This window comes from Micromonospora sp. NBC_01699 (assembly GCF_036250065.1).
Classification (GTDB): Bacteria; Actinomycetota; Actinomycetes; order Mycobacteriales; family Micromonosporaceae; genus Micromonospora_G.
This window is the reverse complement of sequence record NZ_CP109199.1, coordinates 5462985-6385730: the sequence shown is the minus strand read 5'-3', so window position 1 is coordinate 6385730 and position 922746 is coordinate 5462985. Positions and strand designations below refer to the sequence as shown.

Sequence of the window (922746 nt, the reverse complement as noted above, 5' to 3'; positions counted from 1 at the left end):
CACCCGCCCCGACCCCCGGGGCGCACGAACGAACGAACCGGACGACATTCCCGATGGCTACGCCGTAGCCGCGGGTACGGCCCGGGGCCCCCGTCCCGGACCGCATCCGATGACAACTCAATCAGGGAAGGACTCCGGCTGGCGCGGCGCTGCGAAATCGCCGCCGCACCAGCCGGCACGACGCGGGGGAGGCAAGGTCGCGACGCCGACCGACCTTGCCTGCCAGCCCCGTCCGCCCGTACCTGCCGGGTTCCACGAACAACGCCGTTGCCGCCGACTCCGGCGCTGTGCGAGGAACGTAATCCGACCAGGTCGGGCGGGCGGGGTGCTCTTCCACCACGCCGTTGACTTTCCAGCACGCCAGTATCTACACCGGTGGATCCGTACAACCCCCACGGATGCCGCCGAGCAGTTCCCCGCGCGAGGAAGGAGCACAACATGCGTACGGGAATCTGGCTGGTGGGCGCACGCGGCTCGGTCGCCGTCACCAGCGTGGTCGGGGCTTTGGCCCTGCGAGCCGGGCTCGTCGAGCCGACCGGCTGCGTCACCGAACTGCCCCAACTGCGCAGCCCGGCCCTACCGGGCTACGCCGATCTCGTCTTCGGCGGCCACGACCTCGTCCCCACCCCGGTGGTGAAAAAAGCGGAGGCGCTCGCCGCCGCCGGCGTACTGCCGGCCCGGCTGGTGACCGCACTCCCCGACGAGCTGGCCGCGGTCGAACGCGAAATCCGCCCCGTCCCCACCGCCGACCGGCAGGCCGACGTCATCGCCGCCCTGGTCGCCGACCTCACCAACTTCAAACAACGCAACAACCTCGACCGGGTGGTGCTGGTGAACGTCTCCGCCACCGAACCCGCCCCGCCACCGAACCCCGCACACGCCACCCTGGCCGCGCTCGAACACGCGCTGGCCACCGAGGCGACCGTGCTGCCGAACAGCTCCGCGTACGCGTACGCGGCGTTCACCGCCGGCTGCTCCTTCGTGGACTTCACCCCGTCGACCGGTGCCCGGCTGCCGGCCCTGGCCGAACTCGCCGAGCGCGAGAACCTGCCGTACGCCGGACACGACGGCAAGACCGGCGAGACGCTGGTCAAGTCGGTGCTGGCACCGATGTTCGCGCTGCGCAACCTGAAGGTGCGTACCTGGTCCGGTGTCAACCTGCTCGGCGGCGGCGACGGCGCGAACCTGGCCGAACCAGCCGCGAACGCCGCCAAGGCCGCCAGCAAGCAGCGGGTGCTCGGCGAAACCCTCGGCTACGTGCCGCAGGGCAACACCCGAATCGAGTACGTCGACGACATCGGCGACTTCAAGACCGCCTGGGACCTGATCACCTTCTCCGGCTTCCTCGGCACCGCGATGCGGATGGAGTTCACCTGGCACGGGTGCGACTCGGCACTCGCCGCGCCGCTGGTGCTGGACCTGGCCCGGCTGACCGCCACCGCACACCGGACCGGGCGCGGCGGACCCCTCGGTGAGCTGGCGTTCTTCTTCAAGGACCCACTCGGCGAGGGCTCGCACTCGCTGCCCGAGCAGTGGGCCACCCTGTGCGCCTTCGTCCGCCAGCTCGACGCCGACGCGGCCGGACCGTCCGTGCCCGCCGAGGCCGAGCCGTCCGACGCGGCGCAGGGCTGAGGTGCGCGAACATGCCCTCCCTGGGTGACTTCGCCGAGCTGGTCCGGGCACCGGCCGCGCTCTCCGTACCCGGCGACGTGGTGGCCGGTGCCGCCGCGGCCGGTGCGCTGGGCCGGCGGGTGCCGGGGCTGGCCGGCGCCTCGGTGCTGCTCTACTGGGCCGGGATGGCCGCCAACGACTGGGCTGACCGCGAACTCGACGCGATCGAACGACCCGAGCGGCCGATCCCCAGCGGCCGGATCTCACCCGGCACCGCGCTCGGCGTCTCCGCCGGCCTGACCGCCGCCGGCCTCGCCGTCGCCGGTCTCACCGGTGGGCGCCGGGCGCTCGCCGTGGCGGTGCCGCTGGCCGGCGCGATCTGGGCGTACGACGTGAAGGCCAAGAACACCGCCGCCGGTCCGGCCGTGATGGCCGCCTGCCGGGGGCTGGACGTGCTGCTCGGCGCGACCGGCGGCAAAAGGCCACTGCGGGCCCTGCCGGCGGCGGTGACGGTGGCCGCGCACACGTACACGGTGACCGAGCTGTCCCGCCGCGAGGTCAGCGGCGCCGACCGTACCCTGCCGAAGTTGACCTTGGCCGGGACCGCCGCGGTGGCCGCCGCCGCCGTCGCCGGCCCCCGCCGCACCGGCTGGCGCGGCTGGATCCCGGCCGCGCTGACCGCCTGGTACGTCGGCCAGTACGGCACCGCGCAGGCCCGGGTCGCCGCCGACCCGGCCGCCGACCGGGTACGCGCCGCCGTCGGCGCCGGCATCATGGGCCTGCCGGCGCTCCAGGGCGCCCTGGTCGCCCGGACCGGCGCCGGGATGCTCGGGATGGCGGTCGCCGCGGCGGCACCGCTCGGCCGCCGGCTGGCCCGGAAGCTGTCCCCGACATGAGCACCGCCGCAAGGTGGCGGTCGGCCGCTCCGGTACGACGGGGGAGCCGACGATGACCGGCCTGCGGTTCGGCTACGGCACCAACGGCTTCGCCAACCACCGGCTCGACGACGCCCTGCGGGTCATCGCCGACCTGGGCTACCAGGGGGTGGCGCTGACCCTCGACCACGACCACCTGGACCCGTTCGCGCCCGCGCTGGCGGCCCGGGTGGCGGCACTCGGCAACCGGCTCGCCGAACTGGACCTGGGGCTGGTGATCGAGACCGGGGCCCGCTACCTGCTCGACCCGTGGCGCAAGCACGCCCCGACCCTGCTGGACGACGACCCGGCGCTGCGGATCGAGTTCCTGCGCCGGGCGGTCGCGGTCGGCGCCGACCTCGGCGCCGAGGCGGTCTCGTTCTGGGCCGGGGTACGCCCGAGCGCCGTGGACGAGACCAGCGCCTGGGACCGGCTCGTCGCCGGCTGCGCCGAGGTGGTCGATGTGGCCGACGCGGCCGGCGTCACCCTCGGCTTCGAACCGGAGCCGGGCATGCTGGTGCCGGACATCGCCGCCTGGTGGCGGCTGCGGCAGGCGCTCGGCGCACCGCCCGGCTTCGGCATCACCCTCGACATCGGACACTGCCGGTGCCTGGAGCCGCTGCCGGTGCCCGACTGCGTCGCCGAGGTGGCCGCGCATCTGGTCAACGTGCAGATCGACGACATGCGCCGGGACGTGCACGAACATCTGGAGTTCGGCACCGGCGAGATCGACTTCCCGCCGGTGCTGCGGGCCCTGGCCGACGCCGGCTACACCGGCCTGGTCGCGGTCGAACTGCCCCGCGACTCGCACGCGGCACCGGCCGTCGCGTCCCGCTCGGTCGACTTCCTGCACACCGCCGCCTGGCAGGCCGGGGTCGCCGTGGAGCAGGTCGGCCGGATCACCGGACGGGACTCCGCGGAGCCGGCAGGCGGCGGCGCGCACGCCGGGGCAACCATCGAGCCGGTCGGCGCGGCCACCACCGTGGCGCGACCGGCCGGTCTGGAAGGGGAGGCGTAATGGAACCCGACGAACTACGGGCGGCGCTGTCGGCCGTACCCGAACCGGACTGGCTGGACCAGGCGGTCCGGCGGGTCGCAGACGAACCGGACGCGGTCGGGCGGCTCTTCGCCGCCGCCGGCCGGCGCTGCGGCCGGGCACCACTGCCGGCCGCGCCCGACTGGACCGCCGACGACGCGGCCCGGGTGCTGCTGCTGACCATGCTGCCGGCCGACCGGGTGGTCGGCCAGGTCGAAACCCTCTACCGGTACGGCGACGCGGCCGAGAAACGGGCGGTGCTGCGGGCCCTGCCGTGGCTGCCGATCGGTGCCGCCGCCGTACCGCTGCTGCACGACGCGATCCGGACCAACGACACCCGACTGGTCGCCGCCGCCCTCGGCCCGTACGCCGGCCACCTCGACGCCGCCACCTGGCGTCAGGCGGTGCTCAAGTGCGTCTTCATGGAGGTGCCGCTGGCCGTGGTCGACCGGCTCGACGAGCGGGCCGACGGCGAGCTGGAAATCATGCTCGCCGGGCTGGACGAGGAACGCCGCGCCGCCGGCCGTTCCATCCCGGCCGACGCCACCGCCCTGCTCGACCGGCTCCGACTCACCACGAAAGAGGCGTGACATGCGCATCTTCGACCCGCACATCCACATGACCTCGCGGACCACCGACGACTACGAGCGGATGGCCGCCGCCGGGGTCCGGGCCCTGGTCGAGCCGGCGTTCTGGCTCGGTCAGCCGCGTACCGGCGCCGGGTCGTTCGCCGACTACTTCGACTCGCTCGTCGGCTGGGAGCCGTTCCGGGCCAGCCAGTTCGGCATCAAGCACTACGCCACCATCGCGCTGAACCCGAAGGAAGCCAACGACCCGCGCTGCCGTGAGGTGCTGGACCTGGTGCCGCGCTACCTCGACAAGGACAACGTGGTGGCGGTCGGCGAAATCGGGTACGACTCCACCACCCCGGCCGAGGACGAGGTCTTCGCCGCCCAACTCGCCCTGGCGGTCGCGTACGACCTGCCGGCGCTGGTGCACACCCCGCACCGGGACAAGGCGCGTGGCACCGCCCGGAGCATCGCCGTGGTGGTCGAGTCCGGCATCGACCCCGGTCGGGTGGTGATCGACCACCTGAACGAGGTCACCGTCGAGCAGGTACGCGACTCCGGCTGCTGGGCCGGCTTCTCCATCTACCCGGACACCAAGATGTCCCCGCCCCGGATGGTGGAGATCCTGCGCAAGTACGGCACCGAACGGATGCTGGTCAACTCGGCCGCCGACTGGGGCCGGTCCGACCCGCTGCTGACCCGGACCACCGGCGAGGCGATGCTCGAAGCCGGCTTCAGCGACGACGACGTCGACCGGGTGCTGTGGCGCAACCCGATCGAGTTCTACGGCCAGTCCGGCCGACTCGACCCGGCCGAACTGGAGGGTTCGGCGACCGGGGCCGAGCCGACCTTCGAGGGCAACTCCATCCTGCGGGGCGGTAGCTGATGCGGCTGCGACATCCGGACGGGCAGACCGTCCACCTGAGCTACTGCACCAACGTCCACCCGGCCGAGGACCTGACCGGGGTGATCAGCCAGCTCGACACGTTCGCCGAACCGATTCGCCGCCGGCTCGACACCGACGTACTCGGGTTGGGGCTGTGGCTGGCCGCACCGGTCGCCGCCGGCTTGGCCGCCGACGCGACACTGCGCCGCAAACTGCGTACGGAACTCGACGCGCGGGGGCTGGAGGTGGTGACGCTCAACGGGTTCCCGTACCGGTCCTTCCAGGCACCGGTGGTGAAACTCGGCGTCTACCATCCGGACTGGACCGCCCCGGAACGGCTGGAGTACACCCTCGACCTGGCCCGGGTGCTGGTCGACCTGCTGCCCGACGACGCCGCCCGAGGTTCCATCTCCACCCTGCCGCTGGCCTGGCGTACGCCGTGGACACCCGCGCAGGCCGGCGCCGCCGCCCGTACGCTCGAACAGCTCGCCGCCGGCCTGACCTCGATCGCCTGGCAGACCGGGCGGGCGGTCCGGGTCGGCTTCGAACCGGAACCCGGCTGCGTGGTGGAGAGCACCGCGCAGGCCGCCGCCCAACTCGCCCGGATCGACACCGACCGGCTCGGCATCTGCCTCGACCTGGCCCACCTCGCCTGCGCCTGGGAGGAGCCGGCCGACGCCCTGGAGCGGCTGCGCCGGGCCGGGCTGCCGGTGGTGAAGGTGCAGGTGTCGGCCGCGTTGCAGGCCGACGACCCGGTCGCCGCCGGGCAGCAGCTCGACGGCTACGTCGAGCCGCGTTTCCTGCACCAGACCAGGGGCGCCGGCTGTGCCGGTGCGGCCGACCCGGCCGATCCGGCGTACGCCACCGACGACCTCGACCAGGCGCTGGCCGACGGGCTGCCGGGGCCGTGGCGGGTGCACTACCACGTGCCGCTGCACGCCGAGCCGGAGCCGCCGCTGCGGGCGACCACCCCGGTGCTGCGCGGCGCGCTGCGGGAACTGCTCGGCGGGGACAGCGCCGGGTGTGACCACTTCGACGTGGAGACGTACACCTGGGGGGTGTTGCCGGCGGCCCGGCGGCCGAACTCGGACGCCGAACTCGTCGGCGGCATCGCGGCCGAGCTGGCGTACGCCCGGGACGAACTGGTCGACCTCGGCCTGACCCCGGTGCCCGCCCCGGTGACGGCATGACCTTAGGAGAGAAGATGGCACCGCTGGTCGTGATCGACGTGGTGGGGTTGACCCCGCGACTGCTCGCCCACATGCCCCGGTTGCGGGCGGTGGCGCAGGCCGGGTTCGAGGCGGAACTGGGTACGGTGCTGCCGGCGGTCACCTGTTCGGCGCAGGCCACGTTCCTGACCGGTGCGCCGCCGACGGAGCACGGCATCGTCGGCAACGGCTGGTATTTCCGCGACCTGGGCGAGGTTTTCCTGTGGCGCCAGCACCACGCCCTGATGGGCGGGGAGAAGGTGTGGCAGGCGGCCCGAGCGCAGCGACCGGACTACACGGTGGCGAACATCTGCTGGTGGTACGCGATGGGCGCGGACGTCAACTGGACCGTGACGCCCCGGCCGATCTACTACGCCGACGGGCGCAAGGAGCCGGACTGCTACACCGACCCGCCGGAGCTGCACGACGAGCTGACCGCGAAGCTGGGCGGGTTCCCGCTGTTCACGTACTGGGGGCCGGGGGCGGGGCTGCCGTCGTCGCGCTGGATCTGCCAGGCGGCGCAGCAGGTGATGGCCACCCACAACCCGGACCTGACCCTGGTCTACGTGCCGCACCTGGACTACGACCTGCAACGGTTCGGACCGGGCTCGGCGGAGGCGGCGGCTGCCGCCGCGAAGCTGGACGGGGTGCTCGGCCCGCTGCTGGACGCCGCCAGGGCCCGTAACGCCACCATTGTGGCGCTCTCCGAATACGGCATCACCGACGTGTCCCGGCCGGTCGACATCAACCGGCTGCTGCGCTCCGAGGGCCTGCTGCGGGTCTACACCCAGGACGGGATGGAATACCTGGACCCGTGGACGTCGAAGGCGTTCGCGGTCGCCGACCACCAGATCGCCCACGTGTACGTGAAGGACCCGGCCGACATCCCGGCGGTGGCGAAGCTCTGCGCCGCCCTGCCCGGGGTGGCCGAGGTGCTCGACGCCGAGGGCAAGGCCCGGTACGGCCTGGACCACGAGCGCAGCGGTGAGCTGGTGCTGGTGGCCGAGCCGGACGCCTGGTTCACGTACTACTACTGGTTGGACGACGAGAGCGCACCGGACTTCGCCCGGCTGGTCGAGATCCACCGCAAACCCGGCTACGACCCGGCCGAGCTGTTCTTCGACCCGGAGGCGCCCGGTGCGGCGAAGCGGCGGGCCGGGGTGGCGCTGGCCCGCAAGAAGCTCGGCATGCGGTACATGATGAGCGTGGTCGGGCTGGATGCCGGGGCGCGTGCGGTGAAGGGTTCGCACGGCCGGTTGCCCGAGGATCCGGCAGACGCCCCGGTGCTGCTCTGCTCGGCCCCCGGCGCGGCCCGCGAGAAGATCGCGGCGACCGAGGTCAAGGGCCTGCTGCTGGAGTTGGCCGGGCTCGGCACGCGGGAGGAGTCGTGACCGCGACGGCGCCGCTGACCGACGCGGCGGAGTTGCGGAAGCGGTTCGACGCCCAGTTGTCGGCGTTCCTGGAACGACAGGACCCGGACTGGCCGGACGGGGCGCCGCGCGGCGTCTTCACCACCCTGCACCGGTTCGTGCTGGCCGGCGGCAAGCGGCTGCGGCCGATGTTCTGCTACTGGGGCTGGCGCGGGGCGGGCGGGGTGGACGACACCCCGATCGTGGTCGCGGCGGCGGCGCTGGAACTGTTCCACGCGTTCGCGCTGATCCACGACGACATCATGGACGGCAGCGACCGGCGCCGGGGCGAGCCCTCGGTGCACCGGCTCTTCGCCGACCTGCACACCCGCTCGTCGTGGCGGGGCGACCCTGCCTCGTACGGGCGCAGCACCGCGCTGCTCTGCGGGGACCTCTGTGCCGCCTGGGCGGACCAGATGTTCCACGAGTGCGGCCTCTCCGCCGACCAGGTGCACCAGGGGTACGGCGTGTTCGCGAACATGCGTACGGAGGTGATCGCCGGGCAGTACCTGGACCTGGTTTCCGGGGTCGGGGACGGTTCGGTGGCGAGCGCCTTGACGGTGATAAGGATGAAGGGGGCCAGGTACACGGTGACCCGGCCGTTGCAGATCGGGGCGGCGCTGGCCGGTGCCGGGCCGGAGCTGCTGTCGGCGTTCGCCGCCTTCGGTGACCCGCTCGGGGACGCGTTCCAGCTGCGTGACGACGTGCTCGGGGTGTTCGGGGATCCGGCGGTGACCGGCAAGTCGGTGCTCGACGATTTGCGGGAGGGCAAGCCCACGGTGATGATGGCGTTGGCCCGGGGTAGTGCCGACCGGGAGCAGGCGCTGCGGTTGAAGGAGCTGTTCGGCAATCCGGACCTGGATCCGGAGGGGGCCGCGGAGCTGCGCGGGATAATCCTCGACACGGGGACCTTGGACCGGATCGAGCAGATGATCCGGGTCCGTACGGACGCCGCACTGACGGCCCTGGTGGACGCCCCGGTGTCGGCGCAGGCGAAGGCGCAGCTGGCGGCGCTGGCCGCCGAGGCGACCGACCGACGCCACTGACAGTAACTTTTTTCTAACCGAGCAAAAGTTTAGTTCCGGAACCCAGAAGCTATGGACACATCTATCTATAGAAATTAGTGTCATCCTGAACACGAAGTTGTTACGTCGATGTAACCGGCGGCGCGGTTAACCCATCGACCGGTGACCCCCGGTGCCCTGCACCGAACGGGGCCGCTACCCGGCGGGGAGTGACATCCCCTCGGGTCGGGTTCAACCGGCTACGGCATCCGGCGCGACGGCGCGCGCCCTGCCTGGCAGTCAACTGCGCAGGAGGGAAAGCATCAATATGTCCATATTGGACGCACCAAGAATCCGACCCGGACGCTGGCAGACAGCGGGATCGGTCCTGCTCCTCGTCGCCGCGACCCTCACCGTGGTCACCACCACCGCGGCGCCGGCCCAGGCCCACACCATCAACGCCGCCGACTTCCAGCAGGTCACCCTGGCCCGCGGCGAAGCCGAGGTCGGCGAACCGATGACCATCGCGGTCCTGCCCGACCGCTCGGTCCTGCACACCGCCCGCAACGGCACGCTGCGGCGTACGGACGCGAACGGGACCACGGCCGTCGTCGGCACCCTGCCCGTCTACACCCACGACGAGGAAGGGTTGCAGGGCGTCGGGGTCGACCCCGGTTTTGCCACCAACCGCTTCATCTACCTCTACTACGCCCCGCCGCTGTCCACTCCGGCCGGTGACGCCCCCGCCACCGGCACGAGCTGGACCGCCTGGCAGGGCGTGAACCGGCTGTCCCGGTTCACCGTCAACGCCAACTGGACGCTGAACATGGCCAGCCAGATCAACGTCCTCGACGTGGCCGCCGACCGGGGCATGTGCTGCCACGTCGGTGGCGACATCGACTTCGACGCGGCCGGCAACCTCTACCTGTCCACCGGTGACGACTCCAACCCGTTCGACTCGGCCGGCTACTCGCCGATCGACGAGCGGACCAACCGCAACCCGGTGTACGACGCCCAGCGCTCCGCCGGCAACACCAACGACCTGCGCGGCAAGATCCTGCGGATCAAGGTGAACGCCAACGGGACGTACTCGATCCCGGCCGGCAACCTGTTCGCCCCCGGTACGGCGAACACCCGCCCGGAGATCTACGCGATGGGCTTCCGCAACCCGTTCCGGATGAGCGTCGACAAGGCCACCGGCTACGTCTACGTCGGCGACTACGGGCCGGACGCCGGCTCCACCAACGCCAACCGGGGACCGAGCGGACAGGTCGAGTTCAACCGGGTCACCTCCGCCGGCAACTACGGCTGGCCGTACTGCACCGGGACGAACACCAGCAGCGAGACGTACAACGAGTGGACCTTCCCGGACGGACCCGGCGCGGCCAAGTACAACTGCACCGGCGGCCCGACGAACAACTCGTTCCGCAACACCGGCCAGGGCACCCTGCCCGCCGCCCGCCCGGCCTGGATCCGGTACGCCGGTGACGCCGGCACCCCGCCCGCCTTCGGCGGCGGCTCCGAGTCCCCGATGGGCGGCCCGGTCTACCGCTACGACGCCTCGAACCCCTCCACCACCAAGTTCCCGCAGTCCTTCGAGGGACAGTTCTTCGCCGGTGAGCTGGGCCGGGGTTGGATCAAGCCGATCCACGTCAACACCGACGGCTCGGTCGGCACCATCGACGCCTTCCCCTGGGTCGGCAAGCAGGTCATGGACCAGGCGTTCGGCCCGGACGGCTCGCTCTACGTGCTCGACTACGGCACCGGCTACTTCAACGGCGACGCGAACTCGGCCCTGTACCGGTTCGACTACATCGCCGGTGGCAACCGGGCCCCGACCGCCGTCGCCTCGGCCAACCGCACCTCCGGCGCGGCACCGCTCGCGGTGACCTTCTCCTCGGCCGGCTCGTCCGACCCCGAGGGCAGCGCGCTGACGTACTCCTGGGCGTTCGGTGACGGGACCACGTCGACGGCGGCGAACCCGACCAAGACGTACACCGCGAACGGCACCTACAACGCGACCCTGACCGTACGGGACACGGCCGGCGCGACCGGCAGTGCCAGTGTGATCATCAGCGTCGGCAACACCGCCCCCGTGGTGACGATCAACAGTCCGGCCAACGGGCAGCTGGTCGCCTTCGGTGACGCGGTGCCGTTCCAGATCACGGTCACCGACCCGGAGGACGGGACGATCGCCTGCTCCCGGGTCAAGATGACCTACGTGCTCGGCCACGACACCCACGGCCACCAGATCACCTCGGCCAACGGCTGCACCGGCACCATCACCATCCCGACCGACGGTGAGCACGACGACGCGGCGAACATCTTCCCGATCTTCGACGCCGAGTACACCGACAACGGCGGGCTGACCACGCACACCCAGCACACGTTGCAGCCCAAGCACCGGCAGGCCGAGCACTACAAGACCTCGTCCGGGATCGCGACGTACACCAAGACCCCGGCCGAGGGTGGTCGGACCGTCGGCGACATCAACAACGGCGACTGGATCGCGTTCGAGCCGTACCGGCTCGCCAACGCCACCTCGTTCAGCGCCCGGGTCTCCTCCGGCGGCGCCGGCGGCACCCTCCAGGTGCGGGCCGGCTCCGCGACCGGCACCGTGCTCGGCTCGGCGACCGTCCCGGTGACCGGCGGCTGGGAGACGTTCGTCAACGTCACCGGCGCCATCACCAGCCCGCCGGCCGGCACCACCACGCTCTACCTGACCTTCGCCGGCACCGGCACCGGGGCGCTCTACGACCTGGACGCCTTCACCTTCACCACCGGCACCGGTGGTGGCGGCGGCGGTGGCACCGGCCCGATCAAGGGCCTGGCCGGCAAGTGCCTGGAGGTCGACGGCGGCGCCACCGCCGACGGCACCCAGGTCCAGATCAACACCTGCGCCGGTACGCCACGGCAGACCTGGACCGTGCAGGGCCAGACCCTGCGGACGCTGGGCAAGTGCCTGGACATCTCCGGCGGCGGGACCGCCAACGGCACCAAGATCCAGCTCTGGACCTGCAACGCCACCGGCGCGCAGAACTGGGTCCCGCAGGCCGACGGCACGCTGCGCAACCCGACCACGGCCAAGTGCCTGGACGTGTTGAACGGCAGTTCGGCAGACGGTCAGGACGCCCACCTCTGGGACTGCATCACCACCGTCGCCAGCCAGAAGTGGACCCTCCCGTAACCGCACCCCACCCCCACCCCTGATGGAGGGAAGGGCCCTTCCGATCGTTGTCCGACGGAAGGGCCCTTCCCGACTCGCCCTAGGGAGAGCACCGATGCGCAGACTCCTGCGTCCCGTCCTCGGTACGGCCATGGCGGCGCTCGCCGTCATCGCCTGTACCACCCCCGCCACCCCGGCCAGTGCCGCCGACGCCCCGTACGACGTGCTGGTCTTCTCCAAGACCGCCGGCTTCCGGCACGACTCGATAGCGGTCGGCACCCAGGCCATCCGCGACCTCGGCGCGGCGAACAACTTCACCGTCGCCGCCACCGAGGACGCAAACGCGTTCACCACCGCCAACCTCGCCCAGTACGAGGCGGTGATCTTCCTCAACACCACCGGTGACGCGCTCAACGCCGCCCAGCAGACCGCTTTCGAGTCCTACATCCGCAGCGGCAAGGGCTACGTCGGGGTGCACGCCGCCTCCGACACCGAGTACGACTGGCCGTTCTACGGCAACCTGGTCGGCGCCTGGTTCGCCTCGCACCCGGCGATCCAGCAGGCCAACGTCAAGGTGGAGAACCGGGCCACCGCGGCCACCGCCACCCTGCCGCAGACCTGGACCCGCACCGACGAGTGGTACAACTACCGGACCAACGTCCGGTCCACCGCGCGGGTGCTGGCCACGCTCGACGAGTCGTCGTACTCCGGCGGCGGGATGGGCGCGGACCACCCGCACTCCTGGTGCAAGACCTACGAGGGCGGCCGGTCGTTCTACACCGGTGCCGGCCACACCCAGTCGACGTACGCGGAGCCGGCGTTCCGGGCGCACCTGCTCGGCGGCATCCGGTACGCGGCCGGCACCTCCAAGGCCGACTGCCGGCCCGAGAGCGGCTACACCGCCCTGTTCAACGGCTCCACCACCGGCTGGTCGCAGGCCGGACCGGGCAACTTCACCAACACCGACGCCACCCTCACCTCGGTCGGCGGGATGGGGCTGTACTGGTACAGCGCCAAGCAGTTCTCGTCGTACTCGCTGAAGCTGGACTGGCGCCTGGCCGGTGACGACAACTCCGGTGTCTTCATCGGCTTCCCGGCCTCGACCGACCCGTGGTCGGCGGTCGACAACGGCTACGAGATCCAGATCGACGCCACCGACGCGGCCGACCGCACCACCGGTGCCGTCTACACCTTCAAGTCGGCCGACATCGCCGCCCGCGACGCGGCGCTGAACCCGGCGGGGGAGTGGAACAACTACGAGCTGCTGGTCGAGGGCGAGCGGCTGCGGATCTACCTCAACGGTGTGCTGATCAACGACTTCACCAACACCAACCCGGTCCGCTCGCTGGCCGGCTACATCGGCCTGCAAAACCACGGTACGGGCGACGACGCGTCGTTCCGCAACGTACGGATCAAGGAACTCGGCACCCCGCCGACGGACCCGCCGCCGGGCGGCAACACCACGGTCCAGGCCGAGGCGTTCAACTCGACCGGTGGCGTGCAGGTGGTCGGCAAGGCCGGCGCCAACGGCGGCTCGACCATCGGCTACATCGACAGCGGTGACTGGGCCGCGTACAACGGGCAGAACCTGACCGGGGTCACCTCGTTCCGGTCCCGGGTCGTCTCCGGCGGTGCCGGCGGCGCCATCCAGGTCCGTACCGGTTCGACCACCGGCCCGATCCTCGGCACGGTGGCGGTGCCCAACACCGGCGGCTGGGAGACGTACGCCGATGTCACCACCACCCTGTCGAACGTCCCCGCCAGCACGCAGAACCTGTACCTGACCTTCACCGGCGGCGGTACCGGCCTGTTCGACGTGGACGACTTCACCCTGGTCCGCGGCGGTGGCGGCCCCGGCCCGACGCCGGGCACCGGCGCGATCGTCGGCCTGGCGAACAAGTGCCTGGAGATCGACGGCGGCGGCACCGCCGACGGCAGCCAGGCCCAGATCAACACCTGCACCGGTACGCCCCGCCAGACCTGGACCGTGCAGGGCCAGACGCTGCGGACGCTGGGCAAGTGCCTGGACATCTCCGGCAGCGGCACCGCGAACGGCACCAAGATCCAGCTCTGGACCTGCAACGGCACCGGGGCGCAGAACTGGGTCCGCAACGCCGCCGACAGTTCGCTGCGCAACCCGGCGTCGGGCAAGTGCCTGGACGTGTTGAACAGCAGCTCCGCCGACGGCCAGAACGTGCACCTCTGGGACTGCCTCGGCGTCGCCAGCCAGCGCTGGACCCTGCCGGCCTGAGTGACGCCGGATCCTTCCGGCCGCAGCGAGTCGGGGAAGGGCTCCTCGTTGTCGAGGGGCCCTTCCTTGTGTCCGGGGGCGGGGCCTAGAGTGGCTCCTGGCGACCTTTGGAGACCACCGGTGAGCAGCGGGAGGCGCAACCCGCTCGCCCAGGGTGCGTACGCACGCACCGGTCCCGCCTCCACCGGTCCGCCGTACGCCCGGACCGGTCTCCCTCGCGCCCGTCCACGGACACCGCCGCCGCGGTGCCCGTCGGGAATCCCAGGTATCCAACAGGGGAGAAGGACAATGGCGCGACCCATCACGCTCTTCACCGGCCAGTGGGCCGACCTTCCGTTCGAGGAGGTCTGCCGGCTCGCCTCCGAGTGGGGCTACGACGGCCTGGAGATCGCCTGCTGGGGCGATCACTTCGAGGTCGACAAGGCGCTCGCCGACGAGTCGTACATCGAGCGCAAGAAGGAGACCCTGGCCAAGTACAACCTCCAGGTCTTCACGATCTCCAACCACCTGCTCAGCCAGGCGGTCTGCGACCACCCGATCGACGAGCGGCACCAGGGCATCCTGCCGGGCCGGATCTGGGGCGACGGGGAACCCGAGGGGGTCCGCCAGCGGGCCGCCGAGGAACTCAAGGACACCGCGCGGGCCGCGGCGAAGCTCGGGGTGAAGACGGTCGTCGGCTTCACCGGCTCGTCGATCTGGCACACCCTGGCCATGTTCCCGCCGGTCCCGCCGTCGATGATCGAGAAGGGGTACGAGGACTTCGCCAACCGGTTCAACCCGATCCTCGACGTCTTCGACGAGGTCGGCGTACGGTTCGCGCACGAGGTCCACCCCAGCGAGATCGCGTACGACTACTACACCACCAAGCGGACCCTGGAGGCGATCGGCCACCGGGAGGCGTTCGGGCTCAACTGGGACCCGTCGCACTTCGTCTGGCAGGAACTCGACCCGGTGAACTTCATCTACGACTTCGCCGACCGGATCTACCACGTCGACTGCAAGGACGCCAAGGTACGCACCGGCGACGGTCGTCGCGGCCGGCTCGCGTCCCACCTGCCCTGGGCCGACGGCCGCCGGGGCTGGGACTTCGTCTCCACCGGCCACGGCGACGTGCCGTGGGAGGACAGCTTCCGGGCACTGAACGCGATCGGCTACGACGGCCCGATCTCGATCGAGTGGGAGGACGCCGGCATGGACCGCCTCGTCGGCGCCCCCGAGGCGTTGCAGTTCGTCCGCCGGCTCGCCTTCGACGCACCGGCCGCGGCCTTCGACGCCGCCTTCGCCAGCAAGGACTGACCGTACGGGCCCATCCGGCCACGGCGTCGGGCCGGTCGCCTCACGGCGGCCGGCCCGTGCCGTACCGGGGTGTTATCCGTCCGGGTGTTATCCGTCCGGGGTCAGAACGAGGCGCTGCCCGTTCCGTTGCTGGGCGGGGTACTCCGGGTCGGCGAGGTCGTCGTGGACCCGACGCCCGTGGAGGTCAACTCGGTGGTGCTGCCGTTGGTACCCGGGCTCAGCTTCTCGCCCAGCCGGGTGTGGCTCAGCCGGTCCCTGCCCTCGGCGTAGAGCCGATTGGCCTGGGCCTGGGCAACCCCGGCCGCCTCCTGCACCGTCGGGTGGTCGAGGACCTTGCGGCCCTTGACGACCAGCTCGTCGTACTTCTCCCGGCCGGCGCGGGCGCCTAGGACGAAACCCGCAGCCAGCCCGCCGATGAACCACAGCTTTCCGCGCATGGCGGCTCCTTTCGTGCCTGACGCGCCGTTGCGCCCGCCGAGGAACCGGATGGGCAACCGCGTCGCGCCTGCGTCGTCTGTGCTCAGGTACCTACCCATCCTCCCGGAAGTCCATGCCTGTCCGCCGCAGGCACGACATTTTGCCTGGATATCGGGGTGCACGGTTTGGCCGAGAACCCCGTAGCGCAGACCCTGCGGAAGTCCTGTACTCTTATGCCGTCGCGAGGCGCCGGGGAGATCCAGTAACCGGCAACTAACGATCCCCCGTAGCTCAATTGGCAGAGCAGCCGGCTGTTAACCGGCAGGTTTTTGGTTCGAGTCCAAACGGGGGAGCTTTCCCCACAAACCCGCCCGTCGGCCCCGCCGGCGGGCATCGTCGTATCCAACGGAGATGCGGCGGGGGTGAAAATGAGGGGAATCCGCAACCGGACCGTCGGCACGCTGGTCGCCGTCGCGATGGTGATCGGCTGGCTGGTGGTCGCCGGCATCGCCGCCCCGTACGCCGGGCGGCTCGACGCGGTGGCGAACAACGACAACGCCGCGTTCCTGCCGGCCGACGCCGAGGCGACCCGGGCCGACCGGCTGGCCACCGGCTTCATCGACCGGCCGACCACCCCGGCCCTGGTCGTCTACGAGCGGACCAGCGGCATCACCGACGCCGACCGGCAGCGGGTGGCCGCCGACGCCGACCGGTTCACCCGCGTCCCCGGCGTCATCACCCCGCTGCCACCACCGGTACCCAGCCAGGACGGCCAGGCCATCCAGCTCATCGTGCCGCTGGACTCCAGCGGCGACGGCGGCGACCGGATCCACCGGGTCGTCGACGCCATGCGGGACATCACCGGACCGGGCGCCGACGGCCTGCTCGTGGAGGTCGCCGGCCCGGCCGGGCTGCTCGCCGACCTGGTCGCCGTCTTCTCCTCGATCGATGGGCCACTGCTGCTGGTCACCCTCGTCGTGGTGCTGGTCATCCTGCTCATCGTCTACCGCAGCCCGGTGCTCTGGATCATCCCGCTGCTGGCCGCCGGCGTCTCGTACGTCGTCGCCACCCTGCTCGTCTACGTCCTCGCCCAGAACGAGGTGATCAAACTCAACGGGCAGGCGCAGGGCATCCTCACCGTGCTCGTCTTCGGCGCCGGCACCGACTACGCGCTCCTGCTCATCGCCCGCTACCGGGAGGAACTGCACCACCACCCCCGTACGCTGGACGCGATCATCGCCGCCTGGCGCGGCGCCGGACCGGCCATCATCGCCTCCGGGAGTACGGTCATCGCCGGGCTGCTCTGCCTGCTCCTGTCCGACCTCAACTCCAACCGGGCCCTCGGCCCGGTCACCGCCGTCGGCGTCGGCGTCACCCTGGTCGTCATGCTCACCTTCCTGCCGGCGCTGCTCCTGCTCGGCGGCCGGTGGGCATTCTGGCCCCGGGTTCCGCACGCCGGCACCACCGACCGCTCCGGCGCCGTCTGGCGGGCCACCGGCCGCTTCATCGGCCGCCGCGCCCGACTGGTCTGGCCGCTCACCGCCGCCGCGCTGATCGCGCTGGCCGCCGGCCTGACCCAACTCGGCGGCACCACCCTCGGCCAGGCCGACCTGTTCACCGAGCAGACCGACGCCGTCGACGGCCAGCGCATCATCGACCGACACTTCCCCGGCGGCCTCGGCAGCCCCGCCACGATCTTCGTCGCCGAGGGCAGCGCCGACCGGGTGGCCGACGTCGCCCGAGCCGTCCCCGGAGTGGTACAGGTACAGCCCCTGACGGTCGCGCCCGGCGCGGGCGGCCAGGCCGACCCGGCAGCCGGTCCACAGGCCGCGCCCAAGGTCGTCGACGGGCGGATCCAGCTGGAGGCGACCCTCGCCGAGGAGGCCGACAGCCTGGCCGCCCGGGACACCGTACGGCGGCTGCGCGAAGCCGTACACGCGGTTCCCGACGCCGGGGCGGTGGTCGGCGGCTTCACCGCGATCAACATCGACACCAGCGACGCCGCCGACCGCGACCAGAACGTCATCATCCCCACCGTGCTCGGCGTGATCGCCGTCATCCTGGCCCTGCTGCTGCGCTCGCTGCTCGCCCCGCTGCTGCTCATCGTCACCGTGGTGCTCTCGTTCGCCGCCACCCTGGGACTCTGCGCGGTCCTGTTCACCCACGGCTTCGACTTCCCCGGGGTGGACGCCTCGTTCCCGCTGTTCGCCTTCGTCTTCCTGGTCGCCCTCGGCGTCGACTACAACATCTTCCTGATGACCCGGGTACGCGAGGAATCCGCCAAGTACGGCACCCGCCAGGGCGTACTGCGCGGACTCTGCGTCACCGGCGGCGTCATCACCTCCGCCGGGTTCGTACTGGCCGCCACGTTCTCGGCGCTCGCCGTACTCCCGTTGGTGATCCTGGTGGAACTCGGCCTCGCGGTCGCCCTCGGCGTCCTCATCGACACCATCATCGTGCGTTCCCTGCTCGTCCCGGCGCTGGCTTACCACATCGGACCGGCGATCTGGTGGCCGAGCCGACTCGGCCGGGTCGCGGAGGGGGAGCCTCCCGACGACCCCGACTACCGCGCCCGCCATGCCCGCTGACGTCGCGGTCGTCGGTGGCGAGCCGCCCGTCATGTTCGCTGACGTGGTGGTTGTCGGCGGCGAGCCCCTCGTCATGTTCGCTGACCTCGACGTGGTGGTTGTCGTCGGCGAGCCACCCGGATACTCGGACTGCCATGTTCGCTGACACCGATGTGGTGGTCGTCGGTGGTGGTCTTGCCGGGCTCGCCGCCGCCCGGCGGCTGCACCGGGCCGGCGTGCCGTGGCTGCTTGTCGAGGCGGCCGACCGGCTCGGCGGACGGGTGGCCACCGACCGGGTCGACGGGTACCTGCTCGACCGGGGATTCCAGGTGCTCAACACCGCCTATCCCCGGCTCGGCACCCTGCTCGACGTGGACACCCTGAAGCTGGGCTACTTCAGCGCGGGGGTGCTGGTGCGCCGCAACGGCCAGCTGCACCGGCTCGCCAACCCGCTGCGCGACCCGATCGCCGCGCCCCTGTCGGCGTCGGCCGACGTCGGCACCCTCCGCGACCGGCTCCGGCTGGCCGCCCTCGCCGCGAACTGCGCCACCATTCCGGTACACCGGCTGCTCGACGCCCCGGAGGTCAGCACGGAACAGGCCCTGCACCGGGCCGGTCTCTCCGACCGGATCATCGAGGAACTGCTCCGGCCGTTCCTGTCCGGCGTACTTGCCGACCGGGCCCTGGACACCTCCAGCCACGTCAGTGCCATGATCGCCCGATCCTTCGTACGCGGCAAAATCGGGGTGCCGGCGGGCGGGATGGGCGCACTACCGGCGGCGATCGCCGCGCCGCTGCCCCGTACCCTGCTGCGACTCGGCACCCCGGTCACCGGGATCGGCCCCGGCCTGGTCCGCACCCCGGCCGGCGACCTCCGCTGCCGGGCCGTCCTCGTCGCCACCGATCCGGGTACGGCAACCCGCCTCCTACCCGCCCTCGGAGCCGTACGCACCCGCACCCTGACCACCTACTACCACTCGGTCGACCAGCCGCCACTGGGTGAGCCGATCCTGCTGCTCGACGGCGACCGCCGTGAACTCGTGGCGAACACCGTCGTGATCAGCCGAGCGGCACCCACGTACGCCCCGCCGGGGCGGCACCTGGTGGCCAGCTCGGTGGCCGGACCGACCCCGCCGCCGGAGCCGGTGGTCCGGGGCGAACTCGGCCGGCTGTACGGCTGCCGGACCGACGACTGGGAGCACCTGACCACGGTGAGCCTGCCGGCCGCACTGCCGGCGGCCCCGCCGCTTCGGGGCCGACTGCGGCAGCCGGTCGACCTCGGTGAGGGGGTGTTCGTGGCCGGTGACCACCGGGACAGCCCGTCGATCCAGGGCGCCCTGGCCAGTGGCTGGCGAGCCGGCGCCGCCGTCGTACGCCACCTGACCCCGCAGATGTGACGCCTCCGTACGGTGTCGGTGAGCGCTGTTATTCTCGGCGGTGCCGGCCTGTTTCAGGGGTCGCGGCGGGGGCCGTTCGGTGCCCGTCGGCGGTCGCTGGGCGGGGTGGCGCGCGGGTTACCATTCCCGCGCTACTTGGGGCGGTAGCTCAGCAGGTTAGAGCAGGGGACTCATAATCCCTCGGTCGCGGGTTCGAGTCCCGCCCGCCCCACCGGCTGGAGAACCTGCCGACGGCACTGTTCGCCAGGACGGCGTTCTATGTCGATCTGTTGGCGGACCAGGGTCCGCTGTTGGGTGAGCCGTACACGAAGCAGCTTGACGGCAAGCTGCGTGAGTTGCGGTTCTACCTGGAGCGGCAGGCGGTGAGAGTCACCTACCGGATCGCGTCCGACAAACGGATCGTCTTGCTGACGGTGTTCCACAAGACGCGCATGCGCGACGAGCGAGAGGTCGACCGGGCGCGTCGGCGTTGGCTCGGTGTGTTGACGAGGCGCACCGACTCGAAGAGGGGGCCTAGGCCATGGGTGAACGGGCAGACTGGGCCGCGATGCGCGACCGGCGCATGGCTGAGCCCGGCGCTGCGGAGGCGTACGACGCGGCGCGGCTGGCGTTTGAGCTCGGCCGTGCGGTCCGGGAGCTTGGTGAGCGTCGGGGTTGGACTCAGTCGCAGCTCGCGCAGGCTTCGGAATGACCCTGTCGGCGGTTGCCCGGTTCGAAGCGGGCGGGACCGTCCGACCTTGCCGGTGCTGGAGCGGTTGGCAGCGGCGCTGGATGTGAGCCTGTACGTCAGTTTCGAGCCACGGGACGCCGCAGCCTGAACCTCGGATGGCGCGGTCGAATCCGAAAGAGCTGCCTGCTGGGCTTCGTTGGCTACGAACCTGGGAACCTCGCCTCGTCGATGTGTTCGAGAGAGCCCGAGCAGCCCTGGTGACATCAGAGACGAGACCGCCTCGACGGAGTCGCGGCTGTCGACGCACGGCCGATGTTCGTCGCCGATGGCATCGCCGACCATGGAAACGGCGGTACTACGATCTGTGCAGCCGGAAGCTGGAGGCGGGGCGTGCAGGAACTGCGTGACGCGATCAAGCAGAGCGTCGAACGACTGGACCGATTTCGCCGGCATCCACGGCGGCTCGGCGAGCAGAACACCAAGGCCAGTCTGATCGAGCCAATGATCAACGCGCTCGGGTGGGATGTCTACGACCCGGACGAGGTGCACCGCGAGTACCGGCGCCGTACCTCCGACAACCCGGTTGACTACGCTCTGCTCTTGCTCCGCACCCCGCGCCTGTTCATCGAAGCGAAGGGACTCGGCGAGAACCTGGACGACCCCCGATGGGCGAATCAGACAATCAGCTACGCCACGGTTGCCGGCGTTGAATGGGTGGTACTCACCGATGGCGCGGAGTGGCGGGTGTACAACGCGCACGCTCCGGTTCCTGTCGAGCAGAAGCTCTTCCGGGCAGTCCGGATCGACTCCGACCCTGGCGGCGCGATGGATCTTCTGTGCCTGCTCAGCAAGGACAATATGCGGGAGAACCGCATCGAGGAGATGTGGAAGGGCTACTTCGTCGACCGGCAGGTGCACGCCGAGTTGACGAGCCTCTTCGCCGGTGACGAGCCTGCCGTCGAACTCGTGGCGCTGCTGGATGGACGCTTGACGAAGCTGAGCCGCGACGCAATCCGTTCTAGCCTGGTACGCGCGAGGGCGACCTTCGACTTCCCGACTGCGGTCACGTCGTTCTCCCCTGATCAGCCGGTCGCTCGGGCCGAGCCGCTCACAACGCCGCCGCCGAGCCGGTCTGGTAAGCCGACGCCGACGTTGCCCAGGCAACGGTCGGTCCAAAGGCGGCGGGTCAGCGCCGGTGAACGCAGACTGAGGGTGCCCGACCTGATCGCGGCAGGGCGGCTGCGGCCGGGCACCATGCTTTACGGCGACTATCTGGGCAGCACGTATCGGGCCGAGTTGCTCCGTGATGGTCAGGTTCGCTATGGCGGCCAGACGCATTCCTCGCTTTCGGCGGCCGGCACTGCCGTCAAGCTTGCGGTACGCGGGTCGGACGCCCCCGCGTCAGTTACCGCCACCGACGGCATGGACTTCTGGCGGACCGAAGACGCGCATGCCGGTGACACGGTGACTATCAAGGAGATCCGGCGCCGCGTTGCGGATGAGGCTGCTGATCCGGCGTCCGAGACCTGACAACGGGCGGCCGGTCATCCAGCTGGATTCGCTTGGTAGTAAACGTACCTGCCCGGCATCGAGATGTGGCGTCGGCTCCAGTCGAGGCCACATCTTTGTGAATTTTGAAGAAGAGTTCGACTCTTCGGTCGGTGAGTCGGGCCTCGGCGATGAGGCTTTCGACTGCGGCTCCGGGCTTGGGGTGGGTGTGCTGCTGGCCCCATGACCGGGTGCCGGCAGTCCTGGGTCTCGTGGTAGACGGTGACGCTTTCCTGGGTGTGGCGGAACATTTCCAGGCCGAGCAGGGCTCGCGGGCGTTGGGGAGGTAGACCTCAGTAGGCGGGATTGCCGACGACCCGGTGCCCGTGTCGGGTTTTACGTCGGTCCAGCGGCATCTGGCGGCTGTCTTGAGCGGCAAGCCACATAGGGCGATCAGCCAAAACGCTGAGTGGGGTTGATAGCCGCTGATGAGGCCAAGCAACGTGACCACGATTCGCTCAGGATGTACCACCCCATCAGATCTCCCCATGATCGGAACGAGAAATCGCGGGGGGGGGGGGGGGGCAAGTCGGTGCGGGTCGTGTCGTAGTCCAAAGCCTGGAATCGGAATGAGCGGGGAGCCGTAGTTCTCGCCGTCGATGAGCGGAGTGTCGAGACTTGCGCCGGCCACGAGCATACGGTCGTACTCGGCGAGCACGAGATCCTTCGTGCGATAGGTTCCGTACTTTGCGATCTCCTTGTTTTTAAGGCCACCACCCGAGTCGGACTGGAAGGTCTCCAAAATGTAGTCCGTGTCTGCGCGCGAGATCCCGTACAGGTGGAAGAAGTAGGCGTCGAGTTCAGCTCGGAGTCGGGCGCGTCGATCCTCGTCCCATCGGAACGGTGGACCGCCGTCATCGAGGTCACGGGCGAGCGGGGTCATGTCGTACGCGGTGTAGACGAGTTCGAGTACTCGTGGCCTGATGAAGGTTACGTGGCGCTCCAGCATCGTGGGCGTGGGAACTGGAAGCTGCCTCCATGTCATTAGAGACACGTGAGTGCCGCCTATCTTCTGGCGGCTCACAAAGTCGAATACAAGGGAGCTCTGTGCGGCGACAAGTGCGGCAATGAGGGTCGGCTTCGCTCGGGGAAACATGAGTGGAAACGTATGTCCTACGGCGGCGACTGGCAAGAATGCGGGAATTGCGGTCCGTTCGTCGGTCGCACGAGCTATGTCGCGCCACCCGCAGAGCCACTCATAGTTCCAGTCGAGGGCCTCCAGGCGTGCGATTGCGTCCCGGTTCTTGTCTTCCCCGGTTGCATCAAGTGCCCTCTCGGGCACCCAGTACCGCGGCTGAGCGGTTATAGAAGGATCCTGCTTCTCGATTGTGGTCAAAAGTCTGTGATCCTTGATGTTGTAGCTGGGGTAGGAGCTCCATCGGTGGTCGAATAGGTGGGCCATCTTGCCTTCGTAGAGCGGAACCATGTACTCCTGGTCCCGACCGAACCCGTTTCCGTCTGCCTCCCAGCCTGTTAGTTCGAGCTCCTCTCGGGTGTGGAAGATGTCGGAGTCATCTGTCATGCGGAAGTGATACTTGAATGTTATTTCCCATGAGTTATCAATAATGGGCGTGCGTCGATATATGGCGATCGTCAAGTCAACGTCGCGGCGGGAACGAAAGATGGGGAGAGCGCCCGAAGTTGGATTCAATAGCTGTATCTCCTCCGGGGCCAGTTGAAATATTTTTCCGTTGTCATCGAGGTTGTGTGGGTCAAGGAGGTAAAATGCGAGGTCGGTGCTTGGTTCGGTTAAGCCTCGGCCAACCAGTGATAGGAGGCAGAATTTAAGGCTGGAATGTATGCCGAGAAATATGGAATTTCGGTTCTCGAAGTCGTACAGTGAGGCGAGGGCTCCACGTCTGGTTATGTCACCGAAGAGGTGCTGTGATCCGGCCGCCCACGCAATGTTTGTCGGAATGACGAATCCCAGATGACCGTTTGGTGCGGCGAGGGAGATGAGGTGTTCGGTGAAGAGTTGATCGAATTGGAGTGAATTCACGCCCTTGACTGTTAGGCCCTTGATGCAAAGTGGGTAGAGGCCGGATCCTCGGGCGAATTGGAATGTCGATTTGATTCTTCTGCGTTCTGCTCGATAATCCGCACCCGCCTGCGGATTTTCCTTGATCCACCGGGCTATGCGGTCCCGTCGGGCCAGTCCCGCGATCTCGGTGATCGATTGGTCTACTGCGCTGAAGTACTTCTTGTCCTCGAAGTCAACCTTGTCCCAGGGTGGGTTGGCGACAACGTAGGAGAAACCTCCCGCCCATCCGGTCGCCGCATCGACTTCCGGGGCGGACGCATCCTCGGGTACGGAAAAGATATACGGGAACTCCAGGTGCCAGTGGAAGAATCGGTGCAGCTCCCGCAGCCGTACGATCTCGGTGTGGGTTGCCTGCGACGCGGCCTCGGAGGTTGGAACCTGGAGGGTGCGGAAGACCGCGTGGGTCACCGGCGACGGGAAGTCCTTGCGCTTATGCCACACGAACGCCGCACACCAAGCATCGGCTACGTGCTTCGCCAGGGCGTACGTGAAGGATTTCTGCCAATCCTGGTACGCGGCGGCTTGCCTGCGGACGTCGGTGAGAGTGTCGACGGGAGCGTCGGCGATGCGGCGCAGGCTTGCCGCGAAGGCGGTGTTGACGACCTTCGGATCGGTGTACAGGTCGAATAGGGTGTCCTGGCCCTTCCGCTCTGCCTCGTTCTGCTTCTCCAGGAGTCTGGCGTACACGGGGTCGTCATCTTCGATCGGTTTGAAGGCCATGCTGGGGATGCCGTCCCGCATCCGGGCCGGCGTGGCCCCGATCAGGGTGTTGCCATGCTTGAGGTGCGCGTCCAGGAAGCCGAGTGGTTTTCCTGGCTCCATGGCTTCGAGCCAGAGTGAAACCTTTGCTAGTTCGACCGCCATCGGGTTGAGGTCTACGCCGTAGATACAGCGGGCAATCACCTCGTGCAGGGCCTGCCGGACGGCACCGAGCGTCGGCTCCGGGTTGCGTTCCCGTACGGCGGCGACCCGCTTCGCGATCCGGCGGGCGGCGGCGACCAAGAAGTTGCCGGAACCGCAGGCCGGGTCGCACACGGTGATCGACAGCAGTTCCTCGGCGACGATCTCTCTGGATTCCGGTTGTCCTGACGCTGACGCGCGTATCTCGCCGCGCTTCTCGAAGTCGTCGATCACGCGGTCGAGGGTGGAGTCGAGTAGCCGCTCGATCAACGAACTCGGTGTGTAGTACGACCCGGTCTTCTTGCGATTGTTGCCGAGGCGTTCGACCAGCTCGAAGCTGTTGTCGCTGGGGGAGTGCTTGGGTATGAGTTCGAGCAGCGACTCGTAGATCGAACCCATCTCCTCCGATCCCATGTTGCGGTAGTCCACCAACCGCCAGCGAGTCGAGCCCCTGTCGCGGACGCGGGAGAGCTGGCGCACCGCCGCCAGGAGATCGATGTTGGCCAGGGACAGACCACGCAGCGGGGCATCCGCCTCGCTGTCGTCGAAGAGGCCACCGAGTCCTGGTAGGCCCAATTCCGGGTGTCCGTTCTCGTTGCCGAGTGCGTCGAGGACAATCCGTAGAGCCTGATACATATCCGTGTGCGCGGTGCCGCGGCGGTCTGCCCTGCGACGGAGCCGGGAAGTGGAGAAATATTCCGCGTAGCGCCGCCGGACCGTCTCGGTGGTTCCCGGCGGGTGCAGTACGTCCCGCTCCTCGATGACGAAGAGGAAGATCAGGCGGTACACGAGGCGGAGCAGTGCCGTGTGAAACGCATCGACGTCGAGATTCTCGCGAAGAACCGTGTTCGCCGGGTGCCTGAGAAAGCCGGAACCTAGCATGGTGATAGCCTGCTTCACCGTTTGCCGGTGGTGGTCGAGCGCACGCACACCCGAGGAGATCGCCTCGGTGCGCCATTTCTCTAACCAGCAGGTGGACGGTGCCGCGCCATCGGCCACCTCGAAACGGGAGACGTGCAGCAGCCGGTAGAGCAGGACGAACTCGCTGAAAAGTTCGCCGTCGAAGATCGCTTCCAGGTCGAATTCGATGTACGACGCGGTGGCGAGCGCACTGGAGTCGCGCAGAAGGCGTAGTTGGCGGCCGTTGGTGAGGACCGCCCACAGGTGTCCCCGGCAGCGGTTTAGGCATTCCTGCAAGAGGGACTGCGGTGGTACGCCCTTGGCGTTTGCGGGCCGCCGGTCAAGCGCGGCATTCCAGGGGATCAAATGGATCGGCACGTGGTTCCAGCGGTGGCTGATGGCGAACATTTTCCGGTTGTCGTCGGCGGCGATGCCCGACGCGCTGATGGTCGTGAGCTGGCCGAAGCCGAGCTCCCCGAACAAGGGCTTGAGCCATTGCGCGATCGCGAGGCCGGTCGGATCGGTTGGTGTCTCGGCCTCTCTCAGACGGGGAAGGCGGTTTCGGAGCTCCGCCCAGGTGGACCGCAGATAGTCCCAGTGCCGTTCGGCGTCGTCGCGTACCGAGTGTGCGCCGATGACGTGGTAGTCGACGGGCGTACAGCCGTCGACGTCCCGCCCGTCGCTGATGCGGACCAGCATGTCGGTCGGTAGGAGGCCGCCGATCGTGTGGACGGTGGTGAAGACCTGGCTGCGCGCGATGGCGGACATCAGGCGGCACCTCCGGCGGGTGCGCCGAAGGCTGCGTCGGACACCGGTAGGTAGACGTAGACGCCGAGGATGTCGGCGGGTTTCTGTGCGGTGACGGCGAGGCCGCGCACGATCTCGCCGGAGGCATAGCGCACCCGCCGATGCGAGGCGAGGAGTTCGGCGGCGAGCTCGTCGCCGTACCCGTCGAGATGCGCCGCGACCGAGGGCAGGCCGTCGAGGATCCGGCCCACGGTCCGCTCGCCGAACATGGGATCGGTGTTCTCGTCGGCGGTTGTCGTGTCCAGCAGCCCGACGGCTTCCCCGGTGGTTAGCCACCGCGCGTTGGCGGCTGCTCCCTCGAACGCCAGCAGCCTCGCGTCCTCGGCGACGAGGTCCTGCACACCGTTACGCGATGGCAGGGTGAGGTGCAGACGGTAGCGAACCAGCAGCAGTGTGACCCGGTCGCGGACGGCCCGGGTACGGATGACCCCGCACCGCCGGGCGGGACGTGATTGGGCGGTCCGGCCGTCCAGGGCGGCATCGAGTACGTAGCTCGCGAGCGCCACGACCGCCGGATCGGTACGCACCAGCGCGGCCTCGCCTCGTGCGACCGCCGCCGTGGTGCGGAAGACGACGGGCCGGCCCGACTCGGCGGCGTGGCTACCGAGGACCGAGGTGAGGGCGTCGCGGAGTCCGGCCGGGGTCCCGCTCACGTCCGCGCTGAAATCCCCAGGACCCCCCACATCACGGAGGACTCCGTCGAGGGCATGGAGGGCCTGGCGGACGAAGCCGTGCACCTCGGATGCCCGGCCCAGCGTGTCGCGGATCGCGGCCACCTCTCGGGCGACCTGCTCCGGGCGGATCGAGCGTTGGGCGAAACGGGACCGGGACTTCCGTTCTCGCTCCGTGGCCGAGTTCCAGTCCATTCCCGGATGTGGAGCGTGCTGGTCCACGGCGCCGACCTGTTTCAGGTCAAGCAGACTGCCCTGTCTGTCCTTCCGACCGTGGATCAGAAGCCATTCCACGATCGCGTCGGTGACGCCGATGGAGGTCGCGTCGGGTACGGAGACGGAGACGCCGAGGTCCTTCCGGATCTGGCGGTGCTTTCGGATGAGGACGTCGAGGATCTTGCCGTCGATGCCGTTGTCGCTGCCGTAGAGGGTGATGACCCGGACGACGTCGCGCCGCTGCCCGTACCGGTCGACCCGTCCTTCGCGCTGGTCGTGCCGGGTCGGGTTCCAAGCGAGGTCGTAGTGGACGACGGCGTCGAAGTGGTGTTGCAGGTTGACGCCCTCGGACAGGCAGTCGGTGGCGATCAGGACGCGTCGGGCGCGTGGATCGTCACCGGCGATCTCGGCGAGTTCCTCGATCCGCTCCAGGCGTTGGTGCGGCGAGAGAGTCCCGGTGACGGCCCGCACCACCGTGCGCTTGCCGAGGTTGCCGTCCAGGTGTTGGGCGACGTACTCGGCGGTCGGGATGTAGCGGCAGAAGACAATTGGGTGATAACCGTCCCGGAGCAGGGCCTTGACGTGCGTGACCAGAGCCGCGAGCTTCCAGTCCTCCGTGGTTCCCTCTAGCCGGGCCGCACGATCCGCCAACTCGCCGAGTCGATTCTCCGCCCTGTCCGGCGCCCTCGCCGCCCCGCCGTTCGTCGTCGGCTCGTCGGTCCGGGCACCCGGGGCGACATCGAGCCCCTCCAGCGCGTCGCCGTCTGCTGCATCCCTCACGAGAGAGGCACCGAGCCGGTCTGCCTCGTCGGCACTGCCGGCCGCCGCAGCCGCGGAGCGGGTGCGCAGTGTCTGGGCGGCGGCGCGGGGCGAGGAAACCAGCGAACGAAGCAGCGCGATCGCCGACCACCAGGCGATCCGGCCTTCGCGTCCACTGCGTTGACCGGCCGTGGTGACGCGTTCGCGGGTGTATTCGATGGCGTCGTCGAGAAGCGCCCGGTAAACGGGGGAGAGCTGGTACGTCTCGTCCTTGAACTGCCGGTCCGAGGGGAAGACCGTCTCCTCCGCGAGGTTGTCGTCGTGGAGGCCGTCGCTGGTTGTCAGGTACCTGCGGACATCGGCCCGTCTACGGTGCACGAAATGGCGGGCGAGCAGCCGGCGACCCGCATCGTTCTCCAGCTCGACCGTGGCGAGTTCGGGCTTGACGAGTCCGAGCAGGTTACGAAAGGCGCTCTCGTTGCCGCTGTGCGGGGTCGCCGTCACCAGGAGCAGGTGCCGGGTCGGGTCGGCCGCGACACGTTGCAGCAACTCGTACCTGAGCTGACTCTGGAGCGAGCCGCCGTCGTCGGGCGCGACGCAGGTGTGTGCCTCGTCGACGATGACCAGGTCGGGGCAGTGCCGGACGAAGTCGTCGCGGTGCCGGGCGGACTTGATGAAATCGGTGGAGACGATCACGTGGGGGTGTCGGTCGAAGAGTGACTGGCCCAGGTCCAGGCTCCGCTCCAGCTTGGCGACCGTGCTGGACAGAACCAGTTCGGCATCGATGCCGAACTTGGTACGCAGCTCAGCCTGCCACTGTTCGGTCAGGGCGGGCGAGCAGAGCACGGCGAGTGCTCGGGCACTGCCCTGGGCGAGCAGTTCGGCCGCGATGAGGCCGGCCTCGACGGTCTTGCCGATCCCGACATCGTCGGAGATCAGGATGCGGACCGTGGCCTGTCGCAACGCCATCATGAGCGGTACCAGCTGGTACGCCCGGGGCTCGACGGCGATCCCGGCAAGTGACCGAAACGGTCCGGCGCCGGAGCGGAAGCCGATGCGCAGGGCCGAGCGGAGCAGCCCGGCGGCCCGCGCATCGCCGAGATCGGTGGCGGACGGCGGTGCGAACTGGGCGCCGCGTACCTGCTCGGTGGCTGGGAAGACGGCAGCGATCTCGTCGTCGGCTCCGCCGAGCGGACGTAGGACGAGCATGTCGGCGGAACTCTGCGGCAGCACGACCCAGTCGCGGTCGCGGGCGGACACCAGGGAACCCGGGGCGTAAGGGGTGATCATCAAGGACGTCTCTCCGGTCGGCGGCGATGAGGGTTGTCTGGTCGCCGCCGCCGTCAGCCGTCGGGCTCCGAGCCGAAGTAGCGCTCGTACTGCTGGGCGAGGGCGCTCCAGCCCGCCTCCGGACCGAACCGGACGACATCCCAACCCTTGTTGTACAGCCGCTCCGTCGCTTCGTCGTCGCGCTCAGTGTCGCTGTCGCGGTCACCGTCCTCGCCGTCGACGAAGACCGCGACGTTGGCGCCGGGCAGCCGGTAGACGAAGTCGGGCCGGGCCGATGCCTCGTGGACGAAAACCCGCCCTTCGTCCGGCAGACGCCGGCCACCCTCCCGGAGCCAGGCGAGCAACGTGGCCTCCAGGATGCTTCCGGACCGCGCAGTCAGCCGCTCCGACTGCTCTGCTCGCGACTCGCGTTCGCCGATCGTGCGTGCCTGTCCGGCGGCGAGGCGGAGCAGCAGATCGCGGGCGAGGTGACGATCGATGAGGGCATGGTGGGGCTGGTTGCCGTACGTCAGCAGGCACTCGTAGCAGCCCAGGGCACAGGGACGGTCGGGGTGTTGACCGCCGAGGTCGTCGCCCTCCGGGCTGAAGTGACAAATGGCGAGTGCCACGACCGCGGCGCGGGCCAGAGCGCCCGGCTCGGCCTGCGTGAGTCGCAGCACACCGGCCCCGCCCTCGGCGGCCTCGGTGAACAACATCCAGTCGTGTGGGCCCTCCTTGCGGAGCAGTTCGCTGCTCAGCTCGGAGTCCTCCAACTCGAAGGCGGCCTCGATACCGCGTTCGAGCGCGTACATGAGCGAGACGGCGCCCGATTCCGGCAACGGCTCGTCGAGCCGGAGCACCAGGATGTTGCGGCGGTCCTCGACGTAGGGCAGGACGCGCTTCTTGCTGCGTTTCTCGTTGCCGTCGGCGTCAACGAGGGGCATCTCGCTGGAGTCGCCCGACGCCTCGCTGGCGTCCCGTTCGTTCAGCCAGCGGCCGTCGACGGGATCGAGCCAGAACCCGTCTTGCTCGCCCGGTTTCGCCCCGACCCGGCTGAGGTTGGTGATCCGGACCGTGGCCGAGTCGCCGTACGACAGAGTGGCGATCTGGCCCGTGGTGTCCGCGACCACGGCGTCCTGACGACCGGGGCGAATGCCACGGTCGTGGAAACGGTAGGACGTGGCCAAATTGAAGCCTGCCCGTCGGCGCTCCTCTTCGTCCGAGGAGATCTGCGCCCGGCGCACAGTGTAGACCGTATGCAGTTTCAGCAGACCATGGGTTGCCTCGGGCAGCTGGCCGCCGCACATCTCACACTTTTCCCACCGGTCGCGCACGTCGTGGTGGTATCCACAACTCGTACACCTGCGGGCCTCACTGGTGACGATGTGACCGGATGGATCCGGCGGCAGTTGAATGCGGGTGACCTGGTAGCGGGCTCCCTCGTGGTAGATCAACGCACCCGGCCCGAACTCGCGGATAGCCAGGAACCGGGGTCGTTGCAGATAGTCACCGTCGCCGGCACGCCGCCCGCTGGTCGGGACATAGGCGGCGAGCGGTAGACGCGGGAACGAGTACCCGGGTAGGAATCCCTCGCTGGCCAGGTACCGGTACGGATTGAAGTCGGAGAGCACGGAACTGCTCTCCACGCTTTCGTTCTTGAGCAGGGTGAGCTGTGTCTCGGCCTCACGGCGGCGCTTCGCGGCGCTCTCGCGGTCCTTCTCGGTGAGCGTGTGGTCCAGAACCCGTCGGTTCTGCTCGGCCTGATCGACCAGAGCCGCCCGGAAGAGGAGCCGCCAGCGCTCGAAGGCCAGATCGAACCGCTCGGGGGCGGTCGCGACGGTCTCCTCGATCCACCGGTCGTCCCACCACGGCGTACGGCTGTAGGCGGCGATCAGTCCGCCGAAGACCCGCCGGGCGGCCGACACCGCTCGGTCCCGGGCGGTGGTGTCGCGAAGGGCCGCCTCGATGTGGTCGAGCAGGTCGAGCCCTGGGTTGGGATATCTGGCGTCCTCGGCGTAGCTGATGTCGATGATGCTCGGGATGGCACGGTTGAGCTTGAGCCCGGCCTCGGCGAGCCAGATGGCCTGCACGTGGGATCGGACGAGATCCTCGTTGGCGAGGTCGAGCCGGGGCGGTACGACCGCTCCCGCCACCATCCGTTCCGAGCGGCGGAAGTAGTACTGGTCGTGGCTGCTGCCGGTGGCACAGTAGGTGACCACGAGTGCGGGCTGCCCGGACCGCCCCGCCCGTCCGCTGCGCTGCGCGTAGTTGGCCGGCGTGGGCGGCACGTTGCGCATGAGGACCGCGTTGAGCTCGGAGATGTCAACTCCCAGTTCCATGGTCGGTGAGCAGTAGAGCAGCCGCAGCTCCGCGTCGCGGAAGGCCTGCTCCCGCAGCTCCCGCTCGTGCGGGGCCACCTGGGCGGTGTGCTCCAGAGCCGTGAGCCCGCCGAACGTACCCGCCCGTTTCCGATAGAGGTCGCGGAAGAACGCGTTCACCCGCGGGCCGTCGCCGCTGGCGTAGGTGCGGGTCAGCGGGTCGTGGCTACCGGTCCGGCCGGTACCGACCCGCCAGATCAGGGCGCCGGCCAGGACGCGGTAGCCGGTCATGGTCGGTCGGGCGACCCGACGGGCGCGACCGGCACGCTGGGGTGCCGTCATGCCGACCTTGTTCACCAGACCGATCGCGACCAGCAACTCAAGGAGCTGTTCGATGATCTCCTGGGTATCGGCGATCGACAGGTTCAGGTGGGCGAGGTGCACCCGGCGCAGGTACTTGCCGAACTTGCCTCGTCCGGAGAGGAATAGGCCGGAGCGGTCCAGCCCCGGCTTCGACGACTGGGCATAGGCGGTACCGACCTGGGGGCGGTCGTCCCTGGTGAGGACCCAGGGACTGATCAGGCGCTCCTCGCTGGCGCGCTGGAGCGAGTCGAAGTCGTCGTGGAAGTGCTTCACGTCGATGGCGAGCGCACGCCGCATCTCGTCGAGCAGCGTGCGCATGATCTCGACCCGCTCGCCGGGCCCGACGTCGAGCAGCGGGGTCAGCTTGCCGGACCACCTGGTCCGTTGCTCGGCCAGCCACCGCAGGTCGGCGTAGTCGATGGTGACCAGCCCGGTCTGTTCCAGGTTGGGCATGGTCACCCGCCAACCGCGCTCCAGGTCGAGGTAGAGACGGAAGGCGATGACGTCGCGCAGGGTCTGGGCGGCGTTGCGGGTCATCGAGGGCGGCAGGTCCGCGCCGCTGGCGTAGTCGGCGAGTTCCAGGTTCAGGGCCTCCGTGATCCGGTTCGCCAACTGTTCGTGCTTGATGCCGTCGTCGCCCGCTTTCGCGACCGCCTGATACAGGGCACCGCGTAGCTGGATGATCTGAACGAAGTCGTTGAAATGGCCGGCTTGCAGGGAGGCATCCTGTCGATTGTCGACGAACGTAAGCAGCTTGCGAGCCCTCTCGGGCAGTGCGTCCGCGGGTGCGGCCAGGAGCGAACGGACGATGGAAGCGGAGATCAGCGAGGTCGCGGACGAACGCCCCTCCTGACCGAGAGTGGCCAGTTTGGCGAAGTCCCTGCGTCTGGTCTGTTCGTAGCTGACGTTGCAGTGCGGGCAGAACAGGAAGGGAGACGGGATGAAAGCCGCCCGGAGGTCGCCACGGCCCTCCACACCGGTCGCGTCGACGGTGATGGCCCGGGGCAGCCGCCGCCGGTATGCCTCGCGTACCGTGCCGTGGCCATCGCTGTCCAGCCACGAGTCCGGCAGGCGGCGCTCGGCGACAGCCTCGTCGAGGCTGTGCGGCCAGGGCCGGTCGGGGTCGACGTAGAGGTAGCCGTCCCAGGTCCGTCCACCGGTGGCCACGGTGTCCCGACGCGGCTCGTAGACGATCCGACCGTCCTCCTTCTCGGTGCGCCAGACGGTGAGAAAGTCCTGTCCGCACTCCCGGCAGAACGCCAGCGGCAGCAGGATCTTCCGGTCGGGTCCGGGCCGGACGAGCTGGTAGTCGCGGGTCAGGTAGCGATCCGCTCTGCTCTCCACCGTGCTGTAGACGGTGTCGCCCTTGGAGAGAAACTGGTGCAGGCGGAAGGCGAACAGGGGCCGTCCGGTGACCGGGTGCCGCGCCTGTGAACCGGCTTCCAGCGTACGGCGGATCGCGTCGGCGCACTCGACCACGGGGAGACCGCTCGTCCGGGCGAGTTCGGCTGCTGCGTCCTCGATCTTCGCGGGCCGCTGTCGGATTGGGTGTCCCGACGGGCCCTCGAACAGACCAAAACGCGCCTCGATCCAGCGGGCGAGCGGATCGTCCACCAGATCGTCGAACCCGGATGGCGCCTTCGGCGTCCGCAGCCGCTGTGCCGAGATTGTCGCCGGCGGCTCCCCGGTGGCGCGAATCAGCGTCTCACCGATCACGTTCTCCGTGCCGACCTCGGTACCGAAGAGCGTGCTCGCGATCTGCGCGACAACCTCGCGCTGGTCGGGGCCATCGGGGCCGTCCGTGCCGGCGATGGTGGCCGAGGTGCCGACACACTGGACGCGGTCCGCCCGACACGCCTCGCGTACCCGGCGGATGAGCAGGGCCACGTCGGCGCCCTGCCGACCACGGTATGTGTGCAGTTCGTCGAAGACGAGGAAGTCCAGCCCTCTTGCCATCCGGATGAGGGAACGCCGGTCGTCCGGACGGGTGAGCATCAGCTCCAGCATCACGTAGTTGGTCAGCAGGATGTCCGGCGGGTTCTCGTGGATCTGTCTACGCTGCGGCTGAGTTTCCTGACCCGTGTACCGGGCGAAGGTGACCGGCTCATGCCCCTCGCCGTAGCCGTCGCGCAGGTACTTTTCGAGTTCTTTCACCTGGCTGTTGGCCAGGGCATTCATGGGGTAAACGATGATTGCTCGGACCCGTTTGCGGCTGCTGGCGCCCTCCCGTTCACGGTCGCGCAGCACCCGATCCACGATCGGCACCACGTACGCCATCGACTTGCCTGAGCCGGTGCCGGTGGTGAGCACGTACGAGGCGCCGGTCTTGGCGATGTCGATCGCCTGCCGCTGGTGCCGGTGCAGGGTGAGCGGGCGACCGTCGCATTTCGTGCCGCCCTCGGTCTTGCCGGCCTGGAAGATCCGTGCGCACTCCGGGTGGAGCACTCCGGAGGCGGCAAGTTCACTCACACTGCCGCCGGAGGCGAAGTACGGATTCAACGACAGCCACGGGTCGGGCCACTGTGACTTGGTGTCGAGATCGTCCTCCACGAAGGTGGCGATGCGTTCGTCCCGGATGATCGTGCCGTTCCAGGCAAACGAGCGGTACTCGTCGATGAGCCTGCGGTGTACGCCGAAAACGTCCATCCCCGCCCCGGCGGGCCGGGCCGACACGTCGGACTCCGTGTCGGTCGCCCCGCCCCGGCCGAGGCCCGTGACCCGCATGGCCGCGACCTGCCGTACGGGGTCGAACTCCTCCCAGCCGGCGAGCCGGTTCCCGCCGACGGCGAACCTCAGCAACTCGTCGCGAATGGTGACCGCATCCGGAGGGCGGTCGACCGGCTTGCGTTCGAGCATCCGCTCGATGAGTCGGTTCAGATCGCTCGGCGAGTCAGCCCGTTGCGGTCCGATGGGCGGCGCGGTTTGCTGGTCGTGGCTCTCCTTGAGCTCGGTACGATCTCCGGCGAATGGAACCGCGCCGACGAGCAGCATGTACAGCGTGCAGCCGAGGGAGAAGAGGTCGGCCGCCGGGGTCAGGCTTTCGGAGCGTAGCTGTTCGGGCGCCATGTACGGGTCGCTGCCGGGCGGTATGCCCGGCCTGGTCACCCGGGTGGCGTCGTCGCCGATGATCTGGCCGATGCCGAAGTCGAGAACCTTGACCAAGCCGCCGCGTAACAACATGACGTTGTCGGGTTTGAGGTCGCGATGGATGATGTCCGTCGCGTGCGCCTCGGACAGGCCCTCGGCAATCTGCGCGCCGATGGCGGCGATCCAACTGATCGGGATCTGCTTGCCGTTTTTCTGTAGCTCCGTGAGGGTGGTTCCGTCGAGCAACTCCATGGCGAGGTACGGCTGCTCGATGTCGGCGTCACCGGCGATGATCTGGGTCAGGTTCGGGTGCCGGAGCCTTTTCATGATCCGTACTTCGCGCGTGAATCGCTTCACCCGCCTCGCCCGCTCGCTGGCGTCGACGCTTGTTCGCAGGAGGTCGGGCAGGATCAGCTTCACGGCGACCAGGCGATGTTTGCTGTCCTCGGTTTCCCGGTCGTCGGTGGCGCGGTACACAACGCCCATACCGCCGTGGCCGATCTCGTCCAGGAGGCGGAACCGGCCCGCCACCCACTTATTCTCCACGAACGCTCCTTGGTTCCGTTCAATGGCAGCGCTTCGCGCGCAAAATAATCGATGTCGATAAATGTCCGAAGTGGAACTTTGTTCGTCCAAGCAGGGTACATGCCGTTGGGTGACAGTCGGGTTCCGCTGCGTTCGTTTCCGCTTCGTGCACCAACGGGCTCACTTATATTTATGAGGGCAAATGCCGCAGGTTCGGGGTCGGTGATTTTGTCGATTCGACTGGCGTGGCCGGTGGCGTTGTTTGCGTGTCTGGCCCCCGGCCTGTTGAAACACCCAAGGTGGATCTTGTATCGAATTGGTGATCATAGATATTGGGCAATCTGTCTCGTGATGACGGTGCCCTCGACGCCTTGACTGCCGTGACGATGGTGGACCCGGCCGTACGTCCTCGAAACCGCTGGTGGCGGCTCGTCGAGAACGTCGGGCGCTTCGGATGGAATGTCAGAAAAGAAGGCCAAATCGCTCGATCTCCGCCTTGAGCTTGATGCGCAGTGACCGGTCCCTCGGGCGGTCGGGCGCGTCCTCGAAGACCTGCTCTGCTCGCAGAAACGACCGGCATGCCTCGTCGAGCAGGCCGGCCGCCTGCTGCGCCTTGCCGAGGAAATAGTGCGTGCGGGCCTCGTTCTGTAGGTAGCGCATGGCCCGGTACCGGTCGATCGCCGCCTGGTAGTCGTCGAAGGCGCGTTGGTGCTGGCCGAGAGTGGAGTAGATCTCCGCCCGTTTGCGTAGTGCGGCGGCCGTACCGTTGCGGTCTTCCGTGCCGCTGAGAAGTTCGTACGCCTCGCTGACGAACCGCAGTGCCGCGTCGTTGTCACCCTGTTCGAGCCGCGCGTTGGCCAGTCCGTTCAACGCGTGCCCGGCACCACGCGGGTTCTCGTACCGCCGGTGCAGTTCGAGTGCGCGGTTGAAGGCTTGCACCGCCAGGGCGGTGTCGTCCCGAGCCTCGTGCAGGATGCCGAGTAGCTGCTGAACCGCCGCCTCGCTGCGGCTGTCGCGCTCGCCCAGCCGAATGGCCTCCTGGGCGGTCTGGATGGCCGGCTGGAGCTTGCCGAGGTGGCGCTGGGTTCCGGCGAGAGCGAGCGCCACGGTGGCGCGATCGGTGGGACGTCCCGTCTCGGTGGCGGTCGCCAGGGCGTCAGTCAGGATGCGCTCCGCATCCGCTAGATGGCCGATCCGCCACTGGTAGGTCACCAGTGTCACCGGCAGCATCCACGTGTGTGGATGCATGTGTCTCTGGCGGGCCGTTTCTATCGCGGCGAGAGCCGTCAAGTACTCGGCATCGAACCACTTCAACGCCTGGTCGTTGTCCGTCACGTGGGGCATCTCGATGCCGGCGGGCGGGGTGCCGATCGGCATCGTGCGGCTGGAGCCGAGCGCCCGGTCGCAGGTATAGGCGCCGTAGAGCAGGTAGTCCAGCAGGCGTCGCTCGGCGGCCGCGCGCTCGCCCGCAGGCATCTCGATCGCGCATTCCCGCGCGAAGTCGCCCAACAGGTCGTGGAAGGCGAAGGTGCCGGTCGTCCGTTCTTCGAGCAGGTGCGCGTCGATCAGCTTGCCGGCGCGCCTACGCAACTCGGCCGCTCCGTGGTCGGCGAGGTGCAGTGCGGATGCCGCACTGATCGTCGGCCCGGGGTGGAGACCGAGCCTGCGGAACAGTTCGGCGGTTTCCAGTGTGAGTGGACGGTAGGACAGGGAGAACACGGCGGACAGATCCCAACCCAGGGCGCTTTGTCGCAACGCGACGAGCCGGGACGGCGCACGCCGGAGTTCCTCGACGAGTTGCTCCAGGCGTGGCGTCCGCTGTGCGAGGATGTGGGCGGCCAGCATGTGCAACGCCAGTGGGAACCCGCCGCACAACTCCACCAGATTCTGGGCCGCATCCCACTCGTTGAGGACTGGCCAGGAGCCGATCACGCTGTTGAGCAGGTTGAGGCTGTCGCGCGGATCGAGCGGTTCGAGCGATAGCGCCTTCGCCCCGGTGTCGGCGGTCAGGCTCTTCATCCGGTCGCGGCTGGTGATGAGGGTGGCGCAGCCCGGGCCCGTCGCCAGCAACCGTTCAACCTGTGCCGCGTCGCGAGCGTTGTCCAACACGACCAACACCGATCGCTTCGCCAGTATCGCGCGGTACGTGGCTGTCAGGCCATCAAGTGAGCCACCGTTTTCGGCCACCTCGGTCGGGGATCCGGCGCTCGGTTCCCGAAACGCGTTGATGAAGAGGTTCAGTATCCGACGGGGGTCCTCCTCCACGCCGTCCGAGTACCCGTGCAGATCCGCGTGGAGAGTGCCGCCGCTGAACCGCGCCCGTGCTCGGTTCGCCCAGTGCAGCGCCAGTTGGGTCTTGCCCACGGCCGGAGGCCCGTGAACGACAGCGATACGTGCCTGCGTGGCGACATCGAGCAGCGCGCCGTCGAGGTCACGCAACTCTCGATCCCTGCCGAAAATGCGGTCCCTGCTCATCGGAAGGAAATGCGGAGTGGAGTACGACTGGGCAGTTTGCGGGCGCGCGACGAGCTGAGCTGCTTTCCCGCCTCCAATCTCCCTGTACAACCGCCACGCGGACGGGTCAGGTGACTCCTGATTGTAGTCCTCGTACTTCTGGTAGGCCGCCTTGGCTTTGTCGACCATACCGACCTCCACCAGGGTCTGCATGTGCAGCAGCAGGAGCTTCGGGTGCGACGGTCGATCTTCACGCAGGCGTTCGAGTTCAGTCAGCGCTGCGGAGTGGCGGCCCTGTTCCAGTTGCGTACCGAGGAGAAGTAGTCGGACATCGTCGTAGAGGCCCTTGATCCTGTCGATCTCCGTCTTGAAGTTCACCTCGCCCAGGCCGCGCAGCGGCTCCCCGTCGTAGCCCCGCAGTGCCGACTGTAGCGAGAGTGCACGTTGATCGGGACCTTGCTGCTTCGCCTGCTCGAACAGGTCACGGAGACGCCAGTAGTCGATCCGTTCCCGCGGCACGTGGAGTTGGTAACCGCCGCTTCTGGTCACCGAGATCGCGTTCCGACCGATCAGTCCTCGCAGCGCGTAGGCGTACGTGCGGAGCGTTGCGGCCGTAGCCGGTGTCCGGATCCAGAGGTGGTCTTGGATGGTCTGCTGTCCGGCGCGCAGGTGGGGGGAGAGCGCGAGCACGGTGAGCAGGGCGAGCGCCTTGAGTGAACGCGGCCGCAGTGACTCACCGTTCCGTAGCACTTCCACCGTGCCGAGCAGGCGAATATCCAATTCGTTTCCGCGTCCGTTGTCCACGGATGAATGATGGCCTACCTGCGCTTTGAGGGCGAGCACGGAACTGCGAGTCTGATCTTGTCCCACTCTTGTCCCACTCTGCTCCCACGGTCGTCCCACATCTGTCTGGGAACGTTTGTTCTGCCGAGTTACGGCAGTTCAACGGAGGTGGAGATGGAATCGGAAGATCGGTTCGATGAACCGGGTGGAGAATCTCGATCACGAATGCGGGCGGCGTTGGTTGTCGTGGATGCGACAGCAGCGGCGCGTCGGCTGCTCGACGTGATCGAACTGGTGGAGTCGGACCCGAATGTCCGCGTGTTCTTCAACGCGAAACCCGGACCGATGACCGGCGAGGTCGAGGCGTTCCTGACGGATGTGGGAGCCCGGACGGTTCCGTGGTCGACGGCGCGACGGTCGCGTTTCGACCTGCTGTTGTCGACGGAGGCGGAGGCCGTGGCGGACCTCCGTGGGCCCGCGATCGTCGTGCCGTACGGCCTGATGCAGCGGGAGCCGCTGGGGGAGGGGCGGGGTATCGATGCTCCGGTGGGGAAGGTGGTCTCGGCGACGGTCCACAATCGGCCGTCGGCAACCCCGCTCCTCGCCCTCGCGCACGAGTGGCCGCGGATACTCGGCGATCGCTCCGGAGTGGCGCCCAACAGCCTGGTCGCGGGCGACCCGACCTACGACCGGCTGACGGCGAGTCTGCCGGCGCGGTCCGCGTACCGGGCAAAGCTCGGTGTGCGGGAGGACCAGACACTGGTGCTGCTGTGTTCGGGCAGCCACCCGCTGTGGTTGTTCGACGGGCGGGGTTCGATGGTCCGGGCCCTGGTCGACGACCTGCCCACAGCGGAGTACCGGGTGATGTGTCTGCTGCCGTACCGGACCTGGCGCGAGTACGGCTCGCGGCAGGTGCGTGCGTGGGTCACCGGTGTGACCGGGGGACGCGTCACCCTGATCGAGCCGAGGATCGACTGGCGGGCGGCGTTGGTTGCCGCAGACCAGGTGGTCGGGGACAGCGGCCCGGTCACCGGGTACGCGGCGTCGATCGGCAAGCCCGTGCTGCTGGTGCGCCTCCCCGGATCGGAGATCCCATCCGGTTCGATGGCGGAGGCCGTTGCCGCGGCGACCGGCGTCCTTGACCCGGGCAGGTCGCTCCGTCGACAGGTCGCCGACGCCGGCACGCCACTGCCTACGGACGTCGCCGAGGTGGTGAGCCGGCTGACCTCGCTGCCAGGACGTTCGGCGTACGTCCTGCGTACGAGCATGTACCAACTGCTCCGCCTACCCGAACCACAGACGGTGTCCTGGTACCGGCCGGTGCCCGTGCCGCCGTCCGAGTAGGTCATGCCCTCCGGTGTCGAAGGCTGCGATCGGAACCGCCGGCCCGAGACGGTAGGCCGGGTGTGCGGCATTGACCGTGTCTCCGATTGTGCCTTTGCCCAGGTCCGCCGAGCCGTGTTGCCCGGACGGAAGTGCCAGCGCACCGAAATTTGTTTCCAATGCAAATAGTCGTAATTAGTCGAATCAGGGTGTGCCTAGCCGACCCGCTGCGCACGAATCAAAGGGGTGGAAATAATGATCCGGTATTCGCGGGTGTTCACTATGTCATTCTTCGGTGGCGGCGAGAATGGTGGAACGGTCGACTGTAACTGAGCCGACCATGTCCAGGGGGACCGCAGGCAAGTCGCCTGCGGTCCCCCTCCCCGTCCGGCGGGTTGGTGTAGCGGGGCACCCGGAGCTGGTCCCAGGAGGACTTGCCGGGCCAGCCGTCGGCGTTGGCGCCGGTGTAGCTCAGCTTCCGCTGCCAGTTGGTGTAGGACTGGCGGTCGGCGTCGCTCCACCTCGGTCCGAGGCCCGACAGGTACGCACCGCAGCCCTCGGCGACGAGTCGGGCACCCATCGCCGTCACGATCGAGCTGTACGGGTTGGACTGGGAGAGGGCCGCTCCCGGGTAGGGCTCGTAGCTGGTCGGACCGGCCGAGACACCGCCCTCACTGGGCACCATCAGCCGGTCCCAGGTGGTGGCGCCGGGCCAGCCGTCGGCGTCGGCGCCGGTGAAGCCGAGCTTGCGCTGCCACATCGCGTACGCGTCCTGGTCGACGTCGGACCACTGGCTGCCGGGACCGAACCGGTACGGGTTGCAGCCCTCCTGCACCAGCCGGACGCCCATCGCCATGATGATGCGGCTGTTCGACCTGCCCTTGAACCACTCGGTCCCGGGGAACGGGGACGTAACCGTCGAGCGGGGTCCTGCCGCCCTACGGATCGAGGCTCGATCCTGGCCGGGGATCGTCAGGCGGGTGCCGTGGTCGCGGTGCTCTGTCGGCCGTACGTGATGGGCGGCACGCCGTTTCCCGAGCCGCCCTCGCTGCGGGCGATCGCCGCGGCGCTGCACATCACCGAGAGCGCGGTGAAGAAGCACCTCTCCCGGCTGTACGACAGGTTCGGCCTGACGGCAACGACGACCGGCGCCGGTCCCGACTGGCGGGGGAGGCCGTCCGCCGGGGCGCCACCCGCTCCGCCTGACCCGGAGTGACATCCAGCCCATATTCTTGACTGGTTCCAGAAAACTGACCAGACTGCGGGGCGTGGCGACGACCCTGGACTTCCCGCAGATGCTGCGGGAGGCCGCGTTGCGCGTGACCCGTCCCCGGGTGGCAGTGCTGAACGCGGTGTACGCGCACCCGCACGCCGACACCGACTCACTCATCGGTGCCGTACGCGGGGAATTGCCCGACGTGTCCCACCAGGCCGTGTACGACGTGCTGCGGGTGCTGACGGCCGCCGGTCTGGTACGGCGCATCCAGCCATCCGGTTCCGTGGCCCGCTACGAGTCGCGGGTGGGGGACAACCACCATCACGTCGTGTGCCGGTCGTGTGGTCTGATCGCCGACGTCGACTGCGCCGTCGGTGAGGCGCCCTGCCTGACCGCTTCCGACGACAGCGGCTTCTCGATCGACGAGGCCGAGGTCGTGTTCCGGGGCCTGTGCCCCGACTGCTCCACCACAGGCAATTCCCGATCCCTCTGATCCGCGAAGTCACGGAAGGAACCCGATGTCCGAAAACCACGATGCCGTCGTCCATGACGCGGAGGCGGGTAGCGAGTCCCGCTGCCCGGTCGCACACGGACGCGCCCCCCACCCGACCCAGGGCGGCGCAAACCGCGGCTGGTGGCCGAACCAGCTCAACCTGAAGATCCTCGCCAAGAACCCGGCCGTGGCCAACCCGCTCGGTGACGAGTTCAACTACGCCGAGGCGTTCAAGACCCTCGACCTGGCGGCCGTGAAGCAGGACATCGCGGAGGTCCTGACGACCTCGCAGGACTGGTGGCCGGCCGACTACGGCCACTACGGCCCGTTCATCATCCGGATGGCGTGGCACAGCGCGGGCACGTACCGCATCAGCGACGGTCGCGGTGGCGCCGGCGCCGGGCAGCAGCGCTTCGCACCGCTGAACAGCTGGCCGGACAACGGCAACCTGGACAAGGCCCGCCGCCTGCTCTGGCCGGTCAAGAAGAAGTACGGCCAGAACCTCTCCTGGGCCGACCTCATGATCCTCGCCGGCAACGTCGCCCTGGAGACGATGGGCTTCGAGACCTTCGGCTTCGCCGGCGGCCGGCCGGACGTCTGGGAGCCCGACGAGGACGTCTACTGGGGTCCCGAGACCACCTGGCTCGGCGACCAGCGCTACACCGGCGACCGGGAGCTCGAAAACCCGCTCGCCGCAGTCCAGATGGGCCTCATCTACGTCAACCCGGAGGGCCCGAACGGCAACCCGGACCCGATCGCCGCGGCCCGGGACATCCGCGAGACGTTCCGCCGGATGGCGATGAACGACGAGGAGACCGTCGCCCTGATCGCCGGCGGCCACACCTTCGGCAAGACCCACGGTGCGGGCACCACCGACCACGTCGGCCCCGAGCCCGAGGGCGCTTCGATCGAGGAGCAGGGCCTGGGCTGGAAGAACACCTTCGGCACCGGCAAGGGCGGCGACACGATCACCAGCGGGCTTGAGGGTGCGTGGACCAACACCCCGACCGCCTGGGACAACAGCTTCTTCGAGATCCTGTTCGGCTACGAGTGGGAGCTGTCGAAGAGCCCGGCGGGCGCGCACCAGTGGAAGCCGAAGGACGGCGGCGGCGCCGGCACCGTCCCCGACGCGCACGACGCCTCGAAGAGCCACGCGCCGACGATGCTGACGACCGACCTCGCCGTCCGGTTCGACCCGGCGTACGAGCAGATCTCGCGGCGCTTCTTCGAGAACCCGGCCGAGTTCGCGGACGCCTTCGCGCGGGCCTGGTTCAAGCTGACCCACCGCGACATGGGCCCGATCGCCCGCTACCTCGGCCCGGAGGTCCCGGCCGAGACGCTGCTGTGGCAGGACCCGGTCCCGGCGGTGACGCACGAGCTCGTCAACGCCGAGGACATCGCCACCCTCAAGGGGCAGATCCTCGCCTCGGGGCTGTCGGTGTCCCAGCTGGTCTCCACCGCGTGGGCGTCGGCATCGACGTTCCGGGGCAGCGACAAGCGCGGTGGCGCCAACGGGGCCCGGATCCGCCTCGAACCGCAGAGCGGCTGGGAGGTCAACAACCCGGACGAGCTGGCGCTGGTGCTGCGTACCCTGGAGGGCATCCGGGAGGCGTTCAACGCCGGCGGTAAGACGGTCTCGCTCGCCGACCTGATCGTGCTCGGTGGGTCCGCGGCCGTGGAACTCGCCGCCAGCAACGCCGGCCACGCCGTCGAGGTCCCCTTCACCCCGGGGCGTACGGACGCGTCGCAGGAGCAGACCGACGTGGAGTCCTTCGCCGCGCTGGAGCCGACCGCTGACGGGTTCCGCAACTACCTGGGCAAGGGTCACCGCCTGCCGGCCGAGTTCCTCCTGGTCGACCGGGCGAACCTGCTCACCCTGAGCGCACCCGAGATGACGGTGCTCGTCGGCGGTCTGCGCGTCCTGGGCGCGAACCACCAGCAGTCGCCGCTCGGCGTCCTCACCACCACCCCCGGCGCGCTGACCAACGACTTCTTCGTCAACCTGCTCGACCTGGGTACGGCGTGGTCGGCGACGTCCGAGGACGCGAACACGTTCGAGGGGCGCGACGACGCCACCGGCGAGGTCAAGTGGACCGGCAGCCGTGTCGACCTGCTCTTCGGGTCCAACTCGGAACTGCGTGCGCTCGCCGAGGTCTACGCCAGCGACGACGCGCGGGAGAAGTTCGTCCGCCACTTCGTGGCGGCCTGGGTCAAGGTGATGAACCTCGACCGGTTCGACCTCGTCTGATCCTGACGTCCGGGCCGGCCCACACGGGCCGGCCCGGACGCCGGGCGAGCGGGTCAGTCGATCAGTTTGCGGACGGTGTCGGTCAGGTCGTCGAGCCGCCTGTCGGCCCGTCGGTGCTGGTGCCTGATCCACTCCTTGCCCTCGGCGGCAACGCCTTCGAGGACATTCAGGGTGTGGGTGAGACCGGACGCGTCCAGCGAGACCTGGGACAGGGTCAGCGGATCCTCGCCCGGCTGGATGTCGTCGGTGGTCGACTCGGTCACCCGGATCCGGATCGGGTCGCCGTTGACGAGCGTCAGCTCGAACGTCAGCTGCTGGCTCGCGACGCCGTCGATGCGTACGGCGGCGACGGCCTCGAAGCGGTAGTTCAGCCGTTGCGTCCGATTGGACGTACCCTGCTCGAAGTCGAGGTCGATGTCCACCTGGCGTACCCCGTCGGTGGTCAGCAGGAAGAGCAGCAGGCGGTACCTTGAGTAACGCCACGGCCCGTGCGGGACCCGCGCCCGCTTGTACGACTTCGCGGGCGCCTCGATGAAGGCGTGCGAGATCACCTGGCTCGGTTTGAGCCGATAGTGTCGCATCACCTCGTTGACGAGGATCTTGCGATCACACTCCAGCCAGGCGGCCATCTCCGCATCGGACGGCTTGCGTGACAGCCGCTGCTTCCAGCGGTCGAATGCCGCCTGCCGCGCGGCCACCTGGTGAGCCCACTCCGCCTCGTCGGCCTTCACCCGGCGTCCCTCGCCGACGATCCGGAACGAGGCCCTGCCGCCGACCACGCCGCAGATCACGGCGAGCAGGACCGACGCCGCGCCGATCAACGGTGCGGTCGACACCGCCGCCGGTACCACCCAGGCGCCGGCCACGGCAGCGCCTACCAGCCCTCCCCAATAGAGACCCAACGTCGCGATCGGGGTACGGAGTTCGGCGCGATACGCCACCAACGTGCCCTTCTCCCAGCGCTGCCGTACGTCGCCGACGAGATGGCGGACCAGCCAGGCGATCCTGTCCGCGCCGATCCTCGACTCCCGGTAGTTCTCCACGAGTTCGTCCCGCAGGTGTCTGCGGATCCCGGCCGTCTCGGCCAGCCAGGTCGAGCGGTCCGTGTCCCGGGGCACGTAGCGCGCGAAGTATTTGTCGAACAACCGGTCCACGTTGCGGGCGAAGCCGCCGCTCGGCGCCTCCGCCGGCTGCTGGCGGGCCGGGCTGAATTCCGCGTCCTTCGTACGCAGACGCTCGCGCCGGTAGTGCCGATCGGCGCCACTCACCACGACGCAGGCGACTCCCGCCATCGCGACGAGGTACGCGAACAACGCCAACCAACCAGCCCGTTGCAGCGACAGCCACCCGATGTTGCCCATCGCGATCACGAAGACGGCCGTGCCGAGGACCACTCGCAGCCAGTCGGCCAGCGGAATCGACGCCGGCCGGACGGCACGGACCCGCGGCGGGGCAGGGGCCGGCTGGAAGAAGATCCAGACTCGCTCGCGCCGCTGGACGGCGTACTGTCCGGCCCTGGCCCGCTCGACGGAGCGGTGCCAGATTTGGTCCTCCACCGTCCCTTCGAGCAGCACCCCGAGATGATCGAGAATCTTGTCGCGCTGTCGCGGCCTGAGTTCGTCGAGCTCCTTGACCGCCAGTTCGTGCTCGCTTGGGTCCACGGAGCCGACCAGTCGCAGGACGGCCCGCAGACCTGCCCTCCACTCACCGCCGCCGTCCAACCGGGTGATCCGGCCGCAGATGGCCGCGAGGTGGTCGAAGCCCTCGTTGCCCAACTGCCGCAGCGTACGTCCGCTCAACAGGGCCAGTAGCTGGTGGAACCGCGCCTCGTCGGTCTCGTACCCCTGGGCCACCGCCTTCTCGATGTGTTCCCGTGCCTCGCCCGGCATACGGGCGTCGAGATAGCTGACTCCGACCCGGAACCTCTCTTCGGCGGTAGCGCCGGGCGGGAGGTGGTAGACGACGTCGCCGTGGATCGTCTGTGCCTGCACACCGACATGGGCATCGTCCTGGGCGATGTTGTTCCAGGTCGGCGTCGTCATGACAGACTCCCGGCGACGTCGATTGTCACGGCCAGTCTCGCCGCCAGCTCCGTCACGTCAGCCACCAGCCCGCGCAGGCGTTTGAGCGGCAACATCACGGCGGCCCGGCTCTGCGCCGTGTCCTGTCTGAGACAGGCAGCCGCGGCGTCCAACTCGTGCTCCGCCGCCGTGTAGGTCGCCTCGTCCAACCGGCCGTCCCGATGCGCCTGCTTGAGGAGATCTCGTAGTTCCGCGAGTCCCGCCGAGAGGTCGATCGGCCGCTCCGGTGCGGCTCCGTGAATGAGGTTGCCGTAGACCTGGCCGGCCTGAACCCCCACCCGAGCGTTGCCGGTGGCGATGTTGCTGTTTGTCGTGCCCATCTGCGCCCGTCCGTCCTTCTTCGCGGCATCCGGTTGGCGGGCCGTGCCGTCGGCGACCAGCTCCTGTGCGAGTGCGGTCGCGAATGCGGCGGCGTTCGCTACCGCCCGTGGCTGCCAGCTCTCCCTGTCGGTGAGCGTCTTGCTGCCGTCGGCCCGGTCGCTGATGCCGCGTACGACGACCACCGGTAGCGCACGGTTGAGGTGGCCCGCCTGGGCGACGCCGGCCGCCTCCATCTCGATCGCCAGCGCGTCGTTGTAGTGCTGCCGCACCCATCCGGCCTGCTCGGACACCACCGAGTCCTGTACGACCTCACCCGCGGCGATCGGCCCGAAGTGCACGCGGGGTGCGGTGCTCACACCGAGGCCGTACGCCCATTCGTCGCCGCGGGCCAGGTGTTGCGCGATCTGGCTGGCGCCGTGCGGGATCTCCCACACTCTCGGCCGGGCCTTGAGACCGTCGTCCTGACTCGTGCCGCCGTGATAGGCGTAGATCTGCGAGGCGACCACGACGTCCCCGAGCTGGATTTTGGCTCGCAGGGCGCCCGCGACTCCGACGAAGAGCAGCGCGGCCGGGGAGAACTCGGCCATGGCGCGTTCGGCAAGCACCGCCGAGGGATGGTTGCCCTTGCCCACCAGGCCCAGCGCCACCTGGCAGCCGTGCCGGCCGAGCCGACCGACCTCGAAGCGGGTACCGGCGGGATGAGCGTGTGGCCGCAGCTCGGTCAGCCTGCTGCGGACCGCCTCGTACTCCAGGTTCAGGGCCGTGAGAATCACGACCAGGCTGCTGTTCATGCTCGGAAGCTCTCCTTGTCTGTCTGCGCGCTCGGTCGCAACATCGGGGGTGCGGCGTCCTGTGTGAGCCAGGGCCGAACAGCCGGGCGGGACGGCCAATGCCGGCCGTCCTGGCCGGGCCGGCGGGGACGAGCCCTCAGGGAGCCGCCGGGAAGCGCGAGCGCCCCCGGGGATCGTCGGGCATGTATGCACCATAGACTTAGTGTCACTCTGACAGGAAGCCCCGGCGGGTGTCGAATTTTCGCGGTGGTCCCGAAGGACGCGCGTGGTGTTCGAAGTGGATCTCCTGGGCGATACTCTCGAAATTGATCATTTGCGGCCCGGTAGGATGTATTCCGTGATCAGTTCCGGTATTCGGGTTCGCTCCGCGTCCGCCCCGACGCGACGCGAGCGAACCGTGGCTCGCCTGCGAGCCGTACGAACCGTCTGAGCTGGCCCTTTGCCACCGGCGGATCGATCCGCCGGTACTCCTGCTGCCGATCGATCTGTTCCCTGGGCAGGTTCCCGGAAGATCCGTATCCCTGGCGGGACCGGATCGGAGCGAGATTGGCGTACCCGTAATGGATCTTGAGATTTTGTTGGCCGACCGGCTTGCGTGGGCGTTCTCGGCCGTGGCCGGCGGGCCGGTCGATCCGGTCGTGCGGCGGTCGCAGCACGCGGACTTCCAGTCCGACGCCGCGCTGTCGCTGGCGCGTCGGCTCGGCCGCCCGCCCCGGGACATCGCCACCGAGGTCGTCGGCCGGGCCGCGTTGGCGGACCTGTGCTCGTCGGTGGAGGTGTCCGGCCCCGGCTTCATCAACCTGACGGTCGCCGACCCGCCCCTCGGCTCGCTGCTGTCGAACATGGCCGCCGACGCCCGCCTCGGCGTCCCACCGAGCGCGAACCCGGAAACCGTGGTCATCGACTATTCGGCGCCGAACGTGGCCAAGGAGATGCACGTCGGACACCTTCGGTCGACGGTGATCGGTGACGCCGCCGTACGGCTGCTGGAGTGGCTCGGGCACCGGGTGATCAAGGCCAACCACCTGGGCGACTGGGGCACACCCTTCGGCATGCTCATCGAGCACCTGCTCGACCTCGGCGAGTCCGAGGCCGCCCACGAACTGTCCGTCGGCGACCTGGACTCGTTCTACCGGGCGGCCAGGGTCAAGTTCGACGCCGACGACACGTTCAAGGAACGGGCCAGACGGCGGGTCGTCGCCCTGCAAGGCGGCGACGAACTGACCCTGCGACTGTGGCGGCTGCTCGTCGGCGAGTCGGAGAAATACTTCCTGACCGTCTACGACCAGCTTGGCGTACTGCTCACCGAGAACGACTTCTACGGCGAGAGCTACTACAACGCCATGCTGACCCCGGTCACCGACGAACTCGACCGGCTCGGGCTGCTGTCCGACAGCGGCGACGCCGCCTGCGTCTTCCCCGAGGGTTTCACCGGGCGTGACGGCCAACCGCTGCCGATCATCGTCCGTAAACGCGACGGCGGCTACGGCTACGGCGCCACCGACCTCGCCGCGATCCGCCACCGCACCCGGGACCTCGGCGCGACCCGGTTGCTCTACGTCGTCGGCCTGCCGCAACGCCAACACTTCGAGATGGTGTACGCCGTCGCCCGCGAAGCCGGCTGGCTGAGCCCACCCACCCGCGCCGAACACGTCGGCTTCGGCTCGATCCTCGGCTCGGACGGCAAGATGCTGCGCAGCCGGGCCGGCGGCTCGATCAAACTCGTCGGACTACTCGACGAGGCCGTCACCAGGGCCACCGAACTCGCCCGGCAGAAGAACCCCGACGTCAGCGACGCGGCCGTCGCCGAGGTGGCACGGGCGGTCGGCATCGGCGCGATCAAGTACGCCGACCTGTCCACCGACCGGATCAAGGACTACGTCTTCGACTGGCAACGGATGCTCGCCCTCGACGGCAACACCGCCCCGTACCTCCAGTACGCCCACGCCCGGATCCGGTCCATCTTCCGCCGCGCCGGCATCGAACAGTTCACCGCGACCCCGATCACGGTCGGGCACCCGGCCGAACACGCCCTCGCCCTCGAACTGCTCAACTTCGGCACCATCGTCACCGGCGTCGAGCAATCCCTCGAATTCCACCGACTCGCCGGCTACCTGCACACGCTCGCCGCCACCTTCAGTGGTTTCTTCGAACACTGCCCGGTCCTGCGGGCCGAAGACGACGTACGCGAGAGCCGACTGGCCCTGTGCGACCTCACCGCCCGCGTCCTGCGGCACGGCCTCTACCTGCTCGGCATCGACACTCCGGACCGCATGTAGGGGTGCCGGGTGCGACGGTGGTGGGGAAGAGCGGACGACGGGACTCGAACCCGCGACCCTCACCTTGGCAAGGTGATGCGCTACCAACTGCGCTACGTCCGCATGCAGCCGTCGGCACGACTCAACGGCGAGATTGAACCTACCAGGACGGCTTCGGCGGCATCACACAGGTGCTCCGGGCGCCGACGAACGCACGTCACGCGGTGTGGGGCGGCAGCACTGTGGCTGCCGCCCCGTACTCCGGCTCGGTTCAGTGGATCGGGTTCCAGTTGTCCGAGCCGGCCAGGTACCTCTGCGCGGTGTAGTTCGGCGCCTGCGCGTCGGTGAGCTGCGGGCGGTCCGCGGTGACCGTCGCGCCCGGCCCGCTGTTGCGGTACTCGAAAAAGCGGGCGTCCCGCCACGAGAAGCCGGACATGTCGGTCCACGGGGAGTTCTTGACGTGGGCGCCCAGGACGCTGTCGCGGAACACCACCTGACCGATCGCGTTGACGTCACCGCTCGGGTGCCACGGCCGGCCGAGGTGCACGCTCTGGGGGCCGGCCGAGTCGGTGGTCAGCGTGCACTGCACAAAAAGGAAACCGTACGGGTTGTCGATCATGGTTGACGGGGCGGTGACGTACCCGTTGTTGCTTGATGATCCTCGGCTGAGCGCCTTGATCTCGCAGCGGTCGAACACGCCCGTTCCCCGACCGAAGATGAAGTCGACGTCGCCCTCGACGTAGCAGTCGCGGAAGTACGCCCGGCCGATAGTGCTGCTGTTCGCGCTGTTGTGGTAAAGCGTGTCCTGGTTGCCGAGGAATCGGACGTTGTCGAAGACCAGCCGGTCGGCCCGGGTGAGGATCGCCACCGCCTGCTCGGCGCTGTAGTCGAACGCCGCCTCGTCGAAGGTGTTGGAGAAGGTGAGGTGGCTGGCGGTGAAGTCGTTGCCGTCAACGGTCACCGAGGCGCTGCCCGAGGTGCCCCAGGTGCCGCCGCCGGGCTTGGGCGTACCGGAGGCGTTGTCGTAGGTGATCACCACGTCCCGGGCGTTACCGGTGGAACCGACAAACGAGATGTACGGCTTGTCGGCCGGGATGGTGACCAGTTCCCGGTAGGTTCCCGGCTTGACGGTGATGGTGTACCGGCTGGAGTTGCCGGTCGGGACCGCGTTCACCGCCGCCTGCACGCTGCTGAAGTTTCCGCTGCCGTCCTTCGCGACCACCGAGGACTGCCCGGTCGGCGGCGGACCGGTGGTGGGGGGCACGGTCGGCGTCGCGGTGGGGGTGCCGGGCGGGGTCGTGGCGGGCGGCGGTGTGGTGGGGGTGGTACCACCGCTGGTCACCGTCACGTCGTCGTACCGGGCGGTGGCGTAGCGGGTCTGCACGCCGATCCGGCCGGTGCCGCCGATCGTGCCGGTGCCGCTGGCGACGAGGGCGCCGTCGAGGTAACCGCGTACGGCCGAGCCACCGACCTCGATTTTCAGGGTGTACCACGTGCCGACCGTCACCGGCCGGGACGCCGAGCCCAGTACGGTCGCCGCGCCGCTGCGTACGGATTCCAGCCGGACCTGGTTGCCGGGGAGCAGGGCGAGCCGGAGGTAGGTCGTCGAGCCGGCGGCGCGGGCGAGCAGGGCCACCGCGCCGTCGGCCGGCAGGCTAACCGGTTTGACCCGGGCCTGCACGGTGTAGTCGGTCCAGGAGGTGCTGCCGGCGAAGAGCCGGGCGTTGTCGGTGTCGCCCTTGGCCTGTTGCAGCGCCTGGCCGTCGTCGCCGACCACCGACCAGGTGCCGCCGGACTTCGACCAGCCGGCGGTGTCGCCATCGGAGAAGTCGTCGGTGAACAGGGTGGCGGCGAGTGCGGACTGCGCGCCGCCGAGTTGGGTCAGGGCGAGCAACGCCGCGGTGATCGCGGCGGTGGCGATGGTGAGCAGGGTTCGTCGGTGTGGTTCGGGCATGGTGATTGAACCTCCGGGGGACGGGGTGAGGAGGCCGGCAGCGCAGGTGAAAGCGCTTTCCTGGCGGACCGTAACCCCATCGATGGAAGCCTGTCAATGTGGCCGGTCGTGCGTCGGCATCGCGCGTAGGCATCGGGCAGATCCGTCCTTGCCGCCGCCCCGGCGGCCGACGGGGTGACGGCATCCCGGGTCGCCACATTCGTTTGCCGGGGGACACCGGCTGGGTATGAGCCGATCAACCGCGAGACACGACACACGTGGTCGAATCGGAGGATCAACGCAAATGTTGAATAGCAGCCCGGCCCGTACTCCCGGATCCGCCCGCCCCGCGACCGGGGTACGGCGATGAGCGCCCAGGCAAGCCCGGCAACGGTCGACGACTGCCTGCGCGTCGGCACCGGCTTCTCCCAGGGCGACCGGAACTGGATAGTCGAGCAGTTCGCCACCCTGGACGCGCGGCTGGCCACCTTCGCCGCCGACCGAACCGAACTTGAGGTGTCGGTCAAGGACCGGGCTGCCCGTGGACAGAAGGTCACCCTGGAATGCTGGGTCGCCGGTCGACAGAAGATCGTCACGACCTCCGCCGAGGAGGACCTGCACACCGCCCTCAACGACGTACGGGACGACCTGCGCCGGCGGCTCAACGACGCGAAGACCCGGCAGGAGCCCCGCCACAACCGTCACCTACGGGAAACCCCCGCGCCGGAGACCACCGGCCTCGCCGATGACCTGCTCGTCCGGGACGCCGATGACCTGCTCGTCCGGGACGCCGAGGGCCTGCTCGTCCGGGACGAGTCGACCGTCGACCCGGGCCCGGTGCCCCTCGACGCCCGGACCTGACCCGTCCGTCGGTCAGCCCCGTCATAGCGCGTCGGTCATCGCGCGCGCCCGTCCCGCCCGCCGGATCGTCGGCGGGCGGGACGTCGCGACAGGGGCGTCGCACCACAGCGGATGGCATCGAGGCCGAACCGGGATTCGAACCCGGGTAGACCGCTTTGCAGGCGGCTCCCTCACCACTCGGGCATTCGGCCGAGCCTGCCCGTCGTACGGGCATGCTGAACAAACCGCGCCGAATGTGGGTGGCGGCGCGGTTTGTTGCGTTGCGGTTGATTCTGACCGGTGCCCGGACGACCCCCGCGGGAACGTCCGGGCAGGTCGATGATCGGGATTGTTTCCGTTATTGACGGATTGCCGACATGCGTGGGGCGGTCACGCCAACTAAACCCACTCAAAGGTGTTGTGTCGGGGTCCTGAAAACGCGAAGGAAGTCATTCATCCCCCATTCATTCATAGCGGGTTCGGGTGACGGCTGCTGTAATTGCGTTCGGCCGGCTCTCGTCGGTTGCGATCCGCGCCACGGCGGCCCAGGTCATCCGGATGTCGAAGCAGACGGGCCGCAGGGCGACCGTCCATTTTTCTCGAAGGGATTCGGAAGATGCGCGAAGCGTTCCCGGTTACCACCGACCAGGCTTTCTTGGAAAGCATGCTGGCCAGCGTCAACCTGTACCGCACCAAACACGGTGTGCCGCCCGTGACGCTCGACGACACGCTCGTCGAGTACGCCAAGTCCCGGGCCAGCCTGGTTTCGACGGAGGAGGGACTGAGTCGTGGTCACGCCGACCTCGACGACAGGTACGGCGAAAACCTCTCCTGGCACGCCTCCACCACCGAGGAGGCCGCCGGGGCCGAGGCCGCGACGTCGAGCTGGTACGGAGAAATCACCGACTACAACTTCACCGACCCGTCCTCCAGTGGGCCCGGAGCCACCGGTCACTTCACCCAACTGGTGTGGAAGGAAACCGCCAAGGTCGGCTTCGGTCGGGCGTTCGGCAGGGGTGCCGACTGGTGGGAGACCTACATCGTGGCCACCTTCCACCCGGCCGGGAACATGCAGGGCGAATACGAGGCCAACGTGCCCCCGCCCACGGCCTGAACGCCGGTACGGTGGCCCCGGTTGGGAATTGGTGGCGGGCGTCCGACTCGAACGGCGTCTCCGGATTATGAGCCCGGTGTGGTTCCCACTCCACTACGCCCGCAAGTACGACTGTTCGGCGGGGCCCGGCGATACCATTCGCCGGGCCCCGGTGCTTCCGAAACGTACCCCTGGGACGACTTGAACGTCCGGCCTCCCGGTTCGTAGCCGGGCGCTCTCTCCACTGAGCTACAGGGGCATGGTGGACCCGACAGGTCTCGAACCTGCCACTTCCTGTGTGCAAAACAGGCGCTCTACCGGATGAGCTACGGGCCCGAAAAGACTGCGTACCCGGCGAGGGATTCGAACCCCCACTGACTGGTTCCTAAGACCAGTGGATCGCTGGCCGGGCACGTTTTTTGCCATCCGCTGTGGAGTTCTCAACTATCGTTTCCGCCGGCCGGAGCCGGGGCGAGCAGGGGCGACAGGAATCGAACCTGCGACATTCGGTTTTGGAAACCGACGCTCTGGCCAACTGAGCTACGCCCCTGGGAAAGGGGCCGTACAACGAGAACGCCGCCCGTTCCCGATGGTGGGAGGGGCGGCGTAGGCGCATCGTTGTTATGCGCTACGTCCGTCGCCTGCCCGGGTGCTGCCCACAATCGCTCGCGGGCCAGTAGAGGGCTCGCCCGACCGGGAGCAGCGCGACACCACCGCGCGGCATGAACCGCGAGGTCTCGGTGTAGGTGTGCTGCAACACGGCGGCTCCTGGTTGGATATTCGGCTTGTGTCGGGTGTTTGTCTTGCTGGTCCAAGATAAACGCGGCCGATGCAGGTGGCAATCGCATTTTCGCGCGAAAGATACGTAGTCGTTTGTGGACCGGGTGGTCCCGACCAATCCCGGGCGGGGCCATGACACTGGCCCTGCCCCGGGCGTACCGGCGGACACGACCGCTTGAGCCGTCCGGGGGAGCACCCGGCTCCCGGTCTGTTCAGCCGACTCGGGGCCTGGTCAGGAGGCCGAGCCGGGGTGGCGGGAGCGCCGCAGGCCGGCACTGCCGGCGGTGCCGGCCTGCGGCGTCCGACGCGCGGAGAAGGAGCCCCGCGCCGACCGGCGGTGATAGTCGTCGCGATGGGTGAACTCAACGACCAATCCACCGGGAAGGGTGATGCCCCGCCGGGGGTCGGCGAGTTCCTCGGCGAACGGCCCGGCCCCGGCCCGTACGGTGAGGGTCTGGCGCTCCGCCGCGGACAGCTCCGGCGTGCCGGGGTGGCCGAGCCGGAACCGGGCGATCGACCGGCGGACGAGATGCAGCAGCTCGCGGGCCGCACCCGGCGCACCGAGGTCACCGGCGCCGAGCGCCAGACCGGGCTGCCGAATCGTCCGCAGGCTGTCGCAGACCAGCAGCAGCCGCTCCGGCTGGCTGCCCTGCTGGGCCTGCTGGTTGCTCTGCTGCTGGGCCTGCTGGTGTCCGCCCGAGCTGCGGTGCGACGCGGGTCCGTTGCCGGTGTCGGTCCCGGCCGGCAGCAGGTGCAGCCGGCCCGGCCACTGCCAGCGGATCTGCCCGGTAACGGTCCGGCTGCCGACGTGTTCCGGGCGGCGGCGGTGCCGGGGACGGCCGGTGTGGGCCTCGCCGGGCGGGGTGACCTGCTCGAAGTCCCAGTTCTCGCAGACGAACGCCAGCCGCCGGTCGGTGACCGTGACGTCCGCCGGCCGGAGCAGGGACCAGTGCAGGGTACCGTTGCCCAGCGACGGGCCGAGCAGGTATCCGGCCACCTCGACCCGGCCGCGCCACAGGGTCTGCTCACCCGCGTCGAGCAGCACCCGGTGGTGCCGGTCGAGCTGCGGATAGCCGCGGTCGTCCTGGTCGTCCGGGTCGAACCGGTGCGGTCGCACGAAGTACGGGGATGCGTCGTCGCTCATCGGCGAAGGGCCTCCTGTGGACGAACTTCCTTATGTCCAGGTTCGCCGACGCTGTGACCGGCGTCATGACAGCTGTTAGGGGGTCGGCTGATCGGGCGAGGCGTACGACCGGTAGTCGCCGATCTCCTCCGCGCGTACGAGTCCGTCCTCGATCGCTCGGGCGAGCAGCGCGGCCTTGGTGGCCGCCGGCCGACCGGCGCGGGCGTACTTGATCCGGGCCCGGTCGACGTACTGCTTCACGGTGTGTTCGCTGATGTTCATCCGCCGGGCCACCGACGCCTTCGACATCGACTGGAACCAGAGCAGCAGCGCCTCCCGTTCCTTCTCGGACAGTACGGGTCGGCCGGACCGCCGGTCGCCGACGATCGCACCGGCGAGCGCGGGCGGAACGTACCCTCGGTCGCTGGCGGCGGCGAGCACCGTCGCGACGCAGTGTTCGCGCCCCTCGTGCTTGGCCAGGAAGGCCACCGCCCCGGCGTCGAGCACGGCCAGGATGATGTCCGCCTCGGTGTGTTCGGAGTAGACCACCACCCGGCGCCCGGCGGCACCGAGTTCGGCGACCTTGTCCAGCGCCAGGTGGCCGTGCAGCCGCAGGTCCAGCATGATCACGTCGGCGGTCGGCTGGTCGTCGCCGAGCACCACGTCCGGATCCTCGCCGGTCGCGACCACGGTCAGCCGTGGCTCCTGGGCGAGCCAGGAACGCACGCCCTCCACCACCACCGGATGGTCGTCGACGATGGCGACGGTGAAGCGCTGCTCCCCGTCGCTCACGAGGCCCGCCACCGGGTCTGCGCCCATACCTGATCCCCATCCCGTTCGTAGACGTACTCGACTTCGTCGTCGGTGTCGGGGGCGGCCGGTCCGGTCGGGTCGGCCGCGACGTCGGGGGTGACCACGCTGACCACCACCTCCTCCGGCTGCGCGACCACGGTCAGCCGGGCCCACTGTCGGGCGGAGGCGAGGGTCGCGGTGAGCGGGTCGGCCAGCCCGCGGCGAACGTGTACGGGCAGCGGCGGCAGCGTACCAACGGCGATCAACTCGACCGGGAGCCCGTTTCGTTCCGCGATGTCCACCGCGGCCCGCAGTTCGTGCAGGAGCGGATCGGGCACGTCGTCGGACTCCGCGATCAGCCGGCGCAGCCGGGCCGCCTCCAGCGCGCAGCGCCGCTGCACCGCCGGGTCGGTCGGGTCGGCCGAGCCGTCGGCCAGTTCCGCCAGCAACGCCCCGGCGGTCCGGCTGACCAGCGCGAGTCGCTCCTGCCGGTCGGCCCGCGCCCGCTGGGCCGCTATCCGTTCGGCTTCGAGGGCGGCGCGCGCCGCGGCCGTCCCCGCCGTACGGGCGGCCAGGGTACGCAGCACGCTGGCCGCGAGGCTGAACGCGATCGGCAGGGTCGCCGTACCGTAGGTGTACATGGCGTACCGGCTCAGCCCGGCGGCGTCGGCGACGCCGTAGCCGACGACCGCGACCAGGGCGATGGCCGCCTCGACGGCGAAGATCGCCACCAGCGCGGTGACCGGCCGTCCCCACAGCACGAGTACGACGAACCAGCCGAGCGTGCCCCAACCCCAGTTCGCCGGCAGGAAGAGCAGATCGGCCGGGGTGTTGACGAACACCACCGTCTCGACCAGCAGCAGCACGCCGATCAGTCGCCAGGTCGGGCTGGGCCGTTCCCGCAGCAGATGGGCGGCGGAGATCGCACCGACCGCGACGAAGACCAGCCAGCCGGCGGCGACGAGCCACGGGTGCCGGTACTCCGACCAGTTGCCGAGCACGGCCGGCACGTTGACCGCCAGGTGCCAGCCGAAGGCGATCAGGACGGCGGCGATCCGGCTGCCCCGGTCGGCGGTGGCGGCGACCCCGGCGACAACATCCTTCGACGTGACGACGCCCGGCTCCCGGTCGCTGGCGGTATCCCGCTCGGCGCCGATATGCCGGTCGGCGGGGGTGTGCACGGACGGGTCGGTGGTGCGGGGACCGACGACAACACCGCCGCGTCCGGGCGGTCCGGGTCGCCGGGGCGCCGGTCCGATCGTGCCGGCGGGCGGGAGCTGCGGTTCAGCGCGCATCCGGCCACTCCAACCGCACCCGGGTCCCGCGACCGGGAGCCGAGTCGACCTCGGCCCGCCCGCCGATCGCCGCCATCCGGCCGTGCACCGACTCGCGCAGGCCGAACCGGTGCAGCGGAACCGCCAGCGGATCGAAGCCCGGCCCGTCGTCGGTCACCTCGACCGCGACGGCCGGGCTGCCGAGAGCTGCGCCGATCCGGTCGCCGCGCCCGGTCCCGGCGGTCAGCCGTACCGAGACGGCGGCGCCGGGGGCATGCCGGGCCACGTTCGACAGTGCCTCGGTGGCGCTGTCGGCGAGGGCGTCGGCGATGGCCGATGGCACCGCGCAGGGTTGCAGGTCCACGGTCGGGGCCAGTTCGGGGGTACGGTCCAGGACCGCCCGGAGCCGGTCGTTGAGGGCCACCGGCACGTCGGGGTCCGGCGGCGCCGACAGCGCCCGGCTACGGGACGAGGCCAGCTCGGCGAGCGTACGCAGGTCGGCGGTTGCCCGTGCGCGCAGCAGCGGGGAACCGGCGGCGACTCCACCGAGCCCGACGACGGTGAGCGTGGACAGTACGGTGTCGTGCAGGTCGCGGTTGTGTCGGCGTTCCGCCGCCCGTGCGGCGCGGGCGATCAGCACCTCGCGGGAGGCCCGCTGGTAGTCGGCGAACGCCTCGTCGGCGGCGCGGCTGCTGCGTCGGGTCAGCGCCGCCAGCCCCGCACCGAGGACGGTTTGCAGCAGCAGGGTCACCCCGTGCGACACCGCCTCGGTGTCGTTGTCGGCGAGATGAGCCCCGTAGGCGTACGCGGCGGTGACGACCAGTCCGGCGGGGACCGAGCGGGACGCCGGCAGCCCGAAGTGGGCGACGACGATCGACGTGCTGGCGAGAATGGCCAGCCAGCTTCCCTCGCCGGGCAGCACCTCGGCGGCGACCAGGCGGTTGATCAGCAGACAGCAGACGATGGTCAGGGTCAGGTCGACGTAGATGAAGCCGGCGGTCAGACCCCGCCCCAGGGTCGACGCGGTGAACAGCAGGGACCAGCCGGTCAGCACCACTACCGTGCCGACCAGCAGCGCGGTGGAGACCGGCGGGGTCCGTACGGCCAGCGCCACGGCGGCGCCGGCGAGGCCGCAGGTCAGCCGGAGCAGCGCGGGGAAGATCGCGAAGACCTGGTTCAGCGCGGCACTGGCCGGGCGGTCCTCACCGGCCCCGTGATCGGGGGCGGTGCCGAGGCTGGTGACCGACGTCAATTCCTGCCCTCCCGGCGGCTGGTCGTTTCACTGGCCGGACGTCCGGCATATCGACGGGGGAGAATAGCACGAATAGCCCGATCAGCTCTGTAGCAGCGCGGTCGTACCGAAGCGGGCGGGTCAGCCGGGCGGCCGGCGGACCGCACGGCGGTCGACGCCCATGATTGACGACCATAGCGCCCGCCGAGCGCGCCGATCGGTTTCAGTCCACGCGGGATGGAGAAACCGGTAGGGCATGAGCGACATTCGGGTGGGCACATCGTCATGGGCGGACCGGCTGCTGCTGGCCTCGGGCTGGTACCCCCGGGAGGCCAACACCCCGGCCGGCCGGTTGGCGTACTACGCGGACCGGTTCAACCTGGTCGAGGTGGACACCACCTACTACGCACTGCCGTCGGTGGAGACCGCCGCCGCCTGGGTCGACCGCACACCGCCGGGGTTCAGATTCAACGTCAAGGCGTTCAGCCTGTTCACCGGCCATCCCACCGCCATCTCGGCGCTACCCCGGGACCTGCGTCCCGGCGGAGACCCGGACGGCCGGGTACGCCGCCGGGATCTGCCCGAGCCGACCTACGAACAGCTGTGGGAGAGGTTCCGGGCCGTCCTCGAACCCATCGCCGCCGCCGGCAAACTGGGCGTGGTGCTGCTCCAGTTCCCGCCGTGGCTGGGTTACGGGGAAGCGGCCAAGCGGCGGATCATCGAGGTCGCGCGGCGTTGCCGGCCACTGCGGGTAGCGGTCGAGTTCCGCCACGGATCCTGGTTCGACGGTGACAACGCCCGCTACACCGTCGGCTTCCTGGCCCGCAACGACCTGTCGATGGTCTGTGTGGACATGCCGCAGGGGCACGCGTCCTCCGTACCCCCGGTTTTGCTTGCCACCGCGGACCCGGCGGTGGTCCGCTTCCACGGCCACAGTCCGGCCTGGGGTGGCCGCGACAAGCAGGAAAAGTTCCGATACGCGTACGCCGACGGCGAGCTGGCCCGGTGGGCCGACCGGCTGCGCGAGTTCGCCCGGGAAACCGACGAACTGCATGTGCTGATGAACAACTGCTGCGGTGACCAGGCACAGCGCGACGCGAGCCGGCTGGCGGCACTGCTGCGCCGCGACCGCCACCGGCCCGGCACGGACCGGCTGACCCTGACCCCGGCCGGCTCCTGACCACTGACCACGCACGCCCACCGGCCGCCCCGGCGGACCCGGTCGTGGCGGTCGCGGTTGCGGTGGGTCAGCTCCGGGGACTCGGTCGTGGCGCCTGGATGGACAGGAAGGCGTCGATGTTGCGCAGGTGCTTCGGGGTGAGCCCGAGATGCGTCTGCGGGGACACGATCAGGGTCGGCGCGAGCCGGGACAGCTCGTTACCGTTGTCGTGCGCCCGCAGCTCCCAGGTCGCGTCGTCGTCGGTCCAGACCAGCGGCCGGCCCTCGTCACGGACCACCCGCTCGGCGGCCGGATATTTCCACCAACCCCGGTGTACGGCAACCGGGGCGGCACCGGCGAGCAACTGCTCCCGCTCGCCGAACTCGGGGGAGTCCTGCGTGGCGAAGCGCGGCAACCGCAGCAGCCGGGCCAGGTTCCGGGCGTCGTGCTGCCAGGTCGTGTGCCAGCGGACCTCGGCCCGACCCGACTCGTGCACGGTCCGGATGAAATCGAGCACCGGCTGGGCGGCGAGAATCGGCCAGTCGGCACCGGCGGAGCTGGCGGTACCGGTCACCCACTGGTCCCGGGGCCAGGCGCTCCGGTCGGGTTTGCGGCTGATCGCGTTGACCACGCCGTCGATGTCGAGCAGCCACACCGGCGTGGGATCGACCGTCTCCATGACAGCAGTTGTACGCCCCGACCACCCGTACCACCAGGTTTTTCGGCTGCCACCGGAGTTGGGGCCGGGGCGTTCCGTCGCCGTAGCGTGGGGTTGACCCTGACACCGCGTCAGGGCCCATGGTGGGACGGGTCATGTTCAGTATCGGAGATTTCGCGAAGGTCGGCCGGGTGTCGGTCCGCATGCTGCGTCACTACGACGCGATCGGACTGCTGCACCCGGCCGCGGTGAACCCCAGCAGCGGATACCGCTCGTACCACGCCGACCAACTGCGCCGGCTCAACCGGGTGATCGCCCTGAAGGATCTCGGCTTCACCCTCGAACAGGTGCGGACGGTGCTCGACGACGAGTTGGACGTCGAGCAGCTGCGCGGCATGTTGCGCCTGCAACGGGCGGAACTGGCCGCCCGGCTGGCCGCGGACACGGCCCGGCTCGCCGGGATCGAGGCGAGGCTCCGGATGATCGAGAGCGAGGGGCGGATGCCCACCGAGGACGTCGTACTCAAGAAGATCGCGCCGGTCCGGGTCGCGGAGCTGAGCGCGGTCGCGGCCAGCTACGAGACCGTCGACATAGCACCGGTGATCGGGCCGCTCTACCCGGAGCTGATGCGCCGGATCGAGGCGGCCGGGGTCGAGATGACCGGATCGTCGGTCGCGTACTACGAGCCGGCGCCGGGCGACTCCGGCGAGGCGATCGTGGTGCACGCGTCCGTACCCGTCGCGGTGGCGCCACGGGACGACTACACCTTCGCCGTGGTCGACCTGCCCGGCATCGACTCGGCCGCCACGATCATCCATCGCGGCCCGATGGAGGACGCCGACCGGAGCATGCACATCCTCGCCCGCTGGGTAGAGGAGCACGGCTACCACATGACCGGCTACGCCCGCGAAGTCTGCCTGGAATTCGTCCCCAACGACCCAGAAAAATGGATCCACGAATTCCAAGTCCCCCTCCTAACCCCCTAACCCCTTTCCCCCTCCCTCCCCAGCCCCTCTCCTCGGCGATCTAGGGCAAATACGTGTGGTTAGAGATTAACTAGCACGTATTTGCCCTAGATCGCGGAGAGGGGTGGGGTGTGGCACTCTCGGGGTAGGGGCGCGATGGACTTGACGATCTGGGGAGAGAAATGACCGACCAGTACGGCCAGGGCTCGCAGCCGCAACCGTCCACTCAGCCGGACCCGCAACCGCCCTCCGCCCAGGCCGATGGTCAACCGTCGTACGGGGATCCGGGTGGGGGGCCTTATTCGTACGGGGATCCGGGGCAGGCGGTCACGTCGGGTAGTCGGGTGAAGCCGTTTGTCATCGCCGGAGCGGGTCTGCTCGCGCTGTTCGTGCTCGTGCTCGGTGGGCTCGCCGTCTGGGACGGCCTGCGGGAGGACAGCGGGATCGCGGCGTGCCGGTCGTTGGCGGACCGGACGGCCGGGGAGGACCAGACCGAGCTGTCCGAGAGCGAGTACCGCGAGCTGCGGGATCAGTTCGCCGACTCCGATATCCGGACCATCCGGGAGAACGGCACCGCGATGATGGACCTGGTGTGGGAGGTGTCGCAACAGTCGAGCAGCGAGTTGGACGCGCTGCGTTACCTGCCGCAGTTGTCCGCGCGCCTGGAGGGGTTGCAGCGAGCCTGTGCCGGTCAGGGTGTGACCATTTCGCCCAACCTGCCGGACTGACCCGTCCCACCTACCTCATCCCGTCTCGTCCGGCGTTCCGCCGGTTCGCCGGTTCGTCCGTAAGCTGCATCTGACCGGCTGTGTGGTGCTCGGCGACGGCTGTCGCGCGCGGGTCGGGTCCCCCGGGACGGAGGAGAGGCAAGATCATGACGCGCGAGCGAATCGGCCTGGTGGTGCACAGCGGCCGGGCGGCGGCGGTCGAGGCGGCCGGCGCGGTGCGTCGCTGGGCGTCGGCGAACGACATCACGGTCAGTGACATCGATGTGTGGGAGCCGGACTGGGGTCAGTGCCATCGGCGCAACGCGGTGGACGAGGCCGAGGCCGCCGGCCACCCGGCGTTGGTCGTCACGGTCGGTGGCGACGGTACGTTCCTGCGCGGCGCCCGGATCGCGGCCGAGGACGGCGTACCCGTGCTCGGCATCAACGTCGGTCGGGTGGGCTTCCTGACCGAGGTCGACCCGACCGAGATCGACGCCGCCCTCGACGCGTTCTTCTCCGGTCAGGTGCACATGGACGAGCGGCTGATGCTGACCCTCTGTGCCTCCCGGCCGCTGGAGATCCCGGAGGGCATGCAGGACCTGCTCCGGTACGGGCGCGGCCCGTTGCTGCCGCCGCCACCGCTGCGGCAGGCGGGGGAGCCGATCAACCGGGCCGGGGTGGCGCTGGACGTGACCGCGCTCAACGACATCGTGTTCGAGAAGCTGGCCCGGGACCGGCAGGCAAGTCTCGGGGTGTACCTGGACGAGAGCCTGTTCACGTCGTACTCGGCGGACGCGCTGGTGGTGGCGAGTCCGACCGGTTCGACCGCGTACAGCTTCGCGGCCGGTGGCCCGATCCTGTCGCCGAGACTGCGGGCGCTGGTGCTGACCCCGGTCGCCGCGCACATGGTCTTCAACCGCAGCATGGTGGTGGCCGCCGACGAGGCGGTGTCCGTACGGGTGCTCGACCATTCGGGGGCGGTGGCGGTCAGCGTCGACGGGCAACTGCGGGGGGTGCTGAATCCGGGCGACTGGGTGACCGTGCAGCCGGCGGCCCAGCCGGCCAAGCTGGTTCGGCTGCACTCGTCGCACTTCTACTCCCGGTTGCGGGAGAAGTTCTCCCTCGCCGGTGCCCCGGCCGCGATCGCCGACACCGAGCCGGTGCCGGTCGAGTGGCGCTGACGGGTCGGCGGTTCATCGGCTGATCCGTCGATGTCCCGACACCCCGTCATCCCGGTACGGTGAGCCGGTCCAACCGGTCGGGGACCGGCTGACCGGGCGGGAGCCGGCGTGCACTCCAGATCGACAGAGATCGCGATCGAGCAGGCGTACTTCGATGCCGCCGCGAAGCACCGGGCCCGCCGGATCGGCGAGTTGGGCGACCTCGCCGGTGCCGCCGCCCATCCCGGTGCCGCCGCCCACCTGCACCGGCACGCCGACGCCGCCCGGCGGGCGATCGGCCCGGCCGACGCGGCGGTCGCGTTCGGGCGGATGGACGACGAGTCCGGCGAGGTGCTGTATCTCGGGCGGAGCCTGATCCGGGACGACAACGCCGAGATCCTGGTGGTCAACTGGCAGGCGGCGGCCGCCGCCCGCTATTTCGAGGCGAGTCACCGGGAACCGTGCGGCCTGCGCCGCCGCCGTACCTTCGACTGCGTCGAAAACACCGTCCGCGACTTCACCGACCTGGTCTTCGCCGAGATCGCCGCCGCCGTCGACCAACACCTGCTGGACGAACTGGCCCGTGGCCGCACCGGCGAGATGCGGGACATCGTGGCGACCATCCAGGCCGCCCAGTACGAGCTGATCCGCGCGCCCCGCGACCAACTGCTGGTGATCGAGGGCGGGCCCGGCACCGGCAAGACCGCGGTGGCGCTGCACCGGGTCTCCTGGCTGCTGCACGCCCACGCCGAGACGCTCGCCGCCGCCGACATCCTGGTCGTCGGGCCACACCCGACCTTCGTCCGGTACATCGGCACCGTGCTGCCCTCGCTCGGCGAGACCGAGGTGGAACTGCGCGACATCGGTCGGCTGGCGCCGGTCGTACCGAGGGGGCGGGTCGAGCCGGCGAAGCTGGGCCGGATGAAGGGCGAGGCCCGGATGGCCGTACTGCTCGGGCGGGCGGTGGAGGGGCGGATCGGCGTACCGGAGCCGGCCGAGCGGCTCCTGCTCGACGGGCGGTTCGTCACCCTGCCGGGCGCCGAGGTGGCCGAGGCGCTGACCGCCTGCCGGGCGGCGGACCTGCCGTACGTCGAGCGCCGCCAACTGTTCCGGGACCGGCTCGGGCAGCTCGTCGTCGACCGTAGCGGCGGGTCACCGGGTGCCGCCCCGGCCATCGCGAACCTGGTCGAACGGCTCTGGCCGCAGCAGTCCGCGCCGGCTTTCCTCCGTGACCTGTTCGGCTCCCGCAACCGGTTGCGGGTCGCCGCCGGTGCCGACTTCACCGCCGACGAGGTGGCCATGCTGTTCCGTCGGGGCGCGGACCGGCTGTCCCAGGAGGTCTGGTCCGACGCCGACCTCGCCCTGCTCGACGAGGTCGACCACCTGCTCGACGGCCCCGGACGCCGGTACGCGCACGTGGTGGTGGACGAGGCGCAGGACCTGTCGCCGATGCAGTTGCGCGCGGTCGGCCGGCGCGCCGCCGAGGGCTCGTACACGCTGGTCGGTGACATCGCCCAGTCGACCGGCGAGTGGGCCCGGGACGGTTGGGACGAGGTTACCCGGCACCTGCCGACCCGACACCCGGTCAACGTCAGCGCCCTGCGCTACGGCTACCGGGTGCCGCGCCCGGCGTACGAGATGGCGGCCCGGTTGTTGCCGGTGGCCGCGCCCGGCGTGACCGGCCCGGAGGTGGTCCGGGACGGGCCCGCGCAGCCGGTGGTGCACCGGGTGGGTCTGACCGAGCGGGCCGGTCGGGTGGTCGCGGTGGCCACCGAGCACGCCGACGCCGGTCGGTTCGTCGGCATCGTCTGCCCGGCCCACTGTCGCCGGGAGGTGGAGGCGGCCCTGGCCGCCAACGGGGTGCAGTGGCGCAGCGCCGAGCGGGGTGAACTCGGCGGCTCGATCAACCTGGTCAGTCCCCGAGAGGCGAAGGGGTTGGAGTTCGACGCGGTGGTGGTGGTCGAGCCGGAGGAGATCGTCGCCAGCGACGACCGGGGCCACCGACTGCTCTACGTCGCGCTCACCCGGACCACCGGTCATCTCGACCTGGTCTGCGTGGGGGAGCCGCTGCCGCTGACCGCCCCGGTCCGTCGCGGTCCGGCTGGTGACGGGGCCGACCGGGCCGCCGGCTTCACCACCCGCGAGGTACGGCGACTCGCCGAGCACCTGGCCGGACAGGTACGCGGCGCGGCCCCGGAACCGTACTGGGACGAGGTGCTCGCCGAGGTGGCCCGGCAGTTGCGGGACGGGAGCTGACCGTCAGTCGCGGGCCGGGGCGGGTCGGCTGATCGCGGCCGAGTCGAGTCGCCGCCCGACGGTCCACTGCACGATCGCGGCCACCACGTCCGGCTTGTTCACCCGGCTCGGGATTGCGATGTTCAACTCGCGGGCCAGCGTTCGCAGCTCAGGAACCTTGAGTCCCAGGTCGTCGAGGTAACGGGTGGCGGCAGCCCGGTCGCCGATCGAGATCAGATCGGCCCGTACCTTCTCGGCCGAGACCGGTGCGACGCTGCCAGTGGCCGTGATCGGCTTCGCCGCTGCCGCCGCCCGCCCGCGCGGGGCTCGTACGGGCGCGGTTCGTACGGTTGCGGTGGCCGTCGGCTGCCCGGTGAGCTGGAGCTGGGCCCGTCCGGCGGCCAGGTCGGCGAGCTGGTCGGCCGGCAGCGTACGGATGAACTCCGCCACCCGGAGCAGGACGTCGTGGGTCAGATCGGCCGGGCTGGTCACGTCTACTCCTCGTACGAAACGGGTCAGGTACGGATCCGGGCGAGCAGTTCGCTGGCGAGCTGCTGGAGTTCGTACTGGATGGTGGCATTTCCGTTGGGTACGAGCACCGCCGGGATGCCGTTCTCGCCGGCCGGGCCGAACAGCGTCTTGTTCTCCCTGATCATCTGGTTGAACACGGGCAGCTCCAGGCCGCCGGTCAACCCGATGAAGTTGCGCGAGGCCACGATGGGACCGTTGTTGCCGTACTGGACCATGTTGAAGACCACGCCGATGAATTCCGGGTTGATCTGCGCGGCGCTGTCCGTTGTCACCCGGTTGAAGTCACGGACCAGCTCGGACACCTTCCGGCGGAGATAATCGATGCCGAGTGTGGAGAGGTAGTCCGCCTTCGCCGGAATGAGGATGTGGTCGCTGGCCACGATGCCGGTTCGGGTGACCATGGTGAAGTTGGGCGCGCAGTCGAGCAGGACCAGGTCGTACTCCTGGAATTTCGGGTCGTTGAGTGCGTCGGTCAGGGCGCGGTGCAGGTCCAGGAACCGTGGACTGCCGTGCTGGAACCGGGAGCCGCCGAGCAGGGCGGCGAAGTCGAGATCGACGTCGACCAGGTCGAGGTGTGAGGCGACCAGGTCGAGCCGTCCGCCGCCGACCTGGGTGATCGCGTCGTTGACCAGCGGCGGGGTGAGCACGTAGCGCCACAGTGGTGCGGTCGGCTCGGTCGCCAGCACCGACCCGAACCACTGCAAAATGGTGTGTTCGTCGGCGAGGTCGCGTTCCCAGTCGCCCGGTTTGTAGAACGAGAAGGTCAGGCTGGCCTGCGGATCCAGGTCGATGAGCAGCACCCTGAGCCCACGGGCGGCCAGCTCGGCGCCGAGGTTCGCGGTGAGGGTGGTCTTGCCGACGCCGCCCTTGTAGTTGATGACCGACACCACGGTCACTGTGGACACCGCCGCGCCAACTTCGCGGGTGTACGCATGGTAGGCAGCATGCCACGTGCGGGGCCCACCCCAGCGGGTCTGCCGGGTGTTCGGCGTGCCGGTCGCCGCGTCGGCCAACCCGCTGCTGGCCAGAGTCAATCCCTTTGCTGCCACAGTGGATCGTGCTGCCACAGTGGATCGTGCTGCCACAGTGGACGATCGGTGGGACACGTCACACCCGCTCAACTTGGACGGCCGGGTGGAAGGCCCTCGATCTAGCCTGCCGTGTGCGGTGGATCACCGAATCTGTCGGTGGCGCACCGTGACGGATATGGGGGAAGAGATGAAGAAGAAGCTGTTGAGCTTCGCCGCCGTGGCGATCACGCTGGTGGCGGCCTCGCTGACCATGGCGGCGCCGGCACAGGCCGCCGAGAGCCCGGTGGCGCTCTGCGGATCCGACTACTACGTGCTCAACAGCCACGGGGTCTCCGGCGCGACGGTCTACGTGCTCGCCTCGCAGGGCGGTGCGGCGTACAACTGTGTCGTGACCATCAAGACCGCGAACCGTGGCAACGCGAGCTTCGTGGGCGCCTCGGTCGAGACCGCGGACGGCCGTTCCGGCACCGATCAGGGCAACTTCCTCTACTACGCCGGGCCGGTCCGGATCAGTGCCCCGGGGCAGTGCATCCGCTGGTCAGGTGCGGGCAGCAACAGTAGCTGGTGGTCGAGCACCTGGTCGTACTGCAACTGATCTTCCGGTAGTCGCTGCCGGTACTGCTGGCCGCAGTCGGCCGGCTCGGCGAGCCGGGCCCGGGTGGGTGGTCGACCGACCTCCCACCCGGGCGACCCCGGTACGGGTGGTCGGGACGGCACCGGTTCAATGGGCGCATGGTTGTGCGAATCGACGTGGACGCGGTGCGTGGCGCGGTGGAGCCGGCGGTCTACCGCGAGGCCGAGGAACTGCTGGCCGGTGGTGGGCTGGGTCGGATCGTCGAGGTGGGCGGCGGCGTGATCGGCGCCGTACGCGGCGGTGACGCGACGGTCCACGAGGTGTGGGTCGGCGTGGTCGGCGGCACCTTCACCGGCGAGTGCGAGTGTGCCGCCTCGGCGGCCGACCCGGAGGAGTTGTGCGCGCACGCGGTCACGCTGACGCTGGCCGCCATCGGCGACGGGTTCCCCTGGTCGTCGTCGGCCACCGCCCCGTCGACCGTGGCGCTCGATCCGGAGATCCGTCGGTTGGCCGAGGTCGCCGCGACCCTCCCGGTCCGTCGGCTGGCCATGCTGGTGGCCGAGCACGCGGTCACCGACCGTCGGCTGGAGACCCGACTGCTGGCGTACGCCGGGCAGCTCGGCGCACCGACGGACGCCGAACTGGCCGACGTGCGCGAAACCGTCGACGGCCTCACCGGCACCGACCAGTCGGATCCGTACGACGTGGCCAAGGCCGCTCAACTGCTGGTCGAGGAGTTGGAGGTGCTCGCCCAGCGGCCCGCCACCGAGGCGACGCTGCTGCTGGTCGAGTACGCCGCCCGGCGCTTCGACGGGTGCGCCGCCCGGCTCGTCAACGGGGACGGGGAGAACGACATCGAGGAGATCGGGGCGGGGCTGCGCGCGGTACACGTCCGGCTCTGCCTGGAACTGCGGCCCGACCCGGACGCGTTGATCGACCGGCTGGTCGAGATCGTCGACGCGGCGGATGCCGTCTCGTGTCTCGACCAGCCGACCGACTACCTGCCGGTGCTCGGCCCGGACGGCGTCGCCGCGCTGACCGACTGACCCGCGGATCGGTCAGTTCACGACGAACAGCAGCGGGCTCGCCGGTACGCCGGTGGTGGCGTTCGCGACCAGGTAGTTGCGGACCTGGGCCGGGGTCCAGAGTGGGTTGACCGACAGCACCAGCGCCGCCGCACCGGCCACGTGCGGGGTGGCCATCGAGGTTCCGCTGATGGTGTTGGTGGCGGTGTTACTGGTGTGCCAGGTCGACGTGATGTTGGTGCCCGGTGCGTACAGGTCCAGGCAGGGGCCGGGGTTGGAGTAGGTCGCCTTGGCGTCGGTGATGGTGCTGGCGCCGACGGTGATCGCCGCCGGGACCCGAGCCGGGGAGTTGTTGCAGACGTTGCCGGTGTTGTTGCCGGCCGCGACCGAGTAGCTCACGCCGGAGTTGATCGAGTTGGACACCGCGCTGTCCACCGCCGTGCTGACCGGGCCGCCGAGACTCATGTTGGCCACGGCCGGCTTCACCGCGTTCGCGGTCACCCAGTTGACCCCGGCGACCACCCCGGCGTACGTGCCGGAGCCGTTGCAGTCGAGCACCCGTACGGCCACCAGGTGGACGTCCTTGGCCACCCCGTGCAGTTGGCCGCCGAGGGTGCCGGCGACGTGTGTGCCGTGTCCGTTGCAGTCGTCGGCCGTACCGCCGTCGACCGCGTCGTAGCCGCTGGTCGCCTGGCCGTTGAAGTCGGTGTGGGTGAACCGGATGCCGGTGTCGATCACGTACGCCCGGACGTTGGGGGCGGTGTTCGGGTAGGTGTACGACTGGTTCAGCGGAAGCGGGTGCTGGTCGATCCGGTCCAGCCCCCACGACGGCGGGTTGAGCTGGGTCGCGGTGGTCGTCACCCGCTGGTCCTGCTCCACCCAGGCGACGTCCGGGTGGGCCGCCAGCCGCCGGGCCGACTCGGCACTCATCCGGGTCGCGAAGCCGTTCAGGGCGGCGTCGTACAGGTGGGTCACGACGCCCCCGTACCGGGTGGTCAGCTCGGTGGCCTTGACCGGCACCCCGGCGGCGGCACGGGCCGAGCCGGCGACGCCCCCGGCCGCACCGTCGCGGAGCCCCACGAGGTAACTGCCGGCGACGGCGGTCGGGCTGTCCGCGTACCGGATCTGGCCGGTCGGTGGTGCGGCGTCCGCCACCGGTACGGCGCCGGCCGGTCCGGCGGTGGCGACCGCGCCGGTCACCAGCGCGGTCAGTGTGGCGAGCGCCAGTCGCCGGGCGTACCGCAGGTCGGGCAGAGTCATCTCCCACTCCCGTCTGAACCGTCAATGCGCACAATAATAGAGGTCAGTCTATGTATTGGCGTGTTGCTCGCCAACCCTTCGGATGACGGAACCAATTTGTGGCCGATGGCGCTCCACCTTTTCGGTGTTTCGTTCCGCTGGTAGTTGAAAACACCGTGTTCGGGCGGCTTGCGGGGACTGCGACACGGGTCGGTGTCCTTAAAGGAGGGTTAACTCTTCGGCCGCACAGAGTGACCGAATGATGCCCTGTCGCGGTGACTGCGCTGTGGCAACGTCTGTGCTCGCGCTCCCGCTGCGGGGTGCCCCCCGACATCGACGCGGAGAAGAACATGAGCACCCCGAACCACCCCGGCCAGGAGCCGCCGTACCAGCCCGTCTACCAGCCGGGCGTGGCGAGCTATCAGCCCGCCCCGCCGTCATCCGGCTACCAGCCCGAGCCGCCGCCGCCCGGCTACCAGCCCGAGCCGCCGTCCGGCTACCAGCCCGAGCCGCCGTCCGGCTACCAGGCCGAACCGCCGTCCGGCTACCAGTCCGCCCCGCCGAACTTTCCGAGCGTCGCCCCGCGCCGGCGCCGGAGGTGGTTGGCGCCGAGCCTGATCGGGGGCGGGATCGCGCTCGTACTCTGCTGCGGCGGCACGATCATCGCGGCCAGTTTCGGCGACCCGGACCGGACGAACACCTCCGCCGGCCTGCCGGTGGCGCTGCCCACGGCCGCCGGTTCGGACGCCCCGGCGGCGCCGAAGGCCGCCGAGCCGGCCAAGACCGAGGCACCGAAGGCCCCGCCGGAAGGGCCGAAGAAGTACAGGGTCGGCGAGACCGTACGGGGCGGCGACTTCGAATTTGTCGTACACGGCGTCAAGTGCGGCATCGCCCAGGTCGGCAGTTCCTACCTGAACCGGAAGGCGCAGGGTACGTTCTGTCGGGCCGACGTTTCCGTGAAGAACGTGACGAAGAAGGCGCATCTGTTCCACGCCGACGGAACCGTCAGCGCGCAGGACGCGAGCGACCGCGAATACGAGGCGGACGGCGAGGCCAACATCTACGGCAACAAGGACGGCGCCGGATTCCTGGACGAGATCAATCCGGGCAACTCGATCCGTTCCTTCGTCTACTTCGACGTGCCGAAGAACACCAAGCTGACCACGATCGTCTTCGATGCCGGACTGTTCACCCTCGCCGAGGACGCCACGGTCTCGCTCTGACACCGGCCGCCACGTCTCGCTCTGACACCGGCCGCCACGGTCTAGCTCCGAGGCCGGTCGCCGCCGATGGCCGCCCGAGCGGGGGCGGGCCGTTGACCGAGACGAATAATCCCTAACTCTGGCTGGTTGTCGTCCCCGTCGCCCTCAAGAGCCACAGAACCCGCAGATCGAACCACTCCCATCCGCCGCCCACCAGACGGCGCGACGATCTTGCACTTGTGGTGGTGAACAAATCTGGATGAGGGGCCTAATCCGGGCACCACAAGTGCAAGATCGTCGACGAAATCGGTGGAGTGGGCATCGGGGGGAGTTAGGAGTTACTCGTCTAGCCGGTGGGTGCCCCGAGGAAGTGCAGCAGCCGGTCGGTGAGTTCGGCCGGCTGCTCCTCGAAGATCCAGTGCCCGGAGTCCTCGATGACGTCGCCGCTCACCATGGTCGCGTACTGCCGAACCTGGTCCGGTACGGACTCGCCGAGACTGGCTCGGGCACCGAGGGCGAGCACGGGCATGGTCAACTTCGTCCTGGTGTACTCGCTGTTGTCGGCGATGTCCTGCGGCAGGGCGCGGAAATACTCGAAGCTGGCCCGCAGGTGGGCGCTGTCCTTCAGGTGGCGGGCGTACTCGCGGACGTCGTCGGCGGAGATGCCGTCCTGCACCTCCATCGAGTCGGTGAACCGGTCCACCCAGAGTTCCTCCCGGCCGTCCACGATCTCCTCCGGCAGCCCGTTGGGCAGGCTGAAGAAGCCGAGGTTCCAGAAACCGGGGCCGTCCGGGGTGAGGGACGGGATCCGGAACAGGCTCCCGTCCGGGATGGGCGCCTCGGTGAGCACGAGTTTGCGTACGTCGTCGCCGTGCTCGGCGGCGTACGCGTACGCGACCATCGTGCCGATGTCGTGGCCGACGACGCGGAGGTCGCCGTCCAGGTCCAGTTGGGCGAGCAGCCCGTGTACGTCGTCGGCGAGCGTCTTCTTGTCGTACCCGTCGGGTGGGGCGTCGCTGCCCCCGGCGCCGCGCAGGTCGGGCGCGACGACGGTGTAGTGGCGGGCGAGTTCGGGCAGCACCTTGCGCCACATGTACCAGGTCTGCGGGTAGCCGTGCAGCAGGACCAGCGGATCGCCCCGGCCGCCGCGTACGTAGTTGATGCCGACGTCGCCGACCTGAACCCGCTGTTCGGTGTACCCCTGCGGCACCCGTCCGCCGTTCATGGTCGCCCTCCCCGCTGGCCCCACCCGGTCGAGCCGGTCCACCCGTCGTCCGAGCCGGTCTACCCGTCGTCCGGGCCGGTACACCCGCGTCGGACGACGGCGCGGTCGGCGCTGGTCGGCTGGTTGTAGGAATAGATGGGGGTATATAGCATGGGCGGGTGTTGCCGCCGGCACGGGCACGGTCGAACCGGGTGCCGGCGGGCAACGAGCACCGGAGCCGGGTGGCGGCCGTCCGCGCGATGCGGCGCGGGGGCCGTGTCGTCGTCGCAGCCACGCTGCCGGCAGCCCGGTCCGACCGGCGGGGCACCGGCAGCCGGTCGGAAGGATCCCACCCGTCATGAAACTCGTCCCCGTACGCCGTCGCGTGCCGCTGCTCACCGCCCTGGTGACCGCGCTCGCCGCGAGCGTCGTCACCCTCGCCGGCCCGACCCTGACCGCACCCGCCTCGGCGGCGGCCGGTTGTCTGGTCGACTACCGGGTCAACCAGTGGCCCGGCGGCTTCACCGCCACCGTCAAGCTGACCAACGGCGCCAGCCCGATCACCGGGTGGACCGTCCGCTGGACCTATCCCGCCGCCGACCAGCGGATCACCAACGGCTGGAGCGCACAGGTCGCCCAGGTCGGCGCGGTGGTCACCGCGACCAACGCCGGCTGGAACGGCAGCCTGCCGGCCGGCGGGTCCACCGAGTTCGGGGTGCAGGGCACCTTCGGCGCGAGCAACCCGGCGCCGACCGGGTTCACGCTCAACGGCGTACCCTGCAACGACGTCGGGCCCACCACGGCCCCGCCGCCGACCACTCCGCCGCCGAGCACGACCCCGCCGGCCACCACCGCGCCGCCGACGACTCCGCCGGCCACGACGCCCCCGGCCACGACGCCCCCGGCGACCACCCCGCCCGCGACCACTCCGCCGCCGAGCGGGTGTGGCACGGCCGCGTTCTGTGACGGTTTCGAGAGCCAGACCGGCGGTACGCCGACCGGCGCCTGGAGCGTCAACTACCCCGACTGCCAGGGCAGCGGTTCGGCCACCATCGACAGCACGGTGGCGCACCAGGGCACCAGGTCGGTACGGATAAACGGCACCGCCGGCTACTGCAACCACGTCTTCGTCCGGGCCACCCGCGACCTCGCCGGCCTCGGTCAGGTGCGCTACGGCCGGCTCTGGGTACGGCACACCACGCCGCTGCCGACCCAGCACGTGACCTTCCTGGCCATGCGTGACGCCAACGACGGCAACCGTGACCTGCGGGTCGGCGGCCAGAACGGGGCGTTGCAGTGGAACCGGGCGTCCGACGACGCGACCCTGCCGGAGCAGAGCCCGGCCGGGGTGGCGCTGAGCGTGCCGCTGCCGACCAACCGGTGGACCTGCGTGGAGTTCGTGGTCGACGGGGTGCAGGGCCGGTTGCAGACCTGGGTCGACGGCACCGCGGTCACCGGCCTGACCGTCGACGGCACCCCCACCCACGACATCGACGGGCAGTGGCTCAACCGGGCGAACTGGCGGCCGAACCTGACCGACCTGCGGCTGGGCTGGGAGAGCTACGGCGAGGGGGCGGACACGCTCTGGTTCGACGACGTGGCGCTCGGTTCGAGCCGGATCGGCTGCTGACGCCCGAATTCGACCAGCCGTACGGGCCGGGTCGGGGTAACGCCCGGCTCGGCCCGTACGGCCGGGGGTTTGATTTTCGCTGACCGGGGATGCGGCAGCAGTCGCCCATCGGGGGCGGCGGCCGAACCCGAGGAGCGGAGATGACCGGAGCGACGCTCGACTACTTCGAGCCCGAGGGTGGGGCGGTGCTCACCACCCTGTTGATCGTCCGGGACGTCGACCGGTCACGGGAGTTCTACGAGCGGGTGCTGGGCGCCACCTGCGTACGGGAGCGGCAGCCGTGCATTCTGCGGTTCCGCAACAGCTACATCGTGATCAACACCGAGGGCGGTCCGACCGACGACAAGCCGACCGTGCAGGCCCGCGCCCCGCAGGACTCCGGCACGCTGAGCTGCGCGATGAACATCAGGGTCACCGACGTACGCGCGACCTATGACGAGTGGCGCTCACGCGGCGGCGAGTTCCTCACCGAGCCCAAGGACCACGGCATGGAGATCCGCTGCTACCTACAGGACCCCGACGGCTACCTGATCGAGGTCGGCCAGGGCACCGGCATCCTGGAGATGGTCGGCCGCGCCCCCCGCTGACCCCCCGGCGTGCGATCCGCGCCGGCCACTATTTCACGGAAAGAGTGGTTATCCGAGCCGCGACAACCACTCCTTCCGTGAAGCAGGCGCGTCTGGTCAGGGGGCGGTGCAGGGGTGGGTGTTGATGGTGCAGGCGGTGGGGGCGGCGCCGAGGCCGACGGCGTCGACCCGGAAGTGGAAGGTGACCGAGCCGCCGGCCGGTGCGGGTGGGGTTTCGGGGGTGGGTACGAAGGTCCAGGTGGTGCCGTTCCGGGTGACCTGCGCGCCGGTGACCTCCCGGACCGTCATCGGTGACCGGGGCAGGGTGATCGCCACCGTCCAGCTCGACACGGGTTCCGGATTCGGGTTGTCGATGGTCACCGTCACCCGGTAGCCGACCAGGGTCGCGTCCCCGATCGCGTACGTCGCGGTCAGCGGCACGGCCGGGGGCGCGGGCGGTGCCGCCGAGGCCGGTCCGGTCCCCGGTCCGGCCTCCGCGCCGGTGGGGTTCTCCGGCTGGGCCGGCAGCCCGACGGGCGGAACGGCCTCCGGACCGGGCGGCCCGGTCTGGACCGCGTTCGGGCTCGCCTCGTTGCCGGGGGTGCCGGGATCGGCGCTGCTGCCGACCCCCACCTCGGCCGGCGGTGTCACCGCCAACGGTCCGTCCCGGTCCGGCGTACGCAGGACCAGCACGATGAGCAGGACGATCGCGGACAGCACCGCGGCCGCCCCGGCGACCACACCGACCCCGACCGACCAGCCACCGACGGTCACCCCACCGGCGGCACCGCCGGCAGCACCGCGACGGGCGGACCCGAAGGTGAAGGCGGCGCGGACGGCCGCCGCCGCCCCGAGTACGGCGTCGAGCACCGCGACCGCACGGGTCCGGGGCGGCGGCCCGGTCCGGGGTGGCGGTGGCGGTGGCGAAAATGGTGGTGGTGGGACGGTCCCCGATGGACGGTCCGGCGATTCGAGCCGTAGATCGCCGGTGGGCTCGTCCGGATTCACGGCCGGTACTCCTTCTCGGTGCTCGATCCGCGGGTCCCCGATGTCGGCCCGCCGGTCACTCCGTGGTCGAGGGGGCCGGCGCGGGTTCGAGGTAGACCGGCAGGTGGCGGTGTGCCTGCCCGGCGAAGAGTGCCACCTCGTACGCGACGTCGCCGACCTCCACGTCACCGTCGAACCGTACGGTGAGGACGGCTCCGCCGCGAGTCGTGGCGACAAACAGGTACGCCTCGCGCATCTGCACGATGATCTGACGTACGGTACCCGCCCCGGTCTGCCGCCCGGTCGCCACGGCCAGCGCGTGCAGGCCGGCGGTCACGCTGGCGACCTGATCGGCCAACTCGCCGTCGACCTGCCCGGAGGCGGCGAGTGGCAGTCCGTCGGGGGATAGCACCATCGCCAGGTCCGCTCCGGTGACCCGGTTGACGAGGTCGTCCAGGAGCCGGGTCAGGTTGTCGGTCGCGACCATCGGGGAAGCCACTCGTCGTTGTCCTCTCGCTGCCGTGGGCCGGCATCAGTGTTGACTGTCATCCGTACGTGAACCGTGGGCGGCCGGTCACGACGCCGGCCGTTTCGGCCAGGTGGGGGTCGCCGACCCGTTGCCGACCCGGGCGGCGGCCAGTTCCCGGAGCCGGTTGAGCAGCTCCCCCCGGTTGGCACAGTTCAGCCGCTGGCGCATCCGGGCGACATGGTGTTCGACCGTCTTGGCCGAGATGAAGAGCCGGTCGCCGATCTGCTTGTAGGTCAGGCCGGTCAGGACCAGGTCGGCCACCTCCTGTTCCCGGTCGCTGAGACGGCTCTCGGTCGGTGCGGTGACGGCGTCGGTGACCGGGGTGTTGGCGGTGCCGCCCGGATGGGTGCCGCCCTTCTGACCGGCGGGTCGGCCCTGCAACATCCGGGCACAGTCGAGCAGCGCGGTCATCGCGCGCCGGTCCGCAGTCCGGATCGCGGCCTGTCCGGCGAGTCGTGCACCGTCCCAGCCCAGCCCGGCATCGTGCAGCCCACGCGCGGCGGACTCGACCCGACCGGGATCGACGGTTCCACGCAGCACCTCCACCCAGCTCTCGGCAGCGGCGGCCATCACGGCAGAGTACCGGCTGTGGGCGACGTTCGCGCCGAGCGCCGCGACGTGTTCGTCGGCCGCCGCCGGAAGTTCGGCGATGATCGCCGCGTGTAGTCCGCTCCACCGCAGCGGGGTGGCCCAGAGCGCGGGCGCGCCGAGCCGGTCGAGCAACCCGTACGCCTCACGCAGATACGGTTCGAGCCGGTTGAGTTCGCCGAGCCGGGCCGCCGCGATGGTGATCTCGCCCAGCGGCAGGAAGCTGAACAGGTCGACCGGGTGCCGGACCAGCGCCTCCCGGGCCTGCCCCCAGGCGCGCTGCACCGCCGGCAGGTCGCTGTTGCGGCGGGCGATGCCCATCTCCAGCGCGCTGGCGAAGAGCTGGTCCCGCGATTCGAGCGGGCCGGCATTGTCCCGCCCCGGTCGGGGAGGGCCGGGCAGCGGTCCGGGACCGGCCGGCGGCGGTTCGGCCGGGCCGGTGACCTCGTGCAGCGCGTCGGCGGCCAGCGCCGTACGGCCGCGCACCATCAGGATCCACGCCTGGAGGAGCCGGTGCCGGCGGGACATCAGCGCCCCGCCGAGGCCGGCGGCGATGGCCCGGTCGAGCACCCGTTCGCCGATCTCCAGTTCACCGCAGTGCAGTGCCACCAGGGCGGCGAGCGCCGCCGGGCTGTCCGGCAGCAGGACCGTACGACCGGCGGGTTCGAGCAGCGCGGCGGCCTGGACGAGGGTGGACAGCGCGGCGGTCGGCGGGGCGGTGAGTGTTTCCCGTACGCCCCGGACGGTCAGCAGCGCGGCGCTGGTGAGCAGCGTCGGCGGCGCGTCGGTCGACGGCTGCGGTGCGGGCGCGTCCGGTTCGGCGACGTGGCCGGTGCCGATGGTGGCGATCGCCGCGAACGCGGCCGACGAGGGCGCGTTCGACCAGCGGTACAGCTCGGCGCCCCGGCCGAGTTGGCCCCGGTGGGCCAGCGCGGTCGCGGCGACCGTGGCGCCGTCCCGCCGGTCGTCGGCGTCGGCCGCGCAGACCAGCCGGTCGGCCAGCCGTAGCGCGGTGTCGAGGTCCCCGGCGAGCGCCGCCGCGTACGCCTGTCGGGCGGTGGTCGGCCGACCGGCGGCGGCTGCCGCCGCGAAGAGGTCGGCGGCCAGTGACGGCTGGTCGGCCAGTGCCTCCTCGGCGGCGGCCTCGATGGTCGGGCCGGCGTACTCGCCGCCGACGCCGGGGGTGAGCATCGACCGGACCAGCGGCAGCACCGGGGCGCCGCGTCCGCGTTGCAACTCGGCGAGCCGTTGCCAGACCGCCGTCCGCTGGCTGGCGGGGCTGAGCGAGGTGACCGCCCGTTCGACGATCGGGGGCAGCCGGTCGTCCGGGCCGAGCAGGCCGCTGGCGCGGGCCTCGGCCAGGGTTTCGTCCACCCCGTCGGGGTCCTGTTCGAGCAGGGCGCCGAGCAGGTCGACCGGGAGCGGCACCCCGGCGGCGACGGCGAGCAGCAGGCGTCGGACCGGCCAGGTGAGGTCGGCGACCTCGGTCCCGAACGGCAGCAGCGCCGCCGGCGGCACCCGGTGTCCGGTCCCGCCCGCTTCCGCCCCGGCTTCCGCCGGCCGGGCCGGCGGCTGGGTCGGCGGCTGGGTCGGGCCGCCGGACTCCGGCCGCAGGGCCGCCGCCAGCCGTTCGACGAACCGGGGTACGCCGCCCGTCTGCCCCTGTACGAAGCTGACCAGCGCCGGTTCGGGCCGGTGGCCGTACGTGTTGGCGAGCCGGGCGGCGGTCCGCTGCGCGGTGAACGGGGCGAGCAGCAGCGGTGGCCGGTCCCGGCTGAGCTGTTCGGCGAGTTCGACCAGGGCCGCCGGTCGGGGCCAGGGCCGGTACGCGACCACCAGCCGGACCGGACCGGTGTCCAGCCGGTGGCGCAGTTCGCGCAGCCGGGCTCCGTCGAGCAGGTGCGCGTCGTCGACCAGCAGTACGGCACCCGGTTCGGGGGCGGTCGCGCCGACCGGCCAGCCGTCGAGCACCGGGTGCCCGGCCCGCCGGTAGATCCCGGCGAGTTCGTGCAGCAGGGCGCTCTTGCCGTATCCGCCGGGGGCGGTGACGGCGACGGTCAGCGGGGCGTGCGGATCGGCGTCGACCGCGTCGAGCAGCGCCCTGGTCGGTCCGTCCAGCACGAGCTCGGAACGGATGGCGGTGTGCGGACTCAACGGTGTCCTCTCGTGGCACTGCGACCCGGGCGCTGGTCGATCGGGTCGCGGTTGGCGGCGGACGGCTCGCGTCCGGCGCCGCGCAGACCCGTACCACGGGATTTCGGCAGGTTCAGCGGGGTGATCCGGATCGGTGGGCGGGGTGGGGGCGCGGGTTCGGGTTCCGCCCGGACCGGGTCGCGGAGGGGTTGTCGGCCCCGGAGCGGTTCGGGATATGTCCACTGTGGTTCGTGGTGGCTCGGGGCGGGTGTGGTCCGGGCCGGTGCCGGTTCGGCCGGGTTCGGCTCGGCTCGGCGGGGTCCGGCCGGGCGTGCTTCGGGCCGGGGGGTGGGCAGCACTATCTGGCCGGCGGCGACGGCTGCACCGGCCGCCGCGTCGGTGTCCGGGTCGGGGCCGACGGTGACCAGGTCGGGGAAGCGGGCCGACGCCAGCTCGGCGACCAGCGGCGTCCGGGCAAAACCGCCGACCAGCAGTACGCCGTCGAGCCGGTCGGACGGCAGCCCGCTTCCCCGTACGGCGGCGGCCAGGGTGTCGACGGCGACCCGGACGGCGGGGCGGACCAGTTCGGTGAACTCGGCCCGGCTGACCGGCACCCGGATCGCCCCGTCGGGCAGGTGCAGGCGTACGTCGGTCTCGGTGGTGATGGCGAGTCGTTCGCGGGCGCGGGCGCATTCGTCGGGCAGTCCGAGCAGGGCGAGCCGTACCCGTGGATCGTCGAGCCGGCGGGGGCCGAGTTGCCGGCCGAGTTCGGTCCGGACGTGTTCGCGCAGCGCCTCGTCGAGGTCGAGTTCGCCGCCGCCGTACGCCTCGCCCTCGCCGGTCGTGTCGAGCACGCCGAAGCCCCCGGTCCGGGCCCGGCCGACGACGCTGGCGGTGCACCCGTCGGCGTGCAGCGCGAGTACGGCGAGCGTGCGCCCGGTGAAGCCGGCGGCGACGTGGCTCTCGGCGGCGGTGACCGCCTCGGCGAGCAGGGTGACGTTGGTCAGCCCGATCTCCCAGAGCGCGGCGTGCACCAGACCCCGCCGGTACCCGCCCCAGCCGGCCGGGTGGGCGAGCACGACCTGCTCGGGGTGCCCGCCCTCGCGGGCCGCCACCTGCTCGATCACCCGCCCGGTCAGTACGGCGGTGAGCGCCGGTGCGGCCCAGGGCTCGCCGCCGACCAGCAGCGGGACCGGGTCGCCGACGCGGGCGACGAAGTCCCGGGCGACCCGGCCGGTGTCCCGGGGGGTGCCGGTGCGGGTCGGGTCACCGGGGGTGAGGGCGCCGTTGGGGGCCAGGTGCAGCACCGGGGCGATGGTGGGGGAGTGGGTGTCGAGCCAGCTCGGCTCGGGTTGGGTCCAGGAGTTGTCCCAGAGCCGGGAGATGGCGGCGGTGACGTGGGACCCGCCGATGTCGATCCCGAGGACGTACGCCATTGCACCCGATTCCTTGAGCGATTCTGACTCATCCTTTCGTACCAGAGATCCCTCCACCAACGGGACCCTAAATCTGACGGGACGGACCCCCTAAGCCCCTAATCGCGACGGTGGTTCCGGCCCTAGTCGGGCTCCCCGCAGGACGGGGATCCGTCCCCGATGTCCGGTACGTCACCCACGGCCTACCGTCGGTGTCAGTTCTGGCGCCCCCATCGCCGGTACGCCCCGACCTCGTCCAACCGACCGGCCCCCGTTCACCCGAGGAGATTTGTCCACCATGGACTCCACCCAGAACCTGCACGACTTCGTACTGAACCTGCTCACCGACGTCGACGCCCGGTCGGCCTTCGAACTCGACCCCGAGGCCACCCTGGCCGACGCGGGGCTGGGCGACCTCACCCCGGCCGACGTGCAGGACGTCATCCCGTTCGTGGTGGACACCGTGCCGTTGCAGGGCATCACCGCGCTCGCCCCGGTCGGCGACCTCGGCGGCCTGGCCGGTCTCGACGGCGGCGCGCTCGGCGTGGTCGGGCAGCTGAACGCGGTCGCGGACCAGATCACCTCGGCCGGTTTCGGCAACAGCGTGGACGTCAACGCCGGCATGCTCGGCGCGATCACGGTCGACCCGACCGGCCTCGGTGCCGCCGCCGCGGTGATCCCCGGCATCGGCGCGGCGGTCAGCCCGGCGGGCCTGGCCACCGACCTGTCCGGGGTGAACGACGTGGCGAACACCCTCGACCTGGGCGTGGTCGGCACCTCCGGGGTGACCGGCGTGGTCGACACCACGCAGAGCGTGGTCAACGACCCGACCGGTGCGGTGCTCGACGGCACCGCCACCGACGGTCTGCTCGGCACCGCCGACTTCGCGGTGAACACGGTGACCGGCCTGACCCACATCACCGGCCTGACCGACTCGCTCGACGTCGGCGGCCTGACCGGTGGTCTCACCGACGGTCTGACCGACGGCCTGAACGGCGTCCCGGTGGTCGGCGACGTGGTCGACACCCACGGGGTGCTCGGCGGCGTGACCTCGACCGTCGGCGGCACCCTCGGCAGCACCGGCCTCACCGGCGACCTGGGCCTGGGCGCGGACGCGCACGCCACCGCCGACACCCACGCCGCCACCGGCGGACTGCTCGGTATCACCGACGGTCTGCTCTGATCGGCTGCGCCGCGGCCGGGGGTGGGCGCGGTGCGGCGACCGGGCCGGAGTCCGGGCCCCGCTGCGGTGGGCCCGGCCTCCGGCCCTTTTTCGACACAACCCCACTTGATAATCGCGTCGAAATCGGCACACTTGGTGCGTGATGACGCCGATTTGGCTTGACGTACTCGACGAGACGAGCCGGCTGTGCGCGGCGCACGGTCGTCACGACCTGGTCGACTCGGTACGCCGCAAGCGGGTGCAGCTACTGGATCCGGGGCTGCGGGTCCTGGTCGTCGGCGAACCCAAACAGGGCAAGAGCCAGCTCGTCAACGCCCTGATCAACGCGCCGGTCTGTCCGGTGGGTGACGGCCGGACCACTGTGGTCCCGACAGTGGTCCGGCACGCACCGGAACCGACCGCCGCCCTGGTCCGGGCCGCCGCCCCGGCGCCCGGCCGCCCGGCCGTCGAGGCGCCCGCCGCCGCTGTTCGGCTGCCGCTGCCGATCGAGCAGGTCACCGCCCGGATCAGCACCACCGTCGCCGCCGGCTCCGGCGGCACCCACGTCGAGATCGGCCTGCCCCGTGGGCTGCTCGCCGGTGGACTCACCCTGGTTGACACCCCCGGTGCCGAGGGTCCGGACCAGGCCCGGACGACGAATGCGTACGCGGCGTTGGCCCGGCCGGACGCGGTGCTGCTGGTGACCGACTCGACCAGGGAACTCTCCGTCGCCGAACTGAACCTGCTGCTGCACCTGGCCCAGTCGCACCCGAACGTGATCGTGGTGCAGACGAAGATCGACATGGTGCCGGACTGGCGCGGGGTGGTCGACCGCAACCGGCAGCACCTGGCCAGCGCCGGAGTGCCGGCGGCGCTGATCCCGGTCTCCGCCGCGTTGCGCCTGGCGGCGGCGAAGACCGACGACCGGGTGGTCAACGCCGAGTCCCGGTTCCCGGACCTGATCGGCCGGCTGCTGCGCGACCAGAACAGCAAGGCCGAGGTGCTGGCCCGGTCGGCGGTGGCACTGCTGAGCCGGACCACCATCGAACAGCTCGCGGCGCCGCTGCGGGCCGAGCTGACCTCGGCCACCTCCGGTGACAACTCGGCCGCGATGAACCGGCTCCGGGCCGCCCAGCGCGAGGTGGACGAGCTGCGCCGGTGCTCCACCCGGTGGCAGAACACGCTCAACGACGAGATGGCCGACCTGCTCTCCGACATCGAGTACGACCTGCGCGACCGGACCCGCAAGATCCTGCGCCAGGTGGACGAGGCGTTCGAGACGGCCGACCCGCAGACCGGTTGGGAACCGTTCCAGGAGTGGCTGGAGGAGAACCTGGTCGAGGCGGCCGAGGCGAACTTCGTCTGGCTGGCCCAGCGCTGCGACTGGATCGCCGGCCGGGTCGCCGCCCAGTTCACCCGGTACGGCCAGGACGCGCTGCCGGACTGGTCGGTGCAGGTCCCGGCCGACATCGCCGAACGGCTGCCGGTGCTGGAACAGCCGCCGATCGAGCGGTTCACCCCGACCCAGAAGGTGGTGACCGCGCTGCGCGGCTCGTACGGCGGGGTGTTGATGTTCGGGCTGGCGACCAGCCTGGCCGGCATGCCGCTGATCAACTTCGTGTCGCTCGGTGCCGGCGCGCTGTTCGGCGGCAAGAGCATCGTGGACGAGAGCAAGTCGCTGCTCAAGCGGCGGCAGGCGGCCGTCCGGGTGGCCTCCGCGCGGCACGTGGACGACTTCTTCCTGCGGCTGAACAAGGACTGCCGGGACACCGCCCGACGGGTGCAGCGGATGCTGCGCGACCACTTCGCCGCGCTGACCGAGGACCTCCAGGAGGCGATCGTCGCGTCCCTGCGTACGGCGAAGCAGTCCGCCGACGCCGACGCGGCCGTACGCGACCAGCGGCACCGCCAGATCGAGCAGGAGATGCGCCGGCTGGCCGCCCTGTACGAGCAGGTGCAGCAGTTGGCGTCGGGGCGGAGCGCGGCAGGGTCGGCCCCGCTGGGCAGCCCCCGGTGACCGGCGTCGCCCGGCTGGACGAGTCGGTGCCGGCGCTGCTGGCCGAGGCGCTGGCGCTCTACCGGGACGACCCGCGCGCCACCGAACGGCTGCGGCACTACCTCGACCGGTTCCACGAGCCGCTGCGGATCGCCGTCGCCGGGCCGTGGCGGGCCGGCAAGTCGACGCTGCTCAACGCGATCCTCGGGGAGGAGGTCGCCCCGGTCGAGCCGGCCGACGGCGGCCCGCTGCACACCTGGTACGAGGACGGTCCGGAACCGGGGGCGACGGCGTACTCGGCGGAGGGGTCGGCGTGGGAGCTGCCGGTGATCCGGTCCACCGGGGCGCTGCGGGTGGAGCTGGGCGGCTGGCGGTCGACGCAGGTCAGCGAGGTGGTGGTGCGCTGGCCGACCCGGGTGCTGCGGCACACCACACTGATGGAGATGCCGGCCGTGGCGCCGACCGCGCCGGACGAGGACCAGCCGACCGCGATGAAGATCATTCGGGACGCGGACGCGGTGCTCTACCTGACCCGCGACGGGCGCGAGACCGACCTGCGCTTCCTGCGGGCGCTGCGCGAGGGCGCCGTCGGCCGGTCCGCGCCGGTGAACGTGCTGCTGGTGCTCGCCCGCGCGGACGAGTTGGGCGGCGGCCGGGTGGACGCGCTGGTCACCGCGAAACAGCTCGCCCGGCGGCAGTACCAGGAGCCGGGGGTGCGCCCGCTGTGCATGGGCGTGGTGCCGGTCGCCGGGCTGGTCGCGCTCGCCGGGCGGGTGCTCGGCGAGGCCGAGTACGCCGCCCTGGCCGCCCTGGCCGAACTGCCCCGCGACGAACTGACCGCCGCCCTGCTCTCCGCCGACCGGTTCGTCAACACCGCGTTCACCGCCCGTGGCGGCTCACACGCCGCCGCCGACTATTCCGATTCCACGCTGCCCGACGCCGCCGTACGGCGGGCGCTGCTGGACCGGTTCGGGGTCTTCGGACTGCGCCTGGCCACCACGTTGATCCGTACCGGTGCCGGCAACCGGGCCGGGCTCGCCGCCGAACTGGTCCGGCGCAGCGGGCTGACCGAGCTGCGCGAGTCGATGGCCCGCTACTTCACCGACCGCCGGGAGGTGCTCAAGGCCCGGTCCGCGCTCGCCGCCCTGGAACGGGTGGTCCACTCCGATCCCCGGCCCGGCTCGGCCGACCTGCTCAGCCGGGTGGAACAGGTGCTCGCCTCGGCGCACGACTTCCGCGAACTGCGCCTGCTGGCCACCCTCCGCGACCCCAAGACCAGGATCGACCGGGAGCTGTCCGCCGAGGCGCACCGGCTCGTCGGCGGCAACGGCACAAGCCTGGCCGTACGGCTGGAGCTGGACCAGGACACCGACGGCGGTCAACTGTGGGAGGCTGGCGTCGACGCGCTGTACCGCTGGCAGGCACAGGCCGACGACCCGCTGCTCCGGCCCGACCAGCGGCGGATCGCCCGGGTGGTGCTGCGCAGCGTCGAGGGGATGCTCGCCGAACTGCGCGGGGGCTGGTCACTACACTGAGCGAACCCTGGCGCCGCCGCTGCCGCCTGCCTGCCAGGGGTCGCCTCGGACGGAGTTCTCCATGCTGACCATGCAAGATGCCCTGGCTCGCCTCACGGCGTACTGGTCGGAGCAGGGCTGCCTCGCGCTGCAACCGATGAACACCGAGGTCGGCGCCGGAACCCTCAACCCGGCGACCTTCCTGCGGGTGCTCGGCCCGGAGCCGTGGCGCACCGTCTACGTCGAGCCGTCGGTCCGTCCGGACGACTCCCGGTACGGCGAGAACCCGAACCGGCTCCAGACGCACACCCAGCTCCAGGTCATCCTGAAGCCGGAACCGGGCAACCCGCAGGAGCTCTACCTGGGCAGCCTGACCGCGCTCGGCATCGACGTGACCGCGCACGACGTCCGGTTCGTCGAGGACAACTGGACCTCACCGGCGCTCGGCGCCTGGGGGCTGGGCTGGGAGGTCTGGCTCGACGGGCTGGAGATCACCCAGTTCACGTACTTCCAGCAGGCCGGCGGGGTGAACCTCGACCCACCGTCGGTGGAGATCACGTACGGCATCGAGCGGATCATCATGGCGTTGCAGAACGTACGCCACTTCAAGGACATCGCGTACGCGCCCGGCGTCAGCTACGGCGAGGTCTTCGGCCAGTCCGAGTACGAGATGTCCCGCTACTACCTGGACGACGCCGACGTGGCGGCCAACCGCCAACTCCTGGAGCTGTACGCCACCGAGGCCCAGCGGATGATCGACGCCGGCCTGCCGGTGCCCGCGCACACGTACGTGCTGAAGTGCTCGCACGCGTTCAACGTGCTCGACTCGCGGGGCGCGGTCTCCACCTCGGAGCGGGCCGCCGAGTTCGCCCGGATGCGCCGGATGGCCGGCGAGGTGGCCCGCCTCTGGGCCGCGAAAAGAAGTTCGCTTGGTCACCCTCTGGGGGTGGTTGAGCCGGCCCAGCCGGCAGCGGTTACCACGGCCCGACCGGTCAGCGAGGCCGGTGGCACCGGCAGCCGGCAACTGGTCTTCGAGATCGGTACCGAGGAGATGCCGCCGGCCGAGGCGCGTACCGCCCGTGAGCAGGTGCGTCGGGAGCTGACCGAGCGGCTGGCCGGCACCCGGCTGGCGCACGGCACCATCCGGGTCCTGGCAAACCCGCGCCGGCTGGTCGCCGTCGTGGACGACGTCGCCGCCCGCGAAGAGGACCACATCCGTACGGTGAAGGGCCCCAAGGCCGGCGCCGCGTTCGGTGCCGACGGGCAGCCCACGCCCGCCCTGCTCGGCTTCGCCCGGTCGCAGAAGGTCGAGGTCGGGGCGCTGGAGCGGGTCGAGTTCAACGGCGTCGAACACCTCGCCGTGCTCCGCCCCGAGGCCGGTCGGGACGCCACCGAGGTGCTCGGCGAGGTGCTGGCCAAGGTGGTCACCGCGCTGCGGTCGGCGAAGAACATGCGCTGGAACGACCCGAACCTGGCCTTCACCCGCCCGGTCCGCTGGCTGCTCGCCCTCTGGGGCGACCAGGTGGTGCCGGTGGCGGTGTCGTCGCTGGCGTCAGACCGGCAGACCCGGGTGCACCGCAACGCGCCCGCGCCGACCATCCCGGTCGCCTCGGCAGAGGCCCACCTGGGCATCCTGGCCGACGCCGGCATAGTGGTCGACCCGGACGAGCGTCGCCGGCTGATCGTCGCCGGGGCCGAGCGGCTCGCCACCGAGGCCGGCGGCCGGCTCGACACCGACGCCGAACGCTCCCTGATCGACCAGATCCTCTACCTGGTGGAGCAGCCGACCCCGCTGCTCGGCCGGTTCGACCCGGACTATCTGCGGCTGCCGGAGGCGATCCTGGTCAACGTGATGCGCAAGCACCAGCGCTACCTGCCGGTCCGGGACGCCGAGGGCCGGCTGATGCCGTACTTCGTGGCGGTCGCGAACGGGGCGGTCGACGCCGACCTGGTCCGCGCCGGCAACGAGGCGGTGCTGCGCGCCCGGTACGAGGACGCCGCCTTCTTCTACCGCGCCGACCTGCGGGTTCCGCTGCCCGAGATGCGGGAGAGGATCGGTCGGCTGACCTTCACCGACAAGCTCGGTTCGATGGCCGACCGTGCCGACCGGATCGCCGAACTGTCCCGCGTACTGGCCGCCGCCCTGGAGATCGACCCGGCCGAGATGGCGACCCTGCACCGGGCCGCCGCGCTGGTGAAGTTCGACCTCGGCTCCCAGTTGGTCACCGAGATGACCAGCCTCGCCGGGGTGATGGCCCGCGACTACGCCCTGCACGCGGGGGAGTCGGAGGCGGTCGCCCGGGCGGTCTACGAGTCCGAACTGCCGCGCAGCGCCGGTGACGCGCTGCCGGCGTCGCTGTCCGGTGCCCTGTTGTCGCTGGCCGATCGGCTGGACCTGGTCGCCGGGCTCGCCGCCACGGTCGGGCTGCCGACCGGCAGCAGCGACCCGTTCGCCGTACGCCGGGCGTTCCTGGGTCTGCTGGCCGTGCACCGCGCCCACCCGGAACTGGCCGGTCTGAGCCTGACCGAGGCGCTCGCCGCGGCGGCCCGGCGGCAGCCGGTGCCGGTCGACGAGTCGGTGCTCGCCGCCGCCGCCGAGTTCCTGACCCGCCGGCTGGAGCAGCTGCTCACCGAGGAGGGCCAGCCGGTCGACCGGGTGCGGGCGACCCTACCGCACGCCGACCGGCCGGGACTGGTCGACCGCCTGCTCGGGCAGATCGACGCCCTGGTCAAGGACGAGCAGTTCCGGGCCCTGGCCGAGGCGATCCAGCGGGCCCGCCGGATCGTTCCCGCCGGCACCGCCGCCGGGTACCGCCCGGAGGCGTTGGTCGAGCCGGCCGAACTGCGCCTGCACGAGGTGCTGACCGAGGTGCTCGACGCCCTCCCACCCGCGCCGGACCTGGAGCGCTTCAACGAGGTGGCGGGCCGGATCACCGCGCCGGTGAACACGTTCTTCGACGACGTGTTCGTGATGACCGACGACCTCGACCTGCGGGCCGCCCGCCTCGGCCTGCTGGCGACCGTACGCGACCTCGGCGCCGACCTGCTCGACTGGGACCACCTACGGATGTAACCGCCCCCCGCCCGGCCCCGTCCCCCCGCCCGTCCCGCCCGTCCGCCCCGCCCGTCCGCCCCGTCGATCATGGAGTTGTGGTGGGTGACAAACCCGCCGTTGTGGCACTAAAGGGGCACCACAACTCCATGATCGATAGGGTTGGGGGCCCTGGCTCGCCCTCTTTTGTGGGGGTGTGCGACAGGCCGCTTGGGGGTAGCTTCGGCGCCCTGACTGGGCGGCGTTGTGTGGCTACAGCGAATTCGACTTGCGGTGATTCTGAGGGCCGGTGGAATATCCGAGTGGGAACTTCCACGGGGGTACGTGAGGATTGCGGGTCACGTGAGTGAATGTGGCGCTGCGGTTCCGTTGCGCCATATGGTCGGTCCTGCCACTCCTCCCTCCTCGAATCACGAAAAGGCGGCTGGCTGAGTGACCGTCCAAATTACCGCCGGGAGCGTATTTGATTTCGCGCCCGGCGAAAAAGCGCAACTGAAGGCTCAAACGGAAGCACTCGAACAGCTCGGTTCCGGCGACTTCGGGGAGCTTCCGGAAGATCTTGTCGAGGAGTACCAGGCTCTCCGAAAGCTGGGAACCTTTGTCAGGGTGAGCATTCCGGGAGCCGACGAGGATGTCGTGTTGGACGCCGGGGTGTTCGTACCGACGGAGACCTCGGGCCCGGTGCCGGTGGTGATTATGCCGGCGCCGCTCGCGCCAACGGGCTGGGAATCGTATCCGGGCATGATCAGGAAGTTCGCGCAGCGGGGTTACCTCGCGGTGGCCTACAGCCAGCGGGGGCTGGCCTACTCCTCGGGAAAGATCGACGTGGCCGGTCCCGGGGACTGGGCGGACGGGTCGGCCGTGATCGACTGGATCCTGGCGAACCATCCGCAGGCGAATCCGGACCGGATCGGCTTCGTCGGCTCCTCCTACGGTGCCGGCACGAGCCTGCTGATCGCCGCCCACGACGAGCGGGTCAGGGCGGTGTGCGCCCAGAGCGCCTGGGCCGACCTGGGACGCTCGCTGTACGAGAACGAGACCCGGCACCTCAAGGCGTTCGAGGCACTCGTCGCGCTGTTCGGCGAAGACCGGGTGTCCGCGGAGGTCGCCGAGATCTTCGACGACTTCCGCGCCAACCGGAACATCGAGCGGCTGCTGGAGTTCAGCGCGATCCGCTCCCCGATCAGCTACCTGGAGCGGTTCAACGACCGGAACCTGCCGATCTTCCTGGGCACGTACTGGCACGAGACGATCTTCTCGGTGCCGGCGGTGGTCGAGTTCTACCAGGCGTTGACCGGTCCCAAGAGCCTGCTCGTGCAGATCGGCGACCACGGCGGGGACGAGGCGATCGGCTTTCTCGGCGGCATCAGCCGCCCGACGGCGACCAGCTACCGGTGGCTGGACCACCATGTCGTCAACGCCGCCGAGGGCGGACACCCCGATCAGGGGGTACGCGCCGAGTACATGCACAACCTGCTCTCGCTGATCCAGAAGCCGGACTGGGAGTCGTACGTCGTACCGGCCCGACGGTTCTACCTCGGCGACCCCGGTCCCGGCGCCCCGGTGGGGGAGCTGGTGCCCGACGGGCCCCGGGCCGGTTGGAGCCGGAGTTTCACCGCGGGCACGGACACGGTGGCCACCGTGGCCCCGACCCTGGTGACAACCGGCATCCAGGAGCGGCTGGGCCGCCCGATCGTCTACGACACGACGGCCATACCGACCGACCACGCGGTGGTCTGGGCATCCCCGCCGCTGGTCAAGCGGCAGCGGATCGTCGGTACGACCCGCCTGCGGTTCACGGTGACGCCGTCGGCCGAATCCGCGACGCTCGTGGTGCACCTGTTCGACCTGAACCCGGGCAACGGGCGCGCGCTCATCATCACCAGTGCGCCGTTCACGTTCCTGAACGACGGCGCGGGTCGGACCAGAACGGTCGACGTGCAACTCCAACCCGCACACTATGTGATCGGAGCCGGCCACCAGCTGCAACTCGTCATCGATTCCAAGGATCTTCTGTTCGGTGACGCCACGGTTGACGGGAGCACTGTGGAGATCTCGTCGCCGGACGGCGACGAGTCCTGTCTCGACATTCCGATAGGCGATACCGAACTGGGTTGAGTCGATCGGACGGAGGGTGGGGTGCGGCTACCGGCAGCCGCACCCCACCTTCGCGTACGGCTTGGCGTCAGTCCCGGAAGGGGTTCGTCGGCGGTCCGCTGCGGATTTCGTTGCTGATCGAAAACAGCCAATGTGATCGACTGTGGTGATCGAATTCGGTGGATGATCCGGGATCAATTCTCGCGCGCCCGTGTGTGGCTGCGCGAATAGCAGCGATTCGGTCGTGATCGCAACCGAAAAGTCGCATACCCAACATTCGCGATTACGTACCGAGATCATCTGATCACATTGTGGATGCATCGCGGGCATCCAAGTCTGTGAATGCTTGATCAGGAGGTCGTCTTGATCCAATCAAACGGAACCACCGCCCGACGGACAACCGCCCGGCGGGCGTTCGTCACCGCCGCCGCCGTCATGCTGCTGCTCGCGGGCTCCACCGCGGCATCGGCCAAGCCCACCAACCCGTCCGGGGCGCCGGCCGGGTCGCCGCCCGGTGGCTACCAGAGCTGGACCGCGTTGTTCGCCGCCCAGGAGGAGCTGAACGCCGCCGCGACGAAGATCTCGGCCAGCGCCGGTGCCGGTCTGGCCGGCATCGTCGCCGCACCCGAGAACCGTGAGGTCCGGGTCTACTGGAAGGGCGCCGTCCCCGCGTCCGTGTCCGGGATCGCCGCCGCCACCGGCGTGCCGGTCAGGTTCTTCCCCGCCGCGTTCAGCATGACCGAGATGGGTGCCGAGGCCGCCCGACTCGCCGCGCTGCCCGGCGTCGCCTCCGCCGGGCCCAAGGCCGACGGCAGCGGTGTCACGGTGACCGTCGTCCGGTCCGCCGAGGCCAAGAACCGCTCCACCGTCGCCCGTACGGCGAAGCTGCCGGTGACCTACGCCGCCGGCGAGCAGCCCGAGATGATGATCGGCCGACAGGCGGACACCAGCCCGTTCTGGGGCGGCGCCCGCTACAACACCCCGGTCGGTGGATGCAGCACCGGCTTCGCCGTCTCCTGGGGCGGCGCGAACCGGATCATCAGCGCCGGTCACTGCGGGCAGAACGGCCAGAACGCCTCGGTGCCGAGTTGGGGCGTGGCCGGCCCGATCATCAACGACAACGACTCCCGTGACACGTTGATGATCAACGCCGCCACCTCCGGTCGGATCTACACCGGCGCGTACAACGCGTCGACCAGCGTCGGCGTCGGCGGCGCCGTCACCGACTTCGTCGGCAACATCATCTGTACCGGTGGTGCCTCCAGCGGCGAGCACTGCAACATCCAGGTGCAGGCCGTCAACCAGTACGTCAACGTCGGTTACGTGATCGGCCCGATGACGTACGGCGTGCAGCTCAACAACACCTGCGCGGTCGCTCCGGGCGACAGCGGTGGCCCGGTCTACTCCTACCGGGCCGACGGCCGGGTCGACGCCCGTGGCACCGTCTCCGCGGGTACGTCCAACGTCTCCTGCCCCGGCGTCTCGCCGGTCGGCTCCACCATCGTCTACTACGCACCGCTGCTCGCCGGAGCCGGCTACATCGGCTCGTTGAACTTCTACGGCGCGGGCATCGTCCTGGGCTGACCGGGACGCTCCATCGCACGACATGGTGGGTCGGCTGGCTGCCGGCCCACCATCGCGTCGGTTCCGCCGGCGGGCGCAGCGGTCGGGGCGCGTTCCTAGAGCCCGTAGAAGATCGCCACGCTGGCCGCCGGGACGATCGCCGCCCAGCACAGCAGCAACCCGACCAGGGGTGGACGCGGCACCTCGGCGTCCGGTGGGGACACCGGCTCGCCGCGTACGGCCTGGTCGCGGGCGTGGCGCAGGGCGTGCCGCAACTGCTCGGCGGTCCGCTCGCCGGACGCGGCCGGTGGAAACCGGATCCGCTGTCGCGCCGCGACCGTGAAAACCTGCTCCGTCTCGTCGTCGAGCATGGACACCTCCGAACCGTCCCCGCCCACCCGGAGTCCCGCCGACCAGCTGAGCCGGTGCACCCGCCACGTCGTCACCAGCACCAGCCCGCCGGCGTTCCAGCACAGGTACGACCGCAGGTGGCGACGCCAGCCGTAAAACAGGGCCACCGCGGTCAGGGGCGCCGCGACGGCGACCACCCCCGGCAGCGGCAGCGCGTCGAGTGGGCCGCTGAACACCAGCCCGACCGGCGACAACAGTGCCGGCACACTGGCCAGCGCCGAGGTCCAACGGATCAGCGGGTGTTGGCGGTGGAACCGTACGTCGGCGGGGGAGGACCAGCGGTCGGCGTCGATGACCAGGGCCGGATCGACGAGTGGCTCGTCGGACGCGGACCGGTGATCGGCCACTGTGGAGGTGGCCGGGATCTCCGTCAGCGGCCGTACCGGGTTGCGGGGCAGGCGTACCCGCCCGTCGACCTGCACCGCGCACCAGTGTCCGGGGCGCGGGTCGCCGTACAGCACGGCCGGTTCGGGTATGGCTGTCCAACCCGTGTCCGGCCCGGCATCCGGCTCGTCGTCGTCCGAGTCGCCGTACCGGTCCGGCACGTCCGACTCGTCGTCGGTCGGACCGCCGGAGATCACCGGAACCGTGGCCAGCGTGGTCCGTCCCGGTCGGGGGCCCGGCAGGAACAGCTGTACGGCACGCCACTGCTCGACCGCACCGACCTGCCGTACCGGCTGCGCGTCGCTGAACAGCCGGCGCAGTGCACTGTTCCGGTCGACCGTACGCAGGGCCAGGGCGATGGCGGCGGCCGCGCCGATCGTCGCGAGGACGAGCCAGCCGCTCGCGTCGTACGGCTCGCTGACCGGCTGCATCAGTCCACGACCGTCGACATAGAAGTCCATCGGACCGCCGACTGGGTAGTCGCCGACCTCCAGCACGTCGGCGTTCACCTGGCGCCCGTCGGGGAACTCGACCCGGGCAGTGTAGTCGTCCCGATGTTCCCGCACGACCCCCGTCATCACCCGGGCCGCCTGCTGCTGGGCGTCCTTGCGGTCCTGTTCGACCACGCTCCACCAGCTCATCCCGATTGTGCCGGTGGCGAGCACCGCGGCCAGGGCGAGCCAGGGTCGCCCGAGCACCGGCACCACGGCCGGTCGCGGCACCGGCCGGTGGTCCGTCACCGGCACGCTCGACGCGACGGCCGAGGCGGCACTGCCGCGCCCCGACTCCGGGAAGTACCAGTACCCCGCGACGTATCCCAACAGGAGAAGGTACGTCCACCACGGCACCGCCGGCTCGCCGAAGTCGACCACCAGGATGGCCACCGCCGCACCGACCGCGAACCAGGCCGCGGTGCGCCAGTGCACGTACCCGACGGCCATCGAGCCGAACAGCAGGCCGAGTGCTATCGAGTCCGGCCTGCTCGGCAGGCACGGGGTCGCCGCCGAGCAGGGTTCCTCCGGCCCCGTGGCGACTATCGAGGCGACGATGAAGACGAAGCCGAGCAACGGCACGAGGAGTCGCGGATCCCGCAACCACGACCATGAGGAGAACATCGACCGATCATGCCGCCCCGGCAACCGGCCCGCCGCCCCGGCAACCGGCCAGCCGGTCCGGTCGCCCGTGGTGGTCCGTTGTCGCTACTGGTCGGTGGCGCGGTTCGCCAGGCCGCGCGGCGGGGCCTTCATGCCCACCACGATGTCCACGATCTCGATGTACCGGGCCTTGGCGCCCATCCGGAAGTCGGTGGCCGCCGCGTGGATCTCCTCCTGGGTGTCCGCCTCGACCATCGTCACCTGGTCGTAGCGGGCGTCGACGCCGCTGCACACGACGTGGGTGAGCAGCTTGGCGAACTTACCCATCTCGCGCGCGTGTCCGGCGGAGACCTCAGGTTCTATGACGGATCGTCAGGAACAACTGTCCGCTGACCGACTCAACCCCGCCCCTCGATCCGTGCAACAACCGCGGCCCCCCGACGCGTGAATGACTGCGAGGGCCGAACGCGAGGGGGACGAGGGTGGTCGAGTTCGACGACTACGTACGGCTGCGGGGAGCGCGACTGGTCCAGCTCGCGCGGCTGCTGGTGAGCGACCGGCACCTGGCCGAGGATCTCGTGCAGGAGGTGCTGGGAAAGGCGTACGTCCGCTGGCACCGGATCGCCCAGCACGGCGACCCCGACGTGTACCTGCGCCGGATGCTGGTCAACGCCAACTCGTCCTGGTGGCGGCGGCGGTCCTCCGGCGAGCTGGCGACCGGCACCATCGTGGACCGGTCCGACCGGGTCGACATCGCCCACCAGGCCGTCGAACGCGACGCCACCTGGCGACTGGTCGCCGAGTTGCCGACCAAACAGCGGGCGGCGGTGGTGCTCCGGTTCTACGAGGACCTCGACGACGCCACCATCGCCGAGATCCTCCAGTGCTCGGCAGTCACCGTCCGTACCCAGACGATGCGGGCCCTCGCGACACTCCGGCAGCGGCTGGGTACGCCGCCGGCCCTGAGCTCGGAGGGGAAGCAGCGATGAGCAGCGAGATCGACGAGTCGATCATCATGGCGCTCCGGGACCGCGCCGACGGCGACGTACACGTCGAGGACCTGCTCACCGGTGCCCGGCGGTGGGGAACACGGCAGCGTCGGATCCGGCACACCCTGCTCGCCGCCGGGGTGAGCGTGGCGGTACTGGCGACCCTGGGCCTGGTCGCTCTCGTCCCCCCATCCGGCCCCGGCCCCGGCCTGCCGGCGGCCACCCCGACCACCTCCGCCTCACCGACCGCGCGCCCATCCCCGACCGCCCCGCCCGAGGAACAGCGGCTGCCGGCGCTGGGGGACCGGCGCCCCCCGGCGGCGACCACGGCGAAGCCGCTGAGTGCCGGGGGTCGGGTCGGTGCCGACCCGCGCCTGCTGCACCTCGACGTCGCCGACCCGGACCTGTACCAGCTCCGATGGTGGTCCGGGCCGGGGATGGAATCGCTGGAGGTGAACCGGGCGGTGAGCTGGAACCGGTCGTTCAGCGAGTACCACGTGTCGGTGGCCTCCTCGCAGAGCGCGATCAACGCGCCGGTAGCGTCCGGTCGGGCGGTGTCGCCCGAGCCGTCGAGCACCGAGCAGGTCAGCGTCGCCGGCTTGCCGGCGACGCTGACCCTGGGCCGGGGGATACCCGAGGCCGACCGGTACGGGGTGCTGCGCTGGCAGCAGGCGCCACAGGTGTGGGTCCGGGTCTACCTGTACTTCGACAGCACCCTCGGCGGCCGGCAGGAGGACGACCGGGCCGCGATCCTCCAGGTGGCGCAGTGGATCCGCTTCGACCGGGTGCACCGGTGCGTGGTGAACTTCCGGCTGGCCTGGACCCCGCCCGGTGCCACCGTCGACTCCTGCTCCTTCGCCCTGACCGCGCCGGACGGGGTCAGCGTCAGTTCGATGGGGCTCAGGGGCGGCGGCACGGTGTTCAACGTACTGACCTCGACCGGCGAGTTCGCCGCGCCGCTGAACCCCAACACCGTGGTGGCCGGCCGGCAGGTGGAGGTGACCGAGGGGTCGACCCGATACGACTACGGCGGCGGCATCGTCGAGGTCGAGCCGACCTCGATCAGCCCGAGTGACGCCCTCCAGGTGATCGGCGGCTTCGAACCGGTCCCCGGCCGCGATCCCACCACCTGGCTCGAACCGGCCCTCTGACGACTGAGAGCCACCCTCCGTCGTGGTCGTCTGCCGCCGTTCGGGGGGCGGCAGACGACCACGACGGAGGGGTCAGGCGGGCAGGGTGCGGGCGGCGATGGCGGCGGCGGAGATGGCGGCGGGAAAGCCGGCGTAGAAGGCGACGTGGGTGAGCAGGGCGGCGATCTCGTCGCGGGTCACGCCGTTGTCGATCGCCCGGCGCAGGTGCTCGGGCAACTCGTCCGGCCGGTACAGGGCCGCCAGTACGGCCACCGTGGCCAGGCTCCTGTCCCGTGGGCTCAACGCCGGATCGGTCCACACGTCGCTGTAGAGCGGGTTGTCGACCAGGGCGGCGAGCCGGGGCGTGAAGGCGTGGGACAGGTCGAAGGTCGACGGTTCCGGCGTACCCATGGTTGTCCTTTCCCGATCGGTCAGGCGGCGGTGAGCGCCCGGCGTTCGATGCTCTTCGCGAACAGCGGGGTCTCCCGGCTGTTGTGGTCCGCCGAGGCGACCTGGCGGGCCGCGGCCGCCTGTTGCAGGGTGAGGCCCTGCCGGTCGATGAAGTCCAGGAACTCGGGCGTGGCCAGGGCGAGCACGCTGTTGGTGTACTCGCAGCGGCCCTCGTCGATCGGCTTGACGCTGAGCTCCCAGACAACCTTGATCTTCGTACGCCCGCTCGCCGTGTAGACGTCGGAGAGCGACACCATCCGGCAGTGGTGCGGACCGGCGGGATCGGCCACGTAGTGCTGGACGACCAGCCCGTCGCCGATCTGCTCCACGTTGATCGACATCGGTCGGCCGTCGTCCGTGGTGGTGTAGCCGGCCGTGATGTGATCCGGCGGGGCGCACCGCTGGTACTCCGCCTCGGGCAGGTTGAACAGCCAGTCGGCGATGTTCACCCGCTGGATCGGCGCGTTGATCACCGCGTGGAACGCGGATTCGGACAGGATCTGGTCGTCGGGCATCGCGCCCCTCCTCCACCCGGATGAGCTGGGAGAACGTCTCCAACCGTGCTCTGGCGATGATCCCAGCCCGACCCCGACCCGGGTGCGGGTTCGCCGGATGCCGGATGCCGGATGCCTGCGATCGTCAGCCGAGCAGCCGGCGCTCCCACGCCCAGGCGGCGATCTCCACCCGGTTACGCGCCCCGAGCTTCATCTGCACGCTGCCGAGATGCGTCTTGACCGTACCGACGGCGATGAACAGCCGGGCGGCGATCTCGGCGTTGGTCAGCCCCCGCGCGGCCAGCTTCACCACGTCGAGTTCGCGCGGGGACAGGCCGGCGTCGTCGCGGGCCGGTGCCGGGGGACTCAGGTGCTCCAGCAGCCGTACGGTGATCGACGGGCTGATCAGCGCGTCCCCGGAGACCGCCGCCCGGACCGCCTCGACCAGCAACGCCGGACCGGAGTCCTTGAGCAGGAAACCGCAGGCGCCGTTGCGCAGGGCGGTGTGCACGTACTCGTCCAGGTCGAACGTGGTCACCACGACCACCCTGACCGGGTCGGCGACGCCGGGGCCGGCGAGCAGCCGGAGCGCCTCCAGCCCGTCCATCCGGGGCATCCGGATGTCGAGCAGGGCCACGTCCGGGCGCACCTGCCGGGCCAGCGCCACCGCCGCCACCCCGTCGGCGGCCTCGCCGACCAGCGCCATGTCCGGCTGGGCCCCGATGATCATGCCGAAGCCGGTCCGGACCATCGCCTGGTCGTCCGCGATCATCACCCGGATCACCCGGTCACCCCCTGCCGCAGCGGTAGCGCCGCGTCCACCAGCCAGCCGCCGTCGGGGCCGGGACCGGCGGAGAAGCGGCCGCCGACCGCGCGTACCCGCTCGGTCAGGCCGAGCAGACCGTACCCGTGATGTCCGCGCGGGCCGGGGACGCGGTGCGCCGCACCGTCGTCGGTCACCCGGACCAACAACCAGTCCCGCGTACGGCGAACCGAGACGTCCACCGACCGGGCCCCGGACGCGTGCTGGCGTACGTTCGTCAGCGCCTCCATCACCACCCGGTAGCCGGAGGTGGACACCTCCACCGGAATCTCGTCCATGCTCCCGTCGATGTGCAGCCGGGCCACCGCCGTCGCCGCGCCGTTGAACCCGGCCAGCAGCGGCGCCAGGTCCGCCACCCCGGCCAGCGGCGCCAGCGGGGCGTCCGGCGCCGCCTGCGGGTCGCGCAGGATCCCCACCATCCGCCGCATCGAGGTCATCGTCTCCGCGCCGGCCCGCTCGATCTCCGCCAGCGCCAGGATCACCCGCTGCGGGTCCTGCTCGGCGACGTACCGGGCACCCTGCGCCTGGACCACGATCCCGGTCACGTGGTGGGCGATGAAGTCGTGCAGGTCACGGGCGAACTCGGCGCGCTGCTCGGCCCGGACCGTGGCCATCGCCCGCTCCCGCCCGTTGTCCAGCAGCCGCAGGTACGCCCCGCCGACCGTCGCCCCGCACCCGCACAGCGCCAGGAACAGCGCCGCGATCACGTACATCTCGCCGTCGGCCGTCCGCGCCGGCAGCAGCACCAGCGCCGCCCCGACGGCGAGCACCGTGCCCGCTGCCCACCGGGCCGGCGCCCGACGGGCCACCACCCAGAGCACCCCGAGCAGGCCCACCGACTCAGTCCAGCCCCAACCCGCCGGGTTGCGCTGATCGGGGTCGAGTACGGCCATCAGCAGGGTGACCGTCAGTGAGGCGGCGGCGAGCACCAGCGCCTGCCTCGGCAGCCGCCGGGAGATCCGCCGACGCGCCGGCAGCCAGATCACGGCGGTGGCCACCGCCAGCCCGATCCGTACCGCGGCCAGTGTGCCGGAGCCGGACTCCAGCAACAGACCGCCGCGCAGGTCGAGCAGCCCGAGCAGCGCCATCCCCGCCAGGGCCGCGAACTGGCCCAGGCGGAGCCACAGTCGTTGAAGCCGGGACATCATCATCGTGACCCAGGGTAGTGACTGCGCGGCGATCCCAGATCGGCCGAAAGTCAGAGCCGCCGTCGCCCGAACCCGGCTGCGGACCGATGTGGGACCCGGTCAACGGCCACGAGACTTCCAGCGGAGTCAGTCGGACAGCCACTGGAGGATCGATGAGTGCGCAGCACCACGCCGTCACACCCGGGCAGGCGGACCGGAGCCGGGCCGCCGTCGCCGCGGTCGACCTGGTCAAGGTGTACGGCAGCGGCGACACCGCCGTACGGGCCCTGGACGGGGTCACGGTCGGCTTCGGCCGGGCCGAGTTCACCGCCATCATGGGCCCGTCCGGCTCGGGCAAGTCGACCCTGATGCACTGCCTCGCCGGTCTGGACTCGGCCACCTCCGGTCAGGCGCTGCTCGGCGGCACCGACCTGACCACGCAGTCCGACCGGGCGCTGACCACCGTCCGGCGGGAGCGGATCGGGTTCGTCTTCCAGTCGTTCAACCTGCTGCCGCAGCTCACCGCCGCGCAGAACATCACCCTGCCGCTCGACCTCGCCGGCCAGCGCCCCGACCCGGACCTGTACGCCCACCTGGTCGAGGTGCTCGGCATCGGCGACCGGCTCGGCCACCGGCCCAGCGAACTGTCCGGCGGCCAGCAGCAACGGGTGGCGCTGGCCAGGGCACTGGTGTCCCGCCCCGAGGTGGTCTTCGCCGACGAGCCGACCGGAAACCTCGACTCCCGCTCCGGTGCCGAGGTGCTCACCTTCCTGCGCGACTCCGTACGCGACCTCGGTCAGACCATCGTCATGGTCACCCACGACCCGACCGCCGCCGCGTACGCCGACCGGGCGGTGCTGCTCGCCGACGGGCGGATCGCCGGCGACCTCGCCCGCCCCGACCACGCCTCGGTGACCGAGGCGCTGCACCGGCTGGTGGCGACCCGATGAGCGCCACCGTGCTGCGTACGCAGCTGCGCGGGGTGACCCGCCGCCCGAGCCGGCTGCTGCTGACCGGGCTGGCCGTACTGGTCGCGTCGTTTGTCGTGTTCGCCGCCGTACTGGCGCAGCAGATCACCGCGCGGACGGTGGAGTCGACCGCCAGCGGCACCCCGGCCGCGACCGACCTCGTCGTCGGCGACCCGGAGGGGAAACCGGTCGGCACCGACCTGCTCGGCCGGATCCGCGAACTGCCCGGCGTCGCCGAGGCGACCGGCCGGATCGACATCGGGCTCGGCCTCGGCGGGTCGTCCGGCGGTTACCTCGAACTGCACGCCGATCCGGGTTTCGGTCCGCTCGCCCGAGCCCGGATCGTCCGGGGCGGCTACCCGGACGCCGACGGCGAGATCGCCGTCACCGTCCGCACCGCCGAGCGGATGGGGCTGGACGTCGGCACGGTCACCTCCGCCGCGACCGGGGCGCAGACCGCGCCGGTCAGGCTCACCGTCACCGGTGTGGTCGACTCCGACGCCGACGGCGGTCAGGACGCGTACGCCACGGACCCGGTCGTGACCGCGCTCGGCGGCACGGCCCAGCTCGGCCAGGTCGACCTGCGCCTCACCCCCGGCGCCTCGCCCACGGCGGTACGCGCACAGCTGGCGGGCGTCCTCGCGGCGGTGGCCGAGCCGGAGCGCCCGGTGCTGCGTACGGGTGCGGAGGTCCGGACCGCGGAGGCGCAGCGGGCGGTGGCCCGGCTCGGTCCGGTGTTCGCCCTGATCGGCATGTTCATCTCGATCGCGGTGGCCGCCGCCGCCCTGGTGGCGACCTCGACCTTCCGGATCGTCTTCGCCCAGCGGATGCGGCAACTCGCCCTGCTGCGCGCGATCGGCGCCGGCCGGGGCCGGCTCGCCGGGGCACTCGCCGTCGAGGGCGCGCTCACCGGCCTCGTCGCCGGTACGGTCGGCGTCGCCCTCGCCCTCGTCCTCGGCCACGCCCTGCCGGTGGTGCTGCGGGCCTTCGGGCTGACCGTGTCGTCGCCAGGGTTCCCGCTGGTCCCGGCGCTCGCCGTGGTGGCCGGCGCGGCCCTGGTCACCCTGGTCGCGGTGCTGGCACCGGCGTTCGGTGCGGCGCGGGTCGCCCCGCTGGAGGCGTTGCGGGCGGCGAGCACCACCGCCGGCCGGCGCGATATCGGTCCGGCCCGGCTGGTCGGTGGACTGCTGCTGGCCGCCGGGGCGGCCCTGCCGGCCGGGTTGGTGGTGACCCGGCTGCCCGGCCCGCAACCGGAGAACTACGACCCGCAGACACCCCTGCTCATGATCGTCATCTCCGGTGCGCTGGCCTTCTTCGCCCTGGTGGCCCTGGGCCCGGTGCTGGTCCGGCCGGTGTTGTGGCTGGTCGGCTGGCCGCTGCGCCGGCTCGGCCCGATCGGGCGGCTGGCGGTCGGTGGCATCGGCGGAGCACCCCGGCGGGCCGCCGCGGTCTCCGTGGTCGTCGCGCTCGGGGTGACCCTGATCGCCGGGGTCCTGGTCGGCGGCTCCTCCATGCGGGTGCTGGGCGAACGGGAACTCGCCGTCACCGCACCCGCCGACTTCGAGGTGACGGCCGGCCACGGCTCGACCCTGCCGGCGAATGTGGTCGAGGCGGTACGCGGGCGCGGCGAGATCGGGAACGTGACGCCGTACCGGCGGCTGGACGGGCTGAGCCTGAGCCGTGCCGGCAGCGGCGATCCGGCTCCGACCGGTGGTGACGAGTCGACGTTCGACGCCACCGACCTCGATCTGGCCGCGCTGCCGGCGGTCCGCAAGCTCGACGTACGGTCGGGTCGGGTCGCCGACCTCGGGCCCGGCGCGGTGATCCTCGGCGGGCCCGTCACCTGGGACACCGGCCTGCGCGCCGGTGACCGGATCACCCTGACCCGCGAGCAGCACAGGATCGACGTACGGGTCGCCGCGGTCCTGCCGGGCGCCACCCCGCTGATGTCGGGTGTGGTGCTCGACCCGGCCGATCTGGACCGGCTCGGCGCCCCGGCCGGTCACTCCGGGCTGCTCGCCGACGCCACCGGCTCCGGCGAGGACGGCCGTACGGCCGGGCAGAAGGCACTGCGGCAGGCGACGCAGGGGACCGCCGGGCTCGCCCTGACCGTGCTCGCCGACAAGCGCGACGAGGTCAACGGGCTGATCGACACTCTGCTCGGGATTGCGATCGGGCTGGTCGGGCTGACCGTGCTGATCGCCGTCGTCGGTGTCGGCGCCACCACCGCCCTCTCGGTGGTCGAGCGGGTACGCGAGTCCGGCCTGCTCCGGGCGGTCGGGCTGTCCCGGGGCGGGCTGCGTTTCATGCTCACCACCGAGGCGGGACTCTACGGGCTGATCGGCGCCACGCTCGGTCTCCTGCTCGGCGTCCCGTACGCCTGGCTCTCGATCGAGGCCCTGGGCGCCAACGCCCCGCTGCGGTTTCCGGCCCTGCCCCTCGCCGGCCTGTTCCTGGCCCTGGTCGCGTTGACCGCACTGGCCGGTCTGCTGCCGGCCCGGCGGGCGTCGCGGGTCAGCCCGGTGACCGCCCTGGGCACCGACACCTGACCGGACGGGGCCCGACGGTCGCGCCGGCCGAACCAGAATTCGGGGTTCGGCCGGCGCGCGTGCCCGGGTTATCCGGAGGTCACTTCTTCTCCGGCATCTTCGACGAGTGGTGGTTGACGATCAGCCACTTCCCGTCCCGCAGCTCGTAGACGAAGGTGTAGCGCGCCGGCACCTTCTCGGTCACGCCGTCGGTGGTCACCGTGAACTCGTAGACGCCGGTGTCGATGGCCACCTTGTCACCGATGATCTTGATCGTGGAGTCCTTGATGGTGCCGCGCGGCTTCTTCGCCAGGAAGTGCTCGAAGTAGTCGATGATCCCCGCGCGGGTCTTGCGCACCTCGTCGGAGACCGTCGGGAGCAGGACCGCGTCGGGCGCGTACCGGTCGGCGACCTTCGTCGCGTCACCGGTCGCCAGGGCCTCGTCCCAGCCCTTGAAGAGATCCTTGATCTGCTGCTCGGTCGGCGGTTTCGGTGTGCCGGTCGTGGGGGGTGCGGACGGGGTCGTCGTCGGCGGCGGTGTCGAGGGGGTCGTCGGCGGTGCGGACGGGGTGACCGGCGGTGCCGAGGGGGTGTACGGCGCGGACGGTATGGCGCTCGCCGTCACCGACGACGGCAGGGCTATCGCCGCCGCGCTGATGCCGCCCCCGGCGACCAGGGCGGCACCGAACGCGCCGACGATGAGGATGCGGATGGTCCGTCGCACTTGCGCTCCTTGGCTAGAGCGGGAATGAGGACCACGAATATAGATCGACGCCGGTCGGGTCCAGAACTACCGGAAGGGACTGTCCGGCGGTCGACATGTCGAATTGTGTCGATGCGTTTCTGCGATGGACACCATGGTCTCCAGCGGCTAGTGCCCGAGGAGTTGGAGGGTCACCTTCCAGAGGCGGTCGGCGGTGGTGGGGTCGATGGCGTACGCGGCGACGCCGACGAAGCCGCTGACCGGCTCGGGTACGGGGACGGCCTCGTTGGCGTCCTCGAAGTACCGGCCACTGACCCCGTCGACGTGCGGGGAGGCGGCCAGCAGGACCGAGGTGGCAGCGCCCTGCTGCGGGGTCTTCCAGCCGGCCGGAACCGCCGGGCGGTTGCCGTGCTCGTCCAGGGCGCCGACGAAGCGCAACTGGGCCTCGTCCAGGTGCCGCTGGAGGTTGGTGACGATGCCACCGGGGTGCAGGGCGTTGACGCTGATGCCGTCGGCCGCCCACTGGTTGGCCAGCGCGACGGTGAACAGGACCATCGCCGTCTTCGACTGGCCGTACGCGGACCAGCCGTCGTAGGGCCGGGCGGTGTAGTGGATGTCGTCGAAGACCACCGGGGAGATCAGGTGCGCCGCCGAGCTGACCACGACGACCCGGGCCGCCGGTGCGGCGGCGAGCGCGTCGTGCAGGCCCAGGGTCAGTGCGGCGTGACCGAGGTGGTTGGTGGCGAACTGCGTCTCCCAGCCCTGCGCGGTGGTGGTCAGCTCGGGCAGGGCCATCACCCCGGCGTTGTTCACCAGGATGTCCAGTGGCCCGGTCCACTCGCCGACGAAGGCGTCGATGGTGGTGCGGTCGGCCAGGTCGAGCCGGGCGACCCGGATGTCGTCGCGTCCGGTGTCGGCGCGCAGTTCGGCGGCGACCCGCTCGCCCGTGGCGGTGTCGCGTACGGCCAGGGTGACCTGGGCGCCGGCGCTGGCCAGCGCGCGAGCGGTCTCCAGGCCGATCCCGGACGCGCCGCCGGTGACCACGGCACGCCGGCCGGTGAGGTCGACACCGGCGATCACCTCGGCGGCGGTCGACCGGGCGTCGAAGGGGGTGGTGATACGGGACATGAGGGTGACTCCCTGCCTGGACGGCGAGAGATGGATGAGGACCGGCGGTCCGACCGTTCAATCCATCCGGATGGTTTAAACCATGCCACGGGCCGAGCCAAGGAGTCAACTATTCAGTTGGATTGGTAGCATGGGCCCGTGGCGTACAACTCGGCGGCGACCCGCAGACGACTGCTCGACGCGGCTTTCGAGGAGTTCTCCGAACGTGGGCTGGCCGGGGCGCGGGTGGACCGGATCGCCGCCGTCGCCGCCGCGAACAAGCAGGCGATCTACGCCTACTTCGGCTCCAAGGACGGTCTGTTCGACGCCATGCTCGAAGACCGGCTCGGCTCGCTGGCCGACGCCGTCCCGTTCCTCCCCGACGACCTGCCCCGGTACGCCGGAGCGCTCTTCGACCACCTGGTCGACAACCCGGAACTGGTCCGGCTGAACCAGTGGAAGTTCCTGGAGCGGGCCGACGTGTCGACCGCCGAGGTGGACTCGTACCGGGCCAAGGCGCAGGCGCTGCTCACCGCCGGACAGGCGCGCGGCGCCGACCTGACGACCGCGATCGACCTGCTGATGCTCGTACTGAACCTCACCTTCGCCTGGACCACCATGTCGCCCGGCCTGCGCGCGCTCGGCGGGACCGAGGGGGCGCAACGCCAGCGCCGCCACCGGGCCGCCGTGGTCGCCAGCGCGTCGGCCATCACCACGGCCCTCACCAGCTGACGGCGTACGCCGGCCGGCTCACCGTCCGGGCACCGCCGGCAGGGCCAGGGACAGGGCGAGGGAGCCGTCCCGGAACATCAGTCCCCGGCTGCGGAACTCCTCGAAGACCTCCTCGATCGCCGGCACCGGCAGATCGAGGCGCAGCCGGTCGCGTACGGCCGACGCGGTGGTGGGGCGGTCACCGCAGGCGAGGTAGATCTCGGCCAGCGTGCCGTGGAAGGTGTACGTCCCCTCCCGGCCGGCGTGCCGGCCGTCGTCGATCTGGAGGAACCCCGGAGCGGACCGGTACGTCAGCACCGGCCGCCGCTGCTCCCGCCACGCCGCCGACCAGAGCCCGACCGCCTCCCGCAACCCGTCGTAGGTGCTGTCGGGCAGGGCGTCGGCCGGCTCGTACTCGAAGAAGTAGGCGACCCGGTCGAGGTCGACGGTGTCCGGGTAGACGTACCGGTAGCTGCGCTCGGGGTGCCGGTGGCGCAGCCGGAACCGCTCCGGTTGGGCGTACAGCGGGCTGAACCGTTCGAGCCAGACCCGGTCGGCGCTGACCGGGGGTTGCAGGTGCACCAGGTCCGGGATGACGGCCGCCTGGTCGGCGTAGTCGGCCGGGGTCTCGCCGGGGAAGCCCCACAGGATGTTCCAGTCCACCCCGATGCCGTAGTAAAGCGCCCAGCGCAGCAGGTTGACGTTCTGCGCCGCCCGGACCCCCTTGTCCATCAGCCGCAGGACGTTCGAACTCAGCGACTCCAGGCCCGGCTGGAGCTGGGCGACGCCGCCCTGGGCCAGCAGTCGCAGTTGGGCCCGGTTCAGGTTGGCCTTGACCTCGTAGAAGATCTCGTAGTCGGATCGCGCGGCGGTGATCGCGGGGAACACGTCCCGCAGGTAGCGCGGGTCGAGGATGTTGTCGACGGCCTCGAACCGGAAGCTGCGGTAGCGGGCGGCCTGGTGGGCGAGTTCGTCCAGCACCCGCTGCGGGGACTTGGCGCGGAAGGCCATCGTCGTACCGTTGAGGCCGCAGAAGGTGCAGTGGTGCTTCGCCCCCCACCAGCAGCCGCGCGCGGACTCGAACGGGATCCAGGTGTCGCGCCGCCCGACCCGGGGGATCAGGCCGAGCCGTTCGCCGCGTTCGAAGTACTCGTCGTAGTCGGGCATCGGCAGGTCGTCGAGGCGGGTCAGCGGTGCCGCCGGTGCCGTGCTGAGCACCCGGCCGCCGTCGCGTCGGGCCACCCCGGGTACGGCAGCCGGATCGGTCCCGGCCGCCAGTGCCGCGAGCAGGCCGGGGAAGGCGCCATCCCCCTCGCCGATCACGGCGAGGTCGACGCAGTCCACCGAGCGGACCAGTTCGAGACCCATCTCGCCGTCGAAGTTGGCCCCGCCGAAGACCGTCACCAGGTGCGGGTGGTGTCGCTTGAGCCGGCGGGCGAGCGCGAACGAGGCGGTGTTCTGCTGGAACGTGCTGCTGAAGCCGACCACCCGGACCCGCTCCCACGGGTACGCCGCGAGCAGCGCGTCGAGGTACGCGGGCACGTCCCGGTCCCGTACCCGCAGCAGCAGGTCCCGCGCCCCCGCCGACGATCCGGCCAGGTACGCGAGGTCGTCGGCGAAGTCGGCGAGCAGCCGGGCGTCGGGATCCGGGGCGGCGGTGCCGAACGCCTCGATCGCGAACAGCCAGTCGCCGACCAGTCGACCGCGCTGTGCGGCCAGCGCCCGGTAGTGCTCCACCCCGATCCGGGTGGCGAAGTCGAGGTTGGCGTGCAGTGTGCGTACCGGAAAGCCTTGTGTCTCGGCGATCGCCTTGAGCAGGCCGAGCTGGATCGAGGGTCGGTCGACGTCCATGAACGGCATCGAGACGAGCACGGTGGGCCAGGCGGCGTGCCGCTCGGCCGCGCTTTCGGGCGGCGGTGCGGCCGGATCGGTGCGACTGGGCGGGGTGCCGGCCATGCTGAGCCTCCGCGCGGTGTGGCCCGGCCCGACGCGTCCGGCCACGATCCACTGTGGCGGGTCGGGGTGCTCGGTGGGCCGAGGCTATCAGCAACACGGTGACCCGCCGATCGACCGGTCAGCCCCCGGTGAGCGGGCCCGGGGTGGCGGCGGGGAGCTTGTCGACGACCACCAGCATCGTGCCGGGGCCGATCTCGTCGAGCAGTTTGCGCTGGCCGCTGCGGGTGATCCGGATGCAGCCGTCGGTGACGTTGGTGCCGAGGTCGTCGTCGTTGTACCAGGTGTGCAGTCCGATGTGGGCGCCGCGCAGGGCGGTCGGCACCGCGTCCGGGTCGTCGGGGATCGCGCCGAGGGCGAAGACGTCGGTGTCCGCGTACACCCTGCCGGTCAGGGTGGAGCGGCCGAGGACGAAGGTGCGGCCCAGCGGGGTCGGGGTCGCGCGGGTGCCGAGGGTGGTCCGCCAGGACTGGGCCGGTTGGTCGTCGCGCAGCCAGGTCAGTCGGTAGGTCTTCCGTTCCACCACGAGCTGGTCGCGCAGCGGCACGGTGGTCCAGTCGCCGGGCGGCACCCAGGCCAGGGTCCGGTTCGCCGAGGGCAGCAGCACGGCGGCCCAGCCGGACCGGCGCTGCACGATGGGCATGACCAGGGTCACCCCGGCCAGGTTCGGTTCCAGGAAGGCCCGGGGTCGGCCGCCGGGTGCGTCGTACGCGCCGACCCTGGCGGTGGGCCGCAGGCCCTCACGCAGTCGTACGGTCGACAGCGGATCCGGGTCGGCGGGAAAACCGCCGGGTGCGGCATCGTAGTCGACCACTGGTAGGTTGTCCGGCGGCGGTATCGCGGTTATCGATGGCTCGACGGTTTCCGGCGCCGTGTTCGCCGGGCCGGTCGCGATCGGTGTCGGCATCCGGTTCGGTGCGACCGGAGGCGGGCCGACCCGGTCGGGGCCGGCTCCCGAGGTGATCACCAGGGTCAGTGCGACCAGGCCGCCGAGCAGCGCGAGGAGGCCACCGGAGATCAGCAGACGGGCGCGCGTCCGACTCGGAGCCGGCGGTTCCGAAGGGACAAAAGGCACACAACCACTGTACGTGGTGAACTCGCCCCAATAAGTAAGTCTTGTCGTTTGCTGACCGGCGGTACGGAGTCGACCGCCGACCCCCAAACCGATCATGAGAAGAAATCGCGTCAGCCACTCATCCGCTCGCCCCGTTCCTACGTATGACGTGACGGAAGAGCTTGGGTGGGAGATCGAGGGAGCGTATGGCTCGGACACAGCAGATCCAGCGACCCGCCAACCCCAGGACCGTCACCAGCCGGGGTACGCCGCAGCGGTCCAGGGGTGCGATGGCGGTGCTCGGCGCGTCCGTACTCGCTGCTGGCTGGGCCCTGGCCATGCTCACCGCGGCCGGTCAGGTGCTCTACGTCTACAGCTACGTCTACCTTGAGTTCTACGCCGGGGTGGTCGCCCTGGTCTCGCTCAGCCTGACCGTGATGGCCGGGCTGCTGGCCACCGACCGGATAGTGCTGCTGGTCCGGCACCGGGTGCTGCTCCAGTCCGCGCACCGGACCACCGGGGTCATCGCGGTCACCACCCTCGCCCTGCACATCCTGACCAAGGTCTCCGGTGGCCGGGCCGCGGCGACCGACGCCTTCCTGCCGTTCGTCTCGCAGCGGGGGCTCTACGTCGGGCTCGGCACCATCGCCGCGTACCTGATGGTCGCCACGCTCTGGACCGGTCTGATCCGGGCCCGGTTCGTCGACCGGGGCAAGCCGTGGATGTGGCGGGCACTGCACAGCACCGCGTACGCCTCCTGGCCGGTCGCGCTCACCCACGGCCTGAACGCCGGCCGCCAGCCCGCGGCCTGGGTCACCCTGAGCTACCTGCTCTGCGTCTTCCTGGTGATCGTCGCGCTGCTGGTCCGGCTCTCGGTCAGCGTCGGCCGCAAACGCCGGGACCAGGGCCAGACCACCGGCTCGATCAAGCCGGTCGGCAAGGCCGTACGCGACGGTGCCGAGTCGCGTACCAAACTTGCCGGGTCCGGCGGTGACGTCCGGGTCAGCTGGGCCGAACCGGAGAGCGTCGGCAACCTGCGGGTCGGCCGGGCCGAGGAGCGGGTCGGGCGCCGGGCGCGTCCCGACCGCACCGCCGCCGAGGCGACGCCGGGACGCCGGTCGAGCCGGTTCGTCGTACCGGAGGTGCCGCGCCCCGGCACCGTCGCGGCCGAGCAGACCGCCGACGGCCCCCGGTACGGTCGGCGTTGGTCGGCCCGGACCGACACCGACTCCGCCCCGACCAGCCGCCGCCGCTCCGACCCGGAGGTCGAGCGCGACTACCTCGACAGCGGCCGACCCGAGTCGGACACCGGCCGCCGGTCCCGCGACGAGGTCGAGCGCGACGAGGCCGAGCGGGACTACGCCGAGCGTTACGTCGACCGGGACTACCGGCCGCGCCGGGGAGCGCAACCGGAGGCCGAACAGCCCGACTACCGGCCCCGCCGGGGTGCCGAGGACGAGGCCGACCCGGACTACCGGCCGCGCCGACGCGCCGACGACGACGAGATCGAGCTGGACTACCGCCCCCGCCGGCAGGCCGACGACGAGGCCGACGTCGACTACCGGCCCCGGCGGCGGGCGGACGACGACGAGACCGACGAGGAATACCGGCCGCGCCGGGGTGGCGCCGAGCCGGCGCCGGTGGTGGACGACACCCCGACGCTGGTCAACCTGGACCTGCGGCGGGCGATGCGGGCGGCCGGCACGGACGGCTCGTCGGGCCGCTCCGGGCGGCGCAAGCGCGGCGCCGGGGACAGCGTGGACGAGGCGTACTGGCGTGAACTGCGGGGTGAGGCCAAGTGAGTCGGACGACCGTACCGCCGGTCGCCACCTTCGGGCCGCCGCGGCTGACCGCCGGCTTCAGCGAGTACGGCCGGCTGGACCTGCTCGCGCACGAGGAGGTGCACGGCGAACTCGACTGGCTGTCGATCGACGGGCTGATCAAGCTCGCCGAGGGGATGCAGCTCAAGGGCAAGGGCGGCGCCGGCTTCCCGTTCGCCCGCAAGGTACGGGCCGTGCTCGACTCGGCCCGCAAGCAGGTCCTGGCCCCGGTGGTGGTGGTCAACGCCACCGAGGGCGAGCCGGCGAGCTGGAAGGACAAGGTGCTGCTCACCCGGGCCCCGCACCTGATCCTGGACGGCGCGGCGATGGTCGCGTACGCGCTGGACGCGGACGAGATCGTGATCGGGGTCGCCGACGACGGCATCGGCGAGGCGTCGCTGGCCGCCGCGCTGGCCGAACGCAAGATGCCGGTGCCGACCGGGATCGTCACCGTCCCGCACCGGTTCATCTCCGGCGAGGGCGGCGCGCTGGTCAAGGGGATCAACGGCGAGGCGCACATCCCGCCCGGGGTCAAGAAGCGGGCCAGTGACTCCGGCGTCGCCGGCATGCCCACCCTGCTGTCGAACGCCGAGACGTACGCCCAGCTCGCCATCGCCGCCCGGCTCGGCCCGTACGAGTATGCCGCCGTCGGCACCGACGACGAACCCGGCACGGTGCTGCTCACCGTGACCGGCGCGGCGGCCCGGCCCGCGGTGGTCGAGTGCCCCGCCGGTACGCCGCTCGCCGACATCCTGGCCCTGTGCGAGGTGCCCGACGGTCCCGGTGTGCTGACCGGCGGTTATCACGGCCGGTGGATCACCGCCGAGGCGGCGGCGAAGGCGGTCATCTCGCGCAAGGGCTTCGCCGCGGTCGACGGCACCCTCGGCGCCGGCATCATGATCCCGCTCGGCCAGGACACCTGCCCGCTCGGTGAGGTGGCCCAGGTGGTGCAGTACCTCGCCGGGGAGTCCGCCGGCCAGTGCGGACCGTGCCGACTCGGCCTGCCGGACCTGGCCCGCGCGGTCGACGTGATCGTCGCCGGCACCGCCGCCGCCGACATCGTCCGGGCCGCCGCCGGGGCGGTACGCGGACGCGGCGCGTGCAGCCACCCGGACGGCACGGCCAGGTTCGCCACCTCCGCGATGGAGGTCTTCGCCGAGGACCTCGCCGCCCACGCCACCCGCGACGGCTGCGGCCGGCGGGTGAAGGGCGTGCTGGGGCTGCCGGCGAGTCCGGAGAGCGTCTCCACCCGGCTCTCGGTCGACTGGTCCCGGTGCGACGGGCACGGGCTCTGCGCCCACGTGGTGCCCGAGTTCATCCGGTTGGACGGCAACGGCTTCCCGTCGTTCCCGCCCACGCCGGTGCCGACCTGGCTCGAAGCCGGCGCCCGCAAGGCCGTACGGATGTGTCCCGCGCTCGCGCTGCGCCTGACCGACGCGAAGTAGCCGGCACCGGGCCGTGTTGATCCGGCGGTGCCGGTACGGGCCTCCGAGCCCGTACCGGCACCGCCGGGCGGCTCAGCAGTACCGGTTCACGTGGTCGGCGATGTTGCGGTTCGGTGCGACGTCGGGATCCGTGGGCGCGCTGGCGGTGGCCGCGAACAGGTACGCGTCACCGCCGTGGCCGGCCGTGGTGTGGTTGAGGAACGAGACCGACCCGTACGAGATGTTGAAGTGCACCGACTCGGTCCGGTCGGTCCAGCCCCAGTCGACCAGGTCCTGCCAGCCGCAGCTGGAGAGCTGTCCGCGCGGGTAGCCGTAGTTGATCCGGTCGTAGAAGCAGAACCAGCCGGCGGCGCAGTCGGGGCTGGCGGTGGTGCCGACCGGTCGTTCGAAGGTCAGCACGAAGGCGCCGTCGGCGTAGCTGATCTCGGTGGGGTTGATCTGCCGGCCGCCCGGATAGGCGGCCAGATGCTTGTCGATCTCGACCTGTACCGCGCTGTACGGGTCGTCCGGTGGTCCGGCGGTGGCCGGAGAAACACCGGCGACGACGGCGACGATCGTGACGATCGCGGCCAGGACGGTGGCGGTTCTGCGCCATCGGCGGGGGGTGGGTGCCACGGCAGCCTCCTCGGGGGGTACGGGATTCCGTGCGGTGAGGGAGTTCGGTCGGAGCCCGAATCCGACCATGGTCATATTCTGGCAAAGATGATGGTGAATGAGTTGTCACGATTCACCTTCATGCATGCGCAGCTCGTCACTTCCGCGTTGCCGCGAAAGCGGTGATTTGTCCCATGATCGGCGCACGGTCCATCGAACTTCGTGCCGATCCACCCGCCCCGGATGGTCACGTCCGCGCGCCAACGGACATATTCAAGGTGGGAGGAACGACATAGATCGTCGCCGGTGCGGTGCGCGCCGGAGGACGAGAGGCATCGATCCCCGAGGAGAAATCGGTGGGCGGCATCGGCGGCCGGGACGAGGCGTGGCACGACGCACTGCACCGACGATTCTGGCCGGACGTGGTCAGGATGCTGGGGCGTGCCCTCGGCGGTAGCGAGGGCGAGGCGGAAGACCTGGCACAGCAGACCTTCATGACCGCCTGGGACCGGCGGGCGTACGTACCGGACGAGCCGAGGGCGTGGCTGTTCGCCACCGCCAACAACCATCTGCGCAACCACCGGCGGTGGAGCCGACGGCATCCGCTGGCCCTGGTCGAGATGGAGGTGATGGAGGTGGTGGCCGGTGCGGCCGAGGGCGAGGAGAGCGCGGGCGTCTGCGACCGACTGGACCTCGGACGGGTCTGGGGGCAGCTCAAGCCGGCCGAGCGGGAGGTGCTCCAACTCGCCTACCTGGACGGACTGGACACCGCCGAGATCGCCGAGGCGCTCGGCCTGTGGCAGGCGACCGTACGCAAGCGGCGCTCCCGGGCGTTGAGCCGGTTGCGTGGCTGGATGGTGGGGACCGCCGAGCCGGTGCTCAGCGGAGCGGGTCACCGAGGCACGGGGGAGAGCAACCATGGCTGAACACTCTGACGAGCAGACCGAACACCTGGTCCGCCGCCTGGTCGAGGCGAACGACCCGATGCGGGGCAAGCAGATCGCACCGCCCCGGCGCAGCGCCGCCGAGCTGCGCCGGCTGGCCGAACAACGCCGGGGCGACGGGCGGTGGCGGGCGTCGACCCGGCCCGGCGTACGGCTGCGGTCGCTCGTGCCGGTCGCCGCGGTGGCGCTCGGAGTCGGCGCGCTGGTGCTGGTCAACGTGCTGCCGACCGGGGTGGCCGACCGGGCGGAACCGATCCCGGTGGCGATGGCGGTCGCACCCGCCGCGCTCGGGCTCCAGTTTCCCGGCCCGGCGGACCCGGCCGGGCCGTGGTTGCGGGAGTTGGCCGAACGGACCGCCCGGCTACCGGAATCCGCCGGCCCCGGCCGCTACACCTACCAGCACAGCCAGACCTGGTCGCTGGACAGCACCGGGGCCGATCCGGCGGCGGCGAACGCGGTGCTGGCCCGGGACGAACAACTCTGGTGGGCGGCCGACCGGTCCGGGCGGGAGGACATCACCGTCCTGCCGGGCCAACCGGGCGACGAGGAACAGACGCGCTGGCTCGACGGGCCGCCATCCGGCACCGATCCCGCGCGCACCGACTACCGCCCCGGTGAACTGGCCGTCGTGGTGGACGAACCGGCCACCGACCCGGCGGTGCTGACCCGACAACTGTCCGCGCACGAACCCTTCAGCAACGGCCCACAGGCCGTGATCCGGGCGGTGGCCGACCTGTACCGATTCCACGAGATGAATCCCGCCCTGCGTGCCGCCGTACTGCACGTGCTCACCGAGACCAGCGGGCTGGTGCTGCGGGGCCGGGTGGTCGACCGGGCGGGCAGGGTGGGCGTCGCGGTCAGCGTGGACAGCGCCGCCGGTGCGACCCGCGATCTGGCCGTGCTGGACCCGGACACCGGCCACCTGCTCAGCTACGAGCAGGTGGCCCTGATCAGCCCGCCCCGGTCGGCCGTACGCGCACCCGCGGTGATCTCGTACGTGCTGTACCTGGCCCACCGACGCACCGACCAGCTCGGCTGAACCCGCCGGGGCCGGGGCGCGCACGGCGGCCCGGCCCCGGCCCGGTCAGCGGCGGATCGGCATCAGCAGCGAGTACGTCAGGTCGTCGTCGGGAAGACGGAGCAGCAACGGCCTGATCGGTCCGTCGAGGTCGAGTACGAGCTGCCCCCGGCCACCGGCGTCGAGCGCCTGGAGCAGGAACTCCCGGTCCACCCCGATCGGCCCGGTCAGCCCGTCCGGGCCGGGGTCGTCGCCCGCCGGTGCCGCCCCGTCCAGCACCGCCACGGTCCCGTCGGCGCCGATCCCCAGCACCGCCACCTCGCGGGCGCTGCCGTCCTGCTCCCGTACGACGGTGGTGGTTTTCGCGGCGGTGAGCGCCGCGCGCAGGGCCGGCACGTCCACCGCGACCCGGACGCCGGTGCCGAGCCGTTCGCCGATCAGTCGCCCGTAGTCCGGGAAGTCGATGTCGAGCGGCTGCCCCTGCACGGTCAGCCCACCGGCCCGCAGACCGACCTCGGCACCGCCGAGCACCACCGTCACCGCCTCGTCCGAGCCGCTGCCGGAGCCGCTGCCGGAGCCGCTGCGGGAGCCGCTGTCGGAGCCGCTGCGGCTGGCGGGGCGGGTGCTGGCGAGCAGGGTGCGGGCCTGGTCGACGAAGGCGACCGGGGCGAGCACCCGACACGGTGGCCCGTCGACCGCGCTCACCGCCGCCGAGGCGACCGCGAGCCGGTAGCGGTCGGTGGCGACCAGGCGCAGCACCGACTCCTCCACCTCGAACAGCACCGAGCCGAGTACGGGCAACTCCGGGTCGTCGCCGACGGCGAACCGTACGGCGTCGAGGCCGGCGGCCAGGCCGGCGCGGGTCAGGGTCAGGTGGGTGGAACCGGTCATCAGGTTCTCCTCGTGGTCGAGCAGGGCGTGGACCCGGGAGAGTTCGCGGCGCGCGTCGGTGAGACCCGCCTCCAGCCGGCGCAGGTGCCCGTCCAGCAGTCGGCGTACGACCACCGGCTCGGACCAGTGCCGCAGCACCAGGCCGATCTCGGCCAGCGGCAGGTTGACCCGGCGCAGGCGGGCCACCAGCCGGGCGGGTTCGAGCTGCTGTTGGGCGTACCAGCGGTAGCCGGTCTCGGGGTCCACCACGGCGGGCACCAGGATGCCGGCGCCGTCGTAGAACCGCAGGGCGCTGACGGTCAGGCCACTGGCCCGCGCCATCTCCCCGATGCTGCGCATGTCGCTCTCCACGTCCGCTGATCCTGGGGGCTCGACCAGGTCGAGGGTCAACCCGCCGAGGTCGGGGGGCGACCCGTCGAACCTATCCGTCCGGTTCCCCGGTCGGGCCGGTGGCGCGGGGTGCCGTGGTCAGCGTCTCGGCGGCCAGTAGACGCCGAGCACGTCGTAGTCGTCCGGTCGGCTGGCGGAACGCCCGAGGTAGAACGCCGGGTCCCGGTCCGGGCCGCAGATCCGGTGCAGGAAGGCGGTGGTGAGCGCGTTGCGCAGCCGGTCGTCGGGCAGCCCGGCCAGCCGGTGTTGCAGTGCCGCGAACTCCCAGTCGAGGATGGTCCGCCGGTGGCCGGGGCAGCCGTACTCGGCGCACCGGTAGCGGTACGCGCCGACGAACCGGGGGGCGCCGAGCGGGGCCCGGTCCTGGCGTCCGGCCGGGTCGAGCCGGTCGGCGTACGCGTCGAGCCGTCGTCGCTGCTCGGCGGTCCAGCCGGGATGCGCGGTCAGCACCAGCCCGTCGACCCGCCACGGGCGGACCAGGGCGAGCGTCGGGCCGTCCGGCCGCGCCCGGCACACCGTCTCCCCGAGGTACGGCTCCAGCCACGGCTGGCGCCACTGCCACCGCTTGAGGTGGTGCTCGCGGACGAGGGTGTGCGGGACCGGTTGCCAGCTCTCCCGACCGAAGTCCGGGTCGGCCGGCCGGGCGTCGACACTGATGATGTCGTACGTGCCGAAGGCGGCGGCGGGGCCGAGTTCGCCGAGCGGGATGGGGGCGAGCCGGATCCAGCCGGGGCGGTCCGGGTCGGCGCTGATGCCGACCGCGTAGACGGTCCGCTCGGACCGGTCGGTGGGGCGCGGGGCGGTGATGGCGGTGACCAGGAGGCGTAACCGGGTCAGCTGTCCGGTGGTCGGCTGCGGCGCGGGGTGGGCCGGCGCGGGACCGGGGAGGTCGAGCTGGGTCACGCGTTTCCTCCGCCGGATCAACCTGATAGTCGTACGGATACAACGTTCCGAGCATCGCATGGGTGACGGCCTTCGGCCAGCTGGGCGAATATGTCGGCGCCTTCGCCAAATACCACATTCGGGACCGGTCAGGATATCCGGATTTCCAGTGACAGATTTCCGTCGCGGCAGGTCATCAATCGGCGATAGGTGGTAAGCGGTATCACCAACATTCATTGACATGGATCTAATGAACGATAGGATCCTGTCTGGGTTCCCATCTCTACCCCCTAGGGACAGGGACCCCGATCAACACCCGGGTCGGCGGCCCGCCCGCCCGCCCGACCGTCCGGTCCCGGCCGGTCGTCGGCACCCGACCGGTCGTCAGGACAGGACCCGGAAGGTGATCCCGGCGCGGACGAGACGTGCGGTCAGCGCGTCACCCATCGCCGCCGCCGGGGTCACCTGACCGGCGGTGGCCGGCAGATCGTCGTCCAGGGTGAGACAGAGCGCCGCCTCGGCGAGCATCTTGGCGGTCTCGTCGTAGCCGGGATCACCACCGGCGACCTCGGTGACCACCCGCCGGCCGCCGCCGACACCGACGAAACGGAACACGAACCAGCCCCGCGCCCGCTGCTGCTCCGACGGGCCCCGGCCGGTCCCGGCCCGGCGCAGCAGCCACTCCCGGACCGGGCCGACCCGGACCAGCACGGCCAGCCCGGCGGTCCCGACCACCGCGCCGACCAGCAGCGGCAGCCGCAGCGCGAGATGATGCCGGAACCGGAAGTCCGGGCCGTACCGGTCCAGGGCGGTGGCGGATTCGCGCACCACCGCCGGGTCGAGCGAGGGCAGCGGCAACACCCACCGACCCAGTTCGGTCGACCGGCCCGGCCGCCCGGCGCCCGCCCGTACCCGGCGCGACGCCGGTGCCGGTTGCGCCCGCCGCCGGGCGCGGGCCGCTGCCGCCGCCTGCCGCCGCCGCGCCAACACCAGCAACATCGTCCGGTACGTGCCGGCCGACGGCCGCCCCCGGCCCCGCAGGTAACCGTCCACTGTGATCGGTACGTCCTCCGGCAGCCGCCCGACGGTGAACCGCACCCCGAGATCGGCGGGCAGGCAGTCGAACCCGCACGCGTGCACCAGCCGCGCCCCGGTCCGGCTGGCCCGCTCGTGGTGGCGCACGTAGGTCAGGTCCACGAACTCGGGTTCGCCGGTGATGTCGAGGTAGTCGGTTCCGGCCCCGGCGCAGGCGGCCACCACCGGCTCCCCGTGCCGCACGTACGGGCCGACGGTGCTGATCAGCGTGCGGGTGCTGGCGGCGAGCCGGCGCAGCGACTCGGGATCGGCGGTGTCGGCGGGCAGCAGGGGCAGCTCGCGCCAGGCCGGGTCGATGGCGGCGAGCGCGTCGCGTACCTCGGCGAGCCGGTGCGGATCGCGCCCGGCCAGCGCCCAACGGAGCGTGGCGGGGGCGTGCCGGGCCAGGTACCGCGCGGTCAACCCGCCGGTGAACCCGGTCGCGCCGAACAGGACGATGTCGTACGGACGCGGCGTGGACATGCCGGAAGTGTCGCACCGGACAGCGGGCGCGAACGCCTCGTCGGCTCCCGAGGGGTGAACCCGTCTCCTCCGCGAGGGGTGAACTCCGGTCGGCCGGGTATCCGGGTCGGGCCCCGGACGGCAGTCCGTCGGGTGAGATCGACCCGCTGCCCGTCCGGGTCGAGCCGTGATGTCGAAGCGATGGACAGGTCGTGTCCGCGGGGGTGAAACAGGATGCCCGAGGACCGGATCGGAGCCGGCGCCGCCGCGCCGCGCGGTCGTACCGGTGAGGTGGTGCGGGAGCGGCCCGCCGTGGCGCCGCTGCTGGCCTCGAAGCTGGCGGTCGCGTCGCTACCCGGCGCGGTGGTCGACCGCCACCGCCTGTTCACGCTGCTGGAGACCGGTGCCGCCGGCCCGGTCACGCTGGTCTGCGCACCGGCCGGCTGGGGCAAGACGACGCTGCTCGGCTCCTGGTACCGGTCCCACGACGACAACGGACACCGGGCCTGGCTCTCCCTCGAACCGGGCGACGGTGGCAGCCGGCTGTGGTCGTACCTGCGGGCCGCCGTGCGCCGCGCCGACGACGGCCCACCGTTGCCCGTCGCCGTCGGGTCGGTGCCCGCCGTCGAGGGCGGGGACGGGCCGGTGGACCGGGACTTCCTCGACCATCTCGCCGCCGAGCTGGGCCGTCGGCCGGAGCCGGTCACGCTGGTCCTCGACGACTTCCACCGGATCGACGACCCGGAGCTGGCCAACGGCCTGGAGTTCCTGCTCCGGCACGCGGGGGACCGGCTGCGGCTGGTGATCTCCGGGCGTACCGACCCGGCGCTGGCGCTGCACCGGTGGCGGCTCAACGGGGAGCTGACCGAGATCCGCGCGGACGAGCTGGCCTTCACCGCCGCCGAGGCCGCCGAGCTGCTGACCGCGCACGGCATCAGCGTCCCCGCCGACCAGGCCGAGGAGCTACGCGTACGGACCGAGGGGTGGCCGGCCGGGCTCCGGCTCGCCGCGCTGGCCCTGCCCGGCCATCCCGACCCGGCCCGGTTCGTCGACACCTTCGGCGGTGACGACGCCGGGGTGGCCGACTACCTGTCGGTGGAGGTGCTGGCCGGGTTGCCCGACCGGACGCGGGACGTGCTGCGAAGCGGCGCGATCGCCGACCGGGTCAGCGGTGACCTGGTCAACGCCCTCACCGGCCGGACCGACGGGGATCGGGTGCTGGCCGAACTGGAACACGACACCGGGTTCGTGATCGCCCTCGGCAGTCGTCCACCGGCCTACCGCTACCACCGGATGCTCGCCGACCTGCTCCGGGCGCAGCAGCGGCTGCGGCCCGCCGACGAACTGCTCGACCTGCACCGGCGGGCGGCCAACTGGGCGGTGGCGCGGGACCTGCCGGCCCGGGCGCTCCGGCACGCCCTCGCGGCCGGCGAGTCGAGCCGGGCGGTGGACGTACTCGTCGGGCACTGGGCCGAACTGGTCCCGTACGCGCCGGCCCGGCCCGGCCCGTCGGCACCCGCACCGCCGACCCCGGAGGCGGTACGCGCCGAGCCGGAACTGGCCCTGGCCTACGCCGCCGACGCGCTCGACCGGGGCGACCCGACCGGGGCGGACGGCTACCTCCGGCTCGCCGAGCGGCACGAGCAGCAGCTCGGCGGCGCCCGGCGGGATCGGTTCACGCTGATCGGCGCCGCGCTGCGGCTGGCCGGCGCACAGCTCGCCGGTCCGTGCGCCGACGTGCTCGTCGCCGCGACCCGGCTCCGTACGCTGGCGTCCCCGCCCGGTGCCGGTGCCGGTCGGCCGCCGGTGGACCTGTCGGCCCGTGCGATCGCCCGGACCGCCGCCGGTGCGGCGCAGCTCGGTGCCGGGGACCTGGTCGCCGCCGAGACCGAGCTGACCGGGGCGCTGGCCGACGCGCAGCGCGCCGGTCTGGCCCGCACGGCGCTCGCCTGCACCGGCAGGTTGGCCCTGGTCCGGGCGGTCCGGGGCGCGCTCGCCACGGCCGAACGGGACGCCCGTACGGTGGTCGGCAGCGCGCTCGACGCCGACGGCGGCGCACCGGCCGACCACGCTCACGCCTACCTCGCGCTGGCGATCGTCGCCGTGCACCGGGACCGGCCGACCGACGCCGAGGCGAACCTGGTGCTCGCCGGCAACCGGATCGAGCAGGGACCCGAACCGGCCGTCGCCGCACTCGCCGGCTGGGTCCGGGCCCAGCTCGGGCGGGACCGGGACGACCTGGCCGGCGCCTATCCGCTGCTGCTCGCCGCCCACGCCCGGCTGGCCGACCAGCCCCGATCCGGGCGGCTGGCGCAGTGGCTGCTGGCCGCCGAAGCCGACCTGTGCACCGCCCACGGCGACCTGGGACGCGGCCGGGAGCTGCTGCTCGCACCCCTGGACGCGGCGACCGGGCCGGCGGAAGCGCTCGCCGTGGCGCTGGCTCGCGCGTACCTGCACGGCGGGGACCCGGCGGCCGCGGCCCGTACGCTGCCCGACTGGGCCGGGCCGGACGGCGACGCCTGGCTGCTGCCGGTACGACTGGAGGCGGGCCTGCTCGACGCGCTGGCCGCCCGTGCCGCCGGCGACCACCGGCGTGCCGCCCGAACCCTGGAGGAGGTGCTGGTGCTGGCCGAACCGGACGGGTTCCGCCGGGTCTTCACCCGTTCCGTTCCGTCGGCTCGGGACCTGCTCGCCGCGCACCTCGACTCCGGTACGGCGTACTGGCCGATGGTCCGCGAACTGATCGCCGCCGGTGCGGAGCACACCGGCCCGGACCCGGCACCGTCCACCGACCGGCGGGACCGGGGCGGACGGCTGGCCGCCGCCGTGCCCGGCCTCGGTGAGCCGTTGACCGACCGGGAACTCACCGTCCTGCGTTACCTCCAGAGCATCCTGTCCAACGTGGAGATCGCCAGCGAGCTCTCGGTCTCGGTGAACACGGTCAAGACGCACGTGCGCAACATCTACCGCAAACTGGACGCGACCCGCCGCCGGGAGGCCGTCCGCCGGGCCCGCGACCTGCGCCTGATCTGAGCCGCGGCTGGTTACTCAGCCGGACGCCGCCGCCTGGTCCACGGTGGCGAGCAGCTCCGGCAGCTCGTACGACCCGTCGTGGCGGACCCCGTTGACGAAGAACGTCGGGGTGCCGTTGACCCCGCTGCGGATCCCGCCGACGAAGTCGCGCCGGATCCGGTCGGCGTGCACGTGCCGGTTCACCTCGTCGTTCACCTCGTCCTCGGGCAGCCCGAGCTGCTGGCAACCCATCGACAGGTGCACCGGGTCGAGCTGGTCCTGGTGCTCGAACACCCAGTCGTGCATCGCCCAGAACTGGTCCCGTACGCCGGCCGCCTCGACCGTCTCGGCGGCCAGCTCCGCGTACGGGTGCACGTTGCTGAGCGGGAAGTGCCGGAACACCAGCCGTACGGTCTCGGGTCGCTGGCGCAGCAGTTCGTGCAGCCGGTGGTACGCCTGCCCGCAGTACGGGCACTGGAGGTCGGCGTACTCGACCAGGGTCACCGGTGCCTGCGCCGGCCCGCGTACGTGGTCCGTGTCGGTGACCGGCACCCGCAGCTTGCTCGACGTGACCTGCATCGGCGTTGTCATCGGGCCTCCGTCGTCTGGGACTGCTGGCGGCTGCTGAGATCGTCGAGCGCGTCGAGGATGCCGTCGGCACCCGGATTCACGTCCGTCGGCGAGACGTAGCTCCAGCTCACCCGCGCCTGCTGGTCGAGCACGAACAGCGCCCGCTTCGCGTAGCCGTCCGCGCCGTAGACGCCGTACCGCCGGGCGACCCCGCCCTTCGGCTCGAAGTCGGCCAGCAGCGGGAACTCGATCCCCTCGCTCATGGCGAACGCCTGGTGGCACCAGACACTGTCCACCGAGATGCCCACCAGCGCCGCCCCGTAGCGGTCGAGTTCGGGGCGCATGGCCTGGTAGAGCGCCATCTGATCGCCGCAGATCGGACTCCAGTCCGCCGGATAGAACGCCAGTACGGTCGGCCGGCCCCGGAAGTCGGCCAGGCTGACCTGCTCGTCCGGTCCGGTCGGCAGGGTGAACTCCGGCGCCGGTTGTCCCGGTCGGATTGCGCCGCTGGGATCGGTCATGTCTCCCATCCTCGCGCCGGACCGGGTGACGCCGACTCACCCGTTCCAGGTGGTACCCCGCCCCCGCGCCGCCCGGCGTCGCTGCTCACAGCCGTACGGTGAGGTGGTTGTCGACGGCCGACACGCCCGGCGCGGACCAGGCCACCCGCTCCGCCTCCTGCCGTTGCGACCACGAGCCGACGGCACCGGTGAGCACTATCAGGTCGCCCTGCACGTCGATGTCGATCCGCTCCTGGTCGGTCTCGGCGCTGCGGATCAGCGCGTTCACGACGAGCCGTTCCAACTCGTCGGCCGTCGGCTGCCCGACCGGACGTACGCTGATCCCGTTGGTCACCCCACGGACGCTGGTCAGCCGGCGGATCGAGCGCTCGGCGGCCCGTTTCTGGTACTCCCACTCGACGGCGCCGCGCAGCACCACCCACCCGTTGGAGACGGTCACGTCCAGGTTCCCGACCGGCACGAACGCGTCCCACTCCAGTGCCCGGGTGGCGGCCAGGGCGATGTCGGCGTCGCTGCGCTCGGCCGACGACGGCAACCGGACCTCGATGTCGTTGGCCACCGCCCGGACCCGGTTGATCCGGTGCGCGGACCGTTCCGCCGCCCACTTCTTGGCGTAGTTGTCCACCCAGCCGGTGAGGGTCACCACCCCCTCCTGCACCGTCACGCCGATCTCGTGGGGCTGGACCCTGGGCTCCCAGTCGAGTTCGTCGAGGACGTCACGCTGGATCTCCTCGTCGGTGCCGGTGGTTGTCGTCGACGGGGTCATGGTCGTTCCTCCCGCGGGATAGATTGCGCACCGGCACCCGCCGGACGCTCCCGGCGGTGGCCGCGCTGTCACGGCCGATGCAACGGGATGCCCGGGTGACTTCCCATCACCCGGGAAGGATGAGGCCCGCCGGATCGGCCGCGTGACAGGGCGCCGGCCGGTAGGGAATCATCGACTGTCGATCGAACAGGCGCGTTGACGTGGGTGGAGGAGAGCGGATGACGACCGACGAGGTGACTGCGGGGGACCGGACGGCCGCCTCGGCCACGGTGCCCGAGCGGCCGGTCGGGCCGCCGCGCGGCCGTGCCGGCTTACTTCCGGTCGTACGCCTGCTGCGGCACGAGTGGACCCTCGCCTCACTCGGCGGGCTGCTGCTGGCCGTACTGCTCACCTGGCCCACGATGCGCGACATCACCCAGACGATCCCGCAGGACACCGGCGACCCGGTGCTCCAGGCGTGGCAGATCGCCTGGGGCGGGCACGCCCTGCTCACCGACCCGACCCAGCTCTGGCACTCGAACACGTTCTTCCCCGAGCGCTACACCTACGCGTACTCCGACACCCTGCTCGGCTACGCCCCGTTCGGCATGATCGGTGAGGGCCCGGTCGCCGCCATCGTCCGCTACAACATCCTGTACGTGCTGGTCCACGCGCTCGCCTTCGTCGGCGCGTACGCCCTGGTCCGCCAGCTCGGCGCGAACCGGATCGGGGCCGCGCTGGCCGGGGTCGCCTTCGGGTACGCGCCGTGGAAGCTGGCCCAGGCCGGGCACCTGCACGTGCTCTCGATCGGCGGTATCGCGCTCGCCCTGGCCATGCTCGCCCGTGGCCACGGTTGGTCGTTGGCGCACGGCTACCGGCCGGAGCGCCGCCGTCCGGGCTGGGCGCTGGCCGGCTGGCTGGTCGCCGCCTGGCAGATGACGCTCGGCTTCGGCATCGGCCTGCCGTTCGGGTACGCCCTGGCGCTGATCTGCGTGGTGGTCGGGGTCGGCTACGGCTGGTCCTGGTGGCGGCACTCGACCCGGCCGGTCTTCGGTGGCCGGCTGCTCGCCGCCGACCTGGGCGGTGGGCTGGTCTTCGCCGTGGTCACGCTCGCCATGGCGCTGCCGTACCTGAGGGTGGTCGAGCAGAACCCGGACGGCCGCCGCACCCTGGCCCACCTGGAGCAGTTCTCGCCGCCGCTGCGGGGCTTCTTCACCGCGCCGCCGGAGTCGTGGCTGTGGGGGGAGCGGCACGCGGCCGCCCGTGAGCTGCTGCCGTTCGCCGGTGAGATGACCCTGCTGCCCGGTGTGGTGCTGATCGGGCTCGCCTTCGCCGGCCTCTTCTTCTCCGCCTGGCGGGTACGCCACCGGGTGCTGCTCGCCGCCGGGGTGCTGGTCAGCGTCGCGCTCGCCGCCGGTACCAGTTTCGGCGGGGACGGCGATCCGGGTTACGCCACCCTGTTCCTGCACCTGCCCGGCTGGGACGCGATCCGTACGCCGGGCCGGCTGATCCTCTGGACCACGCTGCTGCTCGGCATCCTCGCCGCCGGTGTGGTCAGCATGATCGGCCGGGCCGAGCCGGCCGGCACCGAGGGCCCGTCCGGGTCCCCGGCCGACGGCACCGATCCGTCCGCCACCGCCGCTCCGGCTGCTCCGACCGCTCCGGCTGCTCCGACCGCTCCGGCGGCCTCGGACGGGGCCGAGGTCGACGGAGTCCGCGCCGACGCGCCCGCGACCAGCGGGGCCGAGCTGGTCGGTGCCGGTGCGGTCGGCGCGTTGATCCGGCCCGCGGTGCCGGTCGCCCGGTCGGCGCCGGACCGGCCGGCCCCGGTGGTCCGGCCCGCGCGTCCGGCGGCCGGCTGGGTGATCCGGTTGCTGATGCTGGTGCCGCTGCTCCTGGTGGTGCTCGAAGGGTTCAACACCACCCCGCACGCACCGGTGCAGCCGCAACCGGCGGTGCTGCGCGGGATGACCGGACCACTGCTGGTGCTGCCGAGCGACGGCACGTTCGAGTTCACCGTCATGCTCTGGTCCACCGACGGGTTCCCGCAGATCGCCAACGGCCTCGCGTCGTTCGTTCCGCCGGCACAGCAACAGATCCGGGCGCTGACGCCGAGTTTTCCCGACCAGGCGAGTGTGGCGTACCTGAGGCAGATCGGCATCCGGACAGTTGTCGTGCTCCCCGAGTATCTGAACGGCACGCCATGGCAGGATGTGCTCAACCGCGACACACAGGGGCTCGGGATCAGCCGTGAGGATGTCGCCGGAGCGGTGGTGTTCCGGCTCGGCTGAGCCGGCCGGGGAGGGTTGTGCGGATGGACCGGCGAGTGGCTGCGCTGTTCGGCGGGATCGTGGCGGTCGGGCTGGGGCCGGCGGTGTGGCTGGGCGGCACCCTGCTGCGTCCCGAGCCGGTGCCGGCGCCACCGTTGCCCAGTGGTTCCGCCGGGGCGAGCGCCTTCCCGACCGATTCGGTGTCGCCGGGGCTGCCGACCCCCGACCCGTCGGCGACCGTACCCGTTCTCGCGCCGCCGGCACCGGGCCGGTTCCCCGGGCGTACGCCGGTCGGCACCGGCACACCGACCGGCCCGGCACCGACCGGCTCGCAACCGCCCGCGTCCGGGCCCGGCCAGCCGCCGTCGGTTCCGCCGGGCGAGCCGAGCACTCCGCCCGAGTCGCCGGAACCGCCGCTGCCGCCCGATCCGGATCCGCCGACCGGGGAGCCCATCCGGCAACCCCGCCCGGCGCGGTAGGCCGAACCGGGCGACTCGGCCGTACGGCCGCACATTCTTTAGTTTGAATATACAACTATTGACAGCGCTGACCGGCGTGTGTGAGGGTCTGCACCAGACCGGTGCGGGAGCCAATCGTGCCCGGTGCGGAAGCCGAGGGCAGCTCCGCACCACCGTCATCCCTCGCTCATGCACGCGCTCGGCGCGGCAGTCGACGCCCCATGCCCGCTCACCGGTATCGGCAAGCCCACGCGCACCGTGCATGGCGGTTCTCCGTCCCCCCTAAACAGCGTCAGCGCTCAGAGGGAGCCGTACATGCGTAGAAGTCTCGCCAGCGCGCTCGCGGCCGTGGTCGTCGCCGGCGCGGTGGCCGTGGTGGCCCAGGTCGCCGTCAGCCCGTCCGCGTCACCGGCCGCGGCGGCCGCGTCCGAACCGTACTCGTGGAAGAACGTCCGGATCGACGGCGGCGGCTTCGTGCCGGGCATCGTCTTCAATCCCACCGAACGAAACCTGATCTACGCCCGGACCGACATCGGCGGCGCCTACCGCTGGGAGCAGGGCAGCCAGTCCTGGACCCCGCTGCTGGACTGGGTCGGCTACGACCGGTGGGGCTGGAACGGGGTGCTCAGCATCGCCACCGACCCGGTCCAGACCAACCGGGTCTACGCCGCGGTCGGCATGTACACCAACGATTGGGACCCGAACCCGGGCGCCATCCTGCGCTCCACCGACAGGGGCGCGACCTGGCAGGCGACGGTGCTGCCGTTCAAGGTCGGCGGCAACATGCCCGGCCGTGGGCAGGGCGAGCGGCTGGCCGTCGACCCGAACCGGAACGGCACCATCTACTACGGCGCCGAGGGCGGCAACGGCCTGTGGCGCAGCACCGACTACGGGGTTACCTGGGCCAAGGTGACCAACTTCCCCAACGCCGGCAACTACGCCCAGGACCCCAACGACCCGAACGGCTACCTCAACGGCAACCAGGGCGTCACCTGGGTCAGCTTCGACCGCAGCACCGGTACGGCCGGCAACGCCACCCAGACCATCTATGTCGGTGTGGCCGACAAGCAGAACCCGGTCTACCGCAGCACCAACGGCGGCACCTCGTGGGAGCGGATCGCCGGGCAGCCCACCGGCTACCTGGCCCACAAGGGCGTGGTGGACCACATCGGCGGCTTCCTCTACATCGCCACCAGCGACACCGGCGGCCCGTACGACGGCAACAAGGGTGACGTGTGGAAGTTCAACCGGGCGACCGGGGCCTGGACCCAGATCAGCCCGCTGCCGTCGAGCAGCGCGGACGCGTACTTCGGTTACAGCGGGCTGACCATCGACCGGACGAACCCGAACATCCTCATGGTCGCCACTCAGATCTCCTGGTGGCCGGACGCGATCTTCTGGCGGAGCACCGACGGGGGCGCTACCTGGACCCGGATCTGGGACTTCGGCAGCTACCCCAACCGGACCAAGCGCTACACGATGGACATCAGCTCGGCGCCCTGGCTGAGTTTCGGCGCCAACCCCGCCCCGCCGGAGGAGTCACCGAAGCTGGGCTGGATGAACGAGTCGCTGGAGATCGACCCGTTCGACGGCAACCGGATGATGTACGGCACCGGCGCCACCATCTACGGCACCACCAACCTCAAGAACTGGGACACCGGCGGCACGCTCACCATCCGGCCGATGGTGCGGGGGCTGGAGGAGACCGCCGTACTCGACCTGGTCAGCCCGCCGAGCGGGGCACCGCTGGTCAGCGCGCTCGGCGACATCGGCGGCTTCCGGCACGCCAACCTGGACGCGGTCCCGGCGATGATGTTCACCCAGCCGAACATGACCAGCACCACCAGCCTGGACTTCGCCGAGTCGAACCCGTCGATCATGGTCCGGTCCGGCAACTTCACCGACTCGGAACGGCCGAACGACAGCCACGTCGCCTTCTCCACCGACGGCGGCGCGAACTGGTTCCAGGCCCAGGAGCCGAGCGGGATCAACAGCGGCGGTACGGTCGCCGCCGCGGCCGACGGCAGCCGGTTCGTCTGGGCTCCCGGCGACTCCGGCCAGCAGGTCGTCTACTCGGTCGGTTACGGCAACTCGTGGACCGCGTCGACCGGCGTACCGGCGAACGCGAAGATCGAGTCCGACCGGGTGAACCCGAACAAGTTCTACGCCTTCGGTGGCGGCCGGTTCTACGTCAGCACCAACGGCGGCGCGAGCTTCACCGCCAGCGCCGCCACCGGCCTGCCGAGCAGCGGAAACGTGCACTTCAAGGCGCTGCCCGGCACCGAGGGCGACATCTGGCTGGCCGGCGGGGACAGCATCGGCGGCACCGGCATCTGGCACTCGACCAACTCCGGCGCGAGCTTCACGAGGCTGGGCAACGTGACCGGCGCGGTGAACATCGGCTTCGGTAAGGCGGCGCCGGGGCAGACGTACCCGGCGCTGTTCGCGTACGCGACGATCGACGGCAAGGCCGGCGTGTACCGCTCGGACAACGCCGGTGGGGTCTGGGTGCGGATCAACGACGACCAGCACCAGTACGGCAACGCGGCCGAGGCGATCACCGGTGACCCGCGGATCTACGGTCGCGTCTACCTGGGCACCAACGGCCGGGGCATCCTGTACGCCGACCGGCTCGGCGGCCCGACCAACCCGCCGACCACCCCGCCCACCTCGACGCCGACCACCCGCCCGCCGACGACCCCGCCCACCACGCCACCGACCACCCGCCCGCCGACCACGCCGCCCACCACACCACCGACGACGGCACCACCGACGACGGCACCGGCCGGCGGCTGTTCGGCCACCTACCGGGTGACCGGCTCCTGGCAGGGCGGATTCCAGGCCGAGGTGACGGTACGCAACACCGGTACCACGCCGACCACCGGCTGGACGGTGAACTGGACCTTCCCGAACGGCCAGACCATCAGCCAGACCTGGGGCGGTACGCACACCCAGAGCGGATCCGCCGTGACGGTCCGCAACGTCGGTTACAACGGTGCGCTGGCCCCGAACGCGACCACCACCTTCGGCTTCCTGGCCTCCTACACCGGCACCAACGGGGCCCCAACCCCGCCCACCTGCACCCGAACCTGACCCCCACCCACCCCACCCCACCCCACCCCATACCCCGCTGTTGACCATGAAGTTGGCGACCGTTTCCGGCCTGATTTCTGTCGCTAACTTCATGATCAACGGCACTGCCCACGGGTGTCGTCCGCCGATGGTGTTGGCGGGCGACAGCCGTGGGCAGTGGGTGTGGGCGGGGTGGATCGGTCAGTTGTTCAGGTGCACGCTGGGGTTCGGCGGGCTGAGCTCGACGAACTCCACGCTTTCGGTCGTACTCGGATCTTCGCCCTCGCGGGCGATCATCGCGCGGGCGGCCGAGCCGGCGGCCCAGCCGATCGCGGCGCCGATTCCGGCGGCGCCGATGATCAGGAGCCAGGGCAGTCCCGGTCGGCGGCCGGCCAGTGCGGCGGAGGCCGCCGTGGCCCGCCGCCAGGCCTCGTCGGCGACCGAGCTGACCCGGTCGCCGGCCCCGTCGGCGAGGTGCGTCGTGCCCCGCCGGGCCGAATGTGCGGTGTCGCGTGCGACGTGACGCACGCTGTCGCCGGCCGAACCGAACGTGGCCTGTAGGTGCTGCCACGCCTGGTCGGCGATGTGTTCGGGCTTGCTGCGACGCGCCACCAGGTTCGTTCCGAACATCGTGGTACCTCCTCGGAAGCCGAAAGCAGCGGGCACTTCGGACAGAGCCTTCTGTTCGGCGCGGTTTCGTGTTGCTTCGGAGGTGCCCGGACATGTCCGGCGGCAAACCCGCGAGCCGCCACGGAAGTGACGGCGGAGATCGTCGGGGTTCTCCCATGACACGAAGAGTTTGGCTCGCTGTGACCGGCCAAACTCTTCGAGATCGTGAAAAGCAGTCGGTGAGCTAGCGGATCAGGACAATCGACGTCCCATGGGCGAAATCATCGTCGTCATCGTCGTCGTCATCGCCGCCGGGCCCGAATCCACAGGCCAGTACGAGAGCGAGCAGGACACCTACGCCGGCCAGGCCGAGTAACCGCTTCAGCATGATCAGTCCTCCCTCGGGGCGCGCACCCGGGGGGAGGCGCGCCGGTCGAGGCCCCGAGTCTAGGTGCGCGCGTCCACCCCCGTGGATGGACCGGCGGGCGGCCCCGGATGGGGGCCGACGGGCGCCGTGGGCGGAAGGAGGTGACATGCGCCGCGCGGTGGAAGTGTCACATCGCACATTCTCCCCGTACCCGCCGGGAAGCGGGAGGTCGCGACCGCTTTGGGCCAGGTGAACGGGGGGATCGGGGCGGCGTGGTGACCGCGCTTGAGCGGGGGCTGGCGGATCGGGGGATACCCTGATGGCCGGACGGGGCTGCGAGTGGCATCCTGAATCCTGAGAACATATGCTGACGAATGACTAGATAAGGGCTGTTTTGTCGGACCGGCCGCATAGATTGCCGTGCCGGAGGGGTGGCGACCGGGGCCATCCGAGGAATACTCTCGGTCGCGGCCCGCGTACTGATGAAGCGCCCGGATCTGGGCGAGTGGAGGTGCTCGCGTGAGCCTGTCGATCGCCAAGTCGATCCTGCCTGGTGGAGTCGTCGAAATCGCCCCGCGTGGCGAGATCGACGTCGACACCGCGTACGAGGTGCGCGAAGCTGTTGTCGGCCTGCTCGCGAAGGGGCGCCCGCCCCGGATCGAGCTCAACATGCGGCTGGTCAGTTTCATCGACTCGGTCGGGATCAGCGCCATGGTCGCCGGTTTCCAAACCGCCGAGGTCAGCGGTGTGAAACTGGTCGTCACCGAACCGAGCCGGTTCGTTCACCGGCAACTCTGGGTCACCGGACTTCTCGGTCTCTTCGGTGCCCCCGAACCGTACTTCTCCGGGGCGGTGGCGACGCCGGAAGCGCAACTCCCCGGCGCCTGACCAGGACCGGCCCGACCCGGACCAGTCCGACCGAACCACCCTCCGTCACCGGCCGGCGTCGACCTCGCGGCCGGTGACGGAACCGGCTCAGCCATCCCCGTCAGGTGACGGAACGACTCAGCCATCCCCGTCCGGGTCGCCCAGCTCCGACAGATCCACGTCGGTCGCCTCGGTGACCGCCCGGATCGCGGTGACCGAGGCATAACCGGCCGCCAACCAGGCCACGTCCGTACCCGGCTGCACCGGCTCGCCGGACTCCTCAAGCGCGGTCCGGACGAAACCCCGCCCCGACTCGGCCACGGTCATCTGCACCTGCCCGAACCCGGCCAGCGTGCCGGCCCGTACGCCGCGCAGCTGCTCGTACGGCAGGTCCGGGGTGTTCACGTTCAGCACGCTCGACCGGGGTCCCGAGGTCAACCGGGGCAGCAACTCCACCGCCACCCGCGCCGCCGTCGCCCAGTTGCGTGCCTCGTCGCCGAACCGCCCGGAGGCGGCCACCGCGGCCCCACCGCTGCCGGCGGTGGCATCGCCGACGGAGAGCACGTCGAGCGAGACCGCCATCGCGTGACAGCCGTTCGCGGCGGCGGTGAAGGCCGCCCCGACCGTGCCCGAGTGCAGCACCGCCCGCCCCACGTTGGCGCCCCGGTTGATCCCGGACACGACCACCGTCGGCGGCGGCCCGAACGCGCCGTGGATCGCGATCAACGTGATGAAGCCCGGCGACCCGGCCACCCCGTACGCCGGGATCCCGGTCAGCTCCTCGACCGTGTGCTCCTCGACGACCACCCGGCCCTCCCGCTCCACCGCGATCATCGCCGCGCTGGTGCCGCTCGCCTCCTCGGCCGGCGCCGCCACCACCACGTCGTACCCCCGGTCGGCCACCGCTGCGGCCAGCCACCGGATGCCCGGCGCGGCGATCCCGTCGTCGTTGGTGACCAGGACCCGTACGGTCACCGGCCGGCCGCCCGTCCGGCGAAGTCGTCCGGCGTCATCCGGTCCTGCCGACCGGCGCCGACCGGGGTCAGCCGGACCCGCTCCACCAGGCCGGCGATCGAGTCCGGTCGGCCGGTGCCCAGCCCGTGCCGGGTCACGTTCAGCGCCCCGGCCGCCGCACCGGTACGCACGGCCAGCTCCAGCCCGCCACCGCCCGCCAGTACGGCCGCCACCCCGGCGGTCATCGAGTCGCCGGCGCCACGTGGATCGGCAGCCTCCAGGCGTGGCCCGTGCACCTCGTAGACCTCGCCGTCGACCAGGGCCAGCGCCGGCTCGTCGGCCCGGCTGACCACCACCGACTCGGCCCCGGTCGCGTGCAGCTCGTACAGCACCCGGGTCAGTTCGGCCTCGCTGTCGTCGTCGGCCAGGCCGTCCCGGAGCAGTTCCTCGTGACTGACCTTGAGGAACGACACCCCGCCGTCGAGCACCGCGCGCAGGTGCTCGCCGGACAGGTCGGCCACCACCCGGCTGCCGTTGCCGCCCAGGTCGGCGGCGAGTCGCCGGTAGATGTCCGGCGGCACCAGGGATCGGTGACCCGGCCCGCTGAGCACGCTGACCGGTGCTCGCAACCCCTCGGCCAGGGTCAGGTTGTAGAGGTCGTCCAGCTCGTGCCGGTTGAGCGCGTGCCCCGGCACGTCGACGATCTCGTCCCGCCGGCCGTCGCGGCGGTCGTGCACGTACCCGCCGCTGGACGAGTCCCGGCGGACCACCTTCAGCTCGACCCCCTCGCTGGCCAGCAGCGGTTCGAGCACCTGGCCGATCTCGCCGCCGAGGCTGGCGCAGAGCACCACCCGGGTGCCGAGGCAGGTGATCATGCGGGCCTGCCAGACCCCCTGGCCACCGGGATGCAGGTGGAGTTCCGACTCGTCGGCCGGCTGATCGATGGTCACTGTCAGTTGTGGAGCGGGCGCGAAGACCATGACGTGGGCATTCATGACCCCCACGTTTCCCTACCCGGCGAACGCCGGGCGGCAGATTGGCGAACATCGCTCAACCGATCGTCGACACGGACCGTCGACACCGACCGTCGATTCCGCCGTCGACCCCGCCCGCCGTACGGGCTGTCGCGAACGGCGTTCACGTGGTGCACTGTCCGGCATCCATCGACCGAGGAGAGCCGGTGCCGAAGCAGGACGTCTTCCACTACACGGTGCAGGCACGGTGCGGCCGGGCCGACGCCGTACGGCTGCTCGCCGACCTGAACGCGCAGGCCGACCTGCACCCGTTGATCATCTCGGTCCGACCCCGGCCCGCCCGCCCCGGCGCGCTGCACAGCTACACCATCTCCGACCGGCTGGCCTGGGGACCGTTCACGTTCCGCACCACCTATCAGGCGGACATCCTGAAGGCGACCGAGGACGAGGTGGAGACGGTCGCCCGGCAGTGGCCGAACACCACCGTCCGCAACCACGCCCGGCTCAGTTCCGAACCGGACGGGGTCACCCGGATCGACGTACAGATCACGCTGTCCGCGCCGGGACCGCTGTTCGCGTACGCGTTCCGGCAGGCACGCACCGCGCACCTGGCCCTCGGGTCGCGGATCCGGGCCACCCTCGACGCCGGCCCCACCGCCTGAGTGGTGCCCGCCCGACCGGGGGCGGGCACCACGATCGGCTCACCGCCAGGTGTCGGACCAGGTGGCGGTGCAGGGCGCGTAGGTCGGAGGGTTGCGGGTCCGGTTGGGATCGCTCTCCCAGATCACCTGCGACCCGTCCTTCTTGATGTACTTGTACTGCACCGGCGCGCTCGGCGGCAGCGTGACCGAGGCCCGCCAGACCGGGTACGCGGCCGACGACAGCGGCACCGCGCTCGCCGGATCCCAGTTGCCGAGCGCCGCCGTGTTGCCGGTGACGAAGACGTTCTGCCCCCAGACGGTGGTCGCGTTCACCTCGAAGGTGACCGTGGTGGCACCGGCGCAGAGCCCCGGCGGCGGGCTGCTCGTCGGGGTGGCGGCGGTACGGGCGTTGACGTGCAGCGCCAGCGCGCCGTTGGCGGGCACCGTGGCGGTGAACTGACCGGCGGCGTTGACCGTGTACCGGGCCCCGGTGCAGGTGCCGGCCGAGTAGTCGCCGGCCATCACGTCGCAGTACGTGCCCGCCGGCAGGCTGCTCTGGAACGTCCGGGCCAGCGCGGTCCCGCCCCGGTTGAACGCCGCGTACGCCACGCTGCCCCGGCCGAAGCCGATCTGGTTCGAGCCGTTGCTCCACCAGTTGGTGACCGCCGCGCCGGCCGCGGTGTTGCGCAGCCCGACCATGTTCGCCGTGGTCCGCCAGCGGTGCTCGCAGGCCCAGCCGCTGGCACAGTCGACCGAGGTGGTGGTGCCGCCGCTGGTCGGTGGGCCGACCTCCGGATCGGTGAAGGTGAAGCTCGACATCACCTGCGGCACCCCGTACGGCCAGGCGATCATGAACGCCTCGGCCAGCGCGTACGACGAGCCGTTGTGGTAGGTCAACTTCGCCCGGCCGTTGCGCTGGGTGTCGTGGTTGTCGACGAACGCGACCGCGTCGGCCGAGCCGAGCCGCATCGACGAGGCGAGGTTGTTCAAATTCGACAGGGTCCCGTCGCGGAAGGCGGTGCCGACCACGTCGCCGTACCGGAACTCGGTGACGTCGCCGACGCCGGCGTACTCCTCGGGGGTGGGTTCGCCGGCACCGCCCTCGATCACCTCGGAGAAGACGTAGGGATCGCCGGTCACCGGGTCGACGATCGCCGCCAGGTCCGCCGCCGGCAGGTGCTTGGCCGCGTCGACCCGGAAGCCGTCCACGCCGAGCGAGACCAGGTCATTGAGGTACGCGACCAGCTTGCCGCGCACGTACGACGACTCGGTCCTCAGGTCGGACAGGTCCACCAGTTCGCAGTTCTGGATCTCCCAGCGGTCGCCCCAGTTGGCGATGTCGTCGTTGCCGTTGCGCCCACAGTGGTGGAAGTCGCCCGTCCCGTACGGCACCGCCGGATAGGCGTAGTGACCGTACGTCGACCCGCCGCTGCCGGCCCCGGTGGACGCCCCGCCGGCCATGTGGTTGACCACCGCGTCGACGTAGATCTTCACCCCGGCGTTGTGGCAGGTCTGCACCATGGCGGCGAAGGCGGCCCGGTTGCCCCGGCGGCTGGTCAGCTGGTAGCTGACCGGCTGGTAGTCCTGCCACCAGGGGTAACCCCGGTCGGGCAGGACGACGTGCTCCTGCGGCGGGGAGACCTGCACCCCGCCGAAGCCCTTCGGGCCGAGCACGCCTGTGCACTCGTTGGCGACCGATGCCCACGGCCACTGGAACAGGTGGACGATGACGTCCTTGCTGCCCGGACTGGCCGGACTCGCGGTGGCCTGCTCGGCCGGTCGAGCGACTGTGCCGGCGAGCAGCGCGGCGACCAGCAGGCCGGTGGTGAACAGGGCGGTGGTGACGGCGGCGCGCTTTCTTCGGACACCCATGGAGATCCTTCGGGGGTAGAGCGACGCGGGACGGGGAGGCGACCTTGCTGGTAGCGCCCGTGTTGCGATTCGATTAACAATTTACTCCCGACAATGTCCTAATAGGAATGCCTCTGCCGGTGGCCCTTCGTGATCCGGAAGAGTTCGGCCGGTCGGGGCGAGCCGAACCCTTGGTGATCATCCGGACGATGGGCCTCGTGTTGCCGGTGGGGGATGGGCGTGAGATTCTGCTGGGCGGTCCGGTGTGGGTGGTTTCGCCGCTGAACCCCCTGACGTCTGCGGAAGAGTGGGTAATCCATGCGTTCGACCCGTTTCCTGGTCGTGGCCTGCCTCGCCTCGACGATCGCCGCGCTCGGCGCCTGCGCCGAGGACCGCCCCGGGTCACCGGGGGCCGCCGTACCCGGCGCCAGCGCCAGCGCGTCGGCGACGGCCGGTGTCGAGCCCGGTGCGTCGGGCGGCGCCACCTCCGCCCCCGGCAACGCCAGCACCGCCCCCGGCAATGCCACCCCGGCGGCCGGTGGTGCGGTGGCCGCCTGCCCGGCCAAGGGTCTGAAGGCCGAGCTGACGATCCAGCGGGCCGGGATGGCGATGCTGCTGCTGACCAACGCCGGATCCGCGCAGTGCCGGGTCGAGGGCTGGGTCAACCTGCGGCTGGAGGCAGCCGACGGCGGTCTGTTGAAGGTCAGCCAGCAGCGGGTCAGCGAGCCGGGCGAAACCGTCGCGGCGTACCTCGATCCCGGCGAGTCCGCGTTCGCCGGGATCAAGTGGACGACCTGCGACAAGTCAGCGGAGAACTGCTCGGTGGCCAGCACCGTACGGGTCGGTCCGGCCGGCGACACCGACCTCGTCGTCGCCCACGTGACCGGCGTCGACGGCGGCAACCAGACGGTCACCGAACTGCCGCTGAGCAGCGTACAGATCGGCACGATCCAGCCCAGCCGCCAGGGCGTCGTCGCCTGGTGACGGGCGGGTGAGAGCGAGCGGGGCGGTTCGGCCGGTCAGCCGCGCGGGCCGTACATGATGATCGCAACACCGACCAGGCAGATCGCCGCACCGGTCAGGTCGTAGCGGTCCGGGCGGAACTTGTCGACCACAACACCCCAGGCCAGCGACCCGGCGACGAACACCCCGCCGTACGCGGCCAGCACCCGGCCGAAGTTCGGGTCCGGTTGGAAGGCGGCGACGAAGCCGTACCCGGCCAGCGCCAGGATCCCGGCGGCGACGAACAGCAGCCCCCGGTGCTCGCGTACGCCCTGCCAGACCAGCCAGGCGCCACCGATCTCGGCGACGGCGGCGAGCAGGAACAACAGCAGCGATCGGGCGACGGTCACGGCAACATTGTCGGTTGTCACCGGCCCGGAGACGGCAGTGGGGCTCCCCGCGACGCGACCTGCGCGCCGTGGGGAGCCCCACCTGTCCCGGCGATCAACAGCCAGGGACCGGGGAAGCGATGGTCAGCCGGTGACCGTGAACGGGACGGTGACCGTCGACTGGCGGCCCTCGGCGGCGGTCGCGTTGACCCGTACCGTCGTTGCCGCGTTGCCGATGGCGTTCCAGACCTCCAGCTTGACGCAACCGTTGGCCAGCGCGGCGAAGCCGCCGGTCGCGGTCTTCACCCCGGCCGCCTGGGTGTACGTCTCGGTGCCGACGACCGGGTCGGTGGCGAAGTAGTTGTACGTCTCCACCCGGCTGTAGCTGCCCGAGCCGGTGAAGTCGTACGACACCCGCGCCTGGACCGCGGCGCCGACCGCGCCACCCGCGTCCACGTGCAGGTTGAACGCGGTCGCACCCGAGTTGTACGTGCCGGTCAGCCCGCAGACCGTGTGCACGACCGCGTTGTGCGGGGCGCCGTCCCAGTTGCCGTTGGCCGCCGGGATGGTGGTGGTGCCCGCACCGGTGCCGGCACTGCCGGACAGCGCCCCGCCGGAGCGGACGTGGAGCAGGTTGGAGCGGACCACCGGCGGCGGCGTCGTCGCCGGCGGTGTTGTTGCCGGCGGTGTGGTCGCTGGTGGTGTGGTCGCTGGCGGTGTGGTCGCTGGCGGTGTGGTCGGCGGGACGGTCGGGGTACCGGTGGGGTTGCCGATGCCGCCGTTGGCGTTGCCGCCGCTCCAGGTGAACGCTCCGGTGGTGGCGGTCTTGCCGGCCGCCACGGCCAACGTGCGGCCGTCGGAGAAGGTCACCGTGATCGGGTTGCGGGTGATGTTCGAGGCTACGTAGGTCTTCACGCCGTTCTTGGTGTAGACCGCGTACAGCGGGGTGTTGGCGGTGACCGTGGTGTCCACCTGCCCCAGTGCCGCGAGGTTGCGCAGCCAGTGGAAGGTGTGCGCCCGGCTCTCACCCTCCTCGATCGCGTACGTCGGGTTCGCCCGGAAGCTGGCCAGCGCGGCGTCGGGTTCGGCCATCGCCCGGAACGACCAGAGCACGTCCTGCCACACCGTTGGTGGACCACCGTTGTTGGTGACCAGTTCGTTCCAGTTGGTGGTGACGTACGCCGGCTTGTAGCCGAGGTAGTTCGAGGCACCGGTGATCGGCAGCATGTTGATGCCCTGGATCATCTCCGGCTCACCCGAGAACCAGGTGGCGTACGCGCCGCCGTCGCCCCAGACCATGCCGACCGTCTTGTGCGCGAACGCGGCCGGGAAGTTGCTGTCGGCCGAGTCGAACCAGTACTCCTGGATCGCCTGCGCCTGCGTGGTGTAGATGAACAGCCCGGCGTCGCGTACGGCGGTGTTGCCGGTGGCCAGGCCCCACTGGATCAGGGCGGAGGCGAAGTTCATCCCCTCCGAGGAGGACTCCTGGTTGTTGCCGGCCAGGAACGAGCCGTGGCCGGAGGCCCAGTCGTGCCCGGCGAAGATGTCGAAGTCCCGCAGGAACGGGAACATCGGGTCGTTGCGGTCCGGGCTGTTCGCGTCCCGGATCAGCAGGTTGACCATGCCGCCGTACTGGCTGGTGGTGGCCCAGGTCGGGTCGAACTTGGCCAGCGTCGCGGCGGCGGCGATGTAGTAGCCGTAGTGGAAGTGGTGGTCGTTGAGTTCCAGGTCGGAACCGTACGACGCGGGGTAGCCGACCAGCGTGCCCCAGGCCTGGTCGTAGTGGAACACCCGTGCGGTCTTGCCCGTCGAGGCGGTGAACCAGTCGTTGAGCCGGGTCCGGATCGCGTTCAGCAGCAGGTCCCGCTGCGCGGTCCGACCGAGCTGGTCGGCGATCTCGGCGAGCCGGGCGGCCCGGCCGAGGCCCTTGCCGGTCCAGTAGGTGTCGTTCCCGAAGCCGGCCAGCGGGTCACCGGTGGCGACCTGGTCCAGGTAGCCGCCGAGGGTGGCGAGGTCGGCGCCGCTGGAGGTGGCGACGGCCGGGATCTCGGGCAGCACACCCTGATAGCGGATGTTGGTGCTGAACGAGCCCGTGCCGACCAGGGTCTTCATCGGACCGCGTGGCGAGATGTACGTCTGTCCGATCGGCGTGCCACCGGCGAGGTTCTTCCAGTGGTGCGGGTAGAGCGAGACGACGGTGCCGCTGGCGGTGCCCTCGCGGGCGGTGGTGGTGAAGGCGTACGTGGCGGTCACCATGCTGGTCGCGGCGTTGAAGCCCCACGAGACGCGGGTACCGGTGACGTGGGCGTGCGCGTACTGGCCGTAGCTGTCGAGCAGGGCGGTGCGCTCGGCGGCCGAACTGCTCGGGGTGGTCGGCAGGACCGCGACCGAGAAGTAGCCCCGCCCGGCCAGGGTCGAGGTGAACGTGTTGCCGCTGACCGTCCAGGTCGCCCCGGTCGGCGCGTACGCGACGTAGTCGTGACCACGGACCGTGTAACCGATCCGACCGCCGCTGTTGGACCAGACGGTCGGCGTGCTGGTCAGGCTGAGCTGGGCGTTGCCGCCGGTGACCTGGGCGTACACGAACGGAAGCCCGTGCCCTACGGTCGCCTTCAGGGTCCGGGTCCCGTCCGACCAGTACGGCGTGACGGTCCAGTCGGTCCAGCCGTCCACCTTGACGTCGGGGGAGTTCAGCCCGGTCACGCCGAGGGTGAAGTCGGCACTGTAGGTGTAGTGGAACTCGCCGGGGCCGGTCGGTGAGCCGGAGATCCCCGCGGTGGTGGTGTAGGAGACGCCGAGCCCGCCGGCCACCGGGTCGTACGACGCTGGGTGGGCGTGCAGCGGCTCGGAGTACGCGCAGTCGAGACGCTTGTACAGCAGCGAGGACCACCAGTCGTTGGTGGGGATCGCGCCGGCCGGAGCGTTGGCGGTGACGTACCGGCGGGGGTTGGTGGAGATGTCCGCGCAGCCGGCGGGCGGTGCGGCCCCGGCCGGGCGGACGGTGGCGTAGCTGCCGGCCCCGAGCGGGTCGGCGCCCGCGCCACCGGGTACGGCGAAGGTGAGTCCGCCGACCACGAGCGCGACGGTCGCGCCGGCGGCCAGCACACGGCGATACAGGGTCGAACGGGCCGGTCGCGGCCGGGTGTCCGGTTGGCCGCCGTCGTCGGGTACGACGTGGCGGAGGGACAGGTCCATGGTGCCTCCGGTCGGGGACGGTCGGTGCGCTGAAGGTTTCGCGCACATTAAGGGGGCGTTGCGTCAGAGCACCAGAGATGGTGGCTGCTGTCAATGTCTCGACTCGTTCTTTGCGTAACAGCCGGGTCGGTGGGGGATCTCTGTTGACACTGCGCGGTGCGGCGGGCTAACTTTGAGAGAGCGCTCTCACGACCCCGCCGAGCGAGGTGGGAGCCTCGCTCGGCGGGTTACAGAGAGCTAGGAAAAGAGCGCTCTCTGCCATGGGCTTCGATGTCCGCCCCCGTTGTGGTGGCGACCGCGGGTGCCATTCACCATGTTCTTGGAATGGATTCGGCGACATTCTCGCCGGTCATTCCCGTCTGCCGAGTAGCGCCCCGAAAAACCTGTCAAAAAACTGTTATCGGATCACACGTTGCCGGTCGTGAGCACTGTGGACGGAGGCGGTCGGGCTCGCCGCCCGCCCGCTCGCCTTCCGCCCGCCCCCTCTCGCTCGCCTCATGCTCGCCCCTTGTCCGTCGCCGCCGGTGCGGCGATGCCGTACGGCCGGGTCAGGCGGTCTCGGCCGGGGCCGGTGCGTGTTCGGCCGGCGGGGCGTGCTTCGCCGGTGCGTGTTGCGCCGTCCCGGCCGGCAGTCCCGGCGGCCGGCGCAGGGTGGCGAGCGTGACGGCGAGGGCGGCGACGAGCAGTCCCGCGCCGACCGTGAAGGCCAGGCGGTAGCCGCCGGTCAGCGCCGCCGCCCCGCTCGCGCCCTCGGCGAGCAACCCGTCCGTACGCCCCGCCGCGAGGGTCGACAGCACCGCGACTCCCACCGCCATGCCGATCTGCTGGGTGGTGTTGAACAGGCCGGAGGCGAGCCCGGCGTCGTCGTCGCCGGCACCGGACATGCCCAGCGCGGTGAGTGCCGGGAGGGCGAGTCCGAAGCCCGCGGCGAGCAGCATCACCGGCAGCAGGTCGGTGACGTAGTCGGCGTGCACCGGTAGGCGGCTGAGCAGCCCGAGCATCCCGATCAGCGACACGATTCCGGCCACCAGCACGCTCCGCTCACCGAAGCGGCGGTTGAGCCGGGCGGAGGCGCCGAGCGAGACCGCGCCGATCGCGGTCGCCGCCGGCAGCATCGCGAGGCCGGTCGCGGCGGCGCCGTAACCGAGCACGTTCTGTAGGTAGAGGGCGACCAGGATCTGGAACGAGAAGAGCGCGGCCACCATCAGGATCTGCACCAGGTTCGCCCCGGACACCGCGCGCGACCGGAAGATCCGCAGCGGCATCAGTGGGTTGCGGGCCATCGCCTGCCGTACCACGAATCCGGCGAGCAGGACGGCGGCAAGCGCACCGGAGCCGAGCGTACGGACCGAGTTCCAGCCCTGTCCGTCGATCTGCACGACGGTGAGGATGCCGAGCATGAGCCCGGCGGTGACCAGCGCGGCGCCGGTGACGTCGGCGCCGGCCGCCAACCCGAGTCCCCGGTCGACCGGCAGCACGGGCAGGGCGACCGCGAGCACGGCGAGCCCGATCGGCAGGTTGATGAAGAAGATCCAGTGCCAGCTCAGCGCGTCGGTGAGCAGCCCGCCGAGGACCGAGCCGATCGAGGCGCCGGCGGCACCGGTGAAGCTGAAGACCGCGATCGCCCGGCCCCGCTCGGTGGGCTCCACGAAGAGCGTGACCAGGATGCCCAGGCTGACCGAGGCGCTCATCGCGCTGCCGACACCCTGTCCCAGCCGGGCCGCGATCAGCATGCCGGGGGAGGTGGCTGTGCCGGCCAGCAGCGAGGCCGCGGTGAACACCACGACGCCGGTGAGGAACAGCCGCCGGCGGCCGATCAGGTCGCCCAGCCGCCCGGCCAGCAGCAGCAGGCTGCCGAACGGGACCAGGTAGGCGTTGACGACCCAGCTCAGACCGGTCGGGCTGAAACCGAGGTCGGCCTGGATGGCCGGCATCGCCACGGTGACGATGCTGCCGTCGAGAACGATCATCAGCATGCCGGTGGCGATGACCCCGAGGGCCAGCCAGCGGGACCGGGGTGGGTTGGTGGTGGGAAGAGCGGACACGGCGGTCCTCCTGCTCGTACGGACGATCTCGTACCGGAACAGGAGGACCGTAGCAGATGGTTTTGTTATAGACGATCTGTTTGTGATCTAGTTCCCGCGCTGGCGGGCTCGCCGTACCGGTTGGGGATTCTCGACCGGGCTGGCCAGATGCCCGTCGACCAGGCGATTCAGGGCGCGAAGGAAGGGCTCGCGCTCGTCGGCGGCAAGGGCGCCCAGCGCCTCCTCGTGCACCCGGTCGACGATCCGCTGACTCCGTTCGGCGACCCGGGCGCCCTCCGGGGTGACCGCGATGATCCGGGCCCGCCGGTCGGTGGTGGAGGCGCGGCGTACGGCCAGGCCGGCCTTCTCCAGCGCGTCGACCGTCACCACCATCGTGGTCTTGTCCATGTCGCCCAGTTCGGCGAGCTGGATCTGCGTCCGCTCCTCGGCCAGGGCGTGCACCAGCACGCAGTGCATGCGCGCGGTGAGCCCGATCTCGGCGAGGGCCGCCGCCATCCGGGTCCGCAGCACGTGGCTCGTATGGTCCAGCAGGAACGACAGATCCGGTTCGGTACGCGTCGGCGCCATGGCGGTCATGCCGACCAGCATAGCCACCTAGATCCGTAACAGATCGTCTAATAGCAGACTTATCCCGCTGCGTGCCCGCTTCCCTGCTGCCAGCATCCCTGTCGCCTGTTGCCCCGCTGGTTGCCGGCTGCCGCTGGGTGGGGTCAGGTGGGTGGACCGAAGGTCAGGGCGACGCGTACCGCGGCGTCCCGGAGCGGGGTGAACCGACGGGCCTGGGCGATCCGGCCGACCCGGTGCGAGAGCCGGACCAACCGCTGGGTCGGCCGACGTCGCCGGTTGTCGTACTCGGCCAGTCCGGCGGCGATCGAGGTCGCGTCGGCCAGGCAGTGCCCGAGCGTCACCGCGTCGACCAGCGCCTCACCGGCACCCCGCCCCAGATCCGGGGTCATCGCGTGCGCCGCGTCGCCGATCAGGACCACGTTGCCGTCGAGGTAACCCGGCAGCGGCCGCGCGAGCTGGTAGAGGTCGTGCCGCAGGACCTCCGCCGGCCGCAGCCGGCTCAATACCTGCCGTACGCCCGCGTGCCAGTCACCGAACCTGGCCCGCAGTGCCGCTACCTCGCCCTCCGGCGAACGTCCGCCGGGCGGGGCGAGCGCGGTGGCGTACCAGTTGGTCCGACCGTCCTCGCGCGGGGTGACGCCGAACCGCTGTCCACGCCCCCAGGTCTCGCTCACCGTGTCGGTCGCCCCGTCCACGGTGCCCCGCCAGGCGGTGGCGCCGACATAACGTGCCCCGCTGTCGGTGCCGAAGATCGCCGTACGGGTCCGGCTGAACACCCCGTCGGCCGCCACCACCACGTCGAACCCCGTCCGGTACGCGGCGAGATCGGTCACCGGGCTGTCGAAGCTAACGGTGCCGGGGGCGACCGCACCGGCGAGCAGCCCGAGCAGTGCCGGTCGGGAGATCAGGTGCACCGAGTCGCCGGTGCGGCGGGCGATCGCGCTCACGTCCAGCCGGGCGATCCGGCTGCCGTCCGGGCGGAGGAAGGTGCCGTGGCGCTGCCGGGCGCCGAGCGCGCGTACGTCCCCGCCGAGGCCGAGGGCGTCGAGGGCGCGCAGCGACGCCGGCCACATGCCGAGCGCGGTGCCGGAGCCGCCGAGGGCGGGCGCCCTCTCGAAGACCCGTACCGTCCAGCCGGCCTGCTGCAACATGATCGCTGTTGCCAGTCCGCCGATGCCACCGCCGATGATGCCCGCTCGTCTGGTCACGTGATAGCCCGCCCGTCCGGTCATGTGATGCTCGCTCGCCTGGTCTGAGCGGACCGTACTACGGCTGTAGTTAGCTGTCACTACGGATGTAGTTGAATTGACTATGGCTGTAGTCGAATTAACTACGGGTGTAGTTCGTTAGGGTGGGCGGATGTCGTCCCGGTTGGACCAGCTCACCGATGCCGCGATCCGGGTGCTCGGGGGACAGGGGCTGCGTCAACTCACCCACCGTGCGGTGGACGCCGAGGCCGGGTTGCCGGCCGGCTCCGCGTCCAACCACTTCCGTACCCGGGACGCGCTGCTCGGCGGAGTGGTCGCGCGGTTGGCCGTGCTGGACCGGGCGGACTGGCAGCGGATGACCGGCCCGGAGCACCCGGTCGACCTCGACGAGCTGGCCCGGTTGCTGGCCGAATTCGTCCGGACCGCGGTCGGCCCGGCCCGGCCGCGTACGGTCGCCCGCCTCGCCCTCTGTCTCGACGCTGCGGTCCGGCCGCAGTTGCAGGCCGACCTCGGGCAGGGCAACGCCGAACTGGTCCGCTGGGGAGCACCCTGGCTGGGTGCGGTCGGCTCACCCGATCCGGAACGGCACTGCCGGCTGCTGCTGGACCACATGGACGGTGTGATCATGCACCAGCTCGCCTTCCCCGACCCGGACTTCGACCCCACCCCCGGCCTGCGACTCCTGCTCGGCGCGATAACGAGCCCCACCACCACCCGCACCCCCGCCTGACCGCCCCGTCGACCACCGCGTCCGCTCCGGGCAGCGGTACGGATCTCCCCGGCCGGGTTTTCTGTTGCGCCGCCGCTCCCGGCGAGTCTCCTGATCAGGAGGGCCGTCGGTTCTCCTCCCGGCCCGGCCGATCTTCGGCCGACCCCGGCCCGAGGCGAGCGGAGGGACCACCATGCCGGTTTCGGGACCCGCCGGTCCGGACGGCCCGGCCCGATATGTCTGACCTCCGGACGACCGGCCGACACACCGCACCCGCACCGGTCGACCCCGCCGGCATCCGCCGCCCACCGCTCTCCGCCGCCGACCGCCCCTCCCCGGCCCCTGCCCCCGGTCGCCGCTCCCCGGCCTCTGCTCCCGACCGCCGCTCCCCGGCCTCCGCTGCCGATCACCGTGCACCGGTCCCTGCTTCCGATGACCATCGACCGGTCCCCGCTGCCGGTCACCACTCGCACGTGTCCCCTGCGAATCGCCACTCGCCGTCGGCCGCTGCCAGTCGCCGCTCCCTGGCGTCCGCTGCGAGTCATCACTCACCGGCTCTCGTCGATCACCTCGACCCGCCGACGGATCACGTGCGGCGGCTCGACCCGTCGACCGGGCAGCCGGCTGCGGGTTGGCGGGGCGGCCACCGCCGGCCGGCCGGTCGCGCCGCACGGATCGGTCCCGTCGTCGCGGTCGGTGTCGGCTGGCTGGTAGTGGTGCTCGTCGCGCCGCACCTCACCGTCGGTCCGGGATGGCGGTCGATCGCGCTGTTCTGTCACCTGGCCAGTCTCGTGATCGGCTTCGGAGCCGTACTCACCGTGGATTGGTTCAGCCTGCGCTGGATTCTGCGCCGGGAACGGCTCGGCACCGTACTGGGCATGGCGCAGGGGGCACACCTGCTGATCTGGCTCGGTCTGGTGGGCCTGGTCGTCAGCGGTGCGGCACTGCGCCCCGACACCTCGTCCGGGCTGGTGCAGCTCAAGCTGGTCGCCGTACTCGCGGTGGGGATCAACGGGCTGTTCCTGGGCCGCGTACGCGACCGCCTCGCCAACCTCGGCGACACCCCCACGCACTGGTCCCGCCTACTCCCCGGCGCCCTAGCCGCCACGATCTCCCAACTCGGCTGGTGGACCGCCACCATCATCGGCTTCTGGAACTCCACCCCCTAACCCCCCACCCCCCGCCCCCCACCCCCCTCACGGCGCCGATCTAGGGCGAATGGGGGTTACTTGATCTCTAATCACACGTATTTGCCCTAGATCGACGCGCCCGGGGGCGGGCGCGGGGGCACGCGAGGGGAGGGGGAGAGGGGGAGAGGGGAGGGGGAGGGGCGGGGTTAGTTCATGGAGAGGTGGACGTGGTTGGTGTGGTCGCTGGAGGGGTCGCCGCCGCCGTTGTACGCCTTCCAGCCGCTGCCGGGTAGCCAGATCTGCTTGAACCAGATCACGTAGAGCACGCCGAGGCGGCTGGCGTTCTTGACGAAGTACGCCGCCAGGTTGTTGCCGTACGTCCGGTCGCCGCCGGTGGCGATTCCGCCGAAGCCGCCCTTCTCCGCCGCGAAGTCGCAGGCCCGGCCCTTCGGGTGTTCGCCCGAGCCGCCGCTGCGGAAGCAGGAGACGAAACGGGTGAAGCCGGCCGCCTTGGCCTGGTTCATCGCGTTGAGGGTGCGCGGGGTGATGCAGCCGGTGGTGGTCGGGTCGTTGACGCTGCACGACTCCTTCGGCCACGACCCGTCCGAGTTGCGGGGGGCCGGCTTGGCCGTGGGGGAGGTGGTGCTGGCGGTGACGCCGGGGCTGGAGCCGCCGCTGCCGGCGAGCGCGAGCGCCCGTTCGGCCTGCTGCTTGCGCTTGGCCATGATGTCGAGCTGCTTGCGCTGCTCACGGATCTCGTTGTCGATCGCCGCCTTGGCCCGGGTCTCCTGGTCCCGTACCTCGATCAGGTCCCGGAGCTGGCGGTCCTCGTTGGCGGCGACCGTGCCGAGGGAGGACGCACGGTCCAGGAAGCCGTCCGGCGAGTCGCTGTTGAGCAGGGCGGTGAGGGGCCCCAGGCGCCCGGTGCGGTACGCCAAGCCGGCCAGTTCGCCGACGGTCCGGGTCCTGGTGACCACTTCGGCCTCCAGGGTGACCAGGTGCGCGGCGAGCTGCTGCTGCCGCTTGGTGGAGTTGTCCAGTGCCGCCTGGGCGTCGAGGTAGCCCTTGGCCGCGACGTCGAGCTGCTCTCGCAGGCTGTCGCTGCCGCCCTCGTCGTCGGTGCCGCCGGGGGCGGCGGCGAGCACGTTCGCGGCGGTCAGCGGGGCGGTGCCGAGGGGGGCGGTGCCGAGGGGGGCGGGTGCGGCCAGCGCGGCGGTGGGGGTGACCGAGGCGGCCAACAGGGTGAGGGTGATCGCGATCGCGGTACGGACCGCGCGCGGATGGCGGGGTCGTACGGGCGCCAACAATGGCATTCGGTGCACGTCCTTCCGTCAGCCGCCGACCGGGTTAGCTGACGGGTTCGGGACGGAAGATCCCTACCGCTGACGCGGATGCACCCCAATGACGCGATGGTTCCCCGGCTCGCATGTGCGATTAGGCGACGGTCACCACAGGCGCCGGAGGGCGCCGCCCGGCGATGACCGGAGCCGAGCCTACCGGCCGGCTCCAGTACGGACAGTGGTCGCTTGTCAGAGGATCAAAGTGAATCGAAATGATATGCCGGATATAACCATAAAATTTCACCCGGTCGGGCGACAAAAATTAAGGCCAAGGTAAGCGAAGAGTGGTCACCTTCCGGTGCCCGGTAAGGAGCGCTACCGGCAGCGCCACCTACCCGTGCCGTCCGCGACCGTACCGAAGCGGGTGACGGGCGTGCCCGGCCGTACCCGGCCGGGCGGCGGGCGTACCCGATGGGGTTTACCAGTCGGTGGGGCCGCAGCCCTCGGTCGCGCTGCCCGGCTCGACCTGGAGGGTGGCGTGTGCGATGTCGAAGTCGTCGTGCAACGCCCCGCGGGCGGCGGCCAGCACCGCGCCGACCTCGGCGCCGGCGGACAGGGTGAGGTGCGCCGAGGCGACCTCCATGCCCGAGGTGAGCGTCCAGACGTGCAGGTCGTGCACGTTGGCGACACCGGGTACGGCACAGAGCCGGGCGGCGACCGTGGGCACGTCGAGGTGCTCCGGTGCGGCCTGCACCAGGATCCGGATCGCGGCTCGGGCCAGCCGCCAGGTCCGGGGCAGGATGAACAGGCCGATCGCGACCGCGACCAGCGGGTCGGCCCACCACCAGCCGGTGTTCGCGATCACCAGCGCGGCGACGATCACCCCGGCCGAGCCGAGCGTGTCGCCAAGCGCCTCCAGGTAGGCGCCGCGCAGGTTGATGCTCTCCCGTGCCCCGGCGCGCAGCAGCCCGAAGGCGACCAGGTTGGCCAGCAGACCGACGATGGCGACCCCCAGCATCGGCCCGGCCAGCACGGTCGGCGGGTGCTCCTGGCTGAACCGGCGGGCGGCCTCGACCAGCACGTAGATCGCGACGCCGAACAGCAGCACGGCGTTGGCCAGTGCCGCGAGCACCTCCAGCCGGTAGAGGCCGAAGGTCCGCTGCGGGTCGTCGGTGGCGTGCCGGGTCGCGGTGATCGCGGCCAGTGCCATGCCGATTCCGAGTACGTCGGTGAACATGTGCCCGGCGTCGGAGAGCAGCGCCAGCGAGCCGGTGGTGAGGGCGGCGACCGCCTCGACGATCATGACAACGACGAGCAGCCCGAAGGCGGACCAGAGCCGTCCCCGGTGCCGCTCGGCGGCGCGCATCGCCTGCGCGCCGTGGTCATGACCCGTGCCCACGCACACACCCTCCGTCAGCCGGTACCGCTATAGCCCAACATATGCTGATATCGCAATGTGTGCCACCGAGTCGAACCGGCCGGGTGCCGGAAGGGTGCGAGGGCTCAGCCCTCGTTCGCCATCGCCGCCACGATCGGGGCCCGGCTCGCCCGGCGGGCCGGCAGCAGCCCGGCCAGGACCGCCGCGCCGCAGGCCAGGCCCGCGCAGAGGGCCAACTGCCCCACCGGTACGACCGGCAGCCCGTGCCCGTAGCTGCTGATCAGCCCGAGTGCCGCGGTCCAGCCGACCCCCACCCCCAGGGCGATCCCGGCCAACGCGCCGACCAGCGCGATCAGCGCCGCCTCGACCAGCAGCATGCGCCCGAGCTGCCGTCGGGACAGGCCCAGCGCCCGGAGCGTGGCCGACTCCCGGGTGCGCTCGAAGACCGACAGCGAGAGCGTGTTGCTGATCCCGAAGAGCGCGATCAGCACCGACATGCCGAGCAGCGCGGCGAAGATGCCGAGCAGCTCGTCCAGCGTGGCCGACAACGCGTTCGCCTGGTCTGCCGCACTGCTCAACCGCACCACCGGGTACGCCCGCAGCAGCCCGTCGAGCGCCTGCCGCCCGGCTGCCGTACCGACACCGGGGGCGAGGTCGATGAGCAACTGGTTCGGCGCGCCCGGACCGTACGCGGCGGTGAACCGGCTCCACTCGACCAGCGCCGTACCGCTGGTCGGAGCGTCGTCGTAGAGCGCGACCACGACCAACGAGCCCCCCACACCGTCGCCCCCGGACGAACCGGTCGGCTCGGTCGGGCCGGTTGGGCCGGTCGGCTCGGTTGGGCCGGTTGGCTCGGTTGGGCCGGTTGGCTCGGTTGGGCCGGTTGGCTCGGTTGGGCCGGTTGGGCCAACCGGATCGGTCGGCCCAACCGGATCGGTCGGGCCGGTCAGGGTGTCGGGCAGGCCGAGCGGGAGCCGGTCGCCCACGCCGATGTTGCGGGCCTCGGCCAGCCGGCGGCTCACCGCCACCGTGCCCGGCCGCAGGGCGGCCAGGTCACCGTCGGTCACCTCCGGCCGGATCGGGCCGCGCAACTGCTCGGGCGGCACCGACCAGACCCGGACCTGCGGGTCCGCCGGTGCCGGTGCGAGCCGCACCTCGGCCACCGTCGCGAACGCCGGGTCGGCCCGGAGTACGCCGGCCAGCTCCGCCGGCAGCGTGCCAGGGGTCACCCCGGGAGTGCCGTCCACCCGGGCCCGGTCGAGCACGAAGTCCACCGGGAAGTTCTCGGTCAGCTCCCGTCCGGTCTGGTCCCGGGCGGTCCCCAGCAGCACCGCGAACATCGACATCAGCGCCACCCCGACGGTCAGCGCCATGGTGGTCGCGGCGGCCCGGCGCGGGTTGCGCCGCGCGTTCGCCACCGCCAGCCGGGCCACCGGTCCGAACAGCCGGGCCGGCAGCCAACCCAGTACGCCGACCGCGCGCGGAACCAGCAGCGGCGCCGCCACCACCGTCCCGAGGAAGAGGATCATGCCGCCGCCGAGCACCACCGGCAGCCCCGGAAAGGCCAGCGGCACCCCGATCACGATCGCCAGCAGGCCCAGCCCGGCCAGCCCGGCGGCGATCAGCAGCCGGACCCGTCCGCGTCGACCGGTCGAACCGCGCAGCTCGGCGGTGGCACTGCCGTGCAGCGCGGCCAGCGGCGGCACCCGCCCCGCCGCCAGCGCCGGTACGAGCGCCGCCAGCACCGACACCAGGGTGCCGAAGCCGATCGCCACCGCCACCGTCGGCCAGCGAACCACCGGCGCGTGCAGCGGGATGTCGGTGGCGACCAGTTCCCGCCCCCAGATCAGCCCGTAGCCGACCAGCAGGCTCATCGCCAGCCCGCCCAGCGACGCCAGTACGCCCAGCGCCAGCGCCTCCAGCAGCACCGCGATCCCGACCTGCCGGCGGGAGGCGCCGATACAGCGCAGCAGGCTCAGCTCGCGTACGCGCTGGGCGGCCAGGATCGCGAACGTGTTGTAGATGACGAACGCCGACACGGTCAGCGAGACCAGCCCGAATCCGATCAGCACCGCCAGGAAGCCGTTGACGTACTTGCCGGCCTGCTCGGCCAGCTGCTGCCGAAGCCGGTCACCGGTGGACACCACCAGCCGTGGATCGCCGGTCACCTGCGCCACCCGGTCGGCCAATGTCTCCGGGTCGACCCCGGGCGCGGCCCGGATCACCACCTGCGCGTACCGCTGTGTGCCGGTCAACCGGGTCAGGTCGGGTTCGGTCAGGGCGGCCACCGGGGAGCCACCGAAGAGCCGGTTCACGCCGAGGTCGAGCACCCCGACCAGGGTCAGCCGGTGCGACGCGCCGGCCTGGTCGAGCAGGGTCACCGGGGCGCCGAGCGCGTACCCGGTGCCGGCCACCGTGGTCTTGTCCACCGCGACCTCGCCGGCCGTGCGGGGCAGCCGCCCGGCCGCCACATCGTACGGCGCGAGTGACGCCACTCCGGGCACCGAGAGTCCATACCCGACGTGGCCCTGCTGGGTCAGCAGCCGGCCGTCCCGGTCGAGCAGGCCCAGCCAGGCGATCACCCGCCCGTCCACCTCGGCCACCCCATCGACCGCCCGGATCCGGGCCACCGTGTCGGCCGACACCAGGGTCTCGGCCGGTTCCACCACCACGTCCACGTTCCGGGCCGAGCGGGCCAGGTCGTCGTAGAAGGCGGCCCGAGCGGTGTCGCCGTAGACCAGCGTGCCGGCGAGGAAACTGACCCCGACCACCACCGCGAAAGCGGTCAACAGCAGCCGTACGGCATGGGCCCGCAGCCCGGCCGCGGCCAGGCGCAGCAGCGGCCAGCTCACGTCGGTCCGTGTCCCGTCATCGCCCCGTGTTCCGTCACCGGCCCATGCTCCGTCATCGTCGACCTGTCCGCCACGACCGGACGTGCCGTCCCGGACCGGCGTTCCGCCACTCTCCCCGCCGGGACGGGCGTTCCGCCACTCTCCCCTCCCCGGACCGGCGTTCCGCCGGCGGCGCCTGCTCGCTCAGGCACCCGCTCAGGCACCCGCTCGGACGCCGCTCAGGCACCGCTCGGGCATCGCTCGGGCACTGCTCGGGTGCCGCTCGGTGGCTGTCCGGTAGCGGACGGGCGGATCGCCGGGCAACATCGAACCGGCACACACCGACATCAACCGATGCCCGCCACGACGGCGGGGGAGGAGATCGAGGATGCGAGTTCGACCCCGTACCACCACCGTCCTGTTTGCCGTGCTGACCCTGACCGGCGTACTGGCCGCAGCCGCCCCGGTCGCAGCTGCCCCGGCCGGTGCCGCCGTCGCGCCTCCGGCAGCCTCGGCCCGAGCCGGCACGATCTTCCCCGCCACGTTCGCGCTGCCGGACGGGTTCCAGCCGGAGGGGATCGCGATCGGGGCCCTGCCGTACGCCTTCTTCGGCTCGCGCGTCTCCGGCGCCATCTACCGGGTCAGCCTGCTCACCGGGCGGGGTGAAGTGATCAACCCCGGTTCGGGCACCCCGTCCCAGGGACTCAAGGTCGACCTGCGTGGGCGGCTCTTCGTCGGTGGCGGTAACAGCACCAGCGGTGCCGCCGCCAAGGTGTTCAATGCGTTCACCGGGGAACTGCTGACCACGTACCGGTTCAACAGCGTGCCGAGTTTCGTCAACGACGTGGTGCTCACCCCGGAGGCGGCCTGGTTCACCGACTCGACCAACCCGGTGCTGTACAAGCTGCCGCTGGACCGGCGGGGTGGCCTGCCGGACGCGGACGAGGCGGTCGCCCTGCCGCTGACCGGTGACATCGCCTACGGCGCCGGGATCAACGCCAACGGCATCGAGACCGCCCCGGACGGGCGGGGCCTGTTGGTCGTCCAGTCCACCACCGGCCTGCTCTTCCGGGTCGACCCGACCACGGGCGTGGCCCGGACCGTCGACCTCGGCGGCGAGGTGTTGACCAACGGCGACGGCCTGCTGCGCGACGGCCACACCCTCTACGTCGTACAGAACCGCCTGAACACGGTCGCCGTCTACCACCTCGACCGCGCCGGTACCACCGCCCGCCTGGTAAAGAAGGTCACCTCACCAGCCTTCGACGTCCCCACCACCGTGGCCGCCTACGCCAACCGCCTCTACCTCCCCAACGGCCGCTTCACCACCCCACCCACCCCCACCACCCCCTACACCACCACCTCCATCCCCCGCCCCTGACCCCCTTAACCCCCTGACCCCGTGCCCCGCGCCCCAAACCCCTCGCCGATCTAGGGCAAATACGTGTGGTTAGAGATCAACTAGCACGTATTTGCCCTAGATCAACGCGAGTTAGGGGCGGGGGGAGGGGGAGGGGGAGGGGAGGGGAGGGGAGGGGGAGGGGTCGAGGGTGGTTAGGCGTTGGGTGGCTCGGGAGAGGGCTACGTAGAGGGTGCGGATGCCGGATTCGGAGTCGGTACGGATCTCGGTGGGGGCGATCAGCGCGACGCCGTCGTACTCCATGCCCTTGGCCTGGAGGCTGGTGACGACCTGGAGGCGCGGCCCGGCCAGGTGTTCCAGCCAGGCCGCGACCTCGTCCCGGCGCGGCACCGGCGTGATCACCCCGACCGTGCCCTGGACCTCCGCGAGCAGGTCGGTCACCGCCTGCACCGTGGTCGCGGCCAAGTCTTCCGGCGGTACGGTCAGCGCGATCGGCTCGACCCCGGTGGTACGCACCGCGACCGGCAACGGAAGATCGGGTGCCACCTCCCGGATCACCTCGGCGGCCACCGCGAAGATCTCCGCCGGGTTGCGATAGTTCGTGGAGAGGGTGAACTCGTGCCGGGGACGGCGACCGAGCGCCTTGTCCCGGGACTGGGACAGCTCGTGGGCTTCGCCGGTCCAGGCGGTCTGGGCCGGATCGCCGACCACGGTCCAGGAGGCGAGCCGACCGCGCCGGCCGATCATCCGCCACTGCATCGGCGACACGTCCTGGGACTCGTCCACCACCACGTGGGCGTACTCCCGGTAGTCCTCGTCCCGCTCGACCGGGGTCCGTGCCGCGCGCTGCCGGTCGGCGTACGTGCTGACCTCGCGTACGCCGCCGGAGAGCAGGTACGGGTCGCGCCGGCGCTTCGCCGCGCGCATCGGCTTGCCGAGCAACTCGTCCAGCTCGTCCAGGATGGCGACGTCGGCGATCGTCGGCCCGTCGGCGTCCAGGCTCCGCAACGAATCGCCCAGTGCCCGGATCTCCCGGTTGGACAGGATCCCCGACGCGTACGCGCGCAGCCGCTCCGGCCGGGTCATCCAGCCCAGTACGTGCCACGGGTGCAGTTGGGGCCACCAGGCCCGGATGAAGTCCCGGAAGTCGCCGCGTTCGGCCAGTTCGCCCTCGAAGTCGCGCCGCTGCGGCAGCCGGCCGGCGCGCATCCGCTGCGCCTGGGTCCAGAGCGCGTTGAACAGCCCGTCGATGCCGGCCCGGCGGACCTCGTTGCGCCGGGCGCCTCGGGGCAGGGCCCGGACCCGGATCGCGTCGAGTTCGCCGGCCCCGAGCCGGAGCAGCTCGCCCCGGTAGAGCAGGCGCAGTTCGGTGGGGCCGTTCGGGACCGTGTCGTGGGTGGCCCGCTCCAGCACCCGACGCATCCGCAGCGAGCCCTTGATCGCCGCGATGGCGGTCGGGTCCGTACGCGTGGCGACCACGCCGGGGAAGAGTGAGCCGAGCGAGTGCAGGGTGGCGGTCTCCTCGCCGAGCGAGGGCAGTACGGAGGCGATGTACTCGACGAAGACCCCGGACGGCCCGACCACCAGTACGCCGCCCCCGGCGAACCGGTTGCGGTCGGAGTAGAGCAGGTACGCGGCCCGGTGCAGGGCGACGGCGGTCTTGCCGGTCCCCGGCCCACCGGAGACGATCGTGACACCACCGGCGGGGGAGCGGATCGCCTCGTCCTGCTCGCGCTGGATGGTGGAGACGATGTCGCGCATGCCCCGGCCGGTCGCCTTGGCCAGCGAGGCGAGCAGCGCCCCGTCCCCGACCACCCGCATGTCGGCCGGTGCGGCACCGGGGTCGAGCAGGTCGTCCTCGATCCGGGTGACCTTCTCGTTGGCGGACTGGATCATGCGGCGCCGGACCACGCCACGCGGGTCGGCGGCGGTCGCCTGGTAGAACGCGGCGGCGGCGGGTGCCCGCCAGTCGATCACCAGCGGCTCGGCCCGCTCGCCCCGTACGCCCAGCCGGCCGACGTGCAGCACCTGCCGGTCGCGCAGGTCCAGCCGGCCGAAGACGAGCCCCTCGTGTTCGGCGTCGAGGGACTGCCGGCGCCGGGCGGCGTGGAAGACCATCGCGTCCCGTTCGACGAGCGCGCTGAAGTTGCCCACCCGGGCGAGATGGTAACCCTCCTGCTCAGCCTGGACGGCGGTCCGGCGCAGCTGGGCCAGCCGGGCGTAGACCAGGTCGAGATGCCGCTGCTCGGCGGCGATCTCCTGTTGCAGGGTGGTGAGGTCGGTCAACGTGCAGACTCCCGGTTGGTCGGTCGCGGCCCGCGACGCCGAGCCCGGCCGATCGGGCCGGGCAGGCGCGCGGACGCGCAGGATTGCCAGGAAGCGAGGGTACGGGGTATCCGTCCGGCCGTTCCGCGCCGATCACCTGATCGGACCCGGACGGGTCAGCCGGACGACCCTCCCGTACCGGCGCGACGCTGGCTGGGGATCGGCGTGAGGGCCCGGCGGACCACGTCGAGCAGGGCGGCGTTCACCTCGTCGGGGCGTTCCAGCATGAGCATGTGCCCGGCGCCCGGACAGACGGTCAGTTCGGTGGCCGGGAGCGTCCTGACGATCGATTCGGCGCACGGTGGTGGGGTGAGCCGGTCCCGGTCGCCGACCAGCGCCGCCACCGGTAGGTGAGCGAGGCCGGCGAGGGTGTCCAGCCGCTGCTGCCGGCCGATCGAGGACCGCAGCCCGCCGATCGAGACCAGTGCCGCGCGGGCGACCGCCGACGTGGTGAGCCGGATGTCGTCCGGCTCACACTCGTTTCCGAAGAGCAGCCAGCGCAGGGTCGGCCGCAGCACCCGCAACAGCGGTCCGGGCGTACGCAGACCGCCACAGCGGGCCAGTACGTCGGCCCCGGTGGTCTCGGCGAGCCGGATCAGCCAGGTGACCCGTGACGGCAGGCCGTAACAGGTGTGGGTGTCGCCCTCGGCGGTGGTGGCGATGAGGACCAGGCCGGCGATCCGGGCGGCGAAGTCGTCGGGGTGCCGGTGGGCGTACTCCATGATCGTCATGCCGCCGAGCGAGTGGCCGGCGAGCACCACCGGACCGGTAGGCGCCATCCGGTCGAGTAGTTCGGCGAGGTCGTCGCCGAGTCGATCGAGGGTGGCCGTACCGAGGTGGCTGACGCCCGATCGGCCGTGACCACGGGCGTCGTAGCTGATGATCCGGACCGTGTCGCCCAGGTGCTCGACCAGTGCGGACACCTGCCGGTGCCAGATTCGGTGATCCAGGGTCCAGCCGTGCAGCAGCACCACGGTCAGCGGCGCACCGCCCGATCCGACCTGCTCGACCCGGAGCCGGACCCCGTCGGACAGCTCGATCCCATCGGAGTAGTCGATGCCGGGCGGGTCAGGCGGGTTCGGCGGCGGTTGCTCGCGGGCGGGCAGGGTGGCCGTAGGGAGGGCGGCGGTGAACGGGGCGGCGGTGGACACGGTGGCCGTGGCTGGCGCGGTGGCGCGCAGGATGGCCGTGGATGGGCCGAAGCCGACCGGGGCGATCCGGGTCGGGCGTTGCTCGGACATGGCCACCTCCGGGTCGCCCGAGGGTCACCGTACCCGCGGGTAACAAGCGTACCCGTGACCGTGGCCGGCCGCTGGGGTTGCGGCCCGGCGGTTTGCCGCGGGTTCCGCCGGTCGTTCCGGTTGGTGCCGGATACCCGGTCGGCGTCCGGTACCGATCCGTCGGGTGGTGTCGTGATCCCTCAAATAGTGCGAAAAGCGGCGAACGCCCCGGTCCGGCGTGTTGGCCGGACCGAGGCGTTCGCTCGGTTCAGTGCGATCAGGCGGTGAAGACGCCGGCCTCGACGAGCCGCTTGTCGGCGGTGTCCCAGCCTTCGCCCGGGAACGCCGCAGCCAGACCGGCGATCTCGGCCCGGATCTTGACGGCGTGGCCGGCACCGGCGAGCTGACGAAGCTCCTCGATGAAGGCGTCGGAGTCGGTGCGTACGTGCACGGTCTTGCCGTTGGTCAGGTTCCGCACGTAGGCGTGCTTGCCGCCGTTGAGCGGGATCAGGTACTTGAACTCGCCGAGCACGCTCAGGGCGCCACCCTGACCGGCCTGGCCGGCGCGGACTGACGCGCGCGCGGTCTTTGAGGTGTTGCTCGCCACGGAAGTACTCCTTGCCAGACATAACGGGAGGACGGAATGCGCGACGGCAACACGCCGGACGCGCCTGGTGGCCGGGGGGCCGCCGAACTGCTGTTTGGTGGCCGGAGCCACCAGAGCCTGCTGTTTTGGCGGCCGGGGCCACCGAAGAACCTGCTGTTGGCGGCCGGAGCCACCGGATATACGAACGCACGGCGACACAGGACGCCGAGTGAACTTTACACGACCACGAGAGCCGTACGGCGACCGCGGTCTGTCGTGAGGAATGAACACCCACTAGCGGGACGGCTATTCCGGCATGCCAAAATTCCGATTCTCTGGCGCACCATCCGTCACACGAGTCATCATGTGTTCCAGCATCGCCTGGTGATCGAGGTCGTAGGGGAAGACGCACCTCGCTCTCCGGGAGGTCACCGTGCCAACGCGTGGCGTCGTATACGTCCACTCGACCCCGCTCGCCGTGTGTGCACACGTCGAGTGGGCGATCGCGCGCGTCCTTACCGTGCCGGTCAATCTGCACTGGACGGTTCAACCCGTCGATCCCGGCGCACGCCGGGCGGAGTGCAGTTGGTCCGGCCGGCCGGGGACGGGCGCGGAACTGGCTGCTGCCCTCCGGCAGTGGCCGATGATCCGTTTCGAGATCACCGAGGAGCCGAGCGCCGGGGTCGACGGCGAGCGGTTCATGTACGTCCCGGGACGCGGGCTGTTCCGGGCCACCACCGGCGCCGCCGGCGACATCCAGCTCGGTGAGGACCGGCTGCGCGCCATCATGGCGGCGGCACGGGCTCCCGAGGCGCTGGCGCACGCCCTGGACAAGGCACTCGGAACGGCGTGGGACGCCGAGCTGGAGCCCTACCGGTACGCCGGTGACGGGGCGCCGGTGACGCTGCTCACCAGGGTCGGCTGACCGGTGCGGGGACGCCCTGGTCAAGTTGCCCTGATAAGGGGGGAACTGATGGGATAGCGGGATGCCGACCCCCCTCCGGCGTACCATCGCCGCGCTCGCCGTACTGGCCGCGCTGACCGCGACCGGCTGTGCCGGTCGACCCGACCAGGGCACCACGAGCGCGAACCCCACCACCCCGGCCGACCCCACGACCGGCGCGATCCCGTCCGGTGCCGGGGACCCGGCGGCGCGGGCGGCCGACCTGGTCGGCCGGCTGACCGACGAGGACCTGGTCGGCCAGGTGCTGATGCCGTACGCGTACGGCAGCTCGGCCACCAAGGTCACGCTCGGCTCGGCGACCGGCAACAAGGCGCTGGCCGGAGTCGAGACCCCGGCCGAGATGATCGCGAAGTACCGGCTCGGCGGGCTGATCCTGGTCGGCTTCTCCGCCGACGATCCGACGAACCAGAACCAGGTCACCACGAACGTCGACAACGTCGAGCAGGTGCACGGGCTGACCGGCGGGCTGCGGGAGGCCGCCGGCAAGCTGCCGGCCGGCGCCGCGCCGCTGCTGATCGGCACCGACCAGGAGTTCGGTGTGGTGACCCGGATCGGCACCGGCGTCACGGTGCTGCCCAGCGCGATGGCCTTCGGGGCGGCCCGGAACCCGGCCCTGACCGAGGCCGCCTGGCAGGCCGCCGGCACCGAGCTCGCCGCCCTCGGCATCAACGTCGACTTCGCCCCGGACGCCGACGTGCTCGGCGCGCACAGCACCGTGATCGGCTCCCGATCCTTCGGCGACGACCCCAAGACCACCGGCGACCAGGTCGCCGCCGCCGTACGCGGACTCCAGGGTGCGGGGGTCGCGGCGACCATCAAGCACTTCCCCGGCCACGGTCACACCGCCGCCGACTCGCACGACGACCTGCCGCAGCTCGCCCAGGACCGGGCCGCGCTCGACACCGGCGACCTGCCGCCGTTCACCGCCGGCATCGCCGCCGGCGCCGGCCTGGTCATGTCCGGGCACCTGGACGTACGGGCGATCGACCCGGGGGTGCCGGCCACCTTCTCGCACAGGGTGCTCACCGACCTGCTCCGTGGCCAACTCGGCTTCAAGGGCGTGCTGGTCACCGACGGGATGAACATGGCACCGGCGATGCGCTACCCGCCGGGCGAGGCGGCCGTCCGGGCGATCAACGCCGGCAACGACCTGCTGCTGATGCCGCCGAACGTGACCCAGGCGTACGACGGGCTGCTGGCCGGCGTACGCGACGGAACGCTGCCCCGGACCCGGCTGGTCGAGGCGGTGACCCGGGTGCTCACGCTGAAGTTCAGCCTCGCCGGGCGGCCGGCGCCGTCGATGGAGACGCTGGACACGGCGGCGCACCGGGAGGCCGCCCGGAAGGTGGCGAACGCGTCCGTCACCGCGCTGCGCGGCACCTGCGCCCAGGTGGCCGTACCCGGCCCGATCACGGTCACCGCCGCCAACGGGCGGGAGAAGACCGCCGCCACGCTCACCGAGGCGCTGCGCGCCGCCGGTGCCACCGTCGTCGCCCAGGGCGGCACGATCGTGCACCTGGTCGGGTACGGCGACGCCGCCGCCGACCTCAACGGCGCCGCCGGGGTGACCGTCGCGATGGACACCCCGTACCTGCTGGAGACGGCGAAGTCACCGGTGCTGCTGGCGACGTACTCGTCGACGGCCGTGTCGATGGCGGCACTGGCCGACGTACTCGCCGGCAAGGCCCGGCCGACCGGCCACTCGCCGGTGCCGGTGACCGGCCTGGCACGCAGTTCCTGCACCGGCTGAGCGTCCGGTCCGCCGGTTGGTCATCGGCCTGCCGGAATCCCGCTGCTGGTAGCGTTCGGAAGTCCGCCGGGTCGACCGGAACGGGGGTGCGCGGGCCGTGACGCAACCGGGACCGGCGCTGTCCGTGGTCGTGCCGATGTTCAACGAGGAAAGCGTGCTGCCGCTGCTGGTCGAGCGGCTGCGCGGCGCCCTCGACGGGCTCGGCGAGCCCTACGAGGTGGTCGCGGTCGACGACGGCAGCACCGACGGCACCGCCGTCGCGCTGACCGGAATCCGGGCCCACTGGCCCCAACTGCGGGTGCTCCGGCTGCGGCGCAACAGCGGACACCAGGCCGCGCTCGTCGCCGGGGTGCTGCGGGCCCGGGGCGAGCACGTGGTCAGCATCGACGCCGACCTCCAGGATCCGCCGGAGACCATCGCCGAGATGCTGCGGGTCGCCCGCACCCGACAGCTCGACATCGTGTACGGCGTGCGCGCCGACCGGAGCAGCGACACGGTCTTCAAGCGGTGGACCGCCGGGCTCTACTACCGGCTGATGCGACGGCTGGTCGGCAAGCAGGTGCCCGCCCAGGCCGGTGACTTCCGCCTGCTCAGCCGGGCCGCGGTGGAGGCGCTGCGGGAGTTGCCGGAACGGACCCCGGTGCTCCGGCTGGTCGTACCCTGGCTCGGTTTTCCCAGCGGCGAGGTGACCTACCTGCGCGACGAGCGGGCGGCCGGGCGGACCAAGTACCCGGTGTCCCGGATGGTCGGCCTCGCCGCCGACAGCGTGACCAGCTTCTCCGCCGCCCCGCTGCGCTTCGCCACCTGGCTCGGCCTGGCCGGGGTGGCGGTCTGCGCGCTGCTGGTGGTGGTGGCCGTGGTCGCGTACTTCTTCGGCGCGACGGTCAGCGGCTGGCCCTCACTCTACGTGGCGGTGCTGTTCCTCGGCGCCGTACAACTGCTCTGTCTCGGCCTGCTGGGGGAGTACGTGGCCCGGATCTACACGGCGGTGCAGGCGCGGCCGGCGTACTTCGTCGCTACCGACAGCGCCGACGACCCGCCGCCCACCGACACCGCGCCCACCGACGCGACCGGCATCGCCGGCGCCGACGACGTGGCCGCCCTCGCCGACACGCTCCGTTGACCGCCGTCACCTCGGGCGCACCCGCCCTGCGCACCCCGAGCGACCGGCCCGCGTCCGCCGTCGACACCCTGCGCCGGTACGCACCCGCCGGGGCGGTCCTCGTCGTCCTCACCGCCATCCTGCTCGACGCCGGCACCCCGGCCCTCGACATCGCCCGCTACACCGGCTACGCCCTGCTGGCCGTCGTGCTGCCCGGCACCCTGGTCTACCGGGCGCTGCGCGCCCGACCGCACACCCTGGTCGAGGACCTGGCCGTCGGCGCCGCCGTCGGACTGGTGCTGGAACTGGCCGCCTGGGCCGTCCTGACCGGACTCGGGCTCGAATCCTGGCTCCGCTACTGGCCGGTCGCGGTGCTGCTGCCGTTCCTCGCCGTACCGCGACTGCGCCGGCACTGGCGGGTCCGCGGCTACACCCCGGTCCCAACCGGCTGGGCCTGGTCGGTCGCGGCCGTGATCGTCGGCTTCACCGCGTACCTCGCCGAGTCGTTCCTCTACCGCAACCCGATCCTGCCCACCGGGGAAGGGCAGGCGCAGTACATCGACCTGCCGTTCCAGCTTTCCATCGCCGGTGCCGCCACCCACCAGATGCCGCCGGACGTGCCGCAGGTGGCCGGCGAACCACTGCACTACCACTGGTTCGGCTTCGCCCACATGGCGGCGGCGAGCCTGGTCAGCGGGGTCGACCTGCCCACGGTCTTCTTCCGGCTGGCCGTACCGGCGCTCTGCCTGCTCGCGGTGCTGCTGGTGGCGGTCGTCGGCTGGCGGATCACCGGCCGGGCGTACGCGGGCGCGGGCGCGGCGGCACTGATGTTCACCATCGGCGAGTTCGGCTACGAGAACGGGATCCGCCAACTCTTCGGCACCCAGGCCACGTTCATCGTCTGGGGCAGCCCGTCGATGACGTACAGCTGGGTGTTGCTGTTGCCACTGATCGCGGTCCTGGCCGACCGGATCGGCCCGGCCCGCGACGTGCGGGTGCCACCCCTGGGTCGGGGCGCCTGGGTGCTCGCCGCGCTCCTGCTGGCCGCCTCCACCGGCGCCAAGGCCAGTACGGTCCCGGTCGTCGCCGTCGCCCTCGCGCTGACCGCCCTGGTGACCCTGGTGGTACGCCGCCGGCTGGCCTGGCCGGTGATCCTCGCCGGAATGCTGGCCCTGGCCGCCCAGGGCTTCGCCACCGCTATCCTGTTCGCGTTCGAGAGCCACGGCGTCACCATCGACCCGTTCTCCGGCCTGCGGCCCTTCGTCGGCACGGTCGACCGCCCGGCCGGCACCACCGCCCTGCTCTGGGTCGCCGTCGGGCTCGCCTTCCTGGTCAACCTGCACCTGCGGCTGGCCGGCATCGTCGCGCTGGTCCGGTACCGCCGGTTCCGGCTCGAACCGGTGCAGGTGTTCCTACTCGGCGGCGCCCTCGCCGGCCCGGCGATCTACCTGCTCGTCGGCCACCCCGGCAGCAGCAACCAGTACTTCATCCGGGCCGGCTTCGCGTTCGGCGTGATCGCCTCCGCCTGGGGTTACGCCGAACTGCTCGAACGGGCCCGGCTGACCATCCGCAGCCGGATCCTGCTCGGGGTCGGCGCGGCCGGGTTCGCGTTCGTCCTGAGCCTGATCCAGCTCGGTTACCCGGCCGGGGTCTACCGCGCGCCGAGCTGGGACCCGCTCCGGCCGCTGCTCTGGTGGGCGGCGGCGCTCGCCGGGCTCGCCGTACTCGGGCTGCTGCTCTGGCCGGCACTGGCCGGACGCTGGCCCCGGTTGCGCGGGCGCGGGGCGGCGATCCTGCTCACCGGCGTACTGGTCGCCGGGGCACCGGGACTGGTGATGGACGCGTGGGCGGGACACCGCTACCCCAACGGCGGCGCGTACGCGGTGGTGCCGATGCCGGCGTCCCGGGTGACCGCCGCCCGCTGGCTGTACGAGCACAGCGAACCGGACGACGTGGTCGCCACCAACGTGCACTGCCGGGCGATGGTCGACGGCTCGTGCGACGCCCGCTCGTTCTGGCTGAGCGCCTACACCGAGCGCTCGGTGCTGGTCGAGGGCTGGTCGTTCGCGCCCCGGATGGTCGGGCTGCCCGGCGGCCCGTACGCCCCGTTCTGGGACCCGGAGCGCCTGCGCGCCAACGACGACGCCTTCACCGCACCAACCCCCGAGGGTCTGTCCACCCTCCGCACCCGCTACAACGTCCGCTGGCTGGTCGCCGACCGCACCACCGCCACCGAGTCCCCCGCCCTCGCCACCCTGGCTACCCCCCGCTTCGACAACGGCCCCCTAGCCATCTACGAACTCCACCCCTGACCCCGCCCTCCCCGCCCGCCCCGTTCGCAGGGCGGCACTCTTCCCTGTACTAGTGGCGATCATGGGGAGGGGCGGTGGGCGCGGAGCATGAGGGAGACGCCGGGGAGGGACTTGACGGGGAGGTGGCGTTCGGCGGTGATGATCGTTCGGAGGGCTAGGTTGACCAGGGCCGGCGGGTTGTCGAGGTCGCTGCCGGTGGACTTGCGGCGGCGCCAGGCGGCCACCGGGCGGAGCACCACGTTCCAGCTCCAGAGTTCGTCGACCACCAGGCCGGACCGCTCCAGCACCGACACCAGCGAGGTCCGGTCGTACCGCCGGACGTGACCGACCGCCACGTCGTGGGCAGACCACAACCGCATGTCACACGGTACGGCGATCAGCGCGGTCCCGCCCGGCCGCAGCGTACGCCGGATCTCCGCCGCGGCGAGATCGTCCTCGTCGATGTGTTCGAGGATGTCGAAGGCGACCACCAGACCGAGGCTCGCCGACGGCAGCGGCAGGTGCCGGGCGTCGGCGCGGAGCACGTGCAGACCGCGTTCGGCGGCCACCTGCGCGCCCTCGGCGCTGTACTCCAGCGCCACCGGCCGCCAGCCGTGCGCCCGCAGCACCCGGGTGTTGCCACCCCCGGCGGCACCGATGTCCAACGCCCGGTCGCCGGCCGCTTCCGGTCCCGCTCCGGCGGGAGCCGCCGACCCGCCCGGCCCGGCCCGGTGCGGGCCCTGGCCGGCGGCGGCGAGCCGGCGCAGCGAGCGGGCCAACAGGGCCCGCCGCTCCCGGTACCACCAGTGGGAGTCCTCCAGGGCGGCCAGCTTGCGGATCTCGGTCGCTTCCACGGGGGTTCACCCTAGGCCACCGCGCCGGGCGGCAGGCCGCAGGAGTACGGCGAAGGGGCCCCGGAGATACCGGAGCCCCTTGACGTACCGGGGAACTACAGCGGGATGTTGCCGTGGGCGCCGCGTGCGGCCGGAGCACCGGCCAGCGCCTCGGCGATCCGTCGCCGGGTCGAGGCGGGCTCGATCACGTCGTCGACCACGCCGATCTCCAGCGCCCGGTTCACCCCGCCCGCGGTCTTGGTCTGCTCCTCGATCAGCTGCGCCCGCATCGCCTCACGCTCGGCGGCCGGGGTGGCGGCGATCTTCTTGCGGTGCAGGATGTTGACCGCCGCCGACGCGCCCATCACGGCGACCTCGGCGTTCGGCCAGGCGAAGACCGCGGTGGCACCCAGCGAACGGGAGTTCATCGCGATGTACGCGCCGCCGTACGCCTTGCGGGTCACCAGGGTCACCCGGGGCACTACCGCCTCGGCGAAGGCGTGCAGCAGCTTGGCGCCGCGGCGTACCACGCCGTCCCACTCCTGGCCCAGACCGGGCAGGTAACCCGGCACGTCGACCAGCACGATCAGCGGTACGCCGAGCGCGTCGCACATCCGCACGAACCGGGCCGCCTTCTCGGCGCTGGACGCGTCCAGGCAGCCGCCGAGCCGCAGCGGGTTGTTTGCGATCACGCCGACGGTACGACCGGCGAAGCGACCGAGCACGGTCACCACGTTCGGCGCCCACTTGGCGTGCAGTTCCACCCCGGCGGCGTCGAGCAGCGCCTTCACCACCGGCTTGACGTCGTACGCCCGGTTCGGCTCCGGCGGCATCAGCGCGGCGAGGTCGTGGCCGTCCTGGGCGGTCGGCGGGATGTCGGCCGGGCTCAGCCGCCCCTGGTGACCCAGCAGCGCGGCCAGCTTCCGTGCCTCGACCAGGGCCGACGCGTCGTCCTTCGTGGTCACGTGCACCACGCCGGAGCGCCGGCCGTGCGGCTCGGGGCCGCCGAGGCGCTCCATGTCGACCTGCTCGCCGGTGACGCTGCGGACCACCTCCGGCCCGGTCACGAAGATCCGGCCGGCGCCGCTCATCACCACGATGTCGGTCAGTGCCGGTCCGTACGCGGCACCGCCGGCCGCCGGGCCGAGCACCACCGAGATCTGCGGCACCTGCCCGGAGGCGCGCACCATGGCGGCGAAGACCTGGCCGACCGCGTCGAGTGCGACCACGCCCTCGGCCAGCCGGGCGCCGCCGGAGTGCCAGAGGCCGAGCACCGGTACCCGGTCGCGTACGGCGGTGTCGATCGCGTCGACGATGTGCTGGCACCCGACGGTGCCCATCGCGCCGCCCATCCGGGTCGCGTCGGTGGCGTACGCGACGGCCGGGGTGCCGTCGACCTCGCCCCGGGCCCAGAGCACGCCCGAGTCGTCGCGCGGCACCAGCAGGCGCAGCGAACCGGCGTCGAACAGGGACCGGAGCCGCAACTCGGGGTCGCGGTAGTCGACGGTCGAGGAATCAGCGCTGACAGAAGTGGTGGTCACGTACGCCTCCAATCACACCCCGGTCGGGTACGCGGGCGTACCCGACCGGAGCAGGCAGATGGTCTCAGGCCCGCGTGAAGATGAGAGCCACGTTATGCCCGCCGAAGCCGAACGAATTGTTCAGAGCTGCGGGAATGTCAAGGTGACGCGCCTTGTGGGCGACCACGTCGAGCAGGCCGTCCTCCGGGTCGTCGAGGTTGATCGTCGGCGGGACGATCGAGTCCCGGATGGACAGGATGGTCGCGATCGACTCGACCGCGCCCGCCGCGCCGAGCAGGTGCCCGATCAGCGACTTCGTGGCGGTCAACACGGGGTGGTCGCCGAGGGCGGCACGCAGACCGGCGACCTCCAGCATGTCGCCGACCGGGGTGGAGGTGGCGTGCGCGTTGACGTGCACGATGTCCGACCGGTCGAGGTCCGCGTCGGCCAGTGCGAACCGGATCGCCCGCTTGAAACCGGCGCCCTCCGGGTGCGGCTGGACGATGTCGTACCCGTCGGAGGTGATCCCGGCCCCGGCGAGCCTGGCGTAGACCCGCGCGCCGCGAGCGGCGGCGTGGTCGGCCCGTTCGAGGACGAGCACCCCGGCGCCCTCACCGAGGACGAACCCGTCCCGGCCCTTGTCCCAGGGGCGGGACGCGGTCAGCGGGTCGTCGTTGCGGATCGACATGGCCCGCGCCGAGGCGAAACCGGCGATCGGCAGCGGGTGGATGACCGCCTCGGTGCCACCGGCGACGACCACGTCGGCGCGACCCGACCTGATCATGTCCAGTCCGAGCGCGATCGCTTCCGCGCCGGTCGCGCAGGCGCTGGCGACCGAGTGCACGCCGGCCTGGGCGCCGAGTTCGAGCCCGACCCAGGCTGCCGGTCCGTTCGGCATCAGCATCGGGACGGTGTGCGGGGAGACCCGCCGCGGCCCCTTCGCCTCCAGGATGTCGTCCTGGGCGAGCAGGGTCTGCGCGCCACCGATGCCGGTGCCGACGCTGACCCCGAGCCGCTCCGGGTCCAGGCCGGAGTCGGCCAGCCCGGAGTCGGCCCACGCCTCGTGGGCGGCGATCAGGGCGATCGCCTCGGACCGGTCGAGCCGGCGCAGCTTGACCCGGTCGAGTACCTCGGACGGGTCGACCGCCAGCTCGGCGGCGATCCGGACCGGTAGTTGCGCGGCCCACTCCTGGGTGAGCGGTCCCACCCCGGAGTGGCCGGCGAGCATGGCGTCCCAGGTCGACGCGACGTCCCCGCCGAGCGGGGTCGTCGCGCCGAGCCCGGTGACGACGACGTCGGGGCGAGTCATGATCAGGACTGTGCCTCGATGTAGGCGACCGCGTCGCCCACGGTCTTCAGGTTCTGTACCTCGTTGTCGGGGATCTTCACGCCGAACTTCTCCTCGGCCGCGACGACGACCTCGACCATGGAGAGCGAGTCGACGTCAAGGTCGTCGGTGAACGACTTCTCCTCGGCGACGTCGTCCGGGTTCACCCCGGCAACCTCTTCGAGGATCTCGGCGAGGCCGGCGGTGATCTCGTCACGGGTCGTCATGGTGCTGGTTTCCTCTCGGTAAGTGGATCTGCGCTGGCGGACGATACCGCCTGCACCGGACCGCGCGTGCCGGCCGGTGGGGTTTCTGGTGGTCCGCCGGGTGGCGTACCGGGGGGCGGGGCTCAGGGGCAGCGGACGACCTGGCCGGCGTAGGTGAGACCGCCGCCGAAGCCGAACAGCAGGACCGGGGCGCCCTTGGCGATGGCCCGCTGGTCGACCAGCTTGGACAGGGCCAGCGGTACGCTCGCCGCCGAGGTGTTGCCGGACTCGACGATGTCCCGGGCGATCACCGCGTTGGGCATGCCGAGGCGCTTGGCGATGCCCTCGATGATCCGCAGGTTGGCCTGGTGCGGCACGAACGCGGCGATGTCCTCCGGGGCCACCCCGGCCCGCTCGCACGCCTGGAGGGCGAGCGGGGCGAGCGCGGTGGTCGCCCAGCGGAAGACCGTCTGGCCCTCCTGCTGGATGTACGGGCGCCAGCCCTCGATCCGTACGGCGTCGCTCTTCTCCGGCACCGAGCCCCAGACGACCGGGCCGATGCCCGGGGTGTCGCCGTCGTCCTGGGCGCTGACCACCGCGGCACCGGCGCCGTCACCGAAGATGATGCAGGTCGAGCGGTCGGTCCAGTCGGTGAAGTCGGAGAGCTTCTCGGCGCCGATGACCAGGGCGTTGCGGGCAGCTCCGGCGCGCAGCGCGTGGTCGGCCGTGCCGAGGGCGTAGGAGAAGCCGGAGCAGGCGGTGTTGAGGTCGAACGCGGCGGGGGCGTCGATGCCGAGCTTGGCGGCGACCCGGCAGGCGACGTTCGGGCTGCGGTCGATCGACGAGCAGGTGGCGACGACGACCATGTCGATGTCGGCGGCGGTGAGCCCGGACTTGGCCAGCGCGGTGTCGGCCGCGGCGGTGGCCATGTCACTGACGGTCTCGCTGTCGGCGATCCGGCGGGTGACGATGCCGACCCGGTCCCGGATCCACTCGTCGTTGGTGTCGACGATCTTGGCCAGGTCGTCGTTGGTGAGGACCCGGGATGGCTGGTAGTGCCCCATGGCGACGATGCGACTCATGAAAGGTGTCCTCCGATGCGGGCGAGGGGTTGGCCCGGGGCGACCGGGTCGTCGGGTGAGGCCAGCCATTCGGTGAGCACTCCGGAGCAGTGCGCGGCCACCTCGGTCGGCCCCTGCCGGCTGGTGACGTGGCCGATGGACTGCCCGGACTTGATCGTGTCGCCCTCGTTGAGGTCGACGGCGGGTACGAACGTACCCGCGCTCGGCGCGACCACCACCCGGAACTGCATGGTGGGTTCGTGACTGGGAGCCATCCCATGCCGCGCGATCAGGTCGCGGGCGGCGGGCAGGTCGTCGGGGGTGTTGAGGGTGACGATCTCCGGCACCCCGGTGGCCTTGAGCTCGCGCTTGACCAGCCCGGCGAGGGTGCCGGCCGGCGGAAGTTCGATCACGCCGGTGACGCCGAGGTCGGCCAGGGTGGCCATGCACAGGTCCCAGCGCACCGGGGCGGTCACCTGCCGGACCAGCCGCTGGAGCATGTCCCGACCGTGGTTGACGGCGGCGCCGTCGAGGTTGGACAGCAGCAGCCGGACCGGGTCGGTCGGCACGATGCCGGCGGCGATGCCGGCGAGCGCCTGCTCGGCCGGGGCCATGTACGGGCTGTGGAAGGCGCCGGCGACCTGGAGCAGGCGTACCCGGGATCCGGCCGGCGGCTCGGCGGCGAGCTTCTCCAGCCGGTCGACGGCACCGGCGGCGACGATCTGGCCGGCGCCGTTGAGATTGGCCGGGTAGAGGCCGTGGGCCTCGATCGCGGCGATGACCTGTTCCGGGTCGCCGCCGAGCAGGGCGGCCATACCGGTCGGTTCGAGCGCGCAGGCGGCGGCCATCTCCCGGCCGCGTACGCCGGCCAGGGTGATGGCGGCCTCGGCGGGCAGTACGCCGGCCAGGGCGGCGGCACCCAGTTCGCCGACGCTGTGGCCGGCGGTGAGGCTGACGTCGTACATCGGGAGGTGTTCGGCGGCGAGCAGCGCGGCGGCGACCAGCAGCGGCTGGGTGCGCGCGGTGTCCTTGATCTCGTCCGCGTCGGCGGTGGTGCCGAGGTGGACGAGGTCCACTCCGGCGAGTGCGGACCACCAGCGCAGTCGCGCCTCCGTGCCGGTCAGGTCGAGCCAGGGAGTGAGGAAGCCGGGCTTCTGTGAGCCCTGGCCAGGCGAGAGTACGGCGAGCACGGTTATGACTCTGCTGGATACTGGTCGGTCACGTGCTTGCCGCAAGCCACCAAACCACACTACGACCTTTGTGGGGTTCCTACAAAGATCGGTGGTGGTGATGCAGGTTATGAACCCTTTGTGGTAAACGGTCGTTCATGTCCGGGTCCGCCGAAGCCGGGTGCGGCCGGGTCCAACCGGCCGATCGTCAGCGCCATCCGCAACGCGAACGCGTCCCGCGGGGTCAGTGGCGAGAACCCGGTCACGTCGGCGATCCGGCGCAGCCGGTAACGCACCGTGTTCGGATGGACGAACAGCGCGCGGGCCGCGCTCTCCAGCACCCCACCGGCGGCGAAGAAGGCGTCCATCGTCTCCAACAACTCACCGCCGGCCCGGACCAGCGGCGCGTACACGCCCTGCCGCAGCCCGCGCCGGGCCTCCGAGTCGCCCGCGAGGGCCCGCTCCGGCAGCAGGTCGACCGCGGCCACCGGGCGCGGCGCGCCGGGCCACGCCGGAGCCGCCCGGAACCCGGACAGCGCGGCGCGGGCCGAGTCGGTCGCCTCGTCCAGGCTCGGCACGGCCGGGCCGACCACCACCGGGCCGTCACCGAAGCCGCCGAGCAGCCGCCCGGTCGCCGCCAGCGGGTCCACCGCCCCGCCGAGGACCAGCACCAGCCGGTCCCCGTGCACGCCGCCGATCGTCTCCACCCCGATCCGCCGGGCCGCCCGGTAGAGGGTGTGCAACACCGCCGCCACCTCGCCGCCGGGGGAGCGGCCGACCGCGACCGACACCGGCGGGGCGTCCGCCCAGCCGAGCGCCGCCGCCCGGCTGGCCAACACGTCGGACGAGTCGCCGCGCAGCAGGGCATCCACCAGCAGGGCCTGCAACCTGGCATCCCAGGCGCCGCGCGTCTCGGCGGCCCGCGCGTACACCCGGGCGGCGGCGAACGCGATCTCGCGGGAGAACTTCAGCACCACCTCGCGGAGCAGTTGCTCCTCGCCGGGCGCGGCCAGCTCCGGCACCTGCTCCTCGACCACGTCGATGGTCACCTTGATCAGGGCGACGGTCTGTTGCAGGCTGATCGACCGGGCCAGCGCCCGGGGCGCCGAGGCGAACACCTCGTCGGAGACCTCCTGCGGGTTCTCCCGGGCGCCACCGCCATGGCGCAGCCACTCGACCAGGGAGCTGACGCCGGACTGCGCGACCAGCATGACCCAGGCCCGCTGTTCGGCCGGCAGTCCCCGGAACCAGGGCAGGGTCTCGTCCATCCGGGCCATGCTCGCGGTGGCCAGGGTGCCCGCCGCGCGTTCGATCCGACGCAGGGTGGCGGCCAGCTCCCCACCATCCGCCTCGGTCACCCCGTCACCCTGTCACGCCGGCCCGTACGTCGGCCGTTCGGGGCGGGGCGGGCGTGCCATCATGCTGGGATGATCGCCCGCCCGCCGGTCGCGCTGCCGCTGCTCGCGCTGGTCGCCTTCCTGGCCCTGTTCGGACTGGTGGTCGGTGGCTGGGCGCCGCTGGACGGCTTCGACGCCGCGGTCAGCGACGCCTTCCGGGGGTACGGCGACCAGCGCCCCACCCTGGTCACGGCGCTGCGGCTGGCCACCGACGTGGCCGCCACGATCCCGTTCCTGATCGCCGGCGCGGTGATCACCACCGGTCTGCTGGCCTCCGGTGAGCGCCGGTTCGCGGCCTGCTGTGCCGCGGTCACCGTGCTGGTGCCGGTGCTGTGGAGCCTGATGCACCTGTGGGTGCACCACCCCCGCCCGGTGGACGGCTTCGTCGTGGTGCACAGCAACGGCTTCCCCAGTGGGCACACCAGCAACGCGAGCGCGGCGGCGCTGCTGGCCGTACTGCTGCTCTGGCCCCGGCTGGCGCGGACCGGGCGGATCGTCGCGGTCGCGCTCGCGGCGGCCTTCGCGATCTTCATCGGACTGACCCGGCTGGCGCTGCTGGCCCACTGGCCGGCCGACGTGCTCGGTGGCTGGCTGCTCGCGCTGGCCGTGGTCCCCCCGGTGACGTACGCCGTGGACCGCCTCGTGCCCCGCCGGCCGGTCCCCGTGCCGGCCGCGAATCGGACGCCCCGCTGACCGGGGCGGAATCCGGCTCCGGCCCGGCCGGACTCTTCGTGATCATGGGATGTCCCTCCGTCGATTGACGGAGCCGTGGCCCGTACGCGTCATCGATTCGTCGGATGGCAACGGCCCGGCGGTGTGGTGGGATCGACGGATGGCCGTACAGCGCCGTACGACCGGTCAGCGGGAGATTCTGCCGAACCGGGACACGACGCGCAGCCGGGCCCGCTCCGCAGCGCCATTCGATCTCCAACCACGGCGGCGTCGGACCCGTCAGCCCAGGCCAGTACGGTGAGAGTGCCTGGTACGGCATGCCACAGTCCCGCGATGGTCACCACCACCGACGAGCTGGGCCGTCCGGGGGACCGCCCACACGGCGACGGCGACAAAGAGCAAGAGGAGGCCGGATGGCGCACGGGGAGGCCGAGCATGGCCGCGCCCGCGGCGATCAGCCGCTGTTCCGGGGCGACCAGGACGAGCAGTCGACTTCCTTCACGGGCAAGTCGATGCGTTGGGTATGCGGGGCGGTGCCGGCCGGGGCCGAGATGGGACCCGGTGTGGCCGGCTCCGGCTCGACCGGGGCGGGCCCGGCGTTGACCGCGGCGGCCAGCGTGGGACCGATCGGCGCGCCGATCCCGGAGCCGCTGGCCGACGACGGTGTGGTCGAGGTGGTGGTCGGCGCCCTGGTGCCCCGACAGCGGACCGCCGAGCCGGTGCAGCGGACCGCCGAGCCGGCCGGGACCTCCGGCACCACCGGTGCGACCACCGACGAGACCGACCCGGCGGATGTGACCGACCAGGTCGGTGGCGACCTGCACCGGGCGCCGTCCTGCCAGCCGGACCGACCCGGTTGGGCCGGCGGACACCGGCACGGCGCGGTCCGGCCACGGGTACGCGGCGACCGGCGGCAGCGACCCCCGGACCGGTGGTGCTGAGGTTGCGCGACTGGCCCTAACGGGTGCGGCGGCGGACCAGCAGCGCGATGCCGGCCAGGCAGATCGTGATCGCGACCACCACGGCACCGTTGAGCAGCAGCAGGCCGCGCAGGTCGGTGAGCATCTGGCCGAGGTCCTTGCCCGGGGTCAGCGAGTCCTCCCGGATCACCCGCTCGCCGCCGCCGATGCCGCCGTTGACCACATTGGTCTGGGCCGGCAGTGGCACCCCGGCGGCCTGCAACGTCTCCGACATCGAGAGCCGGCCGAAGAACCAGGCCGGGGCGACCCTGCCGCCGTCCGGCTGCTTCGCCGGGCGGAACGCCCGGGGCCCGCCCTTGGCCAGCGGATAGAGGTCGTACGCCTGCTTCGGCGCGTCGTCGATCAGCACCGTCACGACGAACTTCGGGCCGAGGTCGCCGGCGGCCGGGGAACTGGTCTGACCGGTGCCCCGCAGCCAGCCGACCTGGTCGAGCACGGCGGCGAAGATCTCCTGGTCGCCCTCGGCGCGGATGATCAGCGGTGCGGCGACCCCGTCACCGGTGATGGTGACCGAGTTCGGGGCGGCGGGCGGCGGTGCGGCGGACGCGGGGGTGGCGGCCAGACCGAGCCAGGAGACCATCGCGATCAGCAGCGCGACGACGAGCGTTGGTCGGTGCTTCTTCCCTCTGATCATCGCTGACCTCCTCGCCCCGTTCGATGGATGGCCTTGATGCAGGTCACGCACTGGGTTGATCGGAGTGCGGTCTGCTGCCGGGGCAGGTTCGTCGCGCTCACTACACAGACTCCGCAGAACGCCGCTCGGTTGCACCTGTTCGAGCAGTATTTGGAACTATCTGCGATCTAGGGTCGACTTAGTGACGAGCCGTTGATCGGTGGCCGAATCGTATCTTCGCGGAGGACTCCATGGGGGGCAAATTCATCCGGGCGACGGGCCTGCTACTGGGCGCCATCGCCGGTGTTGCCTGCGTACTGCTGACGGCCACGCCGGCCGCCGCACACAACTCGCTGACCAGCAGCGATCCGAAGGACGGGGTCAGTCTGGACCGGGCGCCGGCCCGGGTGACCCTGAGCTTCCTGGCCCGACTCGACCCACGGGCCACGAAAATCACCCTGGTCGGGCCGGATAACGTTTCGGCTGCAAGTGCCGAACCGACCTTTTCCGGCTCCAAGGTCACGGTCGGCTTCCGGCCCGGACCGGCCGGTCTCTACACCGTCGGGTACGAGCTTCCGTCCAGCGACGGACACCCGATCAAGGGCCGCATCCGCTTCACCCTCACCGTAGGCACCACCCCGAGCGCCGCACCAACCCCGTCCACACCCCCGACCACGGCGGCACCAACGCCGTCCCCGTCAACAGCCGGACCCGACCTCACCTCGGTCGCCGGCACCGACACGGACGACCAGGGCGGCTCCGCCCGCTGGCCCTGGGCCGTCGGCGCCGCCGTCCTACTGCTGGCCGCCCTGACCGCAGCCCTACTGCTCCGCCGCCGCTCCCAGTCCACCTGACCACCGAACCCAACCCCTGAAGCGGCCCAACGCTGCCGAGCACGGGGGCGGGGCCCGCCGTGACCGGCGAGGGGATCAAGCCTGACGGCCCTCGCCGGCACGGCGGGCCCCACCCCAAAAGCCTCAGGGCAGCCGCACCCGAGCAGCCCGCAGCCGAGCGAGCGTACGCTCACGCCCCAGCACAACCAGCGACTCGAACAGCGGCAGCCCGACCGTACGACCGGTCACCGCGACCCGTACCGGGGCCTGGGTCTTGCCGAGCTTGAGCCCACGCTCCGCGCCGACCTGCTCCAGGGTCGTCTTGAGCGGGTCGGTGTCCCACGTCTCCAGCGCCTCGAAGGCGACGATCGCGGCGTCGAGCAGCTCGGCCGCGCCCTCCTTCATCGTCTTGGCCCAGGCCGCCTCGTCCACCAGCGGGCTGGCCAGGAAGAGGAAGTCGACGTTCGGCACGATCTCGCTCATGACCGCGATCCGGGTCTGGGCCAGCGCGGCGACGGCCGCGAACGCGTCCGGGTCGAACTCGTCCGGCTGCCACGGCGGCGGGGCGATGGTGTCGGTGCCGGTCAGCCACGGGGTGCAGGCGGCGATGAACTCCTCGACCGGCAGGGCGCGGATGTAGTCGCCGTTGAAGGCGCGCAGCTTCTTCTCGTCGAAGAACGCGGGGGAGGGGTTGACCTCCTCCAGCCGGAACTCCGACTCGATCACCGACCATGCCACGATCTCCCGGTCGCCGGACGGCGCCCAGCCGAGCAGCATCAGGTAGTTGCGCATCGCCGAGGCCAGGTAGCCCTCGTCCTTGTACGCCTCCAGCGCCACCTTGTCGCGCCGCTTGGACAGTTTCTGCCGCTTCTCGTTGACCACCACCGGCACGTGTGCCCAGATCGGCGGCTTCACCCCGAGCGCCTCCCAGAGCAGTTGCTGCTTGGGGGTGTTCGGCAGGTGCTCCTCGGCCCGGATGACGTGACTGATCTCCATGATCATGTCGTCCACGACGTTGGCCAGCAGGAAGACCGGCGAGCCGTCGCCACGGGCGATCACGAAGTCCTCGATCAGCTTGTTCTCGAACGTCGGCTCGCCCCGGATCAGGTCGACCACCACGGTCTCGCCCTCGTCCGGCGTACGGAAGCGCAGTGCCCGACCCTCGCCCGGCCCGAGGTTGCGGTCGCGGTGGTAGCCGTCGTAGCCCTGGTACTGCGAACCCGTACGGGCCTGGACCTGCTCACGGGTGCAGTCGCAGTAGTAGGCGCGGCCGAGGCCGTAGAGCTTCTGGGCGGCGGCCCGGTGCTGCTCGGCGTTGGCGGACTGGAAGTACGGGCCCTCGTAGCTGCCGCGTTCGATGCCGATCCAGTCCAGCGCGGAGAGGATGCCCTCGGTCCACTCGGGCCTGTTCCGGGCGGCGTCGGTGTCCTCGACCCGGAGCACGAAGACACCGCCCTGCTGCCGGGCGTAGATCCAGTTCTGGAGGGCCGAGCGGGCACCGCCGACGTGGAACATGCCGGTCGGTGAGGGGGCGAAGCGTACGCGAACAGTCACGGCCCAAGCCTACGGGCGCACCCGTACGCCCCCGCCACCAGGTTTCGCCAACCGCCCGATTATCGTCATCGCGCCGCTGATCAGCGGTAACGGGCGGTGGGGTGGTCGTGAGCGGACGGGGGAGGCACGGTGGCCGCGCTGGATGCCGTACGCCGGTCGGGTCCGCTGCGGCGGCTGGACTGGTCGGCGTGGCTCGCGCTGGGTGTGTTCGGCCTCGGGCTGGTGCTGCTCGCCACCGGGCTGGTGCCGGCGGCCGACGCCGATGCCACCCTGCGCCGGATCGCCCCGATCCTGGTCTTCCTGTTCGCGGTGCTGATCCTGGCCGAGTTGGCCGCGCGGGCCGAGTTCTTCGACGTGCTGGCCGCCCGGATGGCGATCGTGGCCCGGGGCAGCTATCCGGCGCTGTTCGGGCTCGCCGTGGCGTTGGCCGCGTCGACCACCATGATCCTCAACCTGGACACCACCGCTGTGCTGCTCACCCCGGTGATGCTGGCGGTCGCGGCCCGCGCCGGCATCGCGCCGCTGCCGCTGGCGATGACCACCATCTGGCTGGCGAACACGGCGAGCCTGCTGCTGCCGGTCTCGAACCTGACCAACCTGCTCGCCGCCGACCGGGTGGGGCTGCCGGTGCTCGGCTTCGCCGAACGGATGGCGCTGCCCCAGCTGGCCGCGCTGGCGGCCACCGCGGCGTGCCTGTGGTTCTGCTACTGGCGTCGGGGGCTGCGCCCGGACCGGCGGTACTCGCCGCCGCCGCGCTACCGCCCACGCGACCGGGTGCTGTTCCGGGTCGCGGCGGTCACCTGCGGGCTGTTCGTGGTGGGCATCCTGGTCGGGGTGCCGATCGCGGGGGTGTCGGTGGCCGGCGCGGTGGTGCTGCTGGTGGCGTTCGCGGTCCGGGACCGGGCGCAGGTGCGTTGGGCCCTGGTGCCGTGGCGGTTGCTGGCGCTGGTCAGCGGCATGTTCCTGATCGTCGACGCGGTCGGCCGGCTCGGCCTGTCCCGGCTGCTGGCCGTGCTGGTCGGGGTCGATCCCGGCGTGGTGGGGGTGTGGCGGTCCGCGGCCACCGGCGGCGTGCTGGCCAACCTGATCAACAACCTGCCGGCGTACGTGGCCGCCGAGGCGGTCGTCCCACTCGGCCACACCGACCAGTTGCTGGGTCTGCTGATCGGCACCAACGCCGGACCGCTGGTGCTGCCCTGGGCGTCGCTGGCGACCCTGCTCTGGCTGGAGCGGTGTCGGGCCGCCGGGCTGAGCCCGCGCTGGCCGCGTTTCCTCGGCACCGGTGCGCTGACCGCGGTCGTCACGGTCGCCGCCGCCGTGACCGTCCTGCTGCTGGAACGCTGAACCCGCCCGTCCCTACTGCACGGACCGGATGTTGACCACCAGGATGCTGCCGAGCAGGGTGACGGCGGCGGTCACCGCGTACAGGGTGGGGTAGCCGCCGAGGTGCACCACTATCGGGGCGGACAGCGCCGGGCCGAGCACCTGCGGTGCGGCGTTCGCGATGTTGATCACGCCGAGGTCCTTGCCCCGGTCGGTGGCGACCGGCAACACCTGGGTGATCAGGGCCGCGTCGACCGCCAGGTAGACCCCGTAACCGGCGCCGAGCAGCACCGCGGCGACCAGAGCCGCCGGCCAGACCGGCCAGGCGGCCAGCAGCAGCGCGGCCACCGCCATGATCACGCCGGCCCAGCTGACGAAGATCTTGCGCCGACCGGTACGGTCCGACAGCCGGCCGGAGACGACGGCGGTGGCCATCATGCCGACGGTGTAGAGCAGGATCATGACCAGCAGGCCGGCTTCCGGGTCGGCGTGGTGGACCTTGTCCTGAAGGAAGTAGAGCAGGTAGAGGGTGCCGAGCGCGTTGCCCATCTGGACCAGGAACCGGGTCCCCCAGGCCCAGGCGAAGTCCGGGTGCCGGCGCGGGCTGACCCACATCCCGGCGAGCAGTTCCCGCCAGCGCAGCGGCGGGGTGTGCGTACGCGGTAACGGGTCGTCCGGGGTCAGCAGCGCGAACGGCAGCGCCAGCAGCAACAGGGCGCCCGCGACCACCAGGTAACCGGCGCGGGTGCCGGTGACCACGGTGGTGACCAGCACCGCCCCGACCACCAGCCCGAGCGCCTGCGGGATGCCCACCCAGCCGGAGACCCCGCCGCGCTGCGCCACCGGCACCCGGTCCGGGATGGCGGCGGTCAACGCCGCGAGCATGGCGTTGAGGGTCAGTTGCGCGGCCACCCAGGCCAGCGCCACGCCGAGGATCGTGCGCTGCTGGGCGAGCAGCAGGAACGACCCGGCGGCGAGCAGCGCGCCGACCACGGTCCAGACGTGCCGGCGGCCGAGCGCCCGACCGCCCAGCCGCAGCGACGTCCGGTCCGACAGCGCCCCGGCCAGCGGATTCGCCAGTACGGCGGCGAGCGCGCCGAACCCGGTCACCACCGCCAGCATGCCCTCCTTGCCGACCGGTGAGATCGACTCGACCTGCTGCGGCAGCAGGATCTGGATCGGGGTGAAGAACGCCATCCAGACGCCGAGGTTGGCGCCGAAGATCAGCGCGATCCAGCCGCGCCGGACCGGCACGGTCGGCTCGGCGAGCGCGGCGGGCAGCGAGGCCGGGATCGGCTGCACGGCGGTCATGCCGGGCCGGTGACGGTGTCGCGGAACCAGGCGTACGAGGTTTTCGGGGTGCGGGTCAGGGTGTCGAAGTCGACGTGCACCAGACCGAAGCGTTTGGTGTAGCCCTCGGCCCACTCGAAGTTGTCCAGCAGCGACCAGACGTAGTAGCCGCGTACGTCGACGCCGTCGGTCATCGCCCGGTGCAGGGCGCGCAGGTGCCCGTCGAGGTACGCCACCCGCTGCGGATCGTGGCAGCGGCCGTGCGCGTCGAGGGTGTCGTCGTACGAGCAGCCGCCCTCGGTGATGTGGATCGGCGGGAGGCGGTCACCGTACTCGCGGCGCAGGCCGGTGAGCAGCTCGTGCAGCCCGTCCGGGTCGACCGGCCAGCCGAAACTGGTGGTCGGGTACGCGTCCAGTGGCACCAGGTCGAACGGGAGCGGACTGTCCGGGTCGGACGGTGCGCGTACGCCGGTGGGGTTGTAGTAGTTGACGCCGAGCGCGTCGATCGGCGCGGCGATGGTGTCGAGGTCGCCCGGGTGCACGATGGACGGGTCGGTGCCGGGGATCTCCGGGTAGCCGTGGCCGAGGATCGGGTCGGTGAACAGCCGGTTGTGCAGCGCGTGGTAGGTCGCCCCGGCGGCCCGGTCGGCGTCGGTGACGCCCTGGACCCGGACCGGGGTGTAGTTGTTGGTGATGCCGATCGGGCTGCCGGTCAGCGCCCGCAGTGCGGTCACCGCGAGCCCGTGCCCGAGCAGTTGGTGGTGGGCGACCGGGAACGCGTCGAAGAGGTACTGCCGGCCGGGCGCGTGCAGGCCGAGCCCGTAGCCGTAACTCATGTGGACGAACGGTTCGTTGAGCGTGATCCAGAGTTTGACCCGGTCGCCGAGCCGGCCGGCGACCAGGGCGGCGTAGTCAGCGAACCGGCCGGCGGTGTCGCGGGTCAGCCAGCCGCCCTTGTCCTCCAGGGCCTGCGGCAGGTCCCAGTGGAACAGGGTGGCGACCGGGTCGATGCCGCGGTCGAGCAGGCCGTCGACCAGCCGGTCGTAGAAGCCGAGTCCGCCGGGGTTGGCCGGGCCGGTCCCGTCGGGCTGGATCCGGGGCCAGGCGATCGAGAACCGGTACGCCCCGACGCCGAGCCCGGCGAGCAGGGCGACGTCCTCGGCGTAGCGGTGGTAGTGGTCGCAGGCGACGTCGCCGGTGCTGCCGTCGACCACCGTGCCGGGCCGGTGGGTGAAGCTGTCCCAAATCGACGGTCCACGGCCGTCTTCGCTGGTCGCGCCCTCTATCTGGTACGCCGAGGTGGAGACGCCCCAGGTGAATCCGGCGGGAAACTCGGGCAGTGGCGAGCTCATCCACCCCTCCTCGAAACGCGAAAGTTGTTCGGAGAGTAGTCCTTCGGCGTGTCGTTGGATAGGCGTCCGGTTTGGTGCCAATATGCGCATAAGCAATGAATGTTCGTACGATGTCGTCAATGGAGGCAGCTAGAGATGATGCTCATTGAACGCAGCGTGCGGGTAGCGGCAGACATCGACTCGGTGTGGGACGTGGTCCAGCGCGCCGAGCGGCTGCCGGCCTGGCTCGCTGGGGTAAGACAGGCCGAGGTCCTCTCCGGTGAGGGGTTCGGCCGACGGCAACGGGTCCGGGTGATCCGGGGTCCGGCCGTGGACGCCGAGGTGATCGCCTACCAGGCGCCGACGCTGATCGCCTGGCGCGAGCGGACCGAGGGGTCCGGCGCCCGCGCCGAGGCGCGCACCGAGGTGTACGTCGAACTCGCCCCCGACGGCGACGACGCCACCGCGGTACGACTGATCATGGTGCGCTGGCCGGCCGGCCCGATCAGCGGCGCCCTGCTGCGCTGGGGCATGCGCCGGGTCGGCGCCAACCTGGAGGGTTCGCTGGAGCGGCTCACCGGCCTGGCCACCGTCAGCTGACCCCGTGCGCTGCGCCAGTCCCGTGCGTTCGCCAGTCCTGTCGCGGCCGGCCGGGAGACGACACGGGGCCCGTCCGACCGGGCTGGAGAACCAGCCGGTGGACGGGCCCGCGCTCGATGCGTACCCGGGACTATCCGATCAGGAGTCGCCGCCGGTCTCGCCGACCGGAGCCGCCGAGATGTCGCCGATCGCGTACTTCGCGGCTGCCTCGGCCGGTACCTCGGCCGGTACTACCTTGCGCAGCGCGAGCTGCCGCAGCGCCGCCACGGTGATCGACTCGGCGTCGACGTGGAAGTGCCGGCGCAGGGCGTGCCGGGTGTCGGACAGACCGAACCCGTCGGTGCCGAGCGAGGTGTAGTCGCCCGGAATCCACCGCGAGATCAGGTCCGGCACGGCCCGCATCCAGTCGCTGACCGCGACCACCGGACCGGGCGCGTCGGCGAGCTTCTGCGCGATGTACGGCACCCGCTGCTCGCCGCCCGGGTTGAGCAGGTTGTGCTCCTCGGCCTGCACCGCGTCCCGGCGCAGCTCGGTCCAGGAGGTGACCGACCAGACGTCGGCGGCCACACCCCAGTCCTGGGCCAGCAACTGCTGTGCCTTCAGGGCCCACTGCACGCCCGTACCCGAGGCCAGGATGTTGGCCCGCGGCGTCTCGCCGCCGCCGGAGTTCGAGACCGACGGTGCCGGCGCGTAGCGGTAGATGCCCTTGAGCAGCCCCTCCACGTCGACGTCGGCGGGCTCGGCCGGCTGGAGGATCGGCTCGTTGTAGACGGTGAGGTAGTAGAAGACGTTCTCCGGGTCCTCGCCGTACATCCGGTGCAGGCCGTTCTCCAGGATGTGCGCCATCTCGAACGCGAACGCCGGGTCGTACGCGACGACGGCCGGGTTGGTCGCGGCGATCAGGTGCGAGTGGCCGTCCTCGTGCTGGAGACCCTCACCGTTGAGCGTGGTCCGTCCGGCCGTGGCGCCGAGCACGAAACCGCGCGCCATCTGGTCGGCGGCGGCCCAGAACGCGTCACCGGTGCGCTGGAAGCCGAACATCGAATAGAAGATGTACAGCGGGATCATCGGCTCGTCGTGGGTCGCGTACGCCGACCCGGCGGCGGTGAACGAGGCCACCGAACCGGCCTCGTTGATCCCCTCGTGCAGGATCTGCCCGCTGGTCGACTCCTTGTAGGACAGGAACAGCTCCCGGTCGACCGAGGTGTACTTCTGCCCGTGCGGCGAGTAGATCTTCTGGGTCGGGAAGAGCGAGTCCATACCGAAGGTACGGGCCTCGTCCGGGATGATCGGCACCCACCGCTTGCCGAACTCGCGGTCCTTCATCACGTCCTTGAGCAGCCGGACGAAGGCCATCGTGGTGGCGATCTTCTGCTTGCCCGAGCCCCGCTTGACGTCGGCGAACCGCTCCGGGCCGGGAATCGCCAGCGCCTTGTGCGCGGTCCGGCGCGACGGCAGGTAACCACCGAGCTGTTGCCGGCGCTCGCGCAGGTACGCCAGCTCCTCGGAGGACTCACCCGGGTGGTAGTACGGCGGCAGGTACGGGTTGCTCTCCAGCGCGCTGTCCGGGATGTCCAGGTAGAGGCGGTCGCGGAATGACTTCAGGTCGTCCAGCGTCAGCTTCTTCATCTGGTGCGTGGCGTTACGGCCCTCGAAGTGCGAGCCGAGCGTCCAGCCCTTGATCGTCTTGGCCAGGATCACCGTCGGCTGACCGGTGTGCTCGGTCGCCGCCTTGTACGCCGCGTACAGCTTGCGGTAGTCGTGCCCGCCCCGCTTGAGGTTCCAGATCTCGTCGTCGCTCATGCCCTCGACGAGCTTGCGGGTGCGCTGGTCGCGACCGAAGAAGTGCTCCCGGACGTACGCGCCGGACTCGGCCTTGTACGTCTGGTAGTCGCCGTCCGGCGTGGTGTTCATCAGGTTGACCAGCGCGCCGTCGGTGTCGGCGGCGAGCAGCGGGTCCCACTCCCGGCCCCAGACAACCTTGATCACGTTCCAGCCGGCGCCCCGGAAGAACGACTCCAGCTCCTGCATGACCTTGCCGTTACCGCGGACCGGGCCGTCCAGCCGCTGGAGGTTGCAGTTGATCACGAAGGTGAGGTTGTCCAGCTCCTCGCGGGCGGCCACGCCGATCGCGCCGAGCGACTCCGGCTCGTCCATCTCGCCGTCGCCGAGGAACGCCCACACGTGCTGGTCGGACGTGTCCTTGATGCCACGGTTGTGCAGGTACCGGTTGAACCGGGCCTGGTAGATGGCGTTCATCCCGCCGAGCCCCATGGAGACGGTCGGGAACTCCCAGAAGTCCGGCATCAGCCGCGGGTGCGGGTACGACGGCAGGCCGCCACCCGGATGCGACAACTCCTGCCGGAACCCGTCGAGCTGGTGCTCCGAGAGCCGCCCCTCCAGGTACGCGCGCGCGTACATACCGGGGGAGCCGTGGCCCTGGTAGAAGATGTGGTCGCCGCCACCGGGGTGGTTCTTGCCGCGGAAGAAGTGGTTGAAGCCCACCTCGTAGAGCGAAGCCGAGCTGGCGTAGGTCGAGATGTGTCCGCCGACGCCGATCTCCGGCCGCTGCGCGCGGTGCACGAGCATCGCCGCGTTCCACCGGATGTACGCCCGGATCCGGCGCTCGACGTGCTCGTCGCCGGGGAACCAGGGCTCCCGCTCGGGGGGGATGGTGTTGATGTAGTCGGTGGTGGTCAGCGGCGGTACCCCGACCTGGCGCTCTCTCGCGCGCTCCAGCAGACGGAGCATGACATAACGGGCGCGTTTGGCGCCCCGCTCGTCGATGACTCCGTCAAGCGACTCGACCCATTCGCTGGTCTCTTCAGGGTCGATGTCCGGAAGCTGGCTCGGCAGGCCGTCGCTGATTACCGGGCGCTTGCGTTCCGTGGCCACAGGCGTTCCCTTGGTTGTGTGTGGGATTAGTCTCTGGCGCCATCCTGCCCCCTCATGCCCGGTTCCGTCACGCCTAGTGGCCGCAGACGCGACACTCGACACACGTACCGCCCGGTAACTTGGCGGCAACATGTTTGTCGGCTAACCGACGGTGGAGCGGGAAACCACCCGGTTCACGGGAGGAACGGACCGTAACCGACCGCTCGGGCAGACTGTCCCCCATGCGCACCGAAGTCATCACTGTCCGGACCGGCTCCCGTCCCGTGGTCCGGGACATCACCCGGGAGGCCCAGCGGTTCGTCGACGGCCAGGGCGACGGCCTGCTGCACGTCTTCGTACCGCACGCCACCGCCGGGCTGGCGATCATCGAGACCGGCTCCGGCTCCGATGACGACCTGCTCAGCGCCCTGGACGACCTGCTGCCGACCGACGACCGGTGGCGCCACCGGCACGGCTCACCCGGCCACGGCCGAGATCACGTCATGCCCGCCTTCGTGCCCCCGTACGCGACCATCCCGGTCCTCGCCGGCCAACTGGCCCTGGGCACCTGGCAGTCCATCTGCCTGGTCGACCCCAACGGCGACAACCCCACCCGCCAGGTCCGCTTCAGCTTCCTCCCCGCCTGACCGCCCCCCCGCCCCTCCCTGCTCCCCGCGCCCCCACAACTCCGCACACCACAAGAACCCCGAGACCGCACTCTTGTAGAGAAAGAGTGGTTATCCGGGGCGGGATAACCACTCTTTCTCTGGATCAGTGGGATCGGGGCGGGAGGGGTTACGGGGTGAGGGGGCGGGTGTAGGTCTGGTGGAGGCCGGGGACGCGGTCCTCTATGACGAAGGAGGCGCGGGTGTAGGCGGGAGCGTCGGGGGTGGTGACGTACGGGAGCACCTCGAAGTCGGCCTTGAGCTGGTCGTTGGTGATCTTCGTACGGACGAAGCCGCGCTGGTTGTTGTAGAACCGAAGGTGCGGGTTGATCCCGAGCATCGGGTGGTCCGACGGGACCGAGTCGGCGCCGTTCCCGCCCGACGTGATGGACGAGCAGACCAACTCGGTGCCGACCGTACGTGAGGTCGGGTCGGCGTAGTCCAGCTTCAGGTCGCTGGCCCAGTGGGCGTGCACGTCGCCGGTGAGCACCACCGGGTTGCGTACGCCGGCGGCGAGCCAGCCGCGGGTGATCCGATCACGCGAGGCGACGTACCCGTCCCAGGAGTCCATGCTGGTCACCGTCGCCGGGCCGGCGTCGTTGTCCCGCTGGGCGAAGAAGACCTGCTGGCCGAGAATGTCCCAGCGGGCCGACGAGCGGCGGAACCCGTCGAGCAGCCACCGCTCCTGGGCGGCGCCGGTGATCGAACGGGCCGGGTCGACCGCCGCCGGGCAGTCCTTGTAGCCGTCGCCGCAGCCCTGGTCGTCCCGGTACTGCCGGGTGTCGAGCATGTGGAACGTGGCCAGCCGCCCCCACTGCACCCGCCGGTAGAGCTGCATGTCGATGCCGCGCGGGATCGACGTACGCCGCAGCGGCATGTTCTCGTAGTACGCCTTGAACGCCGCCGCCCGCCGGGACGGGAACTCCGGGTCGGCCGCCTCGGGCACGTCGTCGGCCCAGTTGTTCTCCACCTCGTGGTCGTCGAAGACCACCAGCCACGGCGCCACCAGGTGAGCGGCCTGAAGATCGGGGTCGGTCTTGTACTGGGCGTGCCGCTGCCGGTAGTTGGCCAGCGTGCGGGTCTCCGGCCCCTCGTGGTCGCGCGGGTTCCCGCCGGGGATGTTGTACGTGTCCGGCGCGTACTCGTACTGGTAGTCGCCGAGGTGCAGAATCAGGTCCGGATCCGTCTCGGCGAGACGCTTGTACGCGGTGAAGTAGCCGTGCTCGTACTGCGAGCAGGAGACGAAGGCCATCGACAGGGCGCCACCGATGCTCCACGGCGACGGGGCGGTCCGGGTCCGGCCGACCGGCGAGCTGTACCGCTCGACGTGGAAGCGGTAGAAGTATTCGCGTCCGGCCGCCAGTCCGTCGAGTTCGACGTGGACACTGTGCGCCGATTCGGGGCGGGCGAGCACGGTGCCCGCGCGTACGACCCGGCGGAACCGCTCGTCGGCGGCGAGTTCCCAGCGGACCGGCACGGTCCGGGCCGGCATCCCGCCGAGCCCGTCCTCGGCGAGCGGCTGCGGGGCGAGCCGGGTCCAGAGCACGAAGCCCTCGTGGTCGGGGTCCCCGGAGGCCACCCCGAGCGTGAACGGGTCCTCCCGCAGCGGCCGGGCGGGTGTCGCCCCGGCAGCCGCAGGCAACCCGCCCACGGCCCCGACGGCACCAACCGCCGCCCCACCGATCAGCAGCGTACGTCGAGAAACAGACATGCAAAGCTCCCCAGGATCCGGAAAACACGGACCCCCGCACCCTCCCGACCCCCGGTTCACACCCCGAACCAGATCAATGTCCCCCACCCAAACACAAGGTGACATCCCCCTCCCCTCCCCCTTACCCCTCCCCCCGCGTGCCCCGCCCCTCTCCCCGTCGATCTAGGGCAAATACGTGCTTGTTGATCTCCAATCACCACCATTTGCCCTAGATCCACGGGGAGAGGGGGGGGAGGGGAGGGGGAGGGAGGGGGAGAGGGGAGGGGGAGAGGGGTGCGGAGGGGCAGGTGGGGAGGGGAGGGGTGGGGGCGCGGGTAGCGTCCTGCGGTATGGGGCAGATCAGGGACCCGAGCGGTGTTGCCGTGCCGGTCAGGGGTGGGTTGGGCGGCGAGGGTGGGTTGGGCGGCGAGGGTGGGGTGGCGGGCGAGGGTGGGGTGGCGGGGGAGGTGGTGCGTCGGATCATGCATGTGGCGGGGGCGATGCGGCACTTCATGGATGTGGATCTGGCCGAGCTGGGGCTGACGCCGGCGGTGGCGAACGCGCTGCACGAGCTCGATCCGGATCGGCCGTTGCCCGCCCGTGACCTGGCCGAACGGCTCGACTGCGACCCGTCGAACATCACCATGCTGGTGGACAAGCTGGAACGTCTCGGCCTGGTACGCCGCCAGGTCGACCCGGCCGACCGCCGGCTGCGCACCCTTGTGGTCACCGACGAGGGTCGACGGGTACGGGAGCGGGTCGGTCAGGTCATGTCGGACTCCCGACTGCTGGCCGGACTCAGCGTCGACGAGTTGGCCACCCTGCGCACCCTGATGTGGAAGGTTTCCGACGGCGGCTGCCCGGCCGAGCCGCCGCTGGGCTGATCGACGGGCCACATCGGCAGCGCCAGGATCGTGTCTGAGTGGTCAGGTGTGGCAGAAGTCGGTAATGCTGTCCGACGTGACCACCCCTCAAGATCTCGACGATCGGTTCCGGGAGGCGGTCGGCGGTCTGGTCGTACCGACCCCGGTGCGCTCGGCCGACGGGCCGGTCCGCGATGGCGCCACGCTCACCGGCGCCCGTGCCCTGGAGCTGTTCGACGCCCAGCTCACCAGTCGGCACCTCGACCTCGCCGCGCGCTGGCTGCGCAGCTTCGGTGAGGGTTTCTACACGATCGGTTCCGCCGGGCACGAGGGCAACGCCGCCGTGGCGGCTGCCGTACGCGCCACCGACCCGGCCCTGCTGCACTATCGCTCCGGCGCCTTCTACGCGGCGAGGACGGCTCAGGCGGTCGCCGTACCCTCGGGTAGCGACGCTGGGAACGAGCGCCCCGAGGACGCTCTCAGCAGGCCGGAGGGGGTTGCCGGCGGTGGTGACCCGATCGCGAACGCGGCTCGGGACGTGTTGCGCGGGATCGTCGCCTCGGTGCAGGAGCCGATCGCCGGCGGCCGGCACAAGGTCTTCGGCAACGCCGCGCTCGACATCATCCCGACCACCTCCACTATCGCCTCGCACCTGCCCCGGGCGGTCGGTGTCGGCTTCGCCATCGAACGTCAGCGCCGGACCGCCGCCGGCCCCGCCGCCCGGCACCGGGCCGGCAACTCGTCCCGGCTCACCGACGCCCGTTCCGTTGCCGCGGAGTCGCGGGCGAACTGGCCGGCGGACGCGATAGTGGTCTGCTCGTTCGGCGACGCCTCGGTGAACCATGCCAGCGCCACCGCCGCGTTCAACACAGCCGGCTGGTGCGACCACACCGGCCTGCGCATTCCGGTCCTTTTTGTGTGCGAGGACAACGGGCTCGGGATCAGCGTCCGGTCACCGGACGGCTGGGTGGCCGCCGCGCTGTCCGCGAAGCCCGGCATCCGCTACTTCTCCGCCGATGGCTGCGACCTCACCCAGACGTACGACGTGGCGAGCGAGGCAGCAACATGGGTACGTCGGCACCGGCGCCCCGCCATCCTGCACCTGTCCACGGTGCGGCTGATGGGACACGCCGGGGCGGACGCCGAGGTGGCGTACCGGCCGGTGGGTGAGGTGCAGCGGGACCTGGGGCGGGACCCGCTGATCGGCACCGCGAGGCTGATCGTGGAGGCCGGGCTGGCCACGCCGGAGCAGGTGATCGCGCGGTACGACGCGGTCGGCTGGCAGGTGCGCAAGGTCGCCGAGGAGGTGCTCGGCGAGGCCAAGCTGTCCTCCGCCGCCGACATCGTCGCCCCGCTCGCCCCACGGCGTCCGGTAAGGGTGTCCCGTACGGTCGCGGAGGCGGGGGCCTGGGCGGCGGGGCCGGGGGCCGGGGCACGATCGGCCGCCTTCGGTGACAAGCTGCCGGAGCAGGCGGGACCGCTCACCCTGGCCCAGACCATCAACGCCGCGTTGGCGGACGGGATGCTCGACTACCCGGCGATGACCGTCTTCGGCGAGGACGTCGCGGCCAAGGGCGGGGTGTACGGGGTGACGAAGGGCCTGCGGGACCGCTTCGGCGCCTCCAGGGTCTTCGACACGTTGCTCGACGAGACGAGTGTGCTCGGGTTGGGGCTGGGTGCCGGGCTGGGCGGGATGCTGCCGGTGCCGGAGATCCAGTACCTGGCGTACCTGCACAACGCCGAGGACCAGTTGCGCGGCGAGGCCGCCACCATGCAGTTCTTCTCGAAGGGGGCCTACCGCAACCCGATGGTGGTACGCGTGGCGGGGCTGGCGTACCAGGAGGGGTTCGGCGGGCACTTCCACAACGACAACTCGGTTGCCGTACTCCGGGATGTTCCCGGTCTTGTGCTCGCGGTGCCGTCGCGGCCCGACGACGCCGCGCCGATGCTGCGCTCGTGCCTGGCCAGTGCGGCGGTGGACGGGACAGTGTGCGTGTTCCTGGAGCCGATCGCCCTCTACCACACCAGGGACCTGTACGCCGAGGGCGACGACGAGTGGCTGGCGCCCTACCTGGGACCGGGTGGTTGGGCCGGCGGGCACGTGCCGATCGGTCGGGCCAGGGTCTACGGCGTGGGCTCGGCCGAGGACATCACGATCATCACATTCGGTAACGGTGTGCGTATGTCTCTGCGTGCCGCCTCCCGGCTGGCACAGGAGGGCATCGGGACGCGGGTGGTGGACCTGCGCTGGTTGGCCCCGTTGCCGGTCGCGGACATCTTCCGGGAGGCTTCCGCCACTGGTCGGGTGCTGGTCGTGGACGAGACACGCCGGTCCGGCGGGGTCGGCGAGGGGGTGGTCGCCGGCCTGGTGGATGCTGGATATGTGGGTGTTGTGCGGCGCGTTGCGTCGATTGACTCGTTTGTACCATTAGGTCCGGCTGCGCGCGAGGTGCTGGTGTCCGAAGATGCCATTACCCAGGGTGCCCGTACGCTGCTGGCACGGTAAATTCGCATCCACTCGGTGCGCCACTTGCGCCGGGCGGCACAACTGTGTGGACTTTGCCCTATCGGCACCGACTGGTGCCGGGGTGTAGCTGAGATGAGGAGGCACGCGACAGTGAGCGCGACCGCTGGTCAGGCCGCCGACGGAGTACGGAGCCTGGCGGACCGGTTCGGCATCGAGCCGGGCATGGTCGTCATGGAGATGGGTTACGACGAGGATGTCGACCAGGAACTCCGTGACGCCCTGACCGACCGCTGCGGGGAGCTGGTCGACGAGGACACCGACGAGGTGGTGGACGCCGTACTGGTCTGGTACCGGGACGGCGACGGCGACCTTTTCGAGCTTCTCGTGGATGCCCTCGGCCCACTGGCCGACAACGGCGTGGTGTGGCTGTTGACGCCCAAGGCCGGACGTGACGGCCACGTCGAGCCCAGTGAGGTCAGTGAGTCGGCACCTACCGCCGGCCTCCAGCAGACCTCCACGATCAACGCCGGCAAGGACTGGAGCGGGGCCCGGCTGGTCCTGCGCCGGGGAGCCAAAGTGAAGAAGTAGAACCCGCCCGCGGAGTTACGGAGTGCCGGTCGGCGGGCCGGCGCTCGGTTACACCATGTGCCACCGTGACAGGAGCCGACACATGCCGATCGAGGAAGGCGTCGAGGCGCCCGACTTCGTGCTGAAGGACCAGAACAACCAGGAGGTACGCCTCTCGGACTTCCGGGGACGGCGTACCGTGCTGCTGGTCTTCTACCCGCTGGCCTTCACCGGCACCTGCCAGGGCGAGCTGTCCGAGGCACGCGACAACCTCGACGAGTACGTCAACGACAACGTCCAGTTGTTGACCGTCAGCGTCGACTCGGTCTACAGCCACAAGGTCTGGTCCATCGAGCAGGGCTACGAGTTCCCGCTCCTGGCCGACTTCTGGCCACACGGCGAGGTGGCCCGAGCGTACGACGTCTTCAACGACGTCAAGGGGTACGCCAACCGGGGCACCTTCGTGATCGACAGGGCGGGCGTGGTCCGCTTCGCCGAGATGAACGAACCCGGCGAAGCCCGTGACCAGGCAGGCTGGCGCAAGGCGCTAACCTCGGCCACCGCCTGACCAGGCTCTCAGCGTGATCTTGGAAGTTCCCCTCCGTGGGGGTGTGGGGAGCTTCCAAGATCTCTGCCCCGGGATCTCACCGACTCAGGATGACCCGGAACGAGGCGGCAGGGTAAGCTTGCCGCCGCCGGACGCCGCAGGTAGGTGCGTTCCGGGCGCGTAGCTCAGTGGGAGAGCACTCGCCTTACAAGCGAGGGGTCGCAGGTTCGAAACCTGCCGCGCCCACCAACACCGGCCGTCCCGGACGGTCAGATGCCAGCCGTTGTCTGCTCGGCGACATACGCGGACACCGCACGCAGGCTCGCAGCACTGGCGTACTCGCGTCGCTGCCTGCTGGCACCGGCACCGTGCTTCCGCACCAGCGCCACCAGCCGATGGACCTCGGCCAGATCACCGAGCCTGTCGAGCGTGGGCGTCAACGCGTCGACGAGCGCGAGCAGCGCCTCGCCGGGCGAAACCTCGGTCTCGTGCCGGATGTCGAACATCGGCTCGTCGAACCCGCCGCGCGCCGCGCGCCAGATCGCCCCCCGCAGTACGTGGTCGTGTGTCAACGGAGCCCGCATACCGCTCAGCACCGATGCCCGTACGAGCAGCGCCAGCAGCATCGTGTCGTCGACCGTCAGGCACACGTCACTGATTCGGGTCTCCACCGTCGGATGACTCGGCGACGGGCGGACGTACCAGTAGAGCATTCCCGGGTCGAGCATCGCCCCGGTGGCGGTGATCGCACTCGTCAGGGCGTCGAATTCGGCAGCCGAGCCCAGCCACGGTGGGGCACCTCCGGTCGGCCAGCGGTCGACCAGGACCGATCGCCAGCTCGCGTAGCCGGTGTCCCGGCCATCGGCGAATGGTGAGTTACCGCTGATCGCCAGCAACAGCGGCAGTTGCGTGCGCAGGAGGTTGCCGACCGCCACCGCCCGGTCGGGATTTTCGACCCCCACGTGCACGTGACAGGCGCAGACGCCCTGGATCTGGGTCAGCGCCCCGAATCGGTCGGCGATGTGCGCGTAGCGACCGTCGCCCGCCAGCGGTGGTAGCTGCGCACAGGGAAGCGGGGCGGTCCCCGCGGCCAACACCCGGCAACCGACGGAGGCTGCCGCGGCCGTCAGCGCCGTACGCAGTTCGGACAATGCGTCTCTCAGCTCCACCGCGCGGGAGCATGCCGACGTGGCAATCTCGATTTGCGAAGATAACAGTTCAAAGTGGATGTACTGCCGCAGTCTGGGCGGCACTGCCGCGCGGACCTCCGCCGCCCGCGGCACGACCTCGAAAGTGTGGGGATCAACGAGGAAAAACTCCTCCTCGACCCCGAACGTGACCGGCACTGCCATCAATTGCTCACCCCTTGTTGCGATTCATCGCACACCACGCAATAATATTCACAGATTACGATCTCTGCGATGACGGAAGGCGATCATGACATCGCCGAGCAACTATGCTTTCGATCATCTGTTCGGGCTTCTGTCGGTGTTCCCCTTCCTGTGGAAGCGCCGACGGTACTATCGTCGTCTGCGTCGAGAGACACCAACCGGGCGGGCCGCCGAGGCGGTACGGACGCTCCAGCGGGACGGCATCGTCGTACTTGAGGGCCTACTCTCCGAAGAGAATCTGGAACAGATCCGTCAGGCAATGCCGCCAATTGAGGCGATGACGCTCTCCCCGGAGGGCGACCGGTCGTTGATGTACCTTGACGCGGACCGGATACCGGCATTCGCGCCGTTCTTCGAGAATCAGCTGGTCAAGGACGTCGTCAGGGGACAACTCTCGAAACAGGCGTACCCGCTCCGTCGCACCATCGGCCTGAAGAAAGAGAGAGGAGACTTCCCGACTTTCGAGACGAATTACCATATGGACACCTGGAAGCACCGTACCAAGGTGTTCCTGTTCGTCGACGACGTCACCGAGGAAAACGCGCCGATGATCTATCTCCGGGGAAGTCATCGTGGCTTCTGGCGCCGCTGGGCGGAGTACCGGATATTTCGCTGGTACCGGACCGCGGAAAATGGATACGCCGGGCGTGACACCGACCTGTACTTCCTCGGTTCGTTCTGGCCGCACGAGGTTCGACAGTTGAAGGCGGACTACGGATTCGAGGATCTCCTCTGCGTCGGGAAGGCCGGTACGGCGATCGTCTTCGACGGGCGCGGGCTGCACCGGGCGACGCCGCTTCGCGACCGGCACAGGCTGATCTTGACGAGCTACTGGATCCATCCTGACGACCACACCTGAACCCGTCAGGACGGCAGTCTGGCCGACCGTTGCGCGTCGAACGCCCGCAGGGCCGTCGCCAACTCGTGGGATCGGTCTGCGACGTGATTGCTGGAGCGGTGCCAGACGACGCCGGCCAGCAGGTAACGATCGCCGGAAACGAACGCGCGCCCCTGTTCGGCAAGTAGTCGGATGCCCTGCTGGACGGTGGGCGCGGCCGAGTAGCGGCCCATCGTCAGGCGCTGCACCCTCCAGTCGACCATGATGTAGCCGTGCCGCCGTGCCAGCGCCAGAGTGTGTAATGGATTCGCGTACGACGACACCATCATGAGTATCCCCGTGAAGTGTGCCGACAGGACACGGTCGCTGACCGCGGTGCCGGTGGGACCGGCGGCGAGATGGGGGAAGGCCGGATCGCCGACCGGACACGTCAGATAAGGCGGATTGGTCATCATGAAGGGCACCGCGAGCTGCTCCTCCGTGAACGCGAAGAAGTCGCCGTGGCGGACACGGTACCGATGTTCGAGCCCCCGGACGGCGATATTGCTACGACCGACCGTCACGGAATCCTCGCTGATCTCGTAGCCATGGACCAGACCGTCGAACCGACTACGCTCCAGCGCGGTGCAGATAGCCTCGGCATTGCCCGCCCCCAGCTCCACGACATGACCGGATCTGACGTCCCGATCGAGAAATCGCTCCGCGCACCTGCCGTAGAACTCGGACTCGTCCGGGTCGTAAAACACTGCCACTAGCATTTCCCGTCGTGCCGACGGGCGTCGGTGGACAGCTCCGTGAGCAGTCGAACTCCGGTCTGTCCGTCCGGCGTGGTCCACCCGTTGTCGATGGCGTTCATCAGCGCCACATAGACCTGATCCGCGAGGTAGGCGTCGGACTCCTCGGAGTTCCAGGCGACGTGCGGGGTGACAACAAGGTTCGACAGGCCACGGAACGGGTGGTCGGGGACGAGCGGCTCGACCTCGCACACATCGAGCAGCGCGCTCGCCCGAGGGTTCCCGGTGAGGAAGTCGACCAGGGCGAACTCGTCGAGCAGCGAGCCCTCTGCCGTGTTCACGATGACCACGTCGTCGCGCAACATGTCCATCTCTCGCCGGCCGAGCAACCTGCGACTCGTGCTGTTGATGTCGGCGTGCAATGTGATCACGTCTGCGGCGGACAGTGTCTCGGCGCGCTCCTGCTCGCCGGTCTCCGCCGTGATCGCGCGGGTGACAAACCCGAGCACCGCACACAGGTCATGCACGATACGACCGGTCGCACCGAAGCCGATCACCGCGACCATTCGACCGGAGAACTCACGGGCGGGGAAGCCGAAACTGTCCCAGGAACCTCGGCGGACGTTGTCCACCGCCGGGAGGACCTGGGTCAGCCCCATCAGAATGCAGGTGAGGGTGTGTTCGGCCACTGCCTTGGCGCAGTAGCCGGGGAACCATCTGACGTTGACGTCCGCCTCGGCGCAGGCGGCGATGTCGATATGCTCGACGGTCGACGATCCGGCGATGACCATGCGCAGGTCGGGCAGGTCACGCAGGAGACTCGTCGTCACCGGGATGGCCTGTCCGAGCACCAGGATCTCGGCATTGCGCATGGCTTCGAGCGCGGAGTCGGGTGTGAGGGTCAGCCGGCACCGCCGCGCGACCTGTTGCAACTGATCTGGACGGAGATTGGACCAGCCTGCGATCACGACGTCTTTCATAGGCTCCTCCAGCGCTCGACGTACGTTTCCAGGATCACCTGCTGCTCGGAGATCGGGCGGCCGCTGAACTTCTGGAACAGGTCGCGCGCCGTCCCGGCTCGGCGCCGCCATTCCTGTCGATCGGAGTTCACCACGTATCTATCGAAGGCCGTCATGAACTGCTCGACCGACTGGTAGACCCCCCGAGTCTGGACAAGGTCGGCTTGGGCTTCACTGATCCGTAGCGCCACTTCAGCTTTGTCGCTATAGTATGAGACGCCATCGATCATAAGCAACGAGTAGTCACCTGAGCGCGAAAAAATCTCCACCGGCGCGGCCAGGTTCGCATCCGAGAATTTGGCCAGGTCCTCCTCGTAGACAAAGACGAGATGTACTCCGATGGCCTCGAAGGTGAAGATTAGCTTCAGAAAGAGCGCGGTGCCGAGATCGAGCCTCGAATACACCACGATGCGGCGGGACCGGGCATTGAACCCACGGATGAGGGCCGCCTGGTGCGCCAGGTAGATGAAGCCGGCCGCCGAGTACCAGAAGTTCAACTCGGAGCGGCTCGTCATCCCGTGGAAGCGTTGGTGTGGGTCAACGTAGGTGACGTTTCGCGACGAATACCAGAGAGTCGAGTTCTCCATCCGCCCGAATTTCGTCTCCAACATACCGGAGCCGATCATGACGCCGGTGACCAGTGGATGATAGTCCATGATCGGAAATAGTCGAAAGCTGCCCACCGACCGGGCGTATGTCTGCGCGCACATGAGAATCTCGCCGGGTGCGCCCTGGGAACCGATGGCGAACCTGGTGTAGAGATCGTAGAACGCCGGTCGTTCACCCTCGTTGAAGTCGCCCAGCGTGAATATGTAGCGATGTGTGGGATGGCGCCTTATCACGTCGCAGATCGCATCGAAGCCCAGTTCGTAGCGCGGAATGCTGAAGAACAGCAGGCTACCGTCGAAGACGGGCAGCGTAGACGCGCTGGTGATTGCCCGTATCTCGTCGACCACGGGCGTATTCAGTGGGCTACCGAGAACTCCGACACAAGCAAGCACCGTCGGTTTCCTATCGATCCAACGACCTGTCGAGGCCAGCGAAGACGTCTTTCTGGAGACTTGCCTCGCGGGCGACCATCTCCCTGCGGATCTCCTTCTCCGCGATCTGCCTGGAGAGACCGTCGCAGGTGAGGAGATATATAGAGCGTTCCTGGAGGTAAGCGATACTCTCGTTGCAGGAATTGATCGTGTCAACGAGGCGCAGGCTCGACGCGAGGATGAACGCCACCGCACCGATGCCGCCGGCGACCGTGGTGGAGATACCGTACGCCTGCGCATAGTTCGGAATCTGGAACAGCGCACTGTCCGGAAGAATTGCAAAGAACGAACAGGCCGCGATGATGGTCCGCAGGGCCAGAGCGACCGCGTACGTGCGCTTCGCTCGGCGGCGCAGCGCTGCGATCATCGTGTCGATCTGTTCCTCGATCGCCGGCGGAGGACTGCTCACTTTTTCTCGTCGCGTCAAGCTCATAACGCTCCAATGGTTGCCGTCGGGCGTATATCAAACGTGAGTTGGATATAGAGCCTGCCGTGCCCCCACCGCCGATCGATCTCGGCCCTGCTCAGTCGTCCAGCACCGCAAGCGCGTCGATTTCGATCAACATTCCCGGACCGAGTCCGACGAACACGGTGGTGCGACTGGGTGGCGACTCGGGTACGAATTCCGCGTAGATCTCGTTGAATGGACCGAAGAGCTCTGCCGAGGTCAGATAGACGCGCACCATGATAATGTCATCGAATGACGCGTTCGCACTGGTCAGCACCGCCTGGAGATTGCGTAGTGTCTGCCGTGCCTGGGTAGCGATGTCCGGACCGGCGAGTGCGCCGGTAGCCGGGACGGTGCCCACTTGACCCGCGATTGCCAACATGTTGCCCTTGCGGACTGCCTGGGAGTAGGAGGCCGCCGGCGGCGGCGCCTCTGTCGTGAAAAAAGTCTGCTTCCTCATCGGGACCTCACGCGAGCTCACCGGACCTGTACGACCATCTCGATCTCGACCGCCCAGTTGAACGGCACCACCATCCCCACCGCACTCCTGCTGTGTTGTCCGGCGTCGCCGAACGCCTCCCGGAGCAGGTCGGTGCAGCCATTGATGACGGCCGGGGTATTGTCGAAGCCGGGCGCCGTGTTGACCATGCCGAGCACCTTGACGATCCGGTGGACCTGGTTTAGCGAACCTGTCAACGCCTTGATCGCGCGGAGGTTGTTCAACGCGCAGTATCGGGCCGCCTCGTACGCTTCCTCGACGGATACGTCCGCTCCCACCTTACCTTTGATCTCGCTGCCACCCCAGGCGGAAATCTGTCCGGAGGTAAAGATCAGGTCGCCGGCTCGGACCGCTTGCAGGAACTTTCCATTATCAAGATCGGCTGGTTCGATCTCGTAACCGAGTTTTTCGAGGGTTGCCTCGTAAGACACGATGATCCTTTCCATGAATCTCGAACTTATGTGAAGTAAACCACGATGGTGCTCTCTCGAAGGAGTGCCCGGCGGGTCGATTCGTCGTCGTCCGAGTAATCCGGTCTTGCGGCACCGCCGCATGTGGCGGTAAGCGTTCCTCTGCCTTGGGTATTGATGGTTCAAGGTGGGCTGACGCGGCGAGCACAAGGTCAGGACGAGTCGGCCAACACGTGGCCGTTCGGGCGGCGGGCGTCACGGTACGAGCTGGAGGCGTACGTCGGTGTCGTGTGGGAGCACTATCGTGCGGCCCTGTTCGGTCCACTCGCCCGGCACCAGGTAGAGCCGGCCGTCCGCTTCGAGCAGCAGCCGGAGGCCGCCGTAGCGGTACTGGAAGGCGGGTCGGTCCGGAATGTCGACGGCCGCCGGGGATGCGGGGGCACCGGGCAACAGGGTCTCGGTCACCCCCGGCGGCGGGTCGATCAGGCGCTCCCGGGTGTCGACCCACACCTGCGGGCGGTCGGGCAGATTGAGGGCATCGTCGTACGCCCGGCCGGCGCCGTACGCCCAGGCGAAGTTGTTCGCCGCCCAGAACAGCCCGGCGACCAGCAACCCGCCGACACCGGTCAACGCGACCCGGCGGATCTGCCTCGCGGGTACGCCGCCGAACCAGTCGAGCAGGCGCAGGATCCGGCTCGGCCGTCCGGCCGGCTGCCGGCGCGACACCCGCCAACCGATCCACGCCCCGTACGCGACCAGGGCCGGGCCGAACGCCATGGTGAGCGGGGTGGTGCCGGGAAACTCGGCGCGGGACACGTTCGCCGAGAGCAGCCCGACCAGCGCCCGGCCGACGCCCAGCACGCCGACCGTTGCCATCAGGGCGGCGATCGACAGGCTGAGGGTGTCCCGCTCCGGGGCACTCAGCAGCCAGGTGATCACGCCGTGCGCGGCGGCCCCGAGGAAGAGGGCCATGAAGATCATCGCGGCGGGGAAGAAGAGCACCTCCAGCCCGTAGAGCGCCAGGTCCAGGTTGGAGAGGTTGGCCAGGTCGAGGTAGACGCCGAAATACTGCATCCTGGCGCGGGTGCCGGCGTACCCGAAGTAGAGCAGCAGTGACGTGAGCACGGTGACCGGCGCGACGAAGTTGGCGACCAGCACGACGCGTTCGGTGATCCCGCCGACCCGCTCCAGGCCGGCGTGCGCCTGCGGGGCGACGTGGGCCTGTGGGGCGGCGTGCGCCTGCGGGGCGGTATGGGCCTGCGGGGCGGCATACGCCTGCGGGGTGGCGTCGTCGGGCGGCACCGGGTCGGCGGCCCGGTCGGGGGAGGTCACGGGCCCTCGGACGACGGGGGCGATCCGGTGTCCGGCGTCGCGGGTGCGTCCTCGACCACCGTGATCGTTATCAACCTGTCTCCGTGGTTGTTCACGTCCCGGTCCTCCCAGGTCACCTCGACCGGGTTGGCCGGGGTCGGCGTGTGTCGCGTGATCAGGCTGCACGGCGTTCCCGCCTTCGACGTGCAGGTCGCCCGCAACGTCAGTTCCACCTTGCCGGTGTGTGACGCGCCGAAGCCGTCTGTGAGCGTCGGGCCGCCGGGCTTCACACCCGCCGCGATGACGCACCTCGTCCCGCCCGGTGGAAGTGTGGCGTTGAGGCACGGGGCGTATTCCAGTCCGCGGCACCGGTTGTGGTCGACGGTCATGAACGGTGGTCCGTTGACGATCCTGATATCGGTGACCCGGACGGGGATGGAGAACTGGCTGTTGTGGGTGAAGGTTTTGCAGTGCTGGTCCCGATTCCCGCCGTCGAGTTGGACCCCGCCGACGTTGATCGATTCGATCGGCGGCCGGGGCGGGGGAGGGCGCTTCGTCGTCCTGCTCGGTACCACCTGTCGGGTGGTGGTCTTGGCCGTGGACGGGGTGGCGTCCGTCGGCGCTGTGGGCTGCCCGTCCGGGGTGGACTGTTCGCTCGGCGTCGCCGAGGACGCGGCGGGCGGCGGATCGGTGGTGGTGGACAGACCCGCGGTCAGCCCGACCAGGTAGGCGGTGCCGAGGACGAAGACCAGCAGCGGCGCGGTCATGATCGTCACGGTGCGGGCCGAGGGCCTGCCGATGCGTACGCGTGCCATGTCGGGCCTCCTCCGGGCCACCCGCCTCCAGTCCAACAATGAGGCCGGCGGCGGACCCCGACAACGGCAGTGCCGACGGCTGACAGTCGCGTGGCGGTGACGGACGGTGAGAAGCGGGGAAGTGTCCGGGATCGTGGCGCGAAATCGGTTGTGGCGGATTCCGTACACCGGACGGGTCGGTCGGCGGGGGAGCGGGGTCGCCGGCGGTGACGCGGACTTGACTCCCGAGTTGCGTGCAGAATATCCCGACCGGGATCTCATTGCGCGCGGAATATTCCGTGATCTCGGTGATTTCGTACGGGTATTTTCCGCTCCGGCGAATTCATCGCCGAACGCGTGATCCCGAACGTCGGCGGATACGAGCACGGGTCGCCCGGTGCAATTTGCAGTGATCCTGCCCGTGTGGCGCTGAGCAGGTAGACCTGGTCGATCCGTCCCGCTCACGTGTCGTCGCCAAGGTTACCGTAGCGAGCGGAACGAATGTGAACGGCGAAATACTTACGATGGTAACCAAATCGAAGTACGACGAGGTGTTGGTTCATGCGGGATCACGGCTGCCCTGGTGACTAACTTAATAAGATGTGCTTCGATGTTATGGGCTACCGTCGAGCAGTGGTGGAGTTGAATGTGGGTCGGGTCGGGTCGGGTCGGACCGGGTCGGGGCGGATCGGGTCGACGGCTGTGGCTGGGTCGGGTGGTGTGGCGTCGGGGGCGGCCGGGGCTGGTCCCGGTGTGCCGGCGGTGGTGGCCCCGCCGTGGCGTACCCGCCTATCGGACCGACGGAATCGATCTCGCGATGCCGCTGGGCGCGATGGTGGTCGATCTGATACCCGAAGGACACTCACGTTGGTCCACCCGGACGGTTCCCAGGACCGTCCGCACCAGATTTGATCGACGGTAGCGCGATCGTCACTAAAAGGAGTGGAGTGTCAGGGCCATGAGCCGCAACCTGGAGCCGATCAACGCTGGCGTTATCCGTACCTCCGCCGACCTGACCTGGCAGCAACACCAGCCCGGCAGCAACCCCTGGCAACCCGGCACCTGCCGGCAGTGCACACCCGACGGCTGCCCCCAACTCACCTGGGCGACCCGGGTGCGTGCCAGCGGCCTGATGGCCGAGCGCACCGCCGGCTGACCGACCGGGAGGCGACCCTCCGGGCCGGTCCGCGACCTGCTGCACGCCGCTGGCCGCGTACGTGCAGCAGGGGATCCGAGGGTCCGTCGCGGCGGTCGCCTCAGGGGACCAGGTTCACCGTGTAGTTCTCCGCGCTGATGTCCACGCCGCGCAGGCCCAGGTGACGGTCGCCGATGCGCTGGCTCCAGATGCACGAGTCGAAGGCGAAACCGGGCGCGAACATGGTCGGGTCCGAGCCGGCCCAGAAGGCGCCGTCCGCCGCCTCGGCGAAGAAGTACGCCGTACGGACATCGGTGATGAGGACCAGGGCGGACTGCCCGGCGTCGAGGATCCACCAACCTCGGGTTCCCCACTGTCCCCAGGCGGAACAGGTGACCGGGCTGTAGTAGGCGATGACGAACTGGATCCGGGGACCGTAGTTGTTGCGGAACGACAGTCGCCGGGTCACGTTGACGCCCTGCTCCGGACGCGCCTTCGGGTCGAAGGCCGTGCTCGCCGGGGTGAGGCCGGGGGACTGGTCCACGTACAGCCCGGAGGCGGTGGCGGGTTGACCCGACCGGAGGGCGACCTCGCGGGACGGCGCGTCGCCGTACGCCCCGGTCGGGTCGGTGCGCGGGATGCCGCCGGTCGACGGGGTTCCCGCCTCGGCGGCACCCGTGCCGAGCAGGGCGCCGGCACCCAGGCCGAGCAGGGCGCCCGTACGGAGAACTGTTCGTCGGTTGATCGGTGCGTCGTCGGATCGGCTCACGATTGTCCTTCCGGTTGGCCGACGAGCCCCGGTCGGTGGTCGAACCCGCCACGGAACCCATCGGAAGGTCCGAACCTGACAATCGTCAATGTGTGTCGGGCTGTCCGAGCAGATCCCGGACGCCGGTGCCGTGCGGCGAAGTCGTCAGCCGCCTCGCACGTGATCGTCGGCTGCCCGTGCACACTGTCAACGGTGTGAGTCGTACGCCCCGGACAGCCGACGACCAACGACGCGCGCCCACTCTATCCCCTCGCCCCCGAAGCCGCCGCGACTGATGCCGCCGCGACCGGGCACGGCCGGAGCGGCACCCATGATCGTTAGGCACTGAGGCACGCTGCCGTCAGCGTGCCACGTGCCTGAGAGCCCAATGATCAAGGGAGTGGGAGGGGGTGGCGGCGCGGGGACGACGTTGGCCCCGCGCCGCTGTTCCGGCCTCAGCTCTGAGGCTCGATCCAGATGTTGCGGTAACGGACGTTGGCGCCTGCGTCGCCGTGGTCCTGGAGTTTGATCGGGCCGATCGCCGGGCTCTCGGCGGCACCGCCACCGGTCGACCCGTTGATCTCGACGTTGTTGTGCACGGTGACGCCGTTCCAGACCACGGTCACCCGGGCGTTCTCGGTCTTGGTGGCACCGTTCCAGCGGGCCGCCCGGAACGTGATCTCGTACGTCTGCCAGGTCTCCGGCGCGGTCGCCCGGTTACTGTCCGGGGCCCGCTTCTGGTAGAAACCGCCGCACTCGTTGTCGGCCGGGGTGGTGTCGCCGAACGAGTCCAGCACCTGCAACTCGTACCGGTCCTGGAGGTAGATGCCGCTGTTGCCGCGCGCCTGACCGGTCACCTCCGGCGGCAGGTTCGGGATCCAGAACTCGGCGTGCAGCTTGAAGTCGCCGAAGCTCTGCTTGGTCCGCAGGTCCCCGCCGAGCACCTCGGCCGAACCGTTCGCCACCGGCCATGTCGCCGCCGCGCCGTTGGTGTGTTCCCAGTTCGACAGGTTCGTGCCGTCGAACAGGTTGATCCGGGTCGGCGGCGGTGCGGCGGTGCCGTACGCCTCGAATTCGTAGATCCGGGCCGCGTTGTCGGTGGTGCTGGTCGGCGCGGTGATGTTCAGCCGGACGTATCGGGCCTGGACCGGGGTGATGTTGTGGGTGGTGGTCGAGGCGGTGTTGCCGGTGACCGTGGCGGCGGTTGTCCAGGTGGTGCCGTTCGTGCTGGTCGCGAGCGTGAAGTCGCGGGTGTTCCAGGCGGTGTTTTCAGCCCCGGCGCCGGCGTGCGCGACCACGAGGCGGCTCACCGTCTGGCTCTGGCCCAGGTCGACCTGGAGCCACTTCGACGCGCCCAGCGAGCACCACTTGTCGGTGCCGCCGCCGGTGACGCTGCCGTTGACCGCCTTCGTCGGGCCCTCGTCGGCGTTGCACGAGGAGTCGGCGGTCACCGGCCTGCCCAGGGCCAGGTTCGTGGCCGGCGGCGGTGCGGCGGCGCCGTACGCCTCGAATTCGTAGATCCGGGCGGTGTTGCCGGCCTGCTCGCCCGCGGTGATGTTGACCCGGACGTATCGGGCCTGGACCGGGGTGATGTTGTGGGTGGTGGTCGAGGCGGTGTTGCCGGTGACCGTGGCGACGGTCGACCACGTGGTGCCGTTCGTGCTGGTCGCGAGCGTGAAGTCGCGGGTGTTCCAGGTGGTCTGTTCGCCACCGGCCCCGGCGTGCTGCACCACCAGGCGGTTCACCGACTGGGTCTGGCCCAGGTCGACCTGGAGCCACTTGCCGGTGCCGGTCGAGCACCACTTGTCCAGCACACCGCCGGTGACGCTGCCGTTGACCGCCTTCGCCGGACCCTCGTCGGCCTTGCACGAGGAGTCGGCGGTGGCCGGCCTACCCAGCGCCAGGTTCGTCTGGGCGGTGGTGCCGGGGATGTTATTCAGGGTGTACCACGCCTCGGTGCTCCACAGCGACTGGCCGGTGTTCGAGGTGAACGGCTGGGGCGATCGGAGGTAGACCACCCGACCGGGCTGGAGACCATTGATGACCAGGGTCACCTTCTTGCCGTCCGCCGACAGGTTCGCCGACGCGACCGACAGCGTCTGGAGGTCGACCTTCGGGCCGCCGTACGCGGCGGTCGGGACGTAGCGCCACTGCTGCACCTTGTACGAGGTGGCCAGCGCCGCCGCGGTCGCCGCCGACAGGGGCTGGGTGTACTCCACCTCGAAGCCGGTGGCCGTCGCCCGCATCGCCAGCATGTCGAACGTGCTCGTCGCGTTCGGCGTCAGCTTCTGCAAGCCGTAGCTGAGCTTGCCCTCCTGGCCCCAGTTGCCGCCCGCACCCAGGCCGCCGGCGTAGATCGCGCCGTCCGGCCCCTGGGTCAGCTCGGTCACACCGGCCTCCAGACCCTGGGTCAGCCGGAACAGGGCGCCCTGGTACTCACCGTTGACCTTCTCCAGGTACGCCCGCTGAATCCCGCCGTACGTGACGTCGGAGATCAGCATCTGGCCGGCGAAGGTGCCGTTGTTCAGGTAGACCGGGGTGCTCGGCGAGTTGGCGATCTCGTTCTGCGGCATCCACAGCACCGGTGCGGTCGCCGGCCGGTTGTCGAACGGGCCGGCCGGGTTCATGTAGTGGTTGAAGAACCGGTCCTGCTTGACGTGCAACAGCTTCGACGACGGGAGCCAGCCGCCCTGGTTGTCGGTGACGAAGATGCCGCCCTCCGGACCCCAGCCGATGCCGTGCGGCGTACGCAGACCGCCCGCGACGTACGACACCGCGCCGGTGGTCCGGTTCACCTTGATGGTGGTGCCCCGGTTCGGGGCCGGCTGCGGGTCGGTGGTGTTGCCGCCCAGGTTGATCGAGACGGAGAGGTTGAGGTAGAAGAACCCGTCCTGGTAGAGCAGACCGAAGCCGAACTCGTGGAAGTTGCCGCCGAACGGCCAGGTGGCGACCGTACGGTAGTTGTCGGTCACCCCGTCGCCGTTGGTGTCGTTCAGCTCGGTCAGCCGGTGCTTCTCCGACACGTAGATCTTGCCGTCCACGATCTTGATGCCCTGCGGCTCGCGCAGCCCGCTCGCCACCCGCTGGGTGGTCACCTGGCCGGGGCCGGTGTTGCCGGTCGTGTTGCCCAGGATCCAGACCTCGCCGAGCAGGTTGTCGGTGCCGCCCCAGGTGGTGATCGCCAGCCGGCCGTCGGGGAAGAAGTCCATCCCGGTCACCTGCGGCTGGAAGCCGTTCGGGCGCAGGTTGGTCAGGTTGTAGCTCGGGTGCACACCGGTCAGCGGCAGCCCGTCGCCCGGGGTGTCGGTGCTCGCCTCACACTGCTTCTGGCCGGGGGCGGTCACCCGTACGACGCCCGAGTCGGTGCTGAGCGCCGAGTTGGGCACCAACACGTACGACGAGGCGCCCGGCGGCTGCCAGTGCAGGGTGATCTGCTGGTCGGCGCCGCGTTCGAAGTGGTCGATGCGCAGCGAGTGGTAGCCCGCGGTGAGGGTGACCGTGCCGTCCACCGGCGGGTTGGCGCCGTGCAGGCCGTCGTGGTCGATGACCACCGTGTTGTCGATGGTCAGCCGTGACCCGTCGTCGCTGTAGAGGCGGAAGTTGTACGCCCCCGGCTGGGTGATGTTGATATTGCCGATCACCTGGGTGACGAAGTTGTCGGCGATCCCGCCGAAGTCCGCGGTGGTGGTCCAGTTGATCGTCGGCATCAGCCTGTCGACGTTCGGGGTCTGCCCCGGCTTGAGTACGCAGATCTCCTCCAGCGGCACCTGTACGTCGAAGACGCGCAGTGTGACGCCGGGTTCCTGCGGCGGTACGGCGAGCGCGGAGACCGGGCCGGCGGCGCGGCTCGGGCTCGCCGTCGCGGGGGACGGCAGGGTGGCGGGCAGGAGCAGGGTGAGGGAGGCGACTGCGAGGGCATGGCGAAGCCATCGTCTGTCCATGGTGTCTCCTGGGCGTGGTGGGACGGGACGGTCCTCACGCGACGCTGTCGACGGATGGCCCGGAGACACCGACTCGGAGGCCACCCACGCCGACGATGTACTTCGCCGATACGTCACGCTGATGTTGGCGTCACAGTAATCGACCACTGTCGAAATCTCTACGTCTTTCGAGCCGATCGCCGTAACTTTTGCTCGCGGCTGCAAAAGTTTGATCGGCGTCGTCGCCGGGGGCACCGGCCGAACCGGCATACGTCACCCGAACGGACGAGCCCGACTGGTGTTGAATGTAGACGCGTACGAACCGTGGGAGGTTTCGATGTCCGAGGTCGCCGTCGCGATCGAACCGCACACACCCATCGCGGCCGAACGCCTCGACGCCCTCGCGCACGGGCTCGCCGAGGACCTCCGTACCGTCCGCGGGTTGCGGGTCGAGCCCGCCCGCTCGACCGCCGTGGGCTCCGGCAAGTCACCCCAGGTGTGGGAACTCGGCATGCTCGTGGTCAGCGGCGTCTTCTCGGCCGCCACCATCGGGGCCCTCGCCCAGGTCGCCGTCGCGTACATCGGCCGGGTCAACGCGCGGTCGGTCCGGCTGCGCAGCGGCGAGATCGAAATCGAGATCACCGGCTCGACCCGGCTCGACGACCCCGCCGTGGCCGCCCTGCTGGAACAGATCCTCCGTGCGGGTGCAGGTGCAGGTGCGGGTGCCGGGGCGGCACCGCGCGCGGTCGAGGGCGACGGCCGCTGATCCGCCATGGGACAGCGCCTCGCCCTGCTGATCGCCAACGACCGGTACACCGACGAGTCGCTGGCGGACCTCTACTCGCCCCGCGAAGAGGCCCGTGACCTGCGCAGTCTGCTGGCGGACGCCGACGTCGGCGCGTTCGACCACACCGTACTGCTGGAGAACGAGTCCAAGAGCGCGGTCGAGCGGGCGATCGAGACCATGCTGCGTACGGTCGGGCCGGAAGACCTGTTCCTGCTCTACTTCTCCGGTCACGGCATCCGCAGCGGCCGACAGGGCCGGCTCTACCTGGCGGTCGCCAACACCGAGCTCGACGCCCTGTCGTCGACGGCCATCTCCTCCGTCTTCATCCACGACCTGCTCGCCGACTCCCACACGGCCGGCTCGGTCATCCTGCTCGACTGCTGCTACAGCGGCGCCTTCGACGCCGAGGGCCTCAAGTCGACCGACGAGCAGCCCGTCGACGGGGGACTGAGCAACGGCAACGGGCGCTATGTCATCACCGCCACCAACTCCGTCGAACGGGCCGACGACGGTCGGCCGGCGACCGAGATCAGCCCCCGGCTGCGGTCCGCGTTCACCGAGACGATCATCCAGGGCCTGAGCACCGGGGCCGCCGACATCACCGGCAACGGCCGGATCACCCCGGAAGACCTCTGGCGGTACGTCCGGCTGGAACTGCCGAAGCGGGCGCCGAACCAGTCACCCTGCCAGTTCGGCCGGGCCAGCGACGAAATCCACATCGCCCTGTCCCGGGACGGCCACCACCGGCAGCGCCGCCACCGCGACCAGCGGGAGGTCCGCCTCGGCGACCTGCTCGGCCCGCTCGAACCCAGCGACGACCTACCCCTGTGCGCCACCGAGTGGCGCCGACGCGGGCTGCTCAAGGTGCCGATCGGACAGGCTCAGCGGATCGACCAACCCGCCGGTGAACCGGTCTGGCTCGACCTCGCCTCCACCGAGGGGCACCTGCTGCTCGTCGGTCGCGCCGGCACCGGCAAGACCACCCTGCTGCGCAGCATCATCGGCGGGCTCGCGCTCACCCACACCGACCGCGAGGTGGCGTTCTACTGCCTCGAATCCGGCGGCAACTGGCTCGGCCCGATGCGCCGGCTGCCACACGTACGGGCGGTGGTCGGCGACGACGAGGTCGACGAGGTCGACAAACTGCTCGGCCGGCTCGAACTCGACGTACTGCGACGCAAGCAGCTGTTCCGCGAACACGAGCTGGAATCGCCCACCAGCCTGCGCGCCAAGCGGGCCACGCTCGACTCCGGCCCGTACCCGGATGTCTTCCTGGTGGTCGATCGCTGGCAGGACTTCGCCACCCTGATCGACGACTTCACGCCGAGGGTCACCGAACTGGCCAACAAGGGCCTGGGGTACGGGATCCACGTCGCCGTGCTCGACCGGAGCTGGCGGACCATTCCCGAGGAACTGCTCGAACTGCCCCAGTCGCGGATCGAGACCCGGCTGACCCAACCGCACGAGTCACTGGTCAATCCCGACCACGCCGGCCGGCTGCCGGCCAACGTCCCCGGCTGGGCCGTCCACGGTCGGCAGACCTTCCGCATCGCCCTGCCCGACCTGAGCCTGCGCGAGGTCGACGGCGAGGCCGAGCCCGTCGACGGAGCACCGGACGGCGCGGCGGCGCTGGTGTCGACGATCGCCGAGGCATGGGCGGGCCTCGTGGTGGTCGACGGCCCGACCATGCCGAGCGGGATAGGCGCCCGCCCGCGGGAGCTCGTGCCGCCGAACAACGGTCCGGTCGACCCGGTCCCGCCACCCGACGAGGTGCTGACCGTGCTCGGGATACCGGACTACTCGGTGCTGGCCGACTTCACCGGCGACAGCACCCCGGTCGGGCCGGACTACCTGCGGGTGCCGATCGGGCTCGACGACGAGGGCGAGCCGGTGCTGCTCGACATCAAGGAGGCCGCCCAGGAAGGCGACGGGCCGCACGGCCTGGTCGTCGGGGCCACCGGCTCCGGCAAGAGCGAACTGCTCCGTACGTTGGTCGCGGCGCTGGCGATGCGGCACACGACGGAGGAGCTGAACTTCGTCCTGATCGACTACAAGGGCGGGGCCACCTTCGGCCCGCTGGGCGAGCTGCCGCACACCATCGCGCAGATCACCCACCTCGCCGAGGACCTGTCCCTGGTCGACCGGATGACCGACGTGCTGGAAAGTGAGCTACAGCGCCGGCAGCAGATGCTCCGTGCGGCCGGCCACCTGGGCAGCCGGTGGGAGTACGACCGGACCCGGCAGACCAATCCCACCCTCGCCCCGATGCCGTCCGTGCTGGTTGTCTGCGACGAGTTCTCCGAACTGCTCAGCGCCCGGCCGGAGTTCGTCGAGGTGTTCATCCGGATCGGACGGATGGGCCGCGCGCTCGGGGTGCACCTGCTGCTGGCCAGCCAACGGATCGAGGAGGGACGGCTGCGCGGGCTGGAGAACCACCTGTCGTACCGGATCGGAATGCGTACCTTCTCCTCGGCGGAGAGCCGGGCGGTGCTCGGCGTGGCCGACGCGTACGAGCTGCCGAACGCGCCCGGTCACGGCTACCTCAAGGCCAACACCGTGCTCACCCGCTTCCGGGCGGGGTACGTCTCCGGCCCGTACCAGGTCAGGACGGCGCCGACCGGGGACGACGAACCGCTCGGCCCCACCGTCCTCGACGTGGTGATCCGGCGGCTGCGCGACGCCCGGCCGCCCGCCCACCGGATCTGGCTGCCGCCGCTCGGTGACCCGCCCGGCCTCGACTCGCTCATGGAACTCGTCACCGACGCGCGACTCGGCCTGGGCGCGCTCGAACGCGAACCGCTGACCGTGCCGGTGGGCATGGTCGACCTGCCCCGCGAGCACCGGCAGGACCGGCTGCTGCTCGACCTCACCCGCCCGGCCGGCAACGTCGCCGTGGTGGGCGCGCCGCGCAGCGGCAAGAGCACCCTGGTCGCCTCGATCATTGCCGGGCTCGCCCTCACCCACACCCCCCGTGAGGTGCAGTTCTTCTGCCTCGACTTCGGTGGCGGCTCGCTGGCCAACCTGGCCGAGCTGCCCCACCTGTCCGGGCTCGCCACCCGCCGCGAACCCGAGTCCGTACGCCGTACCGTCGCCGAGGTGGAGGCGGTGATCGACGAGCGTGAGGCCCGTTTCGCCCGGTTGGGCATTGACTCGATCGGCGCGTACCGGCGGCGGCGGGTGGCCGGCGAGTTCCCGGACGACCCGTTCGGTGACCTGTTCCTCGTCGCGGACGGCTGGAGCGCCCTGCGCCAGGACTACGAGGAACTGGAACAGGCGATCGCCCTGCTCGCCGCCCGGGGGCCGGGCGTCGGGGTGCACGTCGTGCTCACCGCGGTCCGGTGGACCGAGCTCCGGCCGGCGCTGCGCGACCTGCTCGGCATCCGGCTGGAACTGCGGCTGACCGACCCGTCCGATTCGGAGATCGACCGCCGGGCCGCGCGGAGCGTGTCGGCCGGCGGCCCCGGACGCGGGCTGAGCGCCGAAAAGCTGCACTTCGTCGCCGCCGCACCCCGGATCGACGGCCGCTCCGGGGACGGTGGACTGGCCGAGGCGACCGTCGCCCTCGCCCGCCGGATCCGGGACGGTTGGCCGGGGCAACCCGCGCCGAAGGTACGGCTGCTTCCGCGTACGCTCACCGTCGCGGACCTGGCCCGGGTGGTCGACCCGGTCCGGCCGGGGCTGCCGATCGGGGTGAACGAATCCGCCCTCGCCCCGGTGTACCTCGAACCCTCGGTCGACCCGCACCTGCTCGTCTTCGGCGACGCCGAGTGCGGCAAGAGCAACCTGCTGCGGCACATCGCCCGCACCATCGCGGCGCGGTACACCCCGGCCGAGGCGCGGATCGTCATCGCCGACTACCGGCGCAGCCTGCTCCGGGCGGTCGAGGGCGAGCACCTGATCAACTACGCCTCGTCCAACCAGGCGTTCAGCGAGGTGCTGGACCAGGTCCGGAAGGTGATGCAGGAGCGGCTGCCGGCAACCGACATCACCCCGGCCCAACTCCGGGACCGGAGCTGGTGGCAGGGACCGGACCTGTACCTGCTGGTCGACGACTACGACCTGGTGGCGACCGGCGGTGGCAACCCGCTGGCGGCCCTGCTCGACCTGTTGCCGCAGGCCCGCGACATCGGCCTGCACCTGATCCTGGCCCGCCGGGTCAGCGGGGTCGCCCGAGCCCAGTACGAACCCGTCCTGCAACGGCTGCGCGAGTTGGAGAGCCCGGGGCTGCTGATGTCGGGCAATCGGGAGGAGGGGGCGGTGTTCGGCTCGGTCCGGCCGACCGTGCTGCCACCGGGCCGGGGCACACTCGTCCGCCACCGCGACGGCGTACAGGTGATCCAGACCGTGCTCGCCGAGCCCTGATCCGGCGTGATCAGCCGGCGGTGCCGTCCTCGAACCCGTCGTCGAGGCGGCCGGCCGGGGGCGGGGCCGGTTTCGGGTCGGGCTTCGTCCACAGCAGATCGACCAGCAGCGGGGTGACGGCGTAGGTCGCGACGATCAGGACGCTCGGGAGCAGCCATCCCGGCCGGACCGCCAACCGGCCGACCAGGCAGGTGAGGAGCCCGGTGCCGACCATACCCACGAACGACACCACTATCGGGTGCTCCAGCCGGGCCGCCCAGCCCACCAGCCAGCCGACGACCAGGGCGGACGGGACCCACACCAGGACGGTCGTCACGACCACCCCGGCGAGCACCGCCAACCCCTCGATCTCCGGATCGGCCGCCGCCGTCGCCATGCGCCGCTGTGCGTACGCCAGGGACAGGTGGAGCAGGACGGCGACGGTCAGGCCGACCAGGGCAGCCCGCACCGCCCGCGGCCCGATGTCTGTGTTCATCGCCGCGACCCTACGACCCGGTTCACCCGCCATCCTTCCCGTTCACCGAACCTCCACGGATCGAACCCGGAACCGCCACTGGTTTCGGGACCTCGGCTCGGTGGGCATCTGTTCGGTGACAGTCGACGACGACGGCCGGGAGGTCCTGGTGACCACGTACGGGTTCCACGCATCGCACGAGCAGTTGCCGCCGAGCGAGCTGCTGCGCCAGGTCCAGGCCGCCGAGCAGGCCGGATTCAGCCGGGCGATGTGCTCGGACCACTTCGCCCCGTTCGGTCCCGAGCAGGGCGAGTCCGGGTTCGCGTGGTCCTGGCTCGGTGCCGCGCTGGCCACCACCGACCTGCCGTTCGGCGTGGTCAACGCGCCGGGACAGCGCTACCACCCGGCGATCGTCGCCCAGGCCGCCGCCACCCTGGCCGAGATGTTCCCGGACCGCTTCTGGATGGCGGTCGGCAGCGGCGAACTGGTCAACGAGCACATCACCGGGGAACGCTGGCCGGCCAAGGACGAGCGCAACGCCCGGCTGCTCGAATCGGTGCAGGTGATGCGGGCGCTGTTCGCCGGGGAGATGGTCAGCCACCGGGGTCTGGTCACCGTCGACCGGGCGAAACTCTGGACCCGCCCGGCGTCACCGCCGCCGATCTTCGGTGCGGCGGTCAGCCCGGAGACCGCCCGCTGGGTCGGCTCCTGGGCCGACGGCCTGATCACCGTCAACCGGCCGGTGGACCAGCTCCGGCCGGTCATCGAGGCGTACCGCGAGGGTGGCGGCGCGGGCAAGCCGATCAAGTTGCAGGTGCACCTGTGCTGGGACCGGGACGAGGAGAAGGCACTGCGGATAGCGCACGAGCAGTGGCGTACCGGGATCCTCGGCAGTGACGTGGCCTGGGATCTGGCCATGCCGGCCGAGTTCGCCCGAGCCACCGCGTACGTCCGCCCCGACGACATGCGCGAGCACGTGCTGATCTCAAACGACCCCGCCCGCCACACCCAGTGGCTACACGAGTACGCCGACCTGGGTTTCGACGAAATCTACCTACACCACGTAGGCCAGCACCAACAAGACTTCCTAGACACCTTCGCCACCCAAATCCTCCCCACCCTCACCTAACCTCCACCCCAAGATCCCCACTAATACAGAGAATGAGTGGTAATCGCGCGTCGGATTGGCACTCATTCTCGGTATTAGTGCGCGCCCCTGAGCGCGCGGGGGTTTAGGGGGTGGGGGATTTGCGGTCGGCGGTGCGGCCTAGGGCGACCATTCGCAGGGTCTGTTCGCGTCGGCGGAGTAGGAGGAGTGCTATCGCGAACGTCAGCAGCGGGACGGTGGCGAGTGCCGCCCACTGGGCCGGCACCAGGTAGATCGGGTGGCCCATGTTCATGTTGGACACCGCCCACCCGTCCAGGGTCTGGTTGACCAGCATCACCAGTGTGACGACCGGCGCGGACAGGACAGCGATGCGGCGCCGTACGGGTCCGTCGACGGTGGCCACCGCGATCAGTACGGTTAGCCCGGCGGCCAGGAGTAACGCGAGGTAGAACAGGACCTGACCGGTGGAGCCGCCGACCAGTTCGAGTTCGCGCCGGGCGATCTTGTTGTCGTGCAGCGGGAACACGTGGTAGGGCGAACCGTCAGTGGCTAGCTGGCTGCTGGCGAGCCGGTTCACCAGGAAGACCGCCACGATGGCGGCCAGGGCGAAGATGATCGTCAGCAGCCGGCGGGTGCCGAGCACCGCGAGTGCTCGGCGTCGCGGCGCCGGTACGGTGAGCGCGATGGCGGCGACCAGCCCCAGTACGAGCTGCCACAGGCCGCTGACCACGGGAACCGGGTCGGTGCTGTACTGCGCCGGGAACAGGGCGATTTCGACGACCAGCGCCGCCCAGCCAAGCGCGACCGCCGGCCGGGGGAGTCCGGCCAGCACGGCCACGCAGACCGCCGCCCAGACGCCGATCGGCAGCCAGTCGAGCGCTTCGACCCCGTCGCCGGAGCCGAACGGGTACGCCATCGGTCCCCGGTCCAGTTCCATCTTCGACACCAGGGCGTGGCCGTTCAGGGCGAGCAGGGTGAGCGCGGCCAGCAGACCGGTGACCGCCGCCGCGTCGTGCCAGGCTCGGTCGGCGAGCCCGCGCGCGGTCCAGCCGAGCCGGGTCCGGAGTCCGGCGAGGACCAGGTTGGTCATGTCACCGATGTCCGGGTGCCGCTGGTCGGGCCGGGCGTCCTCCAGCAGTACGCCAAGCATCTCCTCCTCGTAGCGGCGGCGGTGTTCCCAGGGGTAGACGGTGAGCAGTCGGCGGTAGCGGCTCTCCAGGTCCCGGCCGGTCATCCGATGCCTCCCTCGGCGAGCAGGTCACGACGGCGCAGCCGGCTGCCGGCCGTGTTCGCGTTGTGCCGCAGGCGGGCGGCTTCCTCGGCGAGCCGTTGCGCGCCGAGGGCGGTGAGGCGGTAGTAGCGGCGCAGTCGGGATTGCACCACCTCCTCTCGGTCGACCTCGATCAGGCCCTCGGTACGGAGCCGGTCGAGTACGGCGTAGAGGGTCCCGGCGCGCAGTTTCACCCGGCCGTCGGAGATGTGTAGGACCTCCCCGATGACGCCGTAGCCGTGCTGGGGTGTCTCGGCCAGGGCGGTGAGGATCAGGAACGTCGGTTCCGTGAGTGGTGGGCTACTCATGCCAGCAGCATATACCCGGCGACGGTATATGCACGCCGACGACCGCATCGAGTCGTCATGGTTCCGATGTCAGGGGAGCGCGAAGAGTGAAGTAACTTCAAATTTGCCTTAACTGCGGCTTTTTGGTGTTGATGCACCCAGCAGCCGTTATTAGGTTTCCCCTGCGATGGCTTATCGCGTTTGTCGCGGTCGATCCGCATCCGCTGGCGGGTCACAGCGGATGATCCGAGGGAGTTCCATGGGTATCTCACGACGGTCGGTCCTTGCCTCCGCGCTGGCCGGAACCGGCCTCGGGGCATCGGCGTACCTGGCCGGACCGGCGTCGGCGGCCAGTGGTCCCGGTGATGTTGTCGGCAAGATCACTGTTGGTTACCAGGGCTGGTTCGCGTGCGCCGGGGACGGGGCACCGATCAACGGCTGGTGGCACTGGAGCGAGAACTGGTCGCAGGCGCCGTCGCCGAGCAACAACGTGATCAAGGGCTGGCCGGACATGCGCGAGTACACCAACGTGTACCGGACCGCGTACCCGAACTTCGGCAACGGACAGCCGGCGACCCTGTTCTCCTCGTACGACCAGCAGACCGTCGACACCCACTTCAAGTGGATGCAACAGTACGGCTGCGACACCGCCGCCCTGCAACGCTTCAACCCGAACAGCTCCGAGGGGCCGACCCGCGACGCCATGGCGGCCAGGGTCCGCAGCGCGGCGGAGCGCACCGGGCGCAAGTTCTACATCATGTACGACGTCACGAACTGGACGAACATGCAGTCGGAGATCAAGGCCGACTGGACCGGCAAGATGTCCGTCCACACCGGATCGTCGGCGTACGCCCGGCAGAACGGCAAGCCCGTCGTCTGCGTCTGGGGCTTCGGCTTCAACGACTCGGGCCGCCCGTTCGGCCCGGCGGCCTGCCTCGACGTGGTCAACTGGTTCAAGGCCCAGGGCTGCTACGTCATCGGCGGGGTGCCGACCCACTGGCGTTCCGGCAACGAGGACTCCCGCCCCGGCTTCGGCGACGTCTACCGCGCCTTCCACATGCTCTCGCCGTGGATGGTCGGCCGGATCGGCAACACCGCCGACTCGGACCGGTTCTACGAGAACGTGAACCGGGCCGACCAGGCCGACTGCGACGCGAACGGGATCGACTACCAGCCGTGCGTACTCCCCGGCGACCTGGTCGAGGGCCAGCGGGCGCACGGCGACTTCATGTGGCGGCAGTTCTACAACATGGTCCGGGTCGGCGCCCAGGGCATCTACATCTCCATGTTCGACGAGTACGGCGAGGGCAACCACATCGCCAAGAACGCCGAGAACGCCTCGATGGTGCCGGCCGGGATCACCATGCCCTCGCTGGACGAGGACGGGACCGTGTGCTCCTCCGACTACTACCTGCGGCTCACCGCCGACGGTGGCCGGATGCTCAAGAAGCAGTTGGCGCTGACCGCCACCCGCCCCACCCAGCCGGTGCTCGGCGGCCCGGTCGTCGGCACCGGGATCGCCCTGCGGTCGCGCGCCAACAACCTCTTCGTCTCGGCCGGCGTCGGCGGCACCTCGGTCCTGACCGCGAACGCGTCCAGCACCGGCGCGACCGAACAGTTCGAGCGGGTGGACCTCGGTGGCGGTGCCATCGCCCTGCGCTGTCGGGCCAACGGCATGCTGGTCAGCGCCGAGGACGCGGGAAACGGTCCGCTGGTGGCGAACCGGACGGCGGCGGGGCCGTGGGAGGCGTTCACCCTGGTGCAGAACCCGAACGGCACGGTCAGCCTGCTCGCCCGGGTCAACAACAGCTACGTCTGCGCCGAGAACGCCGGAGCCGGGGCACTGGTCGCCAACCGGGTCGCCATCGGCGGCTGGGAGCAGTTCGACCTGGTCACCGTCTGACCCGATCCGGACGGGGCGGGACCGCACCCGAAAGGCATGGGTTCGGCCGGAACGGGTAGGCCGAAGTCCGGCACGAGGGGTGGGTGGAGATGCCGCAAGGTGACGGACCGACCATCGGCGTGATCGGATCGTACGGCGGCCGCAACCTCGGCGACGAGGCGATTCTGACCGGCATCCTGGCCGACCTGCGCGGGGCCCGTCCGGAGGCGAGGATCATCGTCTTCTCCCGCAACCCCGAGCACACCCGGCGCGCCCATCCCGGCGTCGAGGCGGCGGCCTGGGACGGGATCCGCCGGGCCGACTCGGCGAGCACGGTCGCCCGCCTCGACCTGCTGATCCTCGGCGGTGGCGGGATCCTGTACGACAGCGAGGCCCGCCGTTACCTACGGTTGGTCCTGGCCGCCCAGGAGCGGGGACTGCCGGTTTTCACGTACGCGGTGGGTGCCGGCCCGTTGACCGACGCGGTCGACTGCTCGATGGTGCAGCAGAGCCTCGACGCGGCGGCCGAGGTGACCGTACGCGACGACGAGTCGCAGTTGGTGCTGGAGGACATCGGGGTGACCAAGCCGATCACGGTCACCGCCGACCCGGCCTTCCTGCTCGAACCGGAGGAGTTCCCGGTCGACTGGCTGCGCCGGGAGGGCGTACGCCCCGGGCGGCGGCTGGTCGGCATGAGCGTACGCGAGCCGGGGCGGGCCGCGTCCCGGCTGGACGTGGACGGCTACCACCGGCTGCTGGCCCAGATCGGCGACTTCCTGGTCCGGCGGCTGGAGGCGAACGTGCTGTTCGTGCCGATGGAGCGGGACGACATCAAGCACTCGCACGGGGTGCTGTCGCACATGACCGCCCCGGACCGGGGCCGGATCCTCAACGGCGACTACACGCCCCGGCAACTGCTCGGCCTGATGGCGCATTTCGACATGGCCGTCGGGATGCGGCTGCACTTCCTGATTTTCGCCGCCATGTCCGGGGTGCCGTTCCTGCCGTTGCCGTACGCGGGCAAGGTGTTCGACTTCGCCCAGCGGATCGGCGTACCGGCGCTGAGCGGGTTGGCCCGCGAGGTGGAGGGGCCGCTGCTGGCCGAGGTCGACCAGCTCTGGGACGAGCGGGAGGCGCGGGCCGAGGACACCGCCCGCCGGGTCGACGAGGTACGCGAACAGGCCCGGATCACCAGCCGGCTCGTCACCCCGCTGCTCAACCGTCTCTGAACCGTCCTCCGCTCGACCGGCGAGGCGAGACCGACTGACGGGGCGGGGCCAACTGACGGGGCGAGGCCGACTGACGGGGCGAGGCCGACTGACGGGGCGAGACCGACGGGCGGGAGCGGGTTCAGGTTGCGGGGCCGCGCCAGCGGTAAACCCAGGGTGGGCCGTCGTCGCGCACCGACTCCAGCTCGTACATCTGCGCGTGGGCCAGACCGCCCTCGCCGAGATGCGGGTGAACCAGCGGTGGGCGGCCGTGCGCGTCCAGTTCGACGGTGACCACCCCACCGTCGGCCACCCCGCCGACCAGAGGCACCTGCGCCGTCGCTCCCATGCCACCATCTAACCGCCGGTCGGGAGCGACCGCAGCGGATCGGCCCGTCCGGCACCCGCACCCCGCCCGACCCGGGGGAAAGACGCCGGACTCAGCCGGTCAGGTCACGGATCCAGCGCACCTCGGTCGCGCACTGCCGGTAGCCGAACCACCTGTTGATCGCGAGCATCGGTTCGTTGCCGCTGTCGTTGTTGGTGAACGCCTCGGTGTAGCCGGCCGCCGCCGCCCGGTGCAGCGAGGCGGACTTCGCCAGCTTCGCCAACCCCCGCCCCCGGTACGCCCGCCGGGTGCCGGCCATCCCGGACATGTAGCGGGTCTGCCCGTCGGTCACCGCGAGGCTGAACGAGGCCACGACGCCGTCCACGGTCACCACCGAGGTGAGCTCCGGGTCGTGTTCCGGGTGGCTCCAGAACTGGCTATGCCACAGCTCGTAGCTGATCGGCGCGGCGTCCATGTCGTCCGGCTCGTCGGCCGTCGCCTCGTTGTCGGCCGCCCAGAGGTTCCGCAGCAGGTCGTCGCCGAGGCTGGCGCCGGTGCGTACCTCGGCGCCGGGCGGGCGGGACGGCATCGCCGGCAGCCAGCCGTTCCCGAGCTCTAGCCGCTGGAAGTGGCCCGACCGGCCGCGCCGGTAGCCGTTACGTTCGGCGAATCCGATCGACCGCTCGTCATCCAGCGACCAGCAGAGGATGGCGCGGGCGTCGAGGCCGGTCACGTACGCCTCACCGGCCGCCAGCAGGGCGCGGCCGGCGCCCCGACCGCGCCGGTCCGGGTGTACGTAGATGTTCAGGTACGCCTGGCCTGGCTCGCTGCTGTCGTAGTAGATCCCGGTCCGGGCGCAGCCGAGCAGGTGCCCATCCGCCTCGGCCAGCAGCAGCCGGTGGTGCTGGGCGGCGGGGGCGTGCTCCACCTGCCAGCGCAGCACCCGTGGCGTCACCACGAGGTACGGCAGCACGGCGCGCAGCACCGCCCCGGCGGCCTCGGCATCGGCGGCGGCGGTCGGGGCGTCCGGCCGGAACTCGCGAATGGTGACGGTCATGTCCTCGCACGGTACGGACCGACCGGGCGAGCCGCCCGTCAATTTCCGACGACGCCCGGCGTGCGGGGCGGAGAGGCGAATTACACCGGACCGGCCGTCCGTCGGGGTGGGTCCACCGGCTGACTAGCCTGGGGTGTTAGGAAGGGACCCTTCCACTATCGGCGACGACGAGAAGGGGTCCTTGCGTGCGGGTGATCCACGGGCTGTGGCTGCGCGGTGGGCGGCTGGCGCTCTGGGGAGAGGACTCGACCCTGGTCGCGCCGGTGGCGCGGCGGCCGGGGCGGGCCCCACGGGAACGCCCGCATCCGTTCGCCGCCGGTCACGCCGCGCTGGCCGAGGTGCTGGACGAGGTGGCGGCGAAGGCCGCGACCAGCACCGCGCTGCTCACCCTGCCGACCCGTGCCGGCGTCCCGCTCGACTCGCCGGAACTGGTCCGGGCGGACGGCGCCGAGCCGGTTCGCGGGAACCTCACCCTGGCCGGTTGGCGGGTGCCGACCCTGGAGTACGACGCCGACCACGCCCTGCCGGTGCTGCTCGCCCTCGCCGACGACCCGACGGTGGTCCGGGGCGGCACCCTGCGGCTGGTCGAGGAACTGGCCGGCTTCGCCGCCGACCTGGTCGACCGGGGGCGCACCCTGCCCGGCGTGGTCACCGGACGACGGGAAAGCGGGGGTACGGCCACCGCCGTCTGGCGCCCGCTGCTCACCGGTGCCGACGCGGGCCGGGTACGGGCCCTGGCGATGGCGCTGCCGCCGGCGGCTCGGGCGGCCGAACCGGCCCTCTCCGTCGCCGCGCTGGTCGCCGACGCCCTGGACGCGCTCACCGACGCCGCCGTCCGGACCGCGCTGGAGGGGGTGCGCCTGATCGACTCCCGGGCCACCGGCGTCTCGGTGGGCGTACGGGCCTGGTTGCGGGCGCTGACCGGGCGGCAGCGCGGGTTCACGATCGCCCCGGACGCGCTCGGCGACCTCGTCGACGGGCTCGCCGACTGGCAGCGCGACGCCGCCGGCAGCCCGGTACGCGCCTGCTTCCGGCTGGTCGAGCCCCCGCCGCCGCCGGAGGAGTTCGATGCCGAGCCGGCCGACGGGGTCGGGATCGAGGTGGACGCAGGCGGCGGCTGGCGGGTCGAGTTCGCGCTCCAGTCGGCCGAGGAGCCGAGCCTGGTCGTCGGCGCGGACCGGATCTGGCAGGCCCGGGGCGGCCTGCGGGCGCTCGCCCGGCATCTCGACGCGCCGCAGGAGACGCTGCTGGCGGAGTTGGGCCGGGCCAGCCGGCTCTGGCCGGAGCTGACCGACGCGCTGCGTACGGCCGCGCCGGACGGGTTGGAGTTGGACACCGAGGGGGCGCACCGGTTCCTGCGCGACGGGGCGCCGGTGCTGCACGCCGCCGGCTTCGGGGTGCTGCTGCCGTCCTGGTGGTCGCGGCCGAGTGCCCGGCTCGGGGCCAGGTTGCAGGCGAAGAGTCGGACCGCACCGGGCACCGTGGCGTCGCGCAGCTCGCTCGGCCTGGACGCGCTGGTCGACTACAAATGGGAGCTGGCCCTCGGCGACCAGGCGCTGTCCGCACGGGAACTGCGGGACCTGGCCAAGCTCAAGACCCCGCTGGTCCGGCTGCGCGGGCAGTGGGTCGAGCTGGACGCCCGCCGGCTGGCCGCCGGACTGAAGCTGCTCCGGGACGGCGGCGAGCTGACCGTCGTCGACCTGCTGCGGCTGGGCCTGGAGAGCGCCGACGAGCCGAACGCGCTGCCGGTGCTGGCGGTCGGCGCCGACGGGCCGCTCGGTGACCTGCTCGCCGGGCAGGCCGAGCGGCAGCTGACCCCGCGCGACGAGCCGGCCGGGTTCCGGGGCACGCTGCGGCCGTACCAGAAGCGGGGGTTGGCCTGGTTGGCGTTCCTCCAGTCGCTCGGCCTGGGCGGGGTGCTCGCCGACGACATGGGGCTGGGCAAGACGGTGCAGTTGCTGGCGTTGCTCGCCGGGGACGAGCCCGACGACGGGCCGACGCTGCTGGTCTGTCCGATGTCGCTGGTCGGCAACTGGCAGCGGGAGGCGGCGAAGTTCGCGCCGGAGCTGCGCGTACACGTGCATCACGGCGCCGAGCGGGCGCGCGGCGGGACGTTCGCGACGGCCGTGCGGGACGCGGACCTGGTTCTCACCACCTATTCGGTGGCGGCGCGGGACGCGGTGGAGCTGGCCGAGGTCGACTGGCACCGGCTGGTGGTGGACGAGGCGCAGGCGATCAAGAACGCGGCGACCCGGCAGGCCGCCGCGGTCCGCGCGCTGCCCGCCCGGCACCGGATAGCGGTCACCGGTACGCCGGTGGAGAACCGCCTCGCCGACCTGTGGTCGATCATGGAGTTCGCCAATCCGGGCCTGCTCGGCACCGCCTCGGCGTTCCGCAAGCGGTACGCGGTGCCGATCGAGCGGCACGGCGACGACGACGCGGCGCAGCGGTTGCGCCGGATCACCGGCCCGTTCGTGCTCCGCCGCACCAAGACCGACAGGTCGATCATCTCCGACCTGCCGGAGAAGCTGGAGATGGAGGTGCTCTGCAACCTCACCGCCGAACAGGGCTCGCTCTACCAGGCCGTGGTCGACGACATGATGGCCAAGATCGAGTCCAGTACGGGCATCGAGCGGCACGGCCTGGTGCTGGCCACCATGACCAAGCTCAAACAGGTCTGCAACCATCCGGCGCAACTGCTGCGCGACGGCTCGGCGCTGACCGGCCGGTCGGGCAAGCTCGCCCGGCTGGAGGAGATCGTGGACGAGGTGCTGGCGGCGGGGGAGAAGGCACTGCTGTTCACCCAGTACGCCGAGTTCGGCAACATGCTCCGGGCGCAGCTCTCGGCCCGGCTCGGCCGTGAGGTGCTCTACCTGCACGGCGGCGTCGCCAAGGCCGAGCGGGACGCGCTGGTGACCCGGTTCCAGTCCGACGGCGGCCCATCGCTGTTCATCCTGTCGATCAAGGCCGGTGGCACCGGGCTGACCCTGACCGCCGCCAACCACGTGGTGCACGTGGACCGCTGGTGGAACCCGGCGGTCGAGGACCAGGCCACCGACCGGGCGTTCCGGATCGGCCAGCGCCGCGCGGTGCAGGTACGCAAGTTCGTCTGCGCCGGCACCGTCGAGGAGAAGATCGCCGCGATGATCAACGAGAAGCGCGGGCTGGCCGCGAAGATCGTCGGCACCGGCGAGCAGTGGGTGACCGAGCTGTCCACCTCGGAACTGCGCGGACTGTTCGCGCTGGAGGCCGGGGCGGTGGCCGAGTGAGCGAGCAGGGCGGCGGATCCGGACGGTTCGCCGACTACGGGCGCCCCCGCAAGGTCGACGGCGGGCTGCGCGCGCGTACGGCCCGGGGGTCGATCGGCGCGTCCTGGTGGTCCCGCCAGTTCGTCGACGTACTGGAGTCGTTCGCGCTCGGGACCCGGCTCACCCGTGGCCGGGCGTACGCCCGCGCGGGTCAGGTGCTGTCGCTGGAGGTGACGCCGGGGCTGGTGACGGCGGCGGTGCAGGGCTCCCGGCCGAAGCCGTACCGGGTGACGGTCGGTCTGCACCCGTACGCCGGGGCGGTCTGGGGCCGGATCGAGACGGTGCTCGCCGGTCAGGCGCTGTTCAGCGCCCAACTGCTGGCCGGGGATCTGCCGCCGGAGCTGGAACGGGTGTTCGCCGAGGCGGACGCCCCGCTCTTCCCGGCCGCCATCGGCGACCTGGCGATGCGCTGCAACTGTCCGGATTTCGCCGTGCCGTGCAAGCACCTCGCGGCCACGTTCTACCTGCTCGCCGAGGCGTTCGACGCGGACCCGTTCCAACTGCTGCACTGGCGCGGCAGGACCCGTGAGGAACTGCTCGACCGGCTGCGGGAACTGCGCGCCGGACTGCCGGGCACCGCCGACCGGACGGCCGACGAGGCGCCGGAGGCGTACCCGGTCGCTGCGCCGGCCGAGCCGCTGCCCGGTCTCGGGTCACCGGCCGGTGCGGTGCCGGTGGCCGGTGCCGGGCTGGCCCTGGCCGACCTGCCCGACGTGCCGCTGGCCGCCGTGGTCGACCGCTACTGGCAGCAACCGGTGCCGCTGCCGGACCCGGTGCCGATCCTGGCCACCGAACCCGACCTGCTGCTGCGCCAGCTCGGCGCACCCGGTGCCCCGATCGGCGGCCCCGGCCTGGTCGAACGGCTCCGGCGGGCGTACGACCGGTTCGGCCGACCGCAACGCTGATCACCGGTGCGGTCAGCCGCAGTGGTGACGACCGGTGCGGTCGACCGGGTCAATGGTGCAACCGGCGAACCCGCCAGGCCAGCACACTGGCGGCGGCGAGCACGACCGGCGCTATCACCGCCGCCAGCCAGCCGCCGATGACCACCACGGCCGGTACGGCGCTCCAGAGTACGACGGTCAACAGGAGCAGAAGCCTGCCCCGGCGGTGCTGAACACGATCACTGAGCCGGGCGACGAAGTCCGGGTCGCTGATTCTCAGCTGGCGGGTGATCTCGTCGAACCGACGCTGATCCTCTTTGCTGAGCATGGCGGCAGCCTTCCCCTCACGCGTCAACTGTCCGGCGCGGGGATACCCGATCCCGGGCCGCTTGCACTCCCGCTGCCGATCGCCGCGGATCGCTGCCGGTACAACTCTCGGATCGGCACAGGTTTTACTTATTCCCACCTTAAGTTTGTCTTTACCTTTGATCCCCTCCCGGTGCTACCCGGAGGTTACGGAGCCGGGCTCAACCGCCGGTGGGCGGGCATTGGCGCTGCTGGTGACCGTCGGGACCCGGACCGGGCGAAACCCCGCACCGGTGATTCCCCTGAGTGACGCCTTAAGTGGCTGCTGGCGGGCGGTTTCGCCGACCTTGAAGCGGATCGGCGGCTTGGCTACCTTGCCGTAGCAACCCCCCTTCAGTAAGCGCCGCCGGACCATCGCCCCCGCCGTTTCATGTGGCCGGGTCCGACGCGCCTCAGCAGACGGATTGGTACATGGCTGACCAGAATGTGCCACCACGCCGATCGCGTGACGACAGCCCTTGGGACGGTCGACCCCAGCCCGGTGCCGACGGATACCGGCCCGCGCCCGGCCAGTCCCCGTACGGCCGCCCGGCTCCCGGTTCCGACGCGTACCCGGACGCGCGCCACCCGCAGTCGGCGGGTCACCAGCAGTACCCCGGCCAGCCGCAGCCGGGCCACCCGCGGCGCGGGCAGCAGCCCGACCAGTACGTCGACCAGTGGACCGAGCAGCACCGCGCGGGCGGCCCCCGTGGCCCGCAGTGGGTCGGCCCGGAGGGACTCCAGCCGCAGGGCGACCCGTACGCCGGATCGCAGCTGCCCGAGCTGGACGACGACGGTGAGCCAGGCAGGCGCAACGTCGGCCGGCGGCGGGCCCTGGTCACGCTGAGCGGAGCGGCCGCGGCGGTGGCCGGCGCCGGTGCCATCGCGTTCGCCGCGCGCGGCACCGACCTCGGGGACAAGATCCTCGGCAACACCCCGTTCGGCAACGGCAACGGCAACGCCACCGCGGCCGCGATCACCGACGGCACCGCCGACCGCCCCAGTGGACAGCAGCCGAGCACGGTGCGTACCTACACCGAGCAGAACGAGAGCTACATGGGCTCCCGGGCCGGCGCCGAGCTGAAGAAGAACGCGCCCGCCAGCGGCCGTACGCTCGCCGGCCCGGCCGCCGCGGCGGCCGCGACCGAGGTGACCGTCAAGACGGTGCTGGCCAAGGACCCGATCCGGCACCTCGCCACCCGGGCCACCTTCGGCGCCACCCCCAAGGTGCTCGCCGAGATCAAGACCATGGGCATCGACGAGTGGCTGCGCTGGCAGCTCGCTCCGGAGAAGATCGCGCCGACCAAGGCCGAGCTGAAGCTCTCCGAGCTGCCCACCCTGAACCTGTCCATCAAGCAGCTCCGGGAACGCCGCGAGACGGTCAAGGACGTCGACAACTCCGACAACGAGTTCGTCTGGGCGTCGGTCGCCCGACAGATCTGGTCCGACCGGCAGCTGTTCGAGGTCATGGTCGACTTCTGGAACGACTTCCTGCACGTCGCCGCGTTCTTCGACGGCGGCGACATCACCCGGTCGACGTTCGACCGGGACGTGATCCGCAAGCACGCGCTGGGCAACTACGCCGACATGCTGGTGGCCGCGAACACCCACCCCGCGCTGATCGTCTACCTGAACCAGCACGAGTCGCACAAGGACGCGATCAACGAGAACCTGGCCCGGGAGAACCTGGAGCTGTACTCGGTCGGCGTCGACGGCGGCTACACCGAGATGGACGTCCGGCAGGCCGCGATGCTCCAGACCGGCCTCGGCGTCGACAAGGACGAGTACGTCTACCGGGCCAACCGGCACTACGTCGGCAAGGTCAGCATCCTCGGCTTCAAGAGCGACAACAGCTCGGCCGAGGGTGGCGAGGCGGTGATCAAGGCGTACCTGCGGCACCTCGCCCTGCACAAGTCGACCGCCAACTACATCGCGCAGAGCCTGGCCACCCGGTTCGTCTCGGACACCCCGCCGAAGTCGCTGGTCGAGCGGCTGGCCAAGACGTACACGGCGAACAAGGGCGCGATCAAGCCGACCCTGATGACGCTGTTCAGCTCCACCGAGTTCTGGGGCGCGGTCGGCCAGAAGGTACGCCGCCCGATGGAGTACCTGGTCTCCACGTACCGGGTGCTCGGCATGTCCCCGGACCCGTCGCCGGAGTACCAGAAGCGGGCCGACCTGCGGCGTTCCCCGTTCGCGGACGGGCTGAGCCAGCTCAAGAACAAGATGGAGGAACTGGGCCAGTTCCCGGCCGGCCTCTCCACCCCGAACGGCTACCCGGACGTCTACGTCGCCTGGACCTCCGCCGGGACCATGGTCAACGGCTGGAACGAAGCCCACGACGTGATCAACGGCAACCGCAAGGTCTTCTCCTACGTCAAGCCGGAAAAGCTGGTGGCGGCCCCGCCGGCCACCGCGGGCGCGTACCTCGACGCTCTGTCGCTGCGGCTGGTGCACCAGAAGCTGACGGCCAAGGAGAAGGCCCTCATTCTCGGCATCGCCGGGGTGACCGCCGAGACGAAGGTCGACGCCACGTTCAACGGCGCGATCGCCGCCATCGCGCGGGCGCTTCTCGCCTCCCCCCAGCACCACCTCCGGTGAGCTAACAGTGGAGAAGACTGTGCACTCGTACCCCCTGCACCCCGACTGCCCCGACCTGCGGAGTCTCGCCCCGAACCGGACCGAGGCCGTGCTGCGCGCCGAGCACGCCGCGGTGACGGCCGAGAACGCCGCCGTACGCGAGCAGTTCCTCAACCTGTCCGAACTGGAGGAGGCCCAGCAGGACGGGCGGGGAGTGACCCGCCGTACGTTCGTCGCCGGTGCCGCCGCCACGGTGACCGCGCTGGCCACCACCCAGTTCGTCTCGACCCAGGCGTCGTTCGCCGCCACCCCCGGCGGCACGCTGATCCACGTCTTCCTCTACGGCGGGCTGGACGGGCTGAGCCTGATCGCACCGGACAACGACCCGGTGCTCAGCAAGGCCCGCCCCGACCTGCTGCTCGGCAACGACTCGCTGGCGCTCGCCCGCGGCTTCAAGCTGACCAGCGCGTTCGCCCCGTTGCAGAAGTTCCTCACCGCCGGCCAGCTCGGCTTCGTACCGGCCGCCTCCGATCCTCGGGTGTCGCGCAGCCACTTCCAGGCCGCGGACGCCTGCAACCTGGGCGGCCTGCCGAACGAGACCGGTGGCCGGGGCTGGCTGGACAGCCTGGTCGACGCGCTCGGGCCGGGCACCGCGTTCCGCAGCGTCGGCGTCGGCAGCACGCTGCCCCGCTCGCTGGTCGGCAACAACGGCGCGCTGTCGCTGAACAACGTCGGCTCGCTCGGCTTCAACGGCGACAACCGGTTCAAGGACGCCACCGCCAAGGCCATCCAGGGCCTGTTCACCGGGATCAACCACCCGGTGGAGGAGTCGGTGATCGCCGGGCTGGGCGCGCTGAAGACCGCGCAGCAGTTGGCGGCGAAGCCGTACGCCCCGGCCGAGGGGGCCGAGTACACCGGCATCGGCAACTCGTTCCGTACGCTGGCCCAGCTGATCAAGGGCGGCGCCAACGTACGCGTGGCGACCATCGGGATGGGCGGCTACGACACCCACGAGAACCAGGGCACGGCCGCCGGCGGTCAGCTGCACAACCGGCTGAACGAGCTGGCCAAGGGGATGGCGGCGTTCTTCACCGACCTCGGCCCGCTGGCCGCCGACGTCACCATCATTGTCAGCAGCGAGTTCGGTCGCCGGGTCGCCTCGAACAGCGGCGGCACCGACCACGGCCACGGTGGCGTGGTCACCATCCTGTCCGGCAAGAAGCTGGCCGGTTCGCTGCTCGGCACCTGGAACGGGCTGGACAAGCTCGACAGCGGTGACGTGCCCGAGTTCAACAACATGTTCAACGTGTACGGGTCGGTGGCCCAGGGCCGCTTCAACCTGACCGACGCCGAGGTGAAGAAGATGTTCCCCCGTCAGACGTTCACCCCGGTGAAGCTGTACGCGTGACAACCTGGTCGACCTCGACTGGCCACCGTTCCGGGGACTACTCCCCGGACGGTGGCCAGCAGCCGTACACCTACGCCGACCAGTCCCGCTACGACGACCCGCCTCGCTACGACGAGCAGTCCCGCTACGACGACCTGCCGCACCTCGACGAGCCGCCCCGGCCCGACAACCGGCGGTCCCGGCCGGCGCGGGCCGAGCGGGCCGCGGGCGTACCGGCGGAGGTGCCGGGGCGGCGCGGGCCGGCCGGTCGGTGGCTGGTGGTGGTCCTGCTCTGGGTGGGCCTGCTGGCCGCCGTGGTGCCGTGGTGGCTGGACACCGCGCCCGGCTCGGTGAACAGCGAGTTCGCCACCCTGACCGCCGCCGGCCGGATCAGCGGCCTGATCGCCGGTTACCTGCTGCTGGTCCAGGTGCTGCTGATGAGCCGGCTGCGCCCGCTGGAGCGGTGGATCGGCGCCGAGCAGCTCAGCCGGTGGCACCGGGACGTCGGCGGCACCCTGTTCGTCGCGGTGCTGGCGCACGTCGGGCTGATCCTCGCCGGCTACGCCGCGATCGAGGGCAAGACGGTGCTGGCCGAGGCGACCACGCTGCTGCGCGACTACGAGGACATGGTCGGCGCGTTCGCCGCCGCCGCGATCATCGTGCTGCTCGGCTTCACCGGCGTCCGGTTCGTCCGCAACGCGCTGCCGTACGAGTTCTGGTACTACCTGCACCTGAGCAGCTACGCGGTGCTGCTGCTCGGCTTCGGCCACCAGTTCACGTACGGCCAGCAGTTGTTCCGGCCCGGTCCGGTGCGGACCGGGTGGATCGCCATGTACGCCCTGGTGGTCGCGGCCGTGCTCTGGGGTCGGGTGGTCAGCCCGCTGTGGCTGAACCTGCGCTACCGGCTCCGGGTCGCCGACGTGGTGGCGGAGAGCCGGGACACCATCTCGATCTACCTGACCGGGCGGAACCTGGACAAACTCCAGGTGCTCGCCGGCCAGTTCTTCCGCTGGCGGTTCCTGTCCGCCGGCCGCTGGTGGCAGTCGCACCCGTTCTCGCTCTCCGCCGCCCGCAACGGCCGCTGGCTGCGGTTGACCGTGAAGGTCGTCGGCGGGCACACCGCCGAACTGCGCCGGCTGTCTCCCGGCACCCGGGTCTGGGCGTCCGGCCCGTCCGGTACGTTCACCGCCGCGCACCGGGTCGCCGAACGCGCGTTGCTGATCGCCGGCGGGAGCGGGATCTCGCCGATCCGGGCCCTGCTGGAGGAGTTGCCGCCCGGTGCGGCGCTGATCTACCGGGCCAGCACCCCGGACGACCTGCTGCTCCGGCGCGAGCTGGACTGGCTGGCCGAGGCCCGCGAGACCGAGATGTGGTATGTGCTCGGCTCCCGCGCCGATCCCGGCCCGCAGCAGATCCTCACCGCCCGTGGCCTGCGGCGACTGGTGCCGGACCTGACCGACCGGGACGTCTACCTGTGCGGTCCGCCGGGTCTGGTCCGCGAATCGGTGAAGGCACTGCGCCGCGCCGGGGTGCCGCGCCGGCAGATCCACCTGGCCACGTTCGAACTCTGACGGAAGGTTCTCCCGTTGCGTCGCGCCATCCTCGGCATCACCGGCCTCGCCGCGAGCACCACCCTGCTGGTGGTGCTCAAGGGCGGGCCGGCGACGACCGCGACCGCCCAGGACGTACCGGTTGGGCCGGCGGGTGCGTCGACCGACCCGAGTGCCGGCGCCCCGCCGGAGCCGACCCCGGATCCGGCCGGTGGCGGGCCGGTGCCGACGGTGTCCGGTGCCGCGCCGGGTGCGCCGAGCGGGTCGCCCGGCCGGTCGAAGACGCCGAGCGGCAGGCCGACGTCGAAGGCGCCGACCGGTGGGGGAGCGACCACCACCAAGGCACCCCCGCCGCCGAGCGGGCCGCGCAAGATCGACGGTTCGGTGGCGACCGCGGCCGACTTCGGCCTGGTCCAGGTGCAGATCACCGTCTCCGGCGACCGGATCACCAACGTCACCGCGCTGGAGTTGCCGGGCGAGACAGCCACCTCCTCCGGCAAGAGCGACCAGGTGGACCGGGCGTACAGCGGGACCGGTGGGCAGGCGGTCACGGCGGCGAACCAGGGCCGGCTGCCGGACACGATCAGCGGCGCCACCGCGACGAGTTCGGCGTACCGGCGGTCGTTGCAGGCCGCGCTGGACAGGATGTGAGGTCGGCGTGACCAGCGTGCGGACCAGGCCGGGACACCGCCGGGTCGAGTTCGTCATGGGTACGGCGATCAGCCTCGACCTCGCCGACGACCTGCCCGGGGCCCGCCTCGACCAGCTCGCCGAGATGGTCTTCGACTGGATGCGCGAGGTCGACCGGCGGTTCAGCACGTTCAGGGCCGACAGCGAGGTGAGCCGGTTCGACCGGGGCGAGGTGCTGCTCTCCGGGGCGTCGGCCGACCTGCGGGCCACCCTGGAACGCTGCGCCGACCTGTGGGGCGACACCGACGGTTTCTTCGACGCGTACGCCACCGGCCGGTTCGACCCGTCCGGGTACGTGAAGGGCTGGGCGGCGCAGGTCGCCTCGGACCGGTTGCTGGCCGCCGGGGCGCCCAACCACTGCGTGAACGCCGGTGGCGATGTCCGGGTCCGGGGCCGATCCGGCACCGGTGAACCGTGGCGGGTCGGGGTGCAGGACCCGTGGGACCCGGACCGGGTGGCGCTGGTGTTGCACGGCACCGACCTGGCGGTGGCCACCTCCGGCGTCTACGAGCGGGGACACCACGTGCTCGACCCGCGCCGGGGCACACCGGCCCGGGGCCTGCGTTCGGTGACGGTGGTCGGCACCGACCTCGGTGTCGCCGACGCGTACGCCACCGCGGCGCTGGCGATGGGGCAGGCCGGAATCGGCTGGCTCGGCCGGCTGTCCGGTCACGAGTGGGCGGTGGTCACCGACGACCGGCGTACGCCCCGGTCCGACCGCCTGCCGATCACGGACTGACGTACGTGCCGGGTCGGTTCAGCGTACGGGTCGATGGGTGCCGGCCGGTCGAGAGCCCGTCGGTCGGGAGCCGCCGGGGCGGGACCCCTTCGGTCGGGTTCCCGCCCACCGGCACGGCGGTGAGCCGCTGTCCGGTTCCGTTCCGTCCGGGCCGCCGGGAGCCGGCGGCAGGTTGTCAGGTCGCATCTCATCCCCCGTGTGCGCGCCGGTCCGATTCGCCTCTTGCGGTACCGGCCTCGGCTGTGCTACCTGCGTTAACGACCGCGGCCACGGCCGGTCGTCGTCTGTCGCGCGCCGACTCGCCGGGACCGCTGCGGGAGGCCGGGGCGACGCGTCGCGCTGGTTCAGTAGCCCCGCCGGGGAGCCGGCAGCCGGCCGGGCAGCAGGGCGACCGGGATCGCCGGGGTGTGCGCCTGAAGGGCGTCGACCAGCAGTTCCTGTACGGCGTACGACTCGGGCAGCTGCCAGCGGGCCTCCTCCGGTGGCACCACCCAGCGCACGGTTCCCTCGGGCAGCCGGGTCGGTGGGGCGGGGATCCACGAGCCGGGGCCGTGCCGGACGACGTAGAGGCACTGGTCGAGTTCCGGCCGGAGCGGGTCGCCGGGGCGGACCAGGAACATCCACCGCCCGCCGGGGGTGAGCGCGACCGGCCCGCGGACCCGGTCGAGGCCGGGAACGGTGACGCCGTGGTGCGGCCGGGAGGCGTCGAGCACGTGTCGGCCCAGGTACGCCGGCACCTCCAGCACGTCGAAGGTGTACCCGGTGGCGAGCAGTACGGCGTGCGGCCGGACCCGCCACCAGGCGCCGACCCGGGCCGGGTCGGAGCTGGCGGCTCCCTCCCACTCCTCCAGGGCGGGGTGGCAGCCGGTGGTGGGGCAGCCGGCCCGGCCGCAGACGAAGCGCTGCCGGTTGAGGAAGGCACCGGGGGTGACCTCCCAGCCGTGCATGGCGTACCGGACGGCCACGCGCCGCAGGCGTACCCGTTCCAACGTCGTCAGGCGGGTGATGGGTGGTCGGGTAGTCCCCCACATGGCAGGTAGCTCCTCTCGGGACCGATCCCGGTGAGATCGGTGGGGTGGCACCGTCACCGGTGCCGGGCGTGTTCGTTGCTTCTGGCATAAAGCCAGCTGCAACTTGCATCGAAAAGTACGAGCATCGACGGTCGGGCTGCCGCACAGACTGTGCGGCAGTCGCAAATCGGCCCGAAATACCCACAACACCCTCTTGCTCACCAGAACGCACATCTGAACAGCGAGCACCCGCAACACCCGACAGGCTCGCCGGCCCGGACCGCCGGCATGGCAGATATGGGGAGGAACGGACGTGGACGAGCTGCCCATCGGGCGCCGCGTCGCCTATTGGCGTGGTCGACGAAAGCTGTCCCAGCAGGTCTTCGCCGATCGACTCGGCAAGTCCAAGAGCTGGGTCGACAAGGTCGAACGCGGGGTGAGACGGCTGGACAAGTTCTCCGTCCTCTACGAGATCGCCGACGTGCTCACCATCGACGTGCAGCTACTGCTCGGCAAGGACCCGCAACGGCGTACCGATGCGATGAACTGCATCGACGAGGTCGAGATCGAGGAGATCCGGGCCGCCCTGGAGCGGTACGTCTCGATGAGCAAGTACTTCGACGCACAGGTGGTGCCGCCCGTCCTGAGCGAGTTCCGCAAGGCGGTCAGCCACGCCTGGCTGACCTACCAGTACGCGCGCTACGGCGTACTGACCCGGGCGCTGCCGAAGCTGCTGCGCGACGCCCAGGCGGCGGACGCGTACTACACCGGCGACGACGGGCAGCTCGCCGCGAGCCTGCTCGGGCAGGTCTACCAGATCGCCTCCTCGGTCCTGCGCAAGGTGGGCGAGCACGAGCTGGCCTGGCTCGCCGCCGACCGCTCGATGGCCGTCTCCGTACGCGCCGACGACCCGTTGCTGGCCGGGGTCGCCACCTACCGGGTCGGCAACGCGCTGCTCGCCCTCGGTCGGGCCCGCTCGGCGCTGGAGGTCAACATCAACATCGCCAACCGGCTCGCGCCCGGCGGCACCAACGGAGACGCACCGGACCGGCTCTCGGTCTACGGGATGCTGCTGCTCCAGGCGGCGATGGCCGCCGCCCGGCTGGGCGACAGCGCCACCGTGCGGGACCTGATCCGGGGCGCCCAGGAGGCGTCCACCGCCCTCGGCTCCGACCAGAACCACTACTGGACCAGCTTCGGCCCGACCAACCTGGAGTTGCACCGGGCGGCGGCGGCGGTGGAGCTGGGCGAGGGCCGGGAGGCGGTGGAGACCCACGAGCGGCGGATCGACAAGCGGCGCTTCGCCGCCCTGCTGCCCGAACGGCGGGCCCACCACCTGCTCGACATCGCCCGGGGCTTCGCCCAGATCGGCGACGTGCACAGCGCCGGCGAGATGCTGGTCGACGGCGACCGGCTGGCCCCCTCGGAGATCCGCTGCCGGCCGATCGCCCACGAGGTGATGTCCGACATCCTGCGTCGCACACGTGGTGCGCCGCCCGCGCCGATTGCGGAGTTGGCTGGGCACATGGGTGTCGGCATATGAACGGGCCGGTGGCCGGATGACCGGCCTGCCGCGAGAACGAGTCCTCTACGTGATCACCTGTGGGTCCCCGCTGGCCGGGCACGTCGGCCGGCTGGTGACGCTCGCCCAGCGGGACGACTGGGTGGTCTGCGTGGTCAGCACGCCGGACGGGCGCAAGTTCCTCGACGTACCGGCGATTGAGGCACAGACCGGCTATCCGGTCCGGTCGGCGTACAAACAGCCGGCCGATCCGGATTTGCTGCCGCCGGCCGACGCCATGATCGTCGCCCCGGCGACGGTCAACACGATCAACAAGTGGGCGGTCGGCATCACCGACAGCCTCGCCCTCGGGCTGCTGGTCGAGGGGCAGGGGCTGGGGTTGCCGATAGTGGCGATGCCGTTCACGAACGCGGCCATGGCCACCCACCCGGCCTTCCGGGCCAGCCTGGACCGGCTGCGCGGCTGGGACGTGACGGTCCTGTTCGGCGACGACGTGCTGCCGCCGTTCCCGCCCGGTGGCGGTACGCGTTACCTCGACCAGTACCCCTGGGAGCTGGGCCTGGACGCCCTGCGGACCGGATGCGCCGTCAACGGCCGCCCCGGCTGAGCCCGCTGCCCGGCCCGGCCGCCACCCGCGGCCGGGCCGGTGCGGCATCGGTCGGGCCCGGTCCGCCGGCCCGACCGGGTGGACCCGCCGGGCCGGTCGAGCCGGCGACACGGTCGGCGGGCCGACGCCGGTAAGCTGGGCCGCCGTGGGGACAACTGGATCCGAGACGCCGAGCGTGGCCGAAGTGGTGGCCGCGCTGGACCGTCGTTACCCGCCGGCCTGGGCCGAGCAGTGGGATCGGGTCGGGTTGGTGCTCGGCGACCCCGAGGCGCCCGTACGCCGGGTCGCCTGCGTGGTCGACTGCGTGCCGGAGACCGTCGCCGAGGCGCTGGCCCGGGGGGCGGACCTGATCGTCGCCCACCACCCGCTGCTGCTGCGCGGGGTGTCGTCGGTGGCGGCGACCACGTACAAGGGTCGGATCGTGCACCAGTTGATCAAAAACGACGTCGCCCTCTACGTGGCGCACACCAACGCCGACGTCGCCGACCCCGGCGTCTCCGACGCGCTCGCCGCCCGGCTCGGCCTGACCGACCTGCGCCCGCTGCGCCCGGCCACCGGACCGGCGGCGGGAGCGGGACGCGGCATCGGCCGGATCGGCCGGCTGCCCCGACCGATGACCCTGACCGACCTGACCCGGTGGGCGGCCGCCGCGCTGCCGCCCACCACCTGGGGCGTACGCGCCGCCGGTGACCCGGGCCGCGTGATCCACACCGTCGCGGTCAGTGGCGGCGCGGGCGACGGGTACCTCGACGACGCCCGTACCGCCGGGGTGGACGCCTTCCTCACCGCGGACCTGCGTCACCACCCCGCCAGCGAATACCTCGCCGAGGGCGGCCCGGTCCTGCTGGACGCCGCCCACTGGGCGACCGAGCGTCCCTGGTTGGACGACCTCGCAACCCACCTGCGGGAACACCTGCCCGTCACCGCGTACGTGTCCGACCTGGACACCGACCCGTGGACGGTCCGGGCCGGATCGCCGTCCCCCGGCGCGCCCGCGTCGACCGTCACCCCCGTACCTCCGGCTGTGGCCGCCGTACCTCCCGCGCACGCCGCATCCCCCGTGGACAAGGAGCACCTTCTGTGAAGGCCAACCCGCAAGAGCAGCGCCGCCTGCTGGATTTGCAGGCGATCGACACCGCGCTCGCCCAGCTCGCCCACCGGCGCCGCATCCTGCCGGAGATCGCGGAGCTGGAGGCGCTGGCCCGGCAGCTCTCCGCGCTGGAGGACGAGCGGGTACGCGCCCAGGTGGCGGTCGACGACTTCGACCGGGACATCAACCGGATGGAGAAGGACATCGACCAGGTTCGGGCCCGTAAGGACCGGGACCAGGCCAGGTTGACCGTCGGCTCCGGCCCGGCCCGCGAGCTGGAGGCGCTGCAACACGAGCTCAACTCGCTCAACCGGCGGCAGAGCGAGCTGGAGGACGGCGAGCTGGAGCTGATGGAGCAGCGGGAGACCGCCCAGGGCGTACTCGACGGGATCGAGCAGCGGTTGGCCAGCACCCGGGAGACCCGCGAGGCGACCGAGCAGCGGCGTACCCAGGCGCTGGCCGACATCGCCAAGGAGGAGCAGTTCAAGCTCGGCGCGCGGCAGCCGCTCTCGGCGGACCTGCCGGCCGACCTGGTGGCCCTCTACGACAAGATCCGCGAGACGTCCGGCGGGCTCGGCGCGGCGCTGTTCACCCAGGGCCGGTGCGGCGGCTGCCGGCTGGAGCTCTACGGCGCGGACCTGGCCCGGATCCGGGCGTCGGCAGCGGACGAGGTGGTGCGCTGCGAGGAGTGCCGGCGGATCATGGTCCGCACCACCGAGTCGGGGTTGTGACCGTGTCCGACCGGCGCGCGGTCGCCGGCCCGCCGGAACCCGTGGGTCGGGTGCTCCGGTGAGCCGCCGGCTGCGGGTGGTGATGGAGGCCGACGGCGGGGCGCGGGGCAACCCGGGCCCGGCCGGCTTCGGTGCCGTGGTCCGGGACGCCGAGTCCGGCGAGGTGCTGGCCGAGCGGTCCGAGTCGATCGGGGTGGCCACCAACAACGTCGCCGAGTACCGGGGCCTGATCGCCGGTCTGGAGGCCGGCGTCGAACTCGGGGCCGCCGAGATCGACGTACGGATGGACTCCAAGCTGGTGATCGAGCAGATGTCCGGCCGCTGGCAGATCAAGAACCACGGGCTGCGCCCGCTGGCGGCGCAGGCGGCGGTGCTGGTCCGCAAGTTCGAGTCGGTGCGGTACCAGTGGATTCCCCGGGAGCAGAACCGGCACGCGGACGCCCTGGCGAACGCGGCGATGGACCTGGCCGCGGGCAAGCCGGCGGTGGTCGAGGCCGGTGCCTCGGCCGGACCGGACGCCTCCGACCGCGCCCGCGCGCGGGAGGTCGCCGCGCAGGGTTCGACCGCCCGGAGTTCGTGGGAGCCGAGGCCGGCGTCGACCGCCACCCGGCTGCTGCTGGTCCGGCACGGCGAGACCGAGCGGACCGCGCAACGCCGCTACTCGGGCCGGGGCGACGTGCCGCTCTCCGAACGCGGCCTGGCCCAGGCGCGGGCGGCGGCGTTCCGGGTGGCCGGGCTGGCACCCGCCGTCGCGGCAGTGGTCAGCTCACCGCTTTCCCGCTGTACGGCCACCGCCGCGACCATCGCGGGTCAGCTCGGCGGCAAGCCGGTGGCGATCGAGCCGGACCTGATCGAGTGCGACTTCGGCGCCTGGGAGGGGCACACCTTCGCCGAGGTGCAGGCGCGCTGGCCGGGTGAGATGAACGCCTGGCTGGCCTCGCCGAGCGTCGCCCCGCCGGGCGGGGAGTCGTTCCGCGCGGTGACCACCCGGGTACGCCGGATGGTGGCCGCGTTGCTGGCCGCGTACCCGGGGGAGACGGTGGTGGTGGTCTCGCACGTGTCGCCGTTGAAGATCCTGCTCCGGGACGCGCTCGCGGCCGGGGACGCGTTCCTGCACCGCCTCTACCTGGAGCCGGCCGGACTGTCCGTCGTCGACTTCTGGCCCGACGGCGGCGTGGCCGTACGCACCGTCAACGACACCGCGCACCTGGCCACCACCTGACCCGACAGGTCAACGGCGGACGGTGGTCCGGGTGAGGAAGGTGAGCACGAGCTGGGCGAAGGTGTGCGCGTCGTCCACCCAGGGGTAGTGGCCGACTCGGTCCTGCACCACGAGTTCGCTGTGTGGGAACAGGTCGGCGAGCGCCCGCGCGGCGGCCGGCGCCGGCATCGGGTCCAGTGCGCCGGCGAGCACCAGCACCGGTACGTCGAGGGCGGCGAGCGCCGCCCTGACCAGTCCGGTGTCCGGCTCGAAGTCGGCGTAGAAGCCGTCGGTTGCCGGGTCGGCGCGTTCCCAGGCGTCGGCCTCGCGGTGGGAGCGGGCCCGTTCGTCCCAGCGGCCGTAGCTGAATGGGGCGGCGGCGAGCCGGAGCGCGGCGGTGTCGGCCAGGCTCGCCCCGCCGGCCGCCGCCTCCTGCCAGGTGGCTCGGGCCGCGCGGGCGCCCTGGTACCACCATTCGCCGGCGCGGGCGGCGAGCGCGTCGTCCAGCCCGAGCGGTTCGGTGCCGGTGGCCCGCAGCGCCGGGGTGATCAGCAGTAGCCGGTCCAGCCGGTCCGGGAACCGGGCGGCGTAGAGCTGCGCCAGGTCGCCACCGGTGGAGTGGCCGAGCAGGCTCATCCGGTCCAGCCGGAGGTGCTGTCGCAGTGCCTCGACGTCGTCGACCAACCGGTCGCACCGGTAGCTGGTCGGGTCGGCCGGCACCTCGGACTCGCCGGTGCCCCGGTGGTCCAACATGATCAGAGTCCGGTGGGCGGAGAGTCCGCCGAGATCGTCCAGATAGGACGACGCGCGTCCGGGGCCGCCCGGTAGACAGACCAGCGGTGGCCCGGCCCCGTGCACGTGAAAGGTCAACTCGGTCGCGTCGTACGAGGGGAACCTCGGCACGCGACCAGCATGCCAGAGTCAGGGCTTGACCGCAGCAGGTGATCAGCAGATCATCGATCTGCAAGGTTTCCTTACAGATCACGGCTCCTCAGGAGTGTGGATGAATAACCGCATCGCCCGCCGACTCGGTGTCCTTGTTGTCACCGCGTCCCTACTGCTTACCGCCGCTCCGCCGACCGCCGCGAACGCCACCGGCAACGACCGGCGCTCGGACGGCTACTACAAGGTCGGCTACTTCACCCAGTGGGGCATCTACGGCCGGGCCTTCCCGGTCAAGAGGCTCGACACCTCCGGTGCCGCCGCCCGCCTCACCCACGTCAACTACGCGTTCGGCAACGTCTCCGAGGACGGCCGGTGCTATGTGGACGGCGGGCCGGGCGAGGGCGACGCCTGGGCCGACTACCAGCGGCCGGTGCCGGCGCAGGAAAGCGTGGACGGGGTCGCCGACGCGCCCGGCCAGGCGCTGAACGGCAACTTCAACCAGCTCGCCAAGCTCAAGGCGAAGCACCGCGACCTGCGGGTGCTGATCTCACTCGGCGGCTGGAGCTGGTCGACGTACTTCTCGAACGCCGCCGCGACCGACGCGGCGCGCAAGAAGTTCGTCTCCTCCTGCATCGACCTCTACCTCAGGGGCAACCTGCCGGGCACCGCCCCCGGCGCGGCGGCCGGCGTCTTCGACGGCATCGACCTGGACTGGGAGTGGCCGGGTTCGGCCGGTGAGCCGGGCAACGTGATCCGCCCGGACGACAAGCAGAACTTCACCAAACTGCTCGCCGAGTTCCGCAAGCAGCTCGACGCGTACGGCAAGCAGAAGCGCGAGCACTACGAGCTGACCGCGTTCCTGCCGGCCGCCCCGGCCACCATCGACGCCGGCTTCGAAGGCAACAAGATCTTCAAGTACCTCGACTTCGCGACCGTGCAGGGCTACGACTTCCACGGTGGCTGGGACGCCCGCGCCAACCAGCAGTCCGCGCTGCGGGTGCCGGCGGGCGCGCCGGACAACCCGGACTTCTCCGTCGAGGTCGCGATCGACACCTGGCTCGACCGGGGTGCGCCGGCCCGCAAGCTGGTGCTGGGTGTGCCGTACTACGGTCGTGGTTGGACCGGGATCACCGGCGGTGGCAACGGGCTCTTCGGGCCCGCGACCGGCGCGGCACCGGCCACCTTCGAGGCCGGGTACGAGGACTACAAGGTGCTGAAGAACCTGGCCGGCAACGGCTACACCGTGCACCGCGACCTGCGCGCCGGGCACGCCTGGCTGTTCGACGGCACCACCCTCTGGACGTACGACGACCCGGCGGTGCTGCTCCAGAAGGCGCTCTACATTCGCAAGGAGGGGCTTGGCGGGGCGATGATCTGGTCGCTCGACGGTGACGACGACAACGCGTCGCTGACCCGTGCCCTCTCCCTCGGACTCTGGACCTTCTGAGCCCCTGGGAAAGCGTCGCCACCTGCACCTGTTCCACCGACTGCCCCGTCGACCACCCGGTCGGCGGGGCAGTCGCCGTATCGGCCGTTCGGCGCAGCATGCTCACCGTTCGGCGCACCACCGCCGCTATCGGTACGTGACGGCAGTCACAGCCTCGATAACCTCCGCCCGCGTACGGATGACGACGCTGGTGGAGGTGTGCGATGAGCGAACCAGAATCGGCCAACCCCGGTACGGCGGACCCACCGGATCCGGTCGGCGCCCCCGACCCGGTGCCGGTGGTGGAGTCGAAGGCCGGCGACCGCAGCCCGTGGAACTGGCTGCTCTTCCTGCCGATCGTGGTGCCGCTGGCCACGCCACTGTTCAACCAGGACTCACCCAGGCTGTTCGGCTTCCCCGTCTTCTACTGGCTGCAACTGGCCTTCATCCTGCTCGGCGTCACCACCACGACGGTGGTCTACCAGCTCACGAAGCGGCGGGGGTGAGCGCACGTGTGGCGTGACCATCTGACTGAGATCATCATCTTCAGCGCGCTGTTCCTACTGGTCAGCGGCATGGGCTTCGTCGCCGCCCGGTGGCGGGCACCGAAGGACATGGCCCACCTGGACGAGTGGGGGCTGGGCGGGCGCAGCTTCGGCGGCTGGATCACCTGGTTCCTGGTCGGCGGGGACCTCTACACCGCGTACACCTTCGTCGCCGTACCGGCACTGCTGTTCGGAGCGGGTGCGGCCGGTTTCTTCGCGGTGCCGTACACGATCATCGTCTATCCGTTGATCTTCCTGGTGGTGGTCCGGCTCTGGTCGGTGTCGCACCGGCACGGCTTCGTCACCCCGGCCGACTTCGTCCGCACCCGGTTCGGGTCACCACTGCTCGCCCTGCTGATCGCGATCACCGGCATCGTCGCCACCATGCCCTACATCGCGCTGCAACTCGTCGGCATCGAGGCGGTGCTCAAGACGATGGGCGTGACCGGGGAGAGCACCGTCGCCCGGCACCTGCCGATCATCGTCGCCTTCGCCATCCTCGCCGCCTACACCTACCAGTCCGGACTGCGCGCACCGGCACTGATCGCCTTCGTCAAGGACATCCTGATCTACATAGTGATCCTGGTGGCGATCGTCTATTTGCCGTACAGGTTGGGGGGTTGGGGGGAGATCTTCGACGCCGCGGACGCCAAGTTCGACGCGAGCGCCGCGCCGGGTGACGGCGTGCTGCTCAACCCCAACAACCAGATCCAGTACGTCACCCTCGCGCTCGGCTCCGCGCTCGCGCTGTTCCTCTACCCGCACAGCATCACCGGCATCCTGGCCAGCAGAAACCGGGACGTGATCAAGCGGAACATGTCCGCGCTGCCCGCCTACAGCCTGCTGCTCGGGCTGATCGCGCTGCTCGGCTACATGGCCATCGCGGCCGGGGTGAAGCCGCTGCCCGGCGCCACCGAGGGCAGCGTCGACAACAACACCGTCGTCCCGCTGCTGTTCGAGTCTCAGTTCCCGAGCTGGTTCGCCGGCATCGCGTTCGCCGCGATCGGCATCGGCGCCCTGGTCCCGGCCGCCATCATGTCGATCGCCGCGGCGAACCTGTTCACCCGCAACATCTACAAGGAGTACCTGAAGCGGGACGCCTCCCCGGCCCAGGAGGCGAACGTCTCGAAGATCGCCTCCCTGGTGGTGAAGGTCGGCGCGGTCGCCTGCATCGTCTTCCTCGATCCGCAGTTCTCGATCGACCTGCAACTCATCGGCGGCGTGATCATCCTCCAGACGCTGCCGGCGGTGGCGCTCGGCCTCTACACCCGCTGGTTCCACCGGGGTGCCCTGATCGCCGGCTGGGCCGCCGGCATGGGGCTGGGCATGTGGATGCTCTACCAGATCCCGAACGCCGCCGGCACCCGTGCCCACTTCGGCGGCTCCAACTTCGCGCTGGAGAAGTTCGGCCTCGACACCCCGAAGACCATCTACGTCGGACTGGTCGCCGTAGCGGCCAACCTCCTGGTCGCCGCCCTGCTCACCGTAGCCCTGCGCGCTCTGCACATCACCGAGGGCCCCGACGGCACCACCCGAGACGACTACTTCGCCGACGAACACACCCCCCGCAAACCCTTCCCCACCCAACGCCCCACCCCCACCCCACCCTCCGTTGATCATGAAGTTAGCGACACGGATCGGGCCGGAAAACGTCGCTAACTTCATGATCGACGACGGGATGGTGGGGTTGGCAGGGGTGGGGGAGGGGTGGGAGGGTTTGGCGTCGATGGTCGGTCGAGCGAGCGAGGAAGTGGCCACAGCATGCCCACCGGTGCGCCCGAGCCGGAACCGTCGGCGTCGTTCCTGGTCGACGCGGCCGCCGCGCAGGGGTTGCAGGTCAACCAGGGTGGCTTCGGCAACCAGCAGAACACCTTCTACCTGAGGCCCCGCCCGCCGGTGTCCTGGCCGCAACGGGTGGGAGCCGTGCCCACACTGGCGTCGGCGTACCAGGAACGGGCGGGGTTACGGGCCAGGATCGAGGCCGGGCTCGCCGGTACGTCCGCGACCGTGCTGACCCAGGTCCTGGCCGGTGGCGGTGGGGTCGGCAAGTCACAGCTCGCCGCCTCCTACGCCGCCGAGGCGCTGCGTACCGGTGTCGAACTGGTGGTCTGGGTCAATGCCACCGGGACCGACTCGGTGGTGGCCGCGTACGCCCAGACCGCCGCGCGGATCCAGGCGCCGGGTGCCGACGGCTCCGATCCGCAGGCGGACGCGCGGGCGCTGCTGGACTGGCTGGCCACCACCGAGCGAACCTGGCTGGTCGTGCTCGACGACATCACCGAGCCCGAGCGGATCGGCCGGTGGTGGCCGGTGAGCCACACCGGTGCCGGCCGGGTGCTGGCCACCACCCGCCGCCGCGAGGCGGTGCTCTCCGACGGCGGCCGTACGGTGATCGAGGTGGACGTCTACGACGAGACCGAGTCGAACGCGTACCTCACCGAGCGGTTCCGGACCGCCGGGGCGCCGCAACTGCTCGACGCCGGAGCCGCCCCGCTCGCCGAGGCGCTGGGGCACCTGCCGCTGGCGCTGTCCCACGCGGCCGCGTACATGATCAACGAGTCGGTGGGCTGTGCGGCGTACCTCGGGCTGTTCGGCGACCGACGGTCGCACCTCGACGCGGTGATGCCCGCGAACACCGACCCCAGCGGCTGGAACCGCTCGATCGCCGCCACCCTGCTCGTCGCGCTCGACGCCGCCCAGGACTGCGCACCGGTCGGCCTGGCGCTGCCCGCCCTCCGCCTGGCCGCCGTGCTCGACCCGGCCGGGCACCCCGACACCCTGTGGACCGACCCGGACGTCAGCGCCTACCTGAACCGCTATGACCTGCTCGGTTCGGGCGGGGTGACCGTCGCCCAGGCACGCGCGGCCATGCGACTGCTGCACCGCTACGGGCTGACCAGCCACGACCCGCAAGCCGGCCCCCGGGCGGTACGCATCCACGCGCTCACCGCGCGGGCCGCCCGCGAAACCACCCCACCGGCCGAGTTGGACGCCGCCATGCAGGCCGCCGCGGACGCGCTGCTGACCGCCTGGCCCGACTCGGACACCCACCCACAGCAGGCCGACCTGGTGGCGGCGCTCCGGTCCAACACGGACATCCTCATCCACCACCGGGTCGGCGTCCTGTGGCAGCCCAACACGCACCTGCTGCTGCTCCGGGCCGGCGGAAGCCTGCTGGACGCCGGCCTGCACCACGCCGCCGCCGGCTACTGGCAACACCTGGCCGACGTGCTCGGACAGCTCCTCGGCGACCGGCACCCGAATACGCTCACCGCCCGGATCCACCTCGCCGACGCACACCGACAGGCCGGACGTACGGACGAGGCGATCGTGCTCCAGGAGCGGGTGGTCGCCGAGCGGGAACGGATCTTCGGTGATCGGCACCCGCACACGCTGACCGCGCGGGCCGACCTCGCCCTGTCCTACTGGCAGGCCGGACGTCTCGCCGAGGCGATCGTCATCGAGGAACGGATGGTCGAGGACACCGCGCGGGTACTCGGCCCCGGACACCCGAACGCCCTCACCGCGCGGACCAACCTCGCCGTGTCCTACCGCCACACCGGACGTGTCGCCGAGGCGATCACCATGATCGAGTCGGTGATCGGGGACCTCCGGCGGGTCCACGGTGACCAGCACCCGAGTACGCTCGGCGCGCTGGCCAACCTCGCCACCTGCTACCGCGAGGTCGGGCGGGTCGCCGAGGCGATCGTGATCCACGAGCGGGTGCTGGCCGACAGCGAGCAGGTGCTCGGTGACGGGCACCCGGACACGGTCACCGCGCGGATGAACCTCGCCGCCTCGTACCGGCAGGCCGGGCGTACGGCCGAGGCGACCACCATCGTGGAACGGGTCGCCGTCGAGTGTCACCGGGTCTTCGGCGACCGGCACCCGAACACCCTGTCCGCGCGGGCGAACCTCGCCATCGCCTACCACGAGACCGGGCGGGTCGCCGAGGGGCTGACCATGCTGGAGCGGGTCGTCGCCGACAGCACAAAGATCTTCGGTGACCGGGACCGGCGTACGGTCGACGCGGCGAGCCTGCTGCGCTCGTGGACCTCGGGCGGCTGACGGGCCTGTCCGGTCGGGGTCCGGCGGCTTATGCCGGGCCGGCGACGCCGATCAGGTGTCCCTCCGGGTCGGTGAAGTGGCCGACCACGAGGCTCCCACCGGGCACCCGGTCGGGACCCATCGTGCGGGTGCCGCCGAGACTTTCGGCGCGCTGGAGCGCGGCTTCCACATCGGGTACGCCGACGTAGAAGACGACGTGGCCGGCGTAGCCGCTGCCGCCACCGACCCCGCCCGGAATCCCCGTCGGGCTGGCCTCGACGAACCCGTAGTTACCCGGCTCGGAGACGGCCGGCGAGACCGGCCCGCCGGTGTCGAACTCCCACCCGAACAGGCCTCCGTAGTAGGCGCGAAGCCGCTCCGGGTCGGTGCCGATGATCTCGAAATGCACGACTGGCTGTCCCATGGCGGTCACCGTAACGATGGTGGTTGCGAAAAACAACCATCGCGTTGTAGTTTCGCAGCACGAACCGAGGGGGTGGCCGTGCCGACGAACCGCAGCTACGCGGACGCCTGCACGATTGCCCGCGCCCTCGACGTGGTCGGGGAACGATGGGCCCTGCTCGTCGTACGCGAACTGCTGCTCGGGCCGCAGCGCTTCTCCGACCTGCGCCGGAGCCTGTCCGGAGCAAGCTCGAACCTGGTGACCGACCGGCTCCGCGAACTCGCCGCCCGCGGTGTCATTCGCCGCCGGCAACTGCCACCACCGGCCGGCTCCCAGGTGTACGAGCTGACCGAGTGGGGGCGGGGGCTGGAACCGATCGTGCTCGCGCTGGGCAACTGGGGCGGTCGGATCCCGCTCCCGCCCGAGCCGACCACACTCAGCGCCACCTCGGTCCTGATCTTTCTGCGCTGCGTCGCCACCCTCGACCCCGAGGCGCCCACCACCACCTACCGTCTCGAACTCGACGGCCCCGTGTGGACCCTCCGCACGATCGCCGGCCAGGTACGGATCGAGCCCGGCGAACCCGCCCGGCCGGACGCCTCGCTCCGCACCGACCCCCGTACGCTCAACGCCCTGCTTGCGGACCCGAACGGGCTGGATGCTTCCGTCGTGGACGGGACCGCCGTGGTCGACGGGGACCTGTCGGCCCTGCGCCGGCTGCTACGGTCGGCCACCGGGTCAGGTCAAGCGGCTGCCGGGTCAGATCAAGCGACTGCCGAGTCAGATCAGGAGCAGGCCGATGGCCGTACCGAAGGCCACGATCACGCCCTTGAGCACGGCGGGCGGTAACCGGCGGGCGAGCCGGGCGCCGAAGTAACCGCCGACCAGGGTGGCCGGCGCGATGATCGCGACCGCGGCCCAGTCGACCGGCCCGAACGCGGAGAAGATGGCGACCGTGGCCAGCCCGACAACCGCCGAGATCACGTTCTTGAGGGCGCTGACCCGGGCCAGGGTCTCGTCCAACACCAGGGCGAGGCCGGCCACCAGCATCACGCCGAGGGCGGCACCGAAGTAGCCCCCGTACACCGAACCGAGCGCGACCATGCCCTGGAGCGTGAGCGTACGGCGGCGCGGGCCGAGGTCCGCCGGATGCCCGACCAGCCGGCGCAGCCGATCCTGGAACGCCAGTACGGCCGTCGCGCCGAGCACCAGAATCGGAACGATCACCTCGAACGCGCCCTCGGGCGTGTTCAGCAGCAGCGCACCCCCGGCGACGGCGCCCAGCGCGGCGGTCGGAACCAACGGCACCAACCGCCGGTACGCGGGCAGATCGTCCCTGCTGCCGGCGACCGCCGCCAGGTAACCCGGACAAACCGACACGGAGTTGGTCACGTTAGCCTGGATCGGCGGCATACCGATCGCGATCAGCGCCGGGAACGTGATCAGCGACCCGCCACCGGCAACCGCGTTGATGGTGCCCGCGGCGAGCCCAGCGGCGAGCAGCAGGCCCGCGTCGAGGAAATCCATCGCTGCCGAGCGTAACGATCGTGCGGGTACGGACCGCCTCACTCCCGGCGGCTCTGTGACACGGTCGACAAGTAGACTTGCCGGGCGACGGACGAGTTGACCGGGCGGTCGCGTCGACGGGGTCGAACCCGTCACCGAGGAACGTCCGGACTCCACAGGGCAGGGCGGTTGTTAACGGCAACCCGGGGCGACCCGCGGGACAGTGCCACAGAAAACAAACCGCCGGGCAGGTCTACCGAGCTGGCTAAGCTCGTCGGATCACGCCCGGTAAGGGTGAAACGGTGGGGTAAGAGCCCACCAGCACCCCGGGTGACCGGGGTGGCTAGGTAAACCCCGCCCGGAGCAAGGCCAAGACAGGGCCATCACCGCGAGGTGACGGCCCGCGCAGACGCTTGAGGGCTGCCCGCCCGATGTCTGCGGGTAGGCCGCTGGAGCCTGCCGGCAACGGCAGGCCGAGATGGATGGCCGCCGCCGGTGGTACCGGCAACGGTGCCGCCGGGCACAGAATCCGGCGTACAGGTCGACTCGTCCGTCGCCCACCTGGTCGGGCTATTCGCCAGGGCGGTGGCCTGGCGTTTCGTCCGTCGTTGCTGGTCGTCGGTAGCTAACATTGGTCAGCGCCTGACGGCCCGCCGACGGTCCAGACACGACCCGGGTTCCGACCCTACGGGGTACGGCTCACCAACGGGTGCGGCCGAGTGCTAGCGCGCGTCGACGAGTGCAGCTCATTGGCCGTTCGTTGCCCTCTGGGCGTGGTCGCGGTGTCCGGCCTGAGACACGCGTAACCTCGACTCCTGGCCGGACCGTTCCTTGTCAGTACGAATTGGCAGACTGAGCGCATGACAACCACGCCCGACGACCTCATCGCGCGCGCAGAGCAACGTCGGCTCACCTGCGGCGCGCAGCTCACTGACGCGACGCGCACAAAGCTCGGGCAGTTCTTCACGCCGGCGCCGGCCGCTAATCTGATCGTCAGCCTCGCCGATATCCCTGCAAGGGAGAGCATCCGCACCCTCGACGCGGGCGCTGGCACCGGGTCGCTCACCGCAGCGCTGGTCGCCCGCGCTGCCCGCGAAGCACCCGACGTGAAGCTGCACTTGACGACGTTCGAAGTCGACGCCAACGTCAACGCCGACCTGACTGCCACGCTCGCCGACTGCGCCGACGCGCACCCGGTCACCACCGACCAGCGCACCGACGACTTCCTTGCCTGGGCAGCCGAACAGCTGCGGACGGACGCCGACCCGCAGTTCGATCTGGCGATCTTGAATCCGCCATACCGCAGGATCCGCGCCGACAGCCCCGAGCGCGCCATCCTGGACCCCGTAGGCGTCCAGACGACGAACCTCTACGCGGCGTTTGTCCTGCTCGCGCTGCGGCTGCTCGCACCCGGCGGTCAGCTCATCGCCATCACGCCGCGCAGCTTCGCGAACGGGGTGTACTTCCGCAAGTTCCGACAGGAACTACTGGGCAAGGCCGCGTTGTGTAATCTGCACGTCTTCGACAAGCGCAACATCGTGTTCGCCGACAGCGAGGTACTCCAGGAGAACGTGATCTTCCGTGCGGTCGTTGGCGACAAGCCGAGCACTGTGCGGATCTCGACGAGCCACGGGTACACCGACGAGCCGGTCTCGCACGACGTGCCATACCGGCAGGTGGTTAGGCCGAGCGACCCCCAATCATTCATCCACATCACACCGGATGGCGCAGGGCTGAAGCTGGCCGAACGGATGGTTGAGCTACCCGCGTCGCTCGCCGATCTCGGGCTGAAGGTCAGCACCGGGCGCGTCGTGGACTTCCGCACCCGAGAGAACCTGCGGGCCGAGCATGGCACCGACACGGTGCCGCTGTTGTATCCGGGGCACCTGAGCGCTGGGCGCATCAGCTGGCCGATGCCGACGGGCCGCAAGCCGAACGCACTGGCCGACAACGCCGGTACGACATCACTACTGCTCCCATCCGGGGTATATGTGCTGGTGAAGCGGTTTAGCGCAAAGGAGGAGCCGAGGCGCGTCAGCGCGGCGCTACTCCTGCCGAGTGACGTCCCGGGTGCGCGTGTGGCGATCGAGAACCACCTGAACGTCTTCCACGCCGACAACGCTGGAATGGATCCCGAGGTCGCAGCCGGTCTGACGGCGTTCCTGAACAGTACGCCGGTCGACCAGTTCGTCCGTCTGTTCAGCGGTCACACCCAGATCAATGCGGGCGACCTGCGCAGTCTCGGGTATCCGTCATTGGATCAGCTGCGCCAGATCGGATCGGAGGTTGGGAAGTCGGTCAACGTTGGCTGTGTGGATGCAGTAGTGCAGGATGTGGTGCCAGACCTATACCCATGACCTTGGAGCACCCCCTTTGTCTGTGGAAGATGAGCAGAATGCCCGTGTTCGAGAGGCGCAAAGCGCGTTGAAGCAGCTGGGGCTACCTACGCCCCAGCAGAACGTCCGCACAGCTCTTGTACTTCTGAGCATGCTTGGCTTGGACGCCGAAGGGCCGTGGATAGCAGCACGGCAGCAGACGCTCGGTATCACCGAGAGCATGAACTGGATGGCAACGCACTACCCCTGGGTGAAGAAGGGGCGGAAGGATCCAGTTCGATATGCCCCAAACAGCCGGGAGAGCGTCCGCAAGAACAGTGTGCACCAGCTCACGGCTGCGGGAATCCTTGAGGCTAACAGCGACGCGCCGGACCGAGCGGTGAACAGCGGCGTCTATTCGTACCGGCCGACAGAGATCGCGCTTGCTGCGCTTCGGACTTTCGGCACGCCGGATTGGCCTGCCGCTCGGGCCCGGTTCGAGCAGGAGCTTGGGTCGCTTCGGACCAGGTGGGCCGCCGAGCGGGAGAGGCATCGGGTGCCGGTGCGGCTGCCGGACGAGTCTAAGGTGATGCTCAGCGCTGGCAAGCACAGCGCCTTGATCGCGGCCGTAGTAGAGGATTTCGCGGCCTACTACACGCCCGGTGCGAAGGTCGTGTACCTCGGCGACACGGGTGCGAAGTGGGTCGTGAACGAAGAGGCGTACCTCGCGGACCTCGGCATCAAGGTCGACCCGCACGGCAAGATGCCCGACGTCCTCCTACATGACGTCAACCGAGACTGGTTGGTGTGCGTGGAGGCCTACCAGTCGGTTGGGCCGATGGACGCGAAGCGGGTTGATGAGCTGCGGAACCTGTTCGCTGGGTGCCGTCCCGGGTTGGTGTTCGTGACTGCCTTCCCGGATAAGCCGACCTTCCGGACTGCTGCCGTCGACATCGCCTGGGAGACCGATGTGTGGATCCGGGATGCGCCAACGCACTTGGTGCACTTCAACGGCGAACGGTTTCTCGGTCCGTACGACGAAATACCGTTGGAGGAAGAGGAGTTCGACTAAAGTCGTGAACGACACTCGCGTCTCTGGAAGGCATGAGGCGCGGGCTGGGCCGATGGCCTGACGGCGTACGGTCGGGGGCAGTTCTCGTCAGACGGAGAAGACGACAACCTTCAGCGGCGTGATCCGGACGACCACCCGGAGTACGTCGTCCGGCTCCGGCGGCGGGTCTTCGCCGAGGTACTTCTGCGAGACCGTACGCGGCAACGCCTTGTCCGGGTCCTCGGTCAGCTCGACCGTGCCGCGGATCTCGACCGTCCGGTACGGGTTGGCCGTGTCGAAGACCGTCAGGCTGATTCGTGGGTCACGGGTGAGATTGCGCGCCTTCTGCCGCCCGGCCGTGGTGGAGAACAACACCGTGTCCCCCTCGCGGGCGACCCAGACCACCGAGGTCTGCGGTCCACCGTCCGGGTTCAGCGTGGCCACGGTGGCGAAGTTCCGCCCGTCGAGCAGCTCTCGTACATCCTCGTTGAACTCCACCGGCACGGCTTCACCCTCCAGTTTGGTCGGCTACCACGTCTTCGGTAGCAACCCGACCATCGACCGACCCCTTCCCGGACTCCGTACCTTCCTGCTATTCGGGACACCGGGCGGACCATGGCCAGGTCGCCTTCGGGCCCGAACACCCCGACTTCTACGCCCTGCTCTACGGCGACGTCGTACCCCGACGCGGCGAGCTGGCGACAACGGCCACGTGACGGGGCCGCCGACAGCGGCGAGACGACTGGGCTGTGAACGACGTCAACGGACCTGGCATAACCACGGCACAGGTGGGTAGCCGTCATCGACTCGGCGGATCCGTCGAGCCGGTGACGGCACACTGTTGGGGGTCGGTCATGGCGCAGAACGCGGGCGACGGTCGGGGGTCGAAGGCGCAGGCGGCCAAGCAGGGTGCCGCGCAGACCGGCCAGCAGGTTTCACAGGCGAGCGGACAATTGGCGCACAGCGCCATGGACCAGAGCCGGGACGTGGCCAACGAGGCCAGCCGGCAGGCGCGCGAGCTGATGGGGCAGGCGTCGAACCAGCTCAGGCAGCAGGCCGGTGAGCAGCAGCACCGGGCCGCCGCGAGCCTGCGGGCGCTCGCCGACGAACTCCAGACGATGTCCGAGCGGACCGACCAGCCGGGCGTCGCCACCGATCTCGTACGGCATGCGGCCGACCGGGCCCACCAGGCCGCGCAGTGGCTCGACCAGCGGGAACCGGGCACGGTGGTGAACGAGGTACGCGACTACGCCCGGCGCAATCCCGGCATGTTCCTGGCCGGTGCGGCGGTTGCCGGAGTGCTCGCCGGTCGGCTGGGGCGCAGCATGAAGGCGATGCAGGGCGGCGGCGGCATGCCCGAGCACGGTGACGGACATCGCGGTGATGGACATCGCGGTGACGGACATGGTCAGGGCCAGCCCGGTGCCATGCCCCCGTTCCGGCCGACCGAGTCGACCGCGCCCGGCGCGTCGTACATCGACAGCGGCAGCGGGAACGTCGACGAGGAGGCGGACCCCGGCGTACCGGCCGCAGACTCGCGACCCGGTGGAGCACGGCTGTGAGCAGCGCGGCCGGCGGCCCGAGAGCCGCTCAGGAGCGGGAACGTGATCCGGGGAAGGCGTCGATCGGCGACCTGCTCGGGGCGATCACCCGGGACACCTCGACGCTGGTCCGCCAGGAGATCGAGCTGGCGAAGGCGGAGGCGCGCACGGAGGTACGCAACGCCGCCAAGGTAGCGGGCATGTTCGGCGGCGCCGCTCTCGGCGGGTTCATGGTGCTGCTGTTCCTGTCGTACGCGATGTGGTGGGGTCTGTCGAACCTCATCGACCAGGGCTGGTCCGCGCTGATCGTGGCGGCGGTCTGGGCGGTGATCGCGGCCGTCCTGGTCGGCACCGCCCGGCAGCGGATGCGCGGCCTCAAGGCCCTGCCGCAGACCCAGGGGACGGTCCGGCGGATACCGGAAGCGGTCAAGAGCCAGGGAGACCATCGAACGGGGGGACACCAGTGAGCAGCATGGATCCGGATCAGATCCGAGCCAACATCGAGGACACCCAGGACGACCTGGGACGCAACGTGAACGCCCTCGGCGACAAGGTGAACCCGCGCTATCAGGCCCGGCAGCAGGTCGACCGGGCCCGGGGCACCTGGCAGAAGGTGAAGGAGAACGTTATGGGTACGGCCTCGCACGCGCGCGACGCGTCCATGCACGCCATCGACACCTCGGAGTCCCGACTCTCGGCGGCATCCTCCAACGCGAGTGGCCGGGCGCAGGACATGAGCCACGCGACCAGTGCCAGGATGCAGGATATGGGCCACACGGCCAGCGACCGGATGCACGGAATGGGACAGAACGCCCAGCAGCAGACGCAGGGGCACCCGCTCGCCGCCGGCCTGGTCGCCTTCGGGCTCGGCGTCCTCGCCTCGGCGCTGATCCCGCCGAGCGAGCCGGAGCGCCGGATGGCCGGCCAACTGCGCGACAAGGCGTCCGAGCACTCCGGCGACCTCAGGCAGCAGGCTACCGGCATGGCCCGGCAGGCCCAGGACAACCTGCGCGGGCCGGCGCAGCAGGCCGCCGAGTCGGTGAAGTCGAAGGCCGGCCAGAACGCCGGGAATCTGCGTGACCAGGCCCAGTCGACCGGGCAGAACCTGCGCGGGCAGGCCCAGCAGACGGCGCAGGACGTACGGCAGCGCTGAGTGACCCCGGCGGCCGGCTAGTTGCCGGTTGTCGCGTGCGGGGCGGTCACCGGTTTCGACTCCGGTGACCCGTGCTGCCGCAGGAAGATGCTGAGTACGACCAGCACCCCGACGGCGAGGAACTCGCTCTGCCAGTTCTGCATCGACTGGAACCAGAAGTCACTGGTCTGCGCGAACTGCCACGCCCCGACCGGCGCCGCGCCGCTGCTCAACGCCTGCTGCTCGTTGTACTCGGCGGTGCCGCCGAGCAGGTGCCCGACGAACGAGCCGGCGAAGAGCAGCAGCAGGGCGATGGAGAGGCTGTTGCGGTAGACCACCAGCGCCGCCCCGCGTACGTGCACCGGCCACGGGGAGTCGGGCTTGGCGTGGTCGGCGTAGTCGTCCGGTCGGTCGGAGTTCTGCTCGGGCTTCGACTCCGACGAGCCGCGCTGCACCAGGTACGCGGTGAGCAGCACATAACCGCCCATCTGGAGGAACTCCGACTCCCAGTTCTCGAACACCGCCTCGGCGAAGTGACCCGTACCGAGATAGGCGAGGTAGCCCTCGGGGGCGAGACCGTACTGGATGAGCTCCTCGTTGCGGGTCTGCCACCCGAAGACGCTTTGCAGGACGAGAAAGAGCAGGAAGGCCCCGAACATCGTCACCGAGAGCGCGTTGCTCCGTAGCCAGCGTTTCATCTCCGGCTCCCTTCACCGAACGACGACCCTCCTTCCCAGCCGGGTCGAGGAGGAAACGCGCAGCTCAGCGTGTTGCCGGTGAGTCGTATGGAGAAATAGGGTCAGTCGGCGTTCGGCCAGGGGGAGGAACCGACCACCACGCCGTAGAGGGTGTGGTCGACCAGGAGCGCCGCCATCTCGCCGAGCCGCTGCGGCTTCCGGTCGATGCCGAGCTTCGGCGCGGCGAGCGTCTCGAAGGCGGCCCAGAAGACAAAACCGTACGCCGGCCCGACCCATCCCCGTCGACGTACCGGCCGGGGGAGCAGGCCGAAGAACGCACCGCCGACCGCACCGACGCCCCAGTGGATGAACTCGACCACGGCCGGTCGCCGGTTCACCGGTATCCGGGAGAACAGCGCGGGCGCGGCGTGCTTGAGCAACTCCTCCGGCGGGGTCTGCTCGACCAGTCCGAGCGAGGTGGTGGCCTGCCGTACGCCGGACATCGCCATCGCGGCGATCGCACCGCGGGCCGCCGCCCGCGCCATGGTGTCCGCCACCTGCCGAGCTTGCCGCCTGGCGTCCACCGGGCCCCCTCTCGTGGGCACCGTCCGGTCCCGGCCGGAGCTACCCGTCCACCGCCCGCCGAAACCCGCCCGTGCGTCGGCGGTTTCGTGCGGCGGGCACCGGGCAGGCAGGCGGCATGCCGGACGATGCGACGATCACCGGGCGGGCAGGCGCCACGCCGGACGAACGGACCGACCACGCCGCCAGTGTCACCGTCTACGAGGACGGTCCGCTGCTGGTCCGGGGCGAGTTCATCCTGCGTACGGCGTTGGGCGGGACGGTCGACCTCGGCCGGGACACGATCGCGCTCTGCCGGTGCGGCAAGTCCTCGATCAAGCCGTTCTGCGACGGCACACACAAGGCGATCGGCTTCCGGGCCGGCGCCGACCCCGATCCGAGGCCGGGTGCCGAAGCAGAGCCCGGTGCGAGAGAAGGACTCACCGGAGCGGACGACGACTCAGCGGGCGGCCCGTAACCACCGCTGGCTGTGCGCGGCGGTCCGGATCCGGCGGCCCGCGTACGGGATGCCGCCCCGACCGAAGCGCAGGCCCAGCGCCGCCCAACTGCACACCGCCCGCTCCAGCACCCAGAGCGGGGCAAGCAGCGACGCGCGGACTGGGAAGACCGCCCGACCGCCGGACCTGCGCCGACCGAGTTCGGCCAACACCACCACGCCCGCCAGCATGCCCGCCATCGCCACCGGCAACATCCGCCGGTCGAGCCGGGCCAGCGCGACCGCCGTCGGCAGCACGGCCAGGAACAGTGCCATCCGGGGCGGCATCGCGAGGTCGTCGTACGCCTGGCGTACCCGTTGGGACCAGAATTGGCGCGCGGTCGGCGGCAGGCGGCGGACGTAAAGCCCCGGCGGGCACGCCTCGACACCACCGAAGGCGCGTACGGTCCGGAGCAGTTCGAGGTTCTCGAACAGCACATCCCCGTCGTAGCCGCCCATCGCCAGCATCGTCGACCGGCGCAGCCCGAAGGTGCCCGGATAGTCGTCGCCGACCGCGCGGTTGAGCAGCATACGGCCGGTGTCCCAGCAGGCGTGCCAGGGCAGCGGGTCGAAGTAGTTCTGCGGGCGTACCAGGTCGGCGGCGGCGAGCAGTCGGAACACCTCGCGCAGAGCGGCGTCGTCGTAGCGGACGTCGTCGTCGGCGACCACCATTCGCTCGTGCCGGGCCAGCCGGATCCCGGTCAGCACACCGTTGACCTTGCCGTTGCGGTAGCGCAGCGCCGGGTCCGGGGCGAGGTGCCGGACCAGGGCGGACCAGCGGTCGGTGTGCCGGTCGAACAGCTCCGGCGGCGAGCCGTCGACCACGGTCACCGCCACCCGCCCGGACAACCAGCGCAGGTAGTCGGTCAGCTCCGCGCAGCCGTCGTCGTCGGACCAGCGCAGCGGCAGCACGTACTCCACCGACAGCCGGACGGCGACGGCGGAACCGGCTGCGGGACCGACGACGGCACCTGCGATCGGCCAGGCGGCGGGACCGACGATCGGGCGGGCGCTGGGCCGGGCGGTGGTCAATGGCCGGCCGCCAGCGGCAGCCGCAGCGACGATCGGCCGGCCGCCCAAGAGCCCAGCGTGTGCTCGGCGACGAGCCGGTCGAGGGCGAGGCAACAGGCGGCACCGAACAGTACGTCACCCGCCCGCGCCGGTTCGTCGAGCGCGAACGACCCGCACAGGTCGTACGCGGCGATCTGCTCGTGCACCGCGTCGGCCTCGACGTGCTCGTCGTAGAAGCGGGTGGCCTCGGGTGTGCCGCCGAGCCGGCGCAGCGTGTCGCCGTAGCGGCGGTTCGGCAGCGAGGAGGTCATCTCGAACGCGGCGAGATGACCGAGCAGCGCGCCCCGCCAGCGCCGGTGCAGACCGAACAGGGAGATGAGGTTGTTCGTGGCCAGCGTCACCGCCGGCACCGAGTCGACGTACGCGCCGTAGCCGGTGTCCAGCCCGAGCCAGTCCATCGTGTCGCGGAACAGTTCGGCGTGCATCCTGGGCAGCTGGCCGCGGCCGTACTCGTCCATCTGGATCTCGACCAGGGCGGCCTTGGCCGGCCCACCGAGCCGGGGGATACCCCAGGTGTGCGGATCCGCCTCCCTCAGGTGATAGACCGAGCGCTGGGTGACGAACTCGCGGAACCGGGCCAGGTCCGCCTCCCGGTGCAGTGCGGCGGCGAGCGACGGGCCGTCGTCGGCCGCCACCAGCGAGGTCAGTGCCTCGGGTACGGCAACCGGCTCGACCACCGGCAGCGGTCCCACCGTACGGTGCAACGCCGCCTCGAACCGGCGTTCCGCCGCCGCCCGTACGGCGAGCAGCGACGGGTCCCACTCCCACCGCTCGTCCACGCCGTCGAAGCCCCGGTAGTGCAGCTCGTAACAGACGTGGAGGAACAGGTGCAGGTCCTCGTCCCGGATCGGATCGGTGCCGTCTGCCGTACCGTCGGCCTCGGGCCACCAGTGGTCGGCGTCGTCCGGCAGTCCGTCCGGGATGCCGGACAGCGCCTCGACCAGCAGTGCCGAGGCCGGGCCCCGGGCCGTCGGCAGTCTCACCGGCTTCCGCCCCGACCGGACACCCGACCCCCTACGGCAACGGCCCGCCACGGCGGGAAAACCCGATGGTTCCCGTCGTCGATCCGGTCAAACCCGGATCGGCCGGGTCCGGTGCTCAGTCGACCGGGCGGCGCACGGTGTAGACGCGGAGGTTGCCGTAGGTGGTGGCGGTGACCAGGTCCCAACCCTCGGTCGACCAGGCGGTGAGCAGGGCGACCGGATGGATCCCACCGAGCTGGTGCGTCTGCCCGTTCGAGTCGACCCACTCCCGTACGACCGCCGGGCCGTGAAGCGCGCACTGGGCGACAATTTCGGCGTACTCGTAGCGAGACATCCTCCGATGATCTGACCGGGTGACGACCTCGGCCATCAGCCGACCAGCCGACCCGCACCGCCGCCGCCGATCGGTCCGTCCGGGTCCACGTCGGCTTCGAGCCAGTCCTCCGACTCGCGGTGCCGCCCCAGGCCGACCGCCGTGAACTCGTCCTCGTCCTCGTGCTCGCCGCGACGGGCCAGGGCGGTAACCACCACAGCCCGGTCCGGACGGGACGTCGGGCGGCGCGGGCCGGTGGGAGCGGCTGCGGGCGTACCGGTGGTGGATATTTTTTTCCGGGCCCGGATCGGTCGCGGACGCGCGCCTCGGGAAGCGGACATCGCGCGATTGCCTTTAATGGCAAGCATTTCCCGGATAGCGGCCGAGTCCGCGGATTCCCCACCTGCGGAAACGGAAGTTATCTACTGTGGAGAAGACTCCGACTTTTTGTGCGAAAAGGTAGCGCTCCAGTTACTTTGCGGTGCACAGTTATCACATGAGCGACAGCGGAAGTGGTGAGCGGTACTTCTGGTGCCTTCGACACCACCGGATCGAGACGGATGCCGACGTGTGTGCGGCGCGCTACGTCCTCGGTCCGTACGCCTCGGCCCACGACGCGGAGCACGCGCTGGAGAAGGTCCGGCAACGCAACGAGGAGTGGGACGCCGAGGATGCCCGTTGGGCCGGGGAGGAGAGGTAGCGGCGCGGCGCAGAGCCCGCGTCGTCGAAGTACTCCGCGGTCTCCACCAGGAGACCCCCGAGAGCATGTCCCGCAAGGAGGACCCAGATGGCCGAAGCAGTAAAGGCCACCAGCCGCCCGGCTGCCAAACGTACCGGCGCGAAGACCACGTCGGCCCGTAGCACCACCGGCGCGAGCAAGACCACGGCCGCACGCAAGACGACCGGCGCGACCACGAAGACGTCGCCGGCCCGAGCGACCGGGACCCGCACCGCGGCCACCCGGGCGACCGCGACCCGGCCCGCGACGGCCAAGAAGGCACCGGCCAAGAAGGCGCCGGCGAAGAAGGCCACGGCAACGGCGACGACGGCGAAGAAGACCGTGGCGTCGAAGGCCGCGACCGTCCGGAAGAAGGCGACCACGGCAGCGACCCGGGCCGCCGGTGCGGTGAAGAAGACCGCGGCCAAGAAAGCACCCGCGAAGCGGGCCACGCCGGCCAAGTCCACGCCGGCCAAGTCGACCACTACCCGGTCGACGGCGGCGAAGTCCGCGGTGAAGAAGACCGTGGGAGCGAATTCCACGGCGAAGAAGGCACCGGCGAAGAAGGCCACCGCCACCCGGTCGACCGCACCGGGCACCCGCGCCACCGCCAAGAAGGCACCGGCCAAGAAGGCCACCACCGCGAAGTCGACCACCTCGCGCGCGGCCACCGGCGCCCGCAAGACCACCGTGGGCGCGGCCAAGAAGGCCCCGGCCAAGGCGACGGGCACGCGTACGGCGACCGCCACGCGTACGCCCGCGAAGAAGATCACCGCGCGCAAGGCGCCGGCCAAGAAGGTCGCCGCGCGGCAGGCGCCGGCGAAGAAGTCGACCCGGGCGACCGTACGCAAGGCGGCCGGCTGACAAACCGGTGCCGGGCGCTCCGGCATGTCCTCGCGTCGCGCTGATAAGAATGACCCGTGGTGATCAGACGCGTAGTGGCGCCCCGCATCGACTTCAGCGCGTTGCGCCGCGAACTGGAACTGCCCACGCGGTTCCCGGTCGCGGCGCAACGCGAGGCCGACGAGGCGGCGGCCGCCCCACCGGGGCCCGCCGCCGACCGGACCGACATCCCGTTCGTCACCATCGACCCGGCCAGCTCACGCGACCTGGACCAGGCGATGTGCCTGACCCGACGCACCGGCGGCGGCTACCGGGTGCACTATGCGATCGCCGACGTGGCCGCCCACGTCCGCCCCGGCGGTGACCTGGAGGCCGAGACCTGGCGCCGCGGGCAGACCATCTACCTGCCCGACGGCAACATCCCGCTGCACCCGTCGACGCTCAGCGAGGGCGCGGCGAGCCTGCTGCCCGACGTCGAACGGGCGGCGGTCGTCTGGACCATCGACCTGGCCGCCGACGGTGAGACCGTCGCGGTCGGGTTGGAACGCGCGCGGGTCCGCAGCCGCGCCAAGCTCGACTACCTCGGTGTGCAGGCCGACGCGGACGCCGGTCGGCTGGCCGAACCCATCGCCCTGCTGCCCGAACTCGGCAAGCTGCTGATCGCCCGTGGGCTGGACCGGGGTGCGATCAACCTGCCGCTGCCGGAGCAGGACGTCGAGCCCGACGACGACGGCTGGCGGCTGGTGCTCCGGGCACCCGCGCCGATGGAGGACTACAACGCCCAGATCTCCCTGCTGACCGGGATGGCCGCCGCCGACCTGATGCTCGCCGGCGGGATCGGGCTGCTGCGTACGATGCCGACCCCGAAACCGGAGGCGGTGGCGCGACTGCGTACGGCCGCGGGCGGGCTCGACATCGACTGGCCGGACGGCGCGAGCGTCGGACAGGTGCTCACCACCATCGACCCGGCGCAGCCGAGAGCCGCCGCGTTCCTCGACCACGCCGCCGAGCTGATGCGCGGCGCCGGTTACACCGCGTTCGACGGGGAACCGCCGGCCGATCCCCGCCACGGTGCCGTCGGCGCGGCGTACGCGCACGTGACCGCGCCACTGCGCCGGCTCGCCGACCGCTACGCCACCGAGGTGTGCCTGGCCCTGCACGCCGGTACGCCGGTGCCCGAGTGGGCCCGTACGGCGCTGCCGAAGCTGCCCTCGGTGATGGCCGGCACGGACAGGGTCGCCTCGGCCGCGACCCGTGCCGCGGTCGACCTGACCGAGGCGGTGCTGCTCGCACACCGGGTCGGCGAGAGCTTCGAGGCGGCGGTGCTCGACGTCGACCGCCCCCCGACGGCTCCGGTGGCCGCCGACGCTCCCGTGCCGGCACCCGCGAGCCGGCAGTCGGGCCGGTCGGCGCGGCGGGCGGGCGGGACCGTCGCGGTCGACGAGCCGCCGGTACGGGCCCGCTGCGAGGGCGACCTGCCGCTCGGCGAGCGGGTACGGGTCCGCCTGGTCACCGCCGACCCGGTGGCCCGCAAGGTCCTCTTCGCCCTCGACTGACCGGGCCGCCGGTACACACCGCCGACCATGTCGGGCGGTCGATGCGGGCCGTTTGGCAGGATGCGGGTATGGCATACGAGGCGAGCGAACTGCCCGACGTTTCCGGGCTCACCGTCGGCATCATCGGCGGCACCGGTGACCAGGGACGGGGGCTGGCCTACCGGTTCGCCCGCGCCGGGCAGCGGGTCCTGATCGGCTCCCGGTCGGCGGAGCGGGCCGAACAGTCGGCGAAGGAGATCGCCGCCCTGTCCGGCGTACCCGCCGGTGCCGAGGTGAGCGGCGCGGACAACGCCACCGTGTGCGCCGGATCCGACGTGGTGGTCATCGCCGTGCCGTGGGACGGGCACCACGACACGGTCGCCGCGCTCCGCGAGCCACTGGTCGGCAAGATCGTCATCGACTGCGTCAACCCGCTCGGCTTCGACAAGCAGGGCCCGTACGCGCTGCGGGTAGAAGAGGGCAGCGCCGTGCAGCAGGCCGCCGCGCTGCTGCCCGAGTCGCGGGTCTGCGCCGCGTTCAACCACGTCAGCGCGCCGCTGCTGGCCGACCCGGCGATCGAGCGGATCGACCTGGACGTGCTGATCTGCACCGAGGAGCGGGAACTGGTCGGCATCGTCGCCGCCCTCGCCGCCCGGATCCCCGGCATGCGCGGGATCTACGCCGGCCGGCTGCGCAACGCCCACCAGGTCGAGGCGTTCACCGCGAACCTGATCGCGATCAACAAGCGGTACCGGGCGCACGCCGGCATCCGGGTCACCGACGTCTGAGCCGTGACCGGGCGCGGGTTCTGCGCGCCCGGTCACCGCTCACGCTAGAACGTGTGCTCGGCGCTCGGGAAGCCGCCGTCGCGTACCTCGGTGGCGAACCGCCGGGTCGCGTCGGTGAGCACCCCGGACAGGTCGGCGTACCGCTTGACGAAACGGGGCGCCTTTCCCGTACGCAGGCCGGCCATGTCCTGCCAGACCAGCACCTGGGCGTCGGTGTCGGGGCCGGCGCCGATGCCGATGGTCGGGATCCCCACCTCGGCGGTGACCTGCTTCGCCACCTCGCCCGGCACCATCTCCAGCACCACCGAGAACGCGCCCGCGTCGGCGACCGCGCGGGCGTCGGCCAGCACCTCGTCGGCCGCGTCGCCACGGCCCTGCACCCGGTAGCCGCCGATGGTGTGCTCGCTCTGCGGGGTGAAGCCGACGTGTCCCATCACCGGGATGCCGGCGGTGGTCAGCGCGGCGATCTGGGCGGCGACCCGCCGGCCACCCTCCAGCTTCACCGCGTGGCAGCCGCCCTCCTTCATGAACCGCACCGCCGTACGCAGCGCCTGGGTCGGCCCCTCCTCGTAGGAGCCGAACGGCAGGTCGGCGACGACGAGCGCGTACCGGGTCGCCCGGACCACCGCCCGGACCAGCGGGAGCAACTCGTCCACGGTCACCGGGACGGTGGTCTCGTAGCCGAAGACGTTGTTCGCCGCCGAGTCGCCGACCAGCAGCACCGGGATGCCGGCCTGGTCGAAGATCGACGCGGTGTACTGGTCGTACGAGGTGAGCATCGCCCACCGGTCGCCGCGTTCGCGGGCGAGGGCCAGGTCACGGGTACGGATCCGCCGGCTCGCCGGCCCGCCGTACAGCGCCGTCACCTCGGGCTCCGCCGGGTCGGTCCCCGCCGTCGCGGGGTTGTTACCGTGTTCGGACATCACGACTCCTTCCACCTCAAGGCCGCGTTCGCGGTCCCCGGGTTCGAATCGATCGTCGCACCGCCGCGCCGGACCGGGTCAGAGTTCAGTGGAGGATTTCACACCCCTCGGGCGATTGCGCCGCGCTCGCGCCACCGGTTGGTGATCGGCAGCCGGCGGTCCCGGCCGAACGCCTTGATCGTGATTTTGGTGCCGGGCGCCGACTGCCGGCGCTTGTACTCGGCGGTATCCACCATTCGCAGCACCCGGTCGAGCATCGCCGGGTCGTGTCCGGCCGCGACCAGGTCCTCACGGCCCCGGTCCCCGTCGACGTAACCGACCAGGATCGGGTCGAGCACCGAATAGTCGGGCAGCGAGTCGCTGTCGAGCTGTCCCGGGCTCAGTTCCGCGCTCGGCGGTTTCCGGATCGAGTTCTCCGGGATCGGCGGCTGTTCGCCGCGGGCGACCGCGTCCGCGTTGCGCCAGTTGGCCAGCTTCCAGACCAGCGACTTCCACACGTCCTTGAGCGGGTTGTAGCCGCCGACCGAGTCGCCGTAGAGGGTGGAGTAGCCGACCGCCAGCTCGCTCTTGTTGCCGGTGGTGAGGACGAGGTGCCCCTCCTGGTTCGACAGCGCCATCAGCACCACCCCGCGTACGCGTGCCTGGAGGTTCTCCACCGCCAGGCCGGACAGCGACATGTTGGCCAGGAAGCCGTCGACCATCGGCTGGATCGGCTCCACCCGGAAGTCCAGCCCGGTCCGCTTGGCCAGGTCGGCGGCGTCCTCGCGGGAGTGTTCGGAGGAGTGCTGGCTGGGCAGCGACACCCCGACCACCCGGTCCGGACCGAGCGCGTCGACCGCGATCGCCGCGACCACGGCCGAGTCGATGCCGCCGGAGAGCCCGAGCACGATCGACGGGAAGCCGTTCTTGTCGACGTAGTCGCGCAGCCCCAGCACCAGCGCGGACCAGACCTCCGCCTCGTCGTCCAGCGGCCGGGCGATGCCACCGTCGGCGGGCGGCCCCGCCGGTGCGGGCAGGGTGCCGGCGACCGTCACCCGGGCGATCCGCATGGTGGTCCGGTCGCCGCTGGCGGCGTACCTGGTCCCGGCGGCCACCTCGTCGGTGGTCCCGGTGGCCGTGACCGTCGCCTCGGCGGCCCGGTCGGCGGTCGCCGCCGGCAGGTCCACGTCGTGCACGAGCAGGTGCTCGACGAACTGCGGGGCGCGGGTCAGCAGGGTGCCATCGGCGCCGACGACCATCGAGTCGCCGTCGAAGACCAGCTCGTCCTGGCCGCCGACCATGTTGACGTACGCCACCGCGGCGCCCGCCTCGGCGGCCCGGCGGCGGACCAGCGGCAGCCGTACGTCGTCCTTGTTCCGCTCGTACGGCGAGCCGTTGATGTTCACGACCAGGCCGACCCCGGCCCGGCGGGCAACCGCGAACGGCCCCCCGGCCTGCCACAGGTCCTCGCAGATGGTGAGCCCGACGTCGACCCCGCCGACCCGGACCACGGTGAGGGTGTCGCCGGGTACGAAGTAGCGGTCCTCGTCGAAGACGCCGTAGTTGGGCAGGTGGTGTTTGAAGTAGGTGGCGGCCACCGTCCCGCCGTGCAGGACGGCGAGGGCGTTGCGCGGCCCCCGGCTCCGGTGCGGTCCGGTGCCCGTGCCGGCCGGCTCGTCCTCGACCCCGTTCTCCCCGGTAGGTCCGTCGGCCGTGTGGCCGAACTCGTCCGAGTCGAGGTAGCCGAGCAGCACCGGTACGGCACCGAGGCCGTCGGCGTCGAGGTCGGCGGCGAGCTGCCGCAGGGCGGCCCGCGAGGCGGTCACGAACGACCTGCGGAACACCAGGTCCTCGACCGGGTAGCCGGTCAGCATCATCTCCGGGAAGACGACGAGCTGCGCGCCGGCGGCCACGGCGGTACGGCTGTTCCGGCGTACCGTCTCGGCGTTGCCGGCGAGGTCTCCGACGGTGGGATTCACCTGGGCGAGAGCGAGGCGCAGGGTGGGCATGCCCTCATCTTGCCGCGCCGCCGTCCCGTACGCGCGGGCCGGGGGTGGAACTGTCCTCTCATTCGGCGCGGGAAGGGGTTCCTGCGGACATTAGGGGTGGTTCGGGCGGGCGGGTTTGCGTACCGGGGCTACTGGAAAACGCTTGTCCTCGTATCTTTGGGATGGAAGACCATGAACGGGACAGTCGGCCGTCCCGCCGTACCGCCCGCGACAGAGATCACGTAACGTCGGCGTAACGACGTCGGGTAAGACTGGTCCGCTAGGTCGGGGGTCGGCTGGCCAGGTCAAGCAGGAGTGTCACGAGGGGTTGAAGTGGACCGTCAGCAGGAGTTTGTGCTCCGCACCCTGGAAGAGCGCGACATCCGTTTCGTCCGGTTGTGGTTCACCGACGTACTCGGCACGCTGAAGAGCGTCTCGGTCGCGCCGGCCGAGCTCGAAGCCGCCTTCGAGGAGGGCATCGGCTTCGACGGCTCCGCCATCGAGGGCTTCGCCCGGGTCTTCGAATCCGACATGGTCGCCATGCCCGATCCGACCACCTTCCAGGTCTTCCCGTTCGAGGGCGGGGTCAGCGGCGAGAGCGCCCGGATGTTCTGCGACATCCTGCTGCCCGACGGCACCCCGTCCTGGGCCGACCCTCGGCACGTGCTGCGCCGCGCGCTGTCCCGCGCCGCCGAGAAGGGCTTCACCTTCTACACCCACCCCGAGATCGAGTTCTTCCTGCTCGAAAACGGCCCCAACGACGGCTCGGTCCCGATCCCGGTCGACGCCGGCGGCTACTTCGAGCACACCACCCACGCCATCGCCCGCGACTTCCGCCGCCAGGCGGTGCTGTCGCTGGAGCGGATCGGCATCTCGGTCGAGTTCAGCCACCACGAGGTCGCCCCCGGGCAGCAGGAGATCGACCTGCGCTACGCCGACGCCCTCACCACCGCCGACAACATCATGACCTTCCGGCACGTGATCAAAGAGGTGGCGCTCTCCACCGGGGTCCAGGCCAGCTTCATGCCCAAGCCCTTCACCGACCAGCCGGGCAGCGGCATGCACACTCACCTGTCGCTGTTCGAGGGCGAGCGCAACGCCTTCCACGACGGCGGTGACCCGTCGAAACTGTCCAAGGTGGCCCGCGCGTTCATCGCCGGCCTGCTGGTGCACGCCCGCGAGTACACCGCGGTCACCAACCAGTGGGTCAACTCGTACAAGCGACTCTTCCCGCAGGCCCTGCCGGACCGGATCACCGAGTCCCCGGCGTACGTCTGCTGGGGGCACCTGAACCGGTCCGCGCTGGTCCGGGTGCCGGCGTACGGCAAGCCGAACTCGGCCCGGGTGGAGGTGCGCTCGCTGGACTCGGCGACCAATCCGTACCTCGCCTTCGCGGTGCTGCTCGGTGCCGGCCTCAAGGGCATCGAGGAGGGCTACGAGCTGCCGCCGGGGGCCGAGGACGACGTCTGGGCGCTGTCCAACGCCGAGCGCAAGGCGATGGGGTACGAGGCCCTGCCGGAGAACCTGTCCGAGGCGATCGACGTGATGGCCGGCTCGGAACTGGTCGCCGAGGTGCTCGGCGAGCACGTCTTCGACTTCTTCCTGCGCAACAAGCGGGCCGAGTGGGAGCAGTACCGCCGCGAGGTCACCCCGTACGAGCGCCAGCGTTATCTCGGGGCGCTGTGACCCGGTCGGCGCCCGGAGGTGGCGCGTCGGGGTGCGGCGGCGTGAGAATGGTGCCGTGACGAGCGTCCCCGCGCAGCCGACCCCACCCACCGTGAGTGGTGAGACATCGACGGTGGTCACCACGACCACCGGTACGGTGGTCACCACCGCCGAGGCTCCCGTGGTGGCGGTCAGCGTCGACGCCGACGCCACCCCCACGGTGGCGATATCCACCGATTCGCCAACGGTGGCCGTCACCGCCCGCCCCGGTCCGACGAAGGTACGGATCGAGACGCCCGGCGCCTCCATCGACATCGAGGCCCATGAGCCGCTCGCCGAGGTGGTGGACACCGCGCTGCGGCTGTTCCACGAGGCCGGTGGTTGGCCTCGGGAGCAGACCCGGTCCGCCGGTTTCGCGCAGACCGAACGGCGTGATTTTCCGCCGCCGCAGTCCAGTTCGATGCCGTATGCCCCGGGTGCGTACCCGGTCCAGCTGCCCTGACCATCTGTCCTGGTTTACGCCCCGGCCGGGCTGCCTGCCGTACGTCGTGACGGGTCTCCATCTGTCCCTTGACGTGCGCTTTTGTGATCGTCAGTTGTGAATGGATCTTGACGATCCAAGATCTTGATCTCTACCGTTCGTGGTCGCCTGTACCGGTACCGCCAACGGGAGTGTGTCGTGGTCAAGATGCTGGGATCGTCGCGCGTGTTCCCGTGGGTGTTCCGGGTGACACGGCGTGGGGTGTTCCCGATGGTCGTGGCGTTGGTGGTGTCGCTGTTGGCGTTCGTGCCGGCGCAGGCGGCGCCGAAGCCGTCGGCGGGGCCGGCGGTGCCGGACCGGTCGGTCGCGGTGGGCCGGGTGCCGGTGGCGAAGCCGGCGGTGGCGCAGTCGGCGCAGTCGGTGTCGCCCGCGCCGGCCGAGGAGCCGGTGTGGCCGGAGGCCGGTTCGGTGGTGGCGGACCTGTCCGACGGGCCGGTGTCGGTCGAGGTCGGTGGTCTGCCGGTCCGGCTGTCGCCACCGGTGGTGCGGGGTGACGTGTTGTCGGGGCGGTTGTTGGCCGATCTGGCCGAGACGTCGGACGTGCCGGATCAGGTGCGGCTTGAGGTCGCGGGTCGGGAGGAGGCGTCGGCGGCCGGGGCGGCGTTGTTGTTGCGGGTCGCGGCGGTGGACGAGGTGGCGCCGAGTAGTGGTGTGCGGGTGGAGGTGGACTACTCGGGTTTCCAGGAGGCGTACGGGGCGGGGTGGGCGTCGCGGTTGCGGATGGCCGAGATGCCGGAGTGCGCGCTGCTGGCGGTGGAGGACCCGGAGTGCGGGGGGCCGGCGGGTCTGGATGCGTCGAATGACCCGGTGGCGGGGCGGATCGCGGTGGACGTGGAGTTGTCCGACGGGTCGGCGTCGCGGGCGCGGGGGGCCTCGGTCGCGGCGGTTGGTGGTGGGACGGTGGTGGCTCTGCTGGCCGGTGCGGCGGGCGAGACGGGGTCGTTCAGCCGTACGACGTTGGCGGCGTCGGCCACGTGGCAGGCGGGTCAGTCCGGTGGCGGGTTCTCGTGGGCGTACCCGTTGTCGGTGCCGCCGGCGCCGGGCGGCCTGGAGCCGGACGTGTCGTTCGGTTACTCGTCGGCGGCGGTCGACGGGCGGACGAACGGGGAGAACACCCAGCCGTCGTGGCTCGGTGAGGGCTGGGACTACCACCCGGGTTACATCGAGCGGGCCTACCGGACGTGTTCGGACGATGGGGATGGTTTCCCGCCGGCGCACGGGGCGGCGACGCCGGATCCGTGTTACCGGGAGTCGAACGCGAAGCTGGTGTGGCAGGGGAAGTCGACCGAGATCGTGGTCAGTGACACGGACGGCAAGTGGCGTCTGGCCGATGATGACGGTTCGCGGATCGAGTTGCTGACCGGTCAGCACGGATGGTCCCAGAACGGTGAGGCGTGGCGGTTGACCACGACCGACGGGACCCAGTTCTACTTCGGGCGGCAGCGGTTGCCGGGCTGGAACACCGGGGACCGGGAGACGAACTCGGTGATGGCACAGGCGGTGTTCGCCAACCACACCAACGAGCCGTGTTACTCGGCGACGAGCTTCTACGTGTCGCGGTGCTTCATGGCGTACCGGTGGAACCTCGACTACGTCGTGGACGCGCACGGGAACTCGCTGTCGTACTGGTACGCGCGGGAGATGAACCGGGCTGGTATCACCGGTGTCGGTCAGTACCAGGTGCAGTACGACCGGGGCAGCATCCTGGAGCGGATCGAGTACGGCACCCGTGCCGGTACGGAGGCGGACACCGTGACCCCGCCGATGCAGGTGCTGTTCGGTACCTCGGACCGGTGCCTGACGTCGTGCTGGTCGGGTACGACGCCGGTGGCGGCGAACTGGCCGGACACCCCGTGGGACATCCAGTGTGACGCGGTGCCGTGCAACAACAACATCGGTCCGTCGTACTTCACGACGAAGCGGTTGACGTCGGTGACCACGCAGGTGCGGGTCGGCGGCGCGTACCAGGACGTCGACCGGTGGAATCTGGGGCACAGCTTCCCGACCACCACCGAGAGCACCGCACTGAATCCGCCGTCGTTGTGGCTGACCGGGATCACGCACACCGGTTACGACGGTGCGGGTGGGTCGCAGGCCCTGCCGGAGGTGACGTTCGGCGGCACCCGGTACGCCAACCGGACCGACTACAACGTGGCGGCGGCGGTCCCGGTGACGAACAAGTACCGGGTCACCCAGGTCAACACCGAGACCGGTGGCCAGATCGAGGTGACCTACGAGGGTTCGGACTGCACGACGACCTCGCAGGCGGACCCGGACAACAACTCGAAGCGGTGCTTCCCCCAGTACTACAAACCGGCGGGCTCACCGGCCGGGTGGTCGTGGTGGAACAAGTACCGGGTGACGCAGGTGGTGGAGCGGGACCTGGTCGGCGGTTCCCCGGCGGTCACCCACGCGTACGCGTACTCCACCGCCGGTGCCTCCTCGACGGTGCTGTGGCACCACAACGACGCCGACGTGTGGGCGAGGTCGTTGCCGCTGCGTACCTGGTCGGACTTCCGTGGCTGGCCCACCGTCACGGTGACCACCGGTACGACCAGCGGGGCGCAGACCCAGACGAAGTACCTCTTCTTCCGGGGCATGGACTACGACCGCACCGACGCCGGGCACGAGACCCGGCGGGTGACCATCACCGGCTCCGACGGCGCGGTCCACGGTGACTACAACTGGCGGGCCGGGATCGTGCACGAGGAGACGACCTACGCCTCCCCGGGCGGGCAGGCGCTGACCCGCACGATCCAGAACGTGTGGGGCGCGCAGACCTCGGCTCGCAACGAGAACCCGATCCACGCCCAGCCGCCGAACTCGCAGTCGGTCCTCGCCCAGGTCGACACCACCGACGGCTACACCTGGCTCACCGGCAGCAGCACCTGGCGACAGACCAGGAGCGTCGACGCCTGGGACGCCACCTACGGCACCCTCGTCTCCACCGACGACCAGGGCGACATCGCCAACGCCACGGACAACACCTGCACCCGCTACACGTACGCCCGCAACACCGGCGCGCCGTGGCTGATCGACACCGTGTCCCGGTCCGAGATCGTCGCCAAGCCGTGTGCGTCGGCGGTGTCGTACCCGGGCGACCTGCTCGCCGACGAGCGCTACTACCACGACGGCTCGGCCACCTGGGGCGCGACGCCGACCCGGGGTCTGGTCACCAGGACCGAGGAAGTGTCCGCGCACAGCGGCACCGCGCCGACGTACGCCACCACCGGGACCCTCACCTACGACGCGCACGGCCGGGTCCTGACCTCGAAGGACGCCCTCAACCGGACCAGCACGACCGAGTACACCCCGACGACCGGCGGCCCGACCACCAGCGTCAAGGTGACCAACCCGCTCGGGCAGGACGCCACCACGAACCTCGACCCCCGCCGGGGTGTGCCGACCACCACCAGCGACCTCAACGACAAGGTCAGCACCGGTCAGTACGACGCACTCGGGCGCCTGACGAAGCTGTGGCACGCCGGACGCAGTACCGCCGGCACCCCCGACGAGGAGTACGCGTACACGGTCAGCAAGACCGCCCCGAGCAACGTACGGAGCCGGGTCCTGGGCCCGAACGGCAACCAGATCGACGCGTACGAGATCTTTGACGGGCTGCTCCGCCCCCGGCAGGCGCAGTCCACCGCCCCCGACGGCAAACGCGCCATCACCGACACCCAGTACGACAACCGGGGCCTGTCGGCGAAGGTCTCCAGCCTCTACAACAACGCCTCCGGCCCGACCGGCACCCTCGTCTCGTTCGCCGACACCGACGTCCACACCCAGAACCGGTCCACCTATGACGGCCCCGGCCGCATAGTGGTCGACGCGCTCTGGTCCGACAACGTCTTCAAGTGGCAGACCAGCACCAGCTACGGCGGCGACCGTACGAATATCGACCCACCCGACGGCGGCGTCGCGACTACGACGATCGACGACGCCCGTGGCCGGACCACCGCATTGCGCCAGTACCAGGGCGGGGCGATCTCCGGCACGTACGACGAAACCACCTACCAGTACGACCTGTCCGACCAGCTCACCACGGTCACCGACCCGGCCGGCAACGACTGGATCTACGAGTACGACCTGCGCGGCCGGCAGGTCGCCAAGACCGACCCCGACGCGGGCGAGTCGACGTCGACCTACGACGTGGCCGGTCAACTGCTGACCACGACCGACAGCCGGGGCGAAACCCTCGCCCGGGTCTACGACGGAATCGGCCGGGTCAAGGAGATTCGGGACGACACCACCACCGGTGCCCTGCGCACCTCGTTCGTCTACGACACCCTGGCCGCGGGTCAGCTCACCTCGTCCACCCGGCACGTGGGCGCCGCCGCGTACGTCAGCGCCGTCACCGGGTACAACGACCGCTACCAGCCCACCGGCAGCACCGTCACCATCCCGGCAGCGGAGGGCAACCTCGCCGGCACGTACACCAGCGGTTCCACCTACCTGGCCAACGGCGCACCCGCCACCAGCACGCTTCCCGCCACCGGCGGCCTGCCGGCGGAAACCCTCACCTACGGCTACAGCCAGTCCGGCCTGGCCACCACCATGGCCTCGGCGAGCACCACCTATGTCGCCTCCACCAGCCACTACTGGCAGGGGCAACTCCAGGAGCAGCTTCTCGGCGCGGCCGGGAAGCGGGTGTCGCTCGGTTACGGCCTGGACGAGGCGACCCGGCGGCTTACCGGGATCCGGGTGAAGACCGAGAACCAGACCACGCCGGGGACCTGGGTCGACCGCGCCGGTGCCGGTTACTCCTACGACCAGACCGGCAACGTGACCAGCATCGCCGGGGACACCGACGGCGTCGGGGACCAGGTCGAGTGCTTCCGGTACGACTACCAGCGTCGCCTGACCGACGCCTGGTCCCAGGCGAGCACGGGTTGCACCACGCCGCAGCGTGCGGGCGCGGATCCGTACCGGTTGGCCTGGACCTATGACGTCACCGGTAACCGGAAGACCCAGACGAGCTGGAGTGCGACCGGCAGCACCATCGCCACGTCCAGCTACCCCGTGGCGGGTGGTAACCAGCCGCACGCCGTCAGCCAGGTCGCCTACACCGGGCAGACCACCCGCACCGACTCGTACGTCTACGACAACGCCGGTAACACCACCACCCGTCCGGTCAGCGGTGTCAACCAGACCCTCACCTGGGATCCCGAGGGGCATTTGGCGACCACCAGCCAGACCGGCCAGAACACGAGCTACGTGTACGACGCCGCCGGCAACCGGCTGCTGCGCCGGGACAGCGGCGGTGCCACCCTTTACCTGGGTGGCACAGAGTTGCGGCTCAACGGCAGTGGGCAGGTTGACGGCACCCGTTACTACAGTCACAACGGCAGCACCGTCGCCGTACGCGGTGTCACGGGTCTGACCTGGCTCGCCGCCGATCACCATGGCACCAGCCAGCTCACGGTCGACCCGAGCAGCCTGAACGTCACCCGTCGGCGCAGCCTGCCCTTCGGTGAGCCTCGGGGCACCCAACCGGGCGGCTGGCCCAGCGACAAGGGCTTTGTCGGCGGCACCCAGGACCCCACCGGCCTCACCCACCTCGGCGCCCGCGAGTACGACCCCGTCACCGGCCGCTTCATCAGCGTCGACCCGGTCATGGATCTCGCCGATCCCCAGCAGTGGAGCGCGTACGCGTACGCCAACAACACGCCGGTAACGGCAAGCGATCCGAGTGGATTGAAGCCCGAGTGTGGTGGTGGCACCGGAAGCTATTCGTGCAGCAACAGCGTGCCCAAGGCCAATGGACAGGGCAAGTGGAACGTTGCCGGCAGCAAGAGCACGCAATCGAATTCGAGCACTGGCGCAAAGCCCAAGCCGCCGAAGGCGCCGGGTCCCGTCAAGCCGAGTGGCGGCTCCAGTGCTGAGGACAGCGCCAAGGCCAAGAAGATCATGGAAACCAGCCTCGTGAAGGTCGTGATCGAGGCTGCCGGAGATGTGTTGCTGGAATTTCTGGGAATTCCGGACATTATGGGGTGCCTCGGCGGCAATCTTCTATCCTGCGCCATGGCGCTGATCAACATACTGCCCCCGGGTAAGGTGCTCCGTGCCGCGTTCAAGTCGAAGGCGCTTATCAATCAACTGAAGGCCGTAGGGACCGCCGCCAAGAAATGGGGCGAGTCGACCGCCTGGGCCAAGAAGGTACTCGGCAGTTGCCACAGTTTTGCTCCGGGTACGAAGGTCGTGCTCGCGGGCGGCGACACCAAATCGATCGAAGATCTTGGCGAAGGCGATCAAGTCCTGGCTACGGACCCCGAGACCGGGGAGACCAGAGCGCGCGAAGTCACCGACACTCACATCAACCTCGACACGGATCTTGCCGACCTCACGGTCACCTTCGGTGACGGACGTACCGAGGTCATCAAGACCACCCAGCACCACCCCTTCTGGAGCCAGACCCGCAGCTCGTGGATCGACGCAGTCGATCTTCAGCCTGATGAACAGCTCCTTACCCTGGACCAAACGCCCGCAACCATCACCCGCAACCACTCCTACATCGGCTCTGAGGTCATGTACGACCTCACCGTCAGCACTGTCCACACGTACTATGTAGTCGTCGGTGACACGCCAGTGCTGGTGCACAATACGAATACTCCAATTGGCTGTGGTCCCGGCGGTGTGCCAATTTACGACATTCCGGCCGGTTCCAGTGGTGGCCCTGGGGCCGGGCGGCGTATTCCACCCGGGATGTTGGAAAACTACAATATTGGCGTTAATGCTGATCCGAGTCTGCCGACGCCCCTTTGTTCCTACTGTCGGGCCAACCCAGCTACGAGTGTTGATCACGTTGAACCACGATCCCGTGGTGGGGATCTAACCGACGCAAATACTACGCCAGCGTGTACCTTCTGTAATAGTTCGAAGGGTGCTCGGGGGGAGCCGGTCAATCCGCCTCCGAATTACACCGGTCCGTTCCCGCCGCCTTGGTGGTAGCTGGTGCGGTAGCCTGGAGGCTCCTTAGCGGCTGTGTTCCCGACGTTCAAGTGCTCGGCGTCGGGAGCCAGCTTTTGGTGAGAGTGGGTCACGGCGTGTCCGTCGCGAAGTACATTGTTCATGAGTCTCCCGTAGGACGTACCGGCTCAAACTATCTAGCGATGGTGGATCTTGAGCCCTACGGCTTCGCTAATTCGCTGGAGCAGATTTGGTTAAGGCCCCTTGATGGCAAGGCTTACGAGGTTTCGTGTATTCCATTCCGGGTTTACGGGTTAGCGCTCAATGATGTGGTGGAGCTCGACTCTGATGGCAAGCGGATAACGGGATTGCTCAGGTCCTCAGGTCATCGCGTTTTCCGCATTTTTCTGGCGCCTGCGCTGTCTGTTCCTGAGTCGAGCGAAGTGCAGAATTCTATTACCCGTGCGATCATCGATGATGTTCTGGAAGCTGAGTGGAGCGGCGATCGACATGTTGCCATCGACGTGCCGATCGGTTGCGAGGTTGCTCGTGTTTGGGCTGCCATTGAACTCCTTGCTGCGGAAGAGAAAATTTACTGGGAATGGGGCGATGTGGAGCCGTTTCGTCGATGACAAGAGGTGTTGATGGGGATCGGGTCATCCGACTTGGCGCCTGCGTTTCGCATCAGAGGCACTGCGAAGTGTGCGTGCTCGTGGATGGTGACGATCGCCATCTACGACAACTTCGATCAGGCGGACCGCGCTTGGGTTTCGAGGCGGCTGTGAGTCCAGTACTTCGATGAAGGCTTGTCGGTTGTAGTGGCAACGGGGGAACTCGGCCCAGCGCCGGGTCGTCAGCATGCCGGTGAAGCGGCTGCGCGAGTTCCGAGGCAGATTCTTCGAAGAACAGCTATGGATGGCCGACTAAATTAGAGACCGAGGTTAGTGGCCGACACCGTTGCTGTCGTCTGCGCTTTTTTTGGCTTGTTCGGTCCGGCTTTGGCAATCGGGTTCCTTGTGTGCTGAACTGTGGCGTAGGTCGTCGAAGGAATCACGATGAGTGGACTCAGTGCAAATGAGATCGTGCTTGCCCTGAGTGGCGAGTGCAGCGATCGGCGATCCCTGATGAGGGAGCTGGTGACGAAAGCTGAAGCTCCGGAGTTGGTACAGGCACTTCGCCAGGCGGAAACGCCTTTTCTGCGGCAACTGATCTGTGATCTCTTGGCGCGGTTGCGTAACCCAGTTGCCCTAGACACACTCCTTGAATGCCTGGTGGATCCGTCAAGTTCGGTGCGGGTGGCTGCCGCTGACGCTATTGGTAAGATATTCGGGTATGTCGACTCGCCGCCGACTGGGCAACGCCCGAAGGTGTTCGCTGAGATGGTGGCGAGGCTCGCGGAAGAGAGTGCACCTTCCGTGCGGAGTACGCTCCTGCAATCATTGGCGCTGCTTGGTGACCGGAGTGTTAGGCCAGTACTTGAAGCTGCGCTAAATGAGAGTGATCCCCGAGTGCAAAAACAGGCCACCTGGGGGACTGGATATCTTGAGAGTAGGGAGTGAGTCGGCAGCGTTTCCCATCTATCACCGTGAGGGTGATGCTCATGAGGTGGGCGGGAGTTCGAGCCGATGTGAGCGGAGGCGCGCGATAAGAGCAATCGGCCAGAAATTTGATGTCCTAACCGGTCACCGTGCGAGGCATGAAGTGAACTATCGCCGGGTGCTGGTAGCGATTGCTGGTGCTTTGGTGATCGTCGTGTCCCTGGGAGTCGGCGTTCTGTTCTGGCCGGGGGCGCGAGATGATCTAGATGTCGAGCAACTACTTGTTCCTGATGCTGTTTGGCTGGAAGTGGCTCCCGAGGTCGAGATTCAGAAAAATGAGCGGTTCGATCTACCCAAAGATGGTGGGCCGATCAAGATTCGTAGATGGACTGACTCCAAGACGGAAACAGCGGTTCGGCAAGAGGTTTTCAGGTCTCGGAATGGTAATTCGGCCAGGCTGCGGTACTACGTAGAGGATCCGGAGCCCACGTATCGGGGCAAATTCCCGTCGGTGACGGCCACCGATTTGTCGCTGTCGACGGCTGATTCGGCTAAGTCCGTCTGTGTCCACACCGAAGCGGCGGATTGCTGGATGATCGAGTACTGGCTCAGATACGATAGGTTCCTAGTCAAGCTCATCCTGCTGCGCGATGACGGGCTCTCCGAGCGAGGTCTGCCGGCATCGCTTCTCTCGGGCGTGGAGAAATACATGTCGCCGCAGCTGGACTGATTTCGACAAGTGCTTCGGCGTGCCAAGCCGGCGGGAAGCCCGGAGGTTGACCCGAAATGGTTCATCGACCGGACGAACTGCGGCGCCCGACCCAGAGGACGTAGGAACCTGGGCCGAGCGCCGGAGCCGCGTTACTTCGGTTGGGCGTCGGGGCCGCCGCGCATGTGGCCGCCGAACCCGCCGGGCAGTACGCCAGCGTCGAGCGCCGTCGTGATCGCGTCCGCCTGTTCCTGGGTCAGTTTGCCGTCCTTGACCGCCTGGGCCAGCCGTTCCTTGGCCTTGGCCTGCCAGTCGACCGTCGGGTCGCCCTGGCGGTGCTCGCCCCTCGGCTTCCCCTCCGGCTTCTGCTGCTCGCGTACCTTCTCCAGGGCTGCGGTGACCTTGTCGGTGGGGATGCCCAACTCCTTTGCCAGCGCGTCGGCGAACGCGGCCGAGCGCTCGGGTCGCCCCTGCTGGTCGCCCTTCCCGCCGGGAGCCTTGTCCGGTGCGGAGGTCGACGAACTCGACGGCGCCGGGGTCGGGTCCTCGGCGAACGCGACGGTCGGTACGGCGATCCCCACCGCGAGTACGCCGGCAGCGGCGAGCCCGCCGAGCGCGGTCTTCCTGGAAATGGTCCTGAACATCAACGAACCCCCATGGTCGGTCTTTCGGTGCATGACCCGACCACGGTGGCGGACGGACCTGGACAGAGGCCGTGCCGAACCTATGCGCCACCTGTGAACAGGGCGAAAGAACCCGAATCGCCGGTACAAAACGGAGTAAAAGTCAGTTAACTGACCGCAGGAGAGACGGTCAGGGTGCCGGCGGTGGTGTCGAGCGTGGCGGGCGTACCGACGGGGACGGTGAGTTGGCCGTGGCCGTGCCCGATCGGCAGCCCGCCGAGCACGGGAACGCCCAGGTCGCCGAGGCGTTCGGCGATCACGTCGGCGACACTGACCGCCCAGTCGTCGGCGCAGTTGGTGAACTGGCCCACCGCCACCCCGGCCACCCCGGCCAGCACCCCGGACCGACGCAGCTGGGTGAGCATCCGATCCACCTTGTACGGCGGCTCCTCCACCTCCTCGATCAGCAGGATCGCCCCGGTCAGGTCGGGCATGTCGGGGGTGCCGAGCGACGACACGACCAGGCACAGGTTGCCGCCGATCAGCGGGCCGCTGGCCGTACCTGGCACCAGCACCGGGGCGGTCTCCTCGGTTTCCAGCCGGGTGACCGTGGCCGGCTCGGTGGTCATCAGCGCCCGGCGCAGCGACTCGGCCGACTCCGGCGGGGTGCGCTGGTCCAGCCAGGATGCACCGGGACCGTGCACGGTGGCGAGCCGAGCGCCGCGCCAGAGCGCGAACTGCAAAGCGGTGATGTCGGAGAAGCCGGCCACCACCTTCGGGTCGGCGCGTACCGCCGCCATGTCGACCGCGTCGACCATCCGCTGGGCGCCGTAGCCACCACGGGTGCAGAGGATGCCGCGTACGTCAGGGTCGGCGAACGCGGCGTTGACGTCGGCCGCGCGCAGTTCGTCGGAGCCGGCCAGGTAGCCGTGCCGGGCGTACGCGTGGGATGCCAGCACGGGGCGCAGACCCCAGGCGGTGAGCAGTTCCAGCCCTCGGGCGACCCGCTCCGGCCTGGTCGGCCCGGACGGTGAGACCAGCATCACCCGGTCGCCGGGACGCAGCGCGGCCGGGCGTACGGGCTGCGCGCCGGCCAGCGGGACGGCGGTGACGGGTCGGACTTCGGTCATGGGGTGCCAGCCTATCCGGATCGGGTTGGGCCACCGGATAGCCTCGACGTCGTGGCAACCGCTCTGGTGATCGAGAATGACCCGTCGGACGAGCTCCGTCGGCTGGGGGAGTGGCTGACCGAGGCCGACCTCGACCTGCACGTGCTCCGCCCGTACGCCGGCGACGCCCTGCCCGAGGACCTGGCCGGCTTCGAGGCGCTGGTGGTGCTCGGCGGGCACCAGCAGGCGTACCCGCTACCCGACGGCAGCCCGGACGCACCCTGGTTCCCGCAGTTGGAGGGCCTGCTGCGCAAGGCGGTCCGGTTCAAGGTGCCCACGCTGGCGATCTGCCTCGGCGCGCAACTGCTGGCGACCGCGCACGCCGGCACCGTCGCGCGCAGCGAGGCCGGGCCGGAGGTCGGTCCGGGCGTGGTCGGCAAGCGCGACGCCGCCGACGGCGACCCGCTGTTCAAGTGGGTGCCGCTGATCCCCGACGTGCTCCAGTGGCACCGGGACGAGGTTACCGAACTGCCGCGCGGCGCGGTGCTGCTCGCCGCCTCGACCCGCTACCCACACCAGGCGTTCCGCCTCGGCGACCGGGCCTGGGGACTCCAGTTCCACATCGAGGCCGACACCGACACGATCGCGAACTGGGCCGCCGACTCGGCGATCCTGGCCGAGCTGGGCTACGACCGGGACGCCGTCATCGCCGCCTCGGACGCGGTGATGGCCGACGTGGAGGAGGTCTGGCAGCCGTTCGCCGTACGCTTCGCCGCCCTTGCCCGGGGCGAGCTGGACCTGCCGGCGTCCCGGCTCGACCTGCCGCTGCTCCGGCCGCAGGAGCCGCGGTGACCAGACCGACCAGCGCACACGGGCGGCTCGCCCGGTACGGCTTCGGCACCGCCGACGGCGACCACGGCTCCCGCGCCGCCGACCTGCTCGGTCCGACCGGGCTCGGGCTCTGGGACGACACCGCGCAGGAGCCGGTGGACAGCTCCGCCGCCGATTTGATCACCGCCCTGTCCCGGTCCGCCGACGCCGACCTGGCCCTGCGTCAGCTGCACCGCCTGGTGGAGGCGGAGCGGCGCGCGAACGACGCGGAATCGGCCCTGCTGGGCGCGATGGCCGTCGATCCGGGGCTGCGCCGCCGGCTGGTCGCCGTACTCGGGGCGTCGTCGGCGTTCGGCGACCACCTGGTGGCCAACCCGGACCAGTGGCGGGTGCTGGTCACCGGTGCCGACGGGCTCGCCCCGCGCGCCGACGGCATGCTGTACGACGGCACCCTGCCCGGCGTCGACCTGCCGCCGCTGCCGGTGGTGGCCGCGCTGCGGCGGGCGTACCGGTTGAGTTTGCTGCGGATCGCGGCGGCCGACCTGACCGGCGGACAGGGCCTGGAGCAGACCATGTCGGCGCTGTCCGGGCTGGCCGACGCCACCCTGACCGCCGCGTACGACATCGCCGTCGCCGAACTGCCGCCCGGTACGGCACTGCCCCGGCTGGCCGTGGTGGCGATGGGCAAGTGCGGCGGCGAGGAACTTAACTACGTCTCCGACGTCGATGTCATCTTCGTCGCCGCGACCGACGACGACCTGACCGCCGCGACCACGATCGCCACCCGGCTGATCCACATCTGTGGGCTGGTGGCCTGGCCGGTCGACGCCGCGCTGCGTCCCGAGGGCAACCGGGGTCCGCTGGTCCGGACCCTGGCCAGCCACCTCGCCTACTACCGCCGCTGGGCCCGCACCTGGGAGTTCCAGGCGCTGCTCAAGGCCCGCCCGGCCGCCGGTGACCTGGACCTGGCGAGCGAGTGGATCGACGCGCTCGCACCGCTGGTCTGGACCGCGGCGGAGCGGCCGGAGGCGGTCGAGGACGTACGGGCGATGCGTCGGCGGATCATCGACAACATCCCGCCCCGCGAGCTGGAACGCGAGATCAAGCGCGGGCCGGGCGGGCTGCGCGACATCGAGTTCGCCATCCAGCTGCTGCAACTCGTGCACGGGCGCGGCGACGAGTCGCTGCGCGCCTGCGGCACCATCCCGGCCCTGCGGGCACTGGTCGCCGGTGGGTACGTCGGCCGGGCCGACGGTGAGTCGCTGCTGCGCGGCTACCGCTTCCTGCGTACGGTCGAGCACCGGCTGCAACTACAGGGCCTGCGGCGTACGCACACCGTGCCGACCGAGCCGCAGGCGTTGCGTTGGTTGGCGCACGCGCTCGGCTACACCGCCACCCCGGAGCGGGACGCGGTCGAGGCGTTCCGCGCCGAGTGGGTCACCCACGCCACCGAGGTACGCCGGCTGCACGTCAAGATCTTCTACCGGCCGTTGCTGGAGGCGGTCGCCCGGGTGTCCACCGACGGGCTGCGGCTGACCCCGGAGGCGGCCAAGCACCGGCTGGAGATCCTCGGCTTCGGCGACCCGACCAGGGCGTTGCAGCACCTCCAGGCGCTCACCGGCGGGGTGACCCGGACCGCCGCGATCCAGCGCACCCTGCTGCCGGTGCTGCTCCAGGAGTTCGCCGACGCGCCCGAGCCGGACCGGGGGTTGCTCAACTACCGCCAGGTCTCGGACAAGCTCGGCAGCACCCCGTGGTATCTGCGCCTGCTCCGCGACGAGGGGCCGGTCGCCCGGCGGCTCGCCCGTACCCTGGCCCTGTCCCGGTATGTCGCCGACCTGCTCGCCCGTGACCCGGAGTCGCTGCGGCTGCTCGCCGACGACACCGAGCTGGTGCCGCGCGATCCGGCCGTGTTGCGCGACGGGTTCACCGCCGCCGCCAGCCGGCACCTGCCCGGACGGGGCCCCAACCCGGCCGATCCGACCGCCGCGATCAGCGCCGTACGGGCGCTGCGCCGCCGTGAACTGATCCGGCTCGCCTGCGCCGACGTGCTGCACTCGGCCGGTTCGCTGGCCCCGCCGGTGCCGGACACCGAGGCGGCGCTCGGGCCGGCGGTGGCCGCCGAGTCCGACATCACCGGCACCGGGGCGGCGCTCAGCGCGGTCACCGACGTGACCCTGGCCGCCGCTCTCCAGGTCGCCCGCGCGGCCGTACCGGAGCTGCCCGGACTGCGGTTCGCCGTGATCGGCATGGGCCGGCTCGGCGGCTACGAGCAGAACTACTTCTCCGACGCCGACGTGCTGTTCGTCTACGACCCGCCGCCGGGGGTGGCCGAGAGCACGGCCAGCGCCGCCGCGCACGCCATCGCCGAGGAACTGCGCCGGCTACTCGGCACGCCGACGGCCGACCCGCCGCTCGGCGTCGACGCCGACCTGCGCCCCGAGGGCCGGCAGGGACCACTGGTACGCAGCATCGCCGCCTACGCCCAGTACTACGCCCGCTGGTCGAAGGTGTGGGAGGCGCAGGCGCTGCTGCGCGCCCGGTTCGTCTGCGGCGACGCCGACCTGGGCCGGGAGTTCGAGCTGATGGTCGACCCGGTGCGTTACCCGGAGCTCGGGCTGAACCGTACCGAGGTGACCGAGATCCGGCGGATCAAGGCGCGGGTGGAGACCGAGCGGCTGCCCCGGGGCGCCGACCCGGCCACCCACACCAAACTTGGCCGGGGCGGACTCGCCGACGTCGAGTGGGCGGTGCAGCTCGTCCAGCTCCGGCACGCCGGCACGGTGCCCGAACTGCGCGGCACGCGTACCCTCGACGCGCTCGGGGCGGCCCGCGACGCCAAGCTGATCGACCCGACCGATGCCGTCGTGATGGCCGCCGGCTGGACCCTGGCCGCCCGCGTACGCAACGCGCTGATGCTGGTCCGGGGCCGGGCCGGCGACCAGTTGCCCCGGCACGGGGTGGAGTTGGCGGGCGTCGTGCGGCTGCTCGGCGGCCACGATCCGGGCGAGTTTCTCGACCACTACCTGCGTACCGCGCGACGGTCGCGGGCCGCCGTGGAGCGCGTACTCGATGCCTGACCGGCGCCGCCCGGCGGTGGCCCTCGGTAGCCGGCGGTGGCCGTCGGGCGGACCGGTCGTCGTGGCCGGGGTGGTGGCGCTGCTGCTGGCGGTCGCCTTCCTGCTGGCCCCGAACATGGGCACCGACCTGGCCGCGCAGGTGGCCCGCGCGCACTTCGTCGACCGGTTCGGCGCCGCCCCGATCGACCTCGGCTGGTACGGGGGCATCAACCAGTTCGGCTACAGCCTCTTCACCGCCGCCCTCGGCGCCACCTTCGGCGTACGGGTGGTCGGCGCGGTGGCCGCGGTCGGCTCGGCGCTGGCCTTCGCCTGGCTGCTGGTGGCCGCCGGTGCCCGGCGCCCGCTGCTCGGCGCGCTGCTCGGTGCCGTGGTGCTGGTCGGCAACCTGGTCAGCGGTCGGATCACCTTCGCCGTCGGCCTGCTGCTCGGCCTGCTCGCCCTCTGCGCCGTCGCAGCGGCCGGTGGTGGTTCACGGCGATTGTCGGCGGCCAACGGTGGGCGGGGCTTCGGACCGGCGGCGGGCGGCGGTGGGCGGGGCTTCGGACCGGCGGTTGCCGGCGGCGGCAACGGTTCCGCGCGGTCGGCGCGGGTCGGTTGGCTGGTGGGGGCCGGGGTGCTGGCCGCGTTGGGCACCTGGGCCAGCCCGGTGGCGGGGCTGTTCGTCGGGCTGGCCGGCGGGGCGCTGCTGCTGGTCAATCTGCGTCGCCCGGTGCGTCCGGGTCCGCCGCCACGACCGGGAGCCCGGCGTACGGGACGGTGGCGGCCGGTTCGGTGGCGGTTCGGCGACCAGTTGGCCGGGGCACTGGTGCTCTGCGTTGCTCCGGCGGTCGCGTTGGCGCCGATGGCGCTGCTGTTCGGCAACGGCGGGGTGCAGCCGTACAGCTTTGCGTCGATGCGTACGAACGTGGTGTTGGCGCTGGTGGTGCTGGTGGTCGTACCGCGCCGGTGGCGGGCGGTCAAGGTCGGCGCCGCGCTGACCGTGGTGCTGCTGGTCGGCGCCTACTACCTGGACAGCCCGGTCGGCTCGAACGCGCTGCGGCTGCCGATGCTGTTCGCACTGCCGGTGTTGGCCGCCCTCGCCGACCTGCGGTGGCGCTGGCTGGTGCCGCTGCTGGCGCTCGCCGTCTGGTGGCAGAACCCGGTGATGGTCAGCGACCTGGGCCGAGCCGGCTCGACCGAGAGCCGGGCCGAGTTCTACCGGCCGCTGGTCGACGAACTGGCCCGACGTGGGCCGATCGGCCGGGTCGAGGTGGTGCCGCTGCGCGACCACTGGGAGTCGACGTACGTCGCACCGACCGTCCCGCTCGCCCGTGGTTGGGAGCGCCAGGTCGACGTCGACCGCAACCCGCTGTTCTACGCCGACCGCCTCGACCCGCAGACGTACCTCAACTGGCTCCACCTCAACGCGGTCAGTTACGTGGCCCTCGCCCCCGACAGCGTGCCCGACCGGTACGCCCGCAACGAAGCCGCCCTGATCACCGCCGGCCTGCCGGAGCTGCGCGAGGTGTGGCGGGACACCACCTGGCGGCTGTACGCCGTGCAGGACCCCGAGCCCCTGGTCGGCGCGGCGGGGCGGCTGACCGGATCGAGCCCGGCCGAGGTGACGTTCGTCGCCGAGGCCCCCGGCGAGGTGCTGGTCCGGGTGCACTGGTCGCGCTTCCTCAGCGTGACCGGGCCAGGCGCCTGCCTGCGGGCCACCAGCGACGGCTGGACGATCGTCCGGGTCACCACCGGCACCTACCGCCTCGGCAGCGACCTGCTCAACCCCGGCCCCCACTGCTGACCCCGCCCCGGTCACGCCTGCTCAAACCGCTCGGCCGCCTCATGATCCCCGAGGGTTCGGCTCGCCACAGCCGGCCGAAGTCTTCGGGACCATGTTTCGAACTCCTCGGACACCGGCGTGTCCCGGAGGTGGCGTCGAGGGGGTGACCAGGGCATCGGTCGGTCATGACACGATGGTCGCCGTGCCCCGGTTCCGTGTCGTCCGCTACGCCGGCCTGGCCGGGGCGATCCTGCTGGCGGTCGGAGCCCGGTTCGGCGGGGTGCTGCCGCAGTGGCGGGCCGGCGTCACCCCGGTCGGTATCTGGCAGAGCGAACACGGGCCGCTGATCCTGGGCTGCTGGCTGGTCGGCACCGCACTGCTCGCCGGTGCCTGGTGGGCCGCCCGCGACGGCGTCCCGTCGACCCGCTGGGTCTACGTCACCACCGGGCTCTGGCTGCTGCCGCTGCTCGCCGCGCCCCCGCTGGGCAGCCGCGACGTCTACTCGTACGCCTGCCAGGGGGCGGTGCTGCACGACGGCGGCAACCCGTACGCCGGTGGCGTACGTGGGCTCGGCTGCCCGTGGTTGGACTCGGTCTCGCCGACGTGGCAGGACAGCCCGGCACCGTACGGGCCGGTGTTCGTGCTGCTCGCCGGGCTGGCGGTGGCGATCGGCGGGACGCTGGCCGGCACCCTCGCCGTGCTGCGCCTGTACGCCGTGCTCGGGGTCGCGCTCACCGCCGCCTGCCTGCCCGCGCTGGCCCGCCGCTGCGGGGTGCCGCCGCAACGGGCGCTCTGGCTGCTGCTCGGCTGCCCGATCGTGGCCGTGCACCTGGTCTCCGGGGCGCACAACGACGCACTGATGCTCGGACTGCTGACCGCCGGGCTGCTGGTCACCGTGGTCGGGCGGGGTCGGCCGCTGCCGCTGTTCGCCGGGGGAGTGCTGCTCGGGCTGGCGGTCGGGATCAAGGTCACCGCCGGGGTGGTGGTGCCGTTCGCGATGCTCGCCGCGCTGTCCGGTCCGTACCGGTTCCGGGCGCTGCTGCGCGACGGGGTGCCGGTGGCGGCGGGGGCGGCGTTCGCCGTACTCGCGGTGACCGGGCTGTCGGGGCTGGGCTGGGGTTGGGTCGACGGGCTGGCCCGCAGTGGTGACTCGGTGCAGTGGACCTCGCCGCCGACCGCCTTCGGGTTGACCGTCGACTATGCCGGGCGGCTGTTCGGGGTTGATCTCGACGCCGTACCGGTGACCCGGCTGGTGGGGTTGGGGCTGCTCGGCGTACTCCTGGTGTTGCTTTGGTGGCGGGCGCGGCGGGCGGATCCGGTGCTCGGGGCGGGACTGGCGCTGACCGCCACGGTTGCCCTCGCCCCGGTCTTCCACCCCTGGTACGCGACCTGGCCGCTGGCGGTTCTGGCGGCGACCGCGATCGCGGGCCGGTGGCTGGTCGTACCCGGGTTGTTGATCTCGTTCCTGACCCTGCCGGACGGGACCAACCTGGCCCGGTTCAGCAAGCTGCCCGGCGCCCTGGCGATGACCGCGTTCGTCCTGATCGTGGCGCTGCTCGGGGTCCGTGCGACACGGCGTCGCCGGGTGGAGCCGGACCTACCGGAGCTGGCGGAGACGGCCCCGAGCGGGCGCTAGGACGCGCGCCCGACAGAAAACTCGTACGCCAGCGCCCAGGCAATGTCGCTCGGCTCCAGCGCGTACATTTCCGCGATGGCATCCGTGTCCTCGCCCGCGTCGTGCTGTTCGCCGATGACCTCGGTGCTCACGCCCTTGATCGAGGGCTTGCCGAAACGTACGTCGGGCTGCACCCGCACGGGCGACTCCGGGTTGACATCGGGGCGGTAGCTGACCGCGACGTTGTCGGACCACTCGACCCGCCGGATGAACGAGTCCGCCGCGGTGGTGAGTAGTAGTTGGTTATCGGCGACGGTGACCATCCAATAGTCCACGCCGAGGCCCGCTGCGGTCTGGGCGTCGAAGACGAGGTTCTTGCCCGACACGAAGGGACGTCGGTCCGCCAGCGGGTAGGGCACCCCGAACTGCTCGCGAAGTAGCTCGATGAATTTGCGTAGCTCAGCCATGGGCACCTTGTGGGTGCGCCGGTACTCACGGAGTAAGCCTGCCTCGACAAACTCTGCCCAGGTAACCGTGCGGTCTCGGTGTGATTTGTGGTTCTTCCTGGGGCAGTGGGCCCCTTCCCGCCAGTAGCGCAGGGTCGACTGGCGAACGCGTAGCAGCCGGGCAGCTTCGGCCTCGGTGTAGAGGTCGCGGTCGAGCAGGTTCAGCCACCGTCGCTGGCGGTCTGCTGACCCGACGCGGGGACCAGGACCGTACTGCCGGACCAGTCGATGTCTTCGTGTGCTGTGGCAAGGTGCGGCTCGCCATTCTCGTCCAGGGTGCCCAACGCGGCGTAGTAGCGGCCGAACCCGTATCCGCCCGCCGCGAGGGTGGCCAGCGCCCAGGGGCGCAATCGCTCGCCCAGCTTTCCCGGTTCGCGACGGTCGGGCCTCACCTCGATCACGCCGAGCAGGTGGTACTGCTCGTCGGCTGTCCCGGCCTCGACCACCCGGCACAGCGAGAACGCGTGCCGCACGTCAGGCTCCTGGTAGGTCCACTTCCCGCCACCAAGCATTGCTGCTCCCCAATTGATCATGTGAATAGCTCAACGCCTACAGAATGGCTCCTAGGAAGCTTGATATCAACCCCGTCGGCAATAGATACTCGTCGTGTCGCTCAGGAGCCATGAACTGGAAGGTCGCTGTCGTGCCGGTCGCTTCACCAGGGTCATCAAGGTCGCGTAGATCGCCGTCGAAAGCCGAGTCGTCGCCCATCGTCGACGCCTGGGAGCTGGGCATGCGCCTGCGCCAGCGCCGCGAGGAGATCGGCTTGACCGCGGTTGCGGCTGGTCGTGCGGTCGGCATCATCCAGGCGTACGTGTCGGGAGTGGAGGCAGGTAGGGTCAAACTGCCGGCACATCGCCTGGCGCAGCTCGTGGAGGTCTACGAGATGGAGGCCGACGACGCCGCCGAGCTGGAGAAGCTACGGGTGGGTGCCACCCGACGAGGCTGGTGGCACGACTACTCACAGCTCTTCCCCGCCGAGTTTCTCCGCTTCCTCGGCTACGAATCCGGCGCCGACCACATCCGGTGCTACGACAGCGAATTGCTGCATGGGCTACTGCAAACCGAGGAGTATGCCCGAGCGGTGATCCGGGGCGGTACCACGGTCATCCGTCTTACCGAGGTGGAGCGGCGGGTCGCCGCGAGGATGGCACGTCAGGCCCGGCTCGCTGGCGACAATCGCATCCGGCTGACGGTGCTGTTGGGTGAGGGCGCGCTGCGTCAGCAGATCGGTGGGCCGACGGTGATGCGGGCCCAACTTGACCACCTTGTGCAGCTCATCACCAGGCGTCCGGACCAGATCGACATCCGGGTCATGCCGTTCACGGCCGGCGCACATCCCGCGCTCGGTGGCCCGTTCCAGATCCTCTCCTTCCCATCGCCCAGGCTCACCGATCTGGTCTGGCAGGAGATCCTGACCTCGATCGACATCATCGATCAATCCACCCGAGTGACCGACTACGTGGTGACCTTCGCCGAGGCGCAGGAACGCGCGTTAAGCTCGGACGACTCGCTTGCCCTGATCCGCCGGATCGCCAAGGAGATGACGTGATCCCGAGCAACACGGCCCCAGATCGGGGCTGGTTCAAATCCTCCCGCAGCTCGAACAACGCGAGCTGCGTCGAGGTGCGGTTCGTGGGTGATGCCGTGGACGTACGCGACACCAAGGATCGCAGTGGGCCGGTGCTCGCCTTCGGTGGGTCGGCCTGGTCCGGCTTCGTGACCGCGCTGCGCGACGGGTCGGACCTGCGCCCCTGATCGACGTAGCCACTGGCGCTTCCCGCTCGGGAGGCGCCAGTTCTGTCTGTGCTGACCGCCGAGCGCGGCGGTGAGCATTACCGCGAGGCCGGCGACCAGTTCCGCCCCGGTTGTCAAAGGTGTCGGTTGAGAAGATATCGCGAACAAGCACCGGACACGGAGGAGCCTGTGGTGACGCACCCGGCGACGTTCCTGCTGGAGTGCCTGCTCCGGGCCGGGATGCGCGATGTTGTGACAGTGGAGCCGGCGACGGGTGGGCTCGCGGCGCTCGCGGGTATAGCCACCCGGCAGGACGCACCGTCGGTGTTCGTCAAGGCAATCGCCGACGCGGCCGAGGATCTGTTCGTCGCGGAGGCCGAAGGGCTGGCCGCACTGCGCGAGCTCGGCGGCGTGGCGACACCGGAGGTGATCCTGGCGGACCGGGAACTGCTCGTGTTGTCGGTGCTGCGGCCGAGGCCACGCAGTGAGATGTTCTGGGAGCGGTTCGCGTACCTGCTCGCCCGCATGCACCTGAATACGACCCATCCTCGCTTCGGGTGGCACGGCGACAACTGGCTGGGCCGCCGCCGGCAGATCAACACCTGGGATGACGACGGTTTTGCATTCTTCGCACAGCATCGGCTGCTCCGGTGGCTCGGGCAGCCCCGCGTTGACGCGGCACTCGATCGCGGCGACCGGGTGGCGCTGGAGCGGCTGTGTCACCGGCTGCCCGATCTGCTGCCGGACCGGCCGGCCTGCCTGACGCACGGCGACCTGTGGGCACAGAACGTCCTGGCTACCCCGGACGGGCAGCCCGCGCTGATCGACCCGGCCGTGTCCTACATGTGGGCCGAGGTCGACCTCGCCCACGTGTGGTCCACCTCGCCCCCGCCCGAGGCGAACCGGTTCTTCGAGGTCTACGCGGAGCTGACCTCCCTCGACGGCGACTGGCGGTCCCGCATGCCAATTGTTCAGCTACGGCAACACCTCGCCGTGCTGGCCCAGTTCGACGACGACTGGGGCGCGGCCGACCGGATCCGTGCCACCCTCGCCCCGTTCCGGACGCGGACCTGACCGGCGGCCCGACGGCGGAACGCCGACCATCGGGCGCGGCCGCTCGTCGTCTGCCTGCAACCGGCTGCTACAGGCGGCCGGTCTCGACCCGGCCCAGGACATCCAGGCGTTCCCGATCGACAACACCGGCCACTCGACCAACGGCTACCGTTGTCGCGGCAGCCGCTCCGCGAGGGTCTCGCGCAGGTCGACGGGCAGCCCGTCGATCTCGACCAGCGCCGGCAGCAGCTCCGGCTCGGTCATGTACGCCCGAAACGCCTGCCCGATCGTCACCCCGTGTATCGGACGGTCCTCCACGGTCACCGGATCGCCGGCCCACACCTCGCCCGGCTCCAGCACGCGCAGGTACGCACCCGGTCGGTTCGCCCGGGTGAAGGTCTTCACCCAGCGGGGCTCGCCCATCCTGTGCTGGAACGTGACGCACGGGATACGGCCGAAGGTTGGCTGGAGGACCAACCGTGGACCGATGCGCCACCGTTCGCCGATGACCGCGCCGTTGACGTCGATCCCCTCGGTCGTCAGGTTCTCGCCGAACAGCCCGTTGGCCAGCCGGCGACTCAGCCGCGCCTGCCACCAGTCGTAGTCCTCCCGCGCGTACGCGTAGACGGCCTGATCGTCGCCACCGTGGTTCTCGATGTCGAAGATCTGGTCACCGACCAGGCCGCTGTGCAGCCCGGTCGTCTTGGGCCCCGGCGCACGCACGGTGACGAGATGATCGACCGGCTGCTTGTTGATGCCCGTGACACCGACGCCCTTGGCCGGGTTGGGTTCCGGCACCGCCAGATTGACCGAGACAATTGTGCCCACGCAGGGCAACGTAACCACCCTGGCCTTCGCATGCCACGCAATTCTTCGCCATCCGCTTCCCCGGCCCGCTTTCCGAACATTTGCCCGACGGTTCCGGAGCGTGGGTGGACGCGCTCACCGCCCGAGCGAATCTGCAAGAAATCCTCAAGTTCCTTCCGGGGCGAGCTTGATCCATCGACCTCCGTGCGACGGTCTACCCGCCGTCGAACCACTCCTTCGCCCACGGGGACGTCGATGTTCGCCTTACGCCGCAACGGAAACAGGCACGTCAAGCCTCTACTGAGGACGGTCACGCCGCTGGTCGCGTTCGTACTCGCCTCGGCCCTGCTCGCCGGCACCGGGGACGCGGTCGCCGCGCTGCCGGCGCCGCAGCCGGGACCCGGACGCACCGACACCGCCCGGCCCGAGTCCGCCCCGCAGCAGCGGTGGCGGTCGGCCGGCGGACAGAGCCACCTGACCGGTGAGCGGGTCAACCGGAACCTGCCGCCGTCGCAGCGTTCCCGCTATCCGCTGCGCGAACTCGACCAGACCCCGGCGGCCGGCACCAACACCGCCTCCGTGGTCGAGCCGCCGGCCTCGACCGCGCGCGGCTTCGACCGGGCCACCAGCCGGGAGTTGCCCGCCGAACGCGGCGAGTTCGAGCGGACGTACGTCAACGCCGACGGAACCACCACCAGCGAGTTCTCCGGCACCCCGATCAACAGGCGGCTCGCCGACGGAAGCTGGGCGCCGATTGGGGCGCAGGGCGTGGACCTGCCGGTCGATCCGGGCACCACCGACAGCAGCATGTACGTCCAGGGCGGCGGCTCGGCCTCCGGCGGTTCGGAACTGCGGGTTGGCGCGGCACCCGGCGGCAACGCCGCCTCGTACCTCAAGTTCAACGGGCTGAGCAGCCGGTTGCAACACCACACGATCTACGGCGTGCAGCTCCAGGTGGTCAACTACGACTCCGGGTCCTGCCGGCCGCGTTCGGTGAGCGTGCACCCGGTCACCGCCGCCTGGACGGCCGGCTCCGGTTACTCGTACCCGGGACCGGCGGTCGGCGGGGCGCTGGCCAGCCGGTCGTTCGCCCACGGGTTCATCGCGACCGGGCAGTCATCCTCGGCCTGCCCGGCCGCCGCCGAGCTGATCGACCTCGGGGTCGCCGGTCGGGACCTGGTGCAGCGCTGGGTGAAGGGCACCCAGGCGAACAACGGGCTGTCGCTGCGCGCCTCCACCTCGGACTCGTCGGCCTGGAAGCGGTTCGCCGGCTCCACCACCGCGAACCCGCCGAGGCTGTACGTCACGCACAGCCCCTACAACGCGAAGTATGCGATCCCGAAGCCGGTGCCGGAGCCGCCGGTGCTCCAGAACCAGGCCGGCAAGGTCAAGGTCACCGTCACCAACCTCAGCGCCGACGCGTGGGCACCGGGTTCCTACTACCTGGCCTACCGGGCGTACAACTCGGCCACCGGGGCGGCGGTCGGGCAGCAGCGGGCCGCCGACCTGACCGCGACGGTGGCGCGGGGCGGGAAGGTGACGCTGGACGCCACCATCAAGGCGATGTCGCCGGGCAGCTACTTCCTCGATTTCACGATGGTGCGTACCGGTGGGGTGGTCTTCACCGACCACCAGGTGCCGCCGGGTCGGATCGTGTTGAAGGTGATCGACATTCCGCCGGTGGTGCAGGCGCTGTACCCGCCCAACGGCTATCAGGCGCCGACGCTGACGCCGCAGCTCTGGGCCCAGGCGCTGGACATCGACGCGCCGCCCGGACTCGCCCTGCGCTTCAAGTACGAGGTCTGCCGCCGCGACACCGCCGGCAACCCGGTCGAGTGTTTCAACTCCGGCTACCTGACCAGCACCGCGTGGACCGTGCCGGCGGGCAAACTGCGGTGGAGCGAGAGCTACCAGTGGCGGGCGTACGTCAAGGATGCCACCACCGAGGTCATCTCGCCGTACTCGACGGTGCTGGCGGACGTGCCGCAGCCGGAGATCGTCTCCCGGATCGCCGGTGCCCCCTACGGCACCCAGGACCGGGAGTTCGACGCCCAGGTCGGCAACTTCAGCACCGCCGCGATGGACACCACGGTCACCACCGTCGGACCGGAACTGAACCTGGTCCGCACCTACAACAGCCTCGACCCGCGCCGCGACACCGCGTTCGGCGCCGGCTGGACCACACGGTACGACATGCGCCTGGTCCCCGACGACGACGGCACCGGCAACGTGGTGATCACGTACCCGGACGGGCAGGCGGTCCGGTTCGGCCGCAACCCCGACGGCACGTACGCGGCACCGTCCGGCCGGACCGCGACCCTGACCGCCGACAGCAGCGGCTGGAAGCTGGCCGACAAGGCCGGCAGCACCTACCAGTTCGCCACCAGCGGTCGGCTCAGCCGGATCACCGACACCAGCCTGCGCGCGGTGGTGCTCACCTACAACAGCACCGACGGCCGGCTCGCCAAGGCGCAGGCGGCGACGAGCACCACGAACACCGCCGGCCGGGCGCTGTACTTCACCTGGTCCGGCGCTCACGTGGCGAGCGTGCGTACGGACCCGGTTGACGGCACGGCGCTGACCTGGAACTACACCTACACGGGGGACCTGCTGACGCGGGTCTGCGCGCCCGGCAACGTCTGCACCGGGTACGCGTACGCGGCCGGCTCGCACTACCGCAGCGCGGTGCTGGACTCGCGGCCGGAGTCGTACTGGCGGCTGGGGGAGGACGAGGGGGTTGGCGCCGGCAGTGAGGTGGCGCTGAACCTGGGTAAGGACGCGGGCACGTACCGGAGTGTCACGCTCGGCACGGCGGGTGCGCTGGCCGGTGGCGCCGGCACCGCCGCCACCTTCAACGGGACCTCGTCCTCGGTCGAGCTGCCCAAGGGCACACTGAAGAAGAGCCGGGACGGTGCGGTCGAGCTGTGGTTCAAGTCGACCACCACCGGCACCGGCGGCCCGCTGCTCGGCTACCAGGACAAGGCCCTGGGCAGCGCGTCGACGGCCGGCGTACCGCTGCTCTATGTCGGCACCGACGGCCGGTTGCGCGGCCAGTTCCGTACCGCCGCCGGGGTGAACCCGATCGCCTCGGCGGGCCCGGTCAACGACGGGCGGTGGCACCACGTGGTGCTCTCCACCATGTCCGACGTGCAGACCCTCTACCTCGACGGAGTCAAGGCCGGCGAGCTGACCGGGAAGGTGCTCGACCACTCGACCCTGACGTTCAACCAGATAGGTGCCGCGTACGCCAGCACCCCGGCATCCTGGCCCGGCTGGGGAACGACCGCTCAGCGGCACTTCGCCGGGGCGATCGACGAGGTGGCGCTCTACTCCCGCCCGCTCGGCCCGGCCGCCGTCACCGCCCACCACCGGTACGGCCTCAACCAGGCCGACCAGCTCACCACGGTCACCCTGCCCAGCGGCAAGACCGCCGCCACCGTCGCCTACGACGTGAACCTGGACCGGATCGCCGAGTACACCGACAACCACGGCGGACTGTGGAAGATCGGCGCCCCGGCGGTCTACGGCGGTGACGACGACCTGCGCCGCAGCGTGCAGGTGCTCGACCCGGCCAACCGCCCCCACCTGTACGAGTACGACGCGCTCGCCGGCCGGCTGCTGCGTACCGGCACCCCGCTCGGGTTGGAGACCCGGCCGGAGGATCGGCCCACCCCGCCGACCCCGACCCCGTCGCCGCCGCAGGAGGTCTGCTCCCGGCCGGACCCGGCGGACCCGGCGTTCTGCACCATCATTCCCGGCGGCTCGGGTGGCCCGGTGTTCGTGTCGCACCCGCTCGACGGGATGGCGATCCGCACCTTCTCGTACGACGACAACGGGTTCCAGAACGTCGTCACCAACGAGAACGGCGACTCGGTGACGATGACCTTCGACAAGCGGGGCAACGTCACCTCGCGGAAGACCTGCCGGACCAGCACCCAGTGCTACACCAGCTACGACAGGTATCCGGCGACGGTGACGAACCCGTTCGACCCGCGCAACGACCTGCCGCTGGAGAGCCGGGACGGGCGGTCGGCGAGCGCCACCGACAACACGTACCGGACCAGTTTCACGTACCACCCGTCGGGGCAGCTCGCGACGCAGACGAACCCGGACGGCAGTTCGGTCAGCCACACGTACACCAACGGGTCGGAGCCGGCGGCCGGCGGCGGCACCATGCCGGCCGGGCTGGTGCTGACCTCGACCGACGCCCGAGGCAAGCTGACCAGGTACGGCTACACCGCCCACGGTGACCTGGCCCGGACCACCCAGCCCTCCGGGCTGGTCCTGAACAGCGGTTACGACCCGCTCGGCCGGAAGATCACCGACACCGAGATCTCGGACAGTTTCCCGGCCGGGGTCACCACCGGCTACACCTACGACCCGTTCTCCCGGCCGGTGGCCACCACCGAGCCGGCGACCACCGACCCGGTGACCGGGGCCCGGCACCAGCAGCGTTCGCTCCAGACCTACGACGTCGACGGCAACGTGACCCGGGTCGACGTGCAGGACCTGCTCGGCACCGACACCGCCCGCTCCACCACCTGGGACTACGACGAGCACAACCGGCCCGAGCGGGTCACCGACGCCGAGGGTAACGAGACCGCCTACACCTACGACCGGTTCGGCAACCGTACGTCCATGGTCGACCCGGCCGGGAACCGCTACGACTACGCGTACACCGCCCGCAACGACATCGCCGAGGTACGACTGCGCGCGTTCACCGGCGACCCGGCCGGTGCGCCGCCGACGGGCGAGTACCTGGTGCTGCACTCGTACTCGTACGACTTCGCCGGGCGGACCGCCAGCGACACCGACGCGATGGGGCGGCGGCTGGAGTACCGGTACTACGGCGACGACTCGCTGCACCGGGTGGTGCTGAAGAACTTCCGCGACCCGGACGGCGGCACCCGCGACTACGTGGTCGAGGAAAACACGTACGACGGCGCCGGCAACCTGGTGCGGCAGGTCGCCGGGAACGGGCGGGTGGTCACCGCGCAGACCGTCGACCGGGTCGGCAAGGTGCTGACCAGCGTCTCCGATCCCGGCGGGCTGGACCGGACCACCACCTACAGCTACGACCAGAACGGCAACGTGCTCCGGGCCAGCACCTCCGGCAAACCGTCGAACGTGCCCTGGATCATGCCGACCACCCCCGAGGTCGTTGACTACACCTACGACGACAGCGGCAACGCCATCCGGGAGAGCGCCACCTCCGGCGCCACCACACAGGTCACCACGTACGCCTACGACCAGCGCGGACTGCTGCTCGCCGAGACCGACCCGCGCGGCAACGTCACCGGCGCCGACCCGGCCGCTTACACCAGCAGATACGGCTACGACGAACTCGGCCGGCAGGTCGCCGCCCGGGGGCCGGCGGTGGTCGCGGAGAGCGGCGGGCAGGTGGCGGCCACGGTCAGCCCGACCCAGCAGTTCGGCTACAACACCTTCGACGAGCGGGTCGCGACCTCCGACGAACTGGGCCGGGTCAGCCGGGCGACGTATGACCGGGTCGGGCGGCAGACCAGCCTGACCGCGCCCCGGTACTTCGGTCCCGGCACGCTTGCCGAGATCACCCCGACCGTCACCTCCCGCTACGACCCGCTGGGCAACGTGGTCGAGGAGGTGGACCCGCGCGGCAGCATCACCCGTTACGGCTACGACCAGCTCGGCCGGCTGACCGTACGGGACGAGCCGGTCAAGACCAACGGTGAGCGCGCGGTGTGGCGGTACGAGTACACCCGTACCGGTGAGGTCCTGTCGGTGACCGACCCGACCGGTGCCCGGACCGAGTCCACCTACGACGACCTGGACCGCCAGCTCACCGCGACCCGGGTGGAACGCCGTCCGACGCTGGACCGGCTGACCACCCGGTACGCCTACGACGATTCCGGCAACCTGACCGAGGCGACCAGCCCGACCGGGGCGAAGAGCCTGTTCGGGTACGACGCGGTCGGCGAGCTGACCCGTAGCACCGACCCGACCGGCACGGCCGTGCTGTACGGCTACGACCACGCCGGCCGGCAGGTGCGCACCAGCGACAGCCTCGGCCGTACATCACAGCGGATCTTCGACGCGCTGGGCCAGGTGAGCAGCGAGTCCGACCTGAAGCCGGACGGGACCGTGCTGCGGACCGAGCGCTACCGCTACGACCCGGCCGGCAACCTGATCGCCTCCGTCGACCCGCTCAATGTCACCACCACCTACGCCTACGACGCCGCGAACCAGCTCGTGCAGCAGATCGAGCCGGTCGACGCGACCACCTCGATCACCACCAGCTTCGGTTACGACGCGGCCGGCAACCGGAGCCGCTACACCGACGGGCGCGGTAACAGCACCATCTTCACCGTCAACTCGCTCGGCCTGCCCGAGTCGGTGATCGAGCCGTCCACCCCGGCCCATCCCGCCCCGACCGACCGCACCTGGACGGTCGCGTACGACGGCACCGGCAACCCGATCCGAATGGTCTCGCCTGGCGGCGTGGTCCGGCTCCAGTCCTACGACGCGGGCGGGCGGCTGGAACGGGAGACCGGTGACGGCACGAACTCCGGCACCGCGACCCGGCAACTCGGCTACGACCCGATCGGCAGGCTGACCTCGGTCAACGCCCCCGGCGGCACCGACACCTTCGGCTACAACGACCGGGGTGCGCTGCTCACCGCCGCCGGCCCGTCGGGCAACGCCAGCTTCGGCTACGACCGGGACGGCAACCTGGCCAGCCGTACCGACGCGGCCGGGTCGGCGGTCTTCGGCTACCGCAACGCCCGCCTCGACACGGTCCGCGACGGGCTCACCGGCACCACCCAGACGCTCGGTTACGACGCCGCCGGTGCGCTGAATTCGATCGACTACGGCTCCGGTCGGGTGCGTACCTACACCTTCGACGACCTGGGCCGGGTCGCCTCGGACACGCTGCGCAACGCCACCGCCCAGACCGTCGGCGCGACCGGCTACCGCTACGACCTCAACGACCAGCCGACCGGCAAGACCACCACCGGTACGGCCGGCGCCGGGGACAACACCTACCGGTACGACCAGGCGGGGCGGCTGCGTGAGTGGACCAGCGCGACCGGCAGTGTCGGTTACGACTGGGACGCCGCCGGCAACCGGATCCGGGCCGGGGCGAAGACCAGCAGTTTTGACGCCCGCAACCGGCTGCTCAACGACGGCGACTACAGCTACGCGTACACCGCGCGCGGCACCCTGGCGTCGAAGACCAGTTCCGGGCTGACCGAGACGTTCGACTTCGACGCCTTCGACCGGCTCATCTCGGCCGCCGGGCAGAGTTACGCGTACGACGGGCTGGACCGGGTGGCGTCGCGCAACGGCACCGGATTCACCTACGCCGGGCTCGATGACTCGGTTGTCGCCGACGGCACCGAACGGTACGCCCGAGGTGCCTCGGACGAGCTGCTGGCCGTCGCGATCGGCAGCGAGAAACAGCTAGCACTCAGCGACCAGCACGGTGACGTGACGATCGGGTTCGACCCGGCGAACACGGCACTGACCGGGGTGAGCGACTCGACCGCGTACGACCCGTTCGGGGTGCTGACCGCCCGTACCGGTGACACCGGCAACCTGGGCTTCCAGGGTGACTGGACCGACCCGGTGACCAGCCAGGTCAACATGGGCGCCCGCTGGTACGACCCCGGCACCGGCGGGTTCACCTCCCGCGACAGCGTCGACTACGTCGAGGGCGACTCGATCCTCGCCAACCGGTACGTCTACGCGGCCGGTGACCCGCTCGGCTTCACCGACCCGGACGGCCACTGGCCCTCCTGCGGCTGGTGCAAGAAGGCGGCGAAGAAGGTCGGCGGCGCTATCAAGTCCGGCGCCAAGGCGGTCGGTCGCGCGATCAGCACGGCCGCCAGTTACACCTGGTCGGCGATGCGGACCGCGGCCAGCTACACCTGGTCGGCGATCAGGTCGGCGGCGTCGGCGATCTCCTCGGCGGCGAAATGGGTCTACAAGAAGGCGAAGGCGGCGGTGAAGTACGTCGCCAGGAAGGTCTCCTCCGGGGTGCGCTGGGTGGCGAGCAAGGTCGCCTCGGCCGGGGCGGCGGCCGCCCGCTGGGCCAAACAACGAGCCGAGGAGGTACGCCGGGCGGCGGTGGAACGGGCCCGGCAGATCACCAGGGTGGCCAAGGCGGCGGTCGCGTACGCGGCCAAGCACAACCCGCTGCCGGCGATCAAGGCAGCGCTCAAGCCGCTCGCCTCGGGACTCAAGACGCTGGTGTCGGCGGCCGCACACCTGCCGGCGAAGGTGCTCGCCGTCACCCGGGACGTGGTCGCCGACGTGGCCAAGTCGGTTGAGGTGATCTACCAGGCGGCGGTGAAGGTCGCCGGGAACGTGATCGAGGACGTGTCCCGGGCGGCGGATGCGGTGGTCGACCTGGCCCAGGCGGCGGCCCCGTACCTCAGGGCGGGGTTGAAGGTCGCCGCCGACGCGGTCGGGGTGACCGACCTGGTCGCCTGCGTCACCAAGGGCGATCTGGAGGCGTGCGCCTGGACGGTCGCGACGGTGGCCGGCACCCTGGCCGGCGGGGTGGGCGGCGGCGCGGTACGGGCCGCGCGGGCCGGGTCGCTTGCGGCCAAGCACGCCGACGAGGCGGTCGACCTGGTGAAGGCGGCCAAGGGCGCGAAGGGGGTCGGCAGGTCCGACGGCGCGGTGAAGGAGCTCGCCTCCTGCCCGGTCAACAGCTTCACCGCCGACACCCGGGTCCGGATGGCCGACGGCAGCACCAGGCCGATCAGCGAGGTCCGGGTGGGCGAGCAGGTGCTCGCGACCGATCCGACCACCGGGGTCAGCGGCGCCCGTACGGTCACCGACCTGATCATCGGCGACGGTGACAAGTTCCTGGTCGAGGTCACCGTGGACGACGCCGGCAGCCGCGCGTCGGTCACCGCCACCGACGGGCACCCGTTCTGGGTGGCCGGCGAGCAGCAGTGGGTCAGGGCCGGCGACCTGGTCCCGGGGCAGCGGATCGAGACCGCGGACGGGGTCTCCGCGACCGTACTGGCCAGCCGGACGTGGACCGAACGGGAGCGGGTCTACAACCTCACCGTCGACGAGCTGCACACGTACTACGTGGTCGCCGGCGGTCGGGACCTGCTGGTGCACAACGACGAGTGCCCGAGGCGGGCCGCCCTGGACCGGATAACCAACCTGGACGACATCGACAACCAGTTGGGCCGGGTCAGGGCCGAGGAGACACGCGAGGTTGTCGGCATGCCGAATGCGCAGAAACCGTTCAGCCGGGGCGGCAACCGTGACGACCTGCGGCACAACCAGCCAGAAATCATCCGCTACACCTCGGACGCGCCGAGTAGCGGCAGCAGGGGGAAGTTCGCGCTCTACAGGACCTTCCAGATCCTGCGCGGCGTGATCAGGCACGGCAATGACTAGGGAGGTTGACTTGTCCAGAACAGACTTTGTCCGGGTACGACCGATGCGACTGCTGGCCGTACTGGCGGTGTTGCTGGCGGCGGTGGTCGTGGTGCTGACACCACGACCAACCCCGGCGCTGGCCGACGCCGCCGGGGTGGGTGGGGACTACGTGGCCTTCCCCACGCCCCGCGCGGTGCTCGACACCCGTACCGGCATCGGCGGGGTGACCGGTGTACGGGGACCGGCCAGCACCACCACGTTCCCGGTGCTGGGGGTGAACTCGATCCCCGCCTCCGGGGTGAGCGCGGTGCTGGTCCGGGTGGCACCGCACGCCCCGACCGCCACGTCCTACCTGACCCTCTACCCGGACGGCACCACCCGGCCCGGCACCTCGAACATCAACATCACCGCTGGGCAGAACATCTCCAACACCGCCATCACGAAGGTGGGGGCCAACGGCAGGGTCGCCGTCTACAACAGCGCCGGCAACACCGGCATCCTGGTCGAGGTGCAGGGCTACTTCACCAGCACCCCCGGCACCAGCGGCGGTGGGCTGGTGCCGATCCCGCAGACCCGGATCTTCGACACCCGTAACGCCATCGGCACCACGACCGGGAAGATGGCGGCCGGGTCGAGCCGTACCTTCACCGTCACCGGCGCGGTGATCCCGGCCGGCGCCCAGGCCGTCTACGGCACCATCACCGTCGCCGGCGCCACCACCGCGGGTTGGCTCGCCGCCGCCCCGGCCGGCACCACCACCGGGGTCGGCCTGCTGAACTACGAGGACGGCGCGGCCACCAACAGCGGCGTCGCGTTCAAGCTCGCCGCCGACGGGCGGGTCACCCTGAGCAACAAGGGGACCAGTGCGGTCGACGTGTTCATCGACCTGAAGGCGTACTTCGGGGCGAGCCCGACCGCCGGCGCCGGGTTCCGGCCGGTCAACACCCGGCTGTACGACAGCCGCAACTTCACCCAGGTCGGCGCGAACGCCACCGTCGACGTGCAGGTGGCCGGCACCAACGGGCTGCCGCTGCGCGGGGTCGCCGCGGTGGCGGTGGACGTCGAGTCGAACAGCACCGGCGAGGGCGGCTTCCTCAAGATGTGGGGTGTCGGCGACGTCGAGGCGCCGAACTCGTTCGCCAACCGCGCCGCCGGCATCACCCGGTCCGCGCTGTCGTTCGTGAAACCCGGCACCGACGGCAAGATCCGGATCCGGAACTCCAGCGAGAAGCCGGCCAACCTGATCGTCGACCTACAGGGCTGGTTCGCCGACCCGATCCCCTCGGTGCCGGTGGCTCAGTACGCCCCGACCACCGTCCTCCAGGGCGCACCGCCGGCCGGCGCCACCGCCAGCATGGTCGAGTACGCCTACGTGGACAACATCGGCCGGGTCGTCTCGGGTCACCAGACCGACCCGGACAACTTCGGCTCGGTGCAGTGGACGGTGCTCTCCGGCAACGAGGCGCTCACCGGCAGCCCCGCCCTGACCCAGCTCACCGACGGCCGGGTGCAGCTCGCCGCGCAGCACAGCGGCAGCAACGTCTGGGTGAGCAGCCAGACCGCGGCCAACGCCGCCACCTGGAAGTCCTTCTCCGACCTGGGCGGCTCGATGGCCTCCGCACCGGCGATGGCACGCCTGTCCACCGGCACGACGGTGCTCTTCGCCGTCGACGTGGACGGCAAACTCTGGACGTACGCGCAGACCGGGACGGTGCCGTACTGGCGCAACCTCGGTGACCAGAACCTGGTCGGTACGCCCGTACTGGCGGCCGTCAACGGCGGCGTACAGGTCTTCGGCGTCGACACCACCGGCGCGGTCAAGACGATCAGGTACGCCACCGACGGCGCCGTTTCGGCCTGGACCAGCCTCGGCGGTTCCGGTGTCACCGGTACACCTTCGGTGGTCCTCTACCCCGGCTACCGGCTCCGGGTCTTCGTCCGAGCGGGGGACGGCACCATCGCCACCAAGCTCCAGGACGCCACCGGTGGCACCTGGCCGGCCGCCTGGACCCAGGTCGGCACCCTGGCGGCGGCCGGTGCACCCGCCGCGATCCTCGACCCGGTGCTCGGCCGTACCGCGGTCGTGGTCCGGGGCACCGACAACACGATCTACCGCAGTTTCGAGACCGCGCAGGGAACCGGCGTGTTCGGCGAGTGGGCGCCGGTGTTCGACTTCCCCGACCCGGCCGCCACCGATCCGACCGTCGCCCCGTTGACCAACGTCAACGGCCAGACCTGGATCATCGTGTTCCGCAACATCAACAACGCCAGCCGCGTCTACGTCGCCAGCGACCTCCCCGCCGCCACCTCCACCACTCCGTCCAGGGTCGCCGCGTCCGGTGCCGCCCGACAGCGGGCCACCGACGCGGACCCGCGACAGGCGACCGACGTACCCGCCCGCACCTTCCACGCCGTAACCCTGCCCACCCCACCCCCGCCGAACTGACCCCCGCCCCTGCGCCACTCCCCGCCCGTGCCACATCGGGGGCGGGCGGGGAGCCCACACCACACGTGAGCGGGGATCTCTTGGGGGGAAATGCGGCGAGCCGCCGACGCCCGGAGGGCGTCGGCGGCTCGCCGAGGTGTTGCGGGTTCAGCAGTCGTAGTACATGGCGAACTCGTGCGGGGTCGGGCGCAGACGCACCGGGTCGATCTCGTTCGAGCGCTTGTAGTCGACCCAGGTGGAGACCAGGTCGGGGGTGAAGACGCCGCCTTCGAGCAGGTAGTCGTGGTCGGCTTCGAGGGAGTCGAGCACCTCGGGCAGCGAACCCGGAACCTGCTTGACCGAACCCCACTCCTCCGGCGGGAGGTCGTAGAGGTCCTTGTCGATCGGCGTCGGCGGCTCGATCTTGCTCTTGATGCCGTCCAGGCCGGCCATCATCATGGCCGAGAAGGCCAGGTAGACGTTGGCGGACGGGTCCGGCACCCGGAACTCGACCCGCTTGGCCTTCGGGTTGCTGCCGGTCACCGGGATGCGGGTGCAGGCAGAACGGTTGCGCTGCGAGTAGACCAGGTTCACCGGCGCCTCGTAGCCCGGCACCAGTCGGCGGTACGAGTTGACCGTCGGGTTGGTGAAGGCGAGCAGCGACGGGGCGTGGTGCAGCAGACCGCCGATGTACCAGCGCGCGGTGTCGGACAGGCCGGCGTAGCCGGTCTCGTCGTAGAACAGCGGCTCGCCACCGAGCCAGAGGCTCTGGTGGGTGTGCATGCCGGAACCGTTGTCGCCGAACAGCGGCTTGGGCATGAAGGTCGCGGTCTTGCCGGCGGCCCAGGCCTGGTTCTTCACGATGTACTTGAAGAGCTGGAGCTGGTCACCGGCGTGCAGCAGGGTCGAGAACTTGTAGTTGATCTCGGCCTGGCCGGCGGTGCCGACCTCGTGGTGCGAGCGCTCGACGGTGAAGCCGGTGTCGATCAGCTTGCGTACGATCTGGTCGCGCAGGTCGGCGTAGTGGTCGACCGGCGGCACCGGGAAGTACCCACCCTTGTACGGGGTCTTGTAACCGCGGTTGCCGCCCTCTTCCTCGCGGCCGGTGTTCCAGGCGCCCTCGATCGAGTCGATGTAGTAGAACGCCTGGTTCGCCGAGGTCTCGTGCCGGATCGAGTCGAAGATGTAGAACTCGGCCTCGGCACCGAAGTACGCGGTGTCGGCGATCCCGCTCGCGGCGAGGTACGCCTCGGCCTTCTTCGCCACGTTGCGCGGGTCGCGGGAGTACGCCTCGCGGGTGAACGGGTCGTGGATGAAGAAGTTGAGCGCCAGGGTCTTCTCCACCCGGAACGGGTCGATGAAGGCGGTGGCGACGTCGGGGAGCAGCAGCATGTCCGACTCGTGGATCGCCTGGAAACCACGGATCGACGATCCGTCGAAGGCGAGACCGTCGGTGAAGACACTGTCGTCGAACGACTCGACCGGCAGGTTGAAGTGCTGCATCACGCCCGGCAGGTCACAGAAACGTACATCGACGAACTTTACGTCCTCGTTCTTGAGGTATCGCAGGAGTTCCTCGGGATTGGCGAACACACATCCTCCTGGCACGTCCACGGGGTGGCTAGGCTGGTGGGGACGCTATGACCATGCGGTTGCCCGAGCATGTCTCTTATGTTTCTGCCGTGTTACGTCATTTGCGGAGCGTGATCCCCACTGGATGGCCGTGGTCGGGTCCCCCGCTCGGACGATACCCCTCGACGGGCGTGGGCGGCAGTGCCCGGACTCCGTGTCGCGGGCCGAAACCGGTCGACACCGTTGCGGGAGCCGGCCGGTGCCGGGCCGCCGGACGGTTCCCGATACCCTGACTCTCCGTGGCGATTCAGGATGGAAGCATGGCGACCAGCCCGGCGACGGACCCGGCCTTCGTGCCGCCGAGCCTGGCCCGGCGGTTCGGTGCGTTGGTCATCGACTGGGTGCTCTGCCTGCTGGTGGCCAACTTCTTCGGCGACCCGGTACGCGACGGCTGGCCACCGGTCCTGGTGCTGATCGGCGTGTACGGCTTCTTCGTCGGCCTGTTCGCGCAGACGCCGGGCATGTTCGTCACCCGCCTGCGCTGCGTCGCGTACGCCGACGGCGGCCGGATCGGGGTGATCCGGGGGCTGCTGCGCGGCGTCCTGGTGGCGCTGGTGATCCCGGTGCTGATCATGAACGAGAAGCGGCGCGGCTGGCACGACCGGGCGGTCGGCTCGGTCATCGTGTCGGCCGATTCCGCCCGCCCCACCGCAGGCGGTTGAGCCGACAGCGCCCGCCCCGCCGCAGGCGGTTGACCGGATCCGTCCGCAACGGGACAAGATTGTGTCTTCTGGCGATGACCGTCGAAGGTCAGGATCGAGACATGAGCAGAGCACTACTTGTCATCGACGTCCAGGAGTCGTTCCGGCAGTTGCCGATCTGGCGGGTCGGTTCCAACCCCGACCTCGTCGACCGGGTGTCCCGGCTGGTCGACGCCGCCCGTACCGACGGTGAGCGGGTTGTCTGGGTGCTGCACAGCGACCCCGGCACCGGCAACGTCTTCGACCCGGCCAGCGGTCACGTACGGCTGATCGAACCGCTGGTCGCGCTGCCCGACGAGCCGGTGCTGACGAAGACCTCCCGCAACGCCTTCACCACCACCAACCTGCACCAACTCCTCACCGCCGAGGGCATCCGGGAACTCGTCGTCTGCGGCATCCAGACCGAACAGTGCTGCGAGACCACCGCCCGGCTCGCCGCCGACCTCGGCTTCGACGTCACCTTCGTGACCGACGCCACCGCCACCTTCCCGATTCCGCACCGCGACGCCGCCGCCGGGTTGTCGGTGGACGAGATCCTGGCCGATCCGCGTACGCTCGGCACCGCCGACATCCTGGCCCGCACCGAGTACGCGCTCGCCGGGCGGTTCGCCACCATCCGTACCGTGGCCGAACTGACCGGCCCGGTTCCCGTCGGCCCGATCGGCTGACCGGATCGTGTCCCGGGTCGTCTTCCTGCTCGTACCCCAGGTCCAACTGCTGGACCTGGCCGGGCCCGCCCAGGTCTTCGCCACCGCGGCGAACCTCGGGCACGACTACCGGCTCGACTACCTCGGCGAGCAGGAGGACATCCCGACCGCGCAGGGTCTGCCGGTACGGGTCGGCGTCGAGCGGCCGTCACTCGGACCGGAGGACCTGATCGTCGTACCCGGATGGCAGGCCCCGACGCTCGACCGCAACGGGCGGCTCACCGCCGGCACGCTGCGCTGGTTGGCCGATCACCACGCGGCCGGTGGCACGGTGGCCAGCGTCTGCGCGGGTGCGGACGCCCTCGGCCGGGCCGGGCTGCTCGACGGGCGACGCTGCACCACCCACCACGAGGTGCAGGACGAACTCGCCCGGCGCTACCCGAGGGCGACCGTGGTCCGCGACGTGCTGTACGTGGTCGACGGCCGGGTGGTCACCTCGGCCGGCATCGCCAGCGGCATCGACCTGGCGTTGCACCTGGTCGCCACCAGCCACGGCCCCGGCGCCGCCGGGCGGGTCGCCCGGTCGATGGTGGTCTACGCCCGCCGCAACGGCCACGAGCAGCAGGCCAGCGCGATGCTGCGGCACCGGGCCCACCTCCGTGACGCGGTCCACCGGGCCCAGGACCGGATCGACGCCCGGTACGGCGACACGCTGCCGCTGGCGGAGCTGGCGGCAGCCGCCGGGGTCAGCGAACGGACCCTGACCCGGATCTTCGTCCGGGCGACCGGGTTGACCCCGCTGCGCTACCAGCAACTGCTCCGGCTGGAGCGGGCCGAGCACCTGATCGGGCACGGCGCGACGGTCGAGTCGGCCGCCCGTACGGTCGGGTTCGCCGACGCCCGGATGCTGCGCCGCCTGCGCGCCCGCCCCTGACCGCGCCCGTCCCGGCCCTGAACGCCCCCGTCCCGGCCCTGAACGCGCCCCGTCCGGGGTCAGCGGCCCCGGGTCTGGCGGAACGCGCCCTTCGCCGGGCGCATGTTCTTCGGGATCGCGCCCTTGGGCATCTGCGGCCGGGCGGTGAGCGCCTTGAGACGCCGGTCGAGCGCGTTCACGTCCTTGCCGCTCAGATTGCGCGGCAGCCGCATCAGCGTCATCCGCAGCTTGCGGATCGGCAGCTCACCCTCACCCTGACCGAGGGTGTAGTCGTAGAGCGGGGCGTTGCCGATCACCTTCGCCAGCCGCCGCTTCTCCTGCCCGAGCAGGCCGCGCACCCGCTGCGGGTTGCCCTCGGCGAGCAGGACCACACCGGCCCGGCAGAGCACCAGGTGCACCATGTCCATCTGGGTGGTCGAGCTGACCGCCGGGGTCACCCGCCAGTCACCCCGCATGCTCTCCAGGATCTGCGGCGCGGCGCCCGGCTGCCCCTCGGCGGCGTTCATCATCGCCCGGTTGGAGCGCAGGTTCAGCACGATCAGCACGGCGAGCACCGTCAGCAGGATGCCGATCGGCAGCCAGAGCCAACCCCAGGCCAACACCGCGACCACGGTCAACGCGAGCGGGATCAGTACGGCGCCGGCCGCCAACGGGACGAACCACTTGTCCTGTTTGGCGGTGAACGAGAACACCATGCCGATCTGCTTCAGCCGCTGGCCGAACGACACCTTCTCCTGGGGTTTTGCCATGCGTGAAAGTGTAGTGGGCGGCGCGGATCCCGTTCACCCGCGGCCACCGGTGCCCGCCCTCGCCCGGCTGCCGGCCGCTACCGGGTCGACTGGGAGGCGCCTACCGGGCCGACTCGGCGACGGCTACCGGGTCGGTTCGGTGGTACGCGAACCCTTCGGCTGCTTCGGCAGCACCGGCGCGGAGCGGCCGGTCCCGTGGTTGCCGGAGCCCGAGTCCTTCTCCTCGTGGTATTCCTCCTCGACGTTGACCTGCCACACGTCGTGGGTGGTGCCGTCGAGGATGTTCTCCGCGGTCAGCATCGCGGTGAGCATCGAGTGGTCCTGGTTGTTGTACCGGTGCATGCCGTTGCGCCCGACCGGGTACACGTTCGGCACCGCCTCGGCCAACCAGCCCCGGATGGTCCCGATCGCGTCCTCGTAGCCCTCGTCGTAGACCGGGTACGCCTTCGGCATCCGGACCACGTACCCGATGCTGACCGCGCCCGGCGTGACCAGCCGCAGCCGCTCCAACTCCTCGGTGCCGAGCTTGATCAGGTCGTCGTCGGCCATCTCCCACAGGTCGTCGCCCTCGTTGACGAAATACTCCAGACCCAGACAGGTGAACCCGTCCCGGACCAGGTACGGCGACCACGAGCCGAAGTTCTGGATCCGGCCGACCCGTACGCCGGGGGTGTGCACGTAGATCCAGTTGTCCGGGAACCCGGCCTCGGCCGGCACCACCAGGGCGATGGTGAGGAAGTCGCGGTAACGCAGCGCGTCGGCCGCGGCCAGCACCTCCGGCGGGGCCGGCGGGTCCATGATCTGCACCAGTTGGGACAGCGGCATGGTCGAGACGACGTGGTCCGCGTCGTGCCGGTGCGCCCCGTCGGCGTCGGTCACGGTCACCGCGACCGCGCCACCGTCCTCGGCCCGGTGTACGGCGGTCGCCCACGACCGCATGGTGACCGTGCCACCGGCCTTGGTGACGTGCTCCGTCGCCCGCTCCCACATCATGCCGGGGCCGAACTTCGGGTACTGGAACTCCTCGATCAGGCTGGTGATGTCCTTCTGGTTCCGCTTCGGCATCAGGGCGTTGACCACCGCACTGGACAGCGAGAGGTTCTTGATCCGCTGCGCCGCCCAGGCCGCCTGGAGTTCGGTGGCGGGCATGCCCCACAGCTTCTCGGTGTACGTCTTGAAGAACTTGGTGTAGAGCCGCTTGCCGAACCGGGCCGAGGTCCAGCCCTCGAAGTGGCTCTGGTCCTTCGGCGGGCTGATCCGCGCCCACGCGTACGAGCCGACGCACAGGACCGCCTCGAACACGCCCAGGTTGCGCAGCGCGTTGCCGGCCTTGAGCGGGTAGTCGAACAGTTTCCCGTCGTAGTAGATCCGGCTCATCCGGGGCCGGAGCAGGAAGTCGGAGTCCGGCAGGATCTCGTGCCACAGTGCCTCGACCGACGAGACCTTGGTGAAGAACCGGTGCCCGCCGATGTCGAAACGCCAGCCGTCGCGCTCCACCGTACGGCTGATCCCCCCGACCACGTCGTCTGCCTCGAAGACCTGCACCGAGGCGTTCCGCTTGGTCAGCGCGTACGCCGCGGTCAGCCCGGCCGGGCCGGCTCCGATGATCACGGTGTGGGGCGTGGTCGCCATGATGCTATTCATCACCTTCGATGCGTTGGCGGCAACCCCGATGCCGAAACCGACCAATGCCCGTCAATGGGCGCACGGCCGTCATGGCCCCGCAGGGGTTGAGGCTGGACGGCCGGAATCTAACACGTGTGACGGGTTTCGGGCGGCCTGCGCCTCTCACGACAATGAGCCGCACAACGCGCCGTTTGCCGTTTACCCAAGCCGGGCGTGATGCCTACCGCCCCGGTCGCGCGACACGTCCGAAACGACGGAACCGGGGTGCGAGCCACGCCAGGTTCGGCGGGCGCACACCCCGGTTCGGCGTGTACGGAAGGGGTCAGCCGGCGAGTGCGGCGACGTTGCCCTGGCGGGCGTCGAGCGCCTGCTGGTAGAGCCGACCCGCCCGGTACGACGAGCGCACCAGCGGCCCGCTCATCACCCCGGCGAAACCGACCTGCTCGGCCTCGGCGGCCAGCTCGACGAACTCCTCCGGCTTCACCCACCGCTCCACCGGGTGGTGACGCGGGGTCGGCCGCAGGTACTGCGTGATGGTGATCAGCTCGCAGCCGGCGGCGTGCAGGTCGCGCAGCGCCTGCGAGATCTCCTCGCGCTGCTCGCCCAGGCCGAGGATCAGGTTCGACTTGGTCACCAGCCCGGCGGCGCGGGCCTGGGTGATGACGTCCAGCGACCGTTCGTAGCGGAAGCCGGGCCGGATCCGCTTGAAGATCCGCGGCACCGTCTCCACGTTGTGCGCGAGCACCTCCGGCCGGGAGCCGAACACCTCGGCCAGCTGCTGTGGGTCGCCGTTGAAGTCGGGGATCAGCAGCTCGACGCCGCAGCCGCCCTGGAGGGCGTGGATCTGGCGGACCGTCTCGGCGTAGAGCCAGGCGCCGCCGTCGGGCAGGTCGTCGCGGGCCACCCCGGTCACCGTCGCGTAGCGCAACCCCATCGCCGCCACCGACTCGCCGACCCGGCGCGGTTCGTCGGCGTCGAACTCGGCCGGCTTACCGGTGTCGATCTGGCAGAAGTCGCAGCGGCGGGTGCACTGGTCACCGCCGATGAGGAAGGTGGCCTCGCGGTCCTCCCAACACTCGTAGATGTTGGGGCAGCCGGCCTCCTGACAGACCGTGTGCAGCCCTTCGCGGGAGACCAGGCCGCGTAGCTGGGTGTATTCCGGACCCATCTTCGCCTTGACCTTGATCCACGGCGGCTTCCGCTCGATCGGCGTCGCGGCGTTGCGCGCCTCGACGCGGAGTAGTCGGCGCCCCTCGGGCGCGGCGGGTCCGGTGGTCCGAGGGCCCGAAGCGGTGGCAACGTTGCCGGCCGGCTGCGGCACGGCAGTCGGCGTTCCGGATTGCTCGATGGTCACGAATCCGAGCCTACGCGTAGCGGGAGGTCGGCGGCAGCGTAGGCGACGGGGCTCACTAACCGCAGGTTGTGATCGCACTCACCCGGTGCGCCGAAATCCGCTGTCGGGCCCGAGCGCCCCCTGTTAGGGTCTCGCGCAACAGCGACGACGGAGCCGAGTAACGGTTCGACCGGCGGGGTTTCGAGAGAGTCACCGGTAGCTGCGAAGGTGACCCCCGTCCGAGCCGTGAAGACCCTCCCGAGCTGCGGGAAGAACGATGCCGGGGCACACGGGTCGCGGCATCCAGTAGAGCCCGCCGACCGGCCCACGTCACGGGCGACGAACGAGGCCGTCGGCGGTTCGCCGCCCGACGGCGAAGGTGTGGTGGCACCGCGAGGTTCCCGCTCGCCCACACCTCCCGGGGATCGCGTTGCGATGAACGAGGAGGTAACACCACATGCGACGCGTCCTTTCCACCTCCCTGCCCACCCACGTCGGCCGCCCGGTGACGATCGCCGGCTGGCTGCACCGCCGCCGGCTGCTGAAATCGGTGGCGTTCCTGATCCTGCGTGACGCCGGCGGGCTGGCCCAGGTGGTGGTCACCGACCCGGAGCTGCGGGCCTGGCTGGCCGAGCTGCCCGAGGAGACCGTGCTCCAGGTCACCGGCGAGGTGGTCGCGAACCCCGCCGCGCCCGCCGGGGTCGAGCTGGTGGAGCCTTCGGTACGCCTGCTCGGCGAACCCGCCGTACCGCCCCCGTTCGACCTGTACCGGCCGGCCCTGGCCGCCACCCTGCCGACCCAGCTGGACCATGCGCCGGTGGCCCTGCGGCACCCGACCCGGTCGGCCGCGCTGCGGATCTCGGCGGCGGCGGTGGCCGGCTTCCGGGCCACCCTCGACGCCCGCGACTTCGTCGAGGTGCACACCCCGAAACTGGTGGCCGGTGCCACCGAGAGCGGGGCGAACGTCTTCGAGCTGGACTATTTCGGTCGGCCCGCGTACCTGGCCCAGTCGCCGCAGTTCTACAAGCAGCTGATGGTCGGCGTCTTCGAGCGGGTGTACGAGGTCGGGCCGGTGTTCCGGGCCGAACCGCACGACACCGCCCGCCACCTGGCCCAGTACACGTCACTGGACGTCGAGTTCGGCTTCGTCGAAGACCACCGGGACGTGATGTCGATGCTGCGCGAGGTGCTGGCCGGCATGCTCGACTCGATCGCCGTACGGGCCGGCGGTGCGCTGGACACCCTCGGGATCGACCTGCCGCCGGTGCCGGCCGAGATCCCGTCGGTGCACTTCACCGAGGCGCTGCGGATCGCCGGTGCGGCGCCGGACGAACCCGACCTCGCCCCCGCGCACGAGCGGACGCTGGGGGAGTGGGCCCGCGCCGAGCACGGCTGCGAGTTCCTCTTCGTCACGGGGTACCCGATGGCCAAGCGCCCGTTCTACACCCACCCGGCCCGACCGGGCAGCCCCGAGTTCCGGCCGGCGTTGGCGGGGGCCGGGGAACCCGCGTACTCGAACGGTTTTGACCTGCTCTTTCGTGGGGTCGAACTGGTCACCGGCGGTCAGCGCCTGCACCGGCACGGCGACTACCTGGCGGCGCTCGCCGCCCGGAACGAGCCGGTCGAGCCGGTCGCGACCTACGTGGCGGCGTTCCGGCACGGGATGCCGCCGCACGGGGGCTTCGCGATCGGGCTGGAGCGATTCGTCGCCCGGCTGACCGGTGCCGCCAACATCCGGGAGGTCACCGCGTTCCCCCGCGACCTGCACCGGCTGACCCCGTAGCCGCGCGTCGAACGGTACGGGCCCCGGGTGCGCTCACCCGGGGCCCGTTTCCGACGTGGTGACGGTGTCCAACGCTCGACGTGGTGTGACGGTGTCCGTCTCTCGACGTGGTGGACTGCGTCCGTCTCTCGACGCGCTTGAAGGTGTCAGCCGAGCAGGCTCGGCAGGCGGCGCTCGACCAGGGGGAGCACGTCGGCGACGGTGACCCGGCGGCCGAGTTCGGCGGTGAGCGAGGTGACTCCGGCGTCGCGGATGCCGCACGGCACTATCTGCTCGAAGGCGCCCAGCTCGCAGTCACAGTTGATCGAGAACCCGTGCAGGGTCACCCCACGGGCGACCCGGATGCCGAGCGCGGCGACCTTGCGGGCCGGGCCGCGCTCGTCCTGCGGCACCCAGACCCCGCTGCGCCCCTCGATCTGCGTCGTGACCAGCCCCACCTCGGCGCAGACCTCCATCAGCATCTCCTCGGTACGCCGGACGTACGCCACCACGTCCACCGGGTCGGGCAGCCGGACGATCGGGTAGCCGACGAGCTGCCCCGGCCCGTGCCAGGTCAGCTTCCCGCCCCGGTCGACGTCGATCACCGGAGTGCCGTCGACCGGCCGGTCGGCCGGCTCGGTGCGCTTGCCCGCGGTGTAGACGCTCGGGTGCTCCAGCAGCAGGACCGTGTCCGGCTGCTCACCGGCGACCACCGCCTCGTGCAGCCGACGCTGCTCATCCCAGGCGGCCAGATAGTCGATCTCGCCAAGGTGTACGGCCTTCAAGCCGGAAACAGTGCTGGTCACGCCCTCCAGACTAATCCCGCCCCCACCTCCCCACCCCGGTGAGCCCGCTCACGGCCCCGGTGGGGGGGAGGTGCCAGAGGTAGACGTCGTTGACGCGTTGGGGTGGGCCGAACAGTTCGGTGGCGGCCTGTAGGAGGGCGTCGACGTGCACCGGGAACTTGGCGCCGTGCACCCGGTCGGCGAGCACCACCGCCTCGACCCGCCAGTGGCGCAGGTCGGCGCGGGCGGCGGCCCGGTCGGCGTCGTCGATCGGCGGCACCGTACCGGTCTCGGCGACCTCGGCCAGCAGGGCGTCGGTGGGTCGGGGCACCGGGCCGATCCGGCCCCGCCCGTCGGGACCGCCGGGGCCGAGGAAGAAGCCGGACGGGATGGCGAACTCGCCCTGCCGGTGGGCGAGCGCGTACGCCTGCCAGCGTTGCCCGTCCGGGGTGACGTCGAGGGTGAACGGCAGCGGGGCGAGTACGCCGCCCTCGCTGACGTACCCGCGCCAGTCGCCGGAGGTGATGAACCGGGGTATCGGTTCCCGCTCGATGGTCAGCAGGCTCACCGGCAGCAGCGGCAGCAGGGCGACCGCGAACCCGACCGTCCAGCCGATCCGGGCCCGCCGGTCGAGTCGCGCCCGCGCCAGCTGCTGCACCGCGTACGCGAGCAGCAGGCCGAGGATCGGCGCCACCACCAGGGCGAGCCGGGACGGCAGGGCGGCGTTGAACACGGGCAGCCTGCCCAGCAGCGCGTACGGCAGTGGGACGTCGAGGATGTGGCCGTCGATCTTGATCCGGGGTCCCCAGGAGAGCACGGCGAAGACACCGGCGGTGACCGCGAGCGCCCGCAGGGTGGCCCGGCGGCCGGGTTCGGCGTGCCGCCAGAGCAGCACGAGGCAGGCCACGGCGAGGATCAGCAGCGGCAGCCCGAAGAACGAGTTCTCCTCGGTCGGGTTGGGGGCGAGAGAGGAGTCCAGTCCGGCCACCCCGGCCAGCGAGCGGGCCGGGAAGGCGGCGAACGCGAGGATGTCCTCGGCGTGGATCCGGGGGTCGAAGCCGGTGCCGTGGTAGCGCTGCGGGCCGAGGAAGTGCAACCACAACGGGTACGACAGCAGCGCGAACGCCACCGCCCCGGCGACCGCGAGCCCGCGCAGGAAGGTGGGCAGCGCGGCACGTGCCCGCTCCCGGCGGGTCCGGTCGAGTGACCAGGTGCCGAGGAAGACCGCGCAGGCCAGGGCGGTGAAGAACAGCCCCTCGGCGGCGATCGAGAAGGCGACCGCGACCAGCACCCCGAGGATGACGCCGTTGCGTACCCAACGGCCGGGTGTGTGCAGTCGCAGCACCCGCCAGAGCAGCAGCGGCACCAGCCAGCCGGCGGTCCAGTTCAGGTGGGCGTTGGCGTGCGACACCATGCCGGGGGCGAAGCCGATGAACAGCCCGCCGAGCAGGGCTGCGGCGTGGTGCCGGACCAGGTGCCGGGAGAGCAGCCAGTACCAGGCGAGCGCGGTGGCGGCCAGGTTGAGGGTGAGCACCACCAGGAAGGTCGCCGGTGGCCCGATCAGGTACGTCAGCGGGGCGAAGACCACGGCGTACACGGTGATCGAGGTGTTGACGGCGAGGTTGACCCCGTCGGGGACGTTCAGCAGGGACGTGAAGAGCGGGTCGGCGCCGTGAGTGAGCGCGTGCGCCCCGTAGGCGAGCAGCCACTCGAAGAGGGCCTGGTCGCTGGAGTTGACCGTGATCGCCCGGCCGTTCGGGTCGGCCCACAGGCCGCTGGTCACCCAGACCGCCAGCGCCAGGGCGGCGACGAGGGCGAGCAGGTCAACCCGCCTGTCGCGGCTGGTCAGGGTCGACGGTGCGGGGGTCTGCGGCGGGTCGGAACCGGCCGGTGTCGGCCCGGCGACCAGGGACGAGGAGATCGGCACGGGGCGGACGTTACCAATTTTCGTCCGACACGCCCGCGTTGCGCCTAGCCTTGACGGGGTTACTGAAAATGACTATCAATTCTATTGATAGCCGGTGCCGTGCTCGGAAAGGTCCGTACCGTGAAGATTTCTTTTGTCGGCAAGGGTGGCAGCGGCAAGACCACGCTGGCCGCGTTGTTCGCCCGCCACCTCGCCGACACGACCACGTCACTGCTGGCCGTCGACGCCGACATCAACCAGCACCTGGCCGCCGCCCTCGGTGCGAGCGAACACGAGGCGCTCACCCTGCCGGCGCTCGGCGACCACCTCGGCGAGATCAAGGAGTACCTGCGCGGCGAGAATCCGCGCATCACGTCGGCGGCGGCGATGGTCAAGACCACCCCGCCCGGCCGGGGCTCGCGACTGCTCCCGGTCACCGGGGCCAACCCGCTGTACGACACCCTGATCCGCGAGGTCGGCGGCATCCGGCTCGCGGTGACCGGCCCGTTCACCACCGAGGACCTCGGCGTCGCCTGCTACCACTCGAAGGTCGGCGCGGTGGAACTGCTGCTCAACCACCTGGTCGACGGCCCCGGCGAGTACGTCGTGGTGGACATGACCGCCGGCGCCGACTCGTTCGCCTCCGGCCTGTTCACCCGCTTCGACACCACGTTCCTGGTCTGCGAGCCGACCCTGCGCAGCATCGGCGTCTACCGCCAGTACGTCGGCTACGCCCGCGAGTACGGCGTACGGGTGCACGTGGTCGGCAACAAGGTGGACGACTCCTCCGACGTGGAGTTCCTCCGCGAACACGTCGGCGCCGACCTGCTCACCTGGATCGGCCGGTCCGGCTACGTCAAGGCCGCCGAGCGGGGCACCCCGATGCCGATCACCGCCCTGGAGTCGACCAACCGCGACGCGCTCGACCTGATGCGGGCCACGGTCGACACGGGCGACAAGGACTGGTCCACCTACACCCGGCAGGCGGTCGAATTCCACCTGCGCAACGCGACCGCCTGGGCAAACGACCGGGTCGGCGAGGACCTCGCCGGCCAGGTCGACCCGGACTTCGTACTCGGCCCGACGGCGGTGGACCTCGCCGGTCGGGCCGGATGACGGTTCTGCACCGACAACCAAAACCCCGTTACAGAAGGAGCAAGCATGTCCCTTGACGTTTCCGCCGCGCTGTTGGAGCGGGCCGAGGCCGGTCAGGTCGACGACGCCGAGTTCGTCGACTGTGTCCGTACCTCGCTGCCGTACGCCTGGACCGTGGTCTCGGATGTGGCCGCCCGGTCGGCGGACCCGACGGTCGAGTTCGCCGACCACGCGGTGCCGCCGCCGAGCGAGGCCGAGCGCGGTCAACTGCTGCGCGCCCTGGCCAGCGACGCCATCCGGGGTGGGCTGGAGCGCCACTTCGGAGTGAAGCTCGCGTTCCAGAACTGCCACCGGGTGGCCGCGTTCAAGCTCGGCGCGGTCGGCGGCGACACCTACCGGCGGTTCATCTCGCCGCTGGCCCAGGTACGCAACCAGTCGCCGGAACTGCGCGACTGCTGACGATGGACGGAAGGGCTCCCGGCCGGTGCTGCCGGGGGCCCTTCCGGTCGATGGGCGGCGGGAGGGGCACATGCCGGCATAGGTGAATATGTGACTGCCAACCATGTCATGGCGCCGTCATGCGGACGTAACGTCTCGGCAACTCGGGGGTGACTCAGTTCACAATTCATCGTCAGGAGACCGCCCGTGCGCCGCCGCCCAACAGCGCTACTCACCCGGATCGTCCGCGCCGCAGCCGTACCCGTGCTCGTCGCCGCGGCGGTCCTCACCGCAGCCGCACCCGCCCAGGCCGCCAGCCTCACCCAGGTCACCGGCTTCGGCAACAACCCCGGCAACCTCACCATGTACGCCTACCGCCCGGACGGTCTGCCGTCGAACGCGCCCCTGGTGGTGGCGCTGCACGGCTGCACCCAGGACGCGAACGGCTACTACACCAACTCCGGTTGGAAGAAGTTCGCCGACCAGTGGAAGTTCGCCGTCGTCTTCCCGCAGACCAGCGCCGCCAACGCCGCCAACGCCTGCTTCAACTGGTTCCTCACCGGCGACACCGCGCGGGGCCAGGGCGAGCCGGCCTCGATCAAGCAGATGATCGACTACTCGGTGGCCAACTACGGCACCAACCCGGCCCGCGTCTTCGTCACCGGCCTGTCCGCCGGCGGCGCGATGAGCGCGGCGATGCTCGCCACCTACCCCGACGTGTTCGCCGCCGGCTCGATCGCCGCCGGGCTGCCGTACCGCTGCGCCACCTCGCAGGTCAACGCGTACACCTGCATGTACGGCCCGGTCAGCAAGACCCCGCAGCAGTGGGGCGACCTGGTCCGCGCCGGCTACTCCGGCTACACCGGCCCCCGCCCCCGGGTGTCGATCTGGCACGGTCGCTCCGACGCGGTCGTCGTACCGGCCAACGGCACCGAACTACGCGACCAGTTCACCAACGTGGCCGGCGTCTCGCAGACCCCGACCAGCACCTCGTCACTGCCGGCCGGCACCACGATGGAGGTGTACGGCAACGACGCCGTCCGGCTCTACCAGGTCGCGAACATGGGCCACGGCACCCCGGTCGACCCGGGCACCGGAGCCGACCAGTGCGGCACCGCCGCCGCGTACTTCCTGGACACGATCTGCTCGGCGTACCGGGACGCGCTCTTCTTCGGCCTCGACGGCGGCTCCTCCGGTCCGGGCAACCCCGGTGAGCCGGGCGCGCCGGCCACCCCCGCCGGCCTCGCCGTCACCGGCACCACGGCCAGCGCGGCCTCGCTGAGCTGGGGCGCGGCGAGCGGGGCGAGCGGCTACCACGTCTACCGCAACGGCAGCCGGGTCACCACGACCGCGCTGGGCGGCACCGGCTACACCGACTCCGGCCTCACCGCCGGGACAACCTACTCGTACGCGGTCAGCGCGGTGAACTCCGCCGGCACCGAGAGCGCCCGTTCCGCCCCGGTCTCCGCGACCACCACCGGTGGCACCACGCCCCCGGTCTGCGTCACCGCCACCAACTACGCGCACGTGCAGGCCGGCCGCGCCTACCAGTCCGGCGGGTACGCGTACGCGAACGGCTCGGCCCAGCGGATGGGCCTCTACAACACCTTCTACACCTCGGCGCTGAAGCAGACCGGCCCGAACTACTGGGTGATCGGCTGCTGAACCCGGCACACCGACGACCGACCCGTTACCGGAACCCGAGCCGGTGGCGGGTCAGTCGTCGTGCAGCGCGGCCCGCAGCGCGGACGCCAGATCCGGATGCCGGTACGTGAACCCGGCCCGGGGCAGCACCCCGGGCAGCACCCGGGCGCTGCTCAGCGCCTCGGTCGCGAGCCCGCCCAGCAGGATCTTCAGGGCGAAGCCGGGAACCGGCATGACCGCCGGGCGGTGCAGCGCGGCGCCGAGCTCGCGGGTGAACTCGGTGTTGGTGACCGGGGCCGGACCCACCACGTTGACCGGTCCGGCAATGTCCTCGCGGCCCAACAGGAACTCCACCGCGGCCAGCCAGTCGGCCAGTGAGATCCACGGCATCCACTGCCGGCCACCGGCCAGCGGGCCGCCGATGCCGAGCCGGAACGGCAGCAGTTGCGGCTTGAGGAAACCGGCCTCCCGGTGCAGCGCATAGCCGGTACGCAGCCGGACCACGCGTACGCCGGCGTTCTCCGCCGGACCGGTCGCCGCCTCCCAGACCCGGCACATGTTGGCGAGGAAGCCGTCACCGGCCGGCGCGTCCTCGGAGACCGGCCGGTCGCCGGTGTCGCCGTACCAGCCGATGGCGGAGGCGTTCAGCAGCACCGCCGGCCGGTCGGCCGAGGGTAGGGCGGCGATCGTCTCGGCCAGCGTGCGGGTGGTGTCTACCCGGCTGGTCCGCAGCAGTTCGCGGTAGCGCTCGGTCCAGCGCTGGTCGCCGACTCCGGCGCCGGCCAGGTTCACCACCGCGTCGGTGCCGGCGACCGCCGTCGGGTCGAGCTGTCCGGCGGCCGGATGCCAGTGGACCTGGCCGGGGTTGCGGGCCGGATGGCGTACGAGTTGGACCACCTCGTGGCCGCCGGCCCGGAGTCGTTCGATCAGCCGACTGCCGAGGAAGCCGGACGCGCCGGCGGCAAGGATCCGCATGCGTCCATCCTGGCAGAGCCCCCGATGCCGGTACGGCGGGCAGCCCCCGGAAACCCGGACACCCGCCGGCTCGACGGTGCGGCTCCGTGCTCCCGGCGGGTGCCACAGAGGGGTCGGGGACCGTGTCGTGTGCGGCCGGGTCAGGCCAGTTCGGCCTCGAAGTTGCCGGCCTCCAGCCGCTCCTTCACCGCGCTGAGGAAGCGGGCGGCGTCGGCGCCGTCGACCAGTCGGTGGTCGTAGGAGAGCGCCAGGTAGACCATCGACCGGGGCGCGATCACCTCGCCCAGCTCCGGGTCGTTCAGCACGACCGCCCGCTTGACCACCGCACCGGTGCCCAGGATGGCCGCCTGCGGTGCCGGCACGATCGGGGTGTCGAACAGGGCCCCCCGGCTGCCGGTGTTGGTCACCGTGAAGGTGCCGCCCGAGAGTTCGTCCGGGCCGATCTTGTTGCCCCGGGTCCGCTCGGCGACGTCCGCGATCCGCCGGGCCAGGCCGGCGAGGTTGAGGTCACCGGCGTCCTTGATCACCGGTACGAGCAGGCCCTTTTCGGTGTCGACCGCGATGCCCAGGTTCTCGCTCGCCGGGTACGTGATGGTGCCCGCGTCCAGGTCGATCGACGCGTTCACCACCGGGTACGTCTTCAGCGCCTCCACCGCGGCGAGCGCGAAGAAGGGCAGGAAGGAGAGCTTGACGCCGTGCTTGGCCACGAAGTCGTTCTTGGCCTGCTGGCGCAACCGGGCGATCTTGGTGACGTCCACCTCGACCACGGTGGTGAGCTGCGCCGAACTTTGCAGCGACTCGAACATCCGCCGGGCGATGGTGATCCGGGTCCGGGTGAGCTTCTCGGTCCGGCCGCGCAGCGGGCTCGGCTCGGCCTTCGCCGGGGCCGGCTTCGCGGCTGCCGGAGCGGCAGCGGCCGGTGCCGGACGGGCCGCTGCGGCACGGGCCTTCTCCGCCGCCTCCAGCACGTCCTGCTTGCGGATCCTGCCGCCGACACCGGTGCCGGTGATCGTCGACAGGTCGACGCCCTGGTCGGTGGCGAGGCGACGGACCAGCGGGGTGACGTAGCTCGCCACGTCCTCGCCGTTGGTCGGCGGGGTCGCCGCCGGGGCCTGCTGCGCCGGGGCCGGCTGGGCCGCCCGCTCGGTCTGCACCGGCTTGGTGGACTGCTCGGTCTCGGCCGCCGGCGCGGCGTACGACGCACCGGAGACCGGCTCGGGCTCGGCCGCCGGGGCCGGTTCGGCCTTGGCGGGCTCCGGGGTCGGCTCGGGCTCCGGGGTCGCTGCGGGTGCCGCACCGGCCGTACCGATCACGGCGAGGTCGGCGCCGACCGGGGCGGTCTCGTCCTCGGCGACCTTGATCTCCAGCAGCGTGCCCGCCGCGGGGGAGGGGATCTCGGTGTCGACCTTGTCGGTGGAGACCTCAAGCAGCGGCTCGTCGGCCTCGACGGTGTCGCCGACCGCCTTCAGCCAGCGGGTGACGGTGCCCTCGGTGACGCTCTCGCCGAGGGCGGGCATCTTGAGTACGGTGCCGCCGCCGGTAGCCGGGGCGGTCGGTGCCGGTGCGGGCTCCGCCGCGGCCGGTTCCGGTGCCGGAGCGGCCGCCTGCTGCTGCGCGGCCGGCTCCTCCTCCTCGGCGGGTGCCTGCTGCGCGGGCGGGGCGGCCTGGGTGGTCGGGCCGCTGTCGCCGGCCGACTCGCCCTCACCGGAGATGACGGCGAGTTCGCTACCGACCTCGGCGGTCTCGTCCTCGCTCACCACGATCCGGGTCAACACGCCGGCCGCCGGGGAGGGGATCTCGGTGTCGACCTTGTCGGTCGACACTTCGAGCAGCGGCTCGTCGACCTCGACCCGGTCGCCCTCCTGCTTCAGCCAGCGCGTGACGGTGCCCTCGGTGACGCTCTCGCCGAGCCGGGGCATGGTGACCGATACCGGCATCTCTCAAGACTCCTTCGTGGCCTTGCGATGGTCACCCGGTTGCCGCCGGGTGTCGCGGAAGAACTGTGCTGTCAGGCGTGCGCGTGCAACGGCTTGCCGGCCAGGGCGAGGAACGCCTCGCCGAGGGCCTCGGTCTGGGTCGGGTGGGCGTGTACGAGCTGCGCCACCTCGGCCGGGTAGGCCTCCCAGTTGAAGATCAACTGAGCCTCGCCGACCAGTTCGCCGACCCGGGCGCCGACCATGTGGATGCCGACCACCGGACCGTCGGAGACCCGGACCAGCTTGACGAAGCCGGCCGTCTTGAGGATCTGGCTCTTGCCGTTGCCGCCGAGGTTGTAGTTGTACGTCGACACCTTGTCGGCGCCGTACTTCTCCTTGGCCTTCGCCTCGGTGAGCCCGACGGAGGCAAGCTCGGGGTCGGAGTAGGTGACCCTCGGGATGCCGTTCTCGTCGATCACGGCGGGGTTCAGCCCGGCGATCTCCTCCGCGACGAAGATGCCCTGCTGGAAACCCCGGTGGGCGAGTTGCAGACCGGGCACGATGTCACCCACGGCGAAGATGTTCGCCACGCCCGTACGCAGCCGCTCGTCGGTCAGTACGAAGCCCCGGTCGACCTTGACGCCCTGCTCCTCGTAACCGAGGTTGGCGGTGGTCGGGCCCCGGCCGACGGCGACCAGCAGCAGCTCGGCCTCGAAGGTCTCGCCGCCCTCGATGGTCGCCTTGACCCCGGTCTCGGTCCGCTCGACCTTCTCGAACCGCTTGCCGGTCTTGAAGTTGATGCCACGCTTGCGGAAGGCGCGCTCCAGGGCCTTCGAGGACTCCTCGTCCTCGGCGGCGACCAGTCGGGGCAGCGCCTCGATGATCGTCACGTCCACCCCGAACGAGCGCCACACGCTGGCGAACTCGACGCCGATCACGCCGCCGCCCAGCACGATCGCCGAGGCGGGGACCCGGTCGAGCACGAGGGCGTGGTCGCTGGTGATCACCCGCTCGCCGTCGATCTCCAGGCCGGGCAGGCTGCGGGCGTACGAGCCGCTGGCCAGGATGATGTTGCGGCCGGTGTAGCGGCGGCCGTCGACCTCGACGGTGTCCGGGCCGACCAGCTTGCCGTGCCCCTCCACGACGGTGATCTTCGCGCTCTTGATCAGGCCCTGGAGGCCCTTGTAGAGGCGGGAGATGACCCCGTCCTTGTAGGAGTTCACCCCGGACATGTCGATCCCGATCAGCTCGGCCTTGATGCCGAACTGCTCGGACTCACGGGTCTGGTCGGCGATCTCCGCAGCGTGCAGCAGCGCCTTCGTCGGGATGCAGCCGTTGTGCAGGCAGGTCCCACCGAGCTTGCCCTTTTCGATCAGCGCGACCGACAGGTCCAGCTGCGCGGCGCGCAGCGCCGCCGCGTACCCCCCGCTGCCACCGCCGAGAATGACGACATCGAAGGTTTCGCCGTTCGGCTCGCTCACAGTTAACTCCCAGGTCGCGTCGCTGCCACGAGGGCCATGCCAATGGAAACGGGCATTTCGTCCTCACCGGCCGTTGCATTCCGGCCGGATACCTTCTACCTGGGCCATCTTGTCACTTGCAGTCCCGCGCCGCGTAACTGAGGTGCCCAAGGACACGTCCGTTCCACGTACGCTTTGCCCAATCGCCGGGCACGGCCGGCACGGGCGGGCGGGAGGAGACGAGCGGGTGGCCTGGTTTCGGCGCCGCAAACAGGGCAGTAGCGCGGCAGGTGACCGTGTGGCGAATCGCGGGGATCTGGAGCACCTGGAGCAGTTCGTCAGGTCGAGGCGGGGCGTCGAGGCGTTTATCGAGCCGCGTACGACGGTGACCGAGACGACAGTGATGTTGATCGCGTACGACGGGGAGTGGACCCGGCGCCGGATCGACAGCCCCGAGGGCGCCCGGCGGTTCGCGCACAAGATGGCGATCCCGATCTACGACGTCCGGCTGGTCGGCTACCCGCAGCGGATGCGTGACTTCAACGAACGCCGCAAGCGGGGTGCGGGTGCCTGAGCACCAAGCGGATCGACCCCCGACCAGCGTGGTCGGGGGTCGGTTGACGCCGGTGGCTCAGTTGTCGGCGGCGATCTCCTCGACCAGGTGCAGCAGGGTCCGGACCGGCACCGCCGTCCCGCCCTTGGTCCAGTAACCGGTCGGCTCGCCCGAGTGGTAACTCGGCCCGGCGATGTCGATGTGCGCCCAGTCGACCCCGTCGGTGACGAACTCGCGCAGGAAGACACCACCCTGGAGCATGTGCCCCGCCCGGTCCATGCCCGCGTTGACCTGGGAGATGTCGGCGACGTCGGAATCCATGCCGGTGCGTACGTCCTCCGGCATCGGCATCGGCCAGGCCGGCTCGCCGACCGCGTTACCGGCGGTGCGTACCCGGTCGCAGAGCTCCGGCGTACCCATCACCCCGGCGACCCGCTTGCCCAGCGCGACCACCTGGCCGCCGGTCAGGGTGGAGGTCTCCAGCAGGTAGTCGCAGCCGTCCGCGCAGGCTCGGGCGATCGCGTCGCCCAGGATCATCCGGCCCTCGGCGTCGGTGTTGAGCACCTCGACCCGCTTGCCGTTGAACATGGTGACCACGTCACCGGGGCGGTAGGCGGTCGCCGACGGCATGTTCTCCGCCATCGGCAGGTACGCCTGCACCGACACGGCCGGCTTCAGCTCAGCGATGGCGAGCATGGTCGCGGCGACCGCCGCCGCGCCGGCCATGTCGGACTTCATCTCCCACATGCCCTGCGCCGGCTTGATCGAGACGCCGCCGGTGTCGAAGGTGATGCCCTTGCCGACCAGCGCGATCCGCTTCCCGTTCCCGGCCGGCGGCTGGTAGCTCAGCTTCACCAGCCGGGGCGGCGCGTCCGAGCCCTGCCCGACCGCGACGATGCCGCCGTAGCCGCCGGCCGCCAGCGCCTTCTCGTCCAGCACCTCGACGGTCAGTCCGGCCGCCTCGGCGGCGGCCACCACCGAGTCGGCGAACGACGGCGGGCGCAACTCGTTCGGGGCGGTGTTGACCCAGTCGCGGGTCCGGGCGACCGCCGAGGCGACCACGGTCGCGCGGGCGATCTCGGCGCGGGCGGCCGCGTCGGCGGCGTCCGGCACGTGCACCGAGATCTCCACCACCGGCGTACGGCGGGTCGGCTGCGGGCGGGTCTTGTAGCCGGCGAACCGGTAGCCGCCGATCAGCGCACCCTCGGCCACCGCGCGCAATGCGGCCGGGGCGTCCTCGTCGTCCGGCACCGGCAGGCTGAGCGCCACCCGGTCGGCGCCGGCCAGGGCCCGGATCGCGGACCCGGCGGCCCGACGCAGCGTCTCCGGTGCCGGGGCGGCACCGGTCGGTTCGGCACCCAGGCCGACGGCCACGACCAGCGGGGCGGTGACCGTACCGAGGGTGGCGAGCTTGATCACCTCGCCCTGGGCGCCGGTCGCGCCGAGCAGGGCCAGGGTCTCGGTCAGCCGTCCGTCGAAGGCGGCGGCGATGCTCTCCGCCCCGGTCGCCAGCAGCAGCGTGCCGGCGTACCCGCCGGGCCCCTCACCTCCGGTGTCCGCGGACCCGGTCTGGCTGTGCACGCCGATCACGAGAGCGTCGACGGCAAGCTCCGCGGGGTCGGTGTCGACCAGGCTGAGGGTGGTGCTGGGCGATGTCACTCGGCGTCTCCGGACGGGCTTGGCCGGCCGCGTTGTGCGCGGTCCGGCGACGAAGGTCTCCGGCGAACCTACCCGTCGGAGAGGGCGGCTGTCCCAGCGACTGTCGCCGAAGGGATTCCGTCGATGTTAATCACCAGGTCGAGCCCGGGTGAGCCAGGAGGGCGACCCCCGGTAAGTTGCCAACCATGACCGACCCGACCACGCCCGCCGCCGACGCGCTGCTCCGCTCGCCCCTGCACGAGCGGCACGCCGCGCTGGGCGCCAAGTTCGCCGCCTTCGGCGGCTGGTCCATGCCGCTGGAGTATGCCGGCGGCGGGGTGCTCAGGGAACACACCGCGGTCCGTGCGGCGGTCGGCGTGTTCGACGTCTCCCACCTGGGCAAAGCTCGGGTGACCGGCCCCGGCGCGGCCGACTTCGTCAACTCCTGCCTGAGCAACGACCTGGGCCGGATCGGCCCCGGCCGGGCCCAGTACACGCTCTGCTGCGACGAGGCCACCGGTGGCGTGGTCGACGACATCATCGCCTACCTGCACGGCGACGAGCACGTCTTCCTCATCCCGAACGCGGCCAACACCGCCGAGGTGGTGCGCCGGCTGCGGGCCGCCGCGCCGGCCGGCGTCACCGTCACCGACGAACACCGGGCGTACGCGGTCCTGGCGGTGCAGGGGCCGCGCTCGGCCGACCTGCTCACCGCACTCGGCCTGCCGACCGCGCACGACTACATGAGCTTCTCCACCGCCCCGCTCGCCGTTGGCGATGGTGAGCCGGTCGAACTGGTGGTCTGCCGGACCGGTTACACCGGCGAGCAGGGGTACGAGCTGGTCGTACCGGCCGCCGGGGCGACCGCGGTCTGGGACGCGCTCTTCGCCGCCGGTGAACCGTACGGGCTGCGGGCCTGCGGCCTGGCCGCACGGGACACGCTGCGTACGGAGATGGGCTACCCGCTGCACGGGCAGGACCTCTCCTTGGAGATCACTCCGGTGCAGGCCCGGTCCGGCTGGGCGGTCGGTTGGAACAAGCCGGCGTTCTGGGGGCGGGAGGCACTGCTCGCCGAGAAGGCGGCCGGCCCGAGCCGGCTGCTCTGGGGACTGGCCGCGCAGGACCGGGGCATCCCGCGCCCGGGGATGCGGGTCCTCGACGGCGACACCGGCGTCGGCACGGTCACCAGCGGTACCTTCTCGCCGACCAACAAGACCGGCATCGGGCTCGCCCTGCTGGACACCGCCGCCGGGCTGACCGAGGGCGCGACCGTGCAGGTCGACGTACGCGGTCGCCGCTCGGTGATGAGGGTGGTCCGCCCCCCGTTCGTGCAACCGTCGGTCCGCTGACCCGTCCGGTCGCCGCCGTCGGTCCGGCTCCGCCGCGCCGACGTCCGTCCCTACCCGCTCAGCTGCGTCGGCCGGAGTCGAGTACGGCCTGCGTCCAGCCGCCCTCGACCACCGTGCCCCGGTCCAGTAGCGCCCAGTCGACTACGTCGGCGATCGCTATCACGACCGGGGCGCCGATCCGTACCGCCGGGTCGGCGACCGCGTCACAGGCACTGGTGCCGTAAATCTGCTCCGGCCGGTGCCAGGAGTCCACGCCGGCCCAGACGTACTCGGGGCCCTCGGCGGTGACCAGGCCGTACTTGATCAGCAGTTGCAGGTCCCCGGCCAGCAGGCCGCCGACGTACCGCTCCCGGACGCCGGACAGGCCGGCGCGGGCGGTGGCGACGGCCCGCGCCATCGCGTCGTCGCTGCGGTCGTAGCGCAGGTCGGAGCGCGGGGCGCCGAACAGGGTGGTGCAGACCCCGGCGAAGTAGCGGCTGGCGGTGCCCGGGTGGCCGATCGGCGGCAGCAGGGTCAGGAACGAGTCGGCCTCGGGGTCGGTGGCCGGGTCGAGTTCCAGCCGCAGGGCGGCCGGGCCGGCGGCGTCGGACTGACGCGGATAGCCGTACGCGACCGCGATGTCGTGGTCGGTGACCGTGGTGACCACCGGCAGTTGCACGAACGCCGGCACCTCGACCCCGGACAGCCCGTCGGTCCAGGTACGCAGCAGTCGGCGGGCCACCCCGGTCATCACCGCGCCCCAGCCCCGGGTCAGGTGTCCCGGCACCTCCTGGGCCTGGAGTTCGAGCAGGCCGAACCGGCGCAGCCCCTTGGTGGTGAACCAGAGCCCGCCCTCGGCGGTCGAGTACGGCACCAGCACCCAGTCGACCAGCCGGACCCGCCCCTCGGCGTCCGGCAGTGACCGCAGGGCGGTGGCCGGGTCGAGGAACTGCAACCCGAACACGTCGACCAGGTCGCCGCCGACCGCGTCGGCCATCGCCGCGCCGACCGCCCGCGCTGCCCACTCGTGTGCCGGCGGCCAGCCCGGCCGGTAGCTCGCCTGGACCACCACCAGGCTGTTCGCGTCGGCCAGCCGGGTGAGTTGTTCGTCGGAGGCGCCGAACGCGGTGAGCAGGTCCGGCGGCAGCTGCGGGAACTCCGACACCGGCCGCAGGTCGACCGTCATCAGCGGGCTGTCCAGCATCTGCCGGGTGAGGTCGTGGACCAGTTCGGTGACCCGGTCGCCGAGCGCCGCCATGGCCTGCGCCGGGGTCAGCTCGGGCGGGGTCGAGACCGGCACCAGGTAGGTCGCGGTGAGCGACTCCGGCACCGGCAAGGGCAGGAAATCGTCCGTGATGATCATGACGGGCCCCGCTCGACGGAAGTAGTGATTCTCTTTCGCGAACGCTACCGAAGATGACCGGCCGGATCAGCCGGTCAGCACCAGACCGAGGTAGACGAGCGTGGTGACCACCTCGACCTGGGCACCGAGCACGTCCCCGGTGATCCCGCCGAACCGCCGTACCGTGTGTCGCAGCAGCACCAGCCCGGCGACCAGGGCGAGGCCGACCACGACCGGTCCCTGCCACGGGCGGCCCGGCACGGCCGCCACCGCCACGCCCGCGACGGCGGCCGTGGCCACCACCAGCGGCACCCACCCGACGGTCCCGGCGACCAGCGCGCCCAGCCCGTCCGGCCGGGCCGCCGGCACACCGCGCCGGCAGGCCCAGCTCACCGCCAGCCGCCCGGCCGCGCTCGCGGTGACCACGGCCGTCAGCAGCGCCGGCCAGTCGCGGTCCGGCAGCGCCGCGAGCGCGCCGACCTGGATCAGGAGTACGAGTACGAGCGCCGCCACCCCGAACGGCCCCACGTCGGGCTTCTTCATGATCTCCAGCGCCGCCGGCCCCGACCGGTACGAGCCGAGCGCGTCGACCGTGTCGGCGAGCCCGTCCAGGTGCAGTCCCCGGGTGAACAGCGCACCGGCGGCGACGGTCACCGCACCCGCGACCAGGACCGGGGCACCGGCACCGGTCGCGCCGAGCAGGATCGCGGCGAGCACCGCACCGAGCAGCACACCGGTGGCGGGGGCGAGCGCCATCGCGACCGCCGCCGACTCCCGGTCCACCCTGCCCGTACGCAGCGGCAGGGTGGTGAACGTGGTCAGCGCCAGCCGGGCGCCGGCCGGAATCCGGTGCTCAGACACCACGCGAGGCGCCGTCACCGGCCCGCGCGTCGTACCCGTCACCTCGCCCGTCGTACCCGTCACCTCGCCCGTCGTACCCGTCACCTCGCCCGTCGTACCCGTCACCTCGCCCGTCGTACCCGTCACCTCGCCCGTCGGGTCGGGGGGACCGGTCTGCGGTCCCGTCGGCCGGATCGGTCTCGTCGGCCGGTGTGGATTGTTCCTCCGGCGTGCCGGAGGGGAACCAGTCGGGCCGGGTCGGGCCGGGGCCCGCCGGTTCCGGCTCGTCGAACTCGCCGCCGTCGCCGGTGCCGTACCGAGCGGGCTCGTCCCCGCCCGTCCCGGGGTTGCCACCCCATTGGTCGGCACCCCACTGGTCGTCCCGCCCCGGCTGCTCGGTGGCGGCCGGCGACTCGTCCTGCTCCGCCTCCGCCCAGCCGCCGGGCGCCAGCGACGGGTGCCCGCCCACCGACCCGGCCAGGGTCAGCGCGGTACGCAGCAACGGCAGGGTGGCCAGCGCGGTCGCCCCCTCGCCCAGGTCGAGCTTCAGGTCCAGCAGCGGGGTCAGGCCGAGCACGTCGGCGGCGAGCCGGACCGCCGGGTGCCCACCGTGGTCGGGCAGCAGGCACCAGTGCCGGGACTGGCCGGCGAGATCGCGGGTGACCATCCCGGCCGCCACCCCGACCGGACCGTCGAGCAACACCGGGGTACGCCGGGCGGTCGCGCCGAGCAGGATGCCGGCCGCGATCGCCATGTCGCCCCCGCCGAGTTCGGCCAGGATGTCCTTTGGTCCGCGAGGGCTGCGCCGGCTGCGGTGCAGTGCGTCGCGTACGGTTCCGCAGCGGATCATCCAGGCGGCGTCGTCCACCTGGCCGCCGGGGCTGATCACCCGACCCAGCACGGCCGCCGGCTCGGCACCCGCGGTGGCGGCCAGTACGGCCGCGGTGGCGGCCTCGGTGCCGGCGCCGCAGGCGGCGATCACGATCACCTCGACCCCGTCGTCCACCGCCTCCTCGGCCAGCCGCCAGCCGTAACGCAGGGCCGACTCGACGGCCTCGGCGGTCAGCGCCGGCCCGTCCTCGATCGGGGCGGCGGTCGGCGCGTCCACCACCTGGAGGCTCGCGCCGACCTCGGCGGCCAGCCGGGCCAGCGGCCCCCGGCCGGCGCGCGCCTGGTCGGCCCGTCGACCGGACTCGCCGGGTACGGTCCCGGCGGCGGCGCCGCCGTCGTGGTCGCCGTGCAGCAGCAGTACGCGTACCGCCCGCCACGGGCGCGGGGTCGCGGTGCCCTGGGTGCCGGCGGCGAAACCGACCACCCGTTCGAGGTTGCCGAGCCCGGCACCGGGCAGGTCGAGCGTGGCGAGCCGGTCGATCGCCTGCGGGCCGGCGTACTCGTCGGGCATCGGCAGGTCCATGCCGGTCTGGATGACCAGTCCGGTGGCGACCATCGGCAGCATCATGGTCGGCGCGGTCCACGGTGAGCCGTCGACCGGTGCGGGCGGCTCCGGCTCCGGCAGGTGCGGCGTGAGTACGTCCGGCGAGGCGACCCTGCTCGCCACGTACGGCTCGGCCACCGGCTGTTCCACCGCGGCGGGGGTGGCCGGCGCGGTCCGGGTCGGGCCGGCCTGGCTGGGTACGACCACGTTCGGTTGCGCCGGGCCGGGCTTGAGCCAGGCGGGTTGCCCGGCCACCACCAGGACCACGCCGTCACAGACCTCGGCGACCGCCTGGTTCGTGGTGCCGAGCGCGTCGGTGAACGCCCGCCCGAGGGTCGACGTCGGCACCAGGGAGAGTCCGACCTCCGGGCTGACCAGCACCAGCCGGGCGGTGCAGTCGCGGATCGCGGCGACGAGTTCGGCGATCGTCGCGCGGTCGTCGGCGGGCTGGTGGACCGGGTCGAGCAGCACGGTCACCCAGCCGCCGAGGTCGTCGACGAGCAGCGTGTCGTCCGGCCCCGAGCCGGCGATCAGCTCGGCCAGCCGGGACGGGTCGCCGGCCGTCTCCTCGGTCGTCCAGCCTTCCGGCCGGCGCAGTTGGTGGGCCTCGATCCGGGCCGCCCACTCCGGGTCGTCCGGTTCCGCGCGGCGTGCCGTCGCGACATAACGGACAGCGCTTGTGTCGCGCACCAGCGACTCGGCGAACTCGGATTTGCCCGAGCGGATCCCGCCGAGCACGAGAACCGTGTTCCAACCCTCTACGGACATGCTCGTACCTTAGATCGCCCACCCACCTATCGACCCGCGAGGTGCCCCTCCCCACCCCCTCCCCACCCCCTCCCCACGCCCGCCTCACGCCCGCCCCACGCTCGCCCCACGCTCGCGATCTAGGGCAAATACGTGCTTGATGATCTCCAATCACCACCATATGCCCTAGATCGCGGGGCGATGTGGGGCGTGGGGGGCGTGGGGGGGTGGGGTTTGGGGGTGGGGGTGGGTGGGGTGGGGGGTCGGGGTGCGCGGGGGATCGAGGGGTGCTGTCGGACGGCTAGGCTGGCGGGGTCCGTCGGGGACATCGGTGAGGGGAGACGCGAGATGCCGTGGAGCTGGCGGTACGAGGGCACGGACGGCCAGGCGGTGAGCGGGCCGGACGAGACGTTCGGCAGCCAAGCCGACGCCGAGTCCTGGATCGGCCAGGCCTGGCGTGAGCTCTCAGCGGCCGGAGTCGCCACCGTGATCCTGCTGGAGGACGATCGGGTCGAGTACCGGATGAGCCTGCAACCGGTCGCCGAGTGAGCCTGATGGGCTTCGAACACTCGGGCCGCGACCGGCTGGTGCTCGGGGTGCCACGGGAAGCGTTCCGGCCGAGCCCCATCTTCCTGGCCCTGGTCGCGCTCTTCGTGACCAGCGGCGTACTGAGCTGGAACAAGTTCGGCAACGTACGGTTCGACGTCTTCCTGTTTGTCGTCAGCGGCTGGCTGGTCTCGCTCTGCCTGCACGAGTACGCCCACGCGATCGTGGCGTTCCGGGCCGGGGACCGGGGAGTGGCCCACCGGGGCTACCTCACCCTCAACCCGCTGAAGTACAGCCACCCGCTGCTGTCGATCGTCTTCCCGGTCGTGATCGTGCTGCTCGGTGGCATCGGCCTACCCGGCGGCGCGGTCTGGGTCGACCACCACCAGATCCCCGGTCGGCTGCGCCACACCCTGGTCAGCCTCGCCGGGCCGGCGACCAATGTGCTCTTCGCCCTGGTGTTGGTGCTGCCGTTCGCGTTCACCCTGGACATCGGCGCGCACCCGGAGTTCTGGGCCGGCGTCGCGCTGCTCGGTTTCCTCCAGCTCACCGCGAGCGTGCTCAACCTGCTGCCGGTGCCGGGCCTGGACGGCGGCAACATGCTCTATCCGTGGCTGTCACCGCAGTGGCGGCGCGGCTACGACCTGATGGCCCCGTACGGCTTCCTGCTGCTGTTCGCGCTGCTCTGGAACCCGCGGATCAGCAACTGGTTCTTCTCCGCCGTGTTCACCGTCGGCGACTGGCTCGGCCTGCCCAGCCCGCTCTACGCCGCCGGCTACGACCTGATCCGATTCTGGCAGGACTGGCTGTGACGGCGTTCGCCCGAACGTGACGGCCGTTCGCCCGAACGTGACGGCGGTTGGCCCAAACGTGACGGCCGTTCGCCCGAACGTGACGGCGGTTGGCCCAAACGTGACGGCCGCCCGGCACCCGCGCGAGGAGCGGGTGCCGGGCCGGTACGACTACGGGCGGGCCGGGCTCTGCGTCTTGGCCGGGTCCCGCTCGGTGATCGGTGAGACGATCTCGTCGATCGCCTTGAGCAGGTCGGCGTCGAGCTTGACCCCGGCCGCCTTGACGTTGTCCGCGACCTGCTCGGGGCGGGTCGCGCCGACGATCGCCGACGACACGTTCGGGTTCTGGAGCACCCAGGCGACCGCGAGCTGGGGCATGCTCAGCCCGGCCTGGTCGGCCAGCGGCTTGAGCCGCTGCACGGTGGTCAGCACCTCGTCGGTCATGAACCGGGCGATGAACGACGCCCCGGACTTCTCGTCGGTGGCCCGGGAGCCGGCCGGCGGCGGCTGGCCGGGCAGGTACTTGCCGGACAGCACGCCCTGCGCCATCGGTGAGAAGACGATCTGACCGATCCCCAGTTCCTCGCTGGCCGGTACGACCTCGGCCTCGATCACCCGCCACAGCATCGAGTACTGCGGCTGGTTGGAGACCAGGTGGATCTTCAACTGGCGGGCCAGTTCGTACGCCTCGCGGATCTCGTCCGCGCGCCACTCGGACACCCCGATGTAGAGCGCCTTGCCGGAGCGTACGACGTCGGCGAAAGCCTCCATCGTCTCTTCGAGCGGCGTGGTGTAGTCGTACCGGTGGGCCTGGTACAGGTCGACGTAGTCGGTCTGCAACCGGCGCAGCGAGCCGTTGATCGACTCCATGATGTGCTTGCGGGAGAGCCCCCGGTCGTTCGGTCCGGGACCGGTCGGCCAGTAGACCTTGGTGAAGATCTCCAGCCCCTCCCGGCGCTGCCCCTGTAGGGCTCGACCGAGTACGGCCTCGGCGCGGGTGCCGGCGTAGACGTCGGCGGTGTCGAACGTGGTGATGCCGTGGTCCAGTGCGGCTTGGACGCAGGCCAGGGCGGCGTCCTCCTCGATCTGCGAGCCGTGGGTGATCCAGTTGCCGTACGAGATCTCACTGACCTGGAGACCGGAACGGCCAAGGTGTCGGAAGTCCATGCTCCAGACCATAACCTTTGCCGATATCGTTTCAATGATCGACTAGCCGGGCCGGAATCTACCGTTTCGAGCCGCCGACCCGGCTGCCGTCCGATCCGATGGTCCGACGTCCGATCGAAACCCCGGCCCAGCCATCAGGCTTGGTGGTCGCTCAGAGTACCGGCTTGGTGTCCGCCAGCAGTCGGTCGATCTCGTCCATCACGTCGTTGCGGCTCGGGTGGACCGGGTCGATCAGCAACTCGCCGCGCCGGTCGAGCGCGCCCCACTGGCCGTCCGGGGTGGCGATCAGGAACGCCACCGGGTGGATCACCATCGCCGGGTACGCCGGAGACACGATCACCCGGCCGGTCCGGTCGACCACTCCCTTGCGTCCGCCGAGGTCGACGATGGCGAGTCCCTCGTCGGTGAAGCCCTCGACGTAGCGACCGTCGGTCAGGGCGGTGGCGAACGCGGCGTACCGGGTTGGCAGCACCTCCCGGCCGGTCTTGTCGACCGCACCCCAACCGCCGCGCCGGATCGCGGCGACACCCCGGCGGAACGGCCGTACGTCGTCGCAGCCCTGCCCGATCACGACCCGGTTGTTCCGGTCGACGGCGATCCAACCCCCGGTACCGTCCCGGGAGACCCAGGCCAGTCCGTCGGCGAACGAGCCGACGCCGAGGTAACCGGCGTCCGCCCCGATCAGCAGCTCACCGGACTCGTCGATCAGTTCCCAGGTACGGGCTTCCGGCCGGCGTACCCAGGCCACCCGGTCGTGGAACGGCTGGGCGTCGGCGTAGCTCGGCAGGATCGCCGACTCGCCGTCCGGCGTGGTGTAGCCCCAGCGTTGCATCCGTTCGCTGAACGCCGGCACCGGCGGCCGGTGCACCTGGAGGATGACGTCCCGGTCCCGGGGGTACGGTCCCCAGCCCTGCTGCGCGACCTTGCTGAACACCGCGTCCAGGGCGAGTTCGGTACGGGCGATCAGGTCCGGGTCCTCGACCTTGCGCAGTTCGAGCGCCTTCTCGAAGTGGTTGCACGCCTCGATGTAGCGGCCCTGGTCGTAGCAGGAACGACCGGCGTGCTCGTGCATCGTGGCGCGCAGCCGGTCCGGCAACTCGGACGAGTTCGCCTCCTCGAACAGCCGGTCGGCCTCGGCGAAGTCGCCACGCCACTGGAGCACGTGTGCCAGCCGGGCCTGGGCGATGGCGATCCGCCGCAGTTCCCCGGTGGCCTCCGCGTGCCCCAGGGCGAGCTTGCCGTCGGCGAGCGCCTTGCCCAGCTCGCCGAGGATCCGGGAGACCACCGCGCGCAGACTGAGCAGCCGAGCCCGGGTGCGGTTGTCCTGGGCCAGATCCACCTTTTCGGTCAGCCGATCCCGGATCGCCCGCAGCTCGTCCGGATCCTCGACCAACTCCCGCAGCGTCTCGTGGTGAAACCTCCACCGGTACGCCGAGAGCACCTGCTCCGGGTCCGGCGGCGGCGATTCGGGTGCTTCGTCCGGCGGCGGTGCCTCCGGCACGGTCGGCTCGTCCGGCGTGATGATCGGGGTGAGCATGGTCGGTGCTCGCAGTGCCGTGGCGGCGCCGGCTGCCGGGCCCTCCGGCGCGGGCAGCACGGTGTCCGGGCTGGCCTCGGCGACCGGTGAGCCCGGTGGAGAGGTGGCCAGCGGCGGCCCCGACACCGGCAGCGGATCCTCCGGCAGTGTGCCCTCGGCCGGGTACTCGTCGTCGGCGAGGTGTTCCACGTCGAGCGGGCGCGACAGTGTCGTCCCACCGCCGTCTGCCGGCTCTGCCGAGGGGACGCCCGGTGCCGCCCCGGTCCACGCCTCGGCCGCCGGCTCCCCGTTCCCCGGAGCGCCCGGAGCGCCCGGAGCGCCCGCAGCGGTGGCCGGGTCGTCCGTCGCCGCAAATTCCCGTCCCCCCGAGGTGGTGCCGACCGGGCTCCCCGACGCCGTCACCCCCGCCTCGGCAACCGGTTCGGCCGGTACGCCGAGCGGGGCGGCGCCCGCTGTCGCCACCGCCGGGTCGACCGCAACCGACCCGGCGCCGATGCCGACACCGGCCACCGGACCTGCCGGCATGCCGATCACCGTCGCCGATCCGCCGGAGGCGTCGACATCCGTCGCCGGTCCACTGTCGGCCGTCGTCCCCGTCCCCGTCCCCGTCCCCGTCCCCGTCCCGGTTGACTGTGCCGCTTCCACGGCGCTGCCGCTGGTCCCCGTCGCTCCCACGCTAACGCTGGTCGATGCCGCTTCAGGAGTGGTGCCGCTGGTCATCGCTACTTCAGGTGCGGTACCGCTGGTCGGGACGGTCTCGGTGGGGCTACCGGTGGGGGCGGATGCCGCCGCTCCGACGGTGGCGCCGTCGGTCGGGCGCGGTGCGGCGGGCGGCCAGGGAGCGGGAGCCGGAGCCGGGACGGGCCCGGAGGTAGAGACGGCCGTGGGGACCGGCTCCGTGGCGGGAGCCGAGGTCCGGTCCGAATCGGCGGGCGCCGCAGCGCCGGAAGCGCTGGCGGGCTCCGCTGCCAATGTCCCGCCCGACCCAACGCCCGGCCCGGCGGGTGCCGTCGCGAGGAGTTCGGCCTCGTGGCCCGCTGTGGCACCGATGCCCCTCGGCAGTACCGAACCCGGTGGCACAAGCTCCGCCGAACCCGAACCCGAACCCGAACCCGAACCCGAACCCGAACCCAGCGACGGCGATCGCGACCCCGACGGCGCGCCGGGCGACGCCGACTCGACGGTTGATGTGCTGTCGACGGGCGATGTGGAGCCGCCTGCCGGAACGGGCGCAGTCGAAGCTGGTCCGGCAGGCAGCGCTGGCGCGGGTTCGAGCCGGACCACCGGTGTCACGGGCTCGACCGCTGTGGCCTCGGCGGGCGTGGGCTCGAACGTCGTGGGCTGGAACGACGAGGGTTCGACCGCCGCGGGTTCGGCGGGCGTGGGCTCGATCGGCGTGGGTTCGGCGGGCGTGGCGTGGGGCGGGGTCGGTGGTGGGGGCGCGGTGAGGAACTCCAGTCGCAGGCCGGCCGCCGGAGGAGCGGAGACCGGCGTACGCGGGGGCTCGCCGTGTTCCTTCGGCCCGGTGGGCTGGGCGGTACGGCTGGTCGCCTCGTCGTCGGTCGGCGGGAGCAGCCAGCCCGAGGTGGGGTCGCGGCCCTCGACCGGTTCGCCAGCGCGCTGGGACGGCACCGGTCGTTCGGTGGGCGCCGGAACGGGCTCGGCCGCCTGGGGCCGCCGTTCGCGCTTCGGCGTGAACAGATCGGCGCCGCTCGGCAGCGGATCGTTCGTCACCGGCGCACCGGAGGTGGGCGTGGTCGCCGCATCCGGCGCCCGGTACGGCGTCGGCGCGGCGTCGAGCGGCCAGCCCGCCCCGGGCGGCACCTGGCCCGGCCGGTCCTGGCCGGCAACCCGATCCTGGCCGGGCCGGTCCTGGCCGGCAACCCGATCCTGGCCGGGCCGGTCCTGGCCGGCAACCCGATCCTGGCCGGGCCGAGGCTGTTCGGTAAATCGGTCCTGGCCGGGCCGCAGGTGTTCGGCGGGCCGGTCGTGGCTCGGGCGGATCTGCTCGGCGGGCCGGTCGTGCCCCGGCCGAGCCTGTTCCACGGAACGGTCGGGCCGGATCGGCGGCGCGGGGCGGCCGGCTGCCGGGCCGGGATCGACCATCGGCGGTCGCTGGGTGCCGGGCTCGGGCGAGCGGTAACCATCGCGGGGCGGCGGCAGGTCCCGGTGTACGGCGGGACCGCGGTCGGGGGACCATCCGCCGTCCGATCCCGGTCCGGTCCGCCGGTCGTATGGTGGCACGGGTTCATGCTCGGAGCGTCCGGTGTTCGGCGGTTGGCGACGGGGTGACTCGGCACCGGGCTGGTACCCCGGCTCACTCCGCCCCGGCCGCTCAGCCGGGCCGTCGCCCCGGCCGGGACGGGGGATGTCTCCGGGACGGGGAATGCCACCGGGTCCGATCGGGACCTGGGCGTCCGGCGCGGACCGGCCGGGCCGGTGCGTCTGGGCGCGGTCGGATCCGTCGGAGCCGGTGAAGCGGCGGTCGGCAGACGACGGCCGGCGGCCCGGCAGCGCCTGGGTCTCCTCGGGTGCGGCGTCCGTCCGCCAGGGGCCGGTCCGGTCGTACGGCGCCATCGGGCCTGCGCCGTCGCGCGGCGTTTCCGCGTCCTGCCCGTATGGCCGCCGCTCCCGCGCCTCCCAGTCTTGTTCGTATGCGGCGGGCTCGTAGCCGCCGGGGCGGCCCCGTTCCTGCTGGTACCGCTGCTCCGGCAGTTCGGTCGACCGGTACTCGCCGGGCCCCGAAGCGTTTGGTCCGCCGTGCCCGGCGCCAGCGGGCACACCACGACCCGGACCGCCGCCGGGATGTGCCGGACTGACCGGATGTGCCGGACTGACCGGATGTGCCGGACTGACCGGATGTGCCGGACTCACCGGGTGCGCCGGACTGACCGGATGCGCCGGACTCACCGGGTGCGCCGGACTCACCGGATGCGCCGGGCTGACCGGATGTGCGGGGCTGACCGGACGCGCCGAACCGACCGGGTGCGCGGGGCCGACGGGGTGCGCCGGACCTGCCGGGCCGACCGGGCGTGCGGGCGGGAGCGGTCCGCCCCAGTGTTCGGCCCGGTCGGGTGTGACCGGTGTGGCCCGGCCGTCCTGTGCCGGACGCCGGCTGTCGATGCTCGGTTGCTGGCCCCACTCACTCGGATTTCCGTAGCCGGAGGGCTGACCCATCTCACGAGCGGCACCATGGATCGGCTGCTGACCGTGCCGGGAGGACGAGCCGCGCTCCGATTGCTGTCCGCGCCACGAGGACGAGCTGTCGTCCGGTCGTTGTCCGCGCCACGAGGACGAGTCGTCGTCCGGTTGCTGTCCGCGCCACGATGATGAGCTGTCGTTCGGTTGCTGTCCGCGCCACGACGACGAGCTGTCGTCCGGTCGCCGACCGTGTCGTGAGGACGAGTCGCGTTCCGGTTGCTGGCCACGCCACGAGGACGAGTCGTCGTCTGGTTGCTGGCCGCGCCACGAGGACGAGTCATGGTCCGGTTGCTGTTGGCCGTGCCGTGACGGTGGACCGTGGTCGGGCTGTTGGGCGTACCGGGAAGGTGGGGCCTGGTCCGGCGGCGGACCGGATGGGTAGGTCGGGCGGTGACCCTGGCCCGACGGTTGGCCGTGCCCCGGACTCGAACCGCGACCGGAAAACTGGGTCGGGTTCGAGTCATCGGGGTGCGAGGATGGGCCGTCGTGCGGGGGGACGCCGGCCCGGCCGGATACGACCGACGCGCGGCCCGCCGGGCGCGGGGGGCGCCTCGGCCCGGGATCGCCGGGGTAGCGCTGGCCGGGAAAGGCGGCCTGCCACTCGGTGGTCGGTTCGTTCATCCAGGCGGGATCGGCCGGCTCTCCCCAGCGGTCCCGGTAGCGATCCGTCATGAGGTGACCCCGTTCCGGCGGGGGGCGCGGCGCGGCCGGTGGAACGGCTCGCGTCGCTCACTCACGGCGGTGTCACCTCGTCGGAAATTCTCACTGGGCAGCCGGGGGCGCCGGTAAGGTCGCCCGGCCCGCTACAGCGTGGTCGCGGAAGGAGGGTAACGGCGTGGGCTCGGTCACCGCCACTGCGGCACCGCCGATCAGTAGAAACATCGTGTCCTTGTTCCGGACATTTACTGCGATAACAGGATCAGGGTACCGTCGCTATTCGACGTACCGACAGGCGACTCTTGCCGGGGCCTTCACCAACACGGTCTTCGGCTTTCTCAAGTGCTACATCCTGCTCGCCGTGGCGACCGGAGCGGGTGGCCGGGCGGCCGGCTACGACCCGGCGCAACTGGCCACCTTCGTCTGGGTCGGGCAGGGACTGCTGGCCGTGGTCGGCCTCTGGGGCTGGACCGATCTGGCTGATCGGATCCGGACCGGGGACATCGCCACCGACCTGCTCCGACCGGTGCACCCGGTGGTCGGCTACCTCGCCACCGACCTCGGGCGGGCGGCGTACGCGATGCTGACCCGCTTCGTCCCGCCGGTACTCACCGGTCCGATCTTCTTCGACGTCTACCTGCCGACCCGGTGGCAGACCGCCCCGCTCTTCCTGGCCTCGGCGGTCCTCGCCGTGGTCGCCTCGTTCGGCTGCCGTTACCTGGTCAACGCCACGACGTACTGGCTGGCGGACGCGCGCGGGCCGCTGCTGCTCTGGACCCTCTACTCCGGCGTCCTCGCCGGGCTCTACTTCCCGCTGCGCTTTCTGCCGGACTGGGCCAGCGTGTCGCTCTGGCTGGCCACCCCGTTCCCGAGTCTGATGCAGACCCCGCTCGACGTGGTGGTGGAACGCGACCGGCTGCCGGTGCAGGCCGGGCTGGTCGGCGTACAGGTGGTCTGGGCGGTGCTGCTCCTGTTCGCCTGCCACCTGGTGCAGCGGCGGGCCGAGCGGCGGCTGGTGGTGCAGGGTGGCTGAGCGGCAGGAGCAGGCTGGGCCGGGGGTCGGCTACCTGGCGCTGCTGCGCGGGCAGGCGCGGTCGCAGGCGTCGTACCGGACTTCGTTCGTCGTCGACCTGGTCGGCAACGTCGGCGCCACCGTCTTCGACGTGGCCACGGTGCTGGTGCTGTTCCAGGTGACCCGTACCCTCGGCGGCTTCGACGTACGCGAGGCGATGGTGATGGTGGGCCTGTCCGCCTGCTCCTTCGCTACCGCCGACCTGGCCGTCGGCAACATCGAACGGGTCCGGACCTACGTCCGGACCGGGCTGATGGACGCCGTGCTGGTCCGCCCGCTCGGCGCGCTGCCGCAACTGTTGCTGATGGATCTGCCGCTGCGCAAGGTGTCCCGGGCGGTGTTCGGGCTCGCCGTGCTGGTCGTGGCGCTGGTCGCGGCCGATGTCGACTGGACCCCGGCACGGGTGCTGCTGGTGGTCGTCGCCCCGCTGGCCGGGGCGGTCTTCTTCGGCTCGATCTTCGTCGCCTCGGCCACGCTCGCGTTCTATTGGATCGACTCGGGCGAGGTCGGCAACGCGTTCACCTACGGTGGTCGGGACTTCACCGCGTACCCGATAACCGTCTACGGTGGATGGTTCCGCGCGATTTTCGCGTACGGCCTGGGGTTTGCCTTCGTGGCCTATCACCCGGCGCTGGCGCTGCTCGGCCGAGCCGACCCGCTCGGCCTGCCGGGCTGGGTCGGGTGGGCCGCGCCGGGCGTCGCGGGGCTGGCCGCCGTCGGCGCCGCCGCCGCTTGGCGGACCGGCATCAGACACTACCGGAGTACGGGGTCATGAGCGACGTCATCGAAGCGCGCGGACTGCGCAAGGAGTTCACCGTACGGGTGAAGGCCGGCCGGTTGCGCCGGACGAAGAAGGTCGTCACCGCGGTCGACGGGGTGGACCTGGCGGTGGCCCGGGGCGAGATGGTCGGCTACATCGGACCGAACGGCGCCGGCAAGTCCACCACCCTGAAGATGCTCACCGGTGTGCTGATGCCCTCCGGCGGCGAGGTACGCGTCTGCGGGCTGACCCCGGTGACCCAGCGGACCCGGTTGGCGCTGCGGATCGGCGTGGTGTTCGGCCAGCGCTCCCAGCTCTGGTGGGACCTGCCGCTGCGGGAGTCGTTCGACCTGCTGCGGCACATCTACCGGGTGCCGGCCGCCGAGCACGCCGCCCGGCTGCGCCGCTGCCGGACCCTGCTCGACCTGGACGAGTTCCTGGACACCCCGGTCCGCCAGCTCTCCCTCGGCCAGCGGATGCGCGGTGAGCTGACCGCCGCGCTGCTGCACGGGCCGGAGGTGCTGTTCCTGGACGAGCCGACGATCGGGCTGGACCTGGTGAGCAAGCAGGCGGTCCGGGAGTTCCTGGGCGAGTTGGGTCGGGCCGGCGACACCACCCTGCTGCTGACCACGCACGACCTGGCCGACATCGAACGGCTCTGCCGGCGGCTGGTGGTGATCGATCACGGTCGGGTGGTGCACGACGGCGGCATCGACGCGCTGCACGCCCGGTACGGTTCCCGCCGCCTGGTCGTGGTCGACCTGGACGAACCGCTGGCCGATCCGCCAGTGCTGCCGGGCGCGCCGGTGCGGCGGATCGAGGCGGACGGCCGGCGTCTGGTCTTCGAACTGGAGTCGGCCACCGCGGCCGAGGTGGTGGCCCGGCTGGCCGGGTTGGCGACCCTGCGCGACCTGGCGATCGTCGAGCCGGACATCGAGGATGTCGTCCGCCGCCTCTACCAGACCCCGGCGCCGGCCGGTGTCGTCCCGCCGCAGTCGGCGCCGCGTGTCGATCTCACGGGTGCTCCATGACCAGCACGGCGAAGGTGCCCGGGGCGAGCGCCTCGTAGCGGTGCGGTACGTCGCCGGGAAAGGCGGCATAGTCGCCCGGTTCGAGTTCCACCGGTGCCGACGCCGGTCCCGTACGCAGCCGCCCGGCGCCGACGACCAGGTGCTCGATGCTGCCGGGGATGTGTGCGGTGGCGTCGCGTACCGCACCGGGTTCGAGGGCGAGCAGGTAGATGTCGCGGCGGCTGTGCGGCGCGCCCGCGGCGAGCAGGGCGGCGGTGAGGTCGGCCTGGTCGGAGCGGAGCGCGCTGCCGTGGCCGGCGCGGATGACCCGTACCGCCGGGGCGGGTTCCTCGACCAGCCGGCTGAACGGCACCCCCAACGCCACGCCGAGCGCCCAGACGGTTTCCACGCTGGGGTTGCCGGTGCCGGCTTCGAGCTGGGAGAGGGTCGACTTGGCGATGCCGGCCCGGCGGGCCAGTTCGGTGAGCGAGATGCCGGCCCGTTCGCGTTCCCTGCGCAGGGCGGCGGCGATGGTGGCCACGGGCGAGCCGGGCGGTGACGGTGACGACATGTTCACTCCATCGGACTGTCTGTTCGGTTTGACGAACGCGGTTCACGGCGTTCATTATTCTGAACCATGCGTACGGTAGACCGAACAACCGACCGAGCCCTGCTGCGCGACATCGGCGCGCTCAGCGTGGCGATCATCGCGGTCGGCGCCTCCTTCGGCGCCATCGCGGTCGCCGCCGGGCTGCCGATCTGGGCGGTCGTCGCGATGTCCGCCGTGCTCTACGCGGGCGGGGCGCAGTTCATGGCCGTCGGGCTGGTCGCCGCCGGCAACCCGCTCGCCGCGGTGCTCGCCGGGCTGCTGCTCAACGCCCGGCACCTGCCGTTCGGGCTCACCCTCGGCGACACCCTCGGCACCGGTTGGCGGGCCCGACTCCTCGGCGCCCACCTGATGACCGACGAGACCACCGCCTTCGCGCTCGGCCAGCCCGAGGGTGCCGCCCGGCGGCGCGCGTACTGGCTGGCCGGGGTGCTGCTCTTCCTGGCCTGGAACGCCGGCACCGTGCTCGGCGTACTGCTCGGCGGGTTCGCCGGTGACCCGAACCGGCTCGGTCTGGACGCGGCCTTCCCGGCCGGTCTGCTCGCCCTGCTGCTGCCCGTCCTGCGGGACCCGGACACCCGCCGGGTCGCGGTGGTCGGCGCACTCGCCGCCGTGGCACTGACCCCGGTCCTGCCGGCCGGTCTGCCGGTGCTGCTGGCACTCGGCGGGCTCGGCGTACTCGCGCTGCCCCGGAACAAGCCGGTACGGCCGTGCTGATCGCGGTGATCCTGGCCCTGGCCGTCGGCACGTACGCCTTCCGGCTGGCCGGTGTGGTGCTGCGGGAACGGGTTGACCTGCCGGACTGGCTGGCCCGGCTGCTGCCGATCGCCGCCGCCACCATGCTCGCCGCACTGGCCGCCACGGCGGCGCTCACCGAGGGCGGTGCCTTCGCCGGGGTGGCCCGCCCGGCCGGCGTACTGGTCGGGCTGGTCCTGGCCGTCCGGCGGGCGCCGTTCGTGCTGGTGGTGGTCGCCGCCGCCGGCACCACGGCGGCGCTCCGCCTGCTCGGCGTCGCCTGAGCCGCCTGCTCGCGTGAGCCGCCTGCTCGCGTGAGCCGCCTGCTCGCGTGAGCCGGGAAGCGAGGCTAGATCTTGTCGCCGATGTTGACCCGGGGGATCGGCGCTCGCATCCGGCGGAAGGTGATCGAGCGCATGATCGCGTAGAGGTAGAGCGAGCCCATCCGCAACTGGGTCTTGGGGAACCGCTCGCGGACCAGCCGCCGGATCTTCCCGGAGATCAGGATCGAGTCGATCACCAGACCGATGGCGAGCGCGCCCCAGAGCAGGTTCGAGACCAGCCGTACGACCGGCGGCATCGCGCCCGACGAACCGATCAGCACGATCAGGGCGCCACCGAAGAACCAGGTGCCGACCGTACGACGGGAGTCGACCACGTCCCGGGCCAGCATCCGCTCCGGCCCCCGGTCGCGGGGTCCGCCCTCGCGCCGGAACTCGGCCGCCGCCTCGGCGCGGGCGACCCGGCGACGCTCGCGCGCCTCCTGCTTGTTCGCCGGTGGGCGGGTTTCCACCGCACCCGGTCGACGCCCCGCGGTCGGGCGCTTCGGCGTCTGCACGCCGAGTTCCTTCTTGCTGGGTGTGTAACCCCGGGGGCGGGCGGCATCGGTCGCCTCGTCGGACGTCACCGCGGTGACGTTCTCCTCGACAAGGTCGGTGGACTTACGGCGAAACAACGACGGCACGGATGAAGGGTAGCGGGCGGCTGACGCCTTCCACACATCACGGTGTGCGGAGGGCGTCAGCCACGACGCGATACGGACGTTACGGTCGTTCCGCGTGGGCGCCGAGGGCGGAGAGCTTCGCCTCGAAGTCCTCGTACCCGCGGTTGATCAGGTCGACGCCGTACACCCGGGAGGTGCCCTCGGCGGCCAGTGCGGCGATCAGGTGGCTGAACCCGGCCCGCAGGTCCGGGATGACCAGGTCGGCGGCGTGCAGCTTGCTCGGGCCGGCGATCACCGCGGAGTGCTTGAAGTTGCGCCGGCCGAACCGGCACGGGGTGCCGCCGAGGCAGTCGCGGTAGACCTGGATGGTGGCGCCCATCTTGTTCAGCGCCTCGGTGTAGCCCAGCCGCTGCTCGTACACGGTCTCGTGCACGATCGACAGGCCCCGGGCCTGGGTCAGCGCGACCACCAGGGGCTGCTGCCAGTCGGTCATGAAGCCGGGGTGGACGTCGGTCTCCAGGGCCACCGCCTGCAACTCGCCGCCCGGGTGCCAGAACCGGATGCCGCCCTCCTGGCCCTCCGAGCCGAGTCGCGGCGGGCGGGCGTCGGTCACCTCGTACGCGCCGCCGACCGAGCGGAACACGTTCAGGAAGGTCATCATGTCGACCTGCTCGGCCCCGAGCACCTCGACGTCACCGCCGGTGGCCAGCGCCGCCGCCGCCCAGCTCGCCGCCTCGATCCGGTCCGGGATCGGCCGGTGGGTGTAGCCCGTCAGGCGCGACACCCCCTGGATCTCGATCACCCGGTCGGTGTGCACCTTGATGATCGCGCCCATCTTCTGGAGGATCGCGATCAGGTCGATGATCTCCGGCTCCACCGCCGCGTTGCGCAGCTCGGTGACGCCCTCGGCCATCACGGCGGTGAGCAGCACCTGCTCGGTCGCACCGACACTCGGGTACGGCAGCTCGAACTTGGTGCCGTGCAGGCCGCTCGGCGCGGTGAGGTGCATGCCCTCCGGCGTCTTGTCCACGACCGCGCCGAACTGCCGCAGCGCCTGGATGTGGAAGTCGATCGGTCGGGGACCGATGTGGCAGCCGCCGAGGTCGGGGATGAACGCGTGCCCGAGCCGGTGCAGCAGGGGCCCGCAGAACAGGATCGGGATCCGGCTCGACCCGGCGTGCACGTTGATCTCGTCCGTGGTGGCGCTCTCCACGTTCGCCGGGTCGAAGACGAGCTCGCCGTTCTCGGCGCCGTCCGAGACCCGGACCCCGTGCAGTTCGAGCAGACCCTTGACGATCTCGACGTCGCGGATGCGCGGCACGTCGAACAGGCGGCTCGGAGTGTCGCCGAGCAGGGCGGCGACCATCGCCTTCGAAACAAGATTCTTGGCGCCGCGGACCCGGATCTTCCCCGACAACGGGGTACCTCCGTGCACGACCAGAACGTCGTCGGTCAACGCAACCTCCAGCGGATAGGTGCTGCCGGGTAATAAGGGGTGCGGGGCGGCTGAGCGTCACTCACGGCCGTAGCCCGCGGGGCGCAGCCGCGGGGATACGGCTGGCTCTGTGTCGCCTGGGCAGCATAGCGCTCCGTGACCGAAATGGCGTTGGTCACCCCGACCTAGATGGCACGAAATCGGGACGTCACTGCTTATCGGTACGGCGGCCATTACTGCACGTAATTGTGTCTGCTCACGGTAGGGCGAGCATCTGGTCCAGCGCCCGCTTGGCGTGGTGGGCGGTGTCCGGGTCCACCGTGATCTGGTTGACCACGCGGCCGGCGACCAGCTCTTCGAGGGCCCAGACCAGGTGCGGCAGGTCGATCCGGTTCATCGTCGAGCAGTAGCAGACCGCCCGGTCGAGGAACATGATCTGCTTGTCCGGGTGGGCGTTGGCGAGCCGGCGTACCAGGTTGAGTTCGGTGCCGACCGCCCAGGCCGAGCCGGCCGGCGCGGCCTCGATCATTTTGATGATGTATTCGGTGGAACCGACATAGTCGGCGGCCGTCACCACGTCGTAGCGGCATTCGGGGTGCACCAGCACGTTTACCCCGGGCACCCGCATCCGAACCTCGTTCACACTGCTGAGGGTGAACCGGCCGTGCACCGAGCAGTGCCCGCGCCAGAGGATCATCTTGGCCTCGCGCAACTGCTGCGGGGTGAGCCCACCGCCCGGCTTGTGCGGGTCGTAGAGCACACAGTCGTCCGCGTCCAACCCCAGCTCCAGCACGGCGGTGTTGCGGCCCAGGTGCTGGTCGGGCAGGAACAGCACCCGCTGGCCGCGCTCGAACGCCCAGCGCAGCGCCCGTTGCGCGTTGGACGAGGTGCAGACCACACCGCCGTTGCGACCGACGAAGCCCTTGATGTCGGCGGACGAGTTCATGTACGTCACCGGCACTGTCGAACCCGCGACGCCCAGCTCCTCCAGCACCTCCCAGGCCGTCTCGACCTGCGGCAGCGCGGCCATGTCCGCCATCGAGCAGCCGGCGGCCAGGTCGGGCAGGATGACCTTCTGCCGGTCGGTGGTGAGGATGTCGGCGCTCTCGGCCATGAAGTGCACGCCGCAGAAGAGGATGTACTCCGCGTCCGGCCGGGCGGCGGCCTCGCGGGCCAGCTTGAACGAGTCGCCGGTCACATCGGCGAACTGGATCACCTCGTCGCGCTGGTAGTGGTGGCCGAGCACGAACACCCGCTGGCCGAGTTTGGCCTTCGCCGCGGTCGCCCGAGCGACCAGGTTCGGGTCGCTCGCCGGGGGCAGCTCCCCCGGACAGTCCACGCCACGCTCGCTGTCCGGGTCGGTCCCGCGACCCAGCAGGAGCAGGGCGGTAGCGGTGTTTGACGGCTCTACCCAGGTCGAAGTCACGCCCCCCATGCTCCCACAGCGCGGCCCGCCCGCAGCGGCTGCCGATGTGGGCTGCCACACTGCCGGGATGCGGGTTCTGATCTGTCCAGACAAATTCGCCGGTACTCTCTCCGCCCCCGAGGTGGCCGCCGCGGTGATCGCCGGCTGGCACGACACCGCGCCCGGGGACCAGGCCATCGCCCGACCGCTGGCCGACGGCGGTCCGGGCTTCGTCGAGGTGCTCGCCGAGGCGGTCGCCGGGCGTCGGCTGACGGTGCCGACCGTCGATCCGCTCGGCCGCCCCGCGCAGGGCGAGATCCTCGTCACCGACCCGGACGGCGCCGGTGGCGGACCCATCGCGTACGTCGAGAGTGCGATGGCCTGCGGCCTGCACCTGCTCGCCCCGGACGAGCGCGACCCGTTGACCACCACCTCGTACGGGCTGGGGCTGCTGGTGGCCGCCGCGGTCGAGGCGGGGGCCCGACGGGTGGTGATCGGGCTCGGTGGCTCGGCCACCAACGACGCCGGTGCGGGCATGCTCGCCGCGCTCGGCGCCGCCCCGATCGACGAGATCGGCCACGCCCTGCCGTACGGGGGCGCCGCGCTGAGCACCGCCTCGGCGCTGGCCGGCGCACCCCGACTGCGGGAGGTGGAACTGGTCGCGGCGACGGACGTGGACAACCCGCTGACCGGCCTGCACGGCGCCTCGAACGTGTACGGGCCGCAGAAGGGTGCCTCACGCGAGGACGTGTTCCTGCTCGACTCGGCGCTGGAGGTGTTCGCCGGCGTACTGGAGCGGGAGCTGCCGACCTGCCCGCCGGGCCTGGCCACCCTGCCCGGTGCGGGTGCGGCCGGTGGGCTCGGCGCGGCGATCCTCGCCCTGGGCGGGCGCTGCGAGTCGGGCATCGCCCTGGTCAGCGACAAGATCGGGTTGGCCGCCGCGCTGGACGAGGCCGATCTGGTGATTACCGGCGAGGGCTCGTTCGACCACCAGTCGCTGCGCGGCAAGGTGGTCGCCGGGATCGCCGGTGCGGCCCGCGACCGGGGCCTGCCCTGCGTGGTGCTGGCCGGTCGGGTCAGCGCCGGGCGGCGGGAGGCGGCGGCGGCCGGGGTGACCGAGTCGTACAGCCTGGTGGACTACTTCGGTGGCGAGGAACACGGCGGGGTCGAGCGGGCGATGACCCGCCCGGCCGAGGGCCTGCGTGCGGTCAGCGCCCGCCTCGCCGGCCAGTGGAGCCGCTGACCACGTAGTAAGTCACGTAGTAAGTAAGGAAGGGCCCCGGTCACCGGGGCCCTTCCTGCACACCTCAGGCGGCCCGGCCGATCCGCTCCAGTTCGGTACGGCTGTAGTCCGCCGGCACGTGGTCCAGCCCACTGCGGTCGGCCGGCGTACCACGGTGGCGGCCGCGCCGGTCGAGTACGCCGACCACGGCGACCAGCAGCCCGAACACGGCGATCCCGCTGACCAGCCCGATCGCCGGGTAGAACGAGTCCGGTACGTGTCCGGGTGCCGGAGCGTCGCTGGCCAGGATCGCGGTGACCCCGGCCAGGGCGATCGCCCCGCCGATCTGGAACGAGGTCTGGACCAGCCCGGAGGCGAGCCCCTGCTCCTCGTCGGCCACCCCGGAGGTGCCCTGGATGTTCAGGGTCGGGAAGGCCAGTGCGAACCCGGCGCCGAGCAGCAGCATCGTGGGCAGGATCACCCCGACGTAGTGTGCCTGCCCGTCGATCCGCAGGAACAACAGGTACGCGGCCAGGAAGGCGACGAAGCCGCCGGCCACCACCGGGGCGGTGCCGAACCGGTTGACCAGCCCGCCGACCCGTGGCCCGCCGAAGGCGACGATGAGCCCGGCCGGCAGGAACGCCAGCGCCATCGACAGCGGCGACCAGCCGAGCACCACCTGCACGTACAGCGTGCCGATGAACTGGAACCCGATGTAGGAACCGGTCACCGCGAGCGCGCCCAGGTTGGCCCGGACCAGGGTCCGGTTACGCAGGATGCCCAGGCGTACCAGCGGGTGGGCGACCCGGCGTTCGATCGCCACGAACGCCACGACCAGCGCCGCCACCAGGGCGAAGGACCCGAGCGTACGGGCCGAAAGCCAGCCGGCGTTCGGCGCTTCGACCACGGCGTACACCAGGAGCAGTAGCGCCGCGGTGGAGGTGGCCGCGCCGCCGAGGTCGTAGCCGGCACCGGTCGGACGCTCGGTGCGGTGACGCGGGATGAGCCGGATGCCGGCGATCAGGATGACCAGGGCGATCGGTGCCGGCAGCAGGAAGGTCAGGCGCCAGCCGGCCTCGGTCAGCAGCCCGCCGAGGATGAGACCCATGGAGAAGCCGCTGGCCCCGCAGGCGGTGTAGAAGCTCAGCGCCCTGTTGCGGGCCGGGCCCTCGTGGAACGTGGTGGTGATGATCGACAGGCCGGCCGGCGCGGTGAACGCGGCGGCGACGCCCTTGACGAAGCGGGTGCCGATCAGCAGGTTCGGGTCGTCGACCAGGCCGCCGAGCAGGGACGCGACGGCGAACACGCCGATCGCCCAGAGGAAGACCCGGCGCCGGCCGAGCAGGTCGGCGGCCCGGCCACCGAGCAGCAGCAGGCCGCCGTAGCCGAGCACGTATCCGCTGACGATCCACTGGAGGGCCGAGTTGGACAGGCCGAGGTCGCTCTGGATCGAGGGCAGTGCCACGCCGACCATCGAGATGTCGAGACCGTCGAGGAACAGCGCGCCACAGAGTACGAGCAGGGTGCCGTACAGGCGGGCGGTCATGTGCGGCCCGCCGGCGGTGGTGGGCTCCGGGGCAGTGTGCCCGGATGGTGGCTCGCTGTCGGATTTGGTCGGAGTTGTGGAAAGCGCCATGTCAGGGAACTTACTTGCGCCTGCATCTAATGCACAAGCAATAAGTGCATGAACACATTTTGCTTGAGCATCTGGTAGGATCGCGGCGTGTCCGAAGACGACCGGCTGGTAACCGAATGGCGTCACCTCGCCAGCAGGTACGCCGCGGCTTCGTGCGCGCTCGAACGCGAGCTGCACGATCGGCACGGCCTCGGAATGAGCGAATTCGAGGTCATCGACCGACTCGCCAGTGCAGAGGCGGCCAAACTTCGCATGCAGGAGCTGGCCGAACTGGTACACCTGAGTCAGAGCGCGCTGAGCCGGGCGGTTGCCCGGCTGGAACGCGACGGGTTGGTCTGTCGGGCGCTCTGCGAGCAGGACCGTCGCGGCGTGTTCGTCACGCTCACCGACACGGGTCGGCAGCGGCAGGAAGAGGCCCGGCCCACCCAGCGGGCGGTCCTGGAAGCGAGCCTCGGACCGGCGAGCGCGCCGGCAGCCGGGTGACCCGCACCTCATCGACCTACAATTAGATCCGAACCACATTGGGAATGGCCGGTCAGAGGGCTAGCGTTGGCCAGTACGGACCCAAAGACACCGTCGCAGGGGAGACTTTCACGTGACCACGCCAGTGCAGACCGAGTCGACTGAGTCGACCGAGGCAAAGGCCCCAAGCAGCATTGCCCTCACCGACATCGCGGCGCAGAAGGTCAAGGCCCTGATCGAGCAGGAAGGCCGCGACGACCTGCGGCTGCGGGTCGCCGTCCAGCCGGGTGGCTGCTCCGGCCTGCGGTACCAGCTCTTCTTCGACGAGCGTTCGCTCGACGGCGACGTCGTCAACGACTTCGGCGGCGTAGAGGTTGTCGTCGACCGGATGAGCGTTCCGTACCTCACCGGCGCGACCATCGACTTCGCCGACCGGATCGACGCCCAGGGCTTCACCATCGACAACCCGAACGCGCAGAACTCCTGCGCCTGCGGCGACTCGTTCCACTAGAGCCGACCGCTCGGCGACGCGCCCCCGGCGTGTCCCACCAGAACCACCGGCGGGGCCTCCGTGCCACCTCCGCTGCCTGCCCGACGTACTGACCCGTCGGCTGGACAGGGGAGTTGGCGGGAGGTCCCGCTTTTTTGCCGTACCGGGGATTTCTTCGTCCTTGCGCTTCGTGGCCCGGCGGTGGACGCTGACCGACGGACCGGCGACGACACGGTGGCCGGGCCGGTAGGCTTACTCGGCTGTACAACCGACACCGACCCGAGGGCCGACATGAAGATCGCCGTTACTGGCTCGATCGCCACTGACCACCTGATGCACTTCCCGGGCAGGTTCGCCGACCAGCTCCTCGCCGACCAGCTCGACAAGGTGTCCCTCTCCTTCCTCGTCGACGACCTCGTGCTCCGCCGTGGTGGGGTGGCGGCCAACATCGCCTTCGGGATGGCGCAGCTCGGACTGCGGCCGATCCTGCTCGGCGCCGTCGGTGCCGACTTCGCCGACTACCGGTCCTGGTTGGAGCGCCACGGCGTCGACTGCGACTCGGTGCACGTAAGCGAGGTTGCACACACCGCCCGCTTCGTCTGCACCACCGACCTCGACATGTGCCAGATCGCCTCCTTCTACGCCGGGGCGATGAGCGAGGCCCGCAACATCGAGCTGGCCCCGGTCGCCGACCGGGTCGGCGGCCTCGACCTGGTCCTGGTCAGCGCGAACGACCCGGCCGCGATGCTCCGCCACTCCGCCGAGTGCCGGGAGCGCGGTTACGCCTTCGCCGCCGACCCGTCGCAGCAGCTCGCCCGGATGGAGGGCAGCGACGTCAACGCCCTGATCGACGGCGCCGAATACCTGATGACCAACGAGTACGAGAAGTCGCTGTTGCAGAGCAAGGCCGGGCTGACCGACGCCCAGCTCCTGGAGCGGGTCAAGGTCAGGGTCACCACGCTCGGCAAGGACGGGGTGGAGATCGCCGGCCGCGACTTCGCGACGTTCCGGGTCCCGATCGCCCGCGAGATCGAGGCGACCGACCCGACCGGCGTCGGCGACGGCTTCCGGGCCGGTTTCCTCGCCGCGATCTCCTGGGGACTGGGCCTGGAACGGGCCGCCCAGGTCGGCTCGCTGATCGCCACCCATGTGCTGGAAACCGTCGGCCCGCAGGAGTACGAGGTCCGCAGCGACCTGTTCATCAAGCGGATGGCCGAGTCGTACGGGGGCGAGGCCGCCGAGGACATCCGGCCGTACCTGAACGCGTGAGCGGACACCTCGTCGCGTTCGCCGGGCTGCCCGGGGTGGGTAAGAGCACCCTGGCGGCCCGGCTCGGGGCGGCCCTGAACGCCCCGGTGCTGCCGGTCGACCCGATCGAACGAGTGCTCGCCGAGCACGGCGTCTTCAACGACCAGGCCGGCCTGATCTCGTACGGCAGCGTCGCCGCGCTGGCCGAGGTGCAGCTCGGCCTCGGCCTGCCGGTGATCGTCGACGCGGTCAACCCGGTCGCCTCGGCCCGTGGCCTCTGGCACGATCTGGCCGAGCGGGCCGGGGTGCCGCTGCGGGTGATCGAGGTCTGGTGCGCCGACGAGGCCGAACACCGCCGCCGGGTGGAAGAGCGGGTTGCCGCCCCCCTGGTCCCCACCTGGGAACAGACCCTGGTCCGCCGCGCCGAGTACGAGCCCTACATCGGCCCCCGCCTGGTCGTCGACACCTCCATCCCCGGCGACCCCCTCCCCGCCATCCTCACCTACCTCCAGTAACCCCCGGTCGGCCTCCCACCGGTCGCCTGCCTTCGTTGATCATGAAGTTAGCGACGCCTGAACTCGGAAAATCCGTCGCTAACTTCATGATCAACGGCTCTTGACGGCTCGGGTCAGGGCTGGAGGTCGGTTCGGGCCGCGCCGGTGGTGGGGGAGTAGGGGACGGACAGGTGTTGGTGGGTTAGCAGCCAGGTGCCGTTGCGGCGTTCGAAGACCCGGGTGCCACGGGACCAACTGTCGATGGCCGGGGCGTCGGGCGGCTCGATGCGTACGTGGTTGAGGCCCCAGGCGACGGCCAGGTCACCGCGTACCAGGATCTTCAGGTCGGGCACCGTCCAGCTCACGGCCGTCTCACCGGGAGCGGCGTCGAGGTTGCGCTGACAGAGTTCGCGTACGGCGTCGACGCCGACGTAGCGCAGCGGCTCCTCGTGCTCGTACGAGACGACGTCGTCGGCGATGACGGCCATCATGCTGTCCAGGTCGTTCGCGGCGGTGTCGGCGAACCACCGCTCGTGCAGCTCCCGCACCTCCCGCTCGGCGTCGGGATTGTTGTCTTCCGGGTCGGCCAGCGGGAACGAGTGGTGTTCGTGGGCGATCAGCCAGCAGCCGTTCTCCCTGCGCAGGCCGAAGGTCAGTCGCAGGCGACTGGCCGGGTTGGCGGCGAGATCCTGCTCGGTCCCGCAGCGCGCCAGGGCGTACGCGAACGCGACGTCGTCGCCGGCGGTCACCTCCAGCGACTCGATCTCGAACGAGGCGCCCGTGCGCTGCCACTCGAAGAAGGGCGGCCACGTCTCCCGGTAGGCGTCGAGCCCGCGCACCCCCTCGTACGGCGGCGGAACGTCGAACATCACCACATCTTTGGCGTGGTCGGCGAGCACCCCGTCCAGGTCCCCGCCGTGCACCGCCTCGGCCCAGCGCCCGATCAGCGCCCGAATCTGCTCTTCGTTGGTCGACATGGGTAGGCCAATCCCTCCGGCTTGATGACATCCGTCAGGACGTACAACCCCCGCCGACCCTCAAACTCATCGTCCAGCGTGAAAGAGAAACGCTGACCAGGCGGAGCGGTCGAAGACCAGCACGGGCCCGGACGGGTCCTTGCTGTCGCGTACGGCAATCGTGGTGGGTTGGAACGCGCACTCGACGCACGCTCCGTTGTTGGTGCTGCGGCTGCTCTTGACCCAGCGGGCGCGGCTCAGGTCGGGGGTGGACACGGGGGCCTCCGGGGCGGCTAGGCCAGACCGGCCAGCTCCCGGATCATCGCGCGTGAATCGGCGGGGGAGAGGGCGACCTGGCGCAGGTTGTCTGCCACCATGTTATAAGTCCGTACGGTGTCCGGATCCTGCACGTACATCGCCCCGTCGAGCAGTTCGGTGTAGGCGATCGGCCGGACGCGACCGAACTCCAAAACGCAGAAACTGCCGATAGCGCCGGCCGCGTGCGGGCCGTCCTCGGGGCGGATGATCTGGACCGTGATGTTCGGCAGCTCGGACATTTTCACCAGGTGGGCGAGCTGGGCGCGGCGGGTCTCGTCGCCGTTGACGCGTAGGCGTAGGGCCGCCTCGCCGATCACCGCGTGCAGGGTCAGCGGCTCGTCCTCGGTCAACCGCCGGGCGCGGGTCTGGCGGAACGACACGAACCGCTCGGCGTGGTCGGGTCGGACGAAGCCGGTGCCGATGGTCAGCGCCTGGGCGTACTCCTCGGTCTGCAACAGTCCGGGGATCACCATGGACTCGAAGACGAAGGCACCCTCGGCCAGCCCTTCGAGCCCGACGTAGGTCTTGAACCAGTCCGGCATCACGTTTGCCCAGGGTGCCCACCAGGTCTTGGCGTCGGACCGGGTGGCCAGCGAGGTGAGCCGTTCGATCGCCGGCTGGTCGGCGCCGCAGGCCCGCAGCACGGTCGCGATGTCGTCGGGAAACTGCTGGTAGCGACCGCTCTCCATGTGGCCGAGCTTCGGCTTGCCGATCCCGGTCGCGGTGGCGAGTTCGCTCAGCGACATCGGTACGTCACGTCGGTAGCGGCTCAGCTCGGCGCCGATCAGCCAGCGCAGCGCGGAAGGGTCGGTACGGGTCGTCACGGGTACGGCACCTCCAACGGGAATCGATACAAAGCATCATCCCGGTAGCCCTTCCGTTACGCAAGGGAGTCGACTATACGTATAGCAACAGGTGATGCGTAGGAGGTTGAGATGGACGACGTGATGCCCGTACCGGTCGACACCCCGCTCGGCACGCCCGAGGAGTTCCACCAGCTCATGGTCGAACTGGCCACCGACTACGCACCCCGGCGCTTCGCCGTCTGCGAGGAGTACGGCGACCGCGTCGACGGGCGGGTCTACGCCTGGGGCGTCGCGTTCGAGGAGCGCGTCTGGCTCAGTGCGGACGACAGAACCCTCACCGGAAGCTTCGCGAACGCGGAGATCGCGATGGGGGTTCTCCGGCGTACCGGCCGCCAGTTGCGCCTGATCTGGATCGACCAGCCGTCAGCCGCGTACGTGACCGATGAATGTGTGCCGCCGCCGCGCAACGAGGGTCACTGGAGGCGGCGCAGGTCGTAGGCGGGGGAGTTGTCGACGGAGAGCGCGGCGACGAACTCCTGGCCGCGCATGCGGCACCAGGCGGGGAAGTCGATCGCGGCGGCGGGGTCGTCGGCGAGTACTCGGAGGACCGCGCCGATGGGCAGCTCGGGTAGGCGGCGGGCGGCGGCGATCACCGGTAGTGGGCAGCGCTGGCCGAGGCAGTCCAGCACCTCGACCGGATCGGAGGAGGCGGAGGTGGTCACAGGCCCACCACGCCGGCCTCGGCCCGCAGGTCGGCGACGACCGTCGGCAATTCGGCCAGGAAACGGTCCACCTCGGCGGCGGTGCTCTCCCGGTGCAGCGAGATTCGTACGTTGCCGTGTGACAACACTCCCATCGCTGCCAGCACATGCGACGGTTCCAACGTCGAAGAGGTGCAGGACGAGCCGGACGAGACCGCGAACCCGCGCCGGTCCAGCGCGTGCAGCAGCGCCTCGCCGTCGACGTACAGGCAGGAGAAGGTGACCAGGTGCGGCAGTCGGTCGATCGGGTCGCCGACCACCTCGACGTCCGGGACCGTCGCGGCGACGGTCGCCCGGATCCGGTCGACCAGGGTCGAGAGCCGGGCCGCCTCCGCGACCGCGTCGGCGCTCACCGCCCGCAGCGCGGCCGCCGCCGCCACGATCGCCGGCAGATTCAACACCCCCGGCGTACGCCCGGCCTCCCGCTCGTCCTCCGGATACGGCGACAGCCAGCGGGTGCCCTTGCGTACGACCAGCAGCCCCACCCCCGGCGGACCGCCCCACTTGTGTGCGCTGGCCGACAGCACCGACCAGCCCTCCGGCACCGGCACCCGGCCGAGCGACTGGGCCGCGTCGACGTAGAGCGGCACCCCGACGTCCGCGCACGCCCGCGCCGCCGCCGTCACCGGCTGGACCGTGCCGACCTCGTGACTGGCGCTGATCAGTGCGGCGTACGCCACACCGGGCGCGCTCACCGCCGCCGACCAGGCCGCCGGGTCGATCCGACCGAGCCGGTCCACCGGTACGGACACCGCCGAGCCGCCGGCGGCCACGTGCCGCTGCGCGGCATGCAGCACCGCGGAGTGTTCGATCGCCGAGTGCACCAGCGTGCTCCCCGCGCGGCGGCGACCGGCCAACCCGCCGAGCACGGCGGCGTGCGCCGCGGTCGTACCGCTGGCGGTGAAGGACAGCTCGTCGGGGCGTACCCGCAGGATGTCGGCGGTCGCGGCCCGCGCCGCGTCGAGTAGCTGGCGTGCCCGGCGGGCCTGGGTGTAGAGCTTGGCCGGGTCGGCCCAGCCGTCGGTGAGGGCGGCGAGCAGGGCCTGGCGGGCCACCGGGTGCAGTGGCGCGGCGGTGGCGGTGTCGAAGTAGACCGGCGTCGCGCTCTCCGGTGGCGGTACGGGGTTCACACTCGTACGTTAACCCGCGACGGATCGAGCAAGATCCCCATTGGGGGACAGAGTGACCCCAGAGCCGTCCAGCCCGGCATGGTCGAGTAATCTGCGACCGTCGGTGACGCCTTTGCTGTTGGTACGGAAAACAGACACCAGCGGCGCGCTAGGGAGGCAGGACCAGGTGGTCGCAAGGGGTTCAGATGTACGGCCCACGGCCGGAAGGCGCAGCCAACGGCGTAATGCCGTCCGGTTCGCCGGGCTCGGTGTCGGTGGCGCGGCGCTGCTGACCCTGCTCACCGGCTGTGACGTCGGCAAGGCAGTTGACGGCTTCGGTTGGCCGCAGGGCGGAATCACGCCGCAGTCGCACCGGATGTACGACCTCTGGATCGCGTCGGCGATCGCCGCGCTCGCGGTCGGTGTATTCGTCTGGGGCCTGATCTTCTGGTGCATCATCCGTTACCGCAAGCGCGGTGACTCGCTGCCCGTGCAGACCCGGTTCAACATGCCGATGGAGTTCCTTTACACCATCGCGCCGGTTCTCATCGTGGCGGTGCTCTTCTACTACACCGCGATCATCCAGACCGATGTCGACCGGACGTCGAAGAACCCGGACGTGACCGTCGAGGTCGTCGCGTTCAAGTGGAACTGGCAGTTCAATTACCGCGACGGCATCGGCGCGGACGCGAACACGGTCGCGTCGACCCTCGGTACCACCGAGGTGATCCCGGTCCTGGTGCTGCCGACCGGTCGCAGCATCCGGTTCGAGGAGACCAGCAAGGACGTCATCCACTCGTTCTGGGTGCCCGAGCTGCTCTTCAAGCGGGACGTCTTCCCGGGCAACGTACGCAACGTCTTCGAGGTCGACCGGCTCACCACCGAGGGCGCGTACGTCGGCCGTTGCGCCGAACTGTGCGGCACCTACCACTCGATGATGAACTTCGAGCTGCGGGTCGTCTCGCCGGAGGAGTACGACCAGTTCCTGGCGGCGAAGAAGGCCGGTCAGTCGACGCAGGACGCGTTGACCGCGATCGGTGAGGACCCGCTGGCCACCACGACCGAGCCGTTCAAGACCCGGCGTGACGAGAACAACTTCAACAAGACCAGCGCTACCGGCGTGGGAAGCTGAGGACGGGCATGAAGTCTGAGTGGCGCCTCTTCGGCATCCTCGCGGTCTTTCTGTTCATCGCGACCTTCGTCTACGCGGGTTGGACCGATGGCCAGATGGGCCACGTCGACTGGGTCGGCAGCACCGCGCTGGCGCTGTCCACCCTGCTCCTGTTGATGTGCGGTGGTTTCTTCTGGTTCGTCTCCCGGCGGATCGACCCGCGCCCGGAGGACCGGCCGGACGCGGAGATCGCCGAGGGCGCGGGGGAGATCGGCTTCTTCAGCCCCGGCAGCTACTGGCCGTTCGGTCTGGCCGTGTCAGCCAGCATCGTCGGCCTCGGCCTGGTGTTCTGGCAGTGGTGGCTGATCGGGGTCGGTGGGCTCGCGATCATCTTCTCCACCTGCGGCCTGCTCTTCGAGTACTACTCCGGCACCCGGCGCACCGCCGAGCACTGAGCCGGCCCCGGTAACACCCGACGTACGCGCTGAAGCCGTCGACCGGGGACCCGTCCCGGTGGTTCGACCTCCTTGGTCGACCACCGCCGGATCCCCGGTCGACGGCTTTCGGCTTCGTCGTCGGGGCGGCCGGTAGGCGCGCAGCCTGACGCCTGCCGGGGCGCACAGCGACCGCGCGCAGCCCCGCAAAAGAGCTGGTAGGGCCGCGAAACGGGCTGCCGAGGGGTGATGGGGGCGGGGTCAGCCCTCTTCGGACGCCTTGGCGGTCGTGGCGACCTCGATCCAACGGTCGAGGGTCCTGGCTGCGGCGCCGGAGTCGATCGACTCCTCGGCGACCCGCAGGCCCTCGCGCAACGAGGCGGTCAGATCGCCGTCCAGGCGGCCCCCTGCGGCGGCCAGCGCGGCGGCCGTGTTGACCAGCACCGCGTCCCGTACCGGTCCGCGTTCCCCGGCGAGCAGCCGGCGGGCCGCGTCGGCGTTGAAGGTCGCGTCGCCGCCGCGCAGGTCGCCCGGGGCGGAGCGGGGCAGGCCGAGGTCGACCGAGTCGAGCACGGTCTCGGTCACCCGGCCGTTGCTGGCGATCCACACCCGGGTCGGCGCGGCGGTGCTGAACTCGTCCAGCCCGTCCTCGCCGCGCAGCACCAGCACCGAGTCGCCACGGGCGGCGAACACGCCGGCCATCACCGGCGCCATCCGCTGGTCGAAGCAGCCGACGGCGGCGGCCCGTGGGCGGCCCGGGTTGGTCAGCGGGCCGAGGAAGTTGAAGGCGGTCGGCACGCCGAGCTCCCGGCGCGGGACCGAGGCGTGTCGCATGCCGGGGTGGAACCGGGCGGCGAAACAGAAGCCGATGCCGACCTCGGTGACACACCGGGCGACCCCGGCCGGGCTGAGGTCGAGCGGGATGCCGAGGAATTCGAGCAGGTCGGCGGCACCGCACGAGGAGGAGGCGGCCCGGTTGCCGTGCTTGACCACCCGTACGCCGGCCCCGGCCACCACCATCGCGGTCATGGTGGAGATGTTGACCGTGTGCGCCCGGTCGCCGCCGGTGCCGACCACGTCGACCGAGCCGGCCCGGATCTCGTCCGGCAGGTCGACCAGCACCGCGTTGGAGAGCATCGCCTCGACCAGGCCGCCCAGCTCGGCGGAGGTCTCGCCCTTGGCGCGCAGCGCCATCGCGAACCCGGCGATCTGGACCGGGGTGGCCGACCCGGACATGATCTCGCCCATCGCCCAGGCCGTGTCGGCGGTGGACAGTTCCTCCGCACGCAGCAGCGCGGCGAGAAGGTTCGACCAGGTCCGTTCGCCCACGGTGGGCCTCCCGAGCGGGGGTTGGGATACGGGCTGTGGCGGAGCGTCCCCGGTGGGTCCGACCGCGGCGGGGCGGTCGGGCCGGTCCAGCGTCAGGCCGCGGTGCTCGCCCCGCTCGCGCGTACGCGCAGCAGGTCGGCGACGGTCCGGCCGGTGGTCACCGGGTCGAGCGGGTGCACGAGGGTCGCATCGACCTGGGCGTACGCGGCCAGCCAGCGGTCCGCCGCACGGGCGATCACGACGCAGGTCGGCGGGGAGTCCTCGCGGTCGTCCTTGATCTGCCGGGCGATGCCGATGCCACCGGCCGGGGTCGCCTCGCCGTCGAGCACCATCAGGTCGATCTCGTAGGTGTCGACCAGCCGGACGCACTCGGCGTAGCTGGACGCGTCGACGAACTCGACCAGGAGGTCGCTGGCCGGACGGGTGCCCACGGCGGAGCGCATCCGGTCCCGGACCTGTAGGTCGTCGCTGTACAGCAGGACGGTGTAAAGGCGTTCGGTCATCGGTCCCAGGGCTCCCAGGTCGTAGCTGCCCGCTGATCGTACCGGTCGCCGCCGGGCGGGCCGGTTCCACCCGTGGACCGGGGCCGCCACCGCCCGGATGACGGGACCGGGCGGCCGTCCGCCGGGCCCGTGATCAGTCGGGTGCGGGTGCGGGTGGGTCAGCCCGATGCGCTGCTCGACGTGGTCGGGGCGGGGGCACCACCGGACGGGACCGGGGCGGGCGGGTCGACCTCGCCGGGTCCGCCGGGATCGGTGGCGGCGGAGGCGGAGGCGCGTTCTCGGGCCTCCTGGCGGTCGAGTTCCCGGTCGACCCGGCGGGCCTCGCGCTCGGACTGGCGCATCCACTGGAGTACCAGAACCGCGATCATTGTCACGCTGACGAACTCGCCACCAGCCCAGAGGATGCCGCCGGCGACCTTCTGGTCGGCCCACGGGTCGGACCAGTCGAGGGCGAGCGAGGGGTACCAGTCGCCGCCGAAGAGGGTGGTGCTCTGCATCACGGTGAGCCCCAGCACGGTGTGGAACGGCACCGAGAGCAGCATCAGCAGCGCCCGCGCCGGGTACGGCCAGCGTCCCGGCAGCGGGTCCAGCCCGACCAGTGGCCAGAAGAACAGGCAGCCGGTGAGGATGAAATGGGCGTGGATCAGCTCGTGGGCCCAGGCGTGTTCGAGGGTGAAGCGGTAGAGGTCCGTGAAATAGAGCACGAACGGGTTCACCACGAACAGGCCGAAGGCGAACAGCGGGAAGGCGAGCACCCGGGCCACCCGGCTGTGCACCACGGCGAGCAGTCGGCGACGCGGCGCACCGGTGAGCGTACGCAGAGCGAGGGTCATCGGGGCGCCGAGCGCCAGGAAGATCGGCGCGATCATGGACAACACCATGTGCTGGACCATGTGTACGGACAGCAGCGACGTGTCGTACGCGTGCAGCCCGCTGACCGTGACCGCCGCTATCGAGCCGAGTCCGGGGCCGATGAACAGCACGGTTCGGGAGACCGGCCAGTGGTCGCCGCGTACCCGTAGTCGGTGAACGCCGTACAGGTAGAGGCCGGTGGCGAGCACCAGCCCGACCGCGAGCCAGCTGTCCAGCCTGGTCTGGCTGAAGATCGCGGAGACGGTGAACGGGGGCGGACCGGAGCCCTCGCCCGAGGCCAGGGTCGGCGTCAAGGTCGAGGTGAGGGTGTGGATCGGATCGACGCGCAGCACGTTTTTCAGGCTAGGCCAGTCGAACCGGGCAGGGTCAGCTACCCCGGAACTCGTGCCGGTTTTGCCACCCCGAGGATCGCGGGTGCTGATCGGGGGCAATAATGACCGCGTGACAGCGGCCCCAGCCATTGACAAGAGCCGGATCCACTCTCTGACGCGTCCCAACATGGTCAGCGTCGGGACGATCGTGTGGCTCTCCAGCGAACTGATGTTCTTCGCGGCGCTCTTCGCGATGTACTTCTCCATCCGTGCGGCTGCCCCGGAGCAGTGGGAGAAGCACACCGAGGTGCTCAAGGTCCCGTACGCGACGACGTTCACGGTGATCCTGGTGTTGTCCTCGGTCACCTGCCAGCTCGGCGTGTTCGCCGCGGAGCGGGGTGACGTGCACGCGCTGCGGCGCTGGTTCACGCTCACCTTCGTGATGGGCCTGATCTTCGTGCTTGGTCAGCTCAACGAGTACCGCAGCCTGGTACACGAGGGCGTCAAGATCAACGCGGACGGCTACGGGTCGATGTTCTATCTGACCACCGGCTTCCACGGCCTACACGTCACCGGTGGTTTGATCGCGTTCATCATCTTCATGATGCGCACCACCATGGGTCGGTTCACCCCGGCTCAGGCCACCTCGGCGATCGTCGTGTCCTACTACTGGCACTTCGTCGACGTCGTGTGGATTGCGCTGTACGGCATGATCTACTGGCTTCAGTGATCATGGCGCCGTCACCTTGCGCGCCGACGCCCCGTCCCTGAGAAAAGGTCGAGACACCGTTAAGGACACAGGCCATGACTTCTGACACCCCCAGCGCGCGATCCGGCGCGGCCAGCCCCGACGCGGGCGGCCCCGGGACGCGGGCCAGCCGGGGCGATCGCCAACGCGGCATCTTCGCGCGCCTGCGCAGCGGCCGGTCCGCGCCGCGCAGCCGGGGCCGCCGGCGGCTGGGCGCCGCGGTGCGCCTGGTGGCCGCCCTGATCCTGGCCGGCGGTGCCTACACCGTGTTCGCGCCGGGTTTGCAGGCGCAGGACACCCCTCAGCTTTCCAGCGCGGCCCAGGAGGGCAAGGCGCTGTTCGACGTCAGCTGCGTCTCCTGCCACGGCCGCAACGCACAGGGCATCGAGGGCCGCGGGCCGAGCCTGGTCGGCGTCGGTTCCGCCTCGGTCGAGTTCCAGGTGGGTTCCGGCCGGATGCCGCTGGGCCGCCAGGAGGCCCAGGCCGAGCGCAAGCCCCCGGTCTTCAACGAGGACCAGACCACCCAGCTCGGCCAGTACGTCCAGGAACTCGGCGGTGGGCCGCAGGTGCCCGAGCGCGAGGACCTGCGGGCCGGTGGCGACGTCGCCGAGGGTGGCGAGCTCTACCGGATCAACTGTGCCGCGTGCCACGGCTTCGGCGGCGGCGGTGGTGCGCTGTCCTCGGGCAAGTTCGCGCCGAACCTGAAGCCGGCCACCGACCGGCAGCTGTACGCCGCGATGCTCACCGGACCGCAGAACATGCCGGTCTTCGGTGACAACCAGATCCGCCCGGAGGAGAAGGCGGACATCATCGCGTTCGTGCAGGAGACGCTGAAGCACGAGCAGGACCCGGGTGGCTTCTTCAACCTCGGCCGGTTCGGGCCGTCCACCGAGGGTCTGGCCATCTTCCTGGTCGGCATCGTCGCGCTGGTCTTCACCAGTCTCTGGATTGCGGGGAAGTCATGAGCACCGGCACCGCGCACGGGGCGGCCGAGCAGGACGAGCTCGACCTGCACGACCCCCGGCTGTCGAACTTCGAGGTCATGAAGGAGGGCGCGCGTCGGGACGGCATCGAGATCGTCCACTACGAGCCGCCGTTCCCGATCCTCGGCACCAAGGCCGAGCGTCGGCTGACCCGTACGATTTCGTTGTTCTTCCTGCTCACCGGCCTGTTCGCGACCGCCTTCCTGGCGATCTACATCTGGTGGCCGTGGGAGTACAAGCCGGGCTCCGGCGACGACAAGATCTTCACCCCGCTGCTCGGCCTGACCCTCGGCCTCGCGCTGCTCGGTGTCGGCTTCGGCATCCTCGCCTGGGGCAAGAAGCTGCTGCCGAAGGAGGTGTCGATCCAGGGTCGGCACGACGGCGGCTCGGACCCGACCGACCGGAAGATCGCCGGTAGCACGATCGTCTACATGGCCGAGGAACTCGGCTTCAAGCGCCGGCCACTGCTCGGCTTCGCCGCGCTGGCCGGGCTCGCCCCGGTGGGTCTGGTGGCGGCGGCGCCGCTGGTCGGTGGTCTGATCCAGCAGCCGCACAAGAACAACCAGATGTTCACCACCGGCTGGGCTCCGGCCGACGGTGGCAAGAAGATCCGGCTGACCCGCGAGGACGGCACGCCGCTGCGCCCCGAGGACGTCAGCGCCGGTGGCCAGCTCACCGTCTTCCCGGGCATCGAGGACGGCGTCAGCAACAAGCACGCCGACTCGCCCACCCTCCTGATCCACCTGCGCGAGGACGACGCCCGCCGGGCCCAGATCGCCAACGAGGACACCGGGCACGCGAACTACATGTGGGGCAACTACATCGCGTTCTCGAAGATCTGCACGCACGCCGGCTGCCCCGCGAGCCTGTACGAGCAGCAGACCAACCGGCTGCTCTGCCCGTGTCACCAGTCGCAGTTCCTGATCACCAGCAACGCCCGTCCGGTATTCGGGCCCGCCAGCCGTCGCCTGCCTCAGCTGCCGATCGAGGTGGACGAGGAAGGCTTCTTCGTGGCGAAGTCCGACTTCACCGAGACCGTCGGGCCAGACTTCTGGGAGCGGCCGTGAAGCGCCGAAAGTTCGACGTAGCAGCGGTGCCGGGCAAGGCTGCCGGCGAGGTCGACGACCGGCTACAGGTGGCCACCCCGTTGCGGGCGCTGCTGAACAAGGTGTTCCCGGACCACTGGTCGTTCCTGCTGGGCGAGATCGCGCTGTTCTCGTTCGTCGTACTGCTGCTGACCGGTGTGTTCCTCACCTTCTTCTTCGAGCCGGCGATGACCGAGGTCACGTACAACGGCAGTTACGCGCCGCTGCGCGGGGCGCACATGTCGGCCGCGTACGCCTCCACCCTGGACATCTCGTTCGATGTCCGCGGTGGTCTGATCATGCGGCAGATGCACCACTGGGCCGCGCTGCTGTTCATGGCGTCGATCGTCGTGCACATGCTGCGGATCTTCTTCACCGGCGCGTTCCGCAAGCCGCGTGAGCTGAACTGGATCATCGGTACGCTGCTGTTCTGGATCGGCTTCCTGGCCGGCTTCAGCGGCTACTCCATCCCGGACGACGGCCTGTCCGGCACCGGCCTGCGGATCGCCTCGGCGATCATGCTCTCCATCCCGGTGATCGGTTCCTGGCTCACCTCGTCGATCTTCAACGGCGAGTTCCCCGGCGACATCATCATCAGCCGGTTCTACATCGCCCACGTGCTGCTGATCCCCGGTCTGCTGCTGGCGCTGATCAGCGCCCACCTCGGTCTGATCTTCAAGCAGAAGCACACCCAGTGGCCCGGCCCCGGCCGGACCAACAGCAACGTGGTCGGGGAGCGGATGTTCCCGCGCTACGCGCTGAAGCAGGGCGGCTTCTTCATGATCGTCTTCGGCGTGATCGCGCTGCTCGGCGGTCTGTTCCAGATCAACCCGATCTGGCTCTTCGGCCCGTACGAGGCATGGGTGGTCTCCTCGGCCAGCCAGCCCGACTGGTACGTCATGTTCCTCGACGGCTCCACCCGGTTGATGCCGGCCTGGCAGATCAACATCCCGATCGGTGACGGGTACGTCATCCCGCCGCTGTTCTGGCCGACCGTGGTGCTGCCGGGCATCCTGACCATGTTGCCGATCTTCTACCCGTTCATCGAAGCGCGGTTGAACAAGGACAACAAGATCCACAACCTGTTGCAGCGTCCCCGGGACAACCCCAGCCGTACCGCGCTCGGTGCGATGGCGGTCTCGTTCTACCTGGTGCTGACGCTGTCCGGGGCCAACGACGTCATCGCCGACAAGTTCTTCATCAGCCTGAACGCGATGACGTGGGCCGGTCGGATCGGTCTGCTCCTGGTGCCGCCGCTTGCGTACTACGTCACCTACCGGCTCTGCCTGGGTCTCCAGCAGCACGACCGCGAGGTGCTGGCGCACGGCGTCGAGACCGGCATCATCCGGCGGCTGCCGGACGGTCGGTTCATGGAGGTCCACCAGCCGCTGGCCGACACCGACGAGCATGGCCACGGCCAGCTCGACTACGTCGGCTGGGTGGTCCCGAAGAAGATGAACCGCCTCGGCGCCCTCGGCCCGGCGATCAGGGGCTTCTTCTACCCGATCGAAAAGCCGGTAGAGGCCCCGGTCTCCCCCGGCCACCCCCCGGTAGAACCCCTCGACCGCGAAGAAATCACCAGCAAACACTAACCACCCCACCCCCACCTCTAACGTGGCGCCCGCCAAACCCCGGCGGGCGCCACGCCCCTTTCCCACCCCCACCCCCAGACCCCGTGCGTTGATCATGAAGTTAGCGACCATGATCCGGCCTCCGGAGGTTGTTAACTTCATGATCAACGAGCCGGGGGGCGGGGTGGGGCGGAGGTGGGTGGGGGAATTGGTTGCGTGGGGGGTGGGGAACGGGGTACGCGGGGGTTGTCCAACGATGCGAGGGGGGAAGCACATGTTGGCTGTCAAACGCTTGGGGATAGGTGCCGGTCTGGCGATGCTCGGGTTGGTGCTGGTGAGCGTGGCGCCGGTCAGTCCGGCACGCGCGGCGGCGCCGTCCCAGCAGGATTCGCAGTATCTCCAGGCGATCCACCAGGCCAATCTGGCCGAGATCGCGACCGGGAACCTGGCCCGACAGAATGGTACGAACAAGCAGGTCCAGGACCTTGGGTCGAAATTCGTGATGGATCACGCCCAGTTGGATAAACAGGTGCAGAGCACGGCTTCGTCCACCGGGGTGACCCTGCCGGACTCGCCGACCCCGGACCAGCAGGCGGTCCTGAGCCAGTTGCAGGGGACCAGCGGTGCCGCCTTCGACACCCAGTGGATCTCGGCCGAGCTGACCGCGCACCTGAAGAACATCCAGGCGACCCAGACCGAGCTGGCGCAGGGCTCGGATCCGGCGGTCAAGAAGGTGGCCCAGGCCGCCCTGCCGAAGCTCCAGATGCACTTCGACGAGTTGCTGCAACTGGCCCGGAAGCTGGGCGTACCGGTGCCGGCCAACCCGTCCGTCGGCCCGACCCCGAACCCGAGCGCACCCAGCCCGGGTCGCTCGTCGGGATCGCCGAGCACGAGCCCCAGCCCGAGCCCGACCAGCACCGGCAACGAGCCCGGTCCCGGATCGACGCTCTCGCCCAACCCCGGGGTCAGCTAGCCGTCGGCTGACACCGCCTCGGGGCGCCCCGCTCGGTGGCGTCGACCACCACCCGGAGCGGACCACACCGCCCGCCAGCAAAGCTGCTGGCGGGCGGCGTGTTGTCAGCGGGCTGGGTCAGTCCGCGTCGGCGAGGCCGATCGCGAACGCCTCCTCCAGGTCGTGCTGGGAGTAGGCCCGGAAGGCGATGTGCGACTCGGTGTTCATCACACCGGGCACCTTCGAGATCCGACCCGCGATCACCTCGGCGATCTGGTCGAACTCGCGTACCCGCACCACGGCGATCAGGTCGACGTTGCCGGCGACCGAGTAGACCTCGCTGACCCCGGGCTGGGCGGCGAGCGCCTCGGCCACCTCGGGAATCGAGTCGGTCGCGCAGTCGATGAGGACGATCGCGGTGATCACCGTCGGGCTCCTTTCGTGGACCTGCCGCTCATGCTAGAGGGTCACCGACGGTCACGGTCAGCTCGTGGCCGACCCGGACGGCGTCCACCAGGCACTCGCCCTGCGCCACCACGCCGCCGGGCCAGACCACCGACCGGCGTACGGTGCCGCGTATCTCGGCGCCGGCACCGATCACCGCCCGGTCGAGCCCGCCGGTCACCGTCGCGGTCGGATCGACCAGGCTGCCGCCACCGGCGGCGTGCAGGTTCGCCGCCAGGTAGTCGCCGGGCGTGCCGGTGTCCAGGTACGTTCCGGCGTACGGGACCACGGTCAGCTCACCGGCAGCCTCGGCCGGCCGCCACACCGCCCGGACCAGTTCGGCCGGCACCACCGGCAGGTCGCGTACGTAGTGCCAGGGCAGCAGCGAGAAGCCGGCGAACCGGTGACCGGCGAAGCCGTACGGGTCGCTCGGGTTTTTCAGTGGTTGCCCGAGCAGGCGTACGGTCCGGCCGTCCCAGTCGGCGAGCAGCGCGGCGATGTCCGGCCCCGGTACGGCATCGGGGTCGGCCAGGTAGCTGTCGGCGTTGCCGACCAGCACGCCCCGCCCGTCGATCCAGTCGCGCAGGTTCGCCACCCCACCGGCGGTGCCGAGCGGTGCACCGGGCTCGACCGAGAGGTGGGCCCGCCCGCCGACCTGCCGGACCACCTGGTCGCCGAGATAGCAGGCGTTGACCGCGAGCCGGTCGGGGCCGGTGAAGCCGAGCGCGGCCACCCGGTCCAACGCCCGTTCCAGCAGCGGTACGTTGCCGATCGGGCAGAGCGCCTTCGGCACGTGCTCGGTCAGCGGCCGCAGCCGGGTGCCCTCACCTGCGGCCAGGATGATCGCGCAGACGTCGGCCGGTACGCCGCTCATGCCGCGGGTCCGGAATCGGTCCGTCCCGGCTCGTCCGCGCCCGGTCCACCCGCTGGCGCACCGGCAGCCGTCGCCCCACCCGTCGGCGCCCCGGCGGCCAGCGGGCCGATGTTGTAGCGGCCGAGCAGCCGCGCGGTTGACGTGGTCAGCCGGGGCAGGTCGTCCAGCGGGAACCAGGCGGCCTCGTAGACCTCCCCGCCGTCGACCTGAAGCGGGGTGCTGGCGGCCGGCACCGATGCCTCGAAGACACAGTCGACCCAGCCCTTCAGGTGGATCACCGCGTTCGGGGTGGCGGGGCGCAACTGCTCCGGCGCCAGCCGTACGCCGGACTCCTCGTACAGCTCGCGGGCGGCGCCGACGATCGGCTCCTCCCGGTGCTGGAGCAGCCCGGCCGGCAGGCTCCAGCCGTTACCGGGCGGTTGGCGCAGCAACAGCAGGCGTCCGGGCTCGGGCGCGTCCGTGTCGTAGAGCAGGGTGACCGCGCCGACGATGTACTTGGGTACGGCCAGCCGGACCAGTTTCCGTCGTACCGGGTGGGGCAGCCGGTAGAACGCGCGGTAGAACAGGGCCCGGGTCGCTCGACGGGTGATCACAAAACCAGGCTAGAGGTCGGCGGCGTGGTCGTGGGCAACCGGGGCATGAAGCGTCACTCGGGCTGGTCGACCAGGGCGATCAGCCGGTCGACCACCAGGTCCGGCTCGATCGCCCGGTCGACCACGGCGACCAGCAGGGTTTCGAGGTCGGGATAGCCGAGCTCCTCGGAGAGCCGGCGCAGCGGCAGGTCGTTGGCCAGGCCCCGATCGTGCTTTCGCAGGGTCAGCCCGATGGTCGCGCGGCCGAGGCGTACCTTGTCCGCGATCGAGATGCCCGGCTCCTGGTGTTCGGCGAAGAACCGGTTGATCTGCATTTGGGCGTGCGGGGACTTGACGAACTCCAGCCACTCCCGGCGCGGCCCGGACGGCTCGGTCGGTACGTCGAGGTCGCCGTGCCCGTCCGCCTCGGTGAAGATCTCGACCACGTCGCCGTCGTCGAGCGGGGAGGCCAGCGGCACCAACCGCCCGTTGATCTTCGCGGCGAGACAGTGGTCGCCCTTGTGGATGCTCAGCTCGTAGGCCAGGTCGACCGGGGTGGAGCCGTCCGGCAACACGATCTGGCGGCCCTCGGCGAAGACCTGGATCTGGCTCTCGGCGAGGTCGCCGCGCAGCGACTGGAGGAACTGCGCCGAGTCCGAGGTTTCCTGCTCCCAGTCGAGCACCCGGCGCAGCCAGTCGAGCTGGTCGACGTTGGAGCCGCTACCACTGCTACCGCCGCTGCCGCTGCCGCCGGACTGCGGGAACCGGAACTCGGCGGCGATGCCGTACTCGGCGGACTGGTGCATGGCCTTGGTCCGGATCAGCACCTCGACCGTGCGTTCCTCCGGGCCGATGACGGTGGTGTGCAGGGAGCGGTAGAGGTTGTTCTTCGGCGAGGCGATGAAGTCCTTGAACCGGCCAGCGACCGGCCGCCACAGGCCGTGGATGGCGCCCAGTGCGGCGTAACAGTCGGTGTCCGGACCGTCCACCACGATGGCGATCCGGGGCAGGTCGAACGGGATCGAGTGCTCCCCGGCGACGGTGTCCTTCCAGATCGAGTAGTAGTGCCGGGGGCGCGCCTCGACCATGCTGACCAGCCGGTTGCGGCGCAGCACCACCCGAGCCCGGCCGACCACGTCCTGGAGGTAGCTCGCCCACCGTGGACGGTTGTTGACGTGCTCCTCGATCCGAGAGTATTGCTCGGGTTCCAGGTGCATCAGCACCACGTCGTCGAGCTCGCGCTTGAGCGCCTGGATGCCCAGCCGGTCGCAGAGCGGGACCAGCACGTCCAGGGTGCCGCGGGCGATCCGGGCCCTGGATGCGGGCGAACGGACCCCGAGCGTACGCATGTTGTGCAGTCGGTCGGCCAGCTTGATGATCAGCACCCGGACGTCCTTGCCGGCCGCGATGATCATCTTGCGGATGGTCTCCGCCTCGGCGGCCTTGCCGTAGAACGCCTTGTCGAACTTGGTCACCCCGTCGACCAGGTGCGCCACCTCGGGGCCGAACTCGTCGGTCAACGCCTGGAGCGTGTAGCGGGTGTCCTCCACTGTGTCGTGCAGCAGCGCCGCGACCAGGGTGGTGGTGTCCATGCCCAGGTCGGCGCAGATCTGCGCGACCGCCAGCGGATGCGTGATGTAGGGCTCGCCGCTCTTGCGGAACTGCCCCCGGTGCATGTTCTCCGCGATCGTGTAGCCCCGGCGGAGGACCACAGTGTCGGCACTCGGGTGAATGCTGCGATGGCTGCGGGCCAACTGGGTCACCGGGTCGTCCTCCGCCGGGGCCCAGGACAGCAGCGAACGCAACCGTCTGGTCAGCGGTAACTCACCCGGCCGGGTCGTCTGGGCGCCTCCGAGAGCGGCGCCGTGTCCGGCGTCGACGTCCACGCGGAGACACCTCCTCAACCCGGCTCCCACACGGACCGGCGAGGTCGTACGGGAGCAGCCCGAATGAAACGGGCAGGACTGCACTTCCTTAACAGCCTAGTTGGGCGGACGTAGTCCGATCGGTCAGTTGCTCATAGGCGTTCGGTCGAGAGTTGGGCGGAGGACGCCGACTCGGCCTTCGCGAGCAGGTCCCGGAACCGTGCCGCGCCGCGTACCGGCGACGCCCAGCCGGCGGAAACCTCGACCAACCGGGTCTCCGGTCGCTCCAACCAGGCCAGTATCCGCTCCGTCTCCTCCGCCGACGCGTTCGGTACCGGACCGTGACCGGGCACCACCGTCTCCGCGGTCGCCCGGACCAGGTCGAGCACCGGCCGGGGATGCACCCCCGGCGCCGCGGTGGCCGCCCCGGCCAGCCGCCCGTGCCGGACCACCACCAGCTCCCAGCCGCCCGCGTCGGTGCGCCGGGCCGCCGCCAGCTCGCCGATCGAGGTCAGCCCGGACAGCCGCTGCATCCGCAGGGTGGCCCGGAGCACCGCGGTCAGCCGGCCCCGTACGGTCGCCGCCTCCTCGTAGCGCTGCTCGCCGGCCAGTGAATCGATCCGGGCCAGCAACGCGTCGACCACCACCTGCGGATCCTCCCGGGTGGCAACCCGCAGCGGGATGGTCGCGAGACGCTCGTACTCCTGCGGGGTTATCCGGTGCTCGCAGGGTGCCGCGCACCGGCCCAGCTCGGCCAGCGCGCAGGCCGGCGTCGTCGTGCGGGCGGAGAGCTTGTGCGTGCACTGGCGCAGCGGCACCGCGTCGTGCAGGCCCGCTGCGGCCAGCTCCGCGCCGCGCCGAGAGGAAAACGGACCCAGGTAGGCGTCGTCGTCCGGCGCGAGCTGCCGGACCACGGACAACCGGGGGTACGCCTCCGTCGTCAGCTTCAGCCACACCTTCCGTTCGGGGAACTTCGACCGCCGGTTGTACGGCGGCGCGTGCGCCGCGATCAGCCGCAGCTCGCGGACCTCGGCCTCCAGCGCGTGCGCGCACTCGACCGCCTCCACCCGCTCCGCCGCGGCCAGCATCTCCGACATCCGGGCCCGCTTCTCCGCCGCCGTGAAGTAGCTGCGCACCCGGCTCGCGATGTCGACCGAGGTGCCCACGTAGAGCGGCCGGTCGTCGGCGGCCCGGAAGATGTAGACCCCCGGCACCTTCGGCAGCCCGTCGGCGAGATAACGCTTGCGCCGCTGGGTAGGGGTGACCGCGCGGGCGAACTCGATGGCGTCGCCGAGCGTGTGCACCCCGTGCCCGCCCAGCCGGGCGATCAGCCCGTGCAGCACGTCGACCGTGGCCAGCGCGTCGTCCAGCGCCCGGTGACTCGGCTGCCGGGACGTCCGGAAGTACGCGGCCAGCGTGCCCAGCTTGCGGTTGGGCACCTCGTCGCGGGTCAGCACCCGACGGGCCAGCGCGGCGGTGTCCAGCACCCGAGGATTCGGCCACGCCTGCCCGAGCTGGGCACAGGCGGCCTTGAGGAAACCCACGTCGTACGGCGCGTTGTGGGCCACCAGCACCGCGCCCCGGAGGAACTCCAGGAAACTCGGCAGCACCTGCGCGATCCGGGGCGCCGGCAGCAGCATCGCCTGGGTGATCCCGGTCAGCACGGTGATGAACGGCGGGATCGGCTGGTCCGGGTTGACCAGCGTGGCCAACGTGCCCAGCTCGGCGCCGCCGCGCACCTTGACCGCGCCGATCTCGGTGATGCCGCCGCCGTCCGGGGCACCACCGGTGGTCTCCAGGTCGACCACCACGAACGTGGTCTGGAACAGCGGCAACTCGTCCGGGGTCCCGGTGCCGCCCAGTAGGCCGTCCAGGGTGCCCTGGACGTAACCGGGGCGGGCGCCGGCCTGCTCCGACCCGGTCCGGGGCCGGGGCGGCCCCGGACGGGGCGCGATGGGCTCGGGTTGTGCCATTCGGGCAGGTTAGGGTCTGGGTACGACACATCCGCACCATCCGTACCGCTGGTAACAGCCGATCTACCACAAGAGATCATCTGAGTCATCGGGCGCACCTGGCGTCGGCGGTGGGAGACTTGGCGCATGCCCCTCAGCGAACCGACCGACGACCGCCTCCCCGAACCGGGGGTGGCCGCCGTGCCGGCCGTCGACGGGGATGGTGAGCAGGACGAAGTCCTCGACCTCGAACCGGAGCCCGTACTGCCCGAACCGGTCCGGCAACGGATCGTCGCGCTGACCGCCGTCGCCCTGTCCGGCCTGCCGAACGAGGAACTGCCCGTACCGCTGCGCCGGGTGGCCAAGTTCGCGCCCAACCGCCGGGCCCGGCTCGGCGCCCCGATGATCGCCGGCCAACTCGCCGGCGACCCGCTGTTCCGGCAACGGATCACCAAACGGGTGCTCGGCGACGCGGGCGAGCTGGGCGCGGCCGTACTCGCCGGCACCGCCCCGGCGGCAGCCGACCCGGTGGAGGTCGCCGCGCTCGCGTACCTGGTCCGCCCGCGCGGCTGGCGCGGCCTGGTCGAGGCGGCCGGGGTCGCGGTCCGGGCCGAGGCGGACAGCGCGGTGGTCGCCGAACTGGTCCGGGAGGCCGAACAGCGGGCCACCCGGGCCGAACACGACCGCGCCGTCGCCCGGGTCGAGGCCGACAAGCTCCGCGACGAGCTGGCCCGGGTCCGGGAGGAACTGGGCCAACTCCGCGAGGAGTCCCGGGTGCTGGGCCGGACGCTGCGCGAGTCCCAGGCCAGGGAACGCAAGGCGAGCGAGATGCTGGCCACCGAGAAGGGCCGGGCCGCCCGGATCGGCGCCGATCACGACGCCGAACTGCGCCGCCTGCGGGCCCGGCTGGCCGAGGCCGAGGCGGTCGCCGGTGCCACCCGGCAGACCGCCAAGGAGGCCCGCTCGGTCGACGACGCCCGGCTCTGGCTGCTGCTGGAGACGATCGGCCAGGCCGCCGTCGGGCTGCGCCGGGAACTGGCGCTCGACCCGGCCGACCGGATGCCGGCCGACTACGTCGCCGAGGCGTTCGCCGACCGCCCGGCGTCGGCCACCTCCGCCCGCGCGCTGGACACCGACGACCCGGCCCGGCTCGACGAACTGCTCGCCATGCCCCGGGTGCACCTGGTGGCGGACGGCTACAACGTCACCAAGCGGGGCTTCGGCGAGATGTCGCTGGAGCAGCAGCGCAAACGCCTGATCACCGGCCTCGGCGGACTGGCCGCGCAGACCGGTGCCGAGGTCACCGTGGTCTTCGACGGCGCCGAACGGATGCACGGGCTGCCACCCGCGCCGCGCGGCGTACGGGTGCTCTTCTCCCGCAAGGGCGAAACCGCCGACGACCTGATTCGCCGCCTGGTCCGGGCCGAACCCGCCGGCCGCCCGGTGATCGTCGTCTCCTCCGACCGCGAGGTCGCCGACGGCGTACGCCGCCACGGCGCCTACCCCCTCGGCGCCGACTCCCTCCTCCGCCGCCTCTCCCGCTCCTAACCCCCGCCCCCGCCCCCGCCCCCCGCACCGGCGCGCTCCGCGCGCCGGTGCCGCGTGCACTAATACAGAGAATTAGTGGTTATTCATCGCTGGATAGCCACTCATTCTCTGTATTAGGGGCGGTCGGGAGGGAGGGGGGTGGGTTTGTCGTACCTGGGGCTTAGTGTCGGTGTTACTGAGGGTGGTTGGGGTGCAACTGGCTCTGGCCGTACCGTTAGGAGGAGCGATGCTTATCGACTGCGACAGTTGCATGGTGCGGGGGGCGGGCTGTTCCGACTGCCTGGTCAGCGCCCTGATCGACCAGCCTGCGGCCGAGGCCGGGCTGACCGCGGAGGAGCACCGGGCGATCGAGGTCTTCACCCGGGCCGGGTTCGAGGTGTCGGTGCTGTCCGGGCCCGAGCCCGCCGCCCTGCCACTGGTCCGCGACGCCCGCGCCGGCCGGGGTCGGCGCCGCCGGGTCGCCTGACCCGTTTCCCGCGCTGACCGGGGCTTAGGATGGGCCGGCGCGCACGGGCAAACGGGAGGAGCGACACGGATGACGCCTCGGGGGTGGGCGGTCGTGACGCTCGTCGCGCTGGTGGTCCTGCTGGCCGCCAGCTCGGCCCTGCTGGTGCCGTGGCACCGGCCACCGGCACCCCGCGCCGACCAACTGGCCGCCCTGCGTGAACTGGCCCCGGACGAGGTGACCCGCGCCCGAGCCTTCCGCGACGCGCTGCGCCCCGGCTCGTACGGCGCGCTGCTCGTCGGCCTGCTGATCGCCCTGGTGCTCGGCCTGACCCCGCTCGGCGGCAAACTGATCGACCTGGTCAGCCGCCCGTTCGGGGACCACTGGATCGCCCAGGCGGTGCTCGGCGGGTTCGCCGTGTTGCTCGTCGCCGACCTGGTCACCCTCCCGTTCTCGGCCTGGCGGCACGCCGTGGTGGCCCGCTACGGCCTGTCCACCCAGAGCTGGGCCGGCTGGGGCGTGGACCTGCTCAAGTCGTACGCGGTCAGCGCCGTGATCGGAGCGGTCGCGCTGCTCGGCTTCTACGCCGTCACCCGGTACGCCCCGCGCTGGTGGTGGGCGCTCGGCGCGGCCGGTGCCGCCGTACTGGTGGTGCTGCTGTCGTTCGTCCTGCCGGTGCTGGTCGAGCCGGTGTTCAACCGGTTCACCCCGATGGCGCAGGGACCCCTGCGTACGGAGCTGATGGCACTGGCCGAACGGGACCGGGTGCCGGTACGCGACGTACTGGTCGCCGACGCGTCCCGCCGAACCCGCGCTGTCAACGCGTACGTCTCCGGGTTCGGCCCGACCCGCCGGATCGTCGTCTACGACACCCTGCTGCGGGAGGCGACACCGGACGAGGTGACCAGCGTGGTGGCACACGAACTCGGCCACGCCAAGGACCAGGACGTGCTCGCCGGCACGCTCACCGGTGCGCTCGGCGCGGCGGCGGCGGTGACCGCGCTCTACCTGCTCGGCTCGTGGGGCGGGCTGCTCCGGGCGGCCGGCGTCGACTCGATCGCCCAACCGCGCGCGTTCGCGCTGCTATTCGCCGTCGTCGCGGTGGTCGGCCTGGTCAGCAACCCGGCCCAGGCACTGCTGTCCCGACGGGTCGAGGCACGGGCCGACGCGCACGCACTCGACCTGACCGGGGATCCGACCACCTTCGAGGCGATGCAACGGCGGCTCGCCACGGTGAACCTGGCCGACCCCGACCCGCCCCGCTGGGAGTACCTCTACTCCGCCTCCCACCCGTCGACGGTGGAGCGGATGGCCGCCGCCCGCGCGTACGCCCGGAACGAGGGCCGGTGAACCGGACCCTGGTGATCACGAACGACTTCCCGCCCCGGGCCGGCGGGATCCAGTCGTTCGTGCACAACCTCGCCGTACGCCAGCCGACCGGCTCGATAGTCGTCTACGCCTCCACCCATCCCGGCGCCGACAAGTTCGACGCCGAGCAGCCGTTCGAGGTGGTCCGCGAGGCAACCGGGATGCTGCTCCCGACGCCCGCGGTCGCCCGGCGAGCGGCCAGGCTTGCCGTCGAGTACGGCTGCGACACGCTCTGGTTCGGTGCCGCCGCCCCGCTCGGGCTGCTCGCACCGGGCCTGCGTCGGCGGGCCGGGATCGAGCGGGCGGTGGCGCTCACCCACGGCCACGAGATCGGCTGGGCCGCGCTGCCCGGCGCCCGCGCCACCCTGCGCCGGATCGCCCGGGGGCTGGACGTGACCACCTACCTCGGCGAGTACACCCGGATCCGGCTCGACCGGGCCCTGCGCGACCTGACCGAGCTGCGCCGGCTGGCGCCCGGTGTCGACGTCGACCTGCACCACCCGGAGATCGACGCGACCGGGCTGCGGGCCCGCTACGGACTCACCGACCGACCGGTGGTGGTCTGCGTGTCCCGGCTGGTGCCGCGCAAGGGACAGGACACGCTGATCCGGGCGTTGCCGCAGATCAGGCGCCGGGTGCCGGACGCCGCACTGTTGATCGTCGGCGGCGGGCCGTACCGGTCGACGCTGGAGAAACTCGTACGCGAGCAGAACCTGTCCGCGGACGTGGTGTTCGCCGGCAACGTCGAGTGGCGGGACCTGCCGGCGCACTATGCGGCCGGCGACGTGTTCGCGATGCCGTGCCGGACCCGCAACCGTGGTCTCGACGTCGAGGGGCTCGGCATGGTCTTTCTCGAAGCCTCCGCGACCGGCCTGCCGGTTGTCGTCGGGGACTCCGGCGGCGCCCCGGACGCGGTACGCGACGGCGAGACCGGCTACCTGGTCGACGGCCGGAACCTGGCGCAGCTCGCCGACCGGGTCGCGACCCTGCTCGAAGACCCGGCATCGGCCCGGCGGATGGGTGCCGCCGGTCGGGCCTGGGTGGAGCGGGAGTGGCGTTGGGAGTTACAGGCAGACCGGCTGGCGGACCTGCTGTACCCCGGCGGTTTCCGGCCCGGCACCGCCTAGACACACGACGGTGTCCAGTTCGGCGGCCACCGCGCCGTCCGTCTCGGCCCGGACCGCGACTCCGGCTGGCCTTCGGTGGAGCCCGGCTCGGCACCGCCGAGTCGTCGGCGGTGCCCGGCTCGCGGGCGGGCTAGTTTCGCTGGCCCAGTCGGTCGTGGATTCGGCCGGCCGGCTCGGGGCGGCCGAAGTGCCAGCCCTGGGCGGCGTCGCAGCCGAGTTCGCGGAGCCGATCGGCCTGCCCGGCGGTCTCCACTCCCTCGGCGGTGACGGTCAGGTTGAGGGCGTGCGCGAGCGAGACCAGGGTGGCCAGGATGCGTTCGTCGGTGTGGCTCGCCGGGTCGTCGTCGGCCGCCTGTAGACCGGCCACGAACGAGCCGGCCACCTTCAGCTCGCAGACCGGCAGCGACCGCAGGTAGGCGAGGTTGGAGTAGCCGGTGCCGAAGTCGTCGATGGCGATCCTGACGCCCAACTCGGCGAGGGAGCGCAGCGCCTGCACCGGTTCGCCGGTGGTGGTCATCAACGCGCTCTCGGTGATTTCGAGCTGGAGCTTGTTCGGCGGCAGGCCGGTCCGGTCGAGCAGCGCGCGTACCTCGTCGGCCAGGCCGGCGACGTGCACCTGGCGTACGGCCAGGTTGACACTGACGAACGGCGCGTCCGGGCTGATCGTCAACCACCGTCGGGCCTCCCGGCAGGCCTCGTTCAGGACCCAGTCGCCGAGTCGGACGATCAGACCGGTCTCCTCGGCCAGCCCGATGAAACTGTCCGGGTGCAGTACGCCCAGCTTCGGGTGGCGCCACCGCACCAGCGCCTCCACCCCCAGCACCCCGCCGCAGGTCAGTGACACCAGCGGCTGGTAGTCGAGGTAGAACTCGCCCCGGTCCAGCGCCCCCGGCATCGCCGCCGACAGGGCGTGCCGGGTCAGCTCCCGCTCGTTGCGGTCGGCGTCGAAGAGGGCCCACCGCCCCCGGCCGGACGCCTTCGCCCAGTGCAGGGTCACGTCGGCGGCCCGCATCACGTCGTCCGGGCTGGTGCCGGTGACCGGACGCTCGACCACGCCGACGCTCGCCGAGATGGTGAGCTCGTGGCCGTCGACCACGGCCGGCTCGCCGATCGCGGCCAGCGCGGCGTCCGCGACCTTGAGCGCGTCGTCGGTGCAGGTGGTGTCCTCGACCAGGATCACGAACTCGTCGCCGCCGAGCCGGGCGACGAGATGCTCGCCGACCTGGCCCCGTAACCGTTCCGCCACCGAGATCAGCAACTGGTCGCCGACCGGATGACCGAGGGTGTCGTTGACCACCTTGAACCGGTCGAGGTCGATGAAGCAGACCCCGATCCGCTTGCCGCCCGCGCCCGGTCGACGTACGGCCGCGCCGAGCCGTTCGGTGAACAGGGCCCGGTTGGGCAGGTTGGTCAGCGGGTCGTGGGTGGCCTGGTGGCGAAACCGTGCCTCGCTCTCCCGCAGGGCCCGTTCGGCCTGCTCGCGGGCGACCATGCCGGCTCGCCGGATCGACTCCTGCTCGTCGAGCGTCCGGTCGTGCATCGCCCGGCTGTAGCCGGTGGCGACGGTGGCCAGCAGCCGGGCCATCCGGTCCTGCGCGTCGTCCTGGGACAGCCCGAGGTCGCGCAGCAGGCGCAACTGGATCACCTCGATGGTCCGGCCCAGGCCCTCCGCCGAGGCCACGTGCGCGGCGACCAGCGCGGCCCCCACCCGATGCCCGGTACGCAGGTCGAACGGCTCCGACTGCAACGCGTCGGCCAGGTCGCCGGTGAGCCGTTGCAGGAGTTCCTCAAGTTGGCTCTGGGTCATCGGCAGATAGCTGGTGCCGGCCACCGCCTTGGCCCACGCTCGGGCGAAGGTGGGCAGACCCGGCCGGGCGGCGGTCAGCATGGACCTGTTGCCGGAATCGTCATCCACCGTGCCGTCCCACGCCGCCCATGAACACGGCCCGCTCGGCGTCGTCCAGACTGTCGAACGAGTCGGGCCGCCACTGCGGCACCCAGACCACGCCGGGGTCGACCAGGTCGAAGCCGTCGAAGAGCCCGGTGAGTTCCGCGCGGCTGCGGACCGTCAGCGGGTTGTCCGTACGTTGATAGACACGCTCGGCCTCCTCCCGCTCGTCGACCGTCCGGCCGTCGTCGCTGGCCTGGGAGAGGACCAGGTGACTGCCGGGGGCGAGGCTGTCGCGGATGGTGGCCAGGATGCCGCGCGGGTCGTCGGAGTCCGGGATGAAGTGCAGCACCGCGACCACCATCACGGCCACCGGCTGGTCGAAGTCCAGCAGCTTGCGTACGTCCGGGTGGTTCAGGATCTCGGCCGGCTGACGGAGGTCACCCCAGAGTGCGGTCGCCTGCTCGTTGCCACTGAGGATCTCCCGGCTGTGCGCCACCGCGACCGGGTCCACGTCGACGTAGACCACCCGGGTGTCGGCGGCCGCCCGCTGGGCGATCTCGTGCACGTTGCCGACCGTCGGGATGCCCGACCCGATGTCGAGGAACTGCCGGATACCGGTGTCGATCAGGTACTGCACCGCGCGGCGGAGGAAGGCCCGGTTCGCCTGGGCCATCAGCGGCGCCTCCGGAACGGACGCGATCATCGCCTGCGCCGCCCGCCGGTCGGCGGCGAAGTTGTGCGAGCCACCCAGGTAGTAGTCGTACATTCGGGCCACACTGGGTCGTTCGATGTCGATACTCTGCGGTGCCCAGTCCGGCCGTTGCATGCCTACCTGCCCCTACGCTGAGAACGCACGAAATACTGCCCCGCGGGTGTTTCCCAGGCTATTCTGCCCGTCGTCCGCCCAGCTATCCAGACCGTGCCGGATCGTCACCCGGATCAATGACGGCAGTCACCATCGCACGGCCGGGATCCGACGTGGACACGGGGTCCGCCCGCCCGCCGGGAGCGGCGAAGCGGGCCACGACGCGCCCGTACGGTGCGGTGGAGTGGGCCGCTTCGCACCCGGACAGGCAGCGAACCGGGCCGCGACGTACCGGGGGCGGGGGTGGTGGGCGTCTTGCCCGGCGGCACTCGTCGACCCGCGACGGTGGGACGTGGGCCACCCGAGGTGGGACGGCGTGGTCATCCGCGTCCGTGCGTGGCACTCTGGGGACCGTGCAGGACACCGCGTTGACCGGCCCGTTGGTGGTCGTGGCCGTACTGGTCGCCGCCACCGCGTTCGGGTTGTGGCGGCGTCACCGCGACGGCCGGCTGCGGCCGGTGCTCGCGCAACCGGCGGGTCACCCCGGCACCGCCCGTGCCCCGTCCGCCGACGTCTCCGGAACCGTGGCCCCCGGCACGGCCCATTCGACCGGGCACCTGGCAGTGGCGCACCGAACCGACAAAACGGCAGCGACGACTGCGACTTCGCTACTGGAGGCCGTGGCCGACCCGGCCGAGACCGCGACCGCGACCGGGACGACTGCGACCGCGGCGACTGCGACCGCGGCGACTGCGATCGTGACGGCCGGGGCTGGGGAGGACCAGCGGCGGCCGGGGGAGCGGCCGGTCGAGGATCCCGGCGCGCCGGGGGTGACGGTGGATCCGGGTCTGCTGACCGCGCTCGGCGTGCAGCTCGGCACGCCCGCGACGCTGTTGCAGTTCTCGTCCGCGTTCTGCGCGCCCTGCCGGGCCACCCGTCGGGTGCTCAACGAGGTTACCGGGCTGCTCGACGGCGTACGGCACGTCGAGATCGACGCCGAGAGCCACCTGGCCGCCGTCCGAGCCCTGAACATCTGGCGTACGCCGACGGTGCTGGTGGTCGACTCCGCCGGCCGGATCGTCGCGCGGGCCACCGGCGTACCGGCGAAGCCACAGGTCGTGGCGACGTTGGCGCCCCTGCTCACCGCCGCCGCCAACACCGCGGTCGAACCGGGCCGGGCGGATCGTGAACCGGGCCGGGCGGATCGTGAACCGGGCCGGGCGGATACCGGGCCGGACCGCGAAGGTGCCGGGCGATGATCGTCCGCCTGCTCACCCGACGCCGGATCGTCGATCACGGCCGACTCTGCACCAGCCTCTGTCGCTGAGCCCGGATCCCGTTCGTCCCGGCTCCCGGCGGCGTCGTCGCGCCGCCCCTTCCGACAGAGGTAACCATGCTGCTCGACCCCCGAGGACCCCGGTTCGCCGCGGCCGTCACCACCGTCGTCCTGATCGTCGTGCTGGTGACCGGCTCCGGTTGGCTGGCACTGGCCCAGGCCGTTGTCTTCGCCATCACCGCCGCGACCCCGCGTCGGGGACCGTACGGGCTGTTGTTCCGAGCCTTCGTGGCGCGTCGGCTGCGTCCGCCGACGGAGCTGGAACCGGCGGCTCCGGTGCGGTTCGCACAGCTTGTCGGGCTGGTCTTCACGCTGGTCGCGGCGGCCGGTTACCTCGGCGGGGCGGACGGCGTGGGTCTGGTCGCGGCCGGGCTGGCGCTCGCGGCGGCGTTCCTCAACGCGGCCTTCGGGCTCTGCCTGGGCTGCGAGGCGTATCTGGCGTTCCGTCGGCTGAGTGGCCGGGCGACCCCGGCCCGAGTGCCGGCCGACGCGTCCTGACCGGGCCCGCCGCAGCGGGGCCGACTCCGGTCAGCGGCGACCCGGTCCGGCCGACTCCGGGTCCGGGCCGGCCTCGGTGCGCGTGGCACCGGGGCCGGCCCGGGACCGGGAGACGGTCAGAACTTCGGCGCGTCGGGGGCTTCCAGCAGCCCCAGCCGCAGTGCGGTCATCAGGGCCTGGGCCCGGTTGGCCGCGCCGAGCTTCTCGTAGAGCTTCGAGATGTGCGTCTTGGCCGTCGACTCGCTGACGAACAGCTGCTTGGCGATGCCGGCCACGCTCATTCCGTCGGCGAGCAGCCGCAGCACCTGACCCTCGCGGGGGGAGAGCTGCGGACCGGACGGCGCCAGCCGTCGCTTCATCGCCTCGGCGAGGTCGGCGGCGGTGAACGCGCTCGGTGACGACGCGGCGTGCCGCGCGGCGGCGACCACCTCGTCGGCCGGGGCGGTCTTCGGTACGAAGGCGCTCGCGCCCGCCTCCAGTGCGCCGAACAACTGGTCGTCGCCCGCGTACATGGTGAGGACGACGATGCCCATGGTGGCGCTGGACTTGCGCAGGGCGCGGGTGGCCTCCAGGCCGCTGCCGTCGGGCAGGCGGAGGTCCATGATCACGACGTCGGGTTGCAGGGCACCCGCCTGACGGACCCCCTCCGCCGCCGTCGCGGCCTCACCGACGACCTCGAACTGGCGGTCCCGTTCGAACGCGTGGCGCAGGCCCTTGCGGATCAGGTCGTGATCGTCGACAAGAAGGACCTTGGTACGGCCAGCCGGCGTGGGGCTCGTGGTCATGCTCGGGTTACTCCCCTTCTGATGCGGTGACGCTATCGCGCACGTTATCTCGTCGGGGCGTGGTTCCGAGCACCACTGCCACCGTCGTGCCGCTGGGATGCCGTGGACGGATCTCCAACCGGCCCCGGATACGTTCCGCTCTCTCGGCCATGATCGCAAGACCATACCGCCCGTCCGGGCGCTGGTCAGCTATGCCGTGACCATCATCCGACACTTCTATTTGTGCATACGGCGGGTCGACGGCGCAAGTTACCCACAAATTGGACGCGCCCGCGTGCTTGCGCGCGTTCGTGATCGCCTCTTGCGCGATACGTAACAACTCGGCCTCGGTGGCGGCGGGAAGCCGGGCGGTGGACTCATCGAGGGACAAATGAACACGGAGTCCGCCCGAAGCGCCGACGGTTCGGGCGTACTCGGCCATCGCGGCCGCCAGTCCGCCGTGCCGGTCGACCTCGCTGCGCAGCTCGAACAGGCTGAGTCGCAGCTCCTGGATCACCCGGGTCACCTCGCCGCGCAGCGTACGGAGTTCGCCGGCGGTCTCCTCGGCCCCCTCCGGCAGGGTGGCCATGGCGTTGTCGATGCCGTAGCCGACCATTACGAGTTCCTGGGCCACCCCGTCGTGGATCTCCCGGGCCAGCCGCTGGCGTTCCTCGTTGGTGGCCAGCGAGCGGACCTCGTCGAAGAGCAGCGCGGCCTCCAGTCGAAGCGCGGCGGGGCGGGTCAGCGCGGTCACCCGGCCCACCACCGTCGCCGGGTACGCGGTCGCCGCGTCCGCCTCGATGATCACCAGTCCGACCGTGCGTACGCCCGCGACCAGGGGCACCACCAGCGCGGAGACCTCTCCGCCGGGGTGGGAGCGGGCCTGTGAGCGGGGGGCGGTCTGCGGTTGCTGGCTGGCCCAGGCGTCGGCGATGGCGGAGTCGGCGTCGAGCGTGGTCTCCCAGTCGACCCGGTCCACGCCCACCTGGGCGAGCACCACCAGCCGGCCGCCGCCGCTGACCGAGAGCACCGCCGCCCGGTCGGCGCGGGCCACCCCGCGCAGCTCCTCCAGCAGGTGCTCGGAGATGCTGCCCGGATCGAGGGTTGCTCCGGGTAGCTGCCGTGCGACGCTTCGGAGTTGGGTGAGCAGGCGGGTCGCCTCGGCGTACGGCTGCGGCCGGCTCTCACCGCGAGCCTGCCAGATCCGTTGCAGGGTGCCGGCGGCGTACAGGCCGAGCGCGGCCAGCACCAGCCACTGGGCCGAGACGGCCAGGTAGCCGAGCTGGCCGAGGTGCCCGAGCGGTTCGTTGCTGCTGTTGCCGCTGATGAAGCCGCCGACGGCGAGGCTGGCCGCGGTGACCGCGAGCAGCGCGGCCCCCTCGGTCGAGCGCCGTTGCAGGGCCGCGACGGTCAGCGGTACGGCGAGGTAGGGCAGGATCGCCGCCGCCCCCATCCCGCCGATCGACGCCTCGGCCGCCACCTGGCTCGCCGCGAAGCCGACGATCACCACCTCGGCGAACCGGCCGAGCGGGGCGAGAACCGGATGGCGCGGGGCGAGTACGGCGGGGATGCCGGCGACCGCCAGCAGGGCGATCCAGCGGAGCTGGCTCACCTCACCGGTGGTGATCAGGGTCAGGATCGCGACGAGCGCGAGCATGACGACGCGTGCCGCCGCCGCGAGTGGATGCGGGCGGGGGAGGGCGGGTGTCGAGGCGGGCACCTGACGGATCGTAGTCAGTCTCCGTAGATAGCGGCGATTTCTGCGGCGTATGTCTGGTGTACGACCGCCCGCTTGACCTTCAGTGACGGGGTCAATTCACCGGTCGCCTCGGTCAGGTCGCGTGGCAGGATCCGGAACTTCCTGATCGACTCGGCGGCGGAGACGGCCTTGTTCGCGTCGTCGACCGCGGACTGGATCTCGGCGGTCAGCGCCGGGTCCTCCCGCAGGTCCCCCACCTGGCTCTCGGCCGGGTGGCCGTGCTCGGCGAGCCACTTCGGCCAGGCGTCCTCGTCGATGCTGACCAGCGCCGCGACGAACGGACGCCGGTCGCCGACCACCACGCAGTGGCTGACCAGCGGATGGGCCCGGACGCGGTCCTCAAGCACCGCCGGGGCGACGTTCTTGCCGCCGGCGGTCACGATGATCTCCTTCTTCCGGCCGGTGATGCTGAGGAAGCCGTCACCGTCGAGGTTGCCCAGGTCGCCGGTGCGGAACCAGCCGTCGGAGTCGAGTGCCTCCGCGGTCGCCTCCGGGTTGTTCCAGTACCCCTGGAACACGATGTCGCCCTTGACCAGGATCTCGCCGTCGTCGGCGATCCGGACCGTGACGCTCGGCAGCGGCCGGCCGACAGTGCCGATCCGGATCGCGGTGACCAGGTTGGCCGCGACCGCCGGGGAGGTTTCGGTCAGCCCGTACCCCTCCAGAACGGTGACCCCGACGCCGCGGAAGAAATGGGCGAGCCGGGCGCCCAGCGGCGCGCCGCCGGAGATCGCGTCCCGGCAGCGTCCGCCGAGCGCGGCCCGCAGCCTGCGGTAGACCAGTCGGTCGAAGACCCGGTGTTGCATCCGCAGCGCCAGGCCGGGCCCGCCGGGGCGGTCCAGCGCCTCGCTGTATTCGATCGCCACCCGCTCGGCCCGCGCGAAGATCGCGCCCTTGCCGTCGGCGGCGGCCTTCTGGGCGGCCCCGTTGTAGACCTTCTCGAACACCCGGGGCACCGAGAGTACGAACGTCGGGCGGAACGCCTGTAGCTCGTTGACCAGGTTCTTCGGGTCGGAGCTGTGGGCCAGGGTGGCCCGCGCGTAGATCACGCCGACCTGGATCAGCCGGGCGAACGAGTGCGCCAGCGGCAGGAACAGCAGGGTGGAGGCGCCCTCGTTGAACAGGTGGGGCAGCACGGCCACCGCGTTGGCGGCGTCGGTGGAGAGGTTGCGGTGGGTCAGCAGGCAGCCCTTGGGCCGCCCGGTGGTGCCGCTGGTGTAGATGATCGTGGCCAGGTCGTCGCTCCGGACGCCGCGTCGACGGCTCTCGACCTCGGCCGGGTCGATCCGCCCACCCTCGCGGACCAGCGCGTCCAGGTCGTCGGTCTCGATCTGCCAGACCTGCCGCAGGGCGGGCACCTCGTCCCTGACACCGGTCAGCAGCAGCGCGTGTGCGGTCGTCTCGACCACGCAGGCCACCGCGCCCGAGTCGGCGAGGATCCAGGCCACCTGTTCGGCGCTGGAGGTCTCGTAGACCGGCACGGTCACCGCACCGGCCGCCCAGATGGCGTAGTCGAGCAGGGTCCACTCGTACCGGGTCTTGCTCATCAGGCCGATCCGGTCGCCGGGCGCGATCCCGGCCGCGATCAGGCCGCGGGCCAGCGCGACGACCTCGTCGCGGAACTGCCGGCTGGTGATGTCGGTCCAGCCGTCCCGCTCACCCGCCGTCGGCGTGTCGGCCGTGCCCCGGGTACGCCGGGCGAACTGGACCGCGTCCGGCGCCACCTCCGCGTTGTCCCAGACCGGGTCGGTCAGGTTCGCCGTGTCGCCGATGGTCGCGATGGGTGGGACGGAGAACTCGCGCACCTGCACTCCTTCGTGCTCGTACTCCACGGCGGGGTCAGCCGCACGGGCCGGGCCGGACATACGAAACCTACCCGGCCGTCCCGGTCGGGCGGCCAGGCAGGCCGGTCGGAGGAGGACGTGCCGGGGTCGAGCCGCACGGCCGTGTCGGCCCGTACACCGGGTAGCCTGCCCCCCATGGCGGACAGCTCCATCCAGTCGATCGTCATCGCCGCGCCCGCGGACCGGGTGGCGGCGGTGATCTGCGACTTCGCGCGCTACCCGGAGTGGACCGACGCGGTGCGCGCCGTCGAGGTGGTCGAGGAATACGAGGACGGGTACGCCAGTCAGGTCCGGTTTGTCCTTGATGCCGGAGTGCTCGCCGACGAGTACACCCTCGTCTACGAGTACGCCGAGGACATCTCGCACATCGCCTGGCACCTGGCCGCACCCTCCCGGATGCAGCAGGCCCAGAACGGGTCGTACGACATCGAGGAGAACGGCGACGCCACCTCCACGGTGACCTACATGCTGGAGGTCGAACTCTCCGTCGGCATGCTCGGCATGTTCCGCCGCAAGGCCGAGAAGATGATCATGGATACGGCGTTGAAGCAGCTCAAGCGGCGGGTCGAGTCGCTCGATGCGACCAACTGACCCGACCGCGGACAGCGGCGTCACGGCGAGAGGAGGCGGGCATGGCAGCGACCGACCCAACATCGGCGCGTACGGAGGCTGAGCGCCTGGTCGCCACCGCGCTGGCCGCGGTGCGCCTGGGCACGGCCGGCCGGACCGGCGGCTTCGGCCCGCTCGGCGACCTGGTCAGCGGTGTGCTTGGTCACAGCGGACCCGACCCCTCCACCAGCGGCGGCAACCCGTACGCCGGCCGCCACGGCACCGGCACCGGCCCCACCGACGGCACGTCCGGCGGCGGCTTCGCCACCGGCTCGGCCGAATGCTGCGTCTGTCCGATCTGCCGCACCATCGTCGCGCTGCGCGACCCGAGCCCCGAGTTCGCCGAACGGCTCGCCACCGGGGCCGGCGACTTCGCCGCCGGCCTGGCCAGCCTGCTGCGGGCCCTGTCCCCGCCGACCGAGCCCGCACCGACCGGCACCCCGCCGACCCACTCCGACACCCCGGCACCGCCCACCGCCGCCCCGCCGACCCCGGCCGAGGCCCCGGCGACCGCCACCCACACCCACACCCACACCCCGGCCGCGCCCGCCGAAACCCCACCACCGGCCGCGGGCACCCCGCCGCCGGCACCCGACGCGCCCGACGGCGCAACCCCCCTCCGCCCCGTCGCACCGACCGCCCGACCCGGATCGGACGACGAGGTGTGGCGCGGAGCCACCCGTACCGGGCATGATTCGGTGCCGGCACCGGAGCGGGACGTCTGGGCGGCCGCGACCCGCGCGGCAGCCGACCCCCGAACCGACCGTGCCACCCCGCCCGCCGACGCGGCCGGGACCACCGGCTCGTCCGCGCGGCCGGCGCCGCCCCGCTCCACCGGAGCCGGGCCGGACGCCGACCCGGTCGGCACGTCGCCGGTGGTACCCGCCGCCCGCGTACCGGGGGAGCCGGCGCTCGCCGACGGCGACACGGGCAACGGGGACTGAGCGGGCCGAACCTGCCGCAGGGCGGCGGCACGCGATCGGCCGGTGTGGTGCCGGCAGAGCAGAGCACAGAGGGGAGCGGCGGCGGTGACGCTGACCATCGGAGTCGACGTCGGTGGTACCAAGGTGGCCGCGGGCGTCGTCGACGCCGACGGCAAGGTCCTGGTACGCACCCGGCGGGACACCCCCGCCGATGACGTCGCCAAGACCCGCGACGTCATCGTCGAGGTCGTCGCGGAACTGGCCGCCGGCCGGGAGATCGAGGCGGTGGGGATCGGCGCGGCCGGCTGGATCGACGCCAGCCGCTCGATAGTCCTCTTCGCACCGAACATCGCCTGGCGCGACGAACCCATCCGCGACTACGTCAGCGCGGCCGTCAACCTGCCCGTGATCGTGGAGAACGACGGCAACGTGGCCGCCTGGGCCGAGTTTCGGCACGGCGCGGCCCGGCACGCGAACGACTCGATGGTGATGTTCACCATCGGCACCGGCGTCGGCGGCGGCATCGTCCTCGGCGGCGAACTCGTACGCGGCGCGAACGGCATCGCCGCCGAACTGGGCCACACCCTCTCCGTACCCGACGGCCACCTCTGCGGCTGCGGTCGACTCGGCTGCATCGAGCAGTACGCCAGCGGCCGGGCCCTGGTCCGGTTCGCCCGCGCCGGGGCGCGTCAGGCCCCGGCCCGCGCCACCCGACTGCTGGAGATGGCCGGCGGCGAGGTCGAGTCGATCACCGGACCGATGGTGACCAGCGCGGCCCAGGAGGGCGACCCGATCTCCGGCGAGGCGTTCGCCCAGATCGGCCACTGGCTCGGCCTCGGGCTGGCCGACATGGTGCAGATCCTCGACCCCGAGGTGCTGGTCGTCGGCGGTGGCGTGGTCGAGGCGGGCGACCTGCTGCTCGGCCCCACCCAGCGGGCCTTCGTGGAGGCCCTGGCCCAGCGCGGCCGACTGCCGGTGGCCGAGATCCGGCCGGCCGAACTGGGCAACACCGCGGGCATGGTCGGCGCCGCCGACCTGGCCCGACGCCGGTAGCGCCCGACCGACCCGAGGCCCGACAGCATGGGTGATCCGATTGGCGGCCCGACGACGACGAGCGAAGGGGTACCCGGCGTGACACAGGCGGAACCGTCCGGCGATGCCGCGACCGACCGGGGCGACACCGCGACCGATGCCGTCGCGGGCGTACGTCTGCGCGTGCTGTCGTACAACGTGCACAGCCAGCGCGACGACGTGGCGGCGCTGGCCGCCGCCGTACGGGCGGCCGAGCCGGACGTGGTGATCGTGCAGGAGGGCCCCCGGCGGTTCCGTTGGCGGCACAAGACCGGTGCCCTGGCCGCCGCGCTCGGGCTGGTGGTCGGTGCCGGTGGGCTCCCGTCCCTGGGCAACGTCATCCTGACCAGCCTGCGGGTCCGGGTCGGGCGGACCTGGCACCGCCAGTTCCCGCTCACCCAGGGCCGGCACATGCGTGGCGCGGTCTTCGCCGAGTGCGCGGTCGGATCCGCCACCACCGCCCCGTTCGTGGTCGCCGGCTCACACCTCGGCACCGACCCGACCGAGCGCCCCGGCCACGCCACCCTGCTCAAACGGGAACTGTCCGAGCTGCGCCTGCCGGTGGTGCTCGGCGCCGACCTCAACGAGAACTCCGGCGGCGCCGCCTGGCGCACGGTCGCCGACGGGCTGACCGACGCCGCGGTCGCCGCCGGCCGGGCGAACACGCGTACGTTCCCGTGCGCCGACCCGCGCGACCGGATCGACGCGCTCTTCGTCGACCCACGGATCGTCGTCACCGGCTACGACGTGCTGGACACCCCGCAGACCCGCCGTGCCAGCGACCACTTCCCGGTCCTCGCCGACCTGCTGCTCCCGGCCCACGTACCGGCCGGCCGCACCGGAACCCGCTCCGCCCCCACCGGCTGACCGCCGCGCCGGGACCGACCCGCTCCGCCTCAGCCGGACGGACGTACGTCGATCCGGAGGAATGACCAAACGTTGGGCGCCGGGCTGGACAAAGGGTCACGCCAGCCGAGAGGATTCGGCAGCACTCGGCATTCGTGCCGGACAAAAGGAGATTCCCGGTGTCCACCTCCACTGGCCAAGACAGCTCCGAAACGGGCGCGACCGTGCGGTCGGACGGGCGCCCGGTCTACGACCGGGGCGGCACCGTCTGCGTCGTCGGCGCCGGGGCCAGCGGCCTGGCCGCGATCAAAAACCTGAAAGAGTACGGCTTCGGCGTCGACTGCTACGAACGGGAAACCAGCGTCGGCGGGGCCTGGAACTGGCGGCACGACCGCAGCCCGGTCTACGCCAGCACCCACCTGATCTCGTCGAAGCCGTTCACCCAGTTCCCCGACTTCCCGATGCCGGACTCCTGGCCGGACTATCCCCACCACAGCCAGGTCCTCGGTTACCTGGAGCGGTACGCCGACCACTTCGACCTGCGCGAGGACGTCTGGTTCGGCACCGAGGTGATCCGGGTCGAACCGGCGGCCGGCAACCGTTGGGACGTGACCACCCGCAGCACCGGCGGCTACGGCGCCGAGCGGACCTCCCGCTATGCCGCCGTGGTGGTCGCCAACGGGCACAACTGGGCCCCGAAGATCCCCGCCTACGACGGGCTCGACGAGTTCCGGGGGCAGGTCATTCACGCCTCGGCGTACAAGGACACGACCCAGTTGCGGGGCAAGCGGGTGCTGGTGATCGGGGCCGGCAACACCGGCTGCGACATCGCGGTCGAGGCCGCCCAGCAGGCCACCAAATGTTGGCACTCCACCCGACGCGGCTACTGGTACGCCCCCAAGTACGTGCTGGGCCGCCCGACCGACCAGGTCAACGCCGGTCTGGCCAAACTGCCGCTGCGACTGCGCCAGTGGTTCTCCGCCCGTACGCTGCGGCTCACCGTCGGCGACCTGACCCGGTTCGGCCTGCGCGCGCCCGACCACAAGATCTACGAGACCCACCCGATCGCGAACAGCCAACTCGTCTACTACGTCGGACACGGCGGGATCACCCCCGTACCGGATGTGGCCCGGTTCCGCGGGCACACCGTGGAGCTCTCCGACGGCCAGCAGATCGAACCGGACCTGGTGGTGCTCGCCACCGGCTACCTGCCGCGCTTCGAGTTCCTCGACCCCAAGCTGCTCGGTGACGACACCTCCGGCCGCCCCACCCTCTACCTCAACGCCTTCCCGCGCCGCCACCCCACCCTGGCCGTGGCCGGTCTGCTGCAATCCGACTCCGGCATCTTCCCGCTGGTGCACTGGCAGACGGTGGCGATCGCCCGGCGCCTGCGGGTGCAGGAGACCGAGCCGGACCGGGCCACCGCGTTCGCCGCCCGGGTGGAGGCCGGCGCCGCCCGCCGGTGGAGTTCGGCGAAGGTCAAGGACAGCACCCGGCACTGGTTCGAGATTGGTCACCGCGACTACCTGAGCGAGCTGCAAACCGTCCTCGACGACCTGGAGGTCAGCAAATGAGCGCGGCCGGTACCCGGATCATCCGGACGCGCGACTGGGCCAACCCGGTCCCACCCGTACGCCGGGAGGTGCGCAGCGCCACCCCCGAGGTGGAGGAGGGCAAGCCGCCGCTGCTGTTCGTTCCCGGCTTCGGTCATGGCGCATGGGCGTTCGCCGAGCACTGGCTTGAGCACTCTGCGTCACGAGGGTTCTCGGCACACTCGGTGAGCCTGCGCGGGCACGGCGGCAGCGGCGCGGCGCCGAAGGCGACGCTTCGGGCGTACGTCCATGATGTTGTCCAGGTGGCGGCGAGCCTGCCCCGGCAGACGGTGCTGGTGGGGCACGGCGCCGGTGCGCTCGTGGTGACCCACGCCCTGGCCCGCTATCCGGCCAGGGCCGGGGTGCTGGTCGCGCCGGTGCTCGGCGGCTGGGGTACGTTCGGCGGCGCCCTGCGCCGCAACCCCGCCGGCACCCTGCCCGCGATCTTCGGTGGCCGACTGCGGCTCAACCGCCGTCAACTGTTCAGCCGCGAACTCCCGGCCGCCACCGCCGCCGACTACACCACCCGGCTCGGCCGGGCCACCGCCCGCGCCCAGTGGCAGCTACTGCTGCACCGCGACCCCGAACCACCCGTCGGCAACCCGCCGCTGCTGGTCCTCGGCAGCCCCGACGACCGGATCGTCTCCGCCGCCGCCCTCACCCGCGCGGCCCGCCGCTACGACGCCGCCCCGCTGCTCTTCCCCGGCATGGGCCACGACCTGATGCTCGATGCCCGCTGGCGCGAACCGATCGACGCCATCCTCGACTGGCTGGACAAAGACCTACCCACCCGCTGACCCGCCCAAAGCCCCCCAGTTGCAACCGGTCGGCGCACCACGACCAGGTCAGGGGTTCGGGGGCGGCGTGCCCCGCGGAGAGATCAAGCCTGACCGCTCGGAGCGGGGCACGCCGCCCCCGAACCCCCCACCGCAACAACTACGAAGCCGGAGCCAACCGATCAGCCAACGCCCCGGTCTGATCCAACGATGTCAGATAGGCCCGAGCCCAAGCCCGAATATCGTAGGTCCGAAGATGTTCACGCATTGACCGCATCCGATCGCTCACATCCGTCGGCGTCGCCTGCAACGCGTGCATCAGGGTCAGTTTCAACCCCTCCAGATCGTGCGGATTCACCAGGTACGCCTGGGTGAATTCCGCCGCCGCCCCGGCGAACTCGCTCAGCAGCAGCGCGCCCCCGTTGTCGACCCGGGCCGCGACATACTCCTTCGCGACCAGGTTCATCCCGTCCCGCAACGGCGTCACCGCCATGATGTCCGCGATCCGGTAGAGCGCCGCCAGCTCGGTACGGTCGAACGGCTGGGTCAGGTAGTGGATCGCCGGTTCGCCGACCCGCCCGAACTCCCCGTTGATCCGGCCAACCTCGCGCTCCACCCGCTCGCGCAGGACCTGGTACTGCTCGACCCGTTCCCGGCTCGGCACCGCCACCTGGACCATGACCGTGTCGCGCACCTTGACGTGACCATTGGCGATCAGCTCGCTGTACGCCTTGAGCCGCTGCTCGATGCCCTTGGTGTAGTCCATCCGGTCGATGCTGAGGATCACGTGCTGCGGGTCGCCCAGGTCGCTGCGAAGCCGGCGGGCCCGCTGGACCACGTCCGGGCGTCGAGAGAGCGCTTCCATCTCGGCCATGTCGATCGAGACCGGGAAGGCGCCGATCCGCACCACTCGGTCGTCGACCGCGATCCGGCGGTCGGTGGCGGGCAGTTTGAGCACCTTGGACGCGAGCTGGGCGAAGTTGTGTGCCGCCTGGGCCCGCTGGAAGCCGACCAGGTCGGCGCCGAGCATGCCGAGCAGCAGTTCGGCCCGGCGGGGCAGTTGCATGAACAGCTCGGGTGGCGGGAACGGTACGTGCAGGAAGAAGCCGATCCGCAGGTCCGGGCGCAGTGCCCGGAGCAGACCCGGTACGAGTTGCAGGTGGTAGTCCTGCACCCAGACCACGGCGCCCGGTTCGGCGGCTTCCGCGGCGGCTTCGGCGAACCGCTGGTTGACCCGCTGGTACGCCTCCCACCAGCGGCGGTGGTAGACGGGCTGCTCGACCGCGTCGTGGTAGAGCGGCCACAGGGTGGCGTTGGCGAAACCCTCGTAGTGGTCCCGCATGTCCTCTTCGCTGAGCGGTACCGCGTGCATCCGTACGCCGTCGATGTCGGGTACGACCGGGGCGGGGCCACTGCCACCGGCCCAACCGACCCAGACCGCCGGGGTCTTCTTCAGGATGGGGTGCAGGGCACCGACCAGACCACCGGGGCTACGACGCCACTCACAGGCGCCGTCAAGCGCCACGCCGTCGTCGACCGGCAGCCGGTTGGCCACCACCACAAGCGGACTCTGTCGCATTCGGGCACCTCGTTCCGGGCGAGGCGACCACCGCGAATGATGCGCGATCGGGCAGTCGTGAGGGGAAGTGAGGAGAGGTGACGTACAGGGGTATTCCTACTGACATCAAGTTACACGAGTGTTACGCATGGCCGCTGTGTGCGATCAATCTCACTATTTGCCTGTTACGGGCTCAGACCACCGCACCATCGTCGGGGTCGTCCTCCTCCTCGTCGCCCGAACGCAGCCGCCAGATCAGCGTGACGAACCCGCTCAGGATCCCGGTGAAGCCGATCAGGGTGACCAGGCCCCGGTCGATCGGCAACAGGCTGGGGAAGACGAAGAGGATGAAGCCGATGACAACCGCGAGCACCCCCGCGACCGCGTACTTCGACACGTGCGGCAGCGGCGGGGGCGGCGGCGGAATGTAGCGGTCCTCGGCGTCGTCGGGCAGGTCCGCGCCGAACGTGTCGAGGCCGTCGAGCAGCGAGGACTGGTCGGACCGGGGATCGAGGGAGATGCCGGAGATGTCGGTGGCCGACTGCAACGGCCGTACCTCGGTGGCCGGGCCGGCGCTCTCCTGGCCGGTCCGGGTGGCGGTGGCGGTGGTCCCGCCCGCCGGGTCGGCCGGCTGGTCCGCGCTCACGTCCTCGGCCGCCGGCCAGGGCCGGGCCCCGTCGGTCACGTCGGCGTGGTAGCCGGCGACGATCCGCGCCCATTCGGCGTCCACGTCCGGATCGGGTCGGGACGGCGCCGGTCCCGGCGTGCCCTCGTCGGCGAGCTGGGTCAGGTAGTCCCGGGCGGTCGCCAGGTGGGTCCGGTCGACGTAGAGCCGGTCGGTCGGCCGTGCCGGCACCGTGGTGGTCCGGGTCACCGGGTTGAGGTCGGCGGAAGGCTGGAGGTAGGCGGCGATGCCACCGGCCGCGAGGACGTCCAGCAGGTGTTCGCCCACCCGTGGATCCACGTCGCCGGCGACGGCGTATTCGGTCGCGTCGAGCCCGTTGTCCCGCCGTCCCCGGCGGGCACCACCCGGTGACACTGGATACCCTCCCTCACCGGCGCATGCGCGCGCCCGACCCAGACCCCCGCCGCGCCGATCGCGCGTGCCGTGCCTTGAATCGTGACACGGCAGGCGCGGGTTCCGGGAGTGCGTTGTGGCGCGCCGTACTCGCTTCGTAGGCTCATTCCCGACAGATCCGCCCGCAGAGCCGGCCCGGTACGGACACGGAACCGGCTCGGGAGGGACGCCCGTGCTGTACTGGCTGATGAAGTACGTCATCCTCGGGCCCTGGCTGAGGCTGATCTTCCGGCCGCAGGTCGAGGGGAGGGGGAACGTCCCCGCGACGGGTCCGGCGATCATCGCGGGCAACCATCTGTCGTTCGCGGATCCGGTCCTGATGCCGCTGATGGTGAAGCGAAAAGTGACCTTCGTCGCAAAAGCCGAATACTTCACCGGCCGAGGGCCGAAGGGGTGGCTGATCCGAGCCTTCTTCGTCGGCACCGGCACCATCCCGGTCGACCGCGGCGGCGGGCGGGCCGCCCGAGCCGCCCTCGACACCCAACTGCGGGTGCTGTGCGCCGGCAACCTCGCCGGCATCTACCCCGAGGGCACCCGCTCACCCGACGGCCGGCTCTACCGGGGCAAGACCGGGGTGGCCCGGCTGGCGCTGCACAGCGGCGCCCCGGTCGTACCGGTGGTGATGCTCAACGCGGACGAGATCCGACCGCCGGGCAAACTGATCCCCCGCCCCAAGCGGGTCAAAATCAGGTTCGGCGCCCCGCTGGACTTCTCCCGCTACGCCGGGCTGTCCGGCGACCGGTTCGTCGAGCGCGCGGTCACCGACGAGATCATGTACGAGCTGATGCGGCTCTCCGGCCGGGAGTACGTCGACGTCTACGCCCAGCAGGTGAGGAACCGGCAGACCCGAGCCGGTGCCGGGACACCGCCCGAGCCGGCCGAGCCCGTCGACCCACTCGCCGCCTGAGCCCCCGAACCGGCCCCCGGCGTCGCCCGTACGGGGCTGCCGGGGTGGCGGCTCAGGAGGCGAGCACCGGTGACCAGCCGCCCGCGCCACCCTGGTTGCCGCCCAGCCGGAGCAGCCCCGGCGCCTGGTTGCGCAGCGCGAACGCGCGTACCTCGGCGAGCGTGACCTGGGCGGTCGCCCGCTCACCGGAGCGGCTCAGCTCACCGCCGGCCAGCGCCAGCGCCAGCATCCGGTCGGTCACGTCCGGGATCTGCGCGTAGATCTCCGCCGCGGCCGCGTACAGCTGGGCCGCGCGGGGGTGGTCACCGTCTGCGGCGGCCACCGCCGCGGTCACCGTACGCAACGCGGCCTCCGCCCAGGGCGTACGGTGCGTGACCCGGTCCAGCATCCCGCGTACGCGTACCGCCTGGTCCCGTCCGGTCAGCGCGGCGGCGTACGCGGCCGCGGTGATCCACTCGCCGCTGGCCAGCGCCGGCACCTTCGACCAGGAGTCGGCCAACTCGTCGATCAGCTCGACCACGTCGGCACTGCGGCCCTGTAGGGCGCGACAGAGCGCGGCCGGGCCCAGCACGGTCCAGTGCAGCCGGTGGAAGCCACTGCGCCGAGCGGTCTCCAGCGCCTCGGCGATGTCGTCGGCCAGCGGCACCGGCCTCGCCCCGGCCGGCACCGGACCCGGCGGGGCGGGTGCGTCCTGACCGTTCGGGACCGGTTCGCCGCGCAGCACCCGCAGGCAGGCGCGCAGGCCCCGGACCTGCATGTCCCAGCGGCCGTTCTCGGTGTCGACGAACGCGTCGGCGGCGGCGAGCAGCTTGCCGAACTCCCCGTTGAAGTACGCCCGCATCGCCTCGCCGGAGTAGCCGGTGGTGAGCGTCTGCTCGTCGCCCTGTTCGGCCGCGGCGGCGGTGAGCAGGGCGTTGGACTGGACCCAGTCGCCCTCCTCCAGCATCGCGTAGGCGAGGTTCTGCATCGCCCGGGTCAGCGCCTGGAGCTTGTGGGTCCGGCAGAACTGCACGGCGGCGTGCAACTCGTCCAGACCGGTCCGGTCACCGGCGTAGTAGCGGGTCGTCGCCACGGTGATCCGGGCGTTGGTCTGCGCCTCGACCAGACCGAGTCGTTCGGCGATGTCGGCCGCGGCACCGGCGGCGGCGAGCGCCGGATCACGCTCCATGTTGAGCATGTGCAGCCGGCCGAGTTCGGCGTACGCCTCGGCCTTGTGCTCGGTGTCGGGCAGCGCGTCGAACAGCTCCACCGCCCGGTCCAGGCAGGTCAGTGCCGTTGCCCGGTCGGCCCGCAGCCAGGCCGCGTGCCCGAGCAGGGTCCACGCGCGGGCGGCCGAACCCTGGTCGTTGATCGCGTACAGCCGGTCGGCGAGCGCGGTCAGCTGCTCGGTTCCGCCGGCGGAGAGGAACGCCCGGCCGTCCCGGAAGAACGAGATCTCGGTGCTGAGCAGTTCGAGTTGCAACCGGTCGAGCTTGTCGTCGAGGCCGGCGAGTTGCAGCGCCCGGCCCGCGTGGTTGGCCGCGGCGTCGAGGGCGTGCAACGCGTACGCCCGGCGGGCCGCCCGGTGCAGCGCGTCCCGGGCGGACGGGGCGTACCGCTCGGTGTCCACCCCCAGGGTGCCGGCGATCTCGTGCGCCGCCCAGCGGTGGTGCGCCAGCACCTCGGCCAGGTCGGTGTCCCGGCTGCGCGACAGCGCGTCCAGCCAGTCCGCGGTGCGCTCGTGCCGGGCCACCCGCTCGGTACGCGGCAGCCGCTGGTAACACACGTCGCGGACCAGCACGTGGCGGAACCGGAACTCCGGTTGACCGGCCATGATGGATCCGGACTGCTCGTGCACGAAGTCGCGCTGCTCCAGCCGGCGCAGCGCCCGTTCCACCGACTCGACCGGCTGGCCGAGCGCGGAGGCGACCGCACCGGGCCAGAACTGCATCCCGACCACCGAGGCGGCCAGCAGCACCGTACGGTCGGTGACATCGAGCAGGTCGACCCGGTTCGCGATGACCGCGTGCACGCTGTCCGGCATCGGCAGGTCGTGCCGCTTCTCCAGCGACCAGCCCCGCCCCGACTGGCGCAACGCGCCCTGCTCGATCAGCATCCGGACGTACTCGTAGGCGTAGAGCGGGTTGCCGTCGGCGACCTCGACCAACGGGCTGAGCATGTCGGCGGAGAACGCGGCCTGACCGAACATGTGCGCGTACAGCGAGGCGATGCCGGTGTTGCGCAGCGGCGGTAGGTTGATCGTCAACGACGAGGTGATGCTCGCCGCCCAGCTCGGCTCCCGGTCGACCAGCTCCGGTCGGGCGGTGCAGAGCAGCAGCAGCGGCACGTCCCGGGCGGAGGCGCCGAGCAGTTCCACGAAGCGCAGCATCTGCTCGTCGGCCCAGTGCAGGTCCTCGAAGACCAGTACGGTCGGCCGCCGGACGGCCAGCGCCACCAGTAACCGGCGCCAGGCCGACTCGGTCTCCTCCACCGGCAGCGCCGGCCCCGGCAACCCGACCAGCGGGCGCAGCGCGTCCACCACCCGGGCCCGTTCACCGTCGGTGCCGACCAGTTCGCCGACCGCCGACTCCAGCCGTTGCGCGGCCACCGACGCCGGGTCGGTGTCCAGGATGCCCGCCTCGGACTTCACGATGTCGGCCAGCGCGGCGAAGGTGACGTTCTCGCCGAACGGCGGGCACCGCCCGGTCCGCCAGGTGACCCGCTCGTCGATCAACCGGTCGGCGTGCCGGAACAGCTCCCGGACCAGTCGGCTCTTGCCGATGCCGGCCCGACCGAAGACGGTGACCACCTGCGGGATCTGTTCGCGGGCCGACCGGTGCAGCGCGTTGACCAGCAGGCTCAGCTCGTGTTCGCGGTCGATCAGCGGGGTCGAGTCGAGTTCCCGGTCCGGGTGCTGCCGGCGTACGGGTGCCAGTGCCAGCCACACCTCGGTCGGTGACGACCGCCCGCGCAGCGTCACCGGCGGCTGCTCGTCGTACCGGATCGCGTTCTTGGTCAGCGTGTACGTGTTGCCGCAGACCAGCACCCCGCCGGGCGGTGCCACCGACTGCATCCGGGAGGCGGTGTTGACCACGTCACCGGCGACGATCGCCTGACCGCCGTCGCGGGCGGCGGCGACGTCCACCAGGGCCTCACCGGTCGCCACCCCGACCCGGAACCGCAGCCCGCCGGCGTCGGCGGGGGCGAACCGGGCCAGCACCCGTTGCAACTCCAGTCCGGCCCGGACACACCGCAACGCGTCGGTCTCGGTCGCCACCGGGGCACCGAACAACGCCATCACCGCGTCCCCGATGTACTTCTCCACCACCCCGCCGTACTGGCCGACGACCCGGCGGGCGGCCGAGAAGAAGCTGGTCTGCATGCCCCGGACCAGTTCCGGGTCGGCGCGTTCGACGTACGGGGTGAAGTCGATCAGGTCGACAAAGAGGACACTGACCCGCCGCCGGTCCTCCTGTGGCGTCGCCGCCGGCCGGGCCCCACCCGGGCGGGGTTTGCCGCAGGACGTGCAGAACGCCGCGTTGGTGGCGAGTGGTCGGTCGCAGTGCGGGCAGGCGGGAACGAGTTCGTTGCCGCAGCCGCCGCAGAAGCGGTCCTCGGCTGCGGCGATCCGGCCACACTTGGCACACGGAGCGGAGATTGCGTCCTCCTACCGCAGTCGGGTCGGGTGGGGTCGGGCTCTGCCACCGCCAGACGGAGCGCCGGCCGCGGCACGGTGGCGAACCGGGGTGCCGCTGCCCGGCTTGCGGTGTGCTGGCCGGGTTGCGGCTTGCCGGCCGTGTTGCGGGGTGCTGGCCGTGTTGGTCGCCAACGCCGAGTATCGCCGGTCCGTGCCAGTGTCGGGAACCGGGCTGTTGGCTAGCAGACACTCGTTCGGCCGGCTGACGCAAGCGACCGCCGGCTACAGTCGGGCAGCCAAGTGATCGAGCGATGTTAGGGAGATACGTCGATGGTGTACGTCCAGCTGGTGCAGGGGTGGACCGACGAAGCGGGCGTCAACCACCCCGCGGGCGAGATGGTCGATGTGGACGCTGCGACCCTGGCCCGCCTTCAGGCCGAGGGGATCGTGGGCGAGGCTGGCGGTGGCGCCGGCGGCGGTGGCGTCGGCACCGACTGGGTCGGCCCGACCAGCACCAAGCCCTGATCCTCGGGCTGCCGCGTCTTACGGCACGAAAGCGTGGGGTTCCGCAGGGTCGCCGAGAGCGACCGGCGGGACCCCACGGTTCGTTCGGTTGGAAAACGTACGCCGATCAGCGGTCGGACATGCCCGCCCGGCGGCGCAACGCCCCCACATCGGTCACCACTATCCGGCGTCCCTCGGTACGCAGCCATCCCCGGCTGGCGAAGGAGCCGATCGCCTGGTTCACGCTCTGCCGCGAGCCGCCGGCCATTTCCGCGAGCTGACTCTGGTTCAGCTCGATCGTGATCATCGGCGCCTGGCTCTCGCCGGCCAGCCGGACCAGGGTCTTGGCCACCCGGCCGGGCAGGTCGAGGAAGACGTGGTCGGCGTTCTGCTCGGTGAGCCGGCGGATCAGGCCGCCCAGCGAGCGCATCACCGCGTCGAGGATGCGCGGGTTGGAGTGGACCAGCTCCATGAAGGCGCCGCGGGACAGGGCGAGCGCCGTGCAGTCCTCGATCGCCTCGGCCGACAGCGAGCGGGTGGAGGCGTCCAGCAGGGACACCTCGCCGAGTACGTCGGGCGGCCGGATCACCGACAGCACGGCGCGCTCGCCGGTCGGTGCCGTACGGAAGACGACCACCGCGCCGCGACGCAGCACGATGAGTGACTCGCCGGGGTCGTTCTCGACGAACAGCAGTTGGCCCTTGCGATAGGTACGCGGCACCGCGGCAGCGATCACCCGCTGCCGTACCTCCGGTTCCAGGCCGGCGAACATCTGTACACCCGTGAGCGCGTCACCCGGCTCCGGAAGGCGAACCTCCAAGGCTCAACCCCTCACAGTCTGCTTTCGGTCGAGGCTCTCGCCCCCGAGAGCAACATGATCTGACACCGGATGACCTGTCCGGTAGCGGTACACATCAGATCATGACGGTCCTGTCGCGTGCTGTACACCCCTCGAATCGCTTCTGTGACAGTCCTGCGTCCTGGCGAACGGCATTCTTGTGCTCAGATCCGCCGCTGGGTGGGGGCTGTACGGGGGCGTGGCGGGTTGGGGTCGCGGGGCGCCGCGACCGGTCGGACGGCGAGCCTACCGCGCCGCCGTCCGACCGGTCGCGTGGGCGACCGGGGTGGGGGGTACGCCCCCGGCGCCGGCACCCCGGAGCGGGTGGGCAAGGATGGCGGGGATGGTTTACCGCTATTTCTACGACTGCGAATTCATCGAGGACGGCCGGATCGTCGACCTCGTGTCGATCGGCGTCGTCGACGAGTACGGCCGCGAGTTCTACGCCGTCTCCACGCAGTTCGACGACTCCCGAGCCGTGCCCTGGGTCCGGCGCAACGTGCTGGACAAGCTGCCGTCGCCCGGTGACCGGGTCTGGCGTTCCCGCGAGCGGATCCGGGACGAGCTCTACGACTTCCTGACCGAGCCCGTACGCGGCCGGCCGGACGAGAAGCTGGAGCTGTGGGCCTGGTACGCGGCGTACGACCACGTGGCGCTCGCGCAGCTCTGGGGGGCGATGCCGGCACTGCCCCGGGAGATCCCCCGGTTCACCAAGGACCTGCGCCAGCGCTGGGACGACCAGGGGCGCCCGCCGCTGCCGGACGCGGCGGCGGAACGGCACGACGCGCTGGTCGACGCCCGGCACAACCTGGCCCGGTGGCGGGCCATGGGCGGCTGAGCCCGGCTCGTGCCGGCCGGGCCCGGTTCCGGGCCGGCGGTGCCGTGAGGCGTGCTGGCTTGCCTCCGGCGCGACGACTACAGTGCGCATTGACGGCCCGCCCCGGGCCGGCAACGACGCCGATGGTCTGACGTGACTTCGCTCCTGGGGCTGAATTGGGCTTACCTGAAGCTCCTGGAGGATGAGCAGATCATGCGTATCGGCGTGCTCACCGGCGGCGGTGACTGCCCGGGTCTGAACGCGGTGATCCGAGCGGTCGTGCGTAAGGGTGTCGCTACCTACGGTCACGAGTTCGTGGGCTTCCGCGACGGCTGGCGCGGTCCGCTGGAGGGGCTGACCAAGCCGCTCGGCATCGACGAGGTGCGGGGGATCCTGCCCCGCGGCGGGACCATCCTCGGCTCGTCCCGGACCAACCCGTTCAAGATCGAAAACGGGGTCGAACGGATCAAGGACAATCTCGCCGAGCAGGGCGTGGACGCGCTGGTCGCGATCGGCGGCGAGGACACCCTCGGCGTCGCGACCAGGCTGACCGAGCTCGGCGTCCACGTGGTCGGCGTACCGAAGACGATCGACAACGACCTCAACGCGACCGACTACACGTTCGGCTTCGACACCGCGGTCAACATCGCGATGGAGGCGATCGACCGGCTGCACACCACGGCCGAGAGCCACCACCGCACCCTGGTGGTCGAGGTCATGGGCCGGCACGCCGGCTGGATCGCGCTGCACGCCGGCCTGGCCGGTGGCGCCAACGTGATCCTGCTGCCGGAGCGGCAGTTCGACGTGGAGCAGGTGGCCACCTACGTCGAGAAGCGGTTCCAGAAGCAGTACGCCCCGATCGTGGTGGTCGCCGAGGGCGCCCAGCCGCTGGACGGGCAGATGGTTCTGCACAACCAGGAGCTGGACTCCTTCGGTCACGTCCGGCTCGGCGGCATCGGCCAGTGGCTGGCCGGCGAGATCGAGGCCAAGACCGGCAAGGAGGCCCGTACGGTCGTGCTCGGGCACATCCAGCGCGGCGGTACGCCGACCGCGTTCGACCGGGTGCTCGCCACCCGGCTCGGCCTGCACGCGATCGACGCCGTGAACGACGGTGACTGGGGCAAGATGGTCGCCATGCAGGGCACCGACATCGTTCGGGTGCCGCTGGCCGAGGCGACCCGCGAGCTGAAGACCGTACCGATCGAGCGTTACGAAGAGGCCGAGGTCTTCTTCGGTAGCTGATCGGCCGTACCACCCGGCCGGGGTGGACTCCGTCAGCCGGTGCGAGCCGGCGGGGTCCACCCCGGTTCGGTGCGACCGGCGCGACCGCGTGCCGGCGCGGGATCGGAACCGGCACGGGGCGAGGATGGGGGATCGGATGGCACCGGGAGCGCACACGGTGGCCGTGATCGGCACCGGGAAGATCGGCGAGCTGATGCTCTCCGGGTTGCTGCGGGCCGGCTGGCCGGCGGGCCGGCTGCTGGCCACCACCCGGCGGCAGGCCCGCGCCGAGGAACTGGCCACCCGGTACGGCGTCCGGGTGGTGGACAACCTGTCCGCGGTGGCCGAGGCGGACGTGCTCGCCATCTCGGTGAAGCCGCAGGACGCGGGCGCGCTGCTGGACGAGATCGGCGCCAAGGTACCGGCCGACAAGCTGGTGATCTCACTCTGTGCGGGCCTGCCGACCGGCTTCTTCGGCCGGCGGCTGCCGGAGGGCACCCCGGTGGTCCGGGTCATGACGAACACCCCGGCCCTGGTCGACCAGGCGATGACGGCGATCTCCGCCGGCCCGTACGCGACCGGGGCGCACCTGGCCCTGGCCGAGGAGATGTTCACCCCGCTGGGCGCGACCATCCGGGTGCCCGAGTCGCAGCAGGACGCCGTCACCGCGCTCTCCGGTTCCGGCCCGGCCTACTTCTACCTGCTGGTCGAGGCGATGATCGACGCAGGCATCCTGCTCGGGCTGCCGCGCCAGGTCGCCCACGACCTGATCGTGCAGACCGCCATCGGCTCGGCCACCATGCTCCGCGACTCTGGTGAACATCCGGTGAAACTGCGGGAGGCGGTCACCTCGCCGGCCGGCACCACCATTTCGGCGATCCGGGAGCTGGAGAAGCACGGCGTACGCGCCGCGCTGCTCGCCGCGCTCGAAGCGGCCCGCGACCGGGCCCGGGAGATCGCCGCCCAGAGCGACTAGCCGGGTCCGGGGTCGACCCGGTATGGCGATCGGTGGCCCATACTGTCCGGTGTGTTCACCCTCGCCCAGGCCAGTTACCTGATCGCCACCCTGCGCCCCCGGATCGACGAGCTGATCACCCTGCGCGCCGACCTGGCCGAGCTGCGGGCCGATCTGACCGGCGGCGGGCTGAGTCCGCTCGGTGGCATGCCGGAGCTCAAGGCGCTGGAGGCGCGGCTGCACGGCATCCTGGAGGAGCTCAACGAGCACGAGATCCAGGTCAAGGGCTTCGCCCCGGTGCTGCTCGACTTCGCCGGAGAGCGCAAGGGCCGGCCGGTGCTCTGGTGCTGGCTGGAGGGCGACGACGACATCCGCTGGTACCACCGGGCCGACTGCGGGTTCGCCGGCCGCCGGCGGCTCTGACTCGTCCGATCTGACCCGTCCGGGCCGGCGGGAACCCGGTACCTACCGATCGGCGATCGCGTACACGACCAGGTTGTCGCGGTAGTGCCGGGTGCGGTCGTCGAACGGGCCGGTGCAGGTGACCAGGCGCAACTCCGGGCCGGGGGTCGGGCCGTACACCTCGGCGGTGGGGAACTCGTCCTTGTCGTGTCGGCTGCTGGCCACCACCACGAATCCGATCCACCGCCCTCCGCGCCGCACCTCGACCCGGTCGCCCGTGCGCAGTTCGTGCAGGCGGTAGAAGACGGCGGGGCCGGTGGTCGAGTCGACGTGCCCGGCGATCACCGCCGGGCCGGTGTCGCCCGGTGCCGTACCGGCGCCGAACCAGCCGGCCCGGGCGTAGTCGGCCGGCGCGGCGAGTTGCCCGGACCGGTCCAGGCCGAGCACGGCCAGGGACGAGTCGACGCCGATGCGCGGTATCCGTACCCGGTCGGGTGGCCCGGTGGGTGCGGCCGGGTCCGGTTGCGGCGGCCGCGCGCCGGTCGACGGGCAGCCGGTGCCGCAGCCCGCGCGCCACACCCCGGCCGTGGTCGCGGGTCCGGTGCCGGCCCGACCCAGCCCGGTGCCGGTGACCAGCGCGAACACCAGGACACCGACGCCGAGCAGGACCGGGAGGACCCACCGCGGAGGCTTGCCCGCCGGTCCGGGCCACCGCCCCCGGTGCCGCCTGATCTCGGCGGCACGGGTGGGCGGTGCGCCGTTCACCAGGTGCGCCGCGCGCGGCGTCGGACCAGCAGCACCACGGCCGCGGTGAGCACCGCGAGCAGCGTGCCGGCCGCGACTGCGGCGGCGACCAGCGGGTAGTCCCGACCGGCCGGCTCGTCCGACGCCCGGGTGCCGACCGCGTTCCGGGCGCCGCCGGCGCCGGTGTCCACGCCACCGGCCGGCACCACCTCGCCGCCCCTGGCGTCGATCCGCAACTCGGTGGTGAGCCCGCCCTGCTCGGCGTCGAGCACCAGCAGTGAGTAGACCGTCCCGGCGGCGAGCCGTACGTCGGCCGTGGTCGGGGTGCCGCCGGTGCTGTTCAGCCGCAGCTTCCAGGAGCCCGGTTCGACCTGCGAGTAGGGCGTGGTGGTGGCGAACGGGACGGCGTCGGCGATGGTGGGCCCGTCGGCGGCGGCGACGTCGATCACGGGTGCCCGGACGGACGCCTGTACGACGCGTACCTTCGCCCGTCCGGCGGCCGGTGCGCTGATGTCGTCGTCGAGCACCCGCAGCCCCAGGTCGGCGTAGCGACCCACCCCGGCCACCGTGTACGCGTCCCCGGCGGTCACCGCCACCTCGGCGGTCAGCACCGGTTTGCTGCTCGCCGGGGCGCCCGCCTGCCGCATCGCGACCGCGTACCGGCCGACCGGCAGTGACAGGTAGCCCGAGACCACCCCGTACCCGACCGCGGGGAAGACCCGGGGTTCGGCCGAGCCGGTCGCCGCAGCCAGGTAGACGTCGACGGCCGGGGTGTCCGGGGACAGGTGCGCGAGCCGGACGTAGCCCACCCCGGCGGCACCGGCCGGCGCGGCCGCCAACGCGCTCAGGCCCAGGCCGAGCAGGGTGACCGAGCCGAACGCCAGGGTCCGCCGGAGCTGGCGGGCGAGCGGTCGGGAAATGCGCATACTGCCTCCTTGGTATGGCGGGCGCCGGTTGAGCGTTTCCGCACCAAAGAGTCCCGTTCATCGGACTTCGAGGCAAGTCCAGCACGGCAAGTAATCAAATCGTTACCGAAGGATATTGCCTGGTGGGGGCGTTGCCGGCCGAGAATTCGGGGCAGTGGGCTGGGCCGGGACCCACCCACGAGGGGGTGCCGATGGTGGCGGTCGGTGACTGGCGCACGGTGAGTCGGAACGGCGTACGGCTGGCCTGCCTCGACCGGGCCGGCCCGGAACCGGCGGTGCTGTTCCTGCACGGCCCGGCCGGCCACGCGGGGCAGTGGGACGCGAGCGCCGCCGCCCTCGACGGCTCCCACCGGGTGCTGGCCCTGGACCAGCGCGGCCACGGCCGCAGCGCGCGCCGGCCGATCCAACTGACCCGCTCGGCGTACGTCGCCGATGTCGCCGCCGTGGTCGGCGCGCTGCGGGCGGCCCCGGTGGTGCTGGTCGGGCACTCCCTCGGTGGGCACACCGCGATGCTCACCGCGGCCCGTTATCCACGGCTGGTCCGGGCCCTGCTGGTGGTGGACGCCTCGCCGGGCGGTGACCCGGAGACCCCGAGGAGGATCGGCGAGTGGTTGTCCGGCTGGCCGGTGCCCTTCCCGTCGTACGCCGACGCGGTGCGCTTCTTCGGCGGCGGTGACCGGGGTCGGGCCTGGGCGGACGGGCTGGCCGAGGAGGCCGACGGCTGGTGGCCCCGGTTCGTGCCGGAGCTGATGGTCGAGTCGGTGCGCGAGTCGTCGGCCCGGCCGTTCTGGGCCGACTGGTCGGCGATCCGTTGCCCCACCCTGCTGGTCCGCGCCGGCCGGGGAGTGGTCGGCGTGGACCAGGCCCGGCGGATGCTGGCCCGGCTGCCCGGCAGCGAACTGGTCGAACTGCCGGACGCCGGTCACGACCTACACCTGGAACGTCCCGGAGCCTGGCACCGGCTGCTGCGCGAGTTTCTCGACCGACTCGGGCCCGAACCGCATCCAGGACAACCCCCGCACGGCTAACCGCCTACAGCAGCAATCCCCAACCTCCACCGACCCCTGCCCACCGATATCGTCGACGATCTTGCACTTGTGGCGCCCGGATTAGGACCCTCATCCGGATTTGTTCGCCACCACAAGTGCAAGATCGTCGCGCCGTCTGGTGTGCGGCGGAGGAGAGGGGGCGATCTGCTGCTGGCCCGGCCGGAACTGGTTGCCTGGATCGCCGACAGCGTGCGGGCGATGGCCGGCTACTACCCCGCCGGGTAGTCCGGCGTTGGCTGCCCGGCGGGGTGGTCCAGCCGTGGTCCACCGACCGCGGCGGTGCACCGGGCCAGCCAGTCCAGGGTCAGCCCGCGAAACGCCTCCGGCTGCTCGAACGGCAGGTAGTGCCCGGCCTCGGCGAGCAGGGCGTAACTCGCCGCCGGGTAGCTGGCCAGGGCGCGAAACTGGTCGGCGTACCCGGCGATGTAGTCCTGGCGTCCGGCGATCAGGCTGGTCGGTCCGAGGAAGGCCAGCGTGGAGCCCTCGTCGGAGAGCTGGTAGCCGGTGTCGCGCAACCGCCCCAGGTACTCCTCGTCGCCCGGCCCGGACGCGGTCAGCACCGTCGCCACCCGCTCGGCCGTCTCCCTGGTCCGGTTGCCCAACGCCACCGACAGGTGGGCACGCAGGTCCGTCGGCACGTCGACCAGCCACTCGACCTCCTCGCTGACCACCGGCGCCACCGGCAGGTCCCGGTTACCGGGCAGGATCCGGGTGCCGTGGCAGACCAGCAGCAGGCCGGCCACCTGCTCCGGCCGGCGTCTGGCCAGCCCGGCGGCGAGGTAACCGCCGTAGGACCAGCCGACGACCAGGAACCGGGCGGCGCCGATTTCCCGCTCGACGAGGTCGGCGACCGCGTCGAGCACGCCGTCGGAGTTCGCCGGGCCACCCGGCGACCGGCCCGTTCCCGGCAGGTCGGGGTAGATCCGGCGCAGCCCGGTGGTCGCCGCCACGGCCGGCTCCAGCGCGGCGACCATCGCCGAGCCGGGCAGGCTGAAACCGGGCAGGCACAGCACCGGCAGACCCGTTCCGTGGGTTTCCGCGACCAGGCTCATCTGCTGAGCAAAGCACGTCCGCCCGACCCGCCCGGTGCGATTCTGCGACCAGCGAAGTAATCGCCCGGCGCCGTCGTCAGCCGGGGTGGTGCCCGAGGTACGCGAGCACCCGGGAGTCCCGTGGGGGTGCGTCAGTTGGGCAGGGCGCGCTCGATGGCGGCGGTGAGCTCGGCCGACTGCGGGTCGGTCTTCGGGCCGAACCGGGCGGCGACCGTGCCGTCCGGGGCGACCAGGAACTTCTCGAAGTTCCACCGGATGTCGCCGGTGTAACCGTCCGGGTCGGGGGCGTCGACCAGTTCGGCGTAGAGCGGGTGCCGGTCCGGGCCGTTCACCTCGATCTTCTCCGTCAGCGGGAACGTGACGCCGTAGTTGGTCGAGCAGAACTCGGCGATCTCGGCGGACGTGCCGGGTTCCTGGCCGGCGAACTGGTTGCTCGGTACGCCGAGCACCACCAACCCCCGATCGCCGTAGCCGTCCTGGAGCGCCTGGAGGCCGGCGTACTGCGGGGTGAGGCCGCACTTCGATGCGACGTTGACGACCAGCACCGCCTTGCCGCGGTGCTGGTCGAGCCCGGCCGGGCCACCGCCGAGGGCGTCCAGCTTGATGTCAAAGATCGTCATGGCGTGAGGTTACCCGCTGACCTGCTCGTCCGCCGACATCCGGAAATCGAAACATGGACATCTTGACGGAGTGGTGAACCCGTGAGTAGCGTCTCACCAGGTATTTGGAAAGTTTCCTAACTGTTTTGGGGAGACGCCACATGAGAAGTTCCCTCCGTCGGGCGTTCTGGGCCGGCGCCGTGGTCGCGGTGGCGGTCGCCGCCGTCCCGGTGACCGCGGCCTTCGGCGCCGGAAACGTCACCACAACCTTCGTGGCCGCCTCCGACTGGGGAACCGGTCACGAGGCCCGCGTCACGATCACCAACGGCACCGACGCCTCGCTCGCCACCTGGCGGCTTGAGTTCGACCTGCCGGCCGGCACCACCATCGGCAGCTTCTGGGATGCCGACGTGACCCGGACCAACAACCACTATGTGGCGGTCAAGAAGAGCTGGGCCGGTGCGATCGCGCCGGGTGCCTCGTTCTCCTGGGGCTACAACGGCACCGGCGCCTACCGGGCCCCGCTGAACTGCACCATCAACGGCGCCTCGTGCGGCGGCGGCACCCCTCCGCCCACCACGCCGCCGACCACCCGGCCGCCGACGACCCCGCCGACCACTCCGCCCACCACCCCGCCGACCACCCGGCCGCCGACCAACCCGCCCACGACTCCGCCGACCAACCCGCCGCCGGGCGGCAAGAAGGTCGTCGGCTACTTCGCGCAGTGGGGCGTCTACGGCCGGAACTACCACGTCAAGAACATCGTCACCAGCGGGTCCGCGGCCAAGCTGACCCACATCATGTACGCCTTCGGCAACACCACGAACGGCCAGTGCACGATCGGTGACAGCTACGCCGACTACGAGAAGGCGTACACGACGGCGGACAGTGTGGACGGCGTCGCCGACACCTGGGACCAGCCGCTGCGCGGCAGCTTCAACCAGCTGCGCAAGCTCAAGGCGGCGTACCCGAACATCAAGGTGATCTGGTCGTTCGGTGGCTGGACCTGGTCCGGCGGCTTCACCCAGGCCGCGGCGAACCCGACCGCGTTCGCGAACTCCTGCTACAACCTGGTCGAGGACCCGCGCTGGGCCGACGTGTTCGACGGCATCGACATCGACTGGGAGTACCCGAACGCCTGCGGCCTGACCTGTGACGCCAGCGGTCCGAACGCGTTCAAGAACGTGATCCAGGCGCTGCGTACCCGGTTCGGTTCCTCCGCCCTGGTCACCGCGGCGATCACCGCGGACGGCACCAACGGCGGCAAGATCGACGCCACCGACTACGCCGGGGCGATCAACAACCTCAACTGGCTGATGCCGATGACGTACGACTACTTCGGCGCGTTCGCCGCGCAGGGCCCGACCGCCCCGCACTCGCCGCTGACGTCGTACACCGGGATCCCGACGGCGGGCTTCTACTCCGACGCGGCGATCCAGAAGCTCAAGAGCAAGGGCATCCCGGCCAGCAAACTGCTGCTGGGTATCGGCTTCTACGGCCGCGGTTGGACCGGGGTTACCCAGGCGGCACCGGGCGGCAGCGCCACCGGGGCGGCACCGGGCACCTACGAGGCGGGCAACGAGGACTACAAGGTCCTCAAGAACACCTGCCCGACCACCGGTACGGTCGCCGGCACCGCGTACGCCAAGTGCGGCAGCAACTGGTGGAGCTACGACACCCCCAGCACCATCAACGGCAAGATGTCGTACGCCAACAACCAGGGTCTGGGTGGTTCCTTCTTCTGGGAGCTGTCCGGCGACACCAGCAACGGTGAGCTGATCACCGCCGTCAAGAACGGCCTCGGCTGAGCCGACGGCTGACGTAACACCGATGTAACACGTAGCACCAGCAGCAGTAGTAGTGCAGTGCTTCGGCCGACCCGCGCGCCCACGGGTCGGCCGAAGCTCGTTCCGGGGTGCCGCGCGGAAAACGCGTCGAGGTCGGCCGGCTGCCCCGATGGCGCCTTGCCGGTTGCGGCGGTTCGGGTTGGCCCGGTGACCGGTCTCCGGCCGGCCCGCGCCCACGGGTCGGCCGGAAACCGGCGCTGGGCCAGCAGAACAAAGAAAGCCCGCAGCGTCAACGTCCGCCGACCGCCCGGCGCCGGGAAATCCCCATCGGACGACCGCCGCGGGCGCGCCTACGCCGAGGTACGCCGATCGGTTGCCAACCGGGGAACGGTCCAGGATGACCAACCATTGCCGAACAATTCAGAGCCCGACCGCCCGTGACCTGTTCGTTCGGGTCGAATGAGGATCGGGACCACCGATCGGTCAGCGGTAAAAAAGGGGGAAGCCCCCGGCGGCAACGCCGGGGGCTTCCCTTCGGACTGTCGTCAGCTGGCCGAGGTCTTGGCGAAGCCGACGAACGCACTCCAGGCCGCCGACCCGAAGGCCAGCGTGCCGCCGTCACGGTCCTTGGTATCCCTGACGAATACGTGGCCCGGCAGGTTGTCGGCGACCTCCACGCACGCACCGCCGGAACCGTTGCTACGACTGGACTTGCGCCAATGGGCGCCGGTCAGCTCACGCATTCTCAATCTCCTTGGCAATCATCGCAATTTGGTCGGCTGACCGGCCTGGGTCCAGGGCCAAGTCTTCAAGCGCCTTCCACGCGCCATCGTACGTTGCAACCTCGCTTGGCTTGTCCAGATACAGGGCACCCGTCAGTGACTCGCAGTAGACGGTGGTCGGCTCCGGGGTGCGGACCCCGACCGCCGGGAAGTCGAGGATGATGAACTGGCCGCCGGTCAGCGCGTAGTTGAGCCGGGCGAGCGTGGGCACGACCCGGATGCTGACCCGATCCGTGTGCCCCTGTTCGTTCAGGTGCCGGAGCTGCCGTGCCATTCCCGGCACCCGCCGACGGAGCGTGGCCTCGTCGAGCAGCACGTCAAGTTGCGGCGGCGCGGGTGACGTGCGGCGGAGCAACTGCTGGCGTTCCATCCGTACGAAGACCAGACGGTTGACCTCCTCGTCGGGGATCCCGGGGTGGGAGCGCAACAGTGCCTCGGCGTACTCCCTGGTTTGCAGGAGTCCCGGCACGGACGCCGGCTCGAAGTGGCGCAACCGGGAGGCTGCCGACTCCAGGCCGACGTACAGCTCGAACCAGCTCGGGATGGCCGCGCCGTGCGCGTGCCACCAGCCCTTGGCCTTGGTCTCGGCCGCGAGCGCGATCAGCGCCTCCGTCATCTTGGCCGGTACGCCATACGCCGCGCACATCGACACGACGTTGGCCCGACGTACGGCGGCGTACCCACCCTCGATTCGGTACATCGTCGCCCGGGACCACTCTTGATCTCTTGCCGCGGCCTCAAGGGTGATCCCCGCTTGTTCGCGAGCCTGTTTCAGGTACCGCCCCAGTTGTCTACGCGGTACGGACGATCCCGTATCCGTCATTCGTCCCCCTGTCTCAATTTCCTGCATCCGGCAACCGATTATGCGACGGCGGGACGTCGGGTGACGACACAGCGACTACTTATTTTGGATTGTCGCAGCGCTGACCATTGCAATTAGTGGAAGTTGCCGTACAGAGTGGACCGCATGCGGTTGTCGAGCCACGGGACGGCCGCGGTCGACATCGAGGATATGTGTATCGGGGGCGACGCAGTCTCCGACCTGGTCGGGCATGACGGAGTGAGCCATGGAAGCTCCGTACATCTGTCCCTGAAATAGCTGTAGATCTGCCATACGAATAACGATTCCCGCATTCTCCACGAACGTTTTCGAGGCGGAGAACTGGAGTGTGCCCGGTGACCGACGATGACGACGACCTGATCGCCCCGCATCGTCCCGGCGCGGACTGGCGCTGCCGCGACGACGACGGGGAGTGGCCGTGCCCGATCTTCCGGCGCCGGATGTGGGTGCTCTACCGCGACGACCGGGACCGCCTGCCGACGTTCATGGCGCACTTTCGCGATCGGGCGGCACCCGTGCTGGTGGAGCTGACCACCGAGCAGCTCGATGCCCGGTTCGTCGGCTGGACCGACGCCGCGCCGATCCGCCGCCGGCTGCGTTCGGTCTGACCGGTGCCCCAAAACGAGATTGCCCCGGAGGTTGAAGTGGTTATCGAAGTGCCAAGCAGGTGCAGCCACTGCCGTCACGTATTTTCCGGGCTGACGGTGGGCCGGGTGGCACCCTTCCACGACGAGGTGGGCACCGCCAAGACCTGCTTCGGCTCGGGTGCCCGGACCATCCCGGTGGATCCCGTCGGCCCGTCGGCGGGCCGGAGCGAAACACCCCGCTCGCGGTCGGTCGACCCCGGTGGGGCGCGGCAACCCGCCGAGCGCCGTGTCGTCCGCTGACTCGGGCCGTGCCCGGACCTCGCGATGCCCGTACGACGGGCACCGGCCCGTGTCGCGCGGGCCCGGCGGCCGGCCGTCGATGCCCGGCCGCCGCGGGTCGTTCGGCGCCTGGCCGCAGGGGTGATCGATGTGTCAGACTCGCCGCTCGGCGTAATTCGCAGGAAGTCGAGGAGGGGGAACTCGATGGACGTCCCACGACGGCGCGCGGCGGTTCTGGTCGCGGTGCTGGCAATGTTGCCGCTCGGCCTGGGTGCCTGCGGCCTCGGCGGTGATGACGGCGACGGGGCTCCGGTGATCCCCGAGGACGGCCCGGAGAAGTCGCGGGCGGTGGTGCAGGCGTATCTCGACGCGATGACGACCAAGGACGTGGCCGCCGGGCGGGGCCAGCTCTGCGTGCCGATGCAGGCCGCCTTCGACCAGGCCGCGACCGGCCCGAACGGCGACTTCGCCGATCACTTCAAGGTCACCGAGGCGACCATCACCGACGTACGCCCCAACGGCGGCCAACTGGAGGTCAGCACCTCGATCTCGGCGCTCGCCGGCAACGGGGCGGCGACCCCGGCCGAACTCCTGTTCACGGTGGCGAAGGCCGAGGCCGGGTGGTGCATCGCGAACGAGACGGTGGCCGGCGCCAGCGCGGCGGGGCCGTCGCCCAGTGCCGGTGGCACGACCTCCTGAGCCAGACCGGCTGACCGGGCCGCGCGGCGACTCGACCGGGCGGCCCGGCAGGATACCCGGACATCGGGTACGGCGGCGGCCAATACACCTCCCACGGGTCGGACACGGCCGACCTCAGTGGCGACCTGCCCCGCGTGTCGCCGTACGCTTTTCTCCATGCGCCATGAGTGGCATCAGCTGAGCTACCCCACGGTGGGTAACCTAGGCCCGCAGACCAGCCGTCCGACCGACGATTCCGCCGAGGACGTGGCCCTCGGGCTGGACCGGTGGCGGGACATGCCGCGGGCCCAGACCCCGCCGTGGCCCGACCAGAAGGCCGTCGACGAGGTCTGCGAGGTCCTCTCCACGGTGCCGTCGGTGGTCGCCCCGTATGAGGTTGATCACCTCCGGGTGCAGCTCGCCCAGGTGGCCGAGGGCAAGGCCTTCCTGCTCCAGGGCGGCGACTGCGCCGAGACCTTCACCGACAACACCGAGAGCCACCTGCTCGCCAACGCGCGCACCCTGCTCCAGATGGCGGTCGTGCTGACCTACGGGGCGTCGCTGCCGGTGGTCAAGGTTGCCAGGGTCGCCGGGCAGTACACCAAGCCGCGGTCGCTGCCGACCGACGCGCGCGGGCTGCCGGCGTACCGCGGAGACATGATCAACTCGCTGGAGGCGGTGCCGGAGGCCCGGATCGCCGACCCGCAGCGCATGATCCGGGCGTACGCCAACTCCTCCTCGGCGATGAACATGCTCCGGGCGTACCTCGCCGGTGGCCTGGCCGACCTGCACGCCGTGCACGACTGGAACAAGGGCTTCGTCCGCGACTCGGCGGCCGGTGAGCGCTACGACGCCATCGCCCGCGAGATCGACCGGGCGGTCGCCTTCATGCGCGCCTGCGGCGTGACCGACGACGAGGCCCTGCGCACCGTCACCCTCTACTGCTCCCACGAGGCGCTGGCCCTGGAGTACGACCGGGCACTCACCCGGGTCTCCGACGGCAAGGCGTACGGCCTTTCCGGCCACTTCCTCTGGATCGGCGAGCGGACCCGGCAGATCGACGGCGCCCACATCGACTGGATCTCCCGGATCGCCAACCCGATCGGCGTTAAGATCGGCCCCGGCACCACCCCGGACCAGGCGATCGAGCTGTGCGAGAAGCTCAACCCGAACAACATTCCGGGCCGGCTCACCCTGGTCAGCCGGATGGGCAACCACAAGGTCCGCGAGGCCCTGCCGGCGATCGTGGAGAAGGTCACCGCCGCCGGTGCCAAGGTCGTCTGGCAGTGCGACCCGATGCACGGCAACACCCACGAGTCGTCCAACGGCTACAAGACCCGCCATTTCGACCGGATCGTCGACGAGGTGCTCGGCTACTTCGAGGTGCACCGCGGCCTGGAGACCCACCCCGGCGGCATGCACGTCGAGCTGACCGGCGAGGACGTCACCGAATGCCTCGGCGGCGCCCAGGCGATCGCCGACGTGGACCTGCCCGACCGGTACGAGACCGCCTGCGACCCGCGCCTGAACACCCAGCAGTCGCTGGAACTGGCCTTCCTGGTGGCGGAGATGCTCCGTGGCTGACCCGCGACCGGTCGACCTGCGCTCCGACACGGTCACCCGCCCGACCGCCGCGATGCGGTCGGCGATGGCGCAGGCCGAGGTCGGCGACGACGTGTACGGCGAGGACCCGAACGTCAACGCGCTCGAAGCCGAGGTCGCCGCCCTGTTCGGGCACGAGGCCGCCCTCTTCGCCCCGAGCGGGACGATGGCCAACCAGATCGCCCTCCAGGTGCTGGTGCCGCCGGCCGGTGAACTGCTCTGCGACGCCGACGCACACATCGTCACGTACGAGATGGCGGCAGCCGCCACGTACGGTGGCATCTCCACCCGTACCTGGCCGGCGGTCGGCGCCGACGTCGACCCCGACCAGGTTGCCGCCATGATCCGTCCGGACGGTTACTGGGCGGTGGCGACCCGGGCGATCGCGGTCGAGCAGACCCACAACCGGGGCGGCGGCGGGGTCATCCCGCTGGACACCCTGCGCCAGCTCCGCCGGATCGCCGACGACGCCGGCATCGGGCTGCACTGCGACGGAGCCAGGATCTGGCATGCGCACGTCGCCGACGGGGTGCCGCTGGCCAGCTACGGCGAGCTGTTCGACACCATGTCGGTCTGCCTCTCCAAGGGGCTCGGCGCACCGGCCGGCTCGGTTGTCGTGGGCAGCGCGGAGAAGATCGAACGGGCCCGACTGATCCGCAAGCGGATGGGCGGCGGCATGCGGCAGGCCGGCATCCTCGCCGCCGCCGGCCGGCACGCGCTGGCCGGACACGTCGACCGGCTCGCCGAGGACCACGTACGGGCGGCCAGGCTGGCCGAGGCGCTGGCACCGTACGGTGTGCTGGCCGGGCAGGTACGGACCAACATCGTGCCGCTGGACCTGACCAAGTTCGCGCTCGACGCACCGGCGTTCGGGGCGGCGGCGCGGGCCGAAGGGGTGCTGGTCTCGGTCCTCGGTCCGCGGATGGCTCGGTTGGTTACGCATCTTGATCTCGACGATGCCGGGGTGGAGCGGGCTGTCTCCGTTCTCACCTCGATCTTCCGGCGCTGACGTTTGTCGTGGGGTGCGCGGTCCGGGATTTGGGGGCGGCGTACCCCACTCTGGGCGGTCAGGCTTGATCCCGACGTGGGGCACGCCACCCCCAAATCCCTGGGTTCGCGCCGTCTGAGGTGGGCGGGCGGCTGCGCGGCTCGTGGCAGCCCTGGACGGCCTCTGGGTCAGGGGCGGAGGCGTTTGAGTAGGGCGATGTCGTCGGGGTGCTTCTCGGAGGGTGTTTCCACGACCACCGGGATGCCGGCGGTTGCCGGGTGGGTCATCAGTTCGGCGAAGGCGGGCTCGCCGATGCTGCCCTTGCCGATGGTTTCGTGGCGGTCCCGGATCGAGCCGCAGGTGTCGCGGGAGTCGTTGGCGTGGACCAGCAGCAGGCGGTCCGGGCCGATCGAGGCGACCAGGTCGTCCAGGGTTTCGGTCATGCCGCCGGGGCGGGCCAGGTCGTGTCCGGCGGCCCAGGCGTGACAGGTGTCGAAGCAGATGCCGAGCCACGGGTGCCGGTCGACGGTGTCCAGGTAGGCCGGTACCTGGTCCATCCGGGAGGCCAGTGACCGGCCGCCGCCCGCGGTCGGTTCCATCAGCAGCTTCGGCCCACCGCTCGCGGCGGCGGCGTCGAGCAACGGCAGCAGGGACTCGCGTACCTGGGCCATGGCGGTGTCGTAGTAGTCGGGGTCGACCGAGCTGCCGGAGTGGAAGACCACACCGGTGGCGCCGATGGCGGCGCCCCGGTGCAGGGCGTGGGCCAGCGTGGCGATCGACTTCTCGACCGTCGCCGGAGTGGGCGAGCCGAGGTTCACCAGCAGTGACGCGTGGATGTAGACCGGGATGCCGCGCTGCTCGCAGCCCTCGCGGAAGGCGGCGTCCTGGGCCGGGTCACCCGGCGGCAGCGCCCACCCCCGCGAGTTCGCGACGTAGACCTGTGCCACCTCGGACCCGGCCGCGTCGAGATAGGGCAGCGCGGCCTTGGCCAGCCCGCCCCCGGTCGGGGTGTGCGAGCCGATCGGTCGACGGTTCGTGGCCGTGGTGGTGGTCGTGGCCGTGGCCGTGTTCGTCTTTGTCACTGGACTCACCTGTTGCTTTCGGTGCGGGTACCTCAGAAGCAGGTGATCTGGACCTGGCTGCCGGGTGGCACCTGCGCGTTCTCCTGCGGGTTCTGGATCCCGACCGTCCCGTTCGGATTGAGTTGTACCACCGCGATGAGCTGAGACGCCTGTAGCCGCGCCTGCGCCTCGGGACACGGCAGCCCGACCACCCGGGGTACGAGCACGGCCGGCGGGCCCTTGCTCACCTTGAGCTTGATCTCGGCACCCTTCTCGACCCCGGTGTCGTTCGGCGGGCTCTGGTCGATCACCTGGTCCTTGGGCTTGTCCGAGTCCTCGTACTGCTCCACCGGAACCAGACCGAGCTTTTGCAGGTCGCTACGAGCGTCGTTGATGTTCTTGCCGACCAGGTTCGGTACGGACAGCGGCGCCCGGCCCTTGCTGACCGTCAGGGTGACCTTGTCACCGGGCTTGACCTCGGTGCCGACCTTCGGATCGATAGCGGTCACCACACCGGCCGGCAGGTTCTCGTCGTAGCGGTCCGGTCCCTTGGTCACCTGGAGCTTCGCCCGCTCCAGGTCGGCCTGGGCCAGGTCGAAGGTCTTGCCCAGCACGTCCGGCACCTGGTAGCGCTCGGGTCCGAGGGAAAGGGTGAGGGTGATCGTGCTGCCCTTGACCATCCGCGCCGCGGACGCCGGATCCTGGCCCACGACCTGGTCCTTGGCGGCGGCCTCGTCGTAGCGGGGCTCGGCGTAGGCGAGGGTGAACCCGTCCCGCGCGGCCAGCGCCTCCGCCTCGGCCTTGCTGATGCTCACCAGCTGCGGGGCCTCGGTGTAGCGGCCGGCACCGAACCACCAGCCGCCGATCGCGGCGACCAGGCCGAGCACGACCACCGTGGCGGCCACCGCGATCCGCCCCCGCTTGTCGGCCATCACCTGCTCGCGCAACGTCTGTAGCCGGGCCAGCGGACCGGACGGCTCCGGCGCGGCGCGGCGGCGGTGTGGTCTGGCGGCGCGGGGCTCCGGTTGGTCGGGCAGCCGGGCCCAGGACGGCCGGTCGGCCGGGCTGACCGAGGCGACCACCATCGTCGGCTGGGCCACCTGGCGCAGCAGCGCCGTGTTCGCGTTGGCGTTGCCGAGATCGTCGCGGACCACCTGCACCTCGGCCTGCAACGCTCCAGCGTCGGTCGGCCGGGCGCCCGGATCGCGCCGGGTGGCCCGGATCACCAGGTCGTCGAGGACCGGCGGCAGGCCGGGGACCAGACTCGAAGGGGCCGGTACGTCCCGGTCGACGTGCTGCCAGGCGATGTCGACCGGCCGGTCACCGTCGTACGGGACCCGGCCGGTGAGCATCTCGAACAGCACGATCCCGGCGGAGTAGACATCCGTCCGCGGATCGGCCCGGCCCTCGGTCACCAGCTCCGGGGCGACGTACGCCACGGTGGCCATCAGTTGGCTGCCGGAGTCGTCGTCGGCGCTCGCCTCGACCGCTCGGGCCAGCCCGAAGTCGGCCACCTTGACCACGCTGTCGACCAGGTTGCCGGAGCCACCGCTGGGCGCCTCGGCGACCAGCACGTTCTCCGGCTTGACGTCGCGGTGCACCAGACCGGCCCGGTGGGCGGCGGCGATCGCCGCGAGCATCTGCTCCAGGATGGCCAGCGCCTCGCCGGGGTTGAGCCGGCGCCGCTGGGCCAGGATCTCGCGCAGGGTACGACCGCGGACGTACTCCATCACCAGGTACGGCAGGCCGGCGTGGGTGCCCTGGTCGTAGACGGCGACCACGTTGGGGTGGGTCAACCGGGCGATGGTCTTCGCCTCTTCGGTGAACCGGGCCAGGAAGCCGGCCAGCCGGCCCTGCGCCTGCTGGGCCTGGCTGGGGTGAATGATCTTGAGCGCCACGGTGCGCTCCAGCCGTTCGTCCGTGGCGGTGTACACGGTCGCCATGCCGCCACGGGCCACGCGACCGCGGATGCGGTAGCGCCCGTCGATCAGCGAGCCCAGCAACGTGTCGGCGACCTGAATGTCCATCGGCAGGCAGTCTATGTCTCCAGAGGGTGACGGCAGAACAGGATGCCACAGGCGGTGCCGAACGGAAATCTTGACCGAGGAGCGGGATTGCCCCCGGTGTCCGGTCGGTCACGTACCGCGCCGAAGTACCGTGTTCGGTGCGAAAACTACCCTGGTGGGGGTGGCGGTGGAAGACCGGGACCGTCGTGGCACTGTGATCGGGTGACCGAATCCCCACTCGCCGGCCCGGCGGACGCCGCGGGCTGGCTCAACCTGCCGGACGTCGCCGTCCGGCTGGACGTGACCATCAGCAAGGTGCACCAGATGATCCGCGACCGCGAACTGATAGCGGTACGCCGGGACGGGATTCGGCGGGTGCCCGTCGAACTGGTGGCGAACGACACCGTACGCAAGCACCTGCCGGGTGTGCTGAACCTGCTGCGCGACGCGGGCTACGACGACGAGGCGGCCGTACGCTGGCTCTACGAACCCGACGACACCCTCCCCGGTACGCCGGCAGCGGCGCTCGGCGGTGACCTGGCCCGTGAGGTCAAGCGCCGGGCCCAGGCGCTCGGCTTCTAGCCGGCGACGCCGGCCATGGGGCACTTCGCCTACCTCGCGGTCCTCGCCGGGTGCCTCGCCGGGGCGCTCTGGCTGGAGCCGATCCTGCGGGTGAACGTGCTCCGCCGCTGGCGCCGCCTGCTGCTCACCATCGCCCCGGTGGCGGCGGTCTTCGTGCTCTGGGACCTGGCCGCGATCGCCGCCGGACACTGGACCTTCGACCCGGCGCAGATCACCGGTGTGCTGTTCCCCGGCGGGCTGCCCCTGGACGAGGTGCTCTTCTTCTTCGTCGTGCCGATCTGTGCCGTACTCGGGTTCGAGGCGGTCCGCGCCGTACGCGGCTGGCCGGCCGGGGACGAGCGGTGACCGCCGGGGCACGCGGCGTACGGTGGGCCCGCCGGTGAGCTACACCGTGGCCGCGCTGCTCGGGGTGGCCGGTGCGGTGTTGGTGGACCTGTACCTCCTGCGTACCCGGTTGGTGCGGCGCCGGGTGTTCTGGGCGACCTATCCGATCATCGTGTTCTTCCAGTTGATCTCGAACGGCATCCTGACCGGCCGACGGATCGTCCGGTACGACCCGGACGCGATCATCGGACTGCGGCTGGTCTACGCCCCGGTGGAGGACCTGCTGTTCGGATTCGCCCTGGTGCTGCTCACCCTCTCGGTCTGGGTGTGGCTGGGGCGCCGGGGTGTGCAGCGGACCCCGACCGCCGGGACCGGTGGCCGGCGGTGGTGGCCGCCTCGCGACCGGGGCCGACCGGGAGACTGACCGGGTCGGGACCGCCGCCCCCGGCACCGAGCGTCGGAGAACCCGATCGACTCCGGGGAATCCGGGGAGCGGGCGGAATCGGGGACGTCGGCTGATCCGGTCGATCGTGCCGGGCGGGCTGATCGGTTCCGGTGAGCCGGCAGGGCCCGGCGGGCTGATCGGGCCGGGCAGGTTGATCGGGCTGATTGGCCCGGGGGCGGCGGGCACGGCGGAAGCGGCGGACGGCGTACGCGGTCAGTGCGATGACGACGGCGACGTCGAGCAGGGCTCCGGGCAGCTTGGTCCGTACGGCGAGCCCCAGGCCGTCGGGTAGCACCAGGAAGCCCGTCGCGAGCACGAGTACGGCCAGTGGGCCCCGCCACCACCGCTGCCCGACGGTCGCGGCGAGCACGGTGACGGTGGCCAGGGCGTACCAGGGGTAGAAGACGGGGGAGAGCAGGGTCACCGCGCCGAACGCCAGCCCGCACGCGGTCGTCACGGACCGCCGGGCGGCAACCGGTGGCCGGTCGGTTTCCCACCCGTGCCCGGAGACGCCGGGACGACCGCCGGTCGCCCGCCAGGCCCGGAGCACCAGGGCGACCGACACCGCCAACAGGACGGCGAGCCCGAGCGCTCGGGCCCACGCCACCGCCGGGCCGAACGCCTCCGGGTGGCCGAGAATCCGCAGCAGGTAGCCGGCGGCCATGCCGAGCCCGGACGGCAGGGAGGTCCACTGCACCAGCCGACCGGTGTCCGGCAGGGCGGCCAGCCACCCCAGGTCCAGCCCGGTCGCCACGGTGACGGTGGCGAACGTCACCGCCGTGGTGAGCAGAACGGCGCCGACCGCCACCGCACGGGCCAGCCGAACGCCGCCGGGTGCCATGGCGCCGGGCGGCCCGACGGTGGCGGGTGCCAGGGTGCGGGGTAGGCGGACGGTGGCGAGCAGGGCTACGAACGGCAGCGCCACCAGGGCGGTGATCTTGATTGTGCCGGCCAGCCCGAGCAGCAGCCCCGCGAGCAGCAGGGCCGGCCACGGGCGCGGCCACGGGCGCCCCGACGGCGCCGGACCCGGTTCCGGTACGCCGGTCCGGGTCGCCCCGACGGCCAGCGCCAGGGCGGCCACCACCAGCCCCACCATCAGCGCGTCGTTGTGCGCGCCGCCCACCAGGTGCACCGCCGTCAGCGGCGAGAGCAGGGCCAGCCAGACCGCCGCCGAAGCGGGGGCGCCGACCGCCCGCGCCAACCGGGGCAGGTACCGGGCGACCAGCAGCGCACCGAGCATCGCGACGGCCCGGAACAGGAATATCGCGACGAGCAACCGGTCGTCCGGTCCCGAGACCGCCAGCCGGGCGAGCGCCACCACCCCGCCGGCCAGCGCGATCGCCAACGGACCGTACGGGGTGGTGGTGTGCCACCACAGCGACGGCACCGAGTCGGTCCACGCACAGCCGCCGTCGGCCACCCCGACCGCGTACGGGTCGACCCCGTCGAGCCAGAGCGCACCCTGGCAGGCGTACGCGTACACGTCCCGGCTGCCCAGCGGCGGCGCGAACAGCAGGGGCGCGGCCCAGAGCGCCCCGGTCGCCAGCAGCCAGCGGGTCGGCACCGGGTGACCCGGCCGGTGCAACGTTCCGCCCAGCCGCCACCAGGCGACGGTGAGGACGAGCAAACCGGCGAGCCAACCGGTCAGGCCCAGCCAGTAGGGCCACGAGGCGGCCAGGGCACCGGCCGGACCCGCTCGGCCGTCCGGTCCGCCGGGCAGCGCCCCGGCGCCGTACGCGCCAACGGTCATCAACGTGGTCGCGACGAGACCGGCCACCCGTAGTCGTACCGGATGTTCCGGGGTCGGGTGGTCCGGGCCAGGCACGTCCCGACGGTCGCACCGCCCGTTGACGACGATCTATCGCGCGGGTTGCCGCCCGGTTGGCCGGGGATGTCCGGTCGGTGCCCGCCCGGCGGTGACCGTTTCCCGCCCAGCGGTGACCGTTTCCCGGTGGGCGGCCGGGAGCAACCGTCGGACGGGCCGAGCGGTGCCGCCGACGCTCAGAGCGACCGGCGGGTGGCGACGATCGCCAGCTCGACCAGCACCTCGCGGGCCTCGGCCGTCAGCTCGGCCCGGTCCAGCTCGGCCAGCGCGGTGTCGGTCAGCGTCGTGATCCGCTCCTCGGTCCGGGTCAGCGCCCCGCTGGCCGCGATGATCTCGCGGAGCTGGTCGATCCCGTCCGGGTCGAGCCCCGGATCGCCGAGCCGCTTGGTCAGCAACGCCCGGCCGGTCGCGTCGGTCGTCTCCAGGGCGGCGGCCACCAGGAAGGTGCGCTTGCCCTCGCGCAGGTCGTCACCGGCCGGCTTGCCGGTCTGGCGCGGGTCACCGAACACACCGAGTACGTCGTCGCGGAGCTGGAACGCCTCACCCAGCGGCAGCCCGTAGCCGGAGTACGCGGCCCGCAGCGGGGCGGGCGCGTCGGCGAGCGCGGCGCCGAGCAGCAGCGGCCGTTCGACGGTGTACTTCGCCGACTTGTAGCGGGCGATCTTGCCGGCCCGCTCGACCGAGGTGTCCCCGGACGCCTGGGCGAGCACGTCCAGATACTGGCCGATGGTCACCTCGGTCCGCATCTCGTCGAAGACCGGCCGGGCCCGGTGCACCTGGTACGGGTCCAGCCCGGCGCCGTGCAGCAGCTGGTCGGACCAGACCAGGCAGAGGTCGCCGAGCAGGATGGCGGCCGAGTCGCCGAAGCCGTCGGCGTTGCCGACCCATCCGGCCGTCCGGTGGAACGAGGCGAACCGGCGGTGCACCGCGGGCTCGCCCCGCCGGGTGTCGGAACGGTCCATCAGGTCGTCGTGGATGAGCGCGCTGGCCTGGACGAACTCCAGCGCGGCCAGGGCGGCGACCACCTGCTCGGAGTCGACGCCGCCGGCACCCCGGTAACCCCAGTAGGCGAACGCCGGACGCAACCGCTTGCCGCCGCGCAGCACGAACGCCTCCAGCGCCTCGGCGACCGGCAGCAGGGCGTCGTCGGCACCGGCCAGCCAGGCACGCTGGCCGGCGAGGAAGTCGGTCAGCGCCCGGTCGGTCCGTTGCCGGAGGTCGGCGCGATCCACGGGCGGGACGAGGGCAGCATCGGTCACGCCCTGACGCTAGCCGTTGCCCGGGAGACCCGCCTGCGCGCCCCGGCCGCCAACCGCCGCCGGGTACGGCCGCCCACCTGCGCGCCCCGGCCGCCGCGGGTGCTTTCTCACCATCGGCTCACCACGGGTGAGGGCAGCGATCCGCTCGGTGGACGGGATCGATCGGCCGGTAAATGGGAAGGTGCGGATATTCGGCCCAGGTGGCCGGTAAGGTCGTAGGGTGGCGCTCGGTCTCCCCTCTGTTCTCCCCAACCCGCAACCGGCGATTGGGGACCTCGTTCGTGGACCCCGGCCGTCGTTCTCCTTCGAGTTCGGCCCGGCGAAGACCGCCGAGGGCGAGCGGTTGCTCTGGCAGGCGATCCGTGAGTTGGAGTCGCTCCAGCCGTCCTTCGTCTCGATCACGTACGGGGCCGGCGGGTCGACCCGGGACACCACGGTCGCGGTCACCGAGCGGATCGCCACCGACACCACGCTGCTGCCGATGGCACACCTGACGGCGGTCAACCACTCGGTCGCCGAGCTGCGCCACATCGTCGGCCGGCTCGCCGGGGTGGGCGTACGCAACCTGCTGGTGGTGCGGGGCGACCCGCCGGGCGATCCGACCGGCGAGTGGGTCCGGCACCCCGAGGGCGTGCTCTACGCCGAGGACCTGGTCCGGCTGGTGCGCGAGTCCGGTGACTTCAGCGTCGGGGTGGCGGCGTTCCCGTACAAGCATCCGCGTTCGCCGGACATCGCCACCGACACCGAGTTCTTCATCCGCAAGTGCCGGGCCGGGGCGGATTTCGCCATCACCCAGATGTTCTTCGACGCCGACGACTACCTGCGGCTGCGTGACCGGGTCGCGGCGGCCGGCTGCGACACGCCGATCCTGCCGGGGGTCATGCCGGTAACCAAGTTCACCACGATCGAGCGGTCCGAGCAGCTGTCCGGCGCCCCGTTCCCGCCCGCCCTGGCGGCCCGGTTCGCGAAGGTCGCCGACGACCCGGACGCGGTCCGCGAGCTCGGCATCCAGCAGACCAGCGAGATGTGCCAGCGGCTGCTCGCCGAGGGTGCGCCGGGCATCCACTTCATCACCTTCAACCGCTCCACCGCGACCCGCGAGATCTGGCAGAACCTCCAGGTCGGCGCCCGGGTGTGAGCAACCCGGCCGCACGGGTGCACGCCCGCACCGACAATTGACCCGTGGCGGGCACCCGGCTGGATTGGGACGAGTACGCGGCCACCTGGGCGCGGCTGCACGGTGACTTCGACCCGCGTCGGGCGGCGCCGACCGTACAGGGCTGGCTGCGGTTCGCGTACCAGATCGGGCATTTGCTCGGTCGGTTCCGGGTGTCGCCGACGGCGGTGACCGTGGTCGGCACCGTGTTCTGCGTACTCGTGCCGGTGGTCGTGCTCCGGGAGCCGGGCGGGCCGTTCATCGCGGCCGGTCTGGTCCTGCTCGCGGCGGTGGCCGACAGTGTCGACGGGGCGCTCGCGGTCGTCACCGGCCGCACCACCCGCCTGGGGTACGTCTACGACTCGGTCGCCGACCGGGTCGGGGAGGTCGCCTGGTTGATCGCGTTCTGGCTGCTCGGTGCGCCGGGGCCGTTGGTCGTGGCGGCCGGCGCGCTGTCCTGGCTGCACGAGTACGTGCGGGCCCGGTCGGTCTCGGCCGGGATGCGGGAGATCGGGGCGGTGACCGTGGGGGAGCGGCCGAGCCGGGTGCTGGCGGCGTTGGTCGGGTTGGTGGTGGCGGGGGCGGTGCGGATCTTCTCGTTCGATGTGGCGGCGGGGGCGATCACGGTGGTTGCTTCCGTCTGGGTGTTGCTCGCGGGGGTTGGATTGGTTCAGCTTCTGGGTGCGGTCCGTCGGTCGCTGCTCTGACGCCGCCCCCAACCCTCGCGGCTCGCTGCGGTCGGGTTGGCGCCGGGTGCGTTGTCGCACGGGCATTGCGGGGTACGTCGGCAGCGGTCCCTACCAGGTGGGCGGAGTGGGGGCCATCCGCCTGGTAAGCCCATTTGTCTGGCTCGGCGGGTGTGGGTGGCGACCGGGTAGGCCAATGATCGTTTGTTACGTGCGAATGAACGGTCGGTATGTCAACCTTCCCGCAGAACGATCACTGCGCGTGTTGCTCGTGACCATCGAGTGACGATGTGTAGGGGCGGGCGCCGGTGACATCCTGATCGAGGAGAAGACTGTGGCGAACCTGGACATCGCGCTCAAAAGCGCGATGAGCATCGATGGAGCGATCGGCGTCGCGCTGGTCGACTACACCAGTGGAATGACGCTCGGCGTGGCCGGGGGCACCGCCGAACTCGACCTGACCGTCGCCGCGGCCGGCAACACCGAGGTGGTGCGGGCCAAGATGCGGACGATGGAGATGCTCAAGCTCAACGACACAATCGAGGACATCCTGATCACCCTCGGTAACCAGTATCACCTGATCCGTCCGCTGAGTGGCCGGTCGGGCAAGGGCCTGTTCCTCTACCTGATGCTCGGCAAGAGCCGGGCCAACCTCGCTCTCGCGCGGCACCAGCTGCGCGCCATCGAGGAAAGCCTTGAGGTGTGAGTACGGCCGACGGTGCGGACCCGGTGCTGCCCCGGCGGGTCGCCGGAGCCGGGCGCCCCTCGTACGAGCGGTTCTCCGCGCTGACCACGTTGTACGACCGGCAGGTGCTGGTCGTCATCGACACTGTGCTTTCCGAGCTGCGACTGCTGATTCCCGGTGTGCACGGCTGCGTGCTCGGCGGGGTCGACGGCCTGCTGATCACCCACAACCTGCCGGACGACTCGGATCCGTCGGATCTGGCGGCGCTCGCCGCGACCACCTTCGGTCTGGGCCGACAGGTCGGGCTGCGGCTCGGCCAGGGCGGCTTCCGTGAGTCGACGGTGCGTAACCAGCAGGGCTACCTCAGCGTCTACACGGCGGGCGAACGGGCGCTGCTCGCGGTCGTCGGCGCGGACACGGTGAACGTGGCCCGACTGCACCTGCACGCACCGGTGGCGGCCGACCGGCTCGCCGCCCTACTGGCCGCCGACCGGGAGTCCTGAGCGGCTCGCCGCCGAACCGGAGTCCTGAGCCCGGCTCGCCGGTCAGGCGGGGCCGATCCGGTTGGCGACTATCTGGGCGGAGAGGGTGACCATCGGCAGGCCGCCGCCGGGGTGGGTCGAGCCGCCGACCAGGAACAGTCCGGGCACCGGGCCCCGGTTGGGCGGACGCAGCAGGCCCCCGGCGGTGCCGTAGATCGCGCCGCCGGGGGTGCCGGTCGCGGTGGCCAGGTCGGCCGGCGTACGGACCTCGCGGAAGAGCAGCCGGTCGCGTACGTCGGTGCCGCGCTCGGCCAGCACGTCCAGGGCCCGGTCGGCGTAGGCGTCGGCGAGTCCGGGGCGCCGCCAGTTGACCGAGGTCAGGGAACGGCCCTGCCTCGCGGCGTTGACCAGCACGAACCACGCCTCGTGCCCGTCCGGGCGGACAGTCGGGTCGTCGGCCACGGTGACGAAGACGGTCGGGTCCGGCGCCGGTCGGGCCGGTACGCCCCGACCGGGATCGCCGAACACCGCATCGAACTCGGCGTCGTAGTCGGTCGGGAAGAACACGTTGTGGTGCGCCAGCCCGGACGAGCCCCGTACGCCGAGCAGCAGCACGAAACCGGCCAGGCTCCGGTCGGTCAGCCCGGCGAGCCGGTCCGGGCGGGGGAGCAGGTCCCGGTAGACGGTGAGCGCGTCCACATTGGCCACCACCACGTCGGCCGGCGCCGGCGCGGTGCTGCCGGCGACGCGTACCCCGTGCACCCGGCCACCGGCGGCGTCGATCCCGGTGACCGTGCTGCCGGTCTGCACCACCACGCCCAGGTCGAGGCAGCGGGACAGCAGCGCGTCGGCGAGCGAGCCGAGGCCGCCGCGCAGGTACCAGCCACCGAAGGCCAGTTCGGCGTACGGCACCGCGGCGAGCGCGGCCGGGGCCCGACGCGGATCGGCGCCGGTGTACGTGGCGTACCGGTCCAGCAGCATCCGCAGCCTCGGGTCACGCAGGTACGACCGGCCCAGTCCACGCAGACTCTGACCGGGGCGGATCGCCACCAGGTCGCCCAGCCGCCAGGCCAGCCGGGCCAGGTCCAACGGCGAGTCGACGCTGGTCCGCAGGATGTCCCGCCATGCGGCGTGCCAGATCCGACCGGCCCGCCGCCACAACCGCTGCCAGTCGGCCTCGGCCTCCGGCCCGAACACGGCGCCGATCCGGCCGGCGAAGGTGCCCGGCTCGGCGCAGGAGTCGAGCACGGTCGCGGGACCGCCGCCCAGCGCCGGGAAGTGGTGCCGGACGATCGGGTCGAGCGGCACCAGATCGAGGTATTCGTCGAGCTTCGCGCCGGTGGCCAGGAACAGGTCGACGAAGACCTGGGGCAGGGTGAGCAGGCTGGGGCCGGTGTCGAAGTGGAACGTACCGGCCGGGGTGTCCCGCGAGTGCCGGCCGAGTTTGCCGCCGACGGTGTCGGCGCGTTCGAAGACGGTGACCTCGTGCCCGGCGGCGGCCAACCGGGCCGCCGTGGCCAGCCCACCGATCCCGGCGCCGACAACGACGATTCGACTCACCCCGTACGCCTCCTCAGGCATGGTCGACAGCGCCGGTGGCCGCCGTCGGCGGGCCGTGAACCGGTGGTTGGCCGACCGGGACCCGCCCGGCGGCGCTCAGCGCACCGGTCGGCCACGCCAGGACAGGCGTCGCCGTCTGTGCAGATGGTACGACCGCAGGGTCAGCCAACCGAGCAGCGCGACCGAGAGCGGGTGTGTCAAAACGTCCGGCCAGGCCCGGCCACCACTGGCCCGCGCGCTGACCAGCCGACCCGCGACACCCAGCAGGTAGGCGCAGAACGCGGCCCAGGCCAGCGGCGCCGCCCCGGCGACCGCCGCACCGACCGCGAGCAGCGGCGGCACGGTGTAGAGCAGCAGAAGCAGGGTCAGCACGGTGCTGGCGGCCACCGGTGAGCCGAACGACGCCCACAGCGACTTGGTGTAACCGTCGCGCAGTTGCGCCCAGGAGTCGTACATCCGGCACTCGGCCAGGGCGGAGCCGTCGGCGAGGGCGATCCTGTCGCCGGCCCGTTTGACCGCGCGGGCCAGCTCGATGTCCTCCAGGATCCGCCCGGCCACCGCCGCGTGCCCGCCGGCTCGCCGGTAACCGTCCCGGTCCAGCACCAGGAACTGCCCACCGGCGGCGGCCAGCGACGGCCGTGGCGAACGCTCCATCGACCGCAGCGGCAGGAAGGTCAGCCAGGTCCACTGCAACAACGGCTGGACCAGCCGCTCACCGATCGACCCGGCCACAATCCGGGGGTACGGGGTGAGCAGCGCCGCCCGTGCCGTACGCAACTCGGTCACCGCACCGGCCACGGCGTACGGGGCGAGCACCACGTCGGCGTCGACGAACACCAGTGCCGTCGAGGCGGGTACGGCGGCGTCGGCGAGCTGCTGACAGGCGTACGGCTTGCCGAGCCAGCCGGGCGGTGGCGGTGACCCGGTCAGCAGCCGCAGTCGCGGGTCACCGGCGGCGACCTCCCGGACCAGGTCGGCGGTGCCGTCGGTGGAGCCGTCGTCCAGCACCACGATCTCCAGGTCGGCGACGCCTCGCTGGGCCAGCAACGAGCGCAGGCACGGGGTGAGCCGGTGGGCCTCGTCGCGCAGCGGCAGCAGAACCGAGACGGGTTCGTGCAGGGTGGCCCCGGTCGGCGGCCGGCGCAGCCAGCGGGTGGCGTTGACCAGGCTGTGCAGGGTCAGCCCGGCGACGACGACGGTGCCGATCCAGACCGGGGTGGCGCCGGCCCAGCTCATGCGCGTACCCGATGGGTAAGGTGTGGGCGGGCCAGGGCGCCGGCCAGTGGCACCGCGACCACCGACATGGCCAGCGCCCCCCAGCCGGCCGAGCCGGGCAGGTCGAGGAAGACCGCGTGGGCGAGCACGCTGGAGGCGTAGGTCCAGAGGTAGAGCGCGTGCATCGGGGCGTCGACGCCGTCGAGCCTCGGCGCGGTCGGGGCGAACCGGGCCAGCAGGGTCATCAGCAGCACCGCGACCAGCAGCCAGCCCAGGTAGTTGCCGACCGGCACGCCGGGAACGCCGGGCAGGGCCGGGGTCGGGTGCCGCCAGGTCCAGTAACCCTCGGCCACCATCTGCGGATCCAGGAAAAGATCCCAGGCGGCCAGCCCGACGCCGGCCAGCGCCACCCGCCCGACGCCCGACCCGGTCAGCCGGGCCGCCGCCAGCCAGGCCGGCCACGCCATCCAGGTCCAGGCCAGCGGAATAACCAGCGGTACGCCGAGAAGCTTCGGGCCGAGCAACCCGGAGTAGTCGTAGTCGCCGAACGGAAACCCGGTCGTCACGCCCAGCGCCTCGACCGCCCAACCGCCGACCGTGGTGACCACAATCAGCGTGCCGGCGGTCCGGGGGCCCCGGCTGAGCAGGGCGTGGCCCACCGACAGCAGGTAACCGAGCACCACCGTGGCGATCGTCAGCCGGGCCCGGTCCGGTCCCTGCGTGAGCGGGTAGCCGATCTGCGCCAGCACCAGTACGACCAGCAGCAGCCAGGGCAGCCGGATCCGGTTCAATCGATCCTCCGGCCGGCTATCCGGGTGCCGTACCGGGCTCGTCGGGTCCACCGCGCCGGCCCGGTTGCGGATCCAGCGGCAACTCCCGACCGAGTACGGCGAACGAGCGCTCGTCACCGGGAAAATGGAAGTCGCGCAGTACGTCGACGAACCCGAACCGCCGGTAGAGCCGCCACGCCCGCGACTGCCGCTCGTCGGCCTCCGGGGTGGACAGCAATGTGGTCTTCGCCTGCGCCATGGTCAGCAGGGCGGTCAACTGCCGGGCGCCGATCCCGTGCCCCTGGGCCGCCGGCCGGACGTGCAACTCGACCACCTCGAAGCAGTCGGTGAACCACGTCTTGCGGGCGTCGTCGGGCAGCGCCGCGTGCACCTGGTCATGCCACCACTGCCCCGAGTACGAGTGGTAGCCGTAGCCGAAACCGGCCAGCCGCCCGTCGTTGGCCAGGGTGGCCACCGCGCGGAAACCACGACGGCGTACGTGGGTGGCGATGTAGCCCCGGCGGGCCTCCAGCAACTCGGCCCGGTAGCCCATCGCCTCGCCGTAGACCGTCACCACGTCGTCCAGTCGCCGGACGAGATCGTCCGGCTGCCACGGCACCAGCCTCATGACCGTCCGCTCCTCACTGCGCCACCGCCGTCACGTCCTGCCCGTCGCCATCGCCCTGCTCGACCATTGTCATTGGGGGTCACCATCGTGATCGGCCCAGTCCAGTACGGACCGGTCGCCACGCATCGCGCGTACCTCGAACCGGGCGAAGAGTTCCTCGGCGTACCAGCGTTCGGTCGGGGTGCGCATGATCGCGTTGCGGTGCTCCGGCTGACGGTACGCGAAGGCGAGCAGGTCCGCGCTGCTGCGCCACACGCTGACCGTGCCCTGCCAGCCCAACGGCGCCTCGCCGATGCCGAACCGGGCGGTCAGGCCGGGGGTGTCCGACAGCGTGGCGGCGACCGCCGGAATGGCCCGCCAGAACGTCGCCGCACGGCTCGGCCGCAGCCGGGCCCGGGTCAGCGCCAGCACCGGCCCGCCGGTCGGGTCGTTCTCGTCGGTCGGGTCGTTCTTGCCGGTCGGGTCGTTCTTGCCGGTCGGGTCGTTCTTGCCGGTCGGGTCGTTCTTGCCGGTCGGGTCGTTCCGGCCGGTCGGGGTGCCGAAGGGTTCGACCCCGGCCCAGCGGCCCCGGCTGGCCAGTGGGCGCAGGTCGAGGCGGGCCGCTGCCAGCGCGATCCGACCCCAGGCCCGACCCACCGGGCTGTCGTCGAAGCTGACAGCCCGTGTCGGATCCGCCCACACCACCAGCGCCGCCCAGCGGGTCAGATCGGCATCGCCCGGCCCGAACCCGCCCCCGCTGCTGCTCCCGCTTCCGGTGCCGAGCAGCTTGGCGAACCGTACGCCGGGGGTGGCCCGCAGCCGGCGCCGGTCGACCGCCATCCGCAGCAGCGCACGTGGCACCGCCCGGCGGGGTATCCGCCAGACGTGCAGGGTGACCAACTCGGGGACCGGGTTCACGCCACCTCGGCCGGGGTGCCGCCGGTGATCCGCAACAGCTCGGCGTAGGTGGTCGGGAAGACCGCCTGCGGCACCCCACCGGCGGCCCACACCTCGGTGTACTCGTCGAGCGCGGTGTCGACCAGGGTACGGACCGGGCCCGGATGCCCGACCGGGGCGACGCCGCCGATCGGTTGGCCGGTGTGCTCGCGGACGAACTCCGGGGTGGCCCGCCTGAGTGTGGTCAGGCCGAGCGCGGCGGCGAGCCGGGGTACGTCAACCCGGTGCGCGCCGGAGGTGAGCACCAGCAGCGGGCCGCCGTCCGCGTCGAAGACCAGCGAGTTGGCGATCTGGCCGACCTCGATGCCGAGAGCGGTGGCCGCCGCGGCGGCGGTGTGCACCGCCTCGGGCAGGATCCGCACCCGAGCCGGCGTACCCGAGCCGTCCCGCGCGTCCGCCCGGTCCAGTACATCCTGCACCGCTCGTACGTTGGCATGAAGCTGCATGCCCCATATCTTGCCCAGCGACCAGCCCGCTCCCCGCCCAGGCCCCCGCCCAGGCCCCCCACCCAGGCCCCCACCCACCCCGCCCCCCTCGCGTTGATCATGAAGTTAGCGCGCCGGATCGGGCGTTTCGAGGTAGTTAACTTCATGATCAACGGGGGGAGTCGGGGGAACGGGGGAGTCGGGGGAGTCGGGGGAGTCGGGGGAGTCGGGGGAACGGGGGGAACGGGGGTGGGTTGGGGGAGGCGGGCGGTTTCGGCTAGGGCTACGCCGGCTAGGACTACCAGGCCGCCGGTGATCTGGATCGGGGTCAGGGACTCGGTGGCGCCGAGGGTGAGCCAGGCGACGATCGAGGCGATCACGGGTTCGGCCATGCCGAGGATGCTGACGCTGGTTGCCGGCAGGTGCCGCAGGGCGCCGGAGACCAGCAGGAAGGGCACGATCGAGCCGAGCACCACCACGTACGCGCAGAGCAGCAGCACCGGTGCGCCGCCACTGCGCTCGCCGAGCGGCTCCCAGCCACCGGTGCCGGCGGTGACCGCCCTGGTCAGCAGGCCGGCCACGGCCGAGGCGCCGAACGCCCAGGTGGTCAGGGACAGGGTGTCCCGCTGCTGCACACCACGGGCGCCGAGCACGTAGTAACAGGCGAGTACGACGGCCGCCGCGAGCCCGGCCAGTACGCCGATCCCGTCCAGGTTCAGCGAGCCCCAGATCTCGGCCACGCAGGCGAGCCCCAGCAGGCTCGCGGCCAGCCCGAGCCAGAGCCGGGGGCGGGCCCGCTGGTGCTGGCCGAACCGGGCCCAGAGCGCGACCAGCAGCGGGGCGGTGTACTCGAACAGCAGCCCGATCCCGACCGGCAGCCGGGAGATCGCGACGAAGTAGAGCATCGGGGTGAGGAAGAACCCGGCCAGGCCGAACCCGATCAGCAGTGGCAGGTCGCGGGCGGTCACCCGCAGGCGGCGTACGCCCGGACGCAGCAGCACGCTCAGCAGCAGCAGTCCGGCGAACGCACCCGCCGCCCGGATCAGGGTGAGCTGCGGTGCCTCGATGCCGGCGCGCAGCACCAACTTCGACACGGTGCCGTTGACCGCGAACAGCGCGCTGGCCGAGAGCACCATGATCACGCCGAGAGCCGGGTTGCGAGTCGTCACCGCCTGAGGCTACCGATGCCCTGTCAGGAGCCAATGCTCCCCCGGCCGTTACTCCCACGGTTCGGGTGCCCGCGCCGACGAGAGCGGTACGGTCGGGTTCATGCAGACACCAGCGGAGCGGATTCCGGCGCTTCTGGACGGGCCGCCGGTCGATGTCACCGATCCCCGCGAACTGCTGCTGGGTTACCTGGACTGGTACCGCGACACGCTGATCCGCAAGCTCGACGGGCTGACCGAGGCGCAGCTGCGTACGCCGGTCGAGCCCCTGGGGTGGTCGCCGCTCGGCCTGGTCCGGCACCTGGGGTGGGTCGAACGCCGATGGATGCGCTGGGGGTTCGTCGCCGAGGACGTGGTGGCCTACCCGCCCGACGACGAGGCCGAGTGGCGGGTGGGCGCAGACGAACCGGTGGACGCGGTGCTGGCGACCTACCGGGACGAGGTACGCCGCTCCCGGGCCCTGGCGGCCGGTGCCGTGGATCTGGCCACGCCGTCCCGGACCGGTGGCCGGTTCCGCACCGCCGAGCAGGCGCCCGCGCTCGGGCGGATCCTGTTCCACCTGCTCCAGGAGTACGCCCGGCACGTCGGCCACCTCGACATCGCCCGCGAGCTGATCGACGGCACGACCGGCGAGTAACGGAGGCGTTCCACCCACCGCGATCCCGGCCCGCCATGAGAGCCGCGATCCTGGCCCGCCATGGGATCGGACGCGGCTACCGCCCGAGGGCGTGGGTGACGGCGGCCTCGACGTGCAGGCGGGTGGTCGGGAAGACGGGCACCGGACTGTCGGCCGGACCGATCAGCAGCTCGATCTCGGTGCAGCCCAGGATCACGCCCTGCGCCCCGGCCGCGACGAGCCGACCGATGACGTCGACGTAGGCGGTGCGGGACGAGTCGCTGACGATGCCCCGGCACAGCTCGTCGTAGATTACCGAGTGGACCAGGGCACGGTCGTCGGCGCCGGGTACGAGCACGGTCAGCCCCCGTGCGGCGAGCCGGTCGGAGTAGAAGTCCTGTTCCATGGTGAACGCGGTGCCGAGCAGCCCGACCGTACGCAGTCCGGCGGCGTGTACGGCGTCCGCGGTCGCGTCGGCGATGTGCAGCAGCGGGATTCGTACGGTGGCGGTGATCCGGTCGGCGACCCTGTGCATGGTGTTGGTGCACAGGACGAGCAGGTCCGCCCCGGCCGCTTCGAGTCGACCGGCCGCCGCGGCGAGCAGGGTGCCGGCCTCGTCCCACCGCCCGGCGGCCTGTAGGCGTTCGACCTCGGCGAAGTCAACCGAGTAGAGCAGGCAGCGGGCCGAGTGGAGCCCACCGAGCCGGTCGCGCACGAGTTCGTTGGCGAGCCGGTAGTACTGGGCGCTGCTCTCCCAGCTCATCCCGCCGAGCATCCCGATCATCAACATCCGGCCATGATGGCAGCCCCGGCCCGCGCCTCACTGCCGGCCGGGCGACGCGTGGGCCCGGCCGCGGCATCAGCGGCGGGCCCACGCGTACGGCGTCGTCCCTCGTGGGGTCGGCGCCGGGCGCCCGTTCACACCGCCCGGGACGGCGGTGCCGGTGGATCACCGGGACGGGGCGGGTGATCCCCGTTGCCTGCTTCGGGCAACCGTTGATCAACACAGCGGAGGCTAGTCAGGTCGTACCCATGAACAGGGGAAGGGCAGATGAAGCCCGTACGGCCGGGTCGTGAAACAAGCCTGGACCGGTCCTCGGCGCGGGGCCGGTCGGCGGACCCGGTTCGAGTCCGGTCTATCCCGTGGCGGGCGCGGGCGTCGGGGCGGCGTCCGTGGTGGTGGGCCCGGTTCCCCCGGTTCCGGGTCCGTCCCGGACCAGGTCGGCAGCGGTACGGGCGGGTGGTGGACGGCGGTCGGCGGGGCGCTCGGACCGGTGTCGCGGTGGTTGCGTTTTTGTCGGTGGCGAGGTGTACTGTCATCAGTAGTTAGAACGCGTGTTCGATTGAGTCGTTGGATTGAGTCGAACGCTCATCTGGCCACCGGGAGCGGCGTTCGCGGCGTAGTTCCCGGCGTGCGGTTCCGCGGACCGCGCGGGTTCCGGGCACCCCAGTCCGGGCCACCAAGGCAGGATCACCGTTCGCCGCCCACCGACCCCCGGGCGGCGGGCGGTGACCCCGCCGGGTCAGCCGGCCGGGTGCGGTGTGGGGAAGCACCCACATCCGGCCGGCGCCACCGGTGCGTCTTCCTCCGCAGCGGGCTATTCGGACAAGTGCGTGGCCATCCGGGCTCCCCGCCCGACGGTGGCGACATGGCGGCGAAGCGGAGGAGACGGTCCCATGCCGACCAGCCCGGTTCAGGTGCCGACGGTGCCGGCGCACATACTGCCGCACCGGACCCCGGCCCAACTGCTCGTGATCGCCCGGCGCGGGCTGGCGGAAGCCGCCCAGACCCGACCCGACGGCCTGCGGTACGCGGCGGCGCACCTGGCCGCCCTGCGCGCCGCCGCGGCCGTGCTCGCCGCCCGCGCCCGTCCCGCGCCCACCCGGCGCAATCGGGTCACCAGCGTCTGGGCCCTGCTCGTGCTCGTCGCGCCCGAGATGGGGGAGTGGGCCACCTACTTCGCCACCGGTGCGACCAAACGGGCCGCCGCCGAGGCCGGCATCCCCCGGGTGGTGACCGCACGGGAGGCCGACGACCTGCTCCGCTCGGCCGAGCAGTTCGTGGCGGTGGTCGAGACCGCGCTCGGCCTGTCCCACCAACCCGCCCTCGACGGACTCGCCGCCTGAGCGGCAACAAGCCCGGTAACAGGAGCGGCAACAAGCGCGGTAGCAGGAGCGGCAACAGGAGCGGCGGGGTAGGCGGGGGTGGGTGAGCCCATGACGGGCCGGGTAACGGTGGTCGCGGCGGCCGAACTCCGTGCCGGCGCGGTGCCGGTGCGAGGCCACGATGGCTGACGTCGCTCGGTTGAGGGAGGCGCTGCGGGACGCCGGTCCTCGCGGGGGCATCGACGACCGCCTACCGCTACTGGCGCCGATGCAGCCGCTGTTCAAGGGGCGGTTGAGGCGTGGCGCGGTAGTCGCAATCGAGGGAGAGGCCGGTCGGTCGTCGTTGGCGATGATGATGCTGGCCGGGGTGTCATCGGCGGGTGGCTGGTGTGGCGTGGTCAACGTCCCTTCGTTCGGTTGCCTTGCCGCCCACGAGTTGGACATCCGGTTGGAGGCGCTGGCCCTGGTTCCGCAGGCCGGCGCGGCGTGGGCGGACGCCGTCGGTGCCCTGGTGACGGGGATGGACGCGGTGCTGGTTGCCACGTCGGCGCAGGTGTCGGGGGCGTTGGCGCGGCGGCTGGCGGCGAAGGCGCGTCAGCACCGCTGCACGCTGTTCACGCTTGGACCGGTCTGGGAGGGCAGCGATGTGCGCGTGTCGGTGCGGCATCAGGAGTGGGTTGGTCTGGGACAGGGGCGGGGTCGGCTACGCAGTCGGCGGCTGACCGTGGTCGCGTCCCACCGCCCGAATGCCGAGCTGGTCCTGTGGCTTCCGGGTGAGGACGGCCGGGTCCGGACTGTCGAGGACAGAACGACCCCGGTCGGACTTCCGACGACAGGCCGGTACGTGCGGGCCGGCTGATTCCGACGGGACCCGGCCCCCACACCCCCGCCGCCACCCGCCTGGAGAACATCGCCCGCTTCCTCGACTTCATCAGCGAAACCATCACCCGCGCCGCCGAACAGGCCCGCGAGGTCCTGCACACCAAACCCGAAACAACCCGGAGCCCACCCGCTCCGGGCATCCCGCCGAACTAGAATCGAACACATGTTCTAGGGTGGCTCGACGGGCTGGTCGAGATGGGGTGCGATGGCGGGCGGGACGGGGGACACCGGGCGGTCGGCACCGGTGCGCACCCTGCTCGTCTGGTGCCCGGACTGGTCGGTCGTCGCGGCCGAGATCGTGGACGGGGTGCCGGCGTCGGCGCCGGTCGCCGTACTGCACGGCAACCGGGTGCATGCCTGCTCCGCCGCCGCCCGCGCCGAGGGGGTGCGCCGTGGGCTGCGCAAACGGGAGGCACAGAGCCGCTGCCCGCAACTGGTGGTGGTCGACCACGACCCCGGTCGGGACGCCCGCGCCTTCGAAGCGGTGGTCGCCGCGGTCGAGGAGGTGGCCGCCGGGGTCGAGGTGATCCGGCCGGGTGCCTGCGCGCTCGCCGTCCGTGGCCCGGCCCGCTACTTCGGCGGCGAGGAGCGGGCCGCCGAACGGATCGTCGAGCACATCGCCCAGACCTGCCTGGTGGAGAGCCAGATCGGCATCGCCGACGGGCTGTTCGCCGCCGGCCTGGCCGCCCGCACCGGCCGGATCGTCCCGCCCGGCGGCACCCGCGAGTTCCTCGCCGACCTGCCGGTCGAGGCGCTCGCCCGACCGACCCTGACCGACCTGCTGCGCCGGCTCGGACTGCGTACCCTGGCCGATTTCGCGGCCCTGCCCGCGGGCGACGTGCTGGCCCGGTTCGGGTTCGACGCCGCACTCGCCCACCGGCTGGCGGCCGGCCGCGACCACCGCCGGCTCGCGGTCCGCCGCCCGCCGCCCGACCTGGTGGTGACCGAGACGTACGACGAGCCGCTGGACCGGGTCGACGCCGCCGCGTTCGCCGCCCGTGCCCTCGCCGAACGGCTGCACGAAACCCTCGCCGGGCACGCGCTGGCCTGCACCCGGCTCGGCATCGAGGCGGTCACCGAGCACGGCCAGGAACTGCACCGGGTCTGGCGGCACGACGGCCTGCTCAACTCGGCCGCCATCGCCGACCGGGTGCGCTGGCAACTCGACGGCTGGCTCTCCGGCACCAACCGGCGTCCCGGTGCCGGCGGGCGGGTCGTCCCGCCCCGGCCGACCTCGGGGATCATCCGGCTGCGGCTGATCCCCGACGGGCTGCTGGCCCAGGCCGGCCTGCAACCCGGACTGTGGGGCGAGACCGGTGCCGAGCGGGAGCGGGCGCACCGGGCGCTGAGCCGGGTGCAGGGCATTCTCGGCCCCGACTCGGTGCTCACCGCGGTGCTCGGCGGCGGGCGGTCGCACGCCGACCGGGCCCGGTTGGTGCCGTGGGGTGACGAGCGGACCCCCGGCCGCCCGGCGGAGCCACCCTGGCCGGGGCGGATGCCGCCGCCGGCACCGGCGGTGGTGCTGGCCGCGCCGCTGCCGGCCGAGGTCTACGACGACGCGGGCGAGCCGGTCACGGTGAGCGCCAGGTTGCAGGTCAGCGCGGCCCCGGTCCGGTTGGTGGTGGGCACCGCCGGGCCGGTGGAGATCGTCGGCTGGGCCGGGCCCTGGCCGCTGGACGAGCGGTGGTGGGCGCCGGCCGAGTCCCGGCGGCGGGCCCGTTTCCAGGTTCGACTCGCCGACGGGGGCGCGCTGCTGCTCTCCCTCGCCAGCGGCCGATGGGCGGTGGAGGCGGTCTATGACTGAGCACACTGCCGGGCGGTGGAGGCGGTCTATGACTGAGCACACTGCCGGGCGGTGGAGGCGGTCTATGACCGAGCACCCCACCGGGCGGGGAGCGGGTGCGCCCCGATGAGCTTCCACAACCCGAAGATGCCCTGGTCGGAGCTGGAACGTACGCTGTCGGGCCGGCACCGGGCGGGCGACGGCGCGGCCGGTCACCTGCACGTGGTGGACCCGCTCGCCGACGAGGCACCGACCAGCCGACGGCGGGAGCGGTACGCCTCACCGGCGCGGCCGATCACGCCCCCCGACGCCACCGTCCCGTACGCCGAGCTGCACGCGCACACCAACTTCAGCTTCCTCGACGGTGCCAGCCACCCGGAGGAGATGGCCGAGGAGGCGGCCCGGTTGGGGCTGACCGCGCTCGCGGTGACCGACCACGACGGGTTCTACGGTGTGGTCCGGTTCGCCGAGGCGGCTCGGGCGCTGCACCTGCCCACCATCTTCGGTGCCGAACTCTCCCTCGGCCTGCCCGGACCGGCGAACGGTGAGCCGGACCCGCTCGGCCGGCACCTGCTGGTGCTCGCGCACGGCCCGGAGGGCTACGCCCGGCTGGCCCGGACCATCGCCCGCGCCCAGTTGCGCGGCGGCGAGAAGGGCCGCCCGGTCTACGGCGCCCACCGCGACGGCCCGGATCACGCCAGCGGCGGCGGTAGCGGCGCCGACCTGGAGGAGATCGCCGCCGACCTGCGCGACCACGTGCTGGTGCTCACCGGCTGCCGCAAGGGTCCGGTGCCGGCGGCGCTGCTCACCGAGGGGGTCGAGGCGGCGGCCCGGGAGCTGGACCGGCTGACCGCGCTGTTCGGCGCGGAGACGGTGGCGGTGGAGCTGATCGACCACGGCGACCCGACCGACTCCGACCGCAACGACGCCCTCGCCGACCTGGCCGCCCGTGCCGGGTTGCCGACCGTGGCCACCAACAACGTGCACTACGCGACCCCGTCGCGGCGGCGGCTGGCCACCGCGCTGGCGGCCGTACGGGCCCGGCGCAGCCTGGACGACCTCGATGGCTGGCTGCCGGCGGCGGCCACCGCACACCTGCGTGGCGGGGCCGAGATGGCGGCCCGGTTCGCCGACTACCCCGGTGCGGTGGCGCGGGCTGCCCGGTTCGGCACCGAGCTCGCCTTCGACCTGCAACTGGTCGCGCCCGACCTGCCGGTCCACCCGGTGCCGCCCGGCCACTCGGAGATGAGCTGGCTGCGGCAGTTGACGATGGACGGGGCGCTGGAGCGTTACGGGCCGCGCGAGGCCCATCCGGGCGCGTACGAGCAGCTCGAACACGAGTTGAAGATGATCGACGAGCTGGGTTTCCCCGGCTACTTCCTGGTGGTGCACGACATCGTCTCGTTCTGCCGGCGCAGGAACATCTACTGCCAGGGGCGCGGCTCGGCGGCTAACTCGGCGGTCTGTTACGCGCTGCGGGTCACCAACGTCGACGCGGTCCGGCACCACCTGCTCTTCGAGCGGTTCCTCGCCCCCGAACGCGACGGGCCGCCCGACATCGACGTGGACATCGAGTCCGACCGGCGCGAGGAGGTGATCCAGTACCTCTACACGAAGTACGGCCGGGAGCACACCGCCCAGGTCGCGAACGTGATCTCGTACCGGCCCCGGTCGGCGGTGCGGGACATCGCCAAGGCGTTCGGCTTCTCGCCCGGTCAGCAGGACGCCTGGAGCAAGCAGATCGACCACTGGGGCACGGTGGCGAGCGTGGACGCCGAGGAGATCCCCGAGCACGTCGTCGCGTACGCCAACGAGTTGCAGACCTTCCCCCGGCATCTGGGCATCCACTCCGGCGGGATGGTGATCTGCGACCGACCGGTGATCGAGGTCTGCCCGGTGGAGTGGGGGCGGATGCCGGGCCGCACCGTGCTCCAGTGGGACAAGGACGACTGCGCCAGCGCCGGGCTGGTCAAGTTCGACCTGCTCGGGCTCGGCATGCTCTCCGCGCTGCACTACGCGTACGACATGATCGGCTCGACCCTGGACCTGAGCAGCATGACCCTGGACGACCCCGAGGTGTACGACATGCTCTGCCGGGCCGACTCGGTGGGCGTGTTCCAGGTGGAGAGCCGGGCCCAGATCGCCACCCTGCCCCGGCTCAAGCCACGGGTCTTCTACGACCTGGTGGTCGAGGTGGCGCTGATCCGGCCGGGCCCGATCCAGGGTGGTTCGGTGCACCCGTACATCCGGCGCAAGAACGGGCAGGAGGAGGTCACCTATCCGCATCCGCTGATGCGCAACGCGCTGGAGAAGACGCTCGGGGTGCCCTTGTTCCAGGAGCAGTTGATGCAGCTCGCGATCGACCTGGCCGGTTTCGACGCGGCCGGTGCCGACCAGTTGCGCCGGGCGATGGGGTCGAAGCGGTCGAGCGAGCGGATGGACCGGATCCGGGACCGGCTCTACGCCGGCATGGCCCAGCGGGGCATCACCGGCGAGGTGGCCGACGACGTCTTCCTCAAGCTGTCCGCGTTCGCCAGCTTCGGCTTCCCGGAGAGCCACGCGATGAGCTTCGCCTACCTGGTCTACGCCTCCTCCTGGCTGAAGCGCTACCACCCGGCCGCGTTCCTGGCCGCGCTGCTCAACGCCCAGCCGATGGGTTTCTACTCGCCGCAGACGCTGGTCGACGACGCCCGCCGGCACGGGGTCGAGGTACGCCGGCCGGACATCAACGCAAGCGGCGCGCAGGCGGTGCTGGAGTCCACCCCGCAGACCCGGTGGGGCAACGAGCCGGGCGAGCCACCGCACCAGTGGGGGCTGGGCGGTCCGGCGGTGCGGCTGGGGCTGGCCGCGATCCGCACCATCGGCGTCGACCTGGCGGAGCGGATCGAGGCGGAACGGGCCGCGCACGGCCCGTACGCGGACATGCCGGACCTGGCCCGGCGGGTCGGCCTGCCGGCCGCGCAGCTTGAGGCGCTGGCCACCGCGGACGCCTTCGCCTGTTTCGGGCTGAGCCGGCGGGCGGCGCTCTGGGCGGCCGGCGCGGCGGCGCAGGAGAAGCCGGGCCGGCTGCCGGGCACGGTGGCCGGGGCGACCGCGCCGACCCTGCCGGGCATGGAGGCGGTGGACCGGCTGGTCGCCGACGTGTGGGCCACCGGGCTCTCCCCGGAGAGCCATCCGGCCCGGTTCGTCCGGGATCGGCTCGACGCGCTCGACGCGGTGCCGATCGCGAAGCTGGGCCGGGTGGAGCCGGGTCGGCGGGTCCGGGTCGGCGGCATCGTCACCCACCGGCAACGTCCGGGTACGGCCGGTGGGGTGACCTTCCTGAACCTGGAGGACGAGACCGGCATGCTGAACGTGATCTGCTCGCCGGGGCTGTGGCAGCGCTACCGGAAGGTGGCCCGGACGAGCAACACGCTGGTCGTGCGGGGTCGGCTGGAGCGGGCCGAGGGGGTGACGAACCTGATCGCCGACCGGCTGGACGCGATCACCGCCCCGGTCACGCCCGCCTCCCGTGACTTCCGCTGACCCGCTCCGGGTTGCCTCGGCGGGGCCGGGCGGATTCTCCCGATCGGTGATCCGGACCGGTGGCCTAGGCTCGTCCGGTGGAGCGAACACAGATCGGTTCCGGCGCGGTGCGTGGCCGGCCGGCGCCAGCAACCGGACCGTATCCGGGCCCGCGTACCGCCGTGGTCTGGGCGGTGCTGCGCCGGGAACTCGACCGGCTCGCCGGGCGCGCCCTGACCGTGCTGGACGTTGGTGGGGGGACCGGCGGCTTCGCCGTGCCGCTGGCCGAGGCGGGTCACCGGGTGACGGTGGTCGACGCCAGCCCGGACGCGCTCGCCGCGTTGACCCGGCGGGCCGCCGAGGCGGGCGTCGGTGACCGGATCCGGGCGGTGCAGGGGGACGGGGACGCGCTCGCCGGACTGGTCGAGCCGGCCGCCGCTGACCTGGTGCTCTGCCACGCCGTACTGGAGGTGGTCGACGATCCGGCCGACGTGGTGGCGGCGGTGGCGACCGCGCTGCGTCCCGGCGGGGCGGCCAGTGTGCTGGTGGCGAGCCGGGCGGCGGCCGTACTCAGCCGGGCGATGAACGGGCACCTCGACGTCGCCGCCGCGCTGCTCGCCGACCCGGACGGGTGCGCCGGGCCGAGGGACACGCTGCGTCGGCGTTACGACGCGGAGACCGCCGCCGCGCTGCTCGGCGCCGCCGGGCTGCGGGTGGAGCAGACCCACGGCGTACGCGTCTTCGCTGATCTGATCCCCTCGGCCGCTGCCGACGGTGACCCGCAGGCGTTGCTGGAGTTGGAGCTCGCCGCCGCGTCCCGGCCGCCCTACCGGGACATGGCCGCCCAGCTGCACCTCTTCGCCCGCCGCCCCGAATGACCGACCCGTCCGCCGTCGCCGGCCCGTTCGGTGCCTACGGTCCGTTCGACCGGGTACGCCCGGAGTACGGCGGGGACAGCCTCGCCGACCTGCTTCCCAGTGTGCTGGCTGTGCTCGGGGTACCGGGCGCCACCGACCCGTTGGGGCTGGTCGGCCAACTCGACGGCGTACGCCGGATAGCGGTTCTGCTGGTCGACGGCCTCGGCTGGTACCAGTTACCGACTGCCGCGCCCCATGCTCCGGTGCTCGCCGACCTGGCCGCCCGGACCGGTAGGCCGCTGACCAGCGGGTTCCCCTCGACCACCCCGACGAGTCTGGTGACTCTCGGCACCGGGGCGGCACCGGGGGCGCACGGCGTGCTCGGCTTCCGGCTGAACGTGCCGGGCAGCGACCGGATCCTTACCCACATCAACTGGTCCGGTGCGGCCGGCGACCCCCGTACGCCGGACCCGGATCCCCGGCGCTGGCAGCCGTTGCCGACCCAGCTCGAACTGGCCGAGGCGGCCGGTGTCGCGGTGACCGTGGTGAGCCGCCCCGAGTACGCCGTCAGCGGCCTGACCGTGGCCGCCAACTCCGGTGGCGTCTACCGGGGTGCGGCCGGGGTGGACGCGTTGGCCACCGAGATGCTGGCCGCGCTCGCCGCCGGACCCGGCCCGACCCTGGTCTCCGGCTACCACCCGGACCTCGACCAGCAGGGGCACCTGGCCGGGGTCGACTCGATCGCCTGGCGGGCTGCGGCGGCCGAGCTGGACCGGCTGCTCGACCGGTTGGTGCACGGTCTGCCAGCCGACGCCGCGCTGCTGGTCACCGCCGACCATGGGCAGCTCAACGTGCCGCCGGACCGGCGCTTCGACCTCGATCTCGATCCACGGCTGCGGGCCGGCGTACGGGTGGTGGCGGGTGAAGCCCGAGTCCGTTACCTGCACACCGAGCCCGGTGCGACCGACGACGTGCTGGCCACCTGGACCGAGGTGCTGGGCCCGGCCGCGTGGGTGGCGCCGCGCGCCGAGGCGGTGGCCGCCGGCTGGTTCGGCCCGGTGTCGGAGGAACACCTGGCCCGGATCGGCGACGTCGTCGTCTGCTGCCAGGAGTCGTACGTAATCCTGGCCAGCCGTACCGAAGCCCCGATGGAGGCGAAGCTGGTCGCCTACCACGGCTCCTGGACCGCCACCGAAATGACCATCCCCCTCCTCTTCGCCCATCACTGACCCACCCCCGCTGCGGGGAGGCACTAATACAGAGAAAGAGTGGTTATCCGGCGTGGGATAACCACTCTTTCTCTGTATTAGCGGTCAAGGGGTGGGGAAAGATCAGACCGGGGTGCCGCCGCAGTCTTCGTAGACGGTTACCTGTTGGCCGGAGAGGTCGCCCCAGGAGAACTTGTAGCCATCGCATCTGTAACCTTGCGCGCCGCTCGGGGCGCCGGGGTAGCCGTTGGCGTAGTAGGTGGTGACGCAGGATTGGACGCGTCCGCACGGGTTTGGCGGTATCGCCGAGGCCGGAGCGGCGGCGAGAAGGAGGAGAGCGGTAGCGGCGGCGGGTAGCCAGAACCTGCGAAGCACTGTGATCTCCTTTGGCGGCCAAACATCTATTGCGGTCGACGTTATCCGTACCGGCTTTCGTTGGCCAGATGTCCCGCCGGACATCGCCTGGTCGTCCCCGAAATGTACGTTCGACAGACCCGCCCCGAGCCTGTCGCGCACGGGGGACGCGGCACACTCGGGGCGGGTGGTCAGATGGACCGCTTCACCTGCCGGACGGGCGGATTTCTGACCCATCCGACGAATCGGGCGGTGGCGATCTCGTGGGACATGCCGCTGACCATGGCGCGGTCGCGGAACCGATTCATGATCCCTTCCAGGCGGAGGTGATCATCCTGGTAGTACGTCCACATGCGGCGTTTGTGGATCGGGCATGGCCATTCTTCGCCGTCGTCGGTGCAGTACCAGTCTTGGTTCGGTCGGTGCAGGGAGCCTTGCGGTTCTGCTTCGTCGTGACCCATGTCGGTCTCCAGTCAGAGCAGGTGGATTCGTTCGGTGCGGCCGTCGGGGTTTTGTAGGGTGAGGCTGCCGCCGCCGCGTTCCATCAGTTCCAGGACCAGGTTGTAGGCGACCAGCGCCCGGTTGATCGTGTCGGTCTTGGTGTCCCGGGTGCGTCCGCAGGCGAGATCGAGTGCGTCCACCGCGCGCGGGGCAAGGTTGACGGTGACCTTCACCAGTGACCGCGTGCCGTCTCCGGTGGTGTCCGGCATATTGCCGGCAGGAGGGGGCGGGGTCGATTCGTCGGTCACGCGATCACGCCCGCCCCGGCGAGTAGTGCCGATACCGGTGAGGTCGGTCTGGCCTCGGTCCACTCCTTGATCGCCCACTCAAGCTGCCGGCACTCGTGGTCGTCCATGCACTGTGGACAGCGCCGGCCGTTGACGTGGCCCTGGAGGGTCATGCGTACGGCCCACCAGATCCCGGCCTTCGTCAGCGGCTCATCCTGCCGGCTCATGTTCCCCCGTCCCCGTCCCGTTCCCTGCACTGGCCTGCGCACCGATGCTCGTGTCCCTTGCGAGGGTCTGTAGGAACTCGATCGCCCGTTCCATGTACGGGCATCCGTACTGGGTGCAGTGGAGGCAGACTGGCCGCCAGAGGCGCGAATTGCGGTGCCGCATGACCTCACTCCGAGCGATCCACTTCAACGTGTCGAGGCTCGGTTCCCCACTCATCGGTCACGTCGTGGGGTTCCGCCGGACGCGTCCGGACAGCGGATCATCGGTGGTCGGGTCGGTTTGGTTGTCGTGCACGTTCTTCGCCTCCCTCAGCTTGGGTCAGGTGGGGTCGCCCCAATTTCGAGCAATGCGGGTGCGGGACGACCCCCAGTTCCACCCGTCCACGTCCGATCGTCCTATCGGGAGGATCCGAGCGGTTCCTTGATGACACTGTGGTGCCGAAGGGCTTAGTCTCGGAAGGTCTTTCGCGAGGTCGTGGGCGCCTTGTGAGTTGTTGTAGTGGTCACTCCGTGAAGTTGGGCGCCGTGGGTGCCCAGTAGAGAATGTGGGATGGTGTGAAGTTGGACGACAATCGTGATCATCCGCTACTCCATGAGCTACGCCAGATCCGGGCTGCTCGGGGCATGACCCAGGACGATCTAGCAAAAGCCGTCAGCTATTCCGCATCGCTGGTGGGAATGATCGAGACCGGATCGCGGAAGCCGCCCCTCGGCTTCTGGGATCGGGTTGACGAGGTGTTTCAAACCGGAGGGATGTTCGCGCGGCTCGACAAACGGCTCGGGGCGCCGAAGTGGAAGATCGATTGGGAAACCGCCGAGCGTGCGGCCGTCGCACTCCGTTCGTTTCAACCGCTGGTCATCCCCGGCCTGCTCCAGACGGAGGCGTACGCGCGCGTCATACTGACCGACGCCGGTCTACTCAGCCGCGACGACATCGAGCGCTACCTAGCACAGCGACTCGCACGACAGGTGGTCCTGAGTGGCGAGTCGCCCCCACAGTTCACAGCCGTGATCGACCACTCCGTCCTGCGCCGGCCGGTCGGTGGACCGGCGGTCATGCGGGAGCAGATACAGGCCATCATCAAAGCGTGCGAAGAACCTCACGTCCGCGTGCACGTCGTGCCGGACACCGTCGGCGCGTACGCTGGGCTGAGCGGACCTTTCGTGCTCGCCACCGCAGCGGATCAGAGCATCATCGGGTACCTGGACGACCAGGTAAAGGGCTACCTGGTCAACCATGCGGACCGCATCAAGGCGATGCAGGCAGCGTGGGAGGCCGTCAGGGGTGAGGCACTACCGCACGGCCAGTCAGTCGACCTGATGAAGGAAGTGGCAGACACATGGATCTAACGGGTGCGCGGTGGCGCAAGAGCACGCGCAGCAGCGGCGGCGCGAATGAGTGCGTCGAGGTGGCCGACAACCTGCCCGGTCGCGTGCTTGTCCGGGACACCAAGGACCGTGATGGCGGCACGCTGGCCTTCGGTCCGGCGCAGTGGCAGGGGTTCGTGACCTTCGCCAAGAAGATCGGCCCCGTCGCCTGATCGCGACCGCAGACAACCCGGAAACGCTCCCGACCGAGATGGCCGGGAGCGTTTCCGCATCCGGGGCTACTGCGGCTGTCGGAAGGTGGGGCCGGCTGGTTGGCGCCGACCAACTGCACGCGACAGCGCAGACGTGCCGCCTACCGAACATCAGCGTGGCCGTGCCGGAATCGGTCGTTGATGTCGCGCTACGCCGTGGTGTCCGGCTCGTGATTGATGAGATTGGTGCGGGTGACGGTGAGTAGCAGCGGCGAACGGACGCCGAGCCCGGCGGCGGTGTCGGCGGTGACCTCGGCCAGCCAGCCGATCGCGTCGCACGACCACTCGGCGAGGTCGCCGCGCAAGACCACGGCGTGCAGGGGCGGGCCATTCCAGGATTGGTCGGTGATCGGTGGAGGCAGCACGGCGTCGTGTTCGGTGATGTCGTGGGAACGGCACACGAACACGTCCTGCTCAAGGCGGGCGAAATGTTCGGTGAGCTGCCGCGCGGCGGCGGGAATCGACGGGTCACGGCCACTGTTGATGTCGACCTCCACCGAGGTCCTCGCCTCCGGGCCGCACTCGGTGAACCACTGCCTGGTCAGCATCGCCGGCACCGGCGCGTACGGCGGGCGCGACGTGGGATCGAGGCCCTGCACCGGCAGGAGCACCTGCACCGCGGACAGGTCCAGTCTGCCGGCCCGCGCTGTCGCCTCCTGCGCGCAGCGCAGGAACGGCTGCACCGGCAGCGGCCGGTCGCCGGCCACCGCGCTGGCGTCGACCTGAAACCAGGAAACCAGTCCGGTTCCCGCCGCGTCGCGAGGGTGCTGCCATCCGGCGTCGTTCATGCCCCACAGCCCGGGCGCACGGCGCATACGGTCCTCGGCGCCACCCCCGGCGGATGTGTCGTCAAGCCATCCCATCGCGATCGACCGGTGGTAGAACAGCGAGTAGGCATCGAGGTCTGACTCGGAATCGCGCCAGGCGTGCGGAATCAGCTCACCGTACAGGGCAGCGAACATGGTGCCCGCAACCTGACGGGCCCCGGGCGCCACTCCCGGTCGTGCGGTGACGCTGCGCTCCGGCACGCTCGCTCCCCTCCGGTACTGGCGGCCCGAGACGGTGCCGCCTCTGAGGTATTAGTACACCCGGCAGTCGACGATGGCCTGGTTATGCGGCGTCTCGCCGGTGTCGATCTCGCCGATCACATCGACGTCCACGTGGTTGCGCCACGACGTGTTGGTCCTGTCGGCACACCTCACGCGCGCCACGGTGCGGTTGGCGCTCCCGCCGCCAGGGGCGAGTTCCTCGACCGGCGAGCACGCCTTCTGCCGCCAGGTGTTGTCCGTGTAGAACTCGTAGAGGCAGTTGTACACGTTGGCGCGGTTGTTGCTGCACGTTCCCTTGTCCCAGTAGCCGTGACCGGACACGTCCGGATCCGACCAGTGCGGGTTGTCCTTCCCACTGAACGGCGTGCAGCCGATCAGCGCCCGCTGCGTGGCCCCATCCGGGCCGGTGGCCCTGGGCATGACCCGCCCGGTGCTGTCCAGGTAGACCGCGGTCTCGTCCGCATCCGATGGTGCGATTCCCGGCACCGCGAGCGCCGACGGCACGAACATGGCGGCATGCGGCGCCGCAGGTTCCACCGCCGTCGAAGCCGACGCCGGCAGCGCCACCGCGATCGACACGACGCCCAGACCGGCAGCGAGCACCGTTCTGGTGATCCTCACGAGACCTCCCCTATGGTGCTCCGATCACAACCAGGCACCGCACCGTAACCATCGATGAATATCGACGGCAACGGTAGGTGCTGCTCCTTGCGCCATCCGTGACCGATGACTCGAAACGCTCGGGTAGGTCCGCCTCCACGCTGACGAAACACCCGAACTTCCCACTTGTCGGCGACCACTCGCCCCAGGGGCGACCGGTGGCTCCCTACGCCCCCACCACCCCCACCCCACCGGTTAGCGAGACGATCTTGCGCTTGTGGTCGTGTGCCAATCCGGATGAGTGTCCTGGCTCAGACGCCAGTGCAAGATCACTTGACGAAATCGGTGGGTGCAGGGGGGTGGTGGAGGTTCGGGATCGTTTAGGGCTGCTGGAGCGGAGGGCTGGCTTTGATCGGGTTGACGCGGGCTGTTTCGCCGCACGATCGGGTTCGGGTACGGCGGGCAGGCGCCGTCTCCGCGTACACCTGGTTGTGACGCCGTCCCCCGATGATCGCGGCGTCGCGGGGTGGGTGGGGTCAGGCGGTGGCCTGGTTCAGGCGGGTGAGGTGGTCGGGGGTGAGTTTGAGGTCCAGGGCGGGGAGGGCGGCCTCATACTGCGCGAGGGTTCTGGGGCCGATCAGGGGAACCAGGGTGGGGCTGTCCTGGTGCAGCAGCCACGCCAGGACGAGTTGGTTCGGGGTGACGTCGAGTTCGGCGGCGACAGCGTCCAGTACGGCGAGCCGCGCGGTAGAGTCGGCACCCCGGTACGGGTCCAGCACCGGATGTTCCCGCCGCTTGGTCGCGTCGTCGTAACTGCCCTTCAGGATCGGCGAGTACGCCACCAGGGTCAGGTCGTCGTGCGCCCGCAGGTAGTCGAGTTGCTCGTCGTCGACGATGGCCGTGTGGTCGACGCCGGGGCGGCGGCGCAGGTAGGAGTGCTGCTGTTGCAGGGCGACCGGCGCCGGCCAGCCGTACCGGTCGCAGAGCTGGCGGATCCGTTCCAGCCGCCAGGTGTGCACGTTGGACCAGCCGAGGTAGCGGATCTTGCCGGCGGCGACGAGGCCGGCGAGCGCCTCCAGGGTCTCCTCCAGCGGGGTGGAGCGGTCGTCCACGTGCACGTAGTAGAGGTCGACGTGGTCGGTGCCGAGCCGGCGCAGGCTGTCGTCCAGTTCGCGGCGCAGGGTGTCGGCGCCGGCACCGGAGTAGCCGTCGGGGGGCTGGACCCGGCCGTCGAGCATGGCCGCCGGGTCGGCCACCCAGGCGGTGCCCTTGGTGGCGAGGAAGACCTGGTCGCGGCGCCCGCTGCGGGCGAACCAGCGGCCCAGCAGGGACTCGCTCTCGCCACCCCGGAACGGTGGGCCGGGCCACCAGGCGTAGCAGTTGGCGGTGTCGAGGAAGGTGCCGCCGCCGTCGAGGTAGCGGTCGAGCATCGCGTACGACGTCTGCTCGTCGGTCATCGTGCCCATCAGCATGCAGCCGAGGGCGAGCTGGCTGACCTGCTCGCCGGTGCGGCCCAGAGCGACGGTTTGCATTCGAGGAACTCCATTCGGTGAGGGATCCGTCGGCCACGCTACGAGTTGAGGTGCGCTCGAAGTCAAGGGTTGGCCCGCCGCGCGGCGCTGTGGCGTTTCACTACCCCTCCAGGGGTAACAAACCGCCACAGCCCACCGAGGGAACCGGGGCAGGCGACCCGCATCAGCTCACCGGTCGGGCCGACGATCCGGGCGCACCGTCCGACATCCCGCCGGGTCTGTCGTACCGGGGGGCTAGCCTGCGGTTATGGGGCGGAGCCAGGCGGTGCGGGGCGACGGTGATCCGCGCTTCGGGCCGGACGGCGACGACGAGGGTTGCCCGATTCTGCACGTCGACATGGACGCGTTCTTCGCGGCGGTCGAGGTGCGCAAGCGACCCGAGCTGCGCGGCAGGCCGGTGGTGGTCGGCGGGATCGGTCCGCGCGGCGTGGTCAGCTCGGCCAGCTACGAGGCCCGGCGGTACGGGGTGCGCAGCGCGATGCCGTCGATGCGGGCGCGGGCGCTCTGCCCGCACGCGGTGTTCCTGCCGCCGGACTTCGCCGAATACTCGGCCGCCTCCCGGGCGGTGATGGAGATCTTCCGCGGGGTCACCCCGCTGGTCGAGCCGCTCTCGCTGGACGAGGCGTTCCTCGACGTGTCCGGGGCCCGGCGGCTGCTGGGGCGCCCGGCGGAGATCGCCCGGATGATCCGGGCCCGGGTGGTCGAGCAGGAACGGATCACCTGTTCGGTCGGGGTGGGCCCGACCAAGTTCGTGGCCAAACTCGGGTCGACCCGGGCCAAGCCGGACGGGTTGCTGGTGGTGCCGGCCGGGCTGGTGCTCGAATTCCTGCATCCGCTGCCGGTCGAGGCGCTCTGGGGGGTGGGGGAGCGCTCCGCGGAGACGCTGCGCCGGCTGGGGCTGACCACCGTCGCCGATCTCGCCCAGGCCCGGGTCGAGATGCTGCGCGGGGCGCTGGGTGAGGCGGCGGCCCGGCACCTGCACGAGTTGGCCTGGGGCCGGGATCCGCGCGGGGTGAGTCCGGACCAGGTGGAGAAGTCGATCGGTGCCGAGGTCACCTTCGACACCGACGTCGCCGATCCGGAGCAGATCCGGCGGGCGTTGCTGGCCCTGGCCGAGAAGGTCGGGGTGCGCCTGCGCCGAGCGGGTCAGGTGGGGCGGACAGTGTCGATCAAGGTACGGCTGTCCGATTTCCGTACGGTCAACCGCTCCCGGACCCTCGGTGGCCCCACCGACGTCGCCCATGAGCTGTTCGAGGTTTCGTGGGCCCTGTTCGTAGCGCTCAATGTGACTGACCGAATCCGCCTCGTAGGGGTACGAATGGAGGGCTTGGCCGACGAGCGGGCGACTCCCCGGCAGCTCGCGCTCGGCGAACCGGAGCACGGTTGGCGGGACGCGGAGGCGGCGGCGGATGCCGCGGCCGCCCGTTTTGGGCGTGCGATCGTGCGCCCTGCGAGTCTCTTGGGGCGTGATGACCTGCGCCGGACGGAAAATCAGGCACGACCGTAGGTCGTCCCGCTTTCCGAGCGCCGACCCCCCTCGTAGACTTGCGCTAAGCAGCCGGTTGGCTGCCACGGTCTGTCGGTCCGACCGGATCGACTCAACGTGACCGGGGAGGAGTGCCGTGCCGCTCTCGGAGCACGAGCAGCGGCTGTTCGAGCAGATCGAACAGTCGCTTGCCGAGGACCCCAAATTCGCCTCGGCTGTGCGTGCCAGCGACCCGCGTTTCCACGCGCGACGTCGCCTGCTCGTCGCCGCTGGCGTGATCATCGCTGGCCTTGCACTGGTCGTTTACGGCACGGTGGACAAGACTCCGCTCATCGGAGTGGCTGGCTTCGTGGTCATGCTCGGTGCGGCCGCGTTTGCGATGCAGTCCCATCGCAAGGCGCAAACGCCCGATCTGCGCGTGGTCGGTGGTTCGACCAGTCGGCGCACGCGAGGTCGGCGGATGTCTTTGCTCGACCGTCTCGAAGACCGGTGGCGGCAGCGGCCGGAAGGCCACCGCTGACATCGGGTGGTTCCGCCTTCGCGGGTTCGCCCGCGAGGCGGCTTCGCCGGACACCTCAGACGGTATCCGGCGATGATGTCTGTTCACTTTCCGGTGATTCGCCCTAACGAGATCCCCCTCGTCAGAATCCCCCCAATGCTGCCCAACCCCCCAACCCCCCAAGCCCCCCTCCCTCCTCCCTCCTCCCTCCCTCCCCCCACTCCGCCCGCGATCTAGGGCATATGGTGGCTTGTTGATCTCTGATCACCACCATATGCCCTAGATCGCGGAGCAGGGGGGCAGGGGGGCAGGGGGCGGGGGAGGGAACCCGTGGGCCCGGAACCGAACACTGGTTCCGGGCCCCACGGGTTTCCGCTTACCTACTGCCGGCTACCTCGCCCGGTTGGCGAGCAGTCGGCGCGGGCTCCAGCGGAGCAGGCCCTCGCGCAACCGGCCGTTGGCCGTGACGAACCGGCCCGAGCCGTCCATGATCGCCAACCGCCAGCGCAGCAGCACCGACGGCGGCAGCACCGCCGCCAACAGCCGGGTACGCCGATCCGCCCGAGCCGCGAGGGAGTCACGTACCGCGCGCAGGGCCGGGTTCAGTTCCTCACCGGTCAGCGGGGCGCGGGCGTACCTCGCCCGCTCCTCGGCCCGACCGAGCAGCCGGGCGGCGTCCGCCCCGCCGGCACTGAGGCCCTCGGCCACCAACCGGTCGGCGGTCGCCCGAGGCGTCTCCGTCCGGTCCACGTCGACCCGGAAGTCGACCATCGTGTCGACCAACTCGTCCCAGGCGGCGTGGGCGTCGGCGCGGGCCCGTTCGGCCTCGGCACCGGTCACCACCACCCGAGCCACGCCCGGCGGCGGATCACCGTCGGCCGAGGTGGCCACGGTCGTCGCCGTGGCCGTGGCCGTCGCCACCTGCCGGCGCCGCCGCATCGAGGCCCGCAGCAGTCCCGGTACGGCGAGCAGCAGGAGCACCGCCAGTACCGAGCCACCGGCCCAGTACGGCCAGGTGGTCGCCGAGGCGGCGACCTGCCCGTCGGCGCCCACGATCCCGTCGTCGAAGCCACGGTCCAGCCGATCGTCCGGGTTCGGCCCGGCCGTGCTGCCCGCGCCCGGCGCCGCGCTCGGCACCGCCGCCGGGGCGACCGGATCGGGCGCGTCGGTGTCGGGCGCGTACTCGGTACGGGTCGAGCCGGTCACGTTCGCCGCCGGGGTGGCGTCGAACGGGACCCAGCCGATGCCGGAGAAGTAGACCTCGGTCCAGGCGTGCATGTTCAGGTTCGTCAGCGTGTACGTGTTGTCCTGCCGGCCGCTGCCGACGGTGAAGCCGAACGCCACCCGGCTCGGGATGTCGGCCGCCCGGACCAGCCAGGCCAGTGCCGCGGCGTACTGCTGGCAGAAGCCGACCTTGCTGGTGAGGAAGTTGACGATGTCCTCACCGCTGGTGCCGCCCTGGGTGCTCAGGCTGTAGCTGAAGCCGTTCTGCCGGGAGAAGTAGTCGTAGAGCGCGCGGACCTTCGCGTACTGGGTCTGCTTGCCCTCGGTCAGCCGGGTGACGAGTTCGTCGACCTGCGGCACCGGCGGCACGTCGGTGAACTGCCGCTGGATCGGGTCGCTGCGCGACAGCGGCGGCACCGCGTCCAGCACCTTCTGGCCGTACGTCGACCGGACGTAGTCGAACGAGTACTTCTTGCCCTTGGACTGCCGCCGGCTGGAGAACACGGTCTGGGTGCCCCGGTCGTAGAGCCAGTTCGCGTCCAGGTTCTGCACCGACAGCGGGTTCGAGTAGATCGGCAACAGCGGCATGTTGAAGTTCGTCACCTCGACCTGCGCCCGGTACGTCTGGAACGACACCCCCGGTGCCGCCGAGGCGCGCGGATCGGGCATCCGGTTCAGCGGTGTCCCGGTCGGCGTACGGACCTCGAAGCCACCCGAACGCAGCTGGTCCGCCGCCCCGAACCGCAGGTAGAACGGATCGGGCTCGTTCGTGGTGACCTTCACGTAGTCGGTGACCGTGGTCTGGTTGAGCTGGCCGCGCAGGGCCGCGAACAACTGGACCCCGCCACCGGCGCCGCCCCGGCCGTTGCCCTCGCCACCGGCCCCGGTGCCGCTGTTGTTGAACCGGTTGAGCAGCCCGTCGGTCATCTGCGGCGCGGCCAGCGGCAGCAGCACCGCCAGCACCACCCCGACCACCGCGAGCCGCCGGCCCGCCGCCGCCAGCGGGGACGGCTCCCAGATGTCGACGTCGCGTCCGTCGCCGGTGAACCGGCGCCCGAAGTGCCGGACCCGGTTGACGTTGTCGGCCACCAGCAGCCACAGGAAGCCGACCGAGCCGACGACGAACGGCACCGCCGGCACGTTGTCGACGTACACCGCGACCGGCACCGAGTAGATGGCGAGCATCGGCAGCCCGGCCAGCGCCGGCCGGCGCAGCCCGACGGTGAGCAGGTCCACCACGATCGCGACCCCACCCACCCCCAGTACGGTGACGAAGAGCAGCCCCTTGGTGTCCGGCACCTTCACCCCGTACGACTGCATGTCGGTCGCCGAGGCGCTCAGCAGCGAGCCGAAGTGCGCGATCGTGTCGGGCGTCGGCAGCACGCCGAGCAGTTCCTCGCCGCTGCCGAACAGCCAGGTCAGGCCGAGCAGCAACGCGCCGAGCATGCTCAGCGCCTGGGCCCAGACCGGTGCCCGTAGCGCCCGGGTCAGGGTGGCGACCCCGGCGATCAGCGCGACCGCGAGCGCCGACTGGAGCAGCCAGGTCCACCGTTCGAAGATCGCCGACAGCGGCGCGGCGGCGAGCAGGGTGGCCGCCGCGGCGACGAACCCGAGATGACGTCGTCCCCTCATCGCATCCCTCCGGCGACCGTCTCGGCCATCGCGGCCCGCCAGGCGAAGCCCTGCGACCCACGGGCGGCCTGCGGCCAGAGGGCGGGCATCCGGCTGCCGTGCTCGACCGGGATCACCCGCCAGCCGCTCTGCATCAGTGCCAGCACGGCGGCGCCGTGGGCGTGGTCGGCCTCGGTCCGCGCCGGTGCCGGCAGGGTGAGCCAGGTGGTGCTGTCGACCAGGAACGCCAGGCAGGTCGCGCCGTTGCCGCGCAACCCGGCCAGCACCTCGGCCTCGGCGACGCTCAGCGTGCCGAGGATGGCGATCACCAGGCCGCCGTCGGAGCGCTGCCGGACCTGCTCGACCAGCCTGGCGACGTCACCGCGCTGGCTCAGCCGTACGTCGGCGAGGTGGTCGAGCAGCAGGCCCTCGCCGGCGCCCTCGTTCGCGTCGGCGTCCATTCCGGAACCGGTGACCAGTCGCAGCTTGTAACCGGACTGGCGCAGGTGCACGGCGACGCTCGCGGCGGCCGAGACCGCCCACTCGAAGCTGGCCGTCGGCCCCTCGCCCCGGTGCGCCGTGGCGCGGGTGTCCAGCACCACGGTCGCCCGGCTCTCCCAGGGCTGTTCCTCCCGCCGCACCATCAGCTCGCCGGTGCGGGCGGTGGACTTCCAGTGCACCCGGCGCAGGTCGTCGCCGCGCCGGTACTCCCGGGTCGCCGCGTCGTCCTCGCCGTGCACCGCCACCGAGCGGGCCCGGCTGTCGCCGGTGCCGGCGTACTCGCCGGCCAGTCGCACCTGGGGCAGCGGGGTGACCTGGGGGATGACGGTGAGCCGGTCGACGCTCGGGAACGCGCGGGTCAGCTCGCACAGCCCGAACGGGTCGGTCAGCCGGACCACCAGCGGGCCGACCTCGTACCGGCCGCGTACGTCGGCGCGCACCGTGTACGCCACCGAGCTGGCCTGGTGCGCGCCGAGCCGTTCCAGCACCACCCGGGGCCGGCTGCCCAACGCGTACGGCAGCCGGTCCTCCAGCAGCAGCGTCCCGGTCGGCAGCCGGGACATGTTCTGTAGCCGCAGCACCACGCGGGAACTGGCACCGATCGGCACCCGCTGCGGTTCCAGCGACCGGGAACAGGCCAGCTTGTACCGGCTGCGGCCGACGTACGCGGCGGCCAGCAGCGGCAGTACGCCGAGCAGCACGGCCACCCGGAGCAGGTCCCGTTCACCCAGGATCGCCGCGGAGATGGCCGCCGCCACCGCCGCGGCGAGGAAGGACCGGCCACGGGTGGTGAGACCGCGCAGTGCCTCGCGCACGGTCACCGCCTCCGCGGCTCGTACTGGGATCGACCCTTGCCGTCCGGGGGAGTCGCCGGCCGGGTGTCGTACTGCGAGCGCTGCTGCCGTTCGTGTGGCAACGGCAGCCGGTGCACCAGGTCGGAGACGACCGCGTCGGTGGTCCGCCGGGCGAGCTGCGCGTCCGCCGTGGGGATGATCCGGTGGGCGAGCACCGGTACGGCGAGGGCCTGCAAATCGTCCGGAAGGACGTAGTCCCGACCCTCCAGTGCGGCTACCGCACGGGCGGTGCGCAGCAGTTGCAGGGTGGCCCGGGGGGAGGCGCCGAGGCGCAGGTCCGGGGCCTCGCGGGTGGCGGTGACCAGGTCGACGGCGTACTGCTTGACCGCGTCGGCGACGTGGATGTCGCGTACGGTCGCGATCAGCCGGCGTACGGTGGCGGCGTCGGCGACCGGTTGCAGCGCGTGCAGCGGGTCCCGGCCACCGTGCCCGTCGAGCATCGCCAGTTCCGATCCGGCGTCGGGATAGCCCATCGCGATCCGGGCGGTGAACCGGTCGCGCTGCGCCTCGGGCAGCGGGTAGGTGCCCTCCATCTCGATCGGGTTCTGGGTCGCGATCACCATGAACGGGGTCTGTAGCTCGTAGGTCACCCCGTCGACCGTGACCTGGCGTTCCTCCATGCACTCCAGCAGCGCCGACTGGGTCTTCGGGGAGGCCCGGTTGATCTCGTCGCCGACGACCAGGTTGGCGAAGACGGCGCCCGGCTTGAACTCGAAGTCGTGCGTCTCCTGGTTGTAGACGCTGACCCCGGTGACGTCGCTGGGCAGCAGGTCGGGGGTGAACTGGATCCGGCGGACCGAGCAGTCGATCGAACGGGCGAGGGCCTTGGCGAGTTTGGTCTTGCCAACCCCGGGAACATCCTCGATCAGGAGGTGGCCCTCGGCGAGCAGGACGGCGAGCGCGAGCCGTACCGTCGCGGTCTTGCCCTCGATGACCTGTTCGATGTTGGCCACGATGGCTTCGCTGGCGGTACGGAACTCGTCGGGTTGTAGTGCGCCGCCCAACTCGTCCCACGTCTGTTGTGTCACGGGCCTCCTCCTCGTCGCAGCACGGCTTCTTCTCTGTCCAGACTCGCTGGGACGGCCGTAAGGTTCGCGGGAAAATACGGTCGCGGGGCGCGCCCGGATCAACCGCATGGAATCAGGCTAGCCGGAACTCACGCTCAAGCCGACCACACGTACGGTCCTGCTGACCGGTCGGCCCCGTACCGTCGACCCGTGGAACCGGGCGCGACAGCCCGTCGGGTGAGGGCGTAGACTCCGCGGCATGGCCCGGGCCTACCTGCTTCTTAGCGAGCCGTGCTGACGCCACCGAGCGCGACAGCACGGCTACCCCTCCTGTGTGAGGGGCTTTTTTGTGCCCGGATATGCATGCCCTGAAATGCGAAACGTGCCCGTGTACGCACAACGGTGAGCGCGGCGAGGAGACGACGTGACTGACATTGTCGAGCCGGCGGCGGATACCCCGCCCTTCCGGTACACCGCCGCTCTGGCGGGGGAGATCGAGCAGCGGTGGCAGGACCGCTGGGAGAAGTGGGGCACGTTCCACGCGCCGAACCCGGTCGGGCCGCTCGCCGACCCGGACCACCCGCGAGCCGGTGCGGAGAAGCTGTACGTGCTCGACATGTTCCCGTACCCGTCCGGCGCCGGGCTGCACGTCGGGCACCCGCTGGGCTACATCGGCACCGACTCGTACGCCCGCTACCAGCGGATGGCCGGTCGCAACGTGCTGCACGCGATGGGCTTCGACGCGTTCGGCCTGCCGGCCGAGCAGTACGCGGTGCAGACCGGCACCCACCCCCGGACCACCACCGAGGCGAACATCGAGCGGTACCGGGCGCAGCTGCGCCGGCTGGGCATGGGGCACGACGACCGGCGCTCGGTGGCCACCATCGACGTCGACTTCTACCGCTGGACCCAGTGGATCTTCCTACAGATCTTCAACTCCTGGTACGACGACGAGGCCCGCAAGGCCCGCCCGATCAGCGAGCTGATCGCCGAGTTCGAGTCCGGCATCCGGGCCCTGCCCGACGGCCGGGCCTGGGCCGAGCTGTCCGGGCCCCAGCGGCGCGTGGTCGTCGACGACCACCGGCTGGCGTACGTCTCGCAGGCACCGGTCAACTGGTGTCCGGGTCTGGGCACGGTGCTGGCCAACGAGGAGGTCACCGCCGACGGGCGCTCCGACCGGGGCAACTTCCCGGTGTTCAAGCGGAACCTGAAGCAGTGGAAGATGCGAATCACCGCGTACGGTGACCGGCTGCTGGAGGACCTGGACCGGCTGGACTGGCCGGAGCCGATCAAGCTGATGCAGCGCAACTGGATCGGCCGTTCGGTCGGCGCGCACATCGACTTCCCGATCGCCCCGCCCGCCGTCGACATCGAACCGATCCGGGTCTTCACCACCCGCCCGGACACCATCTTCGGTGCCACCTACGTGGTGTTGGCCCCCGAGCACGAGCTGGTCGACCTGCTGACCCCGGCCGCCTGGCCGGCGGGGACGAAGGACGCCTGGACCGGCGGGCACGCCAACCCGAGGGCCGCCGTCGAGGCGTACCGCGAGGCGGCCGCCGCCAAGACCGACGTGGAACGGCAGGCCGACACCAAGGAGAAGACCGGTGTCTTCGTCGGCGCGTACGCCACCAACCCGGTGACCGGTGCGCCGATCCCGATCTTCGTCGCGGACTACGTGCTGGCCGGTTACGGCACCGGGGCGATCATGGCCGTACCCGGACAGGACGAGCGGGACTGGGCCTTCGCCGAGGTGTTCGACCTGCCGATCGTCCGTACCGTGGCGCCGTCGGCCGGCTTCGACGGCCACGCGTACACCGGGGATGGCCCGGCGATCAACAGCGCCGCGCCGGAGCGCGGCCTGGACCTGGACGGCCTGGCCGTGACCGAGGCCAAGGCCAGGATCATCGATTGGCTGGAGACCAACGGGTACGGTCGGGGCGCGGTCACCTTCCGGCTGCGCGACTGGCTGTTCAGCCGCCAGCGTTACTGGGGCGAACCGTTCCCGATCGTCTACGACGAGGCCGGCACCCCGATCGCGCTGCCGGAGTCGATGCTGCCGGTCGAACTGCCCGAGGTGGAGGACTTCGCCCCGCGCACGTTCGACCCGAACGACGCCAACTCCAACCCGGAGACCCCGCTGTCGCGCAAGGCCGACTGGGTGGAGGTGGAACTGGACCTGGGCGACGGGCCCAAGCGCTACACCCGCGAGACCAACGTGATGCCGCAGTGGGCCGGTTCCTGCTGGTACGAGCTGCGCTACCTGGACCCGACCAACGAGACCCGGTTCGTCGACCCGGACAACGAGGCGTACTGGATGGGTCCGCGCGACGCAGGCGACCCCGGCGGCACCGACCTGTACGTCGGCGGCGCCGAGCACGCCGTGCTGCACCTGCTGTACGCCCGGTTCTGGCACAAGGTCCTGTACGACCTGGGGCACGTCTCGTCGGTCGAGCCGTTCCGCAAGCTGTTCAACCAGGGCATGATCCAGGCGTACGCGTACACCGACGAGCGGGAGCGTTACGTCGAGGCCGCCGAGGTGGTCGAGCGGGACGGCTCCTGGTTCCACGGTGACAACCAGGTCACCCGCGAGTACGGCAAGATGGGCAAGTCCCTGCGCAACGTGGTCACCCCGGACGACATGTGCGCGGCGTACGGTGCCGACACCTTCCGGGTGTACGAGATGTCGATGGGCCCGCTGGAGGTCTCCCGCCCGTGGGAGACCCGTGCGGTGGTCGGGTCGTACCGGTTCCTGCAACGGGCCTGGCGCGCCCTGGTCGACGAGAACACCGGCGCCTCGCGGGTGGTGGAGTCACCGGCCGACGAGCCGACCCGGCGGCTGCTGCACAAGACCATCGACGGCGTACGGGCCGACATGGACGGGATCCGGTTCAACACCGCCATCGCGAAGCTGATCGAGCTGACCAACGGCCTGACCCGGCTGGCCGGCACGCCCCGCGAGGTGGCCGAGCCGCTGGTGCTGATGCTGGCGCCGTTCGCCCCGCACATCGCCGAGGAACTGTGGCAGCGACTGGGCCACGACACCTCCCTGACGTACGCGTCCTTCCCGGTCGCCGACCCGGCCCTGCTGGTCGCCGACACGGTGACCTACCCCGTCCAGATCAACGGCAAGGTCCGCGGCCGAGTCGAAGTCCCCGCCAACGCGTCCGAGGAAACCGTCCGCACCGCCGCCCTAACCGAGGTCGCCGACCACCTGGCCGGCAAGCCCCCCCGCAAAGTCATCGTCATCCCCAACCGCATGGTCAGCATCGTCCCCTAACCCCTCGATAGCGTCGATCTTGCAGTTGTGGTGCCCGTATTGCTCCCTTTCGAGCGATATGGGTACCGCCACAACTGCAAGATCAACGCGGGGGTGTTACGGGGCGGGGGAGCGGCGGTGGGCTTGTTCCGCCCTGCGCCAGCGGGTGATGAGGATGGCGGCGGCGATTAGGCCGAAGCTTGCCGGGGCTACTGACAGCCAGTTGAACTCGTCAGGGTTGGCTACCGCGGCACCGATGGCGGCGTAGCCGAAGGCGGACGGAACCGAGGCCAGGACGCTGCCGATCAGGAACGGGACCACCCGGGCGCCGGTGGTGCCGTAGCCATAGCTGACCAGGCCGAACCCGCCGATCGGCAACAGCCGTACGGTGATCACGCCGAACACGCTCTGTCGGCTGAACCAGCCGTCGAGGCGGGCCAGCCGGCCGCGTACCCGTTCGGCGACGAAGTCGCGGCCGAGCAACCGACCGACGGTGAAGCCGAGCGCGGCGGCGACCAGCGCGGCGGCCAGGGTGTAGCCGGCCCCGCCGAGCGGGCCGAACAGCGCGCCCCACGCCACCGTGATCAGGGTCCGGGGGACCAGGGCCACCATCAGCAGCGCGCCACCGAGCACGGCGGCCACCGGGGCGGCCGGACCGAGCCGGTCGACCAGCCGTGGCGCCGCCGCCAGATCGGGCTGTACGAGCAGCAGCGCCAGGCCGAACAGCCCGAGGATCAGCAGCAGCGACCCGAAGCGCAGCACGGAGCGCTGCCGCAGCAGCGAGCGGAACCGCACGTCCGACAGCTGCCGCAGCAGCCGCCGGAGGTGCGGGGCGGTCACGACCGGGCGGCGGCCACGCCGGCCACCCGCTCGGCCCGCAGTCGCTCCTGCCAGGTGTCGTTGAGCGGCGGCAGGTTGTTCACCCCGGTCGCCCAGCGCAACAGCAGGTCGGCCAGGGCCGGGTTGCGGGCCAGCGCCGGCCCGTGGGAGTAGGTGCCGAGCAGTTTCCCGCGCCACGCGCCCTCGCTGCTGCCGTCGTTGCCGATGCCGGTGCTGACCCGGGCCAGCGCGGAGACGCCGGGGCCGAGGTGGGTACGACCGCCGTGGTTCTCGAAGCCGCTCAGCGGCGGCAGCCCGAGGCGGGGGTCGATCTCGCCGGCGAGTTCGCCGACGGCCCGCGACGGCCCCCGGTCCGAGTTCAGGTCCAGCAGGTCCAGCCCGGCGCACTTGGCGCCCTTGGCGAAGAACGAGCCGCCCAGCAGCTGGTAACCGGCGCAGACGGCGAAGACGACCGAGCCCTGGGCGACCGCCCGGTGCAGGCCACCGTCGGCGATCAGCCGCTGCGCGCCGAGCGCCTGCGGCCCGTCCTCGCCGCCGCCGAGCAGGTAGATGTCGGCGCTGGTGGGCAGCGGCTGGTCGGAGCGGACCTCGATGGTCTCCACCGGCATGCCGCGCTGCTGCGCCCGGCGGGCCAGGATCAGCATGTTGCCCCGGTCGCCGTAGGTGGAGAGCAAATCCGGGTAGAGCCAGGCGATCCGCAGCGTGCTTTCCGAGCCGCTGGGCGAGGCCATCGCGTACCCGCTCGGCTGGTCGACCGGGAAGTACGAGTTAGTTGACACGGTCCAACTCCGCTCGGATGTCCTGGAACGCGGTGTAGTTCGCGATCACTTCGAGCCGGCCCGGCGGCACCGCCGAGACCGCCTCGGTGAAGGTCTGCACGTGCCGGAACGGCACGTCGTTCACGTCCAACCGGACCGCCAGGTCGTACGCCCGGTCGCCGGTGATCAGCACCTGCCGGCCGCGCAGCGGCGAGAAGTCCACGTCGAACAGCCACGAGGTGTCCAGGCCGTCGGGGTCGCGGGCGTTGATGGAGAGCAGGGTCGGCGCGTGGTCGGCCATGTCGAACGCCTCCAGCCAGCTCGCCGGGTTCTTCGCCAACAGCAGCCGGATGTTGCGCCCGGCGCGGACGACCTGGGCGTACCGGCCGGCGACCGAGGCGACCCCGCCCAGCCGGGAGACCGCGTCGGCCGGCCGTACGCCGAACTCGGCGGCGACGGCGAGCGCGGTGGCCGCGTTGCCGAGGTTGACCCGGCCGGGAAGCTGGAGCACCACCTTGTGCCAGGCGCCGGACGGGTCGAGCACGCCGTCGTCCTCGACCACCCACTGCGGCTCGGGCCGGCGCAGCCAGCAGCCGGTGCACCACCACTGGTCCTGGGCCCGCTCGATCGGCGAGCCGCACTCGGGGCAGACCCACGAGTCGTCGTGCCAGCGCTGCCCGGCGCTGAACCAGGTGACCGTCGGGGTGCTCAGGTTCCCGCTGCGCATCTCGGGCGGGGTCGCGGCCCAGACCACCATCGGGTCGTCGGCGTTGGCCACCACCCGCAGCTCCGGGTACCGCACCAGGGCGGACCGCCAGAGCTGGGCCATCATGCTGACCTCCTTGGCCCGGTCGAGCTGGTCCCGGGAGAGGTTGAGCAGCGCGACCACGTGCGGCTCGGTGGCTTCGAGGACCTGGGCCAGGTAGTGCTCGTCGACCTCCAGCACCGCGTACGGGGTGTTGCCCGCCTTGGCCAGCGCGGAGGTGTGCCCGCTGGGCATGTTGGCGCCGAAGGAGTTGGTCGCCACCGGGCCGAGTACGCCCACGGCGGCGGCGGTCAGTCGGGTGGTGGTGGTCTTGCCGTTGGTCCCGGAGATGAGGGCGATGGCCCGGCCGGCGGCCAGGTGCGCCAGCAGGTCCGGGTCGATCTTGAGTCCGATCCAGCCGCCGATCACCGAGCCGTCGCCGCGGCCGGCGGCCCTTGACAGCGCAGCCGCGGTACGCGACACGGAGCTGGCCACCTTCGCCCGCAGGGGCATTCTCGCGTCCGTCACGCGAGCGAGGTTACCGGACAGCCACATCGCCTCATTCCCCTCCACCTTTCCCGTCCCCTCGGGATGCTCCCGCCGGACCTTGATCCCTCCACTTTCCTCCCGGACCGGGGCGCGCGGGCCCGATGTGCCGGTGACGGTCACCCGAACGGCACCGGAAAGGCGCGTGACGGGTGCCGGCGGGCGCTACTCGGGCCCCATTTGATCTTTGTCGGAAAGCGGACGCCGGGCGGGCGCCGCAGCCCCCTCCACTTCGCACCACCCCCTCTGACGTGCAGTTTTGCGAATGACACCGTCGTGGTTTCCCTGCGTTTCCGGTTGCGGGTGGAGGGAAGTGGAGTAGAGTGGGGCCCAATGGTGGGGCCGGGAGGGCCTGCCGGCCCGGGGGACAGCGGCGCCGCGAACGCCGCTGGAAGGGCGAGGGGGTTGGGCCGTGTTTCTCGGCACTCATACCCCGCGCCTGGACGAAAAGGGCCGGCTGATTCTTCCGGCCAAGTTCCGGGACGAGCTGGCGGGAGGTGTCGTGATCACGAAGGGGCAGGAACGCTGCCTGTACGTCTTCCCGACGCCCGAGTTCCAGCGGATCGCGGATCAGCTGCGCGAGCAGCCGATGACCCACAAGGCCGCTCGGGCGTACAGCCGGGTGTTCTTCGCCAGCGCGCACGACGAGGTGCCGGACAAGCAGGGCCGGGTGATCATTCCGGGCCACCTGCGGGAATACGCGGCGCTCGACCGTGAGCTGGTGGTCATCGGCGCGAGCACCCGGGTGGAGATCTGGGACAAGCGCGCCTGGGAGACCTACCTCGCGGAAAGCGAAGACGACTTCGCCGACATCGAGGAGGGGGTGTTGCCCGGCGGGCTGTAGGGCGGGCCGACACGCCCGACGTACTGCGAGATCTCCAGCCGCTCCTGTTCCTGGCGCCTCTTCCCCGGTGCCAGGCGCGCGATCCGCTGACCGGCCTTACCAGGGGCGGGTCGACGGGCCAGAGCGGATGGGGATCTGGCGGTATGACGAGCGGTTGACAGCATACAGACGTGAACAGACAAGGAAGCCGGTCAGTGGGGGTCGACATGGGGGAGCTGCGCGGCACGCACGTGCCGGTGTTGCTTGAGCGGTGTCTTGAGCTGCTCGCCCCCGCGCTGGACCGGGGCGACCGTACGGTCCACGTCGACGCCACGCTCGGCCTCGCCGGTCACGCCGAGGCGGTGCTGGCCGCGTACCCGCGAACGATCCTGGTCGGGCTCGACCGCGACCCCGAGGCCCTGGCACACGCCCGAGCCCGGCTGGCCCGGTACGCCGACCGGATCCACCTGGTGCACGCGGTCTACGACGAGCTGCCGGACGTGCTCGACCGGCTCGGCCTCCCCGGGGTCGACGGGCTGCTGTTCGACCTCGGGGTGTCGTCGCTGCAACTCGACGCGCCCGACCGCGGGTTCGCCTACGCCCAGGACGCGCCGCTGGACATGCGGATGGACCAGACCCGCGGGGTGACCGCGGAGGAGATCGTCAACAGCTACACGCACGGTGAACTCGCCCGGATCCTGCGGCTTTACGGCGAGGAACGGTTCGCCGGGCGGATCGCCTCGGCGATTCTGCGGGAGCGGGAACGGTCCCGGATCACCTCCTCGGCGTTCCTCGCCGAGCTGGTCCGGGACTCGATCCCGGCGGCGGCCCGCCGGACCGGCGGACATCCGGCGAAAAGATCGTTTCAAGCGTTGCGGATCGAGGTAAACCGGGAGCTGGCCGCGCTGGAGGCGGCGCTGCCGGCCGCGTTGGACGCGCTCACGGTGGGCGGTCGGCTGGTGGTGCTGTCGTACCACTCGCTGGAGGACCGGATCACCAAGCAGGCGTTTGCCGGCCGGGCGCGCAGCACCGGCCCGGTCGACCTGCCGGTCGAACTGCCCGGCACCGGCCCGACGCTGCGGTTGCTCAACCGCAGTGCCGAGTTGCCGAGCGAGGCGGAGGTGGCGGCCAATCCGCGGGCCGCCTCGGTACGACTGCGGGCGGCGGAACGGATCGATCCGGACCGGGCGACCGGTCCGACGGAGAGTGGGCGGGCCGACCGCGAGCGGCCCCGTCGACGGGCGAAGGCATTGCACGCCCCCGGTGCCGTGGCGCTGGGACGGTCCACCCAGGACCGGAAGAAGGGGCCATCGGGGCCAGGGGACGAAGGCGGGACGGCAGTAGAGGGGGAGGGGACATGAACGTTGACAAGCGCGACCACCGGGATCAATCCGGTGCCCAGCCGCGTACACCACGGTCGGGGGGCCGGACCGTGGCGGAGCGGACGACGACCGAGCGGAGCACCCGTACGGCTGGGGCGGTGCCGGGTCAGCAGACTCGTGCCCGGGGGGCGCGCGAGTTTCCGACGCCGGGCAGTTTCCCGACCCAGGGCAGTGCCGCGCTGCGGGCACCGGAGCTGGCTCCGACGCCCGCCCGGGACCACGCCGAGCGGGCGCGGGAGCGGGCCCGGGTGGCGCACCCGGCCGGCGGCGCGGCGCAGCGGGCCCGTGACGTCGCCCGTGAGGCGCACCCGGCCGGTAGCGGTCGGGTGGAGGCGCCTCGGCTGCGGGTCGCTCCGCCGATGCCGGTGAGCGTGCCGCAGGCGCCCTTCGTCGGGCTGATCCTGGCGGTCGTGGTCGGTGGGGTGCTCGGGGTCCTGGTGGTCAACACCAAGATCAACGAGAACGCCATCCGGCTGGACAAGCTCCAGCGGGAGCAGGCCACGCTCGACCTCCAGCAGCAGCGGCTAGACAAGGAGATCGCCGACGCCCAGGCACCGGGCAACCTGGTGGCCCAGGCCCGCAAGCTGGGCCTGGTCGAGTCCGGCACCAAGGCTTTCATCCGGCTGCCCGACGGCCAGGTGGTCGGCATTCCGCAGCCGGCCGGGGGGCAGCCCGCCATCACCAGTCAGCAGAACGCGGGGGGTTAGCGTGTCGCCACGCTCCGATGAACCGCGCCGGGACGGCTCCACGTCCCGGCGCGGTTCGTCACAGTCCGGCTCGGAGCGGGACACCGGAGCACGCGGTGCCGGCCGGGACACCGGAGCGCGCGGCGCGAACCGGGACACCGGCGGCCGGGGGGTCGGTCGGGGCGGTGCCACCGACGGCGAGCCGGGCCTCGGCGGGATCTCCGGTGCGCGGGCCTACACGCCCCGGGGCCGAACCCTGCGGGACGCTCCCGAACTGCGCCGTACGCCCAGGTCCACCCGATCGGCGGACCCGTTCCGACCCGCGTTGCAGGTGCTCGACGGCGGCCGGACCAACGGTGCGCGGACCCGGCGCGAGGCCCCCGAGCCCGCCGCCGGACGCGGCACCGGCACCGGGCGACCGGTACCACCGCGCGCCGCCCGAGCCGCCGACGTCGCCCGGCCGGTGCCCGCACCCCGGCGGCGGACCGGCACCACCACCACGAGCGGTTCCGGTCGCCCCGGCGCCGCGCCGCGCCGCGCGCCGCGCAAGCCGCCCAGCCCGCCCCGGCTGGCCGACTCGCGCCTGCGGCTCCGGCTGGGCACCATGCTCGCGCTCGCGCTCTTCGCCACCGTCGGCATCCGGCTCGTCGTCCTCCAGGTCGTGCAGTCCCCGGCGTACGCCGACAGCGTCGACGACCGGCTCAAGCCGGTGATCCTCGCCGCTCCGCGCGGCTCGATCTACGACCGGTCCGGCGCGGTGCTGGCACACAGCGTCGAGGCCCGCTACGTGTACGCCGACCCGACCATGGTGGAGGACCCGGCGGACGCCGCCGCCAAGCTCTCGCCGCTGCTTGGCATCCCCCGCTCGACCCTGGTCGCCGACCTGAGCCGGACGAAGGGCGCGGACGGCTTCGTCTCCCAGTTCCAGTACCTGGCCCGGGGAGTCGAGATCGACACCGCAAAGCAGATCATGGAGCTGAACCTGGCCGGCATCGGCACCGGCCAGGACGAACGCCGGGAGGTGCCCGGCGGCGACCTGGCAGCCAACCTGATCGGCTTCATCGGCGACGACATGAGCGGTCTGGAGGGGATCGAGGCCCGGTACGAGGAACTGCTGCGCGGGGTCAACGGCAAGCGGGTCTTCGAGGCCGGCCGGGGCGATCTGAACAGCCCGATCCCCGGTGGCTACGACAAGGTGGTGACCGAGCCCAAGCCGGGCAGCTCGCTCCAGCTCACCATCGACCGCGACCTCCAGTGGGAGTGCCAGCGCATCCTCAGCGCGGCGGCCCGCGAGGAGAAGGCGACGATCGCCGCCGCCATCGTGATCGACATCCGGACCGGCGCGGTGCTGACCCAGGCGAGTCATCCGACCTACAGCGCGGCCGACTGGAAGAAAAGCGTGGGAACCGACCGGGAGGATGCCGCGACCGGTTTCGTGGTCGACCCCGGCTCGGTGCACAAGGCGATCACCTTCGCCGCGGCGCTGGAGGAGGGCGTGATCAAGCCCGGTGACACGGTCACCGTCGGCAACAGCATCACCAAGGGCGGCAAGGTGTTCACCGACAGCCACAAACTGCCGGCCGGCGTCAACCAGGCCAAGATGAGCCTGCCCGGCATCCTGGCCTACTCGTCGAACATCGGCACGATCAAGATCGCCGACCGGTTGGGCGCGCAGAAGCTGTACGACTACCAGCGGAAGTTCGGGTTGGGCGAGGCGACCGGCGAGGGGGTGCCGGGCGAGGCGACCGGCCGGGTGCTGCCCCCGGACCAGTGGAGCGGCTCGGCGTACGGGTCGATCCCGATCGGGCACAGCGTCGACGCGACCCCGTTGCAGATGGCCGCCGCGTACGCCACGATCGCCAACGGCGGCACCTGGATCCAGCCGCACCTGGTCGCGGAGACCATCGCGCCGGACGGCACCCGTACGCCCGCCCCGGCGCCGAAGACCCGGCAGGTGATCAGCCCGGAGAACGCCGCCGCGCTGCGGGAGATGATGGAGGCGGTGGTGACCGTGCCGGACGGCACCGGCACCAAGGCCGCCATCCCCGGTTACCGGGTGGCGGGCAAGACCGGCACCGGTTCACGGGTGCTCAACGGCTCGTACGCCCCCGGCGAGGTCGCCTCGTTCATCGGCATGGCCCCGGCGGACCAACCGCGGTACGTCGTCGCGGTGTTCGCGTACACCCCGGGCGGTGGTGGGGGCGACGTCTCCGCACCGGTCTTCAAGAAGATCATGAACTTCGCGCTGACCCATTACCGGGTGCCCCAAACGGGGACCAAACCGCCGAAGTTTGTTGTCTATCCCCGCTGAGCGGCGAATACGGGACATCATCGGTGGGTGCGGGCAAACCACCGGGGCGGCTGTGTGGTGCGGGTCCCTCGACCCGGTAGGGTCTGACGCCGTGCCCGGCAATCCACGTCCACGCACGGTGATTCCGATCCGGCTCCGCGAACTCGCCGACCGGCTCGGGATCCAACCGCCCGACGACTCCTCCCTGGCAGTGACCGGGGTGACCCACGCCAGCAACGAGGTCCGGCCCGGTGATCTCTACGCGGCGCTGCCCGGATCGCGCCGACACGGGGCCGAGTTCGTCCCGGCGGTGGTCGCGGCGGGCGCGGTGGCCGTACTGACCGATCCGGCGGGGGCGCCCGCGGCGGTCGCCGCCGGACTGCCGGTGCTGGTCGTACCGGACCCGCGCGCGGTGCTCGGCACCGTGGCCGCCGCGGTCTACGGGGAGCCCACCGCCGGACTGATCATGATCGGCATCACCGGCACCGCTGGCAAGACCTCCACCGCGTACCTGGTCGAGTCCGGCCTGCGGGCGGCCGGGCACGTCACCGGCCTGATCGGCACCGTCGAGACCCGCCTCGGCGACCTGCGGCTGGACAGCGTCCGGACCACCCCGGAGGCCACCGACCTGCACGCCATGCTCGCCGCCGCCCTGGAGCGCGGGGTGACCGCCGTGGTGATGGAGGTTTCCAGTCACGCGCTGGCCATGGGCCGGGTCGGCGGGGTCCGGTTCACCGCCGGCGGCTACACCAACTTCGGCCAGGACCACCTCGACTTCCACGCCGACGCGGACGACTACTTCGCCGCCAAGGCGCGGCTGTTCGACGGCCGGTGCGACGTCGAGGTGCTCAACCTCGACGAGCCCGCGCTGCGCCCGCTGTTCAAGCCGGCCACGGTGAGTTACTCCGCCGCCGGTGACCCGGACGCCACCTGGCGGGCCACCGCGATCAGCGGCTCCGGCTACGCCCAGCGGTTCACCGCCCTCGGCCCGGACGGGCTGACCCTGGACACCACCGTGGCGCTGCCCGGCCGGCACAACGTGGCCAACGCGCTGCTTGCCCTCGCCATGCTGGTCGCCGCCGGGGTCGACCCGGCGACCGCGGCGGCCGGCGTGGCCGCCTGTCCCGGAGTGCCGGGCCGGCTGGAGCTGGTCGAGGCGCCCGGCCCGGTGCGCGGGGTGGTCGACTACGCCCACAAACCGGACGCGGTGGTCGCCGTACTCGCCGCGCTGCGCGAACTGACCATGGGAGGTGGCCGGGTGATCTGCCTGATCGGCGCCGGTGGTGACCGGGACAAGCAGAAACGGCCGGTGATGGGGGCGGCCGCCGCGCACGGCGCCGACCTGGTGGTCGTCACCGACGACAACCCGCGTACCGAGGACCCGGCCGCGATCCGGGCCGACGTGGTCCGGGGCGCGCGGCAGGCCGGCGCCGACGCCCGGATCCTGGAACTCGCCGGACGGCGGGCCGCGATCGACGAGGCGGTACGGCTGGCCGAGCCCGGTGACGTGATCGCACTGCTGGGCAAGGGCCACGAGCGCGGGCAGGAGGTCGCCGGCCAGGTGTTCCCGTTCGACGACAAGGTCGAGCTGGCTGCCGCGCTGACCGCCCGCTTCGGTCACCTGGTGGGGCAGCGATGATCGCCCTCACGTTGGCCGAGGTGGCCACGGCGGTCGACGGGCGGCTGGTCGGGGCCGACCCGGCGACCCTGGTCACCGGCCCGGTCGAGTTCGACTCCCGCCGGGTCCGGCCCGGATCGTTGTTCGTCGCCTTCCCCGGTGAGCACGTCGACGGCCACGACTACGCCGCCGCAGCCGTGCAGGCGGGCGCGGTCGCGGTGCTCGGCACCCGTGAGATCGCCGGGGTGCCGATGGTGCTGGTCCCCGACGCGCTGACCGCGATGGGCCCGCTGGCCCGTACGGTGGTGGACCGGCTGCCGGAGCTGACCGTGATCGGGCTGACCGGATCCTCCGGCAAGACCAGCACCAAGGACCTGATCGCGCAGCTCGTCGCCCGGCTCGGCCCGACGGTGGCGCCGCCCGGTTCGTTCAACAACGAGCTGGGGCATCCGTACACGGCTTTGCAGGCCGACGAGTCGACCCGTTTCCTGGTGCTGGAGAAGGGTGCCCGTGGCCCCGGCCACGTGCGCTACCTGACCCGGGTGGTCCCGCCGCGGATCGCCGTGGTGCTCAACGTCGGGGTCGCCCACGTCGGCGAGTTCGGCTCGGTCGAGGCGATCGCGCAGGCAAAGGGCGAGCTGGTCGAGGCGTTGCCGGCCGCGGCCGACGGCGGGGTCGCCGTGCTCAACGCCGACGACCCACGGGTACGGGCGATGGCCTCCCGGACCACGGCCAGGGTGGTGCTGGTCGGTGAGGCCGACGACGCCGACGTACGGGCCACCGGGGTGAGCCTGGACGACCGGGGCCGGGCCTCGTTCGTGCTGGTCACGCCGGACGGGAGCCGACCGGTCCGACTCGGGCTGTCCGGGCGCCACCAGGTCGGCAACGCGCTCGCGGCGGCGGCCGTGGCGCTTGAGGTGGGACTGCCACCGGCCGACCTGGCCGGCGCACTGGGTGAGCTGCGGCTGGTGTCGACCCGCCGGATGGACGTCTTCGACCGCCCCGACGGGGTGACGGTCATCGACGACTCGTACAACGCGAATCCCGCGTCGATGTCGGCGGCGCTGCGTGCGCTGGCCGAGTTCGGCCGGGACCGGAGGACCATCGCGGTGCTCGGCTACATGGCCGAGCTCGGCGAGTTCGAGCAGCAGGGACATGATGAGGTCGGCCGGCTCGCGGCCGATCTGGGCGTCGACCGGCTCTTCGTGGTTGGTGACTCGGCGGCGCCGATCCACCACGGGGCGTCGGCGGTGAGTACTTGGGGAGGAATGTCGGTGCTGGTGTCCGATCAGGCGGAGGCGGTGGCCACGGTACGGGCCCAACTGCGCCCCGGCGACGTGGTCCTGGTGAAGGGCTCGCGCTACCGCACCTGGGAGGTGGTCGACGCGTTGCGCGCCGACGCCGCGAACGGGAGCGGGAACGGCGCCGGAGGGGTTGACGCGTGAGGGCGGTCATCGTCGCCATCGGCGTGGCCTTCCTGGTGTCGCTCTTCGCCACCCCGCTGGCGATCAAGGTGTTCACCCGGCTCAAGGCGGGCCAGCCGATCCGGGCCGAGGGCCCGATCATGCACCAGGGCAAGAAGGGCACCCCGACCATGGGCGGGGTGGTGTTCATCATCGCCACCGTGATCGCGTACGTCGCCGGTCACCTGGCCCTGACCACCCTGCCGAGCCAGCAGATCGCCCAGGTGCAACCGACCATCACCGCGCTGGTGCTGCTGGGCCTGATGGTCTTCGCCGGCGCGGTCGGTTTCATCGACGACTTCCTGAAGGTCCGCAAGCGCAACAGCGCCGGGTTGAACAAGCGCGGCAAGCTGCTGGGGCAGATCCTGGTCGGCGCGGTGTTCGGGGTGATCGCGCTCTACTTCCCCAGCACCAACGGGCAGACCGTGGGTTCCACCACGCTCTCCTTCATCCGGGACATCAACGCGCTCGAAGTCGGCAAGATCGTCTCGGTGATCATCTTCATCTTCGTGGTGATGGCCTCGACCAACGGGGTGAACCTGACCGACGGGCTCGACGGTCTGGCCACCGGGGCCTCGGTGATGGTGCTCGCCGCGTACGCGCTGATTGCGTTCTGGCAGTACCGGCACTGGTGCGCCGACCCCGACTACAAGATCAAACCCTCGACCTACTGCTACGAGGTACGCGACCCGCTGGAGATCGCCCTGATAGCCGGGGCGGCGGCCGGCGCCTGTGTCGGCTTCCTCTGGTGGAACACCTCGCCGGCACGGATCTTCATGGGCGACACCGGGGCGCTCGGCCTGGGCGGCTTGATCGGTGGCATGGCGATGTCCACCCGTACCGTGCTGCTGCTGCCGATCATCGGTGGCCTCTTCGTGATCATCACGATGTCGGTGGTGATCCAGATCATCTCGTTCCGTACCACGGGCAAACGCGTGTTCCGGATGTCCCCGCTGCAACACCACTTCGAACTCGCCGGGTGGAGCGAGGTCAATATCGTGGTCCGTTTCTGGATCATCGCCGGAATCGGGGTCGCGATCGCTCTCGGCCTGTTCTACAGCGATTTCCTCGCCGCGATGAGCTGATCCGGGCCGGCGGGCGGCCCGACCGACAGGGTCGTCGGGCCGCCCGCCGCACCGGTACGGCTCGACGCGTACCCGGTCGATCCGGACCACCCACGACCGGCCCGGATCCGACACGCCGACCGTCCGCCTGCGCCGACCCGGTACGGCGAGCGTCGATGATGGGCCGATGACTGCGCTGGGTGGGGCCCGGGGGCCGGCGAGATGACGGGCGAACATCCGCGGCAGACCGTCGCCTCCGGGCGTACGACGGGGTTGTCCGCGCCGAAACCGACGCGGCCGGGACCGGTGCGACCGGGACCGGGCGACCTCGACCTCGCCGGCGGCCTGGCCGCCCTGCGCGGCCTGCTCGACCGCCCGCTGGCCTCCTACTACCTGCTGCTGTCCAGCGCCGGCCTGCTGCTGGTGATCGGCCTGACCATGGTCTTCTCCGCCACCAGCGTCACCGAGTACGCCGAGGGCGGCAACGCCTTCGGCGCGCTGGCCAAACAGACCGTCTTCGCGGTGATCGGGCTGGTCGCCTTCTGGGCCTGCCAACGGCTACCGGCCCGGACCTTCCGCGCGGTCGGCCCGCCGGTGCTCGGCCTGGCGGTCGCCCTGCTGCTGGTGCTCAACGGGCTACTGCTGCTGTTCCCGTTCGGGGATCCCGACGACAAGACGGGCAAGCTCGGCCCGTTGGTGGCCAGCCTGAACTGGCTGCACCTCGGCCCGGTGCAGGTGCAACCCTCGGAACTGGCCAAGTTCGGGCTGGTGCTCTGGGGAGCCGACCTGATCGTCCGCAAGGGCGCCGCGCTGGGCTACTGGCGCGAACTGGCCCTGCCGCTGTTCCCGGTGATCGGCCTGCTCTTCCTGCTGGTCGGCTACAACGACCTCGGCACCATGCTCTGCCTGCTCGCCGTGGTCGTCGGCCTGCTCTGGGCGGCCGGGGTCCGGATGCGGGTCTTCGCCGCCCTGTCCGCGCTCGGGCTGGCCGGCGTCGGACTGCTGATCGCCGCCGCCTCCCGTGGCGGCGGGTCCGGCACCGCGAACGCCGACAACTACCGCCTGCTGCGGCTCACCGCATTCCTGAACCCGCCGCCCAACTGCGACGAGGACGCCTGCTACCAGCTGCGGGAGGCCCGCCTCGCGATCGACCACGGCGGCTGGTTCGGGGTCGGCCTGGGCCGGGGCACCGCCAAGTGGGACTGGCTGCCGATGGCGCACAACGACTTCATCTTCGCCGTCGTCGCCGAGGAACTGGGCGTCGTCGGCTGCGTTGTCGTGCTCGCCCTGTTCGCCGTGCTGGCCTACAGCGGCCTGCGGATCGCCCGCCGGGTGGACGACCCGTTCCGGCGGCTCGCCGCCGCCGCCGCGACCACCTGGCTGGTCAGCCAGGCGATCATCAACGTCGGCGGGGTCACCGGGATGCTGCCGATCACCGGCCTGCCGCTGCCGTTCATCTCCGACGGCGGAAGTGCCCTGGTGGTGACCCTCGCCGCGATCGGCATGCTCGCCTCGTTCGCCCGCGCCGAACCGGACGCGGCCCGAGCCCTGAACGCCCGCCCGCCGGCCCGATGGGTACGACTAGTCTGGGCCCCGTTGCCACCGCTTTCCACGGGCCGGCGCCCGGGGACCAGTCCCGGCGCTGCCGCCCGTGATCCCCAGTCGCGATCGGGTAAGCGGCGCGACGGGCAGGCCCGGCCGGAGGCCGGCCGGGCGGCGGGTGGTCGGGCGGCACGGGAGCGTGCCGGCTCGGCGAACGAGAGGAGACGCTGATGGGTCCGCTGCGGTCGGTAGTGCTTGCCGGAGGTGGCACCGGGGGGCATATCTACCCGCTGCTGGCCTTTGCCGACTGCCTGCGCCGTCACGACCCGGGAGTACGGATCACCTGCGTGGGTACGCCCCGCGGGCTGGAGAACGAACTCATCCCCCCGCACGGGTACGAACTGCGCCAGATCCCGGCGTACCAGCTGCCCCGGTCGATGAACCTGAACCTGCTGCGTACCCCGGACCGGATGCTGAAGGCGTCCCGGGCGGCCGGCAGGGTGCTCGACGAGGTCCGGGCGGACGTGGTGGTCGGCTTCGGCGGCTACGTCTCGGTGCCGGCGTACCTGGCCGCCTGGCGGCGGGAGCTGCCGATCGTGATCCACGAGGTGAACGTGCCGCCGGGGGTGGCCAACCGGCTCGGGATGAAGTTCACCAAGCACGTGGCGGTGGGCTTCCCGCACCAGCCACAGCAGGCCGAGTCGCTGCGCGACGCCCGGGTGGTCGGCGTACCGCTGCGCCGGGGGATCACCGCGCTGGACCGGGTGGGCCAGCGGGCCGCCGCACGGGCCCACTTCGGGCTCCGACCCGACCTGCCCACGCTCTTCGTCTCCGGCGGCTCCCAGGGCGCCCGCTCGATCAACCTGGCCGTCTCCGGGGCGGCCAAGGAGCTCGCCCGCGCCGGGGTGCAGGTACTGCACGTGATCGGCGCCCGCAACGAGGGCGTCTCGGTCCCCACCGACCTGCCGGTGCCGTACGTGACGCTGCCCTACCTGTCGGAGATGGAACTCGGCTACGCCGCCGCCGACCTGATGCTCTGCCGGGGCGGCGCGATGACGGTCGCCGAGGTGGCCGCGATCGGGCTGCCGGCGGTCTACGTGCCGTACCCGCACAGCAACCAGGAGCAGAAGCGCAACGCGCTGCCGGTGGTCGAGGCCGGCGGCGGCCTGCTCGTCGACGACGGTGAGCTGACCCCGGGCTGGGTCGAGCAGAACGTACTGCCGCTGGCCCGGGACCCGCGCCGGCTGGCCGCGATGAGCGCCGCGGTCGCGAGCTACGGCCGGCGCGACGGCGACGAGGCGTTGCTCGACTTCGTTTACGAGGCGGTGACCCGGTGACCGGGGACACCGCGAAAGAGAAGGTTGGTCCTATGAACACCGCGCAGTCCAGTCCGGCCGGTACGGTGGCCGCCGAGGACCTGGGCACCGTACACCTGATCGGGATCGGTGGGATCGGGATGAGCGGGGTGGCCCGCCTGCTGCTCACCCGGGGCATATCCGTCTCCGGCAGCGAGTTGCGGGAGTGGCCGGCGCTGGCCTCCCTGCGCGCCCTCGGCGGCACCATCCACATGACCCACGACGCGGCCAACCTCGACGGGGTCGACACGGTGGTCTACTCCACCGCCATCCCGCAGGACCACCTGGAGATGGTCGAGGCACACCGGCGCGGGCTGCGGGTGCTGCACCGGTCCGAGGCGCTGGCCGCGGCGATGACCGGGCGGCGGGCGATCGCCGTCGCCGGCACCCACGGCAAGACCACCACCACCTCGATGCTCACGTTGATCCTTCAGCAGGCCGGCGAGGATCCGTCCTTCGTGATCGGTGGCGAGATCTCCGAGGTGGGCTCGAACGGCCACCACGGCAGCGGGCAGTACTTCGTCGCCGAGGCCGACGAGAGCGACCGCTCGTTCCTGCGCTACCGGCCGTACGTCTCGATCATCACCAACATCGACGAGGACCACCTCAACACGTACGGCGACTACGCCGGACTGGAGGCCGGCTTCGGCGAGTTCGCCCGACTGACCGACCCGGACGGGTTCGTCGTCGTCTGCGCCGACGACCCGGGCACCCACCGGCTGGCCGGGGCGCTGCGCGCGGAGGGTCGCACGGTCTACACGTACGGGCTGGCGGCCGACGCCGACCTGCGGCTGTCCGAGGTGGTCTCGTCCGCCGCCGGGGCGCGCTACCAGGCCACCCTGGACGGTGTGTCGCTGGGCGAGATCCGGCTACCGGTGCCCGGCAAGCACCTCGCCCTCAACAGTGCCGCCACGGTGCTGACCGCGCTGAAGCTGGGCCTGCCGGTGTCGGCGGCGGTGACCGCCCTCGGGACGTTCCCCGGCGTACGCCGCCGGTTCGAGCGCAAGGGCGTCGTCGGCGGCGTCCTGGTCTACGACGAGTACGCCTACCACCCGACCTCGATGACCGCGTCCCTACAGACCCTTCGCGAGGTGGCCGGCGACGGGCGCCTGGTGGTGGTCTTCCAGCCGTACCGGGTCTACCGCACCCGCGACCTCCAGGACCAGCTCGCCGCCGCGCTCGGCATCGCCGACGAGGTGGTGATGCTGGAGGTCTTCGGCCCCGGCGAGGTACGCCAGCCGGGGGAGGGTGCGGCGGCGCTGACCGCGGCCGTGCCGCTGCCGGCGGACCGGAAGATCTTCCTTGAGTCCTGGGCGGACGTGCCGGCCGAGGTGGTCCGGCGGGCCGGTCGGGGCGACGTGGTGGTGACCATGGGCGCGCCGCCGATCTCGCTGATGGGCGACGAACTGCTCGCCGCGCTCGCCGGTGGGCCGGCGGCCGACGACGTCCGGGACGCGGTCGTGGCGCCCGGGGCGGCCGGATCGACTCCACCCGGCGCGTGACGCCGGGTACGCCGCCGCGCGGCCGGGCCGCCGGCTCCGGCGGTGGTGCCTCCGCCGGCCCCGGCGCGACCGGTCGGGGCGGTGCCGAGCGGCGTTGGCGGCTGGTCCGGGCGGGCAGTGACGCGGTGCCCCCGTCGGCCCGGCGGTTCATGCGCCGGGCCCGGCAGCGGCGGCTGCGCGCGGCGCTGCCCTGGGCCGGCGTGGGCGGGGTGCTGGTGCTCGCCGCCCTGGTCGTCTGGGTCGTCTACGGCACCTCGCTGTTCGGGGTCGGCGAGCTGCGGGTGACCGGCACCGCGCTGACCACCCCGGAGCAGGTACGCGAGGCCGCCGGGGTGCCGGTCGGGCGGCCGCTGGCCAGGGTGGACCTGGCCGAGGTGCGCGACCGGGTCGGCGGGCTGGCGCCGGTGGAGCGGGTGACGGTGTCCCGACAGTGGCCGGGCACGCTGTTGGTCGAGGTGGTCGAGCGGACAGCGGTGGCGGTGGTGCCGCAGGGCCGGCAGTTCGCCGTGGTGGACGGTGCGGGGGTGGTGTTCCGGACGCTGCCGCAGCGGCCGGCCGGTCTGCCGCTGGTCCGGGTCGGATCGCCGGGCGGCGGTGACCCCGCGACCCGGGCGGCGTTGCAGGTGCTGGCCGCGCTGACCCCGCAGTTGAGCGAGCAGCTGGTCGAGGTCGCGGTGGAGGGGCCGGCGCGGATCCTGGTCAAGCTGCGCGGCGACCGTACGGTGGTCTGGGGCGACTCGGCGCGCAGCGGCGACAAGGCGACGGTGGCCACCGCGCTGCTCGGACACGACAGCGACACCATCGATGTCAGCTCGCCGGACGTGGTGACCATCCGCTGAGCCGCCGGGTGGTGCGGTCGGTGCGATTGTGGACGGGCGTGGCGACACGCCGGGGTGGGTCCTTGGTTGACGGCGCACGGACGCCTACGTTGCCCGGAGAGGATCAGTGGTTGACATAACTATAACTCTCTAGTAGAGGGTTAGAGTTTCGCTTCGCCCGCTCGTACCGGGGGTGGATGTCGACCATGATCCGGCCGGGCCGCGTGACGGGCCGGCGCCGCCAATCTCGAAGGGAAAGGACCCCGATGACACCTCCGCACAACTACCTGGCGGTCATCAAGGTCGTCGGCATCGGTGGCGGCGGCGTCAACGCCGTCAACCGGATGATCGAGGTTGGGCTCAAGGGCGTCGAGTTCATCGCGATCAACACCGACGCCCAGGCCCTGCTGATGAGTGACGCCGACGTCAAGCTCGACGTCGGCCGGGAGCTGACCCGGGGACTGGGCGCGGGCGCCAACCCGGACGTCGGCAAGAACGCCGCCGAGGACCACCGCGACGAGATCGAGGAGGTGCTCAAGGGCGCCGACATGGTCTTCGTGACCTGCGGTGAGGGCGGCGGTACGGGCACCGGCGGCGCGCCGGTGGTGGCGAACATCGCCCGCAAGCTCGGCGCGCTGACCATCGGCGTGGTGACCCGCCCGTTCTCGTTCGAGGGCAAGCGCCGGCAGGTGCAGGCCGAGGCGGGAATAGAAGAACTCCGCAACCAGTGCGACACCCTGATCGTGATCCCGAACGACCGGCTGCTCGCCCTGGGCGACCGGGGGATCAGCATGATGGACGCCTTCCGCCAGGCCGACCAGGTGCTGCTCTCCGGTGTGCAGGGCATCACCGACCTGATCACCACGCCCGGTCTGATCAACCTGGACTTCGCCGACGTCAAGAGCGTGATGAGCGGCGCCGGCAGCGCCCTGATGGGCATCGGCAGCGCGCGCGGGGACAACCGGGCGGTGGAGGCGGCCGAGGCGGCCATCTCCAGCCCGCTGCTGGAGCAGAGCATGGACGGCGCGCGCGGCGTACTGCTCTCCATCGCCGGCGGGTCGGACCTCGGTCTGTTCGAGATCAACGACGCGGCGCAACTGGTCACCGACGCGGCCCACCCGGACGCCAACATCATCTTCGGCGCGGTGATCGACGACGCGCTCGGCGACGAGGTCCGGGTGACCGTGATAGCGGCCGGGTTCGACGGCGGTACGCCCTCGTACAAGGCCGCCGAGCCGCCGCGCAAGGTGAATCAGTCGCAGCCGCAGGCGCAGCCCGCGGTCGCCCACGGTTCGACGTCGAGCGTCCAGAACACGCCGCCCGCGCCGACCCAGTCGACCCGCCGGGTGCTGTTCGACGACGTGGACGTGCCGGACTTCCTCAAGAACGGTTCCTGAGCCGGCCCGATGAACGCACCAGCCAGCGCGGCGCAGCTCGACCGTCGCGCGCAACTCGCGGCCAGCCTGGCCCGCACCCGGGCCCGGATCGCCGACGCGGCCGAGGCCGCAGGTCGTACCCGGGACGCGGTCACCATGATCGCCGTTACCAAGACGTACCCGGCCAGTGACGCTTTGTTGCTGGCCGGGCTCGGCGTACGGGAGCTGGGCGAGAACCGGGATCAGGAGGCCGCGCCGAAGGCGGCCGAGGTGGCGGCCGCCGGAGTGGACGTTCGCTGGCACTTCGTGGGCCAATTGCAGCGCAACAAGGCCCGTTCGGTGGTCACGTACGCCGACCTGGTCCATTCGGTCGACAGCGTGCGTCTGGCGGGCGCCCTGGCCACCGCCGCGGACCGGCTCCGGGACCGGCCGCTGGCCGCGTTGGTCCAGGTCAGCCTGGATGGCGACGCCGAGCGCGGTGGTGCGCTGCCGGACCGTGCCGACGCCGACCGGGGACTGTCACCGGTGGCCGCCGAGATCGCCCGGCACGACACGTTGCGGCTGGCCGGGCTGATGGCGGTGGCACCGCTGGGCTGGGAGCCGGAGCGCGCGTTCGCCCGGTTGGCCGAGGTGGCGGCCGGGTTTCGGGTCGACCACCCGGCGGCGGGGCTGCTCTCCGCCGGCATGAGCGGCGACCTGGAGACGGCGATCGCGTACGGCGCGACACATGTGCGCGTCGGTAGCGCGTTGCTCGGAATGCGTTCCACGCTGCGGTAGCCTGGCAACGGACACCAAACTACAACAGTGTTGTTTGAGGCGTACTCACCGCCATCGGGGGGTTGGGGGGACGGCCGGGACACCGGTCGTCGGCGAGCGGTCTCGGACCGGTGGGCACTTGCGGTGTTCACGCGCGTGACAGTGGCATGGGCACGGGGGGCGTGTCGCACGGCGGACGGAGGGGCGCGGCGATGGGTGCACTGCGCAAGGCGGGGGTCTGGCTCGGGCTGGTCGAAGAGGATGACGAGCGGGCCTACGACGACGGCTACGACAACAAGGCCGGCTACCGCAGCGACTCGCGTTACCGGCAGAGCCGGTACGCCGAGGAGTTCTCCGACGAGGACGACGAGCCGGACGAGCCACCGGCGGTGCCGCGGGCCCGTTCCACGGATCGGGGTGGCCGGCTCTCCGAGCGCGCCACCGCCCGGTCCGGCGACCCGGACCGGTCCGACGGCGAGCGGCCGGAGCGGACCGAGCGTCCGGAACGGACCGACCGGGCCAGTGTCCGGTCGATCACCCGGCCCAACTCCACCGAGTCGTCCTCCGCGTTGACCTACCACACCCGGGACAACCTGGCGCTCGCGCCGCAGGTGCAGATGCGGGAACGGGTGGCGCCGGAGGAGGACCAGCGGTACCAGATCACAACGCTGCACCCGACCACCTATCGCGAGGCGCGCACCATCGGTGAGCACTTCCGCGACGGCGTACCTGTGATCATCAACCTCACCGAGATGGATGAGGCCGATGCCCGCCGATTGGTCGATTTCGCCGCCGGGTTGGCCTTCGGGCTGCGCGGTACGATCGAGCGCGTGACCAACCGGGTGTTCCTACTCTCACCGGCAAACGTCCAGGTCACCGCAGAGGACAAAGCCAAGATCGCTGAGGGTGGGTTTTTCAGCCTGAGTTAGCCCGACCGAGGGATCTCGCCTGCCGTGTCTTCGATCCTGTTCCAAGTCCTGTACCTGATCCTCTACGTCTTTTTGCTGGTTCTTTTGGCCCGATTTGTCCTGGGCGCCGTCCTGCAATACGGGCGGCGCTGGCAGCCGAGTCGCGGAGCGTCAGCAGGACTCGAAACGGTGTGGAGCGTCACTGATCCGCCCCTCAAGGCGTTGAGGCGTGTGATCCCACCGTTGCGAATTGGTACCGTGAGCATCGACCTGGCCTCCCTTGTGCTCCTGGTTATCCTGTTCGTGCTGATGGAGTTCGTGTTAAGGCCGTTGATCCACGGGTGAACAACCCGGTGACCAGCGCGCTACGCGGCCGCAACTGACCCGAGGAGTTTCGATGCCGCTGACCCCGGCTGACGTACACAACGTCGCCTTCAAGAAGCCGCCGATCGGCAAGCGGGGGTACGACGAGGAGGAGGTCGACGCCTTCTTGGACGAGGTCGAGCGAGAGCTCGCCCGTCTGATCGAGGAGAACAATGAGCTTCGCGCCCAGGTGGAGCGCGGCGGTCGTGGCGGCGCACCAGCCGGCCCGGGCGCCGACCCGCGACTGGCCGCCGAGCTGAACGACGTCAAGGCCCAGCTCGACCGGGTGCAGCGCGACAAGGCGGCGGCCGAGCAGGCAGCCAGGGCGATGCAGGCCGAGCTGGAGCAGGTGCGGTCGCAGGGTGGCCCGGTCGCGGGCGGCGACGGCGAGCAGCAGGCACTGCGAGTGCTGATGATGGCGCAGCGTACGGCCGACGACCACGTGTCGGACGCCCGTCGCGAGGCCGACAAGCTGCTCTCCGACGCGCGCTCCAAGGCCGAGGAGGTCACCCGCGAGGCGCGGGCCAAGGCCGACGCCCTTGAGCGGGACGCGCGCCAGCGCCACCAGGAGGCCATGGGCGGCCTGGACGCCAAGCGCACCGCTTTGCAGAAGCACATCGAGGAGCTCAAGCAGTTCGAGCGTGAGTACCGCACCCGGCTCAAGGCGTACCTGGAGAGCCAGCTGCGGGACCTCGACGGACGTGGACAGGGTCTCGAAGCGGAGATGACCCGGACCGACGGCAATCGGTCCGGTGGCGGATCCGCGAGCCTGGCCGCGGCCGGACTGGCCAACTCCTACGGCGGCAGCAGGTCCGGCGCGCTTGAAGCCGGGCGCTGACCCGCTCGTACGGGTTCGGCCCGCAGCACACGACAACAGCTGGAAACGATGCGGCGAGGGGTGAGCCGTGATAGTCGGAAGTCTCCTGCTCATCCTCGTCGCGGTCGCGCTGCTCGTGCTCGGGCTGGCCAATGGTTCGAGCGTGCTGCTGATCGCCTCCATCGCGGCGAGCCTGTTGGCTGCCGTCGCGCTGGTGGTGGGCGCCCGCCAGGCGGCCGCCATCCGCGCTGGGGCCGGTGACTCCGACGAGGAGTCACTCCCGCTGGCCGGTGGCGAGGGTGTCGGTGAACCGCACCCTCGCCGGGCCGCGGCCGGCGCTCGTGGTTACGAGCGGCGGCCCGACGACCGGTTCGACCTCGACGACCGGGCGACCGGCTTCGACGCACCGGTCGAGGTGCTGGTCCCCCACCAGGGCGGCCACCACCAGGGTGGGCCCGACCCGCTGAGCACCGACGACCGCGGCCGGCGGCAACCGGCCGAGGCAGCCGGGCCAGCGGCCACCGGCCGTACCGGGCCGACCGACGACGACCCGTACCCGGACGAGCCGGCGGCGCAGTACGTAGCGCCCGCCGACGCCGCCCGGATCGCCCGGATGGCCGAGGACGTACTGGTGGTCGACGGCCGGCCGCGCTACCACCTGGCCGACTGCCCGCACCTGCGCGACCGGGAAACCGAGCCGCTGCCGGTCGGCGAGGCGGTCGAACTCGGCTTCACGCCGTGCGCCGCCTGCGAGCCGGACACCAGGCTGCTCGCCGACACCCACCGCGGCTGAGCACCGGCACCGTGCCCATCGGTGGCTCCACCTCGGCCAACCAGCACCCGGTGACCGTCGCCGTACGGGTCAAGCCCGGATCCGCCCGGGTCCGGGTCGGCGGCGCCTTCACCGGCCCGTACGGCTGCGCCCTGGTCATCGCGGTCAACCCGCCGGCCGTCGACGGCCGGGCCACCGAGGCCGCCCGGCTCGCCCTGGCGCGGGCCCTCGCGGTCCGTCCGGCCGCCGTGGTGCTGCGCGCCGGCGCGGCCAGCCGCGACAAACTCTTCCTGGTCGACGGCCCGGCCGAGGCACTGGAAACCCGCCTGCGTCAGCTGCGCGACGGGGCACCGGGGTGAGGACCGTCCGCGCGGGGCGCGCATGACGCACGGCCTCGACGTCGCCCTCCTGGTCGGAGCGGCGGTGCTGTTGATCGCCGTCGGCGCGGTCCGGCTCTCCACCCGGCTCGGTGTGCCCAGCCTGCTCGTCTACCTGGCCATCGGCGTGGCGATCGGCGAGTCCGGGCTCGGCATCCGGTTCGACGACGCCGAACTGACCCGGGTGCTCGGCTTCTGCGCGCTGATCGTGATCATCGCCGAGGGCGGCCTGACCGCCCGGTGGAGTCTGCTGCGCCCGGTGCTCGGCGTCTCGGTACTGCTCTCCACCGTCGGCGTGGTGGTCAGCATCGCCGTGGTCGGGGTGGCGGTGCACCTGCTGCTCGGGCTCGACTGGCGGCTCGCCCTGCTCTACGGGGCGGTGCTCTCCTCGACCGACGCGGCGGCGGTCTTCGCCACCCTGCGCCGGCTGCGCCTGCCACCCCGGCTGGTCGCCACCGTCGAGGCCGAGTCGGGCATGAACGACGCCCCGGTGGTACTGCTGGTCATTCTGCTCGCCACCCCGGCGCTCGGCGCCCACCCGTGGTGGCAGGAGGCGCTCCTGGTCGTCTACGAGCTGATCGTCGGCGCGGCGGTCGGGTTCGGGGTCGGCGTCGGCGGGCGGTGGGCGCTGCGCCGGGCCGCGCTGCCGTCGTCCGGCCTGTACCCGATCGCCGCGGTCGGCTTGACAGTGCTCGCCTACGGCGCCGGCACCGTGCTGCACGCCTCCGGCTTCATCGCCGTGTACGTCGCCGGAGTGGTCCTGGGCAACGCCCGGCTGCCGCACCGCCAGTCCATCCTCGGCTTCGCCGACGGGCTCGCCTGGCTGGCCCAGATCGGGCTGTTCGTGCTGCTCGGGCTGCTGGTCTCGCCCGGTCGGCTGGCCCACGCCCTGCTGCCGGCCGTGGTCGCCGGGGTGGCCCTGGTCTTCGTGGCCCGGCCGCTGTCGGTGGCGGTCGCCGCGACACCGTTCGGCACCGCCCTGCGCGACCAGGTCTTCCTGTCCTGGGCCGGGCTGCGCGGGGCGGTGCCGATCGTGCTGGCGACCATCCCGCTCTCCGAACGGATGCCCGGCGCCGACCGGCTCTTCGACGCGGTGTTCGTACTGGTGGTGATCTTCACCGTGGTGCAGACCTCGACGCTCGCCCCGGTGGCCCGCTGGCTCGGAGTGGTCGCCCCGGCGGAGGCGGCGGAACTGCGGGTGGAGACCGCCCCACTGGAACGAATGGGCGCCGACCTGCTGCAACTGGAGATACCGTCGGGTTCCCGACTCGCCGGGGTGCACATCGACGAACTCCGACTGCCGGTCGGCGCGGCGGTGACCCTGGTACTGCGCGACGGCACCGGCTTCGTACCCGCTCCGGACACCCGGTTGAAGGTCGGCGACAGCCTGCTCGTGGTCGCCACCGAGCAGGTTCGGGACGCCGCCGAGAGCCGGCTGCGGGCGGTCAGCCGGCGCGGGCGACTGGCCCGCTGGTTCGGTGAAAGTGGGGACGATCGTGACGGATGATCTGCTAGGTTCTTTTTGCCCGGATTAGGGATTACTCCGGGCTGAAATGCGTGACATCGGTGCGGCGTGTTGTCGGACGTCTGTACGTTCCGTATTCTTGCCAACCTCCGGAGTGCGCGGCGGCCCGCCGCGCGCCCGTTTTGCAACTGGGGGACGCTATGGCCGAGCGGACGCAAACCGCGGGCGGGGCGGCCCCGGATTCCGGGTTGTCGCCGGTGGATTCCGGCGCCGACCAACCGGCGCGCACACCGACGCCGGACGTACCGCGGACGGCTCCGGCCGCCGCTGCCGGTAGCCCACCGTCGGTCTCACCGGTCACACCGCCCAGTCCGGCAACGTTGGCGAAGTGGGCGCTGGCCCGACGGGCACCGGTCGCCCCTGCCTCGGACACCGGCACGGTGGCCGCGAACGGCACGGCCGGACCCCACCTCCGGGTCGCGGAACAGATAGGTCCAGGCACCGCCGATCGCCGCGGGGAACGCGGCCGAGGGAGCGACGATGGCGAAGCCAGCTGACACCAAGACCGCAGCGGGACGCAAGTCGGCGGAGAAGGCCACCCGCAGCACCGCGGAGACGGAGAAGATCCGAGCCGCCCTGGCAGCCCGGCGGGACGACTTGCGCGCCGAGTACGATCAGACCCTGAGCGAGATCACCGAGCTACAGCGCGACCGGCTGACCGACTCGGCCGGGGACGACCAGGCCGACACCGGGACCAAGACGTTCGAGCGGGAGCAGGAGATCTCTCTCGCCAACAGCATCCTGGAGCGGATCACGCAGGTGGAACGGGCGCTGGAGCGGCTCGACGAGGGCGGCTACGGCTGGTGCGAGAAGTGCGGCAACCCGATCCCGGTGGAGCGGCTAGCCGCGTTCCCGTCCGCCACCCTGTGTGTCTCCTGCAAGCAGTTGGAAGAGCGACGCTGAGCGACCGGCTCGGCGCGGTCGGGGGACAGCCCCCACCGCGCCGGGCCGACGGGCTGCGTCGCCATGGGTGAGAGGCAGTACCGCTGAACGTCGATGGGGAGCAGATGACCGCAGTACGCCCCGCCGGGCCCGACACCGCCACACCGAAGGCGGGGGTGGGCCGACGGCGCGCGATCACGATCCTCGTGGCGACCGCGGTGCTGGTCCTGCTCGCCGACCTCGGCACCAAACAGTGGGCCCTGTCGACCCTGACCCCCAGCGAGCCGGTCCGGCTCTTCGGCGGTGCGGTCTACCTCACCCTGATCCGCAACAGCGGCGCGGCGTTCGGCCTCGGCTCCGACTACACCTGGGTCTTCCCACTGGTCACCCTCGCGGTGGTCGGCTGGATCAGCTGGATGGCGACCCGGCTGCGCTCGCTGCCCTGGGCCATCTCGCTGGGCCTGGTGCTCGCCGGTGCGCTCGGCAACTTCACCGACCGGATCTTCCGCGCCCCCGGCCCGTTCCTCGGGCACGTGGTCGACATGGTCAGCCTCTTCGACCCGTACGGGCAGACCTGGCCGATCTTCAACCTCGCTGACAGCGCCCTGGTCAGCGGCGTGATCCTGGCGATCCTGCTCGAACTCACCGGCCGGCAGCGCGACGGCACCCGGGTCCGGAGCGGCTCGGACCGCGCCCCGGACGGGACCGACCGGGACGCCCCCACCGAGACCCGGACGGCACCCGGCGATCCGGACGCCGGACCGGGCAGTCGAGATCGGGAAGTGTCATGACCTCCTCCACGTACGGCTCGGGCCCCGCCCGCGCGGTCGGTGACCAGCGCTCGCTGCCGGTGCCCGACGGACTCGACGGGATGCGCCTGGACCAGGCCGTCGCCCGCCTGTTCGGGCTCTCCCGGACCGTCGCCGCCACCCTGGTCGAGGCCGGCGACGCGCTGGTCGACGGCACCCCCCGGCCCAAGTCCGACAAGGTCAGCGCCGGATCCTGGCTGGAGGTGACGCTGCCGGCACCACCGGTCGCGCCGCAGGTCGTCCCCCAGTCCATCGACGGCCTACAGGTGATCTACGCCGACGACGACATCGTCGTGGTGGACAAACCGGTCGGCGTCGCCGCCCACCCCAGCCCCGGCTGGACCGGCCCGACCGTGATCGGCGGGCTCGCCGGCATCGGCCACACCATCGCCACCAGCGGCGCCGCCGAACGCCAGGGCGTGGTGCACCGGCTCGACGTGGGCACCACCGGCGTGATGGTGGTGGCCAAGAGCGAGCAGGCGTACAGCGCGCTCAAGCGGGCCTTCAAGGTGCGCGAGGTGGAGAAGCGCTACCACGCCGTGGTGCAGGGACACCTCGACCCGCTGCGCGGCACCGTGGACGCGCCGATCGACCGGCACCCGACCCACGACTGGCGCTGGGCGGTGATGGCCGACGGCAAGCCGAGCATCACCCACTACGACACGATCGAGGCGTTCCCGTCGGCGAGCCTGCTCGACGTACGACTGGAGACCGGGCGTACGCACCAGATCCGGGTGCACCTGTCCGCCCTGCGTCACCCCTGCGTGGGTGACCTGACGTACGGTGCCGACCCGACGCTTTCCGCCAGACTCGGACTGGATCGCCAGTGGCTGCATGCCCGAGAGCTCAGTTTTCTCCACCCCCGTACGGCCGAAGAGGTTCGCTTCGTCAGCGACTACCCTGACGATCTGAAGCGGGCGCTCGCGACACTGCGCGACTGAGCGTCGAAGCGACCACCATCGACCCGCTCGACGAGGGGAAGTTCCGCCCGTGCGTGCCGGTGACCTGCTGCGTCAGTTGGATCGATGCCTGCTGCCACGGCTCGCCCGGGGCCTGGCCCGGCTCGGTCAGGGACCGGTCCGGATGCGGGTGCTGACCACCGCCGCGCTGCTCTCCTCGGTCGCCGTACTGGTCACCGCGGTCTGGGCGGCCGACCGGGGGCAGGTCGGCGGTGACCCGACCGTCGGCGAGGTGACCCGGGTCGGGGTGATCGAGGGGGAGTCGATCCCCGGCTACGTCGAGTCCAGCCGGACCGAGTTGCGGAAACTGGTCGCCACCGGGCCGGCCGAGCCGGGCGACCAGACGTACGCGCTGGTGACGCTGGCGGCGTACCTGGCACCGGACCGGCTGACCCCGATCGTCGGCGACGTGTCGGTGTCGGAGGTCTTCGGTCGGGTGCCGCTGCCGCAGACCCAGACCGAACTCGTCCGCATCCCGGCCATGCGCATCCCGTCCGACGTACTCGCCGGCATGCGCCGGGTCGCCGAGCGCAAGGACCGGGAGGCCGCCGACTACCGGTCCCGTGCCGCCGGGCTGCCCGCCGACGGCGACCCCGACCTGCGCCGGCTGTACGACACCGGGGCACGGGTCGCACTCGACGAGGCGACCGCGTACGGCAGGGGTTGCTCGTGTGTCTACGGGGCGATCGTCCGGGCCACCCCGGTGGCGCTGGACCGGCTCGCGGCCCGGCCCGGCGTACGGGCGGTCGACCCGGCGCCGGAGGTACGCCGGCTCGACCGGGCGGTGTTCACCCCGCCGCTGCCGGAGCAGCTCGACGTGGCCCGCCCGCCGGTCGACGCCGGCCTGCCGGTCGCCTCGGCCGCGCCGAGCGGTGCTGCCACCGTCGACCCGGTTCCCGGTCCGAGCACCGAGCCGGCAACACCGGTGTCCGTCCCACCGACGGTGCCGGCGACTGTGAGTCCGACGACCTTCGAGCCGGCCACCGACCCGCCACCGGTTCCGCCGCCGACCCCGGTCGGGTCGTCGGCGCCGCCGACGTCGGGCCCGTCGGCGGCACCGAGTCTGGTCGACGATCACCTGGTGGAGCCCATGGAAGGGGAGCCGGTGGCGGCCCGCTGAGCGGCGGCGGCCACGTCCGCGGGGTCACCGCATTGTCTGGCGAACCGGACACTGGTGTCGGCCCTCCGGTGTGGCCTTAATAGGGTTTGCCTCATAGCCTTGTCAGGCGGGGCACCGAGGGCGCTGGGAGGGCAAGCCGTGGACGGCACCGAGACCGGCTGGAGCCGGCCGGCGGAACCAGCACCGCGTTGGCGCGCGTTGCTGGACCGAGCGCGGCTTGGCGGCAGCCGTTCCGCCGAGCCGCCCGAGCCGGATGACCGCTGGGTGGAGGACCTCCGGGCCGCGGGCGCGTCCGCCGAGCTCGCCGGCCCCCGCCCCGGCGGGGGACCCCAGGACTGGGCCGACCCCGGCCGTCCGGCCGACGGCGGTTACCGACCGGAGCCGGTCAACCCGGCCGGGTCGGGCTACGGACCGGACCCGGGCGAGTCCCGGTATTCGGCCCTCGACAACGGCTACCGACAGGAGCCGGGCCAGCCCGGCGAGTCCCGCTACGCGGCGCTGGAGTCCGAATACCGGCGGACCGCCCTGGAGGCCGACTACGGCCGGGTGGATCCGGGCTACGGCCGGGCCGAACCGGCCGGTTACGGGCGCACCGAGCCGGACTACGGTCGGCCGGAGGTCCCCACCTACGGCCGTCCCGAAGCCGGTTACGGCCGCTCGGACCCGGCCGTCTACCCGCGCCCCGAGCCGGAGCCGACCTACCCGCGCCCGGAGCCGGAGCCGACCTACCCTCGTCCCGAGCCGGACTACGGTCGGGCCGAGGCAGCCGGTTACGGCCGCCCCGAGCCGGACTACGGTCGGCCGGACACCCCCACCTACGGTCGCCCGGAGCGGTCCGACGCGGGCGGTTACGGCCGGGCGGAGCCGAGTTACGGTCGCCCGGAGCCGGCCGGTTACGGGCGGGTCGAGCCGGATCACGGCCGGGCCGAGCCCACCGCCTACGGCCGGGTCGAACCAGACCATGGCCGGGCCGAGCCCACCGCCTACGGCCGGGTCGACCCCGGATACGCCCCCACCCGGTCCGCCTCAGTCGGCGCGGCCTCGGTGCCGACCGCGGTTCCGCTGCCGACCGCCGGCCCGGCACCCGTCGCGCCACCGATCGTCGTGCCACCGATCATCCCGCCGCCAGTACCCGACCCGGTGGCACCCGCGCCGGTCTCGGCGGCGGCCCGGGTCGCCCCGGTGCGCGCCGCCGCCCGCACCGCGCCGGCAGCGGCGCCGGCGAACGGCAACGGCTACGGTGCCCCGGGGCGGGTCGAGTGGCGGGAGGGCGCACCGGACGCCGAGGTCGACCGCGCGGTCAGTGTGCTCCGCCGCGACCTGGGCACACCCAGGGTGCTCGCCTTCGCCAACCCGAAGGGCGGGGTGCACAAGACCACCGCGACGGTGCTCGCCGCCGCCACCGTGGGCAGTGTGCGCGGCCGGGGGGTGCTCGCCTGGGACGACAACGAGCTGCGCGGCACGCTCGGCCTGCGCGCCGGCAGCGCCCGGCACGCCCGCACCATCCGGCACCTGATCACCGACCTGGCCGAGGTCGAACTGCGCACCGGTACGGACCTGACCGGTCGGCTCGACGACTACCTGCGGCACGCGTCGGACGGGTCGTACAACGTGCTGGCCGGGGAGGAGAGCCCCCGGTTCGCGTCCCGGCTGGACCAGCAGACCGTACGGCGGGTGCTCGACCTGCTGCGCCGTACCCAGGACGTGATCTGCGTCGACACCGGCAACAACGTGGAGAGCGTCAACTGGCAGACGGTGATCCAGGCCGCCGACCAGCTGGTGGTCACCACGGTGCCGCGCGAGGACGCGGCGTTCGCGGCCGACTGGATGCTCGACCTGCTGCACGAGGTGGGCATGGGTGAACTGGCCGACAACGCGGTCACCCTGGTCTCCTGCCCCACACCGGGCCGGTCGCCGTTGCAGGCGGACCTGGAGCGGCACTTCGCCACGCGTACCCGGGCGGTGGTCGTGGTGCCGTACGACCCGGCGCTGGAGAGCGGTTCGTCGATCGAGTACGCCAACCTCCAGCACGACACCCGGCAGGCGTGGCTGAAGGCGGCCTCGGTCATGGTCGAGCCGTTCGCCCGCTGATCGCGGGGGACGCGCCGGAGGGTGCCGGCTGGGAGCTGCCGGTGGCCGGAGGGCTGCCGCTCGGGGTGGCCGTGGGGCTGTTGCCGGCGGCCGGTGAGGTGGTCCGGTCGGATCTGCCGCAGTCGTGCAGTCGGCCGTAGGTCGAGCAGGTGCCGACGTGCGGGTACCACCTGGTCTGGGCGATCCAGGCGAAGTAGCCGGTGCTGTTGCGCCGGCTGTCCGGCATGTACTGGTCCGCCATCGCGGAGCCGGCCGAGGCGAGGACGAGCAGCAGCGGGATGCACACGATGCCGACCGGTACGCCGCGACCACCGCTCGACCCGACCGGTACAGCGGTGCCGGCACCGTCGCCGGAACGGGCGCCCAGCCGTTCGCGCAGCGCGGTGAGCGCGTAGAGCAGGCCGAAGCCGGCGAGGATCAGCAGGCAGTAGAGCAGCACCATGGTCGTACGTGGATACAGGCGTACGGTCAGTGTCTCCCACTGTTCGCTGGCCAGCCACATCCGCAGCAGCCAGGCGCTGACCGCGCAGAGCCCGACGGTGACCACCACGGTCCGGCGCCAGCCGAACCAGAGCGCCAGGCCGAGTCCGACCGCGAGCGCGATGGTGAACAGGCCCACCCCGCCGAGTTCGCCCAGGGGTGGCCAGGCCGGTCCGGCGTCCGCCGGCCGGTCGTTGCGCCACATGGCGAAGTAGGTCGGCTCGGTGTCGGTGTCGAAGTAGAAGTAGGCGTCGGTGGTGCCGCCGGTGGAGGCGAGCAGGCCGCGCAGGTGCACCCAGGAGACCAGTACCAGGGCGGCGAGGGTCGAGACGGCCAGCAGCAGCACCCTGGCCCAGGCCCGCCGCCACGGGGCGAGCAGCAGGAACGCGGTGGCGGCGCCGGCGGCGCACCAGACGAACCAGCCGGAGTAGAGCAGGAAGAGCAGGCCCAGTCCGGCGCCGTAGGCCAGGCCGAGGCCGACCGTACGGCGGGTGGTGTAGCCGGCGGTGCGACGGACCGTGCTCAGGTAGCGGACCAGCACCGGGATCAGCATCACCAGGGTGATCTGCGGGTACGGCTTCACCGGTTCGATGAACGGCAGCATGGCGACCACGCCGATGCCCAGTGCCGGGAGCGGGCGCAGGACCAGCCGCCAGGCGAGGTAGGCGGCCGGGCCGAACAGGGCGGTGCCGACGAGCTGGATCTCCTTGATCGCGAAGGCCGGAGACTGCCCGCTCAGTTTCGCCCAGCCCCGGATCAGCCAGAAGATGACCGGTGGGTAGTGGTCGGGTACGGTCTCGCCGCGCGACATCCGGCCGATCCAGTCGAGGATCCAGCCGTAGTCGCCGCCGCCGGCCCACAGGCCCCACTGCGTGCCGCGTAGGGCGACGTCGATGCCGCCGGCCACCAGCCCGGTGGTCAGCCCGGCGATGACCGCGCAGCCGACGGTGACCGCCCGGCGCCGCCGTCGCGGGTCCAGCAGGCGGTGGGCCAGCACCAGGGCGGTGACCAGCACGATGGCCACCACCGCGAACCGGAACTGCAACGCGGCGAGCCCGCTGACCTGCCCCTTGCGGTCGAGCGGGTCGACGTCGACGGTCCGGCTCCAGGCCAGGAACGCCATGGCGGTGCCGACGCTGGTCACCGTCTCGATCGCGAACCAGGGCAGTCGACGGGAGCGGGCGGTGGCGGTCCCGTCGCCGTCGGTGCCGCCCGGTCCGGTGGCCGCGGTTGCCGGGCCGAGGGCCTCCGACCGGTCCGTGCGGACGGTGCCGTGGTGTTCCGGCGGGGCCACCACCTCCTGTCGCGGGTTCGGCACCACCGTGCTGTCGTGGGTGGTCATCGGCTGCCCCTTCGACGGAACGCTACGGCTCACTGACGCACTGCTATGGCTGGTGGGGACCGTATCGCAGTCGGCGGCGAGTGCGGTGGAGGTCAAGGCGGCGCGGCCGGAGGAAGCCGGATGTGTCTCTTCTCAAGGCGCCGTGTCACCCGTGTCGGCCGCCGCACGGGGCGACTAGGCTTCTCGGTCTGGCGACCCCCGGACGGCCCGAACCGGTGCCTCCGGGCGGGCGCCCGCTGGTGATGACGCTGAGGTGAAGGGGGTCCCGGTGTCTGACTCGTTCGTGCACCTGCACACGCACACCGAGTATTCGATGCTCGACGGGGCGGCCCGGCTCAAGGAACTCTTCGCCGAGACCAACCGGCTCGGCATGCCCGCGCTGGCCATGACCGACCACGGCAACCTGTACGGGGCGTACGACTTCCACAAGCAGGCGACCGCGGCCGGGGTGAAGCCGATCGTGGGGCTGGAGGCGTACCTGACGCCGGGCACCGACCGGCGGGACCGGACCAGGGTGCGCTGGGCCGACGGTGGCGAGAACGATGTCTCCGGCAGCGGCGCCTACACCCACATGACCCTGCTGGCCCAGCACGCGGACGGGCTGCGCAACCTGTTCGCGCTCGCCTCCCGGTCGAGCCTGGAGGGCTTCTTCTACAAGCCGCGCGCCGACCGGGAGCTGCTCAACCAGTACGGCAAGGGCATCATCGCGACCACCGGCTGCCCGTCCGGCGAGATCCAGACCTGGCTGCGGATCGGCAACTTCGAGAAGGCGTGCGAGTCGGCGGCGGAGTTCCGCGACATCTTCGGCGCGGACAACTTCTACCTGGAGTTGATGGACCACGGGTTGGACATCGAGACCCGGATCCGCAAGGACCTGATCCGGCTGGGCAAGACGCTCAACCTGAAGCCGATCGCCACCAACGATCTGCACTACACCCATGCCGCCGACGCCGACGCGCACGAGGTGCTGCTCTGCGTGCAGTCCGGGTCGACGATGGCCGACCCGAAGCGGTTCCGGTTCGACGCCCGCGACTTCTACCTGAAGTCGCCGGCCGAGATGCGCGCGATGTGGGACGCCGAGGTGCCGGGCGCCTGCGACAACACCCTGGAGATCGCCGAGAAGATCGGCGACTACAAGGAGGTGTTCGCGTCCCGGAACCTGATGCCGCAGTTCCCGGTGCCCGACGGCGAGACCGAGGAGACCTTCCTGCGCAAGGAGGTCCTGAGCGGGCTGAACCGGCGGTTCCCGAACGGGGTGCCCGAGGACCGGCAGCGGCAGGCCGAGTACGAGCTCGGCGTGATCCTCAAGATGGGTTTCCCGGGCTACTTCCTGGTCACCGCCGACCTCATCGCGCACGCCAAGCGGGAGAAGATCCGGGTCGGTCCGGGCCGTGGTTCGGCCGCCGGCGCGCTGATCGCGTACGCGCTCGGGATCACCGAGTTGGACCCGATGCAGCACGGTCTGCTCTTCGAGCGGTTCCTCAACCCGGACCGCGTCTCGATGCCCGACATCGACATGGACTTCGACGAGCGTCGGCGCGGCGAGATGATCCGCTACGCCACCGAGAAGTACGGCGAGGCCCGGGTCGCACAGATCATCACGTACGGCACGATCAAGGCGAAGGCGGCGATCAAGGACGCGGCCCGGGTGCTCGGTTACCCGTTCGCGGTCGGTGACCGGATCACCAAGGCGATGCCACCGGCGGTGATGGGCAAGGACATCCCGCTCGGCGGCATCTTCGACAAGAACCACCAGCGTTACCAGGAGGCGGCCGAGTTCCGGGCGCTCTACGACTCCGACGCCGAAGTGGCGAAGATCGTCGACACCGCCAAGGGGCTGGAGGGCCTGAAGCGGCAGTGGGGCGTGCACGCCGCCGGGGTCATCCTGTCCCGCGACCCGCTGCTTGAGGTGCTGCCGATCCACAAACGTGAGCAGGACGGCTCGATCATCACCCAGTGGGACATGGGTGCGTGCGAGACCATCGGCCTGCTCAAGATGGACTTCCTCGGCCTGCGGAACCTGACCATCATGGACGACTGCCTGGAGTCGATCAAGGACAACCGGGACATCGACCTGGTCCTGGAGGACCTGCCGCTGGACGACAAGGCGACGTACGCCCTGCTCGGCCGGGGTGACACCCTGGGCGTGTTCCAGTTCGACGGCGGCCCGATGCGGGCCCTGCTGCGGTCGATGGCGCCGGACAACTTCGAGGACATCTCCGCCGTCGGCGCGCTCTACCGCCCCGGCCCGATGGGCGCCAACGCCCACAACGAGTACGCCGACCGCAAGAACAAGCGCAAGCCGGTGGTGCCGATCCACCCCGAACTGGCCGAGTCCCTGGCCGACATCCTGGGCGACACCTACGGGCTGATCGTCTACCAGGAGCAGGTCATGGCGATCGCGCAGAAGGTGGCCGGGTACAGCCTCGGCGCCGCGGACCTGCTCCGCCGGGCGATGGGTAAGAAGAAGAAGGAGATCCTCGACAAGGAGTTCAAGCCGTTCGCCGCCGGGATGAAGGCCAACGGTTACTCCGACGAGGCGATCAAGACCCTCTGGGACATCCTGGTCCCGTTCTCCGACTACGCGTTCAACAAGGCGCACAGCGCCGCGTACGGGGTGGTGTCGTACTGGACGGCGTACCTGAAGGCGAACTATCCGGCCGAGTACATGGGTGCGCTGCTCACCTCCGTCGGTGACGACAAGGACAAGTCCGCGGTCTACCTGGCCGAGTGCCGCCGGATGGGGATCAAGGTCCTGCCGCCGGACGTGAACGAGTCCAACGCCCGGTTCGCCGCGGTCGGCGAGGACATCCGGTTCGGTCTCGCCGCCGTGCGCAACGTCGGCACCAACGTGGTCGAGTCGATCCGCCGGTCGCGCAGGGAGAAGGGCCGGTTCGCCGACTTCTACGACTACCTGCGCAAGGTCGACGCGGTCGCCTGCAACAAGAAGACCATCGAGTCGCTGATCAAGGCGGGGGCGTTCGACTCGCTCGGACACACCCGCAGGGGTCTGCTCGCGGTGCACACCGACGCGATCGACTCGTTCCTCGACCTCAAACGCAACGAGGCCGTCGGCCAGTACGACCTGTTCGGCGACGCCTTCGGGGCCGGGGACAGCGGCCCCGGCATGATCGTCACACCGCAGATCCCGACCACCGAGTGGGACAAGACCGACCTGCTCACCTTCGAGCGGGAGATGCTCGGCCTGTACGTCTCCGACCACCCGCTGTTCGGGGTGGAGCACGTCCTCGCCGCCGCCGCCGACATGACGATCGCCGCCCTGGCCGAGGAGGGAAACGTCTCCGACGGTCAGATCCTCAACCTCGCCGGCATCCTCTCCGGGGTGCAGCGCCGGATCACCAAGCAGGGCCGGGCCTGGGCCTCGGCCACCCTGGAGGACCTCGGCGGCGCGGTCGAGGTGCTGTTCTTCCCGAACACCTACGAGGTGGTCGGGCAGTACATCGCCGAGGACGCGATTGTGGTGGTCAAGGGTCGGGTGGACCGGCGCGACGACCAGCCCCGGCTGATGGCGATGGACATGTCGATGCCGGAGATCACCGCGGTCGACGAGATCAAGCCGGTGGTGTTGGCGCTGCCCCCGTCGCGGTGCACACCGCCCCTGGTCGAGCGGCTGCGCGAGGTGCTGACCAGCCATCCCGGTTCGGCCGAGGTGCACGTCCGGCTGGTCAACGGCTCGCGGGGCACCCTGCTGCGGCTGGGCAGGATGCGGGTGGCGCCGAGCACCGCGCTGATGGCCGACCTCAAGGCGCTGCTCGGCCCGAGCGCGGTCGCCGGCTGACCGGGCCGCCGTTGGGCGCGCGGATCGGGCAGTCCACGGATCCGCCGCCCGGTGTGGGCGGTCGGCCTGAGAGGATCGCAGGGTGAGCCCGGCAACCCCCGACGACCAGCATCCCCCGGACGACGCCGCCGACGGTGGACCCGAACCGCCGGGTCCGCCGGGCGACGGCTACCCCATGGCGTACGTCCACCCGGCGCCGGCCCGGCCGCGCGCGCCACTGCGGGCGCTGACCGTGGCGGTGGCGGCGGTCCTGGCGCTGACCGTGCTCGGGGCCCCGCTCGGGCTGGCCTGGCGGGCGGTGGCGCCCTCGGTGCCGGTGATCCAGGACCGGGGCGGCGCGGTGCTGGCCCAGCCGCAGCCGGAGCAGTTCGTCGCCGCGGACGGTTGGTTCAGCCTGTTCGGCCTCGTCTTCGGGCTGCTCGCGGCGATTGCGGTGTGGTTGTTCCTGCGCCGCTACCGGGGCCCGGTGGGCATGGTGGTGGCCGCCCTCGGTGCGATCGGCGCGGCCGTGGTCGCCTGGCAGGTGGGTCGGCAGATCGGACTCGGCGAGTACCAGCGGATGCTGGAGACCACGGCCGCCGGTACGGGCTTCGCCAAGCCCCCGGACCTGCGGGCCGGTCGGTTCGAGTGGCTCTTCGGCTTCATCCCGGTGCTCCGGGGCGATCTGCTGGTGCCGGCGTTCGGTGCCGTGGTGATGTACACCCTGCTGGCTGGTTGGTCCCGGTATGCCGGGCTCGGTGCCGAACCCGAACCGGTCGCCGTCAGTTGGGACTCGGCGGTACCGCCAACTCCGCCAGCGGCACCGGCACCGCCCGTACCTGACGCAGCAGAGCCGCCTCGCGACTGAGCAGCCGCAGCTCCGAGCGGAGCCGTTCGGCGGTGTCCGGGGTGGCGAGCAGCCGCTGCCGGTCGGCCACGGCGAGCGCGGCGGTCGCCGCCACCAGGTGCGAGAGCACCGTCGGGTCGTCCGGCAACTGCTCGGTGATCTGCTCCGGGTCGGCCCGGATCAGCCCGAGGTACCGCCGGAACACCGCGAGCACCCGGGGCGCCAGCAGATCGGCCGCCTCCTGCTGCCCGTCCGGCTCGGGCAGCCACTCCACCTCGGCCGTCAGGTACGGCGCGGCACCCTCGTCGACCTCGTTGATCCGGAACCGGCGCCGCCCCACCGTCACCAGGTCGAACCGCCCGTCGGCCAGCTCGGTGACCTGCCGCACCTCCGCCGTACAGCCGATCTCGTGCAGGGTGACGGCGTCGGCGGGCGCGGCCGGCCCGACCTGGCCGGCGGCCGGCCGGGTCTCCCAGCCGCTGCGGATGGCGACCACACCGAACTCGCGCGGGGTGCCGTCGGGCAGCCCGATCAGGTGCCGGACCAGCTCCCGGTAGCGTTCCTCGAAGATGTGCAGCGGCAGCACCAGGCCCGGGAAGAGCACCGTCCCGAGCGGGAAGAGCGGCAGCCGTGCGTGCACCGGTCGAGCCTAGCCGTTTTTGCCCCGCACGGGTGCGGTGGCCGGGCTCACCGTCCCGCCGGCTGGGCGTGCGCGGAGCGCCGGTCCGCTGCCGCCTAGACTCGTGGGCGTGCTGAATCGGATCGACCTGCGCGGAAGCGCGCGTGACCCCCGGGGTCTGCTGCCCCGTGCCCAACTGGACGTCTCGGTCGCGGCGGAGCAGATCCGCCCCATCGTCGAGGCGGTGCACGCGGACGGGTTCGCCGCGATCCGCGAGGCCACCCATCGGTTCGACGGCATCCAGCTCGACCAGCTCCGGGTGCCGGCCGAGGCGATCGCCGCCGCCGAGCGGGCGCTCGACCCGGCGGTCCGGGCCGCGCTGACCGAGAGCATCAACCGGGCCCGCCGGGTGCACGACGAGCAACGGCGTACGGACACGCACACCGAGGTGGTGCCGGGCGGCACCGTCACCGAGCGCTGGGTGCCGGTCGACCGGGTCGGCCTCTACGTCCCCGGTGGCCTGGCCATGTACCCGTCGACCGTGGTCATGAACGTGGTGCCGGCACAGGCGGCCGGGGTCCGCTCGCTGGTGGTGGCGAGCCCGCCGCAGAAGGACAACGGCGGGCTGCCCGACGACCGGGTGCTGGCCGCCTGCGCCCTGCTCGGCGTCGAGGAGGTCTACGCGGTCGGCGGCGCGCAGGCGGTCGCGATGCTGGCGTACGGCGCCGACACCGACGCGACCGGCGACACCCGCTGCGCGCCGGTCGACATGATCACCGGTCCGGGCAACATCTGGGTCACCGCCGCCAAGCGGCTGCTGCGCGGCGTGGTCGGCATCGACGCCGAGGCCGGGCCGACCGAGATCGCCGTACTGGCCGACGAGACCGCCGACCCGGGCCACGTCGCGGCCGACCTGATCAGCCAGGCCGAACACGACCCGCTGGCCGCGAGCGTGCTGGTCACCCCGTCGGTCGAGCTGGCCGACGCGGTCGAACGGGAGCTGACCCGTCAGCTCGCCGCGACCAAGCACGTCGAGCGGATCAGCGCGGCGCTCGGCGGCGAGCAGAGCGGCGTGGTGCTGGTCGACGACCTGGCGGCGGGGCTGCGGGTGGTCGACGCGTACGCGGCCGAGCACCTGGAGATCCAGACCGTCGACGCCCGGCAGTGGGCGATGCGGGTACGCAACGCCGGGGCGATCTTCGTCGGGCCGTACGCGCCGGTGTCGCTTGGTGACTACTGCGCCGGCTCCAACCACGTGCTGCCCACCGGCGGCTGCGCCCGGCACTCCTCCGGCCTGTCGGTCCAGTCCTTCCTGCGCGGCATCCACATCATCGAGTACGACGAGGCGGCCCTGCGCGACGTCGCCCCGTACGTGGTGACCCTGGCCGAGGTGGAGGACCTGCCGGCACACGGGCAGGCGGTCTCGGCCCGGTTCCCGAACGAGCGGCTCGGGCGGCCGTCGTGACCTCCCTGGACGACCTGCCGCTGCGGCCGGACCTGCGCGGCCGCTCCCCGTACGGGGCACCGCAGCTCGACGTGGCGGTACGGCTGAACACCAACGAGAACTCGTACCCGGTGCCGGAAGCCGTGGTCGACGCGATCGGCAAGGCGCTCACCGCCGAGCTGGCCGACCTCAACCGCTACCCGGACCGGGACGCGCTGGCGCTCCGCGCCGACCTGGCCGACTACCTGGGCCACGGGCTGCACACCGCCAACCTGTGGGCGGCGAACGGGTCCAACGAGATCCAGCAGCAGTTGCTCCAGGCGTTCGGCGGACCGGGCCGGACCGCGCTGGGCTTCACCCCGGCCTACTCGATGCACCCGCTGCTGGCACTCGGCACCGGCACCACCTGGCTGGACGGCCGGCGCGACGGGGAGTTCGGGCTGACCGCCGCCGACGCGGTCGCCCAGGTCGAGGCGCACCGGCCGGATCTGGTGCTGCTCTGCTCGCCGAACAACCCGACCGGCACCGCGCTCGACCCGGCCGTGGTCACCGCCGTGCTCGCCGTCGCGCCCGGCATGGTGGTGGTCGACGAGGCGTACGCCGAGTTCGCCCGCCCCGGCACGCCGACCGCGCTGGGCCTGCTGCCCGGCCACCCCCGGCTGGTGGTGACCCGGACCATGAGCAAGGCGTTCGGCTTCGCCGGTGGACGGCTCGGCTACCTGGCCGCCGACCCGGCGGTGGTCGACGCGGTGCAACTGGTCCGGCTGCCGTACCACCTCTCGGCGCTCACCCAGGCCGCCGCGCGGGCCGCGCTGGCGCACCGGGACGCGCTGCTGGCCACCGTGGACGCGATCAAGGTGCAGCGCGACCGGATAGTCGAGTCGCTGCGCGGCGCGGGTCTGCGGGTCGCCGAGAGTGACGCCAACTTCGTCCTGTTCGAGGTCGGCGGCGACCAGGGCGTGGTGTGGCGGGCCCTGGTCGAGCGGGGGGTGCTGGTCCGCGACGTCGGCCTGCCGGGCTGGCTGCGGGTCACCGCCGGTACCCCGGCCGAGACGGACGCCTTTCTGACCGAGTTGACGATCGTGCTGGAGTCGCTGTGAGCAGAACCGCCCGGGTCGAGCGGACCACCAACGAGACCAAGGTGCTGGTCGAGATCAACCTCGACGGCACCGGCCAGGCCGACATCAGCACCGGGGTCGGCTTCTACGACCACATGCTCAACCAGATCGCCCGGCACGGCGGCTTCGACCTGACCGTACAGACGGTCGGGGACCTGGAGATCGACGCGCACCACACCGTCGAGGACACCGCGCTCGCCCTGGGCACCGCCTTCGACCAGGCGCTGGGCGACAAGGCCGGGATTCGGCGGTACGGCTCCGCCACCATCCCGATGGACGAGGTGCTGGTCCGGGCCGCGGTCGACCTCTCCGGTCGGCCGTACGTGGTGCACGACGAGCCGGCGCTGGCGCCGTACATCGGGCCGGTCTACCCGACCAGCCTGACCCGGCACATCTGGGAGTCGTTCGGGCAGTCGGCCAGGATGACCCTGCACGTGTCGGTGCTGCGGGCGGCCCGCGACGGCGGCCACCCGGACGCGCACCACGTGGTCGAGGCCCAGTTCAAGGCGGTCTCGCGGGCATTGCGGGAGGCGGTCACGGTCGAGGCGCGCAACGCCGGGGCGATCCCCAGCACCAAGGGCGCGCTGTAGTGGCCCCGGCGCTGTTCGTCCTGGCCGGGGTCCTGGTCGGCGGGGTCTGGTCGCTGCACCGGCAGGGCGCGTCGATCGGCATGATCGGGTTCGTCGGCCTGCTCGCGCTGCTGGCCACCGCCGGTGGCGTGCTCTGGCTGCTGCCCGGTGACTCCTGATGCCGGCCGTGGTGGTGCTCGACTACGGGTCGGGCAACCTTCGGTCCGCGCAGCGGGCACTGGTCCGGGCCGGTGCGGAGGTGACGGTGACCGCCGACCTGGCGGCGGCGGCCGCCGCCGACGGCCTGGTGGTGCCGGGCGTCGGGGCGTACGCGGCCTGCATGGCCGGGATCGAGGCGCTCGGAGCCGGTCCGGTGATCGCCGAGCGGGTCGCCGCCGGCCGCCCGGTGCTCGGCATCTGCGTCGGCATGCAGATCCTCTTCGAGTACGGCGAGGAACACGGCGTGGTCACCAAGGGGCTGGGCCTGCTGCCCGGCGGGGTGACCCGGCTGGCCGCGCAGCGGGTGCCGCACATGGGCTGGAACACCGTCGAACCGGCGCCCGGTTCGGTGCTCTTCGCCGGTCTGCCGGACCAGGCCCGGTTCTACTTCGTGCACTCGTACGCGGCCGCCGATCGGCAGCTACTGGCCGGGGCGGGGGCGCGGGTGAGCACCGCGACGCACGGCGGGCGGTTCGTCGCCGGGGTGGAGCGGGGCGTGTTGTCCGCCGCCCAGTTCCACCCGGAGAAGTCCGCCGACCCCGGGGCGGCCCTGCTGCGCAACTGGCTGGGCACGCTGTGACCGGGCGGGCACCCGGAGTGGGCCGGTGAGCAAGGAGCGGGCCCGGCGTCGGGCGGTACGCGAGGCCGAGGCCGAGCGGGCACGGGCCGTACGCGCCCGCCGGGTGGCCCGTCGACAGCGACGGCGTACGCTGCTGCGGCGTCTGCGGCCGAAGTTGCCCGACCGGCGTACGGGGAGGATGTTCGCCCGGCGCAGCCGGGGCGAGCGGGCCGGGGTGGCGGTGCTGTCGATCGCGGCGCTCGGTGCCATCTGGTTCCTCGTCGACGATCCGGGGTTGCGCCTGGGGCTGATCGTGTTGCTGCTGCTCGTACTGCCGGCGGTCGTGGTGCTCGCGCTCGGGCGCCGGATCTAGACCCCCCTAGCTACAGGAGACACTGTGAGCCTCACCCTGTTCCCGGCCGTCGACGTAGCCGACGGCCGGGCGGTACGCCTGGTCCAGGGCGCCGCGGGCAGCGAGACGACGTACGGCGATCCGTTGGAGGCCGCCCTGGCCTGGCAGCGGGACGGGGCGACCTGGTTGCACCTGGTCGACCTGGACGCCGCCTTCGGCCGTGGTACGAACGCGCACCTGCTGGCCGACGTGGTCCGGCGGGTGGACGTGGCGGTCGAGCTGTCCGGCGGGATCCGCGACGACGAGTCACTGCGGGCCGCGCTCGGCACCGGTGCGGCCCGGGTCAACATCGGCACCGCCGCCCTGGAGGACCCGATCTGGTGCGACCGGGTCCTGGCCGAGTACGGCGACCGGGTGGCGATCGGGCTGGACGTGCGCGGTCGTACGCTGTCCGCCCGTGGCTGGACCCGCGACGGCGGTGACCTGTTCGAGGTGCTGGAGCGGCTGGACAAGGCCGGCGCCAGCCGGTACGTGCTGACCGACATCACCAAGGACGGGACCATGCGCGGCCCCAACCTCGACCTGCTGCGCGAGGTCTGCTCCCGGACCGACGCGCCGGTGATCGCCTCCGGCGGGGTGTCGACGCTGGACGACCTGCGGGCGTTGGCCGCGCTGGAGTCGATCGGGGTGGAGGGTGTGATCGCCGGCAAGGCGCTCTACTCGGGCGCGTTCACCGTCGCCGAGGCGCTCGCCGTACTGGCCGAGTAGGGCCCGGCCGCCATCCCGTGCGGGAGGCGGCTCCGTACTCTGACTGGTTGTGCACAATTGAATTGAGGGCTCGGGCTCACCTACCCGCAGTACCTGGTCCTGCTCGTGCTCTGGGAACGGCCCGACGAACCGTGCACGGTCAAGCGGCTCGGCGCCGAACTCCACCTGGACTCGGGCACCCTCTCCCCGCTGCTCAAACGGATGGAGCGGGGCGGCCTGCTGACCCGGCGCCGAGCGGCCCGGGACGAACGCCTGGTCGAGATCGAGCTGACCGAGACCGGACGCGCCCTGCGCGACCGGGTCGAGCAGGTGCCCCGACGGATCGTCCGGGCCACCGGCCTGGATGAGCGGGACCTGGTCGCGCTGCGCGGCACCCTGAACCAGATCACCCAACTGATCCACCAGCAGAAGGAGCAGTGATCGCCATGCAGGTGCTCTACAGCACGCAGGCCCAGTCCACCGGCGAGGGCCGGGGAGGCAGGGTGCGTACCACCGACGGGACCCTGGAGATCGACCTCGCCGTACCGAAGGAGATGGGCGGCGAGGGCGGCGGCAGCAACCCCGAACAGCTCTTCGCCGCCGGCTACGCGGCCTGCTTCCACTCCGCGCTCAAACTGATCGGCCGCAAGGCCAGGGCCGACGTCACCGGTTCCGTGGTCACCGCCGAGGTGGGCCTCGGACGCGGCGACGCCGGCGCCTTCGGCCTGGCCGTGACGCTCGTGGTGGACCTGCCCGAGATCGACCGGGCCACCGCCGAGCAGCTGGTCGAGCAGGCCCACCAGGTCTGCCCCTACTCCAACGCCGTACGCGGGAACGTCGAGGTCGACCTGCGTCTCGGGCAGACCCGGTGAGCCGCACCGGCCGGGAGATCCACCTGGCCAGCCGACCGCACGGCTGGCCGACGCTGGAGAACTTCAACTTGGTCAAGGTGCCGGTGCCGGACCCCGGACCGGGGCAGGTGCTGGTCCGCAACCAGCTCATGTCGGTCGACCCGTACATGCGGGGGCGGATGAACGACGTCAGGTCGTACGCGCCGCCGTACCAGCTCGGCGCCCCGCTCGACGGCGGCGCGATCGGCGAGGTGATCGCCAGCGAGACCGAGGCGTTCCACCCCGGTGACCTGGTACAGCACAACCAGGGCTGGCGGGAGTACGCCGTTGTCGACGCCGACGGCGCACACCGGGTCGACGGGGACGTCGCACCGGTGTCGGCGTACCTCGGGCCGCTCGGCGGGATCGGGCTGACCGCGTACGCCGGGTTGCTCGACGTCGCCGCGCTCCAGCCGGGCGAGGACGTCTTCGTGTCGGCCGCCGCCGGTGCGGTGGGCAGCCTCGCCGGCCAGATCGCCAAGCTGAAGGGCGCCGGGCGGGTGGTCGGCAGCGCCGGCACCGCCGAGAAGGTGCAGCGGCTGCTCGAACTCGGCTTCGACGCCGCGTTCAACTACCGCGACCAGCCGGTACGCACGTCGCTGGGGCAGGCCGCACCGGACGGCATCGACGTCTACTTCGACAACGTCGGCGGCGACCACCTGGAGGCCGCCCTGTCCGCGCTCCGGCTGCACGGCCGGGTGGCGATCTGCGGCATGATCGGCCAGTACAACGCGACCGAGCCGGTAGCGGCACCGCGCAACCTGGCGCTGACCATCTCCAAGCGGCTCACCCTGCGCGGATTCCTGATCCACGACCACCTCGGCCTGCGTCGGCAGTTCCTCGAAGAGATGTCCGGTTGGCTGAGTTCCGGGCAGATCCGGTACGACGAAACCGTCGTCGAGGGCCTCGACAACGCCCCGGCGGCGTTCCTCGGGCTGCTGCGCGGCGAGAACCTGGGCAAGATGCTGGTCCGGCTCTGACGGTGGCCCGTACCCCCGGGCCGGACCTGACCGCCGCGCGGTCGGTGCGGCCCGGGTGGGCGGTTAAGCTCGACCCATGACCGTGGCGGTGCGCGTGATTCCCTGTCTCGACGTGGACGCCGGGCGGGTGGTCAAGGGGGTCAACTTCCTCGACCTGCGCGACGCGGGCGACCCGGTCGAGCTGGCCGCCGCGTACGACCGGGCCGGTGCGGACGAGTTGACCTTCCTCGACGTCACCGCCTCGGTGGACGACCGGGGCACCATGCTGGAGGTGGTGCGCCGGACCGCCGAGTCGGTCTTCATCCCGCTGACCGTCGGTGGTGGCGTACGCAAGGTCGCCGACGTGGACACCCTGCTGCGGGCCGGCGCGGACAAGGTTGGGGTCAACACCGCCGCGATCGCCCGACCGGAGCTGATCGCCGAGATCGCCGACCGGTTCGGCAGCCAGGTGCTGGTGCTGTCGCTGGACGTACGGCGGGCACCGGCCGGCACCACCCCCAGCGGGTTCGAGGTCACCACGCACGGCGGTCGTCGGGGCACCGGCCTGGACGCGGTCGAGTGGGCGCGGCGCGCCGCCGAGTTGGGCGCCGGAGAGCTCCTGCTCAACTCGATGGACGCCGACGGCACCAAGGCCGGCTTCGACCTGGCCCTGATCGGCGCGGTGCGGCAGGTGGTCGAGGTGCCGGTGGTCGCCAGCGGCGGTGCCGGCGCGGTGGCCGACTTCCCCCCGGCGGTCGAGGCGGGCGCCGACGCGGTGCTCGCGGCCAGCGTCTTCCACTTCGGCGAGCTGACCATCGGCGAGGTCAAGGACGCCCTGCACCACGCCGGCCACCCGATCCGCCGCTAACCGCCGCGTCCCCCGGTCCTCTCCGACGATCTTGCAGTTGTGGCGCCCGAATCGGGGCACTCATCCGGGTTTGTGTACCACCACAAGTGCAAGATCGTCGCGCTGTCCGGTGGGTCAGGTCGGGTCGTTCTCGGGGGAGCGGCGGGGGCGGGGGACGCTGGTGCGGGCCGAGAACTCCAGTACGGCCGCGGCGTGCTCGTCCTCGTGGAGGTCCCAGTCGGCTGAGCCGGGAGCGGCTCGCCGGCTCAGCACCGCGTGCACCGTCTCGACCGCGCTGGCCAGGCCGTTGCGTGGACGTGTGCGCCAGAGTTGTTCGCCGGCCGGGGTGACCCGGAACCAGCCGTCCGCCACGTTGATCAGCTCGGCACCGGCGAGCCGGCGTACGGCCGCCTCGACCTCGTGTCGGCCGGGGATGGCGTGGTTGAGGTGATCGGCGGTGGAGAGGACGTCGGCCAGGCGTACGCCCTCGGGTCGTCGGGTGGTCGCGGACCGTCTGTGTCGACCGGCGCCTCCGGCGATCACGAGCGACACGAAGATCCAGGCGTCCGCCCAACGCCACCCCTCATCCCCCATGGGGAAATGATGACGTGTGATCGCCGTGGAGGGAACCATTGTGGGGACTGTGTTTCCCGCCTCACCCTCGTACACGGCCGGGACCTGCGACGATGACCTTCATCTATACGGGTCCGGCGGTGGCCGTGACCGGCTGACCGGGGGCGGGTCCGGCGGCGGTGGGCGGGATGTGGAACATCGGGATGAACAGGTGGGCGAGCGGCCCGATGGCCAGGGCGTAGGCGACGGTGCCGACGCCGATCGTGCCACCGAGCAGTACGCCGATCGCGAGCACACCCACCTCGATGACCGTACGGACCAGGCGGATGGAGCGGCCCGGACGGCGGGCGACGAAGCCGGTCATCAGCCCGTCCCGGGGGCCGGGGCCGAGCCGGGCGCCCAGGTAGAGGCCGGTGGCCACCCCGTTGAGCAGGATGCCGGCGACCAGGAACCCGATCCGGGCGGCGAGCGGGGACGGGGTCGGCAGCAGGTACCGGCCGGCGTCGACCACCAGGCCGATCACCACCACGTTGCCGATCGTGCCGATGCCGGGGCGCTGCCGCAGCGGGATCCAGAGCAGCAGTACCAGGGCGCCGACCACGATCACCACCGTGCCGAACGAGAGGCCGGTGCGTTCCGCGAGGCCCTGGTGGAAGACGTCCCACGGGTCGAGGCCGAGCGTCGACTCGATCATCAACGCCATGCTGAAGCCGTACAGGGTCAGGCCGGCGAAGAGCTGGACCAGGCGTCGGGTCAGCCGGTCACGAAGGTTGCCAATCTCGGTCACGGATGCCACTCTAAGTACCAATTCGCGGCCAGCGAGAGAGCCAATTGAGGGTGGGTGGCCATGACGGTGCTGGTGCGTGGCACACAATTGGCTCGTCTGCTGGGTCAGTGGCATTCGTTGCCGGGCCGCCGGCGTAGCCCGGACTACCTCGCCCTCGCCAGCTCCGTACGCGGACTGCTCGCCGACGGCCGGCTGCCGCTGGGCGTACGGCTACCCGCCGAGCGGGAACTCGCCGAGGCGCTGCTGGTCAGTCGGACCACGGTCACCGCGGCGTACCGGGAACTGCGCGAGAGCGGCCACCTGAACAGCCGGCGCGGCGCCGGGAGCTGGACCATGCTGCCCGGCGGACACCGGGTGGCCAGCTCCGGTCTCTGGACCCCGCAGGACGACCTCGACATGATCGACCTGGGCTGTGCCGCGCTCGCCGCGCCGGCCGAACTGGTGCCGGCCGCCCGCGCCGCCGCCGAGGACCTGCCCCGCTACCTCGGCGGGGCCGGTTACCACCCGACCGGCATCGTTGAACTGCGCGAGGCGATCGCGTCCGGTTACACCGAACGGGGACTGCCGACCACCGCCGAGCAGATCATGGTGACCAGCGGCACCCAGCACGCACTCGACCTGGTGCTCCGGCTGGCCCTGCCGACCGGCGGCAGCGTACTGGTCGAATCGCCGACCTATCCCAACGCGCTGGCCGCGCTGGCCGCGCGGCGGGCCCGCATCGCCACCCACGGTCTGGCGCCCGGTGGTGCCGGCTGGGACGCGGAACTGCTGCTCAGTGCGCTGCGCCAGAGCCGGCCGCGGCTGGCCTACCTGATCCCGGAGTTCCAGAACCCGACCGGGCACCTGATGTCGGCCGACCTGCGCGAGCGGGTGGTCGCTGCGGCCCACGCCGGCGGCACCGACCTGGTCGTCGACGAGTCCTTCGTGGACCTGCCGCTGACCGGCGCCCCGATGCCACCGCCGGCCGCGGTCTTCGACCGGCACTCCCGAGTGATCTCCATCGGCGGAATGAGCAAGCCCTACTGGGGCGGCCTGCGGATCGGCTGGGTACGCGCCTCGGCACCACAGGTACAGCGGCTGGCCGCGGCCCGGGTCGGGGTCGACATGGCCAGCCCGGTGCTGGACCAGCTGGTCGCCGTACGCCTGCTCGCCGACGCCGCGACGATCGTGGCCGCCCGCCGGCTCCAGCTGACCGAGCAGCGCGACGCCCTGCTCGGCGCGTTGCGTGAGTCGTTGCCGGACTGGCAGATCACCGTGCCGCAGGGCGGGGTGACGCTCTGGGCCGAGTTGGACGGGCCGATCTCCAGCGCCCTGTCCCGGGCCGCCGAGGAGGTCGGCGTACGGCTGGCTCCCGGCCCCCGGTTCGGGCTGGACGGCACCCTCGAACGTTTCCTGCGACTGCCGTTCACCCTGCCGGCCGCCGACCTGGTCGAGGCGGTGCACCGGATCGCGGCGGTCCGCTACGACCTGGACCGCTCCGCGTCCCGTCCACAGTGGAGGGAGCCGGCGGTCATCGCGTGACGGCTGCCCACGGTAGGGAGCCGGCGCTTGTCGCGTGACGGCGGGTCGATCCGGGTACCCGGATCAGGGGCTGCTCGGCGGGCGGGGTGCGCCACCGGTCGGGCAGCCCCTGATCGGCGTCGGCCGGGGGAGCGGCCGAGCGCGGAGGGGGGTCAGATCTCGGCGAGCGTGCCCTCGTACATCCGGTCGATCTCGCCGGCGAAGTTGGCCTCCACACCACGGCGCTTGATCTTCAGGGAGGGGGTCAGTTCGCCGTCCTCGATGGTCAGGTCACGGGACAGGATGGTGACCTTCTTGATCGTCTCCCAGCGGTTGAGCTTGCCGTTCAGTTCCTTGACGTACCCGTCGACCATGGCGCGCACCTCGGCGGAGCCGACGATCTCGGCGTACGGCTTGTCGGCCAGCGGGCCACCGACGGCCCAGCCGGCGATCGCGTCCGGGTCCAGGGTGACCAGCATGACGCAGTAGTTGCGGGCCTGGCCGATCACCACCGCCTGCGAGGTGTACGGACACAGCGCCTTGAACAGGCCCTCGATGTGGCTCGGCGCGATGTACTTGCCGCCGGACGTCTTGACCAGGTCCTTCTTCCGGTCGGTGATCTTCAGGTAGCCCTGGTCGTCGAGCGCGCCGATGTCCCCGGTACGGAAGAAGCCGTCATCGGTGAACGCCTCGGCGGTCTCCGCCGGCAGGTTGTGGTAGCCGCGCATCACCGGGGTCCCGCGGAGCAGCACCTCGCCGTCCGCGTCGATCTTGCATTCCAGGTCGCCGAGCGGCTGCCCCACGGTCCCGATCCGGAGCTGGCCGGGCCGGTTGACGAAGTTGCCGGCGCTGGTCTCGGTCAGCCCGTAGCCCTCCGAGATCGGCAGGTTGGCGGCGGCGAAGAACGCCCCGATCTCCGGGCTCAGCGGGGCGGCACCGGACACCAGCACCCGGATTCGGCCGCCGAGTCGGGCCTGCAACTTGCTGAAGACGAGTTTCTCGGCCACCCGGTACCGGAACGCCAGCCCGCCGGGCACCGGGTGACCGGCCTGCTCCAGTCGTACCTTCTCCTTGCCGGTCCGGACCGCCCAGGTGAAGATCTTCGCCTTGGCGCCGCCGCCGGACTGGGCCGTGGTGACCGCCTTGTTGTAGACCTTCTCGAAGACCCGGGGCGCGCCGCACATCAGCGTCGGCCGGACCACCGACAGCAGTTCGACCAGCTTGTCCACCCGCCCGTCGACGTACGTCGGCAGGCCGACGTGGATCACGCCGCAGATCAGCGTCTTGCCGAACGAGTGCGACAGCGGCAGCCAGAGGTATTGCAGGTCGTCCGGCCGGAGCAGCTCGAACTCGGCCTGGCGTACGCCCTCCCAGACCCAACCGGCGTGCAGCAGCTCGACGCCCTTCGGCTGTCCGGTGGTGCCCGAGGTGTAGATCAGGGTGGCCAGGTCGTCCCCGCCGATCTCCGCCACGATCCGCTCGATCAGCTCGGGGTCCTGGTCGAGCACCTGCGTACCCCGGATCTCCAGGTCGGCGAGGCTGAGCTGGGGTACGGCCGCGGCCGGGTCGGCCTCGCCGTCGATCAGCACGACGTGGGTCAGCGCGGGCAGGTTCGCCCCGGCGATCTTCCCGGCCTGGGTGGCGTTCTCCGCGATCAGCACCCGGGAGCCGGAGTCGGCCACGATGAAGCTCGCGTCCTCCGGCTCGGTGGTCGGGTAGACGGTCGTGGTCGCGCCGCCCGCGCACATGATGCCGAGGTCGGCGACGACCCAGTCGAGGCGGGTGCCGGCCAGGATGGCGACCCGGTCCTCCCGCCCGACGCCGAGTTCACACAGGCCGGCGGCGACCGCCTTGGCCCGCTGGCCGACCTGGGACCAGGTCAGCCAGGCCGGCCCGGAGTCGTCCGGCGCGGGGTAGCCGAACGCCTGCCGGTCGGGCGTGGCGGCGACGCGCTTCAGGAACATGTCCGGGACGGACCGGTACGGGAGGTCGAAAGCCATGAGGGGGTCAGCCTTCCGAATATGAGTGCGTGACGGGCATCACGTTAAATGTTCGTTACTAGACAGTATTGCGTGGGGTCCAGCCTCGGCTACCCCCGGAGCGACCGGGGTGATCAGTGGCCGAACGTCCGGCCCCCCGATGGTCCGGACGGCGCATGGTATGAGGATTTCGATATAGAGCGTCGATGATTTTTCTACATAGACTGACCTCGATCAGTCCAGGATCGGACGATCAGGGAGGAGTCGGAAGATGACACGTGCGGACTTGCGCTACGCGCGCCGGCTGGCGCTCGGAATCTTCATCGCGTCGGCGACCGCTGCGGTAGCCACCAGCAGCCCGGCGATCGCCGCACCGGCAACCGGCGAGGTACGACTCGCGGGCAGCCCCACCGCGGTCGCGGGCAGCTACATCGTGGTCCTCAAGGACGGCGCGGTCGGCGCGAGCGCCGGCACGGCACGGGCTGCGGCGGCGGTGCCGACCAAGGCCGGCGCACTCGCCGACAAGTACGGCGGCAGCGTGGCCCGGGTCTACGGTGCGGCCCTCAACGGCTTCGAGGCCCGGCTGAGCGCCAAGGCCGCCGAGCGCCTCGCCGCCCACCCCGACGTCGCGTACGTCGAGCAGGACCAGGTGGTGTCGATCAACGCCACCCAGACCAACCCGCCGTCCTGGGGGCTGGACCGGATCGACCAGCGCAACCTTCCGCTGAACCAGTCGTACACGTACCCGAACACGGCCAGCAACGTGCGGGCGTACATTATCGACACCGGCATCCGGTTCTCCCACAACGACTTCGGCGGGCGGGCCACCAGCGGCTACGACGCGGTCGACGGCGGTTCGGCCGACGACTGCAACGGGCACGGTACGCACGTCGCCGGCACCGTCGGCGGCAGCGCGTACGGTGTGGCCAAGGCGGTCCGGCTGGTCGGCGTACGGGTGCTCAACTGCTCCGGCAGCGGCACCAACGCGGGCGTCATTGCCGGCGTCAACTGGGTCACCCAGAACGCGGTCAAGCCCGCGGTGGCCAACATGAGCCTCGGCGGCGGCGCCAGCACCGCCCTGGACAACGCGGTCGCCAGCTCGATCAGCTCCGGCGTCACGTACGCCCTGGCGGCCGGCAACTCCAATGCCAACGCCTGCAACTCGTCGCCGGCCCGTACCGCCTCGGCGATCACCGTCGGCGCCACCACCAGCACCGACGCCCGCGCGTCGTACTCGAACATCGGCACCTGCCTGGACATCTTCGCGCCGGGCTCGTCGATCACGTCGGCCTGGTACACCAGCAACACCGCCACCAACAGCATCAGCGGTACGTCGATGGCCGCACCGCACGTGGCCGGCGCCGCCGCCTTGGTGCTCTCGGCCAACCCGTCGTACACGCCGACCCAGGTGCGCAACTACCTCTACGACAACGCGACCCAGAACGTGGTCGGCAGCCCCGGCAGCGGTTCGCCGAACCGGCTGCTCTTCGTCGTCAACTGAGACCGGCGGTACGGCTGAGCTGATCGACAGCTCACCGACGAGTACGGGGAGCCGGGCGGGTGCCGGCTCCCCGTATCCGTGTGCTGGGTCAGTCGTCGGCGGACTTCCGTTCGGTGCGGGTGACCCGGCCGGTGGCAGCGTCGACGTCGACGCGTACCCGGTTGCCGTCCTGCACCAGCCGTACGCTCCACACCCGGCGGCCGTGCTCCTGCTCCACCTCGACCTTGTCGAGCTGGCCGCCGCCAACGTGCCGGCGGGCGATATCGACCGCCAGGTCCCGGCTCACCCGCTCGGTGGCGGGGCCGGTCCGGTCGGCCGTCGCCGAGGGCCGGGTCGCCCCGGTGGAGGTGGCATCCGTCGGGGTGCCCGGATCCGTGGGGGTGCCGGCGTCCGTCGGCGCGAGCGGTCCGGTCGGGTCGGCGGAGGTGCCCGCGACGGTCGGGTCGGGCTCGGGGCCGGTCGGATCCGTGCCCGTGACGGCGGTGGGGCGGCCGGTGTCGTCGCCGGCCGTGCTCCGCTCGGCGGCGCCCGCGCCGAGCGCGGTGCCGACCAGGGCGACGGCGAGTACGCCACCCACGACCAGGATCAGTGTCTTGCGGGTCATCACGAACCTCCTCGGCGGCCTACTGTCGGTTCGGCTGCCTGCGTTGACCACAGGTTCGCCCGCCACCCGATAGCGCCGCGCTGCGCCACCGCTAAACCCCGGTAAAGCCCCGCAGCCCCCCATCGCCCCCCTCCCCCCGCCGCACAACGAGTAGCGCGCCGATCTTGCACTTGTGGCCGTACACAAATCCGGACGAGTCTCCTAACTCGGGCGCCACAAGTGCAAGATCGGCGGGAAGAGCGGTGGTGGGGGGCGGCGACGGTTAGGGGTTGCTTGTTGGGGGGCCGGTGGGGGGTGGGGCGGGTGGTGGGGGGCCTAGTTCGACGCGGATTTTGGCCCCGCCGAACGGATCGTTGGCCAGCCTTAGCTCGCCGCCGCTGTCCCGGGCCGCCCGGCGGGCGATGTCCAGCCCCAGGCCGGTCGAGCCGGCGAAACTCCCGCCCCGCCGCACCTGCGCCGGCACCGTCCCGGCCGCCGTGCCGGTGGCGTTGCTCGCGGCGCTGCCGGTGGCCACCGCCCCGCCGGCCGTGCGGTCGGTCTCCGGTGGCGACGAGGTGCCCGTACGGCCGGGTTCGAGTAGTGGTCGGGGCAGTCCCGGTCCCCGGTCCGCCACGGTCAGTACCGCCCCGCCGCCGGAGCGCCGGACCAGCGTGACCGCGAACCCGGTGCCGTCCGGGGTGTGCGCGAAGATGTTGCCGAGCAGCGCGTCCACCAGCGCGGCGAGTTCGTCGGTCGGGAGGCGCACCGGCAGCGGCCCGGCCGCCAGCTCGGACGTGATCAGGCGGTCGGTCTCGTCGGCCAGCGCCGACCAGAACTCGACCCGCTCCCGGAGCACCGGGGTCGCGTCGCACCAGCCGTCCACGCCGGTCGGTCCGTGCCGCCGGGCCTGCCGGATCAGCCCGGTCACGGCCCGTTCCAGCGCGTCGACCGCCGCGGTGATCCTGGCCGCCTCGGCCCGGTCGGTCAGCGCCTCGGACTCCAGCCGTAGCGCCGTCAGCGGCGTACGCAGCCGGTGCGACAGGTCGGCCACCTGCTCGCGCTCGTCGCGCAGCAACTCCTGGATCCGGCCGGCGAGGTGGTTGAGCGCGCCGGCCACCTCGCGCAGTTCCGGTGGCCCGGTCGGGGTGGCCCGCGCGGAGAGGTCGGCTCGGGCCAGCCGGTGCGACACCGCGGACAGCTCCGCGATCGGCCGGACCAGCGTTCGAGCCAGCCGGTCGGCGACAACGAGCCCGAGCAGTAGCAGGGTGGCGCCGAGCGCGGTGAGCAGCAGCCACGCCCGACCCACGCCCCGGTCCAGTTCCGCCGAGGTCACGAAGGTACGGATCACCGCGGTCTCGCCCGGCCGGCGCTGTACCGCGACCACGATCTCCCGCCCGTCCGGCCGGCTCACCGTCACGCTCGTGCCCCGCGCGGCCAGCGCGACCGCGTCCGTACGCGGCGTGGGGGTGCCGAGCACCGAGCCATCCGCCAGGAAAACGGTAACCGGCCGGTGGGATTCGGCGGCGACCTGCTCGACGCTGAACCGCAGCGCATCCGGATCGGCACTGCCCACCAACGCGGCCATGTTCTGCACGGCGGCCCCGGCGTCGGCGGTCGCCCGGTCCACCGCGACCCGGCGCAGCAGCACCGCCAGCGGCACCAGGAAGGCGAGCAGGACCAGGCACATGGTCGCCGCGACCAGCAACGTCAGCCGCCGCCTCACACCGGCCGTCCCGATCCGGCCGCCGGTCCAGACTCGGTTGCCGGCCCGGACTCGGTTGCCGGTCCCGGCTCCGGTGCGCCGAGCCGGACCCCCACGCCGCGTACGGTGTGCAGGTAGACCGGCTGCTGGGCGGTCTCGCCCAGTTTGCGCCGCAGCCAGGACAGGTGCACGTCGACGGTCTTGTCGGCGCTGCCGTACGGCACCTGCCACACCTCGGTGAGCAGTTCCCGCTTGCTCACCACCTGCCCGGCCCGGCGGGCGAGGTGGTGCAGCAGGTCGAACTCGCGCGGGGTCAGCCCCAGGTCGACGCCGGCCCGGCTGGCCGTCCGCGCCCCCGGATCGATGCGCAGCTCACCCACGGTCAGCACCGGTGGCCGGCTCGGCTGCTCCGGTCCGCGGCGGAGCACCGCACGGACCCGCGCGTCGAGTTGGGCGGCGGTGAACGGCTTCACCACGTAGTCGTCGGCGCCCGCGTCGAGGGCGCGGACGATCTCCGCCTCGTCGTCCCGCGCGGTGGCGATGATCACCGGGATGGTGCTCACCGCCCGGACCATCCGGAGCAGTTCCAGGCCGTCCAGGTCGGGCAGGCCGAGGTCGAGCACGACCAGGTCGGGACGGTTGTCGAGGACGCCCTGCAAACCGGTGAGCGCGGTCTGCGCGGCGGCGACGGCGTGGCCCCGCTCGCGCAGGGCACGCAACAGCGGCAGCCGGATCGTCGGGTCGTCCTCGATCAGCAGGAGGCGGGCCACAGCAGGAACGGTATCCCCGGCCGACCGGTCGCGTGGGTGTCGTTAACCCTCCCTTAGCGTCGCGCCGTGCCCGCCTTAACGTCGCGCCGGGCATAGTCGGGGGATGACCCGCCGTGCCGTACTCGCCGTCGCCGGATGGCTCGCCGCCGCCGTGGCCGCCACGGTCACCGGACTGGGGGCGGTCGAGCTGATCGGCACCGGCATCGCCGGCCCGGCCGGCCCGGTCGTCGACGAACGGGACCTGGCCCGCGACCTGGCCGCCGCCGCCGACGCACCGTCCGGACCGGTCCAACCACCCATCGGTACGCCGCCGGCGGGCACCCCGACCGCCGGCCCCTCGTCGACCGGTGCACCGTCGACCGTCGATCCATCCTCGACCGGTGCACCGTCGACGGCCGGCACCGGCGGCGCCGGTACGCGTACCCCGTTCGCGACCACGGGCGGGACGGTGGTGGCCCGGTGCGACGGCCGTACTGTCTCGCTCGTGCTCTGGACCCCGGCCCAGGGTTACGCGGTGAAACAGGTGGACCCCGGCCCGGACGACCGGGCCGAGGTGACCTTCGAGGGCCGGGCCGGCCGGGTCGAGGTGCGGGTGAGCTGCCCCGCCGGCCGGCCCGACGCCTCGGTGCGGGAGGAAGACTGACCCGGACCGGTCAGGCGTACCGGGTGGCGTGCAGGGACCAGTCGTAGGTGGCCCGGATCCAGTCCCGGCGGCCGGCGACGAATCGGGTGACCGCCGGCTCGGCGCCGTCGAGCACCAGTTCCTCCAACCGCAGGTACGCGTCGAGACCGTGGTTGAACCGCCCGGCCGCGTCGGCGAGCGCGGTCTGCTCGTCCTGCCCGGTCTCCCGGGCGATCACCAGGGTCAGGTTGTGCCCGTCCTGTTCCAGCCGGCGCTCCTTGCCGTACGAGAAGACGTCGTTGCACCAGCAGACCAGGTCGGCGGCCCACCGGTCGAGCGCGGACAGCTGCGGATCGGCGAGCGCCGCCGCCCCCGGCCGGGCGTCGCGGGCGTGGTCGGTCAGCGTGAAACTGGGGTGTACGGCGCCGGTGTGCCGCCGCATCTGGATGTACTCGTCGATCGCCGGCACCCGGTGGTGTTCCCGGTTCGCGGCCTCCCAGAGCAGGGCGAGCAGGTAGTCGCGGAACCGGGCGGTGAAGCGGACCAGCAGGTCGGGTTGTTCGCTGCGGCGCAGCCGCCGACACAGGTCGTGCAGTCCCGCGCCGGTGGGGCCGGCGGTGGCGAGTACCGCCGTCGGCGGCGGCTCACCGAGCAGGTCGAGTACGTCGAGCAGTCGGCTCACCACCGGCGACAGCCGACCCGGATCGGCGCCCAGCCCGTCGTCGTCGCACGCGTCGTCGAAGGCGAACAGCCAGGTCACCAGGTCGGTGAGCAGGTCGAGCCGATCCGGGTCGGCGTCCGGGCAGGCCCGCCCGGCGAGTTCACCGGCGTTCGCCCGGTCGAGTCGCCGGGCGGCGTCGGAGGTGACGATCAGGCCGAGTTCGGCCGCCCACCGGGCGGACCGGGTGGCGGACTCGGCGGCGTGCGGGTTGAGGCGCGCCGGAAACGGCGGCGCGATGAGTGCCGCCGCGGCGAAGGACCGCATGTTGCCCCCTGTCGCACGGCCCACCGCGACTGGCGGCGGTCGGGCGTCGAGGCGCGCACGGCACTCTGGTCACCGTCCATGGAGGACGGACCGACCGGGTGAACACGGCCGGACCATCCACGAAGGACGGACCGGCCGGGCGAACACGGCCGGGATGCACCAGCGGGGGTGTGCCGGTGAACGCCTCCCGGTACCCAACCGCTCGTGACCCGCCGCATCGGGTCCGCGCCGTTGATGGTGGATCGAGAGGTGGACCGGACACCACGGGCCGCTGGGCGGTGCGGTGTCCGGGAGAGATGCGCGATGAAGCCTACGGCCACCGGGCGCTCCGCGGGTTACCGGATCCGGTGCAAGTTGCGCGCGGACGACGAGCCGGCGGTCCGCTGCGGTCGGCGGTCCAGGTCGGGCGGCAGCCGGCGTCCGGGGCCCGGACCGGTGTACGGGTGCCCCCGAAGCGGGCGTCGGGCCGGGTCGCTCCGGCTGTTCAGTTTCCGAGTTTGATCGTGCGCAACCGTTCGGCCAGCGGGTTCGGGCCGGTCAGTTGGACCCGGGCCACCCGCTGCCGGCCCATCAGGAACAGCGCCAGCTCGCTGGGCGCGCCGACCACCCGCAGCTGCTCACCGCCGGCACCGGTGGACCGCTCGCCGTGACCCGGGGCCTGGACGAGCACCGCGGCCGGGAACCGGCGCAGCGCCATCCGGGCCATCAGCGGCACCTGCTTCCAGACCGCCGCCTGGTGACCGGGCGACAGGGCGCGGGGCTGCCAGTCCGGCTGGGCCCGGCGTACGTCCTCGTGGTGCACCAGGAATTCGAGGCCGTTGGCCAGCTCGTCGACCAGCGGGTTGGTCAGCGGTCCCCACCGGGGCGGTCGCCGCAACCGGGCGATCAGGTCGGCGTACGGCTGGGCCGCGAACTGCTGGAGCAGCCGTTCGGTGCGTCCGCTCAACGGGCGGAACATGATCCCGATCGAGGCGTCCGGCCGGCGCTCACGGAGCACCAGGTGGGCAGCCATGTGCCGGGTCGCCCAGCCCTCGTTGATGGTCGGCGCGTCCGGGCCGAGCGTGAGCAGGAGGTCGGCGAGCGACTGGCGTTCCGATTCGGCGTACCGAGGCATGGTGTCGATCGTAGGCGTGATCAGTGCCGGCGGCTCGGGAGCGGGACGGCCGGCGGGGGCCACTGTCGCTGTGACAGCAGACACAATCGGACCCAGATCGTCACCCACACCCCAGATCGGTAAGGATGGGGTGGATAACCATGGCTTACGGCAGGGGAGCGAGTGGCGACCAGGACAAGTCGGGATGTACTCGGGCGCGGGCTGCGGGTGCTCGGCCAGGCGATACGCGAGGAACCCCGGATCTTCGCGGTGGCGGTCAGCGGCAGCGTGATCTTCGGGCTGGTCACCATCGCCAGCGCGTACGTGGTCGGCGCCATCGTCGGGAACGTGGTGGTCCCCGCGCTCACCGACGGGCGGGCCGACGCCGGGCTGGTCGCGCTCGCCGCCGCCGCGCTGGTCGGGGTCAGCCTGTTCAAGGTGCTGGGCGTCTTCGGCCGCCGGATCGCCGCCGGTTACATGCAGTACCGGCTCCAGGCGAGCTACCGGCGCCGGGTCACCCGCCGCTACCTGGACCTGCCGCTGTCCTGGCACCACCGGCACGCCACCGGAACCCTGCTGTCCAACGCCAACTCCGACGTCGAGGCCGCCTGGTACCCGATCGCGCCGCTGCCGTTCGCCGTCGGCACGCTGGTGATGCTGGTGGCCGCGATCGGCTCGCTGTTCGTCACCGACTGGGTGCTGGCCATGGTCGGCATGGCGATCTTCCCGACCCTGTTCGCGCTCAACGTCGTGTACTCCCGCCGGATGGCCCCCCGCCAGGCGCGAGCCCAGCAACTGCGGGCCGAGGTCAGCGCCATCGCGCACGAGAGCTTCGACGGTGCCCTGGTGGTCAAGACCATGGGCCGGGAGACGCAGGAGACCGCCCGGTTCGCCGTACGGGCCGGCGAGCTGCGCGACGCGCTGATCTCGGTCGGCCGGCTGCGCGGCGTGTTCGACCCGATGCTCGACACCCTGCCCAGCCTCGGCACCCTGGCCGTGCTGCTGGTCGGGGCGTTCCGGCTGCGCCAGGGCGCGGTCACCGTGACCGAACTGGTCAGCGTCGCGTTCCTGTTCACCGTGCTGGCGTTCCCCGTACGCGCGATCGGCTGGGTGCTCGCCGAACTGCCGCGCAGCGTCGCCGGCTGGGACCGGGTCCAGCGGGTCCTCACCGCCACCGGCGACATGCCGTACGGGCAGACCGTGCTGGACCGCCACGACAACAGCCCGGCCACCGTCGTCTTCGACCGGGTCGGGTTCGGCTACGAACCCCCGGACTGGGCCGACTCGGGCCTCGGCGGTCCGACCGGTGCCGCCGATCCGGGCGGCCCGACCGACCCGGCCCGCGCCACCGGTTCCGCCGCTCCCGCCGCCGCTCCGACCGCTGCCGACCCGTCCGCCGACCCGCTGCCGCCGGAGCGGTCGCGGTCGGTCCGGATCCCGGTGCTGCACGACGTCTCGTTCACCGTCCCGCCCGGTCGCACCGTCGCCCTGGTCGGCCCGACCGGCTGCGGCAAGTCGACCATCGTCTCGCTGGCCGTACGGCTGGTCGACCCGCAGTCCGGCACCATCGCCCTGGACGACGTCGACGTACGGTCACTGACCGCGGCCTCGCTCACCGACACCGTCGCCCTGGTGGCACAGGTGCCGTTCATCTTCGACGACACGGTCCGCGCCAACATCACCCTCGACCGGCCGGACATCGGCGACGAGGACGTCTGGGCGGCGCTGCGGCTGGCCGAGGCGGACGGCTTCATCTCCGCCCTGCCCGACGGGCTGGACACCCGGGTCGGCGAGCGCGGCACCTCGCTCTCCGGCGGCCAGCGCCAACGGCTCACCCTGGCCCGCGCCCTCGCCGGCCGGCCCCGCCTGCTGGTCCTGGACGACGCGACCAGTGCGGTCGACCCCCGGGTCGAGGCCGCGATCCTGGCCGCGCTCAGCCGGGGCGGACCGCCGACCGGTGCCGACGACGGGGCCACCGGGCCGGCCGCCTCGATCCTGGTGGTGGCGTACCGGCGGGCCACCATCGCCCTCGCCGACGAGGTCATCTACGTCGAGCAGGGCCGGGTGATCGCCCGCGGCACCCACCCCGAACTGCTGGCCACCGTGCCCGGCTACGCCGACCTGGTCACCGCCTACGAGAAGGCGGAAGCCGAACGAGAGCGGGAGAAGGCGTACGTGGACGAGCCGGTCGACCCCGATCCGCCGACCGGTGCCGGGGCGCGTGCCACCGCCACCGCCGACGGTGACGTCAGCGAGGTGGTGGCATGAGCGCCGACACGGCGACCGCGACCGGAGCCATCGGCGGCGGCACCGAACGGACCGAGGGAACCTGGCGTACGCTCCGGCGTGGCCTGGCGCTCTCGCCGGAACTGCGTACCGGTCTCGCCGGCACGCTCGCCCTCGCCCTGGTGTCGATGATCGGCCGGGCGGCCGTACCGGTGGCGATCCAACAGGGCATCGACCGCGGCCTGCGCGCGCCCGGCGGCCCGGACCTCGGCGTCGTCGGCGTGGTCGTCGCGGTGACCGCCGCGGTGCTGGTGCTGACCACGATCTGCGGCTACCTGATGATGCGCCGGCTGTTCACGGTCAGCGAGACCGCCCTGGCCGGGGTACGCACCCGCGCGTTCCGGCACGTCCACGACCTGTCGATGCTGCACCAGCAGTCGGAACGGCGCGGCTCCCTGGTCTCCCGGGTCACCAGCGACGTCGACCAGATCACCCAGTTCCTCCAGTGGGGCGGCGTCATCCTGCTGATCAGCGCCGGCCAGGTGGTGGTGACCGCGACCGTGATGGCGGTCTACTCGTGGCAGTTGACGCTGGTGGTGTTCGCCGCGTTCGTCCCCGCCGTGCTGGTCATCCGGGCCTTCCAGAAGCGGCTCGCGCTGGTGTACGGCGTGGTCCGGCAGCGGACGGGCGCCCTGCTCGGGGCGGTCGCGGAAAGCGTCGTGGGCGCGTCGGTGATCCGGGCGTACGGCGTCTCCGGGCGGACCGCGAAACGGATCGACGAGGCCATCGACGGGCAACGCCGGGCCCAGCAGCGGGCCATCCGGACCAACGTGGTCAGCTTCTCCACCGGCGAGATCTCGGCCGGGCTGGCGCTGGCCGCCGTGGTCGTGCTCGGGGTCCGGCTCGGCGTCGACGGCACCCTCAGCATCGGCCAGCTCACCGCGTTCCTGTTCCTGGTCACGCTCTTCATCCAGCCGGTGCAGATCGCCACCGAGGTGCTCAACGAGGCGCAGAACGCGGTCGCCGGCTGGCGCCGGGTGCTCGACGTACTCGACCTGGCCCCGGACGTGGCCGACCCCGGTGAGCAGGGCGTCGACCTGCCCGAGGGGCCGATCGAGATACGGTTCGCGCAGATCGGCTTCGCCTATCCGGGCGGCCCGCCGGTGCTGTCCGACATCACCGTGGACATCCCGGCGAAGAGCCGGGTCGCCGTGGTCGGCGAGACCGGCAGCGGCAAGACCACCTTCGCCAAGCTGCTCACCCGGCTGATGGACCCGACCACCGGTACGGTCCTGCTCTCCGGCGCCCCACTGGACCGGGTGCGGTTCTCGTCGCTGCGCTCCCGGGTGGTGATGGTGCCGCAGGACGGGTTCCTGTTCGACTCCACCGTGGCGGAGAATGTCCGCTTCGGCCGTCCGGGCTGCTCCGACGAGGAACTTGCGGCCACCTTCGCCGAACTCGGCCTGGCCGACTGGGTCGACGGGCTGCCGGACGGGCTGCACACCCGGGTCGGCGAGCGCGGCGAGGCACTGAGCGTCGGAGAGCGGCAACTGGTGGCACTGGCCCGCGCGTACGTGGCCGACCCGGACCTGCTGGTGCTGGACGAGGCGACCAGCGCGGTGGACCCGGCGACCGAGGTACGCCTGCAACGCACCCTGGACGCGGTGACCCGGGGCCGTACCACGGTGGCGATCGCACACCGCCTCTCCACCGCCCAGGCGGCCGACGAGGTGATCGTCGTCGACCGGGGCCGGATCGTCCAACGCGGCCCCCACGACGACCTGATCCTCGACCCCACCTCCACCTACGCCCTCCTCTACGCCTCCTGGCTAGAACAAACCCGCTAACCCACCCCGCCCCCTCCCCCCCCGGGGCCCGCCCCCGGGCGGGCGCGCCTCTACTCGCCGATCTAGGGCAAATACGTGCTAGTGGATCTCTAATCACACGTATTTGCCCTAGATCGGCGGCGTGGGCGGCGTGGGCGGCGTGGGCGGCGGGGGCGGCGGGGGAGGGGGGAGGGGGGAGGGGGAGATGGTTAGCGGGAGTAGAACTCCACTACTAGTTGTTCGTCGCAGATGATCGGGATTTCGCGGCGGGCGGGTGGGCGGATCAGGGTGACGGTGAGGTCGGTGAGGCTGACCGACAGGTAGGGCGCGGTGGGGCCGGAGCCGGCCTGTGCCCCGGTGGCGGCGAGCTGGAACGGGGGCTTCTGGAGGCTGCGCTCGCGTACGCGGACGACCTGGCCGGGGCGCAGCCGGTAGGACGGGCGGTCCACCTTGATCCCGTCGACGGCGAAGTGGCCGTGTGCGACGAGTTGCCGGGCCTGGTAGATCGTCTTGGTCAGTCCGGACCGGTGCACCACCGCGTCGAGTCGCCGTTCCAGCAGGGTGACCAGGTTCTCGCCGGTCTTCCCGTCGAGTCGTACGGCGTCGTCGAAGGCCCGCCGCAGCTGGGTCTCGCTGACGTTGTACTGGTGCCGCAGGCGCTGCTTCTCCAGCAGTCGTACCTGGTAGTCCGAGGTCTTGCGCCGCGACCGGCCGTGCACGCCGGGCGGGTACGGCCGGCGCTCGAAGTACTTCACACACTTCGGAGTGAGCGGGATGCCGAGGGCGCGGGAAATTCGGACCTTGGGCCTTGACTGGTTCACGTGGACGTCTCCCGGTTTGTAGGTTAGCCTGCCCTAACTTAGCCCACCCTAAATCACTCGCCGGAGGTACGGTCATGCAGCCCAGTCCCGCCGAGGTCGCCCGCACACTGGCCGCCGGCCGGCTCGCCGGCACCGCCTACGTCGCCAACCATCCGGGGCCGCACCGCACCCGGCACGTCACCGACGCATCGGGCCGGGTGTTGCTGCTGGTCTCGGTCGTCGACGACCTGGCCCTCGCCCTGCGTCCGGTGCCCGGTACCGACGACACCGCGCTGGTGCTCGACATTCGCGACCTGCCGCCGGTCGCCGGCGCGCCGCCGCTGGGGCGGGTCTGGATCTCGGGCTGGGCCGAGGCGCTCGACGGCACCGAGGCCCGGCAGGCGGCCCTGGACTACGCCGACGTCGACCCCACCGGCGACTTGCTCGACGTCGGCGGCCGGTTCGCGCTGTACCGGTTCGAGCCGGCCGAGATTCGGCTGGAGCGGGAGACAGAGACGATCCACATCGACCCGGCCGAGTACGGCAGCGTGGAACCGGATCCGTTGCACCACCTGGAGCGGGAACTGCTGGCCGACCTCGCCGACCACCACCAGCCGGAGATCACCGACTTCGTCCTGCGGCAGCTCGGCGAGTCCGCCGCCGACCGGTCCGGGCCGCCGCCGCGGGTGGTCCGGCTGGACCGGTACGGCTTCGTGGTGCTGCTCGGTGAGCCGGGTTCCCGCTATCGCGCCCGACTCGCCTTCCCCCGTCCGGTACGCGACCACGCCGACCTGGTCCAACTGCTGCACCCGGTCCTCTGGCCGGCCCGACACCAGCAGCCCGACCGGGGCGAGTTCACCCCGGCCGACCTGGATCGCGCCGATGTCGGCCGCCCCGCACTGAGCGACCGCCCCGAACTCAGCGGCCGGCCGGAACTGAGCCGCCCCGAACTGAGCCGCCCCGAACTGAGCCGCCCCGAACTGAGCCGCCCCGAACTTAGCCGGGGTGAACCGACGGTGCAGTAGTGGCCGGCCCGGTGGCGGTCGGGCCGGCGGCCAATCCGGTGGCGGTCGGGCCGGCGGTCGGTCCGGTCGCCGACTCGAACACCCCGGTCAGCTCGCCGGTCAGGTAACGCTGCACGGTCGGCGCGATCGCCGCCACCGCCACCTCGGCCGGTACGTCGGCCAGCGGCTCGATCCGCAGCAGGTAGCGGGCCACCGCCAGCCCGACCAGCTGGGACGCGACCAGTGAGGTACGCAGCGGTGTCTCGGCCGGCGGCAGGTCCAGCCCGGCCACCACCCGCCGCAGTATCTGGGTGACCACGAAGTCGCGCATCAGCCGGGCGGTCCACTCGTTACTGATCACCGAGCGGAGCAGGGCGACACCGGCCGCGCCGGCGGGCGAGTCCCAGATCCGCAGGAAGGTGCCGACCAGCCGCTCGCCGATCCCGTCCGCCCCGCCAGCGACGATCTGCGGCAGCAGTTCGGCCGGGTTGAACGGGACCTTCAGCACGGCCATGAACAGCTCGTTCTTGGTGCCGAAGTAGTGGTGGACCAGCGCCGGATCCACCCCGGCGCCGGCCGCTATCGTCCGGATCGACGCACCGTCGAACCCGCGCTCGGCGAATGCGTCCCGAGCCGCGCCGAGGATCGCCTCGCGGGTGTCGGGATTGCCCGGCCGCCGCCCGGTCCGTCGTGCCATCGCCGTCCTTCGTCGTCACACCCGTGTCTCGCCCCACCCACGGTCCACTCCAGCCACCCCACGGTCCACTCCGGCCACCGCCGACCGGGCCCGTGGTCTGCCAGTCTGCCGGCTCAGCCGGTCCGTCGCCGCAGGGTGGCGGCGGCGAGGACCAGGGCCACCAGCACCGCGCCGAGGACCACCGCCAGGTCGCGCCACATCGTTGCGGTCGGTTCGGCGTGGGCGCCGACCTGTTGCAGCGCCTCGACCGCGTACGACAGCGGCAGGGCGTCGCTGATCGCTTGCAGCCAGCCGGACATCTGCCCCCGGGCCACGAACAGGCCGCAGAGCAGGAGCTGCGGCAGCACCACGACCGGCATGAACTGTACGGCCTGGAACTCGGTCTGCGCGAAGGCGCTGCAAAGCAGCCCGAGGGCGACCCCCAGCACCGCGTTCACCACCGCGATCAGGATGACCAGGCCGGGGGCGCCGGCGGTGTCCAGACCGAGCAGCCAGTACGCCGCCCCGGCCGCCACGCTCGCCTGGATCGTCGCCGCCAGGCCGAACGCGATGCCGTAGCCGAACAGCAGGTCGAGTTTGCCCAGTGGGGTGGTGAGCAGCCGCTCCAGCGTGCCGGAGGTGCGCTCCCGCAGCATCGCGATGCTGGTCACCAGGAACATGATCACGAACGGGAAGACGCCGAGCATGATCAGCGCGATCCGGTCGAAGGCGTTCGGCCGGCCGGGCACAATCGGCTGGTCGGCGTACATGAAGTAGAGCAGGGTGAGCAGCACCGTCGGTACGACGACCAGCAGCGCGACCGTACGCCGGTCGTGCCGCAGTTGGCGCAGGATCCGGCCGGTGGTGGCGGTCAGCAGTCTCGGGTTCATCAGGTCACCGTCTCTTCCGTCGCAGCGGGGGACCGATCCGCCTCGGTGCGTCGGATCAGCCTGAGGAACGCCTCCTCCAGGTCGTCGGTGCCGGCGCTGGCACGTACGGCATCGGGGGTGTCGTCGGCGATCAGCCGGCCCTCGCGGATCAGCAGCAGCCGGTCGCAGCGGGCGGCCTCGTCCATCACGTGACTGGAGACGACCAGGGTGGTGCCGGCGGCGGCCATGGCGTGGAACCGGTCCCACAGCTCGGCCCGCAGCACCGGGTCCTGACCGACCGTGGGTTCGTCGAGGATGATCAGATCGGGTCGGCCGACGATGGCGCAGGCCAGCGACGCCCGGCTGCGCTGACCGCCGGAGAGCGAGCCGACCAGTTGGGTCGCCGCCGAGGCGAGGCCGACGTCGGCGACCGCCCGGTCGGCGTCGGCGGCGGAACAGCCCTGTAGGGCGGCGAAGTAGCGGGCGTTCTCCCGGACGGTCAGGTCGGTGTAGACGCTGGGCGCCTGGGTCACGTAACCGACCTTGCGGCGCAGCGCGGCGGCGCCGGCCGGCTCGCCGAGCACCGTGACCGTGCCCGACGTGACGATCTGTACGCCGACCACCGCCCGCAGCAGGGTGGTCTTGCCGCTGCCGCTCGGGCCGAGCAGCCCGGTGACGCTGCCCTCCGGTAGAGCGCAGGTCAGGCCGTGCAGCACCCGCCGTCGGCCGCGCTCGACGACGAGGTCGCGGACCTCGATCGCGGGTTTCATGGCGCCTCCTCGGATAAATTCAACGCTTGATGAACTCAACGCTAGTTGAAATCCCGCCACCCGACAATCGCCCCGGGGTCCGATTCCGGACGCCCGCTCCGACCCAACCCGCTCCGACCCAACCCGCCTCGGCCCGCCCCGACCCCGCCGGACGCCGACCGGCCCGGCCCGCAATCGAGGCGGCCCTTGACTTCGAGCGCACTCGAACTGGCAACCTGGATCGATGGACACCCGCCTGGACGAGACGACGCTCGACGAGACGACGCTCACCGTCAGCGAGGCCGCCGACCGGGTCGGTCTCACCGCGTACACCCTGCGCTGGTACGAGCAGGAGGGGCTGGTCTCGCCGGTCGGGCGGGACACCGCCGGACGGCGCCGCTACACCGTCGCCGACGTCGACTGGCTGCTGCTGCTCACCCGGTTGCGGCGCACCGGCATGCCCGTGCGCGACATGCGCCGCTACGCCGAACTGGCCCGGCAGGGCGACCACACGCTGGGCGCCCGCCGCGAACTGTTCGAGGCCCACCGGGACCGGGTGCTGGCCCGGATGGCCGAACTGGAGCAGGACCTCGCCGTGCTCAACTTCAAGATCGAGGTGTACGGCCAGCTCGAACGGGCCGGCTGACCCCGCCACCCACCGGCACCGGGCGGTACGGGTGGACGACCTCCGCCCCCGGTGCGGAACAATCGGTGGGTGCCCGTACCCGATCCGCCGGTGGCCGCTCCACCGGCCACCCCACCCGTCACCCCGACCGCCCCGCGCCCCGCTCCGACCGGCCCCGTTCCGACCGGCCCCGCTCCGAGTGGCGCAGCCCCGACCGGCCCCGGCTCCGGGCTCGACCCGGCGATCGCCGCGCGCCTACGCCGGGGCGCCGACGGCCTGGTCGCGGCGGTGGTCCGCCAGCACGACTCGGGCGAGGTGCTGATGGTCGCCTGGATGGACGACGAGGCGCTGCACCGGACCCTCACCACCGGCCGGGCCACCTACTGGTCGCGCAGCCGCCGCGAATACTGGGTCAAGGGCGCCACCTCCGGCCACCACCAGTACGTCCGCTCGGTCGCGCTGGACTGCGACGGCGACGCCCTGCTGGTCAGCGTCGACCAGGTCGGTCCCGCCTGCCACACCGGCACCCGGACCTGCTTCGCCGACGACCTCCCGGTCACCGGCCGGATCGACACCCAGGGGGAGCGGGCATGAGCCAGACCACCGGCGCGGTCAGCCCGGACGAGGCGACCTTCCGCGAACTGGCCGGCAGCCGACGGGTGGTGCCGGTGACCCGGCGGCTGCTCGCCGACGGGGAGACCCCGGTCGGGGTCTACCGCAAGCTGGCCGGCGGGCCGGGGACCTTCCTGCTGGAGTCCGCCGAACAGGGCGCCGGACCGGGCGGCGTGGCCTGGTCGCGCTACTCGTTCATCGGCGTACGCAGCAGCGCGACGCTGGTCGAACGGGACGGTGAGGCGCACTGGCTGGGCCGACCGCCGGCCGGTGTGCCGACCTCGGGCGACCCGGTGGCGGCGCTGCGGGAAACCGTCGCGGCCCTGGCCGGCCCCGAGGGCGACCCGTTGGCCGGGCTGCCGCCGCTCACCGGCGGCATGGTCGGCTACCTCGGCTACGACTTCGTCCGCCGGCTGGAACGGCTGCCGTCGCTGGCGCGCGACGACCTCGGCCTGCCCGAACTGGGCATGATGCTCGCCACCGACCTGGTGGTGCTGGACCACTTCGACGGCTCGGCGATCCTGGTCGCCAACGCGGTGCTGCCGCCGCCGGACGAGCCCGACCGGGCCGGGCCGGTGCTGGCCGCGTACCACCAGGCGGTGGGGCGGCTCGACGCGATGACCACCGCGTTCTCCCGGCCGATCCCGCCGATGATCTCGACCCTGGCCAGCCCGCCCAACGGCGACGTGCTCTGCAACACCCCGGAGGGCGGGTACCCCAAGGCGGTGGAGGCGGCCAAGGAGGCGATCCGGGCCGGCGAGTGCTTCCAGATCGTGCTCAGCCAGCGGTTCGAACGCGAGACCAGGGCCGATCCGCTCGACGTCTACCGGGTGCTGCGGACCACCAACCCGAGCCCGTACATGTACCTGCTGCGCTTCGACGGTTTCGACATCGTCGGCTCGTCGCCGGAGGCGCACCTGAAGGTGACCGCCGCCGAGGGCGGGGCGCGCCGGGCCATGCTGCACCCGATCGCCGGCACCCGGCCGCGCGGCGCCACGCCGGAGGAGGACAACCGGCTCGGCGCCGAACTGCTCGCCGACCCGAAGGAGCGCGCCGAGCACGTGATGCTGGTCGACCTGGGCCGCAACGACCTCGGCCGGGTCTGCCGGCCGGGCACCGTGGAGGTGCCCGCGTTCGCCACCATCGAGCGGTACAGCCACGTCATGCACATCGTCTCGACCGTGGTCGGCACGCTGCGCGAGGACCGTACGGCGTTCGACGCGCTCGCCGCGACCTTCCCGGCCGGCACCCTCTCCGGCGCACCGAAGGTACGCGCCATGGAGATCATCGAGGACCTGGAGCCGACCCGGCGCGGGCTTTACGGCGGCACCGTGGGCTACTTCGGCTTCGGTGGTGACATGGACATGGCGATCGCCATCCGGACCGCCCTGATCCGCGACGGCCGGGCCTACGTGCAGGCCGGTGCGGGGATCGTGGCCGACTCCGACCCGATGGCCGAGGACCGGGAGACCCGTAACAAGGCGGCCGCCGTACTGGCCGCCATCGCTGCGGCCGAGACCCTGCGGCCGGCCCGATGAGCGAGCAGCCAGCCGTGGCCCGGCCGGCACCTTCGGGCCGCCGGCTGCTGACGTACGCGGTCCTGCTCTGTCTGGCCGGGGCGGGCCTGGCGCTCTACGCCGCGACCCGGACCTGGTCGGTCGAGATCACCACCCGGCCGGAGCCGCTGTCGGCGCTGCGGGACCCGCACACCGGTGGCGAGCTGCTGCCCTGGCTGCCGGCGCTCGCCCTGGTCGGTCTGGCCTCGGCCGGTGCGCTGCTGGCCAGCCGGGGGCTCGGCCGCCGCCTGGTCGGCGGGCTGCTGGTGCTGGTCGGGCTCGGGATCGCGGCCGGCGGCGGGTACGGCCTGACCGCCCCGGACCGGGACGAGACGAACCTGCTCTGGCCGCTGCTCTGCGGGCTGGGCGCGGTGCTGGTCGCCGCCGCCGGGGTGCTCACCGTGGGTCGGGGACACACCTGGCCGGCCATGGGCGCCCGCTACGAGCGGGTACGGCCCGGCGCCGCCCCCACCGCCCCCGGCTCGTCCGACGCCGGCCGGGTCGACGCCGGCCGGACCGTCGCCGCCTGGGACGCCCTGGACCGGGGCGAGGATCCGACGGTCAACTGACCGCGCCGCTGCCGGACAGCCCACCCGCGCTGCCGCCGGGCCCGGTCGGGGTGTCCGTCGGGGTGGTCCGGGGTCCGGTCAGCGCGGCCACCATCGCGCGGACCTCGGCCCGCCGGTACGCCCGGTCCCGGTCGGCGCAGATCGCCGCCCAGGCGTTGCCCCGGGCGGTACGCACCCGCGCGTCGCCAACCACGGCCCGTTCCACCGAGTGCACCACGCCGATCGCGACGGACGCGACCGCCCGCGGGATGGTGGTCAGGTCGATGGTCGAGCCCGGCCCGGTGCTGCTCATGATCCACCCCGCACGATGATCGATTCGACGAGTACGCGGCCACCCCGCGACCAGTCTGCCCGACCCCGATCGTGCCGAGGCGGTGTTTCGAACCGGTGACCCGCGGGTCAACTGTGCCGACGGGAGCGCTGCCGGCGGCGCATCGGCGGGCTGCGCGGGGCGCCCCGGCATGGTTCGATTACCCGATGACCGTCGATGGTGCCGGTGGCAGTGGGTGATAGCCCGCTCACCAGAGTTCGGCCATTATGCCCGAGCCCACCTGGTGAGGTGCGCCATACCCCCCGGCTCCGGTCCTACCCCGGCGCCCCCTAGCATCGGCCCATGACGCCCGGAGAGGGGAGTCCGTTGGTGACTGCTGAGCATCCGCACGCGGAAGGGGACGCCGCCACATCGGCCGCGCCCGGAAGTGTGCTCGACGAGATCCTGGCCGGAGTGCGCGAGGACGTCGAACGCCGACAGGCGGAGATCCCGCTGGAGCGAATCCGGGAGCTGGCTGCCGCCATGCCCCCACCCCGCGACGCGTACGCGGCCCTGCGTCGCCCCGGTGTCGGGGTGATCGCCGAGGTCAAGCGCTCGTCGCCGTCCAAGGGTCAACTCGCCGAGATCGCCGATCCGGCCGAGCTGGCCGGCGAGTACGCCGCCGGCGGAGCCCGCTGCATCAGCGTGCTCACCGAGGGGCGCTGGTTCGGCGGATCGCTGGTCGACCTCGCCGCGGTCCGGGCGGCGGTGGACATCCCGGTGCTGCGCAAGGACTTCGTCGTCTCCAGCTACCAGGTGCACGAGGCCCGCGCCCACGGTGCCGACCTGGTGCTGCTGATCGTCGCCGCGCTGGAGCAGAACGCGCTGGTCGGGCTGCTGGAGCGGATCGAGTCGCTGGGCATGACCGCGCTGGTCGAGGTGCACGACGAGGACGAGGCCGACCGGGCGCTGGACGCCGGTGCCCAGGTGATCGGCGTGAACGCCCGCAACCTGCGCACGCTGGAGGTCGACCGCTCGGTGTTCGAGCGGATCGCCCCCGGCCTGCCGAACAGCGTCGTCAAGATCGCCGAGTCCGGCGTACGGGGACCGCACGACCTGATCCGGTACGCCTCGGCCGGTGCCGACGCGGTGCTGGTCGGGGAGGGCCTGGTCACCCAGAAGAGCCCCCGCGAGGCGGTGGCCGAACTGGTCAACGCCGGCAACCACCCGGCCACCCCACGACCGGTCCGCTGACCGGCGGGCACCGAGCCGGCCGGCGGTCGACACCGAGCTGACCGGCGACGCCCGGTCTACGTATCACCCGACAACGGCGGGCCCGTGCGTCTCGTACGGGCCCGCCGTTCGTCGTCACCCGTCGCGTGGTCAGCCGAAGCCGGCGGTTCGTCACCCGATCGCGGCGGTTGCGCCGATCACCAGCCGGGGCGTCGGGGTGAGCGGGTTCACGGACAAACGCGCACGACTGCGCACGGCCGGGGGCATCGCCGCAGAAGGCAACCCGCCCGGGGTGCCGCGACGACCCGGTACGGCGGTACCGTGTGCAATCGTGACCCTAGCCTCAGTGTCCCCGCTGGCAGCCCTGCCCAGTCCGAGCACCGCCGTGTGGCAACTCGGACCGATCCCGATCAGGGCGTACGCGCTCTGCATCGTGCTGGGCATCGTCGTCGCGGCGGTGGTGACCGAATATCGGCTCCGCCAGCGTGGCGTGGCCCCCTGGGCGATTCTGGACGTCGCGGTCTGGGCGGTGCCGTTCGGCATCGTCGGCGCGCGGATCTACCACGTGATCACCTCGCCGCAGGCGTACTTCGGCGCCGACGGTGACCCGATCCGGGCCCTCTACATCTGGGAGGGCGGGCTCGGCATCTGGGGCGCGGTCGCGGGTGGCGCGGTCGGCGCCTGGCTGGCCGCCCGGCAGCTCGGCATCCCGCTGACCGTGGTCGCCGACGCGCTCGCCCCCGGCCTGCCGCTGGCCCAGGCGGTCGGCCGGTTCGGCAACTGGTTCAACAACGAACTCTTCGGCGGCCGGACCACGCTGCCCTGGGGCCTGGAGATCCACCGGATGGACTCGGGCAACCCGGGTCACGCGCTGCTGGACGAGAACGGCAACCCGATCCTCGAACCCGGCCTCTACCAGCCGACCTTCGCCTACGAGGCGCTGTGGAACGTCGGCGTCGCCCTGGTCGTCTACCTGGTCGACCGCAAGCTCAAGCTCGGCCGGGGTCGCGCCTTCGCCGTCTACGTGATGGGTTACACCGTCGGCCGGTTCTGGATCGAGATGCTCCGCACCGACCAGGCCAACGAGATCCTCGGCGTACGGCTCAACGTCTGGACCGCCGTGGTCGTCTTCCTCGGCGCGCTGATCTACTTCCTCCGGGTCCGGGGCCCGCAGGAGTTCCTGGTGCCGGTCTACGCCGACTCCACCACCACCGTCGTCACCGACGACGAGGCCGGTGACGCCGACGGCGCGACCGGGTCGACCAGCGACATCTCCCAGGTCGACCTGTCCCGGCGTACCGTGGACAGGGACGCGAACACCCTGCCCGAGGCGTACCGGGTGGTCACCGAGGAGCAGTACCGGACCTACCAGCGCACCGGTGAGCTGCCCGAGCAGGAACTCGACCCGGCCGGGGGTCCGGGCCGGCGGCTCGACGACCTCGACGACGACGAACCGGACGACCTCGACGCCAGCGCGGACGACACGGACGAGACGACCGCCGACGACCAGCCGCACGGCGGCGACGATGACCGGGCGGCGGGTGGTACCGGGCAGGCCCGGGCGGGCGCCGCGCCGCCGGGGACCACGGACCGCGACAACAGCTGAGCGGGAGGAACCGCAGCCATGCGTACGGCCGTGGTGGTGGGCGCCGGAATCGGCGGCCTGGCCGTCGCCGGTGCCCTGGCCCGTTCCGGCTGGCAGGTCACCCTTCTCGAACGGGGTGACCGGCTGCGCGCCGAGCGCACCGCACTGGTGCTCTGGCCCAACGGGGTACGGGCGCTGCACGCGCTCGGCCTCGGCGACGGGCTGGACGCGATCGCCACCGCCCTGCCCGACGTCGGGGTACGCCGGCCGGACGGCCACTGGCTGGTCCAGCCCCGCCCGATGGTCGACGAGCGGGCCCCGGTGGTGGTGCACCGGGAGGATCTGCACGACGCCCTGATCGCCGGCCTCGGTGACAAGGTCGACATCCGTACCGGGGTGCAGGTCCGCACCGTACGCTGCATCGCGGCCGAGCGGCCGGCCGTCGGCGACGGGCGAACCGAGTTCGAGGCCGACCTGGTGGTGGCCGCCGACGGGGTGGACAGCGCGGTCCGGCACCGGCTCGCCCCGCAGGCGACCGTCGTCAGTTCCGGCTCGGCCGCCTGGCGGGCGGTGATCCCCTGGTACCGCGCCCCGAAGCTGCCCGCCGACCGCCCGGTCAACGGCGAGACGCTCGGCGCCGGTTACCGGTTCGTCGCCATCTCGCTTGGCGACCGGGGCTCGTCCGGCGGTTCCACCCGGGGCGGCATCTACTGGGTGGCGACCGCTGCCGGCGCGTCCCGCCCCGAGCCACCCGAGACCCAACTCGCCCTGCTCCGCCGCTGGTACGCCAACTGGCCGGCGCCGATCGGCGACCTGCTCGCCGCGACCGAGCCCGACGACCTGGTCCAGCAGGAGGTACGCGAACTGCGCCCGCTGCCGCGCGGGTTCGCGTACCCGGCCGGGCCCGGCGGGATCGTGCTGCTCGGCGACGCCGCGCACGCGATGCCGCACCACCTCGGTCAGGGTGCCTGCCTGGCGTTCGAGGACGCCGCGACGCTCCGCTCGGCGGTCCGGGACGCGGTGCCCGGCGAGTCGTTGCGGACCGCCGTCGAGTCGTACAGTCGGGCCCGCCGCCCGCGCGCGGTCACCGTCGTACGGCAGACCCGGCGGATGTCGGCGGTCTTGCAGAGCCGGGGCCGGCTGGCCCTGCGGGCCCGGGACGCGGCCCTGGGCACGATCACCCCCCGCCTGATGGGCAGCGCCGCCACCGCAGCCGCCGCCTGGCGCCCCCCCACATAACCCCCCCGCCCCCCGCCCCGCCCCCGCCCCCGCCCGCCCCCTCGCTGCGGCGATCTAGGGCAAATGGTGGCTAGTTGATCTCTATTGGCAACCATTTGCCCTAGATCGCGGGCAGCGTCGGCACTACGGGCGCGCCGCTGGGGCCTGCGGGTGCGGTTCGGGAGGCTTGCCGCTGGGGGCTGCGGGCGGGCGTGGCCCTGCGGGGTCCGGGTATTTCGGCGGTTGCCCGTGTCTCGGTTGCCCGTGTCTCGGTTGCGAGCGTCCCGGTTTGCGGTGTCCGGGGTTGCGGCATCCCGGTTTGCGGGACGGGGCAGCCTCGGGGCCGGCTTCGTGTGGCACCCTCGGGACCGGCGCCCGCCCCGGACCACCGGGGCTGGCGCGGCGGCTGGTGTCGCGCCGGCCGAGCGGTGTGCGAATTCGCCCGGTTCGTTGTCCGATCGGGCCGGACGGGGGGATTACCTCCGGGGCGGCCGACGGCGCAGACTACCCGGGACTGAAAGCGAGGGCTTCCAGGTGCGGGGTAGTGTGCCCGTTCAGCAGACCGCCGTGGGGCCGGGACATCGGGCCCGACGCGCGGTGCGGTTGCTCGGGCCCATCGAGCTGATCGGCCCCGACGGTCCGGTGCCGCTCACCGACGAGGTACGCCGGCTGCTGGGCCTGCTCGCGCTCCGGGTCGGCCAGCCGGTCGCCGCCGCCGACCTGCGGGGCGTACTCCCGCCCGGGGTGACCCCGGCGACCCGCTCGCTCGACGGGGCGGCTGCCGAACTCGCCGCCGCGCTGGACCGGGCCGGGCTGGCGAACGCCGTCGTCGCCCATCCGATCGGGTACCTGTTGCGGCTGCCGGCCCGGCGGGTCGACGTACAGCGGTTCACCCGGCTGCTGACGCGGGCCCGGCGGCGGATGGCGGCGGAGCAGTGGGCGAGGGCCCTCCCGCTGTTCGACGCCGCGTTGCGACTGTGGCGGACGCCGTTGCACAGCGAACCGCTCGGCGGCAGCGCACCTCGCCCGTCCGGCTGGGTCGCCGGCGAGGTGGGTCGCCTGGTGCAGAGCCGGATCGCCGCGATCGAGGAGCGGTGGGAGTGTGCCCTGCGGCTCGCCCTCGCCGCCCAGGCGGCGGCCGGGCAACCCGCGGTGGACCGCGCCTCGGTGATCGACGGGCTTGCCGCCGCCCGTACCGCCGTGGCGGCGATCGGTGAGCTGGAGGCGGCCCTGGCCCGGCATCCGCTGCGGGTGCGACTGTGGGAGCTGCTGCTGGTCGCGGCGGCCGTCGGCACCGGGCGACGGTCCGCGGCGCAGGTGGAGCGGCGGGCCCGGGAGACGTTCCGGGAGCAGTTGGGTGTCGAACCGGGGGAGCGGCTGCGCGCCCTGGCCGCCGCCGCCCAACGCGGCGACCTGGCCCAGCGGTGGCCGTCGACACACGGCTCCGACCCGGTGTCCCGGTTGGTCGACCGGGCCAAGTCCCAGGCCCCGCTGCCGGTGCCGATGACCCCGCTGCTGGGGCGCGACGCCCTGCTCGCCGTGGTCAACCAGCGGCTGGCGACGCAGCGCCTGGTGACGCTGACCGGTCCCGGCGGCGCCGGCAAGACCCGGCTCGCGGTGGCCGCGGCCAGCCGGTTCGGCGCCGCCTGGTTCGTCGACCTCACCGCCGTGGAGAGCCCGGTACGGGTACCGGAAGCCGTCGCCGCCGCGCTCGGCGTACGGGCGGAGCCGGGGCGGGACGTGGCCGACACCCTGGCCGAGGAGATCGGGTGGACCCCGGCCCTGCTGGTGCTGGACAACTGCGAACACCTCGTCGCCGGCGTGGCCGAACTGGTCGACCGGTTGCTGCACCGCTGTCCGGGGCTGCTGGTGCTGGCCACCAGCCGGGTCCCGTTGCGATTGCACACGGAGGCGGTGGTGGCGGTGCCGACGCTGGCCCTGCCGCCCGAGCCGACCGGCAACACCATCGCGTCCCTGGCCGCCCATCCGGCGACCCGGCTCTTCCTGGATCGGGCCCGGTCCAGGTCCGGCCGACCGGTGCCGGAGGCGAGTGCCGACGCGGTGGCGCAACTCTGCGCCGAACTCGACGGGTTGCCGCTGGCCATCGAACTGGCTGCGGCGCATACCTCCGTACTCGGTGTCGGTGAGATCGTGACCCGGCTCCGTACCGATCTGCGGCTGCTGGCCAGCCCGGACCCGACCGCACCGCAGCGGCACCGGACGTTGGCGGCCGCGGTCGAGACCAGTGTGGAGCGGCTCGATCCCGGTGCACGGGCGCTGTTCGAACGGCTCGCGGTCTGTCCCGGTGGGTTCGACTCCGAAACCGCCCGCGCCATCGCCGGTCCGGACGCGCCGGACGCGCTCGCGGCACTGGTCGAATCCTCGCTGGTGGTGGCCGCGCCACTGGCCGCGCCGCCGCTTCCGGCCACCCTGCCCCCCGCCGTCGCGCCCCCCACTCCACCACCGGCGGTGCCACTACCATCGCTGCGCTGGTCCGCAACCGCCCCCGTGCCGACATCCGCCACCGCACCCGCCACCGCCACCGCCACCGCACCCGCATCCACGCCGACGCCCACGTCCGCCGGCCCGCCTGCGCTCACGCCGGCTGGCCCGCCTGCGCCCACGCCGGCTGGCCCGCCTGCATTCACGCCCGCCGGACCGCCTCCATCCGCCGGCTATCCCGCGTCGATGGCCGGGTACGCCTCGACCCCCATCTCCGGGCACCTGTTCCCGACCGTGTTCGCCCCGCCGGACCCGCCGGCCGACGACCCGCCGCTCCCGGTGCGCTATCGGATGCTCGCGCCGATCCGTCGCCACGCGATGACCCGGCTCGGCGCCGGAGCGGGCGAGGCCGCGGCCCGTACGGCATTGGCCGCGCACTGCCTGGCCCTGGCCGAGTACGCAGACGCCCACCTGCGCGGCCCCGAGCAGGAGTGGTGGCTGCGCCGGCTACGGGCCGAGGCGGCCAACATGCAGGCGGCGATGAGCTGGCTGTCCGAGGCCGGAGCCGGTGCGCCGCCGCACGCCGAACTGCGTCTCGCCGCCGCGTTGGCCCGGTACTGCCGGTTGGACGGCCACTACCGCGACGGCCACCGCTGGCTGGCCGAGGCGCTGGTTCGGCATCCGGACGCACCCACGCCGATGCGGGCCGGTGCCGGTGCGGCGGCGGCGATGCTGGCCATGCTGAGTTGCGACTACCCGGCGGCGATGGAGCATGCCGAGGCGGCGCTGGGCGGCTACCGGCAGGTGGGCAACCGGGCCGGGGTGGCCCGGGTCCTGCTGACGCTCGGTTCGATCGCCCGCGAGCAGGCCCGTTACGTCGACTCCACCGTGTACCTCGCCACCGCCGCCGCGACCTTCGCCGAGTACGGCGACGAGTGGGGCGAGGCGCAGACCGCGCAGTTGCGCGGCTTCACCGCCTGGCTCTCCGGCGACCTGGACCGGGCCGACTCACGCCTGTGGGTCAGCCGGCGCTGGTACGAGCAGCTCGGCGAGCCGAGGGCGGAGGCGGAGGCGCTGATGAACCTCGGCGCGGTGGCGCTCTACCGGGGCGACACCGACCGGGCCGCATCCCTGCTCGACGTCGCGTTGCGGCGTTACTCCGTACTCGGGTTCCCGGAGGGGGTGGGCTGGGCGCACAACCTGCGCGGGCTGGTGGAACTGCGCGGTCGGCGTACGGACAGGGCGGCGGCGCATCTGCTCACCAGTCTCGCCGCGCATCGCCAGGTCGGCGACCGGTGGCGTACGGCCAGTGTGCTCGAAGCGTTGGCCGAGGTGGCCCGGCTCGACGGCGCCCCCGGCCGGGGTGCCCGACTGCTCGGCGCGGCGGCCCGGATCCGGGAGGAGATCGGCGCCCCGGTCCCCGCCTGTGAGCGCCCCGACACCGAGGCGACCGCGCGGGCGATCCGGTCCCAGCTCGGCGACGCCGGCTTCACCGCCGCCCACGAGTACGGTCGCGACGCCCCCCTGGACACCCTCCTCACCGCCGACCCCACCCGCCACGACCCCACCCGCCACGACCGCGCCCCCACCCGCCACGCCCTCCCCCGCTCCGCCTAACCCACACCAAGCCGTCGATCATGAAGTTAACGACATGTTCCGGCCCGAAAACCCGCGCTAACTTCATGATCAACCCCGAGGTCCCGCGGGGTGGGGGTGGGGGTTAGGTGGTTACCGGGGTGGGTTCTGCGATGCAGGCTGTGCCCAGGCGTTTGAAGCCGGCGCGTAGGTAGATGCGGGCGATGTCGTCGTTGCCGGCGGACAGGAAGACCAGTTCGGTGCCGGTGTCCAGTAGGTGTCGGGCCAGGGCCGCGGTGACCGCGGCGGCCAGTCCGCGTCGTCGGGCAGTGGGCAGGGTGGCGATGCCGGCGATCTCGGCCACGTCGCCGACCCGCATCGCCATGCCGGCCGAGACCGCGCCCTCGTCGGCCGTCTCGGCCAGGGCGAAGACCCTGGTACCGGCTTCGGCCTGGGTCCGTTCCTCGTCCACCCGGCGGGGGGTCAGGGAGACCAGGGCGGCGTCGCGGGCGACCGGGCCGGCGTCGCCGGGGGCGGTGCCGGGCACGCCGAAGCCGATCGCGGCGACCGCTCGCTGAGTCGCCACATCGCGCCCGAAGTCGGGCGAGGCCGGGTCGGCGAACCGCACCGGTACGTCGCCGAGGCTCCCCGCCGATGGCAGCGCGGCCGGATCCAGCACCATCAGCGGCGCCTCCAGCACCGCCAGCCCGGCCGATCTGGCTACCTGGAGTAAGCTGGGATGGTTCTCGTGCACCCATTCGAGCGCTTCCGGTACGCCGAGGGCGCGCTGTCGTTCGCGGACCGTGGTCACGTCGGCGGCGTTCGGCGGTTCGGACGCGCCGGGGCGGGGACGGGCGTAGAACGGCCAACCAGCACCATTCCGGACGAAGAGCACCAACCCTCCGTACTCCTCCGCGTGAGCTACATCACGCGGCACTCCGTCATAAAAGTGTTCTAAGCGCTCGAATACCTCACGATGCACCAGGCTCACCGCGCGAGACTACACGTCCCACTCCGTGGAAGTGTGATCAATCCGTACTGGTGGCGCGAGGTGGGACCTAACGTAGACTCAAGAAACCTCGCAGGGCCGACGTCGTCCCGACCCATGATTGAACGTGAGTGACGACAGGAGACCCGGTGGTTTTTCCGTACCCTGAGGGACCTCGCCTCTCCTCGCCGCCCGCCCCGCCGGCGTTGCCGGCCCCGGGTATCGCGAACCTGGCCGGAATCCCCGCAGCCCAAGGGCTGTACGACCCCGCGTACGAGCGTGACGCCTGCGGGGTGGCCTTCATCGCCGACCTCAACGGACGCCGCTCACACGACGTGGTGGCCAAGGGACTCGGCGCGCTCTGCCGGCTCGACCACCGGGGCGCCCGCGGCGCGGAGCAGAACACCGGCGACGGCGCCGGCATCATGCTCCAGGTGCCGGACGCCTTCCTCCGTGAGGTGGTCGACTTCCCGCTGCCGCCCGCCGGGGAGTACGCCGCCGGCCTGGTCTTCCTGCCCGGCGAACCGGACGCCGAACAGCGCGCCCGCGCGGTGCTGGAGAAGTACGCCCTGGTCGAGGGCGCCGAGGTGCTTGGCTGGCGGGACCTGCCGGTCGACCCGACCGACCTGGGCGAGACGGCGCTGGCCGCCCGCCCGGTGATCCGACAGGTGTTCCTGGCCGCGCGCCGGCTCACCGGCTCACCGGATGGTCCGGCCGGCGGTGCGCTGTCCGGGATCGACCTGGACCGGGTCGCCTTCTGCGTACGGAAGCAGACCGAGCGGGAGACCGCCGAGCGCGGGGTGCCGGCGTACTTCCCGTCGCTGTCCGCCCGCACCATCGTCTACAAGGGCATGCTCACCCCGGACCAGTTGCCGGCGTTCTTCCCCGACCTGACCGACGAGCGGGTGACCAGTGCCATCGCCCTGGTGCACTCCCGGTTCTCCACCAACACGTTCCCGTCGTGGCCGCTGGCGCACCCGTACCGGTTCATTGCCCACAATGGAGAGATCAACACCATCCGGGGCAACCGGAACTGGATGAACGCCCGTGAGGCGCTGCTGGCCAGCCCGAAGGTGCCCGGCAACCTCAAGCGGCTGTTCCCGGTCTGCACCCCCGCCGCCTCCGACTCGGCCAACTTCGACGAGGTGCTCGAACTGCTGCACCTGGCCGGCCGGAGCCTGCCGCACGCGGTGTTGATGATGATTCCGGAAGCCTGGGAGAACGACCCGGAGATGGCGCCCGCCGAGCGGGCCTTCTACCGCTTCCACGCCAGCCTGATGGAACCGTGGGACGGACCGGCGTCGGTCGCTTTCACCGACGGCACGATGGTCGGCGCGGTGCTCGACCGCAACGGGCTGCGCCCCGGCCGCTGGTGGCAGACCAGCGACGGCCTGGTGGTGCTGGGCAGCGAGGCGGGCGTACTCGACCTCGACCCGGCGACCGTGGTGGCCAAGGGCCGCCTCCAGCCGGGCCGGATGTTCCTGGTCGACACCGCCGCCGGCCGGATCGTGCACGACGACGAGATCAAGGCCGGGCTCGCCGCCGAGCGGCCGTACGCCGAATGGCTGCACGCCGGGCTGATCGACCTGGCCGACCTGCCGGCCCGCAAGCACACCGTCTACACCCACGACTCGGTCCAGCGCCGCCAGCAGACCTTCGGCTACACCGAGGAGGAGCTGAAGATCCTGCTCGGGCCGATGGCCCGGACCGGTGCCGAACCGCTCGGCTCGATGGGCACCGACACCCCGATCTCGCCGCTGTCCACCCGACCCCGGCTGCTCTACGACTACTTCCACCAGCTGTTCGCGCAGGTCACCAACCCGCCGCTGGACGCGATCCGGGAGGAACTGGTCACCAGCCTCCAGTCGACCATCGGCCCGGAGGGCAACCTGCTCGACCCGGGAGCGGCGAGCTGCCGGCAGATAGTGCTGCCGTACCCGGTCTTGGACAACGATGAGTTGGCCAAGCTGCTGGACGTGGACGAGGACGGCGACCTGCCCGGTTTCAAGGCGGTCCGGGTCTCCGGGCTGTACCGGCTGCGCGACGGCGCGGCCGGCATCCGGGCCCGGCTGACCGAGATCTGCCGGCACGTGTCGGAGGCGATCGAGGACGGCGTACGGATCCTGGTCCTGTCCGACCGTGACTCCACCGCCGACCTGGCCCCGATCCCGTCGCTGCTGCTCACCGCCGCCGTGCACCAACACCTGGTACGCGAGCAGACCCGGACCCGGGCGGCGCTGATCGTCGAGTCCGGCGACTGCCGCGAGGTGCACCACGCCGCGGTGCTGATCGGCTACGGTGCCGCCGCGGTGAATCCGTACCTCGCGTTCGAGTCGGTCGAGGACCTGATCGCCCACGGCACGCTGACCGGGATCGAGCCGGCCAAGGCGGTCCGCAACTACGTCAAGGCGCTCGGCAAGGGCGTACTGAAGATCATGTCGAAGATGGGCATCTCCACCGTCTCGTCGTACTGCGGGGCGCAGGTGTTCGAGGCGGTCGGCCTCGACTCCCGGCTGGTTCAGCGCTACTTCGCCGGAACACCGGGACGGATCGGCGGGATCGGCCTGACCGGCATCCACGAGGAGATCGCCGCCCGGCACGCGGTCGCGTACCCGCCGAGCGGGGTGCCGGGCGCGCACCGGCGACTGGAGGTCGGCGGCGAGTACCAGTGGCGGCGCGAGGGTGAACTGCACCTGTTCAACCCGGAGACGGTGTTCCTGCTCCAGCACGCCACCCGCTCCCGCCAGTATGAGGTTTTCCGCGACTACACCGCCAAGGTCGACGAGCTGGCCGCGAAGGCGGGTTCGCTGCGCGGGCTGTTCACCCTGCGTACGGGCGTGCGGCCGGCGGTGCCGCTGGACGAGGTCGAGCCGGCCAGCGAGATCGTCAAGCGGTTCGCCACCGGCGCCATGTCGTACGGGTCGATCTCGGCCGAGGCGCACGAGACCCTCGCCATCGCGATGAACAACATCGGCGGCAAGTCGAACACCGGTGAGGGTGGCGAGGACGTCGAGCGCCTCTACGACCCGCGCCGCCGCTCCTCGGTCAAGCAGATCGCCAGCGGCCGGTTCGGCGTGACCAGCGAATACCTGGTCAACGCCGACGACCTCCAGATCAAGATGGCGCAGGGGGCGAAGCCCGGCGAGGGCGGTCAACTGCCCGGCAACAAGGTCTGGCCGTGGATCGCCCGTACCCGGCACGCCACGCCCGGCGTCGGCCTGATCTCCCCGCCGCCGCACCACGACATCTACTCGATCGAGGACCTGGCCCAGCTCGTCCACGACCTGAAGAACGTGAACCCGGCCGCCCGGGTGCACGTCAAACTGGTCAGCGAGATCGGCGTCGGCACCGTCGCCGCCGGGGTGGCCAAGCTCAAGGCCGACGTCATCCTGATCTCCGGGCACGACGGCGGCACCGGCGCCTCCCCGCTGAACTCGCTCAAGCACGCCGGCACCCCGTGGGAGCTCGGTCTGGCCGAGGCGCAGCAGACGCTGCTGCTCAACCGGCTCCGGGACCGGGTCACCGTGCAGGTCGACGGCCAGCTCAAGACCGGTCGGGACGTACTCGTCGCGGCGCTGCTCGGGGCCGAGGAGTTCGGCTTCGCCACCGCCCCGCTGATCGTCGCCGGCTGCGTCATGATGCGCGTCTGCCACCTCGACACCTGCCCGGTCGGCATCGCCACCCAGAACCCGGTGCTGCGCGAGCGCTACACCGGCAAGCCGGAGTTCGTGGAGAACTTCTTCCTCTTCCTCGCCGAGGAGGTCCGGGGCTACCTGGCCGAGCTGGGCTTCCGGACCCTCGAAGAGGCGATCGGCCAGACCGAGCTGCTCGACCTCGCCCCGGCGCTGACGCACTGGAAGGCCCGCGGGCTCGACCTGCGGCCCGTACTCCATGTGCCGGAACTGCCGGCGGGCGCCGCGCGGCGCGGCATCCGGGCCCAGGACCACGGCCTGGCCGCCGCCCTGGACAACGAGCTGCTGGCGCTGGCGGCCCCGGCGCTGGCCGACGGCACCCCGGTCCGGGCCTCGGTCCGGGTCCGCAACGAGCACCGCAGCGTCGGCGCCATGCTCGGCGGCCAGGTGACCCGCCGCTTCGGCGGCGCCGGCCTGCCGGCCGACACCATCGAGTTCGCCCTCACCGGCACCGCCGGCCAGTCCTTCGGCGCGTTCCTGCCGGCCGGGGTGACGCTGCGGCTGCACGGCGACGCCAACGACTACGTCGGCAAGGGACTCTCCGGCGGCCGGCTGGTCGTCCGCCCGGACGCCGCCGCGCCGTTCGCCGCCCGCCTCGCCGACAGAACCGACGGTACGCCCGGCGCCGAGGACCAGATCATCGCCGGCAACACCATCCTGTACGGGGCCACCGCCGGTGAACTGTTCCTCCGGGGCCGGGTCGGTGAGCGGTTCGCCGTCCGCAACTCCGGTGCGGTGACAGTGGTCGAGGGGGTCGGCGACCACGGCTGCGAGTACATGACCGGCGGCACCGTGGTGGTGCTCGGCCCGACCGGGCGCAACTTCGCCGCCGGCATGTCCGGTGGCGCCGCCTTCGTCTGGCAACTCGACCGGCGCCGGATCAACCCCGAACTGGTCGACCTGGCCCCGCTCACCGACGACGAGCGGGTCACCCTGCACGACCTGGTCCAGCGGCACTTCGCCGAGACCGACTCGGCGGTCGCCGAGCGACTGCTCAAGCGCTGGTCGGAGGCGGTCGAGGAGTTCACCGCCGTGGTACCCCGCGACTACAAGCGGGTCATGCAGATCATGCGGGCCGCCGAAGCCGCCGGCCAGAACGTCGACGAGGCGGTGATGACCGCGCTGGCCGCCCCGGTGGCACCGCAGGCCGCGGCCACGCCGTCGCCCGCCGCGCCCGCGCAGGTCACGCCGCGCGCGTCCCAGGAGGTGGCCCGTGCCTGACCCGAACGGTTTCCTGCGCTACGGCCGCCGCACGCCGGCCCGCCGCCCGGTGCCGGTGCGGATCAGCGACTGGCGGGAGGTCTACCCCGCCGCCGCCGACGACCTGGTACGCGAACAGGCCACCCGGTGCATGGACTGCGGCATCCCGTTCTGCCACGACGGCTGCCCGCTGGGCAACCGCATCCCGGACTGGAATGACCTGGTCCGTACCGGCAACTGGTCGCACGCGATCGAGTCGCTGCACGCCACGAACAACTTCCCGGAGTTCACCGGGCGGCTCTGCCCGGCACCGTGCGAGGCGGCCTGCGTACTCGGGATCTCGGGTGGGCAGCCGGTCACCATCAAGCAGGTCGAGGTCGAGATCATCAACCGGGCGGTGGACCTGGACCTGATCCGGCCCCAGGTGGTGGCGAAGCCGTCCGGCAAACGGGTCGCCGTCGTCGGTTCCGGCCCGGCCGGACTCGCCGCCGCCCAGCAGTTGGCCCGCGCCGGCCACGCCGTCACCGTGTACGAGCGCGACGACAGGATCGGCGGCCTGCTCCGCTACGGCATCCCCGACTTCAAGCTGGAGAAGGAACACATCGACCGGCGGCTGGAACAGCTCACCGCCGAGGGCGTCAGCTTCGTCACCGGCGTCAACGTCGGCGTCGACATCACCGCCGAACAGCTTCGTGCCGACCACGACGCCGTACTGCTCGCCTGCGGTGCGCTCCAGGGCCGGGACACCCCGGCCACCCCCGGTCGGGCCCTGCGCGGCGTGCATCAGGCGATGGAGCACCTGGTGGCGGCGAACCGGGTGGTCAACGGTTTGGACGAGAGCACCCCGATCGACGCCGCCGGCAGGCATGTGGTGATCATCGGTGGCGGCGACACCGGGGCCGACTGCCTCGGCGTGGCGCACCGGCAGGGCGCGGCCGGCGTACACCAGCTCGACCTGTACCCGGAACCGCCCGGCAGCCGGGACGAGTCCCGCGACCCGTGGCCGACCTGGCCGTGGATCCTGCGCGACTACCCGGCGCACGAGGAGGGCGGCGAGCGGGTCTTCGCCGTCGCGGTGCAGGAGTTCGTCGACGACGGCACCGGCCAGGTACGCGCGGTCCGGGTCGCCGAGGTGAGCGTGACCAAGCAGGACGGGCGGCGGATCCTGACCGTCAAGCCCGGATCGGAGCGGGAACTCCCGGCCGACCTGGTGCTGCTGGCGATCGGCTTCGAGGGGACCGAGGAGCAGCCGCTGCTCGACCAGCTCGGGGTGGCCCGCAACCGGCGCGGCGCGATCGACGCCACCGCCGACTGGCAGACCTCCACCGACGGCGTCTTCGTCGCCGGTGACATGCACCGGGGCGCGTCCCTGATCGTCTGGGCGATCGCCGAGGGCCGCGCCGCCGCCGCCGCGATCCACACCTACCTCGCCGCCCCCGGCACCCTCCCCGCCCCCGTCACCTCCTCCACCCAACCCCTAACCGCCGCCCGCTGACCCCGCGCACCCCGCACGCACCCTGGGCGCCTTCCGCGCGCCTCAAGATCCGCACACGGGTAGAGAAAGAGTGGGTATTCCACAGCGGATAGCCACTCTTTCTCTACAGAAGTGCGCGTTCTCTACAGAAGTGCGCGGTTGGGTCGGATGGCGTTCGTTCGAGCAGCACGGGGTCCGGGAGGCGGTGCGGTCGCCGGGGACCGCGCCGTTCCGGTCGCGGCTATGCGCCCCGCCAAGCTGCTCCCTGTCGCCCCCTGCGCTGCTCCCTGTCGCCCGCCGTGCTGCTCCCTGTCGCCCGCCTGCGACTCGGGACATGCGGGCGCCGGCGGCGATGCGGGCTCGGTGGGCCGACGTGTAGCCGTCTTCGGATCATGAGGGGGTGGTTGACGCGGGTTGCCAGCCGGCGGCGAGAAGGGCTTGGCGTACCTGGGCTATCGCTTCGTGGGGGCGGTCCCGGATCAGCCAGGCGGGGAAGCGCAGGAGTCGGTCGCCGGCTGTCCAGAGAGCGTTCTGCCGGGCCATGTCGGCCCAGTACGTCCGGATCTCCAGATGCTGCCCACCGTCGATCTCCACCTGGACGCCCCAGTCCTCGTAGTACACGTCCAGGTAACGCACCCGCCCCATCGGCACCTGCCCGACACCAACTCCAACTCCAACTCCAACTCCAACTCCAACAGCGGTACCGACATGGATCCCATGGGCACGTCCCGCGTGCCTGTGGGCGCATGCTTCGGTTAGTGTTCCGGTGACTACGCACGCCGACAGGGGTGGGGGAGCAGGGTGGGCAGGCTCGCGGTCACGTACGGGCGGGCGGTCGCGGCACACCGGCAGGCACGCTCGCATCTGGACGCCGCCCGTCGGGCGCTCGCCGGGGTCACCGCCCCGCCGCCACCGGCCGAGACCGCCGACATGGTGCAGCGGCTGCGCCGGGTCGGCGAGTCGCTCAGCGCGGTGTCGGCGGGACCGGAGTTCCCCGGCCGACCGGTGCCGATCCGGATCGGTGCGGCGGCCACTTCGGACGGCGGCTTCCCGGTGGTCGTACCGCTGGTCGGCGGGGCGCACCTGGCGATCGACGCCGACGCCCGCGATCCCCGTACCGGGGCGGCGCTGCGCTCGGTGGTGATCCGGCTGCTGATGGCCGCCCCGGCCGGCTCGGTACGGGTGGTGGCGATCGACAACGCCGCGCTCGGCGCCACCTTCCTGCCGCTGCGACCGCTGGTGGACGCCGGTGTGCTGGGCCCGCCCGCGACCGGCGACGAGGAGATCCAGGCCCTGTTGACGGCAGCGGAGCAACATGCCCGCGCCGGCCACTCCGACCCGAGTAACCGCGACCAACTGCTGCTGGTGGTGGCGGCGTCCATGCCGGAGGGTCGGGCCGAGCTGACCCGGCTGGCCGCGCTGACCCACGCCGGCCCGGCCGCCGGGGTGTGCGTGCTCGCGGCCGGTTATCCGCCCCGGTCGACCGGGCTGGAGCCGCCGCCGTTCGGCAACACCACCCGGGTGACCCGGGACAGTGACTATGCGTGGGTCGGGGACCCGCCGTGGTGGCCGTACAGCGAGGACGGGACCGGACTGGTGGTGCCGGTGCTGCTCGACGGGGACCCGCCCGCCGGCACGGTCAACGCGGTCGCCGAGCGGCACGGGGACGCCACCCGGCGGGATGCCAGCCTGGAGTTCGCCGACCTGCTGCCGGCCCGCAACTGGGCCGAATCGGCCGGCGCCGGCCTGCGTACGGTCATCGGCCGTAACGGCCGGGACCCGGTGACCCTGGCGTTCGACGACGCCACCCCGCACTGGCTCGTCGGCGGCCGGACCGGCTCCGGCAAGACCGTGTTCCTGCTCGACGTCCTCTACGGACTCGCCGCCCGCTACTCGCCCGACGAACTGGCCCTCTACCTGCTCGACTTCAAGGAGGGCGTCAGCTTCACCGAGTTCGTGCCGACCGGGCACGACGGCTCCTGGATCCCGCACGCCCGCGCCGTCGGCATCGAGTCCGACCGGGAGTACGGCGTGGCGGTCCTGCGGGAGCTGCGCCGCGAGCTGAACCGGCGGGCGAATGCGCTCAAGCGCCACGGCGTCACCAAGCTCGCCGACCTGCCCCGCGACGGCAAGCCCGTACCCCGGGTGGTGGCCGTGGTCGACGAGTTCCACGTGCTGTTCGCCGGCAACGACGCGCTCGCCCGCGAGGCGGTCGCGCTACTGGAGGAACTGGCCCGCAAGGGCCGCTCGTACGGCATCCACCTGGTCCTGGCCAGCCAGAGCATGTCCGGGATCGAGGCGCTCTACGGAAAGGTCGACTCGATCTTCGGCCAGTTCCCGCTCCGGGTGGCCCTGCCGGGTGGCTCCGGCGTACTCGATGCCCTGAACGACGCCGCGGGACCGCTGCCGCTCGGTTCCGCGATCATCAACCCCGCCGCCGGCCTGGCCTCGGCGAACACCGTGGTCCGCTTCCCGGACGCGCACGCCAGCGCCGCGCGGGTCGCGGCGTTGCGGCACGAGCTGTGGCAGGCGCGGGCGCAGGGCTCGTTCCCACCCGCGGTCTTCAAGGGGTACGACTCCGCGCACGTCGAGGACGACCCGACCCATCGTGGCCTGACACCCGGTGGACGGCGGCCGATGGCCCTGGTCGGCCGGGTGGTCGACGTGAACCTGACCTCGGCGATGTTCATGCTCGACGCCACCCCCGGCCGGCACCTGGCGGTGGTCGGCACCACCCCGGTCGGGGCCGACGTGTTGCAGGCGGCCACCCTGAGCCTGGCCCGCCAGGCCCAGCCGGGCACGGCCCGGTTCCTGCTCGCGCCCCTGGTCGCCGCCGCCGACGAGGTGGCCGACGCGACCGCCGACACACTCGCCGGGGCCGGGCATCCGGTGACCCGGCTGGACGCGATGGCGTTGCGCGAGGAGATCCGCAAACTGGCCGAGCCGGTCGCCCAGCCGACCGAGCGGACCTACCTGGTGGTCTTCGGGATGGACGGGGCCAGCGGGGTGCTCTCCGCCAAGGACCAGAACTACCGCTCCGGCCTGGACGACCTCCAGCAGGTCCTGCGCCACGGCCCCGCGTACGGGGTGCACCTGCTCGGCTGGTGGCGGGGGTTGCGCCGGCTCGCCGACGACATCGGCGGGGCGCACAACAAGGACGACATCGCCTGCCTGGTGGCGCTGAACGTGCCCGGTGGGGAACTCGGCATGTACCTCGGCATGCACGACCTGGCGTACACGCCCCGACCGAACCGGGCCCTGCTGGTCGACCGGCACGACCAGCGCAGCAGACTGATCGTGCCGTTCGTTCGACCCGGCTACGAGCTGGACGAGGGACACTGACGATGCAAGGCTTCGACGAGTACGCCACCCTGGCCCGGCACCTGCACCAGCTCCAACGCACCGGTGAGCGTACGACCGCGCAGGCCGCCGCCCGCCGGGACAACACCGACGCGGCGATCGACCAGCTCGGGCAGCGGCTCACCATGCAGCAGCAGCGGCTGGTCGAACTCGCCCAGTCGATCGGCGAACCGGTGCCGCAGCTCAACGCGCCACTGCCGCCGCTGACCGTCGCGGGTCATCTCGGGTCACCGATTCGTCAGGGCGGTGAGCAGGAGGAAGTGGGCGGTTCGGCGTACCCGGAGCTGCCCGTCGGTCCCGACCGGGTGGCGCTTACCGCGACGCCCGCGTCGTCGCCGGCGGTGCCCGGCCCGAGGCTGCCGACGACGGGCGAGGACGGGCCACCGGTGCAGCCGTTTTCGTCCCCGGCTGCGCCGGTCAACCCGGACGCCGAGCTGGACCTGGCCCACCGGGCGGCGGCGGCCGCCGACGAGGCCGCCGAGCAGGTCGAGGAGCTGGCCCAGCAGCCGGCGTTGCTACCGGCCTCGTCGCCGTTCAGCCGGGCGATAGTGGTCTACGTCGGATTCATCGCCGCCGGCAACCTGGCCCAGGCCGTGCTGGCGCTCATCGCCAAGACGGGTGCCGTCGACGGCTTCACCCTGTACGCCTGGACGCTCGCCGGGCTGCCGGCGGTCACGTTCTTCGCCGCCTACTTCGCGCTCGGCTCCTGGGGCCGGGCCCGGATCGGGATCAGCCGCCCAGCCAGGTACGCCAAACTCGGCTTCGCCCTCTGCTTCGTTGTCATGGCCATCACCTCCTGCTTCTGGACCACCCTGTTCGGAGTCTGAACCGACGTCCGTACGCGGTACGCCGACCGTGGTGGTGCTGACCTCGGCGGTGTGCAGGAACGCGGTCAGTTCGTTCGGGGACATCCCCTCGTCGTCGAGCAGCCCGACAACGAGCATGGCCTGGGCGGCCACGCTGGTGGCATCCATCGGTACCGGCGCGCGCTGACCGAGCGCGGAGTGGATCAGCGACTCGGCGGTCACCGGGTCGATCTCGACGCCACCGGGGTCGTACCGCTCGCGGACGTTCGCCACGAACCGGATGATCGGAGCGTTGTCCTGGCCGGGCCGGAACCGGCGGTCGATTGCGAGCAGGAACACGGCGTCGAGCAGTTCGGCGTACCGCCGCCAGCCGGTGTCGTCGAAGCGGCGCAGCCGGTGCCGGTGGTCGCGTACCCGGCCGGTGGCCAGGTCACGGATGGCGGCACCGTACGGGGTCAGGCGGTCCACGGGCGACTGAACTCCTTCCAGGCTTCCTGGCGCCAGCGGGCCATGAAGCCTCGCCAGCCGCCCCAGGCTGCGGTTGTCCGGCGGCACGGCGTCGCGGAATCGGGAGTAGCGGGCGAGGGTCTGCTCGGCCTGGTCGCGTTCTGGACCGGGGCCGGGCCGTCCGCAGGCCAGGCATACCCCGGTGTACGGACAGACGGCGTGCCGGTCGATCGTGCGCCGCGCCTCGGCGGCTCGGGCCTGGGCGTATCGGCTGTAGTAGGTCTCGGAGAGGGCGTTCACCCGCCTGCCTCCGCGACCTGCTTGATCGGTCGCGCCCACTGGACATCGAGACACGGGTACGCCTGCCCGCAGGAGCAGCTGGCGACCGCGACCCGCATCGGGGCGTGGGCCGACAGGACGTCCCGGACGTCGTCCAGATCCTCCTCGGAGAGGAAGTCGGGTGGTGGGGGTTGGGGTGGGGTCTCGCTCACCGGTTTTGCCTCCCGTCGTCGAGTTGCGGGCAGGTTCACGCACCCGGCCGACCAGGGAAAACCGATCGGCCGGGCTCTGTGCGGTGGGGACCAACTCCGTGGTTTGCAGACCTGGGAGTCGGACAGAGGTAGGCATATATAACAGGCAATGTACGCGCAACCCTTACTTGCTATTGGTTGCCATACAAGGTGCAGCGTGATCAAATGGGGGGCAGGCCTGGGAGTGACCTATGCCCGCCAAGCCCAAATGGGCGCAGATCGTCGACAGCATCCGCGCCCAGATCGAGTCCGGAGAGCTTGCTCCCGGCGACAAGTTGCCGTCCACGTCACAACTCTGCGCGCAGCACGGTGTGTCCGCGATCGTTGTCCGACAGGCCATAAACGCGCTCAAGATTGAGGGCTTGGTGGAGGGCGTCGGAGGTGTTGGCGTCTTCGTCGCCGAGCGGTGACCGATGCTGTGGCCGCCAACTATCCCCTCTGCCGAGGGGCAGTGGGTGGCCACAGTGACTGGTCCTCGCTAGTGAGGCGCGGCAGCCAGGACCTCCCGTTGGCGCGAGCGCTCGACGCCGTGCGGTGCCGTGCCGTGCCGTGAGGACGGTCGACGGGCGCGCGACTTCCGATCCGCTTACGACTCGTTGGCCAGGATCGGATCTCCTTCCTAGGTCATTCCGGCACTCGGGCAAACGTCAGCACCCCGCGCCCACGACCTGTCGCTCGTAAAGTCGACCGCACTGAGCGACGATCTTCTGCTTCCCCGATCCAGCCTCCACGGTGGCGAGGAGAATCGGACGGTCCAGGGCGTGATGGCTGTCTGCACCCCCGTGGAGCTTGACGTACCCACTCGCCCCGTCGAAGCCCGGTAACCGTTCCAGGGCAAACAGGACGGCCCCTCGGTCCAGGTCATTGAACGACGATGACTGGGTGGCAACGTTTTGCATCCTGTCGGCTGCCTGCGCCGCTCTCATCAAGGCTTCCGTCGCATCGGCCGCGAGAGCGGCGTAGGTCGCGGACGGCTGCCTGTTGATATCGAGGCCAGCCAGTCCGAGTCGTTGGAGCAACTGTTCGAATCGGCCGCCGAAATCTGTGTGATGCATTTCTGGTACGGTTTCCCAGCTGGCCGGCGAGGCAAGTGGCATGTAGAGGAGTCGAATCCGTTTGTTCTGCGCAAGGTGGACGGCGTTGTCGTCAACGTATTCCGTGACAGCATCACCGGCCAGGATGGTGGCGCCGTGGCACTGCGATTTGGACAGCAGATCCACGAAGGTGCCGAACTGACTCGACCGGCCGGCGTAGAAAATAAGGTCTGGCCCCGTGGCTTCGACGCAGATCCTGGAGATCTCCGGCTCCAGACTTGCGGCCCCCGAATAGCGAACCTGCCTGACCGGACCGCCGAAGAGCTTGACGAACTGTTCGCCGAGGTGCTTCCCGTACAGGTCGGACACGGTACTGTCGGCGAACACCGTCGGGGAGGTGGCGGCTCGTACGCCATGCTCCGGGAAACCTTGTCGGGCCCATCCGACGGCCCGTTTCGCCAGTTCGCTGTTTGGTGGAGCAAGCGGGAAGAAAGACGGCGCGTAATCGTCGCCGAATTTCCCGAGATCGTCGTAGGTCGCGGCGGTGCCGATCATCGGCAGTGCCCGTTGACTGAGGATCCCGATCGACTCGTGCACCTCCTGTCTGCTCTCGTTGAAGCCGACCACCCCGACGATCGACGGGTCGACCTGCACGCGGTCCAGAATGGCGGCAGCAGCCTCCTTGGCGAACCGATGCTCCGCGCCCGCGTTCACCACCAGCAACCGCATCAGCAACCGGGTACCGTCTTTGCTGTCCTCGATGAGGCGCTTCTGCGTGAGCGTGATACCGGCCAGTTCTCCGTGTATGTCGGCGAGCAGGTCATGCGCACCCGCAGCCGCGCTGTCCGGCACGCTGAGCGCGCCCACGTACAGGATCGTGACACTGCGCTGTCCCGACTCGTCAATTTCGGCGTTATTCTCATTGATCTCGTTGGTCACCGTGTCGAGTCGGTCATGGAACGAGTAATCACCATCGGTGATCCCGATGCACTCGCCATTTTTCATCCGTTTGATGTCTGGCGCGCAGTTTCGAATCGCCGAAACCGCGATGAAGCCCAGCGGGACAATCAGCAATGCGACGATCAGTATCGCCGGAATGGCCTTACTCGCGAGAAGCGGCCGGCGGCGCGGTGACGGCGGTGGCAGCAGATAGTTTTCGAAGAAATGACCGTCCTCGTTCTCGATTTCCACCAGGAGGGTCCGCTGTGAACCAATTGCACGGTCCCTGTTGAAACCACGCCGCGAGTAATCCCACGCCTCGCCGAACCTCTCCGGGCGAACAGGTGCCGCTGAGGACGACCGCGACCGGTCCGGCACCCTTGGGAGAACATCGTCCCGAGCCATCGCGACGACGACCAGCGGATCGGAGATACCGCACTCCTCCCGGACCCGTTCGATGAGGCGAACGAGCCTGCTGTCCCCACCGTCGGTGAGAAGTACGGGATAGGTGAGACGCGCCCAGGTGACCCGTCGCCATAGTTTCCAGATCCGTCGCTCGTACCCCTGGCGGAGGTCTTCGAGGAACGCGTTTACGAGAAGACACTCGATCGCCTCCTCGGGCGATGCCGAATCCTGGCTCCCGGTCCTTTCGGTCGACCCTCCGCCGTCGTCAGGGTGCCCGTCGGAAGGAGACTCGGCCAGCGACCGTAGTTCCATCACGGACCGGGCAAACTCCATGAAGCCGCGCCGCCGGGTTTCGGCCGGCTGCCCCCACCCGTAGGGTTGGCGCCGAAACCAGCGGTACACCCACTGACCGGCCCAGGCGCGGGACCGCCAGAGGAGGTGAAGGGCCCCTGCGGCGACGCCGGACACCACGGCCAACAGAGCAGCCCCGGTGCCCAATTCGGTGCCCGTGGCAAGCCCGACCGCCGCAGCGAGAGTCAGCCAGGGCGGCAGAATCGATTCGGCGTACGCGCGCACATTGCCCCAAAAGTCCGACCATCCCTCGCCGGGATTCGGGGAAAGTTGCCGCTTACGCTCCCGCACCTCATGCTTGTACGCGTTCTCGTCTTCCGGATTCGACACATCGAGTAACCAGAGCACTTGATTCAGCAGCGGAAACCGCAGCCGGGCCTCGCCTCGTGGCGCTTCCGCTGCCAATTGACGGGAGACAGCGCGGAGCTGTGCCGCTAGGGTTTTGTAGGCAACGCCCGCAGGCCATTGTCCACGCACGGGCACGTCCGCGTAGGGCGTGCCCTGGCATTGACGCCTGATGGCTTTCCTTGCCTCGGCAATGGCATCGTCAGGGCCGGAGATAAACAAGACGGGACTTGGACGATCACCTTGGCGCCAGGTGGGCCGCGAACGTATCCGATTGAACGTCTCGAAGAATTTTTCCACCCCTTCACGAGGAGATCGCTGTCGGGGGATCTTGTCGGCGGGCGGCGGCGTAACCGCGTGCGGCACTGGGACTCCTCGTGCAAGAGACGATCAAGCACATTGCGCGCCACAATGATCACGGTCATTGATCAACGGCGTCCCGGTCGCGCACTCACCGTGGCATGTGCCCCATCTTGATGCCTGCAACATCGATGCACAAGGCCCGAATCATAAGGTGTATACACTTGGTGATCAAACAACGAAACGCGTCCCATCGGCCGGGCTTGGTGGCCTGGTCACCACGAGCAGTGCGAGCGCGAATCATTGGACGCCTGGGCAGGCGCAACCACTGTGGCTCGTCAGATGCTCGCCCGGTAGGCGCGCAGGTCCTCGCTCGCGCCGCGCAGCAGGACGGCGCTGTCGTAGACGCTGTCCCGAGCGCCCGACATCGCATCGTGCGTACGCCGAACAACATCGGCACGGCCGCCGTAGATCAGGACCATCATCGAGTCCTGGCTGTTGCGCATGCTCGCCGCTACCGCGTTGAGCTTGCCCGCCGTCTGCTCGATCTGTTCCAGGACCTGCTCGATCCCCGAAATCACCTGCCCAGCGATGCCACCCGAACTGCCGTGGGCTGTCCGTACACTGCCACGGCGGGAATGACCCGTGGTCGCAGCTGTCAACCGGATGGAACCACGGTCGGGGGAGGCCGTTTCACCGGTGGCGGTGCTGCCGGCAGCAGCAGCCTGGGCCGACTTCTCTCGCTGTTCGCGCCTGAGGTCGATCGCGGTGACCACGATGGCCTTCGCTTGTGAGCCGATCAGGCCCCCGGCCACAGTTCCGCCGATGGCGGCGACTGCGGGGGAGATGGGGATACCGAGGCGGGTAGCGGCCAACCCCAAGAGCATCCCGACTCCGGCGCCACCCCATTCGAGCAACTTGCCGAGGCTTTCCTTGGCGCTCTCGTACATCAGCCGCCGTCTGAAGGGGCGCTCCTTCGGCTCTTGTCGTTGCCCCTTTCGGCGGTATCTCACTGCGGAACCAGCGGGTCGAGCAAGGCACAGCCGGTCGCGATGGCCATGGGTAGGTTCAGGGCAACCTCACGGGCGACACTCTCGGGTGTGAGGTCAAGGGCATCACCCCCGTCCGCGACATGTTCCGAGTCGTCCGCGTAGAAGGCGCAGGCATCCCAAAGGTTCGCGTGCAGGTACGCAAACGACCACTGCATGTAGACCGTATTGGAGACCGCGACCTTCGGCTGGCCGCTGTGGCCGATGCGATGGAGGTGAGGCTCCTCAGGCGTCGAGCCGAGCCCTTCCCCGAGGGGAAGGAGTTTGTGGTGGCGGAAGACGGGTTCGAGGTTGCCTTCCGGGTCGAACTCGACCAGCAGGCCGCGCGCGAGCAGGTCCTCGACGATGTCGGCGGCGCGTGGCTCGGGCCTGGGTGCGGTCTGGAGGAGCTGGATCAGGGACTTCCGGTTGACCGCCAGCTTGGCGTGCCGCTCGGCGTCGACAAAGGCCGCCGCCCACACGGCAGCCTCGGTTTCGGTCAGCTCCACCAGGTCGTCGCCGAGGTGAATCTCGTAGCACTCCGGGGTCGGATCCGGTGGGCGTACGTAACGGTAGCGCGGTCCCATGGAGAGCCCGACGGGCACGATGACGGTTGGCATGACGTACCCCTTGGTCAGAAGCTGGCGGCGTAGCTGTTGGTGGCCTCGACCGCGCCCTGCGCGAGCGTGGTCGCCTCGTGCAGTTTTTGCTTGGCCTGCTCCATTCGGGACAGTGCCTCGCCGACGCGCGAGTGGCTGGTGCCCTGGGTGAGGCTGCGCAGCAGCGCGGTGGTCTGCTCCAACGAGTCCGCGATGCCCCGGATGGTGGCTGCCTGCTGGCTGGTCTCACTGCTGAATCGGGCCACGCCGGCCTTGATTTCCTCGATCGACGCCATGTCGACCTCCTCCCCGGTATCGGTCGCTCTTCCCCGAGCAGACCGTACCGGACCCGGCACGGTCGGTCAGTCCCGCCGCGACCGCCGTCACCAGGCCGACAGAGTGGAGCCCCGCTGGTCGGCGGGCGCCCAGCGGTGGACTGCGGCGGCGGCGACGAGTGTGCCGGCGGCGAGCACGCTCCACAGGGTCGCCGGACCGAGCACCAGCAGCGCGCTCAGGACGGCCGGCGCGGTGGCCTGCCCCACCCCGGTCGACAGTTGCCACCGGGTCAGCGCCCGGCCGAGCAGGTGCGGCGGCGCGGTCGCGGCCACCAGGGCGGTGCCGCTGCCGGTGTAGATGATCTCCCCGGCGGTGTAGGCGACCACCACGGCGGCGACGGCCGCCGCGCCGGCCGGGCCGCCGAGGGTGCCGGCCGCCCAGAAACCGGCGTACGAGACGGCGAGCACCACCCCGGACAGCGCCAGTACGGAACGTCGCGAGTAGCGGCCCAGCCATCCGACAACGCTCACCTGCGCGGCGACAACCAGCACCGTGTTGCCCACAAACATGCCGGCCGACCAGGCGGCGGAAACGTGCAGGTGGGCCGTGACCAGCACCGGGAGCACCACTTCGAGCACACCGAAGCAGAGCGCGTACGGCAGGTTGGCGACCGCGAGGACCGTGATCCGGCGCAGACCGCCGACGCTACCCAGCCCCGCGCGGCGTGACCCGGCGAGCCCGGCCGTCGGCCCGTGCGACAGCCGGATCGACGAGACCAGGGCGGCGGCGACCAGGTACGCCAGCGCGGTCCCCGCCGCCAGCACCCGCAGTGCCCCGGTTCCGCCGACCACCGTCATCGTGGCGACCAGCGCGCCGACGCCCAGTCCGGCGTTGCGCAGTGACCGGGTGGCCGCGAGCGCGGCGTCGCGGGTCCGGTCGTCGGTGAGGGCGGCGACCACGGCGGTGTTGGCCAGCGGTCGCCGTCGCCGTTGGCCGATCCGGCGGAGGCGGCGCGTACCCGGGAACTGGCGGCGGCCCGGGGCCCGCGCCAGGCGGCGTTCGCGGACCGGTTGCTGACCGACCCGGCCACGGTTCGGGCCGGGGTACGTGACCTGCTGGAGCGCTGCGAGCGGGAGTTCTTCGCCGAGGCGTGGCGGCGGGTACGCGACGAGTTGGCCGCGGACGCGCGTCGGAAATCCGACCTGTTGGTCCGGCACGGGCTGGCGGCCGCGCTCGGCGCGATGTCACCGGCGGTGGTGTTCGACGCCGCCCGGCAGCGGATAGTCATCGACAAGCTTGCCGACGGGAGCACCGGCGCGACCGACGACGGGTTGACCTTCAGCCCGAGCGTCTTCGGCCGCCCGCACCTGCTCGTGGTGCACGCGCCCGGCTGGCGGCCGGTGGTGCAGTATCCGGCCGGCGAGCCCGGTTCGGCCGACCCGGTGCCGCTCGATCTTGTCCAGCGGCGGCTGCACGCACTCGACCACCCGGTACGGATGCGGCTGTTCCGTACGCTGGCCCGTGGCCCGCACACCACCCGTGAGCTGGCCGATGCCTGGCGGTTGACCGATCCCGAGGTCTCCCGGCACCTGGCGGTGCTGAGAAAGGCCGGCCTGGTCAGCACCCATCGTGCCAACCGGTACGTGCAGTATCGCCTCGACCTTTCCGCCACCGCCCGGCTCGGCGTCGACCTGATCGAGGCCATCCTGCGCTGACGGTACGCCGGCGGCCCGCTCCCCGGCCGATACGCGTACGGCCAGCGGCTGGTCCGAGCCCGAGACCCATTGGTCCGTTGTGGACAGGCCGACTGATCACGTCCGGTGCCGGGGCAGCCTACGGGTGCCCTCCAACGGATCGGTTGCAGAATGATGCACCTTTCGGGGACGGTCGAAATGCCGGCGGCGCGTTACCCCTTGTCGCTCCGCGCGCCCTCCGTAATACTTGTCGAACTTTATCGGCACGCCAGCCAACGGGGGGCAATCGTGCTGCATATCCATTTCACTGCGGAAGATCTGGCCAGGACACGTGTCGCGACTACCTGGGGTCCGCTCGGCGAGACACTGCTCAGCCTGTTGACATTGCACGGACCTGCAACGCCGAGTTTGTTCGGCGGTTGGCGCGACCGGGTCCGTCGTACGTCGAGCGCGCTGACCCATCCGGCCGTGGTTCCGCCCGATGACATGATCGGGGAACTGTTCCCGGTCAGCGGTCCGGCCGACACCTTCGAGGAAGGGTTGGAAGCCCTGCTGAGGGCACGCGCCGAGGGGTCCTGTCCGGAGTTGGTCGAGGCGGCGCGGGTCGCGGCGGTTGGCGGCGGTGGTGCGGTTCGCCGGCCGAGAGCGCGGGGTGGCTGGTCGGTGTCGGGCCGGGTGGACCGACGTGATCTCGTGCGCTTTCTCTGCAAATACCATCAGGCGGCGGTCGCACCGTACTGGCCACAGATCCAGTCACGATTGCGGGCCGAGCACGCGACCTATGCCGGCACCCTGGCCGCGTACGGAGTGGAGGCGATGTTCGCCGGGCTGCCGTCGGGATTCAATTGGCGCTCACCAATATTGGAGATTGGTCGGGGAACGCCTGTCAATGATCTCGTACTCGACGGACGTGGTCTGCTGCTGGTGCCGTCGGCGTTCTACCCGAACACACCCGGCATCGTCACTGGCACCGACGACCGGGCACCGGTGGTCCTGTTCGTGCCGGTCGTGCGTACGGTCGCGGACGCGACGGCCATGCTGACCGCACCGGGCGCCGGTGCGATGTCGAAGGCGCTGGCGGCGTTGCTCGGCCGGACCCGGGCCAGCGCCCTCGAAGCGGTCGCCCGTGGTGCCTGCACCACCGGTCAGCTCGCCGAGCGGCTCGCCGCCTCGCTGGCCAGCGCCAGCGAGCACGCGACGGTACTGCGCCGGGCCGGCCTGATCAGCACGATCCGGCAGGGCAAGGCGGTGCTGCACGTACTCACACCCCTGGGCGCCGACCTGCTCAACGGCACTCCGCGCCCACGCCACTGACCCGAAGCCCCGGTCACCGCCGGAAAGGGCGGTGACCGGGGAACCCTCCGTACACCGGTCTCAGTGACCGGCGGCGGACCTTACTGGGTCAGGACGGCGACCTCGTCGGCGGTCAGGCGGTGGGTGGCCGCGGCGGTCCGCGCCGCGGCGGCACCGGCCGGCGGGTTCGGCGGCCGGCGCCAGTGCCAGTCGGTGACCGCCTGGTACGCGGCCACCAGCGACAGCAACCGGTCCTCCCCGTACGGGAGTCCGCCGAGGATCGCGCCGATCGGCACCCCGGCGGCGCTGAACCCGATCGGGAAGGCGATCTCCGGCAACCCGAGGATGTCGAACGGCACCGGTCCGGTCTGCACCACCACGTCGCAGGTCTCGAAGAGCTGGTCGAGCACCCGTTCCATCAACACCAGCTTGGCCCGCTGGCCGGTGATGAACTCGTTGCCGCCCATCATTGCGCCCTGCAACCAGCTTGTCACCGACACCCCGAACCCGCGCAGGTCGGTCCGCAGGTACGGCATGAACGGCTCGCTGCGCTCCGGCAGCCGTACGTTGTTGAAGTTGTTGCCGGTGAGCAGGTCCCAGTCTTCGGGCAGGGTGACGTCCACCAGCGTCGCGCCGGGGATCGCACCGAGCGTGGCCAGGTACGCCTGCTGGGCCAACGCGGTCGCCGAGGTGCCGCTGCCGTAGCCGGGCAGTACGCCGATCCGGGTCGGCCAGCGCAGCTTCAGCGTGCCGCCGTCGTAGAGCGGGGTGGCGGCGCCCAGCAGGTTCGGCAGTTCGGGCAGGCCCTGGCTGCGCGGGTCGGCCGGGTCCTCGCCGGCCATCGCGGTCAGCATGATCGCGGCGTCCTTGGCGTCGCGGGCCAGCGGGCCGGGATGGTCGCGGGTGTAGCTGAGCGGGATAATGCCGTTGAGCGACACCCGGCCCATGGTCGGCTTGAGCCCGGTCAGGTTCTGCGCGTTCGACGGGGCGGTGATCGAACCGCCGGTCTGGGTGCCGATGCCGGACGACACCAGCCGGCCGGCGACCGAGGTCGCGGTGCCGGTGGACGAGCCACCGGGGTCGGTGCCCGGATTCGTCGGCGTCCAGGCGTTGACCGTGGTGACCACACCGGACGGGGTGGTCGCCCGGGTGGTGGCCAGCGGACCCATCTGGGTCTTGCCCATGACGATTCCGCCGTTGACCTTCAGTTTGGCGACCGCCGTCGCGTCGTACGGCGGCACGAAGTCCTGGAACAGGTAGGAGTTCGCCGTCGTCGGCACCCCCTCGGTCCAGTAGTTGTCCTTGATCGCCAGCGGGATGCCGTGCAGCGCACCCCGGTGCGGCCTGCGGGCCGCGGCCCGCGCCGCCTTGACGGCCGCGTCCGCGAGGACCACGTTGAATGCCTTGTACGTGCCCTCGTACGCCTCGATCCGGGCCAGGTACGCCTCGACGAGCCGCTCCGGGGTGAGCTTGCCGGCCCGGATCAGCCACGCCGCCTCGGAGATGGTCAGCTCGGTCGGATCGGCCACCGCCTCCGGCCGGGGCTTGGTGTAGGCGCTCGGCACGTCCAGCGCCGGGTTCCATTTGACCGGGTTCCCACCCGAGGTGATGCCGGCGTCCGGGGCGGCGACCGCGATCGCCGGGAGCGCGATCGTGCTGCCGACGGTGGCGGCCGCGGCCAGGGCGGCGGTACGGGCGAGGAAGGCGCGGCGGTCGACCGTACGGTCCTGGGGTTGGACGTTTGTCATCAGTTCCGCCATTCGGTGCTGATCGAGGGGTAGAGCATCGGTGCGGCCTGCTGCGACAGTGCCTTCGCGAGTGCCGGTGCGGTTCCGGCCGGCGCCGGAAGCTGGTACGCGGCCAGCGACGTCACCGTGCTCCGGACGAACGACCGCAGCGAGGCGAGTACGGAGTCCCGTCCGGGTGATCCGGTCACCGGGTCGGCGGTGGTGCCGGGGGGAAGCTGGTCCAGATCTATACCGAGCGAGGCGAGCCGGGCCCGGATCAGGATGTCGAGTTCGGAGTCGGTCGGCGGTGTGGGTGCCATGGTGCTCCTCCGCTTGGAAACGTTGCCCCACTCTCGGATCACCCTGTGTCGCCCCCATAACCCCAAGATCACATACCCGTGAACCGCCCGCGCCCAAAGCCCGTTGATCTAGGGCAAATACGTGCTTGTTGATCTTCAACAGCCACCATTCGCCCTAGATCGCCGGAGCGGGGGGCGGGGGGAGGGGAGGGGGAGGGGAGGGGTGGGGGGTGGGAGGGGGGAGGATGGGGGGATGGGGGGATGGTGAGGGTTGAGGTTGTGTGGGGGGATGTCACTGCGGAGGATGTGGATGCGGTGGTGACGGCGGCGAATGAGTCGTTGCTCGGTGGGGGTGGGGTGGACGGGGCGATTCATCGGGCGGCGGGGGCTCGGTTGGCTGAGGCGGGGGCGGCGGTTGCGCCGTGTGATCCGGGTGATGCGAAGGCGACGCCGGCGTTCGACCTCGATCCGCCGGTTCGGCACGTGATCCATACCGTGGGGCCGGTCTGGGAGGGCGGCGGACACGGCGAGGCCGATCTTCTCGCCTCCTGTTACCGGCGCTGTCTTGAGGTGGCGGACGAACTCGGCGTACGCCGGATCGCCTTCCCGGCCATCGCGACCGGGGTCTACGGATTCCCGCCCGAGCGGGCGGCCCGGATAGCGGTCGACACCATCCGGGCCACGCCGTCGCGGGTCGAGCTGATCCGGCTGGTCGCCTTCGACGAGCCGACCCGCGACCTGCTGCGCGCCGCGCTCGACGGATCTCGGTAGCGACGACGCCGCCGTCGGCCGACCCGATCGGGGCGGGTCACCCCGGGTGTGGTGCCGGCGGTCGGGTGCGCGGTGCAGTGGCGGCTCCAACTACACCGCGCCGACCTCGGGCACGGAGATCTGCAACGCCGCGCCTCCCGTTCTTAGTTTGGATGCCAAACTATTGACACGAGCAATAGATTCATGTGAATCTGCTGAGGTAGGGCCGGTGCGGGAGCCAGCTGACCGGTGCGGGGGTGACGGGCAGCCTCCCGCGTACTCGTTCCACGCCTTCCGCCTTCGCGCGTGCTCGCGTACGGCCCCACGGTTCCGTTCTCCCACCCGCGGCTCGTGCGGGGCACCCTACTTTCCACCGGGAGCCCCGATGACCCTGTCCACCCGACCACTGATCACCCGAGTGCTGGCCGTCGCCGCGCTCGCCATGCTGCTGTTCACCACCGCGTGGGTGCAGAGCGCCTCCGCGCACGGCTCGACGATCAGCCCACCATCGCGCAACTACGGCTGCTGGCAGCGCTGGGGCGGCAACTTCCAGGCGCCCGAGATGGCCACCCAGGACCCGATGTGCTGGCAGGCCTGGCAGAACGACCCCAACGGCATGTGGAACTGGAACGGCCTCTACCGCGAGGGCGTGGCCGGCAACCACCAGGCAGCCATCCCCGACGGACAGCTGTGCAGCGGCGGGCGTACCGGCGGGCCCCGCTACGCCGCGATGGACACCCCCGGCGCGTGGCGGGCGGCGTCGGTGAACAACAACTTCACCCTGACCGTGCACGACCAGGCCCTGCACGGCGCCGACTACTACCGGGTGTACGTCTCCCGGCAGGGTTACAACCCGCTCACCCAACCGCTGCGCTGGGCCGATCTCGAACAGGTCGCCTCGACCGGGGTGATCCCGCCCGGCCAGGGCACCCGGACCGACGACCCGGCGCTCAACGGCGTCTCCAACTCGATCAACGTGTCCGCGCCGGGGCGTACCGGGCGGCACGTGGTGTTCACCATCTGGCAGGCCAGCCACATGGACCAGTCGTACTACTGGTGCAGTGACGTGACCTTCCCCGGCGGGACCGGTCCGACCCCGACGGCCACCCCCACCCGTACGCCGACCCCGACGCCGACCCGGACGGCCACGCCGACCCCGACCCCGCCGCGCACCACGGCGCCGGCCACCACACCGCCGGCCACCACACCGGGTACGCCGCGCGGCTGCACCGCCACCTACACGGTCACCGGCCAGTGGTCCGGCGGCTTCCAGGCCGACGTACGGGTCACCGCCGGCAGCGCCGCGATCAGCGGCTGGACGGTGACCTGGACCTGGCCCAACGGGCAGTCGGTCGGGTCGAGCTGGGGCGCCACCGTCACCTCGGCCGGCACCGGGGTGAGCGCCACGAACGTCGCGTACAACGGCAGCCTCGGCGTCGGTGCGAGCACCACCTTCGGGCTCCTCGGCTCGTGGACCGGCAGCAACGGCTCACCGACCCCGACCTGCGTCGCCACCTGACCCGGGCCAACGGGAAGCCATCTGACCGGGGCCAACGGGAAGCCATCTGACCGGGGCCAACGGGAAGCCATCTGACCCAGGCCAACGGAAGGCCACCTGACCCGGGGACAGCGGAAAGCCACCTGAACCCGAGGTGAAACGGGCCGCGCCCGGTCCGGTCGACGTGTCGACCGGACCGGGCGCGGTGGGACCCGGAGAGCGCGTGCCGAGCGGCGACGACCTACGGGTAGTTGACCACGTAGATGGTCTGGTTGGCCTGGTTCGCCGGACCGCCGACGTTGTTGATGACGTGGTTGATGGTGCCCACGCCGCCGAGGGAGACCGAGACCATGTTGCGGAACCGGACCCCTGTCTTGTTCGGCACCTCGAAGGACCGTTCGGCGACCACGCTGGGATCCACGTTGAAGTAGGAGTAGCTGCCCAGCCCCCACGCCTCGTGGGTGTTCACCGCGTCGGCCACCTTGTACGCCGCGTACCCGCGGGTGGAGCCGTTCATCCAGGCCGCCTGGTTCGGCGGGTCGTACGGGAACTCGTTCTGGTAGAAGTACGTCCTGCCTCGTTCGCCGTTCCAGATGGTCTGGTACTTCTGGTAGTGCTCGACGAACAGGCCGTACATGGTGACGTCGTCGCCGTTGACCACCAGCCCGGTGTCGGCGGTGTTGATCGTCCAGCCGTAGGTGCCGGCGTTGCCGTGGTCGGCCCGCCACAACCACATGTGGTCGCCGATCACGTCATCGCTGTTGATCACCAGGCTGTTGGTGGCCTTGCCGGCGACCGCGCCACCGATCCGGAAGAAGACGTCGTGCAGCGAGGTCGGGTTGGCCGCGTGGTCCGCGCTGGAGCCGGCCGGGCCGACCTCCATCAGGGCGGCCGAGTTGGTGGTGCCGGCCTCGAACATGATGCCGGCGACCTTCACCCCGTCGACGTCGGCGACGGTCATCGCGGTCACGCCGTTCTGCGGCTCGATCGTCGCCAGGCCGAGGCCGAGCACGACCGTGTTCGGCCGGGTGATCCGGATCGTTTCGGTGGTGCGGTGCACGCCGGGGGCGAACAGCAGGTCCTTGCCCTGGGCCAGGGCGGCGTTGATGGTCGCCGCCGAGGTGCCCTGCCGGACGATGAAGTACTGGCTGAGCGAGGACGAGGTGCCGGCCGGGGTCTTGTTGTACCAGGTGGTGCCCGTGCTGTTCTGTCGCAGCGCCGGCACGAAGACCCGGTACTCACCGGTGCCGTCGACGTACAGGAAGGGCTTCTCCCGGACGGTCGGAGTGGTCGGGATGACGGTGTGCGAGGGGTTGGGGAAGTTCGGCGCCGGGGCGCCGGCCACTCCCTGGAACACCATGTTCCACACCGAGCCGGTCCAGCCGTTGCCGAACTCGCTGTTGCGCGAGTACCACTGCTGCTGCGAACCGCTGACCACCAGGCCGTCGATCCGGGTGTCGGCCAGCAGGCCGCCGCTGGACCAGCCGTCGCCGCCGTTCCAGAGCTGGATCTGGTTCTGCGCGCCGCGCAGGTGCATCCGCCGGTACGGCGCGGCCTGCGACACCGCCCACCGCTCGACCGTCACCCCGGCCGGCAGGGTCACCGACAGGTTCTCGGCCGCCCGCCAGAAGTTCTGGGTGGCGTTGCCGCCGAACCAGGTGGCCTCGGCCCGTACGTGACCGTTGAGGTTCACGTCGTCGGGGGAGAAGCCGAGCCCGGCGACCTGGGTGAAGAAGCCCAGGTTCACGTCGGCGGTGTAGGTGCCGGGCTTGAACAGCACCGCGTACCGCTGCGGACCGAACTGGTTGGTCTCCTGCTGGGTGAAGATCGTGTTCAGCCGGCTCTGGATGGTCCCGGTCGGCGTCGACGGGTCGAAGACGAAGGTGTTCGGCCCGAAGTTCGGGTTGCGCGGGTCGGTCGGCTCGACCGGGGTGCCGGTCACCGGCGGGGTGGTCGGCGGGGTGGTCGGCGGAACGGTGCCGAACTCGCCGTACACCTGGAACTCCCAGAGTGAGTAGCCGTAGCCGGTGGTCCGGGCGGTGCCGTACATCCGTACGTGGCGGCCGCTGCCGGTCACCGGGATCGTCTGTACGCCGCCGGTGCCGGTGGTCGTCGAGTAGATCGTGGTCCAGGGTGCGGACCCGGTCGGCGACGTCTGGATCTGGAAGGCCCGCCCGGCGGCGGTCTCCCAGTTGAGCACCACCTGGCTGAGGGTGGCGTTGGCGCCCAGGTCGACCTGTAGCCACTGGGGGTCGCTGAAGGTGCTGGACCAGCGGGTGCCGGCGTTGCCGTCGACCGCCGCGGCGGCGGCCATGCCGGCGCTCTCGGCGGACGAGGCGGTAGCGGCCTTGCCCTGGGAGATGAGGGTCGGCGCGGCCTGCGCGGCGGTCGGCGCGGTGATGAACGGTACGGGCGCCAGCAGCGCGACGGCCAGGGCGGTGAGCACACCCCATCGGGAACGGGTCGAGAGTGTGCGGGTGGTGCGACGATGAACTTCCATTGGGCCCACCTGTCGGTGATAGGGCGCGGTGGGGCGGCCCAGTCGAGGCGTGGCAACGCCGGGGCTGGGTGGGTACGGCCGGCCGTCGGGGGGTTCCGGCGGCCGGCCCGCGCCTGCGGGTTCTGACAGTGAGAGCGCTCTCCCGACGAGTGTTACGCCACTGTTTCAGGCCGTCAAGACGCTCATCAATTCCTGTCTGGTTTGACGGCTAATCGGGTTTTCGTGACTCTTAGGCGATTAGCGTGGATTGTCGACAGCGATATCTCGTGACGTGCCGACTTCCGGACCGATCGTGCCGGTCCGACCCACCGGGCGTGTCGTGGGCTACACGACGGCGGTACGCTTCCGGACGCGCGGTCGTTGATGCCCGCCACCCCGACGTCGCCCGGCGAGACGACACCCGCCGGACACCCGCGTACAGCGCGACGTTGGACGAGAATTCCAGAATCCGACAGGGTCGGCCCGTGGACCGATCTGGGAGAGAGACTAGCCTGATGGGCGTGACACGCCGCGCGAAAATCGTCTGCACGCTTGGCCCTGCGACATCGACCCCGGAGCGGATCCGCGGTCTCGTGGAGGCTGGCATGGACGTGGCCCGGCTGAACTTCAGCCACGGCAGCCACGCCGATCATGAGAAGGTCTTTCACCTGGTCCGGCAGGCCGCCCAGGCCACCGGGAAAGCGGTGGCGATCCTGGCCGACCTACAGGGTCCGAAGATCCGCCTCGGCAAGTTCGCCGACGGCCCGCACGAGTGGCGCACCGGTGACTCCGTAGTGATCACCGGCGATGACATCGTCGGCACCCGCGAGCGAGTCTCCTGCACCTACAGCAAGCTGCCCCAGGAGGTCAGCCCCGGCGACCGCCTGCTGATCGACGACGGGCGGGTAGCGGTCGAGGTCAGCTCGGTCGAGGGCAACGACATCCGGGTCCTGGTCACCGAGGGCGGCGCGGTCTCCAACAACAAGGGCGTCTCGCTGCCGAACGTCGCGGTGAGCGTGCCGGCGATGTCGGAGAAGGACGCCGACGACCTCCGGTTCGCCCTCGGCCTCGGCGTCGACATGATCGCGATGTCCTTCGTCCGCTCGGCCGACGACATCAAGCTGGCGCACGGCATCATGCAGGAGGTCGGCGTCCACCGGCCGGTCATGGCCAAGGTCGAGAAGCCGGAGGCGGTGGACCACCTGGAGGCCATCGTCGCCGCGTTCGACGGCGGCATCATGGTCGCCCGCGGTGACCTCGGCGTCGAGCTTCCGCTGGACCAGGTGCCGCTGGTGCAGAAGCGGGCCGTGCAGCTCTGCCGGGAGAACGCCCGGCCGGTCATCGTGGCCACCCAGATGCTCGACTCGATGATCGAGAACTCCCGCCCCACCCGCGCCGAGGCGTCCGACGTGGCCAACGCGGTGCTCGACGGCGCCGACGCGGTGATGCTCTCCGGCGAGACCAGCGTCGGCAAGTATCCGGTGCTCACCGTGAGCACCATGGCGAAGATCGTCACCACCACCGAGTCCGGCTCGATCGGCGTGCCGCGGCTCCAGCACGACCCGCGTACGCACGGCGGCGCGCTCACCGTGGCCGCCTCGCAGATCGCCCGTGCCATCGGCGCCAAGGCCCTGGTCGCCTTCTCGCAGACCGGTGACACCGTGCGCCGGCTCTCCCGGCTGCACTGCGACCTGCCGCTGCTGGCCTTCACCCCGGTGCCGGAGGTGCGCGACCAGCTCGCCCTGGCCTGGGGCGTGGAGACCTTCCTGATGCCGTTCGTGCAGCACACCGACGACATGTTCCGCCAGGTCGACCAGGCCCTGCTCGGCCTCGGCCGGGGCAACCCGGGCGACTACGTGGTGATCGTCGCCGGTAGCCCGCCCGGCACCCCGGGCTTCACCAACACGTTGCGCGTACACCAGCTCGGCTCCCTTGTCGACGCGGCGGCGGCCCGGGCCTTGCAGTGACGTCCGGCGGGCCGGTCGGTGGACAGGTCGCGGTCGACCAACTTCTCGAAGTGCTCGACCTGACCCCTGTCGACGAGATGACCTTCCGGGGGATGAGTCCGCCGGTCGGCCCGCAACGGGTGTACGGCGGTCAGGTCGCCGGGCAGGCACTGGTGGCCGCCGGCCGGACCGTCGACCCGACCCGGTTCGTGCACTCGCTGCACGGCTACTTCGTCCGCCCCGGCGACCCGGTCGAGCCGATCGAGTACCAGGTCGAACGGATCCGCGACGGCCGGTCGTTCTCGGTCCGCCGGTCGGTGGCCAAGCAGCACGGCAAGACCATCTTCTTCATGTCCGCGTCGTTCCAGCGGATCGAGGAGGGGCTCGACCACCAGGCGCCGGTCCCGCCGGACGTACCCGGTCCGGACGAGGTGCCGACCATGGCCGACCGGCTGGCCCGCTACCCGGAGCGGCTCGGCATCTGGTCGCTCATCCCGCGTCCGATCGACGTCCGCTACGTCGGCGAGCCCGGCTGGGTACGCCCCGGCGACCGGCCGGCCGACCCGTACCAGCGGGTGTGGATGCGGATCGACGGCAAGCTGCCCGACGACCCGCTGCTGCACGCCTGCGCGCTGACGTACGCCTCGGACCTGACCCTGCTCGACTCGGTGCTCTCGGTGCACGGTGAGGTGTGGGGGCCCGGCGGGGTCGTTGGCGCCAGCCTCGACCACGCCCTGTGGTTCCACCGGCCGTTCCGGGCCGACGAGTGGTTCCTCTACGACTGCTGGAGCCCGTCCGCCTCCCGCGCGCGGGGCCTGGCGACCGGCCGGATGTTCACCGTCGACGGTCGCCAGATCGCCAGCTCCGTGCAGGAGGGACTGCTCCGCCGGGTCGGCGCCTGACCGGCGGGGATAGCGCGATTTCCGCCGGAAGTGGCGCCTTGCGAGGCTTGGTACCCCCGGCACCGTTCGCCGGGCGTGGCGGGGGCTAACCTTTCCGGCATGCGTCTCTCCGCACGGGTCGACTACGCGCTGCGCGCAACCGCCGAGCTCGCCGCCACGGCGGACGACACGGCCGCCGCAACCGGCCCCGCCCGACGTCCGAACCCGGTGACGGCCGAGCAGATCGCCCGCGCACAGGAGATCCCGCCGAAGTTCCTGGAGAGCATCCTGTTGCAACTGCGCCGGGGCGGCATAGTGCACGCCCAGCGTGGCCCGGAGGGCGGCTACTGGCTGGCCCGCAAGGCGGCGGAGATCTCCCTCGCCGACGTGATCCGGGTGATCGACGGGCCGCTCGCGCACATCCGGGGGCAGCGCCCGGAGGATCTCGGCTACCAGGGCGCGGCCCGCTCGCTACAGGAGGTCTGGATCGCGTTGCGAGCCAGCGAGCGGGAGATTCTCGAACTGGTCACCGTCGCCGACGTGGCCAGCGGCAAGCTGCCCGACCGGGTCACCGAGCTGGTCAGCGACCCGAACGCCTGGATCTGAGTCCCACCCGCAGCGGGTGGGTCACGCCGCCCGCAGGTATCTCCACCGGCCGTGGTCGGCGACCGCGAGCGGTTCGGTGTCGGCGAGGATCCGCTCCGGCCGCAGGAAGACCAGCGGACCCTGACCCTTGACGACCGGGCCGTCCGGATCAGGGCGGTCGTCGCCGGACGGCGTGGCGCGGTCGACGCCGGTCAGCACCGGCCCGGTGCCGGGTTTCCAGGACGTTGTCAGGGCCATCGGATACTCCATCCGTCGTCGGTCGGGGCGGGCCGCCCGGGACCGGGTCCATCACAGCACCGCGCGCTGGGAGACAGCTGCGGGAAAGCTACGGGAATATTGGGGGCGCCGGCGGCGCCACGGCTCAGTGGGCGGTGGGGGAGAGCACGGGCGCGCTGGTGCTGGCCCGGACGGTCAGCCGGGGGTCCAGCAGAGTGCCCTCCGGCACCTCCGCGCCGGCCAGCTTCTCCATCAGCAGCGTCACCGCCCGCTGCCCGACCTCCTCGGCCGGGATGAGCACCGAGGTCAGCGCCGGGCTGGCCCGTTCGGCCACCTCGTCCGGGCAGATCGCCACCACCGAGACGTCGCGCGGCACGGTACGACCCAGCGCCGGCAGCGCGGCGAGCACCTGTCCCACCGCCGCCTCGTTGTGCACCACCAGCCCGGACAGGTCCGGTTGCCGGTCGAACAGGCCGGCCAGCTCGCGGCGTACGGAGTCGACGTTCTCCTCGCACGGCTGGGCCGTCGCGGTCAGGCCGAGCCGCCGGGCGGTCTCGGTGAACCCGGCGCGGGTCCGGTGGGCGTAACCGGTGTCCCGGTCGTAGACCACCGACGGGGCGCCGAGCAGCGCCACCCGGCGGTGCCCGAGCCGGGCCAGGTGTTCGACGCAGACCTGACCGGCCTGGTAGAAGTCGAGGTCGACGCAGGTCAGACCGGTGGCGTCGGCGGGGAAGCCGATCAACACGCTGGGCCGCTCCAACCGGCGCAGCAGCGGCACCCGTGGATCGTGCATCTCCACGTCCATCAGGATCAGCCCGTCGACCATCGCGCTGGCCGCGATCCGGCGCAGCTCGGCCGGACCCTCGTCGGCGGTCATCAGCAGCACGTCGTGGTCGAACCGGCGGGCCGTGGTCACCACCGAGGTGGCGAACTGCATCAGCACCGGCAGATGCATGCCCGAGCGCAGCGGCAGCACCAGCGCGATCACGTTCGCCCGTCGGCTGGCCAGCGCCCGCGCACCGGCGTTCGGGTGGTAGCCGAGCTTCCGTACGCTGGTCAGCACGCGTTCCCGGGTGGTCGCCGAGATGGCCCGTTTGCCGCTGAGCACGTACGACACGGTGCTCACCGCCACCCCGGCGTGCCGGGCCACGTCGGCGATGGTCACCATGTCCGGGCGCTTCGGCACGAGGTTCGGTTCGGACACTAAACGCCTCCAGCATCGGCCACGGGCCGTTGACCGATCGTCGCGCTGACGAAGCTCAACCAGCTCACGGTAACGCCTGGCGCGTCGAACACCAGGTACAGGTCCCGTACCCCGGTCGCCTGCGCCGGCCGCCAGCGGCCGGTCACCTCGGCCCAGTCCCGTGGCTGGGCCGGGTCGAGGTCGCGCAGGCCCATCGCCGGCACCGGAACGGTACCCACCACCGGCCCGTCGACCGGATCGTCCAACCGCAGGGTGAGCCCCGTCGGTCCGGGTCGCCCGGCCGGTCCCGGCCCGCGCGGGGGTGCTCCGGGTACGGGCACCGGCGGGCCGGGTACGGGCGGCTGCGGGCTGGCGATCCGGGCGGTCAGGCCGGAGACCCCGGTGCCGAAGTCGACGGCGGCGAACCGGAGCCAGGCGCCCGCCTCGGTCGCCTCCACCGCGTCGCCGAGCCCACCGTCGGGCACCGCCACGATCGCGGCGTACTCGTCGTGGGTGGCGGCGCGCAGGGGGCCGCGCCGGGGATCGCGGGGACCGATCCGCTCACCGCGTACGGTCAGCGTGGCGCTGGCCAGCAGGTCCTGACTGGACCGTCCGACCGAGACGGTGTGCCGGGCCCGCTCCACCACGTACCGGTCGGTGGTGACGTCCCAGTGCGCGAGGTCGGCGGCGCGCAGCGGCAGCCGTACGGTGGCCCGTTCGCCGGGGTCGAGGGTGACCCGGGCGAACCCGCGCAACTGGCGCAGCGGCTGCTTCACCCGCGAGCGCCGCTGCCGGGTGTAGAGCTGCACCACCTCGACGCCGGGCCGGTCACCGGTGTTGGTCACCTCGACGCTGACCTCGACGGTGCCGTCCGGGTCCACCGTCTCGCGGTCGCACCGCAGCTCGGTGTAGGCGAAGCTGGTGTAGCTCAGCCCGTGGCCGAACGGGTAGAGCGGGCTGCCCCGGTAGTAGAGGTAGGTCGCGTCGCTCGCGATCACGTCGTAGTCGAACAGGTCGGGCAGTTCGGTGGCGGCCCGGTACCAGGTCTGGGTCAGCCGCCCGCCGGGGTCGGCGTCGCCGCAGAGTACGGCGGCCAGCGCGTGCCCGTACTCCTGGCCGCCGTGCGCCGACCAGAGCAGGGCCGGCAGGTGCTCGTCGGCCCAGTTGACCGCGTACGGATATCCGCTGGTCAGCACGAGCACGGTACGCGGGTTCGCCGCCCGTACGGCGCGCAGCAGCGCCTCCTGCGCGGCCGGCAGGGCCAGGTCGAGCCGGTCCTCGGTCTCCCGCCCGTTGACCATCGGGTGGTTGCCGAGCACCACCACCGCCACGTCGGCGTCCGCCGCGATCAGCGCCGCCTCGGCGGCGCCGTCCTCGATCCGCTCGACGGTGAACGGGGTCGCCGAGGCGGCGTCGGACGCGTCGGCGCGCAGCACCCGGTCCGGGCCGACGGTGACGAAGCATTCGCCGGCCTCGTGCCGGAGCAGGGTCGTCCCGTCGCCCCGCTCGACCAGCCGGAACGTCTCCCGGACCAGCCAGCCGCCGGGGCCGGGCCGGTCGTTGACCAGGACGCCGGCCGGGTCGCCGCCGACGTGCCGGCCGTTGCCGACCGCCCGCAGCGCCACCAGTCCCCGGCCCCAGTCGTACACCTCGAACCAGCTCGCCGGCCCACCCCCGCCGACTGCCCCGCCCTCGCCGATCGGTCCGTCCTCGCCGATCGGTCCGCGTCCCGGCTCGGGTTGGACGGTCAGGGGTGCGCCGGCGGGGTCGGCGGTGGCGTGCACCCAGCCGGCGTCCGGCCCGGCCACCCGCAGCGCTATCCGGTCGACGCCGGGGTGGTACGCGGTCACCCCGGCGCCGAGCCGTTCGGTCAGGCCGTCCAGCGCGGTCACCGCGTACGGCAGGGTGCCGCTGTACCAGTCGACGTGCAGGGTGCCGGCGAGCGGACCGAGTACGGCCACCCGGCCGATCCGGTCCGGGTGCAGCGGGAGCAGCCCGTCGTTGCGCAGCAGCACGAACGACTGCTCGGCGGCCTGCCGGGCCAGCCGCCGGTGCGTGGCGCAGTCGACCACCTCCGCACCGATCCGGGCGTACGGGTTGCGCGCGGGCGGGTCGAACTCGCCCAGCCGGAACCGGATGGTGAGCTGGCGCCGGACCGCGTCGTCCAGGTCGGACTCGACCAGCAGGCCCCGGCGCAGCGCCTCGGTGAACCGCCAGCGCGACGGTGCCCCGTCGGTGTCGTCCTCGGTGACGTTGTCGACCCCGGCCCGCAGCGCGGCGGCGTAGCCGTTCGGGTGGTCCGGCAGGTAGCCCTGGGCGCCGGCCAGGTTGGTCACCGCGCCCGCGTCGCCGACCACCATGATCTCGCCGGGTGCGCTGTCGCGCAGTTCCCGCCGCAGCAGCGGGCTCAGGTGCGCCGGCCGCCCGTTGACCAGGTTGTACGACGCCATCACGGCCACCGCGGCGCCGGCCGCGAGCGGGGCCCGGAAGGCCGGCAGCTCGTACTCGTGTAGCACCCTCGGCGGCAGGTTGCTGGAGCTCAGGCAGCGGTCGGTCTCGTTGTTGTAGCCGAGGAAGTGTTTCAGGGTCGGTGCGGTCTTGAGGTAGTCCGGGTGGTCGCCGCGCAGCCCGGTGGCGTACGCGGTGCCGAGCACCCCGGTCAGCCAGGGGTCCTCGGCGTAGCCCTCCTCGTTGCGCCCCCAGCGGGGGTCCCGCAGCGGGTTCACCACCGGCGCCCAGACGTTGAGCCCGATCCGGGTCGGGTCCTGCCGGTGCCGGGCGCGTACCTCGTCGCCGACCGCGTCCCCGACGGCCCGCAGCAGGTCCGGGTGCCAGCTGCTGGCGAGCCCGACGGCCTGCGGGAAGACGGTGGCCGGGCCGAGCCAGGCCAGCCCGTGCAGCGCCTCGGTGCCGGTGCGGAAGGTGTCGACGCCGAGCCGGGGGATCGCGGCCTGGTACTGGTGCAGCAGGCCGATCTTCTCGTCCAGGGTGAGCTGTCCGAGCAGGTCGGCGACCCGGTCGGCGAGCGGCCGGTCGGGGTCGCGGAAGCCCCGGCCGGGTTCGGTCCGGGTGGCGGGGCGGGCCGGGACGGTCGGTTCGCCTCCGGCGGAGGGTGCGCACACGGGTAGGGCCTCGCGCATGGTCGGCTGGCGCATGTCGATCACCTCTCGTGATCTGCGGGGCGGCCCCACCGGCGGGGGCGGGCGGAACGCCTCGTGAGACCTCGGTTCGAGCATGGTGGGGTGGCGGGTGGGGATCGGCCGCCAGCCCGGGAAGCTCGAAGCGCTTCGACGGCCTTGAAAAATTGTGCCCCACCGGCACGCCGGACGCCGGGGCGTGGTGACGGGGCACTTCGAGGCTTCCACCCACCGCCGGGCGGGTCAAGGGATGACGCCGGTCGATCTGGCCCGCCCGGCGAACCGGCGGCGACCGGCCCGGTCAGAGCGGCGGGGCGGTGGGCAGTCGGCCGGCGTCGACCATGGCGAGCGCGCGGGCCGCGCCGCCGGCCGCCGTCGCGCCGGGTCCGAGGGCGGAGGCGGCCAGCCGGGTGCCGCCGGCTTCCGGTGCCACCGTACGGGCGGCGAGTTCGGTCTCGGCCGCCGGCAGCAGCCACGGGGCGAGGCTGACGAAGTAGCCGCCGAGCAGGACGACCTCGGGATTGACCAGGTTGCCGAGCACGGCGACGCCGTGGCCGAGGTGCCGACCGGCCTCGGTGAGCGCGTCCAGCGCCGCCCGGTCGCCGTGGCGGGCCCGGCCCCGGATCCGTTCCACCTCCGGGGCGAAGTCGGTCACCGGCCCGTCCAACGCGGTGTCCGGCAGCACCCGGCGGATCAGCGCCGGGATGCCGGCGAGTGCCTCCAGGCAGCCGCGCCGGCCGCACGGGCAGGCCGGGCCGGTCGGGTCGAGGCAGAGGTGGCCGATCTCGCCGGCGAAGCCGCGCCCGCCGCGCAGCAGCCGGCCGTCGGCCACCACCCCGGCGCCGATGCCGGCACTCGCGGTGAGGTGGACCAGGTTGGCGGTGCCGGCGTACGCGCCGTGCCGGAACTCGGCCAGCGCGGCCAGGTTGGCGTCGTTGTCGACGACCACCTCGAACGACGGCTCCCGCAGCGCCCGGCGCAGGTCGGCGCCGAGGGTCAGGTCCCGCCAGCCGAGGCTGGGCGCGATCCTGACCGTGCCGGCCCCGTCGATCAGCCCCGGTACGCCGACGGTGAGCCCGAGTACGCGGCGTCCCTGGCCGGCGAGTCGGTTGATCGCCCGGCCGGCCAGGGTGGCGATCGAGCTGACCGCCCGCGCGCCGGTGCCGCCGACGCCGGCGAAGGCCCGGCGCCAGCTGAGCAGTTCGGTTCCGCCGAGGTCGACGGCGACCACGGTGAGCTGGTCGGCGCCGACCTCGATGCCGATCGCCGCGTACGGTTCGCCGTCGAGGACCAGCATGGTGGCGGGACGGCCGATCCGGTTCTCGGTGAGGCCGGTCTCGCGTACCAGTCGCCGGTCGATCAGGTCGGCGACCAGGCTGGACACGGTTGCCTTGTTCAACCCGGTGGAGGCGGCGATGTCCGCGCGGGAGCAGGGCGCGTGCGCGCGTACGTGACGCAGCACGACGGCGAGGTTGGTGGCCCGTACGTCGGCGAGGTCGGCCGGTTCGGCACCGGTCTGCATCGTGATCAAAGTCTTTCCCGCTCCCCGCGTACTGGTGCGTGCTGACCGGTCTCGGCCGGCTCGCGGCGGTGCACACATCATGCCGTACCCGCCGGTGGTGGGCCATGTCGTGTCGATCGACGCGCCGCCCGACTCCCTTGTGGCAGCGGTCACCGTCGATTAACTTAGTTTAGTCACCCGACGAAATAACTCTACCTGTGCGTCGCTGCGCCGCACACCCCACCGATCGAAGGGAGCGTGGCGTGGACCCAACGCATCCGAGCGGGATCACCGACCGCCGCCGATTCCTCGCCCTGTTCGGCCTCGGCGCCGCCGCCCTGGCCGGTGGCGGACTGCTGACCGGTTGCAGCAGGGAGGCCGGCAGCCGGGGCAGCGCCACCAAGGCCGACGCGGTCAAGGACGTGCTGCCGAGCTACCGGCCGGTCGACCTGGTCAAGCCGGACATCCCCGGTGCGGGGCCGATCCCGCAGGGCTTCCTCACCTACCCCCGCGACCTGGTCGTCTCGGTGCCGGACAAGCCCGGTGCCGGCGGGCCGGAGATCAAGACCATGTCGCCGTGGTGGGGACCGACGCCACCCGGGCTCGGGCGTAACTCCTACCTGGACGCGGTGAACGCCCAACTCGGCGTCACCGTGAACCCGAGCCTCCAGGACGGCAACACGTACGCGGACAAGCTCAGCGCCGTACTCGGTGCGCGGGACGTACCGGACCTGCTGGTCGGGCCGAACTGGGAAATCGACAAGATCTCCCGGTTCTCGGACGCGGTCAAGGCGCTGTTCGAGGACCTGACCGACTACCTCAAGGGTGACGCGGTGCACGCGTACCCGAATCTGGCCGCGCTCTCGACGGGCGCCTGGGAGTACGCGGCCTGGGGTGGTCGGCTCTACTCGGTGCCGTTCCCGACCGACGGGCCGTTCGCGTTCGCCATGTTCCACCGCAAGGATCTCACCGCCGCCGCCGGTGTCGCCGCGCCGACCAGCACCGACGAGCTGTACGAGTTCGGCAGGAAGATGACCCGCGCCGACCGGGGGGTCTGGGCGTTCGGCAGCGTCTTCTCCATGGTGCAGCAGTACTTCGGCTGCCCCGGCCTACAGAACGGCTGGCGGCGCAAGCCCGACGGCGGCCTGACCCACAAGTACGAGCTGCCCGAGTACCGGGCCGCGCTGGAGTTCACCGCCCGACTCTTCGCCGAGGGGCTGGTCCACCCGGACACGGTGGCCAGCAAGGGCGCGGACGAGAAGCAGCTCTTCAACGGCGGCAAGATCCTGATGTACCAGGACGGGCTGGGCGCCTGGCAGGGCATGCAGGGCGAGCAGGCCAAGGTGACCTCGACGTTCGACATGCAGCCGATACCGGTGTTCGGCGCGGGCAGCACCAAGCCGGTGGTCTGGGGCAGCGAGAAGCCGATCTTCTTCACCTTCGTCAAGAAGGGGCTGGGCCGGGCGCGTACCGAGGAGATCCTGCGGGTGCTCAACTGGGGCGCCGCCCCGTTCGGCAGCCGCGAGTACGAGCTGCGCGAGTACGGCGTGGAGGGAAAGCACTTCACCCGCGCCGCCGACGGCAGCCCGATCCCCACCGAGCTGGGCCGCAAGGAGAAAGCCTCCCAGTACGACTATCTCGGCGGCCGGGTGCCGGTCAAGGTGCGCAGCGGCGACACCCCGAACTACGTGCAGGACTACCTCGGTTACCACCGGGCGACCATCACCCACCTCGAACCGGACCTGTTCGCCGGGATCAAGCTGGAACTGCCGGCGAACTACTCGAAGGTGCTGGTGCCGAGCGAAGACAAGATCAATGACATCCTCCGGGGCCGCCGCCCGATCGGCGACCTCGACCAGGTGGTCCGGGAGTTCCGGTCCGGCGGCGGGGACGAGGGCCGGGCGTTCCTGGAACAGGCCCTGGCCGACAACGGCAGATGAGCACCGACCTGGGCCGACCACGGCAGACGGGCGCGGGTCCGGGCCTCGGCCGACGACGGCGACGCGACCGGGAGCGGGGCCGGCGACGGCGGCCGGGCCGGCGCGGGTTCGTCGACCGGCTGCGCCGGGACTGGCCGCTGCTGCTGATGGCCGCGCCCGCCGCGCTGCTGCTGCTGGTCTTCCACTACCTGCCGACGCTCGGCAACGTGATCGCCTTCCAGGACTACAACCCGTTCCTCGGCGACGACCCGCTGGACGCGTTCATCCACAGCGAGTGGATCGGTTTCGGCAACTTCGAGACCCTCTTCCGCGACCCCGCGTTCTGGGACGCGGTCCGCAACACCCTGACCATCACCGCCTTCCAGCTCGTCTTCTTCTTCCCGCTGCCGATCGCACTGGCGATCCTGCTCAACAGCGTGGTCTCCGGCCGGGTACGCGGCTTCGTGCAGAGCGTGGTGTACCTGCCGCACTTCTTCAGCTGGGTGCTGGTGGTCACCTTCTTCGTACAGATGCTCGGCGGCGCCGGCCTGCTGGCGCAGGAGTTGCGCCAGGTCGGCCTGGCGCCGTGGGACGTGATGACCAACCCGGACACGTTCCTGGTGCTGGTCACCGCCGAGGCGGTCTGGAAGGACGCCGGCTGGGGCGCGATTGTCTTCCTGGCCGCCCTGTCGGCGATCGACCAGAACCTGTATGAGGCCGCCGCCGCCGACGGTGCGGGCCGCTGGCGGCGGCTCTGGCACATCACCCTGCCCGGACTGCGCCCGGTGATCATCCTGTTGCTGATCATGCGGCTGGGTGACGCGCTCTCGGTCGGCTTCGAGCAGTTCATCCTGCAACGCGAGGCGGTCGGCCGACAGGCCGCCGAGGTGCTCGACACCTTCGTCTACTACCAGGCGATAGTGCCCCAGCAGTGGGGCCTGGGTGCCGCGGCCGGGCTGTTCAAGGCCGCCGTCGGACTGGCCCTGATCCTGGTTGCGAACTCCGCCGCGCATCGGCTCGGCGAGCAGGGGGTGTACGCCAAATCATGAGCCTCACGTTGACCGGGCACAGTGGACTGAACCGATCCGAGCGGTCCCGGCGGGAGCGGGAGCGCCGACCGGCGTGGGAGGAGCCGCCGACCCCGATCGGCCGCTTCGGCAAGGGACTGCTGCTCACCCTGCTCGTGTTGGCCGTACTCGGGCCGATCTGGGCGGTGCTGGTGACCAGCCTCGCCTCGCGCGGCACCATCAACGAGGCCGGCGGCATTGTGCTCGTACCGCGCGAGCTCGACATCTCGGCGTACGTGACGATCTTCTCCGGTGGTCAGGTCACCCGGGCGGTCTGGATCAGCACCCTGGTCACCGTCGCCGGCACCGCGGTCAGCCTGGTGCTGACCGTGCTCGCCGCGTACGGGCTGTCCCGGCCGGACTCGCTGGCACACCGGCCGCTGCTCTTCTTCTTCCTGCTCACCTTCCTGATCTTCCCCGGCCTGGTGCCCAGCTACCTGGTGGTCACCGGACTGGGCCTGAAGAACAGCCTCTGGGCGCTGGTCCTGCCGAGCGCGATCAGCGTGTTCAACCTGGTGGTGATCCGCGCCTTCTTCATGAACGTGCCGGCCGAACTGGTGGACAGCGCCCGGATCGACGGGGCGGGGGAGTTCCGCATCCTGACCCGGATCATGCTGCCGCTGTCCCGGGCGGTGGTGGCGGTGGTCGGGCTGTTCTACGCGGTCGGCTACTGGAACTCGTACTTCAACGCGGTGCTCTACCTGGACGACAACGACAAGTTCCCGATCCAGCGGGTGTTGCAGAGTTACCTGCTCGCCGGCCAGGCGCCGCACGTGACCGGCAGCGTGCCGAACCTGCCGGGGATCAGCGCGTACCCGCCGACGCTGGCGATCAAGATGGCGGTCGTGGTGGTCACCGTGGTCCCGGCGGTGGTGGTCTACCCGTTCGTCCAGCGCCACTTCACCAAGGGCATGCTCACCGGTGCGGTCAAGGGCTGAGCGCTGGCCGGTCGGGGGCGGGGCGCCCCCCACCTGGGCACCCCGCCGGACCCGTGCCCTCGGGGTTCCAGCCGCCGAAACTCACCCCGTGGGCAGAGGGCCGACCGGCCAGCCGGTCTGTTCCGGTCCACTCGCACCGCCGAGCGGCCTGCCCTCTAGTTTCTTTGGCTTCCAAACAAACTGTCAATGGGTTGACGGCCATCAAAGCCTCGGTCCGGCGATTTAATGCCTGGTTCGGGCGCTGTCGTCGCTCCCCGGATTAGGTGTGAGATCAAACAAATGATCGCCGAAGTGGGGTGAGCGCAGTGAACTGGCCGAAGGGGATCGACGGCTTCTGTTACGGCGGGGACTACAACCCGGAACAGTGGCCGCCCGAGGTCTGGGCGCAGGACGTGGCGCTGATGCGGCGGGCCGGGGTCAACCTGGTCACCGTCGGGGTCTTCGCCTGGTCCCGGCTCGAACCCCGGCCCGGCCGGTACGACTTCGACTGGCTGGACCGGGTGCTGGACCTGCTCCACGACGGCGGGATCCGGGTCGCGCTGGCCACCCCGACCGCGTCCCCACCACCGTGGTTCTCGCTGGCCCACCCCGACGCGCTGCCGGTCACCGCCGACGGCGTACGGCTGCACCACGGCAGCCGGGACACCTACTGCGCGAGCGCCCCGGCGTACCGTACCGCCGCCCTGGGCATCGCCGCCGCGCTCGCCGACCGCTACCGGGGGCACCCGGCGCTCGCCCTCTGGCACGTGCACAACGAGTACAGCACCAGCTGCCACTGCCCGTACGCGACCGAGGCGTTCCGGCGCTGGTTGCGGGCCCGCCACCACGGGCTGGATCGGCTCAACGACGTCTGGAGCACGAGCTTCTGGGGACAGCACTACGGCGACTGGGCGCAGATCTCGACGCCCCGGGCGACCCAGTACCTGGCCAACCCGGCCCAGTTGCTGGACTTCCGCCGGTTCTGGTCCGACGAGTTGCTCGCCGCGTACGTCGAGCAGCGCGACCTGCTCCGCGCCGCCACCCCGGACGTGCCGGTGACCACCAACTACGTGTTCGGCAACTGGGTGCCGGTCGACCACGCCCGCTGGTCGAGCGAGGTGGACCTGGTGGCGATCGACCACTACCCGTCAACGGCCGACCGGGGCGCGGAGGAGCAGATCGCGTTCGCCGCCGACCTGGCCCGCTCCTGGGCCCGCCACGTCCCACCGCCCGTCTCGGTCCAATCGGCCGTTCCGGTCCCACCGGCTGACCCGGTCCCACCGGCTGACCCGGTCCCACCGGCTGACCCGGTCCCACCGGCTGACCCGGTCTCGTCGGCCGACCCGGTTCCGGGCGGCGGTGCCGGTGGTCCGGACTGGTTGCTGATGGAGAGCGCGCCGAACCTGATCTACACACCGGGGCGGATGCACAGTCGGGAGCCGGGCCGACTCGTCCGCAACAGCCTGGCGTACGTCGCTCGCGGGTCACGCGGCGCGATGTTCTTCCAGTGGCGGGCGCCGGCCGGCGGTGCCGAACGCTTCCACTCCGCCCTGGTCCCACACGCCGGCCCGGACAGCCGAGTGTTCCGGGAGACAGTCGAGCTGGGCCGCGTCCTGGGCGACCTGCCGGCGGTGGCCACCGGCGCGGTGGAGGCTCCGGTCGCGATCGGCTGGGACGTCGAGTGCTGGTGGGCCCTGGACGGCCCCGGCCTGCCCACGGCCGGGCTCGACTACCTCGACGAGGTACGCACCGCCCACCGGCTGCTGTGGCAGTCCGGGTACGGCACCGACTTCGTCGGCCCGGACCGGCTCACCCCGTCTGGCACCCCGGACCGGCTTACCCCGGACATCGGCCCGAACCGGCTCAGCCCGTCCGGCACCCCGGACCGGCTCACCCCGGATGTCGGCCCGGACCCGCTGGCCGGGTACCGGCTGCTTGTGCTGCCCGCCCTCTACCTGGTGTCGGACGCGACCGCCGCCCGGATCCGGGCCTGGGTCGCGGCCGGCGGTCACCTGGTGGTCGGCTACCTGAGCGGGATCGCCGACGAGCACGGCCGGATCCGTCTGGGCGGCTATCCGGGCGCGTTCCGGGACGTGCTCGGCATCCGGGTGGAGGAGTTCCATCCCCTGCCCGACGACGAGCGGCAGCCCCTCGTCCGACCCGAGCCCGCCGACGGTACCGAGGAGACGGGGACGGCCGAGCTTGCCGACGGTACCGAGGAAGCCGGGACGGCCGAGCCCGCCGGGGCCGATCATGACTCCGGTACCGGCGGGACCGGTCGGCTGTGGACCGAGACCGTACGGCCGGCCGGGGCAAGCACCGTGCTCGCGTACGGTGCCGGTCGGCTCGCCGGTCAGCCGGCGGCGACCCGACACCGGTTCGGTGCCGGAGTGGCCTGGTACGTCTCCACCCGGCTCGACGACACCTCGTACCGGCGGTTGCTGACCGGGGCGGCGCGGGCGGCCGGGGCGGCGCCGACCTGTCCGGCGGCACCGGACGGGGTGGAGGCGGTCCGTCGCCGGTCGCCCGACGGCACGAGTTGGCTCTTCCTACTCAACCACGACCCCGAGCCGCGATCGGTCCCGGTGACCGGAGCACCGGTCGTCGTGCCAGCGAACGGTTACCTGGTGCTGCGGGAGAACTGAAACCTTTAAATTTGGACCGGTCTATCTTGTGGCCCGGCAAAAGCTTGTCCTACGCTCCAGGTGCGTTCGGAGCCCCCATCCTTCGTTGAAGCGGCCATTGAACTGATCCAGTTTCCGGCCGTTCCGCGGTGTGTTGAGCCGCCGGTCCTGGGCAGGCCGGCAGCGCCCGTCCGGCCACCGGTCGGCGGCACCGCCGCGCACCCGTCTCCCACGGAGTAGACAATGCCCAGCTCACGACAACGCTTTCCGTACTCCATCCGGGCCGCCCGGATGGCGAAACGCTCCGCCCGGGTCGAGGCCGCCGGATCGGCCGGCCCGCGATCCCGCCGCACCGCACTGCTGGCCGCGATCACCGCCGGCACGCTCGCCGCCACCGCCGCGATGACCTCGGTGGTCGCCTCGGCCGCCGCCGTCGGTTGCCGGGTCGACTACCAGGTGACCAACCAGTGGCAGGGCGGATTCGGCGCCGGTGTCACCATCACCAACCTCGGCGACCCGATCACCGGGTGGACCCTCACCTGGTCGTACACCGCCGGACAGCAGGTGACCCAGGCGTGGAACGCCACGGTGACCCAGTCCGGCGCCCAGGTCAGCGCCGTCAACGTCGGCCACAACGGGGCGGTTGCCACCAACGGCACCGTCTCGTTCGGCTTCAACGGGTCCTGGAACAACAGCGGCAACCCGGCACCGGCGAGTTTCGCGGTGAACGGCACCACCTGTACCGGCGGCGTCAACCCGACCACCGGCCCGCCGCCGACCGGGACACCGACCGCGACGCCGACCCCGACCGGTACGACGCCGGCACCGACCACCGACCCGCCGCCGACCACCCCGACCACCCCGCCGCCGACGACCCCACCGGCGGCCGGGGCGAAACAGGCCGAGGACCTGGACCGGGGATTGGTCAGCGTCCGCTCCGGCAGCGCCAACCTGGTGTCCTGGCGGCTGCTCGGCACCGAGGGGTCGGGGGTCGCGTTCAACCTGTACCGGGGGTCGACCAGGCTGAACGGCTCGCCGATCACCGGGGTGACCAACTTCCTGGACAGCGGGGGCGCGGCGGGCGCGGCGTACACCGTACGGGCGGTGGTGGGTGGCACCGAACAGGCCGCGTCCGCACCGGCGCTCCAGTTCGGCAACGGTTACCTCGACGTACGGCTCCAGGTGCCGCCGGGCGGGACCACGCCGTCCGGGGAGGCGTACACGTACTCGGCCAACGACGCCTCGGTCGGTGACCTGGACGGCGACGGCCGGTACGAGATCGTGCTGAAGTGGGACCCGTCGAACGCCAAGGACAACTCGCAGTCCGGGTACACCGGCAACGTCTTCGTCGACGCGTACACCCTGACCGGGACCCGGCTGTGGCGGATCGACCTGGGCCGCAACATCCGGGCCGGCGCGCACTACACCCAGTTCCAGGTGTACGACTACGACGGTGACGGCGACGCCGAGGTGGCGATGAAGACCGCCGACGGCACCCGCTCCGGCACCGGGCAGTTGATCGGCTCGTCCTCGGCCGACCACCGCAACGCCAGCGGCTACGTGCTCGCCGGCCCGGAGTACCTGACCATGTTCGACGGCCGGACCGGGGCGATCGCCTCCACCGTGGACTACCTGCCGGCCCGTGGCACGGTGTCGTCGTGGGGTGACAACTACGGCAACCGGGTGGACCGGTTCCTGGCCGGCACCGCCTACCTGGACGGCCAGCGCCCCTCGCTGATCATGTCCCGTGGTTACTACACCCGGACGGTGATCGTGGCCTGGGACTTCCGCAACGGCGCCCTGACCCGGCGCTGGACGTTCGACTCCAACTCCGCCGGCAGCCAGTACGCCGGCCAGGGCAACCACAGCCTGGCCGTGGCGGACGTGGACGCCGACGGCCGGGACGAGATCCTGTTCGGTGCCATGTGCGTCGACGACAACGGCGGCGTGCTGTGGAACACCGGGCACGGTCACGGCGACGCCGCGCACGTCGGTGACCTGGACCCGAGCCGGGCGGGGCTGGAGTATTTCAAGGTCAGCGAGGATGCCAGCAAGCCGTCGTCCTGGTTCGCGAACGCGCGTACCGGTCAGGTCCTCTGGTCCACGGCGGCGTCCGGGGACAACGGCCGGGGAGTGGCGGCGGACATCTACGCCGGCAGCGCCGGTGCCGAGTCGTGGTCGGCGGCGGTTGACGGGCTGCGCAGCCCGAGTGGCGCGAACGTCGGGCGAAAGCCCTCGTCGACCAACTTCCTGGCCTGGTGGGACGGCGACCCGGTACGGGAACTGCTGGACGCCACCCGGATCGACAAGTACGGCACCGGCGGCGACACCCGGCTGCTCACCGGCAGCGGGGTCGCCTCGAACAACGGCACCAAGTCCACGCCCGCGCTCTCGGCCGACCTGCTCGGCGACTGGCGGGAGGAGGTGGTCTGGCGGACCAGCGACAGTTCGGCGCTACGGATCTACAGCACGCCGACGCCGAGCAACATCAGGATTGCGACGCTGATGCACGACCCGCAGTATCGGGTGGCGGTCGCCTGGCAGAACACCGCCTACAACCAGCCGCCGCATCCGAGCTTCTTCATCGGCAACGGGATGGCCACACCGCCTCAGCCCAACATCTATCTGCGCTGAGGCTCGCTGGCTCGGTCGTATGTGGCTCGGTCGTACCGCGGGCCCAGTCGTACCGGACCGGGTAGGGGCCCACCCCACCCGGCCCGGTACGACACACACCGCGACATGACGCGACCCGTCCCGACCGCGCATGTCGAACCACCACCGGTGATAACACTAGGTGGGGTTACGGGGCGTGCCGGTGACAGCCACGTGAAGATGCTGTTTCGTGGCTCCCGATCGGGGGTGTTCCCGGTCACCCGTTCCGGCGCAGCCCGTCCGCGACGTGTTCGGCGATCAGTTCGAACGAGCGGATCCGCTCGTCGACGTCGTAGACCATCGTGGTGAGCATCAGCTCGTCGGCCCGGGTCTGTTCCAGCAGGTCGGTGAGCTGCTTGCGGACCGTCTCCGGGCTGCCCAGCGCCTGGCCCCGCATCCGTTCCCGGCTGAACTGCCGCTCGGCCTCGCTGAACGGGTACGCGGCGGCCTCCTCGGGGGTGGCCAGTGGCTCCGGTCGCCCGGAGCGCAGTCGCAGGAAGGAGAGCGCGGCCGGACCGGAGAGCCATTCGGCGTGCTCGTCGGTCTCGGCGCAGATCGAGTTGACGGCGACCATCGCGTACGGCTTGTCCAGCCACCGCGACGGGCGGAAGTTCTGCCGGTAGAGCGCCAGCGCCGGCAGGGTGTTGGTCGAGCTGAAGTGGTGGGCGAACGAGAACGGCAGGCCGAGCAGCCCGGCGAGTTGGGCGCTGAAGCCGCTGGAGCCGAGCAGCCAGATCGCCGGCATGTTCCCCCGGCCGGGGGAGGCGGTGATCGGGCCGGCGCGGTCCCCGGTGAAGTAGTTGACCAGGTCGGCGAGCTCCTGCGGGAAGTTCTCCGCGGACAGCCCCTCCATCGTGCGGCGCAGCGCCAGCGCGGTCACCTGATCGGTTCCCGGCGCCCGGCCGATGCCCAGGTCGACCCGGCCGGGATGCAGTGCCTCCAGGGTGCCGAACTGCTCGGCGACCACCAGCGGCGCGTGGTTGGGCAGCATCACCCCGCCGGAACCGACCCGGATGGTCGAGGTGGCGGCGGCCAGGTGGGCGAGCAGCACCGGTGGGGCGCTGCTGGCGATCGCCGGCATGTTGTGGTGTTCGGCCACCCAGAAACGCTGGTAGCCCAACTCCTCGGTCCGCCGCGCCAGGGCGGTGGTGTGCCGCAGGGCCGCGCCGACGGTGGTGCCGGCGGCGACCGGGGCAAGGTCAAGAACAGACAGGGGTACGTCGATCACACGGTCGATCAACAGTCGGTCCGCCCATTTTGTTCCACTCGGGCGGATCGGGTGAGCCTGCCCACCGCCCCGCCCGCCGGCCCCCGGCCCCGGCGGTGCCGGTCAGTTGATCAGGGTCCAGAGGTGTTGGGCGGAGGCCGACTCGAACTCGCCCCGGGCGGCCTGTCGGGCCAACTCGTCGCGGCTGATCCCCAGTTCGGCGAGCTGCCCGTCGACGAAACGGTTCCAGTCCTCGTCGGCCTGGCGCCGCTCCTGCTCGTCACCTGTCATGCCCCGGACCCTACCGTCCCGGTACGACGTTCGGGCCGGGTGGTCGTGCCGGCCGGTGTGCCCGGCGGCCGGCGCGGATCGCATTGATCAAGGTATGTGTGGGATGCGGGAGACATTGGATGTCTTCGCATGCGAGACAAGATCGCCGTGAATCGCCCCCTCCGGTTGGTGTCGGCGATAGCGCTCCCAGTGCGTTCCACCAGGAGTTTTCTCTCGGGGGGTGGGTTTGGGTGATCTTGAGGTGGGCGGATAGGTCCGATGTCTGGCGGCTCAAAAGGTTGACAGAGTTGTTTCCTGGTGTAAACATCGCCGATATCTGAACTCGATGGAAATGGATTCGAGTAACTCGAATGAGGAGCGGAAGAAAATCGTCCAGCGTCGATAAGGCATTCGAGCTGATCGGCGCGGTTTCCGAGGCTGGCGGGGCCGGACTGACCCTGGGCGAGCTTGCCGCGGAAGCCGGCATCGCGCTGAGCACCACCCACCGGTACACCACCTCGCTGCTCGAACTCGGCGTGTTCGAGCGGGATCCGGCCGGCGCCTACCACCTCGGCGTCACCCTGATCGCTCTCGCCGGGCAGTACCTCGAAGAGGACGGTCTGCGCGCCGCGGCCCGGCCGTACCTGGTCGAACTGGTCGAGCTGAGCGGGGAGACCGTGCACCTGGGCATCCCGGTCGGCAACCACATCGTCTACGTGGACAAGGTGGAGAGCGCCAAGTCCGTACGGCTGGTCTCCCGGATCGGCAGCCGGATCGCGATGCACAGCACCTCGATGGGCAAGGCCGTACTCGCCACCGTGGACGAGCGGCGGCGGGCGGAGATCCTCGCCGGCCCGCTGCCGGTGCGTACCGGCCGGACGCTCACCGGGGCGGCCCTGCTCACCGAACTCGACCTCGTCCGGGCTCGCGGGTTCGCGATCGACGACGAGGAGAACGAGGAAGGCGTCCGCTGTTTCGGCCTGCCGATCCTGAGTGCCTCCGGCCAGCCGGTCGGAGCGTTCAGCGTCTCGGCTCCGGCGCACCGGTTCAGCATCGACGACTGCCATCGGCTGGCGCCGACCGCACTGGCCATGGCGGTCAATATCGGTCGGCGGATCGGTTACCCGGCCCATCGTCGCCGCCACCCGAACACAACGGCGCCGATCGGAGACCCGACGGAAAGCAAACAACCCGTCCGACCCGAACAACCCGCCCGGCCCGAGGGCCATCCCCGACCGGTTCGCCCGACCGTCGGCGAACGCGTCCGCTGACCAGCCAAGGAGTGGAACGGATGTCCACCGTCACATCGTCACCTGGTTCCGCCCCGTCCACCGGTGCCGCCGCCCCGGCCGACGCCGTCATCACCGTGCACAATCCGGGCACCGGAGCTCCGCTCGGCGAGGTCGAGTCGGCCACCGACGAACGCGTGATCGCGGTGGTCGACGCCGCCCAGGCCGGTCAGCGGTTGATGGCCGCGCTGCCCGCGTACGAGCGGGCCGGGCTGCTGCGCCGGATCGCCGACCTGGTCGAGGCCGAACAGGAGAGCCTGGCCCGGCTGCTCGCCGCCGAGAACGGCAAGCCGCTGACCCAGACCCGGGGCGAGGTCGAGGCGGCGATCCGGATCTTCCGTGGGCACGCGGGCGAGGCGACCCGACTCTTCGGTCGGCAGATCCCGCTGGACGCCGTACCCGGAATGGAGCGGCACCTGGCGGTGACCCTGCGCGAACCGATCGGCGTGGTGGCCGCGCTGGTCCCGTTCAACTACCCGGTCGAGCTGTACGCGCACAAGGCCGCCGCCGCGCTCGCCGCCGGCAACGCCGTGGTGGTGCAGCCGCCCGCGCGCTGCCCGCTCAGCCTGGTCCGGATCGCCGAACTGGTCGAACAGGCCGGCGCCCCCCGACACGCACACCAACTCGTCACCGGCGGGGTACGCGTCTCCCAGCTCCTGGCCGAACTGCCCGGCATCGCCGCGGTCAGCCTCACCGGCAGCACCGCCGCCGGACGCGAGATCGCCCGGCGGGCGGCGACCACCCTGAAGAAGGTCTTCCTCGAACTCGGCGGCAACGACGCGCTGATCGTCTGCGACGACGCCGACGTCGACCGGGCCGCCGAGGCGGTCGTGCTCGGCCGGCTGGCCCGGGGCAACGGGCAGATCTGCTGCGCGGTCAAGCGGGTCTACGTGCAGGACGGGGTGCACGACGCGTTCGTGGCGGCGCTGCTGGCGCAGACCGCCGAGCTGACCGTCGGCGACCAGTTGCTGGAGCAGACCGACGTCGGGCCGCTGATCGCCGAGTCGGCCGCGCGCGGTGTCGAGGAGGCGGTCGGCCGGCTCGTCCACGACGGGGCCCGGCTGGTCGCCGGCGGGGACCGGCGCGGCGCGTTCGTCGACCCGACCGTCCTGGTTGACGTGCCGGCGGACAGCCCGGCCCTGGCCGAGGAGATCTTCGGGCCGGTGGCCCCGGTGGCCCGGTTCGCCGACCCGCTCGACGCGGTCGCGATGGCCAACGAGTCGCCGTACGGGCTGCACGCGGCGGTCTTCACCCGGGACGTCTCGCGCGCGTTCACCCTGGCCCGCCGGCTCGACGTCGGCGGGGTGCTGATCAACGGCTCGACCGCGGTCCGGGCCGAGAACCTGCCGTTCGGCGGCACCAAGGACACCGGCGGCTACCGCGAGGGCATCCACGACTCCGCGCTGGACTTCACCCGGCAGAAGACCATCGTGGTGATGGAGGCGTTCGGATGAGCCTCGAACTGCGCGGCGTACACAAGGACTACGGCGGCGTCCGGGTGCTGCACGGGGTGGACCTTCACGGTCGGCCCGGCGAGGTGCTCGCGGTGGTCGGCGCGAACGGCGCCGGCAAGTCCACCCTGATCAAGATCCTGGCCGGGGCGCAGCCGATGAGTGCGGGCGAGATGCGGATCGACGGCGAACGGGTCGAGCTGCGCTCGCCGCACGACGCGCACGACCACGGCATCCGTACGGTCTACCAGGAACTGAGCCTGGTGCCCGAACTGTCGGTCACGGAGAACCTGCTGATGGGGAACTTCCCCCGGCGGCTGGGCCTGATCGACTGGGCCGCCGCGCACCGTCGGGCCGGGGAGCTGCTCGAATCGATCGGCTTCGGCGCGATCAACCCCCGTACGATCGCCGGCCGGCTCTCGGTGGCCCGGCAGCAGATGGTCGAGATCGCCAAGGCGCTGGTCAGCGAACCGAGGGTGCTGGTGCTCGACGAGCCGTCCGCCGTGCTGGCCGGCAGCGACCTCGACTCGCTCTTCGCGCTGGTCCGGCGGCTGACCGAACACGGCGTGCTGGTGATCTACGTGTCGCACCGGCTGGCCGAGGTGCTCGAACTCGCCAACACCATTGTGGTGATCAAGGACGGCCGGGTGGTGGCCACCACCCGGCCCGCCGAAACGAGCGAGGACGAGCTGATCCGGCTGATGGCCGGGCGGCGGCTGGCCCAGATCTACCCGGACCGGCGCGACGGACGCGGGGCGGCCAGGCTGACCGTCACCGGGCTCGGTCGGCCGGGCGAGTTCGCCGACGTCTCGTTCACCCTGCACGAGGGCGAGATCGTCGGCCTGTTCGGCCTGGTCGGCTCGGGCCGCAGCGAGCTGGCGCGGTGCGTCTTCGGCGCCGAGCGGGCGGCCACCGGGCAGGTCCGGGTGGCCGGCGGCGGGGCCGACTTCCGTACCCCGGCCGAGGCGATCGCGGCCGGTCTCGCGCTGGTCACCGAGGACCGCAAGCGCACCGGGCTGGTGCTCGACCTGACCGTACGGGACAACATCGCCCTCACCACGCTGCACCGCAACAGCCGGGTCGGCCTGATCGACCGGGCTCGGCAGGGCCGCGAGGTGACCGGGATGGTCGACCGGCTCGGCATCCAGCCCGCGCACTGCGCCTCGATGGCGGTGGTCAACCTCAGCGGCGGCAACCAGCAGAAGGCGGTGCTGGCCAAGTGGCTGCTGGTCGGCCCGAGGGTGCTGATCCTCGACGAGCCGACCCGTGGGGTGGACATGGCCACCCGGGTCGAGATCTACCGCATCATCGACGGCCTGGCCCGGTCCGGGCTGAGTGTGCTGCTCATCTCCTCGGACCTGACCGAGGTGCTCGGCGCCACCGACCGGGTGCTGGTGATGCGCCAGGGTCGGCTCACCGGCGAACTGGCCGCCGACCGGACCACCGAGGACGAGGTGCTCGGTTACGCGATCGGACCGGCCACCGGCCGGACGGAGGGGACGCCCATGACCGGGTACGAGGAGAGCGCATGACCGGGCAGCTCACCGGCACCGCGCCGGACACGACCAGCACCGGCGGGGGACCGCGTCGACCGTTGCGCCTGGTGGTCAACGGTCGGGACCGTACGGTCGAGGCGGTGCTCGGCACGCTCGTGATCGCCCTGATCGTGGTGGCCGCGCTGACCTCCGACACGTTCTTCACCCAGACCAACCTGACCAACCTGCTCAAGCAGATGGTGACCACCGGGCTGCTCGCCTTCGGCATGCTGGTGGTCATCCTCACCGGCGGCATCGACCTGTCGGTCGGCTCGGTGGTGGCGTTCGCCGGCATCGTCACCGCCGGACTGGTCTCGGGCCTGCCGATCCCGCTGGCGATGCTGGTCGGCATCCTGGCCGGGATCGGGTTCGGGCTGGTCAACGGCACCCTGATCGCCCGCTTCGGGCTGGCGCCGTTCGTGGTGACGCTGGCCGCGCTGACCACCGTCCGGGGGCTGGCCTTCGTCTACTCCGAGGTGCCGATCGCGCCGGAGGACCCGTCGTTCTTCACCCTCGGTACGGCGATGGTCGGCCCGATCCCGCTGACCACGGTGATCATGCTGGCGGTCTTCGGGCTGGGCGGGGTGTTCCTGTCCCGTACCCCGGCCGGGCGGTCGATCATCGCGATCGGCGGCAACCCGGAGACCGTACGGCTGGCCGGCATCAACGTACGCCGGCACGTGATCCTCGCGTACACGATCAGCGGTGCCTGTGCGGGACTGGCCGGGGTGATCCTGGCCAGCCGGGTCGGCATCGCCCAGCCGAGTGTCGGCGTCGCCTTCGAGTTGGACGCGATCGCCGCCTGCGTGATCGGCGGGGCGAGCCTGGCCGGCGGACGTGGTACGGCGAAGGCGACCCTCGGCGGTGTCCTCGTCCTCGCCCTGATCAACAACCTGCTGAACCTGTACGGCGTGCAGAGCTTCTGGCAGCAGGTCCTCAAGGGACTGATCATCATCGCGGTGATCCTGGTCCAGCGGGTCAACCGGGTACGCCCCTGACCCGGACCGGCCCCACCACCACCCCACCCACCACACCACGGGAGATGTTGGCATGAACGCGAAGAAGCTGCGCCGGCTGCTGGTCACCGGCACCCTCGCCGTCGCCCTCGGGCTGACCGCCTGCTCCGACTCCGGCGGTTCGGGCGGGGACGGCGGGGACGGCTCGTACACGATCGGCGTCGCGAACTTCATGTTGAGCGGCCCCTACTTCAGCGGCATGGACAAGGCCATCGCGGCCCAGGCCAAGAAGAAGGGGAACGTCGAGATCATCAGCACCGACGCGAACGGTGACGCGGCCAAGCTCGCCGCCAACGTCGAGGACCTGCTCAGCAAGAACGTCGACGCGGTGATCATCTCGGGCGGACCGCTGGAGTCGGCCCCGGCGGCACTGAACGCGATCAAGGCGGCGGGCAAGCCGGTGGTGCTGGTCGACCGGAAGTTCCAGACCGGCGAGTACACCAGCTGGATCGGCCCGGACAACAAGGCGATCGGCGTACAGAACGGGGAGTTCCTGGCCGAGAAGCTGCCCAGCGGTGGCAAGGTCGCGATCATCAAGGGTGGGCCGGCCGACAACAGCATCGGGCTGGCCCGTACCGACGGGGTGAAGTCGGTGCTCGCCGGTAGGTCGGGGTTCACGCTGGTCGAGGCGCCGGACTTCGGTAACTGGGGTTCCGACGGCGGGCTGACCGTGATGGAGAGCCTGCTGGCCACCAACGGCGACCTGGCCGCGGTGTTCTGCGAGAACGACGCGATGTGCCTGGGCGCGCAGCGGGCGATCGCCGACGCGGGTAAGGACAAGCAGATCATCATCGCCGGTGTCGACGGTCAGGCCGAGGCGCTCAAGGCCATTCTCGACGGCACGAACTACCTGGTCACCGGTCTGAACGACGCGGACGTCATCGGCAGCCTGGGGCTGGACCGGGCGGTCGAGATCCTCGGCGGCACCAAGACGGAGAAGGACACCGTTGTGCCCTCGCCCCGGGTGACCAAGGAGAACGCGGCCCAGTACCTCGACCCCAAGGGCGGCTTCTGATCGAGTGGGTTTCCGGCCGGGTGCCGGATCGGTCGTCCGGTCCCGTTGGTGCGGGACCGGGCGACCGATCGTTTCGCGGCCGGACGGCGGGACCTACAGCGACAGGATCCGGGTGAGCAGGGTGGCGATGGCGACGAGCAGGATAGTTCCCGGTGCGGCGGCGCCCTTGGTGTCGCCGGTGCGCACGTGCGCGATGATCGCGCCGACGAAGTAGAGGACCACACCGATCGCCGCGGCGACGCCGAGCGGCGCGAGGAAGATCCCGACGATCAGGCCGACCGCGCCGATGATCTCGATGATGGCCAGCGGCGGGTACCAGTTGAGCGGGACCCCGGCGGCGGTGAGGCCCTGGACCACCCGCTCGTCCTTGGTCAGCTTGCCCCGGGCGGACATCAGGAGCATGGCGGAGAGCAGGATCGCGAGGACGACGTAGGCGATGGACATGGTGCTCCCTGGGGGTGTGCCGTCGAGGCTGGGGAGTGGACGGGGTGCTTCGTGCGTCCGTCACCCTAGATAGATCGTTGAGTGCTGTCAACGATTTGCCGTCGCTGACTATCGAGTTGACCGCACGTTGCGATCCGCGCCCCCGTCGATCCGGCGCCGTCCGAACCCGGCCGCCCGTCCTACCGGCCTGGCGGCGCCACCATCGCCGCGAGCAGGGCGGTCAGGTCGATGGTGGCGAATCCGACCCGGGCGTCGCCCGCGCCGTACGGCAACCACAGCGTCCCGGCGTGCAGCAGGCCGCCGCACGAGTAGACGACGTTGGGCACGTAGCCGTCGCGTTCGGTGTCGTCCGGCCGGAGTAACGCACCCGGCAACTCGGCGATCACCCGCTCGGGCCGGGCCAGGTCGAGCAGCATCGCCCCGATGGCGTACTGGCGCATCGGGCCGACCCCGTGGGTGAGCACGAGCCAACCGGCGTCGGTCTCGATCGGCGAGCCGCAGTTGCCGACCTGGATCAGCTCCCAGCCCCGGCGGGGGCCGTGCAACGGCACCGGGGACTGCCAGCGGTTCTCGGCGTCGAGCGTCGACAGGCCGATGGTCTCGCCGTCGGACCGGCACAGCGCGAGCCGGCGACCGCCGACCGGACGAGGGAACAGCGCGATGCCCTTGTTGCGGGCGGCCGGTCCACGCATCGGGGTCACCTCGAAGTGCCGAAGATCCTCGCTGCCGAGCATCCGCGCGGCGATGCTCCGACCGTCGTACGCGGTGTAGGTGGCCCGGTACGCCACCGCCCCGTCGTCGTCGACCCACCGGACGAACCGGGCATCCTCCATCCCGTTGCACTCGGCCGGCGTCGCCGGCCAGAGCACCCGCCGGTGCAACGGCACGTCGGCGGGGAAGGTCATCGCGTAACTCGCGGTGATCGTCCGCCGGAGCTGTTCGAGGGTACGGTGCGCGGTGGCGCGGGTGAGCAGGTCGGTGGGCAGCCCACCCAGGGCCCGTTCGAAGGCGTCGTCGTCGAAGCGTTCGCCCAGGCAGCCCAGCACGGTGGCGGAGACCTCGTTGTCCCAGTCCTCCTCGGCCAGCCCGGCGGCCAGCAGGTCGCGCCGATGCAGTGCGCTGGTACGCCGCCCGGTGACCAACGGCCCGGTCCGGTCGGCGACCCGCAGCCGCGATTCCGGCCCGAGTACGGCGGTGGCGAACCCGATCGAGGACAGGTGCCCCTCCCCGATCTGCCGCAGGCTGATCGCGACACGCAGCTCACCCGGGTCGAGGCCGCCCTGGTCCGGGTGCGCGACCAGGGACGGGTTGCACAGGGCGGCCGCCTCCACCGCGTACTCGTGGGAGAAGTAGGCGCCGACCAGCAGGCGGGCCTCGGGTGACAGCTCGCTGGTCCGGGCCACCCGGTGGTGGACCAGGTCGTAGTGGTGCCGGAAGGTGGCTTCGAGATCGTGGTGCCGGTCGCCGAAGCGGAGCAGGGTCTGCCGCAGCAGGATGCCCGTCTCCTCGTCGCCGAGGCCGGCGATCCGTTCGATCAGGGCGTGCGCCCGGGTTCGGGCGAGGATGGCGTCCTCGCCCGGCACGAAAAGCTTCACGATGACCCGTCGCGGGTCGGGGTCCAGCGTCCCGCCGACCCGGGTGGCCGGGTCCGGCCGGAAACCGGTGGGGGAGATCTCCTCGGTCATAGCCGTGCTCGGCCGTGTTGCAGGGTGGAGATGAGCGCGAGGGTCGACTCGGCGCCCTGGTTGAGGTTGGGTCCGTGCGGGGTCAGGCCGTCGTACCCGCCGCCGGTCGCCGGATCCCACATCGCGGTGCCGACGTCGTTCTCGCCGAGGAACCAGGCGACCGCCTGCCGGACACCGATCTCCCAGCCGTGGTCACCGGTGGCCGAGGCGGCGGTGGCGCAGGCGTCGGCGAGCGCGGCCACCTCGATCGCCTGCTGGTCGTGCCGCAGCCGGGGGCCGTGCCGCCGCCAGCCGTCGACCGGGATGACCGACAGCCTGCCCTGCCGCAGTTGCACCTCGCGCAGCCAGGTCAGCATCCGCAGTCCGGTGGCGAGCAGGTCACCGTTGCCGCGCAGCTCACCGGCGGCGATGACGACCTCGGCGAGGGCGGCGTTGGCGTACGTCAACCGAGGGCGTGGCCACGGCCAGTCCCGGCTGTCCTCCGGGGTGCCGACGGCGATGGCGGCGTCGTCGAGCAGGACGGCCGCGGCCCGGTGGTCCGGGTGGCCGCGCAGCACCTCGGCGGCGCCGAGACCGGCGAAGGCCATGGCGTGCGGGTCCGGGGAGCGCTGGGCGGTGCCGATGGTGAAGGCGACCAGCGCCTCCTCCCGGATCCACGGTGCCGTACTGCGGGTCGCGGCGGTGCCCAGGCCCCACAGCGCCCGCCCCCACCAGTCGCCGACGCCGGGGTCGTCGGTCCACCGCCGGTCGTGGCCGAGCCGGTTGTGGAACGCGCCGTCACCGTCCTGGGCGTGGGTCAGGAACGCCAGGTAGCACTCCGCGAGCCGGAGCACGGGGGCGGTGGGATCGGGTTCGCGGCTGGTGACCACGAGTCCGCGCGCCACGTCGTCGGTGCAGTAACCGTGCTCGCGGCGGGGGATCGCGTGCCGGGCGTGTTCGAACAGGCCGGTGTCGTCGCTCATCCGGGCCAGGTGGGCGAAGCTGGGCGCCGGTACGCCGCCGGTGCGGGCGAGCGCGGTGACCTTCCGGTCGGCGGCGTGACCGTTGCCGCCGCCGGTGACGCGTGCGCCACTGCCGATGACCCGTACGCCGGTCACGCCGGCACCGCCGGCGCGGCCATGACCGGCGGGTTGGCCGTTCGCAGCCGTTCGGCGAGCGCGGCGTAGCGGGCGGCCACCGCCGGCCAGAGCAGGGTTGGTGCCAGCGGACCGGTACGGCCGGCGAGGCTGCCGGACAGGCCGGGTTCGGTCAGGATCCGCCGGATGGCGGTGCCCATGGCGGCCGGATCCCGGTGCGGTACGAGCAGGCCGGGACCGTCGGTGAGCAGTTCCACCGCGTGCGGGAAGGGCGTGGCGACCACGGGAACCCCGGCGGCCACCGCTTCGATCAGGACCCCGGAGGTGACCTGTTCGCGCGAGTCGTACGGCAGCACGACGACGTCGGCGGAGCGGATCAGCCGGCTCAGTGCCGCCTCGTCGCGGTAGACCGGCTGGTAGCGGACGGCGTCGGCGATGCCCAGCAGCGAGCCCAGGCTTTGCAGGCTCGTCCGGTACTGCTCCCCGTGCTGTTCGAGCACCTTGGGATGGGTCTTGCCGGCCACCGTGTAGACCGGCGACGGCGTGAGGTCACGCAACCGGGCGACGGCCCGCAACGCCCACTCGATGCCCTTGCCCGGACCGATCAGTCCCCAGGTGAGCAGGTGCGGACGCGCACCGGAGGTGGCGGGTACGCCGGTGTGGTCGCCGGCACCGTGCGGGATGACGGTGACCTTCGCGGGGTCGACCGCGTACCCGACGAGCAGCCGGTCCCGAGCGGTCTCGGTCATGGTGACCACCGCGCCGGCCGCCGCCACGACCGCCTCCAACGTGCTCCGCTGCCCGGCGGTGGGCTGGGCCAGCACGGTGTGCAGGACCACGATGGCGGGCCGGTCGAGTGCCCGCAGCAGCGGCAGCACCTGGGCGCCGTCGGGTCCGGGGTAGATGCCGTACTCGTGTTGCACGATGGCGACGTCGAACGCGTCGAGCGCCTCGGCCGCGTCCCGCCACCCGTCGGCGTGCAGCGGGGACCAGGTGTGTACGACACCGGGCCCGGCGCGTTCGTCCTCGCCGGCGGCCACCACCCGGACGATTCCGCCGGGTCGGCCACCGGCGGTGAGCTGGGCGGACAGGGCCGAGTTGAAGGTGGCCAGTCCGCACTGGGTCGGTGGGTGGGTGCTGAGAAAACCGTAACTGGCGGCCATGTGTGGCGCCTTCCGGTCATCGGCTGGCGCCGCGTGAACGGCGTCGGCCTCACGCGATAACGGCGCTCACCCGACCAGCGTGTGTGGCGGGCGGAACGGATGCACGACGAGCGCCGCCTCGGGCGGAACCGCGTCTGCCGGGCACCTGGCCGGACTCTGTGGCGAGTTCCCGGCGGTTTGACCTTATCAGCACTGTCTGTAACTGGATTAGGACGCTGTTACGAGGTCAGGGCGCTGTCACGGGACCAGGGCGCGGTAGACCTCCAGGTAGTCCTGCACCATCCGGTCCACCCCGAAACGCTGCCGGGCCCGGTCGCGGCAGCCGGCCCGGTCGATGGCGCCGATCCGCTCGACGGCCGCGACGGCCTGGTCCACGGTCTGCACCAGATAACCCGTCACCCCCTCGTCGACCACCTCCGGCATCGACCCGCGCCGGTATGCCACCACCGGCGTCCCGCACGCCATCGCCTCCACCACCGACAGCCCGAAGGGCTCGGCGAAGGCGATCGGGTGCAGCAGGGCGGCGGCCCCGCCGAGGATCTCGCCGCGCTGTTCGGGGCCGACCGAGCCGAGGAAGGTGACCAGTTCGCCGTCGATGTGCGGGGCGACCTGTTCGGCGTGGTAACGCTCGTCCTGGACGATGCCGCAGATGGTCAGCGGTCGGCCGGCCAGCCGCGCTATCTCGATCGCGGTGTGGATGCCCTTGTCCGGATGGATTCGGCCGAAGGCGACCAGTCCGGGGCCGCCGTCGCGGCCGAACGGAAACCCGTCGAGGTCGATCCCGTGCGGCACGGTGGCGACGTAGTCGAGACCGGGGACCCGGTCGGCGTCGGAGATGGAGACGTACGCCGACTTCGCCCTCTCGTACGCGGGTTGGATGCCGGCACCGGAGAAACCGTGGATGGTGGTGAGCAGCGGGGCGCGGCAGTGCTCGGCGAAGGCCAGCGGCAGCCAGTCCAGGTGGTTGTGGACCAGGTCGAACTCACCCGACCGGGCCAGCGCGTGGGCGACGTGCATCGCCTCCCACACCCGCCCGTCCAGGTCCGGGTCGTCGGCGTACCCGCGCGGGCAGACCCCGTCGAGGGTGGCCGAGGTGACCGAGTCGAGCGTGGCGAACAGCGTCACGTCGACGCCACGGGCCACCAGCCCCTCGGCGAGCAGGCCGGTCACCCGTTCCCACGGCCCGTAGTGATGTGGTGGCGTACGCCATGCCACCGGCCCCAGCAGGGCCACCCTCACCTGGTCGGCTGGTCGGCGAACTCGGCCGGGTCGAGGTTGAGCGTCGCCAGCAGGCCGGAGTTGCGTACGGTGTCGATCCGGTCGGGCATCTCCTTGTCGACCCACTCGGCCCGGTGGTGCTGGCCGCGGCGGCGCAACGCGTCGAGGATCTTATCCTTGTCGATTTCCATGTCCTGCTCTCTTCGTACGCCTTGTCGGTCGAGAACTGTCGATCGTGCTCCGGCTCGCGGACGGTCGGTCGTCGATCGCTGCCCGCCGGAGCGGGGCTCCGGGTCGCCGTCGCCACATCCCCGCCGCCGTCGCGGCCGTCGAGCGCGGCGACCACGGTTGATCGAAAGAGAGCTTGCCGTACCGGTGGTCGGCTGGATCGCCGCCCCGCCCGCGCTGGTCCTCATACTTCCGGTTGTCCGGGTCGCGGATCGCCGTCGGACCGGCCCGGTGGCCGGATCCCCGCGGCGGCAATGCCCACTCTACTCCGAGGGGCGCGCCCGTTTCCCGCACGCGGTGCCCCTTGCCGAGCGCGGACGGGGTGCGCCGGCACGATCGCGGCGAGCGGGCAAATCCGACATCCGGCCACACCGGTCGCGTGCAGGGCGGAGTAGGGTTCGGGTGTTGCCCTGGACCTCGGCGCCTCGGGTTTCGCGGACTCCGCACACCGCCGCCGAAACGAAGGTCCCCCATGACTCGCATTGTCAGTCCGGCGCGGTCGGCCGACGGCCGACCCGTTCCCCCGATCAACGGCCTGCCCCGTCCGGTGCCCCGTACCGGCACGCTGGCGCCCTGGATCGCCTGCGCTGTCGCCGCCTTCGTCCTGCTCATGCTGATCTTCGTGTTGCAGAACGGCCAGTCGTCGGAGGTGCGCTTCCTGGGCCTGCGCGGGCAGTTGCCGATGGGCGTGGCGATGCTGCTGGCCGCCGTGGCCGGGGTGCTGCTGGTCTCCGTACCGGCCGTCGCCCGCCTGGTCCGGGCGCGGATGCTGGCCGGACGGGTGGCCCCGCAGACCACGATTTCGGCCGAGCAGACCGGCCCGGCCGCATGACCACCGTCGCGGACCGCAGGATCTGGACCTGCACCGACGAACCGCCACCGGCCCGGATCCGGCTCAGCACGCCCCGGTCCAGCCGGGCGATGCTCGACGGGAGCTGGTGGCCCGGCTCCCGCGACCCGGTACGGGAACTCACCGGCCTGGTCCTCGCGCTGACCGCCGAGCGGATCGGCCCGATCGAACGGGTCATGTTGCAGCCGTCCGCCTGGGACCGGCACCCGCGACGGATCGGGATCGGCGACCGGGTGCTGCGGGTCGGCTGGTTCGCCACGCTCGACGCCGACCTGGTCATCCTCACCGGGTCGGGTGACCTCCGGATCGACCTGGCGGTGGTGCCGGCACAGACCGCGTTCGCGGTCGCCACGGCGGCCATGCAGGCCGCCTCCGTTCCCGGCGGCGGCAGCCGACCGCCGGGGCCACGAGAGCCCGGTACGCCGTCGTCGTCCCGAGCGGACGACGGCGGGAACGGCCATAATCGATCCCGGCGACGCGACGCCACACCGGACCCGACGCCGACCCTGACCTAGCGGCCGAACCGGCGGGTGGGGGTTCGTGACCTCGGTGCGACGTACCGGACGGCGCCACGGCAGACGAGGGACGGGACGTACCAACGGTGGACCACGCGCAGAGCCAGGTCGGATGCACCCTGACGCTCGACGTCACCGCACCGGCCGGGGTGGTGCTCCAGATCGCACCCGCCCGCCCGTCCGCCGGTGACCTCGACGAGCGCCTCGACATCGTCGGCGACACCGGCCCGGTGCACGCCACCGAACTCGCCGGACCGGTCGGCGGTCGTTCGCACCTGTTCCGGGTCGGGCCGGGCAAACTGACCGTCGAGTACCGGGCGACCCTCACCACGGGGGCCGGCAGCACCGGGCGGGTCGGCGACGCGGAGCGGGTGGAGGCGTTGCGGCCGAGCCGCTACTGCCCCTCCGACCGGCTCGCCGGCTTCGCCCAGAGCCACTTCGGCGACCTGCCCAGCGCCGGCCAGCGGGTACGGGCGATCAACGACTACGTCTGGCGGCACATCGCGTACGTCTCCGGGGCCAGCGGTCCGACCACCGACGCGCTCGACACGCTGCTCGGCGGTCAGGGCGTCTGCCGCGACTTCGCGCACCTGGTCGCCGCGCTGTGCCGGGCGGTCGACGTACCGGCGCGGATCGCCGCCGTCTACGCCCCCGGCCTGTCCCCGATGGACTTCCACGCCGTGGTGGAGACCGACATCGACGGCCGCTGGCAGGTCTGGGACGCCACCCGGCTGGCCCCGCGACAGAGCCTGGTACGCATCACCACCGGCCGGGACGCCGCCGACATCGCGTTCTGCACGGTGATCGACGGACGGCTCGACCTGGACACCCTGGAGATCAGGGCGGTGTCCGGCGGTGACCTGGCGCTGGACGACCACGAACGGTTGGTCACCCTGGCCTGACCCCGGTCGTCGCGCTGGCCGGGTCGGCGCTCCCGGTGGACGGCACGGCCGCAGGGAGTCGCGCCGGCGGGCGGCGCAGGTAGCGGACCAGCTCGACGACGATCGTGATGGTCAGGGCGATGCCGAGCCCGAGCAGCAGACCCTTCACCGGGTCGTGTTCGAACGCCACCCCGCCGAGGTAGCCGACCAGGGCGGAATAGACCGCCCAGGACCCGGCCGCGAGCGCGTCGAACAGGGCGAAGGCGCCGACGATCGCACCGGGGAAAGCCGACCGTCCGCCGCCTACGCTGGGGCGATGACGTACCACCGCCGGGCACTCGCCGACCTGCGCGCTCGGTACGCGGCCCGCCGGGCGCCCGGAGGCCAGCACCGGCTGCTCCCGTACGCGTTGGGGGTCACGGTTTTTGTCTGCTCGCGGATGTCCGCCAGCGGTGAGATGGGCGTCCCCTACCCCGATCGAGCGCCGAGTGGGGGACGGCCACGTCGACGTTCCCGGCGTCTACTGTCGGGCGGCGAGGCGCCGGGTTACCGAGATGATGACGGCGGTTGCCGTTCGGCGGCTCTCGCCAGTCCCACCAGGTCCATCGTGATCTGTCCGGACCTCCACCAGGCGGCCACCGGTACGGCGGAGACGAACGCCGCCGAGGGCATCGCGGCGATGCCGAGTTCGGTGAGTATGGCGATCGTGTACATGCCGGTGGCGGTCCCGAGCAGGATCAGTGAGCCGAGTCGCATTGCCATGCCCGTGGACAGTTGTCCTCGCCAGGTGATGCCGACCAGGCCGAGAATGCCGACCGGGACGAGGCTGGCCTTCCAGATCGTCTGGGTCAGCACGGGCATCACGTCGGTGATCGGTGCCATGCGTGCGGCAAAGGTGAGCATGGCGATTCCGCACGCCGTGGCCGCGAGCATGAACGTCACCTCGAATGGACGCCAACTCGTCGCGACCATCGAGATCACCCGGCGGTCCCAGTCGTAGTCCGATCGGGGATGAGCGGCGATATTGGTCGCACCGGATGATTCGGGGTTGTCGTGCGGCGCTGATGGTCGGTGTCCGGACAGCGGTACCGGGTCGAGACCGTTCCCGAAGACTGAATCGTCGTTCATTTTTTGTCCCTCTGCCGGCACCGCCCGTTGCCGGTGAAGGCGCTCGATGGTGCGGAGCGGGGTGGACGCGACCCGGCGGCGGCCGAACGGGTGCGGTCTGGTTGCCGGTGCCGTCCCGTCTCACGCGCGCGCTTCGGCGGAATGCCCTACTGATGAACAAGTGACGGGTCGACGCCGCGATCGCGCGGACACACCCGGGGCGGCGGCCACTACGTTTTACGCGGGTGATGAGAGGTTCCGGTCGGTCCGCGCTCGGTGCGAACCGGTACGGGCGTAACGGTGTGGTGATCGCTATCGCGATTTGGGAAAGGTCACGAGTCCCCACCTTCGGACGTAAAACTCCATTGCCGAGGTCTGGGGCAACGTCCAATAATGGACGCGACCACGGTATCCCGGCGCCCAGTTTGCTGTCAAGAGGCACCGACGAATCGCGACTGGAACGGGCCACGCCAGGCTCCGGGAGGTATTGTCCCTGCTGGAATGATCCCGCTGATGTCGTTACCGGCCGGCGGCACCTCTGAATATCCCCGGAAGGTGCGCAAATGCCGATGTCTTCCCGGGAGCACCCTCGTTCGGCCGGCGGAGCCGTGGGCGGTGTGGGGGCGGCATGGCGGTGACCGGATCCGCAGACCGCTGGGTCCGGGCGTTGGGGTTGATCGCCGAGCAACCCTGGCCGGACGACGGAACCTCCGGCATCACCCAGACGCTCACCCGGATCTGTCGTGCCGCCGTGTACGCGCTGTCCGTGTCCGGTGTGGGGATCAGCGTGCTGACCGAGGACGGGGTACAGAGCTACGCCGTCGCGTCCGACGAACCCGCATACCTGCTCGCGGAACTGCAATTCACGCTCGGGGAGGGGCCCGGTGTCGATGCCTTCGACACCCGTCGCCCGGTCCTGGTCACGGATCTCGCCGGCACGGGTGCCAGGGGTCGGTGGCCCATCTTCGCCGCCGCGATGGCCGAGGGCCGCATCCATGCCGTATTTGCATTCCCGCTCCAGGTCGGTGCGGCTCGTCTCGGTGTCATGGTCCTCTTCCGCGAGCAGACCGGTCCGATCAACCCGGACATACTGGACCAGGCGCTTACCTTTGCCGAGATTGTCATGATGACGGTGCTCGACGGTCAGGAAAACTCCGGGCGAGAGGCTCTGGCGCTCGGATTCGACGAGACACCCGGTTACCGGGCGGAGGTGGCGCAGGCACAGGGCATGATCATGGTGCAGCTCGGAGTCAGCATCGGCGAGGCGCTGATCCACCTACGCGCCCACGCCTATGCCGAGGCGCGCCCACTGCACCAGGTCGCACGCGACATCGTCGACCGCAAGCTGCGATTCGACGGAACCGGACCATGAACGACGGCACCTCACTATGGACAGGCATGGAGTTGTCATGACCGCAGTCTCACCGCAACGACTCGCGAAGGTGTTCGTCGAGGTCTCGGACACCCTGGTGGACGAGTTCGACCTCATCGAATTCCTCCACATGCTGACGCTGCGGGCCGCCGAACTCGCCGCTGCCAGCGTCGTGGGTCTGGTCCTGGCCAACCAGCACGGACAGCTCCAGTTCATGGCCGGCTCCCGGGAGGAGGCCCGACTCCTGGAGCTGTTCCAGCTACAGAACGACGAGGGACCCTGCCTCGACGCGTTCCGGACCGGAGGCACGGTCGTCGACACGGACCTGAGCGCCGCCGTCGGGCGATGGCCACATTTCGCACCGCACGCCGTCGCCGCCGGATTCCGCTACGTGTACGCCTTCCCGCTCCGCCTGCGCGCCCAGGTGATCGGAGCACTCAACGTGTTCGGCGTCGACGACGGCAGGCTTCTCGGCGACGACGACATCCCGATCGTGCAGGCGCTGGCGGATCTGGCGTCCATCGCCATTCTCCAGGAACGTTCGATCAGCCGGGGTGAGGAACTCACCGTCCAACTCCAGAGTGCCCTCAACAGCCGGATCGTCATCGAGCAGGCAAAGGGCGCGATCGCGCAGAACAGTGGTGTCAGCGTGGACGAGGCGTTCACCCTCATCCGCGGTTACGCCCGGTCCAACAACCAGCGGCTGGTGGACGTGGCCCACGCCATCGTCACGGATCTTGCCAGCATCCCCGATTTCGCTCGACCGATCCGGTAGCACGGCCCGGCGCGCCGGTGGTCGTGGCCGGTTCGCGGCGATCTCGGTGCCGACCTGTTCGCCCTGGCCGCCCTGCGTATCGCGCGCAACCTAGCAGGCTCCCCGGTGGCAACGTCCGGTCTGCCGCACGAAAGTCAGGTCGACGTCACCCGACCGGGTTCCGAGACAGGATCTCGGATCTCCGAAGAAGTCTCCCGTATTAGCGTGGGTTCGCGCCCCAGAGGGAGGTCGGAAGTTCTCCTCTTAGTCGAATGGTGGCGTCACCCGATCGAGAGGATACGGATCATGCATGACCTTTCTCGTCGCGACCTGCTCCGGGCGACCGCGGCCGTCGGCGCCGGTGCGGTCGTCTTCCCGGGCATTGTCGCCGGAGGCACCCCGGCTGTCGCGGACGACGGCCCGGGTTGGTCCCCCGGTACGGGGAGCCCGCCGGCCACGCTGACCGGCCGCATCGTCCGTCCCCGCGATCCCGGCTACGCGAATGCGAGTCTCGGCTGGGACGAGCTTTTCGTTCGCTATCCGCTGGTCATCGTCTTCGCCCAGGAAACCCAGGACGTGGTCAACGCCCTCACCTGGGCGCGGCAGAACAACGTCGCGCTGCGGGTGCGCAGTGGCCGCCACAGCCTCGAAGGCTGGTCGAACGTGGACAACGGCATAGTGATCGACGTCAGCGAGCTGAAGTCGACCCGGATCGACGCCGCCACCCGTACCGCGACGGTCGGTGCCGGGCTCAGTCAATTGGAGGCGGTGACCGCGCTCGGGGAGCAGGACTTTGCGGTGACGACCGGAACGGAGGGAACCGTCGGTCTTTCCGGTGCGACCCTCGGCGGCGGTTTCGGTTTCCTCACCCGCTACCTCGGCATGGCCTGCGACAGCCTGATAGGGGCGGAGATTGTCGTCGCGTCGGGTGCCGACGGCGCGAAGGCGATCGAGGTGGACCTGAAGAATCACCGGGACCTGCTCTGGGCGCTTCGCGGGGCCGGAAACGGCAACTTCGGGATCGTCACCTCACTCACCTACCGGGTAACCCCGCTGCGGCAGGTCGCGTACCTGCAAGCGACCTGGCAGGGGCTGGACGATCTGCACGGTGTCTTCGACACCTGGCAGCGCAGCGCACCGTTCGCCGACAACCGCCTCGGAACCCAGCTTGAGATCCACAAATCCCAGATCCTGCTGTTCGGGGTGCTCGCCGACGGTTCGGAGGCAACGGCGAGGGAACTGCTGGAACCGATCCTCTCCATCGGCAACCCCGAGGTCACCGTGCAGACCGGGGGCTGGGGCGACACCTATGCCGGATTCCAGATACCGACCGAGGACGAGCCGGCGAACTGGAAGTTCTTCTCGCAGTTCAGCACCGAGCCGTTCCCGGAGGAGGCGATCGACGTGATCCGCGCGTTCATGGCGGACGCCCCGTCGGAGGACAGCAACTTCTTCACCCAGGCATTCGGCACCGGGGCGCAGACGAGGGAACCCCGCGGCGGCTCGGCGTTCCCGCATCGCGACGCACTGTTCTATTCCGAGCCCGGTGCCGGCTGGGGCACCAGGGGCGAGCCGGACAGCGGCGACGCCGTCACCCCGATCGCCCAGGCCTGGATCGCCGAGTTCAGCCAGGCACTGCGGCCGTACGTGGACGGCGCCTACGTGAATGTGCCGAACATCGGAATGGCGGAATGGGAGACCGCCTACTGGGGACGCAACTTCGACCGGCTGCGCGAGATCAAGGCGAAGTACGACCCGCACAACGTCTTCCAGTACGAGCAGAGCATCCCACCCGCGTCACGCTGACCCGAGCTGCCGCCCGGCGTGCCGATGGAGCCTCGGTCGCGTCCACCGGGTGGGAGTGATGCAGTCGGATACCGGACAGAACTACAAGCTTTACTCGAAAAGGTGCGACTCGATGGACGAGCCGCACCTTTTCCTGGCACCTGCCGCGCTACCCGAGCTTGAGTCGGGCCTACACGCTTGGTCATCGGTCGACCGCGTTGCGTGTTGACGGCTCTTTGACGTGCCCCCGGTGGGATTCGAACCCACACTGTCGGAGGTTTGAGCTCCGTTTCTCTACCGGTTGGAATACGGGGACGTTGCCACGGACCTGACGAGTAGGCCGGGTCTAGGGTACCCACTACGCTGATGTCGGCGACACCCGGCCGGGCGGGTGTCGGACAACAGCGCTGGGGGTAGAGGTTCGTGGCCGACACGCAGGCGGGTATCGAGCGTAGGCGGGTGCTGATCGCCGAGGATGAGGCGCTCATCCGGCTGGATCTCGCCGAGATGCTGGTCGAAGAGGGTTACGACGTGGTGGGGGAGGCGGGCGACGGGGAGACCGCGGTGCGCCTGGCCGAGGAACTCAAACCCGACCTCGTCATCCTCGACATCAAGATGCCGATCATGGACGGACTGGCCGCCGCCGAGCGGATCGCCGCCGGCCGGATCGCCCCGGTGGTCATCCTGACCGCGTTCAGCCAGCGTGACCTGGTCGAGCGGGCGCGGGCGGCCGGCGCGATGGCGTACCTGGTCAAGCCGTTCCAGAAGAGCGACCTGGTGCCGGCGATCGAGATCGCGCTGTCGCGTTACTCGGAGATTGCCGCGCTGGAGTCCGAGGTGGCCGGACTGACCGATCGCCTGGAGATCCGCAAGACGGTGGAGCGGGCCAAGGGCGCGCTGATGACCACGTACGGCATGACCGAGCCGCAGGCGTTCAAGTGGATCCAGCGCACCGCGATGGACCACCGGATGACCATGCGCGAGGTCGCCGAGCGGATCCTGGCCGAGGGTACGGGCACCGAGCCGGCCGAGGCCGGCTGAGCCGTCCACCCCGACCGGGCCGGCTGACCCGCTCACCCCGACCGGAAGTGGGACCGGGTGTCGTCGGCGGACCGTTCTAGGATCGGGCCATGTCCATCCATCGGCGGCTGGTCGCGGGTCTCGTCGCGCTGACCCTGCTGCTGGCCGGGTGCGAGCGCCCGACCGCGAACGACCCCGGGGGCGCGTACGCGCTGACCCGGCCGGACTGGCATCCGGTGGTCCTGCCGATGCCGCCGGGCCCGGCCGGGCGGGTGCTGCTGCGGGACGCGGTGGCCTGCGCCGACCGCTGGTACCTCGTCGGCGCGATCGGTGGGGCCGACGGGGCGACCCGGCCGGCGGCCTGGACCAGCGCCGACGCGCGTACCTGGACCGCCGTGCGGCTCGCCCCCACCAGTTACTACGGCGAGCGGGCGATCCTCTACGCGGCCGGGTGCCGGGACGGCCGGATCGCCGTCATCGGTGCCAAGGCCGGCGGCGCGCACGGCAATCCGCGGGTGCGGACCTGGCGCCAGCTACCGGACGGGTCGCTGGTGGAGGTGTCGGCCGAGTTCGAACTCTATGGCGGACCCAGGGCGGTCAACGTCAGCCGGGTGGCGGGTGGGCCCCGGGGTTGGCTGATCGCCGGCGGCCGGGAGAGCGGCGCCGCGGTCTGGCGGTCGCCGGACGCGGCGGACTTCCGGATCGTCGAGGGCGCGCCCGGCCTGGCCGGCGACGCGGCGGTGCGGACATCGGCGACGGACGCGCTCGCGGTCGCCGACGGCTGGTTGGTGGGTGGCAGCGGCCGGGCCGGGGGCCGGCCGGATCATGATCCACTGGTGTGGACCTCGCCCGACGGCCTGACCTGGACCCGGATCGCCCTGCCGGCCACCGGCGAGGACGAGGCCGTGCACCGGCTGGCCCGGGTCGGCGACGCGGTGCTGGCGCTCGGGCTGCGTGGTGGGACGTTCGGCGGGTGGCGGCTCGACGGCACCGACGGCGGGGACGCGGCCGGCTGGCAGGCGGGCGGGCGGTTCGGGCTCGCGGGCGCCGGCGCGATCGCGGCGGTGGAGGCGGTCGCGACCTACGCCGGACGTGTACTCGCGGTATCGGTCGCGGCCGACGGTCACCGACTGTGGATTTCCGACTCGGCCGCCCGGCGGTGGTCGGCGGTGGCGCTTCCGGTCGACCTGCCGCCCGGCGGGGACACCGCGGCGGCGGTGGCCGCGATGGCTGGTCAGGTAGTGATGGCCACCGATGATGGTCGGGAGGCCCGTGCCTGGTGGTCGGCTTTTCCGGCTGCTCCATGATCGGGATCGACAAACCTCGCGGGTATGACATCCGAGCGCAAAAGTTGCCACGCTACGTAACGGTTGAGTCAACGCGAGCGATCAGACCTACCGGCGGGTCGGGCCAGTGGGATAACGTCCCCGGCCAGACCGGGTGAACGGTCTCGTTCGGCGCTGTCGTGGCTCACCAGCCCGTGGCACCGGACTCGTGGATGGAGGAGGGGTTTCAGCCTTGAGGCAAAACTTCGTACGCGTCCTCGGCGGTGTCGCCATGGCGGCGGTGCTCGTCGGCGGCGCTACCGCGTGCAAGCAGGACGAGGGTTCGAGCAACGGCTCCGGTAGCCAGGCGTGCGACCTCAAGATCGGCTTCTTCGGCGCGCTGTCCGGTGCGGACGCCGGGCTCGTGACGCCGATGAAGCAGGGCGCCGACCTGGCCGTCGAGCAATACAACAAGGAGAACGCGGACTGCCAGGTGACGGTGGCCCCGTTCGACTCGCAGGGTAAGGCCGACCTGGCCGGCGGTCTGGCCACCAGCGCCGCCGCCGACGAGAAGATTGTCGGACTGATCGGCCCGGCGTTCTCCGGCGAGAGCGAGGTCGGTCTGCCGATCTTCGAGCAGGCCGGGCTGGCGACCATCACGCCTTCCGCGACCCGTCCGAGCCTGAGCGACAAGGGCTGGAAGGTCTTCCACCGCGGCGTCGGCAACGACTTCTCGCAGGGTCCGGCGATCGCCAACTACATCAAGAGCGTCCTGAAGGCGGAGAAGGTCTTCGTCATCGACGACCAGTCCGCGTACGGTGCCGGCCTCGCCGACGAGGCGAAGAAGGTCCTCGGCCCGCTCGTGGTCAAGACCGACAAGGTCGTCGACAACGCGCAGGAGTTCGGTGCCCAGATCTCCAGCGTGAAGACCAGCGGCGCGACCGTGCTGATGTACGCGGGTTACACCGAGGAGGCGGCGCCGTTCCTGAAGCAGCTGCGGGCCAACGGTTGGACCGGCACCTTCATCGGCGGTGACGGCATCAACGACGCGAACATGCTGTCGGTGACCGGTCAGAAGGACGTCGAGGGCACCATCTCCACCTGCCCGTGTGGTCCGGCGACCGCGGCCAAGGGCACCTTCGTCACCGACTTCAAGGCGAAGTACTCGGTCGACCCGGGTGTCTACGCCGACGTGTCGTACGACCTCGCCAAGATCTACCTTGAGGCGATCAAGGCCGGCAAGACCACTCGCGCCGACATCCAGACCTTCCTGAGCAGCTACAACAAGGCGGGTTCGGCTTCCGGTGTGACGTACAAGTGGGAAGCGAACGGCGAGCTTGACCCGGCTCAGGTCAAGGTGTGGGCGTTCAAGGCCACCGCTGGCGCCTGGGCGCCGGATGTGGAGATCCCGAAGGGCTGACCCGATCGGGGGCGCCAGGCGCGAACCGGATCGGTGCGTAACGAACACAAATGGTGCTGGTGTGGCCGGCGATTCTTGCCGGCCACACCCGTATCACGCAACCCCTCGGAGCTTTGGTGGACTTTGCAGAACTCATCCGGGGTTTCCCGGAACTGACCACGACCGGGCTGGTCCAGGGCGCGATCTACGCGCTCATCGCGCTCGGCTACACCCTCGTGTACGGCGTCCTTCGCCTCATCAACTTCGCGCACTCCGAGGTCTTCATGATCGGCACCTTCGCCGCCGTGTGGACCTGGGGTTTCTTCGGGCTAACCAGTGACACTGATGCCCCCTCGGTACCGATGGCGCTGCTGCTGATCGTGGCAGCGATAGTCGTGGCCGCGGCGTTCTCGGGTGGAACCGCCCTCCTGATCGAGGTCACGGCCTACCGGCCGCTGCGCCGGCGCAACGCGCCCCCGCTGGCCTTCCTGATCACCGCCATCGGTGCGTCGTACTTCCTGATGGAACTGTTGGGTGCGTTCACGCAGCGGCGTCAGATCGGGTCCCCGCGACTGCTACCCACCGATCCGATCATCAGTATCGGCGGCTTCAGGATCACCCCGGTCCAGCTGCTGACCCTGAGCGTGGCCATCATCATGATGGTCGGCCTGGACTTTTTCGTGAACAAGACCCGGTTCGGGCGTGGCATCCGGGCGGTGGCGCAGGACGCCAACACCGCGGCCCTGATGGGTGTCAACAAGAGTCGGGTGATCGGCCTGGTCTTCGTGCTCGGTGGACTGATGGCCGGTGTGGCCGCGGTCTTCAGCGACATGAAGAGCGGCAACACCCGGTACAACATCGGCTTCCTGCTCGGGCTCAAGGCGTTCTCCGCCGCCGTGCTCGGCGGCATCGGCAACCTGCGTGGCGCAGCGATCGGTGGCATCCTGCTGGGGCTGGTGGAGAACTACGGCTCGGCGGTCTTCGGCTCGCAGTGGCGTGACCTGATCGCCTTCGTCGTGCTGATCACGCTGCTGATGTTCCGGCCGACCGGCCTGCTCGGCGAGTCGTTGGGAAGGGCGCGGGCATGACCGACTTTCGAACCCGGTGGCACGAGGCCACCAGCCGGGTCGGCCACGTGTTCGACACGCTGCCCAAGCCCGTACGCATCACCGGGCTGCTGCTCTTCGTGGCCTTCCTCTACGTCCTGCCGAACAAGTCGTTCTACGAGTACCTGAACATCCCCGGGCTCTGGATCCCGCTCTACACCACCAGCAACGACATGGCCGCGGTGCTGTTCTACTGCGCCTGGATCGTGCTGCTGTCGCTCGGCCTGAACGTGGTGGTCGGTTACGCCGGCCTGCTCGACCTCGGCTTCTTCGGCTTCTTCGCGGTCGGCGCGTACACGGTGGCGCTGCTCACCTCGCCGGAGAGCAAGCTGATCACCGAGTACAACTGGCTGGAGAGCCCGTGGCCGTGGTTGGTCACGGTGCCGATCGCGGTCGCGCTGGCCCTGCTCTCCGGGGTTCTGCTCGGTGCGCCGACCCTGCGGCTGCGCGGTGACTACCTGGCGATCGTGACCCTCGGCTTCGCCGAGATGATCCGGATCATCGCGAAGAACCAGGACTGGATCCTCAACGGCGACCGGGGTATCCCGCAGGTGGCGCACCCGCCGGGCAAGTGGTCGGACGGTACGCCGATCTTCGGCCTGGCGTTCAAGCCGTACTACTGGCTGCTGCTCACGGTCATCATCATCGCGATCTTCCTGATCCGGAACCTCTCCAACAGCCGGGTGGGGCGGGCCTGGGTGGCGATCCGGGAGGACGAGGACGCAGCCGAGATCATGGGCGTGCCGACGTTCCGGTTCAAGCTCTGGGCGTTTGCCATCGGCGCGGCGGTCGGCGGGCTCTCCGGCTCGCTGTGGGCGGGGCAGGCGAACTTCGTCAACTCCTCCACCTTCTCGCTGGAGAACTCGATCCTGGTGCTGGCCGCGGTGCTGCTCGGCGGTGCCGGCAGTATTCCGGGCGCGATCCTGGGCGGCTTCCTGGTGATCTACATCCCGGAGTGGCTACGGTCGGTCGGTGACGTGTTCGGCCTGCCGGAGACGCTCACCTTCGCCGGTAGGGCGTACGACGTCAGCCCCACCTCGCTGCGCTACGTGTTCTTCGGGGCGTTGCTGATCATCGTGATGGTTTTCCGGCCGCAGGGCCTGTGGCCGAACCGGCGGCGGGCCGCCGAGCTCAAGGACCGGCAGAAGGAGGTGGCGGTCGTTGAGTGAGCCGCAGATGGGCAGTGAGCGGGACGTGACCAGCGAGCGTGACCTCGCTCCGGACGCCCGGGTCGAGGTGGGTTCTCCGCCCGAGTCCGGTGCCGGAGCGCAGGCCGCGTCCGGTCCGGCCGCTCAGATTCCCGCACCGCGTGGGGAGTCGCCGGGTTCCGACGTGCCGCCGGTCGGCCGCGAGCCACTGCTTGAGGTGGACAACGTGACCCTCCGCTTCGGCGGTGTGGTGGCGCTGAACAAGGTGAACTTCACCCTCTACAAGGGGGAGATCCTCGGCCTGATCGGACCGAACGGTGCCGGGAAGACCACCTGCTTCAACGCGATGACCGGTGTCTACACCCCGACCGAGGGCGAGATCCGGTTCCAGGGCCGTAGGCTGAGCGGGCAGAAGCGCTTCAAGATCACCAAGCTGGGCGTGGCCCGTACGTTCCAGAACATCCGTCTCTTCCCGGAGATGACGGTGCTGGAGAACGTGCAGGTGGGTGCGGACGCACACCACAAGACCAGCGTGCCCAGCGCGCTGCTGCGACTGCCCCGGCACTGGCGCGAGGAGAAGCAGGGTCGGGAGAAGGCGCGTGAGCTGCTCGACTTCGTCGGGGTGAACAGCCACACCGAGAACCTGGCCCGCAACCTCTCGTACGGCGACCAGCGGCGGTTGGAGATCGCCCGCGCGTTGGCCACCGACCCGAGCCTGCTCTGCCTGGACGAGCCGGCCGCCGGCTTCAACCCGGCGGAGAAGGAGGCGTTGCTCCAGCTGATCCGCAAGATCCGGGACCGGGGTGTCACGGTGCTGCTGATCGAGCACGACATGCGGCTGGTCATGGGTGTGACCGACCGGATCGTGGTGCTGGAGTTCGGCCAGAAGATCGCCGAGGGTACGCCGGCCGAGGTCCGCGACGACCCGAAGGTGATCGCGGCTTACCTGGGGGTGTCGGAAGATGCTGCTTGAGATCGATAACCTGACCCTGCTCTACGGTCGGATCCAGGCGCTGCACGGGATCAGCCTGACCGTTGCCGAGGGCGAGATCGTGGCCCTGATCGGGGCCAACGGCGCCGGCAAGACCACCACGATGCGGGCCATCTCCGGCCTGCACCCGGTCGCCGGCGGCTCGATCCGGTTCAACGGCACCGACGTCACCAAGCTCCGGGCCGACCTGCGGGTGATCCGCGGGATCGGGCAGTCGCCCGAGGGCCGGGGCGTCTTCCCCGGCATGACGGTGCACGAGAACCTGGAGATGGGCGCCTACACCCGACGGGACAAGGCGGCCATCGCCGAGGACCTGGAAATGGTGTACGGGCTCTTCCCCCGGCTGCTGGAGCGCCGCAAGCAACCCGGCGGCACCCTGTCCGGCGGCGAGCAGCAGATGCTGGCGGTCGGTCGGGCGATGATGACCCGGCCCCGCCTGTTGCTGCTGGACGAGCCGTCGATGGGTCTGGCGCCGAAGCTGATCCAGCAGATCTTCGAGATCATCACGCGGATCAACCAGCAGGGCACCACGGTCCTGCTGGTGGAGCAGAACGCGCAGCAGGCGTTGTCCCGGGCGCACCGGGGCTACGTGCTGGAGACCGGCCGGATCGTCAAGGAGGGCTCCGGACGGGACCTCCTGCACGACCCGGCGGTCAAGGAGGCGTACCTGGGCGTGGCGTGACCCGCCCGCACGACCTCGGCCCGACGCGTCAGCGTCGGGCCGAGGTCGTGTCCGCCGTCCCGTTCGTCCGGTTCGGTCGCCGCGTGGGCTGTGACCGACCTGTCGGTGGGCCCGACTAGAGTCGGTGAGGTGACCGACGCACCCCGCCTCCTGTTGTTGGACGGCCATTCGCTGGCCTACCGGGCCTTCTTCGCGCTGCCGGTGGAGAACTTCTCCACCACCACTGGACAGCCGACGAACGCGGTGTACGGCTTCACCTCGATGCTGATCAACGTGCTCCGCGACGAGCGGCCGACCCACCTGATCGTCGCGTTCGACATCTCCCGCCGGTCGTTCCGCACCGAGCGCTACGCCGAGTACAAGGCGGGCCGGGCCGAGACGCCGACCGACTTCCACGGCCAGGTGAGCCTGGTCAAGGAGGTGCTCGCCGCGCTGCGGGTGCCGGTGGTCGAGAAGGCGGACTACGAGGCCGACGACGTCATCGCCACCCTCGCCCGGCAGGGCCGGGAGAGCGGCATGGACGTGCTGATCTGCACCGGCGACCGGGACGCCTTCCAGCTTATCGGCGACCAGGTCACCGTGCTCTACCCCCGCAAGGGCGTCTCCGACCTGGCCCGGATGGATCCGGCGGCGGTCACCGAGCGTTACGGCGTCGGCCCGGAGCAGTACCGCGACCTGGCCGCCCTGGTCGGCGAGAGCAGCGACAACCTGCCCGGCATCCCGGGGGTGGGCCCGAAGACCGCGGCCAAGTGGATCAACCAGTTCGGCGGGGTGGAGGGCGTGATCGCCCGGGCCGACGAGATCAAGGGCAAGGCCGGCGAGAGCCTGCGCGAACGGCTCGCCGACGTGATCCGCAACTACGAGCTCAACCGGCTCGTCGACGACCTGGAGCTGTCGCTGGGCACGGCCGACGCCCGCTGGGCCGGCTGGGACCGCGAGGCGGTCCACCAGGTCTTCGACACGCTCCAGTTCCGGGTCCTGCGCGACCGGCTCTACCAGTACCTGGAGGCGGTGCAGCCGGAGGCCGAGGCCGGGTTCGAGCTGGCCACCGAGGTGCTCGGCACCGGTGCGGTGGCGGCCTGGCTGGCCGAGCACGCCCCCGTCGGCACGCCGACCGGGATGGCGGTGGCCGGCACCTTCGGTCGCGGCACCGGCTCGCTGACCGGGATCGCGGTGGCCACGGCGAGCGGTGCCGGCGGCTGGTTCGACCCGGTCACGCTGGATCCGGCCGACGAGGCGGCGGTGGCCGGCTGGCTGGCCGACGAGGCGCGGCCGAAGGTCCTGCACGACAGCAAGCCGGCGTCGCTGGCGTTCGCCGCGCACGGCTGGCAGCTGCGCGGGGTCACCCGCGACACCGCGCTCGCGGCCTACCTGGCCCGGCCGGACCAGCGCTCGTACGACCTGGGTGACCTGGCCCTGCGCTATCTGCACCGGGAGCTGCGGGTCGACCAGCCGGAGTCCGGCCAGCTCACCTTCGAGGGGCTCGGCAACGACGGCGAGGTCGAGCAGAACCTGATGCTGCGGGCCGCCGCGACCCTCGACCTCGCCGACGCGGTCGACGCCGAACTCGCCCGCGACGGCACACTGTCCACCGGGTTGCTGGCCGACGTGGAACTGCCGCTGGTGCGGGTGCTCGGCGAGATGGAACAGGTCGGCATCGCCGCCGACACCGACTACCTCTCCGAGTTGGAGGCGCACTTCGCGGGCGAGGTGAAGGCGGCGGCTCAGGCGGCGTACGAGGTGGTCGGGCGGGAGTTCAACCTCGGCTCGCCCAAGCAGCTCCAGGAGATCCTCTTCACCGAGCTGGGGCTGCCCAAGACCAAGAAGATCAAGACCGGCTACACCACCGACGCGGACGCGTTGCAGTGGCTCTACGCGCAGAACCCGCACCCGGTGCTGGGTCACCTGCTGCGCCACCGGGACGTGGCCCGGCTCAAGTCGACCGTCGACGGGCTACTCAAGTCGATCTCCGACGACGGCCGGATCCACACCACCTACAACCAGACGGTGGCGGCCACCGGTCGGCTCTCCTCGACCGACCCCAACCTCCAGAACATCCCGATCCGGACCGAGGAGGGGCGGCGGATCCGGCGCGCCTTCGTGGTCGGCACCGGCTACGACACCCTGCTCACCGCCGACTACAGCCAGATCGAGATGCGGATCATGGCGCACCTCTCCGGCGACGAGGCGCTGATCGAGGCGTTCAACTCGGGCGAGGACTTCCACGCCGCCACCGCGTCGTTCGTCTTCCACGTGCCGGTCGCGGAGGTCACCGCCGACCAGCGCCGCAAGATCAAGGCAATGAACTACGGCCTGGCGTACGGGCTGAGCGCGTTCGGCCTGGCCCAGCAGCTCAACATCGCCGCGGACGAGGCGCGCGGGCTGATGGAGGAGTACTTCACCCGGTTCGGGGGGGTGCGCGACTACCTCCAGGAGGTGGTGCGTCGGGCCGTGCGCGACGGTTACACCGAGACCATGCTCGGCCGGCGGCGCTACCTGCCGGACCTGGTCAGCGACAACCGGCAGCGGCGGGAGATGGCCGAGCGGATGGCGCTCAACGCCCCGATCCAGGGCTCGGCCGCCGACATGATCAAGGTTGCCATGCTGCACGTCGACACCGCGCTGCGCGGCTCCGGCCTGCGCTCCCGGATGCTGCTACAGGTGCACGACGAGTTGGTCTTCGAGGTCGCCCCCGGCGAGCGGGAGCAGCTTGAGGCGCTGGTCCGGCGCGAGATGGGCAACGCGCACCCGCTCTCCGTACCGCTGGAGGTCTCGGTTGGTGCGGGCCGGGACTGGAACAGCGCCGACCACTGAGTCGGCGTGCGGGTCACCTGAGCGGGTCGTGGCCCCAGTTCATCAGGGAGAAGCGCCACCGGGTGCGGCTGACGTCGCCCCGGGGGCGCTGCGCCATGTGCCGGTGCACGTAACCGACGACCTTGCGCATGTGCGCGTAGTCCCGGTCGGTCAGTTCCGCCCGCTTGCGGCGCAACAGTCCGATGATCCGCCGCCCGGACTCGTGGCCGACCGACTCGCCGCCGCCGCGGGAGTGCTGACCGACCGCCTTGGAGTCGTCGGTGTCCAGCCACGTCTCCAGCTCGCCGGGCTTCATGTTGACCGCGTCGGTGAAGTCCCGGTAGACGTCGGCCCGGTCCTCACCGCGGGGCACGGCGCAACGCTCCCGGCTTGTGCACCGCCTCGCCGCCGGAGTCCGATCGGACCCGGTACTGCGGATCCTCCTTGCTGGCGTCGACCGTACGTCTGGCCGCGGTCGTCCGTTTCGTGATCTCCTCCTGGACCGTGCCGTACGCGGTCCCGCCGTGGCTGCGCCAGCTCACCCGGTCGCCCTTGTGCAGCTTCTCGTCCTTGTCCATGACCCGGTCTACCCTGCCCACCGGGCCGAAAACCGGGGCGGTGCGGGCGGCGGTTCAGGCCGGGACGGGCGGTTTGTCGCTGACGAAGATCGCCGTACCGGGGAAGAGTCGGCCGCGCAGCGGGCTCCACTGCCCCCACAGTTGCTCGTGCCCCTCCGGCCACTCCGGCTCCACCAGGTCACGCAGCCGGAACCCGGCGCCGACCAGCTCCCGGATCCGGTCGCCGAGGGTCCGGTGCTGCTCGACGTAGCTGGGCACCCCGGTGCCGTCCTGCTCCACGTACGGGCGCCGGTCGAAGTAGGAGTGCACCGCCTTGAGGCCGCCCTCGCCCGGGTCGTCGAGGAAGATCCAGCGCATCGGGTGGGTGACCGAGAAGACCCACCGGCCGCCGGGGCGCAGCACCCGGAACACCTCCCGCATCACCGCCGCCGAGTCGGCGACGAACGGCACCGCGCCGAACGCCGTACAGACGATGTCGAAGGCGTTGTCGGCGAACGGCAGCGCGAGGGCGTCGGCCTGGACCAGCGGCACCCGTACGCCGGAGGTTCCGGCCGCGCGCGCGGCGTGCCGCAACATGCCGGCGGACAGGTCCAGGGCGACCGGCCGGGCCTGTTGGGTGGCGAGCCAGCGGGCGGCCGAGGCGGCGCCGCAGCCGAGCTCCAGCACCCGGCGGCCGGGCAGCTCGCCGAGCAGCCGGGCGTCGGCCTCGCGCAGCCGCTCGGGGCACCAGACGAAGTCGACGTCGCCGAGGAACTCGCCGTGCTCGGCCTGGTAGTCGTCGGCGTCCCGGTCCCACCACTGCCGGCTCGCCCGGCGGGTCTCGCTGTCGCTGACCGTGCGCCGGGTCACACCCTCGGCCTCGTCGTCGCTCATCCCGGCCACGCTAGAGGCCGGGTACGCGCACGTCGCGGGCGGCCTCGCCGACGCGCCGGACGACCCCGGAAACGGGCGAGTTCCCGCGTCGTGGACGGCGTGTCGCATCAGGTGGCAGGAGGGCTTGCATGCTGTGGTAATGCGCACGGTAAGCTGTTCGATGCGCTCGCGGATCGTGTGCCTCGGCAGGGAGCAGGTCCGCGGTCGACGGGCATATCCCACGGTCTCACGCATGATCGTTAGGTGTGTACGGCGACGGATCCGCTGGCGCAAACAGGTCACTGCGACACAAACGCCTGCTGTGACACCCATCCGACCGGAGCAACCGCCCACATGACGAGCAGCATCGAGGCCCCCTCGAGCGCCAACCGGGTCACCCACGACGATCTCGGCTCCGAGGAAGCTTTCCTCGCCGCGATCGACGAGACCATCAAGTACTTCAACGACGGCGATATTGTCGAAGGCACCGTCGTCAAGGTCGATCGGGACGAGGTCCTGCTCGACATCGGCTACAAGACCGAGGGTGTCATCCCCTCGCGCGAGTTGTCGATCAAGCACGATGTCGACCCCGCCGATGTGGTTTCCGTTGGTGACCACATCGAAGCCCTGGTTCTCCAGAAGGAGGACAAAGAGGGCCGGCTGATCCTCTCGAAGAAGCGGGCGCAGTACGAGCGCGCCTGGGGCACCATCGAGAAGATCAAGGACGAGGACGGCGTCGTTCGCGGTTCCGTCATCGAGGTGGTCAAGGGTGGCCTCATCCTCGACATCGGCCTGCGGGGCTTCCTGCCCGCGTCGCTGGTGGAGATGCGTCGGGTGCGGGACCTGCAACCGTACGTGGGCCGGGAACTCGAAGCCAAGATCATCGAGCTGGACAAGAACCGCAACAACGTGGTCCTGTCCCGCCGGGCCTGGCTGGAGCAGACCCAGTCCGAGGTGCGCACCGAGTTCCTCAACAAGTTGCAGAAGGGGCAGGTCCGCAAGGGCGTCGTCTCCTCGATCGTCAACTTCGGTGCGTTCGTCGACCTCGGCGGCGTCGACGGTCTGGTGCACGTCTCCGAGCTGTCCTGGAAGCACATCGACCACCCCTCCGAGGTGGTCGAGGTCGGCCAGGAGGTGGAGGTCGAGGTCCTGGACGTCGATCTCGACCGCGAGCGCGTCTCGCTGTCGCTGAAGGCGACCCAGGAGGACCCGTGGCGGCAGTTCGCCCGGACCCACGCGATCCAGCAGATCGTGCCGGGCAAGGTCACCAAGCTGGTCCCGTTCGGTGCGTTCGTCCGGGTGGACGACGGCATCGAGGGCCTGGTCCACATCTCCGAGCTGGCCGAGCGCCACGTGGAGATCCCGGAGCAGGTCGTCCAGGTCGGCTCGGACGTCATGGTCAAGGTCATCGACATCGACCTTGAGCGGCGGCGGATCTCGCTCTCGCTCAAGCAGGCCAACGAGGGCTTCGTCGAGGGCGAGGAGCACTTCGACCCGACCCTCTACGGCATGGCCGCGACGTACGACAACGAGGGCAACTACATCTACCCCGAGGGCTTCGACCCGGAGACCGGGGAGTGGCTCGAAGGTTTCGACAAGCAGCGCGAAACCTGGGAGACGCAGTACGCCGAGGCTCGTACCCGCTGGGAGGCCCACACCAAGCAGGTGCAGACCTCCCGCGCCGCCGACGCCGAGGCCGCTGCCAACCCGACCCCGGTCAGCACCGGTGGCGGCGGGGCGACCTCGTCGTCCACCCCGGCGCCGGCCCGTCAGGCCGAGGAGCCGGCTGGCACCCTGGCCACCGACGAGGCGCTCGCCGCACTGCGGGAGAAGCTCGCCGGCGGTAAGTGAGCCGCCCCACGGGTGACCCAACCCGCGGGTAGAACCACACGACGGCCCCGTCCTTCCCCACGGAAGGGCGGGGCCGCCGTCCACCCACCCCCACCCACCCCCACCCACCCACCCCCACCCCTCACGTCGTTGATCATGAAGTTAGCAACGGGTCAGCGCGCTCGAACCGTTGTTAACTTCATGATCAACGAGGTGGGGCGGGGGGGGGAACCGGGTGGGGTGGGTTGCCGGGGGTTGGGGCGGCGGGGTTGACTGGGCCGGTGCTGATGGTGGGGCTTACCGGTGGAATCGGATCGGGCAAGAGCGTCGTGGCGACCCGACTGAGCCGGCTCGGCGCGGTGCTCATCGACGCCGACCGGATCGCCCGCGAGGTGGTCGCACCCGGAACCGAGGGCCTGGCCGAGATCGTGGCGACCTTCGGCGACCGGGTGCTCGCCGCCGACGGCAGCCTGGACCGGCCCGCCCTCGGCGCGCTCGTGTTCGACGACGAGCCGGCGCGACGACAACTGGAACGGATCACCCATCCGCGGGTCCGGGCCCGTACCGCTCAACTCGCCGCCGGGGCGCCCGCCGACGCGATAGTGGTCAACGACGTACCGCTGCTGGTCGAGGCGGGGCTCGCGCCGACGTACCACCTGGTGGTCGTGGTGACCGCGGACCGGGCCACCCGGGTGGACCGGCTGGTCCGCGACCGGGGGATGAGCGTCGAGCAGGCCGAGCAGCGGATCAGAGCCCAGACCGGGGACCCGCAGCGGCGGGCCGCCGCCGACGTCGTGCTCGGCAACGACGGCGACCTGGCGGACCTGCACGGCCGGGTGGAGACGCTCTGGCGGGACCGGCTGCTGCCGTACGAGCACAACCTGCGCGACGGCGTCGCGGTCCGGGGCGGGACGGTGAAGCTCACCGAGGCCGACCCGGACTGGCCGGTGCAGTACGCCCGCCTCGCCGCCCGGATCCGGCACGCGGTTCGTCCCGCCGACCTCCGGATCGACCACGTCGGCTCCACCTCGGTGCCCGGACTGGCGGCCAAGAACGTGATCGACATCCAGCTCACCGTCGAGTCCATCGACCAGGCCGACAAGCTCGCCGGCCCGCTCGGTGACGCCGGCTTCCCGCGTTGCGCCGGCGACTGGTGGGACCAGCCCCGGTACCCGACCGGCGACGCCCGCTGGGAGAAGCGGCTGCATGGCAGCGCCGACCCGGCCCGACCGGTCAACCTGCACCTGCGGGTGGGCGGCACGCCGGGGTGGCGCTACGCCCTGCTGATGCGCGATCACCTGCGCGCGGACGAGCGGCAACGCGCCGGTTACCTGGCGCTCAAGCGCGGGCTGGCGGCCGGCGGCCCGGACACGGCCAGCTACGCGGCGGCGAAGGAGCCCTGGTTCGACGGCGAGCACGTCGAGGCCGAGCGGTGGGCGGCCACCACCGACTGGCGTCCCTGAGCAGCGGATTGGCGGCGGTCGGTGTGGTCACCGGGTCCGGTGGCCACACCGACCAGCGGCGGCGCCCCGGTCGGGTCAGCGCAGCGGCACGGCGGGCAGGGCCGGCACCGGGCCGGGGGTGAGGTCGAGCTGGGCGAACGCGCCGGTACGCGTACGCAGCTCCAGCCGGCGCAGCAGCCCCGTGGCGTCCACCCAGTAGCGCAGCCGGGCCTCTCCCCGGCCGACTCCCGCCTCGGCCTCCTTCGGGATCTCGAACACCGTCACCGGCCGCCCGTCGAGCCGGTCCTGCCGCAGCCGGCTCGCCGAGTCGCGCAGTCGTTGCACCGGTCCCAGCCCGGCGCCGCCGATTGCCAGTGCCTCGTTCAGCAACAGGTCCAGGTCCGGGGCCCCGTGCGCGTCGGTGCGCTGCTGCCAGCTCAGCTGCTCCCAGTGCCGGTCGCGGGGCGGGGGCAGCGGCGGCGGTACGGCACCGGCCGCGCCGGGTGGCCGGTCGGACGCCGGGCCGGTCGATCCCTTCGTGGAGGGCGACGACGGGACGTCGCGTACCGCCACGCCGGTCCGGTTGGCCCGGATCAGGGTCCGCTCGCCCGGCCGGTCGAGTTCGTGTACGGCGAGGTAGGCGACGCCGTCGGACCAGTCGACCCAGCCCGCCGCCCGGAGGTTGACCGCCGGCAGTTCGGGCACGGGCGCGGTGGTGGGCACCGCGAGGGTGATCTCCGCGCCGCCGAGCGCCCGGTTCGCCGTCCGTACTCGCGCGAGCAGGTCGGCCTCGGCGCGGGTGGCCGCCCGTGGCTGTGCCGGTGCGCCGCCGAGCGCGGCGACGGCGGTCAGCTCGGGCCGCTCGGCCCGGTCGAGGTCGACCTGGACCGGCACGTCACCGGCGAGCAGCGCCTCGAACCGGTGCAGCCGTCCGTCGCGGTCCAGCCAGTACCGTACGGCGCCGCCGGCCGGTCCACCGGCGAGCGGTGCCGGGGTCGCCCCGCCGGTGGCCGGGTCGGGGTTCGGGGTGAGCGCGGGCACGGCGGGGCCGAGCAGCACGTCGACGGTGGTCCCGTCGACCCGGTCCCGGCCCAGCCACCGGGCGGTGTCCCGGGTCAGCAGCGGCCCGGTCGGGTCCGGCCGGTCGGCGGCGACGGTAAAGAGCAGGGTGAGGAACGAGTCGACCGCGGCCGGCACCGGTCCGCCGGTGACCATCCGACGGGCCCGCCAGCCGTCGCCGGGTGGTGTCGCGGGCGGTGGCGGTGCCGGTGCCGGCGGTACCAGCGCCGGCAGCGGGCCCGGTCCGCCGCCGGTCCGGTCCGGCCCGGCCGCCGGGTCCGGGCGGCTGAGCACCAGTCCGGGTACGGCCTGGAGCAGTCCCCGCTGAGTGCCGGCGCCCGGCCCGGTGACGCTCAGGTAGGCGAGCCCTCGGGGCCAGTCGACCGTGCCGGTCAGTTCGATCTGGGTGCCCGGGCTGCCGAGCGTGGCGTGGACGCCGACCCGTCCGGCGCGATGGTTGGTGATCCGCATCGCCGCCAGCCGGTCCGCCTCGGCGGCGGTGAGGGCTCGGGCCGGGTCGCTCGGGCCGGGGGCGGCGCAGGAGACCAGCCCGGCGGCGAGGCCGGCGCCGGAGCCGACGGCGAGGCAGCCGAGTACGCCCAGGGTCAGCAGCCGGGCGCGTCCGGTGGCGCCGCGACCGGGGTTGCCGCCCAGCGGGGCGGCCCGGTCGGGTTGCCGGCGGTCGGCGGTGGGTGGTTGCCCGGTGGCGGATCGTCGGCGCTCGGCGGGGGGCAACGAGGTGCTCACGCGTGGTTGAACGGCGAATCCGGGGCAAAGTGACGTGCGGCCGTCGGGCGTGTCGGGACGCGAGGGGCGCTCGCGGCGGCCGGTCTGCGCGTTGGCGCGACCGCGTCGGGTGCGCACGCCGACGAGGGCCGGGGCTGCAACCACTGCGCCGGGTGCGATCGGCCGTTGTGGAGGCCCGGTCGCGAACCCGGTCGGCCGCCGCGAGCGGCCTACTCCAGAACGGTATCGCGGTGATCTCGACCACACAATGCGTATATCGAAGCCGATCGTGTACCGACGGTTGCCCGCCGGGGCTGTCGTACCCGTGTCCACCAGGGCTGTCATACCTGCGGCGTACGGTTGTCGGCATGGCGCTCGACATCCCACGACTCGACGGCCGGTTTGAGGTCATCAGCGAATTCCGACCCTCCGGCGACCAGCCGGCGGCGATCAACGATCTTGAGCAACGGGTCCGCCGGGGCGATCGTCATTCGGTGCTGCTCGGCGCCACCGGCACCGGCAAGAGCGCGACCACCGCCTGGCTGGTCGAGCGGTTGCAGCGGCCCACCCTGGTGATCGCGCCGAACAAGACGCTCTGCGCGCAGCTCGCCAAGGAGTTCAGCGAGCTGATGCCGAACATCGCGGTCGAATACTTCGTCTCGTACTACGACTACTACCAGCCCGAGGCGTACATCCCGCAGACCGACACCTACATCGAGAAGGACTCCTCGATCAACGAGGAGGTGGAGCGGCTGCGGCACTCGGCGACCATGTCCCTGCTCACCCGCCGTGACGTGATCGTGGTGGCGACGGTGTCGGCGATCTACGGGCTGGGCACCCCGGACGAATACCTCGACCGGGCCGTACGGATCAAGGTCGGGCAGGAGTTCGAGCGGGACAAGCTGCTCCGCCGGCTGGTCGACATCCAGTACAGCCGCAACGACATGGCCTTCAACCGGGGCACCTTCCGGGTCCGGGGCGACACCCTGGAGATCATCCCGGCGTACGAGGAACTGGCCCTGCGGGTCGAGTTCTTCGGCGACGAGGTGGAGAAGCTCTACTACCTGCACCCGCTCACCGGTGAGGTGGTCCGCGAGGTAGACCACCTGCTGATCTTCCCCGCCACGCACTACGCGGCCGGCCCGGAGCGGATGGAGCGGGCGATCGGCGGCATCGAGGCGGAGCTGACCGAGCGGTTGGCCGACCTCGAACGGCAGGGCAAGCTGCTGGAGGCACAGCGGCTGCGGATGCGGACCAGCTACGACATCGAGATGATGCGCCAGGTCGGCTTCTGCTCGGGCATCGAGAACTACTCCATGCACATCGACGGCCGGGAGCCGGGCAGCCCACCGCACTGCCTGCTCGACTACTTCCCGGACGACTTCCTCACCGTGGTCGACGAGTCGCACGTGACCATCCCGCAGATCGGCGGCATGTTCGAGGGCGACGCGTCCCGCAAGCGGATGCTGATCGACCACGGGTTCCGGCTGCCCAGCGCCGCCGACAACCGCCCGCTGCGGTTCGACGAGTTCCTCGAACGGGTCGGCCAGATGGTCTTCCTCTCCGCCACCCCCGGCAACTGGGAGATGGAGCAGGCCCAGGGCGAGTTCGTCGAGCAGGTCATCCGCCCGACCGGGCTGGTCGACCCCGAGGTGATCGTGAAGCCCACCAAGGGGCAGATCGACGACCTGATGCACGAGATCAAGCTGCGTACCGACCGGGACGAGCGGGTGCTGGTCACCACGCTGACCAAGAAGATGGCCGAGGACCTCTCCGACTATCTACTGGAGCACGGCATCCGGGTCCGCTACCTGCACTCCGAGGTCGACACGCTGCGCCGGGTCGAGCTGCTGCGCGAGCTGCGCAAGGGTGACTACGACGTACTGGTCGGCATCAACCTGCTCCGCGAGGGGCTGGACCTGCCCGAGGTGTCCCTGGTCGCGATCCTGGACGCGGACAAGGAGGGCTTCCTGCGCAGCGGCCGGTCGCTCATCCAGACCATCGGCCGGGCCGCCCGGAACGTCTCCGGCCAGGTGCACATGTACGCCGACAAGATGACCCCGTCGATGGCCAGCGCGATCGACGAGACCAACCGGCGGCGGGCCAAGCAGGTGGCGCACAACGAGGCCAACGGGATCACCCCCGAACCGCTCCGGAAGAAGATCCACGACATCCTGGACGACATCTACCGCGAGGCCGAGGACACCGAGAGCACCCGGGTCGGCGGTGCGGTGCGGCAGCTCTCCCGGGGCAAGGCGCCGGTGCCGGAGACCCGCAGCAAGAGCGGTGGCAAGGCCGCCGGTCCGGTCCGCGCCGGGATGGCCCGCGCCGAGATGGCCCAGCTCATCCAGGAGCTCAACGACCAGATGCTGGCCGCCGCCCGGGAGTTGCAGTTCGAGCTGGCCGCCCGGATCCGGGACGAGGTGCAGGAGATGAAGAAGGAACTGCGCGGGATGGACGCCACCGGGGTGCAGTAGGGCACGGGCGGGGGGATCGGCTCAGACCTCGGCGGTCTCCCCGTCGGCCACCGGCCGGTAGGTCACCCCGGTCGTCGGCCCGCCCCCGCCCATCAGCATCTGCACAGTGCTCCGGCCGGTGTCGCTCAACCCGGCGTCGTGCACCGGGATGGCCTGCTGCGGGCTCACCTCGCGGACGTACTCGATCAGTTCGGCGGTCTTCGACCAGGGGGCGTGGGCCGGCAGCAGCAGGGTGGCGATCGGCCGGTCGGGCACGGTCAGCGCGTCACCGGGGTGGAAGAGCTCGCCGTTGACGAGGTAACCCACGTTGGTGATCCGGGGGATGTCCGGGTGGATCACCGCGTGCAGTTCGCCGTACACGGCGATGTCGATCCCGTTGACCGAGAAGGTGTCGCCCTCGCCGACTATCCGGAGCCGCTCGCCGAGCCCGTCCAGCTTCGCGGCCACCGCCCGGTTGGCGAAGACCCGCAGGCGCGGCTGACTCTCCACCGCGGCCCGGATCCGGTCCTCGACGAAGTGGTCCTGGTGCTCGTGGGTGATCAGCACGGCGTCCGCGCCGGCCAGCGCGTCGGGATCGCTGTAGGCGCCCGGATCGAACACCAGCGTGGTCCCGTCCTGCTCCAACCGGACGCAGGCGTGACCCTTCTTGGTCAGTCGCATCGTTCTCCTCCGCCGACCTGGTCCGCCGCGGCGTCCCGCACCCGGCGTTGGCTCGATCCTGTGGACACCGTACCGAGGGGGCGTGCGGCGGCGGCGGAAATCGGTGGGCATCGTGGCCGCGCCGGCCTAGGCTGCCCGGTCGTGGAAATTGAATCCGGCTGGCGGGCGCTGACCGCCGACGACCTGCCGGCGGTCGCCGCCCTGGCCCGGCGCTGCCTGGCCGCCGACGGCGGAATGCCGCTGGCCGCCGACCCGTCGTTCCTGGCCCGCCGGTTCGCCGCCGACGGTGGGCTGGGCCGGGTCGCGGTCGACCCGGCGGGCACGCTTGTCGCCGCCGGCGCGGTCCGACCACAGAAAACCAACGGGGTACGCCGAGCCGTCGCCACCGGCCTGGTCGACCCGGCTCACCGGGGGCGGGGATTGGGCACAGCCCTGCTCGACTGGCTGCTCGACCCGGCCCTGGTCGGCGCCGACCGGGTGACCCTGGAGACCGAGGCGCTGACCGACCCGGCCCGGGACCTGTTCACCGCCCGTGGCCTGCGCCAGACGTTCGCCGAGGACGTGCTCCGGTTCGACCTGGCCGGTGCCGAACCGCCCCGGATCGACCTGCCGGCCGGGCTGACCGTACGGTCGTGGTCGCCGGAGCTGGTCGAGCGGTTCTTCGCCGTCTACCACGACGCGTTCGCGCAACGGCCCGGCTTTCCCGGCTGGTCGGTCGGGCAGTGGGTGGAGTGGACCACCGACGACGAGGACTTTCGCCCGGACTGGAGCCTGCTGGCCACCGATCCGGCCGGTGCCGACCTCGGGTTCGTCACCGCCGGGCAGGGCTGGATCGTGCAGGTCGGCGTACGCCCACCGGCGCGGGGTCGGCGGCTCGGTGCCGCGCTGGTGGTCGAGGCGCTGCGCCGGATGCGGGCCGATGGCTCGGCCGAGGCGCTGCTCGACGTCAACGTGGACAACCCGGCGGTCCACCTGTACCGGCGTCTCGGCTTCACCGACCTGGGCCGGCGGGCCCGGTTCGAACCGGCCGGGTAGCCGTGTGGATGGGCGGCGATGTCGTTCCGGCTTGCTATGGTGTCGCCCGCCCGCACCCCCAGCGCCCGGGAGACCGTGTCCATGACCATCAACACCCACCTCACCGAATTCGCCGGCCGGCCGGTGATCGTCTTCGATCCGGCGGCGGAGCTGCCGGCCGATCCGAGCACGGTGGCCTGGCGACTGACCGCCGACTACGACTCGTCCACCGGGGACTTCGCCGCCCTGGTCGAGCAGTTCCTGGCCAAGGTCGAACCGGCCTCGGTCCGGACCCTGATCATCGGCCAGTGGGGCTCCGCGTACGAGGAGGAGGCGCCGGTCGAGCTGCTGGTGGGACTGGCCGGGCGGTTGACCGGGCTGCGGGAGCTCTTCCTCGGCGAGATGACCTTCGAGGAGTCCGAGATCTCCTGGATCAAGCAGACGGACGTGACGCCGCTGCTGGTCGCGTACCCGGAATTGGAGACCCTGCGGGTGCGCGGCTCGGACGGGCTGGTGGTGACCCCGACCCGGCACCGGGCCCTGCGTGAACTGGCGTTCGAGTCCGGCGGCCTGCCGGCGACGGTGGTCCGCGCGGTCGCCGAGTGTGACCTGCCCGCGCTGACCCACCTGGAGCTGTGGCTCGGCACCGACGAATACCTCGGCGATGCCACCGTGGACGATCTGGCGCCGATCCTGGCCGGGACCCGGTTGCCGGCGCTGACCTACCTGGGGCTGCGGGACGCGGAGATCGCCGACCCGGTGGCGGCGGCGCTGGCCGGGGCGCCGGTGGTGGCCCGGCTGCACACCCTGGACCTGTCGCTGGGCATCCTGTCCGACGTCGGCGCGGCGGCGCTGCTGGCCGGGCAGCCGCTGACCCACCTGCGCCGGCTCGACCTGCACCACCACTACGTCGGCCCGGAGCTGGCCGCGCGGCTGGTCGAGGAGCTGCCCGGGGTCGAGATCGACCTCTCCGACGCCAAGGAAGCCGACCGCGACGGCGACCGGTACGTGGACGTGGCCGAATGATCGGCCGACACCGGACCGAGTTCGCCGGGCTGCCGGTGCACGAGTTCGACCCGGAAGCGACGCCACCGGCCGACCCCTCGGCGGTCGCCTGGCGGATCGCATTCGAGCACGACGGAGACTGGGACGAGGATCTGCCCTCGCCCGCCTTCGCCCAGCGGTTCGAGCAGTTCCTCGACACGGTCGACCCGGCCTCGGTCACCGCGCTGGTGCTCGGTTCCTGGGGCTACGCCGCGTTCAACACGCCGCCGTACGCCCAGCTCTGCGCGGCGGCGGACCGGCTCACCGGCCTGCGGGCGCTCTTCCTCGGCGACATGATGAGCGAGGAGTGCGAGATCTCCTGGATCCGGCAGGAGGACGTGGCCCCGGTGCTGGAGGCGTACCCCGCGCTGGAGGTGCTCCGGGTCCGCGGCTCCGAACCGCACAAGGCTCCGGTGCGGCTGCGCCCGGTCCGCCACGGGTTGCTGCGGGAGCTGGCGTTTGAGTCCGGTGGGCTCTCCGCCGAGCTGGTCCGCGCGGTCGGCGAGTGCGACCTGCCCGCCCTGACCCACCTGGAGCTCTGGCTCGGCACCGACAACTACGGCGGCAACGCCACCGTGGAGGATTTGGCGCCGATCCTGGCCGGGACCCGGCTGCCGGCGCTGACCTACCTCGGGCTGCGGGACGCGGAGATCGCCGACCAGGTGGCGGCGGCGCTGGCCGGGGCGCCGGTGGTGGCCCGGCTGCACACCCTGGACCTGTCGCTGGGCATGTTCGGCGACCGGGGCGCGGCGGCGCTGCTGGCCGGGCAGCCGCTGACCCACCTGCGCCGGCTGGACCTGAACCACCACTTCGTCACCGACGACCTGGCGGCCCGGCTGGTCGCCGAACTGCCCGGTGTGGACGTCGACCTGACCGAGGGCATCGACGCCGACGACGAGGACGAGTACTACGTGGCCGTGGCCGAATGACCACCGGCACGCACCCCGGGGCCGGGAAGCGATGACCACCGCGCCGCCGCTGGTCGTCGTCGGCAACCCGGACAACCGTCGGGTCCGGATGTTCCAGGCCGCCGCCGGAGCCGCCTGGCCCGGCCCGGTCGAGACGCTGCCCTGGCGGCGGCTTGCCGAGGGCCCGGTCCGGTTGCCCGACCACGCGGTCGTCCGGGTCGACTCACCCGGCGAGGACGCCGAGGTCGACCGGCTGCTGCGCGGCGCCGACCGCCCGGCCGAGCACGGCGAGATCGGCGGTTCCGCGGCCTGGTACGCCGGCCTGCGGGCCGCGCTCGACCGGCTCACCACCGCCGTACGGGACGCGCACGCGACCCTGGTCAACGATCCCGCCGATGTCGCGGTCATGTTCGACAAGCGCGCCTGCCACGCCCGGCTGACCCGGTTCGGCGTACCGGTGCCGGCGGCCCTGCCGGTGTCGCCGGGCGACTACGGCGAGCTGCGCGCGATGCTGCGTGGCGCCGGCTGGGCGCGGGTGTTCGTGAAGCCGGCGCACGGGTCGTCCGCGTCCGGCGTACTGGCCCTGGAGACGGCGCCGGGGCGGGTCCAGGCGACCACCTCGGTCGAGCTGGCCGCCGACGGTCGGCTGTTCAACTCGTTGCGGGTGCGTCGCTACCGGACCGAACGGGAGGTCGCCGCGATCGTCGACCGGCTCGCCCCGGACGGACTCCAGGTCGAGCGGTGGTTTCCCAAGGCCGGGCTGGGCGGGCGGACCCTCGACCTGCGGGTGCTGGTGGTGGCCGGGCAGCCGGGGCACGTGGTGGTCCGGTCCGGTCGCGGTCCGCTGACCAACCTGCACCTGGGCAACGACCGCGGCGACCTGGCCGAGGTCCGGGCGGCGATGGGAGAACCGGCGTACGAGGCCGTGCTCTCCACCTGCGTACGCGTGGCCGCCCGCTTTCCCGGCAGCCTGCACGCCGGGGTCGACCTGATGGTCGGCACCGACTGGCGGCGGCATATGGTGGCCGAGGTGAACGCGTTCGGCGACCTGCTGCCCAACCTGCTCGACCCGGCGGGCCGGGACAGTTACGCCGCCCAACTGCACGCGCTGACCAGTGGTCGCTTCGACCGCTGGCGGGCCGGACGGTCCACCGACCGGCCACGGACGCCGATCGGTTCCACCCCGGCGGCAGAGACGGCGGCGACCGGGACGGTGCGGCGGCCGCTGGTGTCGGCCACCGGCGGAAGGGGGCAGGTCGGATGAGGGACCTGATCGGCAACCACGACCTGCTGTTCGTCACCCTGGACACGCTGCGCTACGACGTGGCCACCGAGCTCGCCGCGACCGGCCGGACCCCGAACCTTCACCGCGCGCTGCCCGGCGGATGGGAACGCCGGCACAGCCCGGCCAGCTTCACCTACGCCGCACACCAGGCGTTCTTCGCCGGTTTCCTGCCGACCCCGACCACCCCCGGCCCGCACCCCCGGCTGTTCGCGGCGGCCTTCCCCGGCAGCGAGAGCACTGGCGACGACACCTGGGTCTTCGACGCCCCGGACGTGGTGACCGGGCTGACCGCCGCCGGCTACCACACCGTCTGCGTCGGCGGGGTCGGCTTCTTCAACCGCAAGCCACCGCTCGGCGCGGTGCTGCCGGGGCTGTTCGCCGAGGCGCACTGGGAACCCGAGTTCGGGGTGGCCGCACCGGGCTGCTTCGAGGCGCAGCTCGACCGGATCGCCACCGTCGTACCGACCGTCCCGGAGGAACAGCCGCTGTTTCTCTTCGTCAACGTCGCCGCCATGCACCAGCCCAACCGGCACTACCTGCCCGGCGCCGAGCGGGACAGCCGGGACAGTCACGCCGCCGCCCTGGAGTACGTCGACCGGCACATCGGCCGGCTCTTCGCCCTGGCCGGCTCCCGCGACCGCAACTGCCTGGTGGTGCTCTGCGCCGACCACGGCACCGCGTATGGCGAGGACGGCCACAGTGGACACCGGCTCGGCCACGAGGTGGTGTGGACGGTGCCGTACGGGCAGTTCGTGCTGGAGCCGGGCGCGTGGGGGAAACCGGGGGACTGGGAGTGAACGGGGTGGACGGGCTGGACGGCTCGCCGTACCAGGGTTACCTGTACGCCTACCCGCACAAGACGGCGTACCGGCCGTTGCGGCCCCGGCCGGCGCTGCGCGACGTCTGGGCCGGTGAACGGACCGACGCCCTCTTCCTCTACCTGCACCTGCCGTTCTGCGAGATGCGGTGCGGCTTCTGCAACCTGTTCACCCGCGCCAACCCGCCGGCCGAGCAGGTGCGCGCCTACCTCGACCAGCTCGGCCGCCAGGCCACCCGGGTACGCGACGCGCTCGGCGCCGACGCCGACTTCGCCCGGCTGGCGATCGGCGGCGGCACCCCGACGTACCTGACCGCCGCCGAGCTGACCGAGATGTTCGACCTGCTCGCCGGGTTCGGGGCCCGGCTCGGTGCGGTGCCGATGGCGGTCGAGACGTCCCCGGCGACCGCCACCCCGGACCGGATCGGGGTGCTGGCCGAGCGCGGCACCACCCGGATCAGCATCGGGGTGCAGAGCTTCCTCGACGCCGAGGCGCACGCGGCCGGCCGCCCGCAGCGGCGCGACGAGGTGGAACGGGCGTTGGACACCATCCGGGCCCACTCCACCGTGGAGCTGAACCTCGACCTGATCTACGGGATACCGGGGCAGACGGCCCGGACCTGGGCGCAGTCGCTGACCGCGGCGCTGCACTGGCGACCGGAGGAGATCTTCCTCTACCCGCTCTACGTCCGCCCGCTCACCGGCCTGGGCCGGCGCGGCGGCGCGGCCGGGAACGTGCCGCTGGCAGGCACGGCAGGCAACCGGGTGCCGCTCGACGGCGTGCAGGGCGGCCCTGTGCCGCTCGACGACGCACCGGGCGCCCGCGACGAGAGCTGGGACAACCAGCGGCTCGACCTGTTCCGGCAGGGCCGGGACACGCTCCGGGCGGCCGGCTACCGGCAACTGTCGCTGCGTCACTTCCGTCGGGGCGACCTGCCCGAGGACGGGACGGATCCCGGTTCGGCCGGCGAGCGTCCCGACTACTGCTGCCAGGACGACGGCATGGTCGGGCTCGGCTGCGGTGCCCGCTCGTACACCACCGACCTGCACTACTCCTTCGACTACGCGGTCGGCATCGGGCAGGTCCGGGCCATCATCGACGACTACCTGCGCCGCCCGGCGAGCGACTTCGAGGTGGCCGAGGTGGGCTTCCGGCTCGACGGGGTGGAGCAGCGGCGGCGCTGGCTGGTGAAGTCGCTGCTGCGGGCCGAGGGCTTCGCCCCGGCGGCGTACCGGGACCGGTTCGGCACCGGGGTCGACGAGGACTTCCCGCAGCTCGGCCAGCTCGCCGACCGGGGTTGGCTGGGCGGCGATCCGGGCGGGCCCGGCCGGCTGGCGTTGACCGACGCCGGGCTGGAACGGGCCGACGCGATCGGCCCGTGGCTGGTCTCCGGTCCGGTACGCACCGCGATGGCCGAGTACGCACTCCGGTGAACCTCTCCGTCCTCTACCGTGGCCCGCTGGCAAGCTGCAACTACGACTGCCCGTACTGCCCGTTCGCCAAGCGCCGCGACAGCCCGGCGCAGTTGCGTGCGGACCGGGCGGGGCTGCGCCGGTTCGTCGACTGGGTGGTCCGCAACCCGGACGACGACCGGATCTCGGTGCTGTTCACCCCGTGGGGCGAGGGGCTGACCCGGTCCTGGTACCGCGAGGCGATGGTGGAGCTGTCCCGGCTGGACCAGGTGGACCGGGTGGCGATCCAGACCAACCTCGCCGGCCGGGTGGAGTGGCTGGCCGACGCCGACCGGCGCTCGGTGGCGCTCTGGGCGACGTACCACCCCGACCAGGTACGCCGAGCGACCTTCCTCGGCCGCTGCGAGCGCCTGCGTGAGCTGGGGGTGCGCTACTCGGTCGGGGTGGTCGGGCTGCCGGCCCACCTGGACGAGGCGCGGGCGCTGCGCGCCGCCCTGCCCGACGAGGTCTATCTCTGGGTGAACGCCGCCGACGGTCTGCACTACACCGCGGCCGAGGAGGCCGACTGGACGGCGATCGACCCGCTGTTCGGTTACAGCGTCCGGCCGCACCCGTCGGCCGGAGCGCCGTGCCGGGCCGGCGAGAGCGTCATCTCCGTCCGCGGCGACGGCGAGGTGCGCCGCTGCCACTTCGTGGACACCCCGCTCGGCAACCTCTACGACGGCTCGTACCGCCCGGCGTTGGGGCCGCGCCCGTGCCCGAACGCGGCCTGCGACTGCCACATCGGCTACGTCCACCTGCGGACACTGCCGCTGTACGAGGTGTTCGCCGGTGGGGTGTTGGAGCGGATCCCCGCGCCGGGCGCGGCCGGTGCCCGGTGGGGCGTACCGGCCGGCGCCCTGCGCTGAGCCGCCGCTGTTCAGGTCTGGGTGAGCGGGGCGTACTCCTGCTCGGTCAGACCGAAGGTCCACGCCACCCCGCCCCGCGCCGTACGCGTCTGCGGCGGCACCCGCAGCCAGTAGGTGCGGCTGGTGCCGTCCGGCTCCGGGGTCGCGTTGACCACCTCGACCATCACCAACGGCTCGTCCTGCGGCAGCTCGATCCGCCACAGCACCCCGAACTCGTCGCGGTGGATCGCCTTCGCGAAGCTGTCGCGCAGGTAGCGGTCGTAGCCGAAGTGCTCCAGCATCACCCGCCGTACCTCGGCGTTGCCCTCGGCCCGGATCCGCTCCACGGTCAGCCGGGGTAGCTCGGCGGCGACGTCGGCCGGGATCGGCATGCCCCGCCAGGCGTGCAGGCCGAAACCGTCCGGGTAGAGCAGCGCCGGCCCGTCCCCGTGGTGCAGCCGGCCGAGGTTGTCCCGTTCGACCCGCACCGGCCGCTCGGTCAGGATCACCACCCGCTCGTACGGCCACCACCAGCCGGCCGCGCCGGCCACCGAGGCCAGCGAGGTCAGCACCGGCTCGTTGTCGAACGCACTCAGCCAGGCCGCGTCGTGCTGGCCGAACACCACGTCGAGCAGGGCGGCCCGAGTGCGGCGGGCGAACGGGGCCGGCACCCCGTCGGTCAGCTCGTCGGTGAGCCGGGTGCGTAGCGGGGTGACCACCCGGTCGCTGAGCAGGTGCCAGGTGCGTTGCCCGCCGGCCGCCCAGTGGGTCGCCCAGCCGGTCGCGCCGAGCCGGGCGACCGCGTCGGCCCGCGCCGCCGCCCAGGGTGCCGTACGCAGCCGGGCCCGCACCGAGCGCCCGGCGGCGTCCGGGCGGGGCTCGTATCCCTGTGCCCGCAGCGCCGCCACCACCTCGGCCAGGGCTCGGCGGGTCGCGGTGTCGCCGACCTCGGGCAGGGTTGGGCGGGTCGCGGTGTCGCCGACCTCGGCCAGCGGATCGTTGGAGGGGGAGGGCCCGCCGGACCCGGCGGCCCCGAACCCGCCGGGTCCGGCGGTGCCGGAGGAAGATTGGGTCAGGAGGGCCGCCGCGAGCGCCCCGGCGTACGGGGAGCCCAGCCAGAGCACCGTTTCGGGCGCGGCCAGGCTGGCTGCGGCGTACGCCTCCCGGACGGCGGCCTCGGCGGCCGGCCGGTCCGCCGGCTCGGTGGCCAGGCCACGGGCCAGCCAGTCGTCGGCAGCGCGGGCCAGCCGGGCGGCGCTCTCGTCGGACTGCCCGGCGACTCGCGGCGGCGCCGGGTCCGGTGTCGCCGGTGCTGCCGAGGCGGCCGGCCGCCCGGCGGCGGTCCGCGATGCAGCGGCGGTCTGCGATACGGGGGCGGTCTGCGATACGGGGGCGGTGTGTGGCGCCGGGGTCGTCTGCGGCGCGGGGGCGGTGTGTGGCGCCGGGGTCGTCTGCGGCGCGGGGGCGGTGTGTGGCGCGGGGGCGATGTGCGGCGCGGGGGTGGCCTGCGGTGTCACGGTGGTCATCAGTCGGCCACCGGTCGCCAGGTGCCGGGCAGGTATTCCCGCTGGCGGACCACCCGGTAGACACCGGCGGGCAGCGGGATCGGTCCGTGCTCCTCGTGGCCGAGCCGGCCGTAGCCCTCGATCAGCAGGATCGTCGGCTCGGTTTGGTCGGGCAGGGTCCACAGGGTGACGCCGGCACCGCTGACCACGTGGGCGTGCCCGGTCGCCTCACCCCGGGCCAGCACCAACCGGCCCCGCGCGTCCCGGCCGGCGGGAACCAGCCCGATCGGGACCTCGGCCGGGTCGATCGGATGGACGAGGACGTCGCCCTGTCGGTACATGCGTCGGCTCCCTCGGGTCGCGTGTGGACGACGAGAGGCTAGCCGTGCGGTACGACAGAAACTCGTCCGCTCAGGCCGGTACGTCGGTGAAGTGCTCGACCACCGGGGGCGCGGCGAAGAACGGGCCGATGAGTCCGCGCCAGATGGTGAATCGTTCGGTGCCGCGGAAGTTCTCCTCGTGCGCCGCCACCGAGTCCCACTCGACCAGCAGGACGAACCGGGAGGGCGACTCCACGCCCCGGGTCATCCGTACCGAGCGGACGCCGGGCGTGCTGGCGAGAACCTTGTGGCCCTCGGCGTACGCGACGGCAAACTCGTCCTCCCGCCCCGGGACGACCTCAATCAACGCAACCTCAAGCACCATCCCCCCACCCTCCCACGCCCCCCCTCCCCCCACCCCACCCGCCCCCGCCCCGCCCGTCCCGCCCCGCCCGTCCCGCCCCGTCCGTCCCGCCCCGTCCGCCCCGCCCCGCCCCGCCCGCCCCGCCCCGTCCGCCCCCGCCCCACCGATCTTGCAGTTGTGGCGCCCGGATTAGGCAGCTTGTTCGCATACGTCAACAGCCACAAGTGCAAGATCGACGGGGCAGGGGCAGGGGCAGGGGCAGGGGCAGGGGCAGGGGCAGGGGCAGGGGCAGGGGCAGGGGCAGGGGCAGGGGCAGGGCACCTAGCCTCCTAGGATGGGTTGGGGTTGTGGTGTGGGGCACGTGGGGGGTGGGGGTGGGGAAGAACGCATCCGGTCGAGGTGCCTGATGGGTTCGGGATGGGGGATGATGGCGGCAAGGAGGGGAGTATTCCCTCGCGGCGGCGTCGTCAACACGGTCTTCCCCGGCTGGTCCGGAGGTCGACCCGGCCCGTCGGTCAGTGGCTGTCGGAGCGGTGTTCCGGGTGCCGCTGGTGGAAGAGACCTCCGACAGTCACCCAGGTTCGGCAGCACCAGCCACGGCACGCCCGTACGGGTGTGCCGTTTCGGGTGTGCCGAGTGTCTGCCGGAGGAATGATTTGAACGTGTCCACCTGGGTGTGGGTCGTAACGCTGGTCGCGCTGGGCGTGGTGCTGGCAGTTGATCTGCTGATCATCGGGCGTCGGCCGCACGAGCCGAGCATCCGCGAGTCCAGTCTCTGGGTCGGCTTCTACGTCGCCCTGGCCCTGCTGTTCGGCGTGGGGCTCTGGCTGACCACGGATCTCTCCACGGCCGGCGAGTTCTACACCGGCTGGCTGACCGAGTACAGCCTCTCGGTCGACAACCTCTTCGTCTTCGTGATCATCATGGGCCGCTTCGCCGTACCCCGGCAGTATCAGCAGAAGGTGCTGCTCATCGGCATCGTGCTGGCGCTGGTGATGCGGGGCGGCTTCATCGCGGCCGGCGCGGCCCTGATTTCCCAGTTCTCCTGGGTCTTCTACATCTTCGGCGCGTTCCTGGTCTACACGGCGATCAACTTCTTCCGCCAGGGCGAGCCGGACGAGGAGGAGTTCAAGGAGAACGTGCTGATCCGGTGGAGCCGCCGGGCGCTGCCGATCACCTCGGACTTCGCCGGCGGCAAGCTGACCGTGCGGGAGAACGGGCGGCGCATGTTCACGCCGTTGCTGATCGTGATGATCGCGATCGGCACCACAGACCTGATCTTCGCGCTCGACTCCATCCCGGCGATCTTCGGGATCACCCAGAATCCGTACCTGGTGTTCACCGCGAACGTGTTCGCGCTGATGGGGCTGCGGCAGCTCTACTTCCTGCTCGGGGGGCTGCTCGACCGGCTGGTCTACCTCAACATCGGCCTCGCGGTGGTGCTCGGCTTCATCGGGGTCAAGCTGGTGCTGGAGGCGCTGGCCGACAACAACCTGCCGTTCATCAACGGCGGCGAGCACGTCGGCTGGGCGCCGCACGTACCGATCTGGCTCTCCCTGGTGGTCATCCTGGGCACGCTGGGCGTGGCCACCGTGGCCAGCCTGATCAAGTCGGCCAGCGACCGGCGCAAGCAACTCGCCGAGGCGGGTCACTAGCGCCAGCGGCGGTGGGTCACTCGGCGCAGGGGCCGACCCGGTGCACCCCGACCAGGGTGGCCCGCCGGTCCTCGGTGAGCGACTCCTCCAGCACCCGCCGCTGGCTGGACGAGGCGTGCAACATCCGCCGGTTGTCGCCGTACCCGGGTTCGGCGGTGACGATGCCTATGTGGTGGATGTTGCGGCCGGGGCGGGCGAAGAGATAGAGGTCGCCGGGGCGCTCCGCACCCAGCGGTACGGGTGTGGTGGCGTTCGCCTGGTCGTCGGCGTCGCGCGGTAGCCGTACCCCGAACCGGCGCCAGGCCAGGTGCACCAGCCCGGAGCAGTCGATCCCGTACGCGGACACCCCGCCCCACAGGTAGACGACGTCGAGCAGGCGGGTCGCCACCGCGAGCACCTCGACCGCGCTCGGCGGCCGGTTCGGGATCGGGGCGAGGTGGTCGGCCGGCAGCCAGAGCGGGTGGTCGTGGCCGGGGGCGTACACCGGGCTCCAGCCGTCGCGGGTCGGGCCTGCCAGGGTCAGCCGGGTGCCGAGAATGACGTCGGGCAGCACCACGTCGCCGTCCGGTGCGGCGTGCAGCGCGGTGGCCGTGGCGTCGACCACAACCGGCTGGGTGCCGGCCGGGGCGCTCGGTGCGGCGGCGAGCTGTTCCACCGGCAACCAGCCGGGATAGCCGCGTGGGTCGAGTTTGGCGGCGGGTTGTTCGGTTGCGATCAGGCGGGCCCAGCCGTCCGGCCGGATCTCCTCGATCAGCACCCGTTCTCCGAGCAGCAACTGGCTGAGCACACAGTCGCCGACCTGTTGGTCCGCGGTCATCGCGGAGATCCAGGCCGGAATGTCCGTGGTCCGGGGCGCGAGGGCCGGCTCGTCCACCGGTCGGACCGCCTCCGGGCCGGCCCAGAGGGTCGCGACGGCGACCCGGACCACGGCCTCCTGGCCGGCCTGCAATGCCACTCCAGGTTGCAACATCAGCGGGGACCCACCTTCTCCCGGTCTTCCCGGCCGACCCTACGGAACACCCTGACGGGCGGCAACACGTCCATGTGCGCTCTCGTGGACGACCGACGGCGTCGCGATCCGGATTGGCGCGGCGGTACTCAGCGCAGTCCGCTGACGCCCAGTCCGGGCGCGTCGGGCAGCAGGACGCAGGCGTCCTCGTACCGGATGCCGCCCTGTACCGGCGAGGAGGCGAGCCACCAGGCGGCGTCCAGGTCGGAGACGGCGGTGGTGCCGTAGGCGGCGACCAGGCTGGCGGCGGCGCCGACGCCGATCTGGCTCTCCATCATCGAGCCGACGATGGTGCCGATCCCGTGTGCTGCGGCGAGTTCGAGCAGGCCACGGGCGACGCCGAGGCCGCCGCACTTGGCCAGCTTCACGTTGACCAGGTCGGCGGCCCGCCGCTGGATCACGGCGACCAGGTCGCGCAGCCCGAAGACGGACTCGTCGGCGAGGATCGGGACGGTGACCCGGTCACTGACCCAGGCGAGCCCGTCCAGGTCCCAGCGGGACACGGGTTGTTCGACCAGTTCCACGTCCAGGCCGGCGTCCTCGATTCCCCGGATGACCCGGACCGCCTCCCGTGGGGTCCAGCCCTGGTTGGCGTCGAGCCGGATCCGGGCGTCCGGTCCGGCCGCGGCCCGGACCGCCCGGACCCGGGCCAGGTCACCGGCGGCGTCCGCGCCCACCTTGATCTTCAGGACGGTGAAGCCCTCGGCCACCCGCCGGGTGGCGGCGGCGGAGAGGGCGCCGGCCTCGCCGGCAGCGAGGGTCACGTCGGTGGGTACGCGCAGGGTCGTGCCGCCGAGCAGCCGGACCAGGGGTACGCCGAGCCGGCGCGCGGCCAGGTCGTGCAGGGCGGTGTCGGTGGCGGCGAGGGCGGCCTCGTTGCCGGCGACCGCCCGGCGTATCTCGGTACAGCGGGCGACCAGGTCGTCGGGGTTCCGGCCGACCAGCAGCGGGGCGAGCAGCTCGGCCACGCATGCCTGTGCCCCGGCGATCGAGGAGCCGGTGACCTGCCAGACCTGTGGCGCCTCGCCGAAACCGGACCGCCCGTCGGTGTCGACGATCTCCACCACCAGCGTCTCGACGGTGGTCGTCCGGCGCAGCGCGGTGACGAACGGGGTGTGCAGCGGGGCGGTGAGCCGGTGGGTGCGGACCGAGGCGATGGCCATGTCCGGCACCCTATCGGCCGGCGATCACCGGCTCAGGCGGGTTCGCCCGGGGTGAGGTCGTGCCGGCTGGCCCAGACCGTGGCGGAGACGCGCGCGATCAGACGGCGGGCCGCCGCGTCCGGGTCGGTGCCGCCGCCGTCCGGGTCGCCGCTGGTGCAGACCACCACCGTGTACGGGGGCGCGTCGTCGGGGAAGACCACCCCGGCGGCGTGCCGGATGCCGCGTACCCAGCCGTTCTTGTGTGCGACCCGGGTGTCGGGGGGCAGTCCGGCGGCGAGGTCGTCCCGGTGTTCCTGGTCGAACAGGACCCGGAGCATGGCGGTGCAGGCCGCCGGGGTGCCCAGTGGGCCGGTTGTGTCGGTGCCGCGGGCGATGGTGCCGAGGACGGCGGCTAGGTCGGCGGCGGTGATCGGGTTGTCGATGCCGGCGTCGCGGGCGGCGAAGTCCTCGATGCCGCGTCCGGTGTGGCTGTGTCGGGCGCCGGCCAGGGCCCAGACGGCGTTGACCGCGGGCAGGCCGACGTGGCCGATGACCAGGTTGGTGGCCAGGTTGCTGGATCGGACGATCATGCGTTCGGCGAGCCAGCGGAGGGAGGCTCGGCCGCCGACATGGGCCCAGACGGCCGGGTCGCTGTCGTAGCCGGGGTTGCACCGGAAGCGGGGTGCGCCGGGAGCGGCGGAGTCGAAGTCGTTTTCGACCGGCACCGGGGTGTCCGGGTCGAGGGCGCCGGTGTCGGCCGCCCGGTAGAGCGCGCCGAGTACGGCGACCTTCATCGTGCTGGCCGCGTAGTGGGTGCGCGCCGGCAGGCGGGTGTACGCGGGCGCGGCGTCGAGCCGGCCCGCGTACACCGAAACCGTGCCGGCCGTGGTGGCCAGCTCACGGTCGAGCCTGTCCCAGGTCATGCCGCCGACCGTAGTCGATCGGCGGATCTTCCGGGGGTACGGCGCCGGTCAGCCGGCGTGCTTGCGGCGGGCCGTGGCCCGGCCGCGGGTGTTCTGGTCGAGGATGACCTTGCGCAGCCGGATCGTCGCCGGGGTCACCTCGACGCACTCGTCCTCGCGGCAGAACTCCAGGGCCTGCTCCAGGGTCAGCTTGCGCGGCGGAATCAGCTTCTCCGTCTCGTCGCTGCTGGAGGCGCGCATGTTGGTGAGCTTCTTCTCCTTGGTGATGTTGACGTCCATGTCGTCGGCGCGGGAGTTCTCACCGACCAGCATGCCCTCGTAGACCTCGCTGGTCGGCTCGACGAAGAGGGTGCCGCGTTCCTGGAGGTTCATCATCGCGAACGGGGTGACCACACCGGCCCGGTCGGCGACGAGCGAGCCGTTGTTGCGGGTACGCAGCTCGCCGAACCACGGCTCGTAGGACTCGAAGACGTGGTGCAGGATGCCGGTGCCCCGGGTGTCGGTGAGGAACTCGGTCCGGAAGCCGATCAGGCCGCGGGCCGGGACCAGCCACTCCATCCGGATCCAGCCGGTGCCGTGGTTGACCAGTTGCTCCATCCGGCCCTTGCGGGTGGCGAGGAGCTGGGTGATCGCGCCGAGGTACTCCTCCGGGGCGTCGATGGTCAGCCGTTCGACCGGCTCGCAGGTCTTGCCGTCGATCTCCTTGGTGACGACCTGCGGCTTGCCGACGGTCAGCTCGTACTGCTCGCGGCGCATCTGCTCGACCAGGATGGCCAGCGCCAGTTCGCCACGGCCCTGCACCTCCCAGGCGTCCGGCCGTTCGGTCGTCAGGACCCGCAGCGACACGTTGCCGATCAGTTCCTTGTCCAGCCGGTCCTTGACCATGCGGGCGGTGACCTTGGCGCCCTTGACCCGGCCGACCAGCGGCGAGGTGTTGGTGCCGATGGTCATCGAGATGGCCGGCTCGTCGACGGTGATCAGCGGCAGCGGTCGCGGGTCTTCGAGGTTCGCCAGCGTTTCGCCGATCATGATGTTCGGGATGCCGGCGACGGCGATGATGTCGCCCGGCCCGGCCGATTCGGCGGGCTTGCGCTCCAGGCCGTCGGTCATCAGCATCTCGGAGATCCGGACCCGTTCGGTGGTGCCGTCGGTACGGCACCAGGCGACGGTCTCACCCTTGCGGATGGTGCCCTCGCGGACCCGGCACAGGGCCAGCCGGCCGAGGAACGGCGAGGCGTCGAGGTTGGTGACGTGCGCCTGCATCGGGGCGCCCTCGGTGTACGACGGCGGCGGGATGGTGGTCAGCAGGGTGCGGAACAGTGGTTCCAGGGAGGTGCTGTCGCCGGGGACGGTGCCGTCGACGGGCTGGGTCAGCGAGGCGATGCCGTCGCGGGCGCAGGCGTAGATGATCGGGAAGTCGATCTGTTCCTCGTCGGCGTCCAGGTCGAGGAAGAGCTCGTAGGTGTCATCGAGCACCTCCTTGATCCGGGCGTCCGACCGGTCCACCTTGTTGATCACGAGGATGATCGGCATCCGGGCCTTGAGGGCCTTGCGGAGCACGAACCGGGTCTGCGGCAGCGGGCCTTCGCTCGCGTCGACCAGGAGGATCACGCCGTCGACCATGGTCAGGCCGCGCTCGACCTCGCCGCCGAAGTCGGCGTGGCCGGGGGTGTCGATGATGTTGATCACGACCGGGTCGGAGCCGTCCGCCGGCACGTAACGCACGGCGGTGTTCTTGGCGAGAATGGTGATGCCCTTTTCTCGCTCCAGGTCCATCGAGTCCATCACCCGGTCGGCCATCTCGGCCCGGGCGCTGAACGCCCCGGACTGCCGCAACATGGCGTCGACCAGGGTTGTCTTGCCGTGGTCGACGTGAGCGATAATGGCGACGTTGCGTAGGTCGGCGCGGGTCTGCATGACACTATCCTCCCTCCTCCTTCGCTGCGGTTGCGTCGGGGTCACCCCGGAGGTGGTCGGGATCTCCCCCAAACCGCTGTCATGGGGTTGTTCCGGACTGGCATGCTGGCCGGCGTGGTCCGGGGGTGGAAATGCATTCGGTGGTGAGCCTGCTTGAGCAGTTGCCGCCGCTGCTGGTCTACCTGGTCGCGGCGGCGCTGGTCGGGGGCGAGACGGGGTTCCTGGTGCTGGGGTTGCTGGTGCCCAGCGAGGCGACCCTGCTGCTGGTCGGGTTCCTGTCCTTCACCGGCACCCTGGACCTCGGCACCGCGCTGGTGGTGATGATCTCCTCGGCGCTGGTCGGCGACTCGGTGGCGTTCCACAGCGGCCGGCGACACGGGCCCCGGATCCGGGCCAGCAAGTGGGGGCGGCGGATCGGGGCGAAACGCTGGGCCAAGGCCGACGAGCTGCTCGCCCGCCGCGCGGGGCGCGCGGTGCTGGTGGCCCGGTGGATCGCGTACGCGCGGACGCTGGTGCCCCGGCTGGCGGGCAGTTCCGGGATGCCGTACCGGCGGTTCGCCCCGTGGAACCTGGCCGGGGTGCTGAGTTGGGTCGGCGGCTCGGTGACGGTCGGTTACCTGGCCGGCGAGTCGTACGAGACGGTGTCCAGCTATCTCGGCAAGGCGACCACGGCGGTGCTGGTGCTGCTGGTCGCGGTGCTGGCGATCGTGCTCGGCGGGCGGTGGCTGGGCCGCAACCCCGATCCGGTACGCGCACTGCTGGGCCGGGCCCGCGCGCTGCCGCCGGTGCGTTGGTTGGCCGGCCGCTACGGGGTGCTGTTCTTCCTGCTCGCCATGCACATCGGTCCCGGCTGGACCCTGTTGATCAACCTGCTCACCGGGCTCGGTCTGCTCTTCGCCACCGGTCTGGGGCTGGCGTACCTGGTCGACCTGGTGATCCACCAGAGCGGCCTGTACGTGGTCGACCACGCGATCGCGCAGTGGTTCGCCGAGCAGCGGGCCGCCGGTACGGCCGACGCGGCGATCACCGTACTGAACGTCTTCCGCGGTTCGTTCCTGATCATCGCGGTGGCCCTGGTCGCGCTGCTGGTCGGTTGGCGGTCCCGGCCGTGGCAGGCCGACCTGGTCAGCGTGGTCGGCACGGTCGGGGCGTCGCTGCCGTTGGTGCTGCTGGCCCTGGTCGCGGACCTGACCCAGCCGGGGCAGCGCACACCGGACGGGGCGGGTGCGGCGGTGGCGGCCTTCCCGAACCAGAACGCGATCGTCACCGCCGGCCTCTGCACGCTCGCCTGGCTGTTGGCCCGGCACGGCCACTGGCCGGTCGCGGTGGCGGCCTGGACCGGTGCGGCGGTCGGAGTGGTGACGGTCGGGGCGGCGCGGCTCTACGTGGGCTGGAGTTCGGCCAGCGAGACGGCCACGTCGATCCTGCTCGGGGTGCTCTGGACGGCGGTGTTCATGGTCGCCTGGGCCACCCGGGACCGGGCCGTACACGGCGCCGCACCACCGAAGTCTCAGCCGACCGGGTCATGATCCGTTCCCGTTGGATCGGCGATCGGTGCCGGTCGGGGCACCGGGCGACCGTTGGTGCTTGTTAGGGTCCGGCTCGGCTGACGCATCGCCGGGCGGTGGTGCCGGCCGGAGCGGACTCGACGGGGGAGGGCTGCGATGACTGCACGGACGCGCCGGATCGGGATGGTCGCGGGGGTGTTGACGCTCGCGCTGTTGATGGCCGGGTGTGGTGGTGATCGGCCGGTGGCCGATCCGGTGGCGGCGCCGGTCGGGGCGACCACCGACCCGTCGGCCGGCGGTACGCCGAGCGTCCCGCCGACCGCGCCGCTCGCCGAGGGTCTGGGCACCGGCCCGACGGGCTCGGCGTCCCCGACCCCGAGCAGGACCGGCGCCAAGCCCAAGCCGACGAAGCCGAAGGCACCGCCGAAGCAGGTGCCGAAGAAGGACATCCCGCCGCCACCGGCGGTCCGACCCGCTCCGCCGGGCTGTACCGGTCCGAAGTACGTGGGTGAGCAGGCGAGCCGGGCCGAGGCCAAGGCGGCGTTGACCGCCGCCGCGAACGTGACCTACTGGCCCGGTTCGGCACCGGAGATCAGGGTGCCGCTGAACCTGGTCAAGGCGGTCGCCTGGCAGGAGAGCGGGTGGCAGTCCAACATCGAGGCGTGCGACGGCGGCGTCGGGCTGATGCAGGTGATGCCGGGTACGGCGGAGCAGGTCAACAACCGGTTCGGCCAGTCGTACGACATCCGCGAGTACCGGGACAACGCGAAACTCGGGGCCAACTACCTGGCCTGGTTGATCAAGTACTTGGGTGACCTGAGCGGGTTGGGTTACGACGTGAAGGTTACGGACTGTGTCGATCATGTCGATCCGTGCATGCTCAACGCGGTGATCTCGGCGTACAACATGGGGCCGGGGACGGTGTTGGTGGAACGGCCCGACGGGACGTACGACCTGAGGGTCTCGAACATCAGGTACACCGACAACGTGCGTACGTTGATGACCGAGTGTGAGTGCCTCGGTTTCTGAGTCGTACGGCTTCTCCGTGGTCCACCGTCTTTGGTGATCGAGCCGTTGGTAGATCGACTGCCGGCAGTGTGTCGGCGGTCGATCCGACGTGCGCCTGACGGAAACTGACACACGTTTCCCCTGGTCAGTGGCGTGTAGGCGACGATACTCTCAAGTCGGACAGGTTGGACGATCGGCACTGTCAATCCATTTCGGGTAAGACGCGCCGATAGGAGAAATGCAATGGCACTCTGGACCGATCTCGCCACCTGGCGTGGCCCGACCGTCAACTCCGGTGACGGTGACAGGAACCCCAATGAGGCCAGCGACCGGATGGTCGAACACCGCGGCATCGTGCTGCACATCGCCGAGGGCTACTTCGACGGCACCATCGCCTGGCAGAAGAATCCCACCGCCCGGGTCTCGTCACACTTCGTGATCGCGAAGGACGGACGGATCGCACAGATGGTGGACACCGACATCCGGTCCTGGGCCCAACGGTCCGGGAACCCCACCTGGCTCAGTGTCGAGAACGAGGGCTTCGTCCCGGGCGGACTCACCGCGCAGCAGATCGAGGCGAATGCCCGCCTTCTGGTACGCGCCCACCAGATCTACGACATCCCACTACAGATCGCTACCAGTCCGTCCGGCCGGGGCCTCGGCCACCACAGCATGGGGGCGGAGAGCGGCGTCAACTGGGGGCATCCGCAGTGCCCCGGCCACGCCATCATCGCCCAGAAGCCGGAGATCGTCTCGCGGGCGCAGGAACTGTGCGGCTCCGGCTCCGGCTCCGGCTCCGAGCCGGCGCCGGTTCCGGTACCGGAACGGCGTCGCCCCAGATGGATCATCGAACCCTAGGAGATCGACGACCAGAAAGGTACGTCTCATGTATCTCATCCAGAGCACCACGCAGAACCCCAGCCCGATCTTCCTCGTGCACGACAGCGGCAAGGTCCGGCACATCGGCCCGGTCGAGTTCAACTACCTGCGCTCCCTGGGCGGCGGCGCGACCGTGCCGCTGCTGGTGGAGTCGGACGCGGACGCCTTCTCCCGGCTGCTCGCCGAGGCCCGCGTCTCGCAGGGCTACCTACAGAACTGAACCGTGACCGGCGGGTAGCGTACGAGCCCGCCGGCCAGCGGTGCCGGGCCAGCTCAGCGGTGCCGGGCCAGCCAGGCGTCCTCGGCGGCGTAGTCGAAGTAGTCGGTCCGGTACTCCAGCAGGTCGGTGAACACCGTGCGCCAGTCCCGCTCCCGGGCGGCGTCCACCAGCCAGCTCACCGTCTCCGGCAGCGACCCGAGGTAGTCGGTGACCGGGCGGTAGCCGAGCTGCCGCTGGGCCACGCTCATGTCCAGCACCACCGGGTTCGCCGTCGACCAGGGCGTCTCGCCCACCGGCGGTGCCGGCGAGGGCCCGTCGATCAGCACCTCGTCGGCCGAGTGGTCGAGCACGGAGTGGATGGCGGCGCCGATCTCCCGTACGGTCGGCGCCTCCGGATCGGCGGCGTTGAGCACCCTGGCCCCCGGCTCGGCCGCGGCCAGCCGGACCAGCTCGGCCAGGTTGGCGGTCGAGACCGGGTGGAACCGGCTCTCCCCGCCGTACGCGAGCACCCTGGCTGGCCGACGGTCCAGCGCCCGCTTGACGAAGTGCCACTCGCGCGGGTGCACGCTGTGCGGGCCGTGGATGGCCCCGGCGCGCAGCAGGGTGGTGGGCAGGATCGCCCCGGCGGCGAGCAGTTCCCGCTCCAGCGCGGCCTTCTCGGCCGCGTAGTCGCCGGTCTCCGCGACGACGGTCGGCTGGGTCTCGGCGATCGGCACGGGGAAGGTCACCCCGTCGGCACCGAACCCCAGCCCCCGGTCGTCGAGGTAGACCGCGGCGCTGGAGACCACCACCGCCGAGCCGATCCGGTCGGACAGCCCGATCAGTTGCCGGGCGTGCCGGGCACCGTACGCGACCGTGTCGACCACCAGGTCACAACCGTCGCCGACCGCCTCGGCCAACTCGTCGTCGTTCTCCCGGTCGAGCGGGACCGGGTGCACGTGCCAGTCGAGCGGCCACAGTGGCCCGCCGCGGCCGCCCCGGGACCCGGCCCGCACCTGCCACCCGTCCCGCACCAACGCTCGTACGGTCGCCCGGCCGACCTGGCCGGTCGCTCCGATGACCAACGCAGTCCTCTCCATGCGCCCACGCTAGGCGGGCCCGGCGCCGGCCGACACCGCTTCTGCTCACGGCGAATACGCCGACAACGCGACCCTCGGCGGCCGGGTCGGTGGCAGCGGTCGGGTCAGGCGGAACGCGCCGACGGCTCAACCCGCGGTGGCCGGGTCGGGTGGACACGACGAACGGTTCGACCCCGGTGGCCGGGTCGGGTGGACACGACGAACGGTTCGACCCCGGCGGTCGGGTCGGGTGGACACGACGAACGGTTCGACCCCGGCGGTCGGGTCAGTGCAGGCGGTCGGGTGCGACGAGGGCCGGGTCGATGCCCGGGTCGGGCGGGGTGGCCCCGGTGGCCAGGGCCGCGAGCAGGCGGCCGACGCTCGGGGCGATCTGCATGCCGTACCCGCTCAGGCCGGCCAGCCAGAGAAAACCCTCCGCGTCCGCGGACCGGCCGACCACCGGCACGTCGTCGGCGGCCGCCGTGCGCAGCCCGGCCCAGGCGCGGTGCACCCGCCGGATGGTCAGGGTGGTGGCCTCCTCCACCCTGGCCGCGCCGACCGCGACGTCGAGGTCGTCGGGGCGGACGTCACCCGCCGGGGTCGGGGTGGCGTCGGCCGGCGAGATCAGCAGCCGGCCCGACTCCGGCTTGAAGTAGAACGTCTCCGCCACGTCCGACACCATCGGCCACCGGTGCGCGCTGACCCCGTCCGGCAGGTCCACCAGGAACGCGGTCCGCCGCAGCGGGGTCAGGCCGACCGGGCGTACCCCGGCCAGCTCGGCCACCTGGTCGGCCCAGGCACCGGCGGCGTTGACCACCTGCCCACCGGTGAAAGGCCCGGCGTCCGTCTCCGCCCGCCAGCCGCCGACCACCGGGCCCAGCTCCCGGACCCGGGCCGACCGCACCACCCGCCCGCCGCCCGCCCGGATGCCCCGCAGGAAGCCCTGGTGCAGCGCGTCCACGTCGATGTCCTGCGTGGCCGGGCGGACCATCGCCCGGTGGTAGCGGCCGGGCCGGATGATCGGACAGTACGACCGCACCTCGGCCGGGTCGATCTCGCGGGCCGGGGTCGGCGCGGCGAGTTCGTCGGCCAGTGCCGCGTCGAAGCTGGCGTCCCCACCGGCCGGGCAGAGCGCCAGCATCCCGCGCGGGGTGAGCAGCGGGGCAGCGCAGAAGCCCGGCGGCGGACCATCCAGGAAGGACCGGCTGGCCGAGGCCAACGCCCGCACCACCGGACCGCCGTAGTACTCGGAGAACAACGCGGCCGAACGCCCGGTCGCGTGGTAGCCGGTGACCTGCTCCATCTCCAGCAGGACCACCCGCCCGTACGCGGCCAGATGGTAGCCCGCGCTGGCGCCGGCTATCCCACCGCCGATGATGAGGAAGTCAGCGTCCACGGCCGCTGACCGTAGCCGGTCGGGGCGGGGACGGCAATCGATGCCGAGACAGTTTCGGGTGTGATCGGGAAATCGGGGACTCCCCTGAGTGGATTCAGGGGTTTCCGGTGGTGATCGAGGGGTCTGTCCCGGAGGTTTTTGTTGGCCGATCCGCCTACGGTGGGGTCATGGCACAGCGGGGGTGTGGGCATGGCGGACTGGTTGACGCAGCTCGGTGAGCTGCCGGCCGCGCTGTACCTGGCGGGGCTCGGCGTGATCATGTTGCTGGACACGATCCCGCTGGTGGGCGTGCTGGTGCCCGGCGACATCGCGGTGCTCGCCGTGGTGGGCACCGGCCGACCGGGCGGACCCGCCGGTGCCTACCTCAGCGTGATTGCCGGCTGCGTGGTCGGCTGGTCGTTGAGCTTCCTCGCCGGCCGGCTGTTCGGCGACCGGATCCGGCACGGCCGGATCGGAGCCTGGATCGGCGAGGCGAGGTGGGCCGCCGCCGAGGGCATCCTGCACCGCGGTGGCGGCCGGATGGTGATGGTGGCCCCGTTCCTGCCGGTGTTCAACGCGTTGCTGCCACTGGCCGCCGGCGGTCTACGAATGTCCTACCGCCGCTTCGTCTCCTGTGCGGCACTCGGTGCCGCGCTCTGGGCCGGGCTGTACGTGCTGCTGGGCACAGCGGCGAACTCACTCGGTGGACTGTTGCCCGGAGAGTCGTTCACGATGATCGCGACGGTCGGAATCGGCCTGACCGTCGGCTGGGTGGTGCTGTACGGTGCCCGCCGCCGTTGGCTCAGCGCGGCCGGACATTCGCCGCCTGCGGACCCTTCTGCCCCTGGGTCACCTCGAACTCGACCTGCTGACCCTCGTTGAGCTCCCGGTAGCCCTGGCTGTCGATGGCGGAGTAGTGGACGAAGACGTCCGGTCCTCCGCCGTCCTGCTCGATGAAGCCGAAGCCCTTTTCTGAGTTGAACCACTTCACGGTGCCGGTTGCCATCCAAATCTCCTTAACGGGTGTGCGACGGTGGTCGTCCCACACCTCACCGACACTAGCGTTCCGACCCGGTTGATGCGGCGCGAAGTCGCGGCTAGGCGACACCCGGCCGAAATCCGGCGCCCGAGGGCCCCGTCTGGGGCATGCTGGACCGGTGACGAGACGGACGGCGGGACCGCTAGCCGATCTCGAAACCAAGATCTCCGCGACCGGTGCCGATGGCCTGGACCGGCTCCGGCTGGTCGAGGTTCCGTTCGTGCCCGAGGTACGCCTGCACCTGGCCGAGGACGCCATCGTCTGGTGGGCCAGGATGGAGGCCGAGGCCGGGGCGGTGCTGGCGCCGCCGTACTGGGCGTCGGCGTGGCCGGGTGGGCAGGCCCTGGCCCGGTACGTGCTGGACCATCCCGAGGCGGTCACCGGTCTGCGCGTACTCGACCTGGCGGCCGGGTCCGGGCTCGCCGCGATCGCCGCCGGGCTGGCCGGGGCGGCGACGGTGATCGCCAACGACATCGACCCGTACGCGCTGGCTGTGATCGGGATGAACGCGCGGGCGAACGAGGTCGAGGTGGACCAGGCCGACGGCGATCTGCTCGACGGCGACGGCTTCGCGGCGGACCTGGTCCTGGCCGGTGACGTCTTCTACCGCCGGGCCCTGGCCGACCGGATGCTGCCGTTCCTGGAGCGGGCCGCCGCGCGGGGGGCCAGGGTGCTGGTCGGCGATCCCGGTCGGGTCTACCTACCGGCGGACCGGTTCCGGGTGCTGGCCAGCTACCACGGTTCGGCCAGCGACTCGGTCGAGGACGCGGAGATCAGTCGGATGGACGTGCTCCAGCTGCTGAGTTGACCGGTGGCAGGTCGAGGACCCACGAGTCGCCGTCGCGCCGGAAGCCGAGCCGGTCGTAGTACGGCGCCACCATCGCGGGCGGGCTGACCACCCGGCGGAAGCCCCGGTCGGTGAACAGCCGGCTGCGTCGGTAGACGAACTCGCCGGGGGTGAAGTCCCGGAACCGCTGGGTCACGTAGTCCAGCTCGATTCGGGCCACGCCGCTCTCCCGTCCGTCGACCAGGACCACGCCGACCACCTCGTCGGCGCGTACGACCAGGAAGGCCGTCCGGTCCGGCTCGGTGCCGTGCCACTCGAAGCCCGGGTTGAACCGGGCGATGTCGGCGCCGTGTACGCGCAGCGTGTGGGCCAGGAAGCCGTCGCCGGTGCCGACCTCGACCACCTCGTAGGTCCGCTCGTCGTGCCGGGTGGCGAGCATCCGGCGCAGGTACCAGATGTTGATCACCGCGATCACCACGTTCAGCCCGACCCCCGGCCAGACCTGTAGGGCGGCGTTGTAGCCGATCAGCACCAGGGAGCCGACCAGGTTCAGTGCGCGCAGCCGCAGTACCCGGGTCTGCAACAGGGACCAGACCAGCACTGCGGAGCCGAGCCAACCGATGATGTCCAGCCAATTCACCCGGCGAGGTTAGCCCCTGGTCGGCCGGGCTGCCCAAATTCGGACACCGATGGTGGGCTGGGAGCACCTGGTGCCGCCGGCCGTGGCCGGTTACCTGCGCCGGTCGGCGCTGTCGGGGCCGGAGCGCTGACACGCGCGAAGGTGCGGTCGTCCGGCGGAATGTACCGCCGGGCATACCACCACGAGTATGGTGCTCCGTATGGCAGACAAGGTCACGCTGAGTCTGAACCCCGACACACTCGCCCGCGCCCGCGCCGCCGCCGGCCAGGAGGGCATGTCGCTGTCCGCCTGGATCGACCGGGCCGCTCGTCGGGAGGCGATGCGCGACGCCGCCCGCCGGCAGGACGAGTGGCTGGCCGCCAACCCGGACGTACGCGATGAGCTCGACGGGTTCGACCGGCTCGCCGACAACCTCGAAGCGGGTTGGAATGACCTGGCCGAGGCGGCGTGAACCGCGGTGAGATCTGGACCGTGGGTGATCCCAGTCAGGTGCGCTACCGGGTGATCGTGCTCTCCGGTGACGCGCACAACGATCGGCCGAGCGCGTCGCCGTACTGCGCGCCGATCGTCCGCCAGCGCGGCTCTGCGGAACTGCCGCCGTTTGTCGTACCGCTGGCCGAGCCCGACCCGATGACCGGGGTGGTGGTGGTCAACCGGATGCGCCGGGTGCCGGCCGTCGCCGGTGTCGAGCGGGTCGGCATGGCCACCGGGGCGAGCATGTCCCGGATCGGCGAGGCGTTGAAGGACCTCTTCGAACTCTGACCGACGTCCCGCCCGGGGTGTCGGTCGGACGGCCGCCGAGTCGGACGGCCGACCGAGTGCCCGGTACGGGTGGCCGGACTACCAGCCGCGGGCCCGCCACTCCCCGAGCGACGGGCGCTCCGCGCCGAGGGTCGAGTCGCGGCCGTGACCGGGGTAGAACCAGGTTTCGTCCGGCAGCCGGTCGAAGACCTTGCTCTCCAGGTCGTTCATGATGCTGTCGAAATGTGCCGGATCGGTCGTTTTGCCTGGTCCACCGGGAAACAAACTGTCGCCGGTGAACAGGTGCGGGACGCCGGCCGGATCGCTGTAGAGCAGCGCGATCGAGCCCGGCGTGTGTCCGACCAGGTGGATCACCTCCAGCGCGCAGCCACCGACCCGTACGGTGTCGCCGTCGACCAGCGTCTCCGAGTCGATCGGCAGGCCCTCGGCGTCGGCGGTGTGGGCCAGGCTGATCGCGCCGGTGGCCGCCACCACCTCCTCCAACGCCACCCAGTGGTCCATGTGCCGGTGCGTGGTGATCACGTGGCTGAGCCCGGTCTCGCCGGCCAGCTCCAGCAGCCGGGGCGCCTCGTTGGCCGCGTCGATCAGCACCTGGTCGCCGGTGGAGCGGCAGCGGACCAGGTAGGCGTTGTTCTCCATCGGCCCGACCGACACCTTGGTGATGGTGAGATCGTCCAGGTCGCGTACGTCGGGCGCGCCCCCGGGCGAGACATCTCCGCGGTAACTCATCTCGTACCTCTACATCCAGTCCGGTGGGGTGGGCAAGGGGCCGCTCGGGGTGACGGTGAGCCCGGCACCGGTGGACCGGCCGATCAGCCAGCCGGCGAGCAGGTGCGCCGGGCCGGCGACGGTGGGTCCGGCATCGGCCGGGCCGACGGTCAGGGTGCGGCCGGCGTCGGTCGGCTCCAGCACCAGCGGCGGTACGTCGTCGCGGCCGGCCAGGTCGCCGGCCGCCTCGTTGAGCAGCCGCTGGGCGAAGCCCTCGGGCCAGTCGACCGGCTCGTAGCCGACGGCGAGGTCGACGTGGTGCACCTCAAGCTCACGCAGCCGGGTCCAGACCAGCACCGCCGCCACCCGGTCACCGCGGTGCGACCGCACCACCGCCGCCCAGGCGTCCACGGGCATCGCGGCAACCGCCTCGGCGAACCGCTTGGCGCCGGCGCGCAGGTCGTCCAGCTGCTCCGCGATCGGGCGGCCGGCGCCCGCGTCGATGTCGGCGTTGCGGGCCTGCACGCTGGCGTACGGCGGGATGTTGCGGCCGGTCCGGGCACCGGTGAGCAGGTTCACCAGCGCGTCGGCGCTGCGGGCGAGGTGGGTCAACACATGCCCGCGGCTCCAGCCGGGCAGTCGCGACGGTTCGGCCAGGGTGGTTTGGTCGAGCGTGCCGGCGGTACGGAGCAGCCGCTCCGTGGCGCGGTCCACCTCGGCGATCAGAACCAGGGGGTCAACGGTCACATTCCGACCCTAGCCGTCCCGGCCCCGCCGGTGGTCATCGGCGGGCCGTACCCGGAAATGGCTTTCGGTGGATCGTCGGCAGCCCTTACCGTTCGAGGTGAACGCGTCACCCGGGAGTCGGAGGGGAGGTGGGGACCATGCCGGTCGTCGTGCGCGTCTCCCGCATCCCTGTTCACCACTTCTGACGAGGGCTGACATGAGGTTCGATCTCGCGTCCCTGGGCTGGGACGCCGCGCTGGGCAGCGCGTATTCCAGGCACGACCTGCGTCCGGGCCGGGTGGTCCGGGTGGATCGCGGGGTGTGCGTCGTACTCTGCGCCGACGGGACGTACCGGGCCAGTCTGGCCGGGGCGATCCTGGCCGGTGCCGCCGCCGATCCGGCCCGCCTGCCGTGTGCCGGTGACTGGGTGCTGGTTCGGGTCTGGCCGGATGACCGGGTCACCGCCGAGGTGGTGCTGCCCCGGCGTACGGCGATCGTGCGCCGGACCGCCGGCAAGGCCGCCACCGGTCAGGTGCTGGCCGCCAACCTCGACGCCGCCGCGGTGGTCGAGCCGATGCACCCGACGCCGGACATGGCGCGGATCGAACGGATGCTCGCCCTGGCCTGGGCGTCCGGCGCCGAGCCGCTGGTGGTGCTGACCAAGTGTGACCTGGTGCCCGATCCGGCGGCGGTGGCCGCCCAGGTGGCCGAGGTGGCGCCCGGCGTACCGGTGCTGGCGGTGAGCGCGCAGACCGGCGCCGGGCTGGCGCAGCTGCGGCCACGGGTCGCCGCCGGCCTTACGCTGGCGCTGCTCGGCCCGTCCGGTGCGGGCAAGTCGACGCTGGTCAACGCGCTGGCGGGGGCGCCCGTGATGGTCACCCAGGGGATCCGGGGGGTGGACGGCAAGGGCCGGCACACCACCACGTACCGGGCGTTGATCCCGATTCCCGGCGGGGGAGCGGTGCTGGACACGCCGGGGATCCGCGCGGTGGGGCTGCTCGACGCGGCCGGTGGCCTGGACCACGCCTTCGTCGACGTGGCGGAGCTGGCCGCTGCCTGCCGGTTCGACGACTGCGCGCACCGGGTCGAGCCCGGCTGCGCGGTCCGGGCCGCGCTGGAGGACGGCGGGCTCAGCCCGCGCCGCTGGGAGAGCTGGTGCAAGCTGCAACGCGAGGTGGCGTTCGAGACCCGGCGCCGGGACGCCCGGCTGGCGGCCGAGGCGCGCGGCGGGCGGCGGCGCGGCCGGACGGATCGGCGGATCCGGCCGTAGGCTGAGGGCTCGGCCCGGCCCGGTCGGTGCCGGGCCGGACCCGGGCAGCCCACCCCGTTGAGCAGGGCGGATGGGCGGCCGGGAGAAAGTGTCGTACCCCGGGGCTAAAGTTGCCGAGGCGCATTCTTGGCGTCTGCACGGCCAGCGAACCTCGGCGGCAAGATCGCCGAAACGGTGTGTTGCTGCCGAAGCTGGGCAGAACCACAGAAGCTCGACATAACAGAACTTTTTAGTCGCAGTAACCTGTCCCGAACGGACGGGTTCTCGCTTTCTTCTCCCGGGAGTACACGGACAGTGGCCGACCGCATGATCATCCGCGGCGCGCGCGAGCACAACCTGCGTGACGTCAGTCTCGACCTGCCGCGGGACGCAATGATCGTCTTTACCGGGCTCTCCGGCTCGGGCAAGTCGAGCCTGGCCTTCGACACGATCTTCGCCGAGGGCCAGCGGCGCTACGTGGAGTCGCTGTCGTCGTACGCCCGGCAGTTCCTCGGCCAGATGGATAAACCGGACGTCGACTTCATCGAGGGGCTCAGCCCGGCGGTGTCGATCGACCAGAAGTCCACCTCGCGCAACCCCCGGTCGACCGTGGGCACGATCACCGAGGTCTACGACTACCTGCGCCTGCTCTACGCCCGCGTCGGCGAACCGCACTGCCCGGTCTGCGGCGAACGGATCTCCAAGCAGAGCCCGCAGCAGATCGTCGACCGGGTGCTCGCCATGAAGGAGGGCACCAAGTTCATGGTGCTCGCCCCGGTGATCCGCGGCCGAAAGGGCGAGTATCTCGACCTCTTCGCCGAACTCCAGGGCAAGGGGTACGCGCGAGCCCGGGTCGACGGCACCGTCTACCCGCTCACCGAGTTCATCGGCGAGGCACCGGCGACCAAGCTGAAGAAGCAGGAGAAGCACACCATCGAGGTGGTGGTCGACCGGCTCGCCGTCAAGGGCTCGGCCAAGCAGCGGCTGACCGACTCGGTGGAGTCCGCGCTGGGGCTCTCCGGCGGGCTGGTCCTGCTCGACTTCGTCGACCTGGCCGAGGACGACCCGGACCGGGAGCGGCGCTACTCCGAGCACCTGGCCTGCCCCAACGACCACCCGCTCGCGATCGAGGACCTGGAACCTCGGGTCTTCTCCTTCAACGCCCCGTACGGCGCCTGCCCCGAGTGCACCGGTCTGGGCACGAAGAAGGAGGTCGACCCGGAGCTGCTGGTGCCGGATCCGGAGCGGACCCTGCGCCAGGGCGCGATCCAGCCCTGGGCCTCCGGCCAGACGCTCGAATACTTCCTGCACCTGCTGGAGGCGCTGGGCGAGTCGGAGCACTTCGACCTCGACACCCCGTGGCGCAAGCTGCCCTCGCGGGCGCAGAAGACGATCCTGCACGGCACCGGTGACCAGGTGCACGTGCGTTACCGCAACAAGTACGGCCGCGAGCGCTCCTACTACACCGGCTTCGAGGGTGTGGTGCAGTGGATCGAGCGTCGGCACACCGACACCGAGTCGGACTGGTCCCGGGACAAGTACGAGGGCTACATGCGCGACGTGCCCTGTGCCGCCTGCGGTGGCGCCCGGCTGAAGCCGGAGGTGCTCGCGGTCACCCTGGGCGGCCGGAGCATCGCCGAGATCTGCGCCCTGTCGGTGGGCGAGTGCGCCGACCTGCTGGCCGTACTGACGTTGACCGACCGGCAGAAGATGATCGCCGAGCGGGTGCTCAAGGAGATCAACGCCCGGCTGCGCTTCCTGGTCGACGTCGGGCTGGACTACCTCTCCCTGGACCGCCCGGCCGGCACCCTCTCCGGCGGCGAGGCGCAGCGCATCCGGCTGGCCACCCAGATCGGCTCCGGCCTGGTCGGCGTGCTGTACGTGCTGGACGAGCCGTCGATCGGCCTGCACCAGCGGGACAACCACCGGCTGATCGAGACCCTGGTCCGGCTGAAGAACCTGGGCAACACGCTGATCGTGGTCGAGCACGACGAGGACACCATCCGGGTCGCCGACTGGATCGTCGACATCGGGCCGGGCGCGGGCGAGCACGGCGGCCGGATCGTGCACAGCGGGTCCGTGCAGGACCTGTTCGACAACCCCGAGTCGATCACCGGCGCCTACCTCTCCGGTCGGCGGAAGATCCCCACCCCGAAGCAGCGCCGGCCGCAGACACCCGATCGGGAACTGGTCGTACACGGCGCCCGTGAGCACAACCTGCGCAACCTGACCGTGCCGTTCCCGCTCGGTCAGCTCACCGCCGTCACCGGGGTCAGCGGCTCGGGCAAGTCGACCCTGGTCAACGACATCCTGTACGCGGTACTGGCGAACCAGATCAACGGGGCCAGGATGGTGCCGGGCCGGCACACCCGGGTCTCCGGGCTGGAGCACGTGGACAAGGTCGTCGGGGTGGACCAGTCGCCGATCGGCCGTACGCCCCGGTCGAACCCGGCGACGTACACCGGGGTCTGGGACCACGTCCGCAAGCTGTTCGCCGAGACCACCGAGGCGAAGGTGCGCGGCTACGGTCCGGGCCGGTTCTCGTTCAACGTCAAGGGCGGGCGCTGCGAGGCGTGCAGCGGCGACGGCACGATCAAGATCGAGATGAACTTCCTGCCGGACGTCTACGTGCCGTGCGAGGTCTGCAAGGGGGCCAGGTACAACCGGGAGACCCTGGAGGTGCACTACAAGGGACGTACCGTCGCCGACATCCTCCAGATGCCGATCGAGGAGGCGGCCGACTTCTTCTCGGCCATCCCGGCGATCCACCGGCACCTGAAGACGCTGGTCGACGTCGGGCTCGGTTACGTCCGGCTGGGCCAGTCGGCGCCGACCCTGTCCGGTGGCGAGGCGCAGCGCGTCAAGCTCGCCTCCGAGCTGCAAAAACGCTCCACCGGGCGGACCGTTTACGTGCTCGACGAGCCGACCACCGGCCTACACTTCGAGGACATCCGCAAGCTGCTCGGCGTACTGGAGAGCCTGGTCGACAAGGGCAACACGGTGATCGTGATCGAACACAACCTGGACGTGATCAAGACCGCCGACTGGTTGATCGACATGGGCCCGGAGGGTGGCCACCGGGGCGGCCTGGTGCTCGCCACCGGCTCCCCGGAGGAGTTGGCCGAGGTGCCGACGAGTCACACCGGTCAGTTCCTGCGTCCGGTGCTCGGGCTCAAGGGGGCGGCGAAGGGCTCGGACGCGGCGACCGCGCGGGCGGACCGGGCCAACGGTTCCGCCGCGAAGCCGAAGGCGGCGGCCGCCAAGACGGCGGCGGCGAAGACCACGGCGGCGAAGACCGGCGCGGCCGCGGGCAAGACCACCGCCGCCAAGACCGGTACGCCGACGGCTCGCGGGCGGCGGGCCGCGTCCGCCGTCTGAATCGTGCCCAACTGAACCAATGCCGGCGATCTTGCGTGTCTACTGTCGTGGCCGCGGCACCAGTCCGTCGCGGTCGCCACAGTCGAGAGGAAAGGCTAGGCATGAGTGACGACCAGATCGTGACCGGTCAGGTGCAGACCCGCCGCGCCCTGCTGTTGGGTGCGGGTGCCGTCGGCGCGACCGTGGTACTCGCCGCCTGCGGCACCGACAACTCCACCGATGATTCGACCGGGCCGGCCGCGCCGCCCGCCAGCGGCGAGGCGGCGGAGCCCAACACCGGAGCCGACGTGCTGACCAAGACCGGTGAGGTCCCGGTCGGCGGTGGGCTGATCTTCGCGGCCAAGGACGTGGTGGTGACCCAGCCGAGCCAGGGCGAGTTCAAGGCGTTCGGCGCTATCTGCACCCACCAGAACTGCCCGGTGACCAACGTCGATGGCGGCACGATCAACTGCTCCTGCCACGGCAGCAAGTTCTCCATCACCGACGGTTCGGTGAAGTCCGGACCGGCCACCCGGCCGCTGCCGGCCAAGGAAGTCAAGGTCGACGGCGAGAACATCACCCTCGCCTGATCCACCGGCCGGCCCGGCGCGGAGCACACCGCGCCGGGCCCGGATCCGGGCCACCCGCTGGACCTCGGCCGAGTCCCGCTCCGGCCCCGGTTGGGCTCGGCCGGGAATGACAGGGGTGCGGACTAGGCTTGCTGGCGTGGCTGACCCCTCGACCTACCGTCCCGCCCCGGGCACGATCCCGGAGGCTCCGGGGGTTTACCGCTTCCGCGACCCGACCGGCCGGGTGATCTACGTCGGCAAGGCGAAAAGCCTGCGCAGCCGGCTCAACTCCTACTTCGGCGACACCTGGAACCTGCACCAGCGCACCCAGCAGATGGTCACCACCGCCGCCTCCGTCGACTGGGTCACCGTCGGCACCGAGGTCGAGGCGCTCCAGCTCGAATACTCCTGGATCAAGCAGTACGACCCCCGGTTCAACGTCCGCTACCGGGACGACAAGTCGTACCCGTACCTGGCGGTGACGCTGGACGAGGAGTATCCGAGACTCCAGGTGATGCGCGGCGCCAAGCGCAAGGGGGTGCGCTACTTCGGCCCGTACTCGCACGCCTGGGCGATCCGCGAGACGCTCGACCTGCTGTTGCGCGTCTTCCCGTCGCGTACCTGCTCCGCCGGGGTGTTCAAGCGGGCCGGCCAGATCGGTCGGCCGTGCCTGCTCGGCGACATCGGCAAGTGCTCGGCGCCCTGCGTGGGCCGGGTCTCCGCCGACGAGCACCGGCAGATAGTGGACAACTTCTGCGACTTCATGGCCGGTAAGACCGACGGCATGGTCCGCCGCCTCGAACGGGAGATGCTCGACGCCAGCGAGCAACTGGAGTTCGAGCTGGCCGCGCGGCTGCGCGACGACGTCGCCGCGCTGCGCCGGGCGATGGAGAAGCAGACCGTGGTGCTCGGCGACGGCACCGACGCCGACGTGGTCGCGTTCGCCGAGGACCCCCTGGAGGCGGCCGTGCAGGTCTTCCACGTCCGCGACGGCCGGGTTCGCGGCCAGCGCGGCTGGGTGGTCGAGAAGGTCGAGGACCTGACCACCGGTGACCTGGTGCACCACTTCTGCACCCAGGTCTACGGCGGCGAGCAGGGCGAGTCCGACGTGCCCCGCGAGCTGCTGGTGCCGGCGCTGCCGCCGGACGCCGACGCGCTCGCCGACTGGCTGTCGGACAAGCGGGGGAGCCGGGTGAGCCTGCGGGTGCCGCAGCGCGGCGACAAGCGGTCGCTGCTGGAGACGGTCGGGCGCAACGCGGGCGAGGCGTTGACCCGGCACAAGCTGCGCCGCTCCGGCGATCTGACCACCCGCAGCAAGGCCCTGGACGAGATCACCGAGGCGCTCGGGCTGCGTACGTCACCGCTGCGGATCGAGTGTTACGACATCTCCCAGATCCAGGGCACCGACGTCGTCGCCAGCATGGTCGTCTTCGAGGACGGGCTGCCCCGCAAGAGCGAATATCGCCGGTTCGTGGTCCGCGGCGCCACCGACGACCTGTCCGCCATGTCCGAGGTGCTGCGGCGGCGGTTCGCCCGCTACCTGGAGGCTCGGGCGGAGACCGGTGAGCTGGGCGAGGAGACCACCCTCGACCCGGACCGCCCCGGCATCGATCCGACCACCGGGCGGCCGCGCCGGTTCGCGTACCCGCCGCAGTTGGTGGTGGTCGACGGTGGTCAGCCGCAGGTGGCGGCGGCCTCGGCGGCGCTGGCCGAGTTGGGCATAGACGACATCGCGCTCTGCGGCCTGGCCAAGCGGCTGGAGGAGGTATGGCTGCCCGACGACGAGTTCCCGGTCATCCTGCCGCGCACCTCCGAGGGCCTCTACCTGCTGCAACGCGTACGCGACGAGGCGCACCGGTTCGCCATCGCGTTCCACCGGGAGCGGCGGTCGAAACGGATGATCGTCTCCGGCCTGGACAACGTGCCCGGCCTCGGCGAGGTACGCCGCAAGGCGCTGCTGCGGCACTTCGGCTCGGTCAAGCGGCTCGCCGCCGCCGGAGTGGACGAGATCGTCGAGGTGCCCGGCATCGGGCGTCGCACCGCCGAGGCGATCATCGCCGCGCTGAACCCGGACCGTACGCCGGCCCCACCGACCTGAGTCGCGCCCCGGCATCTCTCCGAGATCCACCGTGCCCGATCTCGTGTCGGCGCTGTTTGCCAACGTACTCGACGCGGAGAGCAGTTTTTCGGCGGAGTCCCGCCGGCGAACCCTCGCCCTGCGTATTCAAGACCAGCTACCTGCACCGACTCTTTCAGGAGGAGCAGCTCACGGTCTCGGCGTGGATTCGCCACCAGCGCATGAAACGGGTCCGCCTGGACCTGGCCGATCCCACCCAGCGCGCCGCTCCCATCCATCGGGTCGCGGCGCGCTGGGGGTTCATCGACCAGGCGGCGTTCCGTCGCGCCTTCCGTCGCGCCTTCCGTCACGCCTACGGTCTTTCGTCGAGGGACTATCGGCATCAGGCACTGCGCCTCTGACGGGTCGCGAGGTCAACAGCCGGACTGGGCGAATGTCTCCGGCACACCCGCCCAGCGCGCTGGCTAGCTGCAATAGACCGGCCCGATCTCCGCTCTCGAACTCCGATAGATGACCTGGATCAGGATGCAACCCCCGGCCGTGCCGGTGACCCGTACCGGGCCGGCGTAGTACTGGAAATTGCCGGAATCGGTGTCGACCGCCGTGGGGTTGCAAGCAGCGTTCGGGTTGCCCGTGGCGCACCGGTAGAGTGCGATGCCGAGCGGTTCTGCCGTGGTTCGGTTGACGTTCTTCTGTGCCCACGCACAATTGGTCCCGCCATTGGCGCTGCTGTAGTAGACGAACACGGAGACCTGGCCACTGAATACGTCGAAGTGCGGGAGTTCGCCGGCGCCGCAACTCGGCTGAGGGTTGAGTTTGCTGTGTGCGGCTGCCGGAGCGGTGGTCATGGCGAGGGTTGCCGCCAGTGCGATGGCGACGAGGGTTGTGCCGGCGAGAAATCGTCTCGCGAGTCGGTGCACTGGTTGGATCATGCCACTTTCCTTCCTGGATCGTGACCCGGCGCTGTTGCCGGGCATCGGTCGGCCGATCGGGAGGATTTCCGATTACGACCGGCTCGATTCAACGATGCCGAAGCGTTGGAAGAATGTCGTTGGCAATGGGTCCACAGTCTCTTGTCAATGCGTCTACGACTCCGTGGTCGCAGGTGCCGCCGGCCCTCGTGCAGAATCCACGGATATCAGGGGCCGAATCCGATATGCCCGGCTCGCCGGTCGGCTCAGTCTTCCAGGCGGCGTTTCTGCGGGTAGACCGTCTCGCCTCGGGTGAGCATCTCGACGAACTGGGCGATCCGGCGAGCCCGCGTCTCGGCCCGTTTGGCGTTGCCGACCCGGTAGATCACGGCGAAACGGTTCTGCTTGGTGAGGATCTCGAACATCGCCCGTGCCCGTGGCTCGGCATCCAGCGCGGCGGCCAGGTCGGCCGGGACCTCGGCGGTGGCCGGTCCGGCGTACGCGGCGTCCCAGCGACCGTCGGCCTTGGCCCGCTCGATCTCGGCGTGTCCGCCGGAACGCATCCGGCCCGTCGCGATCAGGTCGGCGACGAGGGTGACGTTCCGCGCCGACCACGGACTGGTCGACCGGCGCGGAGTGAAGCGCTGGTGGTACGTCGTCTCGTCGCGACGACGTGCCTGGCTGTCGATCCAGCCGTGGCAGAGCGCCTCCTCCAGCGCCTGGGCGTAGGTGAGGCTGGTGGGGTCGGTGCTGCCCTGCTTGGCCAGCAGCAGCCAGACCCCGTCCGAGTCGCCGTGGTGCGCGTCGAGCCATTCCCGCCACGCGTCCTGGTCGGTGACGGTCAGTTCGGGCTGCTCAGCGCTCATGGTCGGCTCCTCGGTCCGGGGCGGGGTGGGGTTGTTCGGCGACGAGCATGACTCGGCGCAGGAGGTCGGCCAGGGTCCGGCGCTCGGCCGGTTCGAGGGCGTCGAGCAGTCGGTGGTCCTCGTGGCCGAGCACCTCCATCGCCCCGAGCCAGGCGGCATGGCCGTCCTCGGTGAGCTGGATGTCCACCCGGCGACGGTCGACGGCCGACGGGATCCGGCGGACGAAGCCGCGCCGCTCCAGCGCGTCGAGTCGGGCGGTCACCGAGGGCGGGGCCAGGCCGAGGTCGGCGGCGAGTTCGGACGGGGTGGCCCGGCTGCGGCGGCCGGCCAGGGCGTGCAGGGTGTCGAACTCGTGCCGCTGGAAGTCGAAGTCGACCAGGTAGCGCTCCTTGACTCGGCGCAGGTGCCGGGCCAGCCGGGCCGCGCGGGTGACCACGCCCTCGACGTCCGGGTCGAGACCGGGCAGGACCGGCATCCACCGGTCGACGTGGTCGTCGGTCCAGTCGCGCTGTTCCATCGCCGTACTCTACGTCACCATCAAATTATTCGTTGACGAAAGATTCGACGTCGAACTAAATTTTCGACCGTGAACCATCCCCTCCGGCTCCGTGCCTTCCGGCTGCTCTTCGTCGGCCGTACGCTCTCCGCGCTCGGCGACGCCGTGGTGCCCGCGGCGCTCGCGCTCGCCGTACTCCGGGTCACCGGCTCGACCTCGGCGCTGGCCCTCGTCCTCGGCTGCGCCCTGGTCCCCAAGCTGCTGTTCCTGCCGCTCGGCGGCGTGGTCGCCGACCGGTTCGACGCCCGCCGGGTGGCGCTGACCACCGACCTCGTCCGCGGCGCCGCCCAGCTGTTCGTCGGCCTCGAACTGCTCGGCGCCGACCCGACGCTGACCCACATCGCCGCCGCCTCGGCGGTCACCGGCGTCGCCTCCGCGTTCGCCATGCCGACGGCGTCGCCGCTGGTCGCCGGTACCGTCGACGGTCCCGCCCGGCAACAGGCCAACGCCCTGATGGGGGTCGCGTCCAGCGCCACCCGTCTGGGTGGGCCGGCGCTCGCCGGGCTGCTGATCTGGACCGCCGGACCGGGCTGGGCCTTCATCCTCGACGGCGCGTCGTTTGCCGCCAGCGCCGCGCTGCTCACGATGATCCGGGTACGCCGCACCCCGATCGAACGCCGGTCACTCCGCGCCGACCTGGCCGAAGGCTGGACCGAGGTACGGTCCCGCGACTGGTACTGGACCAGCCTGCTCGCCCACGCGGCCTGGAACGGTGGCGCGGCGGTCCTGGTCACCCTCGGCCCGGCGGTGGCGGTCGACCAACTCGGCGGCGAGGGCGTCTGGGTGCTGATGCTGGAGGCGGGAGCGGTCGGGCTCCTGCTCGGCTCGCTGCTCGCCGGCCGGGCCCGGCTGCGCCGGCCGATCCTGGTGGCGAACGTCGGCCTGGCCACGTACGCGATCCCGCTGGTCCTGCTCGCGGTCGCCGCCCCCGCACCGGCCATCATCGTCTCGTACGGGCTCGCGCTGGCCGCGCTCGGCTTCCTCAACCCGGTCTGGGAAACCGTGGTCCAGACCGAGATGCCGCCGCACGCCCTGGCCCGGGTCACCTCCTACGACTGGCTGCTCTCGCTCGCCGCGATGCCGGTCGGCTACGCCCTCGCCCCGCTCGGCGCCAGCCTGTGGTCGGCCGAGACACCCCTGGTGGCGGCCGCGGTCATCGTCGCGCTCGCCTGCCTCGGCACCGCCGCCGTCCCCGGCGTACGCCGGATCGGTAACCCGCCGTCGAAGGCCGCCGCCAGCCCGACGACGACGGCTGTGCCCCAGCCCGACCCGGAGCGCTCGCCGGACCAGGATCCGGTCGCCGCCGGCCGAGACATATGACGCGTCGAACCTCTACATCGAATTTCGTGTAGCCACACACTCAGGTGTGTACGAGACGACGGCTTCATCGCCCGACCGGGCAATCGGTGAGACGGCGTGCGGTGAAACGCTGGATCCACACATCGTCGCGGATCCGGTACGAGGTCTCGGCGGTGAGCAGCCCACCGGCGATGTTCAGAACATCCAGGCGCCCGATGACGGGGCCGAGAGGTGGCCCCGACCCGAAGGGCGTCGAACCACTCCGGTGGGTGCCACTGTGCCACCAGTTGACCGTCGGTGAGCGAGCATGGTCGCCGATTCGTCAACGCCAACCACCCGATGACCAAGCTCGGCGAGCGGGTTGCTGAGCCGTCCGGTTCCGCAGCCGAGTTCCAGGATTCGCGTACCCGGTGGAACCGCGCGGTGGATGACTTCCGGCTCACCGTTCGGGGGCAGTTGCGCGTAGACGTTGACGGCGCAGCCATCGGGAGTGATCGGTCCCGGCCCGGCGCCGTAGCTGGTCCGCTCGGTCGTCATCGGAGGAAGGCTGCCATATCGTTGTCGTTGTGGCTGCCCGTGCACGGGACCACCCGGCGAGGACGGTACGAGGGGCCGACCGTTCTGAGGATCAGTCGGGTGAGGGCGCCAGCAACTGGTAGATCGCGTGGTCCTGCCATGATCCGGCGATCTTGAGGTAGTTCGGGGCGACGCCGAAGCGGACGAACCCGGCGCGTTCCAACACCCGCTGCGAAGCGGCGTTGTGCAGCAGGACGGAAGCCTCGATCCGGTGCAGCCCCAACTCCTCGAAGGCGACCCCGATGATGGTGCGTACGGCGGCGCTCGCGACGCCCCGGCCGTTGTCGGCGGCGCCGACCCAGTAGCCGAGGCTGCACGACTGGAACGGGCCCCGCACGATCGTGTTGAGGGTGATCCGACCGACCACCCGCCCCGAGTCGAGGATCACGTGCGGAAGGGCGGCGCCTCGCTGGTGTTGTTCGAGCACGGTTTCGATCACCGGGCGGTGGCCCTCGACGGTGAAGTAGTCCTCGTCCCGGATCGGCTCCCACGGGGCGAGGAAGTCACGGTTGACCCGTGCCAGTTCGGCCAGGACCGGGACGTCGTCGAGCTGGACGAGTCGGGTGGTGATCACCTGGAGATGATCTCAGATCGGGGCGCCCGACCGGGACGCGGACCGGCTGAGCCGTGACCTGGCAGGATGGTCCGGTGCCCGTCCTCTCACAACCCGCTCTGCATCCCGTCTACCCCGTCCGGACCCCACGGCTGTTGCTGCGCCCGCTCACCGCGAGCGACGTCGACGCGTTGCTCGCGTACCGGAGCCGGCCCGATGTCTGCCGGTACGTGCCGTTCGAACCGATGACCCGCGAGGCGGTGAACGAGCGGCTGGCCACCCTGTGGGCGAACCACGGGCTCACCGACGAGGGGCAGGCCCTGACCCTCGGCATCGAGATCGCCGGGACCGGTCGACTGATCGGCGACGCGGTTCTCTTCTGGCACAGCCGACTGCACGGCGCCGGCGAGATCGGCTACGTCCTGCACCCGGACCACACCGGTCACGGCTACGCCACCGAGGCGGCGAGCGCCCTGCTGGGCCTGGGCTTCGAGCAACTCGGGCTGCACCGCATAGTCGCCCGGATAGACGAACGCAACGAACCGTCGGCGCAGGTCGCGCGACGGTTGGGGATGCGGCAGGAGGCCCGACTCGTACACAACGAGCTCTTCAAGGGGGAATGGAGCACGGAACTCGACTTCGCGATGCTCGCCGAGGAGTGGACCGCCTACCACGGCACCAACTAGGACAACCAACCGCTCAGGCGCGGGTGGCGATGACCAGGTGGTCGGCGTCGGAGCGGGTCAGCATCCGCTCCTCCGGCTCGCCGAAACCGGCCGCGGTGAGCAGCTTCGCCAGCTCGTCGAAGGCGTACGCCCTGCCGCCCTGGGTGTGGAACAGGTTGAGGCTGAAGGCGCGTACGAACGCGTCGGCGACGCCCGGTTCGCGCTCGGGGACCTCGGCGAGCGGCTCCAGCAGCACTACCCGGCCACCGGGGTTGAGCGCGGCGGCGACCCGGTCGAGCAGTGCGGCCACCTGGCGGTCGTCGTACCCGTGCACGATGTTGAAAAGCAGGACCAGGTCGTAGCCGGTGCCGAGGTCGGCGGTGAGCAGGTCGCCGGGGCGCAGCTCGACCCGGTCGGCCAAGCCGGCACCGTCGACCACGGCCCGGCCCTGGGACAGGGCGCCGGGCAGGTCGACCACCGTGCCGGTCAGCTCCGGGTACGCCTGGCAGAACGCCGCCGTGTAACCGGCGTGCCCGCCACCGAGGTCCAGCAGCCGGCCCCCGGCGGGCGGGGCCGGGACCAGGGTGATGACCTCCTCGGCGAGCCAGCCGGCGAGCCGGCGCAGCATGGTCTGGAAGTCGGCCAGGGTCTCCGGGCGTCGCTCCAGCCAGGCGTAGAAGTCACCGGTCGGCCCGCCCTGGCGCACCGAGGTCTCCAGGTCGCCCCAGAGTTCGGAGAGCACGGTGGTCCAGAACGACAGCACCGGGGCGAAACTGTCCGGGGTGGAGCGCAGCAGCCAACGGGCGGTGTTCTCGCTGTTGGCGTATGCGCCGCCGGGCTGGACGAGGTAGCCGAAGCCGACCAGCGCGTCGAGCAGCAGGCGCAGCCCGAGCGGGTCGGCGCCGACCCGCTCGGCCAGCGACGCGACCGGTAGGGGGCCATCGGCCAGTTCCTCGAACACGCCGAGCCGCAGACCCGCTCCGACGGTCCGGAACGAGATCGCGTTCAGCATGTCGAGGTGGGCCGAGGGGGCCTCGTCCGTCTCCATGAACGCGCGGACGACCTCGGGCGGCAACGGCACCGGCATGCTGCTTCTCCTTGACTTGGCTTCGCAGTGCAACGACGGGGGATCGGAAGCGCGCTCAGCCGCGTACCGGCTCGGCGGCCGGGTCAGCCGTGGCGGGGGGCGTCGGCTCGGCCGGCTCCAGGGCGTCGGGCAGGTCGTCCACGTCCCGCAGCGAGCGGCGGGACCAGGCGAACGCCACCAGCAGCACCATGAGCGTGCCGACAACCGCGAAGACGAGGGCCGTTCCCCGGCCGTCGCCGGTGCCGACGACCGTGCCGACGTTGCCGGCCAGCGCGCCGTCGGGGCGCAACAGCGGCTCGAAGACCTGGTCCGCGAGCGGACCGGCGAGCAGGTACGACACCGGGATGCTGGCGTCGCCGACCACCCGGGCGGCGGCCAGCACCCGGCCGAGCACCTTCGGCTCGGTCTTGGTCTGGATCAGGGTCATGGTGGAGCTGTTCACGATCGGCAGGGTGAACAGGAACAGCGGCGCCACCACGGCGATCAGCCACGCCGACGGGCTCAGCGAGTGCAGTACCAGCGCCACCCCGCCGAGCGCCAGCCCACCGAAGACGGCGTGGATCTTCCGGGCCGGGCCACCCCAGGCGGTCATCACCAGGCTGCCGGCGAAGAGTCCCGCGCCACCGGCGAACATCAGCACGCCGAGGGTGTCCGCCGAGGCGAACGACAGGATCAGCGGCTGGACCAGCACACCCGCGAAACCGAACAGGAAGTTGTACGCGCCGAAGAGCACCATCAGCTGCCACAGCCCGGTGTGCGCCCGCAGGTAGTGCCAGCCGGCGGCGGCGTCCCGCAGCACCGGCTCACGGGTCCGTTCGGCCGCCGGCCGGGTCGCCTCGGCGGGCAACCGGACCAGCAGCAGGGTCAGCGACGCCACCGCGAAGCTGCCCAGGTCGACCGCGAGCACCCCCTCGATCCCGATCGTCACCACCAGCACCCCGGCGACCAGCGGGGCGGCGATCTGGGCGGCCCGGGTGACCTGCATCAGCCCGTTGAACCGGGCCAGGTGCGCCTTGCCGACCAGCGCCGGTGTCATCGCCTGGTAGCTGACCTGGTGCACGGTCGAGGCGGCGGCGCTGAGCGCGGTGGCCAGGTAGATGTGCCAGACCTCAAGGCTGTCGTTCGCCACCAGCAGGGCGAGCGCGGCGGTGCCGATCGCCGCGCCGAGGTCGCTGACCAGCATCACCCTGCGTCGGTCCCAGCGGTCCGCGATCACCCCGGCGAACGGGGCGGCCAGCACCGCCGGCAGGCTGCTGGCCAGGAAGATCAGCGAGAACTGGGTGACCGAGCCGGTCCGCTGGTAGACCCAGACGCCGAGCACGAACCCGGTCAGGCTGGACCCGATCAGGGAGACGAGCTGACCGACCCAGACCGCTATCAGCAGCCGGGCGCGGATCCGTTCAGCCATGCGTACTCCCGAGATCGGTTGTGCCGGCCTGCGGCGGGTCGAGGAACCCGGTGCGGACGTACCAGGCCAGGTAGGTGTGCAGCAGCGCCGGGTCCGCGGGCGGGCAGGTGATGCCGGCCGGTGCCAGCGCCGCCTCGGTCCGGGCACAGTCGAAAAACGGCTGGGTACGCCGGGGCGCCTGCTCGCCGAACAGAGGGGTGAACGGTGCCAGTGCCACGTCCGGCCGGGCCAGCAGGGCGGCCCGCCAACGGTCGTACGGCACCGGCTCGACCGGGTAGCCGAAACCGTGCAGCGCACCGGTCAGGTCGGCGAAGGAGATCGTGTGGTTGTTGTAGTAGTGGAAGTCGTCGTTGCGGTGCCCCGGTTGTCGGGACAGGTGCCCGATCGCCCGGCCCACGTAGTCGACCGGGGCCAGGTCGGCGTGGTCGTCCGGGATCTCCGGCACCGCGCCGAGCTGCACGAACGTCTTCAACAGTCGGCTGAAGTAGTCGTCGGCGTTGCCGACCCCGGTGCCGGCGTGGCCGGTGATCCGCGCCGGCCGGTGCACACCCACCGTCAGCCCGCGCGCCCGTGCCGCCCGGACCAGCGCGTCCGCCGCCCACTTGGTGGCGTTGTAGCCGTCGCCGAGCCCGGTCGGGTCGTCCGGGTTGTCGGTTTCGAGTACGGTGCCGCCGACCCGGTCCGGGGTGAGGAACACCCCGAGGGTGGAGACGACCTGTACGGCGGTCGGGCGCCCGGCTGTGGCCAGCCGCAGCACCTCCAGGGTGCCGTTGACGTTCGCCGGCCGCAGCCGGTCGTACGGCATCAGGAAGTTGACCAGCCCACCGTTGTGCAGCACCAGATCGGTCCGGTCGGCCAGCGCGTCGAAGTCCCGCCGGTCCAGCCCGAGCCCCGGCTCACCGAGATCACCCGGTACGCCGACCAGGCGGCCCGCGTACTCGTCGCGCCAGAGGCCGTAGCGGAGCAGGTTGTCGCGTACCCGGTCGAAGGCGGCCTGCGGGGTGCCGGCCCGGACCAGGCAGTGCAGTTCGGCCCGGCTGTGGGCGAGCCAGTCGGCGAGCAGGTGCGCGCCGAGGAAGCCGGTGGCCCCGGTGACCAGCACCGTCTCCGGTACCGCCGCCGGTTGTTCCGCCGGCAGCCCGGCGGCGACGTCGTCCGGCAGTCGGGCGTCGTCGCGTACCCGATCGGGGTCGAGCCTGCCCCCGGCGTGCCCGGCGCGGGCCCGGTCGATCCGCTCGGCCAGACCGGCCAGGTCGGCGGTCTCGAACAGGGCCCGCAGCGGCACGTCGACACCGAGTTCGGCGGTGATCCGGGCGGCCAGCGGGCCGGCGAGCAGCGAGTGTCCACCGAGGTCGAAGAAGTTGTCCCGGGCACCGACCCGGTCGGAGTCGAGCAGCCCGGCCCAGATGCCGGCGAGCGCCCGTTCGGTCGGCGTCCGGGGCGGTACGTGGTCGGCGTCGGCCGGCCGGTCGGCCGGCGCCGGCAGGGCCGCCAAATCGAGTTTGCCGTGCGAGTTCAGCGGCAACTCGGGCAGCAGCACCACGTGCGCGGGCACCAGGTAGTCCGGCAGCCGCTCACGCAGCCCGGCCCGGACCACGGCCGGCGTCGGCGCCGCCTCGACGGCCGCCACCAGGTACGCGACCAGGCGCGGCCCGGTCCCGTCGTCGCGGACCGTCACCGCCGCCCGCGCCACCCCCGGTTGCGCCGCGCAGGCGACCTCCACCTCGCCCAGGTCGATCCGGTGCCCCCGGATCTTCACCTGCCGGTCGGTGCGGCCGAGGAACTCCAGCGTCCCGTCCGACCGGTGCCGGGCCAGGTCCCCGGTCCGGTACAGCCGCGAACCCTGCGGCCCGTACGGGTCGGCCACGAACCGTTGCGCGGTCAACCCCGGCGCACCCAGGTAACCCCGGGCCGGGGCGGTGCCGCCGACGTAGACCTCGCCGGTGAAGCCGACCGGCACCGGGCGCAGCCGGGCGTCGAGCAGGTGCACCCGGACCCCGGCAACCGGGCGCCCGATCGGCAACTGGCCGAGTCCGGGCAGCTCACCGGCGTCCACGGTGGCGTACGTGGTGGCGCAGACGGTCGCCTCGGTCGGACCGTAGTGGTTGTAGATCCGTACCGTGCCGCCGGTGGCGTCCGCCCAGCCGCGTACCGCCCCGGTCGGGGCCGCCTCGCCGCCGATCATCAGCGCCCGCAACCCGGTGTCCGTACGCGGTGCCGCGTCGGCCAGGTCCGCCACCCAGCGGACCCAGAGCGCGGCGGCGGTGTCCACCAGCGTGATCCCCTGCTCGGCGCAGAACGTGAGCAGATCCGGCCCGGTGAGTTCGGCCGGTCGCCGGTGCACCACCAGGGCGGCACCGGCGACCAGGGCCGGGAACAGGTCGCCGACCGAGGCGTCGAAGCTCAACGGCGGCAGCATCAGCAGCCGGTCGTCGGGGCCGATGCCGTGCAGGTCCACGAAGGCGCGGGTCAGGTTGACCGCCGTCCGGTGGGTGACCATCACACCCTTCGGCGTACCGGTGGAGCCGGAGGTGTAGATGACGTACGCGAGCTGGTCCGGCCGGGTCACCGGCAGCGGGCCGTCGTCGGAGTCGGTGACGTCGGAGTCGGTGACGTCGGTGTCGTCGATGGACAGCACGGTGCCGGGGTGGTCGGCGAAGCGCGGCGCGTCGGCCGGATCGACCAGGACCACCGGTGCGCCCGCGTCGGCGAGCAGGGCCAGCAGCCGGGCCGGCGGGTGCCCCGGATCCAGCGGCAGGTACGCCCCGCCGGCCCGGAGGATGCCGAGGATGCCGACGACCGCCGCCGTACCGGCGGGCAGGACCAGACCGACCGGGACCTCCGGCCCCACCCCGGCCCGGCGCAGCCGGCGGGCCAGCCGCCCGGCCCGCCGATTCAACTCGCCGTAGCTCAGCACGTGCTCGCCGTCGACCACCGCCGGCGCGTCCGGGGCGATCAGGGCCCGCGCCCGGATCAGCTCGGCCAGGCAGGCACCGGACGGCTCGTCCCCGGTGTCGTTCCACCCGGCCAGGTCCCGCCGGTCGTCCGGGCCGAGCAGGTCCAGCTCGGACAGCCGGCGGTCCGGGTCGCCGGTCAGCGCTCGGAGGACGAGCTGAAGCCGGTCGGTGAACCGGCGGACGGTCGCGGCGTCGAACAGGTCGGTGTTGTAGTCGACCAACCCGGACATGCTCGGTGAGGTCTCGTAGAACAGGACGGTGAGGTCCATCCGCGCGGTGTCCCGGCCGAAGACCAGCGGCCGAACCGTGAGCGCCGACGACTCCCGCTCCTCGACCGGCGGGTTGACCACGCACATCACCTGGAACAGCGGGTTCCGGCTCGGGTCGCGGGGCAGTTCGGCCAGCTCGACCACCTGGTGCAGCGGCAGGTCGGCGTGGTCGAGCGAGTCGACGCAGGTACGCCGTACCCGTTGCGCGGCGACCGCCAGGGTCGGGTCGCCGGACAGGTCCGTACGCAGCGCCAGGCTGTTTACCATCAGCCCGACCACGGACTCCAGGTCCGGGTTGGACCGGGTCGTGACGGGTGAACCGACACAGATGTCGTCCTCGCCGGTCCACCGCTGCAACAGCACCTGGAGCGCGGTCAGCAGCAGCATGAACCGGGTGGAACCGGTACGCCGGGCCAGCCCGTCGAGCGCGGCGGTCAGCTCCGCCGGCAGCTCGAACGGGTGGGTCGCCCCGGCGAACGTCTGCACCGCCGGACGCGGCCGGTCGGTGGGCAGCTCCAGCGCGCCCGAGGCACCGGCGAGCTGCCCGGCCCAGAACTCGCGCTGCCGCCGCGTCTCCCCGGCGTCGAGCGCCTGCTGCCGCCAGAGTACGTAGTCCGGGTACTGCACCGGCGGCGGATCCGCGGCCGGGCCGTCGAGCAGCCCGTCCACCACCTCGCCGAAGACGATCGACAACGACCGCTCGTCCGCGACTATGTGGTGCAGGCTCAGCACGACGAGGTGTCCGTCCGGCTCGATCCGGGTCGACTGGACCCGGACCAGCGGCCCGCGTTCCAGGTCGAAGCCCAGGTCGATACACCGCCGGGCGAGGGCGTCAGCCAGCGCCTCCCGGTCACCGGGCTCGGCGGACACGTCGTTGACCTCGATCGGGATCCGGATCCGCGGGTCACCGGGCGGCAGCACCACCTGCTCGGTCCGGCCGTCCCGGAGTTCGAAGACCGTACGCAGCGCCTCGTGCCGGTCCTGGACGGCGTCGACCGAGCGGCGCAGCGCGGCGGCGTCCAGCGGGCCGGTGATCCGGGCCGCGACGGCCATCGTGTACGCGCCGCTGCCGGGGTCGAGCCGGTCGAGGAACCAGAGTCCCTCCTGGAGCGGGGAGAGCGGGATCCGGGCACCGGGCGACCGGGGCGGGATCGTGTTCGGCCGGCGGGCGGAAACAACCCCCCGCCGGGCGAGCAGTTCCCGGATCAGCCGCTCCCGGGCGGCGGAGTCGACCTCGGTCACGGCGCCTCGCCCAGCAGTCCGCGCAGCTCCTCGGTCGACATTCCGTCGAGGTCCCGGCGCAGTTCGGCGACGGTCACCACGTGCCCCGGTACGGGCTCCCGGGCGATCATCGCGTCGGTCATCTCGGCCACGGTCGGCGCCTCGAACAGCACCCGCAGCGGCAGGTCCATCTCGAACGCTGCCCCGATCCGGCTCAGCACCTGCGCGGCGAGCAGCGAGTGGCCGCCGAGCTGGAAGAAGTCGTCGTGCACACCGACCCGGTCGACGCCGAGCACCTGCTCCCAGATGTCGGCCAGGGTGTGCTCCACCGGGTTGCGCGGCGCGGTCCGTTCCACGGTCACCGCGTCCCGCCAGTCCGGCTGCGGCAGCGCGCCCCGGTCGGTCTTGCCGTTGGCGTTGACCGGCAACGCGGGCAGGGTGACCAGGGTCGCCGGCACCATGTAACCGGGCAGCCGGGTGGCCAGCCACGGGCGCAGCACCGACCAGAGGTCCCCGACGGCACCGGGGGACGGCACCACGTACGCGACCAGCCGGGCGTCGCCCTCGCCGCCCGCCCAGGTGCCGACCACCGCGTCGGCGACGAGTTCGTGCGCCCGCAACTGCTCCTCGATCTCGCCCAGCTCGATCCGGAAACCACGGATCTTCACCTGGTGGTCGGTCCGGCCGAGGAACTCCAGCCGGCCGTCGGCGCGCTGCCGGGCCAGGTCACCGGTGGCGTAGAGGCGGGCGCCGGGCCGACCGCTGAACGGGTCGGGCACGAACCGGGAGGCGGTCAGCGCCGGCCGTCCCGGATAGCCCCGGACCACCCCCGCACCGCCGATGTGCACCTCGCCGACGACGCCGACCGGCACCGGCTGGCCGATCCGGTCCAGCACGTACAGCTCGGTGTTGGCGATCGGCGTACCCAGGTCGATGGCGGCCGGCGACGGCGCCACCGGCGTCGCGGCCGACCAGACGGTGGTCTCGGTCGGGCCGTAGCAGTTCCACAGTGTCGCGCCGTCGGCGATCAGCGCGTCGGCCAGGTCCCGGGGCAGTGCCTCCCCGCCGCAGAGCCGCAGCCGCAGCCCCGCCGGCACCCCGCCGGTGGCCAGCAGCAGCCGCCAGGTGGCCGGCGTCGCCTGCATTGCGGTGATCCCGTCGGCGAGCAGCCGCTGCCGCAGCGCGTGACCGTCACCGGTGACGGCCGAGTCCACGATGGTCAGCGGGGTGCCGCTGAGCAGCGGAACCAGCAGTTCGAGCACGGAGATGTCGAAGGAGAGCGTGGTGACCGCCGCGAACCGGTCGGTCGGGGTGAGGGCGAGGTCGTCGTGGAACGAGGCGACCAGGTTCAGCACCGCCCGGTGCGGCACCGCGACACCCTTCGGCCTGCCGGTCGAACCCGAGGTGTAGATCAGGTAGGCGAGCCCGTCCGGGTGCGCCGGCACCGGGTCCGCGTCGGCCGGGGCCGCGGCCAGTTCCGCGGCGTCGTCGTCCAGGCAGATCACCACCGGTACGTCGACCAGCAGGTCGGCCAGCTCCTCCCGGACCGACCGCTGGGTCACCACCACCGTGGCACCGGAGTCACTCAGCAGGTAACGCAGCCGGTCTGCCGGCAGGGCCGGGTCCAGCGGCAGGTAGCCCGCCCCGGCCTGCCAGGCGCCGAGCACCCCGACCAGCATGCCCACCCCGCGGTCGAGGCAGATACCGACCGGGCTGTCCGGTCGCACCCCACGGGCCCGCAGCACGTACGCCAACCTGGCCGCCCGCCGGTGCAGCTCGGCCGGGTCGACCGCGCCGTCCGGGCCGCAGACCGCCGGCACCGGGCCGGCCTCCGAGTCGTCGGTCGGCAGCAGCTCCAGCACCGAGGCGACGTCCGGCAGGCCCCGGGCGGTGGCGTTCCAGTCGACCACCGAACGCCAGCGTTCCACGCCGGCCAGCAGCGGGATCTCCGCCACCGGCCGGTCCGGGTCGGTGAGTGCCACGTCGAGCAGGGTGGTGAGCTGCCGGGCGAGCCGGGCCACCGTGTCGGCGTCGAACAGGGCGGTGTCGTACTCGACCGCCATGTGCATGATGCCGTCCGGGGTCATCTCGCCGACCAGGGAGAGGTCGAACTTGGCCGTGCCGCTGTCGACCAGCAGGGAGGTGGCGGTCACGTCGCCGAACCGGAGGATGGCCGGCGGGGTGTTCTGCACGATGAGCTGGGTCTGGAAGACCGGGGCGTGGCCCAGGCTCCGTTCCGGCGACAGCTCCTCGACCAGCTTCTCGAACGGCACGTCGGCGTTGGCCAGCCCGCCGAGGGTGGCCTCGCGGACCCGGTCGACCAGGTCCCGGAAGCTCGGTAGGCCGGCGACCGAGACCCGCAGCGGCAGCGTGTTGACGAAGAAGCCGATCAGCGGTTCCAGGTCGGCGTGGTTGCGCCCGGCGACCGGGGTGCCGACCACCAACTCGTCCTGGCCGCTGGACCGGGACAGCAGGGCGCTGAACGCGGCCATCAGGGTCATGAACATGGTGGCGCCGCTGCCCTGGTTGAACTCCTGGATCCGGCGCAGCAGCGGGGCGGTGAAGTCCCAGTAGTGCACCGCGCCCCGGTAGGACTGGGCCGCCGGGCGGGGCCGGTCGGTCGGCAGGGTGAGCAGCGCCGGGGCGCCGCGCAACTGGTCCAGCCAGTAGTCCACCTGCTCCCGCAGCGCCTCGCCGGCCATCTTCTCCCGCTGCCAGATGGCGTAGTCGGCGTACTGGGCGGGCAGTTCGGGCAGCTGTGGCGGCCGCCCCTCGCGCAGCGCCGCGTACGCGGTGTTCAGCTCGGTGAACAGCACGCCGAGCGACCAGGCGTCGGAGACGATGTGGTGCAGGCAGAGCGACAGGTGGTGGTCGTCGTCGGCGGTACGGATCAGCAGCGCCCGGAACAGCGGGCCGTTGGCCAGGTCGAACGGGCGGCGGGCCTCCTCCCAGAGCAGCCGGGCGGCCTCCTGCGCCGACCCGCCGGTCAGGTCGGTGACCTCCAGCACGGGGCCGGCGTCGGCCCGTACCACCTGCACCGGTTCGCCACCGGAGTCGGCGAAGGTGGTACGCAGCGCGCCGTGCCGCCGCACGATCAGCTCCAGGGCGGCCCGCAGCGCGTCGACGTCGAGCGGTCCCCGCAGCCGGAGCGCGACCGGTATGTTGTAGATCGAGTCGCCGGGCTGGAACCGGTCGAGGAACCACAACCGCTGCTGCCCGAACGACACCGGGTACGTGCGCGGGGCGTTCGCCCGCTCGGTCAGCATTCTTGCCAGCAACGCCCGCTTGTTCGTCGCCGGCGCGGTACCGGCACCGCTCGCCGTTGCGTTTCCTTCGGTCATGACTTCTCCTTGCTCCGCTCGTCGTCACGACCGCGAGGAGGTCGGCTGGTGACCTCGCTCCGCCCGGTCATGACGCTGCTGCTCCTTGCTGTTCGGCCAGTTGGGGCACTGGCGCGCGTGGGGGCACCGGTGCCGGGTGCGGCACGGACAGGCCGAACTGGTTCGCGGCGGCGGTGACCCGGCCGCGCAGGGCCGACGGCGTGTTGGCGCCGAACAGGCGCAGGTAGGTGGCGACCGAGCCGGGGTCGTCGGCCAGGAACGGGAAGTCCGACGGGACCATGTGCCGGATCGCGAGCAGCGGCACCGGGCTGTACAGCGGCCGGAAGTCGAGGTTCCACAGCCCGCCCTTGTCCGGTGGGCCGCTGTGGAACTCGCCGATCATCAGCCCCTCCGAGACGTACTGTGGTTTCAGTCGTCCCTGGGTGGCGTCGACGGCGGCGTTCGCCTCTTCCGACGGCACGTCCGGCAGGGTGAGCAGGATGGTCTTGAACTGGGCGGCCGGACCGGTGGTCGGCGGCAGTTGGCGGAACCAGTCGCGGTAGGTCATCAGCAGCCGGTCGAGCGCGTCCGGTTCCACCGTCTCGCCCCGGTGCACGGCCAGGTAGAACATGCCCCGGTCCAGGGACGCCTGGGCGAACGGGCAGACCGGTCCCTTGCGCCCCAGGTCCGGGTGCGGCCGGCAGAGATACTCGCGGCCCCAGCGGAGCACGCTGAGCAGCTTCTCCTCGACGCCGTCCAGCAGCGGGTGCACCGCCTCGGCGGTCAGGTCGAACTGTTCCACCAGCACGCAGTCCGGTTGTTCGGGGTGGATGAGCACGGCCGGGTCACCGCCCCGAGCCACGTCGGGCGCGTACCGAGCGGTTCGCCGCGTACGCCAGCGCGGTGCCGAGCGCCAGCGCGCCGCCGGTCGCGGCGGCACGCAGCAGCCGGTCCTGCCGGCCGGACCGGGCCAGTGCCTCGGCGTACGGGGTGGTGGTGTGCGCGACCATCGTGTAGAGCGGCGTCCAGTGGTCCGGCAGCAGGCGGCTGAGCAGCCGGTCGGCGCCGGCCCGCAGCGCGTACGCCGGGCGGTGCACCCGGTCGCGCAGCTCCACGAAGTTGCGGGTGGACAGGTCGGCCAGCACGTCGGTGTGCGGTCGACGGGCCGCCTCGTACGCGGCCAGCGCCTCGCCCCGGTCGGCGTGCCGGTCCAGGCACTCGTCCAGCACCAGGCAGTCCTCGAAGGAGGCGTTCATGCCCTGCCCGTAGAACGGGTAGACGGCGTGGGCCGCGTCACCGACCAGCACCACCCGGTCGGTGTGCCGCCACGGGCTGGTCCGGACGGTCACCATCTGGCCGGTCGGGTGGTCGAGCACCTCCTCGACCAGCCGGGGCATCAGCTCCTCGGCGTCGGGGAAGTTGGCCCGGAAGAAGGCGCGGACCGCGTCCGGGGTGGTGAGCGTGGCGAAGCTGTGCGGGCCCTCGAACGGCAGGAACAGGGTGCAGGTCAGCGAGCCGTCCACGTTGGGGTGGGCGACCATCAGGCCGTTCTCGCCGGGCCAGACGTGCAGCGCCTCCAGGCGTACCCGGGGCTGGCCGTCGTCGCCGACCGGGATGGTCAGCTCCTTGTAGCCCCAGTCCAGGAACTCCTGGGCGTGGTTGGCCCGCTGCCCGTGGTGCAGGTGCTGGCGTACGGTGGAGAACGCGCCGTCGGCGCCGACGACCAGGTCGGCGCTCACCTCCTCGGTGGTGCCGTCGGTCAGCCGGGTCACGGCGACGCTGGGCACCTCCCGGTAGAGGCCGTGCAGCCGCCAGCCGAAGTGGAACCGCACGCCGGGCTGTGCCTCGGCCGCGTCGACGAGTACGGCGATCAGCTCGTCGCGCAGCACCGAGTGCAGGATCTGGTGGCCGTGCACCCCGTACGGCTGGAAGCCGACGGTGCCGTCGGGGGCGTGGACCACCCGGCCGCGCATCGGCACACTTCGTTTGAGTACGTCGGCGAGCAGGCCCACCTCCTGCAACGCCCGCATGCCACGGGCGGACAGGCCCAGGTTGATCGAGCGTCCGGCGGCGCCGGCCGGGGCCAGCCGGGGGTCGTCGCGCCGTTCGTAGACGTCCACCTCGAAGCCTCGGCGGGCCAGGTAGACGGCGGCGAGTGAGCCGGCCAGGCCGGCACCGATGATCACGGCACGGTCCCGGCGTTCGGTCGGGGACGGCGTGGCCGTCATGAGCCCTCCTCGGCGATCAGGGTGTCCAACAGCTCGTCGATCTCCCGGTCGGAGAGGTCGTCGAGCGATGCGAGCAGGTCCTGGGCGCTCGGTCCCCCGGTGGCGACCCGGTCGGCCGTACCGTTGGGGTGGGGTCCGGCGGTGGCCGGGTCGGCGACCAGGGGCGCGAGTTCGGCGATGGTCGGTGCGGCGAAGAGCAGGCGCAGCGGTAGGTCGACGCCGAAGGTGGCGCGGATCCGGGCGATCAGTCGGGTGGCGGTGAGCGAGTGGCCGCCGAGGGCGAAGAAGTTGTCGTGTACGCCGACCTCGGCCAGCCCGAGCACCTCGCGCCAGAGCAGCGCCAGGCCCTCCTCGGTCTGGGTACGCGGGGCGACCGACCCGGCGCCGACGGTTTCCCGCCACACCGGCTCCGGCAGCGCCCGCCGGTTGATCTTGCCGCTGCCGGTACGCGGGAACCGGTCCATCGGCACCAGCGTCGCCGGCAGCATGTACTCCGGCAGTTGACCGGCGAGCGCGGGGCGCAGCCGGGACCAGAGCGCCGCCGGATCGGCCTCGGGCTCGGTCGGCACCACGTACCCGACCAGCCGGACGTCCTCGGCGCTGGCCTGCCAGGTGACCACGACCGCGTCCCGGATCTCGTCCTGGGCCCGCAGCGCGGCCTCGATCTCGCCGAGCTCGATTCGGTAGCCCCGGAGTTTGACCTGCTGGTCGGCCCGGCCGAGGTATTCCAGCCGGCCGTTGGGTAGCCAGCGGGCCAGGTCACCGGTGGCGTAGAGGCGGGCACCGGGCCGGGCGCCCCACGGGTCGGGGCGGAAGCTCGCGGCGGTGCGCGCGGCACTGCCGTGGTAGCCGCGGGCCACTCCGGGGCCGCCGAGGTGCAGCTCGCCGACCGCACCCACCGGCACCGGCTGCCCGGCCGGGTCGAGCAGGTAGAGGCGGGTGTTGGCGACCGGGTCCCCGAGGTCGACCGGGCCGTGCGCGTCGACCGGACCGGCGGTGGAGTAGATGCTCGTCTCCGACGGGCCGTAGCCGTTGAACAGCACGGCGCCGTCGGTCAGCAGCGCGTCGGCGAGGTCGCGGGTGAGCGCCTCGCCGCCGCTGACCCGCAGCCGTACGCCGGCCGGCACCCCGCCCGCGGCGAGCAGCATCCGCCAGCTCGCCGGGGTGGCCTGCACGACGGTGACCGCCCGGTCGGCCAGTTCGGCCCGCAGCGCGGCGGCGTCGACGGCGAGCCCGCTGTCGAGCAGTTCGATCCGGGCACCGGCGAGCAGCGGCAGGATCAGCTCGACCACGGAGATGTCGAAGGCGATGGTGGTGATCGCGGCGACCCGGTCGGCCGGGGTGAGGCGGAGCAGCCCGTCGAAGCCGACCAGCAGGTTGACCACCGAACCGTGGGTGACCGCCACGCCCTTCGGCACCCCGGTCGAGCCGGAGGTGTAGAGCAGGTAGGCGAGGCTGTCCGGGTGACCGGCGAGCTCCGGCGCGGTGTCCGGCAGGGTCCGCAGCCGCGCGAAGATCTCGGCCCCGTCGAGGTGGATCACCCTGGTTCCGGTCGGCCAGCAGTCACCGGTCCGGGCGGCGCTGGCCAGGTCGGTGAGCACGACCGGGGTGCCGGCACCGGTGGCCATCGCGGTCAGCCGGGCGACCGGCAGTTCCGGGTCCAGCGGCAGGTAACCGCCGCCGGCCTGCCAGACCGCGAGCATCGCGGTCAGCATCGAGGCGCCCCGGGACAGGCAGAGCCCGACCGGTACGTCGAGGTCGACGCCGTACTCGCGGAGCAGGTGGGCGAGGCGGTTGCGGTCGACCGCGAGCTGCCCGTACGTCAGCATGCCGTCCGCCGAGGCCACCGCCACCGCGTCCGGGTCGACCGACGGGTGCCGGTCGAGCAGTTCCGCGACCGAGGCGTACGGCGGCGGGGTCGACTCCTGCGCCCGCCAACCGGCGACGATCTCGTCGCGGGCGGCCGGGCCGAGCAGCGGCAGCTCGGCGATCCGGGTAGCGGGCTGGGCCACCCCCGCCGCCAGCAGCGCCAGGTACGCGCTCGCGAGCCGCTCGATCCGGTCGGCGTCGAACAGCTCGGTCCGGTACGTCAACCGCCCCCGGAACCCGTCCGGACGCTGCTCGATGGTGAGCGTGAGGTCGAACTTGACGCTGCCGTTCTCGTGCAGTTCCGGGGCGATCCGCAGCCCCGCCACCTCGACCGGCGGCGGCGTCTCCTCCAGCGCGAACATGACCTGCACCACGGGCGAGTAGGCCAGGCTGCGCCGCGGGGCGAGCAGGTCGACCAGTTCCTCGAACGGCACGTCCTGGTGGGACTGGGCGGCGATGGCGCTGCTCCGGGCCCCGCGCAGCACCTCGGTGAAGGTGGTCCGCTCCTCGAACCTCCCCCGCAACGCCAACGTGTTGGCGAAGAAGCCGACCACACCCCGGGTCTCCGGCCGGCTCCGCCCCGCCACCGGTACGGCGACCAGCAGGTCCTGCTGGCCGCTGAGCCGGTGCAGCAGTGCCTGGAACCCGCCGAGCAGCACGGCGAACTCGGTGGTGTCGGCGTCCCGGGCGAGTCCGCGTACGCCGGTGGTCAGTGCCGCCGGCAGGTCGAACGTGACCACGTCGCCGGCCGATGACTGCTCCGCCGGGCGGGGCCGGTCGGCGGGCAGGTCGAGCAGGGTCGGCGCACCGTCCAACTCGTCGTGCCAGAAGGCGAGGTCGTCGGCGAAGGCGTCCCGGGCGGCCTGTTCGCGTTGCCAGACCGCGAAGTCGGCGTACTGGATCGGCGGCGGCGGCAGGTCCGGCGTCGTTCCGGCGAGCGCGGCCCGGTAGCCGTGCGCCAGCTCCCGGAAGACGGTCTCGAACGACCAGCCGTCGGCGATGATGTGGTGCACCACGAGGACGAGCAGGTGTTCGTCCGGCGCCGACCGGACCAGCCGGGCCCGCAGCAGCGGTCCCCGGCTCAGGTCGAACGGCGCCCGGCTCTCCGCCGCCAGCACCTGCACCGCCTCGGCCGCGGGGTCGCCGGCCGGCTCGGTGACCGGCAGCTGTACCGCCCACGGCGGACTGACCAGCTGTGCCGGTTCGCCGTCCACCGAGGTGAAGGTCGTACGCAGCACCTCGTGCCGGTCGACCAGCCAGCTCAGCGCCAACTCCAGCGCGTCCACCCGCAGTTCGCCGGTCAGCCGCACCGACCAGGCGATGTTGTACGCCGCCGAGTCGGGGTTCAGCTGGTCCAGCATCCACAGCCGACGCTGGGTCGACGAGGCGGGCAGAACGAAGGTCTCAGCGGTCATCAGGTCTCCTCGGTGCCTGTGCTCGGGAGGCGGTCACCCGTGCTCATGTCACGCTCCCGGTCCGGGTTCCGGCGTCCGGCCGGCGGGTGTCCACCGCGACCAGACGGAACTCGGCGGTACGCCGGCCACCGTCCGGGTCGGTCAGCCAGAGCTGCTCGGGGGTGGGCAGCATCTCGCTCAGTCGCAGGGTCGCGTCCGGGCCGGCGCCCTCGACCGTGCGTCGCACCGCGCGGGCGAAGCCGTCGACCGACGCCAGGCTGGCGAAGTCGAGGAAGAACGGCTTCTTCTCCACCGGTGTCTTCACGAAGACGTACCGGGGCAGGCCGGATTCGCACTGCCAGCGGCGTACCTCACGGAAGCGTTCCGCCTCGTCGACGGTCCGGGCGAAGTCCAGTCCGGCCGCGCCGAACCGCCAGTTCTCCCGGGAGATCACCACGTTGTCGACGGTGATCCGGGGCCGGTGGTCGGCCGGCGGGAGCAGGTCGAACCGCTGGATCACCTGGAGCATCAGGGCCTCGCCGACCACCTCGGTCAGCGGCAGCGCGAACTTCCCGTCCCGGGTCCGTACGGTCAGCGTCCCGTCGCGCGACTCCAGTACGCAGTCGGCCACCGCCACCGCGGTTCGCGGGTCCAGACCGCAGCTGTCGTGCCCGAAGACCAGGCGCAGATCCCGTTCGACGATCAGCTTGTCGGTCAGCCGGGACGGTGCCCCGCCCTCCTCGCCGGTCGCGGCCAGCACCACCCGGGGACCGGGCAGGTCCGCCCGCATCGCGCTGACCAGCTCCTCCGGCTCCGGGTGCTGGGCCATGAACAGGGCCGCCCGCAGCGTGTTCACGCCGGGGTGGACCTCGCCCACCACCCACTGGAAGTCGCCCCGGGCGATCGCCTCGGTCCCGTCGGCGACCAGCATCACGTCCGGCGAGTGCTGGTACGCGCCGATCCAGCCGGGACGGGGTGCGGCGAACGCGGCGGCCACCCGGTCGGCGATGCTGGCCGAGTCGAGCTGGATCCGGCGCTGCCCGTCGAGGTCCGGCAGGATCCGGCTCCACCGGTCCTGCAACCCTCGGATCACCGGGGCGATCAGTCGTTCCGGCAGGTCGAACAGCAGGTCGTTGGCCCACAGCCAGAAGTCGGCGAACGGCACGGTGGTCTGCGCGTTGCCGGTGCGGCCGACCAGTTCGGTGTACCGCTCCCGGCAGGCGCGGCCGAACAGGGCGGTGCCGGCAAAGGTGAACCAGCGGGCGCTCTCCAACAGCAGGCTCAGCGCCGGCCAGAGGGTGCCGACCAGGTCGGTGGAGAGGGTCACCCGGTCGCTCGCCCGGCAGTCCTCGTACACCAGCGTGCGGCCGGCGTACACCCTGCCTGCCCGGCGGGTCGGCGCGGCACCGGTGAGGTCGGTGAACGTCGTCTCCAGGTCGGCCAGCGCGGCACCGAGCCGGTCGGCGTCGCCGGCCGCCGCGGCGACCGCGTCGCGGGCCCGGACCAGGTCGTCCAGGGCGTGCAGCGCCGGTTCGCGTACGGCGGGGTCGGTGACCGCGTTCAGCCGGTTTCGGACCGACCGCTCCGGGAACAGGTCCTCCTTCGGCACCTCCAGCGACCAGGTCACCCGGTGCGCGTCGCGCAGCTCGGCCAGCAGCCGGTAGACCTCCTCCGGGGAGGTGAGCCCGCTGCTCGGGTCGGCCACCAGCTCGACCGCGATCTCGTACGCGGTGCGCGTCCCGTCGGCGGCGGCGAGCAGCCGGGCCGTTGCCGGTGGCAGCGGTGCCGGCGGGGTGAGCGGCAGCAGCAGGTGGTCGTCGAGCACGCTGAGGAACGGCAGCCGGCGCGGGATCAGCCACGGCGCCAGGCCGGGATCCCGTGCGGTGAGCGCGTCGGCCAGCCCGGCCATGGCCCAGTTCTCGAAGTAGACCGTACGGGCGGCCAGCCGGGTCGCGCCGTGCTCGATCCGCAGCCCGGTCCCGCCGGGGGCGACGGTGGCCCAGCCGACCGGGCCGAAGAAGCCGATGGTGTCGTTCTTGACGCAGTACCGCTGGAGGTAGGTGGCGACCAGCGCCTCGTGCTGCCGGTGCTTGGAGTCGCGGGCCGTCGGTGGCTCGCCCTGTGCCGGCCCGGCCCGGTGCAGCAGCGGATCGAGGCCGGTCCGCAGCGCCTGCCGGTTCTGCCAGGTCACCGCCTCGCGCAGGAGCGGGTCGGCGGCGGCGGCGCGCAGTGCGGCGCTACGCCGGGCGCTGGCCCGTTCGTGGGAGTGGACGAAGGCCAGCCGGTCGGCCCGTACCCGCTCGACGGCGTCGGCGAGCGCGGCCCGGTTCTCGGCCAGCAGGGCGGCCAGCGCGGGATCGGCCACCGCCGGCAGTTCGTCCGGCACCGTACCCTGGCGGACCTGCCGGTCGGCCCGGTTCCACCGGGACCGCTGCTCGGTCGGGGCGGCCCGGCGGGCCCGGTGCAGGTTGTCGGCCATCGCCCGGCGCAGCTCCGTCAGCCGCTCCTCGCCGGCCAGCACGGCATCGGTGCTGTGCACGAGTTCGGGGTCGCCGAGCCGGGTGAGCGGCCCGACCGGGAAGCCGGCGGCGCGCAGCCCGACCCAGCGCCACATCGCCCACGGTCCGGCACCGGGCCGCACCAGGTGGTCCACACCGGCCGACGGCTCCGGATCGGCGGGGGGATCCGGATCGGCGGCGGGCACCGGATCGGCGGCGGGCACCGGGACCGGGCCGGCGGTCGACGCGCCGTTGGCGGGGGGCGCCGGCTGCGGGCCGGTGGTGGCGACGGCACTGCGGTACGCGCCACGGTCGCGGGCGGTGATCCGTACCGGCGCGGGTTCGGGGGTGGCGCGTCGGCGGTCGATCTCGGCCGCCAGCCCGGCCAGGTCGTGCTGGTCGTAGACGGTGCGTACCGGCAGTTCGACGCCGAACCGTTCGGCGGCGAGGAAGGCCAGCCGGGTGGCGAGCAGCGAGTTGCCGCCGAGGGCGAAGAAGTCGTCCTCGGCCCGGCCCACCTCGGCGCCGAGCAGCTCGACCCAGAGCGCGGCGAGCCGGATCTGGGTGGGATCGGTCAACGGCCGTTCCGGGGCCGGGCGGGCAGCCGAGGTCGGGGCGGGCAGCGCGGCCCGGTCCACCTTGCCGTTGCGGTTCAGCGGCAGCTTCGGCAGCAGCACGTACCCGGCCGGGCGCAGGTAAACCGGCAGGTGGGCGACCGCGTACGCGTCGAGTTCCCGCTCGTCCAGCCTTGCCGCGCCGATCGCGCCGGGGCTGACGTAGGCGACCAGCCGGCGCCGTTCGCCCTCGCCGTGCACGGCCACGGCGACCTCGCCGACCAGCGGGTGGGCCCGCAGGACCGCCTCCGCCTCGGCCGGCTCGACCCGGAAGCCTCTGATCTTGACCTGTCGGTCGATCCGGCCGAGGAACTCCAGCGTCCCGTCCGGCAGCCAGCGGACCCGGTCCCCGGTGCGGTACATCCTGGCGCCGGGCCGGTGGTCGAACGGGTCGGGCAGGAACCGCTCGGCGGTCCGGCCGGGATCGCCCAGGTAGCCCCGAGCCAGGCCGTCGCCGCCGGTGTACAGCTCACCGGGCGCACCGACCGGCACCGGCCGCAGCAGCCGGTCCAGTACGTAGACGGTGCTCCGGGGCACCGGCCGGCCGATCGGCACCGGCGCGGGTACGACCGCCGGGTCGGTCATCCGGTGGCAGCAGGTGAAGGTGGTGTTCTCGGTCGGCCCGTACCCGTTGATCAGGGGTCGACCGGCGCGGACCCGCAGCGCGGCGCGGACCGCGCCGGGGTCGAGCACGTCGCCGCCGGCCAGGAGCTGGTCCACTCCGGCCAGTGCGCCGGGGTCCTGCTCGACGACCTGGTGGAACAGTCCGGCGGTCAGCCAGAGCACGCTGATCCGCTCGGCCCGCAGCAGCCGGGCGATCTCCGCCGGTCCGAGCGGGTCGGGTGGGGCGACGACCAGCCGGGCGCCGTTGAGCAGGCTGCCCCAGATTTCGAGGGTGGCCGCGTCGAAGGCGGCCGAGGCGAGGTGCAGGACCGTCTGGTCGGGACCGAGCCGCAGGTAGCCGGGTTCGTGCACCAGCCGGAGTACGGCCCGGTGCGGCACCCCGACGCCCTTGGGGGTCCCGGTGGAGCCCGAGGTGTAGTTGACGTAGGCCAGGCTCTCCGGCCGGGTCGGTCGCTGCGGCGCGGTGGTCGGCAGTGCGTCCAGTTCGGCGCCGATCCGGTCGAGGTCGATCGTCCGGGTTCCGTCCGGCAGCGGCGGGGCGATCCCGGTGCCGGTCGGGTCGGACCCGCTCGCGGTCAGCACCACCGGGTTACCGGCGGCGGCCAGCAGGTCGGCGGTCCTGGCCGGCGGGTTCGCCGGGTCCAGCGGCAGGTACGCCGCACCGGCCCGAACCACGGCCAGCAGGGTGGAGACCAGCCGCACCGACCGGGGCAGGACGACCGCCACCGGCTGGTCCGGGGCGACCCCGTGCCGGATCAGCAGGTGGGCGAGCCGGTTGGCCCGCGCGTCGAGTTCGGCGTAGCTGAGCGTGCCGTCCACCCCGGTCACCGCCACCGTGTCGGGCCGCCGCCGCACCTGCTCGGCGAAGCGTTCGCCGATGGTGTCGAAGGTCGGCTCGCCGGTGGTGCCGTCGGGCCGGTCGTGCCCGGCCCACTCGTGGGTGAGCAGGTGGTGTTCGGCCGGGTCGAACAGCGGCAGTTCGGCCACCGGCGCGTCCAGCCCGGTGGCGAGTCCGACCAGCAGGTTGGTGAAGTGGCGCAGCATGCTGTCGGCGGCGGCGTCGGTGCACCGGCGCCGGTCGTGGTAGAGCAGCACCCGCAACGTCGGCTCACCGAAGACGCAGACGGTCACCGGCGGGCCGGGGTGCCGGTGCACCCGCGCGCTGCGCCCGTTCCAGTCCGGGACCGAGCCGCGTAGCGCGGTCCCTAGTTCGCGGTGCTCGTACATGAGCAGGCTCTCGAACAGCGGTGCGCTCGGCGGCAGCTCGCTCCAGCCCTGTACGGCGGTGAGCGGCGCGACCTGGTGCGCCCGGACCGCGTCGATCTGGGCCCGTACCTCGACCAGCCAGTCGCGCACGGTCGCCTGCGGACGGACGTCGATCCGCAGCGGCACGGTATTGATCAACATGCCGATGATCGTGTCGGCGCCGTCGATGCTGCCCCGGCGGCAACTGCGGACGGCGCCGAAGACGACGTCCCGCTCACCGCTGTAGCGGTGCAGCAGCACCGCCCAGGCGGCGTTGACCAATGTGCTCAGCGGTACGCCGACGGCCCGCGCGGTCCGGTTCAGCGCCGTGCTGTCGCTCTCGTCGAGGGTGAGGGCGAGTTCCCGTACGGAGTCCGGCTCGCGCGGCGGCGTGTCGGCGGCCGGCCGCAGCGGCAGCGGTGTTGGCAACGTGAGCCCGCTCAGCCGGGTACGCCAGAAGTGCTGGTCGGCGGCGAGCGGGTGCTGCCCGGCCCAGGCCGCGAACTCCTGGAACGACCGGCGGGCCGGGGGCGTGTGCGAGTGGCCCGCGACGGTCGCGGCGTACTCGTTGAACACCTCGCTGAGCAGCAGGTGCACCGAGCGCCCGTCGAGGATCACGTGGTGCAGGCTGAACACGATGGTGTGCCGGTCGGCCGCGTGCTGGATCAGCCCGACCCGGACCAGGGGAGCGGTCGACGGGTCGAACTCGCGGGACCGGTCGGTGGCGAGGAAGTCGTCCAGTCGGGCCTGTCGGGCCGCCGGGTCGCCGGGGCCCTCGGTCCGCCAGTCGTACCGGTGGACCGGTATGGTCACCTCGGCGTACACCCGCTGGGTGGCCCGGTCCTGGCCGAGCCAGCTGAACGCGGTCCGCAGGACCGGGTGTCGCCGGGTCGCGGCCTGCCAGGCGGCGGTCATCGCGACCGGGTCGAGCGGTTCCGGCCAGTCGACCACGACCTGGAGGATGTCGACGCCGGAGCCGGGTTCGAAGTGGTTGTGGAACAGCAGACCCTGCTGGAGTGCCAGTAGGTCGTAGCTCTCACCGTCCGGCTCGGCCGCGTTCGGCTGGTCGTCATCGACCTCGGCTGTGCTACTGCTGGTCGACCGCACGGTCCGCTTTCCTCCTTTAGTGGTGGGCCTGCTTTGTCGGCACACCATGAAATGTCGCCGGTTAATGCACGCCGGCGCCCGTTCGGAGCGCACGGTGGCATGGCCAGGCGGTCGGAAAGATGGAAGATTTCGCGCTGCGCTCGGGGTGCCCAAAAAAATACGAGAGCCATTCAGATCTGTCAACACTGGGGCGGGAGCCGGACAGCGCGGCGTCAGGTGGGGCGATAGGAGCCGATTTGACCACATTCTCTATGACAAAAAGCCACGAAGTTGTCGTTACCCGGTCCTGTCCGTGTTGGTGCCACACATTCATCGCACCGTGCCGGCGTCGAGCTTCCCATTCCGGCTGGCGGCACCCTGTCCGTCGAACTCATTCGTCGCAAAAGCAAAAGAAAATTAATGCATCCCGTACGGATCCAAGGTGCATCGCGGGCGCCTTGCTCAAACCAGTCGTGGCAGACAAAAGCGGGCGGCCCGAACAATCGCGGCGCCCGCCCACCGCTCGAAAAATTGATCATGCGCAGGTGGTCGGCCGTTTTCGCCGACCCGGACCGGTCCCCACCTCGTCCGGCCGGGCGGCCGGGTCGCCCGGCCGCTGCCGACCCCGGCCCGCTGCCAACCCGGTGCGGGAACGGGGCCGACCGGCCGGATAGAGTACTGCGGGCACACCCCGCGAACGGGGGCTCGGCGGGCCGGGACGGTGGCCGGTGACGACACATCGATCCCGCGCGTACGGTGCCGGCCGACGATCGGCGGTCGCCGAACCGCGCGGCTATGGGGGTAACAGGTGAGCGAGCGCGGCGGCGCGCACGGATCACGCTCGGACGACACCGCGGCCGACGCGGCGCCGAGCCGGTCCGAGACCGATCTGGTCGTGGTCACCGGGGTCTCCGGCGGCGGTCGCAGCACGGTCGCCCGAGCCCTGGAGAACGTCGGCTTCTACGTGGTGGACAACCTGCCGCAGGCGCTGATGCTCGACATGGCCGAGCTGGCCTTCCAGGCCGGCGGCACCACCCGGCAGACGGCGATGGTGCTGGACGTACGCAGCCGCGCCTTCTCCACCGACCTGTCCGGCGCGATCCGGGCCCTCAAGGAACGCGGCTTCCAGCCCCGGGTGGTCTTCGTCGACGCCGACGACGAGGTGCTGATCCGCCGGTTCGAGAGCGTCCGGCGCTCGCACCCGCTCCAGGGCGACGGCCGGCTCGCCGACGGCATAGCGGTCGAGCGCGGCCTGCTCGAAGAGGCCCGCGAGCAGGCCGACGTGATCATCGACACCAGTCACCTCAACGTCAACCAGCTCCGCAGCCGGATCGAGGAGCTCTTCGGTGGCGAGGACGCCCGGCGGCTCAAGGTCACCGTGCTCTCCTTCGGCTTCAAGTACGGGCTGCCGCCGGACGCCGACTTCGTGCTCGACGCCCGGTTCCTGCCGAACCCGTACTGGGTACCGGAGCTGCGTGAGCACAATGGCCGGGAGGAAGCCGTGAGCCGGTACGTGCTGGGCCAGCACGGGGCGGTCACCTTCGTCGAGACGTACGCCCGGCTGATCAACGCGACCGCGCCCGGCTTCGAACGCGAGGGCAAGCGCTACCTGACCGTGGCCGTGGGTTGTACCGGCGGCAAGCACCGGAGCGTGGCGATCGCGGAGGAACTCGCCAGCCGGCTGCGTCAGGCCCGGCTGGCCGCCAACGCCCAGCACCGCGACCTGGGCCGCGAGTGACGGCGATCAAGATCGTCGCGTTCGGTGGCGGACACGGCCTTTCGGCGTCCCTGCGGGCCCTGCGCCGCTGCGCGCCCGACCTCGAACTCGACATCACCGCGGTGGTGACGGTCGGCGACGACGGCGGCTCCAGCGGCCGGCTGCGCGCCGAGCGCGGCGCGCTGCCCCCCGGTGACCTGCGCCAGGCGCTGGTCGCCCTGGCCGACGAGCGACCCGCCACCCGGCGCAGCGCCGAGCTGTTCCAGCACCGGTTCGCGGGCGGCGGCGCCCGGTCGCCCGGCGAGGATCCGCTGGCCGGCCACGCCGTCGGCAACCTGGTCCTGCTCGGCCTGATGGAGCAGCTCGGCGACCCGGTGGCCGCGCTCGACCACGCCGGGGCGATGCTCGGCGCGATCGGGCGGGTGCTGCCGATGTCCTGCCAGCAGATAGGCATCGAGGCCCGGGTACGCGGCGCCGACCCGGCCCGGCCGGAGGCGGTGCAGACCGTACGCGGCCAGCACGCGGTGGCGGTGACCCAGGGGCGGGTGGAGTCGCTACGGTTGACCCCGTCCGGTCCCCGGGCCTGCCGGGAGGCGGTCGTCGCGGTCGGCGAGGCCGACTGGTTGATCTTCGGTCCGGGAAGCTGGTACACCAGCGTGATCCCGCACCTGCTGGTGCCGGAGCTGGCCGCCGCGATCGTGGCGAGCCGGGCCCGTCGCCTGGTTACCCTCAACCTGGCCACCGAGCAGGAGACGCTCGGGCTGTCGGTCGCGGACCACCTGGCCGCGCTCCGGTGGTACCTGCCGGAACTGCGGGTCGACCTGGTTCTCGCGGACGGGAAAGCGGTAGGTGACCCCGAACCGGTCGATCGTGCGGCAGAATCGCTGGGTGCGCGGCTGGTGCTCGCTCCGGTGGCCGTCCAGGACGGCAGCCCACGACACGATCCCACCGCTTTGGGAGCCGCACTGGTGCCTGTCCTGGGCGCCGATCGTTAAGCACGTACGAATCACCGGCATCACGCCGGAACCGGCCACGAGGTGACGACAATGGCGATGACGGCTGCGGTCAAGGACGAGCTGAGCCGGGTCGACGTGCCCAAACCCTGCTGCCGCCGGGCGGAGATGGCCGCCCTGCTGCGGTTTGCGGGCGGCCTGCACATCGTCTCCGGACGGGTGGTGGTGGAGGCGGAGCTGGACACCGGGGCGGTTGCCCGGCGACTGCGCCGCGAGGTGGCCGAGGTGTACGGCTACCCGAGCGAGATTCACGTACTCGCCTCCGGTGGGCTGCGCAAGGGCAGCCACTACATCGTCCGGGTGGTCAAGGACGGTGAGGCGCTGGCCCGACAGACCGGGCTGCTCGACGTCCGGGGTCGACCCGTACGCGGACTGCCCCCGCACGTGGTGGCGGCGAACGTCTGCTGCGCGGTCGCGGCCTGGCGGGGTGCGTTCATGGCGCACGGCTCGCTGACCGAGCCGGGCCGCTCCTGCGCGCTGGAGATCACCTGCCCCGGCCCGGAGTCGGCGCTGGCGCTGGTCGGCGCGGCCCGCCGGATCGGGATCACCGCGAAGGCCCGCGAGGTGCGCGGGGTCGACCGGGTGGTGGTCAAGGACGGCGACGCGATCGCCGCCCTGCTGACCCGGATCGGCGCCCACTCCAGCGTGCTGGCCTGGGAGGAGCGCCGGGTCCGGCGCGAGGTGCGGGCCACCGCCAACCGACTGGCCAACTTCGACGACGCCAACCTGCGCCGCTCGGCGCGGGCGGCGGTGGCGGCCGCCGCCCGGGTGACCCGGGCGCTGGAGATCCTCGCCGAGGAGGCGCCCAACCACCTGACGTCGGCCGGGCAGTTGCGGCTGGAGCACCGTCAGGCGTCCCTGGAGGAGCTGGGTGCGCTGGCCGACCCGCCGCTGACCAAGGACGCGATCGCGGGGCGGATCCGGCGGCTGCTGGCGTTGGCCGACAAACGGGCGCGGGACCTGGGCATCCCGGACACCGAGGCGGCGGTCACGCCGGACATGCTGGCCGTGTGAGAGGTGGTCGACGGTTGCCGGCGCAGGCCGTCCCACCTCGACAGTGCCCGGATCGTCCCTCGGCGGTGGTGGGTTTACGCCCCGACGCAACGACGCCCCGTCCGCTCCGATAAGGTACCGAGCGTACGGCGACGGGGCCGGAACCGGTTACTCGCGCCGTATTCACCGCCTCGGGCGGTCAGGTCCTCGGACCGCGGCGGGGTGGCCGATAACTATCGGCGGCCGACTCCTGCGGTCGGCGCGCACACTTCCGACGGCGATCGGGCTGAACGCCGCCGGACCAGACTGCGAGGAGATGGCCTGTGACCATCCGGGTTGGCATCAACGGCTTTGGCCGAATCGGCCGTAACTTCTTCCGTGCGGTGCTCGCCTCGGGCGCCGACATCGAACTGGTCGGCGCGAACGACCTGACCGACAACGCCACGCTGGCGCACCTGCTCAAGTACGACAGCATCCTCGGCCGCCTGCCGCACGAGGCGAAGGCGACCGCCGACGAGATCACCGTCGGTGGCCAGACCTTCAAGGCGTTCGCCGAGAAGGACCCGAGCAAGCTGCCGTGGGGCGACCTGGGCGCGGACGTCGTGATCGAGTCGACCGGCTTCTTCACCGACGCCACCAAGGCCAAGGCACACATCGACGGCGGCGCCAAGAAGGTCATCATCTCCGCTCCGGCGAAGAACGAGGACTTCACGGTCGTCATGGGCGTCAACCACGACCTGTACGACCCGGCGAAGCACAACATCATCTCGAACGCGTCGTGCACCACGAACTGCCTCGCGCCGATGGCGAAGGTCCTCAACGACACGGTGGGCATCGAAAAGGGTCTGATGACCACGATCCACGCCTACACCCAGGACCAGAACCTCCAGGACGGTCCGCACAAGGACCTGCGCCGGGCCCGCGCCGCCGCGCTCAACATCGTGCCGACCTCGACCGGTGCCGCGAAGGCCATCGGCCTGGTGCTGCCGGAGCTGAAGGGCAAGCTCGACGGCTTCGCGCTGCGGGTGCCGATCCCGACCGGCTCGGCCACCGACCTGACCATCACCGCCCGCCGCGAAACCTCGGTCGAAGAGGTCAACGCCGCGCTCAAGGCGGCTGCCGAGGGCCCGCTCAAGGGCATCCTGGTCTACACCGAGGACGAGATCGTCTCCAGCGACATCGTCACCGACCCGGCCTCCTGCATCTTCGACGCCGGCCTCACCAAGGTCATCGGCAACCAGGTGAAGGTCGTCGGCTGGTACGACAACGAGTGGGGCTACTCGAACCGGCTCGTCGACCTGGTCAAGCTGGTGGGTTCCTCGCTGTGAGCATCGGTACCCTCGACGATCTGCTGGCCGAGGGGGTGTCGGGTCGGCGGGTGCTGGTGCGCGCCGACCTGAACGTACCCCTCGACAAGGCCAGCGGGGCGATCACCGACGACGGGCGGATCCGGGCGGTGCTGCCGACCCTGACCGCCCTGCGGGACGCGGGCGCGGCGGTCATCGTCTGCTCGCACCTGGGACGGCCGAAGGGCGCGCCGGACCCGCAGTACAGCCTGGCGCCGGTCGGCACCCGGCTGGCCGAACTGCTCGGTACGCCGGTGACCTTCGCGACCGACACCGTGGGCGACTCGGCCCGCGCTGCCGTCGACACGATCGCCTCCGGTGAACTGGTGCTGCTGGAGAACCTGCGGTTCAACCCGGGGGAGACCAGCAAGGACGAGGCCGAACGGGGCGCCTTCGCCGACCAGCTCGCCGGGTTCGCCGAGGCGTACGTCGACGACGCGTTCGGCGCGGTGCACCGCAAGCACGCCAGCGTGTACGACGTACCGGCGCGGTTGCCGCACGTCGCGGGCCGGCTGGTGCTGCGTGAGGTCGAGGTTCTCTCCCGGTTGACCGGTGAGCCGGACCGGCCGTACGTGGTGGTGCTCGGCGGCTCCAAGGTCAGCGACAAGCTGGCCGTGATCGAGGCGCTGCTGCCGACGGTCGACCGCCTGCTCATCGGTGGTGGGATGTGCTTCACCTTCCTCAAGGCCCAGGGCCACGGGGTCGGCACCTCGCTGCTTGAGGAGGAGATGGTCGACACCTGCCGGGAGCTGCTGGCCCGTGCCGACGGCAAGATCGTGTTGCCGCTCGACGTGGTCGCCGCGACGGCGTTCGCGCCGGACGCCGCGCACGAGACCGTGCCGGCGGAGTCGATCCCGCAGAACCGGCTGGGCCTGGACATCGGCCCGCTCACGGTGGCCGCCTTCGCCGAGGTGATCAGCGGCGCCAAGACCGTCTTCTGGAACGGCCCGATGGGCGTGTTCGAGATGCCGGCGTTCGCGGCCGGCACCCGGGGGGTCGCCGAGGCGATCACCGCAGTGGCCGGGTTCACGGTGGTCGGCGGCGGTGACTCGGCCGCCGCGGTACGCGCGCTCGGGCTGGACGAGTCGTCGTTCGGTCACATCTCGACCGGCGGGGGTGCCTCGCTGGAATACCTGGAGGGCAAGACCCTCCCCGGTATCGCCGCCCTGGAGAGTTGATGGCAACGTCGGTACGTCGGCCCCTGATGGCCGGCAACTGGAAGATGAACCTGAACCACTTCGAGGCCAACAAGCTGGTCCAGGACCTGGCGTTCCGGTTGAACGTCCAGCAGCTCACCGACGTCGAAGCGGTGGTCCTGCCGCCGTTCACCGACCTGCGCAGCGTGCAGACGGCGATCGAGGGCGACAAGCTGCTGCTCGGCTACGGCGCGCAGGACCTGTCGCCGTACCCGCCGGGGGCGTACACCGGGGACATCTCCGGGCCGATGCTGAGCAAGCTCGGCTGCCAGTACGTGGTGGTCGGGCACTCCGAGCGGCGGGCCTACCACCACGAGGACGACGCCCTGGTCAACGCCAAGGTGGTGGCCGCGCTGGGCAGTGAGATCACGCCGATCCTGTGCATCGGCGAGGGCCTGGACGTCCGCGAGGAGTCCCGGCACGTGACGCACTGCTGCGAGCAGCTCGACGCCGCCCTGTCCGGGCTCACCCCGGAGCAGGTGGCGCAGGTGGTGGTCGCGTACGAGCCGGTCTGGGCGATCGGCACCGGCAAGACGGCGACCCCGGAGAACGCCCAGGAGGTCTGTGGCGCGGTGCGTCAGCGGATCTCCGAGACGTTCGGCCAGGCCACCGCGGACCAGGTACGGGTCCTCTACGGCGGTTCGGTGAAGTCGTCCAACATCGCGGCTATCATGGCCCAGCCGGACGTGGACGGTGCCCTGGTCGGTGGGGCGAGCCTGGACGCCGAGGAGTTCGCTAAAATCTGCCGGTTCCCGGAGCACATCAACGTATAGCCGGCCGCTATTGTTGACGGGCCCGTCACGAGAGGACTGACCCTTACCATGCTTCCGATCCAGTTCGCATACACGTTGATCGTGTTGCTGGTCATCACGAGCGTGCTGCTCACCATGCTGATCCTGCTGCACCGCGGCAAGGGCGGCGGGTTGTCGAGCATGTTCGGCGGCGGGGTGAGCTCCAGCCTGGCCGGCTCGTCGGTGGCGGAGAAGAACCTCGACCGTTATACGGTTCTGGTGGGCGTTGTCTGGTTTGCCTGCATTGTCGGCTTGGGCCTCTGGCTCAAGCTCGCGATGACCAGCTGACCTGCCTACCGCAACTCGCAACATCTGCGCGCGGTCCGTACCAACGGGCCGCGCGCAGCCGTTTTGTCGCACCGCGTCGCAACACGCCGCCACCGCACCGGTGGTGGTTCCACTCCGACGACAGGAGCGAGCAGCGTGAGCAGCGCTATCCGTGGCACCAGGGTCGGCGCCGGTCCGGCCCGCCCGACCGGCCGGACCGAGCCGGCCCCCCGCCGCCCGGTCACCTACTGGTGCGCCAACGCGCACATGGTGGAGATCCTGCTGGCCGCCGAGGTGGACCCGCCGGAGACCTGGGACTGCCCGCACTGCGGCCAGCCCGCCGGGCAGGACGTGCACAACCCGCCGGGTCGGCTCCGGGCCGAGCCGCACAAGTCCCACCTGGCATACGTGAAGGAACGGCGCAGCGACGCCGACGGTGCCGCCCTGCTCGACGAGGCGCTCGCCGCGCTGCGTCGCCGTCGTGGCGAGCACTGACCGACCGCCGCAGGCACCGCTACCCGGTCGCGGCGGCCACCGATCGACCGCCCCGGGGAACCGCCACCCGGTCGCGGGCGGACACCTCGTCGGCACAACGGCCGGGCCCCGGTAACAACCGTCGGGCCCGGCCGTGCCGGTTCGTCCAGTACAGGCCATGTTCGTTCGGTACAGGCCGCGTTCGTTCGGTACAGGCCGCGTTCGTTCGGTACAGGCCGCGTTCGTTCGGTACAGGCCGGGTTCGTTCAGCGCAGGCTGCGGAAGGTCGGCTTGACCTCGGTCGCCGCCGCCCGGTCCAACAGCCACCGGGTGCGCTCCACTCCGTGTACGCCGGCCGCCGGCAACTGGAGCGGTCCGGCGCCGGCCAGCGCCATGCCGACCGCCCGTGCCTTGTCGGCCCCGCCCGCCACCAGCCAGACCTCCTCGGCCGTGTTGATCGCCGGCAGGGTGAGCGTGATCCGGATCGGCGGCGGTTTCGGGCTGCCCCGGACCGCGCTGACCGGACGGGTCTCGTAACCCACCGGATGCTCCGGGAAGACCGAGGCGACGTGACCGTCCTCACCCACGCCGAGCATCAGCACGTCGAAGTGGGGCAGCGAGGCCGTACCGGGCCTGGCCGCGGCGGCCAGGGTCTCGGCGTACCGGGCCGCCGCCGCCTCCGGGTCGGGCCCGTCCGGGCCGTCCGACGGTGGCATCGGGTGCACCCGGTGCGGGTCCAGCGGCAGCGTGTCGAGCAGCGCCGCCCGCGCCTGGGTCTCGTTGCGTTCCGGGTGACCGGACGGCAGGAAGCGTTCGTCGCCCCACCAGACGTCGACCCGGGACCAGTCGACCGCGTCCCGGGCCGGCAGGTCCCGCACCGCGAGGAAGACCGCCGCGGCGATCCGTCCCCCGGTCAGCACCACCCCGGCCGCACCCCGGTCGGCCTGCGCGTCGATCAGCTTGACCACCAACCGGGCCGCCACCACCTGGGCGAGTACGGCCGGGTCGGCGTGCACCTCCACAGCGGTTTCGCTCACTGTGCCGGCCCACCGGATCCGGCCGGTGCCGCCACCGGGGTGCTGCCCGGCGCACCGGCCGGTACGGCCGCACGCCGCGCGGCGGTCGGGTCGTTCCAGATGTGCACCCGCTGGCCCGGCCGGTCGTCCAGGCCGGTGAGGCCCGTGGACGCGCTCAGCGCCTGGGCGTAGATCTGGTCCGCGTCGAGCCGCCGCAACTCCTCGGCCAGCTCGTCACCGAGCGGGCGACGGGTCAGCGGGAGGTGCCGGTCGGCCTGCCCGGTCCGTTCGAAGATCGCGGTGTTGTTCTCCCGGGTGAGCACCAGCCGGTCGCCGTTGGCGCAGTCGAGCTCCACCGAGCGCATCCGGGCGTAGTCGTTGGTGTCCTGCCACCGCGGCTCGATCCCGAGCCGGGCAGTCAGCCAGCCGATCATGAGGGCCGCGGTCGGGTCGGTGCTCGGTGCCACCACGGTGGCCTCGGTGACCCGGGCCGCGGTGGTGTCGAACGCACCGGCGACCAGGGTGCGCCACGGGGTGATCCGGGTCCAGGCCAGGTCGGTGTCGCCGGGGGCGTAGTCCCGGGCCCGCTGGCGCAGGGCGTCGATCGGGTTGATCGCCTGGGCGGCGTCGGTGATCCGCCGGTCGGCGACCACGCCGAGGAAATCGTTCGCGATCTGCGACGGCGGCTCGCTGTGCCACCAGGTGACCACCGGTACGTCCGGCACCAGCAGCGGCATCACCACCGACTCGGCGTGCAGCGCCAGCCGGCCGTACATCCGCATCACCACGGCCTCGCACGGCCCGAGTCGGCCGCCCACGACGATCTCCGCGTCCAGCCGGCTCTGCTCCCGCTCGACGTCCGAGCGGACCACGACCAGCAGCCGGCACGGGTGGGCGGCGGCGGCGATGGTGGCCGCCGCCTCGGCCTCCCGGACCCGCTTCTCGTCCACCACCACGATCAACGTGAGCGCCATGCCGCTGGCCACGCCGCCGGCACTGCGCCGCTCGGCGGCCAACGCCTTGACCACCTCGTTACCGGTGGTGTCCCATAGGCCGATCAAAGGAGCCTCCTGGTCTGCTCGCCGAACCGGCCACGCACGCTCACGCCCGCCGCCATGCCCGGCCCTCTCGTTCCAGCATCTCGTCGGCCGCCCTGGGCCCCCACTCGCCGGCCCGGTACGGCTCCGGCCGGGTGCCCCGCCAGGCGGCTTCGAGCGGGTCGATGACCTGCCAGCTCTGCTCCACCTCGGCCGCGTCCGGGAAGAGCGTCCGGTCCCCGATGAGCACGTCGAGCACCAGTCGCTCGTACGCCTCCGGGCTGGACTCGGTGAACGCCTCGCCGTACTGGAAGTCCATCGCGATGTCGCGAACCTCCATCGTGGTGCCGGGCACCTTGGCGCCGAACTTCAGCACCACGCCCTCGTCCGGCTGGACCCGTACGACGAGCTGGTTGTTGCCGAGCATCTCCATGTCGGTGGCGTTGAACGGCAGGTGCGGTGCCCGCTTGAAGATGATGGCCACCTCGGTGACCCGGCGGGGCAGCCGCTTGCCGGCCCGGATGTAGAACGGCACCTCGGCCCAGCGCCGGTTCTGGATACCCAGCCGCACCGCGACGTACGACTCGGTGGTCGAGTCCGGTGGGATGTCCTTCTCCTCCAGGTAGCCGACCGCGCGCTGGCCGGCCACCCAACCGGGCAGGTACTGCCCGCGTACGGTGCCGGTGGAGACGTCCTTGGGGACGGTGATCGCGCGCAGCACCTTGAGCTTCTCGGCCCGGATCTCGGCGGCGTCGAAGCTGGTCGGTTCCTCCATCGCCACCAGGGCGAGCAACTGCAACAGGTGGTTCTGGAGTACGTCACGGGCGGCGCCGGCCGCGTCGTAGAAGCCGGCGCGGGAGCCGATGCCGACGTCCTCGGCCATGGTGATCTGGACCGAGTCGACGTACTTGGAGTTCCACAGCGGTTCGAACAGGTTGTTCGCGAACCGCAGCGCCATGATGTTCTGGACGGTTTCCTTGCCCAGGTAGTGGTCGATGCGGAACACGTCCTCACGGGTGAAGACGTCGTCGACGAGGTCGTTGAGCGACTTCGCCGACGGCAGGTCGGAGCCGAACGGCTTCTCCACCACCACCCGCCGCCAGCCGCCGGACTTGGCGTTGTCGGCCATTCCGGTCCGGGCGAGCTGCTTGAGCACCACCGGAAAGGCGGCGGGTGGGATGGAGAAGTAGAACGCCGCGTTGCCGGCGATCCCGTGGGTACTGCGCAGTTCGTCCAGGGTCTCGGCGAGGGAGTCGAACGCCTCGTCGTCGTCGAACGAGCCGCCGACGAACTTGATGTTGCCGGCGAGCCGGGACCAGACCTCGTCCCGCCAGGGCGTACGGGCACCCTTGCGGGCGGCCTGGTAGGCCAGCGACTCGAAGTCGCCGTCCCCCCAGTCCCGGCGGGCGAAGCCGAGCACCACGAAGCCCGGCGGCAGCAGCCCCCGGTTGGCCAGGTCGTACACGGCCGGAATCAGCTTCTTCTGGGCCAGGTCACCCGTCACGCCGAAGATCACCATGGCGCACGGTTCCGGGATCCGCGGCAGCCGCCGGTCCTGCGGATCGCGCAGCGGATTCACGGTGTCCCCCTCATTGCTCAACCCCGGACCCATCTCAGCTCCGCAGCTCTCGGAGCGTGTCGAGGAGCTGGCGCAGGCCCGCCGCCCGGTCGGTCAGGTGCAGGCGCAGCACCGGCCGCTCCCGGCCGGCCAGGGCCTGCCGGTCGCCGGCGGCCTGGGCCGCCTGGAGCACACCGAAGGTGTACGGCTTGCCCGGCACCGGCAGGTCCTCGGCCACCGCGCCGGTGATTTGCAGGTACGAACCGACCTGCGGACCACCCTTGTGGTACTGGCCGGTGGAGTGCAGGAACCGGGGTCCCCAACCGAAGGTCACCGGGCGACCGCTCGTCTCGGCGAGCAGCGGCCGGACCTGACCGGCGTCGGCGTCACCGAACCGGTCGAGGTACGCCATCACGGCCAGGTAGCCGTCCGGACCGAGCCCGTCGAGCAGTCCGCGCAGCACACCGGGCAGGTCGCCCGGGGTGCCGGCGGGTGCGTACACCTCGATCGCGCCGGTGGTGAACGACGGTGCCTCGTCCGGCAGTCCGGCGGCCAGGAGCCGGTTGGTGTTCTCCTTGGACTCGGTGACGTTCGGCTGGTCGAACGGGTCGATGCCGAGCACCACCCCGGCCAGGGCGGTGGCGTACTCCCAGGCCAGGAAATGGGCCCCGAGCGGGCCGTTGACGGCCAACTGGGGGTTGATCCCGGCGCCGGGCGAGGCGCCCGGGGCCAGCGCCCCGCCGTAGGTGACGGTGAGTACGTCCGCCCCGGTGGCGCCGGCCGCCTGTGGCGACTCGACCACCACCGGCAGGATGCCCACGCCGCCCTTGCCGGTCGACTCGGCGATGAGCTGTTCGGCCCAGTCGCCGAGCCCTTCGATGCCGGTGCCGTCCGAGATCAGCGAGACCTTGTCCCGGCCGCCGGTGGCGGCGGTGCCGAGCGCGGCGCCGAGCGCGAGGCCGGGGTTGTCCTTGTCCCCGGCGAGCGACCCGGCGAGTTCCTCGGCCTGGTCGAGCAGTTCGACCACCTCGACCCCGGCCAGTGCGGACGGGACCAGCCCGAACGCGGTCAGCGCGGAGTACCGGCCGCCGACGTTGGGGTCGGCGAGTACGACGAAGGCGCCCATCTGGGCGGCGGTGTCGGCCAGCGGCGAGCCGGGGTCGGTGACGATGACGAAGTGTCGCCCGGCCTCGGCCTCGGTCAGGCCGGCGTCCAGGAACGCCTGCCAGTACGCCCGCCGGTGGCTGTCGGTCTCCACGGTGGAGCCGGACTTGCTGGCCACCACGACGACGGTGGTCAGCAGCCGGTCGCCGAGCGCGGCCCGGACCTGGCCCGGGTCGGTGGTGTCGAGTACGGTCAGCGGCCGCCCGAGGGTGCGGGCGATCACCTCGGGGGCGAGCGACGAGCCGCCCATGCCGGCCAGGACGACGTGGTCGAGGTCGGCCAGTTCGGCCTTGAGTTCGGCGAGCTGGGGGAGGAGTTCACGGCTGCGCTGGTGGGTGTCCACCCAGCCGAGCCGCTTGGTCGCCTCGGCCTGCGCGTCCGGCCCCCACAGGGTGGCGTCCTTGGCCGCCAGTCGGCGCGGGGCGTCGTCGGCGATCAGGGCGGCACGGGTGGAGCCGGGCGCGGAGGCGTCGATCGCCTCCGCGCCGTGGACCGTGAGTCCGGCCGCCGCCTCCGCGCTCCCCAGGTCCTGGGTCACGGTCACGCGTTGCCTCCCGCTTGCTGGGCGGCGTCGGCGCTGCCCTGGGCCGCCTGGTTGGGGTGACCGACACCGGAGGCCGCCGCTTCGAGCGACTTGCGTACGCCGTCGAGCAGTTCCTCCCAGCTCGTCTCGAACTTCTCCACGCCCTCGCGCTCCAGCGTGTTGATCACGTCGTCGAAGTCGACGCCGACCGAGATCAGGTCGCCGAGAACCTTGCGGGCCGCGTCGTACGCGCCGGTGATGGTGTCGCCCCGGGTCTCGCCGTGGTCGGCGTACGCGTGGATGACCGCTTCCGGCATGGTGTTGACCGTACCGGGAGCGACCAGCTCCTCGACGTAGATGACGTCGCGGTAGTCCGGGTTCTTGGTGGAGGTGGAGGCCCAGAGCGGGCGCTGCGGGTGCGCGCCGGCGTCGGCGAGGGTCTGCCAGCGGTCCGAGGAGAAGACCTCGGTGTAGCGCTCGTAGGCGAGCTGGGCGTTGGCGACCGCGGCCTTGCCCTTGAGTCCCTTCGCCTCGGCCGAGCCGATCTTCTCCAGCCTCTTGTCGACCTCGGCGTCGACGCGGGAGACGAAGAACGAGGCGACCGAACCGATCTTGGTCAGGTCGTGTCCGTTCGCCTTGGCCTGCTCCAGGCCGGCGAGGAAGGCGTCCATCACCTGCGAGTAGCGGTCCAGCCCGAAGATCAGCGTGACGTTGACGCTGATCCCCTCGGCCAGGGTCGCGGTGATCGCCGGCAGGCCGGCCTCGGTCGCCGGGATCTTGATGTAGAGGTTCGGTCGGTCGACCAGCCACCACAGCGACTTGGCCTCGGCGACGGTCTTCTCGGTCTCGTACGCGAGCCGCGGGTCGACCTCGATCGACACCCGCCCGTCCACCCCGGCCGAGCTGTCGTACGCCGGACGCATCACGTCGGTCGCCCAGCGGACGTCGTACGTGGTCAGCATGCGTACGGCCTCTTCCACGGACACCCCGCGGACGGCCAGGTCACGCAACTGCCAGTTGTACTCGTCGGCGTCGCTGAGCGCCTTGGCGAAGATCGTCGGGTTCGTGGTGACCCCGACCATGTGCTTCTCGCGGCGCAACTGGTCCAGCCCGCCGGAGCTGAGCCGCACCCTTGAAAGATCATCGAGCCAGACCGCGACGCCCGCCGCGCTGAGCTCACCCAACCTGTCCGTCATGTGCTGAACCTCTCTCAGTTACCGGTGGTCGAACCAGTGATCTCGCCGACCTTCGCCAGCGACGCGTGGGCGGCGGCGACGATGTGGTCGGGAGTGAAGCCGAACTGCTCGAACAGGACCGTGTGCGGGGCGCTCGCACCGTAGTGTTCCAGGCTCACGCTCTCGCCCAGGTCACCGACCAGGTGACGCCAGGACATGCCGATGCCGGCCTCGACGCTGACCCTCGCCCGGACGGCGCGCGGCAGCACCGACTCGCGGTACGCCGAGTCCTGCTCCTCGAACCACTCCTGGCACGGCATCGAGACGACCCGGGTCGGGGTGCCGGCGGCCTCCAGCCGCTCCCGTGCGGTGAGGCAGAGCTGCACCTCGGAGCCGGTGCCGATGAGGATCACGTCGGGCTGCGCGGTGGACGCCTCGGCCAGGATGTAGCCGCCCTTGGCCACGCCCTCGGCGGAGCCGAGCGTCGCCCGGTCGAACGTCGGCAGCGGCTGCCGGCTCAGTGCCAGCGCGGCCGGCCGGTCGGTGTTGGTGAGCGCCTGCCGCCAGGCCCAGGCGGTCTCGTTGGCGTCGGCTGGCCGGATCACGTCGAGGCCGGGGATGGCGCGCAGCGAGGTGAGGTGCTCGACCGGCTGGTGGGTCGGGCCGTCCTCGCCGAGGCCGATCGAGTCGTGCGTCCAGACGTAGGCGACCGGCAGCTTCATCAGCGCGGCGAGCCGCACCGAGGGGCGCATGTAGTCGCTGAAGACGAGGAACGTGCCGCCGTAGGGGCGGGTGCCGCCGTGCAGCGCGATGCCGTTGAGGATGGCGCCCATGGCGTGCTCACGGATGCCGAAGTGCAGCGTGCGGCCGTACTCGTGACCGGGGAAGTCCTTGGTCGCGTACTCGGCCGGGATGAACGACGGCTCGCCCTTCATCGTGGTGTTGTTGCTCTCGGCCAGGTCGGCCGAGCCGCCCCAGAGTTCGGGCAGCACCGGGGCGAGCGCCTCCAGCACCTTGCCCGAGGCGGCCCGGGTGGCGACCCCCTTGGCGTCCGCCGGCCAGGTCGGCAACGCGTCGGTCCAGCCGGCGGGCAGCGTACGCCCGGACAGCCGGTCGTGCAGCGCCTTGCGCTCCGGGTTGGCCTTCGCCCACGCGTCGTACGCGGTGTTCCACTGCGCGTGCTCGGCCTGGCCGCGTTCGACGGTGCCCCGGGCGTGGGCGAGCACCTCGTCGGCGACGGCGAAGGTCTGCGCCGGGTCGAAGCCGAGGATCTTCTTGGTGGCGGCGACCTCGTCGGCGCCGAGCGCGGAACCGTGGATCTTGCCGGTGTTCTGCTTGTTCGGCGCGGGCCAGCCGATGATGGTGCGCAGCGAGATGAACGAGGGCCGGTCGGTGTTCTCCCGGGCGGCGGTCAGCGCGGCGTACAGCGCCTCCACGTCCTCGTGGTAGTCGCCCTGGTCGGCGTCGCCGGCCCGCCAGTCGACGGTCTGTACGTGCCAGCCGTAGGCGGCGTAGCGGGCGGTGACGTCCTCGCTCTTGGCGATCCGGGTGTCGTCCTCGATGGAGATCTCGTTGTCGTCGTAGATCAGTACGAGGTTGCCGAGCTTCTGGTGCGCGGCCAGCGAACTCGCCTCGTGGCTGATGCCCTCTTCGATGTCGCCGTCGGAGGCGATGCACCAGATGTGGTGGTCGAAGACGGACTGACCGGGCTCGGCGTCGGGGTCGAGCAGGCCGCGTTCGCGGCGAGCTGCCATCGCCATCCCGACCGCGTTGCCGATCCCCTGGCCGAGCGGGCCGGTGGTGGTCTCGACGCCGACGGTGTGACCGTGCTCGGGGTGGGCCGGGGTGAGCGAACCCCACTGGCGCAGCGACTTCAGGTCGTCCAGGCCGAGCCCGTAACCGCTGAGGTAGAGCTGGATGTAGAGGGTGAGGCTGGAGTGCCCGGCGGAGAGCACGAATCGGTCGCGACCCGGCCACGCGGCGTCGGTGGGGTCGTGCTTGAGCAGCCGGTTGAAAATCAGGTACGCGGCGGGCGCGAGGCTCATCGCCGTGCCGGGGTGGCCGTTGCCGGCTTTCTCCACGGCATCCATGGCCAGCACACGAACGGTATCGACGGCCCGACGATCGAGGTCGGTCCAGTTCAGCGGAGATTGCGCGGGTCGTTTGGCAGCCACGATGGTTTGTGCTCCTAGGCAGTGGTCGGAACCCTCTGGGATGACCCTAGCGACCCGGGCTAAACGTGCGCCCGGGGATCCGGATGCCGATACTCTCGGACCGGGCTGATCCACTTGTGTGTGCGCGTCACGAGATGTGACCGCCCGCACCCTTGACGGGTCGCCCGGTCAGCCAAAAGGGCGACGCGTAGGCTGTCGCTCGGCGTGCTGACCCGGTGTGGTCGCCGCCGAATCCGATCTCCCGCCTCGATGCCGGAAGGTGGCAATCCGTGAGCACGATCACCGAGCGACCGGTCGCCACCAGCCCGGCGGGGGAGCCGGAGGCCGAACTTCCGGCTGGTGCGGCCGTGCCTGCCCGTGACGTCGGCGCGATGATCCGGTCGTATGTCTCGCTCACCAAGCCCCGGATCGTGGAACTGCTGCTGGTCACGACGGTGCCGGCGATGATGCTCGCGGCCGGTGGCCTGGGCTCGGTGTGGCTGATCGTGGTGGTGCTGGTCGGCGGCTCGCTGGCCGCCGGTGCGGCGAACGCGCTGAACTGCTACATCGACCGTGACATCGACCAGTTGATGCGGCGTACGAAGCGGCGTCCGCTGCCGACCCACACGGTGGCCCCGCGCAACGCGCTGTACTTCGGCCTGACGCTGGCCGTGGTGTCGGTGCTGCTGATGGCGGTCTTCACCAACTGGCTGGCCACCCTGCTCACCCTGGCTGCGATCGCCTACTACGACCTCGTCTACACGATGTGGCTCAAGCGCACCACGCCGCAGAACACCTTCTGGGGCGGTATCTGCGGGGCGGCCCCGGTGCTGATCGGCTGGGCCGCGGTGACCGGCTCGCTGTCGCCGGCCGCGTGGGCGCTGTTCGCACTGGTCTTCTTCTGGCAGCTGCCGCACTTCTACGCGCTGGCCATCAAGTACAAGGACGACTACGCGCGGGCCGGGATTCCGATGCTGCCGGTGGTGGCGTCGATCCGCCGGGTCGGCGTCGAGATCGTCGCCTTCTCCTGGCTGACCGTGGCCGCGTCGCTGTCGGCCTGGCCGCTCAGCGAGGCGCTGGGCCCGATCTACGGCGGTACGGCCGTCGTGGTGGGGGCGATCTTCCTGCTGGAGGCGCACCGCCTTCAGGGCCGGGCCCGCCGGGGTGAGCCGCTCAAGCCGATGCGGCTGTTCCACTGGTCGACCACCTACCTGACAATCCTGTTCGTCGCGGTCGCGCTCGACGCCCTGATCTGAGCCGCGCCGACCGCCCTGCCGTATCTCCCGATCGGGGCCGGACTGCCCCAATTTGATCAACGCTGACCTGATCCACGGCGTATCAGGTCAATCGACCAGAATAACTCGTACAAATCGAGCTGATTGAATCAAATCAGCCCGGTATGCCGAGAAACTCCCTGTTCTGGAGCTGAGTCGAGTCGGCTCAACAGGGGCGGTGATTTGCCCTGGTTCATCCCGCAATGATGAGCGCCTATAACGGATAAATGGGCATAAACCTCCTGTGCATCTCCTTAAGTCGATAGGTAATTGGCATCACAAATTCCCGACAAGTGGGCGGCACATGAGGTCACCTCTGCTTAGGCTTCCGTTCATGGCAGATGGTTCCGATACGACGCTGACGAGTGAACAGACCGTCGCGACCCCGGCTCCGAGCGGTCTGGTAGCCGGCCTCAGGACGTTCGCCGCCGGACACGGCGGCGCGAAGGCGGTCATCGAGTACGTCGGCAAGCGGGGAGCACGCATCGTCCTGGTCGGCGAGGACGGCGTGTGGGCGGACCAGTTCGCGGACGGCACCGACGTCGCCCGGCTGGCCTGTGAGAAGGCGGGGATCGTGGTGGAGAACGAGTGGGAGCGGGAACTCATGGACCAGATGCGGCCGAGCAACGACCTGTGGCGGTCGATGGCCCGGCGCACGATGGCCCGCTGATAGATTCTGTCCGCACAGCACACCGCGACCCGGGGCTCTCCCCGGGTCGCTTTCGTTGCGTCGCCACCGAAACGAGTGCCCGTCCGCACCCGGACGGGGCACTCGTTTCGTCAAAGGCGGGAAATCGGCGCGACCGGTAGGCAAGGGTGGGCGCGAGGAGTGCGAGCGATCGCCGGCCTCCGGCACCCGGCTGCGGGCGGGCGGCACCGGGACTGGCGGGACGGCCGGGACTGGTGGAACGGCGGGGACCGGTGGGACGACCGAGGTCAGTGGGACAGGGCGGGGGCGGGTGTGGCGGAGGCGTCGGGGTGCTGCACGGCGGCGGCCGGGACGGCGGGCTGCCGTTGCCCGGTCGCCCAGAGCGCCGACAGCGTCGACAGCCAGACCAGGCACGCCCCGAGCATGTGCGCGCCGACCAGGAGTGCCGGCAGGTGGGTCAGGTACTGCACGACGCCGATCAGCCCCTGGGCCAGCTCGACCGCGAGCAGTACCGCCGTGGCGCGTACCGCGACCGTCGGGGCGCCGACCGCGCGCAGCGCGAACAGCAGGCCGACGGTCAGGCCGACGAGCAGGAACACCAGGTCGGCGTGGAACTGGGAGATGGTCTGCGGGTCGATACCGTTGCGGGCGGCGTCCGCGTCGCCGGCGTGCGGCCCGCTGCCGGTGACCAGCACGCCGACGACGATCACCGCGCCGCTGACCGCGAGGGTCAGCCAGGCCAGCGTCCGGACCGGGCGCGGCACCGTCGGCCGGACCGGTCCGTCCTCCTCGCCGACCCGGCGCCAGAACGCGTACGTGGACAGCAGCAGCAGCATCGACACGATGAAGTGGACGCCCACCACGCCGGGGTTCAGATGCATCCGTACGGTGATCCCGCCGATCACCGCCTGGGCCGCGATGCCGAGCAGCACCGCCCCGGCGAGCAGCACCAGGGATCGGCGGCGCGGACGGTACATCAGCGCGGCGACCAGGCCGGCGAGCGCTATCAGCCCGACCACGCCGGTGAGCGTACGGTTGCCGAACTCGATCGCCCCGTTGATGCCCAGCGCCGGAGTGGTGGTGTACGAGTCGTCGGTGCAGCGGGGCCAGGTGGGGCAGCCGAGCCCCGACCCGGTGAGCCGTACGGCGCCACCGGTGACCACGATGCCGACGTTGGCGACCACCGAGGCGAGCGCGAGGCGGCGCAGGAGCGGGAGGCTGACCGGGGGGCGGCCGAATCGGTTCACGGCGGTAATCCTACGTAGCGTAGTGGTGGGCCTCGTCGCCGACCGGCGCAACCCGGTGGTCCGGATCACTCGCGGTACGGTTTGCGGTCGTCTCGGGAAATACGTAACGTTGGCGTAGTGAAAAACATGGCGGCGCTCTCTGAGCACGAACCGGTGGCCGATCCGGCCGCCGGTGCCGCCATGTCACCGCCCGTTCCCACCCTGATCGCCGATCGCACCCGTGACCGGGTCACCCGGTTGCTGCTGGCGCAGGGCGCCTCGACCGCGGCCGAGCTCGGCACGGCGCTCGGGCTGAGCCCGGCGGCGATCCGCCGGCACCTGGACGCGATGCTCGCCGACGGCGACGTCATCTCCCGTGAGCAGCCACTGCGCGGCCACCGTGGTCGCGGCCGCCCGGCCCGGGTGTTCATGCTCACCGACTCGGCGAAGGTGCGCTGCGGCACCCACACCTACGACGGCATGGCCACCGCCGCGCTGCGCTGGATCGCCCGGCAGGGCGGACCACGGGCGGTCGACGCCTTCGCCGCCGAGCAGGTGTCCGGCCTGGAGGCCCGCTGCCGGGCCGCCCTGGAGGACGCCGGCGACGAGCCGATGGCCCGCGCGGAGGCGCTTGCGGGCGCGCTCACCGCCGAGGGCTACGCTGCCAACGCGTCCACGATCGCCACCGGTGGTCAACTGTGCCAGCACCACTGCCCGGTGGCGCACGTGGCCGCGGAGTTTCCCCAGCTGTGCGAGGCCGAGACGGCGGTCATCTCCCGTCTGATCGGCACCCACGTGCAGCGTCTGGCCACCATCGCGCACGGCGACGGGGTGTGCACCACGCACATTCCCGCCCAGTCGAGGCGCGCCCAACCCGGTAATCCCGTCACCACTGTGAGGACAGATAGATGACCGAGCAGATCGTTGCGCCCGTCTCCCAGGAAGAGCACCTCGCCGCCCTGGGCCGGTACGAATACGGCTGGGCCGACACCGATACCGCCGGGGCGACCGCCCAGCGTGGTCTGTCCGAGGCCGTGGTGCGCAACATCTCCGCGCTCAAGAGCGAGCCGCAGTGGATGCTCGACCTGCGGCTCAAGGGCCTGCGCCTGTTCGGTCGCAAGCCGATGCCGGCCTGGGGCGCCGACCTCACCGGGATCGACTTCGACAACATCAAGTACTTCGTCCGCTCCACCGAGAAGCAGGCGGCCAGCTGGGACGACCTGCCCGCGGACATCAAGAACACCTACGACAAGCTGGGCATCCCGGAGGCCGAGAAGCAGAGGCTGATCTCCGGCGTCGCCGCCCAGTACGAGTCCGAGGTCGTCTACCACAAGATCCGTGAGGACCTGGAAGAGCAGGGTGTGCTCTTCCTCGACACCGACACCGCGCTGCGCGAGCACGAGGAACTCTTCAAGGAGTACTTCGGCACCGTGATCCCGGTCGGCGACAACAAGTTCGCCGCGCTCAACACCTCGGTGTGGTCCGGTGGCTCGTTCATCTACGTGCCCAAGGGCGTCCGGGTGGACATCCCGCTACAGGCGTACTTCCGGATCAACACCGAGAACATGGGCCAGTTCGAGCGGACCCTGATCGTCGTCGACGAGGGTGCGTACGTGCACTACGTCGAGGGCTGCACCGCGCCGATCTACTCCTCCGACTCGCTGCACAGCGCGGTCGTCGAGATCATCGTGAAGAAGAACGCGCGCTGCCGCTACACGACCATCCAGAACTGGTCGAACAACGTCTACAACCTGGTCACCAAGCGCGCCGTGTGCCACGAGGGCGCGACCATGGAGTGGATCGACGGCAACATCGGTTCCAAGGTCACCATGAAGTACCCGGCCGTCTACATGGTCGGCGAGCACGCCAAGGGCGAGGTGCTCTCGGTGGCGATGGCCGGTGAGGGCCAGCACCAGGACGCCGGCGCCAAGATGGTGCACGCCGCGCCGCACACGTCCAGCACGATCGTCTCCAAGTCGATCGCCCGGGGCGGCGGCCGGACCTCGTACCGGGGCCTGGTCCAGGTGCTGGAGGGCTCGCACCACAGCCGGTCGACGGTCAAGTGCGACGCGCTGCTGGTCGACACCATCTCCCGGTCGGACACCTACCCCTACGTCGACATCCGCGAGGACGACGTGTCGATGGGGCACGAGGCGACCGTCTCCAAGGTCAGCGAGGACCAGCTCTTCTACCTGATGAGCCGGGGGATGAGCGAGGACGAGGCGATGGCGATGATCGTCCGCGGCTTCATCGAGCCGATCGCCAAGGAACTGCCGATGGAATACGCCCTGGAGCTCAACCGCCTGATCGAGCTGCAAATGGAGGGCGCGGTCGGCTGACGCCGCCGCCCGTACGCTCCCAGCCGGACCTCGCCAGAGAAGACTCAAGGAAGAGATGACTACCGAGGCTTTCGCGCCGCCCACGACCAAGTCGCAGGCGCTCCGCTCGTACGACGTCGCCGACTTCCCGGCCCTCACCGGGCTGGAGGAGGAGTGGCGGTTCACCCCGCTCAAGCGCCTGCGGGCGCTCGGCGGCGACCCGTCCGGTGTCGCCGCCCCGCTCGGCCACGAGGTCGGCGAGTTGCCGGCCGGCGTGACCACCGGCACCATCGGCCGGGACGACCCACGGGTGGGAAGTGTGCTGACCCCGTTCGACCGGGTGAGCGCGCTCGCGTACGGCGGTGCGTCCGACGCCTTCCTGATCTCGGTCGCCCCGGAGGCGGTGGTCACCGAGCCGGCGCTGGTCCGGGTGGTCGGCGCCGGTGCGGCGCAGGTGGCCCTCGGGCACACCTTCGTCGAGGTGGGCCGGTTCGCCGAGGTCACCCTGGTGCTGGAGCAGACCGGCAGCGTGCTGCTGGCCGACAACGTCGAGGTGGCGGTCGCCGACGGGGCGAAGCTGACCCTGGTGACGGTGACCGACTGGGCGCCGGACGCGGTCCACGCCCAGCACCTGAAGGTCCGGCTCGGCCGGGACGCGAAGGTGGTGCACGTGCAGGTCTCCCTCGGCGGCGACCTGGTACGGCAGTTCACCAGCGTCGAGTACACCGGTCGCGGCGGCGAGGCCGAGCTGTACGGGCTCTACTTCGCCGACGCCGGCCAGCACCTGGAGCACCGGCAACTGGTCGACCACACGGTGCCGGACTGCCGCAGCTACGTGGGCTACCGCGGGGCGTTGCAGGGCGAGGACGCGCACACGGTCTGGGTCGGCGACGTGCTGATCCGGGCAGCCGCGACCGGCACCGACACGTACGAGATCAACCGGAACCTGGTGCTGTCGGACGGGGCGCGGGCGGACTCCGTACCGAATCTCGAAATCGAGACCGGCGAGGTGGCCGGCGCCGGCCACGCCAGCGCGACCGGCCGCTTCGACGACGAGCAGCTGTTCTACCTGATGGCCCGGGGCATCCCGGAGTCGGAGGCGCGCAAGCTGGTGGTCCGCGGCTTCTTCGCCGAGCTGATCAACAAGATCCCGGTGCCGGAGCTGCGCGAGCGGCTCGGCGACGCGATCGAGGCCCGGCTCGCCAAGGTGGGCTCCTGATGGTCCGCGTCTGTGCCGTCGACGAGGTGCCGAAGGGCGCCGTCGTCCGGGCGGAGATCGACGGCACCGAGATCGCCCTGGTGCACGCCGACGACGACGCCTTCTACGCCATCCGGGACGAGTGCTCGCACGCCGCGGTCGCCCTCTCCGAGGGTGAGCTCGACGGCTGCACGCTCGAATGCTGGCTGCACGGCTCCCGGTTCGACCTGCGTACCGGTGCGCCGAGCGGCCTGCCCGCCACCGAACCCGTGCCTGTCTATCCCGTCGAGGTCCGCGACGGAGATGTATTCGTCATTCTTACGCCAAGCAATGGAGTTACCCCGTGAGCGTTCTGGAGATCCGTGACCTTCAGGTGTCGGTCAAGCTGCCCGAGGGCCAGCTCAAGCCGATTCTGGCCGGCGTCGACCTGACCGTGCGGGCGGGGGAGACCCACGCCATCATGGGCCCGAACGGGTCGGGCAAGTCGACCCTGGCCTACTCGATCGCCGGTCACCCGAAGTACCAGATCACCGGCGGTTCGGTGACGCTCGACGGCGTCGACGTGCTGTCGCTGACCGTGGACGAGCGGGCCCGCGCCGGGCTCTTCCTGGCCATGCAGTACCCGGTCGAGGTTCCCGGCGTGTCGGTGGCCAACTTCCTGCGTACCGCCAAGACGGCGGTCGACGGTACGGCACCGAAGCTGCGCACCTGGGCCGGCGAGCTGCGCGGCGCGATGGAGCGGTTGCAGATGGACCCGGCGTTCGCCCAGCGCAACGTCAACGAGGGCTTCTCCGGCGGCGAGAAGAAGCGGCACGAGATCGTGCAGCTCGAACTGCTCAAGCCGAAGATCGCCATCCTCGACGAGACCGACTCCGGTCTCGACATCGACGCGCTGCGGGTGGTCAGCGAGGGCGTCAACCGGGTCCGCGAGACCGGCCAGACCGGCCTGCTGCTGATCACCCACTACACCCGGATCCTGCGCTACATCAAGCCGGACTTCGTGCACGTCTTCGTCGGCGGCAAGATCGTCGAGCAGGGCGGCCCGGAACTGTCCGAGAAGCTCGAAGCCGAGGGCTACGAGCGGTACGTGGCCGGAGCCGGCGCGGCTCGGGCCTGAACGAGAGAAAGCTGCCGGAGATGACCACGATCGCGATCCCGTCGGGCATGCCGCAGTACGACGACGTGCCCCGCTTCGACGTGTCGAAGGTGCGCGCCGACTTCCCGATCCTCGATCGGGAGGTCAACGGGCATCCGCTGGTCTACCTCGACAGCGCCAACACCTCGCAGAAACCGAGGCAGGTGCTCGACGTCCTGCGGGAGCACTACGAGCGGCACAACGGCAACGTGTCCCGCTCGGTGCACACGCTGGGCACCGAGGCGACCGAGGCGTACGAGGGGGCGCGGGCGAAGGTGGCCGCGTTCATCAACGCCCCGAGCCCGGACGAGGTGGTGTTCACCAAGAACTCCACCGAGGCGATCAACCTGGTCGCGTACGCCTTCTCGAACGCCTCCGCCGGCGCGCACGGTGACCCGAGGTTCCGCCTCGGCCCCGGCGACGAGGTGGTGATCTCCGAGATGGAGCACCACTCGAACATCGTCCCGTGGCAGCTGCTCTGCGAGCGGACCGGCGCCACGCTGCGCTGGTTCAAGCTCACCGAGGGCGGCAGGCTGGACGAGTCCGAGCTGGACGACCTGGTCAACGAGCGCACCAAGCTCGTCTCGCTGGTGCACGTCTCGAACATCCTGGGCACCGTCAACGCCACCGCGCGGATCACCGAACGGGTCCGCGCGGTCGGTGCGCTGCTGATGCTCGACTGCTCCCAGTCGGTCCCGCACATCCCGGTGGACGTGGTCGACCTGGACGTCGACTTCATCGCGTTCACCGGGCACAAGATGTGCGCGCCGACCGGGATCGGGGTGCTCTGGGGCCGGGCCGAGCTGCTCGCGGCGATGCCGCCGTTCATGGGCGGCGGTTCGATGATCGAGACCGTCTCCATGGGCGGCTCCACGTTCGCACCGCCACCGGCCCGGTTCGAGGCGGGCACCCCGCCGATCGCCGAGGCGGTGGCGCTCGGCGCCGCGGTCGACTACCTCACCGGCATCGGGATGCGGGCGATCCAGTGGCACGAGAAGGAGATCACCGCGTACGCGTTGGACGCCCTCGGGACCGTACCGGGGCTGCGGATCTTCGGGCCGGTGGTGCCGATCGGCCGGGGCGGCACGATCTCGTTCGCGCTCGACGGCGTGCACCCGCACGACGTCGGTCAGGTGCTGGACGCCCAGGGCGTGCAGGTACGGGTCGGGCACCACTGCGCCCGTCCGGTCTGCGTGCGGTACGGCGTACCGGCGACAACCCGCGCCTCGTTCTACCTGTACACCACCACCACCGAGATCGATTCGATGGTGGCTGCTCTTGAGCAGGTGCGAAAGGTTTTCGGCTGATGCAACTCGACCAGCTCTACCAGGAGATCATCCTGGATCATTACAAGCACCCGCACGGTCGCGGGCTGCGTGACCCGGCCGACAACTCCGGCCGGGTCGCGGAGGCCCACCACGTCAACCCGACCTGTGGTGACGAGGTGACGGTGCGGGTGGCGGTGGCGCGGGACGTGCTGTCCGACATCTCGTACGACGGCATGGGCTGTTCGATCAGCCAGGCGTCGGCGAGCGTGCTGCACGAACTGCTCAACGGCCGCGGTGCCGACGAGGCGTTCGCCGTGCACGCGGCGTTTGTCGAGCTGGTCTCCGGTCGCGGGCTGGTGACGCCGGACGAGGAGGTGCTGGGTGACGGGGTGGCTTTCGCCGGTGTCGCCCGCTACCCGGGCCGGGTGAAATGTGCGCTGCTGCCGTGGATGGCGTTCAAGGACGCCGCGGTACGCGCCGGTGTGGGCGTGAGCCCGGAGGTGAAGGCATGAGCGAGCGCAGCGAGGTGCTGGAAGGCATGAGTTCCGAGGAGACCGTTGGCGCGACCGGTGCGGCCGAGGTCGCCGCGACCGGTGCGGCCGATGTCGCGATCGGTAAGGGCGAGGCCGTCGAGGCCGTGGCCGGCGAAACGGTGGTCAGCAAGGCCGCGATCGGCGAGATCGAGGAGGCGATGAAGGACGTCGTCGACCCCGAACTGGGCATCAACGTGGTCGACCTCGGCCTGGTCTACGGGGTGCACGTCGGTGACGACAATGTCGCCACCCTGGACATGACGCTGACCTCGGCGGCCTGCCCGCTGACCGACGTCATCGAGGACCAGACCCGGCAGGCGCTGACCACCGGCCCCGGTGGCGGCCTGGTCGCCGACTTCCGTATCAACTGGGTCTGGCTCCCCCCGTGGGGCCCGGACAAGATCACCGACGAGGGCCGCGACCAACTCCGCGCCCTTGGCTTCAACGTCTGACCCCGCCCCACGTTGGGCACGCTTGCAGAGAAAGAGTGGCTATCCGGGTGCGGATAGCCACTCTTTCACTGTCTGAGGCGCGCTCTCAGTGGGCGTAGGTTTCGAACTCCCAGAGGGAGAAGCCGAAGGTGGTGGCTCGGGTGAGGCCGTGTGTGCGGATATAGCGGGCTTCGGTGGGGGTGAAGGTGATGTTGTCGGTGCCGCCGTCGCCGGTGGTGGTGGACCAGACCGGTTGCCAGGTGGTGCCGTCGGTGGAGACCTCGATCCGGTACGAGCGCGCGTACGCCGCCTCCCAGGCCAGCACGACCCGGCCGACCGGTCGGACCGAGCCCAGGTCGACCGTGATCGACTGGTTGTCCGACCATGAGCTCGCCCAGCGGGTGCCGGGATCGCCGTCGACCGCGCGGGCGGCACCGTTGCCGAGCTGGCTGCTCGACGCGGTGGCCGTACGCCCGGCGGCCAGGTTGCTCACGTCGTCGCCCCGACCCGCCGGGAACGACACCACCTGCTGGTACGTCGGCCGGTTCTGCCAGGCGATGGTGGCGTGTTTGATCCCGCCCAGCGGTGACTGGATGATCGCGTCGGCGCACCACTGGTCGCCGGCGGAGCAGCTCGCGTCGCCGGGATAGACCGTCGACGCCGGCTGGGCGGCGGCGGTACGCAGCGTGTCGAGCAGGATCTGCCGGCAGGAGGCGAGGTCGCCGCCACCGCAGTAGGTGCGGCCGAGCCCGCCCCGTACCGGGTCGCCGAGGACGGCGCGCAGGTCCTTGTCGACCCAGCCCCACCAGCCGTACTGGAACGACGATCCCTTGTGCGCCTGGGCCGCGTTGGCCGAGCCGGGCAGGTTGGAGACGTCGCCGCGCTGGTGGCCCGACGGCGACTCGTTGACCTGCATCGCGTTCACCAGCGACTGGTAGAGGTCGGGGCCGAGCGGCGCCTTGAACTGGCCGTTGACCAGCAGCGGCCACCATGCGTCGAAGACCCGGATCGCCTCGGCGTGCTGGTAGACCTTCGAGCCGCTGGCGGTCTCCACCCGCAGCGCGCCTGCCTGCCGCCAGCTTCTCAACCGGCCGATCGTGGCGGCCAGGTTGGCGTCGGTGACCGGTTGGCTCTCCAGTACCCGGATCAGCTCGTCGAGCACCTCGATGCCGCGCAGGTCGGTCAGCCCGGCCCGCTGTACCAGGGAGGTCAATGACGCCCGGTCGAACTTCTGGCCGGCGGCCAGCGCGGCCCGTACCGGCCTGTCGAGCAGGTCGGCCCGGTGCACCGCGCCGTAGCTGAAGTTGCCGTCGGCCGCCCCGAAGTCCCTGGCCTGCTTGTTGTTCCAGCTCACGTAGTAGTCCTGGTCGACCGAGTTCGGGTGCGCCGAGGCCGGAATGTAGGTGGCGGTGTTGGTCGCCGGGTCGAAGCCGGGCCACTCGTACGCCGGCTCGCCCTTCTGCGGCAGGTTCGGGTTCGACCCGGCGGCGCGTACCGGGTTCAGGCCGGAGTTGAAGTACGCCGACTCGGCGGAGTTGACGTAGAACCAGTTGAACGCGTACCCGATGGTGGCGGCGGATTCCTTGAACCCGGCGGCGGTGCCCATCGCGGCCGGGTCGTTGAACATCTGGAACCCGATCGCCGAGTCCGCCTCGTGCCGGTACGTCGACCGCAACGACGTGAACGCGTACGGCTGGCCGCCGATCGTGCCGCGCCACCCGACCAGGCCGAGCGCGGTACGCCAGGCGACGATCCGGTACGACCCGGCCGGAGTGCCGTCGGCGACGCTCGGCGTCCACGAGTTGACGTGCGACAGCTCCTCCATCGCCAGGCACTGCCCCCGGAACCGGTAGCGGTTGCTGGCCAGCGTGGGCGCGCTGCCGTCGGTGGTGCAGAGCGGGACCGCGTACGTGTCGGTGATGTCCTGGTTGGACGAGGTGGCGCTCCAGGCGTAGTCCTGACCCCGGCCGAGCAGGACGTAGAGGTTGATGCCGGCGAACGCGGCGCCCCGGGCGCTGATCCCCGGCCCCTGCAACTCCTGCACCATCAGCAGCTGCGGGGAGAAGTAGCCGGTCTGCGGGCCGAAGACGGCGACCGGGTGGCCGGTGGTCGAGTGCTCGCCGGAGATCACCGCCGCGTTCGACATGCCCCGGCTGGCCGGGGTGATGGTCAGCCCGGACAGTGCGGCGGCGAGTTCGGACGGGCCACCGGTGGCGCTGGTCGCCGAACCGGTTTGGTCGGTGACCACCGGTTCGACCCGGCTGCTGCCGGCGTCGGGCAGGACCACGCTGGGCGCGTCCGGCGAGGCGCCGCCGTACGGAAAGCTCTGGCCGTCGTGCAGGGTCAGCACCGCCTCCGGGTCGTTCTCGGCCCGGAACGCGGTCCACACCCTGTCTCCCTCGACCGGGCCGTACTTGGCCCGAGCGGCGATCCGGACCAGCGCCGACTGCATCTCGGTGCCGCCCCCGCCGCCGAACAGCCCGCCGACCACACCGGCGATGGCGATCAGGTCGGTCATCTCGAACGGCTCCGGGCCGCCCTCGTTGGTGATCGCGTCCAGGTGCCCGGTGAGCACGTACTCGCCGGGGCAGTTGCGGCCCGCCATGCAGACCCCGATGTACGCGTTGATCCCGTCGATGTACTCGCGTACGTCGGTGTAGAGCTGCTCGCCGCGCGGGCCGCGCTGGCGCAGCGCCTCGACCTGGGCCTGGAGGTCCGCCTCGGTGTACGGCGAGTTGCGCCAGACGCTCTGTTCCAGGGCCCGGTTGCCGGGGGCGCCACCCGCGAACGGGGTGAGCGTGCCGCGCCCGACGTGCCGGAGCAGGTCCATGGTGAACAGCCGGTCCTCGGCGCCGGCGAAACCGGCGCCGTACATGGTGCCGCCCCGGGTGGTGCCGGTGACGTGCGGGACGCCGGTGGACCGGTCCCGGACGATGGTCACGTCGGCACGCGGGGAGTAGGTCCGTTCGGCCTGGCCCGGCGGCACGCCGAAGGACGCGTCGGTGAAGAAGTTCTCGATCTGGTCCTCGCGCAGGCCGGCGTAGCCGTAGACCAGGTTGGCGTACTTGCCGAGTTGGTCGCCGGAGTGCCGCGGCAGGGTGCCGAACGCCTGGTTGCCGAGCACCTCGACCAGGGTGGCGTTGCCGTTCTGGCCGGGCGGCAGGATGTCGGCGCATTGGCCGAGGCAGTAGTCACCGGCGGCGAAGGAGGCGGTGCCGACGGTGTCCGGCGCGGCGGCGGCCCCGACCGGGTCCGATGCCGGAGCGGCCGGTGCGGGGGTGGGGCCGGCCACGAGGGCGGTGGCTGTGGTGACCAGGACGGCGAGGGCCGCCGTCACCCGTCGATTCAGGACATGTCCGGGCATGGCTGATCCTCCTGCCGGTGGGATCATTACATGAAGAAACTTCAGATAACGGATGCTAACCGTTCACTCAGGACGTTGGAAAGACCTAACAACGTCGATACCTGACCGACATACCCGCGAGCTAGCGGGCCGTCCGCCGGGCCGCGAGGGCGGCTGGTCTCGGTGCTCACCGTACGGGTGCCGCCCGCCGGCCGAGCCGGTTGCCGTACGGTCGGGGGATGAGCAGCCGACCCGCCGCCGGCGGCGGCCGGTGGGTCGACGTCGAACCGGCCCGCGTGGCCCGCTGGATCGACGGTTTCGCCGCCCGGCACGGTCCGCCGCAGACCACCCCCACGCCGTACGGTCTGCTGCTCACCGCCCCGGACGGCGCCAGCGCCGAACTGCACCACCCACCGGGTACGCCGCCCGCCGGTGACCTGCCCGGCTTCCTGGACCTGGTGTCCACCGCCCGCCGACTGGGGCTGCTGCTGGCCCGCAAGGGCGCGGTGGCGGTCGGTGTCGCCGACGGGGCGACCCTGGTGACCTCCAAGGTGGACACCCGGTACGTGCAGGGGCGCACCGCCGCCGGTGGCTGGTCCCAGCAGCGCTTCGCGCGGCGCCGGGACAACCAGGCCAAGGCGGCGATGGCCGATGCCGTCGACTTGGCCCTGCGGCTGCTGCTGCCGGCGGTCGGCAGCCTCGACGCGGTGGTGGCGGGTGGGGACCGGCGGGCGATCGACACGATCCTGGCCGACCGACGGCTCGCTCCGCTCGCCGCCCTGCGCGCGGACCGGCTGCTCGACGTCCCGGAGCCCCGGCACGCGGTGCTGGTCGACGCGATCGCCGCCGCCCGTGCCGTACGCGTCCTGGTCCGCGACCCCGACCCGCCTGCGGCCTGACCACCCGGGCGGTACGGTCCTGGTCCGCGACCCGACCCGGCCGCACCCGGCCTGACCACCCGGGCGGGTCGGGTGGTCCCCGGATGGCGTCGGCGCGGGGCACTGGCTACCCTCCCGCCATGGCTGTGCGCGCCCGAACCCGTCGTCGTTCCGCACCGGCGTGGCCGAGGCTGGACCGCGAACTGCATCGGCCGCTGCTGCTCGTCGCCGGGCTGGCGCTGCTGCTCTGCCTGACCGGGCTGGGCATCGGCGGGTTCTTCTGGTTCCGGCCGGCCCAGGAGCCGGAGGCGGCGGCCCGGATCGCCATCGACTCCTTCGTCCAGCGTCTGATCGCCGGCAACTACGGCGGCGCGTACGACCAGCTCTGTGTCGACACCCGGGAGCGGTTCGACCGGGAACAGTTCGCCGCCGACGTCGCCGGCCGGCCGGCGGTGCGCTCGTACCAGATCGACACGATGGAACGCTCCGGTACGGCGTTCTCGGTCGGGGTGACCCTGGTCGACCCGAGCGGGGCCAGCGAGGCGCATGCCTACCGGGTGGTCGAGGACCGGGGTAGCTGGCGGATCTGCGGGGACCCGCTACCGGCGTGACCTGGCACCGTTCGCCTGGCTGATCATGCGCGGCAATCCGACCGGGGGCGTGCCCGGTCGCCCGGTACACTTGGTCCCGTGCTGCTCTGCGAAGGCTGATCCGCCCCGCACCGGGGGGACATCGTCCCCGCCGGTGCATCCGTGTGCCTGAGTCAGCCTTCGACCCGAGAGTGAGTCCACTGACATGATCACTGTTACCGGCCTGGAACTGCGCGCCGGCGCCCGGATCCTGCTCTCCGACACCACGCTGCGGGTGCAGCCCGGTGACCGGATCGGCCTGGTCGGGCGCAACGGTGCGGGCAAGACCACCACCCTCAAGGTGCTCGCCGGTGAGGGCCAGCCCTACACCGGCGCGATCGACCGTCGGGGCGCCGTCGGCTACCTGCCGCAGGACCCGCGTACCGGCGACCTGGAGGTCACCGCTCGCGACCGGGTGCTCTCCGCTCGTGGGCTGGACGTGCTGATGGCCCAGATGGCCGAGGTCGAGGCCCAACTCGCCGACAACCCCGAAGACCGCCTGGTACGCCGCTACGGCACGCTGGAGGACCAGTTCGCCTCGCTCGGCGGGTACGCGGCCGAGGCCGAGGCGGCCAGGATCTGTGCCAACCTCGGTCTGCCCGACCGGGTGCTCGCCCAGACCATCGGCACCCTCTCCGGCGGTCAGCGGCGGCGCATCGAACTGGCCCGGATCCTGTTCCGGGACGCGGCCGAGAACGGCGGCGGCATCCTGCTGCTCGACGAGCCGACCAACCACCTCGACGCCGACTCGATCACCTGGCTGCGCGGCTTCCTCGCCGGGCACAAGGGTGGGCTGATCGTTATCAGCCACGATGTCTCGCTGCTGGAGGCCGTGGTCAACAAGGTGTGGTTCCTGGACGCCACCCGTTCGGTGGTCGACCTGTACAACGTCGGCTGGAAGACGTACCAGGAGCAGCGCGAGACCGACGAGCGGCGGCGACGCCGGGAGCGGGCCAACGCGGAGAAGAAGGCCGGCGCGTTGATGGCGCAGGCCGACAAGATGCGGGCCAAGGCCACCAAGACCGTCGCCGCCCAGAACATGGCCCGCCGGGCGGAGAAACTCCTGTCCGGGCTGGAGGAGTCGCGGGTCGCGGACAGGGTGGCGAAGGTCCGCTTCCCCAGTCCGGCACCGTGCGGCAAGACCCCGCTGACCGCCGTCGGGCTCTCCAAGTCGTACGGCTCGCTGGAGATCTTCACCGACGTCAACGTGGCGGTCGACAGGGGCTCCCGGGTGGCCATTTTGGGCCTCAACGGTGCCGGCAAGACCACCCTGTTGCGGATGCTCGGCGGGTTGTTGAAACCGGACACCGGGGAGATCCGGCCCGGACACGGCCTGCGCCTGGGCTACTACGCCCAGGAGCACGAGACGCTCGATGTCGAGCGCAGCGTGCTGGAGCACATGCGCAGTGCCGCGTTCGAGCAGTCGGACACCGACCTGCGCAAGATCCTGGGCGCGTTCCTCTTCTCCGGCGACGACGTGGACAAGCCGGCCGGGGTGCTCTCCGGTGGCGAGAAGACCCGGTTGGCGCTGGCCACGCTGGTCTGCTCCGGCGCGAACGTGCTGCTGCTCGACGAGCCCACCAACAACCTCGACCCGGTCAGCCGGGAGCAGGTGCTGGACGCGATCGCCAACTACCCCGGCGCGATCGTGCTGGTCACGCACGACCCGGGCGCGGTGCTGGCGCTCAAGCCGGACCGGGCGATCCTGCTGCCCGACGGCGACGAGGACGCCTGGAGCGACGACCTGCTCGAACTGGTCGAGCTGGCCTGACCAGCCGACCAAGTCGCCCCCTCGTCCCGCTGACCCGGCCCGAGGGGTCCGGTACGCCCGCAGCGAGCGGGAGCGGGCCGCAGCGGTCCCCGTCCACGGGTCGGCCGCACCGGCGGTCCCGCTGCGGCCGTCCATCCGGTTCACCTCCGACGAGCACCGTGCTGCCGGCGCACCGGCCGGGCGCGATCAGGCCTGCCCGACGGGTGGTGGCCGCGGGATTCGGCGTGCCTGCGGTCGGCCGCGCGGGGAGTCGCGAACAGTCCGGTCCGGAGGACGATGTCGTCGATGTCGGTGCGGCGAACTCGGCTGTCGCGGAGGCAATGTTGTCGAGAAAGTCGGTCACGGAGTGCAGCGAACGGACAGACACCCGGAACGCCTCCCGTGCCCCGACGAGGGCTTTCGCCAAGGGCGCAATCGCTGAATCGGGAAATTGACACTGCTGTGCGTGTCGGTTGGCGAAGAGTTGATATCTGGCGCATGATCGTTCGAGGCGGTCTAATAGGTGGGACCGTATCGAACCGCACAGTCTGGGACGTGAGGAATCAACATGGCAGCCACCGGCACAGCCACCAGCACTGAGAAGGGTCGCCGGATCGTCGGAGCCGAGCGTCAGACGCTCGCCAAGGACCTGGTCAAGCGGTACACGTCCGGCGAGAGCATTCGCGCCCTGGCGGCCTCGACCGGCCGCTCCTATGGGTTCATCCATCGGGTGCTCACCGAGTCCGGCGTCCAGTTGCGCCAGCGCGGCGGCGCTCGCCGTCGCAAGAAGGCGTGAGTCGCTTCTCAGCCTGGTCCGCGCCCCGCACAGTGGGGAACCACGGTGACCGCTGACAGCGGGGTGCGGCTGGAATGCGACGGGCCGGTGGCGACGGTGACGTTGTGCCGGCCCGACGTGCTCAACGCGCAGACTCCCGCGATGTGGCGGGCGCTGCGCGCATTCGACCGTGACCTGCCCGGGGACGTGCGGGTCGTGGTGGTACGCGGCGAGGGCAGGGCGTTCTCCGCCGGCCTGGACCGGTCCGTCGCCGGTGCCACCGGCCCGGACTCGTTCGCCGCGCTGTCCGCGCTGCCCTCGGCGGAGGCGGCCGATCGCATCGCCGGGTTCCAGGCCGCCTTCACCTGGCTGCACCGCCCCGATCTCATCTCGATCGCCGCGGTGCAGGGGCACGCGATCGGTGCGGGCTTCCAACTCGCGCTCGCCTGCGACCTGCGGGTGCTGGCGGACGACGCCAGCCTGGCCATGGCCGAGGTCACGCTCGGCCTGGTGCCCGACCTGGCCGGCACGAAGCGCCTGGTCGACCTGGTCGGCTATGCCCGTGCGTTGGAGATCTGCGTCACCGGTCGGCGACTTGACGCGGTCGAGGCCCAGCGGATGGGGCTGGCCACGGTGATCGTGCCCCGGGCGGAGTTGGACGACACCGTGGTCGATCTCACCGCCGCCGTACTCGCCGGGGACCGGAACGCGGTGGTTGAGATCAAGGCACTGCTGGCCGGGGCGTCCGGACGCACTCCGAAGGAGCAACAACGGGCCGAACGCGAGGCACAGATGCGCCGTTTAGGCGATCTCGCCGGCCACGGCGAATAAAAAAGCGAATGGTAAGGAGCAAGTGGGAAGAGAACTACTTACCTCTCGGGTTGACTTAAGCGTCCGCGGAATCGGATCGGTAAGGTCCGCGACAATTAGCGACACGGAGGTGACGGGTGTCCAACCCGATGGCGGGCGGCGGCATGGGCAGCATGGGTGGATGGAGCACTCTGCGTTCGATGCGGAGCCGGGACGAGGTCCGTAGCCACCAGCTCAGTCGGGGAGCCACCCGGCGGATCGTCGCCTTCGCGGGACCGTACCGGCGGGACATCGTCGTCTTCCTGATCACGGTGGTCCTCTCCGCCGTGATCGGCGTGGCCACCCCGGTGCTCGCCGGGGACGTGATCAACACCATCAGCAAGGGTGGCACCGAGGCGGGCGCCATCGTGGTCCGGCTGGCCCTGTTCATCGCCGGGCTCGCGGTCGTCGACGCACTGCTCTCGCTGGCCCAGCGCTGGTACTCCGCCCGGATCGGCGAGGGCATCATCCTCGACCTGCGGACCAGGGTCTACGACCACGTCCAGCGGATGCCGCTCCAGTTCTTCACCCGTACCCAGACCGGTGCGCTGGTCAGCCGGCTCAACAACGACGTGACCGGCGCGCAGCGCGCGTTCACCTCGACGCTGTCCGGTGTGGTCAGCAACATCATCCAGCTCGTTCTCACCGCCGTCGTGATGTTCACCCTCTCCTGGCAGATCACCGTCATCTCGCTGGTGTTGCTGCCGATCTTCGTCATCCCGGCCCGCCGGGTCGGCAAGCGGCTGGCCGAGATCACCCGGGAGGCGTACAACCTCGACGCCAAGATGAACGCCACCATGACCGAGCGGTTCGGGGTGGCCGGCGCACTGCTGGTCAAGCTCTTCGGCAAGCCCGAGGAGGAGGCCCGCCGGTTCGCCGAGCGAGCCGACCGGGTACGCGACATCGGCGTACAGACCGCCATGTACTCCCGTACCTTCTTCGTGGCGATGCTGCTCGTCGCATCGCTGGCCCAGGCGCTCACATACGGGCTCGGCGGCTGGCTCGCGGTCAACGGCTCGGTCAGCGCCGGTACGGTCGTCACCCTCGCCCTGCTGCTCACCCGCCTGTACGGGCCACTGACCGCGCTGTCCAACGTCCGGGTCGACGTGATGAGCGCGCTGGTCTCCTTCGACCGGGTCTTCGAGGTGCTCGACCTGAAGCCGTCGATCTCGGAGAAGCCGGACGCCGTCACCATCCCGCGCGGGAACGGCCGGCTGGAGTTCCGCGACGTACGGTTCCGCTACCCGAGTGCGGCCGAGGTGTCGCTCGCCTCGCTGGAGGACGTCGCCGCGCTCGACCGGACCGTCTCCGAACCGGTGCTGCGCGGGGTCTCCTTCGCCGTCGAACCGGGACAGATGGTGGCGCTGGTCGGCCCCTCCGGTGCCGGCAAGTCGACCACCTCGATGCTGGTCTCGCGGGTCTACGACGTCACCGACGGCGAGGTACGCGTCGGCGGCGTCGACGTACGCGACGCCACCTTCGACTCGCTGCGCGACGAGATCGGCGTGGTCACCCAGGACTCCCACCTGTTCCACGAGACGATCGCCGAGAACCTCCGGTACGCCAAGCCGGACGCGACCGACGCGGAACTCTGGGCGGCGCTGCGTGGTGCCCAGGTCGAGGAGCTGGTCCGGGCCCTGCCCGAGGGGCTGGAGACGATGGTCGGCGAGCGCGGGTACCGGTTCTCCGGTGGGGAGAAGCAACGCATAGCGATCGCCCGGCTGTTGCTCAAGGCACCGTCCATCGTCATCCTCGACGAGGCGACGGCACACCTCGACTCGGAGTCGGAGGCGGCCGTACAGCGGGCCCTGGCGGTGGCGCTGACCGGGCGTACGGCGCTGGTCATCGCGCACCGGCTCTCCACCGTTCGGGACGCCGACCAGATCCTGGTGCTCGACCACGGCAGGGTCGTCGAACGGGGCCGGCACGAGGAACTGGTAGCGGTCGGCGGGCTGTACGCCGAGCTCTACCGCACCCAGTTCGCGGTCGCCGACTCCCCGAAGCCCTACACCGACGCGGTCGGCCCGGAGCCGGTCACCACGGTGGCCCGGCGCGACTTCGACCCGGAGTGATCCGGATCGACGGCCGGCTCGTCCGGCCCGCCCCGGCCGGCCAGGACCACCGCGCGTAGTTCGGCGAAGGTCCCGGCCAGCCGGTCCGGGGTGTAGTGGGCATTGAGCCCGCTCGGGTTCGGCAGCACCCAGAGTCCCGCGCCGCCGAGGCCGTCCGGTTGGTGGCCGAGGGCAGCGCCGCGCCGGTCGAACGCCACCCGGTACGCGGTCACCCCGACCACCGCCACCCACGCCGGCCGGTACCGCCGCACCTTCGCCCGCAACCGCCGCCCACCGAGGGCCAGTTCGGCCGGGGTCAACTCGTCGGCCCGCGCGGTGGCCCGCTCCACCAGGTCGGTGATGCCGAGGCCGAGGCCGAGCAGTTCCTCCTGGTCGGTCGGGCCGAGCAACCGGGGGGTGAACCCGCCCCGGTGCAGCGCCGGCCAGAAACGGTTGCCGGGGCGGCCGAAGTGCCGGCCGATCGCCGCCGAGTAGAGCCCCGGGTTGATGCCGCAGAACAGCACGTCCAGTCCGGGCGCGATCAGGTCGGGAATCGTCCGCCCGTACGCGGCGGCCAGCTCGGCCCGTCCCGGCCGGACCGGGCCCGACGCGGCGACTGCGCTGCCGCGCGGCACGGTCAGATGCCGCGCAGGGCGCCACCGTCGACCGGGATGGTGATCCCGGTCAGGTAGCTCGCGGCGGGGGAGAGCACGAACGCGGCGATCCGGCCGAACTCGGCCGGGTCACCGAGCCGGCCGATCGGGATCGCCGACTCCGCGTCGAGGCGGGCGCGTTCCGGGTCGCCGCTGGCGGCGAAGAGCTGCCGGTTGCGGTCGGTCATGATCCGACCGGGGAGCAGGCTGACGAACCGCACGCCGCGCGGGCCGTACGAGTCGGACATCTCCTTGGCCACCGCCGCCATGCCGGGGCGCAGGCCGTTCGAGATGCCCAGGTGGGGGATTGGTACCCGGACGGAGCTGGACAGGACCAGGCCGATCGCGCCGCCGTCGGACAGCGCCCCGGCGACCGTACGGAGGGCCCGGATCGTACCGAGGAAGACGGTTTCGAACGATTCCCGCCACTGCTCGTCGGTCACCTGGTCGGCCGAGCCGACGGGTGGTCCGCCGACCGAGATGAGCGCTCCGTCGAGTCGACCGTAGTGCTCGTGGGCCGCGTCGACCAGGCGCTGTGCGGTGTCCGGGTCGCCGAGCGTGGCGGCCAGGCCGGTCGCGTACGCCGGGCCGCCCAGCCGCTCGACGGCGGCCGCCACCCGGCCGGGGTCACGGGCGGCGAGCACCACCCGGGCACCCTCGGCCACCAGCTGCTCGGCGGTGGCGAAGCCGAGCCCGTTCGACGCGCCGGTCAGTACGTACACCCGGTCGGTGAGTCCGAGATCCATGGCGACGATCCTGCCGTACGCCCGAAGGCCGCTGCTACCCGCGCCCGCCGCGCAGCACCCGGACCCGCCCGGCCACCCGGACCACCAGGGTCCCACCGGCCCGACCGAGCGCCGGACCGCGCCGGGGCCGGGGGTTCGAGGCGCCGTCGTAGCGCCAGGTCGCCTCCCGGACGGCCAGCTCCTCGGCCGCCGGCCCCGGCAGCCGACCGGCGGCAGCCAGTTCCCGGGCCAGCTCCCAGCCGTCGCGCAGCGAGCCGGTGGTCGGTCGATTGGCGGCGAAGGTACGGAAGGTGGGCAGCCAGGCGGCGCCCAGCCCGGCGGCGAGCATCGGCCAGTGCCGGCCGACGTCACCGGCCCGCTTGTTCAGCAGCGCGTCGCGGGCCGCCCCGACCAGCCGGGTGTCGAAGCCGGTCGGCACCGGCGCCCCGGACACCAGCGCCGCGACCAGTTCCGCCTGTCGGGCGGCGAGCCGGTCTCGACCGGGTGGCCGGTCCCCGCCCACGGGTGGCCGGTCCCCGCTCACGTGATCGCCGGGTAGCCGGCGGCGGCGGCGATCGCGTCGAGTTCGTCGCGCAGCGCCTGCGCCGGTGGGTAACGCCCGTCCCGTTCGAGCAGCAGCGCCGGTGGCCGGTGCCGGGCGCACAGCTCGCCGACCAGGTCGAGCACGGGCGCGGGGGTCGGGTCGGTGTGCGTGTCGTGGTAGATCCCGTCGTGCTCGGCACCCCCGGCGACGTGCACGTACGCGACCCGGTCCAGCGGCAGCCGGTCGAGCAGGTCGACCGGGTCGGTGCCCCGGTTGCGAGCGTTGGCGTAGACGTTCGCTATGTCGAGCAGGAGCAGCGCACCGGTCCGGTCGAGGATCTCGGTGAGGAACTCCGCCTCACCCAACTCGTCGTCCGGCCAGTCGAAGAGCGCGGCGATCGGCTCCAGCGCGAGCGGCACCGGCAGCTCCGCCTGGGTCCGGGTGATGTTCTCCACCAGCGCGTCGACGGCGTCGCGGGTACGCGGCACCGGCAGCAGGTGACCGGCCTCGACGCCACCGGCCCGGACGAACGCTATGTGCTCGCTGACCAGTGGCGCGTCCAGCAGTTCGGCGACCCGGGCCAGGTGGGTCACCCGGTCCGGCTCGACCGGCTCGGCGCCGCCGAGGGAGAGCCGCACCCCGTGCGGTACGACCACCGCGCCGCGCTCGCGCAGTGCGGTCAGCGCCGCCGGTGCCGGCCCGTCGGCCGCTACCGTTTCGGCGACGACCTCGACGAAGCGGAGTCCGGGCAGCTCGGCGACAAAACCGGAGATCTCCGGCCGCCAGCCGATCCCGACGCCGTACGCGGGCAGGCTCATCCGCCGCACCCCCCGCCGCCCCCACAGCCCCCGCCACCACCACTGTCGCCGCCACTGCTGCCACCGTCGGAGGAGGAGCCGCCGCCGTCGCTGCTGCTGCCGCTGGCAAGGTTGCGCTGCACCTCCGCCTCGGCGGCGAAGCCCGGGTCGAGGGCGTAGAGCGCGGCACCGCCGAACAGCGCCACACCGAACGCGGCACTGGTCGCGCCGTAGGTGTGGTACGACGGGTGGGAGCTGGGGGAGAGGTGCGCATGCTGCCCCTTGAGCGTCCTGATGGCGCTCCGGGCGGCGCGGGTGTTCCTCGGCACCGAGCCCAGCAGGATCAGGGTGGTCACCGCCAGCGCGATGAGCAGCACGAACAGGAACAACACCGGCTTGTCCCCGATGATCCCGGCGATGAACCGGGCCACACCGACGGCCAGCAGGCCGAGCAGCAGCAGCGGGAACAGGCGGGCGGCCCGGCGCTGTTCCGCGGTCGGCGCCAGCCCGACGTGTTCGAGTTGCCGCCGGATGTCGTGCAGGGCGGCCCGGACCCACTGGTGGGTGGCCAGGTCGCGAGGCCGGATCCGTTGCCCGGCCGCGTTGTGGACGGCGTGGTCGAGCCGGGTGGCTCCGGCCGGCAGCGGGCCGGTGGTGACCAGGGTGCGTCCCTGGGCGCTGGTGCCGACCGAGCCGGCGGCGCGCAGTTTGCCGAGCGAGGCGTAGACGGCGAGCCGTTCGCCGCCGTTGAGGTAGGCGGCCTGCTCCGGCGTGAGTTGGTTCGCCGCCAGGTCGCGCCGACCGGCGAAGACGATGGCACGTTGCACCACGGCGGCGAGGATCAACAGGCCGGCTGCGGCAACGTACAGGAAGAGGAAGGCTGGCCCGGAGATGCCCCAGGTGTCCGCCGGGGACGCGGCGCTGATCGTCATGGGGCCATTGTGGAACAGCATCGCCACCAGCGGGGGATCAGCTACCACCGCCGCCTCCACACCCACCGCCGCCACCGCCGCCTCCACATCCGCCGCCCGATCCGGAGTCGCTCGATCCGGAGTCACCGGACCCGAAGTCGGAGCCGATCGCACCGGTCGATCCGGTGTACGTCGACTCGTGCTCGTCGCGTGCCTCCTGCGCCATCGCCGGGTCCAGCGTCGACATGACGCTCACGCCGTACAGGGCGACGGCCATCGCCACCAGGCCGGCATCCTGCTTGGCGAGGTCGGGTTTCATCGCCGGGGCGAGGTGCCGGTGGCCACGCCGGAGCTGGACGAGCATCGCGTCGGCGGCGAGGCTGCGGCGCGGGATCCGGGCGATCAGCACCAGGTACGCGATCCCGACCAGGGCCAGTGCCACCCAGAGGTAGTCGACCGGGGCGCCCCGACCGAGTCCGATCCCGAGCCGGGCGGCGCCGAGGGCGACCAGGCCCAGCAGCAGCCACGAGCCCCGGCGGGCGGACCGGCGAACCTCCCGGCCGAGCAGCAGGTTGGCCTGTTCCAGGCCCCGTTTGAGCTCGGCGACGGCGGCCAGCACCGCCGGGTCGGCGCGCAGCCACTGCTGGGACAGGCCGCTCTCGGCTGCCGCGTACACCGCCTGGTCGAGCCGGCTGGCGTCGGGTGGTAGCGGGCCGGTGGCGGTCAGTCGGCGGTCGGCGGTCACACCGACGGCGTCCGCTCGGCGCAGCGCGGCCAGCGAGGAGTAGACCGCCAGTCGTTCACCGCTGTCGAGATAGGCGGCCTGGGCCGGGGTCAGGTCGGTCAGCCGTAGGCCGGGCGGCTGGTCGAGGACCCGGCGCCGGTGCAGTAGCGCGACGACGACGATGACCGCCGCGGTGCCGAGGTAGTACCAGATGAACAGGGGTACGGACCACATCGGGAGTTTCTCCTCGCCGTACGGGGAGCCGGGGGCTCCTCAGTGTGCGGCACCGCCGCCAGCGGGTCGACGTACGGCCTCCTCGACCAGGTCGAGTACGGGGCCGAGGTCGCCGGCCGGGCGTCCCATGGCCAGGTGCAGCACCAGCCCGTCGTAGGCGAGTTCGAGGAACTGGGCCAGCACGTCGATCGGTACGTCGTCGCGCAGCACCCCGGCGTCGCGCTGCCGGAGCAGCCGGTCCCGGGTGGCCTCGGCGATCGCCGCCGAGCGCTCGGCCCACCGCTTGGCGAACTCGGGGTCGGTACGCAGTCGCCGGGACACCTCAAGCTGGCTGCCGAGCCAGCCGGCGGTCTCCGGGGAGCTGGCGCTGGTGAGCAGGTCCCGCATCACCTGGACCAGACCGTTGCGGGCGACGGTGGAGACCATCGCCACCGCGTCGTCCTCGGCCACGGCGAGGAACAGCGAGTCCTTGTCCCGGAAGTGGTGGAAGATCGCGCCCCGGGAGAGGCCGGTCGCTTCTTCCAGCCGGCGGACTGTGGCACCCTCGTATCCGTAGCGGGCGAAACAGGCCCGCGCCGCGGCGAGGATCTCGTGGCGGCGAGCGTCGAGCTGGTCCTGGCTCACTCTGGGCACCGGTCGATCGTGTCAGGTGGCGCTGCCCGATGCAAACCGTACGTACGGCTTGGTTGGGCGCGGGCCGGGATAGGCTGCCGCTCGTGAGCATCCCCGACGCGCCGCCCGGCCCGCTGACGGTCGCCGCGATCCAGGCCCAACCGATCCCCGGCGACCTGACCGGCAACACGCGCACCGCCGCCCGGCTGGTGCACCGGGCCGCCGACGAGGGCGCCACCGTGGTCGTACTCCCGGAGCTGTTCCTGCCCGCGTACCATCCGCCGACCCTGCGGGCCGACCCGGCCGGGACCGACCTGGCCGCGGTCGACGGCGGCCGGATCGACGACCCCCGGCTGGACCCGCTGCGGGCCGCCGCCCGCGACCGCCGGGCCGTCGTGGTCGTCGGCGCCGCCATCCGGTACGCCGACCAGCGCCGCACCTGCGCCGCGATCGTCCTCGACCGATCCGGTACGGCCCGCGCCGGCTACCACAAGCAGCAGCTCTGGGGGCCGGACGAGAACGAGCTGTTCGTCCCCGGCGAACGCGGCGCCACCCTGGTGGTCGACGGTTGGCGGCTCGGCCTCGGCATCTGTTACGACGGCTGCTTCCCGGAGCACGCCCGCGCCGCAGCCGGTGACCGGGCGCACGGCTACCTGTGCCCGAGCGGCTACGTCACCGGCTCGGCCCACCGCCGCGACCTCTACTACGCCGCCCGCGCCCTGGACAACACCATGTACGTCGCCTTCGCCAATTCGATCGGCGGCGAACCGCCGTGGCGGTTCAACGGCGGCGCCGCCCTGTACGACCCGCAGGGCCGCCCGCTGGCCCGCGCCGCCGACGACGGTGAGGCGGTGGTCGTCGGGGTGTTCGATCCGGTGGAGCTGGTCCGGGTCCGGTCCACCCACCGGATGCTCGCCGACCGGCGGGCCGAACTCGGCGGCGAACGTGCCCTGCTCACCGGCTGATTCGGCCGGCCACATCCTGGGAAAGCTGTTAACACTTGGGGTCTGTTGTCGGACACCCCGGTTCCCGTAGGGTGCGCGAGTGCCACTGCTGCTCCTCGACCTGGACAACACCCTGCTGGATCGGGCGGGACCGTTCCGCGCCTGGGGGCAGCGTTTCCTGGCCGAGATCGGCGCACCGGACACCGACATCGACTGGTTGCTCTCCATCGACGCGGACGGGCTGACCGACCGGTGGGACGTGGCGGACGCGATCCGGGACCGCTACCGGCTGCGTACCCCGTCCATCGACCTGGTCGAGGCGCTGCACGACGGGTTGGCGGAACACACCCGGCTCGACCCGCTGATCGCCTGCGCCCTGCGGATCGCCGACGACGCCGGCTGGGTGCCGGTCGTGGTCAGCAACGGCACCGTACGCCAGCAGGACGCGATCATCCGCAAGACCGGTCTCGACCGGTACGTGGCGGACTGGGTCATCTCCGAGGAGGCCGGGGTCAGCAAGCCGAACCCGCGCATCTTCGTCCTGGCCGCACAGCGGGTACGGATGCAGCTGCGCGGTTCCTGGGTGGTCGGCGACAGTCCCGAGGCCGACATCGGCGGCGCGGCCGCGGTCGGACTGCCCAGCGTCTGGCTGCACCGGGGCCGGAGCTGGATGGAGTCCCGGTTCGCGCCGACCCGGACCGCCGACGGCCTCATCCCCGCCGTCTCCGCCGTCCTCGCCGGTTGACGTGTCGCCGGTTGACGTGTCGCCGGTTGACGTCTCGCGTCGGCCGGATTTCGGCTGCCGAAAATCGGTTGACGGCCCGAGCCGTTGCCGGTGAGCATGTTCCGATCACGTCCGCAGTGTCCCGGCGAGTCCGGGTCGAGGAGAGAAGGAGGTCGAGTCATGGCTGTCACCGCTGTCGTTGCCGCGTGCCCATACCCGCCTTCTTCCACCTCGATCGAGGGATTCCTACCTTGCGTGAGCATGACCATGTCCCACCGGCGCGGGAGCGCCGTACCCGTCGCTTCGACGACGACGAACCGCAGTTCCTGAAGCGGTCCCGGCACGCCGTGCCGGCCGGCTTCGACACGAACACCGACACCGACACGCCCGAGGCGGGCGACCGCTGGTCGAGCTGGGACCAGGCGGTACAGGGGCCGGAACCGTACCCGGACTGGCTGATCACCGAGCTGGCGGCGGTCGACAGTGAGCTGGGCGTACTCAAGACGGGCAAGGAAGCCGACGTACACCTCGTCCGGCGGCACGTGCCCGGCACCGACCGGTCCTGCCTGCTGGCCGCCAAGCGCTACCGGGACGCCGAGCACCGGCTGTTCCACCGCGACGCCGGTTACCTGGAGGGGCGCCGGGTACGCCGCTCGCGGGAGAACCGGGCGATGGAGGGTCGGACCGCGTTCGGCCGGCAGATGATCGCCGGCCAGTGGGCCGCCGCCGAGTTCGACGCGCTGGCCCGGCTCTGGGAGATCAGCAAAGCGATGGGCAACATCTCGGTGCCGTACCCGGTGCAGTTGGTCGGCACCGAGCTGATGCTGGAGTTCGTCGGCGACGCCGAGGAAGGGCTGGCCGCACCCCGGCTGGCCCAGACCCGGCCGGAGCCGGCGCAGCTGCGCAGCCTCTGGGACCAGATGCTGGACGCCCTGGTGGTGCTGGCCCGAGCCGGACTGGCCCACGGCGACCTGTCGCCGTACAACCTGCTGGTGCACGACGGCCGGCTGGTGCTGATCGACCTGCCGCAGGTGGTGGACGTGGTCGCCAACCCGCAGGGCAGGGAGTTCCTGGCCCGCGACGTACGGGTGGTGTCGAACTGGTTCCGGTCGCGGGGACTGCCCGGCGACCTGCTCGACCCGGAGGCCCTGACCGGCCGGCTGCTCGGGGAGGCGGGGATCCGGTGACCCGGTCCCGGCCCAGCGCCGGGTCGGCGCAACGGCCCGGCCCGGCGCTGTGTCGAGGCGTCCCGCCGACGGTGTCGGCGGGATGGTGTCACTGGAGGTAGCTCTCCACCTCGTTCTTGCTCCGGTCGCCGACCGTCTCCGGGTCGCTGCCGGCGCTGCGGGCGGCCCGCCGGCGGCGGAGCAGGTCCCAGCACTGGTCGAGGGACTCCTCCAGGGCCCGGAGCCGGGCGCGCTCCTCGTCGGTGGTCTTGTGGTTGGCCTGTTCCTGGCCGCGGAGCTTGTGCTCCTCGTCGACCAGTTCGTTGATCCGGCTCAGAATCGTGCTGTCGTCCATGCCGAGAGCCTGTCACAGGCCCGGCGGTGGCGTCCCCGTTCCCCGGGCCGGGTGTGCTTTGCCACCGTCGGGTGTGCTTTGCCGCCGGGTGGGCCCGACGTCCGGTTCCCGGCTGTACGCAAGCTTGGGACAAGCCGTGACTTTGCTAACGATCCGGGCCCGGTCGGTGATGGTCCGTGACCTCGCAGGCACTGTTGACCGGTGACGGACAAGACCCGGTTGGGCAAGGCGGCGCGGCTCCTGCTGTACGGCGTACTGGCTGGTGCGGTGCTCGCCGCGTCGGCACTGCCGGCGAGCGCGCTCGCCGGTGTGGTGCTCAAGGCGGCCACCGACTCGTACGAGGATCTGCCGACGGACCTGAAGGTGCCGGTGACCGCGCAGCGCTCGTACCTGTACGCCAACGACGGCAAGACGCTGCTGACCACGTTCTACGACGAGAACCGGGTTGACGTACCGATCACCGAGATCGCCACCAGCATGCAGCAGGCCATCGTCGCGGCCGAGGACACCCGGTTCTACGAGCACGGCGGTGTCGACCTGCGTGGGGTGGTCCGGGCGTTCGTAGCGAACCAGAGCAACGGCGCGGTCGAGCAGGGCGCGTCGACACTGACCATGCAGTACGTCCGCAACGTGCTCAAGTCCGACCCGAACCTGACCGCGGAGCAGCGGGCCGCGGCGACCGCCGAGACCAAGGGTCGCAAGATCCAGGAGATGCGGTACGCGGTCGCCCTGGAGAAGAAGCTCTCCAAGCAGGAGATCCTGGACCGCTACCTGAACATCGCCTACTTTGGCGCCGGCGCGTACGGGATCGCCGCCGCGAGCCAGCGTTACTTCGGCAAGCCCGCCTCGGCGTTGACGCTCGCCGAGGCGTCGTTGCTGGCCGGGTTGGTGCAGTCGCCGGACTCGGACAACCCGATCAGCGGGGACCGGCAGGCGGCGCTGGACCGACGGTCGTACGTGCTGGGCGCGATGGCGAAGATGAAGGTCATCACGGATGCCGAGGCGGCGGCGGCCGACGCCGAGGAGCTGGCCCTGCACCCGACCCAGGCGCCGAACGACTGCGGTGGCATGTCGGCCGGGCACGACGACTGGGGTTTCTTCTGCGACTACTTCCGGCAGTGGTGGAACGCCCAGCCGGCGTTCGGTGCGACGGTCGACGAGCGGCAGCAGGGGTTGCGTCGCGGTGGTTACACCATCGTCACCTCGCTGGACCCGAAGGTCCAGGCGGCCGCGCTGAAGCAGAGCCTGACCGTGTACGGGTACGACAACAAGCGGGCGGCCCCGATGGCGGCGGTGCAGCCGGGCACCGGCCGGGTGCTGGCGCTCGCGGTGAACCGGCACTACAGCCTCGCCCCGAACCCCAACGGGCAGCAGAACTATCCCAACACGGTGAACCAGCTCGTCGCCGGTGGCGGTGCTATCCAGGGTTACCAGGCCGGCTCGACGTTCAAGATGTTCACCATGCTGGCCGCGCTGGAGTCCGGCAGGAGTCTCGACACCGGCTTCGTGGCGCCGGCGAAGTTCCCCAGCAAATACCCGGACGGCGGGCCGAACAGCTGTGACGGCTTCTGGTGCCCGGAGAACGCGAACCCCGACTGGATGGACGGCTACCGCAACATGTGGACCGGCTTCGGCCGGTCGGTCAATACCTACTTCGTCTGGCTGGAACAGCAGGTCGGCGCGGAGAAGGCGGTGGAGATGGCGCAGCGGCTCGGGATCCAGTTCCGGGCGGGTTCCGACGCCGACCTGGCCGCCGATGGTGCCGACGGGTGGGGCGCCTTCACCCTGGGGGTGGCCTCGACCACCCCGCTCGACCTGGCCAACGCGTACGCGACGATGGGCGCGGACGGGGTCTACTGCAAGCCGTTGCCGGTCAACTCGATCACCGGTCCGGACGGCGCGAAGGTCGACGGGATCGGACCGTCGTGCAACCGGGTGGTCAGCGCGGACGTGGCTCGGGCGGCCACCGACGCGGCCCGTTGCCCGGTCGGCGACCAGTCCAGCCTCAACACCTGTGACGGCGGCACCGCCGACCAGGTCTCGGACATCCTGGGCGGTCGTCCGGTCGCCGGCAAGACCGGTAGCTCGGAGGAGAACGCGACGGAGACCTTCGTCGGCTTCACCCCGCAGCTGGCGGTGGCGTCGATCGCGGCGAACCCCGACGATCCGGGTGACCACGTGGGTTCGGCGGTGCAGGCGAAGGTCGTCAACGCGGTCGCCCGGACCATGGCGGCCGGTTTGCAGGGCAAGCCGGCGGCGGAGTTCCCGGCGCCGAGCCGGGAGATCGCGTACGGCAGCGACGGCCCCGACCAGCCGCCGGTCCAGAACCGGAATCCCGGTGACCCGAACGCGGGCGGGAACGCGGACGGGACCGGGAACGGGACCGGCCAGCCGCTGGTCGACCCGAACCAGCCGGCCATTCCCGGCCGTCGCAACCGCTGACCCTCGTCGATCCACGCGCGCTGGCCCGTCGACCGGAGACCTTCCGCGACGGGCCAGCGCGGGTGGATCGACGGCTGCGTCGGTGCCGTTTGTCGTATCGACATCCCTCATTGACACGACGGAAATATGTTTCTATGGTGAGGAACAGGAAAGCGCTTTCCTGAAAGATCTCCCGTTCGGTCGGCGCCCCGTTCCGGCGCTGTCTCCGTACCGCATCGCGCCTGTCAGCCACCTCGCGCAGCCCGTACCGCATCAGTCGTGACCTGCTCGGCGCGGACCCGCCGCCGACCCGGCGGCCGGCTCCGGCCTGCCCTCAGCGCGCCCGACGGCCCCGGACGGCCGTCGCCCCGGCGGGCCGATGGTCGGCGCCCCCGGCCGGGCGGCCCACCACCCGGAAGGCGGAACCGTGACCACCGCACCCACCCCCACCATCCCACCGACCCCACGGCGACGAGTCCCGCGCTGGCCGGCCCTGGCCGCCGCCGCGCTCGCCACCGCCCTGCTCGCCGGCGCCGGCACCCCGACCACCTCGGTCAGCGGGCCGGCGGACGGCTTCGCCAGCGTCAACGCGCTCGGCCAGAACGGCACCACCGGCGGGGCCGGCGGTCCGGTGGTCACCGCGTCCACCACGGCGCAGTTCCTCGACTACATCGCCCGCCCCGGCCCGTACGTCATCCAGGTGGTCGGCACGATCACCCTGCCCACCGGCACCAGCGACGGCATGCACAACGTCACCTCGGACAAGACCATCATCGGGGTGGGCGCCAACGCGGTCCTGTCCGGCGGCGGGCTGAACATCGGACTGCCGGTCAGCGACACCGTCACCTCGCCACCGGCGGACGCGGTGCACAACGTCATCGTCCGCAACCTGCATCTGACCGGGGCGACCGACGACCTGCTCAACGTGCAGATGTTCAGCCACCACATCTGGATCGACCACAACGAGTTCTCCAACGGCGACGACGGCGCGGTGGACATCAAGCGCGGGTCGGACTTCGTCACGGTCTCCTGGAACAACTTCCACGACCACGACAAGACCCTGCTGCTCTCGCACGACGAGGACGCCGGGGCGCAGGACATCGGTCGGCTGCGGGTCACCTACCACCACAACTACTTCAACCGGTCCGACCAGCGGCACCCGCGGGTGCGGTTCTCCAACCTCACCCACGTCTACAACAACTACTACTACGACAACAGCTACGGGGTCGCGTCGACGTACGACGCCGGGGTGCTGGTCGAGGGGAACTACTTCTACAGCGTGAACAACCCGGGGCGGGTCGAGTTCAGCGGCGACCTCGGCCGGATCGTCGAGCGGGGCAACATCCTCGTGGACTGCAACCATCCGATCGAGACGAGGGGCACGGTCACCGAGCCGAGCACGTACTACGCCTACCGGCTGGACAACGCCGCCGCCGTACCGACCATCGTCCCGGCCGGTGCCGGGGTGGGAAAGCTGGGCTGAGCTGATGAACCTCCACCGACGGCTCACCCCGTACCCGACCGCGCTGGGCGGCGCCCTGCTCGCCCTGTTGCTGGTCGCCGCCGCACTCGTCGTCACCGGCGGCTCCGCGCGGGCGGCCACCCTGTTCAGCGACAACTTCGACGACGGCGACTCGACCGGTTGGACCGCCTCCGGCGGAAGCTGGAGCGTGGCCACCGACGGCAGCGGCGTGCTGCGCCAGTCCGGCACCAGCGCCGACGCCCGGTCCCGGGCCGGCGCGACGAACTGGACCGACTACACCGTGCGGGCCCGGGTCAGGCCGACCGCGTTCAGCGGCAGCAACCGGTTCGTCGCGCTCACCGCCCGGGTGCAGTCCGCGACCAGCTACTACTACCTCGCCCTGCGCAGCAACAACACGGTCGAAATCAAAAAACTCAGCAACGGTACGTCGACCACGCTGGCCAGCGCCCCGGTCACCGTCACGGCCGGCACCTGGTACGGGCTCAGCCTCCAGGTCAGCGGCGCCACGCTGACCGGTCGGGTGGACAACGGACCGGTGCTGACCGCCAGCGACGGCCAGTACCCGACCGGACAGGTCGGGGTGGCCACCTTCTACGCCAGCGCGAACTTCGACGATGTGCTGGTGGAAACCGGCTCGGGTCCGACGCCGACGCCGACCACCGCCGGCCCGACCCCGACCACTCCCGGCCCGACCCCGACGACTCCCGCCCCGACGACTCCCGCCCCGACCACCCCGGCACCGACCACGCCGCCGCCGACCGGCAACCCGGTGCCGGGCCAGCCGGACGGCTTCGCCGGTGTCAACGCCCTCGGCCTGAGCGGCACCACCGGCGGGGCCGGCGGACCGGTGGTGACCGCCACCAACGCCACCGACTTCCTGAACTACATCGACACCACCGGTCCGCTGGTGATCCGGGTGCAGGGTGTCATCCGGATCAGCAGCAAGCAGGGCGTACGCCCGAACAAGACGATCATCGGGGTCGGTTCGACCGCCGAGATCACCGGCGGTGGGCTGGACATGTACCGGTCGTACAACGTGATCATCCGCAACATCAACTTCACCGACGCGGAGGACGACGCGATCAACGTGGGGCAGGAGTCACACCACGTCTGGATCGACCACAACCGGTTCGCCGGGGCGGTGGACGGTTCGGTCGACATCGTCCGGGGTGCCGACTACGTCACCGTCTCCTGGAACCACTTCGACCACTCCGACAAGAGCATGCTGATCAGTCACTCCGACGGGGCCGGCTCCACCGACATCGGCCACCTGAAGGTGAGCATCCACCACAACTTCTTCGACCACTCCCGACAGCGCCACCCACGGGTCCGGTTCGGCGAACCGGTGCACGTCTACAACAACTACTTCCTCGGCAACGACCTGTACGCCGTCGCCTCGACCGAGAACGCGGGTGTGCTGGTGGAGGGGAACTACTTCGAGAACGTGCCATTCCCGATCTACTCCGCCAGCGGTTACGCCGACAGCGGCCCCGGTCGGGCGGTGCAGCGGAACAACATCTTCGTCAACTCCGGCGTACCGGAGACAACCGGTTCGGTGGTCGAACCGAGCACGTACTACGCGTACCAGTTGGGTCCGGCGGCGGGTGTGCCGGCCGCGGTCACCGCCGGTGCGGGGGTGGGCCGGTTCACCGGCTGACGCCTTTCGAGGGTGGGCGGGGGCGGCCGGTGATTGAAACTCGATCGACTGCCGTGGATGCTGTAATCGCATCAACCGATGTCGATCAATGGAGGTCCGCATGCGTCGTTCCCCGTTCCTCGCCCTGCTCGCGGTGGTGCTCCTGCTCGGCGCACCGACCGCCGCGCAGGCCCGAACCGCCGCCCCCGACGCCGCCGACCCGGTTCGGGCGGCGGCGGCCCTCGCCGACGTACGCACCGCCGGCACGGTCTGGGGACTCGACCCGGCCACCGGCCGAATGACCCTCACCGTCGACGACACCGTCGATGCTGCCCGGGTGACCCCGCTGCGGGCGACCGCCGCCCGAGCCGGTGCGGTGCTGCGCCACGAGCCGGGCCGGTTGACCACCCTCATCGCCGGTGGCGAGGGCATCCAGACGGCCGGCAGTTCGGGGCGCTGCTCGCTGGGCGCGAACGTACGCAGCGGCAGCACCTACTACTTCGTCTCGGCCGGACACTGCATAGTCACCGGCGGCACCTGGTACGCCCAGGGCAGCCCGGCACCCGTGCTCGGCACCCGCGTCGGCAGCAGCTTCCCCGGCAACGACTACGGCCTGGTCCGCTACACCAACAGCACCATCCCGCACCCCAGCGCCACCTACACCTACCCCGGACTGCTCCCCGCGAACGGGATCGGCAACGCCTACATCGGTCAGCGCGTCTGCCGCAGCGGCTCCACCACCGGGGTCCGGTGCGGGACGGTGACCGCCCTCAACCAGACCGTGAACTACGCCCAGGGTTCGGTCGCCGGCCTGATCCGTACCAACATCTGCGCCGAGCCGGGCGACAGCGGCGGGCCGCTCTACGACCCGGCCACCGGAGCGATCCTCGGCATCCTCTCCGGCGGTAGCGGCAACTGCACCAGCGGCGGAACCACCTACTACCAGCCGATCGCCGAGATCCTCGCCGCGTACGGTGTGACCCTGCCCTGAACCGGGCGGTGGCCGACGGGACCGGGCCCGCAGCCATCCCGACGGATGGCTGCGGGCCCGGCTGTGTGGGCGCGTCGGTGGTCCCTAGCTGGCGATCATCCGGCGCAGGACGTACTGGAGGATGCCGCCATGGCGGTAGTAGTCGGCCTCGCCCGGGGTGTCGATCCGCACGATCGCGTCGAACTCGACCCCGGTGTCGGTGCTGACCCGGACCGTACGCGGGACCTCGCCGTCGTTGAGCGCGGTCACCCCGGTGATGGTGAACGTCTCGGTGCCGGTCAGCCCCAGCGTCTCCGCGGTCACGTCGACCGGGTACTGCAACGGGAGCACGCCCATGCCGATCAGGTTCGACCGGTGGATCCGCTCGTACGACTCGGCGACGACCGCCCGTACGCCGAGCAGCATGGTGCCCTTCGCCGCCCAGTCACGCGACGAGCCGGAGCCGTACTCCTTGCCGGAGAGGATGACCAGCGGTACGCCCGCCTCCTGGTAGGCGACCGAGGCGTCGAAGATCGAGCTCTGGTCACCGGTCAGGTGGTTGACCGTGAAGCCGCCCTCGACTCCCGGCACGAGCTGGTTGCGCAGCCGGATGTTGGCGAACGTGCCCCGGATCATCACCTCGTGGTTGCCCCGGCGGGAGCCGTACGAGTTGAACTCGTGCCGGGCCACGCCGTGCTCGGCCAGGTACGTGCCGGCGGGGGAGTCGGCCTTGATCGAGCCGGCCGGCGAGATGTGGTCGGTGGTGACCGAGTCGCCGAGCTTGGCCAGTACCCGCGCGTTGGTGATGTCGACGACCGGCTGCGGATCGCGGGCCATGCCCTCGAAGTACGGGGGCTTGCGCACGTAGGTCGAGTCACCGGCCCAGGCGAACGTGTCGCCGGTCGGGGTGGGCAGCCCCTGCCAGCGCTCGTCGCCGGTGAAGACGTCGGCGTAGTCGGCGGTGAACATCTCGCTGCGCACCGCGCTGGCGATGACCTCCTCGATCTCGGTCGAGTTCGGCCAGATGTCGCGCAGGTAGACCGGCTGACCGTCGGAGCCGAGCCCGATCGGCTCGTTGGCCAGGTCGATGTCCATCGTGCCGGCCAGCGCGTACGCCACCACCAGCGGCGGCGAGGCGAGGTAGTTCATCTTGATGTCCGGGTTGATCCGGCCCTCGAAGTTCCGGTTGCCGGACAGGACCGAGACCACCGACAGGTCACGCTCGTTGACCGCGGCGGAGACCTCCTCGGGCAGTGGGCCGGAGTTGCCGATGCAGGTGGTGCAGCCGTAGCCGACCAGGTGGAAGCCGAGCTTCTCCAGGTACGGGGTGAGCCCGGCCCGCTCGTAGTAGTCCATGACGACCTTGGAGCCCGGTGCCAGGGTGGTCTTCACCCACGGCTTGCGGTTCAGGCCGCGCTCGACCGCGTTGCGGGCGAGCAGGGCCGCGCCGATCATCACCTGCGGGTTCGAGGTGTTGGTGCAGGAGGTGATCGCGGCGATCACGACGGCGCCGTGGTCGAGTTCGAACTCGGTGCCGTCGTCGCCGGTGACCGTGATCGGGGCGCTCGCCCGTCCCTTCGCGCCGGTCGCGGCGGAGATCAGGTCGCGGGGCGCGTCGTCGGGGTCGTTGATCCCGTTGGCCGGCGGGTCGCTGGCCGGGAACGACTCCTCGCTGGCCTCGTCGGCCGGGCCGTGGGCGACCGGGTTGTCGTCGCCGACATAGTTGATCAGCGCGGAGCGGAACATCGTCTTGGCGTTGCCCAGCGGCACCCGGTCCTGCGGGCGCTTCGGCCCGGCCAGCGACGGCTCGATGGTCGACAGGTCGAGTTCGAGCCGCTCGGAGTAGTTCGGCTCGGCATCCGGGTCGTGCCAGAGGCCCTGCTCCTTGGCGTACGCCTCGACCAGCGCCACCTGAGACTCGCTGCGGCCGGTGAGCTGGAGGTAGCGGATCGTCTCGGCGTCGATCGGGAAGATGGCGACGGTGGAGCCGTACTCGGGGGACATGTTGCCGATGGTGGCCCGGTTGGCCAGCGGCACCGCGCTCACGCCGGGGCCGTAGAACTCGACGAACTTGCCGACCACGCCGTGCTTGCGCAGCATCTCGGTGATGACGAGCACCAGGTCGGTGGCGGTGGTGCCGGTCGGCGCCTCGCCGGAGAGCTTGAAGCCGACGACCCGGGGGATGAGCATGCTGACCGGCTGGCCGAGCATGGCGGCCTCGGCCTCGATGCCGCCCACGCCCCAGCCGAGCACCCCGAGACCGTTGACCATCGTGGTGTGCGAGTCGGTGCCGACCACGGTGTCCGGGTACGCCTGGCCGTTGCGTTCCATGATCGTCCGGGCCAGGTACTCGATGTTCACCTGGTGCACGATGCCGGTGCCCGGCGGGACGACCTTGAACTCGTTGAACGCGGTCTGGCCCCAGCGCAGGAACTGGTAACGCTCGCGGTTGCGCTCGTACTCCAGCTCGACGTTGCGGGCGAAGGCGTCCTTGCGGCCGAACAGGTCGGCGATGACCGAGTGGTCGATGACCAGCTCGGCCGGGGCGAGCGGGTTGACCCGGGTCGGGTCGCCGCCGAGGTCGCGGACCGCCTCGCGCATGGTGGCCAGGTCGACGACGCAGGGCACCCCGGTGAAGTCCTGCATCAGCACCCGGGACGGGGTGAACTGGATCTCCACGCTCGGGTCCGCGTCCGGGTCCCATCCGCCCAGCTCACGGATGTGGTCGGCGGTGATGTTCGCGCCGTCCTCGGTCCGGAGCAGGTTCTCCAGCAGGATCTTCAGGCTGTACGGCAGGCGGTCCTGACCGGCCACCTTGCTGATCTTGAAAATCTCGTAGCTCGCGTCTCCGACGCGTAGCTGGCTCTTCGCACCGAAGGTGTCGAGGCTCGCCACGTCGTACTCCTTCACGCTGTGTTCGTTCCGGCCGATGCCTTCCGGCCGAAGGGCGACCGTGAATAGTCCTGAGCAGTCTTTCGTACGTGTTACCGCCGCGCGCGGCTTAGGTAACACTTACCAACCGGCTCCTTCGGCTATTCAAACCGTACGTCCGTCTTGCTACTTGGCGCAAGCCGGTGCCGAGCGTTGGACACCGTGGGTGTGGCGCAGGGTCGGACCCGGCCAGACGTCGGTGCTAGGGTGCCGCGAGTGACCGACGCAACCGTCCACCTCGCTGCCCAGCCGCGCATCGACACCGTGGCGACCGGATTCTTCGACGACGCCCGGCGCCTGCGCAGCGACTACGCCGGCATCGCCTGGATCGGCGGTCAGCCCGACGCCGACACCGGCCTGATGGGGCCGGAGTACAAGCGCCGCCGGGTCGACTCCCGGCTCTTCCTGCCGGACACCCACTGGTACGACCTGGACGCCCTCGAAGACGTCGAGGTGCAGCTCAGCGTCGGCCTGTTGCAGATCCCCGGCACCGCCCAGGGCACCCAGGGCCTGGTCGGGGCGATCGCCGATCCGGTGGTCGAGTTCTACGAGCACCCCGACGGCGGCGCCGGTGTGGGCCTCTGCCTCTGGGTGCACGGCGACATCTGGTCCAACGTCGGCCTGTCCTACCGGGTGACCGTGCTCTGCGGCCCCGACGCCGTACGCGAGCCGGGCGCCGACAGCGGGGAGATCCTCACCGACGCCAACGGTGCCTCCGGCGGTGACGGGGCCGACGCCGGCTAGTGCCGTCGGCCGTCGCCACGGACCACGCACGAGAGACGACGAGGGGCCAGCTCGGTGAGCTGGCCCCTCGGTCCTACCGTCCCGCTATTCGGTTGTCACCGGCGTCAGGCCGAGTAACCGCGGGTGGCGATCCAGTTGGTCATGTCGATGGTGCTCATCCAGTAGGACGAGTTGTTCGGGTTGGCCGAGTCGGAGATCTTCACTGCCCGACCGTCATCGCGGTAACCGACCACGGCCAGGTAGTGGCCGCCCTCGTAGGAGTGCGAGACTCCGTCGGTGTCGGTCCCGGTGCCGATGATGTTGGCCACCACGGCACGGTTGTCGTCGACCGCGCGCTTGACGTCAGCCTGGAGCTTGTCCATCTGCTCCGGCTTGGCCTTGCTGTCCGGGATCGCCGTGGTCTTGTACTTGTTACCGCCGACAACCTCGTTCAGCACCCGGGTGGTGTCCTCGGCCGAGTTGGTGCCCTCGACCGTGGTGCCCAGCTTCTTGGCCAGCTCGTCCTGGGTCAGGCTGTGACCGTCCGCGCTCAGCGCGTTCCGGGTCGCGGCCGGGCCGCACCAGAAGAAGTTCGGCTGTGCCTGGTAGTCGTTCTTGAGCTCCTTGGTCGACATGCCGCGACCGGCGTCCCTGCCCTTGTCCTTGCCGTGGTCGTCGGTCTTGCCGTGACCGCCGTCGTCGTGACCACGGTCGGACGTCACCTGGGCGACGGTCGTCATGGCCGGGGCCGGGTGGGCCGGAGCCGCTTGCGCGGTGGCGCCCAGCGGGCCGGCGATGGCTCCGCCGACGAACGCGAGACCTGCGGCGGTCAGTGCGCCCTTACGGATAGCGGGGGTCTTTGCGATGGCCGGTAGCCACTGACTGAAGGTAGTCATGATGGTTGCCTTCCAATGGGGGTTCCCGTACGGGGGAGAAGCACGGGGATAAGCCACACGCCCTGGCCAAGGGGGCTGGTCGGGCGTGCTCGGGGGTGTAATCGATCCGGCCCGACGTGCATTCCGGGGAGGCGTCACCCGGGGCCGGTTCTCGGAGGTCACCCGCTCGGGGTGCTCCATTGTTCAGGGGGATGTAACCGGGCCGGCGGGTCAATCATTCCCGGGGGCGTGCCACCCGGGGGGCCGGTCCAGGAGGTCACCCGCTCGGGGTGCTCCGTCGTTCGGGGGGATGTAACCGGGCCGGCGGGTCAATCATTCCCGGGGGCGTGCCACCCGGGGGGCCGGTCCAGGAGACCACCCGGTCGGGGTGCTCCGGCGTACGTGTGTATAACCGATCCGGGGCCCCCGGCATTCCGCCGGATGGCCGCCCGGGTCAGTTGATCAAGCCGATCGGCGCCCCGCCCGCGGACGGCGGTGGGACATACCGGACATCGGGTCGGGGACTGGTCAGTTCTCCCTGGATCCGAGGGCGTTGGCCTCCGCGTGCCGGTCGCGCAACCGGGTCCGGATCTGGTCCGGCGTGTACGCCCGGCGACGACGCTCCGCCCGCGCGATCACCACTCCCGTGGCCGCCACACCGACGACGCTTGCCAGGCCAACTATCTTCCACCAACGCATCCGCCTAGGGTAGTCGAGTGGTCGATACGAGCATCAGCCTCGATGAGGCCGTCGACGTGTCCCGTACCGGTGATCTGTGGGTGTTCCGGGGACGCAGCATGCCGGACCGGGCCATTCAGCTCACCACGAACAGTCCGGTCAACCACGTCGGGATGGCCGTGGTGCTGGACGACCTGCCGCCGCTGATGTGGCACGCCGAACTGGGTCGGTCGTTACCGGACATGTGGTCCGGCACCCACCAACGCGGCGTCCAACTGCACAACCTCCGCGACGCCGTCTGCGTCTGGGCGAACCGGTACGGACAACGCGCCTGGCTGCGCCAGCTGGAGCCGCCGGCCCACCGCGAGCACGAGGACGCGGTGCTGCGTACGATCGCGCGGCTCGACGGGACACCGTTTCCGTCCACCGCCCGGATGGCCTGGCGCTGGCTGCGCGGGCGGGTGCCCGATGTGCGGCGTACCGGGTTGTTCGGTCCCGGTGGGGCCGATGACGCGACCGAAGCCGTAGCGGAGACCGGGCCGGGCGCGGCACAACGCCGGGAAAGCGACCTGGAGACCGCTTACTGCGCCGAAGTGGTGGCCGTGACGTACGAGGAAATGGGCCTGCTCCCGGCCGGGCGGCGGCCGAACTGGTACGACCCCGGCCGATTCTGGAGCGGCGACGACCTCGTCCTCGCCGACGGTGCCCGACTCGGTACGGAGATCATGGTCGAGATTCCGTCCCGCTGACCCGTCCGTCCCCGCGACGGACGGTGCAATCAGGAGGCAGCCGGCAGGGTGTCATCGCGCAATGACCAGCGGCGGGCCAGGACGGTGGCACCGGCGAGCGCGGCGGCGACCAGCGCGATCTCGGTGAGCAGCACCGATGGTGCGAGGCTGTAGCCGGTGATCCGGGCGAACCCGATGGTGACCGGGGTGACCACCGCGCCGGCCACCGGCAGCAGCAGGCCCATCAGGGCGATGGTGCGCCGGATCCGGGGGACGTCGCGCATCCGCAGGTGCACGGCGGCCAGTGCCCCGCCGACCACGATCGCGGCGGCGCTGCCGTAGTAGAGCAGGAGCGCGAGGCGGAGCGGCACGTTGACGCTGGCGGGTGCGTCGAACATGCCGACGAGGGTCGAGTAGCCCCAGGACACGAAGAGGTAGCCGAGCGCGGCACCCAGCACGGCACCGGCCAGTGCGGTGAGCAGCAGGCGCGGGTATTCGCGCGGGACCCGGGCCACGCCCGCCTCGTCGGCGAGTCGGCGGGCGAAGGCGCGGATGTCGCCGCCGAGCAACTGCTCGGGGGTGACCCCGTCCATGGCGGCGGCTTCCAGGTCCAGCCGGAGGTCGGCGGCGAGCGCGGCCCGGTCGTGGCGCTGGATGCCGAGGAGCCGCCATTCGTCGTCGGCGGTCGCGAGTGCGGTGTCGATGGGGTCCACGGGTCAGCTCCTCGGGCCGGACGGGGCGGGGTCGGTGAGTGTGGCGTTGACGATGCCGACAAAATCCGTCCACTGCCGACTCCAGGTACGCAGCCTGCTGTGACCGGCGTCGGTGAGCCCGTACACCTTGCGTGCCGGTCCGCTGGGGCTGGCCTGCGACTCGTCGGCGACCAGGCCGAGGCGGCGCAGGCGGGTCAGCAGTGGATAGATCGTGCCGTAGCCGACCGCCTCGAAACCGGCGGCGTCGAAGCGACGGACCAGCTCGTAACCGTGCGCCGGCTCCTTGGCGAGCAGGGCGAGCAGGCACATGTCCAGAGCGCCCCGGAGCAGTTGCGTCTGCCGGTCGTTGTCCTGGGTCGGGTCCGGCTCGTTCACTACCATGCGACACATAGTAGAGACGCTATTAGGTGTCGCACAATAGTTGGTCGGGTTTCGGTGCCCCGCCGCCGCGGGGCACGGGTCAGCCGCGCCGGGCGCCGTCGGGCCGGAGCACGGTCACCGGCAGGCCGCGCCCCCTCAGCCCGGCAGCCGGTGACCCGCCTCGCGCTGGGCGGCCAGCCAGGTCTCCACCTCGTCCGCGCGCCGGGGCAACCCGGCCGACAGGTTGACCGCGCCGGCCGCGGTGACCAGCACGTCGTCCTCGATCCGGATGCCGATCCCGCGCAGCTCCGCCGGGACCAGCTCGTCCTCGGGCTGGAAGTAGAGGCCCGGCTCGACGGTCAGCACGTAGCCCTCGCCGAGGGTGCCGTCGCGGTAGGTCTGCTTGCGGGCGTTGGAGCAGTCGTGCACGTCGATGCCGAGCATGTGCCCGAACCCGTGCAGGGTCCAGCGCCGGTAGACCGTCGAGGTCTCCTCCATTGCCTCGTCCACGCTCACCGGCAGCAGTCCCAGCTCGGACAGGCCCTCGGCGAGCACCCGCATGCAGGTCCGGTGTACGTCCTTGAAGCTCACCCCGGGCCGGATGAACTCGATCCCGGCCTGCTGGGAGGCGTACACGATGTCGTAGAGCTGGCGCTGCAACGGGGTGAAGGTGCCGGAGACCGGCAGCACCCGGGTGACGTCGGCGGTGTAGAGGTGACGGCCCTCCACCCCCATGTCCATCAGCAGCAGCTTGCCCGGCTGGGTGACACCGGTGTTGCGGATCCAGTGCAGGATCGTCGCGTGCTCGGCCGACCCGACGATCGAGCTGTAGCCGACGTCGTTGCCGTCGTGCCGGGCCCGGAGCGCGAAGATCCCCTCCAGCAGCCGTTCGGTCACCGCCCGGTCGGCCGGCAGCACCCGCGCGACGTCCTCGAAGCCGCGTACGGTGGCGTCGATCGCGTCCTGGAGCTGGGCGATCTCCCACTCGTCCTTGACCAGCTTCAGCTCGGCGATCACCGCGGCCAGCTCCCGGTCCCGGCCGAGCCGCGCCGCCGGCTGGTCGCCCGTGGCGGTCGCCGGTTCCCACGGGCGGACGGCCGCGTCGACCGAGGCGTCCAGCCCGCGCAACACCCGGGTACGCCCCGGCGCGCAGTCGGCCAGCGCGGCGGCCAGGTCGGTCAGCGGGGCGGTCTCGACACCCAGCTCGGTCGACTTCTCGGCCAGCGTGTGCCGGCGGCCCACCCACAGCTCGCCGTTGCGGCTGCGGAAGAACTCGTCGGTGTCCTTGGAGTTGCGCGGCTGGGTGTAGAGGGTCGCCTCGTGGCCGGACCCGTTCGGGCGCAGTACCAGCACGTCGTCCGGGTCGTGGTCACCGGTCAGGTACGCGAAGTCGCTGCCCGGCCGGAACGGGTAGTCGGTGTCGTTGGCCCGTACCCGTTCGGTGCCGGTCGGGATCACCAGCGTCTCGCCGGCGAACGCGGCCGAGAGGGCGGCCCGGCGCTTGGCGTAGTTGGGCACCTCGGTGCGGGGGCTCACGGCCAGGGCGGAGTCCCGCCAGCCCTCCCGCATGAACGCGAGGAACTTCTCCGGGTAGTCGGGATCGTGTGACTCGACCCGCGCCGTCTCCGCCGTGTCCTCGTTCGCCGTGTCACCGTTCCGCTCGTCGCTCATGGTCCGCTCCTCCCAGGCCCGTCCAACCTCTCAGACCGTACCGCGCAGCCGGGGTTCGGATCTCCCAGCGGTGCCGGCACACGCGCCCGGCGCGCGTGGAAAGATGACCGCCATGTGCGGACTCCTGGCCTTTTTCAGCACGCGCGGCGACGCCGGCGCGCACCGAGACGCCCTTGCCGGCGCATTGGAATGCCTGCATCACCGGGGCCCGGACGAGACCGGGGTGGAGGTCATCGCCGACCCGTCCGGTGCGCGGGCGGACGCGGTCTTCGCGCACAAGCGGTTGTCGATCATCGACGTGGCGCTCAGCCACGAACCGCTGCCCTACGCCGACGGCCGCTACCTGCTGACCTTCAACGGCGAGATCTACAACTACCTGGAACTGCGCGAGGAACTGGCCCGCGACTTCGGCGCCCGGTTCGCCACCCAGGGCGACGGCGAGGTGATCGTCGCCGGGTTCCACTACTGGGGCGAGCAGGTGCTCAACCGGTTGCGCGGCATGTTCGCGTTCGTGATCTGGGACCGGCAGGAGCGGCGGGCGTTCGGTGCCCGCGACTACTTCGGCATCAAGCCGCTGCACTACCTGGAGACCAACGACGGGGTCTATCTCGCGTCGGAGAAGAAGGCGCTGCTCCCGTTCGCGCCGGCGGCGCTCGCCGGGGACGCCGGGGTGGACGCGGCGAACCTGTCGCACTACCTGACCCTCCAGTACGTGCCCGAGCCGGGCACGCTGCACCACGGGATCCGGCGGATCGGCTCGGGCGAGTACCTGACCTGGACGCCCGGCGGCCGGATCGACGTCCGCCGGTGGTACCGGCCGGTGTTCCGCCCCGCCCCGGTCGACGACCAGCAACGGCTGTACGACCAGATCCGGGAGACGCTGCGCGAGAGCGTACGGATGCACATGCGGGCCGACGTACCGGTCGGGTCGTTCCTGTCCAGCGGGATCGACTCGACCGCGGTGGTGGCGCTGGCCAGGGAGTTCAACCCGAACATCCTGACCTTCACCGTGGGTTACGACGTGCCCGGCTACTCCGAGATCGACGTGGCCCAGGAGTCGGCCCGGCACCTCGGGGTGACCACCATCCCGACCAAGATCGGGCCGCAGGACATGATCGACGCCCTGCCGAAGATCATCTGGCACCTGGACGACCCGGTCGCCGACCCGGCCCTGGTGCCGCTCTACTTCGTGGCCAAGAAGGCCGCCGAACACGTCACCGTGGTCCTGTCCGGCGAGGGCGCGGACGAGTTCTTCGGCGGCTACACCATCTACCGCGAACCGCTCTCGCTCGGCGCGGTCAACGGCCTGCCCGGCGGCATGCAGAAGGGCCTGCGCGCGGTCTCCAGGGCGATCCCGCAGGGAGTCAAGGGCAAGAGCTTCCTGGAGCGCGGCACCACCCCGATCGAGGAGCGCTACTACGGCAACGCGCGGATGTTCACCGAGGAGGAGAAGCAGAAGCTGATGCGCCGCTACGACCCGAGCGTGCGCTACACCGACGTGACCGCGCCGATCTACGCCGAGGCCACCGAGCTCGACGACGTGACCAAGATGCAGTACATCGACCTCTACACCTGGCTGCGCGGCGACATCCTGGTCAAGGCCGACCGGATCTCGATGGCGCACTCGCTGGAGGTACGGGTGCCGTTCCTGGACCGCGAGGTGTTCGACGTCGCCGCCGGCATCCCGGTCGACCTGAAGCTGCCGCCCCGCTCCGACGCCACCAAGTACGCCATGCGCCAGGCACTGCGCAACGTGGTCCCGCCGGCCATCGTCAACCGGCGCAAGCTCGGCTTCCCGACCCCGACCCGGGTCTGGCTGCGCGGCGAGATGTACGAGTGGGCCCGGCACATCCTGTCCACCTCCGGCGCGGGCGAACTGCTCGACCTGTCGTACGCGATGCGGCTGCTGGAGGAGCACAAGCGGGAGGAGGCCGACCACTCGCGCAAGGTGTGGACCGTACTGATCTTCTGCATCTGGCACGCGATCTTCGTCGAGCGCTCGCTCGACCCGGGCATCCAGCGCAACCAGTCGGCCCTGCTCACCAAGCCGGTGGTCGGCTCGATGGTGGCCTGACCGGCGGGATCCACCGGTACGGGGTGACGGACACCGGCCGGGCCCGACGCCGATTCGGCGCCGGGCCCGGTTTTCCGTGGGGCAGGGGTTACGGACTGCTGCAACTCACCGTCGGGGCGGTGTTGGTGGCCCCGCTGCTGCCGGTGAAGCCGTACGTGGCGGTGCCGTTGGCGGCCAGGCTGCCGTTGTGACCGGCGTTGCGTACGGTCACGGCTGATCCGCTCTGGGTCAGGGTGCCGTTCCAGAGGTTGGCGATCGTCTGACCGTTCGCCCAGGTCCAGCTGGTGGTCCAGCCACTGAGCGCCGACGTGCCGGTGTTGCGTACCGTGACCTCGCTCTGGAAGCCCCCGGACCAACTGCCGGTCACCCGGTAGGTGGCCGTACAGCCGGCGGTGCCCGGCGGCGGGGTGGTCGGGTTCGGCGGCGGCGTCGTGGGGTTCGGCGGCGGGGTGGTCGGGTTCGGCGGGGGCGTGGTCGGGTTCGGCGGCGGGGTGGTCGGGTTCGGCGGGTTGGAACCGCCCGGTCCGACCCCGGTGACCTCGCCGTTGCCGCCGTCGAAGACCACGTCCGAGCAGCCGAAGAAGTTCTCCTGGCTGTCCGAGCGCACCCAGCGGGAGTAGATGATGTGCCGGCCGCTCTTGCCGGTCGGCAGCTGCCCGCTGAAGTAGTAGTGCCCCTCGTTGGTGCCGACCCCGCCACTCTGCGGCGGGTTGGTCACCGTCAGGAACGGCTCCTCAAGGTCACTCCAGGCCAGCGCCCGGGTCGGGCTCCAGCTGTTCTTCGTCACGTAGAAGTAGAACGTGCCCGGGTGGTGGGCCCAGTTGCTGTACTTGAAGTTGAAGTTCCCACCGGCGGTCAGGTGGGTCAGCGGCCAGTCGTTGCGGGCCAGGTTGTAGCCGCTGAAGCTGGCGTTGCCGCCGCTGCACAACTGTCCGTCGGAGACGAAGCCGGTGGTCCGGCCGCCCGCGTCGGAGCGCAGCACACTGAACCAGTTGTAGAGCGAGTTGGCCCCGCTCTGGTTGACCGCGGCGGCACAGGCCGGGTTGTTGGGCTGGATGTCGCCGCGCGGGCTGAGCCCGTCCTTCCAACACAGGAAGGTACGACTGCCGGGCGCCATGGCGGCACCGTGGGCGAACGCCGCGGTGGGCGTCACCACCGTGACGATGCCGGCGGTGAGCATGGCCGCGGCGGCGAACACCGCGACTCTGCGGAAGGGTTTCACCGAGCACTCCTTAATGAGGGCTAGAGCCGCAGGCGGGTGGGTACGCCGGTGCTGCGGACTGCCAGCGGGTCCCGCAGGCTGCGGGTACCCGGGTCGGACACCCGGTCGTGGTGTCGCGGAAGCCGCTCGCGGTGCTGACGGGAGAACGCGCGGCGGGCAGGCGGCGACACAACGCTGCGTCCGATCACGGACGGGTGTGCTGCTCGCGTGGCCCCTGGCGGCATCCGGCACAGCGCGTTAGCCCCCGCGCTGTCCCGGTACGCGCCAGTGCATCACGGATCCGCGCCCGATGCAATAGGCAGACGTCGATAGGTCCGCCGGTTCACCGGACGCCGTTGACCCCACCGCACCCCGACCCGGCATGCTGTCCGGGCAGGATCCGGCGGCAAGGGAGAAAACCCATGGGGTACGCGGTGGTGCTCGGCGAGGCGCTGGTCGACCTCCTCGACGGGCGGGCCGACGGGGAACCGGTCTACCGTCAGGCGATCGGCGGCGCGCCGCTGAACGTCGCCGTCGGGGTGGCCCGGCTCGGCGCCCCGGTGGAGTTCGTCGGGTCGGTCGGCGACGACGTACTCGCCGGACGGATCCGTGACTTCCTGCGCGAGCGCGGCGTGGGGCAGCGCGGGGTGGTGACCGTACCGGTGCCGACCACCCTCGCCGTCGCCACCTTCGCCGGGGCCGAACCCGATTTTCGCTTCTACGGTGAACCACCGTCGTACGGGCTACTGGACGCCGACGCGCTCGACCCGGCCCTGATCGGCGGGGCGGCGGTGCTCTACTGCGGCTCGATCGCCCTGCTCCGGCCACCGGTGCTGGCCGCCGCCCGGCGGGCCTGGTCGCTGACCGCCGGCCGGCGGGTCTTCGATCCGAACGTACGGCCCCGGCTGCTGCCCGACCCGGCCGCGCTGGACGGGTTCCGGGCGGTGGTGGCCGAGTTCGCCGCCACCGCCGACCTGGTGAAGCTGAGCGCGGCCGACGCCGAGTTGCTCTACCCCGGCGAGCCGCTGGACCGGGTGGCGGGCCGGCTGCGGGCGCTCGGCGCCGGTGCGGTCGTGGTCACCCGTGGACCGGCTGGTGCGCTGGTCGCCGCCGGGGCGGAGCCGGTGGAGGTGCCCGCGCCGGCGGTACGCGCGGTCGACGCCACCGGCGCCGGTGACTCCGTCATGGCCGCTCTCGTCGCCGACCTGCTCCTGGCCGGCCCACCCACACCGGACGGCTGGCCGGCGCGAGTCGCGTACGCCCTCCGGGTCGCCGCCCTGGTCTGCGAGGCCCCCGGCGGAGCCGTCGCCATGCCAACCCGAGCCCAGGTAACCGCCCGCTTCCCGGAGTAGCCCCGCCCCCGGACCCCCACCACCGTGACCCCCACCGCCGTGACCCCCACCGCCGTTGATCTAGGGCATATGGTGGTGTTTGAAGATCAACTCACCTGTATTTGCCCTAGATCGACGAGGTGGCGGGTGGGGGGAGGGGAGGGGAGGGGGGTGGGGGTCAGGTGTCGCCGGAGAGGGCTGCGTAGCCGAGGTGGATCGCGGGCATTGTTGCCGTTGGGGTGAAGGGGGCTCGTGCTGCTACTCGTTCGGGCGGGGCGCCGTCGGCGTGCCCGTCACGGATCAGCCAGGCCAGGGTGGAGAGCTGCTCGTGCTGGGCGCGTACGCCGTCGACGCCGAACACCGCACCGTGCCCCGGCACGATCACGGTGCGCGGGCCGGCGAGTCGGAGCAGTTCCGCCACGGTTTCCGGCCACTCCAGCGGGTAGCTGTCGTAGAACGACGGCGGGCCGCTGGACTCGACCAGGTCACCGGCCACCAGCAGGTCGGCGTCGGGCACCTCGACGACCAGGTCGCCGTCGGTGTGGCCACGGCCGAGGTGGCGCAGGACCACCGTCCGGCCGCCGATGTCCAGGGTGGACTCCAGGTGCACCGGGTGGGTGGGCGCGAGGATCGTGGTCCGGAGCAGTTCGGCGGCGAGCAGCGGCTCGGCGTCGCGCATCTCGTCGTACGCCTGCTGTCGCACCAGCTCGGGTTGCTCCCGCAGCCGGGCCGCGGCGGCCCGGTGGGCGTAGATCGGCCGGGCCGGCTCGCCGGCCAGGGTGGCGTTGCCGAAGCAGTGGTCGAAGTGGTGGTGGGTGTTGACCAGCGTCCACGGGTACGGCGTGATCGCCCGCGCCGCGACGGCCAGCTCCCCCGCCTGGGCCGCGTTCGACAACGTGTCCACCAGCAGCGCCTCGCCGTCACCGACCACCAGGGTCACGTTGACGTCGAGTGCCGGCTGGCGCAGCAGGTAGACCCGCTCGCCGATCTCCTCGAATCCGCTGCTCATGGTGTCCGCGACGCCCTCTCCACGAACCGGAGCCGGTCGACCAGCGCCCGCTCCACCCGGCCGTGGGCCACGGTGGCCGAGCCGTCGGTCACGCTTACGTCGAAGTGCAGCCGCCGGCCGCTGACCTCGGTCAGCCGGGCCTGGGCGACGACGGTCCGGCCGACCGGGGTGGGCACCGTGTGGTCCAGTTCCACCCGCAGGCCCACCGTGGTCATGCCGGGCAGCATCCCGGCCGCGGTCGCCGCCACCGTGGCCGCCTCGGCCAGCGCCAGCACCCTCGGCGTGCCGAGCACCGGTACGTCGCCGGAGCCGACCGCCAGGGCGGTGTCGGCGTCGCTCACGGTGAGTTCAACCCGGCCGGTCAGGCCGGGTGCGAAGCCGGAATCCGGCGGTTGTCCCATGCTTGCAGCTTAGGCGGTGCCCCGGCCCAGGATGATCGGCATCGCGACCGATCCCGCTCGGCCGTCCCCGCTCAGCCGATCCTGCTCAGCCGGCGCCGCGGGCGGTGCGGGCGCGGGTGGTGAGTTCGGCGGCCAGCGCCCACGCCTCGGCCAGGTCCCGGTCCAGCGCCGCGGCACCCGCCCCGCCGGCGGTGTCGGCGTGTACGGTCGCCAACCGCAGCCGCCGCTGCACCGGCCCCTGCACCACCCGCACGCTCTGGATCCGCGCGTACGGCACCACGACGAGTTGCCGGGTCAGCAGCCCGTGCCGGACGGCGAACACCCGGTCGGTCAGCCCGGCACCGAGCACCGGCTGGGCCAGCGGGTGCACCCAGCGGGCCCGCCGGGGCGGTGGCGGCAACGCCACCCTGAGATCCACTCCCGGCAGCACCTCAGCCATGATCATCTGTGCGGTCGGCAGGTCACCCACCGGCAGCAGCTGGTCCGCCCGCTGGCTCGCGTCCGCGTCCGTGGAGAAACCGGCCACCTCCAGCCGCAGCCGCAGCCAGCCCTTCATCCGCCAGAGCAGCGGCCAGGTCGCCCCGACCGCCTGCAACCGGTCCAGCGGCACGGTCTGCGCGCGGGTCTCCAGCAGGCCGTGCCGTACCCGCAGGCCGGCGTCGTCACGGGCGAGCTGGAAACTCCAGTCGGCGAGCACCCGGCGCAGCGGTTGCAGCAGCACCCCGGCCATCGCGGTCAGCGTGCTGGCCACCGCGATGAACGACCACGACCCCTCGGAGAGGAACTGGACCACGACGAACGCCACCCCGAACGGGAGCAGCATCGCCTGCGGGGTGAGCAGCTGACTGACCAGCAGGTCCCGGTTGACCACCGAGACCAGGTGCCGGCGGGTCGGCTCGACCGGTGGGCCCACCTCCGCCGGCTCCGCACCGGGCTGGGCCGGTGCCGGCGTACGGGCGGCCAGGCCGAGCAGCCGTTCCCGCAGCGCCACCGCGTCGGCCACCGCCACGTACGCCAGCGGCGCCTCCGTCTTGCCGCCGCCGACCACCTCCAGCCGCAGTTCGGCCAGGCCGGTGAGCTGCGCGAGCAGTGGACGGACCACCTCGACGGACTGGAGCCGCTCCAGCGGGATCGCCCGGGTACGCCGCCACAGCAGGCCCTCGTGGATCCGCAGTTCCCGGCCGACCACGTGATAACCGGTGTTGTACCAGCTCACCAGGGAGAGTACGACCGCACCGAGCAGCAGCACCGCCACCATGCCGGCGTACCAGCCGACGCCGACCCGGCCCAGGGTCTGCCAGGAGAGCGCGGCGACGATCACCACCAGGGAGTTGGCGCCGTGCAGCAGCGGACTCAGTGGATGCAGCCGCTGCCGGGGCTCCTCGACCGCCACCTGTTCACCGGTCTGCGGCGGCTCGGTCACAGGCCCTCCGCGCGGTCTTCGCCGAGCGCGGTGAGCCGGTCCCGCAGCCGGGACGCCTCGGCCGGGCGCAGCCCCGGCACCCGGGCGTCGCTCGCCGCGGCGGCGGTGTGCAGCTGCACGGTGGCCAGGTCGAAGGCGCGTTCCAGCGGACCGGCGCTGACGTCGACGAACTGCATCCGGGCGTACGGTACGATCGACAACCGGCGGACCAGCAGGCCGTGCCGGACCAGCAGGTCGTGGTCGCGCTCGGCGTACCCCCAGGCGTGTACGGCCCGGACGATGGCGATGGCCCGCCAGCCGGTGAGCAGCCCGGCGAGGCCGAAGGCGAGCCCGAACAGCCAGTGGCCGGTCAACGCCCAGCCGACGCCGAGCCCGGCGAGCACCAGCGTCATGCCGGCGGCGAGCCGCAGCAGCTCGACCCAGATCAGGTCACTAGAGACCGGCTGCCAACTCACGGTCTCCGGCCACGGCTCCAACGGGCTGCTCGGACCGGCCGGTTGGGGGGTGCCGGGATGGTTCGCCGGGTCACCCGGTTCGGGTGCGCCGGGGTAGCTCACCGCGTCACCCGGCCGGGCCGGTGACCGCCGCGAACCGTGGCATCGCACCGGAGGAGATCGCTTCGCTCGCTCACGGGTCGAGCGTAGGCGATGGGTCCATCGGTGCCACGTCGCGCAGGAATCCGCGCGCGTCCAGGAAGTCGCCGAGGCTCTGTCGATGTTCGGCACAGGCGAGCCAGGTCTTGCGCCGCTGGGCGTCGTGCAGCCGGGGATTGTTCCAGCGCAGCGCCCAGACCGCGGTCGCCCGGCAACCCTTGGCCGAGCAGACCGGGATCATCGGGGACGGCTCGGAGTCGGTCACCCGGCGAGTGTACGTACGCCCAATGACCGGTACCGCGAAGCGCGGTAACCGGCTCGTCGAGAGGAAGGCGCCCGGAGCCGACACGGGCATTAAAATCGCCGGGCGACCACGGGGGGAGCCGCCCGGCGACGGCTGAATCGTACACGTCACCTGCCCGGTCGTGTCTACCCGTGCGCGACGTTTCGTGTGCCGTCGCTGGACGGTGACACCGGCCGCGCGACGGCCGCGACGACCCCGCAGCGCCCGGTGCGCGATAAAACGTCTTCTCGCCACCCGGTCTCTCAGCCGGACGTGCGAGGCTTGGTGCGGCAGTCCCTCGCCGAACCAATCGATCACGCGACCCCGCTGTGGAGGACCGGTGGCCCAGCCGATTACGCCCGATGCACCGACACCGACCGAATCCGTCAACGGCGGTCCCGCCAAGGGAACCACGCCGGCGGAGGACGCGACCCTGCTCGAACGCGCGTTGTTCGAGGTCAAGCGGGTGATCGTGGGGCAGGACCGGATGGTGGAGCGGATGTTCGTCGCCCTGCTCGCCCGCGGGCACTGCCTCCTGGAGGGGGTGCCCGGGGTGGCCAAGACCCTGGCGGTGGAGACCCTCGCCAAGGTCGTCGGTGGCACCTTCTCCCGGGTCCAGTTCACCCCGGACCTGGTGCCGGCGGACATCGTCGGCACCCGGATCTACCGGCAGTCGAGCGAGAAGTTCGACGTCGAACTCGGCCCGGTATTCGTCAACTTCCTGCTCGCCGACGAGATCAACCGGGCGCCGGCCAAGGTGCAGTCGGCGCTGCTGGAGGTGATGTCCGAACAGCAGGTGTCGATCGGCGGTCAGACCCATCGGGTGCCGAACCCGTTCCTGGTCATGGCCACCCAGAACCCGATCGAGCAGGAGGGCGTCTATCCGCTGCCCGAGGCGCAGCGCGACCGGTTCCTGATGAAGATCCTGGTGGGCTACCCGACCGACGCCGAGGAACGCGAGATCGTCTACCGGATGGGGGTCAGCCCACCGGAGCCGGTCGCGGTGTTCAGCCCGACCGAACTCATCGCCCTGCAACGCAAGGCCGACCAGGTGTTCGTGCACAACGCGCTGGTCGACTACACCGTACGGCTGGTGCTGGCCACCCGTACCCCGGCGGAGCACGGGATGCCGGACGTGGCGCAGCTCATCCAGTACGGCGCCAGCCCGCGCGCCTCGCTCGGCATCGTCCGGGCCACCCGCGCCCTGGCCCTGCTGCGCGGGCGGGACTACGCGCTGCCGCAGGACGTGCAGGACATCGCCCCGGACATCCTGCGCCACCGGCTGGTGCTCAGTTACGACGCGCTCGCCGACGACGTGCCCGCCGACCACATCGTCGGCCGGGTGATGTCCACGATCCCGCTGCCCTCGGTCACCCCCCGGCAGAACGCCGTCCCGGCACCGCCGACCTCCGCCCAACCGGCCGGTGCCTGGCCAGGACGGTTGCCGTGACGCCTGCCGCCGCCGGACCGGCGACGTCGGGCCCCGGATCGGCGGTTGCCGCGGCCACCTCGGCCCGGGCCGAGGCGGTGCTGTCCCGGTTGCAACTGCTGGTCACCCGCAAACTCGACGGCCTGCTACAGGGTGACTACGTCGGCCTGCTGCCGGGGCCGGGCAGCGAGGCGGGGGAGTCCCGGGAGTACCGGCCGGGCGACGACGTACGCCGGATGGACTGGCCGGTGACGGCCAGGACCACCCTGCCGCACGTGCGCCGTACGGTCGCCGACCGGGAACTGGAGACCTGGCTGGCGGTGGACCTGTCGGCCAGCCTCGACTTCGGCACCGGGCAGTGGCTCAAGCGGGACCTGGTGGTCGCGGCGGTCGCGGCGGTCGCGCACCTGACCGTACGCGGCGGGAACCGGATCGGCGCGGTGGTCGGCACCGGCGGCGTCGGCGGGATCACCCGTCCGGTGGCGGGCCGGGCCGGGGCGGGCACCGACCAGCCGAACGTGCTGCGGCTGCCGGCCCGACCCGGCCGCAAGGAGGCGCAGGGCCTGTTGCGGGCGATCGCGCACACCGAGATCAGGCCGGGGCGCAGCGATCTCGGCGCCCTGGTCGACATGCTCAACCGGCCGCCGCGCCGCCGGGGTGTGGCGGTGGTCATCTCCGACTTCCTCGCCCCGCCGGAACAGTGGGGTCGGCCGGTGCGCAAGCTCGCCGTCCGGCACGACGTGCTGGCGATCGAGGTGGTGGATCCGCGCGAGTTGGAGCTGCCCGACGTCGGGGTGCTCGCGCTGGTCGACCCGGAAACCGGCGACCTGCACGAGGTGCAGACCGCCGATCCCCGACTGCGGCGACGGTACGCCGAAGCCGCGTCGGCCCAACGGGCGGCGATCGCCCACCAGTTGCGGGCCGCCGGGGCGGCGCACCTGCGGCTGCGGACCGATTCAGACTGGCTGCTGGACATGGTGCGTTTTGTCGCCGCGCAGCGGCACGCACGTACCAGGGGGACGACTCGATGATCCGTTTCTTGCAACCGCTGTGGCTGCTGGCGCTGCTGCCGGTGCTCGCCGTCGCCGGTGCGTACGTCTGGCGGCAGCTGCACCGCCGCGAGTACGCCGTCCGGTTCACCAATGTGGACCTGCTGCGCACCCTGGCGCCGAAGGGCCTGGGCTGGCGCCGGCACGCCGCCGCCAGCGCGTTCCTGATCAGCCTGGCGATCCTGGCCACCGCGATGGCGCGACCGTCGATCGACACCGAGGAGCCGCTGGAGCGGGCCACGGTGATGCTCGCCATCGACGTGTCGCTGTCGATGGAGGCCGACGACGTGGCGCCGAACCGGCTGGAGGCGGCTCAGGAGGCGGCGAAGCAGTTCGTCGCCGAGCTGCCGCCGACGTACAACCTGGGGTTGGTGGCGTTCGCCAAGTCGGCGAACGTGCTGGTGCCGCCGTCGAAGGACCGACCGGCGGTGACCCAGGCGATCGACGGGCTGGTGCTGGCCGAGGCGACCGCGACCGGTGAGGCGGTCTTCACCTCGCTGGAGGCGATCCGGTCGGTGCCGGCCGACGGTGCGTCGGGCATTCCGCCGGCCCGGATCGTGCTGCTCTCCGACGGGTTCCGGACCTCGGGCCGGTCGGTGGAGGAGGCGGCCGCGGCGGCGCAGGCGGCGAACGTACCGGTGTCGACCATCGCCTTCGGCACCGATTCCGGTCAGGTCGACATCGGCGGACAGGTCCAGCGGGTGCCGGTGGACCGGATGGCCCTGGCGCAGCTCGCGGAGACCACCCGGGGCTTCTTCTACGAGGCCGCGTCGGTGACCGAGTTGAAGCAGGTCTACCAGGACATGGGCTCGTCGATCGGGTTCCGCACCGAACCCCGCGAGGTGACCCAGTGGTACGCCGGGTTCGCCCTGCTGTTCGCGCTCTGTGCGGCGGCGATGAGTCTGCTGTGGACGTCCCGGCTGCCCTGACGGAGTGGTCCGTACCGGGCCGGTCGACCGTTACCGGTCGGCTGGCCCGTCGTCGTTGCGGCGGCCCCGGTCGGGGGCGTGGAGCCGGGCGGACCGTCGACCGGTCAGGGCGTGCTGCTGACCAGGACGAACAGGACCAATACCCACATAGCGGCGAGGGTGAAGCCCAGTGGGGCGACAAAACGGTGCATGGCGTGACTCCCCGGTGGCGGCTCAGACGGCCCGTGCCGGCACGATCGGGCCGGCGGGGCCTTGAGGAAAAGGACGCACACACGAAGTCGTGACCGGGCGGCTCCACGCACCCCGGCGCCGATCGGCGACGGGGCTCGCACCACACTGCGTCCACCTCCGGCGACTGCCGGGGTGGACGGGGTCGGTGCGAGAAGCGGGGCTGGGTCAGTTCACCGGCTGAGTCGTGGCTCAGCGGGGCTGACGAGCGGCCCGGCCACGACTGGGAGGATCGCTACTTCGCACAGCGATCACCTCCACCTGTCGAACCGGACCGGAACGCAACGATCGTACACCCGCCCCGGGGCGGGATGAATTCAGCCGATCATCCGGTCCGTGCCCTCGATCCTGAGCGGACTTCGGCGCGGGCTCCGACCGGTCGTCCCGCTCGGGTGGGATCCTGCTCGTCGTACCCCGGTATGAGCTACCGGGGTCGGGGCGGTACCGGGCCCGGCGTGCCGCATCCCGGTCTGACCTGGCCCGCGTTACTGCTTACCTACCGGTAGCGCCTAATCTCCAACCCGCACCACCCGTGCCGGGAACGGGATCACGCACCACCGGTACGTCGAGCAGGTCCGTACGCAGAGCAAGGGGGAGAGACCATGGCCCGCACCGTGCTGGTGACCGGGGGCAACCGCGGCATCGGTTTGGCCATCGCGCAGGCGTTCGCCAAGCAGGGCGACCGGGTGGCGGTCACCTACCGGGGCACCCCCCCGGCCGGCTTCTTCGGCGTCCAGTGCGACGTCACCGACAGCGCGGCCGTCGACGCCGCCTTCACCGCGGTGGAGGCCGAGTTCGGCCCGGTCGAGGTGCTGGTCGCCAACGCCGGCATCACCAAGGACACGCTGCTGATGCGGATGTCCGAGGAACAGTTCACCGACGTGGTCGACACCAACCTGACCGGCGCGTTCCGGTGCGCGAAGCGGGCGGCCACCAAGATGGTCCGGGCCCGCTGGGGACGGATGATCTTCATTTCGTCGGTCGTCGGCCTGGCCGGCAACCCCGGTCAGGTGAACTACGCGGCCAGCAAGGCCGGTCTGGTCGGCGTCGCCCGTTCGATCACCCGCGAGCTGGGCAGCCGCAACATCACCGCGAACGTGGTCGCCCCCGGTTTCGTCGACACCGACATGACCGCCGAACTGTCGGAGGACCTCAAGGCGACGTTCCGCAAGACCGTGCCGCTCGGCCGGTTCGCCTCCCCGGACGAGGTCGCCTCCGTGGTCACCTGGCTGGCCGGCGACGCCGCCGGCTACGTCACCGGCGCGGTCATCCCGGTCGACGGCGGCCTCGGCATGGGCCACTGAGCCGTACGCGCTGCGCTCGGCCCGCGTCACATCACGTACACAACCTATGGAGGAGCTACACGTGTCTGGACTCCTGGCCGGTAAGCGGCTGCTCGTCACCGGTGTCATCACCGACCAGTCGATCGCCTTCTCGGTGGCGAAGCTCGCCCAGGAGAACGGCGCGACCGTCGTACTCACCGGGTTCGGGCGGATGTCGCTGGTCGAGCGGATCGCCAAGCGGCTGCCCGAACCGGCGCCGGTGATCGAGCTGGACGTAACCAGCGGCGAACAGCTGGCCGGCCTCGCCGACCGGGTACGCGAGCACGTCGACGGGCTGGACGGCGTGGTGCACTCGATCGGCTTCGCACCCGCGAGCTGCCTCGGCGGCGGCTTCCTCGACGCCCCCTGGGAGGACGTGGCCACCGCGCTGCACGTCTCCACGTACTCGTACAAGTCGCTGGCGATGGCGGCGCTGCCGCTGATGTCGGCCGGCGGCTCGGTGGTCGGGCTCACCTTCGACGCCACCAAGGCGTGGCCGGTCTACGACTGGATGGGTGTGGCCAAGGCCGGGCTGGAGTCCGCGTCCCGCTACCTGGCGCTGCACCTGGGCCCGAAGGGGATCCGCAGCAACCTGGTGTCGGCCGGCCCGCTGCGCACCATGGCGGCCAGGTCGATCCCCGGCTTCGAGCAGTTCGAGACCGCCTGGGCCGAACGTGCCCCGCTCGGCTGGGACCTGACCGACCAGGAGCCGGCCGCGCGGGCCTGCCTGGCGCTGCTCTCCGACTGGTTCCCGGCCACCACCGGCGAGATCGTGCACGTCGACGGCGGCTACCACGCCCTCGGCGCCTGAGTCGTCCGGCGGGGCTCCGGGTGGCCGCGCTCGCGGTGACCCGGGGTCCTGCCACGGCGCGGACCCGACCGCGCGAGAATATGTTTCATGGCGTACGACGCACTGCTGCTGGTCGGATTCGGCGGCCCGGAACGGCCGGACGACGTGTTGCCGTTCCTGGCGAACGTGACCCGTGGACGCGGGGTGCCGCCGGAGCGGCTGGCCGCGGTCGCCGAGCACTACCGGCACTTCGGCGGCGTGTCCCCGATCAACCAGCAGAACCGGGACCTGCTCGCGGCGATCCGCGCCGACTTCGCCGCCAACGGCGTCGACCTGCCGGTCTACTGGGGCAACCGGAACTGGCACCCGCTGCTCGCCGACACCGTGGCGCAGATGCGCGCCGACGGGGTCGGCACCGCCCTCGCCTTCGTCACCAGCGCCTACGGCGGCTACTCCTCCTGCCGGCAGTACCAGGAGGACCTGGTCGCCGCCCGCTCGGCGGTCGGGCCGGAGGCGCCGATGATCGACAAGCTGCGCCAGTTCTGGGACCACCCCGGCTTCGTCGAGCCGCACGCCGACGCGGTCCGGACCGCGCTGGCCGAACTCGACCCGGCCCGCCGGGCCAGCACCCGACTGGTCTTCACCGCCCACTCGGTGCCCACCGCGATGGCCGCCGCCGCCGGACCCCAGGGCGGGCGGTACGAGGCACAGCTGCGCGAGACCGCCCGACTGGTCGCCGGGATCGCCGCCCCGGACCTGCCGTACGACCTGGTGTGGCAGAGCCGGTCCGGCCCGCCGCACGTGCCGTGGCTGGAGCCGGACATCAACGACCACCTGGCGGTGCTGGCCGCCGACGGGGTCAGCTCGGTGGTGGTGAGCCCGATCGGGTTCGTCTCCGACCACCTTGAGGTGGTGTGGGACCTGGACACCGAGGCCGCCGCGACGGCCAAACAGCTCGGGCTGGACTACGTACGGGCCGGCACCCCCGGCACCGATCCCCGCTTCGTCAGCATGGTGCGCGAGCTGGTCATCGAGCGGGTTAACCCGCCGGATACGTCGCCGCGACGCCGCCTGGGTACGCTCCCGGTCTGGGACACCTGCCCGGCGGGCTGTTGCGTGCCGGCCCGTCGACCCTGACCGCCGGTCGGGACTCGGGCGGGACGAGGCGTAGCGAGGGGATGGCATGAGGGAACGCAAGCCCGTGCAGAGCTGGCTCACCGACATGGACGGCGTGCTGGTGCACGAGGGACAACCGGTACCGGGGGCGCCCGAGTTCATCAACCGGCTGCGCTCGTCGGGTAAGCCGTTCCTGGTGCTGACCAACAACTCCATCTACACCCCGAGGGACCTCCAGGCCCGGCTGGCCCGGATGGGCTTCGAGGTGCCCGAGCAGGCGATCTGGACCGCCGCGCTGGCCACCGCCCAGTTCCTCGCCGACCAGCGCCCCGGCGGCACCGCGTACGTGATCGGCGAGGCGGGGCTGACCACGGCCATGCACGCGGTCGGTTACATCCTCACCGACTACGCCCCGGACTACGTGGTGCTGGGTGAGACCCGCACCTACAGTTTCGAGGCGATCACCAAGGCGGTCCGGCTGATCGAGGCCGGGGCCCGGTTCATCTGCACCAACCCGGACGTGACCGGACCGTCGAACGAGGGTCTGCTGCCGGCGGCGGGTTCGGTCGCGGCGATGATCTCGAAGGCGACCGGGGTCGCGCCGTACTTCGTCGGCAAGCCCAATCCGATGATGATGCGGTCGGCGTTGAACACCATCAACGCGCATTCCGAGTCCACCGCGATGATCGGCGACCGGATGGACACCGACATCCTCTGTGGACTGGAGGCCGGGCTGGAGACGATCCTGGTGCTGACCGGGATCAGCACCAAGACCGAGGCGGAGCGTTACCCGTACCGGCCGTCGCGGATCATCAACTCGGTGGTCGACCTGATGGACGAGATCTGAGACCGCCCGCTTGACGGCTGGTCAGGCGGCCAACGGGGCGTTGCAGGCCGCCACCAGGGCGCGTCGGCAGGCCACCGTCAACGGGCGCAACGCGGCATCGCGCTGCTGCGCCTCGTGGCCGTTGACCGCACCGCCCGGTGCGGCGTGTTCGGCCAGCGCCAACACCTGGTCGAGCACGCTGGCCCGAGCGAACAGCCGGCGGGCCCGAGGGTCGAAGCCCGGTGGCAGGTCGGTGCCGCCGTCCGGTCGACGCAGCGCGGCCAGTGCACCGGCCAGTTCGGGCCGCCAGTGGGCGACGTCGAGCCGGGTCAGGGCGGCGGTCGCCTCGGCCAGCGCGGTGGACAGGTCGGCCTCGGCCTCGGCCGGTCCGGGGTTGCCGAGCGCCGCGCCGGGCGCGGTCTCCGGCAGCGGGTAGACCCGCCACAGCACGGTTTCGAAGGTCACGCCGGAGCCGGAGGTGTGCATCCGCACCTCCGGGATCAGCCCCAGCGTGCCGGCGACCACCGCCTCGCCCGCGACCAGCGCCGCACCGGCGAACGGTCCGGGGCCGGGCAGGCCGCGCGGATCGCCGGGTGCCGGCAGCACCAGCCGGATCTCGTCCGGGGAGAGCTTCGACAGGGTGGGCAGGGCGTCGGCGAGCGGCACGTCGGTCCAGGTGCCGGGAGCGTCGGCGACGAGATGTTCCTCGTCACCGGCCACCTCGTCGGCGACCTCGTCATACGGCACCAGCCCGGCGCGCCATGCGCGTACCCAGGCCACGAACCGGCTCGACCGGCGCGGCGCAAGGGTCGCCGCGCCCGTTGCGGGGGACATGCAGGCAAGGGTACGTGTTCACTGCGGCCCTGTCTCGGCCCCCGGCGCGGCGGCGCGTCTACGTCATGGATCACCCGGATCGGGTTAGCGTCGCCGACATGGGGAGGATGTACGGCAAGGATGTGCTCGCCGGTGACTGGCGGCGACGCAGGACGGTGCCGGAGGTGGACGCCGAGCCGGACCTGGTGGTGGAGGACGCCGACTCGGGATTCTGCGGCGCCGTGGTCGGTTTCGAGTCCGGTGCGGTGGTGCTGGAGGACCGGCACGGCCGGCGGCGCAACTTCCCGCTGCTGCCGGCGGCGTTCCTGCTGGACGGCTCGCCGGTCACGCTGCGCCGGCCGGCACCGACGACGGTCCCGGCCGCGCGGCAGCGCACCGCCTCCGGTTCGGTCGCCGTCGCCGGGGTACGCGCCCGAGTGGCGAAGGCCAGCCGGATCTGGGTCGAGGGGATCCACGACGCGGCGCTGGTGGAACGGATCTGGGGCGACGACCTGCGGATCGAGGGTGTGGTGGTGGAGCCCCTCGACGGCATCGACGAACTGGCTGCCCGGGTACGCGACTTCGACCCCGGCCCGCAGCGCCGGCTCGGGGTGCTGGTCGACCACCTGGTCGCCGGCTCGAAGGAGAGCCGGATCGTGGCCGGGGTGACCTCCCCGCACGTGCTGGTGACCGGGCACCCGTACGTCGACGTGTGGCAGGCGGTGAAGCCGGCGAAGCTGGGCATCCGGGCGTGGCCGGTGGTGCCGCCGGGGCAGCCGTGGAAGGAGGGGGTCTGCGCGGCGCTCGGGGTGGCCGAGCCGGCGCAGCTGTGGCGGTTGATCCTCTCCCGGGTGTCGAGCTACCAGGACGTGGAGACACCGCTGATCAACGCGGTCGAGCGGATGATCGACTTCGTCACCGCGCCGTCCGACTGAGCCGCTTTCGTTACGCCGCCGGACGGTGTCGCCCGACCGCCGGACCGAGACTGGTAGTCATGCGTACGGGGGAAGCGCGACAGGTACGGGCTGGCGGCCGTTCCTGGCCGGCGTCGCCGCCTACCTCGTCCCGTTCCCGATCGGCCTGGCCGTGGTCCTGGCGCTCGGCTGGGCGACGCTGCGGGTGCCCGCGTCCGCCGGTGCGGTGATCGGGTCCGTGGCCGGCCTGCTGCTGCTCGTCCTGCTCTACGAGGCGCTGCCCGAGGAGCTGATCTTCCGGGGATACCTCTACCGCAACCTGGTGTCCGTGCTGCCGGCGTGGCTGGCGGTGGGCGCCCAGGCGGTCCTGTTCAGCCTCTTCGGTCTGGCGCTCGGGGCCGACGGCGGACGGGCGGTGGTGTTCCTCGCGTTCGGGTTCGTGCTCGGCCTGATCCGGCTGGTGACCGGCAGCCTCTGGGCACCGATCGGCTTCCACCTCGTCTTCCAGACCTGCGCGCAGCTCGCCGGCCCGGACCGGGACCTGGTGACGGTGACCAACCGGGACACGCTGGAGGCGGTCGGGCTCTCGGCGCCGTCCCGATCACCCTCGGCGCGCTGGCCATCCGCTGGCTGTGCCGGAACCCGGCGGTCGACCGGACCGCCCGTGAACCCGACCCCGCGCCGGTCGCGGCCGGCTGAGCCGAGCCGGGTGGGGCCGAGCCGGGTGGGGCCGAGCCGGGTGGGGCCGAGCCGGGGCGGGCCGAGCCGGGGCGGGTCGGTAGGGGCCGGGTCAGTCGAGCCGGTCCGGGTCGCGGGTGAAGACGAAGGTGGCGACGTCCAGCGTCCGGACCGTACCGGCCGGGTCCCGGCGTACGGCCAGGATCTCGCCGTCGTTCATCCCGGACCGGCCACGCCAGTGGTCGGCGTCGACGCGGGTGAACCGCCACGGCGCCGGCCCGGCCGGGCGGAGCAGGCTGAACACCAGCTCCTCGGCCTCGGCGTCCCAGGCCGCCTCGTACTCGCGGCCCATCCACCACCAGCGGCCGGTCAGCTCGGCCACCGTCGGCTCGGGCGGACCGGCGGCGGGACGCCACGGCGCGACCGGCACCGGCTCGTGGTCGAGCACCTCGGTCAGCAACCGCTTCGTGGTAACCCCGATCGAGCCGCTGCGGAAGCCGTACGCGTTGGCGAACGCGACCACGCCGGTCCGGGACGGCCGGTGTACCGCCAGCCCGGCGACGTAGCCGGGCATCGAGCCGCCGTGGCCCACGTAGATCCGCTCGCCGCTGCGGTAGAGCTCCAGGCCCAGCCCGTGTCCGGAGGTCCACGAGTCCGGGTCCCCGATCGCCACCGGCACGCACATCTGCGCCACCGTCGCCGGGGAGAGCAGCGCCGGGTCCGGGTCGGCCAGGAAGGCGGCCCACCGGGCCAGGTCGGGCACGCTGGCCCAGAGCTGTCCGGCGGGCGCCATCGCACCGGTGTCCGTACGGGGTTCCTCGCGCAGCGTGCCGTGCCACGGGTGGACCAGGTAGCCGCGGGCGAACGGTTCCTCCGCCCGGTACGACGTACGGGTCAGGCCCAGCGGGGCGAGCAGCCGCTCGTGCAGCAGGTCCCACCACGACCGGCCGGTGAGCCGTTCGAGTACGCCCCCGAGCAGCCCGTACGCCAGGTTTGAGTAGTGGTATGTGTGGTGCGGCGGGTGGGCGATTTTCGCCGGGGTGAGTCCGGCGAGCAGGGTGTCCAGGTCGACGCCCTCGGTGCGTTCCCACCAGCCGTCACTGTCCGGTTCGCGTTGCAGGCCGCTGGCGTGGCCGAGGATCTGCCGCAGGGTGACCCGGCCGACGGGGGTGCCGGGCAGGTGCCGGTCGAGCGGGTCGTCCAGGTCCAGCCGGCCCTCGTCGCGCAGCCCGAGGACCAGGGCGGCGGTCATGGTCTTGGTGATCGAGCCGATCCGGAACTGGGTGGCCGGGTCGGCCGGCGGCTCGCCGGCACTGGTCACGTGGGTGAGCACCCCGTCACGGACCACCCCGGCGACGAGCGTCGGCACCGCCGCCTCCGCCTGGGTCTCGGCGACCAGGGAGTCGAGGCGTCGGGTGGTCTCCAGCAGCAGTGCCATGATCATCAGCTCCCTGGGTCGACACCGGGTGCTCCGCACCGGCCCCCGCGGGCACCGCCCAACGGCGACCGGGTACGGCAAGCGGTGATCCTACCGGCCCGGACGATCTTCGCTGGTCGGCACTACGTGCGCGGCCGTGACAGGATTCAATGGTGGAACCCCTCCTGTGGATCATCCTGGGCGTCGGGTTACTGGTGGCCGAGATCTTCACCACGACGCTCTTCCTCCTCATGTTCGGCGTCGCCGCGCTCGCCACCGCCGGCGTCGCCGCCCTCGGTGCGCCGGTCGCGGTGCAGGTGCTCGTCTTCGCCGTGGTGTCGGCGCTGAGCGTGGCCGCGGTCCGCCCGGTGATCAGACGGCACCGGCGCTCCGCGCTGGAAAGCGGCGAGACGGCCTTCGGGGTGGAGGCGATCGAGGGGTCCGACGCCCTGGTGTTGGAGCAGGTGGACGCCAACCACGGGGTGATCAGGATCGACGGGGAGATCTGGACCGCCCGCTCGTACGACGGCACCCAGGTCTTCCAACCGGGAGAACGCGTCCGGGTGATCGAGGTCAAAGGCGTGACCGCCATGGTCTGGCGGGATGATTCCTCTACTGACGCAGTACCAGATACGAAAAGGTGAGCGGTATGGATGTGGCGATAGCGGTGCTGTTCGCCGCCGTGGCTCTGCTCGTGGTGATCACGTTCGCCAAGGCGGTACGGATCGTCCCGCAGCAGCGGCAGGACGTGGTCGAACGGCTCGGCAAGTACAAGCGCACCCTGAACCCGGGGCTCAACCTGCTGGTGCCGTTCATCGACGCGGTGCGTACCAAGGTCGACATGCGGGAGCAGGTGGTCAGCTTCCCGCCCCAGCCGGTGATCACCTCGGACAACCTGGTCGTCTCGATCGACACGGTGCTCTACTTCAAGGTGGTCGACTCGGTCCGGGCGACCTACGAGATCTCCAACTTCCTCCAGGCGATCGAACAGCTCACCGTCACCACCCTGCGTAACGTCATCGGCTCGCTCGACCTGGAGCGCGCCCTGACCAGCCGCGAGGAGATCAACCGGCACCTCTCCGGCGTACTGGACGAGACCACCGGCCGGTGGGGCATCAAGGTCACCCGGGTGGAGATCAAGGCGATCGAGCCGCCGGCCAGCATCCGGGACTCGATGGAGAAGCAGATGCGCGCCGAGCGGGACCGCCGCGCCGCGATCCTCAACGCCGAGGGGCAGAAGCAGTCCCAGATCCTCACCGCCGAGGGCGAGAAGCAGGCCGCCGTACTGCGCGCCGACGGCAACCGGCAGGCCCAGATCCTCCAGGCGGAGGGGCAGGCCAAGGCCATCCGTACGGTCTTCGCCGCGATCCACCAGTCGAACCCGAGCCAGAAGGTGCTCGCCTACCAATACCTTCAAGCGCTGCCGCAGATCGCCAACGGCCAGGCCAGCAAGATCTGGGTCGTACCGGCCGAGCTGACCAAGGCGCTCGAAGGACTGGGCGGCGCGCTCGGCGGGCTGGCCCAGGCCGCCCACGACGTACCCTCGCCGGAGGCGGAGAGCGACGCGAGCGCCGTCGAGCGCGAGGCCGCCGAGGCGGCGCGGGCCGCCGCCGCAGCCGCCCAGGAGGTGCACGACCAGGTACGCGCCGCCGAGGCGCAGGTGACCTCCCGCCCGGCGGCCGGACAGCCGCAGGGGCTGCCCGCCCCCGAGCCGGTCCCACCGACCAGCCTGCTCGGCGACAGCACCGCCAGCCCGGAAACCACCGAACGGGGCTGACCCCCCGTCCGATCCGCCGCCGCCCCGGTCGACCCGACCGGGGCGGTAACGCGTTCCGGGCCGGCGACAGGTCAATCCCGGTTTCGACCTTGTCCGGTTCGCGGTTCCCCTCGGCAGCCGCGCCGTACGGCAAACGAGTGCCACCGAAAACGGCGAAGCCACGCGCCGCCGCTGCGGGGTTTGCCACGATCGGGCTAGAGCCGAAACGGCGACGGGAACCCGGAGCGGAGCGGCGACCGGGACCCGGGGCGCCGGAACGGATCCTCGGCTCGACGTGCCGGCGAGTGGAGCGAGGTGACGCATGAGCCACGCGAGTAAGCCCAAGCGACCGGTCAACGGGCCGTCGACCGTACCCGTATCCCCGGCCCGGCCGACCCGGCCGGCCGGCGGATTCCACCTGCTGCCCTTCTTCGAGGAGGGCGCCGAGCCGCAACCCGCCACCGACGCCACCTGGGCCTGGTCGTTACGCCGGTTCGCCCGTGGCGCGGTGTGGATCCTGCCCGGATCCGCCGTCCTGTACGGCATCGTCACCCTGGTCGGCGACGGAGCCGCACCGGCCTCCGCCGACGGCCACTCGTTCCCACTGGTGCTGTGGGTGCTCGCGACCTGGCTCGGTCTGCTCGGGCTGATGGCGGTGACCGGGCTGCTGGTGACCGCGCGCAGCCGGGGGACCGCCACCGCCGGCCTGCTGGTGGCCCTCGTCGGCGCGATGCTGATGCTGCCGTTTGCCGGACTGCCCGAACAGACCTCGCTGTACGGCGGCGGAGCCCGCGCGTTGACCCTGGTGGGCGCCAGTTTCTACACCCTGGGCTGGGTGCTGTCCGGTTGGGCGGTGCTGCACTCGGGGGTGTTCAGCTACTCCGACGGCTGGTTGCTGATGTTCGCCGCACCGATGATCGGCGTCGGCGGAATGCTGTTCGGGCTGCTCCAGACCCTGGGCGCCCTGCTGGTGCTGGCGGCCGGGATCGGGGTGGCCTGGCGGGCCGGCCGGTTGGTACCGGCGGTCGGCCGGCCCCGACTGGTGGAGGCGATGGCCGGCGGGGCCGAAGCCGTCGCGGCCAAGGTCGCCTCCGGCAGCCAACTCGCCGGCCCGTAACCGGCGTGATCCGCTGTTCGTCTCCGCCGCCGTCGCGGCCATGATCGGCGCCGCTCCGGGACCACTGCCGAGATCGAGATCGAGGTGGTCCGATCGAGATCGCGGGCGGCGGAATCGGCGGGCGGCGTGTGGGTGTCGCGGATCGGGGGATCGGCGGGCGGTGTCGTGGGCGGCGGGTCGGGGCGGCCGTCGTCCGTAGTGGACAGACGAACGGGCCCGGCCACGGATGGCCGGGCCCGAGGTGGGTGCCATGGGTCGTGTCCCACGTCGTGCTGGCTACCGGCGGGTTGCCGGTGGCCAGCTGGTTCAGGCGTCGGGCTGGTCGGCCGGCGCCGAGGCGGACTGCGCCGCCGGGGTCGCGGACGTCACGGTGATCCGTCGCGCTCCGGTTCCGGCGTACGCGCCGGCCACCCGGACGTTCAGCACACCCGCGTCGTACGTCGCGCTCACCGCGTCGGCCGTCACGTGCGTCGGCAGGGTGAAGGATCGGCGGAACGAGCCGTAGCGCAGCTCGCGCAGGCTCCGGCCGCCCTGTTCCTCGGACCGTTCGTCGCGCCGCTCCCCGCTCACCACCAGCAGGCCACGGTCGACCTCGACCGAGACATCGTTGGCGATGTCCAGTCCGGGCAACTCGACCCGGACCAGCGCGTCATCCCCGTCGCGGCTGATCTCGGCGGCCGGGGTGAACCGGGCCGGCTGGTTGGCGGGTCGCGTCGCGACCGGGCCGAAGGCGTTCCGGACCAGGGCGTCGAACTCCGCGAACGGATCGCGCCGGGTCCACAGCGAGATGGTGCTCATCGGTTTTCTCCTCGGATCCCACTGGGCCGGTCCGGTTCGACCGGCACCCGGTACAACTTGAGTCGACCCGACTCAATTCCTGTTCGTCCCGAGCCCGTCCGTGGTCTCCGTCACGACCCTCCACTCCGGTCCGACCGAGGCTCCCGAGGTACGGCGACGACCCAACCGGTACCCAGCATCGGCTCGTACCGGCCGTGCTCGCCGACCGGTAGATAGGTGTGGTCGGCGGCCGCCGCGTGCAGCCGTTCGAGCAACCCGTCGGCCGGTGGCAGGTGCAGCGCCTCCCGTAACCGCCCCCGTAACGCGTCGAGGTCCGGCTGGTCGTCCCGGATCTCCTGATCGGCCCGATCGAGCCAGGCCCGCAGGGCGGCGCCACCGTCCTCGCCGTACGGGACCGCCAGTGCGTCGTGCAGGCTGGGCAACTCGACCGCGACGGCCAGGGCGTCGGCCAACCCGATCGCCACCAGTGCGCCCTCACCCTCCGAACCGGCGTACACCACCGGCCGCTCCTCGCCACCGCGTCCGGCGAACAGGAACGCTCCGCCGGACGCGTCGCCGGCGAACATCTCCAGGGGCTCCCCGTCGGCCAGGCGGATCGGCTCGATTGGACCCTCCTTCGTGCGGGAGAAGTCCAGGTCACACAGGCTGGCCAGGAGGTCGGCGAGCCACGGGGTGGTGTTGATCAATGTTAACCGTTCGAGGCCGGACATCCTGGGACCGTACAAGCGTGGGCCGGGATGTGTCGCGGGTGGACCGCGGGGCATGTCCGACCCCCGCGGGGATGGGCCGATGCGGTGTCGGCGGCACGAGTGCGCTAGTGTTCATTCCAGCGACGCGGGGTGGAGCAGCTCGGTAGCTCGCTGGGCTCATAACCCAGAGGTCGCAGGTTCAAATCCTGTCCCCGCTACAAACGAAACAACAAGCAAGAGCCCGCTTCCTGTAGGTCGAGGAAGTGGGCTCTTGCTTGTTCGGTGGGCAATGAGTGGGCAAACGACGCGTCACGATGTGGCATCTCGCGTCAGCAGGCGTGGCCCTGCCGGGCCTAGCGCTAGTGCAGCGCCGCGTTAGTTCGTCGGGGGTCATGCGGCCTTGAGCGGGGTGCCGTCGTAGGTCCATCGGTAGGGCTTGGCGGTGGTGTTCTTCTCGATCACGTAGGTTTCGATCTTGTCGATCAGATCCTCGTGTGGCGGGAAATCGCGGTGGTGCACGACCCGGCGGGTCAACGCGGAGAAGTACACCTCGACCTGGTTGAGTCAGGAGGTCGACTGGGGCCGCCGTGCTGGCCTTCAACAACGGCGACCCGACGGAGGCGCTCTAGCCCGCGTGACGGTCGACGCCGGTCCGGTCCGGTCCGGTCCGCCCGAACGCCGCCGCCACGGACCCCGGACAAGAACGTTCGCCCCCGGACCCATCCGTACGGCGTTCCGCGCCGAATACTTACCGTGCAGGCAGACGGAATCGGCTGGAGGCTGCTCAGGATGACGCACCCCGACCCCGGTAGCGATCCGGCGCGACGTGTCGTCGGCGGCACCGGGTCGGAGCGGCCGTTGCGGGCGGTGCCCGATCAGTTGCCGGCGGTCGACTCCCGGACGGAGGCGGACGGGTTGCTCCGTGCCGTGGGTCGGGGTGACGAGTCCGCGTTCAACCGGCTGTACGAGTTGGTCGCGCCGAGGGTCTACGGGCTGGCGCGGCGGGTGTTGCGGGATCCGGGGCAGGCCGAGGAGGTCGCCCAGGAGGTGCTGGTCGAGGTGTGGCGGACGGCGGTTCGCTTCGACCCGGCGCGGGGTTCGGCGACCGCTTGGGTGTTCACCATCGCCCACCGGCGGGCGGTCGATCGGGTACGCACCGAGCAGGCGAGCGCCGATCGGACCCGTCGGGTGGCCGCCGCCTCCGGCGAGGTGCCGTACGACGAGGTGGCGGAGGAGGCGGCGAGCCGGCTGGAACGTCAGCAGGTGCGGCGCTGCCTGGAGGGGCTGACCCCGGTGCAGCGGGAGGCGATCACCCTGGCCTACTACGGCGGGCACACCTACCGGGAGGTGGCGACCCTGCTCGGTGCGGGGCTGCCGACCGTGAAGACCAGGATGCGGGACGGGCTGATCCGGTTGCGGGACTGCCTGGGTGTGGAGGTGGCCCGGTGACCGACATTCACGCGCTCGCCGGAGCGTACGCGCTCGACGCGGTCGACGACGTCGAGCGGGCCGCCTTCGCCCGGCACGTGGCGGACTGCGAGAGCTGCGCGATCGAGGTGGCGGAGTTGCGCGAGACGGTGACCCGACTCGCCGACTCGACCTGGTCGGTGCCACCGCCCCGGTTGCGTACGCAGGTGTTGGCGCAGGTGCGCCGGACCCGGCAGGACGGGCCCGGTCGGGTGGACCGGGGCGGGTTGCCGGCACTGTCGCGCTGGCGCCGCCGGACCGCTATCGCGGTCGCCGCGGCCACCCTCGCGGCGGGCGCGGGCGCCGGCACCTGGGCGTTTCAGGAGCAACGGGTACGCCGGGAGCAGGCGCTGACCCAGGCCGCGCGGGCGGAAACGGAGCGGGTACGCGCCGTGCTCGCCGCACCGGACGCGGTCGTGCGTACGGTCGCGGTGCCCTCCGGTGGCCGGGTGACGGTGGTGCTCTCGGTGAGCCAGGACCGGGCTGTCGCCCTGCTCGACGGGCTGGTCGGGCCGGGCGCCGACCGGGCGTACCAGCTCTGGTTGGTCGATTCGAGCGGTGCCGCGTCGGCCGGGGTGCTGGCGGCGGGGGAGTCGACCGCCACGGTGCTGATCGGCGGCGTACGCGGCAAGGCGAGCTTCGCGGTCACCGAGGAGCCCGATGGTGGCTCGGTCCGGGCCACGACCGATGCCGTGGTCACGCTCGCCATCACCTGATCTCCACTGCTTGGGGGATCGCACGAAAGTCGTACCCATCCGGCCGATCGGTGGCTGCGAATCACTTATGAGCAAGTAAGCGTACTTCATCCCGGTTTTCGCTTGTCTGAAGGGAACTATCACTGTGCGTGCCAACAAGTTCGCCGCTGTCACGGCCGCCGCCACTCTCGCCCTCGCCCTGGCCGCCTGCGGCGGGGAGGCGGACGAGGACACCACCGCCACCGCGCCCGCCACCAGTGCTCCGGAGATGGCGGCCACGAGCGCGCCGCCCATGATGGACGGTGAGTTCGGACCCGGTTGTGCCGCGGTGCCGACCGACGCCACCAACCCGGGCAGCTTCGAGGCGATGGCCAAGGTGCCCGTCGCCACCGCTGCCTCCGGCAACGCGCTGCTCTCCACCCTGGTCACGGCGGTGAAGCAGGCGCAACTTGTCGATTCGCTGAACAGCGCGTCGGCGGTCACCGTCTTCGCGCCGACCAACGACGCGTTCGCCAAGCTGCCCAAGGCCGACCTGGACAAGGTGCTGGCCGACAAGGATCTGCTGGCCAAGGTGCTCACCTACCACGTGGTGGGGGAGAAGCTGGCTCCGACGCAGTTGGCCGGACCGCACAAGACCCTCCAGGGCGGGGAACTCACCGTCGCGGGCAGCGGCGCCGACTTCAAGGTCAACAGCAACTCCACCGTGGTCTGCGGCAACGTGCAGACCGCCAACGCCACGGTGTACCTCGTCGACACCGTACTGATGCCCACCTCCTGAGCCGCCCGGGGGTCCGGCCGCCGGCCGGATCCCCGGCCCATCCCGTTTCCGGCCAGCGAGGGGACCAGTCATGCCACTGTCATCCAGCCGGGACGGCCGCCTTCGACGGCTGTTGGGCGCCGTCTGCGCGCGACGATGGTTCGGGCCGCCTGGCCTGCGGCGTGTCGTCCCGGCTGGCGTGGGACTGCTGGCCGCGACGGCCGGGGTGACCGCCGCCGAACTGCTCGCCACGCTCACCCGCCCGCAGGCCGGGCCGCTGGTGGCGGTCGGCTCGACGTTGATCGACGCGGCCCCGACCCCGGTCAAGGAATTCGCGGTCCGCACGTTCGGTACGTACGACAAGCCACTGCTGCTGGGCGGCATAGGTCTCGCCCTGGCCGGACTGGCCGTACTGACCGGGCTGCTGGCCCGACGGCGATCGGCCGCCGGCCTCGGCGGAGCGGCCCTGCTCGGCGTGCTCGGCGCCGTCGCCGCGCTGCTCCGGCCGGGGGCGCGAGCGGTCGATGTCCTGCCCTCGGTTGCGGGCGCACTGGTCGCCGCCGGGGTGCTGCGTTGGCTGCTTCCGCGACCGGCATCCGCCGCCGAGCCGGTTGTTCCCCGGCCGGGTGAGGTTCGGCCGATCCGGGGCCCGTCGCGGCGGGCCCTCGCCCGCAACGCGGCCCTGGTCGCGGCGGGTACCGCCCTCGGCGTGGCCGGGACCGGGCTGCTCCGCGGGTCCTCCTCCCGGGACGCGGAACGCTCCCGGGAGGCCGTACGACTGCCCGCCCCCGCCGACCCGGCCGCACCGCTGCCGGACGGGGTCGGTCCCGCCTTCCACACCCGCAACGCCGACTTCTACCGGGTCGACACCGCGCTCACCGTGCCCCGGCTCGACACCGACACCTGGCGCCTGCGGATCCGGGGCATGGTCGACCGGCCACTCGAACTGAGCTTCGCGGACCTCCTCGACCGTGAGCTGGTCGAGCGGGACATCACCCTCAACTGCGTCTCCAACGAGGTCGGCGGCCCGTACGTCGGCACCGCCCGCTGGCTCGGCGTACCCCTGGCACCGCTGCTGCGTGCCGCCGGCATCCGAGCCGGCGCCGACCAGGTGGTGGCCCGCTCCAGCGAGGGGATGACGATCGGTACCCCGGTGGAGACGGTCCTCGACGGCCGGGACGCGATGCTGGCGGTCGGAATGAACGGCGAACCGTTGCCGCTGGAGCACGGCTTCCCCGTCCGGATGCTCACCCCGGGCCTGTTCGGGTACGCCGGGGCCTGCAAGTGGGTCGTCGACCTGGAACTGTCCACCTTCGCCTCGTTCGACGCCTACTGGGTACGGCGCGGCTGGGCGCGGGAGGCACCCGTGAAAACCGCATCCCGGATCGACCGGCCGGCACCCTTCGCCCGACTGCCAGCAGGACAGGTGGTGGTCGCCGGAGTGGCCTGGGCCCAGGGCCGGGGTATCGCGGCGGTCGAGGTGTCGGTGGACTCCGGCCCCTGGCAACCCTCCACCCTGCTACCCGTCCCGTCCACCGATACCTGGGTCCAATGGCGCTACCAGTGGCCGGCCACCCCCGGAGGCCACAGCCTGCGGGTCCGGGCCACCGACCGCACCGGCGACGTCCAGACCGAGAGTCGGACCACACCGTTCCCGGACGGCGCCACCGGCTGGCACACCATCGCCGTCACCGTCATCTGAGGCGTAGCCCTGCCTTCGGCGGGATCGGAGAATTTATCACGCCGGCGCCCAGCCCCGGCTGGTAGCGATTCCCGCAGGGCCTCCGGTAGGTGCTGGTGTGCGGTGGGGCGCGGCCTGTCTGGGGTGTGAGCCAGCCGCCCCGGCAGCGGCAGTCCGATGGCAGCGCGGCCGGGATCCTGCCCGCCGTTTTCGGTCGCACCAACTCCCGCCACACACCGGTATGGGGGGTGTTGCTGTTCATGGTCGTCTCGGGTCTGCTCACCGCCGCAGCAGGGGGCCGCGACCAGGAACTCGTGTTGTTCTACGCCGTCTCGGTGTTTCTGAGCTTCCTCGCCGGACTCGGCGCGATGGCCGTCTTCTCCCACCGCGAGCGCCGCCGGTACTGCTGGCGATCAACGTGCTGGCCGCCGCCGGGGTTGCCTTTACCCTGCTGGTGAAGCTGTCCCGAGGTGACCCGCTGGTCTCGCTCGCCGCCGCGCTGGTGATCGCCGCCGGCCTGTACTGGCTGTGGGTGCGGTCCGGCCGCCCACGCGGGATCCGCCACGCGAGCGCAGAGTCCGACTGAGCCCGGGTTCCTTCCCGGACCGGAGGGGGGCCGAGCAGGGATTGGCCGACCCTCGCCGGCCCGCCCACCTGGAGGCGGTGGAGGGCCGGCGGGGGCGGTCAGCTGGTGAGGTCGCGGCGGTTGAACGCGGTGATGGCGGTGGACACCAGGAGGGCGATGGCTGCGGTGAGAATGCCGAGGTCGGCCCACTGGAAGCCGTTGCGGAGCGGTTCGTCGCCGATGTAGTAGTGAAACGGGGAGGCGTAGCGGGCGGCGTCGGCGCCGATCTGGGCGGCGAAGGTGTTCGCCGCGTAGGTGAGTACCCCCAGGACGGCGGTGCCCGCGAGCGCGGCGGCTCTGCTGCCGGTGACCGCGCCGATGGTGATGGCGGCGGTGCCGAAGAAGGTGGCGAGCAGGGCCAGGGCGAGGCATTGGGCGGTGAACTGGGCGATGCTGACCGTGTCGAGTTGGGCGCCGGAACGGATGGTGAGCATGGCCAGCCAGACGAGCCCGGCCAAGGCGAAGGCGCCGATGGTGAGGGCGAGGAAACGGTGCAGCAGTAGCCGGGTACGGGTGACCGGGTGGGCGAGGAGGAGGTCGAGGTAGCCGGCTTCCTCGTCCCCGGCGATGGCCCGGGTGCCGGTGGCGATGCCGTAGATGACGGCGATCAGCGGCACGATGATGCCGAACACGCTGGAGCCGAGGTACCCGGCGGCGGAGGACAGGTCCTCCATGTTGAGCGCCTCCCGCATCGCGGGGGAGAAGCCTTCGACGGCCTGGCCCATCGCCCCGTCGGCCACCTGGGGGTAGAAACCCGCGTACATGGCGCCGACCAGGGCGGTCCCGACCGCGAACCCGGCGAGGCTGCGGCGGGAATCCCACAGCGACTTCGTCATGACACTAGGCACGGGTGGCCTCCTTGGCCTCTGGACTGGCCTGGTAGTAGCTGAAGAACAGCTCTTCGAGGTCGGGTTCGCTGGCGCGCAGGGCGGCGACCCGGTGTTGGGCGAGAACCTGGATCAACGCGTCGGGGCTGGTGGCGAGTTGGAACCGGGCGGTCCCGCCGTCGAAGCTGAGTTCGGAGATCTCCGGGAGCGCGGCGATGGCCGTCTGGTCGACCGGGCCGAGGAACGTGATCTCGAAGCGGTGGACGGCCTGGCTGCGGAGCCGGGCGACGGTGTCGAGGGCGACGAGGCGGCCCTCGCGGATGATCCCGACCCGGTCGGCGACCGCTTCGACCTCGGTCATGATGTGCGAGGACATGAACACCGTCTGCCCGGCGGCCTTCGCCTCGCGGACCAGGTCGAGGAACGTCTGCTGGACCAGCGGATCGAGGCCGGAGGTCGGCTCGTCGAGGATCAGCAGATCCGGCTGGTGCATGAACGCCTGCACCAGGCCGACTTTCTGCCGGTTTCCCTTGGACAGGGCCTTGATCCGGGCCGACAGGTCGAGGTCCAGGCGGACGGCCAGCTCCTCGATGCGAGACCTCGGCACACCGCCGCGCAGGTCGGCCAGGAACGCCAGGCACTCGCCGACCCTTTGGCGGGGGTTGACCACAAAGTCACCGGCGAGGTAGCCGACGCGCCGGTGCAACTCGACGGCGTGCTCGCGTGGGTCGCGGTCGAACAGCCACGCCCGGCCGCCGGTGGGGCGGATCAGGTCCAGTAGCAGCCGGATCGTGGTCGACTTCCCGGCCCCGTTCGGGCCCAGGTAACCGAACACCTCGCCCTCGGTCACGGTCAGGTCCAGGTCGACCAACCCCCGGCGGCTCCCGTACGTCTTGCTCAGCTTCTCCAGCCGAATCACATCTCCCATGTCTTCGACAGTAGCGAAGTTTCAGAGATCTTCAAAGATTCGAAGCTGTTAGTATTTCGTCAAGATGAGCGACGAGAGGACTTCGATGGCCGCCTTGAGTGACCCCGCGGAGCAGCTTGCCCTGACCCTCACCCAGGGCGGCCTGCAACGGATGACCGCACGGGTACTCGCCGCCCTGCTGTTCACCGAACAGGAGACGATGACCGCAGGAGAGATCGCCGAAACCCTCTCGATCAGCTCCGGCAGCGTCTCCACCGCCGTGAAAGCCCTCACCACCGTCGGTCTGATCGAGCGCGTACCCGCCCCAGGCAGCCGGCGAGAACACTTCCGCCTGCCCGAGGGCGCCTGGGCAACCCTCATGTCCGGCCAGAACATGACGGTCAAGACGATGCGCGAGGCCGCCGAGCAAGGCATAGCGACCACCGGCGAAGACAGCACGGCCGGCCGCCGCCTGACCGAAATGCGCGACTTCTACGACTACCTCTGGCGCGAACTACCCGCACTGATCGACAGATGGAGGAGCGACAAACCTGGTCAGTGACCTGGCTGGATCGCCGGGGCGCACTGAGCGCGGCGGGCGAGCATCGCAAAAGCGGGCGTAAAGCATAATTAGGGCGTGCTCTCCGGAAACGACACTCCGCAGCTCGCGCGTCACCCGGGCCGACTGGTGGCTTTCAGTGACGGTGTCTTCGCCATCGCCGTGACGCTTCTCGTGCTGGAAATCCAACCGCCGAAGGACTTCGGGCACCTCCTGCACGGCCTCGGGGCATTGTGGTCTTCGTACCTGGCGTACGTGCTGAGCTTCCTGCTCATCGGGCAGGTATGGGTCAACCATCACGTCATGTTCGACCGCGTCCGGCACGTCGACCGCGTGGTCTTGTTCCTCAACACGTTGCTCTTGATGGTCATCGCGTTCCTGCCGTTCTCCACGTCCCTACTCGCCGCCGCATTACGCGCGGAGCAGGGCCTACGTACGGCGGTCGTCGTCTACGGCACCACGCTATGGACGGCGGCAGCCCTGTTCAACATCATTTGGGCCCATCTTTGTCGCGCCAAACTGTTGGACCCCAGCCTCGGCCCCTTCGGCGTCAGGGCCATCGGCCGCCGATTCGCGCTCGCGCTGATCTGGATTGGCTCCGGCATCCTCGTTGGCGCGTTCGTGCCGATCGCGGGCGTCGCCATCATCGCCGGCTTCCTACCCGCCTATTACCTACCCATCCGGGGCGAGTACGGCGAGGACAACAAGGCCACCGACCTGCCCGGCTAAACCGAACCCGATGACACGAATTCCGTTCACCCGGCAGACGGGTACCACTCGTGAACCGACGGACGGGATGTGTACCACGTCGTGGATCGGCCGACGCTGCCGCCGGTGTCGACGCAGGCCGTGGAACCTCGCCAGTCAGTGGCGCTCAGCGAAGGCAAGAAGGAGTGATCCACGATCCCACCCACCGTCCGCGCCGTTCAGACTGGCGCCGCCGCCATCGAACCAGGGCCGGACAAACCCACTACACTCGACGCCTCAACCTCGAACTCCAGCCCTGATCCCACTGCCGCCCGACCAAGGCCCGGCCCGAGGACCGAGCGCGCAAGGAAACCGAGACCGGGCTCGCGACCGGGGACCCCGACATCGTCCACCGTCGCTGCGAGGGTCGCGAGCGCCGGGCTCGGGCGCTCATCCAGCGGTACATCCGCATATCAAGCACTTCAGTGCTGTCCGACTCGGCGGCCCCTCACGGAACGTGGCCGCACGGGGGTTGTCTCTGCGGTACGGCGGAGAGCGCGAACCGGGCCGGCGTGCGGTGCCGTTGGATGCCTCGCGGGTGGGGGGATGGTGTGCGCGGTGGCGCCGATCGGCGGCAGCGGCGGACCGTCCCATCGACCGTGGCAGGGATGCCGTCATGGAGTTGTGCGGCCGGGTGGCCGAGGGCCGAGAACGCGGCCCCGGCAGTCCTGGACGCGGAGGATCTCGCCATGTTCGGCCGGCTGCTGAGCCGAGGCGGCCGGCACGGGCCGGGCCCGTGCCGAGGGAGCCCGCGACGTCGTGACCGAAGCTTTGACGGCCTAGGTGCAGCCGGATACGCTGCCCCCGAAATGGGATCGTCCGGCCGTCGCCGCCCCGAACATCGGCGTTGGAACCACACAGGCCCATGAGTCCGACGTAGAAGATTGGACCACTCGTTGAGGCTGCTTTCCCTCACCCAGCAGCAGCTCAACACGATGCTCGGCGCGGCAACGGCAGGCGATGTGAACACCTATGTGCTGCCGGTCGTCGTCACCGCGATGGCACGACTGGAGCACCAACGGCTCCGGCGTGTGCTGGAGCTTCTCGCGTTCCGCCACCCGTCGCTCTGCCTCCGCATCCGCTCTTCCGGAGGGGCTTTCTACCAGTACATAGCCGATGACCGCTGGCTCGATGGTGAAGGCATCCAGACCGTCGACGCGCCGGCGATCTCGGACCAGGCCGTCCAGGAGATTTTCCGGAAACTCGTCGGCACGATCGATGTCGAGAACGGCCCTCTCTGGAACGTCGCACTGCTCCGGACGCCCGACGAGGACCATCTGGTCTTCGCCTTTCACCACTTCGCGGCCGACATGTTGTCCCTGCCGATCCTGATGCGAGATGCCGCCCTGCTCTACGAACACGGCGACGACGCCGCTCCCGCAAGCGACTCCTATCTGGATTACGTGCGCTCGATTCCGGTCCACCTCAGCGCGTCGGATCTGTCTGGTGACGCGACCTGGTGGGTGGACCGGCCCTGGGATGCCGTCACGCGTACCAAGGAGGTCCGGCCGGACCTGCTGGGAACTCACGGGCTCCAGGAGCAAATCCACTGGGAGACGCTGCCCTGGCGGCCGGTCGACCTGAGGGACACCGAGCGTGATCTCGTGTACGCGCTGGCGCTGGGAATATCCAAGATCGCCGGAACGAAGGTCGTCCGCCTCGATATCGGACGGCACGGTCGAGCCGTCCGAGGTACCCAGCCGAGCCATCGACGGGCGGTCGGCTGGCTGGCCCAGGCGGTCCCGCACTTCTTCCGCGTGTCCGATGGGTTCAGCCCCGAGGAGTGCGCACGACAACTCGATGAAACCTCCGCTCGCGAGGCGTATTGGGAGGAGGCGCAACAGTTCATGTGCGGCGCCGGGCGGACGACCACGGGTTATGTCCCTTTCGCCCACGCCGTCGTCAACGTTCAGGGGCTGACGTTCCGGGCGGGACAGCGCTCCGGCGTCCTCCGGCTGTCGCGGTATCAGCCGGCCGTCTCCTTCCCGGCCCACCGCGCGGCCCACGTGCCGGTCCGCTTGACCGTGCACGCCGACCAGGACGCCCTTCACCTCAGGTGGCGTGTTCTGCCGGTGTTCCGCAGCCCGGAGACGTCGACGGGCATCGCGCAGTTCGTGACGAACGCACTACGCGGGAGCGAGCGGCGGTGAAGACCTTCGAGCCCTCCTACCGGCAGAGCGTCGTCGACCTGGAACGCGCACTGGGGGACCCCGACCTGGCCGGCAACGACATCTCGTTCGCCAGCGGGTGGCACGCCGACGAGACCGAGACCCTCCCGGTCCACGGATTGCACCTGCTGGATCGTCTCGCGCTGCGGCGGCGCCTGGTGCCGAGGTCCCTGGGCGGGGAGCTGGCTACCGCCGAGGAGCTGCTGTGGCTGATCCGGAGCGTGGCCCGGCGGGACATGAACGTCGCCGTCTCCGTGAGCACCCAGATCTGGTCGTTCGTCGTCTGGATCGGTGGCAACGACGAGCAGCGCCGCGACTTCGCCCATGACATGCTCGCCGGTGAGGTGATTCCCTGCCTCGCCTACTCCGAGGAGCAGCACGGCGCCGACTTCGCCGCCAACGACTGCGTCGCCACAGAGGGCGTGGACGGGACGTTCCTGATCTCGGGCCGCAAGTGGCCCATCAATCGCGGAAGCACCTCGACCCACGCTCTCGTCCTCGCGCGCACCGCCGCGGTGGACAACTTCCAGAACCAGTCCCTGTTCCTGCTCGACAAACGTACCGTTCCGGCGGACCGGGTCAACGGTCTGCCCCGTACCCCCACCGTCGGGCTGCGCGGCTGCGACATCAGCGGAATCGCATTCGACCGCGCACCCGTCCCTCCGGCCGCCCTCATCGGCACTCGAGGCAGGGGGATGGAGACCGCGCTGCGTGGCCTGATGCTCACCCGTACGCTGTGCAGCGCGCTGTCTCTGGGCGTGGGCGACACCCTACTGCGCAAGACGTACGAGCACCTCGTCGGCCGCCGTCTGTACGCGCGCCGAGCGGTCGACCTACCGCACGTTCGGGAGGCTCTCTGCCACGCGTACCTGAATTTGCTCGCCGCCGAATGCGTGGCGCTGGTGGCGATGCGCGGCCTGCACCTCTTCGAGTCTGAATTCAGCGCCTGGTCCAGTGTCGTCAAGGTGCAGGTCAGCCGGCTCGTCGACAGCGCGGGCGACGAACTCTCCGCCCTTCTGGGCGCCCGGCACTTTTTCCGGGACCTCGCGCATGCCGGAATCTTCCAGAAGATGAGGCGTGATGGCGCGGTCGTGTCGATGTTCGACGGAAGCAGTTCGGTGTGCCTGGACAGCCTGGCGATGCAGCTTCCCGCGCTGGAGCGCGGCACCCGGCGGACGCGGGACGAGGACTGGCGACAGCTCTACGACCTCGGTCAGCCACTGGACCCGTGGGAACCCGGTGACGTGGCAGTCTTCGGCCGCGGCCGCGACGCCGTGACCGCGAGCCTGACCCATCTGCTGGACTCACTCTCATCCGTACGACCCGACGACGAGAACGACGCGCGGCGGGTGCGGGCATTGCGGACGGCGGGCGAGTCCCTCCGAGGAGAGCTCGACGACGTCCTCGCCGCCATCGTCGCCGAGCGACCCCCTCGCCCTACCGACGGCCCGGCGGGGATCAAGGACACGCCGGCTCGGCTGATGCGCCTCGCCCAGCGCTACAGCGAGGTGCACACGAAGGTAGCCTGCCTCGGCATCTGGCTGTACAACCGGCACCGTCTCGGCGTTTTCTTCCGCCGCGGCGCCTGGCTGGAAGCATTCCTGAACCGTGCGGACACGGCTCGGGGCGTGCTCGGCGATCTGGCACCCGAAACGGCCCGGGATCTCTTCGAGCACCTCGACCGGCAGTTCCACGACCGCGCGTACTTCTCCGTCATCAGCATGCCGCAGGCCGCCGCGGGGAGCCACGGCGACCTCGACTCATAGGAGGTCCCATGCCCGGCCGACTCACCGAGGAGGCGTTTCTGGCCCAGTTCGCCGCGTCCGTGCTGGAGGTCACCGACCAGCCCCTGCCGGAGGACTTCTCGCTCGACGACCGCTTCGCGCATCTCGAGCTTGATTCCATGTCACGTCTGGAGGTCATCGCCTGCCTTGAGGACCGCTTGCAGGTCGTCATCGACGACACGACGCTGAGCCGTACGGTCACGGGCCGGGACCTGTACGAGGCGGTCGCCGAACGTGTCGCCGCATGACCGACGTGATGGTGACCGGGCTCGGCGCGACCACACCGCTGGGCGGCGACAGCCACGAGCACTGGAAAGGCCTGCTGGACGGACGACGGGCGGTGACGGCCCTCCCGTACGACTGGGCACAGCATCTGACGACGCGGATCGCGGCCGAGCTCCACACAGATCCCGCGACCCACTTCGAGGCCCGTGACATCCGTCGCTACGACCGGGTCGAAATGGCCGCACTGATCGCGGCACGCGAGGCGTGGACGGACGCCGGGCTGGACCACGATCCCGTACCGTCCGATCGCTTGGCTGTCTGCGTCGGCACCGGCATGGGCGGCCTTACCAGCATGCTGGAACAGTCGCAGTTCCTGGAAGCCGGCGGACGGCGCCGGGCCTCGCCCTACGCCATCACGCGGACCATGGCGAGTGGACCGGCTGCGTGCGTCGGCGTCGAGCTGCGGGCGCAGGCCGGCGTGCACTCGGTCGCCAGCGCGTGCGCCACCGGCGCCGAAGCCATCGCCCTCGGCGCGGACCTGATCCGCCTGGGCCGCGCCGACGTCGTCGTCGCCGGCGGCGCCGAAGCCGTCATCACCGGTCTGGCCATATCCGGCTTCAGCGCGCTGCGCGCCCTCTCCACGCGGAACGACGACCCCCAAGGGGCATCACGCCCATGGGACGCGGGCCGGGACGGATTCGTTCTCGGTGAGGGCGCCGCGGTGGTCGTGCTCGAACGGGCCTCGCGCGCCACCGCCCGTGGCGCTCGGGCCTGGGCCAGGCTGTCCGGCGTCGGGATCACGTCGGACGGCTACGACCTGGTACAGCCACGCCCCGACGGCGCCGGCGTCGCAGCCGCGATCACGATGGCCATGAGGGACGCACGGGTCTCCGCGGCCGAGATCACCCACGTGAACGCGCACGCGACCGGCACCCCGGTGGGCGACATGATCGAAGTCGCCGCGCTACGCCGCACCGTCGGCGACCACCCGGTTTTGACCGCCAACAAGTCGGCACACGGCCACCTGCTTGGCGCGGCCGGCGCGGTCGAGGCAGTCGCCACCATCCGTGCGCTTCACGCGGGGCACGTGCCGCCCACCTGCAATCTCGACGTACCCGACCCGGCCCTCGACCTGGACGTCGTAACCGGAGATCCCCGCCGCCTCGAGATGCCCGCCGCATTGAAGACCGCGTTCGGCTTCGGCGGCCAAAACGTGGCTCTGATCTTCACGCAGGTGTAGACCGGGCGCTCCCCAGGCACCGGCGACCGGGGGTGCCGGGCAGCGGTGGCGACTTTCCGGTTGATAATGCGAGTCCCACTCGCGTGGCTGGTCGGGCAACAGCTCCCGCAGGTCGAACTCGGAAAGGTCCTCGAACTCGCAGTACATCCAATCGCCCGTCGCGATGGTCTCGGTCGGCGGCTACTCAACGCGCTCATCGACGACCGCCCGGCGTGGCTGCTGACCGTTCCGACGGTCGCCGGGACGACGGCCTTCTATGACGCTGCCGGGCGGTGGAGGCAGGGGACCGGCCAGGGCATCACGCTCTACACGAACGTGCCGATCGCGGTGAACCACTGATCACCTGACCGAGCGCGGTGGGCCGGTCAGCGTGGCGGCCCGCCGCCGTTGGTCAACCAGGGCCGTGAAGCAGTGCCCCGCAGAGGACGGCGCACGGGTCCGCGCCAAGGGTGAGTGGGCAGGGGGCCGCATCGGCGCGGATGAGAAGGTCTCCGACGGCGGCGATCATGGCGCTGTTGTCGGTGCAGAGCCGCGGCGATGGCGATCTTTCGCCCGGAGAACGAGAACCGGTAGGGGCCGGGTCGCGTGGTCCGGTCATCGGGCTTGTTGCAAGATAATGGCAACAGCCATACTCAGGCAGCTTGTGAGAGGACGTACCCATGGCCGTGTACACCGCCCGGTCGACGGACCGGGCGAGGATCGCGGATGAGTCGATGCACATTCCGAAACTGAGCACCACGCTGCGGGATTAGGGAAAACCTCCGTGAGGCTGGTGAAAGGATCCGTGCGGGCAGCAGGTCAGGCGGTCGCGCAGGCGCGCAGCATCTCGGCCGCCCGCTGGGTGGCGTAGGCGTGGCCGGTGGTGGCTGGTGCTCGATGACGATTCCGTAGGCATCGCCGTCCAGCCATGCCACCCAGGTCGCGACCCAATTCCGGGGTAAGATCTACGCCTGGGACGTGGTGAACGAGGCGTTCGCCGACGGGGGCAGCGGCGGGCGACGTGACTCGAATCTGCAGCGTACCGGCAACGACTGGATCGAGGCGGCGTTCCGCGCCGCGCGGGCGGCCGACCCGGGTGCGAAGTTGTGTTACAACGACTACAACACCGACGGGATCAACGCGAAGTCGACCGGCATCTACAACATGGTTCGGGACTTCAAGTCCCGTGGCGTGCCGATCGACTGCGTGGGTTTCCAGTCGCACCTGGGCACCTCGCTGGCCGGGGACTATCAGGCGAATCTGCAGCGTTTCGCTGACCTGGGCGTCGACGTGCAGATTACCGAGCTGGACGTGATGACCGGCGGCAACCAGGCCAACATCTTCGGCTCGGTCACCCGTGCCTGCCTGGCTGTCTCGCGCTGTACCGGCATCACGGTGTGGGGCGTGCGCGACAGCGACTCCTGGCGCGGCACCGACAACGCCCTGCTTTTCGATCGGTCGGGTAACAAGAAGGCGGCGTACACCTCCGTCCTCGACGCCCTCAACGCCGGCTCCACGCCCCCGCCGGGTTCCCTGGTGGACGCGAGCGCCTGGTATGTGTTGCTGAATCGGAACAGTGGCAAGGCGTTGGACGTGTACAACCAGGCGACCACTGACGGTGCGCGGATCACGCAGTGGGCCCGGAACGACGGGGTGAACCAGCAGTGGCAGTTCGTGGACTCAGGTGGTGGTTACTACCGGCTGAAGTCCCGGCACTCCGGCAAGGTGCTGGACGTCTACAACTTCTCCACCGCGGACTCTGCGGCGATCGTCCAATGGAGCGACGGTAACGGTACGAACCAGCAGTTCCGGCTCGCCGAATCCGCCGATGGTTACGTGCGATTGATCAACCGCAACAGCGGCAAGGCCGTCGAGGTGCAGGCCGCGTCTACCGCTGATGGGGGGAACATCGTTCAGTACACGGACTGGGGTGGCAACAACCAACAGTGGCAACTGGTCCGCATCGGATAACGACCGGACCATAATCCTCAGCCTCCGCCGGTTGCAGGTCCCGTACCAGGGATCGAACCCGGCTCCGGCAGCGGATACATCCGCTGAGCCGGCACTCCGGTGGCGCGGACGGCATCCGTCCGCGCCACCGGTGGTGCTGCTGACATAGCCCACGGTGGGGGATGCTCCTGCGGCAAGTCGTTGTAGCTGGGGCGTTGGTGACGGTCACCTGGTTGCCCTGTTGGCTGTGGGTGCCGTTCCATGCCTGGGACTCCGTCTGCCCGCTGCCGGCTGGGCCAACACCAACGGTCGGGACCTGACCCTCTTCGACGACATCTCCCGGCAGATCGAGAACGACCTCTGCGTCGACACGACCCGGCGTTTCGCCCTGGGCTGGAGCTACGGCGGGGCCATGAGCTACGCGGTTGCGTGCGCCCGGCCCACCGTCATCCGCGCGGTCACCGTCCTGTCCGGCGCCAACCTCAGCGGATGTAACGGTGGCAGCCAACCCGTCGCCTACTTCGGCATCCACGGCACCTACGACAGCGTGCTGAATATCTCCCAGGGTCGGTCGCTGCGCGACACGTTCGTCAGGAACAACGGCTGTACCGCGCAGAACCCGCGCGAGCCAAGCCGAGGCAGCCTCACCCACATCACCACCACCTATTCTGGCTGCCGAGCCGGTTACCCGGTGCAGTGGGCCGCGTTCGACGGAGACCACACCCCCAGCCCGGTCGACGGATCCTCCAGCCCCAACGACGCCAGGACCTGGACCTCGGGGGAGATCTGGAGACTCTTCACTCAGTTCCCGTCCGACACACCCCCCATGACGACACCCCCGACGACGACCCCGCCAACCACGACCCCGCCAACCACCCCGCCGCCGACCGGTGACCCGGGCAGCTGCGCCGCCACCTACAGCTCGGTCAACAGCTGGCCCGGTGGCTTCCAGGGCGAGGTCACCGTCTCCAGTAACACCGCCACCACAGTCAACGGCTGGACCGTACGCCTGACCCTGGCCAGTGGTCAGACCATCAGCAGCCTCTGGAGTGGCACCCACACGGGCACCACCGGCAACGTCACCGTCCAAAACGCCCCCTACAACGGCACACTGGGCCCGAACGCCTCGACCACCTTCGGGTTTACCGCGACTGGCAACGGCAACCTCCCGCCCAGCAACATCACCTGCACCAGCCCCTGAACGTGCTGGAACCAGGGCCCGGAGCCACTTGGCTCCGGGCCGTAGGGCAGCGGACCGGGGCGAAGCCCCGGGCTTTCGCACCCAGCTTCGCCGCCACGACCGTCCCCTCTCCGACGTGCCGACACTGTCCGCGTAGCCCGTGAGCCGGGCCCAACTTCTGCCCACTCACAACAGCCCTTGCAACGACGCGGTCGGTCCGCGCCGTGTCGTGGACGAGAGGGAGGCTTGGCGTCAGCGAATTTCTCCACCGGGCCGATCGGTTGTGTTCGTCGACGCCCCGGTGATCAAGATTCGGCAGGGCCTGGTCGCGCACCGGCCCGTGTACGTCGTGGACGGGAATCAGCCTCGACGGGAACGCGACGTGCTCGGAATGTGGGCCGGCGCTGGCCGGCAAGGTGTCAGCAGTGGGTGGCCACCCCACCGAGCTGCGTAGTCGGGGCGTGCAGGGCGTCTCAGGGTCTACCCGGACGGCGTGAAGGGCATGACCGACGCGATCGAGCAGGTGTGGCTCCACGCGATGCACCAGCAGCCGTCGTGCAGCTGCTCCGGGCGTCCCTGCCCAGGCGAACCGCGCATCCTGCTCGGCTAACGAAAAACTGTCTGTCACCACTGTGAATCAGCGCTGTTTGGACTCGCAGGTCCCAAGGTGGCGACGCCTACGTCCGTCCGCCGGTGGGCAACGGCGCTGCGGCTCCGGGGCCTGACCGACGGTTCACAGAACAGGACCAGGTCGACCGATTTATACGCAAACATCTATCTTCTCGCCAACATGCCACTTTCTTGGGTGCGCTGTCCCAATCCGTGTCGGTGGGTGGGTGGCGCCCGCGGGGGATCGGTGGGACACGCGGTTGCGCCGGGGGCGGTGCGCCACCGGCCGATAGACCCATGACGTTACGACTTGACGAACGGCATGTTATCGCTCACAGTCGATGGCTAAGGACGACGACGCCTGTGGCTTACCGGGCAAGCCTGCTTCGTCGCACCCTGGATCAGGCATGCGCCAAGGGCAGGCATGCGGAGCTCTTGTTAACGCTGACATTTCTGGCGCATGCATCCCGGCCCGTGCCGCGGGTGCTCACCTTCGGGTGGACCGTTCGGCCCTTGGTCATTGAAGGAGGATCATGTCTGCATTTGGTAGGTCTCCATCGATCGCGCCGCCGTCGCGGCGGCGTGGGTGGTTGCCGCGGATTGTCGCCGCTGGCGTCACGGCGGTGGTGGTCGGTGTCGCTGCCGCTGCGGTGGTGTCGACGCCGGCGGCCGCGGCGACGGTCGACACGAGCGCGTGGTACGTGTTGATCAATCGCAACAGTGGCAAGGCGCTGGACGTGTACAACCTGGCCACGAACGACGGTGCGCGGATCACCCAGTGGGCCCGAAACAACGGCAACCAGCAGCAGTGGCAGTTCGTCGACTCCGGCGGCGGCTACTACCGCTTGAAGTCGCGGCTGTCCGGCAAGGTGCTGGACGTCTACAACTGGTCGACCGCCAACAGTGCCAGCATCGTGCAGTGGACCGACGCCAACGGGTCCAACCAGCAGTTCCGGCTGGCAGACTCGGCCGGCGGCTACGTCCGGTTGATCAACCGAAACAGCAACAAGGTCGTGGAGGTGCAGGGCGCCTCGACCGCCGACGGCGGGAACATCGTGCAGTACGACGACTGGAACGGCAACAACCAGCAGTGGCAACTCGTCCGTGTGGAGGGCGGGAGCGACCCCACCACGCCTCCGACTACGCCACCCGGCACGTGCGCTCTTCCCTCGACGTACCGCTGGACATCGACGGGATCGCTGGCGAACCCGAGGTCGGGGTGGGTTTCGCTCAAGGACTTCACCACCGTCCCCTACAACGGCAGGCACCTCGTCTACGCGACGACACACGACACGGGAACGTCGTGGGGATCGATGAACTTCGGTCTTCTCACGAATTGGTCCGACATGGCGTCGGCCAGTCAGAACGCGATGTCATCTTCCACCGTTGCGCCCACGCTTTTCTACTTCGCCCCGAGAAACATCTGGGTGCTTGCCTACCAGTGGGGTGGGACCGCATTCTCGTACCGGACGTCGAGCGATCCCACCAACGCGAACGGGTGGTCATCGCAGCAGGTGCTCTTCTCCGGAAGCATCTCCGACTCCGGCACGGGTCCCATCGACCAAGCGCTCATCGGTGACAGCACGAACATGTATCTGTTCTTCGCCGGGGACAACGGCAGGATCTACCGGGCCAGTATGCCCATCGGGAACTTCCCGGGCAGCTTTGGTACGACCTCGACGGTGGTCATGAGCGACACGACGAACAATTTGTTCGAAGCCGTTCAGGTCTACAAGATCCAGGGCCAGAACCAATACCTCATGATCGTCGAGGCAATCGGCTCCCAGGGTCGCTACTTCCGCTCGTTCACTGCCACCAGCCTGGGTGGCTCGTGGACACCGCAGGCCGCGACCGAGAGCAATCCCTTCGCCGGCAAGGCCAACAGCGGCGCCACCTGGACCAACGACATCAGTCACGGCGAGCTGATTCGCACCAACGCCGATCAGACCATGACCATCAATCCCTGCAATCTGCAGTTTCTCTACCAGGGGCGTTCCCCCAGCTCTGGTGGCGACTACGGCCTCCTGCCCTACCGCCCGGGTCTGCTGACACTGCAGCGCTAATGGCAGGACGCAGGTCCGGCCCGGGTGTTCCTGACGTCGCGGGCAACGGCGTACGCCGAATCGGGTGACCGCTCACGGCTCGCGATCAGGATCGAGTGGGACTGGCTGGGGCGGGCTCGGCCTAAGGCCGAGCCCGCCCGGACCACCAAAGGGAATTACATTTGCGCCGATCACTTGGTATACGACGATGTGAGCGCTAACTTCTCGCTCGCCACCACCAGACGCCGGCACACATGTCAGGGCACGCGCGTGCGTTCTGCCCGTGGGTGACCCCGATCAAAGGAGTAGATCATGAAGGTCATCGGTGAGGCTCGTCCCGCCTCTCTTAGACGTCGCTGGCGGTCAGGGTTGGCCGTGGCGGCGGCCGCGGTCATGGCGGCCGGCACGTTCGTCGCGGTGGACGTGGCGCCCGCAGCGGCGGCAACCGTGGACACCAGCGCCTGGTACGTCCTGGTGAACCGGAACAGCGGCAAGGCGTTGGATCTGTACGGTTCAGCCACCAACGACGGGGCGCGGATCAGCCAGTGGACGCGGACCAACGGTGCGAACCAGCAGTGGCAGTTCGTGGACTCGGGTGGCGGTTACTACCGGCTGAAGTCACGGCACTCGGGCAAGGTCCTCGACGTGCCGAACTGGTCGACCGCCGATGGCGGTGCGATCGTCCAGTGGTCCGACCTCAACGGGACGAACCAGCAGTTCCGGTTGGCCGACTCGGACGGCGGTCACGTTCGGTTGATCAGCCGGCACAGCGGCAAGGTCGTGGAGGTGCAGGGCGCCTCGACGGCCGACGGCGGGAACATCGTGCAGTACTCCGACTGGAACGGTGCCAACCAGCAGTGGCAGCTCGTCCGCACCGACGTCGGCAACCCTCCGTCGGATGGCGCCGGGTGCGGCAAGGCGCCGACGCTTTCCAGCGGCACGCACACGATTCAGAGCAACGGCAAGAGCCGCTCCTTCATCCTGCGGGTGCCCGCCAACTACAACAACAACAACCCCTACCGGCTGATCTTCGCTTTCCACTGGCGGGGTGGCACGATGCAGGAGATCTCCTCGGGTGGCACCAGTGGGACCGCCTGGTCCTACTACGGACAGCAGGAGCAGTCGAACAACAGTGCGATCCTGGTCGCGCCACAGGGCTTCGGCAACGGCTGGGGCAATGCCGGCGGTGAGGACGTCACCTTCGTCGACGACATGATCAGGCGAATCGAGAGCGACCTCTGTGTCAACCCGAGGCAGCGATTCGCGCTCGGCTTCAGCTGGGGTGGCGGCATGAGCTACGCCCTCGCCTGTGCGCGGGCCGACGTCTTCCGGGGCGTCGCGGTCATCGCCGGCGCGCAGATCAGCGGGTGCAGCGGCGGTACGCAGCCCATCGCGTACTTCGGGTTGCACGGCATCTCGGACAACGTCCTGAACATCTCCCAGGGGCGGTCGCTACGCGACACGTTCGTCCGGAACAACGGTTGCGCCGCGCAGAACCCGCGCGAGCCGGGGGCGGGCAGCCGCGCGCACGTCACGACCAGCTACTTGGGGTGTAGGGCCGGCTATCCGGTGCAGTGGGCTGCCTTCGACAACGGTCACATGCCCGGCCCGGTGGACGGAACCTACGCCGAGAGTGGCATCACGACCTGGACCAAGGGTGAGATCTGGAGGTTCTTCGCGCAGTTCTCGTGACGCCGGTCGGCGCCGAAGTCGGGCGGCGGCGCCTACTCCCATTCCCCGGGAGTGGACGCCGCCGCCCGCCCGGCCGGCACCGTCCTGCCTTCGTCTGGTCGACGATCCGCCGTGCGCCCGGTCAGCGTTGCAGACGGGCTGGCTCGCCCGAACCGCTGCGCCGGACCAGCCATGCCTCGGTGATGTGGGTGAACATTGCCCGGGCGGCACCGTCCGGGTCGCGGGCGGCGATGCGTTCGTAGATGTGCCTGTGTCCGCGGTTGGACGCCACGCACAGGGAGCGTTCGGTCCGGCCCATGTAGCGGGCGGTGTTGATGACCTGGCTCTCCAGGGCCCGTACGACAGCGCGAGCGATACGGTTCCCGGACGCCTGCATGACCGTGTCATGGAAGGCCCGGTCGTGCTCGTGGTAGGTGATGTGGTCGTCGACGAGTTCGTCCATCCGGTCCACCTGGGCGAGCAGCCGGTCGAGGGTCTCCGGGTCGGCGAGTCGGGCGGCGACGTTCGCCATGTCGGACTCCAGCACCCGCCGGGTGACGACGAGGTCATCGAGGACGGCGAGGGTGTTGTCCTCCGCGATGGTGGCCGCGAGGACGAGTTCGTCGAGCATGTCCCAATTCGATGGCGGGGTGACCATGGTGCCGGCACCCTGGCGGACCTGTACCAGTCCCTTCTCCTGAAGGCTCTTCACCGCTTCCCGCACCACGGTCCGGCTCACGGAGAAGCTCTCGCACAGGACCGGCTCGGGGGGCAGGGACGTCCCGGACGGGTGCACCCCGTGGACGATGCGCTCCACCAGTTCTGCGGTGACCGCCTTGGCGAGGTTGGTCGGGCGCCGTGGCCAGGTCGGGGCCGCCGAAGCATTCAAGGCTGTCTCCTGCGATGGCGTCATATCCCCTCCGAATGGCTCGCCGCGGTACGACGTCCGGGGTCAGTGTACGACGGGAGTATTGACGTCACACGTCATACGAGTTACGTTCCGGTCAACGATGGCATGGCGGCGCGGTCGTCGGCCAACCCACTCTCAGAGGTGACAACGATGAAACAGCGAGCAATGTGGTCGGCCGTCCTCGTTGTGGGACTGGCGTTGGCCGGCTGCGGAAGTGCCAGCGATTCAGGCTCGTCCTCGGGCGGATCGGAGGGCAAGCTGGTGGTGTGGGACTGGAAGTCTGGTGAGGCCTTCGCCGCGTCCTATCTCCAACAGGCAAAGGCCGACTTCGCGAAGAAGCACCGGGATGTCAAGGTCGAGTTCGTCGCGCAGCCGTTCGACCAGTACTACACGCTGCTCGGTGCGGCGATCCAGTCCGGCAGGGGCCCGGACGTCATGCTCTTCAACGGCGGCGGCCAGATCCGCGACCGGGCGGACGCGCTGGTGCCGCTGGACGAGTACGTGGCCGACGACAAGCAGCGGCTGGCCGGCTGGGACGCGTTCACCAAGGACGGCAAGGTCTACGCCGGCCCGGTGACGCTGCAGGGGCACCCCATCTACTACAACAAGGCGCTCTACAAGCAGGCCGGCCTCGACCCGGCGAGCCCGGCCACGACCTGGAGCGAGTTCGTCGCCGACTGCGCCGCCATCGCCAGAGCCGGCGCCAAGTGCTTCGCCCTCGGCAACAAGGAGGGCGCCGGAATCCAGTTCTGGCTCTCGGGCCTGGCGTCGGGCATCCTCACCGCTGCGGAGTACGACGACTGGATCGCCGGGAAGCGCGACTGGAACTCGCCCAACGTCAAGCGGGTCTTCCAACTCTGGAAGGAGGCCGGCGAGGCGGGTATGAACAACGACGGGGCCAACTCGACCGCCATGTTCAACGACTCCTTCGCGCTTTTCCAGTCCGGCAAGGCCGCCCATGTCATCGGGCTGATGTCGGACGTGGGGCATTGGAAGGACTTCAACGAGTTCCTGACGGCCGACAACCTCGGCGTCATGGACGCTCCGGTCGTCACCGCCGGAACCACCCCGAGCCTTCCCTACGACGGCGGTATCGGCTACGGGGTCGCCAAGTGGACGAAGGACCCGAAGGTGGCCGCCGACCTTGTCCGCTCCCTGACCTCGACCGGTGCACTCAAGGCTTTCTACGCCGACGCCGGCGCGATCGCCGCCGACACCACGATCGACGTGTCGCGGGGCGGCCCGGCTGTCGCCACGATCGTCTCCGAGATCAAGGGCGGCAAGCCCGCCCTGCATGTGGCGCTGTCCTCGAAGACCCTGGACCTGATGGGGCGGCTCTCCCAGCAACTGCTCAGCGGCTCGACCACCGTCGACGAGGTGGTGAAGCAGCTGGCCGCTTCCGATCAGGCGGGCTGAACTCGTGCCGATCGGAAATGCACAGCCGTCGGTCCGCCCGGCTCAAGCCGGACGGGCCGACGGGGCGGCGGCCGGATCATCCGCTCGCCGGGGCGGAGCCCGTCTCAGGCATACCGGTGGTGGCGTGCGCGCCGAGCGCTTTGCCCCCTACCTCCTGGTCGCCCCGGCCATCCTGATAATCGTGGTGCTGCGCCTCTACCCGTTGCTCCTCGGAGTCAACTTCTCCTTCACCGGAGACGCAGAGCAGAACGGGCTGGCGGTCGGCTTCGACAACTATCGTGAGCTGTTCGCGGATCCGCTGTTCCGGACCGCGCTGGGCAACGTCGGGCTGCTGGTACTGCTGCTCCCGGTGGCGGTGGCGATCCCCGGGCTGCTCGCGACGTTCATCTACCTGCGGGTGCCCGGCCACAGGTTCTACCGCAGCGTCTACTTCTTTCCCGCGGTGCTCTCCCCGGTCATCGTCGGCGCTATCTTCAACCTCCTGCTCGCCTTCGACGGTCCCCTGAACGCCGTCCTCGGGTCGGTCAACGTCGGTCCGGTGGACTGGCTCGGGGACCCGGACATCGCGATGTTCATGGTGGTCGGCGTGCACATCTGGGCCACCTTCGGAATGGCCCTGGTGGTGTTCCTCGCCGGGTTCGCCACCTTGGATTCCGCGCTCCTGGACGCGGCCCGGGTGGACGGGGCCTCACTACCCCAGGTCGTCTGGCACGTGATCATCCCGAGCCTCGCACGCACCATTCAGTTCGTCCTCGTGACCACGATGATCGGGATGCTGACCTCCATGTTCGGACTGCTCTTCGTGATGACAAGCGGTGGCCCGGAGGGGTCGACGTACCTGCCGGAGTACTACATCTGGATCCAGCAGGGCCAGATGAACCGTCCGGCCCTCGCGTCGGCCGCGTCGACGATCCTCTTCGTCATCATGCTCGTCGTGGGGATGCTGCAGATCAAACTGCTCGAGCGAGCGGGGAGGGACAAGTGATGTCTCGCCTTCGTCTGGGCCGTTGGGCGGTGGCCATCCCGATGTCGCTGCTCGCGCTTGCGACGATCTACCCCCTGCTGTTCACCGTCAACGTCGCGATGAAGACGCGGCGTGACTACATCCTCGACCGGTTCTCCCTGACCGATGCCCTGCGTTGGGAGAACATCAGCACGGCGTGGAACAGCGTCGGCATGGGCCGCTACTTCGCCAATTCCCTGCTCGTGGTGACGTCGTCGGTGGTCCTGCTGCTGCTGCTCGGGTCGATGGCCGGCTTCGCCCTGAGCCAGCTGCGCTTCCGCGGTTCGTCGGTGCTGTTCCTGGGGTGCCTCGCGGGACTGTTCGTCCCGTTTCAGGTGATCATGGTGCCGCTCGCCCGGATCATGGCCGACACCGCGCTCATCGACACGTACCCTGGGCTGGTCCTCGTCTACGTGGCCCAGTTCCTGCCCTTCACCGTCTTCCTGATGACGAGCTACTACAGGGGCATCCCGTCGGACATCATCGACGCGGCCAGGCTCGACGGCAACAGCGTGTACGGCGTGTACCGCCGGATCATGCTGCCGCTGGGCACCCCGGCGCTGCTGTCGGTGGGCATCCTCAACGCCCTGTTCTGCTGGAACGACGTGCTCATGTCGCTGGTGATGATGCCCTCGGTCGAGCACCGGACGCTCATGGTCGGGGTGACCTCGTTGCGGGGGCAGTACTCCGACGACATCCCCACCTTCGCCTCAGGGGTGCTGATCGCCGCGGTACCCGTCCTTGCGGTCTACCTCTTCCTTCAGCGCCAGATCGCCGACGGCGTCGCCGCCGGTTCCACGAAGGGTTGACATGCGGATCACCGGATATCGGACACTCTCCACTGTCCAGGAATGGGGGCGGCCGGTCGGCGACGCCAACGGCGTCTTCGCCGACGGGGTGGTCCCGGTGTCGATCGTCATCGTCGAGACCGACGAGGGCATCTCCGGGACCGGCATCGGGCCGCACGTCGAGATCGAGCGGATTTTCGCGGCCATCGACGGCGAAGATCCCCGCGCGGTGACCACCCTCTACGACCGCATGCTGCGGCACACCTTCAAGGCGGGCCACGCGGGCTCGGTATTCGGTACCATCGGCGCGCTCGACACCGCCCTGTGGGACATCAAGGCACAGGCTGCCGGCGAGCCGCTGTGGCGGCTGCTGGGCGGACGCGACCGGCGGGTCCCCGCCTATGCGTCCGGCCTGGACATCGGGCTGACCGACGACGAACTCGTCTCGACCTACGAGGTCTACGCCCGGCATGGCCTGCGGGCCGCCAAGCTCAAGGGCGGCCTCGACATCGAGCGCGACCGGCACCGCCTCTGCCTGGTCAGGGAGGTCCTGACCGAGGCCGGGCACGGACCGCGGCCGGGCCTGATGCTCGACGTGAACGAGGCATGGACCCGCAAGCAGGCCGTCCGGCACGTCTGCGAACTCGAACGCACCCTGGACCTCATCTGGATCGAGGAGCCCGTCCGGCGCTGGGACGCAGAGGGCCTCGCCGCGGTCGGCCGTGGAGTTCGCGCATCGGTCGCGACCGGGGAAAACCTCACCGGGCTCGAACAGTACCGTCCGCTGATCGTCGCCGGCGCGGTCGACATCGTCCAGATGGCCGCTGTCTGGGGGGTCACCCACTTCCTGCGGGCATCCGCCCTGGCGCACGCCCACGACCTGCCGGTCAGCCCGATCGGCAACAGCCCGGTCGGGCTGCTGCACGCCGCGACCTCAGTGCCGAACCATCTGACCAGCGAGCTGCAGGACCTGGATCCACCGGTCGGCCTTTCCATCGACCTGCACGTCGAGGACGGCGCCTTCATCCTCGGTGACTCGCCCGGACTGGGCGTCCTGGTCGACGAGGACCGGATCCGGGCAGTCACCCGCCGCCCGGAGACGCAGACGGCCGAGGGCCCCAACGTCCGGCCGGAGCAGGCCGGACGAAGGCTGCTGGCCGGAGTCGACGGCATCGGCCCCGTACGGCACGTTCCCGTCCTGCCGCTGCTCTCCCGCAACGAGGTGTCGCCTACCGCGCACCACTGACCCGGCCACCATGTCTGTGCACCGAACTCGTGGGTGCATCGCCACGGCGGTGCACCCACGACCATGGCCGGTCGGGACGACCGATGTACCGACCGTCGAGACGGAGGATCGATGAAGGCAGTTGTCTACCGGGGTGCGCGGCATTTCGGGATCGAGGAGCGTGAACCGGAATCACTGGGTCGCGGCCAGGTGCGGATCGCGGTGGCGTACACCGGGATTTGCGGCACTGACCTGCACATTTACCACGGGGACATGGACGCCCGGGTCGGCGCCTCGGCGATCATCGGGCACGAGATGTCCGGGCGGATCGAGGCTGTCGGCGAGGACGCCATCGGTTGGACTGTCGGGCAGGCCGTGACGGTGATGCCGACCCGGTCGTGCGGACGATGTGCGGCCTGTCGGCGCGGGAACTCCCACGTGTGTCACGCCATGAACTTCCTCGGCATCGACTCGCCAGGCGCGATGCAGTCCTTGTGGAACGTGCCGGCGGAGCTGGTCCTGCCGCTCCCCGAGGAACTGCCACTCGACCACGCGGCGCTCGTCGAACCGGTCGCGGTCGCGGTGCACGACGTACGGCGGGGAAACGTGACCGCCGACGACCAGGTGGTCGTGGTCGGCGGCGGGCCGGTAGGGGTTCTCATCGCCGCGGTCGCGCAGGGCCGCGGGGCGCGGGTGCTCCTCGTTGAGCCGGACCCGTTCCGGCGTGCGGTCGCGGAAGGAATCGGGATCGAGGTCATCGACCCGGGTGCGACCGACGTCGTGGCGTTGGTGAACGACCGCACCGAGGGCGCGGGTGCCGACATCGCGTTCGAGGTCTCCGGCTCGGCCGCCGGGGTCGCCACGGCGGTCGACGTCCTGACCACCCGCGGCCGTCTGGTGATGGTCGCGATCCACCCGCAGCCCCGGGAGGTCAACCTGCACCGGTTCTTCTGGCGCGAGTTGGAGTTGCTCGGCGCCCGCCTGTACCAGCGCGACGACATGGCGGAGGCAATCCGGTTGGTCGCCTCCGGCGCGATTCCGGCGCGACAGCTCATCTCCCGGGTCGAACCCGTCGAGGCGGCCGCCGCCGCGTTCACGGCCCTGGAGGGTGGCGGCGTCATGAAGGTGCTGCTCGACCTGCGGGAGGGCAACCAGTGATGGCCCTGTTCGACCTGTCCGGACAGACTGCCGTCGTGACCGGCGCCCGGCGCGGAATCGGTCTCGCCATGGCCGAGGCCCTGGCTCTGGCGGGTGCCGACGTCGTCGGCGTCTCCGCCCAGCTCGAACCGGATGGAAGCGAGGTGGGACGCCGGGTGCGGGCTGCCGGCCGCCGGTTCACCGCGCTGCGGGCCGATCTCGCCGACCGGGCGGCCGTGCACCGGTTGGCCCGCGACCTCACCGCGCTCGGGCCGATCGACGTCCTGGTGAACAACGGCGGGACGATCGCCCGTACGCCGGCGGCCGAGCACCCGGACGAGATGTGGGACCACGTGATCGAGGTGAACCTGAGCAGCCAGTTCGTGCTGAGCCGGGAGATCGGCCGGACGATGGTCGAGCGCGGCCGGGGGAAGATTATCTTCACCGCGTCGCTGTTGAGTTTCCAGGGCGGCATCACCGTTCCCGGCTATGCCGCGTCGAAGTCGGGCGTGGCCGGGCTCACCAAGGCGCTGGCGAACGAGTGGGCGGCCCGCGGGGTGAACGTCAACGCCATCGCCCCGGGCTACATCGCCACCGACAACACCCGGGCGCTGCGCGACGACCCCGACCGAGAGCAGGCGATTCTCGCCCGGATTCCGGCGGCCCGGTGGGGCCGTGCCGACGATCTCGGCGGTGCCACGGTGTTCCTGGCATCGGCGGCGTCGGACTACGTCAACGGGATCGTGCTGCCCGTCGACGGCGGCTGGCTGGGCCGATGACGGGCGCGCAGACTCCCGGAAGGTCCGGGATCGTCGACGCGCACCATCACCTCTGGGTCCGGGCACGACACCCGCAGCCGTGGATCGACTTGGTGACCATGGACTCGGGCGGGCAAGGGATTGCGACCACGGCTCGACGGCGCGTCAGGTTGTGCCTGGACGCGCGGAGGGGCACGAGTGTGCTGGTTGGTCGTCGTGCCGTCCGCCGCAACGGCAGTCAGTCCCGCAGGACGTCACACAGCGTGATATGGGCTGTGTTCTCGTCCCGTGGTCCTGCGAGGTCAGGATGCGCTAGGCATCGGCAGATGTCAATGGCTTGGCCAATGTCCTATGTCGCTCCGGAGGTGGGGGCGGTGACGCCTGTTCCCTCTGTCGGTGCCGCTGTCGGTCGGGTCGCGGGCCTGGTTATTGCCTTCGGTCGAGGATTGCGGACCCGTATCCAAACATCTATCTTCATACGTGTGATGTTTCGGCCATGTCAAGGCAATGTGTGCAACACCAGCACGTAAGCCTGGGTCGCCATCTGTGAAAGTTCGTCGTCCAGCGCCTCGAACGGCTTCGGGGGCGGTGCATGGATCTCGTCGGTGACTACTGTCTGTGAGGCTCTCGGGATGTCAGATCCACGGCCTGCGCCGATGCACGCGCTGCGGGGCATCGACAATTCCTCCCTCGGGGTGCGCGTCCCCGATGGTGTCGACCGCCGCGCCGGGCCTGTACGTGCACGCCGGTCCGCCATGTCAACGCCCTCCTTTCCAGGAGCCGTCGTGGAGTCGACCGTGGCGTACCTCATGGGTTGCGTGGCGACCGCGGCGGCCGTCGACGCGCCCTGCGTCGGTGGTCCCGTGTGCACGGTGGTGGGCCGCGCCTGGCCAATGTCGCCGACGGCTCGCGCGGCCTGCTGCGCGGACTTCCGGCAGGGCTTGGCACCGGTGGCCGAGCAGGCCGGCGAGCGGGACATCCACTTGTTGTGTTGTTAGCGCTAACGCCATCCCCTCACCGAGCCCACGGTGAGGCGGTCCACCATCACCCTCCCACGTCAGGAGAACCGTCCCGTGTCCGTCTCGTCCTCACCCTTTTTGCGCCGGCTGCTGGCCGGCGCCGCCGCGACAGCGATGACCGCGCTGGTCGCCGCGACCGCCTCGGCGTCCCCGGCCCTCGCGGCCACCACCACCCTCTATGCGTCTCCCTCCGGCACCGGCACCGGTTGCTCCGCCTCCCAGCCGTGTTCCCTGACGGCCGCGCAGGCTGCGGTGCGGGCGCGCAACAGCACGATGTCCGGTGACATCGTGGTGGAACTGGCAGACGGGGTGTACCGGCTCTCGGCGCCGATGCGACTGACGGCGGCAGACTCCGGCAACAACGGCTACCAGGTGATCTGGCGAGCGGCCGCCTCGGCCCGCCCGACGATCAGCGGCGCGCGGGCGGTCACCGGTTGGTCGCTCGCCGACTCCGGGAGGAACATCTGGCGGGCCAACGTCGGAGCCGGCCTCGACGCCCGCCAGCTGTACGTCAACGGCGCCATCGCCACCCGGGCGCGTACCGCCGTGAACCGGTCCGACTTCACCTTCACCACGACCGGCATGCGGTTCAGCAACAGCGCGCTGAACTACCTCAACAACCTCGGCAACCAGAACCGGGTCGAGGTCGAGAGCGTCGGTTCGTTCACCGACCGGTACTCGCCGGTGCAGAGCATCAGCGGGAACTTCCTCACGATGCAGCAGCCCGCCTGGAACAACAACACCTTCGGTTTCGACACCCTGTCCAGCCCGCACCGGGCAGGTCCGTTCTACCTGACCAACGCGTACGAGTTCCTCGACTCACCGGGGGAGTGGTACCTCAACCCCGGCACCGGCGTGCTCAACTACATCCCGCTCGCCGGGCAGAACATGGGCACCGTCGGCGTGGAGCTGCCGCAGTTGCAGTCCCTGGTCAACGTCGGCGGCACCTACGACGCGCCCGCGCACCACATCTCGTTGCGCGGGATCACCTTCACCGGCACAAGTTGGCTCGGTCCGAGCAGCAACCAGGGCTTCGCCGACCAGCAGACCGGCGCCCACATCATCGGCACCTGGGCCCGCCCGGCCGACGCCCTGACCTCCTGCCAGGCCGGCTGCCCCCAGTTCGAGGCCACCCGGCCGAACTGGAACCAGATGCCCGCCGCCGTGCAGGTCTCCGCCGCCAACACCATCACGTTCAGCGACTCCCAGTTCGTCAACCTGGGACAGACGGCGATCGGTATCGGCAACGACGCCAACGCCCATGCCAGCGGCGTCGGCCTGGGTGCCAGCAACATCACGATCACCCGCTCGGAGATCGCTCGCAACTCGGCCGGCGGCATCGTGGTCGGCGGCGTACGCGCCGACGCGCATCACCCCGGCGACCAGCGGATGGTCAACCGGGACATCACCATCAGCAACAACCGGGTGCACGACCTCGGTCTGGACTACCGGGGCGTTGTCTCGATCCTGACCACCTACGTCAACACCGCCACCATCTCCCACAACGAGGTCTACAACATGCCCTACACCGGGCTCTCGGTCGGGTACGGCTGGGGTGCCAACGACGCCGGCGGCAGTCAGCACTACGCCAACCGTGGCCTGTACAACTACCAGCCTCGGTACACGACGCCCACCACCGCGTCCAACAACCGCGTCGTCGGCAACTACGTGCATGACGTCATGCAGCAGATGACCGACGGTGGGTGCATCTACACCCTCTCGGCGAACCCGAACGGGGCGATCGACGAGAACTACTGTCTGCGGACCAACGGCTGGTTCGGGCTCTACTTCGACGAGGGCTCCCGCTACTACACCGCCCGGAACAACGTTTTCTCCTCCACCGGCACCTGGGCCACCGCCAATTACTGGTACGCGGAGAACATGGGCAACTTCACCGTCACCGACAACTGGTCGACCAATGGCAGCACCAACGTGACCAACGGCGATCGCGGCAACGTCACCGTCACCAACGGCAACTGGCCGTCGGGCGCCCAGGCGGTGATGGCCGCCGCCGGTGTGCAGAACGGCGGCACCAACCCGCAGAACGTGCAGATCGTGGGGGGCCAGTCGGGTCGCTGCGCCGAGGTCGGCGGGTCCAGCACGACCAACGGCACCCAGGCACAGCTCTGGGACTGCACCGGCAATACCAATCAGCGCTGGACCCAGACCGCCAGCCGGCAGCTCACGGTCTACGGCACCAAGTGCCTGGACGCCTCCGGGCAGGGCACCAGCAACGGCACCACGGTGGTGATCTGGGACTGTAACGGCCAGGCCAACCAGCAGTGGAACATCAACACCAACGGTACGATCACGGGCGTGCAGTCGGGCCTCTGCCTGGATGCGACCGGCGCCGCAACGGCAAACGGTACGAAACTCATCCTCTGGTCCTGTAGCGGTGGCACGAACCAGCAGTGGCAGCCGCGTAGCTGAGCGTTTGGGCGCCCGCCCACTCAGGCGGGCGCCCATCGCCCGGACCCCGGTCCTGTGTCATGGCGGAACACTCTTCGGGTTCCGTGTCGGTTCAGGCCCCCAGGCAGGCGCGCACGGCGGCCGTGAGCCGGTCGCCCCGGTCGTCGTCGACACCGCCCATCTGGTTGACGACGTACGCGAAGCCCACCTGGTAGGCGTCGTCGCCGAAGGCCAGGTGGCCGCCCGCACCGTCGTGGCCGAAGCTGAGCGCGCCCAGCAGGGGGCGCGCCGGCGGGGAGTCCAGGAGGAAGCCGGTTCCCCAGCGCTGGCCGGTGTCGGCCGGGCCGTACCGCTGCTGGCCGGCGACCCGGGGGAGGGTCGCGTCGTAGACCGAAGCCCTGGTGAGCAGGCGCCCGGTGCCGACCGGCGACACCGCGGCGGCATAGAGGCGGGCGAGGCTCTCGGCGGTGCTGACGGCACCGGCTCCGGGTATCCCGGCGGCCTGGATGACCGGGTCGTTGAAGCTGACCAGGCCGTCGTGGTCGGCGGGGAAGGCGAAGGCGCCGCCCATGGTGAGTCCGCTCTCGGCGACCGGATGCATGGGCACCGCAGCCCCGGCCGGCGGCGCCAGCATCCAGGCCACCGAGTCGCGCTCCTCGTCGGGAAGACCGATCCAGGTACGCAGGCCGAGCGGTGTGGCGAGTGTGTCGCGGAAGAACGCGCCGGGCAGCTGGCCGGTGATGCGGTGGATCACCTCGCCGATCAGCCAGCCGTAGGTCATCGCGTGATAGCTGTGCGCGGTGCCGGGCGGCCACAGTGGCGTCTGCGCCTCGATCGCCTCGATCACCGGCTTCCAGCCGACCACGTCCTCGCGGGTGAGGGGCCGGTCCAGGGCTGGCAGGCCGGCCTGGTGGGTGAGCAGCCAGCGCACCGGGATCTCCGCCTTGCCGTGCTGACCGAACTCGGGCCAGTACCGGGTGACCGGCGCGTCCAGGTCGAGCCGGCCCTGCTGGACCAGCAGGTACGCGCAGATGGCCAGGATCCCCTTGGTGCAGGAGAAGACGACCGTCGGGGTGTCGGCGGTCCAGGGGCGTCCTGACCGGGGATCGGCGAGCCCTCCGTACAGGTCGACGACCTTGCGGCCCCGCACGTAGAGGGCCACGGCGGCGCCGACCTCGGCGCGCGAGGAGAAGTTGTCCCGGAAGATGTCGGCGACCCGGCCGAAGCCCTCGTCGGCGTTCCCCCGGATTGGTGGATGCGTGGTCACGCACTATCCCTTCAGCGACCCCTGGATCAGGGCCTTGATGAACTGGCGTTGGAAGATCAGGAACACGATGAGCGTGGGGGTGAGGATGAGTAGGGAGCCGGCGCAGAGCAGCACCAGGTCGGTTCCCCACTGCCCCTGGAACGCGCCGAGCGCGCCGGCCATCGTGCGTTTCGTGGCGTCGTCGACGAGCACGATGGCGAGCAGGAACTGGTTCCAGGTCCACAGGAACAGCAGGATGGTCAGTGACGCGATGGCCGGTCGGGCGAGCGGCACGTGGATGCGCCAGAACAACTGCCAGGTGTTGCTGCCGTCGACCCGCGCCGCCTCGGAGAGTTCCTTCGGGACCGTGGTGAAGTGTGCCCGCATCCAGAACACCGAGAACGGCATGTACAGGCCGATCAGCGGCAGGATGATCGCCCAGCGGGTGTTGAGCAGGCCGAGGTCACGCATCTGGTAGTACAGCGGGGTGATCACGGCTTCGAGCGGCAGGGTCAGACCGAGCAGGAGCAGACCGAAGGCGATCGGGCCACCCGGCACCCGCAGGTGACCCAGTCCGAACCCGGCCATGGTCGCGATGACCACGCCGATCGGCACGACGCCGACCACGATCAGCAGGCTGGACCGCAGCAACACACCCATGTTGGCGGCGGTGAACGCGGCGCCGAAGTTGCCCCACTGCGGGTCGGATGGCCAGGCCAGTCCGGTGGGAACGGTGCCGCGCGGCTGCAACGCCGCGGACAGCATGCTCAGGAACGGCAGGAGCGTGACGACGACCAGCGCGATCAGGAAGATCCGTCCGGTCAGGCGTTCGCCGCGGCTGGTGAGGTTCATACCTTCTCCTCCCGGGTCAACCGCTGGATTGGCAGCACGCACGCCAGCACCAGCACCATGAGCACCACCGCCAGCGCCGAGGCGAGCCCCACCTGCCGCTGGGAGAAGGCGAGCCGGTAGATCTCCAGACCGGGCACCGTGGTCTGGATGCCGGGCCCACCGCTGGTGGAGATGTAGACGATGTCGAAACTGGCCAGGGCGGCGATGATGGTCACGGTGAGGCAGACCCCGATCTCCTGCCGCAGGCTCGGCAGGGTGACGGCGAAGAACTCCCGTACCGGTCCGGCGCCGTCGATGCGGGCCGCTTCGTACAGCGCCGGGTCGATCTTGCTCATGCCCGTGACGAGCAGGATCGTGCACAGGCCGAGCATGACCCAGGTACCGATCACGCCCACCGAGGGCAGCGCCGTGTCGAACTCGCCGAGCCAGGCGCGGGTGATCCCGCCCAGGCCGACGGCCCGCAGCACCTGGTTGACCAGGCCGTCGGTGGACAGCAGCCAGGTCCACGCGATGCCGGCCGCGACCAGCGGGATCACCTGCGGCAGGAACAGCACGGTACGCACGACGGTGCCGAAGGGGCCGGCGCTGAGCCGGCGGACGAGGCTGGCGACCAGCAGCCCCAGGCAGACCGGGACGAAGCTGAAGAAGATGATCAGGATGAACGCGTTCGAGATTATCTTCAACAGGTCGCTGTCGGTGATCACGGTCAGGTAGTTGTCCAGGCCGACCCACTCAGCCCGACCGATGCCGTTCCACCGGTACAGCGAGTACTGCATAGTGGTGACGAGCGGACGCAGGACGAAGAACCCGTACATGAGCAGGGCCGGCAGGACCCAGAGCCAGCCGAGCCAGCCGGCCGTACGGCCCCACCGCTTCCGGTGAGGCCGTACGGGTGCCTGCCGATCCTCGCCGCCGGCCCGGGTCGGGGCACCGGCGGGAGTGCTGCCGACGGCAGAGGTCATCGGGACAGTTCCTTCTCGTACTCGGCCTGGACCGCCTTCACGTACCCCTCGGGGGTCTGCTGCCCGGCGACGAGCTTCTGCATCTCCGGGGTGATCGCGGCGGAGAAGATCCCACCGGTCGCGTTCGCGGTGAAGTCGACCGCGCCGTTCTCGGCGCCCAGCTGTTGCGACGCCTTGAGCGTCTCGGACAACACGGTCCCCTCGGCGACGGACGGGAGCGGCAGGTCGGAAGGGCCACCGGGGTGCGAGCCGCCGACCGTCACGGAGATCTCCCGGGCCTTGGGGTCGGTGTGCGTCCAGTTGAGGAAGAAGGCGGCGGCGTCCGGGTTCTTCGCGCGGGCGCCGACGCCGAAGGTGTTGGGCGCCGACATCGCCACGTGCTTGCCGCCGGCGGACTCGCCGGGGAACAGGAAGAAGCCCACGTTGCCAGCCATGTTCTTGTCGAGGTTGCCGGACTCCCAGTCACCGTTGAACATGAACAGGCCGTTGCCCTTCTGGAACTCGCCGACCATGGACGCGTAGTCCAGGGCGTTCGCGTCCTTCGGGAAGTAGCCCGCCTGCGCCCACCGCTGGATGGTCTGGGTGGCCTTCAGTGCGGCGGGTGTGTCGAACGTCGCGCCCGGCTTCTGGAAGATCCAGTCGGCCACCCGGGTGGGGTCCCCGAACTGGTTCTGCAGCGCCTGGTGCGGGAAGTTGATGCCGGCGGTGTTCTTGTTGAACTGCACGATCGGCTGCACCTTGGCTGCCTTCGCCTTGGCCAGCAGTTCCTCGAACTCGGCGATGGTGGCCGGGGGCTTGGCCATGCCGACCTGCCTGGCCAGGGTCTTGTTGTAGAACACCCCGGTCACGCTGTAGCCCAGGCCGAGCCCGTACAGCGAGCCCGAGCCCCGTACGGCGCCCCCGTCGGCGAGCCGTAGTTGGACGAGCTGCGAGGCAGGGAACCTGTCCCAGCCGTAGGCGGTGACGTACGGGTCGAGGTTCTTGAGCAGGTCGTCCTTCACGAGGTCGACCATGGTGGGTAGCCGGATGATGTCGGGCGCGTTGTCCGAGGCCAGCGCCCGGGGTGCGTTCTCCGTGATCACGGTGAACTGGTCCTCGCGGATGTTGAACTTCACGTTCGGGTGCTGCTTGGTGAACTCGTCCGCCAGCGCCTTGACCAGCGGGAACCCGGTCTCCGCGTACAGCTCCAGGGTGATCGGCGCGGTGCCGAGTTCGGTGCTGACCGGGGCGTCGGACCCGGCCGACGACGGCTGGTCCGATCCTGGTGCGCTACAGGCGGTCATCACCAGGCCGGCGGTGAGGGCCGGCACCAGCAGTGCCAGCCGGCGTCGCGTAAACCTGATCGGGGAATCCGGCACGTCAACCACTCCTTGATTCATGCCGCGTCACGCCGCCGACGGTCGGGCCGTACAGCCCCGACCGCTTCGTGTCGATCACGCGACCGTGGCCCGGGGGCACCGACCACGTCAGCCGACACGATCACGGGTAGGGGGACTGATCCCTTCCGTAACACCGAACGACGTCGCTAAAATGATTTAGCAGAGCATGCGCGTGGCCCACGAACCCTGTCAAGGATGAGATCTGTAACGACCCGGAAACGACTGGGTCACCCCGGAGCGCCCGTCGCCCGTCCCGACTGCAACGGACAGAGCGACTCACGGATGATGAATGAGATGTGGTGGCACGTGACGCACCGCGGATTCGGAGGAGTCATGGGCAGCAACAGAGCAACCCTGGCCGATGTCGCACGACTGGCCGGCCTGTCCAAGACCGCCGCCTCGATGGTGCTCAACGGGCGCGAGGGCACCCGGCTGTCCGCAGAGGCACACCAGCGCGTCTTCGCCGCAGCCGAGGAACTCGGATACCGGCCCAACACGGCGGCGCGCAGTCTGCGCACCCGCAAGACCGCGACCCTCGCGTTCGTCTCCGACATCGTCGCCACCACCAGATTCGCCGGCGACCTGATCCGCGGGGCGCTGGACGCCGCCCGGGAACGGGACCACGTACTGCTCATCACGGAGACCCAGGGCGACGCGGCGTTCGAGCGGTACGCCATCGAGGCAATGCTCGATCGTCAGGTGGACGGCGTGGTCTACGCGGCGATGGCGACCCGTCGGCTCACGGTGCCCCCCGCCATCCTCGGTGGCCCGGTGGTTCTGCTCAACGCCACCAGCTCGGACGACCTGCCCTGCGTGCTGCCCGACGACGAGCAGGCCGGAGTGGCCGTCACCGAGACCCTCCTTGCGCACGGCCACCGCGAACGCATCGCGCTGATCGGCCGCAACCGGCTCAAGGAGGACGATGCCGAGGTCTCCATCGCGGCGCGGGCCCGCCTGCGCGGTGTCCGGAACACCCTCGCAGCCGCCGGCGTCACCCTCTTCGCCGAGTGTCACTGCGTGGAGTGGCTACCCGAACACGGGTACGCCGCCATGTGCACCCTCCTGTCCAGGTCACCCCGCCCGACCGCGGTCATCTGCATGAACGACCGCCTGGCCTTCGGTGCCTACCAGGCGCTCAACGAGGCCGGGCTGGCCATCCCCGACGACATCTCCGTGATCTCCTTCGATGACGATCCCATCGCCGCCTGGCTCCGGCCCAGCCTGACCAGCGCCGCCCTGCCGCACGAGCGGATGGGGCGCCGTGCCGTGGAACTCGTGCTCGACGGCGGTGCGGCCGGACCGTCGTACGTTCCCATGCCGCTGCGCCGACGCCGGTCCATCGCCGCGCCGGCCGCCACCACTCGCCCACCCGGCTAGGGCAGGTAGTAGCTAAACCGATTCACTGGTAGGTTGCCGGCATGTTGCGATTGCCGGACCACTGGGTGTGGGACAGCTGGTACGTCCAGGACGACAACGGCCGATGGCACGTCTTCTTCCTGCGCGCCTCCCGCGCCCTGCACGACCCGAACCGCCGCCACCGGCGGGCCGCTATCGGGCACGCCGTCTCCACCGACCTACGGTCCTGGACCCTGGTCGCCGACGCGCTCGTGCCGGCCGACTCGCCGGGCTGGGACGACCTGGCCACGTGGACAGGGTGCACCGTCCGCGGCCCGGACGGCCGGTGGTACATGTTCTACACCGGAGTCAGCCGCGCCGAGGACGGGCTGGTCCAGCGGATCGGCCTGGCTGTCTCCGACGACCTGGCCACGTGGCATCGGCGCGGCACCGAACCCCTCGTCGAGGCCGACCCGACCTGGTACGAACTGCTCGACCGGAACATGTGGTACGAGCAGGCCTGGCGTGACCCCTGGGTCTTCGCCGACCCCTCCGGCGACGGCTGGCACATGCTCGTCACCGCCCGCACCAACCAGGGATCGGCGTCCGAGCGCGGCGTCATCGGCCACGCGACCTCCCCCGACCTGCTCACCTGGACCGTCCGGCCGCCGCTGTCCACGCCCGCCGGATTCGGTCACCTGGAAGTGCCCCAGGTCGCCGTTGTCGACGGCCAGCCCCTCCTGCTCTTCTGCACCAACGCCGTGGCGGACCCGCTGCTCGCCGACCAACGAATCTGGGTGGTGAGCGCGCCGAGCGTGCGTGGCCCCTGGGACGTGGCCTCCGCACAGCCGGTCGCGCACCCCCACCTGTACGCACCCCGCCTGGTCCCCGACGGCGACCGGGGCTGGGCACTCATCGGGTTCCTCGATCACGTCGACGGCACGTTCGTCGGCGAAATCACCGATCCGGTCCCGTTCCACGCCCCGTGGACCGGCCCGGACCCCCGGCCCGCCGTCGCCCAGCCCCGGTGAGCGGGGCACCGGAGATGCGGGAGGAGACATGGGAGAGGTCAGCCGGACCGGCTCCGACGACGGTCACCGTGTTGGGCGAGGCGGTCGTCGACCTCGTGCCGGAGCCCGACGGTCGGTACGCCGCGCATCCGGGCGGTAGCCCCCTGAACGTGGCCGTCGGCCTGGCCCGGCTCGGTGTGCCGACCAGGTTGCTCGCCCGGTTCTCGACCAGCGCCCTCGGACGACGGCTGCGCGAGCACGCCGCGGCCAACGGCGTCGACCTCCGGCACGCCGTCGACGCCGCCGAGCCGGCGACACTCGCGGTCGTCTCGGTGACCGATGACGGCAACGCCGGGTACGACTTCTACGTCGAAGGCACGGCGGACTGGGCCTGGCAACCGAACGAGCTGGCCGCCGTACTCGCCCAGCGGGGAATCGTGCACGCCGGCTCGCTGGCGGTGTTCCTGCCGCCCGGGGCGGACCGTGTCGGCGCCGCCCTGCGCGCCGCCCGGGACCACGGCATGATCATCAGCCTCGACCCGAACATCCGGCCCGGCCTGCTCGGCGCTCCCGCCGAGGCCCGCGCCCGGGTCGACCACCTGGTGCGCCATGCCCACGTGGTCAAGGCCAGCTCGGAGGACGTCGACTGGCTCTACCCGGGTGAAACCGTGGAGCAGGTCCTCCATCACTGGTACGACCTGGGCGTCACGCTCGGCGTCGTGACCCTCGGCCCGCGTGGCGCCGTGGCCCGCTCGGGCAACCGGTTGCTCCGGCAGGCGACCCCCGCTGTCGAGGTGGTCGACACCATCGGTGCCGGCGACGCGTTCACCGCCGGGCTGCTCGCCGTGCTCTCCCGGTCCGGCGCAGGGCCGGCCTGGCCGGACGACGAGATCAGCGCCGCCCTGCGGTACGCCGTCGCGGTGGCCGCCGCCACCTGTGCCCGCACGGGAGCCGACCCGCCGCACCGGGACGAACTGCCCGGCCCTCCGACCGACTCGTCGGGGCGGCCCCCGGACGGGACGTACCGGTAACTTCCGTCCCTGGAGGCCGCCCTTATCCGTGTGTCGCGCGGAACCGCAGCGGCGCCGACGACGCGGGTCGGGAAAACGCGGATGTTATCGATAACAATCAAATTACGTATTCGTGTGCCGTTCCCGGTGGGGCGTTCGATCCAGGTCGGCATCAGCCCTGCGGAGCGGTCGATTCGGTCGTGCGGAAATGAGCCGGATCGGGTGTCGATCGTCGCGGCAGGTGGGGTGCGCGGTGCCGGCCGTGGCGCACGTCGGACTCCGTTCCGACCGGAAGGCCCTGGTGTTGGCTGCCGCGAGCGTTCGGCGGCAGGGGGAGCCGTCGGTCCGGGGGCGGTCGAGTGGTGCGGGGGAAATGAATCCCTGCGTACCTGAAACGAGGACGGTCGCGGCGGCCGGCGATCCGTGGTGTCCTCCAATCGCGAACCTGGCATCGCGCGAGGTGCCGCACTGGCGGGTAGATCAATTCGACCGCGATGAATACCTGGCTTCGCTGATGTTATCGCTGACATCGTGGACTGCCGACAAGTAGTCGTGATTGGACAGCCAGGGTCGCCGGTCTGTGCGGCGTGTCTCGTCGGCGGTGCTGTCGCTCGGTGTGAGCCGCCCTGCCCGGCGACGCGCATTCGCGGAGCCGGGCTGCGTGGCGGTCGACCCGGTCCCTCGGAAAGGGGACGGAACGGATCCTTTGCGCCACCGCGATGTCGCTGCGCCCGAGTCGGGACGGCTGTTCGGCTCCGTTACGGAGCCGTTGCGTACAGATGTCTTGACGAGTTTGGATGTGAGCGTTAACACTATCTCCGTCTACGGTGGAGGTGAACATGAACCGTGTGGACGGAGCTGGCGACCGCTACGTCGTCGGTGTCGACTTTGGCACCCTGTCCGGACGAGCTCTTGTGGTTCGGGTCGGTGATGGTGCCGAGTTGGGGACCGCGGTGCACGAGTACGGCGACGGGGTCATCAGCACAGTGCTTCCGGCAGGCCGACCGCTTCCTCCGGACTGGGCTCTGCAGAATCCCGAGGACTACCGCGACGTGCTGCGGTACGCCGTCCCGGCGGCGGTGTCCGCCGCGAAGGTGGACCCCGCGGCGGTGGTCGGGATCGGCATCGACTTCACCGCCTGCACCGTGCTCCCGACGTTCGCCGACGGCACTCCGCTCTGCGAGGATCCCGAGCTGCGCAACCGTCCGCATTCCTGGGTCAAGCTGTGGAAGCACCACGCCGCGCAACCGCACGCCGACCGAATCAACGCGTTGGCACACGAGCGTGCGGAGCCGTGGATCGGCCGGTACGGCGGGAAGATCTCAGCCGAGTGGCAGTTCGCCAAGGGCCTGCAGATGCTGGAAGAGGACCCCGAGGTCTATCACCGAACCGAGCGCTTCGTCGAAGCGGCCGACTGGATCGTCTGGCAGCTCGGCGGCAGCGAAACCCGGAACGTCTGCACGGCGGGTTACAAGGGCATCCTTCAGGACGGTCGCCATCCCTCCCGGGACTTCCTGACCGCGCTCAACCCGGATTTCGGCGACTTCGTGAGCAAGCTGGACGGTCCGTTGCAACCCCTCGGCGCCCGGGCCGGCGCGCTCACCGCCCGGGCCGCGGCGTGGACCGGCCTGCCGGAGGGGATCGCGGTGGCTGTCGGCAACGTCGACGCGCACGTCACCGCGGCGTCGGCGCAGGCGGTGAAGCCCGGTCGCCTTGTCGCGATCATGGGCACCTCCACCTGTCACGTGGTCAACGGCACACACCTCGCGGAGGTCGCCGGGATGTGTGGCGTCGTCGACGGCGGCATCAGCCCGGGGGCGTGGGGGTACGAGGCCGGGCAGAGTGGGGTCGGTGACATCTTCGGCTGGTTCGTCGAGCACGCGGCCCCGGCCGGCGTCGCTTCGCACGAACGTCTCACCGAACTGGCCGCGAGCCAGGCGGTCGGTGCGCACGGCCTGATCGCGCTGGACTGGTGGAACGGCAACCGCTCGCTGCTGGTCAACCACGACCTGAGCGGGATGATCATCGGGATGACCCTGGCCACCCGGCCGCAGGACATCTACCGGGCGCTGCTGGAGTCCACGGCGTACGGCACACGGATGATCATTGAGGCGTTCGTGGCGTCCGGAGTGGCGGTGGACGACCTGGTCATCGCCGGCGGTCTGACCTCCAACAGCCTGTTGATGCAGATCTACGCCGATGTCACCAACCGGCCGCTGAACATCATCGGCTCCGCACAGGGGCCCGCGCTGGGATCGGCGATCCACGCCGCCGTCGCCGCCGGTGAATACCCCTCGATCCACGAGGCGTCGCAGGCGATGGGTCGGGTGCACGAGGCCGTCTACCGACCGGATCCCGAGCGGGTTCGTGCCTACGACGCCCTCTACGCCGAGTACCGGACACTGCACGACCAGTTTGGGCGCGGCGGCAACGACGTCATGCTCCGCCTCCGGGCGATCCGCAACGCGGCGGTCGAGGCCGCCGCGGTCGCGCACGGGACCGCGCTGGAGGTGATCCGATGAACGCCGAGGTGAGCCGACAGATCGGCGAGCTGCGGGAGAGCGTCGCCCGCCTGCACGCCGAGCTGACCCGATACCGCCTGGTCGCCTGGACGGCCGGCAACGTCTCCGCGCGGGTCCCCGGCCGGGATCTGATGGTGATCAAGCCGAGCGGAGTGGGCTACGACGAGCTCTCCGCGGACACCATGGTGGTGTGCGACCTCGACGGCGTACTCGTCGAGGGGGATCTGGCGCCGTCCAGCGACACCGCCGCCCACGCCTACGTCTACCGGGCCATGCCCGAGGTCGGCGGGGTCGTCCACACGCACAGCTCGTACGCCACCGCCTGGGCCGCCCGCGGGGAGGCGATCCCCTGCCATCTCACGGCGCAGGCCGACGAGTTCGGTGGGGAGATCCCGGTCGGCCCGTTCGCCCTGATCGGTGGCGACGACATCGGCAAGGGCATCGTCGGCACGCTCGTCGGGCACCGCTCGCCCGCGGTGTTGATGCGTAACCACGGCGTGTTCACCATCGGCCGCGACGCCCGCGCGGCGGTCAAGGCGGCGGTCATGTGCGAGGACGTGGCCCGTACCGCGCACCTGGCCCGCGTACTCGGGCAGCCGGTGCCGATCGCGCAGGCCGACATCGACGCCCTCTACCACCGATACCAGAACGTCTACGGCCAACAACCGGCGGCACCGGCCGATTCCTGACCGCCCAGCGGCCGGGTCGAAGCCCGCCGGTCTGCACCACGGAGTTACCAGCACGCACCAGCCGCGTATGCCACTTCCCGCACGTCGGCGGTAGGCGCGGTGCATCCACCACACCGAGCCCAAGGAGATCCGATGAGAAAGATGCGAACGCACTCCGCTGCATGGCGCGCCGCCTCGGTCGTCGCCAGCGTGCTGCTCGTCGGCAGCATGGCGGCCTGCGGCAACAGCGACACCGGCGGCGGGTCCACCGACGACGGCAAGATCACGATGGGCTTTTCGCAGGTCGGCGCGGAGAGCGGTTGGCGTACCGCGAACACCACCTCGATCAAGGAGGCCGCCGCCGCCGCTGGGGTCGACCTGAAGTTCGACGACGCGCAGCAGAAGCAGGAGAACCAGATCAAGGCCATCCGCAACTACATCCAGCAGAAGGTCGACGTGATCGCCTTCTCGCCGGTGGTGGAATCCGGGTGGGACACCGTGCTCAAGGAGGCCAAGGACGCCGGCATCCCGGTCATCCTGACCGACCGCTCGGTCGACTCGGCCGACAAGTCCCTCTACAAGAGCTTTCTCGGCTCGGACTTCGTCAAGGAGGGCCGGCTCGCCGGGGAATGGTTGGTCGAGCAGAAGAAGACCGCCTCGGGCCCGGTGAACATCGTCGAGTTGCAGGGCAGCGCCGGTGCCGCGCCCGCGAACGACCGCAAGAAGGGCTTCGCCGAGGCAATCGCCGCCAACCCGAACCTGAAAGTCATCGCTTCACAGACCGGTGAGTTCACCCGGGCCGGCGGTAAGGCCGTGATGGAGCAGTTCCTCAAGGCGAACCCGACGATCGACGTGCTGTTCGCGCACAACGACGACATGGGACTGGGCGCGCTCGAGGCGATCACCGCCGCCGGCAAGGTGCCAGGCAAGGACATCACCATCATCACCGTGGACGCCGTCAAGGACGGCATGCAGGCCCTCGCCGACGGCAAGTTCAACTTCATCGCGGAGTGCAGCCCGCTGCTCGGCCCGCAGCTCATGGACCTGGCGAAGAAGGTCTACGCCGGCGAGGAGGTGCCGGCTCGAATCGAGACCGAGGAGACCACCTTCACCTCCGAGCAGGCCAAGGCGGCACTGCCCAACCGCAAGTACTGACCGACGCCGGGGTCGCCGCGCTCGCGTGGCGGCCCCGCTGCGTCACCCCGTTACCCGCAACGGACCGGGCGTGGCCCGCGATCACCTCGTACCACGCCCGCCCGGGCGATCCGCAGTGACGACCGGGCGGGCGTACGGGAGCGCAGCGGCCCTTCCCTGTCGACAACCCAGAAGAGGTCTGATGGGATGACGGATAGCCGTCCGGTCCTGACGATGACCGGGATCGCCAAGTCCTTTCCCGGGGTGCGCGCACTCCACGACGTCAACTTCCGGCTCTTTCCGGGCGAGGTGCACGCCCTGATGGGCGAGAACGGCGCCGGCAAGTCGACCCTCATCAAGGTGCTGACCGGCGTCTACGGCACCGACGAGGGCACGATCACGCTCGACGGCGAGCCGGTGTCCTTCAGCGGGCCGATGCAGGCGACGGCCGCCGGTGTCAGCACCGTCTACCAGGAGGTCAACCTCTGCACCAACCTCTCGGTCGCGGAGAACATCTTCATCGGACGCGAGCCCCGCTTCCTCGGCGCCGTACGGTGGGGTGAGGTCCGCCGCCGCGCCCGTGCCCTGCTGGCCCGCCTCGACCTCGACCTCGACGTCAGCGCGCCGCTCGGGACGTACTCCCTCGCCATCCAGCAGATGGTCGCCATCGCCCGGGCGATCGACATCCGGGCCCGGGTGCTGATCCTGGACGAGCCGACCTCCAGCCTTGACGCCGGCGAGGTCGCCCAGCTGTTCCGCATCATGCGGCAACTACGCGACGAGGGCATCGCGATCGTCTTCGTGACCCATTTCCTCGACCAGGTCTACGGCATCGCCGACCGGATCACCGTGCTGCGCAACGGCGGGCTGGTCGGCGAGTATCCGACCGCCGAACTGCCCCAGCTCACCCTCGTCGAGAAGATGATCGGCAAGGAACTCGACGTACTCGGCCGGATCGAGGAGCACTCGCGGCGCGACGTGGCCGCCCGACAGCAGGGCAGCCCGCTGCTGGCGGTGTCCAGGCTCGGCCGGTCGGGGGCGGTCGAGCCGTTCGACCTCACCATTCACGCCGGGGAGGTGGTCGGACTGGCCGGGCTGCTGGGCTCCGGCCGTACCGAGGTGGCCCGGCTGTTGTTCGGTGCCGACCGGGCCGACGGTGGTCGGGTCGCGGTGAACGGCACGTCGAGCAGTCTGCGTACTCCCGCGCGGGCGATAGAGCAGGGCGTGGGTTTCTGCTCGGAGAACCGCCGGGCGGAGGGCATCGTCGCCGACCTGTCGGTCCGCGAGAACATGATCCTCGCCATGCAGGCCGCCCGCGGCTGGCTGCGGCCCATCCCTCGCCGCAGGCAGGACGAGCTGGTCGAGAAGTACGTCAGCGCGCTCAACATCCGGCCGTCCGACCCGGAGGTGCCGGTACGCAATCTCTCCGGCGGCAACCAGCAGAAGGTGCTCCTGGCCCGGTGGCTGATCACCGAGCCCCGGCTGCTGATCCTCGACGAACCGACCCGGGGCATCGACATCGGCGCGAAGACGGAGATCCAGAAGCTCGTGGCGCAGTTGTCCGACGGCGGCATGGCGGTGCTGTTCATCTCTGCCGAACTGGAGGAGGTGCTGCGCCTCAGCCACAAGGTGGTGGTGATGCGTGACCGGCAGATGGTCGCGCAGCTAATCAACGACGACAGCCTCGACGCCGATCGCATCATGGCGACCATCGCCAACGGATCCCACCGGGAGGAGGCAGACCGATGAACGCCGCCATGGGCCGCTATCGGACGATGATCGGTCACCGGCTGTTCTGGCCCGCCGCCGTGCTGGTCGTCATGTTCGCCGCGAACACGATCTACCGGCCGGGGTTCCTGTCCGTCGAACTCAAGGACGGGCACCTGTACGGCACCCCGATCGACATCCTGCGGCTGAGCGCGCCGCTGATCCTCGTCGCCCTGGGCATGACCCTGGTCATCTCGACCGGAGGCATCGACCTCTCGGTCGGCTCACTGTGCGCGATCAGTGGCGCGATCGCCTGCACGTACATCAGCCAGCAACCCGACCAGAACAGCCTTGGCGTGGTGCTGACCGCCCTCGCGATGGCCCTCGGGGTCGCGCTCGTGCTCGGGGCCTGGAACGGGGTGCTGGTCGCCGTGATCGGTATTCAACCGATCATCGCCACGTTGATCCTGATGGTAGCCGGCCGAGGGCTCGCGCAGCTGATCACCGAGGGCCAGATCATCACCATCAACTCCGAGCCGTACCGGGCGATCGGGCTGGGGCACGTGCTCACCCTGCCGCTGGCGATCTTCATCGCGCTGGCGGCGGCCCTGCTCGTCGCCGCGTTCACCCGCCGCACCGCACTGGGCATGATCATCGAGTCGGTGGGCGGTAACGCCGAGGCCAGCCGCCTGGCTGGCATCCGCTCCGGCCGGGTCGTGTTCCTCGCGTACGTGCTCAGCGCCGGCTGCGCCGCGATCGCCGGTTTCATGATGACGGCCAACGTCTCCAGCGCCGACGGCAACGCCGCCGGACTCTGGGTGGAACTCGACGCCATTCTCGCGGTCGTCATCGGCGGCACGTCGCTCGCGGGCGGCCGGTTCTTCCTCAGCGGCACCATCCTGGGCGCGCTGATCATCCAGACCCTGACCACCACGGTGTACGCCATGAACATCTCACCGCAGACCTCGCTGCTGTTCAAAGCGGTCGTCGTGATCGCCGTCTGTCTCATCCAGGCGCCGGCCTTCCGTGCTCGATTCACCCGTCGCAGGAGCGGCGCGCCGCCGCCGAGCACCATCGCCGCCAAGCCGAAGGAGCAGGTGCCGGCATGACCACCGGATCGCTCACCGCGCGCCCGTCCTGGATCCGACTGCCGAGGCGGCAGGTGCCGGTCCTGGCCACGCTCGCCCTGCTGCTGGTCATGTACGGCATCGGCGTGTCCCAGTACCAGGCGTTCTCCAACGTGCAGGTCATCTTCAACGTCTTCATCGACAACGGGTTCCTGCTCGTTGTCGCGGTGGGTATGACCTTCGTGATCCTCACCGGCGGCATCGACCTGTCGGTCGGTTCCGTCGTCGCCATGACGGCGATGGTGTCGGCCTGGCTGCTCCAGGAGGGCCTGCCAGCGGCGCTCGTCCTCGTCATCGCGCTGCTCATCGGCCCGACGATCGGCCTGCTGATGGGCTGTGCCATCCACTTCTTCGAGATCCAGCCGTTCATCGTCACGCTCGCCGGGATGTTCTTCGCCCGGGGGATGTGCACGTTCATCTCCGGTTCGTCCATCCCGATCACCGATGGGTTCTGGACCAGGATGTCGCAGGAGCGGATCGGTGATCCCCGCGGGAACTTCGTCTCGATCAGCGTGCTGATCACGCTGGTCGTGGTCGCCGTCGCCGCGTACACGCTGGCCTACACCCGACTGGGCCGCAACGTGTACGCCATCGGCGGCAACCCACAGTCGGCGCTGCTCATGGGGCTGCCGGTGGGGCGGACCCGGATCGCCGTCTACACGATCAGCGGCCTGTGCTCCGCGATCGGCGGGATCCTGCTGTCCTTCTACACCCTCTCCGGCGCGCCACTGATCGCGGTCGGCATGGAGTTGGACGTCATCGCCGCGGTCGTCATCGGTGGCACCGTGCTCACCGGCGGCTCGGGTTACGTCTTCGGCACGGTGCTCGGCGTGCTGGTCCTGGGCGTGATCCAGACCCTCATCACTTTCGACGGCAGTCTCAGCTCCTGGTGGACCAAAATTGTGATCGGGGGTCTGCTCTTCGTGTTCATCCTCTTCCAGCGACTCATCGGTATCCGTTACAAGTGACCGTCCCTCTCGCGGAAGGCAGCCCCATGGCATCACACACCGAACCCGAGGTCTGGTTTCTCACCGGCAGCCAAGGCATGTACGGCGAGGACACTCTCCGGCAGGTGGCCGAGCAGTCCCGTCGGATCGCGGCCGTGCTTGACGAATCGCCGCAGATTCCCGCCCGGGTGGTCTGGAAGCCGGTCCTGACCAACAGCGGCGAGATTCTGCAGGTCTGCCGCGACGCCGCCATGCAGGGCGCGATCGGGGTTGTCGCGTGGATGCACACCTTCTCGCCGGCCAAGATGTGGATCGCCGGCCTGGACGCGTTGCGGACACCGCTGCTGCATCTGCACACTCAGGCCAACGTCGAGCTGCCGTGGGGCGACATCGACATGGACTTCATGAACCTGAACCAGGCAGCCCACGGCGACCGCGAGTTCGGGTACATCCAGACCCGTCTCGGTGTGGCCCGCAAGACCGTGGCCGGGCACGTCAGCGACCCGCGGGTGACCGCCCGCGTCGGGGCGTGGGCCCGCGCCGCGCGCGGCTGGTCGGCGATGCGGTCGCTGCGCCTGGCCCGCTTCGGCGACAACATGCGTGACGTCGCGGTGACCGAGGGCGACAAGGTCGAGGCAGAGCTGCGCTTCGGGGTGTCGGTCAACACCTACGGCGTCAACGACCTGGTCCAGGTGGTCGATGAGGTCACCGACGCGCAGGTGAACGAGCTGGTCAAGGAGTACGACGACACCTACCGCATCGTCGGCGAGCTGCTCGCCGGAGGGGAGCGGCACGACTCGCTGCGGTACGCCGCACGCCTGGAACTCGGCATGCGCGCCTTCTTGGACGCGGGCGGGTTCCGGGCCTTCACCACGAACTTCGAGGACCTCGGCGGGCTGCGCCAGTTGCCCGGCATCGCCGTGCAGCGGCTGATGGCGGACGGCTACGGCTTCGGCGGGGAGGGGGACTGGAAGACCTCTGTGCTGGTCCGGACCCTCAAGGCGATGTCGGTGGGGGTCGATGGCGGTACGTCGTTCATGGAGGACTACACCTACGACCTGACCCCGGGCGAGGAGTTGGTGCTCGGTGCGCACATGCTCGAGGTCTGCCCGACCATCGCGTCCGGGGTGCCGAGCGTGGAGATCCACCCACTGAGCATCGGGGGCAGGGAGGATCCGGTCCGGCTCGTGTTCGACGCCGCGCCCGGCCCGGCGGTGGTGCTCGGGCTGGCAGACATGGGGGAGCGCTTCCGGCTCGTGGCCAACGAGATCGACGTGGTGGCTCCGCCACAGCCGCTGCGCCGGCTGCCGGTGGCCCGCGCCGTGTGGCGCCCGCGACCCGACCTGCCCGGCTCGGCAGAGGCGTGGATCACCGCTGGCGCGCCGCACCACACCGTGCTGTCCCAGGCGGTGGGAGTGGAGGAGCTGCACGACCTGGCGCAGATGAGCCGGACCGAACTGGTGGTCATCGACGCCGAGACCAAGCCCCGCCGCTTTGCCGACGAGATTCGCTGGAACCAGGCCTACTACCGGTTGTCCCGCGGCCTCTGACCCGTCCGGCCCCACCGTGTCCATGACGGGGTGGTCCGTCCCTGCCCGCGTCTGCCGGGCAGGGAGGACCACCCCGTCCTCGTTCGGCACGACCACGAGCCTCTTGTGTTACGTCTTGACTACGAGCGTGTTATCGCTCACAGTCTATAGCGGAGACGGTCGATATCTGCGGCTGGTTCGCCCGCGATCATGTCTCTCTCCGTGCGCAACAGCAGAGTGCAGCGAAGCGCGGTGGGCGATGTTAGCGATCACAAAAGGCAAACGGCCAGCCTCGCGCCCCGCCCGGTGCGGTGGACATCGACTCAGACCGTTCGGTTCGCGTCGTCGAAGGAGGATCATGGTTGCCATCGATCGGGTTCCCTGGGTAGCGCCACCAACGCGGCGGCGTGGGTGGCTGTCGCGGTTCGCCGCGGCGGCGGTGGCGGTGGTGGTGGGCGGAGCGCTGGCGGCCGTCGCTCCGACACCCGCCTCGGCCGCGACGGTCGACACCAATGCCTGGTACGTGTTGGTGAACCGCAACAGCGGTAAGGCGCTGGACGTCTACAACCGGGCGACGACCGACGGTGCGCGGATCACCCAGTGGCCGCGTAACGACGGTGCCTGGCAGCAGTGGCAGTTCGTGGACTCCGGCGGAGGCTACTACCGGTTGAAGTCGCGTCATTCGGGCAAGGTGCTCGATGTCTACAACTTCTCCACCGCGAACGGCGCGGCGGTGGTGCAGTGGGCTGACGGCAACGGGACCAACCAGCAGTTCCGGTTGGCGGACTCGGCCGGTGGCTACGTGCGCCTGATCAATCGGAACAGCAACAGGGCGGTGGAGGTGCAGGGCGCGTCGACCGCCGACGGTGCGAACGTGGTGCAGTACGACGACTGGGGTGGCAACAACCAGCAATGGCAGCTCGTACCCGTCGGCAGCGGCAATCCCGGAAACACCCCGTACTCGAATCCGGTCGTGTGGCAGGACTTCGCCGACGTCGACATCATCCGGGTGGACAACACCTACTACATGTCGGCGTCCACGATGCACTACTCGCCGGGCGCACCGGTGCTGCGCTCGTACGACCTGGTGAACTGGGAGTTCGCCGGTCACTCCGTGCCCCGGCTCGACTTCGGGTCGAAGTACGACCTGAACGGCAGCCGGGCGTACGTCGACGGAATCTGGGCCTCGACGTTGAACTACCGTCCGAGCAACCGGACGTTCTACTGGGCGGGGTGCGTCGACTTCGCGCAGACCCATATCTACACCGCGACCGCCGTCGACGGCGCATGGAACCGGCACACCACCATCAACAACTGCTACTACGACGCCGGAATGTTGATCGATGACAACGACACCATGTACGTGGCGTACGGAAACGGCACGATCAGCGTGGCGCAGCTCTCCGCCGACGGGCGTAGTCAAGTCCGCGCCCAGCAGGTGTTCACCACTCCGTCGAGCGTCGGAACGCTGGAGGGAGCGCGTTTCTACAAGCGCGGGGGCAACTACTACATCTGGCTCACCCGACCGGCGAACGGGCAGTACGTCCTGAAGTCGACCAACGGCCCGTTCGGCCCGTACGAGATGCGCCAGGTGCTGCTCGACATGCCGGGTCCGATCTCCGGCGGCGGCGTGCCACATCAGGGTGGGCTGGTGCAGACCCAGAACGGCGACTGGTATTACATGGCCTTCGTGGATGCCTATCCCGGCGGCCGGATGCCGGCTCTGGCACCGATCAGCTGGAGCGGCGACGGCTGGCCTGTGGTGCAGACGGTCAACGGCGCCTGGGGTAGTTCCTACCCCGCACCGAACCTGCCCGCACCGCCTCGGGCGGTGAAACCACTGACCGGCACCGACACCTTTGCCGGCACCACGCTCGGCTCGCAATGGGAATGGAACCACAACCCGGACAACACCAAATGGTCGGTCAGCGACGGACTGCGCCTGCAGACCGCCACCGTCACCGGCGATCTGTACGCCGCACGTAACACCCTGACCCATCGGATCCAGGGCCCCAGCTCCACCGCCACCATCGAACTCGACTACTCCACCATGAACGATGGTGACCGCACCGGGCTGGCGGTGCTGCGTAACTCGTCCGCGTGGATCGGAGTCCGTCGTGACAACGGCACCACCCGGCTGGTCATGCAGAACGGCCTAACGATGGACAGCAACTGGAACACCACCAGCACCGGTACCGAGGTGGCCAGCGCCGCAGTCTCCGGTGGCCGAATCTGGTTGCGCGCCAGCGCCGACATCAGACCCGGCGCCGGCCGACAAGCGAGCTTCTCCTACAGCACGGACGGAGTCACCTTCACCCCACTTGGCAATGCCCTGACCCTGGCCAACAACTGGCAGTTCTTCATGGGCTACCGATTCGCGATGTTCAACCATGCCACCCAGTCGCTCGGTGGCGCGGTTACCGTACGCCGGTTCAGTCTGACAACGCCATGACATCGCGCGAGCGGCGCTAGGTCTGATTGCTGACGCAACAGGACCACGTGCCCGCCAGGCGGGTGCACGCGTGCCGCCACCACGTCCTGTCATCGCCGGCCTGCTCCACACTCCGTCCGACGGAGCGCGGAGCAGGCCATGGTGATTCGGGGCGCAGCCGGTTGTCCGTGTACCCGACTCGGTGATCACGCCGCGCGGTCGCGCGCACGTTCCGCCGATCCCGGCACAGCGGTGCCGCCTCCGAGTCGTCGGCTGACGTAGACTGCAGGCCATCCAGCGCTGGTCACCTGGGATTCAGCACCGGCGTGGTGGCTGAGCGAGGAGGATCGGGCCGAATCGCTCCAGTCGACGTCGACGGGCTGCGGGCCGGCGATGTAGTGGGGGGAGCGAAATGGCCGTCCACGGTCCCGCGATGACGGACGTTGCTCGTCTGGCCGGTGTCTCGCATCAAACGGTGTCGCGAGTGCTCAACGGGCACCCCAACGTCCGTGAGCAGACCCGGCTGCGGGTGCGAGCGGCAATCGCCCAGCTCGGCTACCGCCCCAACGGCGCGGCGCGTGCACTGGTGACCGGGCGATCACAGGTCATCGGTGTGGTCGCTCAGAACACGACGCTCTACGGTCCGGCCTCGTTGCTGGCGGCGTTGGAGCAGACCGCCGCCGCGGAGGGTTTCGCGGTCAGTATGGGCAGTGTGCAGAACCTCGACCACCGGTCCATCTCGGCCGCCGTCGAGCGGCACCTGTCGCACCGTGTCGCGGGCATCGTGGTCATCGCGCCGGTCGAGTCGGCGGGTGAGGCGCTGGAGCGCCTGCCCAAGGATGTCCCGCTGGTCACGGTTGACGGCGACCCGAGTCGGCCGGTGCCGTTGGTGACAGTCGATCAGGTGGCGGGTGCCCGAGCGGCGACCCAGCATCTGCTCGACGCCGGCCACCGTACGGTCTGGCATGTCTCAGGGCCGTCCGACTGGTTCGACAGTGTCGGCCGGATCGACGGCTGGCGGCAGGCACTGCTGGCCGCCGGGGTGGATCCACCGCCCCTGCTGCCGGGGGACTGGTCCGCAGCCTCGGGTTACCGGTGTGGACAGATGTTGGCACGGATGCCGGAGGTCACCGCGGTCTTCACCGCCAACGACCATCTCGCGCTCGGCGTGCTGCGGGCCCTGCACGAGTTCGGCCGGCGGGTGCCGGACGAGATCAGCGTGGTCGGCTTCGATGATGTGCCGGAGGCGGCGTACTTCATCCCGCCGCTGACCACCGTCCGGCCGGATTTCGGCGCGGTCGCGCGGGCGAGTCTGCAGATGCTGCTGGCCCAGATCGAATCGGGCAGCGGCGGTGCGTTGCGGCAGACCATCGCCCCGGCCCTGGTCGCCCGGGACAGCGTCGCCCCACCGCGTCGCTGATCGCCCGTCTGGTCCAGGCCGACGAAAACTCCGTCCGGCAGTCTCCCCCGGCCGCATCGATGGTGGTGAGCGGCTTTTGCCGCCGGCCCGATGCCGAAGAGGAAGTCCTGAGTCCTCCTCGTCGGGGACGCCTCCGTTACGAGACCGTGACACCGGTATTTCGGAACAAGTGTTGACGTTCACTTTGTGAGCGCTAACGCTACCCAAAGGCGACAGTTGGTCCCAGCGGTCGGCGGGTGAGTCCAGAGGGGAGAAGCTCGTGAGCAGAAGGTTCCTGGTTGCTTTCGGCAGCGCCATGCTGGCGATGAGTCTGGCAGCGTGCAGCGGCGAGGGCGCGGGCGGCGGCGGTGACACCAGCGGGGACAAGCCCGGCGACCTGACCATCGGCGTTTCGATGCCGACGCAGACCTCGGAGCGGTGGATCGCCGACGGCAACGCGGTCAAGTCGAAGCTAGAGGCGAAGGGCTACAAGGTCGACCTCCAGTACGCCGGCGACGACATCCCCACCCAATCGCAGCAGGTCGACCAGATGATCACCCAGGGCGCGGACGTTCTGATCATCGCGGCGATCGACGGCACGTCACTCACCGGACAGTTGCAGGCCGCCGCCGACGCGAAGATTCCCGTCATTTCCTACGACCGGCTGATCCGTGGCAGCAAGAACGTCGACTTCTACGTCAGCTTCGACAACTACAAGGTCGGAGTCGCCCAGGCCACCGCTCTGCTGGTCGGCCTCGGCCTGCAGAACAAGGACGGCGCGAAGGGTACGGCCAAGGGCCCGCTGAACGTTGAACTCTTCGCCGGCTCGCTCGACGACAACAACACCCAGTACTTCTTCGGCGGTGCGATGGACACGCTGAAGCCGTTTGTCGAGGCTGGCACGCTACGGGTGAAGTCGGGTCAGACCACTGTCGAGCAGGTGGCCATCCTGCGCTGGCAGCAGGGAACCGCGCAGACGCGGATGGAGGACCTGCTCACCTCCAGCTACAACGACGGTGCGCGTATCGACGGGGTCCTGTCGCCGTACGACGGCATTTCCCGCGGCATCATCACCGCTCTACAGAACGCCGGCTACGGCGCCGCGGGTAAGAAGATCCCGGTGGTGACCGGCCAGGACGCGGAGATCGCCTCGATCAAGCTGATCAACGACGGCGTGCAGAGCTCCACCGTCTTCAAGGACACCCGCCTGCTCGCCGACCAGGCCACGCTCGCCGCCGAGGCGTTCCTCCAGGACAAACAGCCACAGCCCAACGACACGCAGACGTACAACAACGGCGTCAAGGTCGTCCCGGCGTACCTGCTGCCGATCGCCACCGTCTACAAGGACGACATCAAGGCCACCCTGATTGACTCGGGCTACTGGACGGCGGAAGAGGTCGCCGCAGGTCAGGCCAAGAAGTAGGCCATCCGTCGGACTCGGCGAAGATGACCGGGCCCGACGGCGTCGCGTACCGCGTCCAACCGGACAGAGGACAGTGACCATGGACGACACCATCCTCGAGATGCGTCGCATCACGAAGACCTTCCCCGGAGTGACCGCGCTGGACGACGTCACCCTCGCCGTACGCCGGGGCGAGATCCACGCCATCTGCGGCGAGAACGGCGCCGGCAAGTCCACCCTGATGAAGGTGTTGTCCGGCGTCCACCCCGCCGGTTCGTACGAGGGCGAGATCCTGTTCGACGGCAGGCCGATGCGGTTCCGCGGCATTCGGGACAGCGAGGCCAACGGCGTCGTCATCATCCATCAGGAACTCGCCCTGGTGCCGCACCTGTCGATCGCCGAGAACCTCTTCCTCGGCAACGAGCGTCGCGGACGCGGTGGGCTCATCGACTGGAACCGGGCCAACGCCGAGGCGGCGGAGCTGCTGGCGTCCGTCGGGCTGGATGAAAACCCCGTCACCCCGGTCATCCAGCTCGGCGTGGGCAAGCAGCAGTTGGTGGAGATCGCGAAGGCACTGTCGAAGAAGGTGCGCCTGCTCATCCTGGACGAGCCGACCGCCGCTCTCAACGACGTCGACTCGGCGCACCTGCTCGGCCTGCTGCGGCAGCTCAAGGAGCGGGGAATCACCTGCATCATGATCTCCCACAAGCTCAACGAGATCACCGCGATCGCCGACTCGACCACGGTCATCCGGGACGGGCGCGCCGTGGAGACCCTCGACATGCGAGCCGACGACGTGAGCCAGCAGCGGATCATTCGGGGCATGGTCGGGCGCGATCTGGACAGCTTCTACCCGGACCGGGTGTCCTCGCCCGGCGCGGAGGTGCTGCGGATCGAGGACTGGACGGTGCGGCACCCGACCCAGGACCGGCTGGTCGTCGACGGCGTCGGCCTGTCCGTTCGGGCCGGCGAGGTCGTCGGGATAGCGGGACTGATGGGGGCCGGGCGGACCGAGCTGGCGATGAGCGTGTTCGGCCGGTCGTACGGTCGCGACATCAGGGGCCGGTTGTTCGTGCACGGGCGGGAGGTCGGCGCCCGTACCGTCGCGGAGACGATCGGCAACGGCATCGCCTACGTCACCGAGGACCGCAAGCGGTTCGGGCTGAACCTTATCGACGACGTCCGGCGCAACGTCTCCGCCGCCGCCCTGGACCGGCTGTCCCGCCTGGGCTGGGTCAACGGCAACGAGGAGATCAAGGTCGCCGAGGCGAGCCGGCGGGAGATGAACATCAAGGCGCCCAGCGTGATGACGGTGGTCGGCAAGCTCTCCGGCGGCAACCAGCAGAAGGTCGTGCTGTCGAAGTGGCTCTTCACCGACCCGGACGTGCTGATCCTGGACGAACCGACGCGCGGAATCGACGTCGGGGCCAAGTACGAGATCTACCAGATCATCAATCGGCTGGTCGCCGACGGCAAGGCGGTGATCATCATTTCCTCCGAGCTGCCGGAGCTGCTCGGGATGTGCGACCGCATCTACACCCTCGCCGCAGGCCGGGTCACGGGTGAGAAGCCGGTGGGCGAGGCAACCCAGGAAAGCCTCATGGAGCTGATGACCAGGGACAAGGAGTTCGTCGGATGACCAGCATCAAGACTCCCTCGACGGAGCGTCCGACGCCGCCGGACGGCGCGCCGGCCGCCGCGCTGCACACCGGGACGAGCGACCTGCGGGCCCTGGTGCTGAACAACCTGCGGCAGAGCGGGATCTACGTCGCCCTGGTCGTCATCGTGGCGTTCTTCGCGATCCTGACCGACGGGGTGTCGCTGAGCCCGGGGAACATCACCAACATCGTCCTGCAGTACTCGTACATCCTGGTCCTCGCGATCGGGATGGTCATCCTGATCATCGGCGGGCACATCGACCTGTCGGTCGGGTCGGTGGTGGCGCTGACCGGGGCGGTCTCCGCCGTCCTGGTGATCCAGCAGGGCCTTCCGTGGTGGGTCGGCATCCTGGCCGCGCTGGCGGTCGGCGTGCTGGTCGGCGCCTGGCACGGGTTCTGGGTGGCGTACGCCGGAATTCCGGCCTTCATCGTGACCCTGGCCGGGATGTTGCTGTTCCGTGGTCTGACCCTGCGGGTGCTCGACAACATCTCGCTGTCGCCGTTCCCGGCCGAGTACCAGCGGGTCGCCGCGGGATTCCTCAACGGACTGCTCGGCGGGCAGGGCTTCGACGCCTTCACACTGCTGATCGGCGTCGTCGCCGTGGCCGGGTACGCGGTGAGCGGTTTCCGTACCCGGGTCGCGCGCATCCGCTACCAGCAGCCCGTCGAGTCGTTTCCGCTGTTCGTCGCCCGGGTGGCGGTGGTCGGGGCGGTGCTCATGTACTTCGCCTGGCAGTTGGCGCACGCCCGTGGGTTGCCGATCGTACTGATCGTCCTGGCGGTCCTCGTGCTGGTCTACGGCCTACTCACCCGTCGTACGGTCTTCGGTCGTCAGGTCTACGCGATCGGCGGCAACCTCTCCGCGGCGGCGCTGTCGGGAGTGAAGGTCCGCACCGTCAACTTCTGGATGTTCGTCAACATGGGTTTTCTGGCGGCGGTGGCCGGCGTCATCTACTCGTCGCGGTCCAACGGTGCCCAGCCCGCGGCTGGCAACATGTTCGAGCTCGACGCGATCGCCGCTGCCTTCATCGGTGGCGCGGCGGTCACCGGGGGAGTGGGTACCGTGGTGGGCGCGATGGTCGGTGGTCTGATCATGGCGGTCATGAGCAACGGTATGCAGCTGATGGGCGTCGACCAGTCGACTCAGTCGGTGGTGAAGGGACTCGTCCTGCTCGTCGCCGTGGCCTTCGATGTCTACAACAAACGCCGAGCCGGTTCGGCCAGCTGACGCTGGAGCCGGCCGCACCGCGACCGCGCGACCGCGCGGCCGTGTTCCCTGGCGACACCGGCGGGTGGGGAACACACACCGCGTCGTCGCCGGTGGATGGGTACACGGTATTACGGGGATACTTCGGGCACGTTTCATAGATGCTCTTGACAGGCGTTGTTAGCGATAACAAGATGGCCTTCACGCCGCTCTCGCTTCTGGAGCTCGCCTTGGCTGTGTCGATCCGCTCGCATGTCCCCAGGCCTCACCGCAGATCATCGTTGAACAGCCCTAATGTCGTGCTTCAATGTGCCGTGACCGTGCTGGCACGGATCGGCGCCACGGTTCACGCTTGCCGGGCCGGCCCACTGCCCTCCTCGGCCTGCGGGCCACAGCCTGGCACCGCCGGCGGCGGCTGGCCGGGCTGGTCGCCCGCGCTCGGGAGGAGGGTCGGCAGGAGGGCCAGGAGTCCGTGCTCGTCGGGGGTCCACCTCTGGTGGTGAACCCGGCCAGGGCGACGCTCGCCGGCAACCGGGTACGCGGTGACTTCCGCCGGAAGCATGCCGACCGGGCCATTTCTGACACCGGTGCGACCCGGCGGCTCCTACCGATAGGACACAGGTGTCGCCGGCCCGCGCTTCACCACCACCAGCAGGGTTGCCGCCCTGGCGACGTCCTTCGGTCGCAAGGGCATGGATCCTGGGATGTTAACGATAATAAAGGTGCTGTCGGCCTCACGGGATGCTGGGTTCTGTCGGGGCGCCGGACCCGCTTGATGTGCGGTCGCGGAGCCGGTCCTGGCCAGCAGGATCACTTTCGCGAAGAGGTGCATTGTATTGACTCTCTTGAATGTTGAGGGGGCTAGACGTAACATGTATGACACATGTTAGCGCTCACCTTCGCGAAGATCGTGAGGCATGGTTCGGTGTTTGTCTCCGCTCCGTCTCACCCGTCCCCGGCGAAGCACTCTGGAGGATTCATGTCATCCCTGCGCCTAAGCCGGCGTCACGTACTGGGCGCCGCAGCCGGCGGTGTGCTGGCCTCAGCGAGCGGTGCCGAACTCCTTGGCTCGTACCCGGCGATGGCCGCCGAACTCCCGCCGGCCCGCGCGGACATCGGGGTCTCGGCGTACCCGTTTCCGCTGGGTCAGGTTCGGCTCACCGCTGGAAGGTTTCTGGACAACCAGACCCGCACGTTGAACTACCTGCGATTCGTGGACGTGGAGCGGCTGCTCTACAACTTTCGGGCCAACCACCGATTGTCGACCAACGGCGCGGTTGCGACCGGAGGCTGGGACGCCCCGACGTTCCCGTTCCGGACGCACATGCAGGGGCACTTCCTGACCGCCTGGGCCCAGGCATACGCGGTGCTCGGTGACACGACGTGCCGCGACAAGGCGAACTACATGGTTGCCGAGATGGCCAAGTGCCAGGCGAACAACGGAGCCGCCGGGTTCGGCGCGGGCTATCTCTCCGGCTTCCCGGAGTCCGACTTCACTGCCCTTGAGGCGCGCACCCTGAACAACGGCAACGTTCCCTACTACTGCGTCCACAAGACGTTGGCAGGGTTGCTCGACGTGTGGCGGTACGTCGGAAACACCCAGGCGCGTACGGTGTTGCTGGCGCTCGCCGGGTGGGTCGACACCCGTACGGCGCGGCTGACCGCGAGTCAGATGCAGGCGATGTTGGGCACCGAGTTCGGCGGGATGAACGCCGTGCTGACCGACATCTACCAGCAGACCGGCGACGCTCGCTGGCTGGCCGCCGCACAGCGGTTCGACCACGCCGCGGTCTTCAACCCGCTCGCCGCCAACCAGGACCAGCTCAGCGGGCTGCACGCGAACACCCAGGTGCCCAAGTGGGTGGGTGCCGCGCGCGAATACAAGGCCACCGGCACCACCCGCTACCGGGACATCGCCCGCAACGCGTGGAACTTCACCGTCAACGCGCACACGTACGTCATCGGTGGCAACAGTCAGGCGGAGCACTTCCGTCCGCCGAACGCCATCGCGGGATACCTCAGCAGCGACGCCTGCGAACAGTGCAACACCTACAACATGCTGAAGTTGACCCGGGAACTGTGGCTGCTCGACCCGACCCAGTCGACCTACTTCGACTACTACGAGCGCGCACTGGTCAACCATCTGGTCGGCGCACAGAATTCGGCCGACAGCCACGGCCACATCACCTACTTCACGCCGCTGAATCCCGGCGGTCGCCGGGGCGTGGGTCCGGCCTGGGGTGGCGGCACCTGGAGCACCGACTACACCACGTTCTGGTGCTGCCAGGGCGCCGGTATCGAGACGAACACGAAACTGATGGACTCCATCTACTTCCACAACGGCACCACGCTGACCGTGAACCTGTTCGTGCCGTCGGTGCTGACCTGGTCGCAACGGGGCATCACGGTCACGCAGAGCACCGCCTATCCGGCCAGCGACACCACGACCCTGACGCTCGGCGGCACGATGAGCGGATCGTGGAGCATCCGGGTGCGGATCCCCGGGTGGACCAACGGCGCGACGATCAGCGTCAACGGTCAGGTACAGAATGTGGCGACGGGTAGCTATGCCACGATCACCCGGACCTGGGCCGCGGGTGACACGATCACCGTACGTCTGCCCATGCGCGTCATCATGCAGGCGGCGAACGACAATGCCAGCGTCCAGGCGATCACCTATGGCCCGGAGGTGCTGTGTGGCAACTACGGCAATTCCACCCTCGGTTCGCTACCCGCGCTGACAGTCTCCTCGATCACCCGGACCAGCGCGAGCGCGCTGACGTTCACGGCGACCGCGAACGGGTCCACCGTCAATCTCGTGCCGTTCCGCGATGCGCACGGTTTCAACTACACCGTTTACTGGAACACCGGCTCGGGTGGCGGCACCGGCAATACGTACAAACTGGTCAACGCGGCGAGCGGCCTGGTGCTCGGAGTGCAGGGCATGTCCACCGCAGACGGCGGTCTGGCCGTGATGTGGGGAGACACCGGGACCACCGACCACAACTGGGTCATGGTGGCCGACGGCAATGCCGTTCGATTCAGAAACGTCAACAGCGGAAAGGTGCTCGGAGTGGAGAACATGTCGACCGCCGACAACGCCGTGGTGTTGCAGTGGTCGGACAACGGTACCGCCGACCATCGTTGGACACTGACTGACAACGGCGACGGCACTCACAAGATCCGCAACGTCAACAGTGGCAAGGTTCTCGGCGTCCTCAATGGGAACACCGCCTGGGGTGCTCAGGCCGTGCAGGACGCCGACAATGGCAGCTCCGACAACCGCTGGCGCCTCGTGCGCCTCAGCTGAGTATCTGTCACGGAACGACTGACGTGCCGTTGATCGGCACTTGAGGAGGCATGATGCGGTGGAGATCACGATGGTTGGCGGCCCTGAGCCTTGTGGTGGTGGCCGCATCCGCGGCAGTCGTCGGGACGCACTCGCCACGATCGGCATGGGCACTCGACAACGGCGTGGCTCGTACCCCGCCGATGGGCTGGAACACCTGGAACACATTCGGCTGCAACATCAACGAGACGCTGATCAGGCAGATGGCAGACACCATGGTGACCAACGGGATGCGCGATCTCGGCTACCGCTACGTCGTGGTCGATGACTGCTGGTTCGACCCCAACCGGGACTCACAGGGCAACCTACAGGCCCATCCGAGTCGCTTTCCGAGCGGGATGAAAGCGTTGGGTGACTACCTGCACGCCCGTGGCCTGCTGTTCGGCATCTACCAGTCGCCCATGGACCAGACCTGCGCCCAGTACTTCGACGCCTTCCCCGGCTCGACCGGGAGCCTCGGACACGAGGTCCAGGATGCCCGGCAGTTCGCCGCGTGGGGCGTGGATTATCTGAAGTACGACTGGTGTTCGCCCGCTGGATCGATCAACGACCAGGTTGTGGCGTTCGCGAAGATGCGCGACGCGTTGGCCGCGACCGGTCGACCGATCGTCTACAGCATCAACTCGAACAGCATCCACGAGAAGACCGGGCCGATGCGCAACTGGGGCGATGTGGCCAACCTGTGGCGTACCACCGAGGACATCACCAACACGTGGAACAGCGGCCAGACGAACGGATACCCGATGGGAATCCAGAACATCGTCAACGTCAACGTCCCACTGTCCTCGTACGCCGGGCCCGGGTCGTTCAACGACCCCGACATGCTCGAGGTGGGGCGGGGCGGCATGACCGACACCGAGATGCGCAGCCACTTCGCCCTCTGGGCGATCATGGCGGCGCCCTTGATGGCCGGGAACGACCTGCGCTCCGCTGACTCGGCCACCCTGACGATCCTGCGTAACCAGCACCTCATCGCCATCAACCAGGACTCCCTCGCCCTCCAGGCAGTGCAGGTGTCAAACGACCAGACCAGGCGTGTGCTGGCCAAACGGCTTTCCAACGGGGACGTCGCGGTGGCCCTGCTCAACCAGGGCAGCTCCACCACGACCGTCTCCACGACGGCGGCGGCGGTCGGCAAGACCGGCAACTCGTTCAGCCTGCTCGACGCGTGGACGAACGCGACCACCACCACGTCGGGCACGATCTCCGCCAACGTCCCCGCCCACGGGACGGTGGTCTACCGGGTGAGCGGTGGCGGGACGGTCGAGCCACAGCCAACATTCCGGCTACGCGGCGAAGCGGCCGGTCGCTGTCTCGACGTGAATCTGGGCTCGTCCGCGAACGGAACCCCGACGGTGATCTGGGACTGCCACAACAATGCCAACCAGATGTTCAGCCAGAGTGGTCAGACTCTTCAGGTCCTCGGCAAGTGTCTGGACATCCCGGTGAGCGCAACCGCCGGCACGCAGGTACAGATCTGGGACTGCAACGGCGGCACCAACCAGCGGTGGACCCTCAACGGCAACGGCACGATAAGCAGCGTGCGGTTGCCGACCCTTTGCCTCGACGTGAGCGGAGCCGCCACCACCAACGGCGCCGCCGTGATCGTCTGGAACTGCCACGTCGGCGCGAACCAGCGGTGGTCCCGGACATGACGATCCCTGCGCCGGGTTCGACGTCGAGTCTCCCCTCGGGGCCGAGGGTTCCGTCCCTACGATCGGCTTGGAGACAGGCATGCCGAAGGTGACACGAAGGAATGTGCTCAGGGCGGGGGCAGTGGGGACCGGAGCCGCGTTGCTGCCGGTCGCCTGGAACGCCACCGCCCGGGCCGGCTCGGTGGCGCCGCCGCAAGTGCTCGCCGCGGGCGATATGGCGCTGTGGTACGACGAGGAGGCCGGCACCGACTGGCTTCGCGCGCTGCCGATTGGCAACGGGCGCCTCGGCGCCATGGTGTTCGGCAACGTCAACACCGAGCGGCTACAGCTCAACGAGGACACCATCTGGGCCGGCGGCCCGTACGACTCCGCCAACGGCCGGGGCGCGGCCACCCTGGCCGAGATCCGGCGGCAGGTCTTCGCGGACCAGTGGACCCAGGCGCAGGACCTGATCAATCAGACCATGATGGGAACCCCGGGCGGGCAGCTCGCCTACCAGCCCGTGGGCAACCTTCGGTTGGCCTTTGGCTCCTCCGGCGGGGTGTCACAGTACAACCGGACGCTCGACCTCACCACCGCCACCGCCACCACGACGTACGTGCTCAACGGTGTTCGGTATCAGCGGGAGGTATTCGCCAGCGCACCCGACCAGGTGATCGTGATCCGGCTGACCGCCGACCGAACCGGCTCGATCACGTTCAACGCCACCTTTGACAGTCCGCAACGGACGACCATGTCGAGCCCGGACGCCGCGACCATCGCCGTCGACGGCGTCTCCGGCAACATGGAGGGTGTCAACGGCTCGGTACGGTTCCTCGCCCTGGCCAATGCTGTTGCAACCGGCGGCACGGTCAGCAGTTCCGGCGGCACGCTGCGGGTGTCGGGTGCCACGAGCGTGACCGTGCTGATCTCGATCGGCTCCAGCTACGTGAACTACCGCACCGTCAACGGCGACTACCAGGGCGCCGCACGTGCCCGCCTCGGTGCCGCCCGAAACGTCGCCCTCGATCAGCTACGTAGTCGCCACCTTGCCGACTACCAGGGGCTGTTCAACCGGGTGACCATCAACCTGGGCCGCACAGCCGCGGCCGACCAGCCGACCGACGTACGGATCGCGCAACACGCGAGTACCAACGACCCACAGTTCTCCGCCCTGCTGTTCCAGTTCGGGCGATATCTGCTGATCTCCTCATCGCGGGCGGGCACCCAACCGGCGAACCTGCAGGGCATCTGGAACGAGTCGATGGCGCCGCCCTGGGACTCGAAGTACACCATCAACGCCAACCTGCCGATGAACTACTGGCCCGCCGACACCACGAACCTAGCCGAGTGCATGCTCCCGGTCTTTGACATGGTCAAGGACCTGTCCGTGACCGGGGCGCGGGTCGCCCAGGCCCAGTACGGAGCCGGCGGCTGGGTCACCCACCACAACACGGACGGATGGCGTGGTGCCTCGGTCGTCGACGGGGCCCTGTGGGGAATGTGGCAGACCGGCGGCGCATGGCTGGCCACCCTCATCTGGGAACACTACCTGTTCACCGGAGACGTCAACTTTCTCCGATCGAACTACGCTGCCTTGAAAAGCGCCTCTCAGTTCTTCCTCGATACCCTGGTCACCCATCCGACGCTCGGATACCTGGTCACGAACCCGTCGAACTCGCCGGAACTCGCCCACCACGCGAACGTCAGCGTCTGCGCGGGTCCGACAATGGACAACCAGATCTTGCGTGACCTGTTCGAGGCCGCAGCCAGAGCCAGCGAGGTTCTCGGCGTCGACACCGCATTCCGATCGCAGGTGCGCACGGCAAAGGAGCGGCTCCCGCCGATGCGCGTCGGCTCACGCGGCAACATCCAGGAGTGGCTCTCCGACTGGATCGAGCCAGAGCGGACCCACCGCCACATCTCCCACCTGTACGGGCTGCACCCCAGCAACCAGATCACCAGGCGCGGAACACCGCGGTTGTACGAGGCCGCGCGCCGGACGCTGGAGCTACGCGGTGACGACGGAACCGGGTGGTCCCTCGCCTGGAAAATCAACTATTGGGCCCGGATGGAAGAAGCCGCCCGCGCCCACAAGCTCATCCGGGACCTGGTACGAACCGATCGGCTCGCGCCGAACATGTTCGACCTGCACCCACCGTTCCAGATTGACGGCAACTTCGGCGCTACCTCCGGCATCACCGAGATGCTGCTACAGAGCCACAACGGCGAGTTACACGTGCTGCCCGCGTTGCCGACCGCGTGGCCCGCGGGGCAGGTCGCAGGACTGCGAGGTCGAGGCGGATACACCATCGGCATGACCTGGACCGGCGGCCAGGCCAACGAGATCCGGGTGCGGGCGGACCGCGACGGCGTGGTGAAACTCAGGGCTCTGCTCCTCACGGGAAGCTTCACACTCGTCGACGTCACCGACGGCAGCACACCGGCCACCACACGACCTGAGGCAGATGTCGTTCAACTCAACGTCCGCGCCGGCCACACCTACCGCGTGGCGCGGACCAGCGTGTCACCGTCACCGACTCTCACCAGCACTCCCACGCCGTCCGGCGCGCGGGCGGTGTACACGGTGACGAACTCGTGGTCGGGCGGCTTCCAGGGCGAGGTCACCGTGACCGCCGGCTCGGCCCCGATCCGCGGCTGGACCGTGTCCTGGACCTTTCCCAACGGACAGGCCATCAGCCAGATGTGGAGCGGCTCGTACACGCAGAGCGGGGCGAACGTGACGGTGGCGAACGTCGACTACAACGGGTCGTTGCCCGCGGGTGGATCCGCCACCCTCGGCTTTGTCGCCACCGCAAACGGAGCCAACAACCCACCGACCAACCTGACCTGCACGACGACCTGATTCGGTACGACGGCGCCGGCCCCACCCGGTGCGGTCACCGGCCGGTGGTACGCCGAACCGCCGGCCGGTGACCATCCCGTACCCGTACCCGTACCCGTACCGTCGGCGGTCGCCGCGGCCAGGGCGGCGACCGGGAGCAGTGCATCCGCCGCGCGTGCCTGCTCCACCTCGCGCGGCCGATGTCTCCCGTCGCGTCCTGCGCTGGCAGCAGCGGGGTGCGCGGCTGACCGGCGCGTGAGCGGGCGTGACCTGCCCGGTCGCGTGTGACCAAGCCGGTCGACGCCACCCACCTCACCGGAACGGCGCGCCGTAAGACTCTCGCAATGGCTATGGTCATTCTTCGCGGATGCCGTCGCCGTATTCTCGACGAATGTTGAAACGGATCTTCCGGTCACCGCTCGCCTGGGCCGGTGTGGTGCTTCTCGGCATCGTGGCGGCGTTCGGCCTCTACTGGTTCCAGCCGTGGAAGCTGGCCACGGACACCTATGTCGATGACGCCCTACCCGTTGCGCTGGCGACAACGAAGGCCGCACCCGAAGCATCCGGCACGGCCACGGCTGCTCCGGCGTCCGGCGCGCCGGCCGGGAACCAGGTACTGGCCGCAGGGGTCTTCGTCACGCACGAGCACGCGACGACGGGACGTGCGGAGATCGTCCGACAGCCCGACGGCCCGAACCTGCTCGTGCTGCACGATCTCGACACGTCGAATGGGCCGGACCTGAGGGTATGGCTGACCGACCAACGGGTGGTCGCGGGTAGGGCAGGCTGGCGGTTGTTCGACGATGGCAAGTGGTTCGAGGTGGCGCGGCTCAAGGGCAATCGCGGTGACCAGGTGTACGAGCTGCCGCCGGCGATCGATCCGGCGGACTTCCGAAGCGTCTCGATCTGGTGCAAACGCTTCGCGGTCTCGTTCGGAGCGGCGGAACTGAAGAGCGTCTGACCCGCGAGCATCCCGCTGACCCGTACGAGGGTGCTCGTCAATGTCGACGGGTCAGGCGGCTGACAGTCGGACGACAAGAACGGCAACCGTCGGCGGTGTTGTGCACCTCCACCCGGCCGCCCGCTGATGTCGCCGATGGCCGGAGCCCGGGCACTGAGCCGGCTTCTGTCCGGTATGCCCATCCAAGGTATCTTCACCGAGCTGCGGATGCGAGCGCGCGGCCGACCTCGTCCTGCGCTACGGCGGCTCGTTCTCCGGGGAGCACGGCGATGGGCAGGCCAGGGCGGAGCTGCTGCCCAAGATGTTCGGTGAACCGCTGATGCGCGCCTTCGGGCAGCTCAAGGCCGGGTTCATCCGGAAGACCGGATGGACCCCGGCAAGGTCATGCCGCCATACCCGCTCGACAGTCACCTACGGCTCGGCGTCGACTACGACCACGGCCACACCGACACGGTGTTCCGCTACCCCCGGGACGGTGGCAGCTTCGCCTATGCCGTGCTCCGGTGCGTGGGGGTCGGGAAATGCCGACGGGAGCACGGCGGCGTGATGTGTCCCCTCCTACACGGTCACGCGGGAGGAGGAGCGCTCCACCCGGGGGTGCGCCCGGCTGCTGTCCGAGATGCTCGACGGCGATCACCCCGGCCAGCAGGCCGATGCCGGACGCATGGTGGTTCACGCGCGCGCCGAGTTCCTGGGCCCGCCGCGCGGTGGCCAGTCGCCGGGGGCGCGGGCCGGCCCGTACCGGGTCGCCGACCGCGTCGGTATCGCCGCGTGGTGCCGCGAGGAGCCGGTCTGCGGCCTCGGCCATCCGCTGGGCCACGGCGACGGGGCCGAGCGCGGGCATGGAGAGGACCGCGACGCCGGGGGTGGTGCTGGCGTGCGCGACCACGGGGCGCCGCGCGGGTCTGCAACGCCAGGTCCGTCGCGCAGAGGACCAGACTCCAGCCCTCGGCCAGCATCCGGCGTCGGGTTGCCTCGATGAGCTGGCCGAGGTCGGCCGGCCGCTTCCCCGGGGGGCGGTCCGTGACGCCGTCGTCAACACTCGAGGTCGTCCTTCAGGATGCTCATCGCCATTTTCAGCCGCTCGGTGTAGAGCGGCAGCAGGTCCTCCTTGATAGCCGCCCGGGCCGGTTCGTCCACCGGGTTCAGGGCGTACGTCCACTCGATGCTCGTGGTGCCGTCCTCCTGGTCGGTGAGGTAGCAGGACCCCTCGATGCTGTCGATCACCTCGCGCAGCCGCGGCGAGCTGAAGTTGTCGATCCGGTACGAGAACGAGTTCGGCGGCTCCACCGTCAGTAGTTCTTCCTCGTTGGTCGAGCCGTCGTCGGAGGTGTTCGTCCGGCGCAGGCCCGGGGTGTTCCAGCCGGTGGTGACGCTGCTGGCCACGATTGCCGGCGAGTGTCCGGTTCTGGGGAAGATGTGGCTCAGGTCGACGTTGATGACGTACTCGAAGATCTGGCCGATGGGAGCGTTGACGGTACGGGTGACCCGGACGAAATCGTCTCCCACCTCGGTGCAGTCCCGGTCGACGCCCATCGCCGCCTCCTGTCTCTGTCGGCCTGGTCCAGCTAATCCCCGGTAGGCGCCGACTCATTCATCGGCGCTCGGGCGGCCAGGCCGGAACCGCCGGTCAGGGCTGGTACTGGTTGCGGGTTCGGGGCAGCCACTGAGGGTGCTGGTCGCGTAGTAGGTAGCGGCTGGGTAGCTCGCTGAGCTCATAACCCAGAGGTCGCAGGTTCAAATCCTGTCCCCGCTACAACTGAAAGTGCAGGTCAGAGCCCCGCCCCCAGATCATGGGGGCGGGGTTTTTGATCTCCTTCCGGGCACAGCCCGCAGACGAAACACCACAAGGCGACGCGGGATAGCAGACTATCGATCTCCGCTGTATCGGTCGTCGGATTGACGTCGAACCTCCTCTATGTCAGGGGACGTTTGTGTCTCGTCCAGGGGCGTCCTCGAACTCAGGTCTGGCGGTAATGGACCTCTTCGACCCGTGATGTTAGTTAATGAAGCATTTCGATTGGTTGATCTTATTTGTCCTCTTTGGGCTGATGGAGCTGGTGGTCCACCTGATCGCCATCGATGGGAACGAGGGAGGTTGGGGCTACTCGGGATAGATCGATCCTTGCCTTCGGTGACGGTCCCGTCCGCCGATCGAGCGGCTGCACCCCGTCCCTCGAACGGAGCGATGATCGCAACTCCCTCAATTCGCGGGGTCAGGTCGATAGGGTCAGCGCCAGCGGCGGTGACTGAGGCGACCGGCACCAGCTCGCCGTCGTCGCTCGTGTAGGAGCTGATGGTGGGCCTTTGGTGCTGCGGCGCGCCTGGTCGCGGATCCCGACCGTGAGGGCGACGGCTGCGGCGGGAGCCGTGATGGAGTTGTCTTTCGCGCCTCCGGGCGGTCGGAGGACGAGAAGTCGATCGACGGGTACCCGCTGGGCGTGGAGGAAGTCGAGGACGTCGTCGGCCATCGACGTGGCCGCCTCGACGGCAAGCGCGAGGTCGGGGCCCTGGCCGAGAAGGTGTTGGTACAGGATCGGTATGACGGCTGCGTCGTAGTCGGCGGCCGACTCCCAGAGTTGGTCGCGCTGCATGACTGCGAGGTCGATGTTGGTCACCATGCGCAAGGTCGCGCCGACCGCGAAGGCGGTGGCTTGCCAAAGGCTGCCAGTATGCGCTACTGGGTGGACGCCTCCGAGATGGTTCGGGATGTCTTCGATGTCGGCGTGGAGTTGCCGCCAGGTAGCGGGAGCGGGGGCGGCGCTTGGCGTATGCGTCGTCGCCGTCGAAGCGAGCAAACCATTCGAGGGCGTGGACGGCTTGCGCTCCGAGCGGATCGGGCTTGAGCGTCGCGATTGAGAGAGCGCTCCGGGCCGGCCCGGTCCGCAGTCGATGATCGCGGACGTCCGGCGGCCGACTGTCCCACGGTGGTCTCGGCCGTCATCCGGCGTCTCTCCCTTGATCGGTCGATCAGCCGTTATTTGTCAGTTCCGCTGGTCCGGCGACAGCGACCTCACGAGGATCAGGATGCGAGTGGTCACGCGCACGGCGTGCGGGGTTCGCGTCTGGGATGACCGGCAGAAGCAGGTGGGATGGGTACTGTTCGCCGAGGTGGATGGTGGTCACGCCGTCGAACACGCCGGCTGGGCGGTCGCCGTCGTCGTTGTGCAGGAACGGTCCACAGCCGGTCAGGTCGTTCTTCAGGTTGGACAGCCGCGCGCTCGGACCGGGATAGACGTAGTCGCGACCGCGCACCTGCAGCGCGATCCGGTACCCGGCCGGGATGACGAGGCAGGTGGGCAGGATCTCGATGTCGAGTTCGTAGACCTCGCCGGGCTCGATGGGCTCGGCGGTGTCGTGCGGATGGTAGGGACGGTAGGGCTGCGACAGTGTCGGGTCGAGTTGGCGATGGGAGGCGCGCAGCCAGCCCTGCGCGATCGGGGTGTGCGGATCGAGCGCGCCTTGGAAGACGATCTCCGAGCCGGTCGACGAGTAGACCCGGACGACCAGGAACAGGTCGGCGTCGGTTGTGGTCGAGGAGACGAAGAGCTTCGCGGCGAGTGGACCGGTCACCTCGACGTCGGCATCGAGTGGCGGCGTCGAGAACTCCAGCCCGTCGCCGAGGGCCGGGAAGGAGACCGAGCCGGCGGCCGGCACCGATTCGGACAACGCAGGCAAGAGGGACAGGTACCACCGGGTCCAGTCCGTCGCCGGCAGCGGCCAGGCCTCCTCGCCCCTCGGCTGGAACGTCGCGTCGATGTGCCGGATCCGCAGTTGTACCGCCGGCCGGTCCTCCCAGCCGTTGTCGGCTTCCTTCAGGTACCGGTCGAAGAACCGCATCTGCAGGTCGACGCCGTAGTCGGTGTAGAAGAGCGGCCAGTGGGCGTGCCCGTGCATCTCCAGCCACTTGCGCGTTGAGGCCGCGCGGACGAACGCTTCGACGTTGCCGCGCAGGTGCAGCCCTTGGCCGCCCCAGTTGCCGCAGCTGAGCACGGGCACGGTGACGCGGTCCCAGTGTGCCGATCGGACCGCGTGGAACTCGTCGGCGAAGCGGTGGGCGCGCAGGTCGGCGCCGAAGTCGGAGCGGTTGGCGTCCAGTTCCTGGGTCGTCAGCCGCTCGTCGCCACAGATCAGCTGGCCGGTGTTGGGGTTGCGTCCGCCTGCCTCGCCGACGCCGTACTGGACGGTCTTGACCTGCATGTCGTACCAGTTGTCCCAGAAGGTCGAGCGGATCCCGCCCTGGCGAGCACCGTCGCGGTAGAAGTCGGCGGCACCCTCCCATGGGCAGATCGCGAACAGGTGTGGCGGGTTGAGCGACGCGACGTGCCACTGGTTCATCGCGTAGTACGAAATGCCGTTGAGCCCGACCCGGCCGTTGCTCCACGGCTGGACGCCGGCCCATTCGATGCAGTTGTAGTAGTCGCGGGTCTCCCGGGCGGAGAACAGGTCGATGTAGCCGGGTGAGCGGCCGGTGCCGCGTGAGTCGACCCGCACGCACGCGTACCCGTGCGGCACCCACTTCTCCGGGTCGACGACCTCCCAGTTCTGGTACTTGTTGGTGCTGCCCGCGACCGCGTCGGGGTGGTCCCTGCGCATCGCTTCCCAGGCGCTGGGGTAGCCGACCTGGAACGGCAGGCCCTTCGCGTACGGGCCGTAGGTCAGGATGACCGGCACCGGCGCGTCGTCGACCGGACGGAATACGTCGGCCCGCAGCACGGTCCCGTCGTCCATCACGATCGGGACGTCCCATTCGATGCGCATCCCGTCGGCGATCTCCGTCCGGAACGTCTCAGGACGCGCCGTGCGAGCAGTCTCCACCGGATTTCCTTTCCTCATCGGTTGACGTGCAGGTGCCACGGCATGAGCCGGTGCAGTGCGGTCTCGGTGCCGGCACGCGCCGCGATACCCAGTACCGCGAGCACGAACACGGCGACGAAGGCCGTGTTCTGTTCGAAGGACCGCGCGTTGGTCAGGATGAACGTGCCCAGGCCCGGCAGGCTCGCGAGGAACTCCACCGCCACGGCACCCACGAGTGCCCGGCCGACGGCGACCTGAACGCCGGCGACGACGAACGGCAGCGTCGAGGGCAGCAGCACGTCGAACACGAACCGGACCCGGGACAGCCGTAGCACCTCGGCGGTTTCCCGTAGTTGGGACGGTACGTTGCGGGCGCCGTCGCCGGTGCTGACCGCGCACGGCAGGAACGCGGACAGTGCGATGACGGCGAGCCGCGTCTGGCTGGAGTAGCCGAGCCAGATCGTCGCCATCGGCACGATCGCGAGCATCGGCATCGCGTACAGCCCACTGAGGTACGGCGAGGTGAGATAGCGCAGCCACGGCATCCGACCGGTCGCGAGGCCGAGCGCGGTGCCGGCGAGACAGCCGATGAGCAGGCCCGCGGCGACGCCGCCGATGGTCTCGCGGAACGCGGCGCCGAAGTCGGCCGAGGTCAGCGTCGGCCAGGCCGCGCGGACCACACCGGACGGCGTAGGGAGGTAGTCGGGCAGCCAGAGATGGACCGATGCCTCCCACACCGCGACGATGAGCGCGGCAACGATGAGCTTGCCGACCCAGCCGGGGAGGTTCCGTAGCCGATGGGTGGGGGCGGAGACGACGCTCATTCCTCCACCGCCCGCCAGCGCGCGAAGTAGCGCTCGACCGCGCGGCCGAGGCTCATCAGGCCCACCGCGAGCACCGAGACGAGCACGGTGAGCCCGAGTACGGCGGCGCTGTCGAAATTGGTACTGGCGGCGAGCAGCAGGCCGCCGACGCCGCTGGCGTTGAGGAAGAACTCGGCGGCCAGGGTGCCGACGAAGGCCATCGCGATGCCCTGCCGGACGCCGGTCATCGCGTAGGGAACGGTGTGTGGCAACAACAGGTCCTTCCACAGGTGCCACTCGTTGCTGCGGTAGGTCCGCGCTACCTCAAGCAGGGTGGCCGACACTCGGTGTGCTCCTTCGGCGGTGTTCACGACGATCGGGAAGACCGCGGTCAGGAAGACCACCAGGGTCTTCGCGGGCAGGCCGAACCCGAATGCGGACAGGATGATCGGGGCGAGCGCGACGATCGGTACCGACTGTGCGGCGAAGATCAGCCAGTCGGTGCTCGTCCGGAGCAGCTTGGCCCGGGAGAGCAGGAGACCGAACCCGACCCCCGCGACGATCGCGAGGGCCAGGCCGATCACCAGCAGCGTGCCGGAGGAGAGCAGCGCACTCGGCAGGGAGTTGTCCTCGGTGAGGACGAGCAGTGCCGCCGCCGACCGGCCCGGCGTGGCGAACAGGACGGGGTCACGCTGGCCGAGGATCTGCCATACGCCGAGCCCGAGCAGCAGGCCCGCGGCCGAGACGGCGGCCGGGAGGAGGCGCCTGCCCCACCGGGGCGTGCGCATCACTTGCCGGTCGAGTCGGCGAACACCGACGGGTCGACCATCTCGTCGTACGTCGGCGCCTTGGCCTTGGGCACGTTGCCAGCCGCGACCGCCCCGTCGATGGTGTGCTGGACGGCGGCCTTGTCGAGACCGTCGCCGTCCTTGGGCCAGACGCCGAGCTGGAGGAACTGCGGCAGGGCGGCCTCGGTCACCCCGGCCGGCTCTTTCGTGATGCTGGCGGCGATGTCGGCGACCCGCTTGGCGTTGGCGGGGTCGAACATGTAGGCGATCGCCTGACGGATGGCGGCGACGAGGCTGACGTACGCGCCTCGGTCGGCCTTCAGCTTGTCCTCGCGGACGACCAGCATCGTGTAATGCGCGAGTGGGTCGACGCCGGCCAGTGTCATGATCTCGTGCACCTGCGTGCCGGCGGCGATCTTGGAACGCACCGTCGCGAGCTCGTCCGGATGCAGTACGGCGAGCTTGACCTGACCGGCGACGAGCGCGTCGACGGTCGGCGGGCCGCCGACGTTGATGGTGCTGACGTCGTTCTTCCCGAGCCCGCAGCTCGCGATCATCGACGCGAGGCCGAGTGCCTTGGGTGCGCCGACGGCGTCCACGGCGACGGTCTTGCCCTTGACCGACGCGCAGGTCGTCACGCTCGGGTCGGTGCTCGCGAGCAGGTAGGTCGGCTTGGGGAAGCCCATCACCGAGACGATCGAGCCGCCGGTGGCCCGCAGCGCCACCGCGCCGGGGGTGCCGATGATGCCGCCCCGGATCTCGCCGCTCTGCACCGCCCGGCCGACGTCGGCTCCGGTGGTGAGCGGTCGCAACGTGACGTCGAGCTTGCGGTCGGAGAGGTAGCCCTGCTCTTTGGCGACGTAGATCACGGTGTTGAGGTAGATCGGCGGGATGCCGGGCACGCCGATCGTCATCTTCTGGACCCCGCCGGCGGCGGAGCCGCCGTCGGAGCCGGCTGTTGAGCCTGCGCCACACGCGGAGACGGTGGTGGTGAGCGCGAGGAGTGAGGAGAGCCCGGCCATGGTGGCCAGGCGCCGCGAAAGCTTCATGCGTGCGTGCTCCTTCGGAATGTCCGCGCGGGGGTGTCGGCGGGGGTGTCGAGCGCGGAGGGGGATGGGGAGACGGGTACCGGCACCGGGGTGCTAGTCCCGCTGCCCGGCGTTCATGATCAGGTTCCAGACCCGCTCGCGGATGGCCAGGAACTCTGCCGTGGCCAGGACGGACCGGTCGCGAGGCTGGGGGAGCGAGACGTCGATCAGCTCGGCGATCCCGCTGGGGCGGCCGTTGAGCACGGCGATCTGGTCACCGAAGAGCACGGCCTCGTCGATCGAGTGGGTGACGAACAGCATCGTCACCGGATGGTCCTGCCAGATGCGCAGCATCTCGAACTGCAGCACCTCGCGGGTCTGGGCATCGAGTGCCCCGAACGGCTCGTCCATCAGCAGCAGGCGGGGCCGCACGGCGAGTGCCCGGGCAAGGCCCGTGCGTTGCTGCATGCCACCAGAGAGCTGATGGGGGTAAGACTTCTCGAAGCCGACGAGCCCCACGAGCGCGATGAGCTCCCGGGCCCGTTCCAGAGCGGCCTTCTTCGGCACGCCGCCGACCCGCAGCGCGTAGGCGACGTTGGCCTCCACCGTCTTCCACGGGAAGAGGCCGAAATGCTGGAACACCATGGCGACACCTTCGGTCGTGCGGGTGATCGCCTGACCGTCGATGCGCACCGTGCCTTCGGCCGGCCGGATCAGGCCGGCGACCGCCCGCAGCAGGGTGGTCTTGCCACAGCCGGACGGGCCGACGATGGAGAGCACCTTTCCCGGGTCGAGCGTGAGGTGGATGTCGCGGGACACCGTGCGCTCACCGAACCGCATCGTCAGCCCGTCGAGCTCCACAGCGGCTCCGGCTCGGGCCAACTTCGTCATGGTCATACGGGGATTCTGGCGATACGATGCCCGACACGCAATAGGCATGTTTGAGAAACAGGAAAATGCATGATCCGAGTATGGGGTGCCTCTGATGTCGGAACCGACCTCGATCGTCCTGCTGCACACCTGGGGCGGCGACGCGCGCACCTGGGGCCCGGTGCTGCCCTTCCTCGATATGGGGCCGGGCCGGCGGCTGGTCGTACCGGACCTTCCCGGCCATGGGAGCCGTCGAGCCGAGTCGTTCACGCTCGACGCCGCGACCGCCGCCGTTGACGCCGCGATCAGCGGTACCGCAACGGGATCCACGGCGGCCGGCGTCGACCTCGTCGGTGCCGGCCTCGGCGCGGCGATCGCGCTCGCCTACACCAGGAGCGTCGCCGGGACCCACCCGGCCCGCGTGCGCTCCCTGACGCTCGCTGGCTTCCCGCCGGTCACCGGCGCCGAGGCGGAGGAACGGCTGCGACACACCCGGACCCGGCTGGCCGCGATCGGCGCAGCGACGTTCGCGGCCGGATACGTCGCGCAGACGCTGCGCACCGCCGCCGCCGACCGTCGCCGCCTGCTCTGCGAGGCGATGGCCGCGACGAGCGCCGAGACCCTCGTCGCCACGCTCGCCACGACCCTGGACTGGGATCGCGCCGACCCGCCGGGCGACAGCGGCCACCGTCTCCCCACGCTCGTGCTCCGTGGCGCCGACGACGACCGGGTGAGCGAAGCGGCGGCCACGCGGCTGGCCGCCGCGCTCGGCGGTACGGCCCGCGCCGTACCGGATGCCGGTCACGTGGCCTACCTCGATGAGCCGCGGGCCTTCGCAGCGGCGATCGTCGCTTTCCATGCCTCGGTTGCCAACGGATCCACGATCGATGCGAGACTGACCTATCCCACCGCGTGATACCAAAACCTGGCACTGCCGACCGACGCTCTGTCGAGCGCTGACCGATCGAGGACCGCCCATGACGCCGGCACGACGCACCGCCGCGCCAAGCCAGGCCACCGCACCGAGCCAGGCCACGCCGTCCCGGCAGGGCAAGGCGCCGACGAAGCGCGACCGCATCGCGGCAGAACTGCGCCGGATGATCAGCGAGGGCGAGCTGCCCCGCGGCAGTCGCATCCAACAGGATGTGCTGGCCGCGATGTTCGACACCAGCATCACCCCGGTCCGTGAGGCGCTGCGGCTGCTGGAGGCCGAGGGTGTGCTGGTCGGCGAGCCACACAAGGGTGTGCGGGTCGCCGACGCCGACTTCGAGCAGGTCAAGACGGTCTATCTGATGCGCAGGCTGCTGGAACCCTACGCGATGCAGCGGGCCGCCCGGCGGCTCTCCCCGCGCGACATCGACCTGGCCGAGCGACTCGTCGAGGAGATGGAGCAGGCCGCGGCCGAAGGCGACCGGGCCCGGCTCAACGCGACCAACTACCGGTTCCACTTCCTGTTCTACGCCAACTGCGGCAACGAGGGTCTCACCAACGAAATCGAGCAGCTCTGGCAGAAGTTTCCCTGGGATGTACTACAGGTGCTCGACGACCGCGCGGAGGAGACCTCCAACGAGCACCGATCGATGCTTGCCGCGGCGCGCCTCGGTGACGGCGCCGCGCTGGCCAAGGCGACCGAGTGGCACCTCGCCCGCAGCTTCCTCGCACTGGGCCGGCACCTGACGGGTCAGCGGATCGCCGACCCGTTCGACGTCGACAACGACTGAGCCGGCGACACCGGCTCCGCCAGTTCGTCCAGCACTTCGCCGGTGTGTTCCCCCAGCGCCGGCACTCGCCGGCCGCCTGGCGGCTCCGGCGTGCGGTGCAACGGTGAGGTCACCACCCGCACCGCCCGGCCGGAGGGCAGTGTGGCCTCCGACCAGCGACCGGTCGCCTGCGCCTGCGGATGCGTCAGCACCTCACCGATCTGGTTGAGCCGTGCGTAGGGCACGTCGGCCTTCGTCAGCCGGGTGATGACGTCCTCGGCGGACAGCAAGCCGAGCCGTTCCTGCACGGTGCGTTCGGTCAGCTCGCGATGGCGGACCCGCGCGGTGTTGGAGGCGAACGCGGGCTCGTCGAGCAACGTCGGATCGTCGAGGACGACGAGGCACAGCCGTTGCCACTGGCCCTCGTTCTGTACGGCGATCAGCACATCCTGGGCATCTGCGGTGCGGTACGGGCCGTAGGGGGCGATGCTGGCGTGCCGTAGGCCGGCCGGTGGCGGCGCGGATCCGCTGTGAAGCTCGGCGAGCAACAGCGGACTCATCCACTCCAGGAGCACGTCGAACAGCGCGATGTCCAGCCGCTTGCCGACGCCGGTGTGCTCACGGGCGTACAGCGCGGCGAGGATCGCGGCCAGCGCGTAGGTCCCGCCGGCGAGGTCGGCCAGCGAGACACCGGGTTTGGCCGGTGCTTCCGGGGTGCCGGTGGCGGTGATCGTGCCGGCCTCCCCCTGCACCAGCGCATCGTAGGCCTTGCGGCCGGCGTAGGGGCCGGTGTCGCCGTAGCCCGAGAGGTAGCAGCGGATCAGCCGCGGGTTGAGTACGGTGAGCTCGGCGTCGGGCACGATGCGCTCCATCGCACCCGGCGCGAGGTTGCACACCAGCACGTCGGCCTGGGCCAGCAGGGCGCGCAGCGTGCGCCGGCCGGATTCGCTCTTGAGATCGAGCACGACGCTGCGCTTTCCCCGGTTGAGCCACACGAAATGGGTCGCCTCGCCATACACGGCCTCGTCGTAGCCGCGGGCGAAGTCTCCCTCGCCGGGCCGTTCGATCTTGATCACATCGGCGCCGAGGTCGCCAAGGTGCCGCGAGCACAACGGCGCCGCGACCGCCTGCTCGACCGCAACCACCCGGACGCCGGTGAGGTCACCGCCGCGCGCGGTCATCGGGCACCGAACTGGAGCACGGTGCCGACCGCCGGCTGCACGTAGTTGCCGGACAGCTCGGTGGACAGCGTCGCGTGGGTGCGCAGGCCGCTGCAGTGCATCGGCATCACGGTGGCGACCTCCAACTCGCGTAACGCCTGCGCGGTCAGCGCCACGTTCTCGGTGGGTGTGGTCGGGAAGCCCAGATGGAACCCGCCCATCACGGCCCGGACCGGTTTGTCGCCACAGACCGCACGGGCCTGCGCGACCGTGTTGATGACGCCGGCGTGTGCGCAGCCAGTCAGAACCACCAGCCCGGCGCCGCGTACGTCGATGACGAGGCCCATCTCGTCCATCACCTCGTCCCGGCGCAGCTTCCCCAGCGCGGAGACCTGGTAGAGCCCGGGATCCCCGGGCTTGAATGCCGGCGCGGCACCGGCCTCGAAGCCGACCGTGCGGGGGATCTCACCGGTGGTGTGCAGTCCCCAGCCGAGGTCGAGCGGATCCTTCGTCAGCACCGGCACGCCGCCGGACTTCTCGACCTCGCCGAAGCCGAACGCAGCGTTGTAGACCGGTGAGGTGCGCCCGTCACCCATCACCGCGTACCTCGGCAGTTCCGCGTCCTCGTGGGTGGCGACCGGGATGCGCCGCTCCGCCAGGGAGAGGAACGTGTGGATGCCGCCGAAGTGGTCGGGGTGTCCGTGGCTGATGACGACGTGGTCGACGCTGGTGGGGTCGACACCGAGCACCTTCATGTTGTGCGCCAGGACCGTGCCGGTGAGGCCGACGTCGAAGAGCACCCGGGTGGTGTGCCGGCCGCGCGTGGCCTCGACCAGGAAACTGATGCCGTTCTCTGCCTGCGGCGGCACCCGCTTGGGGTCGAAGTGCTCGATCAGGCCGTAGCGGCTGACGCAATGGTCGTCCGCACCAGCCGGGCTCGCCTGGTCCGGCAGGAGCATGTCGACCTGATTCTCGACGAGCACCGTGATCGTGACGCTGTCAGCTTCAAACATGAGGACAAGTTACATGACCAACCGTCACAATGCATCATCCTGTTTTTTGTGTGTGATGATGTTTCCGTGACCCCTCGTTCTCACCTCTACGTCCCCGCCGACCAGCCGCGATTCCTGCGCAGCGCGGCGCGATCAGCGACCGACGCGTTGATCCTCGACCTCGAAGACGCCGTCGCTCCGGCCAACAAAGACGCCGCCCGGTCGGCCGCGGCAGACTTTGCCGCCGCCCGTCCCTCGGGCTCCGGCTGCGAGCTATGGGTACGAGTCAACGAAGGAGCCCGCGGCCAGCGGGATGCGGCCACCGTCCTCGCCTCCGGCAACGTCGACGGGATCTGGCTGCCCAAAGCCACCCCCGGCGACGACCTCGACGCGATCGCCGCCATCGTGGCCGAGGCCGGTGCCGCCCTCGGCCTGCTGGTCGAGAGCGCCGCCGGCCTCGTCGCGATCGGGGGACTGGCGGCCCACCCGGTCGTGCGGCGCCTGCAACTCGGCGAGGTGGACCTGCGGGCCGACCTCGGCATGCCACCCGACACCGGCGACCACCTGCTCGACTGGGCCCGCGGACTCACCATCGCGCATGCCGCCGCGCACGGCCTGACCTGCGTCGCCCCTGTCTCTGCCCGGATCACCGACCCGGACGGCTTCGCGACATCCAGCCGGCACCTGCGCGATCTCGGGTTCCGCGGCCGCGCCTGCGTACACCCGACCCAGGTCGCCGTCGCCAACGAGATCTTCGGCGCCGACCCGGCCCGGCTCGCCGACGCCCACGCGCTGCTCGACCGCTTCGAACAGCAGCAGGCCAACGGCAACGGCGCGTTCCGCGACGCCGACGGAACCATGGTGGATGCGGCGACCGTGCGCCAAGCCCGCGAACTGACGGGTCGCTGAGACCTACTATCCAAGATCGCCGAAAACACCGTTAGCGAGACACCCCACGCCTCGGGACGCCGATCGTTCTTGTGTGGGACATCCTGAACACCCACGTCAGTGTGACGATGCGGGCGTTGATCGCGGCCCGGGACTGGCTGACCGTGATCCGGCTACCCGCGTACGCCCCGGACCTCAACCCCACCGAAGGCGCCTGGGCGCACATGAAACGAGGTCTGGGAAACCTGACCGTCCGAGGCGTCGACCACCTCGCCCAGGTCGTGAAACAGCGGCTACGACAGATCCAACACCAACCCGACCTCATCGCCGGCTTCCTCGCCCAGACCGGCATGACCCTCGAACCCGAACCGGCTGGCCGTGAAGACCTCAGCCTTTCAACTTCTGTAGCCACTCCTGCGCGTACATGGCCGGATTGCTGGTGCTGCCGACGAGCACACACCCGTCCTTCAATGGGTGGAGCAGCATCTCTACCACGCCGCCACTTCCTCCCAGCCCGGACCATTCGGATCCGCCACCCCGAACACCGCCGACCGGCTGGCACTGACGTCCACCGCCGCCCGAAACCGCACCCGCAGCGGAGCAGGCCGATACAACCGCCGCCGCATGGGACTACTCCGCACCCGGCCCAGCACGTCAACAGCCAGCTTGGACGCCACGTCGTTCAAGTCGATGTCGTCACCGCCCTCGACACGACGCCACAACACCCGACCCAACGACGGAACAAACATCCCGAGCAGGGCATCCACTACCGCCAATACCACCACCAACAATGGCTTGCCCTCTGCTTTCTGAGACCAGGCCGCCACCACAGCCGTCACCCCGAGAGGCAGGGCAAACAGGACCAAGCGGCCCCAGGTCCTTCGCCAGAACATGAGAAGACCGTACGACCCGCCTCCAAATGATCAACAGCGTGCAAGCATCCGCTCATCGGCCGTGTGCCGCCGGTTCGCCCGCTACCGTCACGTCGGGTCGTTCGTGAGCTTCAGACACCGGCCGTCGCCTCCACTGTCGACCCCGTACACACTTGCCGACGCCGATGGCTGCTATGTACGTGCTGGCGTACATGGCTGTGCACGGGGGTTCGTACCCCGACAGCTGCTGCCGCCCATGACCGACCGCACGTACGACTGGCGCTGACGGCGCGGGCAACCGTGCCGGCTCACCAGTACGCCCTGCCAGGCGACTTGCGGGTTCTCAATCTATTTGTCGTCCGCGATGTAGGGCTCTGCGTGTCGTGAAGTTGATCATCCCGGCCCGCGGTGGTCCACTCGCGCCCAGGCGATGGTCCAGAGCCTCGCCCAACCTGTTGCCGCAAACGTCTTCGAGACGTTCAGAGACGACGAGGCGGTGCTCCCCGGCGCGCCACGGGTGGATCGGGATGAGCCGCGCCGCGGTTCCGTCCGGTGCGAGTGACACACGCGTCTGGACGGCCTCTCCTGAAGGGGCCAGTACTCCGATCTCTTCCTCGCAAAGGGCGGCGTCCATAACCCTGTCGAAGTGCACGACGGCGGGATCGAGGCTCCCCACTGTTGGGGTGACGAGACGCCAGCGGGTTTCGTCGACCGCCTCCAGGACTGGATCGCTTACGCGGAACGTATGGCGCGTTGTCTGTCCGAGCGCCGTGAGGACAAGGCTGTGGGTCCGCCCGACGACAAGCGCCGGCTTGTGAGATGGGTCCGTTCCCAGACCGCGTTTGATCCTTCCTGGCTCCATCAGGACTGTCAGACGGCGCCCGTCAACGGACCAGAGTTCTTGCGACAGGACGAGGAAGGGGTCACGCACCGCCTGTTCCTCCTCGGTCAGCAGCCAGAGGTGATCACGATCGAAGTGCGCCTCTGCTGATCTCGGAAAATGTATGTAGAAACGCAGGGTGTTGGCGGGGAGGACCGTGGCTTGAGGAGAGATGTGGATCGGCACCTCAGGGGAAGTTCGGATCCGCATCTCTGGCGTCCTCAAAGCTCAAACCTGCCGCTCACGCCGACAGCTTGTACGGGCTCTCGGCGCCCGGGAAATCCATTTCCACCCAGATTTTGTCCAGCCGTGCGGGCATCGGGGCGACCATCAGGGTCTCCAGCGTCAGATCGCCGGTGTCGGCGTAGCGGGTCAGCGAGACGAAGAAGCGGTCGCTGAACAGATCCGCCCGCAGCGACGATCCGACCAACAGCACCTGCTTGCCGACCGGCCCGGCCGGCATAAAGGGGGATTGGTCCAGCATCGGGCCCGGGGCCGGCCGGTTCTCGGGGGTGAAACCTTCGGCGGAGCGGATCCCGGACAGCGGGACCACCATAGGGCCGCGGCCGACATTGGTGATGAACAGCTTGTCCCCCTCCCCGTCACGGTAGGCGACCATGCTGATGGGCTGGCCGTTGCCCATGTCACCGATTGTCTTGCCCCTCACCTGCGCGCCTTGCTTCAGCTCCGAGACCGGAATGGTGACAAGCGGGCTGCACGCATAGGCGGCGATCAGCGTGTCCTCGCCATCAATATCGGCGAACTGCATGGCCCGGATCGGCGCACGCGTTTCATACTCGCCGTGGGCGACGTGGTAGATCTCCAGTTGGGTCTCGCTGGCGGCCCCGGTGAACGGGTAGGGGATCCGCCGCAGGGTGGAGGAGAACTCCTGGTTCGAGACGCCGGCGACGAACACCTCTCCGGCGTGAAACTTCAGATCCACGATCGTCATCGATCGCAGCGGCGTGCGCGCCTTATCCTCGAAGAAGGCCGCCGGCGGCAATGGGAAAATGCCGGCCCGCGACTTGAAGGTCTTGCCCTCGTCGGGAACGTCGGACAGCCGGTGCACCGTCACTTCCGACGATGAGAGCTGGAACGGGCGGACCTCGCCGGCGAGCGAGACGCGCACGACCGCAGGCTCCAGGCGATCGGCGTTGCGCACGCCGACTGACAGGTATGGCTCGCGCGTCACTGGGTGGACGGCCATCCCGTTGAACACCAGGCTCTTTGCCGTTACGCCCAGCGCCACGGCGATCTTCTCGTCGATCGACTCGAAGAGGAAGGGATCCAGCGAGGCCGGCGTCTGCCCGCGGTCCGTCTCGAAGGCGAAGACGGCCCCGAGCTTGCTGTCGCCTACAAAGAGGACCCCGTCGGGGCTGAAGGTCAGAGCTCCCGCCGATTGCGGGGTGACTTGGTCAATCGTGTTCATCATGCTCTCCTCGCCGCTCTCCGCGGCTGTTAGATGGAGTTGGAAATATCGCGCCTGACAGGAGTCATATCGCGGACATCCACCTGGCTACCGGACCTGGGCCTACCTCAAGCTCCAGAACGAGTCGCCGATCGACGCTCGACAGACGCTTGGACATCGAAGACGGATGGTATCGATGGGGCCGGGCTGAAATCGGCCCAGAGACTCGTTCATCTGGGAAACGGCTGGCCTGTCGAGACAGACCAGGCGGTCTGATCATCGCCCTGGAAGTCGAATCAGAGGGCCATTCCTCCGTCAACCGCGATGCTCGCGCCGTGGATGTAAGACGCCTCCTCGGAGGCCAGGAAGACCACGGCAGCGGCAATTTCCGCGGGCGTGCCGACGCGGTCGGCCGGAGTCCCCTTGGAGAAGCTGTGGACGGCCTCGCCGAACACCCTCTGCGAACCCTCGGTGAGCACCGCGCCGGGGCTGACCTCGTTGACCCGGACGCCGCTGGGGCCGAACTCGGCCGCCCACGACTTGGTGAGCAGGGCCACGGCGGCCTTGGAGGAGCCGTAGATCGCCGGGCCCACCGCGCCCTTGCCCGCGAATGCGGTGGTGAGGTTGATGATGGCACCGTGCCCGCGCTCGGCCATCGGCGGAGCCAGCGCCGCGACCAGGAAGTACAGAGCCTTCACGTTGAGGTTGTACGTCGCGTCGAAGTCGGCCTCCGTGAGTTCGGCGGTCGGTCCGAGTATGTAGATGCCCGCGCTGTTGACGAGGATGTCGACCTCACCGGCCAGCGCGACCGCGTCGGCGGCCAGGGCCTTGGCGCTGGCGGCATCGTGCAGGTCGGCGGCGATGAAGTCGGCCTTGCCGCCGGCGGCCCGGATCTCAGCGACGGCGTTGTTGCCGCGCTCGACGTCGCGGCCGGTGATCAGGACCCGGGCGCCGGAGCCGGCCAGCTTGTCGGCGATGACGCGGCCGATGCCCGAGGTCGATCCGGTGATCAGGGCGGTCTTGCCGGTGAAGTCACTCACGCTCGTACTCTCCCAAATTTGTGGTCAAACAGCTCAATCTTCCCTGATCAGGGCAGACGGCATGTCTGTTACGTGAGACGAGGAGGCGGTCCGGTCCCTATGTAGGCCCGGGCCATCCTGGCTGGCATGTCCACCAACGCCCCGTTTGTGTAGCGTCCGGTATAAAAACCGACGCCGTTAATGTAGCGCTCACTATCCAATCTTGTCCAGTAGGGGGGCGGCGGCGATAGGATGACGTCATGACCACGCCTGACCTGGAGAAGCCCGTTGACGGGTTCCCCTTGTCGCGGAAGCGCAGTCGGGGCCGGCCGCGGGCGTTCGATCTCGACGAAGCGGTCGATCGCGCCCTTGAGCTGTTCTGGCGCCAGGGCTACGCGGCGACGACGGTCGCTGACCTCACCGCCGCGATAGGGATCAATCCGCCGAGCCTGTACAAGGCGTTCGGGTCAAAGCAGGAGCTGTTCGAGCGTGTAGTGCAGCGTTACGCCGAGCTGAACGGCCGTGTCGTCCAGGTGGCGCTCGCCTGTCCCGACGTCGAGTCGGTCGTCCGTCAATTCCTGACCGGAGTCATCGAGAGCGCCACTGAGCCGGACTGCCCCGTGGGATGCCTCACGATCCAAGGCGGCACCGCCTGCCGCGAGGGTGAGCATGAGGTCACCGACCTGCTGGCCGCTCTGCGCCGCGCCACCCAAGATGCGCTGGAGCGTCGGTTCGCACAGATGAAAGCTGAGGGCGCCCTTCGCGCTGACCAGAGTGCCAGTGCTCTTGCCCGCTATGTCGCCACCGTTGGTCAAGGGCTCGCCGTGCAGGCAGGCGGCGGTGCCACTCGGGAGGAACTGATGGCTGTCGTCGAACTCTCGGTCAGAACAGTGGCGTAGTCCTCTTCCGGAAGCTCAAGCCGACGACCGGCCAGACGGGCGCCGGCATGTGACAGACAACAGCAATGTTGACCCAGCGGGTCAGGACCGGGTAGTCCGCGTGATGGACGAGGTCGAGACTCTCCGCCGGGCCTTCCTGATGTTGGTGCGGACGGACGAGCACCGTCCCCCCGTACAGAGCTCATGTCTGGGTGGCCTCTCAGATCAGGTCGAGGCCGCCGTCGACGGTCAGGATCTGGCCGGTGAGCCAGGTGCTGGCGGGGTCGGCGAGGCGGAGGATCCAGGTCGCCACCTCGTTCGGTTCGCCGCGGAGATCTGGAATGATGGCTGGCCATGGCGGTCGGGTCGGGCGGCGGCGGGCAACGTGCCCGGCTCGTCGCCGTCCTCACCGGTCTGAGCGCCGCCCTCGTGGCGATGCTCGCGATTCTCACAAATCTGGCGACCGGCGCGATCCCGGAGCCACTGCGACGGTGGACAAGCGATCCGGCGTGGATGTGGGGAACGACGGCAGTTCTGCTCGTCGCCGTCGTCGTGGTCGCCGTGCGGCTCGTCTACCCGCCGGCCGCAGCGGAGAAGGCCGAAAACCTGAGCCTTCACCGCCTGCCCGCAGTATGCGACGCCGATCCCCTGGTGCTCGGCATCAAGCCGGCTGTGGGCGCCGACATCGCTGGACTGCCAGCCTATGTGTCTCGTGACCGCGACGACGACTTGGAGTGGGCGCTCGCCGAGAGTGGGATCGTGCTGCTTCAGGGCCCGGCCGCGGCGGGCAAGAGCCGGTCGGCCTACGAGGCGCTGCGGTGCTACCAGCCTCATTATCGACTTCTGGTGCCGTCGCGGCCCGAGGAACTGCGGCGGCTGGGCCCGCTCCTGGGGCCGACGAAGGCGTCGTGATCTGGCTCGACGACCTGGAGCAGTACCTTATTCCACTCGGCCTCGACGAGGGCGTCCTGAGGGAGCTGGCGCCGGACGGACGGCGAGACGTGGTCGTGCTGGCGACGATCCGTGACGAGGAGCTGGCCCGGCTGCAGTGGACGTACCTGCACGGTGAGGCGCCGGCCGAGGTGCGGGCCGCGGCCCGCCTGATCGCCCGGATCGACGCACGGCGGCGCGTTGCCGTGGGCCGGTATCTGAGCACGGTCGAGCGGGACGCCATCACGGATCCGGACGCCGACCCGCGGGTGGCCGACGCGTTGGCCTCGTCCTTCGGATTCGCGGAATATCTGGCCGCCGGTCCGGGAATGATGAGTCGGTCACCAGGAGTGGGGCTACCTCTTCGACCTTGCTGCGCCCCCAGATCCAGGCCACAGCAAGGTCGGCGGCGTCCTCCCATGGACGCTCCGGGTGGTCATCGGGTACCCAGGCTGCCGCTTGTAGATGCGTCGAGGGGTGTAGTTCGACCACTGGACGCCCAGTGGGCGTCGAGGACGTCGTCGGTGGCCGGTCGCGGGGGACGCACCTCCACGAGCACGGCGGGGTCGGCGGAAGACAAGGCAGAAGCGAATCTTCATCGGATCTTAGGCAACGGCTGATCCGGTTGCCGGAGTTTATGAGGTGTGCACGAAGAAGGACCGACGCCCGAGGGCGGGCCGAGCGCCCGACCCCGCCGACGGGGGAAGAGCCGCCTCCTGACGGCGGCGGCCGTCTCAGCGGTGCTTTTGGTGACGGGCATGGTCGTGGGCCTGCCCCGGTGGCGGGCGGCCGATCAGGTCACCGACGCCGACCCGGGATGGTCCGCCTGGGCACTGCTCGACCGGAAGACCCTGGCGGTGACCGGTTCCGGTAACGCGGCGAGCCCCAACCGGGTCGAGTTCATGGTCGCGGTCTGGATTGCCGCCGACAACCTGCGCCGGCTGACCGAGCGCGGTTTCCAACCCAACGCCGCCGAACTCGTCGCGCTCTCGTCGGTGCTCAGGTACGGCGACGACCAGGCAGCGCAGACGTTCTACCGGCGAAACGGCGGAGACCAGATCATTCAACGCCTGATCGACCTCTGTGGCCTGGCCGAGACGGCGATCCGCCCGGGGTGGTGGTCGCTGACCGAGATGTCGTCGAACGACGCCGTACGGATGGGCGCCTGCATCGCCGACGGGCGGGCCGCCGGCCCCCGATGGACGGAGTGGGTGCTCGACGAGATGCGGCAGGTCCCGAGGGAGGAGCGGTTCGGCATTGTCGCGTCCCTCCCCGCGAACCAGCAGGGCGCGGTCGCGATGACCAACGGCTGGACGCTGCACGTGAACGAGGGGCTGTGGGTGGTGAACTGCCTGGCAATCGCCGACAACTGGGTCCTCGCCGTGCAGACCCGCTACCCGCAACGGATCGGCGACCTCGGCTACGGGGCGAAGACCTGCGCCGACATCGCCCGGCAGGTGCTGCCCCGAATCCTGGGCGGGGCGAGTTGACCGGCGGGATCGCCACCACCCTCGCCGTGGCGCGACGCGTCGGCCGGTCTGGCCTGCTCGGGTTGCGTCGGCTGGTCGCGCGGCGCTGGCTACGGTGGACCGCAGCGACCGTGGTGCTGCTGATCCTCGCGGCCGGTGGGGTGGTGGCGGCGTACGTCGCCTCCGTACCGCTGCCGAAGGAGCCGACCGTGGTGCAGGCCTCGGTCCTCTACTACCGCGACGGGAAGACCATCCTGGCCCGGGTCGGGATCTCCGACCGTACCGACGTGACCCTGGACCGGATCCCGCTCGCGGTACGCCGGGCGGTGCTCGCCGCCGAGGACCGCAGCTACTACGACCACGTCGGCGTCTCGCCCCGGGGAGTGCTGCGGGCGGTCTGGGCGAACCTGTTCAGCGGTTCCTCCGAGGGCGCCTCGACCATCACCCAGCAGTACGCGCGCAACGCGTACCTGACCCAGGACGTCACCGCCGAACGCAAGGCCAAGGAGTTCGCCCTCGCGCTCAAAGTGGAACGGAAGTATACAAAGGACGAGATCCTCCAGCGCTATCTGAACACCATCTACTTCGGACGCGGGGCGTACGGCATCCAGGCGGCGGCCGCCGCCTACTTCGGCATCCCGGTCGAACAGCTCACCCTCACCCAGGGTGCGGTGCTGGCCAGTCTGATCAAGGATCCATGGGCGTTCGACCCGGCGGTGGACCCGGTCGGCGCGCGGGACCGGTGGCGTTGGCTCGTCCGGTCGATGGAGGCGCTCGGCTGGGCCGACCCCGGCACCGCCGACGGGGCGTACCCGGTGGTCACCGACCGGTCGCCGAACCGGCAGGCACTGAGCGGGCCGCTGGGCCTCGTCGCCGACGCGGTCGAGAACGAACTCGTGGCGAAGGGCATCTCCCGACAGGTGCTCCACGCGGGCGGGCTGCAGGTGGTGACCACCCTCGACGTGACCGCCCAGCGGGCCGCGCTCGACCGGGTCGAGAAGGCGCTGATCGAGCAGCCGTTCGGGCTCCAGGCGGCGCTGGTGGCCCAGGACCCGGCCACCGGTGGCGTGCGGGCGTACTACGGCGGGGAACGGGGCAGCGGTTACTTCGACTACGCGCGGGCGCCCCGGCCGGTGGCGTCGACGTTCAAGCCGGTGGTCCTCGCGGCCGCGCTGGAGGCCGGCATCTCGTACGACACTCGCTGGAACGGCAGCAGCCCGCGAATCTTCAAGGACCGGTTCGGCGTGCCCCTCCACAACCCGAACAACTTCCAGTGCCCGGACTGCACCCTGGAGTTCGCGCTGACGCAGTCGCTGAACACACCGTTCTACGCCGCCGCGCAGAAGATCGGGCCGGACAAGGTTCGCAGAATGGCAACCAGCCTCGGCGTCCCCGACAGGTACGGCAACCAGCGCACCCTGGTCGACGCGAAGAACGAGCCGGCCGCCGGACGTACCCGGGCTGACATCGCCCTCGGTCGCTACCCGGTCGCGCCGGTTGACCTGGCCGGCGTCTACGCCACCCTCGCCTCCGGCGGCACCTACAGCGAGCGGCACTTCGTCGACTCGGTGGCGGACGGCGAAGGACGCCGCTACTACTCGGCCACACCTCGCCGTAGCCGGGCGGTGAGCCAACAGGTCGCGGCCGAGGTCGGTCGGGCCATGGCCATGGCGTTGGACTCCCGGCTCCCGGCCGGCGAGCTGCCGATCCCGCTCCCGCCGGTCGGCAAAGCGCCGCAGCGGCCCGCGCTCGCCGAGCCCGCCGCCAACCGCCCGGAGCCGGACCGGCCCGCCGCCGGCATTCCTGGCAGCCAGATCCTTGGCGACGGCCCGGACACCCAGGACGCGTGGATGGCCGGCTACACCGCCCAACTCGCCACCGTCGTCTGGGTCGGCCACACCAACCCCGGACCGGTACGCGGCATGGCCGGCAAACCGATCACCGGAGACGGCCTGCCACTGACCCTCTGGCGGGACTTCCTTACCGACGCGCTCGCCGGCCAACCAGCGAACCCACTCCCGTCGGCGAACTCCGGTGGACATCGCGTCACCCGATGACCGACAGGCTGAGCGCACACGCGGTGGCCCGACGCACTTGACCCCCACCCTTGTGGGAGGGAGTGCGGAGCCCCATGCGTCCGTCGACTGGGGTCTACACGGTTTCGGCGTTCGGGTGTATTCGACGGGTGCGACCGGCGTGCGGTCCGTCGTCATCGGGGAGGCGACGCGCGTGGAGCGGAAGCGAGCCACAACGGAACAGGTTGACCCGGTAGCTGCCCGATCGAGGGGGTGGCCAGTGCCGGTGGGGTCGTCACACCACGGGCGTTTAGCTTAGTACTCCAGCCGCGTTTGGTGAATTGAGCGTTCTCGCAGCTCAGTGCCGGTTCTAGCTCGGCGGACGGAGACGAAGCTATCAGATGCGCGTCGATGTTCCCGGCGGGGAGGCTGGTGCTGTCGCACGGCGTGTCTGCTGCCTCTGTTCGAGGACCAGCCATCTTCTCTGCTTGTGTTGATCGACGAAATTGCCGATTGGTCGTCGGGTCTGGATGACCTGGTGGCACGGTTCGCGCACCGATTCGGGCGGGCTGAGCCTCGACGGCAGGCCCGTAATTACCTGCTCGGACTGCTGTCGCCCCTGGCAGACAAGAACGGCTGGACCCTCGCGGAAGCCGCCGGGGACAAGACCCCGGACCGGATGCAACGGCTGCTGAACAAGGCTGATTGGGATGCGGACGCCGTCCGCGATGACCTGCGTGGTTACGTCAGCGACCAGTTGGGCGCACCCGATGGTGTGCTGGTGGTCGACGAGACGGGGTTTCTGAAGAAGGGTGTGAAGTCGGCCGGGGTGCAACGCCAGTACTCGGGCACCGCCGGGCGGACCGAGAACTGCCAGCTCGGTGTGTTCCTGGCCTACGCCACCACCAACGGCCGCACGTTGATCGACCGAGAGCTTTACCTGCCGCGCGGCTGGTGCGACGACCAGGCCCGCCGCGAAGAGGCAGCGATCGGCACATCGGTTACGTTCGCCACGAAACCCGTATCTGGCTACAGGAACGCAAGGTCGGTTACGTCCTGGCCGTACCGCGCAGCCAGAGGGTCCCCACCGACACGGGCAGCGCCCGCGCGGATTTCCTCGCCGCCCAGGCCCCGACCCTGGCGTGGAGACGACGTAGCTGCGGCGACGGTGTGAAGGGCCCGCGCCTGTATGACTGGGCGGTCGCGTCCCTGCCCGATACCGGTACCGCCGGTCATGGGTTCACCCGGTGGCTACTGATCCGCCGCAGTGTCACCAGACCAGACGACCTGGCGTACTACCTCTGCCACGGCCCCACCGGCACCGGGGACGAGGAACTGATCCGGGTCGCGGGCACCCGGTGGGCGATCGAGGAATGCTTCCAGACCGCGAAGAACGAGGTCGGTCTCGACCACTACCAGGTACGCCGCTACGACGCCTGGTACCGGCACATAACACTCGTTATGGTCGCCCACGCCTACCTCGCCGTCACCGCCGCCCACGCCGAAAAAGGGGGGCCGAACCCGCCCGGCGGGGACTCATCCCGCTTACCCTCGGCGAGGTCCGCCGTCTCCTGGCACACCTGATCACCCGGACTCGACCACTCGACCAGATCTATCGATGGTCATCGTGGCGACGCCGCCACCAATACCGAGCCAAAGTCAGCCACTACCAGCGAAGACTCCGAAACCAGCAGATGCGGCTGGAGTACTAACGGACCCGGAGCAGCGGCTCGGGCTCGGCGTCGCCGAGCAGCGCCCGGGCCTGCCGGGCCAACAGGTGGTGTTGGGCCGCGCGGGCGAGCTGTTCACCGATCCGGGCGTGGCTCGCCGCCTCCCGTTGCCTGCCGGCCTCTCGGTACGCGCCCGCCAGACCGATGTGTGCGTTGACCTCGGCACGGCGGTAACCGATCTCGCGGCCCAGCCGCAACGCCCGGTGCAGCAGCTCAAGCGCCGGAGCCGGACCGTGCAGGCCGAGCGCGACGGCGCCGAGGGTGGCCAGAGCCTCCGCCTCGACCCGCCGTCGACCGATCGCGCGGGCGATGCTCAGGCACTCCTCGGCGAGGCGCTGCGCCTTGGCGTGGTAGCCGAGGTCGACGTACGCGGCGGCGAGCTGGTCGAGATCCGTCGCGGCGCCGTACCGGTTGCCCACCTGGCGCCGGATAACCACCGCGCGGGTCAGGTGCAACACCGCCAGGCTGGGCCGGCCGAGCGCGCGCAGGCCGACGGCGAGGTTGTGCAGAACGTTCGCGATGTCGTCGAGCGGCTGCTCGGCCACGTCGAGGGACATGTACCCGTCCAGCGCCGCCTGCTGGGCCTGGACCGCGTCGGGCACCTGGTCCAACTCCAACTGGACGACACTGAGGTTGCTCAGGCAGTTCCACTCGGCGTGCCGCCTGCCCAACTCGCGGTAGAGCCGCAACGCCTGCGCGTAGCACTCGCCCGCCTCGGTCAGCTGGCCCTCCTCCCGGTGCACGATGCCGAGATTGTTGAGAATGGACGCCTGCCCGGCGCGGTTGCCCAGACGCAGCTGGATGGTCAGTGCCGTGTTGAACCGCCGCCGGGCGTCGGCGTAGTCGGCCCGGCTGGCGCTCAGTGTCGCCAGGCTCGACTGCATCGCGGCGGCCCCGTGGGCGTCGCCCTCCCGCTGGGCCTGGGCCAGACCCAGCTCGACGACCGAACGCCATTCCCCATGCGCTCCGGTCTCCTGAAGGTAACCGCGCATCCGGTCGGCCAGTTGCCAGGCGATCTCGCGTGGGCCGTGCTGTGCCGCGTGCCGGATCGCGGCGAGCAGGTTGGCGTACTCGGCGTGGAACCAGTTCGGTGGCTCCGGCTGCCCGGCCTCCGCGGCGACCCGGACCGGCCCGGCGGGTCGGGGCAGGAACACCATTCGGGGATAACTGCGCCGTGCCAGCGTGTCGGCGGTGGCCAGGTACCCGTGGAACAGCCGGCCCAGGGCCTCGGTGCGCTGGGCGGGAGTGTCCTCGACCCGGGACTGCTCCGCCGCGTACAGGCGGATCAGGTCGTGCGTGACGAACCGACCGCCCCGGGCGGGGCGTACCAGATGGCTGCTGGCCAGGGTGCGCAGCACCGCGTCCGCCGCGGGCCAGTCGACGTCCGTGAGCGCCGCGAGGTCTGCCGTGGTGAAACAGTCGGTGGGTGTCGACCCGAGGAGCCTCAGCGCTCGCCGCTCCGCGTCGCCGAGCACCTGGTACGACGGTGCGATCGCTGCGCGCAGCGCCACTCGCGGGTCGCCTGGCACCGAGAGGCCGCCGAGCCGGTCGCCGTCGCGCAGTCGCCGCACGTACGCGCGGGCGTCCGTCGGGCCGGACATGGCCAGGTTGGCTGCCGCGATCCGCAACGCCAGGGGGAGGTTTCCGCAGAGCGCGGCAAGGTCATGCACGACATCCGGTGCGACGGTGATCGCGTGGTCCTGGAACACCGCGGTGAGCAGGCCGACCGCAGCCTCCGGGCTGAGCGGGTCCAGACCAACGGCACGCCCGCCGTGCAGCGCTACCAGAGCGCCGAGCGTGCTGCGGCTGGTCACGATCACCGCGCAGCCGCCGGCGCCGGGCAGGAGCGGCTCGACCTGCTCCGCCGAGGCGGCGTCGTCCAGGACGATGAGGACGCGACGGCCGGCGAGAGCCGCCCGTAGCGCGGCGGCCCGGGCGTCGGCCGTGACGGGTTGGGCCGCACCGCGCACGCCCGAGTAGGTGAGCAGCTCGGACAGAACGTCGAGGGGGCGGGCCTGCACCTCCTGCTGGCCGCGCAGCCGGATGTACCACTGGCCGTCGGGGAATTCGTCGGCGAGCTGGTGACCCAGGTGAACGGCGAGGGCGGTCTTGCCGACGCCCGGTGCACCCGAGACGGACACCAGGGGCAGGCGTCCTTCCCTGATGGCGGTGACGATGGACCGCCGGACGGCCTCGACCGTGTCGGCGCGACCGTGCAGCACGCCGGCGTCGGCCGGGAGCTGGAACATCGGTGGTGCCGCCGGGGTGGCCGTGGCGGTCGCCGGGGGTGGTCGCCAGCTCAACGCGGGGTCGGCATGGAGCACGCCGTCGCGCAGCTCGCGCACCTGCGGCCCGGGGTCGACGCCCAGCTCCTCGACGAGGATCGCGGCGAGCCGTTGGAAGGCGTCGAGGGCTTCGGCCTGCCGCCCGCTGCGATACAGCGCGAGCATCAGCTGCGCCCAGAGCCCTTCGCGCAGCGGGTTGTGCCGGGTCGCCCGACGCAGCTCCGCGATGATCTCGGTGTGCCGGCCGAGGGTGAGCTCGGTGTCGAAGTAGACCTCGGTGGCGCGCGCCCATCGCTCGGCCAACGCCGGCACGTCCTCGCGGTGCAGCACCTCGGAGTCGACGTCGCCCAGCGGGTCGCCGCGCCACAACGCGAGGGCCTCCCGGAGCAGGTCGGCGCGGCGTTGCGGGTCGGCGGTCAGGCCACCCGCCACAAGCGCGTCGAAGCGGGAGAGGTCGAGGGCGGCCGGGGGCAGCTCAAGGACGTAACCATTGGCTCGCGTCGCGATCAGCTCGCCCGGGTGGTCCTCGACGGTCAGGGTGCGGCGCAGCCGCCGGACCAGCGAGTGCAGTGCGGCGCGCGCGTGCGCGGGCGCCCGGGTGCCCCAGACCCGATCGACGAGGGCGGCGACGCTCACCGTCTCACTCCGGTTGAGCAGCAGCGTGGCCAGCAACGCCCGTTGCCGGTTGGCCGGGACGGTGATCGTGCGGTCGTGTCGGGAGACGCGCAGCGTGCCGAGCACGGCGAAATCCCACTCCACGACCGCCCCCAGCGTCGGGCCGACCAGACACCTCACGACGCCGGCCGAGAGCGACGGTAACACGACGGTCCGACATGGAGCTGCGGCATTAAGACGCGGGTGACCGCCCAGGGGTGGGTCCGTGACAGCGCGATGACAGCGCTTTGGCGACGCCCGCTGCGACGGTTCTCTCGGCGACGAGGAGGAGCAGGTGACGCAGATGGACTTCCGCATCCTGGGGCCGATCGAGGCCGTCCGGGCCGGTCAGCCAGTACGCCTGGCCGGCCCGCAGCAGCGCTCGGTACTGGCCGCGCTGCTGCTCGCACGCGGGCGGATGGTGTCGGTGCATCGGTTGGTACGCCTGCTCTGGGCGGAGCAGCCGCCCGCGACCGCGCGTACCCAACTGCGCAAGCGGGTCTCCGAACTGCGCGCGGCGCTCGGCGCCGACCGGATCCGGTCCTGGCGGGACGGTTACGCGGTGCGGTTGGAGTCGGGTGAGCTGGACCTCGACCGGTTCCTCGACGAGGTGCGGCGAGCCGCCGTGCTCCGCGACGCGGGACGACCCGCCGAGGCGTCGACCGTGCTGGCCGCGAGTCTCCGGCGGTGGCGTGGGCCGGCGCTGGCTGACGGCACCGACGAGCTGATCGACGCGGAAGCGCCGCAACTGGAGGAGGCGCGCCTCGCCGCCATCGAGGAGCGGATGGCCGCGCAGTTGGACCTGGCTCACTTCCCGCAGGTGATCGGCGAACTGGTCACGTTGGTGCGCCGTCACCCGTTCCGGGAGCGGCTGCGCGGCCAGCTGATGGTGGCCCTGCACGGCAGCGGCCGTACCGCCGATGGCCTGGGTGTGTACCGGGACTGGCGCGCGGAGCTGTCGGCGCAGCTCGCCATCGAGCCGGGGCGTGAGCTACGCGACCTGCACCGTGCCCTGCTGTCCGGGGATGTTCCCTGCTGAACACGTGGTGGTGCCGGGCGGGGGCTGGATGGCCCCCGCCCGGCTGGCCGTTATATGCAGGAGACGCCCCAGTAGTGCGAGCTGATCTGATTGTCGGCGGCGGTGCCGTCGTTGAACACCTGCCAGCCGAGGGTGAAGTCGGCCCAGGAGTCGCCGCGAGAGAGGCACATGCTGCCACCGCTCAAGAACGTCCCGGTGTGCATGCGTACCGAGTCGTAGCTGTGGGGGACTCCGTTATTCCAGACCGACGTGGCGATGTTGTCGAAGCCGTAGTCGCCGCCGCAGTCCCACTGGCCGGTCGTGCCGGCGCCGCCCGGGTTGATCCAGTTACTCGCGTTGCCCGCCCACGCGCACCAGCGGCCCCCCCAGTAGGCGTGCTCGTAGGCGTAGAAGTAGCCGTCGGCCGCTGCCGCCGCCCGCGCGCCGTCCTGTGGGATTCTCCGGGGCAGATCGACCCGTTCGGCCCGGCCGTCGCGGTCGGAGGGTGCGGCCTGGCTGGCTGACCCGGACAGCCCGGGTTGGGCCGGGGATGCGGCCGCCGGTGCGCCGGCCAGCAGCGTGGCGAGCATCGCGCCCCCCGCCATGACCAGGTGGATATGTCTCATCTCGTCCTCCTTCTCGCCGGGCGACCATCGCCTCGGCGTTCATTCGTGCTCGGCGGCGACCACGGCCCGGGCCCGGGGGAGCGCCCCGTGCTCCAGCCGGTTCCTGGCGGCCACGTCCTTGTGGTACGTCGCCGTCAGCTCGTCGCCGTGGCGGGCGTCCAGCGCCCGTGCCGTCGCGGCGAGGCCACCCTGGGCGCACCGCGCCTCGGCGACCGCTGCGGCGATCTCGTCCGCCCGCCCGCGGGTGGCGACGCTCTCCCGCAGCCGCTCGGGGGAGTCAGCGGCGTACCCCTGCTGCCGCAGGCACCGCGCCCACGGCCGCAGCGCGGCCGTCCAGGCGGGATCGGCGAGCACCCGCCGCTGCCGCAGGTACGACAGGTCGGCCACAACCTTGCTCGACCGGTACCACTCGGTCAGGTCGCCGTAGAGCCGACGCTGCGCCTCGGAGGTGCATCCCTCGGCGCTGCGCCGCATCACGCCGCCGGAGGGGAGGCGCGCCTCCAGGCCCTCCGGCCGGGCGCCGTTGAGCGCGGCGAGGACCGCCTCCCTGCGCTCGGGGGACAGGCCGCTGACGTAGCGCTGGTTGGGGTCGGTGAGCCGGCGGGCGTCAACGGCCTCCACCAGGTCCGAGCCGAAGCCGTGTTTCCGCGCCCACGCGACGTCGTCGACGATGTACGGGAAGGAGCGCAGCTCATCTGCCGGTGGCGACGGGACCAGCCACATCTGGAATCCCGCGCGGGTCACGCAGTCCCGGGTGAGGAGTGATTCGGCGCGGTCCAGAATCCGCCTCTCCTCGGCCGTGACGGGTCCGGCAGGGGCCGGGTCGTACGACGGCGTGCGGGTCGACGCCGGGCCGGTCGACGTCGAGCCGGACCGGGCTCCGGCGATCGACGACGCGGCCAGTGGCAGTGCCATGGCGAGGGCGGCGATGATGACGATCGCCTTCCGCCCGTGCCCAGGTGCTCCGGGTGTTCTGCGTACTCGCATGGGGCGAGCAGATCAGTGCCGCGTTCCTTTTCCGTACCGTCGGCGTACCGCGTGCGCCTGGTCTCGCCAACATTCGCGGTGCGGCGAACGGCAGCCTCGTACACCTGTGGGGATGCAGCGGCCCCGGCAACCAGATCTGGCGGGCGCAGCCAAACGGCTGCTCAACCCGCAGTCCGGCCGGTGCCTGGAGGCCGGACCCAGCTCGCGCAACGGTGTCCAGCTGTACCTGTGGGACTGCACCGGTTCCGTCTCCCAGTCCTGGCGCATCAACTCACCGACCGGGACGGTCTCGACGGCAGTGACAAAGGCAGGTACCGCCCCGGCGCCCGCCCAGGTTCGAACGGGCGCCGGGGCACGGCCGGTCTGGTCACGTTCGCGACCGTCCGGCCCGCTACCGAGCTGTTCCAGAGATTGATCGCTCCCGAATTCGAAACAGGTCAGCCGACGGGTGACTCGGTCCAGGAGGACCGGATCAGCTCCCGCTCGGTGGCGGCGAGGTGGGCGGTCGCGGCGAGCCAGGCCCACGCGTACCGGTCCGGCTCGGGATCGGCTAGGCGGCCGAACACGTCCCGGCCACGCCGGTCGGACTCGTGGGCAAGCGCTGCGGCCACCGTGGCGGCGGTGGTGAAGCCGGCCCGGCGCAGCGGACCGGCCAGCTCGGCGCCCTCGCTGCGGGCCGCCTCTCCGACGGCACGCCGACCGCCGGAGACGGCCAGTTCCACCAGCCGGCGGACCCGCCACAGCGGGGACTCCGCAACCGCGTCGACGCCGGGAGCGAGGACCGGTTCGGTCATCGCGGCCAGGTCACGCGGCGGCAGGTGGCCGCCCTGGAGCTGGTCGTAGCCGAGGTCCGCCCGGCCGTGCCAGTCCGGCGGCAGCCGCAACGTCGCGACGGCGCCGGGCACCGGGCCGACCGCGAGCGGGTGCAACGTGCCGGGCCGGGCCGGGTCCAGCCGGCCGACCACCCGGATCCGCAGGCCCGGCCAGGAGGCGAGCCGTCGTAGGTTGGCCACGTGGGCGAGCACGGGATGGGAGTTGACCGGCACCAGCCGGATCACCGGCCCATCCGGCACAGGTGCACGGTCCGGTCCGGCATCGCCGCCGGTGGCCAACTCGCGGGCTAGCACCTGGTCGCCGACGGCACCAACCACCATCAGGTCGCAGCCGACCAGCGCGGTCCCGGCCCGGGTCGGATCCTCCGGGTCATCCACGGCGAACTGGGCGGTCGCCACCTCGGCGAGCGGGCGGGCGAACAGCTCCGCCAGCGGCCTGCTGGACCAGTCGATCCCGCTCAGTGGGGTGGCCCGGACCCCCTTGCCGGCACCGAGCCGGCCGTCGGGGGAGACGGTGGTGCCGGTGATCCGCAGGCCGCCGCGGGCCAGCACCGCGTGGTTGACCGCGACCGCACCCATTTCGGTGACCGCCCCGGCGCAGTCTCGCGCCCGGTCCGGGCCGCCCGGCTTCACGTCGCCGAAGGAGAGCTGGCGCCCGTCGGCCGCGATCAGATGGGTGACCACTCCGGCGTATCCGGTCGCGCTGATCACCGGTTCCCGACAGACGCCGTATACCTCCAGCGTGCCGTCCGGCTGGTAGGCCCGCCGGAGGATGCCGACGAGCGCTGGATCAGGGTCGCCGGCGGCCAGTCGGCCGGCCACGTACAGCAGGTCGTGCAGCACCTCGACCAGCTCGGCCAGTCGGTGGCCGGCTTGTCGTTCCCGGTGGGCGCGCAGGCCGCGTACCGCGCGCAGCGCCGCGCTTTCGGCTCGCGGTAGCCCGGCCAGCCGGGCGCTGTGCGCGGCCCGCAGCAGTTCGGCCTGCGGCACCGCACCGGCGGCCGGCGCGCCGGCCGCGAGCACCGCGCTGCCGGCCCGCCACAGCGCGCCGGCGGCGGCCCGTTGCGCCTTCGTCTGCGCCGCGCTTCGACCGGTACGGCCGACGGAGGCCCCGTCCGCGTCAGCCGATCCTCCGGTACGTCCGGGCCTGCCGGTACGTCCGGTGGCCGCGCCGGTGCCGCCCGAGGTGGACGATGCGGCGGTGCCGGACGCCGGCTCGGGGTGGGCGGCCGGGTCGGCGACCGGACAGGCGACCAGGACTGCGGTCCGGTGCAGGCAGCGGGGTGCCAGCAGACAGCTGCACCGCGCCTGGTCCGGGTCGGTGACCGCGCCGGTCGGTCCGGGTGTCAGGGTGACCAGGGCCTCGGCGCCGCAGGCGATCGACACGCCGCCATCGACCGGGTCGGCCGGTACACCGGCCAGCCGTTCGACGGTGGCGTCCAGCCGCTTGTGCAGCCGGGATGGCAGGGCAGCCACCGCTGCGGCGGCGACACTCGGCAGCACCGGTGGCAACCGGTCGGCGTCTACGACGATGGGCGTGCGATTCGTCAACGTGATCCTCCGCGTACGCGGTCGCCCACCCAGCGGGCGAGTTCGAGCGGGCTGAGAGCGGCGACCGGCATCCCGGCCGCGACGAGCTGCTCGGCGACCGGAACCGAGTAGCAGGGCACTCCCCGGTCGTTCAGCGCGGCGCAGCCGAGCAGGTGTACGCCGGAACCGGCCAACGTGCGAACCTCGCCGAGCAGCCCGGCCAGCGGATAGCCCTCCTCGAAGTCGCTGACCACCGCGACGATGGTGCGGCTTGGCGTGGTCACCAGTGCACGGGCGGCGGCCAGGCCGGCGGCGATGTGCGTACCGCCGCCGACGCGCACCTCCAGCAGCAGCGACAGCGGGTCGTCGACCCGGTCGGTCAGGTCGACCACCACGGTGGAGAAGGCGAGGAAGTGGGTGGACAGGGTCGGCACCCCGGCCAGTACGGCGGCGGTCAACGCCGACCACACCACGGACGCCTCCATCGAGCCGGACACGTCGACCACCAGCACCAGCCGCCAGTCGGCCTCCCTGCGGACCCGGGTGTTGAAGATCGGGTGTTCCGGCACCACCACCGTCCGGCCGTCGCCGAGCCGCTGGGTGTGCGCCAGGTTCGCCCGCAACGTACGGGCGAGGTTGATCCGGCCGCCGGGACGGCGGGACGGACGCGGGTTGGTCAACCCGGTCAACGCCGGACGCATCTGGGTGGCCAGCTGCTTGGTCAGCTCCTCGACCAGTCGCCGGACCAGTGGCCTTAGCTTGGCCAGGTGCCCCTTGGGCAGGCCGCCGGCCAGTGACAGCACCGAGGTCAGCAGCTCCATCGAGGGGCGTACCGCGGCCGGGTCGAGTTCGGTGAGCACGTCGGTACGGCCGCTCTCGGCTGCCCGGGCGATCACCTCCTCGCGTACCGCAGTGCCGAACAGCGCCTCTAGTTCGTCGGCCCACTCGCGCGCGGTCGGGAAGGAGGCTTCCTGGCCACCGCCGGCCGCCGGGCCGAGGTCGATGACGCCCTCGCCCCGGCCCGCCCCGTACAGCTCGTCGAGGGCGCGGGCGTAGCGGCGGGCGTCGGCCGACAACCGGTCGGACTGACGGCCGAGCAGCAGCCGCCACCGGTCCGTCGGGGTGAGCCGAGGGGCCGGTGTGTCCGACCCGGCGTCGGCCCCGGCGTCGGCGGTGGCCCCGGTGCCGACGGGAGCCTCGGCGGAGCCGGTCGGCGGGCCCGGAATCGGGATGTTGCGGGCGACCAGGGCGGACCGGCCGACCTCGTCCGCAGCCGCCCAGCGGGCCAGCAGTTCGGGCGCGGCGGGCAGGGTCAGGTCGAGCCGATCGGCCAGCCGGTCGGAAACGGTGCGCAGCAGCCGATCCCGGGCTGCCGGGGTGAGCACGTCGAATCCGCCACGCAGTGCCGGCAGCCGGTCCAGGAACTCGCTGTCGGGAAGCCGCTCGATCCGCTCCAGCAGCGGGTCCAGCGCGGCCGGGGCGGACTGTAGCAGCGGGTGCGCCGCGGTGAGCAGACCACCGAGCAGCCCGCGCAGGTGCCGTCGGGTGTCCGGTCCGGTCGCTGAGTCGACCCACCCGGCCATCCGGGTGCCCAGGGTGTCCAGATCGGTCAGGTCCAGCAACACCCGGGCGGCCAGGGCGGCGCCCTGGATCAGGGACGAACCGGTCCGGGTCAGATAACCGAGAGTCTCGTCCAGGCGCAGACCGATCCGATCCTCGCCGGCCCGGACCGCGAGGTCGACCAGCGCGGCGGCGTCGGTCGTGGCATCGCTGCCGGCCAGACCGGGCAGCCCACGGACCGCCGCGTCCAGCAGCACGACGGCCAGCTCGGCCGCCCGGGCCCGGCCGGCGGAGGTGGTGCCGGGCAGGTGTTCCCGGCGCAGCGCCTCCAGCAGGTCCAGTGCGGCCAGCAGCTCGGGCAGTGTGCCGCTGTCCGGCAGCACCGTGGCGGCCAGTTCGAGCCGGTCGGTGACCAGCTCGGGCAGGTCGCACCGGGCGGCGTCGCGGAGCCCGGTGAGCAGTTGCGCGGCGGTGGGGCCACCGTCAGCGGCCTCCCGACGGAACCGCTCCCGCAGGGTGCCGGCCGCCGCCAGCGTCGCGGTCACCCCGCGTACGCCGACCAGGTCCAGCCGGGCTGCCACGGATGGCGTCCAGGCCAGTTGCCAACGGGTGGTCAGGGCCGCGCCGTCACCACTGCCGGACACCGCGGTCGGCTCGCCGTAGCCGACACCGCAGAGCTGGAGGCGTTGCAGCAGGATCTCCCGCCGCCCGTCCAGTTCGGTGCGCAGCGGGTCCAACCGGAACTCGCGGGCCTTCGGGTTGTCCGGGTCGGGCAGCCGCAGCGCGGTGAGTTCCGCCTCGACCGCGGGGCCGAGCCCGGACCGGGGCGTACCGGGGGCGATGCGGCCCCGCTCGGCACCGACCAGCACGGTCTCCAGTGCCGCGGCCAGCGCTCGACCACGGCCGAGCAGTTCACCCTGGCCGAGCACGGTGGTCACCGCCTCAAGCACCTCGCCACGGCCGGGGGCGGGCAGGTCCCGCAGCCGGGCCAGGTCGTCGGCCAGCCGTACCGTCTCTGCGGCCTCGCCGGTACCGGCGGGATGGCCGGCCGAGCGGAGTTCCCGGCACAGGTCGGTGACCGCTCGGGCGGCGGCGGCCCGGATCCGTTCCGGTTCGCCCGCGGCGGTGAGGACGGACTGCTGCCAGCGCGGGTCGCGGATCCCGGCCGGGTAGCCGGAACGGGAGTCGAGCAGGTCGAACGCGTACGGCACCAACGAGGTGATCGTCGTGCCATCGTCGCCGTCGGTGGTGACCGGTCGGGGCTGGGTCGTCACGGACCGGACCCGATCGGACGGGTCGGCGACGTTCTGAGTGGACGCGGTGGTGACATCGGCGGTCGACGGGATCGCGGCAGGGCCGGCGCCGCCCGGCGCCGGATCGCCGCCGAGCGGGCCGGGCGTCCGATTGCCGTCGTCACCCACGGGGTGCTTGGGAGTGGCGCCGCCGACCGTGCCGACGGCCCGCGACGAGCCGTCGGAGGCGTCGACGTCGGTCGACGCAGCGAGCAGGGCCGGGGCGTGGAAGGCGCCGATGACGGCGGCGACCCGCCGACCGGTGGAGCCGGCCTCGGCCAGCACTCGACGCATGTGCCGCTCGCGCGCCAAGTCCCGAGCCGGCACACCGTCCCCGCTGGCGCTGTCGGTACGCATCGCCCAGCCGACGCCGAGGGCCGCCCGGCGGACCGCTTCGGGCGAGCAGCCCGGGGCACGTACCTCGACCACCCGGTCCCACAGGTCGTCGCCGTCCCGGCCGGTGCTGCTGGCGCTCAGCGCGGCCGCGTAGCCGGACCGGCGCGGGCCGGACACCGGCTCACCAGCCTCCGGGGCGGGATCGCCACCGACGGTCGGGACGGGATCGCCACTGACGGTCGGGGCGGGATCGCAACTGACGGTCGGCTCGGGCCCGGCGGTGGGCTCGGTGTCGCTCGCCGGGTCGGTGGCGGTCCAGCCGGGGTCGGCCAGCGGCAGGTCGCAGCAGACCACCTCGACACCGCGCTGCCGGGCCCAGCGGATCGCGGCCAGTTCCGGCGAGAAGTCGGCGAACGGGTAGAAGCCGATCCGGCCGTCCGCGCCGTGGCTGCCGACGAGGGCCAGCGGAGCCCGGGCGGCGGGGTCGGACAGGTACGGCAGCCAGCGCTGGAAGTCGGCCGGCAGTTCGATACAGAGCACCTCGGCCCCGGCGGCGTCAAGCAGTGCCGGAACCATCGCCGCGAGGGCCGGGCTGTGATGCCGCACCCCGATCAGGTACGGCCGGACCGAACCGGTGAGCATGTCGACCACGGCTCGTGGGTCAGCCGGGGTCGGATCGACTGTCGGCGGGGCGGCGGCCGGGGCAGCCGCACCGATCGACGTGTGGGAAAGGGTCGTCACCGCAGGCTCGCCCGCAGGTCCCAGAGCCGGCGCCACATCGCCGAGCCGTCCTCGGCGCGGCGGCGCACCGGGCCGTCCCAGTAGCCGAGTAGCCGGGCGTGGTCGTTCTCGTCGTCCTTGCGGACGACGCCGAGCAGGTGCCCCGGTACCAGATCGAGCGCGTCCCCGCCGGGCAGGTACGCCGCTGCCAGTCCGAGCGACACCGCCACCTGCACGGCCTCGGCGGTCGACATCACCGTGCCGGGCCGTTCCACGTCCCAGCTCTCGCCCGTCCGGCCGGAACGCAGGTCGCGGAAGACGGTGACCAGAGCGTCCAGCACCGCGTCGTCCACCGTGTACGCCGCGCCGGCCCGCTGCACGGCGGCGACGGCCTGCCGGCGGACCAGGTCGGTCTCGGTGTCCGCGTCGGAGATCGGGTGGATGGTCTCGAAGTTGAACCGGCGCTTGAGTGCCGAGGACATCTCCGACACGCCCCGGTCCCGCAGGTTCGCGGTGGCGATCACGGTGAACCCGGGCGTCGCGCGGATCAGGCCGCCCTCGGTGCCGACCAGCTCCGGGACGTTCATCCGGCGGTCGGACAGGATGGACACCAACGCGTCCTGGACCTCGGGCAGGCAGCGGGTGACCTCCTCGATCCGGACCACCCGGCCGGTGCGCATCGCGGACAGCACCGGCGAGTCGACCAACGCCTGCGGGGTCGGACCCTGGGCGAGCAGCAGGGCGTAGTTCCAGCCGTACCGGAAGGCGTCCTCGGTGGTGCCGGCGGTGCCCTGCACGGTCAGCGCGCTGGTGCCGCAGACCGCGGCGGCCAGCAGCTCGGACAGCATCGACTTGGCTGTACCGGGCTCGCCGACCAGCAGCAACCCCCGCTCACCGGCGAGGGTGACCACACACCGCTCGACCAGGCTCCGCTCACCGACGAACTTCGCCGGGATGGTCATGCTGGCCGGCAGTTCGGTGCCGTCCGGACCGGTACGCCGGTCGGCGGGCAGCTTCAGTGCCTCGCCGTCGCTGCCCTGGACGAAGGTGACCACGGCGCGCGGGGTCAGCGCCCAGCCCGGTGGCCGGGCCCCGCCGTCGTACGCGGCCAGGAAGGCCAGCTGATCGGCGTACCGCTGTTCGGCGGAAAGGACCTGGGCGGCGGTCTCCGGCACCGCGGTGGGGCGGGCGTGTTCCGTCACGGTCACGGGATTCCTCGATCTCTCTGTGGTTCGGATGGGGCGGCTGGGGCGGGAGCGGTGGGACCTGCCGCGACGCCCGGGGTGGCCGTCGCGGATGCACCGCCCTGCGGATCGGCGTCAGCGGCGGGTGCCGCGGCTGGGCAGGTTGTCGAACCGGGGCCGGTCGCCGTCGCGGACGCGTTGCCAGGCTCGCAGGTACAGCCCGGCGACCGGTTCGAACGGCACGGTTACGCCGAGCCCGGCCGTACCGTCGGGTGCGAGGTCGAACAGGGGGACCTTCCAGCCCTCGATCGGCGCCTGCCCGCCGCGCCGCTCCAGCCACCGACCGGGCAGGAACAGCGACCGGCCGGCCCGGGACCGGCTGGCCGCGATGACCAGGTCGGTACCGGCCAACTCGGCGTGAGCCGCCTTCAGCCGAGCCGGCTTCCAACCGGTCCACCTCGCCGTGTTGCGGTCGGTCGGGTCCGGCATGGCCAGCAGCATCAGGTACACCGCCGCCGCGTCGATGCCCAGGCGGTGTTCCCCGGCCACCTCGGCGACCAGGTCGGGGACCGATCGGGTCGGATCCTGCGGCCACCACGTCCCGGCCTCCGCCCGCGCGTCACCGCCGGGATCGCCCAGCAGCGCCGCGAACCGCGGGTCGCGGACCAGACCCAGCGCGACCTCCATCGGGTACGGCTTGGCCGCGTCCCCCCGCAGCGCGGGCAGGTACGGGTCCGTCCCGTCGGCGTCGAGCAGGTCCGGCCGCAGTGCCGGGGACGGTTGACTGTCGTAGGTGGCCAGGACGATGGCGCCGTACCGTTCCCAGCCGGGGCCGGTCTCCGACGGGGTGCCCGCCACCTGGCGGAACTCGGGCAGGTCAATGTACTGGTCGAGGTCGAGCAGCAGGTCGCGGTTTGCCAGGCGGTCCCGTACCGCGGCAAGCGCGGCCGGCAGCGCGGCCCGGCACGGGTCACCGGCCGGTGTGTGGTGAGCGACCCAGGCGGCCAGGGCGATCGTGGAGCGCAGCACCTCACCGGTGAAGCCCACCGCCCGGTCGTCGACCTGCTTGGCCCGGTCGCCGCTGATCGCGAAGGTCAGGTCGGTGCTCAGCTCGACCGAGCGGGCCGGGTCGAGTAGCGCTGGCAACGCCTTCGCGGGTCCCCAGCCGGTGCGGAGCGCGCGGACCGCCTCGGCGAGCAGCTGTTCGGGCACCACCGCCCGACGTCCCAGGGCGGCGTTCCAGACCGCCGCGGCGGCGGCCACGTCCGGGCCGGCGGTCCACAGTCGGGCCGGGTCGTCCGGCAGCAGCGCCGAGACCACGGCCCGCCGGAGTTCCGGCCTGGCCTCGTTCAGCATGCCGAAGGCCAGTTTGACCTCGCCGGCCTGCTTGATCCCGAGCGCCCTGCGCAGCTCGATCGGCACGGTGTTCGCCGAGTCCACGTACGGCAGGCCGGCCAGCACCAGCTTCGCCGCGGTGGGGGTGACACCGGTCAGCTCGGCGAACGACTCGGCTGCTTCCGGCCGCCAGCACAGCGGCCCGCGCGCGACCCACTCGCCGAGGAAACCGGCCAGCCAGCCCACCGGGCGGCCGTTACCGACCGATGCCGAGGACTGCACCGTGTACGGCTCGGGCACGGCGAAAGCACCGGCCGGATCGTGGTACAGCGCGTCGAGGGCGTAGCCGGTGGGCGTACCCCTGGCCTTGAGAACGGCGATGAACACCCCGTCGGACACCGGCAGCACACCCGGCCCGGGGTGCCGGCGCGTCCCGTCGGATCCGGTCAGGTCGTCGTCCAGTAGGTGCAGCGTGAACCGGCGCCACCGAAGCGGTTCGTCCGCCCCGCTCAGGCCGAGCCGGTCGAACTCGGTGAGCAGGGCACGCAGCGTCTCCCGGTGTTCGTCCGGGGTGACCGCCGCGATGGCCCGGTAGGCGACGGCTGCGACGCCGTCGAGCAGGGGCGACCAGTCCAGGGCGCCCGGCAGTGCGGGTCCGTCGACGTGCAGCCGGACGGCGGGCCCGCTTCCGGTGGTGGCGCCCCGCTGGGTGGCGAACGCCTGGAACTGGGTGAAGACGTGAGCCGAGCCGCTCGTTCCGTAGGTCGAGCCACGCAGTCCGTCCAGCACCGTATCGAGCTGCTCGTCGGTGGGGCCGGTCACGGCGACCGCCGGCACTGCCTTCGGTGCGGACAACGACGTGGTGAGCCGCTCGGTCACCGTGTCCAGCTCGGTGCGAACCCGTGCGGCGAGCCGCAGCACGCCGACCACCCCGGCCAGCACCGCGTCATGGCTGACCGCCCTCAACGTCGATCGGACCAGCTCGACCAGCGCGTCCTCGTCGTCCGCACCGGTGGTGGTGCCGGTGGTGGTGCCGGTGGTGGTGCCGGTGGTGGCTGGTCCCGGGCCGCCGGCCGGTGCGCCGACCATGGACGCCGGGACGGCGGCGGGACGGCCGATGGTGGTGCGCGGGGCGCTGGTCGGCCCGGAGCGGGTCGCCTCCCTGGCGGCCGCTTCGGCCAGGGCGGCACGACGTTCGTCGAGGGCGACCTTGAGCAGCGCGGCTGCGGTGTCCCGGTCCACTCGGCGCAGGGCGGCAGAGCCGGCCGGGTCCCGAGGCAGCATGTTGCCGAGGAACCTCTGCTCCGGCAGCGGAACGGCGCTGGCGGTGTAGGCCCGGCTGGACGGCGGCCCGGCCGTGGCCGACACCACCCCGTCCGGATCGACCAGGACGAAACCCTTGAGGACGGCCCGTGGTCGGTCGTCGCCGGGCAGCACCAGCGCCGCGACCGGCTCCTGGCCCGGGGCCACGGTGACGGTACGACCGGCCAGGTCCTCGCCGCGTACCGAGCCGTCCGGCAGGGTGACCACCCGCCAGCCGAGTAGACCGTCCACCGGGACGGCAGCCGGGGTGACCCGGTCGGACAGGGCTGGGCGCAGCCAACTGTCCGCTGTCCGAAGACGGCTCCCGTCGAGCGGGAGGTCGGCCAGGAACCGGGGCATGCCGCGCCGGCCTTGGGTGTTGCTGGCGGGGTCGTACTCGCGCCAGCCGTGGTCGCCGTCGCCCGCGCCGTGGCCGTGGTCGCCCGTGCTGTGGCCCTGTTCGTCGCCTACGCCGCAGTCGTGGTCGTCGTCTACGTCGTTGTCGTTGGCGTCGGCGTCGCGGACGTGGACCCAGTGGGAAATGCCGTCGGTGATGATCCGCCGCTGTGACGGGATCACGGTGTCACCGACGTGCAGGACACCGTGGCCGGTGGTTCGCCCGCCACCGGGCAGCGGCAGGGTGATCTCGTTCGCGTGCCGCTGGCCGTCGTGGATCGGCTGTGGCTCGTCGGGCGAGGAGTGCCAGTAGCCGCGTGGGTCGTACCCGAGGGCCTCGGAGCGCCAGTAGACCAGGAGTTGGCCGTCGACGTAGTGATAGTCGGGCTGGCCCCACATGTCGCCGGCCGGAATGCGCAGGTCGTGGCGGAGCACGATGCCCTCCGCGCCAAGCACGCGTACGGTGGTCGGCCCGCCGAGGATCACGTACGGCCAGGCTTCCTGCCAGGTCCACTCGACCCGGTGGTCGCCGCCGGTAACCTCCTGCCAGGCCAGCTCCCACTCCGGCCAGCCCAACTCGTCGATGATCCCGCCACGCAGGCTGCGGGCGACGTGCTCGGCGAGGTCAACGCCGAGGGCCTGGCCGAGGTCGCCGTCCCTACCGGGGTCACCGGACAGGCGCAGGTCGTCGGAGACCAGGTGCACCGCCTCGACCGGGAGCCTGCCCAGCCAGTCCACCGACTCTGGCAGGTACGGCAGTCCGGTGGCGAAGCGGTGGCGGATCCGGGCCCGCAGCCAGTCGGTCAGCAACGGCCGGATGCCCGGCGTCTCGGCCATCCGGCGCAGGGCGTGTGGCTGGCCGTCGAGCTGGTCGAGGCCCCGGCGCAAGGCGCTGACGAACCGGTCGTCGCCGGCCACGGCGAGCAGATCCCGCTCCCCCTCGGTCTTGACCCAGTGCGCCAGGTCCACGGAGTCCCGCTTCGGCGGAGCCACCGGTACGTCGAGGGTGAGCAGCAGGTCACACAGGTCCAGGTCGCCGTCGACGGCGAGGGTTTCACCGATGTCGGCCAGTTCGGCCCGCAGTCGGCCGGCCATCCGCTCGACGAGCGGGTACAGCTCCGGCAGTCGGCGACGGTGGTGGCCGGAGCCGGCTCGGCTCACGAAGCGGCGTAGCCAGCCGACGGACCCGTCCCGTGGCCGGGCCGTATCCGGCACCTCCGGGTCGGACAGTCCGGTGAGCGCACCGGTGTCGGACAACAGGACCAGCCAGGTGACCAGGTCGTCCCGGTCGGTGGGCATCAGGTCGAGCAGGCTGCCCCGGATCGCGGGGTCGCGGCCGGCCAGCGCCTCCACCGCCGGCAGGTGTGCCTTCCACCAGCCGGCCGGCGCCTCGGCGGACACCGGCAGCCGGAGCAGCTCGGTCAGGTACGCTGCCTCACCATCAGCGATGGCGCCGGCCTTACCAGCGGCCCGGACGAGCCGCTTCACCGCGTTGGCCGACTGCACGGACGGAACCACGCCGGCGGCGGCGGCCCGCAGTGCCAGCCGGCAGAACCGGTCCAGCGCCTCGCCGGCCGGCAACTGCGCGGAGAGCTCCTTCGCGTAGCCGGCCAACCCGGTCGCGGAGACCACCTTGGCCGACGCGAACTCCACGTACACCTCGTCCAGTCGATCCAGGTCGACCGGCAGGCCGTGTTGAGCCTCCGCCTTGCGCGCCTTGTTCAACAACTGCGTCGCGTACGTGTCCTGCCCGGCGGCGAGGAACAGCCGCGCCGCCTGCTCGTAGAAGGTCGGCAGGAAGTGCGGCAGCGTACGGCCGAACCGGTCGGCGATGACCTGGTGCCCATCCAGGGCGGCCTTCGGCCGCGACCGTGCCTGTTTGGCCAGTTTCTGCAACTCCGGCACCACCGCCAGCGCGTGCCGGCCGTCCGCCGGGTGGTGCACCAGCACCCACTCCGGAAACGCCAGCGAGCGGCGCTGGCCCAGCCCGACGACGGTCGGAGCGGCGGCCGTTGCCAGACCCAGGAACCCGACGGCGATGTCCTCGCCCTCTCCCAGTACGGCGTCGACCACGCGGACCACCAGTCGGTCGCCGAGGGCCGGGTGCCGGTAGGTACGGGCGGTGAGCGGCACCGCCCGGTCGCCGGCCCCGGCGGTGTCGGTCGGCAGTACCGCGCCGACGGCCAGCAGGCTCTCAGTCGTTTGCTCGCCCGACCCGGTCGTCATCCCGGTCACGCCTTCTTCTCCGTTTTGGTCAGGGCACCGGACAGGGCCGTCGCCATCCGCATTCCTTCCGACCACGCGACCGGCCCGACGTCGGTCAACCGCAGCGTCGGGCCGTCAAGCACCGACCAGGAGAGGGAGCCCAGCGTCGCCTCGGAGTCCCAGTAGTCCTCGTCGAACCAGATGGCGGCCTGGACCGTACGGCCGGTCTCCCAGATCCGGCACGTGACCTGTGAGCCGGCGACCCGGAAGCCGAGCGTGGCGGCGCGGGCGGCCAGCCGGTTGGGGACCGTGATGCCGCAGAAGTCGGTGATCGTGGTGTCGCGGTCCTTCAGGTCGCCGGGTTTGCTCCAGATGCCCCGGTGCAGTTGCTCGATCCGCTGGCTGATGTCCAGTTCGTCGGCGAACTCGCGCAGGTCGGTCAGATCGGGCAGGCGCACCGGATGGGGCAGCGTGGCGATGGTCGGCGAGAGCCGGACGGTTTCCCCGTCGAGGTTGACCACGCGCAGGTCACCGGTGTCGGTGACCTCTCGCAGGAAGCCCGGCTCGGCCGGGTCGTCGCCGAGCACCACGAGGTCGCGCAGCGCGTCCTGCCAGCCCGGGTCCGGCCAGACCCGGGCCAGCAGCCCGGTCGGCACCGGCAGCGAGGACACCACCCAGGCGTCGATCCGGGCCAGGCATTCGGCGGCGTGCCGGTCCAGCCACTGGGCGAGCTGGCGTAACCGGTCCACCTCGGGGTCGTCGCGCAACGCCTTCGGCAGGGTCTTCAGTGGGCGGCCGGTGGCGCGCAGGCCGATGGACCGAGCCGCCACCCTTCCGTCCACAAGGGAGATCTCGTATGAGTCCCCCACCGGCAGCCAGCCCATCAGGAATACCCTCCGTAGTGGAGAATCAGCCAGATTTCATGATAAATCGTCCTCGATCAACGATGTAGCGACGCTAACAGTAGTGACCGACAGGACAGGAGTCCGCCGGCGGCGGTGGCGGGCGTACCGGGGTCGAGTCCGACGCAACGACAAGGGCGGGATCTGTGGGAGTCGGCAGGTCCGGCCGGTTCGGAACCACTGCGGACGGCCGAACGGTAGCCGGACAAGCGAGAGGAATGTGACCTAGGTCACATTGAGGCGCACCGGTCGCACCTTCGGGCGAGCGGAGTCGCGCCGAGGTCACCGAGACCGTCCAGGGTCTCCGGATGCGCTCGGGACGCTGCGTACGCCCACTCCTTCGCCAGTAACGACCGCGGCGTCATTATGTGCGCCTTCAATTCGCCGATCCGGCCGAACAGCGACATCGTGCACAATGGTGCGCAGCTCCGGGGAACGTGGTCACCAGCTCGCCCATTTTCGGCGGGAACACCTGCAAGCCAGGTGTACGAGAGACTGGTTGACGGCGCTTTGCGTAAATAGTACGTTATGCCTGCTTCGCGCCTGCGAGGTACGCTCACGTCCCCGGAAGGCAGGTCAACAGGATGTTCGACGACCTCGTAGAGGAAATCCAGGAAGACCTCGACGAGCTTGAGGACGTACTGGAGGACGTCGGCATCGACGTCGAGATCGACGGCGAGTGACCGTCCGGGGCAGTCGGCGCAGGTCGACTGCCCCGTCACCCCTACCGGACCCGCGCGTTGGTTGGTGTTGCCGCGCCAAGAAGTCGTGCGTGGAGTGTCGGCTACGGTCTGCGCCACCAACATGGACTCGCCGGGCTGTTTGCCCGTGTCCGGCTTACGATCATGCATTGTTAACTCGCGGCTAACCCCGTGAGATGATCGCCGACACGCGTTGACCGGATCTTCCATTCCGTCTCTACGTCGAACCATTGCGATCGACCGGTGCGCGTCGTGTACCGCGCCGCAGATATGGCCTACAGCAGTGTGATGATGTCGTCGAGCATGACGACCAGACTGCCCACCACAGCACCGGCCACCGCAACCGTCACAGCGAATCCCAGCTCGACAGGCGTGCTGGACAGCGAGGCGAGTAGCCCGACAAAGGCTACGGCGACCAGCGCGATGTTGCGGCCGACGTGACGGACGCCCAATGGTGTCTCGGAGCGGCCGAAGCACCGGCAGGGTGCGCGGCTGCCTCGGGCCAGCGACATCGCGATGCCGGCGGTGAGCGCGATCAGCAGCGCCGCGGCTAACCCGAACCCGAGTATGCCCGCCCCGCGGGCCGGGCCGACCACGGCGAGCACGATCGTGAGCTCGGCAGCCACCACTGCGGTAGCCGCCGGGCGGGCCAGAGCTGGTGGCAGTACACCCATCGCCCGTACCGACGAGACGAAGCCGGCGAACGCGGTTGGTTTCCATAGCTTGCCGGCCACCGCGACGGCGAACACCACGCCGATCAGGACCCGGCAACCGATGGCCAGGTACGTCATGTCTTCCTCCTCGTCAGGGACCGGACGGCCACGCCGACCAGGTGTGTGCCGTCGTAGTAGCCGTGCTGCCGCGAGTCGCTGCTCCTGCTGCGGTTGTCGCCGAGCAGCAGCAGTCGTCCCGGTGGTACCCGGTCCTCAGCGTCGGGGGCAAGACCGGGCAGTACCCGGTCGCCCGGCGCTGCCGCCACCCGCTTGATGATCCAACCGGGATTGGCATCGAGCACCACAATCTGTCCGGCCCGAATTCGACCTGTGGAGGTCCGCCTGACCAGGATGCGGTCGCCGGGTTGCATCGTCGGCCGCATGCTCTGCCCGGTGACGGTGACCACGAGCCAGCCAAGCCGTAGCCAGCCGAGTCCGCTGGCCAGGACGGCCACACCGAGTAGTGCCAGGATCATGCCGCCGCCTCCTCCCGGTAACCCGAGGCCTGCAAGGTGAACAGGCGTGCATAGAGTTCGCCGCGTCCGATCAGCGCCGTGTGGTCGCCGTGTTCCGCGATCACGCCGTCGGCCAGTACCACGATCAGGTCGGCGTCACGGACGGCGGCAAGCCGGTGCGAGATGAGCAGGCTGGTGCGGTCGTCCCGGTGTTGTCTGATGCGGCCGTGCAGTTCGTACTCGGCCTCTGCGTCCAACCCGGCACTGGGCTCGTCCAGAATGAGTAGATCCCGCCGGTCGCGGAGAAACGCCCGCGCGAGGGCGAGCCGCTGCCACTGTCCACCGGACAGGAGTACGCCGGTCTCCGGATCAGCCCTGTCTGCCTGGCTGAAGAACATCCGGGTCAGCAGCGTGTCGTACCCGCGCGGCAGGCTTTCCAGAACGTCGTGGATACCGGCGAGCCGAGCCGCACCAGCTAGGCGCGCCTCGTCAGCGAGGGCGGTCAGATCGCCGACTGCGATGTTTTCGCGTGCGGTCAGGTCGTAGTTGACGTAGTCCTGAAAGACGGCCCCGAGCCGGGCCCGCAGATCGGCGGGGCGGAAGCTCTTGATGTCGATGCCGTCCCAGTAGATGGCCCCGGCGGTCGGATCGTAGAACCGGCAGAGCAGTTTCACCAGTGTGCTCTTCCCCGCACCGTTGAGTCCGACCAGCGCCACCGCCTTTCCGTGTGGGATGCGGAGGTTGACACCGCGCAACACCCAGGGATGGTCGTCGCTGTACCGGAACCACACGTCGCGCAGCTCGATGCCGTCGCGCAGCGCGGATACCTCCCGGGCCGGCTCTGGTTCGGGGAGATCGGGCGGCGCGTCGACCACGTCGAGGTAGTGGGTAAAGAGGAGCATCTGGTGGTGAACACCGGCGTACTGGTTGACCATCCCGGACAGCCCGGCCTGCACTCCGGCCACTGCCGCGACGAACATCGACAGGTCACCGACGGTGAGGTTGCCGGAGCGGGCCGCCAACAGGGCCCAGACCAGGCCGCCACCGGCGACAAGCGCCGCCGCGCCGGATAGGACACTCTGGGTCCGGGCATCCCGCCGATCCAGGACCCGCTTCGCCTGGTCGACTGAGCGGCGCTCGGCGAGCATGCGGTCGCGTAGCCACCCGCCGAACCCGAACAGCCGGATTTCCTTCGCCGCCTGGACGCCGCCGAGCAATTGCGCGTAGAAGGCTTCGCGCCGCTCGGCCGGGCCGATCCGCCAGGTGAGATCGGCGCGTTGGCGGGCCAGCGCCACTTCGGCCACGAGCGTCGGTATCACGGCGAGCAGCACGATGACGACCATCAGCGGGCTGAGGACGATCAGCGACCCGACGAAGCCGGCGACGATGAGCAGGCCCCGCACCACTTGCTGGGCGTCGTCGACCAGCTGAGACGACATTCCCGTGGCCTGCTGCGCCAGCCGCAGCCGATCCTGGAACGCCGGATTCTCGAATCGGGCCAGGCCGGCGAAACGATTCACCGCAGTGAAGAGTCGGGCGAGACTGTGCGCACCGACCGACCGTCCGAGGCTCACGCGCAGGTAGTCGTTCCACGGCGGGATCAGCGCGGCGGTCGTGCCGGTCGCGACGAGCCCGGCCGCCAGGCCGAGCAGCACGCGCATCGACGCGCCGGAGACCAGCTCGTCGATGGCCAGCTTCGTCAGCCATGCGACTATCACCGGGGTGAGCCCGGCCACAAACGCCAGCATGAGGTACGCGCAGGCCGCCAGCGGGGCCGCCTGCCATACCAGGGCGGCGACGTACCTGAGGGTTCGGATCATGCTGCGATCCGCGCCGCCTGGTCATCGAGGTCCCCAGCGCGGCCCGCGACCGAGACGATGGTGCCGTCGCGCACGACGCAGTAGCCGGGGTAGCCCTTGACCTGGAAGACCTTCTGATAGGCACCATCGGGGACATCCTCGACGACCACCCGGGCGACCTGCCCCAACTCACGAACCAGCTTGGCGGATTCGTTGGCCGGATCGAAGACCACGGCCAGTACCTGCTCTCGTGTGCGGGCGTACTCGATGAACGCGGGAAGCTGCTGCTCGCACGGGCCACAGCCGGGGGTGAAAAAGCCGACCACCGTCTCACCGTCCCAGTCGGATGCGGTGCCCCGGACGATGGTGCCGACCGTGGCCATCGGGGGACCCTGCATGGCGTTGCCCGGCGCCGGAAGCGACCCGGTGCCCTGCCGCAGCCGCCGGATCACTCCGAAGGTCAGTAGCAGGTTGAGTAGGCACAGTGCGCCGATCAGGGAAACTGCGAATGGCAGAGCGTTCATGCCGTCTCCTCGGGGACATCTTCTTCTCGTAAAAACTCCTCCAGCCCACTGTGGGCAGCCCTTGCGGGGTGGTGAGCCACCTCGGACGATCTCGGACGCGGGCGGACGGCACCTATCGCGCACTGGTACCGCCACAGGGCGGTGGCCAGATCACGGGCGAGTCCCGGCCGGCCGCGGTCGGCGGCAAGGGCCGTCATGAGCAGCAGGTTGGCGTGCTCATCTGCCATCCAGCGCCATGGGTCGTCGGCAGCGTCTGGCACCCGAGGCAGGTTGGCCTGGCGCCGTGACGGGTGTCCCTCCTCGCCGTCGCGGCCGAGACGGGACACCGCAACGGCGGCGGTCCGGCGGTAGTAGTCGAACAACCTGGTCATCGCCGCCCGGACTTGGCTGGCGCGTTCCTCCAGCCCGAGGAGTTCCACGGCATAGCCCCGTACCAGTTCGTGAAGGACGTACCGGCCAGCGCTCGGCTGCCGTACCAGGTGCGCGTCCACCAGTACGCGCAGGTGCCCGCGGGTGGTCGTGAGGTCCGTGTCCAGGAGGGCAGCGACCGCGTGGTAGCCGACGTCCTGAGCTGGATGCAGGGCCAGCAGGCGCAGCACGCGTCGGGTCCCGGCTGGCAGGCCACGGCAGGACACCGCGAGGGCCGAGCGGACGCCGCCCGCTAGCGCCAGCGTGACCGGCCGGGCGTAGTCGCCCACCGACCAGTCCGGGTGCTGCCGCAGGTGCCTGCCGACGATCGACAACGCCAGGGGATGCTGCCCGACCCGAGCGGCGATCCGCCCCGCAGCGGCTGTCTCGGCGTCGATCCGCGTGCCGCCAACGACACAGCGCAGCAGGTCGAGGGATTCGGCGGGATCGAGTGCGGTCAGGTGAATGTGGGCGGCATCGCGAAGGCCGGTCAGCCGGACCCGACTTGTGATCACGACGTTCTGGTGCGGGCTGTCTGGTATCAGTGGCGCGACGGTCTTCTCGTCGGCGGCGTTGTCGAGGACAACCAGGACGCGGACGTCGCGGAGCAGCGCCCGGTAGACCTCGGCCCGAGCGGCAAGGTCGCGCGGGATCTGTTCGCGCCGCAGGCCGAGATGTCGCAGGAACCTGCCCAGCACAGCCGACGGGCAGGCCGGAGGTGCTTCGGCGGCAAACCCCCGCAGGTCAGCCACCAATTGAATGAACTCATCGGCACTACTGCTCAGCAGACGATGCGCCGCGTGCATGGCCAACCAGGTCTTGCCGACACCCGGCATGCCCTGGATCAGGACCGTACCGCCAGCGCCGCTCAGATTGGCGAGACGCCGCAGTTCGGCGTGACGCCCGATGAAACCCTCCGGGGCGGAGGGCAGGTCGCATCGAGCGTCGATGAACGCCGACGCCGACGCCGTCACCTGAGCACGGATCGCGCGGAGCGCGTGCCGCCAGCGTTCGGCGTACTCATCATCGGTGCGCAGCGCCAGAACGATCGCGACCAACAGTTCCTCGTCCAACCGGCTGCGCCCGAACGCGAAATAGCCGGCAACCGTGCTCTTCCTCGTCAGCTCGCTGAGGGGCCTGCCCGCCCTCCGCCAGCGATCGTTCACGATACGAGTGATCACTGCGTACGACGTGTCGTGCGACCAGGCCTTGAGCAGTCGCAGAGCGGCGACCAGGTCATCCAGGGTGCCCGCCTGCCCAGGATCAGGCAAACGCACTTCTCTTTCCGTCGGGATATGGGCGGCCCCAAGTTCATGGTCCGTCCGAGTTGGTCCGAGATCGGCCAGTGACATTGGCCAACGCGGGATGGTTTTCATGGCGTCTTGCCACTCCCGTCTAGAAGGAGATCACATGAACAGGATCGAACACCTGGCGGACCGGATGCTTTCGGCATTCATCCCGCAGGCCACGGCAGCCGCCGCATCCGCTGCGGCCTGCACCACCTACCAGTACTGCCAGCAGTGCGGATCCTCCTGGAAGATGTGCTGGTCGCAGTACTGCGACGGTGTCTATCGGAACGGCTTCTGCAACTCGTGTGGTTCCTGCTGACGAAACTGTCAGCACCTCTGGTGCCCCGTCCGTTCTGGCGGGGCGCCAGAGGCGTCGCCCAAATGACAACGGTCACTGCAACACCCTCTCCGATTTGACACCGTGCGCTGCCTGCATCTCGCATCCATCAAAACGGCGGCGACTGTACGGGACGAACCAAAGAGTCGGGTAAGTGCAACAGGCGGCGCGGCGTATCCGTTCCACATCCTGAGGTAATCGGATCCATCGAACCGGCACCAGACGTTGGGCTGTGCGAGATAGTTCCGAACATTTAGCGCAACCTGCGATCGCCGCATCCGCCGAGTCAGGCAGACCGGCAGGGCTCGGTGCCCGAATAGATTCGAACAAGCCCGAACAGCCAGGAACGTCGTGGCGAGCGCGCAATCAGCCATAGTGGATGCCGAGCGTCGACCTCGCCCGGCCACCCGGGCGACCTGGCCCGCAAACCCGCGCCTGCCAATCTGCGATTTCGCTCATCCTGCTCAGCTCACCGGATTGGTGACGGACGCCGTTGATGGGCTGCGGTATCGAGTTGCCGAGCAGGAAGGGGCACAAGGGCGTACCGTCCTGTGGCCCACCCGACGAGAGGACGCGTCTTCCGGCACCGCCGACCGCTGTCGTCATCGCCATCCGGCCGGACGACAACGGAAAGCTGAGGCAGGCCGAGCCGGTGCGGCGAGCGTTTCAGCGCTTTGGGCCTGCAAACCGCGGCATGGCACGGTACATCCCGCGTGGCGCTGGCGGATTGGCCAAGGCCGGCGCGGCCGTCGCGGCACAGGCATAGAAGAAGTAGGCCACAAGCCTGTGCAGGCGGCCGAAAAAGCTGGGCCAAGGGAGTATCTATTTGCATCTCGTCCGCAACCGATTCGGCACGGGCCGTGGCTCGGGAAGCTGTGCGGGCGGCTGGTCTTCTAGTTTTGCAGCGGAGATCCGTTGTGGCCCACGGTGACGGTGTGGTTTTGTCCGTGGGCGGCAAGCAGCCACCGTCGAGTCTCAGCGGTTGTGTGGACCAACCAAGATGCGGCGGTGGCCGTCGCCTACAGAGTAGACGTTCAGCGGTGGGCCGGGTTGTTCGACGAGCTGGGTCCTGGTTGCAGATGGAGGTGGCGGTGCCGCACTTCGGGCGTACGGCCGAGCGGTTGCGGCCGACGACCGGGGCGGGCGAGCCCGCGGCGGGCGAGTCCGCGGGCTCAGGTGAGGGCGGCGACCAGCAGGGCGAAGGCGGCGATGATGACGGCGACGCGGACGTAGTGAAAGCGGTCCCAGCGGTTCATCTGCTGCTTCCAGTCGGCGGGCCGGTTCTCAGGGGTCCACGTCTTGCCCCGGTTGTTGATCGGGACGAGCAGCAGGATCGACATGATAACGCTGAGGATCAGCAGTGCGCCGGCGGTGACGACGAGGCCGGCGCCGTGGTGGTGCCATCCGGCGATCGCCCAGACCGCGACGAGGACGAGTGAGGTGATGTACCAGACCGGCATCACGGCGCCGAGCATCCGGCCCCCATGGGCGCGGCCGAGTTGGCCGGCGTCCTCAGGGAGGGCGTTGAGGATCGGGTTGATGACGAAGGCGACGGAGAACTCCACCCCCACCATCACGCCGACGACCACGGTGGTGACGACCTCGAGTGCGTTGAGCATGTTGACCCTCCCGTAATCTAGCGTTGCTAGATGAAGGGGCGACGCTAGCATTGCCGTTGCTTGATTGTCTAGCGATGCTAGGATCCGATCATGTCGGTACAGGAACGCAAGGAACGCGAACGGGCGGAACGCGAGCGCCTCATCGTGGCGACGGCCCGTGAACTCGCCGAGCAGCAGGGCTGGGACGCGGTCACCACCCGCCGGCTTGCCGAGTGCATCGAATACAGCCAGCCCGTCCTCTACAGCCACTTCCGCGGCAAGCGCGAGATCATCGGTGCCGTCGCCCTCCAGGGCGCCACCGAGATGGCCACGGCGGTGCGGGCCGCGACCGCCGCCGCGGGCAGACCGCGCGAGCGGGTCGCCGCCCTCGCGCGCGCCTATCTTGACTTCGCCGCGCGCAACCCGGCGGTCTACGACGCCATCTTCGAGCTCGACGGTGGTCTCGCGTACGCGCAGGAGGACACCCCCGAACCCCTCAAGGACGCTTTCGCCGCACTGCTGGAGAGCCTGGGCGAGGTCGCCGGGGACGGCGTCGACCCGGGGCTGTTCACCGAGGTGTTCTGGGCGTCCCTGCACGGCCTGGCGACCCTGACCCGGACGGGACGGCTGCCGCCGGCGGACACCGAGCCGAGGGTGAAGCTGCTGGTGGACAGGCTCGCCATGGTCTGAATCACCATCCCGGCAGGCACGCCCACCCTTCGGGGGTCAAGCCCCCGGACTTCGCCGCCGGTATCCGAGGGCCAAACAGAGCTACCCGCCCCTCACCCAGTCCCGCCGCTGGCGGCAGCCGGCGGTCCTCAGCCCGAGACAGCACCAGGTCGAGGACATCCATCCTCAGCGGGGCGGCGAACAGACGCGGGAGGCAGCCGGTTCAACCACCGGAGCGTGCGTCGGTCCGTCAGCCGACACGCCCGGGTACGTGTCGCTCGCGTCATTCCGGCACCGATCCGCCGCAGGGCGGTGGTGTCCCGGACGCTTGCGCCCCGGACAGCGCGGCCCGGATCTTGGCGGTCTCGTGGTCGATTCGACGCGTCCACTCGGCGCCGTCCGGCACTCGGCGCCGTCCGGGCTGATCCCGCCTTGACGGCGAACGCGGCGGGCGTGCGACCCGCTGCCCGGTCCGCAAGCAGTTGTTGCGGCAGTGCGCGCAGCCTCGCGCGGTTCATGGACCTGCCCGCCTTCGCCGATGGGAGCGATTCGGCATCAGCATCGATGTGCGTGGCCGGCCGTTGCAGGCTCGGAAGCCGCGACCGGTGCCGCTCTGGCCGAGGCCGAAGTGGCGCTCTGCCAATGCCTTACGCCGAGACGTGGGCCCGGCACCGGTGTGTGGAGCAAGGGCGGATCTCACTCGTGGCGGCGAGGATTGCCGAAGACGTTGATCGGCGACCGCAGGCACGGCGCCATGGGAAGCGGGGAGTGCGCCGGCGCGGCGTTGATTTCCCGACATCGCGGCAGGCCCGCCCTGGGACGGGCAGCGGTCCCGCGCGCTGTGAACGCGCGGGACCGCTGCCGCCGCTACCGCTTACGGCAACTCGTTCTCGATGATCACACTGCCGCCGCAGGTGCTACCCACCCGCGAGATCTCCGCCCGGTAGTAGCTGTACAGGCCGAAGATGGTGAAGTCGCGCTCGTTGGTCCGGCCGCTCGCCACCACGACGTTGTTCGCGATGTCGCGGACCACGTAGTCGAGCTCGCAACCGGAGTACGCCGAGACGTGCACGTCGACCCACCGGCCCGGCGAGTTCGACGGGAGGCTGTCGGTGTAGCAGGTGCCGGGCAGCCACCAGGTCCCGTTGACCGAGCAGTCACGCGAGGCAGCGTGCGCCATGCCGGGCATTGCGGCGAGCGTCACCAGGCAGGCGAGAGCGGAGACGACGACGAGCTTCAGTGACTTGCGCAAGGTATCCCCCTTTTGTGGTTCGCCCACCCGATGCGGCGGCCCCGACGGTGGTGCTCCGGCCACCCGGGTGGGTGATGTCGATGTTGAGCTTGACGGGCATCGTTTGCCGATCGCTTGTTTTCCGCTTGTGCCGCCGCTGACGAATGTCGATTGCACGAGTTGATCACCCATGATGGGGTGTGCTGGTGACGGGGAACGGGGACGGCCGGAGGTCGTGGCGACTGCTCGGCCCGGTGAGCCTGGTCTCCGACCGTGGCGACGAAATCGACGCCGGGCCCGGTAAGCAGCGTTGCGTCCTAGCCGCATTGCTGCTGGCCCCGGGGGAGACCGTGCCGGTCGGCACGATCGTCGACCGGGTCTGGGGCGAACGGCCGCCACGCTCGCCGAACGCGATCGCACCGTACGTCACCAGGTTGCGGCGTCTGATCGGTCATGTCGCACCGGACGGGTCGCTCGGCACGCTGCGCTTCGTCGCCGGCGGTTACCGGCTCGAATGCGATCCCGACCTTGTCGATCTGCATCGGGCTCGGGCACTGGTCCGCGCCTCGGCGGGGGTGGACGGCGCGGCAGCCCGGCTGCTGAGCCGCGCACTGCACGGCTGGCCGGCGGTCGCCCTCGCCGGAGTCCCCGGCGGCTGGGCGGCACAGGTCCGCGAGGCGCTGGCCCACGAACGGCTCGACCTCATCGGTCGCCTTGCCGAGACGGACGTGCGGCTGGGGCGACATGCTTCGGTGATCGATCGGTTACGGCCGGTCGCGGTCGAGCATCCGACCGTGGAGTCCGTCGTGGTCCCGCTGATCGCGGCGCTCGCTCTTCGCGGCGGGCCTGGTCGTCGCACCAGCCGCGCGGCAGGTAAAGCTCTCGGTCGATCAACGTGCGGCCGTTGGTGGTGGCGTAGGCCAGGAACACACCGAGCTGGCAGTTCTCGGTCCGCCCGGCGGTGCCCGAGTACTGGCGTTGCACCCCGGCCGACTTCACACCCTTCTTCAGAAACCCCGTCTCGTCGACCACCAGCACACCATCGGGTGCGCCCAACTGGTCGCTGACGTAACCACGCAGGTCATCGCGGACGGCGTCCGCATCCCAATCAGCCTTGTTCAGCAGCCGTTGCATCCGGTCCGGGGTCTTGTCCCCGGCGGCTTCCGCGAGGGTCCAGCCGTTCTTGTCTGCCAGGGGCGACAGCAGTCCGAGCAGGTAATTACGGGCCTGCCGTCGAGGCTCAGCCCGCCCGAATCGGTGCGCGAACCGTGCCACCAGGTCATCCAGACCCGACGACCAATCGGCAATTTCGTCGATCAACACAAGCAGAGAAGATGGCTGGTCCTCGAACAGAGGCAGCAGACACGCCGTGCGACAGCACCAGCCTCCCCGCCGGGAACATCGACGCGCATCTGGTAGCTTCGTCTTCGTCCGCCGAGCTAGAACCGGCGCTGAGCTGCGAGAACGCTCAATTCACCAAACGCGGCTGGAGTACTAGGGCCTGTGTCGAAGTCGGTCACAGCCACTCGTTGATGGCCGCAATCTGCACGGTGGCCTCGTAGCGCACGGCGAGTTTGTCGAAGCGGGTCGCGACGGCCCGGTTGCGCTTCAGGCGGTTGATCCCGCACTCCACGGCATGGCGCTGCTTGTACCGCTCGGGGTCGAAGGCCGGTGGCCGGCCACCCTTGGAGCCGAGTTTGCGCCGGTTGGCGTCCTGGTCAGCCTTGGACGGGATGGTTGCGGCGATCCCGCGTCGGCGCAGGTAGCGGCGGTTGGATCGGGACGTGTATGCCTTGTCCGCCAGGACGCGGTCCGGGCGAGTCCGAGGCCGGCCCGTGGCCAGCCGGGGCACCCGGATGCCGTCGAGCACCGGGATGAACTGCGGGCTGTCCCCGCGCTGCCCGGCGGTCAACACGATCGACAGCGGCTTCTGCCCTTGCTCGCAGGCCAGATGCAGCTTGGTCGTCAGCCCACCGCGTGACCGCCCCAAGGCGTGATCGTCCGGCTCGGTGGTGACGCCACCCGGCGGTTCGGCCTGTAGATCCCCCTTTTACGCGCACCGGCGGCATGCTGGTGTGCCCGGGCGGACGACGAGTCGACCGACACATCCCACGTGATGCGCCCAGCCGCGTCGGCCATCGCCTGCAACGTGGTCAGGATCTTCGCCCAGGTTCCGTCGCGCTGCCAGCGGCGAAACACCGCGTACGCCGCCGCCCAGGACCCGTAGCACTCCGGCACGTCCCGCCACGGGGCACCGACTCGGATCCGCCACCGGATACCGTCAATGAGCTGCCGCTTCGTCCATGTCGGCGGTCGTCCCGGCCTACGCCCCACGGGCAACACCGGCTCAAGCGCCGCCCACTGCGCGTCGGTCAGGTCGTGCCGCCTCGTCACCGCTACAGTGGCCACGAGGTCTCCGTGCTGATGGTCTTCTTCGTCGAGGAACCATCTACCGGAGACCTCGCTACGTATCGGTCACCGACGCGCCGGGTTCTCATCACCCCGCTACCGCCGAATTCGACCCAAGGCCCGAGTTGTACAGGCGGGCGAGGGCCGCACCCGGTCGAAATGAGGTGCTTGATGATCCCGAAGCCTGCCAGGCTGCGCGGCATGGACGTTCGTCTTGAGCCTTGGTCGGAATCCGCGCTCGACCTCCTGCGCCGGATCAACACTCCGCAGATGCGTCGACACGTCGGCGGTCCCGAGCCGGAGGAAAAACTGCTTGCCCGGCACCGCCGATACCTTGCCATGCCGGCGACTAGCCGCGGTTGCATGTTCGCCGTACTGCTTGGCGACGAGATGGTCGGCAGCATCGCCTACCACCAGCGTGACTGGCAGGGCGAGCAGATCTACGAGACCGGCTGGAACGTTCTACCGCCCTACCAGGGCCGAGGCATTGCCTCCGCAGCCGGCACCGCCCTGGTCACCATCGTCCGCGAGGCTGCCCGCCACCCCGACGCGCCCCACAGCCTGCACGCGTTCCCCTCAATCGAGAACGCCCCCTCCAACGCACTCTGCCACCGCCTTGGCTTCACTCTCCTCGGCCCCTGCAATTTCGAGTACCCGCCGGGCAGCGGCTCCCTCATGCGCAGCAACGACTGGCGCATCGACCTCGCCAACTCCGGCCGGACTGCCGTCACGCCGCAGCGCGACCGCCTGCGACTTCGACACAGGCCCTAGGCCGGCTCCTCAGGGTTTGATGACCGGTGCCGCGTACTGGACCGCGATGCTGTGTCCGCCGCCAGCGGCGAGCTGGACTACATCGCTCAGACCGGGCAACCGGACCGGCACCAGCCTGTTGTGTCCCCAGGCCCAGGCCGTGCCGTCGCTACGTAGGGCGAGTGTCTGTGAACCACCGGCGGTCACCTGGGTGACTCGGGTCAGACCGGTGACCTTGTTGGGGAGCTTACGGCCCGAGGTCGTGCCGTCGCCGAGCTGCCCGGACCCGTTGTTTCCCCACGCATAGAGCGATCCGTCCGTCAGGGCGACGGTGTGCAAGCCACCGGCGGCAACCTGGCGTACCGGTGGCACACCGAGGACCGGTACCGGTGTCAGTCGGGTGATGGTGGTGCCGTCGCCGAGTTGGCCGGTGTAGTTGTTGCCCCACGATCTCAGCGTGGCGTCCGCGAGCAGGGCTACGCCGAAGGCCCCGCCGGCCGAGATCTGCACGGCATTGGTCAGCCGGATACCGGTACGGGACTGAGTCGGTCGGTGGTGCTGCCGTCGCCCAACTGGCCGACGCCGTTGGCTCCCCAGGCCCACACGGTACGGTCCGACCGTAGCGCCAGCACGGCGTGCGAGCCGGCGGCGATCTGGGTGACGCCGGCCAGGCCCGGCACCTGGGCCGGGGCGGATCGGCTGACGATGGTGCCGTCACCCAGTTCGCCGTTCGTGTTGAAGCCCCAGGTCCAGACCGTGCCGTCGGAGCGTAGTGCCATGCTGTAGTTGCTACCGGCGGCGACCTGGGTCACCCCGGTCAGCTCCAGCACGGTGACCGGCGTGGTCCGCTGGGTAGTGGTGCCGTCGCCCAGTTGGCCGTTGCGGTTGTAGCCCCACGCCCGTACGGTGCCGTTGGTGAGTAGGGCCAGGCTGTGCATGCCGCCCGCCGCGACCTGCTTCACACCCGTGGTCAGGCCGTACACCCGGGTTGCGGTGTCACGGTCGACGGTCGTGGCGTCACCGACCTGACCATTCGCATTTTCTCCCCAGCCGACGGCACCGTTGAAGTCGAGGACGGGTGGGATCACCCGGGCGCTGGCCGGCGCCGCCGGCGTCAACAGCAGCAAGACCGCCATGGTGCCGATCCATTGTCGAGCCTTCATACGTCCTCGAATCATCTGTTCCAGATTGCGTGCGGGTTCATCTTCCTGATGGCTGTCAAGCCGAGCCGTTCAGGACTCGCAGGTGCCCGAGCACCGCATCCGTGCCGTCGATGGTCGGCCACGTTGCGCGACGCGGATACGTTCGATGGGTCTTGGCGGAATTTCCGATTCGGATGGTCGGGCCGCCGCGTCACACTTCGGGCTTGGCCACCCTGCACAGTCGACGGAGGACGTGACGTGGACGGATCGGGCGTTGATGGGCCGAGATCGGTGCCGACCCGGCGGCTCGGTTGGTTCCTCGGGCTGACGGTCGCGGCACTGGCGGTGCTGTCGGTCTACTTCATCGTGGACGCCGTGAGGACCATCGGTACCCTGCGGCAGGAGCGCGCGGGCACGGTGAGCGTGACACGATGCGAATTCCTTACCTTCGGCCAGCGCAGTGATACCTATTCCTGCCAGGGTCTCTTTACCTCGAACGACGCCGAGCTGCGGCTACAGCCCGTGACGTTTGACCATGCTGGCGACCTCGATCCGGGCACCCGAGTGGCTGCTTCGGTGTCGGGTCCGGACGATGGCACGGCAACCGTCGGGGGCACGCGCAGCGTCGGGATGAGGGTCGTCGGGGCTGTTGTCAGCGTGGCCGGGTTGGTCGCGGTGCTGCTCCGGTCTCGACGGCTGCTCCGCGCCCGCCGGTCGAGCCGGGTGGGCGCCACCCGGCCGGATCCGGATACGCCGGCAGCGGCGACCGAAGTGGCGCAGCCCGTCGATACAGGGCCTGGCACACCATCGTTGGGCGCGACCCGGATCGTCTGGACGCACACCGGCGACGGGGAGTTCCCGTACCGGGCGGTGGCGGGCGGCCAGGAGCTGACCGTCCGGGTCAACGACTTTCCTGCGGAGACGCTCTACACGGTGATCGTCGACGGTGTGGAAACGGAGGATCTGGAAGACTGGCCACCCGGGTGGACCAGGCCGCGGGTGCCCGCGCACCTGCTCGCCTCGACCCGGACGCGGTTGGCCCGTCGACTCGCGAGCCGCGTCGATGCCCACATGCTGTACGTGTGGGCCGAGCGGCTCTGTCGACACGGCACGGGTAATCCCGCGTTCGTGGTCACCGTGCTGGGGCTCTTCGGTCAGGTCGTACCCGGGTATGGCGGCGCCACGGTCGAGCCGCCGCCGGCCGGTGTCCGCGAACTCCAGTTGCGCATCGCCGGCCAGGACGTCGACCACGTGTACGCGGAGTTGGTCGCAACCGTGCCGATGACTCAGGCCGATCTCGATGCCAGCTTCGGGCCGGGCGAGCGGCTGCCGCGCGTGTACCTCGACAGCCCGTACCCGATTACCTATCGCCTTGAGGTGCCAGGGACCCGGTACGCATGCGACGTGTCGGCGTATTTTGCCGAAGAACCGACCGCGACCAGTCCGGCGATCGAGGTGGTGCTGAGGCCACGCCCCGTCGTCTAGGTCGAAGGGCTATCCGGGTGAGCGGATGCGCGGGCCGGGGCTGAGCTGTTCCCCGTTCCCGCCCGGTTGTCGCGGCCAACCCGACAGCTCGTGGCCCTGTTCCGTATGTGGGTGGTAGGAGCAGTGCAGGCCGGTGCGGACCGTTCCGCGCAGGTGTTCGGCGATTATCGGATCGGCCTCGGCGAGGCGATCGATGGCCCGCCGGATGGCCTTCCCGACGGCGATCCGGGCCCGTTCGGTGGTGTCGGTGAAGTGCCGGGGGCGACCGCCCACGGCGGTGCCGGCCGCGAGTTCCGCGCGCAGCCAGTCGTACTCCGAGCGGGCGGTCGCGGCGCGGGCGGCGTCGCCGCGCCGTTCGTGCTCGTCGATGTCGGTGGGTAGCCGGCACAACCGCTGCCGGTACTCCTGGCGGGCCGTGGCGTCCAGGACGGGCTGCGGTAGCCGGTCGGAGGCTCCCGCCGGGAGGGGACCCGCGCCGGCCGCGAGTTCCACGGCGGTGATCTCGCGGCCCGGGTTGGCGCACAGGACGGCGAGGTGGCGCAGGCCGACGCGGTGCTCGACGAGCACCGCCCGGTAGCCCAGGGCAACCCGCCACAGCGGGCCATCACGGTGGATGGTCAGTCCTGTCGCGGCCGCCCATCGGGTACTCGGCAGGACCATGCCCAGGGCGGCGGCATCCTCCTCGGCCCGGGTACGCGCGTGCCGCGCCTCGGCCAGATCCCGTGGGCCTGCCCGTAGCGCCAGGGCCTGCCCGTGGCGCCATCGCGAGAGCACCGCCGCCGGCCAGTGCCCGAGCGCGAGATTGTCGTGCACCGCCGCCGCGAAGTGGTCGACGGCGCGGTCCACCGCCCGGACGGTCAGCGAGGCGACGCCCAACGCGTGTTGCGTCGAGCCGAAGCAGGCCACTGCGAGGCTGGAGACCATCGGCAGCCGCGCGAACGGGCGGAGCAGTTCGTACGCCCGTTCCGACAGCTCGACCTCGTCCAGCAGGTTCGCCGCCTCCACGATCCCGTACATGGTTGCGAGCCAGCTGCTGGACCGGGGGAGGTCGCCGAGGTCCCGTCCCCGTAACCGGGCCAGCGCGCCGTCGGCGAGCCGACGTTCGCCGCGCAGAGCCGCGGCCACCGCCAGCGCGGCGAAGTAGGAGTTGTCCGCGGCGCTGAGCGCCGGTGAGTTCACCTGTTCGGCAAGGGCCGGCAGGAGTTCGCCGAGCCGGCCCTGGTACCAGCGGATCGCGACCAGTTGCCCGCCGTACCAGCCCGTCGCGTCGGCGTCGCCGGCGGCGTCGCCTTGCACCGCACAGTCGGCGGCGCGCGTCTCTGCCACCGCCAACTCGCCGGCACGCAGGCTGAGCATGACCCCGATCGCGCCGACCACGAAGCTCACCGCGAGGTTGTCCTCGGCGGCCAGCAGGTCCCGCAGCTCGACGAGGCGCCGTTCGGCGTGCGGGTCCGCGAGCAGGAACATGTCGACGGTCTGCCACAGCAGCCCCATCAGCAGGTCGGTCCGCCGGGCTGTCCGGGTGCTCTGGTCGATCAGCTCGCGAGCCAGGGCCAACCGCAATGCGCCGTGCTCGGGGCCGAGCACGCAGTGGTGTGCGAGGCTCAGCGCCTCGGCCAGCGCGACGGGTTCGCCGCACCGGCGCGTCTCCTCCAGAATGGCCAGAGTCGCCTCGTGGGTGCCGGTACGGTAGTCGGCCCCGGCCGCCAGCCGGGCCCGCAGTCGTAGGGCGAGCGCCGACCGCGGGTCGACGAGCGACAGCGTACGCCGCAGCCGGGCCTCCAGCATCACCTCGGCCGCGGTGGAGCGGTGTTCGTGCACCCACAGACCCCCGAGACCGAGCGCCGCTAGCGCCATCGCCTCCGCGTCGCCGGCCTGCTCGGCGTCACGGTGGGCGGCGTCGAAGCTGTGCCGGCTGGCGCCCAGGTCGCCGACGGCGAGGTGCGCCTGCGCCTGCGCCAGCAGGTCACCGTGACGGCACGCCCCGGTCGCCGCCCGCGCCGATCCGCGGTCCCCGTCCACCAGTGCCTCCACCGTCGATGGCCGACCCGATTATCACCCCGGGGATCCGGTTGATCCTGCTCCTGTCTGTCGGGGATGGCCCCGGTGCTGTCGGAAATCGGATCTCGTCGGCGGCGGGAGATCCCCCCCCGCGCCCGTCCGGCCGGGGGAGGAGCGGCGACTCGAAGCGCCTCGGGCGGTGGTGGAACGGCGATGGAACGGCGATGTCACGCCGTTAGGACAGGAAGCGGTATCAAGCGGTGTGGGGGCAGGCATGTTGGTAGGTCGCCATCGGTCTCGCCGGCTGGCATTCGGTACGACGCTGGTGCTCGTAGCGGGAATGTTGGTGCTGCCGTCACCGAGCCGAGCCACTCCGGTGCCGACGCCCGGACTGTCGACGGAGATCGGTGGGTTGGCGGAACGCCTGCACCGGGTCGCCGAGGAGCAACGTGGCGGCCCCGCCCAGCTGGCGGACGGGGATGTCATCGCGGCCGGCAAGCTGGTGGCCGGCGCTGCGGCGCGGGCGGCCGAGGAGCCGTGCGCGGCGACTGCCCCGCTGCACGGGTTCGCCGAAGCCATGACGGCGCAGGCCGTCCGGGTGGCTGGGGTACTGGCGACGGCGCGGCTGAGCAGGGCCGACCTCGTGCTGCTGAGTCGCGGGCTCGCCGATTTGGAGACGCTGGCGCGTCGGGGCGCAGCCCTTCGCGGACAGGTGCTCGGGACGCTGCCGGATGAGGAGGGGTGTGCCGGACCGATCGTCGTCCACGTGGATCCGGACCGGGCGCGTCCGCCGGTGGCGCAGCTGCCGGGCTTCGGTCGGGGATCGACCCGACCGCTGGCCGGCCTTGTCGACGGGGACGGCGTCCGGGTCGACTTCGTCGAGAACGAGCTGATCCTGACAAGCTCGGACACCAAGGAGGTGGCGGCCTTCGCGGCCCGGTGGGGCGGGACGGTGATCCGGAGCCTTGCGCCGGACAGGGGCGGCCCCGGACAGCATCTGGTCCGCATCGACCCGACCCGGGCCGACCCATCGAAACTGAGCGACAGCCTCGCCGTGCTCAACGAGGGTCGGTCGAAGGCCACCTCGATGGCGGTGTCGAGCCATGCCGGTCTGGGGCTGCTGGCGGCCGCCGCCGCCGAGGCCAGCGCCAAGGTCGCGGTCGGGGTGAACTGGGTCGGGCAGCCCGACAGCATCGCCACCGGCTCCACCTTGGAGGCCGGGTCGGGCCCGCCCGGTTACGGCGACGACCCCGACGCCGGCTACAGCCGCGACGCGTACACCTGGTCCTATCTGAGTTCCGGCAGTGTGCAGGACATCGGCGTGGCGGAGGGCTGGACGCTGCTCAACTCGGTTGGCCGGTTGACCAACAAGGTGCCCATCGCGGTGCTCGACTCGGGCTTCAAGCCGCAGGTCAACAACGACCTACCGGCGGGAACGACGACATCGAGCCCGATCCTGTTCATCGACCCGGAAACGGCGGCCTGGATCGGTTCACCGTGGCACGGCACCGACGTGGCCAGTGCCGCCGCGGCCGTGCCCGACAACTTCGTGGGCGCGGCCGGGCCGGCCGGCCCCGTCGCGCGACTCAGCCTGATGTACTCGCCGCCTGACTTCTTCGTCGCCATGGCCTCGATCCTGGAGGCTCGCCTCAGCGGCAGCAAGATCATCAACATGAGCTGGGGGGCGAAGGTGCCCTGGCCGCTGGCGTTCAGCGTGCTGCCGTTCGATGCCTTCACCGCCTACCAGCGAGGGGTGAACGACCTGCTCATGTTCGCCGGCGCGGGCAACGACGGGACCGATGTCGACAAGACCACCTGCTTCCTGGTGTGCTGGGAGAAGCACTGGCACACCCCGTGCGAAAACTCCGGCATTCTCTGCGTCGGCGGGTTGGGCGTCAACAGCCGTGATCGGGACTCCCATTCGAACTTCGGGCCCGAGGACGTCGACGTCTTCGCCCCGTTCTGGATGCTGGTGGGTCCGACCCCCGCGGTGCCCAATCCCGCCGAGGCCCACCTGACGGGCGGCACCAGCATGTCGTCGCCGTACGCCATGGGTGTGGCCGCCCTGATCTGGGCCGCCGACCCCGGTCTCAGCACGGACTCGGTCGAGAACATCCTGCTGCGCAACCGGCGCCCCAGCCCCGACGACACGGTCAAGGACCGAGTCATCCACGCCTTCGGCGCCATCGAGGACGCGTTGCCGCCGCTGGTGGTCATCCAGACGCCCCAACCGGGAGCCAGCCTCTCGGCCATCCTGCCGACCGAGTTCCGGGCGACCGTCTTCGCGGACGGACACGGCACCCCCACCGTGACGTGGCGACTCAACGGCACCGTCTTCGGCACCGGCCCGTCCGTCCTCGCGCTGCCCCCGCCCGGCACCCACATCGTCCGCGCTACCGCCACCTTCCCGGACGGCGCCAGCGCCACCCAGACCATCCAGGTCACCGTGATGAACTACCCGCCAACCGTCCACGTCACCGGACCCCGCAACCCGGACAACTCACCACCGGCCTTCGGACTCACCGAACTCATCCCGTTCCACGCCACGAGCCTCGACGACGCCGGCCCGCTCCCGGAGAGTCAGCTCCGGTGGTATCTGGACGGGGCACTGAATCCCTTCGCCACCGGCCACAATCCCACCGCGAACACCGGAGCCGGGTTGGGCGCCCACACGGTCACGCTGCGCGGATGCGACACGTTCAACGTCTGCGTCACGGACACGATCCCGATCTTCATCCAGCCCGACGGCGCCGACCAACCACCGACCGTACGGATCCTCAGCCCCGCCAACGGCGCCCTCCTGTGGGTCAACGGGAACGACGCGACCGGCGCATACCACGACATCACACTCAACGGCACGGCAGTCAATCCCGAGGGCGGACAAGTCACGCTCGTCTGGCTCGACAACGGCGTACAAGTCGGCGTCGGTGCGCAACCGACCGTGCGTCTACGCGGCGGGTGCGGCAACTACGGACACCGGCTCACTCTGGTCGGCACGGATGACGCCGGCAACGTCCGCCAAGATGCCGTTACCGTCACCGTCGCGTTGGTCTGCTGAGCGTGAGCAGCCTCGGCCCGTTAGGGCTCTGCGTGCTGTACCCGGCGTTACGAGAACTCCTCGGATCTCGGATCATGGTCCGTCCCGGTTGGCCGGCGAGGCCTGATGACGGGCTGTCGGCACGTCGGGGTACCGGAGGCCCGGGGTGGTCCAGCTCGCCTCGGGCTGGTCGTCGTAGCCGGTCATGGAGACGTCGCCCGGGACGCGTACGCCCGCCTCCCGTGCGGCGTCCATCACCCCCATCGCCAGGATGTCGCTCAGGGCGATGATCGCGGTGGGCCGCGACGGGCGCGACCACTTCTCGCCGCCCGGCGCGCCCGACCCGTGGCTGCCGCAGCCCCCCTCGTGCGCCGAACTCACCGTCGCCGCCCAGGAGGCCGACGACACCTCGACGTTGCGCCTCTATCGGGACGCGGTCGAGGCCCGGCGGAAACTCTTCGGCGACGGGCTCGGACTGTCCCGGGTCGACTCCGGCGACGACGGCGTGCTCATCGCGCGCCGCGGCACCGGCGCGGTCTGCGTGCTCAACACGGGTACGCGGCCCTACCGGATCCCCGCCCACCTCGGCGAACCCATCCTCGGCAGCACTGCACTGTCCGACCGCGACCTGCCCCCGACGCCGCCGCCTGACTCGGCCCCGACGGACGGCCTCAGCCCACCTTCGCGCCGGCGGCCGTGGGTGGACGGTGGTGCCTGGCTCACGATCGACGATGTCCAGGTCGACTGGATATACCGCGACCTGGACCGCGTACGTCGGATCTGGCGTCGGTGCCGGGCCGGTCGGTTCGAGGTGGGCACCCGGCCCGGTCATCCGCTGGGGTCTACTCGTACGCCCAGGTCGGGCATTTCGGGCTTTGTGCGTTGATTCGGGCAGTGCCAGCCCTGTGCGTCGGGCGACGGATTCCGTTGACAGAGGGAGGATTAGGCAAGGAGTCGCGAGGATTCCCCTAACACACCGTGAGGCCGTCGTGTTCTTCTAGAAAGGTGAATACGCAGACAACTGGCCAAGCGGTAACCGTCGTAACGGGCGCGAGCGCCGGCATCGGGCGCAGCGCCGCAATCGAAATCGCGGCACGCGGAATGGGAGTGGTCGTCACCTACAATTCCCGCCCGGACGGTGCGGAGGAAACCGTCTCCACGATTCGAGACAACGGTGGCCACGCGGTCGCGTTGTCTCTCGACATCGGACTGAGTGAAACCTTCCCCGCCTTCAGGAGCGAGCTCACCCGGGTTCTCGGCGACGAATGGGGCACCGACAAGATCCACGCGCTCGTCAACAATGCCGGTTTCGGCGGCGGCCGCTCATTCGAGGACATGAGCGAGGAGGCGTTCGACCAGTATTATCGCGTGCTCCTGCGCGGGCCGTACTTCCTCACGCAGACGCTCCTGCCGCTGATCCACGACGGCGGCTCGATCATCAACACCTCAAGCAGCTCCGTACGGCCCGGCGATACCGAGGCCGGCTACTCGGGGTACGCGGCGATGAAGGGCGGCCTGGTGGTCGCCACCCGATTCCTCGCGAAAGAGCTCAGCCCCCGGGGCATCCGCGTCAACTCGATCGCCCCTGGACCGACTCGTACTCGCATCGGCGACGACGCGTTCGAGAAATACCCGGAGATCATCGAAGGCATCGCCGCCAAGACCGCACTCGGTCGCGTGGGCGAGCCCGAGGATATCGGTCGGGTCATCGCGTTCCTTACCTCGGCCGACTCCGCGTGGATCACCGGGCAGGACATCCAGGTCGCGGGGGGCTACGCGCTGTGAGGACCTCTGGGCAGCGGTTCGGGACGGTTGTGCTCACCGGCGCTACGAGCGGCATCGGTGAAGCGACGGCCCACCGGCTGGCGGCGGTCTCCGAGACGCTCGTCGTGCTCGGACCTGAGCCGGAAGAAGGGGTGCGCCGGGTTCTCGCGCAGGTCCGCAGGTCCGGTCCTGCCGAGGTCCACTACGTCGGTGCTGACTTCACCCGCCTCCGCGAAGTCGTCGAGGCTGCTCGCTCGATCCGGTCGCTCGTGTCGACGATCGATCTGTTGATCAACGATGCCGGCGTGCCGGGCGCGCCGCAGCGGGTCGTCACCACGGCTGGATTCGAGCGGACACTCCAGGTCAACGCATTGGCGCCGGCGCTGCTGACGCGGCTGCTGGTTCCGTCGATGGCTGCGGGCGCACGGGTCGTGAACGTGGGGTCGTCCGCGCACCGCGCCGAGCGGTTCCACTTCGACGACATCGACCTGAAGCACGGTTACTCGCCGGTGGCCGCGTACGCGCGAGCGAAGCTCGCCATGGTGACCTGGTCGTCTCTGCTCGCGGAAGAACTGCGGTCGATGCCGGCCAGTGTCGTCGCCCTCTGCCCCGGACTCAACGACACTGCCCTCAGCGCCGCGATGACGGGCCGGATCGGCGGTCCTCCCACGCGCGGCGCGGCCCGGGTCCTCTACGCCGCGGTCGCCGATGTCCCGTCCGGCTCCTACCTGGAAGACGACCGCGTGGTGTCGCCGAGTTCAGACGCCACCGACCCCTCGAACCGGAAGCGGCTCGCCGACCTCTACTGGGAGCGGCTCCTGCCCTTGACGCTCGCGGGACGCGCACGATGAGCGAGCACAGCGCGACCACCGGCATCCTGAACGGTCGGGTCGCGGTCGTCTTTGGCGCGACCGGATGGATCGGCCGAGCCATCTGCCACGAGCTGGTCCGGGCCGGCGCGAGCATCGTCTTGGTCGGCCGAGACGCTGACCGCCTCGCCGCCCTGCAACACGAACTCGGCGGGGGCGATCGAGTGCTGTCCACGATCGCGGACGTCACCTCCCAACTCGAAGTCGACGACGCCCGAGCGGCCGCGATCACACGGTTTGGCCACATCGACCTTCTGGTCGTGTCATCGGGCGTGATCACCGGCTCTGCCTTCGGTGACGGCATCCCGGCAGATTGGGCCGAGATGATCGACGTGAACCTCTGCGGGCTGCTCCACGCATCCCAGACGTTCGCCGAGCCGCTCCTTCACCGTGCAGACCGCAGGGCGCCCGCCGACATCGTGCTGATCGGCGCCGTCAGTACCGACGTTCGCGCCCCTCGTTTCGCGGTGTTCAACGCCCTTTCGGCAGCCATCAAGCAGCTCGCCCGCGCGCTCCGTCACGAGTACGGACCGCGGGGCATGCGCGTCCACATCATCGAGCCAGGGTTCGCGGTTGACCGGCCCGACGAGCATCCCCACGCGTCAGCGCCCGAACCTGACCAGCAGCACGCGCGGGACGCGTCCGCGGTGCAGCCGGAGGCGATCGCCGCAGTGGTCACGCTCGCGGCGATGCTGCCACGGAACGTGAACCTCGCCGAAGTCCTCCTCCTGCCCACCGCGACGGCGTGACGCAGATGGCTGGCAGCGCCGCTGCGATCGACCCCACGGGCGCCGCTCGCCGCGACCCCATTTCCCGTCTTCTGCGCAGCCCAGAGGCCCTGCGCGGTGCCGTCGTCCTGATCGCAGGCACTGTCGTCGCACTGATCTGGGCGAATCTTCCGGGGGACAACTACGAGACCTTCTGGCATCTCCCCCTCGGCCTCGAACTCGGGGGCGCCCGGTTCGACCTCGACCTGCGGCACTGGGTCAACGACGCACTCATGGCCGTATTCTTCGCTCACGTCACCCTTGAGGTCCGTCGCGAACTTGAGCTAGGTGAGCTGCGTGACTGGCGGAGGGCCAGCGTCCCGATCATCGCGGCCGTCGCCGGCCTCGTCATCCCGGCACTGATCTACGTCGGCGTCACCCGGGGCACCGACGCGGTTGACGGCTGGGGAATCGTGGTCTCCACGGACACCGCCTTCGTGCTGGGAATGCTCGCCCTCATTGGACGAGCGATGCCGCCCCAGCTGCGGATCTTCCTCGTCACGCTCGCCGTCGCCGACGACGTCGGCGCGCTCGGGGTCATCGCATTCGTCTACACCGACCACTTCAACCCGCTGCCGCTGCTCATCGCCGTGGGCGGTCTCGTGATGATCGCGGTGATGCGCTTCGCCGGGGTGTGGCGCGGCCCGCTGTATCTCCTGCCCTCGATCGTCGTCTGGGTGGGCTTCTTCCTTTCGGGCGTGCACGCCACCCTGGCCGGCGTCGCGATCGCGTTACTGCTGCCGATCTTCCCCACCCGATTCGACGACCTGCGCCGGGCTCAGGACCACGTCCGTGCCTTCCAGATGTCGCCGAACGCCAGCTACGCTCGCACGGCCGAGAACTCGCTCGCCCGAGCCGTATCGGTCAATGAGCGCGCCCACCGCGCACTGACGCCGTACGTCACCTGGCTTATCCTGCCGATCTTCGCGCTCGCCAACGCCGGCGTGAGAGTGACCCAGGAGTCGCTGGTCGACGCATTCACCTCCCGGCTCACCTGGGGCATCATCATCGGTCTGGTCGTCGGCAAGATCGTCGCCATCTCGATGTCGACCTGGATCGTCACCCGGTTTCGGCCCGACGCACTCGGACCGGCGGTACGCATGTCACACATCATCGGCGTGAGCATGCTCGCCGGGATGGGATTCACCATCTCGCTCTTCGTCACAGAGCTGGCGTTCGATGACTCTGCTGATGTCAGCCGCGGGCAGATCGGCGTAATCGCCGCCACGGTGCTTGCCGCTACCCTCGGCGCTGTCGCCTTCGCCGTCATGAGCGCACGCGAGCGGAGGCGGTCGCCGCACCGCGACCGCCTCGTGCGGACGCTCGACCCGTCTCGCGATCCCGTACTGGGTGACCCACGCAGTGCCCTGGTGACAGTTGTCGAATACGGCAACTACGCCACGCCGTACTCGCCTGCTGCGGGAGAGATGCGTCGTGAAATGGAGGGCCGCTTCGGCAGCGAAGTGGTGTACGCGTTCCGTCATCTCCCGCTCGATCAGCCGCTCGGCCGTTCCGCCGCCATCGCCAACGAGGCCGCGGCGATCCAGGGACGATTCTGGGAGATGCGCGACGAGCTCATCCGAGAAGCACCGATCGAGAACGAACGACAGATCCGCCGGGCGGCCGCAAGCGCCGGCTTGAACCTGCGGCGGTTCGAACGCGACTGGCGCGACGCGACCGGTGCCCAGCGGGTCGACGAAGACCTCGTTGACGCGGAAGCGATGCACCTGCACCAGGCCCCGGCGTACTTCATCGACAACGTGCGCTACGAAGGGTCCATCGATGCCAACTCGGTCAACGCGGCGGTGGCAGCAGCAAGGAACTCGGCCCTGCGAGGCGACGAGCGCCGAATCAACGCCGATGCGTGGTAGCGCTTGTCCCGTTGGTGAAGCGTAGTGCTGTTCGCCGAACCATGTCGGTGATGCGACGGTGGACGCGCTTGAGGTGCGAGTGGCCGGTACGACGCCCGCCGCCGGGGTCACCACCCCGGCTCTGGCCTCGTGAAGGCATAGGATATGCATGCTCGTCGCTGGCTGGTCGAGCGGGCCGAACTGGGAGGGTGGGGTTTCCGTGGCACAGGACGGTGATGGTGCCGCATCGGCAAGCGCGACTCCTGGCCGGCCGAGTTGGCGACAGATCACCACAATCGGCGCCTCGATCGGCGCGGTGATCACCCTGCTGGTGGCCGTCGGGACCTGGGTACAGCCAGATCTTCGGGGCTGGGTCTGCGAGACGACGGAATACCGGGCCCTGGGGTGCAACGACGTACCCGACGCCTTCATCGGCGAGTGGACCGGCACCGAGATCTGTCACGACAATGTGATTCCCAAGTGCGTCCAGCGGGAGATCCCACTGAGCCTGACGATCGGGCGTGGCCAACTCGGGCGGGGAACAGTCGTCGTCAGCCGCTCCGATACCTGTGAGTCCTTCTGGGAACTCGTCCACGCCGAGGAGCGTGTGCTGGAGTTCGAGACCAGGCGGAGCCGACCGGTGCCCGGGACTGACCTCGGTCAGGGGCAGGTTTGCCCAACCGGCCTGTCCGTCACGCTCCGGCTCGATCCGGGCGGTGACGTCCTGCGTCCGGAGTCGCGTACCGGGCCCGGTGGCCCACTCTCCATACCGGGGCTCGTCTTGTTCACCGCTGAACTGCGCAAACGGTAACCGGGGAGTGTCTGAGAACCAGGGGCTTCTCGACGCCGTGCCGTCGGGCCGAACGTCCTAATGTTCCTGACGGGCCGGGCGTGGTCGCGTACCGCCAGGTCGCCGCAGGCCATCGGCCCCGGTGGCGAGCGACTCCCGGGCCAGCTGATCGCCCAACCTGCTCCGTTTTTCGGAGTTCCTGCTCCGACTGCCCGGTCTTCTCCATCGATCTGCTCTGCCTCGGGCGGGGATTTTTCCGGCCTCGGCACTGAAGGACCCCGCACTAGGGTGTGGGGATGATGACTACACCCCGGGAGGCGGAGACGCGCATCGGTCCGATCGGCGCACTGCTTTGCCGAGTGGTGTTCTTGGCGGTCTGTCTGCCCGGACCGGTCCTGCTGTACGTCGCCGTATCGCAGGGCCGGAGCCTGTCTGGCGCAGACTTTTGGGGCCTGCTCGGCGGGGGCGTACTGGCGACGATCGTCGGCGGCGGTTTCGGAGTGTGGGGCTTGCGCCTGGTCGCTCGCTCGGGCCGGGACGCGCGGCGGCTCGCCGCTACCGGTGTCGCCGCGACGGCGGAGATCCTCGCGGTGGCCAACCACCTGGGCGGGGAGGATTCCGGGCTGGAACTCCGCGTGCGGATCAGTGGTAGCGGGTTCGCCACCTTCGAGGCCGAGACGATCCGCGCCGATGACCCGGCCCTCGTGCCTGGAGCGTTTCTGGCCGTGGTCGTGGACCCGGAGGAACGTGTCTTCTCGTTCGTGTAGCGCCTTGCATCCGTCGGGTCACAGGATCACGACGAAACCGTCCTGCGGAGCAGGCGAACTGAGAACCCCCGGCGTAGACGCGCCTGCGGCGCAGATCAACCGAGAACAGCCGGCGGGTCGGATGCTCAACCAGGTCGTCGCCGATCTCGTCGATGTGTCCAGGCTCCTGTCGGGTACCCGAACCCCAGCCATGGCCCGCCGAACGCAACCCGGATTCCGGTGACCCGTCACGGATTCGCCATGGCGATGATCACAGTCTGTGCACAGTACACCGTTATTCGTCACCCATATGCGAGCATCGACGCACGTTACGTAATTGCGGGCGCTGGGTGGTTGGGGGAGCATGCCCACAGGTCAGGTGCGGCGTGACCAGTTCGGAGGTCTGCTCAGGACCCTCCGTCTGGAGCGGGGGCTGACCCAGGAGGAGCTCGCCGAGGCGGCCGGTTCCAGCGTCCGCGGCATCCGGGAGATGGAGCGCGGCCGGGTACGCAGCCCGCAGCGACGGACGGTGGTGTTGCTCGCCGACGCCCTGCGACTGGCCGGGGCGGACCGCGACCGCTTCGTCGCCCTGGCCCGGGCCGAGCGCCAGCCGCACGACCGCGAGGCGGTGCCGTACGACCGCGAAACGGTGCCGTACGACCACCCGGCGGTGGTCGTACCCGGGGAACTGCCCGCCGCCGTTCCGGACCTCGCCGGCCGGGCGGAGATCCTGGAACGGCTCTCGACGCTGGCCACCGACGTCACCGCCGGGCGGCCGGACACCGCCTCGGTGGTGGTGCTGCACGGGCCGCCGGGGATCGGCAAGACCAGCCTCGCCGTCGCGGCCGGACATCGACTCAGCCCGGACTTCGCCGGCGGACAGCTCTTCGTCGACCTACAGGGCGCCGCGCCGGACGGACCGGTCGACCCGGCCGAGGCGCTGGCCGGAATGCTGCGGTCGCTCGGGGTGCCGGACAGCCGGGTGCCGGTGTCGCCGGCCGAGCGGGGTGGTCTGTTCCGCACCCTCACCCGGGACCGGCCGCTGCTGGTGGTCCTGGACAACGCCGCAAACGAGGCACAGGTACGCCCACTGCTGCCGGCCGGGCGGGGATGCCTCGCGCTGGTCACCTGCCGGCGCCCGCTGACCGGTCTTGCCGGTGCGGTCCGCCAACCGCTCGACCTGCTCGACCCGGCAGCCGGTCGACTGCTGCTCGCGGCGATCGTCGGTGCCGACCGGATCGCCGCCGAGCCGGCCGCCGCCGACCAACTCGTCAAGCTCTGCGGCCGGCTGCCGCTGGCCGTCCGGATCGCCGGCAACCGCCTCGCCAGCCGACCGCAATGGTCGGTCGGTTGGCTGGTGGACCTGCTCCGCGACCAGCGTCGGCGGCTGACCGTGCTGACCGCTGGAGACCTGGGCGTCCGGTCCGCGTTCGAGGTTTCGTACCGGCAACTGGACCCGATGACCGCGCGAGTGTTCCGGCGGGCCTCGCTGATTCCCGGCACCGACTTCGAACCCGCGCTGGTCGCCGCCGTGGCCGGCACCGACGAGGAGACCGCCGCGGCGGCCCTGGAGGAGTTGGTCGAGGCCGGTGTCCTACTGACCATGGGGGACCGGTACCAGTTCCACGACCTGGTCCGGCTCTATGCCCAGGAACGCCTCGACGCCGAGGAACAACAGGCGTCCCGGACGGGCGCGCAGGATCAGATGGTCGGCTGGCTGCTGCGGCGTACCCGGCAGGCCGGTGTGATGTTCGAACCGGTCGCCTGTCGGGCCGACTCCCCGTTCGACGACGATCGGGCGGCGGCGTACTGGTTGGATCGGGAGTCCGGCAACTGGCTGGCGGCGCTGCGCGACGCGGCCCGGCGCGGTCGGCACGCCGATGTGGTCGCGGTCGCCAGGGCACTGCACTGGTACTCCGACGCCAACAGTCACCGGCACTCCTGGGACGAGATCTTCTCGCTGGGAGTGGCCGCGGCCCAGGCCGCCGGCAGCCCGCGCGACGAGGCCGTACTGCTGAATTTCCTGGGTTGGGCCCGGTACTTCTGCCGGGACCGCAACACCGACGGGCTGGCCGCCCTGGCCCGGGCGCTGGAACTGGCCCGGCGGATCGGGGACCGCCGGGAGGAGGCGTGGGCGCTGACCTACACCGCCGCGATCCTCATTCGGATCGGCCGCGGCGGGTCGGCCATCGACCACTGCCGCCGGGCCGTGGGCCTGTTCCGCGAGATCGGGTACGCCCTCGGCGAGCACAGCGCGGCGAGCGCGCAGGGCGGTGCGCTGGCCGCGCTCGGCCGGTTTGCCGAAGCGGCCGAGTTGCACCGCGAGGTGCTGGCGTTCTACGGCCGGGGCAACGGTCTCAGCCGTACCGGCACGGCGGTGGCCCGGGCCGGCGCGATGATGAGTCTCGGTGCGGATCTGGCCGGGATGGGCCGTTGGCGGGACGCCGCCGACGAGTACGCCCGCGCCCGGCGGGTGTTCAACCGGTGCGGTGCGACGTTCAGCGAGGCCAACGCCATCCACCGGTACGGGCTCGCGCTCCAGGAGTTGGGGGAGGTCGACCCGGCGGCCGAGGCGCTGCGGGCGGCGCTGGCCCTGTATGCCGCGCTGTCCTGCCCGTGGTGGGAGGCGCAGACCCTGTACGCGCTCGCGGCGCTGGCCGGGGCGGCTCCGGACCGGGCCGCCGACGCCCGCCTGCTGCGCCAGCGGGCGCTCGACCGGTGCGGCGAGTTGGACGCCCCGGAGGTGCGGACCCTGCGCGCCACCCTGCGACGCGAACTGGCCGAGTCCTGACCTGGACACACCCACCGGGCCCCGCCGGCGACGCGGCGGGGCCCGGTGCCGGTGGACAGGGTCAGTTGCAGACGGTGCCGTTGAGGGTGAACGGTGCCGGGGTGGCGGGGGAGCCGTTCGCGGTGAAGCCGAAGTTGACGGCGCCGCCGGTCGGGATGGCGGCGTTGTGGTTCTCGTTGGTGACGGTCACCGCCGCGCCGGTCTGCTGGAAGACGCCGTTCCAGTGGCCCTGGACGAGTTGCCCGCCGGGGAAGGCCCAGCCCAGCGACCAGCCGTTGACGGCCGGGCCGTCGTTGTAGACGGTGACGCTGGCGGTGTAGCCGGTGCCCCACGAGTCGGTGACGACGAACGAGACCCGGCAGGTGCTGGCGATCGCCGTCGCCGGCACGAGGTTGCCGTAGTCGTCGCGGGCGGTGGCGAAGTCCTGGAATCCGAAGCCCGGACCGGCCGACCGGGTGGTGGTGCCGGCGGCGAGCACGGTGCCGTTGGCGTTGACGGCGTAGACCGGGCCGCCACTGTCGCCGCCCCGGGCAGACTCGTCGCCGTCGAGTTGGGTGGCCTCGACGAGGTCCTCGATGTCGTCGTAGTGGAAATCGACCCGCAGGTTGCAGACGGGGCCGCCGAGCTCACCCGCGGAGGTGTACCCGGACTGGCACAGCAGCTGGCCGGGGAAGACCTCGGTCCAGCCGACCACCCGGGCGCGGACCTCGTCGTGCTGACCGCCGACGTAGATGTGGTCGCCGGGTGCCGACGTCGAAATGATCATCGTGTCGTGGTCGTCATTGCTGTCGACCGCGTAGCCGACCAGTGTGCCGGTGCCGGTGGTCGTGTTCCAGCCGACGTGCCAGGGCGAGCCGATGGCTCCGCAGTGCTCGGCGGTGAGGACGTACCCGGCGTCGGTGTCCGCGTCGCGTACGCCGAAGCCGGCGGTGCATCCGGGCGTGGTGAACCCGATGCCCGCTCCGCCGTCGAACGGTGCGGAGTCGTTGGCCCGCGATCGTTCGACCATCCGGGCCCGCTCGACGAAACTGGTACGGACCCCGGTGACCGGCAGCTTCGGCAGCTTGGCGCCCGGGGTGTCGTCAACGGCGATCTCGATGCCGGAGCCGTCTGTGCGCAGCCTGACCGAGTGGCTGGCGTCCGCCGGATCGGCCTCCACCACCGGGGTGAGTCGGTCGGCCGCCTTGCGCAGTTCGGCGCGGGAGTAGGTGGCGTCGACCACCTCGACCGGCGCGGTGTGGCGGGCGGCGGTGACGGCCGTGGCGATGTCGGTGGGTGGCGCACCCTTCCACCACAGGGTGACGTGGTCGTCGACCAGGCCGATGCCGGCGTAGCCGCGTGCCGGCGCGCCTTCCACCGCGGTGCGGATGACATTGGCCGCGTCGACCAGCGGGGCCTGGGCGATCATCCGGTCCAGGGTCTGTGCCGGGATGATGTCGAGGATGGACTCGGCCGCCCCGGCCGCCCCCGGCTGGCCGGACTCCGAGTACGCGGAGGTGGGACCGGCGAGCGCCGTCGCACCGACCAGTGCCCCGACGACCACCGTTCGGGTGATCGCTTTCCGAAATCGTGTCATGGCGCTGAGTCAAGCAACGTCCGATGCGGGGAGACAGGCAGGACGTCCGGCAGGATCACTTCTGCCGGCCGTCCTGCCGGCAGCCGTCCGGTGCTGTCAGTCGCGACGATGCTGCTGCCGTCTCGCGTGCCGGCAGGCCGGGACCGTGCCGGGTCCCCACCCCGGCACGCCCCCCGCGCAGCGGGTCAGATTGATCAGACCCTGTACGGCAGACACTCTGGCAAGCAACTACAGGGCGGCCATGGTCTTTCCCAGGATGCTGGCGAGCGTGCCGTAGTCGACGTCTTGCCCTTCCTTGATGTCGACGGTTTTGCGTTCACCGTTGCCCATTGCCCGGAGGAATCCCCTGACCTCGGCGATATCCGTGGCGTTGAAGACCATGAACGACACCTTGGACTTGGCTACCGCGATGACAGCCGCGTAGTGGCCGTTCTTGAGGTAGTGCGGCTTGCCGTACTGGAGCCGTTCCTCGACACCTGGAATGGTTTGGCGGATTATCGCACGTAGCTTTTCGCATACGTCGATCTGCCACGGCTGCGCCTTGTTGATGTACTGGGTGACATCGTCGTTCACGGTCTTCTCCTTCACCACGATTGGGTCTATGGAGCGTGTCGTAGCCGAGGGTCGAGTGCCGCCTCGCTCTCAGCCTTCACCGCCCGGGGCGCCGGGCTCCTGCCCCCACCCGACGAGCTCGTCCCCGGTGGGGGCGTAGGTCAGGACGACCACGCCCGAGTCGAACGCCTGCGCGCCGACCAGCCGGAGGACCGCCGGCTCGCCCGACTCCTCGAAGAGGCGTACGCCACCGCCCATCACGACGGGGTAGGTGACCAGGCGCAGTTCGTCGACGAGTTCGTTGCGCAGCAGCCACCTGACCAGCGCGACGCTACCGTAGATCAGGATGTCGCCGTTCACCTCGGCCTTCAGCTTGGTGATCGTCTCGGCGACGTTCTCGCTGATGACGGTGGTGTTGTTCCACTCGCCCCGGTCCAGCGTCGTCGAGACGACGTACTTGGGCATGCTGTTCATCTTGTCGGCGAAGCCCGCCTCGTCGGTCATGTTCGGCCAGGACCCGGCGAACCCCTCGTAGGTGACCCGGCCGAGCAGCAGCGCATCGGCGGCCTGTAGTTGCGCCAGCCCGGTCCGCATGGAGTCCTCGCTGACGAACTGGAAGGTGAACCGCTGCGGGTCGTTGACGACCCCATCGGCGGTGGTGAAGATGGACAGAACGACGCGTCCCATGATGTCTCCCCGGTGGTTTCGGTGAACTCGGATAGAGCCTGCTGCACGGGGGGTGGGACGGGCATCGGCGGCGATCACGCATTTCACCACTCATTGGACTACGCACTGGACTACGCACTACTGATCCGGTGTCGGGCATGATGGCGCGATGGACGTCACGCATCCGGCCGGAGCGTCGAAGCGAGAGATCGAGGTGCTCGTCATGCTCGGCGCGCGCCTGTCCAACGCCGACATCGCCGGCAGGCTGCACATCTCCGTGCGGACCGTGGAGAATCACGTCTCCTCGCTGCTGCGCAAGTACGGCGTCGCCGACCGGAGGGCGCTCGGCGAACTCGCCGTACAGGTGCAGGCGGGGGCGCCGGTACCTGGGCGGCTGGCCGGCCTGCCATCGGCGCTCACCACTTTCGTCGGCAGGACCGCCGAGCGTGAGCAGCTGATGGAGACGCTGCGCGGCGCCCGGCTGGTGACCGTGGTGGGACCTGGCGGGGTGGGCAAGACGCGGCTGGCGGGCCAGATCGCCGAGGCGGCGGGGCCTTCCTTCCCCTCCGGCGGCGCGTTCGTCGATCTCGTTCCGGCTCGCGGCGGGTACGTCGCACAGGCGGTGGCCGCCACGCTCGGCGTGAGCGAGCGCCCCCAGCAGTCGCTGGAGGACGCCGTGGTGGAGCGGCTCGGAGAGGGCCGATCGCTGCTGGTGCTGGACAACTGCGAGCACGTGATCGACGTGGTGGCACCGTTCGCCGAGCGGGTGCTGTCCGGCTGCCCGGGCACCCGCATCCTGGCCACCAGCAGGGAACGCCTCGGCGTGCCCGGCGAGCGTGCCGTACCGCTGGGCCCGCTGCCGCTGGAGTCCGACGCCGAGCGGCTCTTCATCGACCGCGCCACCGCCGCGGACCCCGGATTCGCGGCGGACCCCGCCGTGGTCGCGAAGCTGTGCGCGAGGCTGGACGGCATGCCACTGGCGATCGAGCTGGCGGCGGCACGCAGTGCCACCCTGGGCGAGAGCGGGTTGCTGGCCGCGCTCGACGACCACCTGCGGCTGGTGGCCGGCGGCAGGGGCGCGAACGAGCGACACCGCTCGCTGCGCGCGGTCATCGGCTGGAGCCACGACCTGCTGGACGACGAGGAGCGGGCGCTGTTCCGACGGCTCGCCGCCTTCGCCGGGGCGTTCGACCTCGCCGCCGTCGCCGCAGTCGGCTTCGCCGGGAGCACCCGTGGCGCGGTCGCCGACGTGCTTGGCAGGCTGGCGGACAAAAGCCTGGTCACCGTGCACCGCCGGGACGGCGCGGCCCGGTGGCGACTGTTGCAGACAGTACGCGCGTTCGCCACCGAACAGTTGGACGTCTCCGGTGAGCAGCCGGAGATCCAGGACCGGCACCTGCGCTGGGCGGCAGCGGTCGCCACCGCGATCGAGACGAGGCTGGACGGCGACGAGTGGTACGAGGAGTTCGACGGCGTCGCCGACGACCTGCGAGCCGCCCTCGCCGCCGCCCCCGAGGGCCCGGGTGAACTGCCACACCGGCTGGCCCGAGCACTGGCACACCTCGCCTACACGCGGCGGTTCCTGATGGAATCGCTCGGCCACTACCGGACCGCCGCCGAACGGGCCCCCACCCCCGGCGAGGCCGCCGTGGACCTGTACGCCGCCTCCGCCGTCACCCATGCGATCGGCGACGACGGTCAGCGGCCCTTCGACCTGCTGCTCGCCGCCGCGCAGCGGGCCCGCCTGGCCGGAGATCGTGGGGCCACGGCCGTCGCGCTGGCGCAGGCGGTCACCACCGCGCGGCGGCACCCGGCAGGGTTCGCCGTCGAGGTGCCGCACGAGCGCCTGCGTGACCTGCTCGACGAGGCGGCGTCCGCGGCCGACGGATCGGGTGACGCCGTGGTGGTGGCCCGCCTCGCCGAGGCGGCGGCCTGGGCGGCGACCTCCGACAGGTACGAGGCCGACCCGGCGCTCGCCGAGGCCGCCGCGGTAGCCGCCCGGGCCACCGGCGATCCGGTGCTGATCAGTGCGGTTCTGGACGCGGTGGCCACCGCCGACATCGTGGCGGGGCGGGGCGGGGACGTACGCCGAATCATGGACGAACGGTTGACCCTGCTGCCCGCGATGTCCCGGCACGACCCGCACGCCGCCCCGGAGATCATCGACACGTACCGCATGGCCCACCTGGCCGCCCTCGGCGTCGGCGACCTGCCGGCCGCTCTGTCGGTCGGCCAGCGGACCATGGACGACGACCTCGCCGGCAGCTCCTACCACTCGGCCGCTCTCCTGATCACGCCGCTGGTGCTCAGCGGACGCTTCGACGAGGCGCTGCGGATGGCGGGCACCGCGTGGGACGGTTGGCAGCGGTCCGGCCGTCCGCGCACCGGCACGATGTCGCCGCCGATGGCCGCTGTCGCCCTCGTCCACGGGCTGCGCGGCGACGACGAGGGGTACGCGCTGTGGCGCTCGCGCGCGATCGAGGTCATCGGGGAGCTACCCCCGCACGCCACGTTCCTGACGATGGTCGACGCGCGGCTCGCCGTACACACCGGGCGGGTCGAGGACTCCGCCGCGCTTGTCCGTCTGACGTTCAACGGCATCCGCAGCTGGTCCCCGCCCTACTCGCGGGCGGTTGGCGCCGAGCTGGCCGTCGTCGCCGAACTCCCCGACGCCCTGGACCTGCTGTCGGCCGCCGAGCGGCACGAGAACGCGTGGGCCGCTGCCTGCACCGCCCGCGCCCGAGGCCGCCTGTACGGCGACACCGCAGCCCTCACCGCCGCGGTGGCGGGATGGGAGCGGATCGGTGCCCGGTTCGAACGAGCCTGCACACTCCTGCTGTTGCCTGACCGTGCCGCCGAGGGCCGGCGCGACCTCGCCACCCTCGGTGTCGGGGTCTCGGCCCAATGAGTAGCTGAGCGGGCGCTGTTGCCTTGGGGCACCGGACATGGCGAGCGGGAACCGACCCTGAGCTGCGAGAACGATCATTTCGCCGGGCGCGGCTGAAGTATTGCTGGACTATTTCGCGGATTTCCATTGGCGGAAGGTGGTTGACAAGTAACCCTCCGAGATCAAAACATTGACCGACGCAAATCAACGGGGGGCGTTTCCTGGCAAGGATGCAGCGTCGCGTCAGCGCGCCGCCCCAACCTGTCGAGGAGGATGGTCTTGATCAGACGAGGGCGCTGGATGCTGGCCGCAGTGGTCGCTGCGGCCGTGGTGCTGGCCGGTGGAACACCGGCCTACGCCCATGATCCGTTCCTCAACGCGAGCGAACCGACCCAGCCGTACGCGCAGCCGGCCGACGGGGCCGTACCGGTGCGAGGATGCGCGACAGTCGCCACCACTCCCACGGCACCGCCCACGCCGACCATCCCCGCCATTCAGATCATCTACGGTTGGCACGAAAGCGAAGGCAATCACTACGAGGCATTTGTCGAAAAGATCGCCAAGGTGGTGGATCGGATCGACTGGCTGCTGGACGAGTCGAGCAACTACGACCAGCACATCAACTTCTCCTGTCGGTACACCCCGAACGGCACCTACGCCGACTACGCGCGGGCGCTGGTGGTGCCCGAGAAGCTCGACATAGCGACGCCGACCGGCTCGGGCTCGGACTGGACCGCCGTCTACAGCGACATCACCGCCGCCGGGTACGACGACCCGAACCGCTGGTACTTCGTGTTCACCGACGCGCAGATCCCGTCCGCGACGAACTCCGGTTGCATGGTCCTGCCGGCGATGACCACCGGCGGCAACGGTTGCTTCGGCACCGCCGAGCTGTGGGACAGCGGGATCGTCGGGCACGAGCTGCTGCACCTGCTCGGCGCCGGCCACGCCTGGTCGCAGGAGACCAATCAGCAGTACGTCGCCGACATCATGATGGACTGGTCCAACTACTGGATGCTCGACCAGGACTTCAACTCGAACTACGACCCGAGCGAGGTGTCGGCAAGATTTTACCGGGACAGCCCAACTGGTTCGGGCGTCCTCACCTGGAACGTCGCCGCCCACCCGACCCTCACCGCGCCCACCTGCTGCGACGTCGGCTACAGCAACGATCTGCTCACCGCCCAGGAACGCACCGTCGAGGCGAACACCCCGAGCGCGACCCCCACCGGATTCTCCGTGAGCGGAGGCGTCTGGACGCAGGTCACCCCGTCCTGCGGAGACAGCAACCTTTCCTGCTACTACTACGACGGGCGGCGCTCGCTCCAGGCGAACGTACAGTCGCATGCCGAGGGAAAGGTGTCGGTGACCGCCCGGAAGTCCGTTACCGCCGGCCAGTACTACAGGTTCTACGCCCGGATCCGGTCGGCCTCGGTGGGCTCGGTCAAGCTGCGGCTGTCCTGGTACAACGGCTCGGGCGGCTGGATCGGCGACAGCGACAGCGGACTCTTCAGCATGGCCACCGACTGGCCGGAACGAACCTGGAACCCGGTCCAGGCCCCGCCGGGCGCCACCCAGGTCCAGCTCTCGGTGGTCAGCCCAACCGGGCAGAACTTCAGCTATCAGCTCGACAGCCTGCAACTGATGCACTGCAACCCGAACTGCCGCCCCGGCATGTGAGTGAAGGGTACGGATGAAGTCCGGTTCGGCGTGCCGGTGACGGTACGCCGAACCGAACCGGCGTCAGCGTCGCCGCTGCGCCGTTCAGCACCGCCCAGCGCGCCGCAGTTGTCAGCGGTGGGCAGCCAGCCACCGTGCCCGGCCGGCTGACAGCACCTCAGGAGCCGATCGCCGGGTGGGCGGTGAGGGTGAGATCCTCCGGATACCGGTCCGTCCCGTGGCTACGGCCGTGTGCGTACTGTGTGGCGAACGCCTCGTCGCCCAGGACGGCGCGGGTTCGGCCGCCGATCCGGTCGACGTCGAAGCGTTCGGCGGCTGGCAACGGTACGCCCACCGACTCCCTGGTCGCGGCGGCGGCACCGAGCAGTCGGGCGGCCTGTTCGGGTCGGCCCGCCGAGACCTGCGCGCCGGCCAGTCCCTCCAGCGCCAGGGCGATCGCTCGGGGATCACCACTCTGCCTGGCGGCGGCGAGCCCGTCCAGGTGCAGGGTCAGGGCGGCCTCGTCGTCACCGCGTTGCTCGGCGACGAAGCCGAGTTCGCTCAGGATCAGCGCCGACCCGATGTCCGAGCCCATCCGACGATCCCAGTCGAGCCAGTTGCGCAGGTGCGCCTCGGCGGTGTCCAGCCGGCCCTGGCGCCTGGCCCCGAGGGCGAGGCCGATCTCGGCCAGTTCCTCGCCGACCTGGTAGCCCTGCTCGACGGCCAGCCGCCGCGCGCGGTCGTGCAGGTCCGCCGCCCGCTCGTAGTCGCGGCTCAGCAGGGCGACCCGGCCGAGTTGGCACAGATTGTCGGAGACCTCGGTCCACAGCCCGAGTTCCTCGCCCATCCGCGCCCCGGTCCGGTGCAGGTCGGCGGCCCGTGGATAGTCGCCGGTGATCTGGGCGAGCAGGCCGAGCGTGAACATGGCCTGCAACTGGCCCCAGCGGTCCCCGAGTTCGCCGAACAGCGTCCGGCTCTGCTCGCCGTCGCGTTCGACCGAGGTGAGGTCGCCCCGGGTCAGCGCCTGCTTCGCCCGGGTGCCCAGCGCGACGGCCATCCCCCACCGGTCGCCGTTCGCCCGGAACGCCACGAGTGCCCGGCTGACCAGGTTCTCGCTGGCGGCCGGGTCGCCGAAGCCGATCTGGGCGAAGCCGAGAAACCACTCCGCCCTGGCCCGCGCGCCCGGGTCGGCCGGCCCGTCTTCCGCCTCCGGCCAACGGGCCGATCAGCGCCGCCGGGTCGACGCTCTCGCCGTACCGTGCCGTGATGCCCGCATGCCAGATCGTCGTCGTGGTCCTGCTCGCGGTGGAGGCCGGGCCGGCCACGGCCAGTGCCGCGGCCAGTGATCGCCGGGCCTCGTCGAGCCGGCCCCGCAACACCCAGTACCAGACCATCGAGTTGACCATCCGCACCGCCAACCCGGCGGCGCCGTCCCGGTTGGCGTTCTTGAGCGCGGTACGCATATTGCCCGTCTCCGTGTCCAGCCGGCGCAGCCACTCCTGCTGGGCCGGACCGCGCAGGTACGGCTCGGCGCGTTCGGCGAGTTCCGTGTAGTACCGGTAGTGCCGGGCCCGTATCCGGGCCGACTCCTGCGCCCGGTCGAGGTGCTCCAGGCAGTAGGCGGCGACGGATTCGAGCAGTCGGTACCGGCGGGAGCCGTCCGGGCTACCGCCGACGACCACCAGCGAGCGGTCCACCAGGCGGGCCAAGAAACCGAGCACCTCCCGGGCCCGGACACCGTCGCCGGTGCAGATCGCCTCGGCGGCCTGCACCGTGCAGCCGTCGACGGCCACGGCCAGCCGGCGCAGCACGATCCGCTCGGCCCCGGTCAGCAACTCCCAACTCCAGTCGATCATCGCCCGGAGGGTCTGCTGGCGGGCCGGGCCGCCCCGCCGTCCGCTGGCCAGCAGGTCGAACCGGTCGTCCAACCGCTCGGCAAGTTCCCGTACGCCGAGCACGCGTATCCGGGTGGCCGCCAGTTCCAGGGCGAGCGGGATCCCGTCGAGCCGGCGGCAGATCGTCGCGACCGCGGCGGCGTTGCCCGGATCGAGGACGAAATCCGGCGCCGCCGCCACGGTCCGGGCCACGAACAGCCGTACCGCACTGAACCCCAGCAGGGTGGTGGGCTCCGGTCCGGCCGCCGGGTCGGGCAGCTCCAGCGGCATCACCGGGCAGATCTGCTCGCCGGCCAGCCCCAGTGGTTCCTGACTGGTGGCGAGGATCCGCAGCCCGGGGGCGGCGCGCAGCAGGACGTCGCTCACCTCGGCCACCGACTCGACCACGTGCTCGCAGTTGTCGATGATCAGCAGCAGTCGCCTGGTACGTAACGCGTCGGTGAGCCGGTCGGGCGGCGCCACCGCGCCGGCCACCGGGAGCAGCCCGGCCGCGGCGTCGTCCCGGATGCCCAGCGCCGCCGCCAGCACGTCGGTCACCGTGCCGGCCGCGTCCGATCCCGCGTCGGGCGGGGCGGAGCCGATCCCGCTGCCCTGCCCGGCGAGTTCGACGATCCACACCCGTCCGGGAAGGTGTCGACCACCCGGGTCCCGATCTCCACCGCCAGCCGGGTCTTGCCGACCCCGCCGGGCCCGGTGAGAGTCACCAGGCGGCCGTTGTCGAGCAACACCCGCACCCGGGCGATCGCCTCGTCCCGGCCGATCAGGTCGGTGAGTGGGGCCGGCAGGTTGGTCCGGGGACGAGCCGCCGGCGCCATCAGCGCCGGATCCTGCCTCAGGATCGCCCGGTGCAGCGCCGTGAGCTCCGGACCGGGATCCACCCCCAGGTCCTCGGCCAGGCGTTCCCGTAACTGGGCGTAGCTGTCCAGCGCCTCGTTCTGCCGGCCCGCCCGGTAGAGGGCGCGCAGGTACGCGGCACGCAGCCGTTCCCGGAGCGGGTACCGGGTCACCAGGTCACCGAGTTCACCGGCCAGCAGGCCGTGCTCGCCGAGTTCCAGCCGCGCCTCCGCCTGCTCCTCCAGGGCATTCAGCCGCTGCTGTTCCAGCCGGGCGATCGCGGCCGACGCGAACGGCTCGTCGGCGAAGTCCGCGAACGACGTACCCCGCCACAGGGCGAGCGCGTCGGAGAGCAGCACCGCCCTCGCCCGCGGATCGGCGGTCAGTCGCGCCTGCCCGGTCAGCGCCTGGAAGCGTCCCAGGTCCACCGCTTCCGGGTCCACCCGCAACAGGTAGCCCGGTGGGTGGAACGCCACCAGGTCCCGGCCGCCCGGTTCAACCTCCTCGAACGCCCGGCGCAGCTGGGAGACCCTGGTGTGCAGCGCACCGGTGGGATTGGCCGGGAGCCGTTCGCCCCACAGGTCGTCGATCAGCCGGTCGGTTGACACCGGCTGCCCCAGGTGCGCCAGCAGGTCGGCCAACAGGGTTCGGACCTTCACCTCGGGTATCCGGGCCGGACTTCCGTCCGCCGTCCAGACCTGTACCGGACCGAGCACCCCGAAACGCACGTCGCCACGGTAACTCGACGGCGGCGGGTGACCGATCGGGCGCCGCCGACGTCCGGAGCCGGGGGAGCGGTCTGGAGCCGATCCGAAGCCGGCCTGGAGCGCCGGTCGGCAGGGTGGAGCCCGTCACCGACAACCTGCCCGGTCCGGGCCGACCAACACCCCGGCCCGGACCGGGCCGACCGACAAGACGAGGAAAATGACCAGGTACGCGGGTAGGAAGGCCGTCGTCACCGGCGGAACGCACGGGATGGGGCTGGCGATCGTCAAGGCCCTGCTCGACGGGGGAGCCGAGGTCGTACTCACCGGACGCAACGAGAAGACCCTCGAAGAGGCGCGGACCGAACTCCGCTCGCGGCCGGCGTACGTGGTGCGATCCGACGCGGCCAGCATGGCCGACATCGACGCGCTCGGCACGCTCGTCGCGGACCGGCTCGGCCGGGTCGACGCCCTGTTCGTCAACCACGGGATCGCGGAGCTGGACGCGCCACTGGAACGGGTGACCGAAGCCTCCTACGACCGGCAGTTCGACATCAACACCAAGGGGTCCTTCTTCACGGTGCAGCGCCTGGCCCCGCTCATCCCCGACGGCGGCGCGATCGTCTTCACCACGGTGGCCAACGACCTGGTCTTCCCCGGCATGAGCATCTACTCCGCTTCGAAGGACGCGCTGCGGTCGTTCGCCCACGTGTTCGCCGCGGAGATGCTGCCCCGGCGGATCCGGGTGAACTCGGTGGCTCCGGGCTTCATCAAGACCCCGACGATGGGCGTCGCGGGCATGACCGACGCGGACCGGGCGGCCTTCGAGGAGCAGGGCAACGAGATCACCCCGCTGCGCCGGATGGGCACGGTCGAGGAGGTGGCGACCGCCGCACTGTTCCTGGCCTTCGACGCGACCTTCAGCACGAACGTAGAGCTGAGTGTCGACGGCGGCTTCGCCCAGGGGCTGACCGCACCGGTCGGCTAGCGGAAGCTGCCGGTCCCGCCCCGGTGGGGCCGGCAGCCTCCGCCGTACCCGTGCTCGGTCGAGCGGTCGCGGACCGCGTCCACTCTTTGCCCACAACGCTCGGCCTACGGTATCGGCAGTCCTCGGCGATCAGCTGGGAACGCCGCCACCAGCCGGGCACAGGTCCATGGCATCCGAGCGGGGTTCCACGCCTCGGAGACCCCGGTTCCCGCGCCTTTTCCACCCGTGCATCGTGCGCGGGCCATCCGAAAGGAATGTCATGGCCACTTCCGCTGCCACCCCGGTTGTTTTCATTCATGGTCTGTGGCTGCACGCCACCTCGTGGAACCCATGGGTCGAATTGTTCCGTGAACACGGCTATCAGCCAATCGCCCCCGGCTGGCCGGGCGATGGAGCCACCGTCGAGGAATCCAGGGCCAACCCGGAGGCCATCGCCAACCACGGCATCGACGACGTCGTCGAGCACTACACAAAAATCATCGCCAACCTCGACACGCGGCCGATCCTTGTCGGACATTCGTTCGGCGGCATGATCGCCCAGAAGCTGCTCGGCCAGGACTTGGCCGCCGCGGCGGTGGCGATCGACGCGGCCCAGATCAAGGGCGTCCTCCCGCTACCCATATCCGCCCTGCGAGCCACCCTGCCGGTGTTCAAGAACCCCGGCAACGTGCACCACGCGGTGTCCCTGACCGCGCAACAGTTCAGGTTCGCGTTCGGCAACGCCATCTCCGAGCAGGAATCCGACGAACTGTTCACCCGCTGGACGATCCCGGCCCCCGGCAAGCCCCTGTTCGAGGCGGCCGCCGCCAACTTCAACCCGCATTCACCGGCTGCGGTCGACACCGCCAACGAGGTACGCGGCCCGCTGCTGCTCATGATGGGCGGCAAAGACCACACCGTTCCCGAGTCGGTCACCAAGGCCACCCTCAAGCAGTACCGGCACTCCGCGGCCGTCACCGAGATCATGGATTTCCCCGACCGGGCCCACTCCCTGACCATCGACAGCGGATGGCGCACCGTAGCCGACGCCACACTGTCCTGGTTGGACAAAAACGTTTCCCGCGCACTCTGAGTCCTCGCCGCACATCCTCGTAAAAGAAGATCCGGAGACCACCATGTCCAGCACCAGACGCCGTACCCGCACCATCATTGTCACCGCCGCGTTGGCCGCGCTCGCCATCGTCATACCCACCGCCGTCGCCGTCGCCAGCCCGACCCACTCCACCCGCGACCACGGCAACTCACCGAAGCCAACCATCGTGCTCGTTCACGGCGCCTGGGCCGACGGATCCAGTTGGGCTCCCGTCGCCACCCAGTTGCAGCGACGCGGTTACCCCGTCCTGGTCGAACCGAACCCGCTGCGCGGCCTCGGCAGTGACACCGCCTACCTCAGCGCCTACCTCCAGCAGCACACCTCCGGGCCGGTCATCCTGGTCGGACACTCCTACGGCGGCGCCGTCGTCACCAATGCCGCCCTGTCCGACCCGGACGTGAAGGCCCTGGTCTACGTCGACGCGTTCGTACCCGACCAGGGCGACACCATCCTCGGCCTGCTCGGCGGCGGCGGCGATCCCAACGCCCTGTTCGACTTCGTCGCATACCCCGGCGCCCCGGCCGGCGACGTCGACCTCTACATCAAGACCGCACTGTTCCCGAACCTGTTCGCCGGCGGCCTGCCCGCCCCGATCAGCGCCGAACTCGCGGCGGCCCAACGACCCATCACCCTGAGCGCCCTGACCGAACCCTCGGTCACCGCGGCCTGGAAGACGCTGCCCAGCTGGTACCTGGTCGGGACCAACGATCAGATCCTCCCGCCCGCGGTACAGCTCAGCATGGCGCAACGCGCGCACAGCCAGATCGTCCAGGTTCGCGCCCCGCACCTGGCCATGCTGACCAAGCCGGACGCCGTGACCGACCTCATCGTCACCGCCGCCCGCGCCACCACCTGACCGATCCGAGTGGGCCCGCGCCACCGCGCGGGCACACTCCCGGGCGGTCCACCACGCGACGACCTTCGAGACTGACAATCGTTCAGGAGCCAGTATGCGACTCCCCGCTCACCGCACCGGGCGCTGGTCACGGGCCATCGCCACCGCGCTCTGCGCCCTGACCATCGGGCTTCTCCCGCTCGGATCCGCCAACACCGTGCAAGCCACCGGCATGACGGGCACGTCCACCCATCCGGACACCGCACGGATCCCCGCCGGCTTCAGCGAGCAGAAGGAGGTCGTCAACGGCATCCGGATCAACTATGTCCGAGGCGGACACGGACCGACGCTCGTACTGCTGCACGGATTCCCCGAGACCTGGTACACCTGGCGGAAGGTCCTCCCGGCCCTGGCCGCCCACTACACCGTGATCGCTCCCGACCTGCCCGGCTCGGGCCGGAGCGACGCCCCCGCCGCCGGCTACGACAAGTTGACACTCGCCGCCGACATCCATGGCCTCCTTACCAAGCTCGGCTTGAGCCACCACATCCGCCTGGTCGGCCACGACATCGGCTCCATGGTCGCCTACGCCTACGCCGCCGCCCACCCCACCGATGTCGACAAGCTCGTGCTCAGCGAGGCGCCCATTCCCGACCCCAGCATCTATACGTTCGCGTCGTTGACCGCCGACGGCCCGGCCGCCTGGAACTTCGGGTACTTCAACCTCACCAACGGCCTGCCCGAACAACTCATCCGAGGCCGCGAAGCTCTCTGGGTTCAGCTGTTCACCGACTCGCTGGAAGTACAGAAGAACGGAATCGGACCGGCCGAGGTCAACGAGTTCGCCCGCTATCTACGCGACCCGGCCCACCTACGGGCCAGCTTCGAATACTTCCGAACCTTCGATCAGGATATCGTCGACAACGCCGTCAATATCAACACCAAGCTCACCATGCCGGTGCTCGCCATCGGCGCCAGCGGCAGCCTCCGCGACTTCGTCCCCACCCAGGTTGCCCGGTACGCCACCAACGTCACCGGCGCCCTTGTCGACAACAGCGGCCACTGGATCTATGAAGAACAGCCGGCCGAGATGACGCAGCTCCTGCTGAGGTTCCTGGGCTGAGCACTGCCCCACGACCACGAGGCCGGTCGCCGAACTGGCGGCCGACCTCCACCGAGCGGCCCACCCGAGAAAGGCTCCATTGTGGATCTGAACCTGGCCGGCAAGGTAGCCGTCGTCACCGGTGCCAGCCGAGGCATCGGGCTCGCCATCACGCAGGCCCTCGCCGGCGAGGGCGTCCGGGTGGTCGCCGGCGCCCGTGAACTCACCACCGACATCGTCGAACTGGCACAACACCACCAGGTGCGGCCGGAACAGATCGACCTCACCACCCCGGGCGGACCCGGCCGGCTGATCGACGCCGCGGTCAGCTCGTTCGGCGGACTCGACATCGTCGTCAACAATGTCGGCGCCGTCACCCCACGTACCAGCGGGTTCCTGAGCATCACGGATGAGGACTGGGCGAACACACTCACCATCAACCTGCTCACCGCTGTCCGGACCATCCGGGCCGCGCTGCCACACCTGATCACCCGTGGCGGCGGCAACATCATCACCATCGCCTCGATCAACGCCACGCTGCCCGACCCGCTCGTCATCGACTACAGCGCCGCCAAAGCCGCATTGCTCAACGTCAGCAAGGCGCTGTCCAAGGAATATGGTTCACGCGGAATTCGCATCAACACGGTCAGCCCCGGACCCGTGTCCACCGCGCTCTGGCTCGGTGACCAGGGCGTCGCCGCGACCCTCGGCCAAGCCCAAGGCATCGATCCGGCCGCTGTTGCCGAGCGGGCCGCCGCAGACGCCGTAACCGGCCGCTTCACCCGCCCGGAGGAAGTCGCCGACCTCGTCCTCCTCCTCGCCAGCGAACGCGCCTCCAACATCACCGGCGCCGACATCCTCATCGACGGCGGCATGAAACCCACCCTCTGATGCGGCGGGGGTGAGCCGGTCGCGTGGGCGGCCGGCGAACTCCTGGATCATGGCCGGTCCGATGCCGTGCTTGTCCCAACTCCGCACAGCCCGGGGTCGGCGTTTGGTCGAGCGGCGACGGTAAGGCCGCCACCAGGTGAAATGTTGGTTGGAGCGGGCTGGGTCGACGAACTCGGGTTGGACTATCGTGATGGTTCGACAGCCACCGGTGGCGGTCCTGGAGTCGGCTGGGTGGCTTAACGGTGCGGGGACGGTTGCGGTTCAGCCTGCTGGGCCCGGTGCGGGCGTGGCGCAATGGCGAGGACGTCGAGCTGGGTCCGCCCCAGCAGCGGGCGGTTCTGGCGGTGCTGCTCGCTCATCCCGACCAGCCGGTGCCGATAACTCAGATAGTGGACGTCCTGTGGTGGCGCGATCCACCCGATTCGGCCCTGAACACCGTGCACCGGATGATCGGGCAGTTGCGCCGGGCGCTGGAGCCTGAGCTCGGCCCACGCGAGGAAGGCAGCTGGCTCGTGCGCGGCGGCGGTGGATACCGACTCCGGGTCGACGCCGACAGCGCGGACCTGCTCCAGTTCCGCGACCTGGTGGCCCGCGCCCGCGCATCACGCGGCGTGGCCGCGCAGTCCTACGCTCGGGCCTTGCAGCTGTGGCACGGCCCGGTCGCCGACGGGATCGGAGCCGAAGCGCGCGAGAGGCCGTTCTTCACCGCGATCGAGCGCGAGTACGTCGTCGCGGCCCGCGAGGCGGCCGATGTCGCCCTGGCGGCTCGCGACGACGAGTTGCTGCCCCTCGTCGAACTCGCCGCAGATCGGGCGATTCTGGACGAACCGCTTCAGGCCCGGCTGGTGAGCCTGCTGGCCCTGGTCGGCCGCCAGCGGGACGCGCTGGCTCGGTTCGACGCGGTCCGGGATCGGCTGCGCGACGACCTGGGCCTCGATCCGGGCGGCGAGTTGGCCTCTGCCCGAGATGTGGTGCTGCGGCCGCTGCATGTGGCACCCCGCACGACGGAGGAGCTCCCCAGGCCGGCTCAGCTCCCGGCCGACCTCCCGGCGTTCGTCGGTCGGTCGGCCGAGATCGAGGCCATCCGCACGTACGCCCTGCCGGGTCGCTCCGTGGTGGTCACCGCGATCGGCGGAATGGCCGGCATCGGCAAGACCTCGTTCGCGGTCCACTGGGCCCATCAGATCGCCGACCAGTTTCCGGACGGTCAGCTGTACGCGAACCTGCGTGGGTTCGACCCGGGCGGGGCGGCGGCATTGCCGGGTGACGTGCTGATGAGCTTCCTGGAGGCCCTGGGCGTCTCCTCGGAGCGGATTCCGCACGGCCTGGATGCGCGGGCCGCGTTGTTCCGCAGCAAGCTCGCCGGGCGGCGGTTCCTGGTCGTTCTGGACAATGCCCGTGACACCATGCACGTCCGTCCCCTGCTGCCGGGCGCGGCCACCAGTCTGGTGATGGTGACCAGCCGGGACACCCTCGCCGGGCTGGTCGCCTCACAGGGTGCCTGGCCCATCGTGCTGACGCCGATGGACGACGTGGAGGCGTGGGCACTGCTGTCGACGCGGATGGGGCGGGCCCGCCTGCTGGCCGAGCCGGAAGCGGTCGAGCAGATCGTGGCCGCCTGCGCGGGACTGCCGATCGGTCTGACGGTGGTGGCAGCCCGCGCGGCAACCCGTCCTCAGCTGTCGCTGCGGGAGGTCAGCGCCGGGCTCCACGATTCGGCCCAGCGGTTGGACATCCTCACCACGGGCGATCCCCTGACCGACGTACGCGCCGTGTTCTCGTGGTCGTACCACGCCCTCACCGACACCGCCGCACGTCTGTTCCGGCTGCTCGGACTGCACACCGCGCCCGACATCTCGGCCGACGCGGCCGCGAGTCTCGTCGGCCTCACCCGGGCACGGCTACAGGACCCGCTGGCCGAGCTGGCCGAGGCCGCCCTGGTCGTGAAACGGACCGACGGCAGGTATGAGATGCACGACCTCATGCGGTCGTACGCCCGCGAGACCGCCGGGCACACCGACCCGCTCGCCGAACGCCAGGCGGCCATCGCCCGCCTCGTCGACCATTACATGCAGGCGGCGTACACGGCGGCCCGGCTCATCAACCCGGCCCGGATGGCAATGTCGTGGACCGAACCGTTGGCGCAGGTCATCCTCCCCACGCTGTCCGCGCGGGCCGGGGCCTTCGCCTGGTTCGAGGGCGAGCATCAGGCGCTGCTGGCCGCGGTCGACCTGGCGGCCGGGAACGGCCTCGACCGCCCGGCAGCACGACTCGCCTGGGCGCTGTCGGGCTTCTTCATGGTCTCGGCGCACTGGGACGACCTGGTCAGAGCGGCGACGAGTGGGAGCACCGCCGCCCGGCGGACCGGCGACAACGAGGCCGAGGCAACCGCTCTGCGCGAGCGGGCCAACGCGTTCACCCTGCTGGACCGTCTCGACGACGCCCTGGCCGACATGGAGCGATCGGCCATCCTCAGCCGGGAAATCGACGATCTCGTGGGACTGGGCAAAGCCTACCTGGGCATCGGCATGGTCAACGACCGCCGCCGGCAGCACCGCGAGTCCCTGCACTACGCCGAACTGGCCATCGACGCATTCCGTCGATCCGGCCAGCAGCACGACGAGGCCAAGGCCCTGAACGCCGCCGGCTGGGCCCACACCCAACTGGGCGAGCACGACCTCGCCCGCAACCTGTGCCAAAAGGCACTGTCCATGTTGGAGGCCCTCGGCGACGGACTCGGCCAGGCGTTCACCCTGGACAGCATCGGCTGCGCCAACCAGCAGCTCGGTGACTACGACGAGGCCATCCGTTGCTTCGACCGCAGCGTTGAGTACCTCCGGCAGTTCGGCGACCGCTACAGCGAGTCCGCCGTGTTGACCCACCGTGGTGACGCTTGCGCCGCCGCGGCCGACCTTCCGGCCGCCCGAACAGCCTGGCACCAGGCGCTCGTGATCCTTGAGGAGCTCCAACACCCCGACGCCGAGGCGGTGCGAGCCAAACTCAACCCGACCGACCAGCGTCCTGCGACCCACGGCGTCGGTGAGGGCGGGCAGTAGCCGGCCGCGAGAACCTGATTCAGCGCCGTCATCGGGTGCGACCGGGGCTCGGCTACGCTGCGCCGCGTGGAGTTTCAGGTGCTCGGGAAGGTTGCGGCCAGCCACCGGGGCAGCCCGGTCGAGCTGGGCCGCCGACAGGAGCGCTGCCTGCTGGGACTGCTGCTGTTGGAGCCGGGCCGGGTAGTGCTGGCGGAGCGCCTGATCGAGTTGCTGTGGCAGGACGCCGAGGCGGCGGAGCGTCGGGCCACTCTCCACACGTACGTTGCCCGGCTGAGGCGGCGGCTCGCTCCGTACGGCGTGCGCATCCTCACCCGGCACGCGGGCTATCTGATCGATGTGGACCCGGCGGCGGTCGATCTGCACCGGTTCACCGCCGAGGTGGAGCGTACGAGCACGATCGCCGACCCGGCGACCCGCGCGTACGCCTTGGCGGCAGCCCTCGAACTGTGGCAGGGCCCGCTGCTGGCCGGCGTCGCGAACGAGGAGCTTCGCCAACGACTCGGGCGCGGCCTGGAGGAGAACCGGCTCGCCGCGTTCGAACGGCGCGTCGAAGCCGAACTGGCCGCGGGTGAGCATCTGCGTGTGGTGGGTCTGCTGGCCGAACTGGTCCGGGAGTTCCCGACCCGGGAGCACGGCATCGAACTGTTCATGCTGGCCCTGACCCGCGCGGGTAGACGAACGGAAGCCCTGGAGGCGTACCGGGTCGCGCGCCGGGCCCTGGTCGAGGAGTTCGGTGTCGAGCCCGGACAGGATCTCCGGCGCCTGCACCGACGGATCCTCGACGACGACCCGGGACTGACGTTGCCCACACCTACCGGCGGTGACACGGCCTCCGGCACCCCGCGACGTCTCCCTCGTGACATCCCCGGTTTCATCGGCCGGGAGGGGGACCTTGCGGCCCTTGACGCCCTGGTCGACGGGGACGGTACGTCATCCGGCGTGGCCGCGCTCTGCACGATCGGTGGAATCGGCGGAATCGGAAAGACGGCACTGGCCGTGCACTGGGCCCACCGGGCCGCCCGGCACTATCCGGGTGGTCAGCTGTTCGTCGGCCATGTACCGCTCGGTGCTCGCGAACCGGCACGTGCTGATCCTGCTCGACAACGCCGCCTCCTCCGATCAGGTCCGGCCGCTACTTCCGGCATCGACGCACTGCCTGACGGTCGTCACCAGCCGGCATCGCCTCGACGGTCTGGGTACCGAGACGCGGAAACGGTCGTACACGGCTGGGCGCGTCCGTCAGTGGATCGCCAATAGCGCGGTGGCCCCCAATCCGGGCCTCCGGAACTGGTCGAACATCTACTACATCGACCCCTGCTGAGCCACTGATCCAGTAGTCCGGTACGTACGGAGGCGGGGTGGACCGTCCGACGGTCGGCCCCGCGCTCCGGGTGAAGGGGCGTACCTTCCGCAGGGCCGGCACGGGGGTGGCCCTGCGGAGGGGACGCCACGGCGCGGTGGCTACGAGCAGCAGCCGCCGGAGCTGGCCGTTCCCGCACCGGCGGCCCGCTGCCGGTCGGCACGTTCGCCACGGGGGGCGTCGGCGCCGGGCTCGACCTGGGCGGACCTGCCGTACTGGTCGGAGTCGCCCTTGACCACGTACACCTCCCATCGCTCGTCGCCGGGGCCGCGGACCCAGACCTTGTCCTGGAGGGCGTAGCAGCAGGAGGTGTCACTTTCGGTCAGGGTGATCAGGCCAGCCTCGGTGAGCCGGTCGGTGGCGGCGGTGACCTCCGCGCCGTCGAACACCTCGACGCCGAGGTGGTCGATGGCGGTGGGCTGGTCCGGGGTGCCTTCGAGCAGGACCAGTTTCAGGGGTGGCTCCTCGATGGCGAAGTTGGCGTAGCCGGGCCGCCGCTTGACCGGCTCGGTGTCGAACAGCTTGGAGTAGAACGCGACCGACCCTTCCAGGTCGGAGACGCGCAGGGCGAGCTGGATACGGGACATCCCACACCTCCATTGTTTAGATAGCCGTCTAGACAGAGAGTTGCACTCTGCTTAGACGGTTGTCAAACTAGACGGGTGTCTAGACAACAGCTGCCGGTCCTCGCCGACCCCGCGACCTGCTGCACCCCGATGGTCGCCGAGGCCCTGACCGAAAACGCCGCCGCCGGCCTGGCGCGCGGGTTCAAGGCCCTCGGCGACCCGGTCCGGCTACGGCTGCTGTCCCTGATCGCCGCCCGCGCCGGCGGGGAGGTGTGCGTGTGCGAGCTGACCGACGCGTTCACCCTGACCGGGCCGACGATCTCCCACCACCTCAGGGTGCTGCGAGAGGCCGGGCTGATCGACTGCCAGCGCCGGGGCACATGGGTCTACTACTGGGTCGTCCCGGCTCGCCTCGCCGCCCTGTCCCAGCTCCTCGACGTTTCCACCGCCACCACGGCGGCCGGGTCGACCCGGTGACACCCGACCTGCGCCCCACGTTGCTGCGTCGGGCGTCGGCGGAACTGGTCGGCACCGCCCTGCTGGTCGCGGCCGTGGTCGGGTCCGGCATCGCCGCCACCCGGCTCTCGCCCGGTGACGTCGGGCTGCAACTGCTGGAGAACAGCATCGCCACCTCGCTCGCCCTCGGCGCGCTGATCCTCATTTTCGGGCCGGTGTCCGGCGCCCACTTCAACCCCGTCGTCTCGATCGCCGACTCGTGGCTGGGCCGTCGCACCGGTTCCGGCCTGCCCCTACGTGACCTGGGCGCCTACCTTGTCGCGCAGGTCCTGGGCGCCGCTGCCGGCACGGTCCTGGCCCACCTGATGTTCGGCCTACCCGCGATCACCTGGTCGCAGCGCGACCGGACAGGGGCGGGGCGCTGGCTGGGCGAGATCGTCGCGACCGCCGGACTCCTACTGCTGATCGCGGCGCTCTCCCACGCCCGCCGTCAGGTCGCCGCCCCGGCGGCGATCGCCGGGTGGATCGGCGCGGCGTACTGGTTCACCTCCTCCACCGCTTTCGCCAACCCGGCGGTCACGATCGGCCGGACACTCACCGACACCTTCGCCGGCATCGCCCCGACCTCGTCCATCGGGTTCATCGCCGCCCAGCTCGTCGCGACCGGCCTCGCCCTCGCCGCGATCGCGTGGTGGTACCCGGCAGCCGCCCCGGCCCGGGGCGCACTGGCCGCGACGGCACCGGCACGGCCGGAACAGGCTCCGGTATGACCGACGCGCCGCGTCTACGTCCAGGTGGTCGAAGACAGTCCGGGACCTTCCCGGAGAACACCCCCAGCCTTGCCCCGCATCACGCCCGCAAAGGATTTTCATGACGATGACCGCTGCCGCCAGACCGTCTGTCCTGTTCGTCTGCGTGCACAACGCCGGCCGCTCGCAGATGGCCGCCGGGTGGCTTCGCCACCTCGCCGTCGACACCGTCGATGTACGCTCCGCCGGCTCCGAACCCGCCGACCAGATCAACCCCATCGCCGTCGAAGCCATGCGCGAGGTCGGCATCGACATCACCGCCGAGCAGCCCAGGATCCTCGACTGGGACATCGCCCGGGCCAGCGATGTCATCATCACCATGGGCTGCGGTGACGCTTGCCCCGTCTTTCCCGGCAAGCGGTACGAGGACTGGAAACTCACCGACCCGGCCGGGCAGCCCCTACCCGTCGTCCGTGAGGTCCGCGACGAGATCCGCGAACGGGTCACCCGTCTCCTGGACGAGCTGACCGCCACCCCGCCGTCGACCCTTCCCAGCTGACTCCTCGGGCGGGGTCATCTGCTGTCGCTGACCCCGCCCCGTACCAAAAAATGATTTTAGTCCGCGAACTGCGCGGCCAGCATTTCCGCGTAGCTGTGGTTGGCGTGCATCGTGCGGCCGGCGTTGTGCGGGGTGTGTACGACGTTGTGCCGGCCCAGCAGCGGGTCGTCGAGCGGCAGCGGTTCGACGTCGAACACGTCTGCGGCCAGGCTGAGCTCGTCGGCGAGGACCCGGCGGCGCAGCTCGGGCACGTCGCAGACGGACGCCC

General features: G+C 71.0%; 751 protein-coding genes, 12 tRNA genes, 1 other RNA gene, 16 pseudogenes and 1 riboswitch (1 of these 781 cut by a window edge). Of the genes and pseudogenes, 446 read left to right on the top strand and 334 right to left on the bottom strand.

Going from position 1 to position 922746, the window contains the following annotated elements; genetic code table 11:
* Positions 1-438: 438 nt before the first annotated feature.
* From OG792_RS25875 to OG792_RS25825, 11 genes are all read left to right on the top strand, one after another.
* Positions 439-1632, top strand: a complete 1194-nt coding sequence (locus OG792_RS25875) for an inositol-3-phosphate synthase (protein ID WP_329103136.1) — start codon at positions 439-441, stop codon at positions 1630-1632.
* 11 nt (positions 1633-1643) lie between these two features.
* On the top strand, positions 1644-2507 hold the full coding sequence (locus OG792_RS25870) for an SCO3242 family prenyltransferase (protein ID WP_329103134.1): 864 nt from the start codon (positions 1644-1646) through the stop codon (positions 2505-2507).
* Positions 2508-2559: 52 nt separating this feature from the next.
* Positions 2560-3543, top strand: coding sequence for a sugar phosphate isomerase/epimerase family protein (locus OG792_RS25865; RefSeq protein WP_329103132.1), 984 nt, complete (start codon positions 2560-2562; stop codon positions 3541-3543).
* Positions 3543-4151 (top strand): EboA domain-containing protein, encoded by a 609-nt coding sequence (locus tag OG792_RS25860; protein WP_329103130.1) that lies wholly within the window; start codon positions 3543-3545, stop codon positions 4149-4151. Before OG792_RS25865 ends, OG792_RS25860 begins: the two co-directional genes overlap by 1 nt.
* A 1-nt stretch (position 4152) precedes the next feature.
* The gene (locus OG792_RS25855; RefSeq protein WP_329103128.1) at positions 4153-5016 is read left to right on the top strand and encodes a TatD family hydrolase; all 864 of its coding nucleotides are present in this window, start codon (positions 4153-4155) and stop codon (positions 5014-5016) included.
* The gene (eboE, locus tag OG792_RS25850) at positions 5016-6206 is read left to right on the top strand and encodes a metabolite traffic protein EboE (RefSeq protein ID WP_329103127.1); all 1191 of its coding nucleotides are present in this window, start codon (positions 5016-5018) and stop codon (positions 6204-6206) included. The genes OG792_RS25855 and eboE overlap by 1 nt, the downstream gene beginning before the upstream one ends.
* Before the next feature lie 14 nt (positions 6207-6220).
* On the top strand, positions 6221-7615 hold the full coding sequence (locus OG792_RS25845; RefSeq protein ID WP_329103125.1) for an alkaline phosphatase family protein: 1395 nt from the start codon (positions 6221-6223) through the stop codon (positions 7613-7615).
* Complete coding sequence (locus OG792_RS25840) at positions 7612-8679, top strand: polyprenyl synthetase family protein (protein WP_329103122.1); 1068 nt, start codon at positions 7612-7614, stop codon at positions 8677-8679. The genes OG792_RS25845 and OG792_RS25840 overlap by 4 nt, the downstream gene beginning before the upstream one ends.
* A 286-nt stretch (positions 8680-8965) precedes the next feature.
* Positions 8966-11824 carry a PQQ-dependent sugar dehydrogenase gene (locus OG792_RS25835; RefSeq protein WP_329103120.1) on the top strand — a complete coding sequence of 953 codons (2859 nt, stop codon included), beginning with the start codon at positions 8966-8968 and terminating at the stop codon, positions 11822-11824.
* A gap of 94 nt (positions 11825-11918) precedes the next feature.
* Entirely contained in the window at positions 11919-14054 is a 2136-nt protein-coding gene (locus tag OG792_RS25830; RefSeq protein ID WP_329103119.1) for a ThuA domain-containing protein, read from the top strand.
* A 288-nt stretch (positions 14055-14342) separates the two neighbouring features.
* A complete protein-coding gene (locus OG792_RS25825) occupies positions 14343-15350 on the top strand; it encodes a sugar phosphate isomerase/epimerase family protein (RefSeq protein ID WP_329103117.1) in 1008 nt (335 codons plus the stop codon).
* 101 nt (positions 15351-15451) lie between these two features.
* Here OG792_RS25825 and OG792_RS25820 read toward each other — a convergent pair whose 3' ends face one another.
* On the bottom strand, positions 15452-15787 hold the full coding sequence (locus OG792_RS25820; protein ID WP_329103115.1) for a hypothetical protein: 336 nt from the start codon (positions 15785-15787) through the stop codon (positions 15452-15454).
* Positions 15788-16047: 260 nt separating this feature from the next.
* On the opposite strand from OG792_RS25820, the gene OG792_RS25815 reads away from it, so the two are divergent.
* From OG792_RS25815 to OG792_RS25790, 7 genes are all read left to right on the top strand, one after another.
* Positions 16048-16120: transfer RNA gene (locus OG792_RS25815), tRNA-Asn, on the top strand.
* Between the two features lie 75 nt (positions 16121-16195).
* On the top strand, positions 16196-18355 hold the full coding sequence (locus OG792_RS25810) for an MMPL family transporter (protein WP_329111427.1): 2160 nt from the start codon (positions 16196-16198) through the stop codon (positions 18353-18355).
* Complete coding sequence (locus OG792_RS25805; RefSeq protein WP_329103113.1) at positions 18345-18500, top strand: hypothetical protein; 156 nt, start codon at positions 18345-18347, stop codon at positions 18498-18500. The genes OG792_RS25810 and OG792_RS25805 overlap by 11 nt, the downstream gene beginning before the upstream one ends.
* Positions 18490-19731, top strand: coding sequence for an FAD-dependent oxidoreductase (locus OG792_RS25800; RefSeq protein ID WP_329103111.1), 1242 nt, complete (start codon positions 18490-18492; stop codon positions 19729-19731). Before OG792_RS25805 ends, OG792_RS25800 begins: the two co-directional genes overlap by 11 nt.
* A gap of 137 nt (positions 19732-19868) precedes the next feature.
* Positions 19869-19942, top strand: a tRNA-Ile gene (locus OG792_RS25795).
* A 58-nt stretch (positions 19943-20000) separates the two neighbouring features.
* Positions 20001-20549 (top strand): type II toxin-antitoxin system RelE/ParE family toxin, encoded by a 549-nt coding sequence (locus tag OG792_RS34800; RefSeq protein ID WP_442932305.1) that lies wholly within the window; start codon positions 20001-20003, stop codon positions 20547-20549.
* Between the two features lie 164 nt (positions 20550-20713).
* Positions 20714-21931: a hypothetical protein gene (locus tag OG792_RS25790; RefSeq protein WP_329103109.1), complete on the top strand. Its 1218-nt coding sequence runs from the start codon at positions 20714-20716 to the stop codon at positions 21929-21931.
* Here OG792_RS25790 and OG792_RS25785 read toward each other — a convergent pair.
* The 4 genes from OG792_RS25785 to OG792_RS25770 form a co-directional block, all read right to left on the bottom strand.
* Complete coding sequence (locus OG792_RS25785; RefSeq protein ID WP_329103108.1) at positions 21873-26558, bottom strand: Eco57I restriction-modification methylase domain-containing protein; 4686 nt, start codon at positions 26556-26558, stop codon at positions 21873-21875. The two genes, OG792_RS25790 and OG792_RS25785, sit on opposite strands and share 59 nt — an antisense overlap.
* Positions 26558-29503, bottom strand: a complete 2946-nt coding sequence (locus OG792_RS25780; RefSeq protein ID WP_329103106.1) for a DEAD/DEAH box helicase — start codon at positions 29501-29503, stop codon at positions 26558-26560. Before OG792_RS25780 ends, OG792_RS25785 begins: the two co-directional genes overlap by 1 nt.
* 83 nt (positions 29504-29586) lie before the next feature.
* A complete protein-coding gene (locus tag OG792_RS25775) occupies positions 29587-35826 on the bottom strand; it encodes a protein kinase domain-containing protein (RefSeq protein ID WP_329103104.1) in 6240 nt (2079 codons plus the stop codon).
* A gap of 441 nt (positions 35827-36267) precedes the next feature.
* Positions 36268-39063, bottom strand: a complete 2796-nt coding sequence (locus OG792_RS25770; protein ID WP_329103102.1) for an AfsR/SARP family transcriptional regulator — start codon at positions 39061-39063, stop codon at positions 36268-36270.
* A gap of 225 nt (positions 39064-39288) precedes the next feature.
* Between OG792_RS25770 and OG792_RS25765 the strand changes: the two genes are divergently transcribed.
* Positions 39289-40386: a hypothetical protein gene (locus OG792_RS25765; RefSeq protein ID WP_329103100.1), complete on the top strand. Its 1098-nt coding sequence runs from the start codon at positions 39289-39291 to the stop codon at positions 40384-40386.
* Positions 40387-40645: 259 nt separating this feature from the next.
* Here the strand turns inward: OG792_RS25765 and OG792_RS25760 are convergent, their stop codons facing one another.
* Complete coding sequence (locus OG792_RS25760) at positions 40646-41440, bottom strand: peptidoglycan-binding protein (protein WP_329111425.1); 795 nt, start codon at positions 41438-41440, stop codon at positions 40646-40648.
* On the opposite strand from OG792_RS25760, the gene OG792_RS25755 reads away from it, so the two are divergent.
* From OG792_RS25755 to katG, 3 genes are all read left to right on the top strand, one after another.
* Complete coding sequence (locus OG792_RS25755; protein WP_329111623.1) at positions 41351-41581, top strand: hypothetical protein; 231 nt, start codon at positions 41351-41353, stop codon at positions 41579-41581. The genes OG792_RS25760 and OG792_RS25755 overlap by 90 nt on opposite strands.
* Before the next feature lie 79 nt (positions 41582-41660).
* The gene (locus tag OG792_RS25750; RefSeq protein WP_329111423.1) at positions 41661-42074 is read left to right on the top strand and encodes a Fur family transcriptional regulator; all 414 of its coding nucleotides are present in this window, start codon (positions 41661-41663) and stop codon (positions 42072-42074) included.
* Positions 42058-44322, top strand: a complete 2265-nt coding sequence (gene katG / locus OG792_RS25745; RefSeq protein ID WP_442932501.1) for a catalase/peroxidase HPI — start codon at positions 42058-42060, stop codon at positions 44320-44322. Before OG792_RS25750 ends, katG begins: the two co-directional genes overlap by 17 nt.
* 53 nt (positions 44323-44375) lie before the next feature.
* Here the strand turns inward: katG and OG792_RS25740 are convergent, their stop codons facing one another.
* A complete protein-coding gene (locus OG792_RS25740; protein ID WP_329103096.1) occupies positions 44376-46364 on the bottom strand; it encodes a hypothetical protein in 1989 nt (662 codons plus the stop codon).
* Entirely contained in the window at positions 46361-47515 is a 1155-nt protein-coding gene (locus OG792_RS25735; protein ID WP_329103094.1) for a 5'-methylthioadenosine/S-adenosylhomocysteine nucleosidase family protein, read from the bottom strand. Before OG792_RS25735 ends, OG792_RS25740 begins: the two co-directional genes overlap by 4 nt.
* Positions 47516-48075: 560 nt before the next feature.
* Here OG792_RS25735 and argS point away from each other — a divergent pair.
* Complete coding sequence (gene argS, locus OG792_RS25730) at positions 48076-49794, top strand: arginine--tRNA ligase (protein WP_329103092.1); 1719 nt, start codon at positions 48076-48078, stop codon at positions 49792-49794.
* Between the two features lie 29 nt (positions 49795-49823).
* Here the strand turns inward: argS and OG792_RS25725 are convergent.
* Both OG792_RS25725 and OG792_RS25720 read right to left on the bottom strand, forming a co-directional pair.
* A tRNA-Gly gene (locus tag OG792_RS25725) sits at positions 49824-49896 on the bottom strand.
* A 148-nt stretch (positions 49897-50044) separates the two neighbouring features.
* Complete coding sequence (locus tag OG792_RS25720) at positions 50045-51727, bottom strand: pectinesterase family protein (RefSeq protein ID WP_329103090.1); 1683 nt, start codon at positions 51725-51727, stop codon at positions 50045-50047.
* Positions 51728-52072: 345 nt separating this feature from the next.
* On the opposite strand from OG792_RS25720, the gene OG792_RS25715 reads away from it, so the two are divergent.
* Positions 52073-52567, top strand: a complete 495-nt coding sequence (locus OG792_RS25715) for an HPF/RaiA family ribosome-associated protein (protein WP_329103088.1) — start codon at positions 52073-52075, stop codon at positions 52565-52567.
* A 120-nt stretch (positions 52568-52687) separates the two neighbouring features.
* Here OG792_RS25715 and OG792_RS25710 read toward each other — a convergent pair.
* Positions 52688-52758, bottom strand: a tRNA-Cys gene (locus OG792_RS25710).
* Between the two features lie 404 nt (positions 52759-53162).
* Here OG792_RS25710 and OG792_RS25705 point away from each other — a divergent pair.
* Positions 53163-53660, top strand: coding sequence for a CAP domain-containing protein (locus tag OG792_RS25705; RefSeq protein WP_329103086.1), 498 nt, complete (start codon positions 53163-53165; stop codon positions 53658-53660).
* 33 nt (positions 53661-53693) lie between these two features.
* On the opposite strand, the gene OG792_RS25700 is transcribed toward OG792_RS25705, so the two are convergent.
* The 8 genes from OG792_RS25700 to OG792_RS25665 form a co-directional block, all read right to left on the bottom strand.
* Positions 53694-53763, bottom strand: a tRNA-Ile gene (locus OG792_RS25700).
* Between the two features lie 62 nt (positions 53764-53825).
* Positions 53826-53898 (bottom strand) — tRNA-Arg (locus OG792_RS25695).
* A gap of 1 nt (position 53899) precedes the next feature.
* Positions 53900-53975, bottom strand: a tRNA-Ala gene (locus OG792_RS25690).
* Between the two features lie 140 nt (positions 53976-54115).
* A tRNA-Trp gene (locus tag OG792_RS25685) sits at positions 54116-54189 on the bottom strand.
* A 462-nt stretch (positions 54190-54651) separates the two neighbouring features.
* Positions 54652-55563, bottom strand: a complete 912-nt coding sequence (locus OG792_RS25680) for a hypothetical protein (protein WP_329103084.1) — start codon at positions 55561-55563, stop codon at positions 54652-54654.
* A 75-nt stretch (positions 55564-55638) separates the two neighbouring features.
* Entirely contained in the window at positions 55639-56361 is a 723-nt protein-coding gene (locus tag OG792_RS25675; RefSeq protein ID WP_329103082.1) for a response regulator transcription factor, read from the bottom strand.
* On the bottom strand, positions 56331-57629 hold the full coding sequence (locus OG792_RS25670) for a hypothetical protein (RefSeq protein ID WP_329103080.1): 1299 nt from the start codon (positions 57627-57629) through the stop codon (positions 56331-56333). The genes OG792_RS25675 and OG792_RS25670 overlap by 31 nt, the downstream gene beginning before the upstream one ends.
* Entirely contained in the window at positions 57619-58860 is a 1242-nt protein-coding gene (locus tag OG792_RS25665) for a sensor histidine kinase (RefSeq protein WP_329103078.1), read from the bottom strand. Before OG792_RS25665 ends, OG792_RS25670 begins: the two co-directional genes overlap by 11 nt.
* A 235-nt stretch (positions 58861-59095) precedes the next feature.
* Between OG792_RS25665 and OG792_RS25660 the strand changes: the two genes are divergently transcribed.
* A complete protein-coding gene (locus OG792_RS25660) occupies positions 59096-60019 on the top strand; it encodes a DUF72 domain-containing protein (protein WP_329103076.1) in 924 nt (307 codons plus the stop codon).
* A 67-nt stretch (positions 60020-60086) separates the two neighbouring features.
* Here OG792_RS25660 and OG792_RS25655 read toward each other — a convergent pair whose 3' ends face one another.
* Positions 60087-60677 (bottom strand): hypothetical protein, encoded by a 591-nt coding sequence (locus OG792_RS25655; protein ID WP_329103074.1) that lies wholly within the window; start codon positions 60675-60677, stop codon positions 60087-60089.
* A gap of 134 nt (positions 60678-60811) precedes the next feature.
* Between OG792_RS25655 and OG792_RS25650 the strand changes: the two genes are divergently transcribed.
* The 4 genes from OG792_RS25650 (at position 60812) to OG792_RS25635 (ending at position 65744) form a co-directional block, all read left to right on the top strand.
* Complete coding sequence (locus OG792_RS25650) at positions 60812-61642, top strand: MerR family transcriptional regulator (RefSeq protein ID WP_329103072.1); 831 nt, start codon at positions 60812-60814, stop codon at positions 61640-61642.
* Between the two features lie 323 nt (positions 61643-61965).
* Positions 61966-62349 carry a hypothetical protein gene (locus OG792_RS25645; RefSeq protein ID WP_329103070.1) on the top strand — a complete coding sequence of 128 codons (384 nt, stop codon included), beginning with the start codon at positions 61966-61968 and terminating at the stop codon, positions 62347-62349.
* A 146-nt stretch (positions 62350-62495) separates the two neighbouring features.
* On the top strand, positions 62496-63509 hold the full coding sequence (locus tag OG792_RS25640; RefSeq protein WP_329103069.1) for an NAD(+)/NADH kinase: 1014 nt from the start codon (positions 62496-62498) through the stop codon (positions 63507-63509).
* Between the two features lie 108 nt (positions 63510-63617).
* Complete coding sequence (locus OG792_RS25635; protein ID WP_329103067.1) at positions 63618-65744, top strand: HelD family protein; 2127 nt, start codon at positions 63618-63620, stop codon at positions 65742-65744.
* 3 nt (positions 65745-65747) lie between these two features.
* On the opposite strand, the gene OG792_RS25630 is transcribed toward OG792_RS25635, so the two are convergent.
* Together OG792_RS25630 and OG792_RS25625 are read right to left on the bottom strand one after the other, a co-directional pair.
* Positions 65748-66215 carry a Rho termination factor N-terminal domain-containing protein gene (locus OG792_RS25630; protein ID WP_329103065.1) on the bottom strand — a complete coding sequence of 156 codons (468 nt, stop codon included), beginning with the start codon at positions 66213-66215 and terminating at the stop codon, positions 65748-65750.
* A 23-nt stretch (positions 66216-66238) separates the two neighbouring features.
* Complete coding sequence (locus OG792_RS25625) at positions 66239-67159, bottom strand: ParA family protein (protein ID WP_329103064.1); 921 nt, start codon at positions 67157-67159, stop codon at positions 66239-66241.
* A gap of 301 nt (positions 67160-67460) precedes the next feature.
* Here OG792_RS25625 and OG792_RS25620 point away from each other — a divergent pair, with 301 nt between their 5' ends.
* Positions 67461-67880, top strand: coding sequence for a hypothetical protein (locus OG792_RS25620; protein WP_329103062.1), 420 nt, complete (start codon positions 67461-67463; stop codon positions 67878-67880).
* 137 nt (positions 67881-68017) lie between these two features.
* Positions 68018-68905: a hypothetical protein gene (locus tag OG792_RS25615; protein WP_329103059.1), complete on the top strand. Its 888-nt coding sequence runs from the start codon at positions 68018-68020 to the stop codon at positions 68903-68905.
* Positions 68906-68917: 12 nt separating this feature from the next.
* Here OG792_RS25615 and OG792_RS25610 read toward each other — a convergent pair whose 3' ends face one another.
* Positions 68918-70144, bottom strand: coding sequence for a S8 family peptidase (locus OG792_RS25610; RefSeq protein WP_329103057.1), 1227 nt, complete (start codon positions 70142-70144; stop codon positions 68918-68920).
* Between the two features lie 329 nt (positions 70145-70473).
* Here OG792_RS25610 and OG792_RS25605 point away from each other — a divergent pair, with 329 nt between their 5' ends.
* Positions 70474-71346 carry a DUF4352 domain-containing protein gene (locus OG792_RS25605; RefSeq protein ID WP_329103055.1) on the top strand — a complete coding sequence of 291 codons (873 nt, stop codon included), beginning with the start codon at positions 70474-70476 and terminating at the stop codon, positions 71344-71346.
* 325 nt (positions 71347-71671) lie between these two features.
* Here OG792_RS25605 and OG792_RS25600 read toward each other — a convergent pair whose 3' ends face one another.
* Positions 71672-72550 carry an alpha/beta fold hydrolase gene (locus tag OG792_RS25600; RefSeq protein ID WP_329103054.1) on the bottom strand — a complete coding sequence of 293 codons (879 nt, stop codon included), beginning with the start codon at positions 72548-72550 and terminating at the stop codon, positions 71672-71674.
* Positions 72551-72887: 337 nt separating this feature from the next.
* Between OG792_RS25600 and OG792_RS25595 the strand changes: the two genes are divergently transcribed.
* Both OG792_RS25595 and OG792_RS25590 read left to right on the top strand, forming a co-directional pair.
* Positions 72888-74159 (top strand): cellulose-binding domain-containing protein, encoded by a 1272-nt coding sequence (locus tag OG792_RS25595; RefSeq protein WP_329103051.1) that lies wholly within the window; start codon positions 72888-72890, stop codon positions 74157-74159.
* Between the two features lie 140 nt (positions 74160-74299).
* Positions 74300-74746: a VOC family protein gene (locus OG792_RS25590; protein WP_329103049.1), complete on the top strand. Its 447-nt coding sequence runs from the start codon at positions 74300-74302 to the stop codon at positions 74744-74746.
* Positions 74747-74842: 96 nt separating this feature from the next.
* Here the strand turns inward: OG792_RS25590 and OG792_RS25585 are convergent, their stop codons facing one another.
* From OG792_RS25585 to OG792_RS25570, 4 genes are all read right to left on the bottom strand, one after another.
* Positions 74843-75733, bottom strand: coding sequence for a cellulose binding domain-containing protein (locus tag OG792_RS25585; protein ID WP_329103047.1), 891 nt, complete (start codon positions 75731-75733; stop codon positions 74843-74845).
* A gap of 55 nt (positions 75734-75788) precedes the next feature.
* Positions 75789-76211: a roadblock/LC7 domain-containing protein gene (locus tag OG792_RS25580; protein WP_329103045.1), complete on the bottom strand. Its 423-nt coding sequence runs from the start codon at positions 76209-76211 to the stop codon at positions 75789-75791.
* Between the two features lie 75 nt (positions 76212-76286).
* Positions 76287-78983, bottom strand: a complete 2697-nt coding sequence (locus tag OG792_RS25575) for a helix-turn-helix transcriptional regulator (RefSeq protein ID WP_329103043.1) — start codon at positions 78981-78983, stop codon at positions 76287-76289.
* Entirely contained in the window at positions 78980-80398 is a 1419-nt protein-coding gene (locus OG792_RS25570) for an Hsp70 family protein (protein ID WP_329103041.1), read from the bottom strand. The genes OG792_RS25575 and OG792_RS25570 overlap by 4 nt, the downstream gene beginning before the upstream one ends.
* 277 nt (positions 80399-80675) lie before the next feature.
* Between OG792_RS25570 and OG792_RS25565 the strand changes: the two genes are divergently transcribed.
* The 6 genes from OG792_RS25565 to OG792_RS25540 all read left to right on the top strand — a co-directional run bounded on the left by OG792_RS25565 (position 80676) and on the right by OG792_RS25540 (position 91782).
* Positions 80676-81560 carry an IniB N-terminal domain-containing protein gene (locus tag OG792_RS25565; RefSeq protein WP_329103039.1) on the top strand — a complete coding sequence of 295 codons (885 nt, stop codon included), beginning with the start codon at positions 80676-80678 and terminating at the stop codon, positions 81558-81560.
* A 142-nt stretch (positions 81561-81702) separates the two neighbouring features.
* Positions 81703-83556 carry a dynamin family protein gene (locus tag OG792_RS25560; protein ID WP_329111422.1) on the top strand — a complete coding sequence of 618 codons (1854 nt, stop codon included), beginning with the start codon at positions 81703-81705 and terminating at the stop codon, positions 83554-83556.
* Complete coding sequence (locus tag OG792_RS25555; RefSeq protein ID WP_329103038.1) at positions 83553-85070, top strand: hypothetical protein; 1518 nt, start codon at positions 83553-83555, stop codon at positions 85068-85070. The genes OG792_RS25560 and OG792_RS25555 overlap by 4 nt, the downstream gene beginning before the upstream one ends.
* Positions 85071-85131: 61 nt before the next feature.
* Positions 85132-88122: a glycine--tRNA ligase gene (locus OG792_RS25550; RefSeq protein WP_329103036.1), complete on the top strand. Its 2991-nt coding sequence runs from the start codon at positions 85132-85134 to the stop codon at positions 88120-88122.
* Positions 88123-88707: 585 nt separating this feature from the next.
* Positions 88708-90219, top strand: a complete 1512-nt coding sequence (locus tag OG792_RS25545) for a CocE/NonD family hydrolase (protein WP_329103034.1) — start codon at positions 88708-88710, stop codon at positions 90217-90219.
* 342 nt (positions 90220-90561) lie between these two features.
* Entirely contained in the window at positions 90562-91782 is a 1221-nt protein-coding gene (locus OG792_RS25540) for a hypothetical protein (protein ID WP_329103033.1), read from the top strand.
* A 95-nt stretch (positions 91783-91877) separates the two neighbouring features.
* Here the strand turns inward: OG792_RS25540 and OG792_RS25535 are convergent, their stop codons facing one another.
* Together OG792_RS25535 and OG792_RS25530 are read right to left on the bottom strand one after the other, a co-directional pair.
* On the bottom strand, positions 91878-93671 hold the full coding sequence (locus tag OG792_RS25535; RefSeq protein WP_329103031.1) for a hypothetical protein: 1794 nt from the start codon (positions 93669-93671) through the stop codon (positions 91878-91880).
* 84 nt (positions 93672-93755) lie between these two features.
* On the bottom strand, positions 93756-93977 hold the full coding sequence (locus tag OG792_RS25530; RefSeq protein ID WP_329103029.1) for a hypothetical protein: 222 nt from the start codon (positions 93975-93977) through the stop codon (positions 93756-93758).
* Positions 93978-94132: 155 nt separating this feature from the next.
* On the opposite strand from OG792_RS25530, the gene OG792_RS25525 reads away from it, so the two are divergent.
* Positions 94133-94639: a SigE family RNA polymerase sigma factor gene (locus tag OG792_RS25525; RefSeq protein ID WP_329103027.1), complete on the top strand. Its 507-nt coding sequence runs from the start codon at positions 94133-94135 to the stop codon at positions 94637-94639.
* Positions 94636-95790, top strand: a complete 1155-nt coding sequence (locus tag OG792_RS25520; protein ID WP_329103025.1) for a hypothetical protein — start codon at positions 94636-94638, stop codon at positions 95788-95790. The genes OG792_RS25525 and OG792_RS25520 overlap by 4 nt, the downstream gene beginning before the upstream one ends.
* 72 nt (positions 95791-95862) lie before the next feature.
* Here the strand turns inward: OG792_RS25520 and OG792_RS25515 are convergent, their stop codons facing one another.
* From OG792_RS25515 to OG792_RS25500, 4 genes are all read right to left on the bottom strand, one after another.
* Complete coding sequence (locus OG792_RS25515; protein ID WP_329103022.1) at positions 95863-96180, bottom strand: carboxymuconolactone decarboxylase family protein; 318 nt, start codon at positions 96178-96180, stop codon at positions 95863-95865.
* A gap of 20 nt (positions 96181-96200) precedes the next feature.
* Positions 96201-96734, bottom strand: coding sequence for a hypothetical protein (locus OG792_RS25510; RefSeq protein ID WP_329103020.1), 534 nt, complete (start codon positions 96732-96734; stop codon positions 96201-96203).
* Positions 96735-96858: 124 nt separating this feature from the next.
* Positions 96859-97497 (bottom strand): response regulator transcription factor, encoded by a 639-nt coding sequence (locus OG792_RS25505; RefSeq protein WP_329103019.1) that lies wholly within the window; start codon positions 97495-97497, stop codon positions 96859-96861.
* A complete protein-coding gene (locus OG792_RS25500; RefSeq protein ID WP_329103017.1) occupies positions 97494-98687 on the bottom strand; it encodes a sensor histidine kinase in 1194 nt (397 codons plus the stop codon). Before OG792_RS25500 ends, OG792_RS25505 begins: the two co-directional genes overlap by 4 nt.
* 149 nt (positions 98688-98836) lie before the next feature.
* Between OG792_RS25500 and OG792_RS25495 the strand changes: the two genes are divergently transcribed.
* Both OG792_RS25495 and OG792_RS25490 read left to right on the top strand, forming a co-directional pair.
* Complete coding sequence (locus OG792_RS25495) at positions 98837-99613, top strand: ABC transporter ATP-binding protein (RefSeq protein WP_329103016.1); 777 nt, start codon at positions 98837-98839, stop codon at positions 99611-99613.
* Positions 99610-102180, top strand: coding sequence for an ABC transporter permease (locus OG792_RS25490; protein ID WP_329103014.1), 2571 nt, complete (start codon positions 99610-99612; stop codon positions 102178-102180). Before OG792_RS25495 ends, OG792_RS25490 begins: the two co-directional genes overlap by 4 nt.
* A 79-nt stretch (positions 102181-102259) precedes the next feature.
* Here OG792_RS25490 and OG792_RS25485 read toward each other — a convergent pair whose 3' ends face one another.
* The gene (locus tag OG792_RS25485; RefSeq protein ID WP_329103012.1) at positions 102260-102883 is read right to left on the bottom strand and encodes an SgcJ/EcaC family oxidoreductase; all 624 of its coding nucleotides are present in this window, start codon (positions 102881-102883) and stop codon (positions 102260-102262) included.
* A 147-nt stretch (positions 102884-103030) separates the two neighbouring features.
* Positions 103031-103990, bottom strand: coding sequence for an SDR family NAD(P)-dependent oxidoreductase (locus OG792_RS25480; protein WP_329103011.1), 960 nt, complete (start codon positions 103988-103990; stop codon positions 103031-103033).
* A gap of 138 nt (positions 103991-104128) precedes the next feature.
* On the opposite strand from OG792_RS25480, the gene OG792_RS25475 reads away from it, so the two are divergent.
* The gene (locus tag OG792_RS25475) at positions 104129-104701 is read left to right on the top strand and encodes a TetR/AcrR family transcriptional regulator (protein ID WP_329103009.1); all 573 of its coding nucleotides are present in this window, start codon (positions 104129-104131) and stop codon (positions 104699-104701) included.
* A gap of 18 nt (positions 104702-104719) precedes the next feature.
* On the opposite strand, the gene OG792_RS25470 is transcribed toward OG792_RS25475, so the two are convergent.
* Entirely contained in the window at positions 104720-106636 is a 1917-nt protein-coding gene (locus OG792_RS25470) for a RiPP maturation radical SAM C-methyltransferase (RefSeq protein ID WP_329103007.1), read from the bottom strand.
* Positions 106637-106754: 118 nt separating this feature from the next.
* Positions 106755-107708, bottom strand: a complete 954-nt coding sequence (locus tag OG792_RS25465) for a L,D-transpeptidase family protein (protein WP_329103005.1) — start codon at positions 107706-107708, stop codon at positions 106755-106757.
* Positions 107709-107893: 185 nt separating this feature from the next.
* Between OG792_RS25465 and OG792_RS25460 the strand changes: the two genes are divergently transcribed.
* Both OG792_RS25460 and OG792_RS25455 read left to right on the top strand, forming a co-directional pair.
* Positions 107894-109489 carry a hypothetical protein gene (locus OG792_RS25460; protein WP_329103003.1) on the top strand — a complete coding sequence of 532 codons (1596 nt, stop codon included), beginning with the start codon at positions 107894-107896 and terminating at the stop codon, positions 109487-109489.
* Positions 109486-110952 (top strand): NADH-ubiquinone oxidoreductase-F iron-sulfur binding region domain-containing protein, encoded by a 1467-nt coding sequence (locus tag OG792_RS25455; RefSeq protein ID WP_329103001.1) that lies wholly within the window; start codon positions 109486-109488, stop codon positions 110950-110952. The genes OG792_RS25460 and OG792_RS25455 overlap by 4 nt, the downstream gene beginning before the upstream one ends.
* Before the next feature lie 72 nt (positions 110953-111024).
* Here the strand turns inward: OG792_RS25455 and OG792_RS25450 are convergent, their stop codons facing one another.
* Positions 111025-111567 (bottom strand): hypothetical protein, encoded by a 543-nt coding sequence (locus OG792_RS25450; protein WP_329102999.1) that lies wholly within the window; start codon positions 111565-111567, stop codon positions 111025-111027.
* 335 nt (positions 111568-111902) lie between these two features.
* Between OG792_RS25450 and OG792_RS25445 the strand changes: the two genes are divergently transcribed.
* Positions 111903-112472, top strand: coding sequence for an RNA polymerase sigma factor (locus OG792_RS25445; RefSeq protein WP_329102997.1), 570 nt, complete (start codon positions 111903-111905; stop codon positions 112470-112472).
* Entirely contained in the window at positions 112465-113529 is a 1065-nt protein-coding gene (locus tag OG792_RS25440) for a CU044_5270 family protein (RefSeq protein WP_329102995.1), read from the top strand. The genes OG792_RS25445 and OG792_RS25440 overlap by 8 nt, the downstream gene beginning before the upstream one ends.
* 45 nt (positions 113530-113574) lie before the next feature.
* Here the strand turns inward: OG792_RS25440 and OG792_RS25435 are convergent, their stop codons facing one another.
* The 3 genes from OG792_RS25435 to OG792_RS25425 all read right to left on the bottom strand — a co-directional run bounded on the left by OG792_RS25435 (position 113575) and on the right by OG792_RS25425 (position 117228).
* The gene (locus OG792_RS25435) at positions 113575-114738 is read right to left on the bottom strand and encodes a DNA polymerase III subunit beta family protein (RefSeq protein ID WP_329102993.1); all 1164 of its coding nucleotides are present in this window, start codon (positions 114736-114738) and stop codon (positions 113575-113577) included.
* A gap of 129 nt (positions 114739-114867) precedes the next feature.
* Entirely contained in the window at positions 114868-115692 is an 825-nt protein-coding gene (locus tag OG792_RS25430; protein WP_329102991.1) for a hypothetical protein, read from the bottom strand.
* 363 nt (positions 115693-116055) lie between these two features.
* Positions 116056-117228 (bottom strand): saccharopine dehydrogenase family protein, encoded by a 1173-nt coding sequence (locus tag OG792_RS25425; protein WP_329102989.1) that lies wholly within the window; start codon positions 117226-117228, stop codon positions 116056-116058.
* Positions 117229-117441: 213 nt separating this feature from the next.
* Here OG792_RS25425 and OG792_RS25420 point away from each other — a divergent pair, with 213 nt between their 5' ends.
* The gene (locus OG792_RS25420; protein ID WP_329102987.1) at positions 117442-120240 is read left to right on the top strand and encodes a LuxR C-terminal-related transcriptional regulator; all 2799 of its coding nucleotides are present in this window, start codon (positions 117442-117444) and stop codon (positions 120238-120240) included.
* Between the two features lie 15 nt (positions 120241-120255).
* Here OG792_RS25420 and OG792_RS25415 read toward each other — a convergent pair whose 3' ends face one another.
* From OG792_RS25415 to OG792_RS25405, 3 genes are all read right to left on the bottom strand, one after another.
* Complete coding sequence (locus tag OG792_RS25415; protein WP_329102985.1) at positions 120256-120810, bottom strand: DsbA family protein; 555 nt, start codon at positions 120808-120810, stop codon at positions 120256-120258.
* Positions 120807-121310: a redoxin domain-containing protein gene (locus OG792_RS25410; protein ID WP_329102983.1), complete on the bottom strand. Its 504-nt coding sequence runs from the start codon at positions 121308-121310 to the stop codon at positions 120807-120809. The genes OG792_RS25415 and OG792_RS25410 overlap by 4 nt, the downstream gene beginning before the upstream one ends.
* Positions 121311-121395: 85 nt before the next feature.
* The gene (locus tag OG792_RS25405) at positions 121396-122076 is read right to left on the bottom strand and encodes a BON domain-containing protein (protein ID WP_329102981.1); all 681 of its coding nucleotides are present in this window, start codon (positions 122074-122076) and stop codon (positions 121396-121398) included.
* Between the two features lie 233 nt (positions 122077-122309).
* Between OG792_RS25405 and OG792_RS25400 the strand changes: the two genes are divergently transcribed.
* The 3 genes from OG792_RS25400 to OG792_RS25390 all read left to right on the top strand — a co-directional run bounded on the left by OG792_RS25400 (position 122310) and on the right by OG792_RS25390 (position 127876).
* On the top strand, positions 122310-124346 hold the full coding sequence (locus OG792_RS25400) for a hypothetical protein (protein ID WP_442932500.1): 2037 nt from the start codon (positions 122310-122312) through the stop codon (positions 124344-124346).
* Positions 124347-124369: 23 nt separating this feature from the next.
* Positions 124370-124804 (top strand): hypothetical protein, encoded by a 435-nt coding sequence (locus OG792_RS25395; RefSeq protein ID WP_329102976.1) that lies wholly within the window; start codon positions 124370-124372, stop codon positions 124802-124804.
* A 294-nt stretch (positions 124805-125098) separates the two neighbouring features.
* A complete protein-coding gene (locus OG792_RS25390; RefSeq protein WP_329102974.1) occupies positions 125099-127876 on the top strand; it encodes a cellulose binding domain-containing protein in 2778 nt (925 codons plus the stop codon).
* A gap of 180 nt (positions 127877-128056) precedes the next feature.
* Here OG792_RS25390 and OG792_RS25385 read toward each other — a convergent pair whose 3' ends face one another.
* On the bottom strand, positions 128057-128485 hold the full coding sequence (locus tag OG792_RS25385) for a hypothetical protein (protein ID WP_329102972.1): 429 nt from the start codon (positions 128483-128485) through the stop codon (positions 128057-128059).
* An 865-nt stretch (positions 128486-129350) separates the two neighbouring features.
* Between OG792_RS25385 and OG792_RS25380 the strand changes: the two genes are divergently transcribed.
* On the top strand, positions 129351-129719 hold the full coding sequence (locus OG792_RS25380) for an STAS domain-containing protein (protein ID WP_329102971.1): 369 nt from the start codon (positions 129351-129353) through the stop codon (positions 129717-129719).
* Between the two features lie 117 nt (positions 129720-129836).
* Here OG792_RS25380 and surE read toward each other — a convergent pair whose 3' ends face one another.
* Together surE and OG792_RS25370 are read right to left on the bottom strand one after the other, a co-directional pair.
* The gene (gene surE / locus OG792_RS25375) at positions 129837-130673 is read right to left on the bottom strand and encodes a 5'/3'-nucleotidase SurE (protein WP_329102969.1); all 837 of its coding nucleotides are present in this window, start codon (positions 130671-130673) and stop codon (positions 129837-129839) included.
* Entirely contained in the window at positions 130670-131647 is a 978-nt protein-coding gene (locus tag OG792_RS25370) for a 1-phosphofructokinase family hexose kinase (RefSeq protein ID WP_329102966.1), read from the bottom strand. Before OG792_RS25370 ends, surE begins: the two co-directional genes overlap by 4 nt.
* 185 nt (positions 131648-131832) lie before the next feature.
* Between OG792_RS25370 and OG792_RS25365 the strand changes: the two genes are divergently transcribed.
* A complete protein-coding gene (locus OG792_RS25365; RefSeq protein WP_329102965.1) occupies positions 131833-132288 on the top strand; it encodes an SRPBCC family protein in 456 nt (151 codons plus the stop codon).
* A gap of 39 nt (positions 132289-132327) precedes the next feature.
* Here the strand turns inward: OG792_RS25365 and OG792_RS25360 are convergent, their stop codons facing one another.
* The gene (locus OG792_RS25360) at positions 132328-134139 is read right to left on the bottom strand and encodes a carbohydrate-binding module family 20 domain-containing protein (RefSeq protein ID WP_329102964.1); all 1812 of its coding nucleotides are present in this window, start codon (positions 134137-134139) and stop codon (positions 132328-132330) included.
* Positions 134140-134436: 297 nt separating this feature from the next.
* Here OG792_RS25360 and OG792_RS25355 point away from each other — a divergent pair, with 297 nt between their 5' ends.
* Positions 134437-135102 carry a DUF4232 domain-containing protein gene (locus tag OG792_RS25355; protein ID WP_329102962.1) on the top strand — a complete coding sequence of 222 codons (666 nt, stop codon included), beginning with the start codon at positions 134437-134439 and terminating at the stop codon, positions 135100-135102.
* Between the two features lie 35 nt (positions 135103-135137).
* Here the strand turns inward: OG792_RS25355 and OG792_RS25350 are convergent, their stop codons facing one another.
* The 5 genes from OG792_RS25350 to OG792_RS25330 form a co-directional block, all read right to left on the bottom strand.
* Positions 135138-135470, bottom strand: coding sequence for a YnfA family protein (locus OG792_RS25350; protein WP_329102961.1), 333 nt, complete (start codon positions 135468-135470; stop codon positions 135138-135140).
* A 123-nt stretch (positions 135471-135593) separates the two neighbouring features.
* On the bottom strand, positions 135594-138644 hold the full coding sequence (locus OG792_RS25345) for a glycosyl hydrolase (protein WP_329102960.1): 3051 nt from the start codon (positions 138642-138644) through the stop codon (positions 135594-135596).
* A gap of 548 nt (positions 138645-139192) precedes the next feature.
* Entirely contained in the window at positions 139193-140689 is a 1497-nt protein-coding gene (locus tag OG792_RS25340) for a DHA2 family efflux MFS transporter permease subunit (RefSeq protein ID WP_329102958.1), read from the bottom strand.
* Positions 140690-140776: 87 nt separating this feature from the next.
* Positions 140777-141265 (bottom strand): MarR family winged helix-turn-helix transcriptional regulator, encoded by a 489-nt coding sequence (locus tag OG792_RS25335; protein WP_329102956.1) that lies wholly within the window; start codon positions 141263-141265, stop codon positions 140777-140779.
* Positions 141266-141399: 134 nt separating this feature from the next.
* Positions 141400-142488, bottom strand: coding sequence for an FAD-dependent oxidoreductase (locus OG792_RS25330; protein WP_329102954.1), 1089 nt, complete (start codon positions 142486-142488; stop codon positions 141400-141402).
* Positions 142489-142615: 127 nt separating this feature from the next.
* Between OG792_RS25330 and OG792_RS25325 the strand changes: the two genes are divergently transcribed.
* Positions 142616-143194: a TetR/AcrR family transcriptional regulator gene (locus OG792_RS25325; protein ID WP_329102952.1), complete on the top strand. Its 579-nt coding sequence runs from the start codon at positions 142616-142618 to the stop codon at positions 143192-143194.
* Positions 143195-143763: 569 nt separating this feature from the next.
* A complete protein-coding gene (locus OG792_RS25320; protein ID WP_329102950.1) occupies positions 143764-144342 on the top strand; it encodes a hypothetical protein in 579 nt (192 codons plus the stop codon).
* A 167-nt stretch (positions 144343-144509) separates the two neighbouring features.
* On the opposite strand, the gene OG792_RS25315 is transcribed toward OG792_RS25320, so the two are convergent.
* From OG792_RS25315 to OG792_RS25305, 3 genes are all read right to left on the bottom strand, one after another.
* On the bottom strand, positions 144510-145616 hold the full coding sequence (locus OG792_RS25315) for a coiled-coil domain-containing protein (protein ID WP_329102948.1): 1107 nt from the start codon (positions 145614-145616) through the stop codon (positions 144510-144512).
* 7 nt (positions 145617-145623) lie between these two features.
* Positions 145624-145754: riboswitch (cyclic di-AMP (ydaO/yuaA leader) on the bottom strand.
* A 307-nt stretch (positions 145755-146061) separates the two neighbouring features.
* A complete protein-coding gene (locus OG792_RS25310; RefSeq protein WP_329102947.1) occupies positions 146062-146982 on the bottom strand; it encodes a cation diffusion facilitator family transporter in 921 nt (306 codons plus the stop codon).
* 104 nt (positions 146983-147086) lie between these two features.
* Entirely contained in the window at positions 147087-149813 is a 2727-nt protein-coding gene (locus tag OG792_RS25305; protein ID WP_329102945.1) for an ABC transporter permease, read from the bottom strand.
* Positions 149814-150180: 367 nt separating this feature from the next.
* Here OG792_RS25305 and OG792_RS25300 point away from each other — a divergent pair, with 367 nt between their 5' ends.
* Positions 150181-151173: an SMP-30/gluconolactonase/LRE family protein gene (locus OG792_RS25300; protein ID WP_329102943.1), complete on the top strand. Its 993-nt coding sequence runs from the start codon at positions 150181-150183 to the stop codon at positions 151171-151173.
* Between the two features lie 111 nt (positions 151174-151284).
* Here the strand turns inward: OG792_RS25300 and OG792_RS25295 are convergent, their stop codons facing one another.
* The 3 genes from OG792_RS25295 to OG792_RS25285 all read right to left on the bottom strand — a co-directional run bounded on the left by OG792_RS25295 (position 151285) and on the right by OG792_RS25285 (position 155304).
* Positions 151285-153438 carry a HelD family protein gene (locus tag OG792_RS25295; RefSeq protein WP_329102941.1) on the bottom strand — a complete coding sequence of 718 codons (2154 nt, stop codon included), beginning with the start codon at positions 153436-153438 and terminating at the stop codon, positions 151285-151287.
* 155 nt (positions 153439-153593) lie between these two features.
* Positions 153594-154718, bottom strand: coding sequence for an alpha/beta fold hydrolase (locus tag OG792_RS25290; protein WP_329102939.1), 1125 nt, complete (start codon positions 154716-154718; stop codon positions 153594-153596).
* Positions 154719-154974: 256 nt separating this feature from the next.
* Positions 154975-155304 carry a hypothetical protein gene (locus OG792_RS25285; protein WP_329102937.1) on the bottom strand — a complete coding sequence of 110 codons (330 nt, stop codon included), beginning with the start codon at positions 155302-155304 and terminating at the stop codon, positions 154975-154977.
* Between the two features lie 412 nt (positions 155305-155716).
* Between OG792_RS25285 and OG792_RS25280 the strand changes: the two genes are divergently transcribed.
* The 4 genes from OG792_RS25280 to OG792_RS25265 all read left to right on the top strand — a co-directional run bounded on the left by OG792_RS25280 (position 155717) and on the right by OG792_RS25265 (position 161411).
* Positions 155717-156208 carry a DUF3145 domain-containing protein gene (locus OG792_RS25280; protein WP_329102935.1) on the top strand — a complete coding sequence of 164 codons (492 nt, stop codon included), beginning with the start codon at positions 155717-155719 and terminating at the stop codon, positions 156206-156208.
* A gap of 61 nt (positions 156209-156269) precedes the next feature.
* Positions 156270-157997, top strand: coding sequence for a glycoside hydrolase family 3 protein (locus OG792_RS25275; RefSeq protein WP_329102933.1), 1728 nt, complete (start codon positions 156270-156272; stop codon positions 157995-157997).
* A 136-nt stretch (positions 157998-158133) separates the two neighbouring features.
* The gene (locus OG792_RS25270) at positions 158134-159120 is read left to right on the top strand and encodes a glycosyltransferase family 2 protein (RefSeq protein ID WP_442932499.1); all 987 of its coding nucleotides are present in this window, start codon (positions 158134-158136) and stop codon (positions 159118-159120) included.
* Positions 159117-161411, top strand: coding sequence for a hypothetical protein (locus OG792_RS25265; RefSeq protein WP_329102929.1), 2295 nt, complete (start codon positions 159117-159119; stop codon positions 161409-161411). Before OG792_RS25270 ends, OG792_RS25265 begins: the two co-directional genes overlap by 4 nt.
* A gap of 59 nt (positions 161412-161470) precedes the next feature.
* Here the strand turns inward: OG792_RS25265 and OG792_RS25260 are convergent, their stop codons facing one another.
* From OG792_RS25260 to OG792_RS25230, 7 genes are all read right to left on the bottom strand, one after another.
* Positions 161471-162244, bottom strand: coding sequence for a class I SAM-dependent methyltransferase (locus tag OG792_RS25260; protein ID WP_329102927.1), 774 nt, complete (start codon positions 162242-162244; stop codon positions 161471-161473).
* 95 nt (positions 162245-162339) lie between these two features.
* On the bottom strand, positions 162340-163764 hold the full coding sequence (locus OG792_RS25255) for an acyl-CoA carboxylase subunit beta (RefSeq protein WP_329102925.1): 1425 nt from the start codon (positions 163762-163764) through the stop codon (positions 162340-162342).
* 64 nt (positions 163765-163828) lie between these two features.
* Positions 163829-165052 (bottom strand): beta-ketoacyl-ACP synthase II, encoded by a 1224-nt coding sequence (gene fabF / locus OG792_RS25250; RefSeq protein WP_329102923.1) that lies wholly within the window; start codon positions 165050-165052, stop codon positions 163829-163831.
* Between the two features lie 2 nt (positions 165053-165054).
* The gene (locus OG792_RS25245) at positions 165055-165297 is read right to left on the bottom strand and encodes an acyl carrier protein (RefSeq protein WP_326556500.1); all 243 of its coding nucleotides are present in this window, start codon (positions 165295-165297) and stop codon (positions 165055-165057) included.
* 122 nt (positions 165298-165419) lie between these two features.
* The gene (locus OG792_RS25240; protein WP_329102920.1) at positions 165420-166358 is read right to left on the bottom strand and encodes a beta-ketoacyl-ACP synthase III; all 939 of its coding nucleotides are present in this window, start codon (positions 166356-166358) and stop codon (positions 165420-165422) included.
* The gene (locus OG792_RS25235; RefSeq protein WP_329102918.1) at positions 166355-167527 is read right to left on the bottom strand and encodes an acyltransferase domain-containing protein; all 1173 of its coding nucleotides are present in this window, start codon (positions 167525-167527) and stop codon (positions 166355-166357) included. The genes OG792_RS25240 and OG792_RS25235 overlap by 4 nt, the downstream gene beginning before the upstream one ends.
* 107 nt (positions 167528-167634) lie before the next feature.
* Complete coding sequence (locus OG792_RS25230; RefSeq protein WP_329102916.1) at positions 167635-168864, bottom strand: PucR family transcriptional regulator; 1230 nt, start codon at positions 168862-168864, stop codon at positions 167635-167637.
* Positions 168865-168933: 69 nt separating this feature from the next.
* On the opposite strand from OG792_RS25230, the gene OG792_RS25225 reads away from it, so the two are divergent.
* Together OG792_RS25225 and OG792_RS25220 are read left to right on the top strand one after the other, a co-directional pair.
* Positions 168934-169596, top strand: coding sequence for a phosphatase PAP2 family protein (locus tag OG792_RS25225; protein ID WP_329102914.1), 663 nt, complete (start codon positions 168934-168936; stop codon positions 169594-169596).
* A gap of 392 nt (positions 169597-169988) precedes the next feature.
* Complete coding sequence (locus OG792_RS25220) at positions 169989-170516, top strand: hypothetical protein (RefSeq protein WP_329111622.1); 528 nt, start codon at positions 169989-169991, stop codon at positions 170514-170516.
* A gap of 16 nt (positions 170517-170532) precedes the next feature.
* Here OG792_RS25220 and OG792_RS25215 read toward each other — a convergent pair whose 3' ends face one another.
* Positions 170533-171189, bottom strand: coding sequence for a hypothetical protein (locus tag OG792_RS25215; RefSeq protein ID WP_329102913.1), 657 nt, complete (start codon positions 171187-171189; stop codon positions 170533-170535).
* A 230-nt stretch (positions 171190-171419) separates the two neighbouring features.
* On the opposite strand from OG792_RS25215, the gene OG792_RS25210 reads away from it, so the two are divergent.
* Positions 171420-172022 (top strand): copper resistance CopC family protein, encoded by a 603-nt coding sequence (locus OG792_RS25210; RefSeq protein WP_329102910.1) that lies wholly within the window; start codon positions 171420-171422, stop codon positions 172020-172022.
* Between the two features lie 123 nt (positions 172023-172145).
* Here OG792_RS25210 and gltX read toward each other — a convergent pair whose 3' ends face one another.
* Positions 172146-173555, bottom strand: a complete 1410-nt coding sequence (gene gltX / locus OG792_RS25205; protein ID WP_329102908.1) for a glutamate--tRNA ligase — start codon at positions 173553-173555, stop codon at positions 172146-172148.
* A 129-nt stretch (positions 173556-173684) separates the two neighbouring features.
* Between gltX and OG792_RS25200 the strand changes: the two genes are divergently transcribed.
* The gene (locus OG792_RS25200) at positions 173685-174899 is read left to right on the top strand and encodes an SLC13 family permease (RefSeq protein ID WP_329102906.1); all 1215 of its coding nucleotides are present in this window, start codon (positions 173685-173687) and stop codon (positions 174897-174899) included.
* A gap of 12 nt (positions 174900-174911) precedes the next feature.
* On the opposite strand, the gene OG792_RS25195 is transcribed toward OG792_RS25200, so the two are convergent.
* Together OG792_RS25195 and OG792_RS25190 are read right to left on the bottom strand one after the other, a co-directional pair.
* Entirely contained in the window at positions 174912-176189 is a 1278-nt protein-coding gene (locus OG792_RS25195; RefSeq protein ID WP_329102903.1) for an MFS transporter, read from the bottom strand.
* Positions 176186-177520: a GH1 family beta-glucosidase gene (locus OG792_RS25190; protein ID WP_329102901.1), complete on the bottom strand. Its 1335-nt coding sequence runs from the start codon at positions 177518-177520 to the stop codon at positions 176186-176188. Before OG792_RS25190 ends, OG792_RS25195 begins: the two co-directional genes overlap by 4 nt.
* Positions 177521-177655: 135 nt before the next feature.
* On the opposite strand from OG792_RS25190, the gene OG792_RS25185 reads away from it, so the two are divergent.
* A complete protein-coding gene (locus OG792_RS25185) occupies positions 177656-178099 on the top strand; it encodes an SRPBCC family protein (RefSeq protein ID WP_329102899.1) in 444 nt (147 codons plus the stop codon).
* Between the two features lie 138 nt (positions 178100-178237).
* Here OG792_RS25185 and aceE read toward each other — a convergent pair whose 3' ends face one another.
* On the bottom strand, positions 178238-180994 hold the full coding sequence (gene aceE / locus OG792_RS25180; protein WP_329102897.1) for a pyruvate dehydrogenase (acetyl-transferring), homodimeric type: 2757 nt from the start codon (positions 180992-180994) through the stop codon (positions 178238-178240).
* 221 nt (positions 180995-181215) lie between these two features.
* Between aceE and OG792_RS25175 the strand changes: the two genes are divergently transcribed.
* On the top strand, positions 181216-181620 hold the full coding sequence (locus OG792_RS25175; RefSeq protein WP_329102895.1) for a YjbQ family protein: 405 nt from the start codon (positions 181216-181218) through the stop codon (positions 181618-181620).
* A gap of 148 nt (positions 181621-181768) precedes the next feature.
* On the opposite strand, the gene OG792_RS25170 is transcribed toward OG792_RS25175, so the two are convergent.
* Positions 181769-183349: an alkaline phosphatase D family protein gene (locus tag OG792_RS25170; RefSeq protein WP_329102894.1), complete on the bottom strand. Its 1581-nt coding sequence runs from the start codon at positions 183347-183349 to the stop codon at positions 181769-181771.
* Between the two features lie 461 nt (positions 183350-183810).
* Here OG792_RS25170 and OG792_RS25165 point away from each other — a divergent pair, with 461 nt between their 5' ends.
* The 5 genes from OG792_RS25165 (at position 183811) to OG792_RS25145 (ending at position 188021) form a co-directional block, all read left to right on the top strand.
* Positions 183811-184212 carry a MarR family winged helix-turn-helix transcriptional regulator gene (locus OG792_RS25165; RefSeq protein WP_329111420.1) on the top strand — a complete coding sequence of 134 codons (402 nt, stop codon included), beginning with the start codon at positions 183811-183813 and terminating at the stop codon, positions 184210-184212.
* Between the two features lie 127 nt (positions 184213-184339).
* Entirely contained in the window at positions 184340-186697 is a 2358-nt protein-coding gene (locus OG792_RS25160) for a transketolase C-terminal domain-containing protein (protein WP_442932498.1), read from the top strand.
* A 111-nt stretch (positions 186698-186808) separates the two neighbouring features.
* Positions 186809-187246: a DUF3052 domain-containing protein gene (locus OG792_RS25155; RefSeq protein WP_326556520.1), complete on the top strand. Its 438-nt coding sequence runs from the start codon at positions 186809-186811 to the stop codon at positions 187244-187246.
* Positions 187247-187328: 82 nt separating this feature from the next.
* Positions 187329-187793: a peroxiredoxin gene (locus tag OG792_RS25150; protein WP_329102888.1), complete on the top strand. Its 465-nt coding sequence runs from the start codon at positions 187329-187331 to the stop codon at positions 187791-187793.
* A gap of 153 nt (positions 187794-187946) precedes the next feature.
* A tRNA-Val gene (locus OG792_RS25145) sits at positions 187947-188021 on the top strand.
* A 20-nt stretch (positions 188022-188041) separates the two neighbouring features.
* Here OG792_RS25145 and OG792_RS25140 read toward each other — a convergent pair.
* A complete protein-coding gene (locus OG792_RS25140) occupies positions 188042-189124 on the bottom strand; it encodes a carboxylate-amine ligase (protein WP_329102886.1) in 1083 nt (360 codons plus the stop codon).
* An 85-nt stretch (positions 189125-189209) separates the two neighbouring features.
* Between OG792_RS25140 and OG792_RS25135 the strand changes: the two genes are divergently transcribed.
* Positions 189210-190022, top strand: a complete 813-nt coding sequence (locus OG792_RS25135; RefSeq protein WP_329102885.1) for a phytanoyl-CoA dioxygenase family protein — start codon at positions 189210-189212, stop codon at positions 190020-190022.
* 5 nt (positions 190023-190027) lie between these two features.
* Here the strand turns inward: OG792_RS25135 and OG792_RS25130 are convergent, their stop codons facing one another.
* The 8 genes from OG792_RS25130 to OG792_RS25095 form a co-directional block, all read right to left on the bottom strand.
* A complete protein-coding gene (locus OG792_RS25130) occupies positions 190028-190753 on the bottom strand; it encodes a methyltransferase domain-containing protein (RefSeq protein ID WP_329102883.1) in 726 nt (241 codons plus the stop codon).
* Positions 190753-191826, bottom strand: a complete 1074-nt coding sequence (locus OG792_RS25125; protein WP_329102881.1) for an NAD(P)-dependent oxidoreductase — start codon at positions 191824-191826, stop codon at positions 190753-190755. Before OG792_RS25125 ends, OG792_RS25130 begins: the two co-directional genes overlap by 1 nt.
* A complete protein-coding gene (locus OG792_RS25120; protein ID WP_329102879.1) occupies positions 191712-192710 on the bottom strand; it encodes a hypothetical protein in 999 nt (332 codons plus the stop codon). The genes OG792_RS25125 and OG792_RS25120 overlap by 115 nt, the downstream gene beginning before the upstream one ends.
* Positions 192711-192765: 55 nt before the next feature.
* Positions 192766-193203 carry a hypothetical protein gene (locus tag OG792_RS25115; protein ID WP_329102877.1) on the bottom strand — a complete coding sequence of 146 codons (438 nt, stop codon included), beginning with the start codon at positions 193201-193203 and terminating at the stop codon, positions 192766-192768.
* Positions 193204-193318: 115 nt separating this feature from the next.
* Complete coding sequence (locus tag OG792_RS25110; RefSeq protein WP_329102875.1) at positions 193319-193702, bottom strand: RidA family protein; 384 nt, start codon at positions 193700-193702, stop codon at positions 193319-193321.
* 17 nt (positions 193703-193719) lie between these two features.
* Positions 193720-194187, bottom strand: coding sequence for a RidA family protein (locus OG792_RS25105; RefSeq protein WP_329102873.1), 468 nt, complete (start codon positions 194185-194187; stop codon positions 193720-193722).
* A gap of 219 nt (positions 194188-194406) precedes the next feature.
* Complete coding sequence (locus OG792_RS25100; RefSeq protein WP_329102871.1) at positions 194407-195483, bottom strand: hypothetical protein; 1077 nt, start codon at positions 195481-195483, stop codon at positions 194407-194409.
* A complete protein-coding gene (locus tag OG792_RS25095) occupies positions 195480-196277 on the bottom strand; it encodes a hypothetical protein (RefSeq protein WP_329102869.1) in 798 nt (265 codons plus the stop codon). The genes OG792_RS25100 and OG792_RS25095 overlap by 4 nt, the downstream gene beginning before the upstream one ends.
* 937 nt (positions 196278-197214) lie before the next feature.
* Here OG792_RS25095 and OG792_RS25090 point away from each other — a divergent pair.
* On the top strand, positions 197215-197412 hold the full coding sequence (locus OG792_RS25090) for a hypothetical protein (RefSeq protein WP_329102867.1): 198 nt from the start codon (positions 197215-197217) through the stop codon (positions 197410-197412).
* A gap of 100 nt (positions 197413-197512) precedes the next feature.
* Here OG792_RS25090 and OG792_RS25085 read toward each other — a convergent pair whose 3' ends face one another.
* Positions 197513-198160 (bottom strand): DUF1036 domain-containing protein, encoded by a 648-nt coding sequence (locus OG792_RS25085; protein WP_329102866.1) that lies wholly within the window; start codon positions 198158-198160, stop codon positions 197513-197515.
* 434 nt (positions 198161-198594) lie between these two features.
* A complete protein-coding gene (locus tag OG792_RS25080; protein ID WP_329102864.1) occupies positions 198595-202080 on the bottom strand; it encodes a family 16 glycoside hydrolase in 3486 nt (1161 codons plus the stop codon).
* 316 nt (positions 202081-202396) lie between these two features.
* Between OG792_RS25080 and OG792_RS25075 the strand changes: the two genes are divergently transcribed.
* Positions 202397-202825: a hypothetical protein gene (locus OG792_RS25075; protein ID WP_329102862.1), complete on the top strand. Its 429-nt coding sequence runs from the start codon at positions 202397-202399 to the stop codon at positions 202823-202825.
* Positions 202826-202831: 6 nt separating this feature from the next.
* Positions 202832-207208: a type VII secretion protein EccCb gene (eccCb, locus tag OG792_RS25070; RefSeq protein WP_329102860.1), complete on the top strand. Its 4377-nt coding sequence runs from the start codon at positions 202832-202834 to the stop codon at positions 207206-207208.
* Between the two features lie 10 nt (positions 207209-207218).
* Here the strand turns inward: eccCb and OG792_RS25065 are convergent, their stop codons facing one another.
* On the bottom strand, positions 207219-207683 hold the full coding sequence (locus OG792_RS25065) for a hypothetical protein (RefSeq protein WP_329102858.1): 465 nt from the start codon (positions 207681-207683) through the stop codon (positions 207219-207221).
* A gap of 115 nt (positions 207684-207798) precedes the next feature.
* Between OG792_RS25065 and OG792_RS25060 the strand changes: the two genes are divergently transcribed.
* Positions 207799-208791 carry a TIGR03885 family FMN-dependent LLM class oxidoreductase gene (locus OG792_RS25060; RefSeq protein WP_329102857.1) on the top strand — a complete coding sequence of 331 codons (993 nt, stop codon included), beginning with the start codon at positions 207799-207801 and terminating at the stop codon, positions 208789-208791.
* 103 nt (positions 208792-208894) lie between these two features.
* Here OG792_RS25060 and OG792_RS25055 read toward each other — a convergent pair whose 3' ends face one another.
* Together OG792_RS25055 and OG792_RS25050 are read right to left on the bottom strand one after the other, a co-directional pair.
* On the bottom strand, positions 208895-210004 hold the full coding sequence (locus OG792_RS25055; RefSeq protein WP_329102855.1) for a hypothetical protein: 1110 nt from the start codon (positions 210002-210004) through the stop codon (positions 208895-208897).
* Entirely contained in the window at positions 210001-210348 is a 348-nt protein-coding gene (locus OG792_RS25050) for a PadR family transcriptional regulator (RefSeq protein WP_329102853.1), read from the bottom strand. The genes OG792_RS25055 and OG792_RS25050 overlap by 4 nt, the downstream gene beginning before the upstream one ends.
* Positions 210349-210586: 238 nt before the next feature.
* Between OG792_RS25050 and OG792_RS25045 the strand changes: the two genes are divergently transcribed.
* Together OG792_RS25045 and OG792_RS25040 are read left to right on the top strand one after the other, a co-directional pair.
* Positions 210587-212230, top strand: coding sequence for a lectin (locus tag OG792_RS25045; RefSeq protein ID WP_329102851.1), 1644 nt, complete (start codon positions 210587-210589; stop codon positions 212228-212230).
* A gap of 89 nt (positions 212231-212319) precedes the next feature.
* Positions 212320-213438 (top strand): polysaccharide pyruvyl transferase family protein, encoded by a 1119-nt coding sequence (locus OG792_RS25040; protein WP_329102850.1) that lies wholly within the window; start codon positions 212320-212322, stop codon positions 213436-213438.
* 121 nt (positions 213439-213559) lie between these two features.
* On the opposite strand, the gene OG792_RS25035 is transcribed toward OG792_RS25040, so the two are convergent.
* Both OG792_RS25035 and OG792_RS25030 read right to left on the bottom strand, forming a co-directional pair.
* On the bottom strand, positions 213560-213766 hold the full coding sequence (locus OG792_RS25035) for a hypothetical protein (RefSeq protein ID WP_329102848.1): 207 nt from the start codon (positions 213764-213766) through the stop codon (positions 213560-213562).
* 91 nt (positions 213767-213857) lie between these two features.
* A complete protein-coding gene (locus tag OG792_RS25030) occupies positions 213858-214802 on the bottom strand; it encodes a GNAT family N-acetyltransferase (protein ID WP_329102846.1) in 945 nt (314 codons plus the stop codon).
* 185 nt (positions 214803-214987) lie between these two features.
* On the opposite strand from OG792_RS25030, the gene OG792_RS25025 reads away from it, so the two are divergent.
* Both OG792_RS25025 and OG792_RS25020 read left to right on the top strand, forming a co-directional pair.
* Complete coding sequence (locus OG792_RS25025; protein WP_329102844.1) at positions 214988-218071, top strand: DEAD/DEAH box helicase; 3084 nt, start codon at positions 214988-214990, stop codon at positions 218069-218071.
* Positions 218068-219015: an SWIM zinc finger family protein gene (locus OG792_RS25020; RefSeq protein WP_329102842.1), complete on the top strand. Its 948-nt coding sequence runs from the start codon at positions 218068-218070 to the stop codon at positions 219013-219015. Before OG792_RS25025 ends, OG792_RS25020 begins: the two co-directional genes overlap by 4 nt.
* A 49-nt stretch (positions 219016-219064) precedes the next feature.
* Here the strand turns inward: OG792_RS25020 and OG792_RS25015 are convergent, their stop codons facing one another.
* A complete protein-coding gene (locus OG792_RS25015) occupies positions 219065-219322 on the bottom strand; it encodes a DUF3040 domain-containing protein (RefSeq protein ID WP_329102840.1) in 258 nt (85 codons plus the stop codon).
* Positions 219323-219771: 449 nt separating this feature from the next.
* Between OG792_RS25015 and OG792_RS25010 the strand changes: the two genes are divergently transcribed.
* From OG792_RS25010 to OG792_RS24990, 5 genes are read left to right on the top strand one after another with little or no spacing between them, the layout of a single operon-like run.
* Positions 219772-221940, top strand: a complete 2169-nt coding sequence (locus OG792_RS25010; protein WP_329102838.1) for a DUF1800 family protein — start codon at positions 219772-219774, stop codon at positions 221938-221940.
* A gap of 7 nt (positions 221941-221947) precedes the next feature.
* Complete coding sequence (locus OG792_RS25005) at positions 221948-223327, top strand: DUF1501 domain-containing protein (protein WP_329102836.1); 1380 nt, start codon at positions 221948-221950, stop codon at positions 223325-223327.
* On the top strand, positions 223324-224877 hold the full coding sequence (locus OG792_RS25000) for a ferredoxin reductase family protein (RefSeq protein ID WP_329102834.1): 1554 nt from the start codon (positions 223324-223326) through the stop codon (positions 224875-224877). Before OG792_RS25005 ends, OG792_RS25000 begins: the two co-directional genes overlap by 4 nt.
* A gap of 15 nt (positions 224878-224892) precedes the next feature.
* A complete protein-coding gene (locus OG792_RS24995) occupies positions 224893-225507 on the top strand; it encodes an FMN-binding protein (RefSeq protein WP_329102832.1) in 615 nt (204 codons plus the stop codon).
* Positions 225508-225562: 55 nt separating this feature from the next.
* A complete protein-coding gene (locus OG792_RS24990) occupies positions 225563-226285 on the top strand; it encodes an FAD:protein FMN transferase (protein WP_329111419.1) in 723 nt (240 codons plus the stop codon).
* A gap of 344 nt (positions 226286-226629) precedes the next feature.
* On the opposite strand, the gene OG792_RS24985 is transcribed toward OG792_RS24990, so the two are convergent.
* Positions 226630-227316, bottom strand: a complete 687-nt coding sequence (locus OG792_RS24985) for a bifunctional DNA primase/polymerase (RefSeq protein WP_329102829.1) — start codon at positions 227314-227316, stop codon at positions 226630-226632.
* 292 nt (positions 227317-227608) lie between these two features.
* Here OG792_RS24985 and OG792_RS24980 point away from each other — a divergent pair, with 292 nt between their 5' ends.
* The 5 genes from OG792_RS24980 (at position 227609) to OG792_RS24960 (ending at position 232467) form a co-directional block, all read left to right on the top strand.
* Positions 227609-228838 (top strand): helix-turn-helix domain-containing protein, encoded by a 1230-nt coding sequence (locus tag OG792_RS24980; protein WP_329102827.1) that lies wholly within the window; start codon positions 227609-227611, stop codon positions 228836-228838.
* A 16-nt stretch (positions 228839-228854) separates the two neighbouring features.
* A complete protein-coding gene (locus OG792_RS24975) occupies positions 228855-229424 on the top strand; it encodes a flavoprotein (RefSeq protein WP_329102826.1) in 570 nt (189 codons plus the stop codon).
* Positions 229425-229608: 184 nt separating this feature from the next.
* Positions 229609-230508 (top strand): Nif3-like dinuclear metal center hexameric protein, encoded by a 900-nt coding sequence (locus OG792_RS24970; protein WP_329111418.1) that lies wholly within the window; start codon positions 229609-229611, stop codon positions 230506-230508.
* Positions 230505-231245: a zinc ribbon domain-containing protein gene (locus tag OG792_RS24965; protein ID WP_329102824.1), complete on the top strand. Its 741-nt coding sequence runs from the start codon at positions 230505-230507 to the stop codon at positions 231243-231245. The genes OG792_RS24970 and OG792_RS24965 overlap by 4 nt, the downstream gene beginning before the upstream one ends.
* 82 nt (positions 231246-231327) lie before the next feature.
* A complete protein-coding gene (locus tag OG792_RS24960; protein WP_442932497.1) occupies positions 231328-232467 on the top strand; it encodes a bifunctional RNase H/acid phosphatase in 1140 nt (379 codons plus the stop codon).
* 9 nt (positions 232468-232476) lie between these two features.
* Here the strand turns inward: OG792_RS24960 and OG792_RS24955 are convergent, their stop codons facing one another.
* The gene (locus OG792_RS24955) at positions 232477-233349 is read right to left on the bottom strand and encodes an alpha/beta fold hydrolase (protein ID WP_329102820.1); all 873 of its coding nucleotides are present in this window, start codon (positions 233347-233349) and stop codon (positions 232477-232479) included.
* Positions 233350-233449: 100 nt separating this feature from the next.
* On the opposite strand from OG792_RS24955, the gene OG792_RS24950 reads away from it, so the two are divergent.
* The 4 genes from OG792_RS24950 (at position 233450) to fxsT (ending at position 239370) form a co-directional block, all read left to right on the top strand.
* Positions 233450-234778, top strand: a complete 1329-nt coding sequence (locus tag OG792_RS24950) for a glycoside hydrolase family 18 protein (protein ID WP_329102818.1) — start codon at positions 233450-233452, stop codon at positions 234776-234778.
* Positions 234779-234981: 203 nt separating this feature from the next.
* A complete protein-coding gene (locus OG792_RS24945) occupies positions 234982-235263 on the top strand; it encodes a DUF3311 domain-containing protein (protein ID WP_329102816.1) in 282 nt (93 codons plus the stop codon).
* A gap of 6 nt (positions 235264-235269) precedes the next feature.
* Positions 235270-236961 (top strand): monocarboxylate uptake permease MctP, encoded by a 1692-nt coding sequence (gene mctP, locus OG792_RS24940; RefSeq protein ID WP_329102814.1) that lies wholly within the window; start codon positions 235270-235272, stop codon positions 236959-236961.
* A gap of 102 nt (positions 236962-237063) precedes the next feature.
* Positions 237064-239370, top strand: coding sequence for an FxSxx-COOH system tetratricopeptide repeat protein (gene fxsT / locus OG792_RS24935; protein ID WP_329102812.1), 2307 nt, complete (start codon positions 237064-237066; stop codon positions 239368-239370).
* Positions 239371-239398: 28 nt separating this feature from the next.
* On the opposite strand, the gene OG792_RS24930 is transcribed toward fxsT, so the two are convergent.
* Positions 239399-239773, bottom strand: coding sequence for a VOC family protein (locus tag OG792_RS24930; RefSeq protein ID WP_329102811.1), 375 nt, complete (start codon positions 239771-239773; stop codon positions 239399-239401).
* 78 nt (positions 239774-239851) lie between these two features.
* Here OG792_RS24930 and OG792_RS24925 point away from each other — a divergent pair, with 78 nt between their 5' ends.
* On the top strand, positions 239852-240601 hold the full coding sequence (locus tag OG792_RS24925; RefSeq protein ID WP_329102810.1) for a winged helix-turn-helix transcriptional regulator: 750 nt from the start codon (positions 239852-239854) through the stop codon (positions 240599-240601).
* Here OG792_RS24925 and OG792_RS24920 read toward each other — a convergent pair.
* A complete protein-coding gene (locus OG792_RS24920; RefSeq protein ID WP_329102808.1) occupies positions 240533-241279 on the bottom strand; it encodes a sulfite exporter TauE/SafE family protein in 747 nt (248 codons plus the stop codon). The genes OG792_RS24925 and OG792_RS24920 overlap by 69 nt on opposite strands.
* A gap of 92 nt (positions 241280-241371) precedes the next feature.
* On the opposite strand from OG792_RS24920, the gene rnpB reads away from it, so the two are divergent.
* The 3 genes from rnpB to OG792_RS24905 all read left to right on the top strand — a co-directional run bounded on the left by rnpB (position 241372) and on the right by OG792_RS24905 (position 244645).
* Positions 241372-241811: RNase P RNA component class A (gene rnpB, locus OG792_RS24915), an RNA gene on the top strand.
* A 307-nt stretch (positions 241812-242118) separates the two neighbouring features.
* Positions 242119-243615 (top strand): Eco57I restriction-modification methylase domain-containing protein, encoded by a 1497-nt coding sequence (locus tag OG792_RS24910; RefSeq protein WP_329102807.1) that lies wholly within the window; start codon positions 242119-242121, stop codon positions 243613-243615.
* A gap of 22 nt (positions 243616-243637) precedes the next feature.
* On the top strand, positions 243638-244645 hold the full coding sequence (locus OG792_RS24905; protein WP_329102805.1) for a BsuBI/PstI family type II restriction endonuclease: 1008 nt from the start codon (positions 243638-243640) through the stop codon (positions 244643-244645).
* A gap of 87 nt (positions 244646-244732) precedes the next feature.
* Here OG792_RS24905 and OG792_RS24900 read toward each other — a convergent pair whose 3' ends face one another.
* On the bottom strand, positions 244733-245128 hold the full coding sequence (locus OG792_RS24900) for a PPOX class F420-dependent oxidoreductase (RefSeq protein WP_329102803.1): 396 nt from the start codon (positions 245126-245128) through the stop codon (positions 244733-244735).
* Between the two features lie 350 nt (positions 245129-245478).
* Here OG792_RS24900 and OG792_RS24895 point away from each other — a divergent pair, with 350 nt between their 5' ends.
* From OG792_RS24895 to OG792_RS24885, 3 genes are read left to right on the top strand one after another with little or no spacing between them, the layout of a single operon-like run.
* Positions 245479-246186: a hypothetical protein gene (locus OG792_RS24895; protein WP_329102801.1), complete on the top strand. Its 708-nt coding sequence runs from the start codon at positions 245479-245481 to the stop codon at positions 246184-246186.
* On the top strand, positions 246183-246632 hold the full coding sequence (locus OG792_RS24890; RefSeq protein WP_329102800.1) for a phage holin family protein: 450 nt from the start codon (positions 246183-246185) through the stop codon (positions 246630-246632). Before OG792_RS24895 ends, OG792_RS24890 begins: the two co-directional genes overlap by 4 nt.
* A gap of 5 nt (positions 246633-246637) precedes the next feature.
* Complete coding sequence (locus OG792_RS24885) at positions 246638-247318, top strand: DUF3618 domain-containing protein (RefSeq protein WP_329111417.1); 681 nt, start codon at positions 246638-246640, stop codon at positions 247316-247318.
* 17 nt (positions 247319-247335) lie between these two features.
* Here the strand turns inward: OG792_RS24885 and OG792_RS24880 are convergent, their stop codons facing one another.
* Positions 247336-247995 carry a DUF6766 family protein gene (locus OG792_RS24880; protein ID WP_329102799.1) on the bottom strand — a complete coding sequence of 220 codons (660 nt, stop codon included), beginning with the start codon at positions 247993-247995 and terminating at the stop codon, positions 247336-247338.
* 101 nt (positions 247996-248096) lie between these two features.
* Positions 248097-248531 carry a DUF6789 family protein gene (locus OG792_RS24875; protein ID WP_329102798.1) on the bottom strand — a complete coding sequence of 145 codons (435 nt, stop codon included), beginning with the start codon at positions 248529-248531 and terminating at the stop codon, positions 248097-248099.
* Positions 248532-248674: 143 nt separating this feature from the next.
* Here OG792_RS24875 and OG792_RS24870 point away from each other — a divergent pair, with 143 nt between their 5' ends.
* Positions 248675-249013: a CDGSH iron-sulfur domain-containing protein gene (locus OG792_RS24870; RefSeq protein WP_329102796.1), complete on the top strand. Its 339-nt coding sequence runs from the start codon at positions 248675-248677 to the stop codon at positions 249011-249013.
* Here the strand turns inward: OG792_RS24870 and OG792_RS24865 are convergent.
* The 4 genes from OG792_RS24865 to OG792_RS24850 form a co-directional block, all read right to left on the bottom strand.
* Positions 248996-250111 (bottom strand): glycosyltransferase, encoded by a 1116-nt coding sequence (locus tag OG792_RS24865; RefSeq protein WP_329102793.1) that lies wholly within the window; start codon positions 250109-250111, stop codon positions 248996-248998. The two genes, OG792_RS24870 and OG792_RS24865, sit on opposite strands and share 18 nt — an antisense overlap.
* On the bottom strand, positions 250060-251085 hold the full coding sequence (locus OG792_RS24860) for an iron-containing redox enzyme family protein (protein ID WP_329102792.1): 1026 nt from the start codon (positions 251083-251085) through the stop codon (positions 250060-250062). The genes OG792_RS24865 and OG792_RS24860 overlap by 52 nt, the downstream gene beginning before the upstream one ends.
* Positions 251086-251200: 115 nt before the next feature.
* The gene (locus OG792_RS24855) at positions 251201-251419 is read right to left on the bottom strand and encodes a hypothetical protein (RefSeq protein WP_329102790.1); all 219 of its coding nucleotides are present in this window, start codon (positions 251417-251419) and stop codon (positions 251201-251203) included.
* A 35-nt stretch (positions 251420-251454) separates the two neighbouring features.
* Positions 251455-251616: a hypothetical protein gene (locus tag OG792_RS24850; RefSeq protein WP_329102788.1), complete on the bottom strand. Its 162-nt coding sequence runs from the start codon at positions 251614-251616 to the stop codon at positions 251455-251457.
* Between the two features lie 278 nt (positions 251617-251894).
* Between OG792_RS24850 and OG792_RS24845 the strand changes: the two genes are divergently transcribed.
* From OG792_RS24845 to npdG, 4 genes are all read left to right on the top strand, one after another.
* Positions 251895-252098 carry a hypothetical protein gene (locus OG792_RS24845; protein ID WP_329102786.1) on the top strand — a complete coding sequence of 68 codons (204 nt, stop codon included), beginning with the start codon at positions 251895-251897 and terminating at the stop codon, positions 252096-252098.
* Between the two features lie 87 nt (positions 252099-252185).
* Positions 252186-252980 carry a histone gene (locus tag OG792_RS24840; protein ID WP_329102784.1) on the top strand — a complete coding sequence of 265 codons (795 nt, stop codon included), beginning with the start codon at positions 252186-252188 and terminating at the stop codon, positions 252978-252980.
* A gap of 56 nt (positions 252981-253036) precedes the next feature.
* Positions 253037-254515 carry an RNB domain-containing ribonuclease gene (locus tag OG792_RS24835; protein WP_329102782.1) on the top strand — a complete coding sequence of 493 codons (1479 nt, stop codon included), beginning with the start codon at positions 253037-253039 and terminating at the stop codon, positions 254513-254515.
* Positions 254516-254583: 68 nt separating this feature from the next.
* A complete protein-coding gene (gene npdG, locus OG792_RS24830) occupies positions 254584-255282 on the top strand; it encodes an NADPH-dependent F420 reductase (RefSeq protein WP_329102780.1) in 699 nt (232 codons plus the stop codon).
* Positions 255283-255326: 44 nt separating this feature from the next.
* Here npdG and panB read toward each other — a convergent pair whose 3' ends face one another.
* A complete protein-coding gene (gene panB / locus OG792_RS24825) occupies positions 255327-256205 on the bottom strand; it encodes a 3-methyl-2-oxobutanoate hydroxymethyltransferase (RefSeq protein ID WP_329102778.1) in 879 nt (292 codons plus the stop codon).
* A 98-nt stretch (positions 256206-256303) separates the two neighbouring features.
* Complete coding sequence (locus OG792_RS24820) at positions 256304-258193, bottom strand: NAD+ synthase (RefSeq protein WP_329102775.1); 1890 nt, start codon at positions 258191-258193, stop codon at positions 256304-256306.
* A gap of 312 nt (positions 258194-258505) precedes the next feature.
* Between OG792_RS24820 and glnA (OG792_RS24815) the strand changes: the two genes are divergently transcribed.
* From glnA (OG792_RS24815) to OG792_RS24795, 6 genes are all read left to right on the top strand, one after another.
* On the top strand, positions 258506-259858 hold the full coding sequence (glnA, locus tag OG792_RS24815) for a type I glutamate--ammonia ligase (RefSeq protein ID WP_329102773.1): 1353 nt from the start codon (positions 258506-258508) through the stop codon (positions 259856-259858).
* Between the two features lie 55 nt (positions 259859-259913).
* Entirely contained in the window at positions 259914-260339 is a 426-nt protein-coding gene (locus OG792_RS24810; protein WP_329102771.1) for a hypothetical protein, read from the top strand.
* 249 nt (positions 260340-260588) lie between these two features.
* Complete coding sequence (locus tag OG792_RS24805; protein WP_329102770.1) at positions 260589-267329, top strand: polymorphic toxin-type HINT domain-containing protein; 6741 nt, start codon at positions 260589-260591, stop codon at positions 267327-267329.
* Positions 267330-267490: 161 nt separating this feature from the next.
* Positions 267491-267919: a DUF4265 domain-containing protein gene (locus OG792_RS24800; RefSeq protein ID WP_329102767.1), complete on the top strand. Its 429-nt coding sequence runs from the start codon at positions 267491-267493 to the stop codon at positions 267917-267919.
* 423 nt (positions 267920-268342) lie between these two features.
* Positions 268343-268846 (top strand): HEAT repeat domain-containing protein, encoded by a 504-nt coding sequence (locus tag OG792_RS34795; RefSeq protein WP_442932304.1) that lies wholly within the window; start codon positions 268343-268345, stop codon positions 268844-268846.
* A 157-nt stretch (positions 268847-269003) separates the two neighbouring features.
* Positions 269004-269555: a hypothetical protein gene (locus tag OG792_RS24795; protein ID WP_329102765.1), complete on the top strand. Its 552-nt coding sequence runs from the start codon at positions 269004-269006 to the stop codon at positions 269553-269555.
* 131 nt (positions 269556-269686) lie between these two features.
* Here OG792_RS24795 and OG792_RS24790 read toward each other — a convergent pair whose 3' ends face one another.
* Positions 269687-270178 (bottom strand): hypothetical protein, encoded by a 492-nt coding sequence (locus OG792_RS24790; RefSeq protein ID WP_329102763.1) that lies wholly within the window; start codon positions 270176-270178, stop codon positions 269687-269689.
* A 146-nt stretch (positions 270179-270324) separates the two neighbouring features.
* Positions 270325-271287 (bottom strand): S66 peptidase family protein, encoded by a 963-nt coding sequence (locus OG792_RS24785; RefSeq protein WP_329102761.1) that lies wholly within the window; start codon positions 271285-271287, stop codon positions 270325-270327.
* A gap of 51 nt (positions 271288-271338) precedes the next feature.
* Between OG792_RS24785 and OG792_RS24780 the strand changes: the two genes are divergently transcribed.
* The 4 genes from OG792_RS24780 to mptB (OG792_RS24765) all read left to right on the top strand — a co-directional run bounded on the left by OG792_RS24780 (position 271339) and on the right by mptB (OG792_RS24765) (position 278575).
* A complete protein-coding gene (locus tag OG792_RS24780) occupies positions 271339-272118 on the top strand; it encodes a type 1 glutamine amidotransferase (RefSeq protein ID WP_329102760.1) in 780 nt (259 codons plus the stop codon).
* A complete protein-coding gene (locus OG792_RS24775; RefSeq protein WP_329102758.1) occupies positions 272115-275177 on the top strand; it encodes a bifunctional [glutamine synthetase] adenylyltransferase/[glutamine synthetase]-adenylyl-L-tyrosine phosphorylase in 3063 nt (1020 codons plus the stop codon). Before OG792_RS24780 ends, OG792_RS24775 begins: the two co-directional genes overlap by 4 nt.
* Positions 275170-276960 (top strand): hypothetical protein, encoded by a 1791-nt coding sequence (locus tag OG792_RS24770; protein WP_329102756.1) that lies wholly within the window; start codon positions 275170-275172, stop codon positions 276958-276960. The genes OG792_RS24775 and OG792_RS24770 overlap by 8 nt, the downstream gene beginning before the upstream one ends.
* 172 nt (positions 276961-277132) lie before the next feature.
* On the top strand, positions 277133-278575 hold the full coding sequence (gene mptB / locus OG792_RS24765) for a polyprenol phosphomannose-dependent alpha 1,6 mannosyltransferase MptB (protein ID WP_329111416.1): 1443 nt from the start codon (positions 277133-277135) through the stop codon (positions 278573-278575).
* On the opposite strand, the gene OG792_RS24760 is transcribed toward mptB (OG792_RS24765), so the two are convergent.
* The gene (locus OG792_RS24760) at positions 278572-279021 is read right to left on the bottom strand and encodes a DUF433 domain-containing protein (protein WP_329102754.1); all 450 of its coding nucleotides are present in this window, start codon (positions 279019-279021) and stop codon (positions 278572-278574) included. The two genes, mptB (OG792_RS24765) and OG792_RS24760, sit on opposite strands and share 4 nt — an antisense overlap.
* Before the next feature lie 200 nt (positions 279022-279221).
* Entirely contained in the window at positions 279222-279533 is a 312-nt protein-coding gene (locus OG792_RS24755; protein ID WP_329102752.1) for a hypothetical protein, read from the bottom strand.
* 260 nt (positions 279534-279793) lie between these two features.
* Here OG792_RS24755 and OG792_RS24750 point away from each other — a divergent pair, with 260 nt between their 5' ends.
* The 3 genes from OG792_RS24750 to OG792_RS24740 all read left to right on the top strand — a co-directional run bounded on the left by OG792_RS24750 (position 279794) and on the right by OG792_RS24740 (position 281871).
* Positions 279794-280612 carry a helix-turn-helix domain-containing protein gene (locus tag OG792_RS24750; RefSeq protein WP_329102750.1) on the top strand — a complete coding sequence of 273 codons (819 nt, stop codon included), beginning with the start codon at positions 279794-279796 and terminating at the stop codon, positions 280610-280612.
* On the top strand, positions 280609-280818 hold the full coding sequence (locus OG792_RS24745; RefSeq protein WP_329102747.1) for a DUF397 domain-containing protein: 210 nt from the start codon (positions 280609-280611) through the stop codon (positions 280816-280818). Before OG792_RS24750 ends, OG792_RS24745 begins: the two co-directional genes overlap by 4 nt.
* 171 nt (positions 280819-280989) lie before the next feature.
* The gene (locus OG792_RS24740) at positions 280990-281871 is read left to right on the top strand and encodes a fructosamine kinase family protein (protein WP_329102745.1); all 882 of its coding nucleotides are present in this window, start codon (positions 280990-280992) and stop codon (positions 281869-281871) included.
* Between the two features lie 144 nt (positions 281872-282015).
* Here the strand turns inward: OG792_RS24740 and OG792_RS24735 are convergent, their stop codons facing one another.
* Positions 282016-282678: an MOSC domain-containing protein gene (locus tag OG792_RS24735; protein ID WP_329102743.1), complete on the bottom strand. Its 663-nt coding sequence runs from the start codon at positions 282676-282678 to the stop codon at positions 282016-282018.
* Between the two features lie 234 nt (positions 282679-282912).
* Here OG792_RS24735 and OG792_RS24730 point away from each other — a divergent pair, with 234 nt between their 5' ends.
* On the top strand, positions 282913-292059 hold the full coding sequence (locus OG792_RS24730; protein WP_329102741.1) for a LamG-like jellyroll fold domain-containing protein: 9147 nt from the start codon (positions 282913-282915) through the stop codon (positions 292057-292059).
* A gap of 10 nt (positions 292060-292069) precedes the next feature.
* Positions 292070-294487 (top strand): hypothetical protein, encoded by a 2418-nt coding sequence (locus tag OG792_RS24725; RefSeq protein WP_329102739.1) that lies wholly within the window; start codon positions 292070-292072, stop codon positions 294485-294487.
* Positions 294488-294634: 147 nt separating this feature from the next.
* Here the strand turns inward: OG792_RS24725 and glnA (OG792_RS24720) are convergent, their stop codons facing one another.
* Positions 294635-296059 carry a type I glutamate--ammonia ligase gene (gene glnA / locus OG792_RS24720; RefSeq protein WP_329102737.1) on the bottom strand — a complete coding sequence of 475 codons (1425 nt, stop codon included), beginning with the start codon at positions 296057-296059 and terminating at the stop codon, positions 294635-294637.
* 299 nt (positions 296060-296358) lie between these two features.
* Between glnA (OG792_RS24720) and OG792_RS24715 the strand changes: the two genes are divergently transcribed.
* From OG792_RS24715 to OG792_RS24705, 3 genes are all read left to right on the top strand, one after another.
* The gene (locus tag OG792_RS24715; RefSeq protein WP_329102735.1) at positions 296359-296760 is read left to right on the top strand and encodes an RDD family protein; all 402 of its coding nucleotides are present in this window, start codon (positions 296359-296361) and stop codon (positions 296758-296760) included.
* A gap of 101 nt (positions 296761-296861) precedes the next feature.
* On the top strand, positions 296862-297467 hold the full coding sequence (locus tag OG792_RS24710) for a cysteine hydrolase family protein (protein WP_329102734.1): 606 nt from the start codon (positions 296862-296864) through the stop codon (positions 297465-297467).
* 7 nt (positions 297468-297474) lie between these two features.
* Positions 297475-298380, top strand: a complete 906-nt coding sequence (locus OG792_RS24705; protein WP_329102732.1) for a GlxA family transcriptional regulator — start codon at positions 297475-297477, stop codon at positions 298378-298380.
* Positions 298381-298439: 59 nt separating this feature from the next.
* On the opposite strand, the gene OG792_RS24700 is transcribed toward OG792_RS24705, so the two are convergent.
* From OG792_RS24700 to lipA, 3 genes are all read right to left on the bottom strand, one after another.
* Positions 298440-299129 (bottom strand): DUF4191 domain-containing protein, encoded by a 690-nt coding sequence (locus OG792_RS24700; protein ID WP_329102731.1) that lies wholly within the window; start codon positions 299127-299129, stop codon positions 298440-298442.
* Between the two features lie 123 nt (positions 299130-299252).
* Entirely contained in the window at positions 299253-300761 is a 1509-nt protein-coding gene (locus OG792_RS24695; protein ID WP_329102729.1) for an NAD(P)/FAD-dependent oxidoreductase, read from the bottom strand.
* A gap of 316 nt (positions 300762-301077) precedes the next feature.
* Positions 301078-302109, bottom strand: a complete 1032-nt coding sequence (gene lipA / locus OG792_RS24690) for a lipoyl synthase (protein WP_442932303.1) — start codon at positions 302107-302109, stop codon at positions 301078-301080.
* A gap of 436 nt (positions 302110-302545) precedes the next feature.
* On the opposite strand from lipA, the gene aspS reads away from it, so the two are divergent.
* Entirely contained in the window at positions 302546-303871 is a 1326-nt protein-coding gene (gene aspS, locus OG792_RS24685) for an aspartate--tRNA(Asn) ligase (RefSeq protein WP_329102727.1), read from the top strand.
* Between the two features lie 146 nt (positions 303872-304017).
* Here the strand turns inward: aspS and lipB are convergent, their stop codons facing one another.
* On the bottom strand, positions 304018-304656 hold the full coding sequence (lipB, locus tag OG792_RS24680; RefSeq protein ID WP_329102725.1) for a lipoyl(octanoyl) transferase LipB: 639 nt from the start codon (positions 304654-304656) through the stop codon (positions 304018-304020).
* A 10-nt stretch (positions 304657-304666) separates the two neighbouring features.
* Positions 304667-306562 (bottom strand): DUF2079 domain-containing protein, encoded by a 1896-nt coding sequence (locus OG792_RS24675; RefSeq protein WP_442932302.1) that lies wholly within the window; start codon positions 306560-306562, stop codon positions 304667-304669.
* A 120-nt stretch (positions 306563-306682) separates the two neighbouring features.
* On the opposite strand from OG792_RS24675, the gene OG792_RS24670 reads away from it, so the two are divergent.
* The 3 genes from OG792_RS24670 (at position 306683) to OG792_RS24660 (ending at position 309739) form a co-directional block, all read left to right on the top strand.
* Positions 306683-307657: an ATP-binding protein gene (locus tag OG792_RS24670; protein ID WP_329102723.1), complete on the top strand. Its 975-nt coding sequence runs from the start codon at positions 306683-306685 to the stop codon at positions 307655-307657.
* Between the two features lie 45 nt (positions 307658-307702).
* A complete protein-coding gene (locus OG792_RS24665; protein ID WP_329102721.1) occupies positions 307703-308095 on the top strand; it encodes an SCO5389 family protein in 393 nt (130 codons plus the stop codon).
* 186 nt (positions 308096-308281) lie between these two features.
* On the top strand, positions 308282-309739 hold the full coding sequence (locus OG792_RS24660) for an extracellular catalytic domain type 1 short-chain-length polyhydroxyalkanoate depolymerase (RefSeq protein ID WP_329102718.1): 1458 nt from the start codon (positions 308282-308284) through the stop codon (positions 309737-309739).
* Positions 309740-309790: 51 nt separating this feature from the next.
* On the opposite strand, the gene OG792_RS24655 is transcribed toward OG792_RS24660, so the two are convergent.
* The 3 genes from OG792_RS24655 to lpdA form a co-directional block, all read right to left on the bottom strand.
* Entirely contained in the window at positions 309791-310693 is a 903-nt protein-coding gene (locus OG792_RS24655; RefSeq protein ID WP_329102717.1) for a TIGR01777 family oxidoreductase, read from the bottom strand.
* A 140-nt stretch (positions 310694-310833) separates the two neighbouring features.
* Positions 310834-312630 (bottom strand): 2-oxoglutarate dehydrogenase, E2 component, dihydrolipoamide succinyltransferase, encoded by a 1797-nt coding sequence (gene sucB, locus OG792_RS24650; RefSeq protein WP_329102714.1) that lies wholly within the window; start codon positions 312628-312630, stop codon positions 310834-310836.
* Between the two features lie 71 nt (positions 312631-312701).
* Positions 312702-314090, bottom strand: a complete 1389-nt coding sequence (gene lpdA / locus OG792_RS24645; RefSeq protein WP_329102712.1) for a dihydrolipoyl dehydrogenase — start codon at positions 314088-314090, stop codon at positions 312702-312704.
* A gap of 226 nt (positions 314091-314316) precedes the next feature.
* Between lpdA and OG792_RS24640 the strand changes: the two genes are divergently transcribed.
* The gene (locus OG792_RS24640; RefSeq protein ID WP_329102710.1) at positions 314317-314643 is read left to right on the top strand and encodes a hypothetical protein; all 327 of its coding nucleotides are present in this window, start codon (positions 314317-314319) and stop codon (positions 314641-314643) included.
* Positions 314644-314700: 57 nt separating this feature from the next.
* On the opposite strand, the gene OG792_RS24635 is transcribed toward OG792_RS24640, so the two are convergent.
* On the bottom strand, positions 314701-316281 hold the full coding sequence (locus OG792_RS24635; protein WP_329102707.1) for a leucyl aminopeptidase: 1581 nt from the start codon (positions 316279-316281) through the stop codon (positions 314701-314703).
* Positions 316282-316466: 185 nt separating this feature from the next.
* On the opposite strand from OG792_RS24635, the gene gcvT reads away from it, so the two are divergent.
* On the top strand, positions 316467-317609 hold the full coding sequence (gcvT, locus tag OG792_RS24630) for a glycine cleavage system aminomethyltransferase GcvT (protein WP_329102705.1): 1143 nt from the start codon (positions 316467-316469) through the stop codon (positions 317607-317609).
* Positions 317610-317667: 58 nt separating this feature from the next.
* Here the strand turns inward: gcvT and OG792_RS24625 are convergent, their stop codons facing one another.
* The 3 genes and pseudogenes from OG792_RS24625 to OG792_RS24615 form a co-directional block, all read right to left on the bottom strand.
* Positions 317668-318951, bottom strand: coding sequence for a DUF2314 domain-containing protein (locus tag OG792_RS24625; RefSeq protein WP_329102703.1), 1284 nt, complete (start codon positions 318949-318951; stop codon positions 317668-317670).
* A gap of 66 nt (positions 318952-319017) precedes the next feature.
* Complete coding sequence (locus tag OG792_RS24620) at positions 319018-319794, bottom strand: adenosylcobinamide-GDP ribazoletransferase (protein WP_329102700.1); 777 nt, start codon at positions 319792-319794, stop codon at positions 319018-319020.
* A 232-nt stretch (positions 319795-320026) separates the two neighbouring features.
* A pseudogene (locus OG792_RS24615) lies at positions 320027-321973 on the bottom strand (bifunctional adenosylcobinamide kinase/adenosylcobinamide-phosphate guanylyltransferase); the annotation flags it as partial.
* Positions 321974-322300: 327 nt separating this feature from the next.
* Here OG792_RS24615 and OG792_RS24610 point away from each other — a divergent pair.
* Positions 322301-322501, top strand: a complete 201-nt coding sequence (locus OG792_RS24610; protein WP_329102696.1) for a hypothetical protein — start codon at positions 322301-322303, stop codon at positions 322499-322501.
* A gap of 5 nt (positions 322502-322506) precedes the next feature.
* Positions 322507-323310, top strand: coding sequence for a site-2 protease family protein (locus OG792_RS24605; protein WP_329102692.1), 804 nt, complete (start codon positions 322507-322509; stop codon positions 323308-323310).
* A 150-nt stretch (positions 323311-323460) separates the two neighbouring features.
* Here the strand turns inward: OG792_RS24605 and OG792_RS24600 are convergent, their stop codons facing one another.
* Complete coding sequence (locus OG792_RS24600) at positions 323461-324456, bottom strand: aldo/keto reductase family protein (protein WP_329102690.1); 996 nt, start codon at positions 324454-324456, stop codon at positions 323461-323463.
* Positions 324457-324607: 151 nt separating this feature from the next.
* Positions 324608-326518 carry a tetratricopeptide repeat protein gene (locus tag OG792_RS24595; protein WP_329102688.1) on the bottom strand — a complete coding sequence of 637 codons (1911 nt, stop codon included), beginning with the start codon at positions 326516-326518 and terminating at the stop codon, positions 324608-324610.
* Between the two features lie 984 nt (positions 326519-327502).
* Between OG792_RS24595 and OG792_RS24590 the strand changes: the two genes are divergently transcribed.
* From OG792_RS24590 to OG792_RS24575, 4 genes are all read left to right on the top strand, one after another.
* A complete protein-coding gene (locus tag OG792_RS24590) occupies positions 327503-328285 on the top strand; it encodes a hypothetical protein (RefSeq protein WP_329102685.1) in 783 nt (260 codons plus the stop codon).
* 1927 nt (positions 328286-330212) lie between these two features.
* Entirely contained in the window at positions 330213-330884 is a 672-nt protein-coding gene (locus OG792_RS24585) for an ABC transporter permease (protein ID WP_329102682.1), read from the top strand.
* A complete protein-coding gene (locus OG792_RS24580; RefSeq protein ID WP_329102680.1) occupies positions 330877-331698 on the top strand; it encodes an ABC transporter permease in 822 nt (273 codons plus the stop codon). Before OG792_RS24585 ends, OG792_RS24580 begins: the two co-directional genes overlap by 8 nt.
* Entirely contained in the window at positions 331695-332714 is a 1020-nt protein-coding gene (locus tag OG792_RS24575; protein ID WP_329102679.1) for an ABC transporter ATP-binding protein, read from the top strand. Before OG792_RS24580 ends, OG792_RS24575 begins: the two co-directional genes overlap by 4 nt.
* Here the strand turns inward: OG792_RS24575 and OG792_RS24570 are convergent.
* Entirely contained in the window at positions 332698-333264 is a 567-nt protein-coding gene (locus OG792_RS24570) for a helix-turn-helix domain-containing protein (protein ID WP_329102677.1), read from the bottom strand. The genes OG792_RS24575 and OG792_RS24570 overlap by 17 nt on opposite strands.
* Positions 333265-333330: 66 nt before the next feature.
* Here OG792_RS24570 and OG792_RS24565 point away from each other — a divergent pair, with 66 nt between their 5' ends.
* Positions 333331-334017 carry an AzlC family ABC transporter permease gene (locus OG792_RS24565; protein WP_329102675.1) on the top strand — a complete coding sequence of 229 codons (687 nt, stop codon included), beginning with the start codon at positions 333331-333333 and terminating at the stop codon, positions 334015-334017.
* Positions 334011-334319 carry an AzlD domain-containing protein gene (locus OG792_RS24560; RefSeq protein WP_329102673.1) on the top strand — a complete coding sequence of 103 codons (309 nt, stop codon included), beginning with the start codon at positions 334011-334013 and terminating at the stop codon, positions 334317-334319. Before OG792_RS24565 ends, OG792_RS24560 begins: the two co-directional genes overlap by 7 nt.
* A 65-nt stretch (positions 334320-334384) precedes the next feature.
* On the opposite strand, the gene OG792_RS24555 is transcribed toward OG792_RS24560, so the two are convergent.
* The 3 genes from OG792_RS24555 to nadA form a co-directional block, all read right to left on the bottom strand.
* Positions 334385-334999, bottom strand: coding sequence for a DUF3043 domain-containing protein (locus tag OG792_RS24555; protein ID WP_329102671.1), 615 nt, complete (start codon positions 334997-334999; stop codon positions 334385-334387).
* A 79-nt stretch (positions 335000-335078) separates the two neighbouring features.
* Entirely contained in the window at positions 335079-336434 is a 1356-nt protein-coding gene (gene murA / locus OG792_RS24550) for a UDP-N-acetylglucosamine 1-carboxyvinyltransferase (protein ID WP_329102670.1), read from the bottom strand.
* Positions 336435-336669: 235 nt separating this feature from the next.
* Positions 336670-337839, bottom strand: a complete 1170-nt coding sequence (gene nadA / locus OG792_RS24545) for a quinolinate synthase NadA (protein WP_329102668.1) — start codon at positions 337837-337839, stop codon at positions 336670-336672.
* Positions 337840-337906: 67 nt separating this feature from the next.
* Between nadA and OG792_RS24540 the strand changes: the two genes are divergently transcribed.
* Positions 337907-339061, top strand: a complete 1155-nt coding sequence (locus OG792_RS24540) for a glycerate kinase family protein (protein ID WP_329102665.1) — start codon at positions 337907-337909, stop codon at positions 339059-339061.
* A gap of 64 nt (positions 339062-339125) precedes the next feature.
* Here the strand turns inward: OG792_RS24540 and OG792_RS24535 are convergent, their stop codons facing one another.
* On the bottom strand, positions 339126-340676 hold the full coding sequence (locus tag OG792_RS24535) for an MFS transporter (protein ID WP_329102663.1): 1551 nt from the start codon (positions 340674-340676) through the stop codon (positions 339126-339128).
* A gap of 87 nt (positions 340677-340763) precedes the next feature.
* On the opposite strand from OG792_RS24535, the gene OG792_RS24530 reads away from it, so the two are divergent.
* From OG792_RS24530 to OG792_RS24515, 4 genes are all read left to right on the top strand, one after another.
* Positions 340764-341159, top strand: a complete 396-nt coding sequence (locus OG792_RS24530) for a MarR family winged helix-turn-helix transcriptional regulator (protein ID WP_329102662.1) — start codon at positions 340764-340766, stop codon at positions 341157-341159.
* Positions 341160-341271: 112 nt separating this feature from the next.
* Positions 341272-341649: an iron-sulfur cluster insertion protein ErpA gene (gene erpA, locus OG792_RS24525; protein WP_442791981.1), complete on the top strand. Its 378-nt coding sequence runs from the start codon at positions 341272-341274 to the stop codon at positions 341647-341649.
* 270 nt (positions 341650-341919) lie between these two features.
* Complete coding sequence (locus OG792_RS24520; RefSeq protein WP_329102660.1) at positions 341920-342897, top strand: carbohydrate kinase family protein; 978 nt, start codon at positions 341920-341922, stop codon at positions 342895-342897.
* Positions 342894-343391: an AAA family ATPase gene (locus OG792_RS24515; RefSeq protein WP_329102658.1), complete on the top strand. Its 498-nt coding sequence runs from the start codon at positions 342894-342896 to the stop codon at positions 343389-343391. The genes OG792_RS24520 and OG792_RS24515 overlap by 4 nt, the downstream gene beginning before the upstream one ends.
* A 113-nt stretch (positions 343392-343504) precedes the next feature.
* On the opposite strand, the gene OG792_RS24510 is transcribed toward OG792_RS24515, so the two are convergent.
* From OG792_RS24510 to OG792_RS24500, 3 genes are all read right to left on the bottom strand, one after another.
* Positions 343505-344347, bottom strand: coding sequence for a YybH family protein (locus OG792_RS24510; RefSeq protein ID WP_329102655.1), 843 nt, complete (start codon positions 344345-344347; stop codon positions 343505-343507).
* A gap of 66 nt (positions 344348-344413) precedes the next feature.
* Positions 344414-344602 (bottom strand): DUF397 domain-containing protein, encoded by a 189-nt coding sequence (locus OG792_RS24505; RefSeq protein WP_329102653.1) that lies wholly within the window; start codon positions 344600-344602, stop codon positions 344414-344416.
* A 17-nt stretch (positions 344603-344619) separates the two neighbouring features.
* Positions 344620-345468, bottom strand: a complete 849-nt coding sequence (locus OG792_RS24500; protein WP_329102651.1) for a helix-turn-helix domain-containing protein — start codon at positions 345466-345468, stop codon at positions 344620-344622.
* 111 nt (positions 345469-345579) lie between these two features.
* Between OG792_RS24500 and OG792_RS24495 the strand changes: the two genes are divergently transcribed.
* Positions 345580-345948: a hypothetical protein gene (locus OG792_RS24495; protein ID WP_329102649.1), complete on the top strand. Its 369-nt coding sequence runs from the start codon at positions 345580-345582 to the stop codon at positions 345946-345948.
* On the opposite strand, the gene OG792_RS24490 is transcribed toward OG792_RS24495, so the two are convergent.
* Positions 345924-346172, bottom strand: coding sequence for a sulfurtransferase TusA family protein (locus tag OG792_RS24490; RefSeq protein WP_329102647.1), 249 nt, complete (start codon positions 346170-346172; stop codon positions 345924-345926). The genes OG792_RS24495 and OG792_RS24490 overlap by 25 nt on opposite strands.
* Positions 346169-347341 carry a cysteine desulfurase family protein gene (locus OG792_RS24485; protein WP_329102645.1) on the bottom strand — a complete coding sequence of 391 codons (1173 nt, stop codon included), beginning with the start codon at positions 347339-347341 and terminating at the stop codon, positions 346169-346171. The genes OG792_RS24490 and OG792_RS24485 overlap by 4 nt, the downstream gene beginning before the upstream one ends.
* Before the next feature lie 166 nt (positions 347342-347507).
* On the opposite strand from OG792_RS24485, the gene ctaC reads away from it, so the two are divergent.
* Both ctaC and OG792_RS24475 read left to right on the top strand, forming a co-directional pair.
* The gene (ctaC, locus tag OG792_RS24480) at positions 347508-348452 is read left to right on the top strand and encodes an aa3-type cytochrome oxidase subunit II (protein ID WP_329102642.1); all 945 of its coding nucleotides are present in this window, start codon (positions 347508-347510) and stop codon (positions 348450-348452) included.
* A gap of 8 nt (positions 348453-348460) precedes the next feature.
* A complete protein-coding gene (locus tag OG792_RS24475; RefSeq protein ID WP_329102640.1) occupies positions 348461-348886 on the top strand; it encodes a cytochrome c oxidase subunit 4 in 426 nt (141 codons plus the stop codon).
* A 240-nt stretch (positions 348887-349126) separates the two neighbouring features.
* Here OG792_RS24475 and trpD read toward each other — a convergent pair whose 3' ends face one another.
* The 3 genes from trpD to OG792_RS24460 all read right to left on the bottom strand — a co-directional run bounded on the left by trpD (position 349127) and on the right by OG792_RS24460 (position 351902).
* Entirely contained in the window at positions 349127-350194 is a 1068-nt protein-coding gene (gene trpD, locus OG792_RS24470; RefSeq protein ID WP_329102638.1) for an anthranilate phosphoribosyltransferase, read from the bottom strand.
* A gap of 92 nt (positions 350195-350286) precedes the next feature.
* Entirely contained in the window at positions 350287-350697 is a 411-nt protein-coding gene (locus OG792_RS24465; RefSeq protein WP_329102636.1) for a hypothetical protein, read from the bottom strand.
* Between the two features lie 158 nt (positions 350698-350855).
* Complete coding sequence (locus OG792_RS24460) at positions 350856-351902, bottom strand: cytochrome c oxidase assembly protein (RefSeq protein WP_442932301.1); 1047 nt, start codon at positions 351900-351902, stop codon at positions 350856-350858.
* Between the two features lie 109 nt (positions 351903-352011).
* Here OG792_RS24460 and ctaE point away from each other — a divergent pair, with 109 nt between their 5' ends.
* The 5 genes from ctaE (at position 352012) to OG792_RS24435 (ending at position 357241) form a co-directional block, all read left to right on the top strand.
* Positions 352012-352611, top strand: a complete 600-nt coding sequence (gene ctaE / locus OG792_RS24455; protein WP_329102633.1) for an aa3-type cytochrome oxidase subunit III — start codon at positions 352012-352014, stop codon at positions 352609-352611.
* Between the two features lie 74 nt (positions 352612-352685).
* Positions 352686-353594 (top strand): cytochrome bc1 complex diheme cytochrome c subunit, encoded by a 909-nt coding sequence (gene qcrC, locus OG792_RS24450; protein WP_329102631.1) that lies wholly within the window; start codon positions 352686-352688, stop codon positions 353592-353594.
* Positions 353591-354679 (top strand): cytochrome bc1 complex Rieske iron-sulfur subunit, encoded by a 1089-nt coding sequence (qcrA, locus tag OG792_RS24445; protein WP_329102629.1) that lies wholly within the window; start codon positions 353591-353593, stop codon positions 354677-354679. Before qcrC ends, qcrA begins: the two co-directional genes overlap by 4 nt.
* The gene (gene qcrB, locus OG792_RS24440; RefSeq protein WP_329102627.1) at positions 354676-356289 is read left to right on the top strand and encodes a cytochrome bc1 complex cytochrome b subunit; all 1614 of its coding nucleotides are present in this window, start codon (positions 354676-354678) and stop codon (positions 356287-356289) included. Before qcrA ends, qcrB begins: the two co-directional genes overlap by 4 nt.
* Positions 356290-356542: 253 nt before the next feature.
* A complete protein-coding gene (locus OG792_RS24435; RefSeq protein ID WP_329102625.1) occupies positions 356543-357241 on the top strand; it encodes a DUF4142 domain-containing protein in 699 nt (232 codons plus the stop codon).
* A 117-nt stretch (positions 357242-357358) separates the two neighbouring features.
* Here OG792_RS24435 and OG792_RS24430 read toward each other — a convergent pair whose 3' ends face one another.
* The 5 genes and pseudogenes from OG792_RS24430 to OG792_RS24410 all read right to left on the bottom strand — a co-directional run bounded on the left by OG792_RS24430 (position 357359) and on the right by OG792_RS24410 (position 362948).
* A complete protein-coding gene (locus OG792_RS24430; RefSeq protein WP_329102623.1) occupies positions 357359-357646 on the bottom strand; it encodes an Lrp/AsnC family transcriptional regulator in 288 nt (95 codons plus the stop codon).
* 28 nt (positions 357647-357674) lie between these two features.
* Positions 357675-358538, bottom strand: a complete 864-nt coding sequence (locus tag OG792_RS24425; protein WP_329102621.1) for a nucleotidyltransferase family protein — start codon at positions 358536-358538, stop codon at positions 357675-357677.
* A gap of 83 nt (positions 358539-358621) precedes the next feature.
* A pseudogene (locus tag OG792_RS24420) lies at positions 358622-359131 on the bottom strand (NUDIX hydrolase); the annotation flags it as partial.
* A gap of 53 nt (positions 359132-359184) precedes the next feature.
* Complete coding sequence (locus tag OG792_RS24415) at positions 359185-360996, bottom strand: RelA/SpoT family protein (RefSeq protein WP_329102619.1); 1812 nt, start codon at positions 360994-360996, stop codon at positions 359185-359187.
* A gap of 131 nt (positions 360997-361127) precedes the next feature.
* Positions 361128-362948 (bottom strand): DEDD exonuclease domain-containing protein, encoded by a 1821-nt coding sequence (locus tag OG792_RS24410; RefSeq protein ID WP_329102618.1) that lies wholly within the window; start codon positions 362946-362948, stop codon positions 361128-361130.
* Between the two features lie 126 nt (positions 362949-363074).
* Here OG792_RS24410 and OG792_RS24405 point away from each other — a divergent pair, with 126 nt between their 5' ends.
* From OG792_RS24405 to OG792_RS24390, 4 genes are all read left to right on the top strand, one after another.
* The gene (locus OG792_RS24405) at positions 363075-364475 is read left to right on the top strand and encodes an NYN domain-containing protein (RefSeq protein ID WP_329102616.1); all 1401 of its coding nucleotides are present in this window, start codon (positions 363075-363077) and stop codon (positions 364473-364475) included.
* A 226-nt stretch (positions 364476-364701) separates the two neighbouring features.
* Positions 364702-364941 (top strand): hypothetical protein, encoded by a 240-nt coding sequence (locus tag OG792_RS24400; RefSeq protein WP_329102614.1) that lies wholly within the window; start codon positions 364702-364704, stop codon positions 364939-364941.
* A gap of 69 nt (positions 364942-365010) precedes the next feature.
* A complete protein-coding gene (locus OG792_RS24395; protein WP_329102612.1) occupies positions 365011-366270 on the top strand; it encodes a M48 family metallopeptidase in 1260 nt (419 codons plus the stop codon).
* Positions 366267-367415, top strand: a complete 1149-nt coding sequence (locus OG792_RS24390) for a glycosyltransferase family 4 protein (RefSeq protein WP_329102610.1) — start codon at positions 366267-366269, stop codon at positions 367413-367415. Before OG792_RS24395 ends, OG792_RS24390 begins: the two co-directional genes overlap by 4 nt.
* A 130-nt stretch (positions 367416-367545) precedes the next feature.
* Here the strand turns inward: OG792_RS24390 and OG792_RS24385 are convergent, their stop codons facing one another.
* Both OG792_RS24385 and OG792_RS24380 read right to left on the bottom strand, forming a co-directional pair.
* Positions 367546-369303, bottom strand: a complete 1758-nt coding sequence (locus tag OG792_RS24385; protein WP_329111412.1) for a putative bifunctional diguanylate cyclase/phosphodiesterase — start codon at positions 369301-369303, stop codon at positions 367546-367548.
* Between the two features lie 19 nt (positions 369304-369322).
* A complete protein-coding gene (locus OG792_RS24380) occupies positions 369323-370132 on the bottom strand; it encodes an SAM-dependent methyltransferase (protein WP_329102608.1) in 810 nt (269 codons plus the stop codon).
* Between the two features lie 392 nt (positions 370133-370524).
* Between OG792_RS24380 and OG792_RS24375 the strand changes: the two genes are divergently transcribed.
* Positions 370525-371370: a TlpA family protein disulfide reductase gene (locus tag OG792_RS24375; protein ID WP_329102606.1), complete on the top strand. Its 846-nt coding sequence runs from the start codon at positions 370525-370527 to the stop codon at positions 371368-371370.
* Positions 371371-371504: 134 nt separating this feature from the next.
* Complete coding sequence (locus OG792_RS24370; RefSeq protein ID WP_329102604.1) at positions 371505-371945, top strand: DUF4395 domain-containing protein; 441 nt, start codon at positions 371505-371507, stop codon at positions 371943-371945.
* Between the two features lie 116 nt (positions 371946-372061).
* Here OG792_RS24370 and OG792_RS24365 read toward each other — a convergent pair whose 3' ends face one another.
* The 3 genes from OG792_RS24365 to OG792_RS24355 are packed head-to-tail and all read right to left on the bottom strand — an operon-like array spanning position 372062 to position 376273.
* The gene (locus tag OG792_RS24365) at positions 372062-372730 is read right to left on the bottom strand and encodes a response regulator transcription factor (protein ID WP_121155899.1); all 669 of its coding nucleotides are present in this window, start codon (positions 372728-372730) and stop codon (positions 372062-372064) included.
* Positions 372731-372737: 7 nt separating this feature from the next.
* Positions 372738-374429 (bottom strand): GAF domain-containing sensor histidine kinase, encoded by a 1692-nt coding sequence (locus OG792_RS24360; protein ID WP_329102602.1) that lies wholly within the window; start codon positions 374427-374429, stop codon positions 372738-372740.
* A 14-nt stretch (positions 374430-374443) separates the two neighbouring features.
* Entirely contained in the window at positions 374444-376273 is a 1830-nt protein-coding gene (locus OG792_RS24355) for an AMP-dependent synthetase/ligase (RefSeq protein WP_329102598.1), read from the bottom strand.
* A 174-nt stretch (positions 376274-376447) separates the two neighbouring features.
* Here OG792_RS24355 and OG792_RS24350 point away from each other — a divergent pair, with 174 nt between their 5' ends.
* The 6 genes from OG792_RS24350 (at position 376448) to OG792_RS24325 (ending at position 382150) form a co-directional block, all read left to right on the top strand.
* Positions 376448-376903, top strand: coding sequence for an SRPBCC family protein (locus tag OG792_RS24350; RefSeq protein ID WP_329102596.1), 456 nt, complete (start codon positions 376448-376450; stop codon positions 376901-376903).
* A 41-nt stretch (positions 376904-376944) separates the two neighbouring features.
* Entirely contained in the window at positions 376945-377865 is a 921-nt protein-coding gene (locus OG792_RS24345; RefSeq protein ID WP_329102594.1) for a hypothetical protein, read from the top strand.
* An 84-nt stretch (positions 377866-377949) separates the two neighbouring features.
* Positions 377950-378897 (top strand): ROK family glucokinase, encoded by a 948-nt coding sequence (locus tag OG792_RS24340; RefSeq protein WP_329102593.1) that lies wholly within the window; start codon positions 377950-377952, stop codon positions 378895-378897.
* Positions 378898-379053: 156 nt separating this feature from the next.
* Positions 379054-379782: an endonuclease/exonuclease/phosphatase family protein gene (locus OG792_RS24335; RefSeq protein ID WP_329111410.1), complete on the top strand. Its 729-nt coding sequence runs from the start codon at positions 379054-379056 to the stop codon at positions 379780-379782.
* 158 nt (positions 379783-379940) lie between these two features.
* Entirely contained in the window at positions 379941-381335 is a 1395-nt protein-coding gene (locus OG792_RS24330) for a flavin-containing monooxygenase (protein ID WP_329102590.1), read from the top strand.
* Positions 381332-382150 carry an alpha/beta hydrolase gene (locus tag OG792_RS24325; protein ID WP_329102588.1) on the top strand — a complete coding sequence of 273 codons (819 nt, stop codon included), beginning with the start codon at positions 381332-381334 and terminating at the stop codon, positions 382148-382150. Before OG792_RS24330 ends, OG792_RS24325 begins: the two co-directional genes overlap by 4 nt.
* A gap of 139 nt (positions 382151-382289) precedes the next feature.
* Here the strand turns inward: OG792_RS24325 and OG792_RS24320 are convergent, their stop codons facing one another.
* Positions 382290-383708, bottom strand: coding sequence for an alpha,alpha-trehalose-phosphate synthase (UDP-forming) (locus tag OG792_RS24320; protein ID WP_329102585.1), 1419 nt, complete (start codon positions 383706-383708; stop codon positions 382290-382292).
* A 172-nt stretch (positions 383709-383880) separates the two neighbouring features.
* Complete coding sequence (locus OG792_RS24315; protein WP_329102583.1) at positions 383881-384726, bottom strand: DUF308 domain-containing protein; 846 nt, start codon at positions 384724-384726, stop codon at positions 383881-383883.
* Between the two features lie 211 nt (positions 384727-384937).
* On the opposite strand from OG792_RS24315, the gene OG792_RS24310 reads away from it, so the two are divergent.
* Complete coding sequence (locus OG792_RS24310) at positions 384938-385672, top strand: lysophospholipid acyltransferase family protein (protein ID WP_329102582.1); 735 nt, start codon at positions 384938-384940, stop codon at positions 385670-385672.
* Positions 385673-385724: 52 nt separating this feature from the next.
* On the opposite strand, the gene OG792_RS24305 is transcribed toward OG792_RS24310, so the two are convergent.
* Positions 385725-389309 carry an ATP-binding protein gene (locus OG792_RS24305; RefSeq protein ID WP_329111409.1) on the bottom strand — a complete coding sequence of 1195 codons (3585 nt, stop codon included), beginning with the start codon at positions 389307-389309 and terminating at the stop codon, positions 385725-385727.
* A gap of 309 nt (positions 389310-389618) precedes the next feature.
* Here OG792_RS24305 and OG792_RS24300 point away from each other — a divergent pair, with 309 nt between their 5' ends.
* Entirely contained in the window at positions 389619-389813 is a 195-nt protein-coding gene (locus OG792_RS24300) for a hypothetical protein (RefSeq protein WP_329102580.1), read from the top strand.
* A gap of 106 nt (positions 389814-389919) precedes the next feature.
* Here OG792_RS24300 and OG792_RS24295 read toward each other — a convergent pair whose 3' ends face one another.
* Positions 389920-390612, bottom strand: a complete 693-nt coding sequence (locus OG792_RS24295) for a Crp/Fnr family transcriptional regulator (RefSeq protein ID WP_121155877.1) — start codon at positions 390610-390612, stop codon at positions 389920-389922.
* A gap of 361 nt (positions 390613-390973) precedes the next feature.
* On the opposite strand from OG792_RS24295, the gene OG792_RS24290 reads away from it, so the two are divergent.
* The 4 genes from OG792_RS24290 (at position 390974) to OG792_RS24275 (ending at position 394046) form a co-directional block, all read left to right on the top strand.
* Positions 390974-391468, top strand: coding sequence for a polyadenylate-specific 3'-exoribonuclease AS (locus OG792_RS24290; protein WP_329102575.1), 495 nt, complete (start codon positions 390974-390976; stop codon positions 391466-391468).
* A 192-nt stretch (positions 391469-391660) separates the two neighbouring features.
* The gene (locus tag OG792_RS24285; protein WP_329102573.1) at positions 391661-392689 is read left to right on the top strand and encodes a 6-phosphofructokinase; all 1029 of its coding nucleotides are present in this window, start codon (positions 391661-391663) and stop codon (positions 392687-392689) included.
* Positions 392690-392825: 136 nt separating this feature from the next.
* On the top strand, positions 392826-393644 hold the full coding sequence (gene proC / locus OG792_RS24280; RefSeq protein ID WP_329102571.1) for a pyrroline-5-carboxylate reductase: 819 nt from the start codon (positions 392826-392828) through the stop codon (positions 393642-393644).
* Positions 393645-393695: 51 nt separating this feature from the next.
* Positions 393696-394046: a DUF2203 domain-containing protein gene (locus tag OG792_RS24275; RefSeq protein WP_329102569.1), complete on the top strand. Its 351-nt coding sequence runs from the start codon at positions 393696-393698 to the stop codon at positions 394044-394046.
* Positions 394047-394088: 42 nt separating this feature from the next.
* Here OG792_RS24275 and OG792_RS24270 read toward each other — a convergent pair whose 3' ends face one another.
* Positions 394089-394790: a class F sortase gene (locus tag OG792_RS24270; protein WP_329102568.1), complete on the bottom strand. Its 702-nt coding sequence runs from the start codon at positions 394788-394790 to the stop codon at positions 394089-394091.
* A complete protein-coding gene (locus OG792_RS24265; RefSeq protein ID WP_329102566.1) occupies positions 394787-395695 on the bottom strand; it encodes a DUF4397 domain-containing protein in 909 nt (302 codons plus the stop codon). Before OG792_RS24265 ends, OG792_RS24270 begins: the two co-directional genes overlap by 4 nt.
* A 122-nt stretch (positions 395696-395817) precedes the next feature.
* Between OG792_RS24265 and OG792_RS24260 the strand changes: the two genes are divergently transcribed.
* Complete coding sequence (locus OG792_RS24260) at positions 395818-396723, top strand: alpha/beta fold hydrolase (protein WP_329102564.1); 906 nt, start codon at positions 395818-395820, stop codon at positions 396721-396723.
* A gap of 230 nt (positions 396724-396953) precedes the next feature.
* Here OG792_RS24260 and OG792_RS24255 read toward each other — a convergent pair whose 3' ends face one another.
* Positions 396954-397796: an alpha/beta fold hydrolase gene (locus OG792_RS24255; RefSeq protein ID WP_329102562.1), complete on the bottom strand. Its 843-nt coding sequence runs from the start codon at positions 397794-397796 to the stop codon at positions 396954-396956.
* 131 nt (positions 397797-397927) lie between these two features.
* On the bottom strand, positions 397928-398416 hold the full coding sequence (locus OG792_RS24250) for a glutathione peroxidase (RefSeq protein ID WP_329102560.1): 489 nt from the start codon (positions 398414-398416) through the stop codon (positions 397928-397930).
* A 140-nt stretch (positions 398417-398556) separates the two neighbouring features.
* Between OG792_RS24250 and OG792_RS24245 the strand changes: the two genes are divergently transcribed.
* On the top strand, positions 398557-400203 hold the full coding sequence (locus OG792_RS24245; protein ID WP_329102558.1) for a glycosyl hydrolase family 18 protein: 1647 nt from the start codon (positions 398557-398559) through the stop codon (positions 400201-400203).
* Positions 400204-400727: 524 nt separating this feature from the next.
* On the opposite strand, the gene OG792_RS24240 is transcribed toward OG792_RS24245, so the two are convergent.
* Together OG792_RS24240 and OG792_RS24235 are read right to left on the bottom strand one after the other, a co-directional pair.
* Positions 400728-400925, bottom strand: coding sequence for a DUF397 domain-containing protein (locus OG792_RS24240; RefSeq protein ID WP_329102556.1), 198 nt, complete (start codon positions 400923-400925; stop codon positions 400728-400730).
* The gene (locus OG792_RS24235; RefSeq protein ID WP_329111407.1) at positions 400918-401787 is read right to left on the bottom strand and encodes a helix-turn-helix domain-containing protein; all 870 of its coding nucleotides are present in this window, start codon (positions 401785-401787) and stop codon (positions 400918-400920) included. The genes OG792_RS24240 and OG792_RS24235 overlap by 8 nt, the downstream gene beginning before the upstream one ends.
* Positions 401788-402140: 353 nt before the next feature.
* Between OG792_RS24235 and OG792_RS24230 the strand changes: the two genes are divergently transcribed.
* The 5 genes from OG792_RS24230 (at position 402141) to OG792_RS24210 (ending at position 405960) form a co-directional block, all read left to right on the top strand.
* Positions 402141-402413, top strand: a complete 273-nt coding sequence (locus OG792_RS24230) for a hypothetical protein (RefSeq protein WP_329102554.1) — start codon at positions 402141-402143, stop codon at positions 402411-402413.
* 105 nt (positions 402414-402518) lie between these two features.
* Positions 402519-402692, top strand: coding sequence for a hypothetical protein (locus tag OG792_RS24225; RefSeq protein WP_329102552.1), 174 nt, complete (start codon positions 402519-402521; stop codon positions 402690-402692).
* A gap of 183 nt (positions 402693-402875) precedes the next feature.
* A complete protein-coding gene (locus OG792_RS24220; RefSeq protein WP_329102550.1) occupies positions 402876-403370 on the top strand; it encodes a hypothetical protein in 495 nt (164 codons plus the stop codon).
* Between the two features lie 156 nt (positions 403371-403526).
* Entirely contained in the window at positions 403527-404933 is a 1407-nt protein-coding gene (locus OG792_RS24215) for a class II 3-deoxy-7-phosphoheptulonate synthase (RefSeq protein WP_329102548.1), read from the top strand.
* Positions 404926-405960, top strand: a complete 1035-nt coding sequence (locus OG792_RS24210) for a threonine aldolase family protein (RefSeq protein ID WP_329102546.1) — start codon at positions 404926-404928, stop codon at positions 405958-405960. The genes OG792_RS24215 and OG792_RS24210 overlap by 8 nt, the downstream gene beginning before the upstream one ends.
* A 167-nt stretch (positions 405961-406127) precedes the next feature.
* Here OG792_RS24210 and OG792_RS24205 read toward each other — a convergent pair whose 3' ends face one another.
* Positions 406128-407021 carry a deoxyribonuclease IV gene (locus OG792_RS24205; RefSeq protein ID WP_329102544.1) on the bottom strand — a complete coding sequence of 298 codons (894 nt, stop codon included), beginning with the start codon at positions 407019-407021 and terminating at the stop codon, positions 406128-406130.
* A 32-nt stretch (positions 407022-407053) separates the two neighbouring features.
* Complete coding sequence (gene pknB / locus OG792_RS24200) at positions 407054-409027, bottom strand: Stk1 family PASTA domain-containing Ser/Thr kinase (RefSeq protein WP_329102542.1); 1974 nt, start codon at positions 409025-409027, stop codon at positions 407054-407056.
* 201 nt (positions 409028-409228) lie between these two features.
* Between pknB and OG792_RS24195 the strand changes: the two genes are divergently transcribed.
* The 3 genes from OG792_RS24195 to OG792_RS24185 are packed head-to-tail and all read left to right on the top strand — an operon-like array spanning position 409229 to position 410336.
* A complete protein-coding gene (locus tag OG792_RS24195) occupies positions 409229-409588 on the top strand; it encodes an Rv2175c family DNA-binding protein (RefSeq protein WP_329102539.1) in 360 nt (119 codons plus the stop codon).
* A 15-nt stretch (positions 409589-409603) separates the two neighbouring features.
* Positions 409604-409933: a lycopene cyclase domain-containing protein gene (locus tag OG792_RS24190; RefSeq protein WP_329102538.1), complete on the top strand. Its 330-nt coding sequence runs from the start codon at positions 409604-409606 to the stop codon at positions 409931-409933.
* A 34-nt stretch (positions 409934-409967) separates the two neighbouring features.
* A complete protein-coding gene (locus tag OG792_RS24185; protein ID WP_329102536.1) occupies positions 409968-410336 on the top strand; it encodes a lycopene cyclase domain-containing protein in 369 nt (122 codons plus the stop codon).
* Here the strand turns inward: OG792_RS24185 and mptB (OG792_RS24180) are convergent.
* Both mptB (OG792_RS24180) and OG792_RS24175 read right to left on the bottom strand, forming a co-directional pair.
* Entirely contained in the window at positions 410221-412182 is a 1962-nt protein-coding gene (gene mptB, locus OG792_RS24180) for a polyprenol phosphomannose-dependent alpha 1,6 mannosyltransferase MptB (RefSeq protein WP_329102535.1), read from the bottom strand. The genes OG792_RS24185 and mptB (OG792_RS24180) overlap by 116 nt on opposite strands.
* Before the next feature lie 176 nt (positions 412183-412358).
* Positions 412359-413441 carry a polyprenyl synthetase family protein gene (locus OG792_RS24175; protein ID WP_329102533.1) on the bottom strand — a complete coding sequence of 361 codons (1083 nt, stop codon included), beginning with the start codon at positions 413439-413441 and terminating at the stop codon, positions 412359-412361.
* A gap of 220 nt (positions 413442-413661) precedes the next feature.
* Here OG792_RS24175 and metF point away from each other — a divergent pair, with 220 nt between their 5' ends.
* From metF to OG792_RS24155, 4 genes are all read left to right on the top strand, one after another.
* Complete coding sequence (gene metF, locus OG792_RS24170; protein ID WP_329102531.1) at positions 413662-414579, top strand: methylenetetrahydrofolate reductase [NAD(P)H]; 918 nt, start codon at positions 413662-413664, stop codon at positions 414577-414579.
* A 44-nt stretch (positions 414580-414623) separates the two neighbouring features.
* On the top strand, positions 414624-415304 hold the full coding sequence (locus tag OG792_RS24165) for a CDP-alcohol phosphatidyltransferase family protein (protein ID WP_329102529.1): 681 nt from the start codon (positions 414624-414626) through the stop codon (positions 415302-415304).
* A gap of 313 nt (positions 415305-415617) precedes the next feature.
* Positions 415618-415989, top strand: coding sequence for a hypothetical protein (locus OG792_RS24160; protein WP_329102526.1), 372 nt, complete (start codon positions 415618-415620; stop codon positions 415987-415989).
* Positions 415986-416471: a roadblock/LC7 domain-containing protein gene (locus OG792_RS24155; protein ID WP_329102525.1), complete on the top strand. Its 486-nt coding sequence runs from the start codon at positions 415986-415988 to the stop codon at positions 416469-416471. Before OG792_RS24160 ends, OG792_RS24155 begins: the two co-directional genes overlap by 4 nt.
* A 42-nt stretch (positions 416472-416513) precedes the next feature.
* Here the strand turns inward: OG792_RS24155 and OG792_RS24150 are convergent, their stop codons facing one another.
* The 7 genes and pseudogenes from OG792_RS24150 to OG792_RS24120 form a co-directional block, all read right to left on the bottom strand.
* Complete coding sequence (locus tag OG792_RS24150) at positions 416514-418010, bottom strand: phytoene desaturase family protein (protein ID WP_329102523.1); 1497 nt, start codon at positions 418008-418010, stop codon at positions 416514-416516.
* 96 nt (positions 418011-418106) lie between these two features.
* A complete protein-coding gene (locus OG792_RS24145; RefSeq protein ID WP_329102520.1) occupies positions 418107-419246 on the bottom strand; it encodes a glycosyltransferase in 1140 nt (379 codons plus the stop codon).
* Entirely contained in the window at positions 419243-420016 is a 774-nt protein-coding gene (locus tag OG792_RS24140) for a carotenoid biosynthesis protein (RefSeq protein ID WP_329102518.1), read from the bottom strand. Before OG792_RS24140 ends, OG792_RS24145 begins: the two co-directional genes overlap by 4 nt.
* 16 nt (positions 420017-420032) lie before the next feature.
* A complete protein-coding gene (locus tag OG792_RS24135; RefSeq protein ID WP_329102516.1) occupies positions 420033-420623 on the bottom strand; it encodes a GNAT family N-acetyltransferase in 591 nt (196 codons plus the stop codon).
* A gap of 69 nt (positions 420624-420692) precedes the next feature.
* On the bottom strand, positions 420693-421520 hold the full coding sequence (locus OG792_RS24130) for a monooxygenase (protein WP_329102514.1): 828 nt from the start codon (positions 421518-421520) through the stop codon (positions 420693-420695).
* Positions 421517-422005, bottom strand: a complete 489-nt coding sequence (locus OG792_RS24125) for a YbaK/EbsC family protein (protein ID WP_329102513.1) — start codon at positions 422003-422005, stop codon at positions 421517-421519. Before OG792_RS24125 ends, OG792_RS24130 begins: the two co-directional genes overlap by 4 nt.
* Positions 422006-422274: 269 nt before the next feature.
* Positions 422275-423120: pseudogene (locus OG792_RS24120) on the bottom strand (EamA family transporter); the annotation flags it as partial.
* A gap of 133 nt (positions 423121-423253) precedes the next feature.
* Here OG792_RS24120 and OG792_RS24115 point away from each other — a divergent pair.
* Entirely contained in the window at positions 423254-423787 is a 534-nt protein-coding gene (locus tag OG792_RS24115) for a DinB family protein (protein WP_329102511.1), read from the top strand.
* A 76-nt stretch (positions 423788-423863) separates the two neighbouring features.
* On the opposite strand, the gene OG792_RS24110 is transcribed toward OG792_RS24115, so the two are convergent.
* The gene (locus OG792_RS24110) at positions 423864-424556 is read right to left on the bottom strand and encodes an aspartate/glutamate racemase family protein (protein ID WP_329102510.1); all 693 of its coding nucleotides are present in this window, start codon (positions 424554-424556) and stop codon (positions 423864-423866) included.
* A gap of 887 nt (positions 424557-425443) precedes the next feature.
* Between OG792_RS24110 and OG792_RS24105 the strand changes: the two genes are divergently transcribed.
* The 6 genes from OG792_RS24105 to OG792_RS24080 all read left to right on the top strand — a co-directional run bounded on the left by OG792_RS24105 (position 425444) and on the right by OG792_RS24080 (position 434127).
* The gene (locus OG792_RS24105) at positions 425444-425893 is read left to right on the top strand and encodes an SAV_6107 family HEPN domain-containing protein (RefSeq protein ID WP_329102508.1); all 450 of its coding nucleotides are present in this window, start codon (positions 425444-425446) and stop codon (positions 425891-425893) included.
* A gap of 160 nt (positions 425894-426053) precedes the next feature.
* The gene (locus OG792_RS24100) at positions 426054-426731 is read left to right on the top strand and encodes a hypothetical protein (protein WP_329102506.1); all 678 of its coding nucleotides are present in this window, start codon (positions 426054-426056) and stop codon (positions 426729-426731) included.
* Between the two features lie 228 nt (positions 426732-426959).
* Positions 426960-428558: a DNA polymerase Y family protein gene (locus OG792_RS24095; protein ID WP_329102504.1), complete on the top strand. Its 1599-nt coding sequence runs from the start codon at positions 426960-426962 to the stop codon at positions 428556-428558.
* Positions 428559-428663: 105 nt separating this feature from the next.
* Entirely contained in the window at positions 428664-432062 is a 3399-nt protein-coding gene (locus OG792_RS24090) for an error-prone DNA polymerase (protein WP_329102502.1), read from the top strand.
* A 92-nt stretch (positions 432063-432154) separates the two neighbouring features.
* On the top strand, positions 432155-432919 hold the full coding sequence (locus OG792_RS24085; RefSeq protein ID WP_329111406.1) for a methyltransferase domain-containing protein: 765 nt from the start codon (positions 432155-432157) through the stop codon (positions 432917-432919).
* Positions 432916-434127 (top strand): alkaline phosphatase family protein, encoded by a 1212-nt coding sequence (locus OG792_RS24080; protein ID WP_329102500.1) that lies wholly within the window; start codon positions 432916-432918, stop codon positions 434125-434127. The genes OG792_RS24085 and OG792_RS24080 overlap by 4 nt, the downstream gene beginning before the upstream one ends.
* 524 nt (positions 434128-434651) lie before the next feature.
* Here OG792_RS24080 and OG792_RS24075 read toward each other — a convergent pair.
* From OG792_RS24075 to OG792_RS24065, 3 genes are read right to left on the bottom strand one after another with little or no spacing between them, the layout of a single operon-like run.
* Positions 434652-434921 (bottom strand): hypothetical protein, encoded by a 270-nt coding sequence (locus tag OG792_RS24075; protein ID WP_329102498.1) that lies wholly within the window; start codon positions 434919-434921, stop codon positions 434652-434654.
* A 12-nt stretch (positions 434922-434933) separates the two neighbouring features.
* A complete protein-coding gene (locus tag OG792_RS24070) occupies positions 434934-435209 on the bottom strand; it encodes a hypothetical protein (RefSeq protein ID WP_329102496.1) in 276 nt (91 codons plus the stop codon).
* Positions 435206-435415 (bottom strand): hypothetical protein, encoded by a 210-nt coding sequence (locus OG792_RS24065; RefSeq protein WP_329102494.1) that lies wholly within the window; start codon positions 435413-435415, stop codon positions 435206-435208. Before OG792_RS24065 ends, OG792_RS24070 begins: the two co-directional genes overlap by 4 nt.
* Before the next feature lie 543 nt (positions 435416-435958).
* Between OG792_RS24065 and OG792_RS24060 the strand changes: the two genes are divergently transcribed.
* On the top strand, positions 435959-436765 hold the full coding sequence (locus tag OG792_RS24060; protein WP_329102492.1) for a helix-turn-helix domain-containing protein: 807 nt from the start codon (positions 435959-435961) through the stop codon (positions 436763-436765).
* Entirely contained in the window at positions 436756-436956 is a 201-nt protein-coding gene (locus OG792_RS24055) for a DUF397 domain-containing protein (protein ID WP_329102490.1), read from the top strand. The genes OG792_RS24060 and OG792_RS24055 overlap by 10 nt, the downstream gene beginning before the upstream one ends.
* A 188-nt stretch (positions 436957-437144) precedes the next feature.
* Here the strand turns inward: OG792_RS24055 and OG792_RS24050 are convergent, their stop codons facing one another.
* The 3 genes from OG792_RS24050 to OG792_RS24040 all read right to left on the bottom strand — a co-directional run bounded on the left by OG792_RS24050 (position 437145) and on the right by OG792_RS24040 (position 440176).
* Positions 437145-438023, bottom strand: a complete 879-nt coding sequence (locus OG792_RS24050) for a hypothetical protein (RefSeq protein ID WP_329102487.1) — start codon at positions 438021-438023, stop codon at positions 437145-437147.
* Between the two features lie 51 nt (positions 438024-438074).
* Entirely contained in the window at positions 438075-438647 is a 573-nt protein-coding gene (locus tag OG792_RS24045) for a hypothetical protein (protein ID WP_329102485.1), read from the bottom strand.
* A gap of 533 nt (positions 438648-439180) precedes the next feature.
* A complete protein-coding gene (locus OG792_RS24040) occupies positions 439181-440176 on the bottom strand; it encodes an aldo/keto reductase (protein WP_329102483.1) in 996 nt (331 codons plus the stop codon).
* A 247-nt stretch (positions 440177-440423) separates the two neighbouring features.
* On the opposite strand from OG792_RS24040, the gene OG792_RS24035 reads away from it, so the two are divergent.
* Entirely contained in the window at positions 440424-441683 is a 1260-nt protein-coding gene (locus tag OG792_RS24035; RefSeq protein WP_329102481.1) for a DNA polymerase IV, read from the top strand.
* Between the two features lie 115 nt (positions 441684-441798).
* Positions 441799-442182, top strand: coding sequence for a DUF3040 domain-containing protein (locus OG792_RS24030; RefSeq protein WP_326556762.1), 384 nt, complete (start codon positions 441799-441801; stop codon positions 442180-442182).
* A 369-nt stretch (positions 442183-442551) separates the two neighbouring features.
* On the opposite strand, the gene OG792_RS24025 is transcribed toward OG792_RS24030, so the two are convergent.
* The 3 genes from OG792_RS24025 to OG792_RS24015 are packed head-to-tail and all read right to left on the bottom strand — an operon-like array spanning position 442552 to position 447379.
* A complete protein-coding gene (locus OG792_RS24025; protein WP_329102476.1) occupies positions 442552-445017 on the bottom strand; it encodes a transglutaminase TgpA family protein in 2466 nt (821 codons plus the stop codon).
* Positions 445014-446312, bottom strand: coding sequence for a DUF58 domain-containing protein (locus OG792_RS24020; protein WP_329111405.1), 1299 nt, complete (start codon positions 446310-446312; stop codon positions 445014-445016). The genes OG792_RS24025 and OG792_RS24020 overlap by 4 nt, the downstream gene beginning before the upstream one ends.
* A gap of 2 nt (positions 446313-446314) precedes the next feature.
* Positions 446315-447379 (bottom strand): AAA family ATPase, encoded by a 1065-nt coding sequence (locus OG792_RS24015; RefSeq protein ID WP_329102473.1) that lies wholly within the window; start codon positions 447377-447379, stop codon positions 446315-446317.
* A gap of 412 nt (positions 447380-447791) precedes the next feature.
* Between OG792_RS24015 and leuS the strand changes: the two genes are divergently transcribed.
* Positions 447792-450638 (top strand): leucine--tRNA ligase, encoded by a 2847-nt coding sequence (gene leuS, locus OG792_RS24010; RefSeq protein WP_329111403.1) that lies wholly within the window; start codon positions 447792-447794, stop codon positions 450636-450638.
* Positions 450639-450734: 96 nt separating this feature from the next.
* Here leuS and OG792_RS24005 read toward each other — a convergent pair whose 3' ends face one another.
* The 3 genes from OG792_RS24005 to OG792_RS23995 are packed head-to-tail and all read right to left on the bottom strand — an operon-like array spanning position 450735 to position 453473.
* Positions 450735-451433 carry a TVP38/TMEM64 family protein gene (locus OG792_RS24005; RefSeq protein ID WP_329111401.1) on the bottom strand — a complete coding sequence of 233 codons (699 nt, stop codon included), beginning with the start codon at positions 451431-451433 and terminating at the stop codon, positions 450735-450737.
* A gap of 20 nt (positions 451434-451453) precedes the next feature.
* Entirely contained in the window at positions 451454-452188 is a 735-nt protein-coding gene (locus tag OG792_RS24000) for a type 1 glutamine amidotransferase (RefSeq protein WP_329111400.1), read from the bottom strand.
* A 37-nt stretch (positions 452189-452225) separates the two neighbouring features.
* Positions 452226-453473 (bottom strand): MurT ligase domain-containing protein, encoded by a 1248-nt coding sequence (locus tag OG792_RS23995; protein ID WP_329111399.1) that lies wholly within the window; start codon positions 453471-453473, stop codon positions 452226-452228.
* Positions 453474-453918: 445 nt separating this feature from the next.
* Here OG792_RS23995 and mraZ point away from each other — a divergent pair, with 445 nt between their 5' ends.
* The 24 genes from mraZ (at position 453919) to OG792_RS23875 (ending at position 480804) form a co-directional block, all read left to right on the top strand.
* Positions 453919-454350: a division/cell wall cluster transcriptional repressor MraZ gene (gene mraZ / locus OG792_RS23990; protein WP_329102471.1), complete on the top strand. Its 432-nt coding sequence runs from the start codon at positions 453919-453921 to the stop codon at positions 454348-454350.
* Positions 454351-454556: 206 nt separating this feature from the next.
* Positions 454557-455690 (top strand): 16S rRNA (cytosine(1402)-N(4))-methyltransferase RsmH, encoded by a 1134-nt coding sequence (gene rsmH / locus OG792_RS23985; RefSeq protein WP_329111398.1) that lies wholly within the window; start codon positions 454557-454559, stop codon positions 455688-455690.
* Entirely contained in the window at positions 455687-456418 is a 732-nt protein-coding gene (locus OG792_RS23980; protein ID WP_329102470.1) for a hypothetical protein, read from the top strand. The genes rsmH and OG792_RS23980 overlap by 4 nt, the downstream gene beginning before the upstream one ends.
* 1 nt (position 456419) lies before the next feature.
* Positions 456420-458708, top strand: a complete 2289-nt coding sequence (locus OG792_RS23975; protein ID WP_329102468.1) for a peptidoglycan D,D-transpeptidase FtsI family protein — start codon at positions 456420-456422, stop codon at positions 458706-458708.
* A gap of 91 nt (positions 458709-458799) precedes the next feature.
* The gene (locus OG792_RS23970) at positions 458800-460326 is read left to right on the top strand and encodes a UDP-N-acetylmuramoyl-L-alanyl-D-glutamate--2,6-diaminopimelate ligase (protein WP_329102466.1); all 1527 of its coding nucleotides are present in this window, start codon (positions 458800-458802) and stop codon (positions 460324-460326) included.
* On the top strand, positions 460323-461750 hold the full coding sequence (locus OG792_RS23965; protein WP_329102465.1) for a UDP-N-acetylmuramoyl-tripeptide--D-alanyl-D-alanine ligase: 1428 nt from the start codon (positions 460323-460325) through the stop codon (positions 461748-461750). Before OG792_RS23970 ends, OG792_RS23965 begins: the two co-directional genes overlap by 4 nt.
* Positions 461747-462853, top strand: coding sequence for a phospho-N-acetylmuramoyl-pentapeptide-transferase (gene mraY, locus OG792_RS23960; RefSeq protein ID WP_329102463.1), 1107 nt, complete (start codon positions 461747-461749; stop codon positions 462851-462853). The genes OG792_RS23965 and mraY overlap by 4 nt, the downstream gene beginning before the upstream one ends.
* 201 nt (positions 462854-463054) lie before the next feature.
* Positions 463055-464605 carry an FtsW/RodA/SpoVE family cell cycle protein gene (locus OG792_RS23955; RefSeq protein WP_442932300.1) on the top strand — a complete coding sequence of 517 codons (1551 nt, stop codon included), beginning with the start codon at positions 463055-463057 and terminating at the stop codon, positions 464603-464605.
* Positions 464605-465711, top strand: coding sequence for an undecaprenyldiphospho-muramoylpentapeptide beta-N-acetylglucosaminyltransferase (gene murG / locus OG792_RS23950; RefSeq protein WP_329102461.1), 1107 nt, complete (start codon positions 464605-464607; stop codon positions 465709-465711). Before OG792_RS23955 ends, murG begins: the two co-directional genes overlap by 1 nt.
* A gap of 32 nt (positions 465712-465743) precedes the next feature.
* A complete protein-coding gene (murC, locus tag OG792_RS23945) occupies positions 465744-467231 on the top strand; it encodes a UDP-N-acetylmuramate--L-alanine ligase (RefSeq protein WP_442932299.1) in 1488 nt (495 codons plus the stop codon).
* A 101-nt stretch (positions 467232-467332) separates the two neighbouring features.
* Positions 467333-468070 (top strand): cell division protein FtsQ/DivIB, encoded by a 738-nt coding sequence (locus OG792_RS23940; RefSeq protein WP_329111396.1) that lies wholly within the window; start codon positions 467333-467335, stop codon positions 468068-468070.
* 245 nt (positions 468071-468315) lie between these two features.
* Positions 468316-469446, top strand: a complete 1131-nt coding sequence (ftsZ, locus tag OG792_RS23935) for a cell division protein FtsZ (protein WP_329102459.1) — start codon at positions 468316-468318, stop codon at positions 469444-469446.
* A 9-nt stretch (positions 469447-469455) separates the two neighbouring features.
* Complete coding sequence (locus OG792_RS23930) at positions 469456-470202, top strand: YggS family pyridoxal phosphate-dependent enzyme (RefSeq protein ID WP_329102457.1); 747 nt, start codon at positions 469456-469458, stop codon at positions 470200-470202.
* A gap of 191 nt (positions 470203-470393) precedes the next feature.
* The gene (locus tag OG792_RS23925; protein WP_329102456.1) at positions 470394-471110 is read left to right on the top strand and encodes a cell division protein SepF; all 717 of its coding nucleotides are present in this window, start codon (positions 470394-470396) and stop codon (positions 471108-471110) included.
* 24 nt (positions 471111-471134) lie between these two features.
* Positions 471135-471434, top strand: coding sequence for a YggT family protein (locus OG792_RS23920; RefSeq protein WP_329102454.1), 300 nt, complete (start codon positions 471135-471137; stop codon positions 471432-471434).
* Positions 471435-471486: 52 nt separating this feature from the next.
* Positions 471487-472290, top strand: a complete 804-nt coding sequence (locus OG792_RS23915; RefSeq protein ID WP_121155746.1) for a DivIVA domain-containing protein — start codon at positions 471487-471489, stop codon at positions 472288-472290.
* 67 nt (positions 472291-472357) lie between these two features.
* A complete protein-coding gene (locus tag OG792_RS23910) occupies positions 472358-473062 on the top strand; it encodes a hypothetical protein (RefSeq protein ID WP_329102448.1) in 705 nt (234 codons plus the stop codon).
* Positions 473063-473073: 11 nt separating this feature from the next.
* Entirely contained in the window at positions 473074-473400 is a 327-nt protein-coding gene (locus OG792_RS23905) for a DUF167 domain-containing protein (RefSeq protein WP_329102446.1), read from the top strand.
* Between the two features lie 22 nt (positions 473401-473422).
* A complete protein-coding gene (locus OG792_RS23900) occupies positions 473423-474925 on the top strand; it encodes a potassium/proton antiporter (RefSeq protein ID WP_329102444.1) in 1503 nt (500 codons plus the stop codon).
* Positions 474926-475423: 498 nt separating this feature from the next.
* A complete protein-coding gene (locus OG792_RS23895; RefSeq protein ID WP_329102442.1) occupies positions 475424-475846 on the top strand; it encodes a TraR/DksA family transcriptional regulator in 423 nt (140 codons plus the stop codon).
* A 104-nt stretch (positions 475847-475950) separates the two neighbouring features.
* Complete coding sequence (gene lspA, locus OG792_RS23890) at positions 475951-476616, top strand: signal peptidase II (RefSeq protein WP_329102440.1); 666 nt, start codon at positions 475951-475953, stop codon at positions 476614-476616.
* A complete protein-coding gene (locus OG792_RS23885; protein WP_329102438.1) occupies positions 476613-477575 on the top strand; it encodes an RluA family pseudouridine synthase in 963 nt (320 codons plus the stop codon). Before lspA ends, OG792_RS23885 begins: the two co-directional genes overlap by 4 nt.
* A gap of 49 nt (positions 477576-477624) precedes the next feature.
* Positions 477625-478713 carry a hypothetical protein gene (locus OG792_RS23880; RefSeq protein ID WP_329102436.1) on the top strand — a complete coding sequence of 363 codons (1089 nt, stop codon included), beginning with the start codon at positions 477625-477627 and terminating at the stop codon, positions 478711-478713.
* A 546-nt stretch (positions 478714-479259) separates the two neighbouring features.
* Entirely contained in the window at positions 479260-480804 is a 1545-nt protein-coding gene (locus OG792_RS23875; RefSeq protein ID WP_442932496.1) for an ATPase, read from the top strand.
* Here the strand turns inward: OG792_RS23875 and OG792_RS23870 are convergent.
* The gene (locus OG792_RS23870; protein WP_329102432.1) at positions 480779-482626 is read right to left on the bottom strand and encodes a hypothetical protein; all 1848 of its coding nucleotides are present in this window, start codon (positions 482624-482626) and stop codon (positions 480779-480781) included. The genes OG792_RS23875 and OG792_RS23870 overlap by 26 nt on opposite strands.
* A 268-nt stretch (positions 482627-482894) precedes the next feature.
* Between OG792_RS23870 and dnaE the strand changes: the two genes are divergently transcribed.
* A complete protein-coding gene (gene dnaE / locus OG792_RS23865) occupies positions 482895-486425 on the top strand; it encodes a DNA polymerase III subunit alpha (protein WP_329102430.1) in 3531 nt (1176 codons plus the stop codon).
* Positions 486426-486507: 82 nt separating this feature from the next.
* Positions 486508-487272: a DUF2567 domain-containing protein gene (locus tag OG792_RS23860; protein WP_329102428.1), complete on the top strand. Its 765-nt coding sequence runs from the start codon at positions 486508-486510 to the stop codon at positions 487270-487272.
* On the opposite strand, the gene OG792_RS23855 is transcribed toward OG792_RS23860, so the two are convergent.
* The gene (locus OG792_RS23855) at positions 487187-487891 is read right to left on the bottom strand and encodes an LON peptidase substrate-binding domain-containing protein (RefSeq protein WP_329102426.1); all 705 of its coding nucleotides are present in this window, start codon (positions 487889-487891) and stop codon (positions 487187-487189) included. The two genes, OG792_RS23860 and OG792_RS23855, sit on opposite strands and share 86 nt — an antisense overlap.
* Before the next feature lie 109 nt (positions 487892-488000).
* Here OG792_RS23855 and hisD point away from each other — a divergent pair, with 109 nt between their 5' ends.
* From hisD to hisF, 11 genes and pseudogenes are all read left to right on the top strand, one after another.
* Positions 488001-489335, top strand: a complete 1335-nt coding sequence (gene hisD / locus OG792_RS23850) for a histidinol dehydrogenase (protein ID WP_329102424.1) — start codon at positions 488001-488003, stop codon at positions 489333-489335.
* Positions 489332-490414 carry a histidinol-phosphate transaminase gene (locus tag OG792_RS23845; RefSeq protein WP_329102422.1) on the top strand — a complete coding sequence of 361 codons (1083 nt, stop codon included), beginning with the start codon at positions 489332-489334 and terminating at the stop codon, positions 490412-490414. Before hisD ends, OG792_RS23845 begins: the two co-directional genes overlap by 4 nt.
* A complete protein-coding gene (gene hisB, locus OG792_RS23840) occupies positions 490411-491022 on the top strand; it encodes an imidazoleglycerol-phosphate dehydratase HisB (RefSeq protein WP_329102420.1) in 612 nt (203 codons plus the stop codon). The genes OG792_RS23845 and hisB overlap by 4 nt, the downstream gene beginning before the upstream one ends.
* Positions 491022-491180 (top strand): hypothetical protein, encoded by a 159-nt coding sequence (locus OG792_RS23835; RefSeq protein WP_329102418.1) that lies wholly within the window; start codon positions 491022-491024, stop codon positions 491178-491180. Before hisB ends, OG792_RS23835 begins: the two co-directional genes overlap by 1 nt.
* Positions 491180-491800 (top strand): imidazole glycerol phosphate synthase subunit HisH, encoded by a 621-nt coding sequence (gene hisH, locus OG792_RS23830; protein WP_329102417.1) that lies wholly within the window; start codon positions 491180-491182, stop codon positions 491798-491800. Before OG792_RS23835 ends, hisH begins: the two co-directional genes overlap by 1 nt.
* Positions 491801-491825: 25 nt before the next feature.
* Positions 491826-492152: a hypothetical protein gene (locus OG792_RS23825; protein WP_329102415.1), complete on the top strand. Its 327-nt coding sequence runs from the start codon at positions 491826-491828 to the stop codon at positions 492150-492152.
* 24 nt (positions 492153-492176) lie between these two features.
* Positions 492177-492899: a bifunctional 1-(5-phosphoribosyl)-5-((5-phosphoribosylamino)methylideneamino)imidazole-4-carboxamide isomerase/phosphoribosylanthranilate isomerase PriA gene (gene priA / locus OG792_RS23820; protein ID WP_329102413.1), complete on the top strand. Its 723-nt coding sequence runs from the start codon at positions 492177-492179 to the stop codon at positions 492897-492899.
* 72 nt (positions 492900-492971) lie between these two features.
* A pseudogene (locus OG792_RS23815) lies at positions 492972-493319 on the top strand (MarR family winged helix-turn-helix transcriptional regulator); the annotation flags it as partial.
* 5 nt (positions 493320-493324) lie between these two features.
* The gene (locus tag OG792_RS23810) at positions 493325-493750 is read left to right on the top strand and encodes an organic hydroperoxide resistance protein (RefSeq protein WP_329111395.1); all 426 of its coding nucleotides are present in this window, start codon (positions 493325-493327) and stop codon (positions 493748-493750) included.
* Positions 493747-494748 (top strand): NADP-dependent oxidoreductase, encoded by a 1002-nt coding sequence (locus OG792_RS23805; protein WP_329102410.1) that lies wholly within the window; start codon positions 493747-493749, stop codon positions 494746-494748. Before OG792_RS23810 ends, OG792_RS23805 begins: the two co-directional genes overlap by 4 nt.
* Positions 494749-494824: 76 nt before the next feature.
* On the top strand, positions 494825-495595 hold the full coding sequence (gene hisF / locus OG792_RS23800) for an imidazole glycerol phosphate synthase subunit HisF (protein WP_329102408.1): 771 nt from the start codon (positions 494825-494827) through the stop codon (positions 495593-495595).
* Between the two features lie 114 nt (positions 495596-495709).
* Here the strand turns inward: hisF and OG792_RS23795 are convergent, their stop codons facing one another.
* Both OG792_RS23795 and yczE read right to left on the bottom strand, forming a co-directional pair.
* A complete protein-coding gene (locus tag OG792_RS23795; RefSeq protein WP_329102406.1) occupies positions 495710-496168 on the bottom strand; it encodes a hypothetical protein in 459 nt (152 codons plus the stop codon).
* A gap of 99 nt (positions 496169-496267) precedes the next feature.
* Positions 496268-496934 (bottom strand): annotated as a pseudogene (gene yczE, locus OG792_RS23790) (membrane protein YczE).
* 60 nt (positions 496935-496994) lie between these two features.
* Between yczE and yczR the strand changes: the two are divergent.
* Complete coding sequence (gene yczR / locus OG792_RS23785; protein ID WP_329102402.1) at positions 496995-498455, top strand: MocR-like transcription factor YczR; 1461 nt, start codon at positions 496995-496997, stop codon at positions 498453-498455.
* 152 nt (positions 498456-498607) lie between these two features.
* On the opposite strand, the gene OG792_RS23780 is transcribed toward yczR, so the two are convergent.
* The gene (locus tag OG792_RS23780) at positions 498608-500434 is read right to left on the bottom strand and encodes an AMP-dependent synthetase/ligase (protein WP_329102401.1); all 1827 of its coding nucleotides are present in this window, start codon (positions 500432-500434) and stop codon (positions 498608-498610) included.
* A gap of 250 nt (positions 500435-500684) precedes the next feature.
* Here OG792_RS23780 and OG792_RS23775 point away from each other — a divergent pair, with 250 nt between their 5' ends.
* Entirely contained in the window at positions 500685-501914 is a 1230-nt protein-coding gene (locus OG792_RS23775; RefSeq protein WP_329102399.1) for a S8 family peptidase, read from the top strand.
* A gap of 88 nt (positions 501915-502002) precedes the next feature.
* Here OG792_RS23775 and OG792_RS23770 read toward each other — a convergent pair whose 3' ends face one another.
* The 3 genes from OG792_RS23770 to OG792_RS23760 form a co-directional block, all read right to left on the bottom strand.
* On the bottom strand, positions 502003-502518 hold the full coding sequence (locus OG792_RS23770) for a PepSY domain-containing protein (protein ID WP_329102397.1): 516 nt from the start codon (positions 502516-502518) through the stop codon (positions 502003-502005).
* A 262-nt stretch (positions 502519-502780) separates the two neighbouring features.
* Positions 502781-504220, bottom strand: coding sequence for a HAMP domain-containing sensor histidine kinase (locus OG792_RS23765; protein ID WP_329102395.1), 1440 nt, complete (start codon positions 504218-504220; stop codon positions 502781-502783).
* Positions 504217-504969: a response regulator transcription factor gene (locus OG792_RS23760; RefSeq protein WP_329102393.1), complete on the bottom strand. Its 753-nt coding sequence runs from the start codon at positions 504967-504969 to the stop codon at positions 504217-504219. Before OG792_RS23760 ends, OG792_RS23765 begins: the two co-directional genes overlap by 4 nt.
* Positions 504970-505072: 103 nt before the next feature.
* Between OG792_RS23760 and OG792_RS23755 the strand changes: the two genes are divergently transcribed.
* Positions 505073-505612: a septum formation initiator gene (locus tag OG792_RS23755; RefSeq protein ID WP_329102391.1), complete on the top strand. Its 540-nt coding sequence runs from the start codon at positions 505073-505075 to the stop codon at positions 505610-505612.
* A 10-nt stretch (positions 505613-505622) separates the two neighbouring features.
* On the opposite strand, the gene OG792_RS23750 is transcribed toward OG792_RS23755, so the two are convergent.
* Positions 505623-506576: a terpene synthase family protein gene (locus tag OG792_RS23750; protein ID WP_329102389.1), complete on the bottom strand. Its 954-nt coding sequence runs from the start codon at positions 506574-506576 to the stop codon at positions 505623-505625.
* Positions 506577-507060: 484 nt separating this feature from the next.
* Positions 507061-507690 (bottom strand): TIGR03085 family metal-binding protein, encoded by a 630-nt coding sequence (locus tag OG792_RS23745; protein ID WP_329102387.1) that lies wholly within the window; start codon positions 507688-507690, stop codon positions 507061-507063.
* Between the two features lie 162 nt (positions 507691-507852).
* Here OG792_RS23745 and OG792_RS23740 point away from each other — a divergent pair, with 162 nt between their 5' ends.
* Both OG792_RS23740 and OG792_RS23735 read left to right on the top strand, forming a co-directional pair.
* On the top strand, positions 507853-509937 hold the full coding sequence (locus OG792_RS23740; protein WP_329102386.1) for an ABC transporter ATP-binding protein: 2085 nt from the start codon (positions 507853-507855) through the stop codon (positions 509935-509937).
* On the top strand, positions 509934-511742 hold the full coding sequence (locus tag OG792_RS23735; RefSeq protein ID WP_329102384.1) for an ABC transporter ATP-binding protein: 1809 nt from the start codon (positions 509934-509936) through the stop codon (positions 511740-511742). Before OG792_RS23740 ends, OG792_RS23735 begins: the two co-directional genes overlap by 4 nt.
* Positions 511743-511930: 188 nt before the next feature.
* Here the strand turns inward: OG792_RS23735 and rpsD are convergent, their stop codons facing one another.
* Positions 511931-512542, bottom strand: coding sequence for a 30S ribosomal protein S4 (gene rpsD, locus OG792_RS23730; protein WP_329102381.1), 612 nt, complete (start codon positions 512540-512542; stop codon positions 511931-511933).
* Between the two features lie 74 nt (positions 512543-512616).
* Here rpsD and OG792_RS23725 point away from each other — a divergent pair.
* Positions 512617-513345 (top strand): annotated as a pseudogene (locus OG792_RS23725) (DUF2470 domain-containing protein); the annotation flags it as partial.
* A gap of 172 nt (positions 513346-513517) precedes the next feature.
* Here OG792_RS23725 and OG792_RS23720 read toward each other — a convergent pair.
* From OG792_RS23720 to OG792_RS23710, 3 genes are all read right to left on the bottom strand, one after another.
* Positions 513518-514222: a TetR/AcrR family transcriptional regulator gene (locus tag OG792_RS23720; protein ID WP_442932298.1), complete on the bottom strand. Its 705-nt coding sequence runs from the start codon at positions 514220-514222 to the stop codon at positions 513518-513520.
* Between the two features lie 113 nt (positions 514223-514335).
* Positions 514336-515091: an ABC transporter permease gene (locus OG792_RS23715; protein ID WP_329102379.1), complete on the bottom strand. Its 756-nt coding sequence runs from the start codon at positions 515089-515091 to the stop codon at positions 514336-514338.
* The gene (locus tag OG792_RS23710) at positions 515091-515840 is read right to left on the bottom strand and encodes an ABC transporter ATP-binding protein (RefSeq protein ID WP_329102377.1); all 750 of its coding nucleotides are present in this window, start codon (positions 515838-515840) and stop codon (positions 515091-515093) included. The genes OG792_RS23715 and OG792_RS23710 overlap by 1 nt, the downstream gene beginning before the upstream one ends.
* Before the next feature lie 223 nt (positions 515841-516063).
* Here OG792_RS23710 and OG792_RS23705 point away from each other — a divergent pair, with 223 nt between their 5' ends.
* From OG792_RS23705 to OG792_RS23690, 4 genes are all read left to right on the top strand, one after another.
* On the top strand, positions 516064-516465 hold the full coding sequence (locus OG792_RS23705) for a MerR family transcriptional regulator (protein WP_329102375.1): 402 nt from the start codon (positions 516064-516066) through the stop codon (positions 516463-516465).
* Between the two features lie 69 nt (positions 516466-516534).
* Positions 516535-517038, top strand: a complete 504-nt coding sequence (gene hisI / locus OG792_RS23700; RefSeq protein WP_329102373.1) for a phosphoribosyl-AMP cyclohydrolase — start codon at positions 516535-516537, stop codon at positions 517036-517038.
* Entirely contained in the window at positions 517035-518594 is a 1560-nt protein-coding gene (locus OG792_RS23695) for an anthranilate synthase component I (protein WP_329102371.1), read from the top strand. Before hisI ends, OG792_RS23695 begins: the two co-directional genes overlap by 4 nt.
* The gene (locus tag OG792_RS23690) at positions 518591-519181 is read left to right on the top strand and encodes a Trp biosynthesis-associated membrane protein (protein WP_329102369.1); all 591 of its coding nucleotides are present in this window, start codon (positions 518591-518593) and stop codon (positions 519179-519181) included. Before OG792_RS23695 ends, OG792_RS23690 begins: the two co-directional genes overlap by 4 nt.
* Here the strand turns inward: OG792_RS23690 and OG792_RS23685 are convergent.
* On the bottom strand, positions 519174-519473 hold the full coding sequence (locus tag OG792_RS23685; RefSeq protein WP_329102367.1) for a hypothetical protein: 300 nt from the start codon (positions 519471-519473) through the stop codon (positions 519174-519176). The genes OG792_RS23690 and OG792_RS23685 overlap by 8 nt on opposite strands.
* Positions 519474-519881: 408 nt before the next feature.
* On the opposite strand from OG792_RS23685, the gene trpC reads away from it, so the two are divergent.
* The 4 genes from trpC (at position 519882) to OG792_RS23665 (ending at position 527526) form a co-directional block, all read left to right on the top strand.
* Positions 519882-520685 carry an indole-3-glycerol phosphate synthase TrpC gene (gene trpC / locus OG792_RS23680; RefSeq protein ID WP_329111393.1) on the top strand — a complete coding sequence of 268 codons (804 nt, stop codon included), beginning with the start codon at positions 519882-519884 and terminating at the stop codon, positions 520683-520685.
* Positions 520686-520995: 310 nt separating this feature from the next.
* On the top strand, positions 520996-522270 hold the full coding sequence (gene lgt, locus OG792_RS23675; protein WP_329102365.1) for a prolipoprotein diacylglyceryl transferase: 1275 nt from the start codon (positions 520996-520998) through the stop codon (positions 522268-522270).
* An 18-nt stretch (positions 522271-522288) separates the two neighbouring features.
* The gene (locus OG792_RS23670) at positions 522289-523488 is read left to right on the top strand and encodes an FAD-dependent oxidoreductase (protein WP_329102363.1); all 1200 of its coding nucleotides are present in this window, start codon (positions 522289-522291) and stop codon (positions 523486-523488) included.
* Positions 523489-524013: 525 nt separating this feature from the next.
* On the top strand, positions 524014-527526 hold the full coding sequence (locus tag OG792_RS23665; protein WP_329102361.1) for an ATP-binding protein: 3513 nt from the start codon (positions 524014-524016) through the stop codon (positions 527524-527526).
* A 103-nt stretch (positions 527527-527629) separates the two neighbouring features.
* On the opposite strand, the gene OG792_RS23660 is transcribed toward OG792_RS23665, so the two are convergent.
* Positions 527630-528475, bottom strand: coding sequence for a GNAT family N-acetyltransferase (locus OG792_RS23660; RefSeq protein WP_442932297.1), 846 nt, complete (start codon positions 528473-528475; stop codon positions 527630-527632).
* Positions 528476-528621: 146 nt separating this feature from the next.
* Between OG792_RS23660 and gltB the strand changes: the two genes are divergently transcribed.
* Together gltB and OG792_RS23650 are read left to right on the top strand one after the other, a co-directional pair.
* The gene (gene gltB, locus OG792_RS23655) at positions 528622-533385 is read left to right on the top strand and encodes a glutamate synthase large subunit (protein WP_442932296.1); all 4764 of its coding nucleotides are present in this window, start codon (positions 528622-528624) and stop codon (positions 533383-533385) included.
* On the top strand, positions 533378-534859 hold the full coding sequence (locus tag OG792_RS23650; RefSeq protein ID WP_329102359.1) for a glutamate synthase subunit beta: 1482 nt from the start codon (positions 533378-533380) through the stop codon (positions 534857-534859). The genes gltB and OG792_RS23650 overlap by 8 nt, the downstream gene beginning before the upstream one ends.
* Positions 534860-535228: 369 nt before the next feature.
* Here OG792_RS23650 and OG792_RS23645 read toward each other — a convergent pair whose 3' ends face one another.
* Positions 535229-535483 carry a hypothetical protein gene (locus OG792_RS23645; RefSeq protein ID WP_329102357.1) on the bottom strand — a complete coding sequence of 85 codons (255 nt, stop codon included), beginning with the start codon at positions 535481-535483 and terminating at the stop codon, positions 535229-535231.
* A 156-nt stretch (positions 535484-535639) separates the two neighbouring features.
* Here OG792_RS23645 and OG792_RS23640 point away from each other — a divergent pair, with 156 nt between their 5' ends.
* Together OG792_RS23640 and OG792_RS23635 are read left to right on the top strand one after the other, a co-directional pair.
* Positions 535640-538180: an FtsK/SpoIIIE domain-containing protein gene (locus OG792_RS23640; RefSeq protein WP_329102355.1), complete on the top strand. Its 2541-nt coding sequence runs from the start codon at positions 535640-535642 to the stop codon at positions 538178-538180.
* A 2-nt stretch (positions 538181-538182) separates the two neighbouring features.
* Entirely contained in the window at positions 538183-539025 is an 843-nt protein-coding gene (locus tag OG792_RS23635; protein ID WP_329102353.1) for a hypothetical protein, read from the top strand.
* Positions 539026-539747: 722 nt separating this feature from the next.
* Here the strand turns inward: OG792_RS23635 and OG792_RS23630 are convergent.
* Positions 539748-539942, bottom strand: coding sequence for a hypothetical protein (locus tag OG792_RS23630; protein ID WP_329102351.1), 195 nt, complete (start codon positions 539940-539942; stop codon positions 539748-539750).
* 230 nt (positions 539943-540172) lie between these two features.
* On the opposite strand from OG792_RS23630, the gene OG792_RS23625 reads away from it, so the two are divergent.
* Positions 540173-540391, top strand: a complete 219-nt coding sequence (locus OG792_RS23625) for a winged helix-turn-helix domain-containing protein (protein ID WP_329102349.1) — start codon at positions 540173-540175, stop codon at positions 540389-540391.
* A gap of 237 nt (positions 540392-540628) precedes the next feature.
* Here the strand turns inward: OG792_RS23625 and OG792_RS23620 are convergent, their stop codons facing one another.
* The 5 genes from OG792_RS23620 to OG792_RS23600 form a co-directional block, all read right to left on the bottom strand.
* Positions 540629-543421 carry an ABC transporter substrate-binding protein gene (locus OG792_RS23620; RefSeq protein ID WP_329102347.1) on the bottom strand — a complete coding sequence of 931 codons (2793 nt, stop codon included), beginning with the start codon at positions 543419-543421 and terminating at the stop codon, positions 540629-540631.
* Between the two features lie 272 nt (positions 543422-543693).
* Complete coding sequence (locus OG792_RS23615) at positions 543694-544305, bottom strand: hypothetical protein (protein WP_329102345.1); 612 nt, start codon at positions 544303-544305, stop codon at positions 543694-543696.
* 59 nt (positions 544306-544364) lie between these two features.
* On the bottom strand, positions 544365-545003 hold the full coding sequence (locus tag OG792_RS23610; protein WP_329102343.1) for a hypothetical protein: 639 nt from the start codon (positions 545001-545003) through the stop codon (positions 544365-544367).
* Between the two features lie 14 nt (positions 545004-545017).
* Positions 545018-545278 (bottom strand): hypothetical protein, encoded by a 261-nt coding sequence (locus tag OG792_RS23605; RefSeq protein WP_329102342.1) that lies wholly within the window; start codon positions 545276-545278, stop codon positions 545018-545020.
* Positions 545279-545365: 87 nt separating this feature from the next.
* Positions 545366-546217 (bottom strand): hypothetical protein, encoded by an 852-nt coding sequence (locus OG792_RS23600; protein WP_329102340.1) that lies wholly within the window; start codon positions 546215-546217, stop codon positions 545366-545368.
* Positions 546218-546238: 21 nt separating this feature from the next.
* On the opposite strand from OG792_RS23600, the pseudogene OG792_RS23595 reads away from it, so the two are divergent.
* From OG792_RS23595 to OG792_RS23585, 3 genes and pseudogenes are all read left to right on the top strand, one after another.
* Positions 546239-546673, top strand: a pseudogene (locus OG792_RS23595) (DUF5937 family protein); the annotation flags it as partial.
* Positions 546659-546973 (top strand): ArsR/SmtB family transcription factor, encoded by a 315-nt coding sequence (locus tag OG792_RS23590; protein WP_329111387.1) that lies wholly within the window; start codon positions 546659-546661, stop codon positions 546971-546973. The pseudogene OG792_RS23595 and the gene OG792_RS23590, both read left to right, overlap by 15 nt.
* A 363-nt stretch (positions 546974-547336) precedes the next feature.
* On the top strand, positions 547337-548266 hold the full coding sequence (locus OG792_RS23585; RefSeq protein ID WP_329102337.1) for an ArsR/SmtB family transcription factor: 930 nt from the start codon (positions 547337-547339) through the stop codon (positions 548264-548266).
* Positions 548267-548346: 80 nt separating this feature from the next.
* Here OG792_RS23585 and OG792_RS23580 read toward each other — a convergent pair whose 3' ends face one another.
* Both OG792_RS23580 and OG792_RS23575 read right to left on the bottom strand, forming a co-directional pair.
* Complete coding sequence (locus OG792_RS23580) at positions 548347-549993, bottom strand: amidase (RefSeq protein ID WP_329102336.1); 1647 nt, start codon at positions 549991-549993, stop codon at positions 548347-548349.
* Positions 549993-550292 carry a hypothetical protein gene (locus OG792_RS23575; protein ID WP_329102334.1) on the bottom strand — a complete coding sequence of 100 codons (300 nt, stop codon included), beginning with the start codon at positions 550290-550292 and terminating at the stop codon, positions 549993-549995. The genes OG792_RS23580 and OG792_RS23575 overlap by 1 nt, the downstream gene beginning before the upstream one ends.
* A gap of 240 nt (positions 550293-550532) precedes the next feature.
* Here OG792_RS23575 and OG792_RS23570 point away from each other — a divergent pair, with 240 nt between their 5' ends.
* Complete coding sequence (locus OG792_RS23570; protein WP_329102332.1) at positions 550533-551042, top strand: O-acetyl-ADP-ribose deacetylase; 510 nt, start codon at positions 550533-550535, stop codon at positions 551040-551042.
* A gap of 364 nt (positions 551043-551406) precedes the next feature.
* Complete coding sequence (locus tag OG792_RS23565) at positions 551407-552540, top strand: lytic polysaccharide monooxygenase auxiliary activity family 9 protein (RefSeq protein ID WP_329102330.1); 1134 nt, start codon at positions 551407-551409, stop codon at positions 552538-552540.
* 220 nt (positions 552541-552760) lie between these two features.
* Here the strand turns inward: OG792_RS23565 and OG792_RS23560 are convergent, their stop codons facing one another.
* Entirely contained in the window at positions 552761-555019 is a 2259-nt protein-coding gene (locus OG792_RS23560) for a discoidin domain-containing protein (RefSeq protein ID WP_329102329.1), read from the bottom strand.
* A 494-nt stretch (positions 555020-555513) separates the two neighbouring features.
* Between OG792_RS23560 and pyk the strand changes: the two genes are divergently transcribed.
* From pyk to OG792_RS23545, 3 genes are all read left to right on the top strand, one after another.
* Positions 555514-556965, top strand: a complete 1452-nt coding sequence (gene pyk / locus OG792_RS23555) for a pyruvate kinase (RefSeq protein WP_329102328.1) — start codon at positions 555514-555516, stop codon at positions 556963-556965.
* The gene (locus OG792_RS23550; RefSeq protein ID WP_329102326.1) at positions 556962-557846 is read left to right on the top strand and encodes an acyl-CoA thioesterase; all 885 of its coding nucleotides are present in this window, start codon (positions 556962-556964) and stop codon (positions 557844-557846) included. The genes pyk and OG792_RS23550 overlap by 4 nt, the downstream gene beginning before the upstream one ends.
* Positions 557847-557945: 99 nt before the next feature.
* Positions 557946-558431, top strand: coding sequence for an RrF2 family transcriptional regulator (locus tag OG792_RS23545; RefSeq protein WP_329102324.1), 486 nt, complete (start codon positions 557946-557948; stop codon positions 558429-558431).
* Positions 558432-558452: 21 nt separating this feature from the next.
* Here OG792_RS23545 and OG792_RS23540 read toward each other — a convergent pair whose 3' ends face one another.
* From OG792_RS23540 to OG792_RS23525, 4 genes are all read right to left on the bottom strand, one after another.
* Positions 558453-558668, bottom strand: coding sequence for a hypothetical protein (locus OG792_RS23540; protein WP_329102322.1), 216 nt, complete (start codon positions 558666-558668; stop codon positions 558453-558455).
* A gap of 124 nt (positions 558669-558792) precedes the next feature.
* Positions 558793-559851 carry a LacI family DNA-binding transcriptional regulator gene (locus tag OG792_RS23535; protein WP_329102321.1) on the bottom strand — a complete coding sequence of 353 codons (1059 nt, stop codon included), beginning with the start codon at positions 559849-559851 and terminating at the stop codon, positions 558793-558795.
* Positions 559851-562985 carry a glycoside hydrolase family 3 C-terminal domain-containing protein gene (locus tag OG792_RS23530; protein WP_329102319.1) on the bottom strand — a complete coding sequence of 1045 codons (3135 nt, stop codon included), beginning with the start codon at positions 562983-562985 and terminating at the stop codon, positions 559851-559853. Before OG792_RS23530 ends, OG792_RS23535 begins: the two co-directional genes overlap by 1 nt.
* 283 nt (positions 562986-563268) lie before the next feature.
* Complete coding sequence (locus OG792_RS23525; RefSeq protein WP_329111386.1) at positions 563269-564489, bottom strand: ROK family transcriptional regulator; 1221 nt, start codon at positions 564487-564489, stop codon at positions 563269-563271.
* Between the two features lie 242 nt (positions 564490-564731).
* Here OG792_RS23525 and OG792_RS23520 point away from each other — a divergent pair, with 242 nt between their 5' ends.
* The 5 genes from OG792_RS23520 (at position 564732) to OG792_RS23500 (ending at position 573629) form a co-directional block, all read left to right on the top strand.
* A complete protein-coding gene (locus tag OG792_RS23520) occupies positions 564732-566408 on the top strand; it encodes an extracellular solute-binding protein (protein ID WP_329102317.1) in 1677 nt (558 codons plus the stop codon).
* Positions 566405-567436 (top strand): ABC transporter permease, encoded by a 1032-nt coding sequence (locus tag OG792_RS23515; protein ID WP_329102315.1) that lies wholly within the window; start codon positions 566405-566407, stop codon positions 567434-567436. Before OG792_RS23520 ends, OG792_RS23515 begins: the two co-directional genes overlap by 4 nt.
* Complete coding sequence (locus OG792_RS23510) at positions 567433-568392, top strand: carbohydrate ABC transporter permease (protein ID WP_329102314.1); 960 nt, start codon at positions 567433-567435, stop codon at positions 568390-568392. The genes OG792_RS23515 and OG792_RS23510 overlap by 4 nt, the downstream gene beginning before the upstream one ends.
* Before the next feature lie 305 nt (positions 568393-568697).
* On the top strand, positions 568698-571016 hold the full coding sequence (locus OG792_RS23505) for a beta-galactosidase (RefSeq protein WP_329102312.1): 2319 nt from the start codon (positions 568698-568700) through the stop codon (positions 571014-571016).
* Positions 571017-571286: 270 nt separating this feature from the next.
* Positions 571287-573629 carry a rhamnogalacturonan lyase family protein gene (locus OG792_RS23500; protein ID WP_329111385.1) on the top strand — a complete coding sequence of 781 codons (2343 nt, stop codon included), beginning with the start codon at positions 571287-571289 and terminating at the stop codon, positions 573627-573629.
* Positions 573630-573864: 235 nt separating this feature from the next.
* Here the strand turns inward: OG792_RS23500 and OG792_RS23495 are convergent, their stop codons facing one another.
* Together OG792_RS23495 and OG792_RS23490 are read right to left on the bottom strand one after the other, a co-directional pair.
* Positions 573865-574887 (bottom strand): LLM class flavin-dependent oxidoreductase, encoded by a 1023-nt coding sequence (locus OG792_RS23495; protein WP_329102309.1) that lies wholly within the window; start codon positions 574885-574887, stop codon positions 573865-573867.
* A gap of 90 nt (positions 574888-574977) precedes the next feature.
* The gene (locus tag OG792_RS23490; RefSeq protein WP_329102307.1) at positions 574978-575145 is read right to left on the bottom strand and encodes a hypothetical protein; all 168 of its coding nucleotides are present in this window, start codon (positions 575143-575145) and stop codon (positions 574978-574980) included.
* Positions 575146-575495: 350 nt separating this feature from the next.
* Here OG792_RS23490 and OG792_RS23485 point away from each other — a divergent pair, with 350 nt between their 5' ends.
* The 5 genes from OG792_RS23485 to OG792_RS23465 are packed head-to-tail and all read left to right on the top strand — an operon-like array spanning position 575496 to position 581430.
* Positions 575496-576395: an IclR family transcriptional regulator gene (locus OG792_RS23485; protein ID WP_329102305.1), complete on the top strand. Its 900-nt coding sequence runs from the start codon at positions 575496-575498 to the stop codon at positions 576393-576395.
* Positions 576396-576415: 20 nt separating this feature from the next.
* Complete coding sequence (locus OG792_RS23480; RefSeq protein WP_329102302.1) at positions 576416-577867, top strand: aldehyde dehydrogenase family protein; 1452 nt, start codon at positions 576416-576418, stop codon at positions 577865-577867.
* Positions 577864-579396, top strand: a complete 1533-nt coding sequence (locus OG792_RS23475; protein WP_329102300.1) for a sugar ABC transporter ATP-binding protein — start codon at positions 577864-577866, stop codon at positions 579394-579396. Before OG792_RS23480 ends, OG792_RS23475 begins: the two co-directional genes overlap by 4 nt.
* Positions 579393-580397 (top strand): ABC transporter permease, encoded by a 1005-nt coding sequence (locus OG792_RS23470; RefSeq protein ID WP_329102298.1) that lies wholly within the window; start codon positions 579393-579395, stop codon positions 580395-580397. The genes OG792_RS23475 and OG792_RS23470 overlap by 4 nt, the downstream gene beginning before the upstream one ends.
* Before the next feature lie 52 nt (positions 580398-580449).
* The gene (locus OG792_RS23465) at positions 580450-581430 is read left to right on the top strand and encodes a substrate-binding domain-containing protein (RefSeq protein ID WP_329102296.1); all 981 of its coding nucleotides are present in this window, start codon (positions 580450-580452) and stop codon (positions 581428-581430) included.
* Between the two features lie 93 nt (positions 581431-581523).
* Here OG792_RS23465 and OG792_RS23460 read toward each other — a convergent pair whose 3' ends face one another.
* From OG792_RS23460 to OG792_RS23435, 6 genes are all read right to left on the bottom strand, one after another.
* Positions 581524-581874: a DoxX family protein gene (locus OG792_RS23460; RefSeq protein ID WP_329102294.1), complete on the bottom strand. Its 351-nt coding sequence runs from the start codon at positions 581872-581874 to the stop codon at positions 581524-581526.
* A 179-nt stretch (positions 581875-582053) separates the two neighbouring features.
* On the bottom strand, positions 582054-583559 hold the full coding sequence (locus OG792_RS23455; RefSeq protein ID WP_329102292.1) for a glycoside hydrolase family 130 protein: 1506 nt from the start codon (positions 583557-583559) through the stop codon (positions 582054-582056).
* Positions 583556-584521, bottom strand: coding sequence for a glycosyltransferase (locus tag OG792_RS23450; protein WP_329111384.1), 966 nt, complete (start codon positions 584519-584521; stop codon positions 583556-583558). The genes OG792_RS23455 and OG792_RS23450 overlap by 4 nt, the downstream gene beginning before the upstream one ends.
* Positions 584522-584652: 131 nt before the next feature.
* The gene (locus tag OG792_RS23445; protein WP_329102290.1) at positions 584653-585798 is read right to left on the bottom strand and encodes a glycosyltransferase; all 1146 of its coding nucleotides are present in this window, start codon (positions 585796-585798) and stop codon (positions 584653-584655) included.
* A gap of 237 nt (positions 585799-586035) precedes the next feature.
* The gene (locus OG792_RS23440; RefSeq protein ID WP_329102288.1) at positions 586036-587037 is read right to left on the bottom strand and encodes a glycosyltransferase family 4 protein; all 1002 of its coding nucleotides are present in this window, start codon (positions 587035-587037) and stop codon (positions 586036-586038) included.
* Positions 587034-587207: a hypothetical protein gene (locus tag OG792_RS23435; RefSeq protein ID WP_329102286.1), complete on the bottom strand. Its 174-nt coding sequence runs from the start codon at positions 587205-587207 to the stop codon at positions 587034-587036. Before OG792_RS23435 ends, OG792_RS23440 begins: the two co-directional genes overlap by 4 nt.
* Before the next feature lie 509 nt (positions 587208-587716).
* Between OG792_RS23435 and OG792_RS23430 the strand changes: the two genes are divergently transcribed.
* From OG792_RS23430 to OG792_RS23420, 3 genes are all read left to right on the top strand, one after another.
* On the top strand, positions 587717-588076 hold the full coding sequence (locus OG792_RS23430; RefSeq protein WP_329102284.1) for a LapA family protein: 360 nt from the start codon (positions 587717-587719) through the stop codon (positions 588074-588076).
* A complete protein-coding gene (locus OG792_RS23425) occupies positions 588073-588609 on the top strand; it encodes a DUF5994 family protein (RefSeq protein WP_329102282.1) in 537 nt (178 codons plus the stop codon). The genes OG792_RS23430 and OG792_RS23425 overlap by 4 nt, the downstream gene beginning before the upstream one ends.
* Before the next feature lie 86 nt (positions 588610-588695).
* Positions 588696-589511 (top strand): transglutaminase-like domain-containing protein, encoded by an 816-nt coding sequence (locus OG792_RS23420; protein WP_329102280.1) that lies wholly within the window; start codon positions 588696-588698, stop codon positions 589509-589511.
* Here OG792_RS23420 and OG792_RS23415 read toward each other — a convergent pair.
* Both OG792_RS23415 and OG792_RS23410 read right to left on the bottom strand, forming a co-directional pair.
* Complete coding sequence (locus OG792_RS23415) at positions 589498-589881, bottom strand: hypothetical protein (protein ID WP_329102278.1); 384 nt, start codon at positions 589879-589881, stop codon at positions 589498-589500. The two genes, OG792_RS23420 and OG792_RS23415, sit on opposite strands and share 14 nt — an antisense overlap.
* Positions 589882-590036: 155 nt before the next feature.
* Positions 590037-590618 carry a hypothetical protein gene (locus tag OG792_RS23410; RefSeq protein ID WP_329102276.1) on the bottom strand — a complete coding sequence of 194 codons (582 nt, stop codon included), beginning with the start codon at positions 590616-590618 and terminating at the stop codon, positions 590037-590039.
* A gap of 607 nt (positions 590619-591225) precedes the next feature.
* Between OG792_RS23410 and OG792_RS23405 the strand changes: the two genes are divergently transcribed.
* The 3 genes from OG792_RS23405 (at position 591226) to OG792_RS23395 (ending at position 594529) form a co-directional block, all read left to right on the top strand.
* Positions 591226-591969 (top strand): GAF and ANTAR domain-containing protein, encoded by a 744-nt coding sequence (locus tag OG792_RS23405; protein ID WP_329102273.1) that lies wholly within the window; start codon positions 591226-591228, stop codon positions 591967-591969.
* Between the two features lie 37 nt (positions 591970-592006).
* Positions 592007-592744 carry a GAF and ANTAR domain-containing protein gene (locus OG792_RS23400; protein WP_329102271.1) on the top strand — a complete coding sequence of 246 codons (738 nt, stop codon included), beginning with the start codon at positions 592007-592009 and terminating at the stop codon, positions 592742-592744.
* A gap of 285 nt (positions 592745-593029) precedes the next feature.
* Positions 593030-594529 carry an FAD-binding oxidoreductase gene (locus tag OG792_RS23395; RefSeq protein WP_329102269.1) on the top strand — a complete coding sequence of 500 codons (1500 nt, stop codon included), beginning with the start codon at positions 593030-593032 and terminating at the stop codon, positions 594527-594529.
* A gap of 221 nt (positions 594530-594750) precedes the next feature.
* On the opposite strand, the gene OG792_RS23390 is transcribed toward OG792_RS23395, so the two are convergent.
* Positions 594751-594824: transfer RNA gene (locus OG792_RS23390), tRNA-Leu, on the bottom strand.
* Positions 594825-594931: 107 nt separating this feature from the next.
* On the opposite strand from OG792_RS23390, the gene OG792_RS23385 reads away from it, so the two are divergent.
* The 8 genes from OG792_RS23385 to polA all read left to right on the top strand — a co-directional run bounded on the left by OG792_RS23385 (position 594932) and on the right by polA (position 604933).
* Positions 594932-595549, top strand: coding sequence for an ANTAR domain-containing response regulator (locus OG792_RS23385; protein WP_329102268.1), 618 nt, complete (start codon positions 594932-594934; stop codon positions 595547-595549).
* 89 nt (positions 595550-595638) lie between these two features.
* The gene (locus tag OG792_RS23380; RefSeq protein ID WP_329102266.1) at positions 595639-596835 is read left to right on the top strand and encodes a hypothetical protein; all 1197 of its coding nucleotides are present in this window, start codon (positions 595639-595641) and stop codon (positions 596833-596835) included.
* Positions 596836-597046: 211 nt separating this feature from the next.
* A complete protein-coding gene (locus OG792_RS23375; RefSeq protein ID WP_329102264.1) occupies positions 597047-598213 on the top strand; it encodes a branched-chain amino acid ABC transporter substrate-binding protein in 1167 nt (388 codons plus the stop codon).
* A 116-nt stretch (positions 598214-598329) separates the two neighbouring features.
* The gene (locus OG792_RS23370) at positions 598330-599280 is read left to right on the top strand and encodes a branched-chain amino acid ABC transporter permease (protein WP_329102262.1); all 951 of its coding nucleotides are present in this window, start codon (positions 598330-598332) and stop codon (positions 599278-599280) included.
* Positions 599277-600467: a branched-chain amino acid ABC transporter permease gene (locus tag OG792_RS23365; RefSeq protein ID WP_329102260.1), complete on the top strand. Its 1191-nt coding sequence runs from the start codon at positions 599277-599279 to the stop codon at positions 600465-600467. The genes OG792_RS23370 and OG792_RS23365 overlap by 4 nt, the downstream gene beginning before the upstream one ends.
* The gene (locus OG792_RS23360; RefSeq protein ID WP_329102257.1) at positions 600460-601419 is read left to right on the top strand and encodes an ABC transporter ATP-binding protein; all 960 of its coding nucleotides are present in this window, start codon (positions 600460-600462) and stop codon (positions 601417-601419) included. The genes OG792_RS23365 and OG792_RS23360 overlap by 8 nt, the downstream gene beginning before the upstream one ends.
* Complete coding sequence (locus OG792_RS23355; protein ID WP_329102255.1) at positions 601409-602119, top strand: ABC transporter ATP-binding protein; 711 nt, start codon at positions 601409-601411, stop codon at positions 602117-602119. Before OG792_RS23360 ends, OG792_RS23355 begins: the two co-directional genes overlap by 11 nt.
* A gap of 129 nt (positions 602120-602248) precedes the next feature.
* Entirely contained in the window at positions 602249-604933 is a 2685-nt protein-coding gene (gene polA, locus OG792_RS23350) for a DNA polymerase I (RefSeq protein ID WP_329102253.1), read from the top strand.
* Positions 604934-604946: 13 nt separating this feature from the next.
* On the opposite strand, the gene OG792_RS23345 is transcribed toward polA, so the two are convergent.
* Genes OG792_RS23345 through OG792_RS23335 form a run of 3 tightly spaced genes read right to left on the bottom strand, consistent with a single transcriptional unit; the run spans position 604947 to position 606363 of the window.
* Positions 604947-605285: a DUF3140 domain-containing protein gene (locus OG792_RS23345; protein ID WP_442932295.1), complete on the bottom strand. Its 339-nt coding sequence runs from the start codon at positions 605283-605285 to the stop codon at positions 604947-604949.
* Complete coding sequence (locus OG792_RS23340; protein WP_329102251.1) at positions 605272-605490, bottom strand: DUF2945 domain-containing protein; 219 nt, start codon at positions 605488-605490, stop codon at positions 605272-605274. The genes OG792_RS23345 and OG792_RS23340 overlap by 14 nt, the downstream gene beginning before the upstream one ends.
* 54 nt (positions 605491-605544) lie before the next feature.
* Positions 605545-606363, bottom strand: a complete 819-nt coding sequence (locus tag OG792_RS23335; RefSeq protein WP_329102249.1) for a class I SAM-dependent methyltransferase — start codon at positions 606361-606363, stop codon at positions 605545-605547.
* A gap of 333 nt (positions 606364-606696) precedes the next feature.
* Here OG792_RS23335 and rpsA point away from each other — a divergent pair, with 333 nt between their 5' ends.
* Both rpsA and coaE read left to right on the top strand, forming a co-directional pair.
* Positions 606697-608193, top strand: a complete 1497-nt coding sequence (gene rpsA / locus OG792_RS23330) for a 30S ribosomal protein S1 (protein WP_329102247.1) — start codon at positions 606697-606699, stop codon at positions 608191-608193.
* A 260-nt stretch (positions 608194-608453) separates the two neighbouring features.
* Positions 608454-609635: a dephospho-CoA kinase gene (gene coaE / locus OG792_RS23325; protein WP_329102245.1), complete on the top strand. Its 1182-nt coding sequence runs from the start codon at positions 608454-608456 to the stop codon at positions 609633-609635.
* Positions 609636-609710: 75 nt separating this feature from the next.
* On the opposite strand, the gene OG792_RS23320 is transcribed toward coaE, so the two are convergent.
* Positions 609711-611420, bottom strand: a complete 1710-nt coding sequence (locus OG792_RS23320; protein ID WP_329102243.1) for a hypothetical protein — start codon at positions 611418-611420, stop codon at positions 609711-609713.
* Between the two features lie 347 nt (positions 611421-611767).
* Here OG792_RS23320 and uvrB point away from each other — a divergent pair, with 347 nt between their 5' ends.
* Positions 611768-613876, top strand: coding sequence for an excinuclease ABC subunit UvrB (uvrB, locus tag OG792_RS23315; RefSeq protein ID WP_329102240.1), 2109 nt, complete (start codon positions 611768-611770; stop codon positions 613874-613876).
* A 21-nt stretch (positions 613877-613897) separates the two neighbouring features.
* Here the strand turns inward: uvrB and OG792_RS23310 are convergent, their stop codons facing one another.
* A complete protein-coding gene (locus tag OG792_RS23310) occupies positions 613898-614536 on the bottom strand; it encodes an MBL fold metallo-hydrolase (RefSeq protein WP_329102239.1) in 639 nt (212 codons plus the stop codon).
* Positions 614537-614677: 141 nt separating this feature from the next.
* On the opposite strand from OG792_RS23310, the gene OG792_RS23305 reads away from it, so the two are divergent.
* The 7 genes from OG792_RS23305 (at position 614678) to OG792_RS23275 (ending at position 621925) form a co-directional block, all read left to right on the top strand.
* Positions 614678-615571: a GNAT family N-acetyltransferase gene (locus OG792_RS23305; protein ID WP_329102237.1), complete on the top strand. Its 894-nt coding sequence runs from the start codon at positions 614678-614680 to the stop codon at positions 615569-615571.
* A gap of 81 nt (positions 615572-615652) precedes the next feature.
* The gene (locus tag OG792_RS23300) at positions 615653-616576 is read left to right on the top strand and encodes an STM4015 family protein (protein ID WP_329102235.1); all 924 of its coding nucleotides are present in this window, start codon (positions 615653-615655) and stop codon (positions 616574-616576) included.
* Entirely contained in the window at positions 616573-617523 is a 951-nt protein-coding gene (locus OG792_RS23295; RefSeq protein ID WP_329102233.1) for an STM4015 family protein, read from the top strand. The genes OG792_RS23300 and OG792_RS23295 overlap by 4 nt, the downstream gene beginning before the upstream one ends.
* A gap of 31 nt (positions 617524-617554) precedes the next feature.
* Entirely contained in the window at positions 617555-618766 is a 1212-nt protein-coding gene (locus OG792_RS23290) for an STM4014 family protein (RefSeq protein ID WP_329102231.1), read from the top strand.
* Positions 618763-619584, top strand: a complete 822-nt coding sequence (locus OG792_RS23285; protein ID WP_329102230.1) for an STM4013/SEN3800 family hydrolase — start codon at positions 618763-618765, stop codon at positions 619582-619584. The genes OG792_RS23290 and OG792_RS23285 overlap by 4 nt, the downstream gene beginning before the upstream one ends.
* Complete coding sequence (locus OG792_RS23280; protein WP_329102228.1) at positions 619581-621038, top strand: STM4012 family radical SAM protein; 1458 nt, start codon at positions 619581-619583, stop codon at positions 621036-621038. The genes OG792_RS23285 and OG792_RS23280 overlap by 4 nt, the downstream gene beginning before the upstream one ends.
* On the top strand, positions 621035-621925 hold the full coding sequence (locus tag OG792_RS23275; RefSeq protein WP_329102226.1) for an STM4011 family radical SAM protein: 891 nt from the start codon (positions 621035-621037) through the stop codon (positions 621923-621925). Before OG792_RS23280 ends, OG792_RS23275 begins: the two co-directional genes overlap by 4 nt.
* Positions 621926-621936: 11 nt before the next feature.
* Here the strand turns inward: OG792_RS23275 and OG792_RS23270 are convergent, their stop codons facing one another.
* The 3 genes from OG792_RS23270 to OG792_RS23260 form a co-directional block, all read right to left on the bottom strand.
* Complete coding sequence (locus OG792_RS23270) at positions 621937-623430, bottom strand: DUF6745 domain-containing protein (RefSeq protein WP_329102225.1); 1494 nt, start codon at positions 623428-623430, stop codon at positions 621937-621939.
* Positions 623430-623750, bottom strand: a complete 321-nt coding sequence (locus OG792_RS23265) for a hypothetical protein (RefSeq protein WP_329102223.1) — start codon at positions 623748-623750, stop codon at positions 623430-623432. The genes OG792_RS23270 and OG792_RS23265 overlap by 1 nt, the downstream gene beginning before the upstream one ends.
* 70 nt (positions 623751-623820) lie before the next feature.
* Positions 623821-624114 carry an antibiotic biosynthesis monooxygenase family protein gene (locus tag OG792_RS23260; RefSeq protein WP_329102221.1) on the bottom strand — a complete coding sequence of 98 codons (294 nt, stop codon included), beginning with the start codon at positions 624112-624114 and terminating at the stop codon, positions 623821-623823.
* A 635-nt stretch (positions 624115-624749) separates the two neighbouring features.
* Between OG792_RS23260 and OG792_RS23255 the strand changes: the two genes are divergently transcribed.
* Positions 624750-625748, top strand: coding sequence for a TerC family protein (locus tag OG792_RS23255; RefSeq protein WP_329102220.1), 999 nt, complete (start codon positions 624750-624752; stop codon positions 625746-625748).
* Between the two features lie 16 nt (positions 625749-625764).
* Here the strand turns inward: OG792_RS23255 and OG792_RS23250 are convergent, their stop codons facing one another.
* The 4 genes from OG792_RS23250 to typA form a co-directional block, all read right to left on the bottom strand.
* A complete protein-coding gene (locus OG792_RS23250) occupies positions 625765-626718 on the bottom strand; it encodes a C40 family peptidase (RefSeq protein ID WP_329102218.1) in 954 nt (317 codons plus the stop codon).
* A 128-nt stretch (positions 626719-626846) separates the two neighbouring features.
* Entirely contained in the window at positions 626847-627920 is a 1074-nt protein-coding gene (locus OG792_RS23245) for a mandelate racemase/muconate lactonizing enzyme family protein (RefSeq protein WP_329102217.1), read from the bottom strand.
* Positions 627921-627952: 32 nt separating this feature from the next.
* Positions 627953-628822, bottom strand: a complete 870-nt coding sequence (locus OG792_RS23240; protein WP_329102215.1) for a serine hydrolase — start codon at positions 628820-628822, stop codon at positions 627953-627955.
* Between the two features lie 48 nt (positions 628823-628870).
* Positions 628871-630739: a translational GTPase TypA gene (gene typA / locus OG792_RS23235; protein ID WP_329102213.1), complete on the bottom strand. Its 1869-nt coding sequence runs from the start codon at positions 630737-630739 to the stop codon at positions 628871-628873.
* Positions 630740-630870: 131 nt separating this feature from the next.
* Here typA and OG792_RS23230 point away from each other — a divergent pair, with 131 nt between their 5' ends.
* The 4 genes from OG792_RS23230 to OG792_RS23215 all read left to right on the top strand — a co-directional run bounded on the left by OG792_RS23230 (position 630871) and on the right by OG792_RS23215 (position 634354).
* Positions 630871-632268, top strand: coding sequence for a DedA family protein (locus OG792_RS23230; RefSeq protein WP_329111382.1), 1398 nt, complete (start codon positions 630871-630873; stop codon positions 632266-632268).
* A 135-nt stretch (positions 632269-632403) separates the two neighbouring features.
* The gene (locus OG792_RS23225) at positions 632404-633276 is read left to right on the top strand and encodes a lytic transglycosylase domain-containing protein (RefSeq protein WP_329102211.1); all 873 of its coding nucleotides are present in this window, start codon (positions 632404-632406) and stop codon (positions 633274-633276) included.
* Between the two features lie 222 nt (positions 633277-633498).
* Positions 633499-634113, top strand: coding sequence for an N-acetylmuramoyl-L-alanine amidase (locus tag OG792_RS23220; RefSeq protein ID WP_329102209.1), 615 nt, complete (start codon positions 633499-633501; stop codon positions 634111-634113).
* Between the two features lie 28 nt (positions 634114-634141).
* Positions 634142-634354 (top strand): hypothetical protein, encoded by a 213-nt coding sequence (locus tag OG792_RS23215; RefSeq protein ID WP_329102207.1) that lies wholly within the window; start codon positions 634142-634144, stop codon positions 634352-634354.
* Positions 634355-634407: 53 nt separating this feature from the next.
* Here OG792_RS23215 and OG792_RS23210 read toward each other — a convergent pair whose 3' ends face one another.
* A complete protein-coding gene (locus OG792_RS23210; protein ID WP_329102205.1) occupies positions 634408-635433 on the bottom strand; it encodes an NAD-dependent epimerase/dehydratase family protein in 1026 nt (341 codons plus the stop codon).
* Between the two features lie 265 nt (positions 635434-635698).
* Complete coding sequence (locus tag OG792_RS23205) at positions 635699-636808, bottom strand: NAD(P)/FAD-dependent oxidoreductase (protein ID WP_329102203.1); 1110 nt, start codon at positions 636806-636808, stop codon at positions 635699-635701.
* A 189-nt stretch (positions 636809-636997) separates the two neighbouring features.
* Between OG792_RS23205 and OG792_RS23200 the strand changes: the two genes are divergently transcribed.
* Positions 636998-637669 (top strand): DedA family protein, encoded by a 672-nt coding sequence (locus OG792_RS23200; RefSeq protein ID WP_329102202.1) that lies wholly within the window; start codon positions 636998-637000, stop codon positions 637667-637669.
* Here the strand turns inward: OG792_RS23200 and OG792_RS23195 are convergent.
* A complete protein-coding gene (locus OG792_RS23195) occupies positions 637590-637793 on the bottom strand; it encodes a cold-shock protein (RefSeq protein ID WP_121155518.1) in 204 nt (67 codons plus the stop codon). The two genes, OG792_RS23200 and OG792_RS23195, sit on opposite strands and share 80 nt — an antisense overlap.
* 151 nt (positions 637794-637944) lie before the next feature.
* Here OG792_RS23195 and OG792_RS23190 point away from each other — a divergent pair, with 151 nt between their 5' ends.
* Positions 637945-638634, top strand: a complete 690-nt coding sequence (locus OG792_RS23190; RefSeq protein WP_329102200.1) for a class I SAM-dependent methyltransferase — start codon at positions 637945-637947, stop codon at positions 638632-638634.
* Here the strand turns inward: OG792_RS23190 and OG792_RS23185 are convergent.
* Entirely contained in the window at positions 638600-639253 is a 654-nt protein-coding gene (locus OG792_RS23185; RefSeq protein ID WP_329102198.1) for a YgjV family protein, read from the bottom strand. The two genes, OG792_RS23190 and OG792_RS23185, sit on opposite strands and share 35 nt — an antisense overlap.
* A 199-nt stretch (positions 639254-639452) precedes the next feature.
* Here OG792_RS23185 and OG792_RS23180 point away from each other — a divergent pair, with 199 nt between their 5' ends.
* On the top strand, positions 639453-639704 hold the full coding sequence (locus OG792_RS23180; RefSeq protein WP_329102196.1) for a hypothetical protein: 252 nt from the start codon (positions 639453-639455) through the stop codon (positions 639702-639704).
* Positions 639701-640015 (top strand): type II toxin-antitoxin system PemK/MazF family toxin, encoded by a 315-nt coding sequence (locus OG792_RS23175; protein ID WP_329102194.1) that lies wholly within the window; start codon positions 639701-639703, stop codon positions 640013-640015. Before OG792_RS23180 ends, OG792_RS23175 begins: the two co-directional genes overlap by 4 nt.
* Positions 640016-640093: 78 nt before the next feature.
* Here OG792_RS23175 and OG792_RS23170 read toward each other — a convergent pair whose 3' ends face one another.
* Both OG792_RS23170 and OG792_RS23165 read right to left on the bottom strand, forming a co-directional pair.
* Entirely contained in the window at positions 640094-640744 is a 651-nt protein-coding gene (locus tag OG792_RS23170; RefSeq protein WP_329102192.1) for an MBL fold metallo-hydrolase, read from the bottom strand.
* 9 nt (positions 640745-640753) lie between these two features.
* The gene (locus tag OG792_RS23165) at positions 640754-641470 is read right to left on the bottom strand and encodes a maleylpyruvate isomerase family mycothiol-dependent enzyme (RefSeq protein ID WP_329102190.1); all 717 of its coding nucleotides are present in this window, start codon (positions 641468-641470) and stop codon (positions 640754-640756) included.
* Positions 641471-641666: 196 nt separating this feature from the next.
* Here OG792_RS23165 and rsgA point away from each other — a divergent pair, with 196 nt between their 5' ends.
* From rsgA to OG792_RS34790, 5 genes are all read left to right on the top strand, one after another.
* A complete protein-coding gene (gene rsgA, locus OG792_RS23160) occupies positions 641667-642719 on the top strand; it encodes a ribosome small subunit-dependent GTPase A (RefSeq protein ID WP_329102189.1) in 1053 nt (350 codons plus the stop codon).
* 294 nt (positions 642720-643013) lie between these two features.
* Positions 643014-646076, top strand: coding sequence for an excinuclease ABC subunit UvrA (uvrA, locus tag OG792_RS23155; protein WP_329102186.1), 3063 nt, complete (start codon positions 643014-643016; stop codon positions 646074-646076).
* Between the two features lie 101 nt (positions 646077-646177).
* Positions 646178-646645, top strand: coding sequence for a Rieske (2Fe-2S) protein (locus OG792_RS23150; RefSeq protein ID WP_329102184.1), 468 nt, complete (start codon positions 646178-646180; stop codon positions 646643-646645).
* A gap of 136 nt (positions 646646-646781) precedes the next feature.
* Positions 646782-648722: an excinuclease ABC subunit UvrC gene (gene uvrC, locus OG792_RS23145; protein WP_329102181.1), complete on the top strand. Its 1941-nt coding sequence runs from the start codon at positions 646782-646784 to the stop codon at positions 648720-648722.
* A 56-nt stretch (positions 648723-648778) separates the two neighbouring features.
* Positions 648779-649102, top strand: coding sequence for a helix-turn-helix domain-containing protein (locus OG792_RS34790; protein ID WP_442932294.1), 324 nt, complete (start codon positions 648779-648781; stop codon positions 649100-649102).
* A gap of 63 nt (positions 649103-649165) precedes the next feature.
* Here the strand turns inward: OG792_RS34790 and OG792_RS23140 are convergent, their stop codons facing one another.
* The 3 genes from OG792_RS23140 to OG792_RS23130 form a co-directional block, all read right to left on the bottom strand.
* Complete coding sequence (locus OG792_RS23140) at positions 649166-649633, bottom strand: hypothetical protein (RefSeq protein ID WP_329102179.1); 468 nt, start codon at positions 649631-649633, stop codon at positions 649166-649168.
* 245 nt (positions 649634-649878) lie between these two features.
* Positions 649879-650478, bottom strand: a complete 600-nt coding sequence (locus OG792_RS23135; RefSeq protein WP_329102178.1) for a YdeI/OmpD-associated family protein — start codon at positions 650476-650478, stop codon at positions 649879-649881.
* Positions 650468-650995: a MarR family winged helix-turn-helix transcriptional regulator gene (locus tag OG792_RS23130; RefSeq protein ID WP_329102175.1), complete on the bottom strand. Its 528-nt coding sequence runs from the start codon at positions 650993-650995 to the stop codon at positions 650468-650470. The genes OG792_RS23135 and OG792_RS23130 overlap by 11 nt, the downstream gene beginning before the upstream one ends.
* Positions 650996-651064: 69 nt before the next feature.
* Here OG792_RS23130 and OG792_RS23125 point away from each other — a divergent pair, with 69 nt between their 5' ends.
* Positions 651065-652354, top strand: a complete 1290-nt coding sequence (locus OG792_RS23125) for an MFS transporter (protein ID WP_329102174.1) — start codon at positions 651065-651067, stop codon at positions 652352-652354.
* A gap of 174 nt (positions 652355-652528) precedes the next feature.
* Here OG792_RS23125 and OG792_RS23120 read toward each other — a convergent pair whose 3' ends face one another.
* Both OG792_RS23120 and OG792_RS23115 read right to left on the bottom strand, forming a co-directional pair.
* A complete protein-coding gene (locus tag OG792_RS23120) occupies positions 652529-652870 on the bottom strand; it encodes a class I SAM-dependent methyltransferase (protein ID WP_329102171.1) in 342 nt (113 codons plus the stop codon).
* 91 nt (positions 652871-652961) lie between these two features.
* Positions 652962-653483, bottom strand: a complete 522-nt coding sequence (locus OG792_RS23115) for a GNAT family N-acetyltransferase (protein WP_329102169.1) — start codon at positions 653481-653483, stop codon at positions 652962-652964.
* Between the two features lie 74 nt (positions 653484-653557).
* On the opposite strand from OG792_RS23115, the gene OG792_RS23110 reads away from it, so the two are divergent.
* Positions 653558-654148, top strand: coding sequence for a GNAT family N-acetyltransferase (locus OG792_RS23110; protein ID WP_329102167.1), 591 nt, complete (start codon positions 653558-653560; stop codon positions 654146-654148).
* A gap of 13 nt (positions 654149-654161) precedes the next feature.
* On the opposite strand, the gene OG792_RS23105 is transcribed toward OG792_RS23110, so the two are convergent.
* The 8 genes from OG792_RS23105 to OG792_RS23070 form a co-directional block, all read right to left on the bottom strand.
* Positions 654162-655214, bottom strand: a complete 1053-nt coding sequence (locus OG792_RS23105) for a methyltransferase (protein ID WP_329102165.1) — start codon at positions 655212-655214, stop codon at positions 654162-654164.
* A 55-nt stretch (positions 655215-655269) separates the two neighbouring features.
* Positions 655270-656622, bottom strand: a complete 1353-nt coding sequence (locus tag OG792_RS23100) for an MFS transporter (RefSeq protein WP_329102163.1) — start codon at positions 656620-656622, stop codon at positions 655270-655272.
* Positions 656615-661090, bottom strand: a complete 4476-nt coding sequence (locus tag OG792_RS23095; RefSeq protein WP_329102161.1) for a non-ribosomal peptide synthetase — start codon at positions 661088-661090, stop codon at positions 656615-656617. The genes OG792_RS23100 and OG792_RS23095 overlap by 8 nt, the downstream gene beginning before the upstream one ends.
* Complete coding sequence (locus tag OG792_RS23090) at positions 661087-664410, bottom strand: amino acid adenylation domain-containing protein (RefSeq protein WP_329102159.1); 3324 nt, start codon at positions 664408-664410, stop codon at positions 661087-661089. The genes OG792_RS23095 and OG792_RS23090 overlap by 4 nt, the downstream gene beginning before the upstream one ends.
* Before the next feature lie 67 nt (positions 664411-664477).
* The gene (locus OG792_RS23085; RefSeq protein ID WP_329111380.1) at positions 664478-665227 is read right to left on the bottom strand and encodes a DUF6875 domain-containing protein; all 750 of its coding nucleotides are present in this window, start codon (positions 665225-665227) and stop codon (positions 664478-664480) included.
* A 7-nt stretch (positions 665228-665234) separates the two neighbouring features.
* Positions 665235-666617 (bottom strand): FAD-dependent oxidoreductase, encoded by a 1383-nt coding sequence (locus tag OG792_RS23080; RefSeq protein ID WP_329102157.1) that lies wholly within the window; start codon positions 666615-666617, stop codon positions 665235-665237.
* On the bottom strand, positions 666614-669901 hold the full coding sequence (locus OG792_RS23075) for an amino acid adenylation domain-containing protein (RefSeq protein ID WP_329102155.1): 3288 nt from the start codon (positions 669899-669901) through the stop codon (positions 666614-666616). Before OG792_RS23075 ends, OG792_RS23080 begins: the two co-directional genes overlap by 4 nt.
* A gap of 43 nt (positions 669902-669944) precedes the next feature.
* Positions 669945-675968 carry a non-ribosomal peptide synthetase gene (locus OG792_RS23070; RefSeq protein WP_329102153.1) on the bottom strand — a complete coding sequence of 2008 codons (6024 nt, stop codon included), beginning with the start codon at positions 675966-675968 and terminating at the stop codon, positions 669945-669947.
* Between the two features lie 787 nt (positions 675969-676755).
* On the opposite strand from OG792_RS23070, the gene rapZ reads away from it, so the two are divergent.
* From rapZ to OG792_RS23030, 8 genes are all read left to right on the top strand, one after another.
* A complete protein-coding gene (rapZ, locus tag OG792_RS23065) occupies positions 676756-677685 on the top strand; it encodes an RNase adapter RapZ (protein ID WP_442932293.1) in 930 nt (309 codons plus the stop codon).
* On the top strand, positions 677682-678659 hold the full coding sequence (locus OG792_RS23060; protein WP_329102151.1) for a gluconeogenesis factor YvcK family protein: 978 nt from the start codon (positions 677682-677684) through the stop codon (positions 678657-678659). Before rapZ ends, OG792_RS23060 begins: the two co-directional genes overlap by 4 nt.
* A gap of 51 nt (positions 678660-678710) precedes the next feature.
* Positions 678711-679691: a DNA-binding protein WhiA gene (gene whiA / locus OG792_RS23055; RefSeq protein ID WP_329102149.1), complete on the top strand. Its 981-nt coding sequence runs from the start codon at positions 678711-678713 to the stop codon at positions 679689-679691.
* A gap of 302 nt (positions 679692-679993) precedes the next feature.
* The gene (gene gap / locus OG792_RS23050; RefSeq protein WP_326556947.1) at positions 679994-680998 is read left to right on the top strand and encodes a type I glyceraldehyde-3-phosphate dehydrogenase; all 1005 of its coding nucleotides are present in this window, start codon (positions 679994-679996) and stop codon (positions 680996-680998) included.
* The gene (locus OG792_RS23045) at positions 680995-682194 is read left to right on the top strand and encodes a phosphoglycerate kinase (protein ID WP_329102145.1); all 1200 of its coding nucleotides are present in this window, start codon (positions 680995-680997) and stop codon (positions 682192-682194) included. Before gap ends, OG792_RS23045 begins: the two co-directional genes overlap by 4 nt.
* Positions 682194-682985: a triose-phosphate isomerase gene (gene tpiA / locus OG792_RS23040; RefSeq protein ID WP_329102143.1), complete on the top strand. Its 792-nt coding sequence runs from the start codon at positions 682194-682196 to the stop codon at positions 682983-682985. Before OG792_RS23045 ends, tpiA begins: the two co-directional genes overlap by 1 nt.
* Before the next feature lie 48 nt (positions 682986-683033).
* Positions 683034-683291 (top strand): preprotein translocase subunit SecG, encoded by a 258-nt coding sequence (gene secG, locus OG792_RS23035; protein ID WP_329102141.1) that lies wholly within the window; start codon positions 683034-683036, stop codon positions 683289-683291.
* Between the two features lie 135 nt (positions 683292-683426).
* A complete protein-coding gene (locus OG792_RS23030; protein WP_329102139.1) occupies positions 683427-683765 on the top strand; it encodes an RNA polymerase-binding protein RbpA in 339 nt (112 codons plus the stop codon).
* A gap of 245 nt (positions 683766-684010) precedes the next feature.
* Here the strand turns inward: OG792_RS23030 and pgl are convergent, their stop codons facing one another.
* The 6 genes from pgl to tkt are packed head-to-tail and all read right to left on the bottom strand — an operon-like array spanning position 684011 to position 692391.
* Positions 684011-684781: a 6-phosphogluconolactonase gene (gene pgl, locus OG792_RS23025; RefSeq protein ID WP_329102137.1), complete on the bottom strand. Its 771-nt coding sequence runs from the start codon at positions 684779-684781 to the stop codon at positions 684011-684013.
* Positions 684778-685821 carry a glucose-6-phosphate dehydrogenase assembly protein OpcA gene (locus OG792_RS23020; protein WP_329102135.1) on the bottom strand — a complete coding sequence of 348 codons (1044 nt, stop codon included), beginning with the start codon at positions 685819-685821 and terminating at the stop codon, positions 684778-684780. The genes pgl and OG792_RS23020 overlap by 4 nt, the downstream gene beginning before the upstream one ends.
* A 40-nt stretch (positions 685822-685861) precedes the next feature.
* Entirely contained in the window at positions 685862-687409 is a 1548-nt protein-coding gene (gene zwf, locus OG792_RS23015; RefSeq protein ID WP_329102134.1) for a glucose-6-phosphate dehydrogenase, read from the bottom strand.
* A gap of 1 nt (position 687410) precedes the next feature.
* A complete protein-coding gene (locus OG792_RS23010; protein ID WP_329111377.1) occupies positions 687411-689057 on the bottom strand; it encodes a glucose-6-phosphate isomerase in 1647 nt (548 codons plus the stop codon).
* Positions 689058-689059: 2 nt separating this feature from the next.
* Entirely contained in the window at positions 689060-690238 is a 1179-nt protein-coding gene (gene tal, locus OG792_RS23005; protein ID WP_329102132.1) for a transaldolase, read from the bottom strand.
* 14 nt (positions 690239-690252) lie between these two features.
* Positions 690253-692391 (bottom strand): transketolase, encoded by a 2139-nt coding sequence (gene tkt / locus OG792_RS23000; protein WP_329102130.1) that lies wholly within the window; start codon positions 692389-692391, stop codon positions 690253-690255.
* A gap of 269 nt (positions 692392-692660) precedes the next feature.
* On the opposite strand from tkt, the gene OG792_RS22995 reads away from it, so the two are divergent.
* Positions 692661-693626: a heme o synthase gene (locus OG792_RS22995; protein WP_329102128.1), complete on the top strand. Its 966-nt coding sequence runs from the start codon at positions 692661-692663 to the stop codon at positions 693624-693626.
* Between the two features lie 352 nt (positions 693627-693978).
* Positions 693979-694314: a hypothetical protein gene (locus OG792_RS22990; RefSeq protein ID WP_329102126.1), complete on the top strand. Its 336-nt coding sequence runs from the start codon at positions 693979-693981 to the stop codon at positions 694312-694314.
* 266 nt (positions 694315-694580) lie between these two features.
* Here OG792_RS22990 and OG792_RS22985 read toward each other — a convergent pair whose 3' ends face one another.
* Positions 694581-695540, bottom strand: a complete 960-nt coding sequence (locus tag OG792_RS22985) for a COX15/CtaA family protein (RefSeq protein ID WP_329102124.1) — start codon at positions 695538-695540, stop codon at positions 694581-694583.
* A 117-nt stretch (positions 695541-695657) separates the two neighbouring features.
* Here OG792_RS22985 and OG792_RS22980 point away from each other — a divergent pair, with 117 nt between their 5' ends.
* The 8 genes from OG792_RS22980 to OG792_RS22945 are packed head-to-tail and all read left to right on the top strand — an operon-like array spanning position 695658 to position 702423.
* Positions 695658-696431, top strand: coding sequence for a helix-turn-helix transcriptional regulator (locus tag OG792_RS22980; RefSeq protein WP_442932292.1), 774 nt, complete (start codon positions 695658-695660; stop codon positions 696429-696431).
* Positions 696428-697858: a Fe-S cluster assembly protein SufB gene (gene sufB / locus OG792_RS22975; protein WP_329102122.1), complete on the top strand. Its 1431-nt coding sequence runs from the start codon at positions 696428-696430 to the stop codon at positions 697856-697858. Before OG792_RS22980 ends, sufB begins: the two co-directional genes overlap by 4 nt.
* A gap of 55 nt (positions 697859-697913) precedes the next feature.
* The gene (sufD, locus tag OG792_RS22970; protein WP_329102120.1) at positions 697914-699056 is read left to right on the top strand and encodes a Fe-S cluster assembly protein SufD; all 1143 of its coding nucleotides are present in this window, start codon (positions 697914-697916) and stop codon (positions 699054-699056) included.
* Positions 699056-699382, top strand: coding sequence for a non-heme iron oxygenase ferredoxin subunit (locus OG792_RS22965; RefSeq protein ID WP_329102119.1), 327 nt, complete (start codon positions 699056-699058; stop codon positions 699380-699382). Before sufD ends, OG792_RS22965 begins: the two co-directional genes overlap by 1 nt.
* On the top strand, positions 699379-700152 hold the full coding sequence (gene sufC, locus OG792_RS22960) for a Fe-S cluster assembly ATPase SufC (RefSeq protein WP_329102117.1): 774 nt from the start codon (positions 699379-699381) through the stop codon (positions 700150-700152). Before OG792_RS22965 ends, sufC begins: the two co-directional genes overlap by 4 nt.
* 20 nt (positions 700153-700172) lie before the next feature.
* Positions 700173-701477, top strand: a complete 1305-nt coding sequence (locus OG792_RS22955) for a cysteine desulfurase (RefSeq protein WP_329102116.1) — start codon at positions 700173-700175, stop codon at positions 701475-701477.
* Positions 701477-701950, top strand: a complete 474-nt coding sequence (sufU, locus tag OG792_RS22950) for a Fe-S cluster assembly sulfur transfer protein SufU (protein ID WP_329102114.1) — start codon at positions 701477-701479, stop codon at positions 701948-701950. Before OG792_RS22955 ends, sufU begins: the two co-directional genes overlap by 1 nt.
* Before the next feature lie 26 nt (positions 701951-701976).
* Positions 701977-702423 carry a metal-sulfur cluster assembly factor gene (locus OG792_RS22945; RefSeq protein WP_329111375.1) on the top strand — a complete coding sequence of 149 codons (447 nt, stop codon included), beginning with the start codon at positions 701977-701979 and terminating at the stop codon, positions 702421-702423.
* Positions 702424-702508: 85 nt separating this feature from the next.
* On the opposite strand, the gene OG792_RS22940 is transcribed toward OG792_RS22945, so the two are convergent.
* Positions 702509-705766, bottom strand: a complete 3258-nt coding sequence (locus OG792_RS22940) for a penicillin acylase family protein (protein ID WP_329102112.1) — start codon at positions 705764-705766, stop codon at positions 702509-702511.
* 218 nt (positions 705767-705984) lie between these two features.
* Between OG792_RS22940 and OG792_RS22935 the strand changes: the two genes are divergently transcribed.
* The 6 genes from OG792_RS22935 (at position 705985) to OG792_RS22910 (ending at position 712698) form a co-directional block, all read left to right on the top strand.
* Positions 705985-706644 (top strand): acVLRF1 family peptidyl-tRNA hydrolase, encoded by a 660-nt coding sequence (locus tag OG792_RS22935; RefSeq protein WP_329102110.1) that lies wholly within the window; start codon positions 705985-705987, stop codon positions 706642-706644.
* Positions 706645-706763: 119 nt separating this feature from the next.
* Positions 706764-707234, top strand: a complete 471-nt coding sequence (locus tag OG792_RS22930; protein ID WP_329102108.1) for an Rv0361 family membrane protein — start codon at positions 706764-706766, stop codon at positions 707232-707234.
* A 184-nt stretch (positions 707235-707418) separates the two neighbouring features.
* Positions 707419-709023, top strand: a complete 1605-nt coding sequence (locus OG792_RS22925) for an ABC-F family ATP-binding cassette domain-containing protein (protein WP_329102106.1) — start codon at positions 707419-707421, stop codon at positions 709021-709023.
* A gap of 547 nt (positions 709024-709570) precedes the next feature.
* Positions 709571-709798 carry a helix-turn-helix domain-containing protein gene (locus OG792_RS22920; RefSeq protein WP_007462679.1) on the top strand — a complete coding sequence of 76 codons (228 nt, stop codon included), beginning with the start codon at positions 709571-709573 and terminating at the stop codon, positions 709796-709798.
* A 45-nt stretch (positions 709799-709843) separates the two neighbouring features.
* On the top strand, positions 709844-710608 hold the full coding sequence (locus tag OG792_RS22915) for an enoyl-CoA hydratase/isomerase family protein (RefSeq protein ID WP_329102104.1): 765 nt from the start codon (positions 709844-709846) through the stop codon (positions 710606-710608).
* Between the two features lie 128 nt (positions 710609-710736).
* Positions 710737-712698: an ABC transporter ATP-binding protein gene (locus OG792_RS22910; protein WP_329111374.1), complete on the top strand. Its 1962-nt coding sequence runs from the start codon at positions 710737-710739 to the stop codon at positions 712696-712698.
* Here OG792_RS22910 and mug read toward each other — a convergent pair.
* Genes mug through OG792_RS22875 form a run of 7 tightly spaced genes read right to left on the bottom strand, consistent with a single transcriptional unit; the run spans position 712632 to position 717898 of the window.
* The gene (gene mug, locus OG792_RS22905) at positions 712632-713312 is read right to left on the bottom strand and encodes a G/U mismatch-specific DNA glycosylase (protein WP_329102102.1); all 681 of its coding nucleotides are present in this window, start codon (positions 713310-713312) and stop codon (positions 712632-712634) included. The two genes, OG792_RS22910 and mug, sit on opposite strands and share 67 nt — an antisense overlap.
* A 2-nt stretch (positions 713313-713314) precedes the next feature.
* On the bottom strand, positions 713315-714076 hold the full coding sequence (locus tag OG792_RS22900) for an SDR family oxidoreductase (RefSeq protein ID WP_329102100.1): 762 nt from the start codon (positions 714074-714076) through the stop codon (positions 713315-713317).
* A gap of 34 nt (positions 714077-714110) precedes the next feature.
* Positions 714111-714578 (bottom strand): hypothetical protein, encoded by a 468-nt coding sequence (locus tag OG792_RS22895; protein WP_329102098.1) that lies wholly within the window; start codon positions 714576-714578, stop codon positions 714111-714113.
* Between the two features lie 17 nt (positions 714579-714595).
* Positions 714596-715417, bottom strand: a complete 822-nt coding sequence (locus OG792_RS22890) for a DUF692 domain-containing protein (protein WP_329102097.1) — start codon at positions 715415-715417, stop codon at positions 714596-714598.
* A complete protein-coding gene (locus OG792_RS22885; RefSeq protein ID WP_329102096.1) occupies positions 715414-716328 on the bottom strand; it encodes a TIGR04222 domain-containing membrane protein in 915 nt (304 codons plus the stop codon). Before OG792_RS22885 ends, OG792_RS22890 begins: the two co-directional genes overlap by 4 nt.
* 37 nt (positions 716329-716365) lie before the next feature.
* Positions 716366-717265: a TIGR04222 domain-containing membrane protein gene (locus OG792_RS22880; protein ID WP_329102095.1), complete on the bottom strand. Its 900-nt coding sequence runs from the start codon at positions 717263-717265 to the stop codon at positions 716366-716368.
* 39 nt (positions 717266-717304) lie between these two features.
* The gene (locus OG792_RS22875; RefSeq protein ID WP_329102093.1) at positions 717305-717898 is read right to left on the bottom strand and encodes a TetR/AcrR family transcriptional regulator; all 594 of its coding nucleotides are present in this window, start codon (positions 717896-717898) and stop codon (positions 717305-717307) included.
* A gap of 83 nt (positions 717899-717981) precedes the next feature.
* On the opposite strand from OG792_RS22875, the gene OG792_RS22870 reads away from it, so the two are divergent.
* From OG792_RS22870 to OG792_RS22860, 3 genes are all read left to right on the top strand, one after another.
* The gene (locus OG792_RS22870) at positions 717982-718842 is read left to right on the top strand and encodes a carbon-nitrogen hydrolase family protein (RefSeq protein WP_329102091.1); all 861 of its coding nucleotides are present in this window, start codon (positions 717982-717984) and stop codon (positions 718840-718842) included.
* Between the two features lie 79 nt (positions 718843-718921).
* On the top strand, positions 718922-719566 hold the full coding sequence (locus tag OG792_RS22865) for an HAD family hydrolase (RefSeq protein WP_329102089.1): 645 nt from the start codon (positions 718922-718924) through the stop codon (positions 719564-719566).
* 230 nt (positions 719567-719796) lie between these two features.
* Complete coding sequence (locus OG792_RS22860) at positions 719797-720732, top strand: serine protein kinase RIO (protein ID WP_329102087.1); 936 nt, start codon at positions 719797-719799, stop codon at positions 720730-720732.
* An 88-nt stretch (positions 720733-720820) separates the two neighbouring features.
* On the opposite strand, the gene OG792_RS22855 is transcribed toward OG792_RS22860, so the two are convergent.
* A complete protein-coding gene (locus OG792_RS22855) occupies positions 720821-721066 on the bottom strand; it encodes a DUF2630 family protein (RefSeq protein ID WP_329102085.1) in 246 nt (81 codons plus the stop codon).
* Positions 721067-721267: 201 nt separating this feature from the next.
* Here OG792_RS22855 and OG792_RS22850 point away from each other — a divergent pair, with 201 nt between their 5' ends.
* From OG792_RS22850 to OG792_RS22835, 4 genes are all read left to right on the top strand, one after another.
* Positions 721268-723508, top strand: coding sequence for a transglycosylase domain-containing protein (locus OG792_RS22850; RefSeq protein WP_442932291.1), 2241 nt, complete (start codon positions 721268-721270; stop codon positions 723506-723508).
* A gap of 406 nt (positions 723509-723914) precedes the next feature.
* Positions 723915-724970, top strand: a complete 1056-nt coding sequence (locus tag OG792_RS22845) for a pectate lyase family protein (protein ID WP_329102083.1) — start codon at positions 723915-723917, stop codon at positions 724968-724970.
* 4 nt (positions 724971-724974) lie between these two features.
* Positions 724975-726627: a pectate lyase family protein gene (locus tag OG792_RS22840; RefSeq protein ID WP_329102081.1), complete on the top strand. Its 1653-nt coding sequence runs from the start codon at positions 724975-724977 to the stop codon at positions 726625-726627.
* A 100-nt stretch (positions 726628-726727) separates the two neighbouring features.
* Positions 726728-727597, top strand: coding sequence for a S1 family peptidase (locus OG792_RS22835; RefSeq protein WP_329102079.1), 870 nt, complete (start codon positions 726728-726730; stop codon positions 727595-727597).
* Between the two features lie 84 nt (positions 727598-727681).
* Here the strand turns inward: OG792_RS22835 and OG792_RS22830 are convergent, their stop codons facing one another.
* Positions 727682-730486 carry an aconitate hydratase gene (locus OG792_RS22830; RefSeq protein WP_329102076.1) on the bottom strand — a complete coding sequence of 935 codons (2805 nt, stop codon included), beginning with the start codon at positions 730484-730486 and terminating at the stop codon, positions 727682-727684.
* A 237-nt stretch (positions 730487-730723) separates the two neighbouring features.
* Here OG792_RS22830 and OG792_RS22825 point away from each other — a divergent pair, with 237 nt between their 5' ends.
* Positions 730724-731251 (top strand): hypothetical protein, encoded by a 528-nt coding sequence (locus OG792_RS22825; RefSeq protein WP_329102075.1) that lies wholly within the window; start codon positions 730724-730726, stop codon positions 731249-731251.
* A 104-nt stretch (positions 731252-731355) separates the two neighbouring features.
* Here the strand turns inward: OG792_RS22825 and OG792_RS22820 are convergent, their stop codons facing one another.
* Together OG792_RS22820 and OG792_RS22815 are read right to left on the bottom strand one after the other, a co-directional pair.
* The gene (locus OG792_RS22820) at positions 731356-732126 is read right to left on the bottom strand and encodes a C39 family peptidase (RefSeq protein ID WP_329102073.1); all 771 of its coding nucleotides are present in this window, start codon (positions 732124-732126) and stop codon (positions 731356-731358) included.
* Positions 732127-732633: 507 nt separating this feature from the next.
* A complete protein-coding gene (locus OG792_RS22815; protein WP_329102071.1) occupies positions 732634-732804 on the bottom strand; it encodes a hypothetical protein in 171 nt (56 codons plus the stop codon).
* A gap of 17 nt (positions 732805-732821) precedes the next feature.
* Here OG792_RS22815 and OG792_RS22810 point away from each other — a divergent pair, with 17 nt between their 5' ends.
* Positions 732822-733532: a hypothetical protein gene (locus OG792_RS22810; RefSeq protein ID WP_329102069.1), complete on the top strand. Its 711-nt coding sequence runs from the start codon at positions 732822-732824 to the stop codon at positions 733530-733532.
* A 29-nt stretch (positions 733533-733561) separates the two neighbouring features.
* On the opposite strand, the gene OG792_RS22805 is transcribed toward OG792_RS22810, so the two are convergent.
* The 3 genes from OG792_RS22805 to OG792_RS22795 all read right to left on the bottom strand — a co-directional run bounded on the left by OG792_RS22805 (position 733562) and on the right by OG792_RS22795 (position 736255).
* The gene (locus OG792_RS22805) at positions 733562-734224 is read right to left on the bottom strand and encodes a hypothetical protein (RefSeq protein ID WP_329102067.1); all 663 of its coding nucleotides are present in this window, start codon (positions 734222-734224) and stop codon (positions 733562-733564) included.
* A 3-nt stretch (positions 734225-734227) separates the two neighbouring features.
* On the bottom strand, positions 734228-734605 hold the full coding sequence (locus tag OG792_RS22800) for a PadR family transcriptional regulator (RefSeq protein WP_329102064.1): 378 nt from the start codon (positions 734603-734605) through the stop codon (positions 734228-734230).
* Between the two features lie 135 nt (positions 734606-734740).
* Positions 734741-736255 carry an aminopeptidase P family protein gene (locus OG792_RS22795; protein WP_329102062.1) on the bottom strand — a complete coding sequence of 505 codons (1515 nt, stop codon included), beginning with the start codon at positions 736253-736255 and terminating at the stop codon, positions 734741-734743.
* A gap of 112 nt (positions 736256-736367) precedes the next feature.
* Between OG792_RS22795 and asnB the strand changes: the two genes are divergently transcribed.
* Complete coding sequence (gene asnB / locus OG792_RS22790) at positions 736368-738329, top strand: asparagine synthase (glutamine-hydrolyzing) (protein ID WP_329102060.1); 1962 nt, start codon at positions 736368-736370, stop codon at positions 738327-738329.
* Positions 738330-738417: 88 nt separating this feature from the next.
* Here the strand turns inward: asnB and OG792_RS22785 are convergent, their stop codons facing one another.
* The gene (locus tag OG792_RS22785; protein ID WP_329111373.1) at positions 738418-739509 is read right to left on the bottom strand and encodes a lytic polysaccharide monooxygenase auxiliary activity family 9 protein; all 1092 of its coding nucleotides are present in this window, start codon (positions 739507-739509) and stop codon (positions 738418-738420) included.
* 443 nt (positions 739510-739952) lie between these two features.
* Here OG792_RS22785 and OG792_RS22780 point away from each other — a divergent pair, with 443 nt between their 5' ends.
* Positions 739953-740882, top strand: a complete 930-nt coding sequence (locus OG792_RS22780; RefSeq protein ID WP_329102058.1) for a carbohydrate kinase family protein — start codon at positions 739953-739955, stop codon at positions 740880-740882.
* A 157-nt stretch (positions 740883-741039) separates the two neighbouring features.
* Here OG792_RS22780 and OG792_RS22775 read toward each other — a convergent pair whose 3' ends face one another.
* From OG792_RS22775 to OG792_RS22755, 5 genes are all read right to left on the bottom strand, one after another.
* Positions 741040-741870 (bottom strand): MBL fold metallo-hydrolase, encoded by an 831-nt coding sequence (locus OG792_RS22775; RefSeq protein ID WP_329102057.1) that lies wholly within the window; start codon positions 741868-741870, stop codon positions 741040-741042.
* The gene (locus OG792_RS22770; protein ID WP_329102055.1) at positions 741867-742271 is read right to left on the bottom strand and encodes a thioesterase family protein; all 405 of its coding nucleotides are present in this window, start codon (positions 742269-742271) and stop codon (positions 741867-741869) included. Before OG792_RS22770 ends, OG792_RS22775 begins: the two co-directional genes overlap by 4 nt.
* Positions 742272-742356: 85 nt before the next feature.
* Entirely contained in the window at positions 742357-743694 is a 1338-nt protein-coding gene (locus tag OG792_RS22765) for a PH domain-containing protein (protein WP_329102052.1), read from the bottom strand.
* Positions 743691-744251 (bottom strand): PH domain-containing protein, encoded by a 561-nt coding sequence (locus tag OG792_RS22760; protein WP_442932288.1) that lies wholly within the window; start codon positions 744249-744251, stop codon positions 743691-743693. Before OG792_RS22760 ends, OG792_RS22765 begins: the two co-directional genes overlap by 4 nt.
* A gap of 70 nt (positions 744252-744321) precedes the next feature.
* Entirely contained in the window at positions 744322-744552 is a 231-nt protein-coding gene (locus tag OG792_RS22755) for a hypothetical protein (protein WP_442932287.1), read from the bottom strand.
* A 358-nt stretch (positions 744553-744910) separates the two neighbouring features.
* On the opposite strand from OG792_RS22755, the gene OG792_RS22750 reads away from it, so the two are divergent.
* The 7 genes from OG792_RS22750 (at position 744911) to OG792_RS22720 (ending at position 752280) form a co-directional block, all read left to right on the top strand.
* Positions 744911-746020 carry an AAA family ATPase gene (locus tag OG792_RS22750; protein ID WP_329102050.1) on the top strand — a complete coding sequence of 370 codons (1110 nt, stop codon included), beginning with the start codon at positions 744911-744913 and terminating at the stop codon, positions 746018-746020.
* Positions 745999-747030, top strand: coding sequence for a DUF58 domain-containing protein (locus OG792_RS22745; protein WP_442932495.1), 1032 nt, complete (start codon positions 745999-746001; stop codon positions 747028-747030). Before OG792_RS22750 ends, OG792_RS22745 begins: the two co-directional genes overlap by 22 nt.
* The gene (locus OG792_RS22740) at positions 747027-747977 is read left to right on the top strand and encodes a VWA domain-containing protein (RefSeq protein ID WP_329102048.1); all 951 of its coding nucleotides are present in this window, start codon (positions 747027-747029) and stop codon (positions 747975-747977) included. The genes OG792_RS22745 and OG792_RS22740 overlap by 4 nt, the downstream gene beginning before the upstream one ends.
* Positions 747978-748807: 830 nt before the next feature.
* Complete coding sequence (locus OG792_RS22735) at positions 748808-749509, top strand: beta-ketoacyl-ACP reductase (RefSeq protein ID WP_329102047.1); 702 nt, start codon at positions 748808-748810, stop codon at positions 749507-749509.
* Positions 749510-749570: 61 nt separating this feature from the next.
* On the top strand, positions 749571-750338 hold the full coding sequence (gene fabI / locus OG792_RS22730; RefSeq protein ID WP_329102045.1) for an enoyl-ACP reductase FabI: 768 nt from the start codon (positions 749571-749573) through the stop codon (positions 750336-750338).
* Between the two features lie 87 nt (positions 750339-750425).
* A complete protein-coding gene (locus OG792_RS22725) occupies positions 750426-751454 on the top strand; it encodes a ferrochelatase (protein ID WP_329102043.1) in 1029 nt (342 codons plus the stop codon).
* Positions 751455-751500: 46 nt separating this feature from the next.
* A complete protein-coding gene (locus OG792_RS22720) occupies positions 751501-752280 on the top strand; it encodes an HAD-IIA family hydrolase (protein ID WP_329102041.1) in 780 nt (259 codons plus the stop codon).
* A gap of 21 nt (positions 752281-752301) precedes the next feature.
* Here the strand turns inward: OG792_RS22720 and OG792_RS22715 are convergent, their stop codons facing one another.
* Entirely contained in the window at positions 752302-753093 is a 792-nt protein-coding gene (locus OG792_RS22715) for a hypothetical protein (protein WP_329102040.1), read from the bottom strand.
* Positions 753094-753191: 98 nt separating this feature from the next.
* On the opposite strand from OG792_RS22715, the gene OG792_RS22710 reads away from it, so the two are divergent.
* Both OG792_RS22710 and OG792_RS34785 read left to right on the top strand, forming a co-directional pair.
* Positions 753192-754007 carry a DUF3097 domain-containing protein gene (locus OG792_RS22710; RefSeq protein ID WP_329102038.1) on the top strand — a complete coding sequence of 272 codons (816 nt, stop codon included), beginning with the start codon at positions 753192-753194 and terminating at the stop codon, positions 754005-754007.
* A 25-nt stretch (positions 754008-754032) separates the two neighbouring features.
* Positions 754033-754482: pseudogene (locus OG792_RS34785) on the top strand (lysostaphin resistance A-like protein); the annotation flags it as partial.
* Between the two features lie 294 nt (positions 754483-754776).
* On the opposite strand, the gene OG792_RS22705 reads toward OG792_RS34785, so the two are convergent.
* Positions 754777-756102, bottom strand: a complete 1326-nt coding sequence (locus tag OG792_RS22705; protein ID WP_329102036.1) for a serine hydrolase domain-containing protein — start codon at positions 756100-756102, stop codon at positions 754777-754779.
* A gap of 152 nt (positions 756103-756254) precedes the next feature.
* Between OG792_RS22705 and OG792_RS22700 the strand changes: the two genes are divergently transcribed.
* The 3 genes from OG792_RS22700 (at position 756255) to OG792_RS22690 (ending at position 758954) form a co-directional block, all read left to right on the top strand.
* A complete protein-coding gene (locus tag OG792_RS22700; RefSeq protein WP_329102035.1) occupies positions 756255-756725 on the top strand; it encodes an NfeD family protein in 471 nt (156 codons plus the stop codon).
* A 5-nt stretch (positions 756726-756730) separates the two neighbouring features.
* Entirely contained in the window at positions 756731-757858 is a 1128-nt protein-coding gene (locus OG792_RS22695) for an SPFH domain-containing protein (protein WP_329102033.1), read from the top strand.
* Between the two features lie 301 nt (positions 757859-758159).
* A complete protein-coding gene (locus tag OG792_RS22690) occupies positions 758160-758954 on the top strand; it encodes a hypothetical protein (RefSeq protein ID WP_329102032.1) in 795 nt (264 codons plus the stop codon).
* A 306-nt stretch (positions 758955-759260) separates the two neighbouring features.
* Here OG792_RS22690 and OG792_RS22685 read toward each other — a convergent pair whose 3' ends face one another.
* Positions 759261-759752 carry an Hsp20/alpha crystallin family protein gene (locus OG792_RS22685; RefSeq protein ID WP_329102030.1) on the bottom strand — a complete coding sequence of 164 codons (492 nt, stop codon included), beginning with the start codon at positions 759750-759752 and terminating at the stop codon, positions 759261-759263.
* A 110-nt stretch (positions 759753-759862) separates the two neighbouring features.
* A complete protein-coding gene (locus OG792_RS22680) occupies positions 759863-760462 on the bottom strand; it encodes a hypothetical protein (protein ID WP_329102029.1) in 600 nt (199 codons plus the stop codon).
* Between the two features lie 123 nt (positions 760463-760585).
* Between OG792_RS22680 and OG792_RS22675 the strand changes: the two genes are divergently transcribed.
* Positions 760586-760659 (top strand) — tRNA-Met (locus tag OG792_RS22675).
* 172 nt (positions 760660-760831) lie between these two features.
* Here OG792_RS22675 and OG792_RS22670 read toward each other — a convergent pair.
* Entirely contained in the window at positions 760832-760990 is a 159-nt protein-coding gene (locus OG792_RS22670) for a hypothetical protein (protein ID WP_329102027.1), read from the bottom strand.
* Positions 760991-761230: 240 nt separating this feature from the next.
* On the opposite strand from OG792_RS22670, the gene sigK reads away from it, so the two are divergent.
* The 6 genes from sigK (at position 761231) to OG792_RS22640 (ending at position 765627) form a co-directional block, all read left to right on the top strand.
* The gene (sigK, locus tag OG792_RS22665) at positions 761231-761890 is read left to right on the top strand and encodes an ECF RNA polymerase sigma factor SigK (RefSeq protein ID WP_329102025.1); all 660 of its coding nucleotides are present in this window, start codon (positions 761231-761233) and stop codon (positions 761888-761890) included.
* The gene (locus OG792_RS22660) at positions 761887-762624 is read left to right on the top strand and encodes an anti-sigma factor (protein WP_329102022.1); all 738 of its coding nucleotides are present in this window, start codon (positions 761887-761889) and stop codon (positions 762622-762624) included. Before sigK ends, OG792_RS22660 begins: the two co-directional genes overlap by 4 nt.
* A gap of 124 nt (positions 762625-762748) precedes the next feature.
* Positions 762749-763381, top strand: coding sequence for a fasciclin domain-containing protein (locus OG792_RS22655; protein ID WP_329102020.1), 633 nt, complete (start codon positions 762749-762751; stop codon positions 763379-763381).
* A gap of 178 nt (positions 763382-763559) precedes the next feature.
* Positions 763560-765062: a molybdopterin-dependent oxidoreductase gene (locus OG792_RS22650; RefSeq protein ID WP_329102018.1), complete on the top strand. Its 1503-nt coding sequence runs from the start codon at positions 763560-763562 to the stop codon at positions 765060-765062.
* A 125-nt stretch (positions 765063-765187) separates the two neighbouring features.
* On the top strand, positions 765188-765499 hold the full coding sequence (locus OG792_RS22645; RefSeq protein ID WP_329102016.1) for a hypothetical protein: 312 nt from the start codon (positions 765188-765190) through the stop codon (positions 765497-765499).
* Positions 765496-765627: a hypothetical protein gene (locus OG792_RS22640; protein WP_329102014.1), complete on the top strand. Its 132-nt coding sequence runs from the start codon at positions 765496-765498 to the stop codon at positions 765625-765627. Before OG792_RS22645 ends, OG792_RS22640 begins: the two co-directional genes overlap by 4 nt.
* A 98-nt stretch (positions 765628-765725) precedes the next feature.
* On the opposite strand, the gene OG792_RS22635 is transcribed toward OG792_RS22640, so the two are convergent.
* Both OG792_RS22635 and OG792_RS22630 read right to left on the bottom strand, forming a co-directional pair.
* Positions 765726-766514, bottom strand: a complete 789-nt coding sequence (locus tag OG792_RS22635) for an ABC transporter permease subunit (RefSeq protein ID WP_329102013.1) — start codon at positions 766512-766514, stop codon at positions 765726-765728.
* Positions 766507-767421 carry an ABC transporter ATP-binding protein gene (locus OG792_RS22630; RefSeq protein WP_329102011.1) on the bottom strand — a complete coding sequence of 305 codons (915 nt, stop codon included), beginning with the start codon at positions 767419-767421 and terminating at the stop codon, positions 766507-766509. The genes OG792_RS22635 and OG792_RS22630 overlap by 8 nt, the downstream gene beginning before the upstream one ends.
* A gap of 64 nt (positions 767422-767485) precedes the next feature.
* Here OG792_RS22630 and OG792_RS22625 point away from each other — a divergent pair, with 64 nt between their 5' ends.
* From OG792_RS22625 to OG792_RS22575, 12 genes and pseudogenes are all read left to right on the top strand, one after another.
* Positions 767486-767962 carry a GbsR/MarR family transcriptional regulator gene (locus OG792_RS22625; RefSeq protein WP_329102008.1) on the top strand — a complete coding sequence of 159 codons (477 nt, stop codon included), beginning with the start codon at positions 767486-767488 and terminating at the stop codon, positions 767960-767962.
* A 75-nt stretch (positions 767963-768037) separates the two neighbouring features.
* Complete coding sequence (locus OG792_RS22620) at positions 768038-768688, top strand: TMEM175 family protein (RefSeq protein WP_329102006.1); 651 nt, start codon at positions 768038-768040, stop codon at positions 768686-768688.
* A gap of 914 nt (positions 768689-769602) precedes the next feature.
* A complete protein-coding gene (locus OG792_RS22615; protein WP_329102004.1) occupies positions 769603-770856 on the top strand; it encodes a condensation domain-containing protein in 1254 nt (417 codons plus the stop codon).
* On the top strand, positions 770853-772640 hold the full coding sequence (locus OG792_RS22610) for an acyl-CoA dehydrogenase (RefSeq protein ID WP_329102001.1): 1788 nt from the start codon (positions 770853-770855) through the stop codon (positions 772638-772640). Before OG792_RS22615 ends, OG792_RS22610 begins: the two co-directional genes overlap by 4 nt.
* Positions 772641-772648: 8 nt before the next feature.
* Positions 772649-772906: an acyl carrier protein gene (locus OG792_RS22605; RefSeq protein ID WP_329101999.1), complete on the top strand. Its 258-nt coding sequence runs from the start codon at positions 772649-772651 to the stop codon at positions 772904-772906.
* Positions 772903-774123: a beta-ketoacyl-[acyl-carrier-protein] synthase family protein gene (locus OG792_RS22600; RefSeq protein ID WP_329101997.1), complete on the top strand. Its 1221-nt coding sequence runs from the start codon at positions 772903-772905 to the stop codon at positions 774121-774123. The genes OG792_RS22605 and OG792_RS22600 overlap by 4 nt, the downstream gene beginning before the upstream one ends.
* 45 nt (positions 774124-774168) lie before the next feature.
* Entirely contained in the window at positions 774169-774462 is a 294-nt protein-coding gene (locus tag OG792_RS22595) for a GNAT family N-acetyltransferase (protein WP_329101995.1), read from the top strand.
* 564 nt (positions 774463-775026) lie between these two features.
* Positions 775027-776073, top strand: a pseudogene (locus OG792_RS22590) (endo-1,4-beta-xylanase); the annotation flags it as partial.
* A 268-nt stretch (positions 776074-776341) separates the two neighbouring features.
* Positions 776342-777253 (top strand): annotated as a pseudogene (locus tag OG792_RS22585) (cellulose binding domain-containing protein); the annotation flags it as partial.
* Positions 777254-777392: 139 nt separating this feature from the next.
* Positions 777393-777686 (top strand): transposase, encoded by a 294-nt coding sequence (locus tag OG792_RS34780; RefSeq protein WP_442932283.1) that lies wholly within the window; start codon positions 777393-777395, stop codon positions 777684-777686.
* Positions 777687-778374: 688 nt separating this feature from the next.
* Positions 778375-779904: a non-reducing end alpha-L-arabinofuranosidase family hydrolase gene (locus tag OG792_RS22580; RefSeq protein ID WP_329101993.1), complete on the top strand. Its 1530-nt coding sequence runs from the start codon at positions 778375-778377 to the stop codon at positions 779902-779904.
* Positions 779905-780195: 291 nt separating this feature from the next.
* Positions 780196-781575: an RICIN domain-containing protein gene (locus OG792_RS22575; RefSeq protein ID WP_329101991.1), complete on the top strand. Its 1380-nt coding sequence runs from the start codon at positions 780196-780198 to the stop codon at positions 781573-781575.
* A gap of 121 nt (positions 781576-781696) precedes the next feature.
* Here the strand turns inward: OG792_RS22575 and OG792_RS22570 are convergent, their stop codons facing one another.
* Positions 781697-782443 carry a FadR/GntR family transcriptional regulator gene (locus OG792_RS22570; protein ID WP_329101989.1) on the bottom strand — a complete coding sequence of 249 codons (747 nt, stop codon included), beginning with the start codon at positions 782441-782443 and terminating at the stop codon, positions 781697-781699.
* A gap of 171 nt (positions 782444-782614) precedes the next feature.
* Between OG792_RS22570 and OG792_RS22565 the strand changes: the two genes are divergently transcribed.
* From OG792_RS22565 to OG792_RS22535, 7 genes are all read left to right on the top strand, one after another.
* On the top strand, positions 782615-783880 hold the full coding sequence (locus tag OG792_RS22565) for an ABC transporter substrate-binding protein (RefSeq protein WP_329101987.1): 1266 nt from the start codon (positions 782615-782617) through the stop codon (positions 783878-783880).
* A 124-nt stretch (positions 783881-784004) separates the two neighbouring features.
* On the top strand, positions 784005-784865 hold the full coding sequence (locus OG792_RS22560; RefSeq protein WP_329101985.1) for a carbohydrate ABC transporter permease: 861 nt from the start codon (positions 784005-784007) through the stop codon (positions 784863-784865).
* Positions 784865-785692 carry a carbohydrate ABC transporter permease gene (locus OG792_RS22555; protein ID WP_329101983.1) on the top strand — a complete coding sequence of 276 codons (828 nt, stop codon included), beginning with the start codon at positions 784865-784867 and terminating at the stop codon, positions 785690-785692. The genes OG792_RS22560 and OG792_RS22555 overlap by 1 nt, the downstream gene beginning before the upstream one ends.
* A gap of 1 nt (position 785693) precedes the next feature.
* Complete coding sequence (locus tag OG792_RS22550) at positions 785694-786917, top strand: mandelate racemase/muconate lactonizing enzyme family protein (protein ID WP_329101981.1); 1224 nt, start codon at positions 785694-785696, stop codon at positions 786915-786917.
* A 111-nt stretch (positions 786918-787028) separates the two neighbouring features.
* Complete coding sequence (locus tag OG792_RS22545) at positions 787029-788054, top strand: zinc-dependent alcohol dehydrogenase (RefSeq protein WP_329101978.1); 1026 nt, start codon at positions 787029-787031, stop codon at positions 788052-788054.
* Positions 788054-788812, top strand: a complete 759-nt coding sequence (locus OG792_RS22540) for an SDR family NAD(P)-dependent oxidoreductase (RefSeq protein ID WP_329101976.1) — start codon at positions 788054-788056, stop codon at positions 788810-788812. The genes OG792_RS22545 and OG792_RS22540 overlap by 1 nt, the downstream gene beginning before the upstream one ends.
* A gap of 1052 nt (positions 788813-789864) precedes the next feature.
* Entirely contained in the window at positions 789865-792240 is a 2376-nt protein-coding gene (locus OG792_RS22535) for an RICIN domain-containing protein (RefSeq protein ID WP_329101974.1), read from the top strand.
* Positions 792241-792331: 91 nt separating this feature from the next.
* Here OG792_RS22535 and OG792_RS22530 read toward each other — a convergent pair whose 3' ends face one another.
* From OG792_RS22530 to OG792_RS22515, 4 genes are read right to left on the bottom strand one after another with little or no spacing between them, the layout of a single operon-like run.
* Positions 792332-793486: a serine hydrolase domain-containing protein gene (locus OG792_RS22530; protein ID WP_329101972.1), complete on the bottom strand. Its 1155-nt coding sequence runs from the start codon at positions 793484-793486 to the stop codon at positions 792332-792334.
* A 3-nt stretch (positions 793487-793489) separates the two neighbouring features.
* On the bottom strand, positions 793490-794317 hold the full coding sequence (locus tag OG792_RS22525; protein ID WP_329101971.1) for a carbohydrate ABC transporter permease: 828 nt from the start codon (positions 794315-794317) through the stop codon (positions 793490-793492).
* On the bottom strand, positions 794314-795279 hold the full coding sequence (locus OG792_RS22520; protein WP_329101968.1) for a carbohydrate ABC transporter permease: 966 nt from the start codon (positions 795277-795279) through the stop codon (positions 794314-794316). Before OG792_RS22520 ends, OG792_RS22525 begins: the two co-directional genes overlap by 4 nt.
* The gene (locus tag OG792_RS22515; RefSeq protein ID WP_329101966.1) at positions 795276-796637 is read right to left on the bottom strand and encodes an ABC transporter substrate-binding protein; all 1362 of its coding nucleotides are present in this window, start codon (positions 796635-796637) and stop codon (positions 795276-795278) included. The genes OG792_RS22520 and OG792_RS22515 overlap by 4 nt, the downstream gene beginning before the upstream one ends.
* A 354-nt stretch (positions 796638-796991) precedes the next feature.
* Between OG792_RS22515 and OG792_RS22510 the strand changes: the two genes are divergently transcribed.
* The 20 genes and pseudogenes from OG792_RS22510 to OG792_RS22415 all read left to right on the top strand — a co-directional run.
* The gene (locus OG792_RS22510) at positions 796992-798035 is read left to right on the top strand and encodes a LacI family DNA-binding transcriptional regulator (protein ID WP_329101964.1); all 1044 of its coding nucleotides are present in this window, start codon (positions 796992-796994) and stop codon (positions 798033-798035) included.
* Positions 798036-798076: 41 nt separating this feature from the next.
* A complete protein-coding gene (locus OG792_RS22505; RefSeq protein ID WP_329101962.1) occupies positions 798077-799024 on the top strand; it encodes a family 43 glycosylhydrolase in 948 nt (315 codons plus the stop codon).
* Positions 799021-800034 (top strand): carbohydrate kinase family protein, encoded by a 1014-nt coding sequence (locus OG792_RS22500; protein ID WP_329101960.1) that lies wholly within the window; start codon positions 799021-799023, stop codon positions 800032-800034. The genes OG792_RS22505 and OG792_RS22500 overlap by 4 nt, the downstream gene beginning before the upstream one ends.
* Positions 800035-800852: 818 nt before the next feature.
* Positions 800853-802535 carry a ribulokinase gene (gene araB, locus OG792_RS22495; RefSeq protein WP_329101958.1) on the top strand — a complete coding sequence of 561 codons (1683 nt, stop codon included), beginning with the start codon at positions 800853-800855 and terminating at the stop codon, positions 802533-802535.
* A complete protein-coding gene (locus OG792_RS22490; RefSeq protein WP_329101956.1) occupies positions 802532-803224 on the top strand; it encodes an L-ribulose-5-phosphate 4-epimerase in 693 nt (230 codons plus the stop codon). Before araB ends, OG792_RS22490 begins: the two co-directional genes overlap by 4 nt.
* 132 nt (positions 803225-803356) lie before the next feature.
* The gene (locus OG792_RS22485; RefSeq protein WP_329101954.1) at positions 803357-804358 is read left to right on the top strand and encodes an ABC transporter substrate-binding protein; all 1002 of its coding nucleotides are present in this window, start codon (positions 803357-803359) and stop codon (positions 804356-804358) included.
* Between the two features lie 186 nt (positions 804359-804544).
* Positions 804545-806086, top strand: a complete 1542-nt coding sequence (locus tag OG792_RS22480) for a sugar ABC transporter ATP-binding protein (RefSeq protein WP_329101952.1) — start codon at positions 804545-804547, stop codon at positions 806084-806086.
* Positions 806083-807153 carry an ABC transporter permease gene (locus OG792_RS22475; protein WP_329101951.1) on the top strand — a complete coding sequence of 357 codons (1071 nt, stop codon included), beginning with the start codon at positions 806083-806085 and terminating at the stop codon, positions 807151-807153. The genes OG792_RS22480 and OG792_RS22475 overlap by 4 nt, the downstream gene beginning before the upstream one ends.
* Positions 807150-808139: a galactofuranose ABC transporter, permease protein YjfF gene (gene yjfF, locus OG792_RS22470; protein WP_329101950.1), complete on the top strand. Its 990-nt coding sequence runs from the start codon at positions 807150-807152 to the stop codon at positions 808137-808139. The genes OG792_RS22475 and yjfF overlap by 4 nt, the downstream gene beginning before the upstream one ends.
* 26 nt (positions 808140-808165) lie before the next feature.
* Positions 808166-809668, top strand: coding sequence for an L-arabinose isomerase (gene araA / locus OG792_RS22465; RefSeq protein ID WP_329101949.1), 1503 nt, complete (start codon positions 808166-808168; stop codon positions 809666-809668).
* A 337-nt stretch (positions 809669-810005) separates the two neighbouring features.
* A complete protein-coding gene (locus OG792_RS22460; RefSeq protein ID WP_329101946.1) occupies positions 810006-812099 on the top strand; it encodes an RICIN domain-containing protein in 2094 nt (697 codons plus the stop codon).
* A gap of 412 nt (positions 812100-812511) precedes the next feature.
* A complete protein-coding gene (locus tag OG792_RS22455; RefSeq protein WP_329101944.1) occupies positions 812512-813498 on the top strand; it encodes a LacI family DNA-binding transcriptional regulator in 987 nt (328 codons plus the stop codon).
* A 259-nt stretch (positions 813499-813757) separates the two neighbouring features.
* Positions 813758-814900 carry a multiple monosaccharide ABC transporter substrate-binding protein gene (chvE, locus tag OG792_RS22450; protein ID WP_442932282.1) on the top strand — a complete coding sequence of 381 codons (1143 nt, stop codon included), beginning with the start codon at positions 813758-813760 and terminating at the stop codon, positions 814898-814900.
* Positions 814901-814979: 79 nt separating this feature from the next.
* Entirely contained in the window at positions 814980-816518 is a 1539-nt protein-coding gene (gene mmsA / locus OG792_RS22445) for a multiple monosaccharide ABC transporter ATP-binding protein (protein ID WP_329101942.1), read from the top strand.
* Entirely contained in the window at positions 816515-817765 is a 1251-nt protein-coding gene (mmsB, locus tag OG792_RS22440) for a multiple monosaccharide ABC transporter permease (protein ID WP_329101940.1), read from the top strand. The genes mmsA and mmsB overlap by 4 nt, the downstream gene beginning before the upstream one ends.
* Before the next feature lie 958 nt (positions 817766-818723).
* Positions 818724-821054 carry a beta-L-arabinofuranosidase domain-containing protein gene (locus OG792_RS22435; protein WP_329101938.1) on the top strand — a complete coding sequence of 777 codons (2331 nt, stop codon included), beginning with the start codon at positions 818724-818726 and terminating at the stop codon, positions 821052-821054.
* A 50-nt stretch (positions 821055-821104) separates the two neighbouring features.
* The gene (locus tag OG792_RS22430) at positions 821105-822748 is read left to right on the top strand and encodes a glycoside hydrolase family 27 protein (RefSeq protein WP_329101936.1); all 1644 of its coding nucleotides are present in this window, start codon (positions 821105-821107) and stop codon (positions 822746-822748) included.
* A gap of 79 nt (positions 822749-822827) precedes the next feature.
* The gene (locus OG792_RS22425; protein WP_329101934.1) at positions 822828-825593 is read left to right on the top strand and encodes a glycosyl hydrolase family 95 catalytic domain-containing protein; all 2766 of its coding nucleotides are present in this window, start codon (positions 822828-822830) and stop codon (positions 825591-825593) included.
* 370 nt (positions 825594-825963) lie between these two features.
* Positions 825964-826533 (top strand): DM13 domain-containing protein, encoded by a 570-nt coding sequence (locus tag OG792_RS22420; protein WP_329101932.1) that lies wholly within the window; start codon positions 825964-825966, stop codon positions 826531-826533.
* Positions 826534-826744: 211 nt separating this feature from the next.
* A pseudogene (locus tag OG792_RS22415) lies at positions 826745-827194 on the top strand (FAD-linked oxidase C-terminal domain-containing protein); the annotation flags it as partial.
* 374 nt (positions 827195-827568) lie between these two features.
* On the opposite strand, the gene OG792_RS22410 reads toward OG792_RS22415, so the two are convergent.
* On the bottom strand, positions 827569-828069 hold the full coding sequence (locus tag OG792_RS22410; RefSeq protein WP_329101929.1) for an SRPBCC family protein: 501 nt from the start codon (positions 828067-828069) through the stop codon (positions 827569-827571).
* A gap of 154 nt (positions 828070-828223) precedes the next feature.
* Here OG792_RS22410 and OG792_RS22405 point away from each other — a divergent pair.
* Positions 828224-828291, top strand: a tRNA-Leu gene (locus OG792_RS22405).
* A 458-nt stretch (positions 828292-828749) separates the two neighbouring features.
* On the opposite strand, the gene OG792_RS22400 is transcribed toward OG792_RS22405, so the two are convergent.
* From OG792_RS22400 to OG792_RS22375, 6 genes are all read right to left on the bottom strand, one after another.
* Positions 828750-829331, bottom strand: coding sequence for an SAVED domain-containing protein (locus OG792_RS22400; RefSeq protein WP_329101927.1), 582 nt, complete (start codon positions 829329-829331; stop codon positions 828750-828752).
* Positions 829332-829503: 172 nt separating this feature from the next.
* Entirely contained in the window at positions 829504-831351 is a 1848-nt protein-coding gene (locus tag OG792_RS22395) for a CocE/NonD family hydrolase (RefSeq protein WP_329101926.1), read from the bottom strand.
* A 14-nt stretch (positions 831352-831365) separates the two neighbouring features.
* Complete coding sequence (locus OG792_RS22390) at positions 831366-832154, bottom strand: ABC transporter permease (protein WP_329101924.1); 789 nt, start codon at positions 832152-832154, stop codon at positions 831366-831368.
* Positions 832151-832921: an ABC transporter permease gene (locus OG792_RS22385; RefSeq protein WP_329101922.1), complete on the bottom strand. Its 771-nt coding sequence runs from the start codon at positions 832919-832921 to the stop codon at positions 832151-832153. The genes OG792_RS22390 and OG792_RS22385 overlap by 4 nt, the downstream gene beginning before the upstream one ends.
* Positions 832921-833970: an ABC transporter substrate-binding protein gene (locus OG792_RS22380; protein WP_329101920.1), complete on the bottom strand. Its 1050-nt coding sequence runs from the start codon at positions 833968-833970 to the stop codon at positions 832921-832923. The genes OG792_RS22385 and OG792_RS22380 overlap by 1 nt, the downstream gene beginning before the upstream one ends.
* Before the next feature lie 93 nt (positions 833971-834063).
* Positions 834064-834846: an ABC transporter ATP-binding protein gene (locus OG792_RS22375; protein ID WP_329101918.1), complete on the bottom strand. Its 783-nt coding sequence runs from the start codon at positions 834844-834846 to the stop codon at positions 834064-834066.
* Positions 834847-834934: 88 nt separating this feature from the next.
* Here OG792_RS22375 and OG792_RS22370 point away from each other — a divergent pair, with 88 nt between their 5' ends.
* Positions 834935-835735 (top strand): alpha/beta fold hydrolase, encoded by an 801-nt coding sequence (locus OG792_RS22370; RefSeq protein WP_329101916.1) that lies wholly within the window; start codon positions 834935-834937, stop codon positions 835733-835735.
* A 61-nt stretch (positions 835736-835796) separates the two neighbouring features.
* Positions 835797-836540 (top strand): GntR family transcriptional regulator, encoded by a 744-nt coding sequence (locus tag OG792_RS22365; RefSeq protein WP_329101914.1) that lies wholly within the window; start codon positions 835797-835799, stop codon positions 836538-836540.
* On the opposite strand, the gene OG792_RS22360 is transcribed toward OG792_RS22365, so the two are convergent.
* Both OG792_RS22360 and OG792_RS22355 read right to left on the bottom strand, forming a co-directional pair.
* Positions 836501-837700 carry a CaiB/BaiF CoA transferase family protein gene (locus OG792_RS22360; protein WP_329101912.1) on the bottom strand — a complete coding sequence of 400 codons (1200 nt, stop codon included), beginning with the start codon at positions 837698-837700 and terminating at the stop codon, positions 836501-836503. The genes OG792_RS22365 and OG792_RS22360 overlap by 40 nt on opposite strands.
* Positions 837697-838692: an MBL fold metallo-hydrolase gene (locus tag OG792_RS22355; protein WP_329101911.1), complete on the bottom strand. Its 996-nt coding sequence runs from the start codon at positions 838690-838692 to the stop codon at positions 837697-837699. The genes OG792_RS22360 and OG792_RS22355 overlap by 4 nt, the downstream gene beginning before the upstream one ends.
* A gap of 66 nt (positions 838693-838758) precedes the next feature.
* Between OG792_RS22355 and OG792_RS22350 the strand changes: the two genes are divergently transcribed.
* Positions 838759-839580 (top strand): HpcH/HpaI aldolase/citrate lyase family protein, encoded by an 822-nt coding sequence (locus tag OG792_RS22350; RefSeq protein WP_329101909.1) that lies wholly within the window; start codon positions 838759-838761, stop codon positions 839578-839580.
* Positions 839581-839651: 71 nt separating this feature from the next.
* Positions 839652-839792 (top strand): annotated as a pseudogene (locus tag OG792_RS22345) (transposase); the annotation flags it as partial.
* A gap of 255 nt (positions 839793-840047) precedes the next feature.
* Here OG792_RS22345 and OG792_RS22340 read toward each other — a convergent pair.
* The 4 genes from OG792_RS22340 to OG792_RS22325 all read right to left on the bottom strand — a co-directional run bounded on the left by OG792_RS22340 (position 840048) and on the right by OG792_RS22325 (position 843759).
* Positions 840048-840452, bottom strand: coding sequence for a hypothetical protein (locus tag OG792_RS22340; protein WP_329111621.1), 405 nt, complete (start codon positions 840450-840452; stop codon positions 840048-840050).
* A 322-nt stretch (positions 840453-840774) separates the two neighbouring features.
* Positions 840775-841521 (bottom strand): hypothetical protein, encoded by a 747-nt coding sequence (locus OG792_RS22335; protein ID WP_329101907.1) that lies wholly within the window; start codon positions 841519-841521, stop codon positions 840775-840777.
* A 31-nt stretch (positions 841522-841552) separates the two neighbouring features.
* A complete protein-coding gene (locus tag OG792_RS22330) occupies positions 841553-842740 on the bottom strand; it encodes a hypothetical protein (protein WP_329101905.1) in 1188 nt (395 codons plus the stop codon).
* Positions 842741-843015: 275 nt separating this feature from the next.
* Positions 843016-843759, bottom strand: coding sequence for an SDR family NAD(P)-dependent oxidoreductase (locus tag OG792_RS22325; protein ID WP_329101903.1), 744 nt, complete (start codon positions 843757-843759; stop codon positions 843016-843018).
* Between the two features lie 239 nt (positions 843760-843998).
* Between OG792_RS22325 and OG792_RS22320 the strand changes: the two genes are divergently transcribed.
* The gene (locus OG792_RS22320) at positions 843999-844637 is read left to right on the top strand and encodes a TetR/AcrR family transcriptional regulator (protein WP_329101901.1); all 639 of its coding nucleotides are present in this window, start codon (positions 843999-844001) and stop codon (positions 844635-844637) included.
* 199 nt (positions 844638-844836) lie between these two features.
* Here OG792_RS22320 and OG792_RS22315 read toward each other — a convergent pair.
* A pseudogene (locus OG792_RS22315) lies at positions 844837-844947 on the bottom strand (SDR family oxidoreductase); the annotation flags it as partial.
* Positions 844948-844970: 23 nt separating this feature from the next.
* Between OG792_RS22315 and OG792_RS22310 the strand changes: the two are divergent.
* The 5 genes and pseudogenes from OG792_RS22310 to OG792_RS22290 all read left to right on the top strand — a co-directional run bounded on the left by OG792_RS22310 (position 844971) and on the right by OG792_RS22290 (position 850614).
* Entirely contained in the window at positions 844971-845528 is a 558-nt protein-coding gene (locus OG792_RS22310) for a hypothetical protein (RefSeq protein ID WP_329101899.1), read from the top strand.
* Complete coding sequence (locus OG792_RS22305; protein ID WP_329101897.1) at positions 845525-846166, top strand: hypothetical protein; 642 nt, start codon at positions 845525-845527, stop codon at positions 846164-846166. The genes OG792_RS22310 and OG792_RS22305 overlap by 4 nt, the downstream gene beginning before the upstream one ends.
* A 138-nt stretch (positions 846167-846304) precedes the next feature.
* Entirely contained in the window at positions 846305-847036 is a 732-nt protein-coding gene (locus OG792_RS22300; protein WP_442932494.1) for a serine hydrolase, read from the top strand.
* On the top strand, positions 847033-849072 hold the full coding sequence (locus OG792_RS22295) for a transglycosylase domain-containing protein (protein ID WP_329101892.1): 2040 nt from the start codon (positions 847033-847035) through the stop codon (positions 849070-849072). Before OG792_RS22300 ends, OG792_RS22295 begins: the two co-directional genes overlap by 4 nt.
* Before the next feature lie 448 nt (positions 849073-849520).
* Positions 849521-850614: pseudogene (locus OG792_RS22290) on the top strand (IS701 family transposase).
* Positions 850615-850738: 124 nt separating this feature from the next.
* On the opposite strand, the gene OG792_RS22285 reads toward OG792_RS22290, so the two are convergent.
* Positions 850739-853804, bottom strand: coding sequence for an AfsR/SARP family transcriptional regulator (locus OG792_RS22285; RefSeq protein WP_329101890.1), 3066 nt, complete (start codon positions 853802-853804; stop codon positions 850739-850741).
* 199 nt (positions 853805-854003) lie between these two features.
* On the opposite strand from OG792_RS22285, the gene OG792_RS22280 reads away from it, so the two are divergent.
* Positions 854004-854738, top strand: coding sequence for an AfsR/SARP family transcriptional regulator (locus OG792_RS22280; protein WP_329111364.1), 735 nt, complete (start codon positions 854004-854006; stop codon positions 854736-854738).
* Between the two features lie 50 nt (positions 854739-854788).
* Here the strand turns inward: OG792_RS22280 and OG792_RS22275 are convergent, their stop codons facing one another.
* The 12 genes from OG792_RS22275 to OG792_RS22220 all read right to left on the bottom strand — a co-directional run bounded on the left by OG792_RS22275 (position 854789) and on the right by OG792_RS22220 (position 875802).
* Entirely contained in the window at positions 854789-855343 is a 555-nt protein-coding gene (locus OG792_RS22275) for a hypothetical protein (protein WP_329101888.1), read from the bottom strand.
* Between the two features lie 39 nt (positions 855344-855382).
* Positions 855383-856330 carry a hypothetical protein gene (locus OG792_RS22270; protein WP_329101886.1) on the bottom strand — a complete coding sequence of 316 codons (948 nt, stop codon included), beginning with the start codon at positions 856328-856330 and terminating at the stop codon, positions 855383-855385.
* Positions 856331-856767: 437 nt separating this feature from the next.
* Positions 856768-858714, bottom strand: coding sequence for a hypothetical protein (locus OG792_RS22265; protein WP_329101884.1), 1947 nt, complete (start codon positions 858712-858714; stop codon positions 856768-856770).
* Entirely contained in the window at positions 858711-862622 is a 3912-nt protein-coding gene (locus OG792_RS22260; RefSeq protein ID WP_329101882.1) for a DUF5682 family protein, read from the bottom strand. The genes OG792_RS22265 and OG792_RS22260 overlap by 4 nt, the downstream gene beginning before the upstream one ends.
* Positions 862619-863809 (bottom strand): ATP-binding protein, encoded by a 1191-nt coding sequence (locus tag OG792_RS22255; RefSeq protein WP_329101879.1) that lies wholly within the window; start codon positions 863807-863809, stop codon positions 862619-862621. Before OG792_RS22255 ends, OG792_RS22260 begins: the two co-directional genes overlap by 4 nt.
* Before the next feature lie 111 nt (positions 863810-863920).
* Positions 863921-869053 carry a hypothetical protein gene (locus tag OG792_RS22250; RefSeq protein ID WP_329101877.1) on the bottom strand — a complete coding sequence of 1711 codons (5133 nt, stop codon included), beginning with the start codon at positions 869051-869053 and terminating at the stop codon, positions 863921-863923.
* Complete coding sequence (locus OG792_RS22245; protein WP_329101875.1) at positions 869050-869853, bottom strand: DUF4132 domain-containing protein; 804 nt, start codon at positions 869851-869853, stop codon at positions 869050-869052. Before OG792_RS22245 ends, OG792_RS22250 begins: the two co-directional genes overlap by 4 nt.
* Positions 869854-870901: 1048 nt before the next feature.
* On the bottom strand, positions 870902-871417 hold the full coding sequence (locus OG792_RS22240) for a MauE/DoxX family redox-associated membrane protein (protein ID WP_329101873.1): 516 nt from the start codon (positions 871415-871417) through the stop codon (positions 870902-870904).
* Positions 871414-871815 (bottom strand): S26 family signal peptidase, encoded by a 402-nt coding sequence (locus OG792_RS22235; protein ID WP_329101871.1) that lies wholly within the window; start codon positions 871813-871815, stop codon positions 871414-871416. Before OG792_RS22235 ends, OG792_RS22240 begins: the two co-directional genes overlap by 4 nt.
* Positions 871812-873614 (bottom strand): ABC transporter ATP-binding protein, encoded by a 1803-nt coding sequence (locus OG792_RS22230; protein WP_329101869.1) that lies wholly within the window; start codon positions 873612-873614, stop codon positions 871812-871814. The genes OG792_RS22235 and OG792_RS22230 overlap by 4 nt, the downstream gene beginning before the upstream one ends.
* Positions 873611-874117, bottom strand: coding sequence for a TlpA family protein disulfide reductase (locus tag OG792_RS22225; protein ID WP_329101867.1), 507 nt, complete (start codon positions 874115-874117; stop codon positions 873611-873613). Before OG792_RS22225 ends, OG792_RS22230 begins: the two co-directional genes overlap by 4 nt.
* Positions 874114-875802, bottom strand: coding sequence for an NB-ARC domain-containing protein (locus tag OG792_RS22220; RefSeq protein WP_329101865.1), 1689 nt, complete (start codon positions 875800-875802; stop codon positions 874114-874116). Before OG792_RS22220 ends, OG792_RS22225 begins: the two co-directional genes overlap by 4 nt.
* A gap of 133 nt (positions 875803-875935) precedes the next feature.
* On the opposite strand from OG792_RS22220, the gene OG792_RS22215 reads away from it, so the two are divergent.
* Positions 875936-876133 (top strand): hypothetical protein, encoded by a 198-nt coding sequence (locus tag OG792_RS22215; RefSeq protein WP_329101863.1) that lies wholly within the window; start codon positions 875936-875938, stop codon positions 876131-876133.
* 1190 nt (positions 876134-877323) lie between these two features.
* On the opposite strand, the gene OG792_RS22210 is transcribed toward OG792_RS22215, so the two are convergent.
* The gene (locus OG792_RS22210) at positions 877324-877770 is read right to left on the bottom strand and encodes a DUF1772 domain-containing protein (RefSeq protein WP_329101861.1); all 447 of its coding nucleotides are present in this window, start codon (positions 877768-877770) and stop codon (positions 877324-877326) included.
* A 90-nt stretch (positions 877771-877860) separates the two neighbouring features.
* Here OG792_RS22210 and OG792_RS22205 point away from each other — a divergent pair, with 90 nt between their 5' ends.
* A complete protein-coding gene (locus OG792_RS22205; protein ID WP_329101858.1) occupies positions 877861-878439 on the top strand; it encodes a TetR/AcrR family transcriptional regulator in 579 nt (192 codons plus the stop codon).
* A gap of 853 nt (positions 878440-879292) precedes the next feature.
* Here OG792_RS22205 and OG792_RS22200 read toward each other — a convergent pair.
* Positions 879293-879670, bottom strand: a complete 378-nt coding sequence (locus OG792_RS22200) for a hypothetical protein (RefSeq protein WP_329101857.1) — start codon at positions 879668-879670, stop codon at positions 879293-879295.
* Positions 879671-879849: 179 nt separating this feature from the next.
* Between OG792_RS22200 and OG792_RS34775 the strand changes: the two are divergent.
* Positions 879850-880431: pseudogene (locus tag OG792_RS34775) on the top strand (AfsR/SARP family transcriptional regulator); the annotation flags it as partial.
* Positions 880432-880489: 58 nt separating this feature from the next.
* Here OG792_RS34775 and OG792_RS22195 read toward each other — a convergent pair.
* Together OG792_RS22195 and OG792_RS22190 are read right to left on the bottom strand one after the other, a co-directional pair.
* Positions 880490-880972 (bottom strand): annotated as a pseudogene (locus OG792_RS22195) (IS701 family transposase); the annotation flags it as partial.
* Between the two features lie 193 nt (positions 880973-881165).
* A protein-coding gene (locus tag OG792_RS22190) for an IS5 family transposase (protein WP_442932493.1) occupies positions 881166-882043 on the bottom strand; the annotation gives its coding sequence in 2 pieces (ribosomal slippage) (positions 881166-881653 and positions 881653-882043; 879 coding nt in all).
* A 216-nt stretch (positions 882044-882259) separates the two neighbouring features.
* Here OG792_RS22190 and OG792_RS22185 point away from each other — a divergent pair.
* Entirely contained in the window at positions 882260-882829 is a 570-nt protein-coding gene (locus tag OG792_RS22185; protein WP_329101856.1) for a GNAT family N-acetyltransferase, read from the top strand.
* 9 nt (positions 882830-882838) lie between these two features.
* On the opposite strand, the gene OG792_RS22180 is transcribed toward OG792_RS22185, so the two are convergent.
* Both OG792_RS22180 and OG792_RS22175 read right to left on the bottom strand, forming a co-directional pair.
* On the bottom strand, positions 882839-883318 hold the full coding sequence (locus OG792_RS22180; protein ID WP_329101854.1) for an RCC1 domain-containing protein: 480 nt from the start codon (positions 883316-883318) through the stop codon (positions 882839-882841).
* 8 nt (positions 883319-883326) lie between these two features.
* A complete protein-coding gene (locus OG792_RS22175; protein ID WP_329101852.1) occupies positions 883327-883944 on the bottom strand; it encodes an RCC1 domain-containing protein in 618 nt (205 codons plus the stop codon).
* 264 nt (positions 883945-884208) lie between these two features.
* Between OG792_RS22175 and OG792_RS22170 the strand changes: the two genes are divergently transcribed.
* Complete coding sequence (locus OG792_RS22170) at positions 884209-885435, top strand: hypothetical protein (protein WP_329101850.1); 1227 nt, start codon at positions 884209-884211, stop codon at positions 885433-885435.
* 9 nt (positions 885436-885444) lie between these two features.
* On the opposite strand, the gene OG792_RS22165 is transcribed toward OG792_RS22170, so the two are convergent.
* Positions 885445-887457, bottom strand: a complete 2013-nt coding sequence (locus OG792_RS22165; RefSeq protein WP_329101848.1) for a hypothetical protein — start codon at positions 887455-887457, stop codon at positions 885445-885447.
* A 178-nt stretch (positions 887458-887635) separates the two neighbouring features.
* On the opposite strand from OG792_RS22165, the gene OG792_RS22160 reads away from it, so the two are divergent.
* A complete protein-coding gene (locus OG792_RS22160; protein ID WP_329101847.1) occupies positions 887636-890494 on the top strand; it encodes a S8 family serine peptidase in 2859 nt (952 codons plus the stop codon).
* A gap of 72 nt (positions 890495-890566) precedes the next feature.
* On the opposite strand, the gene OG792_RS22155 is transcribed toward OG792_RS22160, so the two are convergent.
* The gene (locus OG792_RS22155; protein WP_329101845.1) at positions 890567-890737 is read right to left on the bottom strand and encodes a substrate-binding domain-containing protein; all 171 of its coding nucleotides are present in this window, start codon (positions 890735-890737) and stop codon (positions 890567-890569) included.
* Positions 890738-890744: 7 nt separating this feature from the next.
* Here OG792_RS22155 and OG792_RS22150 point away from each other — a divergent pair, with 7 nt between their 5' ends.
* The 8 genes from OG792_RS22150 (at position 890745) to OG792_RS22115 (ending at position 900050) form a co-directional block, all read left to right on the top strand.
* Positions 890745-891359: a hypothetical protein gene (locus tag OG792_RS22150; RefSeq protein ID WP_329101843.1), complete on the top strand. Its 615-nt coding sequence runs from the start codon at positions 890745-890747 to the stop codon at positions 891357-891359.
* A 119-nt stretch (positions 891360-891478) separates the two neighbouring features.
* Entirely contained in the window at positions 891479-892258 is a 780-nt protein-coding gene (locus tag OG792_RS22145) for an SDR family NAD(P)-dependent oxidoreductase (RefSeq protein WP_329101841.1), read from the top strand.
* Positions 892259-892287: 29 nt separating this feature from the next.
* Entirely contained in the window at positions 892288-893088 is an 801-nt protein-coding gene (locus OG792_RS22140; RefSeq protein WP_329101839.1) for an SDR family NAD(P)-dependent oxidoreductase, read from the top strand.
* A complete protein-coding gene (locus OG792_RS22135) occupies positions 893085-893855 on the top strand; it encodes an SDR family oxidoreductase (protein ID WP_329101837.1) in 771 nt (256 codons plus the stop codon). The genes OG792_RS22140 and OG792_RS22135 overlap by 4 nt, the downstream gene beginning before the upstream one ends.
* Positions 893856-893860: 5 nt before the next feature.
* The gene (gene nhaA / locus OG792_RS22130) at positions 893861-895744 is read left to right on the top strand and encodes a Na+/H+ antiporter NhaA (RefSeq protein ID WP_329111363.1); all 1884 of its coding nucleotides are present in this window, start codon (positions 893861-893863) and stop codon (positions 895742-895744) included.
* Between the two features lie 199 nt (positions 895745-895943).
* On the top strand, positions 895944-896534 hold the full coding sequence (locus OG792_RS22125; RefSeq protein ID WP_329101834.1) for a hypothetical protein: 591 nt from the start codon (positions 895944-895946) through the stop codon (positions 896532-896534).
* Positions 896535-896809: 275 nt separating this feature from the next.
* On the top strand, positions 896810-897280 hold the full coding sequence (locus OG792_RS22120; protein WP_329101832.1) for a hypothetical protein: 471 nt from the start codon (positions 896810-896812) through the stop codon (positions 897278-897280).
* Between the two features lie 343 nt (positions 897281-897623).
* Positions 897624-900050: an ATP-binding protein gene (locus OG792_RS22115; protein ID WP_329101830.1), complete on the top strand. Its 2427-nt coding sequence runs from the start codon at positions 897624-897626 to the stop codon at positions 900048-900050.
* A 61-nt stretch (positions 900051-900111) separates the two neighbouring features.
* On the opposite strand, the gene OG792_RS22110 is transcribed toward OG792_RS22115, so the two are convergent.
* The 3 genes from OG792_RS22110 to OG792_RS22100 form a co-directional block, all read right to left on the bottom strand.
* A complete protein-coding gene (locus tag OG792_RS22110) occupies positions 900112-901626 on the bottom strand; it encodes a cellulose binding domain-containing protein (protein ID WP_329101828.1) in 1515 nt (504 codons plus the stop codon).
* Positions 901627-901854: 228 nt separating this feature from the next.
* On the bottom strand, positions 901855-902199 hold the full coding sequence (locus tag OG792_RS22105) for a DUF1801 domain-containing protein (protein WP_329101826.1): 345 nt from the start codon (positions 902197-902199) through the stop codon (positions 901855-901857).
* A gap of 69 nt (positions 902200-902268) precedes the next feature.
* The gene (locus tag OG792_RS22100; protein ID WP_329101824.1) at positions 902269-902865 is read right to left on the bottom strand and encodes a dihydrofolate reductase family protein; all 597 of its coding nucleotides are present in this window, start codon (positions 902863-902865) and stop codon (positions 902269-902271) included.
* Positions 902866-903013: 148 nt separating this feature from the next.
* Between OG792_RS22100 and OG792_RS22095 the strand changes: the two genes are divergently transcribed.
* On the top strand, positions 903014-905752 hold the full coding sequence (locus tag OG792_RS22095) for an ATP-binding protein (protein WP_329101822.1): 2739 nt from the start codon (positions 903014-903016) through the stop codon (positions 905750-905752).
* A 258-nt stretch (positions 905753-906010) separates the two neighbouring features.
* Positions 906011-907411 (top strand): hypothetical protein, encoded by a 1401-nt coding sequence (locus OG792_RS22090; RefSeq protein ID WP_329101821.1) that lies wholly within the window; start codon positions 906011-906013, stop codon positions 907409-907411.
* A gap of 157 nt (positions 907412-907568) precedes the next feature.
* Here the strand turns inward: OG792_RS22090 and OG792_RS22085 are convergent, their stop codons facing one another.
* Positions 907569-908480: a tetratricopeptide repeat protein gene (locus OG792_RS22085; RefSeq protein WP_329101819.1), complete on the bottom strand. Its 912-nt coding sequence runs from the start codon at positions 908478-908480 to the stop codon at positions 907569-907571.
* Between the two features lie 176 nt (positions 908481-908656).
* Between OG792_RS22085 and OG792_RS22080 the strand changes: the two genes are divergently transcribed.
* A complete protein-coding gene (locus OG792_RS22080) occupies positions 908657-908944 on the top strand; it encodes a hypothetical protein (protein WP_329101817.1) in 288 nt (95 codons plus the stop codon).
* A 192-nt stretch (positions 908945-909136) separates the two neighbouring features.
* On the top strand, positions 909137-909598 hold the full coding sequence (locus OG792_RS22075) for a hypothetical protein (RefSeq protein ID WP_329101815.1): 462 nt from the start codon (positions 909137-909139) through the stop codon (positions 909596-909598).
* Between the two features lie 220 nt (positions 909599-909818).
* Here OG792_RS22075 and OG792_RS22070 read toward each other — a convergent pair whose 3' ends face one another.
* Positions 909819-910847, bottom strand: coding sequence for an AfsR/SARP family transcriptional regulator (locus OG792_RS22070; protein ID WP_329101813.1), 1029 nt, complete (start codon positions 910845-910847; stop codon positions 909819-909821).
* A gap of 196 nt (positions 910848-911043) precedes the next feature.
* On the opposite strand from OG792_RS22070, the gene OG792_RS22065 reads away from it, so the two are divergent.
* From OG792_RS22065 to OG792_RS22035, 7 genes are all read left to right on the top strand, one after another.
* Positions 911044-911811 (top strand): SDR family oxidoreductase, encoded by a 768-nt coding sequence (locus tag OG792_RS22065; protein ID WP_329101811.1) that lies wholly within the window; start codon positions 911044-911046, stop codon positions 911809-911811.
* A 232-nt stretch (positions 911812-912043) separates the two neighbouring features.
* Complete coding sequence (locus tag OG792_RS22060; RefSeq protein ID WP_329101809.1) at positions 912044-912883, top strand: alpha/beta hydrolase; 840 nt, start codon at positions 912044-912046, stop codon at positions 912881-912883.
* A 43-nt stretch (positions 912884-912926) separates the two neighbouring features.
* A complete protein-coding gene (locus OG792_RS22055) occupies positions 912927-913760 on the top strand; it encodes an alpha/beta fold hydrolase (protein ID WP_329101807.1) in 834 nt (277 codons plus the stop codon).
* A 94-nt stretch (positions 913761-913854) separates the two neighbouring features.
* Complete coding sequence (locus OG792_RS22050) at positions 913855-914862, top strand: alpha/beta fold hydrolase (RefSeq protein WP_329101805.1); 1008 nt, start codon at positions 913855-913857, stop codon at positions 914860-914862.
* 81 nt (positions 914863-914943) lie between these two features.
* On the top strand, positions 914944-915732 hold the full coding sequence (locus OG792_RS22045) for an SDR family NAD(P)-dependent oxidoreductase (RefSeq protein ID WP_329101802.1): 789 nt from the start codon (positions 914944-914946) through the stop codon (positions 915730-915732).
* A gap of 242 nt (positions 915733-915974) precedes the next feature.
* Positions 915975-918788: an AfsR/SARP family transcriptional regulator gene (locus tag OG792_RS22040; RefSeq protein WP_329101800.1), complete on the top strand. Its 2814-nt coding sequence runs from the start codon at positions 915975-915977 to the stop codon at positions 918786-918788.
* A 66-nt stretch (positions 918789-918854) separates the two neighbouring features.
* Positions 918855-920045: an AfsR/SARP family transcriptional regulator gene (locus OG792_RS22035; RefSeq protein WP_329101798.1), complete on the top strand. Its 1191-nt coding sequence runs from the start codon at positions 918855-918857 to the stop codon at positions 920043-920045.
* A 204-nt stretch (positions 920046-920249) separates the two neighbouring features.
* On the opposite strand, the gene OG792_RS22030 is transcribed toward OG792_RS22035, so the two are convergent.
* Positions 920250-920735 (bottom strand): ArsI/CadI family heavy metal resistance metalloenzyme, encoded by a 486-nt coding sequence (locus tag OG792_RS22030; RefSeq protein WP_329101796.1) that lies wholly within the window; start codon positions 920733-920735, stop codon positions 920250-920252.
* 75 nt (positions 920736-920810) lie between these two features.
* On the opposite strand from OG792_RS22030, the gene OG792_RS22025 reads away from it, so the two are divergent.
* The 3 genes from OG792_RS22025 (at position 920811) to OG792_RS22015 (ending at position 922478) form a co-directional block, all read left to right on the top strand.
* Positions 920811-921191, top strand: a complete 381-nt coding sequence (locus OG792_RS22025) for an ArsR/SmtB family transcription factor (RefSeq protein WP_442932278.1) — start codon at positions 920811-920813, stop codon at positions 921189-921191.
* On the top strand, positions 921188-921940 hold the full coding sequence (locus OG792_RS22020) for an aquaporin (protein WP_329101793.1): 753 nt from the start codon (positions 921188-921190) through the stop codon (positions 921938-921940). The genes OG792_RS22025 and OG792_RS22020 overlap by 4 nt, the downstream gene beginning before the upstream one ends.
* Before the next feature lie 100 nt (positions 921941-922040).
* On the top strand, positions 922041-922478 hold the full coding sequence (locus OG792_RS22015; RefSeq protein ID WP_329101791.1) for an arsenate reductase ArsC: 438 nt from the start codon (positions 922041-922043) through the stop codon (positions 922476-922478).
* Between the two features lie 56 nt (positions 922479-922534).
* Here the strand turns inward: OG792_RS22015 and OG792_RS22010 are convergent, their stop codons facing one another.
* Positions 922535-922746 carry the final stretch of an NAD(P)-dependent oxidoreductase gene (locus OG792_RS22010; protein ID WP_329101789.1) on the bottom strand. 757 nt of this gene lie beyond the right edge of the window, so the window shows 212 of its 969 coding nt (coding positions 758-969); its start codon lies beyond the right edge, outside the window; it ends in the stop codon at positions 922535-922537.

Excerpts from the sequence above, each read along its gene's own strand:
- OG792_RS25875 (WP_329103136.1), top strand. The coding sequence starts at position 439 with ATGCGTACGGGAATCTGGCTGGTGGGCGCACGCGGCTCGGTCGCCGTC.
- OG792_RS25870 (WP_329103134.1), top strand. The coding sequence starts at position 1,644 with ATGCCCTCCCTGGGTGACTTCGCCGAGCTGGTCCGGGCACCGGCCGCG.
- OG792_RS25865 (WP_329103132.1), top strand. The coding sequence starts at position 2,560 with ATGACCGGCCTGCGGTTCGGCTACGGCACCAACGGCTTCGCCAACCAC.
- OG792_RS25860 (WP_329103130.1), top strand. The coding sequence starts at position 3,543 with ATGGAACCCGACGAACTACGGGCGGCGCTGTCGGCCGTACCCGAACCG.
- OG792_RS25855 (WP_329103128.1), top strand. The coding sequence starts at position 4,153 with ATGCGCATCTTCGACCCGCACATCCACATGACCTCGCGGACCACCGAC.
- eboE (WP_329103127.1), top strand. The coding sequence starts at position 5,016 with ATGCGGCTGCGACATCCGGACGGGCAGACCGTCCACCTGAGCTACTGC.
- OG792_RS25845 (WP_329103125.1), top strand. The coding sequence starts at position 6,221 with ATGGCACCGCTGGTCGTGATCGACGTGGTGGGGTTGACCCCGCGACTG.
- OG792_RS25835 (WP_329103120.1), top strand. The coding sequence starts at position 8,966 with ATGTCCATATTGGACGCACCAAGAATCCGACCCGGACGCTGGCAGACA.
- OG792_RS25830 (WP_329103119.1), top strand. The coding sequence starts at position 11,919 with ATGCGCAGACTCCTGCGTCCCGTCCTCGGTACGGCCATGGCGGCGCTC.
- OG792_RS25825 (WP_329103117.1), top strand. The coding sequence starts at position 14,343 with ATGGCGCGACCCATCACGCTCTTCACCGGCCAGTGGGCCGACCTTCCG.
- OG792_RS25820 (WP_329103115.1), bottom strand. The coding sequence starts at position 15,787 with ATGCGCGGAAAGCTGTGGTTCATCGGCGGGCTGGCTGCGGGTTTCGTC.
- OG792_RS25810 (WP_329111427.1), top strand. The coding sequence starts at position 16,196 with ATGAGGGGAATCCGCAACCGGACCGTCGGCACGCTGGTCGCCGTCGCG.
- OG792_RS25805 (WP_329103113.1), top strand. The coding sequence starts at position 18,345 with ATGCCCGCTGACGTCGCGGTCGTCGGTGGCGAGCCGCCCGTCATGTTC.
- OG792_RS25800 (WP_329103111.1), top strand. The coding sequence starts at position 18,490 with ATGTTCGCTGACACCGATGTGGTGGTCGTCGGTGGTGGTCTTGCCGGG.
- OG792_RS25790 (WP_329103109.1), top strand. The coding sequence starts at position 20,714 with ATGTTCGTCGCCGATGGCATCGCCGACCATGGAAACGGCGGTACTACG.
- OG792_RS25785 (WP_329103108.1), bottom strand. The coding sequence starts at position 26,558 with ATGTCCGCCATCGCGCGCAGCCAGGTCTTCACCACCGTCCACACGATC.
- OG792_RS25750 (WP_329111423.1), top strand. The coding sequence starts at position 41,661 with ATGCTGCGGGAGGCCGCGTTGCGCGTGACCCGTCCCCGGGTGGCAGTG.
- OG792_RS25740 (WP_329103096.1), bottom strand. The coding sequence starts at position 46,364 with ATGACGACGCCGACCTGGAACAACATCGCCCAGGACGATGCCCATGTC.
- OG792_RS25735 (WP_329103094.1), bottom strand. The coding sequence starts at position 47,515 with ATGAACAGCAGCCTGGTCGTGATTCTCACGGCCCTGAACCTGGAGTAC.
- argS (WP_329103092.1), top strand. The coding sequence starts at position 48,076 with ATGGATCTTGAGATTTTGTTGGCCGACCGGCTTGCGTGGGCGTTCTCG.
- OG792_RS25720 (WP_329103090.1), bottom strand. The coding sequence starts at position 51,727 with ATGCCCGAACCACACCGACGAACCCTGCTCACCATCGCCACCGCCGCG.
- OG792_RS25715 (WP_329103088.1), top strand. The coding sequence starts at position 52,073 with ATGAGCGCCCAGGCAAGCCCGGCAACGGTCGACGACTGCCTGCGCGTC.
- OG792_RS25705 (WP_329103086.1), top strand. The coding sequence starts at position 53,163 with ATGCGCGAAGCGTTCCCGGTTACCACCGACCAGGCTTTCTTGGAAAGC.
- OG792_RS25680 (WP_329103084.1), bottom strand. The coding sequence starts at position 55,563 with ATGAGCGACGACGCATCCCCGTACTTCGTGCGACCGCACCGGTTCGAC.
- OG792_RS25675 (WP_329103082.1), bottom strand. The coding sequence starts at position 56,361 with ATGGGCGCAGACCCGGTGGCGGGCCTCGTGAGCGACGGGGAGCAGCGC.
- OG792_RS25670 (WP_329103080.1), bottom strand. The coding sequence starts at position 57,629 with ATGCGCGCTGAACCGCAGCTCCCGCCCGCCGGCACGATCGGACCGGCG.
- OG792_RS25660 (WP_329103076.1), top strand. The coding sequence starts at position 59,096 with ATGAGCGACATTCGGGTGGGCACATCGTCATGGGCGGACCGGCTGCTG.
- OG792_RS25655 (WP_329103074.1), bottom strand. The coding sequence starts at position 60,677 with ATGGAGACGGTCGATCCCACGCCGGTGTGGCTGCTCGACATCGACGGC.
- OG792_RS25650 (WP_329103072.1), top strand. The coding sequence starts at position 60,812 with ATGTTCAGTATCGGAGATTTCGCGAAGGTCGGCCGGGTGTCGGTCCGC.
- OG792_RS25640 (WP_329103069.1), top strand. The coding sequence starts at position 62,496 with ATGACGCGCGAGCGAATCGGCCTGGTGGTGCACAGCGGCCGGGCGGCG.
- OG792_RS25620 (WP_329103062.1), top strand. The coding sequence starts at position 67,461 with ATGGGGGAAGAGATGAAGAAGAAGCTGTTGAGCTTCGCCGCCGTGGCG.
- OG792_RS25615 (WP_329103059.1), top strand. The coding sequence starts at position 68,018 with ATGGTTGTGCGAATCGACGTGGACGCGGTGCGTGGCGCGGTGGAGCCG.
- OG792_RS25610 (WP_329103057.1), bottom strand. The coding sequence starts at position 70,144 with ATGACTCTGCCCGACCTGCGGTACGCCCGGCGACTGGCGCTCGCCACA.
- OG792_RS25605 (WP_329103055.1), top strand. The coding sequence starts at position 70,474 with ATGAGCACCCCGAACCACCCCGGCCAGGAGCCGCCGTACCAGCCCGTC.
- OG792_RS25600 (WP_329103054.1), bottom strand. The coding sequence starts at position 72,550 with ATGAACGGCGGACGGGTGCCGCAGGGGTACACCGAACAGCGGGTTCAG.
- OG792_RS25595 (WP_329103051.1), top strand. The coding sequence starts at position 72,888 with ATGAAACTCGTCCCCGTACGCCGTCGCGTGCCGCTGCTCACCGCCCTG.
- OG792_RS25590 (WP_329103049.1), top strand. The coding sequence starts at position 74,300 with ATGACCGGAGCGACGCTCGACTACTTCGAGCCCGAGGGTGGGGCGGTG.
- OG792_RS25570 (WP_329103041.1), bottom strand. The coding sequence starts at position 80,398 with ATGGCGTACGTCCTCGGGATCGACATCGGCGGGTCCCACGTCACCGCC.
- OG792_RS25565 (WP_329103039.1), top strand. The coding sequence starts at position 80,676 with ATGGACTCCACCCAGAACCTGCACGACTTCGTACTGAACCTGCTCACC.
- OG792_RS25560 (WP_329111422.1), top strand. The coding sequence starts at position 81,703 with ATGACGCCGATTTGGCTTGACGTACTCGACGAGACGAGCCGGCTGTGC.
- OG792_RS25550 (WP_329103036.1), top strand. The coding sequence starts at position 85,132 with ATGCTGACCATGCAAGATGCCCTGGCTCGCCTCACGGCGTACTGGTCG.
- OG792_RS25535 (WP_329103031.1), bottom strand. The coding sequence starts at position 93,671 with ATGTTCTCCTCATGGTCGTGGTTGCGGGATCCGCGACTCCTCGTGCCG.
- OG792_RS25530 (WP_329103029.1), bottom strand. The coding sequence starts at position 93,977 with ATGGGTAAGTTCGCCAAGCTGCTCACCCACGTCGTGTGCAGCGGCGTC.
- OG792_RS25520 (WP_329103025.1), top strand. The coding sequence starts at position 94,636 with ATGAGCAGCGAGATCGACGAGTCGATCATCATGGCGCTCCGGGACCGC.
- OG792_RS25515 (WP_329103022.1), bottom strand. The coding sequence starts at position 96,180 with ATGGGTACGCCGGAACCGTCGACCTTCGACCTGTCCCACGCCTTCACG.
- OG792_RS25510 (WP_329103020.1), bottom strand. The coding sequence starts at position 96,734 with ATGCCCGACGACCAGATCCTGTCCGAATCCGCGTTCCACGCGGTGATC.
- OG792_RS25500 (WP_329103017.1), bottom strand. The coding sequence starts at position 98,687 with ATGATGATGTCCCGGCTTCAACGACTGTGGCTCCGCCTGGGCCAGTTC.
- OG792_RS25495 (WP_329103016.1), top strand. The coding sequence starts at position 98,837 with ATGAGTGCGCAGCACCACGCCGTCACACCCGGGCAGGCGGACCGGAGC.
- OG792_RS25490 (WP_329103014.1), top strand. The coding sequence starts at position 99,610 with ATGAGCGCCACCGTGCTGCGTACGCAGCTGCGCGGGGTGACCCGCCGC.
- OG792_RS25480 (WP_329103011.1), bottom strand. The coding sequence starts at position 103,990 with ATGTCCCGTATCACCACCCCCTTCGACGCCCGGTCGACCGCCGCCGAG.
- OG792_RS25470 (WP_329103007.1), bottom strand. The coding sequence starts at position 106,636 with ATGGCCGGCACCCCGCCCAGTCGCACCGATCCGGCCGCACCGCCGCCC.
- OG792_RS25460 (WP_329103003.1), top strand. The coding sequence starts at position 107,894 with ATGGCTCGGACACAGCAGATCCAGCGACCCGCCAACCCCAGGACCGTC.
- OG792_RS25440 (WP_329102995.1), top strand. The coding sequence starts at position 112,465 with ATGGCTGAACACTCTGACGAGCAGACCGAACACCTGGTCCGCCGCCTG.
- OG792_RS25435 (WP_329102993.1), bottom strand. The coding sequence starts at position 114,738 with ATGCGCAGCATCGGGGAGATGGCGCGGGCCAGTGGCCTGACCGTCAGC.
- OG792_RS25425 (WP_329102989.1), bottom strand. The coding sequence starts at position 117,228 with ATGTCCACGCCGCGTCCGTACGACATCGTCCTGTTCGGCGCGACCGGG.
- OG792_RS25420 (WP_329102987.1), top strand. The coding sequence starts at position 117,442 with ATGCCCGAGGACCGGATCGGAGCCGGCGCCGCCGCGCCGCGCGGTCGT.
- OG792_RS25415 (WP_329102985.1), bottom strand. The coding sequence starts at position 120,810 with ATGACAACGCCGATGCAGGTCACGTCGAGCAAGCTGCGGGTGCCGGTC.
- OG792_RS25410 (WP_329102983.1), bottom strand. The coding sequence starts at position 121,310 with ATGACCGATCCCAGCGGCGCAATCCGACCGGGACAACCGGCGCCGGAG.
- OG792_RS25405 (WP_329102981.1), bottom strand. The coding sequence starts at position 122,076 with ATGACCCCGTCGACGACAACCACCGGCACCGACGAGGAGATCCAGCGT.
- OG792_RS25395 (WP_329102976.1), top strand. The coding sequence starts at position 124,370 with ATGGACCGGCGAGTGGCTGCGCTGTTCGGCGGGATCGTGGCGGTCGGG.
- OG792_RS25390 (WP_329102974.1), top strand. The coding sequence starts at position 125,099 with ATGCGTAGAAGTCTCGCCAGCGCGCTCGCGGCCGTGGTCGTCGCCGGC.
- OG792_RS25385 (WP_329102972.1), bottom strand. The coding sequence starts at position 128,485 with ATGTTCGGAACGAACCTGGTGGCGCGTCGCAGCAAGCCCGAACACATC.
- OG792_RS25370 (WP_329102966.1), bottom strand. The coding sequence starts at position 131,647 with ATGAATGCCCACGTCATGGTCTTCGCGCCCGCTCCACAACTGACAGTG.
- OG792_RS25360 (WP_329102964.1), bottom strand. The coding sequence starts at position 134,139 with ATGGGTGTCCGAAGAAAGCGCGCCGCCGTCACCACCGCCCTGTTCACC.
- OG792_RS25355 (WP_329102962.1), top strand. The coding sequence starts at position 134,437 with ATGCGTTCGACCCGTTTCCTGGTCGTGGCCTGCCTCGCCTCGACGATC.
- OG792_RS25345 (WP_329102960.1), bottom strand. The coding sequence starts at position 138,644 with ATGGACCTGTCCCTCCGCCACGTCGTACCCGACGACGGCGGCCAACCG.
- OG792_RS25335 (WP_329102956.1), bottom strand. The coding sequence starts at position 141,265 with ATGACCGCCATGGCGCCGACGCGTACCGAACCGGATCTGTCGTTCCTG.
- OG792_RS25330 (WP_329102954.1), bottom strand. The coding sequence starts at position 142,488 with ATGACCGGACGGGCGGGCTATCACGTGACCAGACGAGCGGGCATCATC.
- OG792_RS25325 (WP_329102952.1), top strand. The coding sequence starts at position 142,616 with ATGTCGTCCCGGTTGGACCAGCTCACCGATGCCGCGATCCGGGTGCTC.
- OG792_RS25315 (WP_329102948.1), bottom strand. The coding sequence starts at position 145,616 with ATGCCATTGTTGGCGCCCGTACGACCCCGCCATCCGCGCGCGGTCCGT.
- OG792_RS25300 (WP_329102943.1), top strand. The coding sequence starts at position 150,181 with ATGCGAGTTCGACCCCGTACCACCACCGTCCTGTTTGCCGTGCTGACC.
- OG792_RS25290 (WP_329102939.1), bottom strand. The coding sequence starts at position 154,718 with ATGTCCGAGCAACGCCCGACCCGGATCGCCCCGGTCGGCTTCGGCCCA.
- OG792_RS25275 (WP_329102933.1), top strand. The coding sequence starts at position 156,270 with ATGCCGACCCCCCTCCGGCGTACCATCGCCGCGCTCGCCGTACTGGCC.
- OG792_RS25270 (WP_442932499.1), top strand. The coding sequence starts at position 158,134 with ATGTTCAACGAGGAAAGCGTGCTGCCGCTGCTGGTCGAGCGGCTGCGC.
- fabF (WP_329102923.1), bottom strand. The coding sequence starts at position 165,052 with ATGACTCGCCCCGACGTCGTCGTCACCGGGCTCGGCGCGACGACCCCG.
- OG792_RS25245 (WP_326556500.1), bottom strand. The coding sequence starts at position 165,297 with ATGACGACCCGTGACGAGATCACCGCCGGCCTCGCCGAGATCCTCGAA.
- OG792_RS25240 (WP_329102920.1), bottom strand. The coding sequence starts at position 166,358 with ATGAGTCGCATCGTCGCCATGGGGCACTACCAGCCATCCCGGGTCCTC.
- OG792_RS25225 (WP_329102914.1), top strand. The coding sequence starts at position 168,934 with ATGATCGCCCGCCCGCCGGTCGCGCTGCCGCTGCTCGCGCTGGTCGCC.
- OG792_RS25220 (WP_329111622.1), top strand. The coding sequence starts at position 169,989 with ATGGCGCACGGGGAGGCCGAGCATGGCCGCGCCCGCGGCGATCAGCCG.
- OG792_RS25215 (WP_329102913.1), bottom strand. The coding sequence starts at position 171,189 with ATGATCAGAGGGAAGAAGCACCGACCAACGCTCGTCGTCGCGCTGCTG.
- OG792_RS25210 (WP_329102910.1), top strand. The coding sequence starts at position 171,420 with ATGGGGGGCAAATTCATCCGGGCGACGGGCCTGCTACTGGGCGCCATC.
- OG792_RS25195 (WP_329102903.1), bottom strand. The coding sequence starts at position 176,189 with ATGACCGCCGTGCAGCCGATCCCGGCCTCGCTGCCCGCCGCGCTCGCC.
- OG792_RS25190 (WP_329102901.1), bottom strand. The coding sequence starts at position 177,520 with ATGAGCTCGCCACTGCCCGAGTTTCCCGCCGGATTCACCTGGGGCGTC.
- OG792_RS25185 (WP_329102899.1), top strand. The coding sequence starts at position 177,656 with ATGATGCTCATTGAACGCAGCGTGCGGGTAGCGGCAGACATCGACTCG.
- OG792_RS25175 (WP_329102895.1), top strand. The coding sequence starts at position 181,216 with ATGCGCACCGAAGTCATCACTGTCCGGACCGGCTCCCGTCCCGTGGTC.
- OG792_RS25170 (WP_329102894.1), bottom strand. The coding sequence starts at position 183,349 with ATGTCTGTTTCTCGACGTACGCTGCTGATCGGTGGGGCGGCGGTTGGT.
- OG792_RS25165 (WP_329111420.1), top strand. The coding sequence starts at position 183,811 with ATGCATGTGGCGGGGGCGATGCGGCACTTCATGGATGTGGATCTGGCC.
- OG792_RS25150 (WP_329102888.1), top strand. The coding sequence starts at position 187,329 with ATGCCGATCGAGGAAGGCGTCGAGGCGCCCGACTTCGTGCTGAAGGAC.
- OG792_RS25140 (WP_329102886.1), bottom strand. The coding sequence starts at position 189,124 with ATGGCAGTGCCGGTCACGTTCGGGGTCGAGGAGGAGTTTTTCCTCGTT.
- OG792_RS25135 (WP_329102885.1), top strand. The coding sequence starts at position 189,210 with ATGACATCGCCGAGCAACTATGCTTTCGATCATCTGTTCGGGCTTCTG.
- OG792_RS25125 (WP_329102881.1), bottom strand. The coding sequence starts at position 191,826 with ATGGCGGCGCCGAGCCGGGACGGCGCGCGACCTGTTCCAGAAGTTCAG.
- OG792_RS25110 (WP_329102875.1), bottom strand. The coding sequence starts at position 193,702 with ATGAGGAAGCAGACTTTTTTCACGACAGAGGCGCCGCCGCCGGCGGCC.
- OG792_RS25105 (WP_329102873.1), bottom strand. The coding sequence starts at position 194,187 with ATGGAAAGGATCATCGTGTCTTACGAGGCAACCCTCGAAAAACTCGGT.
- OG792_RS25095 (WP_329102869.1), bottom strand. The coding sequence starts at position 196,277 with ATGGCACGCGTACGCATCGGCAGGCCCTCGGCCCGCACCGTGACGATC.
- OG792_RS25090 (WP_329102867.1), top strand. The coding sequence starts at position 197,215 with ATGAGCCGCAACCTGGAGCCGATCAACGCTGGCGTTATCCGTACCTCC.
- OG792_RS25080 (WP_329102864.1), bottom strand. The coding sequence starts at position 202,080 with ATGGACAGACGATGGCTTCGCCATGCCCTCGCAGTCGCCTCCCTCACC.
- OG792_RS25075 (WP_329102862.1), top strand. The coding sequence starts at position 202,397 with ATGTCCGAGGTCGCCGTCGCGATCGAACCGCACACACCCATCGCGGCC.
- eccCb (WP_329102860.1), top strand. The coding sequence starts at position 202,832 with ATGGGACAGCGCCTCGCCCTGCTGATCGCCAACGACCGGTACACCGAC.
- OG792_RS25065 (WP_329102858.1), bottom strand. The coding sequence starts at position 207,683 with ATGAACACAGACATCGGGCCGCGGGCGGTGCGGGCTGCCCTGGTCGGC.
- OG792_RS25055 (WP_329102855.1), bottom strand. The coding sequence starts at position 210,004 with ATGACCGGCCGGGACCTGGAGAGCCGCTACCGCCGACTGCTCACCGTC.
- OG792_RS25050 (WP_329102853.1), bottom strand. The coding sequence starts at position 210,348 with ATGAGTAGCCCACCACTCACGGAACCGACGTTCCTGATCCTCACCGCC.
- OG792_RS25045 (WP_329102851.1), top strand. The coding sequence starts at position 210,587 with ATGGGTATCTCACGACGGTCGGTCCTTGCCTCCGCGCTGGCCGGAACC.
- OG792_RS25040 (WP_329102850.1), top strand. The coding sequence starts at position 212,320 with ATGCCGCAAGGTGACGGACCGACCATCGGCGTGATCGGATCGTACGGC.
- OG792_RS25035 (WP_329102848.1), bottom strand. The coding sequence starts at position 213,766 with ATGGGAGCGACGGCGCAGGTGCCTCTGGTCGGCGGGGTGGCCGACGGT.
- OG792_RS25030 (WP_329102846.1), bottom strand. The coding sequence starts at position 214,802 with ATGACCGTCACCATTCGCGAGTTCCGGCCGGACGCCCCGACCGCCGCC.
- OG792_RS25015 (WP_329102840.1), bottom strand. The coding sequence starts at position 219,322 with ATGCTCAGCAAAGAGGATCAGCGTCGGTTCGACGAGATCACCCGCCAG.
- OG792_RS25010 (WP_329102838.1), top strand. The coding sequence starts at position 219,772 with ATGGCTGACCAGAATGTGCCACCACGCCGATCGCGTGACGACAGCCCT.
- OG792_RS24990 (WP_329111419.1), top strand. The coding sequence starts at position 225,563 with ATGGGTACGGCGATCAGCCTCGACCTCGCCGACGACCTGCCCGGGGCC.
- OG792_RS24985 (WP_329102829.1), bottom strand. The coding sequence starts at position 227,316 with ATGTGGGGGACTACCCGACCACCCATCACCCGCCTGACGACGTTGGAA.
- OG792_RS24975 (WP_329102826.1), top strand. The coding sequence starts at position 228,855 with ATGACCGGCCTGCCGCGAGAACGAGTCCTCTACGTGATCACCTGTGGG.
- OG792_RS24960 (WP_442932497.1), top strand. The coding sequence starts at position 231,328 with ATGGAGGCCGACGGCGGGGCGCGGGGCAACCCGGGCCCGGCCGGCTTC.
- OG792_RS24950 (WP_329102818.1), top strand. The coding sequence starts at position 233,450 with ATGAATAACCGCATCGCCCGCCGACTCGGTGTCCTTGTTGTCACCGCG.
- OG792_RS24945 (WP_329102816.1), top strand. The coding sequence starts at position 234,982 with ATGAGCGAACCAGAATCGGCCAACCCCGGTACGGCGGACCCACCGGAT.
- fxsT (WP_329102812.1), top strand. The coding sequence starts at position 237,064 with ATGCCCACCGGTGCGCCCGAGCCGGAACCGTCGGCGTCGTTCCTGGTC.
- OG792_RS24930 (WP_329102811.1), bottom strand. The coding sequence starts at position 239,773 with ATGGGACAGCCAGTCGTGCATTTCGAGATCATCGGCACCGACCCGGAG.
- OG792_RS24920 (WP_329102808.1), bottom strand. The coding sequence starts at position 241,279 with ATGGATTTCCTCGACGCGGGCCTGCTGCTCGCCGCTGGGCTCGCCGCG.
- OG792_RS24910 (WP_329102807.1), top strand. The coding sequence starts at position 242,119 with ATGACAACCACGCCCGACGACCTCATCGCGCGCGCAGAGCAACGTCGG.
- OG792_RS24895 (WP_329102801.1), top strand. The coding sequence starts at position 245,479 with ATGGCGCAGAACGCGGGCGACGGTCGGGGGTCGAAGGCGCAGGCGGCC.
- OG792_RS24885 (WP_329111417.1), top strand. The coding sequence starts at position 246,638 with ATGGATCCGGATCAGATCCGAGCCAACATCGAGGACACCCAGGACGAC.
- OG792_RS24880 (WP_329102799.1), bottom strand. The coding sequence starts at position 247,995 with ATGAAACGCTGGCTACGGAGCAACGCGCTCTCGGTGACGATGTTCGGG.
- OG792_RS24870 (WP_329102796.1), top strand. The coding sequence starts at position 248,675 with ATGCCGGACGATGCGACGATCACCGGGCGGGCAGGCGCCACGCCGGAC.
- OG792_RS24855 (WP_329102790.1), bottom strand. The coding sequence starts at position 251,419 with ATGTCTCGCTACGAGTACGCCGAAATTGTCGCCCAGTGCGCGCTTCAC.
- OG792_RS24845 (WP_329102786.1), top strand. The coding sequence starts at position 251,895 with ATGAGCGACAGCGGAAGTGGTGAGCGGTACTTCTGGTGCCTTCGACAC.
- OG792_RS24840 (WP_329102784.1), top strand. The coding sequence starts at position 252,186 with ATGGCCGAAGCAGTAAAGGCCACCAGCCGCCCGGCTGCCAAACGTACC.
- npdG (WP_329102780.1), top strand. The coding sequence starts at position 254,584 with ATGGCATACGAGGCGAGCGAACTGCCCGACGTTTCCGGGCTCACCGTC.
- panB (WP_329102778.1), bottom strand. The coding sequence starts at position 256,205 with ATGTCCGAACACGGTAACAACCCCGCGACGGCGGGGACCGACCCGGCG.
- OG792_RS24820 (WP_329102775.1), bottom strand. The coding sequence starts at position 258,193 with ATGCCCACCCTGCGCCTCGCTCTCGCCCAGGTGAATCCCACCGTCGGA.
- OG792_RS24805 (WP_329102770.1), top strand. The coding sequence starts at position 260,589 with ATGGTCGTGGCGTTGGTGGTGTCGCTGTTGGCGTTCGTGCCGGCGCAG.
- OG792_RS24800 (WP_329102767.1), top strand. The coding sequence starts at position 267,491 with ATGGTGGATCTTGAGCCCTACGGCTTCGCTAATTCGCTGGAGCAGATT.
- OG792_RS34795 (WP_442932304.1), top strand. The coding sequence starts at position 268,343 with ATGAGTGGACTCAGTGCAAATGAGATCGTGCTTGCCCTGAGTGGCGAG.
- OG792_RS24790 (WP_329102763.1), bottom strand. The coding sequence starts at position 270,178 with ATGTTCAGGACCATTTCCAGGAAGACCGCGCTCGGCGGGCTCGCCGCT.
- OG792_RS24785 (WP_329102761.1), bottom strand. The coding sequence starts at position 271,287 with ATGACCGAAGTCCGACCCGTCACCGCCGTCCCGCTGGCCGGCGCGCAG.
- OG792_RS24770 (WP_329102756.1), top strand. The coding sequence starts at position 275,170 with ATGCCTGACCGGCGCCGCCCGGCGGTGGCCCTCGGTAGCCGGCGGTGG.
- mptB (WP_329111416.1), top strand. The coding sequence starts at position 277,133 with ATGGTCGCCGTGCCCCGGTTCCGTGTCGTCCGCTACGCCGGCCTGGCC.
- OG792_RS24760 (WP_329102754.1), bottom strand. The coding sequence starts at position 279,021 with ATGGCTGAGCTACGCAAATTCATCGAGCTACTTCGCGAGCAGTTCGGG.
- OG792_RS24750 (WP_329102750.1), top strand. The coding sequence starts at position 279,794 with ATGCGCCTGCGCCAGCGCCGCGAGGAGATCGGCTTGACCGCGGTTGCG.
- OG792_RS24730 (WP_329102741.1), top strand. The coding sequence starts at position 282,913 with ATGTTCGCCTTACGCCGCAACGGAAACAGGCACGTCAAGCCTCTACTG.
- OG792_RS24715 (WP_329102735.1), top strand. The coding sequence starts at position 296,359 with ATGGCGACCAGCCCGGCGACGGACCCGGCCTTCGTGCCGCCGAGCCTG.
- OG792_RS24710 (WP_329102734.1), top strand. The coding sequence starts at position 296,862 with ATGAGCAGAGCACTACTTGTCATCGACGTCCAGGAGTCGTTCCGGCAG.
- OG792_RS24700 (WP_329102731.1), bottom strand. The coding sequence starts at position 299,129 with ATGGCAAAACCCCAGGAGAAGGTGTCGTTCGGCCAGCGGCTGAAGCAG.
- OG792_RS24695 (WP_329102729.1), bottom strand. The coding sequence starts at position 300,761 with ATGGCGACCACGCCCCACACCGTGATCATCGGAGCCGGCCCGGCCGGG.
- aspS (WP_329102727.1), top strand. The coding sequence starts at position 302,546 with ATGCGACGCGTCCTTTCCACCTCCCTGCCCACCCACGTCGGCCGCCCG.
- OG792_RS24665 (WP_329102721.1), top strand. The coding sequence starts at position 307,703 with ATGTCCCTTGACGTTTCCGCCGCGCTGTTGGAGCGGGCCGAGGCCGGT.
- OG792_RS24655 (WP_329102717.1), bottom strand. The coding sequence starts at position 310,693 with ATGCGGATCCTTGCCGCCGGCGCGTCCGGCTTCCTCGGCAGTCGGCTG.
- sucB (WP_329102714.1), bottom strand. The coding sequence starts at position 312,630 with ATGCCGGTATCGGTCACCATGCCCCGGCTCGGCGAGAGCGTCACCGAG.
- gcvT (WP_329102705.1), top strand. The coding sequence starts at position 316,467 with ATGACCGACCCGACCACGCCCGCCGCCGACGCGCTGCTCCGCTCGCCC.
- OG792_RS24625 (WP_329102703.1), bottom strand. The coding sequence starts at position 318,951 with ATGATCATCACGGACGATTTCCTGCCCTTGCCGGTGCCGGAGTCGCTC.
- OG792_RS24610 (WP_329102696.1), top strand. The coding sequence starts at position 322,301 with ATGCCGTGGAGCTGGCGGTACGAGGGCACGGACGGCCAGGCGGTGAGC.
- OG792_RS24605 (WP_329102692.1), top strand. The coding sequence starts at position 322,507 with ATGGGCTTCGAACACTCGGGCCGCGACCGGCTGGTGCTCGGGGTGCCA.
- OG792_RS24600 (WP_329102690.1), bottom strand. The coding sequence starts at position 324,456 with ATGGACTTCCGACACCTTGGCCGTTCCGGTCTCCAGGTCAGTGAGATC.
- OG792_RS24595 (WP_329102688.1), bottom strand. The coding sequence starts at position 326,518 with ATGCCGGCAGGTCCGGTGGCCGGTGTCGGCATCGGCGCCGGGTCGGTT.
- OG792_RS24575 (WP_329102679.1), top strand. The coding sequence starts at position 331,695 with ATGAGCGACGTCATCGAAGCGCGCGGACTGCGCAAGGAGTTCACCGTA.
- OG792_RS24570 (WP_329102677.1), bottom strand. The coding sequence starts at position 333,264 with ATGTCGTCACCGTCACCGCCCGGCTCGCCCGTGGCCACCATCGCCGCC.
- OG792_RS24565 (WP_329102675.1), top strand. The coding sequence starts at position 333,331 with ATGCGTACGGTAGACCGAACAACCGACCGAGCCCTGCTGCGCGACATC.
- OG792_RS24540 (WP_329102665.1), top strand. The coding sequence starts at position 337,907 with ATGCGGGTTCTGATCTGTCCAGACAAATTCGCCGGTACTCTCTCCGCC.
- OG792_RS24535 (WP_329102663.1), bottom strand. The coding sequence starts at position 340,676 with ATGGCGCTTTCCACAACTCCGACCAAATCCGACAGCGAGCCACCATCC.
- OG792_RS24520 (WP_329102660.1), top strand. The coding sequence starts at position 341,920 with ATGAAGATCGCCGTTACTGGCTCGATCGCCACTGACCACCTGATGCAC.
- OG792_RS24510 (WP_329102655.1), bottom strand. The coding sequence starts at position 344,347 with ATGTCGACCAACGAAGAGCAGATTCGGGCGCTGATCGGGCGCTGGGCC.
- OG792_RS24495 (WP_329102649.1), top strand. The coding sequence starts at position 345,580 with ATGGACGACGTGATGCCCGTACCGGTCGACACCCCGCTCGGCACGCCC.
- OG792_RS24475 (WP_329102640.1), top strand. The coding sequence starts at position 348,461 with ATGAAGTCTGAGTGGCGCCTCTTCGGCATCCTCGCGGTCTTTCTGTTC.
- OG792_RS24465 (WP_329102636.1), bottom strand. The coding sequence starts at position 350,697 with ATGACCGAACGCCTTTACACCGTCCTGCTGTACAGCGACGACCTACAG.
- qcrC (WP_329102631.1), top strand. The coding sequence starts at position 352,686 with ATGACTTCTGACACCCCCAGCGCGCGATCCGGCGCGGCCAGCCCCGAC.
- qcrA (WP_329102629.1), top strand. The coding sequence starts at position 353,591 with ATGAGCACCGGCACCGCGCACGGGGCGGCCGAGCAGGACGAGCTCGAC.
- OG792_RS24435 (WP_329102625.1), top strand. The coding sequence starts at position 356,543 with ATGTTGGCTGTCAAACGCTTGGGGATAGGTGCCGGTCTGGCGATGCTC.
- OG792_RS24425 (WP_329102621.1), bottom strand. The coding sequence starts at position 358,538 with ATGAGCGGCGTACCGGCCGACGTCTGCGCGATCATCCTGGCCGCAGGT.
- OG792_RS24410 (WP_329102618.1), bottom strand. The coding sequence starts at position 362,948 with ATGGCACAACCCGAGCCCATCGCGCCCCGTCCGGGGCCGCCCCGGCCC.
- OG792_RS24405 (WP_329102616.1), top strand. The coding sequence starts at position 363,075 with ATGCCCCTCAGCGAACCGACCGACGACCGCCTCCCCGAACCGGGGGTG.
- OG792_RS24400 (WP_329102614.1), top strand. The coding sequence starts at position 364,702 with ATGCTTATCGACTGCGACAGTTGCATGGTGCGGGGGGCGGGCTGTTCC.
- OG792_RS24395 (WP_329102612.1), top strand. The coding sequence starts at position 365,011 with ATGACGCCTCGGGGGTGGGCGGTCGTGACGCTCGTCGCGCTGGTGGTC.
- OG792_RS24385 (WP_329111412.1), bottom strand. The coding sequence starts at position 369,303 with ATGCTGACCGCCGCCCGGCCGGGTCTGCCCACCTTCGCCCGAGCGTGG.
- OG792_RS24380 (WP_329102608.1), bottom strand. The coding sequence starts at position 370,132 with ATGCAACGGCCGGACTGGGCACCGCAGAGTATCGACATCGAACGACCC.
- OG792_RS24370 (WP_329102604.1), top strand. The coding sequence starts at position 371,505 with ATGCTGCTCGACCCCCGAGGACCCCGGTTCGCCGCGGCCGTCACCACC.
- OG792_RS24365 (WP_121155899.1), bottom strand. The coding sequence starts at position 372,730 with ATGACCACGAGCCCCACGCCGGCTGGCCGTACCAAGGTCCTTCTTGTC.
- OG792_RS24350 (WP_329102596.1), top strand. The coding sequence starts at position 376,448 with ATGGCGGACAGCTCCATCCAGTCGATCGTCATCGCCGCGCCCGCGGAC.
- OG792_RS24345 (WP_329102594.1), top strand. The coding sequence starts at position 376,945 with ATGGCAGCGACCGACCCAACATCGGCGCGTACGGAGGCTGAGCGCCTG.
- OG792_RS24325 (WP_329102588.1), top strand. The coding sequence starts at position 381,332 with ATGAGCGCGGCCGGTACCCGGATCATCCGGACGCGCGACTGGGCCAAC.
- OG792_RS24320 (WP_329102585.1), bottom strand. The coding sequence starts at position 383,708 with ATGCGACAGAGTCCGCTTGTGGTGGTGGCCAACCGGCTGCCGGTCGAC.
- OG792_RS24300 (WP_329102580.1), top strand. The coding sequence starts at position 389,619 with ATGGTGTACGTCCAGCTGGTGCAGGGGTGGACCGACGAAGCGGGCGTC.
- OG792_RS24290 (WP_329102575.1), top strand. The coding sequence starts at position 390,974 with ATGGTTTACCGCTATTTCTACGACTGCGAATTCATCGAGGACGGCCGG.
- OG792_RS24285 (WP_329102573.1), top strand. The coding sequence starts at position 391,661 with ATGCGTATCGGCGTGCTCACCGGCGGCGGTGACTGCCCGGGTCTGAAC.
- proC (WP_329102571.1), top strand. The coding sequence starts at position 392,826 with ATGGCACCGGGAGCGCACACGGTGGCCGTGATCGGCACCGGGAAGATC.
- OG792_RS24265 (WP_329102566.1), bottom strand. The coding sequence starts at position 395,695 with ATGCGCATTTCCCGACCGCTCGCCCGCCAGCTCCGGCGGACCCTGGCG.
- OG792_RS24255 (WP_329102562.1), bottom strand. The coding sequence starts at position 397,796 with ATGAGCCTGGTCGCGGAAACCCACGGAACGGGTCTGCCGGTGCTGTGC.
- OG792_RS24250 (WP_329102560.1), bottom strand. The coding sequence starts at position 398,416 with ATGACGATCTTTGACATCAAGCTGGACGCCCTCGGCGGTGGCCCGGCC.
- OG792_RS24245 (WP_329102558.1), top strand. The coding sequence starts at position 398,557 with ATGAGAAGTTCCCTCCGTCGGGCGTTCTGGGCCGGCGCCGTGGTCGCG.
- OG792_RS24240 (WP_329102556.1), bottom strand. The coding sequence starts at position 400,925 with ATGCGTGAGCTGACCGGCGCCCATTGGCGCAAGTCCAGTCGTAGCAAC.
- OG792_RS24235 (WP_329111407.1), bottom strand. The coding sequence starts at position 401,787 with ATGACGGATACGGGATCGTCCGTACCGCGTAGACAACTGGGGCGGTAC.
- OG792_RS24220 (WP_329102550.1), top strand. The coding sequence starts at position 402,876 with ATGGACGTCCCACGACGGCGCGCGGCGGTTCTGGTCGCGGTGCTGGCA.
- OG792_RS24215 (WP_329102548.1), top strand. The coding sequence starts at position 403,527 with ATGCGCCATGAGTGGCATCAGCTGAGCTACCCCACGGTGGGTAACCTA.
- pknB (WP_329102542.1), bottom strand. The coding sequence starts at position 409,027 with ATGGACATTCAGGTCGCCGACACGTTGCTGGGCTCGCTGATCGACGGG.
- OG792_RS24190 (WP_329102538.1), top strand. The coding sequence starts at position 409,604 with ATGGGGCACTTCGCCTACCTCGCGGTCCTCGCCGGGTGCCTCGCCGGG.
- OG792_RS24145 (WP_329102520.1), bottom strand. The coding sequence starts at position 419,246 with ATGAGCTGGGCCGGCGCCACCCCGGTCTGGATCGGCACCGTCGTCGTC.
- OG792_RS24135 (WP_329102516.1), bottom strand. The coding sequence starts at position 420,623 with ATGAGGCTGGTGCCGTGGCAGCCGGACGATCTCGTCCGGCGACTGGAC.
- OG792_RS24125 (WP_329102513.1), bottom strand. The coding sequence starts at position 422,005 with ATGCAGCTTCATGCCAACGTACGAGCGGTGCAGGATGTACTGGACCGG.
- OG792_RS24115 (WP_329102511.1), top strand. The coding sequence starts at position 423,254 with ATGCAGACACCAGCGGAGCGGATTCCGGCGCTTCTGGACGGGCCGCCG.
- OG792_RS24110 (WP_329102510.1), bottom strand. The coding sequence starts at position 424,556 with ATGTTGATGATCGGGATGCTCGGCGGGATGAGCTGGGAGAGCAGCGCC.
- OG792_RS24105 (WP_329102508.1), top strand. The coding sequence starts at position 425,444 with ATGCCGACCAGCCCGGTTCAGGTGCCGACGGTGCCGGCGCACATACTG.
- OG792_RS24100 (WP_329102506.1), top strand. The coding sequence starts at position 426,054 with ATGGCTGACGTCGCTCGGTTGAGGGAGGCGCTGCGGGACGCCGGTCCT.
- OG792_RS24095 (WP_329102504.1), top strand. The coding sequence starts at position 426,960 with ATGGCGGGCGGGACGGGGGACACCGGGCGGTCGGCACCGGTGCGCACC.
- OG792_RS24090 (WP_329102502.1), top strand. The coding sequence starts at position 428,664 with ATGAGCTTCCACAACCCGAAGATGCCCTGGTCGGAGCTGGAACGTACG.
- OG792_RS24080 (WP_329102500.1), top strand. The coding sequence starts at position 432,916 with ATGACCGACCCGTCCGCCGTCGCCGGCCCGTTCGGTGCCTACGGTCCG.
- OG792_RS24075 (WP_329102498.1), bottom strand. The coding sequence starts at position 434,921 with ATGGGTCACGACGAAGCAGAACCGCAAGGCTCCCTGCACCGACCGAAC.
- OG792_RS24065 (WP_329102494.1), bottom strand. The coding sequence starts at position 435,415 with ATGAGCCGGCAGGATGAGCCGCTGACGAAGGCCGGGATCTGGTGGGCC.
- OG792_RS24060 (WP_329102492.1), top strand. The coding sequence starts at position 435,959 with ATGTGGGATGGTGTGAAGTTGGACGACAATCGTGATCATCCGCTACTC.
- OG792_RS24055 (WP_329102490.1), top strand. The coding sequence starts at position 436,756 with ATGGATCTAACGGGTGCGCGGTGGCGCAAGAGCACGCGCAGCAGCGGC.
- OG792_RS24040 (WP_329102483.1), bottom strand. The coding sequence starts at position 440,176 with ATGCAAACCGTCGCTCTGGGCCGCACCGGCGAGCAGGTCAGCCAGCTC.
- OG792_RS24035 (WP_329102481.1), top strand. The coding sequence starts at position 440,424 with ATGGGGCGGAGCCAGGCGGTGCGGGGCGACGGTGATCCGCGCTTCGGG.
- OG792_RS24025 (WP_329102476.1), bottom strand. The coding sequence starts at position 445,017 with ATGAGGGGACGACGTCATCTCGGGTTCGTCGCCGCGGCGGCCACCCTG.
- OG792_RS24000 (WP_329111400.1), bottom strand. The coding sequence starts at position 452,188 with ATGGCCTCGCCCAGCGGCTCGGAAAGCACGCTGCGGATCGCCTGGCTC.
- OG792_RS23995 (WP_329111399.1), bottom strand. The coding sequence starts at position 453,473 with ATGCCCCTGCGGGCGAAGGTGGCCAGCTCCGTGTCGCGTACCGCGGCT.
- rsmH (WP_329111398.1), top strand. The coding sequence starts at position 454,557 with ATGGGGGAGCTGCGCGGCACGCACGTGCCGGTGTTGCTTGAGCGGTGT.
- OG792_RS23980 (WP_329102470.1), top strand. The coding sequence starts at position 455,687 with ATGAACGTTGACAAGCGCGACCACCGGGATCAATCCGGTGCCCAGCCG.
- OG792_RS23965 (WP_329102465.1), top strand. The coding sequence starts at position 460,323 with ATGATCGCCCTCACGTTGGCCGAGGTGGCCACGGCGGTCGACGGGCGG.
- OG792_RS23955 (WP_442932300.1), top strand. The coding sequence starts at position 463,055 with ATGACGGGCGAACATCCGCGGCAGACCGTCGCCTCCGGGCGTACGACG.
- murG (WP_329102461.1), top strand. The coding sequence starts at position 464,605 with ATGGGTCCGCTGCGGTCGGTAGTGCTTGCCGGAGGTGGCACCGGGGGG.
- murC (WP_442932299.1), top strand. The coding sequence starts at position 465,744 with ATGAACACCGCGCAGTCCAGTCCGGCCGGTACGGTGGCCGCCGAGGAC.
- ftsZ (WP_329102459.1), top strand. The coding sequence starts at position 468,316 with ATGACACCTCCGCACAACTACCTGGCGGTCATCAAGGTCGTCGGCATC.
- OG792_RS23930 (WP_329102457.1), top strand. The coding sequence starts at position 469,456 with ATGAACGCACCAGCCAGCGCGGCGCAGCTCGACCGTCGCGCGCAACTC.
- OG792_RS23925 (WP_329102456.1), top strand. The coding sequence starts at position 470,394 with ATGGGTGCACTGCGCAAGGCGGGGGTCTGGCTCGGGCTGGTCGAAGAG.
- OG792_RS23915 (WP_121155746.1), top strand. The coding sequence starts at position 471,487 with ATGCCGCTGACCCCGGCTGACGTACACAACGTCGCCTTCAAGAAGCCG.
- OG792_RS23900 (WP_329102444.1), top strand. The coding sequence starts at position 473,423 with ATGACGCACGGCCTCGACGTCGCCCTCCTGGTCGGAGCGGCGGTGCTG.
- OG792_RS23895 (WP_329102442.1), top strand. The coding sequence starts at position 475,424 with ATGGCGAAGCCAGCTGACACCAAGACCGCAGCGGGACGCAAGTCGGCG.
- lspA (WP_329102440.1), top strand. The coding sequence starts at position 475,951 with ATGACCGCAGTACGCCCCGCCGGGCCCGACACCGCCACACCGAAGGCG.
- OG792_RS23885 (WP_329102438.1), top strand. The coding sequence starts at position 476,613 with ATGACCTCCTCCACGTACGGCTCGGGCCCCGCCCGCGCGGTCGGTGAC.
- OG792_RS23870 (WP_329102432.1), bottom strand. The coding sequence starts at position 482,626 with ATGACCACCCACGACAGCACGGTGGTGCCGAACCCGCGACAGGAGGTG.
- hisH (WP_329102417.1), top strand. The coding sequence starts at position 491,180 with ATGCCGGCCGTGGTGGTGCTCGACTACGGGTCGGGCAACCTTCGGTCC.
- OG792_RS23810 (WP_329111395.1), top strand. The coding sequence starts at position 493,325 with ATGCAGGTGCTCTACAGCACGCAGGCCCAGTCCACCGGCGAGGGCCGG.
- hisF (WP_329102408.1), top strand. The coding sequence starts at position 494,825 with ATGACCGTGGCGGTGCGCGTGATTCCCTGTCTCGACGTGGACGCCGGG.
- OG792_RS23795 (WP_329102406.1), bottom strand. The coding sequence starts at position 496,168 with ATGGGGGATGAGGGGTGGCGTTGGGCGGACGCCTGGATCTTCGTGTCG.
- yczR (WP_329102402.1), top strand. The coding sequence starts at position 496,995 with ATGACGGTGCTGGTGCGTGGCACACAATTGGCTCGTCTGCTGGGTCAG.
- OG792_RS23780 (WP_329102401.1), bottom strand. The coding sequence starts at position 500,434 with ATGGCTTTCGACCTCCCGTACCGGTCCGTCCCGGACATGTTCCTGAAG.
- OG792_RS23775 (WP_329102399.1), top strand. The coding sequence starts at position 500,685 with ATGACACGTGCGGACTTGCGCTACGCGCGCCGGCTGGCGCTCGGAATC.
- OG792_RS23770 (WP_329102397.1), bottom strand. The coding sequence starts at position 502,518 with ATGACCCGCAAGACACTGATCCTGGTCGTGGGTGGCGTACTCGCCGTC.
- OG792_RS23755 (WP_329102391.1), top strand. The coding sequence starts at position 505,073 with ATGACCCGCCGTGCCGTACTCGCCGTCGCCGGATGGCTCGCCGCCGCC.
- OG792_RS23750 (WP_329102389.1), bottom strand. The coding sequence starts at position 506,576 with ATGCGGTCCTTCGCCGCGGCGGCACTCATCGCGCCGCCGTTTCCGGCG.
- OG792_RS23745 (WP_329102387.1), bottom strand. The coding sequence starts at position 507,690 with ATGCCTCGGTACGCCGAATCGGAACGCCAGTCGCTCGCCGACCTCCTG.
- OG792_RS23735 (WP_329102384.1), top strand. The coding sequence starts at position 509,934 with ATGAGCGCCGACACGGCGACCGCGACCGGAGCCATCGGCGGCGGCACC.
- OG792_RS23720 (WP_442932298.1), bottom strand. The coding sequence starts at position 514,222 with ATGGCACGACGGACCGGGCGGCGGCCGGGCAATCCCGACACCCGCGAG.
- OG792_RS23715 (WP_329102379.1), bottom strand. The coding sequence starts at position 515,091 with ATGAACCCGAGACTGCTGACCGCCACCACCGGCCGGATCCTGCGCCAA.
- OG792_RS23710 (WP_329102377.1), bottom strand. The coding sequence starts at position 515,840 with ATGAAACCCGCGATCGAGGTCCGCGACCTCGTCGTCGAGCGCGGCCGA.
- OG792_RS23705 (WP_329102375.1), top strand. The coding sequence starts at position 516,064 with ATGGACACCCGCCTGGACGAGACGACGCTCGACGAGACGACGCTCACC.
- OG792_RS23695 (WP_329102371.1), top strand. The coding sequence starts at position 517,035 with ATGAGCCAGACCACCGGCGCGGTCAGCCCGGACGAGGCGACCTTCCGC.
- OG792_RS23690 (WP_329102369.1), top strand. The coding sequence starts at position 518,591 with ATGAGCGAGCAGCCAGCCGTGGCCCGGCCGGCACCTTCGGGCCGCCGG.
- OG792_RS23685 (WP_329102367.1), bottom strand. The coding sequence starts at position 519,473 with ATGAGCAGCACCGGGCCGGGCTCGACCATCGACCTGACCACCATCCCG.
- OG792_RS23670 (WP_329102363.1), top strand. The coding sequence starts at position 522,289 with ATGCGTACGGCCGTGGTGGTGGGCGCCGGAATCGGCGGCCTGGCCGTC.
- OG792_RS23645 (WP_329102357.1), bottom strand. The coding sequence starts at position 535,483 with ATGGGGCGGGTGCGTTACCTGGACGTGTACTACGAGGACTGGGGCGTC.
- OG792_RS23635 (WP_329102353.1), top strand. The coding sequence starts at position 538,183 with ATGCAAGGCTTCGACGAGTACGCCACCCTGGCCCGGCACCTGCACCAG.
- OG792_RS23625 (WP_329102349.1), top strand. The coding sequence starts at position 540,173 with ATGCCCGCCAAGCCCAAATGGGCGCAGATCGTCGACAGCATCCGCGCC.
- OG792_RS23615 (WP_329102345.1), bottom strand. The coding sequence starts at position 544,305 with ATGTACGAGAGCGCCAAGGAAAGCCTCGGCAAGTTGCTCGAATGGGGT.
- OG792_RS23610 (WP_329102343.1), bottom strand. The coding sequence starts at position 545,003 with ATGCCAACCGTCATCGTGCCCGTCGGGCTCTCCATGGGACCGCGCTAC.
- OG792_RS23605 (WP_329102342.1), bottom strand. The coding sequence starts at position 545,278 with ATGGCGTCGATCGAGGAAATCAAGGCCGGCGTGGCCCGATTCAGCAGT.
- OG792_RS23580 (WP_329102336.1), bottom strand. The coding sequence starts at position 549,993 with ATGACAAACGTCCAACCCCAGGACCGTACGGTCGACCGCCGCGCCTTC.
- OG792_RS23575 (WP_329102334.1), bottom strand. The coding sequence starts at position 550,292 with ATGGCACCCACACCGCCGACCGACTCCGAACTCGACATCCTGATCCGG.
- OG792_RS23570 (WP_329102332.1), top strand. The coding sequence starts at position 550,533 with ATGGTGAGGGTTGAGGTTGTGTGGGGGGATGTCACTGCGGAGGATGTG.
- OG792_RS23565 (WP_329102330.1), top strand. The coding sequence starts at position 551,407 with ATGACCCTGTCCACCCGACCACTGATCACCCGAGTGCTGGCCGTCGCC.
- OG792_RS23560 (WP_329102329.1), bottom strand. The coding sequence starts at position 555,019 with ATGGAAGTTCATCGTCGCACCACCCGCACACTCTCGACCCGTTCCCGA.
- pyk (WP_329102328.1), top strand. The coding sequence starts at position 555,514 with ATGGGCGTGACACGCCGCGCGAAAATCGTCTGCACGCTTGGCCCTGCG.
- OG792_RS23545 (WP_329102324.1), top strand. The coding sequence starts at position 557,946 with ATGCGTCTCTCCGCACGGGTCGACTACGCGCTGCGCGCAACCGCCGAG.
- OG792_RS23540 (WP_329102322.1), bottom strand. The coding sequence starts at position 558,668 with ATGGCCCTGACAACGTCCTGGAAACCCGGCACCGGGCCGGTGCTGACC.
- OG792_RS23530 (WP_329102319.1), bottom strand. The coding sequence starts at position 562,985 with ATGCGCCAGCCGACCATGCGCGAGGCCCTACCCGTGTGCGCACCCTCC.
- OG792_RS23525 (WP_329111386.1), bottom strand. The coding sequence starts at position 564,489 with ATGCAGACCGGTGCCGAACCGGCCGACCTCGCCGACGTACGGGCCACC.
- OG792_RS23515 (WP_329102315.1), top strand. The coding sequence starts at position 566,405 with ATGAGCACCGACCTGGGCCGACCACGGCAGACGGGCGCGGGTCCGGGC.
- OG792_RS23510 (WP_329102314.1), top strand. The coding sequence starts at position 567,433 with ATGAGCCTCACGTTGACCGGGCACAGTGGACTGAACCGATCCGAGCGG.
- OG792_RS23500 (WP_329111385.1), top strand. The coding sequence starts at position 571,287 with ATGGCGAAACGCTCCGCCCGGGTCGAGGCCGCCGGATCGGCCGGCCCG.
- OG792_RS23490 (WP_329102307.1), bottom strand. The coding sequence starts at position 575,145 with ATGACAGGTGACGAGCAGGAGCGGCGCCAGGCCGACGAGGACTGGAAC.
- OG792_RS23485 (WP_329102305.1), top strand. The coding sequence starts at position 575,496 with ATGAGGAGCGGAAGAAAATCGTCCAGCGTCGATAAGGCATTCGAGCTG.
- OG792_RS23480 (WP_329102302.1), top strand. The coding sequence starts at position 576,416 with ATGTCCACCGTCACATCGTCACCTGGTTCCGCCCCGTCCACCGGTGCC.
- OG792_RS23475 (WP_329102300.1), top strand. The coding sequence starts at position 577,864 with ATGAGCCTCGAACTGCGCGGCGTACACAAGGACTACGGCGGCGTCCGG.
- OG792_RS23470 (WP_329102298.1), top strand. The coding sequence starts at position 579,393 with ATGACCGGGCAGCTCACCGGCACCGCGCCGGACACGACCAGCACCGGC.
- OG792_RS23465 (WP_329102296.1), top strand. The coding sequence starts at position 580,450 with ATGAACGCGAAGAAGCTGCGCCGGCTGCTGGTCACCGGCACCCTCGCC.
- OG792_RS23460 (WP_329102294.1), bottom strand. The coding sequence starts at position 581,874 with ATGTCCATCGCCTACGTCGTCCTCGCGATCCTGCTCTCCGCCATGCTC.
- OG792_RS23455 (WP_329102292.1), bottom strand. The coding sequence starts at position 583,559 with ATGACCGAGGAGATCTCCCCCACCGGTTTCCGGCCGGACCCGGCCACC.
- OG792_RS23450 (WP_329111384.1), bottom strand. The coding sequence starts at position 584,521 with ATGAGCGACGACACCGGCCTGTTCGAACACGCCCGGCACGCGATCCCC.
- OG792_RS23445 (WP_329102290.1), bottom strand. The coding sequence starts at position 585,798 with ATGGCCGCCAGTTACGGTTTTCTCAGCACCCACCCACCGACCCAGTGC.
- OG792_RS23435 (WP_329102286.1), bottom strand. The coding sequence starts at position 587,207 with ATGGAAATCGACAAGGATAAGATCCTCGACGCGTTGCGCCGCCGCGGC.
- OG792_RS23430 (WP_329102284.1), top strand. The coding sequence starts at position 587,717 with ATGACTCGCATTGTCAGTCCGGCGCGGTCGGCCGACGGCCGACCCGTT.
- OG792_RS23425 (WP_329102282.1), top strand. The coding sequence starts at position 588,073 with ATGACCACCGTCGCGGACCGCAGGATCTGGACCTGCACCGACGAACCG.
- OG792_RS23410 (WP_329102276.1), bottom strand. The coding sequence starts at position 590,618 with ATGAACGACGATTCAGTCTTCGGGAACGGTCTCGACCCGGTACCGCTG.
- OG792_RS23405 (WP_329102273.1), top strand. The coding sequence starts at position 591,226 with ATGGCGGTGACCGGATCCGCAGACCGCTGGGTCCGGGCGTTGGGGTTG.
- OG792_RS23400 (WP_329102271.1), top strand. The coding sequence starts at position 592,007 with ATGACCGCAGTCTCACCGCAACGACTCGCGAAGGTGTTCGTCGAGGTC.
- OG792_RS23395 (WP_329102269.1), top strand. The coding sequence starts at position 593,030 with ATGCATGACCTTTCTCGTCGCGACCTGCTCCGGGCGACCGCGGCCGTC.
- OG792_RS23380 (WP_329102266.1), top strand. The coding sequence starts at position 595,639 with ATGTCCATCCATCGGCGGCTGGTCGCGGGTCTCGTCGCGCTGACCCTG.
- OG792_RS23365 (WP_329102260.1), top strand. The coding sequence starts at position 599,277 with ATGACCGACTTTCGAACCCGGTGGCACGAGGCCACCAGCCGGGTCGGC.
- OG792_RS23355 (WP_329102255.1), top strand. The coding sequence starts at position 601,409 with ATGCTGCTTGAGATCGATAACCTGACCCTGCTCTACGGTCGGATCCAG.
- OG792_RS23340 (WP_329102251.1), bottom strand. The coding sequence starts at position 605,490 with ATGGACAAGGACGAGAAGCTGCACAAGGGCGACCGGGTGAGCTGGCGC.
- OG792_RS23335 (WP_329102249.1), bottom strand. The coding sequence starts at position 606,363 with ATGAGCGACGACGAGGCCGAGGGTGTGACCCGGCGCACGGTCAGCGAC.
- rpsA (WP_329102247.1), top strand. The coding sequence starts at position 606,697 with ATGACGAGCAGCATCGAGGCCCCCTCGAGCGCCAACCGGGTCACCCAC.
- uvrB (WP_329102240.1), top strand. The coding sequence starts at position 611,768 with ATGGCGCTCGACATCCCACGACTCGACGGCCGGTTTGAGGTCATCAGC.
- OG792_RS23310 (WP_329102239.1), bottom strand. The coding sequence starts at position 614,536 with ATGCGACTGACCAAGAAGGGTCACGCCTGCGTCCGGTTGGAGCAGGAC.
- OG792_RS23300 (WP_329102235.1), top strand. The coding sequence starts at position 615,653 with ATGACCATCAACACCCACCTCACCGAATTCGCCGGCCGGCCGGTGATC.
- OG792_RS23295 (WP_329102233.1), top strand. The coding sequence starts at position 616,573 with ATGATCGGCCGACACCGGACCGAGTTCGCCGGGCTGCCGGTGCACGAG.
- OG792_RS23290 (WP_329102231.1), top strand. The coding sequence starts at position 617,555 with ATGACCACCGCGCCGCCGCTGGTCGTCGTCGGCAACCCGGACAACCGT.
- OG792_RS23285 (WP_329102230.1), top strand. The coding sequence starts at position 618,763 with ATGAGGGACCTGATCGGCAACCACGACCTGCTGTTCGTCACCCTGGAC.
- OG792_RS23270 (WP_329102225.1), bottom strand. The coding sequence starts at position 623,430 with ATGACCACCGTGACACCGCAGGCCACCCCCGCGCCGCACATCGCCCCC.
- OG792_RS23265 (WP_329102223.1), bottom strand. The coding sequence starts at position 623,750 with ATGTACCGACAGGGCGACGTCCTCGTCCATCCGATCGACCCGGCCGAG.
- OG792_RS23260 (WP_329102221.1), bottom strand. The coding sequence starts at position 624,114 with ATGGTGCTTGAGGTTGCGTTGATTGAGGTCGTCCCGGGGCGGGAGGAC.
- OG792_RS23250 (WP_329102218.1), bottom strand. The coding sequence starts at position 626,718 with ATGTTGCAACCTGGAGTGGCATTGCAGGCCGGCCAGGAGGCCGTGGTC.
- OG792_RS23245 (WP_329102217.1), bottom strand. The coding sequence starts at position 627,920 with ATGGCCATCGCCTCGGTCCGCACCCACCGGCTCACCGCCCCGCTGCAC.
- OG792_RS23240 (WP_329102215.1), bottom strand. The coding sequence starts at position 628,822 with ATGACCTGGGACAGGCTCGACCGTGAGCTGGCCACCACGGCCGGCACG.
- typA (WP_329102213.1), bottom strand. The coding sequence starts at position 630,739 with ATGCAGACCCGCGCCGACCTACGCAACGTCGCCATTATCGCTCACGTC.
- OG792_RS23230 (WP_329111382.1), top strand. The coding sequence starts at position 630,871 with ATGCATTCGGTGGTGAGCCTGCTTGAGCAGTTGCCGCCGCTGCTGGTC.
- OG792_RS23225 (WP_329102211.1), top strand. The coding sequence starts at position 632,404 with ATGACTGCACGGACGCGCCGGATCGGGATGGTCGCGGGGGTGTTGACG.
- OG792_RS23220 (WP_329102209.1), top strand. The coding sequence starts at position 633,499 with ATGGCACTCTGGACCGATCTCGCCACCTGGCGTGGCCCGACCGTCAAC.
- OG792_RS23215 (WP_329102207.1), top strand. The coding sequence starts at position 634,142 with ATGTATCTCATCCAGAGCACCACGCAGAACCCCAGCCCGATCTTCCTC.
- OG792_RS23210 (WP_329102205.1), bottom strand. The coding sequence starts at position 635,433 with ATGGAGAGGACTGCGTTGGTCATCGGAGCGACCGGCCAGGTCGGCCGG.
- OG792_RS23200 (WP_329102202.1), top strand. The coding sequence starts at position 636,998 with ATGGCGGACTGGTTGACGCAGCTCGGTGAGCTGCCGGCCGCGCTGTAC.
- OG792_RS23195 (WP_121155518.1), bottom strand. The coding sequence starts at position 637,793 with ATGGCAACCGGCACCGTGAAGTGGTTCAACTCAGAAAAGGGCTTCGGC.
- OG792_RS23180 (WP_329102196.1), top strand. The coding sequence starts at position 639,453 with ATGGCAGACAAGGTCACGCTGAGTCTGAACCCCGACACACTCGCCCGC.
- OG792_RS23170 (WP_329102192.1), bottom strand. The coding sequence starts at position 640,744 with ATGAGTTACCGCGGAGATGTCTCGCCCGGGGGCGCGCCCGACGTACGC.
- rsgA (WP_329102189.1), top strand. The coding sequence starts at position 641,667 with ATGAGGTTCGATCTCGCGTCCCTGGGCTGGGACGCCGCGCTGGGCAGC.
- OG792_RS23150 (WP_329102184.1), top strand. The coding sequence starts at position 646,178 with ATGAGTGACGACCAGATCGTGACCGGTCAGGTGCAGACCCGCCGCGCC.
- OG792_RS23140 (WP_329102179.1), bottom strand. The coding sequence starts at position 649,633 with ATGATCCAACCAGTGCACCGACTCGCGAGACGATTTCTCGCCGGCACA.
- OG792_RS23135 (WP_329102178.1), bottom strand. The coding sequence starts at position 650,478 with ATGAGCGCTGAGCAGCCCGAACTGACCGTCACCGACCAGGACGCGTGG.
- OG792_RS23130 (WP_329102175.1), bottom strand. The coding sequence starts at position 650,995 with ATGGAACAGCGCGACTGGACCGACGACCACGTCGACCGGTGGATGCCG.
- OG792_RS23120 (WP_329102171.1), bottom strand. The coding sequence starts at position 652,870 with ATGACGACCGAGCGGACCAGCTACGGCGCCGGGCCGGGACCGATCACT.
- OG792_RS23105 (WP_329102165.1), bottom strand. The coding sequence starts at position 655,214 with ATGCCGGTGCCGTTGCCGCCCGAGGTCGTCCGCGCGTTCATGGAGACG.
- OG792_RS23100 (WP_329102163.1), bottom strand. The coding sequence starts at position 656,622 with ATGGCTGAACGGATCCGCGCCCGGCTGCTGATAGCGGTCTGGGTCGGT.
- OG792_RS23090 (WP_329102159.1), bottom strand. The coding sequence starts at position 664,410 with ATGACCGAAGGAAACGCAACGGCGAGCGGTGCCGGTACCGCGCCGGCG.
- OG792_RS23080 (WP_329102157.1), bottom strand. The coding sequence starts at position 666,617 with ATGACGGCCACGCCGTCCCCGACCGAACGCCGGGACCGTGCCGTGATC.
- OG792_RS23075 (WP_329102155.1), bottom strand. The coding sequence starts at position 669,901 with ATGACCGCTGAGACCTTCGTTCTGCCCGCCTCGTCGACCCAGCGTCGG.
- whiA (WP_329102149.1), top strand. The coding sequence starts at position 678,711 with ATGGCGATGACGGCTGCGGTCAAGGACGAGCTGAGCCGGGTCGACGTG.
- tpiA (WP_329102143.1), top strand. The coding sequence starts at position 682,194 with ATGGCAACGTCGGTACGTCGGCCCCTGATGGCCGGCAACTGGAAGATG.
- secG (WP_329102141.1), top strand. The coding sequence starts at position 683,034 with ATGCTTCCGATCCAGTTCGCATACACGTTGATCGTGTTGCTGGTCATC.
- zwf (WP_329102134.1), bottom strand. The coding sequence starts at position 687,409 with ATGGGTCCGGGGTTGAGCAATGAGGGGGACACCGTGAATCCGCTGCGC.
- tal (WP_329102132.1), bottom strand. The coding sequence starts at position 690,238 with ATGACGGACAGGTTGGGTGAGCTCAGCGCGGCGGGCGTCGCGGTCTGG.
- OG792_RS22990 (WP_329102126.1), top strand. The coding sequence starts at position 693,979 with ATGGCAGATGGTTCCGATACGACGCTGACGAGTGAACAGACCGTCGCG.
- sufB (WP_329102122.1), top strand. The coding sequence starts at position 696,428 with ATGACCGAGCAGATCGTTGCGCCCGTCTCCCAGGAAGAGCACCTCGCC.
- sufD (WP_329102120.1), top strand. The coding sequence starts at position 697,914 with ATGACTACCGAGGCTTTCGCGCCGCCCACGACCAAGTCGCAGGCGCTC.
- OG792_RS22965 (WP_329102119.1), top strand. The coding sequence starts at position 699,056 with ATGGTCCGCGTCTGTGCCGTCGACGAGGTGCCGAAGGGCGCCGTCGTC.
- OG792_RS22955 (WP_329102116.1), top strand. The coding sequence starts at position 700,173 with ATGACCACGATCGCGATCCCGTCGGGCATGCCGCAGTACGACGACGTG.
- sufU (WP_329102114.1), top strand. The coding sequence starts at position 701,477 with ATGCAACTCGACCAGCTCTACCAGGAGATCATCCTGGATCATTACAAG.
- OG792_RS22945 (WP_329111375.1), top strand. The coding sequence starts at position 701,977 with ATGAGTTCCGAGGAGACCGTTGGCGCGACCGGTGCGGCCGAGGTCGCC.
- OG792_RS22940 (WP_329102112.1), bottom strand. The coding sequence starts at position 705,766 with ATGCCCGGACATGTCCTGAATCGACGGGTGACGGCGGCCCTCGCCGTC.
- OG792_RS22935 (WP_329102110.1), top strand. The coding sequence starts at position 705,985 with ATGAGCAGCCGACCCGCCGCCGGCGGCGGCCGGTGGGTCGACGTCGAA.
- OG792_RS22930 (WP_329102108.1), top strand. The coding sequence starts at position 706,764 with ATGGCTGTGCGCGCCCGAACCCGTCGTCGTTCCGCACCGGCGTGGCCG.
- OG792_RS22925 (WP_329102106.1), top strand. The coding sequence starts at position 707,419 with ATGATCACTGTTACCGGCCTGGAACTGCGCGCCGGCGCCCGGATCCTG.
- OG792_RS22920 (WP_007462679.1), top strand. The coding sequence starts at position 709,571 with ATGGCAGCCACCGGCACAGCCACCAGCACTGAGAAGGGTCGCCGGATC.
- OG792_RS22910 (WP_329111374.1), top strand. The coding sequence starts at position 710,737 with ATGGCGGGCGGCGGCATGGGCAGCATGGGTGGATGGAGCACTCTGCGT.
- OG792_RS22900 (WP_329102100.1), bottom strand. The coding sequence starts at position 714,076 with ATGGATCTCGGACTCACCGACCGGGTGTACGTACTGACCGGCGCGTCG.
- OG792_RS22890 (WP_329102097.1), bottom strand. The coding sequence starts at position 715,417 with ATGAGCCTGCCCGCGTACGGCGTCGGGATCGGCTGGCGGCCGGAGATC.
- OG792_RS22885 (WP_329102096.1), bottom strand. The coding sequence starts at position 716,328 with ATGACGATCAGCGCCGCGTCCCCGGCGGACACCTGGGGCATCTCCGGG.
- OG792_RS22880 (WP_329102095.1), bottom strand. The coding sequence starts at position 717,265 with ATGTGGTCCGTACCCCTGTTCATCTGGTACTACCTCGGCACCGCGGCG.
- OG792_RS22855 (WP_329102085.1), bottom strand. The coding sequence starts at position 721,066 with ATGGACGACAGCACGATTCTGAGCCGGATCAACGAACTGGTCGACGAG.
- OG792_RS22840 (WP_329102081.1), top strand. The coding sequence starts at position 724,975 with ATGAACCTCCACCGACGGCTCACCCCGTACCCGACCGCGCTGGGCGGC.
- OG792_RS22835 (WP_329102079.1), top strand. The coding sequence starts at position 726,728 with ATGCGTCGTTCCCCGTTCCTCGCCCTGCTCGCGGTGGTGCTCCTGCTC.
- OG792_RS22820 (WP_329102073.1), bottom strand. The coding sequence starts at position 732,126 with ATGACTACCTTCAGTCAGTGGCTACCGGCCATCGCAAAGACCCCCGCT.
- OG792_RS22815 (WP_329102071.1), bottom strand. The coding sequence starts at position 732,804 with ATGCGTTGGTGGAAGATAGTTGGCCTGGCAAGCGTCGTCGGTGTGGCG.
- OG792_RS22800 (WP_329102064.1), bottom strand. The coding sequence starts at position 734,605 with ATGGTAGTGAACGAGCCGGACCCGACCCAGGACAACGACCGGCAGACG.
- OG792_RS22795 (WP_329102062.1), bottom strand. The coding sequence starts at position 736,255 with ATGAGCGACGAGCGGAACGGTGACACGGCGAACGAGGACACGGCGGAG.
- asnB (WP_329102060.1), top strand. The coding sequence starts at position 736,368 with ATGTGCGGACTCCTGGCCTTTTTCAGCACGCGCGGCGACGCCGGCGCG.
- OG792_RS22785 (WP_329111373.1), bottom strand. The coding sequence starts at position 739,509 with ATGCTCACCGCCGGCATCGTCACGGTGGTGACGCCCACCGCGGCGTTC.
- OG792_RS22780 (WP_329102058.1), top strand. The coding sequence starts at position 739,953 with ATGGGGTACGCGGTGGTGCTCGGCGAGGCGCTGGTCGACCTCCTCGAC.
- OG792_RS22775 (WP_329102057.1), bottom strand. The coding sequence starts at position 741,870 with ATGAGCAGCGGATTCGAGGAGATCGGCGAGCGGGTCTACCTGCTGCGC.
- OG792_RS22770 (WP_329102055.1), bottom strand. The coding sequence starts at position 742,271 with ATGGGACAACCGCCGGATTCCGGCTTCGCACCCGGCCTGACCGGCCGG.
- OG792_RS22740 (WP_329102048.1), top strand. The coding sequence starts at position 747,027 with ATGATCCGTTTCTTGCAACCGCTGTGGCTGCTGGCGCTGCTGCCGGTG.
- OG792_RS22735 (WP_329102047.1), top strand. The coding sequence starts at position 748,808 with ATGGCCCGCACCGTGCTGGTGACCGGGGGCAACCGCGGCATCGGTTTG.
- OG792_RS22725 (WP_329102043.1), top strand. The coding sequence starts at position 750,426 with ATGGCGTACGACGCACTGCTGCTGGTCGGATTCGGCGGCCCGGAACGG.
- OG792_RS22720 (WP_329102041.1), top strand. The coding sequence starts at position 751,501 with ATGAGGGAACGCAAGCCCGTGCAGAGCTGGCTCACCGACATGGACGGC.
- OG792_RS22715 (WP_329102040.1), bottom strand. The coding sequence starts at position 753,093 with ATGTCCCCCGCAACGGGCGCGGCGACCCTTGCGCCGCGCCGGTCGAGC.
- OG792_RS22710 (WP_329102038.1), top strand. The coding sequence starts at position 753,192 with ATGGGGAGGATGTACGGCAAGGATGTGCTCGCCGGTGACTGGCGGCGA.
- OG792_RS22705 (WP_329102036.1), bottom strand. The coding sequence starts at position 756,102 with ATGGCACTGCTGCTGGAGACCACCCGACGCCTCGACTCCCTGGTCGCC.
- OG792_RS22695 (WP_329102033.1), top strand. The coding sequence starts at position 756,731 with ATGGATGTGGCGATAGCGGTGCTGTTCGCCGCCGTGGCTCTGCTCGTG.
- OG792_RS22690 (WP_329102032.1), top strand. The coding sequence starts at position 758,160 with ATGAGCCACGCGAGTAAGCCCAAGCGACCGGTCAACGGGCCGTCGACC.
- OG792_RS22685 (WP_329102030.1), bottom strand. The coding sequence starts at position 759,752 with ATGAGCACCATCTCGCTGTGGACCCGGCGCGATCCGTTCGCGGAGTTC.
- OG792_RS22680 (WP_329102029.1), bottom strand. The coding sequence starts at position 760,462 with ATGTCCGGCCTCGAACGGTTAACATTGATCAACACCACCCCGTGGCTC.
- sigK (WP_329102025.1), top strand. The coding sequence starts at position 761,231 with ATGACGCACCCCGACCCCGGTAGCGATCCGGCGCGACGTGTCGTCGGC.
- OG792_RS22630 (WP_329102011.1), bottom strand. The coding sequence starts at position 767,421 with ATGGGAGATGTGATTCGGCTGGAGAAGCTGAGCAAGACGTACGGGAGC.
- OG792_RS22625 (WP_329102008.1), top strand. The coding sequence starts at position 767,486 with ATGAGCGACGAGAGGACTTCGATGGCCGCCTTGAGTGACCCCGCGGAG.
- OG792_RS22605 (WP_329101999.1), top strand. The coding sequence starts at position 772,649 with ATGCCCGGCCGACTCACCGAGGAGGCGTTTCTGGCCCAGTTCGCCGCG.
- OG792_RS22600 (WP_329101997.1), top strand. The coding sequence starts at position 772,903 with ATGACCGACGTGATGGTGACCGGGCTCGGCGCGACCACACCGCTGGGC.
- OG792_RS22580 (WP_329101993.1), top strand. The coding sequence starts at position 778,375 with ATGTCTGCATTTGGTAGGTCTCCATCGATCGCGCCGCCGTCGCGGCGG.
- OG792_RS22575 (WP_329101991.1), top strand. The coding sequence starts at position 780,196 with ATGAAGGTCATCGGTGAGGCTCGTCCCGCCTCTCTTAGACGTCGCTGG.
- OG792_RS22565 (WP_329101987.1), top strand. The coding sequence starts at position 782,615 with ATGAAACAGCGAGCAATGTGGTCGGCCGTCCTCGTTGTGGGACTGGCG.
- OG792_RS22555 (WP_329101983.1), top strand. The coding sequence starts at position 784,865 with ATGTCTCGCCTTCGTCTGGGCCGTTGGGCGGTGGCCATCCCGATGTCG.
- OG792_RS22550 (WP_329101981.1), top strand. The coding sequence starts at position 785,694 with ATGCGGATCACCGGATATCGGACACTCTCCACTGTCCAGGAATGGGGG.
- OG792_RS22545 (WP_329101978.1), top strand. The coding sequence starts at position 787,029 with ATGAAGGCAGTTGTCTACCGGGGTGCGCGGCATTTCGGGATCGAGGAG.
- OG792_RS22540 (WP_329101976.1), top strand. The coding sequence starts at position 788,054 with ATGGCCCTGTTCGACCTGTCCGGACAGACTGCCGTCGTGACCGGCGCC.
- OG792_RS22525 (WP_329101971.1), bottom strand. The coding sequence starts at position 794,317 with ATGAACCTCACCAGCCGCGGCGAACGCCTGACCGGACGGATCTTCCTG.
- OG792_RS22520 (WP_329101968.1), bottom strand. The coding sequence starts at position 795,279 with ATGACCTCTGCCGTCGGCAGCACTCCCGCCGGTGCCCCGACCCGGGCC.
- OG792_RS22510 (WP_329101964.1), top strand. The coding sequence starts at position 796,992 with ATGGGCAGCAACAGAGCAACCCTGGCCGATGTCGCACGACTGGCCGGC.
- OG792_RS22505 (WP_329101962.1), top strand. The coding sequence starts at position 798,077 with ATGTTGCGATTGCCGGACCACTGGGTGTGGGACAGCTGGTACGTCCAG.
- araB (WP_329101958.1), top strand. The coding sequence starts at position 800,853 with ATGAACCGTGTGGACGGAGCTGGCGACCGCTACGTCGTCGGTGTCGAC.
- OG792_RS22490 (WP_329101956.1), top strand. The coding sequence starts at position 802,532 with ATGAACGCCGAGGTGAGCCGACAGATCGGCGAGCTGCGGGAGAGCGTC.
- OG792_RS22485 (WP_329101954.1), top strand. The coding sequence starts at position 803,357 with ATGAGAAAGATGCGAACGCACTCCGCTGCATGGCGCGCCGCCTCGGTC.
- OG792_RS22480 (WP_329101952.1), top strand. The coding sequence starts at position 804,545 with ATGACGGATAGCCGTCCGGTCCTGACGATGACCGGGATCGCCAAGTCC.
- OG792_RS22475 (WP_329101951.1), top strand. The coding sequence starts at position 806,083 with ATGAACGCCGCCATGGGCCGCTATCGGACGATGATCGGTCACCGGCTG.
- yjfF (WP_329101950.1), top strand. The coding sequence starts at position 807,150 with ATGACCACCGGATCGCTCACCGCGCGCCCGTCCTGGATCCGACTGCCG.
- araA (WP_329101949.1), top strand. The coding sequence starts at position 808,166 with ATGGCATCACACACCGAACCCGAGGTCTGGTTTCTCACCGGCAGCCAA.
- OG792_RS22460 (WP_329101946.1), top strand. The coding sequence starts at position 810,006 with ATGGTTGCCATCGATCGGGTTCCCTGGGTAGCGCCACCAACGCGGCGG.
- OG792_RS22455 (WP_329101944.1), top strand. The coding sequence starts at position 812,512 with ATGACGGACGTTGCTCGTCTGGCCGGTGTCTCGCATCAAACGGTGTCG.
- mmsA (WP_329101942.1), top strand. The coding sequence starts at position 814,980 with ATGGACGACACCATCCTCGAGATGCGTCGCATCACGAAGACCTTCCCC.
- mmsB (WP_329101940.1), top strand. The coding sequence starts at position 816,515 with ATGACCAGCATCAAGACTCCCTCGACGGAGCGTCCGACGCCGCCGGAC.
- OG792_RS22435 (WP_329101938.1), top strand. The coding sequence starts at position 818,724 with ATGTCATCCCTGCGCCTAAGCCGGCGTCACGTACTGGGCGCCGCAGCC.
- OG792_RS22430 (WP_329101936.1), top strand. The coding sequence starts at position 821,105 with ATGATGCGGTGGAGATCACGATGGTTGGCGGCCCTGAGCCTTGTGGTG.
- OG792_RS22425 (WP_329101934.1), top strand. The coding sequence starts at position 822,828 with ATGCCGAAGGTGACACGAAGGAATGTGCTCAGGGCGGGGGCAGTGGGG.
- OG792_RS22420 (WP_329101932.1), top strand. The coding sequence starts at position 825,964 with ATGTTGAAACGGATCTTCCGGTCACCGCTCGCCTGGGCCGGTGTGGTG.
- OG792_RS22410 (WP_329101929.1), bottom strand. The coding sequence starts at position 828,069 with ATGGGCGTCGACCGGGACTGCACCGAGGTGGGAGACGATTTCGTCCGG.
- OG792_RS22390 (WP_329101924.1), bottom strand. The coding sequence starts at position 832,154 with ATGAGCGTCGTCTCCGCCCCCACCCATCGGCTACGGAACCTCCCCGGC.
- OG792_RS22385 (WP_329101922.1), bottom strand. The coding sequence starts at position 832,921 with ATGCGCACGCCCCGGTGGGGCAGGCGCCTCCTCCCGGCCGCCGTCTCG.
- OG792_RS22380 (WP_329101920.1), bottom strand. The coding sequence starts at position 833,970 with ATGAAGCTTTCGCGGCGCCTGGCCACCATGGCCGGGCTCTCCTCACTC.
- OG792_RS22375 (WP_329101918.1), bottom strand. The coding sequence starts at position 834,846 with ATGACCATGACGAAGTTGGCCCGAGCCGGAGCCGCTGTGGAGCTCGAC.
- OG792_RS22370 (WP_329101916.1), top strand. The coding sequence starts at position 834,935 with ATGTCGGAACCGACCTCGATCGTCCTGCTGCACACCTGGGGCGGCGAC.
- OG792_RS22365 (WP_329101914.1), top strand. The coding sequence starts at position 835,797 with ATGACGCCGGCACGACGCACCGCCGCGCCAAGCCAGGCCACCGCACCG.
- OG792_RS22360 (WP_329101912.1), bottom strand. The coding sequence starts at position 837,700 with ATGACCGCGCGCGGCGGTGACCTCACCGGCGTCCGGGTGGTTGCGGTC.
- OG792_RS22355 (WP_329101911.1), bottom strand. The coding sequence starts at position 838,692 with ATGTTTGAAGCTGACAGCGTCACGATCACGGTGCTCGTCGAGAATCAG.
- OG792_RS22340 (WP_329111621.1), bottom strand. The coding sequence starts at position 840,452 with ATGTTCTGGCGAAGGACCTGGGGCCGCTTGGTCCTGTTTGCCCTGCCT.
- OG792_RS22335 (WP_329101907.1), bottom strand. The coding sequence starts at position 841,521 with ATGCGGATCCGAACTTCCCCTGAGGTGCCGATCCACATCTCTCCTCAA.
- OG792_RS22330 (WP_329101905.1), bottom strand. The coding sequence starts at position 842,740 with ATGAACACGATTGACCAAGTCACCCCGCAATCGGCGGGAGCTCTGACC.
- OG792_RS22320 (WP_329101901.1), top strand. The coding sequence starts at position 843,999 with ATGACCACGCCTGACCTGGAGAAGCCCGTTGACGGGTTCCCCTTGTCG.
- OG792_RS22310 (WP_329101899.1), top strand. The coding sequence starts at position 844,971 with ATGGCGGTCGGGTCGGGCGGCGGCGGGCAACGTGCCCGGCTCGTCGCC.
- OG792_RS22300 (WP_442932494.1), top strand. The coding sequence starts at position 846,305 with ATGGTCGTGGGCCTGCCCCGGTGGCGGGCGGCCGATCAGGTCACCGAC.
- OG792_RS22280 (WP_329111364.1), top strand. The coding sequence starts at position 854,004 with ATGGACTTCCGCATCCTGGGGCCGATCGAGGCCGTCCGGGCCGGTCAG.
- OG792_RS22275 (WP_329101888.1), bottom strand. The coding sequence starts at position 855,343 with ATGAGACATATCCACCTGGTCATGGCGGGGGGCGCGATGCTCGCCACG.
- OG792_RS22270 (WP_329101886.1), bottom strand. The coding sequence starts at position 856,330 with ATGCGAGTACGCAGAACACCCGGAGCACCTGGGCACGGGCGGAAGGCG.
- OG792_RS22240 (WP_329101873.1), bottom strand. The coding sequence starts at position 871,417 with ATGACGTACCTGGCCATCGGTTGCCGGGTCCTGATCGGCGTGGTGTTC.
- OG792_RS22235 (WP_329101871.1), bottom strand. The coding sequence starts at position 871,815 with ATGATCCTGGCACTACTCGGTGTGGCCGTCCTGGCCAGCGGACTCGGC.
- OG792_RS22230 (WP_329101869.1), bottom strand. The coding sequence starts at position 873,614 with ATGATCCGAACCCTCAGGTACGTCGCCGCCCTGGTATGGCAGGCGGCC.
- OG792_RS22225 (WP_329101867.1), bottom strand. The coding sequence starts at position 874,117 with ATGAACGCTCTGCCATTCGCAGTTTCCCTGATCGGCGCACTGTGCCTA.
- OG792_RS22215 (WP_329101863.1), top strand. The coding sequence starts at position 875,936 with ATGAACAGGATCGAACACCTGGCGGACCGGATGCTTTCGGCATTCATC.
- OG792_RS22210 (WP_329101861.1), bottom strand. The coding sequence starts at position 877,770 with ATGCTCAACGCACTCGAGGTCGTCACCACCGTGGTCGTCGGCGTGATG.
- OG792_RS22205 (WP_329101858.1), top strand. The coding sequence starts at position 877,861 with ATGTCGGTACAGGAACGCAAGGAACGCGAACGGGCGGAACGCGAGCGC.
- OG792_RS22185 (WP_329101856.1), top strand. The coding sequence starts at position 882,260 with ATGGACGTTCGTCTTGAGCCTTGGTCGGAATCCGCGCTCGACCTCCTG.
- OG792_RS22175 (WP_329101852.1), bottom strand. The coding sequence starts at position 883,944 with ATGGCGGTCTTGCTGCTGTTGACGCCGGCGGCGCCGGCCAGCGCCCGG.
- OG792_RS22155 (WP_329101845.1), bottom strand. The coding sequence starts at position 890,737 with ATGGGGGTGATGGACGCCGCACGGGAGGCGGGCGTACGCGTCCCGGGC.
- OG792_RS22150 (WP_329101843.1), top strand. The coding sequence starts at position 890,745 with ATGTCGCTCAGGGCGATGATCGCGGTGGGCCGCGACGGGCGCGACCAC.
- OG792_RS22135 (WP_329101837.1), top strand. The coding sequence starts at position 893,085 with ATGAGCGAGCACAGCGCGACCACCGGCATCCTGAACGGTCGGGTCGCG.
- nhaA (WP_329111363.1), top strand. The coding sequence starts at position 893,861 with ATGGCTGGCAGCGCCGCTGCGATCGACCCCACGGGCGCCGCTCGCCGC.
- OG792_RS22120 (WP_329101832.1), top strand. The coding sequence starts at position 896,810 with ATGATGACTACACCCCGGGAGGCGGAGACGCGCATCGGTCCGATCGGC.
- OG792_RS22115 (WP_329101830.1), top strand. The coding sequence starts at position 897,624 with ATGCCCACAGGTCAGGTGCGGCGTGACCAGTTCGGAGGTCTGCTCAGG.
- OG792_RS22110 (WP_329101828.1), bottom strand. The coding sequence starts at position 901,626 with ATGACACGATTTCGGAAAGCGATCACCCGAACGGTGGTCGTCGGGGCA.
- OG792_RS22100 (WP_329101824.1), bottom strand. The coding sequence starts at position 902,865 with ATGGGACGCGTCGTTCTGTCCATCTTCACCACCGCCGATGGGGTCGTC.
- OG792_RS22095 (WP_329101822.1), top strand. The coding sequence starts at position 903,014 with ATGGACGTCACGCATCCGGCCGGAGCGTCGAAGCGAGAGATCGAGGTG.
- OG792_RS22080 (WP_329101817.1), top strand. The coding sequence starts at position 908,657 with ATGCCCGCATGCCAGATCGTCGTCGTGGTCCTGCTCGCGGTGGAGGCC.
- OG792_RS22065 (WP_329101811.1), top strand. The coding sequence starts at position 911,044 with ATGACCAGGTACGCGGGTAGGAAGGCCGTCGTCACCGGCGGAACGCAC.
- OG792_RS22055 (WP_329101807.1), top strand. The coding sequence starts at position 912,927 with ATGTCCAGCACCAGACGCCGTACCCGCACCATCATTGTCACCGCCGCG.
- OG792_RS22050 (WP_329101805.1), top strand. The coding sequence starts at position 913,855 with ATGCGACTCCCCGCTCACCGCACCGGGCGCTGGTCACGGGCCATCGCC.
- OG792_RS22030 (WP_329101796.1), bottom strand. The coding sequence starts at position 920,735 with ATGTCCCGTATCCAGCTCGCCCTGCGCGTCTCCGACCTGGAAGGGTCG.
- OG792_RS22015 (WP_329101791.1), top strand. The coding sequence starts at position 922,041 with ATGACGATGACCGCTGCCGCCAGACCGTCTGTCCTGTTCGTCTGCGTG.